The 889,657-nt window shown below is 65.7% G+C and carries 877 protein-coding genes, 9 tRNA genes, 2 other RNA genes and 2 pseudogenes (2 of these 890 cut by a window edge); 491 read left to right on the forward strand and 399 right to left on the reverse strand.

Annotated elements, in window-relative coordinates; all coding sequences use genetic code 11:
* Positions 1–11,870, reverse strand: partial view of a leukotoxin LktA family filamentous adhesin gene (locus tag IEW01_RS00930; protein WP_188525728.1) — the 5' portion only. Its footprint begins 5,899 nt before the window's first position; the window shows 11,870 of its 17,769 coding nt (coding positions 1–11,870); it begins with the start codon at positions 11,868–11,870; its stop codon lies beyond the left edge, outside the window.
* 317 nt (positions 11,871–12,187) lie between these two features.
* Here IEW01_RS00930 and IEW01_RS00935 point away from each other — a divergent pair, with 317 nt between their 5' ends.
* Entirely contained in the window at positions 12,188–13,249 is a 1,062-nt protein-coding gene (locus IEW01_RS00935; protein WP_188525729.1) for a helix-turn-helix transcriptional regulator, read from the forward strand.
* Positions 13,250–13,299: 50 nt separating this feature from the next.
* Here the strand turns inward: IEW01_RS00935 and IEW01_RS00940 are convergent, their stop codons facing one another.
* From IEW01_RS00940 to IEW01_RS00950, 3 genes are all read right to left on the reverse strand, one after another.
* The gene (locus tag IEW01_RS00940) at positions 13,300–14,466 is read right to left on the reverse strand and encodes a nucleotide sugar dehydrogenase (protein WP_188525730.1); all 1,167 of its coding nucleotides are present in this window, start codon (positions 14,464–14,466) and stop codon (positions 13,300–13,302) included.
* A gap of 126 nt (positions 14,467–14,592) precedes the next feature.
* Complete coding sequence (locus tag IEW01_RS00945; RefSeq protein ID WP_188525731.1) at positions 14,593–16,488, reverse strand: alpha-amylase family protein; 1,896 nt, start codon at positions 16,486–16,488, stop codon at positions 14,593–14,595.
* 122 nt (positions 16,489–16,610) lie between these two features.
* The gene (locus IEW01_RS00950; RefSeq protein ID WP_188525732.1) at positions 16,611–17,378 is read right to left on the reverse strand and encodes an SDR family NAD(P)-dependent oxidoreductase; all 768 of its coding nucleotides are present in this window, start codon (positions 17,376–17,378) and stop codon (positions 16,611–16,613) included.
* A 349-nt stretch (positions 17,379–17,727) separates the two neighbouring features.
* Here IEW01_RS00950 and IEW01_RS00955 point away from each other — a divergent pair, with 349 nt between their 5' ends.
* Genes IEW01_RS00955 through IEW01_RS00980 form a run of 6 tightly spaced genes read left to right on the forward strand, consistent with a single transcriptional unit; the run spans position 17,728 to position 28,856 of the window.
* Entirely contained in the window at positions 17,728–20,130 is a 2,403-nt protein-coding gene (locus tag IEW01_RS00955) for a glycogen/starch/alpha-glucan phosphorylase (protein ID WP_229737994.1), read from the forward strand.
* Positions 20,131–20,147: 17 nt separating this feature from the next.
* Positions 20,148–22,346 (forward strand): 1,4-alpha-glucan branching protein GlgB, encoded by a 2,199-nt coding sequence (glgB, locus tag IEW01_RS00960; protein WP_188525733.1) that lies wholly within the window; start codon positions 20,148–20,150, stop codon positions 22,344–22,346.
* 50 nt (positions 22,347–22,396) lie between these two features.
* Complete coding sequence (gene glgC / locus IEW01_RS00965) at positions 22,397–23,668, forward strand: glucose-1-phosphate adenylyltransferase (protein WP_188525734.1); 1,272 nt, start codon at positions 22,397–22,399, stop codon at positions 23,666–23,668.
* A gap of 9 nt (positions 23,669–23,677) precedes the next feature.
* Positions 23,678–25,108: a glycogen synthase GlgA gene (glgA, locus tag IEW01_RS00970; RefSeq protein ID WP_188525735.1), complete on the forward strand. Its 1,431-nt coding sequence runs from the start codon at positions 23,678–23,680 to the stop codon at positions 25,106–25,108.
* The gene (gene glgX, locus IEW01_RS00975; protein WP_438810803.1) at positions 25,054–27,228 is read left to right on the forward strand and encodes a glycogen debranching protein GlgX; all 2,175 of its coding nucleotides are present in this window, start codon (positions 25,054–25,056) and stop codon (positions 27,226–27,228) included. Before glgA ends, glgX begins: the two co-directional genes overlap by 55 nt.
* Positions 27,225–28,856 carry an alpha-D-glucose phosphate-specific phosphoglucomutase gene (locus tag IEW01_RS00980; RefSeq protein WP_188525737.1) on the forward strand — a complete coding sequence of 544 codons (1,632 nt, stop codon included), beginning with the start codon at positions 27,225–27,227 and terminating at the stop codon, positions 28,854–28,856. The genes glgX and IEW01_RS00980 overlap by 4 nt, the downstream gene beginning before the upstream one ends.
* 59 nt (positions 28,857–28,915) lie before the next feature.
* Here the strand turns inward: IEW01_RS00980 and IEW01_RS00985 are convergent, their stop codons facing one another.
* The 3 genes from IEW01_RS00985 to IEW01_RS00995 all read right to left on the reverse strand — a co-directional run bounded on the left by IEW01_RS00985 (position 28,916) and on the right by IEW01_RS00995 (position 33,918).
* The gene (locus IEW01_RS00985) at positions 28,916–31,942 is read right to left on the reverse strand and encodes a calcium-binding protein (RefSeq protein WP_188525738.1); all 3,027 of its coding nucleotides are present in this window, start codon (positions 31,940–31,942) and stop codon (positions 28,916–28,918) included.
* 165 nt (positions 31,943–32,107) lie between these two features.
* Complete coding sequence (locus tag IEW01_RS00990) at positions 32,108–32,764, reverse strand: ABC transporter ATP-binding protein (protein ID WP_188525739.1); 657 nt, start codon at positions 32,762–32,764, stop codon at positions 32,108–32,110.
* Positions 32,765–32,772: 8 nt separating this feature from the next.
* Complete coding sequence (locus IEW01_RS00995) at positions 32,773–33,918, reverse strand: KpsE/RkpR family capsule polysaccharide export protein (protein WP_188525740.1); 1,146 nt, start codon at positions 33,916–33,918, stop codon at positions 32,773–32,775.
* 180 nt (positions 33,919–34,098) lie between these two features.
* Between IEW01_RS00995 and IEW01_RS01000 the strand changes: the two genes are divergently transcribed.
* Both IEW01_RS01000 and IEW01_RS17745 read left to right on the forward strand, forming a co-directional pair.
* A complete protein-coding gene (locus tag IEW01_RS01000; RefSeq protein WP_188525741.1) occupies positions 34,099–34,956 on the forward strand; it encodes an ABC transporter permease in 858 nt (285 codons plus the stop codon).
* Positions 34,957–35,096: 140 nt separating this feature from the next.
* Positions 35,097–35,219: a hypothetical protein gene (locus tag IEW01_RS17745; RefSeq protein ID WP_268236795.1), complete on the forward strand. Its 123-nt coding sequence runs from the start codon at positions 35,097–35,099 to the stop codon at positions 35,217–35,219.
* 58 nt (positions 35,220–35,277) lie between these two features.
* On the opposite strand, the gene IEW01_RS01005 is transcribed toward IEW01_RS17745, so the two are convergent.
* From IEW01_RS01005 to IEW01_RS01040, 8 genes are all read right to left on the reverse strand, one after another.
* On the reverse strand, positions 35,278–36,936 hold the full coding sequence (locus IEW01_RS01005; protein ID WP_188525742.1) for an ABC transporter ATP-binding protein: 1,659 nt from the start codon (positions 36,934–36,936) through the stop codon (positions 35,278–35,280).
* Between the two features lies 1 nt (position 36,937).
* The gene (locus IEW01_RS01010) at positions 36,938–38,002 is read right to left on the reverse strand and encodes an ABC transporter permease (RefSeq protein WP_188525743.1); all 1,065 of its coding nucleotides are present in this window, start codon (positions 38,000–38,002) and stop codon (positions 36,938–36,940) included.
* 10 nt (positions 38,003–38,012) lie between these two features.
* The gene (locus IEW01_RS01015; protein ID WP_188525744.1) at positions 38,013–38,969 is read right to left on the reverse strand and encodes an ABC transporter permease; all 957 of its coding nucleotides are present in this window, start codon (positions 38,967–38,969) and stop codon (positions 38,013–38,015) included.
* 144 nt (positions 38,970–39,113) lie between these two features.
* Positions 39,114–40,721, reverse strand: a complete 1,608-nt coding sequence (locus IEW01_RS01020; protein ID WP_188525745.1) for an ABC transporter substrate-binding protein — start codon at positions 40,719–40,721, stop codon at positions 39,114–39,116.
* Between the two features lie 447 nt (positions 40,722–41,168).
* Positions 41,169–41,244, reverse strand: a tRNA-Thr gene (locus IEW01_RS01025).
* Positions 41,245–41,296: 52 nt separating this feature from the next.
* Complete coding sequence (locus IEW01_RS01030; protein WP_188526635.1) at positions 41,297–42,805, reverse strand: heme biosynthesis protein HemY; 1,509 nt, start codon at positions 42,803–42,805, stop codon at positions 41,297–41,299.
* Between the two features lie 10 nt (positions 42,806–42,815).
* On the reverse strand, positions 42,816–44,072 hold the full coding sequence (locus IEW01_RS01035) for a COG4223 family protein (RefSeq protein WP_188525746.1): 1,257 nt from the start codon (positions 44,070–44,072) through the stop codon (positions 42,816–42,818).
* 89 nt (positions 44,073–44,161) lie between these two features.
* Complete coding sequence (locus IEW01_RS01040; RefSeq protein ID WP_188525747.1) at positions 44,162–44,836, reverse strand: uroporphyrinogen-III synthase; 675 nt, start codon at positions 44,834–44,836, stop codon at positions 44,162–44,164.
* A 73-nt stretch (positions 44,837–44,909) separates the two neighbouring features.
* On the opposite strand from IEW01_RS01040, the gene tsaD reads away from it, so the two are divergent.
* From tsaD to IEW01_RS01065, 5 genes are read left to right on the forward strand one after another with little or no spacing between them, the layout of a single operon-like run.
* Positions 44,910–46,007, forward strand: coding sequence for a tRNA (adenosine(37)-N6)-threonylcarbamoyltransferase complex transferase subunit TsaD (gene tsaD / locus IEW01_RS01045; protein ID WP_188525748.1), 1,098 nt, complete (start codon positions 44,910–44,912; stop codon positions 46,005–46,007).
* Positions 46,004–46,954 (forward strand): NAD(P)H-dependent glycerol-3-phosphate dehydrogenase, encoded by a 951-nt coding sequence (locus IEW01_RS01050; protein WP_188525749.1) that lies wholly within the window; start codon positions 46,004–46,006, stop codon positions 46,952–46,954. The genes tsaD and IEW01_RS01050 overlap by 4 nt, the downstream gene beginning before the upstream one ends.
* A gap of 1 nt (position 46,955) precedes the next feature.
* Positions 46,956–47,225, forward strand: a complete 270-nt coding sequence (locus tag IEW01_RS01055; protein ID WP_188525750.1) for a YciI family protein — start codon at positions 46,956–46,958, stop codon at positions 47,223–47,225.
* Entirely contained in the window at positions 47,225–47,644 is a 420-nt protein-coding gene (locus tag IEW01_RS01060) for an EVE domain-containing protein (protein ID WP_188526636.1), read from the forward strand. Before IEW01_RS01055 ends, IEW01_RS01060 begins: the two co-directional genes overlap by 1 nt.
* A 57-nt stretch (positions 47,645–47,701) precedes the next feature.
* Positions 47,702–48,097 (forward strand): DUF1761 domain-containing protein, encoded by a 396-nt coding sequence (locus IEW01_RS01065; protein WP_188525751.1) that lies wholly within the window; start codon positions 47,702–47,704, stop codon positions 48,095–48,097.
* A 242-nt stretch (positions 48,098–48,339) separates the two neighbouring features.
* Here the strand turns inward: IEW01_RS01065 and IEW01_RS01070 are convergent, their stop codons facing one another.
* Complete coding sequence (locus IEW01_RS01070; protein WP_188525752.1) at positions 48,340–48,681, reverse strand: DUF2853 family protein; 342 nt, start codon at positions 48,679–48,681, stop codon at positions 48,340–48,342.
* A 108-nt stretch (positions 48,682–48,789) separates the two neighbouring features.
* Positions 48,790–50,178: an adenosylhomocysteinase gene (gene ahcY, locus IEW01_RS01075; protein ID WP_188525753.1), complete on the reverse strand. Its 1,389-nt coding sequence runs from the start codon at positions 50,176–50,178 to the stop codon at positions 48,790–48,792.
* A 235-nt stretch (positions 50,179–50,413) separates the two neighbouring features.
* On the opposite strand from ahcY, the gene IEW01_RS01080 reads away from it, so the two are divergent.
* Positions 50,414–51,004, forward strand: coding sequence for an HD domain-containing protein (locus IEW01_RS01080; RefSeq protein WP_188525754.1), 591 nt, complete (start codon positions 50,414–50,416; stop codon positions 51,002–51,004).
* Here IEW01_RS01080 and IEW01_RS01085 read toward each other — a convergent pair.
* The 3 genes from IEW01_RS01085 to IEW01_RS01095 form a co-directional block, all read right to left on the reverse strand.
* Positions 51,001–51,291, reverse strand: coding sequence for a hypothetical protein (locus IEW01_RS01085; protein ID WP_188525755.1), 291 nt, complete (start codon positions 51,289–51,291; stop codon positions 51,001–51,003). The genes IEW01_RS01080 and IEW01_RS01085 overlap by 4 nt on opposite strands.
* Before the next feature lie 89 nt (positions 51,292–51,380).
* A complete protein-coding gene (locus IEW01_RS01090; RefSeq protein ID WP_188525756.1) occupies positions 51,381–51,935 on the reverse strand; it encodes an ActR/PrrA/RegA family redox response regulator transcription factor in 555 nt (184 codons plus the stop codon).
* A gap of 87 nt (positions 51,936–52,022) precedes the next feature.
* On the reverse strand, positions 52,023–52,646 hold the full coding sequence (locus tag IEW01_RS01095; RefSeq protein WP_188525757.1) for an SCO family protein: 624 nt from the start codon (positions 52,644–52,646) through the stop codon (positions 52,023–52,025).
* A gap of 101 nt (positions 52,647–52,747) precedes the next feature.
* Here IEW01_RS01095 and regB point away from each other — a divergent pair, with 101 nt between their 5' ends.
* The 8 genes from regB to trxA all read left to right on the forward strand — a co-directional run bounded on the left by regB (position 52,748) and on the right by trxA (position 64,735).
* Positions 52,748–54,145: a sensor histidine kinase RegB gene (gene regB / locus IEW01_RS01100; RefSeq protein ID WP_188525758.1), complete on the forward strand. Its 1,398-nt coding sequence runs from the start codon at positions 52,748–52,750 to the stop codon at positions 54,143–54,145.
* Positions 54,146–54,232: 87 nt separating this feature from the next.
* The gene (locus IEW01_RS01105) at positions 54,233–55,840 is read left to right on the forward strand and encodes a PAS-domain containing protein (protein WP_188525759.1); all 1,608 of its coding nucleotides are present in this window, start codon (positions 54,233–54,235) and stop codon (positions 55,838–55,840) included.
* A 43-nt stretch (positions 55,841–55,883) separates the two neighbouring features.
* Entirely contained in the window at positions 55,884–56,381 is a 498-nt protein-coding gene (gene tsaE, locus IEW01_RS01110) for a tRNA (adenosine(37)-N6)-threonylcarbamoyltransferase complex ATPase subunit type 1 TsaE (protein WP_188525760.1), read from the forward strand.
* A complete protein-coding gene (locus tag IEW01_RS01115) occupies positions 56,374–57,402 on the forward strand; it encodes an aminoglycoside phosphotransferase family protein (RefSeq protein WP_188525761.1) in 1,029 nt (342 codons plus the stop codon). The genes tsaE and IEW01_RS01115 overlap by 8 nt, the downstream gene beginning before the upstream one ends.
* A complete protein-coding gene (locus IEW01_RS01120; RefSeq protein ID WP_188525762.1) occupies positions 57,378–58,073 on the forward strand; it encodes a nucleotidyltransferase family protein in 696 nt (231 codons plus the stop codon). Before IEW01_RS01115 ends, IEW01_RS01120 begins: the two co-directional genes overlap by 25 nt.
* On the forward strand, positions 58,066–61,005 hold the full coding sequence (gene addB / locus IEW01_RS01125) for a double-strand break repair protein AddB (RefSeq protein ID WP_188525763.1): 2,940 nt from the start codon (positions 58,066–58,068) through the stop codon (positions 61,003–61,005). Before IEW01_RS01120 ends, addB begins: the two co-directional genes overlap by 8 nt.
* Positions 61,002–64,379: a double-strand break repair helicase AddA gene (gene addA, locus IEW01_RS01130; protein ID WP_188525764.1), complete on the forward strand. Its 3,378-nt coding sequence runs from the start codon at positions 61,002–61,004 to the stop codon at positions 64,377–64,379. The genes addB and addA overlap by 4 nt, the downstream gene beginning before the upstream one ends.
* A gap of 35 nt (positions 64,380–64,414) precedes the next feature.
* Entirely contained in the window at positions 64,415–64,735 is a 321-nt protein-coding gene (gene trxA / locus IEW01_RS01135; RefSeq protein WP_188525765.1) for a thioredoxin, read from the forward strand.
* Positions 64,736–64,880: 145 nt separating this feature from the next.
* Here trxA and IEW01_RS01140 read toward each other — a convergent pair whose 3' ends face one another.
* Positions 64,881–65,069: a hypothetical protein gene (locus tag IEW01_RS01140; RefSeq protein ID WP_188525766.1), complete on the reverse strand. Its 189-nt coding sequence runs from the start codon at positions 65,067–65,069 to the stop codon at positions 64,881–64,883.
* A gap of 123 nt (positions 65,070–65,192) precedes the next feature.
* A complete protein-coding gene (locus IEW01_RS01145; RefSeq protein WP_188525767.1) occupies positions 65,193–65,804 on the reverse strand; it encodes a L,D-transpeptidase in 612 nt (203 codons plus the stop codon).
* A 168-nt stretch (positions 65,805–65,972) separates the two neighbouring features.
* Here IEW01_RS01145 and dalA point away from each other — a divergent pair, with 168 nt between their 5' ends.
* Complete coding sequence (gene dalA / locus IEW01_RS01150; RefSeq protein WP_188525768.1) at positions 65,973–66,485, forward strand: divisome-associated lipoprotein DalA; 513 nt, start codon at positions 65,973–65,975, stop codon at positions 66,483–66,485.
* A gap of 9 nt (positions 66,486–66,494) precedes the next feature.
* On the opposite strand, the gene IEW01_RS01155 is transcribed toward dalA, so the two are convergent.
* The 5 genes from IEW01_RS01155 to hslO all read right to left on the reverse strand — a co-directional run bounded on the left by IEW01_RS01155 (position 66,495) and on the right by hslO (position 71,000).
* Positions 66,495–66,989 carry a L,D-transpeptidase family protein gene (locus IEW01_RS01155; protein WP_188525769.1) on the reverse strand — a complete coding sequence of 165 codons (495 nt, stop codon included), beginning with the start codon at positions 66,987–66,989 and terminating at the stop codon, positions 66,495–66,497.
* Positions 66,990–67,056: 67 nt separating this feature from the next.
* Positions 67,057–68,271 carry a class I SAM-dependent RNA methyltransferase gene (locus tag IEW01_RS01160; RefSeq protein WP_188525770.1) on the reverse strand — a complete coding sequence of 405 codons (1,215 nt, stop codon included), beginning with the start codon at positions 68,269–68,271 and terminating at the stop codon, positions 67,057–67,059.
* Positions 68,271–69,431, reverse strand: a complete 1,161-nt coding sequence (locus IEW01_RS01165) for a CCA tRNA nucleotidyltransferase (protein WP_188525771.1) — start codon at positions 69,429–69,431, stop codon at positions 68,271–68,273. Before IEW01_RS01165 ends, IEW01_RS01160 begins: the two co-directional genes overlap by 1 nt.
* Positions 69,428–70,024 carry a CoA pyrophosphatase gene (locus tag IEW01_RS01170; protein WP_188525772.1) on the reverse strand — a complete coding sequence of 199 codons (597 nt, stop codon included), beginning with the start codon at positions 70,022–70,024 and terminating at the stop codon, positions 69,428–69,430. Before IEW01_RS01170 ends, IEW01_RS01165 begins: the two co-directional genes overlap by 4 nt.
* Positions 70,011–71,000: an Hsp33 family molecular chaperone HslO gene (hslO, locus tag IEW01_RS01175; protein ID WP_188525773.1), complete on the reverse strand. Its 990-nt coding sequence runs from the start codon at positions 70,998–71,000 to the stop codon at positions 70,011–70,013. The genes IEW01_RS01170 and hslO overlap by 14 nt, the downstream gene beginning before the upstream one ends.
* Positions 71,001–71,070: 70 nt before the next feature.
* On the opposite strand from hslO, the gene IEW01_RS01180 reads away from it, so the two are divergent.
* Positions 71,071–71,514 carry an NUDIX domain-containing protein gene (locus IEW01_RS01180; RefSeq protein ID WP_188525774.1) on the forward strand — a complete coding sequence of 148 codons (444 nt, stop codon included), beginning with the start codon at positions 71,071–71,073 and terminating at the stop codon, positions 71,512–71,514.
* On the opposite strand, the gene IEW01_RS01185 is transcribed toward IEW01_RS01180, so the two are convergent.
* Positions 71,496–72,815: a PP2C family protein-serine/threonine phosphatase gene (locus IEW01_RS01185; protein WP_229737996.1), complete on the reverse strand. Its 1,320-nt coding sequence runs from the start codon at positions 72,813–72,815 to the stop codon at positions 71,496–71,498. The two genes, IEW01_RS01180 and IEW01_RS01185, sit on opposite strands and share 19 nt — an antisense overlap.
* A 126-nt stretch (positions 72,816–72,941) precedes the next feature.
* On the opposite strand from IEW01_RS01185, the gene IEW01_RS01190 reads away from it, so the two are divergent.
* Positions 72,942–73,253 (forward strand): Hpt domain-containing protein, encoded by a 312-nt coding sequence (locus IEW01_RS01190; protein ID WP_188525775.1) that lies wholly within the window; start codon positions 72,942–72,944, stop codon positions 73,251–73,253.
* Here the strand turns inward: IEW01_RS01190 and ilvA are convergent.
* The gene (gene ilvA / locus IEW01_RS01195; RefSeq protein WP_188525776.1) at positions 73,250–74,497 is read right to left on the reverse strand and encodes a threonine ammonia-lyase IlvA; all 1,248 of its coding nucleotides are present in this window, start codon (positions 74,495–74,497) and stop codon (positions 73,250–73,252) included. The two genes, IEW01_RS01190 and ilvA, sit on opposite strands and share 4 nt — an antisense overlap.
* Positions 74,498–74,603: 106 nt before the next feature.
* On the opposite strand from ilvA, the gene IEW01_RS01200 reads away from it, so the two are divergent.
* Positions 74,604–75,827 (forward strand): argininosuccinate synthase, encoded by a 1,224-nt coding sequence (locus tag IEW01_RS01200; RefSeq protein ID WP_188525777.1) that lies wholly within the window; start codon positions 74,604–74,606, stop codon positions 75,825–75,827.
* An 83-nt stretch (positions 75,828–75,910) separates the two neighbouring features.
* On the opposite strand, the gene IEW01_RS01205 is transcribed toward IEW01_RS01200, so the two are convergent.
* Together IEW01_RS01205 and IEW01_RS01210 are read right to left on the reverse strand one after the other, a co-directional pair.
* Positions 75,911–76,795 (reverse strand): ribokinase, encoded by an 885-nt coding sequence (locus tag IEW01_RS01205; RefSeq protein WP_188525778.1) that lies wholly within the window; start codon positions 76,793–76,795, stop codon positions 75,911–75,913.
* Entirely contained in the window at positions 76,795–79,050 is a 2,256-nt protein-coding gene (locus IEW01_RS01210; RefSeq protein ID WP_188525779.1) for an NADP-dependent malic enzyme, read from the reverse strand. Before IEW01_RS01210 ends, IEW01_RS01205 begins: the two co-directional genes overlap by 1 nt.
* A gap of 187 nt (positions 79,051–79,237) precedes the next feature.
* Here IEW01_RS01210 and galE point away from each other — a divergent pair, with 187 nt between their 5' ends.
* Both galE and mutS read left to right on the forward strand, forming a co-directional pair.
* Positions 79,238–80,248 carry a UDP-glucose 4-epimerase GalE gene (gene galE / locus IEW01_RS01215; RefSeq protein WP_188525780.1) on the forward strand — a complete coding sequence of 337 codons (1,011 nt, stop codon included), beginning with the start codon at positions 79,238–79,240 and terminating at the stop codon, positions 80,246–80,248.
* 88 nt (positions 80,249–80,336) lie between these two features.
* On the forward strand, positions 80,337–82,961 hold the full coding sequence (mutS, locus tag IEW01_RS01220) for a DNA mismatch repair protein MutS (RefSeq protein ID WP_188526638.1): 2,625 nt from the start codon (positions 80,337–80,339) through the stop codon (positions 82,959–82,961).
* On the opposite strand, the gene IEW01_RS01225 is transcribed toward mutS, so the two are convergent.
* On the reverse strand, positions 82,958–83,548 hold the full coding sequence (locus IEW01_RS01225; protein WP_188525781.1) for a nucleotide exchange factor GrpE: 591 nt from the start codon (positions 83,546–83,548) through the stop codon (positions 82,958–82,960). The two genes, mutS and IEW01_RS01225, sit on opposite strands and share 4 nt — an antisense overlap.
* 4 nt (positions 83,549–83,552) lie before the next feature.
* Positions 83,553–84,623 carry a heat-inducible transcriptional repressor HrcA gene (hrcA, locus tag IEW01_RS01230; protein ID WP_188525782.1) on the reverse strand — a complete coding sequence of 357 codons (1,071 nt, stop codon included), beginning with the start codon at positions 84,621–84,623 and terminating at the stop codon, positions 83,553–83,555.
* A gap of 83 nt (positions 84,624–84,706) precedes the next feature.
* Here hrcA and rph point away from each other — a divergent pair, with 83 nt between their 5' ends.
* From rph to hemW, 3 genes are read left to right on the forward strand one after another with little or no spacing between them, the layout of a single operon-like run.
* Positions 84,707–85,420, forward strand: coding sequence for a ribonuclease PH (gene rph, locus IEW01_RS01235; RefSeq protein WP_188526639.1), 714 nt, complete (start codon positions 84,707–84,709; stop codon positions 85,418–85,420).
* Positions 85,417–86,028: an RdgB/HAM1 family non-canonical purine NTP pyrophosphatase gene (gene rdgB, locus IEW01_RS01240; protein WP_188525783.1), complete on the forward strand. Its 612-nt coding sequence runs from the start codon at positions 85,417–85,419 to the stop codon at positions 86,026–86,028. The genes rph and rdgB overlap by 4 nt, the downstream gene beginning before the upstream one ends.
* The gene (hemW, locus tag IEW01_RS01245; RefSeq protein WP_188525784.1) at positions 86,021–87,181 is read left to right on the forward strand and encodes a radical SAM family heme chaperone HemW; all 1,161 of its coding nucleotides are present in this window, start codon (positions 86,021–86,023) and stop codon (positions 87,179–87,181) included. Before rdgB ends, hemW begins: the two co-directional genes overlap by 8 nt.
* On the opposite strand, the gene IEW01_RS01250 is transcribed toward hemW, so the two are convergent.
* The 7 genes from IEW01_RS01250 to IEW01_RS01280 all read right to left on the reverse strand — a co-directional run bounded on the left by IEW01_RS01250 (position 87,182) and on the right by IEW01_RS01280 (position 94,526).
* Positions 87,182–88,075 carry a ParB/RepB/Spo0J family partition protein gene (locus IEW01_RS01250; RefSeq protein WP_438810814.1) on the reverse strand — a complete coding sequence of 298 codons (894 nt, stop codon included), beginning with the start codon at positions 88,073–88,075 and terminating at the stop codon, positions 87,182–87,184.
* 7 nt (positions 88,076–88,082) lie between these two features.
* Positions 88,083–88,877 carry a ParA family protein gene (locus tag IEW01_RS01255; protein ID WP_188525785.1) on the reverse strand — a complete coding sequence of 265 codons (795 nt, stop codon included), beginning with the start codon at positions 88,875–88,877 and terminating at the stop codon, positions 88,083–88,085.
* On the reverse strand, positions 88,870–89,493 hold the full coding sequence (rsmG, locus tag IEW01_RS01260; RefSeq protein WP_188525786.1) for a 16S rRNA (guanine(527)-N(7))-methyltransferase RsmG: 624 nt from the start codon (positions 89,491–89,493) through the stop codon (positions 88,870–88,872). The genes IEW01_RS01255 and rsmG overlap by 8 nt, the downstream gene beginning before the upstream one ends.
* Positions 89,490–91,367: a tRNA uridine-5-carboxymethylaminomethyl(34) synthesis enzyme MnmG gene (gene mnmG, locus IEW01_RS01265; RefSeq protein ID WP_188525787.1), complete on the reverse strand. Its 1,878-nt coding sequence runs from the start codon at positions 91,365–91,367 to the stop codon at positions 89,490–89,492. The genes rsmG and mnmG overlap by 4 nt, the downstream gene beginning before the upstream one ends.
* Before the next feature lie 15 nt (positions 91,368–91,382).
* Complete coding sequence (gene mnmE / locus IEW01_RS01270) at positions 91,383–92,663, reverse strand: tRNA uridine-5-carboxymethylaminomethyl(34) synthesis GTPase MnmE (RefSeq protein WP_188525788.1); 1,281 nt, start codon at positions 92,661–92,663, stop codon at positions 91,383–91,385.
* A 28-nt stretch (positions 92,664–92,691) separates the two neighbouring features.
* Complete coding sequence (gene rho / locus IEW01_RS01275) at positions 92,692–93,960, reverse strand: transcription termination factor Rho (RefSeq protein ID WP_188525789.1); 1,269 nt, start codon at positions 93,958–93,960, stop codon at positions 92,692–92,694.
* 116 nt (positions 93,961–94,076) lie between these two features.
* Positions 94,077–94,526 (reverse strand): CopD family protein, encoded by a 450-nt coding sequence (locus tag IEW01_RS01280; protein WP_188525790.1) that lies wholly within the window; start codon positions 94,524–94,526, stop codon positions 94,077–94,079.
* A 398-nt stretch (positions 94,527–94,924) separates the two neighbouring features.
* Here IEW01_RS01280 and IEW01_RS01285 point away from each other — a divergent pair, with 398 nt between their 5' ends.
* Genes IEW01_RS01285 through dnaQ form a run of 4 tightly spaced genes read left to right on the forward strand, consistent with a single transcriptional unit; the run spans position 94,925 to position 97,659 of the window.
* Positions 94,925–95,524 (forward strand): Maf family protein, encoded by a 600-nt coding sequence (locus tag IEW01_RS01285; protein ID WP_188525791.1) that lies wholly within the window; start codon positions 94,925–94,927, stop codon positions 95,522–95,524.
* Positions 95,521–96,366 carry a shikimate dehydrogenase gene (locus tag IEW01_RS01290; protein ID WP_188525792.1) on the forward strand — a complete coding sequence of 282 codons (846 nt, stop codon included), beginning with the start codon at positions 95,521–95,523 and terminating at the stop codon, positions 96,364–96,366. Before IEW01_RS01285 ends, IEW01_RS01290 begins: the two co-directional genes overlap by 4 nt.
* A complete protein-coding gene (gene coaE, locus IEW01_RS01295) occupies positions 96,363–96,962 on the forward strand; it encodes a dephospho-CoA kinase (RefSeq protein ID WP_188525793.1) in 600 nt (199 codons plus the stop codon). The genes IEW01_RS01290 and coaE overlap by 4 nt, the downstream gene beginning before the upstream one ends.
* Positions 96,955–97,659, forward strand: coding sequence for a DNA polymerase III subunit epsilon (dnaQ, locus tag IEW01_RS01300; protein ID WP_188525794.1), 705 nt, complete (start codon positions 96,955–96,957; stop codon positions 97,657–97,659). The genes coaE and dnaQ overlap by 8 nt, the downstream gene beginning before the upstream one ends.
* Here the strand turns inward: dnaQ and secB are convergent.
* Both secB and IEW01_RS01310 read right to left on the reverse strand, forming a co-directional pair.
* Positions 97,652–98,161 carry a protein-export chaperone SecB gene (gene secB / locus IEW01_RS01305; protein ID WP_438810805.1) on the reverse strand — a complete coding sequence of 170 codons (510 nt, stop codon included), beginning with the start codon at positions 98,159–98,161 and terminating at the stop codon, positions 97,652–97,654. The genes dnaQ and secB overlap by 8 nt on opposite strands.
* 72 nt (positions 98,162–98,233) lie before the next feature.
* Positions 98,234–98,734: an FxsA family protein gene (locus IEW01_RS01310; protein ID WP_188525796.1), complete on the reverse strand. Its 501-nt coding sequence runs from the start codon at positions 98,732–98,734 to the stop codon at positions 98,234–98,236.
* 106 nt (positions 98,735–98,840) lie between these two features.
* On the opposite strand from IEW01_RS01310, the gene IEW01_RS01315 reads away from it, so the two are divergent.
* From IEW01_RS01315 to IEW01_RS01325, 3 genes are read left to right on the forward strand one after another with little or no spacing between them, the layout of a single operon-like run.
* On the forward strand, positions 98,841–99,503 hold the full coding sequence (locus IEW01_RS01315) for a Tim44/TimA family putative adaptor protein (RefSeq protein WP_188525797.1): 663 nt from the start codon (positions 98,841–98,843) through the stop codon (positions 99,501–99,503).
* 1 nt (position 99,504) lies between these two features.
* Positions 99,505–100,545, forward strand: a complete 1,041-nt coding sequence (gene mltA, locus IEW01_RS01320) for a murein transglycosylase A (protein WP_188525798.1) — start codon at positions 99,505–99,507, stop codon at positions 100,543–100,545.
* Between the two features lie 3 nt (positions 100,546–100,548).
* The gene (locus tag IEW01_RS01325; protein ID WP_188525799.1) at positions 100,549–101,139 is read left to right on the forward strand and encodes a Smr/MutS family protein; all 591 of its coding nucleotides are present in this window, start codon (positions 100,549–100,551) and stop codon (positions 101,137–101,139) included.
* Here IEW01_RS01325 and IEW01_RS01330 read toward each other — a convergent pair.
* The 5 genes from IEW01_RS01330 to IEW01_RS01350 form a co-directional block, all read right to left on the reverse strand.
* Entirely contained in the window at positions 101,136–102,239 is a 1,104-nt protein-coding gene (locus tag IEW01_RS01330) for an alpha/beta hydrolase (protein WP_188525800.1), read from the reverse strand. The genes IEW01_RS01325 and IEW01_RS01330 overlap by 4 nt on opposite strands.
* 53 nt (positions 102,240–102,292) lie before the next feature.
* A complete protein-coding gene (gene hslU, locus IEW01_RS01335; protein WP_188525801.1) occupies positions 102,293–103,603 on the reverse strand; it encodes an ATP-dependent protease ATPase subunit HslU in 1,311 nt (436 codons plus the stop codon).
* Positions 103,600–104,157: an ATP-dependent protease subunit HslV gene (gene hslV / locus IEW01_RS01340; protein ID WP_188525802.1), complete on the reverse strand. Its 558-nt coding sequence runs from the start codon at positions 104,155–104,157 to the stop codon at positions 103,600–103,602. The genes hslU and hslV overlap by 4 nt, the downstream gene beginning before the upstream one ends.
* Positions 104,158–104,287: 130 nt before the next feature.
* Positions 104,288–105,328, reverse strand: coding sequence for a ferrochelatase (hemH, locus tag IEW01_RS01345; protein ID WP_188525803.1), 1,041 nt, complete (start codon positions 105,326–105,328; stop codon positions 104,288–104,290).
* A gap of 51 nt (positions 105,329–105,379) precedes the next feature.
* Positions 105,380–106,183: a methyltransferase domain-containing protein gene (locus IEW01_RS01350; RefSeq protein ID WP_188525804.1), complete on the reverse strand. Its 804-nt coding sequence runs from the start codon at positions 106,181–106,183 to the stop codon at positions 105,380–105,382.
* A gap of 29 nt (positions 106,184–106,212) precedes the next feature.
* Between IEW01_RS01350 and IEW01_RS01355 the strand changes: the two genes are divergently transcribed.
* Genes IEW01_RS01355 through IEW01_RS01370 form a run of 4 tightly spaced genes read left to right on the forward strand, consistent with a single transcriptional unit; the run spans position 106,213 to position 108,492 of the window.
* Positions 106,213–106,929 carry a double zinc ribbon domain-containing protein gene (locus tag IEW01_RS01355; protein ID WP_188525805.1) on the forward strand — a complete coding sequence of 239 codons (717 nt, stop codon included), beginning with the start codon at positions 106,213–106,215 and terminating at the stop codon, positions 106,927–106,929.
* Between the two features lie 45 nt (positions 106,930–106,974).
* Positions 106,975–107,229, forward strand: a complete 255-nt coding sequence (grxC, locus tag IEW01_RS01360; RefSeq protein ID WP_188525806.1) for a glutaredoxin 3 — start codon at positions 106,975–106,977, stop codon at positions 107,227–107,229.
* Positions 107,230–108,048: a carbon-nitrogen hydrolase family protein gene (locus IEW01_RS01365; protein WP_188525807.1), complete on the forward strand. Its 819-nt coding sequence runs from the start codon at positions 107,230–107,232 to the stop codon at positions 108,046–108,048.
* On the forward strand, positions 108,049–108,492 hold the full coding sequence (locus IEW01_RS01370) for a MarR family winged helix-turn-helix transcriptional regulator (RefSeq protein WP_188525808.1): 444 nt from the start codon (positions 108,049–108,051) through the stop codon (positions 108,490–108,492).
* Positions 108,493–108,515: 23 nt separating this feature from the next.
* Here the strand turns inward: IEW01_RS01370 and ubiG are convergent, their stop codons facing one another.
* Positions 108,516–109,262, reverse strand: a complete 747-nt coding sequence (gene ubiG / locus IEW01_RS01375; protein ID WP_188525809.1) for a bifunctional 2-polyprenyl-6-hydroxyphenol methylase/3-demethylubiquinol 3-O-methyltransferase UbiG — start codon at positions 109,260–109,262, stop codon at positions 108,516–108,518.
* A gap of 51 nt (positions 109,263–109,313) precedes the next feature.
* Here ubiG and pip point away from each other — a divergent pair, with 51 nt between their 5' ends.
* The 5 genes from pip to infB all read left to right on the forward strand — a co-directional run bounded on the left by pip (position 109,314) and on the right by infB (position 115,792).
* Complete coding sequence (gene pip / locus IEW01_RS01380; protein WP_188525810.1) at positions 109,314–110,300, forward strand: prolyl aminopeptidase; 987 nt, start codon at positions 109,314–109,316, stop codon at positions 110,298–110,300.
* Between the two features lie 130 nt (positions 110,301–110,430).
* On the forward strand, positions 110,431–111,012 hold the full coding sequence (gene rimP, locus IEW01_RS01385) for a ribosome maturation factor RimP (RefSeq protein ID WP_188525811.1): 582 nt from the start codon (positions 110,431–110,433) through the stop codon (positions 111,010–111,012).
* Between the two features lie 3 nt (positions 111,013–111,015).
* Positions 111,016–112,635, forward strand: a complete 1,620-nt coding sequence (gene nusA, locus IEW01_RS01390) for a transcription termination factor NusA (protein ID WP_188525812.1) — start codon at positions 111,016–111,018, stop codon at positions 112,633–112,635.
* Positions 112,636–112,658: 23 nt separating this feature from the next.
* Positions 112,659–113,294 (forward strand): RNA-binding protein, encoded by a 636-nt coding sequence (locus tag IEW01_RS01395; protein WP_188525813.1) that lies wholly within the window; start codon positions 112,659–112,661, stop codon positions 113,292–113,294.
* Complete coding sequence (gene infB / locus IEW01_RS01400) at positions 113,291–115,792, forward strand: translation initiation factor IF-2 (protein WP_188525814.1); 2,502 nt, start codon at positions 113,291–113,293, stop codon at positions 115,790–115,792. The genes IEW01_RS01395 and infB overlap by 4 nt, the downstream gene beginning before the upstream one ends.
* 145 nt (positions 115,793–115,937) lie before the next feature.
* Here the strand turns inward: infB and IEW01_RS01405 are convergent, their stop codons facing one another.
* From IEW01_RS01405 to IEW01_RS01415, 3 genes are read right to left on the reverse strand one after another with little or no spacing between them, the layout of a single operon-like run.
* Positions 115,938–116,336 carry a (deoxy)nucleoside triphosphate pyrophosphohydrolase gene (locus IEW01_RS01405; protein WP_188525815.1) on the reverse strand — a complete coding sequence of 133 codons (399 nt, stop codon included), beginning with the start codon at positions 116,334–116,336 and terminating at the stop codon, positions 115,938–115,940.
* Positions 116,333–117,637: a bifunctional glutamate N-acetyltransferase/amino-acid acetyltransferase ArgJ gene (gene argJ, locus IEW01_RS01410; RefSeq protein ID WP_188525816.1), complete on the reverse strand. Its 1,305-nt coding sequence runs from the start codon at positions 117,635–117,637 to the stop codon at positions 116,333–116,335. Before argJ ends, IEW01_RS01405 begins: the two co-directional genes overlap by 4 nt.
* 21 nt (positions 117,638–117,658) lie before the next feature.
* Positions 117,659–118,519: a peptidylprolyl isomerase gene (locus IEW01_RS01415; protein ID WP_188525817.1), complete on the reverse strand. Its 861-nt coding sequence runs from the start codon at positions 118,517–118,519 to the stop codon at positions 117,659–117,661.
* A 175-nt stretch (positions 118,520–118,694) separates the two neighbouring features.
* Here IEW01_RS01415 and secA point away from each other — a divergent pair, with 175 nt between their 5' ends.
* From secA to IEW01_RS01430, 3 genes are all read left to right on the forward strand, one after another.
* Entirely contained in the window at positions 118,695–121,406 is a 2,712-nt protein-coding gene (secA, locus tag IEW01_RS01420; protein ID WP_188525818.1) for a preprotein translocase subunit SecA, read from the forward strand.
* Between the two features lie 205 nt (positions 121,407–121,611).
* Positions 121,612–122,859, forward strand: a complete 1,248-nt coding sequence (locus tag IEW01_RS01425; RefSeq protein WP_188525819.1) for a hypothetical protein — start codon at positions 121,612–121,614, stop codon at positions 122,857–122,859.
* Between the two features lie 20 nt (positions 122,860–122,879).
* Complete coding sequence (locus IEW01_RS01430) at positions 122,880–124,439, forward strand: phosphate ABC transporter substrate-binding/OmpA family protein (RefSeq protein WP_188525820.1); 1,560 nt, start codon at positions 122,880–122,882, stop codon at positions 124,437–124,439.
* Between the two features lie 29 nt (positions 124,440–124,468).
* Here IEW01_RS01430 and radC read toward each other — a convergent pair whose 3' ends face one another.
* Both radC and IEW01_RS01440 read right to left on the reverse strand, forming a co-directional pair.
* Positions 124,469–125,239: a RadC family protein gene (gene radC, locus IEW01_RS01435; protein ID WP_188525821.1), complete on the reverse strand. Its 771-nt coding sequence runs from the start codon at positions 125,237–125,239 to the stop codon at positions 124,469–124,471.
* Between the two features lie 48 nt (positions 125,240–125,287).
* The gene (locus tag IEW01_RS01440) at positions 125,288–126,289 is read right to left on the reverse strand and encodes an asparaginase (RefSeq protein WP_188525822.1); all 1,002 of its coding nucleotides are present in this window, start codon (positions 126,287–126,289) and stop codon (positions 125,288–125,290) included.
* Between the two features lie 177 nt (positions 126,290–126,466).
* Between IEW01_RS01440 and IEW01_RS01445 the strand changes: the two genes are divergently transcribed.
* The 4 genes from IEW01_RS01445 to IEW01_RS01460 all read left to right on the forward strand — a co-directional run bounded on the left by IEW01_RS01445 (position 126,467) and on the right by IEW01_RS01460 (position 129,077).
* Positions 126,467–126,988 (forward strand): invasion associated locus B family protein, encoded by a 522-nt coding sequence (locus IEW01_RS01445; RefSeq protein ID WP_188525823.1) that lies wholly within the window; start codon positions 126,467–126,469, stop codon positions 126,986–126,988.
* A gap of 102 nt (positions 126,989–127,090) precedes the next feature.
* Entirely contained in the window at positions 127,091–128,287 is a 1,197-nt protein-coding gene (gene rlmN, locus IEW01_RS01450; protein WP_188525824.1) for a dual-specificity RNA methyltransferase RlmN, read from the forward strand.
* 99 nt (positions 128,288–128,386) lie between these two features.
* Positions 128,387–128,584: a hypothetical protein gene (locus IEW01_RS01455; protein ID WP_188525825.1), complete on the forward strand. Its 198-nt coding sequence runs from the start codon at positions 128,387–128,389 to the stop codon at positions 128,582–128,584.
* 49 nt (positions 128,585–128,633) lie between these two features.
* Positions 128,634–129,077, forward strand: coding sequence for a ribbon-helix-helix protein, CopG family (locus tag IEW01_RS01460; RefSeq protein WP_188525826.1), 444 nt, complete (start codon positions 128,634–128,636; stop codon positions 129,075–129,077).
* 8 nt (positions 129,078–129,085) lie between these two features.
* On the opposite strand, the gene IEW01_RS01465 is transcribed toward IEW01_RS01460, so the two are convergent.
* Positions 129,086–129,934 carry an LOG family protein gene (locus IEW01_RS01465; protein WP_188525827.1) on the reverse strand — a complete coding sequence of 283 codons (849 nt, stop codon included), beginning with the start codon at positions 129,932–129,934 and terminating at the stop codon, positions 129,086–129,088.
* A 93-nt stretch (positions 129,935–130,027) separates the two neighbouring features.
* Here IEW01_RS01465 and dapD point away from each other — a divergent pair, with 93 nt between their 5' ends.
* On the forward strand, positions 130,028–130,855 hold the full coding sequence (gene dapD / locus IEW01_RS01470; RefSeq protein WP_188525828.1) for a 2,3,4,5-tetrahydropyridine-2,6-dicarboxylate N-succinyltransferase: 828 nt from the start codon (positions 130,028–130,030) through the stop codon (positions 130,853–130,855).
* Positions 130,856–130,953: 98 nt separating this feature from the next.
* Here the strand turns inward: dapD and IEW01_RS01475 are convergent, their stop codons facing one another.
* Positions 130,954–131,307: a DUF5368 domain-containing protein gene (locus tag IEW01_RS01475; RefSeq protein WP_188525829.1), complete on the reverse strand. Its 354-nt coding sequence runs from the start codon at positions 131,305–131,307 to the stop codon at positions 130,954–130,956.
* 14 nt (positions 131,308–131,321) lie between these two features.
* A complete protein-coding gene (locus tag IEW01_RS01480; protein ID WP_188525830.1) occupies positions 131,322–132,650 on the reverse strand; it encodes an NAD(P)/FAD-dependent oxidoreductase in 1,329 nt (442 codons plus the stop codon).
* Between the two features lie 223 nt (positions 132,651–132,873).
* Here IEW01_RS01480 and IEW01_RS01485 point away from each other — a divergent pair, with 223 nt between their 5' ends.
* Positions 132,874–133,254, forward strand: coding sequence for a DUF8846 family protein (locus IEW01_RS01485; RefSeq protein ID WP_438810806.1), 381 nt, complete (start codon positions 132,874–132,876; stop codon positions 133,252–133,254).
* 33 nt (positions 133,255–133,287) lie between these two features.
* On the opposite strand, the gene IEW01_RS01490 is transcribed toward IEW01_RS01485, so the two are convergent.
* The 3 genes from IEW01_RS01490 to IEW01_RS01500 all read right to left on the reverse strand — a co-directional run bounded on the left by IEW01_RS01490 (position 133,288) and on the right by IEW01_RS01500 (position 136,642).
* Positions 133,288–133,863, reverse strand: a complete 576-nt coding sequence (locus IEW01_RS01490; RefSeq protein WP_188525831.1) for a hypothetical protein — start codon at positions 133,861–133,863, stop codon at positions 133,288–133,290.
* An 86-nt stretch (positions 133,864–133,949) separates the two neighbouring features.
* Entirely contained in the window at positions 133,950–135,053 is a 1,104-nt protein-coding gene (locus IEW01_RS01495) for a Hint domain-containing protein (protein WP_188525832.1), read from the reverse strand.
* A complete protein-coding gene (locus IEW01_RS01500) occupies positions 135,050–136,642 on the reverse strand; it encodes a Hint domain-containing protein (protein WP_188525833.1) in 1,593 nt (530 codons plus the stop codon). Before IEW01_RS01500 ends, IEW01_RS01495 begins: the two co-directional genes overlap by 4 nt.
* 285 nt (positions 136,643–136,927) lie before the next feature.
* On the opposite strand from IEW01_RS01500, the gene dapE reads away from it, so the two are divergent.
* From dapE to IEW01_RS01515, 3 genes are all read left to right on the forward strand, one after another.
* On the forward strand, positions 136,928–138,073 hold the full coding sequence (gene dapE, locus IEW01_RS01505) for a succinyl-diaminopimelate desuccinylase (protein ID WP_188525834.1): 1,146 nt from the start codon (positions 136,928–136,930) through the stop codon (positions 138,071–138,073).
* Between the two features lie 82 nt (positions 138,074–138,155).
* Entirely contained in the window at positions 138,156–140,414 is a 2,259-nt protein-coding gene (rnr, locus tag IEW01_RS01510; RefSeq protein ID WP_188525835.1) for a ribonuclease R, read from the forward strand.
* A gap of 50 nt (positions 140,415–140,464) precedes the next feature.
* Positions 140,465–141,628: a lytic murein transglycosylase gene (locus tag IEW01_RS01515; RefSeq protein WP_188525836.1), complete on the forward strand. Its 1,164-nt coding sequence runs from the start codon at positions 140,465–140,467 to the stop codon at positions 141,626–141,628.
* Here IEW01_RS01515 and IEW01_RS01520 read toward each other — a convergent pair.
* The 10 genes from IEW01_RS01520 to IEW01_RS01565 form a co-directional block, all read right to left on the reverse strand.
* Entirely contained in the window at positions 141,605–142,312 is a 708-nt protein-coding gene (locus IEW01_RS01520) for an HAD family hydrolase (protein ID WP_188525837.1), read from the reverse strand. The two genes, IEW01_RS01515 and IEW01_RS01520, sit on opposite strands and share 24 nt — an antisense overlap.
* Positions 142,309–142,971, reverse strand: coding sequence for a phosphoglycolate phosphatase (gene gph / locus IEW01_RS01525; protein WP_188525838.1), 663 nt, complete (start codon positions 142,969–142,971; stop codon positions 142,309–142,311). The genes IEW01_RS01520 and gph overlap by 4 nt, the downstream gene beginning before the upstream one ends.
* Positions 142,968–143,525: a thioredoxin family protein gene (locus tag IEW01_RS01530; protein WP_188525839.1), complete on the reverse strand. Its 558-nt coding sequence runs from the start codon at positions 143,523–143,525 to the stop codon at positions 142,968–142,970. The genes gph and IEW01_RS01530 overlap by 4 nt, the downstream gene beginning before the upstream one ends.
* A 37-nt stretch (positions 143,526–143,562) precedes the next feature.
* Positions 143,563–144,483, reverse strand: coding sequence for an MBL fold metallo-hydrolase (locus IEW01_RS01535; RefSeq protein ID WP_188525840.1), 921 nt, complete (start codon positions 144,481–144,483; stop codon positions 143,563–143,565).
* A gap of 2 nt (positions 144,484–144,485) precedes the next feature.
* Entirely contained in the window at positions 144,486–145,187 is a 702-nt protein-coding gene (rpe, locus tag IEW01_RS01540; RefSeq protein WP_188525841.1) for a ribulose-phosphate 3-epimerase, read from the reverse strand.
* A gap of 95 nt (positions 145,188–145,282) precedes the next feature.
* Positions 145,283–146,332, reverse strand: coding sequence for a class II fructose-bisphosphate aldolase (fba, locus tag IEW01_RS01545; RefSeq protein ID WP_188525842.1), 1,050 nt, complete (start codon positions 146,330–146,332; stop codon positions 145,283–145,285).
* Between the two features lie 13 nt (positions 146,333–146,345).
* A complete protein-coding gene (gap, locus tag IEW01_RS01550; protein WP_188525843.1) occupies positions 146,346–147,347 on the reverse strand; it encodes a type I glyceraldehyde-3-phosphate dehydrogenase in 1,002 nt (333 codons plus the stop codon).
* Between the two features lie 15 nt (positions 147,348–147,362).
* On the reverse strand, positions 147,363–149,354 hold the full coding sequence (gene tkt / locus IEW01_RS01555; RefSeq protein WP_188525844.1) for a transketolase: 1,992 nt from the start codon (positions 149,352–149,354) through the stop codon (positions 147,363–147,365).
* A gap of 10 nt (positions 149,355–149,364) precedes the next feature.
* Positions 149,365–150,237 carry a phosphoribulokinase gene (locus IEW01_RS01560; RefSeq protein ID WP_188525845.1) on the reverse strand — a complete coding sequence of 291 codons (873 nt, stop codon included), beginning with the start codon at positions 150,235–150,237 and terminating at the stop codon, positions 149,365–149,367.
* 9 nt (positions 150,238–150,246) lie between these two features.
* Positions 150,247–151,257: a class 1 fructose-bisphosphatase gene (locus IEW01_RS01565; RefSeq protein WP_188525846.1), complete on the reverse strand. Its 1,011-nt coding sequence runs from the start codon at positions 151,255–151,257 to the stop codon at positions 150,247–150,249.
* 105 nt (positions 151,258–151,362) lie between these two features.
* On the opposite strand from IEW01_RS01565, the gene cbbR reads away from it, so the two are divergent.
* The gene (gene cbbR, locus IEW01_RS01570; protein WP_188525847.1) at positions 151,363–152,286 is read left to right on the forward strand and encodes a LysR family regulator CbbR; all 924 of its coding nucleotides are present in this window, start codon (positions 151,363–151,365) and stop codon (positions 152,284–152,286) included.
* Here cbbR and IEW01_RS01575 read toward each other — a convergent pair.
* The 11 genes and pseudogenes from IEW01_RS01575 to IEW01_RS01625 all read right to left on the reverse strand — a co-directional run.
* A complete protein-coding gene (locus IEW01_RS01575; protein WP_188525848.1) occupies positions 152,283–152,930 on the reverse strand; it encodes a hypothetical protein in 648 nt (215 codons plus the stop codon). The two genes, cbbR and IEW01_RS01575, sit on opposite strands and share 4 nt — an antisense overlap.
* Before the next feature lie 18 nt (positions 152,931–152,948).
* Positions 152,949–153,896, reverse strand: coding sequence for a sulfurtransferase (locus IEW01_RS01580; RefSeq protein ID WP_188525849.1), 948 nt, complete (start codon positions 153,894–153,896; stop codon positions 152,949–152,951).
* A gap of 39 nt (positions 153,897–153,935) precedes the next feature.
* Positions 153,936–154,124 (reverse strand): hypothetical protein, encoded by a 189-nt coding sequence (locus IEW01_RS01585; protein WP_188525850.1) that lies wholly within the window; start codon positions 154,122–154,124, stop codon positions 153,936–153,938.
* Positions 154,125–154,137: 13 nt separating this feature from the next.
* Positions 154,138–154,416 (reverse strand): hypothetical protein, encoded by a 279-nt coding sequence (locus tag IEW01_RS01590; protein WP_188525851.1) that lies wholly within the window; start codon positions 154,414–154,416, stop codon positions 154,138–154,140.
* Positions 154,417–154,426: 10 nt separating this feature from the next.
* Complete coding sequence (locus IEW01_RS01595; protein WP_188525852.1) at positions 154,427–154,717, reverse strand: hypothetical protein; 291 nt, start codon at positions 154,715–154,717, stop codon at positions 154,427–154,429.
* Positions 154,718–154,737: 20 nt separating this feature from the next.
* The gene (locus tag IEW01_RS01600; protein WP_188525853.1) at positions 154,738–155,181 is read right to left on the reverse strand and encodes a rhodanese-like domain-containing protein; all 444 of its coding nucleotides are present in this window, start codon (positions 155,179–155,181) and stop codon (positions 154,738–154,740) included.
* Positions 155,182–155,329: 148 nt separating this feature from the next.
* Positions 155,330–155,602 (reverse strand): hypothetical protein, encoded by a 273-nt coding sequence (locus tag IEW01_RS01605; RefSeq protein ID WP_188525854.1) that lies wholly within the window; start codon positions 155,600–155,602, stop codon positions 155,330–155,332.
* Between the two features lie 108 nt (positions 155,603–155,710).
* Positions 155,711–155,920, reverse strand: a complete 210-nt coding sequence (locus IEW01_RS01610; protein WP_188525855.1) for a hypothetical protein — start codon at positions 155,918–155,920, stop codon at positions 155,711–155,713.
* A gap of 4 nt (positions 155,921–155,924) precedes the next feature.
* On the reverse strand, positions 155,925–156,230 hold the full coding sequence (locus tag IEW01_RS01615; protein WP_188525856.1) for a sulfurtransferase TusA family protein: 306 nt from the start codon (positions 156,228–156,230) through the stop codon (positions 155,925–155,927).
* A gap of 28 nt (positions 156,231–156,258) precedes the next feature.
* The gene (locus tag IEW01_RS01620) at positions 156,259–156,891 is read right to left on the reverse strand and encodes a YeeE/YedE thiosulfate transporter family protein (protein ID WP_188525857.1); all 633 of its coding nucleotides are present in this window, start codon (positions 156,889–156,891) and stop codon (positions 156,259–156,261) included.
* Between the two features lie 3 nt (positions 156,892–156,894).
* Positions 156,895–157,398 (reverse strand): annotated as a pseudogene (locus IEW01_RS01625) (YeeE/YedE thiosulfate transporter family protein); the annotation flags it as partial.
* 177 nt (positions 157,399–157,575) lie between these two features.
* Here IEW01_RS01625 and IEW01_RS01630 point away from each other — a divergent pair.
* Positions 157,576–157,881: a ribbon-helix-helix domain-containing protein gene (locus IEW01_RS01630; protein ID WP_188525859.1), complete on the forward strand. Its 306-nt coding sequence runs from the start codon at positions 157,576–157,578 to the stop codon at positions 157,879–157,881.
* On the opposite strand, the gene IEW01_RS01635 is transcribed toward IEW01_RS01630, so the two are convergent.
* Together IEW01_RS01635 and IEW01_RS01640 are read right to left on the reverse strand one after the other, a co-directional pair.
* A complete protein-coding gene (locus IEW01_RS01635; protein ID WP_188525860.1) occupies positions 157,869–160,763 on the reverse strand; it encodes an error-prone DNA polymerase in 2,895 nt (964 codons plus the stop codon). The genes IEW01_RS01630 and IEW01_RS01635 overlap by 13 nt on opposite strands.
* Before the next feature lie 60 nt (positions 160,764–160,823).
* Positions 160,824–161,321, reverse strand: a complete 498-nt coding sequence (locus IEW01_RS01640; protein WP_188525861.1) for an RNA pyrophosphohydrolase — start codon at positions 161,319–161,321, stop codon at positions 160,824–160,826.
* A gap of 128 nt (positions 161,322–161,449) precedes the next feature.
* Here IEW01_RS01640 and IEW01_RS01645 point away from each other — a divergent pair, with 128 nt between their 5' ends.
* On the forward strand, positions 161,450–162,286 hold the full coding sequence (locus IEW01_RS01645) for a CPBP family intramembrane glutamic endopeptidase (protein WP_188525862.1): 837 nt from the start codon (positions 161,450–161,452) through the stop codon (positions 162,284–162,286).
* Positions 162,287–162,367: 81 nt separating this feature from the next.
* Here IEW01_RS01645 and IEW01_RS01650 read toward each other — a convergent pair whose 3' ends face one another.
* The 3 genes from IEW01_RS01650 to gpmI are packed head-to-tail and all read right to left on the reverse strand — an operon-like array spanning position 162,368 to position 166,390.
* On the reverse strand, positions 162,368–163,708 hold the full coding sequence (locus IEW01_RS01650; protein WP_188525863.1) for a S41 family peptidase: 1,341 nt from the start codon (positions 163,706–163,708) through the stop codon (positions 162,368–162,370).
* A gap of 16 nt (positions 163,709–163,724) precedes the next feature.
* Positions 163,725–164,870: a murein hydrolase activator EnvC family protein gene (locus IEW01_RS01655; RefSeq protein WP_188525864.1), complete on the reverse strand. Its 1,146-nt coding sequence runs from the start codon at positions 164,868–164,870 to the stop codon at positions 163,725–163,727.
* Positions 164,867–166,390, reverse strand: a complete 1,524-nt coding sequence (gpmI, locus tag IEW01_RS01660) for a 2,3-bisphosphoglycerate-independent phosphoglycerate mutase (protein WP_188525865.1) — start codon at positions 166,388–166,390, stop codon at positions 164,867–164,869. The genes IEW01_RS01655 and gpmI overlap by 4 nt, the downstream gene beginning before the upstream one ends.
* Positions 166,391–166,528: 138 nt before the next feature.
* On the opposite strand from gpmI, the gene IEW01_RS01665 reads away from it, so the two are divergent.
* Positions 166,529–167,794 carry a SulP family inorganic anion transporter gene (locus IEW01_RS01665; RefSeq protein ID WP_188525866.1) on the forward strand — a complete coding sequence of 422 codons (1,266 nt, stop codon included), beginning with the start codon at positions 166,529–166,531 and terminating at the stop codon, positions 167,792–167,794.
* Positions 167,795–167,881: 87 nt separating this feature from the next.
* On the opposite strand, the gene rlmH is transcribed toward IEW01_RS01665, so the two are convergent.
* Genes rlmH through IEW01_RS01680 form a run of 3 tightly spaced genes read right to left on the reverse strand, consistent with a single transcriptional unit; the run spans position 167,882 to position 170,191 of the window.
* The gene (rlmH, locus tag IEW01_RS01670) at positions 167,882–168,352 is read right to left on the reverse strand and encodes a 23S rRNA (pseudouridine(1915)-N(3))-methyltransferase RlmH (protein WP_188525867.1); all 471 of its coding nucleotides are present in this window, start codon (positions 168,350–168,352) and stop codon (positions 167,882–167,884) included.
* Positions 168,352–168,804 carry a ribosome silencing factor gene (gene rsfS, locus IEW01_RS01675; protein WP_188525868.1) on the reverse strand — a complete coding sequence of 151 codons (453 nt, stop codon included), beginning with the start codon at positions 168,802–168,804 and terminating at the stop codon, positions 168,352–168,354. Before rsfS ends, rlmH begins: the two co-directional genes overlap by 1 nt.
* 49 nt (positions 168,805–168,853) lie before the next feature.
* A complete protein-coding gene (locus IEW01_RS01680) occupies positions 168,854–170,191 on the reverse strand; it encodes a mechanosensitive ion channel family protein (protein WP_188525869.1) in 1,338 nt (445 codons plus the stop codon).
* Positions 170,192–170,430: 239 nt separating this feature from the next.
* Between IEW01_RS01680 and leuC the strand changes: the two genes are divergently transcribed.
* The 4 genes from leuC (at position 170,431) to IEW01_RS01700 (ending at position 174,638) form a co-directional block, all read left to right on the forward strand.
* Positions 170,431–171,834, forward strand: a complete 1,404-nt coding sequence (gene leuC / locus IEW01_RS01685; RefSeq protein WP_188525870.1) for a 3-isopropylmalate dehydratase large subunit — start codon at positions 170,431–170,433, stop codon at positions 171,832–171,834.
* The gene (gene leuD, locus IEW01_RS01690) at positions 171,834–172,439 is read left to right on the forward strand and encodes a 3-isopropylmalate dehydratase small subunit (protein WP_188525871.1); all 606 of its coding nucleotides are present in this window, start codon (positions 171,834–171,836) and stop codon (positions 172,437–172,439) included. The genes leuC and leuD overlap by 1 nt, the downstream gene beginning before the upstream one ends.
* A gap of 274 nt (positions 172,440–172,713) precedes the next feature.
* Positions 172,714–173,553: a hypothetical protein gene (locus IEW01_RS01695; protein WP_229738001.1), complete on the forward strand. Its 840-nt coding sequence runs from the start codon at positions 172,714–172,716 to the stop codon at positions 173,551–173,553.
* Positions 173,554–173,573: 20 nt separating this feature from the next.
* On the forward strand, positions 173,574–174,638 hold the full coding sequence (locus IEW01_RS01700; protein ID WP_229738002.1) for an endonuclease/exonuclease/phosphatase family protein: 1,065 nt from the start codon (positions 173,574–173,576) through the stop codon (positions 174,636–174,638).
* On the opposite strand, the gene IEW01_RS01705 is transcribed toward IEW01_RS01700, so the two are convergent.
* Positions 174,631–175,518: an NAD-dependent epimerase/dehydratase family protein gene (locus IEW01_RS01705; RefSeq protein ID WP_188525873.1), complete on the reverse strand. Its 888-nt coding sequence runs from the start codon at positions 175,516–175,518 to the stop codon at positions 174,631–174,633. The two genes, IEW01_RS01700 and IEW01_RS01705, sit on opposite strands and share 8 nt — an antisense overlap.
* An 87-nt stretch (positions 175,519–175,605) precedes the next feature.
* Between IEW01_RS01705 and IEW01_RS01710 the strand changes: the two genes are divergently transcribed.
* The 9 genes from IEW01_RS01710 to aroE all read left to right on the forward strand — a co-directional run bounded on the left by IEW01_RS01710 (position 175,606) and on the right by aroE (position 182,719).
* On the forward strand, positions 175,606–176,499 hold the full coding sequence (locus IEW01_RS01710; protein WP_188525874.1) for a LysR family transcriptional regulator: 894 nt from the start codon (positions 175,606–175,608) through the stop codon (positions 176,497–176,499).
* Positions 176,500–176,558: 59 nt separating this feature from the next.
* Positions 176,559–177,665: a 3-isopropylmalate dehydrogenase gene (gene leuB / locus IEW01_RS01715; RefSeq protein WP_188525875.1), complete on the forward strand. Its 1,107-nt coding sequence runs from the start codon at positions 176,559–176,561 to the stop codon at positions 177,663–177,665.
* A gap of 429 nt (positions 177,666–178,094) precedes the next feature.
* On the forward strand, positions 178,095–179,042 hold the full coding sequence (locus IEW01_RS01720) for a DMT family transporter (protein WP_188525876.1): 948 nt from the start codon (positions 178,095–178,097) through the stop codon (positions 179,040–179,042).
* A gap of 45 nt (positions 179,043–179,087) precedes the next feature.
* Positions 179,088–179,164, forward strand: a tRNA-Pro gene (locus IEW01_RS01725).
* Positions 179,165–179,311: 147 nt separating this feature from the next.
* On the forward strand, positions 179,312–180,715 hold the full coding sequence (locus IEW01_RS17665; protein WP_229738003.1) for a DUF2793 domain-containing protein: 1,404 nt from the start codon (positions 179,312–179,314) through the stop codon (positions 180,713–180,715).
* An 8-nt stretch (positions 180,716–180,723) separates the two neighbouring features.
* Positions 180,724–181,017 (forward strand): hypothetical protein, encoded by a 294-nt coding sequence (locus IEW01_RS01740; protein ID WP_188525877.1) that lies wholly within the window; start codon positions 180,724–180,726, stop codon positions 181,015–181,017.
* A 3-nt stretch (positions 181,018–181,020) separates the two neighbouring features.
* Entirely contained in the window at positions 181,021–181,332 is a 312-nt protein-coding gene (locus IEW01_RS01745) for a hypothetical protein (RefSeq protein WP_188525878.1), read from the forward strand.
* Between the two features lie 134 nt (positions 181,333–181,466).
* Positions 181,467–181,904: a type II 3-dehydroquinate dehydratase gene (gene aroQ, locus IEW01_RS01750; RefSeq protein ID WP_188525879.1), complete on the forward strand. Its 438-nt coding sequence runs from the start codon at positions 181,467–181,469 to the stop codon at positions 181,902–181,904.
* On the forward strand, positions 181,901–182,719 hold the full coding sequence (aroE, locus tag IEW01_RS01755; RefSeq protein WP_188525880.1) for a shikimate dehydrogenase: 819 nt from the start codon (positions 181,901–181,903) through the stop codon (positions 182,717–182,719). Before aroQ ends, aroE begins: the two co-directional genes overlap by 4 nt.
* Positions 182,720–182,728: 9 nt before the next feature.
* On the opposite strand, the gene IEW01_RS01760 is transcribed toward aroE, so the two are convergent.
* From IEW01_RS01760 to IEW01_RS01775, 4 genes are read right to left on the reverse strand one after another with little or no spacing between them, the layout of a single operon-like run.
* Positions 182,729–183,454, reverse strand: a complete 726-nt coding sequence (locus IEW01_RS01760) for an SDR family NAD(P)-dependent oxidoreductase (protein ID WP_188525881.1) — start codon at positions 183,452–183,454, stop codon at positions 182,729–182,731.
* The gene (locus tag IEW01_RS01765; RefSeq protein ID WP_188525882.1) at positions 183,447–184,607 is read right to left on the reverse strand and encodes an SAM-dependent methyltransferase; all 1,161 of its coding nucleotides are present in this window, start codon (positions 184,605–184,607) and stop codon (positions 183,447–183,449) included. The genes IEW01_RS01760 and IEW01_RS01765 overlap by 8 nt, the downstream gene beginning before the upstream one ends.
* Positions 184,607–185,344 (reverse strand): DUF1365 domain-containing protein, encoded by a 738-nt coding sequence (locus tag IEW01_RS01770; protein ID WP_229738004.1) that lies wholly within the window; start codon positions 185,342–185,344, stop codon positions 184,607–184,609. Before IEW01_RS01770 ends, IEW01_RS01765 begins: the two co-directional genes overlap by 1 nt.
* A gap of 17 nt (positions 185,345–185,361) precedes the next feature.
* Positions 185,362–186,654 (reverse strand): NAD(P)/FAD-dependent oxidoreductase, encoded by a 1,293-nt coding sequence (locus IEW01_RS01775; RefSeq protein ID WP_188525884.1) that lies wholly within the window; start codon positions 186,652–186,654, stop codon positions 185,362–185,364.
* Positions 186,655–186,746: 92 nt separating this feature from the next.
* Between IEW01_RS01775 and IEW01_RS01780 the strand changes: the two genes are divergently transcribed.
* From IEW01_RS01780 to IEW01_RS01810, 7 genes are all read left to right on the forward strand, one after another.
* Positions 186,747–187,397 (forward strand): sigma-70 family RNA polymerase sigma factor, encoded by a 651-nt coding sequence (locus IEW01_RS01780; RefSeq protein WP_438810808.1) that lies wholly within the window; start codon positions 186,747–186,749, stop codon positions 187,395–187,397.
* Positions 187,394–188,035, forward strand: coding sequence for a ChrR family anti-sigma-E factor (locus IEW01_RS01785; RefSeq protein WP_188525885.1), 642 nt, complete (start codon positions 187,394–187,396; stop codon positions 188,033–188,035). Before IEW01_RS01780 ends, IEW01_RS01785 begins: the two co-directional genes overlap by 4 nt.
* Before the next feature lie 60 nt (positions 188,036–188,095).
* The gene (locus IEW01_RS01790; RefSeq protein WP_188525886.1) at positions 188,096–189,301 is read left to right on the forward strand and encodes an NAD(P)/FAD-dependent oxidoreductase; all 1,206 of its coding nucleotides are present in this window, start codon (positions 188,096–188,098) and stop codon (positions 189,299–189,301) included.
* A gap of 77 nt (positions 189,302–189,378) precedes the next feature.
* Positions 189,379–190,830: a xylulokinase gene (xylB, locus tag IEW01_RS01795; RefSeq protein WP_188525887.1), complete on the forward strand. Its 1,452-nt coding sequence runs from the start codon at positions 189,379–189,381 to the stop codon at positions 190,828–190,830.
* Positions 190,827–192,137 carry a xylose isomerase gene (gene xylA / locus IEW01_RS01800; RefSeq protein ID WP_188525888.1) on the forward strand — a complete coding sequence of 437 codons (1,311 nt, stop codon included), beginning with the start codon at positions 190,827–190,829 and terminating at the stop codon, positions 192,135–192,137. Before xylB ends, xylA begins: the two co-directional genes overlap by 4 nt.
* Before the next feature lie 3 nt (positions 192,138–192,140).
* On the forward strand, positions 192,141–193,088 hold the full coding sequence (locus IEW01_RS01805; protein ID WP_188525889.1) for an aldose epimerase family protein: 948 nt from the start codon (positions 192,141–192,143) through the stop codon (positions 193,086–193,088).
* Positions 193,088–194,392, forward strand: a complete 1,305-nt coding sequence (locus IEW01_RS01810; protein ID WP_188525890.1) for a cytochrome-c peroxidase — start codon at positions 193,088–193,090, stop codon at positions 194,390–194,392. The genes IEW01_RS01805 and IEW01_RS01810 overlap by 1 nt, the downstream gene beginning before the upstream one ends.
* 3 nt (positions 194,393–194,395) lie before the next feature.
* Here IEW01_RS01810 and IEW01_RS01815 read toward each other — a convergent pair whose 3' ends face one another.
* Positions 194,396–195,937, reverse strand: coding sequence for a CRTAC1 family protein (locus IEW01_RS01815; RefSeq protein WP_188525891.1), 1,542 nt, complete (start codon positions 195,935–195,937; stop codon positions 194,396–194,398).
* A complete protein-coding gene (locus IEW01_RS01820; protein ID WP_188525892.1) occupies positions 195,930–197,156 on the reverse strand; it encodes an ROK family transcriptional regulator in 1,227 nt (408 codons plus the stop codon). The genes IEW01_RS01815 and IEW01_RS01820 overlap by 8 nt, the downstream gene beginning before the upstream one ends.
* Positions 197,157–197,314: 158 nt before the next feature.
* Between IEW01_RS01820 and xylF the strand changes: the two genes are divergently transcribed.
* From xylF to IEW01_RS01840, 4 genes are all read left to right on the forward strand, one after another.
* A complete protein-coding gene (xylF, locus tag IEW01_RS01825; protein WP_188525893.1) occupies positions 197,315–198,337 on the forward strand; it encodes a D-xylose ABC transporter substrate-binding protein in 1,023 nt (340 codons plus the stop codon).
* Between the two features lie 80 nt (positions 198,338–198,417).
* On the forward strand, positions 198,418–199,719 hold the full coding sequence (locus IEW01_RS01830; protein ID WP_188525894.1) for a sugar ABC transporter permease: 1,302 nt from the start codon (positions 198,418–198,420) through the stop codon (positions 199,717–199,719).
* Between the two features lie 2 nt (positions 199,720–199,721).
* Positions 199,722–200,498 (forward strand): ATP-binding cassette domain-containing protein, encoded by a 777-nt coding sequence (locus IEW01_RS01835; protein WP_188525895.1) that lies wholly within the window; start codon positions 199,722–199,724, stop codon positions 200,496–200,498.
* A 201-nt stretch (positions 200,499–200,699) separates the two neighbouring features.
* Positions 200,700–201,791, forward strand: a complete 1,092-nt coding sequence (locus IEW01_RS01840; RefSeq protein WP_188525896.1) for a TRAP transporter substrate-binding protein — start codon at positions 200,700–200,702, stop codon at positions 201,789–201,791.
* Between the two features lie 74 nt (positions 201,792–201,865).
* On the opposite strand, the gene IEW01_RS01845 is transcribed toward IEW01_RS01840, so the two are convergent.
* The 6 genes from IEW01_RS01845 to IEW01_RS01870 all read right to left on the reverse strand — a co-directional run bounded on the left by IEW01_RS01845 (position 201,866) and on the right by IEW01_RS01870 (position 206,895).
* The gene (locus IEW01_RS01845; protein WP_188525897.1) at positions 201,866–203,251 is read right to left on the reverse strand and encodes a TRAP transporter large permease; all 1,386 of its coding nucleotides are present in this window, start codon (positions 203,249–203,251) and stop codon (positions 201,866–201,868) included.
* 6 nt (positions 203,252–203,257) lie between these two features.
* Positions 203,258–203,806 (reverse strand): TRAP transporter small permease subunit, encoded by a 549-nt coding sequence (locus IEW01_RS01850; protein WP_188525898.1) that lies wholly within the window; start codon positions 203,804–203,806, stop codon positions 203,258–203,260.
* A 270-nt stretch (positions 203,807–204,076) separates the two neighbouring features.
* Positions 204,077–205,510 carry a siroheme synthase CysG gene (gene cysG, locus IEW01_RS01855; protein ID WP_188525899.1) on the reverse strand — a complete coding sequence of 478 codons (1,434 nt, stop codon included), beginning with the start codon at positions 205,508–205,510 and terminating at the stop codon, positions 204,077–204,079.
* Positions 205,510–205,716, reverse strand: coding sequence for a DUF6967 family protein (locus tag IEW01_RS01860; protein ID WP_188525900.1), 207 nt, complete (start codon positions 205,714–205,716; stop codon positions 205,510–205,512). The genes cysG and IEW01_RS01860 overlap by 1 nt, the downstream gene beginning before the upstream one ends.
* Entirely contained in the window at positions 205,709–205,921 is a 213-nt protein-coding gene (locus IEW01_RS01865) for a sulfur relay protein DsrC (protein ID WP_188525901.1), read from the reverse strand. The genes IEW01_RS01860 and IEW01_RS01865 overlap by 8 nt, the downstream gene beginning before the upstream one ends.
* The gene (locus IEW01_RS01870; RefSeq protein ID WP_229738098.1) at positions 205,918–206,895 is read right to left on the reverse strand and encodes a TauD/TfdA family dioxygenase; all 978 of its coding nucleotides are present in this window, start codon (positions 206,893–206,895) and stop codon (positions 205,918–205,920) included. The genes IEW01_RS01865 and IEW01_RS01870 overlap by 4 nt, the downstream gene beginning before the upstream one ends.
* Positions 206,896–207,074: 179 nt before the next feature.
* On the opposite strand from IEW01_RS01870, the gene dsrA reads away from it, so the two are divergent.
* The 14 genes from dsrA (at position 207,075) to IEW01_RS01940 (ending at position 220,257) form a co-directional block, all read left to right on the forward strand.
* Positions 207,075–208,352 (forward strand): dissimilatory-type sulfite reductase subunit alpha, encoded by a 1,278-nt coding sequence (gene dsrA / locus IEW01_RS01875; protein WP_188525903.1) that lies wholly within the window; start codon positions 207,075–207,077, stop codon positions 208,350–208,352.
* Positions 208,353–208,421: 69 nt separating this feature from the next.
* On the forward strand, positions 208,422–209,504 hold the full coding sequence (gene dsrB, locus IEW01_RS01880) for a dissimilatory-type sulfite reductase subunit beta (protein ID WP_188525904.1): 1,083 nt from the start codon (positions 208,422–208,424) through the stop codon (positions 209,502–209,504).
* 31 nt (positions 209,505–209,535) lie between these two features.
* Entirely contained in the window at positions 209,536–209,928 is a 393-nt protein-coding gene (gene tusD, locus IEW01_RS01885; RefSeq protein ID WP_188525905.1) for a sulfurtransferase complex subunit TusD, read from the forward strand.
* Between the two features lie 11 nt (positions 209,929–209,939).
* On the forward strand, positions 209,940–210,347 hold the full coding sequence (gene tusC / locus IEW01_RS01890) for a sulfurtransferase complex subunit TusC (protein WP_188525906.1): 408 nt from the start codon (positions 209,940–209,942) through the stop codon (positions 210,345–210,347).
* 13 nt (positions 210,348–210,360) lie between these two features.
* Entirely contained in the window at positions 210,361–210,669 is a 309-nt protein-coding gene (gene tusB / locus IEW01_RS01895; protein ID WP_188525907.1) for a sulfurtransferase complex subunit TusB, read from the forward strand.
* A 27-nt stretch (positions 210,670–210,696) separates the two neighbouring features.
* A complete protein-coding gene (locus tag IEW01_RS01900; RefSeq protein ID WP_188525908.1) occupies positions 210,697–211,029 on the forward strand; it encodes a TusE/DsrC/DsvC family sulfur relay protein in 333 nt (110 codons plus the stop codon).
* A gap of 107 nt (positions 211,030–211,136) precedes the next feature.
* On the forward strand, positions 211,137–211,862 hold the full coding sequence (locus IEW01_RS01905) for a respiratory nitrate reductase subunit gamma (protein WP_229738006.1): 726 nt from the start codon (positions 211,137–211,139) through the stop codon (positions 211,860–211,862).
* Positions 211,863–211,865: 3 nt separating this feature from the next.
* Positions 211,866–213,383 carry a sulfate reduction electron transfer complex DsrMKJOP subunit DsrK gene (gene dsrK, locus IEW01_RS01910; protein ID WP_188525909.1) on the forward strand — a complete coding sequence of 506 codons (1,518 nt, stop codon included), beginning with the start codon at positions 211,866–211,868 and terminating at the stop codon, positions 213,381–213,383.
* A 24-nt stretch (positions 213,384–213,407) separates the two neighbouring features.
* A complete protein-coding gene (locus tag IEW01_RS01915; RefSeq protein ID WP_188525910.1) occupies positions 213,408–215,360 on the forward strand; it encodes an NAD(P)-binding protein in 1,953 nt (650 codons plus the stop codon).
* 2 nt (positions 215,361–215,362) lie between these two features.
* On the forward strand, positions 215,363–215,824 hold the full coding sequence (locus IEW01_RS01920) for a hypothetical protein (RefSeq protein ID WP_188525911.1): 462 nt from the start codon (positions 215,363–215,365) through the stop codon (positions 215,822–215,824).
* Positions 215,821–216,576, forward strand: a complete 756-nt coding sequence (gene dsrO, locus IEW01_RS01925; protein ID WP_188525912.1) for a sulfate reduction electron transfer complex DsrMKJOP subunit DsrO — start codon at positions 215,821–215,823, stop codon at positions 216,574–216,576. Before IEW01_RS01920 ends, dsrO begins: the two co-directional genes overlap by 4 nt.
* Positions 216,577–216,588: 12 nt before the next feature.
* Positions 216,589–217,788 carry an NrfD/PsrC family molybdoenzyme membrane anchor subunit gene (nrfD, locus tag IEW01_RS01930; RefSeq protein ID WP_188525913.1) on the forward strand — a complete coding sequence of 400 codons (1,200 nt, stop codon included), beginning with the start codon at positions 216,589–216,591 and terminating at the stop codon, positions 217,786–217,788.
* Between the two features lie 73 nt (positions 217,789–217,861).
* Positions 217,862–218,896 carry a glycosyl transferase family protein gene (locus tag IEW01_RS01935; protein WP_188525914.1) on the forward strand — a complete coding sequence of 345 codons (1,035 nt, stop codon included), beginning with the start codon at positions 217,862–217,864 and terminating at the stop codon, positions 218,894–218,896.
* Positions 218,896–220,257, forward strand: a complete 1,362-nt coding sequence (locus IEW01_RS01940) for a cobyrinic acid a,c-diamide synthase CobB (RefSeq protein WP_188525915.1) — start codon at positions 218,896–218,898, stop codon at positions 220,255–220,257. The genes IEW01_RS01935 and IEW01_RS01940 overlap by 1 nt, the downstream gene beginning before the upstream one ends.
* Before the next feature lie 60 nt (positions 220,258–220,317).
* Here the strand turns inward: IEW01_RS01940 and IEW01_RS01945 are convergent, their stop codons facing one another.
* Positions 220,318–220,542 carry a sulfurtransferase TusA family protein gene (locus tag IEW01_RS01945; RefSeq protein WP_188525916.1) on the reverse strand — a complete coding sequence of 75 codons (225 nt, stop codon included), beginning with the start codon at positions 220,540–220,542 and terminating at the stop codon, positions 220,318–220,320.
* A 37-nt stretch (positions 220,543–220,579) separates the two neighbouring features.
* On the reverse strand, positions 220,580–221,047 hold the full coding sequence (gene dsrE2 / locus IEW01_RS01950; protein WP_229738008.1) for a sulfur carrier protein DsrE2: 468 nt from the start codon (positions 221,045–221,047) through the stop codon (positions 220,580–220,582).
* Positions 221,048–221,210: 163 nt separating this feature from the next.
* Between dsrE2 and IEW01_RS01955 the strand changes: the two genes are divergently transcribed.
* The 8 genes from IEW01_RS01955 (at position 221,211) to IEW01_RS01990 (ending at position 229,349) form a co-directional block, all read left to right on the forward strand.
* Positions 221,211–221,537, forward strand: coding sequence for an ArsR/SmtB family transcription factor (locus IEW01_RS01955; protein WP_188525918.1), 327 nt, complete (start codon positions 221,211–221,213; stop codon positions 221,535–221,537).
* Between the two features lie 81 nt (positions 221,538–221,618).
* Positions 221,619–224,429 carry a molybdopterin oxidoreductase family protein gene (locus tag IEW01_RS01960; RefSeq protein WP_188525919.1) on the forward strand — a complete coding sequence of 937 codons (2,811 nt, stop codon included), beginning with the start codon at positions 221,619–221,621 and terminating at the stop codon, positions 224,427–224,429.
* Positions 224,429–225,172: a 4Fe-4S dicluster domain-containing protein gene (locus IEW01_RS01965; protein ID WP_188525920.1), complete on the forward strand. Its 744-nt coding sequence runs from the start codon at positions 224,429–224,431 to the stop codon at positions 225,170–225,172. Before IEW01_RS01960 ends, IEW01_RS01965 begins: the two co-directional genes overlap by 1 nt.
* Complete coding sequence (locus tag IEW01_RS01970; RefSeq protein ID WP_188525921.1) at positions 225,172–226,062, forward strand: dimethyl sulfoxide reductase anchor subunit family protein; 891 nt, start codon at positions 225,172–225,174, stop codon at positions 226,060–226,062. Before IEW01_RS01965 ends, IEW01_RS01970 begins: the two co-directional genes overlap by 1 nt.
* A 30-nt stretch (positions 226,063–226,092) precedes the next feature.
* Entirely contained in the window at positions 226,093–227,235 is a 1,143-nt protein-coding gene (locus IEW01_RS01975) for an Mrp/NBP35 family ATP-binding protein (RefSeq protein WP_229738009.1), read from the forward strand.
* A gap of 175 nt (positions 227,236–227,410) precedes the next feature.
* A complete protein-coding gene (locus IEW01_RS01980) occupies positions 227,411–228,022 on the forward strand; it encodes a ribonuclease D (protein ID WP_188525922.1) in 612 nt (203 codons plus the stop codon).
* 245 nt (positions 228,023–228,267) lie between these two features.
* Positions 228,268–228,843, forward strand: coding sequence for a ribosome hibernation-promoting factor, HPF/YfiA family (gene hpf / locus IEW01_RS01985; protein WP_188525923.1), 576 nt, complete (start codon positions 228,268–228,270; stop codon positions 228,841–228,843).
* A 41-nt stretch (positions 228,844–228,884) separates the two neighbouring features.
* The gene (locus IEW01_RS01990) at positions 228,885–229,349 is read left to right on the forward strand and encodes a PTS sugar transporter subunit IIA (RefSeq protein ID WP_188525924.1); all 465 of its coding nucleotides are present in this window, start codon (positions 228,885–228,887) and stop codon (positions 229,347–229,349) included.
* A 4-nt stretch (positions 229,350–229,353) separates the two neighbouring features.
* On the opposite strand, the gene IEW01_RS01995 is transcribed toward IEW01_RS01990, so the two are convergent.
* The 8 genes from IEW01_RS01995 to cysQ form a co-directional block, all read right to left on the reverse strand.
* Entirely contained in the window at positions 229,354–230,805 is a 1,452-nt protein-coding gene (locus IEW01_RS01995) for a nodulation protein NodH (RefSeq protein WP_188525925.1), read from the reverse strand.
* A gap of 10 nt (positions 230,806–230,815) precedes the next feature.
* On the reverse strand, positions 230,816–232,513 hold the full coding sequence (locus IEW01_RS02000; protein WP_188525926.1) for a DUF5927 domain-containing protein: 1,698 nt from the start codon (positions 232,511–232,513) through the stop codon (positions 230,816–230,818).
* On the reverse strand, positions 232,510–233,520 hold the full coding sequence (locus IEW01_RS02005; protein ID WP_188525927.1) for a glycosyltransferase family 2 protein: 1,011 nt from the start codon (positions 233,518–233,520) through the stop codon (positions 232,510–232,512). The genes IEW01_RS02000 and IEW01_RS02005 overlap by 4 nt, the downstream gene beginning before the upstream one ends.
* A gap of 41 nt (positions 233,521–233,561) precedes the next feature.
* Positions 233,562–234,674, reverse strand: a complete 1,113-nt coding sequence (locus IEW01_RS02010) for a glycosyltransferase family 4 protein (protein WP_188525928.1) — start codon at positions 234,672–234,674, stop codon at positions 233,562–233,564.
* Positions 234,675–234,853: 179 nt separating this feature from the next.
* Positions 234,854–235,747 carry a UTP--glucose-1-phosphate uridylyltransferase GalU gene (galU, locus tag IEW01_RS02015; RefSeq protein ID WP_188525929.1) on the reverse strand — a complete coding sequence of 298 codons (894 nt, stop codon included), beginning with the start codon at positions 235,745–235,747 and terminating at the stop codon, positions 234,854–234,856.
* Positions 235,748–235,855: 108 nt separating this feature from the next.
* On the reverse strand, positions 235,856–237,109 hold the full coding sequence (locus IEW01_RS02020) for a glycosyltransferase family 2 protein (protein WP_188525930.1): 1,254 nt from the start codon (positions 237,107–237,109) through the stop codon (positions 235,856–235,858).
* Complete coding sequence (locus IEW01_RS02025) at positions 237,106–237,906, reverse strand: 3-deoxy-manno-octulosonate cytidylyltransferase (protein ID WP_188525931.1); 801 nt, start codon at positions 237,904–237,906, stop codon at positions 237,106–237,108. Before IEW01_RS02025 ends, IEW01_RS02020 begins: the two co-directional genes overlap by 4 nt.
* A 1-nt stretch (position 237,907) precedes the next feature.
* A complete protein-coding gene (cysQ, locus tag IEW01_RS02030; RefSeq protein ID WP_188525932.1) occupies positions 237,908–238,705 on the reverse strand; it encodes a 3'(2'),5'-bisphosphate nucleotidase CysQ in 798 nt (265 codons plus the stop codon).
* Between the two features lie 129 nt (positions 238,706–238,834).
* Between cysQ and IEW01_RS02035 the strand changes: the two genes are divergently transcribed.
* On the forward strand, positions 238,835–239,662 hold the full coding sequence (locus IEW01_RS02035; RefSeq protein ID WP_188525933.1) for an ABC transporter permease: 828 nt from the start codon (positions 238,835–238,837) through the stop codon (positions 239,660–239,662).
* Between the two features lie 63 nt (positions 239,663–239,725).
* Here IEW01_RS02035 and fahA read toward each other — a convergent pair whose 3' ends face one another.
* Together fahA and hmgA are read right to left on the reverse strand one after the other, a co-directional pair.
* A complete protein-coding gene (gene fahA / locus IEW01_RS02040) occupies positions 239,726–240,991 on the reverse strand; it encodes a fumarylacetoacetase (protein WP_188525934.1) in 1,266 nt (421 codons plus the stop codon).
* A gap of 90 nt (positions 240,992–241,081) precedes the next feature.
* The gene (gene hmgA, locus IEW01_RS02045) at positions 241,082–242,428 is read right to left on the reverse strand and encodes a homogentisate 1,2-dioxygenase (RefSeq protein WP_229738010.1); all 1,347 of its coding nucleotides are present in this window, start codon (positions 242,426–242,428) and stop codon (positions 241,082–241,084) included.
* 89 nt (positions 242,429–242,517) lie between these two features.
* On the opposite strand from hmgA, the gene dapB reads away from it, so the two are divergent.
* Positions 242,518–243,288, forward strand: coding sequence for a 4-hydroxy-tetrahydrodipicolinate reductase (gene dapB / locus IEW01_RS02050; RefSeq protein WP_188525935.1), 771 nt, complete (start codon positions 242,518–242,520; stop codon positions 243,286–243,288).
* Between the two features lie 6 nt (positions 243,289–243,294).
* Here dapB and IEW01_RS02055 read toward each other — a convergent pair whose 3' ends face one another.
* The gene (locus IEW01_RS02055) at positions 243,295–243,663 is read right to left on the reverse strand and encodes a hypothetical protein (protein ID WP_188525936.1); all 369 of its coding nucleotides are present in this window, start codon (positions 243,661–243,663) and stop codon (positions 243,295–243,297) included.
* Positions 243,664–243,871: 208 nt separating this feature from the next.
* Here IEW01_RS02055 and IEW01_RS02060 point away from each other — a divergent pair, with 208 nt between their 5' ends.
* The 5 genes from IEW01_RS02060 to IEW01_RS02080 all read left to right on the forward strand — a co-directional run bounded on the left by IEW01_RS02060 (position 243,872) and on the right by IEW01_RS02080 (position 249,717).
* Positions 243,872–244,702 (forward strand): flagellar motor protein MotB, encoded by an 831-nt coding sequence (locus IEW01_RS02060; RefSeq protein WP_188525937.1) that lies wholly within the window; start codon positions 243,872–243,874, stop codon positions 244,700–244,702.
* A 90-nt stretch (positions 244,703–244,792) separates the two neighbouring features.
* Positions 244,793–246,109: a flagellar hook protein FlgE gene (locus IEW01_RS02065; protein WP_188525938.1), complete on the forward strand. Its 1,317-nt coding sequence runs from the start codon at positions 244,793–244,795 to the stop codon at positions 246,107–246,109.
* Positions 246,110–246,134: 25 nt separating this feature from the next.
* Positions 246,135–247,595, forward strand: a complete 1,461-nt coding sequence (flgK, locus tag IEW01_RS02070) for a flagellar hook-associated protein FlgK (RefSeq protein WP_188525939.1) — start codon at positions 246,135–246,137, stop codon at positions 247,593–247,595.
* 65 nt (positions 247,596–247,660) lie between these two features.
* Positions 247,661–248,608, forward strand: coding sequence for a flagellin (locus IEW01_RS02075; RefSeq protein ID WP_188525940.1), 948 nt, complete (start codon positions 247,661–247,663; stop codon positions 248,606–248,608).
* Positions 248,605–249,717, forward strand: a complete 1,113-nt coding sequence (locus IEW01_RS02080) for a flagellar basal body P-ring protein FlgI (protein WP_188525941.1) — start codon at positions 248,605–248,607, stop codon at positions 249,715–249,717. The genes IEW01_RS02075 and IEW01_RS02080 overlap by 4 nt, the downstream gene beginning before the upstream one ends.
* A 309-nt stretch (positions 249,718–250,026) precedes the next feature.
* Here the strand turns inward: IEW01_RS02080 and fliP are convergent, their stop codons facing one another.
* From fliP to fliF, 4 genes are read right to left on the reverse strand one after another with little or no spacing between them, the layout of a single operon-like run.
* On the reverse strand, positions 250,027–250,731 hold the full coding sequence (gene fliP, locus IEW01_RS02085) for a flagellar type III secretion system pore protein FliP (RefSeq protein WP_229738012.1): 705 nt from the start codon (positions 250,729–250,731) through the stop codon (positions 250,027–250,029).
* A gap of 51 nt (positions 250,732–250,782) precedes the next feature.
* The gene (locus IEW01_RS02090; RefSeq protein WP_188525943.1) at positions 250,783–251,076 is read right to left on the reverse strand and encodes a FliM/FliN family flagellar motor switch protein; all 294 of its coding nucleotides are present in this window, start codon (positions 251,074–251,076) and stop codon (positions 250,783–250,785) included.
* Positions 251,069–251,698 carry a FliH/SctL family protein gene (locus tag IEW01_RS02095; RefSeq protein ID WP_188525944.1) on the reverse strand — a complete coding sequence of 210 codons (630 nt, stop codon included), beginning with the start codon at positions 251,696–251,698 and terminating at the stop codon, positions 251,069–251,071. Before IEW01_RS02095 ends, IEW01_RS02090 begins: the two co-directional genes overlap by 8 nt.
* Positions 251,698–253,335, reverse strand: coding sequence for a flagellar basal-body MS-ring/collar protein FliF (gene fliF, locus IEW01_RS02100; protein ID WP_188525945.1), 1,638 nt, complete (start codon positions 253,333–253,335; stop codon positions 251,698–251,700). The genes IEW01_RS02095 and fliF overlap by 1 nt, the downstream gene beginning before the upstream one ends.
* A 122-nt stretch (positions 253,336–253,457) precedes the next feature.
* Between fliF and IEW01_RS02105 the strand changes: the two genes are divergently transcribed.
* From IEW01_RS02105 to IEW01_RS02150, 10 genes are all read left to right on the forward strand, one after another.
* A complete protein-coding gene (locus IEW01_RS02105; RefSeq protein WP_188525946.1) occupies positions 253,458–253,964 on the forward strand; it encodes a flagellar basal body-associated FliL family protein in 507 nt (168 codons plus the stop codon).
* A gap of 20 nt (positions 253,965–253,984) precedes the next feature.
* Entirely contained in the window at positions 253,985–254,446 is a 462-nt protein-coding gene (locus IEW01_RS02110; protein WP_188525947.1) for a hypothetical protein, read from the forward strand.
* Positions 254,447–254,625: 179 nt separating this feature from the next.
* Positions 254,626–255,066, forward strand: coding sequence for a MotE family protein (locus IEW01_RS02115; protein WP_308418938.1), 441 nt, complete (start codon positions 254,626–254,628; stop codon positions 255,064–255,066).
* Between the two features lie 73 nt (positions 255,067–255,139).
* Positions 255,140–256,009, forward strand: a complete 870-nt coding sequence (motA, locus tag IEW01_RS02120; RefSeq protein ID WP_188525949.1) for a flagellar motor stator protein MotA — start codon at positions 255,140–255,142, stop codon at positions 256,007–256,009.
* Positions 256,006–258,438: a hypothetical protein gene (locus IEW01_RS02125; protein ID WP_188525950.1), complete on the forward strand. Its 2,433-nt coding sequence runs from the start codon at positions 256,006–256,008 to the stop codon at positions 258,436–258,438. The genes motA and IEW01_RS02125 overlap by 4 nt, the downstream gene beginning before the upstream one ends.
* Before the next feature lie 35 nt (positions 258,439–258,473).
* A complete protein-coding gene (locus IEW01_RS02130; protein ID WP_229738014.1) occupies positions 258,474–259,352 on the forward strand; it encodes a lysozyme family protein in 879 nt (292 codons plus the stop codon).
* Between the two features lie 10 nt (positions 259,353–259,362).
* Complete coding sequence (gene flhA / locus IEW01_RS02135; protein WP_188525951.1) at positions 259,363–261,447, forward strand: flagellar biosynthesis protein FlhA; 2,085 nt, start codon at positions 259,363–259,365, stop codon at positions 261,445–261,447.
* A complete protein-coding gene (locus IEW01_RS02140) occupies positions 261,444–262,220 on the forward strand; it encodes a flagellar biosynthetic protein FliR (protein WP_188525952.1) in 777 nt (258 codons plus the stop codon). Before flhA ends, IEW01_RS02140 begins: the two co-directional genes overlap by 4 nt.
* Entirely contained in the window at positions 262,220–263,338 is a 1,119-nt protein-coding gene (locus tag IEW01_RS02145; protein WP_188525953.1) for an EscU/YscU/HrcU family type III secretion system export apparatus switch protein, read from the forward strand. The genes IEW01_RS02140 and IEW01_RS02145 overlap by 1 nt, the downstream gene beginning before the upstream one ends.
* Positions 263,335–263,742, forward strand: a complete 408-nt coding sequence (locus IEW01_RS02150) for a hypothetical protein (RefSeq protein ID WP_188525954.1) — start codon at positions 263,335–263,337, stop codon at positions 263,740–263,742. The genes IEW01_RS02145 and IEW01_RS02150 overlap by 4 nt, the downstream gene beginning before the upstream one ends.
* Before the next feature lie 46 nt (positions 263,743–263,788).
* Here the strand turns inward: IEW01_RS02150 and IEW01_RS02155 are convergent, their stop codons facing one another.
* The 9 genes from IEW01_RS02155 to IEW01_RS02195 are packed head-to-tail and all read right to left on the reverse strand — an operon-like array spanning position 263,789 to position 268,372.
* Entirely contained in the window at positions 263,789–264,292 is a 504-nt protein-coding gene (locus IEW01_RS02155) for a flagellar basal body-associated FliL family protein (protein ID WP_188525955.1), read from the reverse strand.
* 9 nt (positions 264,293–264,301) lie between these two features.
* The gene (gene flgH / locus IEW01_RS02160) at positions 264,302–265,033 is read right to left on the reverse strand and encodes a flagellar basal body L-ring protein FlgH (protein WP_188525956.1); all 732 of its coding nucleotides are present in this window, start codon (positions 265,031–265,033) and stop codon (positions 264,302–264,304) included.
* A gap of 32 nt (positions 265,034–265,065) precedes the next feature.
* Positions 265,066–265,488, reverse strand: coding sequence for a flagellar basal body P-ring formation chaperone FlgA (gene flgA / locus IEW01_RS02165; protein WP_188525957.1), 423 nt, complete (start codon positions 265,486–265,488; stop codon positions 265,066–265,068).
* On the reverse strand, positions 265,488–266,273 hold the full coding sequence (gene flgG, locus IEW01_RS02170) for a flagellar basal-body rod protein FlgG (protein WP_188525958.1): 786 nt from the start codon (positions 266,271–266,273) through the stop codon (positions 265,488–265,490). The genes flgA and flgG overlap by 1 nt, the downstream gene beginning before the upstream one ends.
* Before the next feature lie 18 nt (positions 266,274–266,291).
* The gene (locus IEW01_RS02175; RefSeq protein ID WP_188525959.1) at positions 266,292–267,011 is read right to left on the reverse strand and encodes a flagellar hook-basal body complex protein; all 720 of its coding nucleotides are present in this window, start codon (positions 267,009–267,011) and stop codon (positions 266,292–266,294) included.
* Position 267,012: 1 nt separating this feature from the next.
* Positions 267,013–267,279, reverse strand: coding sequence for a flagellar biosynthetic protein FliQ (locus tag IEW01_RS02180; protein WP_438810809.1), 267 nt, complete (start codon positions 267,277–267,279; stop codon positions 267,013–267,015).
* Positions 267,280–267,281: 2 nt separating this feature from the next.
* Complete coding sequence (gene fliE, locus IEW01_RS02185; protein ID WP_188525960.1) at positions 267,282–267,575, reverse strand: flagellar hook-basal body complex protein FliE; 294 nt, start codon at positions 267,573–267,575, stop codon at positions 267,282–267,284.
* A 9-nt stretch (positions 267,576–267,584) separates the two neighbouring features.
* Positions 267,585–267,977 carry a flagellar basal body rod protein FlgC gene (gene flgC / locus IEW01_RS02190; RefSeq protein ID WP_188525961.1) on the reverse strand — a complete coding sequence of 131 codons (393 nt, stop codon included), beginning with the start codon at positions 267,975–267,977 and terminating at the stop codon, positions 267,585–267,587.
* Between the two features lie 2 nt (positions 267,978–267,979).
* Positions 267,980–268,372 (reverse strand): FlgB family protein, encoded by a 393-nt coding sequence (locus IEW01_RS02195; protein WP_188525962.1) that lies wholly within the window; start codon positions 268,370–268,372, stop codon positions 267,980–267,982.
* A gap of 89 nt (positions 268,373–268,461) precedes the next feature.
* Between IEW01_RS02195 and IEW01_RS02200 the strand changes: the two genes are divergently transcribed.
* A complete protein-coding gene (locus IEW01_RS02200) occupies positions 268,462–269,808 on the forward strand; it encodes a FliI/YscN family ATPase (protein ID WP_438810810.1) in 1,347 nt (448 codons plus the stop codon).
* A gap of 556 nt (positions 269,809–270,364) precedes the next feature.
* Here the strand turns inward: IEW01_RS02200 and IEW01_RS02205 are convergent.
* The 6 genes from IEW01_RS02205 to IEW01_RS02230 form a co-directional block, all read right to left on the reverse strand.
* Positions 270,365–271,156 carry a DUF1217 domain-containing protein gene (locus tag IEW01_RS02205; protein WP_188525963.1) on the reverse strand — a complete coding sequence of 264 codons (792 nt, stop codon included), beginning with the start codon at positions 271,154–271,156 and terminating at the stop codon, positions 270,365–270,367.
* Between the two features lie 3 nt (positions 271,157–271,159).
* Positions 271,160–271,567 (reverse strand): flagellar biosynthesis repressor FlbT, encoded by a 408-nt coding sequence (flbT, locus tag IEW01_RS02210; RefSeq protein WP_188525964.1) that lies wholly within the window; start codon positions 271,565–271,567, stop codon positions 271,160–271,162.
* Complete coding sequence (gene flaF, locus IEW01_RS02215; protein ID WP_188525965.1) at positions 271,564–271,941, reverse strand: flagellar biosynthesis regulator FlaF; 378 nt, start codon at positions 271,939–271,941, stop codon at positions 271,564–271,566. Before flaF ends, flbT begins: the two co-directional genes overlap by 4 nt.
* Positions 271,942–272,021: 80 nt before the next feature.
* Positions 272,022–273,533 (reverse strand): flagellin N-terminal helical domain-containing protein, encoded by a 1,512-nt coding sequence (locus tag IEW01_RS02220; RefSeq protein ID WP_188525966.1) that lies wholly within the window; start codon positions 273,531–273,533, stop codon positions 272,022–272,024.
* A 213-nt stretch (positions 273,534–273,746) separates the two neighbouring features.
* Positions 273,747–274,103, reverse strand: coding sequence for a hypothetical protein (locus IEW01_RS02225; protein WP_188525967.1), 357 nt, complete (start codon positions 274,101–274,103; stop codon positions 273,747–273,749).
* Entirely contained in the window at positions 274,090–274,386 is a 297-nt protein-coding gene (locus IEW01_RS02230) for a rod-binding protein (protein ID WP_188525968.1), read from the reverse strand. The genes IEW01_RS02225 and IEW01_RS02230 overlap by 14 nt, the downstream gene beginning before the upstream one ends.
* A gap of 298 nt (positions 274,387–274,684) precedes the next feature.
* Between IEW01_RS02230 and IEW01_RS02235 the strand changes: the two genes are divergently transcribed.
* From IEW01_RS02235 to IEW01_RS02245, 3 genes are all read left to right on the forward strand, one after another.
* On the forward strand, positions 274,685–276,355 hold the full coding sequence (locus tag IEW01_RS02235; RefSeq protein ID WP_188525969.1) for a flagellar hook-length control protein FliK: 1,671 nt from the start codon (positions 274,685–274,687) through the stop codon (positions 276,353–276,355).
* A gap of 11 nt (positions 276,356–276,366) precedes the next feature.
* Complete coding sequence (locus tag IEW01_RS02240; RefSeq protein ID WP_188525970.1) at positions 276,367–277,053, forward strand: flagellar hook capping FlgD N-terminal domain-containing protein; 687 nt, start codon at positions 276,367–276,369, stop codon at positions 277,051–277,053.
* A 62-nt stretch (positions 277,054–277,115) separates the two neighbouring features.
* Positions 277,116–278,021, forward strand: a complete 906-nt coding sequence (locus tag IEW01_RS02245; protein WP_188525971.1) for an aminoglycoside phosphotransferase family protein — start codon at positions 277,116–277,118, stop codon at positions 278,019–278,021.
* Here the strand turns inward: IEW01_RS02245 and ubiB are convergent.
* Both ubiB and ubiE read right to left on the reverse strand, forming a co-directional pair.
* Positions 278,005–279,534, reverse strand: coding sequence for a 2-polyprenylphenol 6-hydroxylase (gene ubiB / locus IEW01_RS02250; protein ID WP_188525972.1), 1,530 nt, complete (start codon positions 279,532–279,534; stop codon positions 278,005–278,007). The two genes, IEW01_RS02245 and ubiB, sit on opposite strands and share 17 nt — an antisense overlap.
* Positions 279,534–280,286 carry a bifunctional demethylmenaquinone methyltransferase/2-methoxy-6-polyprenyl-1,4-benzoquinol methylase UbiE gene (ubiE, locus tag IEW01_RS02255; protein WP_188526649.1) on the reverse strand — a complete coding sequence of 251 codons (753 nt, stop codon included), beginning with the start codon at positions 280,284–280,286 and terminating at the stop codon, positions 279,534–279,536. Before ubiE ends, ubiB begins: the two co-directional genes overlap by 1 nt.
* A gap of 75 nt (positions 280,287–280,361) precedes the next feature.
* Between ubiE and mutM the strand changes: the two genes are divergently transcribed.
* Together mutM and IEW01_RS02265 are read left to right on the forward strand one after the other, a co-directional pair.
* Positions 280,362–281,213: a bifunctional DNA-formamidopyrimidine glycosylase/DNA-(apurinic or apyrimidinic site) lyase gene (gene mutM, locus IEW01_RS02260; RefSeq protein ID WP_188525973.1), complete on the forward strand. Its 852-nt coding sequence runs from the start codon at positions 280,362–280,364 to the stop codon at positions 281,211–281,213.
* Positions 281,214–281,287: 74 nt separating this feature from the next.
* A complete protein-coding gene (locus tag IEW01_RS02265; protein WP_188525974.1) occupies positions 281,288–282,064 on the forward strand; it encodes an enoyl-CoA hydratase in 777 nt (258 codons plus the stop codon).
* 55 nt (positions 282,065–282,119) lie between these two features.
* On the opposite strand, the gene gyrB is transcribed toward IEW01_RS02265, so the two are convergent.
* From gyrB to IEW01_RS02305, 8 genes are all read right to left on the reverse strand, one after another.
* Positions 282,120–284,537, reverse strand: coding sequence for a DNA topoisomerase (ATP-hydrolyzing) subunit B (gene gyrB / locus IEW01_RS02270; RefSeq protein WP_188525975.1), 2,418 nt, complete (start codon positions 284,535–284,537; stop codon positions 282,120–282,122).
* A gap of 82 nt (positions 284,538–284,619) precedes the next feature.
* Positions 284,620–285,240: a LysE family translocator gene (locus IEW01_RS02275; protein ID WP_188525976.1), complete on the reverse strand. Its 621-nt coding sequence runs from the start codon at positions 285,238–285,240 to the stop codon at positions 284,620–284,622.
* Positions 285,237–285,659: a VOC family protein gene (locus IEW01_RS02280; RefSeq protein WP_438810811.1), complete on the reverse strand. Its 423-nt coding sequence runs from the start codon at positions 285,657–285,659 to the stop codon at positions 285,237–285,239. Before IEW01_RS02280 ends, IEW01_RS02275 begins: the two co-directional genes overlap by 4 nt.
* On the reverse strand, positions 285,656–286,774 hold the full coding sequence (gene recF, locus IEW01_RS02285; RefSeq protein ID WP_188525977.1) for a DNA replication/repair protein RecF: 1,119 nt from the start codon (positions 286,772–286,774) through the stop codon (positions 285,656–285,658). The genes IEW01_RS02280 and recF overlap by 4 nt, the downstream gene beginning before the upstream one ends.
* Before the next feature lie 70 nt (positions 286,775–286,844).
* Positions 286,845–287,963, reverse strand: a complete 1,119-nt coding sequence (dnaN, locus tag IEW01_RS02290) for a DNA polymerase III subunit beta (protein WP_188525978.1) — start codon at positions 287,961–287,963, stop codon at positions 286,845–286,847.
* Between the two features lie 110 nt (positions 287,964–288,073).
* On the reverse strand, positions 288,074–289,429 hold the full coding sequence (gene dnaA / locus IEW01_RS02295) for a chromosomal replication initiator protein DnaA (protein ID WP_229738016.1): 1,356 nt from the start codon (positions 289,427–289,429) through the stop codon (positions 288,074–288,076).
* Between the two features lie 527 nt (positions 289,430–289,956).
* Positions 289,957–290,220 carry a 30S ribosomal protein S20 gene (gene rpsT / locus IEW01_RS02300; RefSeq protein WP_188525980.1) on the reverse strand — a complete coding sequence of 88 codons (264 nt, stop codon included), beginning with the start codon at positions 290,218–290,220 and terminating at the stop codon, positions 289,957–289,959.
* Positions 290,221–290,443: 223 nt separating this feature from the next.
* Positions 290,444–291,814 carry an MBL fold metallo-hydrolase gene (locus IEW01_RS02305; RefSeq protein WP_188525981.1) on the reverse strand — a complete coding sequence of 457 codons (1,371 nt, stop codon included), beginning with the start codon at positions 291,812–291,814 and terminating at the stop codon, positions 290,444–290,446.
* 128 nt (positions 291,815–291,942) lie between these two features.
* Between IEW01_RS02305 and IEW01_RS02310 the strand changes: the two genes are divergently transcribed.
* Entirely contained in the window at positions 291,943–293,070 is a 1,128-nt protein-coding gene (locus IEW01_RS02310; protein WP_229738018.1) for a Gfo/Idh/MocA family protein, read from the forward strand.
* Here the strand turns inward: IEW01_RS02310 and IEW01_RS02315 are convergent.
* Entirely contained in the window at positions 293,049–294,146 is a 1,098-nt protein-coding gene (locus tag IEW01_RS02315; RefSeq protein ID WP_188525982.1) for a THUMP domain-containing class I SAM-dependent RNA methyltransferase, read from the reverse strand. The two genes, IEW01_RS02310 and IEW01_RS02315, sit on opposite strands and share 22 nt — an antisense overlap.
* 37 nt (positions 294,147–294,183) lie before the next feature.
* The gene (locus IEW01_RS02320) at positions 294,184–294,624 is read right to left on the reverse strand and encodes a hypothetical protein (protein WP_188525983.1); all 441 of its coding nucleotides are present in this window, start codon (positions 294,622–294,624) and stop codon (positions 294,184–294,186) included.
* Positions 294,625–294,795: 171 nt separating this feature from the next.
* Between IEW01_RS02320 and IEW01_RS02325 the strand changes: the two genes are divergently transcribed.
* Genes IEW01_RS02325 through IEW01_RS02350 form a run of 6 tightly spaced genes read left to right on the forward strand, consistent with a single transcriptional unit; the run spans position 294,796 to position 299,985 of the window.
* Positions 294,796–294,954 (forward strand): hypothetical protein, encoded by a 159-nt coding sequence (locus IEW01_RS02325; RefSeq protein ID WP_188525984.1) that lies wholly within the window; start codon positions 294,796–294,798, stop codon positions 294,952–294,954.
* Entirely contained in the window at positions 294,951–295,100 is a 150-nt protein-coding gene (hemP, locus tag IEW01_RS02330) for a hemin uptake protein HemP (protein WP_188525985.1), read from the forward strand. The genes IEW01_RS02325 and hemP overlap by 4 nt, the downstream gene beginning before the upstream one ends.
* A 32-nt stretch (positions 295,101–295,132) precedes the next feature.
* On the forward strand, positions 295,133–296,395 hold the full coding sequence (locus IEW01_RS02335) for an imelysin family protein (RefSeq protein WP_188525986.1): 1,263 nt from the start codon (positions 295,133–295,135) through the stop codon (positions 296,393–296,395).
* 14 nt (positions 296,396–296,409) lie between these two features.
* On the forward strand, positions 296,410–297,921 hold the full coding sequence (locus IEW01_RS02340) for a di-heme oxidoreductase family protein (RefSeq protein ID WP_188525987.1): 1,512 nt from the start codon (positions 296,410–296,412) through the stop codon (positions 297,919–297,921).
* On the forward strand, positions 297,921–298,913 hold the full coding sequence (locus IEW01_RS02345) for an imelysin family protein (protein WP_188525988.1): 993 nt from the start codon (positions 297,921–297,923) through the stop codon (positions 298,911–298,913). The genes IEW01_RS02340 and IEW01_RS02345 overlap by 1 nt, the downstream gene beginning before the upstream one ends.
* 1 nt (position 298,914) lies before the next feature.
* A complete protein-coding gene (locus IEW01_RS02350) occupies positions 298,915–299,985 on the forward strand; it encodes a DUF1513 domain-containing protein (protein ID WP_188525989.1) in 1,071 nt (356 codons plus the stop codon).
* A 19-nt stretch (positions 299,986–300,004) separates the two neighbouring features.
* Here the strand turns inward: IEW01_RS02350 and IEW01_RS02355 are convergent, their stop codons facing one another.
* From IEW01_RS02355 to IEW01_RS02385, 7 genes are all read right to left on the reverse strand, one after another.
* Positions 300,005–300,223, reverse strand: coding sequence for a formate dehydrogenase subunit delta (locus IEW01_RS02355; RefSeq protein WP_188525990.1), 219 nt, complete (start codon positions 300,221–300,223; stop codon positions 300,005–300,007).
* A complete protein-coding gene (gene fdhD / locus IEW01_RS02360; protein WP_188525991.1) occupies positions 300,213–301,028 on the reverse strand; it encodes a formate dehydrogenase accessory sulfurtransferase FdhD in 816 nt (271 codons plus the stop codon). Before fdhD ends, IEW01_RS02355 begins: the two co-directional genes overlap by 11 nt.
* Positions 301,025–303,901 carry a formate dehydrogenase subunit alpha gene (fdhF, locus tag IEW01_RS02365; RefSeq protein ID WP_188525992.1) on the reverse strand — a complete coding sequence of 959 codons (2,877 nt, stop codon included), beginning with the start codon at positions 303,899–303,901 and terminating at the stop codon, positions 301,025–301,027. The genes fdhD and fdhF overlap by 4 nt, the downstream gene beginning before the upstream one ends.
* Positions 303,898–305,409: an NADH-ubiquinone oxidoreductase-F iron-sulfur binding region domain-containing protein gene (locus tag IEW01_RS02370; RefSeq protein WP_188525993.1), complete on the reverse strand. Its 1,512-nt coding sequence runs from the start codon at positions 305,407–305,409 to the stop codon at positions 303,898–303,900. Before IEW01_RS02370 ends, fdhF begins: the two co-directional genes overlap by 4 nt.
* The gene (locus IEW01_RS02375) at positions 305,406–305,867 is read right to left on the reverse strand and encodes a formate dehydrogenase subunit gamma (RefSeq protein ID WP_188525994.1); all 462 of its coding nucleotides are present in this window, start codon (positions 305,865–305,867) and stop codon (positions 305,406–305,408) included. Before IEW01_RS02375 ends, IEW01_RS02370 begins: the two co-directional genes overlap by 4 nt.
* Positions 305,868–305,952: 85 nt before the next feature.
* Positions 305,953–306,837, reverse strand: coding sequence for a LysR family transcriptional regulator (locus tag IEW01_RS02380; RefSeq protein WP_188525995.1), 885 nt, complete (start codon positions 306,835–306,837; stop codon positions 305,953–305,955).
* 159 nt (positions 306,838–306,996) lie between these two features.
* Positions 306,997–307,647, reverse strand: coding sequence for a carbonic anhydrase (locus tag IEW01_RS02385; protein ID WP_188525996.1), 651 nt, complete (start codon positions 307,645–307,647; stop codon positions 306,997–306,999).
* A gap of 142 nt (positions 307,648–307,789) precedes the next feature.
* Here IEW01_RS02385 and IEW01_RS02390 point away from each other — a divergent pair, with 142 nt between their 5' ends.
* The 3 genes from IEW01_RS02390 (at position 307,790) to IEW01_RS02400 (ending at position 310,557) form a co-directional block, all read left to right on the forward strand.
* Positions 307,790–308,170 carry a hypothetical protein gene (locus IEW01_RS02390; RefSeq protein ID WP_188525997.1) on the forward strand — a complete coding sequence of 127 codons (381 nt, stop codon included), beginning with the start codon at positions 307,790–307,792 and terminating at the stop codon, positions 308,168–308,170.
* Between the two features lie 84 nt (positions 308,171–308,254).
* Positions 308,255–309,640 (forward strand): leucyl aminopeptidase family protein, encoded by a 1,386-nt coding sequence (locus IEW01_RS02395; protein ID WP_188525998.1) that lies wholly within the window; start codon positions 308,255–308,257, stop codon positions 309,638–309,640.
* On the forward strand, positions 309,637–310,557 hold the full coding sequence (locus tag IEW01_RS02400; RefSeq protein WP_188525999.1) for a C40 family peptidase: 921 nt from the start codon (positions 309,637–309,639) through the stop codon (positions 310,555–310,557). The genes IEW01_RS02395 and IEW01_RS02400 overlap by 4 nt, the downstream gene beginning before the upstream one ends.
* On the opposite strand, the gene IEW01_RS02405 is transcribed toward IEW01_RS02400, so the two are convergent.
* Complete coding sequence (locus IEW01_RS02405) at positions 310,538–310,882, reverse strand: DUF2794 domain-containing protein (RefSeq protein ID WP_188526000.1); 345 nt, start codon at positions 310,880–310,882, stop codon at positions 310,538–310,540. The genes IEW01_RS02400 and IEW01_RS02405 overlap by 20 nt on opposite strands.
* 319 nt (positions 310,883–311,201) lie before the next feature.
* Here IEW01_RS02405 and paaI point away from each other — a divergent pair, with 319 nt between their 5' ends.
* Genes paaI through IEW01_RS02420 form a run of 3 tightly spaced genes read left to right on the forward strand, consistent with a single transcriptional unit; the run spans position 311,202 to position 313,541 of the window.
* The gene (gene paaI / locus IEW01_RS02410) at positions 311,202–311,636 is read left to right on the forward strand and encodes a hydroxyphenylacetyl-CoA thioesterase PaaI (protein WP_188526001.1); all 435 of its coding nucleotides are present in this window, start codon (positions 311,202–311,204) and stop codon (positions 311,634–311,636) included.
* A 21-nt stretch (positions 311,637–311,657) separates the two neighbouring features.
* Positions 311,658–312,962 (forward strand): phenylacetate--CoA ligase PaaK, encoded by a 1,305-nt coding sequence (gene paaK, locus IEW01_RS02415; protein WP_188526002.1) that lies wholly within the window; start codon positions 311,658–311,660, stop codon positions 312,960–312,962.
* A 3-nt stretch (positions 312,963–312,965) separates the two neighbouring features.
* Positions 312,966–313,541 carry a TetR/AcrR family transcriptional regulator gene (locus IEW01_RS02420; protein ID WP_188526003.1) on the forward strand — a complete coding sequence of 192 codons (576 nt, stop codon included), beginning with the start codon at positions 312,966–312,968 and terminating at the stop codon, positions 313,539–313,541.
* A 115-nt stretch (positions 313,542–313,656) separates the two neighbouring features.
* Here IEW01_RS02420 and IEW01_RS02425 read toward each other — a convergent pair whose 3' ends face one another.
* Positions 313,657–314,115: an Lrp/AsnC family transcriptional regulator gene (locus IEW01_RS02425; protein ID WP_188526004.1), complete on the reverse strand. Its 459-nt coding sequence runs from the start codon at positions 314,113–314,115 to the stop codon at positions 313,657–313,659.
* Positions 314,116–314,251: 136 nt separating this feature from the next.
* Between IEW01_RS02425 and ald the strand changes: the two genes are divergently transcribed.
* Positions 314,252–315,370 carry an alanine dehydrogenase gene (gene ald, locus IEW01_RS02430; protein WP_188526005.1) on the forward strand — a complete coding sequence of 373 codons (1,119 nt, stop codon included), beginning with the start codon at positions 314,252–314,254 and terminating at the stop codon, positions 315,368–315,370.
* Between the two features lie 122 nt (positions 315,371–315,492).
* Here ald and IEW01_RS02435 read toward each other — a convergent pair.
* The 10 genes from IEW01_RS02435 to rpmI all read right to left on the reverse strand — a co-directional run bounded on the left by IEW01_RS02435 (position 315,493) and on the right by rpmI (position 323,119).
* Positions 315,493–315,569, reverse strand: a tRNA-Met gene (locus IEW01_RS02435).
* Positions 315,570–315,663: 94 nt separating this feature from the next.
* Positions 315,664–316,473: a mechanosensitive ion channel family protein gene (locus IEW01_RS02440; protein ID WP_438810815.1), complete on the reverse strand. Its 810-nt coding sequence runs from the start codon at positions 316,471–316,473 to the stop codon at positions 315,664–315,666.
* 85 nt (positions 316,474–316,558) lie between these two features.
* Complete coding sequence (gene mscL, locus IEW01_RS02445) at positions 316,559–316,990, reverse strand: large conductance mechanosensitive channel protein MscL (protein ID WP_188526007.1); 432 nt, start codon at positions 316,988–316,990, stop codon at positions 316,559–316,561.
* A gap of 112 nt (positions 316,991–317,102) precedes the next feature.
* A complete protein-coding gene (locus IEW01_RS02450) occupies positions 317,103–317,735 on the reverse strand; it encodes a phosphoribosyltransferase (RefSeq protein WP_188526008.1) in 633 nt (210 codons plus the stop codon).
* 63 nt (positions 317,736–317,798) lie between these two features.
* Complete coding sequence (pheT, locus tag IEW01_RS02455; protein ID WP_188526009.1) at positions 317,799–320,210, reverse strand: phenylalanine--tRNA ligase subunit beta; 2,412 nt, start codon at positions 320,208–320,210, stop codon at positions 317,799–317,801.
* A gap of 24 nt (positions 320,211–320,234) precedes the next feature.
* Positions 320,235–320,657: an ASCH domain-containing protein gene (locus IEW01_RS02460; protein WP_188526010.1), complete on the reverse strand. Its 423-nt coding sequence runs from the start codon at positions 320,655–320,657 to the stop codon at positions 320,235–320,237.
* Positions 320,658–320,715: 58 nt separating this feature from the next.
* Positions 320,716–321,357 carry a hypothetical protein gene (locus tag IEW01_RS02465; RefSeq protein WP_188526011.1) on the reverse strand — a complete coding sequence of 214 codons (642 nt, stop codon included), beginning with the start codon at positions 321,355–321,357 and terminating at the stop codon, positions 320,716–320,718.
* Positions 321,354–322,427, reverse strand: coding sequence for a phenylalanine--tRNA ligase subunit alpha (gene pheS / locus IEW01_RS02470; protein ID WP_188526012.1), 1,074 nt, complete (start codon positions 322,425–322,427; stop codon positions 321,354–321,356). The genes IEW01_RS02465 and pheS overlap by 4 nt, the downstream gene beginning before the upstream one ends.
* A 115-nt stretch (positions 322,428–322,542) precedes the next feature.
* Positions 322,543–322,905: a 50S ribosomal protein L20 gene (rplT, locus tag IEW01_RS02475; protein WP_188526013.1), complete on the reverse strand. Its 363-nt coding sequence runs from the start codon at positions 322,903–322,905 to the stop codon at positions 322,543–322,545.
* Between the two features lie 13 nt (positions 322,906–322,918).
* Complete coding sequence (gene rpmI / locus IEW01_RS02480; RefSeq protein WP_085525876.1) at positions 322,919–323,119, reverse strand: 50S ribosomal protein L35; 201 nt, start codon at positions 323,117–323,119, stop codon at positions 322,919–322,921.
* A gap of 222 nt (positions 323,120–323,341) precedes the next feature.
* Here rpmI and IEW01_RS02485 point away from each other — a divergent pair, with 222 nt between their 5' ends.
* Both IEW01_RS02485 and IEW01_RS02490 read left to right on the forward strand, forming a co-directional pair.
* Complete coding sequence (locus IEW01_RS02485) at positions 323,342–323,476, forward strand: aa3-type cytochrome c oxidase subunit IV (RefSeq protein WP_188526014.1); 135 nt, start codon at positions 323,342–323,344, stop codon at positions 323,474–323,476.
* A 69-nt stretch (positions 323,477–323,545) separates the two neighbouring features.
* Complete coding sequence (locus IEW01_RS02490; protein WP_188526015.1) at positions 323,546–324,145, forward strand: hypothetical protein; 600 nt, start codon at positions 323,546–323,548, stop codon at positions 324,143–324,145.
* Positions 324,146–324,324: 179 nt separating this feature from the next.
* Here the strand turns inward: IEW01_RS02490 and IEW01_RS02495 are convergent, their stop codons facing one another.
* The 3 genes from IEW01_RS02495 to IEW01_RS02505 are packed head-to-tail and all read right to left on the reverse strand — an operon-like array spanning position 324,325 to position 326,644.
* Positions 324,325–325,071 carry a lysophospholipid acyltransferase family protein gene (locus tag IEW01_RS02495; protein ID WP_188526016.1) on the reverse strand — a complete coding sequence of 249 codons (747 nt, stop codon included), beginning with the start codon at positions 325,069–325,071 and terminating at the stop codon, positions 324,325–324,327.
* Entirely contained in the window at positions 325,071–325,976 is a 906-nt protein-coding gene (locus IEW01_RS02500; protein ID WP_188526017.1) for a cell division protein FtsX, read from the reverse strand. Before IEW01_RS02500 ends, IEW01_RS02495 begins: the two co-directional genes overlap by 1 nt.
* On the reverse strand, positions 325,973–326,644 hold the full coding sequence (locus IEW01_RS02505; protein WP_188526018.1) for a cell division ATP-binding protein FtsE: 672 nt from the start codon (positions 326,642–326,644) through the stop codon (positions 325,973–325,975). Before IEW01_RS02505 ends, IEW01_RS02500 begins: the two co-directional genes overlap by 4 nt.
* A gap of 168 nt (positions 326,645–326,812) precedes the next feature.
* Here IEW01_RS02505 and IEW01_RS02510 point away from each other — a divergent pair, with 168 nt between their 5' ends.
* Positions 326,813–327,700: a zinc-ribbon domain-containing protein gene (locus IEW01_RS02510; RefSeq protein ID WP_188526652.1), complete on the forward strand. Its 888-nt coding sequence runs from the start codon at positions 326,813–326,815 to the stop codon at positions 327,698–327,700.
* Between the two features lie 46 nt (positions 327,701–327,746).
* Here IEW01_RS02510 and IEW01_RS02515 read toward each other — a convergent pair whose 3' ends face one another.
* The 4 genes from IEW01_RS02515 to argH all read right to left on the reverse strand — a co-directional run bounded on the left by IEW01_RS02515 (position 327,747) and on the right by argH (position 333,795).
* A complete protein-coding gene (locus IEW01_RS02515) occupies positions 327,747–330,272 on the reverse strand; it encodes a TIGR02302 family protein (RefSeq protein WP_188526019.1) in 2,526 nt (841 codons plus the stop codon).
* A gap of 102 nt (positions 330,273–330,374) precedes the next feature.
* The gene (lysA, locus tag IEW01_RS02520) at positions 330,375–331,646 is read right to left on the reverse strand and encodes a diaminopimelate decarboxylase (RefSeq protein ID WP_188526020.1); all 1,272 of its coding nucleotides are present in this window, start codon (positions 331,644–331,646) and stop codon (positions 330,375–330,377) included.
* A gap of 437 nt (positions 331,647–332,083) precedes the next feature.
* Positions 332,084–332,401, reverse strand: a complete 318-nt coding sequence (locus IEW01_RS02525) for a DUF2834 domain-containing protein (protein ID WP_188526021.1) — start codon at positions 332,399–332,401, stop codon at positions 332,084–332,086.
* The gene (gene argH / locus IEW01_RS02530) at positions 332,401–333,795 is read right to left on the reverse strand and encodes an argininosuccinate lyase (RefSeq protein WP_188526022.1); all 1,395 of its coding nucleotides are present in this window, start codon (positions 333,793–333,795) and stop codon (positions 332,401–332,403) included. Before argH ends, IEW01_RS02525 begins: the two co-directional genes overlap by 1 nt.
* A 25-nt stretch (positions 333,796–333,820) precedes the next feature.
* On the opposite strand from argH, the gene IEW01_RS02535 reads away from it, so the two are divergent.
* Positions 333,821–334,378 (forward strand): TlpA disulfide reductase family protein, encoded by a 558-nt coding sequence (locus IEW01_RS02535; protein ID WP_188526023.1) that lies wholly within the window; start codon positions 333,821–333,823, stop codon positions 334,376–334,378.
* Between the two features lie 3 nt (positions 334,379–334,381).
* On the opposite strand, the gene IEW01_RS02540 is transcribed toward IEW01_RS02535, so the two are convergent.
* On the reverse strand, positions 334,382–334,936 hold the full coding sequence (locus tag IEW01_RS02540; protein ID WP_188526024.1) for a DNA-3-methyladenine glycosylase I: 555 nt from the start codon (positions 334,934–334,936) through the stop codon (positions 334,382–334,384).
* 109 nt (positions 334,937–335,045) lie between these two features.
* On the opposite strand from IEW01_RS02540, the gene IEW01_RS02545 reads away from it, so the two are divergent.
* The 4 genes from IEW01_RS02545 (at position 335,046) to yddG (ending at position 339,057) form a co-directional block, all read left to right on the forward strand.
* Positions 335,046–335,885: an EAL domain-containing protein gene (locus tag IEW01_RS02545; protein WP_188526025.1), complete on the forward strand. Its 840-nt coding sequence runs from the start codon at positions 335,046–335,048 to the stop codon at positions 335,883–335,885.
* Between the two features lie 176 nt (positions 335,886–336,061).
* On the forward strand, positions 336,062–337,237 hold the full coding sequence (locus IEW01_RS02550; protein WP_188526026.1) for an acetyl-CoA C-acetyltransferase: 1,176 nt from the start codon (positions 336,062–336,064) through the stop codon (positions 337,235–337,237).
* 146 nt (positions 337,238–337,383) lie between these two features.
* Entirely contained in the window at positions 337,384–338,106 is a 723-nt protein-coding gene (locus IEW01_RS02555; protein ID WP_188526027.1) for a beta-ketoacyl-ACP reductase, read from the forward strand.
* A gap of 63 nt (positions 338,107–338,169) precedes the next feature.
* Entirely contained in the window at positions 338,170–339,057 is an 888-nt protein-coding gene (yddG, locus tag IEW01_RS02560; protein ID WP_188526028.1) for an aromatic amino acid exporter YddG, read from the forward strand.
* A gap of 93 nt (positions 339,058–339,150) precedes the next feature.
* Here the strand turns inward: yddG and IEW01_RS02565 are convergent, their stop codons facing one another.
* The 3 genes from IEW01_RS02565 to IEW01_RS02575 form a co-directional block, all read right to left on the reverse strand.
* Positions 339,151–339,318: a YdcH family protein gene (locus IEW01_RS02565; protein WP_188526029.1), complete on the reverse strand. Its 168-nt coding sequence runs from the start codon at positions 339,316–339,318 to the stop codon at positions 339,151–339,153.
* A gap of 123 nt (positions 339,319–339,441) precedes the next feature.
* Complete coding sequence (locus IEW01_RS02570; protein WP_188526030.1) at positions 339,442–340,203, reverse strand: tRNA1(Val) (adenine(37)-N6)-methyltransferase; 762 nt, start codon at positions 340,201–340,203, stop codon at positions 339,442–339,444.
* Positions 340,204–340,205: 2 nt separating this feature from the next.
* Entirely contained in the window at positions 340,206–340,424 is a 219-nt protein-coding gene (locus IEW01_RS02575; RefSeq protein WP_188526031.1) for a putative signal transducing protein, read from the reverse strand.
* A 75-nt stretch (positions 340,425–340,499) separates the two neighbouring features.
* Here IEW01_RS02575 and IEW01_RS02580 point away from each other — a divergent pair, with 75 nt between their 5' ends.
* From IEW01_RS02580 to IEW01_RS02590, 3 genes are all read left to right on the forward strand, one after another.
* Entirely contained in the window at positions 340,500–341,492 is a 993-nt protein-coding gene (locus IEW01_RS02580) for a polyprenyl synthetase family protein (RefSeq protein ID WP_188526032.1), read from the forward strand.
* A 39-nt stretch (positions 341,493–341,531) separates the two neighbouring features.
* Positions 341,532–341,765, forward strand: coding sequence for a GlsB/YeaQ/YmgE family stress response membrane protein (locus IEW01_RS02585; RefSeq protein ID WP_188526033.1), 234 nt, complete (start codon positions 341,532–341,534; stop codon positions 341,763–341,765).
* Positions 341,766–341,849: 84 nt separating this feature from the next.
* On the forward strand, positions 341,850–342,092 hold the full coding sequence (locus tag IEW01_RS02590; protein WP_188526034.1) for a hypothetical protein: 243 nt from the start codon (positions 341,850–341,852) through the stop codon (positions 342,090–342,092).
* Between the two features lie 9 nt (positions 342,093–342,101).
* Here IEW01_RS02590 and rnhA read toward each other — a convergent pair whose 3' ends face one another.
* From rnhA to IEW01_RS02615, 5 genes are all read right to left on the reverse strand, one after another.
* Complete coding sequence (gene rnhA, locus IEW01_RS02595; RefSeq protein WP_188526035.1) at positions 342,102–342,551, reverse strand: ribonuclease HI; 450 nt, start codon at positions 342,549–342,551, stop codon at positions 342,102–342,104.
* Positions 342,544–343,134, reverse strand: a complete 591-nt coding sequence (locus IEW01_RS02600; RefSeq protein ID WP_188526036.1) for a class I SAM-dependent DNA methyltransferase — start codon at positions 343,132–343,134, stop codon at positions 342,544–342,546. The genes rnhA and IEW01_RS02600 overlap by 8 nt, the downstream gene beginning before the upstream one ends.
* Positions 343,131–343,583: a DUF3429 domain-containing protein gene (locus IEW01_RS02605; RefSeq protein ID WP_188526037.1), complete on the reverse strand. Its 453-nt coding sequence runs from the start codon at positions 343,581–343,583 to the stop codon at positions 343,131–343,133. Before IEW01_RS02605 ends, IEW01_RS02600 begins: the two co-directional genes overlap by 4 nt.
* Positions 343,580–344,530 carry a 4-hydroxy-3-methylbut-2-enyl diphosphate reductase gene (gene ispH / locus IEW01_RS02610; protein WP_188526038.1) on the reverse strand — a complete coding sequence of 317 codons (951 nt, stop codon included), beginning with the start codon at positions 344,528–344,530 and terminating at the stop codon, positions 343,580–343,582. Before ispH ends, IEW01_RS02605 begins: the two co-directional genes overlap by 4 nt.
* 127 nt (positions 344,531–344,657) lie before the next feature.
* Positions 344,658–345,233 (reverse strand): LabA-like NYN domain-containing protein, encoded by a 576-nt coding sequence (locus IEW01_RS02615; protein ID WP_188526039.1) that lies wholly within the window; start codon positions 345,231–345,233, stop codon positions 344,658–344,660.
* Positions 345,234–345,378: 145 nt separating this feature from the next.
* Between IEW01_RS02615 and folK the strand changes: the two genes are divergently transcribed.
* The 4 genes from folK (at position 345,379) to IEW01_RS02635 (ending at position 348,803) form a co-directional block, all read left to right on the forward strand.
* Entirely contained in the window at positions 345,379–345,927 is a 549-nt protein-coding gene (folK, locus tag IEW01_RS02620; protein WP_308418939.1) for a 2-amino-4-hydroxy-6-hydroxymethyldihydropteridine diphosphokinase, read from the forward strand.
* Between the two features lie 50 nt (positions 345,928–345,977).
* A complete protein-coding gene (gene sfsA / locus IEW01_RS02625; protein WP_188526040.1) occupies positions 345,978–346,691 on the forward strand; it encodes a DNA/RNA nuclease SfsA in 714 nt (237 codons plus the stop codon).
* Between the two features lie 75 nt (positions 346,692–346,766).
* Positions 346,767–347,573 carry a type I methionyl aminopeptidase gene (map, locus tag IEW01_RS02630; protein ID WP_188526041.1) on the forward strand — a complete coding sequence of 269 codons (807 nt, stop codon included), beginning with the start codon at positions 346,767–346,769 and terminating at the stop codon, positions 347,571–347,573.
* A gap of 195 nt (positions 347,574–347,768) precedes the next feature.
* Positions 347,769–348,803: a TRAP transporter substrate-binding protein gene (locus tag IEW01_RS02635; protein WP_188526042.1), complete on the forward strand. Its 1,035-nt coding sequence runs from the start codon at positions 347,769–347,771 to the stop codon at positions 348,801–348,803.
* 51 nt (positions 348,804–348,854) lie between these two features.
* On the opposite strand, the gene IEW01_RS02640 is transcribed toward IEW01_RS02635, so the two are convergent.
* The 3 genes from IEW01_RS02640 to IEW01_RS02650 are packed head-to-tail and all read right to left on the reverse strand — an operon-like array spanning position 348,855 to position 351,261.
* The gene (locus tag IEW01_RS02640; protein ID WP_188526043.1) at positions 348,855–349,502 is read right to left on the reverse strand and encodes an HAD family hydrolase; all 648 of its coding nucleotides are present in this window, start codon (positions 349,500–349,502) and stop codon (positions 348,855–348,857) included.
* On the reverse strand, positions 349,499–350,059 hold the full coding sequence (gene rsmD / locus IEW01_RS02645) for a 16S rRNA (guanine(966)-N(2))-methyltransferase RsmD (protein ID WP_188526044.1): 561 nt from the start codon (positions 350,057–350,059) through the stop codon (positions 349,499–349,501). Before rsmD ends, IEW01_RS02640 begins: the two co-directional genes overlap by 4 nt.
* Positions 350,056–351,261, reverse strand: coding sequence for an NAD(P)/FAD-dependent oxidoreductase (locus IEW01_RS02650; RefSeq protein ID WP_188526045.1), 1,206 nt, complete (start codon positions 351,259–351,261; stop codon positions 350,056–350,058). The genes rsmD and IEW01_RS02650 overlap by 4 nt, the downstream gene beginning before the upstream one ends.
* A gap of 84 nt (positions 351,262–351,345) precedes the next feature.
* Between IEW01_RS02650 and IEW01_RS02655 the strand changes: the two genes are divergently transcribed.
* A complete protein-coding gene (locus tag IEW01_RS02655) occupies positions 351,346–351,834 on the forward strand; it encodes a peroxiredoxin (RefSeq protein ID WP_188526046.1) in 489 nt (162 codons plus the stop codon).
* Between the two features lie 83 nt (positions 351,835–351,917).
* Here the strand turns inward: IEW01_RS02655 and IEW01_RS02660 are convergent, their stop codons facing one another.
* From IEW01_RS02660 to IEW01_RS02675, 4 genes are read right to left on the reverse strand one after another with little or no spacing between them, the layout of a single operon-like run.
* Positions 351,918–352,304: a DUF302 domain-containing protein gene (locus IEW01_RS02660; protein WP_188526047.1), complete on the reverse strand. Its 387-nt coding sequence runs from the start codon at positions 352,302–352,304 to the stop codon at positions 351,918–351,920.
* Between the two features lie 49 nt (positions 352,305–352,353).
* On the reverse strand, positions 352,354–353,523 hold the full coding sequence (locus IEW01_RS02665) for a GNAT family N-acetyltransferase (protein ID WP_188526048.1): 1,170 nt from the start codon (positions 353,521–353,523) through the stop codon (positions 352,354–352,356).
* Positions 353,524–353,554: 31 nt separating this feature from the next.
* Positions 353,555–354,325, reverse strand: a complete 771-nt coding sequence (locus tag IEW01_RS02670) for a glycerophosphodiester phosphodiesterase family protein (protein WP_229738101.1) — start codon at positions 354,323–354,325, stop codon at positions 353,555–353,557.
* Positions 354,325–354,786, reverse strand: a complete 462-nt coding sequence (locus tag IEW01_RS02675; protein ID WP_188526050.1) for a RidA family protein — start codon at positions 354,784–354,786, stop codon at positions 354,325–354,327. Before IEW01_RS02675 ends, IEW01_RS02670 begins: the two co-directional genes overlap by 1 nt.
* A gap of 191 nt (positions 354,787–354,977) precedes the next feature.
* On the opposite strand from IEW01_RS02675, the gene rpoZ reads away from it, so the two are divergent.
* The 13 genes from rpoZ to recO all read left to right on the forward strand — a co-directional run bounded on the left by rpoZ (position 354,978) and on the right by recO (position 364,344).
* Positions 354,978–355,334, forward strand: a complete 357-nt coding sequence (gene rpoZ / locus IEW01_RS02680; RefSeq protein ID WP_188526051.1) for a DNA-directed RNA polymerase subunit omega — start codon at positions 354,978–354,980, stop codon at positions 355,332–355,334.
* Between the two features lie 12 nt (positions 355,335–355,346).
* Positions 355,347–357,491: a RelA/SpoT family protein gene (locus IEW01_RS02685; protein ID WP_188526052.1), complete on the forward strand. Its 2,145-nt coding sequence runs from the start codon at positions 355,347–355,349 to the stop codon at positions 357,489–357,491.
* A gap of 23 nt (positions 357,492–357,514) precedes the next feature.
* Positions 357,515–358,162, forward strand: coding sequence for a DUF2062 domain-containing protein (locus IEW01_RS02690; protein ID WP_188526053.1), 648 nt, complete (start codon positions 357,515–357,517; stop codon positions 358,160–358,162).
* A 32-nt stretch (positions 358,163–358,194) separates the two neighbouring features.
* Positions 358,195–358,944, forward strand: coding sequence for a pyridoxine 5'-phosphate synthase (locus tag IEW01_RS02695; RefSeq protein WP_188526054.1), 750 nt, complete (start codon positions 358,195–358,197; stop codon positions 358,942–358,944).
* The gene (locus IEW01_RS02700; RefSeq protein ID WP_188526055.1) at positions 358,941–359,366 is read left to right on the forward strand and encodes an ABZJ_00895 family protein; all 426 of its coding nucleotides are present in this window, start codon (positions 358,941–358,943) and stop codon (positions 359,364–359,366) included. The genes IEW01_RS02695 and IEW01_RS02700 overlap by 4 nt, the downstream gene beginning before the upstream one ends.
* Positions 359,363–359,764: a holo-ACP synthase gene (gene acpS, locus IEW01_RS02705; protein WP_188526056.1), complete on the forward strand. Its 402-nt coding sequence runs from the start codon at positions 359,363–359,365 to the stop codon at positions 359,762–359,764. Before IEW01_RS02700 ends, acpS begins: the two co-directional genes overlap by 4 nt.
* Before the next feature lie 56 nt (positions 359,765–359,820).
* Positions 359,821–360,603, forward strand: a complete 783-nt coding sequence (gene lepB / locus IEW01_RS02710; RefSeq protein WP_188526057.1) for a signal peptidase I — start codon at positions 359,821–359,823, stop codon at positions 360,601–360,603.
* Positions 360,600–361,286 carry a ribonuclease III gene (rnc, locus tag IEW01_RS02715; protein WP_188526058.1) on the forward strand — a complete coding sequence of 229 codons (687 nt, stop codon included), beginning with the start codon at positions 360,600–360,602 and terminating at the stop codon, positions 361,284–361,286. The genes lepB and rnc overlap by 4 nt, the downstream gene beginning before the upstream one ends.
* Positions 361,283–361,732: a hypothetical protein gene (locus IEW01_RS02720; RefSeq protein ID WP_188526059.1), complete on the forward strand. Its 450-nt coding sequence runs from the start codon at positions 361,283–361,285 to the stop codon at positions 361,730–361,732. The genes rnc and IEW01_RS02720 overlap by 4 nt, the downstream gene beginning before the upstream one ends.
* 70 nt (positions 361,733–361,802) lie before the next feature.
* On the forward strand, positions 361,803–362,231 hold the full coding sequence (locus IEW01_RS02725; protein ID WP_188526060.1) for a group III truncated hemoglobin: 429 nt from the start codon (positions 361,803–361,805) through the stop codon (positions 362,229–362,231).
* Positions 362,232–362,278: 47 nt separating this feature from the next.
* Positions 362,279–363,187 carry a GTPase Era gene (era, locus tag IEW01_RS02730; RefSeq protein WP_188526061.1) on the forward strand — a complete coding sequence of 303 codons (909 nt, stop codon included), beginning with the start codon at positions 362,279–362,281 and terminating at the stop codon, positions 363,185–363,187.
* On the forward strand, positions 363,184–363,516 hold the full coding sequence (locus IEW01_RS02735) for a DUF1491 family protein (protein ID WP_188526062.1): 333 nt from the start codon (positions 363,184–363,186) through the stop codon (positions 363,514–363,516). The genes era and IEW01_RS02735 overlap by 4 nt, the downstream gene beginning before the upstream one ends.
* Before the next feature lie 66 nt (positions 363,517–363,582).
* Positions 363,583–364,344, forward strand: coding sequence for a DNA repair protein RecO (recO, locus tag IEW01_RS02740; RefSeq protein WP_188526063.1), 762 nt, complete (start codon positions 363,583–363,585; stop codon positions 364,342–364,344).
* Here the strand turns inward: recO and IEW01_RS02745 are convergent.
* The 3 genes from IEW01_RS02745 to IEW01_RS02755 all read right to left on the reverse strand — a co-directional run bounded on the left by IEW01_RS02745 (position 364,303) and on the right by IEW01_RS02755 (position 366,994).
* On the reverse strand, positions 364,303–364,845 hold the full coding sequence (locus tag IEW01_RS02745; RefSeq protein ID WP_188526064.1) for a TetR/AcrR family transcriptional regulator: 543 nt from the start codon (positions 364,843–364,845) through the stop codon (positions 364,303–364,305). The genes recO and IEW01_RS02745 overlap by 42 nt on opposite strands.
* An 85-nt stretch (positions 364,846–364,930) precedes the next feature.
* An RNA gene (gene ffs, locus IEW01_RS02750) (signal recognition particle sRNA small type) lies at positions 364,931–365,029 on the reverse strand.
* Between the two features lie 36 nt (positions 365,030–365,065).
* Positions 365,066–366,994: a metallophosphoesterase gene (locus IEW01_RS02755; RefSeq protein ID WP_188526065.1), complete on the reverse strand. Its 1,929-nt coding sequence runs from the start codon at positions 366,992–366,994 to the stop codon at positions 365,066–365,068.
* Between the two features lie 207 nt (positions 366,995–367,201).
* Between IEW01_RS02755 and nudC the strand changes: the two genes are divergently transcribed.
* Entirely contained in the window at positions 367,202–368,167 is a 966-nt protein-coding gene (gene nudC, locus IEW01_RS02760) for an NAD(+) diphosphatase (RefSeq protein WP_188526066.1), read from the forward strand.
* 45 nt (positions 368,168–368,212) lie between these two features.
* Positions 368,213–368,683: an SRPBCC family protein gene (locus tag IEW01_RS02765; protein WP_188526067.1), complete on the forward strand. Its 471-nt coding sequence runs from the start codon at positions 368,213–368,215 to the stop codon at positions 368,681–368,683.
* A gap of 3 nt (positions 368,684–368,686) precedes the next feature.
* On the opposite strand, the gene IEW01_RS02770 is transcribed toward IEW01_RS02765, so the two are convergent.
* Positions 368,687–369,532, reverse strand: coding sequence for a prephenate dehydratase (locus IEW01_RS02770; protein ID WP_188526068.1), 846 nt, complete (start codon positions 369,530–369,532; stop codon positions 368,687–368,689).
* A gap of 152 nt (positions 369,533–369,684) precedes the next feature.
* Between IEW01_RS02770 and IEW01_RS02775 the strand changes: the two genes are divergently transcribed.
* The 5 genes from IEW01_RS02775 (at position 369,685) to IEW01_RS02795 (ending at position 376,292) form a co-directional block, all read left to right on the forward strand.
* Entirely contained in the window at positions 369,685–370,227 is a 543-nt protein-coding gene (locus IEW01_RS02775; protein WP_229738019.1) for a c-type cytochrome, read from the forward strand.
* Between the two features lie 185 nt (positions 370,228–370,412).
* Complete coding sequence (locus tag IEW01_RS02780; RefSeq protein WP_188526069.1) at positions 370,413–372,314, forward strand: extracellular solute-binding protein; 1,902 nt, start codon at positions 370,413–370,415, stop codon at positions 372,312–372,314.
* 33 nt (positions 372,315–372,347) lie between these two features.
* Entirely contained in the window at positions 372,348–373,502 is a 1,155-nt protein-coding gene (locus IEW01_RS02785; RefSeq protein WP_188526070.1) for a microcin C ABC transporter permease YejB, read from the forward strand.
* Positions 373,503–373,581: 79 nt separating this feature from the next.
* Positions 373,582–374,688, forward strand: coding sequence for an ABC transporter permease (locus IEW01_RS02790; RefSeq protein WP_188526071.1), 1,107 nt, complete (start codon positions 373,582–373,584; stop codon positions 374,686–374,688).
* Entirely contained in the window at positions 374,685–376,292 is a 1,608-nt protein-coding gene (locus tag IEW01_RS02795; protein ID WP_188526072.1) for an ABC transporter ATP-binding protein, read from the forward strand. The genes IEW01_RS02790 and IEW01_RS02795 overlap by 4 nt, the downstream gene beginning before the upstream one ends.
* 44 nt (positions 376,293–376,336) lie before the next feature.
* Here the strand turns inward: IEW01_RS02795 and rsgA are convergent, their stop codons facing one another.
* Both rsgA and IEW01_RS02805 read right to left on the reverse strand, forming a co-directional pair.
* The gene (rsgA, locus tag IEW01_RS02800; protein ID WP_229738020.1) at positions 376,337–377,371 is read right to left on the reverse strand and encodes a ribosome small subunit-dependent GTPase A; all 1,035 of its coding nucleotides are present in this window, start codon (positions 377,369–377,371) and stop codon (positions 376,337–376,339) included.
* A gap of 153 nt (positions 377,372–377,524) precedes the next feature.
* The gene (locus IEW01_RS02805) at positions 377,525–379,198 is read right to left on the reverse strand and encodes an acyl-CoA dehydrogenase family protein (protein WP_229738021.1); all 1,674 of its coding nucleotides are present in this window, start codon (positions 379,196–379,198) and stop codon (positions 377,525–377,527) included.
* Positions 379,199–379,369: 171 nt separating this feature from the next.
* Here IEW01_RS02805 and IEW01_RS02810 point away from each other — a divergent pair, with 171 nt between their 5' ends.
* Together IEW01_RS02810 and IEW01_RS02815 are read left to right on the forward strand one after the other, a co-directional pair.
* Positions 379,370–380,140 carry a sulfite exporter TauE/SafE family protein gene (locus IEW01_RS02810; RefSeq protein ID WP_188526075.1) on the forward strand — a complete coding sequence of 257 codons (771 nt, stop codon included), beginning with the start codon at positions 379,370–379,372 and terminating at the stop codon, positions 380,138–380,140.
* Positions 380,141–380,172: 32 nt separating this feature from the next.
* On the forward strand, positions 380,173–380,442 hold the full coding sequence (locus IEW01_RS02815; protein ID WP_188526076.1) for a hypothetical protein: 270 nt from the start codon (positions 380,173–380,175) through the stop codon (positions 380,440–380,442).
* Between the two features lie 74 nt (positions 380,443–380,516).
* Here the strand turns inward: IEW01_RS02815 and IEW01_RS02820 are convergent, their stop codons facing one another.
* Positions 380,517–382,115: a phosphoenolpyruvate carboxykinase gene (locus IEW01_RS02820; protein ID WP_188526077.1), complete on the reverse strand. Its 1,599-nt coding sequence runs from the start codon at positions 382,113–382,115 to the stop codon at positions 380,517–380,519.
* 348 nt (positions 382,116–382,463) lie between these two features.
* On the opposite strand from IEW01_RS02820, the gene IEW01_RS02825 reads away from it, so the two are divergent.
* The 7 genes from IEW01_RS02825 to IEW01_RS02855 all read left to right on the forward strand — a co-directional run bounded on the left by IEW01_RS02825 (position 382,464) and on the right by IEW01_RS02855 (position 387,827).
* A complete protein-coding gene (locus tag IEW01_RS02825; RefSeq protein ID WP_188526078.1) occupies positions 382,464–383,165 on the forward strand; it encodes a response regulator transcription factor in 702 nt (233 codons plus the stop codon).
* 26 nt (positions 383,166–383,191) lie between these two features.
* A complete protein-coding gene (locus IEW01_RS02830) occupies positions 383,192–384,907 on the forward strand; it encodes a sensor histidine kinase (RefSeq protein WP_229738022.1) in 1,716 nt (571 codons plus the stop codon).
* Between the two features lie 68 nt (positions 384,908–384,975).
* On the forward strand, positions 384,976–385,350 hold the full coding sequence (locus tag IEW01_RS02835) for an HPr kinase/phosphorylase (protein WP_308418940.1): 375 nt from the start codon (positions 384,976–384,978) through the stop codon (positions 385,348–385,350).
* Positions 385,343–386,287, forward strand: a complete 945-nt coding sequence (gene rapZ / locus IEW01_RS02840) for an RNase adapter RapZ (protein ID WP_188526079.1) — start codon at positions 385,343–385,345, stop codon at positions 386,285–386,287. The genes IEW01_RS02835 and rapZ overlap by 8 nt, the downstream gene beginning before the upstream one ends.
* Entirely contained in the window at positions 386,284–386,667 is a 384-nt protein-coding gene (locus IEW01_RS02845) for a PTS sugar transporter subunit IIA (protein WP_188526080.1), read from the forward strand. Before rapZ ends, IEW01_RS02845 begins: the two co-directional genes overlap by 4 nt.
* Before the next feature lie 18 nt (positions 386,668–386,685).
* Complete coding sequence (locus IEW01_RS02850; protein ID WP_188526081.1) at positions 386,686–386,964, forward strand: HPr family phosphocarrier protein; 279 nt, start codon at positions 386,686–386,688, stop codon at positions 386,962–386,964.
* An 8-nt stretch (positions 386,965–386,972) separates the two neighbouring features.
* Positions 386,973–387,827 carry a lysophospholipid acyltransferase family protein gene (locus IEW01_RS02855; protein WP_188526082.1) on the forward strand — a complete coding sequence of 285 codons (855 nt, stop codon included), beginning with the start codon at positions 386,973–386,975 and terminating at the stop codon, positions 387,825–387,827.
* Positions 387,828–387,948: 121 nt separating this feature from the next.
* Here the strand turns inward: IEW01_RS02855 and IEW01_RS02860 are convergent, their stop codons facing one another.
* A complete protein-coding gene (locus IEW01_RS02860; protein WP_188526083.1) occupies positions 387,949–388,824 on the reverse strand; it encodes a 3-hydroxybutyryl-CoA dehydrogenase in 876 nt (291 codons plus the stop codon).
* A 178-nt stretch (positions 388,825–389,002) separates the two neighbouring features.
* Between IEW01_RS02860 and IEW01_RS02865 the strand changes: the two genes are divergently transcribed.
* Positions 389,003–389,830: a DUF6473 family protein gene (locus IEW01_RS02865; protein ID WP_188526084.1), complete on the forward strand. Its 828-nt coding sequence runs from the start codon at positions 389,003–389,005 to the stop codon at positions 389,828–389,830.
* A 65-nt stretch (positions 389,831–389,895) separates the two neighbouring features.
* Here the strand turns inward: IEW01_RS02865 and IEW01_RS02870 are convergent, their stop codons facing one another.
* The 6 genes from IEW01_RS02870 to IEW01_RS02895 all read right to left on the reverse strand — a co-directional run bounded on the left by IEW01_RS02870 (position 389,896) and on the right by IEW01_RS02895 (position 394,107).
* Positions 389,896–390,816, reverse strand: a complete 921-nt coding sequence (locus IEW01_RS02870; RefSeq protein ID WP_188526085.1) for an FAD-binding protein — start codon at positions 390,814–390,816, stop codon at positions 389,896–389,898.
* The gene (locus IEW01_RS02875) at positions 390,816–391,574 is read right to left on the reverse strand and encodes an electron transfer flavoprotein subunit beta/FixA family protein (protein WP_188526086.1); all 759 of its coding nucleotides are present in this window, start codon (positions 391,572–391,574) and stop codon (positions 390,816–390,818) included. The genes IEW01_RS02870 and IEW01_RS02875 overlap by 1 nt, the downstream gene beginning before the upstream one ends.
* A gap of 235 nt (positions 391,575–391,809) precedes the next feature.
* Complete coding sequence (locus IEW01_RS02880) at positions 391,810–392,382, reverse strand: cob(I)yrinic acid a,c-diamide adenosyltransferase (protein ID WP_188526087.1); 573 nt, start codon at positions 392,380–392,382, stop codon at positions 391,810–391,812.
* A 3-nt stretch (positions 392,383–392,385) separates the two neighbouring features.
* A complete protein-coding gene (locus IEW01_RS02885; protein WP_188526088.1) occupies positions 392,386–392,589 on the reverse strand; it encodes a twin transmembrane helix small protein in 204 nt (67 codons plus the stop codon).
* Between the two features lie 90 nt (positions 392,590–392,679).
* Positions 392,680–393,513 (reverse strand): SDR family NAD(P)-dependent oxidoreductase, encoded by an 834-nt coding sequence (locus IEW01_RS02890; protein ID WP_188526089.1) that lies wholly within the window; start codon positions 393,511–393,513, stop codon positions 392,680–392,682.
* Positions 393,514–393,567: 54 nt separating this feature from the next.
* Positions 393,568–394,107: an SH3 domain-containing protein gene (locus IEW01_RS02895; protein WP_188526090.1), complete on the reverse strand. Its 540-nt coding sequence runs from the start codon at positions 394,105–394,107 to the stop codon at positions 393,568–393,570.
* A gap of 129 nt (positions 394,108–394,236) precedes the next feature.
* Between IEW01_RS02895 and IEW01_RS02900 the strand changes: the two genes are divergently transcribed.
* From IEW01_RS02900 to IEW01_RS02910, 3 genes are read left to right on the forward strand one after another with little or no spacing between them, the layout of a single operon-like run.
* Positions 394,237–396,573, forward strand: a complete 2,337-nt coding sequence (locus IEW01_RS02900) for a DNA topoisomerase IV subunit A (RefSeq protein ID WP_188526091.1) — start codon at positions 394,237–394,239, stop codon at positions 396,571–396,573.
* 9 nt (positions 396,574–396,582) lie between these two features.
* On the forward strand, positions 396,583–397,776 hold the full coding sequence (locus tag IEW01_RS02905; protein ID WP_229738023.1) for a DUF898 family protein: 1,194 nt from the start codon (positions 396,583–396,585) through the stop codon (positions 397,774–397,776).
* Positions 397,773–398,945, forward strand: coding sequence for a M48 family metallopeptidase (locus IEW01_RS02910; RefSeq protein ID WP_229738024.1), 1,173 nt, complete (start codon positions 397,773–397,775; stop codon positions 398,943–398,945). The genes IEW01_RS02905 and IEW01_RS02910 overlap by 4 nt, the downstream gene beginning before the upstream one ends.
* Here the strand turns inward: IEW01_RS02910 and IEW01_RS02915 are convergent.
* On the reverse strand, positions 398,942–400,414 hold the full coding sequence (locus IEW01_RS02915) for a cytochrome P450 (protein WP_229738026.1): 1,473 nt from the start codon (positions 400,412–400,414) through the stop codon (positions 398,942–398,944). The two genes, IEW01_RS02910 and IEW01_RS02915, sit on opposite strands and share 4 nt — an antisense overlap.
* A gap of 135 nt (positions 400,415–400,549) precedes the next feature.
* Between IEW01_RS02915 and IEW01_RS02920 the strand changes: the two genes are divergently transcribed.
* The 4 genes from IEW01_RS02920 to IEW01_RS02935 all read left to right on the forward strand — a co-directional run bounded on the left by IEW01_RS02920 (position 400,550) and on the right by IEW01_RS02935 (position 403,498).
* A complete protein-coding gene (locus IEW01_RS02920) occupies positions 400,550–401,185 on the forward strand; it encodes a hypothetical protein (protein WP_188526092.1) in 636 nt (211 codons plus the stop codon).
* Between the two features lie 108 nt (positions 401,186–401,293).
* Positions 401,294–402,469 (forward strand): elongation factor Tu, encoded by a 1,176-nt coding sequence (tuf, locus tag IEW01_RS02925; protein ID WP_188526093.1) that lies wholly within the window; start codon positions 401,294–401,296, stop codon positions 402,467–402,469.
* Between the two features lie 252 nt (positions 402,470–402,721).
* Positions 402,722–403,384, forward strand: a complete 663-nt coding sequence (locus IEW01_RS02930) for a CatB-related O-acetyltransferase (RefSeq protein ID WP_188526094.1) — start codon at positions 402,722–402,724, stop codon at positions 403,382–403,384.
* 38 nt (positions 403,385–403,422) lie between these two features.
* Positions 403,423–403,498 (forward strand) — tRNA-Trp (locus IEW01_RS02935).
* A 6-nt stretch (positions 403,499–403,504) separates the two neighbouring features.
* Here the strand turns inward: IEW01_RS02935 and IEW01_RS02940 are convergent.
* Positions 403,505–404,359, reverse strand: a complete 855-nt coding sequence (locus IEW01_RS02940; RefSeq protein ID WP_188526095.1) for a sulfite exporter TauE/SafE family protein — start codon at positions 404,357–404,359, stop codon at positions 403,505–403,507.
* 181 nt (positions 404,360–404,540) lie between these two features.
* Here IEW01_RS02940 and IEW01_RS02945 point away from each other — a divergent pair, with 181 nt between their 5' ends.
* The 7 genes from IEW01_RS02945 to rplA all read left to right on the forward strand — a co-directional run bounded on the left by IEW01_RS02945 (position 404,541) and on the right by rplA (position 409,478).
* On the forward strand, positions 404,541–405,947 hold the full coding sequence (locus IEW01_RS02945) for a GSCFA domain-containing protein (RefSeq protein ID WP_229738028.1): 1,407 nt from the start codon (positions 404,541–404,543) through the stop codon (positions 405,945–405,947).
* Between the two features lie 115 nt (positions 405,948–406,062).
* On the forward strand, positions 406,063–406,344 hold the full coding sequence (locus tag IEW01_RS02955) for a hypothetical protein (protein WP_188526097.1): 282 nt from the start codon (positions 406,063–406,065) through the stop codon (positions 406,342–406,344).
* Positions 406,345–406,362: 18 nt separating this feature from the next.
* Positions 406,363–407,238, forward strand: a complete 876-nt coding sequence (locus tag IEW01_RS02960) for an alpha/beta hydrolase (protein ID WP_188526098.1) — start codon at positions 406,363–406,365, stop codon at positions 407,236–407,238.
* 51 nt (positions 407,239–407,289) lie between these two features.
* Positions 407,290–407,487: a preprotein translocase subunit SecE gene (gene secE, locus IEW01_RS02965; RefSeq protein WP_188526660.1), complete on the forward strand. Its 198-nt coding sequence runs from the start codon at positions 407,290–407,292 to the stop codon at positions 407,485–407,487.
* Between the two features lie 178 nt (positions 407,488–407,665).
* Positions 407,666–408,199, forward strand: coding sequence for a transcription termination/antitermination protein NusG (gene nusG / locus IEW01_RS02970; protein ID WP_188526099.1), 534 nt, complete (start codon positions 407,666–407,668; stop codon positions 408,197–408,199).
* Between the two features lie 123 nt (positions 408,200–408,322).
* On the forward strand, positions 408,323–408,775 hold the full coding sequence (gene rplK, locus IEW01_RS02975; RefSeq protein WP_188526100.1) for a 50S ribosomal protein L11: 453 nt from the start codon (positions 408,323–408,325) through the stop codon (positions 408,773–408,775).
* A 4-nt stretch (positions 408,776–408,779) separates the two neighbouring features.
* Positions 408,780–409,478, forward strand: coding sequence for a 50S ribosomal protein L1 (rplA, locus tag IEW01_RS02980; RefSeq protein WP_188526101.1), 699 nt, complete (start codon positions 408,780–408,782; stop codon positions 409,476–409,478).
* A 72-nt stretch (positions 409,479–409,550) separates the two neighbouring features.
* Here rplA and IEW01_RS02985 read toward each other — a convergent pair whose 3' ends face one another.
* The gene (locus tag IEW01_RS02985; protein WP_188526102.1) at positions 409,551–410,324 is read right to left on the reverse strand and encodes a YkgJ family cysteine cluster protein; all 774 of its coding nucleotides are present in this window, start codon (positions 410,322–410,324) and stop codon (positions 409,551–409,553) included.
* A 362-nt stretch (positions 410,325–410,686) separates the two neighbouring features.
* On the opposite strand from IEW01_RS02985, the gene rplJ reads away from it, so the two are divergent.
* The 15 genes from rplJ to IEW01_RS03060 all read left to right on the forward strand — a co-directional run bounded on the left by rplJ (position 410,687) and on the right by IEW01_RS03060 (position 429,757).
* Positions 410,687–411,199: a 50S ribosomal protein L10 gene (gene rplJ, locus IEW01_RS02990; protein WP_188526103.1), complete on the forward strand. Its 513-nt coding sequence runs from the start codon at positions 410,687–410,689 to the stop codon at positions 411,197–411,199.
* A 69-nt stretch (positions 411,200–411,268) separates the two neighbouring features.
* Positions 411,269–411,643, forward strand: coding sequence for a 50S ribosomal protein L7/L12 (gene rplL / locus IEW01_RS02995; RefSeq protein ID WP_188526104.1), 375 nt, complete (start codon positions 411,269–411,271; stop codon positions 411,641–411,643).
* A 241-nt stretch (positions 411,644–411,884) separates the two neighbouring features.
* Complete coding sequence (gene rpoB, locus IEW01_RS03000; protein ID WP_188526105.1) at positions 411,885–416,024, forward strand: DNA-directed RNA polymerase subunit beta; 4,140 nt, start codon at positions 411,885–411,887, stop codon at positions 416,022–416,024.
* Positions 416,025–416,114: 90 nt separating this feature from the next.
* A complete protein-coding gene (gene rpoC, locus IEW01_RS03005; RefSeq protein WP_188526106.1) occupies positions 416,115–420,383 on the forward strand; it encodes a DNA-directed RNA polymerase subunit beta' in 4,269 nt (1,422 codons plus the stop codon).
* A 108-nt stretch (positions 420,384–420,491) separates the two neighbouring features.
* On the forward strand, positions 420,492–421,355 hold the full coding sequence (locus IEW01_RS03010) for a glycosyltransferase (RefSeq protein ID WP_188526107.1): 864 nt from the start codon (positions 420,492–420,494) through the stop codon (positions 421,353–421,355).
* Positions 421,352–422,260 carry a DMT family transporter gene (locus IEW01_RS03015; protein WP_268236798.1) on the forward strand — a complete coding sequence of 303 codons (909 nt, stop codon included), beginning with the start codon at positions 421,352–421,354 and terminating at the stop codon, positions 422,258–422,260. Before IEW01_RS03010 ends, IEW01_RS03015 begins: the two co-directional genes overlap by 4 nt.
* Before the next feature lie 286 nt (positions 422,261–422,546).
* Positions 422,547–422,918 carry a 30S ribosomal protein S12 gene (rpsL, locus tag IEW01_RS03020; protein WP_188526108.1) on the forward strand — a complete coding sequence of 124 codons (372 nt, stop codon included), beginning with the start codon at positions 422,547–422,549 and terminating at the stop codon, positions 422,916–422,918.
* 12 nt (positions 422,919–422,930) lie between these two features.
* Positions 422,931–423,401, forward strand: coding sequence for a 30S ribosomal protein S7 (gene rpsG, locus IEW01_RS03025; RefSeq protein ID WP_188526109.1), 471 nt, complete (start codon positions 422,931–422,933; stop codon positions 423,399–423,401).
* Positions 423,402–423,411: 10 nt separating this feature from the next.
* Complete coding sequence (fusA, locus tag IEW01_RS03030; protein ID WP_188526110.1) at positions 423,412–425,535, forward strand: elongation factor G; 2,124 nt, start codon at positions 423,412–423,414, stop codon at positions 425,533–425,535.
* Positions 425,536–425,618: 83 nt separating this feature from the next.
* Positions 425,619–426,794, forward strand: coding sequence for an elongation factor Tu (gene tuf / locus IEW01_RS03035; RefSeq protein WP_188526111.1), 1,176 nt, complete (start codon positions 425,619–425,621; stop codon positions 426,792–426,794).
* 68 nt (positions 426,795–426,862) lie between these two features.
* The gene (rpsJ, locus tag IEW01_RS03040) at positions 426,863–427,177 is read left to right on the forward strand and encodes a 30S ribosomal protein S10 (RefSeq protein ID WP_188526112.1); all 315 of its coding nucleotides are present in this window, start codon (positions 426,863–426,865) and stop codon (positions 427,175–427,177) included.
* A 14-nt stretch (positions 427,178–427,191) separates the two neighbouring features.
* A complete protein-coding gene (rplC, locus tag IEW01_RS03045) occupies positions 427,192–427,923 on the forward strand; it encodes a 50S ribosomal protein L3 (RefSeq protein ID WP_188526113.1) in 732 nt (243 codons plus the stop codon).
* Positions 427,920–428,537 carry a 50S ribosomal protein L4 gene (rplD, locus tag IEW01_RS03050; RefSeq protein WP_188526114.1) on the forward strand — a complete coding sequence of 206 codons (618 nt, stop codon included), beginning with the start codon at positions 427,920–427,922 and terminating at the stop codon, positions 428,535–428,537. The genes rplC and rplD overlap by 4 nt, the downstream gene beginning before the upstream one ends.
* Positions 428,534–428,830: a 50S ribosomal protein L23 gene (locus IEW01_RS03055; protein WP_188526115.1), complete on the forward strand. Its 297-nt coding sequence runs from the start codon at positions 428,534–428,536 to the stop codon at positions 428,828–428,830. Before rplD ends, IEW01_RS03055 begins: the two co-directional genes overlap by 4 nt.
* A 201-nt stretch (positions 428,831–429,031) precedes the next feature.
* Positions 429,032–429,757 (forward strand): L,D-transpeptidase, encoded by a 726-nt coding sequence (locus tag IEW01_RS03060; protein WP_188526116.1) that lies wholly within the window; start codon positions 429,032–429,034, stop codon positions 429,755–429,757.
* Between the two features lie 37 nt (positions 429,758–429,794).
* Here the strand turns inward: IEW01_RS03060 and IEW01_RS03065 are convergent, their stop codons facing one another.
* Positions 429,795–430,064, reverse strand: a complete 270-nt coding sequence (locus IEW01_RS03065) for a hypothetical protein (RefSeq protein WP_188526117.1) — start codon at positions 430,062–430,064, stop codon at positions 429,795–429,797.
* Between the two features lie 359 nt (positions 430,065–430,423).
* Here IEW01_RS03065 and rplB point away from each other — a divergent pair, with 359 nt between their 5' ends.
* From rplB to IEW01_RS03095, 6 genes are all read left to right on the forward strand, one after another.
* Positions 430,424–431,266, forward strand: coding sequence for a 50S ribosomal protein L2 (gene rplB, locus IEW01_RS03070; protein WP_188526118.1), 843 nt, complete (start codon positions 430,424–430,426; stop codon positions 431,264–431,266).
* 2 nt (positions 431,267–431,268) lie between these two features.
* Entirely contained in the window at positions 431,269–431,547 is a 279-nt protein-coding gene (gene rpsS / locus IEW01_RS03075; RefSeq protein WP_188526119.1) for a 30S ribosomal protein S19, read from the forward strand.
* A gap of 3 nt (positions 431,548–431,550) precedes the next feature.
* Positions 431,551–431,931: a 50S ribosomal protein L22 gene (rplV, locus tag IEW01_RS03080; RefSeq protein WP_188526120.1), complete on the forward strand. Its 381-nt coding sequence runs from the start codon at positions 431,551–431,553 to the stop codon at positions 431,929–431,931.
* On the forward strand, positions 431,931–432,641 hold the full coding sequence (gene rpsC, locus IEW01_RS03085) for a 30S ribosomal protein S3 (RefSeq protein WP_188526121.1): 711 nt from the start codon (positions 431,931–431,933) through the stop codon (positions 432,639–432,641). The genes rplV and rpsC overlap by 1 nt, the downstream gene beginning before the upstream one ends.
* Positions 432,642–432,653: 12 nt before the next feature.
* Complete coding sequence (gene rplP, locus IEW01_RS03090; RefSeq protein ID WP_188526122.1) at positions 432,654–433,067, forward strand: 50S ribosomal protein L16; 414 nt, start codon at positions 432,654–432,656, stop codon at positions 433,065–433,067.
* Positions 433,068–433,294: 227 nt separating this feature from the next.
* Positions 433,295–433,774: a hypothetical protein gene (locus IEW01_RS03095; protein WP_188526123.1), complete on the forward strand. Its 480-nt coding sequence runs from the start codon at positions 433,295–433,297 to the stop codon at positions 433,772–433,774.
* A 3-nt stretch (positions 433,775–433,777) separates the two neighbouring features.
* Here IEW01_RS03095 and IEW01_RS03100 read toward each other — a convergent pair whose 3' ends face one another.
* Positions 433,778–434,401: a TIGR02466 family protein gene (locus IEW01_RS03100; RefSeq protein ID WP_188526662.1), complete on the reverse strand. Its 624-nt coding sequence runs from the start codon at positions 434,399–434,401 to the stop codon at positions 433,778–433,780.
* A gap of 249 nt (positions 434,402–434,650) precedes the next feature.
* Here IEW01_RS03100 and rpmC point away from each other — a divergent pair, with 249 nt between their 5' ends.
* From rpmC to rpmD, 11 genes are all read left to right on the forward strand, one after another.
* Positions 434,651–434,857 carry a 50S ribosomal protein L29 gene (gene rpmC, locus IEW01_RS03105; protein ID WP_188526124.1) on the forward strand — a complete coding sequence of 69 codons (207 nt, stop codon included), beginning with the start codon at positions 434,651–434,653 and terminating at the stop codon, positions 434,855–434,857.
* A 15-nt stretch (positions 434,858–434,872) separates the two neighbouring features.
* Complete coding sequence (gene rpsQ, locus IEW01_RS03110; RefSeq protein ID WP_188526125.1) at positions 434,873–435,103, forward strand: 30S ribosomal protein S17; 231 nt, start codon at positions 434,873–434,875, stop codon at positions 435,101–435,103.
* 67 nt (positions 435,104–435,170) lie between these two features.
* Positions 435,171–435,539 carry a 50S ribosomal protein L14 gene (gene rplN, locus IEW01_RS03115; RefSeq protein WP_011567679.1) on the forward strand — a complete coding sequence of 123 codons (369 nt, stop codon included), beginning with the start codon at positions 435,171–435,173 and terminating at the stop codon, positions 435,537–435,539.
* Positions 435,539–435,844 carry a 50S ribosomal protein L24 gene (rplX, locus tag IEW01_RS03120; RefSeq protein ID WP_188526126.1) on the forward strand — a complete coding sequence of 102 codons (306 nt, stop codon included), beginning with the start codon at positions 435,539–435,541 and terminating at the stop codon, positions 435,842–435,844. Before rplN ends, rplX begins: the two co-directional genes overlap by 1 nt.
* The gene (gene rplE / locus IEW01_RS03125; RefSeq protein ID WP_188526127.1) at positions 435,844–436,407 is read left to right on the forward strand and encodes a 50S ribosomal protein L5; all 564 of its coding nucleotides are present in this window, start codon (positions 435,844–435,846) and stop codon (positions 436,405–436,407) included. Before rplX ends, rplE begins: the two co-directional genes overlap by 1 nt.
* Positions 436,408–436,428: 21 nt before the next feature.
* Positions 436,429–436,734, forward strand: a complete 306-nt coding sequence (gene rpsN, locus IEW01_RS03130; RefSeq protein WP_188526128.1) for a 30S ribosomal protein S14 — start codon at positions 436,429–436,431, stop codon at positions 436,732–436,734.
* A 10-nt stretch (positions 436,735–436,744) separates the two neighbouring features.
* Entirely contained in the window at positions 436,745–437,137 is a 393-nt protein-coding gene (gene rpsH / locus IEW01_RS03135) for a 30S ribosomal protein S8 (protein WP_188526129.1), read from the forward strand.
* Positions 437,138–437,147: 10 nt separating this feature from the next.
* Entirely contained in the window at positions 437,148–437,681 is a 534-nt protein-coding gene (gene rplF / locus IEW01_RS03140) for a 50S ribosomal protein L6 (RefSeq protein ID WP_188526130.1), read from the forward strand.
* A gap of 11 nt (positions 437,682–437,692) precedes the next feature.
* Positions 437,693–438,052, forward strand: a complete 360-nt coding sequence (gene rplR, locus IEW01_RS03145; protein ID WP_188526131.1) for a 50S ribosomal protein L18 — start codon at positions 437,693–437,695, stop codon at positions 438,050–438,052.
* 138 nt (positions 438,053–438,190) lie between these two features.
* On the forward strand, positions 438,191–438,769 hold the full coding sequence (gene rpsE / locus IEW01_RS03150) for a 30S ribosomal protein S5 (RefSeq protein WP_188526132.1): 579 nt from the start codon (positions 438,191–438,193) through the stop codon (positions 438,767–438,769).
* A gap of 5 nt (positions 438,770–438,774) precedes the next feature.
* Complete coding sequence (gene rpmD / locus IEW01_RS03155) at positions 438,775–438,963, forward strand: 50S ribosomal protein L30 (RefSeq protein ID WP_188526133.1); 189 nt, start codon at positions 438,775–438,777, stop codon at positions 438,961–438,963.
* 644 nt (positions 438,964–439,607) lie between these two features.
* On the opposite strand, the gene IEW01_RS03160 is transcribed toward rpmD, so the two are convergent.
* Complete coding sequence (locus IEW01_RS03160; protein WP_188526134.1) at positions 439,608–440,072, reverse strand: MAPEG family protein; 465 nt, start codon at positions 440,070–440,072, stop codon at positions 439,608–439,610.
* A 196-nt stretch (positions 440,073–440,268) separates the two neighbouring features.
* Here IEW01_RS03160 and rplO point away from each other — a divergent pair, with 196 nt between their 5' ends.
* The 17 genes from rplO to IEW01_RS03245 all read left to right on the forward strand — a co-directional run bounded on the left by rplO (position 440,269) and on the right by IEW01_RS03245 (position 455,577).
* Positions 440,269–440,739 (forward strand): 50S ribosomal protein L15, encoded by a 471-nt coding sequence (gene rplO / locus IEW01_RS03165; protein WP_188526135.1) that lies wholly within the window; start codon positions 440,269–440,271, stop codon positions 440,737–440,739.
* Between the two features lie 102 nt (positions 440,740–440,841).
* Positions 440,842–442,209 carry a preprotein translocase subunit SecY gene (gene secY, locus IEW01_RS03170; RefSeq protein WP_188526136.1) on the forward strand — a complete coding sequence of 456 codons (1,368 nt, stop codon included), beginning with the start codon at positions 440,842–440,844 and terminating at the stop codon, positions 442,207–442,209.
* Entirely contained in the window at positions 442,206–442,847 is a 642-nt protein-coding gene (locus IEW01_RS03175) for an adenylate kinase (protein ID WP_188526137.1), read from the forward strand. The genes secY and IEW01_RS03175 overlap by 4 nt, the downstream gene beginning before the upstream one ends.
* Positions 442,848–443,075: 228 nt before the next feature.
* A complete protein-coding gene (gene rpsM / locus IEW01_RS03180) occupies positions 443,076–443,444 on the forward strand; it encodes a 30S ribosomal protein S13 (protein ID WP_188526138.1) in 369 nt (122 codons plus the stop codon).
* 15 nt (positions 443,445–443,459) lie between these two features.
* Positions 443,460–443,849, forward strand: a complete 390-nt coding sequence (gene rpsK / locus IEW01_RS03185) for a 30S ribosomal protein S11 (RefSeq protein WP_188526139.1) — start codon at positions 443,460–443,462, stop codon at positions 443,847–443,849.
* Positions 443,850–443,957: 108 nt separating this feature from the next.
* Positions 443,958–444,974, forward strand: a complete 1,017-nt coding sequence (locus IEW01_RS03190) for a DNA-directed RNA polymerase subunit alpha (protein WP_188526140.1) — start codon at positions 443,958–443,960, stop codon at positions 444,972–444,974.
* A 143-nt stretch (positions 444,975–445,117) separates the two neighbouring features.
* Positions 445,118–445,546 (forward strand): 50S ribosomal protein L17, encoded by a 429-nt coding sequence (rplQ, locus tag IEW01_RS03195; protein WP_188526141.1) that lies wholly within the window; start codon positions 445,118–445,120, stop codon positions 445,544–445,546.
* Positions 445,547–445,770: 224 nt separating this feature from the next.
* Complete coding sequence (locus IEW01_RS03200; protein ID WP_188526142.1) at positions 445,771–446,382, forward strand: autoinducer binding domain-containing protein; 612 nt, start codon at positions 445,771–445,773, stop codon at positions 446,380–446,382.
* Between the two features lie 132 nt (positions 446,383–446,514).
* Positions 446,515–447,825 (forward strand): replication-associated recombination protein A, encoded by a 1,311-nt coding sequence (locus IEW01_RS03205; RefSeq protein WP_188526143.1) that lies wholly within the window; start codon positions 446,515–446,517, stop codon positions 447,823–447,825.
* A 31-nt stretch (positions 447,826–447,856) separates the two neighbouring features.
* Positions 447,857–448,237: a fluoride efflux transporter CrcB gene (crcB, locus tag IEW01_RS03210; RefSeq protein WP_188526144.1), complete on the forward strand. Its 381-nt coding sequence runs from the start codon at positions 447,857–447,859 to the stop codon at positions 448,235–448,237.
* Positions 448,234–449,289 carry an RluA family pseudouridine synthase gene (locus IEW01_RS03215; protein WP_188526145.1) on the forward strand — a complete coding sequence of 352 codons (1,056 nt, stop codon included), beginning with the start codon at positions 448,234–448,236 and terminating at the stop codon, positions 449,287–449,289. The genes crcB and IEW01_RS03215 overlap by 4 nt, the downstream gene beginning before the upstream one ends.
* The gene (locus IEW01_RS03220; protein ID WP_188526146.1) at positions 449,280–449,963 is read left to right on the forward strand and encodes an HAD-IA family hydrolase; all 684 of its coding nucleotides are present in this window, start codon (positions 449,280–449,282) and stop codon (positions 449,961–449,963) included. Before IEW01_RS03215 ends, IEW01_RS03220 begins: the two co-directional genes overlap by 10 nt.
* The gene (locus tag IEW01_RS03225) at positions 449,960–450,679 is read left to right on the forward strand and encodes an ATP12 family chaperone protein (protein ID WP_188526147.1); all 720 of its coding nucleotides are present in this window, start codon (positions 449,960–449,962) and stop codon (positions 450,677–450,679) included. Before IEW01_RS03220 ends, IEW01_RS03225 begins: the two co-directional genes overlap by 4 nt.
* Before the next feature lie 203 nt (positions 450,680–450,882).
* Entirely contained in the window at positions 450,883–451,899 is a 1,017-nt protein-coding gene (locus IEW01_RS03230) for an amino acid ABC transporter substrate-binding protein (protein WP_188526148.1), read from the forward strand.
* Positions 451,900–452,026: 127 nt separating this feature from the next.
* The gene (locus IEW01_RS03235) at positions 452,027–453,295 is read left to right on the forward strand and encodes an amino acid ABC transporter permease (RefSeq protein ID WP_188526149.1); all 1,269 of its coding nucleotides are present in this window, start codon (positions 452,027–452,029) and stop codon (positions 453,293–453,295) included.
* 1 nt (position 453,296) lies between these two features.
* On the forward strand, positions 453,297–454,778 hold the full coding sequence (locus tag IEW01_RS03240) for an amino acid ABC transporter permease (RefSeq protein ID WP_188526150.1): 1,482 nt from the start codon (positions 453,297–453,299) through the stop codon (positions 454,776–454,778).
* 13 nt (positions 454,779–454,791) lie between these two features.
* Positions 454,792–455,577, forward strand: a complete 786-nt coding sequence (locus tag IEW01_RS03245; RefSeq protein ID WP_188526151.1) for an amino acid ABC transporter ATP-binding protein — start codon at positions 454,792–454,794, stop codon at positions 455,575–455,577.
* Positions 455,578–455,629: 52 nt separating this feature from the next.
* Here IEW01_RS03245 and IEW01_RS03250 read toward each other — a convergent pair whose 3' ends face one another.
* From IEW01_RS03250 to argB, 3 genes are read right to left on the reverse strand one after another with little or no spacing between them, the layout of a single operon-like run.
* Positions 455,630–456,133 (reverse strand): SixA phosphatase family protein, encoded by a 504-nt coding sequence (locus IEW01_RS03250; protein WP_188526152.1) that lies wholly within the window; start codon positions 456,131–456,133, stop codon positions 455,630–455,632.
* On the reverse strand, positions 456,130–456,765 hold the full coding sequence (locus tag IEW01_RS03255) for a ferredoxin (protein ID WP_229738029.1): 636 nt from the start codon (positions 456,763–456,765) through the stop codon (positions 456,130–456,132). Before IEW01_RS03255 ends, IEW01_RS03250 begins: the two co-directional genes overlap by 4 nt.
* Positions 456,765–457,628: an acetylglutamate kinase gene (argB, locus tag IEW01_RS03260; RefSeq protein ID WP_188526153.1), complete on the reverse strand. Its 864-nt coding sequence runs from the start codon at positions 457,626–457,628 to the stop codon at positions 456,765–456,767. Before argB ends, IEW01_RS03255 begins: the two co-directional genes overlap by 1 nt.
* 112 nt (positions 457,629–457,740) lie before the next feature.
* On the opposite strand from argB, the gene IEW01_RS03265 reads away from it, so the two are divergent.
* A complete protein-coding gene (locus tag IEW01_RS03265) occupies positions 457,741–458,475 on the forward strand; it encodes an SDR family NAD(P)-dependent oxidoreductase (protein WP_188526154.1) in 735 nt (244 codons plus the stop codon).
* A gap of 97 nt (positions 458,476–458,572) precedes the next feature.
* Positions 458,573–460,384, forward strand: a complete 1,812-nt coding sequence (locus IEW01_RS03270; RefSeq protein WP_188526155.1) for a tetratricopeptide repeat-containing sulfotransferase family protein — start codon at positions 458,573–458,575, stop codon at positions 460,382–460,384.
* A 15-nt stretch (positions 460,385–460,399) separates the two neighbouring features.
* Here the strand turns inward: IEW01_RS03270 and yihA are convergent, their stop codons facing one another.
* The 10 genes from yihA to rpmH form a co-directional block, all read right to left on the reverse strand.
* On the reverse strand, positions 460,400–461,056 hold the full coding sequence (gene yihA, locus IEW01_RS03275) for a ribosome biogenesis GTP-binding protein YihA/YsxC (RefSeq protein WP_188526156.1): 657 nt from the start codon (positions 461,054–461,056) through the stop codon (positions 460,400–460,402).
* Positions 461,053–461,814, reverse strand: coding sequence for an MOSC domain-containing protein (locus IEW01_RS03280; protein ID WP_188526157.1), 762 nt, complete (start codon positions 461,812–461,814; stop codon positions 461,053–461,055). The genes yihA and IEW01_RS03280 overlap by 4 nt, the downstream gene beginning before the upstream one ends.
* Positions 461,811–463,643: a membrane protein insertase YidC gene (gene yidC, locus IEW01_RS03285; RefSeq protein ID WP_188526158.1), complete on the reverse strand. Its 1,833-nt coding sequence runs from the start codon at positions 463,641–463,643 to the stop codon at positions 461,811–461,813. Before yidC ends, IEW01_RS03280 begins: the two co-directional genes overlap by 4 nt.
* Before the next feature lie 167 nt (positions 463,644–463,810).
* The gene (locus IEW01_RS03290; RefSeq protein ID WP_188526159.1) at positions 463,811–465,358 is read right to left on the reverse strand and encodes a putative bifunctional diguanylate cyclase/phosphodiesterase; all 1,548 of its coding nucleotides are present in this window, start codon (positions 465,356–465,358) and stop codon (positions 463,811–463,813) included.
* 86 nt (positions 465,359–465,444) lie between these two features.
* Positions 465,445–466,290 carry a tRNA 2-thiocytidine(32) synthetase TtcA gene (gene ttcA, locus IEW01_RS03295; RefSeq protein ID WP_188526160.1) on the reverse strand — a complete coding sequence of 282 codons (846 nt, stop codon included), beginning with the start codon at positions 466,288–466,290 and terminating at the stop codon, positions 465,445–465,447.
* A 71-nt stretch (positions 466,291–466,361) separates the two neighbouring features.
* A complete protein-coding gene (locus IEW01_RS03300; protein WP_188526161.1) occupies positions 466,362–466,622 on the reverse strand; it encodes a hypothetical protein in 261 nt (86 codons plus the stop codon).
* 346 nt (positions 466,623–466,968) lie between these two features.
* On the reverse strand, positions 466,969–467,220 hold the full coding sequence (gene yidD / locus IEW01_RS03305; protein WP_188526162.1) for a membrane protein insertion efficiency factor YidD: 252 nt from the start codon (positions 467,218–467,220) through the stop codon (positions 466,969–466,971).
* 194 nt (positions 467,221–467,414) lie between these two features.
* Positions 467,415–467,756, reverse strand: a complete 342-nt coding sequence (locus IEW01_RS03310; protein ID WP_188526163.1) for a TusE/DsrC/DsvC family sulfur relay protein — start codon at positions 467,754–467,756, stop codon at positions 467,415–467,417.
* Between the two features lie 85 nt (positions 467,757–467,841).
* The gene (gene rnpA / locus IEW01_RS03315) at positions 467,842–468,240 is read right to left on the reverse strand and encodes a ribonuclease P protein component (protein ID WP_188526164.1); all 399 of its coding nucleotides are present in this window, start codon (positions 468,238–468,240) and stop codon (positions 467,842–467,844) included.
* 26 nt (positions 468,241–468,266) lie between these two features.
* Positions 468,267–468,401 carry a 50S ribosomal protein L34 gene (gene rpmH, locus IEW01_RS03320; RefSeq protein WP_005980833.1) on the reverse strand — a complete coding sequence of 45 codons (135 nt, stop codon included), beginning with the start codon at positions 468,399–468,401 and terminating at the stop codon, positions 468,267–468,269.
* A gap of 228 nt (positions 468,402–468,629) precedes the next feature.
* Between rpmH and IEW01_RS03325 the strand changes: the two genes are divergently transcribed.
* From IEW01_RS03325 to IEW01_RS17670, 6 genes and pseudogenes are all read left to right on the forward strand, one after another.
* A complete protein-coding gene (locus IEW01_RS03325; RefSeq protein ID WP_188526165.1) occupies positions 468,630–469,349 on the forward strand; it encodes a TVP38/TMEM64 family protein in 720 nt (239 codons plus the stop codon).
* Complete coding sequence (locus tag IEW01_RS03330; protein ID WP_188526166.1) at positions 469,346–470,713, forward strand: dihydrolipoyl dehydrogenase family protein; 1,368 nt, start codon at positions 469,346–469,348, stop codon at positions 470,711–470,713. The genes IEW01_RS03325 and IEW01_RS03330 overlap by 4 nt, the downstream gene beginning before the upstream one ends.
* A 22-nt stretch (positions 470,714–470,735) precedes the next feature.
* On the forward strand, positions 470,736–472,130 hold the full coding sequence (locus IEW01_RS03335; protein ID WP_188526167.1) for a sensor histidine kinase: 1,395 nt from the start codon (positions 470,736–470,738) through the stop codon (positions 472,128–472,130).
* A 55-nt stretch (positions 472,131–472,185) separates the two neighbouring features.
* Positions 472,186–472,262: transfer RNA gene (locus tag IEW01_RS03340), tRNA-Arg, on the forward strand.
* A gap of 189 nt (positions 472,263–472,451) precedes the next feature.
* A pseudogene (locus IEW01_RS17810) lies at positions 472,452–472,529 on the forward strand (zinc-ribbon domain-containing protein); the annotation flags it as partial.
* Between the two features lie 207 nt (positions 472,530–472,736).
* Complete coding sequence (locus IEW01_RS17670; RefSeq protein WP_229738030.1) at positions 472,737–473,264, forward strand: hypothetical protein; 528 nt, start codon at positions 472,737–472,739, stop codon at positions 473,262–473,264.
* A gap of 24 nt (positions 473,265–473,288) precedes the next feature.
* Here IEW01_RS17670 and IEW01_RS03350 read toward each other — a convergent pair whose 3' ends face one another.
* The gene (locus tag IEW01_RS03350; protein WP_188526169.1) at positions 473,289–473,915 is read right to left on the reverse strand and encodes a hypothetical protein; all 627 of its coding nucleotides are present in this window, start codon (positions 473,913–473,915) and stop codon (positions 473,289–473,291) included.
* Positions 473,912–474,964 (reverse strand): ligand-binding sensor domain-containing protein, encoded by a 1,053-nt coding sequence (locus tag IEW01_RS03355; protein WP_188526170.1) that lies wholly within the window; start codon positions 474,962–474,964, stop codon positions 473,912–473,914. Before IEW01_RS03355 ends, IEW01_RS03350 begins: the two co-directional genes overlap by 4 nt.
* Positions 474,965–475,131: 167 nt before the next feature.
* Between IEW01_RS03355 and IEW01_RS03360 the strand changes: the two genes are divergently transcribed.
* The 6 genes from IEW01_RS03360 to IEW01_RS03385 are packed head-to-tail and all read left to right on the forward strand — an operon-like array spanning position 475,132 to position 483,512.
* Positions 475,132–476,169: a hypothetical protein gene (locus IEW01_RS03360; protein WP_188526171.1), complete on the forward strand. Its 1,038-nt coding sequence runs from the start codon at positions 475,132–475,134 to the stop codon at positions 476,167–476,169.
* Between the two features lie 56 nt (positions 476,170–476,225).
* Positions 476,226–478,958 carry a hypothetical protein gene (locus IEW01_RS03365; protein WP_188526172.1) on the forward strand — a complete coding sequence of 911 codons (2,733 nt, stop codon included), beginning with the start codon at positions 476,226–476,228 and terminating at the stop codon, positions 478,956–478,958.
* 33 nt (positions 478,959–478,991) lie between these two features.
* Positions 478,992–480,170: a zinc ribbon domain-containing protein gene (locus tag IEW01_RS03370; protein WP_229738031.1), complete on the forward strand. Its 1,179-nt coding sequence runs from the start codon at positions 478,992–478,994 to the stop codon at positions 480,168–480,170.
* A gap of 2 nt (positions 480,171–480,172) precedes the next feature.
* Positions 480,173–481,189: an extracellular solute-binding protein gene (locus IEW01_RS03375; RefSeq protein ID WP_188526173.1), complete on the forward strand. Its 1,017-nt coding sequence runs from the start codon at positions 480,173–480,175 to the stop codon at positions 481,187–481,189.
* Positions 481,190–481,221: 32 nt separating this feature from the next.
* On the forward strand, positions 481,222–482,814 hold the full coding sequence (locus IEW01_RS03380) for an ABC transporter permease (protein ID WP_229738032.1): 1,593 nt from the start codon (positions 481,222–481,224) through the stop codon (positions 482,812–482,814).
* Between the two features lie 11 nt (positions 482,815–482,825).
* Positions 482,826–483,512: an ABC transporter ATP-binding protein gene (locus IEW01_RS03385; protein WP_188526175.1), complete on the forward strand. Its 687-nt coding sequence runs from the start codon at positions 482,826–482,828 to the stop codon at positions 483,510–483,512.
* Between the two features lie 8 nt (positions 483,513–483,520).
* Here IEW01_RS03385 and IEW01_RS03390 read toward each other — a convergent pair whose 3' ends face one another.
* Positions 483,521–484,474, reverse strand: coding sequence for a hypothetical protein (locus tag IEW01_RS03390; protein WP_188526176.1), 954 nt, complete (start codon positions 484,472–484,474; stop codon positions 483,521–483,523).
* Between the two features lies 1 nt (position 484,475).
* Positions 484,476–485,162, reverse strand: coding sequence for a hypothetical protein (locus tag IEW01_RS03395; RefSeq protein WP_229738033.1), 687 nt, complete (start codon positions 485,160–485,162; stop codon positions 484,476–484,478).
* 404 nt (positions 485,163–485,566) lie between these two features.
* Here IEW01_RS03395 and IEW01_RS03400 point away from each other — a divergent pair, with 404 nt between their 5' ends.
* Positions 485,567–485,791, forward strand: a complete 225-nt coding sequence (locus IEW01_RS03400) for a DUF1127 domain-containing protein (RefSeq protein ID WP_188526178.1) — start codon at positions 485,567–485,569, stop codon at positions 485,789–485,791.
* A gap of 85 nt (positions 485,792–485,876) precedes the next feature.
* Here IEW01_RS03400 and IEW01_RS03405 read toward each other — a convergent pair.
* Positions 485,877–485,950: transfer RNA gene (locus IEW01_RS03405), tRNA-Gly, on the reverse strand.
* A gap of 428 nt (positions 485,951–486,378) precedes the next feature.
* Complete coding sequence (locus IEW01_RS03410; protein ID WP_188526179.1) at positions 486,379–486,990, reverse strand: response regulator transcription factor; 612 nt, start codon at positions 486,988–486,990, stop codon at positions 486,379–486,381.
* Positions 486,991–487,294: 304 nt separating this feature from the next.
* Here IEW01_RS03410 and IEW01_RS03415 point away from each other — a divergent pair, with 304 nt between their 5' ends.
* Together IEW01_RS03415 and IEW01_RS03420 are read left to right on the forward strand one after the other, a co-directional pair.
* A complete protein-coding gene (locus tag IEW01_RS03415) occupies positions 487,295–487,747 on the forward strand; it encodes a putative pterin-binding protein (RefSeq protein ID WP_229738034.1) in 453 nt (150 codons plus the stop codon).
* Between the two features lie 42 nt (positions 487,748–487,789).
* Positions 487,790–490,399, forward strand: a complete 2,610-nt coding sequence (locus tag IEW01_RS03420) for a hybrid sensor histidine kinase/response regulator (protein WP_229738035.1) — start codon at positions 487,790–487,792, stop codon at positions 490,397–490,399.
* Positions 490,400–490,409: 10 nt separating this feature from the next.
* Here IEW01_RS03420 and IEW01_RS03425 read toward each other — a convergent pair whose 3' ends face one another.
* Positions 490,410–490,889, reverse strand: a complete 480-nt coding sequence (locus tag IEW01_RS03425) for a hypothetical protein (RefSeq protein WP_188526182.1) — start codon at positions 490,887–490,889, stop codon at positions 490,410–490,412.
* A gap of 652 nt (positions 490,890–491,541) precedes the next feature.
* On the opposite strand from IEW01_RS03425, the gene IEW01_RS03430 reads away from it, so the two are divergent.
* The 7 genes from IEW01_RS03430 (at position 491,542) to IEW01_RS03460 (ending at position 498,222) form a co-directional block, all read left to right on the forward strand.
* A complete protein-coding gene (locus IEW01_RS03430) occupies positions 491,542–491,949 on the forward strand; it encodes a hypothetical protein (RefSeq protein ID WP_188526183.1) in 408 nt (135 codons plus the stop codon).
* Complete coding sequence (locus IEW01_RS03435) at positions 491,949–492,458, forward strand: hypothetical protein (RefSeq protein ID WP_188526184.1); 510 nt, start codon at positions 491,949–491,951, stop codon at positions 492,456–492,458. Before IEW01_RS03430 ends, IEW01_RS03435 begins: the two co-directional genes overlap by 1 nt.
* Positions 492,459–492,471: 13 nt before the next feature.
* Entirely contained in the window at positions 492,472–493,767 is a 1,296-nt protein-coding gene (locus tag IEW01_RS03440; protein ID WP_188526185.1) for a CsgG/HfaB family protein, read from the forward strand.
* A gap of 134 nt (positions 493,768–493,901) precedes the next feature.
* Complete coding sequence (locus IEW01_RS03445; RefSeq protein ID WP_188526186.1) at positions 493,902–494,840, forward strand: hypothetical protein; 939 nt, start codon at positions 493,902–493,904, stop codon at positions 494,838–494,840.
* 222 nt (positions 494,841–495,062) lie between these two features.
* Positions 495,063–496,049, forward strand: a complete 987-nt coding sequence (locus IEW01_RS03450) for a hypothetical protein (protein ID WP_188526187.1) — start codon at positions 495,063–495,065, stop codon at positions 496,047–496,049.
* A gap of 214 nt (positions 496,050–496,263) precedes the next feature.
* Complete coding sequence (locus tag IEW01_RS03455) at positions 496,264–497,139, forward strand: hypothetical protein (RefSeq protein WP_188526188.1); 876 nt, start codon at positions 496,264–496,266, stop codon at positions 497,137–497,139.
* A 42-nt stretch (positions 497,140–497,181) separates the two neighbouring features.
* Positions 497,182–498,222 (forward strand): ATP-grasp domain-containing protein, encoded by a 1,041-nt coding sequence (locus IEW01_RS03460; protein WP_188526189.1) that lies wholly within the window; start codon positions 497,182–497,184, stop codon positions 498,220–498,222.
* A 94-nt stretch (positions 498,223–498,316) separates the two neighbouring features.
* Here the strand turns inward: IEW01_RS03460 and IEW01_RS03465 are convergent, their stop codons facing one another.
* From IEW01_RS03465 to IEW01_RS03510, 10 genes are all read right to left on the reverse strand, one after another.
* Positions 498,317–499,036 (reverse strand): SDR family oxidoreductase, encoded by a 720-nt coding sequence (locus IEW01_RS03465; RefSeq protein ID WP_188526190.1) that lies wholly within the window; start codon positions 499,034–499,036, stop codon positions 498,317–498,319.
* Positions 499,033–500,409, reverse strand: coding sequence for a dihydrolipoyl dehydrogenase (gene lpdA, locus IEW01_RS03470; protein ID WP_188526191.1), 1,377 nt, complete (start codon positions 500,407–500,409; stop codon positions 499,033–499,035). The genes IEW01_RS03465 and lpdA (IEW01_RS03470) overlap by 4 nt, the downstream gene beginning before the upstream one ends.
* A gap of 8 nt (positions 500,410–500,417) precedes the next feature.
* The gene (locus IEW01_RS03475) at positions 500,418–501,302 is read right to left on the reverse strand and encodes a 2-oxo acid dehydrogenase subunit E2 (RefSeq protein WP_188526192.1); all 885 of its coding nucleotides are present in this window, start codon (positions 501,300–501,302) and stop codon (positions 500,418–500,420) included.
* Positions 501,303–501,311: 9 nt separating this feature from the next.
* Positions 501,312–502,742, reverse strand: coding sequence for an NAD-dependent succinate-semialdehyde dehydrogenase (locus tag IEW01_RS03480; protein ID WP_188526193.1), 1,431 nt, complete (start codon positions 502,740–502,742; stop codon positions 501,312–501,314).
* Positions 502,743–502,757: 15 nt separating this feature from the next.
* The gene (locus tag IEW01_RS03485; RefSeq protein ID WP_188526194.1) at positions 502,758–504,044 is read right to left on the reverse strand and encodes a biotin/lipoyl-containing protein; all 1,287 of its coding nucleotides are present in this window, start codon (positions 504,042–504,044) and stop codon (positions 502,758–502,760) included.
* Entirely contained in the window at positions 504,034–505,029 is a 996-nt protein-coding gene (locus IEW01_RS03490; RefSeq protein ID WP_188526195.1) for an alpha-ketoacid dehydrogenase subunit beta, read from the reverse strand. Before IEW01_RS03490 ends, IEW01_RS03485 begins: the two co-directional genes overlap by 11 nt.
* 11 nt (positions 505,030–505,040) lie before the next feature.
* Complete coding sequence (locus IEW01_RS03495; protein WP_188526196.1) at positions 505,041–506,018, reverse strand: thiamine pyrophosphate-dependent dehydrogenase E1 component subunit alpha; 978 nt, start codon at positions 506,016–506,018, stop codon at positions 505,041–505,043.
* Between the two features lie 89 nt (positions 506,019–506,107).
* Positions 506,108–507,406, reverse strand: coding sequence for a M24 family metallopeptidase (locus IEW01_RS03500; RefSeq protein WP_188526197.1), 1,299 nt, complete (start codon positions 507,404–507,406; stop codon positions 506,108–506,110).
* 63 nt (positions 507,407–507,469) lie between these two features.
* Complete coding sequence (locus tag IEW01_RS03505; RefSeq protein ID WP_188526198.1) at positions 507,470–508,279, reverse strand: SDR family NAD(P)-dependent oxidoreductase; 810 nt, start codon at positions 508,277–508,279, stop codon at positions 507,470–507,472.
* 10 nt (positions 508,280–508,289) lie between these two features.
* Entirely contained in the window at positions 508,290–509,978 is a 1,689-nt protein-coding gene (locus IEW01_RS03510; RefSeq protein ID WP_229738037.1) for an extracellular solute-binding protein, read from the reverse strand.
* 353 nt (positions 509,979–510,331) lie between these two features.
* Between IEW01_RS03510 and IEW01_RS03515 the strand changes: the two genes are divergently transcribed.
* From IEW01_RS03515 to IEW01_RS03545, 7 genes are all read left to right on the forward strand, one after another.
* Complete coding sequence (locus tag IEW01_RS03515; protein ID WP_188526199.1) at positions 510,332–511,294, forward strand: sugar ABC transporter substrate-binding protein; 963 nt, start codon at positions 510,332–510,334, stop codon at positions 511,292–511,294.
* Positions 511,295–511,381: 87 nt separating this feature from the next.
* Positions 511,382–512,194 carry an SDR family NAD(P)-dependent oxidoreductase gene (locus tag IEW01_RS03520; protein WP_188526200.1) on the forward strand — a complete coding sequence of 271 codons (813 nt, stop codon included), beginning with the start codon at positions 511,382–511,384 and terminating at the stop codon, positions 512,192–512,194.
* A 33-nt stretch (positions 512,195–512,227) separates the two neighbouring features.
* Entirely contained in the window at positions 512,228–513,202 is a 975-nt protein-coding gene (locus IEW01_RS03525) for an ABC transporter permease (RefSeq protein WP_188526201.1), read from the forward strand.
* A gap of 13 nt (positions 513,203–513,215) precedes the next feature.
* Complete coding sequence (locus tag IEW01_RS03530) at positions 513,216–514,217, forward strand: ABC transporter permease (RefSeq protein WP_188526202.1); 1,002 nt, start codon at positions 513,216–513,218, stop codon at positions 514,215–514,217.
* Positions 514,214–515,725 carry a sugar ABC transporter ATP-binding protein gene (locus IEW01_RS03535; RefSeq protein ID WP_188526203.1) on the forward strand — a complete coding sequence of 504 codons (1,512 nt, stop codon included), beginning with the start codon at positions 514,214–514,216 and terminating at the stop codon, positions 515,723–515,725. The genes IEW01_RS03530 and IEW01_RS03535 overlap by 4 nt, the downstream gene beginning before the upstream one ends.
* Before the next feature lie 7 nt (positions 515,726–515,732).
* The gene (locus IEW01_RS03540; RefSeq protein WP_268236801.1) at positions 515,733–516,596 is read left to right on the forward strand and encodes an NAD(P)-dependent oxidoreductase; all 864 of its coding nucleotides are present in this window, start codon (positions 515,733–515,735) and stop codon (positions 516,594–516,596) included.
* Complete coding sequence (locus IEW01_RS03545) at positions 516,593–517,309, forward strand: ThuA domain-containing protein (protein ID WP_188526205.1); 717 nt, start codon at positions 516,593–516,595, stop codon at positions 517,307–517,309. The genes IEW01_RS03540 and IEW01_RS03545 overlap by 4 nt, the downstream gene beginning before the upstream one ends.
* A 25-nt stretch (positions 517,310–517,334) precedes the next feature.
* Here IEW01_RS03545 and IEW01_RS03550 read toward each other — a convergent pair whose 3' ends face one another.
* The 5 genes from IEW01_RS03550 to IEW01_RS03570 are packed head-to-tail and all read right to left on the reverse strand — an operon-like array spanning position 517,335 to position 522,325.
* Complete coding sequence (locus IEW01_RS03550; RefSeq protein ID WP_188526206.1) at positions 517,335–518,156, reverse strand: sugar phosphate isomerase/epimerase family protein; 822 nt, start codon at positions 518,154–518,156, stop codon at positions 517,335–517,337.
* A gap of 7 nt (positions 518,157–518,163) precedes the next feature.
* The gene (locus IEW01_RS03555) at positions 518,164–518,772 is read right to left on the reverse strand and encodes an NIPSNAP family protein (protein WP_188526207.1); all 609 of its coding nucleotides are present in this window, start codon (positions 518,770–518,772) and stop codon (positions 518,164–518,166) included.
* Complete coding sequence (locus IEW01_RS03560; RefSeq protein ID WP_188526208.1) at positions 518,762–520,465, reverse strand: FAD-dependent oxidoreductase; 1,704 nt, start codon at positions 520,463–520,465, stop codon at positions 518,762–518,764. Before IEW01_RS03560 ends, IEW01_RS03555 begins: the two co-directional genes overlap by 11 nt.
* The gene (locus tag IEW01_RS03565) at positions 520,462–521,280 is read right to left on the reverse strand and encodes an IclR family transcriptional regulator (protein ID WP_188526209.1); all 819 of its coding nucleotides are present in this window, start codon (positions 521,278–521,280) and stop codon (positions 520,462–520,464) included. The genes IEW01_RS03560 and IEW01_RS03565 overlap by 4 nt, the downstream gene beginning before the upstream one ends.
* A 1-nt stretch (position 521,281) precedes the next feature.
* Entirely contained in the window at positions 521,282–522,325 is a 1,044-nt protein-coding gene (locus IEW01_RS03570; RefSeq protein WP_188526210.1) for a Gfo/Idh/MocA family protein, read from the reverse strand.
* Positions 522,326–522,474: 149 nt separating this feature from the next.
* On the opposite strand from IEW01_RS03570, the gene IEW01_RS03575 reads away from it, so the two are divergent.
* From IEW01_RS03575 to IEW01_RS03610, 8 genes are all read left to right on the forward strand, one after another.
* The gene (locus IEW01_RS03575; RefSeq protein ID WP_188526211.1) at positions 522,475–524,142 is read left to right on the forward strand and encodes an FAD-dependent oxidoreductase; all 1,668 of its coding nucleotides are present in this window, start codon (positions 522,475–522,477) and stop codon (positions 524,140–524,142) included.
* Complete coding sequence (locus IEW01_RS03580) at positions 524,139–525,047, forward strand: NAD-dependent epimerase/dehydratase family protein (protein WP_188526212.1); 909 nt, start codon at positions 524,139–524,141, stop codon at positions 525,045–525,047. Before IEW01_RS03575 ends, IEW01_RS03580 begins: the two co-directional genes overlap by 4 nt.
* A gap of 151 nt (positions 525,048–525,198) precedes the next feature.
* Positions 525,199–526,056: a shikimate dehydrogenase family protein gene (locus IEW01_RS03585; RefSeq protein WP_188526213.1), complete on the forward strand. Its 858-nt coding sequence runs from the start codon at positions 525,199–525,201 to the stop codon at positions 526,054–526,056.
* A gap of 18 nt (positions 526,057–526,074) precedes the next feature.
* Entirely contained in the window at positions 526,075–527,202 is a 1,128-nt protein-coding gene (locus IEW01_RS03590) for an ABC transporter substrate-binding protein (RefSeq protein ID WP_188526214.1), read from the forward strand.
* 81 nt (positions 527,203–527,283) lie between these two features.
* Positions 527,284–528,162, forward strand: coding sequence for a branched-chain amino acid ABC transporter permease (locus IEW01_RS03595; RefSeq protein WP_188526215.1), 879 nt, complete (start codon positions 527,284–527,286; stop codon positions 528,160–528,162).
* Positions 528,159–529,133: a branched-chain amino acid ABC transporter permease gene (locus tag IEW01_RS03600; RefSeq protein ID WP_188526216.1), complete on the forward strand. Its 975-nt coding sequence runs from the start codon at positions 528,159–528,161 to the stop codon at positions 529,131–529,133. The genes IEW01_RS03595 and IEW01_RS03600 overlap by 4 nt, the downstream gene beginning before the upstream one ends.
* Positions 529,130–529,876 (forward strand): ABC transporter ATP-binding protein, encoded by a 747-nt coding sequence (locus IEW01_RS03605; protein WP_188526217.1) that lies wholly within the window; start codon positions 529,130–529,132, stop codon positions 529,874–529,876. Before IEW01_RS03600 ends, IEW01_RS03605 begins: the two co-directional genes overlap by 4 nt.
* Before the next feature lie 3 nt (positions 529,877–529,879).
* Positions 529,880–530,608, forward strand: coding sequence for an ABC transporter ATP-binding protein (locus tag IEW01_RS03610; protein ID WP_188526218.1), 729 nt, complete (start codon positions 529,880–529,882; stop codon positions 530,606–530,608).
* A gap of 112 nt (positions 530,609–530,720) precedes the next feature.
* On the opposite strand, the gene IEW01_RS03615 is transcribed toward IEW01_RS03610, so the two are convergent.
* The 3 genes from IEW01_RS03615 to IEW01_RS03625 are packed head-to-tail and all read right to left on the reverse strand — an operon-like array spanning position 530,721 to position 533,954.
* Complete coding sequence (locus IEW01_RS03615; RefSeq protein WP_188526219.1) at positions 530,721–531,470, reverse strand: SDR family oxidoreductase; 750 nt, start codon at positions 531,468–531,470, stop codon at positions 530,721–530,723.
* Entirely contained in the window at positions 531,463–532,245 is a 783-nt protein-coding gene (locus IEW01_RS03620; protein ID WP_188526220.1) for an SDR family NAD(P)-dependent oxidoreductase, read from the reverse strand. The genes IEW01_RS03615 and IEW01_RS03620 overlap by 8 nt, the downstream gene beginning before the upstream one ends.
* Positions 532,242–533,954, reverse strand: a complete 1,713-nt coding sequence (locus IEW01_RS03625) for an FAD-dependent oxidoreductase (RefSeq protein WP_188526221.1) — start codon at positions 533,952–533,954, stop codon at positions 532,242–532,244. Before IEW01_RS03625 ends, IEW01_RS03620 begins: the two co-directional genes overlap by 4 nt.
* Positions 533,955–534,077: 123 nt before the next feature.
* Here IEW01_RS03625 and IEW01_RS03630 point away from each other — a divergent pair, with 123 nt between their 5' ends.
* From IEW01_RS03630 to IEW01_RS03645, 4 genes are all read left to right on the forward strand, one after another.
* Entirely contained in the window at positions 534,078–534,986 is a 909-nt protein-coding gene (locus IEW01_RS03630) for a helix-turn-helix domain-containing protein (protein ID WP_188526222.1), read from the forward strand.
* 91 nt (positions 534,987–535,077) lie between these two features.
* Positions 535,078–535,653 (forward strand): NIPSNAP family protein, encoded by a 576-nt coding sequence (locus IEW01_RS03635; protein WP_229738104.1) that lies wholly within the window; start codon positions 535,078–535,080, stop codon positions 535,651–535,653.
* A 26-nt stretch (positions 535,654–535,679) separates the two neighbouring features.
* The gene (locus IEW01_RS03640) at positions 535,680–536,855 is read left to right on the forward strand and encodes an acyl-CoA dehydrogenase family protein (protein ID WP_188526224.1); all 1,176 of its coding nucleotides are present in this window, start codon (positions 535,680–535,682) and stop codon (positions 536,853–536,855) included.
* Positions 536,855–538,378: an acyl CoA:acetate/3-ketoacid CoA transferase gene (locus tag IEW01_RS03645; RefSeq protein ID WP_188526225.1), complete on the forward strand. Its 1,524-nt coding sequence runs from the start codon at positions 536,855–536,857 to the stop codon at positions 538,376–538,378. Before IEW01_RS03640 ends, IEW01_RS03645 begins: the two co-directional genes overlap by 1 nt.
* Positions 538,379–538,416: 38 nt before the next feature.
* On the opposite strand, the gene putA is transcribed toward IEW01_RS03645, so the two are convergent.
* Positions 538,417–541,857, reverse strand: a complete 3,441-nt coding sequence (putA, locus tag IEW01_RS03650; protein ID WP_188526226.1) for a bifunctional proline dehydrogenase/L-glutamate gamma-semialdehyde dehydrogenase PutA — start codon at positions 541,855–541,857, stop codon at positions 538,417–538,419.
* A 116-nt stretch (positions 541,858–541,973) separates the two neighbouring features.
* On the opposite strand from putA, the gene IEW01_RS03655 reads away from it, so the two are divergent.
* Positions 541,974–542,450 carry an Lrp/AsnC family transcriptional regulator gene (locus IEW01_RS03655; protein WP_188526227.1) on the forward strand — a complete coding sequence of 159 codons (477 nt, stop codon included), beginning with the start codon at positions 541,974–541,976 and terminating at the stop codon, positions 542,448–542,450.
* Positions 542,451–542,470: 20 nt separating this feature from the next.
* On the opposite strand, the gene IEW01_RS03660 is transcribed toward IEW01_RS03655, so the two are convergent.
* Positions 542,471–543,412: a LysR family transcriptional regulator gene (locus IEW01_RS03660; RefSeq protein WP_229738039.1), complete on the reverse strand. Its 942-nt coding sequence runs from the start codon at positions 543,410–543,412 to the stop codon at positions 542,471–542,473.
* Between the two features lie 123 nt (positions 543,413–543,535).
* Here IEW01_RS03660 and IEW01_RS03665 point away from each other — a divergent pair, with 123 nt between their 5' ends.
* The 5 genes from IEW01_RS03665 to IEW01_RS03685 all read left to right on the forward strand — a co-directional run bounded on the left by IEW01_RS03665 (position 543,536) and on the right by IEW01_RS03685 (position 549,000).
* Positions 543,536–544,954 (forward strand): form I ribulose bisphosphate carboxylase large subunit, encoded by a 1,419-nt coding sequence (locus tag IEW01_RS03665; RefSeq protein WP_188526228.1) that lies wholly within the window; start codon positions 543,536–543,538, stop codon positions 544,952–544,954.
* 74 nt (positions 544,955–545,028) lie between these two features.
* Positions 545,029–545,385 carry a ribulose bisphosphate carboxylase small subunit gene (locus IEW01_RS03670; RefSeq protein WP_188526229.1) on the forward strand — a complete coding sequence of 119 codons (357 nt, stop codon included), beginning with the start codon at positions 545,029–545,031 and terminating at the stop codon, positions 545,383–545,385.
* A 56-nt stretch (positions 545,386–545,441) separates the two neighbouring features.
* On the forward strand, positions 545,442–546,251 hold the full coding sequence (locus tag IEW01_RS03675; protein WP_188526230.1) for a CbbQ/NirQ/NorQ/GpvN family protein: 810 nt from the start codon (positions 545,442–545,444) through the stop codon (positions 546,249–546,251).
* An 82-nt stretch (positions 546,252–546,333) separates the two neighbouring features.
* Entirely contained in the window at positions 546,334–548,679 is a 2,346-nt protein-coding gene (locus IEW01_RS03680) for a nitric oxide reductase activation protein NorD (protein WP_188526231.1), read from the forward strand.
* 9 nt (positions 548,680–548,688) lie between these two features.
* A complete protein-coding gene (locus IEW01_RS03685; protein WP_188526232.1) occupies positions 548,689–549,000 on the forward strand; it encodes a hypothetical protein in 312 nt (103 codons plus the stop codon).
* Positions 549,001–549,006: 6 nt separating this feature from the next.
* Here IEW01_RS03685 and IEW01_RS03690 read toward each other — a convergent pair whose 3' ends face one another.
* From IEW01_RS03690 to IEW01_RS03700, 3 genes are all read right to left on the reverse strand, one after another.
* Entirely contained in the window at positions 549,007–549,822 is an 816-nt protein-coding gene (locus IEW01_RS03690; RefSeq protein ID WP_188526233.1) for an arylamine N-acetyltransferase family protein, read from the reverse strand.
* Positions 549,823–549,829: 7 nt separating this feature from the next.
* Positions 549,830–551,296, reverse strand: a complete 1,467-nt coding sequence (locus tag IEW01_RS03695) for a glutamine synthetase family protein (RefSeq protein WP_188526667.1) — start codon at positions 551,294–551,296, stop codon at positions 549,830–549,832.
* 85 nt (positions 551,297–551,381) lie between these two features.
* Positions 551,382–552,704 (reverse strand): aromatic ring-hydroxylating dioxygenase subunit alpha, encoded by a 1,323-nt coding sequence (locus tag IEW01_RS03700; protein WP_188526234.1) that lies wholly within the window; start codon positions 552,702–552,704, stop codon positions 551,382–551,384.
* Between the two features lie 148 nt (positions 552,705–552,852).
* Between IEW01_RS03700 and IEW01_RS03705 the strand changes: the two genes are divergently transcribed.
* Entirely contained in the window at positions 552,853–553,647 is a 795-nt protein-coding gene (locus IEW01_RS03705) for an IclR family transcriptional regulator (RefSeq protein WP_188526235.1), read from the forward strand.
* Between the two features lie 9 nt (positions 553,648–553,656).
* Here the strand turns inward: IEW01_RS03705 and IEW01_RS03710 are convergent, their stop codons facing one another.
* Positions 553,657–554,361: an NAD(P)-dependent oxidoreductase gene (locus tag IEW01_RS03710; RefSeq protein WP_188526236.1), complete on the reverse strand. Its 705-nt coding sequence runs from the start codon at positions 554,359–554,361 to the stop codon at positions 553,657–553,659.
* Between the two features lie 56 nt (positions 554,362–554,417).
* The gene (locus IEW01_RS03715) at positions 554,418–555,140 is read right to left on the reverse strand and encodes a DUF4386 domain-containing protein (protein WP_188526237.1); all 723 of its coding nucleotides are present in this window, start codon (positions 555,138–555,140) and stop codon (positions 554,418–554,420) included.
* 181 nt (positions 555,141–555,321) lie between these two features.
* Between IEW01_RS03715 and IEW01_RS03720 the strand changes: the two genes are divergently transcribed.
* A complete protein-coding gene (locus IEW01_RS03720) occupies positions 555,322–556,221 on the forward strand; it encodes a LysR family transcriptional regulator (RefSeq protein WP_188526238.1) in 900 nt (299 codons plus the stop codon).
* Here IEW01_RS03720 and IEW01_RS03725 read toward each other — a convergent pair.
* From IEW01_RS03725 to IEW01_RS03745, 5 genes are all read right to left on the reverse strand, one after another.
* The gene (locus tag IEW01_RS03725) at positions 556,208–556,975 is read right to left on the reverse strand and encodes a FadR/GntR family transcriptional regulator (RefSeq protein ID WP_188526239.1); all 768 of its coding nucleotides are present in this window, start codon (positions 556,973–556,975) and stop codon (positions 556,208–556,210) included. The genes IEW01_RS03720 and IEW01_RS03725 overlap by 14 nt on opposite strands.
* Positions 556,944–557,900 (reverse strand): ABC transporter ATP-binding protein, encoded by a 957-nt coding sequence (locus tag IEW01_RS03730; RefSeq protein ID WP_188526240.1) that lies wholly within the window; start codon positions 557,898–557,900, stop codon positions 556,944–556,946. Before IEW01_RS03730 ends, IEW01_RS03725 begins: the two co-directional genes overlap by 32 nt.
* Complete coding sequence (locus tag IEW01_RS03735; RefSeq protein WP_188526241.1) at positions 557,897–559,768, reverse strand: dipeptide/oligopeptide/nickel ABC transporter permease/ATP-binding protein; 1,872 nt, start codon at positions 559,766–559,768, stop codon at positions 557,897–557,899. Before IEW01_RS03735 ends, IEW01_RS03730 begins: the two co-directional genes overlap by 4 nt.
* The gene (locus IEW01_RS03740; RefSeq protein ID WP_188526242.1) at positions 559,765–560,712 is read right to left on the reverse strand and encodes an ABC transporter permease; all 948 of its coding nucleotides are present in this window, start codon (positions 560,710–560,712) and stop codon (positions 559,765–559,767) included. Before IEW01_RS03740 ends, IEW01_RS03735 begins: the two co-directional genes overlap by 4 nt.
* Before the next feature lie 122 nt (positions 560,713–560,834).
* Positions 560,835–562,412, reverse strand: a complete 1,578-nt coding sequence (locus tag IEW01_RS03745; RefSeq protein WP_188526243.1) for an ABC transporter substrate-binding protein — start codon at positions 562,410–562,412, stop codon at positions 560,835–560,837.
* 102 nt (positions 562,413–562,514) lie between these two features.
* On the opposite strand from IEW01_RS03745, the gene IEW01_RS03750 reads away from it, so the two are divergent.
* Together IEW01_RS03750 and IEW01_RS03755 are read left to right on the forward strand one after the other, a co-directional pair.
* Complete coding sequence (locus IEW01_RS03750; RefSeq protein ID WP_188526244.1) at positions 562,515–563,180, forward strand: DUF1028 domain-containing protein; 666 nt, start codon at positions 562,515–562,517, stop codon at positions 563,178–563,180.
* A complete protein-coding gene (locus tag IEW01_RS03755) occupies positions 563,170–564,414 on the forward strand; it encodes a M20 family metallo-hydrolase (RefSeq protein ID WP_188526245.1) in 1,245 nt (414 codons plus the stop codon). Before IEW01_RS03750 ends, IEW01_RS03755 begins: the two co-directional genes overlap by 11 nt.
* Before the next feature lie 145 nt (positions 564,415–564,559).
* Here the strand turns inward: IEW01_RS03755 and IEW01_RS03760 are convergent, their stop codons facing one another.
* Complete coding sequence (locus IEW01_RS03760; protein ID WP_188526246.1) at positions 564,560–565,399, reverse strand: universal stress protein; 840 nt, start codon at positions 565,397–565,399, stop codon at positions 564,560–564,562.
* Between the two features lie 296 nt (positions 565,400–565,695).
* Between IEW01_RS03760 and ccoN the strand changes: the two genes are divergently transcribed.
* The 8 genes from ccoN (at position 565,696) to ccoS (ending at position 573,920) form a co-directional block, all read left to right on the forward strand.
* Positions 565,696–567,291 carry a cytochrome-c oxidase, cbb3-type subunit I gene (gene ccoN / locus IEW01_RS03765; protein ID WP_188526247.1) on the forward strand — a complete coding sequence of 532 codons (1,596 nt, stop codon included), beginning with the start codon at positions 565,696–565,698 and terminating at the stop codon, positions 567,289–567,291.
* A gap of 14 nt (positions 567,292–567,305) precedes the next feature.
* Positions 567,306–568,055 (forward strand): cytochrome-c oxidase, cbb3-type subunit II, encoded by a 750-nt coding sequence (gene ccoO, locus IEW01_RS03770; RefSeq protein ID WP_188526248.1) that lies wholly within the window; start codon positions 567,306–567,308, stop codon positions 568,053–568,055.
* Positions 568,056–568,067: 12 nt separating this feature from the next.
* On the forward strand, positions 568,068–568,268 hold the full coding sequence (locus tag IEW01_RS03775) for a cbb3-type cytochrome c oxidase subunit 3 (RefSeq protein WP_188526249.1): 201 nt from the start codon (positions 568,068–568,070) through the stop codon (positions 568,266–568,268).
* Between the two features lie 13 nt (positions 568,269–568,281).
* A complete protein-coding gene (ccoP, locus tag IEW01_RS03780) occupies positions 568,282–569,148 on the forward strand; it encodes a cytochrome-c oxidase, cbb3-type subunit III (protein ID WP_188526250.1) in 867 nt (288 codons plus the stop codon).
* A 493-nt stretch (positions 569,149–569,641) separates the two neighbouring features.
* Positions 569,642–571,066, forward strand: coding sequence for a cytochrome c oxidase accessory protein CcoG (ccoG, locus tag IEW01_RS03785; protein WP_188526251.1), 1,425 nt, complete (start codon positions 569,642–569,644; stop codon positions 571,064–571,066).
* Entirely contained in the window at positions 571,063–571,557 is a 495-nt protein-coding gene (locus IEW01_RS03790) for a FixH family protein (RefSeq protein ID WP_308418942.1), read from the forward strand. The genes ccoG and IEW01_RS03790 overlap by 4 nt, the downstream gene beginning before the upstream one ends.
* A gap of 108 nt (positions 571,558–571,665) precedes the next feature.
* Positions 571,666–573,762 carry a heavy metal translocating P-type ATPase gene (locus IEW01_RS03795; protein WP_188526252.1) on the forward strand — a complete coding sequence of 699 codons (2,097 nt, stop codon included), beginning with the start codon at positions 571,666–571,668 and terminating at the stop codon, positions 573,760–573,762.
* Entirely contained in the window at positions 573,759–573,920 is a 162-nt protein-coding gene (gene ccoS, locus IEW01_RS03800; protein WP_188526253.1) for a cbb3-type cytochrome oxidase assembly protein CcoS, read from the forward strand. The genes IEW01_RS03795 and ccoS overlap by 4 nt, the downstream gene beginning before the upstream one ends.
* A gap of 6 nt (positions 573,921–573,926) precedes the next feature.
* Here ccoS and IEW01_RS03805 read toward each other — a convergent pair whose 3' ends face one another.
* Positions 573,927–574,580 carry a LuxR C-terminal-related transcriptional regulator gene (locus IEW01_RS03805; RefSeq protein ID WP_188526254.1) on the reverse strand — a complete coding sequence of 218 codons (654 nt, stop codon included), beginning with the start codon at positions 574,578–574,580 and terminating at the stop codon, positions 573,927–573,929.
* Between the two features lie 158 nt (positions 574,581–574,738).
* Entirely contained in the window at positions 574,739–575,425 is a 687-nt protein-coding gene (locus IEW01_RS03810) for an arylesterase (RefSeq protein ID WP_188526255.1), read from the reverse strand.
* Between IEW01_RS03810 and IEW01_RS03815 the strand changes: the two genes are divergently transcribed.
* From IEW01_RS03815 to IEW01_RS03825, 3 genes are all read left to right on the forward strand, one after another.
* On the forward strand, positions 575,424–576,095 hold the full coding sequence (locus tag IEW01_RS03815; RefSeq protein ID WP_188526256.1) for an ABC transporter ATP-binding protein: 672 nt from the start codon (positions 575,424–575,426) through the stop codon (positions 576,093–576,095). The two genes, IEW01_RS03810 and IEW01_RS03815, sit on opposite strands and share 2 nt — an antisense overlap.
* The gene (locus IEW01_RS03820) at positions 576,092–578,620 is read left to right on the forward strand and encodes an ABC transporter permease (protein WP_188526257.1); all 2,529 of its coding nucleotides are present in this window, start codon (positions 576,092–576,094) and stop codon (positions 578,618–578,620) included. Before IEW01_RS03815 ends, IEW01_RS03820 begins: the two co-directional genes overlap by 4 nt.
* 74 nt (positions 578,621–578,694) lie before the next feature.
* Positions 578,695–579,513: an SAM-dependent methyltransferase gene (locus IEW01_RS03825; RefSeq protein ID WP_188526258.1), complete on the forward strand. Its 819-nt coding sequence runs from the start codon at positions 578,695–578,697 to the stop codon at positions 579,511–579,513.
* 93 nt (positions 579,514–579,606) lie between these two features.
* Here the strand turns inward: IEW01_RS03825 and IEW01_RS03830 are convergent, their stop codons facing one another.
* From IEW01_RS03830 to IEW01_RS03885, 12 genes are all read right to left on the reverse strand, one after another.
* A complete protein-coding gene (locus IEW01_RS03830) occupies positions 579,607–580,386 on the reverse strand; it encodes a succinate dehydrogenase iron-sulfur subunit (protein ID WP_188526259.1) in 780 nt (259 codons plus the stop codon).
* Positions 580,387–580,446: 60 nt separating this feature from the next.
* Complete coding sequence (locus tag IEW01_RS03835) at positions 580,447–581,289, reverse strand: hypothetical protein (protein WP_188526260.1); 843 nt, start codon at positions 581,287–581,289, stop codon at positions 580,447–580,449.
* Positions 581,290–581,296: 7 nt separating this feature from the next.
* A complete protein-coding gene (gene sdhA, locus IEW01_RS03840) occupies positions 581,297–583,102 on the reverse strand; it encodes a succinate dehydrogenase flavoprotein subunit (RefSeq protein WP_188526261.1) in 1,806 nt (601 codons plus the stop codon).
* Between the two features lie 10 nt (positions 583,103–583,112).
* The gene (sdhD, locus tag IEW01_RS03845) at positions 583,113–583,490 is read right to left on the reverse strand and encodes a succinate dehydrogenase, hydrophobic membrane anchor protein (protein ID WP_188526262.1); all 378 of its coding nucleotides are present in this window, start codon (positions 583,488–583,490) and stop codon (positions 583,113–583,115) included.
* Positions 583,491–583,500: 10 nt separating this feature from the next.
* Complete coding sequence (gene sdhC, locus IEW01_RS03850; protein WP_188526263.1) at positions 583,501–583,893, reverse strand: succinate dehydrogenase, cytochrome b556 subunit; 393 nt, start codon at positions 583,891–583,893, stop codon at positions 583,501–583,503.
* A 263-nt stretch (positions 583,894–584,156) separates the two neighbouring features.
* Positions 584,157–584,564, reverse strand: coding sequence for a hypothetical protein (locus IEW01_RS03855; RefSeq protein WP_188526264.1), 408 nt, complete (start codon positions 584,562–584,564; stop codon positions 584,157–584,159).
* Positions 584,565–584,623: 59 nt separating this feature from the next.
* On the reverse strand, positions 584,624–585,658 hold the full coding sequence (locus tag IEW01_RS03860) for a MaoC family dehydratase (RefSeq protein ID WP_188526265.1): 1,035 nt from the start codon (positions 585,656–585,658) through the stop codon (positions 584,624–584,626).
* Positions 585,658–585,864: a DUF1737 domain-containing protein gene (locus IEW01_RS03865; RefSeq protein WP_188526266.1), complete on the reverse strand. Its 207-nt coding sequence runs from the start codon at positions 585,862–585,864 to the stop codon at positions 585,658–585,660. The genes IEW01_RS03860 and IEW01_RS03865 overlap by 1 nt, the downstream gene beginning before the upstream one ends.
* Positions 585,861–586,418: an NnrU family protein gene (locus tag IEW01_RS03870; RefSeq protein WP_188526267.1), complete on the reverse strand. Its 558-nt coding sequence runs from the start codon at positions 586,416–586,418 to the stop codon at positions 585,861–585,863. The genes IEW01_RS03865 and IEW01_RS03870 overlap by 4 nt, the downstream gene beginning before the upstream one ends.
* A gap of 3 nt (positions 586,419–586,421) precedes the next feature.
* A complete protein-coding gene (locus tag IEW01_RS03875; RefSeq protein WP_188526268.1) occupies positions 586,422–587,276 on the reverse strand; it encodes an HpcH/HpaI aldolase/citrate lyase family protein in 855 nt (284 codons plus the stop codon).
* A 153-nt stretch (positions 587,277–587,429) separates the two neighbouring features.
* Positions 587,430–587,966 carry a hypothetical protein gene (locus IEW01_RS03880; RefSeq protein WP_188526269.1) on the reverse strand — a complete coding sequence of 179 codons (537 nt, stop codon included), beginning with the start codon at positions 587,964–587,966 and terminating at the stop codon, positions 587,430–587,432.
* 70 nt (positions 587,967–588,036) lie between these two features.
* The gene (locus tag IEW01_RS03885; protein ID WP_229738041.1) at positions 588,037–588,789 is read right to left on the reverse strand and encodes a sulfite exporter TauE/SafE family protein; all 753 of its coding nucleotides are present in this window, start codon (positions 588,787–588,789) and stop codon (positions 588,037–588,039) included.
* A 162-nt stretch (positions 588,790–588,951) separates the two neighbouring features.
* Here IEW01_RS03885 and mdh point away from each other — a divergent pair, with 162 nt between their 5' ends.
* The 11 genes from mdh to IEW01_RS03940 all read left to right on the forward strand — a co-directional run bounded on the left by mdh (position 588,952) and on the right by IEW01_RS03940 (position 601,545).
* Entirely contained in the window at positions 588,952–589,914 is a 963-nt protein-coding gene (gene mdh / locus IEW01_RS03890) for a malate dehydrogenase (protein WP_188526271.1), read from the forward strand.
* 133 nt (positions 589,915–590,047) lie between these two features.
* Positions 590,048–590,503 carry a hypothetical protein gene (locus tag IEW01_RS03895; RefSeq protein WP_188526272.1) on the forward strand — a complete coding sequence of 152 codons (456 nt, stop codon included), beginning with the start codon at positions 590,048–590,050 and terminating at the stop codon, positions 590,501–590,503.
* A gap of 87 nt (positions 590,504–590,590) precedes the next feature.
* On the forward strand, positions 590,591–590,938 hold the full coding sequence (locus tag IEW01_RS03900) for a hypothetical protein (RefSeq protein ID WP_188526273.1): 348 nt from the start codon (positions 590,591–590,593) through the stop codon (positions 590,936–590,938).
* Positions 590,939–591,135: 197 nt separating this feature from the next.
* Entirely contained in the window at positions 591,136–592,329 is a 1,194-nt protein-coding gene (gene sucC, locus IEW01_RS03905) for an ADP-forming succinate--CoA ligase subunit beta (protein ID WP_188526274.1), read from the forward strand.
* 5 nt (positions 592,330–592,334) lie between these two features.
* Positions 592,335–592,820, forward strand: a complete 486-nt coding sequence (locus IEW01_RS03910; protein WP_188526275.1) for a hypothetical protein — start codon at positions 592,335–592,337, stop codon at positions 592,818–592,820.
* A 13-nt stretch (positions 592,821–592,833) separates the two neighbouring features.
* Positions 592,834–593,718, forward strand: a complete 885-nt coding sequence (sucD, locus tag IEW01_RS03915) for a succinate--CoA ligase subunit alpha (RefSeq protein ID WP_188526276.1) — start codon at positions 592,834–592,836, stop codon at positions 593,716–593,718.
* 61 nt (positions 593,719–593,779) lie between these two features.
* A complete protein-coding gene (locus IEW01_RS03920) occupies positions 593,780–596,752 on the forward strand; it encodes a 2-oxoglutarate dehydrogenase E1 component (protein ID WP_188526277.1) in 2,973 nt (990 codons plus the stop codon).
* Positions 596,753–596,755: 3 nt separating this feature from the next.
* Positions 596,756–598,288 (forward strand): 2-oxoglutarate dehydrogenase complex dihydrolipoyllysine-residue succinyltransferase, encoded by a 1,533-nt coding sequence (gene odhB / locus IEW01_RS03925; RefSeq protein WP_188526278.1) that lies wholly within the window; start codon positions 596,756–596,758, stop codon positions 598,286–598,288.
* 4 nt (positions 598,289–598,292) lie between these two features.
* Positions 598,293–598,529 carry a hypothetical protein gene (locus tag IEW01_RS03930; RefSeq protein WP_188526279.1) on the forward strand — a complete coding sequence of 79 codons (237 nt, stop codon included), beginning with the start codon at positions 598,293–598,295 and terminating at the stop codon, positions 598,527–598,529.
* A 43-nt stretch (positions 598,530–598,572) separates the two neighbouring features.
* Positions 598,573–599,958, forward strand: a complete 1,386-nt coding sequence (lpdA, locus tag IEW01_RS03935; RefSeq protein WP_188526280.1) for a dihydrolipoyl dehydrogenase — start codon at positions 598,573–598,575, stop codon at positions 599,956–599,958.
* Between the two features lie 141 nt (positions 599,959–600,099).
* On the forward strand, positions 600,100–601,545 hold the full coding sequence (locus IEW01_RS03940) for a peptidoglycan-binding domain-containing protein (protein ID WP_188526281.1): 1,446 nt from the start codon (positions 600,100–600,102) through the stop codon (positions 601,543–601,545).
* A gap of 76 nt (positions 601,546–601,621) precedes the next feature.
* Here IEW01_RS03940 and IEW01_RS03945 read toward each other — a convergent pair whose 3' ends face one another.
* Positions 601,622–602,296, reverse strand: a complete 675-nt coding sequence (locus IEW01_RS03945) for a GntR family transcriptional regulator (RefSeq protein ID WP_438810813.1) — start codon at positions 602,294–602,296, stop codon at positions 601,622–601,624.
* A 32-nt stretch (positions 602,297–602,328) separates the two neighbouring features.
* Entirely contained in the window at positions 602,329–603,027 is a 699-nt protein-coding gene (locus IEW01_RS03950) for a M48 family metallopeptidase (RefSeq protein ID WP_188526282.1), read from the reverse strand.
* A gap of 143 nt (positions 603,028–603,170) precedes the next feature.
* On the opposite strand from IEW01_RS03950, the gene IEW01_RS03955 reads away from it, so the two are divergent.
* Complete coding sequence (locus IEW01_RS03955; protein ID WP_188526283.1) at positions 603,171–603,494, forward strand: TIGR02300 family protein; 324 nt, start codon at positions 603,171–603,173, stop codon at positions 603,492–603,494.
* A gap of 88 nt (positions 603,495–603,582) precedes the next feature.
* Here IEW01_RS03955 and IEW01_RS03960 read toward each other — a convergent pair whose 3' ends face one another.
* Positions 603,583–604,800, reverse strand: coding sequence for an FAD-dependent monooxygenase (locus IEW01_RS03960; RefSeq protein WP_188526284.1), 1,218 nt, complete (start codon positions 604,798–604,800; stop codon positions 603,583–603,585).
* Positions 604,801–605,002: 202 nt separating this feature from the next.
* Here IEW01_RS03960 and IEW01_RS03965 point away from each other — a divergent pair.
* Positions 605,003–605,078: transfer RNA gene (locus IEW01_RS03965), tRNA-Ala, on the forward strand.
* A gap of 103 nt (positions 605,079–605,181) precedes the next feature.
* Here the strand turns inward: IEW01_RS03965 and IEW01_RS03970 are convergent.
* A complete protein-coding gene (locus IEW01_RS03970; protein ID WP_188526285.1) occupies positions 605,182–606,108 on the reverse strand; it encodes an AraC family transcriptional regulator in 927 nt (308 codons plus the stop codon).
* 161 nt (positions 606,109–606,269) lie between these two features.
* Here IEW01_RS03970 and IEW01_RS03975 point away from each other — a divergent pair, with 161 nt between their 5' ends.
* From IEW01_RS03975 to IEW01_RS04010, 8 genes are all read left to right on the forward strand, one after another.
* Complete coding sequence (locus tag IEW01_RS03975) at positions 606,270–607,733, forward strand: aldehyde dehydrogenase family protein (RefSeq protein WP_188526286.1); 1,464 nt, start codon at positions 606,270–606,272, stop codon at positions 607,731–607,733.
* A gap of 25 nt (positions 607,734–607,758) precedes the next feature.
* On the forward strand, positions 607,759–608,958 hold the full coding sequence (locus IEW01_RS03980) for an amino acid ABC transporter substrate-binding protein (protein WP_188526287.1): 1,200 nt from the start codon (positions 607,759–607,761) through the stop codon (positions 608,956–608,958).
* A 67-nt stretch (positions 608,959–609,025) separates the two neighbouring features.
* Positions 609,026–609,892 carry a branched-chain amino acid ABC transporter permease gene (locus IEW01_RS03985; RefSeq protein ID WP_188526288.1) on the forward strand — a complete coding sequence of 289 codons (867 nt, stop codon included), beginning with the start codon at positions 609,026–609,028 and terminating at the stop codon, positions 609,890–609,892.
* Positions 609,889–610,824, forward strand: coding sequence for a branched-chain amino acid ABC transporter permease (locus tag IEW01_RS03990; RefSeq protein ID WP_188526289.1), 936 nt, complete (start codon positions 609,889–609,891; stop codon positions 610,822–610,824). The genes IEW01_RS03985 and IEW01_RS03990 overlap by 4 nt, the downstream gene beginning before the upstream one ends.
* Positions 610,821–611,549, forward strand: coding sequence for an ABC transporter ATP-binding protein (locus IEW01_RS03995; RefSeq protein WP_188526290.1), 729 nt, complete (start codon positions 610,821–610,823; stop codon positions 611,547–611,549). Before IEW01_RS03990 ends, IEW01_RS03995 begins: the two co-directional genes overlap by 4 nt.
* A complete protein-coding gene (locus tag IEW01_RS04000) occupies positions 611,536–612,804 on the forward strand; it encodes an ABC transporter ATP-binding protein (protein WP_229738042.1) in 1,269 nt (422 codons plus the stop codon). Before IEW01_RS03995 ends, IEW01_RS04000 begins: the two co-directional genes overlap by 14 nt.
* A gap of 3 nt (positions 612,805–612,807) precedes the next feature.
* Positions 612,808–614,286 (forward strand): aldehyde dehydrogenase family protein, encoded by a 1,479-nt coding sequence (locus tag IEW01_RS04005; protein WP_188526291.1) that lies wholly within the window; start codon positions 612,808–612,810, stop codon positions 614,284–614,286.
* Between the two features lie 21 nt (positions 614,287–614,307).
* Positions 614,308–615,861: a flotillin family protein gene (locus IEW01_RS04010; RefSeq protein ID WP_188526292.1), complete on the forward strand. Its 1,554-nt coding sequence runs from the start codon at positions 614,308–614,310 to the stop codon at positions 615,859–615,861.
* A 144-nt stretch (positions 615,862–616,005) separates the two neighbouring features.
* On the opposite strand, the gene IEW01_RS04015 is transcribed toward IEW01_RS04010, so the two are convergent.
* The 4 genes from IEW01_RS04015 to IEW01_RS04030 all read right to left on the reverse strand — a co-directional run bounded on the left by IEW01_RS04015 (position 616,006) and on the right by IEW01_RS04030 (position 619,556).
* A complete protein-coding gene (locus tag IEW01_RS04015) occupies positions 616,006–616,950 on the reverse strand; it encodes a Gfo/Idh/MocA family oxidoreductase (protein ID WP_188526293.1) in 945 nt (314 codons plus the stop codon).
* 10 nt (positions 616,951–616,960) lie between these two features.
* Positions 616,961–617,812 (reverse strand): class III extradiol dioxygenase subunit beta, encoded by an 852-nt coding sequence (locus tag IEW01_RS04020; RefSeq protein ID WP_188526294.1) that lies wholly within the window; start codon positions 617,810–617,812, stop codon positions 616,961–616,963.
* Positions 617,812–618,204 carry a protocatechuate 4,5-dioxygenase subunit alpha gene (gene ligA / locus IEW01_RS04025; RefSeq protein ID WP_188526295.1) on the reverse strand — a complete coding sequence of 131 codons (393 nt, stop codon included), beginning with the start codon at positions 618,202–618,204 and terminating at the stop codon, positions 617,812–617,814. The genes IEW01_RS04020 and ligA overlap by 1 nt, the downstream gene beginning before the upstream one ends.
* Before the next feature lie 146 nt (positions 618,205–618,350).
* Positions 618,351–619,556, reverse strand: coding sequence for a LysR family transcriptional regulator (locus IEW01_RS04030; RefSeq protein ID WP_188526296.1), 1,206 nt, complete (start codon positions 619,554–619,556; stop codon positions 618,351–618,353).
* A gap of 160 nt (positions 619,557–619,716) precedes the next feature.
* Here IEW01_RS04030 and IEW01_RS04035 point away from each other — a divergent pair, with 160 nt between their 5' ends.
* The 6 genes from IEW01_RS04035 to IEW01_RS04060 all read left to right on the forward strand — a co-directional run bounded on the left by IEW01_RS04035 (position 619,717) and on the right by IEW01_RS04060 (position 624,488).
* Positions 619,717–620,454, forward strand: coding sequence for a PIG-L deacetylase family protein (locus IEW01_RS04035; RefSeq protein WP_188526297.1), 738 nt, complete (start codon positions 619,717–619,719; stop codon positions 620,452–620,454).
* Complete coding sequence (ligK, locus tag IEW01_RS04040) at positions 620,454–621,146, forward strand: 4-carboxy-4-hydroxy-2-oxoadipate aldolase/oxaloacetate decarboxylase (RefSeq protein ID WP_188526298.1); 693 nt, start codon at positions 620,454–620,456, stop codon at positions 621,144–621,146. The genes IEW01_RS04035 and ligK overlap by 1 nt, the downstream gene beginning before the upstream one ends.
* Before the next feature lie 95 nt (positions 621,147–621,241).
* Positions 621,242–622,300, forward strand: coding sequence for a 4-oxalomesaconate tautomerase (locus IEW01_RS04045; RefSeq protein ID WP_229738045.1), 1,059 nt, complete (start codon positions 621,242–621,244; stop codon positions 622,298–622,300).
* 2 nt (positions 622,301–622,302) lie between these two features.
* On the forward strand, positions 622,303–623,196 hold the full coding sequence (locus tag IEW01_RS04050; protein ID WP_188526299.1) for an amidohydrolase family protein: 894 nt from the start codon (positions 622,303–622,305) through the stop codon (positions 623,194–623,196).
* A 68-nt stretch (positions 623,197–623,264) separates the two neighbouring features.
* Positions 623,265–623,624, forward strand: coding sequence for a protocatechuate 4,5-dioxygenase subunit alpha (locus tag IEW01_RS04055; protein WP_188526300.1), 360 nt, complete (start codon positions 623,265–623,267; stop codon positions 623,622–623,624).
* A gap of 12 nt (positions 623,625–623,636) precedes the next feature.
* On the forward strand, positions 623,637–624,488 hold the full coding sequence (locus IEW01_RS04060) for a class III extradiol dioxygenase family protein (RefSeq protein ID WP_188526301.1): 852 nt from the start codon (positions 623,637–623,639) through the stop codon (positions 624,486–624,488).
* Between the two features lie 69 nt (positions 624,489–624,557).
* On the opposite strand, the gene IEW01_RS04065 is transcribed toward IEW01_RS04060, so the two are convergent.
* Entirely contained in the window at positions 624,558–625,406 is an 849-nt protein-coding gene (locus IEW01_RS04065) for a helix-turn-helix domain-containing protein (RefSeq protein ID WP_229738047.1), read from the reverse strand.
* 91 nt (positions 625,407–625,497) lie between these two features.
* On the opposite strand from IEW01_RS04065, the gene pobA reads away from it, so the two are divergent.
* The 4 genes from pobA (at position 625,498) to IEW01_RS04085 (ending at position 628,031) form a co-directional block, all read left to right on the forward strand.
* Positions 625,498–626,682, forward strand: a complete 1,185-nt coding sequence (gene pobA / locus IEW01_RS04070) for a 4-hydroxybenzoate 3-monooxygenase (protein WP_229738048.1) — start codon at positions 625,498–625,500, stop codon at positions 626,680–626,682.
* A gap of 86 nt (positions 626,683–626,768) precedes the next feature.
* Positions 626,769–627,176 carry a universal stress protein gene (locus IEW01_RS04075; protein WP_188526303.1) on the forward strand — a complete coding sequence of 136 codons (408 nt, stop codon included), beginning with the start codon at positions 626,769–626,771 and terminating at the stop codon, positions 627,174–627,176.
* 73 nt (positions 627,177–627,249) lie between these two features.
* Entirely contained in the window at positions 627,250–627,570 is a 321-nt protein-coding gene (locus IEW01_RS04080; RefSeq protein ID WP_188526304.1) for an antibiotic biosynthesis monooxygenase family protein, read from the forward strand.
* Between the two features lie 62 nt (positions 627,571–627,632).
* On the forward strand, positions 627,633–628,031 hold the full coding sequence (locus IEW01_RS04085) for a hypothetical protein (protein ID WP_229738049.1): 399 nt from the start codon (positions 627,633–627,635) through the stop codon (positions 628,029–628,031).
* A 6-nt stretch (positions 628,032–628,037) separates the two neighbouring features.
* Here the strand turns inward: IEW01_RS04085 and IEW01_RS04090 are convergent, their stop codons facing one another.
* Both IEW01_RS04090 and IEW01_RS04095 read right to left on the reverse strand, forming a co-directional pair.
* Positions 628,038–628,511 (reverse strand): YdcF family protein, encoded by a 474-nt coding sequence (locus IEW01_RS04090; protein ID WP_188526305.1) that lies wholly within the window; start codon positions 628,509–628,511, stop codon positions 628,038–628,040.
* Between the two features lie 63 nt (positions 628,512–628,574).
* The gene (locus IEW01_RS04095) at positions 628,575–628,982 is read right to left on the reverse strand and encodes a hypothetical protein (RefSeq protein WP_188526306.1); all 408 of its coding nucleotides are present in this window, start codon (positions 628,980–628,982) and stop codon (positions 628,575–628,577) included.
* A 257-nt stretch (positions 628,983–629,239) separates the two neighbouring features.
* Here IEW01_RS04095 and IEW01_RS04100 point away from each other — a divergent pair, with 257 nt between their 5' ends.
* The gene (locus IEW01_RS04100; RefSeq protein ID WP_229738050.1) at positions 629,240–629,590 is read left to right on the forward strand and encodes a hypothetical protein; all 351 of its coding nucleotides are present in this window, start codon (positions 629,240–629,242) and stop codon (positions 629,588–629,590) included.
* Positions 629,591–629,697: 107 nt separating this feature from the next.
* Positions 629,698–630,513, forward strand: coding sequence for a sugar phosphate isomerase/epimerase family protein (locus IEW01_RS04105; protein ID WP_188526308.1), 816 nt, complete (start codon positions 629,698–629,700; stop codon positions 630,511–630,513).
* 2 nt (positions 630,514–630,515) lie between these two features.
* On the opposite strand, the gene copM is transcribed toward IEW01_RS04105, so the two are convergent.
* Entirely contained in the window at positions 630,516–630,875 is a 360-nt protein-coding gene (copM, locus tag IEW01_RS04110; RefSeq protein WP_188526309.1) for a CopM family metallochaperone, read from the reverse strand.
* A gap of 223 nt (positions 630,876–631,098) precedes the next feature.
* Between copM and IEW01_RS04115 the strand changes: the two genes are divergently transcribed.
* Complete coding sequence (locus IEW01_RS04115; protein ID WP_188526310.1) at positions 631,099–631,683, forward strand: rhodanese-like domain-containing protein; 585 nt, start codon at positions 631,099–631,101, stop codon at positions 631,681–631,683.
* A gap of 75 nt (positions 631,684–631,758) precedes the next feature.
* Here the strand turns inward: IEW01_RS04115 and IEW01_RS04120 are convergent, their stop codons facing one another.
* Complete coding sequence (locus IEW01_RS04120) at positions 631,759–632,565, reverse strand: trypsin-like peptidase domain-containing protein (RefSeq protein ID WP_188526311.1); 807 nt, start codon at positions 632,563–632,565, stop codon at positions 631,759–631,761.
* 4 nt (positions 632,566–632,569) lie between these two features.
* Positions 632,570–634,732: an excinuclease ABC subunit UvrB gene (gene uvrB, locus IEW01_RS04125; RefSeq protein ID WP_188526312.1), complete on the reverse strand. Its 2,163-nt coding sequence runs from the start codon at positions 634,730–634,732 to the stop codon at positions 632,570–632,572.
* A gap of 514 nt (positions 634,733–635,246) precedes the next feature.
* Here uvrB and IEW01_RS04130 point away from each other — a divergent pair.
* Positions 635,247–635,558, forward strand: coding sequence for an ETC complex I subunit (locus tag IEW01_RS04130; protein WP_188526313.1), 312 nt, complete (start codon positions 635,247–635,249; stop codon positions 635,556–635,558).
* A 38-nt stretch (positions 635,559–635,596) separates the two neighbouring features.
* On the opposite strand, the gene IEW01_RS04135 is transcribed toward IEW01_RS04130, so the two are convergent.
* The 16 genes from IEW01_RS04135 to IEW01_RS04210 form a co-directional block, all read right to left on the reverse strand.
* The gene (locus IEW01_RS04135; protein ID WP_188526314.1) at positions 635,597–636,448 is read right to left on the reverse strand and encodes an amidohydrolase family protein; all 852 of its coding nucleotides are present in this window, start codon (positions 636,446–636,448) and stop codon (positions 635,597–635,599) included.
* Positions 636,445–637,305: a fumarylacetoacetate hydrolase family protein gene (locus tag IEW01_RS04140; protein WP_188526315.1), complete on the reverse strand. Its 861-nt coding sequence runs from the start codon at positions 637,303–637,305 to the stop codon at positions 636,445–636,447. The genes IEW01_RS04135 and IEW01_RS04140 overlap by 4 nt, the downstream gene beginning before the upstream one ends.
* A gap of 14 nt (positions 637,306–637,319) precedes the next feature.
* Positions 637,320–638,051: an SDR family oxidoreductase gene (locus IEW01_RS04145; RefSeq protein ID WP_188526316.1), complete on the reverse strand. Its 732-nt coding sequence runs from the start codon at positions 638,049–638,051 to the stop codon at positions 637,320–637,322.
* Between the two features lie 17 nt (positions 638,052–638,068).
* Positions 638,069–639,253, reverse strand: a complete 1,185-nt coding sequence (locus IEW01_RS04150; RefSeq protein ID WP_188526317.1) for a UxaA family hydrolase — start codon at positions 639,251–639,253, stop codon at positions 638,069–638,071.
* Positions 639,250–639,558, reverse strand: a complete 309-nt coding sequence (locus tag IEW01_RS04155) for a UxaA family hydrolase (RefSeq protein WP_188526318.1) — start codon at positions 639,556–639,558, stop codon at positions 639,250–639,252. Before IEW01_RS04155 ends, IEW01_RS04150 begins: the two co-directional genes overlap by 4 nt.
* A 3-nt stretch (positions 639,559–639,561) precedes the next feature.
* The gene (locus IEW01_RS04160) at positions 639,562–640,674 is read right to left on the reverse strand and encodes an enolase C-terminal domain-like protein (RefSeq protein WP_188526319.1); all 1,113 of its coding nucleotides are present in this window, start codon (positions 640,672–640,674) and stop codon (positions 639,562–639,564) included.
* A 3-nt stretch (positions 640,675–640,677) separates the two neighbouring features.
* On the reverse strand, positions 640,678–641,331 hold the full coding sequence (locus IEW01_RS04165) for an RraA family protein (protein ID WP_188526320.1): 654 nt from the start codon (positions 641,329–641,331) through the stop codon (positions 640,678–640,680).
* Positions 641,324–641,653, reverse strand: coding sequence for an L-rhamnose mutarotase (locus IEW01_RS04170; RefSeq protein WP_188526321.1), 330 nt, complete (start codon positions 641,651–641,653; stop codon positions 641,324–641,326). Before IEW01_RS04170 ends, IEW01_RS04165 begins: the two co-directional genes overlap by 8 nt.
* Entirely contained in the window at positions 641,616–642,773 is a 1,158-nt protein-coding gene (locus IEW01_RS04175) for a mandelate racemase/muconate lactonizing enzyme family protein (protein ID WP_188526322.1), read from the reverse strand. Before IEW01_RS04175 ends, IEW01_RS04170 begins: the two co-directional genes overlap by 38 nt.
* Positions 642,773–643,867 carry an ABC transporter ATP-binding protein gene (locus tag IEW01_RS04180; protein WP_188526323.1) on the reverse strand — a complete coding sequence of 365 codons (1,095 nt, stop codon included), beginning with the start codon at positions 643,865–643,867 and terminating at the stop codon, positions 642,773–642,775. The genes IEW01_RS04175 and IEW01_RS04180 overlap by 1 nt, the downstream gene beginning before the upstream one ends.
* A 2-nt stretch (positions 643,868–643,869) precedes the next feature.
* Positions 643,870–644,727, reverse strand: coding sequence for a carbohydrate ABC transporter permease (locus IEW01_RS04185; RefSeq protein WP_188526324.1), 858 nt, complete (start codon positions 644,725–644,727; stop codon positions 643,870–643,872).
* The gene (locus tag IEW01_RS04190) at positions 644,724–645,635 is read right to left on the reverse strand and encodes a carbohydrate ABC transporter permease (RefSeq protein ID WP_229738051.1); all 912 of its coding nucleotides are present in this window, start codon (positions 645,633–645,635) and stop codon (positions 644,724–644,726) included. The genes IEW01_RS04185 and IEW01_RS04190 overlap by 4 nt, the downstream gene beginning before the upstream one ends.
* 67 nt (positions 645,636–645,702) lie before the next feature.
* Positions 645,703–647,025 (reverse strand): ABC transporter substrate-binding protein, encoded by a 1,323-nt coding sequence (locus IEW01_RS04195; RefSeq protein ID WP_188526325.1) that lies wholly within the window; start codon positions 647,023–647,025, stop codon positions 645,703–645,705.
* 26 nt (positions 647,026–647,051) lie between these two features.
* On the reverse strand, positions 647,052–648,272 hold the full coding sequence (locus IEW01_RS04200; RefSeq protein WP_229738052.1) for a CaiB/BaiF CoA transferase family protein: 1,221 nt from the start codon (positions 648,270–648,272) through the stop codon (positions 647,052–647,054).
* Positions 648,269–649,396: a type 2 periplasmic-binding domain-containing protein gene (locus IEW01_RS04205; RefSeq protein ID WP_188526326.1), complete on the reverse strand. Its 1,128-nt coding sequence runs from the start codon at positions 649,394–649,396 to the stop codon at positions 648,269–648,271. Before IEW01_RS04205 ends, IEW01_RS04200 begins: the two co-directional genes overlap by 4 nt.
* A complete protein-coding gene (locus tag IEW01_RS04210; protein WP_229738053.1) occupies positions 649,389–649,964 on the reverse strand; it encodes a MaoC family dehydratase in 576 nt (191 codons plus the stop codon). Before IEW01_RS04210 ends, IEW01_RS04205 begins: the two co-directional genes overlap by 8 nt.
* 140 nt (positions 649,965–650,104) lie before the next feature.
* Here IEW01_RS04210 and IEW01_RS04215 point away from each other — a divergent pair, with 140 nt between their 5' ends.
* Together IEW01_RS04215 and IEW01_RS04220 are read left to right on the forward strand one after the other, a co-directional pair.
* Positions 650,105–650,557: a MaoC family dehydratase gene (locus IEW01_RS04215; protein WP_188526328.1), complete on the forward strand. Its 453-nt coding sequence runs from the start codon at positions 650,105–650,107 to the stop codon at positions 650,555–650,557.
* Positions 650,554–651,618, forward strand: coding sequence for a Gfo/Idh/MocA family protein (locus IEW01_RS04220; RefSeq protein ID WP_188526329.1), 1,065 nt, complete (start codon positions 650,554–650,556; stop codon positions 651,616–651,618). The genes IEW01_RS04215 and IEW01_RS04220 overlap by 4 nt, the downstream gene beginning before the upstream one ends.
* On the opposite strand, the gene IEW01_RS04225 is transcribed toward IEW01_RS04220, so the two are convergent.
* Together IEW01_RS04225 and IEW01_RS04230 are read right to left on the reverse strand one after the other, a co-directional pair.
* Positions 651,605–652,432 carry an IclR family transcriptional regulator gene (locus tag IEW01_RS04225; RefSeq protein WP_188526330.1) on the reverse strand — a complete coding sequence of 276 codons (828 nt, stop codon included), beginning with the start codon at positions 652,430–652,432 and terminating at the stop codon, positions 651,605–651,607. The two genes, IEW01_RS04220 and IEW01_RS04225, sit on opposite strands and share 14 nt — an antisense overlap.
* A gap of 321 nt (positions 652,433–652,753) precedes the next feature.
* On the reverse strand, positions 652,754–653,518 hold the full coding sequence (locus IEW01_RS04230) for an alpha/beta fold hydrolase (protein WP_188526331.1): 765 nt from the start codon (positions 653,516–653,518) through the stop codon (positions 652,754–652,756).
* Between the two features lie 72 nt (positions 653,519–653,590).
* On the opposite strand from IEW01_RS04230, the gene IEW01_RS04235 reads away from it, so the two are divergent.
* Positions 653,591–653,950: a hypothetical protein gene (locus IEW01_RS04235; protein WP_188526332.1), complete on the forward strand. Its 360-nt coding sequence runs from the start codon at positions 653,591–653,593 to the stop codon at positions 653,948–653,950.
* Here the strand turns inward: IEW01_RS04235 and IEW01_RS04240 are convergent.
* Positions 653,947–654,912: an adenosine kinase gene (locus IEW01_RS04240; protein WP_188526676.1), complete on the reverse strand. Its 966-nt coding sequence runs from the start codon at positions 654,910–654,912 to the stop codon at positions 653,947–653,949. The genes IEW01_RS04235 and IEW01_RS04240 overlap by 4 nt on opposite strands.
* Before the next feature lie 35 nt (positions 654,913–654,947).
* Complete coding sequence (nth, locus tag IEW01_RS04245) at positions 654,948–655,592, reverse strand: endonuclease III (protein ID WP_188526333.1); 645 nt, start codon at positions 655,590–655,592, stop codon at positions 654,948–654,950.
* 241 nt (positions 655,593–655,833) lie between these two features.
* Here nth and IEW01_RS04250 point away from each other — a divergent pair, with 241 nt between their 5' ends.
* The 9 genes from IEW01_RS04250 to IEW01_RS04290 all read left to right on the forward strand — a co-directional run bounded on the left by IEW01_RS04250 (position 655,834) and on the right by IEW01_RS04290 (position 664,624).
* Positions 655,834–656,700 carry a methylated-DNA--[protein]-cysteine S-methyltransferase gene (locus IEW01_RS04250; RefSeq protein ID WP_188526334.1) on the forward strand — a complete coding sequence of 289 codons (867 nt, stop codon included), beginning with the start codon at positions 655,834–655,836 and terminating at the stop codon, positions 656,698–656,700.
* 109 nt (positions 656,701–656,809) lie between these two features.
* Entirely contained in the window at positions 656,810–657,442 is a 633-nt protein-coding gene (locus tag IEW01_RS04255) for a YiaD family glycine zipper/OmpA-like lipoprotein (protein ID WP_188526335.1), read from the forward strand.
* 108 nt (positions 657,443–657,550) lie between these two features.
* Positions 657,551–658,303 carry an FCD domain-containing protein gene (locus IEW01_RS04260; RefSeq protein WP_188526336.1) on the forward strand — a complete coding sequence of 251 codons (753 nt, stop codon included), beginning with the start codon at positions 657,551–657,553 and terminating at the stop codon, positions 658,301–658,303.
* 63 nt (positions 658,304–658,366) lie between these two features.
* Positions 658,367–659,797 carry an FAD-linked oxidase C-terminal domain-containing protein gene (locus IEW01_RS04265; RefSeq protein WP_188526337.1) on the forward strand — a complete coding sequence of 477 codons (1,431 nt, stop codon included), beginning with the start codon at positions 658,367–658,369 and terminating at the stop codon, positions 659,795–659,797.
* A gap of 119 nt (positions 659,798–659,916) precedes the next feature.
* Positions 659,917–661,062, forward strand: coding sequence for an FAD-binding protein (locus IEW01_RS04270; protein WP_188526338.1), 1,146 nt, complete (start codon positions 659,917–659,919; stop codon positions 661,060–661,062).
* Entirely contained in the window at positions 661,062–662,342 is a 1,281-nt protein-coding gene (glcF, locus tag IEW01_RS04275; protein ID WP_188526339.1) for a glycolate oxidase subunit GlcF, read from the forward strand. Before IEW01_RS04270 ends, glcF begins: the two co-directional genes overlap by 1 nt.
* Positions 662,343–662,420: 78 nt before the next feature.
* Positions 662,421–663,227 carry a trypsin-like serine peptidase gene (locus tag IEW01_RS04280; protein WP_188526340.1) on the forward strand — a complete coding sequence of 269 codons (807 nt, stop codon included), beginning with the start codon at positions 662,421–662,423 and terminating at the stop codon, positions 663,225–663,227.
* Between the two features lie 30 nt (positions 663,228–663,257).
* Positions 663,258–664,040 (forward strand): trypsin-like serine peptidase, encoded by a 783-nt coding sequence (locus IEW01_RS04285; protein ID WP_229738054.1) that lies wholly within the window; start codon positions 663,258–663,260, stop codon positions 664,038–664,040.
* A 122-nt stretch (positions 664,041–664,162) separates the two neighbouring features.
* The gene (locus IEW01_RS04290; RefSeq protein ID WP_188526342.1) at positions 664,163–664,624 is read left to right on the forward strand and encodes an Hsp20 family protein; all 462 of its coding nucleotides are present in this window, start codon (positions 664,163–664,165) and stop codon (positions 664,622–664,624) included.
* A gap of 72 nt (positions 664,625–664,696) precedes the next feature.
* Here the strand turns inward: IEW01_RS04290 and IEW01_RS04295 are convergent, their stop codons facing one another.
* From IEW01_RS04295 to IEW01_RS04305, 3 genes are all read right to left on the reverse strand, one after another.
* Entirely contained in the window at positions 664,697–666,862 is a 2,166-nt protein-coding gene (locus IEW01_RS04295) for an esterase-like activity of phytase family protein (RefSeq protein ID WP_188526343.1), read from the reverse strand.
* An 87-nt stretch (positions 666,863–666,949) separates the two neighbouring features.
* Positions 666,950–667,351: a hypothetical protein gene (locus IEW01_RS04300; RefSeq protein ID WP_188526344.1), complete on the reverse strand. Its 402-nt coding sequence runs from the start codon at positions 667,349–667,351 to the stop codon at positions 666,950–666,952.
* A 105-nt stretch (positions 667,352–667,456) separates the two neighbouring features.
* Positions 667,457–668,935 carry an NAD-dependent succinate-semialdehyde dehydrogenase gene (locus tag IEW01_RS04305; RefSeq protein WP_188526345.1) on the reverse strand — a complete coding sequence of 493 codons (1,479 nt, stop codon included), beginning with the start codon at positions 668,933–668,935 and terminating at the stop codon, positions 667,457–667,459.
* A gap of 56 nt (positions 668,936–668,991) precedes the next feature.
* Between IEW01_RS04305 and IEW01_RS04310 the strand changes: the two genes are divergently transcribed.
* Both IEW01_RS04310 and IEW01_RS04315 read left to right on the forward strand, forming a co-directional pair.
* Entirely contained in the window at positions 668,992–669,789 is a 798-nt protein-coding gene (locus IEW01_RS04310; protein WP_188526346.1) for a hormone-sensitive lipase, read from the forward strand.
* A gap of 51 nt (positions 669,790–669,840) precedes the next feature.
* Positions 669,841–670,548, forward strand: coding sequence for a hypothetical protein (locus tag IEW01_RS04315; RefSeq protein ID WP_188526347.1), 708 nt, complete (start codon positions 669,841–669,843; stop codon positions 670,546–670,548).
* Positions 670,549–670,554: 6 nt separating this feature from the next.
* Here IEW01_RS04315 and IEW01_RS04320 read toward each other — a convergent pair whose 3' ends face one another.
* From IEW01_RS04320 to IEW01_RS04335, 4 genes are all read right to left on the reverse strand, one after another.
* Positions 670,555–671,112 (reverse strand): hypothetical protein, encoded by a 558-nt coding sequence (locus IEW01_RS04320; RefSeq protein WP_188526348.1) that lies wholly within the window; start codon positions 671,110–671,112, stop codon positions 670,555–670,557.
* A 65-nt stretch (positions 671,113–671,177) separates the two neighbouring features.
* Positions 671,178–672,170 (reverse strand): P1 family peptidase, encoded by a 993-nt coding sequence (locus IEW01_RS04325; protein WP_188526349.1) that lies wholly within the window; start codon positions 672,168–672,170, stop codon positions 671,178–671,180.
* Between the two features lie 136 nt (positions 672,171–672,306).
* Positions 672,307–673,047 carry a glucose 1-dehydrogenase gene (locus IEW01_RS04330; RefSeq protein ID WP_188526350.1) on the reverse strand — a complete coding sequence of 247 codons (741 nt, stop codon included), beginning with the start codon at positions 673,045–673,047 and terminating at the stop codon, positions 672,307–672,309.
* 76 nt (positions 673,048–673,123) lie between these two features.
* A complete protein-coding gene (locus IEW01_RS04335; protein WP_229738056.1) occupies positions 673,124–673,357 on the reverse strand; it encodes a SlyX family protein in 234 nt (77 codons plus the stop codon).
* Between the two features lie 51 nt (positions 673,358–673,408).
* Between IEW01_RS04335 and IEW01_RS04340 the strand changes: the two genes are divergently transcribed.
* The 4 genes from IEW01_RS04340 (at position 673,409) to hisG (ending at position 677,176) form a co-directional block, all read left to right on the forward strand.
* On the forward strand, positions 673,409–673,717 hold the full coding sequence (locus IEW01_RS04340; RefSeq protein WP_188526351.1) for an SH3 domain-containing protein: 309 nt from the start codon (positions 673,409–673,411) through the stop codon (positions 673,715–673,717).
* 63 nt (positions 673,718–673,780) lie between these two features.
* Positions 673,781–675,400, forward strand: a complete 1,620-nt coding sequence (hisS, locus tag IEW01_RS04345) for a histidine--tRNA ligase (protein WP_188526352.1) — start codon at positions 673,781–673,783, stop codon at positions 675,398–675,400.
* Positions 675,393–676,481 (forward strand): ATP phosphoribosyltransferase regulatory subunit, encoded by a 1,089-nt coding sequence (locus IEW01_RS04350; RefSeq protein ID WP_188526353.1) that lies wholly within the window; start codon positions 675,393–675,395, stop codon positions 676,479–676,481. Before hisS ends, IEW01_RS04350 begins: the two co-directional genes overlap by 8 nt.
* On the forward strand, positions 676,478–677,176 hold the full coding sequence (gene hisG / locus IEW01_RS04355) for an ATP phosphoribosyltransferase (RefSeq protein WP_188526354.1): 699 nt from the start codon (positions 676,478–676,480) through the stop codon (positions 677,174–677,176). Before IEW01_RS04350 ends, hisG begins: the two co-directional genes overlap by 4 nt.
* Before the next feature lie 105 nt (positions 677,177–677,281).
* On the opposite strand, the gene dtd is transcribed toward hisG, so the two are convergent.
* Complete coding sequence (gene dtd, locus IEW01_RS04360) at positions 677,282–677,719, reverse strand: D-aminoacyl-tRNA deacylase (RefSeq protein ID WP_188526355.1); 438 nt, start codon at positions 677,717–677,719, stop codon at positions 677,282–677,284.
* The gene (locus tag IEW01_RS04365; protein WP_188526356.1) at positions 677,716–678,618 is read right to left on the reverse strand and encodes a carbohydrate kinase family protein; all 903 of its coding nucleotides are present in this window, start codon (positions 678,616–678,618) and stop codon (positions 677,716–677,718) included. The genes dtd and IEW01_RS04365 overlap by 4 nt, the downstream gene beginning before the upstream one ends.
* Positions 678,619–678,756: 138 nt before the next feature.
* Between IEW01_RS04365 and IEW01_RS04370 the strand changes: the two genes are divergently transcribed.
* Positions 678,757–679,170 carry an Hsp20/alpha crystallin family protein gene (locus IEW01_RS04370; protein ID WP_188526357.1) on the forward strand — a complete coding sequence of 138 codons (414 nt, stop codon included), beginning with the start codon at positions 678,757–678,759 and terminating at the stop codon, positions 679,168–679,170.
* 68 nt (positions 679,171–679,238) lie between these two features.
* Here the strand turns inward: IEW01_RS04370 and IEW01_RS04375 are convergent, their stop codons facing one another.
* Positions 679,239–680,096 carry a nickel/cobalt transporter gene (locus IEW01_RS04375; RefSeq protein WP_188526358.1) on the reverse strand — a complete coding sequence of 286 codons (858 nt, stop codon included), beginning with the start codon at positions 680,094–680,096 and terminating at the stop codon, positions 679,239–679,241.
* On the reverse strand, positions 680,084–680,743 hold the full coding sequence (locus tag IEW01_RS04380; protein ID WP_188526359.1) for a DUF1007 family protein: 660 nt from the start codon (positions 680,741–680,743) through the stop codon (positions 680,084–680,086). Before IEW01_RS04380 ends, IEW01_RS04375 begins: the two co-directional genes overlap by 13 nt.
* Positions 680,744–680,949: 206 nt before the next feature.
* Between IEW01_RS04380 and IEW01_RS04385 the strand changes: the two genes are divergently transcribed.
* Both IEW01_RS04385 and IEW01_RS04390 read left to right on the forward strand, forming a co-directional pair.
* Entirely contained in the window at positions 680,950–682,302 is a 1,353-nt protein-coding gene (locus IEW01_RS04385) for an L-lactate MFS transporter (protein WP_188526360.1), read from the forward strand.
* A gap of 128 nt (positions 682,303–682,430) precedes the next feature.
* Entirely contained in the window at positions 682,431–683,648 is a 1,218-nt protein-coding gene (locus IEW01_RS04390; protein ID WP_229738058.1) for an MFS transporter, read from the forward strand.
* Here the strand turns inward: IEW01_RS04390 and IEW01_RS04395 are convergent.
* The 7 genes from IEW01_RS04395 to IEW01_RS04425 all read right to left on the reverse strand — a co-directional run bounded on the left by IEW01_RS04395 (position 683,629) and on the right by IEW01_RS04425 (position 690,377).
* Positions 683,629–684,747, reverse strand: a complete 1,119-nt coding sequence (locus IEW01_RS04395) for a TFIIB-type zinc finger domain-containing protein (protein WP_188526361.1) — start codon at positions 684,745–684,747, stop codon at positions 683,629–683,631. The two genes, IEW01_RS04390 and IEW01_RS04395, sit on opposite strands and share 20 nt — an antisense overlap.
* A 1-nt stretch (position 684,748) precedes the next feature.
* The gene (locus IEW01_RS04400) at positions 684,749–685,117 is read right to left on the reverse strand and encodes a hypothetical protein (RefSeq protein WP_188526362.1); all 369 of its coding nucleotides are present in this window, start codon (positions 685,115–685,117) and stop codon (positions 684,749–684,751) included.
* 5 nt (positions 685,118–685,122) lie between these two features.
* A complete protein-coding gene (locus IEW01_RS04405) occupies positions 685,123–686,256 on the reverse strand; it encodes an SPFH domain-containing protein (RefSeq protein WP_188526363.1) in 1,134 nt (377 codons plus the stop codon).
* 9 nt (positions 686,257–686,265) lie between these two features.
* Positions 686,266–687,213, reverse strand: coding sequence for a DUF2927 domain-containing protein (locus tag IEW01_RS04410; protein ID WP_188526364.1), 948 nt, complete (start codon positions 687,211–687,213; stop codon positions 686,266–686,268).
* A 3-nt stretch (positions 687,214–687,216) separates the two neighbouring features.
* Positions 687,217–688,413, reverse strand: a complete 1,197-nt coding sequence (locus tag IEW01_RS04415) for a toxic anion resistance protein (RefSeq protein ID WP_188526365.1) — start codon at positions 688,411–688,413, stop codon at positions 687,217–687,219.
* A 12-nt stretch (positions 688,414–688,425) separates the two neighbouring features.
* Positions 688,426–689,331: a 5-bromo-4-chloroindolyl phosphate hydrolysis family protein gene (locus tag IEW01_RS04420; RefSeq protein ID WP_188526366.1), complete on the reverse strand. Its 906-nt coding sequence runs from the start codon at positions 689,329–689,331 to the stop codon at positions 688,426–688,428.
* Positions 689,332–689,567: 236 nt separating this feature from the next.
* Positions 689,568–690,377, reverse strand: coding sequence for a pseudouridine synthase (locus IEW01_RS04425; RefSeq protein WP_188526367.1), 810 nt, complete (start codon positions 690,375–690,377; stop codon positions 689,568–689,570).
* A gap of 62 nt (positions 690,378–690,439) precedes the next feature.
* Here IEW01_RS04425 and IEW01_RS04430 point away from each other — a divergent pair, with 62 nt between their 5' ends.
* The gene (locus tag IEW01_RS04430; RefSeq protein ID WP_188526368.1) at positions 690,440–690,889 is read left to right on the forward strand and encodes a nucleoside deaminase; all 450 of its coding nucleotides are present in this window, start codon (positions 690,440–690,442) and stop codon (positions 690,887–690,889) included.
* Between the two features lie 121 nt (positions 690,890–691,010).
* On the opposite strand, the gene IEW01_RS04435 is transcribed toward IEW01_RS04430, so the two are convergent.
* On the reverse strand, positions 691,011–691,703 hold the full coding sequence (locus tag IEW01_RS04435; RefSeq protein ID WP_188526369.1) for a metal-dependent hydrolase: 693 nt from the start codon (positions 691,701–691,703) through the stop codon (positions 691,011–691,013).
* 57 nt (positions 691,704–691,760) lie between these two features.
* On the opposite strand from IEW01_RS04435, the gene IEW01_RS04440 reads away from it, so the two are divergent.
* The 7 genes from IEW01_RS04440 to rpmG all read left to right on the forward strand — a co-directional run bounded on the left by IEW01_RS04440 (position 691,761) and on the right by rpmG (position 696,426).
* Positions 691,761–692,423: a ceramidase domain-containing protein gene (locus tag IEW01_RS04440; RefSeq protein WP_188526370.1), complete on the forward strand. Its 663-nt coding sequence runs from the start codon at positions 691,761–691,763 to the stop codon at positions 692,421–692,423.
* Positions 692,424–692,474: 51 nt separating this feature from the next.
* Positions 692,475–692,762, forward strand: coding sequence for an Asp-tRNA(Asn)/Glu-tRNA(Gln) amidotransferase subunit GatC (gene gatC / locus IEW01_RS04445; protein WP_188526371.1), 288 nt, complete (start codon positions 692,475–692,477; stop codon positions 692,760–692,762).
* 1 nt (position 692,763) lies between these two features.
* Complete coding sequence (gene gatA, locus IEW01_RS04450; protein ID WP_188526372.1) at positions 692,764–694,245, forward strand: Asp-tRNA(Asn)/Glu-tRNA(Gln) amidotransferase subunit GatA; 1,482 nt, start codon at positions 692,764–692,766, stop codon at positions 694,243–694,245.
* Positions 694,246–694,367: 122 nt separating this feature from the next.
* Positions 694,368–695,009, forward strand: coding sequence for a hypothetical protein (locus tag IEW01_RS04455; RefSeq protein WP_229738060.1), 642 nt, complete (start codon positions 694,368–694,370; stop codon positions 695,007–695,009).
* Positions 695,006–695,710, forward strand: a complete 705-nt coding sequence (locus IEW01_RS04460; protein WP_229738063.1) for an N-acetylmuramoyl-L-alanine amidase — start codon at positions 695,006–695,008, stop codon at positions 695,708–695,710. The genes IEW01_RS04455 and IEW01_RS04460 overlap by 4 nt, the downstream gene beginning before the upstream one ends.
* Positions 695,711–695,721: 11 nt before the next feature.
* Positions 695,722–696,080, forward strand: an RNA gene (rnpB, locus tag IEW01_RS04465) — RNase P RNA component class A.
* Positions 696,081–696,258: 178 nt separating this feature from the next.
* Positions 696,259–696,426: a 50S ribosomal protein L33 gene (gene rpmG, locus IEW01_RS04470; RefSeq protein ID WP_007799108.1), complete on the forward strand. Its 168-nt coding sequence runs from the start codon at positions 696,259–696,261 to the stop codon at positions 696,424–696,426.
* Between the two features lie 227 nt (positions 696,427–696,653).
* On the opposite strand, the gene IEW01_RS04475 is transcribed toward rpmG, so the two are convergent.
* The 4 genes from IEW01_RS04475 to IEW01_RS04490 form a co-directional block, all read right to left on the reverse strand.
* Entirely contained in the window at positions 696,654–698,030 is a 1,377-nt protein-coding gene (locus tag IEW01_RS04475; RefSeq protein ID WP_188526375.1) for an SLC13 family permease, read from the reverse strand.
* Between the two features lie 9 nt (positions 698,031–698,039).
* Positions 698,040–698,762 carry an SGNH/GDSL hydrolase family protein gene (locus IEW01_RS04480; RefSeq protein ID WP_188526376.1) on the reverse strand — a complete coding sequence of 241 codons (723 nt, stop codon included), beginning with the start codon at positions 698,760–698,762 and terminating at the stop codon, positions 698,040–698,042.
* 66 nt (positions 698,763–698,828) lie between these two features.
* Entirely contained in the window at positions 698,829–699,569 is a 741-nt protein-coding gene (locus IEW01_RS04485; RefSeq protein ID WP_188526377.1) for a Bax inhibitor-1/YccA family protein, read from the reverse strand.
* Between the two features lie 141 nt (positions 699,570–699,710).
* On the reverse strand, positions 699,711–699,920 hold the full coding sequence (locus tag IEW01_RS04490) for a DUF1127 domain-containing protein (protein WP_188526378.1): 210 nt from the start codon (positions 699,918–699,920) through the stop codon (positions 699,711–699,713).
* A 120-nt stretch (positions 699,921–700,040) separates the two neighbouring features.
* On the opposite strand from IEW01_RS04490, the gene IEW01_RS04495 reads away from it, so the two are divergent.
* Complete coding sequence (locus IEW01_RS04495) at positions 700,041–700,895, forward strand: LysR family transcriptional regulator (protein WP_188526379.1); 855 nt, start codon at positions 700,041–700,043, stop codon at positions 700,893–700,895.
* Here the strand turns inward: IEW01_RS04495 and IEW01_RS04500 are convergent.
* Positions 700,880–701,860 (reverse strand): NADPH:quinone oxidoreductase family protein, encoded by a 981-nt coding sequence (locus IEW01_RS04500; protein ID WP_188526380.1) that lies wholly within the window; start codon positions 701,858–701,860, stop codon positions 700,880–700,882. The two genes, IEW01_RS04495 and IEW01_RS04500, sit on opposite strands and share 16 nt — an antisense overlap.
* 437 nt (positions 701,861–702,297) lie before the next feature.
* On the opposite strand from IEW01_RS04500, the gene IEW01_RS04505 reads away from it, so the two are divergent.
* Positions 702,298–702,666 carry a helix-turn-helix domain-containing protein gene (locus tag IEW01_RS04505; protein ID WP_188526381.1) on the forward strand — a complete coding sequence of 123 codons (369 nt, stop codon included), beginning with the start codon at positions 702,298–702,300 and terminating at the stop codon, positions 702,664–702,666.
* Positions 702,667–702,717: 51 nt separating this feature from the next.
* The gene (locus IEW01_RS04510) at positions 702,718–703,530 is read left to right on the forward strand and encodes an inositol monophosphatase family protein (RefSeq protein WP_188526382.1); all 813 of its coding nucleotides are present in this window, start codon (positions 702,718–702,720) and stop codon (positions 703,528–703,530) included.
* Positions 703,531–703,708: 178 nt separating this feature from the next.
* Here IEW01_RS04510 and guaD read toward each other — a convergent pair whose 3' ends face one another.
* Complete coding sequence (guaD, locus tag IEW01_RS04515) at positions 703,709–704,989, reverse strand: guanine deaminase (protein ID WP_188526383.1); 1,281 nt, start codon at positions 704,987–704,989, stop codon at positions 703,709–703,711.
* Between the two features lie 122 nt (positions 704,990–705,111).
* On the opposite strand from guaD, the gene mgtE reads away from it, so the two are divergent.
* From mgtE to IEW01_RS04540, 5 genes are all read left to right on the forward strand, one after another.
* Positions 705,112–706,494, forward strand: a complete 1,383-nt coding sequence (gene mgtE / locus IEW01_RS04520; RefSeq protein WP_188526384.1) for a magnesium transporter — start codon at positions 705,112–705,114, stop codon at positions 706,492–706,494.
* A complete protein-coding gene (locus tag IEW01_RS04525; protein ID WP_188526385.1) occupies positions 706,491–707,048 on the forward strand; it encodes a 5-formyltetrahydrofolate cyclo-ligase in 558 nt (185 codons plus the stop codon). The genes mgtE and IEW01_RS04525 overlap by 4 nt, the downstream gene beginning before the upstream one ends.
* A 90-nt stretch (positions 707,049–707,138) precedes the next feature.
* Positions 707,139–707,951, forward strand: a complete 813-nt coding sequence (locus IEW01_RS04530) for a TIGR00282 family metallophosphoesterase (RefSeq protein ID WP_188526386.1) — start codon at positions 707,139–707,141, stop codon at positions 707,949–707,951.
* 56 nt (positions 707,952–708,007) lie between these two features.
* Positions 708,008–709,786, forward strand: coding sequence for an SLC13 family permease (locus IEW01_RS04535; RefSeq protein ID WP_188526387.1), 1,779 nt, complete (start codon positions 708,008–708,010; stop codon positions 709,784–709,786).
* A gap of 73 nt (positions 709,787–709,859) precedes the next feature.
* Positions 709,860–710,378, forward strand: a complete 519-nt coding sequence (locus tag IEW01_RS04540) for a hypothetical protein (protein WP_188526388.1) — start codon at positions 709,860–709,862, stop codon at positions 710,376–710,378.
* Between the two features lie 82 nt (positions 710,379–710,460).
* Here the strand turns inward: IEW01_RS04540 and IEW01_RS04545 are convergent, their stop codons facing one another.
* Complete coding sequence (locus IEW01_RS04545; RefSeq protein WP_188526389.1) at positions 710,461–712,242, reverse strand: SLC13 family permease; 1,782 nt, start codon at positions 712,240–712,242, stop codon at positions 710,461–710,463.
* Positions 712,243–712,436: 194 nt separating this feature from the next.
* On the opposite strand from IEW01_RS04545, the gene IEW01_RS04550 reads away from it, so the two are divergent.
* Together IEW01_RS04550 and IEW01_RS04555 are read left to right on the forward strand one after the other, a co-directional pair.
* Positions 712,437–713,180: a YebC/PmpR family DNA-binding transcriptional regulator gene (locus IEW01_RS04550; RefSeq protein WP_188526390.1), complete on the forward strand. Its 744-nt coding sequence runs from the start codon at positions 712,437–712,439 to the stop codon at positions 713,178–713,180.
* Positions 713,181–713,234: 54 nt separating this feature from the next.
* Positions 713,235–714,146, forward strand: a complete 912-nt coding sequence (locus IEW01_RS04555) for a DMT family transporter (protein WP_188526391.1) — start codon at positions 713,235–713,237, stop codon at positions 714,144–714,146.
* A gap of 159 nt (positions 714,147–714,305) precedes the next feature.
* On the opposite strand, the gene choV is transcribed toward IEW01_RS04555, so the two are convergent.
* The 4 genes from choV to choX all read right to left on the reverse strand — a co-directional run bounded on the left by choV (position 714,306) and on the right by choX (position 717,901).
* Positions 714,306–715,349: a choline ABC transporter ATP-binding protein gene (gene choV, locus IEW01_RS04560; RefSeq protein ID WP_188526392.1), complete on the reverse strand. Its 1,044-nt coding sequence runs from the start codon at positions 715,347–715,349 to the stop codon at positions 714,306–714,308.
* Positions 715,346–716,179: a choline ABC transporter permease subunit gene (gene choW / locus IEW01_RS04565; RefSeq protein WP_188526393.1), complete on the reverse strand. Its 834-nt coding sequence runs from the start codon at positions 716,177–716,179 to the stop codon at positions 715,346–715,348. Before choW ends, choV begins: the two co-directional genes overlap by 4 nt.
* An 82-nt stretch (positions 716,180–716,261) precedes the next feature.
* Positions 716,262–716,978: a DUF6946 family protein gene (locus IEW01_RS04570; protein WP_188526394.1), complete on the reverse strand. Its 717-nt coding sequence runs from the start codon at positions 716,976–716,978 to the stop codon at positions 716,262–716,264.
* Positions 716,978–717,901 (reverse strand): choline ABC transporter substrate-binding protein, encoded by a 924-nt coding sequence (choX, locus tag IEW01_RS04575; RefSeq protein WP_188526395.1) that lies wholly within the window; start codon positions 717,899–717,901, stop codon positions 716,978–716,980. Before choX ends, IEW01_RS04570 begins: the two co-directional genes overlap by 1 nt.
* A gap of 77 nt (positions 717,902–717,978) precedes the next feature.
* Between choX and betI the strand changes: the two genes are divergently transcribed.
* The 4 genes from betI (at position 717,979) to IEW01_RS04595 (ending at position 722,153) form a co-directional block, all read left to right on the forward strand.
* Positions 717,979–718,557, forward strand: coding sequence for a choline-binding transcriptional repressor BetI (betI, locus tag IEW01_RS04580; RefSeq protein ID WP_188526396.1), 579 nt, complete (start codon positions 717,979–717,981; stop codon positions 718,555–718,557).
* Positions 718,554–720,014, forward strand: a complete 1,461-nt coding sequence (gene betB / locus IEW01_RS04585) for a betaine-aldehyde dehydrogenase (protein ID WP_188526397.1) — start codon at positions 718,554–718,556, stop codon at positions 720,012–720,014. The genes betI and betB overlap by 4 nt, the downstream gene beginning before the upstream one ends.
* Before the next feature lie 137 nt (positions 720,015–720,151).
* Complete coding sequence (gene betA / locus IEW01_RS04590) at positions 720,152–721,801, forward strand: choline dehydrogenase (protein WP_188526398.1); 1,650 nt, start codon at positions 720,152–720,154, stop codon at positions 721,799–721,801.
* Between the two features lie 115 nt (positions 721,802–721,916).
* The gene (locus IEW01_RS04595; RefSeq protein WP_188526399.1) at positions 721,917–722,153 is read left to right on the forward strand and encodes an HP1242/YdcH family protein; all 237 of its coding nucleotides are present in this window, start codon (positions 721,917–721,919) and stop codon (positions 722,151–722,153) included.
* A gap of 59 nt (positions 722,154–722,212) precedes the next feature.
* Here the strand turns inward: IEW01_RS04595 and IEW01_RS04600 are convergent, their stop codons facing one another.
* The 3 genes from IEW01_RS04600 to ychF all read right to left on the reverse strand — a co-directional run bounded on the left by IEW01_RS04600 (position 722,213) and on the right by ychF (position 725,317).
* Positions 722,213–722,689, reverse strand: a complete 477-nt coding sequence (locus IEW01_RS04600; RefSeq protein WP_188526400.1) for an SRPBCC family protein — start codon at positions 722,687–722,689, stop codon at positions 722,213–722,215.
* A gap of 64 nt (positions 722,690–722,753) precedes the next feature.
* Positions 722,754–724,145 (reverse strand): helix-turn-helix domain-containing protein, encoded by a 1,392-nt coding sequence (locus IEW01_RS04605; RefSeq protein ID WP_188526401.1) that lies wholly within the window; start codon positions 724,143–724,145, stop codon positions 722,754–722,756.
* A 74-nt stretch (positions 724,146–724,219) separates the two neighbouring features.
* Positions 724,220–725,317, reverse strand: coding sequence for a redox-regulated ATPase YchF (gene ychF, locus IEW01_RS04610; RefSeq protein WP_188526402.1), 1,098 nt, complete (start codon positions 725,315–725,317; stop codon positions 724,220–724,222).
* Between the two features lie 215 nt (positions 725,318–725,532).
* Here ychF and trpA point away from each other — a divergent pair, with 215 nt between their 5' ends.
* Entirely contained in the window at positions 725,533–726,324 is a 792-nt protein-coding gene (trpA, locus tag IEW01_RS04615) for a tryptophan synthase subunit alpha (RefSeq protein WP_188526403.1), read from the forward strand.
* Between the two features lie 8 nt (positions 726,325–726,332).
* Here the strand turns inward: trpA and IEW01_RS04620 are convergent, their stop codons facing one another.
* Together IEW01_RS04620 and IEW01_RS04625 are read right to left on the reverse strand one after the other, a co-directional pair.
* Positions 726,333–726,779: a MaoC family dehydratase gene (locus IEW01_RS04620; protein WP_188526404.1), complete on the reverse strand. Its 447-nt coding sequence runs from the start codon at positions 726,777–726,779 to the stop codon at positions 726,333–726,335.
* A complete protein-coding gene (locus IEW01_RS04625) occupies positions 726,776–727,552 on the reverse strand; it encodes a ZIP family metal transporter (protein ID WP_188526405.1) in 777 nt (258 codons plus the stop codon). The genes IEW01_RS04620 and IEW01_RS04625 overlap by 4 nt, the downstream gene beginning before the upstream one ends.
* 115 nt (positions 727,553–727,667) lie before the next feature.
* Here IEW01_RS04625 and IEW01_RS04630 point away from each other — a divergent pair, with 115 nt between their 5' ends.
* Positions 727,668–728,831, forward strand: a complete 1,164-nt coding sequence (locus tag IEW01_RS04630) for an alpha-hydroxy acid oxidase (protein WP_188526406.1) — start codon at positions 727,668–727,670, stop codon at positions 728,829–728,831.
* The gene (locus IEW01_RS04635) at positions 728,831–729,451 is read left to right on the forward strand and encodes a sulfotransferase family 2 domain-containing protein (protein ID WP_188526407.1); all 621 of its coding nucleotides are present in this window, start codon (positions 728,831–728,833) and stop codon (positions 729,449–729,451) included. The genes IEW01_RS04630 and IEW01_RS04635 overlap by 1 nt, the downstream gene beginning before the upstream one ends.
* 7 nt (positions 729,452–729,458) lie before the next feature.
* On the opposite strand, the gene IEW01_RS04640 is transcribed toward IEW01_RS04635, so the two are convergent.
* Positions 729,459–730,604 carry an MFS transporter gene (locus tag IEW01_RS04640; protein ID WP_188526408.1) on the reverse strand — a complete coding sequence of 382 codons (1,146 nt, stop codon included), beginning with the start codon at positions 730,602–730,604 and terminating at the stop codon, positions 729,459–729,461.
* A 192-nt stretch (positions 730,605–730,796) separates the two neighbouring features.
* Here IEW01_RS04640 and IEW01_RS04645 point away from each other — a divergent pair, with 192 nt between their 5' ends.
* Positions 730,797–731,435 (forward strand): 50S ribosomal protein L25/general stress protein Ctc, encoded by a 639-nt coding sequence (locus IEW01_RS04645; protein ID WP_188526409.1) that lies wholly within the window; start codon positions 730,797–730,799, stop codon positions 731,433–731,435.
* An 82-nt stretch (positions 731,436–731,517) separates the two neighbouring features.
* On the opposite strand, the gene selD is transcribed toward IEW01_RS04645, so the two are convergent.
* Positions 731,518–733,707: a selenide, water dikinase SelD gene (selD, locus tag IEW01_RS04650; protein WP_188526410.1), complete on the reverse strand. Its 2,190-nt coding sequence runs from the start codon at positions 733,705–733,707 to the stop codon at positions 731,518–731,520.
* 147 nt (positions 733,708–733,854) lie between these two features.
* Here selD and IEW01_RS04655 point away from each other — a divergent pair, with 147 nt between their 5' ends.
* From IEW01_RS04655 to IEW01_RS04665, 3 genes are read left to right on the forward strand one after another with little or no spacing between them, the layout of a single operon-like run.
* Positions 733,855–734,337 carry a GbsR/MarR family transcriptional regulator gene (locus IEW01_RS04655; RefSeq protein ID WP_188526411.1) on the forward strand — a complete coding sequence of 161 codons (483 nt, stop codon included), beginning with the start codon at positions 733,855–733,857 and terminating at the stop codon, positions 734,335–734,337.
* A complete protein-coding gene (locus tag IEW01_RS04660; RefSeq protein WP_188526412.1) occupies positions 734,334–735,587 on the forward strand; it encodes an efflux RND transporter periplasmic adaptor subunit in 1,254 nt (417 codons plus the stop codon). Before IEW01_RS04655 ends, IEW01_RS04660 begins: the two co-directional genes overlap by 4 nt.
* Complete coding sequence (locus IEW01_RS04665) at positions 735,584–738,694, forward strand: efflux RND transporter permease subunit (protein WP_188526413.1); 3,111 nt, start codon at positions 735,584–735,586, stop codon at positions 738,692–738,694. The genes IEW01_RS04660 and IEW01_RS04665 overlap by 4 nt, the downstream gene beginning before the upstream one ends.
* Positions 738,695–738,822: 128 nt before the next feature.
* Here the strand turns inward: IEW01_RS04665 and IEW01_RS04670 are convergent, their stop codons facing one another.
* Complete coding sequence (locus IEW01_RS04670) at positions 738,823–739,395, reverse strand: hypothetical protein (protein ID WP_188526414.1); 573 nt, start codon at positions 739,393–739,395, stop codon at positions 738,823–738,825.
* A 629-nt stretch (positions 739,396–740,024) separates the two neighbouring features.
* On the opposite strand from IEW01_RS04670, the gene IEW01_RS04675 reads away from it, so the two are divergent.
* Positions 740,025–743,405, forward strand: a complete 3,381-nt coding sequence (locus tag IEW01_RS04675; RefSeq protein WP_188526415.1) for a glycosyltransferase — start codon at positions 740,025–740,027, stop codon at positions 743,403–743,405.
* A gap of 83 nt (positions 743,406–743,488) precedes the next feature.
* The gene (locus IEW01_RS04680; protein WP_188526416.1) at positions 743,489–746,008 is read left to right on the forward strand and encodes a DUF3131 domain-containing protein; all 2,520 of its coding nucleotides are present in this window, start codon (positions 743,489–743,491) and stop codon (positions 746,006–746,008) included.
* Positions 746,009–746,018: 10 nt separating this feature from the next.
* Here the strand turns inward: IEW01_RS04680 and IEW01_RS04685 are convergent, their stop codons facing one another.
* Entirely contained in the window at positions 746,019–746,792 is a 774-nt protein-coding gene (locus tag IEW01_RS04685) for a polysaccharide deacetylase family protein (RefSeq protein WP_188526417.1), read from the reverse strand.
* 211 nt (positions 746,793–747,003) lie between these two features.
* On the opposite strand from IEW01_RS04685, the gene IEW01_RS04690 reads away from it, so the two are divergent.
* The 10 genes from IEW01_RS04690 (at position 747,004) to IEW01_RS04735 (ending at position 760,581) form a co-directional block, all read left to right on the forward strand.
* Entirely contained in the window at positions 747,004–750,108 is a 3,105-nt protein-coding gene (locus tag IEW01_RS04690) for a sulfatase-like hydrolase/transferase (protein WP_188526418.1), read from the forward strand.
* A 362-nt stretch (positions 750,109–750,470) separates the two neighbouring features.
* Positions 750,471–751,541 (forward strand): TRAP transporter substrate-binding protein, encoded by a 1,071-nt coding sequence (locus IEW01_RS04695; RefSeq protein ID WP_188526419.1) that lies wholly within the window; start codon positions 750,471–750,473, stop codon positions 751,539–751,541.
* A gap of 113 nt (positions 751,542–751,654) precedes the next feature.
* On the forward strand, positions 751,655–752,233 hold the full coding sequence (locus tag IEW01_RS04700; protein WP_229738065.1) for a TRAP transporter small permease: 579 nt from the start codon (positions 751,655–751,657) through the stop codon (positions 752,231–752,233).
* Positions 752,230–753,726, forward strand: a complete 1,497-nt coding sequence (locus IEW01_RS04705; protein ID WP_188526421.1) for a TRAP transporter large permease — start codon at positions 752,230–752,232, stop codon at positions 753,724–753,726. Before IEW01_RS04700 ends, IEW01_RS04705 begins: the two co-directional genes overlap by 4 nt.
* A 101-nt stretch (positions 753,727–753,827) precedes the next feature.
* Entirely contained in the window at positions 753,828–754,598 is a 771-nt protein-coding gene (locus IEW01_RS04710) for a crotonase/enoyl-CoA hydratase family protein (protein ID WP_188526422.1), read from the forward strand.
* Between the two features lie 11 nt (positions 754,599–754,609).
* On the forward strand, positions 754,610–755,092 hold the full coding sequence (locus IEW01_RS04715; RefSeq protein WP_188526423.1) for a MarR family winged helix-turn-helix transcriptional regulator: 483 nt from the start codon (positions 754,610–754,612) through the stop codon (positions 755,090–755,092).
* Entirely contained in the window at positions 755,092–756,909 is a 1,818-nt protein-coding gene (locus tag IEW01_RS04720; RefSeq protein ID WP_188526424.1) for a feruloyl-CoA synthase, read from the forward strand. The genes IEW01_RS04715 and IEW01_RS04720 overlap by 1 nt, the downstream gene beginning before the upstream one ends.
* A gap of 9 nt (positions 756,910–756,918) precedes the next feature.
* The gene (locus IEW01_RS04725) at positions 756,919–758,112 is read left to right on the forward strand and encodes a thiolase family protein (protein WP_188526425.1); all 1,194 of its coding nucleotides are present in this window, start codon (positions 756,919–756,921) and stop codon (positions 758,110–758,112) included.
* Positions 758,109–758,984, forward strand: coding sequence for an amidohydrolase family protein (locus IEW01_RS04730; RefSeq protein ID WP_188526426.1), 876 nt, complete (start codon positions 758,109–758,111; stop codon positions 758,982–758,984). The genes IEW01_RS04725 and IEW01_RS04730 overlap by 4 nt, the downstream gene beginning before the upstream one ends.
* 1 nt (position 758,985) lies before the next feature.
* On the forward strand, positions 758,986–760,581 hold the full coding sequence (locus IEW01_RS04735) for an acyl-CoA dehydrogenase family protein (protein ID WP_188526427.1): 1,596 nt from the start codon (positions 758,986–758,988) through the stop codon (positions 760,579–760,581).
* A gap of 88 nt (positions 760,582–760,669) precedes the next feature.
* Here IEW01_RS04735 and IEW01_RS04740 read toward each other — a convergent pair whose 3' ends face one another.
* The 3 genes from IEW01_RS04740 to IEW01_RS04750 are packed head-to-tail and all read right to left on the reverse strand — an operon-like array spanning position 760,670 to position 763,147.
* Positions 760,670–761,581, reverse strand: coding sequence for a cation diffusion facilitator family transporter (locus IEW01_RS04740; RefSeq protein WP_188526428.1), 912 nt, complete (start codon positions 761,579–761,581; stop codon positions 760,670–760,672).
* Between the two features lie 58 nt (positions 761,582–761,639).
* Positions 761,640–762,692, reverse strand: a complete 1,053-nt coding sequence (locus IEW01_RS04745; protein WP_188526429.1) for a capsular polysaccharide export protein, LipB/KpsS family — start codon at positions 762,690–762,692, stop codon at positions 761,640–761,642.
* Positions 762,638–763,147, reverse strand: coding sequence for an SH3 domain-containing protein (locus IEW01_RS04750; RefSeq protein ID WP_188526430.1), 510 nt, complete (start codon positions 763,145–763,147; stop codon positions 762,638–762,640). Before IEW01_RS04750 ends, IEW01_RS04745 begins: the two co-directional genes overlap by 55 nt.
* A 119-nt stretch (positions 763,148–763,266) precedes the next feature.
* Between IEW01_RS04750 and IEW01_RS04755 the strand changes: the two genes are divergently transcribed.
* The 4 genes from IEW01_RS04755 to IEW01_RS04770 all read left to right on the forward strand — a co-directional run bounded on the left by IEW01_RS04755 (position 763,267) and on the right by IEW01_RS04770 (position 766,958).
* Positions 763,267–764,253 carry a 2-hydroxyacid dehydrogenase gene (locus tag IEW01_RS04755; protein ID WP_188526431.1) on the forward strand — a complete coding sequence of 329 codons (987 nt, stop codon included), beginning with the start codon at positions 763,267–763,269 and terminating at the stop codon, positions 764,251–764,253.
* 38 nt (positions 764,254–764,291) lie between these two features.
* Positions 764,292–765,566 carry a PhnD/SsuA/transferrin family substrate-binding protein gene (locus IEW01_RS04760; protein ID WP_188526432.1) on the forward strand — a complete coding sequence of 425 codons (1,275 nt, stop codon included), beginning with the start codon at positions 764,292–764,294 and terminating at the stop codon, positions 765,564–765,566.
* A 153-nt stretch (positions 765,567–765,719) separates the two neighbouring features.
* Complete coding sequence (locus IEW01_RS04765) at positions 765,720–766,187, forward strand: DsrE family protein (protein ID WP_188526433.1); 468 nt, start codon at positions 765,720–765,722, stop codon at positions 766,185–766,187.
* Between the two features lie 87 nt (positions 766,188–766,274).
* Positions 766,275–766,958, forward strand: coding sequence for a hypothetical protein (locus IEW01_RS04770; RefSeq protein WP_188526434.1), 684 nt, complete (start codon positions 766,275–766,277; stop codon positions 766,956–766,958).
* A gap of 6 nt (positions 766,959–766,964) precedes the next feature.
* Here IEW01_RS04770 and IEW01_RS04775 read toward each other — a convergent pair whose 3' ends face one another.
* On the reverse strand, positions 766,965–767,987 hold the full coding sequence (locus IEW01_RS04775) for a ribose-phosphate pyrophosphokinase (RefSeq protein WP_188526435.1): 1,023 nt from the start codon (positions 767,985–767,987) through the stop codon (positions 766,965–766,967).
* A 116-nt stretch (positions 767,988–768,103) separates the two neighbouring features.
* Here IEW01_RS04775 and IEW01_RS04780 point away from each other — a divergent pair, with 116 nt between their 5' ends.
* Positions 768,104–768,703 carry a 2-hydroxychromene-2-carboxylate isomerase gene (locus tag IEW01_RS04780; protein ID WP_188526436.1) on the forward strand — a complete coding sequence of 200 codons (600 nt, stop codon included), beginning with the start codon at positions 768,104–768,106 and terminating at the stop codon, positions 768,701–768,703.
* Positions 768,700–769,515 carry an alpha/beta fold hydrolase gene (locus IEW01_RS04785; protein ID WP_229738069.1) on the forward strand — a complete coding sequence of 272 codons (816 nt, stop codon included), beginning with the start codon at positions 768,700–768,702 and terminating at the stop codon, positions 769,513–769,515. Before IEW01_RS04780 ends, IEW01_RS04785 begins: the two co-directional genes overlap by 4 nt.
* Before the next feature lie 10 nt (positions 769,516–769,525).
* Here IEW01_RS04785 and IEW01_RS04790 read toward each other — a convergent pair whose 3' ends face one another.
* The 5 genes from IEW01_RS04790 to IEW01_RS04810 form a co-directional block, all read right to left on the reverse strand.
* A complete protein-coding gene (locus IEW01_RS04790) occupies positions 769,526–770,572 on the reverse strand; it encodes a threonine aldolase family protein (RefSeq protein ID WP_188526437.1) in 1,047 nt (348 codons plus the stop codon).
* A 1-nt stretch (position 770,573) separates the two neighbouring features.
* Positions 770,574–771,023, reverse strand: a complete 450-nt coding sequence (locus IEW01_RS04795; RefSeq protein ID WP_188526438.1) for a YcgN family cysteine cluster protein — start codon at positions 771,021–771,023, stop codon at positions 770,574–770,576.
* A gap of 71 nt (positions 771,024–771,094) precedes the next feature.
* Positions 771,095–772,033, reverse strand: coding sequence for a bifunctional riboflavin kinase/FAD synthetase (locus IEW01_RS04800; RefSeq protein ID WP_188526439.1), 939 nt, complete (start codon positions 772,031–772,033; stop codon positions 771,095–771,097).
* A 68-nt stretch (positions 772,034–772,101) separates the two neighbouring features.
* Entirely contained in the window at positions 772,102–772,545 is a 444-nt protein-coding gene (locus IEW01_RS04805; protein WP_188526440.1) for a MaoC family dehydratase, read from the reverse strand.
* Between the two features lie 92 nt (positions 772,546–772,637).
* Positions 772,638–773,510 carry a TIGR01459 family HAD-type hydrolase gene (locus IEW01_RS04810; RefSeq protein WP_188526441.1) on the reverse strand — a complete coding sequence of 291 codons (873 nt, stop codon included), beginning with the start codon at positions 773,508–773,510 and terminating at the stop codon, positions 772,638–772,640.
* Positions 773,511–773,645: 135 nt separating this feature from the next.
* Between IEW01_RS04810 and IEW01_RS04815 the strand changes: the two genes are divergently transcribed.
* Complete coding sequence (locus IEW01_RS04815) at positions 773,646–774,071, forward strand: rhodanese-like domain-containing protein (RefSeq protein WP_188526442.1); 426 nt, start codon at positions 773,646–773,648, stop codon at positions 774,069–774,071.
* A 131-nt stretch (positions 774,072–774,202) separates the two neighbouring features.
* Complete coding sequence (locus tag IEW01_RS04820; RefSeq protein ID WP_188526443.1) at positions 774,203–774,568, forward strand: rhodanese-like domain-containing protein; 366 nt, start codon at positions 774,203–774,205, stop codon at positions 774,566–774,568.
* Between the two features lie 67 nt (positions 774,569–774,635).
* On the opposite strand, the gene IEW01_RS04825 is transcribed toward IEW01_RS04820, so the two are convergent.
* Both IEW01_RS04825 and glyA read right to left on the reverse strand, forming a co-directional pair.
* Positions 774,636–775,556 (reverse strand): manganese-dependent inorganic pyrophosphatase, encoded by a 921-nt coding sequence (locus tag IEW01_RS04825; RefSeq protein ID WP_188526444.1) that lies wholly within the window; start codon positions 775,554–775,556, stop codon positions 774,636–774,638.
* Positions 775,557–775,749: 193 nt separating this feature from the next.
* Positions 775,750–777,042 carry a serine hydroxymethyltransferase gene (gene glyA, locus IEW01_RS04830; protein WP_188526445.1) on the reverse strand — a complete coding sequence of 431 codons (1,293 nt, stop codon included), beginning with the start codon at positions 777,040–777,042 and terminating at the stop codon, positions 775,750–775,752.
* A gap of 162 nt (positions 777,043–777,204) precedes the next feature.
* Here glyA and IEW01_RS04835 point away from each other — a divergent pair, with 162 nt between their 5' ends.
* On the forward strand, positions 777,205–777,966 hold the full coding sequence (locus tag IEW01_RS04835; RefSeq protein WP_188526446.1) for an NAD kinase: 762 nt from the start codon (positions 777,205–777,207) through the stop codon (positions 777,964–777,966).
* A 10-nt stretch (positions 777,967–777,976) separates the two neighbouring features.
* Here IEW01_RS04835 and IEW01_RS04840 read toward each other — a convergent pair whose 3' ends face one another.
* Positions 777,977–779,350 (reverse strand): sigma-54-dependent transcriptional regulator, encoded by a 1,374-nt coding sequence (locus IEW01_RS04840; RefSeq protein ID WP_188526447.1) that lies wholly within the window; start codon positions 779,348–779,350, stop codon positions 777,977–777,979.
* 135 nt (positions 779,351–779,485) lie between these two features.
* The gene (locus IEW01_RS04845; protein ID WP_188526448.1) at positions 779,486–781,375 is read right to left on the reverse strand and encodes a propionyl-CoA synthetase; all 1,890 of its coding nucleotides are present in this window, start codon (positions 781,373–781,375) and stop codon (positions 779,486–779,488) included.
* Between the two features lie 281 nt (positions 781,376–781,656).
* Between IEW01_RS04845 and IEW01_RS04850 the strand changes: the two genes are divergently transcribed.
* The 6 genes from IEW01_RS04850 (at position 781,657) to IEW01_RS04875 (ending at position 787,507) form a co-directional block, all read left to right on the forward strand.
* Positions 781,657–782,778, forward strand: a complete 1,122-nt coding sequence (locus tag IEW01_RS04850) for a hypothetical protein (protein ID WP_188526449.1) — start codon at positions 781,657–781,659, stop codon at positions 782,776–782,778.
* A 50-nt stretch (positions 782,779–782,828) separates the two neighbouring features.
* Positions 782,829–783,239 carry a cytidine deaminase gene (gene cdd / locus IEW01_RS04855; protein WP_188526450.1) on the forward strand — a complete coding sequence of 137 codons (411 nt, stop codon included), beginning with the start codon at positions 782,829–782,831 and terminating at the stop codon, positions 783,237–783,239.
* A gap of 3 nt (positions 783,240–783,242) precedes the next feature.
* Complete coding sequence (locus tag IEW01_RS04860) at positions 783,243–784,457, forward strand: phosphopentomutase (RefSeq protein ID WP_188526451.1); 1,215 nt, start codon at positions 783,243–783,245, stop codon at positions 784,455–784,457.
* Between the two features lie 43 nt (positions 784,458–784,500).
* The gene (locus IEW01_RS04865) at positions 784,501–785,490 is read left to right on the forward strand and encodes an adenosine deaminase (RefSeq protein ID WP_188526452.1); all 990 of its coding nucleotides are present in this window, start codon (positions 784,501–784,503) and stop codon (positions 785,488–785,490) included.
* Complete coding sequence (gene upp, locus IEW01_RS04870; RefSeq protein ID WP_188526453.1) at positions 785,483–786,115, forward strand: uracil phosphoribosyltransferase; 633 nt, start codon at positions 785,483–785,485, stop codon at positions 786,113–786,115. The genes IEW01_RS04865 and upp overlap by 8 nt, the downstream gene beginning before the upstream one ends.
* 120 nt (positions 786,116–786,235) lie before the next feature.
* Complete coding sequence (locus IEW01_RS04875; protein WP_188526454.1) at positions 786,236–787,507, forward strand: SPOR domain-containing protein; 1,272 nt, start codon at positions 786,236–786,238, stop codon at positions 787,505–787,507.
* A 165-nt stretch (positions 787,508–787,672) separates the two neighbouring features.
* Here IEW01_RS04875 and IEW01_RS04880 read toward each other — a convergent pair whose 3' ends face one another.
* Together IEW01_RS04880 and IEW01_RS04885 are read right to left on the reverse strand one after the other, a co-directional pair.
* Positions 787,673–788,305, reverse strand: coding sequence for a Hint domain-containing protein (locus IEW01_RS04880; protein WP_188526455.1), 633 nt, complete (start codon positions 788,303–788,305; stop codon positions 787,673–787,675).
* A 184-nt stretch (positions 788,306–788,489) separates the two neighbouring features.
* The gene (locus IEW01_RS04885; protein WP_188526456.1) at positions 788,490–789,140 is read right to left on the reverse strand and encodes a sulfotransferase family 2 domain-containing protein; all 651 of its coding nucleotides are present in this window, start codon (positions 789,138–789,140) and stop codon (positions 788,490–788,492) included.
* Between the two features lie 265 nt (positions 789,141–789,405).
* On the opposite strand from IEW01_RS04885, the gene IEW01_RS04890 reads away from it, so the two are divergent.
* Together IEW01_RS04890 and IEW01_RS04895 are read left to right on the forward strand one after the other, a co-directional pair.
* Entirely contained in the window at positions 789,406–791,034 is a 1,629-nt protein-coding gene (locus tag IEW01_RS04890) for an AMP-binding protein (RefSeq protein WP_188526457.1), read from the forward strand.
* Positions 791,035–791,176: 142 nt separating this feature from the next.
* Positions 791,177–792,199: a hypothetical protein gene (locus IEW01_RS04895; RefSeq protein ID WP_188526458.1), complete on the forward strand. Its 1,023-nt coding sequence runs from the start codon at positions 791,177–791,179 to the stop codon at positions 792,197–792,199.
* Between the two features lie 6 nt (positions 792,200–792,205).
* Here IEW01_RS04895 and IEW01_RS04900 read toward each other — a convergent pair whose 3' ends face one another.
* Together IEW01_RS04900 and IEW01_RS04905 are read right to left on the reverse strand one after the other, a co-directional pair.
* Positions 792,206–794,599 carry a ligase-associated DNA damage response DEXH box helicase gene (locus IEW01_RS04900; RefSeq protein ID WP_188526459.1) on the reverse strand — a complete coding sequence of 798 codons (2,394 nt, stop codon included), beginning with the start codon at positions 794,597–794,599 and terminating at the stop codon, positions 792,206–792,208.
* A 93-nt stretch (positions 794,600–794,692) separates the two neighbouring features.
* Positions 794,693–794,776, reverse strand: a tRNA-Leu gene (locus IEW01_RS04905).
* 143 nt (positions 794,777–794,919) lie between these two features.
* Here IEW01_RS04905 and IEW01_RS04910 point away from each other — a divergent pair.
* The 6 genes from IEW01_RS04910 to IEW01_RS04935 all read left to right on the forward strand — a co-directional run bounded on the left by IEW01_RS04910 (position 794,920) and on the right by IEW01_RS04935 (position 800,858).
* Positions 794,920–795,669 (forward strand): methyltransferase domain-containing protein, encoded by a 750-nt coding sequence (locus tag IEW01_RS04910; protein WP_188526460.1) that lies wholly within the window; start codon positions 794,920–794,922, stop codon positions 795,667–795,669.
* A gap of 309 nt (positions 795,670–795,978) precedes the next feature.
* Positions 795,979–796,536, forward strand: a complete 558-nt coding sequence (locus tag IEW01_RS04915; protein ID WP_188526461.1) for a F0F1 ATP synthase subunit delta — start codon at positions 795,979–795,981, stop codon at positions 796,534–796,536.
* 2 nt (positions 796,537–796,538) lie between these two features.
* Positions 796,539–798,077, forward strand: coding sequence for a F0F1 ATP synthase subunit alpha (atpA, locus tag IEW01_RS04920; protein WP_188526462.1), 1,539 nt, complete (start codon positions 796,539–796,541; stop codon positions 798,075–798,077).
* A gap of 30 nt (positions 798,078–798,107) precedes the next feature.
* Positions 798,108–798,989 carry a F0F1 ATP synthase subunit gamma gene (locus IEW01_RS04925; protein ID WP_188526463.1) on the forward strand — a complete coding sequence of 294 codons (882 nt, stop codon included), beginning with the start codon at positions 798,108–798,110 and terminating at the stop codon, positions 798,987–798,989.
* Between the two features lie 21 nt (positions 798,990–799,010).
* On the forward strand, positions 799,011–800,435 hold the full coding sequence (atpD, locus tag IEW01_RS04930; RefSeq protein ID WP_188526464.1) for a F0F1 ATP synthase subunit beta: 1,425 nt from the start codon (positions 799,011–799,013) through the stop codon (positions 800,433–800,435).
* 12 nt (positions 800,436–800,447) lie between these two features.
* Positions 800,448–800,858 carry a F0F1 ATP synthase subunit epsilon gene (locus IEW01_RS04935; protein WP_188526465.1) on the forward strand — a complete coding sequence of 137 codons (411 nt, stop codon included), beginning with the start codon at positions 800,448–800,450 and terminating at the stop codon, positions 800,856–800,858.
* Positions 800,859–801,001: 143 nt separating this feature from the next.
* Here IEW01_RS04935 and IEW01_RS04940 read toward each other — a convergent pair whose 3' ends face one another.
* The gene (locus tag IEW01_RS04940) at positions 801,002–802,384 is read right to left on the reverse strand and encodes an aminotransferase family protein (RefSeq protein WP_188526466.1); all 1,383 of its coding nucleotides are present in this window, start codon (positions 802,382–802,384) and stop codon (positions 801,002–801,004) included.
* Positions 802,385–802,589: 205 nt separating this feature from the next.
* Here IEW01_RS04940 and IEW01_RS04945 point away from each other — a divergent pair, with 205 nt between their 5' ends.
* On the forward strand, positions 802,590–804,647 hold the full coding sequence (locus IEW01_RS04945) for a PhoX family protein (RefSeq protein ID WP_188526467.1): 2,058 nt from the start codon (positions 802,590–802,592) through the stop codon (positions 804,645–804,647).
* A gap of 85 nt (positions 804,648–804,732) precedes the next feature.
* Here IEW01_RS04945 and IEW01_RS04950 read toward each other — a convergent pair whose 3' ends face one another.
* Complete coding sequence (locus IEW01_RS04950; protein ID WP_188526468.1) at positions 804,733–805,224, reverse strand: histidine phosphatase family protein; 492 nt, start codon at positions 805,222–805,224, stop codon at positions 804,733–804,735.
* A 184-nt stretch (positions 805,225–805,408) separates the two neighbouring features.
* Here IEW01_RS04950 and IEW01_RS04955 point away from each other — a divergent pair, with 184 nt between their 5' ends.
* Together IEW01_RS04955 and IEW01_RS04960 are read left to right on the forward strand one after the other, a co-directional pair.
* Positions 805,409–806,374: a phosphatase PAP2 family protein gene (locus tag IEW01_RS04955; RefSeq protein ID WP_188526469.1), complete on the forward strand. Its 966-nt coding sequence runs from the start codon at positions 805,409–805,411 to the stop codon at positions 806,372–806,374.
* A gap of 122 nt (positions 806,375–806,496) precedes the next feature.
* Entirely contained in the window at positions 806,497–807,804 is a 1,308-nt protein-coding gene (locus IEW01_RS04960) for a Glu/Leu/Phe/Val family dehydrogenase (protein WP_229738071.1), read from the forward strand.
* 35 nt (positions 807,805–807,839) lie between these two features.
* On the opposite strand, the gene IEW01_RS04965 is transcribed toward IEW01_RS04960, so the two are convergent.
* Positions 807,840–809,132 (reverse strand): hemolysin family protein, encoded by a 1,293-nt coding sequence (locus tag IEW01_RS04965; RefSeq protein ID WP_188526470.1) that lies wholly within the window; start codon positions 809,130–809,132, stop codon positions 807,840–807,842.
* A gap of 352 nt (positions 809,133–809,484) precedes the next feature.
* Here IEW01_RS04965 and IEW01_RS04975 point away from each other — a divergent pair, with 352 nt between their 5' ends.
* The 5 genes from IEW01_RS04975 (at position 809,485) to IEW01_RS04995 (ending at position 816,728) form a co-directional block, all read left to right on the forward strand.
* Entirely contained in the window at positions 809,485–810,429 is a 945-nt protein-coding gene (locus IEW01_RS04975; protein ID WP_188526472.1) for a hypothetical protein, read from the forward strand.
* Between the two features lie 184 nt (positions 810,430–810,613).
* Positions 810,614–812,455 (forward strand): dihydroxy-acid dehydratase, encoded by a 1,842-nt coding sequence (ilvD, locus tag IEW01_RS04980; RefSeq protein WP_188526473.1) that lies wholly within the window; start codon positions 810,614–810,616, stop codon positions 812,453–812,455.
* Between the two features lie 110 nt (positions 812,456–812,565).
* The gene (locus tag IEW01_RS04985) at positions 812,566–814,359 is read left to right on the forward strand and encodes an ABC transporter transmembrane domain-containing protein (RefSeq protein WP_188526474.1); all 1,794 of its coding nucleotides are present in this window, start codon (positions 812,566–812,568) and stop codon (positions 814,357–814,359) included.
* A gap of 91 nt (positions 814,360–814,450) precedes the next feature.
* Positions 814,451–816,352, forward strand: a complete 1,902-nt coding sequence (locus tag IEW01_RS04990; protein ID WP_188526475.1) for an acyl-CoA synthetase — start codon at positions 814,451–814,453, stop codon at positions 816,350–816,352.
* A gap of 13 nt (positions 816,353–816,365) precedes the next feature.
* Positions 816,366–816,728, forward strand: coding sequence for a TusE/DsrC/DsvC family sulfur relay protein (locus IEW01_RS04995; protein WP_188526476.1), 363 nt, complete (start codon positions 816,366–816,368; stop codon positions 816,726–816,728).
* A 104-nt stretch (positions 816,729–816,832) separates the two neighbouring features.
* Here the strand turns inward: IEW01_RS04995 and hisD are convergent, their stop codons facing one another.
* The 4 genes from hisD to IEW01_RS05015 are packed head-to-tail and all read right to left on the reverse strand — an operon-like array spanning position 816,833 to position 820,045.
* Positions 816,833–818,137 carry a histidinol dehydrogenase gene (gene hisD, locus IEW01_RS05000; RefSeq protein ID WP_188526477.1) on the reverse strand — a complete coding sequence of 435 codons (1,305 nt, stop codon included), beginning with the start codon at positions 818,135–818,137 and terminating at the stop codon, positions 816,833–816,835.
* A gap of 3 nt (positions 818,138–818,140) precedes the next feature.
* Positions 818,141–818,620, reverse strand: coding sequence for a DUF2948 family protein (locus IEW01_RS05005; RefSeq protein WP_188526478.1), 480 nt, complete (start codon positions 818,618–818,620; stop codon positions 818,141–818,143).
* Positions 818,617–819,885, reverse strand: a complete 1,269-nt coding sequence (murA, locus tag IEW01_RS05010) for a UDP-N-acetylglucosamine 1-carboxyvinyltransferase (RefSeq protein WP_188526479.1) — start codon at positions 819,883–819,885, stop codon at positions 818,617–818,619. Before murA ends, IEW01_RS05005 begins: the two co-directional genes overlap by 4 nt.
* Before the next feature lie 10 nt (positions 819,886–819,895).
* Positions 819,896–820,045: a hypothetical protein gene (locus tag IEW01_RS05015; protein WP_188526480.1), complete on the reverse strand. Its 150-nt coding sequence runs from the start codon at positions 820,043–820,045 to the stop codon at positions 819,896–819,898.
* Between the two features lie 87 nt (positions 820,046–820,132).
* On the opposite strand from IEW01_RS05015, the gene IEW01_RS05020 reads away from it, so the two are divergent.
* A tRNA-Thr gene (locus tag IEW01_RS05020) sits at positions 820,133–820,207 on the forward strand.
* 517 nt (positions 820,208–820,724) lie between these two features.
* Here IEW01_RS05020 and IEW01_RS05025 read toward each other — a convergent pair.
* Genes IEW01_RS05025 through IEW01_RS05040 form a run of 4 tightly spaced genes read right to left on the reverse strand, consistent with a single transcriptional unit; the run spans position 820,725 to position 824,167 of the window.
* The gene (locus IEW01_RS05025) at positions 820,725–821,441 is read right to left on the reverse strand and encodes a GntR family transcriptional regulator (protein ID WP_188526481.1); all 717 of its coding nucleotides are present in this window, start codon (positions 821,439–821,441) and stop codon (positions 820,725–820,727) included.
* A 1-nt stretch (position 821,442) separates the two neighbouring features.
* On the reverse strand, positions 821,443–822,282 hold the full coding sequence (locus tag IEW01_RS05030; RefSeq protein ID WP_188526681.1) for an ABC transporter permease: 840 nt from the start codon (positions 822,280–822,282) through the stop codon (positions 821,443–821,445).
* 41 nt (positions 822,283–822,323) lie between these two features.
* Positions 822,324–823,151: an ABC transporter ATP-binding protein gene (locus tag IEW01_RS05035; protein ID WP_188526482.1), complete on the reverse strand. Its 828-nt coding sequence runs from the start codon at positions 823,149–823,151 to the stop codon at positions 822,324–822,326.
* Positions 823,136–824,167 carry an ABC transporter substrate-binding protein gene (locus IEW01_RS05040; protein WP_188526483.1) on the reverse strand — a complete coding sequence of 344 codons (1,032 nt, stop codon included), beginning with the start codon at positions 824,165–824,167 and terminating at the stop codon, positions 823,136–823,138. Before IEW01_RS05040 ends, IEW01_RS05035 begins: the two co-directional genes overlap by 16 nt.
* Before the next feature lie 219 nt (positions 824,168–824,386).
* Here IEW01_RS05040 and IEW01_RS05045 point away from each other — a divergent pair, with 219 nt between their 5' ends.
* From IEW01_RS05045 to IEW01_RS05060, 4 genes are read left to right on the forward strand one after another with little or no spacing between them, the layout of a single operon-like run.
* Positions 824,387–825,082, forward strand: coding sequence for a fumarylacetoacetate hydrolase family protein (locus IEW01_RS05045; protein ID WP_188526484.1), 696 nt, complete (start codon positions 824,387–824,389; stop codon positions 825,080–825,082).
* On the forward strand, positions 825,079–825,708 hold the full coding sequence (locus tag IEW01_RS05050) for a 4-carboxy-4-hydroxy-2-oxoadipate aldolase/oxaloacetate decarboxylase (protein WP_229738074.1): 630 nt from the start codon (positions 825,079–825,081) through the stop codon (positions 825,706–825,708). The genes IEW01_RS05045 and IEW01_RS05050 overlap by 4 nt, the downstream gene beginning before the upstream one ends.
* 1 nt (position 825,709) lies before the next feature.
* Positions 825,710–826,600, forward strand: a complete 891-nt coding sequence (locus tag IEW01_RS05055; RefSeq protein WP_188526485.1) for an NAD(P)-dependent oxidoreductase — start codon at positions 825,710–825,712, stop codon at positions 826,598–826,600.
* A gap of 41 nt (positions 826,601–826,641) precedes the next feature.
* On the forward strand, positions 826,642–827,466 hold the full coding sequence (locus IEW01_RS05060; protein WP_229738075.1) for a sulfite exporter TauE/SafE family protein: 825 nt from the start codon (positions 826,642–826,644) through the stop codon (positions 827,464–827,466).
* 153 nt (positions 827,467–827,619) lie between these two features.
* Here IEW01_RS05060 and IEW01_RS05065 read toward each other — a convergent pair whose 3' ends face one another.
* The 3 genes from IEW01_RS05065 to IEW01_RS05075 are packed head-to-tail and all read right to left on the reverse strand — an operon-like array spanning position 827,620 to position 830,722.
* The gene (locus IEW01_RS05065) at positions 827,620–828,891 is read right to left on the reverse strand and encodes a DUF2254 domain-containing protein (RefSeq protein WP_188526487.1); all 1,272 of its coding nucleotides are present in this window, start codon (positions 828,889–828,891) and stop codon (positions 827,620–827,622) included.
* A gap of 36 nt (positions 828,892–828,927) precedes the next feature.
* Complete coding sequence (locus tag IEW01_RS05070; protein WP_188526488.1) at positions 828,928–830,340, reverse strand: dihydrolipoyl dehydrogenase; 1,413 nt, start codon at positions 830,338–830,340, stop codon at positions 828,928–828,930.
* Positions 830,341–830,344: 4 nt separating this feature from the next.
* Complete coding sequence (locus IEW01_RS05075) at positions 830,345–830,722, reverse strand: cupin domain-containing protein (RefSeq protein ID WP_188526489.1); 378 nt, start codon at positions 830,720–830,722, stop codon at positions 830,345–830,347.
* A gap of 134 nt (positions 830,723–830,856) precedes the next feature.
* Here IEW01_RS05075 and IEW01_RS05080 point away from each other — a divergent pair, with 134 nt between their 5' ends.
* The 3 genes from IEW01_RS05080 (at position 830,857) to IEW01_RS05090 (ending at position 832,444) form a co-directional block, all read left to right on the forward strand.
* Positions 830,857–831,144 (forward strand): sll1863 family stress response protein, encoded by a 288-nt coding sequence (locus IEW01_RS05080; protein WP_188526490.1) that lies wholly within the window; start codon positions 830,857–830,859, stop codon positions 831,142–831,144.
* Positions 831,145–831,155: 11 nt separating this feature from the next.
* Positions 831,156–831,623 (forward strand): sll1863 family stress response protein, encoded by a 468-nt coding sequence (locus IEW01_RS05085; RefSeq protein ID WP_188526491.1) that lies wholly within the window; start codon positions 831,156–831,158, stop codon positions 831,621–831,623.
* Between the two features lie 77 nt (positions 831,624–831,700).
* A complete protein-coding gene (locus IEW01_RS05090) occupies positions 831,701–832,444 on the forward strand; it encodes a ZIP family metal transporter (protein WP_188526492.1) in 744 nt (247 codons plus the stop codon).
* A 64-nt stretch (positions 832,445–832,508) separates the two neighbouring features.
* Here the strand turns inward: IEW01_RS05090 and IEW01_RS05095 are convergent, their stop codons facing one another.
* The gene (locus IEW01_RS05095) at positions 832,509–833,324 is read right to left on the reverse strand and encodes a formate/nitrite transporter family protein (RefSeq protein WP_188526493.1); all 816 of its coding nucleotides are present in this window, start codon (positions 833,322–833,324) and stop codon (positions 832,509–832,511) included.
* 213 nt (positions 833,325–833,537) lie between these two features.
* Between IEW01_RS05095 and atpD (IEW01_RS05100) the strand changes: the two genes are divergently transcribed.
* Genes atpD (IEW01_RS05100) through IEW01_RS05140 form a run of 9 tightly spaced genes read left to right on the forward strand, consistent with a single transcriptional unit; the run spans position 833,538 to position 840,155 of the window.
* Entirely contained in the window at positions 833,538–834,938 is a 1,401-nt protein-coding gene (atpD, locus tag IEW01_RS05100; RefSeq protein WP_188526494.1) for a F0F1 ATP synthase subunit beta, read from the forward strand.
* Positions 834,928–835,320 carry a F0F1 ATP synthase subunit epsilon gene (locus tag IEW01_RS05105; RefSeq protein WP_188526495.1) on the forward strand — a complete coding sequence of 131 codons (393 nt, stop codon included), beginning with the start codon at positions 834,928–834,930 and terminating at the stop codon, positions 835,318–835,320. The genes atpD (IEW01_RS05100) and IEW01_RS05105 overlap by 11 nt, the downstream gene beginning before the upstream one ends.
* The gene (locus IEW01_RS05110; protein WP_188526496.1) at positions 835,317–835,610 is read left to right on the forward strand and encodes an AtpZ/AtpI family protein; all 294 of its coding nucleotides are present in this window, start codon (positions 835,317–835,319) and stop codon (positions 835,608–835,610) included. Before IEW01_RS05105 ends, IEW01_RS05110 begins: the two co-directional genes overlap by 4 nt.
* Before the next feature lie 30 nt (positions 835,611–835,640).
* A complete protein-coding gene (locus tag IEW01_RS05115) occupies positions 835,641–835,946 on the forward strand; it encodes an N-ATPase subunit AtpR (RefSeq protein WP_188526497.1) in 306 nt (101 codons plus the stop codon).
* Positions 835,937–836,653, forward strand: coding sequence for a F0F1 ATP synthase subunit A (locus IEW01_RS05120; RefSeq protein ID WP_188526498.1), 717 nt, complete (start codon positions 835,937–835,939; stop codon positions 836,651–836,653). The genes IEW01_RS05115 and IEW01_RS05120 overlap by 10 nt, the downstream gene beginning before the upstream one ends.
* 2 nt (positions 836,654–836,655) lie before the next feature.
* Positions 836,656–836,946, forward strand: coding sequence for a F0F1 ATP synthase subunit C (locus tag IEW01_RS05125; RefSeq protein WP_188526499.1), 291 nt, complete (start codon positions 836,656–836,658; stop codon positions 836,944–836,946).
* A 4-nt stretch (positions 836,947–836,950) separates the two neighbouring features.
* The gene (locus IEW01_RS05130) at positions 836,951–837,745 is read left to right on the forward strand and encodes a F0F1 ATP synthase subunit delta (protein WP_188526500.1); all 795 of its coding nucleotides are present in this window, start codon (positions 836,951–836,953) and stop codon (positions 837,743–837,745) included.
* Between the two features lie 9 nt (positions 837,746–837,754).
* Complete coding sequence (locus IEW01_RS05135) at positions 837,755–839,290, forward strand: alternate F1F0 ATPase, F1 subunit alpha (RefSeq protein ID WP_188526501.1); 1,536 nt, start codon at positions 837,755–837,757, stop codon at positions 839,288–839,290.
* On the forward strand, positions 839,277–840,155 hold the full coding sequence (locus IEW01_RS05140; protein ID WP_188526502.1) for a F0F1 ATP synthase subunit gamma: 879 nt from the start codon (positions 839,277–839,279) through the stop codon (positions 840,153–840,155). The genes IEW01_RS05135 and IEW01_RS05140 overlap by 14 nt, the downstream gene beginning before the upstream one ends.
* Positions 840,156–840,234: 79 nt before the next feature.
* Here IEW01_RS05140 and ligD (IEW01_RS05145) read toward each other — a convergent pair whose 3' ends face one another.
* From ligD (IEW01_RS05145) to IEW01_RS05170, 6 genes are all read right to left on the reverse strand, one after another.
* Positions 840,235–841,131, reverse strand: a complete 897-nt coding sequence (ligD, locus tag IEW01_RS05145) for a non-homologous end-joining DNA ligase (protein WP_188526503.1) — start codon at positions 841,129–841,131, stop codon at positions 840,235–840,237.
* Positions 841,128–842,123 (reverse strand): non-homologous end-joining DNA ligase, encoded by a 996-nt coding sequence (ligD, locus tag IEW01_RS05150; protein ID WP_229738076.1) that lies wholly within the window; start codon positions 842,121–842,123, stop codon positions 841,128–841,130. Before ligD (IEW01_RS05150) ends, ligD (IEW01_RS05145) begins: the two co-directional genes overlap by 4 nt.
* Positions 842,120–842,725 (reverse strand): DNA polymerase ligase N-terminal domain-containing protein, encoded by a 606-nt coding sequence (locus IEW01_RS05155; protein ID WP_188526504.1) that lies wholly within the window; start codon positions 842,723–842,725, stop codon positions 842,120–842,122. Before IEW01_RS05155 ends, ligD (IEW01_RS05150) begins: the two co-directional genes overlap by 4 nt.
* 76 nt (positions 842,726–842,801) lie before the next feature.
* Positions 842,802–843,380 (reverse strand): HPF/RaiA family ribosome-associated protein, encoded by a 579-nt coding sequence (locus tag IEW01_RS05160; RefSeq protein WP_188526505.1) that lies wholly within the window; start codon positions 843,378–843,380, stop codon positions 842,802–842,804.
* A 196-nt stretch (positions 843,381–843,576) separates the two neighbouring features.
* Positions 843,577–846,321: a cation-translocating P-type ATPase gene (locus tag IEW01_RS05165; RefSeq protein WP_188526506.1), complete on the reverse strand. Its 2,745-nt coding sequence runs from the start codon at positions 846,319–846,321 to the stop codon at positions 843,577–843,579.
* Positions 846,322–846,492: 171 nt separating this feature from the next.
* Entirely contained in the window at positions 846,493–846,972 is a 480-nt protein-coding gene (locus tag IEW01_RS05170; protein WP_188526507.1) for a baeRF12 domain-containing protein, read from the reverse strand.
* 224 nt (positions 846,973–847,196) lie between these two features.
* Between IEW01_RS05170 and IEW01_RS05175 the strand changes: the two genes are divergently transcribed.
* Entirely contained in the window at positions 847,197–847,946 is a 750-nt protein-coding gene (locus tag IEW01_RS05175) for an SH3 domain-containing protein (protein WP_188526508.1), read from the forward strand.
* Between the two features lie 36 nt (positions 847,947–847,982).
* Here the strand turns inward: IEW01_RS05175 and IEW01_RS05180 are convergent, their stop codons facing one another.
* The 5 genes from IEW01_RS05180 to IEW01_RS05200 all read right to left on the reverse strand — a co-directional run bounded on the left by IEW01_RS05180 (position 847,983) and on the right by IEW01_RS05200 (position 852,437).
* Entirely contained in the window at positions 847,983–848,948 is a 966-nt protein-coding gene (locus tag IEW01_RS05180; RefSeq protein ID WP_188526509.1) for a hypothetical protein, read from the reverse strand.
* Between the two features lie 84 nt (positions 848,949–849,032).
* Positions 849,033–850,004 (reverse strand): response regulator, encoded by a 972-nt coding sequence (locus IEW01_RS05185; RefSeq protein WP_188526510.1) that lies wholly within the window; start codon positions 850,002–850,004, stop codon positions 849,033–849,035.
* The gene (locus IEW01_RS05190) at positions 850,001–851,320 is read right to left on the reverse strand and encodes a sensor histidine kinase (protein ID WP_188526511.1); all 1,320 of its coding nucleotides are present in this window, start codon (positions 851,318–851,320) and stop codon (positions 850,001–850,003) included. Before IEW01_RS05190 ends, IEW01_RS05185 begins: the two co-directional genes overlap by 4 nt.
* 35 nt (positions 851,321–851,355) lie before the next feature.
* Positions 851,356–851,805 (reverse strand): putative pterin-binding protein, encoded by a 450-nt coding sequence (locus IEW01_RS05195; RefSeq protein WP_229738078.1) that lies wholly within the window; start codon positions 851,803–851,805, stop codon positions 851,356–851,358.
* A 146-nt stretch (positions 851,806–851,951) separates the two neighbouring features.
* Positions 851,952–852,437 carry an OmpA family protein gene (locus tag IEW01_RS05200; protein WP_188526513.1) on the reverse strand — a complete coding sequence of 162 codons (486 nt, stop codon included), beginning with the start codon at positions 852,435–852,437 and terminating at the stop codon, positions 851,952–851,954.
* A gap of 193 nt (positions 852,438–852,630) precedes the next feature.
* On the opposite strand from IEW01_RS05200, the gene IEW01_RS05205 reads away from it, so the two are divergent.
* The 11 genes from IEW01_RS05205 (at position 852,631) to IEW01_RS05255 (ending at position 860,065) form a co-directional block, all read left to right on the forward strand.
* Complete coding sequence (locus IEW01_RS05205) at positions 852,631–853,713, forward strand: hypothetical protein (RefSeq protein ID WP_188526514.1); 1,083 nt, start codon at positions 852,631–852,633, stop codon at positions 853,711–853,713.
* 181 nt (positions 853,714–853,894) lie between these two features.
* Entirely contained in the window at positions 853,895–854,506 is a 612-nt protein-coding gene (locus tag IEW01_RS05210) for an autoinducer binding domain-containing protein (RefSeq protein WP_188526684.1), read from the forward strand.
* Between the two features lie 95 nt (positions 854,507–854,601).
* Positions 854,602–855,189 (forward strand): acyl-homoserine-lactone synthase, encoded by a 588-nt coding sequence (locus IEW01_RS05215; protein ID WP_188526515.1) that lies wholly within the window; start codon positions 854,602–854,604, stop codon positions 855,187–855,189.
* Positions 855,190–855,315: 126 nt separating this feature from the next.
* Complete coding sequence (locus tag IEW01_RS05220) at positions 855,316–855,792, forward strand: UPF0262 family protein (protein WP_188526516.1); 477 nt, start codon at positions 855,316–855,318, stop codon at positions 855,790–855,792.
* Between the two features lie 4 nt (positions 855,793–855,796).
* Positions 855,797–856,273: an arsenate-mycothiol transferase ArsC gene (locus IEW01_RS05225; protein ID WP_188526517.1), complete on the forward strand. Its 477-nt coding sequence runs from the start codon at positions 855,797–855,799 to the stop codon at positions 856,271–856,273.
* Between the two features lie 4 nt (positions 856,274–856,277).
* On the forward strand, positions 856,278–856,667 hold the full coding sequence (locus IEW01_RS05230; protein ID WP_188526518.1) for a ketosteroid isomerase-related protein: 390 nt from the start codon (positions 856,278–856,280) through the stop codon (positions 856,665–856,667).
* A complete protein-coding gene (locus IEW01_RS05235; protein WP_188526519.1) occupies positions 856,664–857,254 on the forward strand; it encodes a GNAT family N-acetyltransferase in 591 nt (196 codons plus the stop codon). The genes IEW01_RS05230 and IEW01_RS05235 overlap by 4 nt, the downstream gene beginning before the upstream one ends.
* Entirely contained in the window at positions 857,251–858,132 is an 882-nt protein-coding gene (locus IEW01_RS05240; protein WP_188526520.1) for a carbon-nitrogen hydrolase family protein, read from the forward strand. Before IEW01_RS05235 ends, IEW01_RS05240 begins: the two co-directional genes overlap by 4 nt.
* Before the next feature lie 79 nt (positions 858,133–858,211).
* Positions 858,212–858,430 (forward strand): translation initiation factor IF-1, encoded by a 219-nt coding sequence (gene infA, locus IEW01_RS05245; RefSeq protein WP_188526521.1) that lies wholly within the window; start codon positions 858,212–858,214, stop codon positions 858,428–858,430.
* A 1-nt stretch (position 858,431) separates the two neighbouring features.
* Positions 858,432–859,028, forward strand: a complete 597-nt coding sequence (locus tag IEW01_RS05250; RefSeq protein WP_188526522.1) for a Maf family protein — start codon at positions 858,432–858,434, stop codon at positions 859,026–859,028.
* Positions 859,025–860,065, forward strand: coding sequence for a ribonuclease E/G (locus IEW01_RS05255; protein ID WP_188526523.1), 1,041 nt, complete (start codon positions 859,025–859,027; stop codon positions 860,063–860,065). The genes IEW01_RS05250 and IEW01_RS05255 overlap by 4 nt, the downstream gene beginning before the upstream one ends.
* Before the next feature lie 76 nt (positions 860,066–860,141).
* Here IEW01_RS05255 and IEW01_RS05260 read toward each other — a convergent pair whose 3' ends face one another.
* The 6 genes from IEW01_RS05260 to IEW01_RS05285 all read right to left on the reverse strand — a co-directional run bounded on the left by IEW01_RS05260 (position 860,142) and on the right by IEW01_RS05285 (position 864,818).
* On the reverse strand, positions 860,142–860,768 hold the full coding sequence (locus IEW01_RS05260; protein WP_188526524.1) for a methyltransferase domain-containing protein: 627 nt from the start codon (positions 860,766–860,768) through the stop codon (positions 860,142–860,144).
* Positions 860,765–861,460: a class I SAM-dependent methyltransferase gene (locus tag IEW01_RS05265; RefSeq protein WP_229738080.1), complete on the reverse strand. Its 696-nt coding sequence runs from the start codon at positions 861,458–861,460 to the stop codon at positions 860,765–860,767. Before IEW01_RS05265 ends, IEW01_RS05260 begins: the two co-directional genes overlap by 4 nt.
* Positions 861,457–861,819 carry a hypothetical protein gene (locus tag IEW01_RS05270; protein ID WP_188526525.1) on the reverse strand — a complete coding sequence of 121 codons (363 nt, stop codon included), beginning with the start codon at positions 861,817–861,819 and terminating at the stop codon, positions 861,457–861,459. The genes IEW01_RS05265 and IEW01_RS05270 overlap by 4 nt, the downstream gene beginning before the upstream one ends.
* A 134-nt stretch (positions 861,820–861,953) precedes the next feature.
* Positions 861,954–862,928: a UDP-glucuronic acid decarboxylase family protein gene (locus tag IEW01_RS05275; RefSeq protein ID WP_188526526.1), complete on the reverse strand. Its 975-nt coding sequence runs from the start codon at positions 862,926–862,928 to the stop codon at positions 861,954–861,956.
* A 43-nt stretch (positions 862,929–862,971) separates the two neighbouring features.
* Entirely contained in the window at positions 862,972–863,742 is a 771-nt protein-coding gene (locus tag IEW01_RS05280; RefSeq protein ID WP_188526527.1) for a glycosyl transferase family 90, read from the reverse strand.
* A 437-nt stretch (positions 863,743–864,179) separates the two neighbouring features.
* On the reverse strand, positions 864,180–864,818 hold the full coding sequence (locus tag IEW01_RS05285) for a TetR/AcrR family transcriptional regulator (RefSeq protein WP_188526528.1): 639 nt from the start codon (positions 864,816–864,818) through the stop codon (positions 864,180–864,182).
* A gap of 101 nt (positions 864,819–864,919) precedes the next feature.
* Between IEW01_RS05285 and IEW01_RS05290 the strand changes: the two genes are divergently transcribed.
* The 6 genes from IEW01_RS05290 (at position 864,920) to IEW01_RS05315 (ending at position 873,968) form a co-directional block, all read left to right on the forward strand.
* Positions 864,920–867,379 (forward strand): GcvT family protein, encoded by a 2,460-nt coding sequence (locus tag IEW01_RS05290; RefSeq protein ID WP_188526529.1) that lies wholly within the window; start codon positions 864,920–864,922, stop codon positions 867,377–867,379.
* A gap of 186 nt (positions 867,380–867,565) precedes the next feature.
* A complete protein-coding gene (gene ugpB, locus IEW01_RS05295) occupies positions 867,566–868,885 on the forward strand; it encodes a sn-glycerol-3-phosphate ABC transporter substrate-binding protein UgpB (protein ID WP_188526530.1) in 1,320 nt (439 codons plus the stop codon).
* A gap of 61 nt (positions 868,886–868,946) precedes the next feature.
* The gene (gene ugpA / locus IEW01_RS05300; RefSeq protein ID WP_188526531.1) at positions 868,947–869,831 is read left to right on the forward strand and encodes a sn-glycerol-3-phosphate ABC transporter permease UgpA; all 885 of its coding nucleotides are present in this window, start codon (positions 868,947–868,949) and stop codon (positions 869,829–869,831) included.
* 10 nt (positions 869,832–869,841) lie between these two features.
* Positions 869,842–870,690, forward strand: a complete 849-nt coding sequence (gene ugpE / locus IEW01_RS05305) for a sn-glycerol-3-phosphate ABC transporter permease UgpE (protein ID WP_188526532.1) — start codon at positions 869,842–869,844, stop codon at positions 870,688–870,690.
* Positions 870,691–871,737, forward strand: coding sequence for a sn-glycerol-3-phosphate ABC transporter ATP-binding protein UgpC (gene ugpC / locus IEW01_RS05310; protein ID WP_188526533.1), 1,047 nt, complete (start codon positions 870,691–870,693; stop codon positions 871,735–871,737).
* A 161-nt stretch (positions 871,738–871,898) separates the two neighbouring features.
* Entirely contained in the window at positions 871,899–873,968 is a 2,070-nt protein-coding gene (locus tag IEW01_RS05315) for a DEAD/DEAH box helicase (RefSeq protein WP_188526534.1), read from the forward strand.
* 193 nt (positions 873,969–874,161) lie between these two features.
* Here the strand turns inward: IEW01_RS05315 and IEW01_RS05320 are convergent, their stop codons facing one another.
* From IEW01_RS05320 to IEW01_RS05330, 3 genes are read right to left on the reverse strand one after another with little or no spacing between them, the layout of a single operon-like run.
* Positions 874,162–874,827, reverse strand: a complete 666-nt coding sequence (locus IEW01_RS05320) for a TetR/AcrR family transcriptional regulator (protein WP_188526535.1) — start codon at positions 874,825–874,827, stop codon at positions 874,162–874,164.
* Position 874,828: 1 nt separating this feature from the next.
* A complete protein-coding gene (locus IEW01_RS05325; RefSeq protein WP_188526536.1) occupies positions 874,829–876,373 on the reverse strand; it encodes a trimethylamine methyltransferase family protein in 1,545 nt (514 codons plus the stop codon).
* The gene (locus tag IEW01_RS05330) at positions 876,370–878,778 is read right to left on the reverse strand and encodes a GcvT family protein (protein ID WP_188526537.1); all 2,409 of its coding nucleotides are present in this window, start codon (positions 878,776–878,778) and stop codon (positions 876,370–876,372) included. Before IEW01_RS05330 ends, IEW01_RS05325 begins: the two co-directional genes overlap by 4 nt.
* Positions 878,779–878,911: 133 nt before the next feature.
* On the opposite strand from IEW01_RS05330, the gene IEW01_RS05335 reads away from it, so the two are divergent.
* Genes IEW01_RS05335 through IEW01_RS05350 form a run of 4 tightly spaced genes read left to right on the forward strand, consistent with a single transcriptional unit; the run spans position 878,912 to position 883,893 of the window.
* A complete protein-coding gene (locus IEW01_RS05335; protein WP_188526538.1) occupies positions 878,912–880,165 on the forward strand; it encodes a sarcosine oxidase subunit beta family protein in 1,254 nt (417 codons plus the stop codon).
* 8 nt (positions 880,166–880,173) lie between these two features.
* Positions 880,174–880,461 (forward strand): sarcosine oxidase subunit delta, encoded by a 288-nt coding sequence (locus tag IEW01_RS05340; protein ID WP_188526539.1) that lies wholly within the window; start codon positions 880,174–880,176, stop codon positions 880,459–880,461.
* The gene (locus tag IEW01_RS05345; protein WP_188526540.1) at positions 880,458–883,361 is read left to right on the forward strand and encodes a sarcosine oxidase subunit alpha family protein; all 2,904 of its coding nucleotides are present in this window, start codon (positions 880,458–880,460) and stop codon (positions 883,359–883,361) included. The genes IEW01_RS05340 and IEW01_RS05345 overlap by 4 nt, the downstream gene beginning before the upstream one ends.
* Positions 883,354–883,893 carry an aminomethyltransferase family protein gene (locus IEW01_RS05350; protein WP_188526541.1) on the forward strand — a complete coding sequence of 180 codons (540 nt, stop codon included), beginning with the start codon at positions 883,354–883,356 and terminating at the stop codon, positions 883,891–883,893. Before IEW01_RS05345 ends, IEW01_RS05350 begins: the two co-directional genes overlap by 8 nt.
* 25 nt (positions 883,894–883,918) lie before the next feature.
* On the opposite strand, the gene IEW01_RS05355 is transcribed toward IEW01_RS05350, so the two are convergent.
* Positions 883,919–885,094 (reverse strand): MFS transporter, encoded by a 1,176-nt coding sequence (locus tag IEW01_RS05355; RefSeq protein WP_188526686.1) that lies wholly within the window; start codon positions 885,092–885,094, stop codon positions 883,919–883,921.
* Positions 885,095–885,642: 548 nt separating this feature from the next.
* On the opposite strand from IEW01_RS05355, the gene IEW01_RS05360 reads away from it, so the two are divergent.
* The 4 genes from IEW01_RS05360 (at position 885,643) to IEW01_RS05375 (ending at position 889,280) form a co-directional block, all read left to right on the forward strand.
* Positions 885,643–886,617, forward strand: coding sequence for an ABC transporter substrate-binding protein (locus IEW01_RS05360; protein WP_188526542.1), 975 nt, complete (start codon positions 885,643–885,645; stop codon positions 886,615–886,617).
* 126 nt (positions 886,618–886,743) lie between these two features.
* Positions 886,744–887,778 (forward strand): ABC transporter permease, encoded by a 1,035-nt coding sequence (locus IEW01_RS05365; protein WP_188526543.1) that lies wholly within the window; start codon positions 886,744–886,746, stop codon positions 887,776–887,778.
* Positions 887,779–887,789: 11 nt separating this feature from the next.
* Positions 887,790–888,857: a betaine/proline/choline family ABC transporter ATP-binding protein gene (locus IEW01_RS05370; RefSeq protein ID WP_188526544.1), complete on the forward strand. Its 1,068-nt coding sequence runs from the start codon at positions 887,790–887,792 to the stop codon at positions 888,855–888,857.
* Positions 888,858–888,944: 87 nt separating this feature from the next.
* On the forward strand, positions 888,945–889,280 hold the full coding sequence (locus IEW01_RS05375; RefSeq protein WP_229738082.1) for a 5-carboxymethyl-2-hydroxymuconate Delta-isomerase: 336 nt from the start codon (positions 888,945–888,947) through the stop codon (positions 889,278–889,280).
* A gap of 50 nt (positions 889,281–889,330) precedes the next feature.
* On the opposite strand, the gene IEW01_RS05380 is transcribed toward IEW01_RS05375, so the two are convergent.
* A protein-coding gene (locus IEW01_RS05380) for a helix-turn-helix domain-containing protein (RefSeq protein ID WP_188526546.1) crosses the window boundary here: on the reverse strand, positions 889,331–889,657 show its end. It continues 372 nt past the right edge of the window; 327 of the gene's 699 nt are visible here — the last part of the coding sequence; its start codon lies off the right edge, out of view; the stop codon is at positions 889,331–889,333.

The raw sequence follows: 889,657 nt of genomic DNA on the forward strand, positions 1-889,657 counted from the left end.
AGGCTTGCGGTTGGCGGCGGGTTGGCATTGTAGATCGGTTTGGCGGTTGTCTCCGCCGTGTTGAGCGCCTCGATCTGCGCGTTGCTGTCAACGAGACTTCCGCGCAAGAGCAGTTCGCCGCCATTGCGGAACGGAATGACCAGATCGCCTATTTCGAGATAGGCGGCGCTTTCGTTGATCACGTCGATCAGAGCATCGCCATGGGCGGTGATACTTCCGTCACCGCCGAGCACGTCGGCATCGACGAGAACATTGCCACCAGCGGCAAACACATCGTTGACCCGGACGAGGTCAATGGTCTCGCCGCCAAGATCGTCCAGCAATTGCTCCAGCCGGGCAATGGCTGCTTCGCGCTGCGCGACGAAGGCCGGATCGCCCGCGAATTCCTCGGCTTCTTCCTCCAGCACGGCGATATAGGCGCGCAGGGCCTCCGCCGGGTCGTGGCCCGGGATGATCTCGTAATCCACGCCCTCATCGGCAATGAAAACCGATCCGTCCCCATTCACCACGAGGCGCTGAACATGGCGCGCGCCGGCCTCGGCACTGCCGTCGACGGTCACGAGGTTGCGGCTGTTGTCGATGGTGCGGCCCACTTCGGCGGTAAGGCTGACATCCTCTGCCCCCACGATATCGCCGAAGAAATTGACCACCGCTTCCGCGCCCTCCCGGTAATAGTCGCTGGAGGTGCCGTAGGAGTAGAGGTCGACCGTCCCGAGCCTGGCGTTCAGTCGCACATCCTGCGCGCCAAGCACCGCGGCGCCGTGGCCGACATCGATGCTGTTCAGCAGCTCGAGACGCGATTCCGCGACGGGTTGAATCGTGATCGGCAGGGCGGTGCCATTGAACACCCGGATCTCGCTTTCGACGTCGATCAGCCCGCCTTTCGCGGCGAGGATCACATCGCCTTCCATGCTCTCGACCTCGGCCCCGTTGGCGAGAGTCACATATTGGCGCTTGTCGAGCGTGGCTTTCGAGGTACCGGTGGGCACCCCGGCCAGACCGAAGGTATTGACGAAAACATCCGTGCCCAGATCGGCATCGGTCACCACCGAGGCGTTCAGGTCGCCATCCGAGCGGACCGTGGCGGCATCGAACAGGATCAGCCCCGAGCCATCCACCGTGATTCGGCTGTCGGCCGCGGCGCCGGTCACGGCCCCGCCACTGTCGATCTTGAGCGCGTCCTTGCCTTCGTAGCTGCCACGCAGGCTGAAGAGCGCGCCGCGGCTGTCATCGGTGCCCGGCACGCTTTGGGTCAGCGTGCTGTTGCGCACCACGATATCGAGATCGGGATTGAATGTCGTGTTCGAGAACAGCGCCGAACCGGAAAAGACACCGACATTGCCGATCTGCCCGTCGAAGCGGCGCGAAGCCTTGTCGAGGTTGGCCACCGCGTCGACCACGATCTCCTCGGCCTCGAGGTGAAGGCCGTCGAAAGTAATATCGGCGTCGGTCGTCACATTGGTTGTGATCGCCGTGCCGCCAGCACCGGCGACACGGGCATAATAGCTGTCGCCCGTGGCGGTCAGCGCCAGATCGTGCCGGGCTTCGATGTCGAGCGTTCCCACCCGCAGCAGCGATTGATCGGCGGAGGTGAGCGCGACAGTGGTGTTGCTGCCCAGGTCCGTGCGCACCTCGGAGGCCGCAATCCCGACCAGGCCGCCCTGCCCCGAGATCACGTCGTTCTCGCTGTCCTGATCGGTCACCGCCTCGACACGCAGACGGCCACCAACCTCGAGATCGCCGTCGTTATCCTGATCGAGTGCAATCGCCACGGTGGTTTCGGAGGCGTCGGTGAGCACCGAGCGGTTCGCGCCCACCGCTGCGAGACCGGCCGTCACCCCGATGGAACTGCCGACAAAACCGGTGCGTGAAAGCGCCCCGACGCGCGCATCTCCCGAGACGTCGAGCTCGCGCAAGATGAGGTCGACGCTCACGAAGCTGGAGTTGGTCGCGTCCGAAAATCCGCCGCCAAGTGAGCCAATGCCCGACCCCGCGATCGAGATGGTCCGCGCCTCTACGGTGCTGCGTGCGCCTTCAGAAAGCGCGTCGACCGCGAGTATTTCGAGCGCACCGGTTTCCAGCCGCACCGAAGCCGCGGAACCGATGACCGACCGGGCGCTGCGTCTGGCCGTGGCGAAGGAACCCTGCGCCACCAGCGTTCCCACCGAGACACCGGTGGAAACGGCCTTCACGTCGGCCTGATTGAACACTCGCACGTCGATGCTGTCGCCCGCGATGATCCGCGCCCGGCCGAGTTCGACAATGGCATTCGCATCGTCCTCGGCGGTGGTATCCACGCCGCTGATCCCGAGCCCGGCCGCCTGCGCCGCCGTTGCGGTGGCCGTGACCTCGCCGTCGCGCCGGTTTTCGATCACCGCCGCGCGGGCGTCGATCCGGGGCCGAGCGCCGCTGGTGGCGAAGGCGATGGTCGCATCCGTCTCGTGGCGCGCGAAAGAGACGGTGCCGCCCACCGCGATCGCCCCGACCTGCCCGCCCACGGCATTGGCGCGGGTCTTTGTCTTTTCCTCGACCAGCAGGGTCGCGGTATCGGCGGCGACCAGCCGCGCACCCTCGCCGATGAGCACCGCCATGTCGCGCTCGGCGACCACGCGGCTGACCGCGCCGGCCACCGTGATAAGCCCGCCCGAGCCGGTGAAGGCCACTGGCGCGGCGCGGCTGCCGTCGCTGTCCACGTCCACCAGTGCCTCGATCGCCAGGTCGTCGCCGGCATCGAGCAGCGCGCCCGCCCCGACCTCGGCAGTCAGCGTGGAGCCACGCCGCATGCTCAGCACACCGCCGGTGGCCGCGATCGCCCCACCCGCCGCCGCCCCCGAGGTGAGCGACACCTGACCGCCCTCGATGGCGCGCAAGATGATATCGTCGCCCGCCTCGACTTCCGCATCCGCGGCGATCAGGGCCGTGATCGCGTCTTCGCCCGCATCGGCATCGCTGGTCAGGCGCGCAAGGTCCAGCCGCCCGCGCCCGTCGCGCGCGCTGGCGAAATAGGCCGCAACAGCAACATCGCCGTTGGCCATGTCGCCGTTCGAACTGGTGCCTTCGACATAGGGATCATCGTCCTCCATGCTCGCGGCCACCCCGGCCATGTGTTCCCCGCTGTTCTCGGTCTCGCCCGGCTTGCCGTAGCTGACCGAAAGAACCGAACCGGAGAAGGCAAGCGCCCCGCCTGCCGCGCCGAAGGCAACCCCGGCATAGTCACGGATCCCCTTGGCGCGCACGATAACGTCGCCGGAGACCATAACGGACGCCCCGCGGCCGATCTCGGCAAGCACCGAATTGGCCATGGAATTGGCCCCGATCCCGGCCCCAACACCAACGAACCCGCCCGCCGCCGCGCCTATCGTGGCGGACTGGTCGAAGTGCTGGAACGCGTTCACGGCGAGGCTATCGGACCCCTCAATGACCGTGGCGTGGTTGCCCAGCCGGGCGGCCACGGTCTGCTCGAAGCGAGAGACGAAAATCGTCGCGGCGATGCCGACGGTTCCCCCGCCGATGCCGTAGATATCGCTGTCGACGCTGGTCGTGGCCGAGGCTGCGATATCCACCGCCCCGGCAATATCGAGCGTGGTGGCATCCGGCGCCCCCGCGGCGCTGGCGTCGAGCACCTCGGCGCGCACGGTGTCGCGGCCGTTCAGCACGATGACGTTGCCGCCAATGCCAACCGTGCCACCCGCGCCGAGCGCCCCGGCAACCTGGTCGATATCGCTGACCGCATCGGCCGTGAGCGAAAGAGCACCGCCCGCGACGACATCGGAAGCGCCAAGCGTGGCGCGCGTGTCGGTTTCGGCAAGCGCCACCTGCACGATCCCGGCAAGCCCCACCGCCCCGGCCCCGCCGAGGGCAAAGGAGTTGGTCGAAAGCAAGGAGGTGCTGTCAGCGTCGAGCTGCACCGTGCCCGCGCTTTCGATCTGCGCGTCGACAACGCGCGCCTCGGTGACATTGCCAAGTCGAAGATACTCAACGTCAACCCCGGCTCCGGCAGACCCACCAGCCGCCGCGGTCACGATGAAGCTGCGCAATTCGGCATCGCTATCGGCGGTGACGCTCACGTCGCCATCGGCCAGCACATCGGCCTCGCCGGTGGCGTCGCCCTCGATCAGCGCGCGCACGCTGCTCTCCATGAAGAACAATGGCACCTGGATGCCGACCGCGAAGGAACCGCCACCGGCTGCGGTGAGCGTAAGGCCGCGCGCGTTGTTGTTCGCGCTTGCCGCGACCCGCACTTCGCCCGTCGCGTCGACGATGCTGGCCGACCCGATCCGCGCCGTGACGTCGGACGCCGCCTTGGTGATCGACACGCTCGCGCCGATCGCGCCGCTACCCGCACCGGTGAAATTGGAATTCGCTGCAAGGAGCGACGACAAGATCCCCCGGTCGCCGCCGCCGGCCGCCCCGAAAACTCCCGTGGCGCTGGCCTCGACTGTCACATCGCCGGCCGCCGCCACGTCGCTGTCGTCGATCGCGGCGAGCACGGTATCGCTCCTGTCGCTGATCGCCAGAGAGCCGGAAATGCCCAGGTTTCCGCCCCCCGCAGCGCCCACGGCGGCAGCGTTCAGATTGCCCTCGGAGGTCGCGCGAACAGTGAGATCATTGCCAAGATCGAGCCGCGCCTGCCAGGACGTTGGGCCAAGGATCGTGTCGGTGACGGTGGCCGAGGTTACGCCCGCCATCTTGCTGATCGACAGCGCCGCGCCGATGCCGTTGGACATCCCGATATTCGCCTGCGCGAGCAAGCTGGTGAGGGTCAGATCGGTGTCGGCGGTCACGCTCACGGGCGCGCCGGCGAAGCTGCGGTTGATCCGGGCCCCCGAGATCGCCGCCTCGGTGATGCCCTTGTTGCCGGTGTAGCTCACCGAGAGGCCGGCGGCCGTGCTCGATGCCGCCCCGCCCGACAGCGCCGCCGACAGTGCAAGGCTCTGGTTGCGCGCGGCCACGTCGATGCCGTCGCCCCCGTATTCGCCCGCTGTCACATCGGTATCGCGGATCTCGGCCCGGGTGACGGCGTCGAGATCGTTCACCGCAACGGTCGCACCCCCGGCCGCGCCTCCGGTGCCGACGATCGCCTGCGTCGCGATTGCCCAGGAGTCGCCCAGGGTCTCCGCGTTTACCTTGAGCGCGTTTTCATTAAGCGGAGCCACCACGCCGCCGCCGCGCAGAGCGGAATGGACGTACTGGAACTGCCGTGCCACCGCCCCGGCCCCGGCGAAGGCGTTCCCGGCCGAAACCGTGGCCCCCGCCGCAATCGCGACCGTGCGCGCATTGGAACGCGCCGTCAGGGCGATATCGCCGGAGAAATCGTGATAGGGTTGGAACCAGGGATCGTCCGGATCGCTGGCCAGCGGCGCGACATCGAGGATCGCCTCCACCGTGCCGCCAAGGCGCAGGTAGCTGAAGGCCGCGCCAAGCGAGGTGCCGGTGCCGCCGGGCGTTCCGGCCGCCTCGGCGATCTCTGCGGCCTCGCCGAGTTCCTCGGGGCTTTCGGTGTCGGTCGCGGTGTCGATCGTATCGCTGGTTTCCTCCTCGGTGCCGCCATCCCTTCCCGAAAGATGGATCACGATCTCGAACCCGCTCGCGTTGACGCTGGTAATGTCAAAATACTTGTCGGCGAATTCAAGCGCCGGTCCGATCACCCCGGCCTGCATCTGCCCTGAAATGGCATGGCCGCGCCGGTTGTCGAGAGCGGTGACCTGGACCGCGTCGGCAAGGGTGAACTCCGCCTCGGAACCCACGACGAGGGCCGCACTGATCACCACGTCGGAGGTTTCGAACAAGCCCGAATTCGGCCCGCGTTCGTCTTCGATGGTGGCGCCAAGCAGGCTGCGGCCATCCTCCGCCGCGCTGCGTTCCGCTTCCCCCCGCTCGCTCTCATCCAGTGCCGCCGCTGCGGAAGACGGTTTGCCCATCAGCAGGTAAGAGATCGCGCCGGTGCCCCCCAGCCGATCTGCCTGCCCGCCGCCGAGAGCGAGGTTGACGGTTGCCGTGGCATCCTCGGCGAAGATCTCGAGCGGGGCGCCGAAGTAGCCGAAACTCTGCACATCCACGAGCGCGGAGGTGCGCCCGCCTGTGAGGAATGCGCCGATCCCGACCGCGCCGCCGCTCCCGACCACCAGTTCTGTCGCCTGTAACAGCAGGTTGACGTCATCGCGCCGCGCCTCGACGCGCAGCCCGCCCGACGAAAACTCAAGATCGCCGTTGTAGAGCGACACGAGGCCCTGCGCCACCACGTCACGGTCGTCCTTGACCAGAACGCCCGCCACCGACGCACCGATCGTGGCGCCGCCATTGGCCCGGCCGATCGCGATATCGGTGGCCCTGGTGTCGGAATAGGCACCAAGCTCGGCAATCCCCTCCGCGGCCACGATCTCGCTGAATGCGAAGGACGCCGCATCGCCGTTCACCGTTGCGATGGTGTCGCGCTCATAGACGTCGTGCACGATGGCACCCGCGATCCCGGTGGCGTCCGACGTGCCCGCCGCGCTCGCCACCACCTCACGCCATGTCCTGTCGGTCGCGCTGACCGTCGCCGTGCCGCCGTGAACCGAAGACCCATCGACTTGAGACCACGAGTGGTAGCGATACTCGCCGGTCAGAAGCGAAACGGAGGTGCGCCCCAGCGAACGCGTTTCATTGAAGGCGACGGCGCCACTGAGGCCATCGGCCGCGCCGCTGCGAACCGCCTTGGAGCGGATCGTGCTGGCGCTGAGCGCTTCGATCGTCGCAGGCCTGGGCTCGTCCGGATCGAACGGATTGAACGGATCGGGATCGAAGGGATCCGTCATGGAGGTCGCGACCCGGCTCGCCTCGAGGGTCACGTCGACGACAGAATCGTATGTGGTGACGGCCACGCCGATCGTGCCTGCGCCCTTCGACGCTTCGACCATGGCGCGTTGAAGATTGTTGAGCCGTGCCTCCTCCACCGCGCGCAGGTCGATCGAGGCGCCATTGAGCAGGCTCGCGTTATCAAGCGTCGTCGTGGTATCCCAGTCGGTGGTAACGCTTGTGACCGAGACTTCGCCCGCGACCGACCCGCTTTCGCCCGCCCCGGCCCGCTGGCCCACGTCCAACGTGCCGCCATGGCGCGCGAGCACGCTGAACTCGGGCGGGGTTTCATCCGAATAATCGTCTGTTCCGCTATCGGGATCGCCATAGGCGCTGGCGTCGAAAGTATCTAGAAGAGCCTCTGTTTCCCGGGTGTCGCGCGCCACGATGACGGCCCCACCGAAGGACACGCCATCGGTGTCGGCATCGCTGCCGCTCCACAGCCGGTTGGTGCTCGCGTTTTGCGCCCGCACCTCGAACTCGGGATCGGAAGCAAAATCGTCGAGGTAGAGGAACGAGCGTTCATAGGCGAACCTGTTCGCAACCCCCGGAAGATGCGCAAACATCGGAAACAGCCGCCCGGCCACGTTCGCACGAGTCGTTTGGGTCAGATTTCCAACGATGCCCGAGCCGGCAACGGTGAAACCGTTCGAGGTGCCTTTCGAGGTGGCCAAGGTCCAGTTGCGCGAGGTGTTGTCTGCCGTCACGCCGATCCGCCTGGCCACGGAAACCGGCGGCAGGACGAGATCGGCCGTCACCTGCTCGTCGATCTCGCTCACCGCTACCGAGATTCCGACGCCAAGCGCACCACCGCCGGACCCGTCCTCATCGTCCTCACCGCCACCGGTCGGATCGAGCGCCCCGGCGGCGGCGATCGACCCTCGGTCGCGCAGCGCATTCACGTTGATCGTCTCGAGACTGCCGAAGGCATGATCGAGGCGCGCGGTCACGTCGGTTTGGCTGTTGAGCCAGGCAAGGCTGCCATAGACTTGGCCGATACTGGCCGGCGCGTCGCCCGCCCGGCCAAGGCCGAGAACCCGTTGCGCCGAAGTATCCTCTGCACGCACCATGAAGAGCGAAGCCGTTGACGGGTTCGATGGCTGCCAGCCGCCGTTTTCGATCAACGCCGCCACGGTGCGGTCGCTGTCCAGCCGCGCGATGGCCCCGCCAAGCCCGACCAGCCCCGCCCCGGAAGTGGCCGCCCCCGCGCCGCTGAGCGCCACGCTGGTATCTTCGGCGGTCACCCGGCCTTCGGCCATGGTGTTGCCTCGCGTGCTGTCGCTGTGCGCGCGGGCCGTGCTCGTATCCTTGAGCGAAGCGAAATCCGCTGCCGCCTGGATCGACACCGTGCCGCCGTCCGCCACGCCGTTGCCGCCAAGATCGACGGTATCTTCCCCCGCCCAACTGGCGAAATCGGGCAACCCCGAGGTCGACCCGACGCCGTCTTCCTCCGCCGTCTTGGCTCCGGCCGCGGCCGAGGCGATCGAAACGCCGTCCACCTGCGCCTTCAGCGTGAGAACCGACATCCGGCCCAGCGCAAGCGTGTCATCCAGCCCCGGTCTGGCGCCATCGGCGCGGGCGATTTCGGCCAGCGCATTGCGCTCGGCATCGACGACGGCCCATGCCAGCCCAACCCCGGAGTCGCCAGAGACCTGGCCCGCCGCGGCTTCGGCGGCCACGATGGTGTTGTCGAGTGCAGTGATCGTGACGGTGTCGGCCTCGATCAGGTTGCGCGCATCCAATCGCGCATGCGCGGTGCCCGCGTAACCTGAATACACCCCCGCGCCATTGATCGCGAAAATCTGTGCCGCTCCATATGATTGCGCCGCGCCGACGACCGCAAGCGCGTCGGTGGCCGAAAGGGTGACGTTGGCAAACTCGGTCGCATCGTCGGCGATCTCATCCTCGTCGAGCACACCCACCAGCGCCTCGGTCACGGCATCCACACGCAGCTGTTGCGCTGTGCCGCCAACGCCCCGGGTTTCGCCCGCCGTGGCGCGCCACTCGGGCAGGAGCGCCCTGCGCAGGAAAAGCCCGCCTTCGGCCCGCGCCGTGACAGTCAGGCTGTCCTTGCTGCTGCCCGTCAACCGCGCCCCGTCCGCGATCGCCGCGCGCGTGGTCAGGTCGAACAGCCTTTTGCCCGCCGAAATCGCGACCGATGCACCGCTCGGCGTGGCGACCTGGACATCGGTGATGTAAGTCGCCGTGTCTTCGTCAAACAGCGCGTCCTGCTCGGGCAGCATGTAGGCCACGGGCAGGATATCGGGGATCAGTTCGCTGTCGAACGCATCCTGTATCTCGGTCTGGGTCGCCCGCAGCGCGGTTTCGTCAAAGCTCGGAAGTCGGGTGAGCGCGTTCAGAACCGTCTGGGTGCTGTCGCCAACGAACGAACCCGCACCGATCTCGGCGTGTGACCCGACATTCCACACATCCGACGACAAGACCGCGATCACCGCGCTACCGGCATCGGCCTCTTCTCCCAGCCGAACCGCCGTCTGCCCCGCGATCTGTTCGAGCCGGGTGCGCCCCTGCACCAGCAACTGCGCGGTACCAGCAACGGTGGCGTCGAGGCCCGGATCGAACCCGGCCGCACCAAGTGTGGCCGTGGCTTCGGTCACCGGATCGACATAGCTCACCGCACCGTCGTTACCGCCGAACAGGGCGGCGGCCTCCATGTCGTGGCGCAAGACGGAGAAGGCCCCCGTGCCCGTGCTCGCGACATATCCGGTCACATCGGCGATCGCCGATGACATCGCCCCGTTGGCCGCCGCCAGCCACCGGGACAGACCATCATCGGCAATGCTTCCGAGCGCCGGGATCTGCACCGGGTCGGCCGTGGCCCCCACCACCGCGCGGGTGATCGCCCGTGTCACCCGCGTATCGCTGCGCAGGTCCAGATCGCCGCCCGAGGTCTGCACGCGCCCGCCGAGTGCGGCGCGCACATCGGTTTTGTCCCACGACGCCGTCAAAGCCTGTCCGCGCCCGAGCGGATCGGCAGCGACGAGCGCCTCCAGCGAGAGATCCTTGACCGCGTTGGCACTGACCACAACCGCGCCGCCCGCGTCGATCGCCAGCCCCGGTGCGCCGGCTACTGCATCCGCGTCGATCACCACCTCGGTTTTCGTCCAGCGCGCCGAGACCGCCGCCGCCGCGTTGGACCCGTCGCCCACACCGGTGGAGACGTTTCCGGCGAAGGCGTTCAGATCGACCGTCTCGTTGGTTGTCGAGGCGATGGTCACGTCCCGCCCGGCGCGGATCGGGGTATTGTCGATCACGATCCGCGCCTCGGTGATGCTTGCCCCGCCCGCGAGGCTCAACGCCCCGACCTCCGGGGCGACCTGCATCAGTGTGCTGGCATTCGCCGTGATCGAAACATCGCGCCCGGCGCGAATGGTCGATCCGGTGAGCGACACATGCGAGAGGCCACCGACGTAAACCGACGCCGAGGCGAGATCCTGGCGCGAGGTGATCGCGGCAAGCGTGGCATCTGCTTGCGCGAGCCTGGTCGCGAACAGGTCATCGACGAAAGCAAGGAAGGTGCCGTCGGTCAACGATGCGGCGTAATCGCTCACCGCGCTTTGGGTGGCGATCACGTTCTGCTTCGAGACAACCAGATCAAGAGTAACGTCGCGCCCGCGCAGGAAGGCCCCGTTCAGCGTGACCGAAACCGCGCCCTCGAGCGGGTTGGAGAGCTGCACCGGCGTGCCTGGCACGGTATCATCGTAGCGCGCTTGCAGCACGATATCGCCGCCCGTGAAGGTGCCGGTGGCATGGCTGACGAGGTTCGCCCCGGCCCCGACTTCGATATGCGGCGCGGCGATGAAAATGTTGCCGGAGTTGGCGGTGGAAGCGCCGTTCAGCGCCTCCGCGGCGGAAACCACCCCATCGGCACCCGGATTCACCACCCGCGAAGAGAGCGTCACGCCCGGCGCGACGGTGATCCGGTTATCGGCGAGGATGATGATGTTGGAACCATCGTTCGGGGCAAGGTCGTTGGCCTGCGTGTAATTCAGCGGGTCGATAAAGATGGTGCCCGGCGTGCCGCTGGCGGACGCCGCGCGCAACTGGCCTGCAAGGATGACGGTGTCTTTCGCCGACAGTTCCACGAAGCCGCCATCGCCGTCGCCCAGTGCCGAGGCAGACATGACCGCGCCGCGCTCCAGAACCGCCGCATCGCCGCCAAAGACAATGGCCGACCCGGCGTGCCCCGCCCCGATCGCGTCGACCAGCAGGCTAGCGCCGCTCTCGATCAGTATTTCGCCATCGGACCGGATGTCGAGCGTGCCGCCGTTGTCACCGCGCATCCCTTCGATTCGCGCGCCATCGCGGATCGTGATCCCGCGATCGGCGCGGATCTCCACCCTGCCGGTATTGACCGCAGACCCCATCACCGCACCGCGTTCACCGGCGCTGATCCGGCCCGAAACGATCGCCTCGCCGCCCGTTGTCAGCCGCACACGCTCACGACCGGAGACCTCGCCCTGCACGTCGATCCCGCCTTCCGATTGCGGCGCGGCGCCCTGGAGGACCTGGTCGACATGGCTGATTGACGGGCGACCGTCAGGCCCGATGAAGCCATCCGCGAAAGCCTGCGTTGGCGTGGAGACCGAAACCGAACCCGCGCTGATCTGGCCCGTAGGACCCACCACCACGCCGTTGGGATTGGCAAAATAGAGCGCGCCGCCGGACTGCCCCGCTTTCACCGAGCGCATCACGCCGTGGATCTCGCTGCGCGGACCGTTGACGATGTTGATCGTGCCGGCGCTGCCTTGCGGCACGTGGATGTTGACCGTCTGGCCCGCTCCAACGTTGAACCGCGAGAAGGTATTCACACCGTGATTGCGGCTCACCGTTCCGGTGGTGATATCGGTTTGTGCCCCGCTCGCGCTTACCGCCGTCGCCGTGCGCCCGTCGGCGACGATCCCCTGGCCGAAGGCAGCCGCCGGTAGAAAGGTGCAAAGCGCCAGTGCCGACACCGTCAGGCGAAAATCGGGACGGATGCGGCCCGGTGGCGAGACGGGAGGCAATCGCATGACGCGAGCCGCGCCCCCTTTGCCGGACACAGGGCTGACCAATCGCCCACTGGACTTGCACCGCGTCCGCCTGAACACCCGACCGATCCTGTCATTTCGCCGGTCTTCCGGCACAATGGATCAATCGTAAAACAAAGCTTTGCGGGCTGTCATACGCCATTCGTGTGAGGCTTGAGCGGAATCGGGCTTGCCCGGATCGTTGACAAGTCGGCGACCGCGCGCCCATCATCTTGCCCATGGTCATTTCGTAAACACGAGTACCGCGTATGGATCAAATCTCCACCCTGATCGGCCGGATCTACGATTCGGCCCTCGGAATGGACGACTGGTCTTCCACACTCTCGGGGGTCGCGGATTTCTGTGGTGGTGCGAATGCAGCCCTCGTCTTGTCCGATCCGCGGCTCGAATTATCCCGGGTGACGACACCGCGCGCGGATCCAAGCGTTGTCGAGGACTACGGGCAATACTGGTGGCAACATGATCCCACCGCGCAACGCACCGCGCGCATTGCGCCCGGCGTTATCACCGATCTCGACCATACCGGGCGCGAACGGTTCCTCGCCAGCCGTTTTCACAATGAATACTGGGCGCGCTCTGGACTTGGCGCGCACCGGCTTGCCAGTAATGTCTTCACCGATGGCGTCGCCTTTGGCAGTCTCGTGCTGCAGGCCGCGCCAGATCGCGACGAGATCACCACCGAGATGCGCGAGCGGTTCGGCGCGCTGGTGCCACACCTGATCCGCGCAATCGAGGCCCGGAGGCGGATGGAATACCTGTCGCTCGCCCTGCGGACCGGAACCGGCCAGGCGCGCGACGGCATCATACTCGTGGATGGCGCCAAGCGGGTTTTGCTGGCCGACGACGAAGCTCTTTCCACGCTCGGCGAGAGTGATGCCCTCGATATCCACGACAATACCCTGCGCTTTTTCGATCCCCGCGCCAGCCTCGCCCTCGAGGCCGCACTCGCCGACAGCCGCACCAGCGAGGCCCCAGAGGCAGAACGCCGCGACTGCATTATCCCCTGCCGTCACGGCCCGGCTCACCTGAACGTCGAGATCGTCGGTCTCGGCCGCGCCGCCGCGCGGGCGGACCTGTTTGCTCCGCTGTTCGGCCGGCCTGCGGCGATCGTCACCCTGCGCCACTCGGAACGCCAGCGTGAAAGGGCAATGGACCGCCTGAGCGCGCAGTTCGGCCTGACCGCGGCGGAAGCGCGCCTGGCCCTGGAGGTCGCGCGGGGCGATGGCCGCGAAGCCGCCGCGCGACGCTGTTCCATCAGCCTGAACACCGCCCGCACCCATCTGATGCGCGTGTTCGAGAAGACCGGCGCGCGGCGGCAGGCGGAATTGCTTCGCCTGCTCAACGAGATGGGAATTATCTGACCACCTCGCGGCACACCTTTCGCCGCAATGCGCACCAATGGTGCAGCGGCTCAATCCCCGCCGAAAATATCGCGCGTGAACACCCGGTCCACCACATCCGCGATGTCGTCCGTCACCCGGTTGGCGAGGATCACCTCGGCCTCGGCCTTGAACGCCTCGAGATCGCGGATCACGCGGGAGTTGAAGAACAGGTCGTCCTCGAGCACCGGCTCGTAGACGATCACCTCGATCCCCTTGGCCTTGATCCGCTTCATGATCCCCTGGATCGAGCTTTGGCGGAAGTTGTCGGACCCGGCCTTCATCACCAGCCGGTAGACGCCGACGACCTTCGGCTGTTTCGCCACGATCTGCGCAGAGAGGAAATCCTTCCGCGTGCGGTTGGCGTCGACGATGGCGCGGATCAGGTTCTGCGGCACCTCGGCGTAGTTCGCCAGAAGCTGCTTGGTGTCTTTCGGCAGGCAATAGCCGCCGTAGCCGAATGAGGGGTTGTTGTAGTGCCCGCCGATGCGCGGATCGAGCGAGACGCCCTCGATCACCTGGCGTGTGTCCATGCCGTGGGCCATGGCGTAGCTGTCGAGCTCGTTGAAGAAGGCCACCCGCATGGCGAGGTAGGTATTGGCGAACAGCTTGATCGCCTCGGCCTCGTCGGGGTTCGTGAACAGCGTGGGCACGTCGTCGTCGAGCGCCCCTTCGCGCAGCAGGTCGGCGAAGGCCTGCGCGCGCGCGCTGTGCTCCCCGACGATGATCCGGCTCGGATGCAGGTTGTCGTAGAGCGCGCGGCCCTCGCGCAGGAACTCAGGCGCAAAGATGATCCGGTCGCTGCCCAGATCCTCGCGCATCCGGCGCACGTAACCCACCGGGATGGTGGACTTGATCACCACGATCGCCTGCGGATCGGTTTCGAGCACCGCGCGGGTCACCGCGTCGACCGAGGAAGTATCGAAGAAGTTCTCCACCGGATCGTAATCGGTCGGCGTGGCCACGATGACTAACCCGGCCCCGGCCACCGCGGTGGCAAGATCGGTCGTCGCGGTCAGATCGAGCGGCCTGGTTGCGAGGTAGTCCTCAAGCTCCGCATCCTCGATCGGGCTCTTGCGGGCGTTCACCATCGCCACCCGCTCGGGCGAGATATCGACCGCCACCACGCTGTTGGACTGCGCCAGCAAGACCGCGTTGGACAGGCCCACGTAGCCAAGGCCGATAACGGCGATTTTCATGAAACGCACTCCTCACACACGGCCGCGACGATCCAGTGGCGCGGGAACCCGAGACCCTGCCGGCCCGGGTTTTCCCCGAGCCTGATAGCGGTCGATCACGGTGCCATCAAGCTCGCTGCCGCGCATTCATCCAACCCAGACCCGCGCATAGGGTGGGAGCGGCACACCGCCATCCGGGCCCAGAACGCGTGCGTCAGACAGGAAGTCATGCATCAGGGTGGCACCCTGCCGTTTGAACCACGACGCGGGCAAGCCCGACCAATGCTCGGTGAAATTGAACACGCAGACGATCGGCCCCGTCGGTGCCCGCCGGACGAAAGCGTAGAGGCCCTCCTGCGCGGTTTCGACAATTTCGGTGGGCACCGCTCCGTGAAAGCCCGCCACCGCAGCCCGGCGGGCGAGGATGTGTCGAATGCCGTCAAACACCCGGCCCTCGGGCGTCGCCCCACCATCGGGGAGCCGCGCGGCGCGCGCCCAATCCATCCGCGGCCGATGAATCCATCGGCTGTCATGGGCGTGTTCGGGCACCTGCAGGTAGGAATAATCGTTCAGCAGCGCCAGCTCGTCGCCCATGTAAACCAGCGGGATGCCACCGTGGCTGGCGATCAGGGCATGGCCCATGAGGATACGGTCGATCGCCCTGTCGATACCCTCGCCATCGCCGGCCTCGAGCGCGGTTTCAAGGCCCGCGAGCGAGGCGGTGGCGCCGGAGATGCGCTTGTCGCCGGTTTCCTCGTTGACCTGGAACAGCGCCCCGCGCGAGAACGAGCCGGGAAAGCCCCCCTCGTAGAAATCCGAAAGAAACGCCCGGTGGCCGAAGCCCGAAACGCCGACCGCGGCGGCGTCTTCATCCGTCACCGCCCAGCCGATATCGTCGTGGCAGCGGATGTAGGTGGCATAGGTCGCGTTCGTCACCGAGGCAGGGAAATGCGTTTGCATCACATGGGTCATCAGCCGGGTGTCGCGCGCCGCCAGCGCCGACCAGAACTGCACCATCAGCGAGTTGTGGTAGGCAAGGTTGCCCTCCTTGCCGTCGTGCTCGCCGCGCCCGAGATAGGGCAGCATCTCGGCCGGGCTCACGATCGCCTCCTCAAGGTGGATCACCCCCGGTGCCGCGATCCGGCTTGCGGCCCGGAGCGCGTGCAAAAGCACATGCACTTCCGGCTCCGACTGGCAGCGCGTGCCCATCCGCTTCCACAGGAAGGCGGGCGCATCAAAGCGCAGCACGTCCACGCCCTTGTTGGCGAGGAACAGCATGACCTTGACCATGTCGAGAAACACGCGGGGGTTGGACCAGTTCAGATCCCACTGGTGCTCATTGAAGGTGGTCCAAACCCAACGGTCGATTTCCTCGTAATGGGTGAAATTGCCCGGCGCATTGGCCGGGAAAATCTCGATCAGCGTCGACTCGTAGGCCTTGGGCAGCGTGTCATCGACGAACATGAAGTAGTAATCGCGGTAAGTCTCATCGCCTTCCCAAGCCTTGCGCGCCCATTCATGCTCCTTGGCGGTGTGGTTCAGCACGAGGTCGATGCACACCGATATGCCCCTCTCGTGACAGGCCCGCGTGACCGCCTCGAAATCGTCCATCGTGCCCAGCGCGGGATTGATCTCGGTGTAATCCATCACCGAGTAGCCGCCGTCGCTGTCGCCCGGGCGCGGCTTCAGGCAGGGCATGAAATGGATATAGGTGATGCCCAGATCCTGCAGATAGTCGAGCTTCTCGGCCACGCCGAGGAGGTTGCCGGCGAAACGGTCGATGTAGAACACGTAGCCGTTCATCTCGGGGCGCTGGAACCAATCGGGTTCGAGGTCGCGGCTCATGTCGCGCCATTTCAGGTCTTCGGGCCGCGCATCCCAGGCCGACTTCAGGGTTTCGGTCAACTCCTCGGCAAAATCGGGGTAGTCGGGCCGGTGGCCAAAGAGCCGCTCGAGCATGCCGAACAGGTCATCGCGCGACCGCTCCAGCCGCATGGCGAACAGGCGATCATTGAAGGAGCGGGGCTTGGAGGCTCTGGCCATGCTGCAATCCATCTTTACCGCGGCCATGATGCCAAGGCCTCGCGCGGCGTTACAACAGGATTTGCCGATCGGTCGCAAGAGCGCGCATGGCCCCACCGCGCGCCGGGGCCGCGATCATGGCATCACCCGGTAACCACGACCCCGCCATCCACCGGCAGGCATTGGCCGGTGATCGCCCCGGACGCCTCGGAGGCAAGAAACAGCGTGGGCGCCACCATGTCTTCCGGCAAGATCGGGCGCGGCAGGCACTGGCGCGTGAGAAAGGCTTCGTATTTCTCCGGCGTCACCCAGAGGTCGACCTGCTTCTGCGTCATCGTCCAGCCCGGCGCGAGCGCGTTCACCCGGATGCCCGCGGCGCCAAACTCACGCGCCTGTGCCCGGGTCAGCCCGACAATGGCAGCGTTCGAGGCGGCGTAGGACGGGTATTCGCCGATGCCCATCATGTAGGAAACCGACGAGAAATTGACGATCCGCCCACCGCCCGCGCGCTGCATGCCCGGGATCACGGCCTGCGCCGCGAAGAAATAGGGTTTCAGGTTGATCGCCTGGTTCTGGTCCCAGAAGTCTTCCGTCACCGCGAGGGTTTCGTGGCGCACGTCGTTGGCGGCATTGCTGACGAGCACGGTCGGGTCGCCATGGGCCCGGGCCGCCTCGGCCACCGCTTCGCGCAGCGCCTCGACCCGGGTGATATCACAGGCGATGAACAGCGGCCGCACCCCGTGCCGCACCTCCATCTCGTCGCAAAAGGCGGTCGCGTCGGAGCGCTGAACGAAGGCCACCTTGCAGCCCTGCTCCAGGAAGCCCTCGGTCAGCGCCGCGCCGATCCCCGAGCCGCCGCCGGTTATGAAAACGGAAGCCCCTTCGAGATCGGGAAAGATCGCTCGTGGCATGGCATGCTCCTCGCTGTCCGGTTCGGCCCGAGCCTATGCAAGCCGCGTGGCGATGTGAAGCGGCCGGGCATGGCGGACCCGGACATTTCCCCCTTTCTGCGCCCTTGCGAAAGGCGTATCGGTGAACCCGACAGCGCGCAGCCGGTGCAAGGCCCGCAAGGGGCCCGTCCAATGCGCAAAGTGCAAGGAACCGCCCGAAATGCGGGCAGCACCCGGCGACGCACCTTGTGCCGCCAGACCGGGGTGGACGAATGGCAACAGCGCGCGCAGAACTGGGCGGGTCGGTCTGGATCATTCCGGCCGATAGCGCTATCAGGATGCCCAGCCGGGCGAGCGAGGATCAAGAGCCGTGACCAACGAAAAAGAACCCACCCTGACGCGGGAAGGCTTCCGCGACGACATCCTGCATCACCTGAAATACACGGTGGGCAAGGACAGGCATCACGCTTCGGTCTACGATTGGCGCCTTGCCCTGTCCTACGCCCTGCGCGACCGTATCGTCGAACCCTGGTTCGCATCGACCAAGGCCACCTGGGACAACGATTACAAGCGTGTCTATTACCTGTCGATGGAATACCTGATCGGCCGCATCCTCGAAGACGCCGCGATCAACCTCGGGCTCAAGGGCCTCGCCGCCGCCGCGCTGCTGGACCTCGGGCAGGACTTTGACGTGATCGCGCTCGACGAGCCCGACGCCGCGCTCGGCAATGGCGGGTTGGGGCGGCTCGCCGCCTGCTACATGGAGAGCATGGCCACCCTCGGCTGCCCCGGCTATGGCTACGGCGTGCGCTACGAACATGGGCTGTTCCGGCAACGCTTCGAGATGGGCCAGCAGGCCGAAACGCCGGAAGACTGGCTCAGCCAGCGCCACCCGTGGGAGTTCGAGCGGCCGGAATCGAACTATACCGTGCGCTTCAAGGGTCATATGGAGGAGCGTCACGGCAAGACCGTCTGGGTGCCCGGCGAAACCGTGATCGCAACCGCCTATGACACCCCGATCGTCGGCTGGGAGGGGCGCTGGTCGAACACCCTGCGGCTCTGGGGCGCCAAGCCGACCACGCTGTTCGATCTGGAACGGTTCAACCGGGGGGATTATGCCGCCGCCGCCGCGCCCGAGACGCTCGCGCGCACCATCACCCGCGTGCTCTATCCCGATGACACGACCTATGCCGGCAAGGAACTGAGGCTGAAACAGGAGTATTTCCTCACCTCCGCCTCGATCAAGGATATCCTGCGGCGCTACCTCGAATCGCACGACGACATCACCGAGCTCGACAAGCACATCGCGATCCAGATGAACGACACCCACCCGGCTCTGGCCGGGCCGGAACTGATCCGGCTGCTCGTCGACCGCCACGATCTGCCCTTCGAACAGGCGTTGGAGATTTCGCAGAACGTGCTTGGCTACACCAACCACACTCTTCTGCCCGAGGCGCTTGAACGCTGGTCGACATGGCTCATGGGCAGCGTGCTGCCGCGCCATATGCAGATCATCGAGAAGATCGACGCCGCCCACCTCAAGGCCAACCCGGCGCGCCCGGCAAGCATCGGAATCGTGCGCAATCACGAGGTGCACATGGGCGAACTGGCGTTCGTGATGGCCAACCGGGTCAACGGCGTCTCGGCCTTGCACACCGAACTCGTCAAGTCGCAGCTTTTCCCCGCGCTCGACAAGCTGCACCCCGGCCGCGTGATCAACGTCACCAACGGGGTCACCCCGCGGCGCTGGCTCAAGCTCGCCAACCCCGGCCTTGCCGATCTCGTCACCGAGACCATCGGCGAGGGCTGGGAGGCCGATCTCGACCGGCTCGAAGAGCTCGTGCCGCATATCGAGGACAACGGCTTCCGCGAGGCCTTCATGGCGGTGAAGCGCGCCAACAAGGCCGAGGCCGCGCATTGGATGAAGGTCAAATGCGGCATCGAGGTTGACCCGGACGCGATGTTCGACGTGCAGGTGAAGCGCATCCACGAATACAAGCGCCAGCTCATGAACGTCTTCGAAACGATCGCGCAATGGCACGAGATCAAGAAGAACCCGGAGGGCGATTTCGTGCCCCGGGTGAAGATCTTCGGCGGCAAGTCGGCCCCCGGCTATGCGGTGGCGAAGGAGATCATTCACCTGATCAACGACGTGGCGGAGGTGGTCAACAACGATCCCGACATGCGCGGGCGGCTCAAGGTGATCTATCCGCCGAACTACAACGTCACGATGGCCGAGCGCCTGATTCCCGCCGCCGATCTCTCCGAACAGATCTCCACCGCCGGCAAGGAAGCCTCCGGCACCGGCAACATGAAGCTCAGCCTCAACGGCGCGCTCTCCATCGGCACGCTCGACGGCGCCAACGTGGAGATTCGCGAGCGGGTGGGGGCGGAAAACTTCTTCCTGTTCGGCATGACCGCGCAGGAGGTCATCGAACGGCGCAAGAACGTCAACCACGCGCGCGAGGCGATCGAGGCGAGCCAGGCGCTGAAAGATGTGCTCCAGCTCATCGCCGAGGGCCGCTTCTCGCCCAACCAGCGAGACAGGTATCACGGCCTCGTCCACCGCGCCTGGAACAGTGACTATTTCCTCGTCACCTCCGATTTCACCGACTACCAGCGCGCGCAGGCCGAGGTTGACGCGGCCTTCCTCGACCCCGACAGATGGGCGCGCATGGCCGCGCTCAATACCGCGAAGATGGGCTTTTTCTCGTCTGACCGGTCGATCCGTGGTTACATGGAGAATATCTGGGGCGCACGTTCGGCGCTCTGAACAAGGGGAGCCCAGCGATGGCGAAGAAGTCCGACCAGAAACCCGCCTTCAGGGTGACGAAGGACGAGGCCCGAGCCATCGCCGAAGGCCGCCACGGCGATCCCTTCTCGGTGCTCGGCGCCCATGGTGGACGATTGGCCGTCTGGGCCCCGGGTGCGGCCAGCCTCCGGCTGAAACAGGGCCGGGCCAAACCCATGGCTCTCGCGCCGCACCCCGATTGCCCCGGGTTGTTCGAGGGGCCGGTCGACCCGGAAAAGCCCTATACGCTCGACGCCGAAGACGCGAACGGCACCGGCTGGTCCTTTGCCGATCCCTACCGTTTCGGCCCGGTGCTGGGCGAGCTCGACGAATACCTCCTCGGCGAAGGCGGCCACCGCCGGCTCTGGGAGGCGCTCGGCGCGCACCCGATGACGATCGACGGAGTGCCGGGCACGCATTTCGCCGTCTGGGCGCCCAATGCCGCGCGCGTCAGCGTGGTGGGCAATTTCAACGCCTGGAACGGCACCGCTCACCCGATGCGCAAGCGCGGGGCGACCGGGGTGTGGGAAATCTTCATTCCCGGCGTTGGTGAAGGCACGGTCTACAAATACGAGATCCGCGCGCTGGGCGGCGCGATCCTGCCGCTCAAGGCTGATCCGGTCGGCTTTGGCTCCGAGCACCCACCCGCCACCGGCTCGGTGGTGCGCCACCCCGGGCTCGGGCGCAAATGGGGCGATTCCGCGTGGATGAAAGAGCGCGCCGCGCGCAACAGCGTCGATGCGCCGATCTCGATCTACGAGGTGCATCTGGGCTCCTGGCGCCGTGTCGAAGACGGCGCGCGGCCGCTCTCCTACGAGGAACTCGCGACCGAACTGGTCGACTACGTCAAGTGGATGGGCTTCACCCATATCGAGCTGATGCCGATCAGCGAACATCCGTTCGACGGCTCCTGGGGCTACCAGCCCATCGGCATGTTCGCTCCCACCATCCGCCACGGCACGCCGCAGGAGTTTGCCGCTTTCGTCGAGGCCGCCCACAATGCCGGGCTCGGCGTGCTGATCGACTGGGTGCCGGGCCATTTTCCCACCGACGAGCACGGGCTGGGCCGTTTCGACGGCACAGCGCTCTACGAACACGGCGACCCCAAGGAGGGCTTCCACACCGACTGGAGCACGCTGATCTACAATTACGGCCGCACCGAGGTGGCGAATTACCTCGAGGCCAACGCGCTCTACTGGCTGGAGGAATACCACCTCGACGGGCTGCGCGTGGATGCCGTCGCCTCGATGCTCTACCGCGACTACTCGCGCAAGGCGGGCGAATGGGTTCCCAACAAGGACGGCGGCCGCGAGAATTACGAGGCGATCGACCTTCTGCGCAAGACCAACACGCTCGCCTATGGCGAACACCCCGGCATCATGACCGTGGCGGAGGAAAGCACCGCTTTCGGCGGGGTTTCACGGCCCGTCGAGTTCGGCGGGCTCGGCTTTGGCTTCAAGTGGAACATGGGCTGGATGAACGACAGCCTCGAATACATCGCGAAGGAGCCGCTCTATCGCAAGTATCATCACGGTGAACTGACCTTCTCGATGGTCTATGCTTGGAGCGAGAACTTCATCCTGCCGATCAGCCACGACGAGGTGGTGCACGGCAAGGGCTCGATGATCGCGAAGATGCCGGGCACCGCCTGGGAGCAATTCGCCAACCTGCGCGCCTATTACGGCTACATGTGGACCCATCCGGGCAAGAAGCTCCTGTTCATGGGGCAGGAGTTCGCCCAGGGCCGCGAGTGGAACTACGCCCAGAGCCTCGACTGGCACCAGACCGATCTGCCCGAGCATCGTGGCGTGCAGCTCCTGGTGCGCGACCTCAACGCAATGTATCGCGACAACCCGGCGCTGCACCTGCACGATACCCGCCCCGAAGGCTTCGACTGGCTCGAGGCGAACGACGCCGAGCATTCCGTGCTCGTCTTCGCCCGGAAAGCGCGCAAGGACGATCCGATGATCGTGGTTGCCGTGAACATGACGCCCGTTGAACGCCCGGCCTATCGCATCGGCTTTCCGGCGGCAGGGCGCTGGGACGAGATCCTCAACACCGACGCCGGCCTTTATGGTGGCGGCAACCGGGGGAACATGGGGGGAATCGAGACCGAACCGGTGGAATGGCACAACCGACCGCAGTCGGCCTATGTCGTTTTGCCCCCCCTGTCGGTGGTTGTTTTCCGGCAGGCGTGAGGGGAGACTGACCGGAGCGGGGAAGCAGGCGAACAGGAGGAGAAACCCAGATGGAACGGCAAAGACCGAGAAGACTGTCGTCACAGGCCATGGCCTTCGTTCTTGCCGGCGGGCGCGGCTCCCGGCTCAAGGAACTGACCGACCGGCGCGCAAAACCTGCCGTCTATTTCGGCGGCAAGACCCGGATCGTCGACTTCGCTCTCTCCAACGCGCTGAACTCGGGCATTCGCAAGATGGCGATCGCCACGCAATACAAGGCCCACAGCCTGATCCGCCACGCCCAGCGCGGCTGGAACTTCTTCCGGGCCGAGCGCAACGAATACCTCGATATTCTCCCCGCCTCGCAACGCATCGACGAGGAGAACTGGTACAAGGGCACCGCCGACGCCGTGCGCCAGAACATCGACATCATCGACAGTTATGGCGTGGAATACATCGTCGTTCTGGCGGGCGATCACATCTACAAGATGGACTACGAGATCATGCTCGAGCACCACGTCGATTCGGGTGCCGAGGTGACGGTAGGATGCCTGACCGTGCCGGTGGCCGAAGCCACCGCCTTCGGCGTGATGGATATCGACACCGAGGGCCGGATCACGAGCTTTCTCGAAAAGCCGGCCAAGCCGCCGCACATGCCCGGCGACCCCGACCATGCGCTGGCTTCCATGGGCATCTACGTGTTCGACTGGAAGTTCCTCCGCGAACTGCTGCTGGAAGACGCTTACGACGAAAGCTCCAGCCACGATTTCGGACACGACCTGATTCCGCACATCGTCGCCAACGGCCGCGCGGTGGCGCACAAGTTCACCGACAGCTGCGTGCGCTCGGGGCTCGAAAAGGAGGCCTACTGGCGCGATGTCGGCACGATCGACGCCTACTGGCAGGCCAATATCGACCTGACCGACTTCGTGCCCAAGCTCGACATCTACGACCGCACCTGGCCGATCTGGACATATTCCGAGATCGTTCCGCCCGCCAAGTTCATCCACGACCAGGAAGGGCGGCGCGGTGCGGCGATATCGTCGCTGATCGCGGGCGATAGCATCGTTTCGGGTTCGGTGGTGAAAAACTCGCTGGTCTCGACCGGCGGGCGTCTGCATTCCTTCTCGTCGGTCGATTACTCGGTTTTGCTTCCGCATGTGCAGGTCAACCGGAATGCGCGCCTCAGGAATTGCGTGGTGGATTCGGGTGTCGATATTCCCGCGGGCCTCGTGGTCGGTGAAGATCCCGAGGAAGACGCCCGGTGGTTCCGGGTGACAGAGGGTGGCATCACCCTTATCACCCGTGACATGATCGCCGCCCGGCAGGCGTCGCTCGACTAGGACAATCCCATGCGCGTGCTCTCCGTTGCCTCTGAAAGCGTCCCGCTGATCAAGACGGGAGGGCTCGCCGACGTGGTCGGCGCGCTCCCCGCCGCGCTCGCGGGGCAGGGGATCGAGATGCGGGTGATGATCCCGGCCTACCACGGCATTCTCGAGAAACTCGGGGCGGTGGAAGAGGTTTGGGCCGACTGGAACCTCTATGGCGGACACGCCCGGCTGTTGAAGGGCAGCATTGGCGGGGTGACGATCCTCGCGCTCGACGCGCCCTACCTCTACCACCGGCCGGGCGGGCCCTATGCCGACAAGGGCGGCGATTATCGCGACAATCCCGAGCGGTTCGCCGCCCTTTCCTGGGCCGCCGCCACGGTGGCGCGTGACGGCACCGGCGACGGCTGGAAGCCTGAGGTTCTGCACGCCCATGACTGGCAGGCAGCGCTCGCCCCGGCCTACCTGCGCTACCACGGCGACGGTGGGGTGAAATCCGTGCTCACCATTCACAACATCGCCTTCCAGGGCGTCACCGGCGGTGACCGGCTCGAGAGCCTGCGCTTGCCCTGGCACGCATGGCACCCGGATCAGGCCGAGTATCACGGCAATCTCTCCACGCTGAAAGCCGGCTTGGTGACAGCAGACGCGATCACCACCGTCTCGCCCACCTATGCCAGGGAGCTGATGCGGCCGGAGTTCGGTATGGGGCTTGAAGGCGTGATCGGCGCGCGCGCGCATGACCTCAGCGGCATCCTGAACGGGGTGGACGAAAACACCTGGAACCCCGAGACCGAAACCGCGGCCAGGCCCTATTCCGCCACCGACCTGAAGCCGAAAGCCGAGAACCGCGCCGCGCTGATCGACGAGTTCGGCCTTGGCGACGTGCCCGGGCCACTGGCCATCGTCGTCAGCCGCCTGACTTGGCAGAAGGGGATCGACCTGCTTGCCGAGGCGCTGCCCGACTTCATCGATGCCGGCGGCGGCCTGGTGCTGCTCGGCTCTGGTGAACACGGGCTGGAACAGGCGATGCACGCCGCCGCCAAGCGTTTTCCCGATCGCGTGGGCCTGCGCATCGGCTACGACGAGCCGCTTGCGCACCGGATGTTCGCGGGCGGCGATGCCGTGCTCGTGCCCTCCCGCTTCGAGCCTTGCGGGCTGACCCAGATGTATGGGCTCAAATATGGCGCCGTGCCCGTCGTGGCCGCCACCGGCGGGCTCAACGACACGGTGATCGGCGCGAGCCCTGCGAGCCTCGCCGCCAATGCCGCCACCGGCATTGCCTTTCACCCGGTCGACGGCATCGCGCTCAGCGGCGCCCTGCACCAGCTCGTGCAGCTCTACAACGACCGCGCAGGCTGGACACGCCTCGTGAAGCGCGCGATGAAAGCCGAGGTTGGATGGTCGCGCCCGGCCGCTGCCTATGGCGCGCTCTACAGGAGCCTCACGACGTGACCGCCCCCCGCCCAGCCCTCACACCCGCGCGCGTCGCAAGCCTTGAACTCACCCCCGGCCGATCTTGGCCGATGGGGGCGAATGTTGACGGGAACGGGGTGAATTTCGCGGTTTTCTCCGCCAATGCCACGAAAATCGAGGTCTGCCTGTTCAGCGACGACGGGCGCACCGAGTTGACCCGCATCGCGCTGCCCGAGCGCGATGGCGACGTCTGGCACGGGCACATCGCCGGGATCGGACCGGGAACCCGTTACGGCCTGCGCGCCCACGGCCCCTACGAGCCCGAGAAAGGCCACCGCTTCAATCACAACAAGCTCCTGATCGACCCCTACGCACGCAAGATCGACGGCAAGCTGCGCTGGTCCAAGGCGCTGATGGGCTATCACGTCGGCTCGCCGCTTGGGGACCTGAGCTTCTCCACGCGCGACAGTGCCTTTGCCGTGCCGAAATGCGTTGTGGTCGGCGCTGACGGCTTCGACTGGCAGGACGACAGCCCGCCAGCGCACCCCGACGCGGCAACCCTGATCTACGAGGCGCACGTGAAGGGGCTGACCGCGGCTCATCCGCGGATCGAACCCTCGCGGCGCGGCACCTTCCGGGGCGTGGCCTGCGACGCGATCATCGACCATCTCACCAGCCTCGGCGTCACCGCCATCGAACTTCTGCCGGTGCATGGTTTCGTCGACGACCGCTTCCTCGTCGAGCGGGGCCTGCGCAACTACTGGGGCTACCAGTCGATTGCCTTTTTCGCACCCGAACCGCGATACCTCGACCATGGCGATACCGCCGAATTCAAGGAGATGGTGCGCAGGCTGCACAAGGCCGGGATCGAGGTGATCCTCGACGTGGTCTACAATCACACGGCAGAGGGCGATGGCTTCGGCCCCACGCTCTCGTTCCGCGGGCTCGACAATGCCTCCTACTACCGTCTTGCCCATGACCCGCGGCACTACATTAACGATTGCGGCACCGGCAACGCGCTGAACCTTGCGCATCCGGCGGTGCTGCGCATGGTGATGGACTCCTTGCGCTACTGGGTCGAGGAGTTCCACGTCGACGGATTCCGCTTCGATCTCGCCACCGCGCTCACGCGGGGGCCGCACGGCTTCGATTCGGGCTTCCTTCACGCCATTCGGCAAGATCCGGTGCTTGCCCGCACCAAGCTGATCGCCGAGCCGTGGGACGTGGGCCCGGGTGGCTACCGGCTGGGCCATTTCCCACATCCGTTCCACGAATGGAACGATCGTTACCGCGACGACGTGCGCGCCTTCTGGCGCGGCGACGCCCACATGCTTCCGGGGCTCGCCAAGGCGCTTCTCGCCAGCCCCGAGATCTTCGACCGTGACGGTCGCGCCGCCCCGGCCAGCATCAACCTCATCACCTCGCACGACGGCTTCACCCTGGCCGACCTCGTCGCCTACAAGGACAAGCACAACGAGGCCAACGGCGAGGGCAACCGCGATGGCCATTCCGCCAATTTCTCCGATAACCTCGGCCACGAGGGGCCAACCTCCGATCCACTGATCCTCAAGGCCCGCGCCCGGCGCCAGCGGGCGATATTGGCGACGCTGTTCTTCAGCCAGGGCACCCCGATGCTGCTCGGCGGCGACGAGATCGGCAACTCCCAGCGCGGCAACAACAACGCCTATGCGCAGGATAACGAGACCGGCTGGATCGACTGGAAGGGCGCCGACCCCGATCTCCTCGCCTTCACCCAGCGCCTTTCCGAACTGCGGCGGCGCTTCACGGTTTTCAGCCAGCGCAACTTCCTGCATTCCCGCCCACGCCCCGCCGATGGCCTGCCCGACCTGGAATGGTGGCATCCAGACGGGCGCGCACCCTCCGACGAAGACTGGCACGACCATATCCACACCATGGGCATGATCGTGCGCGCCTCTGCCGAGACCCTGGAGGATTCGGGCGATGACGAGGTGTTTGTCGTGTTCAACGCAGGCCACGCGCGCGAGGTGAACCTGCCTCCGGGCGAATGGATCCGCGTGCTCGACAGCGCCAACCCCGACAGCGGCGAGAAGCCGGCAAACGCCACCTACAAGGCCGCCGAACAATCGGTCGTGCTTTTTGCTCATCCCGACGCCGCCACCAAGGAGGGGACCCCATGACGATTCTGACCATCGCCACCCAACCCATCGACGGGCAGAAGCCCGGCACCTCGGGGCTGCGCAAGAAAACCCGCGTTTTCATGCAGTCTCACTTCGTCGAGAACTTCGTGCAGGCGACCCTCGACGCGATTGGTGGCGCCGCGGGGAAGACCTTCGTGCTCGGCGGCGACGGGCGCTATTTCTCGCCGCAGGTGGCGCAGGTGATCCTGCGGATGTGTGCGGCCAACGGCGCGGCGAAGGTCATCGTCGGGCAAGACGCGCTGCTCTCCACCCCGGCGGCGAGCCACCTGATCCGGCTGAACAAGACCGACGGCGGCTTCATCATGTCGGCCAGCCACAACCCCGGCGGGCTCGACGAGGATTTCGGCCTGAAGTTCAACACGGCCAATGGCGGCCCGGCTCCCGAGAGCCTCACGGACGCCATTCATGACGCCACCACGCGGATCACCGAATACCTGATTCTCGAGGCCCATGATGTCGATCTGGCCGCCATCGGCGAGACCCGCCTCGGCGATATGGTTGTCGAGGTCGTCGATCCGGTGATCGACTACGCCAACCTGATGGAAACGCTGTTCGATTTCCCGAAGCTGCGCGACATGTTCGCGGCGGGCTTCCGGATGCGCTTCGATGCCATGTGCGCGATCACCGGGCCCTATGCCACCGAAATTCTCGAGCGCCGCCTCGGCGCACCCGAGGGCACCGTCGTCAACGGCACGCCGCTGCCGGACTTCGGCGGTATGCACCCCGACCCGAACCCGACCTGGGCGAAAGACCTGATGGACGTGATGTTCGGCCCCGACGCCCCCGATTTCGGCGCCGCCTCCGATGGCGACGGCGACCGCAACATGGTGGTGGGCAAGAACACCTATGTCTCGCCCTCCGACAGCCTCGCCGTTCTCGCCGCCAATGCCCACCTCGCGCCCGGATACCGTTCCGGGATTGCCGGCGTGGCCCGCTCCATGCCCACCTCCGCCGCCGCCGACCGGGTGGCCGAGGCGCTGGGTGTCGAAGCGTTTGAAACACCCACGGGCTGGAAGTTTTTCGGCAACCTGCTTGATGCCGGCCGGGTCACGCTCTGTGGCGAGGAAAGCTTCGGCACCGGCTCCGACCACGTGCGCGAAAAGGACGGGCTCTGGGCGGTGCTGCTCTGGCTCAATATCCTCGCCGAGCGCGGCCAGAACGTGGCCGAAATCCTCGCCGATCACTGGGCGAAATACGGCCGCAACTACTACTCCCGCCACGATTACGAGGCCCTGCCGACAGTCCTGGCCAACACCATTGTCGACGGTCTTCGGGCCCGCCTCGCCGAGTTGCCCGGCACCGATGTCGCGGGCATGACCATCGCCGCAGCCGACGATTTCGCCTATACCGACCCGGTCGATTCATCGGTGGCAAAGCACCAGGGCCTGCGCGTTAGCTTTACCGACGGCTCGCGCTTCGTCATCCGCCTGTCGGGCACCGGCACCGAGGGCGCGACTCTGCGGCTCTACCTCGAGCGTTACGTGGCGGGTCCGGACAACCTTCACCTCGACGTGCAGGACGCCCTCGCGCCTGTCATTGGAGCGGCCGAAAGCCTCGCCAGTATCCGGGCTGTCACCAGGCGCGACGCCCCGGACGTGGTGACCTGACCACCGAGCCAAGCGGCGGGTTATGCCCTCTCGCAGTCGCGCCTCACCAGCGCAGGACTTCAGACGAAATCAATCATCGAGAGGTCGAAGTCTCCCTGCTCAAGCCCGAGCAGCTTGGCCGAACCACCGTTCCAGTTAAGGAAAAGGTGATCCGTTCTGGTTTGCAGGCTGACATCTTCCTCGGTCAGGCCCTCGAACCGCAGAACGTCTTCTGCCGGGTTGAAATCGTAGAGCGTATCTCTGCCGTTCTTGCGCTCGAAAACGAAAACGTCCGCGCCAGCACCACCAAAGAGCTCGTCTCTCCCGCGCCCGCCGTTCAACTCGTCATCTCCATCGCCCCCTTCCAGGAGATCGCGCCCATTCCCGCCAAAGAGCCTGTCATTCCCGGCCCCGCCAAAAAGCTGGTCCTTGCCGTTTCCGCCCCACAGCTCGTCATCTCCATCGCCACCGTAGAGGCTATCACGCCCGCCTTCACCCCAGAGCTGATCGTGACCGTCTTCTCCATACAGCTGGTCCCTGCCCCGGCCGCCGTAGAGGCCGTCATTCCCCGCGCCCCCGTGAAGCCAGTCATGTCCATTGCCGCCCCACAAGCGGTCGTCGCCGTCGCCACCTTCGAGCCGGTCGTTTCCATTATCGCCCGCGAGGGCGTCGTCACCCGCTTCACCATACAATTCGTCGTCGCCATTCCCGCCGTGCAGGCTGTCATTCCCTGCGCCGCCGTAGGCACGATCATTCCCATCCCCGACAAATATCCGGTCGACGCCATCACCACCGTAGAGAAGGTCGTTCCCCGCATCGCCCGAGAGCTGGTCATCGCCCGCGTCGCCATAGAGCTGGTCGTCGCCATCGCCGCCATGAAGATTGTCCTGCCCCGAGCCTCCATAAAGCCAATCATCGCCATCGCCGCCATCGAGATGGTCATCCCCATCGCCGCCATGAAGGTGGTCGTTCCCCGCGTGACCCCAGAGTTGGTCATGGCCTTCGTCGCCATACAAATGATCGTGGCCGCCCCCGCCATAGAGGCGATCATCCCCGGTGCCACCGTGGAGCCAATCGTCCTTTCCGCCACCCCAGAGGCGGTCGTCGCCGGCGCCTCCATAGAGGTAGTCGAGCCCCGCCTGGCCCCAGATCCGGTCATCGCCGTCTTCTCCGTAGAGAAAGTCAGGGCCTTTTTGCCCCCGGATCTTGTCGGCTCCCGGCCCGCCGAAGGCGCGATCACTGCCCTTTCCGGCAAAGATGACGTCGTCACCGGCTTCCCCGAAGATGACGTCCTTGCCGTTGGTTCCACTCAGCCGGTCGTCCTGCTCGCTGCCGCGCACCTCGTTCTCGTCGGGTGCAACCTGATAGAGATCGTCCTCCGGATCTTCCGGCTCCTCCGGGTCCGGTTCGGGGGGTGCATCGGGATCACCAACATCAGGCTGGTCCGGGCCCGGATCGCCGTCAGATCCATCCCCCTCGTCGCCCGGGCCTGGGTCTTGCGGCGTGTCGGGCTCGCCCGGATCTTCGGTATCGCCTTGATCGCCCTCCCCGCCCGGCTCGGGCTCGGGGGCCTCTTGAAGCTGGAAGGCGGAGAGATCCATCATCGGGCGGTTCACGCCCTCAATCACGGCCGCCCGCACGGCATCCGGGCTGAGCGGCGTCAGATCCGGGCCGCGCAGGGTGAGAATCTCATCGCGCCAGATCACCTCCGCCCCGGAATTGTTGCTGGTGATGACCAGGCTTTCCGGGTCGTGGAACATCGGCCAGGAACTCAGGTCGAGCCTGTCGAAGGCCGGGTTGAAGTCGAGGATAACGTCCTGCTCGCCATCAGACACGAGAACGAAAGTGTCTCGCCCCGCGCCCCCGGTCAGGCGATCCCGGCCGGGACCGTCCACGATGATGTCATCGCCGTCGCCACCATCGAGCCGGTCGATCCCGTTGCCGCCGATGAGGATATCCGCACCCACGGTCCCCGCGAAGATCTCGCCGGCCGGGTCTGCGGCTCTCTGGATGCCGAGCCCGCCGAGATCGACCGCAAGATCGGTCAACTCGCCGCCACCCTGCGACGCGGCCACGATCCGGAGCGTTTCGCCGATGACGGTGGCCGTGATGGCCGAGATATTCGCGAGACCGGTGGTGGCGGTATCGGCCATGCTGTCGAGATGTTGAAGCCGGCCCCCAGGCAAGAGCGTGAACAGCGAAAGGCCGTCATCGCCGCCACCGGCAACCACGAAGGTCATGCCCGACGCTTGCGCCACGGCGATATCCTGAACCCCTCCAAACCGCGTGTCGCGCGTGTCGATCACGTGGTCGCGCGCCGTCAGCATGCCCGCGGAATCAACCTCGAAAACGCTGAGCGCGCCGTTCGACTCCATCGCCGAGGCAACGAGCAGATAGGTTGTGCCACCAACCGCGATGGTCTGCATCGCCGTGGGCGACATGATACCGACGCCCTGTTCCGGGCCGCTGGCATCGGCGAAAGCAAAGCCCGCATCCGATGCCCGAAACGACGTGACGCCATGTTCGCTGCCCGAAGCGGCGAACAACAGGTTCGTGCCATCGACCGTGGCATCGGCGAATGCCGAGACGGCCGAAAGATGCGCAGTGTCGCTATCGGAAAGAACCTGGGGGTTGGTGAGAGCGGCGCCGGTTATCTCGTGAAGGGAAAAGCCGTCTCCCGCTTCCGGCGCGCGGGCGATGAGGAGGTCGCCCTGCTCGGTCACCGCGATCATGGCCGGACGGATGGTCGAGGCATCGAGGCCGGGAATGGTGGAGACGGCGCCGAGATCGCCAGCCGATGAAACCGATATGGCGCCGAGAGAAACACTGTCGGTCATGCCGATCACGACACTGAGGCCGCCGCCCCCATCAGCGATGATCGCGATCTGATCCGATATGCCGGCTTGCCAGTTCGGATTGAAAAGCGCGTGGTCGACGAACGACGCCGCTCCGGTGCCGGTGAGGCTATAGGTCGACAGCCCCCCGTTTGGCCCGGACGTTGCAAAGACAGTCGCCTGGTTGCCGTTGTTCAGGATCCGCAGATCCGTGATCGCGTAATCCAGCGCATCGACGCCGCTCGAAATTGTTCCTCGCACGGCAAACTTCATCTGCCACACTCCCCGTTTCACCCAAAACCGAGGCTGGTGTTGCGGGGTGGCGGCGAGCGGATCAGAAATGTGACGAAACAGCGGAGCATATCCAAAATCCGCTGCGTTCTGTTAGAGGGGTCGTTTACCAGGCCCCCTTGTTTTCTGGGGGCCCCGACGCAGGGATCAGCCCGCCATGTTGCGCTCGTGCATGTCGATGGCGTCGTTGACGTCCTCGAAATACTTCACGCGCCCCTTGTTCAGAAGAACGGCGGAATCGCAGAATTCCCGCAACTCGCGCATGTTGTGGCTGACCATGAGCGCGGACGAGGATCTGACCCTCTCCCGAAACACCGCCCGGCTCTTGCGCTTGAACGCAGCATCGCCAACGGCCGTCACCTCGTCGATCAGGTAGGTATCGAACCTGATCCCCATCGCCGCGCCAAACACGAGGCGCGACCGCATCCCCGAGGAATAACTCCGCACCGGCATATGGAAATGCGGGCCCAGTTCGGCGAAATTCTTCACGAAGGTAACCAGGCTGTTGGTGTCGACCCCGTAGATCCGCGCGATGAAGCGGACGTTTTGAGCCCCGCTGAGATCCTTGTGAAAACCCCCGGCAAGGCCGATGGGCCAGGAGATCGACCCGTCGGAAACGATCCGGCCGCTATCAGCGTTCATCGTGCCGGCCACGATCTGAAGCAAGGTCGATTTTCCCGCACCGTTGCGTCCAAGGAGGGCGACGGATTTTCCCGTCGGGAGCGAGAAATTGAGGTTCTCGAATACGATCTTGCGCCGACCGTTGACCCAGAAAGATTTGGTCAGGTTTTCGAATTGGATCATGGCAAGCGCTATTTGCGATCCCGGAAGGCATAGAACATCAATGCGGTGATCACCCACGAAAGGAAGAGAAAGAGGGCCGCCAGCCCGAGTATCATGACACGTTGCGGGTATTCGGACTTCTGCGGCAGGGTTGGCCGAATATAGGTGGCGAGATACCGGCTTTGCCGCGCGGCGTTCGCGCGGGCGATATCAAGGTTGGCAAGCGCAGCGGCGTAGCCTTGTTCGGCGAATTCCCGTTCCACCGCCAATCCTTCGTACTCCGCCAGGAGCTCGGGATAACCCTCGACCTCCGAATCGGGTTCTTCGGTCGAAAACGTGCGCCTTTCGGCGGCGATCCGATCCCGGATAACATCAATCCTGCGCTGCGCCTGAACGATCCTCGGATCGCTCGGCGACGTGTCTTGCGAAACGAGATCGTAGTCGATCAAGGCTTGTGCAAGCTGCTGCTGCAGGCTCGCCAGAACGCCCATGCGGCTACGAAGGTCGCTTTCCGGGTCGACGATCTGCGTTCTGGTGCGGAACCGGACCAGGGCCTCGCGCGCGGATTTCAGCCGGGCCAGGGATTCGGCAAGGTCTTCCTCGGCGTAACGCAGGGCATCGCTTCGCGCCGTCGCGTTGAGTTCGTTCACCAACAGCTGGCTCTGCGCGATGATCTCGTTGGCCACCTCTTGCGCCATTTCGGGTGAAAACGCGACGACCCGAAGATTAACAAGCCCGGTGGTCTGATCGAACGAGACTTTCACGATTCGCTGCCAGTATTCGACAAGATCCTCGACCGTGCCATCCGGCTTGAATGCGAAAATCGGGTCACGCTCGTAGGGTTCCGAGTAGTGGCTTCGCAGGTCGAGATTGTCATCCACCACCGAAACGAGGTTCTGGCTTTGGATGAAGGCGTAGAGCATGTCGGCCTCACCTCCGCCCGCGCCACCTCCCATGAACTGGGAAAGCCCGCCCAGCATTTCCGCCGCCCCGCCCATTTCTTCTTTTCGAACGGAGAATCCGGCAACGGAGCCATATTGTTCGGTGGCCCGTTCGAACATGTAGTAGCCGATCAGCAGCAACGGCAGGATAACGACAAGCAGGAACGAGACCGAAACGCCCCAATGCCGCTTGCGCATCTTCGCCTTGACCGCCATCGGACGGATCTCAATCACCTCCGGCCCGGGATCGGATTTGACGGGCTCCGCAGGCGCGGTGGCTTCTTCTTTGGTCTGATCTTTTTCGGACTTTTCCGCCATTTACGATTACTGGTCCTTGCATGGCATCCGCGTTTGAACTCGGATGCGCAGTTCTACATAATAGCAGGCTCCAACACCAGCCGCATGGAGAAGCCATTGGCGTACAGCGAACCGCAGGGGAGGATTGAGACGTTTGATCCTCCGTTGGAACCCGCGGCCAGCGCGATCGGCGGGCACCGGCGAAGTTTCGCCACCTCGCGGGTTATCCTTGCCCTCCTTCTGCGGGAAATGACCTCGAAATACGGCAGATCGCCGGGCGGTTACCTCTGGGCGATCATCGAACCTCTCGGGATGATCCTGATGCTGTCGGTCGGTTTCTCGCTGCTGATGCGGGCCCCGTCGCTCGGGAGCAGCTTCCTTCTGTTCTACGCCAGTGGTTACATGGTTTTTCAACAATACAAGGTGGTGGTCAGCTCCGTTGAAAACGGCATCAACTACTCGCGCGCGCTGCTCAATTACCCGGCCGTGACCTGGCTCGACGCGCTTATCGCTCGATTCGTGCTCAACGCCTTGACCAACATTCTGAACACGATTCTGATTCTGGGGGGCGTGCTGTATTTCGTCAAAAGCACGGGCGTTCTCGACCTATACCCGATGCTGATCGCGATGGCGCTTGCGTCACTTCTCGGTCTGAGCATCGGGAGCCTGAACTGCCTGCTTTCCGGGTTGTTTCCGGTCTGGAAGACGGTGACAAAGATCATCAACCGCCCTTTGATGATCGCCTCCGCGGTGCTCTACATCTTCGAGGATATGCCGATGCAGGTGGGTAATGTCTTGTGGTGGAATCCACTCACTCACCTCACCGGCCTCATGCGGCAGGGGATGTATTCAACCTATCATCCTCAATACATTTCGATCACCTATGTGGTCTTGTTCGCCCTCGTGCCGTTGGCCGTGAGCCTGCTGTTCTTGAGGGCCTACAACAGAACGATCATCAATCAGGACTTCGGCTGATCGGCCAGTTTTGGCTCATGCGCCACCGGGTGCGCGATTCCGCGAAATTGGGATCACTTTTCTATTGATCGGGTGATCTCGATCGGTTACGGGCGGCTCAGAAGTCACTCGTCCCGGCGCAATGCGCCATGGAGGTCATCATGCTGACACGCAACGATCTGATCCGTGAACGTCGGACCCGTGGTGGGAATCTGCCGGGGCTGCTCGTGGTCTATTCCGTTCTGGTCGGCACCATGGCCGGAACCGCTCTGGCGATCCTCTGACCTGAACGACAAACCTGCGCCGACCGGGTGCGCAGGGAGCGCACCCGGGTTTGCGTCGTCAAACGTCCGCGCTTTCTCCGACATTGTCGACCCCGCGCTCCTCGAGGAGCGTGGTGAGCCAGTTCGGGTCCATTTCCGGCACCGATGAGAGCAGGAGATCGGTGTAGGGGTGGTGCGGGGGCGTGAACATCTCGTCCTTCGGCCCCTGCTCCACGACCTTGCCGTTCTGCATCACCACCACCTCGTCGGCGATCGAACGTACGGTGGCGAGATCGTGGGTGATGAACATGTAGGCCAGCCCGAGCTCTTGCTGGAGCCGGTCGAGCAGTCTCAGGATTCCTTCCGCCACGAGTTGGTCGAGCGCGCTCGTCACCTCATCGCAGATGATGAAATCCGGTTCCGCCGCCAGCGCGCGGGCAATACCGACCCGCTGTTTCTGCCCGCCCGAAAGCTCCGGCGGGTAACGGTTGTAGTATTGCGAGGGTTCGAGCTCGATCAGGTCGAGCAACTCGTCCACCCGCTGCTTCAGCGCGGAGCCTTTCAGCCCCGAGTAAAATCGGGCCGGTCGTCCGATGATCTCGTGAATCTGGACTTTCGGGTTCAGTGCCGTGTCCGCCATCTGGTAGATCATCTGGGCCTGGCGAAGCTGGTCTCGCGTGCGCTTGTGATAGTCGGGCGGAAGTGGCTCGCCCCTGAACAGGATCTCGCCCTTGGAGGGCGGAAGCAGCCCGGTGATGCAACGCGCGACGGTCGACTTACCCGAGCCCGATTCCCCCACGACGGCCACGGTCATTCCCGGGTAGATGTCGAACGAGACGTCATCGAGAACCTTCGCGCTACCGGTATAGGAGGCGTCGATGTTCTTCACCGAGATGATCGGCTCGGTACCATCGGTCGGCCGCGATTTCTGTTCTCTCTTGAAACTGCGCACCGCCCAGAGGCTCTTGGTGTATTCCTCCTTCGGGTTCTCCAGCATCTCCTCGGTCGACGCCTGCTCCACCTCTTCGCCCTTCAGCAGAACCTTGATGGTATCGGCCATCTGGGCGACCACCGCGAGATCGTGGGTGATGTAGATCGCGGCGGTGTTGAACTGGTCGACGATGTCGCGAATCGCGGCGAGCACCTCGATCTGCGTGGTCACGTCGAGCGCCGTGGTCGGCTCGTCGAAGATGATGAGGTCGGGCCGGCACGACATCGCCATCGCCGTCATCGCCCGCTGAAGCTGCCCGCCCGAAACCTGGTGCGGATAGCGAAAGCCGATCTCTTCGGGGTTGGGAAGGCGCAACTGCTCATAGAGCTTCATCGCGTCTTCCTGCGCTTCGAGCCGCTTCTGGATCCGGTATTGCACCGGCGCCTCGGTGTGCTGATCGATGATCTTGTGCGCCGGGTTGAACGACGCGGCAGCGGATTGCGCCACATAGGCGATGCGCGATCCGCGTAACGCGCGTTTCTCTGCCTCCGACGCGGTGGTCAGTTCCATCCCGTCGAACTCGATCGTGCCGCCCGAGATCCGTGTGCCATCACGGGCATAGCCCATGGCGGCCGCGCCGATCGTCGATTTGCCGGCACCCGACTCGCCGATCAGGCCGAGCACCTCACCGCGGTGGAGCGTGAGGTCGACACCCTTGATGATATCGACCCATTGCTCGTCGGAGTACCCCTGGATCTGCAGATCCTCGATCTCGAGCAGGATGTCCTTTTTCGAAAACTTGCTCATCTTATTGCTCCTTCAGACCGGAAGACCGGAACAGCATCCAATCGACCACGAAGTTCACCGAGACCGTCAGCAGCGCAATCGCGGCGGCCGGGATCAGCGGTGTGATATCGCCGAACGAAATCAGCGTTGCATTTTCGCGCACCATGGAACCCCAATCCGCCGTCGGCGGCTGGATGCCAAGGCCGAGGAAGCTGAGACCGGCGATCAGCAGGAACACGAAGCAGAACTCCAGCCCGAATTCCGCGATCAATGGTGCGGTCGAGTTGGGCAGGATCTCGCGGCGGATCAGGTACCAGTCACCCTCGCCGCGCAGCTTGGCGGCCTCGATGTAATCCATCACCACGATGTTGCCCGCCACCGCGCGCGTCAGGCGGAAGACCCGGGGCGCATAGATGATGGCCACGACGATCACGATCACCCAGATTTTCGGCCCGAGGATCGAGAGCATCAGCAGGGCGAAGATCAGCGACGGAATCGACATGATGACATCGGCGAACCTGCCCATCACCTGGTCGAACCATCCGCCCTTCACCGCGGCCAGAAGCCCGGCGAGCGCACCCATGATGAAAGCCAGAATGGTGGCGACCAGGGCGATGCCAACGGTGTTGCGCGCACCGTAGATGAGGCGACTGAAGACGTCGCGCCCCAACTGGTCGGCACCGAGCAGCATGTCTCTGTCCGCCGGAGCGAAGGCTGAAGTAATCACTTCCGCTTCGCCATAGGGCGCGATCCAGGGCGCGAAGATCCCGGCGATCGCGTAGGTGAAGACCACGAACATCCCGAACGAAGCCGTAAGCGGCGCGGTGCGCAACTCCTTGGCCAGGTCGGGCTTCGCAATCTGGATCAGGAATTCCCTGAACGCGTAGGACACCCCGGCCGCGAGAGCGAGCATGCCCGCCGCGATCGTAACATTCCTGAGGGCCGGCACGCCGCCGATGATCCCGAGCACGAAGGAGATCAGGGTCAGCGAGAAGACCATCATGAACACCTTGCGATAATTGAAGTAGGCCGCAAGGCAGGAGGCGCAGATCAGGGCCGCGTAGTAGCCAATGACGAAAACACTCATGTCGCCCCCCTTATTTCGGATGCCGCAGACGCGGGTTGGTCAGAATGGCCCCCACATCAGCTGCGAGATTGAGCAGGATGAAAGTGGCCGCGAAGATCAGGCTGCAGGCCTGAACGACCGGGAAATCGCGTTTGGACACAGCATCAACGAGCGCCTGCCCGATCCCGGGATAAACGAACACCACCTCGACCAGCACGACGCCGGTGATCAGGTAGGCGAGGTTCAGCGCCACCACGTTGATGATCGGCGCCCAGGCGTTGGGGAGCGCGTGCCGCACGATCACCTTCCACGGTGGAACACCCTTGAGCCGGGCCATCTCGATATAGGGAGAGGAAAGCAGGGCGATGATCGCCGCCCGTGTCATCCGCATCATGTGTGCGGTCACCACGAGCACGAGGGTAAGCGCGGGCAGGAATGTGCGGTAAAGCAGTTCGCCCAGATCCATGCCGCTCGACAGGTTCGCGATTGCCGGGAACATGTTGGCCTTAACCGCCAGGAAGAGGATCAGGATGTAGCCGAGGAAGAATTCCGGGCTCGAGATCGAGGTCAGCGTGAGAACGTTGGCCACCCGGTCGAAGATCGTGTTGCGCAGCAGCGCCACGATGATCCCGAGGATGATGGCAACGGGCACCGCGATCACGGCAGCATAGGCAGCGAGGAACAGCGTATTCACGAAGCGCGTTCCGATCACGTCCATCACCGGATCACCGGATGTGGCCGATATGCCGAAATCACCCTGCACCGCACCGCCGAGCCACTGGAGATAGCGGACCACCGCAGGCTGGTTGAGGCCGAGCTGTTCGCGCAGCCGTGCCACGGTTTCGGGCGTAGCCCCTTGGCCAAGTATCTGCTCGGCAACGTCGCCGGGCAGCATTTCGACCGCGAAAAAGATCAGGATCGACACCACCAACAGTGTCAGCAGGCCATAACCAAGCCGCTTAAGAACGAGCCGTAACAGATCGCCCATTTATCTCTCCCCCTGTGTGCCCACCCGTTTTGGACGGTGTTTTTTGCCATCGCTCCCGTTTTGCCAGTCATGTCGAGCCGGTCTTCGGGGGCGAAGGAGAATGGCCCGGCGCATCGCTGCGCCGGGCCTTTGGACTTCAGCAGATCAGCCGGTGAACCACCAGCGGCTCGCCGCGCGGCCACCGTCGCTTTCCCAGCTCGCCGCCAACTCGTCGGGCGTGCCGACATTGCCGCGCGCGCCGTAGACGAAGTTGTTGAAGAACGGGATGATGGTGCCGCCGTCGTTACGGGCGAGCAGCGCCATTTCGCGATACATCTCCGCACGCAGGCTGTCGTCGAGTTCCGCCTTGGCCTGAAGCAGGAGTTCGTTGAACCGGTCATTGACCCAGCGGCTCTCGTTCCAGGCTGCGCCTTCCTTGTAGGCCAGCGTATACATCACGTCCGGCGTCGGGCGTGCGCCCCAGGACACCAGCGTGAACGGCTTCTTGAGCCACACGTCGGAATAGTAGCCGTCGTTCGGCTCCCGCACGACGTTGACGTTGATGCCTGCGGCCTTGGCGTGCTCGGAATAGAGAACCGCCATGTCGACCGCGCCGGCGCTGACGCTGTCGGCCGTCGAGAGGTTCACCGTGATGCCCTCGGCACCGGCTTTCTTGATCAGCGCACGAGCCTGATCGGGATCGTATTCGCGCTGCGGGATATCGTCGGGCCAGTAGGGCTGGGCCGGCGAATGGTGGAAGTCGTTGCCCTTGGTGCCGGCGCCGAACAGGATCTTCTCGATGATCTCGTCGCGGTTGATCGCCAGCTTCATCGCGTTGCGCACGTCGACGTTGTCGAACGGCGCGGTGTCGCAGAACATCGGCATGGTGATGGCACCGGCCGAGGGAACGTTGAACACCTGGATGTTCGGGTCACGCTCGAGGAGCGCCATCGTCTTGACGTCAACCTGCGAAACCGCATCGACATCGCCCGTGACGAGCGCGGTCTGGCGCGCGTTCGGGTCGTTGAGCACGATGATGTCGACGTTGTCGAACCATGCGCCTTCGCCGTGCCAGCCATCGTGGCGGGTGAGCGAGAACTGAACGCCAAATTCGCCCGAGTCGATCTTGTAGGGCCCCGAGCCGTCGCCCGAGCGCCAGTCGATCGTGCCGTCGTCGTTCGCCGGGCAGATCGCGAAGTGATAGTCGGTCATCAGCCAGGGCAGGTCGGCGTTGCCGCCGGTGAGCTTGAACGTCACGGTGTGTTCGCCGTCCGCCACGATATCTTCGACATCCGCAAGCAGCGCCTTGGCGGCCGAGGTAGTATCGTCGCCGCGGTGGTGGTTGAACGATGCAACAACGTCATTCGCCGTGACCGGGCGGCCGCTGTGGAAGCTGGCGTTCGGGTTCAGGGTGAAGGTCCATTCGGAAGCGGTTTCGTTGGCTTCCCATGCATCGGCCAGGTCCGGCCCAAGCGAGCCGTCGCCGTTGATCATCGTCATGTATGACCGGTGCGTATGGCCAAGGAAGATCATCGTCCGGGTCACGTAGGTGCCGGGATCGTGCGTGTCGCCGGTGTTGCCGTCATGGATACCCCAACGGAACGTGCCGCCGCGCTGCGGCGCCGCCGCCGCGCTCTTGGTCCACAGGCTGGTGGCGCCAGCCGTGGCGAGGCCCGCGGCTGCAGAGTAGTTCATGAAATCCCGGCGCGAGATACGGCCCTTGCGGGCTCCTTCGGCGATCCGGTTGATGAGGTCTTGGTCTTTCCTAGACATGACATCTCCCTAGTTGGTTATGGTGCAAACTCGTTGGTCCGCGCCTTTTATGATCCCTCCCGGACGGCATGTGCGGAAGGGCCAAAAACGACATGTAGCAATCAAAACACGAAAAGCGCCTTTGCATCCACCCCAAAAACACGCGTTTTTTTGGATAAGCCGGTGACGAAGGATGTCGTTTTTTGACAAATCACAGAGTTTCCAGCCTGTGCCCAGCAAGCCACCGGCAGCCCTTACGTTGCGGAAACCGATAGCGCAAACAGGTCTTCTCCAAAGATTTCCCACCCGGTTACGCCCCAAGGTTGATTTTTCGATGATAGCACAAAACCCGAATCCGCAATCGGAATTTGTGATGCAGGCGCGGCGGCCTCGAGCGGCTGCGGCGCAAGGAAAAGCCCCGGACGCGGTGCGGAGAAACTGGGAGGGTGTTGAGGTGAATTCCCGAAGTGGTGCCGGTGAAGGGACTCGAACCCCCGACCCACGCATTACGAATGCGTTGCTCTACCAGCTGAGCTACACCGGCCCGCTTCAGGTGCGGGTGCTTTAGCACCACGAAACGGGGCTGTGTAGCCCTATTATTTCGGTTTGCCCTCAACTTCGGGCGCAAATTGCGCCGGGCCGGCATCATCCGGATCGGCGTAGTCCGCGTGCGGCGGCTCGACCTCGGCTTCCGCCTCGGTCGGCGGGGTATCCGGCGCTTCGGGTGCCGGCTTGGAAACGAGGAGCGGCAGCATCTCGGCGCCACCGTGGATTCGCGCCCCGCCCTCAGGCGGGACCTTCCAGCTCAACGTATCGAATGCCCCGCAGTTTTCGCACACGGGCACCCAGTCAGCGTGGATCTGGTTGCACTTGTCACAAACCCATTGCGGCCCGCGCGAAGCAGTCACCGCGCGCGTCAAACACGCGCGAACGGTATCGTCGTCCCCTCCCTCGCCACGTTCTATGGCTGCCATGAGCGTGAGCGACCTTTGCGTCGGATCCGTCTCGGCCAGATCGCCCAGCGCATTGCGTGCCGCGGGGTAATCCTCGTTGGCGATGTGCAGCTCGGCCAGCAGCATCCGGGTTTCGGGGTGGTCCTTCTGATGCTTGGTCAGCGCCTTGAACCGCTTCAGCCGTTCTTCCGGTGTCTCGTCCGGCCGGATAGCCGCGAATGCGGCCGCCAGATCGGGATGCGGCTGCGCCTGCCAGGCTTTCGTCAGAACGCGGGTGGCGTATCGCGGATTGTCCCGTTCCATGTAGCTAGTCGCCGCCAGCACCGCCCCGGGGATCAGGTCGGGCGAAAGCTTGTTGGCCTCGATCGCCGCTTCGCGGGCGCGGATCGAGTTGCCCTCGTCGAAAATGTCCTTGGCCTCCTGCAGCGCCAGAACCGCATCGCGCCGCTTGCCCACGTCTTTCGGCAAGGCACCGGTTTTCACCTTGGCGCCCAGCGTCTTGCGTGCGCCCGACCAATCGCTCTGCGTTGCCTGTAGCGCGAGCAGGATATCACCCGTTTCCACATGGCGCGGCTTCAGCGCAAAGGCCTTCTCGGCAAGCTTCATCGCGGTTTCCGTATCGCCCGCTTCCAGCTTCTGTTTCATGATGCCGCGAATACCGACGAAGCGTGTGCGCTCGTCCTGCAGCAACCGCTTGTAGACATCTTCGGCCTTCTTGCGGTCGCCCGCCATCTCGGCGGCTTGCGCGGTGATCAGGTTGGTCAGCTCCGGCCGGTGCAGGAATTTCTCTGCCCGCGCCGCCTTGGCCATCGCCGCGCGTTCCTCGCCCGAGGCGAGCGCCATCAGCCCATCGGCCAGCGCCTCGTAGCCCTTGCGCTCCCGGTTACGGTCGAAGTAGCGCGAGATCGCGGTTTCGTCGCCGTTGAGGAAATGCACCACCGCCGTGAGCAGGCTGATGAGCTTGAGCAGCAACCAGATCGCCAGCACGAAGAGCACGAAGACGATCGCGGCCTGCAGCGCACCAAGGTTGAACTCCTGCGCCCCGACGGCGATTCGCACGCCGCCGCCCGTCTCCATGAGCCAGCCCGCGCCCAAGGCGGCCACCGCGATAAGCGCCACGAACAGGATGATCTTGAACAGGGACCAGAGCATCATATCACCCTCATTTCGCATTCAGTTCACGGGCAAGCGCGCTGCCCGCATCGAGTGCGGCCTGCCGCGCCGCGGCCATTTCCTTCCACGCCGCCAAGGCTGGAGCACTCGCCTCGGGCATCGCTTCGAGTTCAACGAGCGCACCCGCGATATCGCCCCGCTTCAGCGCCGCCTCGGCGCGCGACAGAACCGCATCGGGATCGTCGCCCTCGCGCGGCTCCAGCGACCGGGTGCCAAGCTGGCTGCGCAGGAAAGCGCTCATCCGGCTCATGCTTCCATCGTCGACCGCCGCCTGGATCGCCGCGTCCAGCGCTTCGCGCGCCGCCGGCGGAAAAGCCTCCTGCACGGCCGCGAGCGTGGGCAGGCCCGTCTCCGCCACCTCGGCGAGCGCCGCCGGTGCCGCAATGTCCATCGTCTCGCGCAAGTCGGCGAGCGCATCGGAAAACGGCTGGCCGGTGTCCAGCGCCGTCACAACGCGGGCGAGCGCAGCGCGCGCCTTTGCCGCCCTTGCCGCCTCGGCGGCTGCCTCCTCGAGTTGCCCGACGTCGGCCTGCTGCGCTTCGAGCGCGGCCAGTTCCGCCTCGAACATTTCGCGCAGGGCCGCCAGTTCGCGTTCGTAGGCCGCGGCGGCCGCCTGTGCGGCTTCCGATCCCTCCGGAGCCAGCCGCTCGACCGCATCCAGACGGTCCACGATGCCGTCGAGCCGGGCAGAAAGCGCGTCGAGCCGTTCGGTCACCGCCGCGTCGAGCCGCGATACCTCGGTTTGCGTCGCCTCCACGGCCTGGACAAGCGAGGTGTCGGCTTCGAGCCCGGCCACCCGGTCGGCCAGCGAGCCAAGCCGGTCGTTCTGGCTTTCTACCATCGCCACAAGCGGATCTTCCTCCGGCGCGACCCCCGGGAACGGCCAGCCCTCCGGCACCACGTAACGCGCTGCGGCAAACCCGATCGCCGCCGCCGCGGCGCCCCCGAGCAACAGCGCCAGAAACACCCCCGCGCCGCGCCGCCGTGGTGCGGGTAACGGTTTGTCCGCCGCCTCGTCCGCGGGTTCGGTTTTGGCGTCGATGTCCTGAGGTTCTTCCCGGTCCGCGCCTTCGCCGTCCGCGGTCTCGCTGGCGGGATCGGAAGCGGCTCCAGCCTCGGACCCGGTCGTTTCCTCAGCCCCGGCAGCGGCGGTCTTTTCCTCGATAACCTCGGCGTCTTCCACCTTGTCGGAAGGGGGTGTCGCCTTCGTGCTTTTCCGGGTCGACGATTTCGGGTCTTCCGCCATCATGCACCTTTCGAATCTCTGGGCATCGCCAAAGGCTCTGTCTTCATGTTTGCAAGCCTAACCATCGCCCTGACAGGCTACAAGGTGACTTAGCCCCGCAGCCTCCGGGCCACGCGGTTGCGCATCTCTTCGCTCGTTGGCCGCGCGCAGACCTCCACGGCCTCCGCCCCCGTCGCCTCGTGCCAGGCTTCGGCCACGGCCGGGCTCATGGCGATGACAACCAAACCCGGACCCACCCGGACGACTTGGCTTCCAACCAAAGCCGCCGAACGCGGCGAGAACAGGGGTAGGATCACCTCGTCTTCCCCCTGGATCAAAGCTCGCGCCCGATCCGTCAATTTTCTCTCTTCCTGCCGGTAGATCACCACTTCATGTGTCTCTATTCCGGAGGACGTGAGCCTTTCGGCCACATTCCCACGCGCATGTTCCCCGCGGATGTGCAGGAGCGGGCCGGCGCCGTCGAACCCGGTCAGCAACGACTCCGCGTCATCGGCCACGCGCATGATATCGGCGCCATGCGCCCGCGCCGCCTCCGCGGTGCGCGCCCCCACGCACCAGGCCGGCACGCCCTGCAAACGGGGAACAAAGCGCAACGCGTTGGCAGATGTGAGAATCACCCCGCGATATTCCGTCAACGCGGGCAATGCGCCGGTTCCGACAATGTCCATCACCGGGGCGATCACCAAGTCGGCCACATCTTCAAACGGCTTGGAGAAGGCCCGCGATTGCGCCTCGGGACGGGTGAGCAGGAGCGTCGCGGTCATAAGCGCCTCGCGGGATTGTCTGGGGCCCTCGGCGGTGTTACCTCGGCATGAACCCCATCGCAACTGGCGCGCCATGACCAAAACCCTCACCGTACTCGGGCTGGAGTCGAGCTGCGACGATACCGCAGCGGCGGTCGTGCGTCACCGCGAAGGCGAAGCACCCGAGATTCTTTCCTCCGTCGTCGCCGGGCAAACCGCGCTTCACGCCGATTTTGGCGGTGTGGTTCCGGAAATCGCGGCCCGCGCCCACACCGAGAAACTCGATCTTTGCGTCGAAGAGGCCCTATCCGAGGCCGGCCTTGGGCTCGATGAGCTCGATGCCATCGCCGTGACCGCTGGCCCCGGCCTGATCGGCGGTGTGCTCGCGGGTGTGATGCTCGCCAAGGGCCTCGCCGCCGGCGCCGGGTTGCCGCTGATCGGTGTGAACCACCTCGCCGGCCATGCCCTGACGCCCCGCCTCACGGATGAGGCCACCTTTCCCTACCTCATGCTCCTCGTTTCCGGCGGGCATTGCCAATTCCTCCTGGTCAAGGGCACCGACGATTTCACCCGGCTCGGCGGCACGATCGACGACGCGCCGGGGGAGGCGTTCGACAAGACCGCCAAGCTCCTCGCGCTGCCGCAACCCGGCGGCCCCTCCGTCGAAGCCGAGGCGCGCAACGGCGATCCCCGGCGGTTCGCCCTGCCGCGCCCTCTGCTCGACAGGCCGGGCTGCGACATGAGCTTTTCCGGGCTGAAAACCGCGCTTCTGCGCGAGCGCGACAAGCTGCTGGAGCGCGATGGCGGCCTGCACGTGCAGGACCGCGCCGACCTTTGCGCTTCGTTCCAGGCCGCGGTGAGCGATGTTCTGGCCGAAAAATCGCGCCGCGCACTTGCCGAATACATGACCCTTTCCCCCGTCCGCCCCATCTTCGCCGTCGCCGGGGGAGTTTCCGCGAACATGACGATTCGGTCAGCATTAGATACTGTTTCTGCCGAATTCGGTGCCACCTTTCTTGCCCCTCCACTCAAGCTTTGCACCGACAATGCGGCGATGATCGCCTGGGGCGGCATAGAGGCCTTCCGTGCCGGGAGACGCGACGACATGACGCTTCAGGCCCGGCCGCGATGGCCACTGGACCAAAGCGCGCAACCCATGCTTGGATCGGGCAAGAAAGGGGCCAAGGCATGAGCGCAATCTCGGTTCTGGGCGCGGGGGCGTTCGGCACGGCACTCGCCATATCCTTGGCGCGCGACGGACGCGCGGTGACACTCTGGGCGCGTGATCCCGCCGACATGGCCTTAACGCGACAGAACGCGCGCCGCTTGCCCGGCTTCCGCTTTCCCGAAAGCCTTGCCGTCACCGGGGATCTTTCCGAGGCGGTGAAAGCTCCGATCATTCTTCTCGCCCTGCCGCTGCAGAAGATGGCCCCGTTCCTCGAGGAAAACCGGGCGCATTTCACCAACCAGACTCTGGTAGCCTGTTCGAAAGGGGTCGAGATCAGCTCGGGCCGGGGGCCGGCGGAGATCATCGCGGAAATCTGCCCCGACGCCACGCCCGCTGTTCTCTCCGGGCCGAGCTTCGCCGTCGATATCGCCGCCGGGCTGCCAACGGCTCTCACCATCGCCGCGCGAAACCCCGAACCGCTTCAGCGCGCGCTCACCAGCGCCAATATTAGGCTCTATCGGTCAACCGACATGACCGGCGTCGAACTTGGCGGGGCGCTCAAGAACATCGTCGCCATCGCCTGCGGCATCGCCATGGGTGCGGGGCTTGGCGAAAGCGCGCGCGCGGCGCTGATGACGCGCGGCTATGCCGAGATGAACCGTTTTGCCCGCGCCCGTGGGGCCGATCCGGAAACGCTGGCGGGGCTCTCGGGGTTCGGCGATCTCGCACTCACCTGCACCTCGGAGAAATCCCGCAACTATGCTTTCGGGCTCGCGCTGGGCCGGGGAGACCGGATCAACGACGACGTGACAATCGAGGGCAGGGAAACGGCGAAAGCCGTCTCCAAGGCGGCGAAAACCGCCGGAATCGATATGCCCGTGGCCGAGATTGTCGTGGCCATCGCGGAAGGCAAGGTTACCATTACGCAAGCCGTCGAGATCCTGCTCTCGCGGCCCCTGAAGGAGGAATAGCATGTTTGCCCTGATCTGCACCGACAAGCCCGGCGGCCTCGACATCCGCAAAGCCAACCGCGCCAAGCACCTCGACTATATCGCCGAAACCGGGGTGGTAATGCAGGCCGGGCCCTTTCTTGACGAAGCGGGCCAGATGTCGGGCTCCCTGGTGATCCTCGATCTCGACGATCGCCACGAAGCCGAGGCCTGGGCCAAGGGCGATCCATACGCCGTCGCCGGGCTGTTTGCCGAGGTTCGGATCGAGGAATGGAAAAAGGTGGTGGGCTGATGAATTACTGGCTGTTCAAGACCGAACCGGGCACCTGGGGCTGGGAAGATCAGGTGGCCAAGGGAGAAACCGGCGAGGAATGGGACGGGGTGCGCAACTACCAGGCCCGCAACAACATGCGGGCGATGAAACTGGGCGACCTGGGGTTTTTCTACCATTCGGTGAACGAGAAGCGCATTGTCGGCATCGTCGAGGTCTGCGCCGAGGCGCATCCGGACAGCACCACCGATGACGATCGCTGGGATTGCGTCGACGTGAAGGCGGTGCGCCCCCTGGCCAGCCCGGTGACGCTCGACATGTGCAAGGACGATCCGCGCCTCAAGGACATGGTGCTGGTCAACAATTCGCGCCTCTCGGTGCAGCCGGTCAGTGCCGAGGAATGGGCCATCGTGCTCGAGCTCGCAGGCGAAAAACACTAGGCGGCGCCCCGATCCAGCCCCATACTGCGGCAGAATGTCGCGATTGGAGGGGCAAACATGGAAATTCTCAGCGTTCTCGCCGCAGCCCTCGCTGCCTGGCTTTTCGGTGCGGCTTGGTACATGGCGCTCTCCCGACCATGGCTTGACGCGGCCGGTCTCGAGCGCGACGAGCACGGGCGACCGAAAGACAATGCCGGCCCCTTGCCCTACATCCTCTCGGCGATCGCCATGGTTCTGGTGGCCGGGATGATGCGCCATATCATCGAACAGGCTCAGATCGACACGGTTCTGAAAGGCATCATGGTGGGCGGCGGCATCGGGCTTTTCATGATCTCGCCCTGGATCATGATCAACAATGCCTATGTCGGGCGGCCCTTCAGGCTCACGCTGATCGACGGCGGATATGCCGTCTTCGGCAGCGCCATCATCGGCTCGATCCTGGTGCTTCTGTAAGAAAAAGGAGGGTCCGACCCCTCGGACCCTCCTTCCACCCCACGTGCTCCCTCAGCACCACACGTGTCTCTGAATAAGGGTCCGACCATCCTGGCCTTCTCAGCGACCTTAGAAAAACCCGCGCCGCACCGCAACCGGCGATTACCTGGAATTTCTTTCAATTACAGTATGTTGCGCGCAAGGTTTCGTTAACGAAAAAGGGCGGCCCGATGAGCCGCCCCGTGTTGCCCTGCCCGGCAGGATCAGCCGTAGACGCTTTCCTTCCCGAAATGCTTTGTCAGCATGTAGTAGACCACGGCGCGATACTTGTTGCGCTCCGAGCGGCCATAGGTCTCGATCACGGAATTGATCGCGTCCATCAGTTCGGGTCCATCCGCAAGCCCGAGCTTCTTGACGAGGAAGTTGTTCTTCACTGTCTCCAGTTCGTGATCTTGCCCCGCCGCCACGGTTGCGGCATCGGGGTCGTAGATCGACGGGCCGCACCCGATGGTCACCTTGGTCAGCAGGCCCATATCCGGCTCCATGCCGCACTTGTTGCGCAGATCATCGGCATATCTCGCGATGAGGTCGTCACGTTTTCCCATTGGTTCACTCCCAGTTCAAACACGGGCACACAGCCCCCCGCGACCGAGCGTAAGGTCAAAGTTGGCGCATCCAAAGGGGAAATTTCCCGGCAATTCCCCTGCGGGCTGTCAGTACCGGTAGTGTTCGGGCTTGTAAGGACCATCGACCGTGACGCCGATATACTCCGCCTGTTCGGGCTTCAGCTCGGTGAGCTTCACGCCGATCCGGTCGAGGTGCAGCCGCGCCACCTTCTCGTCGAGGTGCTTGGGCAGGATGTAGACCTCGTTCTTGTACTGGTCGCCCCGCGTCCAGAGCTCGATCTGGGCCAGAACCTGGTTGGTGAAGCTCGCGCTCATCACGAAGCTGGGGTGGCCGGTGGCATTGCCGAGGTTCAGAAGCCGCCCCTCGCTCAGCAGGATGATCCGCGCGCCCGACGGCATCTCGATCATGTCCACCTGGTCCTTGATGTTGGTCCACTTGTGGTTTTTCAGCGCGGCGACCTGGATCTCGTTGTCGAAGTGGCCGATGTTGCCGACGATCGCCATGTCCTTCATCTCGCGCATGTGCTCGATGCGGATCACGTCCTTGTTGCCGGTGGTGGTGACGAAGATATCTGCGCTGCTCACCACGTCTTCCAGCGTCACCACCTCGAACCCGTCCATCGCGGCCTGGAGCGCGCAGATCGGGTCGATCTCGGTCACCTTCACGCGCGCGCCGGCGCCGCGCAGGCTTGCCGCCGAGCCCTTGCCCACGTCGCCGTAGCCGCAGACCACAGCCACCTTGCCGGCCATCATCGTATCGGTCGCGCGGCGGATGCCATCCACCAGCGATTCCTTGCAGCCATACTTGTTGTCGAACTTCGACTTGGTGACGGAATCGTTCACGTTGATCGCCGGGAAAGGAAGCTGGCCATCGCGCACCAGTTGGTAGAGACGGTTGACGCCGGTCGTGGTTTCTTCCGAAACGCCCTTGATCTGGTCGCGGACCCGGGTGAACCAGCCGGGACTTTGCGCCATCCGCTTCTTGATCTGGGCCTTGATCGCCTCTTCCTCCTCCGAGGTGGGCACCGGGATGATATCTTCACCCGCCTCGGCGCGCGCGCCCAGCAGAACGTAGAGCGTGGCATCACCGCCATCATCGAGGATCATGTTGGGCCCGTCTCCGAACAGGAAGGATCTGTCGAGGTAATCCCAATGTTCTTCCAGCGACTGGCCCTTGATCGCAAACACCGGCACGCCCGACTGGGCGATCGCGGCGGCGGCATGATCCTGCGTCGAGAAGATATTGCAGCTCGCCCAGCGCACATCCGCACCAAGCGCCACCAGCGTTTCGATCAGAACCGCGGTCTGGATCGTCATGTGCAGCGAGCCGACGATGCGGGCCCCCTTGAGCGGCTTGGCCGCCCCGAATTCCTCGCGCAGCGCCATCAGGCCGGGCATTTCCGTCTCGGCGATATCAAGCTCCTTGCGGCCGTAATCGGCGAGCGCGATATCCTTCACGATGTAGTCCTGGGTCACCTCGGGTGCCTCCGTACAAATGCTGTTTGGCGCGGAGTTACCACTCGAGCGGTGAACAGACAATGACGCGCGATTGACTTGGGCGGTCATCGCGGCATTGTGCGCGCAAATCAAAGCGCTTGGGCTTAGTCCTGAAACAGGGACAAGCCGAAGCGCAGCGCAACACATGAGCGATGTGCGCGTCCCGCGAAAAGCTGTAAGTCAGGTTTTTCGCGGAACGCTTTAGGAGGCTCGCATGGCGGCACAACGCGCTTGGCAAAGAATGCTTTCGGGCCGCAGGCTCGACCTGCTCGATCCCACGCCGATGGACATCGAGATCGAGGATATCGCGCATGGCCTCGCCTTCGTGGCGCGCTGGAACGGGCAGACCTTTGGCGACTGGCCCTATTCCGTGGCCGAGCACTCCCTGCTCGTAGAGGTGATTTACGCGGGAATAGAGCCTGATTCCCCGCCGAAATGGCGGCTCGCCGCCCTTCTGCACGACGCACCGGAATACGTGATCGGCGACATGATCTCGCCGGTAAAATCCGCCGTCGGCCCGAGCTATGGCGAGCTTGATGCACGGCTTCAGGCGGCGATCAACATCCGGTTCGGCCTGCCCGCCGAAGTGCCGGGCAGGGTCAAGAAGGCGATCAAGAAGGCCGACCGCGTTTCGGCCTGGCTGGAGGCGACACAGATCGCCGGATTCTCCATTGCCGAGGCCGACAAGTTCTTCGGAAAGCCGAATCCCGCGATTATCGAAGGGATGACGCTGCACCTGCGCCCGCCGCGCGACGTGCGCGAGGCTTTCGTCGCCCGGCATGAAGAGTTGATGAAGGCGCTCTAGACCAACGCGCCGCAGATCTGTCCCGCGCTTCTTGCGGCTTGCCGCCAGCCGACGAAGCGATTTTCGCTGAAGGTCAGAACGAGATCACCCCAGGCAACCTGCCGGCTGATCCCTGCGCCGCAGCCGTCGAGCGTGAGCGCCCGGCCCGGACCAAGCTCACGGTCGAGCGCCGCGATCACGCCCTCCGGTGCGCGGCCGAAATCAACCCTGAGCGGGCTGTCGTCGACCGCTAGGCCCCCTTGATCCGGCGAAAATGTCACGCCCGTGCGCGGCGGTTTGTCAGCCAATACGGCCTCACCCCCCGTGCACCCGGCAAGGCCGAGAGCCAGAATGCAGACAGACCGGGTGCAGAGGCAGCGCACCCGCGGTGGCAGCCTCATTTCGGGCTGCGCTTGGCCAAGATGCGCTGCAGCGTCCGCCGGTGCATGTTGAGCCGGCGGGCAGTTTCGCTCACGTTCCGGTCGCACAACTCGTAGACGCGCTGGATGTGCTCCCAGCGCACGCGATCGGCGCTCATCGGGTTGTCGGGCGGCGCGGGCAGGTCATCGCCACGCGCCAACAATGCGTTGACCACGTCATCGGCATCGGCGGGCTTGGAGAGATAATCGGTTGCGCCGACCTTCACGGCGGCAACCGCCGTAGCGATGGCTCCATAGCCGGTCAGCACCACAATCCGGGCCTCGGGCCGCTTTTCGCGGATGGTTTCCACCACGTCGAGCCCGCTGCCATCTTCCAGCCGAAGATCGACAACGGCATATGCCGGCGGATGCGCGTTGGCGCTTGCCTTGCCGGCCGCAACGGAATCGGCCATCTCCGGCTCGAAGCCGCGCTTTTCCATGGCACGTGCAAGACGCCGCAGAAACGGCTCGTCATCATCGACGAGGAGGAGAGACCGGTCTTCGCCGATATCCTGCAAGTGGGTGTCAGACATGGAAATTCCTTACCGAAGTTCGCCCGATGGGCGAACACTATGCGCAAGGTCGCCGCAGGTCAATTTAACGCAGGAAAGAGCGTCGGTCTACCGCGCCGCGTCGATGAAGCAGCCGACCCGGTCGGCCATTTCCTCGTGACCCTCGTCGCGCTTGAAGAACTCGACGAAACCGGCCTCGGGCAAGACCAGGTAGGTGAAGGTGGAATGGTCGATCAGGTAGAACTCCGGATCGGGGTCTTCCTCCTTCTTGAAATAGGTCTTGTAAGCCTGGCTGGCCGCGCGAACCTGTTCCATCGTGCCGGTGTAGCCATAGGCCTCCGGGTGTAGATAATCGGTGAAATCGCGCAGGCGTTCCGGATCGTCGCGCTCCGGGTCGACCGAGATGAATGCCATCTGGGCATCGTAGCCGCGCTCGATGAGAATATCGAGCGCCTCGGCATTGCGGGCGTTGTCCAGCGGGCAGACATCGGGACAGAACGAATAGCCGAAATAGACCAGCGTCGGCTTGGTGAACATCTCGGCATCGGTCACCGGATCACCGTTCTCATCGATCAGAGACAGCGGGCCGCCGATGGAGGCGATCCCGGTTCCGATCGACGTTTCGCGGCAGTCCGCGAAGCGATCGTCATCCGCCGGGCGGCTCATCCACCAGCTCACCCCCACCAGCGCGGCAACGGCAACGGTGGCCGCGAGGGCAATGATCTTTCTCATGGGTCGTCTCCTGCTTGGCGCGCCGGCATTGATCCCCGATATGGCCGCGACATACAAGGGATCACGATGACGCAACCAGATGCGAAGGCGCACCGGCTCACATGACCGACACTTCTCCCGACCTGTTCGAGTCCCACCAGGCTGGCGGCTGGGTTCGCCTGCGCACGCTGATCGTGCTGCGCTGGGTCGCCATCGCCGGCCAGATTGCGGCCATCGGGATCAGCCAGAGGCTGTTCAACCTCGACATCGAGCTGGGCCTCTGCGCCATCGCGGTTGGCATGTCGATCATCCTCAATCTGATCTCTTTGTTCGTCTACCCGGAAAACAAACGGTTGAGCGAGCGCGAAGCCACCATGATGCTCGCCTTCGACACGGTGCAGCTCGGTTTCCTGCTCGGCGTGACCGGAGGCATCAACAACCCCTTTGCACTTCTCATCATGGCGCCCGTCACCGTCGCCGCCACGGCGCTTTCGCTGCGCGCCACGCTGGCCATCGGGCAAGCCGCGGTGGTGCTCGTTTCGGTGATTGCGTGGCTCCACCTGCCCCTGCGCACGCTGGAAGGCGAAACCCTCGCCATGCCGGAACTTTTCGCGCTGGGTTACTGGTTCGCCATCGTCGTTTCCATCGTGTTTATCGGGGTCTACACGCGTCGGGTCAGCACCGAGATCCAATCCATGAGCAAGGGGCTTCTCGCCACCCAGATGGCGCTGGCTCGGGAGCAGAAACTGACCGATCTCGGCGGCGTGGTGGCGGCCGCGGCGCATGAGTTGGGCACACCGCTCGCCACGATCAAACTGGTGAGTTCCGAGATGGTTTCCGAGTTGCCCGAGGGGTCCGACCTGCACGACGACGCCACGCTGATCCGCGACCAGGCCGACCGCTGCCGCGATATCCTCCGGTCGATGGGGCGCGCCGGCAAGGATGATCTTCAGCTGCGCCAGGCCCCGGTTTCGGCGGTGATCGAAGAGGCCGCCGAACCGCATCGGGGGCGCGGCAAGGAGATCATCGTTCAGACCGGCGACGGCACGACCATGACCGAGGAACAGCCGATGATCCTGCGGCGCCCGGAGTTGATTCACGGGCTGCGCAACCTGGTGCAGAACGCTGTCGATTTCGCGAGCTCGACCGTTTGGGTCGAAGCCTGCTGGAGCGATACCGTTTTCAGCATCCGTGTCATCGACGATGGCGTCGGCTACCCGCCCTACCTGCTCGGTCGCATCGGCGACCCGTTCATTCGGCAAACCCGAAAACGCCAACGCGATGCCCGGCGCCCGGAATACGAGGGAATGGGGCTGGGGTTGTTCATCGCCAAGACCTTGCTTGAACGCACCGGCGCAGAACTCAACTTCGCAAACGGCACCGATCCCTACACCGGGGTTGCCCGCCCCGGGCAACAATCGGGCGCTATCGTGGAGGTGACATGGTCAAGAAAGCGCACCGGCATCGAAGCGACGGACCGCACCCCGATACTGGGTGAGAATATCCAGTTCGAGGCGTGAGGCCCGCGTTCCGGGCGCGCTTAAGGCTTCGTTAACCATGCGCGGATTACGCTTCGGGTGACCAAGATTAACGCCCGGTGTATCGGAATGCTCAATACGCTTGTCGCCCTCCTTCTGATCGTCACCGCCTTTCTTGTCGCACTCGCCGCGCTCATCGCCTTCGGGCTTGTCGACAAGCGGCGCTCAAGCCGGTTGCGCCAGTTCTCCGAATCCGAGCGCGACGCGGTGGTGTTCATATTCGAGGACGAAACCTTGCTCGACGCCACGCCGGCGGCACGGCGGTTTTTGGAATCGTCGACGCACCGTGGCACCAGTTGGACCCATCTTGCGGCCCTGGTCAGCCCCCGGTTCCCGAAGTTCAACGAACGCATGCACGACCTTGCCGAATTCGGCGAACTGGTTCTGACCTCGACCGACGCCACCGCCCGGATCAAGGCGGAATGGCATGACGGCGTTGCGCGGATTACGATCGAGAACACCGAGCCGGGCGACCACGGCAGAGAGCTCGACAGCCAGAGCCTTGCGGCGATGACCCAGGAACTCGAGTCTCTGCGCACGAATGCCGATCACACCCCCTATCCCCTTTGGCGCATGGCGCATGGCGGCGTGATTACATGGTGCAACGCGGCCTATCTCGATCTTGCAGACAGTTTGCGGGGGTCGGACGACCTGCCTTCCTGGCCTCCCGCGACCGTATTCGAGCTATCCGATGACGCGCATGACCAAGGCGGGCAAACACCTAGTCCCCAGCGCGTGGCCATTTGCCCGCCTGGACAGAACACGCGGCACTGGTTCGAGGTTACGACTGCGGAACTCGAAAACGGCGATCGCTTCCACGCCGCCGTCCCGGTGGATCGCCTGGTGCGCGCCGAAACCGCGTTGGATGAGTTCGTCACGACCCTGACAAAGACATTCGCCTCCCTACCCATCGGGTTGGCCATATTCGATCGCTCCCGTGAATTGGCCCTGTTCAACCCGGCGCTGATGGACCTGACCGTTCTGCCGGCCGAGTTCCTGATCTCGAAACCCTCGCTCTCGGCGTTTCTCGACAAGCTGCGCGAAGCCCGGATCATGCCGGAACCGAAGGATTACCGCTCATGGCGGCACCAGATGTCGGATCTCGTGGCGGCGGCACAGAACGGCACCTACGAGGAAACCTGGGCGCTCCCGACCGGGCAGACCTACCGCGTCACCGGGCGGCCACATCCCGACGGCGCCGTGGCGCTCCTGTTTGAAGATATCTCGGCCGAGATCTCGGTGACCCGCCGTTTCCGGGCGGAACTCGAAACCGGGCAGGCCGCGCTCGACGCGCTGCCACAGGCGGTGGCTGTGTTCTCGGCGGGCGGCGTGCTTGCGATCTCGAACGCAGCCTACGCAGATCTGTGGGGCAATGATCCTTCCACCAGCCTCGATGACATCACCATTCTCGACACCGTCAAACGCTGGCAGATGAAAACCGCCCCGAACGCCATCTGGGACCAGGTGCGGCGTTTCGTCTCGCAGTCCGGACCACGGGAGAGATGGCACGCCCATGTTCCGATGACAAACGGCCAGATGCTCGAATGCCGGGTGCAGCCTTTGGCGCGGGGGGCGACGATGATCAGCTTTGTCCTGCCGCAAACGCAGTTAACACCTCGCCAAGACGCCGGCGAAGTTCCCGATCGGTGGACCGAGCCGACCACCATCGAAGCCTGAACTACCCGCTTGCGAGGCACGGGGCCTGCGTTACAACGAACGCATGACCGTTTCGCCCCTCCGTTTCGCACTCACCTCGCCAGAGGCCACGGCCCGCTTCGGGGCCGCGCTCGCCCTCCGGCTGAAGCCCGGTGACACCATCCTGCTCGATGGGCCGATCGGAAGCGGCAAGACGCACTTCGCCCGGTCGTTGATCCAGGCGCGCCTCGCAGCCGACGGCGCCCCCCTCGAAGATGTGCCTTCGCCCACCTTCACCCTGGTGCAGACCTATGACACCGGGAAGGTCGAGATCTGGCACGCCGATCTCTACCGCCTCACCCACCCCGACGAGATCGAGGAACTCGGCCTTACCGACGCATTCGACACCGCGATCTGTCTTGTCGAGTGGCCCGATCGCCTGGGCGACCTGGCCCCCGAGAACGCCCTGACCCTGAGCTTCACCCAAGGCGAGGATGAGGACACGCGTTGGCTGGCGCTGGACGAAACCAGCCCTTGGCGCGGCAGATTAGGCTCTATCCTTGACGAATTCCGCAATGACTGAGCAACGCGAGACGCATATTCGCGGCTTCCTCGCCGGTGCCGGGTGGCAAGATGCGCGCCGCGCCAACCTCGCCGGCGATGCCTCGAACCGCCGCTACGAAAGGCTTTCGCAAGGCCCCGATGATGGGCAGGCCGTGCTCATGGATGCTTCCCCCGAAAAAGGCGAAAACATCCGGCCGTTCATCGCGATTGCCCGGTATCTGAAGAGCCTTGGCCTGTCCTCGCCCCGTGTTCTTCACGCGGATGAACGCGAAGGGCTGGCTCTGCTGGAAGACCTTGGCGACGATCTGTTCGCACACGTGCTCGAAGAGGTGCCGGACCTGGAAACAGAACTCTACCTCGCCGCAACCGACGTGTTGCTCCGGCTACATGAGGCGCCCCCGCCGGCGGCGGCGGATTACGGCCCGGCAACAATGATCCCCCTCGCCGGCCTGGCCCACGATTGGTACGGATATGGCGCGACGGGCCGGCGCAACGAAGCTGCGAAGGCCGCCATGCTGGCCACGCTCGGCGAGGCCTTCCAGAACTTGAAGCCATGGAAACCGGTTCTGGTGCTGCGCGACTATCACGCGGAAAACCTGTTCTGGCTGCCCGAACGCAAGGGCGTGGCGCGGGTTGGACTCATCGACTTCCAGGACGCCGGGATCGGCCACCCCGCCTACGATCTCGTCTCGCTTGCCCGCGATGTCCGCCGCGATGTTCAGGTCGAGACGCAAGAACGCATGATCCGGCATTATTGCTCGGCGACGAGACAGGACGTCGACGCCTTTCGCCAGGCCGCAGCGCTCATGTCGGTGCAGCGAAACCTGCGAATTCTTGGCGTTTTCGCCCGGCTTTCGATGCATTTCGGAAAGCCTCAATACGTTGATCTGATCCCGCGCACATGGGCGATCCTGATGGAAGACCTCGCCCATCCGGCCCTCGAACCGCTTCGCAAGCGCATCTGCGATGACCTGCCCCACCCCAACCCACAGATCCTGGCGGAGCTGAAAGCAAAATGCGGCACCATCCCGAGGCTTTGATGATCTTCGCCGCGGGTCTTGGCACGCGGATGAGGCCCCTTTCCACAACCCGGCCGAAGCCGCTCGTCGAAGTCGCCGGCAAGCCGCTCGTGGATCACGCCCTTGAAATCGCGGATTCCGCCGGAATAGAGACGATTGTAGCCAATGTTCACCACCTCGCCGACCAACTGGTGCAGCACCTCGGGCCGCGCCGCGTGACGGTTTCCGACGAGCGTGAACGGGTGCTGGAAACCGGCGGCGGGCTGCGCCACGCCCTGCCGCTTCTCGGTGAAAACCCTGTGTTCACGCTGAACTCGGATTCGGTCTGGACCGGGGAGAACCCCCTCTCCCAGCTTCGGGCCCGGTGGGATCCGGAACGCATGGACGCGCTCCTGCTCCTGGTGCCGAGGCGAAATGCGCGGGGCCATGCGGGTTCGGGTGATTTCATCCTTGGGACCGAGGGAAGGTTGGCGCGTGGTCCCGGGCTCGTCTATTCTGGGGCCCAGATCATCAAGACAGAAGGGTTGGCCGCCATCTCCGAAGACGTGTTTTCGCTCAACCGCCTGTGGGACCGGATGCTTTCCGATGGTCGGTTGTTCGGAACCGAGCACCGCGGCGGGTGGTGCGACGTCGGCGATCCCGAGGGGCTCGCGGCCGCGGAAGCGATGCTGGCCGGAGGTGCCGATGTTTGAGCCAGGCGCGGCGCCTCGCCTTTTTGCCCTGCCGCCGGGCGTCGACTTTCCTCGAGCCGTGGTTGAAGGTTTGCGCCACCGTTTCGTGGATCGCCCGCCCGAAGCCCTCGCCCGGGTGACCCTTTTCGTCAATACGCGGCGGATGCAGCGCAGGCTTGTCGAGCTTTTCGACGAAGGACCGGGCGTTCTTCTGCCCCGCATCCGGCTGGTGACCGATCTTGGCCAGGACAGCGCCTTCGCCGATCTGCCGCCAGCCGTGTCACCGCTGCGCCGACGGCTCGAACTGGCCGATCTCGTGGCCCGCCTGCTCGATTCGCAACCCGATCTCGCTCCACGCGCTGCGATCTACGATCTCGCCGACAGTCTCGCCTCGCTGATGGACGAGATGCAGGGTGAAGGCGTCACGCCCGAGACGATCCGGCAGCTCGATGTCTCGGATCTGTCAGGGCATTGGCAGCGCAGCCTGACGTTCATCAACGTGGTTGAACGCTTTTTCGGAGAAAGCAGCGAAGAGCCGCCCGATCTCGAGGCCCGGCAACGGCGCGTGATCGAACGGCTGGCGCGGATCTGGGAGCAGGCTCCGCCCGCCGATCCGGTGATCGTTGCAGGCTCGACCGGGTCGCGCGGTGCAACCCAGTTGCTGCTGCGTGCGGTCGCACGCCTGCCGCAAGGCGCGGTGATCCTGCCGGGTTTCGATTTCGATATGCCCGATTCCGGCTGGGCCGCGCTTCAGGATGCGCTGGCGTCGGAAGATCACCCGCAATTCCGGTTTTCAAAGCTTATCGACGGGCTTGATCTGCGTCCTCAGGATGTCCGGCGCTGGACCGAGGCCGTCGCCCCCGCCGCTGCGCGCAACCGGCTCGTTTCGCTCGCGCTGCGGCCTGCTCCGGTGACCGACCAATGGCAAGCAGAAGCACCACTTTTTGCCGAAATAGAGACTGCTGTAGAGGCGGTTTCGTTCATCGAGGCGCCATCTCTAAGGCTAGAGGCCAGCGCCATCGCACTCATCCTCCGCGACGCGGCGGAGCGCGGGATCGAGGCCGCGCTGATCACGCCGGACCGAAACCTTTCGCGGCAGGTCACCGCGGCGCTGGATCGGTGGCGGATAGAGCCCGATGACTCGGCCGGTCATCCCCTGCCGTTGACGGCCCCCGGACGATTGCTGCGCCAGGTGGCCGAACTGGCCGGGCAGCGGATCAATGGGCCCGACCTGCTTGCGCTCCTCAAACACCCGCTGACCAACACCGGCAGCGGAGAGCGGGGCGAGCACCTGCGCCATACCCGAGACCTCGAGCTTGAAGCCCTGCGTGAAGACATGCCCTATCCCACGCCGGACGCGATCGCGGCCTGGGCGAAACGGCGCGAGGATCGAAAGACCTGGGCGGAATGGGTCGGCCTCGTGCTCGGCAAGCTGGCACGCTCCGGCTTCCAGCCGCTCACCGATCACGTTGCCGGCGCGATTGACGCTGTGCAGCTTCTCGCCGCTGGTCCCGGCCTCGCTGGAGCTGGGGAGCTGTGGGAGAAGCCGGCCGGCCGCGAAGCGCGCAAGATCATTGACGAACTCGTTCGCGAGGCGCCGTGCGGCGGCAGCATGGGCCCGGGCGACTTTCGCGATCTCTTCACATCGGTTCTGAACCGGGGCGAGGTGCGCGACCCGGTGCAACCGCATCCCCGCATCCGTATCTGGGGCACGCTGGAGGCCCGGGTTCAGGGTGTTGATCTCGCTATCCTTGCTGGGTTGAACGAAGGCACCTGGCCCGAAACCCCGACACCCGACCCATGGATGAACCGGAAGATGCGGTTCGACGCGGGGCTTCTCCTGCCCGAACGGCGCATCGGTCTTTCGGCGCATGACTTCCAGCAAGCCATTGCCGCGAAGAACGTGGTTCTCACGCGGTCGGTTCGCGACGCCGAAAGCCCCACCGTGCCATCTCGCTGGATCAACCGGCTGACAAACCTGATGCAGGGGATGTCGCCGGAAGCGGCGAGGGCGCTGGAGGACATGCGCGCAAAGGGCAACAAATGGCTTCGGCTGGCAGAAACCCTCGATGACACCGATCCTGTTGGGCCAGCACCTCGCCCTGCGCCACGCCCCCCTGTCGAGGCGCGGCCCAAGAGCCTTTCGGTAACCCGCGTGAGCCGCCTCGTGCGCGACCCTTACGCGATCTATGCCGAGAAGATCCTCGATCTCCGCCCGCTCGGGCCGCTCAACCGATCCGCCGATGCGCCGCTTCGCGGCACCATCCTTCACAAGGTGATGCAGCGGTTCATCGAAGAAACGCCGTCGGGGGAGGCGCCCGGCGAGGGGCACGCCCGGCTTATGAACCTCGCCCGCGAGGTGCTCGAAGCCGAGGCGCCATGGCCGGCGGCCCGGGTGCTTTGGCTGGCGAAATTCGGGCGGGTGGCGGATGCGTTCCTTTCCGGCGAGGCAGACCGGCAATCCCGCGCCAGCCCGGTGAAAACGGAAGTGCGGGGCGCGCTGCCGCTGGAAACGCTCGGCTTTACCCTGACCGGAACAGCCGACCGGATCGACCGTGACGATAGCGGAGCGCTCTATATCTACGATTACAAAACAGGCTCTATTCCGTCCAAAAAACAGCTTGAGACCCACGAAAAGCAACTTTCCCTGGAAGCCGTCATGGCCGAAGCCGGTGCCTTCGACGGGCTCGAGAAGGCGCGCGTGGCTCAGGTTGCCTACATCGGTTTGGGCGCAAAGCCGGAGTTTCGGGTTGTCGACATGAGCGCCGAAATGATCGGCAAGGTGCGCGAAGAGCTGGCGGAACTCATCGCGGCCTACCAGCAACGCGCGCAGGGCTACACCGCGCGCCGGCTGGTGGAAACCCGGGGCTTCCCCGGGGATTACGATCACCTCTCGCGCTTTGGCGAGTGGGACCACACCGATGCGCCCGAACCCGAGAAGGTCGGCCCATGACCCCGAACGACGCAACCTTGCGCCAGATCGAAGCCGCCGATCCCCTGGCCAATACATGGCTGAAGGCGAATGCCGGGTCCGGCAAGACGCGGGTGCTCACCGATCGTGTCGCGCGGTTGCTTCTTTCGGGCGTATCCCCGCAAAACATCCTGTGCCTCACCTACACCAAGGCCGCGGCCAGCGAGATGCAGAACCGGCTTTTTGCGCGGCTCGGCGGCTGGTCGATGAAGCCCGATGACGCGTTGCGCGAGGAGTTGCGCGAACTCGGCGTTGAAGATGCGAGTGATCTGGCCAAGGCCCGACGGTTGTTCGCCGGCGCGATCGAAACGCCGGGCGGCCTCAAGATCCAGACGATCCATTCGTTTTGCGCCTCGATCCTGCGCCGGTTTCCACTGGAGGCCGGCGTCTCGCCGCAATTCGCCGAGATGGACGACCGCACCGCTCGGCAGCTGCAGGCCGAAGCGCTCGACGAGATGGCGTCCGGGCCGGAGCAAAACCTGATCGGAGCCCTGGCGGCGCACGTCACCGATGCCGATTTCACCCGCCTGGCCAACGAGATCCTCAACCGCCGCGCGGCTTTTGAGACCGAAACGGACGAAGCGGAGATCTGGCGCTGGTTCAACCTTCCGAAAGGGTTCGATGAGGCAGCGCTCTTCGACTCGGTGTTTGCGCCCGGCGATGGCCAGCTGATCGCGGACATTCTACCATTCTTCCTTGCTGGAACGTCGACGGACAAGAAGAACGCGGAGAAGCTCGCAGCCGTCAACATTGCCTCGCCTTCGGTGCGGGATTTGGAGGTTCTCGAAGGCGTCTTTCTGACCGGGGCCGGGGCAAAAGAGCCATTTTCTGCAAAGATAGGCTCTGTTCCAACCAAGGCCACGCAGAAAGCGGCGGCGCATCTGATGCCGCGGCTGGACGCGCTCATGCACCGCGTCGAGGCCAGCAGGGAACTTCGGGTGGCCCTCGGTTCGGCGCGCAAAACCAAGGCGCTGCACGCCTTCGCTCATCCCTTTCTCACCCGCTACGAGGCAAGCAAGCAGGCGCGTGGCTGGCTTGATTTCGATGACCTCATCACCCGCGCCGGTCGCCTCTTGAACCATCCCGGCCTCGCGGCATGGGTGCTCTACCGGCTCGACGGCGGCATTGACCATATCCTCGTGGACGAAGCGCAGGATACCTCGCCGGCGCAATGGCGCGTGATCGAAAGCCTGGCGCGGGAATTCACGGCCGGCGAGAGCGCAAGATCCGAAAAACCGCGCACGCTGTTCGTGGTCGGTGACCTGAAGCAATCGATCTATTCGTTCCAAGGTGCGGACCCCACGGGCTTCACCCGCATGCAGGAACAGTTCGAGGGCGCCTTCCGGCAGGTCGGCGCCGAGGTGCGCGGCATGGAGCTGGAATACTCGTTCCGGTCGTCCTGGGCGATTCTCAGCATGGTCGACCACACGCTGGAAGCCGCGCCCGGATTGGGGCGCGAGATCAAGCATCGCACGCTGGATCTGGACCGCCCCGGCCGAGTTGATCTCTGGCCGGTGGTGGAAGGGCAGGACAGCGAAGCGGACCCGCCCTGGAATCATCCCGTGGATGTGCCCGCGCCCGACGCGCCTGCGGTCGTACTCGCGAACGCCGTGGCCGACGCTATCTCAGACATGCTTGAATCAGGGTCTATTCCTGCAAAAGACGGCGGTATGCGCGCCATTCGCGCCGGTGATGTGATGGTTCTGGTAAGGCGGCGATCGGAACTGTTTCACCAGATCATCCGCGCCTGCAAGGCCCGGGGCCTCCCCATAGCAGGCGCCGATCGCTTGCGCATCGGGGGTGAGCTTGCGGTGAAGGATCTGACCGCCGTTCTCGCTTTTCTTGCCACGCCCGAAGATGACCTGTCCCTCGCGGCCGCGCTTCGGTCACCGCTCTTTGGGTTGACCGAGGATGACCTGTTTCGGCTAGCCCATGGGCGTGGCGGCCGGTTCTTGTGGAACCAGCTTCGCGGGAGCGGGGAAGCGCACGGTGAAACCATCGAAATCCTCAACGATCTGCGGGGCCAGGCCGACTATCTCAGACCCTATGATTTGATCGATCGCATCCTCACACGCCATGACGGGCGCCAGCGGCTGGTGGCACGGCTTGGCGCCGAAGCCGAAGACGGGATCGACGCCCTTCTGGTGCAGGCACTTGCCTATGAGCGGGTCGAGGTGCCGAGCCTCACCGGTTTCCTGACTTGGCTGGCAAGCGATGACGTCGAGATAAAACGGCAACTCGACAGCGCCGGCGACCAGATCCGGGTCATGACCGTTCACGGCGCCAAGGGGCTCGAAGCCCCGGTTGTGATCCTGCCAGAAACCGCGAAACGCCGGGCGCCGAACCGGGATCGGCTGATCGAAACCGCCAGCGGCGTGTGTTGGCGGCTGGGCGACAACGACGCACCGCAGGTGATCCGCGAAGCGGTGAACGAGGCCAAATCCCGCGACGAAGAGGAAAGCATGCGCCTTCTGTACGTGGCCATGACGCGGGCAGAAAGCTGGCTCGTCATTGCAGGGGCGGGCGACGTGGGTGCGGCTGACAGCGCCGAGAGCTGGTATCGGATCGCCGAGGCGGGCATGAGATGCGCAGGAGCGGTGGCGGAGGATTTTGCCCTTGGGTCCGGGCTGCGATACGAGATCGGGGATTGGGGCGCAGGGGCAACCGAGGAGGAGCCGACCGTCGGCCAGCCTCGACCCTGGTCACCGGATTGGCTCCACACCCACGCAACACTTCCGGCACCGCCTCCCGCCGCGCTGCGCCCATCCGAGCTTGGGGGTGCAAAGGTCATCGGCTCAGAGCAGATCGACGAGGACATGCAGGAAGCCGCGCTGCGCCACGGCCGGCAGGTTCACCGGCTGCTGGAGTTTCTCCCGGCTTACGATCGCGCGTCATGGGGGGACGTGGCGCGTGAGCTTCTTGCCTTCGGCGAGGACGCGGCAACGCCAGAAGAAGCGGCCTTCTTGCTGGAAGAAGTGCGCGCGGTTCTCGACGCGCCCGATCTGAAGCCGCTTTTCGGTGCAAACGCGCTGGCCGAGGTGGAAATCTCGGCACCGGTTTCGCGTGCAGAGGCTGAAAGGGTCCACGGGGTGATCGACCGTCTGATCATTGGCCCCGATCGCGTTCTTGCCGTTGATTTCAAGACCAACCGTATCGTGCCCGAACAGGTCGAAGACATTCCGGAGGGCCTGTTGCGGCAGATGGGGGCCTATGAGGCTGCGCTCGCGGCGATCTATCCCGGCCGCGCGATTGCGTCTGCATTGCTCTGGACCCGCACCGCACAGCTGATGCTGCTTCCCGAAGGGCTGGCGCTGCGCGCTTTTGGCCGACTTGACGGATCGCGGCCCCGTTCATAGGTTCACCTCAACCCGTTTTTTCAAGGAGTCCCCTGATGACCACCTACGCTGTGACCGACGACACGTTCGAACAGGAAGTTCTCAAGAGCGATATTCCCGTCGTTGTCGACTTTTGGGCCGAATGGTGCGGCCCGTGCAAGATGATCGGCCCCGCTCTCGAAGAGCTGGCAACCCAGTACGAAGGCAAGATCAAGGTTGCCAAGGTCAACGTTGACGAAAACCCCTCTTCGCCCGCGATGATGGGCGTGCGCGGTATCCCGACGCTGTTCATGTTCAAGGACGGTCAGGTTGTTTCGCACAAGGTCGGCGCCGCCCCCAAAGCCGCGCTCGACAGCTGGATCAACGAAGTCATCTGAGCCACACTCAAGACGAGGAAAACGCCCGTGCCGCTTGGCGCGGGCGTTTTTCTTTGGCCTGGTTCTTTCGGACCGGCAAAAAATAAGCCCCGCCGGAGGCGGAGCTTACTCCCGGGTCTGGTGACCCGAAAACTTTGCTTCCAGCTCAGAGGAGCCAGATCGCAGCGCCAACGGCCGCCAGGAAGAGCAGCGGCACGATGATGCCGGCCGACGACGACGAAGTCGTGGTCTCGACAACGACGGCGGGCTCGACGATCGGGTCGGCGAGGGTGCCGGCGTGAGCGGCGGTGACGGCGAGAGCGGCAGCAGCCGCGGCAAGCATGACTTTTTTCATCTCAATCTCCAATTGTCCTTCCGACGCGAACGCCGGAACAAGGGTAGTTCTGTACCTCGTGAGCCTAGAAAACCGAACCACGGGATTTTTGCAACTGGATTCGTCCAAAACATGATTGTGGTGTCAGATTAGCAACACCTGCGTCCCGACGCTCGCGAGCGCGAAAAGCTCTTGAATATGCTCATTATATAGGCCGATGCAGCCGTTGGAAGAGCGGCGCCCGATCTTGCGGGTGTCGTGCGTTCCATGGATCCGGTAATAGGTCCAGCTGAGGTAGAGCGCATGGGTTCCAAGCGGGTTGTCGGGCCCCGGCGGGATATAGGTTGGCCATTCCGGGTTGCGCTTCAGCATCGATGGCGTTGGCCGCCAATCCGGCCCTTCGACCTTGCGCACAACGCTTGTCCGCCCCCGGCGCGTCAGCTCCTCCGACATCGGCACCGAGGTCGGGTAGAGCTTGTAGATCGTCTGGTCTTCCGACCAGTAATGCAGAGCGCGCGAGGTGGTATCGACGAGGATGGCCCCCTTGCGCAGGTTCGAGAAGTAGGGCCGCCAATCAAGCGAGCGGAAACTCGAGATGTTGCGGCGCACCACCTCCGAGATATCCCGCTCCATTTCGGTGGAACCGGCATCGGTATTCTGAGCCAGCACGGGCGCTGCCGCGAGGCCGCCGACGGCGGCCGCCGTTGTCTTCAGAAAGTAGCGACGATCGATCGACTTCTTGCCCGAAATGTCCATGTGTCCAATCCTCGATTGCTTGGCACCGCGGCGCGATATATACGTCCGTGGCTCTGCGGTCGCAAATCAAACCGGCGTCAAGTCGCCGGTTTTTGCCAATGACTGGCGGTTGATGTTTTTCGGGCGCTTGGCAGAATACAAGTTCCTTTTGGGATTCTGGTGAACACTATGAAACGCGCTATTCCAGTTATGCTCGGCCTCGTCCTGGTCTTGTCGGCCTGTGAGAGCCCGGCACCCGTGCGAATGGGCCCTGATGGCAAGCCGATGCCGGTGGCCCGGCAGATCCCGTCGTCGGAGACGAACAAGATCACCTACCGCATGGTCGATTCGGTCAATGAACTGCGCGCTGCCGCCGGTTCGGCACCGGTGCAGCTCAATCCGCAGCTCACCGCTGCCGCGGCCACCCATTCGCGAGACATGAGCATCCAGAACCGGCCCTGGCATTTTGGCTCCGACGGATCTTCGCCGATCGACCGGGTGGCGCGCGCCGGCTACCCGGGACAGATGCTCGGCGAGACGATCTCGGAAACCTTCGAGACCGAGCTGGAAACCCTTGCCGCCTGGATGCAGCAAAAGGATACGCGCGACATCATCCTCGACAAGCGCGCGCGCAACATGGGTTTCGCGTGGTATCAGGATGCAAACGGCAAGGTCTGGTGGACCCTCCTCATGGGGTCCTGATCCGCCTCGTTACGGGCGTATCTCGATCGGGGTGCCGATGTTGACCATGGCGTAGATATCTTCGATCTGCCGGTCGGTGACGGCGATGCAGCCGGCCGTCCAGTCTGGTTTGCCTCTCAGACGACGATCCGAGGGGCCGCCGTGGATGAAAATATCGCCGCCAGGGTTCTGCCCCGCTTCCTTCGCCGCGAGCCGTTCATGAACCTCGGGATAAGAGATTCCGAGCGAAAGGTGGAACTCGCTGTTGGGGTTCTTGCGGTCGATGATGTAGCTGCCCTCTGGGGTTTTTCCGTCGCCTTCACGTTCCTTTTGCCCGCTGGGGGCGAAACCGAGGTCGATCGCATAGCTCTCAAGCACCGATTCTCCATTCATCAGATACATCGTGCGCGCGTCCTTGAAGACGAGGATACGCGTGACCTCCGGGCCGTCATAGGTTCTGAACTTCGAGCAGGAGGCCAGACCGAGAAGGCCAATGAGCATCACCGCCTTCAACAACGCACGCATCCGGGACCACCTTTCGCCAATTGGATAGCGCGCTATTACAGGAGATTCCCCTCTCGAGGAAGCGCCTTCATCCGCGCGAGAACCCGGCCACGATCTCGACATGCGTCGACCAGCGGAACTGGTCTACCACCACCAAGCGGTCGAGCCGGAACCCGGCAGCGAGCAGGATCTGCGAATCACGTGCAAAGGTGACGGGGTTGCAGGAGACGGACGCCACCCTGGCAACGCCCGATTTTCCGATCTCGTTCATCTGGGCCTCGGCCCCGGCCCGCGGCGGGTCGATCACGATCGCGTCAAAACGATTCAGTTCGTCGGCCAGAAGTGGGCGTCGAAACAGGTCGCGCGATTCGGTCGTCACCCGTTTGAGCCCCGGAGCCTCGCGCCACCCGGCATCCAGCGCCGCGAGCATCGCCGCTTCGCCCTCGACGGCATGAACCTCCGCCTGCTCGGCGAGCGGCAGCGAAAACGTGCCGCAGCCCGCGAACAGATCGAGCACGCGCTGCCCTGGCAAGACGGCGCGGCACACCTCGCGCAGGAGCGCCGCCTCCCCCTCGACCGTGGCCTGGAGAAAGGCCCCGGGCGGCGGAACCACCCGCGCTTTTCCGAATGCCTGCACCGGGGCAGCCACCAGTGCGACGGGCTCGCCATCCCAGATCAACCGCGCAATCCCGGCCTCGTCCGCGATCCGGGCAAGATCGGAGGCAAGTATCGGATCAAGCGGCTTTCCCCCTGTCACCGAAACATCCGGCCCGGTTTGCGAGAGCGCGATCGCGATGCGTAACGTGCCTTTCCGCGATCCCCCGGCGTCGACCAGCGATTCCAGCGCAGGCATCGCGTTCATCAAGCCGGGGTGGAGCAGCCGGCATTCGGGAATGCGGCTGATCGCGTCAGACTTCGGCGCGTGAAAGCCGATAAGCGGGCCCGCTTTCGTGCGCCGCGCCGACAGCACCGCGCGGCGGCGGGAGAAGGGTGGAGATGTCTCTATTCCAGCGATTTTTGTCTCGATCCCGCGCGCAGACAACGCCGTGCTGACCACATCCGCCTTCCAACCCGCCACGAATTCATCCGATGCGTGTTGGAGCGCACATCCGCCGCAGGCCTTGTAATGCACGCAAGGCGGCCGCACGCGATCGGGGGAAGGCGAAACGATCTTGGGGTTGTCGATTCGCCCGTCCACCTCCGTGCCTTCTATGATCTCACCGGGTAGGGCCCGCGGCACGAACACCGGACCGGGCGCGACGCCGTCTCCCCGATGACCCAGCCTTTCGATCGTCACCTGCATCAGCCGCGTTCCAGAAGTTCTTCACGAGATAGGGAAAAGCCTGAGGCGATCCACCTGTTTTCAAGGTCACGCAACCTCTCGCCGAGCGCCACGCCCTCGAACTCGGGCATGAGATCTTTCGGGGCGACGGGGAAAACGGCACCAGCCCCCCTTTCAAGCCGGGCCTCCAGATCTCCGGGCGGCAGCGTTTCGAACATCGCCGAGGTGAGAAGAACCACGTTGCGGGCTTCTTCTGGGCCAATCCGGTAGGCCAGTTCTTCCGCCCCCGCCAAGGTTCCCCGATGATCCAGAAGCCGATCAAGACGCCGGGAATCGGCTTTCGACAGCCTTAGGCGCTCCATGTGATCTTCGCCACCGAGGCAGGCAAGCCGCCGGATCGGGTTCGGCGCCACGCCCAGGGCCTGTTCGTGATGCACCAGAACGGGCAGCGCGGTGCAGTCGGCACCGGGAAGAACGTGGATCAAAACACCCGCTTGGGCCATCGCGGCCACGGCGGGCGCCGGATCGGGCGCGGACAGGAGCTTTTTCATCTCGCTCCCAACTCTCTCGCGCGAAAGTGTCTCTAATCCGGCTGAATTTACGGAAATCGCGGCCAGAGCCTCGGCATCAAGCCCATGGTTCGGATCACCATACCAGGCGTGGAATCGGAAAAAGCGCAGGATGCGCAGGTAATCTTCGCGAATGCGGGCGTGGGCGTCGTCGATGAACCGAACCCGCCGCGCCTGAAGATCGGGGAGTCCTCCGATCGGGTCTGCGATCACGCCGTCGGGCGCGGCATAAAGCGCGTTCATGGTGAAATCGCGCCGGTGCGCGTCTTCCTCGATGGAACCGGCATAGGCAACAACCGCGCGCCGCCCATCGGTGGCGATATCGCGGCGGAAAGTCGTGACTTCGAAGGGGTGCCCGGCCACCACCACCGTCACCGTGCCGTGATCAAACCCCGTCGGCACCGGGTGAAACCCCGAGTTGCGGGCAAGGCCGGTGATCTGATCGGGCGTTGCATCGGTCGTGATGTCGATATCGGTGATATCGGCACCCAGAAGCGCGTTTCGAACACACCCGCCAACGAACCAAGCCTGATACCCCGCCGTCGTGAGCATGGCGCACACGGCCTGGGGCCCAGCGCCCGAGAGCCAGTCATCGGTGATTCGCTGCGTCATGGCCCAAGCCTTTCCGCCAATGTTCGTAGCATCCAGGCGGTTGCGCCCCAAATGTAATAGGGTCCGTAGGGCACCACGAGAAAACGGCGTTGAACCCCCCGGAAATAGCGTGATTCCACGAAGAAATTGGCACGATTCGCGATGTGATCGAAGGGCACGGTGAAGATCTCGTCCACCTCGCCCACCTCCGCGATCGGTGTGAACGGCTGCCGGACCACGCCCAGAATCGGGGTGACGCTGAATCCGGTGACGGTTTCGTGCGGCGTCATTGTGCCGAGCACGTCCACCGCGCGCCGATCCAGCGCGATCTCTTCCTCGGCCTCACGAAGCGCGGCCGCGACAACGTCGTGATCGGTCGGGTCAACCTTGCCGCCGGGAAACGCGATCTGGCCGGGATGATGCTTCAGCCCCGATGCGCGTTTTGTCAGGATCAGATCCATCCCTCTCGGCGCCGGAGAAAACGCAATCAGAACAGCGGCGGGCCGCAAGGTGCGGTTCCCGGGGCGAAGATCCGGGTTCAGGTCATAGTCCGAGGAAGGCGCGCCCGCACCGACAGCCGCCCGCAAGCGGGCAATCGTCTCAGCGGCGGTCAACCTTGCGCTCCCCGGCCTCGAAACCGAGCTCGTCGGGATCCAGCTCGTAATGTGCCCCGCAAAACTGGCAATCGGCCGTCACGACACCCCGGTCCAACGTCATCGACTCGATGTCTTTTCGCGAATAGATCGAAAGGCTTTCATGCACCCGATCCCGCGAACACGTGCAGCCGAACTGGAGCGGCTGCGGATCGAAAACGCGCGGACCATCTTCGTGGAACAAGCGGACGAGCATCTGCGGCGGCTGAATCGCCGGGCCGATCAACTCGTCTTCGCGAATGGTTTCAAGCAGGATATTGGCGCGCGACCAGTCTTGAAGCTCGTCCTTGTCGGCAAGCAGATCCCGCGCCGCGAGCAGGCCTCCCTCGCCGGTGCCGCCATCTTCGCCCGACCGTGGGGGAATTCCCGGCATCTTCTGAAGCATCACGCCACCCGCGCGCCAGCCGCCGGCCTCTTTTGCGAAGGTCAGGGCAAAGCGGGTCGGCAGCTGTTCCGACTGGGCGAAATAGGTTTGCGCACAATCGGCGAGAGATTGCCCGCCGATCGGCGTGAGGCCGGAGTAGGGCGTCGTGCCCTTGCCCTGGTCGATCAGGATGGCGAAATACCCGCGTCCGATCTGCGGAAACGGGTCTTCCGCCATTTCGAGACGCTCGGCATCATAGCTTGCATAGGCCCGGATGCGGCCCGGGGCGCCCTCGGCTTCGGGCGCGAAATAGTCCGTTGCAACAAGCCGGGCCGGGCCGTCACCCCTGATCTGGAGCGAGAGCTTCCAGCGCAGCTTGATCGCCGGGCCGATCAAGGCGGTCAGAATGGCCGCCTCGGCAACCAACCGCTCGATCGCGGGTGGATAATCATGCTTCGAGAGGATCTCGTCGAGCACACCATCCAGCCGCACCGCGCGGCCGCGGATATCGCTCTTGTCCAGCTGAAAGGGGAGGACGGTATCGTCCCAGGCGATCTTGGATCCAAGGCTCATTTTTCAGATTCCGCGTTGCGTTCAGGCTCGCATACCTCGTCTAATGGGTCTGGGCAACCGAAGCGAAACCATGATCCGGCGACACGGCGATCCAGTTCGACACGACAAGAAATACACGCTGCGGGCGGGGGTATACGCAATTCTCCCGCTCGGCAACGACGTCTTGCTCACCCACCAGGCCCGGCCCGTGCCCGAGTTCCAGCTTCCGGGCGGCGGGATAGACGCTGGCGAAAGCTCGCTGGCCGCGCTGCACCGGGAAGTGTTCGAGGAAACCGGATGGCGTATCGCCGCGCCACGACGGCTCGGGGCATTCCGGCGGTTCACCTTCATGCCCGAATACGACATCTGGGCGGAAAAGCTCTGCCACGTCTACCTCGCCCGCCCGGTTCGCCGGATCATGCCCCCCACCGAACCCGGCCATTCCGCGCTCTGGGCCCCCGCGCCGGTGGCGATCGAGATCATCGGGAATGACGGCGATCGCGCCTTCCTGCGTGACTATTTCAGCCGGTTCTGACCGGTTCCGCGATATTCGATCATGGCGCAGGAGAGATCGTCGGCAAAATCCTTGCCAGTGTGGAATGTATCAAGATCCCAGACCAGGGCTTCGAAAAAGGCATTGGCCGTCAAGTCGGCATTTTTCCTGATCAGGCGGGCAAAACCATCTTCCTCCAGCATTTCCCCGGATGCGCCGGTGCATTCCGTGAAGCCGTCGGAATAGAACAGCAACCGATCGCCCGGCATCAGGTTCAAGCTCCACTGCGCATAGGCCGCGTCTTCGAAAAGACCGATCGGTAATCCGCCGACTCCGTCATATTCAACCGTGCCGTCTGCCCGGAACAGGGCCGGGTTCGGATGGCCGCATTGCACGATATCAACCCGGCCGGACGCGAGATCCAGATAGCCGAAGACGATGGTGAAATAGAGGTCGGACTTCATTTCGTCGAGCATCAGCGCATTGAGAAGCCGCGCCACTTCGGCGGGCGGGCGGGCGTGATATCGCCCGTCTTCACCACGTTCGAGCGCGATATTCTGCTCGGGCGCGCCATCGGAGAGATACCCGGCGAGCCGGGCCGTCATCAGGGCGGAGGCTATGCCATGACCGGACACATCCATCGAGTAGACCGCGACCCTGCCTTCGCCGGCACAGAAGAACCCGACGAGATCGCCGCCGACATGACCGGAAGGCTTGAGCAGCAACGAGATCTCGGCTTCGCGGAAATCCCGGTAACGCTCGCGCACGAGAGATTGCTGCATCTTCCGCGCCTCGACGAGATCGCGATCAACGGCGTCGTAGAGCGCGCTGATCTCATTGAGCGTCGATGTGATCAGGCGGTTCTTGTCCGACAGCTCGCGCTCCATCTTCAGGATGCGGGCGCCGGCCTTGATTCGCGCTCTGAGTTCGACCGAATTGAACGGTTTGTTGAGGAAGTCGTCGGCCCCCTGCTCAAGCCCATGGGCGACAGCACCCTTCTCGTTTTTCGAGGTGAGAAGGATGAAATACACGTAGTTTTCCAGAGGTAGGGCGCGAACGTGGGCGCAAAGTTCCAGCCCGTCCATCCCCGGCATCATCCAGTCGGACAGGATCAGATCAACCGGCTCGGCAGTCAGGCAGTCGAGCGCATCCTGTCCGGACCCGGCCTCGATCACGTCGAAGCCCTGCCTCGAAAGCGAGGCCGACAGCACCCGGCGCTGAGCGCGCGAGTCGTCAACGACCAGCACACGCCGGATGGCACAGTCTCGCCGGTCGTCTTCCACCGAAACAGAATGTAAAAATGATACCGACACACTAACCTGGCTTTGCCCGCGCAGAATCAACCGTCGCCGAGTAAGACCTTGCACTCCTAATTCCAGGTTAATCCGAAAATTCTCTACTCTTTTCTTTTCGGACTAACCCTTCATCAAACAAATCCATCTCACGATGCTCGCAAACCGGAGACTGCGATGATCGACTGGGAACGCGTTCAGGAGCTCAAGGAAGAGATCGGCGAGGAAGACCTTGCCGAGGTGGCCGATCTGTTCATGACCGAGGTCGAGGACGTGATCCACCGCCTGCGTCAGAACCCGACTCCGGCAACATACGAGGCGGATCTTCACTTCCTGAAATCGTCGGCGCTGAACCTCGGGTTCACGCAGCTGGCCAGCCTGTGCCAAAGCGGTGAGCGCATGTCTGCGTCAGGCTTGGCCGATCGCGTCGACTTGACCCCGATTTTCCGGTGCTATGCCGACTCGAAAAAGGCCTTTCGCGCGGTCTAGAGAATGAACTCGCCGATCACGTCGTCGTTGGTCACATCGGTGTAGGTAAAGCCCGTTTCATCGAGCCGCGCAAACAGGCGCGGGAAGTTTTCCGGCGACTTGGTTTCGATGCCGATCAACACGGTCCCGAAGTTGCGCGCCGATTTCTTGAGATACTCGAACCGGGCGATATCATCCTCCGGCCCAAGCATTTCGAGGAAGTCGCGCAAGGCACCCGGCCTCTGCGGCAGGCGCAGCAGGAAGTATTTCTTCAGCCCCGAAAACCGCTGCGCGCGTTCCTTGACCTCGGGAAGCCGTTCGAAATCGAAATTCCCCCCCGATGTGACACAAACCACCGTTTTTCCCCCGATATCATCCGCCAGATCGCCCAACGCATCGACCGACAGCGCGCCGGCAGGTTCCAGCACGATGCCTTCGGTGTTCAGCATCTCGAGGATGGTGACGCAGATCCGGTCTTCGGGCGCGGTGAGCACATCCGTCATCGGCAGATCCACGAGCGCCTCGAAGGTCAGATCGCCAACCCGCGCAACGGCGGCACCGTCGACAAATGTGTCGATCTTCGACAGCGAGATCGGATGACCAACCGCCAGGGCCGCCGTCAGGCTCGCGCCGCCGGCGGGCTCGACATAGCGCAGCGCGGTTTCGGGTGCCGTCTCGGCAAGAAAGCGGCGCATCCCCGCAGCAAGCCCGCCGCCGCCGACCGGCACGATCACAATGTCAGGGGCCTTGCCAAGCTGGTCCATCATCTCGACGGCAACGCTGGCCTGCCCCTCGATCACGTCAACATCGTTGAACGGCGCCAGAAAGTGGCCGCCCGCTTCTGCGCAATAGGCCTGCGCCGCTGAGAGCGTGTCGTCGAAATAGTCGCCGATCAGCCGGATTTCGACACTATCCTTGCCGAAAATGCGAGTCTTGTCGATCTTCTGTTGGGGTGTCGTCACCGGCATGAAGATCACGGCCCGCGCGCCGAAATGCCGGGCTGCAAAGGCCACGCCCTGGGCGTGGTTGCCGGCACTGGCGCAGATAAAAAGCTGCTGCTCCGGATTGGTCGCAAACACTTTGCGCATCGCGTTGAACGCACCGCGGATCTTGTAGCTGCGCACGGGGCTCAGGTCTTCCCGCTTGAGCCAGACGTCGGCGCCAAAGCGGGCCGACAGATGATCGTTGCGCTGCAGCGGCGTGGGCGGGAACAGCTCCCGCATCTTGCGTTCGGCGATGAGCGCCTTGTCTGAAAAACCTGTCATGCCCGCGATACTGCCGATCCGGGCCTTTCGCGCAACCCCGATCGCCCTTGCCGCCCCGCCCGCCAGCCGATAAACCGCCGCGGACAACACATAGACGGAGTTTCTCATGTCCGCGCCGAAGAAAGTCGTCCTCGCCTATTCCGGCGGCCTCGACACCTCGATCATCCTGAAATGGCTGCAAACCGAATACGGCTGCGAGGTGGTGACCTTCACCGCCGATCTCGGCCAGGGCGAGGAACTCGATCCTGCACGAAAAAAGGCGGAACTGCTCGGGATCAAGCCCGAGAACATCTACATCGAAGACTTGCGCGAAGAATTCGTGCGCGATTTCGTCTTCCCGATGTTTCGCGCCAACGCGGTTTACGAGGGGCTCTACCTGCTCGGCACCTCCATCGCCCGCCCGCTGATTTCCAAGCGCCTGATCGAGATCGCGGAGGCCACCGGTGCCGACGCCGTTGCTCACGGCGCGACGGGCAAGGGCAACGATCAGGTGCGCTTCGAGCTTTCGGCCTATGCGCTGAACCCCGATATCAAGGTGATTGCGCCTTGGCGTGAGTGGAACCTGACCAGCCGCACCAGGCTGATCGACTTCGCCGAGCAACACCAGATCCCGATCGCCAAGGACAAACGCGGCGAAGCGCCGTTTTCGGTGGACGCCAACCTTCTGCACACCTCCTCCGAGGGCAAGGTGCTCGAAGATCCCGCCATCGAGGCGCCCGACTACGTTTATCAACGCACGGTTCACCCCGAAGACGCGCCGAACGAACCGGAATACGTCGAGATCGGGTTTGAAAAGGGCGATGCCGTCTCGATCAACGGGCAGGCTATGAGCCCGGCCGAAGTGCTGACAAAGCTCAACGAGCTTGGCGGCAAGCATGGCGTCGGGCGGCTCGATCTCGTCGAAGGCCGCTTCGTGGGCATGAAATCGCGCGGTATCTATGAAACTCCCGGCGGCACGGTTCTGCTCGAAGCACACCGCGGCATCGAATCGATCACGATGGACCGGGGCGCGATGCACCTGAAAGACGAGCTCATGCCGCGTTACGCGGAACTGATCTACAACGGTTTCTGGTTCAGCCCCGAGCGCGAGATGCTTCAGGCCGCGATCGACAAGAGCCAGGAATTCGTCACCGGCACCGTGCGGGTCAAGCTCTACAAGGGCCTCGCGCAAACCGTCGGGCGCTGGTCGGATTACTCGCTCTACTCCGAAGAGCACGTCACCTTCGAAGACGATGCCGGTGCCTACGATCAGAAGGACGCCGCCGGCTTCATCAAGCTCAACGCGCTGCGCCTGCGGCTTCTGGGCATGCGGCGCAGACGGGTGAAGTGATCACCCGCGCCCCCTGATCGCGGGCCTTTTTCCTATGAGGCGGCGTTTCCGCGCGAAGCGCCGCTGCTGACCCAGGGTGGCGGTCAATTGTCTATCCCGTCGAGAAACGCGGTAACCTCAGCCCTGTCGGGAATCGCTTCGGATGTGCCGGGACGCGTAACCTGAAGCGCCGCGGCCGCCGCACCGAGGCGCAGGGCATCCACCGGCGACAGACCCTGGTCGAGCCCCGCGACGACATAGCCGACAAAGCAATCGCCCGCACCGGTCGTATCCAGCGGATCGACCGGAAACGCCGCAACGGTGTGAACCTTGCCGGCTGCATGATCATGCAGGACCGCGCCGGCTGCGCCCCGGGTCACCAGCAGCCGCGCAACCGGCAATTCATCGACGGCAACGCCGACGTCGGCAGAGAGCTGCCCAGCCTCGATCTCGTTGAGCGCCAGAATATCGACAAAAGGCAGCATTGCCCTGGCCGGACCAGCCTCGAAAGGCGCAGCGGAATAGACGACAAACAGACCCTTTTCCTTGGCTTTTTGCGCTGCTTCCCGCGTGAGGTTGGTTTCGTTCTGGAGCAGGAGAAAATCTCCGGGCCGCGCCTTCGCCAAGGCTGTTTCGATCTGCGGCAGCTCGAACGCGCGGTTTGCGCCAGGATAGATGACGATCATGTTTTCACCGGCATTATCGACATGCACGTTGGCATGCCCGGTGGGCACCTCACCCTGGATCACGAACCCCACATCGACGCCCAGCGCCTTCAGACTATCTCGCGCCCATGCACCTTCCGGGCCAATCCGTCCGATGTGCCTCGCCGTCGATCCAGCCTTCGCCACGGCAACCGACTGGTTCGCCCCCTTGCCACCGAGCCCGACGGAAAACCGCGTCGCGGTGAGGGTTTCCCCCGGTCCGGGCAGCCGAGGCACCCGGTAGAACCGGTCCTCGTTGATCGAGCCGAGGTTCCATACGGCCATCAGCCCACCTTGCTGGCCGCGAGAATCGCCATGTTGAGAATGTCGTTCGCGGTGGAACTGGTCGAGCAGATCTGGATCGGCTTTTCAACGCCGGCCAGGATCGGCCCGATCACCGTCGCCCCCGCCAGCTCCTGCATCATCTTCACCGAGATCGACGCCGAATGCCGTGCCGGCATCACGAGGATATTCGCCGGTCCGGTCAGGCGACAGAAGGGGTAGTTTTCCATGACGCTCATGTTCAAGGCGACGTCGACGGTCATCTCCCCCTCGTATTCGAAATCGACTCCGCGCTTGTCGAGGATCTCCGGCGCGATATGCATTTTCTGCGCACGTTCCGAGATCGGGTAGCCGAAGGTCGAAAAACTCACGAAGGCCACGCGCGGTTCCAACCCGAGGCTTCGCGCCACGTCGGCGGCGCGCTCGGCGATGTTGGCGAGATCTTCCTCGTCGGGCCACTCATGCACCAGCGTATCGGCGACGAGTACGATACGGCCCTTGTGAAGGATCGCGGTGATCCCCACCGCGCCATCCTCGGCCTCTGCATCGAACACGTGGTTGATAAGGCTCATCACGTGCGCGGCCTTGCGCGTGGCGCCCGTCACCAATCCGTCGCCATGGCCATGCGCAAGCATCAGAGAGGAAAAGACGTGCCGATCACGTGCGGCGAGACGATGAATGTCGTGCCGGTCAAACCCCTGACGCTGCAAACGCTCGTAGAGGAACGATTTGTAGGTGGAGAGATGCTCGGTATTGGCGGCATTGACGATTTCCAGCTCCGCCGCCGCATCGCCAAGTCCGACCGTTTCGAGTTTCTGTTTCACGTCCGACTCGCGGCCAACCACCAGTGCCTTGCCGAAGCCGTTGCGCTGGTAGGCGACGGCGGCGCGCAGCACGTGCGGATCGTCGCCCTCGGCAAAGATCATCGTTGCCTGAGCTTGGCGAGCGCGGGCGTTCAGAGACCGCAGGATCGACGCCGTCGGATCCATCCGCGCCTTCAGAGTATTGACGTAGCGCTCCATGTCGATGATCGGGCGGCGGGCAACGCCGCTGTCGGACCCGGCCTTCGCCACTGCAGGGGGGATGGTGTAGATCAGCCGCGGGTCGAAGGGCGTGGGGATGATGTAATCGCGCCCGAAAGTGAGCTTCTTGCCGTAGGCCATCGCCACTTCATCGGGAACATCTTCACGGGCGAGCCGGGCCAGCGCCTCGGCGCAGGCGATTTTCATCTCGTCGTTGATCGCGCGGGCGTGGATATCGAGCGCGCCGCGGAAAAGGTAGGGAAACCCGAGCACGTTGTTGACCTGGTTCGGGTAGTCCGACCGGCCGGTGGCCACGATCGCATCGGGCCGGACTTCGTGTGCCTCCTCCGGCGTGATCTCGGGGTCGGGGTTGGCCATGGCGAAGATCACCGGGTTCGGCGCCATTGATTTCACCATGTCCAGCGTCACCGCGCCTTTCACCGAGACGCCGAGAAACACGTCGGCCCCTTCCATCGCTTCCTCGAGCGTGCGCAGATCGGTCTTCACCGCGTGTGCCGACTTCCATTGGTTCATGCCGTCGGTGCGGCCCTGGTAGATCACGCCCTTGGTATCGCAAACAACGCAGTTCTCGTGCCGCCCGCCCATCGCCTTGATCAACTCGATGCAGGCGATCCCAGCCGCGCCTGCGCCGTTGAGCACGATCCTGACGTCTTCGATCTTCTTGCCGGAAAGCTCCAGCGCGTTGATGAGCCCCGCCGCCGTGATCACCGCGGTGCCGTGCTGATCGTCATGGAAGACGGGAATATCCATCATTTCCTTGAGCCGCTGCTCGATCATGAAGCACTCAGGCGCCTTGATATCTTCAAGGTTGATGCCGCCGAACGTCGGCTCCATCAGGCTCACCGCCTTGACGATGTCGTCGACGTCTTCGCTATCAAGCTCGATGTCGATGGCGTTCACGTCGGCGAAGCGCTTGAACAGCACCGCCTTGCCCTCCATCACCGGCTTCGAGGCCAGAGCGCCAAGGTTCCCGAGGCCCAGAACCGCCGTTCCGTTCGACACGACGGCCACGAGGTTGCCCTTGTTGGTGTAATCGTAGGCGGTTTCGGGGTTCTCGTGGATCGCCTCGCAGGGCACGGCCACGCCCGGCGAATAGGCAAGGCTCAGGTCGCGCTGCGTCGTCATCGGCACCGAAGCGGTGATCTCGAACTTTCCTGGCGTCGGCTCGAGATGATAGGACAGCGCCTCTTCGGGAGTGATCTTGGAACGGGACATAACAATTCTTTCCGGCTGGGTATGGCGCCCCTGATAGCCGCCGCGCCGGGGCCTCTCAACTGAATTACGCAGATTCCGCATCGGTCACGCCGCTCTCGGGCGGAAATGTTTGCTCGAAAAGACAGATTTAGCGGGTGATTCCCGCTGTATAGCCCGATAGGTTGCGGCACAAACCGGAGGCTGTTCCTTGACTGACAAGATCCTTCTCACCGGCGGGGCCGGCTACATCGGCTCTCACACCTACGTCGAGCTTGTCGCCGCAGGTTTCGACGTGGTGATCCTCGACAATTTCTCCAATTCAAGCCCCGATGTGATCGACCGCCTGGAAGTTATCACCGGTGCGCCTGTCACCGTCTATACCGGCGATGTTCTCGATTCCGTCGTCTTGGACCGCGTGTTCACCGAGCACAACATCACGGCCGCGATCCATTTCGCCGCGTTGAAGGCCGTGGGCGAAAGCGCCGAGAAGCCCATCGAATACATCCATACGAACGTCTCCGGCCTGCTTACGCTTCTTGCCGCGATGAAGCGCCACGGTGCCTACCGCCTTGTGTTTTCGTCCTCCGCCACCGTCTACGGAGAGCCCGAAACGCTGCCGATCCCCGAAGGCGCGCCGCGCAGCTACACCAACACCTACGGCTTCACCAAGCTGGTCTGCGAGCAGACGCTGGAGCAGGTTGCGGCCTCGGACCCGCGCTGGGCGTTCGGTACGCTGCGCTATTTCAACCCCGCCGGCGCGCATGATACCGGGCTGATCGGCGAAGACCCGAATGACATCCCGAACAACCTGATGCCCTATATCGCCAAGGTGGCGACGGGCGAGTTGGAACGGCTTTCGGTCTTTGGCGACGATTACGACACACCCGATGGCACCGGCGTGCGCGATTACATCCACGTTGTCGACCTTGCCCGCGGCCACGTCCAATCGTTACGCGCGCTGATCGAAACCGGCGAGAGCCACACCGTGAATCTTGGCACCGGCCACGGGTTTTCGGTGCTGGAAATGCTGAAGGCCTACGAAAAGGCGTGCGGGCACGATCTTGCCTACGTCATCGCCCCGCGCCGGGCGGGCGACGTGGCCGCATCCTACGCCGATCCCTCGAAAGCCCGCGAACTTCTCGGGTTCCGGGCCGAACGCGACCTCGACAATATGTGCGCAACCAGTTGGTCTTGGGTATCGCGTCTGAAGAACAGCTGAGGGGCTTTCGCCAAGATCGGCCGATCAATACTCTGTCACAGACCAAACCCTGGGGGCCTTCGTGACTGCCGAACCTGCCGTGACGCCGATGATGGCGCAATATCTGGAGATCAAGGCGCAATACCCCGAGGCGCTCCTGTTCTACCGGATGGGCGATTTCTACGAGATGTTCTTCGACGATGCCAAGGCGGCCGCCGAAGCGCTCGATATCGCGCTGACCAAGCGGGGCAAGCACCTGGGCGAGGATATCCCGATGTGTGGGGTGCCCGTCCATTCCGCCGACGGCTATCTGCTGACCCTCATCCGCAAAGGCTTTCGCGTTGCGGTTTGCGAGCAGATGGAAGATCCGGCAGAGGCCCGGAAACGTGGCTCCAAGTCGGTCGTGAAACGCGATGTCGTGCGGCTCGTCACCCCGGGAACGCTCACCGAAGAGAGCCTGCTCGATGCCCGGCGGCACAACTTTCTCGCCGCCTACAACGAGGTGCGCGGCGAGGCGGCGCTGGCCTGGGTCGATATTTCCACCGGTGCGTTTCGCGTCATTCCATCTTCGGCCACACGTCTTGCGCCTGAGCTTGCCCGCCTCGGGCCCCGCGAACTCGTGGTGAGCGAGGCGAGCGAAGGCGAAGTGGCTCGGCTGGTTTCCGACCTTGGAGTTCCGCTGTCTCCCCTCGGGCGCGCGGCCTTCGATTCCGATGCCGGCGAGAAACGGTTGGAAGAGCTTTTCTCCGTGACCACGCTCGACGCTTTCGGCAGCTTTTCCCGTGCCGAACTTGGGGCGATGGGCGCGATCGTCGAGTATCTCGCGATCACCCAGAAGGGCAGGCTTCCGCTGCTGCGAACCCCGGTCAGGGAAAGCGTTTCGCGCCTGATGCAGATAGACGCGGCAACCCGGCGCAACCTCGAAATCACGCACGCGCTTTCAGGCGGGCGCGAGGGAAGTTTGCTCGCCACGATAGACCGAACCGTGACTTCGGGCGGCGGCCGACTTCTTGAGCGCAGGATTTCCAGCCCCTCCCGCGACCTGGTGGAAATCTCGTCGCGGATCGAGGATATCGGATTTCTCCTTGAAGCGCCGAACTTGCGGGAAGATCTCCGGGCGGCCCTGCGGAAAGCCCCCGATATTGATCGCGCCCTCTCGCGCCTCGCGCTCGAGCGCGGCGGGCCGCGTGACCTTGCGGCAATCCGGGGCGGGCTCGAGGCGGCAAGCGAGATTGCGAAGCTGTGCGCCCCTTTCGAGATTCCGGCTGGCCTTGCCAGCGCCGCCTCGCTTCTTCTCGTCGATCCAAACCTGCTTGACGAGATAGACCACGCGCTCGTGGCAGAGCCCCCTTCGCTGCTGCGCGATGGCGGCTTCATCGCGCCTGGGTTTGATCCCGAACTCGACGAGGCGCGCAAGCTTCGCGACGAGGGGCGGGGCGTTATCGCCAAAATGCAGGCTGACTTTGCGCAGAGAACGGGAATCCAGAGCCTCAAGATCAAGCACAACAATGTTCTGGGCTATTTCATCGAGGTCACCGCGACACATGCGGAAAAGATGTTGTCGCCCCCTCTGAACGAAACCTTCATTCATCGCCAAACCACCGCCAACGCCGTGCGCTTCACCACGGTCGACCTCAGCGAAATGGAAACCAGGATCCTCAACGCGGGCAATCGTGCGCTCGAGATCGAAAAGCGCCTGTTCGAGACATTGCGCGGGCTCATTCTCGAACATGCCACGGCGCTTGGGGATTGTGCCCGGTCGTTGTCGGCCATCGACGTCAGCGCGGCGCTCGCCGAAGTGGCCGGGTCGGAAGGGTGGTCGCGCCCGGTTGTGGAGGAAAGCCGCGCCTTCGAGGTGATCGCGGGGCGGCATCCGGTTGTTGAAAAAGCGCTTCGCACCCAAGGCGGCGGTGCGTTCATCGCCAACGATTGCACCTTGGCGAATGGCTCCGACGGCGCCGACATTTGGCTTCTGACCGGCCCGAACATGGCCGGGAAATCGACGTTTCTTCGGCAGAACGCCCTGATCGCACTTCTGGCTCAGGCGGGCAGCTTCGTTCCGGCCCAATCGGCCCGTATCGGCATTGTCTCTCAGCTCTTTTCCCGCGTCGGGGCGTCAGACGACCTTGCCCGCGGGCGATCGACCTTCATGGTCGAAATGGTCGAGACCGCCGCCATTCTGAACCAGGCCGATGACCGCGCCCTTGTGATCCTCGACGAGATCGGGCGCGGCACCGCCACATGGGATGGCCTTTCCATCGCCTGGGCGACGCTGGAACACCTCCACGAAGTGAACCGGTGCCGCGCCCTGTTCGCCACCCATTACCATGAGCTGACCCAGTTGGCGCAGGAGCTCGACGGGGTCGACAATGCGACCATGGCGGTGAAGGAGTGGGATGGCGACGTGATCTTCCTTCACGAGGTGCGAAAAGGCGCGGCGGATCGGTCCTATGGGGTCCAGGTCGCCAAGCTCGCGGGGCTTCCGCCCTCGGTGGTGGAGCGAGCCCGGGTTGTGCTTGAAGCTCTTGAAAAGGGCGAGCGCGAGGGTGGTGGCCGGCCCAAGGCCCTGATCGACGACTTGCCGCTGTTCTCAGCCGTTGCGGCGAAAGCGCCGACGGAAAACCCCGGCCCGTCCCCGATCACGGAAAAGCTCGCCGGGGTTCACCCCGACGAGCTAACGCCAAAACAGGCGCTTGAGCTGGTGTACGAACTGAAATCGCTCGCCCGCGATTAGCCCGGGTTCGACGAAACCCCGACCTGCGCCGGACGAAGCAGACGATCGTGCAGGAGGAACCCCTCGGCCATCACCTGGATGATCTGGCCGGATTTCGTCTCTGGCACCGGCGCTTCGAACATCGCCTGATGCAGTTGCGGATCGAACGTATCCCCGATTTCCGGCGAGATGCGGGTGATCCCGTGTTTTTCGAAGATGTTGCGGAGCTCGCGCATCGTGAGTTCGACGCCTTCGATCAGGCCGGCCGCCTGCGCGCGCAGATCGTCGTTCACCACGTCGAGCGCGCGTTTCATGTTGTCGTAGACGGGCAGCATGTCGCGCGCCAGTTTCGACCCACCGTATTGCTCGGCCTCGCGCCGGTCACGCTCGCTGCGCTTGCGGGCGTTTTCGGCATCGGCAAGCACGCGGGTGAACCTGTCTCTCAGTTCATCGCGCTCGGCGATCAGGGCTTCCACATCAGGAGTCGCCGTGGCTTCTTCGGAAGCTGATTCCGTCTGGTCGACGGGCTCATCGTCCGAACCGGCCATGATTTCCTCGATCGCCGCCTCAATGTCGGAAAGGTCGTCTTTCTTCTTTGCGTCAGCCATGTTCCTACCTTTTGCCCCGGTCGGAAATCAGCTTTCCAACCAGCTGTGCTGTGTAATCCACGATGGGGACTATGCGCCCATAGTTGAGCCGCGTCGGCCCGATAACGCCCACCGCACCGATGATCTTCCGGTCAGCGTTCATATATGGAGAAACCACCAAAGAGCTAGCCGAAAGTGAAAAAAGCTTGTTCTCCGAACCGATGAAAATCCGGACCCCGTCGCCCTCTTCCGCAAGCTCCAGAAAGCCGGCGATATCTCGTTTTCGTTCCAGATCATCGAACAACGACTTGACCCGATTAACATCGACTTCCGTGGTTCCGGCCCCGATCAGGTTTGCCCGGCCGCGCACGATAAGGCGCTCTTGCCCGCCGCCGTCATCGGTCCAGAGAGCAAGGCCGTTCTGCACGAGCTCCTGTGCGAGCGTATCAAGCTCCTGGCGACGCACCGATATCTCGTTTTCGATCACCTGGCGAAGCTCGCCGATGGTCTTGCCGCCGGCAAAGGAATTCAGGAAGTTCGCCGCCTCCCGCATAGACGCGGGCGTTTGCCCGGGAGGCGGCGAGAAGAGGCGGTTTTCCACGTGCCCGTCGGAAAACACGATCACGGCGAGCGCCTTGTCATCGTTGAGCGAAACAAACTCGATGTGAGATATCGGCGCTTCTTGCTGCTTTGGCGTCAAGACGAGGCTCGCGCCCGCGGTGATGCCGGAAAGCGCGGCGCCGACGCGGTCCATCAAGGTGGCCACGTCGGCACTGTTCGATTGCACGGTCTCGTCGATCTTGGCCCGGTCGTCGTTTGAAAGATCACTGACTTCGAGGAACCCGTCGACGAACATCCTCAGGCCGGTTTGCGTCGGAACACGGCCAGCCGAAACGTGCGGGCTGTCAAGAAGCCCCATTAATTCAAGGTCTTGCATAACATTGCGCACCGTTGCGGCCGAGACTTTCTCGGTCAGGGACCGCGTCAGCGACCGCGAGCCCACCGGCTCGCCGGTTTCGAGATACGCCTCTACAAGGCGGCGAAACACTTCGCGCGAGCGTTCGTTGAGTTCTTCAAGTTGGGGGCTTTGCGCCATCTGCCACTGCTCCGCCTGTATCAGGCTTGCGTTTTTCGGGGCGCCGTGAGACTCCAACCACAAACCGAGAGGAAGGATATCTCATGCGCCCATCTGGTCGGAAGATAGATGAAATGCGTCCGATTTCAATTGATACAGACGTCACGAAACACGCAGAGGGATCTTGCCTGATCAAGGCGGGCGATACCCAGGTGCTTTGCACGGCCTCGATCGAAGAACGCGTGCCGCCTTTCATGCGGAATTCCGGTCAAGGCTGGGTGACGGCCGAGTACGGCATGCTTCCGCGTTCCACCAATACCCGGATGCGCAGGGAAGCTGCGGTTGGAAAACAGGGCGGCCGGACCGTCGAGATCCAGCGCCTGATCGGGCGCTCGCTGCGTGCCGGGGTTGATCGCCAGGCACTGGGTGAACGCCAGATCATCGTTGATTGTGACGTGATCCAGGCGGATGGCGGCACCCGCTGCGCCTCGATCACCGGCGGCTGGGTGGCGCTCCGTCTTGCCGTGAACAAGCTGATCAAGGCGGGCGATATCACGACCGATCCGCTCGGCGATCCCGTCGCCGCCGTTTCCTGTGGGATCTATGCCGGGCAGACCGTGCTTGACCTGGATTATCCGGAAGATAGCGAGGCCGGCGTCGATGGCAATTTCGTGATGACGGGGTCGGGGCGCCTGATCGAGGTTCAGATGTCGGCCGAGGGTGCGACTTTCACCCACGAGCAGATGTCTCGGCTGATGGAACTGGCCGACAAGGGCATCGGCGAGCTCGCCGAAGCACAGAAAGCGGCGGTTGCATGACGCGGAAATTCACCGGGAACAAACTGGTGATTGCCTCCCACAACGCGGGCAAGATCCGTGAAATCGGGCCTCTTTTGGAGCCCTTCGGGGTCGAGGTTGTTTCTGCCGGTGAACTCGGGCTCGAAGAGCCGGAGGAAACCGAAGATACCTTCGCCGGCAACGCCCGGATCAAGGCGCATTTCGCGGCCCGCGCATCGGGATTTCCGGCGCTGTCCGATGATAGCGGCATCATGGTTGATGCGCTTGACGGCGCTCCCAGCGTCTATACCGCCGACTGGGCCGAAACGCCGCAGGGCCGTGATTTTCCGATGGCGATGGCAAAGGTCTGGGCGCTGCTGGAAGAAGGTCAGGCACCGGAACCCAGAAAGGCGCATTTCAATGCCACCCTTTGCCTGGCCTGGCCGGATGGTCACGACGAGGTATTCGAAGGTCAGGTTCATGGCCGGATCGTCTGGCCGATGCGCGGCGAGAACGGCTTTGGATTCGATCCGGTGTTTCTCCCCGATGGGAAAGACCAGACCTTCGGGGAAATGGACCCAGCCGAAAAGCACGCCATGAGCCATCGGGCAGTCGCTTTCGCGAAGCTCATCGAGGGCTGTTTTGCTTGAGGATTGGCGGCTTGGAGGCTTCGGTCTCTACATTCATTGGCCGTTCTGCGAGTCCAAGTGCCCCTACTGCGATTTCAATAGTCATGTGTCCCGCAGCATCAATCAGGAAGCTTGGCGAAACGCTTTCCTGACGGCGCTTGAACACTACGCGCGGGAAACGCCGGATCGGGTGCTCAATAGTGTCTATTTCGGCGGAGGAACGCCTTCCTTGATGGACGCGAATGTGGTGGGATCGGTGCTGGAGGCCCTGCCGGGGCATTGGGCGCTCGCCAATGATCTGGAGATCACGCTCGAGGCCAACCCATCTTCGGTCGAGGCCGCCCGGTTCGATGAATACAGGTCCATCGGGGTCAACCGGATTTCCCTCGGCATACAGGCTTTGAACGATCCCGATCTGAAGCGATTGGGGCGGCTCCATACGGCTTCCGCTGCTCTGAATGCGCTCGAGATCGCCCGATCGAGCTTCGAAAGGGTCAATTTCGATCTGATCTATGCCCGTCAGGATCAATCTCTGGAGGCGTGGCGCGAAGAATTGCAGCGCGCGCTTTCCTTCGCGCCAACCCATCTTTCGCTTTACCAGTTGACCATCGAACAGGGCACGGCCTTCGGTGACCTGTTCGACCGTGGAAAGCTCCCGGGGCTACCGGAAGAAGACCTCGCCGCCGATATGTATGACGCAACACAGGAACTTTGCGAGGCCGCCGGCCTTCCAGCCTACGAAGTCTCTAACCATGCCAGACTCGGCCAGGAATCCCGGCACAATCTGACCTATTGGCGTGGTGGTGACTACGTCGGGATTGGCCCAGGGGCACATGGTCGGGTAACGGTGGGGGGGCATCGATATGCGACCGTGGGCACCCCGTCGCCGAATGACTGGCTGAAGGAGGTGGCGAGCGGCGCATCCGGCGAAATGCAAAGGGATCGCCTCTCGCCCGAGGATCACCTCGGAGAATATCTGATGATGGGCCTTCGCACCAACGAAGGCGTTGATCTGGCCCGCATCGAAAACATATCCCGGAAACCTATTAAACATAATAAAATCAAAGACTTGATAGATATCGGCATGTTGGAAATGTCGTCCGGCACTCTGCGCGTCACACGGCGTGGCCGCGCGGTTTTGAACTCGGTTACGACTGCGCTGCTGCCTGACTGATCACCCGCCGAGTTTCCGGCAAACGTCGTCGAGATCATCGAGGCTTGCGTATTCGATCGTGAGCTTGCCCGCTTCTTGCCCGGGCTTATGATCAATGATCACCTTCATTCCCATCGCCGCGGAGAGATCCTTTTCCAAGGCGACCGTATCGGCATCCTTGGATTGGGGCGCGCGCTTTTTCGGCTCTTTTTCACCCGTTTTCTTCGATTTCAGCAACTTCTCGGTCTCTCGCACCGACAGCCCCTTGGCAACGATCTGGCGCGCGAGGCTTGACGGGTCGTCCGCCGCAACCAGCGCCCTGGCGTGGCCCGCGGTGATCTGTCCCTCTTTCAGAAAGGTCTGCACATCAACGGGCAGGTTCAGAAGCCTGAGAATGTTCGCGATATGTGACCGGCTCTTGCCAAGTGCAGCTGCGAGCTTTTCCTGCGTATGCCCAAAACGCTCCATCAGTTCGCGGTAACCGGCCGCTTCCTCGATCGCGTTGAGATCAGACCTCTGGATGTTCTCGATAATCGCAACTTCGAGCGCCTCGGTGTCGGAGTAATCGCGGATCAGGGCCGGTACCTCGTGCAATCTCGCCATCTGCGCCGCGCGCCAGCGTCGCTCACCGGCTACGATCTCGTAAGTATCTTCCCGCTTCGGGTTTGGCCGAAGGATCAGCGGCTGGATCACGCCCTTTTCCCTGATCGAGGCTGCCAGATCATCGAGATCGGCTGGCGTGAAAGTTCGCCGCGGCTGATCCGGGTTCGGCTCGATCTGATCGATCGGGACCATCTGGTCGGCGCGGCGCACAACCGGCGCTCCCTCTTCGTCGGTTGCCGAATCCGAAGCGACATCCGCCATCAGGGCCGACAGCCCCCGGCCCAAACCACGTGTGGGTTTCTTCGTCACGATGCTCTCCTCAGTTTCGTGCCATCAGTTCACGCGCCAGGTCCAGATAGGCCACGCTGCCCTTCGATGCCGGATCGTAGCTCAAGACCGGCATCGCGAAAGACGGCGCCTCGCTAACCCTGACATTCCGGGGAATAACCGTGGTAAACACCAATTCCCCCAGATTTTCACGCGCATCCGCCTCAACCTGCTTTGAGAGGTTGTTGCGGCTGTCATACATCGTCAGCGCCACGCCTTCGATGCGCAAAGCCTTGTTCGCGGTTTGCCGCACCTCGCGAATGGTCAGCATGAGCTGGGAAAGGCCTTCGAGCGCGAAAAACTCGCTTTGGAGCGGCACCAGAACGGAATGCGCGGCCACCATCGCGTTCACCGTCAACAGGTTCAACGACGGCGGGCAATCGATCAGGATGTAATCGAGGCCGAGATCGGCGACGGCGGGAGCCCGGAGCGAATCATGAAGCAGGAAAATCCGCTTCTCGTTCGAAACCAGCTCGATATCCGCGGAGGAAAGATCCGTGCTGGCCGGGGCGATAAGAAGGTTTTCAACGGCGGTTTTCTGCACGACATCCTGCAGCGGAACCTCTTCCAGAAGAAGATCATAGGTTGAAAGTCCATCCCTGCCCTTCTGCACGCCAAGGCCGGTGGACGCATTGCCCTGGGGGTCGATATCAACGAGCAACACGGTTTTGTTCTGGCTAGCCAGCGCCGCACCGAGGTTGATTGCCGTCGTGGTCTTGCCCACGCCGCCTTTCTGGTTGGTGATCGCGATGATCTTTGGCCCAGTTGGACGAATTGGGTCAGACACGGCGGATATCTCCGATTTTCAGAATGGTGGCGCCCGAATTGGTTTCGCTCGGATATGTATCCAACCGGAAATCCCAGCTTGCAAGGGCCTCGTCCACTTCTTTTTGGTAAGAAGCGCCTTTGAGGAAGATCGCCCTCCCATCGGGGCCGAGGTGGCGTTTCGCGTAATCCAGAAGCACGGTCAGCGAGGCGAGCGCGCGCGCCATGACGACGTTTGCATCCAGCGGCGCAACGTCTTCGATCCGCTTGGCGTGAACCGTCGCGGAAAGCCCGGTTTCGCGGATCACCGTATTGAGAAACGCGGCTTTTCGCTGATCGCTTTCAATGCAATGCATGTGGAACTGAGGCATTTTCTCTTTCGCAAGAATCGCGATGACGAGCCCAGGGAACCCACCCCCTGCACCCATATCCACGCATGTTACCTCCTGCGGACCGAGCAGCCCGAAGATTTGGGCGGAATCCTGGAAATGACGCGTCCACAAATCGGGCAGAGTGGACTTTCCAACCATGTTGATGGCTGGATTCCATTTGGCCAGGAGCTGTGCATAGATTTCAAGCCGTTGGGTTGTTTCACGTGAAACATCGGCAAGGGCGTTACGTCCTTTCGCCGGGCTCATGCCGACTTAGCTCGTTCGCGTTGGCGCAGCCTGGCGAGAATCAATGTCAGCGCCGCAGGCGTGATGCCCTCGATCCGCGCCGCTTGCGCGATGCTCTCCGGGCGCGCCTGCATGAGCTTCGCCTTTAGTTCGTTGGTCAGGCCGTTGAGCGCGTCATAATCGAAATCCGGCGGGATTTCTTGCGCTTCGTCCCTTTTCAGGCCTTCGACTTCACGGTTTTGACGGTCGATATAATTCGCATAGAGCGCGTCCTTTTCGATCTGCCGAGAGATCACTTCCGGGATATCCGCCAGGCTTTCCTCCGCCGCGGCGATCTTGGCCACGTTCACTCCCGGCAAGGAAAGAAGCTGAAACCCGGTGCGGCGCGCCCCATCGCCACTCACCTCGGCGCCCAGCGCCCGCACCTGCTTTGGCGTGAAGGTGAGTTTTTCCAGCATCGCCTTTCCGGAACTCAGAGCTTCCATCTTCTCCATGAACGCAATCTTCCGGGTCTCGGAGATTGCGCCGAGATCCATCGCGATCGGGGTAAGGCGCTGATCGGCATTATCCGCTCGCAGCGAAAGCCGGAACTCCGCGCGCGACGTGAACATGCGGTAAGGCTCCGTAACACCGCGAGTAATCAGGTCGTCGATCATCACCCCCAGGTAAGAATTCGTCCTGCTGAAATGAATCGGCGCCCTGCCCAGGGCGTGCAACGCGGCGTTCAGCCCGGCCACCACGCCTTGCGCGGCGGCTTCTTCGTACCCGGTCGTCCCGTTGATCTGCCCGGCAAGGTAGAGGCCGGGAACGGCCTTCACCTGCAGCGTTTGCAGCAGCGCACGCGGGTCAACGTAATCATACTCGATGGCGTAGCCTGGTTGCAGGATGCGGACATTCTCAAGGCCCTTGATCGACCTGACGTATTCCTCCTGCACATCCTCCGGAAGTGATGTCGAGATCCCGTTTGGGTAGACGGTGCTGTCCTCAAGGCCTTCCGGTTCAAGAAACACCTGGTGCGACGGTTTTTCGGAGAAGCGAACAACCTTGTCTTCGATCGAGGGGCAATACCGGGGGCCAACCCCGTCGATATGGCCGCCATACATCGCCGATTTCTCGAGGTTCTTCTCGATGATTTCGTGCGTCCGCTCATTTGTGTGCGTGATCCCGCACGAAACCTGGCGGGCCACAGGGGTCCGGCTCAGAAATGAGAACATCTCCGGTTGCTCGTCACCGGGCTGCAGGTCGAGCACATCCCAGTTGATAGATTTTCCGTCGAGCCGGGGCGGCGTGCCGGTTTTAAGGCGGCCGAGGGGCAGCCCGAAGGCATCGATCTGTTCCGCCAGGCGAATCGACGGGCGATCTCCCATCCGGCCGCCGGCATGCCGTTTATCGCCGATATGAACGACGCCGCGCAGGAAAGTTCCGGTGGTCAGGATAACCGCGCGAGCCTGCAGGTCGGTGCCGTCCGCCAGCCTTACGCCATCGACCGTGTCGCCGGACATCAGCAGTTCCACCACCTCGCCCTCGATGAGATCCAGCAGATTTGCCGCCGTGATCTCTTCGGTCATCGCGGCACGATAAAGCCGGCGATCCGCCTGCGCCCTCGGTCCTTGCACCGCTGGCCCCTTGCTGCGGTTCAACAGTCGAAACTGGATCCCCGCGCAATCGGCTACGCGGCCCATGACGCCGTCGAGCGCGTCGATCTCGCGGACGAGATGGCCCTTCCCAAGTCCACCAATCGCGGGGTTGCACGACATCACGCCAAGATCGGACGCGCGGAGCGTGACCAGGGCGGTTCGCGCGCCCAACCTTGTGGCAGCCAGCGCGGCATCCGCGCCGGCATGGCCGCCGCCAATTACCACGACATCGAAGTTTGAATGTTTCACGTGAAACACTCCCAATTGAAGCGCCTATTTCCCTAGGCAAAAACTGGCGAAGATTTCGTCGAGCACGTTCTCAACATCTACACGACCAACCAGTGAATCAAGAGCCCTGATCGCCGACCAAAGCTCTTCCGCCGCGAGTTCTGACCTCTCGGCCCCGAAGGATATCTGAGTCCGAGCCGCTACAAGACCATCGCACGCCCGCGAAATCGCCGAAGCGTGGCGCGCCCGGATCGCGGTTCCGGCATTTGACGCCCGATTCTCCAGGGCCTTTTGTATACGCCCCACCAGTTCCCCGACACCGTAACCTGTGAGCCCCGAAACGCCGAAGCCATTTACGCCCAGATCGGCCTTGCCCGAAACAACGATGTCGTCCGTCACCGGATCCAATCCCAGATCGGCGCCATCGCCTGCCGTCAGGAACACTCGAAGGTCAGCCCCCCGAGCACGCTCCAAAGCCCGCCGGATCCCGATCTCCTCGATCTTGTCCTCCGCCTCCCTGAGGCCGGCCGTATCAAGCACGGTCACAGGAAGCCCGCCAAGATCCATGCGGACTTCGATCACATCCCGGGTCGTGCCCGCAACCTCCGACGTGATCGCGGCTTCTCGACCGGCCAGGGCGTTCAACAACGTCGATTTTCCCACGTTCGGGGGCCCGACGATTGCAACCTCGAACCCCTCCCGGATGCGTTCCGCGATGCCCACCCCAGCTTTCTCGCGTTCGAGCGACGCAAGAACCCCGTCGATCAACTCCAGGACCTCCGGGCTCACATCGACGGGCACATCCTCGTCAACGAAGTCGATCGTTGCTTCAAGAAGCGCCACGGCCCGCACCAGCGCCTTGCGCCAGGCTTCAGCCTTGGTTCCAAGCTCGCCCGACAACACCCGGTAAGCCTGCGCGCGTTGAACTTCTGTTTCGGCCTCGATGAGATCAGCCAGCCCCTCGACCTGCGCCAGGTCCAGCCTGTCGTTCTCCAGCGCCCGGCGGGTGAACTCGCCCGGCTCGGCCATGCGTAACCCTTCGAGCTTTGACAGCGCCCCGGTCACTGCATCGATTACCGCAAGCGATCCATGAACCTGGAATTCCACGACCGGCTCGCCGGTGAAGCTTTTTCCCTCGTCGAAATTGAGCACGAGCGCTTCATCCAGTGCGGCACCATCGGCATTGCGGAGGGTGCGAACACCGCGCACCTCGGGCAACTTCCCGCATAACGCGGCCGCCGCGCTTGGTGCCGAGGCCCCCGAGATACGGACGATAGCCACACCCGCTTTTCCCCGAGCGGTCGCAAGGGCGAAAATCGTATCCATCACTGCACCCGTCGCGCCTTGCCCCGGGTCACGCGTTCATCGAATCGAAGAACTCCGTGTTGTTCTTGGTCTGCTTCAGCTTCGAGATCAGGAATTCCACCGCGTCGGTGGTTCCCATCGGGTTCAGGATGCGGCGCAAGACATAGGTTTTCTGCAGATCCTTCGGCGAGACCAGAAGCTCTTCCTTCCGCGTGCCCGATTTAAGGATGTCAATGGCCGGGAAGATCCGCTTGTCGGAGACCTTCCGATCAAGCACCAGCTCGCTGTTGCCGGTGCCCTTGAATTCTTCAAAGATCACCTCATCCATCCGGCTGCCGGTATCGATCAGAGCCGTCGCGATGATGGTGAGCGATCCGCCTTCCTCGATGTTCCTGGCCGCACCGAAAAATCGCTTCGGCCGTTGAAGCGCGTTGGCGTCAACGCCGCCGGTCAAAACCTTGCCAGAAGACGGAACCACCGTGTTGTAGGCGCGCCCGAGCCGGGTGATCGAATCGAGCAGGATCACGACATCACGCTTGTGTTCCACCAGCCGCTTGGCCTTCTCGATCACCATCTCTGCAACGGCCACGTGCCGCGTTGCCGGCTCGTCGAAGGTCGAGGACACGACCTCGCCCTTCACCGACCGCTTCATGTCCGTCACCTCTTCCGGCCGCTCGTCGATCAGAAGCACGATCAGGTAGCACTCGGGGTGATTCAACGCGATAGATTGCGCGATGTTCTGCAACAGCACCGTCTTACCCGTGCGCGGCGGGGCCACGATCAACGACCGCTGGCCCTTCCCGATCGGGGCCACCAGGTCGATGATCCGGGCCGATCTGTCCTTGATCGTCGGGTCCTCGATTTCCAGCGTGAACCGCTCATCCGGGTGCAGCGGCGTGAGGTTATCGAATGCCACCTTGTGACGCGCAACTTCCGGATCGGTGAAGTTGATCTTCTCGACGTTGGTGATCGCGAAGTAATTCTCGTTGTCGCCGGGGGCGGAAATCACGCCTTCGACCGTATCGCCTGTCCGCAAGGAATGCTTCCGGATCATTTCCGGCGACATGTAGATATCGTCCGGTCCGGGAAGGTAATTCGCCTCGGGCGACCGCAGGAAACCGAACCCGTCCTGCAGCACTTCCAGAACGCCCTCGCCACCGATCTCCCAGCCGTCCTCCGCGCGCTCCTTGAGGATCGAGAACATCATCTCGCCCTTGCGCATCGTCGAGGCGTTCTCGATCTCGAGATCCTCGGCCATAGCTAGCAGATCCTTGGGGCTTTGCGCCTTGAGATCGGAAAGATTCAAACGTTCTGACATTGGAGCACCCATTGACGGCGCGCTTGACGCTGTCTGATTTGAAAAGGGAAACAGATGGGCCGGACGGCCCTCTGAATCCGGCTTCTAGAACGCCAGGCCTAGCGAGTCAATCAGCGTCAGAATTTCACGATGACCGCGAAAACGATGATCAGCATCAGGATCGTCGGAAACTCGTTCATCATCCGGTAGCGTCGACCGGGAAGAGCATTGGTGCCGGCCACGAAATCCTTGCGACGCGCCGCCAGCCACATGTGGAACCATGTCATCAGGATGACCGAGATGCCCTTCGCATAGGGCCAGACCGCACTCCAATCTATGATCCCCGGCGTGAAGACCAGCATGAGCCCAAACACCCAGGCCGCGATCAGCGACGGGTTCATGATGGCTTTCAGCAGCCGCCGCTCCATGGTTTGAAACATCTCGTCGGTCGCCGAACCTGGCGTGACCTGTTCGACGTGGTAGACGAACAGCCTCGGCAGATAGAACAATCCCGCCATCCAGGTGATGATCGCGATCACGTGGAGCGATTTCGACCACGGATAGAAGGTAGCCAGCCAATCCATCATGTTCTCAGCCTTTTCCTGACGATCCGAGGTCTCCTTACAATAAATAAGATATAAAGGAATAGAGTGGTTGTTTCTTTAGAGCCTGTGGAGTTTGGGGATTAATTGGATATCCACAGATCCTTCCCCATCTGACAAAAACCACGGGATGAACAATGCGCGGAAGTTCTTCAAAATACCACATATAAATCAATATGTTAAGAAATAGTGGCAGACGAGTCCCGCAATTTTTGACCGAGCCAACAGCCCTGTCCACATCTACCGGGAAACCCCGTCCACAGTGCAGGAAAGACGGTGGAGCCAAGGGCGAAGGCCCGGTCTTTCCACAGTGCCCCAGAACGCGCTAGGTTCACCCCTACCGCCCCCCGGAACACACCACAGATATCCACAGGCATATCGACATGACCAAGCGCCTCATTCTGGCATCCGCGTCGGAGGTCCGCGCCGTGCTCCTGCGCAACGCGGGACTCGATATCGAAGTCAAACCGGCACGGATCGACGAACCGGCCATCCGTGTCGGACTGGAACTCGAAAACGCATCGCCGAGGGACGTTGCGGACACCTTGGCGGAATTCAAGGCGAGGAAGGTTTCGGGCGCCGATCCGGATGCGCTCGTCCTCGGCTGCGACCAGGTGGCGGAGCTGGACGGGACCATCCTTGAAAAGCCCGACTCGAAGGAAACCGCGGTCTTCCAACTGCACAACCTGTCCGGGCAAACCCACCGGCTGCTTTCGGCCGCGGTTGTCTACGAAGGTGGCGAGCCGAAATGGCGGCACGTGGGCGTTGTTCGCCTGACGATGCGCCAGCTCTCGGACGCCTATATCGAGGATTACGTTGCCCGGAACTGGGAAAGCATCCGCCATTCGGTGGGCGCATACAAGCTGGAGGAGGAAGGCGTGCGCATGTTCTCGCGCATCGACGGCGACTACTTCACCGTTTTGGGCCTGCCGCTGATGGAGCTCTTGTCTTTCCTCATCAACACGGGCGAAGTGAGGGTATGACCAAAGGTCCGATCCCCCTCGCAGGTGTTCTTCAGGCGGCTGACAAGCCCAGCGCCGTCACCGCGCTTTACGATCACTGGCTGGCGGTGATGAACCTGCCGGGCCGATACGTGCCCCTCACCGTCGCGCCCGACGACCTTGGCGATGTGATCCGCCTCCTGCCGAAAGCCGGGTTCATCGGTTTGAACATAACCCGGCCCTACCAACGCCGCGTGCTCGACCACGCCGATATCATCACGGACCGGGCGGCGCTGATGTCGGGCGCGAACACGATCATTTTCCGGCGCGACGGCAAGATTCACGCCGATAACACCGATGGCTACGGCTTCATCGAGAATATCCGCCAGGGCGCCCCCGGCTGGAACCCGAAATCCGGACCAACCGCGATTTTCGGAGCCGGACGAACGGCGCGCGAGGTGGTCACCGCCCTGCTCGAGGTCGGCGTCGAGGAAATCCGGATTGCCAACCGCACCCGGGCCCGGGCTGAGGCGCTGCGCTCGGAATTCGGCACCCGGCTGGTGGTGACCGATTGGGTCAAGGCGGGCAATATGCTCGAAGGCGCGGCGACGGTTGTGAACACAACGCCGCTTGGCTCGGCCGGCCATCCGGAACTGCGGGTGCCCCTCGACGGCCTCACGCCCGGCGCGGTGGTGAATGATCTCGTCGTCTCCCAAGCGCCGACCCGACTGCTGCAGGCCGCGATCGAAGGCGGGTGCTACCCGGTCGATGGTGTGGGCATGGTGCTGTACCAGGCCGCCCCCGCTTTCGAGCGGTGGTATGGCACGCGGCCCGAGGTGGACGAGCGCGCGCGTGAAGTCACGACGGCCGCGTTCAGCGAATGAAAGCGCCATTCGTCATCGGGCTCACCGGATCCATCGGCATGGGCAAGACAACGACGGCACAGATGTTTGCCGAGGCCGGCATCCCGGTCTGGGATGCTGACGCGGCGGTGCATCGCCTCTACGCCGCCGGCGGTCCCGCCGTCGAGCCGATCAAGGTGCTTTGCCCCGAGGCCGTCATCGACGGCGCGGTTGATCGAACGGCGCTGAAGACCTGGATCAAGCGGGATTCAACCGCGTTGCCGCGGATCGAGGCCATTGTGCACCCTCTCGTGGGTGCTGATCGCAGCCAGTTTCTTGCCGACACCGAGGCCGAGATCGTGGTTGTCGATGTGCCGTTACTCTTTGAGACCGGGGCACAGGACATGGTGGATGCAACCGTCGTGGTCAGCGCGCCCGCTGACGTTCAGCGCGAACGGGTTCTTGAGCGGGGCACGATGGACCCTGAGACGTTCGAGAATATCCTCGCCAAGCAGGTTCCCGATGCGGAGAAACGCGCGATGGCCGATTACGTGATCGAGACGACCTCGGTTGAACAGGCAAGAACACAAGTGCAGGCTGTGCTTGAAGACATCAGGGAGAAGCTGGCGAATGCGTGAAATCGTGCTCGACACCGAAACCACCGGGTTCGACCCGAGGACGGGTGACCGGATGGTCGAGATCGGGGCCGTCGAACTGTTCAACCACATGCCCACGGGCCGAACCTTCCATCAATACATCAACCCCGAACGCGACGTTCCACAATCGGCCTTCGAGGTGCATGGCCTATCCGCCGAATTCCTGCGCGATTACCCGGTGTTTCGCGAGATCGCGCTGTCGTTCCTGGATTTCATCGGCGACGCTCCCCTCGTGATCCACAACGCGAAGTTCGATGTGCCATTCCTGAATGCGGAACTCGAATGGTGCAAACACCCGATCATCCCGATGGATCGCGCGATCGACACGCTCGAGATCGCCCGCAAGCGGTTTCCCGGCTCCCCGGCCTCGCTGGACGCGCTTTGCCGCCGGTTCGGAATCGATAATTCGCACCGCACGCTGCACGGCGCGCTACTGGACAGCGAAATCCTGGCCGAAGTTTATCTTGAACTGATCGGCGGTCGTCAGCCTGATCTGGTGCTCGGCCATGGCAGTTCGGCGCAAAGCTCAAGCCGCGTTGCACAGGCTGAAGACTGGCGACCGCGTCCGAGACAGAAGAAGCTCGAGCCACGGATCACGCAAGAAGAAGCCGCTGCCCACGCGGCCTTTGTCGAGGCGATGGGCAACGGCGCGATCTGGAAGAAGTTCCCGATCAGTTAGCGGGGGTTTCGGGCTTCTCCGCGGCGGCACGGCGCGCGATTTCCTGGCGGTAGAGAGCCAGGAAATCCACGCTGTCGAGGTTCACCGGCGGGAAGCCTCCGTCGCGCGTCACGTCCGATACGATCCGACGCACGAAGGGAAACAGGAGCCGCGGACATTCGATCAGCAGGAACGGATGAAGCTGCGCTTCGGGAACATTCTCCACGTGGAACACGCCGGCATAATCCAGTTCCAGCAGGAACAAGGGATCATCCGAGCCCTGGTTTGTCGAATTCACCTTGAACTTGGTGATCACCTCGTACTGGTTGTCGGCCGTTCGCTTCTTCGCATCGAGGGCAACCTCAACCTTGATTTCCGGTTTGACCTCACCCTGCGCACCCTTTTGCGCAAGAATGTTCTCGAACGACATATCGCGGATAAACTGAGCAAGAACCTGCATCTTGACGGGGTTCTGCTGGCCTTGGGCTTCTGCATTGCCGGCGGCGGGGGCCTCTTCGGACATGGACATCTCCTGGGTTCACGAATTCCCGACTCCCTTAGCAGGTCATCCGGAAACCGACAATGCAGGGCAGCCCTAGTGCTTGGTCCAACCCGATGGGCCGCGGGTAACATCATGGGTCGGCCGTTTCGTCTCCGAAACATCCTTGAACTCACCGTCGATCACATCACCGCCACCATCGCGTTCGAAAGGATCAGTGGGGTGGTCGGGCCCCATGGTGAAACTCTGCACCCGAACGCGCTCCCGGACTTTCCGGAATACCCAGCGGCGGACAGGCGGAAGAAGAAGAGCAAAACCGAGCCCGTCGGTGAAAAACCCGGGCGTGAGCAGAAGCGCCCCGGAAAACAGGATCATCGCCCCATGCGCCAGCGGTTCGGTGGGATCTCCGAGCGCCTCGAAAGATCGGCGAAGGTCGTTCAGGGCCATCACACCCTGTTGGCGCACCAGCCACGACCCAAGCACGGCGGTGGCCACCACGATGGCAAGGGTCCACCCAAGGCCGATCAAGCCCCCGACCTCGATGAAAAGGGCGATTTCGATCAACGGAACGACGATGAACAGAAACAAAAGCAGCATGACAACCTCTTGAAGGTAGATCGGTGGAGTGGACTTGCCCCCACCGCTTGCCTACATATGTGACAACCGCGCGGATATTCCACCCGCGCATTCAAACGAGGTGTTCATGTCATCCCCCGTGATCCAGCTACTGGTGCTCGCCGCCATCGCGATTTTTCTCATTATTCGGCTGCGCGACGTGCTTGGCACGCGCGAGGGCTTCGAAAAACCGGCCGTAACGAAAACGGCCGATCCCCGCGACGAGAAGCGTGGACAATTCCAGGTGATCGAGGGTGGTCCTGACGCGGATATCACCGATCACGTTCCCGATGGCAGTCCGGCGGCAAAGGCTCTGACGGCGATGAAGGCGGCGGAGCCGAGCTTCAATGTGGGCGAGTTTCTCGGTGGCGCCCGCGGCGCCTACGAGATGATCCTGATGGCGTTCGAAGCCGGCGATCTCGCGAAGATCCGCCCTTTCCTCGCCGATGATGTTTACGAATCCTTCGCTGCCGTCGTGGAAGCGCGCGCCGAAAAAGGCCTGACGATCGAAGCCGATTTCGTCGGTTTGCGGGAGCTCAAGCTGCTGGATGCCGAATTCGACCCGGCCACCAACGAAGGCGAAGTCACCGTCCGCTTCCTCGGCGAGCTGACTTCCGTTGTCCGCGACAAATCGGGCGAGATCGTCGAGGGCAACCCCAAGGAAGTGAAGCGTCAGAAGGATGTCTGGACGTTTGGGCGCATCATGGGCTCGGACAACCCGAACTGGCTTCTCGTCGCCACGGGCGGGTAACATGTTTCGGCGTGTCGGCCTGGCTCTCGGGTTCGGCCTGTTGATGGCCGGGCCGGTCGCGGCCGGGCTGGACGACGCCGATTTGACGATCCTCCAGTTTTCGCAGCTCAACGGTTGGGCCGAAGACGATCACGTCCAGGCGCTTGCCGTTTTCGAAGAAACCTGTGCGCTGCTCAACGATCCACAATGGCGGCCGATCTGCGCCATCGCCGCGGCCCATGACGGGCCGGCGCGCAGCTTCTTCGAGCTGTTCTTCCGCCCGGTCCTTGTCGAGGACGGCACCCCTGGCCTTTTCACCGGCTACTACGAGCCGGAAATCCGCGGCTCGCGCACCAGAACATCGCGCTATCGGCACCCGGTCTACCGCAAGCCAACGGATCTGCCCTCCGATGTTCAATGGTATTCACGTGAAGCTATCGAGCGCGATCACGTTCTTGAGGGCCGCGGGCTCGAGATCGCGTGGGTGGAAGACCCGGTCGAGCTTCAGTTCCTCCAGATCCAGGGATCGGGACGAATTCGCCTGCCTGACGGATCCGCGATCAGGCTTGGCTACAGCGGCCATAATGGTCACCCCTTCCGGTCACTGGCCGACGAGCTTGTGCGTCGTGGCGTCTATGACGTTCACCAGGTTTCGGCCCCGGTGATCCGGTCATGGGTGCGGCGGAACCCCGAAGAGGGCGAAGCGCTGCTTCATCATAACCCCTCCTATGTGTTCTTCAGGGAAGTGGGCCACGTGCCGGCGGATCGGGGACCGCTTGGCGCGATGAACCGCTCGATCACCGCGCACCGCACGCTTGCGGTCGATCCGGATTTCACCCCGCTGGGCGCTCCGGTCTGGATCGAGAAGGGCGGCGAGGGGCCGATGAATCGGCTGATGATCGCGCAAGACACCGGATCGCGCATCAAGGGCGCCCAGCGCGCGGATATTTTCTATGGAACCGGAGAAGACGCTGGCCGCGAGGCCGGCGGCATTCGCGATCCCGGCCGGATGGTCGTCCTCCTGCCGATCCAGCGTGCCTATGCGCTGAAGCCGGAGGGTTGACGCATGCCCCGCCGGAAACCACGCACCATTCGCCCCGAGGAAATCGAACTCTGGAGCAAGGTGGTCGAACATGCGGTCCCGCTCCATCCGAAGCGGCCGTTGGCACCGGAAAGAAAACAGGCCCTGAACAAGCCAAAAGGCGCGTTTTCGCCCGTCCCGCGGTTTCAATTGGGCGAGGCTGCAAAGCCGCGTCCGCTATCCCATGATATCGCGCCCCCGATCCATGAACAGCTGGCCCAAACACCGGTCGCGATGGACCGCAAGCGTTTCACCCGAATGAAGAAAGGCCGGATTTCACCCGAGGCGCGGATTGACCTTCACGGCATGACAACCGCCCAGGCTCATCCCGCGCTGACGGGTTTCATCCTCGATGCCGTGGCTGACGGCCGCCGCCTCGTGCTCGTGATCACCGGAAAGGGCAAATCCAGGCCCGATGACGGCCCGATCCCCGAGCGCCATGGGGTCTTGCGTCACCAGGTTCCGCACTGGCTGCACACCGCCCCGCTGAAGGCCTATGTTCTCCAGATTTCCGACGCGCATGTGAAGCACGGCGGTCAAGGAGCCTACTACGTCTATCTCCGCCGCCGCCGTTAGAACGGCCCTGCGCCCACCTCGATCGTATCGGCATCGCGAACGGCCATGACCGAATCGGGCTGTTCGCTCATCGCTTCTGTGATCCCCTGCCCGAAACTGCCGGTAAAGGCGCGCATGTTGCCCATGATCTTCAGGAAGGCGGGCGAGGTGATCGCGGTGTCGTGGTTCAGAAGGCCCTTCGAGAAATCCGTCACGTCGACGACGTTGACATCGAGGTCGGAAAGCTCGCCATCCAGCTCGAGAGCGCCCACCCGGGTGTTGCCGTAGATCTCCGAAGCGGCGAAGCGCAAGACCCGGTCACGTTTGGAGGAAAAGACGACGAAAGGCTGCGGAACATCGCCGATGCGGCGCACCTGACCCCGGAACACGTCAATATCGATATCGGGCGAAACGAGGATCACGCCGTCGATCCTGCCGCGTGTCGACGCATCCCCCGCAATCGCGATCTCGCGCAGGGTTTCCATGATCAGCATCGAGCCCATCGAATGGCCGATGATCAAGACACCCTCCGCGCCGGCGGCGATCACCGAGCGGATCGTCGCCTTGAAGCCGTCGCGGGCGTAGAGCATCGAGTCACGGTCATAGCCATAGCGCAGCAGTTTTTCCGCGCTGGGCCAGGAGTAGTGCACCGGCACATCGTCAAGCCCGACGTCGGTGTAGAACTGCGAGAAACGAAATAGCCCGTCTTCATACCCGGTGTTGTAGCCGTGAACGAAAATCACGGCCCGCCGCCGGCCCGCTGGCCGGCTCATCAACTGCGCCCGAAGCTGGCTGCGAAATAGCGCCTCGCTCGGGAAGATCTCGTTGTTGAGCGTGGCGAAATGCTTGCGGGGATTCGCCCGGAACGACGGCAGGTTGAGCGTTCCCGCGCGGCGATCGGGCGGCACCGAGATATCGTAGCGCCCGAAGGAAAGCCCGTCGCCCCGCCCCGATCCGAGCGAGCCGTCACTCTTCAGATTCCGGCTGGAAACGACGAGGATCGGTGCGATCGTGCCCCCGGCGGTGTTCACGTCGTCAAGCGAGACCATGCGCGCGCCGCCGGCACAGGCCGAGAGCGCAAGGGTCGACGTGAGGGCAAGGCCGAATGTGCGGCGATTCATGGCGTATTATCCCGTTTCTTTTCGGCAGCGCTACGCCGGATTCCGTTATTCCGCTAGAGCATATACCGGCTTACGTCCGCGCTGCGCATCAATTCGCCGAGATTGGCTTCGACGAAGGCCTTGTCGACGATGATTTCCTCGCCGGACCGGTCCGGAGCGGTGTAGCTGAGCTCTTCAAACACCCGCTCCATGACGGTGTAGAGCCTGCGCGCGCCGATATTCTCGACGCTCTGGTTCACTTCCGCCGCAATGCCCGCGAGCGCGGCGATACCTTCGTCGGTGAAGCTCACCCGCACGGCTTCGGTTTCCATCAAGGCAGTGTATTGCAGCGTGAGGGCGTTGTCGGTTTCGGTCAGGATGCGCACGAAATCGTTTTCGGTCAGCGCGGTCAGTTCCACCCGGATCGGCAACCGCCCCTGCAACTCCGGCAACAGGTCAGACGGCTTGGCGGTGTGAAAGGCGCCCGAGGCGATGAACAGGATGTGGTCGGTCTTTACCGGCCCGTGCTTGGTGCTCACCGTGGTGCCCTCGATCAGCGGCAGGAGATCGCGTTGAACCCCTTCGCGGCTGACGTCGCCGCCGCGCACGTCGGCACGGGCACAGACCTTGTCGATCTCGTCGAGAAACACGATGCCGTTCTGCTCGACCGATTCGAGCGCGGCGCGGTTCACCGCCTCGTCATCGAGGAGTTTGTCGGCTTCCTCTGCGATCAGAATGTCATGGCTTTCGGAAACGGTCATCTTCCGCCGGACGGTGCGGCCGCCGAAGGCCTTGCCGAAAATATCCCCGAGCGAAATCATGCCCGCGCCCATCCCTGGCTGACCGGGCATGTCGAACATCGGCATCCCGCCGCCCGAGCTGTCCTGAACGTCCACCTCGATCTCGCGGTCATCAAGCTCGCCGGAAAGAAGTTTCTTGCGAAACATCTCGCGGGTCTGTTCGCGTGCGTCCGTCCCCGCGATCGCTTCGATCACGCGGTCCTCGGCATTGCGTTCCGCGGCGGCTTTCACATCCTCGCGCATCTGCGCCCTCGTCTGGATGATCGCCGCATCCACCAGATCGCGCACAATCTGCTCCACGTCGCGCCCGACATAGCCCACCTCGGTGAACTTCGTGGCTTCGACCTTGATGAAAGGCGCTTTCGCCAGCCGGGCGAGGCGGCGGGAAATCTCCGTCTTGCCCACGCCGGTCGGCCCGATCATCAGGATGTTTTTCGGATACACTTCTTCACGCAGCTCCGGTCCAAGCTGCTTGCGGCGCCAGCGGTTGCGCAGCGCAACCGCGACGGCGCGCTTGGCATCCTTCTGCCCGATGATGAAGCGATCGAGTTCGGAAACGATTTCCCGCGGGGTCAGATCGGTCATTTCGAGATGGTCTCCACGGTCAGATTTCCATTGGTATAGACACAGATATCGGCCGCGATCGCCATCGAGATGCGGGCGATCTCTTCGGCCGATTTGTCGCTTTCCATCAGCGCGCGGGCCGCCGCGAGCGCATAGTTTCCGCCCGAGCCGATCGCGGTGACATCGTGCTCGGGTTCAAGCACGTCGCCCGCCCCGGTGACGACATAAAGACCCGTGCCATCGGAAACGATCAGCATGGCTTCGAGGCGCCTCAGCAGCTTGTCGGTGCGCCAGTCCTTCGCAAGCTCGACGCAAGCGCGCGCGAGCTGCCCCGGGGATGCTTCGAGCTTTGCCTCCAGAAGTTCGAGAAGCGTGAAGGCATCGGCGGTGGAGCCCGCGAAACCGGCGATGATCTCGTGCCCACCGGGCTTGAGCCGCCGCACCTTGCGGGCGCTGCCCTTGATCACGGTCTGCCCCAGGCTCACCTGCCCGTCGCCGGCGATCACGACCTGGTCGCCCTTCTTCACCCCGATGATCGTGGTGCCATGCCAGCCGGGGAAATCCTTCTGCGCCATGCTGCCTCCTTGAATGCTCATCGCTATATGGCCCGGCTGGGTGGTGGCGACAACCTTTGGCGGCGGGCGAAGCCGACGAAGACCAGCCCGGACAGTGCGACTCCTTGGTGAAATCGTTGTCTATTTCGCCTTAATCGGCCCAACCCGCGAGGTTTTCCTCGACGATCTCCGTCATCATCCGGATATGGGCATCATCGTCGTTGAGGCAGGGAAGATAGGTGAACTCCTCGCCGCCAGCCTCGGTGAAACTCTCCTGGATTTCCTCGTTGATCTCTTCCAGCGTTTCGATGCAATCCGACGAGAAGGCGGGTGCGATCACGGCGATCCTTTTCTTGCCCGCCTCGGCGAGCCGGGCGACCTCTTCCACCGTGTATGGCTGCAGCCATTCCTCCGGCCCGAACTTGGATTGGAACGTGGTGACAACCCGGTCTTTCTCCCAGCCGAGCCGCTCGCGCAGAAGGCGCGTCGTCTTCTGGCACTGGCAGTGGTAGGGGTCGCCCTGGGTCAGATACCGCTTCGGCACGCCATGGTAGGAGCAGACCAGAACGTCCGGCGCCTGCCCCTCGCTCGGATAAACCCGCTCGACGGATTGGGCCAAAGCCTCGATGTAGCTTTCCCGGTCATAATAGGCGGGCACCGTTCGCGCTGCGGGCTGCCAGGTTTCTTCCATCAGGGCGCGAAAGAACTGGTCGTTCGCGGTGGCCGTCGTGGGCCCGGAATAGTGCGGGTAGAGCGGGAAAAACAAGATCCTGGTGCACCCGGCCTTGACCATCTCGGCAACCTTCGACCTGGTCGAGGGATTGCCGTAACGCATCGCGAAATCCACCATCACCTTGTCGCCAAACCGCTTTTCGAGGGAGTCGCGCAGCTTTGCCGTCTGCGCCTTCGTGATCGTCATCAGCGGGCTTTCACCAAGCTCATGGTTCCAGATCGACTTGTAGTTCGCGCCCGAGCGGAACGGGCGAATCGTCAGGATGATGCCCTGAAGGATCGGCTGCCATTTCCACTTCGGGTAGTCGATCACGCGCTGGTCGGACAGGAATTCGCCCAGATACCTGCGCATCGACCAGTAATCGTAATTGTCCGGGGTGCCGAGGTTGGCGATGAGCACGCCGATCTTCTCCTCGGGAATCGCGGGGTGGTCGACGGGCATATGGGTGGTGTCGCGCATGTCCTGGCTCTCTTGCTGGGTCGGTTCGTGATAACCTGCCCTCGGTTACGGTCAATCGGGCAAATCGGTTTGTTTTGCGCCAAGCGCATCGGCGAGCCGCGTGGTGGCCGATCCGGGCTTGAGCGGTTTTTGCTGGCTTTCGTGTGGCGCCCAGCCGGTGAGAAAGATCAACTCGAACGTCGCAAAAACCCGACCACCCTCACCAAAGGCGTTTTCATAGGCTTCGACGACCCGGTCGAAATACCCCGGCGGGGTTTTCGTCGCACGGTCGGCCAGCGCATTGCCCTCTCCCATCGCGCGCAGATCGTGCATCAGCGCCATCGCGTCGGCGTAAGACACCTTTTTCAACAGGCTGTCGGCGACGGGGAGGGCCAGCCCGGCCATTTGCAGGATCTGACCCAGATCGCGGATCTCGCCCATCGGCAGGACGCGCGGCGATAATCCGTTGCTGAGCGCAGCCTCGGTTTCCGCGAGAACCGCGCGAAGTTCATGCAGGGTCTGCCCACCAAGCGTGACGCCGACGAACAGCCCGTCTGGTTCGAGCGCCTGGTGGCATTGGAACACCTGCGTGACCGGATCGTTCGCCCAATGCAGCGAAAGGCCGTGGATCACCACGTCATGCGCGCCGGGCTCCAGCGTCAGCAGTTCGTCGTCGGGCACAATCCGCGCATCCGGAAAGGCCGCGCGCCACGGATCGGGAAAACCGGTCACCACGGCCGGTCGCGTAAACCTTCTGTTAACCAGTTCGAGGCGATCCTTGACCTCGTCGGCGGCGATCTCGTGCAGAAACATGCCCTCGGGCCGCGCCCGGGCGCGGATCAATTTCAGGCGGTCAGGATCGACGAGATTGGCCATGGCGCGGACCATAGAAGGACAAGGCCGAAATGCAATCGCCCCTCGCCATCCTCTACCCGCCGCAATGCGTCAGCTGCGGGGTCACGATTGCCGACGATCACGGTTTATGCGGCAAGTGCTGGGCACAGACCCCGTTCATCACCGGCCATGTCTGCGACCGCTGCGGTGCGCCCCTGCCGGGTGAAAGCGACGGCGAGGTCGATCTCTGCGATGATTGTATGCAGATCGCCCGGCCATGGGCGCGCGGGCGGGCGGCGCTGATCTATACCGGCAACGCCCGGCGCATCGTGCTGCAGATCAAGCTGTCGGACCGGCTTGATCTGGTGCCATCGGCGGCGGGCTGGATGGTGCGGGCCGGGCGCGAGATTCTATCGGGTGATGCGTTGCTGGTGCCGATCCCGGCGCATTGGACGCGGGTTTTCACGCGGCGTTACAATCAGGCATCCGAGTTGGCCCGCGCCATCGCGCGCCAGACCGGCCTCGAGGCGGCCCCCACCGCGCTGGTCCGCCCCCACCGCACGGAAAAGCAGGAAGGCAAGGGGATCGACGGCCGGTTTGCCAACGTCCGGGGCGCCATTCGGCGCCATCCGAAACGCGCAGCGCTGCTGAAGGGGCGCCGGATCGTTCTGATCGACGATGTGATGACATCCGGCGCCACGCTCGCGGCCGCCGCCGAAGCCTGCCTGGAGGCCGGTGCAGCGGATGTTGCAACGCTGACACTGGCGCGCACGGTGAAGGATGCCTAGATTGCCCTGCAACGGCGCGATGCCCGCGCCATCAGGGAAAAAGAGATGCAACCGGTTACGATCTACACCACGCCTTATTGCGGCTTCTGCATAGCCGCCAAGCGACTCCTCAACAAGAAGGGCGTCGATTTCAACGAGATCGACGTCAGCCACGATCCTGAGCTTCGTCAGGAAATGATGCAGAAATCGGGCCGCCACACCGTGCCGCAGATCTGGATCGGCGAAGTGCACGTGGGCGGCTTCGACGAGATGAGCGATCTCGAGAGGCGCGGCAAACTCGATCCGCTGCTGCAAGGCTGAATGCGCGCGGGCCTCGTCCAGCTCACGTCGGGAACTGACCCGGCGGAGAACCTGCCGACGACGGTTGCGCATGTTCGAGAGGCCGCGGCTCGGGGGGCAGAGCTGGTTCTGACCCCGGAGGTGACGAATATCGTTTCGTCCGACCGGGCACACCAGGCGCGTGTTCTCACCAGCGAGGCGGAGGATATCACCCTTGCCGCCTTGCGGGATGAAGCTCGCGCGCTGGGCATCTGGCTGCTGATCGGCTCGCTCGCGCTCAAGACGGACGATCCCGATGGCCGCTTCGCCAACCGCTCGCTGTTGATTTCGCCGGGCGGCGAGATCGCCGCGCGCTACAACAAGATCCACATGTTCGACGTGGAGATCTCGCCCAGCGAGCGCTACCGCGAAAGCGCCGGCTACCGGCCCGGCACGCGGGCCGTCGTTGCCGACACGCCGCTCGCCCGCATCGGCCTCACCATCTGCTACGATCTGCGTTTTCCGCACCTCTACCGCCGACTCGCGCAAGCCGGCGCGCAGATTCTCACCGTCCCCTCGGCGTTTTCGCCGGTCACGGGGGCCGCACATTGGGAAAGCCTGCTGCGCGCCCGGGCGATCGAGACGGGCTGTTTCGTGCTGGCGCCGGCGCAAACCGGCGCGCACGGGCCGAAACGCGCGACGCATGGCCATTCACTCGCGGTTTCGCCCTGGGGCGAGGTTCTCGCGGACGGCGGAACAGACCCGGGCGTCACACTGGTTGATTTAGATCTCGCGCAGGTGGAACATGCGCGCCAACGCATCCCGTCTCTCGATCACGAACGGGAATTCGAAGGGCCTTGAATGTCAGACCACGCGGAAAGCCTGTCGGTTGCGCTGTTCAGCGAGATGTTCATGGCTGATCAGCTCGCGCGCACGGCGCTGTCGAAGGTGTTGCCGAAGGGCATGGAGCTTAGCCATTTCTCGGTGCTGAACCATCTTGCCCATGTCGCCGAGCCGAAAAGCCCGGCGCAGCTCGCCCGCACATTTCACGTCACCCGCGGGGCGATGACCAACACGCTTGGCAAGCTCGAATGGGCGGGGCACGTGCACATTCACCCCGATTGGGACGATGCCCGGCGAAAGCTTGTCACCATCAGCCCGGCAGGGCGAAAGGCGCGCGACACTGCGCTTTCCGCGATTGCCCCGATCATCGCCGACGTGGTCGAGAAGATCGGCCCCGACAAGGTGCGCGCGGCGCTCCCGGTCTTGCGCGAAATCCGCGCGCGATTTGACGAACACACCTGAAACAGGCTCTGTTCTTGCGCGATTCAGGCCGGGCGCAGGCTGGTCGTCACGTAGTTTACGCTCAGATCACGGGCCGAGATCGACCAGCTCCAGGTGACCGGGTTGAACACGAAGCCCTTCTTGTCGACCTGCCGCAGCCCCGCGCGGGTGATCAGCTCTTCAAGCTCCGCCGGGGTAATGAACTTGTGCCAGTCATGGGTGCCCACCGGCAACCAGCGCATCACCCGTTCGGCGCCGACGATGGCGACCATGAAGCTCTTGGGGTTGCGGTTGATGGTGGAGGCGATCATCAGCCCGCCGGGCTTGAGCAAGTTGTGGCATGCGGTGAGATAGTCTATCGGGCTTGCCACGTGCTCGACGACTTCCATGTTGAGCACCGCATCGAATTGTTCGCCCGCCTCCGCCATGGCTTCCGCCGTCGTGTGGCGGTAATCGATCTCGAGCCCCGATTGCTCGGCATGAACCTGGGCCACCGGAATATTGCGCTCGGCCGCGTCCGCGCCCACAACCTCGGCGCCGAGACGGGCCATCGGCTCCGAAAGCAGACCACCGCCGCAGCCGATATCGAGTATGCGCAGGCCCTTGAACGGCAGGCTGTCGGACAGATCGCGGGCAAATTCGGCGGCGATCTGGTTGGTGATGTAGTCGAGCCGCACCGGGTTCATCATGTGCAGCGGCTTGAACTTTCCGGTCGGATCCCACCACTCCGCCGCCATCGCCTCGAATTTGGCAACTTCGCTCGGATCGACGGTTGATTGCACGTCTGGCATCGGTTTCCCTTTCTCGTGGCGGTCGTCTTGGCCGCGTTATATAGGTTCTGCATGAACATCGCCGCAGGAAAAAACAGCGCAGGCACGCTCTACCCCGGTCGCGAGCCTTTCCGTCGCCACATGCTCGAGGTGGGCGAGGGGCATACGCTCTACGTCGAGGAGGTCGGTCGCCCCGACGGAATTCCCGTCGTCGTGTTTCACGGCGGCCCGGGCGGCGGCTGCTCGCCCGCGATGCGACGCTTCTTCGATCCCGACAAGTATCGCGTGATCCTGTTCGACCAGCGCGGCTGCGGGCGCTCGCGCCCTCATGCCACGGTCAAGGCCAACACAACCTGGCATCTCTTGCGCGATATCGAACATATCCGCGTTACGCTCGGCATTGATCGCTGGATCGTTTTCGGCGGCAGCTGGGGCGCGACGCTTTCTCTGGTCTATGCCCAGGCGCATCCTTCCCGCGTCGCCTGGCTGGTGCTGCGCGGGGTGTTTCTCGCCACCCGGGCAGAGCTGGACTGGTTCTATGGCGGCGGCGCAGGGCAGTTCTGGCCGGATCTCTGGGAGCGCTTCCTCTCGCCCATCCCCGAAGACGAGCGCGGCGACGTGATCGGGGCTTATCACAAACGGTTGTTTTCCGGTGACCGGGCGATGGAAGTGACCCATGCCAAGGCTTGGGCCGCCTGGGAAAACGCGCTGGCTTCGATCGACAACGACGGTGCACTGATCGACAGCCCGGCGGACTACGCGCTCGCGTTCGCGCGGATCGAAAACCATTATTTCAAGAACCTGGCCTTCCTCGACGAGAGCCAGCAGATCCTCCCGAACATGCTGAAGATCGCCCATATTCCGGGCACGATCGTGCAAGGCCGGCACGACATGATCTGCCCCCCGTCCTCGGCCTGGACCTTGCACAAATCCTGGCCCACGAGCGATCTGCGCATCGTGCCCAAGGCAGGGCATGCGGTGAGCGAACCCGGGATCGCGGCGGAGCTGGTGCGCACGATGGACAAGCTCGGCCGGCAGCGGGAGACGCTGGGGCTTTAGCATTTCCCTTGCAGACTCGCGCCAACCGCCCTATATGCCCTTCAACAGCGGCGCTTCGGCTTCCAACCCCGAGGCTCCACCGGGAAAGATCGACGGGCCGCGCGCCCGTTTTTTTGTGCTTGGAGAGACCGTGACCGACCTGGTTGCAAAAACTGCCATCGACCAGAAGCTGGCCGAGATCGTCCGTCCCCTGATCGAGGGGATGGGCTTCGAGTTGGTGCGCCTGCGGCTGATGGGGGGCAATACGCCCACGCTCCAGATCATGGCCGAGAAGCCCGAAGGCGGCATCGAGGTGGACGATCTGGCCGCGATCAGCACTGCGCTGGGCGCTCTGCTCGACGTGGAAGACCCGATCGTCGACAATTATACGCTCGAGGTTTCGAGCCCCGGCATTGATCGGCCGCTCACGCGGTTGAAGGATTTCGCTGCCTGGAACGGCTATGTCGCCCGGATCGAAACCAGCGAACTGATCGACGGACGCAAGCGATTCAAGGGTGTGCTGGCCGGAACGGACGGCGACGAGGTTCTGATCGAGATCGAAGACGGCGGCGAGCCGGTGACCATCGGGTTGACCTTCGATCTTCTTGCCGACGCCAAGCTTCTGCTCACCGATGAGCTGATCCGCGAGACCCTGCGCCAGCGCAAACACGCGAGCGAAATCGACGAAACGCTCTATGATGAAATCCTGACCGACAGTTCTGAGGAGGACTGACACATGGCAATTACCTCTGCCAACCAGCTCGAGCTTCTGCAGACCGCCGAGGCGGTGGCGCGCGAGAAGATGATCGACCCCGGTCTCGTGATCGAGGCGATGGAAGAGAGCCTCGCGCGGGCCGCCAAGAGCCGTTACGGCGCCGAGATGGACATTCGCGTGTCGATCGACCGCAAGACCGGCCGCGCCAGCTTCACCCGGGTGCGCACCGTGGTCGAGGATGAAGCGCTGGAAAACTACCAGGCCGAGCTGACCGTGGAGCAGGCCAGGCAATATCTCGACGATCCGAAGGTGGGCGACACCATCGTCGAAGAGGTTCCGCCCGTCGAGATGGGCCGGATCGCCGCCCAGAGCGCCAAGCAGGTGATCCTGCAGAAGGTGCGCGAGGCCGAGCGGGATCGCCAGTACGAGGAATTCAAGGATCGGGCCGGCACGATCATCAACGGCGTGGTCAAGCGCGAGGAATACGGCAACATCATCGTTGACGTGGGCGCGGGCGAAGCCATCCTGCGCCGCAACGAGAAGATCGGCCGCGAGAGCTACCGCCCGAACGACCGGATCCGTTGCTTCGTGAAAGACGTGCGCCGCGAAACCCGCGGGCCGCAGATCTTCCTCAGCCGCACCGCGCCCGAGTTCATGGCCGAGCTGTTCAAGATGGAAGTTCCGGAGATCTACGACGGCATCATCGAGATCAAGGCCGTGGCCCGCGATCCCGGAAGCCGCGCGAAGATCGCCGTTGTGAGCTACGACAGCTCGATCGACCCGGTCGGCGCCTGCGTCGGTATGCGCGGCTCGCGCGTGCAGGCCGTGGTGAACGAGCTTCAGGGCGAAAAGATCGACATCATCCCGTGGAACGAGGATGTGCCCACTTTCCTCGTCAATGCCCTGCAGCCCGCCGAGGTTGCGAAGGTGGTGTTCGACGAGGATGCCGGAAAGATCGAGGTGGTCGTGCCCGACGAGCAGCTTTCGCTCGCCATCGGCCGTCGCGGCCAGAACGTGCGCCTCGCGTCGCAGCTTACCGGGCTCGATATCGACATCCTCACCGAGGAAGAAGAAAGCGCCCGTCGCCAGGCCGAGTTCGCCGAGCGGACGAAGCTGTTCATGGACACGCTTGATCTCGACGAATTCTTTGCCCAGCTTCTCGTGGCCGAAGGCTTCACCTCGCTCGAAGAGGTGGCTTATGTCGATGTTGACGAGCTTCTGGTGATCGACGGTGTCGACGAAGACACTGCCAACGAGCTTCAGGCCCGCGCCCGCGATTACCTCGAGGAGCAGAACCGCAAGGCGCTGGATCATGCCCGCGAGCTTGGGGTCGAGGACAGCCTCGTGAACTTCGAGGGCCTCACGCCGCAGATGATCGAGGCCCTGGCGGAAGATGGCGTGCTTACGCTGGAAGATTTCGCCACCTGCGCCGACTGGGAGCTGGCCGGGGGCTGGACAACGGTTGACGGTGAGCGGGTCAAGGATGACGGCCTTCTCGAAAAGTTCGATGTGAACCTTGAGGAAGCGCAGAATCTCGTGATGACCGCCCGGGTGCTGCTTGGGTGGGTCGATCCCGCCGATCTTGTGGAAGAAGGCGAAGCCGAAGACGCGGACGCAACCGAAGAGGAGGCCGGAGCCTGATCTCAGGCTCCGGGCAAGGCCAGATGACCCGAGGCGGTCGGCCAAAACCACGGGCGGATGGCCCCGAGCGACGCTGCATCGCAACGGGTGAGGTGCAGCCGAAACATGGGCTCATCCGCTTCGTCGTTGCCCCCGATGGGGCTTTGGCGCCTGACTTGCGCGAAAAGCTGCCGGGGCGCGGCATCTGGGTTGCGGCAGATCGCGCGGCGCTTGAAAAGGCCGTTGCGAAAAACCTGTTCGCCCGGGCTGCCCGACAACCTGTCGATGTGCCCGACGACCTCGTGCAGCGGGTCGAAGCCGCGCTCGTGGATCGCGTGGTGGAGCTGTTATCTCTGGCCCGCAAGGCGGGCACCGCGATCGCAGGTTACGAAAAGGTCAAGGACTGGCTTGTAAAGGATCAGGCGGAAGTTCTGATCCAGGCGGCAGACGGTTCGGAACGGGGCAAGTCGAAACTGCGCCCGCCCGGCGAAAACGACCGGTTCATCGGCTGCTTGACAGCCCTTGAATTGGGTTTGGCATTCGGACGGGAAAATGTGATACATGGCGCGCTCGCGACTGGTGGACTCACGCCACGTGTAGTAGAGGAAGCCGCAAAGCTCTCGGGCTTGCGCAAGAAAGACGGTGGGAACGCCCGCCGGAAAGGTACGAAGACGAAATGAACGATAACGACGGCAAAAAGCCTCTTGGACTGCGTGGTGGCGCCCGGTCGGGACAAGTGAAGCAGAGCTTCAGCCATGGCCGCACCAAGAACGTGGTGGTGGAAACGAAACGCAAGCGCGTTGTCGTTCCCAAGCCGGGCGCGTCTTCGGGATCGGGCAGCGGTTCTACCGGGCAAGGTGCAGGGGTTGACCCCAGCAAACGGCCAGCCGGCATTTCCGACGCGGAACTCGAGCGCCGGATGAAGGCGCTCGCCGCAGCCAGGGCAAACGAGGCCGAGGAAAACCGGCGTCGTGCCGAGGAAGAAAAGGCGCGCGAAGAAGAACGCGAACGCCGCCGCCGCGAGGCGGAAGAGAAAGAACGTGAGGAACGCGAGCGCGCGGAAGCCGCCAAGGCGAAAGCCGAGGAAGAAGAGCGCAAGCGTCTCAAGTCCGAGGCGGCGAAGGCCGCCCCGGCGGCCGCTGCTGCAGACGATCCCGCCGCCGCTCAGGTGGCCGAGGCGCGCGGCACGAAGCCGACTGCGGCCCGCAAGGTTGACCGCGATCGCGGCGCCGACGAACGCGCCTCGCGCGGCAAGGCGGCCAAGGACGACAGCAGCCGGCGCACCGGCAAGCTGACGCTAAACCAGGCGCTTTCGGGCGGCGAAGGCGGACGGCAGCGTTCGGTTGCCGCGATGCGTCGCAAGCAGGAGCGGATGCGGCAAAAGGCGATGGGCGGTGGCACGTCGCACGAAAAGGTCGTGCGTGACGTGCAGGTACCGGAAACCATCGTTGTGCAGGAACTTGCCAACCGGATGGCCGAGCGGGTCGCCGACGTGGTGAAGGCCTTGATGAAAATGGGCATGATGGTGACACAGAACCAGTCGATCGACGCCGATACGGCGGAAGTGATCGTGGAAGAGTTCGGCCACCGTATCGTGCGGGTTTCGGATTCCGACGTGGAAGACGTGATCGACACCGTCGATGACAAGCCTGATGATCTCAAGCCGCGCCCTGCGGTCATTACCGTGATGGGCCACGTTGACCACGGCAAGACCTCGCTGCTCGACGCGATCCGGAATACCAAGGTGACCTCGGGCGAGGCGGGTGGCATCACCCAGCACATCGGCGCCTACCAGGTGACCACCGATGGCGGCCAGGTGCTGACCTTCCTCGATACCCCCGGTCACGCCGCCTTCACGTCGATGCGGGCGCGCGGTGCGCAGGTGACCGATATCGTGATTCTCGTGGTCGCCGCCGACGATTCGGTGATGCCGCAGACCGTTGAAGCGATCAACCATGCGAAGGCCGCCGGTGTTCCGATGATCGTGGCGATCAACAAGTGTGACAAGCCCGACGCAAACCCCGACAAGGTGCGCACCGAGCTTCTGCAATACGAGGTGATCGTCGAGGGCCTTTCGGGCGACGTGCAGGATGTCGAGGTTTCGGCGATATCGGGCCAGGGGCTGGATTCGCTGCTGGAATCGGTGGCGCTTCAGGCTGAGATCCTGGAACTCAAAGCCAATCCCGACCGCCCGGCGCAAGGTGCGGTGATCGAAGCCCAACTTGACGTGGGGCGTGGTCCGGTGGCGACCGTGCTCGTGCAGAAGGGCACGCTGCGGCAGGGCGATATCTTCGTCGTCGGCGAGCAGTGGGGCAAGGTTCGCGCGATGGAGAACGATCGCGGCGAACGGGTCAAGGAAGCCGGGCCGTCGGTGCCCGTCGAGGTGCTTGGCCTGAACGGCACGCCCGAAGCGGGCGACGTGCTCAACGTGGTCGAAACCGAGGCCCAGGCGCGCGAGATCGCCGAGTATCGTGAGCAGGCCGCGAAAGACAAACGCGCGGCTGCCGGTGCCGGAACCTCTCTCGAACAGTTGCTGGCGCAGGCCAAGGCCAACGAGAACGTCAAGGAACTGCCGATCCTCATGAAAGCCGACGTTCAAGGTTCGGCCGAAGCGATCGTGCAGGCGATGGAAAAGATCGGCAACGAAGAAGTGCGCGTGCGCGTGCTCCACTCCGGCGTCGGCGCCATCACCGAAACCGACGTTGGCCTTGCCGAAGCCTCCGGCGCGCCGATCATCGGCTTCAACGTTCGTGCCAACGCGCCCGCGCGCAACAGCGCCAACCAGAAGGGCGTCGAGATCCGCTACTACAGCGTTATCTACGATCTCGTTGACGACGTGAAAAAGGCCGCTTCCGGCCTGCTCGAAGCGGAAGTTCGCGAAACCTTCATCGGCTATGCCGAGATCCGCGAAGTCTTCAAGGTGTCCGGTGTGGGCAAGGTTGCCGGCTGCCTCGTGACCGAGGGTATCGCCCGCCGCTCTGCCGGCGTTCGCCTCCTGCGCGACAACGTGGTGGTCCACGAGGGCACGCTGAAAACGCTCAAGCGCTTCAAAGACGAGGTCAAGGAAGTGCAGTCGGGCCAGGAATGCGGCATGGCGTTCGAGAACTACGACGATATTCGCCCGGGCGATGTCATCGAGATCTTCGAGCGCGAAGAGGTCGAGCGCTCGCTCACCTGACCCAAGCCGGAAACCAGACAGGAAGGGCGCCATGATGGCGCCCTTTTCTTTTCCCGATCCGGCGATGGCGCGCGCTTCAGGTCAGCGATCCAGCGCGTTTTGTTCGGGTGAACGATCGGACCGTGAGGTCACGCGCAAGCCCCGTTCAAAGCCAGTCTCTGAGGATCGGAATAAGCGGCTCGTCAGCGGGGGGCATCGGGAATTTGCGCATCTCCGCCGGGCGGACCCAGGAAAGCCGCTGCCCCTCGCGCGGCACCACCGTTCCCTCCCACCGGCGGCAGGCGAACAGCGGCATCAGCAGGTGGAAATCGGGATAGCTGTGGCTGGCAAAAGCAAGCGGTGCGAGGCAGGAGGCACGGGTGTCGATCCCGAGTTCCTCGTGCAACTCCCGGATCAGGGCCGATTCCGGCGTTTCGCCGTCTTCCACCTTGCCACCGGGAAACTCCCACAGCCCCGCCATCGCCTTGCCTTCCGGGCGCTGGGCGAGAAGCACCCGCCCGTCGATGTCGATCAGCGCGACGGCCGAAACCAAAACGATATTCACGACCGATAGTCCGCGTTGATCGCAATGTAGCCGTGGGTGAGATCGCAGGTCCAGACCGTGGCGGCGCCCTCGCCGATCCCAACGTCGACGGAGATGACCAGATCCTGGTTTCTCATGTAGGCCGCCCCCTCGCTCTCACGATAGGCCGGCGAAACCCAGCCTTGCGAGGCGACGAGGATATCGCCGAAATGAATGGCGAGCTTGTCTCGTTCCGCCGCCGCGCCGGATTTGCCGATCGCCATGACAATCCGGCCCCAGTTCGGATCTTCCCCGGCGATGGCGGTTTTCACCAGGGGAGAATTTGCTATCGCCATGCCATGGGTGCGCGCATCGCTGTCGGACGCCGCGCCGGTGATCCGGATCTCGATGAACTTGGTCGCGCCTTCGCCATCGCGCACGACCTGGTGCGCGAGATCGAGCATGACCCGTTTCAGCGCGTCGCGGAAGGCCGTGGTTTCCTCGGTGATCTCCACGCCGGACGCGCCGGTGGCGGCGATCAGCAGGCTGTCGGAAGTCGATGTGTCGCTGTCGACGGTTATGTTGTTGAAGGTCTGGTTGGTCAGGTCTCCCAGCACGGCCTGCAACAGGGCCTGGTCGATCTTGGCATCGGTGAAGATGTAGACGAGCATCGTTGCCATGTCGGGGGCGATCATGCCCGAACCCTTGGCGATCCCCGCGATCCGCACGGTCTTGCCGCCGATCTGCACCTCCACACCCGCGCCCTTGGCGTAGGTATCGGTGGTCATGATCGCGCGCGCGGCCACCTCGATCGCATCGGACGTCAGGGTGCCGTTCAGTTCCTCGATCCGCGAGGTGATCCGCTCATAGGGCAAAGGCTCCCCGATGACGCCTGTGGATGCGGAATAGACCCTGTTTTCAGGAACGCCCGTCGCCCGCGCCACCTCCGCGGTAATCGCGGCCACCGCCTTTTCGCCGCTCGCGCCGGTGAAGGCGTTGGAGTTGCCCGAGTTGACGATAAAGGCCGCTCCGCCCGATGGATCGCTACCGATCTTGACCTGGCAATCAAGCACCGGGGCCGAGCGGGTGGCCGAGCGGGTGAAAACCCCGGCAACCGCGGTTCCGGGATCGAGCACCGCCAGCATCAGGTCAACCCGCTTGGCGTAGCGCACGCCAGCCTGCACCGCGGCGAACCGCGCTCCGCCGATGACCGGCAAGCGGGGAAAGCCATCCTTCGGCGCGAGCGGCGAAACGGCAGACGTGTGCGTTTCAGCCGTCTCCAGCCGGGCCTTCAGCTTCTCGATTTTCTTCTCGAGCTTGCGGATCTTGGCCTTCTTGTCCATTCGCCGGACCCTTTCCCGCAATCAGTCCAGAATCGAAACGTCGCCAAGCACGTTCGGGTCAATGCCTTCGAGGTCCGTGCGTTCGATCGTGGCCGATTCGAGCAGCGTGGCGAGGGCCTGTTCCACCGCATCGTTCTCGAGCTGCGCCTCGATATCGCCGCGCACCTCCTCCAGCGCCGGGGCACCCTTCATCCGCGACTCGTTGAGCTTGATCACGTGCCAGCCGAACTGCGTCTGAACCGGGCCAGCCACGTCGCCATCCTGCATCCCGGTGACGGCCGTCTCGAACGGCTCCACCATCATGCCGGGACCAAACCAGCCAAGCTCACCGCCCGAGGGGCCGGAGGGGCCAGTGGAATGTTCCTGCGCAAGCGCCGGAAATTCCGCACCGTCTGCCAGTTCGTCGATCAGCGCCTGCGCTTCTTCTTCGGTTTCCACCAGAATATGCGAAGCATTCCATTCCTGCGTCGGTTCCGCATCGGCATAGGCCGCTTCGTAGGCCGCCTGCACCTTGGCGTCGTCAACCGCGCCCATGATCACTTCGTCGAGCTTCTCCGTCGCGACGATGGCGCGACGCTCGTTGTCGAGCTGGATCTGCGCGCGCCGGCTCATCTCGTCGATGGCCTGGCCCAGAACCGTCTGCTGGATCAGCTGTTCGACAAGACCGGGCAGAAGCACGTCGTTCGGCAGTGCCTGGTATTCCTCGGGCAGCGCGAAACGCGCGGCGACGACGTGACCGAGCGTGATAGCCTCACCGTTTACTGTGGCGATGACCGTGTCGGACGAAGCGCTTGGCGCGTCCTCTGCCGTCAGCGGCGCGGCGATGAAAAACATCAGTGCGGCGCTGGCGAGCAGGGTGTTGGTTTTGGCCAAGTTTTTCATGGGTATTCCTCTGGTCGTGCCGGTTGCCCGGCGTCGTTGACTATTCCGACCCCGGCCCTTACATCGCAAGGGTCTCGCGGGGGCTATTCTCAAGCCCTTGATATGGGGCCTTGCGGGCGCGGGCAAGCGATCCCCGCAATCATGTGAACGAGAGAGCAGATCGAGCGGAGTGCATATGCTGGGTATCGGAAAAATCGCCAAGAAGGTGTTTGGTTCCCCGAACGACCGCAAGATCAAGGCGACGCGCCCAACCGTCGAGAAGATCAACGCGCTCGAAGACGAGTTCCACGCGTTGTCGGATGACGGGCTGAAGCAGAAGACCGAGGAATTCAAAAAGCGCGTCGCCGATGGCGAGACGCTTGACGCGATCCTGCCCGAGGCTTTCGCCAATTGCCGCGAGGCGGCCCGGCGGGCGCTGGGCCTGCGGGCCTTCGACGTGCAGCTGATGGGAGGGATTTTCCTGCATCAGGGCAACATCGCCGAGATGAAAACGGGCGAGGGCAAGACCCTTGTGGCGACCTTCCCCGCCTATCTCAACGCGTTGACCGGTAAGGGCGTTCACATCGTGACCGTGAACGACTATCTCGCCCGACGCGATGCCGACTGGATGGGCAAGGTCTACGGCGCGCTCGGGATGACCACGGGCGTCGTCTACCCGCAGCAGCCCGACCAGGAAAAGCAGGCCGCCTACCAGGCCGACATCACCTACGCCACCAACAACGAGCTTGGCTTCGATTACCTGCGCGACAACATGAAATCCGAGCTGAACCAGATGTATCAGCGTGGGCACAATTTCGCGATTGTCGACGAGGTCGACTCGATCCTGATCGACGAAGCGCGCACACCGCTGATCATCTCCGGCCCCTCGCAGGACCGATCCGAGCTTTACGTGACCATCGACAAGGTCATCCCCGAGGTGCAGGACGATCACTTCACGCTCGATGAAAAAACCCGCAACGTGACCTTCACCGACGAAGGCAACGAGTTCCTCGAGCAGCGCCTGCACGAACTCGGCCTGCTGCCCGAGGGACAAACCCTCTACGACCCCGAGAGCACGACCATCGTGCACCACGTCAACCAGGGCCTGCGCGCGCACAAGCTGTTCCACCGCGACAAGGAATACATCGTGCGCAATGGCGAGGTTGTGCTCATCGACGAGTTCACCGGCCGGATGATGGCGGGCCGCCGTCTTTCGGAAGGGCTGCACCAGGCCATCGAGGCGAAGGAAGGCTGCAACATCCAGCCCGAAAACGTCACCCTCGCCTCGGTCACCTTCCAGAACTACTTCCGCCTCTATGACAAGCTTGCCGGCATGACCGGCACCGCGCTTACCGAAGCCGATGAATTCGACGACATCTACAAGCTCGGCGTGGTCGAGGTGCCAACCAACCTGCCGATCGCCCGGATCGACGAACATGATGCCGTCTATCGCACGGCGCAGGAGAAATACGCGGCGATCGTCGAAGAGATCAAGGCATCCCACGAGAAGGGCCAGCCCGTGCTCGTCGGCACCACGTCGATCGAGAAATCGGAGTTTCTGTCCGATCTCCTGACGAAGGAAGGCATTACCCATAACGTGCTCAACGCCCGACAGCACGAACAGGAAGCCCAGATCGTCGGCGACGCGGGCAAACTCGGCGCGGTGACCATCGCTACCAACATGGCTGGCCGCGGCACCGACATCAAACTCGGCGGCAACGTCGAGATGAAGGTGCTCGAAGCCCTCGCCGCCGATCCGGATGCCAACCCAGACGAAGTGCGCGCCCGGATCGAAGCCGAGCACGCCGAAGAGGAAGCCAAGGTGAAGGAAGCAGGCGGGCTTTTCGTGCTCGCCACGGAACGCCATGAAAGCCGCCGGATCGACAACCAGCTGCGCGGCCGCTCGGGCCGCCAGGGCGATCCGGGCCGCTCGGCCTTCTTCCTCTCGCTCGATGACGACCTGATGCGCATCTTCGGCTCAGAGCGGCTTGACAAGGTGCTCTCGACGCTCGGCATGAAAGAGGGTGAGGCCATCGTGCACCCCTGGGTCAACAAGAGCCTGGAGCGGGCACAGGGCAAGGTCGAAGGGCGCAACTTCGATATCCGCAAGCAGCTTCTGAAATTCGACGACGTGATGAACGACCAGCGCAAGGTGGTGTTCAGCCAGCGCCGCGAGATCATGGAGGCGGAAGACCTTTCCGACGTGACGGAAGACATGCGCAACCAGGTGATCGACGACCTGGTCGAAACCTTCATGCCACCCAAAACCTATGCAGAACAATGGGATACCGAGGGCCTCCACGCCGCGGTGATCGAGAAACTCAATCTCGATGTGCCGGTGATCGACTGGGCGAAGGAAGAGGGTGTCGACGACGAGGCGATCCGCGAACGGCTCTATGAGGCCACTGCGAAGCAGATGGCGGAAAAGGCCGAGGCGTTTGGCCCCGAAACCATGCGCACGATCGAAAAACAGATCCTGCTTCAGACGATCGACGGAAAGTGGCGCGAACATCTGCTGACGCTCGAGCATCTGCGTTCGGTCGTCGGGTTCCGTGGCTACGCCCAGCGCGATCCGCTCAACGAATACAAATCGGAAGCCTTCCAGCTTTTCGAGGGGATGCTCGACGGGCTGCGGGCCGAGGTGACCCAGAAGCTTGGCCAGGTGCGTCCGATGAATAAGGAAGAGCAGGAGCAGTTGATGCAGCAGATGCTGCAGCAGCAGCAGGCGCTTGCCGAAGCGCAGCGCAAGGCGGCCGAAAAAATCACCGGAAAGTCCGAGCTGCCCAAGGGTGTGTCGGTTGCGGGGTTTGACGAGGCCGATCCCAACACGTGGGGGAACCCGGGCCGAAACGATCCCTGCCCCTGCGGCTCGGGCAAGAAATTCAAGCACTGCCACGGCAAGTTCTGAAACCGGCCGGCTTGCGGGCGCGCCCGGGGCGTGCCCGTGACGCAAACGTGGCAGAACCTGGCGAACCCCTTGAAACCGACCTTATTTCAATAGCTTCTGTTGTTTTCTAAAACAGAAACAAAACTGGAAATAGCCACCTTCTATTCATTTCTTCGGCGTATTGCTGCGCGACATTGCCCGGTGACGGAATGAATGGGAGATCGCGATGTTTGCCGATCTGAAAGAAAAGCTGGCGGAGTTTGACAAGAAGCGCGCCTACACGGCCGTGGCAACCGTCGTGATCGCCGGCGCCGCAGGGCATTTCATGCAGGATTCGGCCCAGGAACCGGGCAAGACCGCGCCGGTGGTGACCGCTTCCATACCGGCATCCGCCTCCGTTGTCGGGCCGTCGATCCGCACCTCTGATTCTCCCGCGATCGTGGAAACGCCTGCGCCCACCGAGGCCGAGGCGCCGGCCGTCGTGGCTATCGCGCAAGAGCCGATCCCGGCGGAGGAGCCCACCACAATAGCGGATGCCGCCGGAACCGACGCGATGGCCCCGGAGCCGGCCCCTGCGGAGGCGACCGAAGCGGACGCGAACCCTGCCGGCGAAGAGGTCACCCGTGGCGATACCAACCCGGTTCTCGATCTGGCCGACGAGCCGGCGACCGCGGTTGCCGATTCCGGGCAAAGCGTGTCCGAGGACGAGGAAGTCGCCCCGACCCGCTTCGCGGCGCTGAACGACGCCAACGAAATCCCGACTCAATCCGCGCCCGCGCCCGTGCTTGAACCCGAGGCGAGCTGCGATCTGAGTTTCTCGGCCGAACCCCAGCCTGCCGCGATGGTGGCGCTCACCTTCGAGGCCCCCTGCCACTCGGGCGAGGACGTCAGCATCGCCCATGGTGAACTGCGGTTTTCCGAACAGCTCGCGCCAGATGGGAGCCTGATGATTCTCGTCCCCGCGATGACCGAGATCGCCGTTTTCACCGCGCGTCTCGACGACGGACAGAACAGCACGACAGAGACCCGGGTGCCCGATTTCGGAACCTTCGATCGGTTTGCGATCGTCTGGAAAGGCGCCACCGGTTTGCAACTGCACGTGCTTGAAAACGGCGCATTCTATGGCGAGCCGGGGCATGTCTGGGCCGAGCAGCCCGGTACGTCGGATCTGGCGATCGAGGGCACGGGCGGTTTCGTCTCGGTTCTCGGAAGCACCGCAGATGGCTATGCCGCCGATATCTACACCTATCCCGCTGGACTGATGGTGGATGACGCCGGGCCAGAGATCTCGATCGAGGCGCAGGTCATGGAAAACACCTGCGGCACACAGGTTTCCGGCCAGATTCTTCGCAGCAATACCACCGGCGCGCCAAACGTCGAGAACCTCTCAATCGCGGTGCCGGGCTGCGATGCTGTGGGGGAATATCTGGTGTTGAAAAACCTGCCCCAAGAGCTGAAACTCGCCCGCAACTGAAGCGGACCCGGGGATCTTGAATGGCAATCCTTCGTGCGGCGATCCTCGCCGCACTTCTTCTTTTTCCGGCGCTTTCCCCGGCAATTGCGGACGATGTCACCCTCACCTCGCGTGACGGCGCGCTGGAAATATCCGGCACGCTGTTGGGTTTCGACGGCGAATTCTACCGGGTCGATACCGAGTTCGGCATTCTCACCGTCGATGGATCGGGGGTGAATTGCGTCGGCCCGGGTTGCCCGATGCTGGGCGCCTACAAAGCCCGTTTCACGATTTCGGGCGCCCGTTCGATGGGCGAGGTTCTGATCCCGGCCATGATCGAGGGCTTTGCGCTCAACACGGGCTACGCCCTCGCGCGCGAAACCCTGCCCGGCACCGGCCTGCTTTACCGTTTGTACGACGAATCCGGTGGCACCGAAGCGGCCGAGATCACCGTGCGACTCACCTCCTCGGCCGAAGGTTTCGCCGACCTTCTGGGCGAGCAGGCCGATATCGTGGTTTCGCTTCGTGAAGTGTCATCGCAGGAGCGCGCGCTGGTGCGCGATGCCGGGCTTGGCGATCTGCGCGGGTTGCGGCAATTCCGGGTGATCGCGCGAGACGCCCTCGTGCCGATCGTTGCTCCGGGCAACCCGGTGCGCAGGCTGACCCTTCAGCAACTGGCCGACATATTTGCCGGCCGGATCACCCGCTGGTCGGAGCTCGGCGGGGAAGAAGCGCCGATCACGCTGCACCTGACAGACCCGGACGGCGATATCGCTCAACTCTTCATCGCCCGGGTGATCGCCTCGAACGAGGTTGGCCTTTCGCCCGATCTTCGCCTGCACGGCACGGTGCGCGGCCTGGTTGACGCCATTTCCGAAGACCCGTTCGGCATCGGCATATCCACCTTCTCGCAGTCTGGCCTGGCCGATGTGGTAACCCTCACCGGTGCCTGTGGCTACGAGGTCGCCGCCACTTCCGAGAGCATAAAGGCGGGCGATTACCCGCTGACGACGCCGATGTATCTCTACCTGCCCGGGCGCCGGCTGCCAAAGCTTGCCCGTGATTTCCTCGGCTATATGCGCACCGGGAGCGCCCAGCTCGTGACCCGGCGCGTCGGCTTTGTCGATCAGACCTTCACCGAGATCCCGATCTCGGAGCAGGGTGCGCGGCTCGGCAACGCGATCCGTTCTGCCGGGCCCGAGGTGAGCCTTGATGAACTCCAGCGCATGATGGCGCTGTTCAATGGTAAGCGCCGGGTGACCCTGACCTTCCGGTTCCTCGGTGGTTCGACGGTGCTCGACGTTCCTTCCCGCGCGAACCTCGCGCTCCTCGCCGCGGCGCTGGAGGCGGGCGCGTATGATGGCCGGCGGCTCACCTTCGTCGGTTTCAGCGATGGTGAGGGCACGGCGGAGATCAACCGCGATCTCTCGCAACGTCGCGCGGAAGCGGTGATGTCAGCGGTGCTCGGCGAAACGGAAGTCTTTGACCGCTCCCGCGTCGCGCTCGCGGCCGACGGGTTTGGCGAGGCTTTGCCGATGGCTTGCGACGATACCGGATGGGGCCGCCGGGTGAACCGGCGGGTAGAAATCTGGGTCGACTGATCGCCGGTTTGCCCACGCGGCCCCGGCCTTCACAAATAGCCCGCCTCGCGAAAGCTCAGTTCCTGCGATCTGCCGATGATGAGGTGATCGTGCAGGGTGATATCCAGTGCTTCGGCGGCGGCCTGGATCCGCGCGGTCATGGTCACATCGCTGTCGGAAGGGGTGGGATCGCCCGAAGGATGGTTATGCACAAGGATCAGGGCCGAAGCGTTCAGCTCCAGCGCCCGTTTTGCCACCTCGCGCGGATAGACCGGAACATGGTTCACCGTGCCGCGCGCCTGTTCCTCGTCGGCGATCAGGGTGTTGCGCCGGTCGAGAAACAACACCCGGAAATGCTCGATATCGCGATGGGCCATCGTGGTATGGCAATAATCCAGTAGCGCCTCCCACGACGAGATCACATCGCGCCGGATCACGCGTGCCCGCGCCAGCCTTTGTGCCGCCGCCTCGACGATCTTGAGCTCGGCCACCACCGCTTCGCCAACACCGCCAACTTCCACGAGCCGGTTCCGTGAAGCCGAAACCACGCCGTTGAAATCGCCGAACCGATCAAGCAGGGCGCGGGCGAGGGGCTTCACGTCCTGCCGGGGGATTGCCCTGAAGAGCACGAGTTCGAGCATCTCGTAATCCGGCAGGGCATCGGCGCCGCCCTCCATGAAGCGCGCACGCAAGCGCTTGCGATGGTCGCCGATGTAGGAGGGCAGCCGCCCCTTCGGCGCCGCGACGGGCACAGCCGGGGCCTCTTCCGTCTCGAACAGCGGCAGCGGCATTTCCGACAGGTGTGATTCGAACAGGGCCATGCCGGCAGATTGGCGGCGCAAGATGAATCAATGGTTAACGTCAGCCCGTCAGCCCGTCAGCCCTTGAACGGGTCTGATATGGCCTGTCACGGTCCCGCGCCAGTTGCGGATCGGCGCGTTCAGCACCTTCTTCGTTTCCTCGTGGTCCGGGTCGAGCACGCCGAGCCGAACCAGGAGCGCCGCGATCGTTGCCTCGGACGCCCGGGTTGCGCCATCGGTGATCTTGAGCGCGATGCCGAGCCTCTTTTCCGGCACCATGGCCACGAACACGGCCTCGGCGCCGGTCTTGATCGCCACGCGCCCTTCCATAGCGCGCATCAATCCGGTGCAGGCCCGGCCTTCGCCGGCCACCAACTCGGGATGCGCGGCCATCGCATCGCGCAGTCGCGCGGCGGCACGTTCGCGCGGGTTGTCCGCATCGGCCCGGGCGCCGGCGAAAAAGGCCATTGCGCGGGCGATGCCATGAAGCGAGCTGGCGAAGTTCGGCGCGGAGCAACCGTCGATCGCCCACCCGCGCACCGGTTCGCCGGTCAGATCTTCCCAAGCGGCGCGGATGGCCACCTGAACCGGGTGGTCGATCTCGAGATACTCCGGGCCCGCCCCGAGATGACGCGTGAGCGTGAGAAAGCCCGCGTGCTTGCCCGAGCAATTGTTGTGGACTTGGCGCGGTTTCGCATCCGAACAGGTGATCTCCTTCGCGGCGACGGGATCGGCTGGCATATGCGCGCCGCAGCGAAGATCATCGTCCGCAAGCCCGAGGTCGGTCAGCCAATGCGCCACGCGATCGGTATGAATATGCGCGCCGTTATGCGAGGCGCAGGCCAAGGCAAGCTGTTCGCTCGTCAACCCCGCCGCATCCGCCGCGCCGCTTTCCACCAGCGGCAAGGCCTGAATCATCTTGGCCGACGACCGTGGGTAGATCACCACTTCCGGGTCGCCCCAGGCCTTGACGATCTCGCCGCCCGGCTCACAGATGACGGCATGCCCAAGATGCAGTGATTCAATCCGGTCGCCACGCCAGATTTCGGTCAGCTTTACGGGTTCCCCCATGGTTCCTCCTTCACCCCTTGGGGAACGCGCGGTTTTCCGCCAACGGGGCTTTCATGATCCGGGTATGTTGCGCTAATGTGCCCCGCAGATGGGAACGGGGCCCGCGCTGCGACAAGACCGCTTAAGACGGGATGACGCAAGGGCCAAGAGGCAGGAACGGCTGGAGGCTGTTAGAACATGTTTTCAAATCTCGCACGGGGCCTCTGCATCGCGGCATTCTCGATTGCCGCCGGCGCAGCGGCGGCACAGGAGAGCACCAACCGGGTTGCCGCGAACACCGATTGGAGCGTTTTCGTCGAGGGAGACCCGAAGGAATGCTGGGGCGTTTCCAAGCCCAAGGAAATGGTGAACACGCGAGGTGGTGAGGTTGTTGCGGTGCGCCGCGGCGATGTCTTGTTGTTCGTCAGTTACCGGCCCGGAAACGACGCGAAGGGCGAGGTGAGCTTCACGGGGGGTTACCCGTTCCAGCCCGACTCGACCGTGGCGCTGACGATTGGTGGCCAGACCTTCCAACTTTTCACTGACGGCGAGTGGGCCTGGGCAAGCCCGGAAGATGATCCCAAGATCATCGACGCGATGAAGCGCGGCGCCGATGCCGTGGCCGTCGGCGTTTCCTCCCGGGGCACCCGGACCGAGGATACATTCTCGCTTCTTGGCTTCACGGCCGCGGTGGACGACGCGTCTGAACGCTGCCAGTAAGCCGATCGGAAATCCCGATTGCCCCGGCCCCGCGCCGGGGCGTTTTCTTTTGAAACCGCCGCGCAATCGCCTATATGGGCGTGAAAGCGCAAGGATTACCCCATGAACACGCCGACCGCCCCGATCACCCAGGATGTGCTCGCCATCGCTCGCAAGGATGGCGAGCCGACCGGCAAGATCAACCTCGTGGGCCTCACCCGCGACGAGATGCGCGCGGCCCTGATTGCCGCGGGAACGCCCGAGAAACAGGCGAAGATGCGCGTCGGCCAGGTCTGGCAATGGATCTACCAGAAAGGCGTGCGCGATTTCGACGCGATGACCAACCTCGCCAAGGACTACCGTGCGATGCTGGCCGGGGCCTTCGAGATCCGGGTGCCCGAAATCGTGACCCGGCAGGTTTCGGAAGATGGCACCCGCAAGTATCTCGTGCGCATCGCCGGGGGGCACGAGGTCGAGGTTGTCTATATCCCCGAGGAAGATCGCGGCACGCTGTGCGTCTCCAGCCAGGTTGGCTGCACGCTCACCTGTTCGTTCTGCCACACTGGCACGCAGAAACTCGTTCGCAACCTCACCGCTGCCGAGATCGTCGGCCAGATCATGCTGGCGCGCGATGACCTTGGCGATTGGGTCAAGCCCGGTGAGGGCATGGGCGAGCGCCCGCGCCTCGTTTCCAACATCGTGCTGATGGGCATGGGCGAGCCGCTCTACAACTTCGAGGCGGTGCGCGACGCGATGAAGATCGCGATGGATGGTGAGGGCATCAGCCTCTCGCGCCGTCGCATCACCCTGTCGACCTCCGGCGTTGTGCCCGAGATCGCCCGCGCCGGTGAAGAAATCGGCTGCATGCTCGCCATCAGCTTTCACGCCACCACCGACGAGGTGCGCGACAAGCTCGTGCCGATCAACAAGAAGTGGAACATCGCCGAGCTGCTCGAGGCTCTCCGGGCTTATCCGAAGCTGTCCAACTCCGAGCGGATCACCTTTGAATACGTGATGCTCGAAGGCGTGAACGATACCGAGGACGATGCCCGCCGCCTGGTGCAGCTGATTGACGGCATTCCCGCCAAGATCAACCTGATTCCGTTCAACGAATGGCCCGGCGCACCCTACAAGCGATCGTCGAACAACCGCATCCACCGGTTCGCCGACATCATCTACAAGGCCGGCTATGCAAGCCCGATCCGCACGCCGCGCGGGGAAGACATCATGGCGGCCTGTGGCCAGCTCAAATCTGCCACGGAGCGCGGCCGCAAGAGCCGCCGCGAGATAGACGCTGAGGCGGGAGCGGCGTCGCGCTGACCGCAACTTCGCGGTTTCACAGGATTTCCCGCAATCGGCTGTATTGTTGCCCAAGTTTTCCGTTGATCTGTTCTCGACCGGAAACAATGGGGCAGAACCATGTCGTACAAGTCGGAAATCGACGAGATCGTCGCCTTCGTTCGCGATCAGCGTGAACGCGTCAAGACCCATCGCCAGTGGAAGCGGCGCCTCGCCGCCTTCGGGTTCGCGATCGTCAAGACAGACGAGGGGCTGGCGATCGCGAAGTTGCCACGCAACCGGGTCGTTTGCCCGGTGCCGCAGGAACTCGTCGCCTGACGCGGGCTGGTTAACCGGGAAGAAACCGATTTTCCGCCAGACTGGCGGCATGGAATCGGTGTCGTTCAAACTGCCTGCGGAAATGATGGCGCGGCTCGAGGGGTTGGCGCGGGGCGATGATGTTTCCGTGGGCCAGGTTATCCGCTGGGCCATCGAGCGCGAGATTCGCCGCCGCGATGCGTTGCGCACGCCGCCCCGTGTCGATCAGCGGATGCTGGCCCCGGTCCGCGCGCGCATCAGCGAAGATTTCGAAGCGGCGCAAGGCTGGTCGGATCTGCGCGACCGGCTCATCGCCAAGGGCTACACCTTGCGGGAATCCGGCGGCGGGTTGGCGCTGCACGAGGTGATTTCCGGCCGCTTCCTCTGCCGCACATCGGAGATCGGCTTTGGCTATCCCACGCTGCTCAAGCGGTTTTCCCAGCCGTTCCCCGGCCATAGCCACACCTGGCTGCTCGACCGTATCCGCGAAGTGCCGGTTTACGTGAAAACCTGAGCCGGCCCTCAGACGTCGCCGTTGGCCGCCCTCATCTCGCACTTGCTCTCCCAGGCGTTGATGATCGCCACGGCCTCTTCGGCGGTTTCAACGAACTCGAACAGATCGAGGTCCTCCCGGCTGATCGTGCCGGCCTCGGCGAGCGCCTCCCAGTTGATGATCTTCTCCCAGAAGGCGCGCCCGAACAGGATCACCGGCACCGCGCGCATCCGCTTGGTCTGGATCAGGGTGAGGCTTTCGAACATCTCGTCGAGCGTGCCGAAGCCGCCGGGAAAACACACGATCGCCTCCGCCCGCATCAGGAAGTGCATCTTGCGAATGGCGAAGTAGTGGAAGTTGAAGCAGAGTTCCGGCGTGACCCATTCGTTGGGGGCCTGTTCATGCGGAAGTACGATGTTGAGGCCGACGCATTTGCCGCCAACATCGTGCGCGCCGCGCGAGGCCGCCTCCATCACCCCCGGGCCGCCGCCCGAAACGATCACCTTGCAGCGATGGTCGTGATCCTTCGACTGCATCGAGATCAGCCGCGCGAACCGCCGGGCCTCGTCGTAGTAGTGGCTGAGATCGGCAAGGGTCTTCGTCGCGGCGTTATCCTTGTTCTCGGGCCGCGGAATCCGCGCGCCACCAAAAAGCACCACGGTCGATTCGATCCCGAGTTCCTGCATGATGAGTTCGGGTTTCAGCAGTTCGAGCTGGAGCCGAACCGGACGAAGCTCGTCACGCAACAGGAAATCGAGGTCGTCGAAGGCGAGCCGATACGATGGTGAGCGGGTCTGTGGCGTGTCGGGGGTTTCGTGCGCGGCCTGCCTGTCCTGTCCGGAATGCCGAAACGGGTGGCTCCGGTTTTCTTCGCTCATCTGCCCATCCTCTCTTGCCGCATTGCGCGCTTGAGTTTCAGCCCTTATAGCCGTGCGAAACACAGGACTGAACCGAATTCGGGGGGAGAGCACATGTCGAACGCCCAACTGGAAGCCGCGATCGAAGCCGCCTGGGAGGCGCGCGATACGATCACGCCCGAGACCACCGGCGAAACGCGCGAAGCCATCGAAGACACGCTGAACGCGCTCGACAGCGGCGCCTTGCGGGTGGCCGAACGGCAAGCGAACGGCGATTGGAACGTGAACCAATGGGCCAAGAAGGCCGTGCTCCTCGGCTTCCGCATCAAGAGCATGGAATTCCAGTCCGGCGGCCCGCAGGGCAGCGGCTGGTGGGACAAGGTCGACAGCAAGTTCGCCGGCTGGGGCGATGATGACTTCGCCGCCGCGGGCTTCCGGGCCGTGCCCAATGCCGTGGTGCGCCGCTCGGCCTACATTGCCCCCGGTGTGGTTCTGATGCCGTCTTTCGTCAATCTCGGTGCCCACGTCGACGAGGGCACGATGGTTGATACCTGGGCCACCGTCGGCTCCTGCGCCCAGATCGGCAAGAACGTGCACCTTTCAGGTGGCGTCGGCATCGGCGGCGTGCTGGAGCCGATGCAGGCCGGCCCCACCATCATCGAAGACAATTGCTTCATCGGCGCGCGTTCGGAGGTGGTCGAGGGCTGCATCGTGCGCGAGGGCTCGGTGCTCGGGATGGGCGTGTTCATCGGCAAATCGACCAAGATCGTCGACCGGGAGTCGGGCGAGGTCTTCTATGGTGAAGTGCCGCCCTATTCGGTGGTCGTGTCCGGTTCAATGCCCTCGAAAAACGGGGTGAACCTCTACTGCGCCGTGATCGTGAAGCGGGTCGACGAGCGCACCCGCTCCAAGACCGCGATCAACGAGCTCCTGCGCGACTGACGCAGGGCGCAGCGCGGCCGCGAACATAGGCCGTTCAAGCGGCATGAAAAACCGCCCCGGTCCAGGCCGGGGCGGTTTTCGTTCTCGCAGCGTTCCGATTATTCGCTGACCTTGCCGCGCACCAGCGATTGCGCGGTGTAGACGAGGATCGAAAGCCCGCCCGCGCCCAGCGCCGCGACGCCGAGCAGCACGATCAGGTCAACCGGCCCGCCGATATCGCGGAAACCCGAATCGGTGATCCCCTGCACGAACAGCACCGCCGCGATGGCCCCGAAGGGCATCGACAGCTGCGCCCAGAGGAATTTCCTCATCGACATTGCGCGGTCGCGCACCAGCACGAACACGTAGGCGGCGGTGATGACGGCCGCGACCGCGACCATCGCCCAGAACAGCCCGCGTCCGAACATCTCCTCGAACACGGCGATCATGGTTTCCAGTGTCAGTTCGTTCATTGTCGTGCCCTTTCTCAGGCCTTGCCGCGCAGCATGGCGTTGTAGGTGGCTTTCAGCGCGATTTCCTTCATCAACCAGCTGATCCAAAGCTCTTCGAGGGGCGCGATCACGCCGGGGAACGACGGCACAAGATTGTTCTTGTAGTCGAACTCGATCAGCATCGCCCGGCCCACCCGGGTGATCAGCGGACAGGAGGTGTAGCCGTCATAGGTGGCGGTGCCTTCCTTGCCCTCGATCGCGGCGACGAGGTGATCCTCGACGACCGGAACCTGGAACTTGACCGAGGCCGCCGTCTTGCCTTTCGGTACGCCCGCCACGTCGCCCAGAGCGAAGATCTCGGGATAACGGCGGTGGCGCATCGTCTGCGGGTCGCATTCGACCCAGCCCTGGTCGACCCACCTGTCGCTCCAGCTGAGGCCCGACTCGCGGATCATGTCGGGTGCGCGCTGCGGCGGGATCACGTGCAGGTAATCGTAGGGAAGCTCGACCGTCGAAACCTTGTCGCCCACCTTCGTCTCGAAGGTGGCGCGCTTGCGGTCGGCGTCGACCGATTTCATCGTGTGGCCCATGTGGCTGCTAATGCCGCGGTCGTCGAAGAGCATACGCACCTTTTCAGCCACGATCGGCACGCCGAACAGCGCGCCCTGCGGGGCCGCGTAGTTGATCTCATACTTGCCCTCGCCAACGGTGCGGCGCGCGATGTCGTCGATGAGAAACGCGTGCTTGAGCGGGGCGCCCGCGCATTTCATCTCGGTCTCGGGACGCATCATCAGCGCGACGCCACCTTCCTCGGTGAACTTCTGCGCGGCGTCCCACGTCTTGGCGGCATATTCCGGCCCGGCGTAGAGCGACCCGATCCCGTTCTGCCCGACCATGTCGAGCGAGAACCCTTCGATCGCGTCATAGTCCAGCACGAGACCCGGTGCGACGATGAGGTAGTCGTAGGCGAGTTTCTGCCCGCCTTCGGTGCTCACGATCTTGGCTTCCGGGTCGATGCCGGCGGCCCGTTCGGCCACCAGCGTTACGCCCGAAGGCAGCCAGTCGGTCGTCTGCGACGTCACGTATCCAGCCGGCTTCAGACCGGCGGCGACGAGCGACAGGCCCGGCTGATAGAGGTGTTGCTTGCGTCCGTCGACAAGGGTGATCTCGGCCCCATCGAGGCGATCGACGAGGCGGTTCGCGATCGCGGTGCCGGCAGCACCTGCGCCGATGATCACGATCCGGGCCCGGGTGGACACCTTTGCCGCCTGGGCGGGCGTTCCGGCCACGGCCGCGGCCAACCCGGCCATGCCAAGGCCCATGAATCCACGGCGTGACGTTGCCATGCGCATCAAATCCGACATGCGGAAACTCCTTCCGATCCTGTTCGCGCAAAGAATCCCGTTGCCACAGCTGGCGCGAGGAAACATTCTCATTTAGGAATGTATACTATAGTGTTCCGAGGCAAGGCGACGATCCCCGGCAAATTGTCGCACAGCGATCGTACCCTGCCGGGCGAGAAAGCATGCCAATGTCCGAGATCCTTCCCGCCCGCGATCAATTGCGGAGCCTTGTCTTTCGCTGTAGGTGGACACGACAGCACGAAAGGCCAGCCACTTGACCAAGCGCGAGACGAACGTGAGCCGCCAACAGGTCTATACCCTGCTCGTCGAGGTGGGGCGCAAGACTGGGGATGGCCTTCCAGAAGGGGCAACCGGCGCCGCGCTGATGTGCTACGCCAGTGGCGTGGACGAGGCGGAAGCGGTGCGCGAGACGGTTGCGATCCTGAAGCAGGCCGATCTCGCGCCGCTCGATGTTTCCGGCTACGGCACTCTCGATGAGCGCCTCGCAGACGGGCATGACATCTCGGACGAGGAGCGCGAACTGATGGCTCGCGCGCTCGCCGAAAATGCCGTGATCGTGGCGCAGATGACGCCCTTCTTCAACGAAACCAAGACCACCTCGTAGCCGGCCTTCACCGGCGGGTGGACAAGGCTGCGTTTACCGGCCGGGGTTCAACAAGACATTGAACGTCTCGGGCAGGCTTGCCCCGCCGTCGAGCGCGAGCGAGAGGGGAATCTCGTAAACCGCGGTGGTGCCGTCTTCGGAGATCGTTCCGTTGGTTTCGACGATCTCGTCGCCGGAGACCCTGAGAGTGATCGCATGTCCCTCGAATGCCTCGCGCATCATCGCGATCATCTCGTCGCCCCCTTCTTCCTCGGGCGGCGCGATGTCGTCGGAAATGTCGCCAAGATCGAAGGCGACGTAGATCAGCCCGCCATCGCGGCGTTCGATGATCATGCCATCGCCGAAGTCCGGGTCGCTCATGATCTCGTCGACCGTTCCCGACTTGGTTTCGGTGCAGACGTGATCGCCGTTTTCGCGCATCGATTCCTCGCCTTCGCAGAAGTCTTCGCCGGTCGAGGTGGTCATGGCGTAGAAGTCGGGGGTGGCAACCATGATCATCGTCGCCTCGGCCCGGTCTTCACCCGGAAAGTCGAGCGAGAGTTCCACGTCGAAACAGGCCGCAAGCGGCAGGGCAAGGATCAGCGGAAAAAACGAAAAGGGCTTGCGCATGTCGGTCTCCCGTCGGCTGAGTTCAGTGTGAGCCTCGCACCGGGACACTCGCTTGTCCAGCGGCGAAACCGGGCGGGAAAACCTCGTCAGGCTTCAAGCAGGGAAGCGGCGATCGTGCGTATGCCCAACGCCGAAAGCGCTGGGCGCCTCTGGGCGCGATGCAGGGGGAGCGCCGTTGCGGGCACCTCGCCGAGCGATGTGCTGGAGATGATCTCCGGGCGTCGCGCCATCGTTCCAACGAACAGGCTTTCCGCCCAAAGCCCGTCGTGAAGAAGGCAATCGTGCACGTCGAGCAGGATCTGGTAATAGGTGACCAGCCTGTGCCGGGTTTCGGGGCGCGCGTGCTTGCCGTTCGCAAGCGTTGCCGCGGGAACCAGAACCTCGTTTTCCCCGAAGGTATATTCGTTTTCCCCGAGATCCAGCCGCACGCGATGCGCCGGGGCCATGATCATGTCGCGCCCAAGGCCAAGGAACGGGGCGCGGAGCCGGATCGGGCGGAAATCGCCGAGCGCGGGCACGGTTCGCTTCACGATCCACCGGACCGGTTGGCTTCCCGACTCCGCCGTCACCACCATGTCGCCAAGCCGAAGCCGATGCGCCGGAACCGGGCCCTCGACAGTTTCGATCGGCGTATCCGCCACGATGCCCGAGCCGAAACCGACGGGCTCGACCGTGTCCGACACCGCGATATAGGAAATTGCCGGGTCGGCCCGTGTCGCGCGCCCGTTGCGCATCAACGCCTTCACGTCGCCCACGGGAAGCGGCACCGGATTGGCTGCCTGTGCCTGGAAGATCCTCCCGTCTTCGACAAACTCGACCGTCAGCCGCGCCGTTCGCCGGGGCGAGTCCCATGAGTAGCTGACACGCAAAAGCCCGTCGCGCGGGATCGGCGGCAGGCCGATCTCGGCGCGCGACCGGGCCACGCCTTGGCGAAAGGCCATCGAAAGCCGCCCATCCGCCGTGATTTCGACGAGGATTTCCCTTCGCCAATCGCGGTTTCGCTCAAAGCTCAGGATTCGTCGCCGCTCACCGCCCGTGTCTTCGAGGCGAAGCTCGAACATCATCGTGCCGGTCGGCATGATCTCGTGCGCGCTGGGCGGTGGCCGGGCACCCGGCGCATCCGACGGAACGCCGATGCCGCGGATGTTGAACATCGGCCGGGACATATCGGTGAGTGCAATCCAGCTCACGCGGCAACCTCCCCGGCGCGGCCAAACAGCAGCCGCGCCTCGTAGGCGCGCAGGGTTCTGCGGGCGGCGGACGAGTAACCTACTCCGGTATCGGGGTCCAACTCGGGAAAGATCGAGATGATCTCCTCCACGATCTCGCGCTTGAACGATCGCGAGGTTTGCGGCCCGGGCAGAAAGCTCTCGGTGGCCAGCCCCTCGGAAATCACCACCTCGTGGGCATCGAACAGGATATGGACGTATTCCACCTCCCCGCCTTCGACGCGACGCACCGAGTGGTCGTTCACAAGGTCTTTCGCCGCGACAAGCACCTCGCCCTCGCCGAACAGAAGCTCGGCCAGCGCATCGCGGATCAGCACGCGGTGAAGCGGCGAGACGAGCAACTCGCGGTGCGCGCCGAAAGTATCGGGCGCAATTCGGATCGGCGCATGGCTGCCCGACGCTTGCACCCGTCGCCGTCCGATCCAGCGCAGAGGCTGCGGCCCGTGGTCGTGGGTCATCACCAGGTCGCCCGGCCGCAGGTTTTCGACCGAAACCTCGCCATGCGGTGTCGCGATCAGCGTGCCGGCCACAAAACAGGGCACCGAGTTGATCGTGACGAAGGCACTGTCCGATAAGCCGCCGCCATTCCCGGCCGCGACGGTATATGAGAAATTGACGCTTTCCTCGTCACCATCCGCATTGATCGTGAAGGTGCCGTCGGTATTCAGCGTCACCACCTGCCCGGTGGTCAGCGTGACGCTGTCACCGGCATTCACGGCGATCCCGTTGATATGCGTTATCGTCAGCGTCGCATTGCCCGGCCCCTGATCGTTTGCGAGAACGTCGAGCGTTGTGGTGCCGCCCAACCCCACGGTCGTTGCGTCGTCGTTGGCGATCAGCGCCGTTTGCGCCGAACCGCCGGCGATCAGCAGCGTCGAGTCATACTGGGTGTCCGTCGCGTCGGCGATCCCGATCCGGATCGAGTTCACCTCCCCCTCGATCACCGGCATCTTGAGCGTCATGGTGACGGTGAAGCCATCCATCTCGGTGTTGAACTGCGAGCTGGTGTTGGAGACATAGAGGTTTTCGTTGGAGGTCTGGTTGACGTTGCCAACAGCGGTCTGGCCATTGCCCACGGCCAGCTCCACCACTTCGCCGTTCACCCAGACGCCAACGATGTCGTTGTAGATCGATCCGGCGTATTCCGGATATTCCTCGGAGGCGAAGACGAACTGCAGCGTCATCTCGTCGCCTGTCGGGATGAAATCCACGTCGAGGAAGGAGGCGTCGTAGGTCCGGGTGCCTGCAAGTTCGTTGAAATCGGCGTTATTGTCGATCCCGTTGCGCATGTCGGACGAGGTGCTGCCGCTCTGGTTGGCCTCACCCCTGTTGTTGGTGAAATCGCGAAGGTTGCCGGTCGAGAGCATTACCCCGGTGTCGCCTGGCGTCACGCCTGGCGAAACCGCATCGCCGTTGCTGTAAATCCCCGATGACCGATTGTCGCCCGAATAGGAGGCGGACACGACGGTCACTCCTTCGCCAAAAATCGTTTGCGCCATGTCCAGCGCACTCGCATTGGTTGAAATTGGCAATTCCGATGCCGCAACCATAACGCCTGCCTCCTGTCCCATTCGCGCAGGAGTCATGGCGCACGCGGATTAATGACCGCGAGATATAGCCAGTCTGCTCACCGAACCGCGCACATTTTGTGCTTGTCTGGTTCGAACCCCTGCCTCGGGTTATTCTTTGAGATCAAGTATGCCGAACCCGCAAGCCTTTGTTAAGAGATTGTTTTTCATCCGCAAAACCAGCTCGAGCCCTGTCGCCCATTCGACACGTTTGCCACGCCTCGCGCCGCGATATATCACGGGCGAAACCCCAGCGAGGAGCGCCACATGCCCCAGACCGACCCCGTTGATCTGACCAGACGCCTTATCCAGTGCCCCTCGGTGACCCCCGAAGAGGGCGGTGCGCTGGTGCTGCTGGAGGGCCTGCTCACCGAGGCCGGATTTGCCTGCACGCGGGTGGACCGGGGCGGCGTTGCCAACCTCTTCGCCCGCCTTGGCCATGCCGGCGCGCCCCGCACGCTGGGTTTCAACGGCCATACCGATGTGGTTCCGGTCGGAAACACCGGCGACTGGACGGTGCAGCCCTTCGGCGCCGAGGCGCGCGATGGTTATCTCTGGGGCCGCGGCGCCACCGACATGAAATCGGGTGTGGCGGCCTGGGTCGCGGCCGCGATCGACCTTGCGGCTGAAATCCCCGAGGACGGCGCGCTCATCATTGCGATTACCGGCGATGAGGAGGGCGACGCCACCGATGGCACCAAAGCCTTGCTGGACTGGATGACCGAGCACCAGGAACGGATGACGGCCTGCATCGTCGGCGAACCCACCTGCCCGAACCACATGGGCGAGATGATGAAGATCGGCCGGCGCGGCTCGATGACCGCCAATTTCACCGCGCGCGGCATCCAGGGCCATTCCGCCTATCCGCATCGCGCCAGGAACCCGGTGCCCGCCCTCGCGCGCCTGATGGCCCGGCTTGATACCCACGTGCTCGACGAGGGCACGGAGCATTTCGATGCCTCGACGCTGGCGGTCACGACGATCGACACCGGCAATCCCGCCAACAACGTGATCCCGGCGACAAGCCGCGCCACGGTGAACATCCGGTTCAACGATGCCCACAGCAGCGAGGGGCTGACCGCATGGCTGCGCGAAGAGATGGAACGCATCGCGGGCGAGACCGGCATCGAGATGTCGATGGAGGTGAAGGTTTCCGGCGAAAGTTTCATCACCCCGCCCGGCGAACTTTCCGCGCTGGTCGCGGCGGCGGTGAAGGCGGAAACCGGAGTCACCCCGGAAATGTCCACCTCCGGGGGCACCTCGGACGCGCGCTTTGTGAAGGATCATTGCCCAGTGGTCGAGTTCGGCCTCGTTGGCAAGACGATGCACCAGGTCGACGAGCGCGTGGAGATCGCGCAGATCCAACAGCTCAAGCGGGTCTACACCCGCGTGATTCGAGATTACTTCGCCTGACCGGGGGCCAGGCCTGTCTGCAGGACGCCGCCGGCCCGCGATTTCCGCTGGCCTTTCCGGTGTAGCGTGCTACGCCGAAACCATGACACGTATACCTTCGAAAGATGAAATCCTCGCCTGGATTTCCGACAACCCCACCCAGACCTCGAAACGCGAAATCTCCAGAGCGTTCGGGATCAAGGGGTCTGACCGGATTGAGTTGAAGCGCGTTCTGCGCGAACTCGAGGACGAGGGCCAGCTCACCAAGCGCAAGAAAACCTACCGTGATCCCGAGAAGCTTCCACCCGTCGCGGTGCTCGAGGTTTCCGAGGTTTCACCCGACGGCGATCTCTACGCGCGCCCGCTCGAATGGCAGGGCGAGGGCGATGCGCCACGGGTATTGCTGGTGACCAAGAGTTCCGATCCGGCCCTGAAGCCGGGCGACCGTATCCTGTGCCGGATGACCGAGGTGAAGGACGAAGATCACGCCTACGAGGGCCGCCTTATCCGCCGCATCGGGCAGGCGGTGCACCGCATCCTCGGCGTTTACCGCAAGGGTGCCGAGGGCGGCCGCGTCGTGCCGATCGACAAGGGGGCCGACAAGGAATGGATGGTGCCCGCCGGGGCGGATGAAGGCGCGAAGGACGGCGAGCTTGTCGAGGCGCAGCAGACCGGGCCGAAGGCGCGCATGGGTTTGCCGAAAGCAAAGATCGTGGCGCGGCTGGGCGACCCGAGCGCGCCCAGGGCCGTCAGCCTCATTGCCATCCATCAGCACGGCATTCCCGACGATTTCCCCGACGAGGTGATCGCCGAAGCCGACCGGCAGAAGCCCGCGGGCCTGAAGGGGCGGGAAGACCTCCGCCACCTGCCGCTCGTCACGATCGACCCGGCCGATGCCCGCGACCATGACGACGCAATATGGGCCCATGCCGACGACAATGCGAAAAACCCCGGCGGGCATGTGATCTGGGTCGCCATCGCCGATGTCGCGCACCACGTCCGCCCCGGGACCGCGCTGGACCGCGAAGCGCGCAAGCGGGGCAATTCCACCTACTTCCCCGACCGGGTCGTGCCGATGCTGCCCGACCGGCTCTCGGGCGATCTTTGTTCGTTGCATGAGGGCGTGCCGCGCGCGGTGATCGCGGTTCGCATCGTTGTCGATGCCCATGGCGAAAAACGCTCGCACAGCTTCATTCGCGGCCTGATGAAATCGCGCGCCTCGCTGAACTACCGCGAGGTGCAGGCGGCGCGTGATGGCGCTCCGAACGAAAAATGCGCGCCGCTGCTCGACGAGGTGATCACCCCGCTGTTCGAAGCTTACGCGGCGCTGAAACAGGCCCGTCAGAAACGCCAGCCGCTCGATCTCGACTTGCCCGAGCGCAAGATCGTGCTGTCGGACGAGGGCAAGGTAGAAAGCGTGCGCTTCGCCGAAAGGTTCGACGCCCACCGGCTGATCGAGGAGTTCATGGTGCTGGCCAACGTGGCGGCGGCGGAAGAGCTTGGCCGCCTTGGCCGGCCGCTGCTTTACCGGGTGCACGAGGAGCCGAGTCCCGAAAAACTGGAGGCGCTGCGCGAGGTGGCGCAGGCTTCGGGATTCACGCTGGCCAAGGGGCAGGTGCTCCAGACCCGCCACCTCAACCAGTTGCTCTCGCAGGCCGAGGGCAGCGAGTTTGACGAGCTGATCAACATCAGCACGCTGCGCTCGATGACGCAGGCCTATTACAGCCCGCAGAACTTCGCCCATTTCGGCCTCGCGCTGAAACACTACGCGCACTTCACCTCGCCGATCCGCCGCTACTCCGACCTGATCGTGCACCGCGCCCTGATCACCGGCCACGGCTGGGGCGACGACGGGCTCAGCCGCGAGGATATCGACCAGCTCGAGGCAACCGCCGAGCACATTTCGGAGACGGAGCGTCGCTCGATGACCGCCGAGCGCGATACCAACGATCGCTATCTCGCCGCGTACCTCTCCGAGCGGGTGGGGAACGAGTTCACCGGCCGGATCTCGGGCATCCAGAGGTTCGGCGCCTTCGTGAAGCTGGATGAAACCGGCGCCGACGGGCTGGTGCCGGTTTCGACCATTGGCAACGAGTATTACCACTATGACGGGCAGGCTCAGACACTGAAGGGCGAGCGCAGCGGGCTTGAGCTTTCAGTGGGCCAGCCGGTGCTGGTGCGGTTGGCGGAGGCGGTGCCCGTGACAGGCGGATTGATGCTTGAATTGATCGAGATCGACGGTGCGCCCGTAACAACCACAACGCGAAGTCGTGGTGGCAAGAAGCCGGTTTCTCGCAAGGGCGCCAAGGCGCGCTACAAGGCCGAGAAGACTCAAAAGAAAGTGCGACGCCGCCGCAAGTGATGTTGAGTGTGCTCCGGCTCCGGGGCATCGTTGGAAACGAGGGGCTGGGGATGATCCCTTTACCGGAAGTGCTGGATCAGGATGCGTTCCTTGTCTGGGTCAGGCAGGTTTTGCGCCCGCGCATTCTGGAGCGGAACATACACCCGCACGTGTTCGACGCGGCGATGTCGGAGGTATCATTCCGGCCCGATATCATCGAGCGACAAAACAACCAGAAGGAATTCTCGCTCCCGGTCTGGGAATACCTCGACATTGTCACGACCGAGGATCGCGTGCGCAAGGGCCGGCAGGAAATGCGCCGGCATCGCGCCTTGCTCAACCGGATCGAACAGGATTTTGGGGTGGAGCCGGCGATCATTGCCGCGATCTGGGGGCTGGAAACCGGCTACGGCGTGAACCGGGGCAACATACCGATCGTTTCGGCGCTCGCCACGTTGGCTTGGCGCGGGCGGCGCGCGGCCTATTTCGAGTATGAGCTGGTTGCCGTGTTCCGGCTGGTGCAAAGCCGGGGTTGCGCGCCCTCGTCGATGATCGGGTCATGGGCAGGCGCCGTGGGCCATGGCCAGTTCATGCCTTCCTCGGTGCTGAATTTCGCGGTCGATTTCGACCGCGACGGCGTGCACAACATCTGCGGCGACGACCCGACCGACGCGCTCGCCTCGGTCGCCAATTACCTGCGCAAGCACGATTGGAAAACAGGCCAACCCTGGGGCTTCCAGGTGCGCCTGCCGGATGGGTTCAACTATGCTCTCAGCGGCACGGATCAAACCCGCAGTTCCGCCGATTGGGCGGCGATGGGGGTGGTCAGCGCCGACGGCGGGCCGGTGCCCGATTACGGCGCGGGTTCGATCTTCCTTCCGGTCGGCGCGCGTGGTCTCGCCTTCCTCGTCCTGCGGAATTTCCACGTGATCACGCGCTACAACAAATCCGAAGCCTACGCGCTCGGGATCGGGTTGTTGAGCGACCGGATCCTGGGAGACCGGCCTTTGCGCGGGGAATGGCCGACGAACGAATGCGCGATCACGCGAGGTGACGTGATCGAAATCCAGTTCCTTCTCAGCCAGGCCGGTTTTGACACGCTTGGTGTTGACGGGTTGCCGGGCCCCAACACCGTGCGCGCCGTGCGTGACTTTCAGAAAGCCCAAGGGCTGGTGCCGGATGGCCACCTGGACCGCGAAATCCTCGCGGCGCTACGCGCGCTCGCTCGCGGATAGACGCTCGAGGTCGCCAAGGGTCAGGCCCTCAAGGCACGCCGTTACGAGCTCAGCTCCCGAGAAGTCCTGGTCGTCGGTAAAGATCGAGGGTGTCACGACCACTGCAAGCCCAGCGCCGCGGGCGGAGATGAGGCCGTTGAGGCTGTCTTCGAAGGCGATGCAAGCCGCGGGCGGCAGGCCGAGCCGCTTCAACGCAAGTTCGAACACGTCCGGCGCGGGCTTTTTCGCCGCCACCTCGTCACCCGCCGCGATCACGTCAAACACCTCGTGGGGTTCCGCGTTCCAGCAACACCGAGTCAGCGCCTCGACGTTCGGCATGTTGGTCGTCGTCGCCACCGCCAGCCGCAACCCCTCTGCCCGCGCCGAGGCGATCAACTTGGCTACGCCCGGGCGCAGCGCCAGCCCGCCCTCGGCCAGAATCCCGGTGTAGATCGCGGTCTTTTCCCGGTGCATCCGGGCGATCTCGTCATCGGAGAGGTGGCGCGCGGCTTCCGGCAGCGTTTGTTGCCACGCACGGATGCGCTCCTTGCCGCCGGTCGTCTTCAGAAGTTCGCGGTAGCGCGGCTGGCTCCAGTGCCAGTCGAGCCCCCAATCGGCAAAAACGTGGTTGAACGCCGCGCGATGGGCCTCTTCCGTCTCGGCCAGCGTGCCGTCGACGTCGAAGATCAGCGCCTCAAGCGTCACGCCGCCGCCGTTTCTTCGGCGATCGCGTCGATGATCGGGCCGAGTTCCTCGAACCGGTCGAAGCGGAATTCGTGCGGCAGCCCCTCGACCGCCTTCTTGCGGTAGCCTTGGGTGTGCAGCGCGAAGCGCACCCCCGCCGCCAGCGCCACCTCGGCGTCGATCTCACTGTCGCCGACGTAGAGCTTTTCGCCTTCTCCCAACCGTTCGAAAGTGAGGTGAAGCGGGGCGGGATGTGGCTTTTTTTCCGGCAGCGCATCGCCGCCCACCACCACGTCGATGAAGTTTTCGAGGTGCAGAAGCTTCAGCATCAGCCGGGCGGGTTCTTCGGGCTTGTTGGTGCAAACCCCGATCCTGTGGCCCTTGGCGCTCAACTCCGCCAGAAGATCCGGCACGCCGGGGAAGGGCCGCGATTCGTCGGCAGGGGCGGCGTTGTAGAAATCGCGCACCTCGTCATAAAGCCGGGGAAACTGGCTTTGCGCGATCCCGCGCGCGCGCAGAACCCGTTCGACCAGCTTGGGAAGCCCATTTCCGATGAAGGAGGTGATCGTGGCGAGGTCGAGCGGCTCCAGCCCTTCGCCGTCGAGCATCCTGTTCGCCGCCACCATGATGTCGGGGGCGCTGTCGACCAGGGTTCCGTCGAGGTCGAAAACGATGTTCATGCGGCGTCCTTCCACTTGATCGAGCAGCCCATGGAGGCAACCTGCTCCTCCGGCCCCTTGCCCGTTTCGGCCACCTGTTTCATCGCCTCGAAGAGGTCGCGCCGAAGGTCTGCCGGCCCCGCTTCCTTGCGGGAGGCATCGAGACGCCCCCGGTATTGCAACTCGCCGGCGGAATTGTACCCGAAGAAATCGGGTGTGCAGACCGCGTCATAGGCCCGCGCCACGCTTTGGCTTCCGTCGTAGAGATAGGGGAAGGTGAAGCCATGCTTCTCGGCCAGCGTGACCATGTGTTCGGGCGCGTCTTGCGGATAGGCCTCAACGTCGTTGGCGCTGATCGCCACCACGCCGATGCCCAGTGCCTGAAGCTCCTTCGCGTCGCGCACGATCCGGTCGATCACCGCCATCACGTAGGGGCAATGGTTGCAGATGAACATCACGAGGGTGCCGTTCGGGCCCTTCACGTCGTCGAGGGTCCAGACCTTGCCATCGGTGCCGGGCAGGCTGAAATCCCTGATCGGGGCGCCGAAGTCGCAAACGGGGGGGATGGCGGCCATGGTGTTTCTCCTCTGCTTTTCCGCCGACGGCGCCGCCTCAGGCGGGCACGAACCGGAACGCCCCGCCCGCACGCTCAACGCGGCCAAGGCCGCCATCGGGCAGGTGGAAGCCGATCATCAGCATCTGGTCGCTGGCCAGCTGATCCATCAGCGCGGCGCGGGTGGCGGCGGCCATGGTGCGATCCGCATCCGCGCCAAGCGGCCAGTCGGGATGGTCGAAGGAAAGATGGTGATTCAGGATCGCATCGCCCACCACCATCACGCTCTCGCCGCCGTCGCGCACCTCGAAGCTCATGTGCCCCGGTGTGTGCCCGTGCGTGGCCCGCGCGGCGATGCCGGGAAGAATCTCCTCACCATCCTCGAACAGGGTGAACCGATCGGCCATCACATCGAGCCGCCGTTTCGCGCCGACCGCCATGCCCTGCCGATCGGCCGAAATCGTGTCGACGGTTGTCGGATCATACCAGAAGTCGAACTCCGTGCGCCCCATCAGGTGCTCGGCGTTCGGAAAGAACGGCTCCTCGAAATCGTCCAGCACGCCCCAGAGATGGTCGGCGTGCCCGTGGGTGAACACAACGTGGGTGATCTCGCCGGGGTCGACCCCGGCCGCGGCCAGCGCATCGGGCAGGTCACCCGCCGTGGCGGTGAAGCCCGAGCCTGAGCCGGCGTCGAACAGGATGGTTCGGCCCTCGTGGCGCAACAGCGTGACATTGCAATCGGGGTTGAGCGCGGCGTCACGCGCCATGCCCCGAACCGCGAGCCATTGCGCCAGCGCGTCCTGGTCCATCGGGTCATACATGAAGTCAGCGGGCTGGGTGATGGAGCCGTCGCGCAGCGTGGTGATCCGCATGGCGCCGAGCGATACCTCGCTCGTGGCCCAGGCGAGGCGGGGTGAAAGCGCGGCGGCGGCAAACCCTGCCGAGGCGCTCGTGATCAGTTTCCGTCTGGTGACTCTCATGGTCAGGCGACGTTCTTGAGCGCGCCCTGCGCCGCGGTGCGGATGGCCCGGATATTCTCGCCATAAGCCGCCGGGTTGTCGACCGAGCCGCCCTTGAACACGGCCGAACCGGCCACGAAGCAATCGGCCCCGGCCGCGACCAGCGGGCCAACGGTGTTGGGATCAACCCCACCGTCGACCTGGATCATGATTTCACGATGGCCGATCATCTCGCGCACCTGGCGCACTTTTTCGATGCTCGAGGGGATGAATTTCTGTCCGCCAAAGCCGGGATTCACGCTCATCACCAGCACCATGTCGACGAGGTCGAGCAGTTCGGAGATGACCGAAGCGGGGGTGCCCGGGTTGAGCGAGATACCCGCCATCTTGCCCGTGGCCTTGATCGCCTGCAGCGTGCGGTGCGGGTGCGGCCCGGCTTCCCAGTGGGCGGTGATCATGTCGGCGCCGGCCTCGGCATAGGCCTCGATGTAGGGATCGACCGGCGCGATCATCAGGTGCACGTCCATGAAGGTTTTCACGTGCGGGCGGAAAGCCTTAACGGCCGGCGGCCCGAAGGTGAGGTTGGGCACGAAATGCCCGTCCATCACGTCCACGTGCACCCAGTCGGCGCCCTGCGCCTCGATGGCCCGGATCTCCTGGCCGAAATTGGCGAAATCGGCCGAAAGGATCGACGGCGCGATCTTGATGGAACGGTCAAACGACATCTCGTGTCTCCCTGTTTTTCGCTGTCGGGCGGGAGCATGCCCCGCCCGACCTTTCTATCATGCGGCCTCGCGCGCGGCCACACTCCGATGACGGCTCAGAGCGTGCCGTCGGCGTAGCGCTTGGCCATCTCGTCGAGGTCGATCGCCTTGATCTTCGAGCCGTTGCCGGCGGTGCCGAAACGCTCGAAACGGTCGATGCAGAGCTTTTCCATCTCCTCCATCGCCGGGATCATGAACTTGCGCGGATCGAACTCCTTTTTCTTCTCCATCGCCACCTTGCGGAACTGGCCGGTGATGGCCATCCGGTTGTCGGTGTCGATGTTGACCTTGCGCACGCCCGACTTGATGCCGCGCTCGATTTCCTCGACCGGCACGCCGTAGGTTTGCGGCATCTCACCGCCGAACTCGTTGATCAGGTCTTGCAGATACTGCGGCACCGACGAGGAGCCGTGCATCACGAGGTGCACATGCGGGATCTTGGCGTGAATCGCCTCGATCTGGCTGATCGCCAGCGTTTCGCCGGTGGGCTTGGAGCTGAACTTGTAGGCGCCATGGCTGGTGCCGCAGGCGATCGCCAGCGCATCCACCTTGGTGAGCTTCACGAACTCCTCGGCCTCGTCCGGATCGGTCAGAAGCTGGCTGTGGTCGAGCTTGCCCTCGGCGCCCGAGCCGTCTTCCTTGGCGGCCATGCCGGTTTCGAGGTTGCCGAGCACGCCCAGCTCACCCTCGACGGAAGCCCCCACCCAATGCGCCATCTCGGCGACGCGCCTGGTGATGTCGACGTTGTAGTCCCAATCCGCGGGCGTTTTCATGTCGGCCTTGAGCGAGCCGTCCATCATGACGCTGGTGAAGCCATGCTTGATGGCCGAGAGGCAGGTTTGTTCGTTGTTGCCGTGGTCCTGGTGCATCACGATCGGAATATCGGGATACATCTCGGCGAGCGCCTGGATCATGTGCTTGAGCATGATGTCGCCGGCATAGGAACGCGCGCCGCGCGAGGCCTGGAGGATAACCGGGCTATCCACCTTCTTGGCCGCGTTCATGATCGCGAGGCCCTGTTCCATGTTGTTGATGTTGAATGCCGGCACGCCGTAGCCCTGTTCGGCGGCGTGGTCGAGCAGTTGACGAAGCGAGATAAGTGCCATCAGTTCGGTCTCCTCAGATCAGCTTGCCCATGGCGACGGCGGTGTCGGCCATGCGGTTGGAGAAGCCCCATTCGTTGTCATACCAGCTCAGGATGCGCACGAAGTTGCCGTCCATCACCTTGGTCTGGTCCATGTGGAAGGTCGACGAATGCGGATCGTGGTTGAAGTCGATCGAGACGTTCGGAAGATCGGTGTAGCCGAGAATGCCCTTCATCGGGCCATCGGCGGCGGCGCGGATCGCGTCGTTGATCTCTTCCACGGTGGTGGCACGGCTGGCCTCGAAGGTGAGATCGACGACCGAGACGTTCGGCGTCGGCACCCGGATCGCCACGCCGTCGAGCTTGCCGTTGAGTTCCGGCAGAACGAGGCCCACGGCCTTGGCCGCGCCGGTGCTCGTCGGGATCATGCTCATCGCCGCCGCGCGGGCGCGGTAGAGATCGGAGTGCATCGTGTCGAGCGTCGGCTGGTCGCCGGTGTAGGAGTGGATCGTGGTCATGAAACCACGGGTGATCCCCACCGTGTCTTGCAGCACCTTCGCCACCGGCGAGAGGCAGTTTGTGGTGCAGGAGGCGTTCGAAACCACCAGGTCATCCCTGGTGAGGGTGTCATGGTTCACGCCGTAGACGATGGTTTTGTCGGCGCCGCTTGCGGGAGCCGAAACCAGAACCCGCTTGGAGCCGTTTTCCAGGTGGAAGGCAGCCTTGTCGCGCGCGGTGAAGATGCCGGTGCATTCCATCGCGATATCGACATCCTCCCACGGCAGTTCCTTGGGATCGCGGATCGCGGTCACCTTGATCGGGCCGCGGCCCACGTCGATGGTGTCGCCATCCACCGTGACCGTGCCGGGGAATCTCCCGTGCACCGAGTCATAGCGGATGAGGTGGGCGTTGGTTTCCACCGGCCCGAGATCGTTGATCGCAACCACCTCGATGTCGGTGCGGCCGGATTCCACGATGGCGCGCAGCACGTTGCGCCCGATACGGCCGAAGCCGTTGATAGCTACTTTGACGGTCATGTTTCCTCCCAAACGTCAGATGAGCGACTTCGCGGCATCCGCCACGGCGTCCGCCGTGATGCCGAAGTGGTCGTAGAGTGCGCCTGCCGGGGCCGACGCGCCGAAGCTCGACATTCCGACGAAGGCGCCGTCATTGCCGATCAGCGTATCCCAACCCTGCCGCACCGCAGCCTCCACGCCGACGCGCGGCGCGGTGCCCAAAACGGCGTCGCGGTAGGCCTGGGGCTGCTTGGCGAAGGCCTCGAAGCACGGGGCCGAAACCACCGCCGCCTTGATCCCGGCGCTCGCCAGCTTGTCGGCGGCGGCCAGGGCGATCTCCACTTCCGAGCCGGTGCCGATCAGCGTCACGTCACGTGGCCCGTCGGTGTCGCGCAGCACGTAGGCGCCCTTCGCGGTCATGTTGGTGTCGGTGTGGCTGGTGCGCACCGTCGGCAGGCCCTGCCGCGAGAGCGAGAGCACGCTGGGCGTGCCGTCCATCTCCAGCGCGGCCTGCCAGGCCTCGGCGGTTTCCACCGCGTCGGCGGGGCGGAACACCATCATGTTCGGCATCGCACGCAGGCTGGCGAGCGTTTCCACCGGCTGGTGCGTTGGTCCGTCTTCGCCGAGCCCGATGCTGTCATGTGTCAGCACGTAGACGACCCGGATGCCCATCAGCGCCGCGAGCCGCATCGCGCCCCGCATGTAATCGGCAAACACCAGGAAGGTGCCGCCATAGGGGATGAACCCGCCGTGCAGCGCGATCCCGTTCATGATCGCCGCCATGCCGTGCTCGCGCACGCCGTAGCGCACGTAATTGCCCGAGAAATCGTCGCGCACCACGTCCTTCATGCCCTTTGTGAACGTCAGGTTCGAGCCGGTGAGGTCGGCCGAGCCGCCCACCGTGTTGGGCAGGGTGCCGTTGACGATCTCCAGCGCCATCTCGCTGGCCTTGCGGGTGGCAACTTTCGGCGCGTCGGCCGAAAGGCGCGCCTTGTAGGCGTTGATCGCGGCGTCGAGTGCGCGCTTGTCGGGGTTGGCCTGGGCGGTTTCGAAGGCATCCTGCTTCGGGTGTCCGCCAAGGCGCTTTTCCCAGTCCAGCCGGGCTTCGCGGCCCCGCGCGGCAATGGCGTGAAAGGCGTCGTAGACCTCCGCGGGCACCTCGAAGGGCGCGTGAGTCCAGCCGAGATGCTTGCGCGCGGCGGCGACCTCGTCTGCACCAAGCGGCGCGCCGTGCACATCGTGGCTGCCCTGCTTGTTGGGCGCGCCGAAGCCGATCACCGTGCGGCAGGCGATCATCGAGGGCTTGCCGGTTTCGGCCCGGGCCGCCTCGATCGCGGCGGCGATCGCCTCCTTGTCGTGCCCGTCGATTGACTGAACATGCCAGCCCGCCGCCTCGAACCGCGCCTGCTGGCGCGTCGAGGTTGAAACATCGGTCGAGCCGTCGATGGTGATCTGGTTGTCGTCCCACATCACGATGAGGCGGCCGAGCCCGTGGTGGCCGGCGAAGTCGATCGCTTCGTGGCTGATCCCCTCCATCAGGCAGCCGTCGCCCGCGATCACGTAAGTATAGTGATCGACGAGGTCGTCGCCGTAGCGGGCATTGCCCATGCGTTCGGCCAGCGCCATGCCCACGGCGGTGGTGATGCCCTGGCCGAGCGGGCCGGTCGTCACCTCGATGCCCTTGGCATGGCCGTATTCCGGGTGCCCGGCGGTGCGATAGCCCATCTGGCGGAAATTGCGGATCTGCTCCATGCCCATGTCGTCATAGCCGAGCAGATGGTTGATCGCGTAGACCAGCATCGAACCGTGGCCTGCGCTCATCACGAAGCGGTCACGGTCGGGCCACTTGTCGGCCGAAGGGTCGATCTTCATGAAACGGTTGAACAGCACCGTGGCCATGTCGGCCACGCCCATCGGCGCACCGGGGTGGCCGGAGTTGGCCGCCTGCACCGCGTCCATCGCCAGCGCCCGGATGGCATTGGCCATCAGGTCTTCCGTCGACGTGTCGATATTCGTCTGAACGTTCATGGCTTTCTCCTCAAGCGCGCTTCGAGACGGAAACCAGCCGCTCGATCATCGGGGTGAAGATGAGCTGCATCGCGAGATCCATCTTGCCACCGGGGATGACGATGGAATTCGCCCGGCTCATCCAGCTGCCCTGGATCATGCGGTTGAGGTAGCCGAAGTCGATCCCGCGCGGATTCTTGAAGCGGATCACCACGAGGCTCTCGTCGGCGGTGGGAATCCAGCGCGCGATGAAGGGGTTCGAGGTATCCACCACCGGCACGCGCTGGAAGTTGATATCGGTTTCGGTGAACTGCGGCGTGATGCAGTGCACGTAATCGTGCATCCGGCGAAGGATCACGTCGGTGACGGCCTCGGTGGAATAGCCACGGTGAGTCTTGTCGCGGTGGATCTTCTGAATCCATTCGAGGTTGATCACCGGCACGACACCGATCTTGAGATCGGCCAGCGCGGCGAGGTTGACCTCGTCGTTCACCACCGCGCCGTGCAGGCCTTCGTAGAACAGCACGTCCGAGTCGTCGTCGAACGGCGACCAGTCGGTGAAGTTGCCCGGCGCGACACCGAATTTATCCGCCTCGGCATCGTCGTGAACGTAGTGCCGGGTGCGGCCCTTGCCGGTTTCGCCATATTCGCGAAACACGCGCTCGAGTTCGTCGAGGGCGTTGGCTTCGTAGGAGAAGTGGCTGAAGGTATGGTCACCTTCCGCCGTCCGCCTTTCCAGTTCCGCCTTCATTTCCATGCGGTTGTATCTGTGAAAGGCGTCGCCTTCGATCGAGACGGCCTTGATGCCCTCGCGGCGGAAGATCTGATCGAACGTGCCTTTGACGGTCGAGGTGCCGGCCCCCGAGGAGCCCGTGACCGAGATGATGGGGTGCTTCTTGCTCATGATGATTCCTCAAGCGCGGAACAGGCCGCGGTTTCCGAAAAGGGCCGAGACTTCGTCGGTCGGCAGGTCCTGGTAGGCGGCGACGCGCGCGACCTTGTCGGCGCTGCCGAACACGAAGGGCGTGCGCGCGTGCAGCTCCTTCGCCTGCTGCGACATGATCCGATCATGCCCGTCGGTGGCGCGCCCGCCCGCCTGTTCGATCAGGAAGGCGATCGGCGCGCATTCGTAGACCATGCGAAGGCGGCCGCGCTCATACCCCGTGCGATCGTCGCCGGGGTAGAGAAAGATCCCGCCCCGGCTCATGATCCGGTGGGTTTCCGCCACCAGAGAGGCGACCCAGCGCATGTTGAAGTTCTGATCGCGCGGTCCGGTCTCGCCGGCCAGCATATCGTCGATGTAAGCGCGGATCGCCGGGCTCCAGTGCCGGTAGTTCGACGCGTTGATGGCGAACTCGCGGGCCTTTTCGGGCACCTTGTGCTCGGTCTCGACAAGCTTCCAGACGGTGGTGTCGGGGTCGAAGATGTAGCTCTGCACACCGTTGCCGAAGGTGACAACGATATAGGTCTGCGGCCCGTAGATGATGTAACCGCCGCAAAGCTGCTCGTCGGCCGGCCGCAGGAAGCTGCCGTCGGGGTCGCCGTCCTTTGCCTCGAAGATCGAGAAGATCGTGCCGATCGACACGTTCACGTCGATGTTCGACGACCCGTCGAGCGGGTCGATCGCGAGGCCGAGATGCCCTTTCGGGTTCAACTCCACGACCTCGTCCTGCTCCTCCGACGCGTAGTAACGCACGGAGGTGGTCTTCAGGGCCTCTGCGAAGGCCTCGTCGGCCATCACGTCGAGGGCCTTCTGCTGGTCGCCGCCGAGGTTTTCGCCAACACCTGCGCCAAGCGAGCCGCCGAGCGGCCCCCGCTTGATCGTGCGGCACAGATCGCGGCCAACAACCCCGAGCGCCTCCATGACCGGCAGAAGGTCAGCCGGAATGTGTGACGTATCGTCAAAAACGTCCGTGGTGCTCATGATTCCTCCCAAGTCCGGCCTCCAAACCGGATTGCCCTTGTCGTGCCACGGTGGAATCGTTTACAGAATTTAATAAGAAGAAATATCTAAAAAGAAAAATCTAAGATGCATCGCCCCGACGCCATTACTCTCAAGCAATTACGGGCACTTAGCGCCGTGGCGGCACATGGTTCGATCACCAAGGCTGCTGAGGCAATTCGCCTCACGCCGCCCGCCGTCCACACCCAGCTCAAGCAGTTGTCCGAGAACATGCACGCCGAAATGCTGCGCCGGGGCTCATCGGGCAAGATGGAACTGACGCCGGAGGGCGAGGTGGTTCTGGAGTCGATTCGCCGCATCGAGGTCGAGCTCGATGCCTGCATGCGCTCGGTGTCGGAACTGCGCGACGGGCGGGCGGGCTTCGTCCAGCTCGGGGTGGTCTCGACCGGCAAGTATTTTGCCCCGGGCCTCGTGGCCATGCTCAAGCGTGTCTTTCCCGAGATCAGGATTGATCTCGTGGTCGGCAACCGCGGGCAGACCATCGCGGCTCTCGAGGCGCGCCAGATCCAGCTTGCGATCATGGGCCGCCCACCGCGCGTTCCGATCAACACCTCGGTGCTGATCGGCCCGCACCCGCACGTCTTGATCGCGCCGCCCGATCACCGCTTCGCAGGGATGCGCCGGATCGACCCCGATGAGCTGTTCGAAGAAACCTTCATCGGCCGCGAGGAGGGGTCCGGCACGCGTATCCTGATGACTCGGTTCCTTGACCGTATCGGCGATGGGCGCACCTACGACGCGATCACGATGAGCTCCAACGAGACGATCAAGCAGGCCGTCATCGCCGGCCTTGGCCTTGCGCTGATCTCGCAGCACACCGTGGTCGACGAGTTACATACCGGTCGGCTGGTGAAGCTCGATCTTCCCGGCCTGCCGATCGAACGCGCCTGGTATCTGCTCAACCGTGACGATATTCCGCTTACGCCCGCCGCCGAGCGGGTGAGGGCCTATATCTCTCAGATGGAGGGCAGCTTCCTGCCCCAGCTCTAGTCGTTGGAATAGTAGCGCCAAAGTGCTTGAAACTGTGTCTCGGTGAGCGGGTTTCGGAAACCGATCGTCTCGTCACCCTTCACGCCGACGTAAAGCCGCGCGGCGAAAACCTCGCCTGGCTCGGCGCGGGCCATCCCGAAAAGATCGCGGATCGGGAGCTCCATTTCGGGATCGCCATCGCCGGTATCGTCATGGCACCCGGCGCAATAGGAATCGTGGATGGCGCGGGCCTCCAGCAGCGCCGTCGCGCGCACATGCGCCGTGCCTTGCTCGGCCAGGTCGAATGCGTGGCGTTCAATGATGGCGTCGAGGGCCACGGTCAGTGCGGCGAGGTCGTCGGGGCTGTGTTCGGTGAGACGTCTCGCGCCTTCCGGATCTCCAGCCTGGATCAACAGCCACGGCAGAAGACCGAGCGCCCCCGCAATGCGCTCTTCCAGGCCGGTGCGGTGGGCTTCGGGAAGATTATTCTCCTCCAACCGGGCCAGATCACCACGGGCAACGCGCAGTTCCGCGGCCAGCGTGCGCGACGGGCTGGCCACCAGCGCCTCCGCTTGTGCGGTTTCGACAGTCACAAAGGAACTGGCCGCAACGCCAAACCACGTTGCGGCCAGTCTCGTGAGAATGTTGCGGCGCAGTTGCGCCATGTATCACCTCACTCGTGTTTACTCGGCGGCGATCTGCGCCTCCATCGGCATCGCCTTGTTGGTCCAGGCGACCATGGAGCCATCATACATCTTGGCGTCCTTGTTGCCGAGGATTTCCGAAGAAACGAACCAGCCGATCGAGGCCCAGTGCCCGGTGTTGCAGAAGCTCACCTGGTCGCCCTCGGTCGGAACGCCGGCGGCCTGGTAGAGCTTGGCGAGGGTGTCGCTGTCGCGGAACATGCCGCCACCGTTGTCCGTCATCCAGCTCTGCGGCAGGTTGACCGCCCCGGGGATGGTGCCCGAGGCTTTCGCCGCGCCGTGACGGTTCACACCGAGATACTGGTCAGCGGTGCGGTTATCGACCATCAGCGCACCGCTGTCGGCGGCCGCCTGAACGTCTTCCTCGTTGAGCAGCATGTCTTCGCGCAGAGCGACGTTGAACGTCTTCGCCGCGATTTCCGGCATACCCTTTTCAAGCGGGTTCACGGGGTTCTTGTCGCCGTCAACTTCCGACAGGTAAGCCGCCATGCCGCCGTTCAGCACCGAAACTTCATCGTGCCCGAGCACCTTGAAGGACCAGTACATGCGCGTTGCCGTGCCCATGTCGGACGAGCTCGAACCGGGGGCGACGAGCACGACGTGCGTATCGTTGTCGATCCCGAGGCTGCCGATATGTGCTGCGAGATCGGAAGGATCATCCGGGAACACGCCCGGAATACCATCTTTCGCAACACGCCAGCCGGACTTGCCGTAGTCGGTGTTGACTGCGCCGGGGATGTGCCCGCGCAGGTAATCGGTCTGGCCCCGCGCATCGACAAACACGACGCCGTCCTTGCCGATATTTTCCTTCACCCACGCCACGTCGACGAGCGGATCGGCTGCCATTGCCGGTCCGGCGATACCGGCCATCACCATGATCGCCATTGAGGCCATCATGGCCTTCATCTTCTTCACCATAGACTTCATTTCTCAGTCCTCCCTTTTGGTCTGGTTCTGCGCATTCCGTCAGAGTGTCACGACCATGTCGGCCGAAAGCACCGCCTCGGCCACATCGGCCCAGGCTTGGGTGTCCTCCGGCGCGAGTCCGGAAACATCATGGCGCTCTACATCATGCGCGGTTTCGATTTCCGTCACGGCTTCGGCGACGCGGTTCGCGTCGGGAAACAGCCCGGTCTTCAATTCGACGATCTTCATGCCCTCGCCTTCCTCAAATGTTCACCACGCGGTCGGCCTCTGAGATGGCCTTGCCCAGCGCGGCGGTGTCGAGAAACGGCAAATCTTCCGCCATTTCCGCAACGGTAGTTTCGGGTTCGATATCCGATAGCTCCAGAAGCTCTGCCTGCTCGGCGTTGGCCTCGGTGTCGGCCACCGGCTCGGTCATGAAAACGAACCGAACCTCGTGGCCGAAGATCGTGAGCCCGGCGGCCACGCGCATCGCTTCGGTGTGATCGCGACGACCGAGCACGAGGATGTTCTTGGTGTCCATATCGTTCTCCTCAGAGCGAAACCACGCGCCCGGCCTCGGCCATGAGCGCGGAATTGATGGTCTGGCTGCCGCGTTCGACAGGGCAATCCAGCCCGGCCATGTGCAGATCCCAGGAATGCTCGCACACCGCCACGCGCGCGGCGTTCTTGCTCGCGGCGGCAAAGGCCGGATCCACGAGCGCCTTCACACCGTCATTGGTCAGAAAGCAGCCCCAGGCTTTGCCCTTGTCCGAGAACGCGCGGCCGAGCGCCGCGGCGATCGGGGCGGCATCTGGCGAGGTGATATGAAAAAGCACATCCATCGTCTTTTATTTCCTTTCGGTCATGTCTCCGGCGCGAAGGCCACGGTTGCAACGCGGCCTCGTGCGAAATCCGAGAGGGCTGCCACGGTTGGCCCGGCACCCTCTGCATCCAACGTCATCGCGGCCAAGTTCATTGGCGCGGTAAAAACCTGCTCGCGGCTGAAAGCGCGTGGCCAGCCGTTGCGGCCTGTTTCGGCCCGACCCTCGAGTACGGAAACTTCGGCCTGCCCGGCGAGATGGACCAGGGCCGCCACCGCCCAGGCCTCGTTCGTGGGTTTTTCGGCTCCATCATAGATCACGAGGGTCTCGCGCCCGCTGAGCCCGACCGTGCCGAGAAGCCATCGCAGCTGCGAAAAGCCGATGGCGCGACCGGCTCCATCATCAAGCATCCAGGCGGCCGGCAGGCATCGCGCATCCGGCAGAGAGCCGGCAAGGCAATCGGCCTCGGCGCGAATGTCGAGCACCGCGACCGCGCCAGTTTCGGGCAGGGCGCCGACCCGTGACACGGGATCGGCGGACAGGGCACCCGGCGCACCGAGAGTCAGCGCGGCCAGCAGGGCAGGCGCGGCGGAGCCGGCGCCTTTCCCCGACGATGGCCGCGCAAGTCCCATCTCAGCAGCCCCCGAACTTGATTTCGGGCGCGGCCACCACCCCGGCCACCGGCGGTGCGGGCGGGTTCTCGATGTAGTAGTCGATCAGTTCCGTCGCGGGCAGTTTGCCGAAGCCCCCGCCCACATCGATCATCGGCATCTCTTCCGCCGGCTGAGGCGTGTTCACCCGGGCGATGGTTTCCTCGTCGAGCGCGGCGAGCGGGAACGTGACCCAGGCCACCCCGAGGCAAACGATCACACTCGCCGTGCAAAAGATGAAGCTGCTGCGGTCCATTTCGTTCCCCCTCAGAGCGTGTCTTTGAGAAAGCTCAGGTACATCACGCCAAAGGCAATCACGGCGATGATGAGCTGTGCACCGGTTTCAAAATCCATGGTCTTCTCCTCAATCGCCACGATAGTGCCGGATCAGTTCGTTCACGCTCACGCCCTCGCCGGTGATCGGGTGCTCGACCTGAGGCGTGAAATGCGGCACGCCATCTCGGTCGGTCCGAAGGCTCTGGGGTGGGCTCACCAGCGTGTAGGCAATGCCGACGACGGTGATGGCGAGCCCGGTCCAGGCGTAGGCGTGCATCAGGATGCGGGATGCGGTCATGCCCTCAATCCTTCTGGATGTAGACTTTCCAGCAGCGCGGCTCCTGGATCGTCTCAAGATGCTTGGCGCCCATCTCGTCGCACATCGGCGGCAGTGCTTCGACCGACGAGGGGTTGTCGAGGATCACTTCCACCACGTTGCCTGATCCAACCTGCCCAACGGCTTTCTTGGTCATCAGCTGCGGGCGGGGGCAGCTGTCACCGAGGCAATCCACGCTCTGCGCGATCGAAATCACCGTGCCGTTGCTCAGCTTGGCTTCGCCCACCGGGCCCGTGCTCTCGGCCGCTTTCTTCTTTCCGAAAAGTCCCATTGTATCCTCCTGTCAAATCGTCCGCGCGTTATTCTGCGGGCTGTGCTGTTGCGGATTTGGCCTGTGCCAAGCGATGGCTCTCGGCCTGGCCGGCCTCCTTGCGGAGGATGGCGCGGTAGATGTAGTAGAGCACGCCTGCCTGGATCAGCCCGAAGAAGATGGCGGGGATGCCGAACTTCTCCTGAAGCGTGGCGGCGTTCGCGTAGCCCAGTTGCAGGGCTTCGAAGTTCGGTTCGCCGGTCATCGAGGCCGGTGCGGGGGGCCAGTAGTTCGCCGACCACACGAGCGAGAACAGGAACATGCCGACGAAGGTGAAGATCAGGGCCCAGAGCGCCCCGACGTTGCCCTCACCGGTTTTGACCCAGGTGGAAACCGTGCAGGCACCGGCCAGCACCATGCCCACGCCGAAGATGAAGAGCCCGGCGAAGGTGTTGAGGCCGACGTCGAAATACATCGGGTTGCCCTCGCCGAAGGTGATGAACAGCGTGAACCCGATGGTCAGGATCATCATCGCGACGAGCAGCGCCTTGGTGTTGCGATAGGTCTTGAACAACATCGCGTCACGCAATGCGGCGGTGTTGCAGAAGCGCGAGCGCTGCACCAGCACGCCGACGATCGAGCCGAAAAGGAAAGCGATAAGACAGGTTCCGATGGCGCTCATTGGTCAGCCCTCCAGGATTTTCTTGTAGATCATCGAGCCGACCCAGGCGCCGGCGATGATGCCGCTGATCGCAAGGTAGCCGCCCATGTTCATCTCCGGGCCCATGCCGAAGAAGGTCGACACGTTGCACACGAAGGCGAGGCGAATGCCGATCCCCATGAGCAGACCGCCGATGGTGATCAGAACCCATTCCGAGACCCGGCGGGGGAAACGGATGTAGAATTCCTTGGCGATGATCGCGCTGACGAAAGCGCCGAACAGCATCCCGAGGCTGATGTAGATCTTCCAATAGGTCGGGTCGGGTTCGAACACGAGGGTCCAGAACGGCAGACGCTCGAGATCGTCACCCATGAAGCTCTGGGCAATGAGGCCCGTCATCATGGTTTCGCCGCCGCCCACCGTCCAGGCTCCGACGATCACGAAAAGGAAAATGTCCAGAACCGCGATGGCCACGAGGGCGATCACCGGATCAAGGGTCTTCTTGAAAAATTCGCTGGCCAAGGCGTCCTCCCATTGCCGCTCACGACATTTGTTTTGGCGTTCACAAAAAGGTTAGGAAGCTCCTGTCCCGCGGTGGTAGTAATATATGCAAACATTTTGGCCTCGCGCGCGCGCGAGGGGAGTCGGGAACATCTAACCACATGAAAAGACGGCGAAAATGCTGCTCGCGGAGGAGGTGAAGTAATGTCGATTTATGTTGAGATTGAACCTGAAGACTTCCTCGGGCACATGTTCAACGCCTGTTCCATCGACCAGGTGAGCGAGTTTCGCCCCGAAAAGCGCGGCTTCCGAATCCACGGCCACAGCACGACGATCCGGCTTGAACGGGTGTTCTGGACGGTGCTGGAAGACATGTCGGACCGTATGGGCGTGACCCTGCCGCAACTGATCTGCCGTATCCACGATCAATGCCTGGTGGCGAACGACAAGAACATCTCGTCCTGCCTGCGTGTGATCTGCATGAAATACATGAACATCTACGCGCTCTGATCGCCGAGCCCCGGCGTCAGCAGCGGCCGCAGAAGCGCGATCGGGTGCGCGCGCAGGCTGAGCCGCATCGAGACGTAATCTTCCACCACCGCTTCCCCGAGGCTCATCTCGGGCAGCGTCACCGGCGGCTCGGTGATGACCTCGCCATCTATATCCCTTGAGAAGAGCGGCAACGGGGCCTCGCCACCGATCGCGCGCGCCTGCCAGAGCGCCTCGCGCCGGTCGAGGCCCAGCGCGGCGAAAGCGTCGGCCTCGGCCAGCCGGGCGAGCAGGCGGGGTGGTGTGCCCGCGCGGCGCCAGACATCGTCCACCGCGAGGTAGCCATTGCCGCGCGCCGCGGTGATCCAGCGCGCCTCTTCCTCCGCCATGCCGCGGATCTGGCGAAACCCGAGCCGGAGCGCGAGCCCGCCCTTGCCGTCGGGTTCCATCACGTTGTCCCAGTATGAGGCGTTGACGCAAATGGGGCGCACCTCCACCCCGTGCTCGCGTGCATCGCGCACGATCTGCGCCGGGGCATAAAAGCCCATCGGCTGGCTGTTGAGCAGCGCGCAGGCGTAGATCCCGGGATGGTGGCGCTTGAGCCAGGCGCTGGCATAGACCAGGAGCGCGAAGCTCGCCGCGTGGCTCTCGGGAAAGCCGTAGGAGCCGAAGCCCTCGATCTGGCTGAAACAGCGCTGGGCGAAATCCTCGTCATAGCCGTTCGCCCGCATCCCCCGCAGGAAGCGTTCGCGAAATTCGCTCACGTGGCCGAGCTTCTTGAAGGTGGCAAGTGCCCGGCGCAGCCGGTCGGCCTCGTCGGGGGAAAAGCCCGCGCCGATGATGGCGATCTGCATCGCCTGTTCCTGGAACAGGGGCACACCCAGCGTCTTGCCCAGCACCGCGCCGAGCGCGTCGGAGGGAAAGCTCACCGCCTCCTCGCCGTTACGCCGCCTGATGAACGGGTGAACCATGTCGCCCTGGATCGGGCCGGGCCGGATGATCGCCACCTGGATCACGAGATCGTAGAACGAGCGCGGTTTCATCCGCGGCAGGAAGTTCATCTGCGCGCGGCTTTCCACCTGGAAGATGCCCACGCTGTCGGCCCGGCAGAGCATGTCGTAGACGGCCGGGTCTTCCGGCGGCAGGCTTGCCAGCGTGAAATCGGTGTGGTGGTGGGTTGAGATGAGGTCGAAGGCCTTGCGGATGCAGGTGAGCATTCCCAGCGCGAGCACGTCTACCTTGAGGATGCCGAGCGCGTCGATATCGTCCTTGTCCCACGAAATCACCGTGCGGTCTTCCATCGTGGCGTTTTCCACCGGCACCAGCTCGTCGAGCCTGCCCTCGGTGATGATGAAGCCGCCCACGTGCTGGCTGAGGTGGCGCGGAAAGCCCTGGATCCCGTCCACGAGGCTCATCACCAGCGCGAGCTGTGGGTCACGCGGATCGAGCCCGATCTCGCGCAGCCGGTCTTCGCGCATCCCGCTGCCGCCCCATCCCCAGACCTGGGACGACATCGCCGCGATCGTGTCTTCCGATAGCCCCATCGCGCGCCCCACCTCGCGGATCGCCCGCTTGCCCCGGTAATGGATCACCGTGGCGCAAAGCCCGGCGCGGTGGCGGCCATACCTTTCGTAGATATGCTGGATCACCTCCTCGCGCCGTTCGTGCTCGAAATCGACGTCGATATCCGGCGGCTCGTCGCGCGCCTCGCTCACGAAGCGTTCGAACACCATGGTGCCGATCTCGGGGGAAACGCTCGTCACCCCCAGCGCGTAGCACACCACCGAGTTCGCCGCGCTACCCCGCCCTTGGCAGAGAATGCCGCGCGAACGGGCGAAATCGACGATGTCGTGCACGGTCAGGAAATAGGGCTCGTATTTCAGCTTGCCGATCAGCGCGAGTTCGTGTGCCAGCATCCCCCGCACCCGCTCCGGGGCGCCGCCCGGGTAACGCGCGCGCAGCCCGGCGCGGGCCAGGCGTTCGAGCCGCGCGGCGGGGGTTTCGCCCTCGGCGATCTCGGACGGATATTCATAGCGCAGCTCGTCGAGGCTGAAACGACAGCGCGCCGCGATCTCGCCGGCCCGGCGCACCGCGCCCTCTTGGCCGCGAAACAGCCGCAGCATCTCCGCCTCGGACCGCAGCCGCCTTTCGGCGTTGGGCTGGGCGAGCAGGCCCAGTTCGTCCACCCGGCACCCGGTGCGAATCGCGCTGAGCACGTCCACCAGCTTGCGGCGGCGGGCGTGGTGCATGATCGGCTCGGCACTGGCCACGGTGGGCAGGCCAAGCGCCTCCGCCAGATCCGACAGCCGGGCAAACCGCGCAGAATCTGCGCCGTCGTAGCGTGGCGCCATCACCAGCGCGACCTGCCCCGCGAAAGCGCGGCTGAGTCGCGCCACCTGCCCGCGCCAGCCCTCCGGCGCCGGTTCGGGCGGGTGCAGCAGCATTTCCATTCCGGCGCCGAATTCCAGCACGTCGCCCACCCGGATCAGCGCTTCCCCCTTCGGTGCGCGGCGGCGTCCCAGCGTGATCAACCGGGTGAGTCGCCCCCAGGCCGCCCGATCACGCGGCAGCGCGGTGAACGCCACGCCCTCCTCCGTCACGATCCGCGCGGCAGGGATCAGCCGGGGCACGGTGTAGATATCTGCCGAGGCCGGGTGTGGGCATCCCTCCGGCGCGGGCGGCCCGAACAGCCCGTGCGTGGCATCGAAGGCCCGCCGCTCCGCCACAAGCCGCGCGATCTCCCGTGCCGCCACGTGAGCGCGCACGATTCCGGCCACCGAATTCTCATCGGCGATGGCAAGCGCGGGCATCCCCGTCAGCGCCGCCCGCTCAACGTAGTCCTCCGGGTGCGACCCCCCGGTGAGAAACGTGAAGTTCGATGTGATCGATAATTCTGCAAACATGGCGTGAACGAGTATATTCACGTTTTGTTCTAACGTGGAGTCCCCGTGTCTTGCGGGTGGCTACAAACGGTCCTCGAATTTCGCGATCACCTCCCGGTAGATGTCGCGCTTGAACGGCACGATCTTTTCGACGAGATCGCGCGGGTCCAGCCATGTCCAGCGGCTGAACTCGGGATGCGCCGTCTCGATCACGATCTGGTTGTCGGCGCCGTGGAAGCGCATCAGATACCAGCGCTGTTTCTGCCCCCTGAAGCGCCCTTTCCAGATCCGCGGCACCACCTCGGCCGGCAGATCGTAGGTCAGCCACCCTGGGTATTCGGCCTCGACGGTGACCAGATCGCGGCTCACCCCGGTTTCCTCCTCAAGCTCGCGCAAGGCCGCTTCGAGTGGGTCTTCGCCCTCGTCGATTCCGCCCTGGGGTGCCTGCCAGGCGGTTTCGCCGGTGCCGAGCTTCGCCGCGTCGAGCCGCTGGCCCGCGAAGATCAGCCCCTTCGGATTGGCCAGCATGATACCCACGTTGGGGCGGTAGGGCAGGGCAGAGATTTCGTCGGGTGACATCGTGCGATCCGGATGGTTGGTTTTGCCGTCGACAACCTAGCCCAGTTGCGAGGCAAGACCAACAAACGATGACCGGCCGGTCGAAACCAAGGTTCAGGAATCTGCAGAATCACGTTAGGGTGATCGCCATGAAGACAAGCGCCGCCGATACGTTCCTGTCCCGTCATCCCTTCCTTTCGTTCGCCGCGATCGCCTATGGCATCTCGTGGAGCGCATGGGTTTTCGGTCTCACGCAGGGAGAGGGCACGTTGGCCACGCTCGCCCACTATTCGGGGGGCTTTGGCCCCTTGCTGGCCGGGTTGATCATGGTTGTCGCGCTGGGCCGTGATCCATGGGCTTGGGCCAAAGGATTGCTCAAATGGCGCGTGGCCCCGCGGTGGTATGTTTTCGTTCTCGGTTGGCCGGTGCTTCTGGTGGCGATCACCTCCGTCCTGTTTGTCGGGCTTGGATACCGGATCGACCTTGGTCTCGTTCCCGAGCGTCTTGCGTCCTATGCCCCGGTGTTCCTGGTGATGGCCCTTATCGGGGGCGGCAACGAGGAGCCGGGGTGGCGCGGCTTCGCCTTGCCGACCCTGCAAGACCGGCTTTCACCCCTCCGTGCAACCCTGCTGCTTGGCATCGTCTGGGCCTTCTGGCACCTGCCTCTCCTCTGGGGCGATCCGACGGTGCGTGCGGGCGAGGTTCCCTTGTCCGATCTCGCGCTTCGGGTCGGGCTGTTGCTGGTTTCGATCACCGCGCACGCGTTCTGGTATACGTGGCTCATGAACCGCACCGGCAGCGTTCTGCTCTGCCTCGTCTTGCACGCCGGTTACAACACCGCAAATGGCCTTCTGGTCCTCGTGCCCGAGGCGGAGATGCACGGGGCGGCCGAAGAAATCCTGCTTCCCCTTATGACCGGGGTCGTCGTGGCCTCGGTGATCATGCTGATCGTCGCCACCCGCGGGCGCCTGGGAAAACCGGCCTGAACCGGAGTTCGGGCGCCGGACCGGAAAGGAAAAGGCCACCCCGCAAGGGATGGCCTTTTGTTCGTCAGGTGGACGATCGCGTCAGCGGTTGGTGTCCATCGCCACGGTGGCGAGCCCCTTGAGCAGGTCCAGCGCGTAGGAAAGCTGGAAATCCTGATCGCGCAGCTTGGCGGCTTCTTCCGCGGCGGCCAGCTCATCCTCGATCAGCTTGATCTCGTCTTCGCTCAGGCTGTCGTTGTTGAGGCGACCGCGCAGATCGGCTTCCGAACGGGAGCGGCGAGTTTCGTCTTCACCATTCTCCTCGACTGGTGTGCGCGGCGGTTGCTGAACCACGATGTCGGGGCTCACGCCCAGAGCCTGGATCGAGCGGCCCGACGGCGTGTAGTAGCGCGCGGTGGTCAGGCGCATCGCCCCGTCGCCACGAAGCGGCATCACCGTCTGCACCGAGCCTTTGCCGAAGCTCTTGGTGCCCACGATGATCGCGCGGTGATGGTCCTTGAGCGCGCCGGCGACAATCTCGGAAGCCGAGGCCGAACCGCCGTTGATCAGCACGATGATCGGCTTGCCTTCGGTGATGTCGCCCGGCTCTGCATTCACCCGCTCGGTGTCTTCCGGGTTCCGTCCCCGGGTCGAGACGATCTCGCCCGATTCGAGGAAGGCGTCGGAAATCGTTATGGCCTGGTTGAGCAGGCCGCCGGGGTTGTTGCGCAGATCGAGCACCACGCCGGCGAGCTGGTCCATGCCGCCCAGTTCCTCGACAGCCGAATCGAGGCCGTCCTTCACGTTCGAATAGGTCTGATCGTTGAAGGTGGTGATGCGGATCACCGCGATGTCACCCTCGGTGCGCACGGTGGCGGCGGTCAGCTTGATCGTGTCGCGAATGATCGAAACATCGAACGGCTCGTCGACGCCTTCACGCACCACCGTGATGATGATTTCCGAGCCCACCGGCCCGCGCATCAGGTCGACGGCCTCGTCGAGCGTGAGGCCAAGCAGGCTCTCGCCGTCAACGTGGGTGACGAAATCGCCGGCCTGAATGCCGGCCGCGTCGGCCGGGGTGCCGTCCATCGGAGAGATGACCTTCACGAAACCGTCTTCCTGGCTGACCTCGATCCCGAGGCCGCCGAAGGAGCCGCGCGTCTGCACCCGCATGTCGGCGGCGTCGTCCGGCGCAAGATAGCTCGAGTGCGGATCGAGCGAGGTCAGCATCCCCTTGATCGCGGCTTCGATCAGTTCCGCGGGCTCAACCTCTTCGACGTACTGCGAACGAATGCGCTCGAACACGTCACCGAAAAGGTCGAGTTGTTGGTAAATGCTTGAATTTCGCGTCGCCTCCTGGGCGATGAGGGGACCGGCCACTTGCGTGGTCAGGATCGCCCCGGCGAGCGTGCCGCCAAGCGCGGCCATCAGGAATTTTTTCATGTCTGCTCCGGATCTTTCAGTTTTCGGGCCCCACAAACCAGGTACTCGGGTCCAGCGGCGTTCCGTTCCGTCTCAACTCTATATAAAGCGACTCGGTGGCCTGCGCGCCACCTCCTTGCGCAGATGACATCAAAAAGGCTTGATCCTCCGACATCAAGGCGCCACCCATCAGCCCCACCGGCGCGCCTCTCGGCAATACCTCGCCGACCTCGCCGAACACCTGGCCCAGTCCCGAAAGCACGAGCAAGTACCCTTCGCCGGGCTCGAGAATCGCCACCTCGCCATAGTCGAGCAGGGGCCCGAGGTAGCGAATCGTCGCGGGCCAGGGCGTTGTTACCAGAGTCAGCGGCCGTGTCGCCACCACCCAGCCGGGACGGCGCACACCCGCCGCGTCAGCTTCCTCGAAGCGCCGGATCACCCGGCCGAGCACGGGCATCTCCAGCGCGCCCTGGGCTTCGGAGAAATCCGGTTGGGCAATCGAAACCGATGTCTCTTCAACCGTCGTGCTCATCAACCCGCTGGCGAAGCTCTCCAGCGTGTCGGAGGAATTGATGAGGTTCTCCATCGCCGCTTGGTCGGCAACGAATCGCCTTGGCAGATCCGTGCGGTTGGCCACCGCCTTCGACAGCTCCGTTCGCGCGGTCTGCACACCCTGCAACCCCTCCTCCAGAGTGCTCACCGCCGTCTCCTGCAGCGCGCGCAGCATCGCCACCTCCTGCAGGGCCCTGCGCAATTGCGCCGCTTCCTGCGAAAGTGCGGGTGTCACATCGGACAGGATCATGCCCGAACGCACCGTGCCCAGCGGCCCCGAGGGATGAAGCAGAAGGTGCGATTCCGGCGCTGCCTCGATCGACTGCAGAACCCCCAGCAATTGCGCCAGCCTCTCGCTTTCGGCCGAAAAGACACCATGGATCGCGCTTTCGCGGATCGTCGCCTGCCGTAGCCCCTCGCGCAGCGCCGCAAGCCCCTTTTCATAGGCCTGAACCGTCTGTGTCAGCGCCGCCACGCGGTCACGTGCGCCCTCCGCGGCTTCCAGCGCCGCACTGGCCCCCTGCAACTCGTCCATCGCGGCCCGCGCGCTCTGGGTCGGGTCGGTCTGCGCCGTGCTCGCCGCCGGGCCGAGTGCGAGCGCAAGGGCGAAGAGAAGCGCCGCTCCCCTCACCGGACGATCAGGCTCTCGCCTGTCATTTCCTCGGGCTGTTCAAGCTCCATCAGTTCAAGCAGCGTCGGCGCGAGATCGCAGAGCTTGCCGCCTTCGCGCAGGGCGATGCCCTCGGGACCGCCGACCAGCACCACCGGCACCGGGTTCGTGGTATGCGCGGTATGCGGCCCGCCGGTTTCGGGGTCGACCATGGTTTCGCAATTGCCGTGATCGGCGGTCACGATCATCGCGCCGCCCGCCGCCTCAAGCGCGGCGAGAACCTCGCCAAGCGCGGCGTCCACCGTCTCCACCGCCTTGATCGCGGCCTGCAGATCGCCGGTGTGCCCGACCATGTCGGGGTTGGCGTAATTGGTCACGATCAGGTCATAGCCCTTGCCGATTGCCTCGACGAAATGCGCCGTGACCTCGCCCGCGCTCATCTCGGGCTGGAGATCATAGGTTGCCACCTTGGGGCTCTGCGCCATGTAGCGGTCTTCGCCCTCCTCGGGTTCTTCCTTGCCACCGTTGAGGAAGAAGGTGACGTGCGGGTATTTCTCGGTCTCCGCCAGCCGGAACTGTTTCAGCCCATGCCTGGCCACCCACGACCCGAGGGTGTTGACGATATCGCGCGACGGGAAAACCGTGGTCATGTAGCTGTTGTGGCCGGTGGAATATTCCACCATCCCCAGCAGCCCTGCGAGCTTCGGCCGCGTGCCCACGTCAAACTCGGCAAACCCCGGCTCGCCGATGGCGCGCAGGATCTCGCGCACCCGGTCGGCGCGGAAGTTGATGCAGAACACGCCATCACCATCCTCGATCCCGGCATGACCCGCGATCACGGTTGGCTTGATGAACTCGTCTGTCTCGCCCCGCTCGTAGGCGCGGGCAATGGCCTCGTCGGCGCTCGCCGCCACCTCGCCCATCGCTTTCACCATCGCGTCGTAGGCCAGCGTCACCCGCTCCCAGCGGTTGTCACGGTCCATCGCGTAGTAGCGACCCGAAACGCTCACCACCCGCGCGCCTTCCGGCAGGTCGGCCTCGAAGGCCGCCACCTGCTCGCGCGCCGATTTCGGCGCCACGTCGCGCCCGTCGGTGATGACATGCAACGCCACCGGCACGCCGGCCGCCCGGATTTCCCTGGCGGCGGCGACAATGTGATCCTGGTGCGCGTGAACGCCGCCCGGGCTCGTCAGGCCGAAGAGATGCGCGGTGCCGCCCGAGGTTTTCACCGCGCGAATGAAGTCCTGAAGCGCGGGCTTCGTGCCGAACTCGCCGTCTTCGATCGCGAGTCCGATCATCCCGAGGTCCATCGCCACCACCCGGCCCGCGCCGATATTGGTGTGCCCCACCTCGGAATTGCCCATTTGCCCGTCGGGCAGGCCCACCGCGCGGCCATCTGTTCTCAGCGTGCCGTGCGGGCAGGTCTCCCAGATCCGGTCGAAATTCGGCGTGTTGGCGAGTTTCACGGCGTTGTTTTCGCGTTCCTCGCGCAGGCCGAAACCGTCGAGAATGCAAAGGACGACGGGCTTGGGAGTGGTCATCGGGGGCCTCGCTTTCTGTTGCTCCCTATCTAGCCTCCGGCCCGGGCGCAGACAATGGCCTCGCCCGGCACCGCGGGAATTGACTTGCGACCGCGCCGATGGCGGTTACCCTGCGCGCACATCACAAACAGCATCACCATGACCCCCAAGCTCCTCACCACGCTCCGGGCCTATTCCTGGCCCCTGTTCCAGGCCGATCTCCTCGCCGGCGTCACCGTCGGCCTCGTTGCCTTGCCCCTGTCGCTGGCCATCGCCATCGCCTCCGGCGCCACGCCCGCGCAAGGGCTGATCACGGCCATCATCGGCGGCCTCCTCGTTTCGCTGCTCGGCGGCAGCCGGGTGCAGATCGGCGGGCCGACCGGGGCGTTCATCGTCGTCGTTTACGGGGTGATCGCCGAGCACGGCATGGAAGGTCTGATCCTGGCCACACTGATGGCGGGGGCGATCCTGCTGATCGCCGGGTTTCTGCGCGCGGGCAGTCTCGTGGCGCTCGTGCCCGAACCGGTAATCAATGGCTTCACCCTCGGTATCGCCGTGATCATCGCCACCAGCCAGCTTGCCGACGCGCTGGGCCTCACGGTCGAGGCGATGCCCGCGGAATTCATCGGCAAGGTCGAGGCGCTTTGGGCGGCGCGCGCCACGCTGCACTGGCCCGCGCTCGCTCTCACCGTTGCCACCGCCGTCCTGATCGTCGCGATGCGCGCCAAGCTGCCGCCGAAAGTGCCCGGCCTGATCATTGCCGTGGCGCTGGGGTCGGCGCTCGCCGCCCTGCCGGGAAGCGGGATCGACACCGTCGGCGGTCGCTTCGGCGCGCTGCCGAGCCAACTCGCGGCGCCGCGCCTGCCGGCGTTGAGCTTCGAGACCTTCCGTGAACTCCTGCCCTCCGCCCTCGTCATCGCCTTTCTCGCCGGCGTCGAATCTCTGCTGTCCGCCGTGGTTGCCGACCGCATGTCGGGCGGACGCCACCGCCCCCGCGCCGAACTGATCGCCCAGGGTGCGGCAAACATCGGATCGGGGCTCTTCGGCGGCTTGCCGGTGACCGGGGCCATCGCCCGCACCGCCACCAACGTGAAGGCGGGTGGGCGCACGCCCGTGGCCGGGCTGGTGCACGCGCTCACCATCCTCGCGGTGATGCTGCTCGCGGCCCCGTTCGCGGGCTACCTCGCGATGCCCGCCATGGCCGCCTTGCTGATCCTGACGGCCTGGAACATGTCGGAGCCCGACAAGTGGAAAGGCTACATCACCGGCCCGAGACAGGACGCCCTACTGATCTTCCTCACCATGGCGCTCACCGTGCTCGTCGATCTCACCGTCGCCATCGGTGTGGGGGTGGCCCTCGGCTTCGCGCTGCGCCGCCGCGCGCGGCCCGGATCGCGCGAAGACTGGACGCCCCGCGACAAATAGGCTTGCGCGATACCTGCGCTCTTCTTGGGTCCGAAAATACCTTCGGGGGGTGAGCCCGCAGGGCGAGGGGGGCGGAAAGCCCCCCTTCTAGGCGCGGTGATAGGGGGCTCCGGCAAGGATCGAGGCGGCGCGGTAGAGCTGTTCCGCCAGCATCACCCGCACCAGCATGTGCGGCCAGACCATGCGGCCGAAACTGAGCGCGAAATCCGCCTTCGAGCGCAGTGATGGATCGAGCCCGTCGGCGCCGCCGATCAACAAGGCCAGATCCTGCCGCCCGCCGTCGCGCCACGCGGCGACCCGGTCTGCGAAGTCGGGCGAGGTCATCTCCTGCCCGCGCTCGTCCATCACGCAGACCAGCGCACCCGCCGGTATCGCCTTTTCGAGCAGCCGCGCCTCGGCGGTCATCCCGCCGCCCTTGCGGTCGTCCACCTCGATAACCTGGGCTGGCCCGAGACCGAGCCCACGTCCGGTGCGTTCGAACCGTGTGAGATAATCGTCGATCAGCTCGCGTTCCGGCCCCGAACGGAGCCGGCCCACGGCCACGATCTGAACCCGCATCAGGCGGTGCTGGGCGAGGCCGCTGCGCCGGGTGTCATCCACATTTTCTCGAGCTGGTAGAACTCACGCACCTCGGGGCGGAAAACGTGCACGACCACATCGCCGGCGTCGATCAGAACCCAATCGCCCTGATCCTTGCCCTCGACCTTGCACAGGACGCCGACACCCTGCTTGAGCCTGTCGGTGAGGTTCTCCGAGATCGCCGCCACCTGGCGTGACGACCGGCCGGAGCAGATCACCATGTGATCGGCCATCGAGGATTTACCCTTGAGAGGGATCGACACGATATCCTCGGCCTTGTCGTCTTCGAGTGAGGCGATGATGAGATCGAGCAGGGAATCGCTCGTAACGGGCATCGGCGCGGTTTTCACGCTTGCCCCCGATGCGGCCGCGAAATGGGCCGCGTCTGCTGGATGAGACAGGACATAGTCCTCCTTCGTTGCGCGCCGCATGCACCCCGACGCCGGGTTAACCCGAAGATAGCAATTCCGGGGACCATTCTCAACATTCCGCCTTGCCGTCGCCCAGCAGCCGCACTTCGCGCTGCGGGAAGGGGATGTCGATGCCGTGTTCCTTGAAGGCATCCCAGAGCGCAAGATAGACATTGCCGCGGATGTTCGTCAGCCCGCCGGTGGGGTCGTCTATCCAGAAACGCAGGATATAATCAACCGACGAATCCCCGAACCCGACGATGTGACAGACCGGCGGGCGAAAACTCAGCACCCGCTCGACGGACTTCGCCGCCTCGATCGCCACCTTCCGCACCTCGTGCGGATCGTTGTGATAGGCGATGCCGAAATGGATATCGAGCCGCACGAAGGCGTTGGTATGCGACCAGTTCACCACCTGCCCGGTGATCAGGTCTTCGTTCGGGATGAGGTATTCCCGCCCGTCGCGGGTAACGACGGACACGTAGCGCGCGCCCATCTGCTCGATCCAGCCGAAGGTTTCGCCGAGCGAAATCACGTCGCCCGGCTTGATCGACTTGTCGAGCAGCAGGATGAAGCCCGACACGAGGTTGGAGACCACCTTCTGCAGACCGAAGCCGAGGCCGACGCCGATCGCGCCCGACAGGAAGGCGAGCCCGGTCAGGTCTACCCCGACGGCCTTCAACCCGATGAAGATGGCGGCGCCGTAGAGCACGACCTGCAGGATCTTGATGGTCAGAACCTGGATCGACGGGCTGATATCGGTCTTCTTTCGTATCCGCCGCGCCGAGTTGGCCGAGAGGAAACGCGCGGCGAAAAACAGCGCGCCGATGATCACCACCGCCTGCACGATCATCCAGACCGAGAGCCGCATTTCGCCGAGCGTGAGCGCGAGCCCGTCCATCAGTGCCACCATGTCGTCGGTGAGGCCGAGGATCGAGACGGTCACCCAGGCCCAGCCGCCCGTGCGCACCAGCGACCGCAAGGTGGCATTGCCGATGAACCGCGTCGCCAGCGCGATGACGAGCCAGGCGAAGGCGATCTGTCCGATGATGGCGAGCAGGTAGGAGCGCGAGGGCCAGGTGAATTCCCGCATCCCCCAGATCACCGGCCAGATGATTGCCACGAACACGATCAGGCTCATCCGCCGGTGGACCAGCACGCCAAATCGCATCCGCCATGTCGGCCAACCCTCACGGGTGCGCAGCCAGGCTTCCCATTTCGGCGCGAGGAAGCGCGCGGCGATGTGGGCCACCACGAGGAGCGCCAGCGCAATTATCATCTGGTAGGCGTTCCACGGCCGGATCAGCCCCTCAACGAAGCGGATCCCCGTCTCCCAAAGGTCGAGAACGATCTCCTCGGGTCCGGGGGAGACGGTTTCCAGGGGTGTGATGCGGCTCTCTTCTTCCATCTGCGCCTGTCCTTTCCGCCAAGGTTCGCACCAACCAATGCGCAGGTCCAGCAGCAAGACTTGCGAGACTCGCCGCCGGGCTGTATCTGGCAAGCATGAAACGGATCTTCGACATGGACGATCGCGCGCGCCTGCCTTGGCGCTTCCATGGCGCGACGCTGAGCGTACTGGCGCGACTTTGATCGCGGCCATGCCGCGACCACGTCTGTTTCACACCATTTCCCACGGGAGAAAACCGAATGTCCGGGAAGACACTTTACGACAAGATCTGGGATGCCCACGTCGCCCATGAGGCCGAGGACGGCACCTGCCTGCTCTACATTGATCGCCACCTCGTGCACGAGGTCACCAGCCCGCAGGCCTTCGAGGGCCTGCGCATGGCGGGCCGCAGCGTCCACGCGCCCGACAAGACCATCGCCGTGCCCGACCATAACGTGCCCACCACGCTCGACCGCGAGAAGGGCATCGAGAACGAGGAAAGCCGCATCCAGGTCGAGGCGCTCGACAGGAACGCGCGCGAGTCGGGCATTCACTACTACCCGGTCAACGACGTCCGGCAGGGCATCGTTCACATCGTCGGCCCCGAGCAGGGCTGGACGCTGCCGGGGATGACCGTGGTTTGCGGCGACAGCCATACCGCCACCCACGGCGCCTTCGGCTCGCTGGCCCACGGCATCGGCACCTCCGAGGTCGAGCACGTGCTCGCCACGCAGACGCTGATCCAGCAGAAGTCGAAGAACATGAAGGTGGAGATCACCGGCAAGCTCAAGCCCGGCGTTACCGCCAAGGACATCACCATGGCCGTGATTGGCCGCACCGGCACGGCCGGCGGCACCGGCTACGTGATCGAATACTGCGGCGAGGCGATCCGCTCGCTCTCGATGGAAGGCCGGATGACCGTCTGCAACATGGCGATCGAGGGCGGCGCTCGCGCTGGCCTGATCGCGCCGGACGAGACGACCTTCGACTACGTGAAGGGCCGCCCGCACGCGCCGAAGGGTGCCCAATGGGAGGCCGCGCTGGCGTGGTGGAAGACTCTCTACTCCGACGACGACGCGCATTGGGACAAGGTCATCACCATTCCTGCCGAGGAGATCGAGCCGGTGGTAACATGGGGCACAAGCCCCGAGGACGTGCTGCCGATCACTGGCAAGGTGCCTGCTCCCGAGGATTTCACCGGCGGCAAGGTCGACGCTGCGCGCCGGGCGCTTGAATACATGGGGCTGGAACCTGGCACGCCGCTCAGCGAGATCAAGGTCGACGCCGTGTTCATCGGCTCCTGCACCAACGGCCGGATCGAAGACCTGCGCGAAGTGGCGAAGATCCTGAAAGGCAAGAAGGTGGCCGACGGCGTGCGGGTGATGATCGTGCCGGGCTCGGGCCTCGTGCGCGAACAGGCCGAGGCCGAGGGGCTGGCCGAGATCTTCACCGAGGCCGGGGCCGACTGGCGCTTGCCCGGCTGCTCGATGTGCCTCGCGATGAACCCCGACCAGCTCGCCCCCGGCGAACGCTGTGCCTCGACCTCCAACCGCAATTTCGAAGGCCGACAGGGCCGCGGCGGGCGCACCCACCTTGTGAGCCCCGGCATGGCCGCCGCCGCTGCCGTAACCGGCCGCCTGACCGACGTTCGGGAGATGATCTGATGAACGAATTCAAAAAACTCACCGGGATCGCGGCGCCGATGCCGCTGGTGAATATCGACACCGACATGATCATCCCCAAGCAGTTCCTCAAGACGATCAAGCGGTCGGGGCTGGGCGTGAACCTGTTCGACGAGATGCGCTATGATGCCGAGGGCAACGAGATCCCCGATTTCGTGCTCAACAAGCCGCAATACCGCGAGGCGGAAATCCTTGTTGCCGGTGACAATTTCGGCTGCGGCTCTTCGCGTGAGCACGCGCCCTGGGCTTTGAAGGATTTCGGCATCAAGGCGGTCATTTCCACGTCGTTCGCCGATATCTTCTTCAACAACTGCTTCAAGAACGGCATCCTGCCCATCGTGCTGCCGCGCGAGCAGGTCGATCTGCTGATGTCCGACGCCGAGAAGGGCGCCAACGCGCGGATGACGGTTGATCTGGAAAACCAGCTGATCACCACGTCCGACGGCGTCGAGATTCCCTTCGAGGTGGATTCGTTCCGCAAACATTGCCTCCTCAACGGGCTGGACGATATCGGGCTCACCTTCGAGAAAAAGGCCGCGATTGACACCTTCGAAGAAAAGGCCGCGCAGGAGCGCCCCTGGGTCTGACGCGACATTTTGAGGGGCGCTCACGCCCTTCCACAACATCAAGGGCCGCCGCACCAGGCGGCCCTATTTTCGTTCCAAAAATGATGCACAATCGCACCAGTTCCTCCCAAATAACGCCCGGAAATTCCTGATAAATGAAGACGTTGCTTGCCGTGGTCCCCGGATGTGGGCAGGATTATGGCAAATATGAGGCAGCCTGCCACAATCGGCAGGATCAGGTTGGAACAAGGGTCGCGGCAACGTATCGCGCCCGTCCAGGTTGAGGACAGAGGCAGTGTTTGATCGTCTTCCCGGAGCCATTGTGCGCGCATTCCTGATGGTGATGCTCGTGGCCACGCCGTCGCTGATGCTGCACGATGTCGGTCCCGACGCGACGCAGGTTGTCGTGCTCGTGGCGTTCTTTGCCGCAGCGCTCACGTTTTTCGAATACTCGGCGACCTATCCGGGGCTGGTGGAATTCCGCGATGCGCCGCCGTTCAACCGCATCCGGTTCGTGAGCCTGTTCGCCACGGTCTTCCTGATGACGGTTGTCGTGCGGGGCGATTCCGGGCAGTCGACGGCCACCCATCTTGTCGAGGCGATCGGCACGTTGATCGGCCAATCCATCGACTTCCCCTACAGCCCGGTCCGGCTGGTCGTTCTGATGCTGCCCGAGTCGTCCTCGGTACAAGACATCATCATGCTGCGCACCGCCGCCGGCATGGCCTACCTGATCTCGCTGCTTTCGCTCGCGGTGTTCCTCATCATCATGCGGGCTTCGAACTGGCCCAACGGCGGCACGAAGTTCAACGTCTGGGTCAACCTGCCGATGTTTGACCCCACCACCGGTGGCGACGTGGTGACGCGGCTTGAGCGCGAGGCGCGGGTCAACCTGGCCCTGGGCTTCCTGCTTCCGTTCCTCACCCCGGTTATCGTCAACGCGGCGTCGGGCGCGTTCGGTTCTTTTTCCATGGCGAACCAGCACACCCTGATCTGGACTCTCAGCGCATGGGCCTTCCTGCCCGCCAGCCTGTTCATGCGCGGCATCGCGATGCAGCGGGTCGCCGGCATGATCGCGGAACAACGTCTGAAACAGGGAGGGGGCAAGGTGGAGCAGGCGTTGCAGCCTGCCTGATGCTTCGCCGCCTCATATCGTTGGCGACCACGCTCGCGCTTGCCGGGGCGAACGCCTCTCTTGCAGAGTCACTACGCGTGGCCACTTTCGAGGTGGAATTGAAGCGCCGCGGCCCCGGCCTTCTGCTCGCCGATATTCTCACCGGAGATGAACAGGTCGAGGCCGTGGTGGCGGTGATCGCGGCGGCGTCGCCGGACGTGTTGCTGCTGACCGGGTTCGATCACGATCATGAAGGCCATGCGCTTGCGGCTTTTGCCGATCTGCTTGATGAAGCCGGGCTCAACCTGGCGCATCGGTTCGCCGCCCGTCCGAATGCCGGCCTGCCCTCGGGCCTCGATCTCGATGGCAACGGCCGCCTTGGCGAAGCGCGCGACGCACAGGGATATGGCGCCTTCACCGGTCAGGGCGGCATGGCCATTCTTTCGCGCTACCCGCTTGGCGCGGTGCGCGATTTCAGCGCCTTCCTCTGGGCCGACCTGCCGGGCGCGTTACCGCCGATGGTGGACGGCCTTCCGTTCCCGTCCGCCGAGGCGCAGGCGGCGCGAAGGCTCTCTTCGGTCGCGCATTGGGATGTGCCGGTGATCACGCCCGACGGCCCGCTGCACCTGCTTGCCTTCAACGCCACCACGCCGGTGTTCGACGGACCGGAAGACCTCAACGGTCGGCGCAACCACGACGAGATCCTGTTCTGGCAACGCCTGCTCGACGGCGCGCTGCCGTTCGATCCGCCCGCGGGGCCGGTGGTGGTGATCGGCAACGCCAATCTTGACCCGACCGATGGCGATGGGCGGCGCGAGGCGATCCGCGCGCTGCTTGACGATTCTCGATTACAGGACCCACAACCGGCGAGCATTGGCGGTGCGCAGGCCGCAAATCCCGAACACCGGGGCGACCCGGCCCTCGACACCGCCGATTGGTCAGACCCGATGCCGGGTAATCTCCGGGTGGCTTACGTTCTGCCCGATGCCCGCCTTGAAGTGTCCGGCGCAGGCGTGTTCTGGCCCGCGCCGGATGATCCGCTTGCCGAGGTGGTGGAAACGGCAAGCCGACATCGGCTGGTCTGGGTGGACCTGGAGTTCAACTGAACGCGTCCCCGGGGCGCGACTGATGCGCGAGGGCCGCGCTCAACGCCGCTTCGATCGGTGTCGGCTCGAAATCCGGCAACAGAGCCGCGAGCCGCCCGCCGTCGAGCTCTTGCGGGAGCGACCACAGATAGCGCATCTCGAACAACCCGCCGAGGACTGGCACGAAAGGCCGCAGGAGCCGCATCAGGCCCCAGTTGAACGACCGCACGGTGATCTTGATCCCGATCGCGCGCGAGATGGCGGCGGCGAGATCATCGCCCGAGAGCGTGTAGCCGGGAAAGGGCACGTCCTCGAACCTGTTGAGCCGGTCACGCTGCTGCGAAAGCGCGACGGCGGCGCGGGCAGCATCGGGCAGGTAGGCCCAGGCATGGGGCACGGTCGGGTCGCCGGGGTAGCGGATTTGGCCATTGTGGGCCTTCCTGGCGATGTGGCTCTCGAACCAGTTGCCACTGTTCTCGCCGTCGATGAAATCGCCGCAGCGGAGGATGATGGTGCGGGTGCCGGCGGCCCGATAGGCGTCTTCCGCGGCGATCCGAAGCCTTCCGAGCGGGTTGCGGGCAAGATGCGGCGTTTCCGCAGTCCATGGCGAGGATGCCTCGGGGCCGTAGACGTAGACGTTGCCGGGCAGGATCACCGTGGCCCCCGCAGCCCGCGCCGCCTTGGCGACCTCTTTGTGCAGCGCAACAAGCTGGCGCGCCCAGAGGTGGTATCCGGGCGGGTTCCACCCCATCACCACCACGTCGGCCCCTTGCATCGCGGTGGCGAGGTTGTCCTTGGCGCGGTTGAACTGGCGAACCTGCCAGCCGGCATTTTCGAAGGCTTGCGTGGCGTGGCGGCCGAAACGGCCTTTGCCGCCGAGAATGAGAACGGTTTGGGTCATGTGAATCTCCTTTCGCTATGCGGAAAGATAGACATGCGTATGCGAATGAGAATTGCCAGAAATTGGATATATGGTATTCATTGTTGAATGAATGATGCCTTTTCGAAACTCGATTGGTCGCTGGTTCAGGCCTATCTTGCGGTCGCCGAGACCGGATCGCTCTCGGGTGCCGCCAAGGTTCTGGGTTCGAGCCAGCCCACGCTCGGGCGGCAGGTGCGTGCGGCGGAGGCGGCGCTGGGCGCCGAGCTGTTCCGACGTCACGCCAAGGGCCTCGAGTTGACCGAAACCGGCCGTGCGATGCTCCCGGCCGCGCAGGCGATGCGCGAGGGGGCGGCGCGCATGGCGCTGATCGCTGCAGGCGGCGATCGGGGGCTGGAAGGCACCGTGCGCATCACCGCCTCGGTGGTCGTCTCGCATTTTCTCCTTCCGCCAGTCCTCGCACGGCTGCGACGCGAGGCACCGGGGATCCGCATCGACCTCGTGGCGTCGGACTCCTCGGAAAACCTTCTGTTCCGGGAAGCGGATATTGCGGTGCGGATGTATCGTCCCGACCAGCTCGACATGGTGACGCGGCATGTCTGCGATCTGCGTCTCGGCGTCTATGCCGCGCGGGACTACCTCGACCGGGCCGGGCGGCCGGAAACGCCCGAGGCTGCCCTGGCGCTCGATTGGGTGGGCTATGACCGCAACGAGTTGATGATACGTGGCATGCAGGCGGCGGGCTTCCCGGTCTCGCGCGACTTCTTCGCGCTGCGCACCGACGACCAGGCCGCACATTGGAACCTGGTGCGCGCGGGTGGTGGCCTCGGGGTGATGCAGCAGGCGATCGGTGATGCCGAGCCCCTGGTCGAGCGGGTTCTGCCCGATCTTGCGCTGCCGCGCCTGCCGGTCTGGTTGACCGCGCACGAGGCGCTGCGGCAGGTGCCCCGGGTGGCGCGGGTCTGGAATGCGCTGACCGCTGCGCTCGCCGCGCTTTCTTGACGCTCGCCGCGCTTCCCGCTACGCCAGCCCGGACGCAAATTCAGCCCGAGGAAACCCCGATGAACGCAGGCTCCATTCTCATTCTCCCCGGCGACGGGATCGGCCCGGAAGTGATGGCCGAGGTGCGCCGGATCATCTCCTGGTACGGCGACAAGCGCGGCCTGGAGTTCGAGGTGAGCGAGGATCTGGTGGGCGGCGCGGCCTATGACGTGCACGGCGTGCCGCTGGCCGACGAGACGATGGAGAAGGCGCAAGGTGTCGACGCCGTTCTGCTCGGCGCCGTGGGCGGTCCCAAATACGACGATCTCGATTTCAGCGTGAAGCCCGAGCGCGGCCTCCTGCGTCTGCGCAAGGAGATGGACCTCTACGCCAACCTTCGCCCGGCCCAGTGCTTCGACGCGCTGGCGGATTTTTCGTCGCTCAAGCGCGAGGTGGTGGCGGGGCTCGATATCATGATCGTGCGCGAGCTGACCAGCGGCGTCTATTTCGGCGAGCCGCGCGGGATCTTCGAGGAAAACGGCGAGCGGGTGGGGATCAACACCCAGCGCTACACCGAAAGCGAAATCGCCCGCGTGGCGCGCTCGGCGTTCGAACTCGCCCGCAAGCGCGGCAACAAGGTCTGCTCGATGGAGAAGGCCAACGTGATGGAATCCGGCATCCTCTGGCGCGAGGTTGTCCAGAAGGTGCACGACGAGGAATACCCCGATGTGGAGCTTTCCCACATGTATGCCGACGCCGGCGGGATGCAGCTCACCCGCTGGCCCAAGCAGTTCGACGTGATCGTCACCGACAACCTGTTTGGCGATCTTCTGTCGGACGTTGCGGCGATGCTCACCGGCTCGCTCGGGATGCTGCCCTCGGCCTCGCTCGGCGCACCGATGGCGAACGGTCGCCCGAAGGCGCTCTACGAGCCCGTCCACGGCTCTGCACCGGATATCACCGGGCAAGGCAAGGCCAACCCGATCGCCTGCATCCTCTCCTTCGCCATGGCGCTGCGCTATTCCTTCGACCAGGGCGAAGAGGCCGATCGGCTGGAGAAGGCTGTGGAAAAGGTGCTGGCCGACGGCGTGCGCACGCCCGACCTGCTGAACGAAGAGGGCAAGACCCCGGCCTCGACCCGCGACATGGGCGATGCCATCCTCGCTGCCCTCGACGCCTCGCTCTGAGCGAGGACAGGGGCCGTTGGTCCGCCCCGGACAAGACAACCTGCGCCGGTTTCCGGTGCGGGTTTTTTTGTGGGGGCTGACTTTGAATCCTTAGCCGGCTTTGATAGTGGCGAAGATCGACCTTTTTGATGCTTTTCGGGGTCACATTCTTGCAGGAAATCAGCTGCGCTGAGTGCAAGTTGACGATCCTTCGGGGATTTAAGCATTCGGACGCGGTGAATGTGGTTGATTGGATGCTTGGCCATGCAGAATGAAACCTTGTGTAGTTTTCTGCTTGGACGCTTCTGATCGACTCAGCATGTTGAAGTGAACAACCGCTTCCCTCCCCAACCTGCCCAGGCGCGGAACCTCGCGAAGGTCCGCAACCTCACCCCCCTTCCCCCTCCCCCGCACCTATGGTCTGATGCCCCCACCAAGGGAGCGCTTTGCATGAACCTGTCGGGTCCGGTCTATGCCCTGATCGCCTTCGCGATCTTTGCGACGCATGACGTGGTCATCAAGACGCTGGGGGCGAGCTATTCGCCGTTTCAGATCATCTTCTTCTCCACGATCTTTTCCTTCCCGCTGATCACATTCATGCTGATGCGCGACCCCACGGAGGGAAACCTGCGGCCGGTGCATCCGTGGTGGACGCTGGTGCGGACCGGGTCGGCGGTGATTGCCGGGTTTTCGGCGTTCTATGCCTTCTCGGTGCTGCCGCTGGCGCAGGTTTACGTGATGATCTTCGCGTCGCCGCTGCTGATCACGCTGATGGCGATCCCGATCCTTGGCGAACGGGTGGGGATACACCGGATCGTTGCCGTGATCGTCGGGCTTGCGGGGGTGATCGTGGTGCTCAGGCCCGGCTCGGCGGAGCTTGGGCTGGCGCATCTGGCGGCGCTGGGCACGGCGGTGTTTGGCGCGCTGGCCTCGGTGATCGTGCGCAAGATCGGGCGCGAGGAGCGCACGGCGGTGTTGATGCTCTACCCGCTCGCAGCGAATTTCATCGTGATGGGGGCGTTGCTCGGGTTCGTCTACAAGCCGATGCCGGTGGCGCACGTCGGCGGGATGGGGCTGATTTCGTTCCTTGCCTTCATCGCCGGGCTTCTGCTGATCGCGGCCTATCGTGACGGCGACGCGGCGATCGTGGCGCCGATGCAGTATTCGCAGATCATCTGGGCGACGATTTTCGGCTACTTCCTGTTCGGTGAATCCGTCGATCTTCCCACGGTGATCGGGGCCGGGATCATCATCGCGAGCGGCGTTTACATCGTGATCCGCGAGAGCCGCCTTGGCGCGAAATCGACCACGCCCGTTCTGCGCACCCGCTCGCGGGGGCCGACGGCGGCGAGCTTCCGGATTTCGCCCTTGCTCAGGCGTATCGGGCAGCGGCGATAGGCCCTTGCCAAGCCCGGCAAGCTGGGCTATCCCGCCCGCCACGGTCGGAGTGTAGCTCAGCCTGGTAGAGCACTGTCTTCGGGAGGCAGGGGTCGGAGGTTCGAATCCTCTCACTCCGACCAATTTGAACGCCGCGGGTGCCGCGGCGTTTGCTTTTTCGGCCTCCGAATTCCTTTCAGAACCTTAACGCGGCGGGCCCCGGCTTCGGCCAGCGTTCAGACCTGCACCGGTATCACCGCCCTCGAGTTTTCACGCCCCGAGGAGGTCCCATGTCGGACAATTCGCCAAGGCTAGATCTGCCGTATATCCAGTCTGCGCAGGCCCAGAAGCACGTCACCCATAACGAGGCCTTGCGGGTCCTCGATGCGCTGGTTCAGCTTGCCGTGGTGCAATTCGATGCCACGACGCCGCCCTCGCTGCCGCTCGAGGGCGAGGTTCACGCCCTTGGTGCGGGCGCGCAGGGCGACTGGAGCGGCAAGGATGGGCAGCTTGCGATGTTTGTCGACGGGGCGTGGCAGTTCCACGCCCCGCAGCCGGGCTGGACGGCGGCACGCGCGGGGAGCACCGAGCTGAGGGTCTGGTCCGGCAGTAGCTGGGAGGCCGTCGTCCCCGAGGCTTTCGACAACCTGTCCGGGGTAGGTGTGAACACCACCTCGGATGGCACGAACCGGCTGGCGGTGTCGTCGCCCGCGACGCTCCTGAGCCATGAGGGCGGCGGTCACCAGCTCAAGATCAACAAGTCGGCCGATACCGACACCGCGAGCCTCTTGTTCCAGACGAACTGGTCGGCCCGGGCCGAGATGGGGCTGGCAGGCAGCGACGACTGGTCGATCAAGGTGAGCCCGGATGGCAGCACCTGGACCGAGGCGCTGCTGCTTGACCGGGCGACGGGACAGGCAAGCGGGGCGGCGGTGCAGGCTTCGCCGGCCGATGCCAGGGCGGAAAAGCTGGTTCGGGTGGACGGGGCGGTTACGGCGAGCCTTGCGAGCTTCGGGGCCGACTATCCCGCCGGTAGCGGGATCGACATCGACGCCGTCGACGCCGGTTTTGCCGGCCTCGTCAGCGATGCCAATCCGGGCACCTGGCCACTTGCAGCATCAGGCGCGCTGGTCTGGCTGACCACCCAGCGGGTTCATGCGAACGACGCGGTGATCCAGTCGGCCCATTATGGCTACGACGCCACGGCCGCGACCACGATGCGGGTGTTCCGCCGCCTTCGTTCGGGTGACGGGAATTGGGGCCCCTGGAGCGAAGCCTACACTCAGCACAGCGTGCTCGGAACAGTCGGCCAGTCGGGCGGGATGCCCACGGGCGCGGTTATCGAGAGGGGTTCGAACGCCAATGGCGATTACGTCCGCTTTGCTGATGGCACGCAATGGTGCTGGAACAACGAGTTCATGCTGGGATACCTCAACAGTCGCGTTCTGAAAGGGCATTTCACCTACCCGGCTGCCTTCGCGGGGAAACCGGTTCTCACCTATACGCCGATCGACGATCGCATCACCCCGGATGGCAATTCTTTCGGCGATGGCACGCCTTACGCAGACCGCGCGAACGTGATCAGGGGGATATACCCCACAACGGCCGAAATTCGCGTGATCGACGGGAACGACGCGCTGACATCCACAAGCAAAGGCTATGTCGGTGTCATGGCCATCGGTCGCTGGTTCTAGGAGGCAACATGAAGATCAAACTATCCCCCGTGCGCCATGACGGCACACTCACGATCAGGAAAACCGCCGACGTGCTCACGATCAACGGCGAGGATTTCGATTTCGGCCCTCTGCCGGCCGGGGCGACCCTGCCGCAGGAGGCCATCGGCAGCCCCCATTTCGCTGCCGACGTGGAGCGCGACGAGAGCGGCACGCTGTGTGTGACGCTGCTGTTCCCGGTCGGCGCCAATGCGAGCGAGGCGGCGCGCTTCCCGGCGCCAATAACCGTGGCGGCTGACGGCCCCATCAACCTGCCGGAGTGAGAGATGACCATCGATTTTTCGCAAGTGATCACTGCCGAAGACAAGGCCGCCCGCGAAGCCGAGGCCCGTGCGGGGGCGATCAAGACGGCGTGCGAGGCCCGGATAACCGCCGTGCTCGACGACAACACGGTCAAGAACCTGCTTTCCGCCAGGCTGCGGGGCCAACTCACTCCGGAAGAGGAGGCGACGTTCGATAGGGCCGATGACTGGAAATGGGCAATGATCGAGGAATGCCGCCGCGCCATAGCGAAGAGCGCGGCGCCCAAATGGCCGCTGCCGTCGGACGATATCATCCGGCTGGTCGAGGCATTCTAGGACGGGGTGCGGGGGGCGTCTGATCGGGATCGTGGCACCAAGGGGTGCTGCGATCCACCCTGGAGCCATGGCACCGTTCTTGTCGGACGCGGGATTTGATGCCAAACAGCAGGCACCAGACCGAGGACATCCCCATGAGCCGCCTGATCTACATCCTGAACGGACCCAACCTGAACCTGCTTGGACACCGCGAGCCGGACATCTACGGTTCCGATACGCTCGACGACGTCGAGGCGATGTGCGCCGCAGTGGCCGCGAAGGCCGGGCTCGAGGTGAGGCTGATGCAGTCGAACCACGAGGGGCAACTCATCGACTGGATTCACGAGGCGCGCGCCGAGGCGGCGGGGATAATCATCAATCCCGGTGCCTATACCCATACGTCGATCGCGATTCTCGATGCGCTCAATGCCTACGAGGGCCCGGTGCTCGAAGTGCATATCTCCAACGTGCACAAGCGCGAGAGCTTTCGCCATGTGTCCTACGTTTCGCTGAGGGCCGAGGGGGTGATCGCGGGCTTCGGGGTGGAAGGTTATGCGCTGGCGGTTCGGCGTATGGGAACGTTGCTGGCATGACCGACCGTTACGCGCTGTTCGGCAACCCCCTGGGGCATACGAAAAGCCCGTTCATCCACGGTGAGTTCGCGCGCCAGCTTGGCGACGATATCAGTTACGAGGCGATCGAGGCGCCGGTCGACGGGTTCGCCGCCGCCGTTCGCGATTTCGTAAAGGCGGGGGGCAAGGGCTTCAACGTGACCGTGCCGTTCAAGGTCGAGGCCGCCGAACTGGCCGACGAGGCACACGAGGCGGTCGTGGTTTGTGGCGCGTCGAACTGCGTGAAGGTGGAAGACGGGCAGCTCGTCGCCGAGAATTTCGATGGCGTCGGACTTGTGCGCGATATCGTCGACAACCTCGGCGTTGCGCTCAAGGGGCGACGGGTGCTTTTCGCCGGCGCAGGTGGCGCAACGCGTGGGGCGGTGGTGCCCTTCCTCGAAGCCGGCGTGGGCGAGATCGTGATCGCCAACCGCACCGTTTCGAAAGCGGAAGCCATCCGCGATCTTCTCGGCCCGCGCGGCTCGGTGCAGGCCTGCGGCTACGAAGATATTTCCGGAGGTTTCGACATCGTGCTCAACAGCACGTCGGCAAGCCTCAGCGGCGCGGCCCTGCCGATTCCACCGGCTGCCTTCGAGGGCGCGCGGTTGGCCTATGAGATGGCCTACGGCAAGGGCAAGACGCCGTTCCTAGAACTGGCCGAGAGGAGCGGCGCCGAGCGGCTCGCGGATGGTGTGGGCATGCTGGTGGAGCAGGCTGCGGAGGCCTTTGCTTGGTGGCGGGGCCGCCGGCCCGATACCGCCCCCGTGATCGAGGCGATGACGATTCCACTGGAATAGGGTCTGTTTTCAGAAGATGCGGTGAAACAGCCCGAGCGGCAGATACCGCCCGAGGGTGAACAGCCATGAGAACGGCGCCGGGAAGCTCGTCGAGAACCGCCGCCCTTTCATTGCCTTGATGACCCGGGCCGCTGCATCTTCGGGCTCCATGATCTGCGGCATGGCGAAATCATTCTTCCCGGACAGCCGGGTGCGGATGAAGCCCGGGTTGACCACCTGCACGTCGATATCCGTTTCGCGCAGGTCGATCCGCAGGTTTTCGGCGAGGTGCATCAGGGCCGCTTTCGAGGCGCCATAACCGATCGCGCCGGGCAGGCCGCGAAAGCCCGAAAGCGACCCGATCAGCACGATATGGCCCGCGTTCTTCTTCACGAAAGCGGGCACGACCTGCCCCAAAACATGCAGCGCGCCGACGAAGTTGACCTCGGCCATGAGCGTGGCGGCGTCCGCGCTCCATTCCGTTGCCTTCATCGGCTCATAGGCCCCGACGCAATAGATCACGCCGTCGATCTCACCGACCGATCGCGCTGCTTTAGACACTGATTTCGGGTCTGTCACGTCGACCGGCACCACCTCGGCGTCACGCATGCCAGACGCGATCTCCAAGATCCGTGTCTGGTTGCGGGCACTCAGCACGAGGGAGGCCCCCGCTGCGTCGAGATCGTCGACCAGCGCCCGGCCCAGTCCCTCGGACGCGCCGATCAGCCAGTAACGCTTGCCGGCGAGATCACGCATGGGTCAGCTCGACCTGGACGACATCGGTCTGATCCGTCGCGAAGGAGGCGGCGCAGATTTCGAGGTAATAGCGCCAGTTGCGCAGGAACGGGCCCTCGTAGCCGAGCATGGAAAGGCGCGGCTTGGCAGCTTCCAGCCGCGCGGCCCATGTTTCGCAGGTGCGGGCATAATCCTTGCCGAAGGCGAAACTGTCTTTCACCTTGAGCCCGGCCCGCCCGGCCTGTTCGCGGATCACCGCATCAGACAGGAGCATCCCGCCGGGGAAAGTGTATTGCCGGATGTAGTCGGAATTCTTGCGGTAGATCGGGAAGTAATCGTCGGGCACCGTTATCGCCTGGATGACCGCACGGCCACCCTCGGCGAGCCGGTCGCGGATCGTGGCGAAATAGGTGGGCCAGTAACGCTCGCCCACGGCTTCGATCATCTCGATCGAAACGATGTTGTCGAACTTGCCCCCGGCCTCGCGGTAATCCTGCAGCCGGATTTCGGCGCGGCCGTCGAGGCGGGCGTCGGCATAGCCTTTCTGGCTCGGCGAAATGGTCAGCCCGGTAACGTGCCTCCCGGCCTCGGTCGCGCGCTCGGCAAACCCGCCCCACCCGCAGCCGATCTCGAGCACCCGCTCGCCGGCATCGCTAAGGCGGCTCAGGATACGGTCGTATTTGCGCAGCTGGGCACGGTTCAGATCGTCGTCGCCCTCGGTGTAGAGCGCGGAGGAATAGGTCATCGAGGGGTCGAGCCAGGCCTGGTAGAACTCGTTGCCCACGTCGTAATGCGCGCGGATGTTGCGCGAGGCGCCGCGTTTGGAGTTGGCGCGCAGGAGCCTGTCGACGAGGCGGAACTTGAGCGTGTTCCAGAAGGTCGCGTTGGCGTAGCCTTCGAATTCCTCGTAGTTCAGCAAGACCAGCTCGGTGAGCGCCTGGATCGAGGGCGAATCCCACAGCCCGGCCACATAGGCCTCGCCAAAGCCGATATCGCCGCGTGCGGCGGTGGCGGTAATCGCGGCCCAATCGTTGATCTGCAACTCCGCCTGAGGCGTGCCGGTGCCGAAATGGTACACGCCGCCCTCCGGGGTGCGCACCGTGAGCGAGCCGCGGGTGATTCGCTCACAGGTGGCGAGAAAATCGCGTTTCACGCGGTCGGAGATGAGCGACATCAGGAAACCTCCTCTTTCGGCGGCGCAGGGCGGGTGCGGTAACGCGCGCCCTTGAGCTTGAGTTTCACCGCCTGCCAGTAGATCAGCGCGATGGTGCGCAGGGCCCCGGCCGGGCGGCGCAGGCTGGCCCGCAGGATGCCGCCGGTGCTCAGTGGCACGAGCGGGCCCGTCAAGGTTGCGACAAGGCCCTTCTCGCCGTCAAGCAACGTGATCGAAATGGCGATGCGTTCGGTGCCGATATCGAAGCGAAAACGGTATTTCCCGGCGATGCGCTGGAACGGCGAGACGTGAAACACCTTGTCGGACGTGATCGTGTCGCCCGCGGTGATCGGTGCCAAATCGGGGTTGGCGCAGAAATAGGAATGGCGATCACCGAAGGGGTTGTTGACCTCGGCGATCACCGCGCGCAGATCGTCGCCCTCCATCGCCAGCCAGAAGCTCACCGGGTTGAACCAGTATCCCAGAAAGCGCGGCTGGGTGAGAAGAAGCACGCGCGCCTCCGCGCCGAGCGCAACGCCCTGCGCGGCAAACACCCGCCGTGCCCAGGCCGCACCTTCGCCCGCCTCCCGGGCGCCGCCATGATCGCGGTCATGCACCGCGAGCAGGTTGAACCGGTTGCGCGAGAAAAGGGCAGGCGTCGGCTCGTCACGCTCCGGGTCGATCAACAGGTAATCTATCCCGTAGCGAAAGGTGTTCTTCGGCCCGCCGCGCCGCGCGTGGACGGTTTGTCCCGGCATATGAAGGGGGGTGTGAATCATGCCGCGAGCAGTGCTTCCTGCGGCTTCATCGCCCGCGCGACGCGCACGGCGGAGGCGAAGCCGTCTTCATGGAACCCGTGCCGCAGGTAGGCACCGGCGAACCAGGTGTTGTTCTGACCCTGGATCGCATTGAGCGCGGTCTGGGCGGCCAGCGCGCCACGGTCGAACACCGGGTGGCGAAAGGTCACCTCGTCATAGGTCAGGTGCTCGGGGATCTCGCCCACGGGGTTCAACGTGATGAACAGCGGATCGTCCTCGGGGATGCCTTGAAGCCGGTTCATCCAGTAGGACACGCCGATCTTCGTTTCCTCGCCCGCGCCATCGGCCTTGTAGACCCAGGATGACCACGCGGATTTCCGGCGGGGCATCTGGGCTGGATCGCGGTGCAGGAGAACCCGGTTGTCCTGGTAGTTGAGATTGCCGAGCGCCGCGCGTTCGGAACTCGTCGGCGCCGCAAGCAGGCGCAGGGCATCGTCGGAATGCGCGGCGAAAATCACTTGGTCAAACACCTCCGGGGCGCTGCTTTCGGCATGAATGGTAACGCTTCCGAACTGCCGTTCCACCGATTTCACCGGTGTGCCGGTGCGAAGCGAGACGCCGCGCGTTTTCAGGTGATCGGCAAGGCGATTGACGTATTCGACCGAGCCGCCATCCACCGTCCACCACTGGTGCTGGCCGGTGGCGGAAAGCAAGGCGTGGTTGCGGAAGAAGGCGACGAGCGATTTCGCGGGAAAACCGCGGATGGCTGCGGGCGGGGTCGACCAGATCGCGCCGCAGATCGGCATCAGATAGTAGCGCTCGAACCAGTCGCCCAGCCCGAGACCATCGACGAGATCGCCGATCGTCACGTCGTCGGAGGTGGCGGCGGATTCGGCCTTCGCGTTGAAGCGCAGAATGTCGCGCACCATCCGCAGAAATTGCGGCCGGGCCACGTTGCCGCGCTGCGAAAAGAGCGCGCCGAGGCTCTTCAGCCCGTATTCCACCCGGCCGCCGTCGATGCTTGCACCGAACGACATGTCGGATTTTTTCACCGGCACGTCGAGCGCCTGGAACATCCGCGTGAGATTTGGGTAGTTGGCGTAGTTGAACACGATGAAACCGGTATCGACCGGCTGATCGCCCCGCTTTCCGGCAACTACCGTGCGCGCGTGCCCACCCAGGCGCGGCTCGGCCTCGTAGAGGGTGACCGCGTGATAAGGCGCGAGTTCGTAGGCGGCGGCAAGGCCTGAGATTCCGGCGCCGATGATGGCAATCCGCTGCGGGTTGGATACGGGGGCGTCGAACGACATGGTCACTCCATCGTGTTTGCTCCTCAGCTACGCCCCCGAACCTTCTGTAGATCATTTTTGATCCTGCTCTGGCATGCGCGCGTAGACACGGTATGCTGATGCTCAATGAAGCCCTTGCCCCCAATCCAGTCGCGGCCTCCAGGCCTGCGGGAAGCGAGCGAATCGTGACATCACAAGCCGAGCGGAACCGGTCCTATTCTGAGCAGACAGTCTGGATGCTGGCGATCCGCGATCAGCGCGACAAGGCGGCATTCGCCAAGCTGTTCGATCACTACGCCGCGCGGCTCAAGGGCTTCGTGATGCGCGCCGGCGCCCCGAAGGCGCAGGCGGAAGACATCGTTCAGGAGGTCATGCTCACGGTGTGGCGCAAGGCGCACCTGTTCGACCCCGAGCGCGCGCAGGTTTCCAGCTGGATTTACCAGATCGCGCGAAATCGGCAGATCGACGTGATCCGAAAGGAAGCGCGGCCCGTACCGGAGGCATTGGCGAATGAAGACGAAAGCGATGATGGGCCCGATGCGGGCCAGGTGATCGCGCTGGAACAGGAAACCGACAAACTGCGGCAGGCGCTTGAAAAGCTGGCTCCCGCACAACGCGAAATGATCGAGCGCGCCTATCTCGGGGATTTGACCCACACCGAGATTCGCGAGGCAACCGGGCTGCCGCTCGGCACGATCAAATCCCGTATCCGGCTTGGTCTCGAACGGCTGCGGCACGAGTTGAAGGACTTGAGACAGGAATGAACGCGAACATTTCTCACCATATTCCGAGCGAGATTCTCGCGGCCTATGCCGCCGGGTCTCTCGGGCAGGCGTTTTCGCTCGTCGTCGCGGCGCATGTGTCGTTGTGCGACGAGTGCCGGGCCGAACTGGCCGCACACGAGGCGGCCGGCGGCGCTGTGCTGGATACCACGGCAGCGGCGGCGGTTTCGCCCGACCTGTTTTCCCGGGTGCTCGATCACCTCGATGATCCGGTTGAACCCGAGCCTGCCCCCCGTGCGCGCGATGGCGTTTTCCCCGGTCCGATCATGGATGCCCTCAAGGGCAAGGCGCCGCGCTGGAAATCGCTCGGCGGCGGTGTGAAGCAATGCCTGATCGGCGGCGATACCGACGGCCTTTCGCGTCTGTTGTTCATCCCGCCGAAAACCGCGGTGCCCGATCACGGCCACCACGGCACCGAGCTGACGCTGGTGCTGCAAGGCGGATTTGCCGACGAGACCGGGCATTTCGATGTTGGCGACGTTGAGGTCGCCGATGCTGATCTGGACCATACGCCGGTGGCCGACGCCGGCGCCCCCTGCATCGTGCTTGCCGCCACCGACGCGCCGCTCAAGTTCAACACCTTCCTGCCGCGTCTTCTGCAGCCGCTGTTCGGGATCTGACGCTCTGGCATTCGGCGGTGCTTTCGGGCAGACACGGGTTGTCTGAACGGAGGGGCCGCGATGGCGAATTTCGAGACTGTTCCTGGCAAAAGCAGCTATGACGTCGTCATCGTCGGCGGCGCGATCATGGGCGCGAGCGTGGCCTGGTTCCTCGCGTCCAACCCCGCCTTCGACGGACGCATCCTGGTGGTGGAACGGGATCCGAGCTATTGCCAGAGTTCCACCGCGCTCAGCAATTCCTGCATCCGCCAGCAGTTTTCCAGCGAGATCAACGTGCGCATCAGCCAGTTCGGCGCGCGCTATTTGAAGGCGTTTCGCGAAGAGATGGGCGACGAGCGCGTGCCCGATATTCACACCCATTTTTTCGGCTACATGTATCTTGCAGGAAACGAGGATTTTGCCGCGCACCTGCAAAAAACAGTCTCTATGCAAGCTGAACTCGGGGCCGGGTCGCGGATCATGACACCTGACGAGATCGCCGCAGCCTATCCGTTCTACCGCACCGACGACATCGTGCTTGGCGCGCATAACCTGCGCGACGAGGGTTATTTCGACGGCGGCACGATGTTTGAATGGTGGCGACGGCTGGCCCGGGAGCGCGGCGTGGAGTTCGTGACCGGCGATGTTGTCGGGATCGACGTGGAGGCCGGGCGCGCGCGGGCGGTGCGTCTCGCAAGCGGCGAGCGAATCGGCTGCGGCTGGGTGGTGAACGCCGCCGGGCCCCGTGCTGCGCGCGTGGCCGCCATGGCCGGGCGGGCGCTGCCGGTGGAGCCGCGCAAGCGTTACACTTGGGTGTTCGCGGCCGCGGAGCCGCTCGACCGCGCGCTCCCGCTCACCATTGATCCCAGCGGCGTGCATGTGCGCAGCGATGGCGGCTATTACATGGTCGGGGCGACGCCGGACGATGATCCGGCGGTGGAGCCCGACGATTTCGCTGCCGATCACAGCCTGTGGGAAGACAAGGTCTGGCCGGTTCTCGCGCATCGCATCCCCGCGTTCGAGGCGATCCGCGTGGTCAACGAATGGGTTGGGCATTACGCCTACAACACCCTCGACCAGAATGCCGTTGTCGGCCCCGACGACGAGGTTGAGAACCTTCTCTACGTCAACGGGTTCTCCGGCCACGGGCTGCAGCAATCGCCCGCGATGGGGCGCGGTATCGCCGAATGGATCACCACGGGCGGCTGGCAAACGCTTGATCTTTCGTCGCTCCAGATCGGCAGGATCCGGCGCGGTATTCGCCAGGATGAAGCGGCCATCATCTGAGCGTCGTTGACTTGCCGCGCGAGTCGGGTCCATAGTTATTTCAACGGTTGAAATAAATCAGCCGGACGGGAGGATGGATGTATCTCGGATTGGATCTCGGCACGTCGGGCCTGCGTGCCGTTCTCGTTGATGGCGAGGGCAGGGTGCTGGCCGCATCCGATCAGGCCTATCCCGTTTCGCACCCGCATTCCGGCTGGAGCGAGCAGGACCCGGCGGAGTGGATCGCCGCCACCGAACGCGCGCTGGATGCCCTGAGTCAGAGCCACCCCAAGGAGCTGGCCGCGCTCCGGGCGATCGGCCTTTCGGGCCAGATGCACGGGGCCACCCTGCTCGACGGCGCGAACGAGGTTCTGCGCCCCGCGATCCTGTGGAACGATACCCGCGCCGCGACCGAGGCCGCCGCGATGGATGGCGATCCGGCCTTCCGCGCGATCAGCGGCAATATCGTGTTTCCCGGCTTCACCGCGCCGAAGCTCGCATGGGTGCAGGTGCATGAGCCGGAGATTTTCGGCCGCGTCGCCATGGTGCTCCTGCCCAAGGATTACCTGCGCCTCTGGCTGACAGGTGACCACGCGTCGGATATGTCCGACAGCGCCGGCACCTCGTGGATGGACACCGGCAAACGGGCCTGGTCGACGGACCTGCTCGGGAAGGCGGGGATGCGGCTCGATCAGATGCCGCGCCTCGTGGAGGGTTCGGAAGTTTCCGGCACGTTGCGCCGCGAGGTGGCAAAACGCTGGGGGCTTTCCGAAAGCGTCAAGGTGGTGGGCGGCGGTGGCGACAATTCCGCCTCGGCCTGCGGCGTGGGCTGCTTCGACGAGGGCGACGGTTTTGTTTCGCTCGGCACATCGGGCGTTTTGCTCGCCGCCAAGGCGGGTTTCGCGCCCAGCCCGGAAACGGCGGTGCACACCTTCTGCCACTCGGTGCCTGATACCTGGTACCAGATGGGCGTGATCCTTGCGGCCACCGATTGCCTGAACTGGCTGGCGGCCCAAACAGGCACTAAACCGGCGGAATTGAGCGCACTTGTGGGCGACAGGATCGACGGGCCGGGCAGCATTCGCTTCCTGCCCTACCTCTCGGGCGAGCGCACGCCGCATAACGATGCGCGCATTCGCGGGGCCTTCGTGGGGCTTTCCATCGGCGACGGCCACAAGGAGTTGACGCAAGCGGTGATGGAAGGCGTCGCCTTCGCGCTCAAGGACAATCACGAGGCGCTGAAAGCCACCGGCACCACGCTCAACCGCCTGCTGGCGATCGGCGGCGGCTCCAAATCCGACTACTGGGTCGAGCTGATCGCCACGCTCCTCGGTGCGCCGATCGACCTGCCCGAGAAGGGCGAGTTCGGCGCGGCGCTGGGCGCGGCGCGGCTCGCCATCGTGGGCGATACGGGCGCGGCACCCTCGGAGGTGATGACGCGCCCCGCCGTGGCGCGCACGATCCAGCCGCGCGCCGATCTTGCCCACGCCTATGACGAATCTTACGCGCAATATCGCGCGCTCTATCCTGCTTTGAAGGAGATCACATGAGCACCGGATTTTTCCCCGTCGAGCGCATTCCCTTCGAGGGGCCCGACAGCACCAACCCGCTCGCCTTCCATCATTACAATCCCGACGAGATGGTGATGGGCAAACGGATGGAGGATCACCTCCGCTTCGCCGCGGCCTATTGGCACAGCTTCGCCTGGGAAGGGCTCGATCCCTTCGGCGGGCGGACGTTTGACCGGCCATGGTATCCGCAGGACGCGATGGAGAATGCCAAGCTCAAGGCCGATGTGGCCTTCGAGATGTTCTCGGCGCTGGGCGTGCCGTTCTACTGCTTCCACGATGCCGACGTTCGGCCTGATCTTGGCAATTTCCGCGAAAACACCCGCGCGCTGGAGGAAATCACCGACATTTTCGCGCAGAAGCAGGAAGAAACCGGCGTGGGCCTGCTTTGGGGCACCGCCAACCTGTTCAGCCACCGCCGCTTCATGTCGGGCGCCTCGACCAACCCGGACCCGGAGGTGTTTGCCTATTCGGCGGCCACGATCAAAACCTGCATGGACGCCACGAAGAAGCTCGGCGGCCAGAATTACGTGCTCTGGGGCGGGCGCGAGGGCTACGAGACGCTGCTCAACACCGATCTCAAGCGCGAAGACGCGCAGATGGGCCGGATGCTGAACATGGTGGTCGAGTACAAGCACAAGATCGGCTTCAAGGGGCAGATCATGGTCGAACCCAAGCCGCAGGAGCCCTCGAAGCACCAGTATGACTATGACGTGGCCACGGTTTACGGCTTCCTCAAGCGCCACGGGCTGGAGAACGAGGTGGTGGTGAACATCGAGCAGGGCCACGCGATCCTTGCCGGCCACAGCTTCGAACACGAGATCGCGCTGGCCAATGCGCTCGGCATTTTTGGCTCGATCGACATGAACCGGAACGATTACCAATCGGGCTGGGATACCGACCAGTTCCCCAACAACGTGCCCGAGGTGGCACTGGCCTATTACCACATCCTCAAGGCTGGTGGCTTTGGCAATGGCGGCACCAATTTCGATGCCAAGCTGCGGCGTCAGTCGCTCGATGCGGAAGACCTGCTGCACGGCCATATCGGCGGGATGGATACTTGCGCGCGCGGCCTCAAGGCCGCCGCCGCGATGTTGGAGGACGGCACGCTCGACGGTTTCGTCGAAGGTCGCTATTCCGGCTGGAATAGTGACACATGGCAGGCCGTTCTCGCGGGCAAGTCGAGCCTCGAGGAGCTGGCCGCGAAGGTCGAAGCCGAGGGCATCGAACCGGAGCCGCGCTCGGGGCGCCAGGAATACCTCGAGAACGTCGTGAACCGGTTTGTCTGAGCGATGATCGTCCGCGGCCATACCCATATCCATGGCCGGGCGGTCGACGCGGCCCGGCTCGCCACGGGCAACATGGAGGTGACGCTCCTGAGCTATGGTGCGATCACACGCGATTGGCGGATCGGCGGGCGCTCGATGATCCTCGGCTATGACGACCCGGCCGATTATGGCGATGATCCGTTTTTCCTCGGAATCATCGCGGGCCGGGTGGCGAACCGGATCGCGGGCGGGCGGTTTTCGCTTGATGGCGCTGATGTGGTGCTGCCGCTCAACGACGGGGCCAATCACCTTCATGGCGGCCCCCGGGGGCTTGGCAAGCGGCACTGGCAGATGGAGGCCGATGCTTCCGCCAACGCGGTGCGACTCACGTGCGTCAGTGGCCACGGCGATGGCGGCTATCCGGGGCGGGCGGCGTTCGAGGTGGTGGTGAGCCTTAGCGAGACTCGCCTCACCTACGAAATGCGCGCCGAGGTGGACCGGCCAACGCCGATCAACCTCGCCCAGCACAATTATTACAACCTGACCGGCGGTGAGATCTGGGATCACGAATTGCAGATCGCGGCGGACGAGTATCTGCCCATTGACGAGGGCAGCATCCCGCTGGGCCATGCCGCGCCCGTTTCGGGCACGATCCGCGATTTCCGCGCATCCCGGCGGATCGGCGCGGCCGATGCCGCCCACGAGGGGATCGACCATTGCATGGTTCTTACCGGCGATCAGCCCGCCGCCGTGCTGACCGCGCCCGGTGCGCCAACCCTGCGGTTCTTCACCGATCAGCCCGGGCTTCAGTTCTACACGGGCAAATACCTCGCTGGCGCACACGAGCCCTTCACCGGGATCTGTCTCGAACCTCAGGGCTTCCCCGATGCGGTGAACCAGCCCGGCTTCCCTTCGCTGATCGTGACGCCCGACGCGCCCTATGTTCAGCGGCTTTCGATCGAGGTGGATTGATGCGGTTCATCCTGCCCTTTGTGATGATCGCGGGGCTGGCCGAAGCGGCGGAGTTGCCTCCGCCGATCACCGACGCCGATTACATGGAAACCACGCCCGAAGCCGTCGCCCTCGGGCAGCTCCTGTTCTTCGACCCGATCCTGTCGGGCTCAAAAACCGTGGCCTGTTCCACCTGCCACCATCCCAAATTCGGCACGTCCGACGGGCTTTCGCTCGGTCTTGGCGACGGCGGCGCGGGGCTCGGGCCGGATCGCCGCGCGCTGGGCGAGAATTATCCCGAAAAGCGCATCCCTCGTAACGCGCCGGCGATGTTCAATCTCGGGGCGAAGGAATTCACCCGGATGTTCCACGCCGGCCGGCTCGAGGCCGACCCGACCAAACCCGGGGGCATCCGCACACCGCTCGGGCAGGAAATGGTCGAGGGGTTCTCGGGCGTGCTTTCGGCGCAGGCGATGTTTCCCGTGCTTTCGGCCGACGAGATGGCGGGGCATTACAGCGAGAACGAGGTCAGCCAGGCGGTTCGGCTGGGAATGCTCACCGGCGAGGGCGGCGCGTGGGATCTGATCTCGAATCGGGTGGAAGCGATCCCCGAATACCGCGCGAAGTTCGATGCCGTGATCGGAGATGCGCCGATAGATTTCACCGATATTTCCGATGTCATCGCCGAGTTCATCGCCTTTGAGTGGCGTGCCGATGAAAGCCCGTTTGATGCACATTTGCGTGGAATAGAGCCACTTTCAGGCCCGGCGCTGGATGGGATGGAGCTGTTTTACGGCAAGGCAGGCTGTGCCGATTGCCACGCGGGCAAGTTTCTGACCGACCACGCGTTTCACGCCATCGCCATGCCCCAGATCGGGCCGGGCGCGGTGGCGCGGTTCGAGACCCATACGCGCGACATCGGGCGGCTGCGGGTTACCGGAAACCCGGATGATATCTACCGTTTCCGCACGCCATCCTTGCGCAACGTCGCCCTCACGGCGCCCTATGGGCACAGCGGGGCCTATGCCACGCTCGAAGCCGTGGTCCGCCACCACCTCGATCCGGTGAAATCGCTGTTCAGCTACGATATCTCGCAGGCGATCCTGCCGAAATTGGAGGGCGCGGAGGAAAAAGACACCGCGATCCTGGCTGACGCGCGAGAGATCGCGGCGATCGCGGAGGCGAACGAACTGGCGCCGACAGACCTGACCGATGATGAGGTGGCGGCGATCCTGGCGTTTCTCGAAAGCCTCACCGACCCGGGAAGCCGCGAGGGACGGCTGGGAATCCCGGATCGTGTGCCGAGCGGCTTGCCGGTCGAGTAGCCGTCAAAGCTGCTCGATGGAGAGGCCGTTGGAGAGCCGCGTTACGCGGACGATGCCATTCGCATCCACACTCACCCAATCCGATACGCTGCCGTCGGGCCAGATAACCCGCAGGTCGGCCTTTTCGACCGCGCCAAGGCCGAAATGCTCGGGCACTGCCCTTCCACCGGCGTGGCCGCCGCCCACGGTGATTTCGCGGCTGTGAACGCGCCCGCCTGCACGAAGCTCGATCCAGGCGCCCACGGCATGAGTGTTGGGCCCGGGCTGGGCGAGGGCGACCTGAAGCCAATGCCCGGCTTCCCCGGCGCCGTTTTCGTAAACCTCGAGCGGAACGCGGCGGTTGACCACGGCGAGATCGAGCTTGCCGTCGAGGTTCAGATCCACCAGCGCCGCACCGCGCGAGCGCGCCATGCTGGCCACCCCGGCCTCCACCGAGATCTCGCGAAACACCCCGTCTTCGCCCTGAATCAGCAGCGAGTTCGGGTCTTCCATCGCGTTCGAGGGCATCTGCTCGACATTGCCCTTGGCGATGAAGGCATCGTCGCGGGCATCGTTGTTCACGTCGCCGAAGGCGATGTGCCAACCGGTCGAGGGCCGGCCATCGTCGCCGAGGTGCGGGCGCTGGGCGGTGGTGCCAAGGTCGAAGGGCGCGGGCACCCAGGTGGGACCATCTCCGTCGCGGATCTGGAACAGCTGGTCGGCCATTGAGGAAAGATAGACCTCCGGCAACCCGTCGCCGGTGATATCGCGCGAGGCGATGCCCATGCCCCAGAGCGAGTAGGAGCGCCAACCCTCGTCGGCGGAATAGAGTCTCGGCGTGGCTTCCATGGCCCAGAGCTGCTCCTCGCCGCCGCGCACGTAATAGTGCCGGTCGTTGCTCAGGCGCAGATCGGCGCGGCCCTGCCGGTTCCAGTCGGAGAACAGCGCCGAGAGCGCGCAATAGCCGGGTTCGAGCCTGATTGGCTCGGAATAGACACTGTTTTTCGGCCGATAGAGATGGTTCACATCGCAGGCCTCGAACGGGCCCTCGGGGTTCGTGCGATCGACGTAATTGCCAAAGGCAAGCGTGGGCAGGCGCTGGCCTTGTTCCCACGTGGCGGTGAAGGAGGTGGTCCAGCGATCGTCGGACCGAAAGCCGAGTTCGGGGCCGAATGGCGCAAAGCTGCACGCGGCGCCGCCTTTCAGCAGCAGGTTCTGGCCCACCCGCAACACCGCGAGATCGAGCCGCCCGTCGCCGTCGATATCGAGGGGATAGGCGCCGATCACGCCGGTGAGCGAAAGCGCCTCGGGGGTGGCGGAGCGAAACCGGGTGGCACCGCCCCGTGTTTCGGTTTCGTTGAGAAACAGGGTCGCGTCGTTGCTGCCCCCGGCGACGAAAAGTTCGGGGAAAAGATCGTCGTTGCAATCGAAGGCGGCGACGCCGCCGCCGACAAAATGCTCCCACCCGCCGGCATAGACGTGATCGGGCACCGACACCGGGCGGAACGCCGGGTCTGCCAGCGCGATGCCGGGTAACAGGATCAGGGCCGCAACATGCTCACGCATCTGTCGTCAACCTCCGCACGGCGAGTTCGGTGACGCCTTCCATCGCATAGGCGGCGGCGCCCTTGGCCCACATCGAATCGCCCCATTTGTGGATACGAACCTCCGGCGGCGGCGCGTCGACCTGCACCACCTCGTCGCGCATCGCGGCGATAACGTCGTCGGAATAGAGAAAATCGCGGCTCATGCGTTCGCCCGAAAGGATGATCAACTTGGGATCGAAGATGTTGACGATGTTGGCCAGGCCCATAGCGAACATGCGGCTTGCCCGGTTGAGGATGGTATGGGCGGTGTGTTCGCCCCGGTGCGCCGCGGCGAACAGGGTTTCGAGCCGCTCGGACCGGCTTTTTCCCGCGATGCCGGGCAGCGAAACATCGGCCTCCCGCAAGAGCGCGTAGTCCGACACGTAGGCTTCGAGGCAGCCCCGCTGACCGCAGCGGCAAAGGGCGCCATCAAGGTGCACCTTGGTGTGGCCGAACTCGGCGCCGCAGCCGCGCGTGCCACGATAGATCCTGCCGTCGATCACGATGCCCATGCCGACGCCCTGTTCGATGGTGATGACGATGAAATCGCTCACCCCGCGGGCCTCGCCGAAGAGCTGTTCGGCCTTGGCGACGAGGTTGGCGTCGTTGTCGATGAACACGGCCATCGGCAGCGCCGCTTCGAGCTGATCGCGCAGCCGCACGTTGCGCTCGGTGAGCGAGGGCGACCAGTGCACAAACCCTTCCGGGGCGTCGATCGTGCCGGCCAACCCCACGCCGAGGCCCGAGATATCGGCCGTCTTGCGCCCGATCTTCGCGGTGATCGCATCGAGCGCGCGCCTGATATCGACGATCAGGGTCTCGGGCGAAAGCTGCTGCTCGGAAAGCTCGGCCTCGTGCTCGGCGACGGTGGTGCCCTCGAAATCGATCAGAACGAGGCTCAGGGTGCGGAACGACACCTTGACGCCGGCCACGAGATGCGCCGCGCCACGCACCCGCAGCGCCACCCTCGGCCGGCCCCGGCCGGTAGATTCCCGGTCTTCCTCCGGGGCGACCTCTTCGATGAGGCCCGCGCCGATGAGTTCTGAGGTGATCGCTGTCACCGTCGCCGGGCTGACCCCGGTTTCCTGGGCAATGTCGATCCGGGCGATCTGGCCCGCGCCGCGAATCACCGCCACCACCTGCTGACGGTTCAACTCGCGCTGGTCCGGGCCAGCGGCGGGCCTGTCTTGCCTTGCCACGGGCGCTCCTCCCTCGTTTTTGATCCGCTTATCACAATTTGCGGGATTCGGTGCGTTATTTATTTAGACCATAAAAATAAATGTGCTACGATTCTCTCATCGTCTGCGAATCCCTGCTCGGGGGATATCTCGTATGACGCCATATTTGGGAGGAAAACATGAAGAAAACTGTGGTTTTCGCCGCGGCGTTCCTTGGCGCTTCGATGGCGACTTCGGCTATTGCCCAGACCGTGGGCGTGAGCTGGTCGAACTTTCAGGAAGAACGCTGGAAGACGGATGAAGCGGCGATCGTTGCGGCTCTTGAAGCCGCCGGCGCGACCTACATTTCCGCCGACGCGCAATCGTCGTCGGCCAAGCAGCTGTCCGACATCGAAAGCCTCATCGCCCAGGGCGCCGACGCGCTGATCCTGCTCGCGCAGGACACCCAGGCGATCATTCCCGCCGTGCAGGCCGCGGCCGACGAGGGTATTCCGGTTGTCGCCTATGACCGCCTGATCGAAGACCCGCGCGCGCTCTACATCACATTCGACAACGTCGAGGTGGGCCGCATGCAGGCCCGTGCCGTGCTTGAGGCAGCGCCGGAAGGCAACTACGTGATGATCAAGGGGTCGCCGACCGATCCGAACGCCGACTTCCTGCGCGGCGGCCAGCAGGAGATCCTGCAAGACGCGATCGACAGCGGCGCCATTACCATCGTGGGCGAAGCATACACCGATGGCTGGCTTCCGGCGAACGCCCAGCGCAACATGGAGCAGATCCTGACCGCGAACGACAACGACGTCGATGCCGTCGTGGCGTCGAACGACGGCACCGCCGGTGGCGTTGTCGCGGCGCTCACCGCGCAGGGCATGGAAGGGATCCCGGTTTCGGGTCAGGACGGTGACCACGCCGCTCTGAACCGCGTTGCCAAGGGCACCCAGACGGTTTCGGTCTGGAAGGACGCACGTGATCTCGGCAAGGCCGCGGCCGAAGCCGCAGTCGCCATGGCGAGCGGAACCGCCAAGGAAGACATCGAAGGTGCGATGGAATGGACCTCGCCGTCGGGCACGACGATGACGTCGATCTTCCTCGCCCCGGTGCCGATCACGCAGGACAACCTCCCGCTCGTGGTGGATGCCGGCTGGATCAGCCAGGAATCCCTGTGCCAGGGCGTCGAGGGCGGCCCGGCCCCCTGCAACTGATCGCCTGATCAACCGACCTTCGAAAAAGTCCGGCCCCCACCCTTAGCGGGGTGGGGGTCCGCCTGCACCGGGATCATGCCATGACCGATTCGACCTCGTACGACCCGTCGGAACCCGCGCGGACAAAGAGAAACCTGTTCCAGAACCTGGAAATAGATACCCGGCTGCTGGGCATGATCGGCGCCTTCCTGGCGATCGCCATCGTGTTCAACATCATGACCGAGGGCCGGTTTCTCACCCCGCGCAACATCTTCAACCTGACGATCCAGACCGTATCCGTCGCCATCATGGCCACCGGCATGGTCTTCGTCATCGTCACCCGCCACATTGATCTGTCCGTCGGTGCGCTGCTCGCGACGGTCTCCGCCACCATGGCGGTGACCCAGACCGACCTGCTGCCGGACCTGCTCGGCCTCGAACTGGGCTCGCCCCTGATCGCGCCGATCACCATCGTTGTCGGGGCCATCGTCGGCACCATCATCGGCGCCTTCCATGGCTACCTGATCGGCTACCTGGCGATCCCGGCCTTCATCGTTACGCTCGGCGGGCTTTTCGTCTGGCGAAACGTCGCCTGGCATATCACCAGCGGCCAGACCGTTGGCCCGCTCGATCCTCAATTCGTATCGCTGGGCGGAATCGACGGAACGCTTGGCGAAACCGGATCGTGGATTTTCGGTGCGCTTGCCGCCCTGTTCACGCTCTATCTCCTTTTCGGCGCAAGACGCAGGAAGGTCGGCCACGGCTTTCCGGTGAAACCGATCTGGGCCGAGATCCTGATCGCCGGGGTTTCCGTGACAGCGATCCTCGGGTTCGTCTGGATCCTCAATTCCTACGACATTCCCGACCGGCGTCTTGAGCGCATGTTCGAAGCGCGCGGCGAGGTCATGCCGGAAGGGTACACCGCCGGCTACGGTGTGCCGCTCTCGGTGCTGATGCTGATCATCATCGCCACGGCGATGACGGTGGTGGCGCAGCGTACGCGGCTCGGCCGATACATCTTCGCGGCCGGGGGCAACCCCGAGGCTGCGGCGCTCTCGGGCATCAACACCCGTCTGCTGACAGTGAAGGTCTTCGCCATCGTCGGCTTCCTCTGCGCCCTCTCGGCCGTGGTCGCCAGCGCGCGGCTCAACTTCCATTCCAACGACGTGGGCACGCTTGACGAGTTGCGCGTGATCGCGGCTGCCGTGATCGGCGGAACCGCGCTTTCGGGTGGGATCGGCACGATCTACGGCGCGATCATCGGTGCGCTCATCATGCAGAGCCTGCAATCGGGCATGGCCATGGTCGGGGTCGAAGCGCCCTACCAGAACATCGTGGTCGGCATCGTCCTGGTTCTGGCCGTCTTCATCGACATCGTCTACCGCAATCGGACGGGAGTTTGACCATGGCAGACACGAGCATTGACAGGAGCGGCACGCCCCTTTGCGAAATGCGCGACATGCAGAAGGCATTCGGCGGTATCCGCGCGGTCGACCATGTGACCGTTGATGTCTATCCCGGCGAGGTGGTTGGCATCCTCGGGCACAACGGTGCCGGCAAATCGGTGTTGATGAAGATGCTCTCGGGCGCCTACCAGCGCGATGGCGGGCAGATCTTCGTCAACGGCGAAGAGGTTCAGATCAACAACCCCCGCGATGCGCGGCGCTACAACATCGAGACGATCTACCAGACCCTCGCGCTGGCCGATAACCTCGACTCCGCGTCGAACCTCTTTCTCGGGCGCGAACTCACCACGCGGCTCGGGTTTGTCGACGATCCCCGGATGGAAGCCGAGACGCGCAAGATCATGTCGCGACTGAACCCGAACTTCCGGCGTTACTCGACCCCCGTGGCCGGTCTTTCCGGTGGCCAACGGCAATCGGTCGCCATTGCCCGCGCGGTGTATTTCGACGCCAAGATCCTGATCATGGACGAGCCGACGGCGGCACTGGGCGTGGAGGAAACCCGCATGGTGGCCGAACTGATCGGCGAGCTGAAGCGGCAGGGGATCGGGATTTTCCTGATCGACCACGACATTCACCAGGTGAAGCAGCTTTGCGACCGGGCCAGCGTGATGAAGAACGGGCGCCTCGTCGGCACGGTCAACGTCGATGAGGTGACCGAGGACGACCTGCTCGGCATGATCATCCTCGGCAAGAACCCCAAGGAAGACGCGGCCTGAAGTGGCGCGGCTTCGCCGGCCGGCGTTCCGGGCAGCAGCGGCAAACAGACGCGCCCGGTTCGGGAGCTTTGCTGACGGTGTTGGCAAATTCCGTTTGAAATCCTCCGGTAGCCCCTTACTGTTGCCCGCAGCTTGGGCCGGTGTGACGCCTGCCCGAGAACAATCGCTATGAACAAGACCAAAGATCGGAGGAGGATCTCAATGGAGCGTCGTAAGTTTCTGACCGGTGCCGCTGTCGGCACCGCCGGGGCGGCTCTTGCCGCACCCGCTGTTGCGCAGGACCGTATCACCTGGCGCATGGTGACGACCTGGCCGAAAAACTTCCCGGGCCTCGGTGTCGGCGCACAGCGCCTTGCCGACCGCATCACCGCCGCGACCGACGGGCAACTGACGGTTCAGGTTTACTCGGCTGGCGAAATGGTGCCGCCGCTGCAAGCCCTTGATGCCGTGATCGACGGTTCGGCCGAAATGAGCCACGGTGCCGCCTATTACTGGCAGAACAAGTCGGTGGGGCTGTCGTTCTTCACCGGCGTGCCCTTCGGCATGACCTCGCGTGAACTGACGGCCTGGGTGCGCTTCATGGGCGGCCAGGAAGCTTGGGACGAAATCTATGACCAGTTCGGCGTTCAGGGCTTCCTCTCGGGCGATACCGGAACGCAGGCTGGCGGCTGGTTCCGCAACGAGATCAAGAGCCTCGACGACGTTCAGGGCCTGCGCTTCCGCACGCCCGGCCTCGGCGGGCAGGTCTGGTCCCGCCTCGGCGCGTCGGTGACGAACATGGCCGCTGGCGAGATCTTCCAGGCGCTGCAGAACAACACGCTCGATGCGGCGGAGTTCGTCGGCCCCTACAATGATCTCGCGCTCGGCTTCTACCAGGTGGCCAAGCACTACTACACCTCGTCCTTCGTCGAGCCCGGCCTCGCCACCGAGCTTGTCGTCGACAAGGCGAAGTACCAGGCGCTTCCGGCCAACCTTCAGGCGATCGTGCGCGACGTCTGCCAGGCGGAATACGATGAGGTGGCATCCGACATGTATGCCAACGATCCGCGCGCTCTCAAGACGCTCGTCAACGAGCACGGCGTGCAGACCTATGCGTCGTTCCCGGACGATCTCCTCGAAGCGGCCGGTACCGCCGCGGAGGAAATCCTGACCGAGATCCGCGAAGGTGGCGATGCGCTGACGAAGAAAACTGCCGAAAGCTACATCGCGGCGCTCAACATTCTGCGGACCCGCACGGAAGGCACCGACATGGGCTTCATCGAAGCGCGTCGGAAGTACTTCTCGCTGTCGTAATCGCAGCTTGCACGATCAGAATGAAAAGGCCCGGAGCATGCTCCGGGCCTTTTTCGTCGGGAAGCGTCAGTGCCTCATCGCAAGATGCCCGGAAGCCATGTGACGATTTCGGGGAAGATGAACAGCATCGCGATGACCGTGATCTGAAGAAAGACGAACGGGATCGCGCCACGATAGATCTGGCCGGTCGAAATGCTGCCCGGCGCAACGCCGCGCAGGTAGAACAGCGCGAAGCCGAATGGCGGCGTCAGGAACGAGGTCTGGAGGTTCACCCCGACCATCACGCCGAGCCAGATCGGATCGAGCCCGAGATCGAGCAGGACCGGTGCGGTGATCGGGATGATGATGAAGATGATCTCGAAGGTGTCGAGGATGAAGCCGAGCACGAACATGATCGCCATCACCACGATCATCGCGCCGGTCACGCCGCCCGGCATGCCCGAGAGGAACTCGTGCACGAGGTTGTCGCCGCCCATCTGGCGGAACACGATCGAGAAGACGGAGGCGCCGAACAGGATGATGAACACCATTGCGGTGATCGAGGCGGTGGAAACCGCGACTTCGCGAACCACCCGGAACGAAAGCCGCCAGCGCAGGGCCGCGAGCACCGTCGCCCCCACGGCACCGACCGACGCGGCCTCGGTGGGGGTGGCGATGCCGCCGAGGATCGAGCCGAGAACGGCGATGATGAGCAGCAGCGGCGGCACCAGCGCCACGAGAATTTCTTTCCAGAGCTTCTGATCGGCATCGACGTTTGGCGTTGCCGGGCAGGATTCGGGATCGGTGACGGCCTTGAAGGCCAGGTAGGCCATGTAGACCCCGACGAGCAGGAGCCCGGGCAGGAAGGCCCCGGCGAAGAGATCGCCGACCGAGACCGGCGAGGGCGCGAAATTGCCCTTGGCCATCTGCACCTGCGCGTTGATGCCGGCGAGCATGTCGCCCATGAAGATCAGCACGGTCGAGGGCGGGATGATCTGGCCCAGCGTGCCGCTGGCGGTGATGACGCCGGACGCAAGCTTGGGATCATAGCCCGCCCGCATCATCGCGGGCAGCGAGATCAGGCCCATGGTCACCACCGTGGCGCCGACAACGCCGGTCGACGCGGCCAGAAGCGCCCCCACGATGATGACGGAAAAGCCGAGCCCGCCGCGCACCTTGCCGAAGAGTTTGCCCATCGTCATGAGCAGTTGTTCGGCGATCCGGGATCGTTCGAGCATGACCCCCATGAAAATGAACAGAGGCACCGCGACGAGCACCTCGTTTGTCATGAAGCCGATATAGCGATTGGCGAGCGCGCCGAAGTTCGATGGATCGAAGACGCCGAAGCCGAGGCCGACCATCGCGAAGATCAGCGAGGTGCCTGCCAGCGTGAAAGCCACCGGAAAGCCCAGCATGAGCATGCCGATGACGCCAAGAAACATGAGGCCGGCGAGAATCTCGCCAATGAGAACAGGGTCCATGCGAGTCTATTCTGCCTTGTTGTAGCGGTAATCGGGGGGCACGAGGTCTTCTCGCTTGCCGAGCACGAGGATCGACCGGCTCAGCATCGCGATCGCCTGCAGGCCAACCAACACCGCGAAGACGAGAACGAAACTCTTGAGCACGTAAAGGCCGGGCATACCGCCGACGTTCGCGGAGTTTTCCATGAAGCGCCACGAGCGCTGAACGAAAGGCAGCGCGTAGATGATCACGACCGAAACGAAGGGGATCAGGAAGAAGATCACGCCGACCATGTCGGCGATCGCCTTCCAGCGGGTCGAGGCCGGGCGGTAGAAGATATCGACGCGCACGTGGTCGTCGCGCAGAAGCGCGAAGCCCGCAACGGCGGTGAACATCGCGCCGTTCAGCCAGATATAGAGATCCTGCATCCAGAGCTTGGTGGTGGTGAAGAGGTAACGCTCGACCACCACCCAGAAGCAGACAACCACGATGCCGACGGCCAGGAAGGAAAAGCTGTGTCCGACCAGCTTGTTCACGGAATTGATGGCCCGGATGAGCCAACTCAGGATCGTCATACCCCCGCCTCCCTCGCATCGCGCCTGCCCGACGTATCGCCAGCGCGGTTTTCGCCCCGGAAACGGGCGAACGCCAATGCTGTATGCCACCCGGCTGCGTGAAGCGTCAACCTGCCCGGAACAGCCTTGTGGCCGCGCGGGCACCGCGGCGGGACAGAGCCGGCACGTGGCCCTCAGCCCGTCGCCGCGAGATGCCCCGCCGGCGCGCCCTGTCACCAGCGAGGGCTCCGGGGACGTGCGGGCGGGACACCGGCGATACAGCGTGCCGCGTCACAGCCCGTCGCGCGCCACCAGTTCCATCGTGTGGGCCTCTTCCCGCGCGGTCACGTCGATCCCGAGCGTATCGCGCATCGTCACCACCGATCCGATCACGATGAGCGCCGGGCCCTTGAGCCGGGCCTTCGCAACCTTCTCGCCGATATCTTCAAGCGTGCCGACGACAACCCGCTGGGTGGTGCGCGTGCCGTTGTCAATCACCGCGATCGGCATACTCGGCTCGACGCCCTGGGCCATCGCGGCCGCCGCGATCTCGCCAACGAAGCGCAGGCCCATGTAGACCACCACCGTCTGGTCGTGGCGCGCGAGGCGCTTCCAATCGTGCGGCAGCAGGCCGTCCTTGCCGTGGGCGGTGACGAAGGTGACGGCCTGCGCATGGGCCCGGTGGGTGAGCGGAATGCCGGCGGAAGCCCCGCAACCGGCAGCGGCGGTGATGCCGGGCACCACGATCACCGGGATGCCGTGGGCGGCAACGTCTTCCAGCTCTTCGCCGCCGCGCCCGAAGATGAACGGGTCGCCGCCCTTCAGCCGCAGCACGCGCTTGCCCTCGCTGGCGAGCTTGATGATGAGCGCAGTGGTTTCCTCCTGCGTCATCACGTGGTTGCCCGCCTGCTTGCCGACGTTGATCCGCTCGGCGTCGCGCCGGACGAGATCGAGCATACCGGGGCCGATCAGGCGATCGTAGAGCACCACGTCGGCGTGCTGCATCATCCGCAGCGCCTTGAAGGTGAGCAGGTCGGGATCGCCCGGACCGGCGCCCACGAGCCAGACCTCGCCGCGGTGCAGTTTCTCGGCGCCACCCTGTGCGAGATCGTTCCTGATCAGTTCGTCGGCCAGCGCCTCGTCGCCGGCAAGGAAGGCATCACCGACCGGCCCCTCGATCATGTTCTCCCAGAACCTGCGCCGCGCGGTGCCGCCCTTGATCTTCTCGGCGATCCGGTCGCGGTAGCCCGAGAGAAAATCGGCCAGCCTTCCGTAGGCCGCCGGCAGCATCGCTTCGACCCGCGCCCGCAGGATGCGGGCGACGACGGGCGCCGCGCCGCCGGTGGAAATCGCGATGGTGAGCGGATCGCGCTCCACCACCGACGGGGTGATGAAATCGCAGTATTCCTTCTCGTCGGCGACGTTGGCGAGCGCGCCATGAGCCTTGGCCCAGCGATAGAGCGCGTCGTCGCGTTGGGCCACTTCCGAGGCGCCGTAGGCCACGTGACAATCCTCGAAATCGGTTTCCTTCGGGAGACGATCGTGATGGGTGAGGCGCTCGTGCCCGAAGAAGGCGCGCACCTCTTCGCCCGGTTCGGGATCGAAGCTGTGAACCTTGGCCCCGGCCGAAAGCGCCCGCTCGATCCGGCGCGCGGCCACGGTGGTTCCGCCGTCGACGACGATCTTCTTGCCGGCCACGTCGAGAAAGATCGGAAGATAATCCATCAGTCCTGCTGCCTCGCCCAGTCGCCCATCGCGTCGGACAGAGCCAGCGCGCTGTCCTGGTCGAGGTCCACCTGCGTGATCCGCCGCCCTTCCCGCAGGATCAGGCGCAGCATTTTCATTCCGCCGTCGAAGCTCACTTCGCGCAGCTCGGCCTTGCGGCTGTAGGGCAGTTCGTAATTCGCGATTTCGCGGAAATCATCACTCATAGCGCAGCCCCCGGGTGAACGCGGCCTCGAGCAGCCATTCCCATTTTTTCGGTGTATCGCGGAAATCCGGTTTCAGGTCGAACTCGAGATGCATGATCCCGCTTTCGCCGGCATGAGCGACGAGCTTTTCGAGCTCGGCGAAGCTTGTCACCTCGGGGTGACCGATGATCAGGTCGCTTAGTCGGGCGTGGTTTGTTTCGGTCATCTTGGGCTTCCTTTCACGCGGTTGTGGAATCGGACACGGTAAACGACGCGCGGGCTGAACGCCCGCGCTTCTGCATCGAACCCGGTCCGGTCGTGCAGCACATTGTTGCAGAGCACACCCTGTCCCTCCCCGAATCTGATGGAGATCGTCATGGGATCGGGCTTTTCAAGGGTGGCCTGCAGGAAAGCGACGGCCTCGCGGGTAAGCGGATCGTCGCGCCATTCGATGCTGCGGGTGCGGGCGGTGTAGCGCATCTGCATCTCGCCGGTCTCGGCGTCGGCAAAGAATACCGGGCCGACCGAGACCGGGCGCACCGAGCCGTCTTCCTCCCGGTTCTCCGGGATCGTCATCGCCTGCGGATGCATCAGCGCGGTGACGTAATCGGGGTTTTCATCCATCAGCCGAATGAAGGCGATGGTGTGGTCGAGCAACTGATTCGATCCGCCGTCTTCGGCGGGTCGTGCGGTGTGCAGAACCATGGCGCTGATTCGGTCCTCCGGGGCGTTGTAGTACCCATCGGTGTGCCAGTTCATCTTGCGCTTGGAATAGGGGATGTAGCCCTTCTGCGACGGCGCCTCGCTCTCGCGCAGGGCAACGATCCCGTCACCCCCGGCGGATCGGTGCTTCTCGGCGATCCGAAGCCCCATGGCCTCCGCGAAGGCGCGCAGCCCGGCACGTTGGTTTTCAGAATCATCGACATGGTAAAGCGCAAGATTCGCCGCCTTGCAGCGCCGTATCAGCTCGGATTTCTCCGCCTCGGTAGGATTCGCGAGGTTGGATATCTCGACGAAGCCGGCGGATTTCGCGTTCTCTGCAGCCGATAACCGCGCATCTCTCCAAATCCGATAAAAATCATCGGCCTTTGGCGTTTGCCAAAGAAATCTGTTGTCTGGATGCGTGTTAATGGCGTGGTCCTCCCTGGATTGGATATCCCGATCTTTTTTGTCGGTAATATCCTTTTGTTTCTTTCGCACTTGCAGCAACTTTTTTCTTTTACATTCGATTATCCGGATGTGTAGATTAATGGCAATGATGTTCGTCAGTCGGCGAAGAAATGCTATGCGACCGGGAGGTATCTGCGCATGTGTTTTGAACCGGGCTGGCGCCGACGCCTCAAGACTATTTTGCGCGAACACTCGTTAGGGAGGATCTGATGAAAGACGAATCGACCGACAAGGGGCAGCATAACACCCCGATGCTGGACGAACTCGAAGGCGGCAAGTGGCCGAGCTTCGTGACCGGCCTCAAGCGCCTGCGCGACAATCAGGACGCGAAATATGCGCCGATGATGAACGACCTCCTTGGCCAGCTCGAGCACTCCTATGAAGAGCGCCTCGGTTTCTGGAAGGGCGGCACCGTTTCGGTTCTCGGCTATGGCGGCGGCATCATCCCCCGTTTCTCTGAAGTGGCCGACAAGTTCCCGGCCTCGAAAGAATTCCACACGCTCCGCGTGATGCCCCCGGCGGGCTACCACTACTCCACCGATCTGCTGCGCCAGATGTGCGATATCTGGGAAGAGCACGGCTCGGGCCTGATCGCGTTCCACGGCCAGTCCGGCGACATCATGTTCCAGGGCACCACCACCGAGGGCACCCAGAAGGCCTTCGACGCGCTCAACGAGATCGGCTTCGACCTCGGCGGCGCCGGCCCGGCCCTGCGCACCGCGATGAGCTGCGTGGGCCACGCCCGCTGCGAGCAGTCGTGCTACGACGAGGTGCGGGCGCACCGCACCCTGATCAACGCCTTCCTCGACGAGATGCACCGCCCGTCGCTGCCCTACAAGTTCAAGTTCAAGTTCTCGGGCTGCGCCAACGACTGTGTGAACGCCATCCACCGCGCCGACTTCGCGGTGATCGGCACCTGGCGCGACGACATCAAGATCGACCAGGAGAAGGTCAAGGAGCACGTCGCCACCGTCGGCCGCAAGTACACGATCGACACCGTCGTTTCGATGTGCCCGACTCGCGCGATCTCGCTCAACGACGACGACACGCTCGAGATCGACAACCAGTCCTGCGTGCGCTGCATGCACTGCATCAACGTCATGACCAAGGCGCTCAGCCCGGGTGACGACAAGGGCGTTTCGATCCTGATCGGCGGCAAGCGTTCGCTGAAGGTCGGCGACCTGATGGGCACCATGATCATTCCGTTCATGAAGCTCGAGTCGGACGAGGATTTCGAGAAGCTCGAAGAGTTCGGCGAAACCGTGATCGAGTTTTTTGCCGACAACGCGCTCGAGCACGAGCGTATCGGCGAGACGATCGACCGGATCGGCCTGCCCGCGTTCATCGAGGCCGTCGGCGTCGACCCGGATCCGAACATGGTCAACCACCCGCGCACCTCGTCCTACGTCCGCACCGACGACTTCGACGAAGAGGCCGAGAAGTGGTTCGCCCGCAAGGCTGCGGAAGCACAGATCAGCGCCGAGTAATCGGCGCCACCCCTTACGTTCAATTCGGCCCGCGTCCGCCTTCGGGCGGCGCGGCTTGGGAGGATAAGTATGAATCAGCAAGCTGAAAAACCCCGCATGCCCGACGAGGTCGGCGTCCCGGATCCGTTCCCCTACATGCACCCGGTGATGAAGGCGAACTACGGCAACTGGGATTGGCATGACCGTCCGCGCCCCGGCGTTCTGCACCACGTGTCGAAGTCCGGCGACGAGATCTGGACGGTTCGCGCCGGCACCCAGCGCCAGATGGACGTGTTCACCATCCGCAAGCTCTGCGACATCGGCGACCAGTTCGCCGAAGGCCACGTGCGTTTCACCACCCGTTCGAACATCGAATACATGGTGTCGAAAGAAGAGATGGTGCAGCCGCTGATCGACGAGTTGCAGGCCAACGGCTTCCCGGTGGGCGGCACCGGCGCTTCGGTGTCGATGATTTCGCACACCCAGGGCTGGCTGCACTGCGACATTCCCGGCACCGACGCCTCGGGCGTGGTGAAATCGCTGATGGACGTGCTCTACGACGAGTTCGTTCAGGAGAAGATGCCGAACCGCGTGCGTATCACCACCTCCTGCTGCCAGATCAACTGCGGCGGCCAGGGCGATATCGCGGTGAACGTGCAATACACCAAGCCGCCGCGCATCAACCACGATCTCGTGGCCAACGTCTGCGAGCGCCCTGCGGTCGTGGCCCGTTGCCCGGTTGCGGCGATCCGCCCGGCGATGGTCAACGGCAAGCCTTCGCTGGAAGTCGACGAGAAGAAATGCGTGGCCTGCGGCGCCTGCTACCCGCCCTGCCCGCCGATGCAGATCAACGGCAAGGAAGAAACCCGGATCGCGATCTGGGTGGGCGGCAAGCACTCGAACGCGCGTTCGAAGCCGACCTTCCACAAGCTCGCCGTCGCCAACCTTCCCAACAACCCGCCGCATTGGCCGGAAGTCGCCGCGATCGTCCGCAAGATCGTGTCGACCTACAAGAAAGACGCCAAGCACTGGGAGCGCATGGGTGAGTGGATCGAGCGCATTGGCTGGAGCCGCTTCTTCGAGAAAACCGGCATGGCTTTCACCAAGCATCACCTCGACACCTGGACCGGTGCGCGCAAGACGATGAACATGTCTGCGCACGTCCACTTCTGATCATGAGAAGAAAGTTCAAGGGACAGCTGAAGTGAAAATCGGAGTTCTCGTAAGTGAAGGGCCGTATACCCACCAGGCGGTGGACTCGGCTTACAAATTCGTGACGGCCGCGCTCGCGGCCGGACACGAAGTGCCGCGCGTGTTTTTCTACCACGACGGCGTCAACGTTGCGTCGCGCCTTTCGGTGCCGCCGCAGGATGAGCGCCACATCCAGCAGAACTGGACGGCGCTCGCGAAGGAGCACGGGGTCGATCTCGTCGTCTGCATCGCCGCGGCCCAGCGCCGTGGCATGCTCGACGCCAACGAAGCCGAACGCCAGGGCAAGGATGCGAACAACCTCGCCGAGGGCTTTCGCATCTCGGGCCTTGGCCAGCTCATTGAAATGGGGATCCAGACCGACCGTCTGGTGACCTTCGGCGACTGAGGGGGAACGAAATGTCTGACGTGAAAAAGTTCCTCTACCTGAACCGCAGGGCGCCGTATGGCACGATCTACGCGCTGGAAAGCCTTGAAGTGGTGCTGATTGGCGCCGCCTTCGAACAGGATGTTTCGCTGGCGTTCGTGGATGATGGCGTGTTCCAGCTGACCAAGGGCCAGAACACCGACGGTATCGGCATGAAGAATTTCTCGCCGACGTTCCGGGCGCTGGGCGATTACGACGTGCAGAAGCTGTTCGTCGAGCGCGAGAGCCTCGAAGAGCGGGGGCTCAGCGAGGATGACCTCATCGAGGTTGTCTACGAAGACGAGGATGACGATTGGGAAGAGAAGCCCGCCATCCGCGTTATCAGCCGGGCCGAAATGGCCGACGTCATGGCCGATGCCGACGTCGTGCTCAGCTTTTGAGGGAGGGGGAGATATGTCTACGCTTCACACGGTGAACAAATCACCCTTCGCAACCCAGGCGCTTGTCAGCTGCCTGAACCACGCCAAGGCCGGCGACGCCGTTCTCATGATCGAGGACGGAGTTTATGGGGGACTTGGTGGCACGGGTTTGACCGAGATCATGGATGAGTTCGGGAAAAACGTGTCGCTCTACGTGTTGTCGCCCGATCTCGCCGCGCGCGGACTCGATCCCAAGCGGTTGATTGCCGGGGTTGAGGGTGTCGACTACGCCGGGTTTGTAGACCTGGTCGCCAAGCACGACCGGACTCAGTCCTGGCTCTAAACAAAGTTCAAAAGAAGGAAAGCGAACATGGCATACGAAGTGAACGGTCAGACCGTAGAGCACGACGAAGAAGGCTACATCACCAATCTCAGTGACTGGACGCCCGAACTCGCCGAGGTCATCGCCAAGGCCGAAGATATCGAGATGGACGACGAGCGCTGGGAAGTGGTGAACTTCCTGCGTGAGTACTATGACGAATACCAGATCGCCCCGGCTGTCCGCGTGCTGATCAAATCCGTCAAGAAGACGATGGGTCCCGAGAAGGGCAACAACAAGTACATGTACGAGCTGTTCCCCTACGGCCCGGCGAAGCAGGCCTGCAAGATCGCCGGTCTGCCCAAGCCCACCGGCTGCGTCTGATCGACCAAATCGAGCCCGGCGGAGAACGCGCCGCCGGGCCGCCCTACCAAGATCCGCTAATGCCCTGAAAAATAAAGATAACAGGGCAAGTAACGGGAGGAGTCCGCGTGCTTTCCACGATTTACGCACTGCTGTTCTACGTCGCGACGATCCTCATCGTCGTGGGTGTTGCGCTGAGAGTGCGCAAATACGCGGTGACGCCCGCTCCGCTCAAGATTCCGACGACCCCGGCGCCGACCACGAAAGGCGGCGTTGTCCTGCGCATGCTGCGCGAGGTGATCTTCTTCGAAAGCCTGTTCAAGTCGAACAAGTGGATCTGGCTGTTCGGCTGGATGTTCCACATGGCGCTCTGGCTCGTGATCATTCGCCACCTGCGCTACACGATCCCGGGCAACACCCCGTTCTGGCTGGATTTCATGCAGCCCTTCGGCAAATACGCCGGATTCGCCATGGTGCTCGGCCTTGCCGGACTCTGGGCGCGCCGATTCCTTGTTGACCGCGTGCGCTACATTTCGAGCCCCTCCGACCACCTGATCCTTGTGCTTCTCATCGCGATCGGCCTTTCGGGCCTGACGATGAAATTCGTCTCGCCCACCGATATCGTTGCGGTGAAGGCCTTCATGAGCGGGCTCTGGACCTTCCAGATCAATACGCTACCGACCAATCCGTTCCTGCTCATCCACCTCGGGCTGGTGATCGTTCTCTTGATCATCTTCCCGATATCCAAGCTCCTGCATGCGCCGGGCCTGTTCTTCAGCCCCAGCCGCAACCAGGCCGACAATCCGCGCGAGCAGCGCCACATCGCCCCCTGGGCGGCCGAATTGGAGAAGTGATCCATGGCTGATGGCGACACCCAGATCCCGAAACTGGACGATCCGCTTCAGGTTCCCTGCATCAAGCCGGGCTCGATGGATGGGCTGCAGCCCTTCCTTGCCGGCCCCGAGCACCAGGAAAAGCTCGGCTTTCCGGGCCAGCTTGTGCCGGACTGGAAAGAGCGCACGCTCGCCAAGATGAAGGAGATGGCCGAGAAGAACCGCGCGTTCCAGGTCTATCTCGACATCTGCGTGAAATGCGGCGCCTGCACCGACAAGTGCCACTATTTCCTCGGCACCGCCGACCCCAAGAACATGCCCGTGGCCCGGCAAGACCTGCTGCGCTCGGTTTACCGGCGCTACTTCACCTTCGCGGGCAAATACTTCCCGTGGCTCGTCGGCGCGCGCGACCTCACCGAGGATGTGCTGAAGGAATGGTATTCCTACTACCACCAGTGCTCGGAATGCCGTCGCTGCTCGGTCTTCTGCCCCTACGGTATCGACACCGCCGAGATCACCATGGCCGCGCGCGACATTCTCGCCGAAGTCGGCATGGGCCAGAAATATGCCAACGAGATCATCGGCAAGGTGCATGACGTCGGCAACAACCTCGGCCTGAACCCGAAGGCGCTGACCGCCACCCTCGAAGACCTCGAGGAAGATATCGAGGACGATACCGGCGTGTCGGTTCGGCTGCCGATCGACGAGAAGGGTGCCGATATCCTGCTCGTGACCCCCTCGGCCGACTTCTTCGCCGAACCGCATATCGACGGACTGATCGGCTATGCCAAGGTGTTCCACCAAGCCGGCGTGAGCTGGACGCTTTCGTCCTACGCCTCGGAGGCCGCCAACTTCGGCCTGTTCATCGGCAACTACGAAAACATGCGCCTCGTCAGCCAGCGGATCCGCAAGGCCGCGAAGGATCTCGGCGTGAAGCGGATCATCTTCGGAGAGTGCGGCCATGCCTGGCGGGTGGCCTACAGCTACCTCAACACCCTGGCCGGCCCGTGGGATTTCCTCGATCCGAATTACCCGGTGCCGCAGCACATCCTGGAATTCACCTGGGGTGAAATCCAGAAGGGCACGCTGAAGCTCGACAAATCGAAAAACGATCACCTGACGCTGACCTATCACGACAGCTGCAACGTCGCCCGCGCCAGCCGCATGGGCGAAACGCCGGGCGGTCAGTTCGAGATCCCGCGCAACGTCATCAAGGCGGTGTGCAACAACTACGTCGACATGGACCCCGACACGATCCACGAGAGCACGCTATGCTGTGGCGGTGGCGGCGGCCTGTTGACCGACGACCTGATGGACCTGCGCGTCAAGGGCGCCAGCCCACGCATGACGGCGCTTCAGCAGGTCACTGAAAGTCATGGGGTAACCCACATGGCCGCAATCTGCGCGATCTGCAAAACGCAGTTCTCGAAGGTCATGCCGAAATACGGCTACGACATGGATTCAGTCGTGTCGGTGCACCAGCTGGTATCGAACGCGATCATCCTGGATGGTCAGGAAACTGAGGAAGACGCCACCGCGTAAGCGGCGGAAGCGGAGGAATAGGCAATGAACGACATGACCCCCGATACGAAACCGACGTTCCGGCGTTACGAGGAAGGCGAGACGGAAGAGGCCTGGGCGCTGGAGGAAAAGATCTTCCAGGCGGACCATTCCTACAAGTGCCCGACCTACGTTCACAAGACTCCGCCCTGCCAGGGGTCGTGCCCCTCGGGCCACAACATCCGCGGCTGGCTCGCCATCGCGCGCGGCATGGACAAGCCCCCGGTCGAGGGCATGGCATGGCAGGAATACGCCTTCCGCAACATGGTGGAAGCCAACCCCTTCCCGGCCACGATGGGCCGGGTCTGCCCCGCACCCTGCGAGGCGGGCTGCAACCGCAATGCGGTTGACGATTACGTCGGCATCAACGGCGTTGAGCAATACGTCGGCGATTGGGCCAATGCCAACAACATCGGGATGGTCGAGCCCGGTGCCGACACCGGCCGCAAGATCGCCGTCATCGGCGGTGGCCCCGCCGGCCTCGCCGCGGCCTACTTCCTGCGCCGTGATGGCCATGACGTGACGCTGTTCGAAGCCAACGAGGAACTGGGCGGCATGATGCGCTACGGCATCCCCGGCTACCGGACCCCGCGCGACATGCTCGACAAGGAGATCGGCCGGATCATCGACATGGGCGTGAAGGTGCATACCAACACCCGCGTCGGCACCGATGTCAGCATGGAAGAACTCGACAAGGCGTTCGACGCCGTGTTCTGGGCGCTCGGCGCGCAGCAGGGCCGGCCGCTGCCGATCCCGGGCTGGGACGGCACCGAGAACTGCATCAACGGCATCGAATTCCTCGATGCGTTCAACAAGGGCTGGGTGCTCGGCACCGCGCGGAAGGTTGTCGTGGTCGGCGGTGGCGACACCTCGATCGACGTCGCCTCGGTGGCCCGCCGCCTTGGCAACATCACCGAGGTGAAGGCTTCCGAACATCCCGACGGCACCGTGATCGACTGGGCCGCGCACGACGCGGCTGGCCTTCTGACCCGCTCGGGCATCGAGGCGACGCTGACCTCGCTGTTCCCGATCGAGCAGATGACCGCCGCCGAGCACGAGCGTGAAGACGCCAAGCGCGAAGGCATCGACATCAAGGGTGGCGTCATGCCGCTCGAAGTGATCCGTGACGAAAACGGCATCGCAACCGGCCTTCGCATGTGCGAGTGCACCATGAAGGGCAACGCGCCTGAGCCGATCGAAGGCACCGAGTTCATCCTCGAAGCCGATATCATCATCGCGGCCATCGGCCAGATGGGTGACCTTTCGGATGGTCTTGAAGACCTCGACAACGGCCGCGGCTTCATCGACGCCACGCCGACCTACCAGGTCAAGGGGCGCGAGAAGCACTTCGTGGGGGGTGACATCATCCGCCCGCACCTGCTGACCACGGCCATCGGCCAGGGCCGGATCGCCGCCGAAACGATCACCGATTTCCTCGATGACGGCGAGATCCACAAGCGCCCGAAGGTCGACGTGCACCACTGGAACCTGATGGAAGAGCTGGACCAGCGCGGCAAGAACCCCGAGGACTACCCGCACCAGCAGACGATGGGCACCGCGTCGGCGAAATGGGCTGTGCACAACTACGAAGACCGGTCGACGAGCCAGATCATCCCGCATGACGAGCTGTTCAAGGGCCACTTCAATTACGTCCCGCGCGAGGAGCGCACCTACGTCAACATCGAAGGCGACGCTGTGCTCGGCAACTTCGAGGAGCGCATCATCGGCTTCTCGGAAGAGCAGGCGCAGAAAGAGGGCGAGCGCTGCATGTCGTGCGGCCTCTGCTTCGAATGCGACAACTGCGTGATCTTCTGCCCGCAGGATGCCGTGTTCCGGGTGCCGAAGGGGGATCGCACCGTCGGCCGCTACGTCGACACCGACTACACCCGTTGCATCGGCTGCCACATCTGCGCCGACGTCTGCCCGACGGGCTACATCAAGATGGGTCTCGGGGAGTAACCATGCGGCTCGTTCTCGCTTTCCTTGCCGTGATTGGTTTCGCCTGGGGTGCGGCGGCCGACGGGTCCAAGCCCGTCGTGCCCGTCGCCACCGGCGACCCCCACCCCGAAGGCAACGACTATTGGCGCGTGCATCACATGAAGATGCTCCTGCACGACCGCGATCTCACGATGCGCGAAGGGGTGCGCAACGTGATGCCGGACGCGAATCCGATTCAGGCTTCGATCGGTGAATGCTTCGACTGCCACGGCGTGCAGGACGACGCGGGCGCCTATGTGAGCTATGACGACGAGCGCCACTTCTGCCGCGTTTGCCACGATTACACCGCCGTGCAGGTGGATTGCTTCATGTGCCACCGCTCCACCCCGTCGGAGACCACGGCTCACCGCACGATGGCGAAACCGGACGATCCGAGCTCGATCGAGGCCTATCTCGCCCGGGTCGCCCAGGAGATGACCGAATGACCAACCGCGCCGAACTGACCCGCCGCGACATCATGAAATCGGGCGCGGCGGCCGCGACCGTGACCCTCGCGTCAGGCGTGACGCTGATGGCCTTTGGCGGCACCGCTGCCGAGGCATCGGGTCGCGCCGATTCCGGCAAGCGCTGGGGCCTGCTGATCGACGCCTCGAAGTGCTCGCCCGACTGCAACGACTGCGTGACCGCCTGCAAGACCGAGAACGGCTGGGGTCAGGACATCGAGTCCGACCATATCAGCTCTGAACAAGCGCCAGAATGGATCCGCAAGGTCACCTTGCGTGACAAGTCCACCGGCCGAACCACCTCGGCCCCGGTGATGTGCCAGCATTGCGAAGAGCCGCCCTGCGTCGACGTTTGCCCCACCGGGGCCTCGATGAAGCGGGCGGACGGGATCGTGCTGGTCGACAAGCATATCTGCATCGGCTGCCGCTACTGCATGATGGCCTGCCCCTACAAGGCACGCAGCTTCGTGCATGAGCCGATCACCGATCAGCCGGAGCAGAACCCGCGCGGCAAGGGCACCGTGGAAAGCTGCAATCTCTGCGCACCGCGCATCGACTCGGGGCGAATTCCGGCCTGCGTCGAGGCCTGCGAGAAGGCGGGCCATTCGGCGATCCTGTTCGGCGATCTGAAAGACCCCGACAGCCCGATCTCGAAAGCCCTGAAGCAGTATCCCAACGCGGCGCTGCGCGAGGATCTCGAGCTCAACCCGGGCGTCCGCTACACGAATCTCTGACGGGGAATCTCCATGGCTATGGAACAGACGATCTACCGCGAACTCAAGGCCACCCCCGGCGTCTGGCAGATGGCGGCGCTTCTGCTCGCCTTCCTTGCCGCCGCGGCCGGCGCGTGGTTCTACATGGAACACCACGGCCACGCGGTGACCGGAATGGACAACCAGATCGTCTGGGGCCTGCCGCACGTCTTCGCGATCTTCCTGATCGTCGCCGCGTCGGGCGCGCTCAACGTCGCCTCCATCGCCAGCGTGTTCGGACAGACGGCCTACAAGCCGATGGCGCGGTTCTCGTCGCTGCTCGCGATCACGCTTCTGGTGGGCGGCCTCGCCATCGTCGTGCTCGACCTTGGCCGCGCCGACCGCCTGATCGTGGCGATGACAACCTACAACTTCAGCTCGATCTTCGCCTGGAACGTGCTGCTCTACAACGGCTTCATCGCCGTGGTGGCGGTTTATCTCGTGATGCAGATGATGCGCCGGCTGGATTACAAATGGGTCCGGCTCGCGGGCCTCGTCGCCTTCCTGTGGCGCCTCGCGCTCACCACCGGCACGGGCTCGATCTTTGGCTGGCTGGTTGCTCGCCCCGGCTACGACGCGGCGATCATGGCGCCGCTGTTCATCGTGATGAGCTTTTCCTTCGGGCTGGCGATGTTCATCCTCGTCACCCTCGCGCTGTTCAAGCTGAACAATCGCCCCTTCGGCGATCAACTGCTGGTGCGGATGGGGCGGCTGCTGGGCATATTCGCCGCCGCCGTGCTCTACTTCACCGTGGTGCAGCACCTGACGAACCTCTACGCCGCCGAGCATGGTGGGGTCGAGCGCTTCATCCTGCTCGAAGGCGGGATCTACACGCTGCTGTTCTGGGGCGTTCAGGTAATCGTCGGCGGGCTCATTCCGATTGCGCTGGTGTTCCTCAACCCGTCGCGCTCATCCACCATCCTTGCCGCGATCCTCGTGGTGATCGGCGGTTTCGCGCAGGTTTACGTGATCGTCATCGGTGGCCAGGCCTATCCGCTGGAAATCTTCCCGGGTTACGAGGTGCTCGAAGGCTGGCATGAAGGTGTGGTGAACCCCTACACGCCGTCGATCTGGGAGCTTATGTTGGGGCTTGGTGGCGTGGCGCTGGCGCTGTTCGCGGCCGGGGTCGGGGCAAAGGTGCTCCGGGTTCTGCCGACGAACCTGTCGGACAGCAACGTCGCCGCAAAAGGCTGACAAGGCGCCCCGGGAACGAGAGCATCGGTTTTCGGACCGCCTTGTGCGGATAATCTGAGCGGGAGAGCTCCCCATGAAAGATCAGGCCCGGATCGTCGATCCCAATAACCCCCATCCTTTCTCGCGCTTCGTCGCGATTCTCGGACGGGGAAAGACCAAGCAGCGTCACCTGACGCTGGAAGAAAGCCGTGAAAGCATGGCGATGATCCTGCGCGGCGAAACCGAGCCCGAGCAGATCGGGGCTTTCCTCATGTTGCTGCGCCTCAAGGAAGAAGCGCCGGAAGAAATCGCCGGCTTCGCCATGGGCGCCCGCGACACCTTCGATCTGCCCGAGAACGTGCCGGCGGTCGATTTCGACTGGTCGTCTTACGCGGGCAAACGGATTCAGCTGCCCTGGTATATCCTCAGCGTGATGGCCCTGGTGGGGGCGGGCTACAAGGTGTTCATGCATGGCACCGAGGGCCACACGCCCGGCCGCGTCTACACCCGCGACGTGCTCGTGCACCTCGGGTTGCCGATCTGTGGCAGCCTGCAGGAGGCGGCCGACCAGATCGAGGGGCAGGGCTTCGCCTTCGTGCCGCTCGAAGTGTTGAGCCCGGCCCTGCGGGAACTCATCAACCTGCGGCCGATCCTCGGCCTGCGCAGCCCGGTCCATTCCTTCACCCGGATGCTCAACCCGTTCAACGCGCCAACCGTGATGCAAGGCATCTTCCATCGCGGGTTCATGGACATTCACTCCGGTGCGGCGCAGCTTCTCGGCCTAGAGAACGCGGCTGTGTTCCGTGGCGATGGTGGCGAGATCGAGCGCCGCCCGAACAAGCCGACCCCGGTGTGGACGACGCATGGCAGCACCGACCTACAGATCGAGGAATGGCCGCAGGTTCTCGATGATGGTCACGCCCCGCCCGACCCCGAGATGGACGTGAACCGCCTGATGAAGGTCTGGCGTGGTGAAGACGATGACGAATACGCGCGCGAGGCGATCGTTGGCACGATGGCTGTTGCTCTCAAGACGGCCGGCAAAGCCGACACGATGGAAGAGGCCGACGCGCTCGCCCGTCAGATCTGGAATGACCGCGACATGACGAAGCTTCCGGTTCAGGGCTGATGCGCGCCCCGCGCTTCCTGATCGCCGCCGCACATAAATCCTCGGGCAAGACGGTTGTCTCCACCGGGATCGCGGCGGCGCTCACCGCCCGGGGCACCAGGCTTGCCGCCTTCAAGAAGGGCCCCGACTATATCGACCCGATGTGGCTCGGCGCCGCCATCGGGCGCCCCTGCTACAACCTCGACTTCAACACCCAGGCGCCCGACGAGATCGCCGCGTTCTTCGCCTCGCGCATCAAGGGCGCCGAGGCCACGCTGGTGGAGGCGAACAAGGGGCTGTTCGACGGCGTTTCAATGGATGGCAGCGATGCAAATGCCGCGCTCGCCAAGCTCCTCGACCTGCCGGTGGTGCTTGTGATCGACACCGTGGGCATGACGCGCGGGATCGCTCCGCTGCTCCAGGGCTATCGCGCCTTCGATCCGGCGGTGAACATCGTCGGCGTGATCCTCAACAAGGTGGGCGGCGCCCGGCATGAAAGGAAGCTGCGGGAGGCGGTCGAAACCTACACCGACCTGAAGGTGGTGGGCGCGGTACACCGCGACCCGGCGCTGGAGATCGGCGAGCGGCACCTCGGCCTCACCACCCCGGCGGAAACCGGGGGGCTCGATGACCTGATCGCGCGGCTGGGCGGGATCATCGGCGCCTCGGTCGATCTCGATCTGCTGCTCGACCTCGCGGCGCAGGCGCCGAACCTGCCGGACCCGCCCGCGCCACGACCGCTGCCAGACCCCGACCTGACCATCGCCTACGCGCGAGACCGGGCCTTCGGGTTCTACTATCCAGACGATCTCGAAGCCTTCGCCGAGGCCGGCGCGCGGCTGGTGCCGTTCGACGCGATGCGCGATCCGGCGCTGCCGGATTGTGACGGGTTGTTCATCGGCGGCGGCTTTCCCGAGATGTTCGTGGACGCGTTGGAGGCGAATGCCGCCTTGCGCACGGACATCCGCGCCAGGATCGAGGCCGGGCTGCCGACCTATGCCGAGTGTGGCGGGTTGATGTATCTCTCCCGCGCCATCGTCGCCGAGGCCGGGGTGGGCGAAATGGTGGGCGTGGTGCCTGGCGAAGCGGTGATGCATCCGACACCGGAGGGCAAGGGCCTGATCCGCTTCACCGAGCGCGCCGATCATCCCTGGCCGGGGCCGGGGGGCGAAATCAGGGCGCACGAGTTTCACTATGCCCGGCTGCGTGCCATCACCGGCACACCCTCCTATGGCCGCACCATCACGCGCGGACATGGGGTGGACGGCAGCCATGACGGCCTCGTGCTGGGCAACACGCTCGCGGGGTTCTGCCACCTGCGCAACACCCGCGCCGATCCGTGGGTGCAGCGCTTCGTGGATTTTGTCCGCAGGCACCGCTGACCCACGAAAAAGCCCCGCCGGATCGCTCCGGCGGGGCCTCTGGTTCGGCAAGGCCGCGCGTCAGCTGACCTTGATCTCAAAGGTGTAGACGTCACCCTCGTTCGACTGGCTCATGAGTTCGTTGCCGGTCTGGTTGCAGAAGGCGGTCATGTCGGCAATCGAGCCGGGATCGGTTGCCATCACCTGCAGCACCTGACCCGAGGCCATGCCCTTGATCGCTTTCTTGGTCTTGAGGATCGGAAGCGGGCAGTTGAGCCCCTTCGCGTCGAGTACTTGGTCGGCCATGTGGTGTGTCTCCTCCCTTTGGCGTCTGTGATTCGGGTTAGATATAGAGGTTGATGTCGGATTTGGCAGCCTCTTCCATCCATGTAGCGGCGCCACCGATCTCCATCTCGTCGATCATGTCCTTGCGGTCGAGCTCGAAAAGATCGAGGGTCATCTGGCACCCGATGATCTTGATGTCGCTCTCGACAGCGGCTTCGCGCAGTTCCTCGATCGAGGCTACGCCCTTCTTTTTGATGAGGTTTTTCATCATCGTAGTGGTCATGCGGTCAACGCCGGGAATCATCGGCATGATGTTCGGCATCGACATGTGCATGCCGCCCATCGGCATCTGCATCGCCGGGTTGCCGAGCGTCGAGACCTTCAGATCCAGGTCTTTTTTCAGCAGCTGCAGCCCGTAAAACGTGAAAAACATCGTCACTTCCACGTCCATCGCGGCGGCCGTCGTGCCGAGGATGAACGGCGGGTAGGCCCAGTCGAGCGTGCCCTTCGTGACGATGATCGTCATTTTCTTGGTGTTTTCGCCAGCATCAAGCACAGCAGGCCCTCCCATTTTGTGAATTATTTGTGTATAGAAATTGTTGAATATAAAGTGGGCCACAGTCAAGTGACGAGTGCTTGAAGGTCGGGGATTCGCGCCTGTCTAGGGGTGTGGAGCGGGAGGAACGCCGATGCATCCGCAAAACAGGATGGAAATTGCAGATCGGGCGAGCGAATTGCTGCGGGTTCTGTCGAATCCCAAGCGGCTCCTGATTCTCTGTTACCTGTCCGATGGTGAACTGTCGGTTCAGCAGCTGCAAGTTGCCACCGGCCTCGGACAGTCCACCGTGTCCCAGCAACTCGCCATCATGCGCGGCGAAAAGCTCGTCGCCGCGCGGCGAGAGGCGCAATCCGTCTACTACTCGCTCGATTCCGAAGAGGTGCTGGCCATGATCACGACGCTGCAAACCCTGTATGCACCCGACCCCGCGCAAACCAGGGAGACCGAGCTTTCCTAGGAAAACCTCCCGAAAAGGAATTGCGTCGCGCAAATTTTGTGCGATGTTCATTCAAATATCCAAATGTAGAGATATGATCCGATGACGAGACCCGAAAACATCCAGATCGAGACGTCACCGCCCGTCTCGGACGAGATCCGCAAGACGACCTGCTACATGTGCGCCTGCCGCTGCGGCATCAACGTGCACATGAAAGGCGGGCAGATTGCCTACATCGAGGGCAACCGCGACCACCCGGTGAACCAAGGCGTGCTCTGCGGCAAGGGCTCCTCCGGCATCATGCAGCACTACGCACCTTCGCGCCTGCGCGCGCCGCTCAAGCGGGTGGGGCCGCGTGGCTCGGGTGAATTCGAGGAGATTTCGTGGGAGGAGGCGCTCGATCTCGCCGTTTCCTGGCTCGAACCGATTCGCCAGACCGACCCGAAGAAGCTCGCCTTCTTCACCGGGCGCGACCAATCGCAAAGCTTCACCAGTTTCTGGGGCCAGAACTTCGGCACCCCGAACTACGCCGCGCACGGCGGTTTCTGCTCGGTCAACATGGCCGCGGGCGGGATCTACACGATGGGCGGCGCGTTCTGGGAGTTCGGCCAGCCCGACTGGGAGCGCACCAAGCTCTTCGTTCTGTTCGGCGTGGCGGAAGACCACGATTCGAACCCGATCAAGATGGGCATCGGCAAGATGAAGGGCCATGGCGGCAAGGTCATGGGCGTCAACCCGATCCGGTCGGGCTACAATGCCGTGGCCGACGAATGGGTGGGAATCACCCCCGGTACCGACGGCCTCCTGATCCTGTCGATCGCCCACGAGCTGTTCCGCTCCGGCAAGGTCGACCTCGATTACCTGCGCCGCTACACCAACGCGGGCTTCCTCGTGAACGCGGAAGAGGGGCCGGAGAAGGGCCTGTTCCTGCGTGACAAGGACGGCAAGCCGCTGGTCATCGACCAGAAGACCGGCAAGCCGGAAGCCTTCGACAAGCCCGGTGTGATCGCCAACCTCGCGGCGAGCCAGGGCGAGAACCGCACCGTCTTCCAGCTCATGGCCGAGAAATACCTCGCGGCGGAATACGCCCCCGAGGCGGTGGCCGAGCGCTGCGGCCTCACCGCGGAGCGCATCCGCAACATCGCCGCCGAATTCGCCCGCGTGGCCTTCGAGGAGGAAATCAGCCTCGACGTGGAATGGACCGACTGGAAGGGCGAGAAGCACGACAAGATGATCGGCCGCCCGATCAGCTTCCACGCCATGCGCGGTATCTCGGCCCATTCCAACGGCTTCCAGACCGCCCGCGCGCTGCACGTGCTGCAGATCCTGCTCGGCTCGGTCGAGGTGCCCGGTGGCTTCCGGTTCAAGCCGCCCTATCCGAAGCCGCCGGAAGCCCACCCCAAGCCCCATGCCGGCGTGACGCCGGGCAAGCCGCTCGACGGGCCGCACCTTGGCTATATCATGGGGCCGGAGCACCTCCTGATGGAGGAAGACGGCACCGCCAAGCGGATCGACAAGGCTTATACGTGGGAAAACCCGTTCTCGGCGCATGGCCTGATGCACATGGTCATCTCCAACGCGCACGCGGGCGACCCCTACAAGATCGACACCCTGTTCCTTTACATGGCCAACATGGCGTGGAACTCGTCGATGAACACCGCCGAGGTGATGCGCATGCTCACCGACAAGGATGAAAACGGCGAATACGTGATCCCGCACATCATCTATTCCGACGCCTACTCGTCGGAAACGGTGGCCTATGCCGACCTGGTCCTGCCGGACACCACCTACCTGGAGCGGCATGACTGCATCTCGCTGCTCGACCGCCCGATCTGCGAGGCGGAAGCGGCGGCCGACAGCATCCGCTGGCCCGTCGTCGAGCCCGACCGCGACGTGCGCGGCTTCCAGACGGTGCTGATCCAGCTGGCCAACAAGATGGGCCTGCCGGGCTTCGTCGACGATGACGGCAACCCCAAGTGGGAAGACTACGCCGACTACATCCAGAACCACGAGCGCCGCCCCGGCGTGGGTCCGCTCGCGGGCTGGCGTGGCAAGGAAGGCGACAAGAGCGGGCGCGGCGAGGCCAACCCGAACCAGATCGAGAAGTACATCGAGAACGGCGGCTTCTGGATCGGCCATATCCCCGAGGAAGGGCAGTTCTACAAGCCGTGGAACAAGGCCTACCAGGATTGGGCCGTGGAGATCGGGATCTACGACTCGCCGCAGTTCTACGCCTTCAACCTCTACGTCGAGCCGCTGCGCAAGATGCAGCTGGCCGCCGAGGGCCATGGCGAGAACCAGCCGCCGGATCACCTGCGCGAGCGCATCAAGCGCACGATGGACCCGCTGCCCACGTGGTACGAGCCGTTCGAAGACACCAACGTCGACGTGAACGAATTCCCGATCCATGCCCTGACCCAGCGGCCGATGCAGATGTATCACTCCTGGGGCACGCAGAACGCGTGGCTGCGGCAGATCACCGGCAAGAACTACATGTACCTGCCGAAGAAGATCTGGGATGAGAACGGCTTCAAGGAGGGCGATTACGCCCGGATCAGCTCGGTCCATGGCTCGATCGTGGTGCCGGTGGCCCTGCACGAAGGGCTCAACGACCACACGATCTGGACGTGGAACGCCATCGGCAAGCGCAAGGGCGCCTGGGCGCTCGACGAAAAGGCGCCCGAAGCCACCGAGGGCTTTCTGCTCAACCACCTGATCCACGAGCTGCAGCCTCCCAAGGGCGATGGCATGCGCTGGACCAACTCCGATCCGGTGACCGGTCAGGCGGCTTGGTTCGATCTTCGGGTGAAGATCGAGAAGGCCGACCCGAAACCAGACGAGGCCCAACCCGTCTTCCCGCCGATCAAGTCGCCGGTTGGCAAGGGCCCCAAGAACGTGGCGAGGAAAATCTGATGACCAAGCTTCCGACCCATACGGAAAAGAAACTCGGCCTTGTAATCGACCTGGACACCTGCGTCGGCTGTCACGCCTGCGTCACGTCCTGCAAGGGCTGGAATACGCAAAACTACGGCGCGCCGCTGTCGGATATCGACGCCTACGGCGCCGATCCCGAGGGCACCTTCCTCAACCGCGTGTTCAACTACGAGGTGGCGCCGGCCGACGGCGGCTCTTCGCAGACGGTGCATTTTCCCAAGTCGTGCCTGCATTGCGAAGACGCGCCTTGCGTCACCGTCTGCCCCACCGGCGCGAGCTACAAGCGCGTGTCGGACGGGATCGTCCTGGTGAACGAAGACCGCTGCATGGGCTGCGGCCTCTGCGCCTGGGCCTGTCCTTATGGCGCGCGTGAGCTGGATTACGACGCGGGCATCATGAAGAAGTGCACGCTCTGCGTTGACCGGATCTACAACGAGAACATCCCCGAGGAAGACCGGGTGCCCGCCTGCGTGCGCACCTGCCCGGCCGGTGCGCGCCACTTCGGCGATCTCGGCGACCCCGAGTCGGATGTCTCGCAACTCGTGGCCGAGCGCGGCGGGATGGACCTGATGCCCGAGCAGGGCACCAAGCCGGTCAACAAGTATCTGCCGCCCCGCCCGAAAGACACCCTCGACAAACAGCCCCCCAAGGCGCTCGAAACCGTTGCCGACGAAGCCAAGGGCTTCCTCGGATGGCTCGACAAGGCACTGGAGAAACTCTGATGCACCCGGCACCTTCCGTTATCATCTTCACTTCGATCTCGGGCCTCGGCTTCGGATTCTTCATCTGGCTCGGCCTCGGCATTCCCGATCTCTATGGCTGGGAGGCCTTCGCGGCCTTCTTCGTGGCCTATGCCCTCTCGGTCGGGGGCTTGCTCGCCTCTGTCTTCCACCTCGCCAACAAGAAGAACGTGATCTACTCGTTCAGCCAGTGGCAAACCTCGTGGCTCTCGCGTGAAGGCGTGCTCTCGGTGATCGCCCTGCTCGCCTTCGCCGTCTTCGCCATCGGCCGGATCTTCTTCGGCACCGATCTGCCGGTGTTCGGCTATATCGGCTCGGCGCTGGCGCTGCTCACGGTGTTCGCCACCTCGATGATCTACACCCAGCTCAAGACGGTGCCGCGCTGGAACATGCCGATCAACCCGGTGCTGTTCCTGCTCTATGCCATCTCGGGTGGCGCCATCCTCGCGACGGCGGGTGGCGCGCTGTCGGGCGCTGTCGCCGGCGTTCTGATCCTCGTTCTGACCGCCCTGCAACTCGCGGGCTGGATGATGGGCGACAAGCGCCTCGCCGAGTCGGGTTCGACCAAGGGCACGGCGACGGGGCTCAACACCATCGGCCAGGTGCGTCTGTTCGAAAGCGCGCACACCAGCCGCAACTACATTCTCGACGAGATGGTTCACATGATCGGCCGCAAACATGCCCAGAAACTGCGCATGATCGCCGTCGCCGCGATTGGCGTGGTCCCGGTGGTGTTGCTGCTGTTACTGCCGCCCAGCATCATCGTCACGCTCGTTGCGTTGGCGAGCCACCTGATCGGCGTTCTCGCCGCGCGCTGGCTCTTCTTCGCGGAGGCCGAGCACGTGGTCGGGCTCTATTACAATAGGGGCTGACACAGCGTCACCAGGGAGGAATTCACCGTAATGATTACGCGTATCATGGCCCATCTCGCCCACGTCGAGGCCGAGGGCATCAAGGGCAACATCATCGAAGCCGGGCTGGTGACCGAGAAGGACGTCTCGGTCAACGGCCACAAGGTTGTCGTTTCGGTGAACGTGCCGGGCGACTTCATGGGCGATATCAAGGCGCTGCAACAGGACATCGAAACGCGTCTGAAGGGCAACATCCCGCAGATCGAGAACCTGCTCGTGGTGCTCACCGGTGAGTCTGGCGTGGCGCTGGCGAAGGCAGAGGCCGAGGCGAAGGCCCCGCCCAAACTGCGCAAGGAGCCGGCGAAGAACCCCGGCGTTCCGGGGCCGGACATGCGCCCGGCGCAGGCCGCCATCCCTGGCATCAAGCACATCGTCGCGGTGGCTTCCGGCAAGGGCGGCGTTGGCAAATCCACCACCGCCGTCAACATCGCCGCCACCCTCGCGAGCCTCGGCTTCAAGGTCGGCCTGCTGGACGCCGATATCTACGGCCCCTCGATCCCGCGCCTGCTCGACATCACCGAGCGCCCCGGCATGGAGGGCGATCGCGTCGTTCCGATCGAGAAATACGGCATGAAGATCATGTCGATGGGCTTTTTGATGGACGAGGAAGCGCCGCTGATCTGGCGTGGCCCGATGGTGGTGACGGCGCTCATGCAGATGACGCGCGACGTGAAATGGGGCGAGCTCGATTTCCTCATTCTCGACATGCCCCCGGGCACCGGTGACGCACAGCTCACGATGGCGCAGCAAACCCCGCTTTCGGGCGCGGTGATCGTCTCGACCCCGCAGGATCTTGCGCTGGTCGATGCGCGCAAGGGGCTGAAGATGTTCAGGGATGTGGACGTGCCGATCCTCGGCATCATCGAGAACATGTCGACCTTCGTCTGCCCGCATTGCGGCGAGGTCAGCGAGATCTTCGGTCATGGCGGCGCCGAGGCCGACGCGCGCCGGCTCGGCGTGATGTTCCTCGGAGCAGTGCCGCTTCACATGGCGATCCGTGAGTATTCCGACGCGGGCAAGCCCCTTGTCGTGGCCGAACCCGACAGCGTGCACGCGGATTTCTACCGCAAGGTCTCGCTCAAGATCGCCACGCTCCTGGGAATGGCCGAGGACGACGAAGAAGACGACGACTGAGCCGCCGGATCGAACCGGGTTGGAAGGGGCCGCCACGCGCGGCCCCTTGCGTTTTTCTGGGCCGCGTGCGCGCGGGCGCCGCCGACGCAGGATTTGTGCCGGGGCGGTGAAACCGGGCGTTGAACGGCGCGCACAATCTCACTAAGAGGGGCGGAAGTTCAGACAAGAGGCCCTCATGGCGAACCACCTCTACAAGCGCGATCTTCCTGACGGGCTCGATCTTGGCCCCGTCGTGGCGATCGACACCGAGACCATGGGGCTCAACCCGCACCGCGACAGGCTGTGCGTTGTCCAGCTTTCGAGCGGAGACGGAAACGCCCATATCGTTCACGTCGAACAGGGCCAGACCGAAGCGCCGAACCTGGTGGCGATGCTGGCCAACCCCGATGTGTTGAAGCTGTTCCATTTCGGCCGTTTCGATATCGCCGCCCTGCTCAAGGCGTTCGGCGTGCTGACCGCGCCGGTCTATTGCACCAAGATCGCCTCCAAGCTGGTGCGCACCTATACCGATCGCCACGGGCTCAAGGTGCTGCTCGACGAAATGCTGCATGTCGATGTCTCCAAGCAGCAGCAGCAGAGCGATTGGGGTGCGCGCGAGCTGACCGAGGCGCAACTCGATTATGCCGCGTCGGATGTGCTCTACCTGCACCGGCTCAAAGAAAAACTCGACGCCCGAATCGCACGAGAAGGCCGCAGCGAAGTTGCCCAGGCCTGTTTTGACTTCCTGCCGAACCGGGCGCGGCTGGATCTCATGGGCTGGCCCGAGATCGACATCTTTGCGCATTGAGCAACCCGCCGCATCGACCCATTTCAGTTGACAACGGCCGCGGAGCGTCGCCACAATGATCGTGAAAACCATGCATGAACACGCACATGACAGTTCGTGCAAAGGCCCAGGCGGCCATCGCACCCACACCGTCCGAACTCTTCGGGCGCGGACGCAAAACTCAAGCCACAATATCCTGTCCCAAGATTGCCGCGTCGGCGTTGTGCCATGCGCGGTTGGGGCAATGCCGAAAGTGAGGAGGTAGGATGAAGTACCAGATCAGTGGTAAGCAAATCGACATTGGTGAAGCCCTTCAGACGCATGTGAAGAACGAACTCGGAGCGATCGTGCAGAAATACGCCGAGCGCCCGACGGATGCGCAGATCGTGTTTTCGAAGGTCGCGCATGAATACGTCTGTGAATCGGTCGTGCACCTGTCGACCGGTCTCACCGCGCAGGCCAAGGGCCATGCCACCGAGATCTATGCCGCTTTCGACGATTGCGCGAACAAGATGGAGAAACAGCTCCGCCGCTACAAGCGCCGGTTGAAAGATCACCACAAGGAGCGCCCGAACCCGGTTGAAGTTTTTGGCGGTGCCTCGTATATCCTCGCCTCTGAAGAGGGAAGCGATGACTCGGAGCCGGAGACCCTGCAGCCGATCATCATCGCCGAGATGGAGACGAAGATCCCCACGATCTCGGTTGGTGAAGCTGTGATGCAGATGGAACTCGCGCATGCGCCGGTCCTCGTGTTCCGCAACGAGAAAACCAACGGGGTAAACGTCGTTTATCGGCGGGAAGACGGCAACGTCGGCTGGATCGATCCCCGCAATTCGGCCTGAACGCGCCATTTGGGCCGCGGGCCGGAAGAAAAGTAGGTGTTATGGAACTCTCGACGATTATCCGGCCCGCTGCCGTGAAAGTGGTGGCGAACGTGTCCAGCAAGAAGCGCCTGTTCCAGGATCTGGGCGACATCGTCGCATCGGCCTACGGCCTTGATGGCGATGCCGCTTTCTCCGCCCTGCAGGATCGCGAGTCTCTCGGGCCCACCGGTGTCGGCCATGGCGTCGCCCTGCCGCACGCGCGGATCGAGGGCCTTGAAGAGGTTGTGGGCGCCTTCGTGCGGATCGAAAAGCCTCTCGACTTCGACGCGGTGGATCGTCAGCCGGTCGATCTGGTGTTTGCGCTCTTTGCGCCCGATGGGTCCGGCGTGGACCATCTCAAGGCGCTGGCGCTGGTTTCGCGCACGATGCGGGATTCAAGCGTGTGCGCCAAGCTGCGGGCCAATGAGGATCCCGACACGCTGCACACGATCCTGACGGAGTCGCATGCGACCCGGGCGGCCTGAGCTCTCACGCCTCCGCCCGGGCGACCTCGTCCGTCCAGTCATCAAACCCGAACAGCATGTAATCGCGCTGGTAGGCGGCGCGAACAGCTTTTTCGATCTCGGCGTCGTAGATGTCTTCGAGGGTGAAAGGCGTGTCGGCGATCGCTTCCGGCGGCGATACGGGCGCGATGCCAACTTCGGCGCAGAGCTGCTCCAGCCCAAGCGCCAATCGTGACTCGCGCAGCAGGTGGTCGGGCAGGTGCACTTGCCCGAACCCCTGGATCACGTGCCCCTGCGTGGCCCATGCGCCGTCGACCCTGATGGTGGTTTGTCCCTGCAGGTTCGATTTCACGAACTTGAGGAACGCGAGAAACGCCTCGCGATGCGCGATGCGGTCATAGTCCGCGCCCGGAACCAGATCGTCGGGCAGCGGCACGTGATAATGCTCGCGCAGGGCGCGCCGGATCTCGAGGTAGGTTTCGGGGCCGTCCGACAGGAAATGCCGGCAGAACGCGGCATGTGCCCGGGCGGCTGGATGGCGCAGAACGGTGAACCCCCGGTGCCCCGGATGGGTGCGTTTCCATTTGCGCATGTCTTTCTGGCTCATGCCGGTGACGAGGGCGTCTTGCCCAACACCGTCAAGCGCGGCGAGCCAGGCGAGCACCTCGTCGACCGGCCCGCCCTGGATCGGCAGAAACATCAGCGGTGCAACCGCCGCGGTGACGTAGCTCGGCACCATCGGCGTGCGCCGGGGCTCGAAAACCGGGGTGCGGCCGATATCGAAAAAGTCGATCTCGTTCACGGTTTTGACGAGATCGGGGTAGTTCACGATCTTTTCCTCGTGCCCCTCGGGATTTTGCTTCTTGAACTTGCCGGAGAACTCCTCGATCCGGCTGCTCTCGCCCAGGAATGCCGCGAGGCCGTTGATCACCTCGATATCCTGAAGATCTTCATAATCGAGGTAGAACGCCGTTTGCCCGCTGCGCTGGAGCCGCCCCAGCACCTTTTGCTGAAACTCGGTGATCCGGAAGTAGAGCTTGGCGAACTCCTGCGGCACGAACCGTGCCTTCTTCTTGATCACGTCGTGCACGTCCGACAGTTGCCACTGGTCGGTTTCCCAGGCGACCTTTCGCGAAACATAGGCATCGACGAAGTTGCGGGTGAGCACCACCTTGGCGCAACGCGGGTCGTCGATCACGGCCTCGAACACGCGGTTGTCGTGATCGTGGAAAAAGCGGAAACCGGGAATTCCTTCGGTTTCCTCCTTCATCCGCGCGATCAGGCGCAGCGGATCGGCGTTGCGCGCCTCGACCGTCACCCCGAACAGCTCCTCGCAATCGGGTTGCACCATGAAATAGGGATTGAAGGCTTCGCCGTAGGTTTGCAGCCCCGGAAACAGATCGAGGTTCGACTCGAGGAAATTGGAACCCGTCCTCATCTCGGCAAAGATCACGAAATAGTCGAACTGTCTGCTCATCGCCGGGCCTTCAATTTACCAGATAGGGTTTGCGCGGTTTCTTGCGGTCGTGCGCAACCAGGTTCGACACCGGGAAATCCCCCATCAGGTGCGGGTGCATGCCCTGGTTCTTCAGGTTTTGAAGGAATTGCCCGAACCCGTCGAGCGAAACCATGCGCGGCGCTTCGGTGAGGCGGTGCGAGGTGCGGTTGCCCAGCTCGTCTATGATCGTCTGCAAGGGTTCCATCGGGTTTTCGACGAAGTCCGCCAACGTCCAGATCCGCACCCGCGCCTTGGCGTAGAAGGATTTGAGCGCGTCGAGATGTTCCGCCTCGATCTTCTGGAGCCGCGCCGCCTGCTTGCGGATATCGGAGAAATTGGCGTTGGAATAGAACAGCGGCACCGCCCAGGCACCGGAGATCACAGAGATCGCGGCGTTCGGGTCCTTGGCGAGGAACCAGCTGATGTCCTGCGTGTCGCGCGGGCCATACTGGAAGCACTGCCGCTCGCCCCGCGTGTTCCAGATCAGGCTGGTGAGGAAAGCATGCGGGTTGTAATCGCGCAGCTCCGCACTGTCGGAAAGCGCGCCTGCAAACACCTTTTGCCCGCCGGCGAACTCGACCCGGTCCGGTCCGAAGAGATGGCCATGAACCCGCGCGCCGACCATGCGGGTCAGCCAATCGTCAAAATCCTCGAACAGTTCCGCGAACCCCTCGAACACCGCGTAGGGTGCGCTGGTGGGCCCGTTTTCCCAGCCCTCGTTGGGAAAGCGGCTTTGCATGTAAAGCCCCGGCCGGCCCTTGGTGCGCCGTTCGACGGCCTTGGAAAAGATCCGGTCGATCTTGCCGGGGTTGGGCTCGGCCCCGGTGACGATCGTGGCGTCCTCCGAAAGGAAGCCATCATAGAGCTTGTCGGCATGCGGCCAGATCTTTCGCGCCACGAAGCAGTCGGAGCGGCGCAGAAGCTGCATGTGGTCGTCGTAGAAGATGTGCGGCTTGCCCTGAAAGTCGAACTTCGAGAGCGTCAGCGAGCGGCTTTCGATGTTGGTGGAGTAGAGCCGCACCAACGTCTGGTAATAGCTTTCGTCGGGGATCCAGACCTTTGAGAAATACCGGTCATAGCTCGCGCGGTCGGGGTCTTCGAGGATTGCGGTGAGGGTTTGCCGGGTCAGGCACCACCATTGGCTGCCGAGGTGCGGCACCAACCCGTCGGGGATCTTGCGGTTGATATTCAACCTGCGCTGTAGGTGCACATAGGCATCGAACAGATGGCGCTGGCGTTTCCACGAGAACGGGAAGCGCAGGGTGAAGCGTTCCTCGTCGAGCCCGCCCACCGTCCAGGGCACGTCAACGGTCGTGACGCTTTCGATGAAGTTGGTCATCGGCCGTTCGGCAAGATAATCCTTGAGTTCCTGCACCGGCCGGAGCGGCAGGCAGGAGCCCGATGCGAGAAACACGTGCCGCACCTCGGCGAACTCCTTGAGCAGGAGTTCCGACGCCGCCTGGCTCGCCTCGACCAGCGACCAGGTGCCCCATTCGCAGGAAAACCGTTGCGAGAAGCGCACGTTGTCGAGATCCGACAGGGCTTCCACGAAAGCGGCGTGATCGCGCCGCTTCACCTTGCGGTCGACATGGATCACCACCGGGCAATCGTGGCGGGCCCAGTGCCGGGCCACCTGCTCGGCGCGGTCGAGTGCGGTGTGCACCAGCATGACGAAACCCACGCTCATGCCCAGTTGCCCTTCGACATCAGGCCGAGGATTTCGAGCTGCCGCCAGTTGATGTATTTCTCCGACCATTTGCACCACAGGTCGGGATTGTCTTTCAGCTTCTCGGCATAGGCCCGGTATTCGTGGCTGGCGGCGTAGTGCTGGCGGCGTTCCAGCTCTTCCTCGGCCTTGTCCGCGAAGGTGCTGAGAAACTTGGCATGAAGCAGAACCCCCGAAGCCTTTTCGCCGCCCCATTCATCGTAAACGAGGTTGAGGCCGCGCGGCAGCAGGTTGTGGGTGGAACTGACGTAGGTGTAGGCGCGATGCCATTTCACCAGCGGGATCTTGTTGAGCGCAGGCGCGCGCGCCGGGTTGTCGGGGAAGAAGGCACGGGCGCGCGGACCGCCCTGGATCCAGAGGTTTCCGAACCGAGGGTTCTTCGAGATCATGTAATTGCCCGAGTCGAACCAGCTGGCAATCTCGAACGGGTCCTGGCCCTCGCGGTAGGGCTGCGCATCCAGCGTGCCCTTGGGGTACATGTCGAGAAGCATCGCCCCGAACGACTTGATCGACGACGCATCGAGCCAATCGGTCAGGGCGCGCAGGTTGCGCGTGTCGGAGAACGGGTAGACGAAAAACTCGTCGGGATCGACGGTGAGCACCCAGTGGCCATGCGCATGTTTTCGGGCGAGCCAGTTGAGCCAGTCCACCCCGAAGCGCGCGCGCTTGTAGCTCGCGTTGGTGGCCCAGACCGACACGTCCGGCTGATCGGTGAGAAACGCGCGCGAGCCGTCGTCGCTGTCATTGTCGACGAAGATGAAATGGTTGACCCCGAGCCGCCGATAATAATCGAGGAAAAAGGGCAGCCGCACCCGCTCGTTGCGCAAGGTCGACATGACGAGGATGTCGTCGGGCTGGATTGTTTCGGTTCGATCAACAGCCGGGGTCAGTTCGCGGCGCTTTCGCAGGGCTCGCACACGCCATCGCTTGCGCTCCCAGCGCAGCTGATATGACCGCAAAAAGCCCAACCCTGATCCTTCCACCTAAGGCAGCGATGCCGCTTCGGCTATCATGTCACCTTTAAAACAAGGTTGAAATGATCTTCCCACGTGGGAAGACGGATAGCTGCCAAGGCTGCTGCCTCTTTTTCTTGTCTGTCTGCCCGAGCAAGATCCAATATGATCTCGGCCCAAGAATACATATCGTCAACCGATGCGTAAATGGGATTGTTTCCAAGTACTTCACGGTAAACCGGCAGATCGTTGACCAGCGCGGGCGTTCCAAGCAACAGCGCCTCGGCGGGCGGCAGGCCGAAGCCTTCAACGAAACTCGGCATCAGGAGCGCCTGCGCGCCTTTCATGAGCGCGGCCACCGCACCATCGTCAAGGCCGGCGAATTCCTGGACGTGCCGCCCCATGATCGGCGAAGTGTCGAGCCGCTCGAAGACCTCGCGGTTGAGCCAGCCGCGCTTGCCGGCGATCACCAGATTGGGGATTTCGTCGGCCGGCAGGGTGTTGGCGAAATGCTCCCAGATATCGAGCAGGAGCGCGTGGTTCTTCCTCGGTTCGATCGTGCCGAGAATGACGAAGTAGGGGCGGCTCGTGTCCAGCGTCCGCGGCAGGGAATCTGGTTCCGGTTCCGGCATCTCGACCCCGAGATGCGCCATCACCATCGGAGGCACCCGTCCCATAATGGCCAGGTGCCGTTCGGCCGTTCGCCTGGTGTAGTCGGAATTGTAGATCATCAGGTCGGCGTGTTTCGAGGTATGCCGCATCATCCCGATGAAGCCGCCGCTCATCTTGTTGTTGATGTAGGCCGGGTAATCGAGCGGGATCACGTCGTGAAGGAGTATGCTCACCCGCCCGCCCGGAATGGACTTGATCGCCTTGAAGACGGGTTCATTTGCAAGATTGGTGAGGCCGGTATTCACCCAGACGGTGCCTTCCGGCAACTGCTGCCTCAGCATTTTCCCCAGATCGCGCATGCCCGAGCGCATCCGTTCCAGCCGGCGCAGGTCGGCATAGGCCGCGCGTTTCTCCGGCAGGGCCTTGCGGCGAAGCGAGGCGCGCAGATCGGCGCGGCCCCACGGGGTTGCCCCGAGCAGACGCTCCGCCAACGCGCGGGTTGCGTCGCGGTCGAGCAGGCTGAAGGCAGGTCTCTTCATCGAGCCGAGGCCGTTCACCGTTCGCACGAGGCTGAACAGCGGTTCGGGCTCTTCAAGGAACCTCTCCAGGTATTTCGCCTCGACCCTGTCGATCCCGGTCTGCCTCGTTCCGACGCGCGCGAACAATCGGGAGAGATCAAGGAGTCTCGCCGGCGGGGGGCCTTCTGGCCTGAGCGAATTCGTCAAGGTCCGAACCCCTATTGCGCCGCTTTGCGCACCGCCAGGAGCTCCTCAATATAACTGGAGAACTCGTCGCGCAGATCGTCGCGGGCCAGAGCGAACGAGACGGTGGCCTGAAGAAAGCCCGCTTTCGAGCCGCAATCGAACCGCTGGCCGCGGAACCGATAGCCGTAGACGTCGCGGCCTTGCTCGATCTCTTCCGCGATCGCGTCGGTCAACTGGATCTCGCCGCCGGCGCCGCTGCGCACCTTGTTGATATTCTGCAGAACCTTGGGGGTGAGGATGTAGCGCCCGATCACCGCGAGGTTCGACGGTGCTTCATCAGCCTTGGGCTTTTCCACCATGCCCTTGACGCGCACAAGCGACCCCATGTCTTCCGCAACGTCGAGCACGCCGTAGGCCGAAGCCTTTTCACGCGGCACTTCCATCGCCGCGACCATGGCGCCCCCGGTTTCCTGGTAAGCTTCCACCATTTGCTGGAGCACCGGCTTTTCGGCGGCGATCACATCGTCAGGCAGGATCACGGCGAAAGGTTCGTTGGCGATCAGCCGACGGGCGCACCACACCGCGTGGCCAAGCCCCAGGGCCCGGTGCTGCCGGATGTAGGCGATGGCGCCGGATTCCATGTTGGTTGATTTGAGAATCTCGAGCAGATCGTCCTTGCCGGAGCGCCGCAGGCTCGCCTCGAGCACCGGGTTGATGTCGAAGTAATCTTCGAGCGCGCCCTTGCCGCGCGAGGTGACAAAGATGAATTCCTTGATCCCGGCGGCGCGCGCTTCGTCGATCGCGTATTGGATGAGGGGCCGATCCACCAGCGTCATGATCTCTTTCGGGATCGATTTCGTCGCGGGGAGAAACCGGGTTCCCAGGCCGGCCACGGGAAAAATCGCCTTGGTTACTTTCCGTCTCATTACGCCTCACATTTGGCTCGCTTTGCCCGAAACGCACTTAAGTGCAAACCTGGTGCGTATCGCGGGCTGTATTTGACCTGAAGGTAACGTCATATAGCCCGACAGTCATTACGATTTTGTGTCGCTCGTGTCGCATCGTCGCAGCCCCTCCACGCGCGCCCACTCCTTCAGCACCCGTGCGCGAAATGCATGCCATGTGAAATATCGCTCATCGCGCCTAGCCTTGCCAAACAGCCCGCCCGATTGCTCCCACCATCCGCCGGGGTGAAACCTGACCCGGTGTGGCAAGGCCGTCGGGCTGAAGCGGAAAAGGGTCACGATCTCGCCTCGCGCGACGGCCCCGCGGGCGCTCCTGCGCAACGCGGCCCTGTTCCACGGGCGGCCGGCGAAATAGCGTGCGGGCCGGGCAGCCGGGTTTTTCGACCATGGGAGGAAAGGGTCAGCTGGGGGCGCGAGGGCGGAGAGGGGCAGGAGGTCTCTTTTCAGACCTGCGCGAAAACCCGTTTCGAGTTCTGCCAGCCGCCGGGCAACGTCGCGTGGCTCGAGTCCGCCGTCGACCATGTAGCGCAAGAGTGCGCGCCGCTGCTCGGCTGAGATCCGGGCGAATTCCTCGTCCATGTCGGCCTCCGGCGCGTGCTTTCGCAGGAACACCGCGCTCGACGCGCCGATTTCGGTGAGGTCGGTGGGCGCGCGGTCGCCGGCGCGGCGCGCGGAGGCGGCAAACCCATGGTGAACGATGGCGCGGGGCACCAGGACCGTGCGCGCGTCGCGCGCCGCCAACCGCATGTTGAGATCGGTTTCGTCGAAGAAGAAACGAAAGGCCGGGTCGAAGCCGCCGAGCGTGGCGATCATCTCGCGGCGGACGGCGAAATTCGTCCCTTCCGTCTTGGTCACGAACCCTTCGGGCGGCACTGGTTCGAAGGGATCGGTGCCGGTGTGTGCGAGTTCGATCTTGCGCCCACGCGCATCCACGCCGCGCGCGCCCCACTGCAACGATATGCCGTTACGGCCGATCACGAAGCCGCCCGTTGCCGCCACCCCGGGCTCTGCGAACGGCGCGCTGAGGTGACCGAGCCAGGTTGGTTCCGGCACCGCGTCGTCGTCGATGAAGGCGACGATCTCGCCACTGCTGGCGACGATCCCGGCATTGCGCGCGGCAGAGATATTGGGTGCGTCGAAGGCCACCAGTTTCACCCGGCTCTGCCAACCTTTCGCCTCGACCGCCGCCACGCCCGCCGGATCGGCCACCACCACGACCTCGAAGGCCGGGTGGCAGAGCTGGCCGACCCCGGTGAGGCAGCGGATGAGGAGCTTCGGCCGGCCCCGGCTCACGATGACGACCGAGACCGGTTTGGCGCTCATGCGATGCCCATCTCGGCCAGCATCGCCTCGATCCTTGGCACGTCTTCAGGGTTGTTCAGTTCCCAGAACTGCCGCCCCCGCGGCTCGACCTCGACGCAGAGCACCGGGCGTTCGCGCTCCAGGAAGCGGAGTTGTTCAAGCCCTTCGAGGCTTTCGAGCGGCCCGGCCTTCCATCTCGGATAGGCTGCGAGCGCGGCCGGACGATAGGCGTAGACGCCGACGTGGTGATACACCGGCGTTTGCGCCTCGGGCGGAAAATCCCGCGTGGTGTAGGGGATGACCTCCTTGGAAAAATAGAGCGCCTGCCCGTCGATCCCGAACACCGCCGTGGTCGCTCCGACGCGGCCGGCGCGACGGTCGTCGTGGAAGCCCGCGAGGGCGCGGCCGGAGCAGCGCAGGACGGGGGTGGCGACTTCTGCTGTCGGGTGCGCGTAGAGGGCCGAAACCAGCGCCTCGACAAACCACGGCGGGGTCAAGGGCGCGTCGCCTTGCAGGTTCACCACGATGTCGAATGTCTGCCCGAGCGCATCATGCGCCTCAGCGCAGCGTTCGGTGCCGTTCTGGCAAGCCTGCGACGTCATCACCACCTCGGCGCCGAAGCTCTTCGCCTCGTCGCGAATGCGCGCGTCGTCCGTCGCCACCACGATGCGGTCGATCCCCTGCACCTGCGTTGCCGCGTCCCATGATCGGCGGATCAGCGTCTTGCGCTGGCCTGTCGCGCCGGTCAGTTCAACCAGCGCTTTGCCGGGGTAGCGGGTGGAGGCGTGGCGCGCAGGGATGACGAGGAGCGTGGCCATGTCAGCCCCGTTTCAACTCCACGCCGGGCGCGTGGGCGATGAAGAAGGGGTTTTCATACCCCGGCTTTCCGTAGCCGAGCGGCGTATGATCGTCGAAGCGGATCACCTGCCCCCCCGCGCCGACCAGCACGGCATGGCCTGCGGCGGTATCCCATTCCATCGTGCGCCCGAGGCGGGGGTAGAGATCGGCCTCGCCGGTGGCCACGAGGCAGAACTTGAGCGAAGAGCCCGCGCTCGTCATGTCTTTCAGCGCATATCGAGAGATGTAATCGTCGGTGGCCTGATCGCGATGCGATTTCGACGCCACCACCATCAGCGCGTCGTTGTCGGGCGAGGAGACGCGGATCGGCCGGGTGCTGCCCGGCGTTTCCTTGTCGAAAGGCCCGTCCTCCTCGACCGAAACGCCATCGGCCCGGGTGTAGAACATCCGCCCCTTGGCCGGCGCATACACGATCCCGCGCACCGGCGTACCGTCTTTCACGAATGCGATGTTCACGGTGAAATCGCCGCGGCGGTGAACGAATTCCTTGGTGCCATCGAGCGGGTCGACGATGAGGAATTCCGGCGCGCCACCGGCGTGGCTTTCTGCCTGTTCCTCGGTCACCAGGTGGATATCGGGAAAAGCGGCGCGCAATCCGGCGGAAATCAGGGCATCGGCGGCCTCGTCGGCAGCGGTAACGGGGCTGTCGTCGGCCTTGGCGCGCACGGCGAAATCTTCCTGCCCGTAGACCTCCATGATCACGTCGCCCGCCTCGAGCGCCAGCTTGCGCATCGCCTTTACCAGTTCCTCGAAATCCACGGCGCACTCCTCGATCTGCCCGGTTCACCGGGCTTGTTGCGAAAAAAACTCGGCCCCCTTATGATGCGCGACTAAGAAATCAGCAAGAATTCCCTGAGAAAACGGGGGCGGCAGGGAAGAGGCGCACCGATGTTTCAGTTCCAGGCTCGAAAGACCGACGGCAGGCTGTCGCAAACCGCCTCGCTTCTCGAGCTGATCTATCATGCGACCGTGCGGAATGTGCGCAAGACGCATTCCAACGCCATCATCGGCATATTGCTCAACATGCTCCAGACGATGACGCTTGTCGCCGTCTTCTACGTGATGTTCGCCATCCTCGGCCTGCGCGGCTCGATGATCCGGGGCGATTTTCTGCTCTACATCATGTCGGGCATCTTCATGTACATGACCCACGTGAAAACGCTGGGCGCCGTGGTCGGGTCGGAGGGGCCTGCCTCACCGATGATGCAGCACGCACCGATGAACACCTTCGTCGCCATCGTGTCGGCGGCGCTTGCGGAACTCTACATCCAGGTTCTTTCCGTGGTGGTGGTGCTCTACATCTACCACATCGCTTTTCAGCGGATCACGATCGAGCAGCCCGGCCCGGCGATGGCGATGCTGCTGATGGGCTGGTTCTCGGGGTTTGCCGTCGGCATGGTGTTTCTGTCGCTGAAACCCTGGTTTCCGCATTTCGTCGGCGTCGGGTCCACGATCTATACCCGCGCCAACATGATCGCGTCGGGCAAGATGTTTCTGGCTAACACGCTGCCTTTCAATCTGCTCGCGATGTTCAGCTGGAACCCGCTGTTTCACATCATCGATCAGGCCCGGGGCTTCACCTTCATCAACTACAATCCGCATTACTCGAACTGGGTTTATCCCCTCGTCGTCTCGATCGTGCTGATGATGATCGGTTTCATGGGCGAAGCCTACACCCGCAAGCACGCGTCGCTGAGCTGGGGCGCGCGGCGCTAGGCCGGGCTCGCTGGTCCGAACGCCCCAAGCCGTCGCCAATCACCCGGTCAATCCGGGCAGCGTCTAGCGCGCGTAGGGATCCTCCAGCGCGGGCAGGATCTGACCCTCACAATTGCCGAAGCCGATCTGGAAGCCGTCGCCCCTGGCGGCGCCATGGAGGGTGAGCGTATCGCCATCCTCAAGGAAGCTCCGGCTCTCGCCGCTGTCGAGCGCGACCGGCTCCTTGCCGCCCCAGCTCAGCTCGAGAAGCGAGCCGCGGCTCTCCTTCGTCGGGCCGGAAATCGTGCCGGACCCGAGAAGGTCGCCCACCCGCATCGGGCAGCCCGAGGTGGTGTGGTGGGCAAGCTGTTGCGCGGCGGAGTAATACATCTCGCGCATGTTGGTGCGGGCGATGGTCGTTGCGGCGTTGCCCTCGGGGGTGAGGCTCACCGAGAGATCGATATCGTAAAGCATCGGCCCGGGCTCTTCGAGGTAGGCGAGCAGCGGGCGCTCGCGCTCCGGCGTCGGCACACGGAAGGGCTCGAGCGCGGCTTTTGTCACGATCCACGGCGAAACCGTGGTCGCAGTGGCCTTGGCCTGGAACGGCCCGAGCGGCTGGTATTCCCAGGCCTGCACATCGCGCGCCGACCAGTCGTTGAGCAGAACGTAGCCGAAGATCATCGCGTCCGCCTCGGCCACCGTCACCGGCCCCTCGGAGGGCTGGCCGACGATCGCGCCCATCTCCAGTTCGAGGTCGAACCGCTTGCAGGGGGCGAAGACGGGCAGGTCGGCGTCGGGCGCCTTCAGTTGCCCCCAGGGGCGGCGCACCGGCGTGCCGGAGACGACCACCGACGAGGCGCGGCCGTTGTAGCCGATCGGGATCGAAAGCCAGTTTGGCGGCAGCGCGTTCTCGGCGCCGCGAAACATCGTGCCGACGTTCGTCGCATGGTTCTTGCCGGCGTAGAAATCGGTGTATTCCGCCACCTGGAAAGGCATGTGCAGCGTGGCCTCGGCCATCGGCACGGAATAGGTGGTGAGGGCATCGCGGGTTTCCTCGCTTGCCTCTTCCGAGAGCATCGCGGTGAGCGCCGCGCGGTAGGCAGCCCAGGCATCGGGGCCAAGCTCCATGAAATCGTTCCAGAACGGCGCGTCGAGCACATCGGCGTTCGGGTCTGCGCGCAGGATGCCGGCGGCTTCCAGCCCGGTGGCGTCGATGATCCGGTTGCCGATCGCCACGCCGCAGCGCAGATCGCCGTCTTCGGTGGAAAAGACGCCATAGGGCAGGTTGTTGAGCGGAAAAGCGGTTTCGGGCGTGTTCGCGCTCTCGACCCAGGATTTCAGCAGGGGCATGTGTGACAAGTCCTTCGATTTCGGGGCACTCAGCCCTTGTGTGACCGATTCCGGGTTCAAGGAAAAGCCGGGGTCTGGCGTGTGGCCAGCCTATTTCTCGCCCGGCGTGCCGTCGAACTTCTTCTCGATGCCGTCCCAGCAGTCGATGTAGTCGTCCTGAAGCGGCGCTTCCCTGGCGGCGAAGGCGGTCAGGTGCTGCGGAAAACGGGTTTCGAACATGAAGCTCATGGTGTTTTCGAGTTTCACCGGCGCAAGCTCGGCGTTCGAGGCGCCTTCGAAGGCCGGTGCGTCGGGGCCGTGCGGGAGCATGCAGTTGTGCAGGCTCACGCCGCCGGGCACGAAACCCTGCGGCTTGGCGTCATACTGGCCGTAGATGTTGCCCATCAGCTCCGACATCACGTTCTTGTGGTACCACGGCGGGCGGAAGGTGTTTTCCGCCACCATCCAGCGTTCGCGGAACAGCACGAAGTCGATATTCGCGGTGCCCTCCTGCCCCGAGGGCGCGGTGAGCACGGTGAAGATCGAGGGGTCGGGATGGTCGAACAGGATCGCGCCGACCGGGGAGTAGGTGTTGAGATCGTATTTCACCGGCGCGTAATTGCCGTGCCAGGCCACCACGTCGAGCGGGCTGTGGCCGATCCGGGTCTGGTGAAACTGCCCGCACCACTTGATCGTGACGGTCGAGGGCACCTCGCGGTCTTCGAAGGCGGCGACGGGGGTGAGAAAATCGCGCGGGTTGGCGAGGCAGTTGGCCCCGATCGGGCCACGGTTCGGCAGGTCGAACTTCTGGCCGTAGTTCTCGCAGACGAATCCGCGCGCGGGGCCTTCCACCACTTCGACGCGGTAGACCATGCCGCGCGGCAGGATGGCGATTTCCTTCGGCGCAAGATCAATCGTTCCAAGCTCGGTGTGGAAGCGCAAGAGCCCCTCCTGCGGCACCACCAGAAGCTCGCCGTCGGCGGAGAAGAAATACTCGTCCTCCATCGAGGCGTTGGCGAGGTAGACATGCGCGGCCATGCCGGTTTGCGTGTTCACGTCGCCTGCCGTGGTCATCGTGCGCATGCCGGTGACGAAGGTCAGCGGCGCGTCGGTGTGCGGCACCGGGTCCCAGCGGTATTGCCCGAGCGAGATCAGCTCCGGGTCGATGTTCGGCGCGCTCTGCCAATAAGGCATGTCGATCTTCTCGAACCGTCCGGTGTGCTTCACCGAGGGGCGAATGCGATAGCACCATGTGCGTTCGTTCTGGCCGCGCGGCGCGGTGAAGGCGGTGCCGGAAAGCTGCTCGGCATAGAGCCCGTAGTTGCACTTCTGCGGCGAGTTCTGTCCGCTTGGCAGAGCACCGGGCAGGGCCTCGGTTTCAAAGTCGTTGCCGAAGCCGGGCATGTAGCCCGGGGTCGTTCCCATCGGGCTTTCGGCGCGTTTGATCTCGCGGGTCATGGCGTTTCCCATCGTTTGGATGCTACATCCTGTCGCAGGCGAAGGGTATCGTTGCGGGTGAAACGAAGTCAAGGGAAAGGGAGATTTCGATGCTGAAGGTCTGCATGGCAGGGGCAACCGGCTGGACGGGAAGCGCGATCGCCGAGGCGGTGGCGCAGGCGGATGACATGACGCTGGTTTCCTGCGTTGCCCGGCGCGCGGCGGGGCAGGAGATTCACGGCGCCCCCTGTTTCGCGAGCCTCGAAGACGCGCTTGGGGGGCCGGATTTCGACGTGTTGATCGACTATACCGCGCCGGATGCGATCATGGGCCACACGCTGGCCGCGGTGGCCGCGGGCAAGCGCGTTGTGGTGGGCACCTCCGGCCTCGATGCCGCCGAGTATGCCGAGATCGACGCGGCGGCGCGCGCCGCCGGTATCGGCGTGGTGGCCTCGGGCAATTTCGCGCTCACCGCCGCGCTGATGACCCGCTTCAGCCTGATGGCGGCCGAATATCTCGACTGGTTCGAGGTGATCGACTACGCCAAGCCCGGCAAGACCGACGCCCCGACCGGCACGGCGCGGGAACTGGCCGAGCGGATGGGCGCGGTGAAGCAGCCCGCCTTCGAGGTCGACCCGGCCAGCGTCAAGGGCGAGCCGGGCCTGCGCGGCGGCAAGGTGAACGGCGTGCAGGTGCACAGCCTCCGGTTGCCGTCCTACTCGGCCACCGTCACCAGCACCTTCGCCAACGGCAATTCCCGCCTCACCATCACCCATGATGCGGGGAAAGACCCGACGATCTACAACGACGGCACGCTTCTGGCCGCGCGCAAGGTGATGGAGATTGTCGGCCTCGTGCGCGGGCTCGACAATCTCCTGTGATCCGCCTCAGGCGGTGCGATACCTCGCGACCGTGAACAGGAAGATCAGTATCGAGGCGAAGGTGAGCAGCGATCCGACCACGGCCAGCGTCTCGCCCCGCTCGGTCACCGCCATGACGATCCCGGGCACCATCAGAACGACGCCCGACAGCGCCACGATGAAATGCACCTTCGCCAGCGTGGTTTCGGCGGCGGCCGGCACCGCGTGATAGTACAGACCGAACAGGGCCATCGAGGCCCAGCCGACGAGGTTCAGGTGAGCATGCGCCCCGGCCAGGGCATGGTCACCCGAGGCAGACATCTGGATGCCCCAGGCCATCCCTGCCGTGACCGCCAGAACCCCGGTGATGAAAAACGCAAACGAAATACCTTTCATGTTCTCCTCCATTTTTTCGCGCATGCGAACCGGAAAAAAATGTGAACGCATACGCATTCCACGAAAGTCCGAAGAGCCTACCACAAAAAACCCGCCAAGGCGCTCTTGTTAACCAGGGGCTGAGAAACCGGCCGGCGGCGGGCATCCTTTAAAGCGCGATTAACCGGCGAGCCCTACACCTGATCGCGGGTGAAACGAGAGGTGTGGGATGAGCGCGCAGGGTAATGCGCCCATCATCTACAAGAAGGTCAAAAAGGTCAGTGGCGAGAGCCACCACGGCGGGGCATGGAAAGTGGCCTATGCCGATTTCGTCACCGCGATGATGGCCTTCTTCATGTTGATGTGGCTTCTGAATGCGACAACGGAAAAACAGCGCAAGGGCATCGCGGATTACTTCAGTCCGACGATCCCGGTGATGCGCGCCTCGGGCGGCGGTGACGGGGCATTCGGTGGGGATAGCGTGTTCACCGATGAAACCCTCGCGCATACCGGGCACGGCGGAGTTCCGAGCCCGGTGACCGACAAAACGGCCGACGGCGGGCCGGCCGAGGGCGTCGATTCCGGCCTGGAGCAGCAGGCGCTCGAGGATCTGGAGGAAGCGCTCTCGGGAAATTCCGGGGAGAGCATGGCAAGCGACCTTGCCCGTCGGCATATCGTGACCGAACTCACCGACGAGGGGCTATTGATCGAGCTCTTCGATCTTGAGGGCGAACCGCTGTTCGCACCCGGCGAGACCGAGCCCGAACCGGTGATGCGGGAACTCGTGGCGATGCTGGCGAGCGTTTTCGGCCTGGTGAAGAACGGCATCGCGATCGAGGGGCATGTGGCGGCGCAACCGGTTGTCGTGGCGCGCAATACCGCTTGGGAACTTTCGGGCGCCCGCGCCGGACGCGTGCGCGAGATGCTGGAGGCCGAAGGCGTTCCGGCGGAAAAGATCCGGCGCGTGACCGGGCATGCCGACCGCGAACCCGCCCAGCGCAACCCGATGGCCGTGCGCAACAACCGGATCGAGTTGATCCTGCTGCGATCCGGGCAATGAGGAAAACCGGAAATTTCTAGGCGTTAGTCCGCTGTTAAGCCGCGCGCGCTATTCATGAATCGCAAAAGGGCTGCAGCAGAAAGGCGCACCATGACGATTTCCTCTTCGCTGAGTGCCGGCGTCGCCGGTCTGAACGCAAACGCCACGCGTTTGGCCACGATTTCCGACAATATCGCGAACTCCGCCACCTTTGGCTACAAGCGCGCCACCGCCGATTTCGAGTCGCTGGTGATTGGCGGATTGAGCGGATCGGGTAGCTATTCGGCCGGCGGCGTGCGCGCGGCGACGCATCGGATGATCGACGAGAACGGGCCGCTGATTTCCACGTCGAACCCGATGGACATCGCGGTCTCGGGCCGCGGCATGCTGCCGGTCACCAACGAGGCCTATCTGCAGTATCCCGGCGACGACAGGCCGATGCTGGTGACGACAACGGGATCGTTCCGCACCGACAAGGACGGTGTACTGAAAACCGAGACCGGCCTTGTTCTGCTCGGGTGGCCCGCCGATGCCGATGGCAACGTGGGCACCTATCCGCGCGATACGGCGACGGCGCTGGAGCCGGTCACGGTGCAGGTCAACCAGCAGTCGGGCGACCCGACGACGCGGATGAACCTCGGCGTCAACCTGCCCGCAACCGACACCGAATTCGGCGCAACGGGCGACGACTTGCCGCTTTCCATCGAGTATTTCGGCAACCTTGGCACCTCGGAATCGTTGGACATGACATTCATACCGGCTCTCCCGGCCGTCGCTGGCGACCCGCCGACGAACACCTGGACGATGGAGGTTCGCGACAGTGCGTCTGGCGGGTCCTTGATCGGGGAATATACGCTGACCTTCGACGACAGCCGGGCAAATGGCGGCACACTCGCGTCGGTCAGCGCGGTGACCGGTGGCGCCTACGATCCGGCCGATGGCACGGTGGATCTCGCGGTCGCTGGCGGCCCGCTGGAACTGACGATCGGCCGGATCGGCGACCCGCGCGGGTTGACCCAGCTCTCCGACAGTTTTGCGCCGGTTTCGATCACCAAGGACGGCTCCCCGGTGGGCAACCTCACCTCCGTCGAGATCGATGTGAATGGTTACGTCACCGCCACCTACGACACCGGTTTCACCCGAACGATCTACCAGGTGCCGCTTGTCGACGTGCCGAATCCCAACGGGATGATCTCGTACTCAAACCAGACTTACCAGGTCTCGCCGCAGTCGGGATCGTTCTTCCTGTGGGACGCGGGCGATGGACCGACGGGCGAGGTGATCGGGTTCACGCGCGAAGGCTCGACGACGGATGTCGCGGGTGAACTCACCAACCTCATCCAGACCCAGCGGGCCTATTCGTCGAACGCCAAGGTGATTCAGACGGTCGACGAAATGCTGCAGGAAACCACCAACATCAAACGCTGATCGAAGGCAGGCCGGGAGTTAGATCATGACCATCGCCGGCTCTCTTGCCAACGCGCTGTCGGGGCTCACCGCCTCGTCCCGCGCCGCGGAACTGGTTTCATCCAACGTCGCGAACGCGATGACCGAAGGCTATGGGCGGCGCGAACTCCAACTGCAGGCCCGAAACATGGGCGACGGCCGGCCTGCGGGGGTGAACGTGACCGGCGTGCGGCGCGAGGTCGATATGGTCATCGTGCAGAGCCGGCGCCTCGCGGATGCCTCGGCCAGCCATGGCGCGACGATTGCCGACTTCCGCTCAAGGATGGAGGCCGCACTCGGAACGCCGGATGATCCGAACTCGCTCTCCGGGCGGATCGCCGGTTTCGAGGCCAGCCTGATCGAGGCAGCCTCGCGGCCCGACAGTATTGCGCGCCTGGAAACCGCCGTGCGCGGCGCCCGGTCCATCGCGGAACATCTCGATCATGTCTCCCGCGATGTGCAGGCCGCGCGCATGGACGCCGATGCCGCGATCGACGCGCAGGTGCGCAGCCTCAACGACGGTCTCACCCAGGTGCAGAACCTCAACTACAAGATCAAGGAAGCGGTCGCCCGGGGCCAGGATCCCTCGGCCCTGATGGACCAGCGGCAGATGGCGATTGATACGCTCTCGCCGATCGTGCCGCTGCGCCAGGTCGAGCGGGAGCACGGCATGGTCGCGCTTTTCACCACCGGTGGCGCGATCCTGCTCGATGGCCGCGCCGCCGAGTTGAGTTTCGATCCGGTCGGGGTGATCGTGCCCGAGATGACCCTCGGTTCCGGGGCGCTCTCGGGGCTGGAAATCAACGGCCACGCGGTGCGCACGGATGGCGAACGCAGCCCGATCAAGGGCGGGTCGCTCGCCGCGCTGTTCCAGGTCCGCGATGAATTGGCTCCGCAAGCCCAGGCGCAACTCGACGCGGTTGCCCGTGACATGGTCGAGCGGTTCCAGGACCCCGGCCTCGACGCGACGCGGGCAGCGGGTGATGCGGGTCTGTTCACCGATGGAGGGCATGCGTTCAGCCCGGCGGATGAAACCGGATTGGCATCCCGCATCGCCGTGAACGACGCGGTTCTGGCCGAAAGTGGCGGTGCCGCCTGGCGGATGCGGGACGGGCTTGGCGCGCCGGCGCCGGGCGAGGTCGGCAATGCGGCACTCTTGCATGACATGAAGGCGGCGCTGGATGCGCCCCGGATCGCGGCCTCCGGCGGCTTTTCCGGCGTGGCCCGCTCGAGCGCCGGGCTCGCGGCGGATTTCGTCTCGTCCGTGAGTGCCGCACGCACCACCGCCGAGGCGCAACAGAGCCACGCGGTCGCCCAGCAGGACAGCCTGAGTTTCATGGAGATGCAGGCCGGTGTCGATACCGATCACGAGCTGCAAAAGCTGATGTTGATCGAGCAATCCTACGCCGCCAACGCGAAGGTCATCGCCACCGTTGATGCCATGCTCGACGCCTTGATGGAGCTCTGACAATGCCGGTTCTTTCCGTTGGGGATCAAGCCAACACCTATCGGTTGAGGCGCCTTTCGGTCGGGTTGAAGACTGACCTGACCCGCTTGGGGCAGGAACTCGCAACCGGCAAGAAATCCGACATCGGGGCCACGGTCTCGGGCGATCTGCGCCCGGTTGCGTCGATCGAACGCCGCCTTGCCACCCTGGCCGCCTACAAGACGTCGACTGCCGAGATCGCGCAGTTTCTCGAAGGCTCGCAACTCGCGCTCGGAAGCATCCAGGATATGGGGCGCAGCCTTTCCCCCGGGTTGTTGACGGCAAGCCAGGCGCTCAATTCCACGATGATCGACGCCGCCGCGGCGGACGGGCGGCAGAAGTTCGAGGCCGTGGTCGCGCGGTTCAATGCCAGCGCCGCGGGCCGGACGATGTTTGGCGGTGCCGCGACGGATCGGTCCGCGCTCGCCAGTGGCAAGGATATGCTGGCCGCGCTCAATACCGCGATCGCGGGGTCGACGACGGCGAGCGACGTGGTTGCCGCGGTCGACGCATGGTTCGATAGCAGCGGTGGCGGTTTCGAGACCGATGGGTATCTCGGGTCGCAAGAAGCCCTTGGCCCGATGATGATTGCCGAGGGCGAAGCCTTGCCATTCGACCTGCGCGCCGACGATCAGACGGTGCGCGATACGCTCAAGGGCTTCGCGCTCGCCGCGGTGGCGGCCGAGGGCGCCTTGTCGGGCCTGGTCGAGGAGCGGGCGCAATTGCTCGCGGTCGCGGCGGAGCGCCTGATTCACGCCGATGGGGAGGTTTCGAACTTGCGGGCACGGATCGGTGCGGCCGAAGGTCGGGTGGAAGAGGCGCGGGTGCAGAACGCTGCCGAAAACGCCGCCAATGAACTGGCCCGCAGCGCGCTCGTCTCGGCCGATCCGTATGAAACCGCCACGGCCCTGCAAGCGGTCCAGGGCCAAATCGAAATGCTCTACACTGTAACCGCCCGCATCGCGGGCCTGCGCTTCTCGGATTACATGCGATGACCAGGATCTTCCAATTGCTGCTCTGCCTCGCGGTTGCGTCGCTTTCCGTCTCCGCGGCGATGGCGAACTCGATCCGCATCAAGGATCTCGTCGAGTTCGACGGTGTGCGCAGCAACGACCTGGTCGGGTATGGCCTCGTTGTCGGCCTCAACGGAACCGGCGACGGGATCCGAAACGCCCCCTTCACCGAGGACATCATGTCGAACATCCTCGAGCGGCTCGGGGTGAACATCACCGGGGAACAGTTTCGCCCGAAAAACGTTGCCGCCGTGTTCGTGACCGCAACCCTGCCACCGTTTGCCCGCACGGGGTCGACGATCGACATCACCGTTTCGGCGATCGGTGATGCCAAGAGCCTGCTCGGGGGCACCCTGGTGATGACCCCGCTCAATGCCGCGGATGGAGAAATCTACGCCGTGGCGCAGGGCACGGTGATCGCGGGGGGGGTTGCGGCGGAGGGCGATGGCGCCCGCGTTGTGCAGGGGGTGCCGACGGCGGGCGTGATCCCGGCTGGCGCCAGGGTGGAACGCGAGGTGGAATTCGATTTCACCAGGCTCAAGACGATCCGTCTCGCGTTGCGCGAGCCGGATTTCACCACCGCAGAACGGATCGAGGCGGCGATCAACCTCACCTTCGGACGAGCTGCGGCGCGGATGCTCGACGCCGGAACCGTTGTTCTCGATGTCGGGGCGACCCGGGCGATCAGCCCGGCCCATGCCTTGGGCGCGGTGGAAAACATTGCCATCGCGCCGGAACGCAAAGCCCGCGTTGTCGTGGATCAGCGGTCAGGCACGATCGTCATGGGCGAGGACGTGCGGATCAGCCGGGTTGCGGTCAGCCAGGGCAATCTCACGCTTCGGATCCAGGAGCAGCCGCTTGTTGTGCAGCCAAACCCCTTCGCCGACGGCGAGGCCATCGTGCTGCCCCGCACCGAGGCGGAAATCCGCAAGGAGCCCGGAACGGGGCTGGCCGAGGTTCCCGGCGGCACCTCGCTGTCGGAGGTCATCGCCGGGCTCAACGCCTTGGGCGTTGCGCCGACCGACATGATCGACATCCTGAAAAGCATCAAGGCCGCCGGAGCTTTGCACGCGGAATTCGTGGTGCGTTGAGCGTGCACGCCGTTGGCGGCGTCGCGCGTTTGGCTGGTCGTGGCCTGATGGGCCAAGCGGATTGCGAAGCTGCGGGAAGGTTGAGCCAGGCTCCTTCCCGACCTTGAGCGGATCCGTCCCGGCAGGCCTCAGCTCAACGACGTTCGGTTCCGATCGAGGCGGCAAGCGTTGAAGAGCGGTTGTCGAAAGGAAGCTCCGGCAACCAGATTTCCCGCGCAGGCCTCGAATGCAAGCGGTGTGAGCGGCGAAGGTTCTTCGATGGACGAGGAGAAATGTCCGCGCGCCGGAGGCACCACACGCCGGGGCGGTTCAGAAGTAGCTTCGCACAAGCGCGCCGGACACGAGGCTCCAACCGTCGGCGACGACAAAGAACGCGAGCTTGAAGGGCAAAGACACGATCGCGGGCGGAACCATCATCATCCCCATCGACATCAGAATGGCCGCGACCACGAGGTCGATGATCAGGAACGGCAGGAAGATCAGGAAGCCGATCTGGAAGGCGCGCGAGATCTCGCTGAGGAGAAAGGACGGCACGAGAAGAGAGAGCGGGGCGTCCGGGCCGGGCTGGGCCCCGATCCCCGGGTCGCGCAGCTCGGCGAGAGAATCGTAGGTCGCCCCGTCGACCCGACCGGCCATGAAAACGCGAAATGGATCGAGCGCGGCCTTGAACGCCTCCTCGAGGCCCATCGTGCCGGCAGCGAAGGGCTCCGCCCCGCGCAACCAGGCCTCGGAGAAAACCGGCTCCATCACGAAATAGGTCAGGAACAGCGCCAGCGAGATGATCAGCATGTTCGGCGGTGACTGCTGGAGACCGATCGCCTGCCTCAGGATCGACAAGACGGTGACGATGAAGGGAAAGGCGGTGATCATGACCGCCAGCCCCGGGACAAGGCTGAGCAGCGTGATCAGAACGATCAACTGGATCGACCGGGTGGCTAGGGTTTCGTTGCCTTCACCGAGGGAGATCGAGATATCCTGCGCAAGGACCGGCGATGGCGTGCTGAGCGCAATCATGGTTAATGCAAGAAGCAGCCCGATGGTGAGAGGTGCAGAACCGGGCATCGCTCAGATCCCGTGCTTGAGTTCGGCGACTTCCGTAAGGCGCACGACGAGCCCGCCTTCCGGATCGCCTTCGCGTTCCTCGAGTTCCCCGCGCGCGATCAGCTTGTCGCCGATGAAAAGCTCGACCGGATCATTCACGTTGCGATCGAGGGGCAGGATGGCATCGGGTTTCAGGCCAAGCAGATCGCGGATAACCGGGCGCGCGGTTCCGACTGACACGACAATCTCGATCGGAACCTGTGTGAAGGGGTTCTCGAGCCCCGGGTTTTTTTCGGGCACGGGAGGAAGCTCAGCCATTCTGGAACGCCTTTTCGTTGAGTTCATACAATCCGCTGATCGCCGCTCCGATCCGGTCCACCGCCGTCGAAAAGTCGATTTGGCGCTCAAGCTTGCCCGACCGCAGGAAGACCTGGCCTTCTGCGAGCGTGGCTTCCTCGATCAATGCAAAAGGCACCGAGGCGGCCTGGGTGAGGAAGGTCTCGATCACCGGACGGCTTGCCGGGCTCACCACGACCTCGATCGGCGTATCGACCGCCGCCGAGGCCAGGTGCAGCAGTTCTTCGACGATGGTTTGCCCGATCGTGTCGGAGACCAGACGCGGCAAGACCCGGTCCACCATGCCGGCAAGCAGCGGTTCCAGCGCGTGCATCACATGGGTGCGCGCCTCCTGAAAGGTGAAGCCCAGGTCTTGCAGGTTGCGGGCGAACTCCGCGCCAATCCGGCTTTGATCGTCGGCCTGGGCACGGGTGGCATCATCCCATCCGGCCTGGTACCCCGCCTCGTATCCTTCGAGCCGCCATTTTTCCATGCTCTCGGCTGACGGGTCGATGGTGGCGGGCGTTGCCTCCCCGGACGGCGAATAGGGATCCTGTCGCGCGTCGGGGCCGGCGTCGAAGTCTTCGAGAAGGGGACGAGGCATCACGCGGTTTCCTCATCTTCCATCCATCCCCGCAGGATTTCGACCGTCTCGGCCTGGCGCTCCTCGATCAGTGCCCGCAGTCGCTCAACCGGGTCGGTCGCCCCCGACAGTGCCGGAAGGCCATCGTCAAGGTCCGAACCGAAATCGAAATCCGAGACCACGGCCATCTCGGGGCCCGAGGGCAGGGTGCCATCGTCGATTTCCCCGGTGAGGGCGGGGAGGGAAGCGGCGGTCTCGTCGGCCGCCTTGCCGACCCCGGCCGGGGCCGCGAGCGCTGCGGGGCCTGGGGTCGCGCGTGAGGCGGTGAGGATCGGCCGAAGCACGAACATCCCGAGAATCACTGCGACGGCCGACAGCATGCCGATGCGAAGGAGGGCCATCGCATCAATATTGAGGCTGCTCATGAAACCCGCCGGCGCTTCCGACCCGACCGGGATGATCGGTTCGAACGCCATCGATTTGATCGTGATCGAATCGCCGCGCGCCTCGTCGAAACCGACAGCGGAGGCGACAAGCTCGCGCAGCGCGTCGAGTTCTTCGTCGCTGCGCGCGGTCCAGACCTCTTCCCCGGCGTCATTGCGCGAACGAATGCCGTCAACCAGCACGGCGACCGAAATGCGCCGAACCGCACCTGGCCCCCTGTTGATTTCACGCGTTGTTTCAGAGACCTCGTAGTTCACCCGCTCGCGGGTTTCGGTGTTGTTCGAGCTGCTTTCGCCGCCGCCCGCGCCATCGCCGTCGGGCAGGTTCGAAGCAACCGTCACGCCACCTTGCCCGGTGCCGGTTTCCGCCGCGGAGCTTTCTTCCGTTTCCGTCGCGATGACAACCCGGCTTTCGGGATCAAGCACGCGTTCGAGGATGGTTTCGCTCTCCGTGGCCGTATCGACGGAAACCTCCACCACCGCGTTGCCGTAGCCCACGCGCGCTTCGAGCAGCCTTTCGACGTTCCCTTTCAGGGTTTCGGCCCGGTCGGCACCGCCGCCGTCCAGCAGGTTGCCCTCATCGCGGGTCATCACCAGACCGCCACGCGCGTCGATGACCGAGATGTCTTCGGGCGCGAGCCCGGGAACCGCCGATGCCACGAGGTATTTGAGTGCCTTGGCATGGGTGCCCGAGAGCGCATCGGTCGTGGTGGTGACGGCCACCGATCCGGATGGATTGCCGCGGTTGCGAAATCCCTGCTGGTTCGGGATCGCGATGTGCACCCGGGCAGACTTGATCAGGGGCGAGGAGACGATGGTGCGGGCAAGCTCGCCTTCCTTCGCGCGCCAATAGGCGGCGTCGAACATCTGCGAGGTGGTGCCGAAACCTGACAGACCGTCGAGCAATTCGTAGCCCTTTGCCGAATCGCTCGGCAGCCCTTCCGACGCGAGCGTCATGCGCAGTTCGTCACGCCGGGCGGCATCGACGTAGATCGCGCCGCCGCGCACCTCCGTGGCCACGCCGCGCGTTTCGAGGGCCTCGATCACCTCGCCCGCGGGTCCTGACTCGAGCCCGGCGTAGAGAAGCGCCATGGAGGGCTGCGCCGCGATGCGCGCAACGGCCAGGATGGCAGCAAACATCGCCAGCGTCGCCACCGCGACGATGATCTGCTTGCGCGTATCAAGTGCGTTCCATACAGCCAGAACCTGCGCCAAGACGTGACTCCTTTTGCGAGCGGGCTTCTGCCCCCGTCGCGAGTCACCTTCGCCGATCCCCCTTAACAATCGGTTAGCCCCTGACGGCGTATAAGCGATTCGTCGCAGCAGACGGATGCAAGATGGCAGAGATCGACGCAGCAACTGGGGCCCCGGAGCAGGAAGCGCCGAAAAAGCGCTCGATCCGTGGCCTCGTCATTGGGCTTGCCATGGCCCTGGCGCTCGGCGGCGGGGGCTTTTTCGCGGTGTATTCGGGGCTGGTCTTTGCGCCGGGCGAAACGGGCGAGGAAAAGAGCGCCGCGGTGAAACTTGAGCCGGCGGCGCTGCCCCCGGTCGCTTTCGTGCCGCTGGAACCATTGGTGATTTCGCTTGGTCGGAATGCGGGGAACAAGCATCTGCGTTTCCGTGCGGAACTCGAGGTGTTCCCGGGCACGGAGGCAGACGTTGGCGCCCTGGCGCCGCGCGTGATGGATGTTCTCAATTCCTACTTGAGAGCCGTCGAACTGCGCGATCTCGAGGATCCCGCGGCGCTGATCGACCTGCGCGCGCAGATGCTCAGGCGGGTCCAGCTTGTCGCGGGTGAGGGCCGGGTCAAAGACCTGTTGATCATGGAATTCGTCTTGAACTGACGGGCAAACGGAGGGCCAGAATGGACCAGATCATTCAGATCGCAGCGGATGTGCTGCTCGGGGCCGGGGCGCTCGGAGCCGCGGTTTATTGCTATGTGCTCGCCCGCCGCCTCAAACGGTTCAACAATCTCGAGAACGGCGTGGGCGGCGCGGTGGCGGTCCTGTCCGCCCAGGTCGATGACATGACGAAGACATTGGACCAGGCCCGAAAAGCCGCCGCGCATTCATCGCAGACCCTGACGGCGTTGACCGAACGGGCGGAATTGTCGGCGCGCAAGCTCGAACTCATGATGGCCTCGCTGCACGACCTGCCCGACGAAAAGGTGACCGCGCCTCGTGAGGTGCGGGCCGGGGATGACGAGGCCGGACAGGACGAGGCGTGGGAGAAAGCGGCGCGGTCGATGCCTGGCGATGTGCCGCGCGAGGATGCCGCGCCGTTGTTCGCGACGAGACGATCCGCCGGTGCGGGAGGCAAGGCATGAAGCCGGGCCGGCAGGGTGATGGCACCGAGCACGCCGGCGAGCCGAAACGCCGCCGCAGGTCGGCGCGGGGCGTATTGTGGTTGATCACGGCGGCATTCGCGCTGTCTGGGCTGCTGCGGCTCGGAAGCGGGACGAGCGAGGCAATCGCCGCAGGCGTCGCGAGCGGGTTTGACGCGGCGATGTCCACGGAAGCCACAGATTGTGCGCAACCGGCCGATATCGCCGAGGTTCTGGAAGCGCTTGAGGCCCGCGAAGCCCGCGTGGCCGTCCGCGAAGCGGCAGTGGCCGACCGGATGCAGGCGCTCGAACTGGCCGAGGTTCAGGTCAGGGAGAACCTCGCCGCGCTGGAGGCCGCCGAGGCTTCCCTGGAAGCAACGATTTCCGCCGCCTCCACCGCCGCCGAAGGTGATCTCGCGCGGCTTACAAGTGTTTACGAGAACATGAAACCCAAGGAAGCTTCCCCGCTTTTCGCGGCGATGGATCCGCAATTCGCCGCCGGTTTCCTCGCCCGTATGCGCCCCGACACCGCAGCGGCGATCCTCGCCGGTCTCGATCCGGCGACCGCCTATTCGATCAGCGTGATCCTCGCCGGGCGGAACGCGGATGTTCCGACGAAATAGGCGATGCCTGCAGACGGTTTCTTAACCGGACTCACCGAAACTGATCTCAGTCAGGCCTACGAGGAGCGACAGGATGATCGGGCTCATCGGTATCGCGATGATCTTCATTATGGTGTTCGGTGGGTATCTCGCCGCCGGCGGGAAGATGGGAATCATTCTCAAATCCCTTCCCTTCGAGTTCACGATGATCGGTGGCGCCGCCGCCGGCGCCTTCGTGATCTCGAACGACGTGGCCGCGATCAAGCAGACGATGCGCACCATCGGCCGGGTCTTCAAGGGCCCGCGCTGGAAGCCCCAGGATTACAAGGATCTGCTTTGCCTCCTGTTCGAGTTGATCCGTCAGGCGCGCCAGAACGCCGTGGCCCTCGAGGAGCATATCGAAACACCCGAGGAGAGCGCGATCTTCACAAGGTATCCGCGGATTCTGGAAGACCGCGAAGCGATAGAACTGATCTGCGACACGTTGCGCTCCGCGTCCATGAACTACGATGACCCGCACCAGGTGGAGGAGGTCCTGGAAAAGCGCATCGAGGCGAGTTTTCATCATTCACAGCACCCCAGCCATGCGCTGCAATCCGTCGCCGATGCGTTGCCTGCGCTGGGCATCGTTGCCGCCGTGCTTGGGGTTATCAAGACGATGGGCTCGATCGACCAACCACCGGAAATCCTCGGCAAACTCATCGGTGGCGCGCTGGTGGGCACCTTCCTCGGTGTCTTCCTGGCCTACGGGCTGGTTGGCCCCTTCGCGTTGAAGCTCAAGACGGTGTCGGAAGAGGATGCCCATTTCTACCAGCTGATCCGGGAAGTCCTGGTGGCCAACCTGCACAACCATTCGACCAATATCTGCATCGAGGTCGGCCGGCAGAATACACCGGGCCATGTGCGGCCCGGGTTCGCCGAGCTCGAAGAAGCGCTCAAGGCGGTCAAGAAAGACGCGGCATGACCCGGATTCTGCTCCTTGCTTTCCTGCTTGGGCTGCCGTCCAACCTGGTGGCGCAACCGGTGACCGTTCGTTCCGGCGACCATGCCGGGTTCTCCCGCTTGCTGATCAATTTCGACGTCGAAGCGGAATGGGAATTCGGCCGGGTAGACAACGGGTTCGAGTTTCGCCCGGCGAACAAGACGTTGCGATACGATCTCTCGCCTGTCTTCGAGCTGATAACCCGGGACCGGATCGTTGAAGTCGAAGACCTGGGAGGGGGCCGCTTGTTCCTTCGCGTGGATTGCGACTGCCACGGCGATGCCTTTGACCTCCGAGGTGGCCAGGTCGTTCTTGATATCAAGGATGGTCCGCCGCCGAACGCGCAATCTCGTTTCGAGCAATCGCTTGCCGATCCGGCAGATACGCCGATGCCCGACAGGGAGCAGGAGCCCTCGCCGCGTGTGGAAACCTTGCCGGCTTTCACGACGACGGGCCGGTTGCCGGTGTCTTCCCGTGATCGGGCCGGGTTGCCGTTGACGATACCGCGGCATCTAGGCGATCCGGTTTCACCGGAAGGTGCCGCGCCCCGGGTCGAGACGTTTTTCGAAATCGCGACACCCGACAAAGGCGCCGGCCAGCCGGCTGCGGACGCCGAAACCGCGGAGGCGGCGGCGCCAACAGGGGCGGTGCCAGGCAGGGACCGCGTGCCGGAGATCGAGACGGCCTTGCTCGAGCAGATCGCGCGCGCCGCCGGGCAGGGACTGTTGGAGGCGGACCTGAAACCGCTTGATGAAAACGTCGCGCCGCCACCGGAGCCGCGTTCGGCAGAACCGCTGACGCCGCCGGTCGAGACCCCTCCGGAAGAGCCGACGACGCAATCGCCGCGGGGCCATATCGAAATCGAGACAGGGGTGGACCGCGCCACCGCGCGGGGCCGACCTGATCTCGCGCAGGCGGAGCCTGGCCGCCAATGTGCACCGCCGGAGCATTTCGACGTTGCGGCTTGGGGCAGTTCGAAGCTGAACCCGGGACGAGATATCGGCACCTTTCGCAGCGCGGCCATCGGCGAATTCGACTCGGTCAGCAGCGAAGGGATCACGGGCCTTGTGCGGCACTATGTTTTCATGACCTTCGGCGCAGAGGCCAAGGCGCTGATCCGCCGTTACCCGAACCGGGTCGCGCAAGCGGATGTTCTGGCGATGATGGCCGACGTGATGGACAGCGGTTTTTCCGCGACTGCGTCGGCCTATGTCGAGCAAATGCAGTGCCCGTCGCACACGGCGTTGTGGGCCGTGCTCGCGCAACCTGCCTTGTCGGGAGCTGATCCCATCAACACGGAGGCCGTCACCCTCGCGTTCGCGGGGCTGCCGCGACATCTGCGGGATCACCTCGGGCCGGGGCTTTCCGAAAAGCTTCTGAATGCCGGAGATCGTGCCACCGCCGACATGGTCAGAAACGCAACGGGGCGCGGCACCAGCAAAGAGGCGTCCGAGATCGAGGCTCTGAACGCCAGCTTCGACATCCTGCGCGGTGAGCCCGATCTCGGGCGCGCACGTCTTGATACGGTGATCGCCCGGGCTGATGACGTCCTTCCCGAGGCATTGCTCAAGAGCGTCGAGGCGACCTTGGTAGAAGGCGGCGCCGTGCCACAGGAACGGATATCGCTTCTCGAAAGCCTGGCTTATGAAAGGCGGGGCAGCGCAGGGGCGGCCCGCTTTCTGGCCGCAGCGGTGCGGGCGCATGCCTCGGTATCCAGCTTCGACGCCGCGTTCGCGCGCCTGTCGGATCGGGCGCAGGGGCTGGACGAGACGGACGCGGAACATGCCGTTCTGAGGCAGGAGCTGTTCCGGCGTTTGGCGGATGACAGCGCCGACGCCACGTTTCTCCGGCTTCTTTTGCCTCGACTCGATGATGCCGTCGGCTTGCCCGCAGAGGACCGGCGCCGACTAGCTGCACGCCTTCTCGATCTCGGCTTGCCGCTGCCCGGGCGCCGCTTGCTTGGCGGTGATGGCGATCTCCCGGAGCCACTGGACCGGCTGCTCTATGCGCGCGCGGCCTTGATGGAGGGTCGGCCAGACGTGGCCATCGGCTATCTCGCCGGGATCGATGGGGAAGATGCGGGCCGCCTTCGGGCCTCTGCACTGGAGCGGGCATCGGACCATGCCGGAGCTTTGCGCGCCCACCTGGCCAACGGAGACGGCGCCTTGGGAGAGAACGCGGCCTGGCGTGGCGGGCTGTGGGAAGACCTTACGAACATGGGCGAGGGGCCAAGGCGCGATGCGGCCATGCTCATGATCGCGCGCGATGGCGCCGCGGATGGCGCCGCGTTGTCGCCTTCCACGCCCCTCGCCAGTTCGACGGCCCTGATCGAGAACAGCCGCGAGGCACGCGCGGTCCTGGATCGTCTGCTGCAATCCACCGAAGTTCCACGACCCGCAGATGCACCCTGATCCGGTTACGGTTTGGCAACCCTTCCGGGGCTAGGGTGGCATTCAACGCAAGAATTGCGGTGGATGGAATGTGGAAGAACCGATCTTGGCAGGGTTTGAACAGGCGCCGTGCGGGGAAACCCGGTGCGCCGGCCCCTGTGTCCACGTGGAAGGCGGCCTGCCGAAATCCCGGCTTTTTCCTGGTATTCGGCTTCGTTCTTGCCTCCGGTTTGGCGTTCGGCCCCGGTGCGGGATCGGCCAGCACCGACCCATCGGTGATCTGCGACCGAGCCGCAATTCTCGCGGCGAAGCGGACTGGCGTTCCGATCTCGGTTCTCAAGGCCATCATGCTGACGGAAACCGAGCGGCCTCATGGGTCCGACATGCGCCCCTGGCCCTGGGCGGTCAACATGGAGGGAGAGGGGCACTGGTTCGCCTCCGAAGCCGGGGCCAAGGGGTATGCCGAGGAGCATTTCAAACGCGGTGCCCGCAGCTTCGATGTTGGATGCTTCCAGATAAACTACAAATGGCATCACCAGAACTTCGCCTCGCTCGACGCCATGTTCGATCCGGTGGAGAACGCGCTCTATGCGGCGCGGTTTCTTGCGACGCTTTACCGGGAAACCTCGGATTGGGGGGCTGCGGCCGGCCGGTATCACTCGAGAACACCTGAACATGCCGTCCCATACCAGGCGCGGTTTGAACGGTTTCGGGCCCGCTATCTGGCCGAAGACCGGACCGCCTTGCCTGATCTTCTCGCGAACCTTGGGGCCGGTGCGGCGGCACCGATGGCCCCGGATGCCCGAGAGCGTCCGCAGCGCACGAATTCCTTCCCGTTGCTTCTGAACGGCGGCGCGCGCGGAATGGGTTCGCTGGTGCCGATCTCCGGAGGACGAAACGCAAGAAGTCTCTTCGCGCCGGACGAGGCGGGGTAGGAACGCGCCGATGAACCCGACGATTGCCCAAGTCTTTCGGCCCACGATCCTGCTCGCGCTCGCGCTCATGGCGGTGATCGTGATGATGATCCTGCCGGTTCCAGCCTGGCTGCTGGATATTGGCCTCGCCGCCTCGTTCGCGCTCGCGATCCTGATGTTCACGGTCACGCTCTTCATCGAACGCCCGCTCGATTTCTCCGTGTTTCCGACGGTCCTGTTGGCTTCGCTCATGCTCCGGCTGTCGCTCAACGTCTCGTCCACGAAGCTGATAATCGGGGAAGGCCATACCGGAACATCCGCCGCTGGAAACGTCATCGAGGGCTTTGCCAACTTCGTGATGGGCGGGAGCGTGTTTCTCGGCCTCGTCGTGTTCGGCGTGCTCCTGATCGTGAATTTCATTGTTATCACGAAGGGCGCGGGGCGCATGGCCGAGGTGGGCGCGCGCTTTGCCCTCGACGGTATGCCGGGCAAACAGCTCGCCATCGACGCCGACGTGTCTTCGGGCGCGATCACCCACGAGGAAGCCAAGGAACGCCGTGAACGTGAACAGGCCGAGACGACCTTCTTCGGCTCGCTCGACGGGGCCTCGAAATTCGTCAAGGGCGACGCGGTTGCCGGGTTGCTGATCACCCTCCTCAACCTCGTCATGGGGCTGGTGATGGGTGTGGCGATCCACGACATGGAGCTGGGCCGGGCGTTTGAAACCTACACGATCCTGACGGTCGGCGACGGGCTCGTGAGCCAGATCCCGGCAGTCATCATCTCGATCGCCTCGGCGCTGCTTCTCGCGCGCGGCGGTGCCACGGGGGCAACCGATCTTGCCCTGTTCTCGCAACTGGGGCGCCACCCCTCGGCGCTGGTGACGGTCGCGGTGCTCATGGGGCTCTTCGCGCTCGTGCCGGGCTTGCCGTTCACGCCCTTCGTCGTCGGGGCCCTGGTGCTCGGATCCGCCGCTTGGTGGGTGAGCCGCCAGTCCGGCCAGAAAGAGAAAGCGGCGAGCGATGCCGAGAAGGCCGACGCCGCCGCGCCTCGGCGCGAAACCATGGGGGATATTCTCGACCTGGAAGACATCCACGTCGAGTTCGCGAGTGATCTCGTGAACATGGTGCTCGATCCGGCGACGGGCCTGGATGCGCGCATCGCCAACATGCGCAATCACGTGGCGAGTTCCTACGGCCTGATCCTGCCGGAAATCCGGCTGACCGACGATCCATCGTTACCGCCGGGAAGCTACGTGGTGCGGATCCAGGGGGTGGAGCAGGCGCGCGACAGCCTGAAGCCGAGCCGGGTTCTGGCGATCCTTTCCGGCGCGGAAACGGATCTGCCCCCGGGCGATGACGTTGAAGAGCCCGTCTATGGCGCACCGGCGCGATGGGTTGCGCCCGAGGAGCAGGATGTCGTTGCGCTGCAGGGTGCGACGGTGGTCACCCCCACCGAGGTTCTCGCGACGCACCTGCTTGAAGTGATGAAACGAAACTTCGGACGGCTGCTCAGCATGAAAGCGCTCCGACGCCTGCTGGACGAATTCACCAATGTGTCGGACCCGGTCCGGGCCGAGGCCAACCAGCGCCTGCTGAACGAACTCGTGCCCGACAAGGTGCCGGTCGATCTCCTGCTTTCGGTCCTGCGCCTGCTGCTCGAAGAGCGGGTGTCGATCCGCAATCTCTCGCTGATCCTCGAAGCAATCGCAGAGGCCCGCCCGGTGTTTGCCGGCCCCGAGGCGATCTGCGAACATGTGCGCCAACGCCTCGGCTTCCAACTGGTTGCCGAGATCAAGCGGCCGGATGGAACGCTTCCGCTGGTTCAGCTGGCGCCGGAATGGGAGGAGGCCTTCGCCACCTACCAGATCGACGGAGAACGCGGCGGCGATATCGCCCTGCCGCCCGAAACGTTCAACCGGCTGGCGAACGGTATTGCCGAGCGCATCGCGCGGGCTGGCGAAAACGGGGCCTACCCGGCGGTTGTGACCTCCTTGCGCCGCCGCCGTTTCCTGCGCACGGTTCTGACCGCCAAGGGCATTTCCAACCCGGTGTTTTCGTTCGAGGAAATCGGTACGGAGGCGCGCCCCGCACTGGTCGGGTTGGTGCCGGCATGACGGAAGACCTGCTCGCGCTGGCCGACTGGGTGCAAGGCTGGCTCCTGCTCGGGTTCATCGTTTTCCTGCGCGTCGGAGCCGCCATGGCACTCCTGCCCGCGTTCGGCGAAAGGTCGGTTCCCGCGCGGGTTCGCCTGATGTTGGCGATCGGGTTCACCGTCGTCGTGCTTCCGGCGGCGGGCACCCTGATCCAGCCGACAATCGCGGCACTGGCGCGGCCGGGGACTATGGTGATCACCGAGGCCATCGCCGGGCTCGCCATCGGCGGCGTGATCCGGTTGTTCTTTCTCGTTCTGCAGATCGCCGGTTCAATGGCGGCGCAGGCAACGTCGCTCGCGCAGATCTTCGGCGGCCAGAATGCCGATCCGCAACCGGCGATGGGCCATGTCCTGTTCATCGGCGGGCTCGCCCTTGCCGTCATGCTTGGCCTGCACGTGCGCTTCGCCGAAATCCTGATCCTGTCCTACGACGTGTGGCCGGCCGGTCAGCTGCCGGGGGGAGAGATTCTTTCGGCGTGGGGGCTGTCGCAGGTTGCACGGGTGTTCGGCCTTGCCCTCACCCTCGCGGCGCCCTTCCTCGTCGCGTCCCTCGTCTACAACGTGGCGCTCGGCGTCATCAACCGCGCCATGCCGCAGCTCATGGTGGCCTTTGTCGGTGCGCCGGCGATCACGGTGGGCGGCCTCGTGCTCCTGTTCCTGACTGCGCCGCTGCTTCTGGGCGTGTGGCAAACGGCCCTGACCGCCGTGCTCAACGATCCGTTCGGGGTGCCGTGATGGCCGAGCCGCAGGACGATGCCGACAAGCAACACGAACCAACCCAGAAGAAGCTCGACGATGCGCGCCGCAAGGGCGAGGTGCCGCGCTCTGCAGACCTCGGGACCGCCGCGGCCTACGGCGGTTTTCTCCTGGTCTCGGTCAGTATCGGCGCGGCCACGCTGCGGGAGACGGGGAGTTTTCTCGCCGGTCTCATCGAGCACTCCGCCTCCCTGTCTGCCGATGTGTTTTCGGGCGGGGGCAGGGTTGCCTCGGGCACGATCCTGTCGGCGCTTGGCGCCGCGTTCCTGCCCTGGTTTCTCGTTCCCGGCATATTCGTTCTGGTCGCCAATATCGCGCTGCGCAGTTTCACCGTGGCGCCCGAGAAACTGAAGCCGAAGCTCAATCGCATCAGCCTGATTGCCAACGCGAAAAACAAGTTCGGCCGTAGCGGGTTGTTCGAATTCGCCAAGAGTTTTGCCAAGCTGACGATCTTTTCGCTGGTGCTTGGCGTGTTCCTGTTCCGTCAGCTGCCGCAGATCCTGGCCACCGTCAATCTCAGCCCGGGAATGGCGACGGTTGTGCTGCTGTCGCTCGGGGTGCGGTTCTTCGCGATCGTCCTCGTGATCGCGCTCGTCATCGGGACCATCGACTACCTTTGGCAACGCCAGGAGCACCTGCGCAAGAACCGGATGTCGCACAAGGAGTTGATGGACGAATCCAAGCAAAGCGAGGGCGATCCGCACATGAAGCAGCAGCGCCGTCAGCGTGGCTACGAAATCGCCATGAACCACATGCTCGGTGACGTGCCCAACGCCGACGTGGTTGTCGTCAATCCCACCCATTACGCCGTTGCGCTCAAGTGGAGCCGCCTGCCGGGCGAGGCACCGGTCTGCGTGGCCAAGGGCGTCGACCAGATCGCCGCGCGGATCCGGGAGGCGGCATCGGAAGCCGGCGTTCCGATCCATCGCGATCCTCCCACCGCCCGCGCGATTCACGCGACCGTCGAGATCGGTGGCGAGATCCGGCCGGAGCATTACCAGGCGATCGCGGCGGCGATCCGGTTCGCCGAAGAGATGCGACGGAAGGTGCGGGAGCGCTCCGGGCGTTCTGACGTTGAAGCGAGGCATTCGACATGAAAAGCGGCCTGGCTGATCTCGAAGTGCTGACGACGATGGTTCTCGACCGGGAGCTGGCGCGGCTGCGCGAGCTTGCCGAGGTCGTCCGGCAACGCCAGCGCGCCGTTGCGGACCTCGCCGAGGCCAGCAAGGATCGATCCGCCGCGCTTTTGCGTGAAGACGGGGCCGGTGATCTCGCCGCGCTCAATGGCCGTGACCCGCTTTGGCAGGCATGGCTGCACCGGGAACGGGATCAACGGCAGGCCGCGGTGGCACGGGCCATGGCTGAAATGGAAGCGCAAAGGTTGCTGGCCGGGCGCGCGTTCGGACGGGCGGACGCCGTGCGGCAGATGCGGCGTGCCGAGATCGCCACCAAGCGCGAGGTTGCAACGCGCCGGTCCATCGCCGAGCCCGGTGGGGATTGAACCGGGACGGTAGGGCGGCGGATCGGTTTGCCGAACGCCCCCCGTGTCAGACGTCTTGCCGCATGATGTCGGTGATGAGAATATCGTGCACGGTCCCGGCCAAGACACTGTTCGCGGCTTCCCGCAAGGCGGTGCGCAGCGTGTCCATGTTGGGTCCGGCCGTGAAGGTGCCGTCGAAGCCGCCGGCGTTGGCATGATCGAACAGGACCCGAAGGAAAGTGTCGCGCAGCTTGGGCTCGCGCTGGTAGACGATTTCGGAACCGCCGGTTGACATCTGAAGAGTGAGCGACAGCACGACAAGCGCCGACACTGCGCCGTCCCGGACGACCGGGATGACGAACTGATTGTTCATCTTCACGAAATTGCCGCCGGTCTCGCCCATCTCGGGAGCGGCGACGGGCAAGGCCACGGCGGAGGCATCGCCCGGGCAGTCGCAAGGGCATGCCGCCTGAGCTAGGTCGGGCACCGGCTCCGGGCGCAGCGCGAACCCCGCACCGATGCCGGCACCGGCGCCGATGAACGCCAGCAGGAAGGGGATGAATTTGCCCACGGTGCGCTCCTAGAACGGTAGGATCATGTCGGTGATCTGCTGGCCGATCCGCGGCTGCTGCATATCGGTGATCTGGCCGCGTCCGCCGTAGGAAATCCGGGCCGAAGCGATCTTGTCATAGGGGATTTCGTTCTGCCGCGAGATATCGGCCGGGCGCACGTAGCCCGAAACGAGCAATTCGCGCAGCTCATAGTTCACGCGCACCTCCTGGCTGCCTTCGATCTGCAGGATGCCGTTCGGCAGTTTGCCGACGACGGTGGCCGCAACCCGCAGCGTCAGTTTTTCGTTTCTCCTGGTCGTTCCGTTGCCGGATGCGCTGCCGGCGGAACTGGTCGAAACGCCGGGGGTCAGGTCGATCTCGGCGAGCGGGCCCAGGGCATCGATGCCCAGGAAACCACCGATGCTCATTTCTTCCGATCCTTGCCGCCCGCGAGACGAGCTGGCCGAAACCTCGGCCTTCTCGTCGATCTCGATCACCACGGTGAGGATATCGCCGGCCTCCTGCGCCCGTCGATCCCCAAGGAGGGATTGCCGGCCCGCGGCCCAGAGCGAGGATTCGTCGGTATCGCGGCGCGAGGCGATGCTGCGCGGCAGCGGCAGCGTGCTCATGGCTTGCGCCTCGCGCGTGCTTTCGATGCCTGTCATTGTCGGTGGGCGGCCCAGATCGTTCAGCCGTTGTTCGCAGCCGGAAACCAGCAGGATGCAGGCCAGGCTGATGGCGGGCAGGGGGGTGAGTTTCATTCGGACCTCTCGATTGGCAGGTATGAGACGGATCAGGGATTGACGATGACGGTGCCATCGGCGCGCACCCGGCCGGTAACGGTGTGACGTGACGCCAGATTCATCACCCGAAGCCTGTCACCGAGGCCGGCGCGCCCGAGCGCACGGCCCTCGGCGATGATCTCGAGCCCGGATTGCTGATACAGGAGGGTGACGATCTGGTTGCGGTCGATGAGTGCGGGCGGGCCCACTTCGCCTGACAGGATCGGTCGCCCCGCGTAGAGCGCGACCCGCGCCTCCAGCCCCACCACCTCGTCGACCGAGCTGTAGGCGCCGGGAGTCTCGGCGTCGGACAGGCGCAGGTCCGCCGGGGTCAGAACCGATTGCGCCCGCAGCGTCCGCGCTGCGATCACGGTTTCGGCCGTTGCGGGCAGCGCCAGCGCAGCGCACAGGGGAAGAAGCAGCGCCAGTTTCATCAGCGCACCTGTGTCGTGGCGGCGAGCATCTGGTCGGCGGCGGTGATGACCTTCGAGTTCAGCTCGTAGCCGCGCTGGGCCTCGATCAACTCGGTGATCTCCTTCACCGCGTCGACCGAGCTCTGCTCGCGGTAGCCCTGGCGCAACGTGCCGAGGCCGTCATCGCCGGGCACGCCGATGAGGGGCGGGCCAGAGGCTTCGGTTTCGAGGAAGTTGTTGGAGCCTATCGCCTCGAGCCCCTGTTCGTTGGTGAACTGGGTGAGGGTGATCTGGCCGATCAACTGCGCCTCGACCTCGTTGTTGAAATAGGCATAGATCTCGCCGTCGGCATTGATCGTGATGGCGCGGGTTTCCACCGGGATGGTGATCTCGGGCACCACAGGGAAGCCGTCTGATGTCACGATCAGGCCCTCGCCGTTGCGCTTGAGGCCACCGTCTCGGGTATAGGCGGCGTTGCCCGCAGGCAGGGCGATTTCGAAGTATCCGCGGCCCTCGATGGCAATGTCGAGATCGCCGCCGGTCTGGGCCAGCGCGCCTTGCTGGATCTGCATCGAAACCGCAGCCGGTCGCACGCCGAGGCCAAGCTGCACCCCGGTCGGCAGCACCGTGCCGTCGTTGGCGTTGATCGTGCCGGGGCGCGTCATCTGCTGGTAATGCAGATCGGAAAATTCCGCGCGGCGGGCGTTGTAGCCCGTCGTCGACATGTTGGCGAGGTTGTTCGAGATCGTCTCGACCCGCATCTGCTGGGCCAGCATCCCGGTCGCGGCGATTTTCAGGGCGCGCATGTCGGCTCCTTTCAGATGTTACTTCGCCAGGGTCTGGATCATGCCCCGGATGCGCTCGTCTTCGCGTTCGAGGAATGCCTGGCCCTGTTCATAGGCGCGCTGGATCTCGATCATGCGGGCCAGTTCGCCGATCGGATCGACGTTGGAAGACTCGAGATAGCCCTGCAGGATCACTGCCCCCCCGATCACCGGCTGGGCCCCGCCCGGCGCCTCGAACCGGACGCCATCGCGATGGCGCATGTCATTCGGGTCGTTGGGTAGCCAGAGGCCGATCTCGGCAAGCGGCTGACCATCGGCGGACATCGTGCCATCGGCGGCGATGGAGATGGCGGCGGCATCGGCGGGCACGAAAACGGGAGCGCCGCCCGCGTCGAGCAGGCGGTGGCCATCGAGGGTGACCAGCTCGCCCTCGGGCGAGGGGGTGAAGGCGCCGGCGCGGGTGAGCATCGGCCCGCCCAGGCCCTCGATCATGAAAAAGCCCTCCCCCTCGATCGCGAGATCGAAAGTGCCGCCGGTCTGGGTAAGCGGGGCCTGGTCAAGCCGGGTGTCGCGCACATTGGCGGTGGCCATCGAGAGCGAGGGGTCGCCGGGGGCCAGCGCCTTGACGAATTCCGAAAAGATCACCCCTTCCCGGCGGAATCCGGTAGTGGAGGCATTGGCGATGTTGTTGGCCACGGCCCGCATTTCGGTCATCAGACCGGATTGGCGGGTGAGGGTGGTGTAGCTGGCGTTGTCCATCTCAGCTTCCGGCGATCAGGGGCACGATGGTGCCTTGAAAAAAACTGATCAGGGTTTCGGTCATGAAGCCCATCGACAGCCAGAACACCGCGAGCATGGCAGCAACCTTCGGCACGAAGGTGAGCGTCATCTCCTGGATCGAGGTCAGCGCCTGGAACAGGCCAACGGTGATGCCGGCCACCAGTGCCACCGTGAGCACGGGGAGCGAAATGATAACCGCGTTCCAAAGCCCGGCCCGCAAGGTGTCGTAGAATAGGATCTCGTTCATGATCACACCGGCATCCTGAGAATTTCCTGGTAAGCCTCGACGACCTTGTTGCGGACCGTCACCGCCGTTTCCACCGCCAGCTCGGTTTGCGTCAGGGCCTGCACCAGCGCATGCGGATCGGCGTTGCCGCTCATCGCCGCTTTCGCCACCGCATCACCCTGTTCAAGGGTTGCGGCGAAGTCCTGCGCCGTTTTGGCGAAGGCTTCGGCTGCGCCGCCACCCGGCTGCGCGTTCGGCGCAGTGGCGGGTTTCGTTACCGCGTAGGCTTGTGCGGCCAGGGTCGATTTCACGTCCATTCATCCCTCCTATTTCCGGAGCAGATCGAGCAGGCTGCGCGACATTTGCCGGGTCTGCTCGAAGATCTTGAGGTTCGCCTCGTAACTGCGTTGCGCTTCGCGCGCGTCGGCGATCTCGACCACGAGATCGACGTTGGAGCCTTCGTAGTAACCGCTGTCATCCGCCATCGGATGCGATGGGTCGTAGATCCTTGGCAGGGCGCTGCGGTCGAGCCACACCGCGCCGGTTTCGACCAGCCCGGTGCGCCGCCCTGCCTCGAGCATCTCCTCGAAGGCCACGATCTTGCGGCGGTAGCCCGGCGTATCGGCATTGGCGATGTTTTCGGATGTATGACGCAGCCGGTTGGCCTGTGCCTGCATGCCGCTCATCGCGGTTTTGACGGAAGAAAGCAGATCGCTCATGGTCAGCCCCGCCCGCTGACGGCCGTGCGCAGGATCTTCAACGCCGAACCGTAAACCGCGAGCGCGCGATCGTGCGCGCTCTTGGCCCGCGTCGCGGCGAAGATTTCCTGCTCGATGGAGACGTTGTTGCCATTGGGCGACGCGGCGTCCGGCCTGTGAACCATGCCGATTTGCGCGGCGTTGATCGAGGTGCCGTCAATGAAATGGCCAGCGCGGGTGGCGCGCAGATCGCCTGTGCGCGCGTTGCGATAGCTCTCCGAGAATTCGGCCAGATCCATCGCGCGGTAGCCCGGCGTGTCGGCATTCGCCACGTTGCGGGCGATGACGGATTGGCGCTGGGCCGCATGCCTCGCTAGGGCCTGCGCCATTGAAAAGATCTCGAGTTTCTCGAACATCGGGGCTTCTCCCTCGACCGCGTTCAACCAAGGCTTAACCCTGATTCCTTTAGAAACGGTTTCAGGCCGCGGACGAGAGGAGAAATGGCATGGTGCAGATCGGATTCGACAAGCTCGCCGCCGAGATCGGGGCGATCAGATCGACCCACGACATGGGCCGCGTCTCGCGCATCGGGCGCGGCACGATCGAGGTTGCCGGCCTCGGGCACGTGGCCGCGCAGGGTGACGTGGTGGAAATCGACACGCCGGCCCATGCCGTGCGGCGGGGCGAGGTGCTCAACCTGGCGCAGGACGAGGTCACGATCCTGCCGGATGGCGACGTCGAGGGGCTTCAGATCGGCGCTGCGGTCACCCTGATCGGGCCAAGCCAGATCGCGCCCGACGACAGCTGGATCGGCCGGGTGATCGACCCGATGGGCAAGGCGATGGATGGCCGGCCGATCTTTCGCGGCCTCGAGGCGCGCCCCTTGCGGGGCGTGCCGATGAACCCGACCGAGCGGCGCGTTCTGGGCGCCCGGCTCGAAACCGGGCTCGCGGTGTTCAACACGCTCTTGCCGGTCGTCCGCGGCCAGAGAATCGGTCTTTTCGCCGGCTCCGGGGTGGGCAAATCAACCCTGCTCGCCAAGCTCGCGCGAGGGGTGCATGCCGATGTTGTCGTGATCGCGTTGATCGGCGAGCGGGGGCGGGAGGTTCGTGAATTCATCGAGCGGGTGCTGGGCTCGGACGGGATGCGCCGGTCGGTGGTGGTGGCGGCCACGTCTGACCAGTCGCCGCTCCTGCGCCGGCGCTGCGGGTGGACCGCGATGGCGGTAGCCGAGCACTTCCGCGATCAGGGCAAACACGTCCTGTTCCTGGCGGATTCGGTCACCCGTTTTGCCGAAGCGCACCGCGAGATCGCCCTGGCAGCGGGCGAAGGCGGCGCGCTGCGTGGATTCCCGCCGTCGACCACGCACCAGATCACCGCGCTTTGCGAACGCGCCGGGCCCGGGGTTGGCACCTCCGGCGATATCACCGCGGTGTTTTCGGTTCTGGTCGCCGGGTCCGACATGGAAGAGCCGGTGGCCGATATCCTGCGCGGTGTGCTCGACGGCCATGTGGTGCTCGACCGGAACATCGCGGAGCGCGGGCGGTTTCCGGCGGTTGACCTGTTGCGATCCGTCAGCAGGGCCCTGCCGGGGGCCGCGAGCGAGGCCGAAAACACGCTGATATCGGCGGCGCGGCAACGGCTGGGCGCCTATGACCGCTCCGAGATGATGATCCGGGCCGGGCTGTATACCCAGGGGTCGGATGCCGAACTCGATGCTGCGATCGCGTGCTGGCCGAAGCTGGATGCCTTTCTGTCGGAGGATGAGTGGGAGAACACCGCGGCAAGCTTCCGCAGGCTGGCCGCTTGCCTCAAAATCGGGGATGGCGGTGGTGAGGCCGCGCCGGGCTGAGCATCCGCGCCTCACCAGGGCGGAATCACGCTGGGTTTGTCGAAGCCGGCAACGCCCGAGCAGAACGACGAACATTAATCCCCGACGCGCGCGAGCCCGTGTGACTCGCGGCCTTCGGGCGCAGGGGGCAAATCCGCTTATCTCAGGATCAGCGCGTCGCAGGAAGTGCCGAAGCGGGCGAACCGGTGATCGGCATGATCGGGGTGGCTGCGGCCGAAGGCACAGGAACGAGAGAGCCGGGAGCCAACGCAGGTGCGCGGAATTGGTTGATGGGGCCGCCCCGCCCATGTTTTTCGCTTAGGGGCTTCAACTTGGGCGCGGCCGAGCAGGGGCTTGCCGGTATTTCCTTCGTCGCCGCCGCCGCGGGCCGGACCGTCGCCAGGCGTGTGAGCCCCATGGCGCTCCGCGCTCGTGCCTGCCGCCATGGAACGGCCTGCCCGCCAGCGGCGATGTTGTCCCCGGGTTTGCGTCAGGTTTCGCGACCATCGGCACGCGAACGGCCGGGCATCAATCCGCGAGTGGAAACCTCGGGTGGTTTTGTCCTGCCAAACCCGGATCAGGATTCCTGCAAGAGCCTGAGGGCGATGGAGCCGGACGAGATGCCGAGGCCGCCCTCTGCGATCTGCGCGCGCATCAGGAAGAGCTGGTTCAGGCGCTCGCGCGCATCCGGATTCGAGAACTGGTCCACCTCTCCGTTGCCAAGAACGGCGCTCGCCCGGTCGCGGAACACGGTGAGTTGCCGGTCGATGTCGAGCGCGCCGACCGAAGCGGGCAGGCCAAGCGCCGTCTCGAAGACCTTGCGCAAGGGCTCGTTGCCCATGACCGAAAACCATCGCCCGTCGGCCGAATTGTCGCGCGATACGATCGCGGTCAACTCGCGGTCCAGTGACAGGGCGAGGCGCATGTTGTTATCGGTTTCGCCTACCGCGACTTCGAATTGTCGGGTGCGGTAATTTTCGAGCAGCCCCGAAGCGATATCCGACAATTTCGTCCTTGGCGTTCCGAGATCGAAGCCGAAGGCGTCCGCCAGCGCAAAATAGCGCTTGTCGACCATGCGATTGGCAAAGCTCTCCGGATCGAGCGTGCCGCCTTCGAGAACCTTCAGGACGAAGGCCTTGTTGGGAAGATCGTTCTCGAGGCCGAAGGCACCGAGCGCGACCTTGAGAAGCCGGTAATCCTCCACGAGCTCGCCGGCGGTGCTGATCTTGCCGATGTTCTCGGCGAAATAGGCGGTGTCGCGCTGGATCTCCGCGCCGGACTCAAAGGCCTTTTGTTGCGCGTTCTGGGTGCGTTGAAGGAAGGCCCAGCCAGCCAATCCGGAAAACGGAACGATCGGCTGAAACCCCATCCTTCATTCCTTCCTCGCCGCCGCGAAAATGCGCTCCTCGCGCGGCAGCAGGGCCCGAAGTGCCTTGAGGGCCTGGTAGAACTGATCTCCGATAAGGGCTTGGGTCGCCTTGTCGAGCAGGATCCGGCTGTCGGGATCGGTCAGAACCTGGCTCAACTGCTCTATGCCGCGCAGCAATTGAATGCGCGCTTCATCCTTGTCGGCATCTCCGGACAGCACGAGTTGCACGATGTAGCAAACTCTGCGCACGGGGGTGTTGACCTCCTCGGGATGGATGGCATCGCGAAGGCGGAGGATGTTGGCATTGGGCGACATGATCGCCAATCGCGAGCGCCGCTCGCCGTTTTCGATGACGGCGCCGTTGATCAGAACCCGTTCTCGCGGGCCCAGTTTCAGGACGAGACCACTCATGCTGCCTCCGTCGTGCCGCGCAGGCCGCGCATGATGGCGGTATTGATTTCGATGAGCACCTCGGCCTCGGCTTCCCCGCGCAAGACCTTGCTGGAATGAAGAACGGTGAACTCGGCAAGGTAGAAGACGCGGGCGCGCAGGCTTTCCGGCAAGCCGTTGCCGTCTTCGGCGACATCCGCGGCGAGCATCGTCCAGAGTTGGCGGTTGGCATGCAGTGCGGCCACGAGTTCGGGAAAGGCGGCTCTTCCTTTTTCGGCGGCGGATTTGATCCGGTGCGTGACGCGGGCAAAGGCTTCGTACTCGGTGCCGCGCGGCGTTCTGATCGGGGCGGAGTTGGTGGTATAGGCCGTTTTGGCCATGTGCAAGGCGTTCACGGGGCTTCCTTCCGTTAACGAACGTGTTCAGGCTGAAGGAGGGATCGGGGCGCCATCTTGCCACCCCGATCCTGTTGCGGTTAGCGGAACAGCGCCAGGATGTTCTGGGGGGCCTGGTTGGCGATCGAAAGCGCCTGCGTGCCAAGCTGTTGCTGAACCTGAAGCGCCTGAAGACGGGCCGAGGCGGCTTCCATGTCCGCATCGACCAGCGAGCCGATCCCGGCCTTGAGCGAGTCCGTCAGTTTCGAGATGAACGTGTTCTGGATTTCCACCCGACCTGCAGCGGAGCCGAAATCGGCGGCCGCATCGATGGCCACGTTGATCATCGTCTCGATGTTGTCGAGGGCGGAGACGGCGCCGGTATCCGTCGTCACGTCGATCGAATCCAGCCCGAAGAGGCCGCCCGAGGCGGTACCGTCGGCGTTGCCGGAGACCGCGAAGTTGGCCGAGGCGCCTGCGTTATCGACTTTCAGCGACCACTGACCGGTGCTGCTGTCCTGGACCACCTTGGTGGTGATGTCCGCGTCGCCCGACGAGTCGATCGCGATCTTGAGGCCGCGGGCCACATCCTCCATCGTCTCGCCCTTGCCGGCGATGTAGTCGAAGGAAGAGCTTCCGATGGTGACCTTGTAGCTGTCGCCTTCATTGACCGCCGCGGCGTTCGAGAACGCGATGTTTTCCGCCCGCTCGTCGATCGTGCCGGAGGTCGCGCCGAGGGCGCCGCCGTTGATCGTGGTGATCTCGACCGACCCGTCGCCAGCGGTGGTTTCGCCCACCGAAACCGCCACGCCCTCGAACGCGCGCGTGGAACTGACGGTCAGAGTGCCGTCGCCGTTGCCGGTGGCGCTGATCCCGTCCAACCCGAGGCCGTTGATCAGCCCGGCCAGGCCGTCGCCCACGTCGGCCACGGCCGCGCCGGCCGCGGTGAAGGTCACCTCGACGCCGGCCACCGTAAGCGTGGCGGTGTCGTTGGCGGCCCAGGTATCGGCGACCGTGACGATGGCGGTGTTGGCCGTGTCGGCCACCGTCGCGGCGGACGCGGTGCCGTTCGCGGCGAGGGACGCCCCGGTGCCGAAGGTGCCTTGGCCGGTGCCCAGATCCTGACGTTGAACGCTGATATTCGACGCCGTCACGGTTCCGTCGGAAGCACGGTCGAGCGACGACAGGATGTTCACGTCGTCGGTTCCGGAGACCATGTTCAAGCCATTGAACTGGGCCGCGCCGACAACCGTGGCAATTTGGTCGCGCAGCGCCTTCACGTCGGTCTGAAGCTTGCCGCGATCGACGTTTTCTTCCTGCGCGGCGACGATCTTGCCTTTCATTTCCGTCAGCAGGTCGGTCACCGTTTCGGCCGCCTGGCGTGCGACCGCGATCGTCGACTCGCCCAGCGAAAGGCTGTCGGAAATCGCTTTGAACCCGTTCACGTCGGCTTCCATCACCTTCGAGATCGCCCAGACGGCGGAATTGTCCTTGGCGCTGGCGACGGACTTGCCGGTGGAGATCTCGCCTTGGGTTTTCGCGAGATTGGAGTTGATGCTCTTGAGCGTCTGCAGCGCCACCATGGCGCTTGAGTTCGTCAGAATGCTGGACATGTTTTCAGTTCCTTCAGTCGTTCGGCGCCGTTCACGCCGGGATAGGGATCTGCCCGGTCAGGGCAGGTTCAGAGCCATTCTGACCTCTGCGGATCGTGGACTTCCAAATCCGCGCCACCCCCTCTGGATGCCTGGGCAATTTGCGACGAAAGAGCCTAAGGAACGGTGAACTCCTGTTGTTCAATATGTCGGATTTTAGTCGAAACCCCGGCTTTACGCGCGACGGTTGACGTCCTGCCGGTTCGGCGGCGCGATGGCGGCCGTGGTCCCGTCGCGGGCATAGGTTCTCATCGGGTCGGGCGTGGCCTGGATTGCTGCCAAACGGTCGCGCGCGGCCTCGATGCCTTTCCCCGCCGCCGCGAGCAAAGCCTGGTTGCGCAGGGCCTTGGTGCGCAGCGCCTCCAGCTGCCGGGGATCGGTCCGCTCAGACCTGAGCCTGTCGAGCAGGCGCGTCTTGGCGCGCAGAGTCGCCTCGAGCCCATTGAACCTGCCCGCCAGCAGATTGTGCCGCTCCTGCGCGAGAAGCTGTTCCAGCGCGGCCTGCGCTTTCGGTCGGTCAAACATCCCCATCGGCGCGCTCCTTCAAGGCGTTGAACAGGCTCTCCGCCAGACCGATTCCGCCGGCCTCAACCATCGACTTCGCCTGCTCGAGCCGCAGGAAGGAAGAGAACTGGTCTTCACCGGCGCCGCCGCCGAATCCTTCCGGCGTTGCGCCGAGGCCCGCGGCTTTGAGCATTTCGGCGAGGAAATTCGCCTCGAGATCGCGCGCGGCCTCCATCAATCGCGCGTCTTGCGTGCTGGCGGAAGGCTGGTTCGGCCCGATGGTCGGGGCAGGTGGTGAAACCGGGGTCATCGCGAATCACTCGAATTGCGTGAAATTTCCGGCATCCTGCCCGGGGGCGGTAAAGAATTCGGTAATCCCTGTCTGACAGGTTCGGGGCATCGGTGTCAGAATACCCGGAATCAGAATGCACTTGCCCCTTGTCACCCCCGCACGGCCGAGCGGCGAAGCCGGCGCCCATCAGCAGGCGCCGGTGCGGTCGGCCATGGCGGCCTTGCCACCGGTGGAAGAGGGGGCCGGGCCTTTCGTCCTCGAACTCCCAATGCCGGATGGTTCGGTCGAGGGGATGCCTGCCTCAAGGGGCTTGCCGATGCCTGTGTTCACGGGGCAGGCGCAAGGTTTTCTGGCCGCGCGCGCGCCGCAGCCGGAAGCGGAAAAGTCCGAGATGCCCGTAGAAAAACTGCGGCGGGCCGAGGGGCCGCAAGGCGCGGGCGGCTTGGCGGTTGAATTCGCCGCGGAACACCCGCTTGCCGCAGCCCCGTTTCCGCCGCGCCCTTATCCCGGTGAGGGGCCCGAACGCGATCATGGTGGGGCACCGAAGGGCGGCCTCGACGCAATGCCGGCGAACGCAGCCGCGCCCGTGACGGTGCCAACCCAGTCACTCGGCTTTGCCGGTCAGCCCGAGGCCGCGGTGAAGGATGCCGGCGCAGAGATGAGCCGGGAGATGCAGGCGCCGCTCCCCAAGGCCGCGGCGGAGCCGGCTTCCGGCGCGCGCGAGGCGGTTGCGTTCGTGCAGGCCACGGATGTTGGAACGCCTGAAGCGCGAGTGGTCAATAACGATGAAAGGGGGGTGGAACCCGTCGCGCAAGCGGTGAACCGGCAGGGCGATCCGAAGGCTGGCATCAACACCGGCTCGGATGTGCAACGAAGCGCAGGCGCGGAACTCCGGTTGGCTCCGCCGCAGCCAACGCCGCCCATGCCGGTGCCAACACCGCCGCAGGCACGCGAACAGGAGGCGCAGCCGGGTGAACTTCGCGCGGGCGGAGATCGAATCGTCGGCGCGCGCGCACCGGTTTCGCACGCGGTCGAAACGCCGCCGACGGGTGGCGATACTGCCGAACCGGCAGCGAAGGCGCCGCTCCCAGCGAAAAACACGGTCATGCCCGACGAAATGCCACGCGGCCGAGCCCCGATCGCTTCGCCGGCTGAACAAGAGGCCAGGGCGCGGGACGCTGCACGGGACGTGGACGGCCTGGTTCCGCCGGGCGCCGCCGCCAAGGATGAGGCGAGGCGGAACGAAGGTCTGCCGGTTGCGACGGCCTCCACCAAGGAGTCGGCACAAGGCAACCCTGAAAACCGCCCGCCCCCGGTTGAGCGCCCTCTTCCGGAACCCGAAGGGCGCACCGCGGGTCCAGCGACCGACGCGGCTCAAGGCCCGACGCCTCAGCCCGGGCATGCAGCGCCTGAACTCGCATCGGGGCGCCGTGCCGAATCCGGCCCGGGCCTTGCGACCGACAAGCCCGGCATGGCTGACGCGCCCATCCGCCCCGCTGACGTCGGCCCCGGAGAGGCTCGCGCTGCCACGGCCCCGTCGAATGGAACCGAGCCGATCCCCGGTGCCCGGGCCGACCAGGCCCGCACGGTTGCACTGCAGATCGCCGAGGTGGTTCGCGTCACCGGCCAGCGCGCCGTCGAGCTTCGGCTGCAGCCGGAAGAGCTTGGGCGCGTCAGCCTGTCGATGAGCCAGGAGGGCGCCCAACTGCAGGTCACCCTCGTCGCGGAGCGGTCCGAAACGCTCGACCTGATGCGCCGCCATATCGATATTCTGGGGGAGGAGTTGCGTCGGCTCGGGCATGGCTCGGTGCAATTCACCTTCGAAGATGGCGCGCGGCAGGATCGGGGCGCTGGAGCTAGGCAATCCGCGCCGGACGAGCAGGCCGCAATGCCAGGCGCAACCGGGCCAGCGGTGGAGCCGACCGCCGATGCCCCCCGACCTTACCGCCAGATCGCGGGCACCGGCGGGATGGATATACGGATGTGAAGGAAAGCATGATGGAGACAAACACGGTCAGCCCGGCGCTAGCCGGCAAAGGCGCCAGCGCCCAACCGGATGCGAAGGAAACCTCGGCCGGCAGGGTCATATCGTCGGATTTCGAGACCTTCCTGAAAATGCTGACGACGCAGATGGAGAACCAGGATCCGCTCAACCCGATGGAGAGTACCGATTTCGCGGTGCAGCTGGCAACGTTCTCCGGGGTCGAGCAGCAAGTGCGCACCAACGATCTTCTGGCGGCGATGAGCGGCCAGCTGGGCGCGATGAACATGTCGGATCTCGCCGGTTGGGTCGGCATGGAGGCCCGGGCGACGACGTCGGCGTGGTTCGACAAAACCCCGATCACCCTCTATCCCGATCCAGCAAGCGGCGCCGAGCGCACCTTCGTTGTGGTCACCGATGGCCAGGGCACGATGATGGACCGGGTGGAGATTCCCGTTTCCGATCAGCCGGTGCAATGGGCCGGGGTGTCTGCCCTCGGCGCGAAGCTGCCCGCGGGGCAATACAATTTCCACCTGCAAAGCCTTTCCAACGGCAAGATCATCGGCGATGCCCAGATCCCGGTCTTCTCGGAGATCACCGAGGCCAGGGTGGAGGGCGGGCAGACGATACTCGTGCTCGCGAGCGGGGCGGAGATTGCCGCCAGCGAGGTCGACGCCTTGCGCAAACCACCCGAGGCGCCCTGATCTCCTGCTTGCCGTTACCCGGGCCCAGGCTTAGCCTTGCGCGGGTTTGAACGGGAGCGATCGTGGCGGGAAGGCTGAACATCGGGCCGCAGCAGGCGCTGGATCGGCCGCCCGAGGCGCTTGTTTCGTTCTGGTCGCAGAGCGTGCATGACCCTGCGGGGGATGCGGTCTGGCGTCCGCTCGCGGGCGGGCGGACCAACAGCACCTGGCGCGTGACCGGCCAGCAAACCGATCTTGTCGTGAAGCTGTTTCGGCCCGAAGCGCATACGCCGCTCTTCGACAACGATCCCGTCGCGGAGGAGCGGGCGCTCGTGGCGCTGGAAGGCAGCGGGCTCGCGCCTGAATTCGTGGGCGCGGGGCTCACCGCCGCGGGGCCGAGCCTTTGTTATATTCACGTCGACGGGCGCGCCTGGCGCCCGGGCGACGGGGCCGAGACGGTCGCGCAGGCCCTCGCGTGGCTTCATGCCCGGCAGGCGCCGGGCTGGTTGGGCGCTGCGCCGATCCGGGTTGCCGATCTTCGCCGGCAGGCGCGCGAGATGCTCGCGCAGATCGGCGCGGCGGGCGAAGCCATCACGGCGCTGGAGCCGGTATTGCGTGACGATATCCCGCTCAAGGGGGCCGCGTTCCTGCACGGCGACGCGACGGCGGGCAACGCCCTTATGTCGGGCGGCGCGATCACCTTCATCGACTGGCAATGTCCCGCGCGCGGCGATCCGGTATTCGATCTCGCCGTGTTTCTCTCCCCCGCGATGCAGGCGGTTTCGGGCAACCGGCCGCTGACGCCGGCGGAGGAGCAATCCTTCCTCGACGCCTATGGCGAAGCCGAAGTCTCGCGGCGCTACCGCGCGCTCGCGCCGCTTTTCCATTGGCGGATGGCGGCCTATTGCCGCTGGCGCGCGGCGCGCGGCGATCGCGGCTATGCCGAAGCGGCGAGGCTGGAGGAGGCCCGTCTCAGAGCAGAGACATGAGCCAGACACCGGCCAGCGCGAGCCCGCCGCCGAGCGACGTGTAGGCCAGCGCCCGCAGCGGGCGGTGACGCGGGGATTTGCTCGGCTCCTGCGACTGGCGGATCAGCGCGGCCTCGACAAGCTGCGGCAGGCGCGGGCCGAAGCGGGCGAGGATGCGCGCGGTTTTCGCCAGGTCGCCGGCCACGGCGCGCGGGCCGATCGAATTGGTGATGTAGTCCTCGACGATCGGGTGCGCCACTTCCCAGATGTTGATCTGCGGGTGAAGCGACCGCGCCACGCCCTCGACCACCACCATCGTGCGCTGCAGGTGGATCAGCTCGGTGCGGGTCTGCATCCCGAACCATTCGGTCACCTCGAACAGGTAGTGCAGGAGCCGCCCCATCGAGATGCGCGTGGCATCCATGCCGAAGATCGGCTCGCCGACGGCGCGCAGCGCACGGGCGAATTCGTCCACGTCCTGGTCGGCGGGCACGTATCCCGCCTCGAAATGCACCTCGGCGACGCGCTTGTAATCGCGGTTTATGAAGCCGTAGAGGATCTCGGCATAGACCCGGCGGGTGTATTCGTCGATCCGCCCCATGATGCCGAAATCCAGCGCGATGATATCGCCATTCGCCGCGATCTTCAGATTGCCCTGGTGCATGTCGCCGTGAAACAGCCCGTCGCGCAGGGCGTGGCTGAGGAATAGGTAGAGCACCCGGTTGCCCAGCGCCTGCATGTCATGCCCGGCGGCGCGAATCCGCTCCACCTCGTTGGCCGGGATGCCTTCGCCCCAGCCAAGAGTCATCACCCGCTTCGAGGTCAGGTTCCATTTCACTTCCGGCACGACGAACCCGGCGTCGCCCTTGGTGTTCTCGCCGAACTCCGAGGCCGAGGCGCTTTCGAGCCGCAGATCGAGCTCGCCCATCACCACGCTTTCGAAATGCGCGATCACGTCGGTGGGGCGCAGGCGGCGAGATGACGGCAGCAGGAACTCCAGCACGGCGGCGGAGAAATGGAAGGCGTCAAGGTCGGTCCGGAAGGCCCGCTCGATCTTAGGGCGCAGCACCTTCACCGCCACGTCCTCGCCGGTGGCGGCGATCGTGGCGCGGTGCACCTGCGCGATCGAGGCGGCGGCGATCGGCTCGGAAAACTCCGAGAACACCTCGTCGACCTTGATCCCGAGTTCATACTCGACGGTCCGGCGCGCCACGTCGCGCGGGAAGGGCGGCAGCTTGTCCTGAAGGTAGGTGAGCTGCAGCGCGAGATCCTCGCCGACCACGTCGGGCCGGGTCGAGAGGATCTGGCCGAACTTGATGTAGGCCGGGCCGAGCGCGGTGATCGCCCGGGTGATCGGGGGCAGCGCCGGATCGCCGCGCCGGCCAAGAAAGGCGAAGCTCCAGCTCACCACCCGCGCAGTGGTGCGCACCAGCGGCGGCGCATCCATCGCATGCAGCACTTCGCCGAGCGCGCCGGTGCGCGCGAAGGTGGCGCCGGTCTGGATCAGCCGCCAGATGTTGTGCGGTCCGCGCATCAGATTTTCCAACCCGAATGCAGCGCCGCGATGCCCATCGACAGGTTGCGGTAGGCGACGTTCTCGAAGCCGGCGTCGCGGATCATGCCGGCGAAACGTTCCTGGTCGGGGAACTTGCGGATCGATTCGACGAGATACTGGTAGCTTTCGGAATCGTTCGCGATGAGCTTGCCCATGCGGGGGATGACGTTGAAGGAATAGAGATCGTAGGCCTTCTGCATCATATCGTTGGGGATCTGGCTGAACTCCAGCACCATCAGCCGCCCGCCGGGCCTGAGCACGCGGAAGGCCTCCGAGAGCGCATCCTCGATCCGGGTGACGTTCCGGATGCCGAAGGAGATGGTATAGACGTCGAAAGTATTCGCCTCGAACGGCAGCGCCATGGCGTCGCCCACCACCCAGTCGAGGCTTTCGGCCATGCGCCCGGCCTCGGCGCGCTTGCGGCCCTCGACGAGCATGCTCTCGGTCATGTCGAGCACGGTGGCGTGGGCGCCGGGGGCGCGACCAAGGAAGCGGAACGAGATGTCGCCGGTGCCGCCGGCCACGTCGAGCAGCTTCTGCCCGGGCCGGGGCGCGAGCCAGTCCATCATCGCGTCTTTCCAGAGCCGGTGGATGCCCATGCTCATCACGTCGTTCATGATGTCGTATTTCGAGGCGACGTTGGTGAACACGCCGTGCACCATGCCCGCCTTCTGGTCTTCCTCCACCGTGCGGAACCCGAAATGCGTGGTTTTCTTGTCGGAGGCGCTCATCGGTGCTTGCCCATTCATGGAAACTGCTCCCTCTTATAGCGCCCGTGGGGGTCACACAATGGAGGGGGCTGCGGATTGCCGGAATTACCCGAAGTCGAGACGGTTCGTCGCGGGCTGGAACCCGTGATGATGGGCGCGGTCATCGCGCGGGCGGAAGTGCGGCGCGCGGGGCTGCGCTGGCCGTTTCCCGAGCGCATGGCCGAGCGGTTGACCGGTGCGCGCGTGGATCGGTTGCGGCGGCGGTCGAAATACATTCTCGTCGACCTTTCCACCGGTGAGACGTTGCTGATTCACCTCGGCATGTCGGGGCGGATGCTGATTTCGGGCACCATGCTGGGCAAGTTCCACCACGAACACCCCGCACCCGAAAAGCACGATCACGTCGTGCTCGACATCGACTCGGGCGCGCGGATCACCTTCAACGATGCGCGGCGGTTCGGCGCGATGGACCTTTTCCCCACCGGCGAAGGCGAGGCCCATCCGCTCCTTGCCAGGCTCGGGCCGGAGCCGCTCGGCAATGCCTTCAACGAAACCCACCTGGTGGCGGCCCTGGCAGGGAAGAACACCCCGATCAAGACGGCCCTGCTCGATCAGCATATTGTGGCGGGGCTCGGCAATATCTACGTCTGCGAAGTGCTGCACCGGGCCGGGATCAGCCCGCGGCGCAAGGCGGGCCGGATCTCGTCCGCCCGCGCGGCCGCGCTGGTGCCGATCATTCGCGACGTGCTTGGCGAGGCGATCGCCTCGGGCGGATCGTCGCTGCGCGACTACCGGCAGGCGAGCGGCGAGTTGGGCTACTTCCAGCATGGCTTCCGGGTCTATGGGCGTGAAGGCGCATCCTGCACCACGCCCGGTTGCGGCGGCACGATTCGGCGTATCGTGCAATCGGGCCGGTCTTCGTTCTACTGCCCGCGTTGCCAAAGATGACTTGATCGCACCTATGAGACTCGCATAGGACTCGGTCCCTGATGGCAACGAAAAGTGATCCCGGGAGGGCGCGCATGGCCTACAAGAACATCGTCGTCGATATCGAAGACTATGTATGCCTGATCCGGCTCAACCGCCCCGACGCGATGAACGCGCTCAACCTCGACCTGCTGCAGGAATTGGGTGTGGCGCTCGGCGAGGCGCAGAAGAACGACAAGGTGCGCGTTTGCGTCATCACCGGGTCCGAAAAGGCCTTCGCGGCGGGGGCCGACGTCAAGATGATGGCCGAGAAAAGCTTCGTCGACGTCTTCGCCAGCGATCTTTTTACCTCGGAAGAAGCCGCGATCACCCGCGTGCGCAAACCGATCATCGCCGCCGTTTCAGGCTATGCGCTGGGCGGTGGGTGCGAGCTTGCGATGATGTGCGATTTCATCATCGCCGCCGACAGCGCGAAATTCGGCCAGCCGGAAGTGAACCTCGGGGTGATGCCCGGCATGGGCGGATCGGCCCGATTGACCAAGCTGGTCGGCCGCGCCAAGGCGATGGACATGGCGCTGACCGGGCGGATGATGGGCGCGGAAGAAGCCGAGCGCAGCGGCCTCGTAAGCCGCGTGGTTCCGGCGAAAAAACTCATCGAGGAAGCGGTCGGCGCGGCGCGCAAGATCGCCGAGAAGGGCGCGCTCAGCGTCATGGCGATCAAGGAATCGGTGAACCGCGCCGACGAGATGCCGCTGAAGGAAGCGCTGCTGTTCGAGCGCCGCCTGTTTCATGCCCTGTTCGCCACCGAGGACCAGAAGGAAGGCATGAACGCCTTCATGGAAAAGCGCGAACCGCAATTCCGCGATCGCTAGGGCCTGAAACACCGGGCCGGCGACGCCCGCGCCCGGTCACTCCCGCGCAAACACCTCAGAAATCAAGGTTTTCCACGCTCAGCGCATTCTGCTGGATGAACTCGCGGCGCGGTTCGACAACATCGCCCATCAGCTTGGTGAAGATGTCGTCGGCCTCGGCGAGATCTTCGACCTTGACCTGCAGGAGCGTACGCGCCTCGGGGTCCAGCGTGGTTTCCCAAAGCTGGTTGGGGTTCATCTCGCCCAGACCCTTGTAGCGCTGCAGCGTGAGGCCCTTTTCACCTTCCGCGAGAACCGCGTCGAGCAGGTCGAGCGGGCCGTGGATGATCTGGTCGCGCTCCTTGCGCGCGAGATGCGCGGGCTTGCGGTAATGTTCTCGGGTGTCCTCGCTCACCTGTGCCAGCCGCCGGCCTTCGCCCGAGCGCAGCACCGCGCCGTCGAGCGTGCGGACTTCCTCCACGCCGCGCAGCACGCGGGCCAGCCGGATGCCGTGATCCTGCGTGATCCGCCCCTTCCAGCCCTTCTCGTATTCCAGCGCCACGAGGTCGAGCCGCGTCGCCACCGCGTCGGCCACGCCTTGCAGGTCGGCATCCGCCGCACCGGGATCGAAGGCGCCGGCGATGGCCGCCTGTTCGAGGATCGGGCGCGGGTAATGAGTCGGGAAGGCGTCGAGCACACGGCGAATCTGGCGCGCGGCCTCGACCACGCGAGCGAGATCCTGCCCGGCGATCTCCTCGCCGCTTGCCAGGCGCAGCACCGCCCCATCGACGCCCTGCTGGATCAGGTAATCCTCCAGCGACGGCACGTCCTTGAGGTAAACCTCCGACTTCCCGCGCGCCACCTTGTAGAGCGGCGGCTGCGCGATGTAGAGATAGCCGCCTTCAATCAGCTCCGGCATCTGCCGGAAGAAGAAGGTCAAGAGCAGCGTGCGGATGTGCGCACCGTCCACGTCGGCGTCGGTCATGATGATGACCTTGTGGTAGCGCAGCTTCGAGATGTCGAACTCGTCGCGCCCGATCCCGGTTCCCAGCGCGGTGATCAGTGTGCCGATCTCCTGGCTGCCCAGCATCCGGTCGAACCGGGCCCGCTCGACGTTGAGGATCTTGCCCCTCAGCGGCAGAACCGCCTGGTTGTGGCGTGAGCGGCCCTGCTTGGCCGAGCCGCCGGCGCTGTCGCCCTCGACGAGGAAGATCTCGCGCTTGCTCGGGTCCTTTTCCTGGCAATCCGCCAGCTTGCCCGGCAGGCTGGCCACGTCGAGCGCCGATTTCTTGCGCGTCATCTCGCGCGCCTTGCGGGCGGCCTCGCGCGCCAAAGCCGCCTCGACGACCTTCCCGATAATCAGCCTCGCCTCGGTCGGATGTTCCTCGAACCAGTCGCTCAACCGCTCGTTCATCAGCCCCTCGACGGCGGGCCGCACCTCCGAAGAGACCAGCTTGTCTTTCGTCTGCGAGGAGAATTTCGGGTCGGGCACCTTGACCGACAGCACGCAAGTGAGCCCCTCGCGCGCATCGTCGCCGGTGAAGTTGACCTTTTCCTTCTTCGCCAGTCCCGAAGAGTTGGCGTAGAGGTTCATCGTCCGGGTCAGCGCGCCGCGGAAGCCCGCGAGATGCGAGCCGCCGTCGCGCTGGGGGATGTTGTTGGTGAAGGGCAGCACGGTTTCGTGGTAGCTGTCGTTCCACCACATCGCCACTTCCACGGTGATCCCGTCGCGTTCACCGACGATGAAGATCGGTTCCTCGATCATCGGCTGCTTGTGCCGGTCGAGGTATTTGACGAATTCCTTGACCCCGCCTTCATAATGCAGCTCGACCTGCAGCGGCTCGGCGGGGCGCTCGTCCTTGAGGATGATCCGCACGCCCGAATTGAGGAATGCCAGTTCCCGCAGCCGGTTTTCGAGGGTCTTGAAGCTGTAATCGAGGTTCGAGAAGGTATCGGTCGAGGCGAGAAAGCGCACCATGGTGCCCTTCTTGCCTTCAGCGTCGCCGGTCACCCTCAGGTGTTCCACCGTGTCGCCGTGCTCGAACCGCGCGCGGTGTTCCTTGCCGTTGCGCCAGACCGTCAGTTCGAGCCAGTCCGACAAGGCGTTCACCACCGAGACGCCCACGCCGTGCAGGCCGCCGGAAACCTTGTAGGAGTTCTGGTCGAATTTCCCGCCCGCGTGGAGCTGGGTCATGATCACCTCGGCGGCGCTCACGCCCTCCTCGCGGTGAATATCCACCGGGATGCCGCGCCCGTTGTCGCTGACCGAAACGGAATTGTCGGCGTGGATCGTCACCGTGACCGCGTCGGCATGGCCCGCGAGGGCCTCGTCGATCCCGTTGTCGACGACTTCGTAAACCATGTGGTGCAGACCCGAGCCATCGTCGGTATCGCCGATGTACATCCCGGGGCGCTTGCGAACAGCCTCCAACCCCTTGAGAACCTTGATGGATTCTGCCCCGTATTCGGCGTTGTTCTGTGCGTCGTCGGCCATGCGGACCTTCCTTGGATCTGGTCCGCGATTTATAGGGGTTCTGGCGTGGTTTTACCAGCGCCGCGCCACAAGATTTGGGGCCTCACACGAGCCCGATCACAACGCCCACGCCGATCAGCAGCAGGCCCGCCGAGATGTTGAGCCGCCGCACGACCGCGGGCGACGTCAGACGCGCCCGCACATGGCCCACCGCGAGGGCAAGGGCGAGGTTGCCCGCCATCGGCACGGCGAACGAAACCCCGGCGATCGCCACCACGTCCGGCGCCGAGAGCCGCGAAAGATCGAAGAAGCCGGGCAGGAAGCCCATGTAGAACAGGATCGCTTTCGGGTTCGACAGGATCACCACCAATCCGGCCACGAACCCGGCCCAGACGCCGGGCCGGGTCAGCCGCCTGTCGCGCTCCACCGGCGCATCGGCGTGGCGCAGCACCGCGAGGCCGAGCAGCACGAAGATCGCCGCGGCTACGTAGCGAAACACCTCCATCGCCCCGGAAAAACTGGCCGCAACCCAGCCGACGCCGAGCACCGCGAGAACCGACCAGAAGACATCGCCCAGCGCCACGCCCAGCGTGAGCGGCCAGGCTTGTGTGAAGCCGCCCGACAGCGCCCGCGCGATGGTGGCCACCCAGACCGGCCCCGGCGTCAGCGTGAGCACCACCATCGCCAGCGCGTAGAGCGCAAGCTCCTCCGCCCCGATCGTCACGCGATGCGGCCTTCGTCGTCGAGCGGGGAGAACGGGTTGAACGCGAATTCCCACAAGTGCCCGTCCGGGTCGGCAACGTAGGAGGAATACCCGCCCCAGTCGGTTTTGAACGGCTCTGCCACTGGGCTCGCCCCGCAGGCGACGGCGTTGGCGAAAGCCGCGTCGACATCCTGCGGCGAGGGCTGGTTCTGCGCCAGCGTCATCGCCCCGGTCTTGAGGTCGTCCACGCTTCGCCCGGTCTCGCGCGCCAGCCCCTCCAGCGTGAACAGCCCCAGCTTCTGGCCCTGCATCGCGTAGAACGCGACCTCTTCCATCGCGCTTTCCACCTCCCACCCCAGCGCCTCGTAATAGGCGCGCGCGCGGGCGAGATCATCGACCGCGAGGGTGATGAAAGTCACCCGGTTCATCGGCAGGCTCATGGCATTCCTTCCTCGCTCACCGCGCTCACCCCGTCGGTTTCGCGCACTTCGAACACCTGCGCCCGATTCCCGAGCGCCTCGAACAATTCCGGCCCGGTGCCGGTCATGAAGGCCTGTGCACCGAGGCCGCAGATCTCGTCATAAAGCGCCGCGCGACGGTTTGCGTCCAGATGCGCGGCCACCTCGTCGAGCAACAGGATCGGTGGCGCGCCGAAATCCGCCGCCAGTGCCCGGGCATTGGCGAGCACGAGCGAGACGAGCAGCGCCTTCTGCTCGCCGGTGGAGGCGTCTTTCGCCGCCACGCCCTTGGCGCTGTAGGTGGCGGCCAGATCGGCCCGGTGCGGCCCCTGCAGCGTGCGCCCGGCAGCAAGATCGCGCCCGCGCCCGGCCTCGAAGGCCTCCGCCAGTTCCGCCTCGCCCTCCGGCCCGGTTTCGGCCCCGTCGGCGTGCAGGATCTGCAGATCGGCGGTTGGAAAGCTGGTTTCCGCCTCGGCCTGCGCGGAGGCCAGCCGGGCGATGGTATAGGCGCGGTTGTTCTGGATCTCCGCCCCCGCCCGCGCCATCTGCGCCTCCAGCGCATGATACCAGTGCCGGTCGCCCTGCCCATCCTTCAGCAGCCGGTTGCGTTCGCGCATCGCCTTCTCGTAGGCCAGCACGGCGTCGGCCTGGCCGGGCTCGAAGCTCATCGCCATCCGGTCGAGAAACCGTCTCCGCCCATCGGCGCCCTCGGTCCAGAGCCGGTCCATCACCGGCACCAGCCAGACCACCCGCGCGATCCGGCCAAGCGTAAGCTGCGCTGCGGGCTTGCCGTCGATCGAAACCTGCCGGGGCGCGCCCGACTCGGCCCATGTTTCAACCTCGTGAAGCTGGTGCAGCGATTGCAGCAGCGCCGTCACCTTCCAGCCCAGCGCCTCGGGCCTGCGCGCGATCTCGTCGGCCGCCGCCCGCCGCAGCCCGCGCCCGGGGCTGAGCAGGCTCACCGCTTCAAGGATATTGGTCTTGCCCGCGCCGTTCGGCCCGTGGATCGCCACCGGCCGCCCGTCGAGCGCCAGGGCGGCGCGTTTGTGCGAGCGGAAATGGCTCAGGGTGAGTTCGCGCAAAAAGAGGCCCGTCATCGGCGGGCCTCCTCGAAACTCTGAAAAACGCCCTTCGGCACGGCGAAAAGGTTATTGAAAGCCGCTCCGGTCACACGCGCATCGGCATGACGACATAGATCGCGCTGGTGTCGTTGCCCTCGCGCATCAGCGCAGGCTCGCCGGCCGAGTTGAACATGAACACCGCGTTTTCGCGATCGACCTGGCTTGCGATCTCGAGCAGGTACTTGGCGTTGAAGCCGATCTCGAGCCGGTCGTCGCCATAGGCCACGGCAAGCTCCTCCTCCGCCGCGCCGGCATCGGGGGCGTTGACCGACAGCACCAGGCGATCTTCGTCGAGCTGCAGCTTCACCGCGCGGCTCCGCTCGCTCGATACCGTCGCCACGCGGTCCACCGCCTTGGCGAAGGCTTGCGCGTCGACTTCCATTTTCTTCGTGTTCCCGGTGGGAATCACGCGGGTATAGTCGGGGAAGGTGCCGTCGATCACCTTGGAGGTCAGCGTGATCTCGGGCGTGGCGAAGCGGATCTTCGTCTCGCTCACGCTCACCGCGATCTGCGCCTCGTCGTCGTCGAGCAGCTTGCGCAACTCGCCCACGGTCTTGCGCGGCACGATCACGCCGGGCATTTCCTCGGCCCCCGGGGGAAGATCGGCGTCGATCCGGGCCAGCCGGTGGCCATCGGTCGCCACGCAGCGCAGCACCCGGCCGCCCTCGGCCTCGCTCACGTGCATGTAGACGCCGTTGAGGTAATAGCGCGTCTCTTCCGTGGAGATCGCGAACTTCGATTTGTCGAACAACCGGCGCAGCACCGGTGCGGCGGCGGAGAAATTCGCCGCGTATTCCGAACTGGCCATCACCGGGAAATCTTCCTTCGGCAGCGTCGCCAGCGAGAAGCTCGAACGCCCGGCCTCGATCGAAAGCCGCCCGGCGGCCTCGTCGGCGGCAAGCGCCACGGTGGCGCCATCGGGCAGCTTGCGCACGATCTCGTGCAGCATCACCGCGTTCACCGTGGTTGCCCCGGCGCGCTCGACCATCGCTGGCACCCGGTCGACCACCTCGATATCGAGGTCGGTGGCGCGGAAGCTCACGTCGCTCCCCTCGGCCTCGATCAACACGTTGGCGAGGATCGGGATCGTGTTGCGCCGCTCGACAACCGATTGCGCCTGGGCCACGGCCTTCAGCAGCACGGCACGTTCGATGGAAATCTTCATGTCCCTCTCCCTCAGAATCCGGGACGGCAACCATAGAACGACCGCGGCCCGGCGCAAGATTTTTCAGGACTTTCCGCCGCTTTGCCGGGGGCGTCAAGGGGCGGTGGGGCTCAGGCTTCGAGCGCCCGGCGCAACATTTCGAGGTCTTCCGCAAGCTGGGTGTCGCTCTGTTTCAGTTCCTCGATGCGGCGCACCCCGTGCATCACGGTGGTATGGTCGCGGCCACCGAAGCGGCGGCCGATATCGGGCAGGCTGCGGGTGGTGAGTGTTTTTGAAAGATACATCGCCATCTGCCGCGGCCGCGCGATCGAGCGCTGGCGCTTAGGGCCGATCATGTCGGACATGCGGATATTGAAGTGTTCCGCCACCTTGCGCTGGATTTCCTCCACCGTCACCTTGCGGTCGGAGGCGCGCAGGATGTCCGACAGCGCGTCCTGCGCCTTCTCGAGCGTGATCTCCTGCCCCACCAGCGAGGCGAAGGCGAAAAGCCGCATCAGTGCGCCTTCCAGAACCCGCACGTTGGTGCTGATCCGGTGGGCGAGAAACTCCAGCACACCCTCGGCGATATGAAGATCGGGATATTGCTCGCGGTAGCGCGCTGCCTTGGTTTGCAGGATACCTAGCCGCAGTTCGTAATCTGTCGGGTGCAGATCGACCACGAGGCCCGACTGCAGCCGGCTCTTGATCCGGTCTTCCACGTCCTTCATCTCGCCGGGGGCGCGATCACCCGAGATGATGATCTGCTTGTTCTGATCGACCAGCGCGTTGAAAGTGTGGAAAAATTCCTCCTGGGTCGAATCCTTGCCGGCGATGAACTGCACGTCATCGACCATCAGCACGTCAACCGAGCGGAACATGTGCTTGAAATCCATCATCTGCTTTTCGCGCAGCGCCTGCACGAAGCGATACATGAACTGTTCGGCGGAGAGGTAGACCACGCGCAGCGACGGGTCTCGCGCCTGGATCTCGTGCGCGATGGCGTGCATCAGGTGGGTCTTGCCGAGGCCGACGCCGCCGTAAAGAAACAGCGGGTTGAAGGTGACCGGGCCACCCTCGGCGACGCGGCGCGCGGCGGCATGGGCGAGCTGGTTAGGCTTGCCGACCACGAAACTGTCGAAGGTGAAGCGCGGATCGAGCGGCGCGCCGGGCAGATCGTCCTTCTCGGCGCGGACATGCGTGGCGTTTGCGGGCGGGCTCCCGGCCTCTGCCGGTTTCGGCCGGGCGACGTTCGGCACGGTGAACACGAGGCGCGAGACGCGCGCGCCGGCGTCGAGCATGTGGCGCAGGATCTTGTCACCGAAATTGCGCTCCACCCAGTTGCCGATGAACCCGGTGGGCACGAGGAACGTGGCCACGCCATCTTCAAGCTCGGCGAATTCCAGCGGTTCGATCCAGTTGCGGTAGTTGTTCTGCCCAACTTCTTCCCGAAGAACATCCCTAACCCGGCCCCAAGTCTCGCTCGTCATTATCGTCTCGATCCGCTTCTGTGCCGCCATTATCGGCGGCCTGTCCCTACTATCCATGTTGCCCCCGGCCAGGCACGACCGCAGACAGATCACCGCATCGCCCCAATGATGCGGGCGCGATTGTTCAAAGACGTGCCGAATGGAAAAGACAAAGCAGGAAGAGCCGCGAACACGGCGCATACCACACCCTAGGTGCCAGACCCCCCGATCCGGCTATCCCGAAGCATTTCTTCCAGTCTCGTAGGAGCGTCCCCTCAGACCGCTCCACTCGGCATCTTGGCGTCGGGTTTGGCCCAACCTGCCCAATCTGTCCGAGGTTTCCCAAGTCGGCGACATGAATCGCACAGGCAAGTTACCCAGAGCCCAGCGACAGCCGCAACAGTTCTCTTCACTTGACAGAAGGATTGCCGAAACGAATCCGGGGGCGGTTATACGAATCCGATTTTTCTTCGGATTCCTTCGCCGCAAACGAAAAACGGCGCGCCGGGAGGGCGCGCCGTGTTCGTGTTGTTTTCGCCGCAGTGGGGTTAGCCGAGCGCCTTCACGCGGGCCGACAGACGCGACATTTTGCGCGCCGCGGTGTTCTTGTGAAACACGCCCTTGGTGACGCCACGCATCAGTTCGGGCTGGGCTGCCTTCAGCGCGGTGGCGGCGGCGTCCTTGTCGCCCGAGGCGAGCGCCTCTTCGACCTTGCGGAGATAGGTGCGGATGCGCGAGCGGCGGGCCTTGTTTACGGCGAAGCGGCGCTCGTTCTGGCGGGCGCGCTTCTTGGCTTGAGGCGAATTGGCCATGGTTGGTTCCCTTTCCCGGGTTTGTTCAAATACTGTCGCGTGCGAAGCACGGGGCCCGGGCCGGGTTCCTACCGGCACAATCCGACCAAAGCGGGTCTCACACGCATGTGGAGCGGCGTATAGGCCCAATTCGCCGCGCTGTGAAGCCCCGAATCGTCGCAACCTTGCGGGGTGCGGTTTCGGCTGGTGGCCGGATGCCTGCGCCTCCCCCTATGAGGCCGGGCTAAAGTTCGAAGCTCTGGTGCGGGCGTGGCCGATCTACGCGGGCTGGGCCTAGGGCATCGGCCAGGGCCTTCATGGGGTCTTCTTCACCATGCACGAGGAAGGTGCGTTCGCGCACGGCGGTGCGCGCGTGCCAGTCGAGCAGGTCGGTGCGCCCGGCGTGGGCGGAAAAGCCGTTGATCGTATGCACTGTGGCGCGCACGGGAACGCTCTTGCCGAACATCGAAAGCTCGGTCGCGCCGTCGACGATCGCGCGCGCCGGGGTGCCCTCGGCGGCGAAACCGATGAAGATCACGGTGCTGTCGGGGTTGGGCAGGTTGTGGCGCAGGTGGTGGCGCACCCGCCCGCCGGTGCACATTCCCGAACCGGCCATGACCACCGCGCCGCCATGCACGTCGTTGAGTTTCATCGAGTCCGCCGCCTCCCGCGTCACCTTCAACCCGGGCAGGCCGAAGGGGTCGCGGCCGGCGTGGATCATCTCGGCGATCTCCGGGCGCAACGCTTCGGGGTGTCGCCCGAAAAGGCGGGTGGCCGAGATGGCCATGGGCGAATCGAGATAGACCGGGAGGGATTTGGGAAGCGCACCCTCATCGACGCCCCTGTGCAGCGCGAACAGGATCTCCTGCGTGCGTTCAAGGGCGAAGGTGGGGATGATCACGTTCCCGCCCCGGCGCAGCGTGCCCCGGATTGCGGCGTTGAGTTCTTCGAGCGAGCTGCCGATCGGGCGGTGGTCACGGTCGCCATAGGTGGATTCCATCACCACCACATCCGCGCCCTTGGGGGGCGCCGGATCGTTGAGCAGGAGCCGGTTGCGCGGGCCGATATCGCCGGAAAACAGGAGTCTGCGGGTGCGGCCGTCCTCGTTCAGTTCGAGCAGGATGGAGGCCGAACCGAGGATATGGCCGGCATCGAAAAAGGTGGCGGTGATGCCGGGGAACAGGTCCATCGGCTGGCCGTAGTCGGCGGTCTGGCCGAAGCGGTCGACCGCATCAAGCGCATCCATCGTATCGTAGAGCGGCTGGTCGGATTTGCCGTGGCGCTGGGCGCGCTTGGCCGCTTCCTCGTGCAGGTAGGCCGAGTCGAGCATCACCAGCCGGGCAAGATCATGGGTGGCCGACGTGGCGATGACCTTGCCGCGAAAGCCGCGTTTCACCAGAAGCGGAAGCCGGCCGCAGTGGTCGAGGTGGGCGTGCGTCAGCAGGAGCACGTCGATCTGCCCGGGCGAGAACCCGAAGGGCGCCGCGTTTTCCTCCTCGATCTCGCGCGGTCCCTGGAACATGCCGCAATCGACAAGGATCTTGCGCCCCGCGCATTCGACGAGGTGGCACGATCCGGTCACCCCGCGCGCGGCTCCGTGGAACGAAAGTTTCATGCGTTCCTCCTTCGCTTTGCCCAAGGATAACCGGCCCGGTGCGGCCGGGCCATGCGCAAGGTCAACCGGGGTTTCCCGCCGCCTCCCGGCGTGGTTAGCTCGGGGGAGCAACGGGGAAAGGGCAACGCATGAGACGGGTCAGGCTGGGCATGGTCGGTGGCGGGCAGGGGGCCTTCATCGGCGCGGTGCACCGCATCGCCGCGCGGATCGACGACCGGTTCGAGCTGGTCGCGGGGGCGCTTTCGTCAAGCCCCGACCGTGCTGCGGCGAGTGCGGCGGAGCTTGGGCTCGCACCGGATCGCAGTTACGACGATTTCGCCGAGATGGCCCGCGCCGAGGCGGCGCGCACAGACGGGATCGAGGCGGTGGCCATCGTCACCCCCAACCATATGCACGCGGCCCCGGCCATCGCCTTTCTGGAAGCGGGCATCCACGTGATCTGCGACAAGCCGCTGGCCGCCACGCTCGCGCAGGCCGAGGCCATCGCCCACGCGGCGGCCGCTTCGCCCGCCCATTTCATCCTCACCCACAATTACACCGGCTACCCGCTGATCCGGCAGGCGCGGGAGATGGCGGCGCGCGGCGATCTGGGTGAGATCCGCCTTGTGCAGGTGGAATACGCGCAAGACTGGCTGGCGAGAGAGGTTCACAACAAGCAGGCCGACTGGCGTACCGATCCGACCCGGTCCGGGGCGGGGGCGATCGGTGATATCGGCACCCATGCCTTCAACCTCGCGCAATTCGTCAGCGGGATGGCGCCGGAGGCGCTTTCAGCCGAGTTGCACAGTTTCGTGCCGGGGCGAAAGGTGGACGACAACGCCCATATCCGCCTGCGCTTCGAGGGCGGTGCGCGCGGGATGCTCTGGGCAAGCCAGGTCGCCGTCGGCAACGAAAACGGGTTGCGGCTGCGCATCTACGGTAGCGAGGGCGGGCTGGAATGGGGGCAGGAAAACCCCAACGCGATGGCCTTCACCCGCTTCGGCGAACCGCGCCAGATTCTCACCCGCGGCGGGCCGGGCCTCGGCGGCGGCGCGGGCCGGTGGACACGGGTGCCCCCCGGCCACCCGGAAGGCTATCTCGAAGGTTTCGCCAATCTCTACGCCGACGCCGCCGACCTCATCCTCGGAAGTGGCGACGGCGCGCTTCTGCCCGGGATCGAGGCGGGGCTGGACGGCATGTGGTTCATCGACGCTTGCCAGCGCAGTTCCGCTGCTGACGGCGCATGGATCGCGCGTCAGAGCGGATCGGTGCGGTAGAGCTTCACGGTGAGCCCGCCATGGGCAACCGGGGGGCCGGGCGGCAGGAAGGGCAGGCCGGTGGCTTTCGCCAACCCGCCATCGTTGGTGATGATCCCCACGCGCCAGCCGGAAAACCGCGCCCGCAGCGCCTCGCCCAAGGCGCCGTAGAGCGCGAACAGCGGCTTGCGGTCGCCGATCCGCCCGCCATAGGGCGGGTTGACCATCACCAGACCGGGCGGCCCTTCGGGGCGGGCAAGGTCGCTCACCGCGGCGCGGGCAAATTTGGTCACGTCGCTCACCCCCGCCCGCGCGGCGTTTTCGCCAGCCCCCTTGATCGCGCCCTGATCGCGGTCGAACCCGTAGAAGCGCAGGTCGGTCGGGCGTGGCGCGCCTGTCTTCAGCGCGGCCACGGCGGCGGGATCGTAGCTGGCAAGGTGCTCGAAGGCGAAGGCGCGGTCGCGCCCGGGCAGCAGGCCCATGGCGATCTCGGCGGCCTCGATCACGAAGGTGCCCGAGCCGCACATCGGATCGACCAATGTCTCGTTCCCGGTGAACCCCATCTGGCGCAAGAACAACGCCGCCATGGTCTCGCGGATCGGGGCCTTGCCGGTGAACAGCTTGTGGCCGCGCTTGTGCAGGCTTTCGCCCGAGGTGTCGACGCTGAGGGTGACGAGGTTGTCGTCGATCCGTGCCTTGATCTGCACTGGCGCATCCTTGGCGATCGGGGCGCCAAGCTCCTCGCGGATCGCCCGCTCGATGCGCTGGGTGGCGGCGCCGGCGTGGTAGATCTTGGAGCCCTTGGTGGTCGCCTCCACCCGCACCGGCACGTCCGTCCGCAGCACCGCGACCCAATCGACCTTGCGCGCGCGCTTGTCGAGCTGGGCGAGGTGGAAAGCGCGGAACTCGGCGAAACGGGCGAGCACGCGGGTGGCGCCCCTGAGCGCGATATTCGCACGCCAGACATCGGGCCAGCCGCCGGTGACCGTCACCCCGCCGGGCAGCGTGGCCACACCTTCGAAGCCCGCCGCGCGGGCCTCGTCGGCGAGCACGGCTTCAAGCCCCGGCGGCGCGGTGAGGAAGATTTCGAATGTCATGGCAGTTGCCTAGCGGCAAACGGGGCTCTGCACCAGCCTAGCCGATGAGCCTTGCCAGAAGGCCCTTCTTCGCCGGGGTCTCAGGCAGGGGCGGCAGCGGGTCGGGGGCGAGGCGCGAAAGGATCCAGCGCGGCAGCACGCGCTCGCCCGAGCCGCCGCAGACCCCGCCCATCTTGTAGGGGTCGAACACCTTCACGAAGCCCGGCGCGTCGAAATCGTCGGCGAAAACCGCGCCGCAATAGGAGCGGCCCCGCACCTGCTCGACGCAGGCGCGCGCGGCGGCGAGCGCGGCGGAAAAATCGGCGGCCGGGGCCTCGGGGGCATCGCCCGTGGGATCGAAGACGAACCAATCGCCCCCGGCGGTGGCGAGGCGGTCGAAGAGCGCGTCGAACTGTTCCCATTTCAACGTGCCCGTGAACGCGCCGCCGTAGGCGCGCCAGAACGCGGTGTCGGGCAGCGGGGCATTGGTATCGCGCATGGTCCGTCCTCCTCGGGCAAGAGTGTGGGGCCGGCGTTGCGCGGTCAAGCGCGGAAAGCCCGATCGAAAAACTCGGACTGACAAACCCGACAGTTTCACTCAGAAAAAGCCTGCAACCAGCCACCCCAATCTGAAAAGGGGAAGCCAGAGCCCATCCTCGGGAGAGCCCTGATGCAGATTGTATCCAATCAAGACCAACCGACCGGCGACCGCAGCACCAATGATGTCCAGCGCGAAATCCTCGCCATTCTCGCCGAAAGCGGCCTCGTGCCGGGTCAGGGGGTCGAGGCCCTGCTGGATCGTTTTTCGGGTGATGGTCAAACGCGATGACAACGCAGGCGCAACAGGCCGACACCGTGCCACGCCACCGGGCGGAAGACCTACTCGGCGGATGTGGCGAGGCGCGGATCGTGCTCGGCGATCAGGTCTATACCCTGCGCGTCACCCGCGCGGGAAAGCTCATCCTGACGAAATGAAGCAAACCAAACACTCAATACGAGGACAGGATATGAAGTATAGCACCCTGGCAACCAGCGCGCTTGCGCTCACGCTCGCGGCCGGCGCGGCCAAGGCCGAAACCAGCGCCGCGGCCGTGCTCGAAACCTATGCCAATATCGCCGAGGCGGGCTATGCCGACAGCCTGATCACCGCGCGCGCGCTGTCGGATGCCGTCGATGCCCTGATCGCCGCGCCTTCGGAGCAAACGCTGGCCGCCGCGCGCGCCGCCTGGATCGCCGCCCGGGTGCCCTACCAGCAGACCGAGGTTTACCGTTTCGGCAACCCGATCGTGGACGACTGGGAGGGCAAGGTGAATGCCTGGCCGCTCGACGAAGGGCTGATCGACTACGTGGCCGGCGACTACGTGGTTTCCGACGAGAACGAGTTCGCCGCGCTCAACATCATCGCCAACACCGCCTTCACCATCGCCGGCGAAGAGGTGGATGCCAGCGAGATCACGCCCGGACTGCTCGAGAGCCTGCACGAGCTTGACGGTATCGAAGCGAACGTGGCGACGGGCTACCACGCGATCGAATTCCTGCTCTGGGGGCAGGATCTCAACGGCACCGGCTCCGGTGCGGGCGACCGGCCCCACACCGATTTCGCCGGGGGCGACGCCTGCACCGGCGGCAACTGCGGCCGGCGCGCGGCCTACCTGCGCGCGGCCACCGATCTGCTGATCGCCGACCTGGAGGAAATGGAGGCGAACTGGGCCGCGGGTGGCGCGGCGCGCGAGGCGGCCATGGCCGACGAGGCGGCGGGGCTCAGCGCCATGCTCACCGGCATGGGCAGCCTGTCCTACGGCGAACTTGCCGGCGAGCGGATGCGGCTTGGCCTGATGCTGGGCGATCCCGAGGAAGAGCACGATTGCTTTTCCGACAACACCCACTGGTCGCATTACTACGACGGGCTCGGCATCCAGAACGTCTACCATGGACGCTACACCCGGATCGACGGCAGCGTGGTCGAGGGCGCGTCGCTGGCCGAGCTGATGGCGCAGTCCGACCCGGCGCTCGATGCCGACATGCAAGCAAGGCTCGACGCCACCATGGTCGCGCTCGGTGAAATCTCGGACGCTGCCGAGGGCGGCCTTGCCTATGACCAGATGCTCGCGATGGGCAATGCCGAGGGCGAGGCGCTGATCATGGGCGGGGTCAACGCGCTGATCGACCAGACCCGCGCGATCGAGCGGATCGTCGCCGCGCTCGACCTTGGCGGGATCGCGCTCGAAGGCTCCAACAGCCTCGACAACCCCGGGGCCGTGTTCGAGTAGGGGGGGCCGGTCCGATGCGCCACGCGGCGATCCTGATCGCGGGGCTGGTGCTTGGCGCTGGCCCCGTTCTGGCCTTCGAAGCGCCAGACGCGGTTGCGGCCCTTCCGCGCACACCCGCCGAGGCGGCGCGGGTTGCAGCGGTGACGGCATCGCCGGAGGAATTCGCCGTCGCCGAAACCTACGAGGCCAGGAGCGGCGGCGCCGGCAGCGTGGCTGACGCAGGAGCCGGGGCGTTTTCCCACGCCAACGCCGCCCTGCCGGAAGCCCTGCGGCTCGATTTCGAACTGGGCCGGGCGATGTTCGAAAAGCTCTGGGTGTCGGCCCCGGCCTCGACGAAAGCCTCCGACGGGCTCGGGCCACTCTACAACGCGCGTTCCTGCGCGGCCTGTCACGTCAACGATGGCCGTGGCCGTCCACCTTCCGGGCCGGACGACAAACCGCTCGCCCTCACGCTGCACCTCGCCGTGCCGGCGGAGCCGATGGCCGCGATGTCAGGCGTCCACGGCTGGCAGCCTACCGCGCCCGACCCGCGTTACGGCGCGCAGCTTCAAACCTTCGCGACCGCCGGGTTGACCGCCGAAGGGCGGCTTCGTGTGACCTGGGACGCGCAGGAGGTGCGCCTGGCCGACGGCAAAACGCACTCCTTGCGCAAGCCGGTCATCGCGGTCGACGACCTCGCGCATGGGCCGTTCACGCCCGAAATCATGACATCGCCCCGGATCGCGCCGCCGATGATCGGGCTGGGGCTGCTGGAAGCGATCCCGGCGGCCGATATTCTCGCGCGCGAAGACCCCGACGACGCCGATGGCGATGGCATCTCGGGGCGGGCCAACATTGTTTGGTCGCCCGCGCATGGCGACCCGATTCTGGGCCGGTTCGGGCTGAAGGCGGGCAGCGCCACCGTGGCGCACCAGTCGGCCAAGGCCTTCGCCAACGACATCGGGGTTTCCTCGCCCGCGTTCCCCGCGCCCTCGGGCGATTGCACCCCGGCGCAAACGCTGTGCCGCACCGCGCCGCATGGCGACACTGACGCGCGCGGCGACGAGATCGACGCCGAGGGGCTGGCGATCACGGTGCTCTATGCCGCCAACCTCGCCGTGCCGGCCCGCAGAGACGTGAACGATCCCGAGGTGCTGCGCGGCAAGGCGTTGTTCCACGGCGCGGGCTGCGCCGGCTGCCACACGCCCAAGCACGTCACCCATCGCGTCGAGGACGCGCCGCACAGGAGTTTCCAGTTGATCTGGCCCTATACCGACCTGCTGCTCCATGACATGGGGCCGGGCCTCGCTGACGGTTTCACCGAAGGGCGGGCCACCGGGCAGGAGTGGCGCACGCCGCCGCTCTGGGGGATCGGGTTGACAGCGGCGGTGTCGGGCGAGACAAGTTTTCTGCACGATGGGCGGGCGCGAAGCCTTCTCGAAGCGATCCTGTGGCATGGCGGCGAAGCGCAAGCCGCACGCGATGCCGTGGCCGCGATGGAGAAGGCCGACCGCGAGGCCCTGATCCGGTTTCTGGAGAGTCTCTGATGCGCCTTGCCATTGCCTTCGCGCTCACCGTCGCCCAGGCCCTGGCCGGGCCTGCGCAGGCCGGGGTGAACGAGGCGCTCGACGATCACATCCTGCCGGGGTTCGAAAGATTTGCCGGCGCCAGCGCTGATCTTGACGCCGCCGCGCGGGCCGATTGCACCGCTCCGGCCCTTGCTGTCCCCTTCCACGCCGCCTTCGACGCCTGGCTCGCGGTCGGCGATCTGCGCCTCGGACCGTCGGAAACCGGCGCGCTCGCGATCGCCTTCTGGCCAGATACCCGTGGCTTCACCGAAAAAACACTGACGGGCCTGATCCAGCAGGAAAACCCCATCGCCAACGACCCGGAAGCCTTCGCAGACCTTTCGATTGCCGGGCGGGGATTGTTCGCGATCGAAATGCTGATGTTCGATCCCGACTTTGCGGACTACGGGCCCGAAAGCTATGGCTGCGCGCTGGTCCGGGCGCTGACCGCCGATCTCGCGCGTCAGGCCGCGGCGCTCGAACGCGGTTGGGCGGAGAGCTTCGCTGCCGTTCTGCGTTCGGCCGGAGCCGCCGACAACGCGCGGTTTCTGAGTGAAGAAGAGGCGGTGCGGGCGATCTACACCCAGATCCTCGCGGGCCTTCAGTTCACCATCGGTTCGCGCATCGGGCGGCCGATGGGCAGTTTCGAGCGGCCCCGCCCGGCCCGCGCCGAGGCGCGGCGCTCGGGCCGGTCGCTCACCAATGTGCTCGGCGCGACCGAGGCTTCCGTGATGCTGGCCGAGGCGCTCGCGGATTGGCCCCTGCCCGAAACCCGGGCGGCGCTCGCAAGGGTGCGGGATACCGCGGCCGCGATCGAAGACCCGGCCTTCGCCGACGTGGATGATCCCGCCGCGCGGTTCCGGCTCGAGGTGCTGCAGCAAGCTGTTGCCGCGATGGCTTCATCCATCGAAACCGAGATCGGCGCGCGCCTCGGGCTTTCGGCCGGGTTCAACGCACAGGACGGGGATTGACGTGACCACCCGCCGCAACTTCCTCGCCAGCCTCGTCGCCGTCACCGCGAGCCCCCGGCTCGGCTGGGCGGCGGTGGGCAGCCCCGCCTACATCGCCGCCGCGCAATTGCCCGACGGCGTGCATGTTCTGGTCGGGCTCGACCTCGCGGGCGCCGAGACGTTCCGGGTGCCTCTGCCTGCGCGGGGGCACGCCGGGGCCGCCCATCCGGCGCAGGCGGAAGCGGTGGTTTTCGCGCGGCGGCCCGGGTATTTCGCCCTCGTGATCGACGCGGGCACCGGGCGTGTGCTGCATGAGCTGATGCCGCCGAAGGGACACCAGTTCAACGGCCACGGTGTCTACATCGACGGCGGTGCCACGCTTGTCACTGTCGAGCAGATGGCGGAAGGATCGGCGGGCCGGATCGGGCTTTGGGATGTCGCCTCGGGCTATACCCGGATCGACGGCTTCGCCACGCACGGGATCGGCCCGCACGATGTGAGACTGATGCCCGACGGGCGCACGCTGGTGGTGGCCAATGGCGGGATCGAGACCGACCCGACCGACCGCACCAAGCTCAACCTAGACACCATGTGCCCGAACCTCGCCTATCTTGGTGCAGGAGGCGATCTGCTGGAAAAGGTCGAGCTGGACCAGGAACTTGCACAGAACTCGATCCGCCATCTCGCGGTCGCGTCCGACGGGCGGGTGGGTTTCGCGATGCAGTGGGAAGGTGAACCCGGGATGGGATGGCCGTTGCTCGGGTTGCACCGCCGGGGTGAGCGGCCGGTGCTGGCCGAAGCGCCGCTGGCGGATGAACTGGCGATGAAGGGCTACGCCGGATCGGTGGCGTTCTCGGCGGACGAAAGCGAGATTGCCATCACCTCGCCGCGCGGTGGGCGGCTCAACCGCTTCGCACCGGATGGGCGATTCGTGGCCGCCGAGGCGCGGGAAGACGTTTGCGGGATTGCGCCGCACCCGGACGGCTTTATCGCCTCGGACGGGTTGGGCGGGCTCATCGCGCTGGGCTGCGAGGGCGCCCGTCCGCTGGCCCGGCACGAATGCGCATGGGACAATCACATCGTCCCGCTCTGAGAGGGGCCGGCTGCCGGCGTCAGTCGGCGGGCGCGTTCATCCGCTTGGCCGCCTCGATCACCAGCGGATCGAGCCCCGCGCCATCCGCGGCGATGAAGTCGAGAAGCTGGCGGCGCATGCGCGGCTCCCAGAAGTCGCTCAGATGTGCCGCGACCCTGTCGGCGGCCTCATCTCCGGGCTGCGACTTGAAGAAGGTGGCGATCTGGTTGGCCATGTGAACCATCTTGTCAGGCGACATGCGCATCTCCGGTGTCGATCCGTTCGGGGTGGGAATAGAGGTCGAAGGCACCCGCCCGGGCGAACGCGGCCAGCGTGATCCCCGCGCCTTCGGCGAGCCGGAGCGCATGGGCCGTGGGCGCGGAAGCGGCGACGATCACAGGGCACCCGGCCATGGCGGTTTTCTGCACCATCTCCACGGAAACCCGGCTGGTGAGCACGAAGGCCCCGGTGGTGGCGTCTTCGCCGGCGAGGGCCAGCGCGCCGATCAGCTTGTCGAGCGCGTTGTGGCGGCCAACATCCTCGCGGGCGAAGACCACGCCAACGCCCGGGCGCAGGAAGCCTGCGGCGTGAACAGCGCGGGTCTGGTCATGGAGCGGCTGGTGGCCCTTGAGCGCATCGGTGGCGGCGGCGATCTCGGACCGGGTCAGCCCGAGCGCGGGTGCGCCCACGTGGGGCAGATCGCGCACGGCTTCGTCAAGCGAGTCGATCCCGCAAAGCCCGCAACCCACCGCGCCGGTCATATGCCGGCGCCGTGCCGCAAGAGCTTCGGCGCGCGTGTCGGTCAGCCAGAACCGCGTCTCGATCCCCTTGGGGTGCGTCACCACCTCGAAGCTCTCGATCTCGTCGAGGCTCGAAATCGCGCCTTCGGTGAGCGCGAAGCCATGGGCGAAATCGCCGATATCAGCCGGCGTGCACATCATCACCGCGAGCGTCGTGCCGTTGAAGCTGACCGCCACGGGCACCTCCTCGGGCAACGTGCGGGTCACCCCGCGCGCTCCGTCGCGCCCCACGGCGAGGCCGGGAAGGCTGCGGGCCGGTTTCATTCCGCGGCCTCGATCCGGCGCGAGCGGGCGGCAAGTTCGTTGTAGTGCTCCTGCCAGTCGGTCGGGCCGTTCGACGGCATCACCTGCACGGCCGTCACCTTGTATTCCGGGCAGTTCGTGGCCCAGTCGGAATAATCGGTGGTGACCACGTTGGCCTGCGTGTCGGGGTGGTGGAAGGTGGTGTAGACCACGCCGGGGCTGACGCGCTCGGTGATCCTCGCCCGCAAGGCGGTTTCGCCGGAACGGCTCGCGAGCTTGACCCAGTCGCCGTCCTTCACGCCGCGTTGCTCGGCGTCGTGCGGGTGGATTTCGAGCATATCCTCGTCGTGCCAGACGTTGTTGTCGGTGCGCCGGGTCTGGGCGCCGACGTTATACTGGCTGAGAATGCGCCCGGTGGTGAGCAGGAGCGGGAAGCGCGGGCCGGTCTTTTCATCCGTCGCCACGTATTCGGTGACGATGAAGCGCCCCTTGCCCCGCATGAACTCATCCACATGCATCAGCGGCGTGCCTTCGGGATGCGCCTCGTTGCAGGGCCACTGCACCGATCCCTTCTCGGTGATCAGGTCATAGGTGACGCCCGCGAAGCTCGGGGTGGTCGCCGCGATCTCGGCCATGATCTCGCGCGGATGGCTGTAGGTCCAGTTCGCCCCCATCGCATTGGCGAGGGCCTGCGTGACCTCCCAGTCGGCGTAGCCGTTGAGCGGTTTCATCACCTCGCGCACCATGTTGATCCGGCGCTCGGCGTTGGTGAAGGTGCCGTCCTTTTCGAGGAAGGTGGAACCGGGCAGGAACACGTGGGCGTAGTTCGCGGTTTCGTTCAAGAACAGGTCATGCACGATCACGCATTCCATCGCGGCGAGGCCGGCCGCCACGTGCCGGGTGTCGGGATCGGATTGCAGGATGTCTTCGCCCTGCACGTAGAGGCCCTTGAAGGTGCCATCCACCGCGGCATCGAGCATGTTGGGGATGCGCAGCCCGGGCTCGGGGTCGATCTCCACGCCCCAGGCGCGTTCGAACACTTCGCGCACATCGGCGTTCTTCACGTGCCTGTAGCCCGGCAGCTCGTGCGGGAAGCTGCCCATGTCGCAGGAGCCCTGCACGTTGTTCTGGCCGCGCAGCGGGTTCACCCCAACGCCGGGGCGGCCGATGTTGCCGGTGAGCATGGCGAGGTTGGCGATGCCCATCACGGTGGTCGAGCCCTGGCTGTGCTCGGTCACGCCGAGGCCGTAGTAGATCGCGCCGTTGCCGCCGGTGGCGAAGGTGCGTGCCGCGGCGCGCAGTGCCTCGGCGGGCACGCCGGTGAGCGCCTCGGTGGCCTCGGGGCTGTGGCGCGGATCAGCAACGAACTCGGCGTATTCCGCGTATTCGTTCCAGTCGCAGCGATCGCGGATGAAGGCCTCGTCGGCCAGCCCCTCGGTGACGATCACGTGCGCCATCGCGGTGATGACCGCGACGTTGGTGCCGGGCTTGAGCGGGAGGTGATGCGCCGCTTCGACGTGGCTCGACTTCACGAGGTCGATCCGGCGCGGGTCGATCACGATGAGTTTCGCGCCTTCGCGCAGCCGCTTCTTCAGCCGCGAGCCGAAGACGGGGTGGGCGTCGGTCGGGTTGGCGCCCATCACGATCACCACGTCGGTATGCTCGACAGAGTCAAAATCCTGCGTGCCGGCAGAGGTGCCGAAGGTCTGGCCAAGCCCGTAGCCGGTGGGCGAGTGGCAGACGCGGGCGCAGGTGTCGGTGTTGTTGTTGAGGAACACCGCGCGGGCGAGCTTCTGGACGAGGAAGGTTTCCTCGTTGGTGCAGCGGCTCGACGTGATCACGCCAAGCGAACGGCGGCCATGTTTCTCCTGGATGCCCTTGAGGCGGGCGGCGGCGAAGCCCAGCGCCTCGTCCCAGCTCACCTCGCGCCAGGGCTGGTCGATGCTGTCGCGGATCATCGGGTTCAGGATCCGGTCCTGGTGGTGGGCATAGCCCCAGGCGAAACGGCCCTTCACGCAGGAATGGCCCCGGTTCGCCTTGCCGTGCTTCCACGGCACCATGCGCACGAGTTCGTCGCCGTTGAGTTCGGCCTTGAACGAGCAGCCCACGCCGCAATAGGCGCAGGTGGTCACCACCGAGCGGCTCGGCGTGCCCAGTTCGATCACCGATTTTTCCTGCAGGGTGCCGGTCGGGCAGGCCTGCACGCAGGCGCCGCAGCTTACGCAATCGGAGGTGAGGAAATCGTCATCTGCCGCGCCGGGCGAAACTCGGCTGTCGAAGCCCCGGCCCTCGATAGTGAGTGCGAAGGTGCCTTGAACCTCCTCGCAGGCGCGCACGCAGCGCGAGCAGACGATGCACTTGGAGGGATCGTAGGCGAAATAGGGGTTGGACGTGTCTTTCGCGATGTAGCGCGGGTTTTCCTCGCCGTTCTGGCGCACCTCGAAATGGTTCTCGCCCGCCGCATAGCGCACGTCCCGCAGGCCCACGGCACCGGCCATGTCCTGCAATTCGCAATCGCCGTTGGCCGCACAGGTGAGGCAATCGAGCGGGTGGTCGGAGATGTAGAGCTCCATCACGCCGCGGCGGATCTTCTGCACCTTCTTCGACTGGGTGCGCACGACCATGCCCTCTGTCACCGGCGTGGTGCATGAGGAGGGCGTGCCGCGCCGCCCCTCGATCTCGACCACACAGAGGCGGCAGGAACCGAAGGCCTCGAGCGAATCCGTGGCGCAGAGCTTGGGCACCTGGATGCCCGCCTCGCTCGCCGCGCGCATCACGCTGGTGCCCTCGGGCACCGTCACCTCGAAACCGTCGATCGTCAGCGTCACTGGCGCGCCGGTTTTCGCGGGCGTGCCCATGTCGGTGTCGTTCCAGGGGATGATGAAATCTTTCATTCCGCTGCCTCCTTGGCCGGGGCAAAGTCATCGGGGAAATGCCGGAGCGCCGACATCACCGGATAGGGCGTGAAGCCGCCGAGCGCGCAGAGCGAACCGTCGCGCATGGTTTCGCACAGGTCTTCCACCAGATCGCGCACGTCTTCGCCTGCGGTGAGCCGGTCGATGGTTTCCACCCCGCGCACGGCGCCGATCCGGCAGGGGGTGCACTTGCCGCAGCTTTCCACCGCGCAGAATTCGAAGGCGAAACGGGCCTGCGCCGCCATGTCGGCGGTATCGTCGAACACCACGACGCCGGCGTGCCCGATCAGCCCGCCCGCACCGTCGAATTCCTCGTATCCGAAGGGGGTATCGAAGGCGCTCGCCGGCATGTAGGCGCCGAGCGGCCCGCCGACCTGCACCGCCTTGACCGGCCGGCCCGAGCGCGTGCCGCCGGCGACATCATTCACCAACTCGCCCAGCGGCATCCCGAAGGCCGTCTCGAACAACCCGCCGCGCGCCACGTTGCCCGCGATCTGGATCGGCATGGTGCCGCGCGAGCGCCCGAGGCCGAAGCTGGCGTAATGCTTGGCTCCCTTCTCGAAGATCACCGGGATCGTCGCCAGAGACAGCACGTTGTTCACCACCGTGGGCTTGCCGAAGAACCCTTCCAGCGCCGGCAGCGGCGGCTTTGCCCGCACAACGCCGCGCTTACCTTCCATCGAGTTGAGCAGCGAGGTTTCCTCGCCGCAGACGTAAGCCCCCGCGCCGACGCGGATCTCGATGTCGAACGCCTTGCCCGAGCCAAGCACGCTTTCGCCGAGCAGCCCGGAGGCGCGGGCGATCTCCACCGCACGCGTCATCGTGGCGATGGCGTCGGGGTATTCCGAGCGCAGGTAGACGTAGCCCATTGTTGCGCCCACGCCGATCCCGGCGATCGCCATGCCCTCGATCAGCGAGAAGGGATCGCCCTCCATCACCATGCGGTCGGCGAAGGTGCCTGAATCGCCCTCGTCGGCGTTGCAGACGATATACTTCTGGTCGGCTTTCGCGCCCGCCACGGTCTGCCACTTGATCCCGGTGGGAAAGCCGGCGCCGCCACGCCCGCGCAAGCCGCTGTCGATCACCGTCTGCACGATAGCGTCGGCGTCGGCCAGCGCGGCGCGCAGGCCCGAAAGCCCGCCCTGCGCCTCGTAGTCTTCCAGCGAGAGCGGCTCGATCACGCCGACGCGGGCGAAGGTCAGGCGGGTTTGCCGGGCGAAGAAGGGGATTTCCTCGGTCGGGCCGTGGCCCTCAAGCGTGCCGTCGAGCAGTGCGGGCACGTCGTCGGGGCGCACCGGGCCGTAAGCGTGGCGCACGCCGTCGCGCTCCACCTCCACCAGCGGCTCCAGCCAAGCCATGCCGCGCGAGCCGACGCGCTTCAGGGTAAGGTCGATCCCCCGGGCGGCGGCCTCCTCGGTCAGCCGGGCCGCAACGGCTTCGGCCCCGAGGGCGCGCGCGGCGGCGTCGAGCGAGAGAAACACCTTCATGCCGAAACCTCCGCCACGAGGTCTTCCGCGCTCAGCCCGGCCACCGGGCGGCCGTCGATCATCGCCGCCGGGCCGTTGGCGCAGAGGCCGAGGCAATAGACCGGCTCGACCGTCACCGCGCCGTTGGCCGAAGTGCCGTGCCACGCCGTGCCCAGCTTTTCGAGCACCGCGTCGGCGAAGCCCACTCCGCCCACGGCCTGGCAGGCCTCGGCGCGGCAGATCTTCACCACGTGGCGCCCGGCGGGGACGCTGCGGAAATCGTGATAGAAGCTCATCACGCCATGCACTTCCGCGCGCCCGATGTTGAGCGCCTCGGCAATCATCGGCACGGCCTCTGCGGGCACGTGCCCGAAGGCCGATTGCAGACTGTGCAGGATCGGAAGGAGCGGGCCTTCGCGGTGCATTTCGGCGGCGATCAGGGCAGCGATCGCCTCTTGGGTCGGGGACGGTGCGGTCATGGAGTTTCCCTGAATGTCTCACCGGTCAGATGGACCAGGTTGGACGGGCTTTCAATATCGTTTTTCCGTTGATTGATTGTTTTTGTCAATCAACGGAAATCTTGTGCGCTTCGTCGAGCAACGCCTGCAGCACCGGGGTGTGAGGCTCCTGGAAAGCCGCGACGAGGCCGACTGCGGGGCTTTCGCCGGACTGGCGGATCGGAATGATGGCGAGATCCTTGCCGCCGGCAAGGAAGGCGGCCATGTCTTCGGGCAGGATCGTGACCCAGCCGCCCGATGCGACATGGCTCACCAGAACCACGGTGGAATTGGATTCCATCTTCGCGACGGGGGCGATCCCCGCCTGCATGAACGCATGGTTGATGATGCGGCGGTTCTGCATGTCGGGGGTGAGCAGGCAGAGACGGGTGCCGTCGAGATCGCCCCAATCGACAGTTTCGCGTGATGCCAACGGGTGATCGGGCGCGCAGACGAGGGTGTAGACCTCGCGATAGAGAAAGGCGGTGGAGACCCGGCCGAGCGGTTCGTTGTCGAGGTAGGAAAGGCCGGCGTCGATCTCGAGGTTTTCGAGCATGGCGAGGATATCCTCGGACGTGCGCGAGAGGATGGTGAAATCGACGTTGGGGTGGCGGGCGGAAAATCCGGCAGCAAGGCGTGAGGCCCAGGTGAGCGCCGTGGGGATCACCGCGAGGCGGAGGTTCCCGGCAAGACCTTCGCGTGAAAACCGCATCTCCTCGCGCAAACGGCGGGCATCGCCCACGATCTGGCGCGCCCAGTGCAGCGCGCGCTGGCCCTCGGGCGTCAGCCCGCCGAAGCGCGAACCACGCCGCACGAGTTGAACGCCGAGATGGTCTTCGAGCTGCTTTATCCCTGTGGAAAGCGAGGGCTGCGTGATCCCGAGGCTCTGCGCCGCGCGGCCGAAATGCTGCTCGCGCGCGAGGGCGATGAGCATTTCAAGCTTGGCGAGCATGATCGAGGATCCATATCGTTGATGAGACAGCCTATCTTGATAGCTTATCAAGCCCGGCCCGACGGCGCCATCTCTGCGCGTCCCGTTCCGACAGCTAGCCAGCGAACCGGCTTCGAACCGCGCATGAGCGATGGGGCAACCTGCCTTGGCCGCAGATTGTCAGACCGGCTTGAAGCTCCGGTCTTCGGCGTCGAACCACATCAGGTCGCCCTCGCCGATATCGTGCCAGAGCCCGTGCAGGGTCAGTTCCTCGGCCTCGACGGCCTCGCGCACGAAGGGAAAGGTCATCAGGTTGTCGAGCGAGACGACGACGGCTTCCTTTTCCAGCGCGTCGATGCACTCGGGGCCGGACCGCGTGGCCTTGATCCGGTCATAACCCGGCTGGAGCAGGTCCATCCAGCGGCCGACGAAGCTGGTTTCCTCGCGCAGCTCGGGCGCGGTTCCCATCGTCATGTCATAGAACCCGCGCACACCGCCGCAGGACGAATGGCCCATGACGATCACATGCGCGACCTTGAGCGCGGTCACCGCGTATTCGATCGTGGCCGAGGTGCCGTGCTTCTGGCCGTCGGGTTCATAGGGCGGCACCAGGTTGGCGATGTTGCGGTGGATGAAGAACTCGCCTTGGTCCGCGCCGAAAATCGAGGTCACGTGCACCCGGCTGTCGCAGCAGGATATGATCATCGCCCGCGGGTGCTGGCCCTCGGTGGCAAGGCGGCGATACCATGACTTGTTTTCGGCATAGCCGGTGGCTTTCCAGCCCTGGTATCGGCTCACGAGATAATGTGGCAGCGGCCGTGCGACGGTCATGCAAAGTCTCTTCCAGCGGTTACCTCAGGGGGTTCTAGGCTGGATTTTGCAGAAATTCGAGGGATTTCTGGCACGCGCGGAAACCTTTTCTTGAGATGGCGGTGACAGCATCTCCGGGGTTAGGGAATGGAGGGGTGTGACCGTGAACGCAGTTTTGCGATTGCAACATGACGAGATCGTGCGGCTCGACCGGAGCCAGCTCGAGGTGCTCTACCAGAGCCTCGGGCCGCGGGGGGCCGACAAGGTGGTCAGCCATGCGTTGGAGGAGCTTGCGGTGACGCTGTCGCGCGCCTCGGGCGAATACCGCGCCGGCGAAATAGAGGCGCTGCGCACTTCCGTCAAAGCGCTCGTCGCGGTGGCGCAGCAGGTGGGAATGACCCTGCTCGCCCGGGTCGGGCGCGACGTGCTGGATCTTTCACGAAGCTACGATGCGGCCGCTTTCGGGGCAACGATGGCGCGCCTCGAGCGGATCGGGGAAAGCTCTCTCGTCGCGGTGTGGGATCTGCAGGATCTTTCGATCTGAGGCTCGCGGTGGTGCGGGCAGTCGCTGGCCCTTGCGGGTTCGCACCGGCGCGATAGTCTGGGCCCGAAACAACCGGAGCCCACCATGACCCTCACCTTTGTCCCGCACCGGGAAGACAGCCTTCCGCTACACCTCGTCGACAAGCCGGGGCTTGCCGCGCTGGTGGACCGGCTCGATCCGGCCCAGCGCGCCTGGGTCGAGGCGAGCGGTTTCGAGGCCGGGCTGGGCAAGGTGCTGATGGTGCCGGGCCACGATGGCGGGCACGCACTCGCCCTGGTGGGCCATGGCGACGAGGCGAAGCGGGCGCGGCAGCGATTCGGCTTTGCCAAGGCCCGCGCGGCGCTTCCGGCTGGCACTTTTCACCTTGTCAGCAATCTCGAAGGGGCCGAGCTCGAGGAGGCGGCGCTGGGATGGTTGCTCGCGGGCTATCGCTTCGCGCGCTACAAGGACGCGCCCGGGCCCAAGGCCGGGCTGATCGCCCCCGCCGGGGTGGATGCCGCGCGGCTGGAAGCGATCGCGGCGGGCGAGGCCTTGACCCGCGACCTGATCAACACCCCGGCCTCTGACATGGGGCCGGATGAACTGGAGGATGCCGCGCGTGCGCTGGCCGCCCGGTTCGGCGCGCATCTTGCCGTGACGGCGGGCGACGATCTGCTCGCCGCCAATTTCCCGATGATCCATGCAGTCGGCCGGGCCTCGCCGCGCGCCCCCAGGCTGATCGACCTGGCCTGGGGCGATACCGGCCCGCGCCTGACGCTCGTGGGCAAGGGCGTGTGCTTCGATTCCGGTGGGCTCAACCTCAAGCCCGGCACCTCGATGGGGTTGATGAAGAAGGACATGGGGGGCGCGGCCACGGTGCTGGGGCTGGCCCGGATGATCATGGCGCTGGACCTGAAACTGCAACTGCGGGTTCTGATCCCGGCGGTGGAGAATGCGATCTCCGGCAACGCCTTCCGGCCCGGCGATGTTCTCACCAGCCGCAAGACCCTGACCGTGGAGATCAACAACACTGACGCAGAGGGGCGGCTGGTTCTGGCCGACGCGCTGGCCTATGCCGACGAAGAGCGGCCCGACCTTCTGATTTCGATGGCGACGCTCACCGGAGCGGCGCGGGTGGCGGTCGGCGCCGATCTTGCGCCGTTCTACTCGACCGAGCCGAAGCTTTCCGACGCGCTTCGCACGGTGGCGGGGCGGGTGGCCGACCCGGTGTGGGAAATGCCGTTCTGGACGCCTTATGAAGAGATGATCGAGCCCGGCATCGCGGACCTCGACAACGCGCCCTCGGGCGGCATGGCTGGGTCGATCACCGCGGCCCTGTTCCTGCGCCGGTTCGTGACGCAGACCCCGGCCTACGGGCATTTCGATATCTACGGCTGGCAACCCGCCGACGCTCCGGCCCGGCCCAAGGGTGGCGTGGGGCAGGGCGCGCGGGCGCTGCTGGCCGCCCTGCCGGAGGTTCTGGGCCTGTGACCGACCGGCGCCTAACCCCCGCGAACGGGCGGGTGGCGCATGTCTCGTTGCGCGGCGAGGTGGCGGCGGAACGCTACACTGAAGGCGAGCGCCGCCGGGTGTGCCGCCCGGTGGCCGCGATCCGGGACGATCGACGCCCTCGTGCGCGGCTGCGCGAGTTGATTCTGCACGAGGTTTTCGTGGTGCTCGAGGAGCGCGATGGCTGGGCCTTCGGCTTTGCCGCGCGCGACGGCTATGTCGGCCATGTGCGCGCCGATGACCTCGGGCCCGAGCTCTGGCAGACGACCCACGTCGTGACCGCCCGGCAAAGCTACCTTGTGGAAGAACCGGTGCTGAAAACCGACGCCGAGATCAGCGCGATCTCCTTCGGCACGCGTCTCTCGGTGATGACCACCCACGAGGACGGGCGCTGGGGCGAGGTTGCGGTTCTGCGCGCGCCTGGCGAGGAGGAGGGCCACAAGCGGACCTCGACGATGTATGTGCCGATGGCGCATCTCGCGCCGGTGAACGCGCGGGATGCCGATCCCGTCACGGTGGCCGAGAGGTTTCTCGGCACGCCCTACCTCTGGGGCGGCAACTCGGGTTTCGGGATCGATTGTTCGGGGCTGGTGCAGGCGGCGCTCATGGCCTGTGGTGTCGACTGCCCCGGCGACAGTGACATGCAGGCGGCGCTCGGTGACGAGGCGGAGGGTGCGCCGGAGCGGGGCGATCTGCTGTTCTGGAAGGGCCATGTGGCGATCGTGGTAGGCGCGGACCGGCTGATCCATGCCAATGCTCATCACATGGCGGTGGCTCACGAGGGGATCGAGGCTGCCAGACGCCGCATCGAGGCGCAGGGCGAGGGCGCGGTGATCGCGCACAGGCGCATCGCCCGTCCGCCCGAACGGGCGACCTCGCTCACTCCACCGCGCGGATGAGCTTGCGCTCGAGCACGCGCAGAACGGCCCTGAGATCAGCCCCGCGCTTGAGGATCCGCCCGTCCATCGCGACAACGGCATATTGCCCCTGCCGGTGGCGCAGCTTGGGACGCTTCTCGATCCGGTAAAGCGGGTGTTCGGCGGTGTGGCGGAAGACGGAAAATATCGCCACGTCCTTGAGAAAGCTCATCCCGTAGTCGCGCCACTCGCCGGCGGCGACCATGCGGCCATAGAGCCCGAGAATGATGCCAAGCTCGGCGCGGTCAAAGGCGATCTTCTCGCTTGCCTCGGGGCCGGGAAAGGGCGTCGGGGTTTGCACGTTCATTCGCAAAGGATGGGCGTAAGCCGCGTGTAAATCAACTCCCCGGCATCATCCGGACCGGCCGTTGCCCCGATTGCGCCACGAAAAGACCCCCCTCAAACCCTGTTATCAGCCAAGACCTGCCCATTTCGGCAGGCACTAACAGACTGTAGCGAGTGAAAAACTCAACCCCGGCGCCGCATACAACAGCCCCCACCCAGTTCGCGGCGCCGGGGGGCTACACCCCCGCCTTGTGCGGGGTTTTTTTCTTGTCTCGTCTCAACACTATTGACCGACCGGTCGGGTTTATGCAGTCTTCCCGCCAGGAGATCAGGGAGGAGCCATGACCCCGGAGGAACGCGCCCGCCGGTCGGCCGATGCGATGTGGGCCGACGACCGCGCCAGCCAGGCGGCGGGGATGACGCTCGTCGAGGTCGGTCCCGGCCGCTCTGTCATGACGATGATGGTGCGCGACACCATGGCAAATGGCCACGGCATCGCCCATGGCGGCTACATTTTTGCGCTGGCGGATTCCGCCTTCGCCTTCGCCTGCAACAGTTACAACACGCTTGTCGTCGCCCAGCACAACTCGATCACCTACCTCGCTCCCGGCAAGGTGGGCGAAGTGCTCACCGCAACCGCCACCGAGGCGCACCGGGCCGGGCGCTCGGGCATCTACGATGTGATCGTCACCGGGGATGGCGGGCGGCAGGTGGCAATTTTTCGCGGTCATTCGCGCCAGATCAACGGCGCCCATTTCGAGGAGCCCGGCACCTGAACGCCGGCCATGGAGAACGACATGAAGGATCTTACCCCCCGCAAGGAAGAGCTGGAACACATCGAGACCGCCTCGCGCGACGAGATCGCCGCGGTGCAGCTCGAACGGATGAAATGGTCGCTTCGTCACGCCTATGAAAACGTGCCCTTCTACAAGCAAAAGTTCGACGCGGCCGGTGTGCACCCCGATGATCTGCATGCGCTCGAAGACCTTGCGAAGTTTCCCTTCACCGTGAAGCAGGACCTGCGCGACAATTACCCCTTCGGCATGTTCGCCGTGCCGCGCGAGCAGGTGGCACGCATCCATGCCTCTTCCGGCACCACCGGCCAGCCCACCGTGGTAGGCTATACCAGGCAGGATCTCGACACCTGGGGCACGGTTGTCGCCCGCAGCTTGCGCGCTGGCGGACTGCGCCCCGGCGACGTTCTCCACAACGCCTACGGCTACGGCCTGTTCACCGGCGGGCTCGGGGTGCATGGCGGCGCCGAGAAGATGGGGCTCACCGTAGTGCCCGTCTCCGGCGGGATGACCCAGCGGCAAGTGCGGCTGATCGAGGATTTCCGCGCCAAGGGCATCACCGTTACCCCCTCCTACATGCTCTCGATCCTCGATGAATACGTCTCCCTCGGGCTCGATCCGCGCAAGTCGCCGCTCGAGGTGGGCATCTTCGGGGCCGAGCCGTGGACGAACGCGATGCGCGGCGAGATCGAGCAGGCCTTCGACATGCACGCCGTCGACATCTACGGGCTTTCCGAGGTGATGGGGCCGGGCGTGGCCAGCGAATGCGTCGAGACGAAAGACGGGCTGCACATCTGGGAGGATCACTTCTACCCCGAGATCATCGACCCGGCCACCGGCGAGGTGCTCCCGGATGGCGAGCAGGGCGAGCTCGTGTTCACCTCGCTCACCAAGGAAGCCTTTCCGATCATCCGCTACCGCACCCGCGATCTCACCCGGCTGCTGGCCGGCACCGCGCGCTCGCTGCGGCGGATGGAGAAGATCACCGGCCGCACCGACGACATGATCATCCTGCGCGGCGTGAACGTCTTCCCGACCCAGATCGAGGAGCAACTCGTCACCGTCGAGGACCTGGCGCCGCATTTCCAGATCGAGCTGGCGCGGCCCGACCGGATGGACGAGATGATCATCCACGTCGAGCTGATCGAGGGCGCAAGGGCCGACCCGATCAAGGTCAGCCACACCCTCAAGGGCCTGGTGAAGAGCCACGTCGGCGTGACCGTGAAGGTCAAGGTGGCCGAGCCCGGTGGCGTTGCCCGCAGCGAGGGCAAGGCGGTCCGCGTCATCGACAACCGGCCGAAGGGCTGAGCCATGCCGAGGGGGATCGCGCGCGACCACGACCAGAAACGGGAAGCGATCCGCAAGGGGGCGGCGGAGTATTTCGCCGCCCACGGCTTCGACCGCGCCTCGATGACCGGCGCGGCGCGGCATTGCGGCGTGTCGAAGGCGCTGATCTACCATTACTACGATTCGAAGGAGGCGCTGCTCGACGACATCCTGAGCACGCACCTGTCGAACCTCGCCGAGACGGCGCGGGCGGTTTCCCCCGAGGACGGTCTGGGCGCGCTGGTTTGCGCCATCCTCGAGGATTACGAAGACGCCGACGCCGAGCACAAGCTGCAACTCGACGCGCTGGCGGTGCTGACGCCCGAGCAGCAGATTCCGCTGATCGCCCTGCAGCGCGAGATTGTCGATATCATGAGCGCGGCGCTAGTGCGCGAGGCCCCGGCGCTGGCCGGCACCGACAAGCTGAAGCCGGTGACGATGTCGGTCTTCGGTATCCTGAACTGGTTCTACATGTGGCATCGCCCGGGCAAGGGCTTGACCCGGCCGGAATATGCGCGCCTTGCCACCGACATGGTGCTGAACGGAATCAAGGGTTTGTAAGCGGCGCGCCTTCGGCGCACAGGTTGCGATCTCGTTCGGGCCACGAAGGCCCTGGGGGCTCCGCCCCCAGACCCCCGAGGTATTTTTTGGACCCAAGAAGCCGGGATCGGCCGGGTCAGACCGGAAGCGCGGTTGTCTTGAACACGGTGCGCAGGGCGAAGCTGGATTGCATCCCCTGAACACCGGGCAGGCGCGCGAGTTTTTGCCGGTGGATGCGGGCGAAATCGTCGGTGTCGCGGGCGACGACCTTGAGGATGTAATCGGCCGATCCCGCCATCAGGTGACATTCGAGCACCTCGGGCACACGCGCCACCTCGCGCTCGAAGGCTTCGAGCAGTTCGTCGGCCTGGCCGGAAAGCGTGATCTCGACGAAGACCATTGTGGGCAGGCCGATCCGGCGCGGATCGACCATTGCCACGTAGTTGCGGATATAGCCCTCTTTCTCCAGCCGTTGCACCCGCCGGTGGCAGGCGGATGGTGAGAGGTTGACCTGTTCGGAAAGCTCGGCATTCGATATCCGCCCGCTCTTCTGGAGAACGGTCAGAATCCGGCGGTCCATGCTGTCGAGATCCATATCCTGCGAATATCCTTGCGTAAAACCGTTTAACCTTCGAAGAGTTCACCGATAAGCATAGCCAGCGGGACCATCGAATTCAAAGCAATTGCGCGCGCAAGCGCTCAAGCTGGATCATTATCAGGAGGAAGACGTCATGCTCATCGGGTGCCCGAGAGAAATCAAACCGCAGGAATACCGTGTCGGCCTGACGCCGCGCGCAGCAGGAGAGGCCATCGCCCACGGGCATTCGGTGATCGTCGAGGCCGGCGCAGGGGCCGGATCGGGCTTTCCGGACGACGATTACAGAGCGGTCGGGGCCGAGGTCGTGGCGACGGCCGGCGAGGTTTTTGCCCGGGCCGACCTGATCGTGAAGGTGAAGGAACCGCAGGCGGTTGAACGCAAGATGCTGCGAGAGGGGCAGATCCTGTTCACCTACCTGCACCTCGCGCCAGATCCGGCACAAACCCAAGATCTGCTGGCAAGCGGGGTGACGGCGATCGCCTACGAGACGGTCACCGACCGCGACGGGCGCCTGCCGCTGCTGGCGCCGATGTCGGAAGTCGCCGGCAAGCTGGCGCCGCAGGTGGGGGCCTGGACGCTGCAGAAGGCCAATGGAGGGCGCGGCGTTCTGATGGGCGGCGTGCCCGGTGTGCGGCCCGCCAACGTGGTGGTGATCGGCGGCGGCGTCGTCGGCACCCAGGCCGCGCGGGTGGCCGCCGGGATGGGCGCGGAGGTGACCGTGCTCGACATGTCGCTCGCCCGGTTACGCCAGCTCGACGACGCGTTTCGCACCGAGTTCCGCACCGGCTTCGCCAGCGCCGGGCTCACCGCCGAACTGGTGGCCGGGGCCGACATGGTGATCGGCGCGGTGCTGGTGCCGGGGGCGGCAGCACCCAAGATCGTGACCCGTGCGATGCTCGCCACGATGAAACCCGGTGCGGCGCTCGTCGATGTGGCGATCGACCAGGGCGGCTGCTTCGAGACGTCGCGCCCCACCACCCATGAAGACCCGATCTACGAGGTCGACGGGATCATGCATTACTGCGTTGCCAACATGCCCGGCGCGGTCGCCCGCACCTCGACGCTGGCGCTGGGCAACGCCACGCTGCCCTTCCTGCTCGCGCTTGCCGACAAGGGCTGGCGGCAGGCCTGCGAGGACGACCCATACCTGCTCGAAGGGCTGAACGTGCACGCGGGGCACCTGACCCAATACGCCGTCGGCGAGGCGCTCGAGATCGACGTGCTTTCGCCGAAGCTGGCGTTGACGAAATAGGCGGGCGCCAGTCCGGGAGTTCGGGGGGCAACCCCCGGACTGCCGGAGCGTTCGGCATCGGCAAGGGATGCCGCGGGTGAGCGCGCTATCGCAGCCATCGGTCCGATCTAGGGGGGCCTGTGTGGTAGCGTGGGGCGGACTTGAACCGCCGACCCCAGCATTATGAGTGCTGTGCTCTAACCAGCTGAGCTACCACGCCATTCACACGTGGGGGCAGATAGCCCCGTGCGGCCCGGCTGTCAACGCGGAAAACGGCATTTTCGCGGTGCTCTGGCGCGCGCCCGGGGCTGCGCTCAGCCCGTGGCCTGCACCATGACCCGGTGCGGGTAGGGTATGGTGATTCCTTCGGCGTCGAAGGCTTCCTTGACCGCCCGGGTCAGCTCGAATTTCACGTCCCAATAGTCGGGCGCGGCCACCCAGATCCGGGCGGTGATCTCGACCGCGCTGTCGCCGAGGTTCGTCACCCGGAGCCAGGGATCGGGGTCGTCGTGCACGCGCGAATCCGCGGCTGCGATCTTGCGGATGATGTCCATCGCCTTACCCGGATCGTCGTCGTAGCCGATCCCGAAGGTGAGATCGACGCGGCGGGTATCGTGGTGGGAGTAGTTGGTGATGATCGCCCCCCATGCCTTGCCATTGGGAACGATGATCTGAACATTGTCGGGCGTGGCCAGTTCGGTGAAAAAGAGATTGATATCCAGCACCGTGCCCGAGGTGCCGGAGATTTCCACATACTGGCCGATCCGGTAGGGGCGGAACAGGACGATCATGAAGCCCGCCGCGAGATCGGCGAGCGTGCCTTGCAGCGCCATGCCGATCGCGAGGGTGGCGGCACCCAGCATCGCGACGAGCGAGGTGGCCTGGATGCCGAAAAGGTTCAGCACCGCGATCAGGGTGATCAGGAGAACCAGCCACCGAATGATAGAGGCGGCGAAACTTCCGATGGTATCGTCGATCCGGGGGGAGGCGGTGAAACGCCGCTTCACCGTTCGGCTCGCGAAGCCGGAAAGGATCCAGCCGAGGACGAGAACAAGAAGCGCCTTCGCGGCGTTGATGATGAGCGGGGCGTAACCGGAGGCGAGGCCGGTCATGTTGTCGAGCATTGTATCCATCAGTTCAGGGTAGCCACGACCGGGCAAAGTGAAAGGGGCACCGTTGGAGGCACCCCTTCACTGTGGCACTTTGGCCTTACTTGTTGGCGAGCGCGTCGCGGATCTCGATCAGAAGATCGAGTTCCGTCGGACCGGCCGGTGCGGCGGGGGCGACTTCCTCTTTCTTGACGGCTACGTCCTTGATCTTGTTGACGTAGCGCACGAGCATGAACACCACGAAGGCGATGATGAGGAAATTGATCACAGCCATGATGAAGGCGCCATAGGCGAAGACGGAAGCCCCCGCTTCGCGCGCCGCTTCGAGGCTGGCACCGGCGGGCACCTCTCCGGCGAGAACGGCGTAATTGTTGTTGAAATCGAGCCCGCCCGCGAACAGCCCGATGATCGGGTTGATCAGGTCGGAGACCAGCGAGTTGACGATGGCGGTGAAGGCCGCCCCGATGATGATCCCAACCGCCATGTCCATGACATTGCCCCTGGCGATGAAATTCCTGAATTCCTTGAACATGGTTCCCCCTTCCACTTTCCCCGCGCAGCACGGCGGATACGCACGATCCTAGCATGGTGACGGGCGGATTTCTTGCAGAACCTCGGGGCAAAGGGAACGCCGGTTCCCCGGCTCAGCGCCCTTCAAGCATCGCGGCAACGGCGCTGTCGGGCACCTGGTCGAAGACCGCGTAATGCGCGCCGACGGCGTAGAAGGGGCTGGGCGTTTCAAGGCAGATCGTGCGGGTGCAAAGCGGCGAGAGCGTGGCGAGCACGTCGGCGGGGGCGACCGGCACGGCGAGGATGATCTCCTGCGCCCCCTTGCCCGCGAGCCCTTTCAGCGCGGCGCGCACCGTTGCCCCGGTGGCGATGCCGTCATCCACGACGATCACGCTGCGCCCGGCGATCGGCACCGGCGCGCGGCCTGCCAGCCACATTTGGCGGCGCGCGGCGATTTCTTTGAGTTTCTCGCTTATGGCGGGCGCGAAATCGGCTTCGCTGAGCCCACGCGCATTCAGAACCTCGGGGTTGAACACCACCTGATGCGCCGGGCCGTCGACGACCGCGCCGGCGGCCAGCTCCGGGTTGCCGGGGCTGCCCAGCTTGCGCACGAGGATAAGGTCGAGCGGGGCCCGGAGGCCCTCGGCTACCTTCACCGCGACGGGCACACCGCCCCGGGGCAGCGCGAGCACCACCGGATCGGTCAGGTCAAGGTCGGCGAGCGCCTCTGCCAGCTTGACGCCGGCGTCATCACGGTTCGAAAACATGCGGCGATCATGCCACTGGCGCGGGAGTTACGCCAGCAGCGGATCGTCGCGGGGGCCGCCGCGTCAGCCGCGCAGTGCCCCGCCGGTGGCCTTGGCGACCTTTTCGACGATCTTCGCACCCACCGCTTCGATCTCGGCGTCGGTCAGGGTCTTGTCGCGCGGTTGCAGCCGCACGGTGATCGCGAGCGACTTCTTGCCCGCGCCCATCTGCGCCTCGGCCTTCGCGCCGTGGAACTCGTCGAACACGGTCACGCTCTCGATCAGCGCCTTGTCGGCCCCCTGCGCGGCGTTCACCAGCGTCAGCGCCTCGACGCCCGCATCCACCACGAAAGCGAAATCGCGCTCGACCGGTTGCAGCGTGGACGCCGCAAGGGCCGGCCTCGTCGCCCCGGTGGACTTGGGGAAGGGCACGCGCTCGGGCCAGAGGGTGAAGGCCACGGCGGGGCCTTTCACGCCCATGCGGTCGAGCACCTTGGGGTGCAATTCACCGAAGGTGGCGAGGATGTTCTTCGGCCCGAGGCTGATCCGGCCCGAGCGGCCCGGATGCCACCATGCCGGCGCATCCCGCAGGATCATCTGTTTGGCCGGGGCGCCGATGGCCGAAAGCACTGCCTCGGCATCGGCCTTGGCATCGTAGACATCCGCCGGCCGGCGCGACCCCCAGGGATCGCGCGGGGCGGTGCCGCCCACCAGAAGGCCCGCCACCTGAAGGTGGCTTTCCTCCGGTTCGCCGCCGTCGAAGGCCGGGCCGACCTCGAACAGCGCAAGGTCCATGAAGCCGCGCGCCTGGTTGCGGGCGGCGGCCTGCAGCAGCCCGGGCAGGAGATCGGGCCGCATGTGGCTCATCTCCGACGAGATCGGGTTTTCCAGCATCGTCACGTCCGCGCCGCCGCCGAACAGCCCGGCGCTTTCCTTGTCGATGAAGGAATAGGTCACCGCCTCGTTGTAGCCGAGCGCGGCCATGGTGCGGCGGGCGATGTTCTCGCGCTTCTGGATCGGGGTCAGCACCGCCTTGGGCACGCCGACATGGGCGCGCGGCATGGGCCGGCCCACCAGCTTGGTCAGCGACGCGATCCGGGCCACCTCCTCGACGAGATCGGCCTCGCCCATCACGTCGGGGCGCCACGAGGGCACATGGGCCAGGTCGCCCTCAAGCCGGAAGCCGAGCGCTTCCAGCGTGCGGCGTTGCTCCCCGGCGGGAATGTCCATGCCGACGAGGCTCACCACGCGGTCGGTATCGAGCTTGTAGGCGCGGCTCACGTCGGGCACCTCGCCCGCCGTCACCACGTCGGACGGCTCGCCGCCGCACAGCTCCATGATCATCTGCGTCGCCAGTTCGATGGCGGGCGCGTTGAATTCCGGATCAATGCCGCGCTCGTTGCGGTAGCGGGCATCGGAGTTGATCTTCGTCGCCCGCCCGGTCTTGGCGATCTGGATCGTGTCCCAGACGGCGGCTTCGAGAAAGACGTTCACCGTCTTCTCGGTGCAGCCGGTGCGCAGGCCACCCATGATCCCGGCGATGCTCTCGATCTCGTGGTCGTCGGAGATCACCACGGCGCCCGCGGGGAAGGTGTATTCCTTCTCGTCGAGGCCGATCAGCGTCTCGCCGCCCCTGGTGCGGTGCACCCGGAGATTGCCGCGCACCTTGTCGGCGTCGAACACGTGCAGCGGGCGGTTCATGTCGTAGGTGAAGAAGTTGGTCACATCCACCAGAGCCGAAATGGGCCTGAGGCCGATGGCGCGCAGGCGCTGTTGCAGCCACGCGGGCGAGGGGCCGTTCTTCACGCCCCTGATGAGCCGGCCCATGAACACCTCGCAGCCACCTTCGCGGGTGTCGTCGTCGATGGTCACCTTGATCGGGCAGGGGAACTTGCCCTCGATCTGGGCGGTTTTCTCGGGCTTCAAGGTGCCAAGCCCCCGCGCGGCCAGATCGCGGGCGATGCCGCGTACGCCGAGCGCGTCGGGGCGGTTGGGGGTGATCGCGATCTCGATCACCGGGTCGACCTTCTCGGGCTGGTTCTTCGCCATCCAGTCGGCGAAGCTCTCGCCCACCTCGCCCGAGGGCAGCTCGATGATGCCGGTGTGCTCGTCGGAAAGCTCCAGCTCGCGCTCCGAGGCCATCATGCCGTGGGATTCCACACCGCGGATCTTGCCGACGGAGAGCGTCACGTCGATCCCGGGCACGTAGTCACCGGGCTTGCAGACGACCACGGTGATCCCCTCGCGGGCATTCGGCGCGCCGCAGATGATCTGCTTGTCGCCCTCGTCGGTCTCGACCACGCAGACGCGCAGCCGGTCGGCGTCGGGGTGCTTCTCGGCCTTCTTCACCTTGCCGAGGGTGAAACTGGAAAGCTTTGCCAGCGGGTTCTCGATGCCCTCGACCTCGAGCCCGAGATCGGTGAGCGCCTCGGCGATCTCGTCCACGCTTGCCGTGGTGTCGAGATGGTCTTTCAGCCAGGAGAGTGTGAATTTCATGTCCGTTTCCTCATTCGGCACCGCTCAGCGGTCTGCCAGATCCTCGACAAGCTCGAATTCCTCGAACAACAGCATCATTTCCGGGTCAAACCCGCCGTTGCGCTCGAAAAACGCCTGGTGTCCGGCGCGCCAGCCTTCGAGCGTTTCATCCTCGCCCTCGGCCAGCGCCAGCTCTTCGGGCACGTCGCAAAAGCGGATTTCGTGCAGGCGCACGGTGCGGATCACCAGCGCCGGCGTGCCATCCCAGTTGGCGGCAATGTCGCAGCGGCCGACCTTGGGCATCGCCTCCGGCTCGGCCTCGAACTCGGCCAGCGGGGCGCAGGTGGCCCGCTTCTTGCCGGAGCGCACGAGGGCGATCAACTCGGCGCTGAGCGCGGCGCTGTCGCCGAACTTGAAGGTGCCCGCGCCGGGGTAGGTGACTTGCAGGTCTTCCATGTCGTCGGTCATTGGGGGTGCTCGGAGGCGGTGTTATCGCGGTGTTCTTTCAGCCAATAGAGTGCGAATATCATTGGGCTCCGTCCTCATCATGCGGTGTTAGATCGATGGTCAGGTGTCGGTAAATCAAACCTACAGCTTGAGATGCATCGTTCTGATCCAAATCCGATATGGAATGACGCGCAGCCTTCAGAGCGCGCTTGTCCTGAATCCGCAGTTTTTCGATAGCCTCTAAACTAGCTGGCGAGAATTCACCGAACGGAATCTGTTTTTCCACATCACTCCGGGTCCGAATTTCAAAAACTTGGATCGCATCAACGAAATCTCGAATGGGACCTAAGACCTCTAAAGAGGCATACAAAGTTAGGCTATTATATTTTACTCTGCTCTCATTGATTAGCTTTCGCGCAGCCTCAAAATCCCTCGTTTGGATGGCAAAGATATGGCTGTGCGCAACGGAGAAGAAATCCTTGTATGCAGCACGTTCCTCGGATTGAAGCTGTAGTTCTCTATCTTTCCGTTTTTGCCAAGGATAGGCTACAAATGCGATCAAAATTGCAGCAATTGAACCGATGCCGGTCCCACGTGCGGACGGTTCCAACAAAAAGATAATCGGTGTACCAAGAGCCACGATAGCCCCAACTGCGACCCAATTGAGGCCAGCTAGATCCTTAAAACCCTCTTTGAGTCTCCCCCGAAAGCTTTCACTCACCGCGACAATCCCCCCCGCATCGTCGGCACGTCCAGCGCGGAAAACCCGTAGTGCCTCAGCCACCGCAGGTCGCTATCGAAGAATGCCCGCAGATCGGGGATGCCGTATTTCAGCATCGCCAGACGGTCGATGCCGATGCCGAAGGCGAAGCCCTGCCATTCATTCGGGTCCACGCCGGAGGCTTCCAGCACCTTGGGGTGGACCATGCCGGAGCCGAGGATTTCCATCCAGTCGTCGCCCTCGCCCACCTTCAGGCGGCCGTCCTGCCATGAGCAGCGCAGGTCGACCTCCGCGCTCGGTTCGGTGAACGGGAAGTGCGAGGCGCGGAAGCGCAGTTCGACCTCGTCGACCTCGAAGAAGGCGCGGCAGAATTCTTCCAGCGTCCACTTGAGGTTGGCCATCGAGATATCGCGGTCGATCGCCAGCCCCTCGATCTGGTGGAACATCGGCGTGTGGGTCTGGTCATAGTCCGACCGATACACCCGGCCCGGCGCGATCACGCGGATCGGCGCGCCCTGCGCCAGCATCGCGCGGATCTGCACCGGCGAGGTGTGGGTGCGCAGCACGTGCGGCGGGCGCTCGTCGCCCTCTTCGCGGTGCATGTAGAAGGTGTCGAACTCCTGCCGCGCGGGGTGGTGCGGCGGGATGTTGAGCGCGTCGAAATTGTGCCAGTCGGTCTCGATCTGCGGGCCTTCGGCGACGGAAAAGCCCATGTCGGCGAAGATCGTGGTGACCTCCTCGGTGACCTGGCTGACCGGGTGGATCGTGCCCGCCGGGCGGGGCCGCGCGGGCAGCGTCACGTCGAGCCACTCGGTTTTCAGCCGTTCATCCAGCGCGGCATCGCCAAGCGCCTCTTTCCTGGCCGCCAGCGCCGCGTTGATCTCGTCCTTGAGCGCGTTGAGCTTCGGCCCCATCACCTGCCGCTCTTCCGGGCTCATCTTGCCAAGCTCGCGCATCTTGAGCGCCACTTCGCCCTTCTTGCCCACGGCGGCAACGCGGATGTCTTCCAGCGCGGCCTCGTCGCCGGCGCCTGCGATGGCTTCGAGATACTTCTGCCTCAGATCGTCCATTTCCGATCCCTCTTTTCCGGTTGGCCCGTCGATACCACGCGGAGCCTGAAAGACAAGAAGCCGCGAGACCCATGCAGGTCCGCGGCTTCTGAAATGCTTGTTCCCGAACGGGAGCTTACGCGAGCGCGGCCTTCGCCTTGTCGACGATGGCGGTAAACGCGTCGGGCTCGTTCACGGCGAGATCGGCGAGCACCTTGCGGTCAACCTCGATCCCGGCGAGCGACAGCCCGTTGATGAAGCGCGAATAGGTCAGCGCCTCGTCATGCGAGCGCACGGCGGCGTTGATGCGCTGGATCCACAAAGCGCGGAAGTTGCGCTTGCGCTGCTTGCGGTCGCGGGTTGCATACTGGTTGGCCTTGTCGACGGCCTGGGTTGCCGTCTTGAAAGCGTTGGAACGGCGACCGTAATAGCCTTTGGCGGCCTTGATCACCTTCTTGTGGCGGGCGTGGGTGGTGGTTCCACCTTTGGTGCGGGGCATGGTTCAGGCCTCCTTAGCGCGAATAGGGCATCATCGGCTTGATGATCTGCTCATCAGCCTTGGAAAGCAGCGTGGTTCCGCGCGCATTGCGCAGGAACTTGTTGGTGCGCTTGATCATGCCGTGGCGCTTGCCCGCCTGGGCCCGCACGATGCGGCCCGTGGCCGTCACCTTGAACCGCTTCTTGCAGCTCGACTTCGTCTTCATCTTGGGCATTTCGGTCTCCTTCGAGCTTACCCGTGACACGCGACTCGGCATGCCTCTTCGGCCGGCCGCGCGGATTGAGGGGGCCGTATAGGCGGGTTCGCCCTGCGTGGCAAGGGCAAAACGCGGGGATCACATCCGCGCCCCCGCGCGCAAGCGAGGCCGTGACAGGCCGCGACAAATCGTCTAATCCTCGGATCGAAACGACAATAACATCAGACGATGAGGATAAACATGGCCGAACACAAGCATGGCACGATGGACACGCGGGTGCAGGAAAAGACCTTCGAAGGTTTCATCAAGCTGTCGATCCGCTCGACGATCACGATTATCGTGCTGCTCGTCCTGCTGGCGATCTTCAACGCCTGATGCTGACGCGGGCGCAATCGGGTGCGTGACCGTCACATGGTTTTTTCAATCACGGGGTAGGGCGATAACATGCGACGGATTACCATTCTCCTGATCACGCTGCTCGGGCTTTCGGCTTGCGCCATGCCCGATCCTGTCTGGGCACCGGACGAGGCCGTGGACCGCGCGCGCGTTTCCTCCTCGGGCGCGCCCACGCTCACGCTGTTCTCGGTTATCAACGTCAAGTCCGGCAACGGCGGGCATTCGGGGCTTCTGGTGTCCGCCCCCTCCGAACGCGTGTTGTTCGATCCGGCGGGCAGTTTTCAGCACCCGCGCTTGCCCGAGCGCCACGATGTGCTGCACGGGATGACCGACGCGGCCGTCGACTTCTACATCGACTACCATTCCCGCGAGAGCTGGCGGGTGGTGCGGCAGGAGATCTCGGTGCCGGCCGCCGTGGCGGAACAGGCGCTGGCGCTGGCCAAGGCCAACGGCCCGGTGCCCAACGCCTTCTGCACCAATTCGATCACCGCGATCCTGAGCGAGCTTCCCGGCTTCGAATCGATTCGCTCGACGATGTTCCCCGAAAACCTGCAGGCCGATTTTGCCAAGCTGCCGGGCGTGTCGACGCGTGAATACCACGACAATGACCCCGACAATAACGGCTACATTCTCGCGCGCGGGATCTGACCGCGCGCCGCCCCTTCAACTGATCGGGTAATGCCGCGCCGTAACCCGTGCCGCCCGGCGCGGGATGAGGCCCGGTTTCGGGTAAACGCCCTGCGAATCATGTGAGCGCAACGCAGCATCCCCGCTCGCCTTTACGAGGGCGGCCGTGACAGGCTTCTCCCCAGAGCGCCTTGATCGTGTCAGGCGTCGCGGTGGGCCTCGATCCGGAAGCCGGCTTCGGCCATCAGACGGTTCGACGCGGTCTCGATACGGTCTTCCAGCCGGGTCATGAATTCTTCCACCGGAAGCCCGTCTTCGAACGGGGGCAGGAATTCCACCACCGCCAGCCCGGGCCAGCGCATCAGCCCGTGGCGTTTCCAGAAGACGCCCACGTTGGTCGCGGCAGGAATCACCGTCTGGCCGGTTTCCTTATAGAGAACCCCGGCGCCGATCTTGTAGGGTTTGTGCGCACCGGCGGCGACGCGGGTGCCTTGCGGGAAGATGATGAGTTGTCCGGGCGCGCTTCGGCTCGCGTTCACGTCCGCCACCATCTGCTTGACCGCCGCACCGCGCTTGCCCCGGTCCACCGGGATGCATCCGATGGCCTTGGCATAATAGCCGACGAAGGGCGTGCGGGTGAGTTCCTGCTTCATGATGAACTTCGGCCGCGGCACGGCGGAAACGATCAGGATGATGTCGAAGAAGCTCTGGTGCTTGGAGGCGATGATCACCTCGCCCTCGGGCGGGGTTCCGCGGATCTCGGAGCGCAGCCCCACGATCACGCGCGCGGCCCAGCGCACGAACCGGGTGTAGGCGTGGATTGCGCTGAAGGCCCAGGTCCGGTCGATCAGCGTGAGCGGAAAGTAGGCGAGCGCGATCACGGCCATCCCCAGATACATCACGGTGATGAAAACGAGAGAGCGGACGAGTTGCAGGGCGGTTTTCATCAGCTGCGTTCCTTGAGCGTGGCGAGTGCGGCCCGGCGGGTGGCGACGAAAGCGACGAGGGCGGCGAGCGGCGGGATCAGGACCGGCAGGAGCCATTCGCCCCTCTGAAAGCCGAGCCCGGTGAGAAAGCCGCCCGTCGGGTCGGCATCGGGCAGGAGCCATATCGCGACCATGCCGAGACCCGAACCCGCCGCCGCGCCGGTGAGCGCGCGCAGGGTGAAGCGGCGCACGAATGCACGGGCGATGTAGGCATCGCGGGCGCCGACGAGCCGCAGCACGCGGATCACCTGCTCGTTGGCGGCGAGGGCCGCGGAGGCGGCGAGGGTGATGATCACTGCAGTCGTCGCGGCGATCAGCCCGATCGAGATCAGCCCCAGCGCGCGCAGGCGGTCGGCGGCGCGCACCAGCGGCTCGCGCCAGCGGGTGTGATCGTCGAGCACCGCGCCGGGAGCCTCGCCCGCGAGCCGGGCGCGCAGTCCCGCCGGGTCATAGCCTTCCTCGGTTTCCAGCACCTCGATCAGCCGCGGCACCGGCAGCGTGTCGAGCGGCAGGTCGGGGCCGAACCACGGCTCCAGCAGGGCACGCTGCTCGTCGTCGGTGAGCACGCGGGCATCCCTGATGCCGGGCGTGGTGGCGAGCACGTCCATCACCGCCAGCACCTGCGCGTCCATCTGCTCGTCGGGCGCGGAAATCCGGATCGTCGAACTCTGCGCCAGCGCCGTGCCCCAGCGGTCGGCCAGCCGCCCGGTGGCGAGCGAGAGCGCGAGCGCGAAAACGGTGAGAAAGGCCATCGCGGCCGCGGCGAAGGTGGTGAGCCGCGCGGTGATCCCGGTCGGCGGCACCACCCGGTCGGCCTGGGCATCGCCGGCGAGAAGCTGGAACAGGGTGGCGAGACGCGAACTCACAGGTTGGCCCCCGCGAGCTGCAGCCGGTGGTTGGCAATGCGCAGAACCCTGGCCTGCACCTGCTGCTTGGCGGCGCGGATCAGGTTGAGATCGTGGGTGGCGATCATGATCGTCTTGCCCATCCGGTTGAGCTCGACCATCAGCTTGAGCAGCCGCAGCGACATCTCCCAATCGACGTTGCCGGTGGGTTCGTCGGCAAGGATCACCTCGGGGCTCATGATGATCGCCCGGGCGAGCGCCGCGCGCTGGCGTTCGCCGCCGGACAGTTCAGGCGGGTATGCGAATTGCTGGTTTTCCAGCCCGACCCAGCCGATCAGCTCGCGGATATCGGCCTCGGTCGCGCTACGGCCCGATACGGTCAGCGGCAGGGCCACGTTCTCGGCGACGGAGAGGTGATCGAGAAACCGCTGGTCCTGGTGCACCACGCCGATCCGGCGGCGCATCAATGCCACGTCGTCGCGGCTGAGCAGGCGCGCGTCCTGCCCGAACAGGGCAACGCGGCCCTGCTGGGCGATGAGATCGCCGTAACACAGCTTCAGAAGCGTGGTCTTGCCCGCGCCGGAGGGGCCGGTGAGAAAGTGGAACGAACCGGGGGCGAGCTTCAACGACACGTCGGCGAGCAGCGGTCCGCCGCCGTAGCCGTAGGTGACTTCCTCGAATTCTATCACGCCCGGATGCCCCTTCGCTGGTTGGCGACCGTTTTGCCCCACCGGGGGAATTGTTGCAATCACGGGATTGCAAAGGTTTGATTTCCCGGGCTTCCCTGCGCATACTGTGAGCGGACTGGGGGCAGAAGCTTGGCACGGTCGCCGGGCAGGAAAGAGGGCGTGGGCAGAATGCGTTTGGTTTGCCCCAATTGCGGCGCACAATACGAAGTCGATGAACGCGTGATCCCGGAATCGGGGCGTGACGTGCAGTGCTCTGCCTGCGGCCACGCCTGGTACCAGATGCCTCAGGGGCACCCCGATGCCGAAGACGAGGCCGCGCCGGTCGATCACGACGAAACCCTTGCCCCCGAGGCGGAAGACGAAGAGCCCGAGGAGTCTCCGGGTGAACCGGGTGATGAACCTGTCGCTGCGGAACATGCTGCGCCGCCGGCCGATGATGAGCCGGAGGACGGGCCCGAACCCGAAGCGCCGCCTCGCCGCGAAGTCGACGACGACGTGCGCTCGATCCTGAGGGAAGAAGCGCAGAACGAATTGTCGCGCCGGGCCGCCGAACGTGTTGAAACCCAGCCCGATCTCGGGCTCGACAGCAGCCCGTCGCCAGAGGAAGAGCGCCGCCGGATCGCCCGCGAGCGGATGGCCCGGATGCGTGGGCTGGATGAAGACGAATTGCCCGGTGCCGAGGCTGAGGACGGCGACGTCGAGTCGGAGGCGGAACCGGAACAGCCGCGCTCGCGCGTGCCGCGGCGCGAACTTTTCCCCGATATCGAGGAAATCAACTCGACCCTGGACGGCCGCGGCATCGACGGTGACACCGATGCCATGTTCGTCGAGGGCGCGCGCAGCGGTGGCTTCGGGCGCGGGTTCTTCCTCGTGATCTTCCTCGCCGCGCTGCTGCTTGCCGTTTACATGCTTGCGCCGAACCTGGCCGAGACCATGCCGATGCTTGAACCGGCGCTGTCGGGCTTCGTCGAGATCGTCAACGTGGCCAGGGCCTGGCTCGATACGACCCTGCAGGAGATCATCGTCAGGATCGAGGCGATGACGGGCAATGGTTGACCGCGGCGGGCGGTGAAGCCCTAGAGTCGCGCGCGACCGGCATGTTTCAGAACAGGTCGAGCAGCCGCCTGAGGTATTCGCGTTCGATCTCGGGGCGCTCCGCCTCGCCGGCGCGGCGGCGCAATTCGTCCATCAATTCCTGCGCGCGGCGGTAAACGTCTTCACGGTCTTCCAGCGGGCTGTCGGTTCCGGACGCCCCGGCGCCGCCGGGCCGCCGCCCGAGCGGGTCGGCGCGGTCGCTGTCCGAGGGGTCGCCCGCGAGGCGGCCCTGCTGGCCGCTCTGCCCCGCCTGGGCCTCGCGCCGCATCGCGTCTTCGAGGTTGCGCATCCCTTCTCGCAACTCCTCCATTGCCTCGGCCTGTCGGTCGAGCGCGCCGGGGGTATCGCCTTGTTCGAGTGCGTCGGCGGCCTGATCCATCGCCCGGCCGGCGCGGTCGAGCGCCTCTCTGGCGGCTTCGCCTTCGGGGGTGCCCGCGCCGGGCAGGTTGCTCTTCTGACGGGAAAGCTCATCTTCCAGGGCGCGCTGGCGGTCGGCGAGGGATTGCCCGGTGCCGTCACCCGACTCGCCCTCTTCCCCCGGCCCCGGGCGGTTCTCGCCGTTGTCGCTCTCGCCTTCACCGGCGCCGCCATCCTGCCTCTCGCCCTCGCCCGGCCCACCTCCCGGGTTCATCTGCTCCTGCAGGTTGCGGAAGGCTTCGTCCGACAGGCCGCGCTGGTCGCGCAGGGTTTCGGCAAGACCCTCCATCGCCTTTTCGCCGGGCGACTGGCCCTGCTGACCGGACGCGCCCTCGGTCATCTCCATGTTTTCCATCATCTGCTGGAGCATATCGAGCAACGCCTGCGCCTCTTCCATGCGGCCCTGCTCCATCAGATCCTCGATCCGGTCCATCAGCTCCTGCAAATCCTGCTGCGTCATCTCCATGCGCTCGCCCTGGTCGGGCTCGTCGGCGCGGTTCTCGGGGTCGCGCTGGGCCAGTTCCCGCATGTAATCGCGCATCGCGTCGCGGTAATCCTGCATCAGTTCGGCCAGTTCCTCAGGGGTCGCCCCCTGCCGCATCGCCTCTGAAAGCCGCTCGCGGGCCCGGCGCAACCGCTCAAGCGCATCGGCGAGGCTGCCGTCTTCGATCTCGACCGCGATCTGCCAGAGCGCGGCGGCGGTTTCATCGCGCGCCTCGGCGGTCAGGTCATCCTCTTCCAGCGCGGAGACCGCGGCGCGCAGCTGTAGATACTGGGTTTCCTTGGCAAACAGCCCGTCGGGCCGGTTCGAGACCGCCCGCAGAATCCGCGCGGCGCGCGGCGCGTTCTCGATCGTCCACAGGATATCGCGTCGCTGCTCAACGATGGCGCGCGCGAGCGGGTGCAGAAAGCGCCGCCCCGGCAGAACGATCTCGATGGGGGCGCTTTCGCCGGTTTGCCCGGCGGCATCGGTGGCGCGGAGAGTGACGGTGACGGCAAGCTCGGCCCAGGGGTGCTCGGCGAGGTTGTCGACCAGCAGTTCCTCGATCTCACTGCGGTCGCCCCGGTAAGGCATCGGCAGATCGACGGTGATCGGGTTGCGCGGCTCGGGCAGGGGGGCGAGGCCATGGCGGCGGTCGACCCGGGGCAGGTCGAGCGCGATGCGGGCCTGCCCGGCGGAAACGCCGTAGTCGTCGCGCGCCGTGAACGGCAGGCGCATTTCACCGTCGAGCGTGCGGGTCAGATCACCGGAGGCCTGGATGCGCGGGGTCGCGTCGGGGATGGCGACGATGTCCCAGCTGTCATTGCCAATGCTGAGCCGGCCGTCGCCGTCGATCTTGAACAGGCGGGTGGCGGTGGGCTCTTGCGGGGCCGCGTCCGAGAAGGTCTCGGCGATGTCGATCTCGGCGATCTTTCCGTAAAGCCTGAGGGTGACGCGCGCGCCGATCGGCACTTCGAGCGGCCCGGGGGATTGGTCGGCGAGGTAGAGCGTGGGCTTGCCGGTGTAGGACGGCGGCTCGATCCAGCCCTCCCAGCTGGCCTGCGAAAGTGCGGCTTCGGCGCTGCCGGGCATCAGCGCCGCGAGATCGCCCCGCTCGGTTCCGGCCCCGAAGATCAGCGCCACGGCGAGTGCTGTGGCGGCGGCAAGGCGCAGGGCGAAGGGATCGCGCCGGGGCAGCCCGGGGTTCGGCCCGGGTGCATGAAGACCGATAATGCGGGCCGCCTCGCGGGCGCGGTGGGCGGCCCAGACGGCGGCGCTCGCCGGGTCCTCGGCGCCGATCGCCTGGGTATCGGTCAGCGCGGCGATCGGGGCGCCCGGCAGCGTGGCGTCGAGCCGGGCGAGCGCCTCGGCGCGGGTGGGCGGGCGGAAGCTGCGGATGCCATGGACGAGCGCGGCAAGGCCGAGAAGGGCGAGCAGAACGAGGCCGCCCTGGCCGATCCAGTCGGGCCAGATCGCGAGCCCGCCCGAGAGCAGGAGCGCGGCAAGCGTCATCGCGACGGTGGCCAGCGACCAGAACGCCCGGGCAATGCGCTCGGCCCAGAGACCCGCGAGGGTGAGACGGAGCGGGCGGGCAAGCCGCCGTGCGATCTCGTCGGGCAGGTTGTTGCGCGTCATCGGGAGTCCTTCGCGCCCCGCTTGATCGGGGCCGCTGCCCCGACCATAGCTTCGCCCGGCGCGGCTTCATAGGCCGGGGCCGGGCGATTGGCGGCAATGTGATCAGTCGGCGAGCCAGTCGGGCACGATATCGCGCGCGAGCATCTCCTCGTAGGTCGGCCGCGCACGGATCAGCGAGAAGCGGTCGCCATCGACGAGCACCTCGGGAATCAGCGGCCGCGAGTTGTATTCCGAGGCCATCACCGCGCCGTAAGCCCCGGCCGAGCGGAAGGCCACGAGATCGTCGGGCGCGAAGACGGGCAGGCTGCGCTGGCGCGCGAAGGTGTCGCCGGTTTCGCAGACCGGCCCGACGATATCGTAGCTCTCGTGCGCGGCGTCGGGCGCGGGCTCGACGACTGGCACGATATCGTGGTGCGCTTCGTACATCGACGGGCGCACGAGATCGTTCATCGCCGAGTCGAGGATGAGGAATTTACGCCCCTCGCCCTGCTTGACGTAGATGACCCGGGAGACCATCAGCCCGGCGTTGCCGGCGATCAGGCGGCCCGGCTCGATCTCGATCTCGCAGCCGAGATCACCCACGGTTTCACGCACGACCTGGCCGTAGTCGATCGGCAGCGGCGGGGCGGCGTTGGAGCGTTCGTAGGGAATGCCGAGTCCGCCGCCGAGATCGAGGCGGGTGATCTCGTGGCCGTCGGCGCGCAGGAGCCTGGTGAGTTCCGCGACCTTTTCATAGGCGGCGCGGTAGGGCGCGAGATCGGTAAGCTGCGAGCCGATGTGAACGTCGATCCCTACCACCTTGAGCCCGGGCTGCGCTGCCGTTTCGGCATAGGCCTCGCGGGCGCGGGCGATCGGGATGCCGAACTTGTTCTCGCTCTTGCCGGTGGAGATCTTCGCATGGGTCTTGGCGTCGACATCGGGGTTGACGCGGAGCGTAACCGGCACGGTGACGCCGATGCTGGTGGCGATCTCGGAAAGCGCCAGCATTTCCGGTTCGCTCTCGAGGTTGAACTGGCGGATCCCGCCTTCGAGGGCGAGGCGCATTTCCTCCCGGGTCTTGCCGACGCCGGAAAACACGATCCGCTCGCCCGGCACGCCGGCCGCTTTCGCGCGCAGGTATTCGCCGCCCGAAACCACGTCCATCCCCGCGCCCATGTCGCCCAGGAGCTTGAGCACGGCGACGTTGGAATTCGCCTTCACCGCGTAGCAGACGAGATGGTCCATCCCCGCCAGGGCGTCGTCAAAAACCTGAAAGTGACGGCGCAGCGTGGCGGCGGAGTAGACGTAGAACGGCGTGCCGATGGCCGCCGCGATTTCGGGGATGGCGACGTTTTCGGCGTGGAGAATGCCGCCTTGGTAATCGAAATGGTCCATGCTGACCTCGCGTATGGGCGCGGCGCGTCATAGCACAGCGGTGCGCGCGCGCAATGCAGGTTTCGCCCCGGCCGCAGCGGGCGCGCGTTCATGCAATGCGAATACAAAGGCGCGAAACGCTGAAAAAACATGCCGAAATCGGGAAGCGGCCCGCAGCAGATTCCAGACGAGATATGTGTCAAGCGAAAAACGCGAAAAATGTCCGTTGATCTTTGGGACCACCTACTTCAACGTGAAGATGCACCGAGGTTAGCCACTACATATAGTGGCCTTCCTCGGCGCTGGCTCCGGCGGTGGTCCGCCGCGTTATCGAAGTGGGAGAATTGCAGCTCGGCCCGCTTCGACACTCTAGAAGGGTGACACGCGGCGGACCGTTCCGTCAAACCGAAAGTCAGTAGTAGAAATTAAAAAGTAGGGAAGAGTCGAATTCCACTTGTTCAGTGGACCCGCCGGCTGCGCAGGAAGAGGTATAGCGGCAGGCCGAAGGAGACGCCGACGAGCAACGTGGCCGGGATGGTGACCAGCGCGACCCAGTTGCGGCGCGCGAGGGTTTCGGCGAGGCACCAGACGATCAGCGCGGTGGCGGCGATCATCAGGTCGAGCGCAAGGCCGGTGACGGCGTGGTTGGCCGTCCAGAGATCGACCATGCCCGCGAGCGTGCCGCCGTCGGAGGTGAGATAGGCGAGGAAATGGCGCATCGGCCAGGCCGCGCCGATGATGGCGAGGGCGAGATAGGTGAGGCGCAGGCCCGACATCAGCCGAGCCTTTCGCGCCAGCGGGCGATCTGCGCGCGCACCTGGGCCGGTGCGGTGCCGCCGTAGGAGACGCGCGACGCGACCGAGGCCTGCACGGTGAGAACGGAAAACACGCCTTCGGTGATCCCGGCATGCACGCCCTGCATATCGGCGAGGGCGAGATCGGCGAGGTCGCACCCCTGTTCTTCGGCCATGGCCACCAGCGCGCCGGTGACGTGATGTGCCTCGCGGAACGGCAGCCCCAGTTCGCGCACCAGCCAGTCGGCGAGATCGGTGGCGGTGGAGAAGCCCGAGGCGGCGGCGGCTTCGAGGTTGTCGCGGTTGCCGGTCATGTCGGTCACCATGCCGGTCATCGCTGCGAGCGCCAGCATGTAGTTGTCGGCGGCATCGAAGACCTGTTCCTTGTCTTCCTGCATGTCCTTGGAATAGGCCAGCGGCAGCCCCTTCATCACCGTGAACAGTGCCACCGTCGCCCCGAGGATGCGGCCGATCTTGGCGCGGATCAACTCGGCGGCGTCGGGGTTCTTCTTCTGCGGCATGATCGAGGAGCCGGTGGAGAAGCGATCCGACAGGGTGACGAAGCGGAACTGCGCCGACGACCAGATCACCAGCTCCTCGGCAAGGCGCGACAGGTGCACCGCCGAGATCGTTGCGGAGGAGAGGAATTCGAGCGCGAAATCCCGGTCCGACACGGCATCGAGAGAATTGGCCATCGGCCGGTCGAAACCGAGCGCCTCGGCTGTCATCTGGCGGTCTATGTCGAAGCCGGTGCCGGCCAGCGCGGCAGCGCCGAGGGGGCTTTCGTTCATCCGGACGCGCGCATCGCGGAAGCGGGAGAGATCGCGCGCGAACATCTCGACATAGGCCATCATGTGGTGGCCCCAGGTCACCGGCTGGGCGGTTTGCAGGTGGGTGAAACCGGGCATCACCCAGTCGGCGCCCGCCTCGGCCTGGTCGAGCAGCGCGCGGATCAGGGCGTCGAGCCCGAGGATCGCGGCGTCGGCCTGGTCGCGCACCCAGAGCCGGAAGTCGGTGGCAACCTGGTCATTGCGCGAGCGCGCGGTGTGCAGCCGCCCGGCGGGTTCGCCGATGATCTCCTTCAGCCGGGCCTCGACGTTCATGTGGATGTCTTCGAGCGCGGTGGAAAAAGCGAACTGGCCGGTCTCGATCTCTGACAGTACCGTGAGCAGCCCTTCCCTGATCGCTTCGGCGTCGCTATCAGTGATGATGCCCTGCGCCGCGAGCATCGCGGCATGGGCGCGCGAGCCCGCGATATCTTGCGGCGCGAGGCGCTTGTCGAACCCGATCGAGGCGTTGATTGCTTCCATGATCGCGTCGGGACCGGAGGCGAAGCGCCCGCCCCACATGGCATTTGCGGATTTGGTGTCACTCATGTCGTCCGGCCCCCGGGAGGTCTCAATGTTCCGTTCCGCCCTGCTATACGCGGCCCTCATCCTCGGTGCAAATGCGGCGAGCGCCGATCCCGCGACGCTCGAGGCGCTCAAGTTGGGCGAGATGAAGCGGCTCGCGGTTCATGCCGAGCCGAAACCTGCCGGCAGCGCGGATTTCACCGACCGTGACGGCGCCGTGCACAACCTGGCCGACTGGCAGGGCAAGGTGGTGCTGCTGAATTTCTGGCAGGTGTCCTGCCCGCCCTGCCGCGAGGAGATGCCGGCCCTCAACACGCTGGAAAAGGAGATGGGCGGCGAGGATTTTGCCGTGGTGCCGGTGGCCTACGGCTACAATCACCCCGGCGGCCTTGCCCGGTTCATCAGCAAGTACGAGATCGACGCGCTGCCGGTTCTGCTCGATCCGGACCGCAAGCTCTCGGCCGAGATGGGCGTGATGGCGCCGCCGGTGACGATGATTCTCGACCGCGAGGGTCGCGAGGTCGCGCGCTTCATCGGCGGGGCGGACTGGGCGAGCGACGAGGCGAAGGCGATTATCACCGCGGTGATGGACGCGCCTTCCTCCTGAGCGCTACACCCTGCGTGCGGGGCAGCTGACGAGATGATCGTTCACCAGCCCGCAGGCCTGCATCCAGGCGTAGACGATGGTGGGGCCGACGAAGCGGAAGCCCGCCTTGCGCAGATCGCGCGAGATCTGTTCCGAAAGCGGGGTTGAAGCGGGCACCTCGGCGAGCGTGGCGAAGTGGTTCACCACCGGCGCACCGCCGACGTAGGCCCACATCTTTTCGGAAAAGGCCTCAGCGCCGCCGATCGCGAGAAAGGCGCGGGCGTTGCCGATGGTGGCCTCGATCTTGCCGCGATGGCGGATGATGCCGGGATCGGCAAGAAGCCGTGCCACCTCGGGTTCGCCCCACGTGGCGATGTCTGCCGGGTCGAACCCGTTGAAGGCGGCGCGAAAGTTCTCGCGTTTGCGCAAGACGGTGATCCATGAAAGCCCGGCCTGGAAGCCGTCAAGCACGAGCTTTTCCCATAGTGCGCGGCCGTCGTATTCGGGCACGCCCCATTCCCGATCGTGGTAGGCGATGTAGAGCGGGTCGTTGCCGCACCAGCCGCATCTCTCTGCCATGCTTTCCTCCTTGCCGTTTCCAGAATGCCGAAAATTAGACGTAAATCTAGAGTTTTACCGCTTGTTAGCGGGAAAGGAGATAGAAGCGGGGCAGAGCCAAGAGGTGCCCATGCGCGACGAACCTGTCTTCGACCCCGCCGATCCAGACGCAGAGCTTGGCAGCCCGCTCTCGGTGGCGATCTCGCGGCGCGACAAGGATACCCTTCAGATGGTGCGCCGCGCGGTGACCAGGGGCGAGGTGATGCTGGCCTTTCAGCCGGTCATGCGCGCGTCGGATCCCGAGGCGCCGGCGTTCTACGAGGGGTTCATCCGCGTGCTCGACCATACCGGGCGAATCATCCCGGCGGCGGACTTCATCGGCGTGGTCGAGACACAGGAGATCGGTCGCCAGCTCGATACCCGCGCGCTCGAACTCGGGTTTCGCGCGCTGGAGCAGGAGCCTTCGCTGAGGCTGTCGATCAACATGTCGGCGCGCTCGATCGGCTATCCGCGCTGGATGCAGGCGCTGCGCCACGGGCTCGAGCGCGATCCGACGGCAGGCGAGCGGCTTATCCTCGAAATCACCGAGCGCACCGCCATCGTGATGCCGGAACTGGTGCAGGTGTTCATGCAGGAAATGCAGGCGCGCGGAATCTCCTTCGCGCTTGACGATTTCGGCGCCGGCTACACCGCCTTTCGATACCTCAAGGATTTCTACTTCGACATTCTCAAGATCGACGGCGCGTTCATCCGCGGCATCGCCGGCGCGCCCGACAACCAGGTGATCGTCGAGGCCATGCTTTCGCTGGCGCGGCACTTCGACATGCTGACCGTGGCCGAGAGCGTCGAATCTCTGGCCGATGCCGAGTTCCTCATCAATGCCGGCTGCGACCTTTTGCAGGGCTACTTCTTCGGCGCGCCCACCGTGCGGCCGTGGTGGCAACAGGGCGCTGACCGCCGCCGCGCTTGAGGGTCGCGCCTGCGCCCGCCCTCCGGGTTGATTTGCTCTGCATCGCAGCATAGTCATGGGCTCCACGTGCTTGCGGGGGAAGACTGCAGCCGTTACCGTTCCGGCCGGTCGGGGAGGCCGACCGCGACAGGAGCGGTGCGGGGCCCCGCGCGCAGGTCAGACATGGAGAGGAAGACATGACCAACGTCGTTATCGTTTCTGCCGCGCGCACGCCCGTGGGCAGTTTCAACGGCTCGTTCGCGAGCACCCCGGCGCATGATCTCGGCCGGGCGGTGCTCGAAGCCGCAGTGGAACGTGCCGGGATCGGGAAAGCGGAGATCGGCGAGACGATCCTCGGCCAGGTCCTGAGCGGCGGACAGGGTCAGAACCCTGCGCGTCAGGCCCACGTCAACGCCGGCCTGCCGATCGAAAGCGCGGCCTGGGGCATCAACCAGGTTTGCGGCTCGGGCCTGCGGGCGGTGGCGCTGGGCGCCCAGCACATCCAGCTTGGCGACGCCCAAATCGTTCTAGCGGGCGGGCAGGAAAACATGAGCCTCAGCCCCCACGTGGCGCATCTGCGCGCGGGTCACAAGATGGGCGACACCAAGTTCATCGACTCGATGATCAAGGACGGGCTCTGGGATGCCTTCAACGGCTACCACATGGGCCAGACCGCCGAGAACGTCGCCGAGAAATACCAGATCACCCGCGACGAGCAGGATGCCTTCGCCGTGGCCAGCCAGCAAAAGGCCGAGGCGGCGCAGAAGTCCGGGCGCTTTGCCGACGAGATCGTGCCGTTCACCATCCACACCCGCAAGGGCGAGTTCGTGGTGGATGAGGATGAATACGTCCGCCACGGCGCAACCATGGAATCAATGCAGAAGCTGCGCCCGGCCTTCGCCAAGGACGGCACGGTGACGGCGGGCAACGCCAGCGGCATCAACGACGGCGCCGCGGCGCTGCTGCTGATGTCGGCCGAGGAGGCCGAGCGCCGCGGGCTGGAGCCGCTGGCGCGGATCGCGAGCTACGCCACCGCCGGGGTCGACCCCTCGATCATGGGCACCGGGCCGATCCCCGCCAGCCGCAAGGCGCTGGAGAAGGCGGGCTGGACGGTCAAGGATCTTGATCTCGTCGAGAGCAACGAGGCCTTCGCCGCCCAGGCCCTCGCCGTCACCAAGGAGCTTGGCTGGGATCCGGAAATCGTCAACGTGAACGGTGGCGCCATCGCCATCGGCCACCCGATCGGCGCCTCGGGCGCGCGCATCCTCACCACGCTCCTGCACGAGATGAAGAAGCGTGACGCGAAAAAGGGCCTCGCAACGCTCTGCATCGGCGGCGGCATGGGCGTGGCCATGTGCCTCGAGCGGCCCTGATGCTGCCGGCAAATCACCATCTGACGGGGCGCTTCGGCGCCCCTTCCTTTTGCAGCCGCAGAAAAAGTATTGCGCAATAAAATTGCGTATGTTCTACGGGTTGCGGCAATAGAGTTACACACCAGAATCGCGACAGGGAGGACTTCATGGCGAGAGTTGCACTGGTTACCGGCGGCACCCGCGGCATCGGCGCGGCGATCTCGAAGGCGCTCAAGGAAGCCGGCCACAACGTGGCCGCGACCTATGGCGGCAACGACGAGGCAGCGGCGAAATTCACCGAGGAAACCGGCATCGCCACCTACAAATGGTCGGTTGCCGATTACGATGCCTGCGCCGAAGGGATTGCCAGGGTCGAGGCCGATCTCGGCCCGATCGACGTGCTGGTCAACAACGCCGGCATCACCCGCGACGCGCCGTTCCACAAGATGACCCGCGAGCAGTGGCAGGAGGTGATGGACACCAACCTTTCCGGCGTGTTCAACATGACCCACCCGCTCTGGCCGGGGATGCGTGAGCGCAAGTTCGGCCGGATCATCAACATCTCGTCGATCAATGGCCAGAAGGGCCAGTTTGGCCAGGTCAACTACTCGGCGGCCAAGGCGGGCGACATCGGCTTCACCAAGGCGCTGGCCCAGGAAGGTGCGCGCTACGGGATCACCGTCAACGCGATCTGCCCCGGCTACATCGCCACCGAGATGGTGATGGCGGTGCCGGAAAAGGTGCGTGACTCGATCATCTCCACGATCCCGGTGGGGCGGCTCGGCGAGCCGGAGGAGATCGCCCGCGCGGTGGTGTTCCTCGCGGCCGACGACGCCGGCTTCGTGACCGGCTCGACGATGACGGTGAACGGCGGGCAATACCTGGCCTGAGGCCCTGCGCCAGCGCATGACAACCGGCCTTTCGGGGCCGGTTTTTTCATGCCAAATAGTGCCATGTCCCGCTCCGCCGCCACCCTCGTCGGCTTCACCGCCGTGCTGCTCTGGGCGCTGCTCGCGCTGTTCACCGTCGCCACAGCGCCGGTGCCGCCCTTTCTGCTCAACGCGATGACCTTCGCGGTGGGCGGCGCGGTCGGCCTGGTCTGGATCGCGTTGCGCGGTGGGATGGGCCAGTTGCGCGGGGTGCCGTGGCGGGTCTATGCCTTCGGCACGGCGGGGCTGTTCGGCTACCACGCCTTCTATTTCACCGCCCTGCGCCTCGCGCCGCCCGCCGAAGCGGGGCTGATCGCCTATCTCTGGCCGCTGCTGATCGTTCTGTTCTCGGGGCTTCTGCCCGGTGAGCGGCTGCGCCCGGGGCATGTGATCGGGGCACTCGTCGCCTTTGCCGGGGCGGCGCTGATCCTTGCGGGCGGGATCACGGGCGGCGTCGGGGGCACGCTCGCGGGCTTCGGTTTCGCCGCGCTCTGCGCGCTCACATGGTCGGGATACTCGGTGCTGTCGCGCCGGCTCGGCTCCACGCCAACCGCCGCGGTCGCGGTGTTCTGCGTGTTGACGGCCGGGCTATCAACGGGGGCGCATCTTGCATTCGAGAACACGGTCTGGCCCGAGCGCGCGCTTGGCTGGGCGGCGGTTCTCGGCCTTGGCCTCGGCCCTGTCGGGCTGGCGTTCTACACTTGGGATATCGGGGTGAAGCGCGGGGATATCCAACTCCTCGGCACGGCCTCCTATGCCGCTCCGCTGCTCTCTACCCTTGCGCTGGTTCTCGCTGGCATGGCCGAGCCGAGCCCGGCGATCCTGGTGGCGGCGGTGCTGATCACCGGGGGCGCGGCGCTCGCTGCCCATTCAGGCCGAACCCTGGCTCGGCCCGACACGGCCTCCACCTGATCCGCGACCGGCCACGGCCGGGACGATCCGTCAATGGCCTTTTGCAGGTGGCGAGCGCTCGCACTTGGCATGCGCCCGCCGGTCAAAGACGCCTCAGCCCTGGGCGAGGCGTTCGATCTCCTCTTTCAGGCGCAGTTTTTCCTTCTTCATCGCGACAATGTCGAGATCGTTGCTCGACGGGCTTTGCTGCATCTGCTCCACCTTCGCGGACAGGGTTTCGTGCTTTTTGCGAAGTTCGTTGAGATGCGCGTCAACGCTCATGGCGTGCTCCTTTTTCTACCTGTTGTTACCGCAAGTTCAGTGCACCACAGAAACCGAGTCGTGTCATCAAAACGTTGCAAAAGGCATACCGATGCTCGTTCCCTTGCCGACCGGGGCGCGGTGTTACCACAGCGGCAGATGCGCGCCTTCGCGCAGGATGGCCGAGACCTCGCGGCGATAGCTTTCGGTGTCTCCCACGTGTTCGGTGCCGTCGTGCAGGATGAGCGGGCTCGCCAGCCGGAAGGCGCCGCGCCCGCCCTTGCGCGCCTGCACCAGCACCAGCACCGCCGCGCGGCCCTCGCGCGGGGCAAGCGGCTTCACCAGCATCGAGCCGAGCCTGTCGTCCATCCCGCGCAGGATTTCCGGCAGGCGCTCGGCCTTCTGGATGATGGTCAGGTAGCCGCGTGGCTTGAGACGTTTCGTCGCAGCGTCGATCCACAGGGCGAGCGGCGTGTCTTCGAACAGCGCGGCTTCGCGGCCCGGGTCGGCCGAGGTGGTGGAGCGCTGGCGCAGGTGATAGGGCGGGTTCATGATCACGTGGTCGAAGCTCTCCTCCTTCACCTCGGACGGAAGCGCGGTGAGGTCGCCGGTGAAAACCTCCATGTCGATATCGTTATCGAAGGCGTTCATCCGGGCAAGATCAGCGTAATCGGGCTGGCGTTCGACGCCTACGAGCCTAAGCCCTTGAACGCGCGCGCCAAGACAGAGCGCGGCCGCACCCACGCCACACCCCAGATCGAGCACGCTTTCGCCGGGGTGCGCGGCGATCGAGGCCGCGAGAAACACAGGGTCGACCCCCGCGCGGTAGCCCTTGCGCGGCTGTATCAACGCCAATTGCCCGCCAAGAAACTTGTCTTCCGTCAGATCCGCGCGGGCAAACCCCATACCTATTCCTCCGTGCACTCGATCCCGTTGTCGCGCAACACCCGCTCGGCACGGATCGCGTCGTCGGGGTGGACCATAAGCCGACGCGGTAAAATTCCTATTGATCCCTCCAGCGTGCTCATATGGACGTCGATGGCAAAGGTCGTTATACCTTCGCCGTCCAGAAGCGCCGTGGCGAAGGCAATGATCGTCGGGTCCGTGGTGCGTAGAAGCTCTTTCATCCTCAGAGCCTTACCGGTAAGGCACCGGGAATGTCGAGAGGCCGGATCGGACGATGGGAACACGGAACGGTGACGATGCGGGATGAGATAGCGCGCCAACCGCTCGAGCGGCTTGCAGACCACCTCCGCGAGGATCTTGCGGGGGTCGATGCCCTGATTCGCGAACGGATGAGCTCCGACCATGCGCCGCGGATACCGCAAGTGACCGCGCATCTGATCGAGGCCGGCGGCAAGCGGCTGCGCCCGATGCTGACCCTCGCCGCCGCGCGGCTGATGGGCTACGAGGGCGCCAATCACCTGCACCTCGCCGCGGCCGTGGAGTTCATCCACACCGCCACGCTCCTGCACGACGACGTGGTCGATGGTTCTCAAAAGCGCCGCGGGCGGCCGACGGCGAACCTGTTGTGGGACAACAAGTCGTCGGTGCTGGTCGGCGATTACCTGTTCGCGCGCTCGTTCCAGCTGATGACCGACACCGGCGAAATGCGGGCGTTGCGCATCCTCGCGGATGCCTCGGCGACGATTTCGGAAGGCGAGGTTCTGCAACTGACCGCGGCCACCGATATCGCCACCGACGAAGAGATCTACATCAAGGTCGTGCGCGGCAAGACAGCGGCGCTGTTCGCCGCCGCCTGCGAGGTGGGCGGCGTGGTGGCCGGGGCCGACGCGGCGGCTCTGCGCGCGCTTGGCAATTACGGCGACGCGATGGGCATCGCCTTCCAGATCGCCGACGATCTGCTCGACTTCTGGGGCGATGGCACCGGCAAGAACAAGGGCGACGATTTCCGCGACCGCAAGCTCACCCTGCCGCTGATCCGCGCCATCGCCAAGGCGGATGCCGATGAGCGCGCCTTCTGGGAGCGCACCATCGGCAAGGGCCGTCAGGAGGCGGGCGATCTCGACGCGGCGCTGGCGCTCATGGAGCGGCACGACACGCTTGAAGAGACCCGCATCACCGCGCTCGACTGGTCGGCTCGGGCCAAGGCCGCGCTGGTGGGGCTGCCCGAAGACCCGATCCGCGACATGCTGTCGGACATCGCCGATTTCGTGGTCGCGCGCATCAACTGACCGCTTTCAAAGCCGGGCCGACGCCCCCATATTGCCTCCATGCAATTCGTGCTTCTCATCATCATCGGCGCGGCTGCGGGTTTCATCGCCACCCGGCTGATGAAGATCGAGGCCGACTTGCCGACCACGCTCGCGGTGGGCATCCTCGGCGCGATCATCGGCGGGCTGGTCCTGCGCTTCCTGCTGGTGCTGACCGGGCTGGCGGCGGGCTTCGTCGGCGCCGTGCTCGGGGCTGTCCTGCTGATCTGGATCTGGCAAACCTATTTCAAGTGATCCCCGGCCGCGCGAAATGCGCTTTGCGATTTTTCGTTATTGGCGCATCATTGCCCCGGCGCAGGCTCAAGATCGGGGGATCACATGGCCATCATCGTCGTCTCGCTCGCCATCGGCTTTGCCCTCGGCTGCTTCGTCAACTACGCCGTCACCTTCCGGACCGGACAGGCGCGCAACATCGCGGTCTGTATGGGTGGCGCGCTCCTCGGTGGCGCGGTGATCCCGTGGCTGCTCTCGATTTCTTCGCTCGCCGCCGCGATCATCGGCGCGGTGATCGGGGTTGGTATCGTGCTCTACGTGATGTTTCGCACAAGCCTCACCGCCTGACGCGCGCGCCTATTTGAACGGCGCCATGCCCTCGCGCGCAAGCGCGTCGGCGCGCTCGTTTTCGTCGTGGCCGGCGTGGCCCTTGATCCACTTCCAGTGCACTTCGTGGCGGGCCTGCGCCTCGTCGAGCCGTTGCCAAAGATCGACGTTCTTGACCGGTTTCTTGTTGGAGGTTTTCCAGCCGTTTCGTTTCCAGCCGTGAATCCAGCTGGTGACGCCGTTCTTGACGTAGGCCGAGTCGGTCACGATCGTGATCGCCGAACCCCGCGCCAGCGCCTCGAGCGCCATGATCGCGGCCATCAGTTCCATGCGGTTGTTGGTGGTGACCGCCTCGCCGCCCTTGAGTTCCCGCGTCTTGACGATCTGTTCGCCCTGCTTCGCTTCGAGCAGAACGCCCCAGCCGCCGGGGCCGGGGTTGCCCGAGCAGGCGCCGTCGGTATGGGCCACGATCTCAACCATTGGCGTGCATCCAGATGCCCTGGTATTCGGTGCCGTCGAGGCCGGTATCGGTGCGGGTTTCGCGGATCGTCGGGCTGAAACCGGCGGCTTGGAGCAGTCCGATCAACTCCGGCTCGCTGTAGTAGACGTAGAGCCGGCCAAGGCTGTCGCGTGCCTCGCCAGTGCCCGTTTTCATGCCGATGTGAAACAGCCCGCCCGGCTTGAGCGCGTGGTGCAGGCGCGCGAGCGTGCCCGGCATGTCGGCGCGGGGCGCGTGCAGGAGCGAATAGCTCGCCCAGATACCATCGTAGAGGTCCTGCCCCTCGATCTCGTCGAAGGTCGCGCAGCGGGCGGGCACGCCCAGCTCGCGCGCGCGGCTGACCATTGCCGGGCTGGCGTCGATCGCATCGACGGTGAAGCCGGCTTTCAGAAATCGGTGGGCGCTGTCGCCGGGGCCGCAGCCGAGATCGAGCACGTGCCCGCCACGGGGCAGCCCGGCGACGAATTCGGCCAGGCCCGGCTCGGCCCGGCGCCCGGTGCGCGCGGCATAGTCGCGGCTGCGCGTTTCGTAGGCCGTGATGGTCTCCGGATCCGCGCCGGTCATGCGAGCACACCAACCGCCAGGCAGGCGACGACCACGGCGCTCAGCAACAGGCGCAGACGCATCCACCAGCCAGGCGCGAGGCCGTGGCGCCAGAACAGCGCGTCGATGGCGAGCAGGCCAACGAAGCCCGCGATCAGGTAGATCAGCGCCGCCGGCGTGGTGCCGACGACGAGGAAGAATGCCCAGAGCGCCGGGATCACCGAGAGGGCGTAACCGAGTTGCGCGCGCCGATCGTCGGCACGGGCGGCGAAGCCCCAGATCACCCCCGACATGAAGGCGAGGATGATCTTGCCATAGCCCGCGAGCACGGGCACGCCGACGAAGGCGATCCCGATGCGGCGGGCCACGGGCGCGCCAAGATCGGGCCAAAGCACAGTAGCCGCCCCCCAGAGGAAGGGCAGGAGCCCGGCGAGACCGAGCAGAAGCGGTGTGCGGGGGATGGCGCTCATGCGGTTTCGCGCAACACGCGGGGCACCTTGAACTCGACGTTTTCGCGCGTGGTCTCGACGGTTTTCATCGTTACCTCGTAGCGGTCGCGGAAGGCGGCGACCACCTCGTCCACCAGAAGCTCCGGTGCCGAGGCCCCGGCGGTAACGCCGACGCTCGCGGCGCCCTCGAGCGCGCGCCAGTCGATCTCGTCGGCGCGACCCACGAGCTGGGCGTAGTGGCAGCCCTCGGAGCGCGCGACCTCGACCAGGCGCCGCGAGTTAGACGAGTTCGGCGCGCCGATGACCAGCAGTGCCTCCACCTTCGGCGCGATCGCCTTCACCGCCTCCTGGCGGTTGGTTGTGGCATAGCAGATGTCTTCCTTGTGCGGCCCGACGATGGCGGGAAACCGCGCCTGCAGCGCCGCGACGATATCCTTGGTGTCATCCACCGACAGCGTGGTCTGGGTGATGAAGGCGAGCCGCTCGGGATCGCGCGGCGCAAGCCTTTCGACGTCGGCAGCCGTTTCGACCAGCAGAACCTCGCCCTCGGGCAACTGGCCCATGGTGCCGATCGTCTCGGGGTGCCCGGCGTGGCCGATCATCACCATCTGAAGCCCGTTCCGGTGATGGCGCTCGGCTTCGATGTGAACCTTCGACACCAGAGGGCAGGTGGCGTCGACGTAGATCATCTTGCGCTGCTCGGCCTCGGCCGGCACCGCCTTGGGCACACCATGGGCGGAGAAGATCACCGGCCGGTCGATCGGGCACTCGTCGAGTTCCTCGACGAACACCGCCCCCTTCTCGCGCAGGCTGTCGACGACGAACTTGTTGTGCACGATCTCGTGGCGCACGTAGATCGGCGCGCCCCATTTCTCGATCGCCATCTCGACGATCTTGATAGCCCGGTCGACCCCGGCGCAGAAGCCACGCGGCGCGGCGAGATAAAGGGTGAGGGGCGTCTTTGCCATGGCGTCTCTCCTGTTCGCCCCATGGGTAGTCGCTCGCGGCCGCGAGGTCTAGGCCCGGCCAATCACGAGCGCGCGCGAAAAAGCCCCGGCCGCAAGCGGGCCGGGGCTTTCGGTGCGCACCTCGCGATCAGGCCTCGATGTCTTCGGCGGGCTCGGTGTCTTCGTTGCGAGGCTCACGTGGCGGACGGCCGATCACGTCGCGCAACTCGTCGAGCTCGATGAAGTTGTCGGCCTGACGGCGCAGATCGTCGGCGATCATCGGCGACTGGCTTCGGATGGTCGAAACCACCGATACCCGCACGCCCTTGCGTTGGAGCGCCTCTACAAGCGACCGGAAATCTCCATCGCCCGAGAACAGCACGATATGGTCGACATGTGCGGCGATCTCCATGGCATCGACAGCCAGTTCGATATCCATGTTGCCCTTGACCTTGCGCCGGCCCATCGAGTCGGTGAATTCCTTGGCGGGCTTCGTTACCATGGTGAACCCATTGTAATGCAGCCAGTCAACGAGCGGCCGGATCGGCGAATACTCGTCGTTTTCCAGCAGGGCGGTATAGTAGAACGCGCGCAGGAGCCTGCCCCGGCGCATGAACTCCTGTCGCAGGAGCTTGTAATCGATATCGAACCCGAGCGCGCGCGCGGCGGCGTAGAGATTCGATCCGTCGATAAACAGTGCGAGACGTTCGTCTCTGTAAAACATGATGGATCCTTCCGAATTTGGATCGCCGGGCGTGTTCGTGAGTGGTAAGGCGAAAATCGCCAATCCGGCAGAAGTGGGCAGAAAATAGGCATCTGTGGCAGTGACGCAACCTGACAAAAGATCAATCTCGGGCGGAAAAGCGCTTGTGGCTCTCGGAAGTAACGCAACGTCGCGTCATGGGCCGCCGCGCGAGACGCTCCGGAAGGCGCTTGAAGCCCTTGACGGTGGAGCTTGCCGGGTGGTTCAGGCGAGCGGTTTCTACCTCACCCCCTTCGTTCCCGCGGGCGGCGGGGATGATGTGGTGAACGCCGTCGTCCTGCTCGAAAGCGCGCTCGGGCCGCAAGCGCTGCTCGCGCGACTGCACGAGATCGAGGCGGCCTTCGATCGTGACCGCGGCATGCGCTGGTCGAGCCGGACGCTCGATCTCGATCTGATCGCGATGGAGGATCTGGTGCTGCCCGATCGCGAAACCCTGGTGCACTGGATCGACCTGCCGCCCGAGTCGCAGAAGCGCGAGGCCCCCGCCGGGCTGATCCTGCCGCACCCGCGGCTTCAGGATCGCGCCTTCGTTCTGGTGCCCGCCGCTGAGATCGCGCCCGACTGGCGCCATCCCCTGACCGGCCTCAGCATCGCCGAGATGCGCGACGCGCTGCCTGCGGAAGATGTGGCCGCCGTGCGGCCTTTGCCGACCTAAACCGCGCGGCGGGAGTGGACAATCTTCCGCCGTGGCCCCATTTAGCCCGGATGCAATTCCCGGTCCCTCTCATCCCCGCCACGCTCCTGCGCCGCTACAAGCGCTTCCTCGCCGATTGCCGCCTCGACGACGGCCGCGAGGTGACCGCGCATTGCGCCAATCCCGGCTCGATGATTGGGCTCGCGAGCCCCGGCACACGGGTCTGGCTGGAACCCAACGACGACCCGAAAAAGAAGCTCGATTACGGCTGGCGGCTTGTCGAGCACATCGACGGGCATTTCACCGGGGTCGATACCGCCGTGCCCAACCGGATGCTCAGGGCCGCGCTGGAAGCACGCGAAGTGCCCGCGCTGGCCGATTACACCGCCGTGCGCGCCGAGGTAAAATACGGCGAGAAAAGCCGGATCGACTTTCTGCTCTCCGCCGAGGGCAAGCCCGACGCCTATGTCGAGGTCAAATCGGTGACGCTATGCCGCCGCCCCGGGGTGGCCGAGTTTCCCGATGCGAAAACCGAGCGTGGCGCCCGGCACATGCTGGAACTGGCTCTGATGGCCAAGCAAGGCCACCGCGCGGCGGTGTTCTTCCTCGTGCAGCGGACCGATGCGAGCGAGGTGCGCCTCGCCGAAGACATCGACCCGCGCTACACCAGCGCCTTCCTCACCGCCTATGGCGCGGGCGTCGAGGTGATCGCGCATTCTTGCAACATTTCGCCGCGCGGGGTGACGCTGGGGCCGCAACTGCCCTTCAATCTTCCTGTGGTGTGATGCCGCGCGCGGCCTGCACTGGCCCTTAACCGCGTTCTGCCTTATCTAGGGTTCGCAACGACGAAGGAGAGCCAAGTGGACACGCGCGGTCGCATCACCAAGGACGGTATCCGTATCTACGAAGACGCGGATTTCGAGGGCATGCGCAAGGCTGGGCGGCTGGCCGCCGAGATCCTCGACCGGATAGCCCCGCATGTGCAGCCGGGCGCCGCCACCGCCGATATCGACAGGCTGGTGGAGGAGATGGTGAACGAAGCCGGCGCCACCTCGGCCACGATCGGCTACAAGGGCTACCAGCACGCCACCTGCATCTCGATCAACCATGTCGTCTGCCACGGCATTCCGTCCGACAAGCGGCTCAAGGACGGCGACATTCTGAATATCGACGTGACCGTGATCGTTGACGGCTGGTTCGGCGATACCTCGCGGATGTATGTCGCCGGCAAACTGCCGCGCAAGGCCGAGCGGCTGATCGAGGTGACCCACGAGGCCCTGATGCGCGGCATCGAGGCGGTGAAGCCGGGCAATACCTTCGGCGACATCGGCCATGCCATTCAGAGCTATGTCGAGGCCAACCGCATGAGCGTGGTGCGCGATTTCTGCGGCCACGGCCTGGGGCTGGTGTTCCACGCGCCGCCCAACGTGCTGCACTACGGCCGCCCCGGCACCGGACCGGTGCTGGAAGAGGGCATGTTCTTCACCATCGAACCGATGGTGAACCTCGGGCGGCCCGAAACCAAGGTGCTCGCCGACGACTGGACGGCCGTGACCCGCGACAGGTCGCTCTCGGCGCAGTTCGAGCACTCGATCGGGGTGACGGCGACGGGCGTGGAGATTTTCACGCTGAGCCCGGCCGGCAAGTTCTACCCCACCTGGGACTGATCCGGCCGACCGCGCCGGCAACGGGCAAATCCTCCCCGTTAGCGCTAAAAACCATATAATAATTCAATATCTTGGCCACTCGTTCTGCGGCATATCCGCATCAGGTGGCCCCCGCGCTTGTATCGCGGCGCGCATCCCCCTAGTTTCACGTCTCCGCACCGCGAGTTGGCGGGCAATAACAAAGGAGGGGACTTGATGAAGACCCTTGTGAAATCGGCGGCTCTGGCCGCGATCTTCGGCCTTGGGGCCAGTGGTGTGTACGCGCAGGAAGTCACTCTGCGCTTTCAGCATTTCGTTTCGCCGGCCTCGGCGAACCCGACGCACTTCATGGAGCCCTGGGCACGCAAGATCGAAGCGGAGTCGAACGGGCGCATCAAGGTCGAGCTCTATCCATTCATGCAACTGGGCGGCGCCGCGTCGGAAATGTATGACCAGATCGCCGAGGGTATCGTTGATGGCGGCTGGGTGATCCCGGGCTATGAGCCGGGGCGTTTCCCCGAAACCGAGGCGCTGGAGCTGCCGTTCATGGTGACCAAGAGCGCCGAGGAAGCCAGCCGCGCCGCGTGGGAATTCTCGCAAGCGCACCTGATGGACGATTTCGCCGATGTGAAGGTGCTCGCGATCCACATGCACGGGCGCGGCCTCGTCTACAAGAAAGGTCCGGCGATCTCGAAGGTTGAGGATTTCGAGGGGCTCAAGCTGCGCGGGCCTTCGCGCCCGGTGACGCTTCTGCTCGAAAAGCTCGGCGCGACCCCGATCGGGATGCCGGTGCCGCAGTTTCCCGAAAGCCTCGCGCTTGGCGTGGTCGATGGCGGCGTGATCACCTACGAACAGGCTCCGTCGCTCAAGCTCGACGAACTGACCGACAGTCACACCGACGTGGCGGGCGACATGTCGCTCTACAACCTCTACTTCATCTGGGCGATGAACAAGGACAGCTACGCGCGCCTGCCGGACGATCTCAAGGCGGTGATCGACGCCAATGCCGGCCTGGAGGCCTCGGCCTGGGCCGGGCGGGCGCATGACACCGGCGATGCCGAGGGCCGGGAAGTGCTGCGCGCGGCCGGGCACGAGGCGGCCGAATTGAGCGAGGAAGCCACCGCCGAGATCCGCGCGCTGGGCGACGAGGTGATCGCCGAGTGGATCGCGCAGATGGATGCCAAGGGGTATGACGGCGCCGGCCTCGTCGCCGATGCCCGTGCCGCCGTCGAGGCGACCCGCGCGCAGTGAGGCCATGCGCAAGCTCAGCAAGGCCGGCCCGTCGTGGCCGGCCTTGTCATGTCAGAGCCCCAGCCGCGCGGGCAATTCGGCCATGCTGCGGAAAACCTCCGCGCCCTCTGCCTCCAGCCTCGCGCCGGTGCCCGCAGAGGCAAACCCCAGCGTGCGCATCCCCGCTGCCACGCCTGCGCGGCAACCGGGGGCGCTGTCTTCGACCACCACGCAATCGCCTGGTGCTACGCCGAGCCCGGCGGCGGCCTGCAAATAGAGCGCCGGGTCGGGTTTCGGGCGGGCCAGGTCCTGTCCGGAGTGCAGATGCCCCTTTAGGCGAGACCAGACGCCGGGGTGTTGCGACAAGGTGATTTCCATTTTGCGCAGGGTGCCGTTCGAGCCCACGGCATAGGAGATGCCGGCGGCGTCCAGCCGGTCGAGCACAGCCTCGATGCCGGGAATGAGCGGGGTTCCCTCGGTCAGCCGCGCATAGAGAAGCTCGTAATGCCGGTCGACCCAGTCGGGCGGTAGCGCCGCGCCAAGCCCGCGCGCCTTGTCGGCCACGCCCCGGATCGTCATCCCGACCCAGCCGGCGTGGATCTCGTCCATCGTGATCTCGAAACCATGGCCCGCGAGATCGCGTTGCAGGATCTCGAGCCCGTTCGGCTCGCTGTCGACGAGCACGCCGTCGCAGTCGAACAGCACCGCTTTGGGTGTCATGTTGCCTCCAGAATTCGGATTGTCGTGTCGCCATAGCGGCGTTCGTCAAGGAGTGCGAGCCCCTCGGGCGGGTTCACGGCGGCGCTCTCCTCCCAGATCACCAGTGCCCCGGGGGCGATCCAGCCGCCCGCGAGCGCCGCCGCGAGCGCCGCCTCGCCCATCGCCTTGCCGTAAGGCGGATCGCAGAACACCAGCGAATAGGCCGCTTCGGGGTTGCTGCCGAGGCGGGTGGCGTCGCGCTGGATCAGGGCGGTATCGCGCTCGACCCCGCATTTCGCCACGTTCTCGCGGATCAGCCGGGTCGCCACGCGGCCCTCGTCGACGAAACAGGCAGCGCCGGCCCCGCGCGAGAGAGCCTCGAGCCCGAGCGCGCCGGTGCCGGCAAAGAGATCGAGCACCCGAGCATCGGTCAGCGGATCGCCGAAGCGCCCGCCCGCGAGCATCGAGAACAGGCTTTCGCGCACCCGGTCGCTGGTGGGGCGCAAATGCCCCGCCTTGTCGCCCTTGCCGACGGAGGCCAGCGCCCGGCCCCGAAATCGCCCCGCGATGATCCTCACGCCTGCAACAGGGCCTTGAGGTCCGTCTCCGGATCGGCCAGCGCCGCCTTTTCGGGGCTGCGCCCGGCCTCGATCAGCCGTTTGCCGACCATGTAGGCGCGCGGATCGTTCATCGCGTCGATGGCGAGCAGGCGGTCGCCGGCGAAATACCAGAAGCTCACGCCATCGCCGTTGCGGCGCGTCAGGATCTCGTCGTAGCCGGTGCCGAGCCCGGCGATCTGGAGCTTCACATCATACTGGTCCGACCAGAACCATGGCTTCGGCAGGTAAGCCGTGCCAGCCCCCATCATGTTGGCCGCCACGAGCTCGCCCATGTCTATCGCGTTGCCCACGCTTTCAAGCCGCAGGCGGCCCGCGCCATGGGGAAAGGACGCACAATCGCCCGCAGCCCAGATCGCGGGATCGGAGGTGCGCCCCTCCGGGTCCACCGCGATCCCGTTGTCGACGGCAAGCCCGGCGAGTTCGGCAAGCGCCGTGTCGGGCCGCACGCCGACGCCGACGATCACGAAGTCGACCTCGAGCTCGGTGCCGTCGGTGAGCGTCGCCCCGGTCACGCGCGGGCCCCCGGTGAGCCGTTCCAGCCCGCAGCCCTCGCGGATATCCACCCCGTGATTCTCGTGCAGGGCCCGGAAATAGTCGGACGTTTCCGGGGCTGCGACGCGCTGGAGAATGCGCGGGGCCATTTCCACCAGCGTCACCGAAAGACCCTTCTTCGCCGCCACCGCCGCGGCCTCCAGCCCGATATAGCCACCACCCACGATCAGCACGCGCGCACCGGGGCGAAACTCGTGCGCCATGGCGTCGGCATCCGCAAGGCTGCGCACGGTATAGACCCCGTCAAGATCGCCGCCGATGGCGTTGGGCAGCCGGTTGGGCACCGCGCCGGTGGTGAGCGCGAGCATGTCGTAGGCCAGCGTCTCGCCATCGAGGTGCAGGCACTTGGCTTCGGTGTCGATGCGGTCGACCCGGCAGCCGAGCCGCAGGGCGATATCCTGCTCGGCATAATAGCTTTCGGGGCGCAGGTAGAGCCGGTCGAGCGCCATCTCGCCGAGGAGATAGGCCTTCGAAAGCGGAGGGCGCTGATAGGGCGGCGCGGCTTCCTCGCCGACCACGGTGACCTGCCCATCGAATCCCAGCCCCCGCAGCTTGGCGACAAGCGAGGCGGCGGCCTGTCCGGCCCCGACGACGACGATATGGCTCATGTCGAAAATCCTTTCGAGCGTCTTTGGTCCGGCAACCTATAGCGACGCGTAAGAGACATGCAAATCTGAACAGGAGACGAAAACATGACGATTGCTGTGGGCAACCGCCTGCCGGAGGTGACGGTAACGCGGATGGGCGAGGCCGGGCCCGAACCGGTGGCGCTGGCTGAGGTGGTGAAAGGGCGCAAGGTCGTCATTTTCGCCGTGCCCGGGGCCTATACGCCCACGTGCCATTCCGCCCATGTGCCGAGCTTCATCCGGGTCAGGGACGGGCTCGCCGCGAAGGGCGTGGACGAGGTGATCTGCGTTTCGGTGAACGACCCCTTCGTGATGGGCGCCTGGGGCGAGGCCACGGGGGCGAACGAAGCCGGCATCACCATGCTGGCGGATGCCGAATGCGCCTTCACCGAGGCGCTGGGCATGCGCTTCGATGCTGCGCCCGCCGGGCTCATCGCCCGGTCCAGGCGCTATGCGCTCGCGGCCGATGATGGCGTGGTCACCCATCTTCACATCGAGGAAGGGCCGGGCACCTGCGAGATCTCGGGCGGCGAGGCGATGCTCGCAGCCCTCTGATCGCGTCAAGGCCGGGGGGCTCTGCCCCCCGGACCCCCCGAGGTATTTTTGCCAGGATGAAGAGGGCAAACCTCTTGTGCACGTCAGATCGAGGCGACGACCTCTTCCATCATCTCGCGCACCCGGCCCGCGACGCTTTTCAGCTCGGCGTTGTCGATGCCGGCCATCGAGGCCAGCGGGTCAACCGCCGAAACCTCCACGCCACCGTCGACGCTGCGCAGGATGACGTTGCAGGGCAGCATCGAGCCGACCCTTGGTTCCAGCCCGATCGCCTCCCAGGCCATCTTGGGGTTGCAGGCGCCAAGGATGCGGTAGTCGTCCATGTCCTTGTCGATCTTCTTCTTCATCGTCGCTTTCACGTCGATCTCGGTCAGCACACCGAAGCCTTTCGCGGCGAGAGCCTCGCGGGTGCGCTTGTCGATCTCGTCGAACGTGGCGTCGTCGAATTTTCGGTTGATGGTATAACTCATGCGGTCCTCCTGTGGGCTACCCTGAATGTGGGTGCGGGGCGGGCGCGCGTCAATCGGGGCCGCGCCGGAACGGGCCCATCGAGGTGAGGATCTCGATATCCTCGTCCACCGCCTCGGCCTCGCGGGCGACGAATTCCTCCACCGCCTCGCGAAAGCCCGGATCCGCGACCCAGTGCAGCGAATGGGTGGACACCGGAAGATAACCGCGCGCGAGCTTGTGGTCGCCCTGCGCCCCGGCCTCGACCTTGGCGAGCCCCCGGGCGATGGCGAAGTCGATGGCCTGATAGTAGCACAATTCGAAATGCAGGAAGGGGTGGTGCTCGGACTGGCCCCAGTAGCGGCCGAACAGCGCCTCGCTGCCGATGAAATTGAGCGCGCCGGCGACCGGGCGGCTCTCGCGCAGGGCAAGGCTGAGCAGCACGTCGTCGCGCATGGTCTCCTGCACGATGTCGAAGAAGGCGCGGGTGAGGTAGGGCGTGCCCCATTTGCGCGCGCCGGTGTCCTGGTAGAAGCGCCAGAAGGCATCCCAGTGCTCGGGGCGCAGATCGTCGCCTGTGAGGTTCACGATCTCACCGCCGAAGCTCTGCGCGTCGCGCCGTTCGCGCCGGATCGCCTTGCGTTTGCGCGACGACAGTGAGGCAAGGAAAGCCTCGAAATCGGCGTAGCCCGCGTTTTCCCAATGGTACTGCGTGCCAAGGCGGCGGATCAGCCCCATCGCCTCGCCTGCGCGCGCCTCCGCCTCGGTGCAGAACGTGGCATGCAGCGACGACACGCCGTTGTCGGCGGCCAGTTTCACCGCGCCCTGCACCAGCGCGGCCATGCCGCGTGCCTCGTGGCCGGGTTTCACCAGGAAGCGCCGCCCGGTCGCCGGGGTGAAGGGCACGGCGATCTGCAGCTTGGGGTAGTAGCGCCCGCCCGCGCGCTCCCAGGCATGGGCCCAGGAATGATCGAAGACGTATTCGCCCTGGCTGTGGCTCTTGGCGTAGAGCGGCGCGCAGGCGATCATCTCGTCGCCTGCGTGCGCGGTGACGTGGCGCGGCGCCCAGCCGGTGCCGGGGCCGACACTGCCCGAGGCTTCGAGCGCGCTCAGGAACCGGTGGGTGGTGAAAGGATCGCGCGGGCGGGCGCTGCCCTCGGGGCAGGCGCAGGCATCCCATTCGGCGGCGGGAATGCCGGCGAGGCTTTCGTGAATCCGGATTTCGATCGTCGCGTCGCTCATGGCGCGATAGGAACGGGCGGGCGCGGGAGCGTCAAGCGGGCCGGGGGGCGCGGTAGCCCTCGAAAGTGATGTTGTCGGCCAGTTCACGCGCTTGTGTTTCCTGTTCCGCCGAGCGGATCGTCCAGCACAGCAGCGGCACGCCGCGCGCCTTCAGTTCCGAGACGGGTGGAGCGGTGAGATCGCGCCAGTGGTGGCTGATGAAACTCGCGCCCACGCGGTCGAAATCGGCGATCGCGGCGAGCTGGGCGCGGCGCTGTTCGGGGATCGCTCGGGCCTCTTCGATCTCCCAGCTCATCGTGGTCAGGCCGCGTGGCACTTTCGGTGCGGCCTCGGCCATCGCGGCCATGGAATGCGGGTTGAAACTCATCACTGCGACGGGGCCGTCATATCCGGCCAGATCGCTCGCGACCGCCGCTTCCAGCGCCCCCACCTTCGGGCCGAACGCGCCGTCCTGATCCTTGATTTCGACGAGAAGCGGGACCCGGCCGGCGACGAGCGCGAGCACCTCGGCGAGCGTTGGAATGCCCTCGTCACCGCCCAGGAGCGCGATTCCGCCAAGGTCGGCGGCGGTGCGGGCGCGAATCGGCCCGGTTTCGGCGGTGAGCCGGTCGAGCGTATCGTCGTGAAACACCATCGCCACCCCGTCGGCGGAGGGCTGTACGTCGATCTCGATGCCGTAGCCGGCGTCGACGGCGGCGCCCACGGCGGCGCGCGAGTTTTCGGGCCGGCCCGCGCCCGCATCATGCAGGGCGCGGTGGGCGATGGGCAGGCGCAGGAAGGCCTCGGGCAGGGCTGTCATGATCAGGCGACCTCGAAGATTCCCTCGATCTCGACCGCGACGCCAAACGGCAGGCTCGCCGCCGACACCGCCGACCGGCTGTGCCGCCCGGCCTCGCCCAGAACCTCGACGAGGAAATCCGAAGCGCCGTTCACCACCTTGGGCTGATCGCCGAAATCGACGGTGGAATTGACGAAGGCGGTGAGCTTGACGACGCGGCGCAGCCGGTCGAGATCGCCATCGCAGGCCGCTTTTACCTGCGCCAGAAGCGAGATCGCGCAGAGTTTCGCCGCCGCCGCACCGTCTTCCACGCTCATATCGGCGCCGAGCTTGCCGGTGATGAAGCCGCCATCGCGCATCGGGATCTGGCCCGAGATGAAAACGAGGTTGCCGGACTTGACCCATGGCACGTAGTTGGCTGCCGGAGCCGGGGCGTCGGGCAGGGTAATCCCCAGTTCTGCAAGGCGTGCTTCGAAACCGCTCATCTTTTGTCCTTTCGCTGGTTGCGCGGCGACGCTACAGCCCTTCGCCGGGCGCGTCCATGGCCCGGATCGGCCTAGGGGCCGGCATCCGCCGCAAGGCTGCTGCCAATTGCCGCGAAACCCCGATTTCCCTTGTCAAACGGGCGCAAGCGCCTTAGGTAGGCCGCTCGAAACCCGCTATACTGGAGTCCCACATGGCCCGCGTCACGGTTGAAGATTGCGTTGACAAGGTTCCGAACCGGTTCGATCTGGTGATGCTCGCCGCCCATCGTGCGCGCGAAATCACTGCTGGTGCGCCGATCACTGTTGACCGCGACAACGACAAGAACCCCGTCGTGGCCCTGCGCGAGATCGCCGAAGAGACCCAGACCGCCGACGAGCTGACTGAGCGGATGATCGAGAGCAACCAGACCCAGATCGAGGTTGACGAGCCCGAGGATGACCAGATGGCCTTGCTCATGGGCGCCGAGGCGGCCGACAAGCCCGCCGAGGACGACATGACCGAGGAAAACCTCCTGCGCGCGTTGATGGAAGCTCAGGGCCAGGGCTAGGGACGGAAGACCTTGCCCGCAGAGGCCGCGACCACTTTCGCAGAACTCGATCCCGAGGAACTGGTCGCCCGGATCCGCGCCTATAACCCGAAGTCGAATTCCGAGAAGCTGCGCGAGGCGTTCTTCTACGGGATGAAAATGCACGATGGGCAGACGCGCCACTCGGGCGAGCCGTATTTCACCCATCCCGTGGCGGTTGCGCACATTCTCGCCGAACAGCGGCTTGATGATTCGACCATCATCACCGCGCTTCTGCACGACACGATCGAAGACACGAAATCGACCTACCCCGAAATCGAAAAACGATTCGGGCGCGATGTGGCCGAGCTTGTCGACGGCGTCACCAAGCTCACCAACCTGCAGCTCAATTCGTCCGAGACGAAGCAGGCGGAGAACTTCCGCAAGCTGTTCATGGCGATGTCGAAGGATCTGCGGGTGATCCTCGTCAAGCTCGCCGACCGCCTGCACAACATGCGCACGATCAAGCATATGCGCCCCGACAAGCAGGTGCAGAAAAGCCGCGAGACGATGGATATCTACGCGCCGCTCGCAGGCCGCATGGGCATGCAATGGATGCGCGAGGAACTCGAAGACCTCGCCTTTCACGTGCTCAACCCCGAGGGGCGGGCGTCGATCATTCGCCGTTTCATCCGGCTTCAGAAGGAATCGGGCGACGTGATCAACAAGATCACCGCCGATATCCGGCTGGAACTCGATCGCGCCAGCATCGAGGCCGACGTATTCGGCCGCGCCAAGAAGCCCTATTCGATCTGGCGCAAGATGCAGCAGAAGGACCAGCCGTTTTCCCGGCTGTCCGACACCTACGGTTTTCGCGTCATCACCCATTCGGAGATGGATTGTTACCGTGTGCTCGGGGTGATCCACCAGCGTTGGCGCGCGGTGCCGGGGCGGTTCAAGGATTACATAAGCCAGCCCAAGTCGAACGGCTACCGCTCGATTCACACCACCGTTTCGGGGCGTGACGGCAAGCGGGTCGAGGTGCAGATCCGCACCCGCGAGATGCACGAGGTCGCGGAGGCCGGCGTGGCGGCGCATTGGTCCTACCGCGACGGTGTGCGCGCCGAGAACCCCTTTGCCGTCGATCCGGCCAAGTGGCTCGCGGCGCTGACCGAGCGTTTCGAAAGCGCCGATGACTACGACGACTTCCTCGAGCACGTGAAGCTCGAGATGTATACCGACCAGGTTTTCTGCTTCACGCCGAAGGGCGAGGTGGTGAAACTGCCGCGCGGCGCCACGCCGCTCGATTTCGCCTATGCCATCCACACCCGGATCGGCGACAGCTGCGTCGGCGCCAAGGTCGACGGTATCCGCGTGCCGCTGTGGACCCGGATCAAGAACGGCCAGTCCGTCGAGATCATCACCGCCGAGGGCCAGAGCCCGCAGGCGACCTGGCTCGACATCGTGGTCACGGGCCGGGCCAAGAGTGCGATCAGGCGCCGGCTGCGCGAGGAGGATCGCGAGCGGTTCATCAAGCTCGGGCGCGAGCTTGCCCGCGTCGCCTTCGAACACGTGGGCCGTCGGGCCACCGACAAGGCGCTCGAAACCGCGGCCAAGCAGATCGGGCTCGGCTCGACCAGCGAGTTGCTCGCCCAGCTCGGCTCCGCCGAGCTTGCCGCGCGCGACGTGGTGGCGGTGCTCTACCCGGAGGCGAGGGAAGGCGGCGAGATTGACGGCAAGCGCGCCGTGGTCGGCCTTGATCCGGGCCAGAGCTTTCAGCTCGCGCAGTGCTGCCAGCCTGTGCCGGGCGAGCGCATCGTGGGCATTTCCTACCGCGGCCGCGGCGTGGTGGTGCACACGATCGACTGCGGCGCGCTGGAAGCGGTGGCGGAAGACTCGGATCGCTGGGTCGATGTGCAATGGCATTCGGGCAAGCACGCCGCCGTGCATACCGTGAGCCTCGAGGTGACGATCGCCAACGATGCCGGCGTGCTGGGGCGGATTTGCTCGTTGATCGGTGAGCAGAAGGCCAATATCTCGGATCTGAGGTTCGTGGACCGCAAGCCCGACTATTTCCGGCTCGTCATCGACGTGGATCTGCGCGATATCGAGCATCTGCATGCCGTCATGCTCGTGCTCGAAGCCGACAGCGACGTTGCCGAGATCCGGCGCCACCGGGATCTGTCCCGCGCACCGTAACCTAACCGCCCGGAGGAGGTCCGGTGTTCAAACGCAACCCGCGCTCCTACGCCAGGTCTGTGCTGGAGTTCTTCTATCCGCGCGGCGGATGGTATCGCGCGGCGCGTTACGTGATTCACCGCATCCGGCGCCTGCCCGACCCCGCGCACAGGATCGCACGGGGCGTGGCGGCCGGGGTGTTCGTGTGCTTCACACCCCTGTTCGGACTGCATTTTCTGACGGCAACACTGATCGCATGGGTGATCCGCGGCAACATTCTCGCCGCGCTCCTCGCCACCTTCGTGGGCAATCCGCTCACCTTCCCGCTGATCGCCGAACTGTCGCTCCGCCTCGGGTCGCGGATCCTGGGCTATCCCGTGCCGATTCACCTGCCGCGGGTGGTCGAGGCCTTCGGGCACGCCACCGGAGATCTCTGGCGGAACCTGCTCGCGGTTTTCACCCCGGCCGAGGCCGACTGGACGCGGATCGCCGGGTTCTGGGACGCGGTGATGCTGCCCTACCTTGTCGGCGGCCTCCTGCCCGGGCTGGCGGCGGCGCTGGTGGCCTACTTCCTGACCACGCCGCTGATCACCGCCTACCAGAAGGCCCGCATCAAGCGGCTGCGCAAACGCTACGACAAACGCCTCGCCGAAAGCGTGGCAAGGGCTGACGCCGACGACGAGCCGCGATAGGCTCGCGCGGAATTCACGAAGGAATCGCCATCATGCAACCGCTTGGCAAACTCAGACTCGGCGTCAACATCGATCACGTGGCCACGGTGCGCAACGCCCGCGGCTCGGCCTATCCCGACCCGGTGCGCGCCGCGAAACTGGCTGAGGACGCCGGCGCCGACGGCATCACCGCGCACCTGCGCGAAGACCGCCGGCATATTTCCGATCGCGATATCGAGGCGCTGATGGCGGCGCTCACGCTGCCGCTCAACCTCGAGATCGCCGCGACCGCCGAGATGCAGGCGATCGCCCTGCGCCACCTGCCGCATGCCGTCTGCATCGTGCCCGAGAACCGTCAGGAGGTGACCACCGAAGGCGGTCTCGACGTGGCGGGGCAGGAAGCCCGCCTTGCCGATTTCATCGGGCCGCTCGCCGAGGCGGGAATCCGGGTTTCGTTGTTCATCGGCCACGAGGCCGAGCAGATCGAGGCCGCGGCGCGGGTTGGTGCGGCTGTGGTGGAACTGCACACCGGCGCCTATTGCGATTTCCATTACGCCGGCGAGGCCGAGCGGCGGGACGCCGAGCTTGCGCAACTCGCCGAGGGTGTGCGCCGGGCCCATGCGCTCGGGCTCGAGGTTCATGCCGGCCACGGGTTGACCTACGACACGGTCAAACCCGTCGCCGCGTTCCCCGATGTGATGGAGCTCAATATCGGGCATTTCCTGATCGGCGAGGCGATCTTCACGGGGCTTGCAGCTTCGATCGCCGAGATGCGCCGGCTGATGGACGAGGCGCGCGCGTGATCGTTCGTCTTGGCAGATATACGGTGATCTATCTTGCGACCCTCGCGGCGCTGCTGGTGATCGGGCTGGTCATGACGATGCGACTGGAGATGGCGCCACCGAGCGGTCTGAGCGTGTTGTTGCCGCCGCTGGTCGGCGCGATCATCGAGGGCCAGCGGCTCGCCCGCAGCGAGATCGAGAAGATCGTTGTTGCCGACGCCTGGCGCGCCGCCGCGGCGATGACCGTGATCGCCCTGGTGGTCGACGCGGCGGTGCTCGTCGTGGCCCAATTCCTCCCCGGGCCGCGCGAGATCCTCATTGCCCTTTCCCCCGCGTTCTTCGTGTTCTCGGGCATAACGCTCGCCCTCCTTGTCTTGCTCGCGAACCGCTACGGCCTGACGTTCGCGTTCAACAACGAGCGCAAGCGGAAGACGGGCCGATGATTCTCGGCATCGGCACCGATCTCGCCAATATCGAGCGCATCGCCGGGGTGCTGGAGCGCCATGGCGACCGCTTCCGCAAACGGGTGTTCACCGAGATCGAGCAAAGCAAAGCCGAGCGCCGGGCCGATGTGGCCGGCACCTACGCCAAGCGATGGGCCGCCAAGGAGGCCTGCTCCAAGGCGCTGGGCACCGGCTTGCGGATGGGGATTGCCTGGAAAGACATGGCGGTCACCAACCTGGGCAGCGGCCAGCCCGAGATGCACCTCACCGGCTGGGCCGCCGAGCGCCTCGCCGAGATGACGCCGCCCGGCCACGCGGCCACCGTTCATGTCAGCCTCACCGACGATCACCCCTGGGCGCAGGCCTTCGTGCTGATCGAAGCCCGCCCGATTGCTTGACACGCGCCGGGCAGCCCCTCATATCGCCTCAAACCCAGCAAAAAAGGCAGCGCATCATGGCCGAGAAGAAAGACGGCATCCTGGAGACGGTCAAAACGATCTTCTGGGCCCTCCTGATCGCGGGTGTGTTCCGCACCCTGTTCTTCCAGCCCTTCTTCATCCCCACCGGCTCGATGAAAGATACGCTGCTGATCGGCGATTTCGTCTTCGTCAACAAGATGGCCTATGGCTATTCGCGCTATTCCTGCCCCTTCGCCATGTGCCCGGTGCCCGGCCGGGTCATGGGCTCGGAGCCCGAGCGCGGCGATATCGTGGTGTTCCGCCACCCCACGCTCAACACCGACTACGTCAAGCGCGTGATCGGCCTGCCGGGCGACCGCATCCAGATGCAGGAGGGGCTGCTCTACATCAACGGCGAGGTTGCGCCGCAGGAGCCTGACGGCACCTTCGAAGAGGTCTTCGAACGCCAGGGCAGCTTTGGCACCGCACCCAAGTGCTCCAACGGTTCGGTCGGCGAAGGCGCGATCTGCAGCAAGGAAAAGGCGGTTGAAACCCTGCCGAACGGGCACACCCACTCGGTGCTCAACGTGCGGGATTACCCGGGCTTCCCCGACAACACCGATGTCTACACCGTGCCCGAAGAGCATTTCTTCTTCATGGGAGACAACCGCGACAACTCGACCGACAGCCGCGTCGACCAGCGCGCGGGCGGGGTTGGAATGGTGCCCTACGAATACTTGCTCGGCCGGGTCGATCGGGTGATGTTCTCCTCCGCCGGCAAGCGCCTGGTTTATTTCTGGACGTGGCGGAGCGACCGTTTCTTCAAGAAGGTGGAATGAAGCTCTCCGCTGAACTGAGGGCCTTCGCGGGCCGGATCGGGCACGAGTTCAACCGGCCCGAGCTTCTGGTTCGCGCGCTCACCCATGGCTCGTTTTCTTCCGAGACGCGGCCCGACAACCAGCGGCTCGAGTTCCTCGGCGATCGCGTGCTCGGCCTGGTGATGGCCGAGGCGATGCTGGCCGCCGACCGCGCTGCGACGGAGGGCCAGCTTGCCCCCCGCTTCAACGCGCTGGTGCGCAAGGAAACCTGCGCCGACGTGGCCCGCGAGGCCGATCTTGGCGCGGTGCTGAAGCTGGGGCGGTCCGAGATGATGTCGGGCGGGCGCCGCAAGCAGGCGCTTCTGGGCGACGCGATGGAAGCGGTGATCGCGGCGGTCTATCTCGATGGCGGCTTCGAGGCGGCGCGCGAGGTGATCCTGCGGCTCTGGGGCAAGCGGATCGAGACAGTTGAGGCCGATGCGCGCGACGCCAAGACCAGCCTGCAGGAATGGGCGCAGGCGCGCGGGCTGCAACCGCCGCGCTACGCCGAGATCGCCCGCGAAGGGCCGGATCACGCGCCCGAGTTCACCATCGAGGCGCGGCTCGACAGCGGCGAGGCCGCCAGCGCGCGCGCCACCTCGAAACGGGCGGCGGAGCAGGCGGCGGCCAAGGCGCTGCTTGACCGGCTGGAGGGCCGCAAATGATCGGCGAACGCGAGATCAGCTCTTTCGAGGCCCTGTTCGAGACGATGCGCCCCTGTCGCAGCCCGTGGTGGGTGATCGGGCCCGCGGCCGCGGCCCTCTACGGAATCGACGTCGGCGAGCTCGAACGGATCGACGTTGTGGTCGCCCCCGGTGATGCGCGCGCGCTCGAGGCCCGCATCGACTGCCACAAGGAACGCCGCCACGGCACCGCGCTCTTGCGCGCCCGCACAACGCTGGCGACTCAGCTCGGCGCAATGCCCGTGATCTTTCATTCCTGGATCGAAGCGCGGTTCGGCGGCGAGTGGCGTCCGCTCAAGATCGAAAGCCGCAAACCGATCGAGGTGGGTGAGGCGCTGATACCGGTGCCGGCCCGTGACGAGCTGGCCGCGATGCTCGCGGCCTATGGGACCGGCCACGAGCGGGCGATGGCCAGGGCGCTGAGTTGAGGCGGGCCTTGCGTCAGCCTGTGCGTAAGCGGCCCGGCGCCTTGGCTATTTCGAAGCACCGGAGGTAGACATGTCGACCGCGACACCGATCCAGAAATTCGACATCACCGCCGAGGAGATCGACGCGCTGGTGGGGTTGTTCTACCAGCGCATCCGCGCCCACCCGATGCTCGGACCGATCTTCGCCCGCGCCATCGCCTCGCAAGACGGGCCGGAATGGCGCGCGCACGAAGCGCGGATCGCCGCGTTCTGGCGCAACGCGATCGGGATCGACCGCAGTTATGACGGCAACCCGATGCAGGTGCACCGCGCCAACCGCGACATTCATCCGGGCATGTTCTCGACGTGGCTCGACCTCTTTCACATGACCGCCGCCGAGGTTCTGAGCCCCGAGAAGGCCGCCAATATGTCGGCTCTTGCAGAACGCATCGGGCAGAGCCTGCGCTACGGCGTGACCACGCGCGACGAGCAGCGCGGCGCGCCGCCGATCCTGCGCTGACACGAGGCCACTGGCGCGATCCTCCGATTTGGTCTAAGCCCGCCGGCATGAGCACAAGAGCCGGATTTGTCGCCCTCATCGGCGAACCCAACGCGGGCAAATCGACGCTGACGAATTATCTCGTCGGCGCGAAGGTCTCGATCGTGACCCACAAGGTCCAAACCACCCGGGCGCGCATTCGCGGCGTGGCGCTGGAGGGCGACGCGCAGCTCGTGCTCGTCGACACCCCCGGGCTGTTCCGCCCGCGCCGCCGGCTCGACCGCGCCATGGTCGCCGCCGCCTGGGCAGGTGTGGCGGACGCGGACGTGGTGGTGCTGCTGATCGAGGCGCACCGGGGGATCACCGCAGGCGTCGAGAGCATTCTCGAAGGCCTTGCCAACATGCCCAAGGGCCGCACCGTGGCACTTGCGATCAACAAGATCGACAGGGTGAAATCCGAGGTTCTGCTTGGCCTCGCGAAAGAGATGAACGAACGGTTCGCCTTCGCGAAAACCGTCATGATCTCCGCCGAGAAGGGCTACGGCGTGGCGGAGCTGAAAAGCTGGCTGGCGGAGCAGATGCCCGAAGGCCACTGGCTCTACCCCGAGGATCAGATCGCCGATCTGCCGCTGCGCATGATCGCCGCCGAGATGACGCGCGAGAAGCTCACGCTCAGGCTGCACCAGGAACTGCCCTACCAGCTCACCGTCGAAACCGAAAACTGGGAAGAACGCCCGGATGGTTCCGCCCGGATCGACCAGATCGTCTACGTTGCCCGCGATGGCCACAAGGGAATCGTGCTGGGCAAGAAGGGCGAGACGATCAAGGCGGTGAGCCAGGCGTCGCGGGCCGAGCTTGAAGAGTTTCTTGGCCGCAAGGTTCACCTGTTCCTGCAGGTCAAGGTGCGGCCGAACTGGCTGGAAGAGGCTGAACGTTACTCCGAGATGGGCCTCAATTTCAGAGACGGCAATTCGTGAGCCGACTGGCCGCGGGCCTCTGGGTTTCGGCCTACATCACCCGACTACAGGCCGAAGGCATCCCGGTTTACGTCGTGGCGCGGGGCGACGACACCGCCGGCGCGGTGCTGGTCAAGCTCGCCACCATGGATGGCGCGGCAGTCGCGTTTCAGCGGGTGGCCGACCTGATGTCGGGCACCCGGAAATGGGACGTGCTGGCCGAGGGCCCGGAATCGGAGGTGGATGCCGCCATTGCCCGCCAGCGACGGTTCGACCCTGATCTCTGGGTGATCGAAGTGGAAGACGCCCGCGGGCGGCATTTGCTCGACGAGCCCGGACTGGCGGAATAGAGCCACGCGCGCCGCTTGCGCCTTCGTGCCGCCGCATGGATACTCGCGGCAAGGGGGCGAGCGCAGATGGACTGGCGTGACCAAGGCACACTTCTCAGCGTCCGCAAGCATGGCGAGACCTCGGCGATCATCGAGGTGTTCACCGCCGAGCACGGCCGGCACGCGGGCGTGGTGCGCGGCGGCACCTCGCGCAAGATCGCCCCGATCCTGCAGCCCGGCGCGCAGCTCGATCTCGCCTGGCGGGCGCGGCTTGAAGACCATATCGGCAGCTTCACCGTCGAGCCGGTAAAAAGCCGGGCGGCGGCGGTGATGGACGATCGCGCGGCGCTCGCGGCGCTCAACGCGATGACCGCGCTCCTCGCCTTCGCGCTGCCCGAGCGCGAGGCGCACCCGAGGCTCTATGCCCGCAGCATCGCGATGTTCGATCTCCTCGGGCAAACCCCGGCCTGGCCCGTCGCCTACCTGCGATGGGAACTGGCGTTGCTCGAGGAACTCGGGTTCGGACTCGATCTGTCCGGTTGCGCGGTTACCGGCGGGCGGGAAGATCTCGTCTTCGTGTCGCCGAAGTCGGGGCGCGCGGTCAGCGCCGAGGGGGCAGGGGAATGGGCCTCCCGGCTCCTGCCCTTGCCGCCGGAACTGCTCGGGGTGGTGACGTGCGATCTCGCCGGGCTTGTCGACGGGCTGCGCACGACAGGGCATTTCCTGCGCCACGGGCTCGCCCATTCGCTCGGCGACAAGCCGTTGCCGGAGGCCCGGGCTCGGCTGGTCGACCGATTGGCGCGGGGCTCAGGCGTCCTGCAGGGCGAGCAGCGCGGCGGTGAGGGTTGAGCGCGCGCTGTCGTTCATGGCGTCGGAGTCTGCACCGGGCAGGGTGAGCATGCCGATATGCGCGGCGTAGACGATGCGGGCGAACTCCGGGTTGGTCAGGCCGAGCGCGTCGAGCACCGCAACGATATGGGCTAGGCGGGCCTCGTCGACCTGTTCCACGGCCGCCGCGGCGTCGTCATCGAAGCGTGCCCAGGCCCGAACGGAGGCTTCCGAGGCCCCATCGCCGATGATCGCGGCGAGGTTGCGCAGCCGTTCGGCGGCGGGAGCGGCGAGGTTGGCCGATTGCCGCAGCATCGTTTCGGCGCCGGCCTGCCAATGCCTGGCAAGCTGTGTTCGGAAGGCGTCGATATCCTTGAAATGCCAGTAGAAGCTCCCCTTCGTGGTGCCCAACGCGCGCGCGAGCCGCTCCGCTTTCAGCGCGTCCGGTCCGGACTCCGTGAGCGCGGCGAGGCCGGCTGTGAGCCAGTCTTCGGGGCCGAGGCGCGAACGATGGGCTGACATGGCGCCTTTCCACAGGATGAGGGCTGCCGAAGCTTACGCAGCGCGGCCGCAAGGTGCAATATGCGGGCATCCGATCAATCGGGGGAGGTGAGAGGCTGGACATCGACCCAAGCGGGGCTCGTTACGGCTGCTTCCTTCCGGACCTGACCGGGTTGGCGAGGCGCTTGCCCGCGCCAACCTCTCGAGGCCGCATATAGGCAAGTGGGCCCGGCGATGCAAGTCAGAGCACGACATGGAAAGCCTGGAAACCGCTATCGGAGATCTCGCCGGGGGTTATCCCGTTCGCGCCGGATTCGTCCAGCACCGCGACGGCCCTTGGCGATGACCGAACCGTGGCCCGCGCGCCCGGCACCGGCCGGAAGCGCCAGCGCGCCATCGGGTCGGCGTCGTAGGTGCCGTTGGCGGCGAGGTAGTCGGCGATCAGGTTACGCACCCGGATCGCCACGTCGAAAACCTGGCCATCGCCCGCCGGCAGCGGGTAGTTGCCGCCGCCGGTGACGCGATAGTCATTGGTGAGCAGAAGAACCTGCGTGTCCGCCCCGACGGGGGCACCGCCTATCCGCGGCTCCCGGATGCGCGAGGCCCGCGGATCGAGCAAGGTTCCGAAGGGGTCATAGCGTGGCGGGGCGGCAAGATCGATCTGGTAATCGCAGCCGGCAACGCTCTCGAAGGCATAGGCCGGTGTTTTCGGGGTAACCAGCGGCTGGTCGCCGCCCCCCGGCAAGATGGTGTTGAACACGCTCGCCGCGCGCTCGAGCCAGTCGAGCAGGCCGGTGCCCGAAAGGCACAAGGCGCAGAGATTGTTTGGATGGCCGTAAAGGTCGGTCAATCCCTCGGCCGAGATCGGACCGGGCGGAATATCGGTGAAATAGCCCGGTCCGGCGAGGCCGCCGGCCTTGAACGGAGAGGTGGAGGCGACGAGGGGCAGGCTGCCGGAGGCGATCCCGTCGAGCTGCGTTGCACCATACCAGAGCATGGCGCGATGGACGAGATCCAGCGCCGGGGCGGGGGCCGCTGTGGCGAAGTAGCTGTGCAGACGGCGGCGGGTGTTGCCAACGGCTCGGCGGGTGCGTCGAGTGATCGCGGCGCGCACCGGCGAGAGGATCTTGAGGATTTCGGGGTCGGGCGAGACCGTTGGCCGCACCGCTCCGGTGAGCGGGTCGCGACGGGCGACGGCACGGGCGACGCTGCGTGCGTCCGACAAGCTCCAGCCGCCGGTTGGCGAGGGGCGGAGCGTGAGGTCGATCACCCCGAGATGCGACCCCCAGAAGCCCGGGGCGACAACCGGGATGCCATGGATCATCCCGGCGCGCGCGTCGACCGACGGCGGCCATGTGCCCGCGTCGGTGGGGAAAACCTGGTGCGCGTGCCCGGCAATGATGGCGTCGATCCCCGGCACGGCGGCGAGCGGCACCACGGCGTTTTCCATCTCGTCCTCGGCCACCTCCCCGGCGATGCCGGAATGCGCCATGACCACGACCAGGTCGGCCCCGAGCGCGCGCAACTGGGGCACCATCGTGCGCGCAGTGGTCACGATATCCCGGGTTTCGGCGCGGAACGGCCCGTTGTGCAGCCCGGTGACGGAACGCGGCGGCAACATGCCGAGCAGGCCGATCTTCAGGCTGTGCGGATCGCCGGACCGATCGGTCACATTGCGCTCCAACAGGGCGAAAGGAAGCGTGAAGGGCATCGGCCGCGGACCGCCGGAACCGGTTGTCGGCAGCAGCGAAATGTTCGACGCGACAACGGTGAACGGGGCATTGCGCAGGACCTGGCCGAGAAATTCCACGCCGTGGTCGAAATCGTGGTTGCCGAGCGTCATCGCGTCGTAGCCGAGCGCGCGCATGGCGGCTACGATCGGGTGCAGCCCGCGCGGCTCGCGCCGTCCATCGAGCACGTTGTGGGTGATCGCCTCGGCCATGGTGCTGCCGTGGAGGAAATCGCCGTTGTCGAGCAGGATCGTGTTGGCCGCTTCTTTCCGGGCGCTGCGGATCAGCGTCGCGGTGTGGGCGAGCCCGGTGGTGGCGGCGAGGGGGTCGGCGTCGTGATTGAAGGCGAGCAGGTGCATGTGCACGTCGCTCGTCGCCATGATCCGAAGATCGAGCTGGCGCGCCCCGGTTGCCGTGATGCTCGCAGCGGGTTGATCCATTCCCCGCACCCTTTCCCATTGTCCCCGGGTATTCCCGGTGGGCCCGCAGTCTTTTGACGGTCGCGCATCTATGCGGGCGCGCCGATCCTAGCGCACAACCTTGAGGCGAGCAAGGCACTGCCGACGCCCCGTTGCCGGGAGATCTGTTTGACAGCCAGGCACCGCTGGAAGACACCAGCCTCGGCAAAGGGTTGCGGGAGAAGCGCGGTGAAGGTGGCGGAACGGGTCATTCTGGCAGGCGGCGGGCTGGACCGTCAGGCGCACCGGCGGGCGCGGGCGAACGAGATCGCCGGCGACCCCGAGGCGCAGGTGGTGCCGTTCTGGCGCGGTCGGCCGTTGCTGACGGGCGGCGGCGAGATCGCCGGGCTTGCGCCGCAGCACGGCCTTCTGGCTGCGCACGGCGGTGTGCGGGTGTTTCTCGGTTCGGCCGCCGGCATCGCCACCTTCGCGCAGGATGTGTCTGGCTGGGCGCCGACGGAGGGCGCCGTCCTGCCCGAGCCCGGCCCCGGTTTCGCCGCCGAGGATATCTTCCCCGGGTCACTTTCGGACTTGCCGGATGATGCCCGGCTGGCCGAGTTGCGCGGTCTCATCGCCCGGATGCCGCCGCTCGACGCCGAGATCGCCGCGAGCGGGCGGGGCATCCTCGAATGGCACCGAACGCACGGCTTCTGCGCCAGTTGCGGCAACCCTTCCGAGGTGATCGACGGCGGCTGGCGGCGTCAGTGCCCGTCCTGCGGGCGCGCGCATTTTCCGCGCACCGACCCGGTTGTGATCATGCTGGTGACTCGCGGCAACGCGCTCCTGGTCGGCCGCTCACCGGGCTGGCCGGAGGGGTTCTACTCGTTGCTCGCGGGGTTCATGGAGCCGGGTGAAACCGTGGCCGGGGCGGTGCGCCGCGAGGTGGCGGAGGAAACCGGCGTGGCGGTGGGCGAGGTGCGCATGCTGGCCAGCCAGCCATGGCCCTTCCCGGCGTCGCTGATGATCGGCTGCGCGGCCGAAGCAATCAGCACCGATATCACGCTTGATCCGGTGGAACTGGAAGACGCGCTGTGGATCTCGCGCGAAGACCTCCTCGCGGTTTTCGCGGGCACTCACCCGCGCATCGGCCCGCCGCGCGAAGGGGCGATCGCGCATTTCCTGATGAAGATGTGGCTTGCGGACCGGATGGATTGAGGTGACACTTCGCCCGTTCCACGAGCAGACAAAAACGGGCCGGCAATGAAGCTTTCCACGCGCGAAGATCTCGACGCACCGATCGAAACGGTTTTCGGGCAATTGTCGGATTTTGACGGTTTCGAACGCGCGGTGCTGCGGCGCGGCGCGGAGGTGGTGCGCACCGATGACTTGGCCGTGCCCGGCGTGGGCATGTCCTGGCATACCGAGTTCAAATACCGCGACAGGCAGCGCAAACTCGATATCGAACTGACCGAATACGAAGCGCCCGAGCGGATGCGGATCAATGCCACGTCGAAAGCGGTCGATATCGTTGTCGAGATCGACCTCGTCGCGATGTCGCGCAGCCGTACGCGGATGAACCTTTCGCTCGATGCCCGTCCGCGCACGATCCCCGCGCGGCTTGTGATCCAGTCGCTCAAGCTTGCCCGTCAGAACGTGCTGAAGCGGTTCCGCAAGCGGGTGGGCGAGTTCGCAGCGGAAATCGAGGCGCGCGCGAAGGCCGAGGTTTCCTGAACGTCAGACGCCCTTTTGGTGACGGCGCGGATCGGCGGGGTAGACCCCGAGAATATCGAGATTGTTGGTGAAATAATCCAACTCCTCGAGCGCGAGTTGCACCGGACGGTCGTCGGGGTGGCCCTCGATATCGGCGTAGAAGCGGGTGGCGGTGAACGAACCGTCGATCATGTAGCTCTCAAGCTTGGTCATGTTCACGCCGTTGGTGGCGAAGCCGCCCATCGCCTTGTAGAGCGCGGCCGGGATGTTGCGCACCTCGAATACGAATGTCGTCATCATCCCGTCGTTGCCGCGCCGGGTGAGGTCGAGTTCGGGGCCCATGATCACGAAGCGGGTGGTGTTGTGGCCATGGTCTTCGATATCGCGCGCCAGCACGTCGAGGCCGTAGATTTCCGCCGCCAGGGTCGAGGCGAGCACCCCTTCACCGGGCGGACGGTTGCGGGCGAGGTCGGCGGCGGCGCCGGCACTGTCGGCGGCGGCGTGGCCGGTGATCCCGTGCAATTTCAGAAAGCGCGCCGACTGCGGCAGCAGCACGAGGTGCGCGCGCACCGTCTTGACCTGTTCAAGCCGGGTGCCGGGCAGGCCGAGCAGGCTGATGCGGACACGCAGGAACGCCTCGTCGAGAATGTGCAGCCCGCTCTCGGGCAACAGGCGGTGAATATCGGCCACGCGCCCATAGGTCGAGTTTTCCACGGGCAGCATCGCGAGGTCGGCGGTTCCGTCGCGCACCGCCGCTATCGCGTCCTCGAAGGTATCGCAGGGCAGCGCCTCCATGCCGGGGCGTGCCTCGTGGCAAGCCTGGTGGGAGTAGGCGCCCGGCTCTCCCTGAAAGGCGATTTTTCCGCTCATATTCTCGTGTTCTCCCCGGATTTGCGCGCGTCTGGCTAGCGATTGCATGCACAAACGACAGCCAAGGCATTTCGTCGCGCCTCATATCGCTTGAAACGTGGCAATGGAAGCGGATAGAAGGCGTGGGACTCAGGGAACGTACGGACCGCGACATGTTGAACACAAATAACTTGATCAAGCTGGGCGCCAGTGCCGCCGGCGCGCTTCTCATCATGCTTTTCGCCAACTGGGGCGCAAGCGCGCTCTACAAGGTGGCCCAGGACGAGGCCCACGGCGACGAGGAGCATGCGGTCGTGCGCGGCTTCAACATCGCGCCCGACATGGGCGATGAAGTCGAAGCCGAGGAAGAAGAAGTGGTCCTCGCCTTTGCCGACGTCTACGCCGAGGCCGATCCAGGCAAGGGCGAGCGGGTGTTCGGCAAGTGCCGGGCCTGCCACAAGCTCGAAGAAGGCGCCCACGCCACGGGGCCGGCGCTCTACGGCATCGTCGGGCACGAGGTCGCGGCGATGGACGGCTTCTCCTATTCCGATGCCCTCCTCGCCATGCAGGGCAACGTCTGGACGCCGGAAGAACTCAACGCCTGGCTTGAAGATCCGCGCGCCTATGCGCCGGGCAACAAGATGACCTTCGCCGGTCTCAACAAGGTCGAGGACCGGGCCAACCTGATCGCCTATCTCGCCACCATCGGCGGGTGATCGGGCCAAAAATAGGTTCAAGGTTTGGCGGCCGTCCCAGAAGGGGCGGCCGTTTTCTTTTTGCCCGCCCGCAGGCGCTCACGAAAGTGTTCACGAATTCTCGCCTTGAGCCGGACCATGGCGCGCTTTAGCGTGAAGGCTGACCAAGCCGGCGATGCCGCGCCTTTTTTGACGGAGGATACCCGATGAAGCGACAGATCGCCCCCGCCCGTGCAGAGGCTCGCCACGCGGCCCCGCTCGGCGCCCTCACCAGCCTTTTCGCAGCGGCGGTGCTTGCACTCGCGGCCTCGACGATGGCGGCGCGGAGCGCGGAAACGGTCACCTCCCACGCCTTTTCCTACTTCGGAACGCCGAAATACGGCGCCGACTTTGCCCATCTGGATTATGTGAACCCCGATGCCCCGAAGGGGGGCGAGATCGCGCTTTGGGCGATGGGCACCTTCGACAGCTTCAATCCCTACAGCCGCAAGGGCGTGTCGGGCTGGGGCGCCTCGATCAACATCGAGCGGCTGATGACCTCCACCGCCGACGAGATCGGCACCAGCTACTGCCTGATCTGCGAAACGCTGGAATACCCCGAGGATCACGGCTGGGTCACCTTCACTCTGCGTCCCGAGGCGGCCTTTGCCGATGGCTCGCCGGTCACCGCTGAAGACGTGGTGTTCACCCACGAATTGTTCATGGAGCAGGGCCTGCCGAGCTACCGCGAAGGCGTTTCCCGGATCATCGAGAAAATCGAAGCGCTCGACGCGCGCACCGTCAAGTTCACCTTCGTCGAAGACAGCACCAAGCGCGACCGGATCGGCCAGGCCGGCGCGACCCCGGTGATGTCGAAGGCATGGTTCGAGGAAAACGGCGCCCGGCTGGACGAAAGCCGCCTCGAAATGGCGCTGGGCACCGGCGCGTACATGCTCGACAGCTACGAGGTGAATCAGCGGATCGTCTATCGCCGCAACCCGGATTACTGGGCGACCGACCTGCCGATCATGAAGGGGCGCAACAATTTCGGCAGCATCCGCGTGGAATATTTCGCCGACAGCGATGCCGCCTTCGAGGCGTTCAAGGCCGGTGCCTATACCTTCCGCATCGAGAACAGCTCGAAGCAATGGGCCACGGGCTACGATTTCGACGCGGCGAAGAACGGCGAAGTGGTGACAGCGGAGCTTCCCGATGGCCAGCAGGCTTCCGGCCAGGCCTTCGTCTTCAACCTGCGGCGTGAGAAATTCCAGGATATCCGCGTGCGCGAGGCGATTTCGCGGATGTTCAACTTCGAGTGGTCGAACGACACGCTGTTCTACGGCCTCTATGCCCGGGTCAACGGGTTCGCCACCAACAGTTACAACGAGGCCACCGGCCTGCCCTCGCCCGAGGAGCTGGCCATTCTTGAGCCGCTGGCCGATATCCTGCCCGAGGGCGTGCTGACCGAGGAGGTGGTGATGCCGCCGGTATCCGGCGCGCGCCAGCTTGACCGCGCGCAACTGCGCGCCGCCTCGGCGCTGCTGGCCGAGGCCGGCTGGGAAGTGGGCGAAGACGGGCTGCGCCGCAACGCTGCGGGCGAGGTGCTGTCGGTCGAGTTCCTAGAGTATTCGCCATCGTTCGACCGGGTGATCCAGCCCTTCGTGGCGAACCTGAAATCGCTGGGCGTGGACGCAAAGCTGAACCGGGTCGACACCGCGCAATACATCGAGCGTTCGCGCAGCTTCGACTTCGACATCATGACCGACCATCTTTCGATCGGCTACGAGGCCGGATCGGGGCTGGAACAGGCCTTCGGCTCGCGCGAGGCCGAGTACAGCCTGTTCAACCCGGCCGGCATCGCGCATCCCGCGGTGGACGCGATCATCAAGGTCGCCGCCAATGCCGAGTCCCGCGACGAGATGGTTGCCGGAATGAAGGCGCTCGACCGCACCCTGCGTGCGCTGAAGTTCGTCGTGCCGCAATGGTTCAAGGACAAGCACACCGTGGCCTATTACGACATGTTCGAGCATCCCGGCACGATCCCGCCCTATGATCTCGGCTATCTCGATTTCTGGTGGTTCAACGAAGAAAAACACGCGGCGCTGAAGGCGTCCGGCGCGCTGCGCTGATCCGAGGCAGGCCGCAGGCAGGACAGGAGCGAGATGGGCGCCTATATCCTTCGGCGAGTGTTGCTGATCATCCCGACGCTGATCGGGATCATGATCATCAACTTCTCGCTGACCCAGTTCGTCCCCGGTGGGCCGATCGAGCAGATCATCGCCCAGATGGAGGGCGAGGGCGACGTGTTCGAGGCGATCTCCGGCGGCGGCTCGGAGGCGTCCGACAACGCCGGAGGTGGCGACGATCGCTATCTCGGCGCGCGTGGACTGCCTCAGGATTTTCTCGACAGCCTCGAAATCGAGATGGGCTTCGCCCGCGTCGTCTGCGGGCCCGAGCATGAAGGCCCGCCCGACCTCGCCGATGAAGCCTGTTTCAAGGAAGACATCCCCGCGCTCGAACGCTTCCTCAACATGATGTGGCGCTACATGCGGCTCGATTTCGGGCAGAGCTATTTTCGCTCCATCGGCGTTTTCGAACTGATCGCCGAGAAGCTCCCGGTGTCGATCACCCTGGGGCTCTGGTCGACGCTCATCGCCTATATCGTCTCGATCCCGCTCGGCATCAGGAAGGCAGTGCGTGACGGCACACGGTTCGACACCTTCACCTCCGGCCTGATCATCGTGGCCTATGCCATTCCGGGCTTTCTTTTCGCCATCCTTCTGCTCGTGCTCTTCGCCGGCGGGAGTTACTGGCAGATCTTCCCGCTGAGGGGGCTGACCTCCGATAACTGGGAAGAGCTGAGCCTGGTCGGCAAGGTGCTCGACTACTTCTGGCACATCGCCCTGCCGGTCACGGCCTCGACGATCGCCAGCTTCGCCACCCTCACGCTGCTGACGAAGAATTCCTTCCTCGACGAGATCAAGAAGCAATACGTGATTACCGCGCGGGCCAAGGGGCTCTCGGAAGCGCGGGTGCTCTATGGCCACGTCTTCCGCAACGCGATGCTGATCGTGATTTCCGGGTTCCCGGCGCTGTTCATCGGCGTGTTCTTCGGTGGCTCGCTGATCATCGAGACGATCTTTTCGCTCGACGGTCTGGGTCGGCTGGGGTTCGAGGCGGCGGTGGCGCGCGATTACCCGATCATCTTCGGCACGCTTTTCGTCTTCGGCCTCGTCGGGCTGTTCGTCGGCATCCTGTCGGACCTGATGTATGTGTTCATCGATCCGCGCATCGACTTCGAGCGGCGGGAGGGATGATGAGCAGACCGCACGCCAATCCCTCGCGAATGCTGCGGGCCCGCGCGTCCGCCCGCGTTTTCGCCGCTGAGGCCCGGCCATGACGCTCTCGCCGCTGAACCAGCGCCGCTGGCGCAACTTCCGCCGCAACCGGCGCGCCTTCTGGTCGCTGGTGATCTTCGCGGTGATGTTCGGCATCACGCTGTTCGCCGAGTTCATCGCCAACGACAAGCCGATCCTCGTGCGCTACGCCGGCGACTATTACACGCCGGTCTTCAGTTTCTATCCCGAGACGGAGTTCGGCGGCGATTTCCGCACCGAGGCGGTTTACGGCGATATCGAGGTGCAATGCCTGATCGTCAGCCAGGGCAACCAGAGCTGCTTCGATGATCCCGAGGGCGTGATCGAAGACGCGCAGGATGGCATCGTCGGAGGCGTCGAGATCGACAAGGGCTGGCTGCTCTGGCCGATCATTCCCTACAGCTACGACACGATCAACGACATCGGCGGCCCCGCGCCCTCACCGCCCGACAGCCGGCATTGGCTGGGCACCGACGACACCGCCCGCGACGTGCTGGCGCGGGTGATCCACGGCTTTCGCCTCTCGGTGCTGTTCACCCTGATCGTGACGGTGCTGACCTCGCTGATCGGCATCGCCGCGGGCGCGATCCAGGGCTATTTCGGTGGCTGGATCGACCTCATCTTCCAGCGATTGCTCGAAATCTGGGGCTCCACGCCCTCGCTCTACGTCATCATCATCCTGTTCGCCATCCTGGGGCGAAGTTTCTGGCTATTGGTCTTCGTCACCGTCCTGTTCGGCTGGCCTGCGCTTGTGGGCGTGGTGCGGGCCGAGTTCCTGCGGGCGCGCAACTTCGAATACGTGCGCGCGGCCAAGGCGCTGGGGGTGTCCAACCGGGTCATCATGTTCCGCCACATGCTGCCCAACGCGATGGTGGCCACGCTCACCATGCTGCCCTTCATCATCACCGGCACCATCGGCACGCTCGCGGCGCTCGACTTTCTGGGCTACGGCCTGCCGTCCTCGTCGCCCAGCCTTGGCGAATTGACCCGGCAGGCCAAGCAGAACCTCCAGGCCCCGTGGCTCGCCTTCACCGCCTTCTTCACCTTCACCGTGCTGCTCTCGCTCCTCGTCTTCATCTTCGAGGGTGTGCGCGATGCCTTCGATCCGCGAAAGACGTTCCAATGAAGGTGCTCGAAGTCACGGATCTGAACGTGTCGTTCCGCCAGGACGGGCGGGAACAGCCCGCGGTGAAGGGGGTGAGCTTTCACATCGAGAAGGGCGAGACCGTGGCCCTGGTGGGCGAATCCGGCTCGGGCAAGTCGGTGACGGCGCTTTCCACCGTGTCGCTGCTGCCCGACAGCGCCACCGTGACCGGCTCGATCCGCTACGAAGGGCGCGAGCTCGTCGGCGCGCCGGAGGCCCAGCTGCGCGCGGCCCGCGGCAACGACGTGAGCTTCATCTTCCAGGAGCCGATGACCTCGCTCAACCCGTTGCACACGATCGAGAAACAGCTCAGCGAAACCATCCTGCTGCACCAGGGGCTGAAGGGGACGGCGGTGCGCACCCGCATTCTCGAACTGCTCGAAAAGGTGGGCATTCCGAACCCCGAGGAGCGGCTGAACGCCTATCCGCACCAGCTTTCCGGTGGCCAGCGCCAGCGCGTGATGATCGCCATGGCGCTTTCGAACAGCCCCGACCTGCTGATCGCGGACGAACCCACCACGGCGCTCGACGTGACCATCCAGGCGCAGATCCTCGATCTTCTCGCCGACCTCAAGGCCGCCGAGGGGATGAGCCTTTTGTTCATCACCCACGACCTCGCGATCGTGCGCAAGTTTGCCGATCGGGTGTGCGTGATGAAGGATGGTGAGATCGTCGAGACAGGCCCGACGGCGGAGATCTTCAACAACCCGCGCCACCCCTATACCCGGATGCTGATTTCCGCCGAGGCGACCGGCCGGCCAGACCCGGTGCCCGATGGCGCGGACGAGATCGCGCGGGCGGAAAACCTGCGGATCTGGTTTCCGATCACCAAGGGGCTCCTCAGGCGCACCGTGGGGCACATCAAGGCGGTGAACGCCGCGAGCTTTTCGGTGCGTGCGGGCGAAACGGTGGGGATCGTCGGCGAATCGGGGTCGGGCAAGACCACGCTCGCTCTGGCGGTGATGCGGCTGATCGGGTCGCAGGGCCCGGTGGTGTTCCTGGGGCAGAATATCCAGGGTCTGAGCCCGCGGGAGTTGCGCAGCATCAGGCGCGACATGCAGATCGTGTTCCAGGACCCTTACGGTTCACTCTCGCCCCGGATGACCGCGGAGGAGATCATCGCCGAGGGGCTCGGTGTGCACGGGGTCCAGCCCGGCCGCAACCGGCGCGAGATGGTCGCCGAGATCATGGCGGAGGTGGGGCTCGACCCGGAAGCGATGCACCGCTATCCGCACGAGTTTTCCGGCGGCCAGCGCCAGCGCATCGCGATCGCGCGGGCCATGATCCTGCGCCCGCGCCTGCTGGTGCTCGACGAGCCGACATCGGCGCTGGACATGACGGTTCAGGTGCAGATCGTCGAGCTTCTGCGCACGCTGCAACGCCGCCACGGGCTGGCCTACCTGTTCATCAGCCACGATCTCAAGGTGGTGCGGGCGCTGGCGCACAAGGTGTTGGTGATGAAGTCCGGCGACATCGTAGAGACGGGCACCGCCGACGAGATCTTCGACGCCCCGCAAACCGAATACACCCGGGCGCTCATGGCGGCGGCCTTCGATCTGGAGGCCGTGGAGGGCGCCGCGATGTGACGGGATTGGGCAGCGGTGCCCGGGTGGGGCAACCGGGGCCGCCGTCAGCGTCGCTTGATCTTCTTCACCTGCTTCACCACCCGCCCGAAAACACGATTGCGGGCATGCGCTTCGGCGGCGCTCTCGGAATTGCGCGCGTCCTCGCGTTTGAGCTTGTGCCAACGCTCGAGCCGGTCGCGGGAGAGCTCGCCGCGCGCGATCGCGTCCTTGACGGCGCAGCCCGGCTCGCTCTCGTGCGCGCAGTCGGAAAACCGGCAGGCAGCGGCCAGTTCGGCGATGTCTTCGAAAACCGTGTCGATGCCGCGGCTGGTGCCGGCCAGCTGCAACTCGCGCATGCCCGGCGTGTCGATCAGCCAGCCACCGGTCGCGAGCGCGTGGAATTCCCGCGCCGTGGTGGTGTGGCGGCCCTTCGCGTCGTCTTCCCGAATGTCCTGGGTGGCGATCTGCGCGCCGGTCAAGGTGCTCGCGAGGGTGGATTTTCCCACCCCGGACGAGCCGAGCAGGGCCACGGTTTGGCCCGGGCCGCACCAGTCGGCAAGCTCTGCCGCCACCCCCGGATCGCGGGCATCGAGCACGACGACGGCAACGGTGGGCGCGATGGCGCGCAGGGTGTCGAGGTAGGGCGCGGGATCGTCGCAGAGATCGGCCTTGGTCAGCACGAGAACCGGCGTCACGTCGCCTTCGTAGGCCATGGCGAGGTAGCGTTCGAGCCGGGCCGGGTTGAAATCGGCGTTGAGCGACGTGGTGATGAACAGGGTATCGACGTTCGCTGCGATCAGCTGGTCGCGCGCCTCGATCCCGGCGGCGCGGCGGTGCAGCAGGCTCTTGCGGTCGAGTATCCGGGCAACGTGGCTTCGCGCCGGGTCGATCAACACCCAGTCGCCCACCGCCACCTCGCCGGTGGAGAGGCCGGGCGGAAGCCGGAGGCTCACGGTTCCGGTTTCGGCGATGGCATCAAGGCGGTCGCGGTGCACGGCGGTGACGCGCGCAGGCTCCAGCACGCCGATTTCGTCGACCTCGATCTGGCGCAGGAAGTCGGCCGACCAGCCGAGAGATTTCAGATCATGGGATTTGGTCAAGGAAACATCCTCGTGGGAACCACGGTAAGCACCCCTGTTCGGGTGCCGGGCAAGGACGCTCATTGCGCCCCACGGGTTCAAAGGACAATCATCAAGTCTCCATTGCTGGAGAAAAGTCTAGCATGGATGATGGTCGCGGGGAAGCCGGCGTCCTCAGCCCAGCAGACGCCGCGCGATGACCTGGGCCTGGATCTCCGCCGCCCCCTCGAAGATGTTGAGGATGCGTGCGTCGCAGAGGATGCGGCTGATCTGGTATTCCAGGGCAAAGCCGTTGCCGCCGTGGATCTGCAGCGCGTTGTCGGCCGCCGCCCAGGCCACGCGGGCGCCGAGCAGCTTGGCCATGCCTGCCTCGAGATCGCAGCGCCTGTCGTGGTCCTTTTCCCATGCCGAAAAATAGGTGAGCTGGCGCGCCACCATGATTTCCACCGCCATCATCGCCAGCTTGCCCGCGACCCGGGGGAAGGCGATCAGGGGCTTGCCGAACTGCTTGCGGTCCTGCGCGTATTGCAGCCCCACTTCGAGCGCGTTCTGGGCCACGCCGACGGCGCGGGCGGCGGTCTGGATGCGGGCCGCCTCGAAGGTTTTCATCAGCTGCTTGAAGCCCTGACCCTCGACGCCGCCGAGCAGGTTTTCGGCCGGCACCTTGAAGCCGTCGAAACCAAGCTCGTATTCCTTCATGCCGCGGTAGCCGAGCACCTCGATCTCGCCGCCGGTCATGCCGGGGGTGGGGAAGGGATCGTCGTCGGTCCCCGGAGTTTTCTCGGCGAGGAACATGCTCAGGCCCCGGTGATCGGTCGAGGCCGGATCGGTGCGGGCGAGCAGGGTCATCACGCTGGCGCGGGCGGCGTGGGTGATCCACGTTTTGTTGCCGGTGACGGTGTAGTCGTCGCCCTCTCGCGTCGCGCGGGTGCGCAAGCTGCCAAGGTCAGACCCGGTGTTGGGTTCGGTGAACACGGCGGTGGGCAGCACCTCCGCCGCGGCGATCTTCGGCAGCCAGTGCTCTTTCTGGTCGTCGGTGCCGCCTGCGAGGATCAACTCGGCGGCGATCTCGGAGCGGGTGCCAAGGCTGCCGACGCCGATGTAGCCGCGCGAAAGTTCTTCGGAAACCACTACCATCGAGGCTTTCGACATGCTTAGCCCGCCGAATTCCTCGGGGATCGTGAGGCCGAACACGCCCATCTCGGCCAGTTCCTCGATGATCTCCATCGGGATCAGCTCGTCCTTGAGGTGCCACTCGTGGGCGTGGGGCGCCACCTTGTCTTCGGCGTAGCGGCGGAACTGCTCGCGGATCATCTCCAGCTCGTCGTCGAGGCCGGTGGCGCCGAAGGTGGCGTGGCCCGCGTTGTCCTGCATCAGGGCCACGAGCCGGGCGCGGGCGGCGGGCGTGTTGCCGGACCCGGTCAGCGTCATCACCGCGTCCGACATCAGCACGCGCTGGTCGTCCTGGGTAAGAAACATGTCTTGCAGGCGGGCGATCTCGCCCTGGCTCATCGGGATCCCGCCGTAGATCTGCCAGAGGTATTCGCCGAAGGCGATCTGGTGGATCAGTGCCTCCATCTCGCCGAACCTGCCCTCTGCCGAAAGCCGTTCCGCCCAGCCCTGCATCTGACGCAGCGCCTCGACATAGGTGGCGAGCCAGGCCAGCGCGTGGGCGGCGGTCTGGTGTGCCTCCAGCTGCGCGGCCGAGACCTTGCCATTCTCGCTCACGGCATCGCGCACACGCTCTGTTGCGGTCGCCAGCACTTCCTCGGCCGGGGCGATGGCGGCGCCGGTGAGGCCGAGCAGATCGTCGAGAAGAGGGCTTTGCATGTGCGCGTCCTTGGGCATGGGGATCTCCCTTGAATCGGTCCCGGAAGAAATAGGTATTTTGCAGGTGCAGCGCAACATTAATTCGCAACTGCAGAAAAAATGGACTGAAAGTGTCGCGGGTGTTTTGACGTGCGTGCGGAGGCTCAAGCCGATACAAGCTGTCGAAAAAACGGGAAGCGAGGCGGGGATATGAGCGGTCTACTGGTGGAATTGCCGCTCGAGATCCTGCTCGTCGCGGCAGCGATCTCGGCGTTCGCAGGCTTCGTGAAGGGTGCGGTGGGCTTTGCCCTGCCGATGATCATGATCTCGGGGCTGGGCTCGATCCTGCCAGCGGAGATTGCGCTTGCGGCGCTGATCCTGCCCACGCTGGTGTCCAACCTGTTCCAGAGCCTGCGCGGTGGCTGGCGGCTGGCCTGGGCGGTGGTGCGGCGGTTCTGGCTGTTTCTCGTCATGATGCTGGTATTCCTTGCCTCGGCGGCGCAACTGGTGGCGCTGGTGCCGCAGAACCTGCTGTTTCTCGTAATCGGCGTGCCGATCGTGCTCTTCGCGCTGACCCAGCTCATGGGCTGGCGGCTGCACCTGCGGCCCGAGACCCGGGTGCGCGATGAGCTTCTGTTCGGCGGCGTCGCCGGGTTCATCGGCGGCATGTCGGGCGTCTGGGGGCCGCCGCTCGTGGCTTACCTCGTCGCCATCGACGAGGAAAAACGCGAGACGATCCGCATCCAGGGCGTGGTGTTCGGGCTTGGCGCGGTGATGCTGGCGGCCGCGCACCTGCGCTCCGGCGTGCTCGATGCTGCCACCCTGCCGCTTTCCGCCGCGGCCGTTGTGCCGGTTCTCGCCGGGCTCTGGATCGGCACCCGCCTGCACGACCGGATGCCGCAGCAGACCTTCCGCCGCGCCATGCTCGTGGTGCTCATCCTCGCCGGGTTGAACCTTGTCCGGCGCGGGCTGATGGGGTGAAACGCGCTCAGAGGCTCGCGAGATAGCTGGCGATGGCCCTTGATCTGGTCGGCGTCGAGATCGAACGCCGGCATCATCTCGAAGCTCTGCGTGGCGTTGGACACCGTCGAGGCCGGCAGGCCGCGAATGTCACCCGCCTCGCCCTCGGTTGCGGTGGGGCCGTGGCAGTCGAAGCAAAACTCATCGTAGAGCGCCGCGCCGGTGGCCAGAATGTCGTCTTCGGCCGTGGCGGTCAGGGGCAGCACAAACAGGCAGGCGGCAAGGGCATGTTTCATGCCGGCAAGGCTGACAGGATTCCGTGAAACGACCGTGACACCGCAAACGAAAGCGCCCCGGCGGTTGGGCCGGGGCGCGGGGTCTTCGGGTTCTGATGCGATCAGCCCAGCTTAATCGCCTTCACGTCGTCGTCGACGAAGTCGATGTATTGCTCGAAGTTCTCGGCGAACATCTTCACCAGCTTCGTCGCCTGTTCGTCATAGGCGGCATGATCGTTCCAGGTGCGGCGCGGATCGAGCAGCACATCGGGCACATCCTGCACATGCATCGGCACCTCGAATCCGAAGTTCGGATCTTTCCGGTATTCGACATCGGAGAGCGACCCGTCGAGCGCGGCCGCGAGCAGGGTGCGGGTTTCCTTGATCGGCATCCGCTCGCCTTCGCCGTAGGGGCCGCCGGTCCAGCCGGTGTTGACGAGCCAGCAGGTCGCGCCATGCTTGGCGATCTTGTCGCGCAGCAGGTTGCCGTAGACTTCCGGGCGGCGCGGCATGAAGGGGGCGCCGAAACACGTGGAAAACGTCGGCTCGGGATGCACGACGCCACGCTCGGTGCCGGCCACCTTCGAGGTGAAGCCCGACAGGAAGTGATACATCGCCTGCGCCGGCGTCAGCCGCGCGATCGGAGGCAGCACGCCGAACGCGTCGGAGGTGAGCATGATGATATTCTTCGGATGCCCCCCCAGCGCCGTTTCGGACGCGTTGGAGATGTAGTGCAGCGGGTAGGCGCAACGCATGTTGGGGGTGAGGCTGTCGTCGGCGAAATCGAGATCGAGCGTGTCTTCGTCCCAGACCATGTTTTCCACCACGGTGCTGAACATCGAGGTGGTCGCGAAGATCTCGGGTTCGGCCACGGGCGAGAGGTTGATCGTCTTGGCGTAGCAGCCGCCCTCGAAGTTGAAGGTGCCCTTTTCCGACCAGCCGTGCTCGTCGTCACCGATCAGAACCCGGCTCGGATCAGCCGAGAGCGTCGTCTTGCCGGTGCCCGAAAGGCCGAAGAACACCGCGGTGTCGACCGGGTTGTTCGGCGCGTGGTTGGCCGAGCAATGCATCGCCATCACGTCTTTGCCGGGCAGGATGTAGTTGAGCAGGGTGAATACGGATTTCTTGTTCTCGCCAGCGTATTCGGTGCCGCCGATCAGGATCAGCTTGCGCGTGAAGTTCAGCGCGATCACGGTTTCCGAGCGGCAGCCGTGGCGGGCCGGGTCGGCCTTGAAACTGGGGCAGTTGATGATGGTGAACTCGGGGGCGAAACTGTCGAGTTCCTCGCGCTCGGGGCGGCGCAGCATGTGGCGGATGAACAGGGCGTGCCAGGCCAGTTCGGTGATCATGCGCACGTCGAGCCGGTGGGCGGGATCGGCGCCGCCGAAGAGGTCTTCGACGAAGTAGTCCTTGCCCTTCATGTGTTCGAGCATGTCGGCGTAGAGAACGTCGAATGCGGCCGGGTCCATCGGCTTGTTGTTCTCCCACCAGATCGTGTCTTCCACGTCCGGGGTGCGGACGACGAACTTGTCCTTGGGCGAACGGCCGGTGTGGGTTCCTGTCGAAACCATGATCGCGCCGCCCTTGCCGATGTGGCCCTCGCCGCGCTGGACGGCCTGCTCCACCAGCTGCGGTTCGATCAGGTTGTAAAAGACGTGTCCAAGCCCTTCGATGCCTTGGTCTTCCAGTCGGTGTGCCGGGTTCACCCGTCCTGTGCTCATCTGATGCTCCTGTTGCCGGCAACCGCCGGGGATCGAGATTGTCGAAGACGTGCGAGGGGCCAAACCCGCACTATGCCGCTGCCCGGAAGGCCGAAGCCGCTGCACGGCTCGCTATAACATGCGGGTTTTGCAAAGGAACAGGCGTGTTCGGCGGCGTTAGCGCTAGCCAGACGGTGTTTGCGCAATCATGCTTCGCGCGGGAAAATGCCTTAGCCATTTTTTCGCCTTTTGTGGTGCGTAATTGACTCACCCGCGGCTTTGATTCGCCGTGTATATTGATTTTGCGGGAGAAAGCGGATTCTATTGGCGGAAAACAGGCAAAAAAATGAGCAGTAGAGGATACCTCACATGTCGAGGATTGCATTGGTCGATGACGACAGGAATATCCTGACGTCCGTCTCCATGACTCTCGAAGCCGAGGGCTTCGAGGTTGAAACCTACAACGATGGTCAGGCCGCGCTTGATGCGTTCAACAAGCGCCTGCCCGATATGGCGGTGTTCGATATCAAGATGCCGCGGATGGACGGGATGGACCTGCTCCAGCGCGTCCGCCAGAAAACCAACATGCCGGTGATCTTTCTCACCTCCAAGGATGACGAGATCGACGAGGTGCTCGGCCTGCGCATGGGCGCCGACGATTACGTCAAGAAGCCGTTCAGCCAGCGCCTGCTCGTCGAACGCATCCGCGCGCTGCTGCGCCGGCAGGATGCGATCGAGGGTGTCGCCATTCCGGACACCGAGGAAAACAAGGTCATGGTGCGCGGCAACCTGACCATGGACCCGCTCCGCCACGCGGTAAGCTGGAAGGGCAAGGACGTGTCGCTCACGGTGACCGAATTCCTGCTCCTGCAGGCACTGGCGCAGCGTCCGGGCTTCGTGAAGAGCCGCGACCAGTTGATGGATGTGGCCTATGACGATCAGGTCTATGTCGACGACCGCACCATCGACAGCCACATCAAGCGCCTGCGCAAGAAGATGCGGATGGCCGATGACGAGTTCTCCGCGATCGAAACGCTCTATGGTATCGGCTATCGGTACAACGAGGAATAGGCGCGGAGGCGAGGGTTCGCCCAGAGGTGAAAGTGGTGCGTGACACGAAGGCATCTGCCGGCAACACCGAAGTGGTGTTGGGAGAAGACTGGGTCTCGCCCCAGTCTTCCGTCGATGCCGAGTTGCGCGAAAGGCGCAAGCGGCGTGGCTGGATCACCGCGAATCGGTCACCGCTGGCCCGCAAGATCATCATCTTCAATATCCTCGGGCTGGTCGTGCTCGTGGGCGGATTGCTCTATCTCAACCCGTTCCGCGAAAGCCTGATGTTCCAGCGCGAGCGGAGCCTGGTGACTTCGGCCGAACTGGTGGCCGATGTGTTCGAGGCGCGCCAGCTTGGCGCGGAGCCCGGCGACGGGCTGACGCGGGAGCGGGTGGCGGAGATCCTGCCGCTCGTCAACCTGCGCGACGGCGGCAACCTTCTTGTCTTCGACCTCGAAGGCGCCCTGCTCGGCGATACCCTGGGGGCCGGCGTGGCGGACCCGCTCCCCGTGGTCGGGCTTGAGGGGGAACTGGGCACCACCATCATCAGCGATGGCCTGAGCCGTGCCTGGGAAGCGCTGTCGAACCTCATCTCGGCCAACAACGAAAGCGCGGCAGCGCAGCTCGACGCCGAGCGGGTGGCGCGGGCGCTGCTCGGTGATGCCCTCGCGGGGCGCACGCGCATCGCCAGCAGCCGCGATGGTTCGGGCCAGAGCACCTTCTTTGTCACCACGCCTATCCTCGTGGGTGGCGAGGTTTCTGGCGTTGTGGCGATGGTCAGCGAGGGCAGCGTCATCGATGCGCTGGTGCGTTCCGAGCGCGAGCAGATCCTGCAGGTCTTCGTGCTCGCCATCCTCGTTTCGATCGGATTGAGCCTGTTGCTCGCCTCCACCATCGCCAACCCGCTGTCAGATCTCGCCTCCGCCGCCGAGATCGGCCGCGACCGCAACTCGCGCAAGGCCAATCCCGGCCGCGTGCGAATCCCCGATCTTTCCGCCCGGCCCGACGAGATCGGCCGGCTCTCCAAGGCGCTGCGCGGCATGGTCGCGGCGCTTTACGACCGGATCGACGCCAATGAGCAGTTCGCCGCAGACGTGGCGCACGAGATCAAGAATCCGCTGGCCAGCCTGCGCTCGGCCATCGGCTCGCTCCGGTTCGTCAAGAAGGATGAGCAGCGCGACAAGCTGCTGGACGTGATCGAGCACGACGTGCGCCGCCTCGACCGGCTGGTGAGCGACATCTCCAACGCCTCGCGGCTCGACAGCGAGCTGGTGAAGGAGGAAGAAGAGCAATTCGACCTGCTCAAGATGCTGCGCAACCTCGCTGACTACCTCGGCAACGAGGCGCACCAGAAGGGCGTGGATTTCATCACCGACCTGCCCGGCGAGCCGATCATCATCAACGGGCTCGAGGCGCGGCTGGCGCAGGTTTTCGTCAACCTCATCACCAACGCCACCTCGTTCTGCGATGAAGGCGACGCGATCCGCGTCTGGGCGCGGCAGCGCGAGAACCGGGTGCTGGTGGTGGTCGAAGACACCGGCCCGGGGATTCCCGAAGAGGCGCTGACCAAGATCTTCAACCGCTTCTACAGCCAGCGACCGGAAAACCAGTTCGGCAACAATTCCGGCCTCGGCCTCGCGATTTCCAAGCAGATCGTCGAGGCCCATGGCGGCGTGATCTGGGCCGAGAACATCCGCCCGACCGACGCCGACATCACCTCCGAACCCCTCGGCGCGCGCTTCGTCGTGGGCCTGCCGGTTTGACCGCGCCGCAAAGCAGTCACGCCCCGGAAACCCGCCACGCGACGACGGTTGCGATCGAGGGGGCGGGGGTGTTGATCATTGGCCCCTCCGGCAGCGGCAAATCGGGCCTCGCGCTGGGTTTGATGGCGCACGGGGCCGAACTGGTCGCCGATGACCGGACCCGGCTCGAACTGCGCGAGGGATGGCCCTGGGCGCTGGCACCCGAGCGCCTCGCCGGGGTGATCGAGGCGCGTGGCGTCGGGCTGGTGCGGGCGCCATTCCTCCGGTCTGCGCCGCTCGGGCTCGTGGTCGACATGGGCGCGGCGGAGACCGCCAGGCTTCCCGAGCCGCTGGAGGAAACCGTGCTCGGCGTTGCCGTGACGAAAATCCGAAGGGTTGACGGCCCCCATTTCACCGGTGCCATAGTCGCGCTTCTGAAAGGCGGGCTCTGGCGTGATGCGTGAAGATTCGAAGACGGCGACAGGCGAAACGGCCGAACGGCGCGCGACGCAGCACGTGGTGCTCGTCACCGGCGCTTCGGGCGCGGGGCGATCCACGGCGATCGATGCGCTCGAGGATTTCGGCTACGAGGTGATCGACAACTTGCCGCTCAACCTGATCCCACGGCTGATCTCGGGCGAGCCGCTCGACATGCCGCTGGCGCTGGGGCTGGACGTGCGCACGCGTGATTTCTCCGCCGATGCGCTCGCCGACGCCGTCGATGCGCTTGTCGCCAATCCGATGCTCGAGGTCGACGTCCTGTTTCTCGACTGCCGCGTCGAGGTTCTGGCGCAGCGCTATTCCGAAACCCGCCGCCGCCACCCGTTGGCCGGGGGCGACAGCACGATCCAGGGTATCGAGCGCGAGATCGACCTGCTGGCGCCGATCCGGGCCCGCGCCGACGTGCTGATCGACACGTCCGATCTCTCGGTGCATGACCTCAAGGCCGAGATTCAGCGTTGGCTCGGCATGGAGGAAGGCGAGGCGCTCACCGTGTCGGTGCAGAGCTTTTCCTACAAGCGCGGGGTGCCGCGCGGGCTCGATCTCGTGTTCGACGTGCGGTTCCTGCAGAACCCGCATTGGCAACCCGAGCTCCGGCCGCACACCGGCCTCGATGCGCGCGTGGCGGACCACGTCGCGCAAGATCCGCGCTACCAGGGGTTTCTGTCTCGGATCGTCGATCTGCTGACCTTCCTGCTGCCGGCCTATGCCGCCGAGGGCAAGGCGCATCTCGCGGTCGGCTTCGGCTGCACCGGCGGGCGGCACCGCTCGGTTGCGCTGGCGGAAACCGTCGCCAAGGCCCTTGCGGATAGCGGCTGGCGGGTGTCAATTAGGCACCGGGAACTCGGGGGCTCTGCCGGAGGGGCAGAGACCGGCCAGATCGGGGGAAACAGCACGTGATCGGCATCGTGATCGTCGCCCACGGCGGGCTCGCGGCGGAATATCTCGCCGCGGTCGAGCATGTTGTGGGGCCGCTTGAACAGGTGCGCGCGATCGCCATCGCCGCCGACTACGACCGGACCAAGAAAGCCGCCGAGATCGTTCAGGCCGCCGAAAGCGTCGATACCGGCGACGGGGTGATCGTGGTGGTCGACATGTTCGGTTCCTCTCCATCCAACCTGTCGCTGCCCGCCTGCGCCAAGGCCGACCGCAAGATCCTCTATGGCGCAAATCTGCCGATGCTGGTGAAACTCGCGAAGATGCGTCATGCCGAGGTCGGAGCGGCGACCCGGGCCGCGCTGGCGGCCGGCCGCAAGTATATCGACAGCATCGACGGATAACCGAGTTAGGAGAAACCCATGGCCGAAACGGTGACCCGCCGGTTGAACATCATCAACGACAAGGGGCTTCATGCCCGCGCATCGGCGAAATTCGTCGAGGTCGTCGAGGCGCATGACGCGCATGCGCAGGTGTCGAAGGACGGGATGGAAACCGAGGGCGACTCGATCATGGGCCTGCTGATGCTGGCCGCCGCCTATGGCAGCGTGATCGAGGTTGAGACATCGGGGCCGGAGGCCGCCCGCCTGATGGATGCGCTCGAGGCGCTCGTGGCGGACAAGTTCGGCGAAGAGTCCTGAGGTCCGAGATGGGTATCCGGACCGCAACGGGGGCAACGCCGCACAAATACGACAAGCGCAACCTGACCTATGCCCACAGCTTCGAAAACGGCCTGCAGGCGAGCACGATCCGCGCGATCGAGTGGCTGACCGGAAAGATTTCGATCATCCGCATGGTGCGTGAGTTCGAGCGCCGCGGCGGCGCCGAGGGCCTGGCGTTCTGGCGCGCCGCCCTTGACGTCATGGGGATCGAGATCACCACGCCGGCGGCGCAGTTCGAGCATATTCCCAAGACCGGGCCGGTGGTGGTGGTGGCGAACCATCCGCATGGGCTGGTCGACGGCATGATCATGGCCGAGCTCATCGCCCGGGTGCGTGATGATTTCCAGATCCTCACCCGGGAGGTGCTGACCGGGCTCGACGCGGTGGCCTCCTCCTTCCTGATCCCGGTGCCGTTCCCGCACGACAAGGACGCGCAGAAGAAGAGCGTCGAGATGCGGGCCAGGGCGATGGAACGGCTCAACGCCGGCGGCCTCATCTGCATTTTTCCGTCGGGCGTGGTCGCCAGTTCGAAAACCGCGTTCGGGCCGGTGGAAGAGGCGGAATGGAACGTCTTTACCGCGCAGTTGATACGGCGGTCGGGCGCGGCGGTCGTCCCGATCCATTTCCGGGGGCGCAACTCGCGCTGGTACCAGATCGCCAACCGGCTCTCATCGACCCTGCGACAGGCGCTCCTGCTGCACGAGGTGGTGCACGTCTGCAACCAGCCGCATGGCCCGGTGATCGGTGCGCCGCTGACGCCGGCGCAGTTGGATCGCCTAGCCACCGACCCGCGCGGCTTCATCGCCTGGCTGCGGGCCCACACCCTTTCGCTGCAGGATTGACCCGCGCGAACGGTGCGCCTTCGGCGCGCTCTTTGCGATTTCGTTCAGGCCACGAAAGCCCTGGGGGCGCTGCCCCCAGACCCCCGAGGTATTTCGCGACCCAAGAAGACGGGGCCGGTCGCTAGCGTGTCGGCACCGGTTCATCGCCGCGGTAGTCATAGAAGCCGCGCCCGGTCTTGCGGCCGAGCCAGCCGGCCTCGACGTATTTGGTGAGCAGCGGGCAGGGGCGATATTTGGTGTCGGCCAGCCCGTCGTGGAGCACGTTCATGATCGCGAGGCAGGTGTCGAGTCCGATGAAATCGGCCAGTTCCAGTGGCCCCATCGGGTGATTGGCGCCGAGCTTCATGGATTCGTCGATGGATTTGACCGAGCCGACTCCCTCGTAAAGCGTGTAGACCGCCTCGTTGATCATCGGCATCAGGATGCGGTTGACGATGAAGGCGGGAAAATCCTCCGCCGGGGCGGCGGTCTTGCCGAGGCGGTTCACCACCTCGAGACAGGCGGCGTAGGTGGCCTGGTCGGTGGCGATGCCGCGGATCAGTTCGACCAGCTGCATCACCGGCACCGGGTTCATGAAGTGGAATCCCATGAACTTCTCGGGCCGGTCGGTGCGCGAGGCGAGGCGGGTGATTGATATCGACGAGGTGTTGGAGGTGAGGATCGTTTCGGGCTTGAGATGCGGCAGCAGGTCTTCGAAGATAGCCTGTTTCACGCTTTCGCGCTCGGTCGCGGCCTCGATCACGAGGTCCGCCTGGCCAAGATCGGCGAGCCGGAGCGTGGGCTTGATGCGGGCGAGCGCCTCGTCGCGCTCGGTTGCGGTGATCTTCTCGCGGGAGACCTGGCGGTCGAGGTTCTTCCCGATCGTTGCGAGCGCGCGGTCGATCGCCGCCTGGTCGACGTCGTTGAGGAAAACCTCGTAGCCTGCCAGTGCCATCACGTGGGCGATCCCGTTGCCCATCTGTCCCGCACCGACGACGCCGACCGTTTCTATTGCCATGTTTCGCTCCCTGAGGTTTCGCGGCGACCTTAGGCGCGCGGCGCGCCCGCGTGCAAGCGAAAGGCGCCGGTCCGAGATTGACGAAAGGCCAACCGAACGTCGCGTATTTTCGCCTTAGCCATTTCGCAAGAGTTTGCTGCGACCCTCGTTGCCGGGTGAGAAGAATGGAGTGGGTGGAATGGCCTATGAAGAGCTGGGCAGCAATGCCCTCGAGTATTTCCCGTGTCGCTATGGCAAGTCGAAGCTCCTGTTCAGGGGGCCGAAGCGCAAGCTTGAGGGCGATTATGTCGCCGTGCTCGGGGGAAGTGAAACCTATGGCAGGTTCGTCGAGCGGCCCTATCCGGCGCTGGCCGAGGAATTGCTGGGCCGCAAGGTGGTGAACTTCGGGATCGGCAATGCCGGCCTCGATGTTTTCGCCCAGGATCCGACGATCCGCGACGCCTGTTCGCGGGCAAAGGTGACGGTGATCCAGATCGGCGGGGCGCAGAACATGTCGAACCGGTTCTACGCGGTGCACCCGCGCCGCAACGATCGTTTCCTGCGCGCCTCGACCCTGCTGAAGACGGTTTACCGTGATGTCGATTTCACCGAGTTCAACTTCACGCGTCACCTCCTGACCGCCCTCAAGCGGGAAAGCGCGGAGCGTTTCGCGATGGTGGAGCAGGAACTCAAGGAGGCCTGGACGGCGCGGATGAAAACGCTGGTCTCGGGCATCGAATCCGACGTGGTGCTGTTGTGGTTGTCGGACCATCCGCCGGAGGCATGCGTGACCCGCACAGCCGATGGCGGTGACCCGTTGTTCGTCGACCGGGCCATGCTGCGCGAGGTGTCGGTCTACGCGGCGGGCGTTGTCGAGGTGGTCGTGAGCCGCGACGAGATTACGGCGGGCCGTGAACGGCTGGTGTTCGGGGCCCTCGAGGAGCCGGCCGCGCGCGAGATGCTCGGCACGGTCGCGCATGAAAAGGCGGCGGCGGCGCTGCACTCGGTGCTCGCGCCGCTGCTTTGATGGCCGCGCCGCGACGAAAAAGGCCCGCCGGTCTGGCGGGCCTTTTGCCGTGTTGTCGTGACGCGTCAGAGCTTTTCGACGAGTTCCGGCACCGCCTCGAAGAGGTCGGCGACGAGGCCGTAATCGGCGACTTGGAAGATCGGGGCTTCTTCGTCCTTGTTGATCGCGACGATGACCTTCGAATCCTTCATCCCCGCGAGATGCTGGATCGCGCCGGAGATCCCGACCGCCACGTAGAGCGCGGGGGCGACGACCTTGCCGGTCTGACCCACCTGCCAGTCGTTCGGGGCGAAGCCCGAATCGACCGCGGCGCGCGAGGCGCCGACGGCGGCGCCGAGCTTGTCGGCGAGCTTCTCGATCAGGGCGAAATCGGCTTCCGAGCCGACGCCGCGGCCGCCGGACACGACGATCCCGGCGGAGGTGAGTTCCGGCCGGTCGCTCTCGGCGACCTTGTCCTCGACCCAGGCGCTCACGCCCTTGTCACCGGCGCCGGCGATGGCCTCGACCGGGGCATTGCCGCCTTCGCCGGCGGCCTCGAAGGTCGAGGTGCGCACCGAGATCACCTTGGTGGCATCGTGCGATTTCACCGTCTGGATCGCGTTGCCGGCATAAATCGGGCGCTCGAAGGTGTCGGCGTCGACGACGACGGAAATGTCGGAGATCACCATCACGTCGAGCAGGGCGGCGACGCGCGGCAGGATGTTCTTGGCGTCCGCCGTGGCGGCGGCCACGATGTGGCTGTAATCGCCCGCGAGCGAGACGATCAGGTCGGCGACCGGCTCGGCCAGCATGTTGGCATAGGCCGCATCATCGGCCACCAGCACCTTCGCCACGCCATCGAGCTTGGCGGCGGCTTCAGCGGCGGCGGCGGGGCCGGTGACGAGCACGGTGACCTCGCCCATCGCCTTCGCGGCGGTCACGGCCTTGGCGGTGGCGTCGATGTGCAGCGCCCCCCCGGCGACTTCGGCAAGAAGAAGAACGGCCATCAGATCACCCCCGCATCTTTGAGTTTGGTCACGAGCTCATCCACCGAGCCCACGATCTCGCCGGCCTTGCGCACCGGCGGCTCGGTGGTTTTCACCACTTCGAGGCGCGGGCTCACGTCGACGCCGTAATCGGCGGGCGTTTTCTCGTCGATCGGCTTTTTCTTCGCCTTCATGATGTTGGGCAGCGAGGCATAGCGCGGCTCGTTGAGGCGCAGATCGGCGGTGACGACCGCGGGCAGGTTGACCCTGATCGTCTGCAGGCCGCCATCGACCTCGCGGGTCACCGTGGCGCTGTCGCCATCCACGTCGAGCTTGGAGGCGAAGGTGGCCTGCGCCCAGCCCATCAGGGCGGCGAGCATCTGGCCGGTGGCGTTCATGTCGTTGTCGATCGCCTGCTTGCCCATGATCACCAGGCCGGGCTGCTCTTCCTCGACAACCTTGGCAAGGATCTTGGCGACGGCGAGCGGTTCGATGTCCTGCTGCACATCCTCGGCCGCGACCACGAGAATACCGCGATCGGCACCCATCGCCAGCCCGGTGCGGATCGTCTCCTGCGCCTGCTTCACACCGATCGAGACAAGCACGATTTCCTCGACCTTTCCGGCCTCCTTGAGGCGGATGGCCTCTTCGACGGCGATCTCGTCGAAGGGGTTCATCGACATTTTCACGTTGGCGAGATCGACCCCGGAACCATCCGCTTTCACGCGGACCTTCACATTGTAGTCGATCACGCGCTTAACCGGCACAAGCACCTTCATCGGCGTGTCTCTCCCTTGGGTTTGCCCGCGCGGCACGCCGCGGGGTGGTGAGTCTGCACCGTTGTTTACCGGCTCATTCCGTCCGGGAACAATGCCAAAGCGACAGAAAATTGCGCCGCAACGCCGCGTTCTTCGGGCCAGGAGGCGGCGTTAGCGGTAGCAAGGCGCGCCGGAAGCGGCGTGCGATTGCATGATCGGATGCCTGGACGTTGCGAGACGCATTGCCGCGACTATCCTACCGGGTTGCCCCCGGCACCCAGAGCACATCCTCGGCGCCGGTTTCATTGGCCACCCGCGCCGCGACGAAGCACCAGTCCGACAGCCGGTTGAGATAGCGGATCGCGGCCGGGTTCACGGTTTCCTCGCCGGCGAGTTCCACCGCCAGCCGTTCTGCCCGGCGCGATACCGTGCGCGTAAGATGCAGGTAGGCCGAAAGCGCGGAGCCGCCGGGCAGGATGAAGCTGCGCAGCGCTTCGAGCCCGGCGTTCATCGCGTCGATCTCGGCCTCGAGCCGGTCGACCTGCGATTGCACGATGCGCAGCGGCGTGTATTCCGCCTCGTCGTCGCGCTCCGGGTTCGGGCGCGAGAGATCGGCACCGAGATCGAACAAATCGTTCTGGATCATAGCAAGCTTTGCATCTATCTCGCCCTCGGCATGCAGCCGGGCTAGGCCGATGGTGGCGTTGGTCTCGTCCACCGTGCCGTAGGCGGTGACCCGCAGGGAATGTTTCGGCACTCGCGTGCCATCGGACAGCGCCGTATCGCCGGCATCGCCGGTTCGGGTGTAGATCTTGTTGAGCACCACCATGGGTCAGCCTCCGCGACGAATCCAGACAAACAGAAGTATGAGCGCGATCGCCAACGCCTGTGCATAGATCCGCCAGCGCATGATGCGGTTGGCGTGCTTCTTGTTGAAGTCGCCGCCGCGCGCGAAGCCGCCGATGCCGGTGAGCAGGATGATCGCCACCGCGGCCACGGCCACGACGACAACAAGGAAAAGCGGGTCTCTGAACATGGCGGCTCCCTGATCGCGTTGGGCCTTGGATAACGGGTTTGGCGCGGCTTGGCGAGGGGGCGCGAGGCCGTCTGCCGGGCGGACGCGCGGTCAACTTCGCGCGAGGATGCGGTCGGCCAGGCGGGTGGGGAGCAGGCGCTTGAGGATGGCCGCCGCGTAGGTCGGCGTTGTCACCAGGTAGCGCGCGCGCGGCCGCGGGCTCTCGAACGCGTGGGCCAGCTTGCGCGTCACCGCTGCGGGCGGAAGTTCGAAGGCGTCGGGCTTGGTGGTGTTGTCGTAGAGCCGTTTGAGCAGGCTGGCCTCGTATTGTGCCCGCCTGGGCGAGGCGCGCCAGTCCACCCAGGCCTCGAAATGCGGGCGCGACTTGGCGCGGATCATCGAGGTGATCGGCCCCGGTTCGATCAGGACGGTGTCGATATTGGCGTCGGCCATCTCCAGCCGCAGAGTGTCGCCATACCCTTCGAGGGCAAACTTGGTCGACGCATAAGCGCCGCGCCAGCGAATCGTGGTGAAGCCGAGCACTGACGAGTTGAGCACGATCCGCCCGTGCCCCTGCGTCCGCATCACGGGAATGGTCTGGCGCACCAGTTCGTGCACGCCGAAGAAATTCGTCTCGAAGATCGCGCGCAGGGCGTCGGTCGGCAGGTCTTCCAGCGCGCCGGGCAGGCCGAAGGCGCCGTTGGCGAAGATCGCGTCGAGCGTGCCGCCGGTGCGGGAGGTGGCCTCGGCGAGCGCGGCGCGGATGGTGTCGGGGTCGGTGTGGTCGAGCGGGAAGCTCTCCAGCCCATCGGCTTCGAGACGGGCGCAATCGGCCGGGTCGCGGCAGGTGGCGAAGACGCGCCAGCCGCGACCCGCCATGCCTTTGGCGGCATCGTAGCCAATGCCGGAGGAACACCCGGTGATGAGAAGGGATTTCTGTGCCATGCCTGCCTCGTTGCTCCCGGCGACGCTAGGCGCAAGCCTGTGCCGCGGCAATCCTCAGGGCGCGACCGGCGAGAGAAAATCGCCCGACATATAGCCGGTCTCGCCGCTTTGTAGCCGGATCATTCGCCAACCCTCGCCCGCATTGCCCTGATCCACAACCGCCGTGCCGCGCGGCAATGCCGTGATCGCGTCGTAGACGGTCGAGGGGCCGGACCGGACGTTGACGGTTGCGCCGGTGACGTAAAGCACGCTGTCCGGGGCGGGGGTGGGTGCCGGCTCGGGCTCGGGTTCGGCCTCGGGCTCGGCCTCTTCCATCGCCTCGCTGATGGCCTCCTCGAACCGGTCGACCGGTTCGGGCGGCGAAGGCTCGGCCGGGGCGGCGGCCACCGGTGGCTCGGGTTCAGGCTCAGGCTCCGGTTCGGGTGCGGGCTCCGGTTCGAGTTCAACCGGCTCGGGCGCAGTCTCAATGACCTGCGTCGGCGCCGGTGCCTCACGCCCGATCACCCGATCGGGCAACCCCTCGTCGCGCCCGAAATACATCATCGCGAGCCAGATCAGCACCGTTGTCAGCAATGTCAGCCGGATAATACCCATGCTTCCTCCATTACCCTGCCCATGCGTCCCACGCCACACCCATGCGGCACAAGGGCGGGCTTTGCGCGGATTTCCCGTCCCCCCGCCGTGATGCTTGCGGGGGGCGAATCGCGGCGCTATGCAGGCCGCATGAGCGATCTGATCGACGACCCCGACAAGCCGCCGCTCGAGGTGGCAGAGCCGCTGCGCCGCGCCATCGGCGACCGCTACCTGACCTATGCACTCTCCACCATCATGCACCGCGCGCTGCCCGATGCGCGCGACGGGCTGAAGCCGGTGCACCGCCGCATTCTTTACGCCATGCGCGAACTCAAACTGTCGTCCACCGGCGGTTTCCGCAAGTCGGCCAAGATTTCGGGCGACGTGATGGGCAACTATCACCCGCACGGCGACGCGGCGATCTACGATGCGATGGCGCGTCTGGCGCAGGATTTCGCCGTGCGCTACCCGCTCGTCGACGGGCAGGGCAATTTCGGCAATATCGACGGCGACAACCCGGCGGCCAGCCGCTACACCGAGGCCCGGCTGACCGCGATTGCCGAGGCGATGCTGGACGGGCTCGGTGAAAACGCCGTGGATTTCCGCGCCAACTACGACGGCACCCTCAGCGAGCCGGTGGTGCTGCCGGCGACGTTTCCGAACCTGCTCGCCAACGGCTCTTCCGGGATCGCCGTGGGCATGGCCACCAACATTCCGCCGCACAACATCGCCGAACTGGTCGACGCCTGCCTGCACCTGATCAAGACGCCCGACGCGCGCGACGAGACCCTGCTCAACTACGTGCCCGGCCCCGATTTTCCCACCGGCGGGGTGATCGTCGAGCCGCGCGAGACCATTGCCGAAGCCTATCGCACCGGGCGCGGCGGCTTCCGGCTGCGCGCGCGCTGGGAGGTGGAAGATCTTGGCCGCGGCCAATGGCAGATCGTCGTCACCGAAATCCCCTACCAGGTGCAGAAATCCAAGCTGATCGAGCGCATCGCCGAGCTGATCCAGACCCGAAAGGTGCCAATCCTCGCCGATGTGCGCGACGAGAGCGCCGACGATATCCGCCTGATCCTCGAGCCGCGTACCCGTAACGTCGACCCGGAAATGCTGATGGGCCTGATGTTCCGCAATTCCGATCTGGAATTGCGTTTCAGCCTCAACATGAACGTGCTGATCGACGGGGTCACGCCCAAAGTCTGCTCGATGAAGGAAGTGCTGCGCGCCTTCCTCGATTTCCGCCGCGAGGTGCTGATCCGCCGCTCGACGCACCGGATGGAGAAGATCGACCACCGGCTGGAGGTGCTGGAAGGCTTCATCGTCGCCTTCCTCAACCTCGACCGGGTGATCGACATCATCCGCTACGACGACGAGCCGAAGGCCGCGCTGATGCGCGAGGACTGGTCGAAGGACCATGTGCGCGCCACGAATGAGGCCGATTACGTCAGCCCGGCGCCGGGCGAGGGCGAGCTCAGCGAGGTTCAGGTCGACGCCATCCTCAACATGCGGCTGCGGAGTTTGCGCCGCCTTGAGGAGATCGAGCTGGTCCGCGAGCGCGATGCGCTGATGGAAGAGCGCGCCGGACTCGAAGACCTGCTCGACAGCGAGGCGCTGCAATGGGCGCGGATCGCCGACCAGCTCAAGCAGGCCAAGAAGCTTTTCGGCAAGGATTACGAGGGCGGCGCGCGCCGCACAACCTTTGCCGAGGCGGGCGCGATCGAAGACGTGCCGCTCGAAGCGATGATCGAGCGCGAGCCGGTCACGGTTGTCTGCTCGCGCATGGGCTGGATCCGGGCGATGTCGGGTCACGTCGATCTCAGCCGCGAGTTCAAGTTCAAGGACGGTGACGGGCCGCGCTTCGCCTTCCACGCCGAAACCACCGACAAGATCGTCGTTTTCGCAGGCAACGGCCGGTTCTACACCCTGTCGGCTGCCAACCTGCCCGGCGGGCGGGGCATGGGCGAGCCGCTGCGGCTGATGGTCGATCTGCCCAACGAGGCCGAGATCGTCGACATGTTCGTGCACCGTCCCGGGCAGCGCCTCATCGTCGCCTCCGCTGAGGGCAACGGCTTCGTGGTCAACGCCGACGATATCGTGGCGCAGAAACGGGCGGGCAAACAGGTGTTGAACGTGGGCGAGAGCGTGGCGAAGATCTGCAAGCCGGTGGCGGGCGATCACGTCGCGGTGGTGAGCGAAAACCGCAAGCTCCTCGTCTTCCCGCTCGAGGAACTGCCCGAGATGGGCCGGGGCAAAGGCGTTCGCCTGCAGAAATACAACGCCGCGCGCGGCAAGCAGGGCGTGCTGGAGCTTGACGGCGGACTCTCCGATCTCACCACCTTCGATATCGAGAAGGGTCTGTCGTGGACGGCGGGCGGCGACCGCACCCGCACCGAGGTCGACATGAGCCCATGGGTGGGCAAGCGCGCGAGCGTGGGCAGACTGCCGCCGCACGGCTTCCCGCGCGACAACCGGTTCACCAGCTAGGCCGGACCGGTGGCGCTGCGCGACCTCACCACGGATTACGCAGGTCGCGGTGCCCCGATGTTCCGCCTCGCGCTGAAAACCGGTGTGCTCACCGTTCTCACGCTCGGTTTCTACCGGTTCTGGATGAAAACCCGGATGCGCCGCTATTACTGGTCGGCGATCCGCCCCGGCGGCCAGCCGCTCGAGTTCACCGGCCGGCCAACCGAGATGCTGATGGGGTTTCTCACCGCCGTGGTGGTGCTCGCCTTCTACATCGGCCTCGTCAACCTCGTGCTGATGTTCCTGTCGTTCTCGCTGTTCAAGGGCGAGGCGCCGGCCTACCTGCTGAGCTTCCTCGGCCTCGTGCCGATCATCTTCTTCGCCCAATATCGCGCCCGGCGCTACATTCTCGCGCGCACCCGCTGGCGCGGTATCCGCTTCGGGCTGGAACCCGGCGTGAAGGGCTATGTCTGGCGCGCCACGCTATGGTGGATCGCGACGATCCTTTCGGCGGGCATCCTCTGGCCGGTGAAAACCTTCGAACTGGAGAAATACCGCACCGACCGGACCTTCTACGGCGATGCCCGCTTCGAGCAGACCGGCGGGCGCTGGAGCCTGATCGGGGCGATGAAACACGTCTATATCGCCGCCGCGCTGATCGGTGGCGGGATCTTCGCGTCCACCATGTCGGACGAGCCGGTATGGCTCGTTGCCACGGCGATGGGTGCGGCCTGGGCAGTGCTCGGGCTTGGCCACTGGAAAGCGGAAAGCTTCAAGCGGCTCACCGAGGGCAAGCGGCTGGGCGAGGTGCGCTTTCGCTGTCACCCGCGCGGCGGCCGGATCGTGGGCATCTACCTTCTCGGCGGTCTCGCCATCGCGGCGCTGCTGTTTGCCCTGCTGTTCGCGCTGGGTATGGCGATCGGCGTTCTGCTGTCTTTTCTCGATCCCGAGCTGATCGCGGAAGGGTTTGATGATTTCGCGAGTCTCGCGGCGCTGCCGGCCTGGCTGGCAACGCTCCTGGGCCTCGTGGCCTATTTCTCGGTGTTCCTGTTCTGGGGCGTGCTGCGCGAGGTGTTCATCACCATGCCGATCGCCCGCCACCTGGCCGAGACCACCGAGATCGTGAATCCCGACGCCCTCAACGCCGTCCGCCAGCGTCCGCGCGACGAGTTCGCCGAGGCTGAAGGCTTCGCCGATGCCCTGCCGCTGGGAGACGGGATTTGACCGGGGCGGCAGCAGTTCACGAGGCTTTCGCCGACCTGGTCGATGGCGAAACCGCGGTGGTGCACCGCGTCGCGCTGCGGCTCGCGCCCGACCGGCTCATCATCACCCTGCCCAATGGCGCGGCGCAGGACTGGATGGCGGACGAGTTGCGCGAGGTGCCCGACCAGGCCGACCTGTCCGGGCTCATGCTCGCCCGCGCCGGAGATCCGCTGACCCGGCTCCTCATCCGCGATGAGACAATCACCCGGCTCCTACGCCAGAACGCGCCCGCTTTGCACCGTCGCCCGCCGATCGAAAACAAGGGGCGGATCGCCGGCTGGGCGGCGGGTGCGGTCGCGTCGGTGTCGCTCATCATCTTCGTGCTGGTGCCGGTGATGGCCAACCAGCTTGCCCTTTTCCTGCCCCCCGCCGGCGAGAAGGCGCTGGGCGATGCCACCTTCGAGCAGGTCCGGACCGCGCTCAGCGATGCCGATTTTCTGCCGGTGGAGGTTTGCGAAGCGCCGGCCGGGGTGGCCGCGCTGGCGAAGATGGAGGCCCGGCTCGACGCCGGGCATGATCTCCCCTACCCGGTGACGGTGGCGGTGCTCGATCATGACATGGTCAACGCCTTCGCGCTGCCCGGCGGGCGGGTCATCCTGTTTCGCGGCCTGATCGAGGAAGCGGAGCGCGCCGAGGAAGTCGCGGCGGTGCTCGCCCACGAACTTGGCCACGTCGTCAACCGCGACCCGACCCGCGACGCGCTGCGGCTTGCCGGCTCCATCGGTGTGCTCGGGCTGATCTTCGGCGATTTCGCCGGCGGGACGGTGATGCTCCTGCTCGCCAACCAGCTCATTAACGCGAAATACAGCCAGGCCGCCGAGATCGGCGCCGATGACTACGCCCATGGGTTACTGAGCGACGCCGGCTTGCCGCCCGCCGCGCTGGGCAGCTTCTTCGAGCGCCTGATGGCGGAATACGGCGACGAGGCGGGCTGGGCCGAGCATTTCTCCACCCACCCAAAGATGATCGAGCGGGTCGACGCGGCGCAGGCGGCGCAGGATCGGGCCGAGCGGGCGGGTGAGATCGGCGACCCGGTGCTCACCGCCGCCGAATGGCGCGCCCTGCGCACAATCTGCGGCCCGCAGGACGACAAAGGCCAAAGCTCCTCGCGCCGCCCGGAGCGGGACTAGGCCCCTTCACCCGCCGCCGCTTCGGCGGCAAGCGGCTCGACCTTGAGCCGGATGTCTTCGTCGGGGCGCAGGGTCAGGATCAGCTTGGGTTTCGGCGCCCTGCCCTCGACGCCGCTGAACCGGAACCGCGCAAGCAGCGTGGCGAGGATGATGATCGATTCCTGCATCGCGAATTCGGCGCCGATGCAGATTCGCGGCCCGACGGAAAACGGCATGTAAGTGTAGCGGTCGATCCTTGCCATGTTGTCGAACCTCTCCGGCACGAAACAGTTTGGACTCTTCCAATGCTTCTTGTGCCGGTGCAGCGAGTAGAACGGCACGATCACCGTGTCGCCCGGTTTGACGGCGTGTTCGCACAGGCTGTCTTCGCGTTGCGCGGTGCGCAGGTGGACCGGGATCGGCGGAAACAGCCGCATCGCCTCGTAGAGCACCTTTCGAACGTATTCGAGCTGGCCCACATCCTCGACCGTGGCGGTGCGCGAGCCGAGAACGCGAACCGCTTCCTCGGTGGCCTTGCTGTGCTTGGCCGGGGCATGGGCGAGCAGGTAGAGCGCCCACGACAGGGTGAGCGCGGTGGTTTCGTGCCCGGCGATCAGGAAGGTGATCAGGTTGTCGCGCAGTTCCTCGTCGTTCATCTTGCGCCCGGTTTCCGGGTCTTCGACGTCCATCAGAAGGTCGATCAGGGCGGCATCGCGGGTGTTGGGGGTCTTGCGCCGGTCGGCGATGGCCTTGTCCGCGCCGGCCTTGAGCGCCTTGAGCGTCGGATGGGTGCGCAGCCGTCCGGGCCGCGGAACCCAGCCGGGCAGGCCGAGATAATCGAGCAGCGAGACCCGGCCCGTCTTGTCGAGATAATGCTCGATGGCGCGGCTCACGACGTCAACCGGAACCGCCGATTGACCGTCGCCACCGGCGAAGGTCACCCGCACGATCACGTCGAAGGCGGTGCGCATCATCTCGTCGGAGATATTCACGCTGCCATCCGCGTCGGCGAGACGCTCGGAGCTTTCCTCGGCAACGCGTGACATGAGCGGGCCGAGCTTGCGGATATTGCGGGGCGCGAAGGCCGGATTCAGCGCCCGCCGCTGCCATCGCCAGTCGTCGCCATCAAGCACGAAGAGCCCATGGCGCAGCGCCTTGCGCAGAATGCCCTTGGTCTCCGGCGATTTCGGGTAATTGTCGATGTTCGATTTGAACACCTTCCGGTTCGCCTCGGGGTCGGCGACGAGGTGGACGCGCCTCAGAACCCGGCCCGATAGGATGCGGCGGCTGAGCGTCGCGGCGGGGATCACGTTGAGCACGTTGTCGCGCGAAAGCCGGACCAGTTCGAGCAACCCCTTGCGCTCCTTGAGCATGTCGGCGCTGGGTGCGCGCGGACCGACAAGCCGCTTGTCGCCTCCGCGCTGGCGCGGAGGCGTGTGCGGCGCGCCTGTGGCGGGGCCGGTGCCCCCGGGATCCGATGGTTCGTCCATGGCCAGAACGCTATGCGCAAGCGTGTAAGGGGGCAACCGCGAAACCGTCGCGGCTGGTGCGTGTGTGATTTGCAAGAAAGGGCTGCACGAGTTATCCAGACCCATCTACTGGATTCGCGGCAAGGAGCCATGAACATGACCCGCCTTAAGTCCATTGCCGCCCGAGCCACTGCCCTTGTGCTCTCCGCGGGACTGCTCTCGGCCTGCGCCGTCACCGACCTTGGCGACACCCCAGAGCCCCTGGGGCGTTTCCTGCTTGGCCATAACGTGGCCGTGGTGTCGAAGGATGTCGAGATCCTCCAGATATCGCGCAAGATCGAGAACGACGTCTGGGTCGACCTCGTGCGCGACGAGATGAACACCCGGTTCTCGCGTTACGATGGCGATGAATATTACCACATCTCCACCGCGATCCTCGGCTACATCCTCGCGCCCCCGGGCATTCCCGTCGTGGCCGCGCCGAAGTCAATCCTGATGGCCGATGTCTACCTGTTCCGCGACAGCGACGGCGGCAAGCCGCTGACCGACGAGCCCAAGCGTTTCACCGTGTTCGAGGAGGGGGGCGACGCACTCATCGGTTCCGGCCTGACCCGGACCGCCGAGGAACAGGCTCGCAGCCTTGCGCGCAGCCTCGCCAAGCAGGTTCAGAACTGGATGCTCGAAAACAAGGAATGGTTCGGCGACGCCTCGCTGATGGACCCGGCCACGACCTCGCCCGGACGCCCGGTGCAGCCGCTCGAGCCGCAGTCCAGGCCGGCCACGGAAGGCTGAACGCGGGGCGGGCAACATCCGCTTGATTTTCCCTGTCCGACAAAGTAACGAGCGCGCGGACACGAACCGGGTTCGCGCGGAACCCCCCAATGACGAGGCGCATGGCCAATGGCTAAGGAAAAGTTTGAACGCTCCAAACCGCACGTGAACGTCGGGACGGTTGGTCACGTTGACCACGGCAAGACGACACTGACGGCGGCGATCACGAAGTATTTCGGCGATTTTCGCGATTACGACCAGATTGACGGCGCGCCTGAGGAGAAGGCGCGGGGGATCACGATTTCGACGGCGCACGTCGAGTACGAGACCGACGCCCGTCACTACGCGCACGTCGACTGCCCCGGCCACGCCGACTACGTGAAGAACATGATCACGGGCGCGGCGCAGATGGACGGCGGGATCATCGTGGTTTCGGCCGCTGACGGCCCGATGCCGCAGACGCGCGAGCACATCCTTCTGGCGCGCCAGGTGGGTGTTCCGGCGCTGGTGGTGTACATGAACAAGGTGGACCAGGTTGACGACGAGGAGCTTCTCGAACTCGTCGAGATGGAGATCCGCGAGCTTCTGACCGAGTACGAGTTCCCCGGCGACGACATTCCGATCATCAAGGGCTCGGCGCTGGCCGCCCTCGAGGGCCGCGATCCGGAGATCGGCGAGAACTCGATCCGCGAGCTGATGGCGGCGGTCGACGAGTTCATCCCGACGCCGGAGCGCGCGGTTGACCTGCCGTTCCTGCTGCCGATCGAAGACGTGTTCTCGATCTCTGGGCGTGGCACGGTTGTGACCGGCCGGGTCGAGCGTGGCGTCGTCAACGTGGGCGACGAGCTCGAGATCGTGGGCATCCGCGACACCAAGAAGACGACCTGCACGGGCGTGGAGATGTTCCGCAAGCTGCTTGACCGCGGCGAGGCCGGCGACAACGTGGGCGTTCTGCTGCGCGGCATCGACCGTGACGCGGTCGAGCGTGGCCAGGTTCTGTGCAAGCCCGGTTCGGTGACGCCGCACACGAAGTTCGAGTGCGAGGTCTACATCCTGACCAAGGAGGAAGGCGGCCGCCACACGCCGTTCTTCGCGAACTACCGTCCGCAGTTCTACTTCCGCACGACGGACGTGACCGGCACGGTGACGCTGCCCTCGGGCACGGAGATGGTGATGCCGGGCGACAACCTGAAGTTCGAGGTCGAGCTGATCGCCCCGATCGCGATGGAAGACGGCCTGCGCTTCGCCATCCGCGAAGGCGGCCGCACCGTCGGATCCGGCGTCGTGTCGAAGATCCTCGAATAACTCCGAGGCTTGAACAAGATCGAAAGGGCCGCCCTCCAGGGGCGGCCCTTTTCGTTTGGCGGGTCAAGCGGTTACGAAACCGCTCGTGACGCGCATTCGAATGCGCGTCGGACTGCCCTTCGAAAGGCGGTTTTCCCGGGCTGGATCGACCGGGCAAAACCCTGTATGCTTGGCCTATCCGACGGGAGGGTGACATGGACAAAGCGCTGAACTGACCGAACCGAAACTGCCACGTTTTGCCGGAGTTCAGCCATGCCTGCGCCCTTTCTCGACGCCTCGCTGCGTCATCCGCTCATCAACATCCACGGCGAGCCGCACAACCAGACCGTCCAGCTCGCCCGTGTCATCGACCACCCGAACATCGCGGTAGGCGATTTCACCTATTACAACGATTTCGATCCCGTTGAGGACTACGCCGCCCGGATCGCGCCTTATCTCTACCCGGGCGCACCCGAGCGGCTGGTGATCGGCCGGTTCTGCCAGATCGCCCACGGCGTGCGCTTTCTCGCCGCCGGCAATCATCCGATGGATGGCTTTTCAACCTATCCGTTCCCGATGTTCGACCACGGGCTGATGGAGCAGTACCCGGCGCTCTTCGCGCCCCGGCCCGACACGTTGATCGGCCACGATGTCTGGCTCGGGCAGGGGGCGATGGTGATGCCGGGGGTGACGATCGGCAACGGCGCGGTGATCGGCGCGGGCGCTGTGGTGGCGCGCGACGTGCCGCCATGGAGCGTGGTGGTGGGCAACCCCGCCGGGGTGCTGCGGCAGCGCTTCGACGCGCCGGTGCGGGCGCTGCTCGACCGGCTGGCCTGGTGGGATCTGCCGCTGGACGAGATCCGCGCGTTGGTGCCGGTTCTGGCCTCGGGCGACCGTGCCGGGCTGGAAGCGGCAATGCGGCGATTGAGGTCTTGAAACCCGCGCCACCTTCGGTTACGTCCAGCCTCGGCCACAGGGGTATAGCTCAGCTGGTAGAGCGACGGTCTCCAAAACCGTAGGTCGCGGGTTCGAGCCCTGCTGCCCCTGCCACATCCTTCAGAAGAACACGTATTTGGCGCCGATGCCGGTGACGATCACCGCCATCGCGGCCTGTAGCCAGTGGTTGGCGAGGCGGCGGTTGATATGCGGCCCAAGCACCGCCCCGAGCACCGCGCCGGCCACCAGCGGAGCGAGGATCGGCCAGTCGAGCGGCGCGCCGAGGTTCAGGTAGTTGCCGACGGATACCAGAAGCGACATGAAGATCGGGATCGCCGAGGTGGCGGGGATGATGTGCATCGGCATGCCGAGGATCGTGGCCATGTAGGGCACCATCAGGAAACCGCCGCCGACGCCGAAGATCGCGGCGGTGAAGGCGATCACCGCCCCGGCGATCAGCGGCGAGATCACCGGCACCCGGTAGCGCGCATCGCCATAGCGAAAGCACATGCAGCCAAGTTGCAGCACCTTGTCGGTGACCGCGCCGATGAAGGGCTGCATCGCCCCGCCCTCGCCCCGGCGCGCCCCTTGCCAGTGACGATAGAGCTTCCAGCCGATCTGCGCCGCGATCGCCAGCGTGAGCAGGCCGAACAGCGGGCGGAAGGTGGCCATGTCGGAGAGGTAGAGCGCCGAGACGGTGCTGCCCGCCCATGCCCCCACGATACCGCCCAGCCCGAGCAGCACCCCGAGCGAGGGCACAACCGCGCCGCGCCGCACGTAGCCGGGCACGAAGGTGAGCGCCGTGGCCAGCACCACGATCTGCGTCATCGGCTTCACGCTGTTGGGTTCCATCACGCCGAACAGGGTGATCAGGCCGAAGGAGGAAAGTATCCCTCCCGCCGCGCCGATGGCGGAAAAGACGATGCCGACAAGCACGCCCCAGCCGACGATTGCCGCGATCAGGCCAAGCTCCATGTTCCTGCTCCTTCGGTTGCTGCGGTGCCGGTGCGCGAAGGCTAGCGGCGCGGGTGCGGGCCTTCCATGGCCGCAAATGCCGCACCCCTCCGCGTCAACCGGCTGGCAACCTGTCGTATGCAAACCTCTGGAGCGGCGCGCGCGGCCATGGTATCGAGCGAAAAAGGCAGGAGCACAGGCCATGAAAAACCCTTACCAGCGGGTCGGCCCGGAGGCGTTCTGGAAACACGCCGTGGCCAGCCACTCGCCGTTCGAGATCGGCGGGCTGTGGACGCCGAAATACCCCGTCACGCCAGCGATGCCGATCGTTACCGCCGGATCGTGTTTCGCCCAGCACATCGGCAAGGCGCTGGCCGCGCGCGGCTACGCCTGGCACAACGCCGAGACCGCCCCGCCGATGCTCGACGAGGAAACGGCGCGGCGTTTCAACCACGGCATCTTCTCTTTCCGCACCGGCAACATCTACACCACCCGGATGCTGCGCCAATGGCTCGAACAGGCCCATGGCGAGGCGGAGCCAATGTGGGAAGCCTGGGAGGATGGCAAGGGGCGGGTGTTCGACCCGCTGCGGCCAACGATCGAACCCGGCGGCTTCGCCTCGGAGGACGAGATGCGCGCCGCGCGCGAGGTGACCTATGGGGCGATCCGCCGCGCGGTGCAGACGGCCGGGGTTTTCATCTTCACCCTCGGTCTCACCGAAAGCTGGGCCAACGCGGCCACGGGGCAGGAATACGCCAGCTGCCCCGGGACCTCGGCGGGCAGTTATGACCCCGAGGCGCATGTTTTCGTCAATCACCGCGTCGATGCGATCCAGGCCGATCTCGAGGCCGCGCTCGCGATCCTGAACCGGGCCAACCCCGATCTGAAGGTTTTGCTCACCGTCTCGCCGGTGCCGCTCACCGCCACCGCCTCGGGCCAGCATGTGCTCACCGCCACGAGCTACTCCAAGTCGGTGTTGCGCGCGGTGGCGGGCATGGCGGCGCAGGACCACGACTGGGTGGATTATTTCCCGTCCTACGAGATCATCACCGCGCCGCCCTACCGGGGCATGTTCTTCGAGCCGAACCAGCGATCGGTCACCGCCCATGGCGTTGACTTCGTGATGCGGAATTTCTTCGCCGACCAGGCCGCGGCCTTCGGCAAGGAGATCGCCCGCGAAAGCCGCGCGCGCGAGGCGGCGAGGCAGGGTTGCCGAAGCGCGGGAGGCGGTCAAGAGCGCAGGCGTGGTCTGCGAGGAGGAGATGCTCAATGCCTTCGGCTGACCGGATCTGCGTTTACGGCGACAGCCATATCGGCTCGGTCAAGCGCGCGCTCGATGCGGGGCTGCTGCCGGAGCTGGAAGGTCGATTGGCGTTCTGGGGCGCGGCGGGCCCGGCGTTTCGGGGGCTTCGGCTCAAGGGCGGTCGCATCGTGCCCGACGCGGCGGCGGTCGAGGCCGTTGCCAAGGTGCGCGGCGATGGGCCGGAAACCCTGGGGCCCGGCGATTTCGACGCCTTCGTGTTCTACGCCGCGCGGATGCGCATCGGCGACCTGGTGCTGGCGATGCAGCGCCACGAGGCCGCCCATGGCCTGGTTTCGCAGGCGGTGATGGAGGCCGCGGTGGGCCAGTGGCTGGGCCGCATCCGGGCCTATCGCTTCGCCCAGGCTTTCGCCGGGGCGGGGGGCGGATCGCCTTCGTGCCGGCGTCCTTTCCAACCACCGGCGTGATCGACGCGGCACGGGAAGCCGAGCTTTACCACGCACCGCGCGAGGCCGGGGCGGTGGCGCGCACGCTCGACGCGGTGGCACGGGTGGGGGCAGCCGACGGTGTGACGCTGGTACACCAGCCCGACGACACGCTGACGCCCGAGTTGATGACCAAGGCCGAGTTCGCCGCCGAATCCGCGCGGGAAAACGGTGACGTGGTGCATAAGAGCCCGCCCTTCGCCGCGATCATGATGCGCGCGGCGCTGGGCGCGCTCGAGGCGCGCGCCGAGGCGGCCTGACCGGAAGCGAAGAACGGCATGGCGCTTTTTGATGACATCACGGTGCGCCTCGCCCGAGCACGCGCGACGCGCAAGGCGCAGCCCACTGCTGCGGTCGCCGCGCTGGCGGGCGACCTTCCCCGGCCCGAGCCGCTGGCGGCCGATACCGAGGCGGGCAAGGTCGCGCTGCGCCTGTTCAGGCCGGAAGGGGCGGGAACGGATGCGCCGGTCTACATCAATTTCCACGGTGGTGGCTTCGTGCTGCGCGCACCGGAGATGGACGATCATATCTGCCGCGGCCTCGCCGCCCGGCTGGGCTGCGTGGTGCTCAGCCCCGATTACGCCACCGCGCCGGGCGCGCGCTTCCCCGCCGCGCCGACGCAGGCCCTGGCGCTCGGCTGGTGGGCCAGTTTCGCCGGCCGCAAGCTGGGGTGGGACGGCAAGCGCATCGCGCTGGGCGGGCAGGGCGCGGGGGCCAACCTCGCGATCGGCGCCTGCCTGGATCTGCCGGCGCGGATGGGGTTCAAGCCTCGCGGAGTGGTCGCCACGTCGCCGCTGCTCGATCTCGCCCAGCCGCCGCAGGGCCTTTCGCGCCTCGCTCGCGCGGGGCTTGCCGCCTACCTGCCCGATCCGGTCGCCCGCGCCGCGCCTCTGGCCTCGCCGCTGCGGGCCGAAACGCTGGCGGGCTTTCCGCCCACGCTCCTGGCCTTCGGGGCGACCGATCCCTGGCGCGGGCAAGGCGAGGCCTTCGCCGACCGGCTGCGGCAGGCGGGCGCCAACCCGCAGGTGCGGATCGCGCCGGGGGCCGGGCATCGCGTTTTGCACGCTGGCCCGACGGACGCGGCCGCGGAGGTGCTTGCGGCGATGTCGGATTTCCTCGCGCCGCTTTTCGCGGGCGCCCGGGGAGGCTCTTGAAATGCCCGCGCGCTTCCCGTATGTGCGCTGCAACCCGTGAAAGGCATGATGATGGCGAAGACCAATCCGTTCCAGTTCATCCAGCAGGTTCGCTCGGAGGTCGCCAAGGTGGTGTGGCCGACGCGGCGCGAGGTTCTGCTCACCACCGGCATGGTTGTCGCCATGGCGGCGCTGACGGCGGTGTTCTTCTCGCTGGTCGACCTGGCGATTCGCTCGGGGCTGAACGGAATCCTCTCCGCCTTCGGCTGATCTCCGCCCAAACCTCTTGAATCCACGCGGGTTCGGGGCTATTCCCGGCTCCAATCCCCGAAGAGGCGTGCAATGATTCGAGTTGCACGCCGGTTTTTTTTCGGGCGCGCGGGTGACCGCGCAGGAATCAAAGACCCTTCGGCGAGGCATTCCCGCCAGGAAACGAGGCTGAAACGAGATGGCGAAACGGTGGTATTCGGTGAGCGTTCTCTCGAATTACGAGAAGAAGATTGCCGAGCAGATCAAAACGGCCGTGGCCGACGCCGGGCTCGAGGACGAGATCGACGAAGTGCTCGTGCCGACCGAAGAGGTCATCGAGGTGCGTCGCGGCAAGAAGGTGACCACCGAGCGCCGCTTCATGCCGGGCTACGTGCTCGTGCACATGGAAATGTCGGATCAGGGCTATCACCTGATCAGCTCGATCAACCGCGTCACCGGTTTCCTCGGCCCGCAGGGCCGCCCGATGCCGATGCGCGACGCCGAGGTGCAGGGCATCCTCGGCCGGGTTGAGGAAGGCGCCGAGGCGCCGCGCACGCTCATCAGCTTCGAGATCGGCGAGACGGTTTCGGTGACCGATGGCCCGTTCGAGGGCTTCGACGGTCAGGTCGAGGGCGTGGACGACGACAACCAGCGCCTCAAGGTGTCGGTCTCGATCTTCGGCCGGGCCACCCCGGTCGAACTGGAATTCACCCAGGTCACCAAACAGACCTGAGGCGAGTCCGGGCCACGGCCCGGTCAACATGTGGGAGGCGAGGGCGACGCGTTGTCCGGACCAGACCACGTCAACCAAAGGCGCCCGAACGCGTTCGGGGGCTGTTGAAGAAGGAGCAACCAGATGGCCAAGAAGGTCGCTGGCAAGATGAAGCTGCAGATCCCTGCAGGTCAGGCCAACCCGTCGCCGCCCGTGGGCCCCGCCCTCGGCCAGCGCGGGATCAACATCATGGAATTCTGCAAGGCGTTCAACGCCAAGACGCAGGAGATGGAGCAGGGCGCGCCCTGCCCGACCGAGATCACCTACTACGCCGACAAGTCGTTCACGATGAACATCAAGACCCCGCCGGCGTCGTATTTCCTCAAGAAGGCCGCCGGCCTGAAGCCCGTGGGCAAGCGCAACCGTCCGCGCGGCTCCGACAAGCCGGGCCGCGAGGTGATCGCCACCGTGACCGTCAAGCAGGTGCGCGAGATCGCGGAAGCCAAGATGAAGGATCTCAACGCCGTCGATATCGAGGGCGCGATGCAGATCATCCTCGGCTCGGCGAAGTCGATGGGTATCGAGGTGAAAGGTTGATCTGATGGCAAAAGTTGGAAAACGCACCCGCTCCGCCCGCGAAGCTTTCGCCGGTAAGGAAGATATCACCGTCGAGGAAGCCGTGACGCTGATCAAGGCGAACGCCAAGACGAAATTCGACGAAACCGTCGAGATCGCCGTGAACCTCGGGGTCGACCCGCGCCACGCCGACCAGATGGTGCGCGGCAAGGTCTCGCTGCCGAACGGCACCGGCAAGACCATGCGCGTCGCCGTCTTCGCCCGTGGCGAAAAGGCCGACGAAGCCAAGGCCGCCGGTGCCGACATCGTCGGTGCCGAGGACCTGATGGAAATCGTGCAGGGTGGCAAGATCGAGTTCGATCGCTGCATCGCCACGCCCGACATGATGCCGATCGTCGGTCGGCTCGGCAAGATCCTGGGCCCGCGCAACCTGATGCCGAACCCCAAGGTCGGCACGGTGACGATGGACGTGAAAGAGGCCGTCGAAGCCGCCAAGGGCGGCGAGGTCCAGTTCAAGGTCGAGAAGGCCGGCGTGGTTCATGCCGGCGTCGGCAAGGTGTCGTTCGACGAGGCCAAGCTGGTCGAGAACGTGCGCGCCTTCGTGGATGCCGTGCAGAAAGCCAAGCCCGCCGGGGCGAAGGGTGCCTACCTGAAGAAGGTGTCGCTCTCCTCGACCATGGGGCCGGGCGTCTCGGTCGATATCGACAACGCCACCGGCAACTGAGCCAGCGCGACAAGACATGGCAGGGGCGGGCAGATTTGCCCGCCCTTTTTCGTTGGGTGCCCGGTTCTTCCGTCAGGAATTGGTGATCTGGCCCGCCCGTGCCGCGTTGCGGCAGGTGTCGTCGAGTGTGCCCGTCGCGTGGCGGGCGGCGTCGAGGCTGGCGTCCGCGGTCTCGCCCGCAACGGCCCCGGCGGCGATTCGCGCGAGGCTGTAGGTCGGCACCCGGGCGGTGCCTCTCAGCGCGTCGCGCGCAAGGGCATGGGCAGCAAGGTAGTCGAGATGCGAGCCGATCAGCCCGGCGCCCGCCGCCGCGCCGCCGGTCGCGTTGGTTTCGCAGGCCGCGGCATCGGTCGACAGGAACGACCGGCAGATCATCGGCCGCGCGTCGTAAACCCGGCAGGCGCGGGTGACCGGATCGAGCGCGGGGCATGCGTCGGGGTGCCAGTCGCGCCCGTCGGGTTGGCCCGCGAGCGGCGCGAGGGCGTCATGCAGCCGCGTCGCCTCCGTCTCGGTGATCGTGCCGCCGTCGCCGCCCCTGAGGATGCAGCAGAACGCGCAGCCCTCGGCGCAGGCCGCCCTGCGCACCACCACGGGCGGATCGGACATCAACGCGTCGCGGGTTGCTGTCCCGATCGCGAGGGCGACCTCGCCGCGCGCCATGCCGGCCGCCACTTCGCGGGCGGCGCGGCCATGCCGCTCCGCGGTGGCGAGATAGGCGTCGAGCAGCCGGCGGGCGCGCTCGGTCGCGGCCTTGCCCGCGCCTTTCGCCCGGGCCCGCCGCACGCGCGCCCGCAAGCCGGCGAGCGCCCGTCCCGTTCCGCCCGGCTCGAATGATCCCGCTGTCATCGCCGCAACGCTCCTTCGCCTTCGACCTTGCCCCTCGGCGCATCTTCGCGCACTATAGGGGCCTGTCCGGCTGGATCGAAGCCCAAACCCGAAATCGGGGCTTTCAATTTCCAGCGCGACCTACTAAACCGCTCGCGACCGGTCGCCCGATTCTATCGTGGCGGCCTGTCAATTCGTCCGAGACGGTGGGTGGAGGTCATGGGCTTCCATAAATCCTGCCCGAGACGGGTAAACCAGATTTCTTCGGGCAGCCTGGCTCCCGGGGCGAGTTGGACGGACCCGTACGGACCCGATTGCCGGGGTTCGCGCCCCGGTGAAACATGAGCCGGGGGGTTCCAACCTCCCATACTTGGAGTGAAACTGTGGATAGAGCCCAGAAAGAGAAAGTGGTCGAGGAACTCGGCCAGATCTTCGAAAGCTCTGGCGTCGTAGTGGTTGCCCATTACGAAGGTCTCACGGTTGCTGAGATGCAGGACCTGCGCGGACGCATGCGCGAAGCGGGCGGGTCGGTGCGTGTTGCCAAGAACAAGCTCGCCAAGATCGCCCTCGATGGTAAGCCGGCCGCTTCGATCGCCGAATACCTGGAGGGGATGACCGTTCTCGCCTATTCCGAAGACCCTGTGGCCGCGGCCAAGGTCATGGATAAATACGCCAAGGATAACGAAAAGCTCGTGATCCTCGGCGGTGCCATGGGTGAGACGGCGCTGGATCTGGCTGGTGTCAAGGCGGTTGCCGCTATGCCGTCGCGTGAAGAGCTCATCGCTCAGATCGTGTCGCAGATCGGTGCACCTGCCGCAAACATCGCCGGGGCCATTGGCGCACCTGCTTCCAACATCGCATCCATCCTTTCCACCATCGAGGAAAAGGCTGCGTAAGCAATCGAAGGACCGACGTGAGCGCAAGCGCATAGACGTTGGAACACATCTGAAAGAACGGAAATCAAAATGGCTGATCTGAAGAAACTTGCCGAAGAGATCGTGGGTCTGACCCTTCTCGAAGCCCAGGAACTGAAAACCATCCTCAAGGACGAGTACGGCATCGAGCCCGCCGCCGGCGGCGCTGTGATGATGGCCGGCCCGGCTGGCGACGCCGGCCCCGCCGAAGAGGAGAAGACCGAGTTCGACGTCGTGCTGAAGAGCGCCGGCGCCAACAAGATCGCGGTCATCAAGGAAGTGCGCGGCCTCACCGGCCTTGGCCTCAAGGAAGCCAAGGACCTCGTGGAAGCCGGCGGCAAGATCAAGGAAGGCGTCTCCAAGGCCGAGGCCGAAGAGGTGCAGAAGAAGCTCGCCGACGCTGGCGCCGAAGTCGAGCTGGCCTAAGGGCCGTTGGGGCCGAGCCCCCGCAAAAATTCAGGCTGGGCCCGGAGAAATCCGGGTCCGGCCGAACCTGTCTTGGAAAGGGCTTGGGCGCTCTGAGCCCTTCCCAAGGCGCGGTTCGAGGATCGGGAGGTGGCCTGTGGGAGGGCTGCCAGGTATGGATCCGAACCCCCTGTTTCGAACGGTGCGCGAGCCGAAGCCCGGCGGCTACGCGCGTCAGTGAGAAAAGAAAGGTGCACACCTGATGGCGCAGTCCTACCTTGGCCAGAAACGTCTTCGCAAATACTACGGCAAGATCCGCGAAGTGCTGGAAATGCCGAACCTCATCGAGGTTCAAAAATCGTCCTACGACCTTTTCCTGAAGTCGGGTGATGCCGAGGAGCCCACCGATGGCGACGGTATCCAGGGCGTTTTCCAGTCGGTTTTCCCGATCAAGGATTTTAACGAAACCGCCGTGCTCGAATTCGTGAAATACGAGCTGGAAACGCCGAAATACGACGTCGAGGAGTGCATGGAGCGCGACATGACCTACGCGGCGCCGCTGAAGGTCACGCTCCGGCTCATCGTGTTCGATGTCGATGAAGATACCGGCGCCAAGAGCGTCAAGGACATCAAGGAGCAGGACGTGTTCATGGGCGACATGCCGCTCATGACGCCGAACGGCACCTTCGTCGTCAACGGCACCGAGCGCGTGATCGTGAGCCAGATGCACCGCTCGCCCGGCGTGTTCTTCGACCACGACAAGGGCAAGACGCACAGCTCGGGCAAGCTGCTGTTCGCCTGCCGCATCATTCCTTACCGCGGCTCCTGGCTCGATTTCGAGTTCGACGCGAAAGACATCGTCTTCGCGCGCATCGACCGCCGGCGCAAACTGCCGGTCACGACGCTGCTCTACGCCCTCGGCATGGACCAGGAAGGCATCATGGATGCCTATTACGAGACGGTCGATTTCAAGCTGAAGAAGAACAAGGGCTGGGTTACGCGGTTCTTCCCCGAGCGGGTGCGCGGCACCCGTCCGACGATCGACATCGTCGACGCCAAGACCGGCGAAGTGCTGTTCGAGGCGGGCAAGAAGATCACCCCGCGCGCGGTGAAGCAGCTGATCGACGAAGGCAACGTTTCCGAGCTTCTCGTCCCGTTCGACAACATCGTCGGCCGCTACGTCGCCAAGGACATCATCAACGAGGAAACCGGGGCGATCTACGTCGAGGCCGGCGATGAGCTGACCTGGGAAACCGACAAGGACGGCAACGTGACCGGCGGCAGCCTGAAAGAGCTGATCGACGCGGGTGTCACCAACATTCCGGTGCTCGACATCGACGGTGTCAACGTTGGCCCCTACATCCGCAACACCATGGCGGTGGACAAGAACATGAACCGCGACAGCGCGCTCATGGACATCTACCGCGTGATGCGCCCGGGCGAGCCGCCCACCGTCGACGCCGCCAGCACGCTGTTCGACAGCCTGTTCTTCGACAGCGAGCGCTACGATCTCTCGGCCGTCGGCCGGGTGAAAATGAACATGCGCCTCGATCTCGACGCCGACGATACCCAGCGCACCCTGCGCAACGCGGATATCGTGGCTTGCGTGAAGGCGCTTGTCGAATTGCGTGACGGCAAGGGCGAGGTGGACGATATCGACCACCTCGGCAACCGCCGCGTCCGCTCGGTCGGCGAGCTGATGGAAAACCAGTATCGCGTCGGCCTGCTGCGCATGGAGCGCGCGATCAAGGAGCGGATGTCGTCGGTCGAGATCGACACGGTGATGCCGCAGGACCTGATCAACGCCAAGCCCGCCGCGGCGGCGGTGCGCGAGTTCTTCGGCTCGTCGCAGCTTTCGCAGTTCATGGACCAGACCAACCCGCTCTCGGAAGTCACCCACAAGCGCCGTCTCTCGGCGCTTGGCCCGGGCGGCCTCACCCGAGAGCGCGCCGGCTTCGAGGTGCGCGACGTGCACCCGACGCACTACGGCCGCATGTGCCCGATCGAAACGCCGGAAGGCCCGAACATCGGCCTGATCAACTCGCTGGCCACCTTCGCGCGGGTGAACAAGTATGGTTTCATCGAAACCCCCTATCGCAAGGTGGTCGACGGCGCGGTGACCGACGAAGTCGTCTACATGTCGGCAACCGAGGAAATGCGCCACACCGTGGCGCAGGCCAACGCGCATCTCGATGAAAACGGCCGGTTCGAAAACGACATGGTCAACACCCGCCAGTCGGGCGAATACACCATGGCGCTGCGCGAAAGCGTCGATCTGATCGACGTGTCGCCGAAACAGCTGGTTTCGATTGCTGCATCGCTGATTCCGTTCCTCGAGAACGACGACGCCAACCGCGCGCTGATGGGCTCGAACATGCAACGCCAGGCAGTGCCGCTGTTGCAGGCCGAGGCGCCGCTCGTCGGCACCGGCATCGAGGGCAAGGTGGCGATCGACTCGGGGGCCGCGATCCAGGCCAAGCGCGGCGGCGTGATCGACCAGGTCGATGCCACCCGCATCGTGGTCCGGGCCACCGAGGAACTTCAGCCGGGCGATCCGGGCGTCGATATCTACCGCCTGCGCAAGTTCCAGCGGTCGAACCAGAACAGCTGCATCAACCAGCGCCCGCTGGTGAAGGTGGGGCAGGACGTGGCCAAGGGCGAAGTCATCGCCGATGGCCCCTCGACCGATCTTGGTGAACTGGCGCTGGGCAAGAACGTGGTCGTCGCCTTCATGCCGTGGAACGGCTACAACTACGAAGACTCGATCCTGATCTCCGAGCGCATCGCGCGTGACGACGTGTTCACCTCGATCCACATCGAGGAATTCGAGGTCGCGGCGCGCGATACCAAGCTCGGGCCGGAAGAGATCACCCGCGACATCCCCAACGTCGGCGAGGAGGCCCTGCGCAACCTCGACGAGGCGGGCATCGTTTACATCGGCGCCGAGGTGCAGCCGGGCGACATTCTCGTGGGCAAGATCACACCGAAGGGCGAAAGCCCGATGACGCCGGAAGAAAAGCTTCTGCGCGCCATCTTCGGCGAAAAGGCCTCCGACGTGCGCGATACCTCGCTGCGGGTGAAGCCGGGCGATTTCGGCACGGTCGTGGAAGTGCGGGTGTTCAACCGTCACGGCGTCGAAAAGGACGAGCGCGCGCTGCAGATCGAGCGCGAAGAGGTCGAAAGCCTCGCGCGTGACCGCGACGACGAACTCGCCATCCTCGAGCGCAACATCTACGCCCGCCTGCGGGTGATGATCGAGGGCAAGACCGCGGTGAAGGGGCCGAAAGGCGTGAAGGCGGGCTCGACGATCGACGCCGCCCTGCTCGACGACCAACTCTCGCGCGGCCAGTGGTGGCAGCTCGCTCTCGAAGACGAGGCCGACGCCGCCCAGGTCGAGGCCCTGCACGCGCAATACGAGGCGCAGAAGCGCGCGCTCGAGCACCGGTTCGAAGACAAGGTCGAGAAGGTTCGCCGGGGCGACGACCTGCCGCCGGGCGTGATGAAGATGGTCAAGGTCTTCATCGCCGTGAAGCGCAAGCTTCAGCCGGGCGACAAGATGGCCGGCCGCCACGGCAACAAGGGGGTGATCTCCAAGGTCGTGCCGATGGAAGACATGCCCTTCCTTGCCGACGGCACCCCGGTCGACTTCTGCCTCAACCCGCTCGGCGTGCCGAGCCGGATGAACGTGGGCCAGATCCTCGAAACCCACATGGGCTGGGCAGCCCGTGCGCTGGGCATCCAGATCGACGACGCGCTCTCCGAATACCGCCGCTCGGGTGATCTCACCCCGGTGCGCGAGGCGATGCGTCACGGCTACGGCGACGATGTCTATGACGAGGGGATCGCCGAGATGGACGAAGCCCGTCTGGTCGAGGCGGCGGAAAACGTCGCGCGCGGTGTTCCGATCGCCACCCCGGTGTTCGACGGCGCCAAGGAAGCCGACGTGAACGACGCACTGATGCGCGCGGGCTTCGACACCTCGGGCCAGTCGGTGCTGTTCGATGGTCGCAGCGGCGAGCAGTTCGCCCGCCCGGTGACGGTTGGGGTGAAATACCTCCTCAAGCTGCACCACCTGGTGGACGACAAGATCCACGCCCGTTCGACCGGCCCCTACAGTCTCGTCACCCAGCAGCCTCTGGGCGGCAAGGCGCAGTTCGGCGGCCAGCGCTTCGGCGAGATGGAAGTCTGGGCATTGGAGGCCTACGGCGCGGCCTACACGCTGCAGGAGATGCTCACCGTCAAGTCCGACGACGTGGCGGGGCGCACCAAGGTCTACGAGTCGATCGTCAAGGGCGAGGACAACTTCGAGGCCGGCGTGCCGGAGAGCTTCAACGTGCTCGTGAAGGAAGTTCGCGGCCTCGGCCTCAACATGGAACTCCTGGATGCGGAGGACGAGGAATAAAGGCGAAAGGGCCGAAAACGGCCCCTGCCAAGGCGTATTGAGACGCCTTGGCGCCGCCCCATCCCACTGCACCGATTTGAGGAATTCAAGATGAACCAGGAACTGACCAGCAACCCGTTCAACCCGCTCGCTTCGCCGAAGATCTTTGACGAGATCAAGGTGTCGTTGGCCTCGCCCGAACGGATCCTCTCGTGGTCCTACGGCGAGATCAAGAAGCCGGAAACGATCAACTACCGGACTTTCAAGCCCGAGCGCGACGGCCTGTTCTGCGCCCGCATCTTCGGGCCGATCAAGGACTACGAGTGCCTCTGCGGCAAATACAAGCGCATGAAGTATCGCGGCGTCGTCTGCGAGAAGTGCGGCGTCGAGGTGACGCTGCAGAAGGTGCGCCGCGAGCGGATGGGCCATATCGAGCTTGCCGCCCCCGTCGCCCACATCTGGTTCCTCAAGTCGCTGCCCAGCCGCATCGGCCTGATGCTCGACATGACCCTGCGCGATCTCGAGCGGATTCTCTACTTCGAGAACTACGTGGTGATCGAACCGGGCCTGACCGATCTGCACTACGGCCAGTTGATGACCGAAGAAGAGTTCATGGATGCCCAGGACCTCTACGGCATGGACGCCTTCACCGCCAACATCGGCGCCGAGGCGATCCGCGAGATGCTCGCCCAGATCGACCTCGAGGCCGAGGCGGAACAGCTTCGTGCCGATCTCGCGGTGGCAACGGGTGAGCTGAAGCCCAAGAAGATCATCAAGCGGCTGAAGATCGTGGAAAGCTTCCTCGAGTCGGGCAACCGCCCGGAGTGGATGATCCTCACCGTGATCCCGGTGATTCCGCCGGAACTGCGCCCGCTGGTGCCGCTCGACGGTGGCCGCTTCGCGACCTCCGACCTGAACGACCTCTACCGCCGGGTGATCAACCGCAACAACCGCCTCAAGCGGCTGATCGAACTGCGCGCGCCCGACATCATCGTGCGCAACGAAAAGCGGATGCTGCAGGAATCGGTCGATGCGCTGTTCGATAACGGCCGCCGCGGCCGCGTGATCACCGGCGCCAACAAGCGCCCGCTCAAGTCGCTCTCCGACATGCTCAAGGGCAAGCAGGGCCGGTTCCGCCAGAACCTGCTCGGCAAGCGGGTCGACTTCTCGGGCCGTTCGGTCATCGTGACCGGGCCGGAACTCAAGCTGCACCAGTGCGGCTTGCCGAAGAAGATGGCGCTCGAATTGTTCAAGCCGTTCATCTACTCGCGGCTCGAGGCCAAGGGCCTCAGCTCGACGGTGAAACAGGCCAAGAAACTGGTGGAAAAAGAGCGCCCCGAGGTCTGGGATATTCTCGACGAGGTGATCCGCGAACACCCGGTGCTGCTCAACCGCGCGCCGACGCTGCACCGCCTCGGCATCCAGGCCTTCGAACCGATCCTGATCGAAGGCAAGGCGATCCAGCTGCACCCGCTGGTCTGCTCGGCCTTCAACGCCGACTTCGACGGCGACCAGATGGCCGTCCACGTGCCGCTCTCGCTGGAAGCCCAGCTTGAAGCCCGCGTGCTGATGATGTCGACCAACAACGTGCTGTCGCCCGCCAACGGCGCGCCGATCATCGTTCCGTCGCAGGACATGATCCTTGGCCTCTACTACATCACGATGGAGCGCAAGGGCATGAAGGGCGAGGGCATGGTGTTCTCGTCGATCGAAGAGATCGAACATGCGCTCGAGGCCGGCGAAGTGCACCTGCACGCGCGTGTCCAGGCCCGGATCAATCAGATCGACGAAACCGGCCAGGAAGTCTGCAAGCGTTATGAGACGACGCCGGGCCGCGTGCGTCTCGGCGCGCTGCTGCCGCTCAACGCCAAGGCGCCGTTCGAACTCGTCAACCGTCTGCTGCGCAAGAAGGAAGTTCAGCAGGTCATCGACACCGTCTACCGCTACTGCGGCCAGAAGGAGAGCGTGATCTTCTGCGACCAGATCATGACGCTCGGCTTCAAGGAAGCCTTCAAGGCCGGCATCTCCTTTGGCAAGGACGACATGGTCATTCCCGACACCAAGTGGACGATCGTGGATGCCGTGCGCGACCAGGTGAAGGAATTCGAACAGCAATACATGGACGGCCTCATTACCCTTGGCGAGAAATACAACAAGGTGGTCGACGCCTGGTCGAAGTGCTCCGACAGCGTCGCCGACGCGATGATGGGCGAGATTTCGGCGGTGCGTTACGACGACGCCGGCGCCGAGAAGGAGCCGAACTCGGTCTACATGATGAGCCACTCGGGCGCGCGGGGCTCTCCGGCGCAGATGAAGCAGCTCGGCGGCATGCGCGGCCTGATGGCCAAGCCCTCGGGCGAGATCATCGAAACCCCGATCATCTCGAACTTCAAGGAAGGCCTGACCGTGCTCGAGTACTTCAACTCGACCCACGGCGCCCGCAAGGGTCTGGCCGACACCGCCCTGAAAACGGCGAACTCGGGTTACCTGACCCGCCGCCTCGTCGACGTGGCGCAGGATTCGATTGTTCGGGTCCACGATTGCGGCACCGAACTGGCGATCACCGCCAAGCCTGCGATCAACGACGGTGAAGTGGTGGCGAGCATTGGCGAGCGCATCCTTGGCCGGGTTGCCGCGGATGACGTCGTGCACCCCGCCACGGGCGAGGTGCTGGTGGCCAAGAACGAGCTGATCGACGAGCGCAAGGCCGACGCGGTCGAGGATGCCGGTGTCATCTCGATGCGGATCCGCAGCCCGCTGACCTGCGAGGCCGAGGAAGGCGTTTGCGCCATGTGCTACGGGCGTGACCTTGCCCGCGGCACCATGGTCAACATCGGTGAGGCGGTGGGAATCATCGCCGCCCAGTCGATCGGCGAACCCGGCACCCAGCTCACGATGCGGACCTTCCACATCGGCGGCATCGCCCAGGGTGGCCAGCAATCGTTCCAGGAAGCCAACCAGGACGGCAAGATCGAGTTCCGCAACACCAACCTGCTGGAAAACGCCGCCGGCGAGCAGATCATCATGGGCCGCAACATGCAGGTTGCGATCATGGACGAGAACGGCGTCGAACGCGCCCTGTTCAAGCCGGGCTACGGCTCCAAGCTCTTCGTGCGCGAAGGTGAGCAGGTGGCAAGGGGCGACAAGCTCTACGAATGGGACCCCTACACCCTGCCGATCATCGCCGAGTCGGCCGGCAGCGTTCGCTTCGTCGACCTGATCTCGGGCCTGTCCGTGCGTGAAGATACCGACGATGCCACGGGCATGACCCAGAAGATCGTGTCGGACTGGCGGTCGGCGCCGAAGGGTTCCGATCTCAAGCCCGAGATCATCCTCGTGGGTGAAGACGGCGAGCCGGTTCGCAACGACGCCGGCAACCCGATCACCTACCCGATGTCGGTGGACGCGATCCTCTCGGTCGAAGATGGCGCCGATATCCAGGCCGGCGACGTTGTGGCGCGTATCCCGCGCGAGGGCGCGAAGACGAAGGACATCACCGGCGGTCTGCCGCGGGTGGCCGAACTCTTCGAAGCGCGCCGTCCGAAAGACAACGCGATCATCGCCGAGATCGACGGTTACGTGCGCTTCGGAAAGGACTACAAGAACAAGCGCCGCATCACCATCGAGCCCGCCGACGACAGCCTCGAGCCGGTGGAATACATGGTGCCCAAGGGCAAGCACATCCCGGTTGTGGAAGGCGATTTCGTCCAGAAGGGCGACTACATCATGGACGGCAACCCCGCGCCGCACGACATCCTCGCCATCATGGGCGTCGAGGCGCTGGCCGACTACATGATCGACGAGGTGCAGGACGTTTACCGGCTGCAGGGCGTGAAGATCAACGACAAGCACATCGAGGTGATCGTTCGCCAGATGCTGCAGAAGTGGGAGATCACGGACTCGGGCGAATCGACCCTGCTCAAGGGCGAGCATGTCGACAAGGCCGAGTTCGACGCCGCCAACGAGAAGGCGATTTCCAAGGGCGGTCGCCCGGCGCAAGGCCAGCCGATCCTCCTCGGGATCACCAAGGCGTCGCTGCAGACGCGGTCGTTCATCTCCGCCGCCTCCTTCCAGGAGACGACGCGGGTGCTCACCGAGGCCTCGGTTCAGGGCAAGCGTGACAAGCTCGTGGGGCTGAAGGAAAACGTCATCGTCGGCCGGCTGATCCCGGCTGGCACCGGCGGCGCAACCCAGAAGGTGCGCCACATCGCCCAGGAGCGCGATCGCAAGGTCATCGAGGCCGCGCGCGCCGAGGCCGAGGCTGCAGCGGCTCTCGCCGCTCCTGTCGAAGGCAGCGATGTTTCGGCCGACGATTTCTTCCGCAGCAAGGATACGGATATCGTCGACACGCCCGAAACCGATGGCGACGAACAGCCCTGATCGGTTCTGTCGACCATGAAAACCAAGGCCCCGCCGCACCGTCGGCGGGGCTTTTTCTTACCGACCAACGGTCTTTTCGGCCTCTGCGGGTTCTGACATAGTCAGCCCATGGTTGAAGTGGTGAACAGCACGGTGCACGGGGTACAGGTTCTGGGCCTGTGCCGGTTTTCGGTGCCCTCGAAAGGCGCCTTCCAGGTGCATCACCACTACGTCGCCAACCGCCGGGCCTTTCTCTACGATCCCAAGCGCCTCGCCTTGCGGTTCGCGTGGTTCGAGCATGTTGTGCTGCCCGGTATCGCCGGGCAGAAAGACCCGAACTTCAAGCTCGTGGTGGTGCTGGGCGAAGACCTGCCCGAGCCGTGGCGGAGCCGGATGCTCGGCCACGTCGAGGCGATCCCCCAGCTCGTCGCCGAATTCGTCCCACCCGGGGATCACCGCCAGGTCTGCGCCGATGCCATCGCCCGCCATATCGACCCGGAGGCGGAGGCGGTTCTGCAGTTCCGGCAGGATGATGACGACGCGGTGTCGGTCGATTTCGTGCGCCGCCTGCGCCGCGATTTCCGCAAGGTGCGGCGGCTGTTCAATTCCGGCGGGCCGATGGTGATCGACTACGTCCGCGGGCTCAACCTGTTCGGTGTCGGCGGAGAATTGGAGGCCTTTCCCCGGTTCGAGGCTTTCCTCGGCGTCGCCTTCGCGATCTGCACCCGGCCGGGCGACGGCAACCACGTGCTCGATTTCATGCACCACACGATCTGGCAGACCATGCCGGTGGTCACCCAGAGCGACAGCTACATGTGGGTGCGCGGCGTTCACGGCACCAACGACAGCGGCAGCCCGCGCCCCAAGGCGCATTTCGAGGCAGAGCCGGCCGCCCTGCGTCGCGCCCTGCGCCAGCGCTTCCGCATCGACCTGCCGGCGTTCAAACAGGCATTGCGCGCCTACCAAGACGAATACGGCGAGGCCGCCGAGTGAACGCCCGCCCGCCGGTGTCCGACAACCTGCGCGGCGCGGGGCTGATGATGCTCTCGATGGCCGCCTTCACCTTCAACGACACCGCGATCAAGGCGTTGGGCGACAGCGTGCCGCTGGCACAGGCGATCTTCCTGCGCGGGATGATGAGCACGGCCCTGATCTATCTCGCCGCCCGGCGCATGGGGGCGATCCGTCTGCGCCTGCCGCGGAGGGACTGGGCCCTCATCGCCGTGCGCAGCCTTGCCGATATCGGCGCCACCTTCCTGTTTCTCGCGGCCCTCATGCGGATGCCGCTGGCCAACCTGACGGCGATTCTCCAAGCCTTGCCGCTGACCGTGTCGCTGGCGGCGGCGCTGATATTCGGCGAGCCCCTGGGCTGGCGGCGGCTGGCGGCGATCGCCATCGGCTTTCTTGGCGTGATGCTGATCGTGCGGCCGGGGCCGGAGGGGTTCGACCTTCATGCCCTCTTCGCGCTGGGTGCGGTCGGTTTCGTCACCATACGCGATCTCGCCGCGCGCCGTCTTTCGCCGGCCACCCCCTCGGTGACGGTGGCGCTGGTGGGGGCGGCGGCGATCATGCTGGCTTCGGGCGTAATCACGGCATTCGACGGCTGGCACCCCGTTGCCCGGCCCGATCTCGGGCTGCTTGCGCTTGCCGCGGTGTTCGTTTTTGCCGGCTATCTCTCCTCGGTGATGACGATGCGGGTGGGCGAGATCGGCCTCGTCGCGCCGTTTCGCTATACCGGTCTGATCTGGGCGCTGTTCATGGGCTGGCTGGTGTTCGGCGACTGGCCCACGCCGCTTACGCTGCTCGGCGCGGGCATTGTCGTCGCCACCGGCCTGTTCACGCTCTACCGTGAACGCGCCCTGACGCGGGCGCGGCGCAGGAACGCCGCGCAGGGTTGATCGGGCCGGCGCGGCACCGGTTGCGACGAAGGCATGTTGACAACCCCCCCGACTCCCCATATACGCCGGCTCATTCGGGTGTCGGGGGAACTCCCTCCGCGCCTGCATCAGAGTTGAAGTGGACACGATCCGGGCACCAGCCCCGATCCTCTGACATCCCACCGCGTCGCCCCAAGGAATGGGGCGGGTGCGGCGGATTGCGTTTTGCGGACGCGTGAGGCGCAGAACAGATTAACCGGGGCGCGCGCCCCATGAACAGAGTGTTGCAACACGGGGACGAGACCCAATGCCAACGATCCAGCAGCTGATCCGCAAGCCGCGGCAGCCCAAAGTGAAGCGTTCCAAGTCGGTGCACCTGGAATCCTGCCCGCAGAAGCGCGGCGTCTGCACCCGCGTCTACACCACGACGCCGAAGAAGCCGAACTCGGCCATGCGGAAGGTTGCCAAGGTGCGCCTTTCCAATGGCTTCGAGGTGATCAGCTATATCCCCGGCGAGAGCCACAACCTGCAAGAGCACTCGGTTGTGCTCATCCGCGGCGGCCGTGTGAAAGACCTTCCGGGTGTGCGCTACCACATCCTTCGTGGCGTGCTCGATACCCAGGGCGTCAAAGACCGTCGCCAGCGTCGTTCGAAATACGGCGCGAAGCGTCCGAAGTAAGGAGAGACAAGGATGTCCCGTCGTCACGCCGCCGAGAAGCGCGAAGTCCTGCCCGATGCCAAGTATGGTGATCGGGTTTTGACGAAGTTCATGAACAACCTGATGATCGACGGCAAGAAGTCGGTCGCGGAAACGATCGTCTACAACGCCCTGAGCCGCGTTGAAGACAAGGTGAAGCGCGCGCCGGTGGAAGTGTTCCACGAGGCGCTCGACAACATCAAGCCCTCCGTCGAAGTGCGTTCGCGCCGGGTTGGTGGCGCCACCTACCAGGTGCCCGTCGAGGTGCGTCCTGAGCGCCGTGAAGCGCTGGCGATCCGCTGGCTCATCATTGCCTCCCGCAACCGCAACGAAAACACGATGGAAGAGCGCCTCGCCGGCGAACTGCTTGACGCGGCGAACAGCCGCGGCACCGCCGTGAAGAAGCGTGAAGACACCCACAAGATGGCCGACGCGAACAAAGCGTTCAGCCACTACCGCTGGTAAGGGGGCCACAATGGCACGCGAATACCAACTCAACCGATACCGCAACTTCGGCATCATGGCGCACATCGACGCTGGCAAGACCACGACGACCGAGCGCATCCTGTTCTACACCGGCAAGTCCCACAAGATCGGCGAAGTCCACGACGGCGCCGCGACGATGGACTGGATGGAGCAGGAGCAGGAACGCGGCATCACCATCACCTCGGCCGCGACCACCACGTTCTGGCAGCGCCAGGAAGACCCGACCGCCGAGGGCACCTCGGACACCAAGGTGCGCTTCAACATCATCGACACTCCCGGCCACGTCGACTTCACGATTGAAGTCGAGCGTTCGCTTGCCGTGCTCGACGGCGCCGTGGCGCTGCTCGACGCCAACGCCGGCGTGGAGCCGCAGACCGAGACGGTGTGGCGCCAGGCCGACCGTTACAAGGTCCCGCGCATGGTGTTCGTAAACAAGATGGACAAGATCGGCGCCGACTATTTCAACTGCGTGAAGATGATCAAGGATCGCACCGGTGCGATCGCGGTTCCGATCAACTTCCCGATCGGGGCCGAAGACCAGCTCGAGGGCATCGTCGACCTGCTCAAGATGGAAGAATGGGTCTGGATCGGCGAAGATCTCGGCGCATCGTGGGTTCGCCAGCCGATCCGTCCCGAGCTGCAGGACACCGCCGAAGAGTGGCGGTCGCACCTGATCGAGCATGCCGTCGAAATGGACGACGACGCGATGGAGGCCTACCTCGAGGGCAACGAACCCGACGAGGACACCCTGCGCAAGCTGATCCGCAAGGGCACCCTGTCGCTCAGCTTCGTCCCGGTTCTGGGTGGCTCGGCGTTCAAAAACAAGGGCGTCCAGCCGCTGCTGAACGCGGTGATCGACTTCCTGCCGTCGCCGCTCGACGTGCCACCCTACATGGGCTTCGCCCCGGGCGACGAGACGGAAACTCGTAACATCGCCCGCTCGGCCGATGACAGCCAGCCCTTCGCCGGGCTCGCCTTCAAGGTCATGAACGACCCCTTCGTGGGCTCGCTCACCTTCACGCGCATCTATTCGGGTGTGCTGAAGAAGGGCGACGGCATCATGAACTCGACCAAGGGCAAGCGTGAGCGCATCGGACGGATGATGATGATGCACTCGATCAACCGCGAGGAAATCGAAGAGGCCTACGCGGGCGACATCATCGCGCTGGCCGGCCTGAAGGAAACCACCACCGGCGACACGCTGTGCGATTCGCAGAACCAGGTGGTGCTCGAAACCATGACCTTCCCGGATCCGGTGATCGAGATCGCGGTCGAGCCGAAAACCAAGGCCGACCAGGAGAAGATGGCGCAGGCGCTTCAGCGTCTCGCCGCCGAAGATCCGTCGTTCCGCGTCGAGACCGATCTCGAATCGGGCCAGACGATCATGAAGGGCATGGGCGAACTTCACCTCGACATCCTCGTCGACCGGATGAAGCGTGAATTCAAGGTCGAGGCCAACATCGGCGCGCCGCAGGTGGCTTACCGCGAAACCATTTCGCACAAGGTCGAGCACACCTACACCCACAAGAAGCAGTCGGGTGGTTCGGGCCAGTACGCCGAGGTCAAGCTGGAGATTTCGCCGACCGAGCCGGGCGAGGGCTACTCGTTCGAAAGCCGTATCGTCGGCGGCGCGGTGCCGAAGGAATACATCCCCGGTGTCGAAAAGGGCATCCAGTCGGTGATGGACTCCGGCCCGATCGCCGGCTTCCCGGTGATCGACTTCAAGGTGGCGCTGGTCGACGGCAAGTTCCACGACGTGGACTCCTCGGTGCTCGCCTTCGAGATCGCCAGCCGCATGGGTATGCGCGAAGGTCTCAAGAAGGCCGGCGCGAAGCTGCTCGAGCCGATGATGAAGGTCGAGGTGGTGACGCCGGAGGAATACACCGGCAACATCATCGGTGATCTGACCTCGCGGCGCGGCCAGGTGTCGGGCCAGGAGCCGCGCGGCAATGCCGTCGCGATCCAGGCGTTCGTGCCGCTGGCCAACATGTTCGGCTACATCAACAACCTGCGCTCGATGTCGAGCGGCAGGGCCCAGTTCACGATGCAGTTCGACCACTACGAACCGGTTCCGCAGAACATCTCGGACGAGATCCAGTCGAAATACGCATAACCGGGATGGCGGGGTGAACCCCGCCCTACCCACCACCCGTAGGGCGGGGCCTCCCCGCCACCCGAAACGAAAAGGAAGACAAGATGGCTAAGGAAAAGTTTGAACGCTCCAAACCGCACGTGAACGTCGGGACGGTTGGTCACGTTGACCACGGCAAGACGACACTGACGGCGGCGATCACGAAGTATTTCGGCGATTTTCGCGATTACGACCAGATTGACGGCGCGCCTGAGGAGAAGGCGCGGGGGATCACGATTTCGACGGCGCACGTCGAGTACGAGACCGACGCCCGTCACTACGCGCACGTCGACTGCCCCGGCCACGCCGACTACGTGAAGAACATGATCACGGGCGCGGCGCAGATGGACGGCGGGATCATCGTGGTTTCGGCCGCTGACGGCCCGATGCCGCAGACGCGCGAGCACATCCTTCTGGCGCGCCAGGTGGGTGTTCCGGCGCTGGTGGTGTACATGAACAAGGTGGACCAGGTTGACGACGAGGAGCTTCTCGAACTCGTCGAGATGGAGATCCGCGAGCTTCTGACCGAGTACGAGTTCCCCGGCGACGACATTCCGATCATCAAGGGCTCGGCGCTGGCCGCCCTCGAGGGCCGCGATCCGGAGATCGGCGAGAACTCGATCCGCGAGCTGATGGCGGCGGTCGACGAGTTCATCCCGACGCCGGAGCGCGCGGTTGACCTGCCGTTCCTGCTGCCGATCGAAGACGTGTTCTCGATCTCTGGGCGTGGCACGGTTGTGACCGGCCGGGTCGAGCGTGGCGTCGTCAACGTGGGCGACGAGCTCGAGATCGTGGGCATCCGCGACACCAAGAAGACGACCTGCACGGGCGTGGAGATGTTCCGCAAGCTGCTTGACCGCGGCGAGGCCGGCGACAACGTGGGCGTTCTGCTGCGCGGCATCGACCGTGACGCGGTCGAGCGTGGCCAGGTTCTGTGCAAGCCCGGTTCGGTGACGCCGCACACGAAGTTCGAGTGCGAGGTCTACATCCTGACCAAGGAGGAAGGCGGCCGCCACACGCCGTTCTTCGCGAACTACCGTCCGCAGTTCTACTTCCGCACGACGGACGTGACCGGCACGGTGACGCTGCCCTCGGGCACGGAGATGGTGATGCCGGGTGATAACCTGAAGTTCGAGGTCGAGCTGATCGCCCCGATCGCGATGGAAGACGGCCTGCGCTTCGCCATCCGCGAAGGCGGCCGCACCGTCGGATCCGGCGTCGTGTCGAAGATCGTAGAGTAATCAAACCTGTTCGATGTAGGGCGCGGGCCCGACCCGCTCCCTACCTCTCAACGCGAAAGGCAAGACCCATGGCGCTTCAAGGCCAAAACATTCGCATCCGCCTCAAGGCGTTCGATTACCGTGTGCTGGATGCCAGCACCGCGGAAATCGTGAGCACCGCCAAGCGGACGGGTGCCCAGGTGCGCGGACCCATTCCGCTGCCCAACAAGATCGAGAAGTTCACGGTTCTCCGTGGGCCGCACATCGACAAGAAATCCCGCGACCAGTTCGAGATCCGCACCCACAAGCGGCTTCTCGACATCGTCGACCCGACGCCGCAGACCGTGGACGCGCTGATGAAGCTCGACCTCGCCGCCGGCGTTGACGTTCAGATCTCGGTCTAAGGAGGGCATCGGTAATGCGCTCTGGCATTCTCGCAAAGAAGGTGGGCATGACCCGCCTGTTCATGGAGGACGGGAAGCAGATCCCCGTGACCGTTCTTCAACTCGACAACCTGCAGGTGGTGGCTCAGCGCACCGCCGAGCGCGACGGCTACACCGCCGTTCAGCTCGGTGCCGGCGCGGCCAAGGCCAAGCGGACGTCTCAAGCCATGCGCGGCCATTTCGCGGCCGCCAAGGTGGAGCCCAAGCGTAAACTCGTCGAGTTTCGCGTAAGCCCCGACAACCTGATCGACGTGGGCGCCGAGCTTTCGGCCGAGCACTTCGTCGAAGGCCAGAAGGTGGACGTTTCCGGCACCTCGATCGGCAAGGGTTTCGCCGGTGCCATGAAGCGGCACAACTTCGGCGGCCTGCGCGCCTCGCACGGCGTGTCGATCAGTCACCGTTCGCACGGCTCCACCGGTCAGTGCCAAGACCCGGGCCGCGTGTTCAAGGGCAAGAAGATGGCCGGCCACATGGGCGCCGCCCGCGTCACCACCCAGAACCTGGAAGTGGTGCGGACCGACGCTGAGCGTGGGCTCGTCTTCATCAAGGGCGCCGTGCCCGGTTCGAAGGGCGGCTGGGTCACCGTGAAAGACGCGGTGAAGAAAAAGCTGCCTGACGGCGTGCCGCACCCGGCGGCCCTGAAATCGGACGCTCAACCGGTCGTGGAAGCGCCGGCAGAAGCCCCCGAAGGAGGCGCTGAAGCATGAAACTCGACGTGATCAAACTGGACGGCGGCAAGGCCGGCTCGGTCGATCTGGATGACGCGCTGTTCGGCCTCGAGCCGCGCGCCGACATCCTGCACCGCGTGGTCCGCTGGCAGCGCAACAAGGCGCAGGCCGGCACCCACAAGGTCAAGACCCGGTCGGAGACCAGCTACTCGACGAAGAAGATCTATCGCCAGAAGGGCACCGGTGGCGCACGCCACGGCGACCGCAACGCGCCGATCTTCCGAAAGGGTGGTATCTACAAGGGTCCGACCCCGCGCAGCCATGCCCATGAACTGCCCAAGAAGTTCCGCAAGCTGGGTCTGCGCCACGCGCTCAGCGCCAAGGCGAAGGCGGGCGAGCTGGTGATCATCGAGGCCGCCGAATCCAACGGCAAGACCTCGGCGCTCGCCAAGCAGCTCAAGAACCTGGGCTGGAAGCGCGCGCTGATCATCGACGGTGCGGAGGTGAACGAAACCTTCGCCCAGGCCGCGCGCAACATCGACGGGCTCGACGTGCTGCCCTCGATGGGCGCCAACGTCTATGACATCCTCAAGCGTGACACGCTGGTGCTCACGAAGGCGGGTGTCGAAGCTCTGGAGGCTCGGCTGAAATGACCGACAAGGCGAAACTCTACGACGTGATCCGCAAGCCGATCATCACCGAGAAGGCCACCATGGCGTCGGAATCCGGCGCGGTGGTGTTCGAAGTGTCGATCGACGCGAACAAGCCGCTGATCAAGGAGGCCGTCGAAAGCCTCTTCGGCGTCAAGGTGAAGGCGGTCAACACCACCATCACCAAGGGCAAGGTCAAGCGTTTCCGCGGCCAGACCGGCAAGCGGAGAGACGTGAAGAAAGCCTACGTGACGCTGGAAGAAGGCAACACGATCGACGTGACCACCGGGCTCTGAGCCTGGTGCCGGGCTGACCCCCGGCCCATGATCGAGAATTGGGAGGGCCCCTCGCGCGAGCGGGGGGCCTTTTCTCTTTGCTTGGGCGGCCTGGACACGCCAGAACCTGCCAAACACGGCCATGTGACCGGTTCCTTGCTTGATCTGCCCGGCCTTCGCAGCCCACACTAAGGTATCATTTCTTTACGAGAATCGTATCCCATGTTGACCCGACGCCATTTCGTCATCACCTCCGCGGCCCTTTTCTCGGCCCCGATCGCGCAGGCGCAGACGGCTGACGAGGCCGGGTCTGACGCCGTGGCCACTTCGGTCGAAACCGCGCCCGAACCGGCGCCGCGCGCGCCCCGGACATATCCGGCGAAATGGGATCGGTGGGACGCGCAGGTCACCCCCGCCAACTACGATCCGGCCACCTCCAACCCCTGGGGATTTCATCCGCGCTTCCTGCCGCAGCGGGTTGAGGCCAACCCGGGCCTGACGCCGGGGAGCCTCCATGTCGACGCGGTGGCGCGCTACCTCTACCACATCGGTGATGACGGGACGGCGATGCGCTACGGCGTCGCCATCGCCAAGGGCAACCTCTACGAGCCGGGCACCTATACCATCGGGCGCAAGGCCAAGTGGCCGACCTGGACGCCGACGAAGGCGATGATCAGGCGCGACCCGCAATACGCCAAGTATGAGCACGGCATGGATGCCGGCCCCCGCAACCCGCTCGGCTCGCGCGCCTTCTATCTATTCGTCGGCAACCGCGACACGCTGCTGCGCATCCACGGCTCGCCGCACCCCGGATCCATCGGCGGGCGCGCAAGCTCTGGCTGCGTCCGCATGGTGATGGCGCATATCAACGATCTCTACCCGCACGTCGCCAAGGGGGCGATGGCGGTGCTCTATCCGCCGGAAGACGTGATCGCGTCGCGCAGCTGAAGCGCCTCGGGCAAGGCCAAGCGCCGCGAACCTGCCGTCAGCCCGAAGCGCGGGAACAGATCGGCCGCCCGTCCTTCGACCGCAGCGGCAGGAAGGTCGTCTCCACCGGTCCGATGTGGCGGTAGACGTAGCAGCCATCGGCCTCGTCGATTTTCACGGCGTTGAGGTCCTGGTAGGGGGCGGCGATCGCCAGCACGCCCTCGGGAAGCTGCACGAAAGAGCCGGAGGGGCCAGAGGGCACGCCCGTGCCTTCGCAGGCCGCCAGAAACAGGGCCGCGCTGGCCAAGAGAAGAATCGGCTTTTTCATCAATAAAGACTCCTGTTCGGTGGTTGCAGAATGCGCGAAGCGGCAGCGGATAACCAGAGGGGAGGGGAAAACCAAAGGCTACGGGGCGACTGCCGGCCCGCCTGAAGCCAGGTGCCAACCGGCCCGGACTATCGCCCGTGGCGCCACGCCTCTTGACACCATCCTGCGCCAAACAACCGGCGCACTTGCCACGCCCCCCCAACCCCGCTATACCGCGCCAGTCACGTGGCCCCGGATTCGTTCCGGGGCCTCTGGCTTATTGAATTCGGGGACCTCCGGGGCCCTACACCCCGCTCCCTTCGGGGGGCACTAACAGACAGGCGGGGCAACCCGCCGCAAAGCAACGGAAGACAGAAAGCATGGCACTCAAGTCGTATAAGCCGACGACGCCGGGCCAGCGCGGGCTGGTGCTGATCGACCGTTCGGAGCTTTGGAAAGGACGTCCCGTCAAAGCCCTCACCGAGGGTCTGACGAAGAAGGGCGGCCGGAACAACACCGGACGGATCACGATGCGTCGCCGTGGTGGTGGCGCGAAGCGTCTCTATCGCATCGTCGATTTCAAGCGCAACAAGTTCGACGTTCCCGCCCGCGTGGCACGGATCGAATACGATCCCAACCGCACCGCCTTTATCGCCCTCATCGCCTATGACGATGGCGAGCAGGCCTACATCCTGGCCCCGCAGCGCCTCGCCGTCGGCGACCAGATCGTCGCGAGCCAGAAGGCCGACATCAAGCCCGGCAACGCGATGCCCTTCTCGGGCCTCCCGATCGGCACCATCGTGCACAACGTCGAGATGAAGCCCGGCAAGGGCGGCCAGATCGCGCGCGCCGCGGGCACCTATGCCCAGTTCGTCGGACGTGACGGCGGCTATGCCCAGATCCGGCTGTCGTCGGGCGAACTTCGCCTCGTGCGCCAGGAATGCATGGCCACGGTCGGCGCGGTGTCGAACCCCGACAACTCGAACCAGAACCTCGGCAAGGCCGGGCGCAACCGCCATTACGGCAAGCGCCCCTCTGTCCGCGGTGTCGTGATGAACCCGATCGACCACCCGCACGGCGGCGGTGAAGGCCGCACCAGCGGTGGCCGTCATCCGGTCACGCCCTGGGGCAAGCCGACCAAGGGTGCCCGCACCCGCAACAAGAACAAGGCGTCGTCGAAGCTGATCGTCCGCTCGCGTCACGCCAGGAAGAAGGGTCGGTAATCATGTCGCGCTCTGTATGGAAAGGCCCTTTTGTCGACTCCTACGTCCTCAAGAAGGCCGAAAAATCCCGCGAGTCGGGTCGCAACGAGGTCATCAAGATCTGGTCGCGCCGTTCCACCATTCTGCCGCAGTTCGTCGGCCTCACCTTTGGTGTCTACAATGGCAAGAAGCATATCCCGGTGAACGTCTCCGAGGACATGATCGGCCAGAAGTTCGGTGAATACGCGCCGACGCGCACCTATTACGGCCACGCCGCCGACAAGAAAGCGAAGAGGAAATAAGCCATGGGCAAGGATAAGAATCCCCGCCGCGTGGCGGACAACGAGGCGATGGCGAAACTGCGCATGCTGCGCACCAGCCCGCAGAAGCTCAACCTCGTGGCCGCGATGATCCGTGGCAAGAAGGTCGACAAGGCGCTTTCCGACCTCACCTTCTCGAAGAAGCGCATCGCCCAGGACGTGAAGAAATGCCTTCAGTCCGCGGTGGCCAACGCCGAGAACAACCACAACCTCGACGTCGACGAGCTCGTCGTGGCCGAGGCCTTCGTGGGCAAGAACCTGGTGATGAAGCGCGGCCGTCCGCGGGCGCGTGGCCGCTATGGCCGGATCATGAAGCCGTTCTCGGAACTCACCATCAAGGTGCGTCAAGTTGAGGAGCAAGCCTAATGGGTCATAAAGTCAATCCGATCGGCATGCGCCTTCAGGTCAACCGCACCTGGGACAGCCGCTGGTATGCCGACACCAAGGACTACGGCGATCTCCTGCTCGAAGATCTCAAGATGCGCGATTTCATTCGCGAAGAGGTCAAGCAGGCGGGCGTCAGCCGGGTGATCATCGAGCGTCCGCACAAGAAGTGCCGCGTCACGATCCACACCGCGCGTCCGGGCGTCATCATCGGCAAGAAGGGCGCCGACATCGAGGTGCTTCGCAAGAAGCTCGCCAAGATGACCGACAGCGACCTGCATCTCAACATCGTCGAGGTGCGCAAGCCCGAGCTCGACGCCCAACTGGTGGCCGAGAGCATCGCCCAGCAGCTCGAGCGCCGGGTTTCGTTCCGCCGCGCGATGAAGCGGGCGGCGCAGAACGCCATGCGCATGGGTGCGCTCGGTGTTCGGGTGAACGTCGCCGGCCGTCTCGGCGGTGCCGAGATCGCCCGTACGGAGTGGACGCGCGAGGGCCGGGTGCCTCTGCACACGCTGCGCGCTGACATCGACTATGCGCTTGCCGAGGCCAAGACTGCCTATGGCATCATCGGGATCAAGGTCTGGATCTACAAAGGCGAGATCCTCGAGCATGATCCCTCTGCGCATGATCGCAAGCTCCAGGAACTCCAGGAAGGCCCGGCGCCACGTGGCGCCATGGGCGGCCGCCGGTAAGGAGAGCATAAAATGCTGCAACCGAAGCGCACCAAATTCCGCAAGATGCACAAGGGCCGGATCAAGGGCCAGGCCAAGGGTGGCTCTGATCTGAACTTCGGCACTTTCGGCCTCAAGGCGGTGGAACCCGAGCGCGTGACCGCGCGCCAGATCGAAGCCGCCCGCCGGGCCATGACGCGCCACATGAAGCGTCAGGGCCGGGTCTGGATCCGTATCTTCCCCGACGTCCCGGTGTCGTCGAAGCCGACGGAAGTCCGGATGGGCAAGGGCAAGGGTTCGGTCGATTTCTGGGCCGCCAAGGTCAAGCCCGGCCGGATCATGTTCGAGATCGACGGCGTCAACGAGGAGATCGCCCGCGAGGCGCTCCGCCTCGCTGCGATGAAGCTGCCGATCAAGACCCGGACCGTGATGCGGGAAGACTGGTAAGGACGAAAACGCGCAAGCGTTTTCTGTCCGGCGTGGTGTAGGCAAATCCGCAGGATTTGTCCGGGCCGCGCCCCGTTAGAGACAAGAAAACCCCCGCCGGTCACCCGGCGGGGGTTTTCGTTTGCCCCGACGCGGCACGGGGCTGGTCGCCCCGCACCCGGCTCCAGCGCGCGGTTCCAGTCAAGAACATCGTTGGACCTGCTCCGGCCTTGGGATATTCTCATCACGTGAAACGCATTCTTCTGTTCCTCCGCCTGAATCTGGCATTTCTCCTGGTCCTCAGTGTTGCGGGAAATCTGGCACTTGGGGTGCTCAACTTCGTTTTTCAGCCGATCTGGCGCGCCGCCGCAGTGACGGCCGCGGTTGCAACAAACGAGGTGAAATCGGAGGCCGAAGAACGGCGCGCCGTTGCCAAAGCTCGCACGAAGGAAAAGGCCAAGGCGCGATTGCGTCGTGTGGTGACGGTTCTGCCGTTCGTCGGGCTCGCGGCCGCCGTCGGGTTCGAATACGCGGATTACCAGGCATGGCTCGAGGAAAACCCAGGCGGCGATGCGGAAACGTATGGACGGGAAGTCATGGAGGTTTCGCAAGAGGTCGCCGACGAGGTGCTGGCGGACCTGCCCGAACGCGTCGGACCGGACCGCGAACGGCTCATCGCCGGGTTGGAAAAGTTGATGTCAGGATTCGCGGCCACCGCAGGGGAATAGACGTCACTCCCAGCGATAATTGAAACTCACCGAAATCCGCTCTTCGTCGTCCGCCATGTTCAGCGGCACTTCGTGCCTCAACCAGCTTTCCCACAAGAGCACGTCGCCCACGACCGGTTTGACGTAGACGAAGGTTTGCAGCTCTTCGCGGGCGTCCTTGCGACGCGGCGGGGCGGCCATCATCCGGGCCGAGCGCGGGTCTTCCAGTTTCAGCGCCGAGGCGCCCTCGGGCATCGCCACGTAGGTGGTGCCGGAAATCACCGAATGGGGGTGAATGTGGCTGCCATGGGTGCCGCCTTCCGGCAGGATGTTGATCCAGAGGTCTTCCAGCACCAGCGCGCGGCCGTCGAGATCGAACTCGAGGTCTTCCGCGAAGGCCACCACATGCGCATCGAGCGCCGCTTTCACATCGGCGAACACCGGCGAGCGCCAGGGCAGGTCGGCGAGCGAGGCATAGGAGGTATAGCCCGGGTATCCGTTCTCGGCCGACCAGAGCTGCCCCGCCTCATCATCTTCGGCGATGGCAAGGCACTCGGCTTCGAGCGCGTCGGAGTCGACGGCGGGCCCGTGCTCGGAGAGCGCGGCGCGGTAAAGGCGGGTCACGAAGAGGGATTTGATATCGGCCATGGCGAGGTGATAGCGCAATGCTGGTAACGGCGCGAGTGTCATTTGTTCTCATCTGTCGCCGGGTTCTGGACGCCGCCGCGCGCCCGCGTCCACGCCCTCCGCGAAAACCCGCCCAAGGGGCTTGCTTTCCCGCGTGAACCCGCGTATTGCGCAGCCTTCACACGGACTCCACCGGATTCGGCGTGACCTGTACGTGCGCATTCGCGAGCGGGAAGGGCGCCCCGGTGATGTTGAGAAAGGAAAAGGCGAATGAACGCCAAGGAACTGCGTGACAAGACGCCGGACCAGCTCAAAGAGCAGCTGGCCGAGCTGAAAAAGGAAAGCTTCAACCTGCGTTTCCAGCAAGCCACCGGCGCGCTGGAAAACTCCGCCCGCGTGCGCAAGGTGCGCCGTGACGCGGCACGCGTGAAGACGATCCTGACCGAAAAGGCCGCTGCCGCGGCCGGCGAAGCGTAAGAGGAGGCCTGACAGATGCCCAAACGTATCCTGCAAGGCACCGTGACCTCGGACGCCAACGCCCAGACCGTGACCGTGCGTGTCGAACGCCGCTTCAAGCACCCGCTGCTGAAGAAAACGGTTCGCTCGACCAAGAAATACCGCGCCCACGACGAGAACAACACGTTCAAGGCCGGTGACACGGTGCGCATTCAGGAATGCGCGCCGAAGTCGAAAACCAAGCGCTGGGAGGTGATCACCGCCTGAGGCGGGGGTCACATCCCGGTTTGATCGAAACCATGGGGTCGTTACCCCAAAGGTCAGGAGAAACCACATGATCCAGATGCAGACCAATCTGGATGTCGCTGACAACTCCGGCGCTCGCCGGGTTCAGTGCATCAAGGTCCTGGGTGGTTCCAAGCGTAAATACGCCTCCGTCGGCGACATCATCGTCGTCTCGGTGAAGGAAGCCATCCCGCGTGGCCGGGTGAAGAAGGGCGACGTCCGCAAGGCCGTCGTCGTGCGCACCGCCAAGGAAGTGCGCCGCGAAGACGGCACCGCGATCCGCTTCGATCGCAACGCCGCCGTGATCCTCAACAACAACAACGAGCCGATCGGCACCCGTATCTTCGGGCCGGTGGTTCGTGAGCTGCGTGCGAAGAACTTCATGAAGATCATCTCGCTCGCGCCGGAGGTGCTGTGATGGCCGCGAAACTGAAAAAAGGCGACAAGGTTGTCGTGCTCGCCGGCAAGGACAAGGGCAAGCAGGGTGAAATCTCCCGCGTGATGCCCAAGGACGGCAAGGCGATCGTGGATGGCGTGAACGTCGCCATCCGTCACACCAAGCAAAGCCAGACCAGCCAAGGCGGTCGGGTGCCGAAGGCGATGCCGATCGACATCTCGAACCTGGCGATCCTGGACAAGAACGGCAAACCCAGCCGCGTCGGCTTCCGCATGGATGGCGACAAGAAGGTGCGTTTCGCCAAGACCACGGGAGATGTGATCTGATGCTTGACGCTGCGACCTATACCCCCCGCCTGAAGACGGTCTTCAAGGACGAGATCCGCGCCGCCCTCAAAGAAGAGTTCGGCTACAAGAACGACATGCAGATCCCGCGTCTCGAAAAGATCGTGCTGAACATCGGCTGCGGCACCGAGGCGGTGAAAGACACCAAGAAGGCCAAGTCGGCCCAGGAAGATCTCACCAAGATCGCCGGCCAGCTGGCCGTTGTGACCAAGGCGAAAAAGTCGATCGCCGGCTTCCGCGTTCGCGAAGGCATGCCGCTCGGCGCCAAGGTCACGCTCCGGGGCGACCGGATGTATGAATTCCTCGATCGCCTGATCACCATCGCGATGCCCCGTATCCGCGACTTCCGCGGTATTTCGGGCACCTCCTTCGACGGCCGCGGCAACTATGCCATGGGCATCAAGGAACACATCGTCTTCCCCGAGATCGAATTCGACAAGGTCGATGAAGTCTGGGGCATGGACGTCGTGATCACGACCACCGCGAAGACCGACGCGGAAGCCAAGGCGCTGTTGAAGCACTTCAACATGCCTTTCAACAGCTGATCCGCCGGAGGAACTTGACAGATGGCTAAGAAATCCATGATTGCCCGCGAGGCCAAGCGTCAGAAGCTGGTGGAGCAATACGCCGCCAGGCGCGCCGCGCTCAAAGAGATCATCAACGACCAGGATCGCCCGATGGAGGAGCGCTTCCGCGCCTCTCTGAAGCTGGCGAAACTGCCGCGCAACTCGTCGGCCACGCGGCTGCACAACCGGTGCCAGCTCACCGGCCGTCCGCACGCCTATTATCGCAAACTCAAGATCAGCCGGATCGCGCTGCGCGATCTCGGCTCGCACGGCCAGATCCCGGGCCTGGTGAAATCGAGCTGGTAAGGAGAGAGAGATGAACGATCCTATCGGCGATATGCTCACCCGCATCCGCAACGCGCAACTGCGCGGCAAATCCACCGTCTCGACGCCGGCCTCCAAGCTTCGTGCCTGGGTGCTCGACGTTCTGGCCGACGAGGGCTACATCCGCGGCTACGAAAGTGGCACGGATGTCAACGGTCACCCGACGCTTGAAATCGCGCTCAAGTATTTCGACGGCACCCCGGTGATCCGCGAAGTCAAGCGCGTGTCGAAGCCCGGCCGCCGCGTCTACATGGGCGCCAAGGAGATCCCGCAGGTCCGTCAGGGCCTCGGTGTCTCGATCGTCTCGACGCCGAAGGGCGTGATGTCGGATGCCAACGCTCGCGCTGCCAATGTCGGCGGCGAAGTGCTCTGCACCGTATTCTAAGGAGGGCCAGATGTCTCGTATTGGGAAAAAGCCGGTCCAGCTGCCCTCGGGTGTGACGGCGTCCGTCTCGGGCCAGACCATCGAGGTCAAGGGCCCGAAGGGCACCCGCAGCTTCACCGCCACCGACGATGTCACCATCAAGGTGGAAGAAAACGCCGTGCAGGTTGATCCGCGCGGCTCGTCGAAGCGCGCGCGCCAGCAGTGGGGCATGAGCCGCACCATGGTGCAGAACCTCGTCACCGGTGTGACCGAGGGCTTCAGGAAAGAGCTCGAGATCACCGGTGTGGGTTATCGTGCCCAGATCCAGGGCAACGTGCTCAAGCTGAACCTCGGCTACAGCCACGAAGTCAACTTTGAAACCCCCGAAGGCGTGACGATCACCTCGCCGAAGAACACCGAGATCGTCGTCGAGGGGATCGACCAGCAGCTCGTCGGGCAGGTCGCGGCCAATATCCGCGAATGGCGCGCGCCGGAACCCTACAAGGGCAAGGGCATCCGCTACAAGGACGAGTATATCTTCCGCAAGGAAGGCAAGAAGAAGTAAGGACGCGAAAAATGGCAAACAGCAAACGAGACCTGTTCGTGAAGCGCCGCCTGCGCGTTCGCAACCGGCTGCGGAAGACGAACTCGGGCAAACTGCGCCTCACCGTGCACCGTTCGAACAAGAACATCTCCGCCCAGCTCATCGACGATGTGAACGGCGTGACCGTCGCCGCCGCCTCGTCGCTCGAGAAAGATCTCGGGACGACCGGCAAGAACAACGTGGAGGCTGCCGCCAAGGTGGGCGCCGCGCTGGCCGAGCGCGCCAAGAAGGCGAACGTGGACGAGTGCTATTTCGACCGTGGCGGCTTCCTGTTCCACGGCAAGGTGAAGGCGCTCGCCGAGGCTGCCCGTGAAGGTGGTCTGAAGTTCTGAGAAATGGCGATGCCTTCGGGCGTCGCCGAGACGAAACGAGGGGGGCGCAGGCCGCCCTCCCGATGACCCGGGGGCCCGCGGCTCACTTGGGTTGGCAACAACCGGTGCGATGCGCACCACGACGAAAAGGAATGCCTGATGGCAGAACGTGACAACCGCCGCGGCCCGCGCCGCGACCGTGACGAAACCCCCGAGTTCGCCGATCGCCTGGTCGCGATCAACCGGGTCTCGAAAACCGTGAAGGGCGGCAAGCGTTTCGGCTTTGCTGCGCTCGTCGTGGTGGGCGACCAGAAGGGCCGTGTCGGCTTCGGCAAGGGCAAGGCGAAAGAGGTGCCCGAGGCGATCCGCAAGGCCACCGAGAGCGCCAAGCGTGCGATGATCCGCATTCCGCTCAAGGAAGGCCGCACCCTGCACCACGATATCGAAGGCCGCCACGGCGCTGGCCGCGTGGTGCTGCGCACCGCCCCGGAAGGCACCGGCATCATCGCCGGTGGCCCGATGCGCGCGGTGTTCGAGATGCTCGGCATCAAGGACGTCGTGTCGAAGTCGATCGGGTCGCAGAACCCCTACAACATGATCCGGGCCACGCTCGATGGCCTCAAGAAGGAAGCCAGCCCCCGCTCCGTGGCCCAGCGCCGCGGCAAGAAGGTGGCCGACATCCTGCCCGCCCGCGACGAGGCCCCGGCCGCGTCGAGCCAGGTTGCTGAGGAGGCTTGAGAGACATGGCGAAAACCATCGTTGTCAAACAGATCGGCTCGCCGATCCGCCGCCCCGCCGTCCAGCGTGACACGCTGATCGGCCTCGGGCTCAACAAGATGCACAAGACCCGCGAGCTCGAAGATACCCCCGCCGTCCGCGGCATGGTTGCCAAGATCCCGCACCTCGTCGAGATCATCGAAGAGCGCGGGTAAACGCCGACGCGCGTCGGCGTGAAGCGCGGGCGCGCGCCCGCGATTTGCGAGTGAATTGGAACGCCCCGGTCAGGAATGGCCGGGGCGGCTGTGTGTCTAGGGGTATTGAAAACTGTGCCAACCCTTCCCAGATGGAGAATGTGGAAAACTGAGTTATCACTGAAACGACAGTGAGGGCCAGTCTGACAGGGATAGGAATTGGTATTTGAGATTTTGCCTTGGTTCGGCACAAAAAAATCAATAACGGTAACGCTCTACCGGAACCACACAACTGAGCATGACGTCAACCTGATGAGGTTTCGCCATGCGAACTATAGTCGACCGCTTGATGCGAGCCCATCCTCTGTTGGGAGCGTATCATGCCCATTCTTCAATTTCTCTCGGAACTCTCAAATCTAGTTGCAGCGCTGGCTACTTTGCTGGTCGCTGTAATAATGTATAGGCAAACCCTAGATGACGATGACTGACCTTGCCTTAATCTAGATTCACCTAATTCGGGCGCCAATACCGAACCGGATCGTTTGCGATGCGGTTTGGAACAAGGGGAGGGTGCGCATGAACGCGCACCTTCGACCCTGCGTGATATCGCCCGCGCCGACCCATCGCCTGACAACCGCCAGTCAAGGTGCGCCTTCATCCGCACACTAAACCACCACCGCCCACAACACCCAAGCCGCCATCACGATCACGATCACCGAGCCCACGGTGTAGAACGTCGCCCGCACCTCGTGGCTCTGCTTCGTCGCGTAGGCCAGGGCGTGCGCCGCGCGGGCCAGGACGAAGCCGAACATCAGCACCTGTGCCAGCCAGAGCGGCGGGGCGGTCAGCACGAACAGGAGCCCCGCGATCCAGAACGCGGGGATGTTTTCGAGGTCGTTCCGGTGCATCCGCCGGGAACGGTCGACGTAATCGTTGATCTCCAGTTGTTCGGGGGAGGGCGCGCGGTTCAGAGGGCCCGGCTGGAGGTCTTCGGGGCTGGCGAAGCCGGTCCTGACCTTCATCATGCGGTAAACCGTCATCCAGCCTTGGGCCATCACCTTGAGCACCCCGAGCGCGGCCGCGATCGCGTAGGTGACAAAGACCGGGTTTTCCAGGTTGAGCAGGTCCATCGGTGCACCCCCATGCAGATGGAGCCAAATCGTGGGCCCGATCCGGCCAGCTGTCAACCTCGCGGGCCACTTGATCCCCCCCGCGCAAGCGTCTATACGCCCCCGGTGGCCCTTAACCGGCCCGACTCACACAACCAAGAAACGCCGCGTGTGCCCCGCTTCGCTTCGGGGGCATTTCCGGCCAAGGAGAAGCGATATGAAACTCAACGAACTGCGCGACAATCCCGGCGCAACCAAGAAAGCCAAGCGCGTTGGCCGTGGCCCCGGCTCCGGCACCGGCAAGACCGCCGGACGCGGCATCAAGGGCCAGAAATCCCGTTCGGGCGTGGCCATCGCGGGCTACGAGGGCGGCCAGATGCCGCTCTACATGCGCCTGCCCAAGCGTGGCTTCAACAAGCCCAACCGCAAGAAATTCGCCGTGGTGAACCTCGGGCTGATCCAGAAATTCATCGACGCCAAGAAGCTCGATGCCAAGGCCGAGATCACCGAAGACACGCTGCTGGAAGCCGGCATCATCCGCCGCAAGCTCGACGGCGTGCGCATTCTCGCCAAGGGCGACATCAGCGCCAAGCTCAAGCTCAGCGTCACCGGCGCCTCCAAGTCGGCCATCGAGGCCGTGGAAAAGGCGGGCGGCTCGCTCACCGTGGCGACCCCGGCGGCCGAGTAAGCGCTTGTGGGGGGTCGTCTGGCCCCTTACATGAGCAGATGATTTCCAGCGCCGCCGGGTCGGGGATCGACCTCGGCGGCGCTTGCACGAACAGGGGGCCTCATGGCATCTGCAGCGGAACAAATGGCGTCGAACCTCTCCTGGGGGACGCTTGGCAAAGCCACCGAGTTGCGCCAGCGCATCTTCTTCACCATCGGCCTGCTCATCATCTACAGGGTCGGCACCTATATTCCGGTGCCGGGGATCGACGCGGCGGCGCTGCGCGAATTCATGTCGGATGCGCAGGCCGGGATCGGTGGTATCCTGTCGATGTTCACCGGTGGTGCGTTGGGGCGCATGGGCGTCTTCGCGCTCGGCATCATGCCCTATATCTCGGCCTCGATCATCGTCCAGCTCGTCGCCACGATGTACGAACCGTGGAAACAGCTGCGCAAGGAAGGCGAGCAGGGCCGGCGCAAGATCAACCAGTATACCCGCTATGGCACCGTGGTGCTCGCCACCGGCCAGGCCTTCGCGCTGGCCAATTCGCTGCAGGCGGGCGACCTGGCGACCAGCCCGGGGATGTTCTTCATCGCCTCCGCCGTCATTACGCTGGTGGGCGGAACCATGTTCCTGATGTGGCTCGGTGAGCAGATCACCGCGCGCGGTATCGGCAACGGCATCTCGCTGATCATTTTCGTCGGCATCGTCGCCGAGATCCCGGCCGCCGCGGCGCAGTTCCTCAGCCAGGGGCGTTCGGGCGCCATCAGCCCGGTGGTCATCATCGCCGTCCTGCTGATGGTGGTGGCGGTGATCGGTTTCGTCGTGTTCATGGAACGCGCGCTGCGCAAGATCCACATCCAGTATCCGCGTCGCCAGGTGGGGATGAAGGTCTATGACGGCGGTTCCTCGCACCTGCCGATCAAGGTCAACCCCGCGGGCGTGATCCCGGCGATCTTCGCCTCCGCGCTGCTGCTTCTGCCGACCACGGTCTCGACCTTCAACACCGGCCAGCAGGGCCCGGTGATGTCGACGCTGATGGCCTATTTTGGCCCAGGTCAGCCGCTCTACCTGTTGTTCTACGCCGGCATGATCATCTTCTTCACCTTCTTCTACGCCCGCGAAGTGAGCTTCAAGGTCGACGAAGTGGCAGACAACCTCAAGAACCAGAACGGCTTCGTGCCCGGCATCCGCCCCGGCGCCAAGACGGCCGAATACCTCGATTACGTGCTCGTGCGCATCCTGACGCTGGGCTCGATCTACCTCGCCGCCGTCTGCCTTCTGCCCGAAGTTCTGCGGTCGCAATGGTCCATCCCGTTCTACTTCGGCGGCACCTCGGTGCTTATCGTCGTCTCGGTGACGATGGACACGATCAACCAGGTTCAGTCGCACCTGCTCGCCTACCAGTATGAGGGCCTGATCGAGAAATCGCAGCTTCGCGGCAAGCGCAGCAAAAACAAGACGGCAAGGAAGGGACCGGCGCGTCGATGAATATCATTCTTCTGGGACCGCCCGGCGCGGGGAAGGGCACGCAAGCCCGCAAGCTCGTGGAAGAGCGCAACATGATCCAGCTTTCCACCGGTGACATGCTGCGCGAAGCACGCTCCTCGGGCACCGAAATGGGCAACAAAGTTGCCGCGATCATGGACGCGGGCCAGCTCGTGACCGACGAGATCGTGATCGGCCTGATCGAGGAAAAGCTCGAGGGCGACCACGGCGGCGGCTTCATCTTCGATGGCTTCCCGCGCACATTGGCCCAGGCCGACGCGCTCGGGGACTTGTTGCAGCGCCACGGCACCAAGCTCGACGCGGTGATCGAGATGCAGGTCGACGACGAGGCGCTGGTTCAACGGATCACGGCGCGCTCGACCTGCGCCGATTGCGGCGAAGTGTATAACGACAACACCAAGCCGATCCCGGCCGACGGCAAGTGCGCCAATTGCGGCGGGACCGAGTTCAAGCGCCGCGCGGACGACAACGAGGAGAGCCTGCGCACCCGGCTGATGGAGTATTACAAGAAGACCTCGCCGCTGATCGGCTACTATTATGCCAAGGGCGATCTGAAGCCGGTCAACGGCCTGGGCGAGATCGACGAGGTGGCGGCCGAGATCGCAGGCGTGCTGGGCTGAACCGGTGCCTTGGCGCCGACGTCGGCGCCAGCGCCCCTCGCCCCTTGACGCCACCGGCAATCCCTCGTAAAGCACCGCATCCCGCAAGGGAATCGGCGCTGTCCGGGGTCGCGCCCCGAGCCGCACCAGATCATAGTTTCAGCTGCGGCCCGCAGGGATGACCCCGGCGGGCTTACGTTGTGAAAAAAGGACCTGGGGTTACGGGTCCGCAACGAAAGGAAGACAGACTTGGCACGTATCGCCGGCGTGAACATCCCGACGCACAAGCGCGTCCCGATCGCCCTTACCTACATCACCGGAATTGGTCAGAGCTCCGCGAAACAGATCTGCGAAGCCGTGAATATCGACACCTCCCGCCGCGTCAACGAACTCAGCGACGCCGAGGTGCTTGCCATCCGTGAACATATCGACGCGAACTTCCTCGTGGAAGGCGACCTGCGTCGCGAAGTGCAGATGAACATCAAGCGTCTGATGGACCTTGGCTGCTACCGTGGCCTGCGCCATCGCCGCAACCTCCCCGTGCGCGGGCAGCGCACCCACACCAATGCGCGCACGCGCAAAGGTCCGGCGAAAGCGATCGCCGGCAAGAAGAAATAAGGGGAGGCAAGAAACATGGCACGTGATAAACGCGCACCCAAGCGCAAGGAACGCAAGAACATCGCCGCTGGTGTGGCGCATGTGAACTCCTCGTTCAACAACACCAAGATCCTGATCTCCGACGTGCAGGGCAACGCGATTGCCTGGTCGTCGGCGGGCACGATGGGCTTCAAGGGCTCGCGCAAGTCGACTCCTTACGCCGCCCAGATGGCTGCCGAAGATGCCGGCCGCAAGGCTCAGGAGCATGGGGTGAAGACCATCGAGGTCGAGGTTCAGGGCCCCGGTTCGGGCCGGGAATCGGCGCTGCGCGCGCTCGCCGCGGTGGGGTTCAACATCACCTCGATCCGCGACGTGACCCCGATCGCTCACAACGGCTGCCGCCCGCCGAAGCGCCGCCGGGTGTAAACAATTCTATCGCTCGGGCCCCGGGATTCCCGCGGCCCGAGTCCGTCATTTTGAACCTCGGGCGTCCTGCCTTTTGGACATGGAGGCAGGACTGGTATGGAGGGACGCATGATCCACAAAAACTGGGCTGAATTGATCAAGCCGACACAGCTTGACGTTAAACCGGGCAATGACCCGGCGCGTCAGGCCACCGTGACGGCCGAACCGCTGGAGCGTGGCTTCGGCCTGACGCTGGGCAACGCGCTGCGGCGTGTTCTGATGTCGAGCCTGCAGGGCGCGGCGTTCACCTCCGTGCAGATCGACAACGTGCTGCACGAGTTTTCCTCCGTTGCCGGTGTGCGCGAGGACGTGACCGATATCGTGCTGAACCTCAAGGGCGTGGCGATCCGCATGGAAGTCGAGGGGCCGAAGCGCCTTTCGATCTCGGCAAAGGGGCCGATGGTGGTGACCGCGGGCGATGTGTCGGAGAGCGCGGGGATCGAGATCCTCAACAAGGATCACGTGATCTGTCACCTCGACGACGGCGCCGACCTGTTCATGGAACTGACCGTGAATACCGGGAAGGGCTACGTCTCGGCCGACAAGAACCGCCCCGAGGATGCGCCCATCGGGCTGATCCCGATCGACGCGATCTATTCGCCGGTCAAGCGCGTGTCGTATGAAGTGCAGCCCACCCGCGAGGGCCAGGTGCTCGACTACGACAAGCTGACGATGAAGGTCGATACCGACGGTTCGATCACTCCCGACGATGCCGTCGCCTACGCCGCGCGCATCCTGCAGGACCAGCTTTCGATCTTCGTGAACTTCGAGGAGCCGGAATCGGCAGGCCGCGAAGCCGAGGATGACGGGCTCGAGTTCAACCCGCTGCTGCTCAAGAAGGTCGACGAGCTGGAGCTCTCGGTGCGGTCGGCGAACTGCCTCAAGAACGACAACATCGTCTACATCGGCGACCTGATCCAGAAGACCGAAGCCGAGATGCTGCGCACCCCGAACTTCGGCCGCAAGTCGCTCAACGAGATCAAGGAAGTGCTCTCGGGCATGGGTCTGCACCTCGGCATGGATGTCGAGGAATGGCCGCCGGAGAACATCGAAGACCTGGCCAAGAAGTTCGAAGACCAGTTCTGAAAGACTGCCGGGCTCGGGCCCGGCCTACGGTAGGGCGGGCTGGAACCCGCCTTCCGCAATACCCGGGCAATCCCGCCCCAAGGAGAGTGGCCCACACGCATCGGCCGCCAGACAAAGCAAAACGAAGACCAAGGAGATAAAACATGCGTCACGCGAAAGGCTACCGTCGCCTCAACCGCACCCATGAGCACCGCAAGGCCCTGTTCGCCAACATGGCCGGCTCGCTGATCGAACACGAGCAGATCAAGACGACCTTGCCGAAAGCCAAGGAACTCAAGCGCGTGCTCGACAAGCTGATCACGCTCGGCAAGCGCGGCGATCTGCACGCCCGGCGTCAGGCCGCGGCCCAGCTCAAGCAGGATGCCCACGTCGCCAAGCTCTTCGAAGTGCTCGGCCCGCGCTACGCCGAGCGCAACGGCGGCTACACCCGCGTGCTCAAGGCCGGGTTCCGCTACGGCGACATGGCGCCGATGGCGATCATCGAGCTGGTGGACCGCGACGAGAGCGCCAAGGGCGCGGGCGACAAGGCGCGCGTTGCCGCCGAGGAAGAGGCCGCCTTCAGCCAGGACTGAGCCTCGGCCAGACCGGTTAAACAAAGGCCCTGCGCTCGTCGGCGCAGGGTTTTTTGTTGCCCGCATCGGCGTCTGTCCGCCGCGTGCAAGCTTTCTTTTGCCTTGACCGGCCCAGTCGTGGCAAGATGGGTTGAAAAAGCCGCGAAATACAATCTAAAGTTGTATATGGTCCTGTTTGCCGCGCTGGAGCCGTCCGGCACCCGGGCAGGAAGTGAAGGACGCGCATGATCGACACGCTCGGATTGGATCGGAGCCTGGCCAAGCTTTCCGACCTCGCACCCAAGGGCTATGCGCTCGGGCTGCATATCCGGTTCGCCTCGGCGCACCTGATGATCCAGACCTATGATCCGCGCTGGACGGAGATCTACACCGAGCGCGGTTACATGCTCGCCGATCCGACGGTGTTCTGGGGCTTCGGCAACGATGGCGCGATCCGCTGGTCGCAGGTCAATCTGCCTGATCCGCACGACATTCTCGGGCAGGCCCGCAGCCATGGCCTGAAATACGGCCTGGTCGTGGCCTATGGCCCGACCTCGTCGCGCACGATCGGGGGGTTCGCCCGCGACGACCGGGAATACAGCGACGATGAAATCGACCGGATCGTGGAGATCGTCGAAAAGCTGCACGTCGCTTCCGAGCCGCCCGAGCAACTCACCTCGGCGCAGCGCATGGCTCTGCGCCTGATCGCTCGCGGCAATCGTCATGCCGAGGCCGCGGCCCTGCTGGGGATTTCCGAATCCGCCCTGAAGGCGCGGCTGCGCTCCGCGCGCGACCGTTTGTTCGTGCGCACCACGGCGGAAGCGATCCAGCGCGCCCAGGAATACAAGTTGCTGTGAGCCCGGATCGCCGGTGCGATCCGGCCCGGGCGGGGGGCTCTGCCCCCCGCACCCCCCGAGGTATTTGGGCCAGGATGAAGGGGCGGGGATTCGGGCTGGCGACCGGGCTCCGGCAGGCATAGTCTCGCACCGATGGCCGATCTCTTCGACACCGTTCCGGGCCCCGTGCCCGATGGCGCCCCGCGCCCGCTGGCCGACCGGCTGCGCCCGCGCGCGCTGTCGGAGGTGATCGGGCAGGACGAAGTGCTGGGCCCCGAGGGGCCGCTGGGGGTGATGCTGGCCTCGGGCTCGCTCGGCTCGCTGGTGTTCTGGGGGCCGCCCGGCGTCGGCAAGACCACCATCGCCCGGCTGCTCGCGCGCGAGACCGACATGCATTTCGTCCAGATCAGCGCGATCTTCACCGGGGTGCCCGAGTTGCGCAAGGTGTTCGAGGCGGCGAAACACCGGCGCGCGAACGGGCAGGGCACGCTTCTGTTCGTCGACGAAATCCACCGTTTCAACAAGGCCCAGCAGGACGGCTTCCTGCCGCACATGGAGGATGGCACGATCCTGCTCGTCGGGGCGACGACCGAGAACCCCTCGTTCGAACTCAATGCCGCGCTTCTGAGCCGGGCGCAGGTGCTGGTGCTCAAGCGCCTGATCCCGGCCGATCTCGAACGCCTGGCGCAGCGCGCCGAAAAAGACCTCGGCCGCGCCCTGCCGCTCGACGGCCCGGCGCGCGAGGCGCTGATCGAGATGGCGGATGGCGACGGGCGGGCATTGCTCAACCTGATCGAGCAAGTGATGGCTTGGAAGGTCGACGGTAAGCTCGACCGCGACGCGCTTTCCACCCGGCTGATGCGCCGGGCCGCACGCTACGACAAGTCGGGCGACGAGCATTACAACCTGATCTCGGCGCTGCACAAATCGGTGCGCGGCTCCGACCCGGACGCGGCGCTCTACTGGTTCAACCGGATGCTGCTGGGCGGCGAGGACCCGCGCTTCCTGGCCCGCAGGCTTACCCGGATGGCGGTGGAGGATATCGGCCTCGCCGATCCGCAGGCCAATGCCGTTTGCCTTCATGCATGGGAAACCTACGAGCGCCTTGGCAGCCCAGAGGGAGAACTGGCGCTGGCGCAGGCGGTGATCTATCTCGCGCTCGCGCCGAAATCGAACGCGGCCTACGTGGCGCAGAAACAGGCGGCGGCGGCCGCGAAGAAGACCGGCTCGGAACCGCCGCCCAAGCACATCCTGAACGCCCCGACAAAGCTGATGGAAGAACAGGGCTACGGCGCGGGCTATGCCTATGATCACGACGCGCCGGAGGCCTTCTCGGGGCAGAACTATTTCCCCGACACGATGAAGCGCGGGGTCTATTACCTGCCGCCCGAGCGCGGCTTCGAACGTGATCTGAAGAAGCGGGTGGAGTGGTTCGCCAAGCTGCGCGCCAAGCGGCAAACTTGACAAGTCGCGCCGGAGCGACAAGGAAGCCCTCATGAACCTGACCCTTTTCTCCGTGGCTCTCGGCGGCGCACTCGGCGCCTCGGCCCGCTACCTTGCCAACGTCATCGTGGCCCGCGCGGTTGGCCACGGCTTTCCCTATGCCACCATCGTGGTGAACGTGGCGGGTTCGTTCCTGATGGGCGTGCTCGTGGTGGTCCTGGCGCGCAAGGGCGGGCAGGCCTATGCCCCCTTCCTGATGACGGGCGTGCTTGGCGGCTTCACCACTTTCTCGGCCTTCTCGCTCGATACGCTCACCCTGTTCGAGCGCGGCGAGACCGGGCTGGCCGGGCTCTACGTCGGCCTCTCGGTGGCGTTGTCGCTCGGGGCGATCGCGCTTGGCATCCTCGCCACCCGCATGGTGCTGGTGCCATGAGCGGGGTGCAGATGCTCACCGTCGCCGCGGGCGAGGGCGACCAGCGGCTCGACCGGTGGTTTCGCCGGCGTTTCCCGCATGTGTCGCAGGGGCGGATCGAGAAGATGTGCCGCAAGGGCGAGATCCGGGTCGATGGCGGGCGGGTGAAGCCGGCGACGCGGATCGAGGAAGGGCAGGAGGTGCGTATTCCACCGCTGCCCGATGAGGCGGCCCCCGCGCCGAAGCCGGAGACGCCGCGCGTTTCGGATGCCGACGCGAAGATGATCCAGGGCGCGGTGCTCTACCGCGATGATTACATCATCGCGCTCAACAAGCCGCCGGGCCTGCCGAGCCAGGGCGGCTCGAAGCAGACCCGTCATGTCGACGGGTTGGCCGAGGCGCTGCGCTTCGGGCTGGAGGAAAAGCCGCGCCTCGTGCACCGGCTCGACAAGGATACATCGGGCGTTCTCATCATGGCCCGCACCCGGGCCGTCGCCAAGGCGCTCACCGATGCCTTCCGCGCCCGCGATGCGCGCAAGATCTACTGGGCGGTGGTGGCCGGTGTGCCCAGCCCGCGCCGGGGCACGGTGAAGTGGGGTTTGGTGAAGGCGCCCGGGCATGGCGGCCATGGCGAGGGCGAGAAGATGCTCTGCGTCCATCCGGCCGACGTTGACGCCACGCCCGGCGCCAAGCGCGCGGTGACCGATTACACGGTGGTGCAGAACCTCGCCACCCGCGCTGCCTGGGTTGCGCTGGTGCCGGTCACCGGCCGCACCCACCAGCTGCGCGCGCACATGGCCGAGATGGGCCACCCGATCGTGGGCGACGGCAAGTATGGCGGTTCGGGGCAGGAAAACCTCGGCGACGGTTGGGGCGCGATGCTGGGCGGTGACATTTCGCGCAAGCTGCACCTGCACGCGCGCTCGCTCAGCCTGACCCACCCGGTCACGGGCAAGCCGCTGACGTTCACCGCGCCGCTCCCCGAGCACATGGCGCGGACCTGGGCGACGCTCGGGTTCGATGAGATGGACGCGCCGGAAGATCCGTTCGCGGAGGACGGCGGATGGACCTGAGCCTCGTGGTCTTCGATGTCGACGGCACGCTGATCGACAGCCAGGATATCATCGTCACGGCCATGCACCGGGCCTTCGCCGATGCGGGCCGGCCATTGCCGGCGCGCGCGGCGGTGCTCTCGGTGGTGGGGCTTTCGTTGCACGACGCGGTGGCCCGGCTCGCGCCCGAGCTTGACGCGGGCGCCGTGGACGAGACCGTCGCGCGTTACCGCGCGGCCTTCATCGCGCTTCGGGAGGAAACCGGGGGCGAGGCCGCCTCGCCGCTCTATCCCGGTGCACGCGCCGTGGTGGAGGCGCTGCACGCCCGCCCCGAGGTGCTGCTGGGGGTGGCCACCGGCAAGGCCCGGCGCGGTCTCGATCATGCCTTTGCCGGCCATGATCTCGATCGTTTCTTCGTCACCCGCCAGACCGCCGACCTTCATCCTTCCAAGCCGCATCCGGCGATGCTGGAGGCGGCACTGGCGGAAACCGGCGTGGCCCCCGGGCGCGCGGTGATGGTGGGCGATACCACGTTCGATATCGAGATGGCGCGCGGCGCGGGGGTGCTGCCGATCGGCGTGGCCTGGGGCTATCATCCGCCCGAGGCGCTGCATTCGGCCGGGGCGGCGTTCGTGATCGAGAGTTTCGCGCAACTGCCGGCCGTGCTTGAGCAATTCTGGAGGGTTTCAGCATGAGCGGCGCCTGGCAGCCAAAACGGTTCTGGTCGGAGGCGGCGGTGAAAACCGCGGAAGGCGGTTTCACCGTCGTGCTCGACGACCGCCCGGTGCGCACACCGGGCAAGGCCGACCTGGTGATGCCGACGCGGGCGCTGGCCGAGGCGGTGGCGGCGGAATGGGACGCGCAGGAAGGCCTTGTGAAGCCGCAGAACATGCCGCTGACCCGCACGGTCAATTCGGCCATCGACAAGGTTTCGGCGCAGCATGCAGAGATCGGGGCGATGATCGCGGCCTATGGCGAGACCGATCTGCTGTGCTACCGCGCCGAAGCGCCAGAGGGGCTCGTGGACCGGCAGGCAAAGGCCTGGGACCCGTTTCTCGACTGGGCGGCAATCCAACTTGGCGCGCGCTTGCGGGCGACCACGGGCATCGTTCCGGTACCGCAAGACGCCGAGGCGATGACCCGCCTCGCCGCGCAAACGCGGGACTTCGACGCGTTTTCGCTTGCGGGGTTTCACGATCTTGTCGCGCTCAGCGGGTCGCTGATCCTCGGGTTCGCGACGGTGCATCGCTTGAAGGATCCGGAAGAGATCTGGGAGATCTCCCGCATCGACGAGGCGTGGCAGCAGGCGCAATGGGGCGAAGACGAGGAAGCGGCGGAACACACCGCGCTGAAAAAACAGGCATTTCTCGATGCCGCGCGGTTTTTTTCACTCCTTGAGCGTGACGATTGATCGCCAGCCGCCCGTCCGACGCGAAATTCCATGAAAATGCTTGGTCTTAGCCCGAGGCTGATCTCGACGGCAGACTTGACCGATTGGACGGAATCCGCCCAAACTTGTTTCATGGAGGGGGGAATCCCGCTTCGAAATTGCTCCCGGCGCGATGCCGGTAAACGAGACGCCCCTGACAGGGCGATAATCAGGAAGAGGTAAACATGAAAAGAACCGTTATTCTTGGCGCCCTGATGGCTGCCGGCTTTTCGGCTGGCGCGGCGTCGGCAGCGACGTTGGATGACGTCAAGGCACGCGGCAAGCTGAACTGCGGCGTGGCCACCGGCGTGCCCGGCTTCGCATCGCCGGATGCCAGCGGCGAGTGGCAGGGGTTCGACGTTTCCGTCTGCCGTGCCGTTGCCGCCGCCACGCTGGGCGATCCGATGGCCGTGGAATTCGTTCCCACCACCGGCAAGACCCGCTTCACCGCGCTCGCCTCGGGCGAGATCGACATGCTCGCGCGCAACACCACCTGGACCTTCTCGCGCGACGTTGACCTCAAGTTCGATTTCATCGGCGTGAACTACTACGACGGTCAGGGCTACATGGTGCCCAAGGAGCTTGGCGTGAGCTCGGCAAAGGAGCTTGATGGCGCCACGATCTGCATCCAGACCGGCACCACCACCGAACTCAACCTCGCCGACTACTTCCGCGTGAACGGCATGAGCTACGAGCCGGTGCCGATCGAGACCAACGCGGAGGCCCAGCAGCAGTATCTGGCCGGCGCCTGCGACGTGTACACCACCGATGCCTCCGGCCTCGCCGCGACCCGCGCCACCTTCGAAGATCCGACCGCGCACGTGATCCTGCCCGAGATCATCTCGAAAGAGCCGCTCGGTCCGCTGGTGCGCCACGGTGACAACGATTGGGCCGACATCGTGCGCTGGAGCCTCAACGCGCTGATCGCCGCCGAGGAATACGGCGTGACGTCGGCCAACATCGACGAATTGCTCAAGGGCACCGACAACCCCGAGATCAACCGTCTGCTCGGCACCGAGGGCAACCTCGGCGAGATGCTCGGCCTCGACGCCGAGTGGGCCGTGCGTGCCATCAAGGCAAACGGCAACTACGGCGAAATCTTCGCGCGCCACATCGGCGAAGATACCCCGATCGGCCTCGCGCGCGGGCTGAACGCCCAATACCGTGACGGCGGCATCCTCTACGCCCCGCCGTTCCGCTAAGAACAGTGGCGAAGGGCGCGGCACTGGCCGCGCCCTTTTCCGATCCAGGCGACAAAACGCATAAGCAAACACCCGGGCGTTGGCGCGGTGCCGCGCGTGACCCGCACCGGGACGACGGGGATATTACATGACGACACTGACCGACCCGCCCAAGGAGTCGTTTCGTCTGTCGATGTTGCTCAACGACAGCCGCTATCGGTCGATTACCATCCAGATCGTTGCGCTCATTGGATTTCTCACGCTGATTGGCTGGTTGCTCAACAACACCGCGCAGAACCTGGCCGATCTCGGCAAGGAACCGAGCTTTCGCTTCCTCACCCAGCCCGCGGGCTATGACATCAACCAGATGCTCATCGAATATACCAACCAGGACAGCAACCTGCGCGCGGCATTCGTTGGGCTGCTCAATACCCTGATCGTGGCGATCATGGGCTGTATCGCGGCCACGGTTGTCGGGGTTATCGTCGGTGTCCTGCGGCTTTCGAACAACTGGATCCTCGCCCGGCTGATGACGGTCTACGTCGAGATCTTCCGCAACGTGCCGGTGCTGCTCTGGATCGTCTTCACCATGGCGATCCTGATCGAAACGCTGCCCGCGCCGCGTGATTTCAGGGGCGACACGCCCGAAGCGAGCATGTTGCTGGGCGACACCGTGGCGCTGACCAACCGGGGTTTCTATATTCCCGAGCCGCTGTTTTCGCGCAGCCTCGGCGACGTCAGTCTTTTCGGCCAATCCCCGCTGCGCTTCGACGTGAGCCTCGACCTCATCGCGATCATGGCGACGCTCCTGGCCGGTGTGCTCCTCGCCGGGCTGTTCGCCAAGCGCGCCGACCGGATCCAGGCGGCGACCGGGGTTCGGCCGCGCACCTGGCATTGGCGCTTCGGGGTGATCGTGCTGCCCACGGCGGCGCTGCTCGCCGGTCTCGGGCTGCACTTCGGATACCCGGAGCTCAGAGGCTTCAACTTCCAGGGCGGCACCTACATGCGCAACTCGCTGATCGCGCTCTGGCTTGCGCTTTCGCTCTACACCGCCGCCTTCGTCGCCGAGATCGTGCGCGCGGGCATTCTCGCGATCTCGAAGGGGCAGACCGAGGCCGCCGCCGCGCTGGGCCTGCGCCCGCGCCGGATCATGAGCCTCGTGGTGTTGCCACAGGCGCTGAGGGTGATCGTGCCGCCGCTGATCTCGCAATACCTCAATCTCACCAAGAACTCTTCGCTCGCCATCGCGGTGGGCTACATGGATATCACCGGCACCCTGATGGGGATCACCCTCAACCAGACCGGCCGCGAGCTCGAGACGGTGCTGATGACCATGCTGATCTACCTCGTGATCTCGCTGGTGATCTCGGGGGCGATGAACGTCTACAACAATTCCGTGAAGCTCCAGGAGCGCTGATATGACCGATCTGTCCTATGTCCGCACCGAGATGCTTTCCGAGCGAGATCCGCCGCTCTCCACCACGGGGGTGATCGGGTGGATCCGCGAAAACCTGTTCAACGGCCTCTCCAACTCGGTTCTCACGCTGGCCTCGCTGGCCTTCATCTACTGGGTGCTCAGCCATTTCATACCGTGGTTCTGGTCGCCGACGTGGAATGGCACGTCGCTCGGCCAGTGCCGCGAAATGATCGGGGCTGCCGGCAAGGAAAGCGGCGCCTGCTGGGGGGTGATCAACGAACGCTGGCCGCAGATGCTCTTCGGCTTCTACCCGGTCGAAGAGCGTTGGCGGCCGATCCTTGCCTTCGTGCTGATGTTCGTGGCGCTGATCCCGGTGCTGTTCAACATGATCTCGCGGCGGTGGAACTGGTTCCTGCTCGCGCTGGTGCTGTTTGTCACCACCCTGTTCGTCGCCTCCGGCTGGCTGGCCGTGGTTGCGCAGGTTCTGCTCGTGGTCGCGATGATCTGGATCGGCAGATTGATCCTGGTAACAAAGGTTTCGGACCGCGCCGACGAGATCAAGGCCGGGGCAAGGCGGTTGCCCAACCCGCTCATGTTCTCGGCGGCATTCGTGTTCATCATGCCGTGGCTGCTCTGGGGCGGCACGGTCTGGGCACCGATCGCCACCGCCTTCGGCTTCGTCGTCGGCTGGGGCGCCTTTCGCGTGCTCGCGCCGGTGGCCGGAAGCCTGGTGGCGATGATCCTTGGCGTGGTGGCCGCCGTCGTCTGGTGGCTGTTCCTCGTGGGCCCGGTGGCTGCGGGATTGCACGGGCTTCTCCCGGTCGGGCTCGAGCCGGTGCAAAGCCGCAATTTCGGGGGCCTCCTGCTTTCGGTCACCATCGGCGTGGTGGCGATCTCGGTCTCGCTGCCGCTGGGCATCGTGCTCGCGCTTGGCCGCCAGTCCGACCTCATGCTCGTCAAGTGGATGTCGGTGGGGTTCATCGAGTTCATCCGGGGCGTGCCGCTGATCACGCTCCTGTTCGTGGCCTCGTTCCTGCTCAACGTCTTCATGCCGCCGGGCACCAACTTCGATATCATCCTGCGCGTCATCATCATGGCCACGCTGTTCTCGGCCGCCTACATTGCCGAGGTGGTGCGCGGCGGGCTCGCGGCGCTGCCCAAGGGGCAGTATGAAGCCGCCGACGCGCTGGGCCTCGATTACTGGAAGGCGCAGCGGCTGATTATCATGCCGCAGGCGCTGAAAATCTCGATCCCCGGGATCGTCTCGGTCTTCATCGGGCTGTTCAAGGATACCACGCTGGTCTCGATCATCGGCCTGCTCGATCCGATCGGGCTTTCGAATTCGATCAGGGCTGACGTGGCCTGGAACGGGATCGTCTGGGAGCTTTACGGCTTCATCGCCTTCCTGTTCTTCATCATCACCTTCCTGATGTCTCGCTATTCCATGTATCTCGAGCGCCGCCTGCGCACGGATCACCGTTAAGGGAGAACCCCACATGTCCACCTTCGAACTGGAACGCGATGTCGATCGCTCGCACATGCAGGTCTCCGACCGGGTGGCGATCGAAATCCGCAACATGAACAAGTGGTACGGCCAGTTCCACGTGCTGCGCGACATCGACCTCACGGTTTACGAGGGCGAGCGGATCGTGATCTGCGGCCCCTCGGGCTCGGGGAAATCGACGCTGATCCGCTGCATCAACCGGCTGGAGGAGCACCAGGCGGGGGGCATCGTCGTCGATGGCATCGAGCTTTCGTCCGACCTCAAGAACGTCGACAAGGTGCGCTCGGAAGTCGGCATGGTGTTTCAGCACTTCAACCTGTTTCCGCACCTCACGGTGCTCGACAACCTCACGCTCGCCCCGATCTGGGTGCGCAAGACGCCCCGCAAGGAGGCCGAGGAAATCGCGATGCACTACCTCGAAAAGGTCAAGATCCCCGAGCAGGCGCTGAAGTATCCGGGCCAGCTCTCCGGCGGTCAGCAGCAGCGGGTGGCGATCGCGCGGTCGCTCTGCATGAAGCCGCGGATCATGCTGTTCGACGAGCCGACCTCGGCGCTCGACCCGGAGATGATCAAGGAGGTGCTCGACACGATGATCTCGCTCGCCGAGGAGGGCATGACCATGCTCGTGGTGACGCACGAGATGGGTTTTGCCGAGCAGGTCGCCAACCGGGTCATCTTCATGGATGCAGGCCAGATCGTGGAGCAGAACGCGCCCAGCGAGTTCTTCAACAACCCGCAGTCTGACCGCACCAAGCTGTTCCTCAGCCAGATTCTCTGAGCCGGGCAAACTGGTTCGGGAAGGGCGCGCCTTCGGGTGCGCCCTTTCGCGTTCAGATCAGATCGCGGGCAAAGACCAGGTCGACGATGCGGCCCGATCGCCAAACCACGCCGCCCCAGTCGCTGAACTCGAAGTCGATGACGGTGGTGGCAGCGGTGGGGTAGCGGCCGAAGCGCGCATCGGGGGGCGGCACCTCGACGATGCCCTGCGCGAAATAGGCCGCACCGGGATTATGCGCCACTATCATCACCACCCGGCCGGTGGCTTCGCGCAGCGCCGCCAGCATGCCCTCGGGCTCGGCGTTATAGAGATCAGGCCGGATCACCGCAGCGGGGGCCGCATCGAAGGCCCCTGCGATCAGCTCCCAGGTTTCGCGGGTGCGCGTGGCAGAGGAAACCAGCGCCTCGTCGGGCACGTAGCCGCGGGCCGCGAGCCAGGCGCCGACCGCCTGCGCCGAGGCCCGGCCCCGGTTGTTGAGCGGGCGCTCGTGGTCGTCCATCATCGGATCGCTCCACGATGACTTGGCATGGCGGGTAAGGATCAGACGCAAGGTCATCGCGGGTGAAACGCCTTCATGTGGAAACGGGATTGCCCCTCGTTCCTACCGTATGCTTGCCCGACGGGGCAAGCGCGCCGAGCGGCGCAGCCGCGCTCGTGGCAGTCGGTGCCGGCGGCGGTGTCGAGAAAGCCGCGGCAAGCCGCCACGTCGTAGGTCTCGGGCGCGAGCGCGCCGACCGGGCAGGCGGTGCGGCAGGGCTGGTCGGCGCAGGTTTCGCAGGGGTTCTCGCCGCCCGGCAGGGCAACAGCACCGGGCAGGCGCACCGCGCCACGAAACGACAGCCACAGCCCCAGCCGATCATGCACCAGAAGCCCGACAGGCGAGGGCCAGACCCGGCCCGTGGCCAGCGCCCAGGCGATGAACGGCGGCCACGGCGGCCCGTCGGAGGGAAACACCGCCTCACCGTCCCAGGCGTCGGCCAGCGCGCCGATCACGCGTTTCGACCAGCGGTCGAGCGGATCGGGCGCGCCGTCGGAATACTCGGGCGCGGCGGTGAAAGCGGGCCAGAAGCCGGGCTCGCGCGGGGCAAGAAGCAGCACGGTCGCGCCGCCATCGGGCGCGGCGCCGATCAATTCGAGGTGCTGCCGGGCCGCGTCGTCGGCATGGCTTGGTTCGTTCGGGGGCGTCATCAGCCCTGGCGGATCAGCGAGCCCGCGCCGTGCTCGGTGAACAGTTCGAGCAGGCAGGCGTTGGGCGTGCGTCCGTCGAGGATGACCACGGCGCGCACGCCGCCGTTGAGCGCCATTAGCGCGGTTTCGGTCTTCGGGATCATGCCGCCCGCGATCACGCCCGCGGTGGTAAGATCAATGATGTCGTGGGCCTTGAGCTCGGTGATGACCTTGCCGTCCTGATCCTTCACCCCTTCCACGTCGGTCAGCAGCAGGAGCCGGTCGGCCTTCAGCGCGGCGGCCACCGCGCCAGCGGCGGTATCGCCGTTGACGTTGAAGGTCTCGCCGTTGCGGCCCATGCCTATCGGCGCGATGACGGGGATGATCTCCGCCTCGAACAGCTTGGTGAGCACCGTCGGGTCCATCTCGGACGGTGTGCCGACAAAACCGAGGTCGGGGTCGGTCTGGTCGCAGACCATCAATTTTGCGTCCTTGCCGGTGAGGCCCACCGCGCGCCCGCCGGCGTCGCTGATCGCCTGCACGATGCGCTTGTTGACCCGGCCGGCGAGCACCATCTCGACCACTTCCATCGTTGCCGCGTCGGTGACGCGCTTGCCGTGCACGAATTCGCTCGAGACATTGAGCCGCTTGAGCAGATCGTTGATCATCGGTCCGCCGCCATGCACCACGACCGGGTTCACCCCCACCTGCCGCATCAGCACGATATCGCGCGCAAAGGAATTCATCGCCTCGTCGTCGCCCATGGCGTTGCCGCCGAACTTGATGACGACGGTCGCGCCCTCGTAGCGCTGCAGGTAGGGCAGGGCTTCGTTCAGGGTGCGGGCGGTGGCGATCCAGTCTCGCTGCATGGTCTGCTTTCTCATCAGTCTTCCTCGGGCGGGCTGTGCCCTTCGTCTACCCGCGCCACGCCCGGCTGCCAAGGGGCATTGCCTCCGCCCGGGCTTGCGCTAGGCTGAGCGAAAAAGGGGCCAGGCTATGAGCGACAGACAGAAAACGCTGCTGCTGACCGGCGCGAGCCGGGGCATCGGCCATGCCACCGTGCGCAAGTTCAACCGCGAAGGGTGGCGGGTGATCACCTGTTCGCGCCACCCTTTTCCCGAGCAATGCCCTTGGGGCGGCGGCGCGGAAAACCACGTTCAGATCGACCTTGCCGATCCCGCCGACACGATCAACGCCGTCGGCCTGATCCAGGAAAAGCTGGGCGGCCATCTCGACGCGCTGGTGAACAACGCCGGGATTTCGCCGAAGGGCCCCGATGGCGAGCGGCTGTCGACCCTCAACACCGATCTGCGCGATTGGGGCCATGTCTTCCACGTCAATTTCTTCGCCTCGGTGGTGCTCGCGCGCGGGCTGAAAGACGAGCTGGCGTCGGCGCAGGGCTCGGTGGTCAACGTCACCTCGATCGCGGGCAGCCGGGTCCACCCTTTCGCGGGCGCGGCCTATGCCACCTCGAAGGCGGCGCTCGCCGCACTGACGCGGGAAATGGCGCATGATTTCGGCCCCCTCGGCGTGCGGGTCAACGCCATCGCGCCGGGCGAGGTGAAGACCGCGATTCTGAGCCGGGGAACCGAGAAGATCGTTGAGCAATTGCCACTGCGCCGCCTCGGTCAGCCGGAAGAAGTGGCCGACGTGATCTATTTCCTGTGCTCGGATTCCTCATCCTATATCTCGGGCACGGAGATCGAGGTGAACGGGGGGCAGCATGTCTGAGCCAGGGGAGAGCGGAAGCGAAGCAGGGCGGAGCCGCGAAACCGGAAACCGCCCGTCGCCGACCCCGGAGGCGCTGGCCAGCCTGCAAGGCTTGTTGATGCGCGGGGCATTCGCGCAGGCGCTCGAAGTGGCGGAGCGGCTGGCGCAGCAATACCCGGGACACGCGCGGGTCGAAAACATGCTCGGACTCGCGCAGATGCAATCAGGCCAGGTCGAACCCGCACTTGCGGCCTTCGCGCGCGCCAATGCCGCCGATCCTCGCTTTGCCGGGGCTTATATCAATCGCGCCAATCTGCTGATCGCGCTTGGACGATTTGCCGCGGCCGTGCCGGTCTGTGAAGCCGCGCTCGCCGCAGTGGCGGGGGCTGAGGAGGCGGCGAAGGCCCATCACCTGCTCGCCGTGGCTCATGCCAGTACGGGTGCGCGCGTGGCGGCAGAGGGCGCGTTTCGGGCTGCCATCGCCGCGAACCCCGACATGGTCGCTGCCCATGCCGGGCTGGGTGGGCTATTGGCAACTCTCGGGCGCTTCAACGAGGCGGTGGCGGTGCTCGAGGCTGCGGCACAACGCTGGCCGGACGATACTTCCATCGCCCGAAACTTCGGTACCGCTTTGATCGAGCTTGGCCGCTTCGAGGCGGCCGTGGATGTGCTTGAGCCGGCCGGGTCGCGCAATCCCTTAGATGCGCCGCTCCAGATCGCCCGCGTGCGGGCACTACGCGGCGCTGGCCGGATCGAGGCTGCCACCGAGGCAGCGGAGGCGGCGATCCGGGCCGAGCCGCGTTCGGCGGAAGCGCATGGCCTGCTCGGATCCTGCCGTCGCGCGCTTGGCGACGAAACCGGGGCGATCGCCGCCTATGACGCCGCGCTGGAGATCGCGCCCGATGATCCCACGGCGCTGGTTGCGCGTTGGCGGATGTCGCCCCTGCCGCCCGGCCACCCGGGGCGTGATCGCATCGCGGCGCGGCTTGCCGATCCGGCGACCGCGCCGGATTTGCGCACCGCGCTGGAACTCGTCCTGTTCGCGGCCGATGACAAGGCCGGCCACACCGAGGCGGCCTTCGATCACCTGATTCGCGCGGGCCGTGCGAAACGGGCGGCGCGACCCTACGACATCGAGGCACAGGCCCGGATGTTCGAGGCGATCCGGGGCATGTTCACCGCATCGATCGCGCCGCTTGAGGGCATCGAGCCGGTGCCGGTGCGACCCGTTTTCATCGTCGGCATGCCGCGCTCGGGCACATCGCTCGTTGAACAGATCCTGGCGAGCCATCCTTCGGTTTTCGGTGGCGGCGAATTGCCGGTGCTGGGCCGGGCCATGGCGGAAGCGGGCTGGGGTGCGGGCCGGATCGGCGCGGCGCCGAGTGCCGAGATGCTCGGACGCCTGCGCCGGACATATCTTGATGCTCTTGCCGCTCTGGGCAGCAATCGGCCGGTGATCACCGACAAGACGCCGATGAATTTCCGCTGGCTGGGCTTCGCCCTGGCGGCTCTCCCGGAGGCGCGGGTGCTGGTCATGCGGCGTGACGCGCGGGCGACCTGCTTTTCCAACCTGACCCACGACCTCTCAGGCCGAGCCAACGATTTTGGCGCCGACATGGTCGACACCGCCGAGATGTATCTCCTTCATCTCAATCTCGTCGGGCATTGGCAGCAACACTATCCCGACCGGATTTCCATCGTGCCCTATGAACGGCTCACCGAGAACCAGGAATCCGAAAGCCGCGCAATCGTCGCGGCGGCGGGCTTGGCGTGGGATCCGGCTTGTCTCGCTTTCCACGAGACCCGGCGGGCGGTGCGAACCGCTTCGGCCGAGCAGGTGCGGCGGCCGATCTATACCGGGAGCTCAGAGGCGTGGCGGCGATATGCGCAGCATCTTCGCCCGATGTTGGAACGGCTGAAGGGGCTCTGACGCCGGCATCAAAACCTATTCCAGCGTGGAGATGATCGCACGCAGGGTTTCGATCCCGTCGCCCTTTTCGGAAGAGGTGACCACCAGTTCGGGGAAGGCGGCCGGATGTTTCGCGAGCGCGCCGCGCACCTGGGTGAGAACGCGCTCACGGTCTTCCAGCTTGATCTTGTCGGCCTTGGTCAGCACCACCTGGAAGGTGACTGCCGCGCGGTCGAGCAGCGCCATGATTTCTTCGTCAACGGCCTTCACCCCGTGGCGCGCGTCGATCAGGACGAAGGCCCGGCGAAGGCTGGCGCGGCCGGCGAGATAGGCCTTGAGCAGGCGTTGCCATTTCTCCACCACCTTCACCGGCGCGTTGGCGAAGCCGTAACCGGGCAGGTCAACGAGATAGGGGCCGCCGGTCGTGGTGAAGAAGTTGATTTCCTGGGTCCGGCCCGGCGTGTTGGACGCCCGGGCAAGCCCCTTGCGCCCAGTGAGCGCATTGATCAGCGACGATTTGCCCACGTTCGAACGCCCGGCGAAGCAGACTTCGAGCCGGTCGTCGGGCGGCAGCCCGTCCATCGCCACGACACCCTTGAGAAACTCGGTGGGCGCAGCGAAGAGCAGGCGCCCGGCCTCGCGCGCTTCGTCGTCGGGGGCTTCGGCCAGCGGGAAGGGCAGGGGTGCGCTCACGACAGAACCTCGACGGCATCGCCCGCGCGCAGATCGCCGGTTTTGACCACCACCGCGTAAACGCCCATCTCCGCGGCGCCGAGGATCTCGTTCAGCGCGCCCAGCGTATCGGCATCGCGTTCGCCGGTGCGCGTGCTGGCCTGTGTCGCGGCGCAGCGGGTGATGCTCTCGCGGATTTCCAGCTCGGCGAGGCCCACCCGGATGCGCTTCCCGATCCACGCGCGCTCGGCGAAGGCGTCGACGTTCTCCAGGATCAGGTTGCCGCGCCAGCGGTTGGGCGAAAGCTGTTGGCCGAGCTGTGCCGCGACCTCGCGGTGCGAGTTCATGTTGATCAGCGAGATCGAGGGATAGCTCGTATCGGTCATCGCCTTGCCCGGTGCGCGCACCAGGCGGGCGGGCAGAAGGCGGCCACCGTGGCTGATCGGCATGACCCACTGGATGAAATCGAGCGCGTCGTTCTCGTTGTCGGGGTCGATGGTGAGATCTGGCAGCTTCGGATGGCTCAGCGTGAGGCGCTGGAAGGGCATGTCGCTGTGCAGGGTGATCGCCTGCAGGCTGGGCGAATGCGCCACCCGCTTGAACTCGGAGCAGGGCTGCCAGGACGGGCGCTCGTGATCGAAACAGGAGCGTTCATGCGCCACCGCCCAGCGACGATCCCACGGAATCGCCTTGCCCTCGGTCAGAAGCACATGCGTCAGGCTCTCGCGGCCGTGAGACTTGATCGGATGCCGCCAGATCTGAGCGACATGCGCGATCATTTTTTATCGTCCTTGGGTTTGCGCTTGAAGCTCGACTTGATGTTGCCGAACAGGTCGGGCTTGTGACCGTGGCTCAGCATGATGGTGTATTGCTGGGTGAAGGTCAGCACGTTGTTGGCGATCCAGTAGAGCACCAGGCCGGAGGCGAAGGTGCCCAGCATGAACATGAACACCCAGGGCAGCCAGCCCATGATCATCGCCTGCGTCGGGTCCGTGGGGGCCGGGTTGAGCTTCTGCTGGAGCCACATCGACACGCCGAGCAGGATCGGCAGGATGCCGAGCGAGAAGAAGGCGATCATGCTGTCGGGGCCGGGTGCCGCATAGGGCAGAAGGCCGAAGAGGTTGAAGATCGAGCTTGGATCGGGCGCGGAGAGATCGCGGATCCAGCCGATCCAGGGCGCGTGGCGCAATTCGAGGGTGACGAAGATCACCTTGTAGAGCGAGAACCAGATCGGGATCTGCAGCAGGATGGGCAGGCAGCCGGAGGCCGGGTTGACCTTCTCGCGCTTGTAGAGCTCCATCATCTCCTTCTGCTGCGCCTGTTTGTCGTCGCCGACGCGCTCCTTGATCTTTTCCATCTCCGGCTGCAGTTCGCGCATCCGCGCCATCGACACGTAGGATTTGTAGGAGAGCGGGAAGAGCACCAGCTTGATCACCACGGTCAGGCCGATGATCGCCCAGCCCATGTTGCCGATCAGCATGTTGAGCCAGTGAAGCACGGCGAACATCGGCTTGGTGATGAAGAAGAACATCCCCCAGTCGATCGAATCGAGGAAGCGGTAGATGCCCTCCGAATTCTCGTATTCGCGGATCGTTTCCCATTCCTTGGCGCCGGCGAACAGGCGGGTGGTGCTGCTCGTGCTTGCGCCCGGCGCGACCTCGACGGTGGGCAGGCGCACCTCGGTCTGGAAGATGTCGGCCGCGGTGGCGTATTTCGCCACCGAGGTGAAGGCCTGCCCCGGTTCCGGGGCGAGCACGGTCATCCAGTAATGGTCGGTGAAGCCGATCCAGCCGTTCTCGGTCACCTGCATGGTCTCGGCCGCGGCGCCCTCGCGCGGGTCGAGCTCGAACTTGGTGACATCCTTGTAGCTGACCTCGGAAAGTTCCTGGTCGGTCTGCCGCACCACGCCCTCGTGCAGGATGAAGAACCCCTTGAGATCATCGGGCATTCCGTGGCGCGCGATCACGCCGTAGGGGGCGAGGCGCTGCGCTGCGCCGGAGCCGTTCTCGACCGATTGCGTGACCGTGAACATGTAGTTCTCGTCCACCGCGATGGTGCGGCGAAAGGTCATGTTCCGGGCGTTGGTCCAAGACAGGGTGACCGGTGTGGAGGGCGTCAGCCGCTCGCCGTTCTCGATCTCCCATGCGGTTGTGGCGCCGGGAACGTCGCCAAGCTCGAGGGCGCCGCCGGGGGCCCAGCCGTAGAGCGCGTAATAGGCGTCATCCTGGCCCGCGGGCGTGAGCAGGGTGACGATGTCGGCGTCATCGTCGATCGTTTCGCGGTAGCCCTTGAGCCGCAGATCGTCGATCCGGCCGCCGAGGAGCGAGATCGAGCCCTCGAGGTCGGGTGTGTCGATCTCGATGCGCGGGCTTTCGGCGAGGGCGGAACTGCGGTCCTCCTCGGGCGAGGTCGCCACGCCGGCGGTGGTCGCCGCGTCGACACCGGCCGCCGGGGGCGTCGCAACGTCACCGTCGGCGGCGGTTTCGCCGGCGAGCGGCGCGGTCGTGTCGAGGGCTGGCTCAACCGGCGGAAACAGGAGCGTCCAGGCCGTGATCACCAGAAAGCTGAGCACAAGCGCCAGTATCGTGTTCTGGGTCTGGGTTTTCATCGCTCCACCACGTCGGTTTTCGGTCACGGTGGTTCAACAGGGGAGGGGCCGAAAGGTCAAGCAGTTTTCCCGGAAGGCCGGGGCTCGGCGCATTCGCGGCCGCGCGTTCCGGTCAGGCGGGCGAAGGTGCGAAGAGGTGGCACGGCCCGGGGGGCCGCGGTGTGGCGTCAACCCGCCTGGCGCGGCAGCCGGGGATGATCGCAGATCCTTCTCTGGTTTTCGATGATCCAGGCCCCGGTTTCTTCAAACGGCATCGGCTTGGCGATGGAATAGCCCTGCACATGGCTGCAGCCGAGTTGCGACAGCATGGCGTGTTCGCCATGGCTTTCCACGCCCTCGCCCAGGGTTGCCAACCCGAGGCGCTCGGCCATGGTGAGGATCGCCGCCACCATGTTCTGCTGGTCACGATCGGTGTCGACCCGGGTGACGAAGGAACGGTCGATCTTGATCCGGTTCACGTTGAAGCGCCGGATGTTCGCAATCGAGGCGTGGCCGGTTCCGAAATCGTCAAGGTCGATCGGGCAGCCCAGTTTCGACAGCGCCGCGATATTGCGCGTCACCACGTCGTCGTCGGACTTGGCCACCACGTCTTCGAGAACCTCGATGGTGAGGCGTTCCGGGGCAAGATCGAAACGGTCGAGCTCCCAGCGCAGCTTGTCGAACAGCTCCGGGTTGCGCAGCTCGTCGGGCGAGAAATTGACCGCGACGGTGGGCACTTCGAGCCCCGCACGGTCCCATTCGCGGATCGCCGTGAGGGCGTTGAAAAGGATCACTTCACCCAATCGCTCGAACAGCCCGGCGCGGGCGATCGCCGGGAGGAAGGCGCCCGGCGCGATCCGCCCCTTTTCCGGGTGTTCCCAGCGCGCGAGCGCCTCGAACCCGGTGAGGGCGCCGGTATCGGTCGAGATCTGGGGTTGAAACCAGGGGCGGATCTGGCCGTCTTCAAGCGCCCGCACCACCTCCTTGGTCAGCGCATCCGGAACGGAGACGCGGGGGCGCATCGCCCGGGTGAAGGCCCGGATCGAGGCAGGGCCGGATCTCTGGGCTTCGGCCAATGCGCTCTCGGCCGCGGCGAGATAGGCATCGCCGGTCTGGTCCGGCACCCGGCCCGGGAGCGCGAAACCGACGCAAGCGGTCACCAGGATCCGCGCGCCGTCGATCGAGAACGGCGCGGCGATCGCTTCCTGCAGACGGGTGGAGAGCCGGATCATGGTTTCCAGATCGACCCGCGGGGTCTTTTCCATCGCGATGCCGAATCGTCCGTTGCCGAGGCTCGCGATCAAATCGTCGCGCCGCATGACGCCCGCGATCCGCTCGCTCGTCTGGCGCAAGATCGCCTCGGCACCACTTTCACCATACATGCCCTGCAGACCGCGAAAGTTGTCGATCTCGATCACCAGGCCGACACGTGCTTGCGAGTCGTTCCCGCCGGTAGCCCGCGCGGTGATATCGAGATGCCGAACCAGGTGATCGCGCCCGGGCAGACCGGTGACGGAATCGCGGGGCGACCGGAGGTCAAGGCCGCGGCTTGCCAGCCCGGCGAAGGCGATCAGCGCAGGCAGGATCACGGCGGCGACAAGCAGGACGCCTTCGCCGCCGAACCAGTACGCGCCGAGCATCACGGCGGGAAGAAAGGCCGCCAGCTGCGGGCCGAGAAACACGGAGCGAATGAACCTGCCCGCGGTCCGTATCTGATTGCCGGTGCCAAACGCCATGCAACGTGCCTCCTCGCCCGGGCTCATCGCCCTTCGGGTGCACTCTAGGTGCCGGGAGTCAACCTCAGGTTAACACGCGCGGGGATTCATTCATCCCCGCTCGCGGGCGCGCCCCGCGCAAGCCCCGCGAAATCGAACAGGGCCGGGTCGAGCAGGTGCGAGGGCCGGGTGTTGGAGAGCGCCTTGAACATCTTCTGCCGCCGCCCCGGGCTGCGGCGCTCCCATTCGTCGAGCATCGCCTTGATCTGCTGGCGTTGCAGCCCGTCCTGCGAGCCGCAGAGATCGCAGGGGATGATCGGGTAGTTCATCGCCGCGGCGAACCGGGCGCAATCCTCCTCGGCCACGTGCGCGAGCGGGCGGTAGACGAAGAGATCGCCCTCCTCGTTCACCAGCTTGGGCGGCATGGTTGCCAGCCGCGAGCCATGGAAGAGGTTGAGAAAGAAGGTTTCGAGAATATCGTCGCGGTGATGGCCGAGGACCAGGGCGGAACATCCTTCCTCGCGCGCGATGCGGTAGAGATGCCCGCGCCTCAGGCGCGAGCACAGCGCGCAATAGGTGCGGCCCTGGGGCACCTTGTCGGTGACGATGGAATAGGTGTCCTGGTATTCGATCCGGTGCGGCACACCCATCTTTTCGAGAAAGGCGGGCAGCACGGTGGCGGGAAATCCGGGCTGGCCCTGGTCGAGGTTGACCGCGAGCAGATCCACCGGCAGCAGCCCGCGCCATTTCAACTCGGTCAGCACGGCCAGCAGGGTGTAGCTGTCTTTTCCGCCCGACAGCGCCACCAGCCATTTCGCGCCGCGCTCCACCATGCCGTATTGCTCGATCGCCTCGCGCACGCCGCGCACGATCCGCTTGCGCAGCTTCTTGAACTCGGTCGTCGAGGGCGCGCCGGCGAGCAGCGGGTGGATATCGTCGGTGTTGTCGAACATGGCCGCGTCATACGCCTGGCGCGCGCATCGGGCAAGCGGGCTCGTTTCCAGAGCCACGCCCGCCCGATGCGTCACATCCACGGGCCGCGAAGCCGGGGCGGAGGTTCGCCGCGTTCGGGCAGGCCGATATCGCGGCGCAGTTGGTCGGGCAACGCGGCGGCGTTGCGCCGGGTGCGCAGGCGTCGACCCAGAACCGTCGCGAGCGCGCGCAGAACCGTGGCGGCGCCGTGCCGGTCGATCAGGTTGGCAAGGGTCGTATCAGGGGGAAAATTCCCCGTATCGAGCGTGGTGTCTTGCATCGAAATCAGCCGGTGCTGACGCACCGGTCCCATACAGATAAGCGAAAGAAGGGGCTTGAGCCGCGATGGGGCGGACAGCCGGGTGTCAGGAGATGATCAGGAGCCCCGGGGTCGGGGACGGGTGGCCTAGCAGGCGCGGGTGCGCGGCTGGGCGACCTTGAGCCCGACGGGACGGCGGCTCGCGGATACGGTGATCGTCATGAAGCGCCCTCCTTGCTTGATGTGTCGGACGACGGCCTCATAGCATGGGCGCGGCGCGGAACCAGCTTTTTGTTGCCAGCCGTTGCAGGACAGTGTCGCATGTGGCGAGCGCGCCACGCTGCATCGTGACCCACCACGTGCCGCCGCCATCGGGCAGAGGCGCGCAGCGTCATCGGGACTAGTGGTCGTGCGGGTCGTCCTTGCCGCGTGGCTCGGGCACCGGATCGTAGCCCGACCCGCCCAGCGGGTGACACGACAGGATGCGCTTCGCGGCCAGGTAGCCGCCCCTCAGCCCGCCGTGCTTTTCAAGCGCCTCCAGCGCATAGGCCGAGCAGGTGGGCTGGTAACGGCAGGAATGGCCGACCCAGGGGCTTAGCACCGCGCGATAGGCGCGCACTGGCAGGGAAAGGACAAAGGCAAACGGACTCATGCGCGCGATATAGGGCCGCGCGGGCGCTCGGGCCAGAGGCACCGGGTGCGGCAATTCAGCGGAGCGGCTGCGCCGCGCTTTGTTTTTTGGCAGGGGGGCGCCGCCCCCCTGCATCCCCCCGAGGTATTTTTCGACCCAACAAGGACATCGGGGGAAGGCGGAAGGCCCGGGCCGGACCTTCCCCCGGGTCCGGCTCAGTAGCCGCCCTTGCGCCGGCTCTCCGGCAGGCCGGCGATGCGTCCGCCCTGCTTGGAGGGATCGAGCGGGAACAGCGCATAGAGCGCGTCCTGTTTGATCTTCTCGCCCCACTTGTCGCTCATCGCCTTGATGATCGCGCGGGTATTGGGCTGGTTCTCGCGGTTGTCGAAGTATTCTTCGCGCAGGTAGTTGATCACGTCCCAGTGCCGCTCGGTCAATTCGCCAACTTCTTCCGCCTCGGCCATGGCGCGGGCGAGGTCTTCGCTCCAGTCTTCCAGGTTCACGAGGTAGCCGGTTGCGGTGGTTTCGACCGACTGGCCGTTGAATTCGAAAGCCATGATATCCTCCATATCCTCCCAGATGCTCGCAGGGGCGAACATTCAAACATTATGATAAGCGATTTTCACCAAGCGGGCGCGCGGGTCAAGAGGCAGGGCGCGGGCTGTGCAACTTCGCGAGCGCGCGCATCAGATCGGCACGCATCTCGTCGAACGGGTGCCGGGTGGTCGCGTCGGCGCGGGCGACGAGCACGTAATCCCAGCCAGGCTTGCCGGCGACGGGCAGGATTTCACGGGCGAGGGCGCGCAGCCGCCGCTTGGCGCGGTTGCGGGTCACGGCGTTGCCGACCTTTTTCGAAGCGGTGAACCCGACCCGGATGGTGGCAGAATCATCCCGCTTGCGGGCTTGCAGCAGAAACGCCGGCATAGGCGCCTTGCGCGCCCGGGCGCAGGCCAGAAAATCGGCGCGTTTCTTGAGGGTTTCCAGGCAAACGGAAACCGCCGGGGGCGTATCCGTCGTCACGGGAGCCTCCGGCGGTTTCATCGTCTCTTGGTCTGGGGCGCCGCGGCTCAGGCGCTGAGCGACTTGCGGCCCCGGGCGCGGCGCGCGTTCAGGATCTTGCGGCCGGCCTTCGTCGCCATGCGCGCACGGAAGCCGTGGCGGCGCTTGCGAACGAGGTTCGAGGGTTGGTAGGTGCGTTTCATCGCCCGTCTCCGTTTCACACAGACCCATGACCCCGATGGATTCGGGGGCCGTTACATTCGAAGCCCGTTCTATATGCGGGGTTTGGCGGCAAGTCAAACGCCGGGGCGCGGTTTTCGGCTTTTCCTGTAACATTCGCACGCGGGGGATCAATCGGGCGTGAGAGAGCGTAACGAAGGGTGGGCATCGTGAGTCCGAAGGCGCATCTTCACGCGGACTCCGGAGGCCCGATGAAAACCGCGAAAACCCGACTGTTCAGGCAATTGCCCTTTCTTGCCATTCTCGCGGCGGCGCTGGTCGGCGCCGTGTTTCTCAGGCCCTACCTCGGGTTCGACGCGCTGGCCGAGCACCGCGACGCGCTGGTGGGGCTGGTGGCGGCGCATTACGGGTTCGCCGCGCTGGGCTTCGTTGCGGCCTATATCGTCATCGTGGCGCTGTCGTTGCCCGGTGCGACGGTGGCCACGCTCACCGGCGGCTTTCTCTTCGGCCTGTTCCCGGGGGTGTTCTTCAATCTCGCCGGCGCGACCATCGGCGCGATCCTGATCTTTCTCGCCGCCCGGATGGGCCTTGGCGAGCGTCTCGCGGCGCGGATCGACGCTTCGCCCGGCGCGGTGCAGCGGCTGAAACGGGGAATCGACGAGAACCAATGGTCGGTGCTTTTCCTGATGCGCCTCGTGCCGGTGGTGCCGTTCTTCGTGGCCAACGTGGTGCCAGCTTTGCTGAACGTGCCGCTCAGGCGGTTCGTGATCACCACCGCGCTTGGCATCGTGCCCGGAGGGTTGGTCTATACTTCGGTCGGCGCGGGCCTCGGGGAAATCCTGGAAGCGGGCGAGCAGCCCGATCTGGGCGTGATCTTCGAGCCGCATATCCTCGGCCCGATCCTCGGCCTCGCGGCGCTGGCGGCGTTGCCGATGGTGCTGCGGCTGTTTCGCAAGGAGGTGCGGGCATGAACCGGATCGATACGGATATCTGCATCATCGGTGCAGGCTCGGGCGGGCTGTCGGTGGCGGCCGGCGCGGCGCAGATGGGCGCGCGCGTGGTGCTGATCGAGGCGGGCGCGATGGGCGGCGATTGCCTGAACGCGGGCTGCGTGCCGTCGAAGGCGCTCTTGCATGCGGCCGCGTCGGACATGGGCTGGGACGCCGCGCATGAGCATGTGCGCGCCACCATCGCAGCGATCGCCCCGCATGATTCGGTGGAGCGTTTCGAGGGGCTCGGGGTCAGGGTGATCAGGGGGTTCGCGCGTTTCTCCGGCCCGCGCGAGGTGACGGTGGACGGCACCACGGTGCGCGCGCGGCGGATCGTGATCGCCACCGGCTCACGCCCGCGCCTGCCCGATGTGCCGGGGCTGACCGAGGTGCCCCTCCTCACCAACGAGACGATCTTCGATCTCGCCGAACGGCCCGAGCCCCTGCTGATTCTCGGCGGTGGCCCGATCGGCATGGAAATGGCCCAGGCTCACCGCCGCCTTGGCTGCGATGTCACCGTGATCGAGCCGGCCTGCGTGCTTGGCCGCGACGATCCCGAGGCCGTCGCGCTTGTCACCGCTTCGCTCGAGGCGGAAGGCGTGGCCTTCGAGGAAGGCGCGGTTCCGGTGCGGGTGAGCGGCACGGATGGCGGAGTTGAGGTCGTGCTGGACGATGGCCGCACGCTCACCGGCTCGCATCTTCTCGTCGCCACCGGCCGGGTCGCTTCCGTCGAGGAGCTGGACCTCGACAAGGCCGGCGTGGAGACGACGCCCGCCGGCGTGAAGGTCGACGCCCGGCTGCGCAGCAGCAACCGGCGCGTTTATGCGATCGGAGACGTGGCGGGGGGCATGCAGTTCACCCATGTTGCCGGCTACCAGGCCGGGGTGATCGTGCGGTCGATGCTGTTCGGCTTGCCCGCGAAGGCGCGCACGGCGCACATCCCGCGCGTGACCTATACCGCGCCCGAGCTTGCGCAAGTGGGTCTGACAGAGGCCGAGGCGCGCGCGGCACATGGTGCGGCGCTTGAGGTGGTGCGCGCCGATTTCGCCGGGAATGACCGCGCGGTGGCCACGGAGAACACCGAGGGCTTCCTCAAGGTCATGATCCACAAGGGCCGCCCGGTGGGGGCCACGATGGTCGGGCCGGGGGCGGGTGAACAGATCACGCTCTGGGCGCTGGCGCTCTCCGCCCGGCTTAAGATGAGCGCCATTGCCGGGATGGTCGCGCCCTATCCGACGATGGCAGAAATTTCCAAACGAGCCGCTGGCACCTATTTCTCGCCGCGCCTATTTGATAACCCGAATGTGAAACGTCTTGTTCGGGCCGTGCAAAGGTTCGTGCCCTGAGACGAGGCGCGCGGGGAGGCTGATGATCAATTCGCTTTCGGGCCGGTTCCTGATCCTGACCATCGCCTTCGTGATGGTCGCGGAGGTGCTGATCTTCGTGCCGTCCGTCGCGCGGTTCCGCGAGGATTACCTGCGCACCCGGCTCGAACGCGCCCAGATCGCCTCGCTGGTGCTGCTTGCGGATGACATGATCGACCAGGGGCTCGAGCAGGAACTGTTGCAGAACGCCGAGGTGTTCAACGTGGTGTTGCTGCGCGACGAGGCGCGCGAACTTATGCTGTCGTCGCCCGTACCCGGCCCGGCGGTGGCGACCTTCGATCTGCGCGATCCCGGTGCGATCGTTCTGATTCGGGATGCCATGAGCCGCCTCGTCAGCCCCGACGACGAGGTGATCCGGGTGATCGGTGACCCGGTGCGCGCGGGCGGGCTGGTGATCGAGGTGACGATGGCCTCCGGTCCGCTGCGCGCGGCGATGCTCGATTACGGCTGGCGCATCTTCCAATTGTCGCTGGTGATCTCGGTGATCACGGCGGGGCTTCTTTTTCTCGCCGTGCGGGTGCTCTTCGTGCGCCCGGTCCGGAAGGTGGTCGGTGCGATGGCCTCCTATGCCCAGGCGCCGGAAGACGCCCGGCGGGTGCTCACCCCCTCGTCGCGCCTGCGCGAGCTGCGCGAGGCGGAGGAGGCGCTGCACGATCTCGAAACCCAGCTATCTTTGGCGTTGAAACAGAAGGATCGCCTCGCCCAGCTTGGCGGCGCTGTGGCCCGGATCAGCCACGATCTGCGCAATATCCTCACCACCACCCAGCTTTTCGCCGACCGGGTGGAGATGAGCAATGACCCGATGGTGCAGCGCGCGCTGCCCAAGCTGATCGGTTCGATCAACCGCGCCGTCAATCTCACCGAGTCGACGCTGGCGTTCGGCCGCGCCGAGGAACCGGCGCCGCGGCTGACGCTGATCGCGGTGGCCGACGTGGTGAACGACGTGGTCGAAAGCGAGCGCATGGCGACCGGGGATCACGATATCTCCTATGCCGAGGACGTGCCGAAGGGCCTGACCCTGCGCGCCGACCCCGAGCAGCTCTACCGCATCCTGCGCAACCTCGTGCGCAACGCCCGCCAGGCGATCGAGGCAACCGGCGAGGCCGGCGAGATCATGGTTGCGGCCAAGGAAGAGGCGCAGGAATGGATCATCACCGTGACCGATACCGGCCCGGGCCTGCCGAAGAAGGCGCGCGAACTCCTGTTTCAGCCCTTCGCCGCGGGTGGGCGCAAGGGCGGAACCGGGCTCGGCCTCGCTATCGCCGCCGAGCTTGCGCGTGGCCACGGTGGGCGGCTGGAACTCCTGCGCACCGGTGAGGACGGCACGGTCTTCGCCATTTGCCTGCCGCGCGGTTTCGGCCTGGGCGAGGCGGAATAGCTGCGGATTGCCCCTTGCAATGCCTGGGCTGGGCCGTTAAATCCCGCCTGTCCGCGCGCTGGTAGCTCAGTTGGATAGAGTACTTGACTACGAATCAAGGGGTCGGGGGTTCGAATCCTCCCCAGCGCGCCACTTCCCCGCAAAATCCCCTCCTCCGCCTCGATCTCGGCAATCGCTTGGCCCCGCGCTGCGGTGATGCCGCGGGTTGAACGGGGTCATTTCCACCGCCGGCCTGCACCTTTCGTAAAAAGAACGGCTTGGATCTCGATCAAGGTGACTGGGGATGGCTGCGTGTTAATATAGGTGCAAAGGGATAGGGCGATGGAAGCCGAAGCCGTCTTTTGCGCCGCCTGTGGGTCGAAACTCGAGCCCGGTGCCAATTTCTGCACCGTGTGCGGTGCACCGCAAGGGCAGAACGCGGCGGTCGTCATGCCCGAGCCTGCGAAGGCGACTCGGCCATCGCCGCCCAGGGCCGCGCCCCCGAAATCACCTGTCCGGCCCCCTTCGCCGCTCAAGGCGCCCGCGCCGCCGCGCGCTGCCGCGAGGGCGACGCCCGCGCCGCACCGGGCCGACCCCGTTACGGCCCCGGCGGTTGCCGACGTACCTTTGCCGGAGAGAGCCCCCACCGCCGCAGCCGCGGCGGGCGGCGGCGTTGGCACGCTGGTGGCGAACATCTTCATCATGGCGCTCGCCTGGGCAGTGGCTTGGGCGCTCGCCGATTTTGTCAGCCAGATCGGGATCTTCGGGCTCGAAAACCTCTCCTACGATCTGGAGATCATGCGCCAGAATGCGGCGGGTGGTGTGATCGGCGGCGCTTTGGCGGGCTTTTCCCTTTCCCTCCTGTTTTTCGGAGCAACGGTCTGGGGCTGGTTGCGGATCGGGGTCACGATCGTGTTCTGGGTCCTGTCCGAGTTGTTCCTGGTGCGAAACTGGGACAGCCTGGGCATCGAGACGATCGAGGGTTTTCTCGTCATCATCGGCCTTTTCGGGCTGCTATACGGTTTGATCTTCGCGCTCCTGCTCGTCGGGCAAAAACCGGGCTGGGGGAATGTCGTCCGCGTGCCCGTGGCGGCGATCGCCCTCATGCTGGCGGCGGTGCTCGGCCGGTATCTGCAATACGGTGCATTGGGCTAGGCGCGGGCGCGCTCGGGGAATGCGTCAGCCTGCCGTGCGCGTGGTGCGGGCGAGTTGGTGGAGGGTTGCGCCGAGGACCGCCCCCCAGAACAACATGCCGATGACACCATTGGCAAAAAATTCCTGGTCGCTGAGTCCGGCGCGAAAAACACTGGGATACATCGCCCACCGGCCCAGTTGCACGAGCGCGGCGAAGAGCAGCCCGGCGACCAGCCCGCCAGAGGGACGCAGCGCGGCGAACACCATTCCGAGCATGGCGCCGATCCAGAGGTGATAGCCCCAGCCCGCGGCCAGCGCGATGGCGTGGGTGGAGGGCATCCCCGTCATGATCTGGCCGAAGACCGGCTGCACCCGGAACGGATCGAACGGCAGATCGAACAAGCTGCGCACCGCCACGCGGTAGAGGTTGTAGGCCAGGGTTGCCGCGAGCCCGGCCGCCAGCCCGGCAAGCAACCGGCCCGACCAGCGCGCGAGCAGGTCGGTCTGCCGCCTCAGCGTCAGAACGAGCGCTGCGGCAAGCCCGCCAAGAGGCAGGGCGAGGATCGAAACGGCATAGTCCAGCGGCATGCGCCCGAGGCCGATGCCCGCCAGCCCGAGGCCCAGCAGAAGCGCAAAAAGCGCGGCGAGGGCAAGAGTTGGTGCACGGGTCACTCGCGCCCTCCCTTCGGCTTCGTCGGATCGGCGGGAAACAGCGCGGTCGCTGTTGCGTCGATCCGGGTCAGGCCCTTGTCACTGCCGAGCCAGAGATTACCGAGACTGTCTTCCAGCATCGCTTTGAGTTCGAAACCCGAAAGCCCGTCGGCTCGGGCAAGGCGAAGGCTGCGTTCGGCAAGAACAACGGCAGCTCCGTCGAATTCGGTGCCGAACCAGAACTGGCCATGGCGATCCTCGAAGACCAGCCGAACCATGTCGGAGGCGAGGCCGTCGCGGGCGCCGATACAGCGCCACGAGTCCCGGTTGCCGGACCTGTCCGACGCGCAAGCTCCACCCTGCTGGCCGAAGCCGGTAGCCAGCCAGATCCGGCCTTCGCGGTCCTGGGTGATGTGGTTCACGCGCAGGTGCGCAAGGCCGTCGTCGCGGCCGAGCGCCCGCCAGGTGCCGCCCGCCTCGACCAGCAGACCCCCGAGGCTGGCCGAGCTCAGGCCCACCCAGAGGCGCGCGCCCGCATCCTCGAACAGGGCGAGAACTGCGCGTCCGGCTTGCCCATCGGGCATGTCGACAGGTGCGAGACCGGCGTTGGAAAGTGCCGCGAGCCCAGCTTCGCCGCCAACCAGAATCCGGCCGTCTTGCGTTTCGACCAGCGCGGTTACAGGCCCGGGCGGCGCGGTGGGCGAAACCGCGATCCGCCACCAGTTCACACCGTCGAATCTTGCAAGCCCGGTGCGGTGGCCAACCCACAGCCGCCCGGCCCGGTCAATCAGCAGGGCCTTGACGTAGCCCATGTCCGGGGTGCCATCCGGCAGGGGCAGCACCGCGCCACTTTTCGGGTCGAGCAAGGCGAGGCCGTCGCGCCCCCCGGCCCAGATCTTCCCTGCATGTTCGGCAAGGGCGTTGACGTCATGCGGGGGGCGCAGGATCGTCCAGCCTTGCCGGGGAGCGATCTCGCCTGAGGTGTGTGCGGGGCCAAGGCCCCACCATGCGATCGCCCCGAGCAGGACCAGCGCCAAGACCGATGCGCCGAGAAAAACAGGCCTGCCCATCGTTATGCCAATGCCATTCTTGCGCCCGCTGAGGCCATCCTGAACATGATGAAACAGCCAATCGCATCGGTAATTGATCCATATCATGCAAAAGCCACTCGATTTCTTGTCGAATGAGCGTCGTCGCCGGGAGCGGATCGTTGTGCCTCCGGCCCAGGGGAAGTCAGATGCGCCCCGAGGATCTGGTTGGGCAATACGAAGATTTGAGGGCCTCCTACGAAGGGGGCGGGATGTCTCACGACGCATTCCTCGCCGAATGCGAGGGGCTGATGGCGTTGGACGAGGCCGGAACTTGGTGGGCCGTGGATGCCAGCGGTCAGCTTCTCCGCCACGACAGCGTATCCGACACATGGCAGCCCGGCCGTCTGAATGCCGGCGCCAGCGGGCCGTGGGCGGTGCGCGGAGGAGGCAAAGCGCCCGCGCCGGAAACCGGTTCCACCACCAGCCGTGAGCCTGCGCCGACTCGGCTGACAACATCGGCCAACGCACCGGCTTTCTCCTCGCTTTTCGACAAGGAATCGCTCACCAATATTGCGATCGTGTTCGGTGTGAGCCTGGTGATCTCCTGGCTTGGCTGGGGCTTGCTGATGATCCTGCCCGTCAGCATCAACGCGCTCATTCCGACGGGGGGCTGTTCCGGCTATGCCCCGAAAACCTTTGGCATGTATGTCTGCTCGGCCTTCGTCGGCCTCAGCGTCGTCTTCGGTTCGATCGTCCTGGCTATGGTGATGATCCTGCTGCGCAAGCCGATCACGGCCGTTATCAACAAGCTCAATGCCACCGTTCCCCAGCAACATCGCTCGGTGATGCCGGCGATCGTGGCAGCCGTCTTTTTCGCGATCGTCTGGTCGGGATCGCATTACGACACGGGCTATTCCGTCGGGATTGTTTCGCACCGGGCTTTCCCGGCGATCGTGGGTGTTCTCGTGCACCTGACGATCTTCTATGGCCCCACGGTGATGCAGCGTTTTCCGGCGGTGTTCGATGCCCGCGACCGGTTGTCGAAGCCGCTCCGATGGGTGTCGCTTTTTCTCATCCCAACCGGATTATCGCTGCTGCTGACGTTTCAGGAACGGGTTTCGAACGAGGCGTTCAAGCAGCAGTTCGTCGTGATCGTCGGGATGCTGGCGGCCTATGTGCTGCTCACTCCACGTCCCGGCGCGGCAGGCGACGCACCGGCCACACCAGGGGGAGGGAGGCGATGAGGCCGCGGCGCACCCTGGCAAGGCCTTCTCGGCGCCTCGTCGCGCTCTTTCCGTTCGTGGCGGTTGCCGCTGTCGTGGCCCTCCTGCCCGAGGCAGGCTTGGCGCATGATTGCTCGGGGCCCGCCGATTGCGAGCAGACCGCCGGATACAACGCGGTGCTCTCCGTCGTGGGCGCGATTTCGGCCATCCTCGCCGGGGTTCTTGGTTCCAGCGTTGCGGGAGGCGCCCTGCCCGGCACGATTGCGGGCACCACGCCCCCACCCAAGACCCCCGGCGCCAGAGATGATGACCGCGCACCCACCTCGGACGGTTTCAACGAGCTGCCACCGGGCAGCGAGGGCTGGGTCGTCACCGATACCGATGACACGCAGCACATCTTCGAAACCGAGGAAGAGGCCAACCGCTATTACCAGCATCTCTTGCGCAAGGCCGAGGCCGAAGCCGAACAGGAGCGGATCAGGCAGATCGAGGGTGATTATCGCAGCGCGGCCGAACAGGTCGAGTTTCTGCGCTCGATCATTCAGGGGCTCAAGAATGCCGGGCGCGACCCGAGCGACCAGGTCCGTGAAATGGAGCGCTATATCCGCGAGCGCGACAGGCTGCGGGGCGATGTCGGAAAGGCGGGCGGGAACACCGACTATACCCCGCGCGAGCGCGGGGCCTGGAAATTCGGCGAGCACGACGAATTCATCCGGCAGCAGCAAGACAGCCAGGACCGGCTCAAGACCATTCACAAGATGTCGGATGCCGTGGACCGGATGTGGGACAAGGGCATGGTCGGCGAGAACTCCAATCTGACCCGGAAGGTTCTCGACCGCCTCGACAGGATGAGCGACGAGATGGTGCGCAAGGGGGGGCGCGAGCCGACTTGGGATGAGATCAACGAACTCAAGCGGATCATCGAGCGTGATATGGATGCCACGCGCACGCGCCGCGAGTCGGACGAGACCAACTGGGTGACGGAGGGCGCGCAGGGCACCGCGCGCGAGGTGTTCACAGGTGTCGATGCCGATGGCAACACGTCCTACAAGGCGATGACGCTGCGCGGGATTCTTGCCGCAGGCACCGCCGGCAAATCCGAGATTGCCATGGAAGTCACCGAGAAGATGTATGGCGTCCATGATGATGTCATGGCCGGCAAGAGCGGCACCGAGGCGTTCGGCAACGCGGTCAAGCGGGTGCTGGTCGATGAAACCATCGGCCGCGTCGTCGAGGGCGGGATCAAGATCGGCGGAAAGGCGGGGGGCGAGCTCTACGAGCGCACCATCAAGGGCTCGAACCTCGACGACGCCCTGCGCAGCAAGGTCAAGAGCGCCGACGATTTTCTCAAGCGCGACGTGAAGGATATCCTGCGCGGCTCTGGTGACGATGTTGCGGACGGGTTGGGCTCGCGCGTGCCACGTGTCGACGCGAGCGAGGCCGACGTGAGCCACGGCGGGCGCAGCTTCGAGCAGCGCAAGGCCGATTTCGAGGCCGGGCGCGCGCGGGGGGCCGAAAAGGTCAGTGATCTCGACGATGCGCTGGATTACCGCCGCAACAACCCCGACGCGCCGGATGCCGACGCAAGGGTTCGGGATGCGGTCGACAAGGTGCAGAAAGACAAGCACGCGATGCACGAGCTCAACAAGCGCGGCGGCCCCGATGCGCCGAGCGAAACCATCGCCGAGTTCAACAAGGAGCTGAAAACCTCCTACGAAACCGCGCATGATTCCGCCCGTCGCCGGATCGCGGACGAATATGGCGTGCCGATCGAGGACGTGAAGGTGGTGAAGGCCACTAATGCGCCCGGCGAGGTGGCCCCGGCCGATCCTCGCGGCTTTGCCCGCAAACCCGACCCCAGCGTGCGGACAGATGCCGCCGATTACCAACAGCGCCCGCCCGAAGCCGGTGTCGAGGTGCGCGGCGACAAGGCGAGCTTCGATCAGGACGTGACCTACCGGGTGCGCCAGGACGAGGTGATCGACCCGCGGACCGGCAAGGTTCAGGAGGGGTTCGCCGACGTTCCGAAGACCGACAGCCAGCGGATCTACAACGAGGAATTCTACAAGGCTCGCCATGGCGGCGATCTGCCGACGAAGGTGAACCCCGAGACCGGCAAGCTCGAGGTGGATACCGACGCGGTGAACAAATACGCCAAGGACATGGACCAGGCCTGCACCGACCGGCTCGACGCCGAGGCCTACGGCACCGGCGACCGTGATCTGAAAACCGCTGTCGACCCGCAACACCGAGGCCGCGACTTCGATGATGTCGAGGCCGTGGGCAAGACGATGGAGCACAAGAACTACGAGTGGCAGAACGACGCGGCCAAGAACCGCGCCGACGCCAACGCGCTCGATGCGAAGGCGAATGCCCTCGAGGCAGAGGGGAGGGTGCAGGACGCTGCCGAAGTGCGGGCCGAAGCAGGTGACCTGCACGCCAAGGCCGAGGCGCAGATCGAAGAGGGTTACCGGCAGACCACCAAGCAGTTCAAGAACCAGCTCGAGGACCGCGTCGCCAAGCTGAACGAACAATATGGCCGCAAGGTCGCCGAGGTGCCGCCGCGGCTCGAAAAGGCCGTCGACATCATGCAGAATCCGAAGCTGACGCCTGCTGAAGTCGAGCTTGAACTCGCGAAGATGGGCTACACGCCGGACAAGGTGGTGCAGCAGATGTCGTCGAACCTGGAGTCGCTGCAGAAATTCAAGCCGCCTTCCGTGGTGGATCAGCCTGCCGGGCTCGATTTCGGCGAGCGGGCGGTGGAAGGGCTGCGCGGCGCTTCGAAATCCGGGCAGACACCGGGGGTGTGAGGCAATGCGCAACAAGGGAAAGCGAGGCCGACCATGAAACTCGTGAAGGGCGAACTCATCGCGACCGGGGCGGAACTGGTGGCCGCGCCCGCCGTGCTCGATCTGGCCGTCGGAACCCTCTCGCGCCTGCCGGCGGTGCGGGCGGGCGCCGGGGCGGGGCAGGCGGTGACCGACTTTCTCGCAGGTTTGCGCGCGCCGGTGGAAACCGAGATCCGCGCCCTGATCACGACGCTGGCCAACCCGCTGCGGATCGGCACGTTGCACTACGCCCTGGGTGAAGAAAGCCTCACCCGCGCAATCCTCGCCTGGGGTCCGGAAACCGGCGCCGATGCGGTTCTGATGGTGAGCCGGGCCGAGGACTGGGCGATCCGGACGGTCGGCGCCGACGAGCTTTCCGACACGGTCGCCTCGGTGCTGCTTCAGGATATCCCGCTTTCGCCCATGTCACTGCAAAAGGCACTCTCGCCCGACGCGGCGCTGGTGTTTCTCGCCGCGCTGCACGCCTTGCGCGCTGGGCGTCTGCAGGCATTGCTCACCCACGATCTCGCGCCGGTGGCCTTCACCCCGGGGGCGATCGCCGAGACGCTGGAAAATGTGGCCGAAGAAGACTTTCGGTGGCCGTTCCTGTTTCTCGACAAGGTGCTGCCGTTTTCGCTCAACGGCCTGGATTGGGAGGCACGGATTCCACCCGCGCTCGTGTCGCTGGCCGACCGTGGTCTCGTGGAGCGGGTGAAAAGAAGCAAGACCACCTGGATGCTGACGCCGCTTGGCTACCAGCTCGCCGTGGCCGATGCGCAGCACCTCACCAAGGTCGGCCTGCGGGTGACCGCAACGACCGACGAGGATCTCAAGGGGCACGAGGCGTTTTTCTTCCTCCGGTCGGTGCAGGACGTCGTGATGTATGATCTCGGCGGGCGTGAGGCGGTGATCGCGTCCCTCGCGTTCGAGGATCTGCGCACCCTGCTCACCGCCGTGCTCACTCCGCCGGCCAAGGCTTTGGCCGGGGGTGACCCGAAGCCAGCGAGCGCGGCAACCTGTGGCACCTGCGGCCATGCATTGGCCCCGGGGGCAAAATTCTGCCCGGCCTGCGGTGGCAAGGTCGCACCCGTCGTCGTCGGCGGCGGTGATACCTGCGCGAGCTGTGGCGCGGCGCTGGTTGCGGGCGCAAAATTCTGTGCCGCCTGCGGCGCGAAAGTCGGAGGAGGCTCCTGACGATGAGATATGTGCTTTGGATCTTGGCCATGCTTCTCGTCGGCGCGGGTGTTTTCGCAACGTTCCGGCAGGGCGACACGCCCCGGGAAGTCACGATCTACACCTCCGTCGACCAGGTTTATTCCGAGCCGATCCTGCGCGCCTTCGAGGCGGAAACCGGCATCAGGGTCAATGCCCTCTACGATGCCGAGGCGGCCAAGACGGTGGGGCTGGTGAACAGGCTGATTGCCGAGAAAGGCGCGCCGCTGGCCGACGTGTTCTGGAACGGTGAGTTCTGGCAAACCCTGGCTCTGCAGGAAGAAGGTGTGCTTGCGCCCTATGCCTCGCCCGCCGCGGAGGGGCTTCCCGCCTTGTTCGTCGACCCCGACGCTTTCTGGGCGGCCTTCGGCGGGCGCGCACGGGTGCTTTTCGTCAACACCGACAGGATGGCGGAGGAAGACTGGCCCCGGTCGATCTTCGATCTTCCCGGGCGGGCGGACGAGATCAGCTTCGCCAACCCGCTGTTCGGCTCGACGGCGACCCACGCCGCGGCCCTCGCCGCGGCGCTGGGACCGGACGAGGCACTGGGCTTCTTCGAGGCGCTCAAGTCGGGTGGCGCCCGCGTTGTCGATGGCAACGCCGTCGTGCGTGACATGGTGGCGGCAGGCCGGGTGCCGATGGGGCTGACGGATACCGACGACGCCTGCGTTTCGATCAAGAAGGGCGCGCCGGTGGCGGTGGTCTTTCTCGATCAGGAGGAGGGGGGTCTCGGCACACTGGTGGTGCCCAACACGGTGGCGCTGATCGCCGGCGGACCGCATCCGGAGGAGGCCCGGTTGCTGGCCGACTACCTGCTCTCGCCGGACACCGAGGCGAAGTTGATCGAAAGCGGCTGGGTGCAGATCCCGTCGCGGCCAGGCATCGCCGAAGGAAAATGCTTTGGCAAGCTGACGGTGCGCGGGATGCAGCCAGGCGTGGCCGCGATCCGTGACGCGGGTGCCGGCATAAGCGATGCGATGCGTGAGATGTTCCAGGACTGATGTGGACGATGGGCGGGCCAAGGCTCTTGAGCATGCGTCCCGGGTTGCGCCCTGCGCTGATCCTGCTTGCCTGGGGGCTGTTCCTGGCACTGACGCTCGGCCCCGCGGTGGGACTTTTCGCCGAGGCGGCGGGGCGGCTCCTGGCAGGTGCGCCGGAGGCCTGGACCGCGCTGGTTCCGAGCGCAAGGCGGGCAGCCCTGCTCGGCCGCAGCCTTGCGCTGTCTGCGGGTGTGGCGCTCTTTGCCGGCCTGGTGGGGGGGCTTGCCGCCCTGGCGTTGTTGCGCCGTGCCGCGCGGGGCAGGCTTTCGGGGGCCATGCGCAGCGTGATCCTTGCTGTGCTCGTCCTGTGGGTGATCACGCCCCCCTATCTCCATGCGCTTGCGGGAATGGAAGCGGGCAACTGGTTGCGCGGGTTGGGGTCTGCTGCAAGCCCGATGCCCGATCTGCCGGGCTGGCTCGCCGCGCTGTTCGCCCAAGGGTTCGCGCTGATGCCCATTGCGATGATTGCGGCAGCCATCGGTTTTATCTCGGTCGAACGTGATCTTGTCGACTCCGCCACGCTGCTCAGGCCTGGGCGCGGCGTGTTCTTCCGCGTCGTCCTGCCGCTTGCCGCCCCTGCCATCCTCGCCGGCACTGGTGCCGTTTTCGTCTTCAGCCTGCTGGATTACAGCACCCCCTCTTTGTTCGGCGTGTCGTCCTATGCCATGGAGATCGTCGCCGAATACAGCTCCAGCCGCGCCCCTTGGCGCGCGGCGTTGATCGCTCTGCCGCTGATCGCGATCGCTGCGCTCGTGATCGGCGCCGGGCTCGCCGCGCTCGCCAACGGCACACCGGCCCATGCCCGCGCGCTGGGCCGCGCTTTCCGGTTCTACCGACCGCTCGACACCCTGCGCCCGCCTGCGATGGCGGCCCTCTGGCTCGCGGCGGCCTATGCCGGGATGATCCTCGCGCTCCTGCTCGCCTCGGCGCTGCTCTGGCGGATCTTGCCGCAGCTTGTATGGGAGGTGCGCCAGGATCTTGCCAGAACGCTCCTGACCGCGGGGCTCGCCGGGGCGCTGGCGCTCGCGCCCGCGGCTTTGGTTGCGGGCAGCCTCGCGGCGCCTCCCCGCAAGCCGATCCTTCGGGCGGCGATGTGGCTGGGGGTGCTGATACCGCTGGCGATCCCGCCCTCGCTCACAGGAGTCGGCTACGCCACCTTTCTTGCCTGCTGTGCGCCGGACGGCGTGCGAACGGCGGGCTGGGTGCCGGCCCTGGCGCAGGCGGCGCGCTTCCTGCCGCTTGCGGTGCTGCTGATCTACGTCCAGATGCGACGGGTGGACCCGCTGCTGATCGACGCCGCGCGGGTGCTCCGCCCGCCTGGTCCCGCGCGCTGGTGGCGCATCGACCTGCCCCTGTCGGCGCCGGGCCTGATCGCGGCTTTCGGCCTCGTCTTTTGCGCCAGCATCGGCGAGCTGGAGGTGACGATGATGACAGCCGCCCCCGGGCAGGGTTTGCTGTCTATGCGGGTGTTCAACTATCTCCACTACGGTGTGAGCGAAACCGTGGCCGCACTTGGGCTCGTGCTTGCCGTGATCGTTTGGTCAGTGGCGGCCTTTGGGCTTTGGTTCGCAAGGCAGCGGGGATAGGTTTCGGGCAGATGAAACCGGATGTCACACCTTCGCAGCCTCCCGCGTCCGTCGAAGCGGACGGGTTGACCAAACGGTTCGGGGACCGCGTGGTGCTCGACGAGGTGCGGTTTTCGCTCATGCCGGGGTGCGTGACGGCGCTGACCGGTCGTTCGGGCGAGGGAAAGACAACGCTGCTGCGGCTGATTGCCGGGCTGGAAGAGCCCGACTCGGGAAGCATCGTGATCGCGGGGCGAGTTGCGAGCCGTGGGTCGCGCGCGCTGCTCGCTCCACATGAGCGTGGCATCGGCATGGTTTTCCAGCAGGCCGCGCTCTGGCCGCACATGACCGTGGCCCAGCATGTTCGCTTCGGGCTTGGTGCCATGTCCACGCACGCGGCAGACGCGCGCGTGAGCGAGGTGTTGGCGCTGGTGGGAATCGGCCACCTTGCCGCCGAACGGCCAGCGCGGTTGTCGGGTGGCGAAGCCGCGCGCGTGGCCATTGCCCGGGCGCTCGCGCCTGCGCCCGCCTGTCTGCTGCTGGACGAGCCGCTGGCCCACCTGCACCACGACCTGCGCCACGACATCACCCGCACCATACGCGCTGCGGTGGACGCGAGCGGGGCGGCGGCGCTTTTCGTCACCCACACCCCGGCTGACCTCGACGGCGTCGCGGATGGGGCGCTTCATCTCGAAGCGGGGCACCTGGAACGGTCCTGACCGCGGCTTCACTCACTTTGGGGGAGAAACAGTTCCCGTGGCAGATCGTGATCCAGCAGCCAGCCGACCCAGTAGACATCGGTTGGTCCGATCACCCAGTCCAGCACGCGCCAGCCCGATCCATCATCATGGAATAAGACCAGCACCGAGTCGCTCATCATGTCGTCGCGCCACCCCTGTGCAAAGGGCGTCTGCAACCAATCGAGCGGTCGCCCGTCGGGCTGCACTGGCACCGCGGACAGATAGGCCCATGGCCCGTAGCTGCGCAGAACCCGAACGCTGAACGCGATCGGCTGCCCGATCTCCGGGGTGATCACGGCGCGGGCCGCGTCGAGCAGGATCGCACGCGCGGGCGTTCCCTCGGTCACGTCTTGAACGGGGAGATCTGAAGGCGATTTGGTGCCGGCAGCATCCGCTCCGCGCAGGCTGACCATAATCTGCTGCAGGACAGGGGCGAGGTTCGGGTCTGCCTCCGGGGCGAGTTCGGCCTCGAACCCGTGGATCACCTCGCCGTCAAAGATATCGGCGTGAAACACCGTGCCGCCCGCGCGCGTGCCGACAACGCGAAACCCCTGCGCCCCGAGCATCACGGCCTCGTCGACCAGATCGAACCCGGCGCTGTCGAGATAATCACTGGCACGGCTCGTGGGCGTTTCGTCCAGCGCGTTGAACCCACCCCAGATCGCGAAGTTCGCACGCCCGTCGGCGGTCTGAAAGGCCTGCCCATCGCCGTTCTCGGGCGCGGGCAGGAGCAGGAAGAGGGATTGCGGATAGTCCACCGAGGTGCCGAATCGCGGGGTTGTGTAAACCGCCCAGTCGCCCGCGCGCGGGATGGTGGCGCCGTGGTCGGGGCGCAGATCGCGGTATTTTTCTTCGATCGCCTCGAAGGTGCCCGACCCGGCCTGTGCCGACATGGCGAGGGCGGCGGTCAGGACAAGGGCGATCGCGTTTTGCGGCTTCATGTCATGCCCCCTTTCGCGGTGGGTCCACGCTCAGGCCATTCGCTTTCAGCGCCGCCATGATCTGCTCCATCGGCTTTTCAAAGCTGTCCGACGCGATGGCAATGTGCTGTCCTCCCCGGTGTTCAATCACGATGCCCTTGCGCGGGCGGGCCAGCATCAGGGCGCCCGCGGTGCCGAAGTTGCCGCTTCCCGCGAGCATCGGTGCAAGCGCGGTGAGCCAGCGTGGAATGGCTCGCCGGTACGGATACACCCGGAGAACATCGGCAAAGGGCACCACCCGCTCGGTGAATGCCGAACGCACGCGGAGACCGTCGCGCTCGATCACGATCCAGTAGGGCGCATAGACCGCACCGATCATCCAGAACGCAACCGAGAGCAGCGCGAGCGGCCAGGTGAGCAATGCGGCGGGGTGTATCGCGCCAAAGGCCGGTTCGGCGCGCGCAGCCCAGATCGGGATCGCGAAAAACAGGCCCGAAAGCACGAAGCCGAGCCAATCGGGGCCGGTCTGAGAGGGCCCGGCGTCGTAACGCAGGGCGTTCGGCGGCGGCGTTTCGCGCGGGAAATAGCGGTAGATCGTGATGGCGAGCACACCGAGCCCGGCCACGACCGCCCATGACCACGCCCCTGCCATTGCGAAGGCCAGCCCCACGATCATCGCCACGACCAAGCGCCGCAGAAATTCAGACATGCCGGGCCAACTACGCATCTTCGCCCTCCAACTCACCATGCTATGCGCAGCGAAGGGATCCTGCGTTGACTGGCATCAAACGGCTCGCGTTTTGGCTGGCCACGCCTTCTTTCTCGGCCTGGTGCAGGACGTCCGGCGCCATGTTCCCCGATTCCAAGACCGAGTGCAGGGCCGATGAGGGCCGCCGAAAGGCTCTGCCGGCTATCACCTTGGCGAGGCGGGGCAATGCAGTGCCAGGTGCTGGCTCGCGGGGGATTCCGGGGTTTCAGTCGTGGTGCCTTGATGCGCGCGGCAGAGGCCCGCGCATAGCGGGGTTGCGGAACCGGCAGTTCTCAAAAAGGTCAGGGACCCTTACCTCTACTGTCAGGGAGGAAACAAACAGACGCACATCTGGAGTTTCCAAAATGGCTTTCATTTCTGTTTCTCGCAACGATGCCGCCTTGCGGCCGTCTTGGATCGCGCGCAGCCTCGCCGCGATTGGTACGTTTTTCGTCGAATACGCCGAGTTCCGGTCGCGGCGCGGAGAGATCGAGGCGCTGCAGCGGCTCAGCGACGACCAACTGGCCGCACGCGGTCTGACCCGTGACGACATCGTGCCGCACGTTTTTGCCGGTCACTTCTATCTCTGAAAAGCCCGCCCGGCCGTTTTTGGCCAATGCGCTCCGCGTCTTCAGCCATGTCATGGCAAGGTGCGCGGCGCGTGCGGATTGAGGTTGGAGCGGGCGGCGGGAATCGAACCCGCGTCATCAGCTTGGAAGGCTGAGGTCTTACCACTACACAACGCCCGCGCCGAGACCTGATGCCTATTTGATCGCGGTTTTCCCGTCAAGATGCCTTTCAAAGCCGATGGGGCCGCGCCGCGTCACCGCCGATATCGAAGGCATCCACGCAAGCGCTTCCCCTGCATGGCCTTGTCATCGCCAACCTGACCCTGGAGCCAAGCCGGGTGTTTGGCTTCTAGGGCAGCGCGGCTTCTGAACAGCACCGTCACGCGCATGAAGCGCATACCCTGCGGGGCGAGGGGCCTGGACGGGCCAATATAACTTCCGGTGGCTTCACCTGTCGCAAATCAAGCCGGTGTCGTGTCCGACGAGGACGTATCACTGGCGCGTTCGGAGAAACCCGGGGTGGCCATCGACCCGAAAGGCGCAGGATGCCATGAAATGAAAACCGCGGCGCAATCGTTACGTCTTGGCTTTATTGTCCGAACGAATACTCACTCAAAAATCTCGCTCTCAAGCGCGAACAATGCGAGCTGGGTGCGATTGTTCGCGTCGAATTTGCGCGAAAGCGTCCGGACATGCATCTTCACGCTGGATTCACTCATCTCGAGATCGCGCGCGATTTCCTTGTTGGCCTTGCCCTTGCAGATCGCCTGCAGCACTTTCTTTTCATTGGGGGAAAGGTGGTACGGGTCCGGCTTTTCTTTCTTGAGCAGAAAGTCGAAGGGAGCGTAAACCTCACCGGCGATCATGAAATCAATCGCGGCAAGCATGGATTTCAGATGAAGTGTCTTGGGGAGGAACCCGGCTGCCCCCAGCTTGAGCGCATCCTCGACGATCGATCTCGATGCGACCCCCGACAAGATCGCAACGGGTGTTCCGCGGACGCGCTCGATGACGTCTTCGATGGCTCTCAGCCCGTCCACGCCGGGCATCACGTAGTCGACGAGTATAAGGTCGAAAGACTCGTTCTCTTCGATCGCCCTATGCGCCTCGGGCATATCCGAAGCCGTTACCGTTTCGTATCCGAGGACAGACGTGATGGAATTCGCGATAAGCTCGCGCACAAGCGAGTGATCATCGGCGATGAGGACTTTTGCACACACATTTCACTCCTTGGGTCAAACCCATCGTAGGATCAATTATTGTCCGGGCACAACTTGTCTGCCCCATACGTTGATAAGCCGGGTCGAGATCACGTGGTAACCAACAAATGTCCTTTGGAAAGGTAAAAAAGGATGTGGATGGTATCTAAAGATAGGTGGAGCGGCAAAAGGATAACCATCGTGCATGAATGAGAGGTGTTTCTGACGATATTTCGCCCCTATCTTCACTTTTGACTTCACACGAACATTGGAAAATTCGATGAGAGCCTTACTGACCGCAATCGCGTTGGTGTTATGCTTGCCCGTGTTTGCCGAGTCCAGCGAAGACGCGAAGCGGCCGATCATACTTTCGGTGTATGGAAAACCCCAGGCCGGGGCGCCTGGCGACGTCTGGCACTTCGATCTGGATGCGCTGAAGGCGATCGGCACGACAACGGTTCAAACGACGACGATCTGGACGAATGGCACGCATGAGTTCGAGGGTGTTTCCCTTGCAGCCCTGCTCGAAAACGTCAGCGCCGATGGGTCGCGCCTGATCGCCCGCGCGCTCAACGACTATTCCGTGGAACTTCCGGTGTCTGATGCCGTTGAGGGCGGTGCCCTCGTCGCGTTCTCGCTTGACGGGGAGTTGATGAGCGTTCGCGACAAGGGGCCACTCTGGATCATCTATCCCTACGACGATAACCCCGCCTATGCCCACGAGGTTTACTATTCCCGCTCGATCTGGCAATTGCGCGAGATCCAGATCCTTGAATGATTTCGGTTGGGCGGCCGACCGGTCTTTCACATGGAGTCCCCTGTGAGACAGCCCAACCGCACATCGATTTTCACGTTCGTGCTCGCCCTCCTGATTGCCGCGACCGCATGGTCGGGGTTGTCGAACGGATTGGCAGCCTTGCGGCAGGCCGCGGAACTCGAACGCGCAACGTCCGACAACGTTCCCTGGAACCTGGCGCAGCTCGAAATCGAGTACTTGCGTTTCGCGGATGCACTGGATGCCTATTTGCTTCCCGACCCGACGGACGTTTCCGAGCAGGGCGAGGGTGAGGCGGCGCTTGCGCGTCTCCGGGAGGTGCGGCTCAGGTTCGATATCCTCTTCAGTCGGATATCCACGATCCAGCAAAGTCCGCTCTTCACCGAGATCCGCGAGAACGAGAACCTCAAGCCCAAGCTCTTCGCGCTTGCCGAGTTCGCCACGGAAACGGCCACGGAACTGGACAGCTTGCCACCGACCTCGCTGGCAGACCTTTCGGCGCTCGATGCACGAACCGAGGCCCAACGGCGCAATATTCGACGGATCGCGCTCGCGGGCGTGACGGTTATCGCCGAACTGGCTGCGCAACGGCGGCTCGATCTGAGCGAGAGCCTCTGGCAGATGGCGCTCGCGTCTCTGGCCAGCAGCCTCCTGCTGCTGTTCTCGATCTTTCGGATCTGGCAAGCCCAACGCGACACCAGGTTTGCCGCGACGACGATGGAAGGTGTCGCCAGACGGCTTCAGGCCATCATCTCGACGTCGCCGATCCCGATCGTGATCGCGGATCAAGACATGCGAATCGTCGAGTTCAACAAGGCATCGGAACGCGTGTTCGGCTACACGAGGCGGGAGGCACTTTCAGGCGACGTGGGCACGCTCCTGGTGCCTGAAGAGTTACGTGCCCGGCACAGGGAGGGCCTGAGGAGATACAAGCGCACGGGCGAAAAACACATCATCGGCCAGTCCGGCGTCAAGATCAGCGCGCTGCGCAAGGACGCCACGGTGTTTCCGGCCGAGATCGAGCTTTCGGAAGGCTCGGATCAGAGCGGCCGGTTTTTCGTTGCCTATATCCGTGACGTGACCAGCCAGGAAGCTCACGAAAAGGAGCTGCGCGAAGCCAGAGATGCCGCGCTTGCTGGCGCAAAAGCGAAAGAGCGGGTTCTGACCACCGTCAGCCATGAGATGCGCACACCCTTGCAGGGCATCATGGGTGCATTGGAACTCTTGCGCTCACGCACCCTGACCGACGCCCAGGAGCAATACCTCGACATCCTCGAGCGGTCGTCCCTGCACCTCCTGCGGCATATCGAGGATCTGCTGGCCGTCGCCCGCTCCGGCCGCAAAGGTATCGACATCGAGTACCGCTCGGTCGACGTTCGTGAACTGGTCGGCGATGTCCGGCGCGACCACCTCGCCCTGGCCGCCGAGAGCGGCAACGAAATCGTGGTTGCGAACTGGGCGCGCGATCAGCCGAACTTCGTATGCGATCCCATGCGATTGCGGCAGGTGCTCGACAATCTGGTGTCGAATGCGCTCAAGTTCACCTGCAACGGTCGGGTCGAGCTGGGATGTTGCCGCGACGAGCGCGACGAGATGATCGAGTTCTGGGTCGCGGACAACGGTATCGGGATCGCCAACGACGAATTGCCGCACATCTTCGATGATTTCTACACAACGAAAAGCCCGAATACCCGGGCCTTCGACGGCACCGGCCTTGGCCTCGGGATTGCCGCGCGGGTGGTCGGGGCGCTGGGGGGGCGGATCTGGGTCGAGAGCCGGGTCGGACGCGGCAGCACGTTTCGCTTCCAGGTGCCGCTGGCGCCCAAGGCCGATATCGACAGCGCGACCGGTGACGACCCGATCTTGAAGCCGACGCCGGAAACCGGCCCCGCGCTTCTCGGCGACGAGCTGCGCATTCTCCTGGCCGAAGACAACGAGATCAGCCGCAAGATCGTGTCGGAAACCTTGAGGAACGCCGGGTTCGACGTCACCGCGGTGGCGGACGGCGAGGACGGGTTGAAAAAGCTCGGCCAGAGCAACTTCGACCTGATATTCCTCGATATCAGCATGCCACGCATGGATGGGCTTGAAGCCCTGCGCCACATTCGCTCGAGAGCGGGGCCAAACGCCAAGGTGCCGGTCATCGCCCTGACCGCCCACGTGCTCGAGGAAGACCAGAAGCGCTTTGCCGAGGCCGGTTTCGACGCGGTGCTCGGCAAACCCACGTCTCGCGCTCAATTGCTCGCCGTGATCCGGCGCCTCGTGAAGCAGGCCGGATCCACCCGGCACAACGAGTTCGACGGTTCGTTCTTCGACGAAATGGTGGAAACCCTCGGATTGCCAATGGCGAGGGAAATGGTCGACAAGTTCGAAACCGATGTGAACGCATCCCTCGACAGCCTTGAACAAACGCTCAAGGAAGATGGCACCAACGATGCATTCGCCCGTCTCGCGCATCAATTGTGCGGCCTGAGCGCGATGTTTGGAGCCTATGATCTGGAGCAGGTTTTTCGCAAGCTGGAGGCCGAGAACGGCGAAAGCGGATCGGGCAGGGATGACGAGCGCGTCGCGACCCTGATCCGCAAGGCGCGCGATCAAGCGAGCAGGGTGCTTTCAATGCTCAAGGACGAGGTCGCAAACAAGCGCAGCGGTTAGCCCGGTCGGTTCAAGCGGGGTTGCGCGCGCGCCATTCGCGGTTGTTCCTTGGCGCATCTTCCGCCGCGAGTTCGAGGGCCCGGAAGCTCAATGGCAGCCGCAGCGAGGCATCCGCCACGTAGAGGCGATCCGATCCGAAGTCATTCACCGCGAATCCCGAAGACAAGAGGATCACGGGCAACCCGGGAACGGCGAGGCGCAGTTGCATCATTTCGTCGATGATCCCGTCGACGCCGCCGAAATCGTCGATGTCGACAATCAGGTAGGACCAAGCCCGGGGGGATTCGAGCGCCACGGCCAGCGCATCGGCGAAATGGTCGAGGTGGTAGCACTTCACGCCCTGGGCGCGGAACCAGTCCAAAGCCGGGGCGACGCTGTCGACCTTGCGGGAAACCATGAGCGCGGGCGCGTCAACCGCTACCGGTCCGTTGAACATCCGCGGGAAGGCGGAAAACTCGGCGGCGGCGGCAATCGCCGGCTGTTTTTGCACCGCCGGATTGAATATGCGCGACAACGGGTTTGAAAAAGGCTTTCGCGCAGGTGCCTCGGTGTGGGCGACGGAAATGACTTTCAACTTACGTCCTCACGTTCTCATCCGGCATTCGCTACTTAAAATTGTGCCCTCCCGGACCGGGTCAGGGAAACATCGCAGCCGGTCAAGCTCGCGCGAAAAGGATAGGAATACTATCCGAAGGATCACCGCCTGTTTCGGTTTCGCGTCGGGAGCCTTTTCCCAGCCGGCCCACGACCGGCCCCGAATGCGATTTTGCAGCGCGCAGCCCGCCCTATTGCCTGCCATGGAGTGCTCACCGAAATGGGCCGAGCCTGGGTCGGAAATGACCGAACCGAAAAGAATCAAAAATTATCGCAAGATATGGTGAGGCATCTCAGGTTTCGCACCAGATTTGGACGGGGAAGGCGGGTCATCTCGATGTGCCCGGAGCCGCAAGCCATCGCGCCGGATCCCTGGAATGAGTAAATGCGGTCGCTGAGATCCCTATTATCGGTACATTTATTATATCCTTTGATCTCGAAATCAGCCGATCGTTTTTCAAGCTCTGAGAATATATACGCCTAAGTCGCAAGACATAATGACACACCTGTCCGATCTGGCCACTCCTTGAGGGGAACTGGAGGTCGGAATGAAACAGATTCTTTTGCCCCTCGTGGGGATCGTTCTCGCGGGATGCCAAACCCAACCGTATTATCAGGAAGCGCAACGCTGCGTGGTCATTCCGGAAGGCTACGTGCTTTCCGATGTGCAATACGATGGCAAGACCGCCTACTGGCTTGAGGTTTGCCCCGACGCGAAAACCCTGGATGCCGTTGCCACTCCTACGGGGGGCTCGTCGGGGTCCACGCCGCACTCCGGAACGAAGTCAGAGCCGAAGATGGTCATCGAACGCTCGGTGACCCGCCCCGGCTTCGCCGACGCCTCCCAGGTCGAGATTCCGGTTGTCGGTAATCGAAAAGCGTCGGTGGTTGCCGGCGGGATCACGATTTTCGAAGACGGGTCCGTCCAGATGCCGCGGATGGGTGTGGTCGAGTAATGATCCGCCTGACCCTTTTCGCCGTCGCGTTGCCGATCTCGGCAATGGCGCAGTCGTATTCCAGTTCGGGTCAGAACTGGGCCGGTTCGTACGGCTTCCCCTCGGTCAGCGAGCGCAGCTTGGCGATCCAGCAGGCACAGGCGATGTGGAGCGCGCAGAACCCGGCGAAAACCGAAGTCATCTATAATACCTACAACGACTCGCGTTCGAATTACGTCGAGACGAACACGACCGGCGAAGTCAACACCGACTACCAGATCGGTGATGAGATCGGTCAGCAAACCTACTCGGTGGGCTCCCTGAACACAGGCTCGACCGACATCGAAGTCGTCGGTGAAGGCAACTCGATCATCGCCGAGAACAGCGCGGATTCCTCCGCCTGCGTGGATGGCTCGATCGCGACGGTCACCTCTTCGGTATCGGCAAGCGAACTCTTCGACGATGCAAGCGTCGGCGCCTCCATGCTGGATCTCGCGGACGCGATCGAACGATCCGCTGCCTGCGATTGATGGAGGGGGTCGGGTGCATCGTCTGTCTGTTCTCGCACTGTTCTTCGTGCTCGGAGGTTGCGGCTTCGCGAATTCGATCGCGTCGTCGAGCAAGGACGTCGAGATGTTCGAGGGCCCCGAGATCAGGCGCATCGTCACGAAATACGACAATGCGTTGTCGTGCATTGGCGATTTCGTTCCCGGGTCGCTCTTCTTCGCGGTCGGCAACATCAATGACGCGACCGGGAAGGAATCCTATGCCGAGTCCGGTTCCGGCAAGATGGTCACCCAGGGCGCCGGCGAGATGATACAGACCGCGCTGTTCACATCCGGTGTGCGGGTGCTCAACCGTCGTGATCCGAGCATCGCGGCAACCGAGCACAACTGGGGCATACGGCCGATCGAGAGCCAGGTGCCTGTCGATCTCTACATCACCGGTTCGATCAACAGCCTCGATTTCATCCCCGGCGCGGGCGCCCAGATCGAGATCATGGGGGTCGGGCCGAGGGCGCGACAAAACCGGCTTCTGGTCGGGATGGACCTTTCGATGACCGACACCGCCACCGGTGAAGTCATCGCCAATGTCGCGGTCCAGAAACAGCTCGTCGGCGAAGAGATCGGGTTCGCGGTCGGCCGGTTCTTCGACACAGGCGTTTTCAACAATGCGCTCGTGAACATCAACGCGGGCGCCATGGTGCGCGAGACGATGAATTTCGTGCTGCGGCAGATGCTCTATTACGGCACTTACCAGCTGATCGTTCAGGCGATCGACGGCGCCGGCGCCAAGGCCTGCAACGAGAACCTGGCCCAGACCATCGCCGAAGACCTGATCTGGAAGGACGAGGCCGGTCGCGCGACCTTCCAGGAGATCGTGGCGCAGGTTGAATCGCGCCGCCCGCCTTCGGAAGCCGAAATCGGCGAGATGCGCAAGGAAATGTCGACCACCGCGCAAGAGGTCGAGCTGCCGCCGGAAGTGCGCAAGTTGGCCAACAGCATCACCTCGCAGGCGGCACGCGCGATTTCGACGGCCGACAGCATCGCCACCGCCAGCGACGTCGATACGGCCCAGGCGGCTCTCGAAAAGGCCAGGCTCTACCTCGCCTTCGCGGTGCGGGATCTGCGCAAGGCCGCCGAACAGGGGCTGTCCGGTGCGCAGGGCGATGCCGTGGCCACCGTGGTGGAACAGGCGATCCGCGCGGTCAACGCGGGCGAGGTTTTCGTCAAGAGCCTGCGCGCCAAAACGGAAATCTCCGAGGCGGCCACGCCGCAAGCGGATGACGGCAAGCCGAATGTACCAGGGGGAGACCCGAATGACCCACCCCGACCATGACACCGCGCACTAGCGCACACCGAGTTTCCTGGACCCTCTCCCACGGGTCGAGGAAAAATGGGCCCCTCTTTCACTGCCCGCAAATCCACGTCTGCTTATGAGGGACGAGCAGAATAAAACAGGAAGAACGAGCAATGAAAAAACTTCTTGCTACGACCGCGCTCGCGGTTATCGCAACGACCGGTGCAGCTTCGGCCCAATCGGTTCTGGAGCGTGTGCTGTCGGAGATCGACAACTCCACCAACCTCGCGCAGGTGAACGGCACCTTCGCCAACATCGCCGAAAACATCGGCGGAACCACGGTCGAAACCTTCTATACCGTTTCGGCTGAATATGGCGCGCTGCTTGGCGGCGCCGTCGACGGCGACAGCGTTGTGCTGACGGAAGCCGAATACAACGATCTCGCCTCGATCCTCGCCAACGACCTGGTTGCCGGCATCACCGAGAACGAAGACGGCAGCTTCACCGTTTCCGGCTCGGCCGGTGGCACTTCGGTTCCGGCCAACGCGTTCGAAACTCGTGAAGCGGCGGAAGCCTATGCCGCGACCGTTGTGGGCAACTTCCTTGCTGCCAACAGCACCTCGGAGCAGGTTGTGACCGGTGTGTCCGACGGCATCGACGGCTCGATCACCAACATCCTCGATGGCATCACCGAGGCGACCCAGGTGACCGACGCTGACGGCGTCACCGCGATCGAATGGGACATGCCGACGATTGAATTCGGCGACATGGCCACCACGGCGCTTGGCGCGGTCAACACCGGCGACATCACCCTCGGCGTGAATTCGACCGTGGACGAAGCCAAGACCTCCTCGACCCAGGCTGTCTCGTCGGTGATGGAACAGCTCGGCGGCGCTGACGGCAACGGTGCTCTGGTGCTCAACATCGCATCGAACATGACCGGCGTGAACGGCTCGATCTCGAACACGATGACCGAAGTCAACGCCAAGACCGCCAACCTGTCGACGACCGCGCTCGGCGCCGTCAACACCGGCACGATCACCTCGGGTGTGAATGCCGCTGTGCAGGGCATCGTCGGCACCTCGGGCTCGACCGGTTCGGCCGCGGAATAAGATTTCCGCATCCAGACCCGGCGGAGGCGTTCGCGCCTCCGCCACCTCATCCGGCGGGCCGAAGCCGGCCGGAACGAACAGACGATTGCCGGGACGGGCTTCTTGCCGCCCTGCCTGCAAAGAAAGAAAGGTCGAGACGTGAACAAGCACCCCTTGATGAGAACAGTCGCGATCACGGCTCTCGCAACCGGAATGTTGGCGGGCGCCGCGTCGGCGCAATCCGTGCTTGAACGTGTGCTTGGCGAGATCGACAACGCAACCAACCTGGCACCGGCAAACGGCACCTTCGCGAATATCGCGGAAAACCTTGGCGGAACTCGCATCACCGAGGTCGAGCGTCCGGTGACGTTCGGCGATCTGCGGGCCAATGGCTTCGCAGGATACGACCCGAGCCTGATCCTGATCGGTGATCCCGATGTGATGGACTCCGGTGGGGATTACGTGGGTCAGCCCCACACGTTGCAGGATCTGATCGACGATCCCGAACTGGACGTGATGTTCGAGTATACCGCCATCGTCGATGGAACGATCTCCGACGATGCGATCTTGTCCAGCATCACCATCGAGGTCGAGGGTGAGATGCAGACGGTCTATTTCCTCACGGACCCGGACAACGGCATCAATTTCGATTCACCAGCCGCCGGATACGTGTCGCGCTTCCTGACGGATGGCGACAATTCGGACTTGTTCTCGGAGGCGGACATCGAGAGCCTGCAGGCTGAACAGGTGATCGAACTCTTGAAGACCGCAGGTTACTTCGGCATCGACGGCTCGATCACCAACATCCTCGATGGCATCACGGTCCCCCCCTCTGCGACGGACGCCGACGGCGTGACCGCGATCGAATGGGACATGCCGACGATTGAATTCGGCGACATGGCCACCACGGCGCTTGGCGCGGTCAACACCGGCGACATCACGCTCGGTGTGAACTCGACCGTGGATGAAGCCAAGACCTCCTCGACCCAGGCTGTCTCGTCGGTGATGGAACAGCTCGGCGGCGCTGACGGCAACGGTGCTCTGGTGCTCAACATCGCATCGAACATGACCGGTGTGAACGGCTCGATCTCGAACACGATGACCGAAGTCAACGCCAAGACCGCCAACCTGTCGACGACCGCGCTCGGCGCCGTCAACACCGGCACGATCACCTCGGGTGTGAATGCCGCTGTGCAGGGCATCGTCGGCACCTCGGGCTCGACGGAGTAAAAATGAATTATCCTTTGCGCAAAGCGTTTTACGTGAAGGATAGAGATCGGAGGCGCGGGACATAATACCCCAGTTCAAAACTGCGCTTTCGTGTACGGTCTGGCGGTTCCCTACCCCGCTGACCCTACCGCACCCCGGCCGTCTGCTCGCGGCCGGGGTGCAACCGCTTCGGGGATCTCTGGCGCGTCGGTCGCCGGCGTGGCGCGCGCGCGGTGTGGCTTTCGTCGTCCTGGTCGGATTGCTGTCGCCGGGACAGGCGCAGTCGGTTGGAATTCTTGAACGCCTTTTGCGCGCCATCGATACCGAGCATGTTTCCGCGAGTTGGAACATCATGGCGAACATCGCCGAAAACGCCTCTGGCTCCCTGGCCGTTGCACCGCGCCGGTTGATGCCCGGCGATCGCGTCGTGATCGGCTACGATGCCGGGGGCTATGCCGTGACATCGGTCGCAGGGGACAATGGCCTCGCTGTGACATCGGCGCAGGCCGCCGGCCTGCAGTCGGGCCTCTCCGAAGGGCTGTATCCGGTGGGATCGCAGCTCTACAGCGTGCCGCCCGCGGCGCGCCTCTCGCTCTACGAGGCCGCCGTGGACAGGCAATCCCTCGCCTCGGCGCGGGAATTGCTGACCACCCGTATCGACGGCCGCGTGACCAATCTCATTTACAGCACCGTGCCCGAGGATCTCGCCGAGATCGCCGCGATCACGCGCGGCGCGCGTTTCGCGACCATGGGCGAGATCGGCACCACAGCGCTCGGGGCGGTCAACGCCGGTGGCATTCTGACCGGGTTGAAGACGGAACGGCTTGTCGGGCCGATCGGGGTGGAGATCGACCTTCTCAAGGCGCGGATCGCCGAGGGGCCGGACGCGCATTACCAGGCCGCCGTGACCGACACCGTGATCGCGGTTCGGACGAGCAATCGGGAATTGGGCGGTGTGCCGGACCTTCCGGCCGCCCGGCTGAACATCGCCGCCAACATGATGCCGGTCACCGCGGCCGTCGTGAACCGAACCATGGGCGTTTCGGTCAAGGTCAACTCGATCACCGCAACGGCCATCGGCGCCGTCAACGGCGGGTTTGTCGGGCGCTGACAGCCCGGGATCAATTCAATTCGGAATCGAAGGAGAAACGGCGTGCGTTTGAAGAAAGGGCAGGGGATTCACTACCGTGCCATTCCCGACAATGGCTCTGTTCGGGTCAGCGTAACGGAGCGAAACCGGCCGCGTTTCGTCTTTCCCAACACCGTGGTCTGGAGCGAAGGCTTGCAGCGGGAACTGGCAAAACACGCGTTTGAATTCTGGTATCCGCCTGCAAGACCTCTTGATGTCCGCAATGTTCAGTGGATCGCAAACCAGTGCGCGGATGCCGACGAGTACCAGAACGCGCTGATCGGGTTGGACGATGCCTTTGGCGGGAAGGTGCCGATATTCAATCACCCCCGGCGCGTTGCGATGACCCGAAGGGATCTTTCAAGCCAGGTGCTCGAAGGCATCCCGGGCCTGATCGTCCCCAGATGCGTCCGGTTTGTCGCGACCGGCCCCGGTGCGCTCGAGCAGACCTTCGACCGCGAGGCGTTTTCCTATCCCGTGCTGATCCGGCCCGCGGCTTCGCAGACGGCACGCCGGCTGGTCCGGGTCGACACGCCCTTCGATTGGCCCAAGGCCTATGCCGAGACCGTTCCGGGCGAAGCCTGCTTCATGACCCAGTTCGTGGATTTCGCCAACGCGCGGGGAACCTATGTGCGCCTGCGGATCGCATTCGTCGGTGAGCGGGCGTTCCTGCGAGGTTACACCGAGCAGTCGTCCTGGCTCATCCGTCGCGCCTTCGGCGATGCACCCGACAACCGTGATCTGGAATCCTTCATGGACCATGTCGCCGCGTTCGGTTCGGATCATCCATTGTGGACGGTCTGCGACACGATCCGCCGCCGTGTCGGCCTCGAGTATTTCGGGGTGGATCTCGGGATGATCGGGCAGGACGAATTCGTTCTGTTCGAAGCCAATGCCGCCATGTCGATCCTTGACGTGCACCATGGGCAGGCCGATTACGCGATCATCAAGCCCCAGATCGAGCGGATAGAATACGCGTTGAAGCGTCTGCTTTTCGCGCCGAAAAATTGGCTGGGGCCCGAGGCCATTCCGAACCGAACCACCCGCGCGATCCTGACGGCCTGATCTCCCTCTTGCCCGCCGGGCCACACAACGCGCAATCGCGATATCAGCTGCACGGCTTTCCGGAGGCGGTCTCCCACCGTGGCCATGGGCGGCCTTACCTTCCGGTCCATCCGCCGTCGACCGCCAGGATCGCGCCGTGGATCGCGGAGGCGGATTCGCCGGCGAGAAAGACAACGGGGGCCGCGATTTCCTCGGGGGTGAGCCAGCGGCCGACCGGCACGCGGCCGAGGATCTGCGCTTCGCGCGCGGGGTCGGATTGCAGCGCGGCGGTGTTGTCGGTGGCGACGTAGCCGGGCGCGATCGCGTTCACGTTCACGCCGTGGGCCGCCCATTCGTTTGCGAAAGCGCGGGTCAGGTTGGCCAGCGCTGCCTTGCTGGCGGCGTAGCCGGGCACCATGATGCCGCCTTCGAAGCTGAGAACCGAGGCGAGATTGATCACCCGCCCATGCCCGCGCTCCACCATGCGGGCCCCGAAGGCGCGGGTCAGCAGGAAGGGAGCGTCGAGGTTGACCGCCATCACCGCGTCCCAATCCTCGGTGGCATGTTCGGCCGCCGGGGCCCGGCGGATGATCCCGGCATTGTTGACGAGGATGTCGATCCGCGTGCCGTCCAAATCCGCCACCAGCGCCGCGATGGCGGCCCGGTCCGACAGATCGCAATTGCGCGCCGTGATCCCCGGCGGCGGGTTGTCTTCGATCCGGGTGCCGAGCCCGATCACCTCTGCCCCCGCCTGCTTCAGCGCGATGGCGATCGCCGCGCCGATCCCGCGGCTCGCCCCGGTCACGAGGGCCGTCTGTCCGCCGAGATCCGTCACAGGTCTGTCAGGGTGCCTAGCGCGCGTTCGGCGGCAAAGGCGGTGGTTTCGGACAGGGTCGGGTGGGCATGGATGGTCAGGCCGATATCCTCGAGCGTGGCGCCCATCTCGATGGCCAGCGTGATCTCGGCGAGTAGCTCGCCGGCGTTGCGGCCCACGATGGTGCCACCCAGGAGGCGGTTCGTGTCAGGGTCATAGATCAGCTTGGTCAGCCCGTCTTGCCCGCCCGAGGCAAGGTTGCGCCCGCTCGCGGACCACGGGAAAGAGGTGGCCTTGACCTTGCGACCCTCCGCCTTCGCTTGCGCCTCGGTCAGGCCAACCCAGGCCAGTTCCGGGTTGGTATAGGCCACCGAGGGGATCAGCACGGTGTTCAGTGCCGCGCGGTGACCCGAGGCCACCTCGGCCGCGATGTGGCCTTGATGCGTGGCCCGGTGCGCCAGCATCGGGTTGCCGGTCACGTCACCGATGGCGAAGATACCGGGCACCGTGGTGCGCCCGGCGCTGTCGGCCTCGATCACGCCACGGTCGGAGACGGCGAGGCCGGCAGCCTCCGCACCCACCCGGTCGCCATTGGCGCGCCGGCCGACCGACTGGATCACCGCCTGCGCCTTGATCCTGCCTTCGAAGGCGCCGGTGCAGACCAGGGTAACGGTGGATTTCGTTGTCTCTACCGTTGTCACCTGCGTGCCGGTATGCAGGGTGATCCCGTCAGCTTCCAAGGCGGCGCGCAGGATCGCGACGGCTTGTGCATCGGCACCCGGCGCGATCTGGTCCGACAGTTCGACCACGGTCACCTCGGCACCGAGCGCGGAGTAGACGGTGGCCATTTCCAGCCCGATGATGCCGCCGCCGACGATGGCCAGTTTTCTCGGCACTTCGCGCATCTCCAGCGCCACCTTGCTGTCCCATATGCGCGGGTCGTCGGGCCAGCCGGGCAAGTGCACCGGGCTGGAGCCAACGGCGATCACCGCCTGTTCGAACCGCATTTCGCGCCCGTCGATCTCGACCGTGCCGGGCCCGGTGAACCTGGCCTGGCCCTGCAGCGTCGTCACCTTGCGCCGCCTGGCGATCCCGCCCAGACCGCCGGTCAGCGTGTCGACGATGTGGTCCTTCTTCGCGCGGAGCCTGTCGAGGTCGATCCGGGGCTTGCCGAAGTTGATGCCCCAATCGGCCATGTGGCGGGCTTCGCGGATCACTTCGGCGGCATGCAGCAGCGCCTTGGATGGAATGCAGCCTTCGTTCAGGCAGACCCCGCCGAGACGGTCGCGCGCGTCGACTAGCGTTACGTCGCGGCCGAGGTCGGCGGCACGAAAGGCACAGGCATAGCCGCCGGGGCCTGCGCCGATCACGAGGAGGTCGATCTTGTCGCTCATGGCGGGCCTCAGACGATCATGTTGCGGGGATCGGCGATCAACCCGGTGTAATGGGCCATGAACCGCGCCGCATCGGCCCCGTTGATGACGCGGTGGTCATAGCTGAGATCAAGCGGCACCATCGGCACCGGGCGCGGTGTGCCGTCATCCCATGCCGTTACGGTCTCGGTCCGGGTGATGCCGAGGATCGCAACCTCGGGCGGGTTCACGATGGGCGTGAAGGCGGTGCCGCCGATACCGCCGAGGTTGGTGATGGTCATCGAGCCGCCACCCATCTCGTCGGGCCCGATCCTGCGGGCCTGCGCGCGGCTCGCGAGGTCTGCAATCTCGGCGCCGATCTGCCACAGACCCTTGCGGTCGGCATCGCGGATGACCGGCACCATCAGCCCATGCGGCGTGTCGACGGCGATGCCGATATGCACGTAGTCCTTGCGCAGCAGCGTTTCTCCATCTGGCGTCAGCGAGGCGTTGAAACGGGGAAAGGCACGCAGGGTTCGCGCCAGGGCCGCCACGTGAAAGGCCAGCGCGGTCAGCTTGATGCCGCGCGATCGGGCCTCGGGTTTCCACACCCGGCGCAGATCCTCGATGGCGGTGACGTCGGCGCGGTCATGATGGGTGACCGCCGGGATCAGCGCCTGCGCGGCCGCAAGGTTCCGGGCGGCGACCTGCGCGAAACGGCTCATCGGTTCCTCGATCACCTGGCCATACTGGCTGTGGTCCACATCCCAGTAAGACGTGTCGCCACCGGGTGCCGGGGCCGGGGCGCTGCCGGCGCCGGTGATGTCCTCGGGCGCGATGGTGGTCCGGCCAAGGCGTGTTGCGAGGGCCTGGATATCCACGTCGTGTTCGCGGGCGAGGCGGCGGGTGGAGGGGCTGGCGATGATCTCTGACATGCTCACCCCCTACCAGCTGGCCGAGATATACTGGGTTTCCATGAACTCCAGCATGCCTTCGTGACCGCCCTCGCGGCCAAGGCCCGATTGCTTGGTGCCGCCGAAAGGCGCGGCCGGGTCGCTGACCAGCCCACGGTTGAGGCCGACCATGCCATAGTCCAGCCGCTCACAGACCTGCATGGCGCGCTTGAAGTCTTCCGAGAAAACATAGGCCACAAGGCCATACTCGGTGTCGTTGGCGCGGCGGATCACCTCCTCCTGGTCGGTGAAGGTCTGGATCGCGGCGACGGGGCCGAAGATCTCGTCTTTCACGCATTCGGCGGTTTCGGGCACGTTCGACAGCACGGTCGGCGGGTAGAAATACCCGGTGCCGTTGGGAGTGGCTCCGCCGCATTCGACCTTCGCCCCCCGCGCCACCGCATCGGCGACGAACTCGGCTACCTTGTCACGCGTATCGGCGTTGACCAGCGGGCCGACATCGACCGAGGGGTCGGTGCCGTCGCCCACCTTGAGTGCCGACATCCGTTCGGTCAGGCGGCGGGTGAATTCCTCGGCCACGTCCTCGTGCACGTAGATGCGATTGGCGGCGGTGCAGGCTTCGCCCAGGTTGCGCATCTTGGCCAGCATCGTGCCCTCGATCGCCACGTCCATGTCGGCATCCTCGAAGATGATGCAAGGCGCGTTGCCGCCCAGTTCCATCGCCGGTTTCAGAACCTGGTCGGCGGCGCCCTTGAGCAGCTTGCGCCCCACCCCGGTGGAGCCGGTGAAGCTGACCACGCGCACGCGCGGGTCGTGCAGCATGTGATCGACCAGCGCGCCGGTTCGGCGCGAGGGCAGCACGTTGACAAGGCCCTTGGGCACCCCCGCCTCTTCCAGCAGCGGCATCAGCGCCAGCATGGTCAGCGGGGTTTCCGACGCGGGTTTGATGATGACGCCGCAGCCCGCCGCCAATGCCGGGGCGATCTTGCGGGTGCCCATGGCCGCCGGGTAGTTCCACGGCGTCACCAGAACCGCGAGGCCGGCGGGCTTGTGTTGCACCACGATGCGCGCGCCGGAGGACGGGGCATGGGTGATGAGACCATCGGCGCGCACGGCTTCCTCGGCGAACCAGCGGAAGAATTCGGCGGCATAGGTGGCCTCGCCCCGCGCATCCGTTCCGGCCTTGCCGTTTTCCAATGTGATCAGACGGGCGAAATGATCGAGCCGCGCCGTCATCAGCTCCCATGCCTTGCGCAGCACCTCGGAGCGTTCGCGCGGGGTGCGCGCGGCCCAGAGCGCCATGGCGGCTTCGGCAGCGTCGAGGGCGGCGTCGGCATCGGCAATCTCGGCCGAGGCGACCGAGGCCAGAACCTCTTCCGTGGCCGGGTTCACAACGTCGAACCGTTCCTTGGCCGCGCCCTCGCGCCAGCCGCCGTTGATGTAGAGATCGGTATGGTCCATGTCGGTCTCCGATATTCAGAGCAGAACGCGAAGCGGTTGCTCCACTTGGCCTGCGAAGTTTGCAAGAAGTTGGATCGCCGCCTGCGCATCGAGCTGCGCGGGGGTGCATTCCAGCGTGATCGTCAGGCCTGCGCCCGCGGTTGCCAGGGTCAGAACGGGAACAGATTCGGCCCCCATCTCGACCGAGCGCAGCGCCGTGCCGCGCAGATCCCGCAGGATCAGGGCCGGCTCATCCTCGGTTTTGCCAACCTCCGAAAGCCTGCGCGTGGCCGGCAGGGCGTAGGTCTTGGCGCTGCCATGCCGTTCCACCGCGACCGGCCCGGGGGTTGGAAGCGCGGCCCCGGCCAGCCCGGCCAGGATGGCGTCGGCGTCGCTGAGGCCATGCACTTCGGCCGCCCATGTGGCGAAGCCCGGCACGCCGTCCTCGGCGGTTTCGGCCACGAGGCGGCGGCTGGCCGCAGCACCGCCGACCGCCGGGGCGGCGTCAGGCATGGCGCGCAGGGTTTCCAGATCGCGGACATGATAGGGCTGCGGGTGCCCGGCTTCCGCCAGCCTGTTCAAGTCCAGCCCCTGTTCCAGCGCCAAGCGCCGCGCCTTTGGCGAGGCGAGGATGCGCCCGTCCGTCGATTGCGGCGTGGCGGGTTGCGGGGCCGGTCGCGGCTCCGGCTTTGCCTCTTGCTTCGCCGCTGCGGCTTCGGGTGCAGGCGTCGCGGCTGCCGGGGCCGCGACCGCGGAACGCGCCACCGGGTTCGCGGGAGCCTCATCGCTGATGATTGCCACCGGGTCGCCCACCGGCACCTCTTCGCCGGCCTCGGCCAGGGTCGCGGCAAGGTAGCCGTCGCGGCCCGCCTCGACCTCCATCGTGCTCTTGTCGGTCTCGACCTCGAACAGAACATCCGTGGCCGCGACCGCATCGCCGGGAGTTTTCTGCCAGCTGACGAGCAACCCGGTGTCCTGCGCCATGCCCAGCTGTGGCATGGTCACGGAATGGCCCGGGGGCAGGGCGTCCTCGGCGCCCGAGGGGGCCTCGCCGGCCTTGGCGGGTGCGGTGCTTTCCTCCTCGGCGCTATCCGAGATCCGGGCAATCACCGCGCCCACGGGCACATCGTCGCCTTCGGTCGCCGCGACCGCGGTCAGAAAGCCGTCGGCCTGCGCCTCGACCTCCATCGTGGCCTTGTCGGTTTCCACCTCGAACAAAGCGTCGCCCTTGGCCACGGCATCGCCCGGCGCCTTGAGCCAGGACACGATCTTGCCCGCATCCTGTGCCATGCCCAGCTGAGGCATCGTCACGTCATGCGGCATTTATCATCTCCCCCGCGCAAAGCTTGCGGGCGTTTGCGACAACCCCCTCGGGCGTCGGCACAGTGATGTCTTCCAGCGCCGGGCTGAAGGGCACGGGCACGTCCATCGCGCCCATGCGCAGCACTGGCGCATCGAGGTGATAAAAGGCCTTTTCGTTCAGGCGCGAGGCGATCTCCGCGGTCACGCCGTAGCTTTGGTGGCCTTCGTCGATGACGATCGCGCGGCTGGTCTTCCTTACGCTCGCCAGCAGCGTCGCCTCGTCCAGCGGCACGATGGTGCGCGGGTCGATCACCTCGGCGCTGATCCCTTCGGCCGCCAGCGTCTCGGCGGCTTTTTCGGCCACCTGCACCATCGAGGAGGTGGCGATCAGGGTGATGTCGCGGCCCTCGCGCTTCACGTTGGCCTCGCCGAAGGGGATCAGGTATTCCTCTTCCGGCACTGGGGCCTTGTCCTGGTACATCAGCTTGTCTTCGAATATGACGACCGGGTTGTTGTCGCGGATCGCGGTCTTCATCAGGCCCTTCGCCTCGTAGGCCGACGAGGGCATGGCGACCTTCAGACCGGGGATATGCGCCACCAGCGCCTGCAGCGATTGGCTGTGCTGGGCGGCGGACCGGCGCGTTGCGCCGAGGTTGGTGCGCAGCACCATCGGCACGCTCAGCTTGCCGCCCGACATGTAGTGCTGCTTGGCCGCCTGGTTGCAGAGCTGGTCCATCACCAGGTAGATGAAATCGCCGAACATCAGGTCGACAATCGGCCTTGCGCCGGTCATGGCGGCGCCCACGGCCAACCCCACGAAGCCGGGCTCGGCAATCGGCGTGTCGATGATCCGCTCGGTGCCGAATTCCTCGACCAGGCCGGACAGAACCTTGAAGGGCGTGCCGGCCTCGGCCACGTCTTCACCGAGCAGGAATACCGTCGGATCGCGGCGCATTTCTTCCGCGATGGCCTCGTTCACGGCCTGGGACAGGGTGATCTCTCTCATCTTATCTCTCCTCAGTCCGCGTAAACATGCATGTCGACCTCGGCTGCGTCCGGGTACTTGGCCGCCTCGGCATAGGCGACGGCCTCGGTCGCATCCTTCTCGATCTCGGCATTCATCGCCTCGATCTCTTCCTCGCTGGCGATGCCCTGATCGACCAGCCAGGACCGGAACCGCACGATCGGATCGCGGTTCTGCTTCCAGTCCTTCTCTTCTTCCTTGGATCGGTAGTATTCGCGGTTGATGTCGCCCACGTGGTGGCCGTGGTAGCGATAGGTTTCGAGTTCGATGAAGAACGGGCCTTCGCCGTTGCGGCAGCGGGCGACGAGTTTCTGCGTCAGCTCATTCACCGCCAGAACATCCTGTCCGTCTATCCTGAACGCTTCGATCCCGAAGGCCTCGGCGCGCGCGGTGATCGAACCGGCGGCGATTTCCTCGGTCTTGGTGTATTCGGAATAGCCGTTGTTCTCGCAGGCGTAGATCACCGGCAGGTTCCACAACGCGGCCATGTTCATGACCTCGTAGAGCAACCCCTGGGCCGTGGCCCCGTCACCAAAGAAACAGACGGTGACATCGTCGGCGCCCTGCAGCTTGGCGCGCAAGGCGGAGCCGGTCGCGATCCCCATCGAACCGCCGACGATGGCATTGGCGCCCAGGTTCCCGTGGCTCTGGTCGGCGATGTGCATGGAGCCGCCCTTGCCGCGGCAATAGCCCTCTTCCTTGCCCAGAAGCTCGCAGAACATTTCCTTGAACTCGGCGCCCTTCGCCACGCAATGGCCGTGGCCGCGATGCGTCGAGGTGATGCGGTCGTTGTCGGTCAGCGCCTCGCAGATACCAACGGCAACGGCTTCCTCGCCGGAATACATATGGGTCAGACCCGGCATCTTGGCCGACAGGTAGAGCTGGTTGGCGTTGTCCTCGAAGGTGCGGATGCGGACCATCTGGCGATACATACGGAGATAATCCTCGGTATTCGTCTTGCCTTTTGCCATGTGAATCTCCCACGAAGGGCAAGGGCGCCATTGCCCTTGCATCCTGTGATTGGCGACGGGTGCGCCGGGGCTCGTGCCCCGGCGGCCGTTCAGTAACGGTTCGCGATCGGCAGTTCCTCGGCCGGGAAGAGGCTGATCACCTCGCAGCCGGTCTCGGTCACCACCACCTCTTCCTCGATCCGCGCGGCGGAGTAGCCGTCGGTGGCCGGGCAGTAGGTTTCCAGCGCGAAAACCATGCCGGTCTGGATCTCCATCGGGTGATCGAGGCTGACCGCGCGGGAAATGATCGGGCGTTCATGCAGCGCCAAACCGAGCCCGTGGCCGAATTGCAGGCCGAAGGCCGCGTCTTCGTTGGGAAAGCCGAATTCCTCCGCCTTGGGCCAGACCGCGGCGACCTTGTCGGTGGTCACACCGGGCTTGATCATCGCGATCGAGGCGTCGATCCATTCGCGCGCCTTCACGTAGGCGTCGGTTTGCGCCGGGGTCGACCGTCCGATGTTGAAGGTGCGGTAGTAGCAGGTCCGGTAGCCCTGGTAGCTTTGCAGGATGTCGAAGAACGCCTGGTCGCCGGGGCGGAACAGCCGGTCGGTGAAGTTGTGCGGATGCGGGTTGCAGCGCTCGCCCGAGATCGCGTTGATCGCCTCGACGTCGTCGGAGCCCATCTCATAGAGCATCTTGTTCGACATCGCGACGATGTCGTTCTCCCGCACGCCGGGTTTCAGCTCCTCGTAGATCATGTGGTAGACCCCGTCGACCATCGCGGCCGCCTGGGTGAGAAGCTGGATCTCGTCCCAGTTCTTGATCTCGCGCGCGGCCAGCATGATCTGCTGGCCGTCGACCACGTGCAAACCTTCTTCCTGCAGCGCGTGAAACATCGCCGTTTCGGCATAATCGACGCCGACCGGCATGTCGGCCATGCCGGCATCGCGGATCAGGCCGGCGATCTGCTTGGCGTATTTCTTCATCAGGCCGAACTCGGGCGGGATCGTGCCACGCATCCCGACAACACCGGCCAGACAGTGATCGGGCTCCAGCCAGTCGGAATAGCGCTTGTGGTGCATCGCTGCGGAGCCGAAATCCCACACGTAGGGGCTGTCATCGCCGGTCAGCAGGCAGAACCGGCACATCTTGTCGCGTTCCCATTCGCCGATCTTGGTGGCGGATACGTAGCGGATGTTGTTGACGTCGAAGAGCAGCAGCGTGCCCGCGTTCGAGTTCTGGAGTGCCTGCCGTGTCCGGGCGAGGCGGTAGCGCCGCAGCCGGTCGTGGTCGATCCGGCGTTCGAAATCGACCGAAGTATGGCCCCAGGCGGGCAGGCGGTCGCGCCATTCCCAGTTTGGTTCAAGATCCTGAGGGGTCAGCAAGTTCGGCATCAAGGCACGTGACATGGGGGTCTCCTCCGGGCCGAGATTGCGACCCGTTGACAATGTTTCGTTTGGAAAGTCAGAGCGTTACTGGATGCACCAGCCGCCATCGATGTGGATCATCTGGCCGGTCATATAGTCGCTGTCGTCACTGGCGAGGAACGACGCGGTGCCGACGATGTCGTTGGGATAGGACACGCGCTTGATCTGCAGCGCATCGCGGACGATGTCTTCGTAGGCTTGGCCTTCGCGCTCCTTGAAGCCGATATCGACAAGGTCCTTGTCGAGCTGTTCCCAAAGCGGGGTGACGACGACGCCGGGCGCATAGCCGTTGACGGTAATGTTGTGCTCGGCCAGCCCCAGCGCGCCGCAATGGGTCAGCGCCAGGCAGCCGTATTTCGAGGTGCAATAGACGGTCACGTCGATCAGCGGCTTGCGCGAGGCGATGGAGCCGACGTTGATCAGCTTGTAGGGGTGATCTTCCATCGGGCCCTGCGCGATCATCTGGCGGGCGGTCTCCTGCATCCCCAGCCACATCGCCTTGGTGTTGACGTTCATGATCATGTCCCAGTTGTCTTCATCGATATCCATGAAGAACCGGGGCTTGTTCAGGCCCGCGTTGAACAGGCCGACATTGATGGACCCGAAGGCGTCGACCGTGGCGGCGACGGCGGCGGCGTTGTCTTCGCGTTTGGTGACATCCATCTTCACCGCGATCGCCTTGCCTCCTCCGGCCGCGTTGATGCGGTCGGCGACTTCGCGGGCTTCATCCAGATCGAGATCGCCGATGCAGACATTGGCGCCCTGTTCGGCGAAGGACTCGGCGTTGGCGGCCCCCATTCCCCGGGCGGCCCCGGTGATCAGGATGTTCTTTCCCTTCAGGCGATTTGGGTCCATGTTTTCCTCCCTAAGTGACTGGTTGTCTCAAGATCGCTTCGGCGCGCGCCTGTGCGTCCGCCAGCGCTTCCGCTGGGGTCACGAGGCCGCGCAGCATGTCGTGCAGCACCGTTCCACAGGCTGAAATGATCCCGGAAATCTGTGGCAGCGGCGGGCGCGGCCAGAACTGCAGCTCATCACGCCATGACATCTGGTCGACAAGCTCGAAGATCGTGGACAGGCTGCGCACCTCCGGATCGGTGCCGACGGAATAGCGCGGCGAGGTCCGGCTGCCTTCCTGGGCATAGAGTTTCTGCGCGGCGGGTGAGGTGAAGGCGATCAGCGCCTCGACCGTGTCCTCGAGCCGCTCGTCCGACAGGTTGGCCGGGATGCACAGCACATAGCCCCCGACCGGCGCGATCGGCACGCCCTCAGGGCCATGTGGATGGGGCAGGTAGCCGGTATTGCCATGGGCCGCGCAGGTCTTGTCCAGTTCGAAATACGGCGCCAGCAGGGTGTAGCCGTAGGCCATTGCCACGCTGCCGCTGGCGAAGGGACGGACCCTCTCGTACCACGACATCGAAAGGATGTCGGGGGGAGAGTATTCCATCAGTTGCATCAGGTACTCGGCCGCCGCCCGGGCGCGATCGGTGTCCAGCATGGGCCGGAAATCGTCGCGCTCCAGGTGGTCGGCGTCATAACCCCCTGCGATCTTCGGCAGATTCACGATCGGCTGGCCGAAATCGGCGCAGGTCATCATGAAGGTATGGCCCAACGCGGTGCCACGGGCGGCGTTCCAGGCCACGCCGTAGCGGCCATTGCGCGGGTCATGAAACGCCTTTGCGGCGGCGATCACGTCATCGGTGACCGTCGGCGGCTCGAGTCCGGCTTCGGCGAACCAGTCCTTGCGGTAGAACAGCAGTTCCGGCGTGGTCTGGCTCGGCACACCATAGGGCACGCCATCCCAATGCGCCGCGCGCCAGCCCGCGGTATGGAAATCGCTCGGCTCCAGCCGAGACACGTCCATCACCTCGGGCAGGGGGCGGATCACCCCTTTTTTCACGAATTCGCCCAGCCACGGCAGGTCGACCGCGATCAGGTCATAGCGGCTCTTGTTGCGGGTTGCGTTGCGCAGCCCCTCTTCGCGCAGACGGTCGATCGAAAACGCCCGCTGGCTGATGTCGGTGCCGACGATCTGTTCGAACTGCCGCTTGAGGTTTTCCATGACCATGAAGGTCGGATCGCCATGCACGAGGATCCGCAGCCCGCCGGCGAGGTTCAGCGATTGCGGCAGGGCGCGTGGCGGCGGGATCGTCGCCTGGCCGGCCTGATAGGAGCCGCCATAGTAATAATCCGCCGTTTCGGCGGACTGCTGCGCGCCGCCGTAGGCTGCCTGGGCGATCCGGTCGATACGGTCGGCGAACTGCTTGAAGGTGTGAAGGAGCTTCGGGCTCGGATGCAGGGAAAAGCTCTTGCCCGACTTGGTCCGGGGCCGCTGTTCGACAAGGCCCGAGTCCACGATCTCGGCCAGCTTCCGCGTGCCGGTCGCATAGGGAACGCCGGAAGCGGCGACCATGGCCGAGGGCGACACCACGCGCCCTTCGCAATGGCAGCGCAGAAGGTGCAGAACCATGTTGAGATGCGGATTGGGCGTGTTCGGTTCCAATCCGTTTTCGATCTCGGAGCAAACCTCCTGCAAGAAGCTCACGAGCCGCGGCATCTCCGGGCTGGCCGCAATACCGGACAAAGCGCTTGCCGTGGCGGCAGCACTTTCTCTGATATGGATATTTCTTGCGGCTTTCTGTTGCATCTCATCATGGTTGTTGGGGGCGCGATTGCGTCGGCGCGAGTCGGTCATGCCGTGTCCTTTCCGAAAATGTTCAGATTGATACCTTCGCAGTATGCTGATCTTCTCCGAATTGGATATGAATTTGTCCGTAATGGATAAAACGAAGGGCCTATCTTTTGTGAGAATCACGCTGGATAGGGGTCGGATTGTTCAGGGGCGCCAGTTCCCGGGCTGGGAGGACAGCCGCAATCGCAACCGAATAAAATCTACTGGGAGGACCCAAGATGAAATCAACGACCAAAATCGCGCTCGCTTGCACGACGGCCCTGATCGGCACGTCGGCGTTTGCCGACAACCACGCCACCTACACGATCGGCATCACGCAGAACAACGTGGGCGTCGACAGCTATCAGACGACCTATGAAAAGGCGTTCATCGCCGCCGCCGAAGCCAACCCGAACGTCGATGTTGTCGTGCTTGATGCCGGTGGCGACGTGGCGCGGCAGATCGCCCAGATGGAAGACCTGATCCAGCAGGAAGTGGACGCCATCATCATCTGGCCCACCAACGGCGAAGCCGTGATCCCTGCCGTGCGCAAGGCCAGCCAGGCCGATATCCCGGTGATCGTCACCAATTCCAACATCGCCGAGGCTGGCTTCGATTTCGTCGCTTCGTTCTCCGGCCCGGACAACATCACGCAAGGGTCGCGTTCCGCCGAGATCATGTGCGACCGGTTCAAGGAACTGGGTATCGAGGATGAGGCCCGCGTCGTGCAGATCTCCGGTCAGCCGGGCTACACCACCGCGATCGAGCGGGCGCAGGGCTTCGAGGAGCGCCTGCCCGAGGTCTGCCCGAACGTGGACCTGGTCGAAACCCAGCCGGGCGACTGGAACCGCGAGAAGTCGCAGCAGGTCATGGAAGCCTTCCTCGTCAAGTATGACGATATCGACGGTGTCTATGCCGGTGACGACAACATGGGCGTCGGCGCGCTGAACGCCGCGCTCGCCGCTGGCCGGGCCGAAGGCATCACCTTCGTCGGCGCCACCAACTTCGCCGTCGGCTACGAGGCGATGGGTCGCGGCGAATACTGGGGTTCGATCTACCAGTCGCCGGTCGATGACGCCGAAGCGGCGCTCAAGACCGCGATCGACACGCTCAATGGCGAAGAGCTGCCGTTCCTCAACTACTTCGATACGCCGAAGATCACCCAGGACAACATGGACGAGTTCACCAAGCCCGTCTTCTGATCTTCTCCCTGAAGGCGCGGGGCGGTTACGGCCGCCCTGCGCCGACATCTTCACCGAACTGTATTTCCGGACAGGGGAGGGCAGGGTATGGCTCGTGTCGAGGGACGGTCCTGTATTGTCACCGGTGCGGCGCAAGGCATCGGGCGCGCAATCGGCGAGGCGCTGCTGGACGAAGGCGCGAATGTCTGTTTCGCCGACATCAACGACACCAAGGTTGCCGAGGTTGCCGAGCAAAACGCTGAACGTGCGGCCCGCGCCGGCGGGAAAGTGACCCACGCCGCCGTCGACGTGACCGACCGCGAGCAGGTTCGGGCCATGATCGCGCACACCGTCGGGCAATTCGGGCGCCTGGACGTGAAGTTCAACAACGCCGGTGTGAACAAGCCGATGAACTTCCTCGACGTGACCGAGGACAACTGGAATTTCATCATGGGGATCAACGGGCTGGGCTGCATGATCGGCATGCAGGAAGCGGCCCGCCAGATGATCGCGCAGGGCCGCGACGGCGACGGCATGGCCGGCAAGATCATCAACACCGCCTCGATCGCCAGCCGGCAGGGCTTCGACAACGTCGCACCCTATTGTGCCAGCAAATGGGCCGTGGTCTCCTTGACCCAGTCCGGCGCGCGCGACCTCGCCAAGCACGGCATCACCGTCACCGGCTTCGCGCCCGGGGTCGTGGCCACCGAGATGTGGGAGCAGGTCGACCAGGACCTGATGGAGATCGGTGCCGCCGAGCGCCCGGGACAGGCGATGGAGGAGTTTTCTGCCGAGATTTTGAAGGGCCGCGTGGCCAAACCCGGCGATGTGACCGGAACCACGACGTTTCTGGCCGCAAGAGACAGCGATTACATGACGGGGCAAATCGTCATGATCGACGGGGGCATGACGCTCGTCTGACGGGCGTTCATGTCAACCATCAGGGAGGAGAACATGGCGGAACTAACGACGAAGGGGCTGGGCAAGCTCCTTGCGAGGCAGGGGATCCTCGTGGCCTTCGTGGTTTTCATGATCGCGTTCGCGCTGGCCAACCCGCGCTTCATCGCGATCGACAATATCTCTGGCGTGATCCGGTCATCCGCCATTCTGGGCGTGATGGCGCTCGGTGTCACCTTCGTCGTGATCGGCGGCAATCTCGACCTTTCGGTCGGGTCCATGATGTCGTTCTCGACCATCGTGGTGCTCGACCTGCATGACAAGATCGGCCCCTCGCTGGCGATTCCGGCGATGTTCGCGATGACATTGGCGCTGGGCGGTTTCATAGGCTTTCTCGTCGGTTACCTGAAGCTCAATTCCCTGATCGTGACGCTGGGGATGCTATCTGCGATCCATGGCCTGACGCTGACCTGGTCGGGCGGCAAGAACATGGATATCGCCGACAAGGAAGGCACCTGGTTCAGCGTTTTCGGACAAGGCAGCATCGTGGGAATACCGGTGCCGATCCTGATGTTCGCGCTGCTGGCCGTGGTGCTCAGCATCATTCTGGGCAAGACGCCCTTCGGACGGAAGGTCTATGCGGTCGGCGGCAACGGAACCGCCGCGACCTTCTCGGGCATTCCGCGCGCGCGGGTCGTGTTCATGACTTACCTGTTCTCGGCCTTCTGTGTCGCGACCGCCGGCCTGATCCAGGCAAGCCGCAGCCTCGGAAGCCAGAACACCGTGGGTCAGGGGCTCGAACTGGAAGTCCTGGCCGCCGTCATTCTTGGCGGGGCTTCCCTGCTGGGCGGCTCCGGCACGGTTTTCAAGACGGTGATCGGGGTGCTGATCCTCGGTTTCATCCAGAATGGACTGCTGCTCATGGGGCTCGCCTTCTACGTTCAGTATGTCGTGACCTGGATCATCATCATCCTCGCCGTCTGGCTGGATATCGCCGCCAAGCGTGGCCGCCTCTGGTCGCCGATCGCGTAGGGAGGGCATGAGAATGAACAGCCAATTTCGGGTGAACCTGATCAAGCAAGGCGGCATCTGGGCCTTCATCGTGGTGGAGTTGATCTTCTTCTCGGTCGCCGGCGAGCTGCTCGCGGTCACCGACAAGGCCTTCATGGATTTCGACAACATGCTGCTGCTGCTCAAGCAGTCGGCCCCGATCGGGATCATCGCTCTCGGCATGACGATCATCATGATCAACGGCAACATCGACCTGAGCGTGGGCGCGATCTTCGCGCTTTCGGCGATCGTGCTGCTGGACAGCATGACCTGGCCATTCATGGCGGCCCTTGGCGATTGGGCCATCCCGCTGGCCTGGGGCTTCGCGCTGCTGACCGGCGTTGTCCTCGGGGCGGTGAACGGGTTCATCGTGTGGAAGACCGGGGTTGATGCCTTCATCGTCACGCTCGGCTCGATGCTGGGCTTTCGCGGCCTGGTCTTCATGTACAACGGCGAACAACCCACCAGCCACCTGAACTGGACGCTGGTCGATTTCGCTGAAGCGCAATTCCTCGGGCTGCACACGGCCACCTGGTTTCTGCTGGTGGCGGGCCTGCTTCTGTGGCTCCTGATGACGAGAACGGTCCATGGCCGCAACGCCTACGCGATCGGCAACAACCGCGAGGCAGCGGTCAACGCCGGCATTCGGGTTGGTCCGCATTTCCTGTGGAATTTCATGCTGATCGGGTTTCTCGCCGCGCTTTCGGCGGTGGTGTTCTATTCCGAAAGCGGTTCGGTCAACCCCAATGACGGGATGCTCTACGAGCTTTGGGCAATCACCGCCGTGGTGCTGGGCGGCACCAAGCTCACCGGCGGCTATGGCTCGATCGTGTCGACCCTAGGCGGGGTCATCGCGATCCAGCTCCTGCGCAAGGGGCTGGGCCATATCGGCGCCGATACCCAGACCGTGAACCTCGTTATCGGCCTTATCCTGATCACGGTGCTGTTTCTTGACCGGCAGCTGAACCGCAAAGGCAAGGAGGAGTTGAAGACATGACAGATCAGATCCCCGCATTGCGGCTGGAAGGCATCGTCAAGACCTTTCCCGGTGTCCGCGCCCTCGACAATGTTTCCTTCGAGGTCATGCCCGGCGAGGTGCACGCGCTGATGGGCGAGAACGGCGCCGGAAAATCGACCCTGATGAAGGTGCTGGGCGGAATCCACGACCCGGACGAAGGGCAGATCTACATCGCCGAAAAGCCCGTCGTCATGACATCGCCGATGCAGGCCAAGGCCAATGGTGTGGTCTTCATCCACCAGGAACTCAGCCTCGCCGATGAACTCAGCGTGGCGGAGAACATCTTTCTGGGCGAACTGCCGCGCAGGAGCTTCGGTCGCGTCGATTGGCAGACGCTCTACGATGCGACCGACGCGATCCTCAAGACGCTGAACGTGGGGTTCAACGCCCGCACCCGGCTTGGGGACCTGTCGATCGCCAACCAGCAGATGGTCGAGATCGCCCGCGCCCTGACCGTCGATCCGCGCGCGGTGATCTTCGATGAACCGACCGCTTCCCTGACCGATGCGGAGAAGGTCGTTCTGTTCAAGGTGATTGCCGACCTGCAATCGCGCGGTGTTGGGGTGATCTACATTTCCCACCGGATGGAGGAGATCTTCAAGATCACCGATAGGATCAGCGTCCTGCGCGACGGCCAGTATCGCGGCACGCTGAACACCGCCGAAACCAACGAGGAGGAAGTCACGCACCTGATGATCGGGCGCAAGCTGGATCTCAGCCGCAACGAGAGCCATCACGAGATGGGCGATGTGGCGCTCGAGGTGCGCAACCTCAGTTGCGGTGAGCTGTTCGAGGATGTCAGTTTTTCCGTCCGCCGCGGCGAGGTTCTGGGCTTCTACGGCCTCGTCGGGGCCGGCCGCACCGAGATCGCCGAAACGATCTTCGGCCTGCGCGATCCCTCTTCGGGACAGATCTTTCTGAACGGGGAGGAGGTGCGCATCCACTCGCCGCAAGACGCCATCCGGCGCGGCATTTCCTTGGTGCCCGAAGACCGCAAGGCGCAGGGGCTGGTGCTGGGCATGAATTGCCGCGACAACATGACCCTGCCGCAGGTCGATGACATGACGGCCGGGCCCTTCGTCAGCGACGGGGCCGAGGTGGCGATCTTCGACCAGTATCGCGACAAGCTGGATATCCGCACGCCCGGCTGGCGGCAGCTGGTCGGCAACCTCTCGGGGGGCAACCAGCAGAAGATCGTGATCGGCAAGTGGCTGTCGATGCACCCGGAGGTTCTGATCGTGGACGAACCCACCCGCGGCATCGACGTCGGGTCCAAATCCGAGATCCACAACCTGATCCGCGAACTCGCCGCCCAAGGCTATGCGGTGATCGTCATCAGTTCGGAAATGCCCGAGGTGCTGCACGTCTCGGACCGGATCGTGGCGATGTTCTCCGGCAAGGTGATGCGTGAATTCACCTCGGAGGAAGTGACCGAAGACAGCCTGATCCAGGCGATTTCGGGGATCTCGGGAGACAAGGTGGCCTAGCGTGCGCGTGGGATTTGCCGGACTTGGCAGAATGGGAGCCCCCATGGCGGCCAATCTTGCCGCCGCCGGGCATCGGCTCGTGGTCTGGAACCGTTCGGCCGAAAAGGCGCAGGCGCTGGCCGATCAAATCGGCTGCGGCGTCGTCGATACCCCGAGGGCGCTGACCGAGGCCGCGGAGGTCGTTGTCACCATGCTGGCCGACGACCGCTCGTCGGACGCGGTGCACCTGGGGCCGAACGGCCTTTTCGCCGGTCGGGGCGCTCGGGTGTTCGTCGAGATGGGCACGATGTCGCCGGATCACATCATCGCGCTGGCCAAGGCGGCGCCCGATGGATGCAGCGTGATCGACGCGCCGGTTTCCGGGGCGACGCAGGCCGCCGCCGATGCGCAGCTTCTGATCATGGCCGGCTGCACCGAGTGCGAGGCCATCCCGCTCCGGCCGCTGTTTGACGCCATCGGTCGGGCCACGATCTGCCTTGGATCGACCGGCGCCGGGGCGGTCATGAAACTTGCCGTGAATTCGATGATTCACGGGCTCAACCAGACGCTGGCCGAAGCCATGACCCTTGCCGAAGCGGCGGGCATCGCCCCGGAGGTTGCCTTCGAGGTGATCGAGAACAGCGCCGCCGCCGCGCCGATGCTGAAATACCGCCGCCCGCTCTACCTCGACGAGGCGGCGCATGACGTGACCTTCACGGTCGCGCTGGCCCGAAAGGACATGGCCGTGACCGCCACGCTGGCGAAGCGGCTCGGAACCGCCATGCCGCAGGGGCTGGTCACGCTGGAAACGCTGATCGAGGCCGAGGCGCGGGGCTACGGCGCCCGCGACATGGCTTCGATCCTCGACTTCATGAGAAAGGACACAGAATGAAGGCCGCCCTTTTCGTCGGTGGTTGGCAAGGCCACGCCCCCACCCGATTCGCGGACTGGTACAGGCAATTGCTCGAAGAGAACGGTTTCGAGGTTGCCATCCATGAAACGCTGGAGCCGCTTGAGCGCCCCGAAGACCTCGCCGACCTGGACCTGATCACGCCGATCTGGTCTTCGGCCCGGTCGGGCCACAGGGAAGAATTCGGCAACATGACGAAGCTGCAGGAAGATGGGCTGTTGAAGCTGATCGGTGCTGGTTGCGGGCTGGCGGGATGGCACGGGCATATGGGCGATGCCTTCCGCGATCGGCCAACCTATCACTTCCTGATCGGCGGGCAGTTCGTGGCTCATCCGCCCGGCTGGCCCGACAACCTCCAACCCAAGGAAGACTACATCAACTACGACGTGACAATCTGCCAGCCGGACCACCCTCTGGTGGAGGGCATCCGCAGTTTCCGCATCACCTCCGAGCAGTATTACATGCTGACCGATCCGTCCAACAACGTGCTGGCCACGACCACCTTCTCCGGCGATCACCTGTGGTGGATTGAGGGCACCGTGATCCCCGTCACCTGGACCCGTCGCTGGGACAAAGGGCGTGTGTTCTACTGCTCGATCGGGCACGAGCTGGACGATCTCAAGGTGCCTCAGGTCACCGAAATGATCCGCCGCGGGGCAATATGGGCCGCCGGAGGCCGGGCGGCGCTTTCGTAGCCCGCGCTCCCAAAGCCCCCGAGCGTCAGGCGCTGTCTGTCGCTTCGCCGAGCAAGGCTCGGGTGGCCACGAGGCAGCGCCGCACCAGTTCCTCGGCGCCGATCTCGTCACGCAACGCGTGGTTCGGCACCTCGACCGAGATCGGAATATCCGCGGGCAGGCGGGCGGCAATGGCCGTAAGGTCGATGCCGCCTTCGCCGGGCACCAGCCGCGCCGTTCGGCCGAGTTGCATCATCGCCGTGCCGTCGGGGTCATAGGGCACCGGTCCGTCGCAGATCTGCACGTAGTTCATCATTTCGCGTGGGATCGCTTCCAGCTCTTCGAGCGTGCTGTCGGAGCGGTCGAAGTGCAGGCAATCGAACAGGATCGCCGCGGCCGGGTGGCGCGCCGCCTCGACCAGTTCGCGCGCGTCGGCGATATTCCGGATCGCGGTCCATGGCATGAATTCGAGATCAGCAGTCAGGCCGAACTCCCCGACCATCTCGCAAAGCTGGCCGTAGCTGTCGATGATCCGCGCCCGGTCGGTGTCGTCGCCCGCTACCAGGACATGCCGCGCGCCCATGCCCTTCACGCGTTCGAGGAAGGGGCGAAAGCTTTCAAGGTCGGTCTCCGCGCCAAGCCGGATCATCTCGGCGTCCGACACCGTGAGGCCATGCGCGTCGAGCGCGGCCATGACCTCGGCCAGCAGCCTGTCGTCGGTCATCAGCGGTGGCGGGCTGTCGTCGGGGCCGGCAGGCAGAAGTCGAAAGCTGATCTCGTAAAATCCGAGGCGGGCGGCAAGCTCGATGGCCGCGACCGGGGGCAGCCCGTTCGCGGTCAGGTAACCCATGGAATAGCTGTGCGTCATGTCTGCCTCATTTCAGCGGGGAGAATGCCATCGGCATGGCGACGGTGGAGCGCATGTCGGGGGTGAGCCAGTCGGGCCCGCCCTTGGGCGGCCAGTTGCCGTCGGCAACCGATTGGCCGCGCGCCGCGCTGCGCGCTTCGAGCGACGGATAGGGCCAGATCTGGGTCAGCCGGGGGGCGCCGTCGACGCCATACATGGCGATGGTGCAGGGCGAGTATTCGTTCCGTTTCGGCAGCGCGGCCTGCCATTTCTCCATGGTGGGCAGAAGGCCGTTCAGCTTCATCGCATAGGTGCGGATCTCGTAGACCGGGCCGAATTCGCCGGGGATGATCGCGCCCATGAAGTCGAGTGGGCGGTAGCTTTCGACCTCATATCCGACGAGGTGCTCGGCACAGCCGAAGGGGTCTTCGGCCCGTGCAAGCCGTTCGCGCTCGACCAGCATTTCGCCCGCCTCTTCGTAACCGCGCAAAAGGTAAACCTCGTTGAGCTGCCCGATATCGGAAAACCAAGCGCCGTGCAGCGTGCCCGCGCCTTGCGCAATCCAGGCTTCGAGGCCGGCGGCGGCCTTGCCGGCGCCGAAGATCGCGGTGCGCAGGGTGGTCAGTTCATAAAACATTCTCTGTCTCCTTCTGGGTTTGGAGGCCCTTGACGGGTTGCCCGGCAAGCACGCGGCCGGCGATATAGCCGTAGGTCATGGCGGGGCCGAGCGTGATCCCGCCGGCAGGGTAATTGCCGCCCATGATCGAGGCGGCGTCGTTGCCGGTGGCGAAGAGTCCGGGGATCGGCGCGCCGGATGCGTCAAGCACCCGTGCCGCCGGGTCGGTGGTGAGGCCGGCGAAGGTGCCAAGGCTGCCGGGAACGATCCTCACGGCATAGAACGGGCCGTGGTCGAGCGCCCCAAGGGCCGGGTTCGGTTGGTGCCCGGGATCGCCCTGGATAAGGTTGTAGGGAGTCGTGCCCCGGCCAAAATCAGGATCTTCACCAAGCCGCGCCCCTGCGTTGAACCCGGTGATGGTTTCATCGAGAACCTCTGGGTCGAGGCCGGTGGCCCGCGCCAGATCCTCAAGCGTTCGGCCCCGCTTGAGGTAGCCGGTGGCAAGGTGCGGGGCATCGCGGAAGGGAAACGGCTTGACCGCACCGATCCCGAAGCGGCGCCGCGCGGGCGCGTCGGCGATGAGCCAGGCGTGATCGGCTCCGGCACGAAACAGGGCCGACATGAAATCGTGGTAACTGTCGGCCTCGTTGACGAAGCGCCTGCCGTTCGGGGCGACGGCGATGAACCCGGGCTTGGCGCGCTCGACGAGGTGCGGAAACCGGCTGGTTTCGCCGTAACCCTTCGGGACCAGCGAGACGGGGGCCCATGCCCCCGGATTGACGTAGTCCTTCGTCACCACGCCACCGGCGCTTTCGCCCAGCGTCAGGCCGTCGCCGGTGTTGGTTGGCGGCGCGGCCGAGTGGTGCCAGGTGCCATCCTTCGCGTGCTCGAACATCGTCGCGATGCGGGCGTTGTCATGCGGAAACCCTCCCGTGGCGAGAACCACGCCGCGATCGGCGCGGACCGGCCGCCCGCCAATGATGGCGCCGGTTACGCGGCCGTTTTCGCGGATCAGGTCGGAGGCCGGGGCTTCGGTCAGAACGGTCACGCCCAGATCGAGGGCCGAGCGCAGGAGGCGCGCGGCCAGCGCGTTGCCGTTGACGAGCTGGGTGCTGCGGCCACGGGTTGCGAGATCGGCGACATGGCGGGCGAGGCGGCGCCCGACGTGAAGGGCGTTGGCCGGGGACGCGCGCCAGTTGAAGAACCGGGCCATATCGGTGCCCGATGCGATCGCCATGCCCCAGATCGTGGTTTCTTCCAGCGCCGGGCGCAGACGGTGTGCCCAATCGCCGAGCCGCCGCCCGTCGAAAGGTGCGGCGCAAACCGATCGTCCGCCCGCGCTAGCGCCGCGCGTCGTGTGAAAATCCGGGATGCGGTTTCCGTCGATCCAGTCGACGGCGGTGTGATCGCGGAAGAATCCCACCATCTCGGGGCCATTTTCCAGGAAGGTGCGGATGCGCGGGTCTTCGGCCCGGTTGCCGATCTCGGATCGCAGGTAGGTGAGCGGCGCCTCGATGTCTTCTTCAATGCCCGCCGCGATGGCCAGCGGATTGCGGGGGATCCAGAGCCAGCCACCCGACCAGGCGGTTGTTCCGCCGATGAAGGGCGTTTTCTCCGCGACGATGACGCGAAGCCCGTGATGGGCGGCGGTGACTGCGGCGGAAAGCCCGCCCGCGCCAGAACCGATCACAAGGACATCGCAATCCCGGGTCATGGTGTCGGCGGCTGCCTGAGCAAACCGGCAAAGAAATGCGAGGCCGGCGCGGCGGCGCCAAGCTCGGCGGCGGCATCGAGGAGCGAGGGGGCAAGCTCCTCCATCCGCGCCTTCGGAAAGCGCACGGCGGGCCCCGCGATCGACAGGCAGCCAAGCACCTGCCCGTCGGCCACGCCGCCCGCGCGCACCGGCGCGGCCATCGCGCCCATGCCTTCGATGTAGGTGTTGACGGCGACCGAGTAGCCCCGCGTGCGGGTTTCCGCGATCACCTTCAGAAGATCGGCGATCGTGGCCGGCGTGGCCGATGCCTTCGCCATGCCCTCGGGGCGCAGCCCGGTTTCGCCCACAAGCGCCAGAACCTCGTCATCTGTCATCGTCGAAAGCAGCGCCTGGCCACCGGCGCTCGAGGCCGGATGCACACGCACGCCCTGTTCGCGGCCGGGATCGTAGCGCAACCCCACCGTCGCGCCCTGCGCCACGGCAACCCAGACCAGCCCCCGACCGTCGAGAACCGAGAGGCGGACGAGCTCACCGGAGGCCTGGGCGAGGCGGTCGAGGATCGGCTGGGCGATATCCGTCACGCCGGAACGGCCGAGAAAGCCAAGCCCCATCGCCGCGAGCCGGATGGTGAGCGCGTAGTCGCCCTGATCGCGCTCCTGCCGCACGTAGCCGAGCCGGGCCAGTTCGCGCAGCGTGCGGTGCACCCCCGAAACCGGCATGTCGAGTTTGCGCGCAAGCGTCGAAACCTGCATCCCCTCCGGGTGTTCGACCATCAGTTCGAGGATGGCGAGGGATTTCTCGAGAACACTGGACATGTCAAAGCCTCATCGGTTGCGCCGGCGCCCCGTTGGCGGCCGATGTCTTGATTGCTTCGATCACGCGCATGTTGGCAACCCCGTCGGCGAGGCTGACGAGGGGCGACGCATTGCCGCGCGCAACGGCCGCGAAATGCTCGATCTGCCCGATGTAGGGATCGGCCGGCGTGCAAGGCAGCGTCCCGCGCGTCATCCGGACCGTCCAGTCCGGCTCGTCCGCCGGGCGCCAGAACGCGAGGTCCGGCAGCGAGAGCGCCGCCAGCGTGCCCGCATAGGCATGGGCGATGGTATCGTGCGCGGGGAAGCGGGCAGGGTTCTCGCCCGCCGTCACGTCCCAGGCCCAGGGGCCGGTGGCGGCGTCCGAGATCGTGAGCGTGGCGATGCCGCCGGAGGCGAAAACGAGGATCGCGGCGGCGGTATCTTCCACGTCGAAACCGCGGTGATGGTTCGAGGCAAAGGCGCGCACCTCGGCGACCTCGCCCCAGAAGTGGCGCAGCAGGTCGATCTCGTGAATGAGGTTGATCGACAGCGGCCCGCCCGAGGCAGAGCCGCGCCGCCAGGCCACGTCGAAATAGGACGACGGCTTCGCGAGCGTCGAATTCACCGTGGCGGTGACCAGATCGCCCAGCCGGCCCGCCGTGATGGCGGCCTTCGCAGCCTTGATGATCGGGTTGTGCCGGCGATGATGGCCGACGAGCACGGGCACGCCGGTTTCCTCGGCCACCGCGATCAGCGCTTCACCGTCGGCCACGCTGTTGGCTACCGGTTTTTCCAGCAGGACCGGCAGGCCCGCGCGCAACAGCGCGCTGGTGATCGGCACGTGGGTGTCGTTCGGTGACGCGACGATGGCCGCGTCCGCCACGCCGGCATCGAGCAGCGCCCCGACATCGGTGAAAAGAGGCACGCCATGGCGCTCCGCGACGTCGGCGCCGGCGATCGGGTCGACCACCGCCGAAAGCGCCACGCCCCTCACATCCGCGAGCGTTGCCGCGTGGGTGTGGCCGATGATCCCGGCTCCGACAATGGCGATACGCAGGTCCGACATGCTTCTCCCCGGAGGTTTCGCAGTCAGGGATAGAGCGGGGCGGAAAAAAATGGAAGAAAATTTTAAACTTGAAACAGTTTCTAAAAAATTTAACGCTTGGCGTCGGACCCTGGCCGAGATTCGGATACCGGGGCGAGAGGGGGGGCGCGATGGCTGAAGAATTCGATGTGGCCGTTATCGGCGCGGGCGCCGGCGGTCTCGCCGCAGCGGTTTTTGCCGCGCTGGAGGGCGCGCGCGTCGTCCTGATCGAGAGTACCGACTATGTCGGTGGCACATCGGCCTATTCCGCCGGCACCACCTGGGCGCCGAACACGCGGCTGGCCGCCACCGTCGGGGCGGATGACAGCCCCGAGAAGGTGCATACCTATCTCGACGCGGCGGTGGGCAACCGCAGCCCGCGCGCGATGCGAGAGACCTTTGTCGACAACGCGCCGCGCGCGATCGACAGGCTGATGGACGAAACCGTGGCGCAATTCCGCGCCCGCCCTTTTCACCCCGATTACCTCCACGAGCTGGATGGCTCGACGACCTGTGGCCGCGCGCTGGAGCCCGAGCCGTTTCGCGCCAGCGAGCTTGGCCGCGACCTCAGGATGATCCGACCGGCGATCCCCGAGTTCACCATCCTCGGCGGGCTGCAGGTTGACCGCGACGACATCGGCCACCTGATGGCCATGGGCAAATCTCTGAAATCGCTTTTCTATTCCCTCCGGCTTGTGGGCACCTACGCGCTCGACAAGCTCCGATATGGCCGCTCGGCGCGGCTCGTCATGGGCAATGCGCTGGTCGGTCGGCTCCTGCTCGCGGCAAAGCGGGCCGGTGTGGATGTGCGGTTGAAAACGCGGGTTGTGGCGATCACGCCCGGCGGTGGCGCCAACCTCCTGAGCCTTGCCGATGGCGGCGAGATCCGGGTGAGCGGTGGGGTGATTCTGGCCACCGGCGGTTTCGGACGGCACCCGACACGGCGTGCCGAAATGCTGCCGGTGCCGCTGGCCGAGCACAGCCCGGCCGCGCCGGGGCACACCGGCGAGTTGCACGATATCGTCCTGGGTCTCGGTGCGCGCTACGGCGAGGGCGCGGCGACGAACGCGTTCTGGGCGCCTGTCTCCACCCGAAAGCGCCCCGACGGGAGCTGGACGGTCTTTCCGCATTTCCTCATGGACCGCTCCAAGCCGGGCGTGATCGCCGTAGGTGCGGATGGGCGGCGCTTCACCAACGAGACTCGCAGCTATCATGAGTTTGCCCTCGCGCAATACGCGACCGGGACGATCCCGGCCTTCCTGCTCACCGACGCCGCGGGCCTGAAGAAATACGGCCTTGGCATGGTGCGCCCCGGGGCCATGGGGGCGAAGGCGCTGATCCAGGACGGCTACCTCGTCGAGGCCACGACGCTCGACGAACTGGCGAAAAAACTTGCTATCGACGCCGCCGGGCTTTCCGAGACCGTGGCGCGGCTAGGCAGGTTCGCGGCGGCTGGTGTCGACGAGGATTTCCATCGCGGCGAAACCGTCTACGAGCGCGCCAATGGTGATGCCAGTCATGGGCCGAACCCAACGCTGGGCGAGATCGCCACGCCGCCCTTCTATGCGGTGAAGCTCTGGCCCGGCGATATCGGCGCGGCAACGGGGCTTGCCACCGACGCCGAGGCGCGCCTGCTTGGGCCCGACAATCAACCCCTTCCTGGGCTCTACGCCGTGGGCAACGACATGCAGTCGATCATGGGCGGCGTCTATCCCGGCCCCGGCATCACCATCGGCCCGGCCCTCACGTTTGGCTATGTCGCGGCCATGAGCGCCACCGCGCGGGCGCGGTCGGAATGAGCCGGGTTCTCGTCACCGGTGGCACCGGTTTCATCGGCCGCTGGGTCGTGGCCGAGCTGCGCGCGCATGGGCACGACGTAACCGTTTTCGACGCCCGCCCCAACCCGTCCGCACTGGACGAACTGCGGCCCGGGCTTGCGGCTGAGGTGCGCCTTGTTTCCGGCGATATCGCCGACGGTTCGGTGCGCGATGCAGCTCAAGGGGCCGACGGGATCGTGCACCTTGCCGGGGTGATGACGGTCGACGCCGCCGCCGATCCGGTGCGGGCGGCGGAGATCAACCTCATCGGCAGCCTTCACGTTTTCGAGGCGGCGCGGGCGCATGGCATCGACCGTATCGCCTATGTATCGACGGCGGGGGTGTTCGGGCCGGACGATCCGATCTACCCGCAGCCGATGACGCATTACGGCGCGCAGAAACTAGCCATAGAAGGCGCGGCGCGCGCCTACCTGCTCGACCATGGCCTGCCCTCGATCGGGTTTCGCCCCTACATCGTCTATGGCCCGGGGCAAAGCTCCGGCATTGCCGCCGGCCCTTCGATCGCGATCGGCGCGGCGGCGCGGGGCGAGGCGGCGACGATCCGTTTCTCGGGGCGGGTCGGATTCGTGCATGTGCGCGACGTGGCGGCACTGATGGTCGCCGCGGTGCGCGCCCCGGTCTCCGGAGCAACGGCCTATACCCTGTGCGGTGAAACCACCGGGATGGATGATTTCGTCCGCGAACTCCGGTCGCAGGCCCCCGGGGCGGAGGTGACGATCGAAGGGCCGCCGCTGCGCATTCCGACCGACCTTGCCACGTCGCCCCTGCCAACGGCTCTTGCCCGGGTTCCGGTTACCGGCGTGTCGGACGGCATCGCGGCCACGCTCGACTTCTACCGCGCTCGGCGCGGCATCGGGGCCGCATGAGCCGCTCGGCAGGACAAACGAATTGTCCAAGGATTGCCCCGGTTCATCCATTTTCTTGCGGTCGGGTTTTGGGGAGTGTCTTTGCCATGGGGCCAAGTGCGCAGAACGCCAATACCCCAACGGACGGGATGCTCGGGAGGCCAATGCAACCATGACAGGCACAACGGCGAAAGTCCAATCCGAGGCGCTTGCACCCGGGGCGGTCACCGGCATCGTGCCGAACGGTGAAACACTGGTCGTGCCGATCGTGGGCGACCCGATCGCGCAGGTGAAGTCGCCCGGCCTGCTCACCGCGCGCTTCGCGGCGATGGGCGAAAATGTGGTGGTGGTGCCCGCGCATGTCGTCCCGGCGGCGTTCGATACCTTCATGGCGGGCCTGGTGGCCACGAGGAACGTGCCCGGCCTCGTCATAACCGTGCCTCACAAGCAGGCCGCGCTCGGCCATTGCGCGGCGCTCACGGAACGGGCGCGGATGGCGGCTTCGGTCAACGTGATGCGCCGTGGCGAAAAGGGCTGGATCGGCGACAACACCGACGGCATGGGCTATGTCGAGGGCATTCTCGCCGCCGGCGGCGCCGTCGGAGACAAACGGGTGCTGCTCATCGGCGCGGGCGGTGCGGGCTCGGCCATCGCCTTCGAGTTTCTCGTGCGTGGCGCGGCGAGCCTCGCCATCCACGAAATCGACATCGCACGCCGTGACGCGCTCATCGCGCGGCTCGAAACAATGTTTCCCGGCCGCGTTTCGGTCGGGTCCGCCGATCCCACGGGATTCGACATCATCGCCAATGCAACGCCGCTCGGCATGCGGGCGGGCGACCCCTTGCCGGTGGAGGTCGACAAGTTGAGCGAGGGCCAGTTCGCGGCCTGCCCGATCACGAGACCTGCCCGCTCGCCCTTCATCGAAGCGGCGGCGGCAAAAGGATGCCTGACCATGCCGGGGCTCGGCATGTTCAAGGCCCAGGAGGGGCTTCTGGTTGATGCTCTTCTGACTTTGGAAGCGGATGAATAACACTTCAGGGAGGAAAACATGATCCGTAAACTTGCAATCACCACCGTGGCTGCCTTCGCGCTCGGCGCGGGTGCCGCCGTGGCCCAGGTCAAGATCGCCGATGTGGCCGAGCTTTCGGGCGCCGGCGCGGCCGCGGGCGCCGTCTGGCATGATGGCGTGAAGCTGGCCGTCGAAGAGGTCAACGCCGCCGGCGGTATCCTCGGCGAGCAGATCGAGCTGGCCGAATACGACAGCCAGACCGATCCGCAGATCAGCCGGGCCATGGTCCAGAAGGCGATCGACGAGGGCACCTACGTGCTGCTGGGCACGGTCTATTCCTCGTCCACCGTGGTCAACATGCTGGTCGCCCAGCAGAACGGTATGCCGCAGATCACCGGGTCGGAAAGCCCCACGATCACCGCCAAGGGCAACCCCTACATCTTCCGCACCGCCTTCGGGGCCCAAAAGGGCCTGCCCAAACTCGCCAGCTACCTCAAGGACGGGCTTGGCGCCGAGAAGATCGCCGTGGTCTGGGCCAACACCGAGTTCGGCCGGGGCGGTTACGACGCCTTCATGGGGCTGGTCGACGATTTCGGCTTCGAGATCGTTGCCGATGTGCCGACAGAGCAGGCGCAGGTTGATTTCGCCTCCGATGTCGCCAAGGTCAAATCCTCCGGTGCCGATGCGGTCTTCGTCTACCTCACCGAGGAAGAAAGCGCGCGCTTCCTGATCGAGGCCAACAAGCAGAGCCTCGACCTGCCGATGGGCGGCGATACCGTGCTGATCTCGCAAAAGGTGATCGACCTCGCCGGCGACGCCGCCAACGGGGCCTTCGGACACGTCGGCCTGACCGCCGAAGCACCGGTGCCCGCGATCAAGGAGATGGCCGCGAAGTTCCAGGAAGAGTTCGGCTACGGCGCCGACCACAACGCGATCAAGGGCTATATCGGCGTCTACATGATCAAGTACGTCACCGAGCAGATCGGCGAGTTCGACCGCGAGAAATTCGCCGAAACGCTGCGTGGTCTCTGCCTCGACGCCGAAACCCACCCGGGCATCCTGATGGATACCTGCTGGGACGAAACCGGCGAGATGAGCCGCGAGAGCTTCCTCGTGGAGGTGGTTGACGGCGCACAGCAGATCACCCAGACCCTCCCCGCGAACTGATCGTTCGCAAGCACGGGCGGCGCCTGACACGGCGTCGCCCGTTTTGCACCTGAACACCGCTTGAATCGGAGGCGCGGGCGCATGTCCGAATTTTTCCAGCTCATCGTATCGGGGCTTTCGACCGGGTCGATCTATGCCCTCGCCGCTGTCGGTTTCACCCTGCTGTGGCAGGCATCGCAGACCATCAACTTCGCCCAGGGCGAGTTCGTCATGCTGCCGGCCTTTTTGGTCCTGGCGCTTTCGGTCAAGCTCGGGTTCCCGCTCTGGCTGGCCATGCCGCTCGCCATAATCCTCGCGGTGCTGATCCTCGGCGTGCTGTTCAAGCGCCTCGTCGTCGAGCCGATGATCAAGCACGGCACCCTGCCGCTGGTGATCGCCACCATCGCGCTGGGCGTTCTGCTCAAGGAAATGGTCAAGGAGTTCTACTCGCCCCTCGGCCAGCCGTTCCCCAGCCTGTTTCCGCAGGACGTGGTCACGATATTCGGCGCGGTGATCTCGATCCCCGACATCGCCAATTTCGTCATCGCGATGGGCGCGATTGTCGCGCTGCAGCTTTTTCTCGGCGGCACCCGCACCGGACGCTCGATGCAGGCCACGGCGCAGAACCCCGACGTTGCCCAGATTCTCGGCGTCGATATCAAGCGGATGGTGCTCTACACATTCATGATCAACGGCGCACTGGCCGCCATCGCCTCGATCCTGATCACGCCGATCTACCTCGCCAAGTTCTCCAATGGTGAGACCCTCGGGCTGATCGCCTTCATCGCGGCCATCGTCGGCGGCTTCAACCAGATCCGCGGCGCGCTCGTCGGCGGCCTCCTGATCGGCATCATCGACAACCTCTCGGCCACCTATGTTTCGGCCGAATACCGCCAGGCGCTGCCGCTGATCCTGCTCATTGTTATCATCCTGATCCGGCCGCAGGGCCTGCTTGGAACCTCGGAGGGACGCACGGTATGACGCGCAAATCCATCCTATTCACGCTCGTTGCGCTGATTGCCCTGATTCTGGTGCCGCTCGGTCAGGGCAATTACATCATCTACGTTCTCACGTCCTGGCTGGTGTTCTCCATCGCCGCGATGGGGCTCAACCTCACGCTCGGCTATGCCGGCCAGATCAGCCTCGCGCAGGCGGCCTTCATGGGTATCGGCGCCTATATTGCCGCGCTGATCACGCTGGCGGGTTATCACTGGGTGCTGGGCTGGCTCGCCGCGATGGGGGGGACCTTCGTCATCGGCCTTCTGCTCGGCTACCCGGCCCTGCGCGTTCAGCATCATTTTCTCGCCTTCGTGACGCTCGCCTTCAACACGCTCGTCTTTCTCGTGCTGCGCAACGAGGATTGGCTGACCGGCGGCTCCCACGGCCTTGTCGGCATGCCGCGGCCCAACTTCTTCGGCCTTTCGACCGGCACGAACCTCGAGTTCTATTACTTCACGCTCGTTCTCTTCGTGATCTCCGGGGCGATCTTCTACTGGATCGTGAATTCGCCCTGGGGCCGGGCCTTCAAGGCGCTGCGCGAAAACCCGGTGCGGGCCGAGAGCCTCGGCGTCGATACCCGCCGCATCACGCTGCTGGCCTTCGCCATCGGCTCGGCCTTCGGCGGCGGCGCGGGTGCGATCATGTCGCCGCTGGTGCAGTTCATCGAGCCCGGGTCGTTCGCCTTCATCCATTCGCTGAAGATCCTGCTCATGGTGGTGGTCGGCGGCGCGGGCTTCTTCTTCGGCCCGATCCTGGGCGCGGCGGTGGTGATCCTGCTGCCCGAGTTCCTGCGCTTCACCGAAGGCTACTACCTGATGATCTACGCCAGCCTCGTGATCGTGCTGATGATCTATTCGCCGAGTGGGCTGATCGGCGCCGGCCAGAAGCTCTACGCCCGCCTCCGGCCCGGCCGGGAAACCCGCAAAGACATGGAGAAGGGGGCCCAGTTGTGAGTGACTCCGTCCTTTCCGTCCGCAACATATCGAAGTCTTTTGGTGGCATCCACGCGGTGCGCGATGTGTCCTTCGATGTCGAGAAGGGTGAGGTGCTTGGCCTTATCGGTCCGAACGGCTCGGGCAAGTCGACGCTGTTCAACTGCGTGCTCGGCCAGCTCCGGCCCGACCGGGGCGAGGTGCAGATCAATGGCCACCGCGTGGGCAACATGCGGGCCTCGCGGCTCAACAAGCTGGGCGTGGGGCGCACCTTCCAGCAGCTCTCGGTCTTCCCCCAGATGTCGGTGCTCGATAACATCATCCTTGCCGGGCAGGAGCATCACGGCAATATGGCCACCCGCCTGTTCGGCCCCTCCGACGCGGGGCTGACGAAAGAGGCCGATCAGCTGATCGCCTTCTTCCGGCTCGAACATCTGCGCGACGAGATGGCGGGCAGCCTGTCCTATGGCCAGCAGAAGCTCGTCGACGCCGCCATGGCCTTCATGGCCGGGCCTTCGCTCGTGCTGCTCGACGAACCGGCCGGGGGGGTGAACCTGACCATGCTCGGCAACCTGCGCGAGCGGCTGGAGACCTATAACCGCGAACATGGCACCACCTTCGTGGTGATCGAACATAACATGGAATTCGTCATGTCGCTCTGCACCCGGATCATCGTGCTCGCCGAGGGCGCGATCATCGCCGAGGGAACGCCGGACGAGATCCGGTCGAACCAGCAGGTCATCGACGCATATCTTGGAGGCTGACGGATGCTAGAACTCAAGGACATCTACGGCGGCTATGGCAAGATCACGATCCTGAACGGCACCTCGTTCAAGATCCCGCGCGCCTCGATCACCACCGTGATCGGCCCTAACGGCGCGGGTAAATCGACCGTGTTCAAGGCGATCTTCGGCCTGCTCAACATCCATTCGGGACAGATCCTGCTCGAAGGCACCGACGTGACCGGCCGCACCCCCAAGCAGATGATCGACGCCGGGGTCACCTACGTGCCGCAAGGGCGCAACGTGGTGCCGCAACTCTCCGTCTATCACAACCTCGAGCTTGGCGGCATCACCGCGCGCGACCAGCGCAAGCTGCGCGACCGGATCGAACAGGTGATGGACCAGTTCCCGATGCTGCGCGAGTTTCGCAACCGCAAGGCCGTCGAGCTTTCCGGCGGCCAGCAGAAGCAGCTCGAGGTCGCGCGTGCGCTCCTGCTTGATCCCAAGCTCATGCTGGTCGATGAGCCGTCCATCGGCCTCTCGCCCAATCTGGTGAAGGATGTCTTTCGCACCTTGCAAGACCTGCGCGACCAGGGCGTGACCATCCTCATGGTGGAGCAGAACGCCAAGTCGGCGCTGGCGGTCTCGGATTACGGGCTGGTGCTGGAACTCGGACAGGCCAGGATGCACGACGAAGCCGCCAAACTGCTTGCAGATCCGCGGGTCGGCCACCTCTTCCTCGGTGGCCATATCGACGAGGAAGAGACGGCCTGACCGCGCCGCGCGCGCCTCACCACAGGCCCGGCTGACCGGGGCTTCTTGGGTCCGAAAATACCTTGGGGGTGAATGGCGAAGCCAGAGGGGGGCAAGGCCCCCTCGCACGACCTCAGCTGGGATGGGCGTCGCCGAAATCGCCGAACGCGGCCCATCCGCCGTCGACGGAAAGCGTCACTCCGGTGATCGCGCTGGCGGCGGGGGAGGCAAGAAACCAGATCGCCTCCGCAATCTCGGCCGGTTCGACCAAACGGCCCATCGGCACCCTGCGCTCGATCGCGGCAAGGTCGATCCGGCCTGCGTCCACCAATTTGCGCACCAGCTTGGTTCCGGCGTAGCCCGGCGCCACCGCGTTCACCCGAACGCCCGCCTCCGCCCATTCGCAGGCCAGCGAGCGCGTCATCATCGCGATGCCGGCCTTGGCCGCGCCATAGGCATTGCGCCGGGGCAGGCCCACGACTCCCGCGATCGAAGAGAGGTTTACGATCGCGCCGCCGCCTTGGCCGATCATCCGGCGCGCCGTCTCGCGCGCGACCAGGAAAGCCCCGGCGAGGTGCACGTCGAGAACCCGGCGGAAGTGCGCGATCTCCTGCTCCAGCGTCGGCAGGTGACTGTCGCCGATCCCGGCGTTGTTCACCAGCACGTCCACCCGGTCGAGCCCGGCGAGAAGGGTGCGCACGGCGTCTTCATCGGTCACGTCGAGGCTGTGGCCTTCGTGTTCTGGCCCAAGCGCGTCGGCGGCATCGGCCGCCCCGGAGAGATCGGCGATAACCACGCGGTAGCCGCGCGCCGCGAACAGCTCGGCGGTGGTCCGGCCGATCCCCTCGGCGCCGCCGGTGATCAGGGCGACAGGATCAGTCATCGGCGTAGCCGGGGCGCGGCACGTGGCTCATGAGCGTCTGCCCGTAGCCGCCGTCCACCAGCACCTCCTGTCCGGAGATGTAGCTGGCGCGCGCCGAGGCGAAGAACAGCACCGCCTCGGCGATGTCTTCCACCCGGCCGATCCGGCGCAGGGGCACCACCGCCTCGCGCGCCGCCTTGGTGCGGCTGTCGGCGTAGAAGGTTTCCGAGAGCGGCGTGCGGACGAGCCCGGGCGAGACGACGTTAGAGCGCACCCCGCGCGGCCCCCATTCGAAGGCAAGCTGGCGCGACAGCATCGAAACCCCGGCTTTCGAGGCGGAATAGGCGTTGGAAAACGCCTGCTGGTGGTTGCCCGAGATCGAGCCTACATGCACCAGAGCCCCCGCACCTCGCTCCAGCATCCCGCGCCCGAAGGCCTGGGCGCAGCGCAGATAGCCGGTGAGATTGACCGACAGCATCCTTTCCCAGTCCACGATGTCGATCTCGTCGAGATTGCCGGGCGAGAGGAGGGCGGCGTTGTTGACAAGGATATCGGCGGGGCCGAGCCTGGCCTCGACGGCGTCAACCGCCGCGGCCACGCTCGCGGCGTCGCTCACGTCGCAGGTGACGGCGAGCCCGCCGGTTTCGCGTGCCGCCGCTTGCGCGGCCTCCCCGTTGAGGTCGAGCAGCGCCACCTTCGCACCGGCGCCGGCAAAGGCGGCCGCAATCGCCGTGCCGATCCCGCCGCCCGCACCCGTGACGACGGCAACCTTGCCTTCCAGCCCGAGCCAACTCATGCCGTCGCCCCTTGCGCGCCGATCCCCGCCAGCGCGCGGCCGGTGATGTAGCCGAACACCATCGCCGGGCCGAGGGTGATCCCCGCGCCGGGGTAGTTGCCGCCCATGATCGAAGCCCGGTCATTCCCCACGGCGAAGAGCCCGTCGATGCGGCTTCCGTCGGGTCGCAGGACCTGGCCCGATACAGCCGTGCGCAGCCCGTCGAAAGTGCCCAGGTCGCCCATGATGATCTTGAGCGCGTAGAACGGGCCCTGACGGATCGGGCCGACGCAGGGGTTGGGCTGGTGCGCGGGATCGGCCAGGTAGCGGTTGAAGCTGGTGCTGCCCCGGTTGAATTCAGGGTCTTCGCCCTTCTCGGCGGTCGCATTGTAGGCCGTCACGGTGGCCTCCAGCGCGGCCGCGTCGATCCCGGTTGCGCGGGCAAGGTCGGCCAGCGTCGCGCCCTTCTGCAGGTAGCCATTTGCGATGTAGCGCCCGAGCGGGACCGGGGCGGGCTTGGCGTATCCAAGGCCGTATTTCCTGATCGTCGGATGATCGCAGATCAGCCACGCGGCGGTTTCCGCCTCGCCCTCGCAGGCGCGCATCAGCGCCGCGCCCACGTCATGGTAGCTCTCGCTTTCATTGGTGAAGCGCCGCCCCGTCTTGAGCACCGCGATGACACCCGGCTTGTAGCGGTCGAGCAGGTGCGGGAAGGCCCCGAACTTGCCCTTGCCCATCGGCACCTTCGAAACCGGCATCCAGGCGGAAGTATCGTTGAACTCGATCGGTGCATGCCCGCCGATCGCCTCGGCAAGCCGGATACCGTCGCCAGTGTTGCCCTCGGGCACGGGTGAAAAATGCTCGCCGCCCCGCGCGAGGTGCGGATAGGCCTTCTTCAGCTTTTCCCGGTCATGCGCGAAACCGCCGGTGGCGATCACAACGCCCTTGCGTGCGGTCAGTGTCGCGCCCGGCACGCGCACGCCGCGCACCCGCCCGTCCTCGATGATGAGCTTTTCGGCGGGCGTGTCGGTGTAGAGCGGAATATCGAGATCGAAGACCGATTTTGCCAGGCGGGCGGCGAGGGCGTTGCCGCTCGTCACCTGCACGCCACGGCCATGCCGCGCGACCTCGCCGAAATGCTTGACCATCCGCCTGCTGACATAGGCAAAGCTCGACAGGCTCTTGGTGGCATTGAAGAAATGCTTGATGTCGGCATTGGAGGAATTGAACATCATCCCCATGAAGGTGATCGTCGCCAAAGGCGGGCGCAGGCGCTTGAGGTTTTCGCCCAGCGCCGAGGTGTCGAACGGCGCGGCGAGGATCGAGCGCCCGACGTCGACGCCACCCGGCACATCGGGGTGATAATCGGGGTAGAGCGTGGGCACGAACTTGACCGCCGTTTCCCGCTCGAAGAAGTCGACCATCTCGGGCCCGGTGTCGATGAAGGCCTCGACCGCGTCGGCATTGTAGAAATTGCCGGTTTCCTCCTTCATGTAGGTGATCGCGGCCTCGCGGTCGTCGTCGATGCCCGCCGCCTTGGCGTGGGGGTTCATCGGAATCCACAAGACACCGCCCGAGAAGGCCGTGGTGCCCCCGAACACAGGCTCCTTTTCGATGATCGCCACCGAAAGCCCGTGCTTTTTTGCGGTAATCGCCGTCGACATCCCGCCGGCGCCAGAACCGATGATGACGACGTCGTAGGTTTCTTGTGCCTTCGGCCGCAGGCTCATGCTTTCCTCCCTGGATTTGCCCGGCGATTACGCCTCCGGGGGAGGAAATCGCCAATGGACAGGGAGAGGTTTTTGTTGGACTATTCCTGTTCCTCGCCACGCGCGATCCAGACGGAGGAACCCGTGAACAAACAAGGCCTGACACCGGTTCCAAGCTATTATCTCTATGGCGACGCCCAGCAAGACGTTGATCTCGATACGATTCACGTCGAGCCTGTTCGCGAGCGCTCGTTGCGGCATGATTGGATTATTCATCCACATGTGCACCCCGACCACGCCCAGATCCTGTGGCTGACCGATGGTGGCGCGACCTTTTTGATCGAGGGGGAGGAGTTCGTCGCCGAGCCCGGCACGCTGGTGGTTCAGCCCGCCGGCGCGGTGCATGAAATCCGCTTCCGGCCCGGCACCGAGGGGCGGGTCGTCACCGCGGCGGTCACCTTCGTAGAGGCCGTGGCGCGCGACGACCCGAGGCTCGTCGACATCACCCGCCATGCCGGTGCCTATCCGATCCGGCCCGATGGCCCCTGTGCCGAGGCGGTGCCCCATGCGTTCGAGCAGCTTCTCGCCGAGTCGCGCTGGGACGCGACCGGGCGGCGGATGGCGATCCGGGCGCAGTTTCTGTCCGTTCTCGTCTCGCTCTTGCGGGTGAGCGAGAACCGTGCAGGCGCGGGAGGCGCCCACCGCGACCGCAACTTCGAACTGGTCACACGCTATCGAAACCTGCTCGAGAACCACTTCCGCACACAGAAATCGCTCGCGTTCTATGCCCGTGAACTCGGTATCTCGGCGCAGCGCCTGAATGCCGCCTGCAAGGCCCGCGCCGGACGGACGGCCTCCGAAGTGCTGCATGATCGTATCCTCGTCGAGGCCAAGCGGTGCCTGCTCTACTCCGAGATGACCGTGGCCGAGATCGGCCATTCCATCGGTTACGACGATCCGGCCTATTTCAACCGTTTCTTCTCCCAGCGCGTGGGAGCACCGCCGGGCAGCTACCGCCTCGACGCCGCGACCACCCGCCGCGTCGAAGGCTGACGGATCGTCCAACACTAATTCCCGATCGTCCATTTTCTTCCGCGCGCCCGCTTTGCAGGTTGCCATCGTCGGCGGTCGAGAGGAATTCGGCGTGTTGTTCGAGCTTCGCACTTATGATCTGAAACCGGGTAAGGCTCCGGCCTACCTTGATTTTTTCCGAACCGTGGGAGTCGGCCTGGTGACGCGTCACCTGCCGATGGCCGGCTACTGGATGGTTGAGAGCGGCCGGCTCAACCGGATCGAACACCTCTGGGTCTATGCCGATTTCGCCGAGCGCGAGGCGGCCCGCGCGGCCCTCGTGAAAGACCGGGACTGGATGGAGGGATTCGTGCCCGAAGCCTTTGCCGACGTGGTGCAGCAGTCCAACAGGTTTCTCGCACTGGAGGCGTCGTCGCCGGGGTTCGACGCGGTGGTGGCCGAAAGGCGCACGCTGCACCCGAACCAGCCTGCCGCAAGCGCCATGTTTGCCCAAGGGGTGCATGCCCTGACGATCTCGGCAAACCCCGTTCCGGGCGACCGCGTCGCCGCCTTCCGCGTGCTTTCGGGGGAGGTGCCGGGCGCGCGAGTGACCCTGTCCGAGGGCGCCTTCGAGGCGCTGGCTTCCAGCAATGATGGCGTGCTGACCCATGAGCTTCTGCGCCCCCTCAGCCTCTCGCCGTTGCGCTGAGAGACGGCACATCGAAGGAAAGTGAGATGGATTTCGAGATAACCCACGAACAGCGGATGTTGGTCGAAACCGTGCGCGGTTTCATCAAGGACGAGCTTGCGCCGCTGGAACAGGAGATTGAGGAAACCGGCCAGCTGCCGGATGAAATCGCCCGCTCGATCTTCGAGAAATCCCGCGCGCTCGGGCTCTACGGGATGAACATTCCCGAAGAGTTCGGCGGCGGAGGGCTCTCGGCGTTGGAAACCATGATGGTCGAGGAACAATTCGGCCACACCACCGATATCCTGATCCGCCGCGCCTTCGGCAATGTCTACGAAGTGCTGCTGTCCTGCGAAGGGCCGCAAGTCGAGCGCTGGCTGCTGCCTTCGGTGCGCGGCGACCGGGTCTGTTCGATCGCCTTCACCGAGCCCGGTGCCGGCTCGGACGCGGCGGGGATCAGAACCCGCGCCGAACGCAAGGGCGACAAGTGGGTGCTGAACGGCATGAAGCACTACATCTCCGACGGGGCTTTTGCCGATTTCTTCGTCGTCACCGCCGTCACCGACCCGGCGAAGGGCCATCGCGGCATCTCGATGTTCCTGCTCGACAAGGGCACACCCGGGTTCAACATCGGGCGCGACCAGCCGATGATGGGCCTGCGCGGCACCTCGCACCTCGATCTGCACTTCGATGATGTCGAATTGACCGATGAGAATCTGCTCGGCACCGAGGGCGAGGGGCTGAAACTGGCGCTGTCTGTTCTTGGCCGGGTGCGGCTGGCGCAGGTGGCCGCCCGCTCGATCGGCAAGGCGACGAAGGTTCTCCAGATGACGCTCGACTATGCCCGCGAGCGGGTGCAGTTCGGCCAGCCGATCGGCGAGTTCCAGATGGTGCAGCAGATGCTGGCCGATTCCGCCATGGAAATCAGCGCCGCGCGCAGCGCGCTGTGGCAGTGTGCATGGGAAATCGACGCAGGGCTCGACCCGCGCGCGCGCATCTCGGTGCTCAAGGTGCAGGGCTCCGAAACCCTCGGTCGCGTGGTCGACCGCGCGGTGCAGATCTTCGGCGGCATGGGCTATTCAAAAGACCTGCCCATCGAGCGCTATTACCGCGACGCCCGGATCTACCGCATCTTCGACGGCGCCAGCGAGATCCACCGTGGCGTGATCGCCAAGTCCCTTCTCAAGGGCGGCGCTCAGCTTTTCGACCCGTGGGGAGCCTGATGCGCGACAAGTTCATGTCGGCCGCCGAGGCCGTTGCCCTCGTGGAAGATGGCGCGACCGTATCGATCACCGGCGGCGGCGGCGGCCTGTGTGAGGCGATGCTGCTGCAGGAGGAGATCGAGAAGCGCTTTCTCGAAACCGGGCATCCGCGCCGCCTGACTCTCGTTCACGCCCTCGGTATCGGCAACCGGCAGGGCACCGGGGTGGGGCGGTTCGCACATCCGGGGATGGTGCGCAAGGTGATCGGCGGGCACTGGGTCTGGTCGCCGAAGATGCAGGAAATGGCGGCGAAAAACGAGATCGAGGCCCATGTTCTGCCCGGCGGCGTGGCGATGCAGCTGATGCGCGAGATTGCGGCCGGCAGGCCCGGGCTGATCACCCACGTCGGCCTCGGCACGTTCATCGACCCGCGCATCGACGGCGGGCGCATGAACGAGGCGGCGCGTGATCCGCTCTGCGAGGTGATCGAGATCGACGGGCGCGAATACCTGCGCTATCTCCCTTTCCCGATCCACGCCTGCCTGCTCAAGGGCTCCATCGCCGACGACGAGGGGAATATCTCGCTCGACGAGGAGCCCGCCAACGTCGACACCTACGCCATCGCCGCCGCCGTGCACAATTCCGGTGGCAAGGTGATCTTCCAGGTTCGTCAGCGGGTAGAGGCCGGGGAACTGGGCGCCCGGCAGGTGCGCATCCCCGGCGCCATCGTCGATGCCATCGTTGTCGACCCCGACCAGGCGCAAGGCTACGAGATCGGCTACGATCCCTCGATCTCGGGGCAGGCCCGCGTGCCGCTCGAGCCGCCGCATGATCCGGGGTTCAACCCGCGCCGGATCATCGCCAACCGCGCCCGGCTGGAGCTGCGCGAGGGCGCGATCGTCAATTTCGGGTATGGCATTCCCGACGAGATCGCCACGATCCTCGCGGCCCGGGGCGAGAGCCATCTCTATTACCAGACCATCGAACACGGCACCTATGGCGGGCAGTTGCTCACCGGAACGCTGTTCGGCTACGCCCGAAACGCCAGTTGCATGATCGACGGGCCGTCGCAGTTCGATTTCTACGCCGGTGGCGGGCTCGACATCGCCTTTCTCGGCTTCGGCCAGATCGACGCATTGGGCAACGTGAACGCCTCCAGGCTCGGCGGGCTGCCGGTGGGGCCGGGCGGCTTCATCGACATCGCCCAGAATGCGCGCAAGGTCGTCTTCGTCGGCACCTTCGATGCCAAGGGCGCCGACATCGCCTCGGGCGACGGGCGGCTCATGATCCGGCAACACGGGGCGGTGAAAAAATTCGTGGCGCGCGTCGACCAGATCACCTTCTCGGGCCAACAGGCTTTGCGGCAGGGGCAGGAGGTGCTCTACGTCACCGAGCGCGCCGTGTTCCGGCTGACCGAGCGCGGGCTGGCGCTGATCGAGACGGCTCCGGGAACGCATCTCGAGCAGGACATCCTTTCTCAGATGGCCTTCGCCCCGCAAATCGAGACGCCAACAGCCATGCCGGAAGGGTGTTTCATGGCCTGATGAAACGCGCGCGGGGTGCCGATACCCCGCGCACGCGATCACGCTCCGCCTTGCCCGGCAAGCAGGCTGGCATTGCCACCCGCCGCGGTCGTGTCGACGCACAGATGCCGTTCGTGAAGCACGTGGCCATTATCCGGAAGGCCGGTGACGAGCGGAATGATCGGCCCCGCCCGGTCGGCGAGCGCCTGCGCATAGGCGCGGGCGGTATAGTCGTCGCCCCACCACAATACGGCACCGTATGGCGCCAGCCCGCCGAGCGCATCGGGCGCCAGTGTTCCGGTCACGGCAATGGCCTTCCCGCCAAGCGCCTCGACGGCCGCCACCTGCGCCGTGCAGGCGGCCTCGCCGGGCCCGAGGCAAAGCACGGGCGGGCGGGGCAGCGTGTTCAACCGGTTGAGCTCGCCCGTAGGCCCCGGCATGAGGCGCGAGTTCACCAGCTGCGGCGGTTCCGCCGTTGCAAGCGCGGCCGTGATCCCGGCGGGATCGGCTGGCGCGCCCGCAGCCACGTTGTGGCGCGGGGCCTCGGCCCGGGTGAAGCGCGCGAGGTAATGCGGCCCGCCCGCCTTGGGGCCGGTGCCCGAAAGCCCCTCGCCGCCGAAGGGCTGCGAGCCGACGATGGCGCCGATCTGGTTGCGGTTGGCGTAGATATTGCCCGCATGGACCGCGTCGGCGATGGTCTGCACCCGGTCGTCGATCCGGGTGTGCAGCCCGAAGGTAAGCCCGTAGCCGGTGGCGTTCACGTCCGCGATCACCTTCCCGAGGTCGCGCGATTTGAAGGTGGCCAGATGCAGCACCGGGCCGAAAACCTCGCGTTCGAGATCGGCGATCCCGTCCACGGCGATCAGCGCCGGGGCCACGAAATTGCCGGCCCCGGGCGTGGTGAGACGGTGGATCAGCCGCCCCTCCGCCTCGGCGTTTTCGACATACCCCGCGATATCATCGCGCGCTTCGGCGGTGATGACCGGGCCGACATCGGTGGAAAGCGCCCAGGGGTCGCCGAGGGCAAGCTCATCCATGGCGCCGATCAGCATCGTGCGGATCGTCGGGGCGATGTCTTCCTGCACGTAAAGGCAGCGCAGGGCCGAGCAGCGTTGCCCGGCCGACTGGAAAGCGGAGGCGACGATATCGCGCACCGCCTGTTCGGGCAGGGCGGTGCTGTCGACGATCATGGCGTTTAGCCCGCCGGTTTCGGCGATCAGCGGCGTGCCGGGCTCAAGGTTTTCCGCCATGGCGCGCTGGATGCGGCGGGCGGTGGCGGTGGAGCCGGTAAAGGCCACCCCGTTCACCCGCGGGTCGGAGGTGAGGGCCGCGCCAACCACGCTGCCGTCGCCCGGCAGAAGCTGCAGCGCATCGGACGGCACGCCCGCCGCATGCATCTGGTGCACACCCCAGGCGGCGATCGCGGGGGTGGTTTCGGCCGGCTTGGCCAGAACCGCGTTGCCGGTGGCGAGCGCGGCGGCGATCTGCCCGCTGAAGATCGCGAGCGGAAAGTTCCAGGGGCTGATGCAGGTGAAGATGCCCCGCGCGGGTGCCGTCTGCCGTTCGGCCTCGCCCGCGTAGTAGCGCAGGAAATCCACCGCCTCGCGCAGTTCGCCCACTGCGTCGGCCAGGGTTTTTCCGGCCTCGGTGGCAAGCAGCGCGAACAATTCGCCGAAATTCTCCTCGTAGAGATCTGCGGCCCGGCGCAGCACCGCCGCGCGTTCCGACACCGGCGCATTCCAGGCCCGCGCCGCCGACAGGGCGGTTTCCACGTCCGCCTCGCTCGCTTTCACCACCTTGCCGATCTCCGCGCCCGTGGCCGGGTTGCGCGCGGTCTCGGGCTCCATGCCCTCGACCGAGCCGGCGATGATTGGCCCCACTTCCCACTTGCCCGGCGCCCGGCGCTCGGCCGCGATTTCGGCAAGCGTTGTGACATCGTTCAGGTCGAACCCCAGCGAGTTTCTCCGGTCGGGCGCATAAAGCTCCGGACCCTTGCGGATTTCCGGCTCGAACCGCCCCGGCGCGGCCTCGAGCGCGGCGAAGGGGCAGGCGGCCACGTCGCGCGCGGGCACCGCTTTGTCGACGATCTGGTTGACGAAGGAGGAGTTCGCCCCGTTCTCCAGCAGCCGCCGCACGAGGTAGGCGAGCAGATCACGGTGCGCGCCGACCGGGGCGTAGATCCGGCAGCGCGCATCGGTTTCGGCGCGGACGATGTCGTACAGCCCCTCGCCCATGCCGTGCAGGCGCTGAAACTCGAAACGCGATCGGTCCAGCCCGTCGGCCATGTCGAGCACGGCGGCCACGGTATGCGCGTTGTGGGTGGCGAGCTGCGGATAGATCCGGTCGGTCATCCCCAGGAGCTTGCGCGCGCCCGCGAGATAGCTCACATCCGTTGCCGCCTTGCGCGTGAAAACCGGGAAATCCGTGAGCCCCTCGACCTGCGCGTGCTTGATCTCGGTATCCCAGTAGGCCCCCTTCACGAGGCGCACCATGATCCGCCGGTCCAGCCGCGTGGCGATCTCGTGCAGCCCGTCGATCACGTCGCCCGCGCGCCGCCCGTAGGCCTGCACCACGACGCCGAACCCGTCCCATCCGGCCAACTCCGGGTCGGCCAGAACCGCCTCGATGACCTTGAGCGAGATCCCCAGCCGGTCGGCCTCCTCGGCGTCGATGTTGAGGCCAATGCCGGCGCGCGCCGCCTGCCGGGCAAGGTCGCGCAGCACCGGCACGAGCTCGGCCATCACCCGCTCCGTCTTGGCAACCTCGTAGCGCGGATGAAGCGCCGAGAGCTTGACCGAGATACCGGGATTGGCGGCGATCTCGCCCGGCGAGCAGGCCGCCGCGATGGCCTTGATCGCCTGCGCATAGGCGCGGGCATAGCGCGCCGCGTCGGCGGCCGTCATCGCCGCCTCGCCGAGCATGTCGTAGGAATAGGTGAAGCCTTCGACCTCCTTGCCCCGGGCGCGCTTCATCGCCGCCCCGATGGTCTCGCCCAGCACGAACTGGCGGCCCATCTCGCGCATCGCGCGGCCCACGGCGGTGCGGATCACCGGCTCGCCGAGGCGGCGGATCATGCCGCGCAAGGTGCCCGCGATGCCCGGATCGGCCTCGTCGAGCACCTTGCCGGTGAGCAGGAGGCCCCATGTCGAGGCATTGACCAGGGGCGAGGCGGATTGGCCGATATGCTTCGACCAGTCCGACGGCGCGATCTTGTCTTCGATCAGCGCGTCGATGGTGTCGGCGTCAGGCACCCGGAGCAGCGCCTCGGCAAGGCACATCAGCGCCACGCCCTCTTCGGTGGACAGCCCGTATTCACCGAGGAAAACATCCATCAGCCCTGGCCGTGCATCGTTCCGGATGCGCTCCACCAGCGCGGCGGCGCGGGTGACGATCCGTTCGCGCGCGGGCGCATCGAGCGCGGCGGTGCCGATCAATTCGGCCAGAAGCTCCGCCTCGTCGCGGCGCTTGTTTTCGTCCCAACGGGAATCGATGTCGATCATCGTCCTGCCTCCATGCATTTGTGACATGATATTTCAGCGTTGACGTGACATCCGTCCATTTTTCGGGAATGAATAGGCGATCCGACCAAAATTCGCGGCAATAGCGAGATAATGGCATGACCAATCCCCCCACCCCGAAGCTCGACCGGATCGACCGGGCGATCCTCAACGAGCTGGCCCGCAATGCCCGTATCCCGATGACGGAACTCGGCCAGAAGGTGGGGCTTTCCAAAACCCCGGTGGCGGCGCGGGTGAAACGGCTGGAGGCGGAAGGGGTGATCACCGGCTACCGCGCCGAGCTTTCGGCTCGAAAACTCGGAATGGAACACGTCGCCTTTCTCGAGGTGCGGCTGTCGGACACCCGGGAGGATTCGCTCGCCGCCTTCAACAAGGCGGTGCGCGAGATCGCGGAGGTCGAGGAATGCCACCTGATCGCCGGCGGGTTCGACTACCTGGTGAAGGTGCGCACCCGCGATATCACCGAGTATCGCCGGGTGTTGAGCGAAAGCATCTCGCGACTGCCCAAGGTGGCCTCGACCTCCACCTTCGTCTCTATGGAAAGCGTGCGCGACCGGGGCGTGGCGCAGATCTGACAACCCGCCCGGCGTGGCCATCACCCCGGGGTGTGCAACGCCTTCGAGACTTCCTGTTCGCCCTCGGTGAGCAGGAAATCGAGAAACCGTTCCGCGGCATTGGACAGCCGCTTGCCCTTGCGGTGCACCGCGTACCAGCGCCGCCGCATCGGAAAGCCCTGCACGTCGAGCACGGCAAGCTCGCCGGTGGCGAGTTCGTGACGCAGGGTGTGCAGCGAGAGCGAGGCGATGCCGAGGCCGGAGACCACGCCCTGCTTGATCGCCTCGCTGTCGTCGAACTCCATGTGCGTGCGCAGGGTCACCCCCGCCGCGGCGCACAGCCGTTCCACCGCCAGCCGCGTGCCCGAGCCGGGCTCGCGCCGCAGCAGATCCTGCTGCGCGATCCGGGCGAGCGGGATCGCCTTCTGGCCGACCAGCGGGTGATCGGGCCGGGCCACGAAGGCGATGACGTTTTCAAGGAAAGGCTCGGCGATCACGGTTTGCGCTTCCTCTTCGGGCAGGCGACCGATGATGTAGAGATCGTCGGCATTCGCGCCCATCCGCGCGAGCAGCGTTTCGCGGTTGGTGATCTGCAGCCTGGGCTCGACCTTCGGGAAGCGGCGTTTGAAGCTGCCCAGGAGCTGCGGCATGAAATACTTGGCGGTCGAGACGACTGCGACAGACAGTCGCCCTCCAACCTCCCGGTCGAGATCTTCGAGCCCGGCTTCCATCTCGGTGAGCCGGGCGAGGATTTCGCGCGCGGCCGCGGCGACGACCTCGCCGGCCCGCGTGAGATGCAGCGTCCTGCCCACCTGCTCGGTCAGCGGCATCCCGATTTTCTCTTCCAGGGTGCGCACTTGCATGGAAACCGAAGGCTGGGTCAGGTGCACTTCCTCGGCCGCTCGCGTGATCGAATGGTGCCGTGCCACGGCTTCGAGAAGCCGGAGCTGCTGGATCGTGGGGGTGATGATGGGCTTGCTCATATGTTATAAACTCTATGCGTGGCATAAAAAAAATTTAGTGTTCTCTATCCGAGTGGTCAACTACGAGTCGCTCAGGCCCCATCGGTTGGGCCATTTGATGCGATAGGGAGGCATACGACCGCGATGGCGAAGACATACAACGCCGGGGTGAAGGATTATCGGGAAACCTACTGGATGCCCGATTACACCCCGCTCGACACCGATTTTCTGGCCTGTTTCAAGGTGATCCCGCAGGAGGGTGTGCCGCGCGAGGAAGCTGCCGCCGCCGTTGCCGCGGAGAGTTCCACCGGCACCTGGACGACGGTCTGGACCGACCTTCTGACCGATCTCGACTATTACAAGGGCCGGGCCTACGCCATCGAGGACGTGCCGGGCAATGACGAAGCCTTCTATGCCTTCATCGCCTACCCGATCGACCTGTTCGAAGAAGGCTCCGTGGTCAACATCCTCACCTCGCTGGTCGGCAACGTGTTCGGCTTCAAGGCCGTGCGCGCGCTGCGCCTCGAAGACGTGCGGGTGCCGATCGCCTACGTCAAGACCTGTGGCGGCCCGCCGAACGGCATCCAGGTCGAGCGCGACAAGATGAACAAGTACGGCCGCCCGATGCTTGGCTGCACCATCAAGCCGAAGCTCGGCCTCTCGGCCAAGAACTACGGCCGTGCCGTCTACGAGGTGCTGCGCGGCGGTCTCGACTTCGCCAAGGACGACGAGAACGTCAACTCGCAGCCGTTCATGCGCTGGCGCGACCGTTACGACTACGTGATGGAAGCGATCCAGAAGGCCGAAGCCGAAACCGGTGAGAAGAAGGGTTCGTACCTGAACGTCACCGCGCCGACGCCGGAAGAGATGTACAAGCGGGCCGAATACGCCAAGGAACTCGGCGCGCCGATCATCATGCACGACTACCTGACCGCCGGTTTCACCGCCAACACGGGTCTGGCCAACTGGTGCCGCGACAACGGCATGCTGCTGCACATCCACCGCGCCATGCACGCCGTCATCGACCGCAACCCGAACCACGGCATCCACTTCCGGGTGCTCACCAAGATGCTGCGCCTTTCGGGTGGCGATCACCTGCACTCGGGCACCGTCGTCGGCAAGCTCGAAGGCGACCGCGAGGCGACGCTGGGCTGGATCGACATCATGCGCGACAGCTTCATCAAGGAAGACCGCTCGCGCGGCATCATGTTCGACCAGGACTGGGGCTCGATGCCGGGTGTCTTCCCGGTGGCCTCGGGCGGCATCCACGTCTGGCACATGCCGGCGCTGGTCTCGATCTTCGGCGACGACTCGGTGCTTCAGTTCGGCGGCGGCACGCTCGGCCACCCCTGGGGCAACGCCGCCGGCGCGGCCGCCAACCGTGTGGCGCTGGAAGCCTGTGTCCAGGCCCGCAACGAGGGCCGCGAGCTGGAGAAGGAAGGCAAGGACATTCTCACCAATGCCGCCAAGTCTTCGCCCGAACTCGCGACCGCGATGGAAACCTGGAAAGAGATCAAGTTCGAGTTCGACACCGTCGACAAGCTGGACACCCAGCACCGCTGATCTCCGCGCCACCGATTGGCCCCGGGCGGCACGCCCCGGGGTCGCACATCCAGACATATCAAGGGAGCCAAACCATGGCCGACATGCAGGACTACAAGTCGTCGCTTTCCGACGTCACCAGCCGCAAGTTCGAAACCTTCTCCTATCTGCCGGAGATGACCACCGAACAGACCCGCAAGCAGGTGGAATATATCGTCTCGAAGGGCTGGAACCCGGCCGTCGAGCACACCGAACCGGAAAACGCGACTAGCAGCTACTGGTACATGTGGAAACTGCCGATGTTCGGCGAAACCGATGTCGATGTCATCCTCGGCGAGGCCGAGGCCTGCCACAAGGCGCACCCGAACAACCACGTGCGCCTCGTCGGTTACGACAACTACGCCCAGTCGAAGGGCGCCGAGATGGTCGTCTACCGCGGCAAACCGGTCTGATCCGGATCTCCCCGGCCCGCCGCTACGACGGGCCGGGGATCACAGGGGAGGAAGTCATGAACCAGCACGACACCGATCAGTTCAAGGTCAAGGCGGAGCCATTCTACAGGGTCGTCGCCGGCGAGGATGAACTCTACGAGGCGGCCTATGCCCGGCGCATGCCGGTGATGCTGAAGGGCCCCACGGGCTGCGGCAAGTCGCGCTTCGTCGAATACATGGCATGGAAGCTGGGCCGCCCGCTGATCACCGTGGCCTGCAACGAAGACATGACCGCCTCCGACCTCGTCGGCCGCTTCCTGCTCGACAAGGACGGTACCAAGTGGCAGGACGGCCCGCTCACGATGGCGGCCCGGATCGGCGCGATCTGCTATCTCGACGAGATCGTCGAGGCCCGGCAGGACACCACCGTGGTGATCCACCCGATCACCGACCACCGCCGCCAGCTGCCGCTCGACAAGAAGGGCGAGCTGGTCGATGCCCATCCCGATTTCCAGCTCGTGATCTCGTATAACCCGGGCTACCAGAGCCTGATGAAGGATCTCAAGCAATCGACCAAGCAGCGTTTCGCGGCGCTCGACTTCGACTACCCGGAGGCGGCGATCGAGGCCGATATCGTCGCCCGCGAAGCCGGGGTCGACGGCGAGACGGCGAAGAAGCTCGTCCAGATTGCGCACCGCACCCGCAACCTCAAGGGCCACGGGCTGGACGAGGGGATCTCGACGCGCCTGCTCGTCTACGCAGGCCAGATGATTGCCGAGGGTGTCGATCCGGTGGCGGCCTGCCAGATGACGCTGGTCACCCCGCTCACCGACGATCCCGACATGCGCCAGACGCTGCAGGCGGCGGTGGAGACCTTCTTCGTGTGAAGGGGTAGGTGCGTCCGCGTGGGCGCGCCCGATGGCACCGCGCGGCGCCGTCCCCACGTCTGCAACCCGCGAGGAACACCCGATGACGATCGACCTCGAAGACTACCGCGTCTGCTTCGCCAAGGCCCCGCCCGAGATGTTCGACACGCTCGAGGCGACCTTCCACGAGGCGGCCCGGGTGATGTCACCCGCGGGGCTTGCCGACTACATGGAAGGAGCCAAGGGCCTTTGCAGCCTCGGGCGCGGCTATGATCTCGTGCTGGCATGGCTCGAAAACATGCCCGCCGTGGTCAAGGAATGCGGCGAGGACGTGATCCGCGATTGCCTCGGCGCGGCGATGAAGCTCAGCTCGATGACCAGCGGCGAGGTGATCGCGCTCCTGTTCTCCAGCCTGCCCACCGCCGCACGGCGGCTGGGCGATCCGGAGCTTCTGCGCGGCTACCTGAACCTCATCCACCAGCTTTCGGCCAAGGCCAGCCGGGGCCTGCGCCCCATGCTCTCGCACATTGACGAGTTGCTGTCGAAGCTCACCCTCTCGGGCCTGCGCCGCTGGGCCAATTTCGGCGCCGATGCCTACAAGCGCGACCTTGCGGGGCTCACGCGCTACTTCTCGCTGGAAAGCGCCGACGCGCGCAAGATGCTCCAGCAGGAGCGCCGCGGCACGCTGTTCATCGACACCCAGCGCAAGCTCAACTTCTACTTGCGCGCGCTCTGGGGGCGCGATTTCTTCTTGCGCCCGACGGTCGCCGATTACGAGGGCTTCCGCCCCTATATCGAGCACCACGTCATGCACCTGCCCGACGCGCTCGACGATATCGCCGGCATCCCGGGTCTTGAGCTGTACCGCGCGATGACGGCGCACCAGGCCGCGCACATGCAATACACCACCGCGCCGATCTCGGCCGAGCAACTCAGCCCGGCGCAGATGTTCTGCATCGGGCTGGTGGAAGATGCCCGCGTCGAATGGCGCGCGGCGCGCGATTTTCCCGGCCTCGCCAAGCTCTGGGGGCGGCTCCACTCGATTGAACATCAAAGCCCCGTTGAGCATCCCACGGTCGAGGCGCTGGAGCAGTTCGCCCACCTGCTACTCGACCCGGAGGCGCTGACCGGCAACCCCGAGCTCGACACGCTGGGCGCGAAGTTCCACGCCGAGATCGAGGCGCGGGCGGGCGACAACAGCTTGTCGTGGCACATCGGGATGGAGCTTTTCCACGTCTTCGCCGCCCAGCGCGACGTGCCCTCCCTGCGTATCCTCAACAGCATCCGCATCCCCTACCGCGACGATAACCGCTTCGTCTGGGAGTTCGAGGAGTTCGACTGGGACAGCCACGGTGCCGAATACATTCCCGCGAGCCAGCGGCAGGTGCGCAAATACGTGAGCGTGATGGAGATGGCCCACGAAGTCGACGCCGAGCTTGCCGGTGACGACGCGCAGGAAGTCTGGATCTGTGAAGACAATTTCATGCCCTACGAGGACGCCGGCGAGGCCACGGTGAGCTTCAACGACATGTGGGGCAAGGAGCCGATCTCGGCGCCATTCCACTACCACGAATGGGATTACCAGGTGCAGTTGTTCCGGCCTGACTGGGCCACGGTCTACGAGCGCCGGGTGAACCGGGGCGACCCGGAGCAGATCGACGAGATCCTTGCCGAGCACAAGCCGATCGCCCACCGCATCCGCCAGATCATCGACATGCTGAGCCCGGCCGGCGTGCAAAGGGTGCGCAACATGGAAGACGGCGACGAGATCGACCTCAACGCGGCGGTGGACGCGATGATCTCGATCCGCATGGGCGAGCAGCCCAACCCCCGCATCACCATGCGCAACGTGATCAAGACGCGCGATCTCGCGGTCACCGTGCTGCTCGACCTGTCGGAAAGCACCAACGATCAGGCGGGCGACGACGAGGGCAAGACGGTGCTCGATCTCACCCGCGAGGCCGCCACGCTTGTGGCCACTGCGATCAATGGTATTGGCGACCCCTTCGCGGTGCACGGCTTCGCCTCCGACGGGCGGCACGACGTGCATTATTACAAGTTCAAGGACTTCGCCCAACGCTTCGACGAAGAGGCCCGCGCGCGGCTCGCCGGCATGAAGGGCGGGCTTTCGACCCGCATGGGCGCGGCGCTGCGCCATGCCGGGGCGGGGCTTCTCAAGCAGCCCGAGCGGCGCAAGCTGATCCTGCTGGTGACCGACGGCGCCCCCGCCGATATCGACGAGCGCGATCCCCAGCACCTGCGACATGACACCCGCAAAGCCGTCGAGGAACTTTACGCCAAGGGGGTTTTCACCTATTGCCTGACCTTGGATCCGAACGCGGATGCTTACGTCAAACGCATTTTCGGAGAGAACAACTACACCATCGTCGATCACGTGAGCCGCCTGCCCGAAAAGCTGCCCACGCTGTTCGCGAGCCTCACCAGCTAGGGGAAGGCCATGCAGAAATCGAAGCGCTACGTCGGGATCGACAACGACATGAACGGTGGCATGACCGATACCGGGAAGATCATCCGCGACGCCTGGGTGTTCGAACTCATTCCCGAGACGGAAACCTGCGAAGGCTGGCTGGCGCACGGGATCGAGGGCCTTTGGGAAAAGGTCAACGCCGAGTGGGAGAAATACGGCTTCCGCGTCGGCGGCATGCCGCCCGAGATGCAGGAGCGCTACATGCGCATCCAGGCGGATGCGATGGAGCGGGCCAAGGCGGCGGGCTGGAGCGGCGCGAAAGAGCTTCTGGGCGACGAGTGAACGCCCTCAGCGGCGCGTCGGCGCGGTTTCGATCCTGGCCCAGATCTCGGCAATATCGGCATCGCTGACGTCGAGGTGAAATTCGTCTCGCAGCACGTCCGCGAACTCCACAGGGGTTTCGATCACCCGGGTTTCCGTGTCCGGCGGCATTCCCAGCGTGAGGGCGCGGTTGAACATCGCGCGCCGCCCGTCTGCCCCGTGCAGCGCCAGCATCAGGTTGGCGGTAAAGGGCGCGCGTTCCCAACGGGCGCAGAGGAAGTTGGCGGCCTCGAGGTCGATCTCCCGCGCCGAGAGGCCATCAAAGCCGTAGAGCGAAATCCAACCATCGCCCGCGTCGCGCTCCAGCACCGTTTCCGCCGCCGCTTCGTCGCGCACCACGCGGTAGGTGCCGTTCGGCAGGGTTTGCGGGGCGGGATCGTCGAGCGCGACCGGGTGCAGCGCGCCGTGGCCGCCAAAGCCGGTGTCGGCGAGCCAGCGCGCGCCTTCGATCACCACCTCGAAAGCCTGATGGGTGCGCGCGCCGCCTTCCGCCGCGCCGTTGCGCACCCGCGCGAGCAGCGGGCGCGGGGCGTAACCGAGCCGCTCCAGCGCGCGCCCGAACAGGGCGTTGTGCTCGAAGCAATAGCCGCCGCGCGCGCGGGCCAAGAGCTTTTCGCTGAGCGAGGCCGGGTCGAGGCTCGGCACGCGGCCAAGGAGGGGATCGAGGTTTTCGAACGGGATCGTGCGCATGTGCGCTTCCTGCACGGCGCGCAGCCCGGCCAGCCCTTCCGGCACATCGGTGAGGCCGAGACGATCGAGATATGCGGTCAGCGCAAAGCTCATGGCGTGCTCAGAACAACGAGAAGTATTCCGCCTGCTCCCACTCCGAGAGCGTGGCGACGTAGCGGTCCCACTCGGCGCGTTTGAGCCGGGCGAGGTAATCGACGAACTCGTCGCCGAAAGTGGCGCGGAACATCTGTGAGCCCTCGAAGGCAGTGATCGCATCGAGCAGCGAGGTGGGCAGGCGCTCGGCGTCGGCGTCATAAGGGGTTTCGACCTTCGCGGGCGGGGTGAGCCCCTGCGAGATCCCCGACAACCCGCCCGCGATCTGCGTGGCGAAGAGGTAATAGGGGTTGGCGGCAGGCTCCGGCACGCGGTTCTCGATCCGGCTGGCCGCATCGCCCGGCTTCATCAGCGCCCGGACCATCGCGCCGCGATTGTCTTCGCCCCACTGGATGCGATCGGGGGCGAGCTGGAACGGCTGGTAACGCTTGTAGCCGTTCACCGTGGGCGTGGTGATCAGGCAGCTTTCGCGCGCGTGGGCCAGAAGCCCCGCGATCCATTGCCCGGCCACCGGCGTGAGCGCCCCCTCTGCCTCGGGCATGAACAGGTTGCGCCCCTCGGCGTTTACCAGCGACTGGTGGATGTGCCAGCCGCTGGCGGCGGCGTTCTCGACCTTGGGGCGGCACATGAAGGTGGCGTGCAGCCCCTCGCGGGCGCAGACTTCCTTCACCAGGGTGCGGAACATCACCATGTTGTCGGCATGCGCCATCGGGCTGGCCGGATCGAAGGTGAACTCGAACTGGCTCGGCCCCATCTCCACTTCCATCGAGCGCAGCGGCAGGCCCAGCTCGGCGGAGGCGCGGCGCAAGCGGTCCATCACCGGCTCGAGCCGGTCATAGAGCGTTTCGGTGAGAAACTGGTAGCCATGCGCCAGCGCGCGGGTTTCCGGCGCGCGGGCCGGCATGGTGGTGTCGCCATGAGCGAGGCGCGGGTCGTCGAGGTGGAAGACGTGGAACTCCACCTCCAGCCCCACCACGAGTTCCATCCCCCGGTCGGCAAGCTGACCCGTCGCGCGGCGCAGAACCTCGCGCGGGGCGAAGCCGATCGGCGCACCGGTGCGGAAATGCGCATCGCACATCAGCCAGGCCGAATGCGGTGACCAGGGCAGCGGGCGGAAGCTCGCCGGGTCCGGCACGAGCAGGATATCGCCCGCGCCGTCCATCGGCCCCGAACCGATACCGCTCTCCGCCGACCACACCGGGAAGGCGGTGCGGTGCGAGGTGTCCTTGAGCAGGAGCGTCGAGGGCGCGGCGAGCCCGTTGGCGAAGACCGAAACGAGCGCCTCGGCCACCACCGCCTTGCCGCGCAGCACCCCGTGCTGATCGGCGAAGACTACGCGCACGGTTTCGATCCCCTCCGCCCGCACCCGGGCGACGGCCTCGACGGCGGCGCGGGTCCAGTCGGCGTCGATCAGCCCCATGCGGGCCAGTTGTCCGGAGGCGATCCGGTCGTGGTCGGCTTGTGTCACGTGCATCATCCCAAGGCTGTCGCGCGGCGCGGGGCGGCTCACAGGGTGGGCGAGCCGCTGCGCCAAGGCAAGGTCATTTTGCTGAGAAGCCTCAGTCGATCGTCGCGTCCCAGCCGGTGCAGGCGGCGCGCCGGGCGGCGTCGCCCTCGGTGTAGGCCCGCTGCCAGTCGCCGTCGCTGCACAGGGTGTCGTTCGCCGCCGGGCCGTGGATCGTGGCCGGATCGACGCCGCCGCGCATCGGCAATTCCTCTTCCTTGCCCTCGCCGAGCGCCGCGATCGCCGCGCGCAGCTTGCGCCGGTAGCGGATGATGGCGGTGTCGGTCTTGCCGAGGTGTTCCTCGGTGCGGTCCTGGATCCGCCCCATGCTCTCGACCGCCCACTGGTCGTGCACGTTGATGTCGAGCCCCATGCCCGTATAGGTCTCGCGCGCCTGTTCGTCGGGGTTGTAGCCCCAGTTGTTGCGCGCGTTCTTGAGCGGGGCGTAATCGGGAAGGCGGTGCTCCTTGAGCCGCTGCTCGCGCATCAGCGCCTTGTTCACCGGCTCGCCGTAGCTCGTGAACATCGAATACCAGTAGCAGTTTTCATCGTCGATCGGCACGTGCCACTGGGTGATGATCATCTCGCGGCTCATCGGGATGGTGATCGCCTCGGGGAAGATCTGGTTGGTCACGCGCACATGGGTGCGCCCGTCGTCGAGGTGGCGCAGGGCGATGATCCGCATGCCGAACTCGGTGTCTTCCACGCTGATCTCGGGGCGCGGATATTCGCGCAGGAGCTGCGTCATCGGGATCTCGGTGTTCGCGGCCTTGTCGCGGAACTGCTTGCCGTAGCTGTCGGCCGGGTCTTCATCCTGCAGGAAGCGGTGGAGGAAGGAGGCGTGGGCGGGGTCGATCCCCACTTCGAGCGCCTGCAGCCAGTTGCATTCCCACAGCCCCTTGAAGGCGAAGACGTGGGTATCGGGCGCGCGGAAACAATCGAAATCGGGGAAGGCGGGCGGCTCACCCGGCCCCATGTAGGCGAAGATGATGCCGTTCTTCTCCACCACCGGGTAGGCGGCGGTGCGGATGTTTTCGTGCATCCGGCTGCCCTCCGGCTCGCCCGGCTGCTCGACGCATTGGCCCTCGCGGTTGAAGTGCCAGCCGTGGAACGGGCAGCGCAAGCCGTTGTCTTCGAGCCGGCCATAGCACAGATCGACGCCGCGGTGCGGGCAGCGCCGCCCGATCAGGCCGAGCTTGCCCTCTTCGTCGCGGAACAGCACCAGATCCTCGCCCAGGAGCCGCACCGGAACCACCGGGCGCTTGCCTTCGAGTTCGTCGGCAAGCGCCGCGGGCTGCCAATAGCGGCGCATGACCTCGCCGGCAGGCGTGCCGGGGCCGGTCTTGGTGATGGTGTCGTTGAGGTCCTGGCTGATCATGGCTGTCTCTCCGCGCGTTCGAATCCAATTCCGTCGATAATCGCACAAATTGTCGCATAGGCAAGAACCTCCTGCGGTTTTCGGTCGCACTCGCGCGCGTCTTGGCGCAAAAAGGGGCAAGAGCACCGCAGGAAGGCCCGTCGAGCGCATGGAACAGGATCGCGATATCTCGCTGACCTTCATGAAGGGGCTCGCCGTGCTGCGGGTGTTCGACGAAGACCGCGCGGCGTTGACGCTGGCCGAGATCGCCCGCCAGACCGGGCTCGACCCGGCCACCGCTCGCCGTCTCGTGCTCACGCTGGTCCGGCTTGGCTACGTCCATAAACAAGGGCGAACCTTCTCCCTCACCCCCCGCGTGTTGGTGCTGGCGGCGGGGTTTCTGCGCGGGCAGGGCTTCGGCACAAGGGTTCAGCCGGTGCTCAACCGTGCCGCCGCCGGGCTTGGCCTCGGTGTATCCTTGGCGCTTCTCGATGAAGACCGGGCGCTGCTCGTGGCGCAATCGACGCTGGCCGACAGCGCGGTGACCTTCGGTTTCACCATCGGCAGCCGCCTGCCGCTCCTGCACACCGCGATGGGCCGGATGCTGCTGGCCCATGCCCCGCAAGCGCAACGGCAGCGTCTCATCGCCGAGGCCCCGCTCACCCCCCTGACCCCCGAAACCGAAACTGATCGCGCGCGGATCGCGGCGGAAATCGCCAGCACCGCTGCGCAGGGCTACGCGGTTGCGCGTGGTGGCTTCGAGGCGGGCGTGACAGGCATCGCCGTGCCGGTCGGCCCGCCCGATGATGTGCGCGCGGTGTTGGGCGTGTCCGACTTCCACGCGAGGTTCGAAGCCGAGGGCGCGGTTCTGGCCACCGTTTCCACGCTGCGCCGCGCGGCGGCGGAACTGGCGCATACGCCGCCGTTCGCGGGCGCAAGCCCCGGAAACGGCGACGTGACCTAGGCGCGCCTGTCAGGCCGGAACCGACTGTGCCGCCTGCGGGTGGGCGCGGGCCGAGGCGGTGTTGCGCCCGACGATGGCCGGGGCCTCGCGGATCAGCCGGTCATCGGTCAGGGCATGGACCATGAACAGCGCGAAGTCGGTGCGCCGGGTCAGGTTCGAAGCCAGCACCGGGTCGCCCACGTGGCGAGACCAGACCGGCAAACCCTCGCTTTCGCCTTCTTCCAGGTCGGAGCCGCGCACCACCGTCCAGAGCCTTTCGGAGCCGAAAATGCGGTTGGTGGCCTCGACCTGGTCGTTCAGATCGACGAGGCGAAGGGCCCGGGCGATCTTGCCGAAGACGGCGACGAAGGCCTTGAGCTTCCACGAGTAGCGGTCTTTGCCGTCTCGGCTGATGTGCCAGCCGCAGGAGAAGATGAGCCGCGCGCCGGGGTCGGCGAAGTCGAGCACCGCCTGGGCCGTGCCGGAGGCGTAGTTTTCGGTGCCCCAGGGCGCGAGGACGGTGAGCACGCCGTCGCAGCCTTGCACCGCTCGGGCGATCACCTCGCGGTCGTTGGTGCGGCCGGGGATGATGGTGATCCGGCCCTTGAAGCGTTCGAGCTTGTCCACGCTCTCGGGGCGGCAGACGCCCACCACCTCGTAGCCGCGGGCGAGGGCATGTTCGGTCATGTATTGGCCGAGCTTGCCGGAGATGCCGATGATGCAGATGCGTTTCATTGCTTGTTCCTTTCGAATGGAGGCGCGGGCGGTGGGGCCGCCCGCGCGGTGTGGCGTCAGGCGAAGGCCGGGGCCGGGGTGGCCGGGCGCGGGCCGCGGATGAGAAGCCACAGCGCGAAACCGACTTCCGCCAAGGTGACGATGGCGAGGAAGACGCCGGTGATTGTGGCGAGCGCCGCCGAGCCGGTCAGCACGGTGGCCGAGAGCGTGTCGAGCAGGTAGCCGACGGAGCCGAGCGTCATCGCATGGCCGAGCAGGCGCGGATAGCGGCCGGAGCGGGCGACCAGTTGGCCGAGAATGGCGAGGTGGATCGTGAAGAAGATCTGCCAGACCCAGACGCCGGCGTCGTGGACGGCGAGCATCAGGCCCGCGAGGTCGAACCGCTGCGCCTCGGACAAGCTGGCGAGCGTGCTGCCCGGATCGGCCAGCGCATAGGCGGCGGCGTGGAAGAACAGCATCGCGGCCATCACGCCCACCATCGAGAGCCGGGCCAGGGCCGCGGCGAAGGAGAGAGTGGCGTTCACCGGCTTGAACATGAAGTAGAGCATCGCGGTGGCCATGATTTCGGCGACCAGGATCACCACCTCGCCGCCGATCCCGGCTGCGTAGAGCCCGCGATTGGCGAGGATGTTGGCGAAGGTGGCTGCGGCATCGCCCGCCACCTGCAACTGCGAGGGCACCCAGAGGATGGAGAAGCCGCCGGCGATGGCGATGGTGACGTAGAAGGCGCCCGTGAGCCGGGCATATCGGCGGGACTGGGGGTCGTTGAATACATTCATTATCGTTTCCTTTCAATGGACAAGCCGGTCCCGGTCGCTCCCGCGGCCATGCGCGGGGCGTTGGAGGTGAGCCCGGTCTGGTTGAAGTCTGTCGCGGCACCCGTGGGGCACATGAGGGGTGTAGCGTGCGGGAAACCTAAATAAAATTGACCAATTTCGCCTTCGTGGTATGCAGTAATGCATGGATTGGCGATCGGTGAATTTCGACTGGAACCGCGCGCGGGCCTTTCTCGTCACCGCCGAGGAAGGCTCGCTCTCCGCGGCGGCGCGCGCCCTCGGGCTTGCCCAGCCCACGCTCGGGCGGCAGGTCGACGCACTGGAGCAGGAACTCGGCGTTGTCCTCTTCGAGCGCGTCGGGCGCGGTTTGCACCTGACGCCCGCAGGCTACGAACTGCTCGACCACGTGCGCGCGATGGGCGAGGCGGCGAGCCGGATGTCGATGACGGCCTTTGGCCAGAACGATGCGATGGAAGGCGAGGTTTCGATTTCGGCCAGCGATGCCTATGCGGCGATGGTGCTGCCACCGATCCTCGCCCGGCTGCACGCCGCCGAGCCGCATATCCGCATCGAGGTGATCGCCGCCAACGATGCCGCCGATCTTCTGCGCAGGGAGGCCGACATCGCGCTTCGGAATTTCCGCCCGCGCGAGCCCGAACTCGTGGCCCGCAAGATCCGCGATGCGACGGCGCGGTTCTACGGCACGCCCGCCTACCTCGAACGCCGGGGCCCGTTCACAAGGCCGCAAGACCTTGCCCGCGCTCAGATCATCGACCTCGATTCCAACGGCATGATGCTGGAGTGGCTCAACCGGCAGGGCCTCGGCCTCACGACGGCCAATTTCCCCTTCCGTTGCGCAAGCTACCCGGCGATGTGGGCGATGGTGAAGGAGGGCCTTGGCCTCGGTGTCATCGACGACCGTATCGGCGACGCCGACCCGGCCGTGCGACGTGCCGTGCCCGGGATCGCGCCCTTCGAGTTTCCGTTATGGCTGGTGGCGCATCGCGAGATACACCGAAACCGCCGGCTGCGCTTCGTGTTCGATTTTCTCGCCGACGCGTTGAAGGCGCCTATTCCGAAATGAAGCGACGCTGCATCTCGGCTTCCTGCCCTTCCATGAGCTTCTGCGCCGTCTCCATGTGATCGCGCATCACCAGCCGCGCGGTGTCGGCGTCGCCGATCCTGAGCGCGTCGATCAGTTCGAGCTGGAAGGCCTTGCCCTTCTCCCAAAGTTCGAGGTTCGGCGGCGAATAGAGCCGTCGGTAGACGGTGAGATCGGCCAGCATGTTCACCATGAAGTCGATCAGGAAGCCGAGCAGCGCGTTGCCGGATTGCTCGGCGAGCAGAGCGTGGAACCGCAACGAGGCCACGTGCTGCTCGCGCTCCTCGTCGAGCGTGCGCGCGGGCTCGGAATATTCGCCGATGATCGCTTCGAGCCGGCCCAGAACATCCTTCGATAGCTGCCCCGCCAGCGACGCGGCCAGTTCCGGCTCGAGCACCCGGCGGAGTTGGTAGATGTCCTTGATCGTGAGGTCCTGGAAATAGAAGTAATTGCCCAGAAGCGCCCGGGCGCGTTCCTTCGAGACCTCGTGCACGAAGGTGCCGCCGCCCGGCCCGGTGCGGCTCTTTACCAGTCCCTGCGCTTCGAGAATGCGCATCGCCTCGCGGATCGTGCCCTTGGCCATCCCGAAGCGCTCGATGAGTTCGGGCTCCGACGGCAGCCGGTCGCCCGCGCCGAAATGTTCCTGCACGATCCAGTCCTTGATCGCTTCGGCCACTTGCGCCGGACGGCTCAGCCGGGGCGTTTCAGCCTTCGAGGGGATGGTGGCAGGCGGCAAGCTGGTGCTCTCCCAACGGTCTCAGTTTCGGCTCCGCCGTGCGGCAGCGGTCGGTCGCGCGCGGGCAGCGGGTGACGAAGGCGCAGCCGGGCGGCGGGTTCAGCGGATCGGGCAGTTCACTGTCCTTCTGCTCGGGGGCCTTGAGCGGCCGCCCGACAACCGGGGCGCTGTCTGCCAGGAGCTTCGTATAGGGGTGACGGGGGGTTTTGAAAACCTCCCTGGCCGGTCCGATCTCGACCACGGTGCCGAAGTAGAGCACGAGGATCCGGTCCGATACCGCCTCGACCACGGCGAGATCGTGGGAGATGAACAGGTAGGTGAGGTTGAACTCGCTCTTGAGATCCGCCAGCAGGTTCAGCACCTGCGCCTGCACCGAAACGTCGAGCGCCGAGACCGGCTCGTCGAGGATGATGATCCGGGGCGCCGCGGCCAGCGCCCGGGCGACGCCGATGCGCTGCGCCTGCCCGCCGGAAAACTCGTGCGGATAGCGGTCGAGGAAATCCTCGCGCAGGTTCACGCTGGCGAAGATCTCGCGGATGCGCGCGGCGCGTTCCTCGCGGTCCATGCCGTAGAGCCGTTTCAATGGCGCTTCCATGATCTGGCGGATCGTCTTGCGCGGGTTGAGCGAGGAGACCGGATCCTGAAAGACATACTGGATCAACTTGCCGAAGGCGGCCGGATCGGCGTTGTCGAGCGGCTTGCCCTCGATCTCGATCCGCCCGGTGGTCGGTTCGAGCAGGCCCACCAGCATCCGCGCCAGCGTGGACTTGCCGCAGCCCGATTCGCCGACGATCCCCAGAGTCTCTCCCTCGGCCACCTCGAACGACATCGGCCGCACCGCGCGCACCGCGGTTTTCGGCGCGCGGAACAGCCCGCCGCCAACCGGGAAGGTCTTTGAAAGATCGGTCACCTTCAGGGCGGTCATGCCAATTCCTCCTCGGGGTCGATACAGCGCACGGTGTGGGTTTCGGTGCCCGCGAGCGGTATCTCGCCCGCGCGGCAGGCCTCGGTCGCCTTTTCGCAGCGCGGAGCGAAGGCGCAGCCGGGCGGCAACTCGTGCACCACCGGCGGCAGACCGGGGATCGCCTCGAGCCGGCGCTTGCCGCCGCCGAGTTCGGGCACGCAGGCCATGAGCTTCTTGGTATAGGGGTGTGCGGGGTGTTCGAGAATGGTCTCGGTCGGACCTTCCTCGACGATCCGGCCGCCATACATCACCGCCACCCGGTCGCACAATTGCGCCACCACGCCGAAATCATGGGTGATGAAGATGATCGCCAGCCCCCGTTCACGGCGCAGATCGTCGAGCAGGCTCAGGATCTGCGCCTGCACCGTGACGTCGAGCGCCGTGGTGGGTTCGTCGGCGATGATCACGTCGGGATCGTTGGCGAGCGCCATGGCGATGCCGACCCGCTGCCGCATGCCGCCCGACATCTCGTGCGGATAGTTGTGAATGCGGCTCTCGGGGTTCGGGATGCGCACGGATTTCAGAAGCTCGATCGCCTCGGCGCGCGCTTGCGTCTCGGGCACCCGGTTGTGGGCCTGGATCGCCTCGATCAGCTGATCGCCCACGCGGTAGAGCGGGTGGAGCGTGCTGAGCGGGTCCTGGAAGATATAGGCGACGTTCTGGCCACGCTTGGCGCGCAGGCTGTCGTAGCTCGCCGCCAGCAGGTCTTCACCAGCGTAGCGCACCGCGCCGCCGGTGATCACGCCGGGCGGCGAGGCGACCAGCCCCATCACGCTGAGCGCCGTCACCGACTTGCCCGATCCCGATTCGCCGATCAGCCCGATCGCCTCGCCCGGGTTCACGTGCAGCGAAACCCGGTTGACCGCGCGGTAGATGCGCGGGCCGACATGGAATTGCGTCTCCAGCTCCTGGATGTTGAGCAATCCCTTCTGGTCGGCGCGCGGCACGTTGCCGCGACGGTCGACGAGGGTGACGGCGCGCGGCCGGGTGAGGGCGCCCGAGCGCAGCCGCGGATCGAGCGCGTCGCGCACGCCGTCGCCCAGCAGGTTGATGCTCATCACGATCAGGAAGATCATCACCCCGGGCACGATCGAGGTGTGCGGCGCGGTGATCAACGCCGAGCGCGCCTCGCCCAGCATCGAGCCGAGGTCGGCCTGCGGCGGCTGGCTGCCGAGGCCGAGAAAGGAAAGGCCGGCGGTTTCGAGGATCATCCAGCCAACGGTGGTCGACATCGCGATCACGATGGTCGAGGCGACGTTGGGCAGAAGTTCCGTGAGGATGATGCGGCCGTGGCCCATGCCCGCAAGCCGGGCGGCGTCGACGAACTCGCGCCCGGCCAGTCCCACGGTCACGCCGCGGATGTTTCGGGCGAAGAACGGGATGTTGACGGCGGCCACCGCGATCAGCGCGTTGACCAGTCCGGGCCCGAGGGCCGCGACGATGGCGAGCGCGAGCAGGATGTAGGGAAAGGCCATCAGCATGTCGACGGCGCGCATGATCACGTTGTCGGTGCGCCCGCCGAAGTAACCCGCGATGATGCCGATGGCGGAGCCGATCGAGGCGGCGATCAGGGCGGCGAAGATGCCCACGGCGAGCGAAAGCCGCGTGCCCCAGAGCAGCCGCGACAGCAGGTCTCGGCCGAGGTGATCTGTGCCGAGCAGGTGGCCCTCGCTGAACGGCCGCTTGAAGCGGTCGGCAGTGGAGATCGCGTCGGGATCGGCGAGGGGCAGGATCGGCGTGATCACCGCGAGGATCAGGATCGCGGAGAGCACCACCGCGCCCATCGCCGCCAGCCGGTTGCGGAACAACAGCTTGAGGAAGGAGATCATGTCTTGATCCTCGGATCGAGCAGCGATTGCGCCACGTCCACCACGATGTTGAAGAATACGTAGCAGGCGGCAACGAAGACGACGCCGCCCTGCACCAGCAGGAGGTCGCGCTTGAGGATCGCGTCCACCAGCATCCGGCCCACGCCGGGCCACTGGAACACGATCTCGATGTAGACGGACCCCGACAGAACGAAACCCGCCTGGATGCCGAGAACCGGAATGATCGACACCATCGCCGCGCGCAGGGCATGGCCCATGATCACCCGGCGCTCGTCAACGCCCTTGGCGCGTGCGGTGCGGATGTAGTCCTGCCGGAGCACTTCGAGCATCGCCGAACGGCTGAGGCGGGCGATCACCCCGGTGGCCACCACCGCCAGCGCCGAGGCGGGCATGATCAAGTGGCGCAGAAGATCGGGCAGGTCGCCGCCGCCATAGATCGCGTACATGCCCGAAACCGGCAGCCAGCGCAGGTTCACCGCGAACAAGAGAATCATCATCATGCCGAGGAAGAACGAGGGCACCGAGATGCCGATGATCACGGTGAAGGTGATGAGCTTGTCGGCGAGCCCGTATTGCCGCGCCGCGGAGACGACCCCGGCCAGGATGCCGAGCACCGAGGCGAGCACGAAACTGACCCCGGCGAGCACCAGCGTGGCGTTGAACCGGTCGAGGATCTCGTCGAGCACGGGCCGGTTGAGGCTGAACGAGCGGCCGAAATCGCCGGTCAGCATGTTGCCGAGCCAGATGAAGTAGCGATTGACCAGCGGTTGATCGAGGCCGAGGTCTCGGTTGATCTTGGCCACGTTCTCGGGCGTGGCGTAGCTGCCGAGGATCGCGGTGGCCGGGTCGCCGGGGATCATCGCCATGATCAGGAACACGATCACGGTAATGCCGAGCAGCACCGGGATCGCGGACAGAAGTCGTTTCAGGATATAGGCGCCCATGGCACTCCCCCCCCGGTGTCGAAAAGGCGTCCCCCCCTTCTTGGGTCTGAAAATACCTCGGGGGGCGCGGGGGGCAGCGCCCCCCGCATGGGTCGGGCCGCCGAAAGGCGGCCCGAAACCGTTCAGTTCTTCACCACGTCACGCAGCAGCAGCAGGAACGAGGGCTCGAGGCCGAAGTTCTCCACCTTGTCGCTGGTCACGGCGTTCTGCTTCCAGTTCGCCACGAAGACCCAGGGCGCGTCCTCCTGCACGATCGCCTGCATCTCCTTGTAGAGCTCGGCACGGCGGCCCTGATCGGTGGCGACGCGCGCCTCTTCGAGCAGGGCGTCGACTTCCGGGTTGGAGTAGTAGCCAGAGTTGAAGCCGCCGGCCTCCGGCCAGGCCTCGGTGCGCAGCGCGAGGAAGGGCAGGGTGTCGGGGTCGTTGGTCATCCAGGCCATTTCGGCCATGTCCGCCTTGCCCTCGAGTCCGGGGTTCACCTCTCCGAGGAAGGTGTTCCACTCGTAGGTTTCGATCTTCACATCGAGCCCCACGGCCTTCAGATCGGCCTGGATCGCGGTGCCCATCGGGATCGGATCGAGCATGCCCGAGCCGCCTTCGGTGACGTAGAAGGTCAGCTCCGCACCCTCGGCCCCGGCCTCGGCGAGCAGCTCGCGCGCGCGCGCTGGGTCGTAGGGGTAGGGATCGAGATCCTCGTTGTAGGCCCAGGCGAACGCGGGCGGGATCGGCCCGGCAGCCACGTCGGCGGTGCCTTCCAGCACGTCGTTCACGATCGCTTCCTTGTTGATCGCGTAGTTCGCGGCCTGGCGCACGCGCTTGTCGGCGAACGGGCCTTCCTTGGCGTTCAGGATCAGGAACCAGACGTGCGGCCCGGCCTGTTCGACGATGGTGAAATCCGTGCCCTCGAACTCGCTGAGCGCGGTCGGCGGCACTTCCACCATCATGTCGATGCCACCGGCGAGCATCTCGGCGACGCGGGTGTTGGCGTCGGTGATCGGGCGGAACACCACGGCGTCGGTGCCGGCGGGTTCACCCCAGTAATCGTCGTTCTTCTCGATCACCACCGCCTCGTTCGAGCGCCACTCGGCGAACTTGAACGGCCCGGTGCCGGCCGGGTTGCGGCCGAAGTCGGCGCCGTGGGCTTCGACGGCGGCGGGCGACACCATCAGCCCGGTCGGGTAGGCGAGGTTCGACAGGAACGGCGCGTAGGGTTCGTTGAGCGTGAACTGCACGGTCAGGTCATCCACCACGGTGGTTTCCTGCACCGCCGAGAAGAAGAAGGCGAGCGGGAAGGGCCCGGTGTCGTGGTAGGGGTGATCCTCGTTCAGCATCCGGTCGAAGTTGAACTTCACCGCCTCGGCATTGAACGGCGTGCCGTCGTGGAACGTCACGCCCTCGCGCAGGTTGAAGGTGTAGACGGTGCCGTCTTCGGAAACGTCCCAGCTCTCGGCAAGGGCCGGCGCCACTTCCAGCGTGCCGGGCGCATATTGCAAGAGGCCCTCGTAGAGGTTCACGAGGATGCGGAAATCATTCACCGCGGTCACCGCCGCCGGGTCAAGCGATTTCGGCTCGGCGATCTGGCCCACGATGAGCACGCCGGGCGGGGTCTGTGCCAGCGCCGGCGCGCCGAGGCTCGCCGCCATCGCCATCCCGGCAGCGGCCGCGAACAGGCTGCGCCGCGTCCATTCAATCGGTTTCATGTCAGGCTCTCCCAGTTGGTTTGGATGGCCGATAATTATCATGATTAATTGTTTCGGTCAATTTTTCATGATAGATGGAAAGAAGTGAATTTTGGAGGAGACATGACCTTTTCACTTCTTGCCCGCGATCCCGAGACCGGCGCCATCGGTGGCGCCGCGGCGACGGGCAGCCTGTGCGTCGGCGGCTGGGTTCTGCGTGGCAGCCTCGCCGGCGGGATGAGCGCGAGCCAGGGCATGGCACCCTCCACCTTCTGGGGCGAGGATGTGCTCGACCTGATGGCTTCCGGACACAATGCGAAAAAGGCGATCGAAGCCGTGACAGGCCCGGATTCCGGCCGGGCCCAGCGCCAGTTGGCGGCGCTGCCGCTGGAAGGTCCGGGCGCGGTGTTCACCGGCGCCGAAAACACGCCCACGCGGGCAGAGCGCGTGTTCGATGGCGGTGTGGCGGCGGGCAACATGCTGGCGGGTCCGGAGGTGATCGAGGCGCTGGTCGATGGCTTCCTCGCGGCGACGGGCAGTTTTTCCGAACGCCTGCTCGCGGGGCTGCGCGCGGCTGATTCGGCAGGGAGCGATTCGCGCGGGTTGATGTCGGCGGCGCTTCTGGTGCTGTCGCCCTCGCATGCGCCGCTCACCCTACGGGTGGATTACGCGGAAGATCCGTTGGACGCGCTTGGCGAGCTGCACACCCGCGCCACCACCGGCGATTACGGCAAATGGGCGCGGCAGGTGCCCGCGCTGGAAAACCCGGAGCGCACCTATGAAGGCTGACCGCGACTGGGGCGCGCACGCCGCCGCGCGCCTGGCCGAGCTGGCCGAGGTATCTGAACCCGGCCCGGGCGTCACCCGGTTGCCGTTCACGCCCGAGCATGGCCGGGCGCTGGACATCCTCAAGGGCTGGATGGCCGAGGTCGGGCTCGAGGTCCACCTCGATGCGGCCGGAACCCTGATCGGCCGCCGCGAAGGCCCGCCCGGCGCGCCCACCTTCCTGATCGGGTCGCACCAGGACAGCGTGCGGGAAGGCGGTGCGTTCGATGGGATCATGGGCGTGGTGCTGCCGATCCTCGCGCTCGAAAAGCTTCGCGACGAGGGCGTGGATCTGCCCTTCGCCGTCGAGGTTCTGGCTTTCGCCGATGAGGAGGGCGTGCGCTTTCCCACCGCGCTGATCGGGCCGCGGGCGCTCGCGGGCACCTTCGACCCTGCGGTGCTCGAGATGAAAGACGCCGCCGGTATCCGCCTGCGCGACGCGATGCGCAGCTTCGGGCTCGACCCGAGCGCAATCCCGGCGCTCAAGCGCGATCCGGCCGGGATCATCGGCTATCTCGAAGCGCATATCGAGCAAGGCCCGGTGCTGGAGGCGGAAGGCGAGGCGCTGGGCGTGGTCACCGCGATCTGCGGCATCGAGCGCCATCCGGTGGTGCTCACCGGCGAAACCGGGCACGCGGGCACGTTGCCCATGCACATGCGCCGCGACGCGCTGGTGGGGGCGGCGGCGCTGGTCGGCGAAGTCGACCGGATGGCGCGCGCCGAGCCGGGGCTGCTGGGAACTGTGGGCACGCTGTCGGTGCTCCCGGGGGCGGTGAACGCGGTGCCGCGCGAGGCGCGCCTCACGGTGGAACTGCGCGCGCCCGAAGACGCGGTGCGCGAGCGGGCCGGGCAGGATCTGAAAGATTTCGCGCAACGGATGGCGGCCGAACGCGGCCTCGGGATAGACATGCACCGCAGTTATCACCAGCCTGCCGCGCCCTGCGACCAGGCGTTATCGTGCATCCTTGCGGAGGCGGTGCGCGCCACCGGCGGCCGGGGCCTGGCGCTGCCATCGGGGGCCACACACGATGCCTCCGCGATGGCCGACCTTTGCCCGATCGCCATGCTGTTCCTGCGCTGCGCCAACGGCGTGAGCCACCGCCCGGAAGAACATGCCACGGCGGCGGACATGGGCCGGGCCATCGACGCGATCGCCGCATTCCTGGGAAGCCTCGAGCCTGCGCCCGTCACGGTCTGAAGGCCCGACTCGGCGGTTTCGCGAAGGCACAAGACCAGCGACCGCGCTGGCGCTTCCGATCCCGGAAGCGGGGCGCTGTCATCTCCCGTTCAAAAAAGGGCCGGAGCACGCGGCCCCGGCCAGTCCTTCAGGGAGAACGAAACTGTCAGTGCGCCATCAGCACCGGAACCTGCGAAAGCTCCAGCATGTTGCGCGTTGCGCCTCCGAGGATCGATTCCCGGAACCGCGAATGGCCGTAGGCCCCCATCACGATGAGGTCCGCGTCGATATCCCCGGCATGGCGCGTCAACACGTCACAGACGCGGGGCATCGTCTTCGAAAGCACCGAAACCTCGGGGCGCACCCCGTGGCGGCTGAGCATCTGGCTCAGTGAGCCGCCCGGGTCGGACCGCTCCGGCCCGTGCTGGGGCGGATCGACGATGGCGATGTTGACGTTCTCGGCGCGCTGCAGCAGCGGCAGCGCGGCGCGAACCGCGCGCAACGCCTCGTTGCTTTCATTCCACGCGACGAGAACGGTGTTGATCTGTTCGGGCAGATCGGTGTCGTCGGGCTGGATCAGAACCGGCACATCGCCGTCGAACATCGCCGCCTCGGTGATCGCCTCGCAATCGTGGCCGCGGCCCTGGCCGTAGGGGCGCGAGAGCACGACGAGATCGGAAAACCGGGTGCGGTGCGCGACGAGCCCGTTCAGGGCCACCATCTGCGCCGATATTCCGGTTGCCGACCAATTGAAGTCGGCGCCTTGCAGCATTTCACGGGCGAAAGCCTCGAGCCTTGTCGAATCCTCCCGTGCCTGGGTGAGATTGTCCTGAACGACCATTGCGTTTGCACCGGCATAGTAGAACCCCGGTTGCGTACGGTCGAGGCCGAGGCAAAGCACGTCGAGATGCGCGTCCTCGCGGCGGGCGAGATCCATCGCCGCCTTCAGAGCCGACGCGTTCAGGTCGGGGTCGGTCAGGATCGTGGTGATTGTCCGGAAGGCCATAGCGAGCCCCTTCTTCGTTTAGTTCATTCGCCACGGTGTTTCGTGACGGCTGGCGGAAATCGTGCACCCGGCAGCCCCCGGTTTCCTTGACATGGGTCAATCTCCGCGCGGACTGCGCCGGAAGTCGCGCCCCGCGGTTCAAGGAGGTGCGGCGACAGGGCGCGGGGAGGAACACGAAATTGACATGGATCAAAGCGGTGCTGGAGGTTACCGTCCAAACCCGCGAAAGTCGACAAGTGTCCCCACGCTCGAAGTGTATGCGCAGTGGGGAGCTGGATAAGACAAAGGGACGTGAAATGTGGGATTACTTCAAACTTGTGGTATTCGGTCTGCTCGCTGTGCTGACCCTCTACCTCGCGAGTGAAGCCCGAGACCTGGCCTATCTGGTCGCGGCTCTCATCGGGTTTCTGAGCGCCGTCGTGGCGTTCATCGTTACGCTACGGCAGATGGGTGGCGAACTGGCACCCAAGACCGGATACATGGACGGGCCAGTAAGGATCGGCGTGATCCTGACGGCGTTCTGGGGCGTGGTCGGCTTTCTGGTCGGCACATGGATCGCTTTCCAGCTGGCCTTCCCGCAACTCAATTTCGGCTGGGCGGAAGGTTACCTCAACTTCGGGCGCCTGCGCCCGCTGCACACCTCGGCGGTGATCTTTGCTTTCGGCGGCACCGGCCTTCTCGCCACCTCGTTCTACGTGGTCCAGCGCACCACCGGCGCACGGCTCTGGAATGATTCCCTCGCGTGGTTCGTGTTCTGGGGCTACCAGATCACCATCCTTCTCGCGGCGACGGGCTACGTGCTCGGTGCCACCCAAGGCAAGGAATACGCCGAGTTCGAATGGTACGTCGACTGGTGGCTCACCATCGTCTGGGTCGGCTATCTCCTGCTCTACATGGGCACGCTGATGAAGCGCAAGGAACCCCACATCTACGTGGCCAACTGGTTCTACCTGTCGTTCATCATCACCATCGCCATGCTGCACGTGGTCAACAACCTGTCGATCCCGGTGTCGCTGTTCGGCTCCAAGTCGGTTCAGGTCTTCGCCGGTGTGCAGGACGCCATGACGCAGTGGTGGTATGGCCACAACGCCGTCGGCTTCTTCCTGACCGCGGGCTTCCTCGGCATGATGTATTACTTCGTGCCGAAGCAGGCCGAGCGCCCGGTGTTCTCCTACAAGCTGTCGATCATCCACTTCTGGGCGCTGATCTTCATCTACATCTGGGCCGGTCCGCACCACCTGCACTACACCGCGCTGCCGGACTGGGCCTCGACCCTCGGCATGGTGTTCTCGGTGATCCTGTGGATGCCCTCCTGGGGCGGCATGATCAACGGCCTGATGACGCTCTCGGGCGCCTGGGACAAGCTTCGCACCGATCCGGTCATCCGGATGATGGTTGTTTCGGTCGGTTTCTACGGCATGTCGACCTTCGAAGGCCCGATGATGTCGATCAAGGCGGTGAACTCGCTCTCGCACTACACCGACTGGACGATCGGCCACGTGCACTCGGGTGCGCTCGGCTGGAACGGCATGATCACCTTCGGCGCGCTCTACTTCCTGTTCCCGCGCCTGTGGAACAAGACGGGCCTCTACTCGCTCCGTCTCGTTTCCTGGCACTTCTGGCTCGCCACCATCGGCATCGTGCTCTACGCCGCGTCGATGTGGGTGACCGGGATCATGGAAGGCCTGATGTGGCGCGAAGTCGATGCGCAGGGCTTCCTCGTGAACTCCTTCGCCGACACCGTGGCGGCCAAGTTCCCGATGTATGTGGTGCGTGGCACCGGTGGTATTCTCTACCTCACCGGCGCGATCATCATGGCCTACAACCTTTGGATGACCGTTGTTCGGGCACCGGCTGCACGGCCGGCGACCGCCGCGGCACCGGCTGAATAAGGAGGGCCGGACAGATGGCACTTATAGACAAACACGTCATCCTCGAGAAGAACGTCACGCTTCTGCTGATCTTCTCGCTCCTGGTTGTGAGCGTGGGCGGCATCGTCCAGATCGCGCCGCTGTTCTACCTCGAGAACACGATCGAGGACGTAGAGGGCGTGCGCCCCTACTCCCCGCTCGAGCTCACGGGCCGGAATATCTATATCCGCGAGGGCTGCTATGTCTGCCACTCGCAGATGATCCGGCCCATGCGCGACGAGGTGGAGCGCTACGGCCATTACTCGCTGGCGGCGGAGTCGATGTACGACCACCCGTTCCAGTGGGGCTCGAAGCGGACGGGGCCCGACCTCGCCCGCGTCGGGGGCCGCTACTCGGACGAATGGCACGTGGACCACATGATGGATCCGCAATCCGTCGTGCCGGAATCGGTGATGCCGAAGTATGCCTTCCTGATGAACCGGGTGATCTCGCCCGACAGCACCTTCGTCGAGGATACCATGGCGACCAACCGTTTCGTGGGCGTGCCCTACACTGACGAGCAGATGGAAATGGCCGTGGCGGACTTCTGGAGCCAGGTCGATCCGAACGGGAACATCTTCGCGGATGCCGACCCGGACGCCCTGCTTGAACGGTACCCGGGCGCGCAGACGCGCAACTTCGACGGACAGCCCGAAGTCACCGAGATGGACGCGATCATCGCCTATCTGCAGGTGCTGGGCACGATGGTCGATTTCTCGACCTTCGAACCTGTTGCAAGCCGTTAAGGGAGAGGTGTGATGGAAGGACAGGACACATATTCCATCTTCCGCGCTTTCGCGGACAGCTGGATGCTTCTTGCAATGTTCGTGTTCTTCATCGGGGTTGTTGTCTGGGCCTTCCGCCCGGGCAGCAACGCCGTCCACAAGGACACCGCCAACATCCCTTTCCGCCACGAAGACAAACCTGCCGGTGACGGGGACACCCCCGGCGCTCAGTGAAGGAGGACCGGCTTTGAGCAAAGACGATAAAAACAAGGTCAATACCACGGGACACGAGTGGGATGGCATCGAAGAATACAACAATCCGCTGCCGCGCTGGTGGGTCTGGATTTTCTACGCAACCATCATCTGGGGAATCGGCTACACCATCGCCTACCCGGCCTGGCCGCTGGTGAAGGGGGCCACGCCCGGCCTGCTCGGATTTTCGACCCGCGCCAACGTGCAGGCCGAGATCGAGCGGTTCGAGGATATGAACTCCGAGGTGAAGGCCCAGCTTGCAAGCGCGGATCTTACCACGCTCGCGGACAACGAGGAGATCTATTCCTACGCGATCCAGTCGGGCCGCGCGACCTTCGCCACGTTCTGTTCGCAGTGCCACGGTTCCGGCGCGGCGGGAGCGAAGGGTTACCCGAACCTGCTCGACAACGACTGGATCTGGGGCGGTGACATCGAGGAGATTGCCTACACCATCCGGCACGGCATCCGTAACGAGGACGATTTCGACGCCCGCTATTCGGAAATGCCCGCGTTCGGCGATGATTACCTCTCCGACGAGGAAATCACCAACGTCGTCGCCTACGTTCGGTCGCTCTCGGGCCTCGAGAACGAGCAGGGCGATGTGACCGCCGGGGAAGTGGTCTTCCTCGACAACTGCGCGGCCTGCCACCTGGAAGACGGAACCGGCGACCGGTTGCAGGGTGCGCCGAACCTCACCGATGCGATCTGGCTCTATGGCAGCTCGTTCCAAGAGGTCGAGCATTCGGTCCGCGTTGGCCCGTTCGGCGTGATGCCGGCGTGGGGCGCCGAGGGCGTTGGTCTGGACGAGTCCCAGATCAATGGCGTCGCCGCTTATGTTCACCAGCTGGGCGGCGGCGAGTAACGCCGGCCAGCACACGAAGTTCCGGGGCCTCACTTCCCCGGAAAGGCACCGGCCCCTGATCCTGTTCGCGCGTTTCTCCGGGGTCGGTGCCACCAATTCGAAGGGTCGGGGGAAACCCCGGCCCTTCCGCGTTCCAGGGAACGCGATGTGCATTTCTCGGGAAGATGGCCGGCCCCGCCACGCGGGCGGGGCGCGACCGACTCGTTACACGGCGGACCCGATCCGGGTCGGCGCGTTTCTCCGGGATCGGCGCGGCCAGCTTCGGGGCAGAATGTCGCAGGCGCAAGCCGCGACAACGGGTGGTGCCGGGCCCCATTTAAGTTATATTTCGGATAGAAGTTTTGTGCGGCCCAAGGCAGGGTGTCGTGGGGGTGCAAACGAGGCGCGCGCGGGTGCGTCAGGGTGGCCCGAAAACGGTTGATCCATATCAAAGTGATGCAACCGGGCGCCCAATACAAGCAAGTTCAACACGCTCAGCAGGATCTCTTCCGCCATGGCCAGTGACACTCCCGAAACACCGGAACAACTCTACTCTGCCCGCGAACCGGTGTTTCCGCGCCGGGTGAACGGTTTTTTCCGGTCGCTCAAGTGGTGGATCATGGGGATCACGCTGGGCATCTACTACTTGACCCCGTGGATTCGCTGGGATCGTGGGCCCAATCTGCCCGACCAGGCCGTGCTGGTCGACATGGCGGGGCGCCGCTTCTTCTTTTTCTGGATCGAGATCTGGCCGCACGAGTTCTATTTCGTCGCCGGTCTTCTGATCATGGCGGGGCTTGGCCTGTTCCTGTTCACCTCGGCGTTGGGCCGGGTCTGGTGCGGCTATGCCTGCCCGCAGACGGTCTGGACCGATCTCTTCGTGCTGGTGGAGCGCTGGATCGAGGGCGACCGTAACGCCCGCGTGCGGCTCTGGAAGCAGAAGTGGAACGCCGAGAAAATCCGCAAATACTCTTTCAAATGGCTGGTCTGGCTCTTGATCGCGCTGCTCACCGGCGGGGCCTGGGTGTTCTACTTCGCCGATGCGCCAACGCTGATGCGCGGCCTCGTGACCTTCGAGGCGCCGATGGTGGCCTATGGCACGATCGCGGTGCTGACCGCGACAACCTTCGCCTTCGGCGGCTTCGCGCGGGAACAGATCTGCATCTACGCCTGCCCCTGGCCGCGCATCCAGGCCGCGATGATGGACGAAGACACCATCACCATCGGTTACCGCGAATGGCGGGGCGAGCCGCGCGGCAAGGGCAAGGACCGCGAGGCGCTGGGCGACTGCATCGACTGCAACGCCTGCGTCAACGTCTGCCCGATGGGGATCGACATCCGCGATGGCCAGCAACTGGCCTGCATCACCTGCGGCCTTTGCATCGACGCCTGCGATGACGTGATGGACAAGGTCGGCAAACCGCGTGGGTTGATCGACTACCTGGCGCTCAAGGATGAAGACCGTGAGCGCGCGGGCGAGCCGATCATCCCCGTGCGCAAGCACGTCTTCCGCCCCCGCACCATTCTCTACTTCGCGCTCTGGGCCGCCGTCGGCCTGGCGCTGACCGTGGCGCTCTTCGTGCGGGAAGACCTGCAGATCACCCTGCGCCCGGAGCGTAACCCGGTTTACGTCACGATGTCGGACGGCGCGATCCGCAACACCTACGAACTCGGTATCCGCAACATGCACGGCGAATTGCGGCCGTTCTACGTCTCGCTCGGCGAGAACAGCCCGCTCGACATAGAGGTTCAGGGAACCGAGGGAGCTGTGGTAGAAGCGCCTGCAGACGAGGAAACCAAGGTGCGCGTCTACGTGACCGCGCCGGCCGGTTCCACGGAAGCCCAGGCCGATCGCACCCCGATCCGGATCTGGGTGACGGACGGCCAGAGCGGCGATCGCGTGTCGCGTGACACGGTATTCAACGGAACGGGGCAATGAACGCCATGAGCGAGAACGAGAACGGAACCGGCAAGGAACTCACGGGGCGCAAGGTTTTCCTCATCTTCGCGGGAGCCTTTGCAGTCATCATCGGTGTGAACGTGTTCATGGCCTATTCGGCGGTTGGCACGTTCCCCGGACTGGCGGTGAAGAACTCCTACGTCGCAAGCCAGACCTTCGATCAGGAGCGCAAGGCGCAGGAGGCGCTTGGCTGGGAGGCGTCGGTGGCGCTGCAGGACTCCGATCTCGTGCTCGACATCATCGGCCCCGACGGGCGGGCGGCGCGGGTGGAGGAGATCAGCGCCACGCTCGGCCGTGCAACGCAGCGGCAGGACGATCGGGATCTTTCCTTTTCGCAACTTGCCGAAGGCCCGCACGTTGCCCCGGTGGGGGAGCTTCCCCCGGGCAAATGGGAATTGCGTTTCGTCGCGACCGCCGTCAACGGCGTGCCGTTCCGCCAGCGCATATCGCTCTACGTGCCCGAGGGCTGAGCCTTGGCCGCGCCCGTATCAGCCTGCCCGGCTTGTGACGCTGCCCACATCGCTGAAGACACGGCGGGAAAGGGCTATCGCGGCAATGGCCAGGAAGCGAAGCGGATCATGCTTTCGCTGCCCACCGCCTATTGTGCGGCCTGCATCGTGGGCGTGGAGGGTAGTTTGCAGCAACTGGAGGGGGTGCGCTCGGCACGCGTGAACCTGACGCTGAAGCGCGCCACCATCGAAGCTGACCATGAGGTGGAGGCCCAGACCCTCGCCGATTTCCTGACCTCGATCGGATACGAGGCCTACGAGCTCGATTCCGGCGTGCTCTCGACCACGGCGACAGAAAAGAACTCGCGCGACCTGTTGATGCGCATGGGCGTGGCCGGGTTCGGCATGATGAACGTCATGCTCCTTTCCATCGCCGTGTGGTCGGGCGCGACGGACGCGACGCGCGACCTGTTTCACTGGGTATCGGCGGCGATCTCGCTGCCCATCGTCGCCTTCTCGGGCCAGCCTTTCTTCAAGAGCGCCTGGGCGTCGCTCCGCGTCGGCCGGCTGAACATGGATGTTCCGATCTCGCTCGCGCTCATCCTTGCTTCCTCGCTGTCGATCTACGAAACGGCCAACAGCGGCAAGCACGCCTATTTCGATGCCGCGATCATGCTCACCTTCTTCCTGCTCGCCGGCCGCTACCTCGATCACCGCACGCGCGCGGTGGCGCGTTCGGCGGCGGAGGAGCTTGCCGCCCTCGAAGTGCCGCGCGCGCACCGGGTTCTGGCCGACGGCAAGGAAGAGGTCGTCTCGGTCAACGAGATCGCGGTGGGCGATCTCGTGCGGGTGGTGCCCGGCGCACGGGTGCCCGTCGACGGCATGATCGAGGACGGCGAAAGCGAGGTCGACCGCTCTCTGCTGACCGGCGAGAGCCTGCCGGTGTTTGCCGGGCCCGGCGAGATGCTCAGCGCGGGCGAAGTGAACCTGACCGGACCGCTGGTCGTGCGGGTCGCGGCGGCGGGCAAGGATACCTCGCTGCACCGCATGGCCGATCTCGTGGCGCTGGCCGAAACCTCGCGCAACAAGTATACCTCGCTCGCCGACAAGGCGGCGAAGCTCTATTCGCCGCTGGTGCATCTGCTCGCGCTCACGGCCTTCCTGGCCTGGATGTGGATTTCCGCCGGCGATGTGCGGCTTTCGCTCAACATCGCCGTGGCCACGTTGATCATCACCTGCCCCTGCGCGCTCGGCCTCGCGGTGCCGGCGGTGACGACGGCGGCCTCGGGCAAGCTGTTCAAACAGGGCATGTTGCTGAAATCGTCGACGGCGACGGAGCGGCTCGCCCAGGTCGACCACGTGGTGTTCGACAAGACCGGCACCCTCACCGAGGGCAAGCCCCGGCTCGACAATCTCGGCGACCATACCCCTGAAGACCTCGCCGTTGCGCTGGCACTGGCGCAGGGCTCGTCGCATCCGCTGGCGCAGGCGATCGTGAACGCGGCGCAGGAGGAAGGCATCCGGGCCGCGCGAATCGCCGAGGCCAGGGAAGTTCCGGGCCACGGCATCGAGGCGATCTGGTCGGGGCAGCCTGTGCGGCTGGGCCGCGCCGAATGGCTCGGCGCGAAGGGCATCGACCGCACCGCCACCTACCTCAAGGTCGGCAAGCGGCCCGCGGTGGCCTTCACCTTCACCGACAACCTGCGCGAAGGCGCGGCGGAGGCGGTTGCGGCGCTGAAGAAGCAAGGCATGAAGGTGACGCTCATTTCGGGCGACGCTCCGGCCGCGGTGCAGGATGTGGCGTTCCGGCTCGGCATCGAAGACTACCGCGCCGCCATGCTGCCAGAAGACAAGGTTGCCGCGGTCGAAGCACTGGCGGCGGAGGGCCGCCACGTGCTCATGGTGGGCGACGGGCTCAACGATACCGCCGCACTTGCCGCCGCGCATGTGTCGATCTCGCCGGCGACGGCGCTCGAGGCCACCCGCGTCGTTTCCGACATCGTCCTTCTCGGGCGGTCTCTTGAGCCGATCGGCGGTTCGGTTGCACTGTCGCGCTCGGCGACGAGGCGCATCCAGGAGAACTTCGCGATTTCGGCGGGCTATAACGTGATTGCCGTTCCGATCGCGCTCTTCGGTTTTGCCACGCCATTGGCGGCGGCCTTGGCGATGTCGCTCTCTTCGATTACGGTATCGCTGAATGCCCTCCGACTGAAAGGCAAGCCGTGAACGTCCTCGTCTACCTGATCCCGATCTCGATCCTGCTCGGCGGTGTCGGACTGGCCGCCTTTTTCTGGACCCTGAAGACGCACCAGTACGACGATCCGCAAGGCGATGCGCAACGCATCCTCTCGGGCGAATGGGACGACGCCCCGCCCGAGGACTGACCGGCCTCAGACGATCCCGACATCGCGGGCAATCATCGCCGCGTGGGTGCGGTTGCGCGCACCGAGTTTGCGGATGATCGCGCGCACGTGCATCTTCACCGTCACTTCCTTGATATCGAAGGCATGGGCGATTTCCTTGTTCTGCAATCCCTTGCAGATCCCGGAGAGGATCTGGACCTCGCGCTCGGAGAGCGAGGCCATGTTGTGAAGCCGTCGGATCAGGTTGTCCCGGTCGATGACCGCGAAGGAAACCCCGGCCCGCAGCAGGGCAATGGCGGCGCGGAAGCCATCCGGTGGCATGTCGAGCGGGAGCACGGCCTTGGCGCCGGCGGCCATGGCGCGGCTCGCGAGGTCGGGCTTCACGGTAGAGACGAGCACGCCGAGCGGGCAGTCGGCGATTAGATCGAGCGCCGTGCGTATGCCGGCGAGCCCGGACATGCCGGGGAAATCGAAATCCAGCAAGAAGACATCGGGCGCATCCGCGACCCCGAAACGGGCGATCACGCGGTCGTTTTCGGTTTCGATGGCAATACTGGTTTTTTCCGGTTCGTCTGTTGCTGGCCCCCGGATCGCCTCACCTACTGATTTACCGTTATTCGACCCGGGCCCCAACGCGACCAAAACTTGCACGAACTGTCCCCTCCCTTGCAGCCCCGTCATGCGGGCTGCACCTGCTTTGGAGTCTCGCATGGAGGGCGCCCGGAATACACCTATCAATAGGGATAATGCCCGCCCACTCAATCATAGCGTGAGATCGGCGCGCGCCGAACCAGCGCAGCGCCGGCCGGAAACGCGGGCCTGGCCTCTCTCATGGCGTCTCAGTCTGTCGCCGCCCGGGCGACGAGGTCGAGCACGGCGGGGCCCATCCGCTCCACGATCAGCGCCACGCCCTCCGCGTTGGGGTGGGTCGCGTCGGGCTGAAGGTAATCGCGCAGCGCCGCTTGCCGATCTTCGATGTCGACGAGCCCCTGCAGGAACTGCCCGAACAGGGGCACGCCGTGGGCTTCGGCAAGTTCGGGGTAGATCGCGTCGAACTCGGCCTTGAAGCTTTCGCCGTAATTGCCCGTGGCCTCCATGCCCACCAGCAGCGTGGGCAGGTCTCGCGCGCCGATCTCGGTGAGGATGGCGTCGAGGTTGGCGCGGGTTTCGGCCGGGTCGATCCCGCGCAACAGATCGTTGCCGCCGAGCGCGACGAGCACGGCGTCGACCTCGGGGGTGAGCGACCAGGCAATGCGCGCGGCGCCTCCGGCGGTGGTGTCGCCCGAGACGCCGCCGTTGATCACGATCACGTCAGCCCCTTCCGCTTGCAGCCAGGCTTCGAGGGTGGGAACAAATCCATCCTGCTCGCTCAGGCCGTAACCCTGGGTGAGACTGTCGCCGAAAGCGAGCAGCGTGACCGGCTCGGCCATCGCCGGCAAAGCAAGAAAAGGGACGGGCAACAGGGCCTTGGATAGCCCGCCGGCAAGCCCATATGCCTTTGAGACAAAACGGAAGGATTCCTTCATGGCCGATACGATCCTGTCGCTCACCGATGCGCGGCTGAAGCTCATGGGCAATGCCGGGCCGGTCGAGATCCTCAGGGGGATCACGCTTGGCGTGACGCGGGGGGAAACGCTGGGGCTAACGGGGCCTTCGGGCTCGGGCAAATCGTCACTCCTCATGCTCATGGGCGGGCTCGAACGCGCCACCGGCGGCAAGGTCACGGCGCTGGGGCAAGACCTTGGCGCGATGGGCGAAGACGCGCTCGCGCGCTTCCGCAGGGACCATATGGGGGTGGTGTTCCAGTCTTTCCACCTGATCCCGACGATGACCGCGCTCGAAAACGTGGCCACCCCGCTTGAGCTCGCCGGCGTGGCCGATGCCTTCACGCGGGCGGCGGAGGAATTGGAAGCGGTCGGCCTCGGCGGGCGGGTCGATCACTACCCGGCCCAGATGTCGGGCGGCGAGCAGCAGCGTGTCGCGCTCGCCCGCGCGGCCGTGGTTCGGCCCGAGATCCTGCTGGCCGACGAACCCACGGGAAACCTCGACGGCAACACCGGCGCGGCGATCATGGATCTTCTGTTCGGCCTGCGCGACCGCCACGGCGCAACGCTGGTGTTGGTCACCCACGCGCCGGAACTTGCCGAGCGCTGCGACCGCATGGTGCAGCTGATCGACGGGCGGCTCGACCAATGAGCTTCGCGGTCGCCAGCAAGATCGCCCGACGCGAACTGAGCGGGGGCCTCAAGGGCTTCCGGATCTTCCTTGCCTGCCTTGCGCTCGGCGTGGCGGCGATTGCCGCGGTGGGCAGCGTGCGCGCTTCGATCGAGGCCGGCCTCGGGCGCGAGGGCGCCGTGCTTCTCGGTGGCGACGCGATGGTGGAACTCACTTACCGACGCGCGAACGACGCGGAGCGCGCGGTGCTCGAGGAGATATCCACGGCGGTATCCGAGGTGGTCGATTTCCGCTCGATGGCGCAATGGCCCGACGGATCCGACCGCGCGCTGACGCAGGTGAAGGCGGTGGACGGCGCATGGCCGCTCTACGGCGCGGCAGGGTTGGCGCCGGACATGCCACTGGAGGAGGTTTTCGCCGGTCGCGACGGGCGTCCGGGCGTGGCGATGGACCCGCTGCTCATCGCCCGGCTGGAGCTGGAGATCGGCGATCCGGTGCAGCTTGGTGACGGGCGGTTCGTGCTCATGGCCGCGCTCACCAAGGTGCCGGACAACGCCACGGCGGGGTTCGGGTTCGGCCCGCCCACGCTGGCGCTGATCGACGACATGGTGGCGGCGGGGCTGATCCGCGAGGGCACGCTGTTCGATGCGCAGTATCGTCTGCGCCTGCCGCCGGGAGCCGACCTCGACGCGACTCGCGCGCAGGTCGAGACCGAATTGGCGGGATCCGCGCCACGCTGGCGCGACTCGCGCAACGGTACGCCGCAGGTGCGCCAGGCGGTGGAGCGGCTGGGCAGTTTTCTCGTGCTGGTCGGGCTCGCCGGGCTGGCCGTGGGGGGCGTGGGCATTTCCGCCGCCGTGCGCGCCTATCTCGACGAGAAGACCGAAACCATCGCAACCCTCAAGGTGCTCGGGGCGGAGCGGGCCACGATCTTCACGATCTACGCGCTTCAGATCGGCGCGCTGACGCTGCTCGGGGTGGCCATCGGCCTGGTTCTGGGGGCGGGCCTGCCGCTCGCCTTCGCGCCGCTCATTACCGGGGCGCTTCCGGTGCCGGTGGAGATGGGCCTTTCTCCCAAGCCTCTGGCCGAGGCCGCCCTTTACGGCTTCATCGCGGCGGCTCTGTTCACCCTCTGGCCGCTCGCACGCACCCAGGATGTGCGCGCCGCGGCCCTCTACCGCGATGCGGCTGCTGGGGCCGGGCAATGGCCGCGGCCGGTTTTCCTTGTTCTCACCGGGGTTCTCCTCGCGGCGCTCGTGGGGGCGGCGGCGTGGTTCTCCGGCATCGCCACGCTGACGCTCTGGGCCGCAGCAGGGGTGTTCGGCGCCTTCCTGTTGCTGGTGCTTGCCGGGCGCGCTGTTCGCCGGGTGGCGCGCTGGCTGGCCGGGCGCCGGGCCCTGCGCGGGCGGCCGACCCTTCGGATGGCATTCGCCTCGGTCGGTGGTCCGGGCAACGAGGCGGCGTCGGTCGTGCTCTCGCTCGGGCTCGGCCTGTCGGTGCTCGCCGCCGTGGGGCAGATCGACAACAACCTGCGCGGCGCGATCTCGCGCGAGTTGCCCGGCGTGGCGCCGAGCTTCTTCGTGGTCGATATCCAGCCCGACCAGATCGAGGCGCTCACAGAACGGGTGATGGGCGATCCGGGCGTGCGCGAGATGGAGCGCGCACCGATGCTGCGCGGACGGATCACGCAGATCAACGGCCGACCGGCCGAGGAGGTCGCTGGCGATCATTGGGTCGTGCGCGGTGACCGGGGCGTGAGTTATGCCGACGAACTGCCCGAAGGCACCCGGCTCGTGGCCGGGGAATGGTGGCCCGCGGGCTACGCGGGCGATCCGCTGATCAGCTTCTCGGCCAACGAGGCGGAGGAGATCGGCCTCGGCATCGGGGACAGCATGAGCCTCAACATCCTCGGGCGCGAGATCACCGGGACGGTGGCCAGTTTCCGCGATGTCGATTTTTCCACCGGCGGCATGGGCTTCACGGTGACGATGAACCCCGCCGCGCTTGCCGGTGCGCCGCACAGCTGGATCACCACGATCTATGCCGACCAGGAGGCGGAAGCCGGGCTGATGCGCGATCTGTCGCGGACATGGCCCAACATCACGGTGTTTTCGGTGCGCGACGCAATCGCACAGGTGACCGGGCTGATGGGGCAGGTCGCCGCCGCGATCACCTACGGCGCGCTGGTAACGCTGACCACGGGCGCGGTGGTGCTGATCGGTGCGGCGGCGGCGGGCGAGCGGGCGCGCACCTACGAGGCGGCGGTGCTCAAAACGCTGGGCGCGCCGCGCGGCATGGTGCTGGCCAACTTCGCGCTGCGCTCGGCGATCCTTGGCGCGGCGGCGGGCGTGGTGGCGGTGTTCGCCGGCGGGCTTGCGGGCTGGGCGGTGTCGCGCTTCGTGATGGAGACGGAGTTCGTGTTCGATCCGGTCTCGGCGCTCGTGATCATCAGCGGCGGCATCGCGGTGACGCTGCTTGCCGGTCTCGCCTTCGCCTGGAGGCCGCTCTCGGCAAGCCCCGCCGGAGTTTTGCGGGCCCGGGAGTAGCGGGCGGCGCGGCCTTTCCTCGACGCGAGCGCGGCTTTCTGCAAGGCTGCGGCGCAAAACCGGAGGACAGGAACATGACCGCAGAGGTATTCGACGAGGCCGGGGCCGCGGCCTATTACGACAACGACGACGTCGCCACCTTCTACCGGAACTGCTGGGGCGGCGCGGATATTCACATCGGGCATTACGAGACAGGTGCCGAAACGGTGGCCGATGCCTCCTCCGCGATGACCCGTCTTTTGATCGACCGTGCCGGGATCGGCCCCGGCGATCGCGTGCTCGACATTGCCTGCGGCTTCGGCGGCACTCTGCGCCTGCTCGCGCGGATGGGCTGCGAGGTTCGCGGCATGGATATCTCGAAACAGGGCGTGGCCACGGCGCGGGAGAGCAACCGGGCGGCCGGCCTCGACGACCGGATCTCGGTAGAGGTCGGCGATTTCCACGATATCGCCTCGGCGGACGGGGCATGGGACGCCGTCGTGTGCCAGGAATCGGTGATCCATTCGCCGGATCGTCCCAAGGTGTTCTCGGAGGCGTTCCGCGTCCTGCGTCCCGGTGGCGTTTTCGCCTTCTCCGACATCCTGACCGGGGAGAACGCCGACCTGGAGAAGGTGGAAGCGGCCTTCGCCCGACTGGGCGCTGCGGCCGGTGCCACGGTGCGCGACTACGCCGGGATGGCCGAGGCGGCCGGGTTCGAGGTTACCCGCGCCGAGGAACGGCCCGAGGATATCCGGACCCACTACGACAAGCTCGCGGAAGCGCTGGAAGAGCCGGTCGAGGGCCTCACGCCCGACGCCCAGAGCGCCATTGCCCAGAGTATCGCACGCTGGCAGGACGCCCTCGCCGGCGGCCACATCACCTGGGCCGCCTTCGTCGCGCGCAAGCCAGCGTAGGTTGGCGGCGCGGGAGAACGGTTTTCGTCAGCCGTTCCTGCCTGCGCGCCCGGAAGGCGCCGCCGAAACGGCGCCTTCCCCGAAGTCGAAGCCTCAGACCTGCCGCTCGACCTGCAGCTTCTTGATCTCGGCGATGGCGCGCGCCGGGTTCAGGCCCTTGGGGCAGGTCTGGGCGCAGTTCATGATCGTGTGGCAGCGGTAGAGCTTGAACGGGTCTTCGAGCTCGTCGAGCCGTTCGCCGGTGGCCTCGTCGCGGCTGTCGATGATCCAGCGGTAGGCGTGCAGCAGGGTGGCGGGGCCGAGGTAGCGGTCGGCGTTCCACCAGTACGACGGGCAGGAGGTCGAGCAGCAGGCGCACATCACGCATTCATAAAGCCCGTCGAGCTTCTTGCGGTCTTCGATCGACTGTTTCCATTCCTTCGCGGGCGGGGCCGACTTGGTTTCGAGCCACGGCTTGATCGACGCGTGTTGGGCGTAGAAATGGGTCAGATCCGGGATCAGATCCTTCACCACCGGCATATGCGGCAGCGGGTAGATCTTCACGTCGCCCTTCACCTCGTCGATGCCGTAGATGCAGGCAAGGTGGTTCTGCCCGTCGATGTTCATGGCGCAGGAGCCGCAAATGCCCTCGCGGCAGGAGCGGCGGAAGGTGAGCGTGGGGTCGATCTCAGTCTTGATCTTGATCAGCGCGTCGAGAACCATCGGCCCGCAGGTATCGAGATCGACGAAATAGGTATCAACCCGGGGGTTTTCGCCGTCGTCGGGGTTGTAGCGGTAGATCTGGAACTTCTTGAGCCGCTTGCCGCCATCGGGCTTGGGCCATGTCTTGCCCGTGCGGATCTTCGAGTTTTTCGGGAGGGTCAGTTGCACCATGTCGCTACCTTTCGATCCAAGGCGAGGGCGGTCGTCCGCCCGGGCCGGTTCCCATCTGTGTCATGCCCGGGGGTCTTGCCCGGGCGCGTCTGGCGCGAAGAGCGCCTGGTTTTCCATCACGATCTGCATCACCTTCTGCCGCGGCTGCGCCTCGAGGCCGGCGCCGTTGACCCGGCGCATGAACTCGAGCGCGCCGGGGTTCAGGCTCTGGTTCGAGCGCCAGCCGAGCGGCGATAGCGCGGCGATCTGGGCCTCCGTCAGCCCGGCGAAGCGCAAGAGCTGCTGGCCGGGGCGCATCTGGTCGGGCTCGTCCTCCAGCGCGAACACGGCGATCCGGTCTGCGCCCACCGCGGCGCGCATCCGGTCGGCGAGACCGTCCCAGGTGCCGCAGTCGGCCGTTTCGTCGGTGAAGTCATCCCAGGTTCCGGCGTAGCCGTCGGTCTTGACTGCCTGGTTGTGCACGCTTCGTTTCCACGCGCCGATCTCGCGGGTGTAGAACGCGTAGCGCGGCGCGAAGGGCGCGAGGTGGCGGTCGTAAAGCTCGAGCAGGCGTTCCAGCATCGGATAGAGGGTGGTGACGCCGGGGTTGCCGAGCATCGCGCCGGGCAGGTTTTCGTGGCTGACCAGCACCGGCAGATCGCCGGGCGCGATCTCGTCGCGCAGCGCTTCGATCTGGGCCACGAGGTGCGCCTCGCGTTCGGGCGTGGGGTCGAGGCTGAAATCCACCGCGGCGCGGCCCATGCGCTGGGCGGGCGTGCCTTGCACCGGCATCCGCACCACGAGCTGCGCCGCAAGCGCATCGGCGTTGCGGCGCAGGAGGTGGTGCAGCGCGGTCGAGGCGGTTTTCTGCACGCCGATGTGCAGAGTGACCGCCCGCGCGCTTATGCCCCGGTCTTCGGCCATGGCGGGCTCAGAAGGTCCGCGCCTTGGGCGCGATCTTCTCGAGGCTGATGCCGCCATCCGACTCGGTCGTGAGTGGATCGAGCACCACCGGGCGATGGCTGAGCTCGACCTTGTTGCCGTCGATCCGGCTGATCGTATGCACACGCCAGTTCTCGTCGTCGCGCGTCGGGAAATCCTCGTGCGCGTGCGCGCCGCGGCTTTCGTGCCGGGCCTCGGCACCGGTGATGGTGGCGAGCGCGTTGGGCATGAGGTTGGTCAGTTCCAGCGTCTCCATCAGGTCGGTGTTCCAGATCAGCGAGCGGTCGGTGACGTGGAGATCATCGAGCTTGGCGGCGATCGCCGTCATCTTCTCGACGCCCTGCGCCAGCGTATCGGAGGTGCGGAACACGGCGGCGTCTTCCTGCATCGTGCGCTGCATCTCCAGCCGCAGTTCGGCGGTGGGCACGTTGCCGGTGGCATGGCGCAGCCCGTCGAACCGGTCGAACGCCTTGTCGAGCGACGCCTTGTTGACGGGTGCGTTGGGTTTGCCGGCCTCGATCACCTGGCCCGCGCGGATCGCGGCGGCGCGGCCGAAGACCACGAGGTCGATCAGCGAGTTGGAGCCGAGACGGTTGGCGCCGTGCACGCTGGCGCAGCCCGCTTCGCCCACCGCCATCAGGCCGGGGACCACGGCGTTGGGATCGTCCGCCGTCGGATTCAGGGCCTCGCCCCAGTAGTTGGTGGGGATGCCGCCCATGTTGTAATGCACCGTCGGCAGAACCGGGATCGGCTCCTTGGTCACGTCGACACCGGCGAAGATCGCCGCGCTCTCCGAGATGCCGGGCAGGCGTTCGGCCAGCGCCTCGGGCGGCAGGTGCGAGAGGTTGAGGTGAATGTGATCACCATTCGCGCCCACGCCGCGGCCCTCGCGGATTTCCATCGTCATGCAGCGCGAGACGTAGTCGCGCGGGGCAAGATCCTTGTAGTGCGGCGCGTAGCGTTCCATGAACCGCTCGCCCTCGGCGTTGGTGAGGTAGCCGCCCTCGCCGCGCGCGCCCTCGGTGATCAGGCAGCCCGCGCCGTAGATGCCGGTGGGGTGGAACTGCACGAACTCCATGTCCTGCAGCGGCAGCCCCGCGCGCGCCACCATGCCGCCTCCGTCGCCGGTGCAGGTGTGGGCGCTCGTTGCGCTGAAATAGGCCCGGCCATAGCCGCCTGTGGCCAGCACGACCGTCTTGGCCGAGAACAGATGGAAGGTGCCGTCGTCGAGCTTCCAGCACAGCACGCCCTGCACCGCGCCGTCTTCGCCCATGATCAGGTCGATGGCGAAATACTCGATGTAGAACTCGGCGTTGTGCTTGAGGCTCTGGCCGTAGAGCGTGTGCAGGATCGCGTGGCCGGTGCGGTCGGCGGCGGCACAGGTGCGCTGCACCGGCGGGCCGTCACCGAACTCAGTGGTGTGGCCGCCGAAGGGGCGCTGGTAGATCTTGCCTTCCTCGGTGCGGCTGAACGGCACGCCGTAGTGCTCGAGTTCATAGACGGCCTTGGGCGCCTCGCGAGCGAGGTATTCCATCGCGTCGGTGTCGCCCAGCCAGTCCGAGCCCTTCACGGTGTCATACATGTGCCATTGCCAGCTGTCGGGGCCCATGTTGCCGAGGCTCGCGGCGATCCCGCCCTGGGCGGCGACGGTGTGGCTCCGGGTGGGGAACACCTTGGTCACGTTCGCCGTGCGCAGGCCCTGTTCGGCCATGCCGAGGGTGGCACGCAGGCCCGCGCCACCGGCGCCGACGACGACCACGTCGTATTCGTGGGTTTCGTATTCGTAAGCAGCCATGTGTGGTTCCTCAGGCGCCGAAGAAGATTTTCAGGATGGCGATGGTGCCGATCAGTGCGAAAGAGGCGCTCAGAAGGCGCGTCCCGATGATGAGCACCAGCTCCCAGCGGCCATGCACGTAATCCTCGATCACCACCTGGATGCCCTGGAAGAAGTGCAGGAAGGCGGTGAGCATGAAGGCCACCGTGACGGTGGCGTTGATCGGATGGCTGTAGGCCGCGTGCACCGCCTCGTAGCCGTCGCCCATGTTGTAGGCGAGCGGGAAGAGAAAGAGCGGCATCAGGATCAGCAGCGCGATGGAACTCACCCGCTGCTCCCAGAAATGCCCGGTGCCCGAGCGGGCCGAGCCGAGGCCGGTGGCGCGTTTGCGGTCGGTCAGGTAGCGCATGGGGTTCTCCTTACACCGCGAGGGCGACCCAGATGGTCGCGATGGTGAGCAGGGCGGTGACCGCGAGGCCGATGACGGCGGTGCGGTTGACCCGCTTCTGGCCGAAGTGCGAGCCGGTGTCCCACACCAGGTGCCGGATGCCGTTGACGAAGTGGAACCAGGCCGAAACCGCGCCGCCGAGCAGCACGAGCCAGCCGAGCCAGGAGGTCATCAATCCGTTCACCGCGGCGAAGGCATCGGGTGACCAGGCCAGCGCGAAAAACCAGATCGCGATCAGCGCGGTAACGATGCCGAGAGCGACGCCGGTGATCCGATGCAGGATCGACATCGCCATGTTGAGCGGCCATTTGTAGACTTGCAGGTGCGGCGAGAGGGGGCGGTTTCCCCGATCCACGTCAGCCATGACATGCCCTTTCGAAGCTGTTGGCGGTTCTGCACATGCATAATGAATTTCGCCCGGCTGTCACGCCCGGAGGGCGCGGAAATGCCGCATGTGAGCGAAAACGGGAAAGGTTTTCGGCATTCGTGATCACAAGGTTAAATTTTGTGATCACCATTTAGACGGCTTCGTGTGAGGTGGGCAGGAGAATCGCGTTTTCTGCAAGGCCTGAAATACCGGAAACCAGATATTTGAATATGTTGCGCTGCCGCGCGCTGCGCGGACTCTCAGAGGAGAAAGGCAATCAGCGCGGCCACAAGCACTACCTCGAGCCCCGCGGCGATGCGCCAGGGCGTGCGGACTGCGGTCCTGCGCTCCAATTTCAACGCTGCGAACGCGGTGGCCATCGCGGCAAAGGACCCGGCGAGGAAGGCACCCGTGGCGGCCGGCAGGTTGCCGGCGGCGATGGGCCAGAGTGCGAGGCAGATGATCGCCAGGGCGAGGCCCGACAGCGCGCCGCCGAATGCGCGGTAGAGGCCGGTGAGGACGTTTCGCAAACCGTCGGATGGCGGATCCGCTGCGGCGCCGAGCATCTCGGCATGGTAGCGCATCGGCACGGGTGAGACGCTGTATTTCAACCCCATCGCGAGGGCTCCGAGGCCGGCGATGCAAAACAGAACGACAGAAAGCGACATGTGAAAGACCTCCCGGAATGGGCAGTCTAGCATGTTTCGGGCAGATTCGCAGGCGAGCGTCAGATCGGCATCAGCGCCCAATAGTCGAGATCGAGAAGCACCTCGGGGAGGTATTTGCCATCTTCGCCTTTCAGCGCGAAGGCCGGGGCGCCATGTTTCATCGCGACGAGCCGCAGCCGCACCGCGCCGACGCCGGGGTGGGTTGTCTCGGCCATGTCGAGCACCTCCGACCATGCGCGCAGCGTATCGCCGGCGAAGCAGGGGTTGGCGTGGGCACCGGCGTTGAGCCCAACGATCATCTGGGCGTTGGCGAGGCCGTTGAAACTGAGCGCGCGCGCAAGGCTGATGACGTGGCCGCCATAGATCAGCCGCTTGCCGTCTTCGCGGTTGGTGGCGTCGAAATGCACCTTGGCGGTGTTCTGCCACAGCCGCGTGGCCATCATGTGCTCGGCTTCCTCGATCGTCACGCCATCGACGTGGTCGATCTTTTCTCCGATCGCGTAATCCGCCATTCGATGAAGCCCGCCCGCGAGGGTGAAATCGTAGCGGGCAAAATCGAGGCCCTCGGGAATTACCAAGTCATCTGCCGCCAGCGCGGGCTTCAACTCGGGAACCAGGGTGTCGGGCGCGTCGGCGTTCGGGTCGCCTTTGCGCACCATGACCCAGCGGATGTAGTCGAGCACCGGCTCGTCGTCCTGGTTGATGCCCCGGGTGCGCACCCAGACGACGCCCGACTTGCCGTTGGAATTCTGCTTCAGCCCGATCACCTGGCTTGTCGCGCGCAGCGTGTCGCCGGGATAGACCGGCTTCAGCCAGCGGCCTTCGGCATAGCCGAGGTTGGCCACCGCGTTCAGCGAGATATCGGGCACCGTCTTTCCGAAGACGATGTGAAAGGCGGCGAGATCGTCGAGCGGCGACTGGTCGAGGCCGCAGGCCCGGGCGAATTCGTCGGAGGAATAGAGCGCGTGGCGGGCGGGGTAGAGCGCGTGGTAGAGCGCGCGCTCGCCGCCCGAGACGGTACGCGGCACCGCGTGGGCGATGACCTCGCCAATGCGGTAGTCCTCGAAGAAACGGCCCGGGTTGGTCTTGGCCATCACTGCGCTCCCAGTTCCATGTCGGGCTGGTATTCCTTGCCGGACACGTCCTTCACCACGGCCTGGGCGCAGCGCATCACGCCGTTCGCGGCATCGAAGGCGTAAGCCGGGTCGCCATGCAGCGCCCACCCCTTGTTCAGCTCGGCAGTGACCTTGTGGCAGAACGCGGCGTTATCGTCGCCGGTGAGCAGACGGTAGAGCTTCATGCATAGGTTCCCAGGAAGGGGCTGTAGCCGAGCCAGTAATGCACTGCAGAAATCACCGCGTAGAGCACGAGTGATCCAACGGCCAGCATCGCATCCTTGCGGATCGGGCCGGGGGCCGGGCGCTGCCACGGCTCGGCCCGGCTGATCAGCACCATCGACAGGAGCGCGTAGGCCCCCATGCCGCCGAACAGTACCACCGAGGCCAGATCGCCGTTCACCAGCAGGTGGGCGATCGCCCAGAGCAGCAGGCCGGTGAGCATGTTGTGGCGGACCTTCGAGGCGACCCAGCCTTTCATGCTGCCCGCGCCGAAGAAGAAGATTGAGAACAGCATGATGAGGTTGTTGGCATGGCCCATGCCTGGCAGCGGGGTGTAGACGGGAATATTGGTCGTGCTGCGGTAACCGATCACCATGAGCACGATGCCGGCCAGCGCCATCAGCGCCATGAGGCCCTTGCCGCGCTGTTCGCCCAGGCTTGCCCGCAGGCCGGGGGCGATGCGTTTGAGGGTGTGAGAAAGTACCCACAGGATGAGGCCGATAATCAGGAGGGTCATGGTTTATCCTTCGAGGTCTGCAATGGCGTCGGCCTTGGCGATCAAAGCCTTCGCCGTCACGATATGCAGATTCTCGACGATTTTGCCATCAACAACCGCCACACCCTGCCCGGCGGCCTCGGCTTCCTCGAAGGCGGCGATCTGGCGGCGGGCCAGATCGAGGTCGGCCTGCGATGGGGCGAAAACCTCGTTGGCAATGGCGATCTGGGCGGGGTGGATCAGGGTTTTTCCGTCGAAGCCGAGATCGCGCCCCTGCTCGCATTCGCGCCGCAGACCCTCATCGTCCTTGAAGGCGTTGTAGACCCCATCGACGATCGGCACGCCATCGGCGCGGGCGGCGATCAGGCTGATCTGGAGCGCCATCATGATCTCGGCGCGGTCCGGGCCGGGGCGCGCGCCGAGTTCCTTCACCAGGTCGTTCGTGCCCATCACGATCCCGGCAAGGCGCGGGTGCGCGGCGATTTCCTTGGCGTTGAGAACGCCGGAGGCGGTTTCCATCATCGCCCAGATCGCCACGTCCGACATCATCTCGGCCAGCGTCTCGACATCGTAGGCCGAGTTGACCTTGGGCAGCAGGATGCCGTCGATCTCGGCGTTTCGGAAGGCCTGGATATCGGCATTGCCCCAGCGGCTCTCGAAGCCGTTGATCCGCACCAGCTTGGCCCGGTTGCCGTAGCCGCCCTTGTCGAGTTCCTCGCGCAGGGTCGCGCGGGCCTGGTCCTTGGCGTCGGGCGCGACGGCGTCTTCGAGATCGAAGATGATCGCATCGGCGGCGAGGCTGCGCGCCTTGTCGAGCGCGCGCGCGTTCGAGCCCGGGATGTAGAGCACCGAGCGGTAGGGGCGCGTCGACTGGGTCATGATTCTCTCCATGCGGCAATTTTGTTGCGCAACCGACCATATCCACGCAGGAATCCGCAAGCCCCAAAATGCCGCAATGCAGAAAAAACCAATCGTGAATTCGAAAGCCCAAAACAGTCGACCGGGCCAGTACTGATAGCTGAGCCCGCGGATCTACTCCTCTTGGCAGTCTTCCCTTGGCTTCATTTCGGCTTCCAGAATGACCTTTGCGGTCACGCCGAAGTCGATTCCGATTTCGGTGGAAAATCGCACAGTTTGAAGTTTTCTTTCTGCTGCACAGATGCTGTCGAACGTTGAATTGAATGCATCCACAAGAATAGTTTGAACTTCTTCCGCGGACACCTGTTTTCGGCCAAAGAAATTCACGGCTTGGATGCCATACCCTGCCGGCAGTTTGTCTAGAGATAACTCTCCGGACCCTAGATACTCGGGTGTGAAAATGCTTTCGATTTTTCCGCTGGGATCAATCTTCGCGTATCCTAAGCCTTGGGCCAGTTGGAACGCAGGGGCCTTAGAATCTGGCAATAACAATTCACGATCAATTTCTTGGTCAACTGGAATAAGTCCGTCGCCGGTGTAACGATAGCGGATTGTTTCAGTTGCCTCCTCGCTGACCGTCTCTTGACTAGCAGCAGGCGTAAACGAAGTCAGCAATACCATTGCGGAAGCTACAAATTTGGCGAGACTCATTTAGTGTGCCCTCCATGAATATTTCGACGCTGGCTTAGTTGGCGTGAAATTGTCAAGGATTGCTGGCGCCCTACGACAGCGAGTCCCAGATCAGCTTGATGCCGGTGAGGGTGAGAAACAGGTAAGTCAGCGCGAAAAACCACCGGTCGGTCAGCCTCCGGTGCGCGATGACGCCGATCCAGACCCCGAGCACGGCGAAGGGAATGAGGATGAGATCGGCCCGCGCAGTTTCCCACGTGAAGATGCCGAGAAAAAGATAGGGCAAAAACTTCAGCAGGTTCACCGCCCAGAACACGAGCACGGTGGTGCCCTGGTAGGTGGTCTTGTCGAAGCCGCGGGTGAGCAGGAACACCGCCGAGGGTGGTCCGCCCGCGTGGCTGATGAAGCTGGTGAACCCGGTCACCGCCCCGGCCACGCGCCCGCCCCAGAGCGACATCGGCCGCGTGCCCGGACGGTAGAGCCCGAGCCGCTTGGCCGATTGCCAGATGACGAAGGCCAGCGCCACCGCGCCGATCAGGAAGCGGAACAGGTCGGGATTGCTGATCGAGTAGAGCGCGGCCCCGAGCGCGATGCCGGGCACCGCGCCGACGATCAAAGCCAGTGCGGAGGGCGTGTCCCAGGTCTTCCAATAGGGTTTGAGCGCGGTCACATCCATCAGCATGAGAAGCGGCAGCATCAACCCGATCGCCTGCCCGGGCTCCAGAATCAGCGCCAGAAGCGGCGTCGCGGCGAAGGCCGCACCGGAGCCGAAGCCCCCCTTCGAGACGCCCGCGAAGATCACGGCGGGGATCGCCACGAGGAAGAATGTCAGGCCAAGTTCCACGCGCACCCCTTCCGGAAACCCCTCATTCTGAACAGGTTTAGCGGTATCAGCCCGGGGTGCAAGGGGCACGGGCCCGCAGGTGCTGCGGCGCGGCGGGCTTGCGTGGCAGCGCCACCGGGGGTAGGCAACCGGCACCAAACAAACCTGATCGGAGATCATTTCATGGCTCGACCCAAGATTGCCCTCATCGGCGCAGGCCAGATCGGCGGCACGCTCGCCCATCTCGTCGCGCTCAAGGAACTCGGTGACGTGGTTCTCTTCGACATTGCCGACGGCACGCCCCAGGGCAAGGCACTCGACATCGCGGAATCGGGCCCGGTCGAAGGCTTCGACGCGGCGCTGAAGGGCACGACCGACTACGCCGACATCGCCGGCGCCGATGTGTGCATCGTCACCGCCGGTGTGCCGCGCAAGCCCGGCATGAGCCGCGACGACCTGCTCGGCATCAACCTCAAGGTGATGAAGGCCGTGGGCGAAGGCATCAAGGCCAACGCCCCCGACGCTTTCGTGATCTGCATCACCAACCCGCTCGACGCGATGGTCTGGGCGCTGCAGCAGTATTCCGGCCTGCCGCCGGAGAAGGTGGTGGGCATGGCGGGCGTGCTCGACGCCGCCCGTTTCCGTCACTTCCTTTCGGTCGAATTCGACGTGTCGATGAAGGATGTGACCGCCTTCGTGCTCGGCGGCCATGGCGACACCATGGTGCCGCTTACCCGTTACTCGACGGTCGCCGGCATCCCGCTCCCCGACCTCGTTGAGATGGGCTGGACCACGCAGGAAAAGCTCGACGCCATCGTGCAGCGCACCCGCGACGGCGGCGCCGAGATCGTCGGCCTGCTGAAAACCGGCTCTGCCTTCTACGCCCCGGCGGCCTCGGCCGTGGAGATGGCGGAAGCCTATCTCAAGGACCAGAAGCGCCTTCTGCCCTGCGCGGCATGGGTCGACGGCGCCCTCGGCCTCGAAGGCATGTATGTTGGCGTGCCGACGATCATCGGCGCGAACGGTATCGAACGCGTGGTCGACATCAAGCTCGCCAAGGATGAGCAGGAGATGTTCGACAAGTCGGTCGACGCGGTGAAGGGCCTCGTGGAAGCCTGCAAGGGGATCGACGAAGCTCTCGCCTGAGGGCGACCGCGATCAGACAGAAAGATGGGCGGCCTCCGAAAGGGTGGGCCGCCCTTTTTTGTGTTTATGCCGCTTGGGCAGTGCTAGGGGATTGACCAGGGAGACGGGTGTTCAGCGAGTGAGGGGATTCACGATGACGGACGAACTGACCGCCGAGCCTGAAAAGGGCTTCGTTTTCGCGACGACCGGTGAATCCTATACAATCCTCGCACGGCGTGCGGCCCGCTCGCTTCGGGCCGTGATGCCACGCGCGGCGATCGATCTGTTCACTGATCAGGCCGTGGATGATGTGGTTTTCGATCAGATTCACGGTCTGGCTCACAACGGTCACCGACCGAAGATGGAAGCACTGCGCCGCTCGCGGTTTGCGCGCACCATCTACCTGGATGCCGACGTGATGGTGCTCACCGATATTTCCGAGGTCTTCGATCTTCTCGACGGGTATGATCTGGCAGCGGCGCTTGGCGGTAACCGTTCACAGCAGATGGTTCCTCCGGATGACGGCCTGCCCCGCGCTTTCCCGGTGGTGAATTCCGGCGTGATCGCGGCGCGCTCGAGCCCTCGGCTCGCCGCCTTTCTGACCGAATGAGAAGATGAAGTAGCCCGGACCAAATCGCGTCTGGACCAACCGGCGCTGCGCCGCCGTCTTTATGAGACCGACCTTCGTTTCATCCCTTTGCCGATCGAATACAATCTGAAGAACATCAAGACGATCGATGTCTGGCTTTTGATCAACGGCGCGCCGCGCATACTGCACCAGGCGGCGCTGCACAAAGGCCCACCGGGCGATCCGATGACGCCCTATAGTCTGGACGAACTTCTATCGGTGCCGCGGGCCAAGCATGTGCGCGATCTGTTGGAGACGGATTGGAGCCTTGGCGGAACCCCGCAAGCGATTTCCACGCCGACCGATCGGTTGCGTCTTCAACTCAAGAGACAGCAGGGCGGCGCCGGCAAGGCCACGCGCAGACTCCGTCGGCTCATGGAAAGGCTGCGCGCGGGGCTGCTCCGGCGATCCCGGTAGTCCGTTGCCGGGCGACTCGTGGGGCGCGAAGCCTGCGACAGGCTGCCGCGATCCTGCTTTGTGATCACACGTTGGAAATATGTGATCACATAGTGCAGAAATCCGGGCCGATTGCCGCTCATAAGGCAGAAAACCGTTTCTTCGCACCCTCGTGCCGTGCAATGTGCCCGGCAATCGCAAGCAGACGGGACAGTTTCATGAATATCCATGAATACCAGGCGAAGGCGCTTCTTCGCAGCTACGGCGCACCGGTTTCCGACGGCCGGGTCGTTCTCAAGGCCGATGAGGCGAAGACCAAGGCGAGTGAGCTCGACGGGCCGCTCTGGGTGGTGAAGGCGCAAATTCACGCCGGCGGCCGCGGCAAGGGCCACTTCAAGGAGGCCGGCGCAGGCGAAAAGGGCGGTGTCCGGCTCGCGAAGTCGGTCGAGGAGGCCGCCGAGGAAGCCAAGAAGATGCTCGGCCGCACGCTGGTGACGCACCAGACCGGCCCGGCGGGCAAGCAGGTCAACCGCATCTACATCGAAGACGGCTCCGGCATCGAGCGCGAGCTTTACCTCGCCCTGCTGGTCGACCGGAAGACCAGCCGCATCTCTTTCGTCTGCTCTACCGAAGGCGGCATGGATATCGAGGAAGTGGCGGCGAAGACGCCCGAGAAGATCCTCTCGTTCAGCGTCGACCCGGCCACGGGCTACCAGGGCTTCCACGGCCGCCGCATCGCCTTCGCGCTGGGCCTTGAAGGCGCGCAGGTGAAACAGTGCGTCGCGCTCATGGGCACGCTCTACAAGGTCTTCACCGAGAAAGACATGGAGATGCTCGAGATCAACCCGCTGATCGTGACCGATACCGGCGATCTCAAGGTGCTCGACGCCAAGTTCGGCTTCGACGGCAACGCGATCTACCGCCACCCCGACATCGCCGAACTGCGCGACACCTCGGAGGAAGATCCCAAGGAGCTGGAAGCCTCGAAATACGATCTCAACTACATCGCGCTCGATGGCGAGATCGGCTGTATGGTGAACGGCGCGGGCCTCGCCATGGCGACGATGGACATCATCAAGCTCTATGGCGCCGAGCCCGCCAACTTCCTCGACGTGGGCGGCGGCGCCACCAAGGAGAAGGTGACCGAAGCCTTCAAGATCATCACCTCCGATCCGCAGGTGAAGGGCATCCTCGTCAACATCTTCGGCGGCATCATGCGCTGCGACGTGATCGCGGAAGGCGTGATCGCGGCGGTGAAGGAAGTCGGCCTGCAAGTGCCGTTGGTGGTGCGCCTCGAGGGCACCAACGTGGAAGAGGGCAAGGCGCTGATCAACAATTCCGGTCTCGACGTGATCGCCGCCGACAACCTGTCGGACGGCGCCGAGAAGATCGTCAAGGCGGTGAAGGGGTAAGGCTGGTGTCCGCGATTGCCGCAAACGATTGGCTGGAGCGCCACAACGGGCGCACAGCGCAGGATTGCGGGGTGCGACTCGCTGCGGCCAGTCATGCCGTATGGCCGTCCGATAAAAACCTCCAAGTCCTGATCGAAGACCAAATCAAGAGTGACCTTTTGGACTTCGCATTCCACGCAAGAAAACTGATGGAAAGGCGAAGCTTAAAAAGTGCCACCGTCGGCAGCGATCCACTCTGGCCTCCGTCCCAATTGGAGCCGCCAGAAAAGAACCTCTGGGCCTTGCTTGGGCTCATTGTTCATGCGGACTCAATCGACGTTTCGTGGGAACAAGCCGACCTGCAACCAAACCCCTACAAGGGTCGCAGTCCTATGTTCGCGGGATCGGTCAAGGTTCAGTCCGATAACGGTTCAGCGACGCTTCCGATCGGTTCACTCACATCGACATTTTTCGGACAGGTGCTAGCATCGTCCGATTTTCAAGAAGAATAGGGAGCCAGGCGAAATGGCAATTCTCGTTAACGAAAACACCAAGGTGATCTGCCAGGGCTTTACCGGCTCGCAGGGCACCTTCCATTCCGAACAGGCCATCGCTTACGGCACCAAGATGGTCGGCGGCGTGACCCCGGGCAAGGGCGGGCAGACGCACCTGAACCTGCCTGTGTTCAACTCCGTGCACGAGGCCAAATCCGTGACCGAGGCGAATGCGAGCGTGATCTACGTGCCGCCGCCGTTTGCCGCCGACTCGATCCTCGAAGCGATCGACGCCGAGATGGAACTGATCGTCTGCATCACCGAGGGCATCCCGGTGCTCGACATGATGAAGGTCAAGCGCGCGCTCGAAGGCTCCGCCTCGCGGCTGATCGGCCCGAACTGCCCCGGCGTGATCACCCCCGACGCCTGCAAGATCGGCATCATGCCCGGCCATATTCACAAGCGCGGGAGCGTGGGTGTCGTCAGCCGCTCGGGCACCCTTACTTATGAAGCCGTGAAACAGACCTCCGACATCGGCCTCGGCCAGTCCACCGCCGTGGGTATCGGCGGCGACCCGATCAAGGGCACCGAGCATATCGACGTGCTCGACATGTTCCTCGACGACGACGAGACCGAGAGCATCATCATGATCGGCGAGATCGGCGGCACCGCCGAGGAAGAAGCGGCCGAGTTCCTCAAGGAACAGAAGAAAAAGGGCCGCTGGAAGCCGGTTGCCGGCTTCATCGCCGGCCGCACCGCGCCTCCGGGCCGCCGCATGGGCCATGCCGGCGCGATCGTGTCGGGCGGCCAGGGCGGCGCCGAAGACAAGATCGAGGCTATGCGCTCGGCCGGCATCGTCGTGGCCGACAGCCCGGCGACGCTGGGCGAAGCCGTGCTCGAGGCGATCGGAAAATAAACTGCTTGCGCGCGCCCGATCGACCCGGGCGCGCGCAGTCCATTTCGTCAGGTGACACCCCATGACCGACCATTCCCCAAACGACCAGTTCAAGGCGTCGAGCTTCATGCAGGGCCACAACGCGGCCTATCTCGAACAGCTTTACGCGCAATACGCGAAAGACCCGGATGCGGTCGACGAGGCGTGGCGGGCGTTTTTCGCCGAATTGGGCGATGCCGAGGGTGACGTGACCGCCGAGGCGCAGGGGCCCTCATGGCAACGGCGCGATTGGCCGCCGACCCCGGGGGGTGACCTGGTTCACGCGCTCGACGGCCAGTGGCCCGAGGAGGCCAAGCCCGAGAAGATCGCCGCCAAGATCAAGGACAAGGCCGCCGAGGCCGGCGTGGTGATCACCGAGGACCAGGTGAAGCGCGCCGTGCTCGATTCGGTGCGCGCGCTGATGATCATCCGCGCCTACCGTATTCGCGGCCACCTTGCCGCCGATCTCGATCCTCTTGGCCTGCACGAAAAAAGCGACCACCCGGAGCTTGATCCGGCCTCCTACGGCTTCACCGAGGCCGACATGGACCGGCCGATCTACCTCGACAACGTGCTGGGCCTGCAAACCGGCTCGATGCGCCAGATCCTCGATATCGTGCGGCGCACCTATTGCGGCACTTTCGCGCTGCAGTACATGCACATTTCCGACCCCGAGCAATCGAGCTGGCTCAAGGAGCGGATCGAGGGGCTGGGCAAGGAAATCCAGTTCACCCGCCGTGGCCGTCAGGCGATCCTGAACAAGCTGGTCGAGGCGGAAGGCTTCGAGAAGTTCTGCCACGTCAAGTTCATGGGCACCAAGCGTTTCGGCCTCGACGGCGCCGAGGCGCTGGTGCCGGCGATGGAGCAGATCATCAAGCGCGGCGGCTCGCTCGGCCTGAAGGAGGTCGTCATCGGGATGCCGCACCGCGGCCGCCTTTCGGTGCTCGCCAACGTGATGTCGAAGCCCTACCGCGCGATCTTCAACGAGTTCCAGGGCGGCAGCTTCAAGCCCGAGGACGTCGATGGCTCGGGCGACGTGAAATACCACCTCGGCGCCTCGTCGGACCGTGAGTTCGACGGTAACAAGGTCCACCTCAGCCTGACCGCCAACCCCAGCCACCTCGAGGCGGTCAACCCGGTGGTGCTGGGCAAGGTGCGCGCCAAGCAGGCGCAGCTCAACGATACCGAGCGCACCCAGGTTCTGCCGGTGCTTCTGCATGGTGACGCTGCGTTCGCCGGGCAGGGCGTTGTGGCGGAGGGCTTCGGCCTCTCGGGCCTCGTCGGCCACCGCACCGGCGGCACGATCCACATCATTGTCAACAACCAGATCGGCTTCACCACGGCGCCGAGCTTCTCGCGCTCCTCGCCCTATCCGACCGATATCGCGCTGATGGTTGAGGCGCCGATCTTCCACGTCAACGGCGACGACCCGGAAGCCGTGGTCCATGCCGCCAAGGTGGCCACCGAGTTCCGCCAGAAGTTCCACAAGGACGTGGTCATCGACATGTTCTGCTACCGGCGCTTCGGCCACAACGAGGGGGATGAACCGATGTTCACCAACCCCCTCATGTACAAGGCGATCAAGACCCACAAGACCACGCTCCAGCTCTACACCGAGCGCCTGATCAAGGACGGGCTGATCCCCGAGGGCGAGATCGAGGACATGAAGACCGCCTTCCAGGCCGGGCTCAACGAGGAGTTCGAGGCCTCGAAGGACTACAAGCCCAACAAGGCCGACTGGCTCGACGGGCGCTGGTCGCATCTCAACCGGCAGGGCGAGGAATACCAGCGCGGCCAGACCGCGATCCCGGAGGCAATGTTCCACGAGATCGGCACGGCGCTCACCCGGGCGCCCGATGGGTTCGAGCTGCACAAGACGGTGGGGCGGATGCTCGAGGCCAAGCGCCAGATGTTCGAGACCGGCAAGGGGTTCGACTGGGCCACCGGCGAGGCTTTGGCCATCGGTTCGCTCACGCTCGAAGGCTACCCGGTGCGCCTCTCGGGGCAGGATGCCACACGTGGCACCTTCTCACATCGCCACTCAGCGCTGATCAACCAGGCCACCGAGGAACGCTACTACCCGCTCAACCATATCCGCGAGGGGCAGGCGCGTTACGAGGTCATCGACTCGATGCTCTCGGAATACGCCGTGCTGGGCTTCGAATACGGCTACAGCCTCGCCGAACCCAACGCGCTGACGATGTGGGAGGCGCAGTTTGGCGATTTCGCCAATGGGGCGCAGATCATGTTCGACCAGTTCATCTCGTCGGGCGAAGCCAAGTGGCTGCGGATGTCGGGGCTGACCGTGCTCCTGCCGCATGGTTACGAGGGGCAGGGGCCGGAACACTCCTCCGCCCGGCTCGAACGCTTCCTGCAGATGTGTGGCGGCGACAACTGGATCGTGGCCAACTGCACCACCCCGGCGAACTACTTCCACATCCTGCGCCGCCAGTTGCACCGCACCTATCGCAAGCCGCTCATCCTGATGACGCCGAAATCGCTCCTGCGCCACAAGCTCGCGGTTTCGGATGCCGCCGATTTCATCGAGGGGTCGTCGTTCCACCGCGTGCTCTGGGATGACGCCGATCCGCAACGTCCCACCGGGCGCTCCAATGGCAGGCTTGTTGCCGACGACAAGATCAAGCGCGTGGTGATGTGTTCCGGCAAGGTCTACTACGACCTGCTAGAAGCGCGCGACTCGCGCGAGATCGAGGATGTCTACATCATGCGTGTGGAGCAGTTCTATCCCTTCCCGGCGCTGAGCCTGGTGAAGGAGCTGGAACGCTTCTCCAACGCCGAGGTGATCTGGTGCCAGGAAGAGCCCAAGAACCAGGGCGGCTGGACGTTCATGGAACCCAATATCGAATGGGTTCTGAGCCGTATCCGCAAGGCCAACACCCGCCCGCGCTACGTCGGGCGCCCGGCGGCGGCTTCGCCCGCGACCGGGTTGATGAGCCAGCACAAAGCACAACAAGAGGCGCTCGTGAACGACGCGCTGACGATCGAAGGGAACTGACCCATGAGCATTGAAGTTCGGGTGCCCACCCTGGGCGAAAGCGTGACCGAAGCCACCGTGGCGACCTGGTTCAAGAAACCGGGCGACGCGGTCGAGGCCGACGAGATGCTCTGCGAACTGGAGACCGACAAGGTCACCGTGGAGGTGCCCGCCCCCTCGGCGGGCGTGCTCGGCGAGATCATCGCCGGCGAGGGCGAGACCGTCGGCGTGGATGCGCTGCTGGCCACGTTGACCGAGGGCAAGGGTGCCGAGGCTCCGGCAAAGGACGAGAAGCCCGCCAAGGTGGAAGTGCAGTCCGAGGTCAGGGCCGAGGTCGAAGAAGGCCCGGCGGTTGACGTGATGGTGCCCGCGCTCGGCGAAAGCGTCAGCGAAGCCTCGGTCTCGACCTGGTTCGTCAAGGTGGGCGACACGGTCGATGCCGACGAGATGCTCTGCGAACTGGAGACCGACAAGGTTTCGGTCGAGGTGCCGGCCCCGGTTGCGGGTGTGCTGAGCGAGATCCTGGCCGAGGAAGGCGCGACGGTGGAAGCCGGTGGCAAGCTCGCGGTGATCACCGAGGGCGCGTCGGGCGGGGCTGCGAAACCGGCGCCGAAGGCCGAAGCGGCGCAAGAGACCCCGGCGGCCCCCGCCGCCTCGGGCAAGGATATCGAGCACGCGCCATCGGCCAAGAAGGCGATGGCCGAGGCCGGGCTTTCGCCCGACAAGGTCGAGGGCACGGGCCGTGACGGGCGGATCATGAAGGACGACGTGAAGCGCGCGCTCGCCGCCACCTCTTCCCCGAGCGCGAAGCCTGCGCCCTCCGCCGCACCGCGTGCCGCCGTTCCCGCCGAGGATGCCGCCCGCGAGGAGCGGGTGAAGATGACGCGCCTGCGCCAGACCATCGCCCGCCGCCTCAAGGACGCGCAGAACACGGCCGCGATCCTCACCACCTACAACGAGGTGGATATGTCGGCGGTGATGGAATTGCGCAACGAATACAAGGACCTGTTCCTGAAGAAACACGGGGTGAAGCTCGGCTTCATGTCGTTCTTCGTGAAGGCCTGCGTGCATGCGCTGAAAGAGGTGCCCGACGTCAACGCCGAGATCGACGGCGACGGCGTGGTTTACAAGAACTACGTCCACATGGGCGTGGCCGTGGGCACGCCGCAGGGCCTCGTGGTGCCGGTGGTGCGCGATGCCGACCAGATGAGCTTCCACGCCATCGAGCAGAAGATCAACGAACTGGGCACGCGTGCGCGCGACGGCAAGCTCACCATGGCCGAGATGCAGGGCGGCTCCTTCACCATTTCCAACGGCGGGGTCTACGGCTCGCTGATGTCGAGCCCGATCCTGAACCCACCGCAATCGGGCATTCTCGGAATGCACAAGATCCAGGACCGGCCGATGGTGGTGAACGGCGAGATCGTGATCCGCCCGATGATGTACCTGGCGCTGAGCTACGATCACCGTATCGTCGATGGCAAGGGCGCGGTCACCTTCCTCGTCCGCGTGAAAGAGGCGCTGGAAGACCCGCGCCGTTTGTTGATGGATCTGTAAGCCGATGACCGAACCCGACCAGAAACCCGATACAGGCCTCGCCTCGTGGATGCCGAGCCGCAAGCTGAAGCTCCGGATCTGGGCGATCCGCTCCGTTCTGGTGATCCTCGCGATCTATGCCGTGGTGTGGATGAACGGGCCGGCATGGCTGATCTGGGTGGGCTGGGCCTACGTCGGCATTACCTTCGTGCTCGCCTTCGTGCTCACGCGCCCCGGCGCGGGCGGCGGCAAGGGCACTTGAGGACGGCAACGACAAATACGCCCAGCGGGGCAAGGAGTGAGACATGGCAGAGTATGATGTGATCGTGATCGGCGGCGGGCCGGGGGGCTATGTTTGCGCCATCCGTTGCGCGCAACTGGGCCTCAAGACCGCCTGCGTCGAGGGCCGCGAAACCCTTGGGGGCACCTGCCTCAACGTGGGCTGCATCCCCTCCAAGGCGCTTCTGCACGCCTCGCACATGCTGCACGAGGCCGAGCACAACTTCGCCAAGATGGGCCTCAAGGGCAAATCGCCCTCGGTCGACTGGAAGGAGATGCAGGCCTACAAGGACGACGTGGTCGCCCAGAACACCAAGGGCATCGAGTTCCTGTTCAAGAAAAACAAGGTCGACTGGATCAAGGGCTGGGCCTCGATCCCGGGCAAGGGCCAGGTGATCGTGGGCGACGAGACCCACAGCGCAAAACACATCGTCATCGCCACCGGGTCCGAGGCATCGAGCCTGCCCGGCGTGGAAATCGACGAGAAGGTGGTGGTCACCTCCACCGGCGCGCTCGCGCTGCCGAAGATCCCCAAGAAAATGGTGGTGATCGGTGCCGGCGTGATCGGGCTGGAGATGGGCTCGGTCTATGCCCGCCTCGGCACCGAGGTGACGGTGGTGGAATACCTCGACCACGTCACGCCGGGGATGGATGGCGAGATTCAGAAAACCTTCCAGCGCACGCTCAAGAAACAGGGAATGGAATTCGTGCTCGGCGCCGCGGTGCAGAAGGTCGACGCGAAGAAGACCAAGGCCACCGTGCATTACCAGTTGCGCAAGGACGAGAGCGATCACACGCTGGAGGCCGACGTGGTTCTGGTGGCCACCGGCCGGCGGCCCTACGCCGAGGGGCTTGGCCTCGATGCGGCGGGCGTCAAGAAGACCGAGCGCGGCCAGATCGCCGCCGACCAGGGCAAGACCTCCGTCGAAGGCATCTGGGCGATCGGCGACGTGACCGAAGGCCCGATGCTCGCGCACAAGGCCGAAGACGAGGGCATGGCCGTGGCCGAGCGTATCGCCGGGCAGGCGGGGCACGTGAACTACGACGTGATCCCGGGCGTGATCTACACCACTCCCGAGGTCGCCAGCGTCGGCAAGACCGAGGAAGAGCTGAAGGAAGAGGGTCGCGCCTACAAGGTCGGCAAGTTCTCCTTCATGGGCAACGGCCGCGCCAAGGCGATGCACCAGGGCGAAGGCTTCGTGAAGATCCTCGCCGACAAGGAGACCGACCGTATCCTCGGCGTGCACATCCTCGGCCCCTCGGCAGGGGAGTTGATCCACGAGGTCTGCGTGGCGATGGAATTCGGGGCCGCGGCGGAAGATCTGGCGCGCACCTGCCACGCCCACCCGACGCTTTCCGAAGCGGTGCGCGAAGCGGCGCTGGCCTGCGGCGACGGGCCGATCCACAGCTGATCGGGCGGCAGCGCGGCGGCGCCAAGCCTAGCGCGGGCCGCGGTGTTATGTCCGGCGCGCGGGATTTGACAGGCGCGCGCCGTGCTGCCACGATCTTTTTCGAACTGGCCGAGTCCACTTGGTTTTTCGAGGAGGCACACCATGCGTTATGACATTTTTCCAGACCTGATCTTTAAACCCCTCTTCGCGACCGTGCTCGCGCTCGCCGTTGCCCTTGGGCTGTCGACGCCGCGCCCGGCCGTGGCACAAGACGGGATCGCGGGAGCCGTTGCCCTCGGGATCGTCGGCACCGCGGTGTATTGCGCCGCCAACCCGCACAGGTGCGGCGGCAGCACCGCATCCACCGGCGGCGCGCGAGTTGGCGCTGTCGATGCCATCGCGCTCAACCGCACCCAGGCGATGTGGGTGCAGGGCGGCTTGCGCAACCTCGGGTTCTACAGCGGTGCGATCGACGGCGCGTTCGGTGCCGGTACCCGCACCGCGATCCGGCAATACCAGGCCGCCATCGGCGCGAATGCGACCGGGCGTCTCACCGGCCAGCAGATCAACGATCTCGTGGTGCTCTCGCCGGAGTTCATGTCCTATGCCGACGACGCGACTTACCTGTTCAACGCGGATCTCGCCAATGATCTGACGCGCGATCAGGTGCGCCAGCTTCAGGCCGAGTTGAACCGGCGCGGTTTCAACGCCGGGCCGGTCGATGGCGCCTTCGGCGGGATGACTCGCAACGCCATTGCCGCCTACAAGGCGAGCCAGGGCCTGCCGGGTGGGCCAGTCGCCTCGCGTCGCCTGCTTGCACATATGCAGGGCACGCCAGCTCCGGTTCCGGCGGGGGCGCATCTCGTCGCCTGGCGGTCCTCGGGGTCTTCGGGCAGCATGACGACGACAGGCAGCGCGAACGGGGCGCAGAACGCCGCCCAGCCGCAGGAAGAAGCGCCGACGCAGGTCACCCCGGTCGGCGAGAACCTCGCGTTCGATATTCTCGGGGTTTCTCTCGGCATGAAGCCCGATACGGTGATGGAGCGGCTCGCCGGGGAACTCGGTGCCAACATGGTGACCGACCAGGCGAATACCGCTACTTTCGGCGGCACCGAGACGGTGGATACCGCCTATCTGGCGCAGCAGTCCGACTGGCCTGCCGACGCGGCGGAACAGTTCGTTGCGTTGTTCGACAGCGCCCGGCCCGATCTTGGCGCCTTGGCGGCGATCCGGACGATCCGCATGCCCGCGAGCGTTGACCAGGCGATGTTCGAAGCCCAGGTGCTGCCGGAAATCCTCGCCAAGTATGGCACGGAAGCCCAGTTCGGAAACGGCGAGGTTTGGATCGGCGGCGCCGACGCGCGCGAGGCCGCGCGTGCGGATGCGAGCGTTCTGGCACAATGCGGCCAGTTGCGGCTTGCCGCGCTCGGCACCGGGACCTGGACCGAGGGCAACGGCCCGCTGCTCGACACCGCCAGCCTCGGCAGCGTGACGCGCGACTGCGGGCAGGTGTTGCGCGTGACTTTCGTCAACTCGGTCATCCGCATCGGGCTGTGGGACAGTGCCGTTCTTTCCGGCTCCGCGACGGCGCCGAAAATCAAGTTCTGAGCGGGACGATCCTGAAAGAAACAGGGCCGGGGCATCGCCCCGGTCCTTTCCGTTTCGGCGACGACGTTTGAAGACGTCAGCCCACAAGCATTTTCAGCCCCTGCGTCACGTCAGTGCGCACCGCGAGGCGCAGGCCGGGTTCATCCCCGGCGGCAAGGGCGGCGAGGATCAGCCGGTGGTGACGCTGAAGATCGGTGCGGGTGCGCGACATGTAAAGCATCCGCATCGTCGGGCCGAGCTGGAGCCAGACGGTTTCGGCCAGCGCCAGCATCGCCGGCGCCTGCGCGCGCAGATAGATCGTGCGGTGAAATTCGAGATTGGTGCGGATATACGCCGCGATATCGTTCTTAGCCACGTGTTCGGCGATCCGGCCGTTGATCGTATGCAACCGCTCGATCAGCGCCATGTGCGCGCGCGGCATCGCCCGTGCAGCCAGTTCCGGCTCGAGCATGGCGCGCAATGCGGCGAGCTCTTCGATCCGCTCCTGGCTCAGGTTCGGCGTGGTCACCCGGCCCGACGACGAGAGCGAGAGCGCCCCTTCGGCGGCGAGCCTGCGCACCGCCTCGCGCGCCGGCGTCATCGAAACCCCGAACTCGGCGCCGATGCCCCGAATGGTGAGCGGCACGCCCGCGTCCATCTCGCCATACATGATGCGGCCGCGCAGGGCGCGATACACGCGTTCATGCGCGGCGAGGCTGGCTTCGGCGCCGGTCGTGATGTTTGCGGGCGGGGTTGGGTCGGAGGTCATCATGGGCAGAAATGTGATCACAACCCGGCCCGGCGTCAATCCTTGAAACGATAGCGGTGCAGGTTCTGGGCGTTGGTCCTGAGCCAGCGCCGTGGGGCGTCGTAATCCGGGTAGAGCCGCGCAACCTGCACCCAGAACGCGGGCGAATGGTTCATCTCGGCGAGGTGGGCGACCTCGTGCGCCGCGACATAGTCCAGCACGCCGGGCGGGGCCATGATCAGCCGCCAGGAATACATCAGATCGCCCTGCGCGCTGCACGATCCCCAGCGCGACCGGGTATCGCGCAAAGTGATGCGGCCATGCGCCAATCCGAGCCGCGCGGCGTGGCGGCGGGAGGCCTCGACGAGGTCCAGCCGCGCGTGGTGCTTGAGAAAGGCGGCAAGGCGGGCCGGGGTGCGCTCGGGGTCGCGCGCGGGCACCTCGATGCGGTCATCCACCAGGCGCACCGCGCGTCCCGGGGCGGCCACGATCGGCAAGCTGGCGCCCCGGAAGGATATCGCCTGGCCCGGCAGCGGGCGCATCTCGCCCGGATGCTCGGCGATATGACGGCGGATCCACTCGGCCTTTTCTTCGGCAAAAGCAAGGGCCTGGCGGCGGGAGGCCCCGCGCGGCAGGGTGAGAGTCACGCGCCCGTCGAGCCGCGACACGCGCAGCGAGAACCGCCGCGCCCGCGCCGAGGCTTTCAGCACCAGCTCGATCGGCGGATCGCCGGACAGCAATACCTGTTCGCCCATGTTCACACCTCGCGCCTCATCGTCCGGCAGCCACAATCGGCCCGCCGCACGCGACCTGCGTGAAAGCCTTTGACAGCCCCGCGCGACTGTGGCAAGTGCCCCCAAATCTCTCAGAACCATTTGACGACGGAAAGGGGTATTCCATGCCCAAGGAAGAATGGGGCACCAAGCGTGTTTGCCCGGAGACCGGCAAGCGGTTTTATGACCTGAATGCGAGTCCCATCATCAGCCCGTATACCGGCAAGGTGGTCGAGATCGAGACCGGCAAAGCGTCGCGCACCATGGTGGCCGACAAGGCCGACAAGGCTTCGGAAACCAAGAAGCCTGCAGATGATGATCTCGTCGACAACGAGGCCATCGTCGAAGACGACGATGTCGATCTCGAGGACGATGTGCTCGAAGACGAAGAAGACGATGATGTTTCGCTGGACGATATCGCCGACGTGGCCGCGCCCGACGACGACTGAGCGTCCCGCCGCGGGGTGACGAGAACGGGCCGGGGCGGATGCCGACCGGCCCGTTTGTTTTACCGCTGAGCTGTCCGGCGCGGAGTGGTCAGGCCATGCCGAGCCGCGCCCGCAGCCGCCGACCGCGCGACCGCGCCCAACCCCGCGCGCCGGCCCAGACGATCTTGGCGATCTTGCGATAGCCGAACTCGCCGCGCATCATCGCCACGACTGCCCCCGGCTCGAGCTGACCCATCCGCCGCACCGATGCGTTCCACTGCTGCGGCGTGAACTTCGCGGCCCGCGTGTTGACGAGGAAGCCCCACTTGTAGTCGCGTTTCAGCCGCCGGCGGCACCGTCGTTCGTAGGCGTTGAGCGGCCCGCGCCGCCCCGTCTTGATGGTCTTGCCGAGGGCTTCGCCCAGAACCCGGCCAAGCTCGATGCAAATGCGGATGCCCTCGCCCGCGGTCGGGGTCGCGAAATTCGCCGAGTCGCCCACGCGGATCACGTTGCCGAACACCAGTTTTTCGTCATAGGCCACCGAGGGCAGGATGCCGCTGTGAACCTGCGGCTCGCCTTCGAGGGTGAGGCCGAGCCGTTCGAGGTAACGCTTGTCCGAGACCACCGCGTCGAGCAGCTTGCGCGGGGATTGTTCGGTATCGGGCTGGATCACGCCGACGCCGATTCGCAGCGTGCCGTGCACGGTGCCGAAGGCCCAGCCGTACCCCGCGGGCACCTTCTGGCCCATGAAGATGATCCCACGGTCCAGCTTGTTGTCGCCAAGCGGGTATTCATATTCCGTTCCCACCGCGAGGCGTTCGGGCTTGCGGGCGAGCCCCCGCGCGTTCAGCACCGCGAAATGCCAACCGGAGCCATCGACGACATAGGTTGAAACGATCGTGTCATAGGCCCCGTCCCGGGCCCGGATCTCGCTTTCGAAAAGCCCGTCGTCGCGCTGGCGCGTGGTGATGAACTTGGTGGCCAGAAGCAGGGTTCTGTCCTTGTGGTCGGACTGGCTGGCCAGCCACTTGTAGACGGCGGGGGTGTCGAGGATCGCGGGCACCGCCTCGCCCATGGGAATGGTGGCGTGGGCCTTGTCGGCGAAAGCCTCGTTGGTGTTGAGGCGGTTGTACATTCCCTCGGGAATGCCGAGTTGCTCGATATCCTCCATCCAGCAGCCGCCGGAGGTGCGCACCGGAAGGCCGATCTCCTGATCCTGGTGCACGATCACCGTTTTCACGTCATCCGGCAGCGTCGACGCGACCGATAGCCCGGCCGGGCCGCCGCCGACGATCAGAACGTCGCAGGTGAGGGTTTTGTCACTCATGTCTCAGGATCCCCAATTCGGAGCGCCGCCGCAACAGCGCCGCTCCGGCGTTTTCGGGGCAAGCTACGCGGGTGACGCCTGCATGTCCATATTCGTGGCCGGCCGGGCGCTGAAAACGCCCCGAGCGGCCGGATTTTTCCCTTGCGCTGCCGACTGGCCTCGCCTACATACGCGCCGACAGACGGCTGGGCCGTCAAGTCTTGGGGCCTTAGCTCAGCTGGGAGAGCGCTTGCATGGCATGCAAGAGGTCAGGGGTTCGATCCCCCTAGGCTCCACCAATTTCCTCTGGAATATCATAACGCTTCCGTGCCGCCTCCGGTTTGTCTCCGCACGTCTTTGAGCCGCACGTCCAGGCGAGGATGATCGGGCAGGGGGCCACCTCTACGGCCAGGAATAAAGCGATCCGTCTGCTTCGGTCTCGGGCCGGGCCGCCTCGCGCTGGCGCGACCGGTAGCGCCCCGGCGCCAGCCCTTCCATCTGGCTGAAGAAGCGGCTGAGTTGCGGGGCGCCGGAGAACCCGAGCACACCCGCGATCTGTTCGATCGCAAGCGAGGATTGTTCCAGGTAGGCCTTCGCCTCGAGCAACAACCGCTCGCGGATCATCCTGCCCGGCGGACGGCCATGGGTGCGAAGGCAAACGTCATTCAGCCGGTCGCGGGAGACGCCAAGCTCGGCGGCATAGCGCGCCACCGACCAGCGTTCGCGGACATGGGCTTCCACCAACGCGGTGAAACGACTGGCCAGCGCCTTGCCGCCACCCGCCGCCGGCCCTGCCACGCTGCCCTGGCCCTGACCGCGCCGCAACTGGATGAGCAGCACGCGCAGGAAAGATTCGACCACCGACGCGCTCAGTGGCCCCGGTTGCAGCGTTTCGGCAAGGATACCGGCGAAGCAGGATGAAACCGTTGCCGCTGCCGTCGCCCCTTCGCCCGAGAGGCGCAGGAGAAGCCGGCGATCGGCCATGAAGCGGAGTTCGGCGGTTTCCGGCGAGCGCGCGAGGATGCGGTTCAGCGTGGCGCGGCCCAAAGCCAGGTGACACCCCTGCGCCCCGGCCGCCAGTTCCAGCCGCATCCCCTCGCGCCAGGGAAACCAGCCCATGACCGGCCCGACCAGGGGCAGGGGCGAGGCATCCGCGAGCCGCAACGTCGCCTCGCCCCTGTCGAGATGGATGGCGCGAAAATTCTCCACCTCTTCGAGGCCGGCAAGGCCGATGGAACGGGCCTGCAGATCGGCGCGGAACCGTTCCGCCCGGATCGGGGTTTCCGCGCTGCGACCGGCTGTCGCAGCCGTACTCCGGCGAAATGGCATCCGATTCCCCTCAAAAAGATAATTCTTTCCCACATTTCGATATTTACCGCCCTTGCTTGTCAACCGACACTTGGCAGGTCCGGTGCGAAAGCAAGCACTGCGGGCGCCTGCGCGAGCACAACAAGTCAGCGTGTGGACGATAAGCCGTTTGGGAGGACGACTTGTTCGAAGCCAATGCCATCATCGGCGGCGCATCCGTGCCCGGCCTTCACGGCCGCACCTTCGAGCGGCGTGACCAGATCACGGGCGCAGTGGTCAGCCGGGCCGCGGCGCTTGATCCCGCCGGCGCGGAAGCCGCTGCAGATGCCGCGGCGCGCGCCTTTCCCGGCTGGTCCGCAACCGCGCCGGGCGACCGCGCCGCGCTCCTGCTTCGGGCTGCCGATTGCTTGCGCGATGCCACCGACGAGCTATGCCGGATCGGTGCGGCGGAGGTCGGGGCTTCGGCCGAATGGGTGCGCTTCAACATCGAAATCGCAAGCGACACCCTCGCCCAGGCCGCGCGACTGGCCGAAGCCATCGGCATGACCGACGTGCAGGGCGGGCCGGAAGGCACCCGCTACCATCTTATCCGCCGGCCATCGGGGGTGGTGCTGGGCATCGCGCCGTGGAACGCGGCGGTGACGCTGGCGGTGCGCGCCGTGGCCGCCCCGCTGGCGCTTGGCAACACGGTTGTTCTCAAGGGCTCGGAGCTTTGCCCCAAGCTGCACGAGCGGGTCGCCGCGGCGCTGATCGAGGCGGGCCTGCCCGACGGCGTGCTCAACCTCGTCAGCAACGCGCCCGAAGATGCCCACAGCGTCGTCGAGGCGCTGATCGGGCATCCGGCGGTGCGGCGGGTGAACTTCACCGGCTCCACGCGGGTGGGGCGCGAGATTGCGGTGATGGCGGCGCGGCACCTGAAAAAGTGCCTGCTGGAACTTTCGGGCAAGGCCACCGCCATAGTCCTCGCCGACGCCGATATCAGGGCGACGGCGCGTGCGGTGGCGCATGGCGCCTTTTTCAACCAGGGCCAGGTCTGCATGGCGACGGACCGGATCGTGGTGGAGGCCCCCGCAGCCGAGGCGTTCATCACGGCACTGGCGGAGGAGGCGCGGGGGCTCAGGTTCGATCCGGCCACCGGGCGGGGGCCGCTGGGGCAACTGATCGGCACCGAAGCGGTGGCCCGGGTTCGCGGGCTGATCGACGACGCGCTGTCCAAGGGCGCCGTGCTCGTGACCGGCGGCGAGGGTCATGGCGCGGCAGTGCAGCCGACGATCCTTGACCATGTCGCATACGGCATGCGGATCTATGGCGAGGAGGTGTTCGGGCCTGTCGTCGGGATCATCCGCGTGGCCGATGCCGACGAGGCCGTGACGGTGGCGAATGATACCGAATACGGCCTCGCCGCCGCCGTCTTCGGGCGCGATGTCGAACAGGCCAGCGCGATCGCGCGGCGCATCGAGTGCGGCGCGGTGCATGTGAACGGCTCCACCGTCTGCGATGATCCCGCGATGCCCTACGGCGGCGTGAAGGCCAGCGGATACGGCCGGTTTGGCGGCCAGGCCGTGATCGACGAATTCACCGAGATTCAATGGATGACCGTGCGGGATGAACCCGCCGTCGGCCCGGACGAACCGGGAAACAACTGAGAACCATGTCAGGGAGGACATAAACATGAAACGCAGGACATTTGCCCAGATCGCCGCGCTGGCGCTCGCAACCGGCTTCGCCGCGGTGCCGGCATCGGCGCAGGATACGCTCAAGGTCGGTGCCGTGGCGCCGAAAACCGGCCCGCTCGCCGGCGGCGCGGCCGTATCCTATTGGCCGAACGTCAAGCTCTGGGTCGAGACGGTGAACGCCCGTGGCGGCCTCAATGTCGACGGCAAGCAGATGATGCTGGAGGTGATCGAGTACGACGATCAGACCAACCCCGGCGAAACCATCAAGGCTGTGCAGCGGCTCGTCGAACAGGATCAGGCCGACATCATCCTGCCGCCCTATTCCACCGGCCTCAACCTTGCCTCGGCGCCGATCTACCACCGCTACGGCATTCCGATGATCACCTCGACCGCCACCACCGACAAGGCGGACGAGCTTTCGGCGCAGTTCCCGAACGTGTTCATCTCGCTGGGCGGGGCGCAGCCGATCGCGCTGGGCGCGGTCGAGGTGCTGACCGAGTTGCGCGACAGGGGCGATATCGGCAACAAGGTCGCCATCGTCAACGTCGCTGACGCCTTCGGCATCGAGCTTGCCAACGTCGCCAAGCCGGCCTTTGCCGATGCGGGCTTCGAGCTGGTCTATGAAAGCTCCTATCCGCTGGGCAGCCAGGATCTCTCGCCGGTGATGAAGGCGGTGAAATCGGCCGATCCGGATGCCTTCGTGGCGTTCTCCTATCCGCCCGACACCTTCGCCCTTACCGAGCAGGCGCAGATCGAGGATCTGCAGGTCGGCGCGTTCTACACCGCCGTCGCCACCGCCTTCCCGAGCTATGCCGGCCGTTTCGGCGAGTCGATCGAGGGAGTTCTGGGGATTGGCGGTGTGAATGCCGACGACGAGGCGTTCCAGACCTACGCCGCGCGCCACGAGGAAGTGACCGGCGCCAAGCCCGATTACTGGGCCAGCGCCATGGTCTATTCCACCTTCGAGGTGCTGGAACAGTCGATCGAGGCGGTCGGGCTCGATAACGCCGCGATCATCGAGCACATCAAGGCCAACGCTTTCGACACCGTGATCGGCACGCTGGACTTCGACGAGAACAACAACAACCCCTCGTTCTGGACCGTGGGCCAGTGGCAGGACGGCGTGTTCAAGGGCGTCGCCTCGACCGGCCGCGAGGGCGCGGTGGACGTGGTCGTGAAGGGCCCGTGGAAGTGATCTGAACCCGCCCGGGGCCGGGATCGGACCGGCCCCGGGCAATCTTAAAGACAGGCCGGGGAGAGGCATGGATATCATCGTCACAGGGCTTCTGCTGGGCGGCACCTACGCGCTGATCGCGATGGGGCTGAACCTGCAATACGGCATGGCCCGCATCATGAACCTCGCCAATGGCGAGATGCTGGTGGCCGGGGGCTTCGCCGCCTTCTGGTTCTGGACCGCGGCGCAGGTGAGCCCCTTGCTCACCGTGTTCATCGTCGCGCCGGTCGCCTTCGCGGCGAACTGGCTGATCTACATCGTCTTCCTGCGGCCGCTGGTGAAGCGCGCGCGCTCGCGCGGGCAACTCGAGGTTGACTCGATCCTGACCACTTTCGGGCTCTCCTTCGTCTCCGTCGGGCTGATGCTGGCGGTCTTCGGCGGCGATTATTTCAGCTATTCCTACCTCTCCTTCCCGGTCCACATCCTCGGCGACAGCTACGGCGCCAACCGGGTGGCCGCCTTCGTCTCGGCGGTGATCATCTGCGGCGCGCTCTGGCTCTGGCTTGATCGCAGCCGGGCGGGGCTGACGATCCGAGCCATCGCCGTGGCCCCCGACAGCGCCCGGCTGGTGGGGATCGACGTGGGCAAGATGGCGGCGCTGGCCTTCGCGCTCGGCGGCGCGGTGACCGCTACCGGCGGCGCGCTGATCTCGACCTTCCTCACCCTCGACGCCTCGACCGGCGTTATGTTCACGCTCAAGGCGCTGATCATCGTGATCATGGGCGGGGTAGGCGACATACGCGGCACGATCATCGCGGCCCTGGCGCTCGGGCTGCTGGAAACCTTCGTGGCCACCCTGATCGATCCGGGGCTGACGCTGGCGGCGGCCTACCTTCTGTTCGTCGTGATCCTGCTGGTGCGCCCGCAGGGCCTGTTCGGGAGGCGCACGACATGAGGCTCTCCCCAACCGACTGGCGCAACCTCACGCTTTCGGCCCTGGCCCTGGCCTTCGTGGCCTGCCTGCCGTGGCTGGTGGGCAACTACGGCCTCTCGATCGGTGTGACCATCGTGATGTATACCGTGCTGGCCACCAGCTGGGCGTTGTTCTCGGGGCCGACGCATTACATCAGCCTCGCCACCGCGGCGTTCTTCGGGGTGGGCACCTACGTCACCGGGATCGGCATCGAGTATCTGCCTTACTGGACGCTCCTGCCCCTCGCGGGCGTGATCGGCGCGGTGCTGGCGGCGCTGGTCGGGCTGGCCACGCTGCGGCTCTCGGGCGTCTACTTCGTGATCTTCACCCTCGGCCTTGCCGAGTTCATCCGCCAGGTGATCACCTGGGGCCAGAACGTCTCGGGCGCCAAGGGAATCTACGTTCTCACCTCGATCACCGAGGCGCATATCTACTGGCAGCTCCTTGGCCTCGCGGCGCTGGTCTACCTGCTCGGCTGGGCGATCGGGCGGTCGCGGCTCGGGTTCGCGCTGCGCATCATCGGCGACGACGAGCAGGTGGCGCGCCATTCCGGCATTCACACGGCGCGCGCCAAGATCCTGCTGTTTCTCGTGCCGGGGTCGGTCGCCGCGATCACCGGCGCGATCCTCGCGCCGCGCTACGTCTATATCGAGCCGTCGCTGGCGTTCACCCCGATGCTCTCGTTCCAGGTGGTGATCATGGCGCTGCTTGGCGGCACCGGCCGGCTCTGGGGTCCGCTGGTGGGGGTGATCCCCTTCACCTTCCTGTGGGAAGGGATCTCGATCACGGTGCCGAACCAGACGACGCTGCTGCTCGGCGTGTCTTTCCTCGTCATCGTCTACCTGCTGCCCAAGGGCTTTGTCGGGTTGTTCGGCGCGATCCGGCGGCGGATGGGATCGGAGGGGCTGGTATGAGTGCGGTTCTTTCCCTGCGCGGTGTGACCAAGCGCTTCGGCGGACTGGTCGCTGTGAACGCGATGGATTTCGACGTGGCGGAGCACGAGGTGCTGGGCCTGATCGGCCCGAACGGCTCGGGCAAGTCGACCACGCTGAACCTGATCTCGGGGGCCTTGCCGGTCACGTCCGGCGCCATCGCGCTGCGCGGCAGCCCGATCACCCAGTTGCCCGCGCAAGACATCGCCCGGCGCGGCATCGCCCGCACCTTTCAACTCGTCCGGCTGCTGCCGTCGATGAGCGTCCTGGAAAACGTCATGGCGGGCGCGGTGTTCGGCCACCGGCGGCGTTGGGGTTACGAGGCCGAGGCGGTGGCCCAAACCATGCTCGAACAGGTCGGGCTCGCCGGCCGCGGCCACATGGCGGTGGGCCAGCTCACCTATATCGACACCAAGCGGGTGGAACTGGCCCGCGTGCTCGCGGGCGAGCCGCGCGTGGTGCTGCTCGACGAGTGGCTCGCGGGGCTGAACCCGACGGAACTGGAGGAGGGCGTGGCGCTGATCCGCGCGCTGCGCGACGAGGGCCGCACGATCATTCTCGTCGAGCACGTGATGGACGCGATCCGCTCGCTCTGCGACCGCTGCGTGGTGATGGCCTCGGGCACCAAGATCGCCGAGGGCACGCCCGCCGAGGTGCTCGCCGACCCGGAGGTGATCCGGGCCTACCTGGGGGATGACGATGCTTGAGGTAAAGGATCTCAAGGCCGCCTATGGCCAACACCCGGCGCTGACCGGGGTTTCGCTGCGGGTCGATCCGGGCGAGATCGTGGTGATCCTCGGCGCCAACGGCGCGGGAAAATCGACGCTGCTGAAGGCGGTGTCGGGGATCTGCGAGGGAAAGGTCGAGGGCACGGTCCGGCTCGCGGGCACCGATCTGCTCGGCATGCCGCCGAACCGGATCGTGGAGGAAGGGCTGGCGCTGGTGCCCGAGGGGCGCGGCGTGTTCCCTGATCTCACCGTGGCCGAGAACCTTTCGCTCGGCGCCTATACGCCGCGCGCCCGCGAGGAGGAGGCGGGCAGCCTCGACCGCGTGCTCAGGCTCTTCCCCAAGCTCGGTGAGCGGCGCGGGCAGGTGGTGCGCACAATGTCGGGCGGCGAACAGCAGATGGTGGCGATCGGCCGGGCGATGATGTCGAACCCGGTTTACCTGACGCTGGACGAACCCTCGCTCGGCCTGTCGCCGCTGCTGTGCAAGGAGTTGTTCCAATCGCTGGTGACAGTGAAGGACGCCGGGATCGGGGTCTTGCTGGTGGAGCAGAACGCGCGCCAGAGCCTCGCCATTGCCGACCGTGCCTACCTGCTGGAGAACGGTCAGATCGTGCACGAGGGCAAGGCGGCAGAACTGCGCAACGACCCGGCGGTGCAGGCGGCGTATCTTGGCGGCGCCCAGTCGGCCGGGCTGCCGCCCACCGCTGCAAGCCCCGCGCGGCAGCCGGCGCCCGCGGCGGCGCAGGCCCCGTCGCCCGCCGAAAGGCCCGCGCCGCCGCGCCCCAGCGGCCCGTCGCCCGACGAGATCGCGGTCAGCGCCCTGGCCTCGCTCGCGTCGCCGCCACCGCGCGCCCCGGCCCCGCCGACTGCCCCGGCAGCGAGCGCGCCTGCGCCGAGGCCGCAAAAAGCCGAGCCGCCGCGCAAGAGCGCCCCCCCGCCATCCAACCCGCCGCGCAGTTTGCCGGATGGTTTGCCCGGCGGGCTGTCGCTTTCGGATCTGGTGGCGGAGGCCAGCGCGGCGAGCCGCGCGCGCTACGGCGGTGCCAGCCCGCCGCCGCCGCCGAGCCCGGCCACCACCCGGCCCGTCGCCAGCTACACGGTGCCGGCGCTCGACACCGCCGCGCTCACCGGCGCGAGCCACGACCGCCTCAATGCCATTCTGACCGAGATCGAAACCGCCGCCGCCCAGGCCCGGGCGTGGCGCCCGGATCCGGCTCGTAAAACAGGGAGATGACCCATGCTTGACGCGAACCCCAACGACGCCCCCACCATCAAGGGCATGTATATCGGCGGCCAGTGGGTGCCGGCCGCGCGCACTTTCGAGGATCTCAACCCCTCGGACAACACGCTCTACGCCCGCATCCCCGATGCCTCGACCGCCGACATGCGCCGCGCGATCGACACCGCGCATGCGGCCTTTCCCGATTGGTCCTCGCGGCCGTTCCACGAGCGCGCCCACGCGCTGCTCAAGATCGCCGATGTCTGGGAGAAGCGTGGCGCCGATTTCTGCGCCGCGGCCATGGCCGAGGGCGGCGGCTGGAAGGGCAAGGGGCTGTTCGAGGCCGGCTACGTGGCCGAAGTGTTCCGCTCCGCCTCGGCGCTGTGCTACCAGAACATCGGCGAGGTTCTGCCCTCCGAACACCAGAAATTCATGATGGCCACCCGCTTCCCGCTCGGCGTGGTCGGGGTGATCTCGCCGTGGAACATGCCCGGCATCCTCACGTCGCGCGGCTTTGCCGCCGCTCTCGCGGTGGGCAACACCGTGGTTCTGAAGCCGTCGGAAGACACGCCCTATTCCGGCGGGCTCTACTTCGCCGAGATCCTGGAAGAAGCGGGGATTCCTGCGGGTGTGTTCAACGTCGTCACCTGCTCGCGCGAAAGCGTGGCCGCGGTCGGCGATGAACTTATCGGCAACCCGCGCGTCAAGGCCGTCAGCTTCACCGGCTCCACCGCCGTGGGCCGCCAGATCGCGGCGAAGTGCGGCGCGCATCTCAAGAAGACCTGCGTCGAACTGGGCGGCAAGGACAGCATGATCGTGCTGGAAGACGCCGATCTGGACGGCGCCGCCCGCGCCGCCAACTTCGGCTCCTTCATGCACCAGGGACAGGTTTGCATGTCGACCGAAAAGCTGTTGGTGCACGAGAAGGTCTGGCAGCCGTTCATGGAACGCTTCCTTGCCCGCGCGCGCAAGCTCAAGACCGGCCACACCAACGACCCGGCCAACACCATCGGCCCGCTCGTCAACACCCGGCAGGCCGAGCGCGTCAAGGCGCTGATCGACGATGCCGTGGCCAAGGGCGCGAAGGTGGAGGTCGGCGGACGGGCTTGGGACAATTTCGTCGAGCCGACGGTGCTGACCAACGTCAATACCTCGATGAACATCTGGCACGATGAAACCTTCGGCCCGGTGGTCATCGTCTGCCCGTTCCGCGACGAGGAGGAGGCGATCGCGCTCAACAACGATACCGAATACGGGCTGACCGCCGCGGTCTGGTCGCGCGACGAGGCGCGGGCGCTGCGCATCGCCGAACGGCTGGAAACCGGCATCGCCCACGTCAACTGCCAGAACATCAACGACGAACCCCACGTGCCCTTCGGCGGGGTCAAGGCCTCCGGCGTGGGCCGCTACGGCGGGCGCTGGTCGCTCGACGCCTTCACCGAACTGCGCTGGATCACCCTCGACCGAGGCGGGCGACACTTCCCGCCGCAATTCTGAGCCGGGAGAAAGGACAACACCATGAGTATACTCGGCTGGATCATCCTGCTTCTTGTCATCGCCGCCGTGCTGATCGCACTGGCCGCGTGGTTTTATGAACGCGCCACCCACGAGGTGAGCCTGGTGCGCACCGGTATCGGTGGCCGCAAGGTGGTGATCGACGGCGGCACCCTGGCGGTGCCGTGGTTCCACGAGATCAGCCGCGTCAACATGCAGACAATCCGCATGGACGTGAGCCGCACCGGTGAGAGCGCGCTGATCACCAAGGACAGGATGCGCATCGACGTGGGCGCGGAATTCTACGCCAGCGTCATTCCCGAGGAGGCCGCGATCGTGCGCGCGGCGCAAACGCTGGGCCGGCGCACCTTCCAGCCCGATCAGTTGAAAACGCTGATCGACGGCATGATGGTGGACGCCCTGCGCGCGGTGGCGGCGCAGAAAACGATGGACGAGTTGCACGAAAACCGGGGCGGGTTCGCCCGCGAGGTGCTGAAATCCCTAGCCGAAACCCTGGCCAAGTATGGTCTCCAGCTCGACAGCGTGTCGCTCACCACCTTCGACCAGACGCCGTTTTCCTCGCTCGACGAGAACAACGCCTTCAACGCGGTGGGGATGCGCAAGCTCGCCGAGGTGATCGCGCAGTCGAAGAAGGAGCGCGCCGAGATCGAGGGCGAGAGCCAGGTCAGCGTGCGCCGGGCCGAGGTCGAGGCCAACCGCCGCAAGCTGGAGATCGAGCTGGAACAGCGCCGCGCCGAGATCCAGCAGACGCAGGAGATCGAGCTACTTCTCGCCCAGCAACTCACCGAGGTGGCGCGCCGCAAGGCGGAGGCCGAGCGGGCGGCGGCGGAGGCCCGCATCGAGATGGAGGGCGCGATCCAGTCCGCCTCGCTCACCCGCGAACAGACGATCCGCGAGGCCGAAATCGCCCAGGCGCGCGCGCTCGAGATCGCCGAGCAGGAACGCGCGATCCTGATCTCGGCCAAGAGCCAGGAAGAGAGCAAGGCCAAGGCCGAGGCAACCGAGGCGCGCGCGGCGCTGGTCAGGGCTGAGGAAGGAATCACGACCCTGCGCGAAGTGGCCGAGGCCGAGCGGCGCAAGACGCTCGCTTTGATGGCGGCCGAACAGGATGCCGAGGCGCAGGCGCGCCGGGTCGAGATCACCAGCAAGTCCGACCAGGTGATGGCCAAGGCGCGCGATGCCATCAAGCGCGAGGAGGCCGAGACCCTGCGGATCCTGAAACAGGCCGAGGCCGATGGCGAGGCCGCCCGCATCACCGCCGAGAACCAGCGTTCACCCGAATTGCTTTCGTTCGAGGCCGAGAAGGTTCGGCTGCATGCCCTGCCGCAGATCGTGGCCGAGATGGTCAAGCCCGCCGAGAAGATCAAGGGCATCTCGATCAACCACATCACCGGGCTGGGCCGTGGCGAACGGGGCGAGGCGCCCTCTTCGCCGGTCGACCAGACGGTCGATGCGATCCTCGACATGGCCGTGTCGCTCCCGACGATGAAAAAGCTCGGAGAGGCCGTCGGGGTGAACCTCGAGGGCGTGCTGCCGGGCGACAAGGCCAAGGACTGAAGCCCGCCGCGCAAAAAAGGGGCGCGGGGTTTATCGCCCGCGCCCCTTGCCTTTTCCATCCAGGTTGGAGCCGCTGAATTGAAAAGGGGCCGCGTCGCGAGACGCGGCCCCTCGATTTTCCGCCCTACGGGCGAAACGAAAGGCTCATTTGAACCCGCGCTCGATCCGGTCGAGCGTTTCCATCGCCGGCAACACCTGCGCCACCGAGGCGTTCGGCTCGCGCCCTTCGCGGATGGCCGAGATGAACTCGCGGTCGATCAACTCGATGCCGTTGTTCGACACCGCCACGCCCGACAGGTCGATCGGGTTCTCGTTGCCGTCGAACAGATCGTCATAACGTGCGATGTAGGTGCCGTTGTCGCAGATGTAGCGGAAGAAGGTGCCGAACGGGCCATCGTTGTTGAACGACAGGCTGAGCGTGCACAGCGCCCCCGAGGGCACCTTCATGCCGATGGTCATGTCCATCGCAATGCCGAGTTCCGGGTGATGCGGGCCTTCGAGGCCGAACACCTCGCTCGCCGTCTCGCCGGTCTGGTACTGGAACAGATCAACGGTGTGGCAGGCGTGGTGCCAGAGCAAATGGTCGGTCCATGACCGCGGCTCGCCCTTGGCGTTCTTGTTGGAGCGACGGAAGAAATAGGTCTGCACGTCCATCTGCTGGACCTTCAGCTCCCCCGCCACGATCTTGTCGTGGATCCACTGGTGCGAGGGGTTGAAGCGGCGCACCTGGCCGGCCATCGCGACAAGCCCGGTTTCCTTCTGTTTCTCCACCACGCGGATCGAGTCCTCGAGCGTGTCGGCCATGGGGATTTCCACCAGTACATGCTTGCCGGCTTCCATGCAGGCCACCGCCTGGTCGGCGTGCATCTGGGTGGGCGTTGAGAGGATCACCGCGTCGACATCGTCGCGGCTGATGCATTCCTCCAGCGTGGTGCCGGCGTGGCCGATGCCGCGCTCGGCGGCCAGCGCCTCGATCTTTTCCTTCGTCGGGCCCATCACCGAGGTGACCTCGACGCCGTCGATATTGGCGAGCGCGTCGAGGTGTTTGAGGCCGAAGGCGCCGTAGGCGCCGGCAACGCAGATCCGCATGGGTTCCTCCTTATCCGTGGTTTTCCAGGATCAGGTGCCCCACCGCCGTGTTGGAGGCGGGCACGTGGTAGTGGCGGTGAACTTCCGTCACCTTTTCGTCGAGCGCGCCGCGCATGACCAGCCACATCACCATCTCGATACCTTCCGAGCCGGTTTCGCGCAGGAATTCGATGTGGTCGATCTGGCGCGCCTTGTCGGGCTCGTTCACAAGCATGTCCATGAAGTTCTGATCCCACTCGGCGTTGATGAGGCCCGCCCGCTCGGACTGGAGCTGGTGGCTCATGCCGCCGGTGCCGTAGATGTGGACGTTGAGGTCTTCGGGATAGCTGTCGATGGCGCGACGGATCGCCTTGCCGAGATTGTAGCAACGGTTCGCCGTGGGCGCGGGGTATTGCACCACGTTGACGGCGAGCGGGATCACCAGCGTGCCCCAGTCGTCGCCGGGCTTGCGGTCGCCATACATCACCGAGAGCGGCACGGTGAGGCCGTGGTCCACTTCCATCTCGTTCATGATGGTGAGGTCGAACTCGTCGAGGATCACGCTCTGCGCGATGTGGCTGGCGAGCTTCTGGTGCCCCTTCACCACCGGCACCGGGCGCGGGCCGAAGCCCTCGTCGGCGGGGGTGAACTCGGCGGCGCAGCCGATCGCGAAGGTGGGAATGATCGAGCTGTCGAAGGCGGTGCAGTGGTCGTTGTAGACGAGGAAGACGACGTCGGGCTTGTTCTCCTCGTTCCACTTGCGTGAAAACTCGAAGCCCTTGAACACGGGCTGCCAATAGGGTTCGTCGGTGATCCCCTTGTCCATCGCCACGCCGATGGCGGGCACGTGGCTGCAGGCGATCCCTGCGGTAATGCGGGCCATTATTTCTTCTCCCATTCGGATTTGTAGCGGTTGCCCTCGATCGGGCGGCCACCGTCGACCATCATCTTGCGATAATCGTCGCGGCTCATGTGGCTCATCATCGCGGCGAGATCCTGGAAGACGATGCCGTCGAAGGCGGCGAGCTTGGAGGTGTAGTAGATGTTGCCGCCAAGCTCGAGCAGCCGGTTCCAGTCGCGGTCGCGCACCGCTTGTTTCTGTTCCTCGCTCATCGCGAAGCGAGACATGTGGGCTTCGGGGTCATCCCGGAACGCCTGTCGGTTCTTTTCCAGCCGCAGCGAGATGCAGAACTGGTTCAGCCAGTAGCCCTCGCGCGAGCGGTCGGCGTCGAACACGAAGGTGCCGGGAATATCTTCGTATGGCTTTTCCGTCATGGGATACTCCTGTTCGCTATTCCCGCGGTGCTTATGAGGTGGGGGCGGCAAAGGGAAATCGAAACCCCCGAAACGCTATTCAATCTTACTATAATGTGAGCCGCGGGCGTTGCCGGGCAAGTTTGGAATCAGGCGCCCGTTCCGGTTCAGACGGCCGCGCGCACCAGGTCGAGAAAGCGCGCCTGGGTTGGCGTCGGCACCCAGTCGGCCCGGGTGGTGAGCCCGATCGGGCGGGCGGACCCGGGCAGCGGCAGGTCGAGCGGCCTCATCAGGCCCTGTGCGATTTCCAACGCCGCCTGCCGGGGGGACAGGATGGTGAGGTAGTCGCCGCGTGCGAGCATGCCGCGCACCAGAACCATCGACGAGGTCACCACGCGCACCGGCGTTTTCTCGAGCGTGCCGATCCCCAGCGTGCGGAAGAGGTAGGCCCCGGCGGGGGTTTCCTTCGGCGGGGCTATCCAGGGATAGGCCAGCGTGTCGGCGAGGCTGAGCCCCGAGCGGCCCTGGAGCGGGTGGCCCGGACGGGCCATCACCGCGAGGGTGTCGTCGAACAGCGGTTCCTGTACCACGTCCTCGGTCGGGGGCGGATCGCGCAGCGCCCCGATCAGCACGTCGAGATCACCATGCCGAAGCTCGCGCAGCAGCTCTGCATAGGGCGCGTCGACGAGCAGGATCTGCACCCCGGCCGCCTCGCGCAGGAGCGCGTCGCAGGCGCTGGGCAGGACCTCGGTGCGCGACAGCGGCATCGAGCCGACCCTGATGCGGGTGGTGTCCTGTCCGCGCAGGCGGGTAAGCTCGTCGAGCCCCTGGCTGAGTTCCGCCGCCGCCAGTTTGACGGCGCGCGCGAAGGCCTCGGCCTGTGGCGTCAACTCGATCCCCTTGCGCCCGGGCAGGAACAGCCTGAGCCCCGAGAGCCGTTCGAGATCGCGCCCGGCGCGGTGGATCGAGGGTTGCGATATCTCCAGCTTTCGCGCCGCGAGGCTGAAACTGCCCGCCTCGCCGATGGCGACGAGCGCGCGCAGCTGCGCCGCCGTCGCGCGGGTTTGAAAATCGGCGACCGGCTTGCCATCGCGCCGCCCGGCGAGGCGCACCGCCTGCGCCGCGCCCTGGGCGAGGATGCTGAACATCCGCCGCACCCGAAGCAGCAACACGTCGCCCTCGGGGGTTGGAAACATCCCCTCTGGGCGGCGGTCAAGGAGCCGGGAACCGAAGCGTTGCTCGAGCCCGGCGATGGCCTGTGTCACCGCGGGTTGCGACAGGTGCACGCGGTGGGCCGCGGCGCTGATCCCGCCCGCATCGGACACTTCCATGAAGGCCCTGAGGTGCCTCAGATTCGGAAAATCAACGGCCATATCAGTGTTTTGTCCTCTTTGAGCGGGGGCGAATGCCCCATGGCTATAGCAAATATTTATGACTGTGGCGCGGGATTCAAATGGTCATGTCGCGCGGGCGGGACTAATCCGGTGGGCGATCGGGCGTGCGCGCCCGCCGTGACAAATCAGGGAGATCCGCATGTCCGAGAGGAAAACCGCCCTCGTGATCTCGGCCCACTCGGCCGACTTCGTCTGGCGCGCCGGTGGCGCCATCGCGCTGCACCAGGCGCAGGGCTACGACGTGACCGTTGTTTGCCTCAGCTACGGCGAGCGGGGCGAAAGCGCCAAGCTGTGGAAGCAGGAAGGCATGACGCTGGAGAAGGTGAAGACCGAACGGCGCAAGGAGGCGGAGAACGCCGCCGCCGCCCTCGGCGTTTCGGATATCCGCTTTCTCGATCGCGGCGACTACCCGCTCGACCTTGGCCGCGATACGCTCGACATGATGGTCGACATCATCCGCGAAGTGCAGCCGAAATGGATGATGTCGCACTCGAAGTGGGACCCGTACAACACCGACCACATGCGCACCACCGACTTCGCGCTGGAAGCCCGCATGGTGGCGCAGGCCTGGGGCCACAACCCGGGCCAGAAAGTGCTGGGCGCACCGCAACTCTACCTGTTCGAGCCGCACCAGACCGAGCAGATGAACTGGAAACCAAACGTCTTCCTCGACATCACGCCGGTGTGGGACAAGAAATGGGCCGCGATCCAGTGCATGCAGGGCCAGGAGCACCTGTGGCATTTCTACGAGAACGTGGCCGAGAACCGCGCCAACCATTTCCGCCGCAACTCGGGCGGCATGGCCGGCGGGCGTGCGGCGAAATACGCCGAAGGCTTCGAGGCGATCTTCCCGCGCACCGTGGACGAGCTGGACTGATGGCGTATCAACCGGGAACCACGGGCGTTGTCGTCCAGAACATCGAGCGCGCGGCACCGGAGGTGATCGACGGGCTCGCGCAATGCGGCGTCGCCACCGTGCACGAGGCGCAGGGGCGCAAAGGGCTGCTCGCAAGCTACATGCGGCCGATCTACAGCGGTGCGCGCGTGGCGGGCTCGGCGGTGACGATCCTCGCCCCGCCGATGGACAACTGGATGATACACGTCGCCATCGAGCAGCTTCAGGCCGGCGACATCATGGTGCTCGGCACCACCTCGCCCTCGGACGCGGGCTATTTCGGTGACCTTCTGGCGACCTCCGCGATGGCGCGCGGCTGCCGCGGGCTGGTGATCGACGGCGGCGTGCGCGACGTGGCGGATCTCGAGGCGATGGGCTTCCCGGTCTGGTCGAAGGCGATCGGCGCGCAGGGCACGATCAAGGAAACGCTGGGCTCGGTGAACGTGCCCGTGGTCTGTGCCGATGCTCATGTGAACCCGGGCGACGTGATCGTGGCCGACGACGACGGCGTCGTCGTGGTGCGCCGCGAAGAGGCGGCGGAGGTTCTGGACAAGGCCCGCGCCCGCGAGGCGAACGAGGCCGAGAAGCGCGCCCGTTTCGAGGCCGGCGAGCTTGGGCTCGATATCTACGGCATGCGCGAGCGGCTGGCCGAAAAGGGGCTGAAATATGTCTGACGGAGGGATCGAATTGCCTTTCGGCAATCCGACCCGCGCGGGGGCGCTGCCCCCGCACCCCCGAGGTATTTCGGCCAGGATGAAGGAGCAGGACCGTGGTTGACGGTGTGCGTTGCATGTGGATGCGCGGGGGGACCTCGAAGGGGGCGTTTTTCCTCGCCGGGGATCTGCCCGCCGATACGGCGGCGCGCGACGCCTTCCTGCTGCGCGCGATGGGCTCGCCCGACATCCGCCAGATTGACGGGATGGGCGGTGCCGATCCGTTGACCTCGAAAGTGGCGGTGGTGCGCAGATCGGAGCGCCCGGGGGTGGACGTGGATTACCTGTTCCTGCAGGTCTTCGTCGACCAGCCGATCGTGACCGACGCGCAGAATTGCGGCAACATGCTCGCCGGCGTCGGTCCCTTCGCCATCGAGCGCGGGCTGGTGACGGCGCGTGATGGCGAGACGCCGGTGGCGATCTACATGGAGAACACCGGGCAGGTGGCCGTGGCCAATGTGCAGACGCCCGGAGCCTGTGTGTCCTACGCTGGGGACGCGCGGATCGACGGGGTGCCGGGCACGGCGGCGCCGGTGCCGCTGGAGTTTCGCGACACCGCCGGGTCGTCCTGCGGCGCGCTGCTGCCGACTGGCAACGTGGTGGACGTGATCGAGGGCGTGGAGGCAACGCTGATCGACAACGGGATGCCCTGCGTGGTGATGCGCGCGGCGGACCTGGGCATCAGCGGGGACGAAACACCCGAGGCGCTGGAGGCGAACGAAGGCTTGCGGGCGAAGCTCGAGGCGATCCGCCTGAAAGCGGGGCCGATGATGAACCTCGGCGACGTGGCGGCGAAGAGCGTGCCGAAGATGACGATGGTGAGCGCGCCCAGCCAGGGCGGCGCGATTTCGACGCGCACCTTCATTCCGCATCGCTGCCACAAGACGATCGGCGTGCTGGGTGCGGTCTCGGTCGCCACCGCCTGCCTGCTGGACGGCGCCCCCGCCGCCGCGCTCGCCCAGACCGGCGTGGGCGAGACCCGCAGCCTTTCGATCGAACACCCCACCGGGGAGATGACCGTCATCGCCCGGCTGGATGAAAACGGAACCCCTGCCTCCGCCGCCATCCTGCGCACCGCGCGCAAGCTGATGGACGGCGAGGTTTTCGGAGACTGACCATGGCAGAAGACCAGATCACCGACGCCGATTGGCTCGACTTCCATCCCGACCCGAAGACGCCCGATTTCGTGCTGCCGGAGGGGGCGGTGGATGCCCATTGCCACGTCTTCGGCCCACGCGCCGAGTTTCCCTTCGCGCCCGAGCGCAAGTACACGCCCTGCGATGCCGGCAAGGACAAGCTCTTTGCGTTGCGCGATCACCTCGGGTTCAGCCGCAACGTGATCGTGCAGGCGACCTGTCACGGCAAGGACAACAGCGCCACGATGGACGCCTGCCGCGCAGCGGGCGACCGCGCGCGCGGCATCGCCTCGGTGCGCCATGACATCAGCCGCGAAGACCTGGCCGAGATGGACGCGTCCGGTATTCGCGGCGTGCGGTTCAACTTCGTCAAACGCCTTGTGGATGCAACCCCGCGGGCGCATTTCACCGCGGTGGCCGAGCGCATCCAGGAATTCGGCTGGTCGACGGTGGTTTACTTCGAGGCCGCGGATCTCGAGGAACTGGCCCCCTTCCTTGAAAGCCTGCCGGGCATCATCGTGGTCGATCACATGGGCCGGCCCGATGTGGCCAAGGGCGCGGATCACCCCGATTTCCAGCGCTTCGTCGACCTGATGGCGCGCAACGAGAACATCTGGTCGAAAGTGACCTGCCCCGAGCGCCTCAGCCTCGAAGGCCCGCCCGCTTACGCCGACGTCATCCCCTTCGCCCGCCGGCTCGTGGAGCAGTTTCCCGACCGCGTGCTCTGGGGCACCGACTGGCCGCACCCGAACATGAAGTCGCACATGCCCGACGACGGCAACCTCGTCGACTTCATCCCAAAAATCGCGCGAACACCCGAGGAGCAGCGGCAACTGCTCGTGGACAACCCGATGCGACTGTATTGGGCGAAATAGGAGCGCAATCCGAAACGCGGAACCCGGTTTTCGGAGCCAATTGCGCGTCAAACACAGGAGGAGAGACGATGGCGGATATGCCAGCGTTCGATTACCACATCGACATTCCCGGCACGACGATCTTCGACGGCAAGCAGGCGATGAAGGGCTATGCGCTGAACAAGATGTGCTATTCGTTCAACAGGGCCGAGAACCGCGAGGCGTTCAAGGCCGATGAAGAAGCCTTCATGGAGAAATACGGCCTTAACGACCAGCAGAAAGAAGCGATCCGCAAGCGCGACGTGCTCGGGCTGATCGAGGCCGGGGGCAACATCTACTACCTCGCCAAGTTCGCCGGCATCTTCGGCCTCTCGGTGCAGGACGTGGGCGGTCTGCAGACCGGCATGAGCACCGACGAATTCAAAGATTACCTGAAATCGCAGGCCTGAGGAGGAACGATCATGGCGAAAATTCTTGGCGGTATTACCACCTCGCACATCCCCGCGGTCGGCAACGCGATCCAGAAGGAGCTTTACGACGATCCCTACTGGAAGCCCTTCTTCGATGGTTACCCGAAGATCCACCAGTGGATCCAGGACCACAAGCCGGACTACGTGATCAACATCTACAACGATCACGGCCTTGGCTTCTTCCTCGACAAGATGCCCACCTTCGCGATCGGCGCGGCGCATGAATACAGGAACGAAGACGAGGGCTGGGGGCTGCCGAGCCTCGATCCCTTCCCCGGAGCGCCCGAGCTGAGCTGGCACATCATCGAGAGCATGGTGGCCGACGAGTTCGATATCACCTCCTGCCAGGAACTTCCGGTCGACCACGGCTTCGTGGTGCCGATGCAGCTGTTCTGGCCGGGGGCGCCGCATCACCCCGACATGCCGAGGACGGTGCCGATCAGCGCCAACACGGTGCAGCACCCGATCCCGACGCTGAAGCGCGCGCTTGCCTTTGGCCGGGCGCTGCGCAAGGCGCTGCTGAGCTTTCCCGAGGAGGATGCCAAGATCGTTGTGCTCGGCACCGGCGGGCTTTCGCACCAGCTCGACGGGCAGCGGGCGGGCTTCATCAACAAGGAGTTCGACCAGTATTGCCTCGAGAACATCGTGCATAATCCCGACGAGCTGACGAAGATCACCCGGATGGAGCTGGTCGAGAAGGCGGGCGCGCAGGGCACCGAGTTCCTGATGTGGATGATGATGCGGGGCGCGCTTGGCGACGACGTGACCGAGATCACCCGCAACTACCATATCCCGATCTCGAACACGGCATCGGGCACGCTCTTGCTGGAGTGCGCGGCCTGACGGCAAGGCCGGGGGACGCTGCCCCCCGGACCCCCCGAGGTATTTGAGCCAGGATGAAGGGGCCGCGGTTCATCCCGCGGCCTCTGTCCGTTTGCGGAACTGGCGCGGGGAAAGGCCGGTGGCGCGCCGGAAGACGCGGGAGAAATGCGCCGGGTCGTCATAGCCAAGGGCATAGGCGACCTGCGCGATCGAGAGGTTCGAATAGGCCAAGTTGCGCCGGGCCTCGCGGATGATCCGCTCCTGGATCGTGGCCGAGGCCGGCCGGCCGGTGGCGGCGCGCATCACGCGGGAAAGGTGGGTGGGCGTGACGCCGAGGCGCGTGGCGTAGGCGGCGACGGGCCAATGCGCCGCGTAGTGCGACTCGACGAGGGCTTCGAAGCGGTTCTGCAGCGTGGTTTCCGCCGGGATGCTGGCTGGGGCGGCGCCGGCGATCGCGCGCGCCACGAGCCCGGCGAGAAGGGCAACGCGGGCGCGCAATTCATGCGCGCGGGCGAACCGGCGGGCCTCGAAGGCGGCGAAGATCGCCTTGATCGTGGTCTCGATCTCTTCGGTGCCGTCGATCACGCAGGGCCGCGCGAGCAGGGGGCGCAGGCCTTCGCCCTCGGCGAGTCCTTCGTCGAGCACCTCCGCCGGGATCGTCACGACCCAGCCCTCGGTGCCCGGCGTGAAGCTGTAGGCATGGACGCAGCCGATGGGCACGTTGGCCAGGTGCCCGCCGGCGAGCGCCAGCGTTTCGCCATCGAAGGTGCCGCGCCCGCCGCCTTTCGCGATCAGCAACACCTGGTGCAGGCGGGCGTGACGGTGCGGGGTGAACTCCCAGTCGTGGCGCACCGACCGCGCCGCGATGGTTTCGCAATGGACGACGTCGGGCAGGTCGGCGCTTTCGCCGAACAGGTTGAAACTCTCGATGGCTTTCATGTTCGATCCATACAAGTTTGGGACGGGTTGATCCATTCAAATCGGCGTGGATTCTGCGATGATCGGGGCTCTGAATTTGGGAGGAAACGCGATGACGAACACGATCAGGACGAAAGTCGCCATTATCGGCGGTGGCCCCTCCGGGCTGATGCTGAGCCAGTTGCTCGACCTCAAGGGCATCGACAACGTCGTGCTCGAAAAGCACACCCGCGATTACGTGTTGAGCCGCATCCGCGCCGGCGTGCTGGAGCACGGCTTCGCCGAGTTGATGCGCGAGGCGCAATGCGGCGAGCGGATGGATGCCGAAGGCGAGATCCACGATGGCTTCTTCATCAACGACAACGGTCAGATGCACCGGATCGACCTTGCCGGGCATACCGGCGGCAACTCGGTGGTGGTCTATGGCCAGACCGAGTTGACGCGCGACCTCTACGATGCGCGCGAAAAGATGGATGGCAAGGTGATCCACGAGGCGCTCGACGTGGCGATCCATGACGCAAAGACCGATGCGCCCTGGCTGACCTACCGGCAGGGTGACGAGACCTTCCGGGTGGATTGCGACTTCATTATCGGCGCCGACGGCTTCCACGGTGTGAGCCGCAAGTCGATCCCGCGCGACGTGCTCAAGGAATACGAAAAGGTCTACCCGTTCGGCTGGCTCGGCGTGCTCAGCCGCACCAAGCCGGTCAGCCCGGAACTGATCTACTCGCGCACGGAGCGCGGCTTCTCGCTCTGCTCGCTGCGCAGCCAGGTGCTTTCGCGCTACTACATCCAGGTGCCGCTCACCGACAGCGTGGAAGACTGGTCGGACGAGGCGTTCTGGGACGAACTCAAGCGCCGCCTGCCGGATGACGTGGCCGCGAAGCTCGAAACCGGCCCCTCGATCGAGAAGAGCATCGCACCGCTGCGCTCCTTCGTGGCCGAGCCGATGCGCTGGGGCAACCTGTTCCTGGCCGGCGACGCCGCGCATATCGTGCCGCCCACCGGCGCGCGCGGGCTGAACTCGGCGGCGTCGGATATCTACTATCTCTATCACGGGATGGTCGATCACTACCTGAACGGCGACAGCACCGGGCTGGAAGAGTATTCCGCCAAGGCGCTGGCCCGGGTCTGGAAGGCGCAGCGGTTCTCGTGGTGGATGACCACGATGCTGCACAACTTCCCCGACCGCCCGGACTACGACCGGAAGTTGCAGGAGGTGGAACTTGCCTATCTGCTCAGCTCCGAGGCGGCACAGGAGTCGCTGTCCGAAAACTACGTCGGGCTGCCGTTCTGATCGAAAGGCGCGCGGCGGTTGACCTAGGTCAAGGCCGCCGCGCGCTTTGGCCCCCACACTTGGCGCGAACATTCAGGGAGCGCGCCATGTACAAGAACATTCTAGTCCCCGTGGCCTTCGAAACAGGCCGCGACACCATGAAGTCCATCGAGATCGCCGAGTCCCTCGGCGGCAGCGAGGGCAAGGTGACGGCGTTGCACGTGGTTGAGGAAGTGCCCTCCTACGTCGCGCAATACCTGCCCGAGGGGCAGATGGAAGCGAATATCAAGGAAGTCGAGGATATCCTCGCCGAGCGTCTCGGTGGGCATGACCGCGTGATCGTGAAGGTGATCGAGGGCCATGCCGGGCATTCGATCGTCGACTATGCCACCGAGCACAAGATCGATTGCATCGTGATCGCCTCGCACCGCCCCGGGCTGCAGGATCTGTTCCTCGGCTCGACAGCGGCGCGCGTCGTGCGTCATGCGCCGTGTTCGGTTCACGTGGTGCGCTGACCGCGGGGGCGCTGCGCGATTTGGTGCTTTCGGAGTGCGGTGCTAGGCTGTGCTAGCAGCATGGGAGGAAGAAATGCCCACGATCACCACCGATCCGAACGTCCAGACCGTCATCACCACCTTCGAAGTGACGCCCGGCACCTGCGATGACCTGCTGGAAGAATTGCGGGTTGCCTGCAACGAGTTCGTCTCGAAACAGCCCGGCTTCATCGGCGCCGCGGTGCATGTGAACGACGCGCGCACGCGGATCGCGAACTATACGCAATGGGAAAGCCGCGAGGACTTCCAGACCACGCTTCGATCCGAATCGATGCAGGAATATCATCGGAAATTCAATGAATTGTGCAGGACTTTCGAGCCGGTGATGTATGAGGTTGTCACCACCTCGGGCTGACGCCGCGATGCCGCGCCGTGACGGCCTGACGATCGGGTGACATCACCAAAGGAGGAAATGTCATGACAGGTTTTTCCAGGTTCGCCCGCGCCGCGGTGATCGCCGCGGCCGTCGGCTTCGCCGGCGCTGCGTCGGCTCAGACCGAGATCGGAGGTTACAGCGCCTATATCGGCTGGGAGGATCTGCACAATTCCAAGGGCGCACGGCTGACCGCGCCGTGGCAGGTGGTGCGGCAGGATCGCGCCAATTACCACCGTTTCGGCATCAGTCAGCCAGGCGATGACTGGGATCCGTTCTTCGCCAGTATGGAAAACCGCGCCGCGATGGAACGGATGATCATGAACGGCACGATCGAGCCTTCCGCGGCGCAAATCCTGATGCAGGGCGGGGCGACCGTTTTCGTTCGGATCTATGGCCAGGGCGGTGTCGGCAACTCGATCCGGGTGACCGTGTCGCGCTGACGGCGCTCAGCGGCGAAGATGCAGCAGGTAGGCGAGCAGGGCGGCAACCTCGCGCAGGGCGGCGCGCACCGTGACGAGCGCGCGGGTGCCGCGCAGAGGCGGGCAGGCGCCGCTCGCTTCGAGCCCGAGGCGGCGCGCCACCAGGCGGGCGCGCGGCAGGTGCCAGGCATCGCTGACGAGCACGACCTTCGCGCCTTCGGGCAGAAGGTCTCGCGAGAAGGCAATGTTTTCCAGCGTGTTGCGTGACCGGGTCTCGAGCGCGATCACGTTTTCGGGCACACCGAGGCCGGTCAGAATATCGCGGACTGCCTCGGCTTCGGTGGGGCGGTGGGCGCCTTCGCCACCGGTGGCAACGATGCCGCCAACCTTCCCCGCATGGTAGAGCGCCGCAGCCGTTTCCGCGCGGCGCCGCAGCGTCGGCGAGGCCACGCCACCGGCCCAGACGGCGGCCCCCAGAACGATGGCGACAGGCTTGGTCATGGCGCAACGCTAGCGCGCTGGCGAACCGACGGCCAGCGCCCGGTTGCAGCTTGCGCTGCCCCGTCACTCCGGTGGCGGGCGCGCCTCGGCCCGGTCGCCATAGCCGCAGCCGGCGGCAGCGGCCATCGCTGCCGGGCGCAACGCCGCCATCCGCGCTTCGAGCGTCGCGAGCCGGGCGCGGTGCAGCCCTTCGTCAATTGCCACGGGCCGCAGCTCCCATTCCCGCCGTTCCACGAGGCAGGTGTTCCGCTGCCCACCTTCGTGACAGTCGACCGGCGCAAGCCGGATCACCTCGACCCTGTGCAGCGCGTGCCCCCGCACGAGATCGGCCTCAATCCTGCGCGCCTCGCGCCAAGGGCCGCGATATTCCGCCGTCGCCTCAGCGAAACACCGCGCCTCGGGCGAGAGCCCTCCGCAGCCCGCGAGCGGGGCAAGGCCGATGGCGCAAAGCAGGCGGAGCCGAGGAGTCATTGCCGCAAGCCTGCCACGGGGATGGTTGCCGGATGGTTAAGCCTGATCCGGGGTTGCGGCGTTTTGGCCCAGTGGCGCGCCGGGTTTTAACCCGTATAAAAGATACAACTTTTGAATCACCGGAGCGGCGCGAGATGCAAGGGCAGGGCAAACACGGCGGGCAGACCCATCCAGGCGCCGACAAATCCGAGCGCCATCGCCGCGATCAGGACGTCTTTCATGAGCTGCTGCGCCGCCACAAGGAAATCCGGCGCGAGGTGAGTGAACTGCCCGACGGCATCCGCGCGGTCACCGAAAGCGATGATCCGGCCCTTGCCGGCCTGATCCGGGCCCATGCCCACGAGATGCACCGCCGCCTTGGCGAAGGTTTCGGCCTGCGGCACTGGGACCCGGCCTTCGTGGAGATCTTCGCCCGGCGCGACAAGCTGCGGCTCGAGGTGACCGATACCCCGAACGGCGTGGTGATCGAAGAAACCAGTGACGATCCCAACGTCGTGCTGCTGATCCGGGCGCATGGCGCGGTGGTGTCGGCCTTTGTCAGATCCGGGGGGCGGGCGGCATCGCAGCCAAGCCCGCTGCCGGAAGACTACGTGCGGGCGGCGTCCTAGGTCCTCCCTGACCTCTTCGCCCGCGCGTCGCTTGTCCCGCCCCACACCGGACGGGGTGGGACAAGCACCCTGTTTCATGGCAGTCTCGCGACCGGAGGACCTGATTCATGAAAGACCTGCCCATCATCGGTGCACAGCTTACCGTGCTCGACCTTCCCAAGCACCGCGACTGGCTGTTCGAGAAGAACCGTGATCTCGAATTGCCCGAGTTCTGCATGGCCGACATTCTCGCCGCGCCCGATCCCTTTATCGACATGGCGAAGAAGGCGCTCAAGGGCTGGAGCGGGCGGCTGGGCATCCATGGCCCCTTTGCGGGCTTCGAGTTGGACGTGAAAGACAAGGAGATTCGCGCAGTGGTGCAGAAGCGGCTCGACCAGGCGCTCGATGTCTGCGACGCGCTGGGGGCGACCCAGATGGTGCTGCATTCGCCCTACAACCACTGGGATCTGACCAACCTCGACAACAACGCCCGCGCCCGCGGCAAGCGGATATCGGCCGCGCTCGACACTCTGGCGCCCGCGCTGAAGCGGGCCGAGGCCATCGGGGTGGAAATGGTGCTGGAGAATATCCAGGATGTTGATCCGAAAGACCGCGTGGCGGTGGTCGAGGCGGCCAACAGCCCCGCGCTCAAGGTCTCGGTGGACGTGGGCCACGCCTACTGGGCGCATGTCATGGCCGGCGGCCCGCCAGTGGACCGCTACGTCTCTTTCGCAGGCGATCTGCTCACCCACGTGCACCTGCAGGATGCCGATGGCTACGCCGACCGCCACTGGGTTCTGGGCGAGGGCACGATCCCCTTCGCCCCGATCTTCGCCGCACTTGGCGCGCTGAAATCAAACCCCCGGCTGATCGTCGAGATTAACGAATTCGGCCGGGTGCCCGAGTCGGTCGCCCATCTCGAAAGGCTGGGGCTCGGGCAGTAGCCCTAGTGGCCCCGGGCCGCGAGCCAGGCGCGCATCCAGGCGATCTCTTCCTCCTGCGCGGCGATGATCGCTTCGGCCAGCGCGCGCACCTCGGCGTCGGCGCCGTGCTCCAGCACGATCCGGGCCATGTCGACCGCGCCGGCGTGGTGCGGGATCATGCCCTTGATGAAATCGACATCGGCATCGCCGGTGAAGGCGATCGCCATGCCTTGGTGCATCGCGTCATTGGCGGCGATGTAGGCGAGGGTGGAGGGGGTGGCGTCGGCAGACATGTCGTGGCCGGCGTGGCCGGTATGATCCTGGGCGATGGCGGGGGTGGCGAGGAGAAGAGCGACGAAGACGGGGCGGATGTAACGACGCATGGCAAGCTCCGGTTCTTTTGTTTTTGACCGGAATAGCTGCCAACATTCCAGCGGGGGAAGGCAAGTAACGGATGCGTGCATTGCGGCGGCGTTCGCGCAGCCGGCGGGCGCTTCCTTCTCGCGCTGACCGGGCCTCGCCGTCGGGCTCATAAAGGATGCAAGGTCGCGCGAAGCTTGCTAGGCTCGGCGGAATTGCACGAGATTTTGACAGGAGGTTTTCCCCATGCGTTTTCTACCCCTCGTTCTGGCCGTCGTCGCGGCCCCGGCACTGGCCGCCGACCCGGTGAACATCCGCCCCGATCTGCCCTCGGTCACGGTGGACACGCCGAACGGCCCCGCCGTGATCTCCCGCGAGCAAGACCCGGCGGCGAAGCTCGACGGTGACTGGGCGCTCGTCGCCCGCGCCTGCCCGCCGTTCTGCGTGCAGCCGATGCAGCCCGCCGAGGGGGTGCGCACGATCGGCGAGCTGGAACTGCTCGACATGCTGGCCGACCCCGACGCTGTGGTGTTCGACAGCCGCACGCCCGACTGGTTCGCCGGCGGCTCGATCCCCGGCGCGGTGAACATGCCCTACACGTCGATGGCCGACCGGCTCGACGAGGTTGGCTGCGAACTGGATTTCGACGGTTTCATCTGCGAGGACGTGCCCGAGATCGCGCTGTTCTGCAACGGCCCGTGGTGCGGCCAATCCCCCACCGCGATCCGCCGGATCATCGAGGCCGGCTTCCCGGCGGAGAAGATTTCGTATTATCGCGGTGGCATGCAGGTCTGGCGGATGCTGGGGCTGAGCGTGACGGACCCGGAGTAGGGAAAAACTGGCCGGCGTAGGGTGGGTGATTTCACCCACCATCCCGCGCGGTCATGATGGGTGCGAGCACCCATCCTACGCTTGCTCTTGCCTCGAAAAGGGAGCTGTCGGCCTCTTGGGGTTTTCTATCATTTGCGAAACCACCTCGCTCCTCCAAACTCGTCCGAGTTGAAAGCCGGTTTGATCGTTACCATTCCTTCCCGCGTAAACTCCGATAAATTTTGTCCAGAAGCCGAAAAATCCGCTATGCGGTCCTTCACCCTCGCGCCCGAAGTTGCCAAGTGCTTTCACGAAAACTGGCGCACCTGACATGCCTTCTCTTGTGGCTGAATCGCACAGAAAAACCGGCGTTTCGTTGAAGTCTAGTGTCGGCTCTGTAGCAATGGAAGCTCGTTTCCAAATCGGTGTTTGAGCCGGGCCGCGGAGCGCTTGCGGGAAGCCAACTATGAAACAATCCGATCCCGCTTCTGCCCAGATTCGGTCGTCTTGTTCTTTGTCATTTACAGCGAAGACATCCAAATTTTCCCCTAGGTCTATCGCAACCACATCAAAGTTCCTGTGGTCTTGATGTTCTATCCAATCGGGTTCACCATTCTTCCACAGATTGACCCTGATTGATTTAAACTCTACGGAGGTATATCCGTCAGTTGATCTTCCGTTTTTGCTGTAGAAATGAACGTCCAAAAAAAGTGGGTCGAAGGCATTTTCCAGCATCACACCGGTTTCGTTTCGTCCGGTAACAACATGACGATTTGAAATCAAAAAAATACGCTCATCGACACGCCAGAAAAAGCCTGTAGCTGACGCTCGTTCCTTCAAGTTTGCGCAACGAGCTTCCACAAAGGCAACACATTTGGTTTCAAATGAAACACTGGCTCGCATTCCCTCACCTCCCCCGCCTAGCCTTCCCACCCCTTTGCCCCGGCCGCCCCGCCGTTGACCGCCCCTTGACCGCACCCTTCACCGCCGTGTCGCTGGCCGCTTCCACCGCCGACTGACGCGCGAGCGGGTCGTCGGCCACGGCGAGTTCCACTGCTTCCAGCCGATGGATCTCGTCGCGCAGCCTTGCCGCTTCCTCGAACTCCAGGTTTTCCGCCGCCTTGCGCATGTCGATGCGCAGGGCATCGAGGTGCGCGGCCAGGTTGGCCCCGACCATGGCCTTGTCGACCTGGACGGTGACGCGGCTCATGTCGGTGTCGCCCTCGTAGAGGCCCGCCAGCACGTCGTCGACGTTCTTGCGGATCGTCTCCGGCGTGATCCCGTGTTCCTCGTTATAGGCGATCTGGCGCGAACGCCGCCGGTCGGTTTCGGCCAGCGCGCGTTCCATCGAGCCGGTGATCCGGTCGGCATACATGATGACGCGGCCCTCGGCGTTGCGCGCGGCGCGGCCGATGGTCTGGATCAGCGAGGTCTCGGAGCGCAGGAAGCCCTCCTTGTCGGCGTCGAGGATCGCCACCAGCCCGCATTCGGGAATGTCGAGCCCCTCGCGCAAGAGGTTGATGCCGATCAGCACGTCGAAGGCCCCCAGCCGCAGGTCGCGCAGGATCTCGATGCGCTCGATCGTGTCGATGTCGGAGTGCATGTAGCGCACCCGGATGCCCTGTTCGTGCATGTATTCGGTGAGGTCTTCGGCCATGCGCTTGGTGAGCGTGGTCACCAGCGTGCGCAGGCCCTTGGCCGAGACGCGGCGCACCTCGTCGAGCAGGTCGTCGACCTGCATCTCGACGGGGCGGATTTCCACCTCCGGATCAAGCAGCCCGGTGGGGCGGATGACCTGCTCGGTGAACACGCCCCCGGTGCGGTCCAGTTCCCAGGCCGAGGGCGTGGCGGAGACGAACACGCTTTGCGGGCGCATCGCGTCCCATTCCTCGAACTTCAGCGGGCGGTTGTCCATGCACGACGGCAGCCGGAAGCCGTGTTCGGCCAGCGTCATCTTGCGCCGGAAGTCGCCCTTGTACATGCCGCCGATCTGCGGAACGGTGACGTGGGATTCATCGGCAAACACCAGCGCGGTGTCGGGGATGTATTCGAACAGCGTGGGCGGCGGCTCGCCGGGGGCGCGGCCGGTGAGGTAGCGCGAATAGTTCTCGATGCCGTTGCAATGCCCGGTGGCCTCCAGCATTTCGAGATCGAACCGGGTGCGCTGCTCCAGCCGCTGGGCCTCCAGAAGCTTGCCCTCGCGCTCGAACTCGGCGAGCCGCAGGGTCAGCTCTTCCTTGATCCCCTTCATCGCCTGCTTGAGCGTGGGCGTGGGGGTGACGTAGTGCGAATTGGCATAGATGCGCACCTTGTCGAGGCTGTCGGTTTTCGCGCCGGTGAGCGTGTCGAACTCGGTGATCGCCTCCAGTTCCTCGCCGAAGAACGAAAACCGCCAGCCGCGATCCTCGAGGTGGGAGGGCCAGACTTCGAGGCTGTCACCGCGCACCCGGAAGGTGCCGCGCGCGAAGGCGTTGTCGTTGCGCTTGTATTGCTGGGCGATGAGATCCTTGATCACCTCGCGCTGGTTGTAGTCCTTGCCGACCTCCAGGTCCTGGCTCATCGCGGTATAGGTCTCGGGGCTGCCGATGCCGTAGATGCAGCTCACGGAGGCGACGATGATCACGTCGTCGCGCTCCAGCAGCGCCCGGGTGGCGGAGTGGCGCATCCGGTCGATCTGCTCGTTGATCTGGCTTTCCTTCTCGATGAAGGTATCGGTGCGCGGCACGTATGCCTCGGGCTGGTAGTAATCGTAGTAGCTGACGAAGTACTCCACCGCGTTCTCGGGAAAGAAGTGTTTGAACTCGCCGTAAAGCTGGGCCGCCAGCGTCTTGTTCGGGGCGAGGATGATTGCCGGGCGCTGGGTTTCCTCGATCACCTTGGCCATGGTGTAGGTCTTGCCGGTGCCGGTGGCGCCGAGCAGAACCTGGTCGTGCTCGCCCGAGGTCACGCCTTGCGAAAGCTCGGCGATGGCGGTGGGCTGGTCGCCCGCCGGCTGAAACGTGCTGTGCATCACGAAGCGCTTTCCGCCTTCGAGCTTGGGGCGGGCGGGGGATGGCTGGGCGAGGGACATGGCTCTTCTCCTGTTCGCGCTATGTTCGTGCCGTTTCCCGGTAGACGCAAGAGGGCGCTCGGGCCACGGTGCGGCAACGCTCCCCCCGGCAAATGTTGCCGGATCGGCCGCAATCAAGGGCCTTGGCTCAAACAAAAAAAGAGGCATCGGCGGCCAGGCCCACCCGCGGCGCGCATCCGCAAGAACGCCTTCGCACCGGTCGCAGCGGCAAACCGGGCCGGTCAAGCGCGGTGTGTCGCTGGAATTCCTAACAGGGCGTTACTACTTAAAGGAGAACTTTTTTCATTAAGGCATACCCAAAGGTGCAATTCACGGTTGCGTCGGAGCACCCCGCGCGTTTAAGCTCCAAGGGCAAGCAGCAAGTAAGGCTGCCGGTCCCGGCGAACACCCACCCCACCCCTCGCTCCCTCGCCGCGGATCGGCAGCCAACTCGCAAGACTTCCTCCCCGCCCCGTTTTTGCCTTGCGAAAGCGGGGCGCTTTTCGGATAACCCGGGCAGCAACAGGAGAAGCACATGCGCGCCCGCATCTACCAGCCCGCCCGCAACGCGATGACATCCGGACAGGCCCGGACGAAAACCTGGGTTCTGGAATTCGCCCCCGAGGGCGGCAAGGAGATCGACCCGCTGATGGGGTGGACCAGTTCGGCCGACACGCAGGCGCAGGTTCGGATGCGGTTCTCCACGAAAGAGGCGGCGCTCGAATATGCCCGCGAGCACGGCATCGATGCCACCGTGCTCACGCCCCACAAGCGCAAGCTCAACATCCGCAAGGGCGGCTACGGCGAGAACTTCGCCCCCAACCGGCGGACGACCTGGACGCACTGAGGCCGGCTTTGGTGCCGGCCCGCGCCAGAAAGCCGGGCTCAGGCGTCTAGCCGGAACACCTCGATAGCCGTGCCTTGCGCGATCGCGCGGGCTTCGTCCTCGCCAAGCCCGTCAAGGATCTGCCGCGTCACCGCGAGCCAGTCGCCAAGGCCGCCGCCCATGTTCACCACCGGCCAGTCGCTGCCCCAAACCATGCGTTTGGGCCCGAAAACCTCGAGCACATGGTCGACGTAGGGTTTGACCGCCTCGTGGCTCGCCTCGCCCGGCGCGCAATAGGCCATGAGTCCGGAGAGCTTGCAGACGACGTTCGGGCGCGCGGCGAGTTCGCTCATGTGCGCGCGCCACGGGTCTAGCCCGCCGCCGGCGATGTCGGGCACGCCGCAATGATCGAGCACGAGCCGGGTCTTGTCGCAGGCATCGGCCAGTTCGACGGCGAGCGGCAGCTGCCGGGCGAGGAAGCACATGTCGAAGGTCATGTCCGCCGCGCCGATCCGGCGGATATTGGCGCGGAAGGTATCGGTCGTCGACATCTCGTCGTCGACCACGTGCAGGATGCGGCGAAAGCCCACCGCCCCCATGCCGCGCGCGGTCTCGATCCAGGCCGCGAACCCCTCGTCGGTTTCGGGCCGCGCCGTGGCGATCAATCCCTTGATGCCGTTCGCCGGGTCTTTCGCCAGCCGGGCCACGTGCTCGGTTTCGGCGCCGATATCGCCCTCGTCCACCGCCGTCTCCATGAACAGCGTGCCGGCGATGCCGGCGCCCTCGGTGAGCGCCTTGTAATCGTCGAGCCGGAAGGCCTGGCCTTCCAGCGCGGGGATGCCTTGCGTCCAGCCGTAGCCCGCCACCTCGGGGTAGATCAGGTGCTGGTGCGTGTCGATCAGTCCGATCATGTTGGTCCTCCTTCCGGGTCGTCGATCACCTCCTGGCGCTGGGTGCCAAGACCGTCGATGCCAAGCTCCACCACGTCGCCGCGCCGCAGGTAGCGCGGCGGTTTCATTCCCATGCCCACGCCCGGCGGTGTGCCGGTGGAAATCACGTCGCCGGGGTGCAGCGTCATGAACTGGCTGAGGTAGCTGACCAGGTGGGCGACGCCGAAAACCATCGTGCGCGTCGAGCCCTTCTGCATTGTCTCGCCGTTCACGGTGAGCCACATCGGCAGATCCTGCGGGTCGGCCACCTCGTCGCGGGTGACAAGCCAGGGCCCGATCTGGCCGAAATTATCGCAGCTCTTGCCCTTGGTCCACTGGCCGGAGCGCTCGATCTGGTAGGCGCGTTCGGAGACATCGTTGGTCACCGCGTAGCCCGCCACGCAGTCGAGCGCGTCCGCTTCCGAGACGTATTTCGCCCGGCGGCCGATGATCACCGCCAGCTCCACCTCCCAGTCGGTCTTTTCGGAGCCGCGCGGGATGATGATGGGATCGTTCGGGCCGCAGATCGCGCTAGTGGCCTTGTGAAAGATGATCGGCTCCTCGGGCACCTGCATCCCGGCTTCGGCGGCGTGGTCGGAATAGTTGAGCCCGATGCAGATGAACTTGCCGGTGCCGCCGACGCAAGCGCCGAGCCGCGCATCCGCGGGCACCTCCGGCAGGCTTGCGGGATCGACCGCGCGCAGCGCCGCGAGGCCCTCGTCGGAAAGCGTGGCGCCGGCAATATCGGGCACAACGGCCGAAAGATCGCGGGCGGTGCCGCCCGCGTCGATCAGGCCGGGTTTTTCCTCGCCGGGGTTGCCAAAGCGGATGAGTTTCATGGGTTTTTCCTCGTTCAGATGTTCGACCAGCCGCCGTCGATGACGTGCGCGACCCCGGTTGTATAGGAGGAGTCGTCGCTCGCAAGATAGACCACCAGCGAAGCGATTTCCTCGGCGGTGGCGATCCGCCCCATCGGTTGGCGCGACGTGAAGGCGGCGCGGGCGGCCTCGTAGTCGCCGGTGGCCCTGAGCCGCTCCTCGAGCGAGGGCGATTCCACCGTGCCGGGGCAGACCGCGTTGCAGCGGATGCCCTGCGAGATGAAATCGGCCGCCACCGCTTTGGTCAACCCGATCACCGCCGCCTTGGTGGCCCCGTAAACGAAGCGGTTTGGCGCCGCGATCACCGAGGAGGCGACCGACGACATGTTGATGATCGACCCGCCACCCTGCGCGACCATGCCGGGCAGGAAGGCGCGGATCATGCGATACATCGCCTTCACGTTGAGATCGAAGGAAAAATCCCATTCCTTCTCGTCACAATCGAGGATCGTGCCGTTGGCGACGAAGCCGGCGCAGTTGAACAGCACGTCGGGCGTGCCGATCTCGGCGGCCAGCGTGGCGATCGCGTCGCCGTCGAGCACGTCGAGGCGGCGGGTTTCCACCCCCGACAATTCGCCCAGCGCCGCCTCGTTGATATCGGTCGCGATCACCCGTGCGCCCTCGGCGGCCATCGCCAGCGCCGAGGCCCGGCCGATCCCCTGTCCCGCCGCGGTGACGAGGCAGGTTTTCCCCTTCAGTCGTTCCATGTCATGTCCTTTCTCGTTCACACCGGCAGGCAGGCCGGCCCGATTGGCTCGAAGCTCTTGTAGGTGAGGATGAACTCGGTGTGGCCAAGCTCCTCCGATTTCGTCCGTTCGCCCGCCGCCACGCGGGCGACAATATCGAGGATCTCGCTGCCGACCTCTTCGACGCTTGCCCCCTCGCTGAGGATGCGCCCGGCGTTGATGTCCATATCATCGCGCAGGCGTTCGTACATGTGCGGGTTGGCGGCGATCTTGATTACCGGCGCAAGCGCCGAGCCGACCACCGAGCCGCGCCCGGTGACGAACAGCGTCATATGCGCGCCCGAGGCCATCATCTCGACGATCTCGGCATTGTCGGAGATGTTCGGAAACCCGTAGCGCACCTCGCCGTCCGGCACCACATCCATCAGGTAAAGCCCGCCCCTCGGAGGGATGTCGCCCGGCTTGATCAGGCCCGAGATTTCCGACTGGCCGGACTTTGCATAGGCCCCCAGAGATTTTTCCTCGATCGTGGTCAGCCCGCCCTCGGCATTGCCGGCGGCGAAACTGCCGAAGCCGAGCGTGGCGTAATAGGCCGCCGCCTTGTCGACGGAGGCGCGGATTTCCTCGGCCAGTTCCGGCGTGGCGGCGCGCGCGGCCATGATCCCCTCGCAGCCGATCAACTCGCCGGTTTCCTCGAAGATGCAGGTCGCCCCGGCCTCCACCAGCCGGTCGAAGCAGCGCCCCACCGCCGGGTTGCCCGAGATGCCGCTGGTGCCGTCGGAGCCGCCGCAGACCGTGCCCACCACGAGTTCGGAAAGATCCATCGGCACCATCGGCGCGTCGGCGATCTCTCCCGCGATCCGCGTCACCGCAGCGCGGCCCGCCTCGATCGTCGCCCGCGTTCCGCCCTCGCGCTGGATCACCAGCACCTCCACCGGCCGGCCCGTGGCGCGGATCGTCTCGGCCAGCGCGTTCCGGTCGAAACTTTCGCAGCCGAGCGAAACCAGCACCACGCCGCCGACGTTGGGATGGGTGCAGAGCCGTTCCATCATGTGCTGGGCGTAGTCGTTGGGAAAACAGCCCGGAAAGCCGATGAGGTGCGCCGTGTCGCGGTGCGGGGCGACGATCTCGCGGGCGACGTGATGGGCGCATTCGACGAGATAGGCCACCGCCACGACGTTGCGGATGCCCTTGCGGCCGTCGGACCTGAGATATCCCTTCACCGTGGCACCTCCTCGGATGTTGCGGCCAGCGCATAGGTTGGCGTGTGGTCGCTCTTGACGTTGTGCACGTGCACATGCGCACCCGGCGCGATCTTGGCGGTGGCGGTGCCGATGGGTGCGCCGTATTTGACGATCTTCTCGCCCGGCGCAATCGCGCGGCGGGCGATCTTGTGGCCCATGCCGAGCCGCGCGGGCAGCGTGGCCGTGCCGGTTTCGAGCGTCACCGTCTCGCCCGCCTCGATGGCAGCGCGAAGAACGAAGACGTTGTCGTCGGGAGAAAGCAGAAGCAGGCGCGGGTCGGTCATGGCTCAGACCCTCTCAATCGTTGCGTTGTCGATCATGTCCCAGTCAAGCGCGGCACCGAGGCCGGGGGTGTGGGGCAGGTGGGCGGTGCCGTCGCGGATCGGCAAGGGGCGGTCGAGCCCGAAGGCGAAGGTGTCGATCGGCCAGAGCACCTCGAAATAGCTGCAATTGCGGATCGCGCCGGCGAGATGGAGGTTCACCATTTCGAGCGGGTGAAAGATCGTGGTGTGCAACTCGCAGTTCACGTGGAAGGCCTCGGCCAGCCGCGCCGTCTTGAGCGTGCCGGTGACACCGCCGGTCCAGCTCGGGTCGGCGCGGACGGCATCGACCACGCGGGTCGCGATGCATTCGGCCACCGAGTAGGGATGCTTGGCGAGCACCTCGGTGCCAACCACCGGAATGTCGAGCGCGCGGGTCAGTTCGCGCAGCGCCCCGAAGGCTTCGTCGGGCAGCGGTTCCTCGAGCCAGAGGAAGCCGAGGCGCTCCAGCTCGCGGCCGAGGCGCAGCGCCTCGTCGTAAGTGTAGGGCTGGACCGGGTCCGACATGAGGGCGAAGTCGTCGCCCACCGCCGCGCGCACGGCACGGTGGATCTCGATATCCTCCGCCAGCGATTGGCCCGGCGGGTGGATCTTGTAGGCTTTCATTCCGGCATCGCGCACCGCGATGGCCTCGGCCGCGTAGGCTTCGGCGTCGGCCAGCACCAGCGAGGAGGCATAGGCCGGCACCTCGGCGCGCGCGCCGCCGATGAAACGCCACAGCGGTTCGCCCGCCGCCTCGGCCGCCAGCAGCCACAGGCAGCAATCGACCGGGCCGAAGGTATAGATCGGCAGATGATGCCACCAGCGGTCGGCGGTGCGCCAATCGTGCCAGATCGCCTCGCGGTCGCGCGCGTCGCGGCCGAGGAGGAACGGCCGCAGCGAGGCCGCCGCCTGATGCGCCGCGCCGAGCGCCGAGCGCCCGGCGAAGCCGAACATCGAGGCGCTGCGGCCGTCTTCGGTGCGCAGGGTGTAGACGAGAAATTCCAGCCCCTCGCGTGCCTGGCCATCGCGCATGGCCGCGCCGGGGATCGTGGCGGCGTCATGGCGGCAGGCGCGGATGTCGAGGGCGGCGATCTTCATGGCTCAGAACTTGCCCCACTGGAGATAGGCCTCTTGCGGGTCCATCCCTTCGAGGATCGCCTTGCGCACCTTGCTCTCGGTGTTCATCGCGGTGACGGCGGCGGGGATCACCTCGTCTAGCACGGCGGCGGGAATGCGCACCATGCCGTCGCGGTCACCGTGCAGCCAGTCGCCGGGGGCGATGGCGACCTCGCCGATCATGATCTCCACATCCGTCGCGGTGGGCAGCCACAGCCCCACCACGTCGCGCGGGGTGTGAAAGCTGCCCCAGCAGGGAAAGCCGAGCCGGAGAAGGAAGTTGGTGTCGCGCAGGCCGCCGTCGAGAACGCACCCCAGCACGCCCTTGCGGTGCAGCGTTTCGGCCGACAACTCGCCCATCTGGGCGACCACGGAGTTATGCGGCTGGGCCGTCCAGATATGCCCGGCGGGTGCCTTCGACAAAAGCCCCGTCCAGGCCAGCAGGGTCTCGTGCGGGTCGGCGGTTTCGTCGATCCGCCCCTCCACCGTCCAGGCCGGTCCGGTGAGCGTCATCTCCGGTTGCAGCGGGCGTATGGCAGGGGGCAGGGTGAAGTTGCGCAGGCCCATCGCGCGCAGCACGTCATGCACGACCGAGGTGTAGCACTCTTTCAACTGGGTGATCCGGTCTGCATCAGTCATGGTGAAACACCTCCTCCATCATCGACCACCATTCACCCTCCTTGCGGGTGTCGAGCGGCACCTGGCAGGGCATGCAGACATCCCACCATTCCTGTGTTTTCGGGTCGGCGGCCATCTTCGCGGCATCGGCCTCGAAATCCTCGCCGGTGTATTCCCAGTAGCCGAACAGCAGGTTTTCCGGCTCCTTGAGAAAGATCGAGTAATTGGTGATGTTGCACTTCGAGATCATGTCGAGGATCTCGGGCCAGGCGTTCGCGTGCAGACGCTTGTATTCCTCGACCTTCTCAGGCTTCAGCCCGATGACCATGGCCATGCGTTGCATGTGTTCCTCCTTCGCCAAAGTTGTGGTGCGTGCCGGGCACGATCCGGGCGCGGATCTCGCTCCAGTCCCATGCGATGCCGAGCCCGGGTGCCTCCGGCGGATGCGCGCGGCCATCGCGAATATCGAGGCGCGAGGTGGTGATCGCGTCGAGCTGGGGGATGTATTCGAGGAGCGGCGCGTTCGGCACCGCGCAGACGAGGCTGACGTGCAGTTCCATCAGGAAGTGCGGACAGATCGACACGTTGAACCCCTCGGCCATGTGCGCGACCTTGAGCCAGGGAGTGATGCCGCCGATCCGGGCGACATCGGCCTGCACGATGCTGGCCGCGCCCTGTTCGAGATAATCCTTGAACTGCGCCTGCGAATACATGCTCTCGCCCACCGCGATGGGCACGCGCGAATGCCGGGCGAGCCGGGCATGGGCACCGACGTTGTCGGCGGGCATCGGTTCCTCGAACCAGTCCACCCGCGCCTCGGCCAGCATATCGGCACGGCGCATCGCCTCGGCGAGATCGAAGGCTTGGTTGGCATCGACCATGAGCCGGAAATCCTCGCCCACCGCCGCGCGCACCCCTGCCAGCCGAGCGCGGTCTTCGGCGATCGAGGGTTTGCCGATCTTGAGCTTCGCCCCGGAAAAGCCGCGCGCCTTCATCTCGGCGGCATCCTCGGCCAGCGCCTCGGCGGGCAGGTGCAGCCAGCCGCCCTCGGTTGTGTAGAGCGGCACCGAGGGCTGCGCGCCGCCGGCCATGCGCCAAAGCGGCAGCCCGGCGCGGCGGCAGCGCAGATCCCACAGCGCCGTGTCGATCGCGGCGAGTGCAAGCGAGGTGATCGCGCCCACGGCGGTGGCATGGGTGGCGAACAAAAGATCGCGCCAGATCGCCTCGATCTCTTCGGCTTCGCGGCCGATCAGCCGTGGTGCCAGTGTGCGTTCGAGCAGGCTCATGATCGCCGGGCCGCCGGTGCCGATGGTATAGGCATAGCCCACCCCCTCGGCCCCCTCGCTGTCGGTGATCCGCACCAGCGGCGTTTCCTGGCTCACGAAGGCCTGGATCGCGTCGACCCGTTCCACCGCGGGCGGCAGGTCGACCATCAGGATCTCGACATGCTCGATCCGCGCCATCAGTGCGCCCTCACCGACTGCAGGCTTGCCGCGTCGAAGATATGCGCCTTGTCGAGCGAGAGCCGGAAGGTCAGCCGCTCGCCCGGGGTCAGGTCGCGCGGGTCGAACATCTTGCACTGCACCTCCTGGCCCGCGAGCCGGGAGTAGATCAGCGTTTCGCTGCCGAGAAGCTCGGCGAGATCGACCTCGAGCTCGATCTCGGTGGTTTCGCGCGCCTCGTGAATGCCGTGGCCGATCGGGGTGATGTCATCGGCGCGGATGCCGAACACCACCTCCTGGCCCTCGCGCACCAGATCCTTGAGCCGGTTGGGCACGGGCAGGGCGGTGCCATCGGTGAACCGCACCGTGCCGTCGGATATCGTGGCCGGGATCAGGTTCATCGGCGGCGAGCCGATGAAGCTCGCCACGAAGGTGCTGACCGGGTGGTTGAACACGTCCATCGGGGTGCCGATCTGCTCGATGTAGCCGTCCTTCATCACCACGATCCGGTCGGCCAGCGTCATCGCCTCGACCTGGTCGTGGGTGACGTAGACCACCGTGGTGGCAACCTTCGCGTGCAGCTTCTTGATCTCGGCGCGCATCTGCACCCGCAGCTTGGCGTCGAGGTTCGAGAGCGGCTCGTCGAACAGGAAGGCATCGGGATGGCGCACGATGGCGCGGCCCATGGCGACGCGCTGGCGCTGGCCGCCCGACAGTTCAGCCGGGATCCGGTCGAGCAGTTCCGAAAGCCCGAGGATGTCGGCAGCCTCCGCCACCCGTTCCTCAATCACCGCCGCCGTATGGCCCGCGATCTTGAGGCCGAAGCCGAGATTGTCGCGCACGTTCATGTGCGGGTAGAGCGCGTAGTTCTGGAACACCATCGAGATGTTGCGCTTGCGCGGCGGCAACTCGTTGACCACGCGATCCCCGATCCGCACTACGCCGCCGGTGATTTCCTCGAGCCCGGCGATCATGCGCAACGTGGTCGACTTGCCGCAGCCCGAAGGCCCCACCAGCACCACGAATTCGTTATGCGCGATCTCGAGGTCGATGCCATGAACGACCTCGAGCTTGCCATAGGCCTTGGTGACGTTTTCGAGTTTGATACCTGCCATGGTCAGCCCTTAACTCCGCCGAAGGTGAGCCCGGCGATCAGATGTTTCTGCACGATGAAGGTGAGGATGAGCGCCGGCACGATGATGATGAATGCCATCGCGCTCATTCCGGCCCAGTCGATGGTGAACTGCGCGGTGAAATCCATGAGCCCCACCGGAAGCGTCTTGGAATCGGTCGAGCGGGTCAGCTGGCTGGCGAGCGCGAACTCGTTCCAGCTGGTCAGGAAGGCGAACACCCCCGCCGCGGCGATGCCGGAGCGCGCCAGCGGAAACTCGATCCGCCAGAACGCCTGCCAGCGGGTGCACCCATCGACCTGCGCGGCCTCCGAGAGCGAGCCGGGGATCTGGCGGAAGAACCCGTCGATCAGCCAGATCGTGAACGGCACGTTGAGCGAGACGTAGACGATGATCAGGCCCAGCTTGGTGTCGATGATCCCGAGCCGCGACCAGAGCATGAACACCGGCAGCGACAGCGCGATACCCGGCACGGTGCGAAACAGCATCAGCCCGAGGAACCAGGTGTTCTTGAAGCGGAAGCGGAAGCGCGCGAAGGCATAGCCGCCGGCCATGCCGATGATCAGCGCGATCAGCGTCGAGGTGGTGGCGATCACCAGCGAATTGCGGAAATACTCCAGCACCGGGATCGCCACCTGATCCTGGCCGAAGCCGAAGATCTTGGCGAAATTGTTGAGCGTGAGCTTTTCGGGGATCCAGACCGGCGGCTTGGCGAGGATCTCGCGGTTCGGCCGGAAGCCCGACAGCACGACCCAGAGCCCCGGCACCGAGATCACGATCATGAGCAGGAAAGTGGCAAACCAAAGCGCCGTTGCGCGCAGCCTGTTTTTCAACGCACGGCTCATTCCGCGCCTCCCATGTAGCGGCGCGCGGCCACGAGCTTGGTGAAGAAGAAATAGGTGAAGGCGATCGACAGGATCGTCGAGACGTAGGCCATGGCGTTCGCCTGTCCCATGCGGGTGTTCTCGTACCCGGTCCGCGCGATCAGGGTCCACAAGAGCTCGGTCCGCCCCGCAGGGCCGCCGCCGGTCATGACCGAGACGATATCGTAGGCGCGCGCCACGTCGAGCGAGCGGATCGTCATCGCGATGAAGGCGAAGGGCATGATGAAGGGCAGCGTGATGTGACGAAACACCTGCCACGAGTTGCAGCCATCCACCTTCGCGGCCTCCAGCGGATCGCGCGGCATGGCGAAAAGCCCGGCGAGCAGCAGGATCGCGAAGACGGAGGTGCTCATCCAGATCTCGGCAAAGAGGATCGAGAACATCGCGAGCTTGGCATCCACCAGCCACGGAATCGCCTGGTCGGTGATGCCGAGGCTTTGCAGCGCGTTGTTGAGAATGCCGATGTTGTCGTTGAAGATGAACTTGAACTGGAAGCCCACGAGGATGGGCGAAAACATCATCGGGAACATCATGATGGTGCGCAGCGTGCGCTGGCCCCAGGTGATGCGGTTGATCAAGAGGGCGATCCCGAGGCCGAGCAGGAACTCGACGTTCAGCGCGATCGCGAGAAACAGGATGGTCCGGCCGAAAGCGCTCCAGAAATCCGGATCGGAAAACAGGCGCATGTAGTTGCGCAGGCCGATGAAGGTTTCAATCGTTTCCGGGCGGGTGAGCCGGTAGGGCGTGAGCGAGGTGTAGAGCGAGAACAGGAGCGGAAGCGCCACCACGAAGAGCATGGTGAGCAGCGCCGGAGAAAGCAGCAGGATCGGTGTGAGTTTCGCCTGCCGGGTGCGGAGGTATCGAAGCAAGGGCCCTGTCCTTATTCCGGGGGGTGAGGCGCGGCGGCCCGGGTGAGCCGCCGCGCCTCGGTCACGATCAACGGTAACCGGCGTCTTCCATGATGACGAGCGCGTCGCGCGCCGCTTCGTCGAGGGCCTCCTGCGAGGTCATGTCGCCGAGCATCGCCGCCTGGAGGCGCGGCCAGAGCTCGTTCGACACCTCGATCCACTCGGGGATCAGCGGCGGCGTGAACGCGTCTTCCGACATCGAGGCCGAGAAGGTGTCGAACACCTCGACCATGAAGTCGCGCCCATCGGCGGCGAATTCGCCCTTGGCATCGTCCCACACGGCGGTGCGGGTGGGCAGAAGCCCGGCGCGTGCCTCGATCATCTGGCGATCATGATCGGTGAGGAAGGTCACGAAGGAGGCGGCCGCTTCCTTGTTTTCACATGCCTCGGTGATCGAGAAGCTGTGCGTGCCCGACCAGCCGGTGCGCTTGCCCGAAGAGCCTTTCGGTGCCCGCACGAGGCCGACATCGCCCGCCACCTTCGAGTTCTCGGGATCGTTGAAGAAGGCCGACCAGCCGGCCCAGTCGAGGTTCAACGCCACGGTGCCGCTGGCAAAGCCCAGGCCGGTGTCGTCCCACAGGTAGTTGGGCACTCCGCGCGGCACGGCATTGGCGTTGTAGAGATCCACGAACCAGTCGATCGCGCGCACCCCGGCCTCGGAGTTGAACGCCGGTTCCCAGTCGTCGGTGAAGAGCTGGCCACCCTCGGCCACCAGCATCTCGTAGAACCGGCCGGTGATCGCCTCGTCCTTGCCGACATACTGCGTGCCATAGAAATCCGGCGGATTGGCGAAGAACTTGGCCTGGTCCGACACCTGCGACCAGGTTTCCGGCGGCGCGAGATCATAGCCATACTCGGCCTTGAACGCGGCCTTGTTCTCCTCGTCCTCGAAGAGCGACTTGATGTAGAACATGTTCGACACGTCGGAATGGCGCGGCAGTTGCACGAGGCGGCCATCGACGGTCGAGTGTTCGAGCACCAGCGGCACGAAGGCGGCGAGGGTCTCGGCGTCGATCAGGTCGTTGAGATCGGCGTAGATGTTGCCGTATTGCGGCGCGAAGCTGGTGTGGTTCGAGCCCACGCACCAGTCGAGCGTGCGCGCGGCGATATCCTGCTTGATCTCGCGATCGAGCTCGAAGTGGTTCTTGCGGCTCAGGATCTCGACGGTCGCGCCGGTCATTTCCTCCCATTTCGAGATCTCGGCATAGAGCGGCTCGTATTGTGCGCCGCCGATGAGCTTCACCCGCAGGGTTTCGCCCTCGAAGTTGCCGTAGTCCTGGGCCGCGGCCGGGGCCGCGATGAGCGGCACAAGCGCGGTGGCGATAAGTGCTTTCGCTGTCAGTCTGGACATTTGGTCCTCCCTTTGAACATGCCGGTTCACGCCCCTTGGCGGGGCTTCTTGTCAGTTCCGCTTTCCGCCGGCACGAGATCGGAAAGCAGATCGTTGATGATGGCCGCGCGATCGGCGCCCAGCACCGGGGCGGCCCGGGGGCTTTTCAGCACCTGGCCGTCGAGCCGGATCGGACCGCGCAGCGCATGAAGCTCGGTGGTGCCGTTGCGCCGGATCACCTGTTCGAGATCGAGGTTGCGCCAGGCATCCGAGGCCAGCACCGCCGGCCAGTCGAGCACCTCCGAGCACCAGATATCGGCCGGCTGCAGCCGCGCCAGCCACTCGGCCGTGCTGCGCTGCGCCGCCGCCTCGGCGATCACCGCCTTGATCGTGTCGCGGTCGCGCATCATTGCCGCGTCGTCGCCGTAGAACCGCTCAAGCCCCTCGATTTCCATCAGTTCGGCGAGCCGCTCGAGCGAGGGCGTCATCGCCAGCGCGAGATAGCCATCGGCGGTGCGGTAGATCCCGTAAGGCGCGCCGAGATAGGCATGCGCCCCGTTCACCGCGCCGCGCTCGGGTGGGCGGCGGCCATCGTTGAGATGGGTCGTGAGCACCTCGAACTGGAAGTCGATCATAGCCTCGAACAGGCTGGTCTGCACATGCGCGCCGCGGCCGTGGATGCCGCGCCCGACGAGGGCGGCGAGAATGCCCTGCGCCAGCGCCGCCCCGGCGAACATGTCGGCCACCGCCAGCCCCATCGGCATCGGCGGATCGTCGCGCGAGCCGGTGAGCCACAACAGCCCCGAGCGGGCCTGGGCGAGCAGATCCTGCCCCGGCAGATCGCGCCAGGGGCCATCTTCGCCGAACCCCGAGATCGAGCCATAGACGATGCGCGGATTGATCTCGCGCACCGCGTCGTAGCCAAACCCCTGCCGCTCGATCACGCCGGGGCGGAAGTTCTGGATCATGACGTCGGCGCGGGCGATGAGCCGGCGCAGGAGGGCGCGGTCGTCTTCGTTGCGCAGATCGGCTGTGAGGCTTTCCTTGTTGCGGTTGATCGCGTGAAACAGCGAATTGTCGCCGTCGATATCGGTATCGGAAAGGTAGAGGTAGCGGCTCAGGTCGCCAACGCCGGGCCGCTCCACCTTGATCACCCTCGCGCCGAGATCGGCGAGCCGGAGCGAGGCATAGGGGCCCGACAGGAACTGGCTGAAATCCAGCACCACGAGCCCGTCAAGCGGCCGGTCCTGGCTCGGCATCACCTTCATGCCCGGCTCTCCTCGTAGGCGGCCTGCAGCGCGGCGAGCGTGGCCGGGGCGTCGGCATCGCCGCGCAGGAAGGCGTGCACGATGTCGCCGCCGCGGTCCTGAAACCCCATGTAGCCATCGTAGCGCGGGCGCAGCCAGGCGGTGTCGAGCGTGCGGCGCGTGGCGCGGAAGAAATCGCGGGTGGCGGCGTTGCAGCCCTCGTCTTCCCAGGCTACGGCGTTGCCGGGCTGGCCGCCCGCCTCGAAGAAGAGCCCTTTCTGGCAGTCGGCCCCGGCAATCCACAAGGCGTAGTCGGCGGCGATCTCGCGATGCTCGGAGGCGGCGCTCACGGCGATGCCGGTGCCGCCCAGCACGGTGCCCGAGGGGTCATCCCCGTGCACGCCGGGCGCATCGGTGAAGTTCAGCGGAAAGCGGCAATAGCCGGTGCGGCTGTAGTTCGTGTAGCCGTAGCCGAAGGGCGAATAGGCCGGGGCCTCGGCGGTGCGGCCCATCCACTCGTAGATCCCGATCGGATCGAGCGTGAGGCAGCGCGGGTCCATCAGCGCCACGACATCGCCCATCAGCCCCAGCACCTCGGCGCCCGCCGCGGGGTCGATGAAATCCGGCCCCTCGGCAACGGCGGCGCCGATATTGCGCGCAAGCCCCATGAAGGTCATCAGCGCGTTGATCGGGATCAGCGCGAAGGCGACCTTGCCGGAACGGGCCAACTCCATCACGCCGGACCAGTCACGCGGGGCCTCGGCGATGATGTCGGGCCGGAACGCCGCCACCGGCGTTGCCGCGTCGATGGCGAGCGACCATTGCCGGCCGCCGAATTCGTAACTCGGGTGAGAAAGCCCCACCGATTGCGCCGCGAGCGTGGCAAGGTCGGCGTCGCGCCCGATCCCGTCGAAGGCCATCAGCAGGCCGGAACCGGCCACCTCGCCGACGTGCGGGTGGTCGATCACCATGAGATCGTAGCGGTCGGCCATCTCCTCGATCGGCCGGTCGGCGAAGGCTTGCAACGAGCGCTTCTCCCAGCGGATCGTCACACCCGGATGCGCTTTGGCCCAGGCCTCGGAGGTGGCGATCATCGGGTCGAACCCGCGTGAATGATCCCATGTCATGCCGAGAAGTTCAGGCATTCTTCTTCGCCTCCCGCTTCGCCGCGAGCACGGCATCCGCCTCGGCCCGGAACGGCTCGGGATCACGGTAGAGCGCCGTCATCAGGTGTTCGCAGTAGAGCACCTGTTCGCCCTCTCCCTTGAACACCGAGTAGCTCACCCGGACCTTGCCGAAGCGGTGGTCCTTCACCTCTTTGGCGAGGTTCTCTCGGATGGTGTAGATCGTGTCGCCGATGAAGACCGGCGCGATGAAGCGCAAGCGGTCGTAGCCGTAGGAGAAGGAGTTGAGACAGTTGGTGGCCGCGAGTCCCAGCCCGTAGGAGAACACCATCGCCCCTGCCACGAGCCGACGGCCGAACACGCCCTCCTCGGAGGCGAAGCGTTCGTCGCTGACGTAGGGGTGATGGTCCATCACCAACGAGTTGAAGAGCATCGATTCGCCTTCGGAGATCGTGCGGCGGATCGACCGGATCCTGTCGCCGGGCTCGAAATCCTCGAAATACCAGTTTTCGGCATTCCACACCGGAATCGCGGCGTGGGCGTCCGGCAAGCCCGGCAACGTGCGCGCGTGAACGCCGATCTCGGCCATCATCTCCTCCCGGTTGGTTCCTTCTCCCGCTCCTCGGCGGGTTGGCGATATCCTCACCAATTACTTTTCATATGTCAAATCTTTTTGTATATGTGAAATGTGGCACTGAGAACGCGGCCACGAAACCCCAGGGAGGAGCCATGGAACGCGAACAATTCTTCGAGGATTATGAGTTGGGGGCCGCGCGCCAGACGCTCGCGCGCACGATCACCGAAGCCGACATCGTCTTTCACGCCGGTCATTCGGGAGATTTCTTTCCCCATCACATGGATGCCGAATGGTGCAAGACCCAGCCCTTCGGCGCCCGCGTCGCCCATGGAACGATGACCTTCGCGATCGGAATCGGCCTCACCGCCACCCAGATCAACCCGCGCGCCTTCACCTATGGCTATGAACGGCTGCGCTTTCCAAACCCCGTCTACGCCGGCGACACGATCCGCACCACCGTTACCATCGGCGCGCTCGACGACGACCCCAAGCGCCCCGCCCATGGCCGTGTTACCGAGGTGTGCGAGACGACGAATCAAGACGGAAAAACCGTGATGTATTGCGAGCATATCCTGCTCGCCGAACGCAAGGAGGCCGCGCAATGACCCCTGATCTCACCCAAAGCTGGCCCGCACCGGCCGACCCGAAGCCCATCGTCATCGTCGGCGCGGGCGGTATCATCCGCGACGCCCACATGCCCGCCTATGCCAAGGCCGGGCTCACGGTGACTGGTGTCACCGATGTCGATGCCGCGCGCGCCAAGGCGCTGGCGGCGGATTTCGATCTGCCCAACCTCTACCCGGACCTCGCCGCCGCCGTCGCCGACCAGGGCACCGGCGTGGTCTACGATATCGCGACGCCGCCGCACGTGCTTCCCGAGATCCTGCCGCGCCTGCCCGACGGCGCGGCGGTGCTGATGCAAAAGCCGATGGGCGCCGACCAGGACCAGGCCCGCGCGATCCGCACGATCTGCCGCGACAAGGGGCTGAAGGCGGCGGTGAACTTCCAGCTGCGATTCTCGCCTATGATGATGGCGGTGCAGGACGCGGTGCGCCGCGGGCTGCTGGGCGATCTGCTCGAGATCGAGGTGCATGTGAACATCTTCACGCCCTGGACCCTGTTCCCCTTCCTCATCCCGATGGAGCGTGTCGAGATCGCGGTGCACTCGATCCATTACCTCGATGCGATCCGCGCGGTGGCGGGCAACCCCGAGGGCGTGTTTGCCCGCAGCCTGCACGACCCGCGGGCCGATGATTTCAAGCAGACCCGCACCTCGGTGATCCTTGACTACGGCGACAAGCTGCGCGGGCTGATGTCGATCAACCACAACCATCAATGCGGCCGGAAGTTCCAGTCGGCCTGGTTCCGCTTCGAGGGCACCGAGGGCGCGATGATGGTCAAGCTCGGGGTGAACTTCGACTACCCCAACGGCGAGCCCGACGAACTCTGGCTCTGCCGTGCGGGCGGCGACTGGGAACAGGTCCCGCTCGAAGGCAGCTGGTTTATCGACGCCTTCATGGGGCCGATGCGCAACGTCCAGCGATTCGACGCCGGCGAGGACGAGGTTCTGCATTCCGGCGTCGGGGATGCCTACCAGACCATGGCGCTGGTGGAGGCCTGTTTTGCCGCGATGACCCGCCCGCCCGAGCCGCTCAGGATCGACTAGCCATGGAGCCGGCCTCGTAGGGCGGCACGGTCGGGCCGCCCAGCGAGTGGCTGAGCGCGTTCGCCGTGTCGATCACGTGGTGTGCGCAGGTCTGGAAGCTCACCGGGTCGTCGAACCGTTCGAGGTGCGGCACCGTGAGCGCCGCGATGCTGTGGCCGGTGTGATCGAAGATCGGTGCGGCGATGTTGACGATGCCGCGGGCGGTGAAGCTGTCGGTGATCTCGTGGCCACGGGCGCGGATCTCGGCAAGCTCCTCGCGCAACTGCGCCTCGCTCTTGCCCGCCGGCAGCGGCACCCGGGCAAACAACTCGTCCAGCCGCTCGTCCTCGGCGAAGGCGAGAATCACCCGCCCCGACGAGGCGCGCCACGGGTCGATCCGGGCGCCGAGGCGAATGCTCATGATATGCTGCCCCGGCGGGTCGACCTGCCCGACGATCAGCACCGCCTCGTCGCTGATGATGCCGAGATGGGCGGACTGGTTGATCTCGTGAGTGAGCTTTCGCATGAGCGGCCCGGCGAGCGCCGTCAGGCGTTTGATGAGCGGGGTCTGGTGGGCCACCTCGAAGAGCTTGGTGGTCAGGGTGTAACGATCGGTATCGGGGTCCTGCGCCAGATAGCCGCGCTCGATGAGCACCACCAGCATACGGAAGATCTCGCCCACCGTGCGCCCCATCGCCCGGGCGATTTCCGATTGGTTGAGCCCGCGTTCCTCGTGGGCGAGCAGCTCGATGATGTCGAGCCCTTTCTCGAGCGCGGGGGCCGAGTAGCGCGCGGGCTTGCCAGCCGTCTTGTCGGGAGCGTTGACCTTGGTCACGTCAAACAGCCCATCCCGCCGCTTCCGGAATAACCGGGCATATTCTCAACACGACCCGAATAGCGTTCACCCCTTCGTCAGATCCCCGCCGCGACATGCAGGAGATTTCGACTTTATACTGGAATTGCGTGGCTTTGAACACTCCGCTCGCCATGGGCGCGGATGGCGGGCAATCGCGCCTGCGGCGGTGAACGAAGACGCCACGCAAGGCCGGGAGGTGGCGCTGGGCCTTCATTCCGTCGGCAAGGGCGCGGGTGGTTTGAAACCCCGCGTTGTCGCGGGCCCGGCCCTCGCGACAAAGACCCGTTGCCCTCAGTGTGGTCAGCCGTCGAGGAAGGCGCGCGCGGCGGCTTCGAACGCGCGTGGCCGCTCGGCATGGAGCCAGTGCCCCGCCTCGGGAATCTTCGCTTGCCGGGCCTTGGGAAACAGCGTCTTGATCGTCGGGCGGTGCTCGGGGAGGACGTAGTCCGAGTCCGCGCCGGAGAGAAACAGCACCGGCCCCTCGAAGGCGCCATCGACCTCGGGAAATCCCATCACCCGGTCAAGCTCGCGCGCCAGCACCGGCAGGTTGAGCTTCCAGCGCCGTTCTTTCACGTCGAGAGATTGCAGCAGGAAGGCGCGCACGGCGGGGTTTGGAATATCGGCTTCCAGCGCGCTGTCGGCCTCGGCCCGGGTTGTGATGCCGGACAGATCTAGCCCCTGCATCGCGGCGATAAGGGCATGGTGGCCCTCGCCGTGGCTGTAGGCGACCGGGGCGATATCGGCGATCAGCAGGCGCCGCAGATGGTCGGGCGAGGCGAGCGCGAGCGTCATCGCCGCCTTGCCCCCCATCGAATGGCCGATCACGTCGGCGGTGCCGCCGATCCGGTCGATCGTCGCGGCGAGATCCTCGGCCATCTCGTCGTAGGCCTGGCTTTCGGCGTGGAAACTGTCGCCGTGGTTGCGCAGGTCGACCGTGACCACCCGGCGCGTCTCCGCCAGCCGCTTGGCGATCACGCCCCAGTTGCGCCCCGAGCCGAACAGGCCGTGGACGATGAGAATGGGCGGGCGGGCGTCGTCGGACCCATGTGATTGCATCGCGAGCATGTGGCCTAGATAACCGCCCGGCGTTGAGCCGCAAGGCCCGTTCGCCTAATCTCGCCGCGAAAGGGAGTGACGATGGACCTGGACAGGCGCGCGGACAAGCTGGCGAGATTGATCGAGGCCCGGCTCGATGCGGGTGGCACCGGGCTGGAAGCCAAGGTCGCGCACGCCGGTCGGCGCTTGCCGAAGTACCTGCGGCGCGAGCTTGGCTATATCGTCGAGGCGATGCGGATGCAGGCGAGTCCCAGGCTTTCCCGCCAGATCGACTGGGCGCGGGTCGAGCGCGCCTTCGCCGCCGCCGAGCGCTACCTGCGCCGTGTCGACCCGTGGGACAGGCGACGGGGCATTGCGCTCGACTGGCTCGCGGGCAACGCCTTCAACCTCCTGATCGTGGCGGCGCTGGTGGCGGCGGTGATCGCCTGGCGCGGGCTCTAGCCGGCCCGGACTTCGAGCCCGTAAGCCCGGAATTTCGCCTTCAGGTCGGCTTCCACCCGCGCGCCGAGGTGGCTGATCACCTCGCTGCCCGCGATGTTGGCCATGGTGCCGCAGGTTTCGAGATCATGGCCCTCGACCAGCCCCCAGAGGAAGGCGCCGGCGAACAGATCGCCCGCGCCGGTGGCGTCGACCACTTTCGTGGGCACGGCGGGGCAGTGAATGCGCGCCCCGCCCGCGAGGATATGCGCCCCGTGCGCGCTCTCGGTGCAGACCACGCATTCCACGTCGACGGCGGCCTTCTGCAGCGCGCTGTCGAAATCGGTGTCATACATCGCCTCGATCTCGGCGCGGTTGGCGAACAGAAGGTCGACATCCTCGCGCAGCATCCGGGCGAAGGCCGCGTGGTGACGGTCGATGCAGAACGGGTCGGAGAGCGTCAGCGCAACCTTGCCACCCGCGCCCTTGGCTGCCTTGATCGCCTTGGCGAAGGCCTCGTGGCTTCCCGGTCCGTCGAAACGGTAACCTTCGAGGAAGATCCACTCGGCATCGGCCATCATCGCCTCGTCGATGTCGGCGGGTGAGAGGTGCTCGGTGACGCCGAGATAGGTGTTCATGCTGCGCTCGCCATCGGGGGTGACGAGCACGATGCAGCGGCCGGTTTCGTGCGCATGGTCCTTGTCGGCCAGAGGCACCTCGTAGGTCACGCCCTGCGCGCGCAAGTCATGCGCGAAGATGCGGCCGAGCTGGTCGTCTTTCACCTTGCCGACGTAGGCCGCAGCCCCGCCAAGGTGGGCGAAGCCGGCGATGGTGTTGGCCGCCGAGCCACCCGACATCTCGGTGGCCGGGCCGATGCGGTCGTAAAGCTCCACCCCGCGGTTCTGGTCGATCAGTTGCATGATCCCCTTCTCTACGCCGTTGTCGGCGAGAAAGGCATCGTCGCAATGCGAAAGCACGTCGACCATCGCGTTGCCGATGCCGACGAGCTGGAAGCGTTTGGTCACAGGGTTTTCTCCTCGTATTGGCACAAGTCGCGGATGATGCAGGCGCCGCACTTGGGCTTGCGGGCGACGCAGATGTAGCGGCCGTGCAGGATCAGCCAGTGGTGCGCATGCAGGGCGAAATCGGCGGGCACGTTGTCTTCGATCGCGCGCTCGACGGCCACCACGTCCTTGCCGGGGGCGATGCCGGTGCGGTTGCCGACGCGGAAGATATGCGTGTCGACCGCCTGCGCCGGGTAGCGCCACCACATGTTGAGCACCACGTTGGCCGTCTTGCGCCCCACGCCGGACAGGCTTTGCAGCGCGGCGCGGGAATTGGGCACCTCGCCGTCATACTCCTCGACGAGGATGCGGCTGAGCTTGATGACGTTCTTGGCCTTCTGGCGGAACAGCCCGATCGTCTTGATATGCTCGATCAGCCCCTCTTCGCCCAGGGCCAGCATCTTCTCGGGCGTGTCGGCGATCTGGAACAGCGTCCGGGTGGCCTTGTTCACGCCCGCGTCGGTGGCTTGCGCCGAAAGCGCGACGGCCACGACAAGCGTGTAGGCGTTGACGTGTTCCAGCTCGCCCTTCGGTTCGGGCTCGGCTTCGCGGAAGCGGCGGAAGATCTCGCGGATCGTTTTATAGGGCAGTTGCTTGGCCATGCGCCTTGGTATCGGGGGTTTGGCGGGGCAAGGCAAGCGCCCGGAAACGATAAAACCCAGACCGTTTCACCGGGGCCTTTTGCGCGGGGGCTTTTGCGTGATGGCGATGCGCCCCTTGGGGATCGGCCGGACCGGCGCCGCGCCCGATCTCGCCACCTCGCCCCGGGGCGGCGAAATGCGCAGGATTCGGGTCGCGCGCCCCGAGCGCCCGGCCTAATCTTGCCGCGAAGGAGGCAAGGCGATGCCGAACAAAGCCGATACGCCCGAGGCGGCGCGCCCCGAGGGCCACTACCATTACCAGGTGATTCGCCGCGCGATCGAGGCGATCGATGCGGGCGGGCCGCAGATGCGGCTCGATGCGCTGGCGGCAGAGGTTGGCATGAGCCCCGCGCATTTCCAGCGCCTGTTTTCGAATTGGGTGGGGGTGAGCCCGAAACGCTACCAGCAATACCTCACGCTCGACCACGCCCGCAGCCTGCTGGCCGACCATTTCAGCACCCTCGACGTGGCCGGGGCCGTGGGCCTTTCGGGCTCGGGGCGGTTGCATGATCTGTTCATCCGCTGGGAAGCGATGAGCCCCGGCGACTATGCCCGGCGCGGCGCGGGGCTGACGATCCGCTGGGGATGGTTCGATGGCCCCTTTGGGCGGATGCTTGCCATGGCCACGGCGCGGGGCCTCTGCGGCCTCGCCTTCGCCGAGGAGACCGGAGATGCGGCGGCGATGGCCGACATGCGCGCGCGCTGGCCGGAAGCGGCGTTCGTGGAAGATCCGGCCGGGCTCGAGCCCTGGGTCGCGGCGGCGCTGGGCCAGACCGGCGAAGCACGGCTGCACCTCATCGGGGCGCCGTTTCAGATCAAGGTCTGGGAGGCGCTGCTTGCGATCCCCTCGGGCCAGGTGACCACATATGGCGAGATCGCGCGCGCCATCGGCAATCCCGGCGCCGTGCGCGCGGTGGGCACGGCGGTGGGGCGCAACCCGGTGTCGTGGCTGATTCCCTGCCACCGGGCGCTGCGCAAGTCGGGCGCGCTCGGCGGCTATCACTGGGGCCTGCCGGTCAAGCGCGCGCTGCTTGCATGGGAGGCGGCGCGGGCCGATGCCGGGGCCTGACCCCCACCGGCGGTTTGTCGCTGAATACAGCGACTTGCGTGTATTGCCCCCTATATGTTCCCGCAAAACACGTTAGAATTGATCCGACTCGAAATTCTGGGAGGGGCCTATGTCCATCATGAAACCTGTTCTCGTTGCACCGCTGGCGGCGCTGCTGCTGCTGTCCGCTTGTGAAAACGCCGGCGAGCGCCAGAGAATTGGGGCCGGAACCGGGGCCGTGGCCGGGGGCATTCTCGGCGGCGTGCTTGGAGGCAGCCCGGGCACTGCGGCGGTTGGTGCCGTTGGCGGCGCAATCGTGGGCGGCGCAATCGGGTCTGAGCTCGACAAGCAGGCGGGCGAATTGCGCGGCGCCTTCGACGATGACCGCATCGGCGTGGTCAACACGGGCTCGTCGCTGGTGGTGACGATGCCGCAGGATATCCTGTTCGCGACCGACAGCGCCCAACTGACGATGAGCCTGCGCTCGGATCTCGGCGTGCTCGCCCGACATCTCAACAAGTACTCCAGGTCGAATATCCAGGTCGTTGGCCACACCGACAATACCGGCTCGGCGAACTACAACCTGAACCTTTCGCGCCAGCGCGCGGCGGCCGTTGCCAACACACTGATCGGAAACGGCGTTTCGTCGGCACGGATCACCGCGATCGGTCGCGGCGAGGATCAGCCCATCGCCTCGAACCTCACGGCCGAGGGCCGGGCGCTGAACCGTCGCGTCGAGATCGTGATCATTCCGATCCGGTAAGAACCGCGGAAAAACACCTCTTTGGGCCGGGCCATGCGCCCGGCCTTTTGCCGTGGACACATCATCGGATCGGCCCCTATCGTCGGGGTGGCGCGACGGGAGAAGGCCATGCCGTTCGAAAAGGTGCATTCGGAAAAGCTCGCCTCGGCGGTGGTGCGCCAGATCGAATTGCTGATCCTGCGGGGGATTCTGCGGCCGGGAAAACGCCTTCCGGCAGAGCGGGAACTTGCAGAGCGGATGGGGGTTTCGCGCCCGAGCCTGCGCGAGGCGCTGGGCGATCTGCAGGCGGCGGGGTTGCTGGTTTCGCGCCCCGGGGCGGGGGTTTTCGTCGCCGACGTGCTCGGTTCCGCCTTTTCGCCGGCATTGGTGCGGCTGTTCTCGACCCACGATGAGGCGCTGTTTGATTCGATCACCTTTCGCCGCGACATGGAATCGCTCGCGGCCGACCGCGCCGCCCGGTTCGGCTCCGATACCGATCTCGCGGTGATCCAGGCCGCGCTCGACAAGCTCGAGGCGGCCGGCCCAAAGACCGCCGCCGAACGCGACGCCGATTTCCACATCGCGATCCTTGAGGCCAGCCACAACGTGATGCTGCTGCACATGATGCGTTCGATGTTCGACCTGCTGGCGGCGGGGGTGTTCTATAACCGCGAGGCCGTGTTCGCGCGCGACAGCACCCGTGACGCCCTGATGCACCAGCACCGCGCGATCAACGCGGCGATCCAGGCGCGCGACCCGGCCGCCGCGCGGGCGGCGGTGGCGGCTCATCTTGATTACGCGTTGGAAGCGATCCGCGACATTCGACAGGCGGAGGCGAACGAGGCCGTCGCCCGCCAGCGCCTGCGGCACGACCGCGAATGACCGGGGCTGCTTGCCAGGCAGGCGGAATTGGTTATTAATTCTGACCAATAGGGAGGATTGCCCATGCAGATGCCGGAGCCGAGGGCAGACATTCTCACCGGCAGGGCGCGGATCGTCGAGCGGCTGCGGGCGGCGCTGCCCCCGGGCGCGGTGATCGACGACGCGATCGAACTCAAGGTCTACGAATGCGACGGGCTTGCCGCCTACCGCTGCCCGCCGATGTGCGCCGTGCTGCCGGGATCGACTGCGGAGGTTTCGGCGGTGATGCGGATCTGCAACGAGGAAGGCGTGCCGGTGGTGCCGCGCGGCTCGGGCACCTCGCTCTCGGGCGGCGCGCTGCCCACCGCCGACAGCGTGCTGCTCGGTGTGGCGCGGCTGAACGGCGTGCTGGAAGTGGATTACGACAACCGCTTCATCCGGGTCGAGGCCGGGCGCACCAACCTCAGCGTGACCGGGGCGGTGGAGCAGGACGGGTTTTTCTACGCGCCCGACCCGTCGAGCCAGCTCGCCTGCGCCATCGCCGGCAATATCGCGATGAACTCGGGCGGCGCGCATTGCCTGAAATACGGTGTGACCACCAACAACCTTCTGGGCGTGACCATGGTGATGGCCGACGGTGAGGTGGTGGAGATCGGCGGCGCGCATCTCGACGCGGGCGGGCTTGACCTGCTCGGGCTGGTCTGCGGCTCGGAAGGGCAACTCGGCGTGGTGACGGAGGCGACCTTGCGCATCCTCGCCAAGCCCGAGGGCGCGCGCCCCGTGCTCGTCGGCTTCGACAGTTCCGAGGTGGCGGGCCAATGCGTGAGCGACATCATCAAGGCGGGCATCGTGCCGGTGGCGATCGAGTTCATGGACCGGCTCACGATCCGCGCGGCGGAGGCGCATGTGGCGGCGGGCTATCCCGATTGCGAGGCGCTCCTGATCATCGAGGTGGAAGGCAGCGCGGGCGAGATCGACGACCAGCTCGGCCGGATCATCGCGATCGCCAAGGCGCATGACCCGGTGGAGATCCGCGAGAGCGGCTCGGCCGCCGAGAGCGAGCGGATCTGGAAGGGCCGCAAGACCGCCTTCGGCGCGATGGGCCAGATCAACGATTACATGTGCCTCGACGGCACCATCCCGGTGAGCGAGTTGCCGTTCGTGCTGCGCCGCATCGGCGAGCTGGGGGCGGAGTATGGGCTGGACGTGGGCAATGTTTTCCATGCCGGTGACGGCAACATGCACCCGCTGATCCTTTACGACGCCAACAAGCCCGGCGATCTCGAGAAGGCCGAGGCGCTGGGCGCCGATATCCTCAGGCTCTGCGTCGAAGTGGGCGGCTGCCTCACCGGCGAGCACGGCGTGGGGGTGGAGAAGCGCGAGATCATGACGGCGCAATACGGGGCCGACGATCTGGAAATCCAGATGCAGGTGAAAGACGTGTTCGACCCGCAATGGATTCTCAACCCCGCCAAGGTGTTTCCGCTCGAGGTGAGCGCGGGGCGCAGATCGTAACGCGGGCGGGGGGCGCTGCCCCGCGGAACCCTGACCGAACGGGCCTGAGCCCGTTCGCAAACCTGGCAGGCGATTTCGCTTGTCGAAATCGCCGAGAAGGCCGGAGTATTTCTGCCAAGATGAAGATCACGAGCGAACAGGAACTGGCCGAAGCGATCCGCGGCGCAAACGGGCCCTTCCGGGTGCGCGGCGGCGGCACCCGCGACATCGGCAAGCCGGTGGTGGGTGAGGCACTGGAGCTGGGCATGTCCGGCATCGAGCTTTACGAGCCGGCGGCGCTTACCCTGGTGGTGCGCGCCGGCACGCCGCTGGCCGAGATCGAGGCGGTGCTGGCGGGCGAGGGGCAGCGGCTGGCCTTCGAGCCGATGGATCACCGGGTCATGCTGGGCACGAAAGGCGAGCCGACGATCGGCGGCGTGGTGGCGGCCAACGTCTCGGGGCCGCGCCGCATCCAGGCCGGGGCGGCCCGCGATTTCGCGATTGGCGCGCGCTTCGTCGATGGCTCGGGCCGGATCATCAAGAACGGCGGCCGGGTGATGAAGAACGTCACCGGCTATGACCTCGTGAAGCTCATGGCCGGAAGCTGGGGCACGCTCGGCGTTCTCACCGAAGTGAGCCTGAAGGTTCTGGCGATGCCGGAAACCGAGGCGACGCTGGTCGCGCGCGGCAAGGATGCCCGGCACGGGATCGCCGCGCTGGCGGCGGCGCTCGGCTCGCCCTGGGACATCACCGGGGCGGCCCATCTCGATCCGGGCGTTGCCGGGCCCGAGAGCGAAACCCGCGTGCGGATCGAGGGGCTGGCCGCCAGCGTCGACTACCGGATCGGGGCGCTCCAGCGCGAAATCTGCGCCGGCTGGGAGGTGCTTCGGGGTGACGAAAGCGCCGCGCTTTGGCGGCAGGTCCGCGACGTGGCCCCCTTCGCCGATGCGCCGGTCGTCTGGCGGCTGTCGGTGAAGCCCTCGGCCACGCCGGCGATCTCGCAGGCGCTCGGGCAGGCCGGGCTGGGCCACGCGGCCTTGTATGACTGGGGCGGCGGGCTGATGTGGATCGCGCCGGACCCGGAGCACGACGACGGCGGCGCGGAGGCGATCCGCGCGCAGATCGCGGCCCACGGCGGCCATGCGACGCTGGTGAAGGCGCCGGCAGACCTGCGCGCGCGAATTGATGTTTTCCAACCTCAGACCGGCGCAGTCGCGGCGCTCTCCCGGGGGCTCAAGCAGAAATTCGACCCAAGGGGCATACTCAATCCGGGGCTGATGGGCTGATGCAGACCTTTTTCACCGAAGACCAGCTGGAAGACCCGGGCATTGCGCGCGCCAACGAGATCCTGCGCGCCTGCGTGCATTGCGGCATGTGCACCGCGACCTGCCCGAGCTACCAGGTTCTGGGCGACGAACTGGACAGCCCGCGCGGGCGGATCTACCTGATCAAGGAGATGGTGGAGCAGGACCGCCCGGCGGATGAACGCACAGTGACGCACATCGACCGCTGCCTCTCCTGCCTTGCCTGCATGACGACCTGCCCGTCCGGCGTGCATTACATGCATCTCGTCGACCACGCCCGGGCGCATATCGAAAAGACCTATCGCCGCCCCTTCATGGACCGCTGGTTGCGCCGCGTCCTGGCCTGGGTGATCCCGCATCCCGGCCGGTTCAGGCTGGCACTGCGGGCGGCGACGCTGGGGCGGCCGTTCCGGGCGCTGATGCCCGACCGCCGCTTGCGCGCGATGCTCGACATGGCGCCCGACCGGTTGCCGCAGCCCAGCCCGGGCGACCGGCCGCAGGTCTTTGCCGTGGCCGGGCGCAAGAAGCGGGTGGCGCTGCTGACGGGCTGCGCCCAGCAGGTGCTCGACACCGATATCAACGCCGCCACCGTGCGGCTGCTCACCCGGCTCGGGGTGGAGGTGGTGGTGCCCGAGGGCATGGGATGCTGCGGCGCGCTCACCCATCACATGGGGCGCGAGGCCGATGCCCATGCGTCGGCGGCGGCCAACATCCGCGCCTTCATGGCCGAGGCGCGGGGGCAGGGGCTGGACGCGATCGTGATCAACACATCGGGGTGTGGCACCACGGTGAAGGACTACGGCCACATGTTCCGCACCGATGCGCTGGCGGAAGACGCGGCGACGGTGTCGGCGCTGACGAAAGACATCACCGAGTTTCTCACTGAGCTGGGCATTCCCGAGGCCGACATGGGGATGCGTGTGGCCTACCATTCCGCCTGCTCGCTCCAGCATGGCCAGAAGGTGAAGGACGCACCGAAGGACTTGCTGCGGCGCGCCGGTTTCGAGGTGGTGGAGCCGGTCGACAGCCATTTGTGCTGCGGCTCGGCGGGCACCTATAACCTGATGCAGCCCGAGATCTCGGCCGAGTTGAAGGCGCGCAAGGTGGCGACGCTGGAGGCGCGCGCACCGGAGGTGATCGCGGCGGGCAACATCGGCTGCATGGTGCAGATCGGCTCAGCCACCGCGGTGCCGGTGGTGCACACGGTGGAACTGCTCGACTGGGCGCTGGGCGGGCCGAAACCGGCCAAGCTCGGCGGTTGAGGCGATTCCCGCGGTTGCCACATTCTCGCCCGATGCGCTTGTTATTCGGCGGTGAACAGCAAGAACCGGGCTTCGGGCATGAAGACATTGATCGCACTCCTCGCTTTTCTCGCGGCCCCCCTGGCGCTTCAGGCGGGCGAGGGCGGCGCGCTGCGCAGCCTGACGACGGGCGACGACAGCCGCGGCTGGGAGGGCGTGGGCCGGCTCGACATCGCGGGCGCAAGCTTCTGCACCGGGGCGCTGATCGCCGAAAATCTCGTGCTGACGGCCGCCCACTGCCTCTATGACAAGGCGACGGGCCGCCGCTTCGCGCCCGAGGAGATCGAGTTTCTCGCCGGCTGGCGGGCAGGGCGCGCGGCGGCGTACCGCGGCGCGCGGCGCGCGGTGGCGCACCCGGATTACCTGCCCGACGGCGAAGACCGCGCCAGCGATCTCGCCCTGATCGAGCTGGACCAGCCGATCCGCAACAGCCGGGTTGTGCCCTTCGCCACCGGCGATCTGCCCTTCCTGGCCCGCGAGGTGGGCGTGGTGTCCTACGCCCATGATCGCGCCGAGATGCCTTCGATGCAGAACATCTGCAACGTGTTGGGGCGTTCGGGGGCGACGCTCGTGCTCGATTGCGAAGTCGATTTTGGATCGTCGGGCGCACCGGTGTTCGAGTTTTCCACAGGCGCGCCCCGGATCGTTTCGGTGGTTTCCGCCAAGGCCTTCGCCGGCGATGCCGAGGTTTCGCTCGGCACCGATCTGTCCGCGCCGCTGGCGGAGTTGCGCGCGATGCTGGCGGCGGAAGGCGACGGGGTGTTCACCCGCGCGCGTCCGACCGTGACCAGGCTCGACAATGGCGCGGCGGCCAACCGCACCGGCGCCAAGTTCGTGCGGCCCTGAGCGATGCGCGGCTGGGCGCAAGGGCTTGCCATGGCGGTTGGCCTCGCGCTGGCCGCCCCGGCAATGGCCGACAACACCGGGCTCGACCGGCTCACCCTTCGCAGCGATCTGGTCGGGTGGGAGGCGGTCGGGCGGCTCGATCTCGGCGACGGGTTCTGCACCGGGGTGCTCGTGGCCCCTGATCTCGTGCTCACCGCCGCGCATTGCCTGACCGAGGCGCAAACCGCGGGCCGGGTGGACCGGCTGATGTTTCGCGCCGGGCTGCGTGACGGCGAGGCGGTGGCGCAGGCCGCCGTCGCGCGCGCGGTTATGCACCCGGACTATCGGCCGGCAGCGGGGGCGAGCGCGGAGAACATCCGCCATGACCTGGGCCTCGTGCAACTCTCCACGCCGATCCCGGCCGCCGTCGCCGCGCCCTTCCTGGTGCAGAGCCTGCCACGGGCAGGCACCGCGGTGAGCGTGGTTTCCTATGCCAGCGGAAGGGCTGAGGCCCCGGCGCGGCAGGCGGTCTGCACCGTGCGGGGCCGCCAGTCGGGGCTGCTGGCGTTCGACTGCGACGTCACCTTCGGCGCGTCGGGTGCGCCGGTGTTCGACCTTGCGGACCGGCGCGCACGGATCGTTTCGCTGATCTCGTCGGGCGGGGCGAGGGAGAGCGGCATGGTCGCCTTCGGCATGGAGCTGCCCGCCGCGGTCGCGGACCTGAAACATGCGCTGCGCACCGGGGCGGGGGTTTTCCCCGAATCGGACTTCAGCGCGCGCCGGCTGACCGTTGGCGAGCGCGGCGCGAGCGGGGCGCGTTTCGTGCGCCCCTGACGGGTCTTGAACGCCGAAAAAATGCGCCTACCTCGATGATGCGGGCGCCGCCGAGCGGGTCCGTTTTCTGCCCGTCCCTTCGGGAGGGCCTCACCAAGTTGTCGCTCAATGGAGGATGACCCATGCGCAATTTTGACCTTTCGCCGCTCTACCGTGCCACCGTCGGTTTCGACCAGCTTGCCGACATGATGGACCGGGTGTTCACCAACGACGTGAGCCGCGAGACCTACCCCCCCTACAATATCGAGAAAACCGGCGATGATGCCTGGCGCATCACCGTAGCCGTGGCAGGTTTCACCGACGCGGAACTGAACGTCGAGGTGAAGGAGAACGCGCTGCTGATCTCCGCCCGCAAGGCCGAGGACGAGACGCCGCGCACCTACCTGCATCGCGGTATCGCGACCCGCGCCTTCGAGCGCCGCTTCCACCTTGCCGATCACGTGCGGGTGACGGGCGCGGTGCACGAGAACGGGCTGTTGCACATCGACCTGGTGCGCGAGGTGCCCGAGGCGCTGAAACCGCGCCGGATCGAGATCGCCGCGGCGAAGGACATCGAAGGCAAGGCCAAGGCCATCGAAGGCTGAGCCTCGGGTCCAACGACCCTGACAGAAAAAGGGAGGGGCGATGCCCCTCCCTTCGTGTTTTTTGCGGCAGGATCAGTCGAGCGTACCGATGGTGAAGAACATCGTCTCGCCCGAATGGTCATCGACACCATCGTTGTCGGTCGAGATCCAGGCGGTGCCGTCGGCGGCGATCGCGAGGCCCTCGACCTTGTCGAGCACATAGCCGCCGGTCGAGGTGAGGTCCGCGATCAGGTCGCGCACCACCTCGCGGCTCACCACCGGCAGTTCGCCGCCGAGCGCCGCGGGGACCATCTCGGAAGCGGGCACGCGGGTGACGAGCTTGGTCACCGCGGCGGTGCCGAGCTGGTTGTCGCGCTCCACGAGGTAGACCCAGTCGCCGTGGGCGGTGATTTCCGAGAGGCCAACCCAGCCGTAGTCTGGCGCCGTCTTCTCGTAATGCACCGCGCCCCATTCACCGCTTTCGGTGTTGTAGGCGAGGAGTTTCACGTGGTTCTCGGGGTCGTCCGCCCATTCGCGCTGCACGGCCATCCAGAGCGTGTCGCCAACCTTGGTGATCCCCTCGAAGCCGAAGCGCTTTTCGACGGCCATGAGCGCCGCCGGCAGCCCGATCTCCTGCTTGATCTCGCCCTCGGCGTTCACGTGGTAAAGCGCGTGCGGGATGACGCGGTCGGTGCGGCCTTCGGAGGCCAGCCAGAAACCGCCCTCGCCATCGAGGGTGATGCCCTCGATATCGAGTTTCTGGGCCGGTCGGCCCGCGCGGTTGATGCCGATCGCGTCGACGATCCGGGCCGGCGTTGCCGAGGTGTCGATCTTGAAGATCGTCGGCTGGTAGCCATAGAAGCTGTCATTCACGGCCCAGACGATGCCGCCCTCGTCGGCGACCATGCCCGAGATCGCGCCCCAGCCGGTCAACTCGTCCATCCCTGCGGAGGTGAGATGCGGGTAAGCCGGCGCCGCGTCCTGGTATTCGTAGAGCATCACGTGAGCACGGGCAGCGCCATCCTCGATCCCGTCAAACTCGTTGGCGGTTGCCAGAAGGTTGCGCTCGGGGATCGCCACGGCGCCCTCGGGCGAGATGCCCGACGGAAGAAGCTGCTTCAAAACCGGGTTCGCCGGGTCGGTCATGTCGTAGACACCGACGACCGATGCACGCTCGGCCAGCAGGAACAGGTAGGGCGTGCCGCCGAAAACGGCGAATTCCATGCCCTCGGGTTCCACGCCCTTGGCGTCGGAACGGCGATCCGGATAGTGGCCGATCTGCACAACGGCGTGCTCGAAGGCCGGACCCGATTCATGAACGACCGTGCCGTCCTTGCGGAACACGGTGAACCCGCGCGACCCGCCGTCCATGTCGCCCTCGTTGGCGGTAACGAAATGATCGTTGTCGATCCACTGAATGCCGTCGGGCTCACGCACGACGCCCGCTTGCGACTCGTCGAAGATCAGGGCGGCGCGTTCGTCGGTGGCGTCGATGCCCTCGAGGTCGACCGCGCCGGCCGAGAAGTGGCTCACGACCTCGCCGGTGGAAGACAGAACGACGATGTGGTTGTTCTCCTGAAGCGTCACGACGATCTCGCCCGCGGCGTTCACGTCGACGAACTCGGGCTCCGGATCCTCGGGCGCGATCTCGGCAAGGCCGGTCACGTCGGCGCGGATCTGCTGGTCGCAAAGCATCATGCCCGCCCCGTCGAGCGGAACGATGGCGACCCAGCCGGCCGGCATTTGCGGCACCCGGCCGTCGCCGGCATCTTCGTCACGCTCGTTCTCGATGGCGACGGTCACGAACGCCCCGTCCGGCGCGACGGCCGTCGAATCGGGCTGGCCGCCGAGGTCGCAGCGTCCGGCTTCGGTGCCGGTGGCGAGGTCGATGTGCAGCAGGTAGCCCGAGGGCTCGATGTAGCTTTCCGACGTGTTGACGCCCGCGAACACGGTATTGCCATGCGTCGAGACGGCGGTGGGTTCGCCGTCGAGAGTGATATTGCCAAGCGGCAGGGGATTGGCCGGGTCGGTAATGTCGACAAGGCCGATCACACCGAGCGGGCTGTCGGAATAGGCGAGCGTCATGCCATCGGCGCTGGCCGCGATGATCTCGGCCGAGCTTTCGCGGGCGACATCTTCGCCCTCGGCCATGTTCGAGGCCACCGGGAACGAGGCGATGCGGTTGAAATTCATCTCGGCGTTTGCTGCGCCTGCCATCAGGGCAAGAGCCGAGGTGAGGGTGAGAAGGGTGGCTTTCATGGGATCCTCCGGGAAATACCGATCTGCCGGAGGTGACCCCGCGACATTACAGGAGCGTGACGCCTGCATGACGGGTCGGTGAAATCCTCAGCGATCCGTGAGCCCGCGGAACAGGACCTTGCCGGCGCCGATCTCGCCCACCCATTTGCCGCCGCCGCCTTCGCCGCAATAATCCCAGTTGCCGGTGAAGCTGGTATAGCCCGGGTTGAACTGCAGCGTGACCGCGCCCCAGTGGTTGGAGCCGTCGACGGCGCTGTCGCAGGTGACGCCTGAACCCGACTCGATCCAGGTGCCGGTAATCACCGGGCCCGACGCGCCGAGGCGCATCTGGCCGATGATCCGGCCGTTGTCGTAGTCATAGGGCGCGAAGATGCGCAGCTCACCCGGCGTGTCAGGGAGCGTCATCGTGTTGTAGCTTGTCGAGCAGTCGCCCGCCTGCGCGCCTGTTGCGAAAACAATCGCGGTGAACATCATCATAATGCGGTTCATGGCATGCCCTCCTTTGCGCGCAAGATCGGGCAAACGCGGCGGCCCCCGCCATGATCGGGCGCAAATCGGGCGCGGTCGGCAGCGATCGGCCGACCGCGCCCTGGCTCAGATCGCCATGCAGATGTATTTCATCTCGAGGAAATCCTCGATCCCGTGGCGCGAGCCCTCGCGGCCGAGGCCCGATTGCTTGACCCCGCCGAAGGGGGCGACCTCGGTGGAAATGATCCCGGTGTTGACCCCGACGATGCCGTATTCCAGCGCCTCGGCCACCTTGTAGACGCGGCTGAGGTCGCGGGCATAGAAGTAGGAGGCGAGCCCGAAAATCGTGTCGTTGGCCTTCGCGATCACGTCGTCCTCGTCGGTGAAGGAAAACAGCGGTGCGAGGGGGCCAAAGGTTTCGTCTTGCGCGAATTCCATCTCCGAGGTCGCGCCGGTGACGATCGTCGGCTGGAAGAACAGCCCGCCCTTCTCGTGATGGTCGCCGCCGAGGATCACCTCGGCACCCTTGGCGCGCGCGTCGGCGATGTGTTCCTCCACCTTCTTCACCGCGTCCTCGCTGACCAGCGGCCCAAGCTCGGTGCCCTCGTCGAGCCCGTCGCCCACATGCATCTTGCCTACCGCCTCAGCGAGCTTTTTGGCGAATTCATCGTAAACGCCTTCCTGCACGTAGATCCGGTTGGCGCAGACGCAGGTTTGCCCGTTGTTGCGGAACTTCGACGCGATCGCGCCCTGCACGGCGGCATCGAGATCGGCGTCGTCGAAGACGATGAAGGGGGCGTTGCCGCCCAGCTCCATCGAACACTTTTTCACCTGGTCGGCGGCCTGCCGCAGCAGGATGCGGCCCACGAAGGTGGAGCCGGTGAAGGTGATCTTGCGCACCGCGTGGTTCTCGGAAAACTCCTTGCCGATGTCGGAGCTTTTCGACGAGGTCACCACGTTGAACAGACCCTTGGGCAGGCCCGCGCGTTCGGCCAGAACCGCCAGCGCCAGGGCCGACAGCGGGGTTTCGCCCGCCGGCTTGGCCACCACGCCGCAGCCCGCGGCGAGCGCGGGGCCGACCTTGCGGGTAATCATCGCGTTGGGAAAGTTCCACGGCGTGATCGAGGCCACCACGCCAACGGGCTGCTTGATCACCTGAAGGCGCATGTTGGGCAGGTGCGGCGGGATCGTCTCGCCATAGATCCGCTTGCCCTCCTCGGCGAACCACTCGATGAAGCTGGCGCCGTAGGCGATCTCGCCCATCGCTTCCTTGACCGGCTTGCCCATCTCGGCGGTGAGGATGAGAGCGAGATCCTGCTGGTTCTCCATCATCAGGTTGAACCACGCGCGCAGTATATTGGCGCGTTCCTTCGCGGTGAGCGCCTGCCACCCCTTCATCGCCGCTTCGGCCGCGGCAATGGCGCGGGCGGTTTCATCGCGGCCGAGATCGGCCACTTCGCAGATCACGTCGCCACGGGCGGGGTTTGTGACGGGGAAGGTGGCGCCGTCGTCGGCGTCGATCCATTCGCCGGCCACGAAGGCCTTGGTGGCGATCAGTGACGGGTCTTTCAGGAGCGAGGCGAGATCGGTTGCGTCGCGCGGCATTTTGGTCTCCCTTGTTGGTCCGGGGCGCGCATGCTGGCTCCGAAGGAGGGCGCCCGATGGATTACGATCTCGCATATGCTAACGCCGATTTCATCCCGAATGCCATGGCCTATCCGCCGCGCTGGGCACGCGAGGCGGAGGAATGGCGCGCCGCGCGCAAGGATCGTGCGCGGCTGGGGCTGAGCTATGGGGATGGCGCGCGCAACGCGCTCGATCTGTTCCTGCCGGACGGCGAGGCGCGCGGGCTCGTCGTCTTCGTGCATGGCGGCTACTGGCTGAAATTCGCGCGCGGAGACTGGTCGGGCTTTGCCGCCGGGCCGGTGAAGCGCGGCTGGGCAGTGGCGATGCCCTCCTACACGCTCGCCCCCGGCGCGCACATTCGCGAGATCACTGGCGAGATCGCGGTGGCGGTGACGCGCGCGGCGGCGGAGGTGGCGGGGCCGATCGCGCTTACCGGCCATTCGGCGGGGGGCCATCTCGTGGCGCGGATGAACTGCGCCGACGTGGCCCTGCCCGACGATCTGGCCGCGCGGATCGCCCGGATCGTGCCGATCTCGCCGGTCGGCGACCTGCGCCCGCTGATGCGCACGCGGATGAACGCCGATCTGCGCCTCGATGCCGCTGAGGCCGAAGCCGAAAGCCCCACGCTCTGCACCGAGCGGCGCGGGATCGACACCCGCGTCTGGGTGGGTGCCGAGGAACGGCCGGCCTTTCTCGATCAGGCCGACTGGCTGACCGAGGCCTGGCCCGAGGCGCGGCTTCGCATTGCCCCCGGGCGGCACCATTTCGACGTGATCGACGCGCTGAAAGACGCCGACAGCGCTGTCGTCGCCGATCTGGTCGGGCGCGATTGACAGGCCCGGTGCGCGGACCAGAATACGCGCGCCTTCCGGAGACCGAATCCCATGCGTTTGCCTCTGTTCCTTGCCCTTGCCGCCCTCCTGCCGGGTGCCGTGTTCGCCGAACAAGCGATGTGCGAATACCGCCACCCCGACCGGCCTTCATGGGATTTCTTCGCGGCCTGCACCGTCGACGAGGCCACGCAGAATGGGGTGGTGACGCTCCGGGCCAGTGTGATGAACGGTTCGCGCTTCACGATCGAAGCCGCGGCTGACGGTTTGGCGGACGCAAAGGTAAACGGGCTTGCCGCCATCCGGCTGGATCGCGAGGACGCGCGCTGTTACCGGACCGAGGCGGAGGCGGAGCTTGTCTGTCTGCATCCGCGTGACGCCGCCCCCGCCGCGGGGCCTGCCCCGGCCCCGGAAGCGGCAAATGCCGACATCGGCTTCGGAGGCGGGCAGGCCGGGTTCTGCCTGCTCACCGCGCGTGAAGGCGGGGTTGAGGTGCTCACCGAATACGGCGCTTGCGTGAAGCGGGAGAATTGCGTCGCCAGCGACGCGGGCGGCACCACTTGCCTTACGGATTACGATTGGAAAAGCGGCCGGCTGAGCGAAATGGCCCGCGCCGAGGGCTGGCAGACGCTTGATGGCGCGACGGTGGAAGCGGGTGAACAGGGCTGCTTCACCGATGCGCGGGGTGGTGTTCGGTTCTGCTTCTCGCCCCGGGCGATGACGGCGGCGGCGCACCCCGTGCTCGCCACCGTCAGCCCATGAACGCGGTCAGCGGCCGAATTCCTTCAGGCCGTTGAAGTCGATCTCTTCGAGGATGGCAATCATCACTTCCGGATCCGCCCCCGAAGCCTGAACGATGATCCGCCCGTCGATCAGCCCGGTGAGATCGCCGTCGTCAAACAGGAACTTCTCGCGCCCGACCCGGTGGGTCTTCAGCCCCATGATCGCGGCGTTCGAGATCATGCCGCCGAACATCGCCACCATCGGGTTGTCGGCCATGATCGAGATCGTGAAGGTCTCGGTGCCGTCGCTATAGGTCGCCTCGGCCGCCGCGCCGCCGCCGAGGAAGGAAAGGCCGACGTTCATGTCGCTCTCGCCGATCTCGCGGGTCCATCCGTCGGGCGGCTCGGGCAGGAAACTGGTGAGCTCCTGCGCCGACATCGCCTGCAGGAGCTGTTTGGCGTAGTCGAGCTCCTCGATGGCATACTTGATGTCGCCGTCCTCGTAGGCTTGCAGCGCCGAGGAAAGCGTGTCGGTCACTTCGTCGGCCAGCGCCGGGTTGGCGACGGACAACATCAAGAGAGCGAATGAAGTAGCGCGAAACATTGGGGCCTCCCATTGGCATTTCAGGTCACGATAGCCGCGAAGCTCGCACCGATCCTTGATCGGCGTCAAACTCCACCGAAACGGTTCGCCCAGGCGGGCAGGGGGTCGCCCGGCGCCGGCCTTGCGGCATGCACGCCGCGGGCGATCGCGCGCGCCAGGCAGATCGCGGCGGCATGGCCGAGGCGCAGCGGATCGGCCTCGGGGTTGGCGAGCGGTTTCGCGCCGGTGGCGGCGGCGAAAACCAGATCACCGTCGAAGGGCGTGTGGCTGGGGAGCAGCGCGCGCGCCATGCCGTCATGTGCAGCCACGGCGAGCCGCGTGGCCTGCGCTTGCGTGAGCGCGGCGTCGGTCGCGACGATGGCGATGGTGGTGGCGGCGCGCGGCGTGAGCTTGGTGACAGGCTCCACGCCCGGGTCGAACCCGGTGACCGGCCCCAGCCCGCCGAACTCCGCCCCGAACTCCCAGGGCGCGGCCCAGAACCGGCCATCCGGCCCGGTGGCGCTGCCCACCGCGTTGACCACGACAAGCGCGCCCACGGTGAGGCCTCCCTCGAGCACCAGCGAGGCCGAGCCCAGCCCGCCCTTGAGATCGGCCAGTGTCGCCCCCGTGCCCGCGCCGATCGTGCCGAGCGCGAAATCCTCTGCCAGGGCGGCAAGCGCCTCCCGCCCGAGCCGTTTGTAGGGGTTTTCGGCCCAGTTCTTGTCGCCACCGTTCAGCAGATCGAAGGCAATCGCGCCGGGCACGATCGGCACCTTCTGCCCGCCCACGTCGAAGCCACGGCCCTGCGCGCGCAGCCTATCGGCCACGCCCGAGGCCGCGTCGAGCCCGAAGGCCGACCCGCCCGAAAGCACCAGCGCGTCAACCTCCTGCACCAGCTTGTCGGGCGCCAGCAGATCGGTTTCCCGCGTGCCCGGCGCGCCGCCCATCACGTGCACGGCGGCCACGAAAGGCGCCTCGCCCGCCAGCACGGTCACGCCGGTTTTCACCGTATCGTCGGCGGCATTGCCCACCTTCAGCCCTGCCACGTCGGTGATCAGGTTGCGCGCACCCGGTTTCATCGCATCTGTCCTTCTTGGGTCAATAAATACCTCGGGCCTTCTCGGCGACTTCGGCAAGCGAAGTCGCCTGCCAGGTTTACGAACGGGCATGTGCCCGTTCGTTCAGGGTGCGGGGGGCGCAGCCCGGGGCGAAACCTCAGATACAGCGCCCGCCGTCCACCTCCAGCGCCACCCCGGTGATCATGCCGGCTTCGTCGGAGCAAAGAAAGGCGGCGGCGTTGCCCATGTCTTCAGGCGTCGAGAACCGCCCGAGCGGGATGCTGGAGAGAAATCTCGCGCGGGCCTCGGGGGTATCCTCGCCCATGAAGCTCTGCAGAAGCGGCGTCTCCCCCGCCACGGGCGCGATCGCGTTCACCCGCACACCGAAGGCAGCCAGTTCCACCGCCATGGTCTTGGTCGCCGTGATCATCCAGCCTTTCGAGGCATTGTACCAGTTGAGGTTGGGCCGCGGCGAGAGCCCGGCGGTGGAGGCGACGTTGAGGATCACGCCCGCGCGCGCCGCCTTCATCCCCGGCACCAGGGCGCGCGCGGTGAGGTAGACCGACTTGGCATTCACGGCGAAGACCCGGTCGAACTCTTCCTCGCTCACCTCCTCCATCGGCTTGGGCAGGTGGGTGATCCCGGCATTGTTGACGAGGATATCCACCCGCCCGAAGGCGGCGCGGGCGGCCTCGGCCATGGCGGTGACCGAGGCGGCGTCGGAAACGTCGACCACCTGCGCCACCCCGTCGATCTCGCGGGCGACGGTGTCGGCGGCGTTCGCGTCGATGTCGGCGACCATCACCCGCGCGCCCTCGGCGGCGAACTTGCGCGCGATCCCGGCGCCGAAGCCCGACCCGGCACCGGTGACGATGGCGGTCTTGTCCTGTAGTCTCATGTCTGCCTCCAGTCTCGCGGCGAGATTGCGGTGAAGTCGGTGTCGGGGCAAGCCTCGAAGCCGTCGCGGCGGTGGCTTACCAATGCGGCGGGCGCTGGTCGGCGAGCGGAATCTCGGTGCCCTGTTCGGCCTGCCGCTCGGCCTCGCGTTCGACGACGAGGGAAAGGCGGCGGCGCAGCGCGGCGATTTCGCCGTCCTGCCGGGCGATCACGTCCGACAATTCCTCGACGGTGCGGCTGAGGTGCGCCACGCTTTCTTCCAGCAATGTCACCCGGTCGGTCATGGCGGTATCTCCCTTGACCCAGATCATAGCCGCTGCGCGCGCCGGGTGCGAGCCTTGCCGCAAAGAAAGGAGGGCGCGATGAAACGCTTTTCTCTGGCCCTTGCCGCCATGGGATTCGCCACGGCCGCGCTGGCTTATGACGGCGAGCAATACGTCACCTGCAATCTCGATCCGAACGGCGACAACTGGGTCGCGCTCAAGGCGGCGCCCGATCTGGGCTCGCAACGGCTGATGAAACTGGGCCCCGGCACCTTCCTGATCACCATGGAGCCCTATGCCAAGGGCAAGTGGCGGCAGGTGATCGTGCAGAAGGATATGCAGGATTGGTCCTATGCCGGCCCGAGCGGCTGGGTCTACACCGATTACATCTGCGAAATCCGCTATTGAGCGCCGCTTGCCCCGCGCAGGCGCCCGGGATAAACCGCGCCCGAGGTAACGATGGGACGAGCCATGGCCAAAGAGAAGAAGCAGCTCCGGCCCAAGGCCGAAACGCCCAAGGGGTTCCGCGACTACTTCGGCGCGGAGGTGGACGAGCGCAAGGCGATGCTCGACCGCATCGCCGAGGTCTATCACGCCTACGGCTTCGACGCGCTGGAAAGCTCGGCGGTGGAAACCGTGGAGAGCCTTGGCAAGTTCCTGCCCGATGTCGACCGGCCGAATGACGGCGTTTTCGCCTGGCAGGACGAGGACGAGAAGTGGCTGGCGCTGCGCTACGATCTCACCGCGCCGCTCGCCCGCGTCTATGCCCAGCACCGCAACGATCTGCCCACGCCCTACCGGCGCTACGCCATGGGCCCGGTCTGGCGTAACGAAAAGCCGGGGCCGGGGCGTTTCCGGCAGTTCTACCAGTGCGACGCCGACACCGTGGGCAGCGCCAGCATGGCCGCCGACGCCGAGATCTGCGCGATGCTGGCCGACACGCTGGAACATGTCGGCATCCCGCGCGGGGATTACGTGGTGCGGGTGAACAACCGCAAGGTTCTGAACGGGGTGCTGGAAGTGATGGGCGTGGCCGAGGGCGAGACCCGCGAGGCCGTGCTGCGCACCATCGACAAGTTCGACAAGGTGGGCGAAGCGGGCGTGCGCGAGCTTCTGGGCAAGGGGCGGCTGGATGCCTCGGGGGCCTATATCGACGGGGTGGGGCTGGACGAGGCGCAGGCCGAGCCGGTGATGGGTTTCCTTGCGGCGAAAAAAAAGGTGGTGGAGAGACTCGCCGCGGAGCTGGAAGGTCGGTCTGACTCGAATTCAGCGGATTACAGATTGCTCGCGAATGCTTGGTCCCTGGAGAATGGACCTGAACGCGCAAAAGGTAATTCGCACACACCTGAAACCGGAAAGGTCATTTCGGATAGGCTTTTGGGATACTTGTTGGAATTGGTTGGTTCGTCCGACCAAGGTCGCGAAGGTGTGCACGAGTTGCGCGAGATTGCCGACCTTCTCAACGCCCAAGGCTACGGCCCCGACCGCATCGTGATTGACCCCTCTGTCGTGCGCGGCCTCGGCTACTACACCGGCCCGGTCTTCGAGGCCGAGCTGACCTTCGAGATCACCGACGAGAAGGGCCGCCCGCGCCAGTTCGGCAGCGTGGCGGGGGGCGGGCGCTATGACGATCTCGTGGCCCGCTTCACCGGCCAGAGCGTACCGGCCACCGGCGTGTCAATCGGCGTCGATCGGCTGCTCGCCGCACTCCGCGCCAAGGGCCGCGTCGGCGGCAGCGCGCGCGGCCCGGTGGTGGTGACGGTGATGGACCGCGACCGCATGGCCGATTACCAGGCGATGGTGGGCGAATTGCGCCGGGCGGGCATTCGGGCCGAGGTCTACCTCGGCAACCCCAAGAACTTCGGCAACCAGATGAAATATGCCGACCGGCGCGGCTCGCCGATCGCCATCATCGAGGGTGGCGACGAGAAGGCGCGCGGCGTGGTGCAGGTCAAGGACCTGGTGCTCGGGGCCGAGATCGCCAAGAGCGCAACGCTGGAAGAGTGGAAGGATCGCCCCTCTCAACACGAGGTTTCCCGGGCGGAAATGTGCGATTTCGTCAAGGCGCTCTGGGACCAGTACAATGCCTGAAGCCGCCGCGATCCGCGACGAGGCGGCGCGTCTCCTTGCCTTTTTCGAGGGGCGGGGCGCGGTGCGGGTGGAAACCCCGGTGCTGCAACCGGCCGAAACCCTGCTCGACCTCTACGGCGAAGATATTCGCGGCCGCGCTTACGTGACCTCCGACCCGGTCGTGGGCGAGGCGATGCTGCGGCCCGACTTCACCGTGCCGGTGGTGCAGATGCACATGGAGCGCGGCGCCGAGCCCGCGCGCTACACCTATGCAGGCGAAGTTTTCCGCAAGCAGGAAGAAGCCACCCACCGCGCCCCGGAATACCTGCAGGTCGGCTACGAGGTGTTCGACCGCGCCGATCCGGCGGCGGCGGATGCGGAGGTGTTCTCGCTCATCGCCGAGGCGCTCGGCCCCCTTGGCCTGCGGGCCGCCACCGGCGATGTCGGGTTGCTGATCGCCGCCATCTCGGCGCTGACCACCACCGAGCGGCGCAAGGCCGCGCTCCTGCGCCACCTGTGGCGCCCGCGCCGCTTTCGCACCCTGCTCGATCGGTTCTCGGGCCGGGCCCCGGCGCCTCCGGGCCGGGCGGAACTGCTCGCGCGCCCCGATCCCATGGCCTGCGACGCGCCGCTGGTGGGGCTGCGTTCCGAGGCCGAGATTGCCGAGCGGATCGAGGCGCTGCGCGAGGACGCCGCCGCGCCGCCGATCCCCGACAACGAAGTGCGCCTGCTCGCCGATCTGATCGGCCTGCGCGAGACGGTGGACAACATCGCCGAGCACTTGCAGGATCTTGCCGTCGACATGCCCGCCATCGCCCCGGCCGTGTCGCGCTTCATCGCCCGGGCCGAAGCCCTGGCGGCACGTGGCGTGGACATTTCGCGACTCGACTTCGAAGGCTCCTACGGCCGCACCTCGCTGGAATATTACGATGGCTTCGTCTTCGGCTTCTACGCCGAATCCCGGCCCGATCTGCCCCCCGTCGCCACCGGAGGTCGCTACGACGCGCTCACCCGCGTGCTCGGGCAGGGCAGCGAGATCCCGGCGGTGGGCGCCGTGATCCGGCCCGAACTGGCGTTGCAGGTCGTGGAGGGGCGGGCATGAGCGTGAAGCTGGGGGTGCCCTCGAAGGGCCGGCTGATGGAGAAAACCTTCGACTGGTTCGGCGCGCGCGGCGTGCGGCTGGCGCTGAGCGGCTCCGAGCGGGAGTATGCCGGCGCGGTCGAGGGGGTGGACGGGCTCGAACTGGTGCTGCTCTCGGCCGGTGAGATCCCGCGCGAACTGGCGGCGGGACGCATTCACCTCGGCGTCACCGGCTCCGACCTCGTGCGCGAGAAACTCGGCGCCTGGGACGAGCAGGTGGCCGAACTGGAGCCGATGGGCTTCGGTCATGCCGACCTCGTGATCGCGGTGCCGAAAGCCTGGGTCGATGTCAGCACGCTCGACGATCTCGACGCGGTGGCCGCCGCCTTCCGTGCCCGGCATGGGTTCCGCCTGCGCATCGCCACCAAGTATCACCGCCTGGTGCGTGAGTACCTGCGCGAGCATGGCGTGGCCGATTACCAGCTGGTCGACAGCCAGGGCGCGACCGAGGGCACGGTGAAGAACGAAACCGCCGAAGCGATCGCCGATATCACCTCGACGGGTGAAACCCTGCGCGCCAACCACCTCAAGGTGCTCGCGGGCGGCCCGGTGCACCGCAGCCAGGCGACGCTGTTCAAGTCGCGCAAGGCGCGCTGGAGCGAAGCCGACCGCGCCGTGCTCTCCGAACTCAAGGCCCGGCTCGGGATCCGCGATTGACGGCGCCACGCGGTGCGCCTTCGGCGCGCTCATTTTTTTAGGGAGGGGGGCGCTGCCCCCCTTGTGACCCCCCGAGGTATTTTTTTTTGACCCAAGAAGAGCGGGTCAGGCTTCCATCCAGATCGTGACCGGGCCGTCGTTGACGAGGCTCACATTCATTTCGGCGGCGAACCGGCCCTGGGCGACGGTGATGCCCTCGGCGCGCAGCCGGCCCGCGAAATACTCGTAGAGCCGCTCGCCCTCGGCCGGGGTGGCGGCGGCGGAAAAGCCTGGTCGGTTGCCGCGCGAGGTATCGGCGGCGAGGGTGAACTGGCTCACCACCAGTGCCGCGCCGCCGGTATCGAGCAGGGAGCGGTTCATCTTGCCGGCTTCGTCCTTGAAGATCCGCAGTCGGGCGATCTTGCTGGCGAGCTTGTCGGCGTTGGCTTCGGCGTCTCCGTCCATGGCGCAGACCAGGATCAGCAGGCCGGGGCCGATCTCGCCAAGGGTTTCGCCGTCGACCCGCACGGCGGCTTCGCTCACGCGCTGGATCAGCGCCCTCACAGCTCGTGCTCCCACGGCGGGTTGGCGCCGGCGCGGCTGACGGTGATGGCGGCGGCGGCCACGCCCAGTTCCAGCGCCGGGGCGAGGGCCTCGGCGCTGAGCCCGGCGAGCCCCGCCTTGCTCAGGAGCCCGGCGCGCGCGAGCCCGGCAAGGAGCCCTGCGTTGAAGGTATCGCCCGCGCCGACGGTATCGACCACCTCGACGCGCTGCGCCGCCACGAAGCTTTCGCCCCCCGGCCAGAAGGCGCGCACGCCCTTGGCGCCCTCGGTGAGGCAGACGAGACGCGCCCCTCCGGCGAGAAGATCCTCGATGGTGGCGCCGATCCAGGCGAGGTCTTCATCCGACACCTTCACGATATCCGCCGCCCCGAGCATCGCCGCGATGCGGGCGCGGTAGCGTGGCTCGGCGGTGATGAAGCCGGGGCGGATGTTGGGGTCGAGCATCGTCACCCGCGCCCCCGCCTCGCGCAGCATCAGGGCTTCATAGGCCGCGCCGCAGGGGTCGCCGACGAGAGAGATGCCGCCGAAGAACAGCGCCTCGACGCTTTCCGGCAGATCGGGCAGGTCATCGGGCGAGAGCATCCGTCCGGCGGTGTTCTCGTCGTAGAAGGCGTATTGCGCGTGGCCGTCGGTGAGGGTGACGAAGGCGAGCGTGGTGGGCCTGGGCGAACGCCGTGCGAGGCCGGCGTCGACCCCCGAGGCGGTGAGGGCTTTGTCGAGCATCTGGCCGAAGAGATCGGTGGAGAGGCCGGAGAAGAACCCGGCTTGCTCGCCGAGCCGCCCCAGCGCGATGGCGGTGTTGAACACCGCGCCGCCGGGGTAGGGTGCGAAGGCGGGTTTGCCCGCCGCAGTCTCGCGCGGCAGCATGTCGATCAGGGCTTCGCCGCAGCACAGGATCATGGCTCGAACCTTTCGATGTTTGCGCAAACGGCTTAGCGCGCCTGCTGCGCCCAGGCAATCCGCGCGCGGCACGTTTTCGCGGACACCTCGAAAAACGATGAGGCGATCCCCATATGTGCGGTGAAAGGAGGGCTGATTATGGTTGAGAAATCGCACACTGGCCTGTGGCCATCTCTCTACGATCCCTTCCGCACTTTCGGTCAGAAGCTCGCCGAATTTCATTCCCCGGCATCTGACGCCAAGCTCGCGGATGACACCTACACGATCACCATGGAGCTTCCCGGCCTTGCCGAGAGCGACATTGAACTGACCGTGAATGACGGCGTCATGACCGTGCGCGGCGAGAAGAAGACCGAGCGCGAGGAAGAGGGTGACACGTGGTATTTCACCGAACGGCAGTACGGCGCGTTCACCCGCTCGTTCCGGCTTCCGCCCGACGCGGATGAGGCCGGGGTCGAGGCCGACCTCAAGGATGGCGTTCTGACCATCTCGGTTCCCAAGTCGGAACCGAAGGCCGAGGCCGCCAAGAAGGTCCAGATCAGGAAAAGCTGACCGGGACGGTGCACCCCGGAAAGCGCGAGGAGGCGGCTCCGAAAGGGGCCGCCTTCCCTTTTCGTGGATCAGACCACCAGAATGACGACGAGCGCGCCGAGGAAGAGTTCGGCGCCGTGACCGAAGGCGCGCAGTTGCGCCGCCCGGCCCGCGCCGACGCCGGCGATGCCATCGCGCAGGTTGGCGGAGGTGAGAGCGACCGCGAGGGTGACGAGCGCGGTGCCGAGACCGATGGCGTAGGTCGCGGCGATGCCCGCCAGAGGCGCGCCGATCATCACCGTGAGCAGCATCACGAACAGCGCTCCGGTGCAGGGCCGCAGCGCCACCCCGCCGATCAGCATCAGCGCCTCGCCCCAGCCGGCGCGCGCGGCGGCTTCGGGGTTCGGGGCATGGTCGTGGGCGCAGGCCTCGTCGCGGTGGTGGCGGGCGCCTTCGCGCATCCGCCAGAAGCCGCGCGCGCCGCGCCAGACCAGCCAGGCCCCGAGCGCGGCGATCAGGAGATCGCCGATCCGCGTCACCGGCCCCTCCGCCATGCCCACCAGCGCCTCGCGGCCGAGATCGAACAGCATCGCCCCGCCGAGCACCAGAACCACCGCCGTTGTCGCCTGCGCGAGGTTGGCCGCGAGGGTGATCGCTGCCACCCGCCACAGCGTGGCGCGCGAGGAAAATGCCCAGGCCCCCAGGACCGTCTTGCCGTGGCCGGGACCCGCGGCGTGCAACACACCGTAGACGAAGCCGAGCGAGATCAGCCCGAGCGCGGCGCCCGGCGCGCCTGCCTTGAGCGCGCGCACGCCCTGCGCCAGCGTATCCTGAAATTCGCGCTGGGCGGCGAGAATGGCGGCCCGCGCGGCGCCGATGCCGCCGAAAGCCCAGAGCGCGGCAAGCGCCAGCGCGATCACGCACAGCGCGAGGATCAGTTGCCGCATGAGATCCGCAACTCCTCAGCGTAGAGCCGCCCGATTTCGCCGAGGCCCGCCGCTTCGGGGTCGGCGTCGGGCGGCAAGTTGGCGATGGTTTCGGCCAGTTCCGAGCTGATCGTCGATGTGTCGGGCGAGACCAGCCTGGCCCTGCAATCGGTGCGCCCCGAGAAGTCGGGCAGCGCGGCGATGGAGTAGGCAACGTAGAAGACCGGGTCGAAGGCGCGCAGCGTGAGGCGGCTTGCCTCGATCGCAACGGGTTCGGCCAGCGCGCGGGTGTGGACCGAGACCGCCTCGCCGTCGCGCCAGTCTGCCGCCCATTCGGTGGGCGGGCCGAGGGTGAGCGGCGCGCCGTCGAGCTCGAGTTCCACGTCGCCGCCGTAGTCTTCCGGCCAGTTGGCATCCCACAGGCGCATGGCCTCCAGTTCGGCGGCGGAAATGTCGCCGTCGCTGTCGGTGTCGTAGCCGCCATCCTCGACCATCAGCAGGGTGAACAGCGGGTCGTAGACCCATGTGTTGCGCAGCGCGACGAGGCGGCCCTCTGCGTCGAAGATCAACTCGTGCGAGGCGTCGACGAATATGTGCGGATGTGCGGCGAGGGGCGCCGGAAGGGCTGCGAGGGCGAGCGCCAGCGCGGGGATCAGAGCGTGCGTCATGGCAAAACTAAACCCGTCCCGGCGGACCAAGGCAAGGGGCTGGCGGTGGCCCTCGGCGGTGAGGCGCCGGACCGCCGGCTGTGCCCTGCCCTGTCCGCGACCCCGCGGCACATGGTCGGTGCCGGCCGGGTCTGCTATGATCCGGTTGCGTGAAAACCTGCCCTGTGACCAGAGCGATGCTTCCAGGGCGATGTCGGGAGGTGCCGATGACAGCCTTGGCACGTGGCTCCAGCCGTTGGCTGGTGGTTCTTGGTGCCGTGCTGATGCAACTCAGCCTCGGCGGAATCTATGCCTGGTCGGTGTTCACCCCTGCGTTGCTCGACGCCGGCTGGAGCCGAATGGAATCCCAGATCGTGTTTGCCGTCGGGCTCGCCACCTTCGCGCTGGTGATGGTTTTCGCCGGGCGGCTTCTCACCCGCCATGGCCCGCAGCGGCTGGCCGTTGTCGGCGGGCTGGTGCTGGGTGCGGGCTACCTGCTCACCGGTTTGCTCGGGGCCACGAGCTTTCCGGTTGTGGTGCTCGGCATCGGCGTGGTTGGCGGCGCGGGGATCGGGCTTGGCTACGTGGTGCCGATCGCTGTTGGCATGCGCTGGTTTCCCGACCGCAAGGGCATGATCACCGGGCTCGCGGTGGCCGGTTTCGGCTTCGGCGCGATGGGCTGGGTCAAGCTCGCCGGCGCGTGGGGACAACTGATCGAGACGTTCGGGCTCGGGCCGACCTTCATGATCTACGGCGTCGCCTTCGCCGCGCTCATCCTCATCGGTGCGATCTGGATGCAGATGCCGCCCAAGGGCTGGGCACCGTCCGGGTTCACACAGGATGCGGCCCATGCCAAGGGCGGCGAGGATTACAGCCTTGCCGAGATGCTGCGCACGCCGCAGTTCTACCTGATGTTCCTGATCTTCGCGGTTTCCGCCGGTGCCGGGCTGATGAGCGCCGGGCTGATGAAGCTCTACCCGATCGAGGCGCTGATGGCCTCGGGCTATTCCGCCGTCGAGGCCAGCGCGATCGCGGGCACGGCGATGGCGGTGTTCTTCTCGCTGGCCAATGGCATCGGCCGGATCCTGTGGGGGATGATCTCCGACCGGATCGGGCGGCGGCGCTCGATCCTGATCATGACCGGGCTGCAGGCGGTAACGCTCTTCGCCTTCACCGCGATGGCCGGAACGCCGTGGCTGCTCTACCTCGGCGCGGCGATGATCGGCTTCAACTTCGGCGGCAACTTCGCGCTGTTCCCGGCGCTGACGGCCGATCTCTTCGGCAACGCCCGGGTCGGCCAGAACTACCCTTACGTCTTTCTCAGCTACGGCGCGGGCGGGATCGTGTTCCCGATCCTCGGCGGCATGCTGGGCGACCTGGGGAACTTCCCGCTCGCCTTTTCGATCACCGCCGCGGCCTGCCTCGTCGGGATGCTGGCTGCCATGCTGATCCGCAAGCCCGACCACGAGGAAGCCACGCACCACTTCTCGGTGCACGGCTTCCTGCACCAGATGCACTGGGACCAGTTGGAAGAGGCGATCGACCACGCGCTGCACCCAGACCATCGCGCCGGCAAGTGAGCGGCGGGCAAGCGGACCGTCTTGGAAATTCCGCCCGGATCGGTTAGAGCGGAAAAGACCCCTGAAACGACGGACAGGTGAAGCGGCTGGGACGCGCGCTAACGGACAATTGGGCCCTTTTTCTCGGCATGCTGATGCTGATGGTGGCCAATGGCCTGCTCGGCACCCTGCTCACGATCCGGGGCAATGACCTCGGGTTTTCGATCCTGACGATCTCGCTGATGCAGGCAAGCTATCCGCTCGGGGCGCTGGCGGGCACCGTCGCGGCGCCCCGGCTGATCGAGAAGGTGGGCCATATCCGCGCCTTTTCGGCGCTGGCCTCGCTGGTTTCGATCGCGGCGATCGTGCACCTGCTCACCTCCGACCCGTATTCGTGGAGCGCGATGCGCCTGCTCTCGGGCGTCTGCGTGCCGGGGCTTTACGTGATCACCGAAAGCTGGCTGCACGCCAAGGCCGAAAACCGGATGCGGGCGCAGATCCTTTCGGTCTACTTCATGATCCAGCTGGGCGGCCCGGCGCTCGGCACCGCCATGGTGGGCCTGCCCGACCCGACCGGGGCGATGCTGTTCGGCGCGGTCTCGATCCTGATTTCGCTCTCGATCGTGCCCCTGCTCCTGTCCGACAACAAGGCGCCCGCCTATGTCGCGCCGGAGCGGATGCGGCTGCGCCAGCTTTATCGCGTTTCGCCGATGTCGGTGCTGGGGATCTTCGTGGTCAGCATCGGGCTGGGCGCGTGGTTCATCAGCCTGCCGCTCTACGCGCTCGCGCGCGGCTTCAACGAGGCGCAGGCCTCCGGCGCGCTGGTGGTGGCGATGATCGCCTCGGCGCTGGTGCAATACCCGCTGGGCTGGCTCGCCGATCACGTCGACCGGCGGCAGGTGGTGATCGGGCTCGGCCTACTGGCCACCGCGGCCGCGGTATGGCTGGCGGTCGATCGGTCTGCGTCCCTCGTGGTGATCGGCTTCTCGGTGATCGCGGCGGCCACCCTGCCGATCTACTCGATCCTTGCCGCCCATGCCAACGATCACCTCACCCGCGCCCAGATCGTGCCCGCGAGCGGCACGATGGCCTTCCTGCTCCAGCTCGGACAGTTTTTCGGCGCTCTCATCGGCCCCAACACCATCCCGCTCGCCGGTGGCCGGGGCCTGCTGATCATGCTGGCGGTGATCTGCCTGGCCGTCACCCTGATCGCGATCGCCCGACGCGTGCGAACGCAGGCGCCGCAAGAGACCGGCGAAACCCCGGTGACCGGGGTTCTCGGAATCGCGCAGCCGGGGGTGTTCCAGGCCGAGGTGATGGCCGAAGAGGCGGAAGAGCGGCGCGACCCTACTGGTTCTGGGCGATGAAATACCCGATCGTCCCGCCGACCACCGCCAGCACCAGCACCGCGAAGGCGATTTTCCAGGCCGACCATGGGCGTTCGCCCTGCACCTTGCCGGTGCGGGCATTGACCACGAAGCGGTAGCTTTTGCCGCGATACTTGTAGGCCGCCATCCAGATCGGCAGCAGGATGTGCTTGAAGGTCACGTCGGAAACCGAGGTGTTGACGTTGTGCACCCGCTGGCGGTCGCCACCGATATCGCGGCGCACGTCGCGCAGGATCACCTGGTCCATGTAGGCGCGGGCCTCATCGTAGCCCTCGGGAAGCTCGATCGTGTAGCCCTCGGCGCGGTATCCGGCGAGAAACTCCGGCCGGTAGGGCTCCAGCGCCTTCAGATCCCAGGGCTCCAGCCCGTCTGTGTAGCGCTTGGGCAGGGCGCGCGAGGCGAGCACCAGAACGTCGTCGAAGAACCGCGCGACCCGGCCCGACTTCGGGCTCCAGCGCACCCGCTGCTCGCGCACCTGCACGCGCTTGCCGTCGCGCATCACCGTTTTCGTGACGTAATAGACCGTGCCGCGCTCGCCCCGGTAGGACGAGGCGGTATCGGCGTCGAAGGTCCAGTAGGGCACGTAGATGCCCGACATCCGGCGGCCCTTGCGGGCGTAGTCCTTCAACCCGTTCGGCGCGAACCACAGCCGCCCGAGCCAATCCGTCATCGCCTTGCGCGCCTGGCCCTCGTCAAGCGAGAACGGCAGGAGCCCGCCGGGCTTGATGTGGCGATGGGTGCCGGTATCGGTCACCACCGGGGTGGCGCAATAGGGGCATTCGGCGGCGTGCAGATCGGCATCGAACTCCACCTGCGCGCCGCAATTGGGGCAGGACGAAACCCGGGTGACCTCCATCTCGGCCTCGGGCAATTGCGCCCGCATCGCTGCCTCGAAATCCAGCTCGTGCATCGCCCCGGCCCGGCCGTCTTCGCTGTCGATCTCGTGGCTGTGGCCGCAATGATCGCAGATCAACAGGCCCGCCGGCGCATCGAAGCGCAGATCGGCGCCGCATTGCGGGCAGGGGAAGCGGTGTTCCTCCACCGGGGCCGGCGGCGGCGGGGGCATGTCTTGGGCCATGTCACTTGCCTCCGGGGTGTTCGAAGCTGACCAGTTGCGCCACCTGGTGCGCGGCGACCGAGGTGAAGCGGATGACGTGGCAATAGAGCCGGGTTTGCCCCGCACGGGTGACCCGGCCCGAGACCGACCCGGCCTTGCCGTGGGTGACCACCTGCTCGACGCGGATTTTCTCGGCCGGGGCCACAGCCTCCAGGGCGGCGACGATCGCCGAGCGGCCGGCGAGGGCACCCGAGGCGCCATCCCAGGTGGCCGCTTCGGCCAGCGTGGATGGATCGAGACGGCCCACGCCCATCAGCGCGAGCGCGATCTGCTCGGCCCGCGCCTCCTCGGCGCTGTCGCCGGACCCGGCGATTCGGATCACTTCCGTCATCGGCTTCAGCCCGCGGGTGGTGGCGGTGGCGGCATCACGGTGAACAGCTGAGCCAGCTCGTCGAGGTCGCCCGCGGGTTTCCACCCGTCCTGCCCCGCGGTCCAGACAAGGCTTTCGCGCGTCAGCTCACCCGCCTGCGCCTTCTGGCCCATGGTGGCGCGGCTGAAGGGCCCATGCGTTTCGCCGTTGAGCGCGATGTGCCAGACCTTTTCCACCGGCGGGGGCGGCGGCGGGGCGGCGGGCTGTTGCGCGGCGGCCGGGGCGGCCTGCGCAGGGGCTGCCCCCCAAGGCCCGGCCTGCGCCATCTGCCCGGCCATACCCATGCCCAGCCCGGCGCCCATGCCGGCGCCCATCGAGGCGGCCATGGCGGAGTTTTCCGCGCCCATCGCCTCGGCGGCGTTGAACTTCATGTACTGGTCGAGGTTGCCGACGATCCCCATCGAGGTGCGCTTGTCGAGCGCCTGCTCGACGGCGGCGGGCAGCGAGATGTTCTCGATGTAGAACTCGGGGATCTCGAGGCCATACTCGGCAACCACCTTGGAGATCTCGCCGGCCACCAGCTTGCCAAGCTCCCGCGTGTTCGCCGCCATGTCGAGCACCGGGATGCCCGAGCCCGCGACGATGCGCGAAAACGCCTGCACGATGATGTTGCGCACCTGGTAGCTGATCTCGTCCATGGTGAACTCGCCGTCGGTGCCGACGATCTCACTGAGGAAGCGCCCGGCATCGTTCACACGCACGGTGTAGGTGCCGAAAGCGCGGATGCGCACCGGGCCGAATTCGGGATCACGGCACATGATCGGGTTTTTCGTGCCCCACTTCAGGTCAGTGAAGCGGGTGGTGTTGACGAAATAGATCTCGCTCTTGAAGGGCGATTTGAAGGCATGATCCCAGTGCTGCAGACTGGTCATGATCGGCATGTTGTTGGTTTCGAGCATGTAGAGCCCGGGGGTGAACACGTCGGCCAGCTGCCCCTCGTGCACGAACACCGCCGCCTGCCCCTCGCGCACGGTGAGCTTGGCGCCATACTTGATCTCGTGGCCCTCGCGCTGGAAGCGCCAGACCATGGTGTCGCGGGTGTCGTCGGTCCAGTGGATGACGTCGATGAACTGGCCGGAAAGAAAATCGAGAATGCCCATGTTGGTCTCCTATACTTCGCCGCCCATCAATTCGCGGGCAATGCGCTCCACGATCGGGCGCGCTTCGGTCTCGGTCATGCCCGGGCGCAGGCGCTCGTCGTAAAGCATCTTGAGCAAGAGTTCGTCGTGCCGGGTGAGGAAGGCGAATTCCTCGTCGTCGTTGAAGATCGAGGGGCGCGCGAGCTGATAATCGTTGGAAAGCCCCATGCCTTGGGTGATTTCCTCATGCAGGCAGGAGGCGCGCAGCAGGTCGGGATGTTCGGCGCGGATCACGGCGACGGCCTGATGATAGGTGCCGTCGCTCTCCGGGTCGGTGGCGAAAGCGAGGCAATAGGTGGTGCGTGGCAGGTTGACCACGGTGTTGAGCGCGGTGGGCGAGATATTGGGCATGATCCGGCGCAGCGTCGGCCCGAGCGCCCGGCGCTCATCCTCGTTCACCACGAAAACCCGGAAATTGCCTTGCCCCGCGGGAACCTGGCTGATCCGGTGGCCGGTGGCGTTTGCGATCCGCGACACGAGCCGCGCGGTTTCGTTGCTGTCCCGGGTGCGGGCGCTTGGCGGCACCGAGGCGCCGAACTCGATCGACAAGGTCACCGGCTTGGTCCAGCGGTGCAGCCGGCTCGCGCTCTCGCGCGCGACCAGCCGACCGCCGATTTCGGAATATTCCTCGTAGAGCGCGATCTTGATGAAGTTGCGCACCAGTTCACGCGTGCCGAACGGCGCGTCCGGGCCGCCGCCCCCGGTGCGCATCAGCCCTTGCGAGAGCAACCCGTTCTGAACCCGCCGGTAGTAATCGGCAAGCTCGGCGCTGGTCGAAGAGGGCGGCGCGGAGATCTCGGCCGGCGCCGGTCGGGGCATGGGCGCGACGGATTGCGCCGCACGCGGATCACCCGCCTCGCAGCCCGACAGAACCGCCCCCGCCATGAGCGCGAGGCCCAGTGCCGCACCAATCCGCATCGCCTACTTTCCCTCGACCGCACTGCCAAGTTCATGGCCAGAAGCGGTGCCGCGCGCCTTGGCGGAGGAGAGCGCGTTCTTCAATTCGGATTCCATCTTCTGCAGCTCCTCTTCCGCCGCCGCGCGCTTGGCCTTGCCCTCGTCGGCGATCTGCAGGCTTTCCTCGATGGTGGCGATGAGATCGGCGTTGGCCGACTTGATCGCCTCGATATCGAAGACGCCGCGCTCCATTTCCTCGCGCACCGCCTTGTTGGCCTCGCGCAGGTTGGCGGCGTTGGCTTGCAGCAGCTCGTTGGTCAGGTCTGACGCCGCCTTGACGGCCCTGGCCGCTTCCGCCGAGCGCTGGATCGTCACCGCCTGGGCAAGCTGGGTTTCCCACAGCGGCACGGTGTTGACCAGCGTGGAGTTGATCTTGGTCACGAGGCTCTTGTCGTTCTCCTGCACCAGCCGGATCGAGGGCAGGCTCTGCATCGTCACCTGGCGGGTGAGCTTGAGATCATGCACCCGGCGTTCCAGGTCATCGCGCGCGGCGCGCAGGTCGCGCAGCTCCTGCGCCATGATCACGCCCTGATCTTCCGGCGCGGCCTCGACCTCTTTTTCCTTCGCCGGGATCGTCTCGCCATCAAGCTCCTTCAGCTTGGCCTCGCCCGCGGCGATGTAGAGCGCCAGTTCGTCGTAGAAATCGAGTGTCTTCTCGTAGAGCTTGTCGAGCGACTTGATGTCCTTCAGCAGCGCGTGCTCGTGGTGCAGAAGGTTGTCGGTGATCTTGTCTATCTGGCCCTGCACGTCTTCGTAGCGGGCCATGAACTTCGCCGCCGGGGCGGTGCGGCCGAGCAGCTTTTCCCACCACGACCGCTGGCGCCGCATGTCGAGCTCGGTCACCGAGAAGCCGCGGATCGTGGTGACGATATCGCGCAAGCCGTCGCCCGCGGGGCCAACGTCCTTGTTGCGCACGCCCTGGAGCATTTCCTGGCTGATGACCTGAAGTTCGGCCTGGGCCGCCGAGCCGAAACCGATGATCGACTGGCTGTTGGCCATGTCGATCTCCGCCATGCGCGTCTCGATCGCGGCCTTCTGGTCGGCGTCGGCTTCCTCGAACGGCACGAGGGCAGTGGAGGGTTCGGCCAGGATCACGGCGGTGACTTCCTCCACAGCCTTGAGATCTTCCTGCGCCTTCTGGCGGTTTTCAACTACAGACATTTCATTCCCTCGCTAATTCTGATCGTTCGTCATGCGCACACCCTCGCGGGCGAGCCTTTCGCGCAGCACCTCGATCTCGACGTTGAGATCGCTGCGGTCGTCAATAAGCAGTTTCTGTGTCTTGCCCGTGAAATTCGCTTCAAGGTCGTCGAGCAGTTGCAGGTAATCCGCCCGCGCTTCGGCGCTGCGCGAGCGGGCATAGATATCGGCGAACTTGGCCGTCGCGTCGCGCGCGCCGACGAGGTAGACGGAGAGATACTTGCGCGAGGCCGTGAGGTCGCGCGGGTCGTCCTCGATGGTGCGGAACATGGCGCGCGCGGTCGTGAGGAAGCGGTCGACGCGGGCCTCCAACTGGCGGTCGCGGGCGCGCTGGATCGCATCCTTCATCGCGGCAAGATGCTTTTCGGCCTCGCCCACCGCGCGCGCCACGCGGTCGGTCTGGAAGGTGTCGATGCCCTCCATCCCCTTGTCTTTCAGCGGGTCGAGCCCGAAGGCGAATCCATGCAGCACCGCCCCCAGCACCGCGAAGATCGCCGCACTCACCACCCCGCCATCGGCGAAGGCGGCAAGGCCGAGCCCCGCGCCGGTGAGGATGCTGGCGAAGATCTTGCGCGGAATCGCCGGGCGGCGCGCGATCTTGCGCGCGTCATAGGCTTCCTGTGCAAGGATGCCCTCGCGGGTGAGCCATGCGGCGAGGATGAGCAGTCCGAAAGCGGCCAACGTCATCGCCAGCCCGACCGGGGCGAGGAAAAACGCCCGCACCGCCAGCGGCAGCGGCGCGAGAAAGAGAAAGTTCACCCGGCCGCCGGCCTTGGTGCGCACCTGCCCCGCATAGGGGCTGGCCTGCGACGGGGGATGTGCGGGCGTCGGACCTGGTTTCGGCTCGGGGCTGTGCCGCCCGCCATAGCGCTGCGCCATCACGCCCCCCCCGTGATCGACACGTAGAGGATCAACGCCACGAGGAGGAAAAACGACAGTTTCTGCAACCCGGTATCGGACACGACACTCCCCTTCTGCCGGACAGCCCGGCAGGCTCAGATATAGGGCCTGCGCGGCGGCCTTGCCAGAATATTCCGGGGGAATATCGCGCCTGTGCTCCCCTTTGCCGATCGCGCCACGAGCGCGGCGGTGCCGCCGGACCTGCCCGCGCGCGATCAGCCGCGCCGGGCTGGGCGCTTGGGCTTGCGCGCATCGCGCGGGGATTTGAGCGCGGTGCCGGTCTTGTCGCCGCCGTCGTCGAGGCCGAGCTGGTCGCGCAGCACGCGCGCCTTCACTTCCTCCACCGCGCCGGGTTTCAGCTCGCCGAGCCGGAACGGCCCGTAGCTTACCCGGATCAGCCGGTTCACCGTCAGACCCACCGCCTCCATCGCGCGGCGGATCTCGCGGTTGCGGCCCTCGCGGATGCCGATGGTGAGCCAGGCGTTGGCGCCCTGCTGGCGGTCGATCGTCACGCTCATCGGCTGGAACCGTTCGCCCTCGATCACGATCCCCTTGCGCAGCGGCACGAGATCCTCGTCTTTCGGCGCCCCCTTTACCCGCACGCGGTACTTGCGCAGCCAGCCGGTCGAGGGCAGTTCCAGCCGGCGCTTGATCGCGCCATCGTTGGTCAGAAGCAGGAGGCCCTCGGAGTTGATGTCGAGCCGTCCCACGCTCATCACCCGGGGCATGTCTTCGGGCAGGGCGGCGAACACGGTGTTGCGCCCCTTTTCGTCCTTCGCCGTGGTCACCAGGCCCTGCGGCTTGTGATAGAGCCAGAGCCGGGCGGGTTCGGGCGCGCCGACCGCCTTGCCGTCGACGTCGATCTTGTCGGTCGCGGTCACGTTCAGGGCGGGGCTGGCGATGGTCTTGCCATTCACCGCAACGCGCCCCGCCTCGATCATGCGTTCGACCTCGCGGCGGCTGGCGATGCCGGCGCGGGAGAGAAACTTGGCGATGCGCTCGCCCTTCGGGGTCTCGGTGCTCATCCTTCCCGCTTAGGCGCGCTGGCCGGGCTTGTCCAGCACGCGCGGGCAGGGCAAGAGGGGGCATGAGCTTCACCTCGCACATGGACACGGCCCTTGCCGAGGCCCGCGCCGCTGCCCTGCGCGGCGAAGTGCCGGTGGGCGCGGTCGTGGTGAGCCCCGGCGGCGAGGTGATCGCGCGCGCCGGCAACCGCACCCGCGAACTCAACGATCCCACCGCCCATGCCGAGATCCTGGCGATCCGCGCTGCCTGCGCCGCGCTGGGCTCGGAACGGCTCACCGGGCATGATCTCTACGTCAGCCTCGAACCCTGCCCGATGTGCGCCGCCGCGATCTCCTTCGCCCGTATCCGCCGGCTCTACTACGGCGCGGCCGACCCCAAGTCGGGCGGCACCGCCCACGGCGCGCGGGTGTTCGCGCATCCGCAATGCCACCACGTGCCGGAGGTCTACGACGGGATCGGCGCGGCCGAGGCTGAGCGGCTGCTCAAGGCTTTCTTCGACCAGAAGCGGTAGCGTCGCCAAGCGGTGCGCCTGCGGCGCGCAGAATTGTTTATTGGGGGCGCTGCCCCCAAACCCCCGAGGTATTTTCGGACCCAAGAAGACCGGTTGGTGGCCGAGGCGGCCGGGGCGCGCCTCAGATCTCGATCGGCTGCAACACCTCGGGTTCGATCACGTCGACGCCGGTGAGCACCTCCTTCATCAGCGCCGCCGATTGTTCGAGCAGCGGGAAGGTGCGGTAGTGGCAGGGGATCACCGTGCGGAAGTTGAAGTATTTTCGCGCGGCGTAGGAGGCCCGCGCCATGTCCATGGTGAAATGCCCGCCGGCGCAGAGCAGCCCGATATCGGGGTTGTGGACCTCGCCCATCCATTCCATGTCGGCCATGATGTCGGTGTCGCCGGTGGCGTAGATCACGTGATCCTCGCCTGCGATCATGTAGCCCGATTCGGCGCCGGTATAGACCGGGCCGTTCGCGGTCTGGGTGGCCGAGGAATGGGTGGCGTTCACCATCGTCACCGCCACCTTGCCGAGTCGCACCGTGCCGCCCTTGTTGAAACCGATGGTTTCGAAATCGTAACGCGACGCCCACCACTGGGTGAGATCGTAGATCGCGACCGCGGGTATTCCCAGTTCCTCGCAGATCGCCGGCGCGTCGGTCGCGTGGTCGCTGTGGCCGTGGGTGACGAGCACGTGGGTCGCCCCCGCGATCGCCTCGGCGCGGCGTTCGGGCGGGAACATCGGGTTTCCCTCGAACCAGGGGTCAAGCAGGATCACCGCGTCCTCGATCTCGATGCGGAAGCTCGCGTGTCCCAGCCAGGTGATTTTCATCTCGTCTCTCCCTATCATCCGTAGACCACATGGTATCACGCACGAAAGGCAGCGAAAGTGGATTGGACCCGCGCGGTTGACGGCTATTGCGAAAGGCTCGATCCAGGCTTCTGGGCCGAGCCGATCAACGCGGTGACGAACGCCGCCTTCCTGGTCGCCGCGCTGGTCATGGCGCTGCGGCTGCGCGGGGCGGGTTTGCCGCTTGCGAACCTTCTGGTGGGGATTCTCGCTGCCATCGGGCTTGGCTCTTTCCTGTTTCACACTTTCGCGCAGGCCTGGGCCGGGCTGGCCGACGTGCTGCCGATCCTGGTGTTCATCCTCGTCTACATCTTCGCTGCCAGCCGCGATTTCCTCGGGCTGAGCGGCCGCATGGCCGGGCTGGTGACGCTGGGCTTCCTGCCCTATGCCGCCGCCACCGCGCCGCTGTTCGGGCTGATCCCCGGGCTCGGTTCGTCGGCGGGCTATGCCCCGGTGCCGCTGCTGATCGCCGCCTATGCCTGGATCCTGCGCCGCCGCGCCCCGGCCACCGCGCGCGGCCTCGCCGTTGGCGCCGGGCTGCTGGTGCTCTCGCTCACCTTCCGCACGCTTGATGAGCCGCTTTGCGGCGCGCTGCCGTTGGGCACGCATTTCCTGTGGCACATCCTCAACGCCGTGATGCTGGGCTGGATGATCGAGGTCTACCGTGCCCACATGCTTGCGGGGGGCGGGCGCGGGCGCTAAACGGGCAGGCGACACGCACAGCAAGCCCCAAGAGAGCCCACGGAGGCCCCCATGTCGATCGACATCGAAACCGCCCGCAAGGTGGCGCACCTGGCCCGGATCCGGGTGGAGGAAGACCGCCTGCCCGCGCTCGCCGCGGAGTTCAACGATATCCTCGGCTTCATCGAGCAATTGAACGAGGTGAACGTGGATGACATCGAACCGATGACCTCGGTGACGCCGATGCGGCTGAAGCGCCGCGAGGACGTGGTGACCGATGGCGGCTATCCCGAGAAGGTGCTTTCCAACGCCCCCGACGCCCGTGTAGGCTTCTTTGCCGTGCCGAAAGTGGTGGAGTGACATGAGCGATCTGACGAAGCTGACCATCGCCGCGGCGCGCGAGGCGCTGTCGAAGGGCGAAACCACCGCCGTCGAACTGACCGAGGCCTGCCTTGCCGAGATCGAGGCCGCCGATGCTCTTGGCGCCTTCGTGCACAAGACGCCTGAGATCGCGCTGGACCAGGCGAAGGCCGCCGACGCGCGGATCAAGGCGGGCGAGGCCACCGCGATGACCGGCATTCCCCTCGGCATCAAGGATCTGTTCTGCACCATGGGCGTGGCGAGCCAGGCGGCGAGCGGCATTCTCGATGGCTTCAAGCCGGAATACGAATCCACCGTCACCCAGAACCTGTTCGGCGCCGGGGCGGTGATGCTCGGCAAGCTCAACATGGACGAGTTCGCGATGGGCTCGTCCAACGAGACCTCCGTCTACGGCAACGCGGTCAACCCGTGGAAGGTGGATGAGCGTGCGCTTACCCCGGGCGGCTCCTCCGGGGGCTCGGCCTCCGCCGTCGCCGCCGATCTCTGCCTTGCCGCCACCGGCACCGATACCGGCGGCTCGATCCGCCAGCCCGCGGCTTTCACCGGGATCACCGGCCTCAAGCCCACCTATGGCCGGGTGTCGCGCTGGGGCATCATCGCCTTCGCCTCATCGCTCGACCAGGCCGGGCCGATGACCAAATCGGTGCGCGACTCGGCGATCATGCTGGGTGCGATGGCCGGGCACGACCCGAAAGACAGCACCTCCGCCAACATCCCCGAGCTCGATTTCGAAGCCGCGCTGACCGGCGATATCAGGGGCAAGGTCATCGGCATCCCGCGCGAATACCGGCTCGACGGCATGCCCGCCGAGATCGAGAAGCTATGGGACGAGGGCAAGGCGATGCTGGCCGATGCCGGCGCCAAACTGATCGACATCACCCTGCCGCACACCAAGTATGCGCTGCCTGCCTATTACGTGATTGCGCCGGCCGAGGCCTCGTCGAACCTCGCGCGCTACGATGGCGTGCGCTATGGCCACCGCGCCAGGCTGGGATCGGGCGAGGGCATCACCGAGATGTATGAAAAGACCCGCGCCGAGGGGTTCGGGGCGGAAGTCCAGCGCCGCGTGATGGTGGGCACCTACGTGCTTTCGGCCGGCTTCTACGACGCCTATTACAACCGCGCGCGCAAGGTTCGCGCCCTGATCAAGCGCGATTTCGACGAGGCCTTCGACCAGGGCGTCGACGCGATCCTCACCCCGGCCACCCCCTCCGCCGCCTTCGGCCTGGGCGAGATGGCCGAGGCCGACCCGGTGCAGATGTATCTCAACGACGTGTTCACCGTCACCGTAAACCTCGCGGGGCTGCCCGGCATGTCGGTGCCCGCCGGGCTCGATGCCAAGGGCCTGCCGCTCGGCCTCCAGCTTATCGGCAAACCCTGGGAAGAGGCCGATCTGCTGAATACCGCCTATGCGCTCGAACGCGCGGCGGGGTTTGTTTCCAAGCCCGCGAAATGGTGGTAATCCCCGCGTCCGACGCCAATCCGGCGTCGGGCAACCGGGGGCGCAGGATGCGTATCGCGACCGTTTCTTTCTTTTCGGCCATGGCTCTGGCGGCCTGCAGCCCGCCGATTCCCGATAGTGGAGTGAAGCCAGGGGCGGCGCCCGCGGCCAGCACCTCAAGCGCCTCGGCATTGCCGCCCGCCGCGCCGGTTTCGGCCAGCTCGCTCGATGCGAACGCCGCCATCGCGGCGGAAACAACCGCCATGCTCGGGCTGGACAACGCCCCCGCCACCGGCGCGCCGCTGTCTGCCATGGCGCCCGACGCGGCGACGGCGGCGCCTGTTTCGCTGTCCGACGAGCAGAGCTTCGCCGCGGTGAGCGAACGCGAATCGATCGAGAGCGATGCCGCCCGGATCGACGCCAACCGCGCGCAATACGTGGTGATCCAGCCCACCGAGCTGCCGCCGCGCCCCGACGGCACCGGCGCCTCGATCGTCGCCTTCGCGCTGGCCACCACCAACGACCCGGGACAGCCGCTCTACAGCCGCGTTGGCATCGCCGCCAACAGCCGTTTCGAGCGTGCCTGCGCCAAGCACGGCAGTCCGGACCGCGCGCAGGAAGCCTTCCTCGACGCCGGCGGCCCCGAGCGTGACTTTCACGGGATGGACCCCGACGGCGACGGTTTCGCCTGCCAATGGGATCCGCGCCCCTTCCGCGCCGCGCGCGATGCCGCGCCCGAGGTGGTGGACACTTACGAAGACGTCGAAACCTCCGGCGAATCGTGAGCGGCCCCGGCGCGGTGATTTCCCGTCCCTCGCCGAACTTCGGTGACCGTCGCGATGGATTGCGGCCCGAACTCGTGGTGCTGCATTACACCGCCATGCCCGATGCCGAGGCGGCGCTGGAACGGCTCTGCGCGCCCGAACACGAGGTGTCTGCCCATTACCTGATCGCGCGTGATGACCGCCTTTTCCGGCTGGTCGACGAAGACAAGCGCGCCTGGCACGCCGGGGCTGGCGAATGGGGCGGACGGGGCGATGTGAACTCGCGCTCCATCGGTATCGAGTTGGACAATTGCGGCCATTCTCCCTTTTCCGAGCCACAAATGGCCCGGCTCGAATGGCTTCTTTCCGACATTCTGGCGCGGTGGCGCATCTCGCCCGAGGGCGTGATCGCGCATTCGGATTTCGCCCCCACCCGCAAGACCGACCCGGGCCCGCGCTTCGACTGGCGGCGGCTGGCGGTTCAGGGTCTCGCCGTCTGGCCCGAACCCGCCGCGCCCGGCCCCGATCCGGACGACGCCGCCTTTCTCGCCGCCGCACGGGCCTTCGGCTACCCGACCGGTGACGGCTTCGCGCCGGTGCTCACGGCCTTCCGTGCCCGCTTCCGTCCCGGCGCTTGCGGCCCGCTCGACGGTTCCGACATGGCGATGATCGAAGACCTCGCCCGGCGCTTCCCGGTTGACCGGCCCGCCGCGCGTGCCTAAGTCGAATGCGCGCGGATGGCCGGATGGCCGCGGGGGGCGACCCTCGAGGAAAGTCCGGACTCCACAAGGCAACGGTGCCGGGTAACGCCCGGCGGGGGCAACCCCAGGGAAAGCGCCACAGAGAACAGTCTGCCCTCCCCGTGGGGGTAAAGGTGAAACGGTGGGGTAAGAGCCCACCGCGCGCCTGGCAACAGGAGCGGCACGGCAAGCCCCACCGGGAGCAATGCCAAATAGGGATCTCGCATGGGCCGCCTTGGCTCGAGGTCCGGGTCGGCAGCTAGAGCGCGCGGGCAACCGCGGGCCCAGAGGAATGGTCATCCATGGGGGGCAACCCCCGGGACAAAATCCGGCTTACAGGCCATCCGCGCGCCTCTTCATCCTGGAAAAAATACCTCGCGGGGGTGCGGGGGTGCGAAACCCCCGCCCGACGGCACCCACCCGCGCGCAGCATTTGGGCATATTGCGGTTGACTCGGGCGGCCGGGGCGCTAAAAGGCGGGTTTCAAGGATTTGACCGGGCGCACCCGTGCCCGACGAGGAGCTGACACCATGGCGAAACCGACAACCATCAAGATCCGCCTGAACTCGACCGCGGGCACCGGGCATTTCTACGTGACGAAGAAAAACGCCCGCACCATGACCGAGAAGATGACCGTGCGGAAATACGATCCGGTTGTGCGCAAGCACGTGGAATACAAGGAAGGCAAGATCAAGTAATCCTGCCGCCTGTGGAATGAAAAAGGCCGCGCTCGCGGGCGCGGCCTTTTCCTGTCTTGTGCGTCCGCGATTGCCGTGGATCGGGCCTCTGCGCGCCCAGGCCCGGCGTGATCGAGGGCAGCGCGCCAATCACCCGTGGCTTACCTCCTCCGGATGATGACACCCCCCGGCATATGCGGCGATCAACCGGCCCCGGAGAAGAAACGGCGGCGCTTGCCGCCGGTGCATCACAAAAGGATCGGCCCGAGCGTTGCAGCGATTCCGACGGCGACGAGAAGGCCCAGCAGGTTGAGCACCGCGCCCGCGCGCAGCATCCGTGCCCGGGTCACCTCGGGGTGGGAAAAAACGATGGCATTGGGCGGGGTCGCCACCGGAAGCATGAACCCGATCGAAGCGGCGAGCGCCACCGGCAGCATGAAGACCACCGGGTCGATCCCGAGCGTGACGGCGGCCGCCCCGGCGATGGGCATGAACAATGCCGCCGTCGCGGTGTTGGAGGCCAGTTCCCCGAGGTAGACGATCAGCGCCGCGAAGGTGAGCAGCAGGATCGGCAGCGGCAGCCCGGCAAGCCCGGCGCTCGCCTGCCCGATCTGCGCCGCGAGGCCGCTGGTGTCGATCAGCCGGGCGAGCGCCAGCCCGCCGCCGAACAGGATCAGTACGTCCCAGCGGATTCGCGCGGCCTCGTCCCAGTCGAGCAGCCGCCCGCCCTGGCCCTTGCCGTCGGGAAGGAGAAACAACGCGAGGGCGCCGGTGAGCGCGATGCCTGCGTCGCTGATCGGCAAGCCGGGCAGAAGCGGCGCAAGCCAGGGCCGGGTGATCCAGCCCAGCGCGGTGAGTCCGGCGACGATCGCCACCCGCGCCTCGGCGTCGCGCAACGGGTGCGGGTTGTAGGGCGGCAGCGGCAAGTGGGTGGCGCCGCCGAGCCCCGGTGTGAGGTAGGCGAGCACGACCCAGGCGGCAAACATCAGCACCAGCGACACCGGCATACCGACCATGGCCCATTCGGCGAAACCGATCGTCAGCCCCTGCGTGTCGGCCACGTAGGCTGCGAAGATCGCGTTCGGCGGCGTGCCGATCAGCGAGCCCATGCCGCCGATAGTGGCGGCGTAGGCCACGCCCAGCATCAGCGTGGCGGCCAGCCGTGGGTTGGCGGGGGCGGCCACGGCGGCGGCGATCGGTGCCACCACCATGGTCGAGGCGGTGTTCGATATCCACAGCGACAGAAAGCCCGTCGCCACCATCAACGCCGCGAGCACCCGTGGCGGGCTGGTGCCGGCGCGGGCGAGCAGGCTGTGGGCGATGCGGGCATGCAGGCCCACCCGCTCGATGGCGCGGGCAACGAGGAAGCCGCCGAGAAAGAGCATGATCAGCGGGTTGGCGTAGGACGGGGCCACCTCGTCGATCGACGCAAGCCCGAGGACCGGGGCGAGCACGAGCGGCAAGAGCGCGGTGGCAGCGAGGGGCAGCACGCCGACGACCCACCACAGCGCCATCAGCAGCGCAAGCCCGGCCGCCACCCAGGCCTCGCGTGACATGTCGCCGGGCGGAGGCAGGAAGAACGTGGCGGCAAGCAGAGCGGGGCCGAAGAAGAGGGCGAGGCGCATGTGAGCGGTTTATCCCGAACCGGCGGCGGAGGAAAGCGCGGTGCGGATCGCCGGGGCCAGCATCCGCGCCCAGAGCGCGTAGCCCGCCGGGCCTGGGTGAAACCCGTCCTCGGCCATCAGGTCGGGGGTGAGTGAAAGCTCGAACGCCACGTGGTGCCAGCCCGGATCATCCGCGGTGGCGCGTGCCAGGCCTGCGTCGAAGCGCCGGGCGCTCGCGCCCATCACCCAGCGCAGCGGCTGGGGCAGGGCGGGGAAATCGCCCATCGGCGGCAGGCCGGAGGCGATCACCTGGGCAACGCCGAAACGATCGGCCAGCAGCGCGCGCAGGTCGGCCTGCCGGGCGAGGAAGCTGGCGCGCGGCACCGAGCGGGTGACGTCGTTCACACCCAGCGCGGTGACGGCGATATCGAAGCGCGCGGGCGGGAGTGCGGCAAGCCGCGCGAGGCTGTCGGCGGTGGTCGCGCCGGTGCGGGCAACCAGTTGCCAGGTCACGTGATGCGTGCTTGCAAGTTCGGCCGCGAGCCGCCCTGCAAGCGCAACACCCTGCTCGGACGCGCCCACACCGGCGGCGGAACTGTCGCCGACGATCAGCAGCCGCAACTCCGGCCCGTCACCGGCCTCGCCGGTGCGCGGCCCCTGCGCTTCCGGCAGCCGGAGCGCGCGGCGGCGGAGCTTGAGTCCCTGCGCGATCAGCACCGGGGCGAGGGCGAGCTTGGCGGTGGTGTGGAGCATTGGGCGCCTCGGACGAAAAAGGGCCGGCACAATGGCCGGCCCTTTGAACTGCGTGTCTTGTGCGGGTTACTCGCGATTGCCGAGGAACTGCAGCAGGAACATGAACAGGTTGATGAAGTCGAGGTAGAGGTGCAGCGCCCCCATGATCGCCGACTTGGCGAGCCATTCCCCGTCCATCGCGTGGGCGTGCTGGATGTATTCCGTCTTCAGCCGCTGGGTATCATAGGCGGTGAGGCCGGCGAAGATCAGCACACCGATCACCGAGATCGCGAAGTGCAGCGCGGGCGACCCGAGGAAGATGTTCGCGATCGAGGCCACGATCAGGCCGATCAGGCCCATGATCAGGAACGCGCCCCAGCCCGAGATATCGCGCTTCGTGGTGTAGCCGTAGAGGCTGAGACCGGCGAAGGAGATCGAGGTGACAAGGAAGGTCTGCGCGATCGAGATCCCGGTGAAGGCGGCGAAGATCCACGAGATCGACAGACCCATCACCGCCGCGAAGACGTAGAAGTAGAGTTGTGCGCCGGCCGCGGACAAGCGGTTGATCGCCGCGCCGAAGGCAAACACCATCACCAGCGGCAGGAACATCACGATCCAGCCGAGAATGTTGGGCGACAGCGTGACCGGATCGCGCAGTATCGAGAGCATGGCGGGGGAGGAGCCGAAGGCCCAAGCCACGCCGGCCGTGACCAGAAGGCCAACGGACATGGTGCCGTAGACCTTGTTCATGTGGGCGCGCAGGCCCTCGTCGATCTGGGCGGTGCGGGCGCCGGTTGCGGCCGTCCGCATCGTCTTCAAATCAGCCATCTGTATCAGCCTCCTGAAAGCCAAATTACGTCGCGTCGCCGCCTTGGCGTCGCGTTCAGCCAAATATCGGGGAGCTTGGCCCGAATTTCAAGGCTTTCCGGAAGCGATCGCGGCCCCTGTTAACGGCGCCGTGAACTCCGCTCAGTGCGGCAGATCCCAGAACGGGCGCTCGGCTTCGTGCTTTGCGATCATTCGGTCGACGCCGATATCGCGCAACAGCCGGTCATCAAGGGTTTCAAGCCGGGTGCGCTGCTCGCGCACGGCAAGCGCGCGCTGGAGCCACACCACGGGGTTGAATCCTGCACGGCGGTGGGTTTGGCGGGTGCCATGGTTGGCGGTCATCGTAAGCATCTTGATCTCCTGGCCTCAACGGAGGTGGTTTGTGTCTCGCCCCTCCCATTGCGCTAGATAGGGCCTGGCTTTACATAACGGAAATGAATGTTTTTTAGCTAACGCATCACGGATCATAATATGGCGCACAACCTCGACATGACCGCGCTCCGGGCCTTCGCCACGGTTGCCGAGGTGGGCAGCGTGACCCGCGCCGCAGGGCTTCTGCACCTCACGCAATCGGCGGTCTCGATGCAGGTGAAGCGGCTCGAAGATGCCCTCGGGCGGGCGCTGTTCGAGCGGTCGGGGCGCGGCGTGGCGCTGACCGCCGATGGCGAGCAGTTGCTCGGCCATGCCCGAAGGATGTTGGCGATCAACGACGAGGTCTGGACCCGCTTCACCGATGCCGCATTCGAAGGCGAGATCGCGCTGGGTGTGCCGAATGACGTGGTCTATCCCGCCTTGCCGCCGGTGCTGCAGCGCTTCCACGCCGAGTTTCCGCGCATGAGGGTCACGCTGCATTCGTCCTATACCCAGCGGCTGAAAGACATGTTCCGCCATGGCGACTGCGACCTTATTCTCACCACCGAAAACGGGCTCGACGCGGGCGGCGAAACGCTGAGCACGCTGCCGCTGATCTGGGTGGGCGCACCCGGCGGGCGGGCCTGGCGCCAGCGCCCGCTGCGGCTGGCCTTCGAGACGCGCAACATCTACCGCATCGAGGTCGAGGCGGCGCTCGACGCGGCCGGCATCGGGTGGGAAATGGCCGTTACCTCCGACATGACCCGCACGATCGAGGTGACATGTGCCGCCGATCTCGCGGTGCACACGCTGCTTGAGGGCACCGTGCCCGCCACGCTGGAGCCCATCGACCACGGCGGCATTCTGCCGGCGTTGAGCTCGATGCGGGTGAATCTCTACGTTGCCGACACGCTGAAAGGCGAGGCCGGGCAGGCGCTGGTGGCGCTCTTGCGGCAGGCTTACGGCGAGGGCTGATCCGCGCCCATGGTGACGACGATCTTGCCGGTGGATTTGCGCGTACGCAGGAGCTCGTAGGCCTCGGCGGCACGGTCGAGCGGCAGGCGGTGGCTGATGTGCGGTGCAAGGCGGCCCTGCTCGTACCAGCCGATCAACGCCGCCATGCTCTCGCGCAGCGCGGCGGGATTGAACAGCGCATAGCCGCCCCACCAGAAGCCGATCACGTCGATGTTCTTGACCAGCAGGTGGTTGGCCGGGATCTGCGGCACGTCGCCGGAGGCGAAACCCACCGCGAGGATGCGGCCCTCGGGATTGGTCGCGCTGAGCGCGGCGCGGAACTGGTCGCCGCCCACCGGATCGTAAACCACGTCGGCGCCGCCGAGCGCCTTCACCGCCGCGCGGATATCCTCGCGGCTGCTGTCGATCAGGTGATCGGCGCCGGCGGCGGCGCAGACCGCGAGCTTTTCCGCGCCTCGGGCGCAGGCGATCACGGTGGCGCCCAACAGCTTGCCGATCTCGATCGCGGTCAGGCCCACGCCGCCGGCCGCCCCGAGCACCAGCAGCGTCTCGCCCGGGGCCAGCCGGGCGCGCCGCGCCAGCGCGAGGTGGCTCGTGCCGTAGGCGACCTGGAAGGCGGCGGCATCGTCGAAGGGCATGGCGTCGGGGATCGGCAGGCAGGCCTCCGCGGCAAAAGCCCCCATCTCGGCCAGCCCGCCCGACCCGGCCATCACCGCCACCCGCGTGCCGAGCGCGGGCGCGTCGACACCGGGCCCCCGGGCGATCACCGTGCCCGCAAGCTCCATGCCCAGCGTGAAGGGCGGGGGCGGCGTTTGCTGGTATTTGCCCTCGATCATCAGCAGATCGGCGAAGTTGAGCCCGCAAGCAGCGATCTCGACGACAACTTCGCCGGGCCCGGCCTCGGGCGCGGGCAGATCGGCGATCTCCGGCGCGGTGCCGGTGGAGGTCAGGCGGTAGGCTTTCATGCGGGCTCTCCCTTGCTGTTCCCGCCTATTAGCCGAGCGCGTGCGGCAAGGCGAGAGGTGGGCCATGGCCATGCGGCCGCTCCGGATGCCTTCATGTCCGTCCTGCGGCAGCAGGGTCCGATTCGAAATCAAATGGCGGGCGTGGGCACCCCTGCCGGCCCCGCTTAAGCAAGAATACACGCTAAACGGGTATCTTCGCAAAACAGGGGAATCGGATTCGCAAAATGCAAATATCTTCGTTAAACACGCATGGCGGGTGTGGTCTGCGCTCCGGCGGCGATGAGGCAATGTGGAAAAATGCTGGCATTGACCGCTTAATTTATTGATATTTATCAAAAATATCCTAAGCGATGGAACTGACCAAAAAGACAGGTTGTGGTTGTGGCGGCCCATGTGGTTTTTGATAACATGGTCGGGGCACACGAAGGAGAGGCATAATGAAACATCCTGTGGATGTCCACGTGGGCAAGCGCATCCGTCATCGCCGCTGGATGGTGGGGATGACCCAGCAGCAGCTGGCCGAGCGCGTAGGCATCAAGTTTCAGCAGATCCAGAAATACGAAACCGGGATGAACCGCGTCAGCGCGTCGCGGCTTTGGGACATCGCCGAAACCCTCGCTGTTCCGGTCAGCTTCTTCTTCGAAGGTCTCGAAGGCGGCGCGAACAAGCCCGTCGAATCCGCCCTGCCGGGCGATATCCTGGCCGACAAGGAAGCGCTCGAACTGGTCCGCTCCTATTATGCGATCCCGGAAAACCAGCGCCGTCGCCTCTTCGAACTCGCCCGCGTTCTGTCCGACGCCGCTTGACGTGCCCCCGCCCATTGGCTACCGCCGGGATAACCTGATCCCGGTGGCGCCATGAGCGAGATCACATCCCAGACCCGCGACGAATTGTTGACGACCGCACTCGCACTCGCAGACGCGGCGCGTCCTGCGACCCTCGCGCATTTCCGCGATGGCGCCTTGGTGGCCGACAACAAGCATCAAGACGGGTTCGACCCGGTGACCGCCGCCGACCGCGACGCGGAGACGGCGATGCGCGCCGTGCTCGCCCGCCTGCGCCCGGAGGATGCGATCCTCGGCGAGGAATTCGGCTTCCAGCCGGGCTCGAGCGGGCTGACCTGGGTGCTCGATCCGGTCGACGGCACCCGCGCCTTCCTGTCGGGCACCCCGACCTGGGGCGTGCTGATCGCGGTGGGCGATGATGCCGGCCCGCGCCTCGGCCTGATCGACCAGCCCTTTATCGGCGAGCGCTTCCTTGGCGGTTTCGGCGAGGCTTGGGCAGAAGGCCCGCAGGGCCGGCGCCCTCTGGCGACGCGCGCGCCCCGTCCGCTTTCCGAGGCGATCCTGTTCACCACCTTTCCCGAGGTCGGCAGCACCGCCGAAGCGGCGGCGTTCGGTGATCTGGCGGGGCGGGTGAAGCTCACCCGCTACGGGCTCGATTGCTACGCCTACGCGCTGGTGGCGCTGGGCCAGATCGACCTCGTGGTCGAGGCCGGGTTGCAGGCCTATGACATCCAGGCGCCGATGGCGGTGATCGAGGCGGCGGGCGGCGTGGTGACCGACTGGCGCGGCGGATCGGCCCGCGATGGCGGCCGGGTGCTGGCGGCGGCGAACGCCGAGATCCACGCCGCCGCGCTCGAGGTGCTGTCGCGCGCGCCACTCGATTGAGGGTCACCGACGCTCTGATCCGTGCGCGCGGTGGAGCGTGAAAGCCGGATGGTCACTGCCAACCAGCCAAGGGTGATGAACATCTCAACTGCCGTGCCCGCCCCCGCCCCCCTTCTTGGGTCGAAAAATACCTCGGGGGTGAATTGGCCGCAGGCCAAGAGGGGGCAGCGCCCCCTGCCTAGACCCGCCGTCCGCCCGCGTAAGCCGCCAGGATGGCGCGGTCGTCGCCCATCATGATGGTCGGGAAAACCGCCTCCCAGAGCGCCTCCGCCCGCGCTGCCCGCTGCGCGATTGCCGGTGTGGAGGCAAGGTCGATCACCGCGAGGTCGGCCTCATAGCCCGGGGCGAGGGTGCCGATCCTGTCGCCCAGCCGCAACGCCTCGGCCGATCCGGCGGTGGCGAGCCACCACAGCTGCGCCGGGTGCAGCACCGCGCCGCGCAGGTGCGCCACCTCGTAGGCCGCCGCCATGGTGCGCAGCATCGAGAACGACGAGCCGCCGCCGGTGTCTGTGGCGAGCCCAACGCGCTGGCCCTCGCGCATCAGCCCGTCCATGTCGAACAGCCCCGAGCCGATGAAGGTGTTGGAGGTCGGGCAATGGATCAGGCTCGCACCCGCCTCGCGCAGACGGTCGCGTTCACGCCGGGAGAGGTGGATCGCGTGGCCCATCAGGGCGCCCTCGCGCAGAAGCCCGGAGCGATCGTAGACGTCGGTGTAGTCGCGCGCCTCGGGGAACAGTTCGGCGACCCAGGCGATCTCCTCGTGCTGCTCGCTCAGGTGGGTCTGCATCAGCACCTCCGGGTGCTCACCCCAGAGCGCGCCCAGGCCTTCGAGCTGTTCGCGCGACGAGGTCGGGGCGAATCGCGGGGTGATGACATACCCAAGCCGGTCGACCCCGTGCCAGCGCCCCAGCAGGCGCTTTGAATCGTCGTAGGCGGATTGCGCCGTGTCACGCAGATCGTCGGGCGCGTTGGTGTCCATGCAGGTCTTGCCGCCGAGCGCGCGCAGGCCCCGCCGTTGCGCCTCGGCGAAATAGGCTTCTACGCTCTCGGGATGGATCGTGCAGTAGCTCACCGTGGTGGTGGTGCCGTTGGCAAGCGTGAGGTCGAAATAGCGCGCGGCGATCTCGGCCGCGTGGGCCGGATCGGCGAAACGGGCTTCCTCGGGAAAGGTGTAGTGGTTGAGCCAGTCGATCAGCCGCTTGCCCCAGCTCGCGATGATCGCGGTCTGCGGATAATGCGCGTGGGCGTCGATGAAGCCGGGCGAGATCAGTGCCGCGCCGTGGTCGGTCACTTCCGCGCCGGGATGAGCGGCGCGCAACGCCTCGGCCGGGCCGACGGAGACGATCCGTCCCGCCTCGACCACCACCGCGCCGTGGCGCTCGTGGCGCACCGCCTCGGCGGGCGGCACCCGGAAGGGATTGTCGGTGAAGGTCAGGGTCTGGCCCAGGAGAATCTGCATCGTGTGCCTCGTTTTCCAGCGCGTGAGATTAGGCGGCCGGGCCGCCGCCGTCCACGCCTTTCCCCCCTGTTCCTGACGCCCGCCTTCGCCTATTGTCCGTGACGCCAGCAGGGAGGGCAGCGATGGCTGAGGATCAGACCCCCGACCCCACGTCGGACGATGGCGGCTTCGCGCTCGACCGGGAGCGTCTTGGCCATGTTCGCCGGGCACTGGACGCGGGCGACGGCGCGGCATTGGCGCAGTTGCTCGATCCGCTTCACCCGGCGGATATCGCCGACATTCTCGAACATCTCGACCGCAAGCCCCGTGCCGCCCTGGTGCGACTCTACGGCGCCGGATTCGATGGCGAGATCCTGTCGGAGCTCGACGAGAGCCTGCGCGAGGACGTCGTCGGGGCGATGGCGCCGGAGGTGCTGGCCGAAGCGGTGCGCGACCTCGAATCCGACGATGTCGTCGACCTTATCGAAGACCTCGAGACGCCGCAGCAGGAAGCGATTCTCGACGCCCTCACGGCTGGCGACAGGGTGGCGGTCGAGCAATCGCTGACCTACCCCGAGGAAACCGCCGGGCGACTGATGCAGCGCGAGATGGTGGTGGCGCCCGAACACTGGAACGTGGGCCAGGCTATCGACCACATGCGCGCGCATGCCGACCTGCCCGACCAATTCTATCACGTCATCATCGTCGACCCGCGGATGCGCCCGACCGGTTATGTCACCCTCGGGCGGATCATGTCGCATTCCCGTTCGACGAGGCTCGCCGATCTCGTGGATGACAGTTTTCGCACAATCCGGGCATCACAGGACGAGGAGGAGGTGGCCTACGCCTTCAACCATTACCACCTGATCTCCGCCCCGGTGGTGGATGCCGACGACCGCCTCGTCGGCGTGATCACCATCGACGATGCGATGGCGATCCTCGACGAGGAGCACGAGGAAGACATCTTGCGGCTGGCCGGCGTCGGCGAAAGCCGGCTGCTGGACGGCGTCTTCGTGACGATGAAGCGGCGTCTGCCATGGCTCGTTGTCAACCTCGGCACGGCGGCGCTGGCGGCGCTGGTGATCGCCCAGTTCGAAGACACCATCGCCGCGCTCGTCGTGCTCGCGGTGCTGATGCCGATCGTGGCCACTCTCGGCGGCAACGCCGGCACCCAGAGCCTGACCGTGACGGTGCGCGGCCTCGCCACCCGCGATCTGACCGCGGCCAACGCGTGGCGCGTGATCCGGCGCGAGGCGATGGTGGGGGTGGTCAACGGGCTGGTGCTGGCGGTGCCGCTCGGCCTCGTCACCGCGCTGATCTTCGGCACGTTCGGCATCGGCGCGGTGATCGCGGCGGCGCTGGTAATCAACCTGATCGTGGCCGCGCTCGCGGGGGTGATGATCCCGATCGTGCTGGAAAAACTCGGGGTGGACCCGGCGCTCGCCTCGGGCACCTTCGTGACCACGGTGACCGACGTGGTGGGCTTTTTCGCCTTCCTCGGCCTCGCGGCGACGGTGCTGATATGATGCTGGACGCGGAAAAGAAAGCCGCGCGCAAGGCGGCGTTCGAGCGCCGGGCGGCCGCCCATGCCCGCGGTCTGGACGGTGCGGCGCAGGCCCGGCTTGCGGCGTTGCTCGCGCCCTACCAGGGCCGGGCCGTCTCCGGCTACATGCCGATCCGCACCGAGATCAACCCGCTGCCGGTTATGGCGGAAATGGCTGCGCATGGCCCCGTCGGCGTGCCGGTGATCGAGGCGAAGGGCCAGCCGCTCAGCTTCCGCCGCTGGCGTCCTGGCACGACGATGGTGGCGGGCACTTTTGGCGCGCTGGTGCCCGAAACCGGCGGCACAGTGGTGCCCGAGGTGCTGATCGTGCCGTTGGTGGCCTTCGACCGCGCCGGCGGGCGGCTCGGCTATGGTGGCGGGTTCTACGACCGCACGCTGGAGGGTTTGCGCGCCGAACGCCCGACGCTTGCGATCGGTTACGCCTATGCCGCGCAGGAGGCCGAAAGCCTGCCGCTGGAACCCACCGACCAGCCGCTTGACGCCATCGTCACCGACGCCTTCACGCTCACCTTCTGAGCGGGCAGGGATTTTCGAAAATCCTTGCCAGGATCCTTTCAAGGATCTTGCCCCGTTGCGCCCATCATGCTTTCCGCCTAGGGAAGCGCCATGAAGATCCTGTTTCTCGGAGATGTCGTCGGCCGTGCCGGACGGCGCGCGATCACGGAGCGCCTGCCCGGCCTTCGCGAGCGCTGGAAGCTCGATTTCGTCGTGGTCAACGGCGAGAACGCGACCGGCGGCATGGGGCTCAGCGGAGCCCATGCGAAGGAGTTTCTCGCCGCCGGGGCCGACGTGGTCACGCTGGGCGATCACGCCTTCGACCAGAAAGACATGCTGAGCTTCTGCACCCAGGAGCAGCGCATCATCCGCCCGCTGAACTATGCCAAGGGCGCGCCGGGGCAGGGCGCCAGGCTGTTTTCGGACGCGCGCGGGCGCAAGGTGCTGGTGGCGCAGGTGCTCGGTCAGGTGTTCATGAAGCGCGCCTTCGACGATCCCTTCGCCACCATCGAGGCGGCGCTGAAGCCCTGGCCGCGCGGCGGGCAGGCCCAGGCGATTCTCGTCGACGTGCATTGCGAGGCCACATCCGAGAAGATGGCGATGGGCCATTTCCTCGACGGCCGCGCCAGCGTGGTGGTGGGCACCCACACCCATGTGCCCACTGCCGACGCGATGATCCTGCCCGGCGGCACCGCCTACCAGACGGACGCGGGCATGTGCGGCGATTACAACTCGGTGATCGGCATGGACAAGGCCGAGCCGCTGCGCCGCTTCGTCACCGGCATGGCGAAAAACCGCTTCGAGCCGGCGATGGGCGAGGCCACGCTCTCGGGGCTCTATATCGAGACCGACGACGCCACCGGCAAGGCGACCCGGGTCGAGATGATCCGCGAGGGCGGGCGGCTGGCGGGCGCGGGCCCGTGACCCCTTGCCGCGCGCCGTCGCGCGGGCGAGACTGAACACAGTCACCGGGGCTTGCCATGGAACTCTTCGATTTCTCGCGCGACATGGAGGCGTTCATCGCGCTGGGCGTGGTGCTGGCGATGTTCGCGATGTTCATGCGCGAGGTCTTTCCCACCGAGGTGGTGGCGATCGCCGGGGTCGCGGCGCTGCTGGTGACCGGGGTTCTGCCCTACGAGGCCGGGCTTTCGGTGCTGGCGAACCCTGCGCCATGGACCATCGCGGCGATGTTCATCATCATGGGCGCGCTGGTGCGCACCGGGGCGCTGGAATGGTTCACCCAGATGGCGCAGGGGCAGGCCAGCGACCGGCCATATCTTGCCTTCGCGCTGCTCATGGGCTTCGTCGTCTTCGCCTCCGCCGTGGTCTCGAACACGCCGGTGGTCGTGGTGATGATCCCGGTGTTCATCCAGCTGGCCAAGCGCATGGGGCTTGCGCCGTCGCGCGTGCTGATCCCGCTGTCCTACGGCGCGATCATGGGCGGCACGCTCACGCTGATCGGCACCTCCACCAACCTGCTCGTCGACGGCGTGGCGCGGGCGCAGGGGCTCGCGGCCTTCACCATCTTCGAGATCACGCCGCTCACCATCGTGCTCGTGCTCTGGGGCATGGCCTATCTCTACCTGGTCGCGCCCCGCCTCCTGCCCGAACGCAGCTCGCTCGCCGCGCTGCTGACCGACCACGCCCGCAAGAAGTTTTTCACCGAGGCGGTGATTCCGCCCGAGAGCAACCTGATCGGGCGCGAGGTGCTGGAGGTGCAGATGTTCCGCCGCGAAGGGGTGCGGCTGATCGACGTGATCCGGGGCGACCTGTCGTTGAGGCGCAACCTCGCGGGCGTGCGGCTGCAGATGGGTGACCGGGTGGTGCTGCGCACCCCGATGGCGGAACTCCTGTCGCTTCAGAACGACCCGAGCCTGCAGCGGGTCGACCAGGTTTCGTCGGTCGAAACCGTCACCGTCGAGGCGCTGATCACGCCGGGGTGCAAGATGGTGGGGCGCACGCTGGGCCAGTTGCGCCTGCGTCGCCGCTTCGGCGTCTACCCGCTCGCGGTTCACCGGCGTAACCAGAACCTCGGCGGCCTGCTCGACGAGGTGAAGGTGCGCGTGGGCGACACCCTGCTGCTCGAAGGCGCGCCGGAAGAGATCCAGCGACTTGCCAACGAGATGAACCTCGTTGACGTGGCCCGGCCCTCGGCCCGGGCCTTCCGCCGCGGCCACGTGCCGGTTGCGGTCGGGGCGCTGGTCGGCATCGTGACGCTCGCCGCGCTTGGCGTGGCGCCGATCCTCGCGCTTGCGGTGGTGGCGGTGGCGGTGGTGTTCGTCACCCGGGCGGTGGACGCCGACGAGGCGTTTTCGTTCATCGACGGCCGCCTGCTCGCGCTGATCTTCGCCATGCTCGCCATCGGTGCGGCACTGGAGGCCTCGGGGGCGGTCGCGCTGATCGCGGGCGCGCTCGCGCCGCAGCTTGCCGGGCTGCCGCCCTTCCTGATTGTCTGGGCGATCTACCTGATGACCTCGGTGCTGACCGAACTGGTGTCGAACAACGCCGTCGCGGTGGTGGTCACCCCGATCGCCATCGGGCTGGCGCAGGCGCTCGGGCTCGATCCGCGCGGGCTGGTGGTAGCGGTGATGGTGGCCGCCTCCGCCGCCTTCGCCACGCCGATCGGCTACCAGACCAACACGCTGGTCTACGGCCCCGGCGGCTACCGCTTCACCGATTTCATGAAGGTGGGCATCCCGCTCAACCTCTCCATGGGGTTGCTGGCCTCTGCGCTGATCCCGTTGATCTGGCCCTTGTGACCCCGTGCCAAACCGCCGCATTGATGCAGCACCCCGCCGCCGCCACATCCCGCCCGTCAACGAGGGGGAAGCCATGACCAAGGACCTGCGCCGCCAGACCGCCGACATTCTCGCGCTTCGGCACCTGACCATCGAGATGGCCGAGCCGGCGATGGAGTGGGGCTGGGCCATGGTCGACGGCGAGCGCTACTCAGACGGGATCTGGGCGCTCACCGCGCTCCAGCCGCCCTATTACTGGTCGGAGATCTCCGATCTCGTCGGCCAGATCGCGCGCGAACAGGGGTTGGTGACGCCGTCGAGCCAAGACGAGGCGACGCAATGGCTCGCCTACGGCCACCTCGAAGACGTCCTCGCCTCGGGCGGCGAGGATTTCCAGTCGCTCAAGCTCGTCTCGCGGCTGTGGTTCGACCACGAGACGCCCGACCTGCACATCTTCTACAAGCTCAAGCACGCTATCCGCGAGGCGGAGGCGAACGGCACGCAGGGGCATGTCGAGGGGCTGACGGCGGAGAACTGGAAAGCGATGCTCTGTGACATCGTCCGCGACTGGCTCGACGCCCACCCGCGCCCCGACCCCTTCGGCGAGGGATGAAAGCGCCGGCTTGCGGCCCAGGAACGATCCCGCCGTGCGAAGCCTCGCGTCACGAGGCAGCCAATCGCGCCGCCGGGATCGTTCAGAGTGGCCAGAACACCAGGATCAGGGGCACCGAGGTTGCCACCACGATCACCTCGAGCGGCAGGCCCATGCGCCAGTAGTCGCCAAAACGGTAGCCGCCTGGGCCGAGGATCAGGGTGTTGTTCTTGTGCCCGATCGGGGTGAGGAAGGCGCAGGAAGCGGCCACCGCCACCGCCATCAGGAACGGATCGGGGTTGACCCCGAGTTTGCCGGCCATCTCGATCCCGATCGGCGCCGCGACGATCGCGGTGGCGGTGTTGTTGAGCACGTCCGAGAGGGTCATGGTGACCACCATGATCGCGGTCAGCACCGCCCAGGCCGGCCAGTCGCCGGCAAGGGAGATAAGCCCGTCGGCGATCAACTCGGTGCCGCCCAGCGTTTCCAGCGCCGAGCCGAGCGGGATCATCGAACCGAGCAGAACCACCACCGGCCATTCGACGTGATCGTAAAGCTCGCGCAGCGGCAGCACGCCGATGAAAACGAACCCCAGCACCACGATCCCTAGGGCCACCGGCAGATAGACCAGCCCGAGGCTCGCCGCCGCCACCGCCGCGCCGAACAGCCCGATGGCGAGCCAGACCTTGTTGTGCTGCGTCATCGAAAGCCCGCGCTGAGCCAGCGGCAGGCAGCCGAGCCACTCGGTCACCTCCGCTTCGCTGCCTTCGGGCACGAGCAGCAGCAGGATGTCGCCGGGGTGGGCGACGGTCTTGCGAACCTGGCTGCGAAACGGCTTGCCGCCGCGCGAGATGCCCAGCAGCACCGCGCGGCGGCGCCAGTTCAGCCCGATCGCCTGCGCCGTCTTGCCGTTGATCCTCGCGCTTTCGGTGACCACCACCTCGATCTGCGACAGCCCCGCGCCAGCGGCCTTCAGCCTCTCCTTGCGCTTGGAATCGGTGAAATCGAGGTCGAGGGCGGCACGGAATTCGTCGAGCGCCTCGGGCGCGGCCTCGATCACGAGCGTATCGCCGGCGGCGAGTTTCGTCGTCCGGCTGGTGCCGTAGCGCCGCTTGCCGTCGCGCACCAGCCCGAGGATCGCCACGTCGTTGCGCTCGGCGTCCTCGTAGAGATCCTGCACGCGTTTGCCGATCAGGTCGGATTCGTCCGGAACCACCAGTTCGGCGATGTATTCCGAATAGGCCCGCATCGGGTCAGAGATGACCTCCTCGTCCTCTGCCTCAGGGATCAGCCGCCAGCCGACGAGCGCCACGAAAACCAGCCCGACAAGCGCCGTGATCGCGCCGACCGGGGCGAAATCGAACATCCGGAAGGGTTCGCCCAGCGAGGTTTCGCGAATCGAGGAGATGATGATGTTGGGCGGCGTGCCGATCAGCGTGGCCATGCCGCCGAGGATGGTGGCGAAGCTGAGCGGCATCAGGCTGAGCCTTGCCGCGCGCCCGGCCTTGCGCGCGGTCTGCATATCGACGGGCATCAGCAGCGCCAGCGCGGCGACGTTGTTCATGAAGGCCGAGAGCGCGCCGCCGACCACGCCCATCACCGTGATATGGGCGCCCAGCGAGCGGCTCGAGTCGATCATCGTGCGGGTGATCAGGAACACCGCGCCCGAGCGCACCAACCCTGCCGAGACAATCAGCACGAGCGCAACGATCAAGGTGGCGGGGTGGCCGAACCCCTCGAAGGCGCTGCCCGTCGGCACCACGCCCAGCACCACCGCCAGCATGAGCGCGGAAAAGGCCACGATATCGTAACGCAGCCGGCCCCAGATCAGCAGGACGAAGACGGCGAAGAAGATGGCGAACAGGATGATCTGGTCTGTGCTCATGGCCAAGCCATAGCGCGGGCGGCGGGGCGGCGCAAAGGGAACGGTGGGGCGGCGCGCGCGACATTTTCCGCAGGGTTCACCCCGATATCCTCCCGGCTAGTCTTTCGTCCGGGGAGAAGAGGCAGGGGGGCCTTGCCCCGCCCGGTGGGCTTGCCCTATAGAAGCGCGGCATCGGATCATTGTTGGAGCACTTCATGGCTGGCCATTCAAAATGGGCGAACATCCAGCACCGCAAGGGGCGGCAGGACGCCGCGCGGTCGAAACTCTTCTCGAAGCTGGCCAAGGAAATCACCGTGGCCGCGAAGATGGGCGACCCCGACCCCGACAAGAACCCGCGCCTGCGCCTCGCGGTGAAGGAGGCGAAGTCGCAATCCGTGCCCAAGGACGTGATCGACCGCGCGATCAAGAAGAGCCAGGGCGGCGACGCGGAGAACTACGACGAGATCCGCTACGAGGGCTACGGCCCGAACGGCGTTGCGGTGATCGTCGAGGCGATGACCGACAACCGCAACCGCACCGCCTCCAACGTGCGCTCCACTTTCGGCAAGCACGGCGGCAACCTCGGCGAAACCGGCTCGGTGAGCTTCATGTTCGAGCGCAAAGGCGAGATCGTCTATCCCGCCAGCGCCGGCGATGACGAGGCGATCTTCGAGGCCGCGATCGAGGCCGGGGCGGAAGACGTGGAAAGCTCGGAAGACGGCCACGTCATCTATTGCGCCGATACCGATCTCAACGAGGTCTCGACCGCGCTGGAGGCGACGCTGGGCGAATCGGACTCGACCAAGCTGATCTGGAAGCCCGCCACCACCACCGAGCTTGGCCTCGAGGACATGGAAAAGCTCATGAAGCTGATCGACGCGCTCGAAGACGACGACGACGTTCAGCACGTGACCACCAATTTCGAGGCGACCGACGAGGTTCTGGCCCAGCTCGGCTGAGGCCGGCCCGTGCGCGCTCTTGCACCCGGGCGGCGCTTGGGGTCAGATCGCGCCATGTCCGAGGCGCGTGCAGTCCAGACCGGCAACCCCCTCGCGGGTGTCCTGTGGATGCTCGCGACCGGGCTCAATTTCGTCATGGTCACCGCGCTGGTAAAGATCGTCGGCAGCCGCATCCCGGCGGCGGAGAGCGCCTTCCTGCGCTACCTTCTCGGGCTTGTCTTCCTCGTGCCGATGCTGCGCCCGCTGCTCGCCGCGCCGCTGCCATGGCCCACGCTGGTGCTGTTCTCGGCGCGCGGGCTGGCCCACACCATCGGCGTGATCCTGTGGTTCTATGCCATAGCCAGCATCCCGATGGCCGAGGTCACCGCGATCAACTACCTCAACCCGGTGTTCGTCACGCTCGGGGCGGCGCTTTTCTTCGGTGAAAAACTCGCCGCGCGCCGGATCGCCGCGATTGCAGCGGCGCTTGTCGGCGCCCTCATCATCCTGCGCCCGGGTGTGCGCGAGATCGACCCGGGCCACATGGCCATGCTCGCCGCCGCGGTGCTGTTCGCGGCCTCCTACCTGATGGCCAACCGGCTCGCCGGGCTGGTGCGCCCGGTGGTGGTGGTAGCGATGCTCTCGATCACCGTGACCATCGGGCTCGCCCCCTTCGCGCTGGCGAACTGGATTCCCCCGACGCCGGCCGAGGTGGGCGGGCTCTTCGGCGTCGCGGCATTCGCCACGGCAGGGCATTACAGCATGACCCGCGCCTTCGCGGCCGCGCCGATGACGGTGACCCAGCCGGTCACCTTCCTGCAGCTTGTCTGGTCGGTGCTGATCGGCGCGATGTTCTTCGCCGAACCGGCGGATCTCTGGGTGATCGTCGGCGGCGGGCTGATCATCAGCGCGGTCAGCTTCATCACCTGGCGCGAAGCGGTGCTGAAGCGCCGGGTCACGCCGGTGGTGAACGAGCCCAAGATCTAGCCCCTTCATCTTGTCGAAAATACTCCCGCCGGAGGCAAGAAAGTTGAAATTCAAACGCTCGAAAATGGCGCCGACATGGCCGGAAAAGCGTGATCTCTGCAATCCACGCCGCCGCGCGTACGCGCGGCGCGGGTCGCCCGCGTCAGCGGGCGAAACCCCTCACGTCCCGCGCGGATCGAGCAGCCGGGCCAGCACCTGTTCGCGGTCGATCCGGCCGACCTCGGCGCCGTTTTCCACCACCGCCACCGCCGCGACCTCGCCGGTGAGCGCCGACATCACCGCCTTCACCGGTGTGCCGGGCGGCACCTGCGCATTGGTGGCGCCGCCCACCGGCCCCATCACGTCGCGGGCGGTGAGCACGCCGAGCGGGTTCATCTGGGCGACGAAATCTGAGACGTAATCATCCGCCGGCGCGGTGAAGATCTCGCGCGGGCTACCCACCTGCACGATCCGCCCGCCCTCCATGATCGCGATCCTGTCGCCGAGTTTGAACGCCTCGTCGAGGTCGTGGCTGACGAAGATGATGGTGCGCCGCAGCGTCTCCTGCAACTCGATCAGCTCGTCCTGAAGCCGGGTGCGGATCAGCGGGTCGAGCGCCGAGAACGGCTCGTCCATGAGCAGGATCGGCGCATCGGTGGCGAAGGCGCGGGCCAGCCCGACGCGCTGCTGCATCCCGCCCGAAAGCTCGCTCACCATGCGGTCGGCCCAGTCGGCGAGGCCGACCATCTCGAGTTGCTCGTCGACCTTGGCGTGACGCGCCGCCTTGCTCATGCCGCCCAGTTCCAGCCCGAGGCCGATGTTGTCGCGCACGGTGCGCCAGGGCAGCAGGCCGAACTGCTGAAACACCATGGCCACCTTGCGCAGCCGGATGCGGCGCAGGGTGGCGGCGTCGGCATGGGTGACGTCGATGAGGTTTTCGCCGTCCGACACCCGCACCTGTCCGCGCACCACCGGGTTCAGCCCGTTCACCGCGCGCAGGAGTGTCGACTTGCCCGAGCCCGACAGGCCCATCAGCACGAGGATCTCGCCTTCCATCACGTCGAGGGTGCAGTCGTGAACGCCCAGCACCTGGCCGGTGGCCTCCTGCACGCTGGCGCGGTCCTGGCCCTCGTCCATCAGCGGCAGCGCGCTTTCGGGGCGGTTGCCGAAGACGATCGAGACGCGGTCGAAGGAGACGGCCGTCTTGCGCTCTTCTGCGCTCATTTGCGTTCCACCCTCAGCATCCGGTCGAGCAGGATCGCCACCACGACGATCACGAAACCGCTCTCGAAGCCGAGCGCGGTATTGACCTGGTTGAGCGCGCGCACCACCGGCACGCCGAGCCCGTCGGCGCCCACCAGTGCGGCGATCACCACCATCGACAGCGAGAGCATGATCGTCTGGTTCAGCCCGGTCATGATCTGCGGCATGGCATAGGGCAGTTCCACCTTCCACAAAAGCTGGCTCCTGGTGGCGCCGAAGGCCTGCGCCGCCTCTTTGAGCGCCACCGGCGTGCGGCTGATGCCCAGGTGGGTGAGGCGGATCGGCGCGGGCAGCACGAAGATCACCGTCGCCAGCAGGCCCGGCACCATGCCGATACCGAAGAAGACGATGGCCGGGATCAGGTAGACGAAGGTGGGCAGGGTCTGCATCAGGTCGAGCACCGGGCGCATCCAGGTGTAGAGCCTGGGCCGGTGCGCCGCGGCGATGCCGATCGGCACGCCGAGGCTCATGCAGACCACGCCGGCCGAGAGCACCAGCGTCAGGCTTTCCGTGGTGGCCTCCCAATAGCCCTGGTTGAGGATGAACAGGAATCCGAGGGTGACGAGCAGCGCCGTCTTCCAGTTGCGCTGCAACGCAAAGGTGAGCAGCGCGAAAGCGGCGACAACGGCGATGGGCGGCGGCGACTGCAACACCCACAGGATGCCGTCGATCATGTTTTCCATCAGCCATGAGACCCAGTCGAAGAACGGGGCGCCCACGTCCTGCAACCAGTCAAACACCGTGCGCGCGGTCTTGCCCACGGGGATCTTCCATTCCGTCAACCAGTTCATTCCCGTCCCTCCGGGGTCAAACCTGCCAGCGGGGGGCAGGGGGAGCAAGCGCCTTGTGGGGAGGCGGTGTGGTGCGCGCCGGTCATGCGGCGAGAAAGGCAGGATCGCCCGGCGCCCAGCCGAGGATCAGCGCGGTGCCGCAGGCCAGGGTCTTGCGCGCGGCGCGACCCGGCCCGGCGTCGAGCCCGAGGTGGGTGGCGAAGGTGGCGAAATCGTCGAGCCAGCGCGCGTCGGGCGAGAAGGAATGCACGATCATCGCCGCCACCGGGCGGTGAAAGCGCCGTGCCTCGATCACCGCCGCGGCGGTGCGGTGCAGAAGCTGGTAGCGCAAGCCTCCCGGCGGCGGATCGGCAATGCCGAGATCGGCGCAAAGCGCCGCCAGCCGGGTGCGTTTGCCGGGCGAGGGCTTGGCGAACCATTCCGCAACGGTCTTGTCGAAGCTTTCGTTCACCTTCGCCTCGATGGTCACCGCCATGTCTTCGCCGCCTGCGTGGGCGAGGCAGAACAGGTCTTGCTGGCTTTCGCGGGTGCCGCCAGGCAGGGCGACCTTGTGCTCGACGATGGCAAGCTGCAACTCGGCGTCCGGCCCGAGCAGTGCGGCCACCTCGGGCGGAAAGCCGGGGCTCGCCGCTTCCCAGGCATGGGCGGCGGTGCGGGCCGAATAGCCGCGCTTCCACTGCTTGACCGGGTCGGCAAGGCGCGCCTGCCAGTCCTGCGGGCCGGTGGTGGCGATATGTAACCGGCTTTGCGGCATGGCAGGTGCGGCCCCGCCCGCGATGGCGGGCGGGGCCGGTCTCATTACAGGCCGAGGGCCGCGTTCATCGCGGCGACGGCATCGCCGCCGTCCTTCGTGGTCACACCGTCGAGCCAGCCCGCCCAGGCGTCGGGGTTGGCGGCGAGCCAGGCGCGGGCGGCATCGGCCGGGTTTTCGTTCTCGTCGAGGATCGCGGCCATGATCTGGTTTTCCATCGCCAGCGTGAACTCCATGTTCATCAGGAGCGCACCGACGTTGGGGCATTCCTCGACATAGCCGGCGCGGGTGTTGGTGTAGACGGTCGCGCCGCCGAGGTCGGGGCCGAACCAGTCGTCGCCGCCGGTCAGGTAGGTCAGATCATAGTTGGCGTTCATCGGGTGCGGTTCCCAGCCGAGGAAGACGATCGGCTCGTCGCGGTCAGAGGCGCGCGACACCTGCGCCAGCATCCCCTGTTCGGAGCTTTCGCGCACCTGGAAGCCGGACAGGCCGAACTCGCCGGCCTCGATCATGTCGAGGATCAGCCGGTTGCCGTCGTTGCCCGGCTCGATGCCGTAGATCGTGCTGTCGAGCGCCTCGGCCTGGTCGGCGATGTTGCCGAAATCGGTGATCCCGAGCGCGGCGCCCGCGGCGTTGGTGGCGAGGGTGTATTTCGCGCCTTCGAGGTTGGCGCGCACGGTGTCGATGGTGCCCGCCTCGGTATAGGGGGCGATATCGGCCTCCATCGAGGGCATCCAGTTGCCGAGGAACACGTCGAGATCGCCCGCGGCGAGCGACGAGAAGGTGACCGGCAGCGCCAGCAGCTTGGTTTCGGTCTCGTAACCGAGCGCCTCGAGCACGACCGAGGCGGTGGCGGTGGTGGCGGTGATGTCGGTCCAGCCCACGTCGGAGAAGCGCACGGTTTCGCAATCCGCGATGGCAGGAGCGGCGGCGAGGATCGCCAGCGCCGAAAGGGTTGTCTTGAGCGTCATGATGTCTCTCCCTGTTTTTGTTGATTGACGAGTCAATCAAAGTGCAACACGATTCCGGCGTCAACGAAGGACTCGCGATGCCGAAACTTGGAATGGAGCCTATACGCCGCGCGGCGCTGGTAAAAGCCACGATTGCCGAGATCGGTGAAGTGGGCTCGCTCGACGTGACGGTGAGCCGGATCGCGCGGCGCGCGGGCGTGTCGTCGGCGCTGGCGCATCACTATTTCGGCGCGAAGGAAGATCTGCTCGTCGCCGCCATGCGCCATATCCTCGCCACCTACGGCAGGGGGGTGCGTGCCGCCCTCGCCGGGGCCACCACGCCGCGCGCGCGGATCGCCGCGATCCTGCACGCTTCCTTCGCGGCCGACAATTTCGAGCCCGCGGTGATCGCCGCCTGGCTCAATTTCTACGTTCACGCCCAGGGCAACGCGGCTGCGCGGCGGCTGCTCAACGTCTATCACCGCCGCCTGCGCTCGAACCTCGTGCACGCCCTTCGCCCCCTCGTCGGCGAGGCCGCCGCCGACCACGCCGAAACCCTCGCCGCCCTGATCGACGGGCTCTACATCCGCCAGGCCCTCGACGCGGGGCCGGACGGCCAGCGCGCGGAGGCGCGCGTGGCGGCGGTGCTCGACCGTATGCTGGAGATTGCAAGATGACCCACGATGCCCAACCCCAGGCCAGCCATTTCATCGACGGCGCCTATGCTGAGGATCCCGCCGGGGCCGAGATGGCGGTGATCTACCCCGCCACCGGAGACCGGATCGCCACCCTGCACGAAGCCACCCCGGCGCTCGTCGAGCGCGCGCTGGCAAGCGCGAAGGCGGCGCAGCCGGCATGGGCGGCGATGAGCGGGATGGAGCGCGGCCGCATCCTGCGCCGCGCCGCCGACATCATCCGCGAGCGCAATCGCGCGCTTTCGGAGCTCGAAACCCTCGACACCGGCAAGCCCCTGCAGGAAACCCTCGTCGCCGATGCCACCTCCGGGGCCGACGCGCTGGAGTATTTCGGCGGCCTCGCCGCCGGCCTCACCGGCGAGCATATCCCGCTCGCGAACGGCGATTGGGCCTACACGCGGCGCGAGCCGCTTGGTGTCTGCGTCGGGATCGGGGCGTGGAACTATCCCACCCAGATCGCCTGCTGGAAGGCCGCGCCCGCGCTCGCGGTGGGCAACGCCATGGTGTTCAAACCCTCCGAGACCACGCCGCTTTCCACCCTGAAGCTGGCCGAGATCCTGACCGAGGCCGGGCTGCCGCCGGGGGTGTTCAACGTGGTGCAGGGCGCGGGCGAAGTGGGCGCCGCGCTGGTGACCGACCCGCGCGTCGCCAAGGTCTCGCTCACCGGCTCGGTGCCCACCGGGCAGAAGGTCTATGCTGCCGCGGCGGCGGAGATGAAGCACGTCACCATGGAGCTTGGCGGCAAGTCCCCGATGCTGGTGTTCGACGACGCCGACCTCGACAACGCCGTGTCCGGCGCGATCCTGGGCAATTTCTACTCGTCGGGGCAGATCTGCACCAACGGCACGCGCGTTTTCGTGCAACGCGGGATCAAGGAGGCCTTCCTTGCCCGTCTGGCCGAACGGCTGAGCGGCGCGGTGATGGGCGATCCGCTCGACGAGGCCACCAACTTCGGCCCGATGGTGAGCGAAGGCCAGATGAATATCGTGCTGAACTATGTCGCCAAGGGGGTCGAGGAGGGTGCGCGGCTCGTCACCGGCGGCCAGCGCGCCGACCGGCCGGGCTTCTTCGTCGAGCCCACGGTTTTTGCCGACGTCGCCGACGACATGGTGATCGCGCGCGAGGAGATCTTCGGCCCGGTGATGTGTGTGCTCGATTTCGACACCGAGGAAGAGGCCATGGCCCGCGCCAACGCCACCGAATACGGCCTCGCGGCGGGGGTGTTCACCCGCGATATCCAGCGCGCGCACCGCGTGGCGGCGGGCTTCGAGGCGGGCACCTGCTGGATCAACTCCTACAACGACGCGCCGGTCGAGGTTCCCTTCGGCGGCACCAAGATGTCGGGCGTGGGGCGCGAGAACGGCCATGCCGCGATCGAGCATTATTCCGCGCTGAAATCGGTCTATGTGAGGATGGGCGATGTCGACGCGCCGTTCTGAAGCGGTGGCCAAAGCCCATGCCCGGCCGGGTGCGGGGGGTGCCCCGGCGCGCGCCGGGGCGGCCGCGCCGCGCGCGCGGCGCGTTGGTCCCGCGTCCTGGAGCGGCGTTGAAACAGGCGGATCGCGGGGCGGGGTAGATGCCGAGTGACTACGTTGTCGTCGGCTCGGGCAGCGCAGGTGCGGCGCTCGCCTTCCGGCTGGCCGAGGCCGGGCGCACCGTCACGGTGATCGAGGCGGGCGGCACCGACTGGGGCCCCTTCATTCAGATGCCCGCCGCCCTCTCCTACCCGATGAACATGAAGCGTTACGACTGGGGCTTCGAGAGCGAGCCGGAGCCGCAGTTGAACAACCGCCGCCTCGTGGTGCCGCGCGGCAAGGTGATCGGCGGCTCGTCCTCCGTCAACGGCATGGTCTGGGTGCGCGGCCACGCCCGCGACTATGATCACTGGGCCGAGCAGGGCGCGCGCGGCTGGGCTTATGCCGACGTTCTGCCCTATTTCCGCCGGATCGAGCATTGGCATGGGCCGCAGGCCTCCGATTGGCGCGGCGATAGCGGGCCGATGCACATCCGCCGGGCGCGGCAGTGGAACCCGCTGTTCCATGCCTTCGTCGAGGCCGGGCGGCAGGCGGGCTACCCGGTTACCGAGGATTACAACGGCCAGCAGCAGGAGGGTTTCGGCGCCTTCGACATGAGCGTGTGGAAGGGCCGGCGCTGGTCGACCGCCAACGCCTACCTGCGGCCCGCGCTGAAAACCGGGCGGGTGCGCCTCGTGCACGGCCATGCGCGGCGCGTGGTGTTCGAGGACGGGCGCGCCGTGGGGGTGGAGATCGCCCGCCGTGGCAAGGTCGAGACGATCCGCGCAGGCCGCGAGGTGGTGCTTTCGGCCTCGTCGATCAACACGCCCAAGCTTCTGATGCTCTCGGGCATCGGCCCCGCCGCGCATCTTGCCGAACACGGGATCGAGGTTCGGGCCGACCGCCCCGGCGTAGGGCAGAACCTGCAGGATCACCTCGAGGTCTACATCCAGTTCGCCGCCAGGAAGCCGATCACGCTCTTTCGCTACTGGAACCTCGTCGGCAAGGCGCTGATCGGGGCGCAATGGCTGTTCACCAGAACCGGCCACGGCGCGTCGAACCAGTTTGAGAGCTGCGGCTTCGTCCGTTCCGCGGCGGGGGTGGACTACCCCGACATCCAGTTTCACTTCCTGCCCATCGCGGTGCGTTACGATGGCAGAGCCGCCGCCGAGGGTCACGGTTTCCAGGTGCACACCGGGCCGATGCGTTCGCCCTCGCGCGGCGCCGTCACCCTGCGCTCGGCCGATCCCGGCGCCCCGCCGGTGATCCGTTTCAACTACATGAGCCGCGAAGAGGACTGGCGCGATTTTCGCCGCGTGTTGCGGCTCACCCGCGAGATATTCGCCCAACCCGCGATGGCCGAACATGTGCGCCACGAGATCCAGCCCGGCGCCGCCGCGCAGGACGACGCGGCCCTCGACGCCTTCATCCGCGAACACGCCGAAAGCGCCTACCACCCCTGCGGCACGGCGCGGATGGGGGCGGCGGACGATCCGATGGCGGTTGTCGACCCCGAATGCCAGGTGATCGGGGTCGAGGGGCTGCGCGTGGCCGACAGCTCGGTCTTTCCGCGCGTCACCAACGGCAACACCAACGCCCCCTCGATCCTCGTGGGCGAGAAGGCGGCCGACCTTATCCTCGGCCGCGCACCGCTGCCGCGCGACGAGCGCGCGCCCTGGATCCACAAGGCATGGCAAACCGCGCAGAGGTAGAGCGCCGGGCCGGGGGAAAGCGGCCAAACCCGGGCGCGGTTTGATCGGGGTCAAGGGCGGGGTGAGTCCGGCGCCCTAGGCTGGGGGCAACCTGAAGAAATGGAGGATCCAGCCGATGACCGATATGCCGCACGAACTGCCTGAAGAGTTCCCCGAATACGCCGAGAAAATGGAGGCCTTGCGGGCCAACGACGGCGCTTTCGCGAAGCTCTATGACGACTACCACGAGGTCAACCGCAAGGTGCTCGAAGCCGAGACGCTCGAACGCCCAACCGACCATTTCCACGAGGAAGAAATGAAAAAGGAGCGCGCGCACCTCAAGGACGAGATCTACAAGGCGCTCACCGCCTGACGGAATGCCCGCAGCAGATCACCGGCCCCGCACCTTCCCGGCGCGGGGCCGGTTCGCGTTCAGCCGGGCTGGCTGGCGGTTTCATCCTCGTCACCGGTGCCTTCCACCTCGGCCTGGAATTGCTCGAAGAAGGCATCGACCATCTTGCGCGCGAAACCGTGGATGATCCGGTTGCCGAGCTGGGCCAGCTTGCCGCCCACCTTGGCGTCGACATCATAGAACAATTCGACCCCGCCGTCGGTGTCTTCGAGCCAGACCTTGGCCACGCCCTTGGCGAAACCGGCCACGCCGCCCTTGCCTTCGCCCGAGATGGTGTAGCTCTCCAGCTCGACGATATCCGCAAGCGTCACCGCGCCCTTGAAGGTGGCTTTCACCGGGCCGACCTTCTGCTTCACCACCGCCTCGAACCCGTCCTCGGGGCTGCCGGTGAGCTCCTCGCAGCCGGGAATGCAGGCGCGCAGCGTGTCGGCGGAATTGAGATGCGCCCAGATCGTGGCGCGGTCGGCCGCGATGACGCGGCTGCCGGACAGTTCCATCTTGTCTCTCCCTGAGGTGTTTTTTCCAAGACTAGGAGTGAACGGCGCAGGCGTAAAGCGCGTGTTAGCGGTCTACCTCGTAGGGCAGAACGCCCCGCGCGTCGGGGTCGATCCGCAGCTTGCGTTCGAGCGGCGGCACCGAACGCTGATGGCAATCGGCGCGCTCGCAGATCCGGCAGGAAATGCCGATCGGCTCGAAGGCGGCGGCGTTGGTGATGTCGAGATCGTCGGCATAGACGAGGTGCTCGGCGTGCTTCACCTCGCAGCCCAGCGCGATGGCGAAACGCCGGGTCGGCGCGGCGAAGCTGCCACCGGTTTTCGACACGTCGCGCGCGAGCGAGATATAGCGCACGCCGTCCGGCGTCTGCGCGAGCTGGCGCAGAAAGCGCGTCGGCGTTTCGAAGGCGCGGTGGACGTTCCACAGCGGGCAGGCCCCGCCGAAGCGGGCGAATTGCAGCCGCGTGGCGGAATGGCGCTTGGTGATCGTGCCGGCCTGGTCGACGCGGACGAAGAAGAACGGGATGCCCTTCGCGCCCGGGCGCTGCATCGTGCTCAGCCGGTGCGCCACCTGCTCGATCGAAGCGCCGAACAGATCGGCGAGGCGTTCGAGATCGTGGCGGGTGTCGCGCGCGGCGTCGAGGAAGCGGGCGTAGGGCAGGAGCGCCGCGCCGGCAAAGTAATTGGCCAGCCCGATCTTCGCGATGCTGCGCGCCTCGTCCGACTGGAACCGGGCGAGATCGAGCGTCGCCTCGAGCAGGTCGTCCTGGGTCAGCAACGCGACCTGGTGCAGCAATTGAAAGCGCCTGGTCGAGGGCGGCGAATAGGTTGACAGCGCCAGCCGCCCGGCCTCGCGGTCGAGCCCGCGCACGCGGTGCGATTGTGTCACCTCGACGCTTATGCCGAGGCCGCCGAGTGCCGCGACGGCGGCCGCCTGCGGGTCGCCCGCGCGCACGAAGTGTTCGGCGGCGCGGTCGACCGCGTCGATGTAGTTGTCGCAGTAATGGAAGAAGTCGCGCACCTCCTCCCATGGGCTCGCCTGCACCCGCGCGCCGTCACGCCCCAGTGCCTCGTCGAGCGAGGCGAGTTGCTCGCGGCCCTGGGCATAGGCGCGGTGCAGTTCGAGAAAGGCGCGCGCCAGCGCGGGCGCGTTCGAGGCAACAAGCCTCAGGTCGGCCACCGGCGGCGTGGCGTCGGCGAAGACCGGGTCGGCCAGCGCCTCGCGCATGTCGGTGACGATCCGCTCGGCATCGCCGGTCGAAAGCTCGGCCACGTCGAAGCCGAATTCCTGCGCCAGCGCCAGCACCACGCCGGTCGAGACCGGGCGGTTGTTGTTCTCCATCTGGTTGAGATAGGGCAGGCTGACGCCGAGCTTTTCGGCGAAGGCCTTTTGCGTCAGCCCGAGCCGCGCCCGCGTTTCGCGCAGCTTCACCCCGGCATAGAGCTTTTGCGTGGCCATCGGCGCCTCCCTTTGCAAACACAGCTTCTAGCCTTTGCAAAAAGGTCCGTCCAGTGGCCGGTCCGGTGCCGGGTTCAGTTGGAATGCAGGAAATGCATCACGTCGCCGTCCTGCACGACGTAGCTCTTGCCCTCGGCGCGCATCTTGCCCGCCTCTTTCGCGCCCTGTTCGCCGCCGCAGGCAACGAAATCGTCGTAGGCGATGGTTTCGGCGCGGATGAAGCCCCGCTCGAAATCGCCGTGGATCACGCCGGCGGCCTGCGGCGCGCGGGTGCCCTCGCGGATCGTCCAGGCCCGGGCTTCCTTGGGGCCGACGGTGAAGAAGGTCTCGAGGTGCAAGAGCTTGTAGCCGGCCTTGATCAGCCGGTCGAGCCCGGCCTCGGCGAGCCCCAGTTCCTCGAGGAACACCGCCTGCTCCTCGGGGTCGAGCTGGCTGATTTCCTCCTCGATCCGGGCCGAGATCACCACCACGCCGGCGCCCTGTTCCGCGGCCAGCCGCTCGACCTTGGCGGAATGCTGGTTCCCGGTGGCGGCCTCGTCTTCGCCGACGTTGCAGACGTAGAGCACCTTCTTGGTGGTGATGAGCTGGAGCGCGCGCCACGCCTTGCGGTCATCCTCGGCCACCTCGACGCTGCGCGCCGGGCGCCCCGCCTCCAGCGCCTCGAGCGCGGATTTCAGAAGCCGCTCCTGCTGGATCGCCTCCTTGTCGCCGCCGCGCACCTTGCGCACGAGGTTCTGCAGCCGCTTCTCGATGCTCTCCATGTCGGCGATCATCAGCTCGGTCTCGATCACCTCGGCATCGGCCACCGGATCGACCCGGCCCTCGACATGGGTCACGTCACCGTCCTCGAAGCAGCGCAGCACGTGGGCGATGGCGTCCGTCTCGCGGATGTTGGCGAGAAACTGGTTGCCGAGCCCCTCGCCCTTGGAAGCGCCCTTCACCAGACCGGCGATGTCGACGAAGGTCATCCGCGTCGGCACGATCTCCTTCGAGCCGGCGATCTCGGCCAGCCGGTCCAGCCGCGGATCCGGCATCGCCACCTCGCCCACGTTGGGTTCGATGGTGCAGAACGGGAAGTTCGCGGCCTGCGCGGCGGCGGTCCGCGTCAGCGCGTTGAACAGGGTCGATTTCCCCACGTTGGGCAGCCCCACGATCCCGACCTTGAAGCCCATCTCGCTCTCCTCGCATTGGTTCGGCGCCTTCTATGCGGATTGGCAGGGCTTAGCAACAAGCCCCCTGCGCTTCTTGGGTCCACAAATACCTCGGGGGTGAGCCCGGAACGGGCGAGGGGGCAGAGCCCCCTTCCGACACCCGCCAGCGCGCGCGCCGCTTGATTTTCCCGCGCCCCTGTCGCAAACCGCTGGAGACCGACGGAAGGGATACCGCAATGACTCGCATCGACGCCAAGTTCGCCCAGCTCAGGGCCGAGGAAAAAAAGGCCTTTGTCGCCTACATCATGGCGGGCGATCCCGATTTCGACAGCTCGATGGAGGTGCTGCGCGGCCTGCCCGCGGCCGGTGTCGACGTGATCGAGCTTGGCATCCCCTTCACCGACCCGATGGCCGACGGGCCGACGATCCAGCTTGCCGGCCAGCGCGCGCTCGAGGCGGGGCAGACCCTGCAGAAGACGCTCGACATGGCCGCCGCCTTCCGCGAGGCCGACGATACCACCCCGATCGTGCTGATGGGCTACTACAACCCGATCTATAATCGCGGCGTCGACAAGTTCCTCGAAGATGCCAGCGCCGCCGGCATCGACGGGCTGATCATCGTCGATCTGCCGCCGGAGGAAGACGACGAGCTGTGCATCCCGGCGCAGAAGGCCGGGCTCAACTTCATCCGCCTCGCCACGCCCACCACCGACGACAAGCGCCTGCCCAAGGTGCTCACCAACACCTCCGGCTTTCTCTACTACGTCTCGATCACCGGCATCACCGGCGCCGCCGAGGCGCAGGCGGGCGACGTGCGCCCCGAGGTGGCGCGGATCAAGGCGCATACCGATCTGCCGGTGATCGTCGGCTTCGGGATCAAGACGCCGGGCGCCGCCGAGGAAATCGCGAGTGTTGCCGATGGCGTCGTGGTGGGATCGGCCATTGTCGACCTGATCGGCAAGGGAAAATCCCCCGCCGAGGTGCTCGATTTCGTGCGTGGTCTCGCCGAGGGCGCACACCGGGCCTGAGCCGCGCGTTACGCCCGCGCCTTGATCAGGTGGTTGCCGATATAGCTCGCCACCTTCTCGCCGTGCTGGTTGACCACGTCATGGCGGATGCGCACGCGCCCCCGGTCGGGCCGCGAGCGCGAACGCTCGGCGGTTACCACTTCCGCCTCCACGTGGATCGCGTCGCCGGGGAATACCGGCTTGAACCAGCGCACCTCGTCCATCCCCGAGGCGCCCATCGAGGCCTCGTCCCAGATGCCCGCCGCCATCGACAGGTTGAAGGCCACCAGCAGCGTCTGCCAGCCGCTCGCGATCAGCGCCCCGAAATGGCTGGCCCGGGCGGCATCCTCGTCGAGGTGGAACTCCTGCGGGTCCCAGTCGCGGGCGAAATCCACCACTTCCTCGCGCGTCAGCGCGCGGGACCCGGTGCTGAAGCAAAAGCCGACGGGAAGGTCTTCGAAATATCTCTGCGTCATCCTGCCAGCACCACGTCGAGAAACATCATCAGGATCAGCCCGGCGAGCAGGCCCACGGTGGCGCTGTCCTGGTGGCCGTTGCGGTGCGTCTCGGGCACGATCTCGTGTGAAATGATATAGAGCATCGCGCCGGCCGAGAAGGTCAGCCCCCAAGGCAGGAGTTGCGACGACACGCTGACCGCCGCCGCGCCGACGAAACCGCCCGCCGCCTCCACCAGTCCGCTCAACGCGGTGACAAGGAAGGCCTTAAGGCGCGAGTATCCGAGCCCGATCAGGGCAACGGCCACGGCCAGCCCTTCTGGAACGTCCTGCAGCGAGATCCCGGTCATCACCGAAAGCCCCTGCGGGGCATTGCCGGTGCCGAAGGCGACGCCGATCGAAAGGCCCTCGGGAATGTTGTGAATGGTGATGGCGATCACGAACAGCCAGATCCGCGCGATCCGGCCCGCGTCGGCGCCCTCGCGCCCGGTCTTGAAATGCTCGTGCGGCAGCGCCTTGTCGAGCCCCCAGACGAAGGTGGCGCCGAGCGCGATGCCGAACCCGGCCACCGCCGCCGCGATCGGCAGCGAGCCATAGATCTCCTCCGCCACGTCGATCCCCGGCAGGATCAGCGAGAAGAAGGAGGCCGAGAGCATCACCCCGGCCGCGAAGCCGAGGGTGGTGTCGGTCCACTGCTGGTTCATCCGCTTGCCGAAGACCGCCGGCAGCGCGCCCAGCGCGGTGGCGAGCGCGGCGACGACCCCGCCGAGCGTTCCCATCAGGATCGGTGTCATCGGTTTCCCTTTTTCGAACGGCGCGAGACTGTGGCAATCGCGTGCCGCCCGCAAGCCCGTTTCGCTTGCGCCGCCGCACGCCGCTTGGCAAAACCGGCGTGTCAAGGAGAAGCACATGCCCGTCATCACCAATATCGACGATCTGCACCGCATCTATCGCCGCCGCGTGCCGAAGATGTTCTATGATTATTGCGAGACGGGGAGCTGGACCGAGCAGACCTTCCGCGAAAACACCTCCGACTTCTCGCAGATCCGGCTGCGTCAGCGGGTGGCGGTCGACATGACGAACCGCTCGACGCGCAGCACGATGATCGGGCAGGAGGTGGCGATGCCGGTGGCGCTGGCGCCGGTGGGGCTGACAGGTATGCAGCACGCCGATGGCGAGATCAAGGCCGCCCGCGCGGCCGAGAAGTTCGGCGTGCCCTTCACCCTCACCACGATGTCGATCTGTTCGATCGAGGACGTGGCCGAGCACACCGAGAAGCCGTTCTGGTTCCAGCTCTACGTGATGCGCGACGAGGATTTCCTGCGCCGGATCATCCAGCGCGCCAAGGACGCGGGCGTTTCGGCGCTGGTGGTGACGCTCGATCTGCAGATGCTCGGCCAGCGCCACAAGGATATCAAGAACGGCCTCTCCGCCCCGCCGAAGCCGACGCTGGCCAACATGATCAACCTCTCGACCAAGTGGCGCTGGGGGCTGGGCATGCTGGGCACGAAGCGCCGCGCGTTCGGCAATATCGTCGGCCATGTCGAGGGGGTCAGTGATCCGTCGAACCTGATGGCCTGGACGGCGGAGCAGTTCGATCCCCGGCTCGACTGGTCGAAGATCGAGGCGATCCGCGACATGTGGGGCGGCAAGCTGATCCTCAAGGGCATCATGGAGCCCGAGGACGCGGTGATGGCGGCGAAGATCGGTGCCGACGCGATCGTGGTGTCGAACCACGGCGGGCGGCAACTCGATGGCGCGGTTTCCTCGATCCGCGCGCTGGAACCGGTGCTCGACGCCGTCGGCGACAAGATCGAAGTCTGGCTCGACAGCGGTATCCGCTCGGGGCAGGACGTGCTCAAGGCGGTGGCGATGGGCGCCAGGGGCACGATGATCGGGCGGGCCTATATCTACGCGCTCGGGGCGATGGGCGAGGCCGGGGTGACGAAGGCGCTCGAGGTGATCCATACCGAGCTCGACAAGTCGATGGCCTTCTGTGGTCATCGCGATATCACGCAAGTGACCCGCGATATCCTGCGCGTGCCGCGCGGCTTCTCGGGCGACTGGGACTGATGCTCTATTTCCACGCCCAGAAGCTCGTCTTCCTCGAGGTGCCGAAAACCGGTTCCTCGGCGGTGGTCTCGGCGCTGGGCGATCTCGCGGCGATGCAGATCAGCCGCCCGCCGGGCAAGCGCCACATGAACGCCGGTGTGTTCAACGGCCGCCCGCGCGCCTTCATCCGGCAGTTCTGGGGCGGGGAGGTCGAAACCTTCGCGGTGATGCGCGAGCCGGTCGACCGGCTGGTGAGCTGGTATCGCTACCTGCAACGCCCGGCCCAGCCCGAGGGGCCGGACAGCACCCATGATATTTCCTTCGACGATTTCGTCGCGGCGGCGTTGAGCGGCGACCCGCGCTTTCCCGGCATCGGGCGACAGGACCGGTTCCTGATGGGCGAGGGCACCCGGCCGCTGGTGACGCATATCTTCCAGTATGACCGGCAGGATCTGCTCGCCGCCTTCCTCGACGCCCGGTTCAACCGGGCGGTGTCGTTCGAGCGGGTGAACGTCTCGACCGGCGGTGCCGTGGAGGTGACGGATGCGGTGCGCGAGGCGGTGCGCGCGGCGCGCCCCGACGAGGCGCGGTTGTGGGACAGGGTTGCGCGCGAGGGCTACCTGCACAGCCCCGGGGCGTAAGGGCCGGTCAGCCGCGCCGCGTCAGCGCCAGCACCGTCGGCACGATCAGCGCGACGATGACGGCCACCGCCGCGAAGGAGACCCGCAGGCTCCAGATCTCGGCCAGTCCGCCCATCATCGAGGGGCCGACGAAGAAGCCCAGGAGCCCCGCCATCCAGGCCCGCGAGATCGCCAGCGGGCGGGCCTTGTCGGAGACCATCCGCCCGATGATCGAGTTCGTCGCCGGCACGATCACCGCCATGCCGAGGCCGAGCACGCCGACGCCGAGGATGACCACCAGCTTGGTCGGGGCGGCGGCGACGATCACCGCGCCGATCATGCCCAGCACCGCCGAGGTGAGGATGAGCCGGAGCTCGCCGATCCGTGCCGCCACGACCTGCCCGCCAAGCCGGCCCGCGAACATCACCAGCCCGAGCACGGCGGGGCCGAAGCTGCCCTCGCCGGGCGCGCCGCCCAGCGTGCGCTCGATATGCAGCGCCGACCACGCCTCGGTGGCGTTCTCGCCGATGAAGCCTGCAAACAGGATCAGCCCGCCGAGCAGCACCACGGCGAGCGGCGGCACTGCGCCCCGGGCGGCGTCTTCGGGGTCGTCCATCGGCGGCAGGTCGACCCGTTCCCAGGCGACGAGCACCGCCCCGAGCGCCAGAACCGAGAGCACCGGCAGCACCTCCGCCGGGCCGAATCCAGCCTTGCGGGCGAAGGCCACGCCGAGCGCGGTGAGGCCGAAGGCGAGGGAAAAGGCGGCGTGGTTGACGCTTTGCAGATGCATCCGGCGGCGCGCTTCGAGCTGGGCGATGCGCACGTTGGCGGTCATGTCGGCCAGTGCCACGGCGGCGCCGGTGAAGAACAGCGCGAAGGCGAGCGTGACCGGGGAGGAGGCGGTGAGCGGGGTGAGCACGGCGAGCGCGATGCCGAGGCCCGCCAGTGGCAGCGCGAGGTTGCCGAGCGCGCGGCCGAAGCGCGGTGCGAAGGCGAGCGCGATCATCGAACCCACGGCGGGCGCGATCAGCGCCGCGCCCAGTTCCGCGTCGGAGGCGCCGACGGCGGCCTTGATATCGGGAATCAACCCGGCGAGCCCGCCCCAGTTGACCCCCACCGCCGCCAGCGTGAGCATCGGCGCTCGGGTTGTCCGCGCTGCCTCGACCACCGACATTGCCGCCTCCTTCGCCCCGGACCGATCCGGCGCCACCGCTAACCCCGCCCGCCCGCCGCTGCAAGCGCCTCCGGGCCGACCGCGCGCAATTAGCGCTTTCCAAGTCTCTGGTTGTGGTCTATAGCGCGCCTCTCGTGCGGCTGTTGCACCCTTGGAGGAACGGCCGCGAACCTGAAGAATTGGAGAATACCCATGGCTCGCGAAATCCCAGATTTCCACGCCACGGTACGGACGGGGACAGGCAAGGGGGCCGCTCGTCAATCTCGCCGCGAAGGCAACGTACCGGGCATCGTTTACGGCGGCGGCATTGATCCGCTGCCGATCGAAGTTCCCTTCAACGTGCTGTTGAAACGGCTCAAGGAAGGCCGCTTCCTCTCGACGCTGTTCAACCTCAAGGTCGACGGCCACGACGACGTGCGCGTGATCTGCCGCAGCGTTCAGCGCGACGTGGTGAAAGACCTGCCGACGCATGTCGATTTCATCCGCCTGCACCGCACCACGCGGATCAACCTCTTCATCCACGTCGAGTTCGAGAACGAAGAGACCGCGCCCGGGATCAAGAAGGGCGGCGTGCTCGTGGTGGTGCGTCCGGAAGTCGAGCTGAACGTCGTCGCGGGCGACATTCCCGAGAAGATCGTGGTCGACCTTGCCGGGCGCGATGTGGGTGACGTCATCCATATCTCGGATGTTGAACTGCCGGCCGGCGCGAAGCCGACGATCGAGCGTGATTTCGTGATCGCCAACATCTCGGCGCCCTCGGGCCTGCGCGGCTCGGACGAAGAGACCGACGAAGAGATCGAAACCGAAGTGATTGGCGAAGAAGAAGACTGATCTTCCCGATCATCTCGATTGCATCGACGCGGGCCCCTCGGGCCCGCGTTTTTCGTTCCGGCGGACCGGCTGCGGCGCGAGCCTAGCGGCAGATGATCCCCGGCGCGTCGGCGCCGAGGCGACCGATCACCGCGGCGTCGTGCCCGGCCGCGACCAGGGCCGCCACCAATCCTTCGGCTTCGCCCGCGTCGACGGCGGCGAGCAGCCCGCCCGCCGTTTGCGGATCGTGCAGCAGGCTGGCGCGCGCGCCCTCGGCGCTTTCGACCGGCGCGGCGGCGCGGTTGGCTTCCCAGATCGACGAGCGGTGCCCGGCCTCGGCCAGGTCCAGCGCGCCGGGATAGAGCGGCAGGGCGGCAAGGTCGATCTCCGCCGACACGCCCGAGGCGTGACAGATCGCCATGAGGTGGCCCGCGAGGCCAAAGCCGGTCACGTCGGTCATCGCGCGCGCCCCGGCGAGCAGCCGGGCCGCGTCGCCCTGCGGGCGCGCCATCGTCGCCAGCATCCCGGCGACGTCCCGCCCGTTGGCCGCGCCCAGCATCTCGGCGGCAAGGATCGTGCCGCTGCCGAGGGGGCGGGTGAGGATCAGGGCGTCGCCCGGCTGTCCACCCCCGTTGGTGATCGGGGCGCCGTCGACGAGGCCGGTAATGGTGAAGCCCAGCGTCATTTCCGCGCCCATGGTGGAATGGCCGCCGACGATCTCGGCCCCTTCGGCGTGGAACACCTCGCGCGCCGCGCGCATGATCTCGGTCATGCTGCGCGCCTGCAGCGGCTCGGCCATGCGCGGCAGGATCACGCTGGCCAGCGCCGCCTGCGGCCTGGCTCCCATCGCCCAGATGTCGCCGAGCGCGTGAACGGCCGTGATCCGGGCGAGCAGAGCCGGGTCGGCGGTGAAGGCGCGCAGATGGTCGGTGGTGACGACCTGCCGCACACCGCCGATCTCGAGCACCGCGGCATCGTCGCCGGGGCCGGTGAGCACATCGGCCCGCCCGAGCGCGGTCAGGCCGGCGAGGGCTTCGCCGAGCGTGCCCGGCCCCACCTTGGAGCCGCAGCCCGCGCAGAGCGGCTTGTGCGCGCCCTTCAGTTCCTCAGCCACGCCCTCGGTCACCGGCCGGGGCAGCGGCGCCGGGGGCATCTTCGGCAGATCCTGGAACATCCGCATGAACTTGCGGTCGATGCGGTCTTTCCAGCGCCACAGAAGCGGTCCGGAAAGCGTCCGCCCCCATTTCTCGGCGAGCGCCACCTTGCCGCCCAGCGAGACCAGCTTGAGATAGTCGCCTTGCGGGTGGTAGGCGCGGGTCTTGCCGCCCGAGAGTACGGCGCGCAGGTTGTCGAGCAGCACCGGGCCGGAGCGGACGGCATACACCCCGGCCTTGGGGCGCGGCGCGTGGGTCATGTGGGCGCAATCGCCCACGGCGAAGAGATCCCAGTGGCCTTCCACGCGCAGGTGGCTGTCGACCCGGATGAAGCCGTCCTCCGTCACCGGCAGCGGGCTTTGCGCGACCCACGGATGCGCCATCGCCCCGGCCACGCCGACGGTGAAGCGCGCGCGCACGTGGGCGCCGTCGGCCAGCACCACGCCCTCGGCCCCGACGTGCGCGACCTTTGCCCCGGTCAGCACCGCGACGCCGAGATCGTCGAGCGCGGCTTGCAGGCGCCGCGTCGTGCCGGGGTTGCGCCCGGTGATCTGGGGGCCGGCTTCGATCACGCTCACACGGGCCGCGCCGCCAACCTCGCGGCGCAAGGCGTGGGCCATGGCCAGCGCCAGTTCCACCCCGGCCACGCCGCCGCCGATCACCGCCACCTCGGGCGCGAACTCGCCAGCGGCGGCGCGGGCGAGGAAGGCGCGCCAGCGCGCGGCGTAGGTGTCGAGCGGCTTGGCGCCGGTGCCATGGGCGGCGAAGCCGGGCAGGTCGGGCATCTCGGTGTGGATGCCCACGTCGATCGAGGCGACATCGTAGCCGATCTCGCCATGGCCCTCGACGGTGACGACCTTCGCCACCGGATCGACCCGCGTGGCCGAACCGATCACCAGCCGCGCCCCGGCGAAGCGGGCAAGCTGCACAAGGTCGATATCGAGCGCCTCGCGGCTGTAATGCCCGGCGATATGGCCGGGCAGCATGCCCGAGTAGGGCGCTGTCGGGCCAGGGTTGATCAGCGTCACGCGGGTGCCGGCGAGCGGCTTCATCCCCCACATCCGCAGCACCAGCGCATGGGCATGGCCGCCGCCGATGAGCACGAGGTCGCGGGTGAGGGGCAGGGGCATTGCTTGCATGGGCGCGCACCTTTTTGTCGGTTCGGGACGGATAACGCGCCCCGCGCCCCGCGCCAAGGCGACTTTCGGACGCTGACGCGGGGGAAGTTCGTTCAAACTGTTCAATCCTTATTGAACACGCCGAACAAGGCGCTTATGTCGCCGCGCATGACATCGCCGACAGAAAACTTCATCGAACAGATGGGCCTGATGACGCAGGCCGAGGGTGGGCCGCGCATCGCCGGCCAGATCCTTGGCTATCTCATCGTCGAGGGCGAGCCGCGCACGCTGGCGCAGATGACCGAGGCGCTGAAGATCTCCAAAGCCTCCGCCAGCACCAATGCCCGCCTGCTCGAACTCAAGGGCTCGGTCCGCCGCGTTTCGCCCATGGGCCAGCGGCAGGACGCCTACGAGGCGCTCGACTTTCCCAACCTCGCGGTGATCCGCGCGCTGGGCGAGCGCTTCCGTGCCCATGCCGACACCATGACCGAGATCGGCGCGGGCTTTCCCGAGAGCCACGCCGGCGCGCGCGAGCGGGTGACCCGCTTCGCCGAATTCTATCGCAAGACCGCCGATTTCATCGACGACTGGACCGCAAAGCTGGCCGAAGACCCCGACCTCGCCGCAACCGACAGGGATGATCCCCGATGAACAACGAAGCCCCCAAACCCGATTGGGCCATGAGCCGGCGCGAACGCGACGTCGCCGAACGGATCGCAGCCGGGCGCGCCCCGAAAAAGCGCCGTCGCTGGCCGTGGATCGTGCTGGTGCTCGCGCTGATCGGCGGCGCAGGCGGCTGGCTGGTCCAGAGCGGCACGCTCGAAGAGATGCAGGCGGCCCGCGAGGCGGCCGAGGCACAGGCGCAGGCGGAAGCCGAGGCGCGGGCCGCGCGGGCCGCGATCGTGCAACTCGCGGCCTTCGAGGTGACCGAGGTTGCCCCGGTCACGCTGACCGAAACCCTGCGCATCACCGGGTCGCTTTCGCCGGTGCGCCGCGCGCATCTGTCGTCGGAAGTTTCGGCCCGGGTCGATACCGTTGCGGTGCGCGCGGGTGACGCCGTGGCGCAGGGCGATCTGCTGGTGAAGTTCGACGCCGAGGCGCTGGACAGCCAGCTTGACCAGACCCGCGCCAACGCCGAGGCCACCCGGGTGCAGCTCGAACAGGCGCGGACCGACTTCGAGCGCACGCAGAACCTCGTGGAGCGCGGGCTCCAGCCGCAGAACACGCTCGACCGGGCCCGCTCCACGCTCGACCAGCTCACCGCCACGCTCGCGGCGCAGGAAACGCTTGTCGCCAACGCCGAGCGCGCCCGCGACCGCGCCACCGTCATCGCGCCCTTCGACGGGGTGATCTCGGACCGCGCCGTCGATCCCGGCCAGTTCGCCGCCACCGGCACGCCGCTGGTCACGCTCGTCGACCTGGCCGCGCTCGAGGTGGAGGCGACGGCGCCAGTAGCCTATGCGCCGGTGCTCACGCCCGGGCTCGCGGTCGATATCCGGGTCGAGGGCTTCGGCGACCGGCTGTTTCGCGGCCGTGTCGAGAGGCTGAGCCCGGTGGCGATCGAAGGCAGCCGGATGCTGCCGGTTTTCGTGTCGCTCGAAAACGTCACCGGCGAGTTGCGCGGCGGCATGTTCGCATCGGGGCAGATCGTGCTCGAGGAGCACGAGGGGGCGATCGGCCTGCCGGTGGGCGCGCTGCGGCGCGACGCCGAGGGCGCGCATGTGCTGGTGATCGAGGCGGATACGGCAATGCGTCGCGCCGTCGAGCCGGGGCGGACCTGGGATTCGGGCGCGCTGGTCGAGATCATTTCCGGCCTTGAGCCCGGCGACGTGGTGGTGACCGAGCCAATGCCCGCGCTGCGGCCCGGTGACAAGGTCGAGCTGCTGGAGGGCGGGCAATGATCCTCACCCGGATTTCCGTCGCCCAGCCCGTCTTTGCCACCATGGTGATGATCGCCATGGTGGTGATCGGCGCGTTCTCCTATATGCGCCTGCCGATCGAGCAATTGCCCGATGTCGATTTTCCGGTGGTCGCGGTTGTCACCTCCTACCCCGGCGCCACGCCAGAGGCGGTGGAGAACGATATCATCAAGCCGGTCGAAGAGGCCGTCGCCACGCTGGCGGGGATCGACTCGATCGAATCCGTGGCCCGCACCGGTTCGTCGCTGGTGCTGATAATCTTCGATCTGGAGGTCAAATCCGCCGATGCGGCGCAGGAGGTGCGCGACAAGATCGCCCAGGTCCAGGCGCTGCTGCCCGACAACGCGGGCGACCCGCAGATCCTGCGCTTCGACCCTGGCGAGCTGCCTGTGATGTCGGTGGGGATCAGCTCCGACCGGCTCGACGTGGGCCAACTCACCACGGTGACCGAAGACGTGATCGCCAAGCGCATCGCCAACATCAAGGGCGTGGGCCGGGCCTCCGTCGTCGGCGGCCGCGCGGCCGAGGTGCAGATCGACATCGACCCCGACCGGCTCACCGCTCTGTCGGTGGGGGTGTCCGAGGCGCTCGGCGCGGTCGCTGCCGAGAACCAGGATCTGCCTGCCGGCGCGATCACCGGCGACGGCGCCACCACGTCGGTGCAGGTCGAGGGCCGGCTCGCCACGCTTCGCGATTTCGAGGATATCATCGTCACCCGCCGCGCCGGCCAGCCGATCCGGCTTGGCGACATCGCCGGGATCGAGGTCCGGCTCGCGGAAGCCGCATCGCTGGCCATGCTCGACGGCGAACACGCGCTGGCGATCGACGTGGTGAAGACGCAAGGAGCGAATACCGTCGCGGTGGCCGAGTCGGTGCTCGAAGAGGTCGCGGCGATGCAGGCCGACGATGCCTTCGCCGACATCAAGATCGAGATCCTGCGCGACAACGCCAAGCCGGTGATCGACAGCTTCCACTCGGTGCAGAGCATGATCGTGGAGGGCGCGATCCTCGCCACCTTCATCGTCTTTCTGTTCCTCAACTCGTGGCGCTCGACGGTGATTACCGGGCTGACCCTGCCGATCTCGATCATCGGCACAATGACGGCGATCTATTTCCTCGGCTTCACCCTCAACATGATGAGCCTGATGGCGCTCTCGCTCGCCGTCGGTATCCTGATCGACGACGCCATCGTGGTGCGCGAAAACATCATGCGCCATCTGCACATGGGCAAGAGTCACAAGCAGGCGGCGCTGGACGGCACCAACGAGATCGGCCTGGCGGTGCTGGCCACCACGCTCTCCATCGTCGCGGTGTTCCTGCCCGTGGCCTTCATGGAGGGCATCCTCGGGCGCTTCTTCCTGCAATTCGGCGTCACCGTCTCGGTGGCCGTTTTGATCTCGCTCTTCGTTTCCTTCACGCTCGACCCGATGCTGTCGTCGGTCTGGTATGACCCGTCGGTCGACCCGAAGGTGAAGCGCGGGCCGCTCGGGCGGGCCGTCGCGCGGTTCGATGATTTCTTCGTCTGGCTCGGCAAATGTTACGGCGGGCTCCTGCGGCGGGCGCTGAAGTTTCGCAAGACGACGATCCTCGTCGCCTTCCTCGCCTTTGCCGGCGGGATCGGGGTGTTCACCAAGGTGGGGGCCGAATTCGTGCCGCCCGCCGACACCGGCGAGTTCCAGGTCGACATGTCGCTGCCGGTGGGCACCTCGCTTGATCGCACGGCCGCGAAGATCACGCAGGTCGATGCGCTTTTGCGCCGCGAAATCCCCGAGATCGCAGGCACCTACGCCACGGTCAATTCCGGCACCACCAGCGGCGACAACAACGCCACGATCATCGCGCTGCTGGTGCCGGCGGATGAGCGCAGCCGGACGCCGAATGAACTGACCGGCGTGGCGCGCGAAGTGCTGCAATCCGTCGGTGGAGCCGATTTCATCGTCGGCGCCTCCAGCGGCATGGGCCCCGCGAGCCAGCCGGTGGAACTTCGGATCTACGGCCCCGACCTCGATGTGCTCGAACGTCTCGCGGCGGATCTCAAGGCGAGCCTCGTCGCGATCCCCGGGCTTGCCGATGTGTCCACCACGCTGGATGATCCGCAGCCTACCCTCGGTATCCGGATCGACCGCGAGGCCGCCTCCGATCTCGGCGTCTCGCTCCAGCTTGTGGGCGACACGCTCAAGCCGATGCTCGGTGGCCAGACCGTTTCGGAATGGACCTCGCCACAAGGCGAAACGCTCAACGTGGTGCTGCGTCTACCCGCGGCGGAGCGCTCCGACGCTGCCGTGCTTGGCGCGATGCCGCTGGCGCAATCGCGCGGCGGGGTGATCCGCCTCGACCAAGTCGCCGAGATCGTCCCGTCCGAGGGGCCGGGCGAGATCAACCGCGAAGACCGCGACCGTTCGGTGCGGGTCAGCGCCAGCCTCGACGGAGTGAAGCTCGGCGACGTGAACGCCGCGCTGGAAGAGGCCAAGGCGAGCCTTGATCTGCCGTTGGGTTACCGTATCGGCACCGGCGGCGAGACCGAGCAACTCGCCGATTCGATGATGGCGGCCGCGGCGGCGCTGGCGCTGGCGGTGATCTTCATCTACCTCGTGCTCGCTTCGCAGTTCGGCTCTTTCCTGCAGCCCTTCGCGATCATGTCGTCGCTGCCGCTGGCGTTGATCGGCGTGGCGCTGGGCCTCCTGGCCTTCGGCTCGACGCTCAACATCTTCTCGATCATCGGCTTCATCATGCTGATGGGGCTGGTGACGAAAAACGCCATCCTGCTCGTCGACAACGCCAACCAGCACGTGCGCGAAGGTGAAAACCTCTACGAGGCCCTCGTGCTCGCCGGCCGGACCCGCTTCCGCCCGATCGTGATGACGACGCTGGCGATGATCTTCGGCATGCTGCCGCTGGCGCTGAACCTGCATGGCGGCACCGGGCAGAACACCTCGATGGCGCACGCGGTGATCGGCGGGCTGATCTCGTCTTCGCTGCTGACGCTGGTGGTCGTGCCCGTCTTGCTGACCTACACCGACAGCCTCGGACGCCGGGCCTCGCGGCTCTTTCCCGCCCCGCCCGACCATGAAGCCTCACCGGCCGAGTAGCCGGGCCATGGCCCGCGGGCTGCGGCCAAACGGGGTCCGGGCAAGAAAAAAAAGGGCGGCATCGGCGTGCCGCCCGTTTCCTACGCGTCTATCTCCACGGCCGTGAGATCAGGCCGGGATTTCGCCGGTCAGCCGCAGACCTGGAACTCCACCACGCCCGATCCGCTGCCGAACCGCGACATCGTGTATTTCTCGATGTCGATGAGGTAGCCGTCGCCGCCGAGGTTGTTCGTGCAACAGCCGTTGCAATCGGCATCGGAGCAAAGGTCGAGCACCTGGACGACGATTTCACGGGCACCTTGGCGCAACCGAAGCATCTTTCCCCGAAACTGGTTCCAGTGCTTCTGGTGGACAGCCGCGATGTTGCGCTGCGCGACCCAGCTCTCCGATTTCTTGCCGTTGACCCCGGCGAACAACCCCTCCCATTTGCAGCCGTTGTACTTGGTGCATTCCTCGCTCCCCGGTTCCGGGTAGCTCTCGTAGCTGGTGAGGCGCGCGCGCTGCCAGTCGCCCTCGCAGGTCACCGTCGCCTGGGCCGCCGTTGCGGTCGGGAGAAGCTGAAGGGCGACGGCCATGAACAGGGCGAAGACCTTCGGTTGCACCATGCTCTGCTCGCCCTCGGCGGTCGTGGTCTTGGGGGAGATAAGGGTAGAGCGCGGCTTTGCCCCGCCAAGCGGGCGGGCAATGGATCTCAGAATCATGCGTGTTTTCCTGTAGTGGTTCTTGTTCTTGCTGATCTTGGTCTTGGACCCCGCAAGTTTTTTCACGAGGTCTTAGTGAGGGATAACTTTGTCGGGAATGGGGCCAAAAAGCAGCAAAAGCAGCCCATGACTCGATATTCTGGGCAAATCGGCAGGTTTTTGCCAGAATATCGCATGGGTCGGCGGAATTCTTCGTGCGCCAGATCATCTGGGCGTCCGCCACCCGAGCGGGGTTTTCGCAAGGCTAGGCCGCTGATCGGCCGTGCCCGCCGGGTAGCATGACCTCCGCTCTTGGGAGAATCACCCTGGGGTTGTGGCTCCGCCGCCGGCGCGCGACCGTTTGGAAGGCTCAGGCCGGGTGCGCGGCGGCAGAGGGTCGGATACCGCGACAAGACGACAGGGAAGCCGTGGGATTCCATCGGATTGACAGGCTTGATCGTATTCAATTCATAGCCATTGTTAGAGGTGGCCTAAATTCAGGAATTGAAAGACATCTTTGATGAAACCGGCTGGTCAACGACCCGACAGAGCGCTTCGCATGAGCCACGAAAAACGGCATCCTTCGCGCGCCGCCCGTCGGCCTTTGCGACCGACCAGACGGGCCTCGCGGTGACGAGCGTGTCTTGCCCATGACCCAGCCGGAGCAGGAACGGCTGCCGATGCCGCGGGTGCTGCCTGACCGGCAGGGCAAGGTATTCGAGGATTCGTCCGGCCATCGGCGGCTGTTCGTCATTTTGATCTCCAGCCTCCTTTCGCTGGTTCTCGCGTTCTTGGCGCTGGATTACCTCTGGCGCGTGGTTCATCTCCAGCCCGTGGCCGAACTCACCCGCGCGCGCGCCACCGCGGCGCAGGATGACGCCGCCGCGCCACCGGATGATGCGCCACGGGTCGCGCAGAGCCTGCACCTGGCCGAAGACCGCTGCGGCAAGCCGCGCGATGAAAGCACGGGAGCGGAGGTATTCGCATTTCTGAAAGCGGACGATCGCAAGGGCCGGGCCGCGTTCCGGGCGCGCTGCAACGAGATCGACGTGCTTCTGGTCGAGGCGATGACCCTGCGCGAGAACGGTTCGATCGACCTTTTGCCCCGCCTGCAATCCGCCGGGACGCTGGAAAACCTGCTTCGGGTGAACCACCTGCCGCCGAACTTCGTGGTCGTTACCCCGGATCCGGTGAACACGGCATCCGTCCTGGGCGCTCGCCTCTCGGTTGCGACCATTGCAGATGCACTGGCCGAGCGCCTCGTCGAGGCCGCGGCCGGGATAGACGCCAATGGCGCCTGTCTCGATCTGTCCGACCATGCTGACCTGGCCGATCCGAGCGTTCGGCGATTGGTCACGGCGTGGTCTGCGCGGGCCGCGCTGCCGGGGCAGGAGGTTTGCCTGATTGCCGGGCCGGAGGCGGGGTTCTGGCGCGACCGGGCCGTGATCGCGGCGCTGAATCACGCGGTCGTGCCAACCTTCGAGGTCGCCAGCCAGCCCAGCGCGCCTGCGCCGCTCGCCCGGCTCGATGCCGGTCCGGGGTCCGCGCTCGCGGCAATACCTCGGGAGAAGCTGGTCCTTGCGCCGGGGGCGTTCGGCTTGCTGTGGCGCAGCGGGGTGCGCGCGCCGACGATGGTGTCATACGCCGACACCATGCTGCTCGCCGATGACCATGGCGCTCCGGTTCTGTTTTCCGAAGCGGTCGGAAACACGCAGGTGAGTTTCGTCGATACAGAGCGGCGCCATCACCAGATCTGGCTTGCCGATGGGGTCGCGACCTATCACGCGATGCGGGCCTTGCCCGGTCAGAACCGGTTCGCGATCTGGCCGCTGGGCTATGAAGACCCGGCGGTCTGGGCGCTGCTCGCTCAGGGCCGGGGCGCGCCCGCGGGGCCTGCGCCGCTCGCCGGCCTTGTCAGCCTCGCCGATCAGGTCGCGCCGTCGGGTGACGGCCCTTTCGTCACCGCCGCGGCACCTGCGCGGGCGGGGCACCGAGCACTGACCCTGAGCGAAAACCGCGACCGGATCACGCAGGTCGTCTATAGCCGGGTGCCGGTGCCCGCGCGGCTCGACCGCCCCAGCGCGGGCCCGCTCGGTGAACTCTCGGTCACGTTCAACGGCTTCCCTTCGGAAGACGATCTGCCCTGGCTGCTGGAAGCGCTGGATGCGCACAACGTCACCGCGACCTTCTTCGTGTCGACGGGCCAGTTGCTCGATCGGCCCGGCGCCGCGCGCCGAATTGCCGAGCACGGGCACGGCTTCGGCACCACGATCGTGCCGCTTTTCGATTACGACCTGCTTGTCGACGGGTTGCGGCGTTTCGGGCTCAACCAGATGCAGATACAGCTCGCCCATGAAACCGGTCAGCGCAGCGCCTTCATCCGCGAGCGTTCCGGCCGCCTCGCAGATCCGACGACCGTGCGCGATCTCGCGCTGCTCCGGGAGGTGCTCGCCGAGGGCTACGTGGCGGTGGATGCCGGGCTGATCGTCGCGCGCGACGACGATCCGGGCGCTCTGGCCGACTCGGTGCGCCGGGTCGCCATTGAAACCCGGATGAACCTTCTGAGCATCAACCTCGACAGCGACCATAACGCCGGCGCCGGATTCTGGGTGTCGGCCCTGCTCGCCGCCCTGCAGGAAGACGGTTTCCGCTTCGTCGGTCTGTCGGAGCTCGCCGGCGGCGATGCCCGTCTCGACGCCCTTCCGGCAGAGCATGAGGCGGCCCTGCGCGATACCGTCACCTTCGCGGTGATCGGGTCGCTGCAGGGCAAGGTCACGCTGATGCTGATCGTCCTGCTCGCGTTCAACCTGATCCGGTCGACGTTCTATATCTCGCTGGCCTGCCTGCGCCGCCGCAAGGGGACCTTCGACGCCGGTTTCACCCCGCCTGTCAGTGTTCTGGTTCCGGCCTACAACGAGGAAAGCGTGATCGAACGCTGCGTGGAGTCCCTGCTCGAGGCCGATTATCCGGATCTGCGCATCGTGATCATCGACGACGGTTCGACTGATCACACCGTCGAGACGGTCCAGAGGCGCTGGGCCAGCGATCCGCGCGTGACGCTGCTGACGGAGGAAAACCAGGGCAAGTGGCACGCCGAGAACTACGCGCTCGACACGATCGAGACGCCGATCTTCGTTGGCGTCGACGCCGATACGGTGATTGCGCCCGATGCGATCTCGTGGCTTGTGCAGCAGTTCAAGGATCCGCGGGTCGGCGCGGTGGCGGGATATGTCGAGGTGGGCAATCCTTCAAGCCTTCTGACCCGGTTCCAGGCGCTCGAATACATCGTCGGCCAGGGCCTCGCGCGCCGCGCCTTCGAGGTTTTCAACGGCATCCTGGTCGTTCCAGGCGCGATCGGGGCCTGGCGCACCGAAGCGGTGCGCAAGGCCGGCCTCTACTCGCCGAGCACGATCACCGAAGACGCCGATCTGACCGTCGCGGTGCATCGGGCGGGCTACCTCGTGCGTTTCGAGGAAAAGGCGCTCGCCTATACCGAGGCGCCCGAACGGGTCGGCGCGTTGATGCGGCAGAGAATCCGCTGGTCGCTCGGCATGCTGCAAACCTCATGGAAGCACCGCGGTGCGCTTGCGGAGGGGCGCAGCGTCGGCCTGATCTCGATCGTTGACGCGATCTGGGTGGGGTTCATCACCTTCCTGCTGTCGCCGCTGGTCTACGTGCTCGGCGCCCTGTATCTGGTGCGTGCGGGCTTTTTCCTAGTCACCAACGGCTTTTCCGGCATCGACACAATGCAGCTCGTCCTGCTCGGGAGCGTCCTTGGTCTCGTGCTGGTCGACGTGATCACCGCCCTCGCCGCGTTCCTGCTCGACCGCCGCCGAGATCTTCGCCTCGTGGCCCTCGTGCCGCTTACCCGCCTCGGCTATCGCCAGCTGTTGATGGTCGCCGCGCTGCGGGCGCTGGCGCGCGCCGTGACCGGAAAGCTCTATGGCTGGAACAAGCTGAGGCGGACGGGCGCGGTTCACGTGCATCAAGAGAGGGTGAAGGTCGCCATCAAGGACGTTCCGGCGGCATAAGGCCGCTTGGTTGGTTGATTCCGGGTTGCTAGACATTGAAACAGGGGCGGGGCTTTTCCCGCAAAGCAAGGACGTGCCGCATCATGCCTACACGCCGAAGCCTTCTGCGATCCGGTCTGGCTGCCTTGCCGTTAGGGGCCGCGAATCTCCGCTTCGCCTTCGCCCAGGGCGCGCCCGACAATCTCGTTCTGTGCCTGACCGGCATCGGGCCGGAGACCGCGCCGGAGAGCCTCGCAGCGGTGGCCGAGGTCTTCATTTCCAACGCGATCCCGTTGTGCCTCGTGCTGGAGGGTGACGCACCGCTGTCGCCCGCGATGGAGATCGCCGCCGATCTCGCACGGCGCGAGCCGGGCCTCGTCGAACTCGTGGCGGGATATGCGCCCGGCGAGGCGAGCGAGCGCTATTTTCAGATGCTGGCGGCGGGCGCCTTGCGCCGGCATCTCAGCGATCTGGCCGAGGTCGGCGCGCCGGAGGGTGAACCCCTGGTGGCGCGCTCCGTCTTCACCCGTGGCAAAGGCGACGGGGTGGATTTCCCGGCCTTCCGCTCGGCCGGCTTCCATGCGCTGCTGGCGCTCGGGGGCGATGGCGGGGCCGCCCGGCTGTCGAGCATCGGGCGGCAGCAGATCGTCTATTCCGGCGGGGTCGAACTGGATCTGAAAACGGGTGTCGACGCGGCCATCGCCCGTGCCGAAGCCCTGGTGCAGGCCGCCGGGAACGGGCTTCTTGCCTTGCGCGTGCCATCCGGGGCAGCGCCGGAGGCCGCGCTTCTGGCGGGGTTTGAAAGCGTCGCCGCGCGGTTGCGGGAAGCGATGGATCGCGGATCCAGGCGCTGCACGCGGCCGATTGATCTGGTGCTGAGACTCAGCGCCCAGCCCCCGGCTGGCCTTGCGATCGTGCTCAAGCCGGAGAGCGAGAATGCCCTGCAACCCGGCGGGGTGATCGCCGGCCTGATCGGCGAACTCGATCGCAACGGGTTGCCCTACACGCTTGTGCGCGACGAGGTGCAGGGCACGGGGGCATCGGCCTATTGCGTGGCCGCCGACACGCAGCTCGGGGCCACCGAAGCCATCCCGCCTTGTGTCCTGGACATGACCGGGGCCGGGGTCTCCGAAACGGATCCGTTCCACGTCGTGCTGTTCGAGGGGGGCGCCGCCACGGGGCCTTATCTCGGGCAGGATGCCCGGCTCTGGATTCCGCTCCTGCGCGGACGCGATCTTGCCCGCCTCAGCCCCGATGCGCTGGCCACGGCCTCCGATCACGCCATCCTGGTGACGGCCGGGGATGTGCCCACCGAACTTGATCGCACCGCCTTGGCGCTTTCGCTTGCGCGCCTGCGCGACAGGGGGGCGGCGCAGTTCTTCCCGGTGGCCGATCTTGCCGACAATCTCGTCGCACCAGCCCCGATCCTCGGGCGCTTCCAGTCCGCGCGTATGCGCAGGCACAGCGATCCGCCGCAATCCGGGCGGTTGGCGGCGCTGGAGCGTGACCGGCTGCGGGACGACGCCGCTCTGGCCTGGCGCTTTTTCGCGCGGCACTCCAACGAAAAGACAGGCATGGGCGCGGGCACGGTCCAGAAATCCGGTTCCAGCCTGATCAGCTTCCAGCAGGCAACGCTTTGGGACCTGGGCAGCCAGGTGCAGGGCATCGTCGCGGCCCGGGAGATCGGTCTCATAGACACCGAGGAGGCCGGCGCGGGGATCACCGCGATCTTCGACCATGTCCCGGTGCAGACAATCGACGGGTTGCGTCTGCCGCCATTGTTCCTCGCGACCGACAGCGGCGTGGCGTTGCGCCGAGGCTTCGATCTCTGCGACAGCGCGCGGATGCTCATCGCGCTGGCCTCGGCCCGTGACGCGGGGCTTGTTTCGGAGGCCTATGCCAGCGAGTTCTTCGAGAGTTGGGATATCGCCGCGACGCTCCGCGACGGCCGCCCGTTCGACCACAAGGGCGGCGGCTGGGTCGAAGCCTTTCAGAACCACTGCACCCCCTACGTTCGCCGCGGCCTTGCCGGCTGGGGGATCGAGGTCGCCTCGCCCTATCCGCAACCCGACGGGGGCGACAACGCGGATTTTTGCATGCGGCTCCTGCACAGCGTGGCGTTCATCGGCCATTACGCGACCGAACCGCTGCTGCTCGAAGCCACCGAGTTGGGGCATTCCGCCGCCTCGCGCTGCCTGGGCGAGGTGCTGTTCGATGCCCAGATCTCCTCGTTCGAGACAACCGGCCGGCTCAAGTGCGTGTCCGAGATCTCGCTGCACGAGGCGCCCTGGTTCACCTACCAGGGGCTGCGCGTCGATCTGCCGGGCGAACAGGGCTGGGTGATCAAGGCGCCCAACCCCGACCCGGCCTATGCCACCGACGCCTTCCGCGCGAGTGTCGAGGCGATCAGCGCCAAGGCGGCCTATCTCTGGGCCGCGCATTACCCGCATCCCTACAGCCAGCGGCTGGTGAGCCTCGTCCGCGAGAAGGCCCGTGTCGAGGGTTCGGGGTTCTCGGTGGGCGTTTTCACCGGAAGCGGTGAACCGGTGCCGGGCTATACCGACATCAACACCAACGGGGTGATCCTGAGCGCCATCGCCTACCAGTTGCGCAACCGGGGATGAACGCGCCCGCCTAGCGCTGGGCGATCAGCGCCATGGCGTCGCGCACCGTTGCGATCCTGATCGCGCCGGCATCGCGCGCCTCGGCGGCGCAGGCCAGGACCGCTTTGTAATCGGCGATGGCCAGCTTGTAGGGTTCGGGATCGGAGTGAACGAACTCGTGAAACATGAGCACCAGCCATGTTCCGTTCTCGGCGGCAGCGCGTATTTCGGTGCAGTAGGTTTCCGGTGGCGTGTTCCAATCCACGTTCATGCGCGAGATCATCGTCCGATCGGTGGATTCGGGCCGGTTGCGGCCCTGGCTGCCGCCCCAGGCAAGCAGGTGATTGCTGAAACGCTCGGTGACGAGCCCAACCGTTCTCGCGTCGTGGTCGCCGTAGGGCGACGAGAAGGAAACCGGCCGCACGCCGACGCCTGCCTCGATCGCCGCGCGGGAAATGTCCAGTTCGCGGATGACATCGGCGGTCGACAATTGCGTCAGGTAGGGGTGGGTGTGGCTGTGCGAGCCGATCTCCCAGCCCGCATCGCGAAAGGCGCGGACCTGGCTCCAGTTCATGCCCCAGGGCTTCGGGCTGTTCTGCGCTGCATTGGCCTCGCTGGTGATCAGGAACAGCGTGCCGACGATGCCGTAATCCTTCGCGATCCGCAGCCCGTGCATATACTGCGAGCGGCTGCCGTCGTCGAAAGTGATCGACAGAAGCCCGCGCGGCCCTTCCTGCGCCCACGCCGCCAAGGGCAGGGCGACGGCGAGAAGAAGAGAGCCGACAAACCTTCCAAGGCCATTCATCCGCAGACGTTCCTTCGGTGGCTGAACCTTGGAATGAGTCTTACGCCTGTCAAGGCGCGGAGCAATGGAAAAAACCGGTGCTGCGACGATCGGGCATTGCGCGCGCCCGTGTCCGTTCGCATCTTTGACAGACGGAGGAAAAGGTCATGAGAGTTTCACCGGCAGGCGGGTGGGGCGAGGCACCCGCGGTGCAGACGGGGAGGGCGCTGCGGTGAACTGGCTTGCGCTGGTCGTCTCCTGCCTGCTCGTGCTCGCTTCCATCGGGTTGCTGCGTGGAACCGTTGAGCGGCGCGGCGCTGCCGCGCTGGTCTCGGTGCTGGTGTTCCTGTCGCTCGCGCTTGCCGGGACATACGTGGTCATCGACCGGATCACCGGTGCCGGGATCGACCAGTCGGTTCTCTTTCACCTCGCGGCGGGCTTCGAGGGCGCGACCGTTTCGGGCTTCGGGCATCTGTTTGTCCTCGGCACGGCGCTCCTTGTCGGGGCACTCGTCGCGAGCGTTCTCGCCTGGCGGTTGAGCCGCGCCCCGGGTGCGCGGCACCCGCTGCGTCGGGGCCTCGGCCTGGCGGCCCTGCTCGCGTCTTTCGCCGTCAGCCCGGCGCTGTGGGACGTGGCACACCTTCTCCGCTCGGCTGTGGAATCGCCGGGCGGGGCGCAAGCGCCCGCGCCGGCCGAGTTCGTCGTGCCCGCCCGGCCGGCCTTCGAAAGCTCGCCAAAAAATCTCGTGGTGCTCTACCTGGAATCGCTGGAGCGAACCTATCTCGACCAGGAGCTTTTCCCCGGCCTCACACCAAACCTCGCTCGCCTCGAGGGCGAGGCGCTCAGCTTCACAGAAATCGAGGAGGTCGCGCTCGCCTCCTGGACCGTGTCGGGCATGGTGGCGAGCCAGTGCGGCGTGCCGCTTTTCGGCGCGGCGGGCAACGCGATGAACAAGTTGGACGATTTCATGCCGGGCGCGACCTGCCTCGGCGATCTGCTCGACAAGGCGGGCTATCGGCTCGACTACCTGGGCGGGGCCGATCTGAATTTCGCCGGCAAGGGGCGCTTTCTCGCGAGCCACGGCTTCGACCGGATCGAGGGCCGGGCGGCGCTGACCGAAACCCTTGGGCCGGGCGAGGCGCTGTCCGGCTGGGGGATCTACGACGATCAGCTATACCGGGTCGCGAAGCGGCGCTTCGACGAGATCGCGGCGGCGGATGCGCCCTTCGGCCTGTTCCTGCTGACGCTCGACACCCACCACCCCGAGGGGTTCCCCTCCGCCAGTTGCGCAGATGTCACCTATGGCGACGGCACCAATCCGATGCTGAACGCCGTTCACTGTGCCGACTTTCTGGCCGGGGATTTCATCGACCATCTGCGCGGCAGTGATGCCTACGAGGATACCCTCGTCGTCATCGCGTCGGATCACCTGGCGATGCGCAACACGGCCTGGAACAAGCTGGAAGAGGGCCGCCGCCGCAACCTGTTCATGGTCCTCGGCGACGGGGTCGCGGCCGAACGGATCGACAGGCCCGGCTCGTCGCTCGATTTCGGGGCGACGATCGCGACCCTGATCGGTGCAGACACGGAGGCGCTCGGCTTTGGGCGGTCCCTTGTCGGCAGCGCGCCCACGCTGGCTGAAACCCACGCGCCGCTCGACGAGTTCCTCGCCGCCCAGCACCGCTTTCTCACCTCCCTGTGGGCCTTTCCCGACATCGACCACGGGATCGTGCTGGACCTCGAAAGAGGCACGGCGATGCTCGAAGGCAAGGCGGTCGGCTTGCCGGCACTTCTTGTCATCGGCACCGATCTCTCGGTTGCGGAAATCCTCTTCGAAGACGCCGAGGCGCCGCTGCCGGGGATGGTCGAGACGCTGAACGAGGATCTGCCTTTCATCTGGCTCGATGACTGCACCCGCACCGCGGCGGTTGCCCGCGTCGAGGCCCCGCAGGCCGGCGAGACCTGCATCGCCTATGGCCTTCCCGGCGCGTCCGGCATCGTGACCAGGCGGCTTTCCGACGGAGACCACGTTTCCGCCGATGAACTTCGAGACGGGCTTGGCGCGATCCTCAATGGTCAAACTGCCGCGCAGCGCGCGCGTATCGCGGCGGATCAGGAGGTAGTTCTGGCCGCGCCGGAAGGGCTCGGTGGCCACTACCTCCTGCGCTCGGCGAGTTTCGGCAATGGCGTCTCGCGTGTGACCGACCTTGAGACCGGCGCCGGCATCGACCTGGTGCGCGGGCTCACCGTGGTGGGTCTCGGGCGTGAGGCGGGGCCGGTGAAACTGGCGCATTTCGATACCTGTGCCTGGGAAGGGGCGGTGCGCGACATAGACAACCTGCACCGGACCGTTTCTGAAACCCTCGACGCTTTTCGCCCGTTCTACGGTGCGCTTGCGGTTGTTGCCGATGACAGCGCGGTTTGCGGCGGTCCGCCCGATCTGCGCGCGCATTTCGACGGAACCGCCCTGCGCCGCTGGCCGGGGATCGACTTTCGCACGCCTTATATCGGCATTCTCACCGGCGACGGGCGCGTCATCGAGCATCTGGGCGCGGAGGAAACGGCCCTCGCCGTGGAGGCGCAAGGCATCCTGCGCTCCGGCTTCGCCCAGCCGCAGCGCCACCTTGCGGCCTTGCCCCGCATTGCCCATGCCGGCGGTGCCATCGACGGTGAAACCTACACCAATTCGCTTGACGCGCTGGAGATCAACAAGGCCGATTATGACCTGTTCGAGGTCGACCTGATCGAGACATCCGACGGGCAGCTCGTTTGCCTCCAGGATTGGGAGCGGCTTGGCGCGGCGGTTTCCTGGGACGAGACCGGCACACTCGCCAGCCCGATGAGCCTGGAGGCCTTCGAGACCTACGCCACCGAAACCGCGCGCTTTCAAAACTGCACGCTCGAAAGCCTCGCCGACTGGCTCAGGCGAACGCCGGGCAAGCGGGTCATTCCCGATGTGAAGGGCGATGCGCCGACGGCTCTGAAGGTGATCGCGGCCCGGTATCCCGACCTTGTCGACCGCTTCGTGGCGCAGATCTATCAGCCGGAAGACTACCCGTTGGCCCGCGCGCTCGGTTTCGACGACGTGGTCTGGGGGCTTTACCGCTACGGTGGCGACGACGCCGATGTTCTGCTCTGGCTGCGCCACATGGACCTTTACGGGCTCTCGCTGCCCGAGCCGGACGCGCGACGCGGGCTCGCGCTTCGGGCGCTGGAGCAGACCGGCGTTCTGAGCTGGGCCCACACGATCAACGATCCGCAGGATTTTCGCGCCCTCAAGTCTCTCGGCATCAGCGAGGTCATGACCGATGGTCTGCCGCCGGACGATCCGGGCTGACCCGCTCGGGCCGGCGCATCCTGTGGCCGGTGGATCGCGCCGCGTTTTGTCGTCAGCCAGATAGGACGGGCGGTGGGTGATTCCACAAAACCGACCGCGGGGTCGAAAAAACGGTTGATCGGTGAGCCGATCCATGGCGAAATGCTCGGGCGACCGCCATGAACCGGTTCAAGCGCCTGTCTCCCGTAGGCATCAGGTATTGCAAAAAACAATTATACCGAATAACGATACCAGCCAGGCGCTTCCTTTGGTCGAACGCAGTTTTTTGCTGGAAATGGGAGATTCCAGTGGAAGAAAGCGGCAATATATGGCAAGAGGCGCACTATAATGCCAATTCGCTTGGTTATCAGGGAGGAAAATCAATGACCAAACGCAAAACGATTCTCGGGCTTGCCTCGGGCGTGGCCCTTTCGGCGCTGACCGCGGGTTCCGCCATGGCGCAGGAGGTGACGCTCAAGTTGCACCAGTTCCTGCCCGCGCAGGCCAACGTGCCGAAGCTGGTGCTCGATGTCTGGGCCGACAACGTCGAGAAGGACTCCGAGGGCCGCATCAAGGTCGACCGTTACGCCGCGATGGCTCTGGGCGGCACCCCGCCGGAACTGATGGACCAGGCGATCGACGGGATCGCCGACGTGGTCTGGACCGTGGTGGGCTACACCCCCGGCCGCTTCCGCACCACCGAGGTGTTCGAGCTGCCCTTCATGGTGGCCGATGCCCGCGCCGCCTCCTGCGCCTACAACAAGATGTACGACGAGCACATGAAGGACGGCGAGTTCTCCGACGTGCACATCGTCGGCACCTGGGTGCACGGCCCCGGCATCTTCCACACCAACGAGCCGGTCGAGAAGCCCGATGACCTCCAGGGGATGAAAATCCGCGGCGGTTCTGTGCTGGTGAACAAGCTGCTCGAGCGCGTGGGCGCCACCCCGGTGGGCATGCCGGTTCCGGCCGTGTCGGAAGGCCTGTCGAAGGGCGTGATCGACGGCACCACCATTCCGTGGGAAGTGACCGAGTCGCTCAAGGTGCCGGAACTGGTGTCCAACCACACCGAGTTCGAAGGCCCCGCGCTCTACAACCTCACCTTCGTTCTGGCGATGAACAAGGACGCCTACGAGAACCTCTCGGATGAAAACAAGGCCGTGATCGACGCCAACGCCGGCCTCGAGTTCTCGGTCTTCGCCGGCGGCACCCAGGCCGATGCAGACGCACCGGCACGCGAGGTCGCGGTGAATCTCGGTAACAACATCATCACCATCTCCGAGGAAGAGGCCGAGTCGGACTGGTATCCGATCGTCGAGCCGATCTACGCCGAGTGGATTGCTGAGATGGACGGCATGGGCCGGGATGGCCAGGCTCTGATCGACCAGGCCCGCACGCTCATGGACGAATGTGCTGCCGACATGGCCAGCATCGACACTTACGGCGCCAAGTAAGCGCCAGGCGCGCGGCGGGGGCATCCTCGCCGCGCGTTCGCTTTCGTCAGGGGTGGCGGACTCACCGCCGGGGGCAGACCATGCATCGCTTCTTTCTCGGATTGTCGAGGCTGATGGCCATTATCGGGGGCTTCGTGCTCACGGCGCTTGTGGCCATCGTTGTGCTTTCGATCCTCGGGCGCGAGCTCAATGCGATCCTGCACAACGACCTATTCCAGAACCACGCAAAAGGCTTCGCCGATTGGGCGCTCGGAATTCAGTTGCCGGGCATCTGGGGGCCGATCAAGCTCGGGCCGTTCAACGGCGATTACGAGCTGGTCGAGGCCGGCATCGCCTTCTCCATCTTCTCTTTCCTGCCGCTGGCGCAGATCACCGGGGCGCATGCCTCCGTCGACATCTTCACGTCGTGGCTGCCCGAACGCGCTGACCGCGTGCTGACCACCGTGATCGAGATCGTCTTCGCCATCGTGCTCGTGATCATCGCGCTGCAGCTGTGGGAGGGCACGCAGGACAAGTTCAACCGTGGCCAGACCACCTTCCTGCTGCAAGTGCCGATCTGGTGGGGTTACGCCGCCAGTCTCCTCGGCGCTGTCATGGCCGCCGTGGTCGCCATCTATCTCGCGCTCGCGCGCATTGCCGAACTGCTGCTGGGGCGCCGCATCGCGCCCGTCGGCGAGGGAGCGGAACATTGAGTAATATCGAAATCGGTCTGTGGTCCTTTCCGCTCCTGATGCTCGCGATCTTTCTGCGGGTTCCGATCGGGCTCGCGATGTTCCTGGCGGGCTTCCTCGGTCTTGGCGTGGTGAACGACGGCTTCAGCATCGCGCTCGCGAAGATGAAGACCGAAACCTACACCACCTTCGCCTCATACTCGCTTTCGATCGTGCCGCTCTTCCTGCTGATGGGCCACTTCGCCACCATCGGCGGCATGAGCCAGGCGCTGTTCCGCGCCGCCGAGGGCTGGCTTGGCCACCGCAAGGGCGGCGTTGCCATGGCCGCGATCGGCGCCTGTGCGGGCTTCGGGGCGATCTGCGGCTCCTCGCTGGCGACGGCGGCCACCATGGGCCGCACCGCGCTGCCGGAACTGCGCAAATACGGCTACTCGGGCGGGTTCTCCACCGCCACGCTCGCCGCCGGCGGGACGCTGGGCATCCTCATTCCGCCTTCGGTGGTGCTGGTGATCTATGCCATCCTCGCCGAGCAGAACATCGCCAAGCTCTTCCTCGTGGCGATCATCCCGGGCCTGCTCGCGGCGCTCGGTTACGTCATCACCATTTCGATCTACGTGCGCCTCAACCCCGAGAGCGCGGGGGTGAAGCCGCCGGTGCCCTACAGCGAGCGCATGGTCGCGCTGCTCAACGTGTGGCCGGTGCTGCTCGTTTTCGCGCTTGTCGTTGGCGGCATCTACGGCGGGCTCTTCACCCCGACCGAAGGCGCGGCGGTAGGGGCCCTCGGCACCGGGCTGATCGCCTTCGCCAACAAGGGGCTGAACTTCAAGGAACTGCTCGGTTCCTTCACCGCCACCGCGCGCTCCACCGCGATGATCTTCTTCATCGTGCTGGGCGCGGGCTTCTACAACGGCTTCCTCGCCGTCACCCAGGTGCCGCAGACAGCGGCGGGCTGGGTGGTGGAACAGGGCTTCAGCCCCTGGACGGTGTTGATCATCATCCTCGTGTTCTACCTCCTCCTCGGCTGCCTGATGGACAGCCTGTCGATGATCCTGCTCACGATTCCGATCTTCTACCCGATCATCTCGGTGCTCGATTTCGGGATGGTGGATTTCGTCTCGATGCAGCACGACATGATCCGCGAAGCGATCAAGGCCGGGGCAGGGGCGGGCGTCGCGCCGGACACCATTGCCGAGATAAAGGCGCTCCTGGCCGCGGGAGTCGAGGTGCCTCGCCAGCTCGCGTCCGAGCTCGGCGTTCGGATCACCGAAGCGCGCGCCAACGCGATCGGCGCGGAGTATACCGCGCTGTGGTTCGGCATCCTCGTGCTGATCGTGGTCGAGGTCGGCCTGATCACGCCGCCGGTGGGCATGATCCTGTTCATCATCAACGCGATGGACCGTTCGACCCCGATCATCGAAACCTACAAGGGGGTGCTCTATTTCATCACCTCCGACATCGTGCGTGTCGCCCTGCTGATCCTGTTTCCCGCGATCACCCTGTTCCTCCTGCCCTGACCGGGCGGGAGGCGGCCGGATCGGCGCTGGCGTGTCAAATAGATATGAGATATAATTATTGTTAGTAAAAATGATCTGAAGAGCCGGAGGACGGGCCTGCCATGACAGACGAGATTCTCAAGGTCGCGCTTTCCGATGACGGCATCGCCACGCTGACGATGAACCGCCCCGACAAGCGCAATGCCATGTCCGACGAGTTGCTGGCCGCGCTCGACCGGTTCTTCGTCGCCCCGCCCAAGGGTGTGAAGGCGGTCGTGCTCACCGGCACGGCGGGCCACTATTGTTCGGGGCTCGACCTGTCGGAGCATGTTTCGCGCGACGCCGAGGGCACGATGCGCCATTCGCGCGGCTGGCACGCGATCATGGATCGGATCCAGTTCGGCGGGTTGCCGGTGGTATCGGCGATGTTCGGCGCGGTGATCGGCGGCGGGCTGGAACTGGCCACCGCTACCCATGTGCGCATCGCCGAACCCTCGACGATCTTCCAGCTTCCCGAAGGCCGGCGCGGCATCTTCGTCGGTGGCGGCGCAAGCGTGCGGGTGGGGCGCATCCTCGGCGCCGACCGGATGATCGAGATGATGCTCACGGGCCGGAAATACGACGCCGCCGAGGGGCGCGCGCTGGGGCTCGCGCATTACACCGTGGGCGAGGGCGAGGCGCTGGCCATGGCCGAGGATCTTGCCCGCAAGATCGCCGCCAACGCGCCGCTTTCCAACTACATCATGATCCAGGCCATCGCCCGGGTCGAAGACATGTCGAAAGCCGACGGGCTCTTCACCGAGAGCCTTTGCGCCGCGCTTACGCAAACCAGCCCGGACGCGCTGGAAGGCCTGCAGGCCTTCTTGCAGAAGCGTGATCCCAACTTTCGCTGAAAGGTGACGCCATGGCCCGCGACGCTGCCGTGAAGACCGCCCCGCCGGCATCCGCGATTTCCGACGCGACCCTGCGCGAGTTCACCGGCTACAACATGAAGCGCGCCTTCATGGTGATCCAGGCCGACGTGACCCGCACGCTGGAACCCTTCGGGCTGCGCATGGTCACCTATTCGGCGCTTGCCATCGTCGGCGACAACCCGGGCCTGAGCCAGACCCAGCTTGCCGCTGCGCTGGCGATCGAGCGCCCCAACCTCGTGGTGATCGTTGACGAGCTTGAAGGGCGCGACCTCGTCAACCGCGACCGCGTGCCGACCGACCGGCGCACCTACGCGCTGCGCCTCACCACCGAGGGCGCGCGCCTGCTCGCCCGCGCAACGGAAGCGGTGCGCGGGCATGAAGCGCGCATGATCAAGGGGATCGGCAAGGCCGACGAGGCCACGCTGATCGCCTGCCTCAACCAGATCGAAGCATCCGACACCGGGAGAAGCTGATGGACTCGAAATACCGCCCGCATTCCACGAGGCTGGAAGAGCGCCCCGATGGCAGCCTGATCTACACCTCCGGCTACGAGTTGAGCCCTGTCGCCAATACCACCGGCGACTGGCTGCACAAATGGGCCGCCGAGGCGCCGCTGCGCACCTTCCTCGCCGAGCGCTACGGCGCCGGCTGGCACGAGGTCAGCTATGGCCAGGCGCTGGAACAGGTGCGCGCCATCGGCCAGGCGCTGGTGGCGCGCGGGCTCAACGCGCACACGCCGATCCTCGTGATGTCGGGCAACGGGGTCGACCACGGACTGCTCGCGCTCGCCGGGCAATACGTGGGCGTGCCGGTGGTGCCGGTGGCCGAGCAATATTCGCTGATCCACGGCGCCCACGGCCGGTTGCGCCACGCCATCGAGCTGGTTCAGCCGAAGATGGCGTTCGTTGTCGATGCCGATCACTACGGCGAGGCGCTGGCGCTCGACGCGCTGGAGGGGATCGAGATCGTCGCTTCGCGCCCCGGGTCTCACGCCGGGGTTACCCCGTTCGCCACGCTCCTGAAGGGCGATCCCACCGTGGATGTCGACGCCGCCCACGCGGCGGTCGGCCCCGACAGCGTGGTGAAGATCCTGCTCACCTCCGGCTCCACCTCCGCGCCCAAGGGCGTGCCGACGACGCACCGGATGATGTGCGCCAACCAGGCGCAACTTCGCGACGCGCTGCCCTTCCTCGGTGCCCGCCCGCCGGTGATCGTCGACTGGCTGCCGTGGAACCACGTGTTTGGCGGCTCGCACAACTTCAACATGATCCTCGCCAACGGCGGCACGCTCTACATCGACGATGGCAAGCCGGTGCCGGCGCTGATCGGGCGTACGATCGAGAACCTCTCGATGGTGCCGTCCACGATCAGCTTCAACGTGCCCGTGGGCTTCGCCGGGGTGCTGAAGGCGCTCGAACAGGATGCCGACCTGCGCCGCACGTTCTTCTCCGAACTCGACATGATCTTCTACGCCGGGGCGTCGCTGCCGCAGGACGTCTGGGCCGGATACGAGCGGCTCGCGCGCGCCGAGCGCGGCGAGATTCCCCTCATCACCTCGTCCTGGGGCCTCACCGAAACCGCCCCCGCGGCGATCATCCAGCATGAGCCGCCCGACCGCTCCGGCATCGTCGGCGTGCCGATGACCGGGGTGGAGGTGAAACTCCTGCCCGACGAAACCGAACCCGAGCGCTTCGAGGTGCGGGTGAAGGGGGCCAACATCTTCACCGGCTATCTCGACAACCGGGAGAAAACCGCCGAGGCCTTCGACGACGAGGGCTTCTTCCGCACCGGCGACGCGATGCGCTGGGTGGTGCCGGGCAAGCCGAACATGGGCCTGAAGTTCGATGGCCGGATCTCGGAAGATTTCAAGCTGCTCACCGGCACCTGGGTGCGCGCGGCGCAGCTCCGGCTCGACATGCTCGCCTGCATCGGTGCGCTGGCGCAGGATATCGTGGTGACGGGGGCCGACCGCAACGAGATCGGAATCCTGATATTCCCGAACGCGGGCGAGCTTGAGCGGGAGGGCTTCAAGCCGGAATCCGACAAGGGCGCCTTGATCGACAAGTTGCTCGCGAGCGAGATCCATCGCCGTCTCGCCGAACGCGCCCGCGAGGTTTCGGGGTCGTCCACCCGCGTGGCCCGCGCCCTCGTGCTCGCCGATCCGCCCGACATGGGCGCGGGCGAGATGACCGCCAAGGGCAACCTGAACTATCGCCGCGTGCTCGACCACCGCAAGGATCTGCTCGACCGTCTCTACGACGATGCCGATCCGGCCACGATCACGCTCTGAGGAGATCCCATGCCCGGTTTCATTCCCTACGGGGCCTATTGGTCCACGCCCTTCGTGCGCTGGCAGGGCGCCTTCGCGCATCTCAATTCGATCGAGTTCGCCGCCCATGTGACCAGGGCGGCGATGGCCGAGCGCGGCATCTCGCCCGACCAGCTCGATCACTGCGCCTATGGCCTCACCGTGATCCAGCCCGGCGCCTTCTACGCCACGCCGTGGTTCACCGCGATGATCGGCGCCGAGGCCCTGCCGGGGCCGACCATGAACCAGGCCTGCGCCACCGGCCCGCGCCTGCTCTCGTCGGTGCTGGGTGAGATCGCGCAAGGCAACGCCGGCACCGCGTTGATCGCCTCGGGCGATCGCACCTCGAACGGCGCGCATGTCTACTATCCCGCCCCGGCGGGGCCGGGCGGCACCGGGCAGGCGGAAGACTGGGTGCTGGGCAGTTTCAACCACGATCCCTGGGCGAAGGGCGCGATGGTCGACACCGCCGAGAACGTGGCGCGCCGCGAGGGGATCGGCACAGAGGAACAGCACGAGGTCGTGCTGCACCGCCACGCGCAATACCGGGACGCGCTGGCCGATGATCGCGCCTTCCAGCGCCGCTACATGGCCGCCAGTTTCGACGTGCCCGACGCGCGTTTTCGCAAGAATGTGGCCAGCATCGAGGGCGACCAGGGCGTGCATCCGGTCGACCCGGAAAAGATGGCCCGCCTCGCCCCGGTGCGCGAGGGTGGCAGCGTCACCTTCGCGGGCCAGACCCACCCCGCCGACGGCAACGCCGGCATGATCGTCACCGACAGCGCCGCGCGCGCCGCCGAGATCGCGGGCGGCGGCCCCACCATCGAGGTGCTCGCCGTGGCGCAGGCGCGCGAAGACAAGGGCTTCATGCCCGCCGCGCCGATCCTCGCCACGCGCCGCGTTCTGGAGCGCGCCGGGCTTTCCATATCCGATGTCACCACGATCAAGTCGCACAACCCCTTCGCGGTGAACGACATCGCCTTTGCCCGCGCCTTCGGCCTCGATTGGCGCGCCATGAACAACTTTGGCTCCTCCCTCGTCTGGGGGCATCCGCAAGGCCCCACCGGCCTGCGCGGCATGATCGAGATGATCGAGGAGCTGGAAATCCGTGGCGGCGGCATCGGCCTGTTCCAGGGCTGCGCTGCCGGCGATTCCGCCATGGCCGTATTGATGAGGGTATCATGATCGACCTCGACAAGATCCGCGCGATCGACATTCACACCCATGCCGAGGAGCCTTGCGGCTGCCATACGGACGATGGCTATGACGAGCTGCAAAGCACCATGGCCAAGTATTTCGGGGCGCCCTGGGAACACCCGCCCACCGTGCAGGAAACCGCCGCGCATTACCGCGCGCAGAACATCGCGGCGGTGATCTTCCCGGTCGATGCCGAGCGCGAAACCGGCTACCGGCGCTATTCCAACGACGAGGTCGCCGAGCTCGTCGCCGAGAATTCCGACGTGCTCATCCAGTTCGCCTCGATCGACCCGTGGAAGGGCAAGATGGCCGTGCGAGAGGCTCGCCGCCTGATCCGCGACTACAAGGTGAAGGGCTTCAAGTTCCACCCCACCTACCAGGGCTTCTATCCCAACGACCGCATGGCCTACCCTTTCTACGAGGTGCTTGAGGAGGAGGGCTGCATCGCGCTGTTCCACACCGGGCAGACCGGCGTCGGTTCGGGCATGCCCGGCGGCAACTCGATGCGGCTCAAGTATTCCAACCCGATGTATCTCGATGACGTGGCGGTGGACTTTCCGGACCTCAAGATCATCGCCGCCCACCCCTCCTTCCCCTGGCAGGAGGAGGCGCTGAGCGTGGCCCAGCACAAGCCCAACGTCTACATCGACCTCTCGGGCTGGAGCCCGAAATACTTCCCGCCGATCCTCGTGAAATATGCCAACTCGATCCTGAAAAAGAAGGTGCTCTTCGGCTCCGACTGGCCAATGATCAGCCCCGAAAAATGGCTTGCCGCCTTCGAGGGGATCGACATCAAGGACGAGTTGCGCCCCGACATTCTCAAGAACAACGCCGCCCGCCTGCTCGGGCTGATGGACTGACATGAAACCCTTCTCCGCCCCCATCGACGATATCCTGTTTACGCTCAACCACGTGGCCGGCGCGCCCCGGCTTGCCGGTTACGATGCCGAACTCGCGGGCGAGATCGCCGCCCATTTCGCCGCTTTCGCCGAAGGGGTGATCGCGCCCATCGACGAGGCGGGCGATCGCGAAGGCGCCAAGCTGGTGGAGGGTCGCGTGCGCCTGCCCGAAGGCTACAAGGCGGCCTACGACGCCTTCGTCGAACAGGGCTGGACGAGCCTCACCGCGCCGGAAGACCATGGCGGGCAGGGGCTCGGCGGCGTGATCGGGGCGATCGTCTCCGAGATCGAAACCGGGGCCTCCCAGGCCTTCAACATGCTGGTCAACCTCGTGCCCGGCTCGATCCGCACGATCATGGCCTTCGGCAGCGACGATCAGAAAGCGCGCTTCATCCCGCCGATGTCCGAGGGGCGCTGGCTCGGCACCATGTGCCTGACCGAACCGGGCGCGGGCTCCGATCTCGGCCGGGTGCGCACCCGGGCGGAACAGGCGGGCGATCACTGGAGCATCACCGGTGAGAAGATCTTCATCTCCGGCGGCGACCAGGACATCTCGGAAGGCATTTTCCACCTCGTGCTCGCCCGCACCGGCGCGGCGGAAGAGGGCGTGAAAGGGTTGTCGCTCTTCGCCTGCCTCTCCGAGCGGGCCGACGGCAGCCGCAACGCCGTGCGCGTCACCCGGATCGAGGAAAAGATGGGGCTGCACGCCCAGCCCACCTGCCAGCTTGCCTTCGACGGGGCCGAGGCGGAACTGGTGGGCCGCGAGGGCGAGGGGCTGAAGGCGATGTTCACGCTGATGAACCATGCCCGGATCGACGTGGGCCTCCAGGGCGTCGCCCATGCCGCGCGGGCCTACGACATCGCCGCGTCTTACGCCGCCGAGCGGGTGCAGGGCCGGGGGCCGGACGGTGCGCCCGCGCCGATCGACCGCCATGGCGACGTGGCCCGCATGCTCGCCGAGATCGACGCCGCCGCCCTCGGGGGCCGCGCGATGGCGCACCTCGCCCTCGTCACCATGGAGGCCGGCGACGATCCCTGGCTCGTCGAGTTCCTCACCCCGGTGGTGAAGGCGCATTGCTCCGAGGCCGGCATCCGCGCGGCCGAAACCGCGATACAGGTGCTCGGCGGTTATGGCTACCTCGAGGAATACCGACTGAGCCAAGTTTACCGCGATGCCCGGATCACCACGATCTACGAGGGCGCCAACGGCATCCATGCCATGGCGCTCGCCGGGCGCTTGTTGCGGCTCGAGAACGGCGCGGCCTTCGACGCCTTCTCTCGCCTGATCGAGGCCGCCGAGCCAACCCCGGGCCTCTCGCGCGCCTATGCCGCGTGGCAGGCAGCCCGCGCCCATCTCGAAACCGGGGCCGATCCGGGGCCGGTGGCGATGCCTTTCCTCAGGCTCACCGCCCGGGTGCTCGAACAGGCGATGTGGGCGCGCATCGCCGCCGCGGCGGATCACCATCCCGATCCCGCCCGCCTGCACCGCGCCGCCGCTCTCGTGGCCCGCCAGGCCGCCCGCGCCGAAGCCGACCTTGCCGAGATCACCGAAGCCTGAGCCTTCTTGGGTCCGCAAATACCTCGGGGGAGCGCGAGGGGGCAGCGCCCCCTCGCATCGGTCGCCCCGGGCGAAGCCGGGGGCGAAATCAACGCCGCGAGGGGTCTTCGGGGTGCGGTGTCACGCCGACGGGGTCCTGGTGGATCATCACGTCACTGTCGGGATAGGCATACAGGATCGCCCGGCGCAACGCGGCGGCGATGGCGTGGGTTTCGTTCAGGGTCTTCTTCCCGTCGAGTTCGACATGAACGGTGACGAAAAGCTTCGAGCCCGCCGTGCGGGTCTTGAGATCATGGAACCCCTGCACACCCGGAAAGCCGTCGATCACCGCCTGGACCCCGGTCACCACCTCTTCTGGCGCGGAACGGTCCATCAACGCGTCCCACGCGCCCTTGAAGATACGCAGCGCGCCCACCGCCAGCATCGCCCCGGCGCCGAGCGCCACCACGCTGTCGATCTGGTTCAGGCCGAGCGCCGCCGAGGCCCAGAGCGACAGGAGCGCGCCGATGTTGGGCAGGAGATCTCCGAGGTAATGCAGGCTGTCGGCCTTCACCACGCGCGAGCCGGTGCGCCTTGCCACGTGGCGCTGCCAGAGCACGAGGCCGAGCGTGAGCGCGACGGAGATCGCCATCACCACCATCCCCCGGCTCTGGTTGAGGAGGGGTTCAGGGGCTTCGGCCAGCAGCCGCGCCACCGCCGCCCAGGCGATCACACCGGCGGAGACGAGGATGAACACCGATTGGGCGAGCGCCGCGAGGTCTTCGGCGGAGGTGTGGCCATAGGTGTGGTCTTCGTCGGCGGGGCGGGCGGCGTAGGCGATGGCGGCGAGCGCGCCGAGTGACACCATCAGGTCCATCGCGCTGTCGGCGAGCGAAGCCGCGACCGAGAGCGCATGGGTCTCGCCCAGGGCCCAGAGCTTCAGCCCCACGAGCACGGCGGCAACGGTGACCGAGGCGACCCCGGCGGAGAGATTCATCGTGGTGTTCTCGCGCATCCGCATCGCTCCGGCTTCGAGGCCGCATCTAGCCCCGTCCGATGTTCAAGGGCAAGTGCCGGACTCAGAGGAAGGTTTTTTCGCGGATCCGCGCCACCGCCCGCGCGGCGAAATTGCTCTTGGCTTCTTCCAGCATGTTGCGATGCAGGAACCAGTAGAAGAACTTCTCGTAAGGAAAGCCCTCCATCGCGTCCGGCCCGTAATCGAGCGCGTCGCGCAGGTCGCCCGCCGTCTTCGCCGTGAGCGTGGCGTGACGGTAATCGGACTTACCGCAGGTCACCACCGTTTTCTTCTGCATCAACGCCTCGAACCCGGCGCCGGAATTCTGCGTCACCACCACCCGTGCGGCCTCGATCAGGTCATGCACCGAGGCTTCCGAAACGCGCACGTTCTGGTAATCCTGCGCCACCGCCATCAGGTCGCGCCGGGCCGCCTTCGATTGCCCGGGGTGCAGCTTGACGTAGACCAGCTTCGAACGATCGAACTCGGCCGTGGTGCGGATCATCTGCTCGTTGCCGAGATAATGCGCGCGGTTGCGCAAACCCTCGATCTCCTGGGTGAACACCACCGCGTGCGCAGGTTCGAGAAAGCCCGGCATCCGCGCCGGCTGCGGCGCTTTCGAGACGTTCTCACGCAGCATCCAGCCGGCGACACCGTTGAAGAAGTATTCCGCGTGCCCGCGATGCACCCGTTCGGGGCAGAATTGCGAGAGCCGAAGCGAGGAATTCCAGAACACCCCGATCTCGTCGAGATACCAGAACCCGACGATGTAACCCTGTTCGACATGCAGCGTATCCGGGCCATAGCCGGGCATGTCGCCCATCATCACGTGGATATGTTCCGTCCCCGGTTCGCGCAGGATTTCCGCCGGTTTCGATCGCGCCTTTACCAGCCGGGCCTCGACACCCTGATGCGCAAGTTCGCCCACCAGCTTGGGCCAGAACCCGTCCGCCCCGTCGCGGACCGGGTCGATCCAGCCCGCGTCGGCGTGGATGACCACCAGCCGCCGCCCGGCCCGGTTCAGGCTCTTCGCCGCGGCCGGGGTGGAAACCTCTTCGATCCCTAGTCGAAAACCTCGTCCGGCCGCACGCCCCACAAACCTTGCTTCACCATCCATCCTTTCAACCCCTCGACACGAACCCTGCACCATTCAAGCGCACATTCATCGAACGCGACGATCACTCCGGCCTCGAGCCGTGCGAGGACCGACGACCCGGTATCGGTGCGCGAATAGAGCGGCGCCAGATCGGCCTCCACCAGCCCCGTCCGGGCACCCGACAAAAGCGCGTAATGCACCCAGCCGCCCATTCCGTCGCGGTCCCGCACCCGGCGCCAGTGGCCGAACTCCCCGATGATCTCGATCGGCATCCCGCGCCGGGTGAACACCCAGTCGATCCGGTGCGTGAGCGACGGCCCGCGGCGCACGTTGGCTTCGGTCGCCTTGAGCGAAACGAACCGGGGAAGGGGAAGGTTGGTGACGGGGCCGCGGTCGAGCGCAATCGCCGATCCGGCCAGCGCGAGCGTCATCGCCAATGCGATCGACGCAAGCCGCACCTGTCCCGTGCTGTTCATGTCCTGCCCACCTGACGCGTTGTTTTCGTTGTCTTTCGCCTTGCGGCGCTTGTGCCTCATCGCGTTCGCTGCCACCATGCCAGCGGGAGAGGCACGAGGCAAGATAACGGAGGAGCCGGATGGCCATACAGCGGCTGAGTGTTGTCGTAACGCGACGGTTGCCGGAGCCGGTGGAGGCGCGTCTCGGCGAGTTGTTCGACGTGACGTTGAACGAGACCGACAGGCCGATGAGCCGCGAGGCTCTGGCCGATGCGATGCGAAGCGCGGATGTTCTGGTGCCTACCCTCACCGACCGGATCGACCAGGGTCTGATCGCGCAGGCGGGCGAAAAGCTCAAGCTCATCGCCAATTACGGCGCCGGGGTCGATCACATCGACGTCGCCACCGCGCGCCAGCGCGGGGTGCTGGTGACCAACACCCCCGGCGTGGTGTCGGATGACACCGCCGACATGACCATGGCACTCGTTCTCGCGATCACCCGCCGCATCCCCGAAGGGCTCGCGCTGATGCAGGCGGGCGACTGGCAGGGTTGGTCGCCGATGGCGATGCTCGGCGGGCGGATCGCCGGCCGCAAGCTCGGCATCCTCGGAATGGGCCGGGTTGGGCAGGCCGTGGCGCGCCGGGCGCGCTGCTTCGGCATGGAGGTGCATTACCACAACCGCCGCCGCCTGCACCCCGACATCGAGGCCGAGCACGAGGCGACCTTCTGGGACAGCCTCGACCAGATGGTGAGCCGGGTCGATATCCTGTCGATCAATTGTCCGCACACGCCGTCGACCTTCCACCTGATGAACGCCCGCCGCCTGAAGCTGATGAAGCCCGACGCGGTGATCGTGAACACCTCGCGCGGCGAGGTGATCGACGAGAACGCGCTCACCCGGATGCTGCGCGCGGGCGAGATCGCGGGGGCGGGGCTCGACGTGTTCGAGCATGGCACGGACGTGAACCCGCGCCTGCGCGCCCTGCCCAACGTGGTGCTCCTGCCGCACATGGGCTCGGCCACCCGCGAGGGCCGGATCGAGATGGGTGAGAAGGTGCTCGTCAACGTCAAGACTTTCGCCGACGGTCACCGCCCGCCCGATCTGGTCGTGCCGGCGATGCTCTGAGACCTCTGCATTTGCTTTCGTGCGCCCCCCCGGGCAAGATGTCGCAGGGAGGACAGAAGGGCATGGGCGCGCTGCACCGATGGTTGCTGGTGGCTGTCACCGCCATTGTTGCCGGGATGCCGGGGCACGGCGCGGCGCAGGACGCGCCCGGCTGGGGCGTGGTCAATGTCGGCGTGCTCGCCCATCGCGGCACCAGCGATTTCGAGGCGACCTGGGCGCCCTTGCGCGGCTATCTCGACGAGGCGGTGCCCGGCTGGCGCTTCCAGTTCACCCCGGTCACGCTGGTCTCTGCCCGTGGCCAGCTCGAAACCCGCAACCTCGACTTCCTGATAACCAACCCCGGCCACTACATCACGCTGGAGCGTGATTTTCCGATGAGCGTGCTGGCCACGCGGGTGCGTCGCACGCCTTCGGGCGAAGAGACCCGCGCCTTCGGCAGCGTGATCTTCACCGCCGCGGGGTCCGGTGTGCAGGCGCTGCGCGATATCGAGGGCCGCTCGGTCATCGCGGTCGATGCCGCCGCTTTCGGGGGCTTCCAGGTGGCCTGGGACGAGTTCGCCAAACAGGGGATCGACCTGTTCCGCGACCCCGCGAACCTGACCTTCGCGGGTTTCCCGCAGGACCGGATCGTCACCCAAGTGCTCGCGGGGCGCGCGGATGTGGGGATCGTGCGCAGCGGGCTGATCGAGGCGATGGCGCGCGAGGGACGGATCTCGCTGGCCGACGTGGTGGTGCTGAACGCCAATGCCGACTACGCGCATCCCGACCAGCTGAGCACCCGGCTCTATCCCGAATGGCCCTTCCTCGCGCTTGCCGGCATTGATCCGAGCCTGCGCAATGCCGTGGCGAGGGCCCTGCTTGCGACCAGCGCGGCAGACGCGGCGCTCGCCGATGTCTGGGATGCGCCGGTCAGTTACCACGCGGTGCGAGACCTTCTGGCCGGCTACGATGCCGCCCGTGCCGGCACCCGCCCCGCCGAGCCCGGCCCGATCCGGTGGGCGGTCCTGGCCGCGCTGCTTCTCCCGGCCCTCGGGGCGGGGCTGTTCTGGGTGCGGCGGTTGCGGTCAGGCCGGCGCGCGCCCGAAGTGTCCGAGGTGGATCTGCAGCCGGAGCCGCCCGACTTTCCCGCCCTCACCCGTCGCGAGGCCGAGATCCTCGCACAGATCTGCAATGGCCACTCCACCAAGCAGATCGCGCAGGCGCTCGGGATCAGTCCCAAGACGGTCGAGTTCCACCGTTCGAACCTTCTGCGGAAGTTCGGGGTGCATTCGTCGCTTCAGCTTGTGAAACTGGCGGCGGAGGCGGCAACCTAGGGATTCCCCCAGTATGTTTTGCGGCTATACAAGTGAAGCTGCCAGTAGCCCGATGACCGACCCCGTGTCAGGCTCGAACGGCTGCGGGATCGGATCTCTTCCCGCAAGCACTCGAAAACGATCCAAAAAAAACGAAAGATCACGGGAGGAAACATGAAACATCTCACCAAGCTATTCTGGACCCTGGCGCTCGCCCTGTTCGGGCTGACCGCCACGCTGGACAGCGCCGATGCGGCTTCGGATCGCTACGCCACGCAGAAGGCCGTCTATCACATCAACACCAACGGCGGCGAAGGCGATGCCTATTACATCGGCGCGCTGCGCAACATCCAGAACCACCTCAACGCGGTGGGCGCCGAAAACATGGAGCTTCGCGTGGTGCTGCACGGCAATGGGGTGAACCTGCTCGCCAACGCGCTCAGCAACGAGACGCTGCAGACGCGGGTGGTTGAACTCAAGGGGCAGAGCGTGGCGTTCGTCGTTTGCAACAACACCCTCGTGGGCCGCAACATCGACCCGGACAATGATCTGTTCGACGTCTGGGAAGAGGATATCGTGCCCTCCGGCGTGGCCGAGCTTTCCCACCTCCAGCAGCAGGGATACACCTACGTCAAACCTTGACGCGACCGCATGCCCCGCGCACCATCGCGGGGAACGCGGACGGATGACGGGCGGCCTTCCGGTCGCCCGTTTTCGCGCCGCCCCGCCATGAGGAACGCCCCGATGCCGTCGCTCGCCCGCCTCGCCGTGCTCGCCACCCTCGCGCTTCTCGCTGCCTGCGCACGCCCGCTCACGCCGAACGAAACGGTCGCGGCCAAGGCGCTGTTCGGCGACACGCTCGACGCCGAGGCGGTGAAAGTGCGCGCCGGAGTGGGGCTCCTGCCGCTCCCGCGCGAACCGCAACCGGACCCCGACGCCGAGGCGCCCGCCGCCGTCACCCCGCCCCCGGGCCTGTGCGAGCGCAAGCAGAGCACCCGCCGCGTCTGGCGCTGGCCCGCCGCCTTCGTGCTGCAGAACGACGTCTTCTTTTCCTACGATTACTACCCGCACGACGCCTTCCGGGGATTCCCCCGGAGCGTGCCCTACCCGGCGTCGGTGATCATGGCGCATGAACTGGTGCACGTGTGGCAATGGCAGAACCGCGCCCACACCGGTTACAGCCCGACCCGCGCGGCGGGCGAGACGGTGGCGAACGTCGATCCCTACTGGTTCACCGCCAACCCCGAGGCCGAGTTTTTCAGGCTGGGCTACGAGCAACAGGGGGCGATGGTGCAGGATTTCGTCTGTTACGCGATGTTCGACAGCCAGAGCCCGCGTCTTGGCGAACTGGCTGAAGTCCTGCGTCCGGTGCTGCCGGTCGACGACTTCCTTGCGCTTCTGCCCCGGCGCTGACCGGGCTCAGAACGCGCCGGCGTAATGCGTCTCGTAGAGCGGCTCCAGCGTGGGATCGTCGAACAGCGAGGAAACGCTGGTGCCGCCCCAGATGTTTAGGATCGCCTGCGCAAAGAGCGGCGCGGTGGCCACGACGCGGATATTCTCCGCCTCCAGAACCTGCGGCGTGGGCTGGATCGAGTCGGTGATGACGAGGCTTTTCATCGACGAATTCGCGACCCGCTCCACCGCCGAACCCGACATCACGCCATGGGTGATATAGGCGTGCACCTCCTTGGCGCCGCTCTCGCGCAGAAGCTCCGCCGCTTTCACCAGCGTGCCCGCGGTGTCGCAGATGTCGTCGACGATGATGCAACGCTTGCCCGAAACGTCGCCGATCACGGTCATGTCCGCCACTTCGCCGGGCTTCTCGCGCCGCTTGTCGACAATGGCGAGCGGGGCGTTGATCCGCTTGGCCAGTTCGCGCGCCCGTGCCACGCCGCCGACATCGGGGCTGACCACCATCACCTCGTCGAGACAGTCGCGGAAATGGTGCTTTATATCGAGCGAGAAGATCGGCGAGGCATAGAGGTTGTCGACCGGGATATCGAAGAAGCCCTGGATCTGGGCAGCGTGCAGATCCATCGTCAGAACCCGCTCGATGCCCGACTGCGCAATCATGTTGGCCACGAGCTTGGCGCTGATCGGGGTGCGCGCCCGCGAGCGGCGATCCTGCCGCGCGTAGCCGAAATAGGGGATCACCGCGGTGATCCGCGCCGCCGAGGAGCGGCGCAGCGTGTCGGCGATGATCAGGAGTTCCATCAGGTTGTCGTTCGCCGGGTTCGAGGTCGGCTGGATGATGAACATGTCCTCGCCGCGCACGTTCTCGTGGATCTCGACGAAGATCTCCTGGTCGTTGAACCGTTCGACCCTTGCGCTGACGAGTTCGACCTTCGCGCCCCGGTGGATCGACATGCGCCGGGCGACGGCCTCGGCGAGCTTGCGGTTGGCGTTGCCGGAGATGAGCTTGGGTTCGTTGATCGCAGCCATGTGGTTCGGTTCCCGATGTGGTCTTGAGCTGTAACAGAATCGCGAAACCGCGACGTTGACTCCGCTTAGCACCGGGTTAGGCTCAAGGCCACCGCAAGGGCCCCGGGAGGCGCAAAATGCAACGCGTGGATTACTACTTCAGCACGATTTCCCCCTATACATACCTCGCCGGACCCCGTTTCGCCGCGCTTGCCGCCCGCCACGGGCTGGACGTTCGTTGGAAACCGCTCGACATCGTGGGGCTCTACGGGCGCACCGGTGGCACCCTGCCCGCCGAGCGCCATCCCTCCCGCCAGGCCTACCGGCTGGCCGATCTTTCCCGTCAGGCCGCGCGCGCGGGCCTCGCGATCAACGTGGAGCCCGCCTTTTTCCCGACCAACCCGGCGCCCGCGTCCTATGCCATCATCGCCGCGCAGGAGGCCGGCGGCGGCGACATGTTCGCGCTGGTGCAGGGCATTCTCGCCGCCTGCTGGGCGGGCGAGCAGAACATCGCCGAGGACGGCGTGATCAAGGCGGCGCTGGAGGCGTCGGGATTCGATCCCGCACTCGCCGACAGCGGGCTGTTCACCGGCGCCGAAACCTACGGGCGCAACCTCGAAGAGGCAGTGCGCGCGGGCGTGTTCGGCGCGCCCTCATGGGTCACGACCGACGGCGCGCTGTTCTGGGGGCAAGACCGTCTGGATGACCTCGATGTGCACCTCTCGGGCCTGACGTGAGCACCACCGAAACCCGCAAGATCGCCGGGTTTCCAACCCACGTGCTGCGCCTCGGGCGGGGCGTCCGGCGCGCGCTCTTCATCCATTGCACGCTTGGCCATGTCGCCACGTGGTCACCCGTGCAGGCCGCGCTCCTCGACAAGCTGGCGATGACTTCCTTCGACAGGCCCAGCCATGGCAAGAGCGGCGATTGGTCCGGCGAGGGCGGGGCCTGGGGCCTGCACGATCTGACCACCCGGATCGCCGCGGCGCTGATCGACAAGCGCGCCGACATCGTCGGCCACAGCTACGGCGCCACCGTGGCCCTGCGCCTCGCGATGGAGCGGCCGGGGATGGTGCGCAGCCTCACCCTGATCGAGCCGCCGCTGTTCGCGCTGGCCCGGGGCACACCGGCCCACGAGGCGCACATGGCGGCGATGGCCGGCTTCGGCACGGCGCTGGAAGCGGGCGACCGGGAGGCGGCCGCGCGCATCTTCCAGAGCGCGATGAACCCCGAAGCGCCGTGGGAGGGCCTGCCCGAGCGCGCCCGGGCCCGGCTCGCGGGCCGGATCGAGCGGATCGCCGAGGAGCGCGGTGTGACCCTCGACGACGCGCCGGGCCTGACCCTGCCCGGGCGGATCGAGGCGCTCGGTCTGCCGGTGCTCCTGATCGAGGGCAGCGCCGCGCCGCCGATCGTGCGCGCGGTGCACGAGGCGCTTGCCGCCCGGTTGCCGCAGGCGCAACGGGTGATGATCGCCGGCGCGGGGCACATGTCGCCGCTCACCCATCCCGAGGGCGTGGCGGGCGAGATCGCGGCATTCCTGAAGGTCTGAGGCGCCTGCCTCAGCCCCTCACCAGTTCCACGAACCGGTCGATATCCTCGTCGCGTGCGGCCCAGTCGGTGACCATACGGGCGGTGAGCATCTCGTCGGGGTCATCCCCTTCCAGCTCGCTTTCCCAAAGGTAATACTGCGCGCCCGCATCGTGCAGCCGCCGATGCCCCGCGCGCGACCAGGCGGCAAACGACGTGTTGGCTTCGGGCGGATAGAGATAGGCCACCCCCGGCACGGCCCGCAGACCGGCCGAAAGCCGGGCCTGCGCGGCGTTGGCGGCGCGCGCCGTTTCGAGCCAGAGCCCGTCTTCGAGATAGGCCAGCATCTGCGCCGAAAGGAAGCGGTGCTTGGAGAACAGGTGCGCGCCGCGCTTGCGCCGCAGTTCGAATTCCCAGGCTTTCGCCGGGTCGAAGAAGATCACCGCTTCAACTCCGATGAGGCCGTTCTTGGTGCCGCCGAAGCTGACAGCGTCAACGCCCGCCTTCCAGGTCATCTCCGCCGGGCTCGCCCCCGTCGCCACCAGGGCGTTGGCAAAGCGTGCGCCGTCGAGATGCACCGGGAGGCCGTAGCCCTTCGCCACCGCCGCCAGCGCCGCCACCTCGGCCGCGCTGTAGACGGTGCCGCGCTCGGTGACGTTGGTGATCGAGACCGGCCCGCGCTGTGGCCCGTGCACGCCCCGGCTCTCCTCGATCGCGATCGCCGCGTCGAGCACCTCGGGGGTCATCTTCTCGCTGTCGCCCACGAGGGTCAGCTTGGCGCCGCCGGTGTAGAACTCGGGCGCGTTGCACTCGTCTTCATGGATATGCGCCACCGGCGAGCAGAACACCGTCTGGAACGGCTGGCACAGCGTCGCCAGTGCCAGCGAGTTTGCCGCCGTGCCGGTGGCCACGAGGTAGACCGCGGCCTCCGGCGCCTCGAAGATCTCGCGGATCCGCGTCCGCACCTCCGCCATCAGCGCATCCGCGCCGTAGGGCAGGGCGTAGCCCTCGTTCGCCGCGACCATCGCCTGCATCACCTTCGGATGCACGGGGCCGGAATTGTCGGAAGCGAAATGCATGTCAGAGCTCCTCGTCGATCACGTAATCTTCCCAATCCTCTTCCGGCACCTCGAACTCGGGCACCGTGCGCCCGCGCATCGAATGACCCTCGTGCACGCTGGCGGGGTCGCCTGTCAGCAGCGGGTGCCAGTCGGGCAGGGGTTTGCCTTCGTGACGCAGCCGGTAGGCGCAGGTTGCGGGCATGAAATAGCCCACCTTGTCCATCGTCTCGGGGCTGAGAACGATGCATTCGGGCACGAATTGCAGCCGGATATCGTATTGACCGCAGCGGCAGGTTTCATCGTCGAACAGCCGGCAGGCCACGCGGGTGAACACCACCTGGCCACTGTCCTCGTCCTCGAGCTTGTTCAGGCAGCACTTGCCGCAGCCATCGCAGAGCGCCTCCCATTCGGACGGCGTGAGGCTGTCGAGCGGCAGTTCCCAGAATTTCTTGCGCGGCTGAGTCGTCATCGCGGCACACTCGCGCAAGGCCAATGGAAAGAAAACCCCGCCGCTTCATCCTGGCCCAAATACCCCGGGCCTCACATTGCCGCGAGAACGCGGCGTGCCTTGGCGCAATCGGCATCCATCTGCGCGATCAGGGCCTCGAGCGAGTCGAATTTCTCCTCGGGCCGCAGGTAGTCGATCAGCGCGACCGAAAGGTGCGCGTCGTAGAGATCGCCCTTGAAGTCGAACAGGTAGCTTTCGAGGTTGGGCAGGTTCTCGCCAAACATCGGCCGCACCCCGAGGCTCGCCGCGCCGCCATAGCTGCCCGCGTGCGGCCCGGTGAGCACGTCCACCTTCACCACGTAAACCCCGAAGCGCGGCGGGTGCAGGCCGGTGATCGACATGTTGGCGGTGGGATAGCCCAGATCGCGCCCGCGCTGGTCGCCGCGGATCACCTTGCCGTCGATCCGGTGCCAGTGGCCGAGCATCCGCGCGGCATCGCCGGGGCGGCCCTCGGTGAGCGCCTGGCGGATCGCGGTGGAGCTGATTTCCTCGCCGGTGTCGTGCATCAGGGGCGCGACGGTGACGCCGAAGCCGAGCGTGCGGCCGAACTCGACGAGATCGCCGGCATCCCCGGCCCGGCCCTTGCCGAAGTGGAAATCCTCGCCCACCACGACATGGTTCAGGCCAAGCCCGTCGACGATCACCCGGGCGGCGAAATCCCGCGGCGTCAGCGCCGACAACGTGTCGTTGAACGACAGCTCGTAGAGCTTTTCGACGCCGAGCCACTCGAGGCGGTGCGCGCGCGCCTCGGAATTCATCAGCCGGAACGGCGGCGCCTTGGGGGCGAAATACTCGCGCGGATGCGGTTCGAAGGTCATCACCCCGAGCGGCGCGCTGGTCTGCGCGGCGTTCGCGCGCGCGATCTCGATGACGTATTGGTGGCCCCGGTGCACGCCGTCGAAATTGCCGATGGCCGCCGAGGCGCCACGGTCTTCCGCTTCAACGAATTGCCAGTCTCTCACGATCCGCATGGGGCCAGTTAGCCCGCGGACGCGGGCGGCGCAAGATACCTTTGCCGCGCCGCGCGGGCCTGTGCGGCTCAGTCGAACTTCGCCGAGGGCGCAAGCACCGTGGCCTCGCCCTTGAGCACCAGCTTGTGGCCGACGTGGCACTCGGTCTTGAGCTGCACCCGGCGCTTGGAGTAGTCGATCTCCATCACCGTCACCTCCGCGCGCACCGTGTCGCCGGGGCGCACCGGGGCGATGAACTTGAGGTTCTGGCCGAGGTAGACGGTGCCATGCCCCGGAAGCTGCTCGCCGATCACCGCCGAGATCAGCCCGGCGGTGAGCATGCCATGGGCGATGCGGCCTTCGAAGATCGTGTCCTGCGCGTAATCATCGTCGAGGTGGACCGGGTTCCGGTCGGTCGAGACCTCGGCGAAAAGCTCGATGTCGCGGTCGGTGACCTCTTTGGTGAGATGGCGCATCATGCCGATCTCGAGATCCTCGATGCAGATCGTGCCGCGGGGCAGGTTGTCCAACATCCGGTCCTCCGGGTAATAATCTCACGCCTGACGGGCGATGTCGGCAACAAGATTACTTTGCAGCCGCAGAAAATCAAGCCCCGGTTTTTGCGCTAACGCAGAAAGCCCATGGCGAAGGTCGGCGTGACCATTTCTTCTGCAACGAAGGAGTCGAGCGCCGCCGCATCGGGCTGGCGGTCGGTGCCGGTCGCTTGCGCGGCGAGCCCGCCGGTGATGAAGAGGGAATCGAGATCCTCCCCCTGCGCGCCCTGAATGTCGGTGCGGATTCCATCGCCCACCGCGAGCATCCGGGTGTTGTCGGATGCCTTGCCGAGCGCGGCGAGACGGGCGCGCACGAGATCGTAGATCGCGGGGTGGGGCTTGCCGAAATAGAGGCTCTCGCCGCCCATCTCGGTGTAGAGCGCGGCCACCGCGCCGGCGCACCATTCACGCACATCGCCCCGGTCGACGACGATATCGGGGTTGGCGCAGAGCAGCTTGAGGCCCTTCTGCTTGGCGTAGAGCAGTTGCGGGCGCAGATCGGCGGGATCGGCCAGCGGGTCGAACGGGCCGGTGCAGACAATGCCCTCGGCCTCTTCGAGCGGTACGCGGGTGATCTCGACCGGGTTTTCGACCAGCGTCGCAGGTTCGAAGAACACCGCGTCACGCGTTTCGCCCATGAACCAGACCTTCTCGCCCACCGTGCCGCGATACATCGCCACGCGCGCCGCGTCGCCGGAGGAGGCGATATCGTCCCAGGAATCGCGCGGCAGGCCCATTTCGTCGAGCTGCGCGCGCACGGCGCTGCGCTGGCGCGGCGCGTTGGTGACGAGAATCACCGTGCCGCCAGACGCGCGGAAGCGTTGCAGGGCCGCCACGGCTTCGGGCAAGGGGCGGATGCCGTCATGCACGCAGCCCCAGAGATCGCAGAGCAGAACGTCATAGGGGGCGGAGATTTCGTCGAGTCGCTCGATGATGCGGGTCATGGTGGCTCCTTTCGACGCCGTTGTGCCCGCGCGCCGGGCAAAAGGGAAGGGGCGACGCTCACGCGGTCGTGGCTTGGCAATTGCGACCGGAGCACACATATAGGGTTAAATGAATATGAAACTCGGGAAGCGATCATGAGCACCATCACCAAGCGAACATTCCTCGGCATCGGTCTTGGCGCCGTCGCCGGCGCCGCCGGCATCGGCTATGCGATGACCAATGTGAGCGCCGCGGGCTTTGAACACCGTTTCATGACGGTCGAGGAGATGCAGGCCACCGGCGGGCTGATCGTCGATATTCGCACCCCGCCCGAATGGGTCGAGACCGGGGTGATCGACGGCGCCCGGCTCGTCACCTTCAACGATCCGGCCAGCTTTCTCGCCCGCGTCGGCCCCGAGATCGCCGATGGCCGCGACCTCGTGCTGATCTGCCGTTCGGGCAACCGCACGTCTGCCGCCGCGCGCGCGCTGGAGGGCAGGATTCCCAACCGCATCGTTTCGGTCGACGGCGGTATGGGCAAGGTGATCAGCGACGGTTACAAAACCGTGCCGCCGAGTTGACCGGCCGCGACTTCGGGGGTTGACCTGCGGCCCTGTGACGCGCTGGAATGGTTTTGAACCCGGGCCGGAGCCACATATCTGTTCACCTGAATATGAATGTGGTCCCCGCGACCCCCAGAAGGAGTGAAGCGATGTTCGGTTTCGGCGCCGCCCCAAAGGTCGAGGGCTTCGAACACAAGGTCATGTCGGTGGACGAGATGAAGGCGTCCGGTGCCCTCATCGTTGATATTCGCACCCCGCCGGAATGGTATCAGACCGGCGTGATCGAGGGCGCGAAGCTCGTCACCTTCCAGGATCCGCAGAGCTTTCTGGGCGCGATCGAGGACGAAATCGCCGACGGGCGCGATATCGTGCTGGTCTGCCGCTCGGGCACCCGCACGCAGGCGGCGGGCATGTATCTCGCCCAGATGGTCGACAACAGCGTGATCTCCGCCGCCGGCGGCATGATCGAGATCGTTTCACGCCAAGGCTATCAGCCGGTCGCCCCAAAGCCCTGAGCCGGGCGTAGACGCGGAATCGAAAGGGGCGCCCCACGGCGCCCCTTCTAGTTTCTTCCGCTCGGTCTCAGAGCGAGAGGTTCGGTATGATCTGCTTCTTGCGGCTGACTACCCCCGGCAGCACCACCGTGTCGCCATCAACGGTGGCGGCGAAGCTCTTCTCGGCGAGGGTTTTCACCAGGTCGTTCGGCACCAGCAGCGTCGATTCCTCGTTGAGGATGTCGACCACGAAGAGCAGCACCTGGTCGACGCCGTCCTCGGTCGCCACCTTCTCCATCGCCTCCATCAGGCTCGCCTTGCGGTCGAGCGGGATCTCGGGCGCGGTGGTTTCCAGCACGCTGATGCGAAACTTCTTGCCGCCCACGGTGTATTCCTTCGAGTCCATCCGCAGAAGCTCGGCATCGGAGAAGGCCGACACATCCGATTTCGCCGCGAACATCTCCTCGGCGTAGTCGGGGATCGAAATGCCCAGCTCGTGGGCGAGATCCTCGGCAACCTCGCGGTCGCGCGGCGTGGTGGTGGGCGAGCGGAATTCGAGCGTGTCCGACAGGATGCACGAGAGCGCCAGCGAGCGCACCCAGTCGGGCATCTTGGCGGTATCGTCGCCCATCAGGTCATACATGATCGTCGCGGTGCAGGCGAGCGGGCGGATGGTGATGTCGATCGGCCCTTTCGTTTCCAGCCCGCCGGCGAGCTTGTGGTGGTCGATGATCTGGCGCACGTCGGCGGCGTTGATGCTGGCGGGCAATTCGGCGGGGTTGTTGGTGTCGACCACGACGCAAGGCTGATCAGCGGCGACATCGGCGATGATGCGCGGCTTGGGCACGTCCCAGCGCTTGAGCACGAAGGCGGCTTCGGTGTTGGGCTCGCCGAGCAGCACGGCCTCGGCCTCGGTGCCGCGCACCTCGTTGAGATACCACGCCCAGATGATGGGCGAGCCGGTCGAATCCGTGTCGGGCGATTTATGGCCGAAAACGAGGGTGGTCATGGCGTGTATCCATTCGTCGTGAGGGTTTCGCGGGCCTTATATGTCAGGGGGGATAGCTTGTCACGGACCTGTTCGCAGGTGCGGCATGGGGGCCGGGGGCGCGGCGCGCCCGCGCAACGCGAGACGGCGCGCCCGCGCAACGCGAGACGGCGCGCCCGCAGGCGCGCCGTCATCGTCTCTCATGCCCCTGCGATCAAAGGGATTCGTAGATCGGGAAACGGTCGCAGAGCTTGGCGACCTTGGCCCTGACCGCCTCCTCGACGGCGCCATTGCCCTCTTCGCCGTTGGCCGCGAGCCCGTCGACCACCTCGACGATCATGTCGGCGATCTCGCGGAATTCCGCCTCGCCGAAGCCGCGGGTGGTGCCCGCCGGGGTTCCGAGACGGATACCGCTCGTCACCGTCGGCTTTTCCGGGTCGAACGGAATGCCGTTCTTGTTGCAGGTGATGTGGGCACGGCCGAGCGCCTTCTCGGTGGCGTTGCCTTTCACCCCCTTGGGCCGCAGGTCGACGAGCATCACGTGGGTATCGGTGCCGCCCGTGACGATATCGAGCCCGCCGCGCATCAACTGGTCGGCCAGCGCCACGGCGTTGGCGCGCACCTGGCCTTGGTAGACCTTGAACTCAGGCCGCAGCGCCTCGCCGAAGGCCACCGCCTTGGCGGCGATCACGTGCATCAGCGGCCCGCCCTGGATGCCGGGGAAGATCGCCGAGTTGACCTTCTTGGCGATGGTCTCGTCATTGGTCAGGATCATCCCGCCACGCGGGCCGCGCAGCGTCTTGTGCGTGGTGGTGGTGGCAACATGGGCATGCGGGAAGGGCGAGGGATGTTCGCCGCCGGCCACGAGGCCCGCGAAATGGGCCATGTCGACCAGCAGCCAGGCACCCACCGAATCCGCGATCTCGCGGAAACGGGCGAAATCGAGCTGGCGCGGGATCGCCGAGCCGCCGGCGATGATGAGCTTGGGCTCATGTTCCTTCGCCAGCCGGGCGATCTCGTCGTAATCCACCAGACTGTCTTGCTGGCGCACGCCGTATTGCACCGCGTTGAACCACTTGCCCGATTGGTTGGGCGGCGCGCCGTGGGTGAGGTGGCCCCCGGAAGCGAGGTTCATGCCGAGGATGGTGTCGCCGGGCTGGAGCAGCGCGGTGAACACGCCCTGGTTGGCCTGGCTGCCCGAGTTGGGCTGGACGTTGGCGAAGCCCACGCCGAACAATTCCTTGGCCCGTTCGATGGCGAGGTTCTCCGCCACGTCGACCCATTCGCAGCCGCCGTAGTAGCGCCGGCCGGGATAGCCTTCTGCATACTTGTTGGTCATCACCGAGCCCTGGGCTTCCATCACGGCCGCCGAGACGATGTTTTCCGAAGCGATCAGCTCGATCTCGTCCTTTTGGCGCTTGAGCTCGCCCCGGATTGCGCCGAACAGCTCGGGGTCGCGCGTCTCGAGCGGTTCCGAGAAGAATCCTGCGTCGCGGATATCGGTCATGAAGCTCTCCTGTGGGTGCCTGGGTTGCCCGATTTCCTAGGCGAATTCGATCGGCGCGGGAAGCCCTGTTTGCGACCCCTCGCGCCAAGGCCGCGACGGCACTGGCGCAGCGGGGAAACTTGTGTTCTTTTCGGAACCCGATCCCCCGGAGAGGAAACGCCGATGGCACTCCAGCTTCATTTCGCCGCGTCCGGCGGCGAGCTTGCCCAGAGAAGCCGCGCCGAACTGGTGGGGATCTACGGCAATGTGCCGATCGAGGAGGCCGACGTGATCGTGGCGCTGGGCGGCGACGGCTTCATGCTGCAGACCCTGCACGCGAGCCAGCACCTCACCGTGCCGGTCTACGGCATGAACCGGGGCACGGTGGGCTTCCTGATGAACGAATACGCCGAACAGGGGCTGATCGAGCGGGTCGAGGCGGCCGAGCTGGCGGTGATCAATCCGCTCCGGATGAGGGCGCGCTGCGTCGATGGCAGCGCGCGCGAGGCGCTGGCGATCAACGAGGTGGCGCTGCTCCGGGCCGGCAGCCAGGCGGCAAAGCTCTCGATCACGGTCGACGGCCGGTTGCGCATGGCCGAACTGGCCTGCGATGGCGTTCTGGTCGCAACGCCCGCAGGCTCGACCGCCTACAACTATTCCGCCCACGGGCCGATCCTGCCGATCGGCTCCGACGTGCTGGCGCTGACCCCGATCGCCGCCTATCGCCCGCGGCGCTGGCGCGGCGCGCTGCTGCCGAAACGGGCCAAGGTTCATATCGAGGTGCTGGAACCCGACAAGCGCCCGGTGATGGCCGATGCCGATGGCCGGCCGGCGGGCAACGTGCTCTCGGTCGAGATCGACACGGCGGGCGACATCGAGCACCGCGTGCTTTTCGACCCGGGTCACGGGCTCGAAGAGCGCCTGATCCGCGAGCAGTTCATCTGACCTTTCGGGATCAGTCGGACGCTCTTTTCGCCCAGTTTTCGAGTTTTCGGTAGAGCGTGGAGGGTGATACGTCGAGCACGCGCGCCGCGCGCGGCACCGAGCCATTCTCGGCGTGGATCGTCGCCTCGATCACGCGTCGCTCGATTTCGGCCAGAGGAAGCCCGAGGAAGCCCACGTCGTCAGCGGCCGGAGCGGCGCCGGGCCCGTCGGCCGCCGGCTTGCCGATATGGTCGGGCAGGGCGGCGGGCGTTATCAGCGGCCCCTGTTCGGTGAGTGCGAGCGACCAGATGAGATTGACCAGTTCGCGCACGTTGCCCGGCCAGTCATGGCGGGTGAGAAGCTCCAGCGCACCCTCGGAAAACCCGGTGATCGCGTTGCCCTGGGCGCGGGCATGCTCGCGCAGCCGGGTGCGCGCGATCAGGGCGATGTCTTCGCCGCGCCCGCGCAGCGGCGGCAGGGCGACGGTGGCGACATTCAGCCGGTAATAGAGGGCGGCGCGCAAGCGCCCCTCGCGGATCGCGATCTGCGGGTCATGCCGGGTGGTGGCGATGATCCGGGGGCGGCGGTTTTTGTTCGTCTGCTCGTCGATCAGGGCGAGCAGGCGGCACTGAATCCGGGCATCCAGCTCGCAGATCTCCTCGAACACGAGGGTGCCCTCGCCGGCATGCCGCCCAACTTCCAGCTCGAACATTTCCGGCGTCAGCGTGGGCGCGTTCAGCAAGGCAAGCGGGGCACGGGCGCGCGGCGAACTGGCGTGGATCTCTTGCGCGAACAGGCTTTTGCCGGTGCCCCCCTCGCCAGTGATGATCACCGGCGCATCGGAGGCGGCGAGCATCCTGGCCCGGTCAAGGAGGCCGCGGATCTCCTGCGACGCCGCCAGGATCGGCCCGGCGTCTTCCGCTTCGTCATCGAGCAGGGGCGCCGGGTTGTGCGAGACGGAAGCCCCGCCGACCGGCGCAACGGGCTCGGGCAGCGTTTTCAGCGCCGCGATGATGGTTTTTTCCAGCCGCCCCGGCGAGAACGGCCGGAACAGGCAATCGAAGGCGCCGGCACGCATCGCGGCGGCGGCGGCATTGATCTCATTGTGGGAGGCGATCACCACGACGACGGGCGCTGGCTGGCTTGCGAGGCATTTGCTCAGGATGTCCGCGGCGGGCCTGCCGTCCACGTTGAGCGGCAGGAATACCAACCGGGGCCGGAGGGTGCTGCAGATCCTCTTAGCGTCGGCGAGGCTGTCGGCCCGGGCAACGTCCAGTCCGACCCGACGGAATGGCGCCTCCGGCAGTGAGCGGGACTCATCGCCATCCGTCACCAGCATGGCCGATACACCGGGCCAACGGCCACCCGCACCCGGCTCGAGCCGGCTGTCCATGTCGTGACTCATACCCATACCCATATTTACACCTTTACGAGCATGGTTGCTCGTAAAAGTTGAGGCCCCGCCAAGTCAAATTTTTTGCGAACCTCCTTCCCCCCGGCCTGGGACAGGGGGAAAGGGTTGTTTCTCAACTGGAAACGATCAGCTCCTGGCGTAGCCGAGTTCCTCCAGTGCCTCGCGGATTTCGTCGAGGATGGCCGGATCGTCGATCGTGGCGGGCATCTTGAATTCCTTGCCGTCGGCGATCGACACCATGGTGCCGCGCAGGATCTTGCCCGAGCGGGTTTTCGGCAGCCGGTCGACCACCACGGCGGCCTTGAAGGCGGCCACCGGGCCGATCTGGTCGCGCACCAGCTTGACGCATTCGGCCACAACCTCCTTGTGGTCGCGTTCGGAGCCGGCGTTGAGGCAGAGGAAGCCGAGCGGCAGCTGGCCCTTGAGATCGTCGCTCACGCCGATCACCGCGCATTCGGCCACGTCGGGGTGGCTCGCCAGAACCTCTTCCATGCTGCCCGTGCTCAGCCGGTGCCCGGCGACGTTGATCACGTCATCGGTGCGGGCCATGATGTAGAGGTAACCGTCCTCGTCCTTGTAACCCGCGTCGCCGGTTTCGTAGTAGCCCGGGAAGGTGTTGAGGTAGGATTTCCGAAAGCGCGCCTCGGCGTTCCACAGGTTGGGCAGCGTACCCGGCGGCAGCGGCAGCTTGATGGCGATGGCGCCAAGCTGGCCGGCGGCGACCTCGTGGCCGCCTTCGTCGAGGATATGCACGTCATATCCCGGCATCGGCACCGAGGGGCTGCCGAGTTTGACCGGCAGAAGCTCGATCCCCACCGGGTTGGCGGCGATGGCGTAGCCGGTTTCGGTCTGCCACCAATGGTCGATTACCGGCACCTTGAGGTGATCCTGCGCCCAGACGATGGTGTCGGGGTCGGCACGCTCGCCGGCGAGGTAAACCTGTTTCAGGCAGGAGAGATCGTGTTTCTTGACGAACTCGCCCTTCGGGTCTTCGCGCTTGACGGCGCGGAAGGCGGTGGGCGCGGTGAAGAAGCTCTTCACCCCGTGTTCCGAGATCACCCGCCAGAAGGTGCCCGCATCGGGCGTGCCCACGGGCTTGCCCTCGAACACGATGGTGGTGTTGCCGTGGATCAGCGGCGCGTAGCAGATGTAGGAATGGCCCACGACCCAGCCCACATCCGATGCCGCCCAGAACACGTCGCCCGGATCGACGTTGTAGATGTTCTTCATCGTCCAGTTCAGCGCCACGAGGTGGCCGCCGGTGTGACGGATCACGCCCTTGGGCTGGCCGGTGGTGCCGGACGTGTACAGGATATAGACGGGGTGGTTGCCCTCGACCGGCAGGCAATCGACCGGCTCGGAGGCCTCGATCTCGGCCCAGTCCACATCGCGGCCCGCGGTCATCTCGGCGGGCTTTTCCTCGCGCTGGAGGATCACGCAGAGCTCGGGCTTGACCTTCGCCTGTTCGATCGCGCTGTCGAGCAGCGGTTTGTAGGGCACCACGCGGTTGGGCTCGATTCCGGCGCTGGCGGCGATGATCGCCTTGGGGCCCGCGTCGTCGATGCGCACGGCGAGCTCGTGCGCGGCGAAGCCGCCGAACACCACCGAGTGGATCGCGCCGATCCGGGTGACGGCCAGCATCGCGATCAGCGCTTCCGGCACCATCGGCATGTAGATGATCACCCGGTCGCCCTTGACGATGCCGCGCGCGGCGAGACCGCCGGCCACGCGGGAGACCCGGTCTTTCAACTCGGCGTAGGTGATCACCTGTTTGCGGCCGGTGATCGGGCTGTCGTGGATGATCGCGGCCTGGTCGCCGCGGCCGTTCTCGACGTGGCGGTCAACCGCGTTCCAGCAGGTGTTGACCATCCCGTCGGAGAACCATTCGTAGAGCGGGGCGTTCTCGTCGAACAACGCCTTGGAGGGCATCTTGTCCCACTCGATGGCCTTGGCGGCCTCCATCCAGAACCCGTCCGGATCGGCCTGCCAGCCCTGGTAAACCTCTTTGTAGCCCATTTGGTCCTCCTCCTCGGTCGTTGGGTTTTGTTACGGAGCCGGGCGCCGTGGGGCAAGTTCCTTGCCATGGGGAGTGGCATTTTCCCGCAGGGATTTGCAGGAAAACCGCCATCAGCACCTGCAAACTTTTGCAAACCATCCGTTGGTATTCACGCCGGCGGCGAATTTGGCGGGTTTTGCAAAATTCCTCGCTCCGGGTTGCAAACGGTCCGGGAATCGCTGGCGGGGACTTGCGGTTGCCTGCGCGGGCGGGCAACCTGCCGCCGATAAAGAGGTCATCCATGTTCAAACGCGCGCCCCTGCAAACGATCCTCGCCCTCGGGCTCCTGCCCCTTGCCGCGCCGCTCGCGGCGCAGGGCTGGGACAATACCGACCAGGAAGGCGCAGGCGGGGCGGGGGCCTATGTCTGCCCGCTGGACGACGCCGAAACCGGCAACCTGTTCTGCTTCCGCCTCGGGTGCACCGATGCCGAGCCGCTGCGCTTCGAAATCGACATCGTCGGCGGCGACGCACCGGAAGTGCTCGGCGTTTCGCTCAGCGTCGACGGCCGCGCGGCCGGGCGGCTTGGCTTCACCCGTGACGACGCGCAGGATGGCATCGCGCTCACCGCGCCGTTCGATCCGAGCCTGCACCGCGGTCTCGTCTCGCGGCTGCGCGAAGGGATCAGCGCCGAGGTGTCGCTGGAATATCCCGACGGCGAGCAGGTAATAGAGATGTCGCTGCGCGGCTCCAGCCGGGCGCTGGAGGCGGTGCTGGAAACCTGCCCGATGCCGGAGGTGCCGCTGAACGATCCGGCGGCGGTGGTGCTCGACCAGATCACGACCGAATGCGCCACCCTCGGCGGCGCCGTGGCGGTGGAGCCCGGTTTCGAACGGCGCGAAGACCTCGACGGCGACGGCATCGAGGACGTGGTGATCGACTACGCCGCCGCCGTCTGCTCGGAAATGGCCTCGCTCTACTGCGGCTCGGGCGGCTGCACCGTGGGCTTCTTCCTGGCGCGCGGCGACGCCTACAAGCGGCTGTTCGACGGCGTGGTCCGCAATTACACCGCGATGCCCGGCGGCCGGCTGGCGCTTGACCTGCACGGCACCGCCTGCGGCCTCTACGGGTTCGAGGCCTGCCGCAAGGTGTTCGACATCACCGGCGACAATTTCACCCTTCTCGAGGAGCTTGGCGGGGAGGCGGCGGAAGCGGCGATGGCTGCGGAAGAGGGTGCGGCCGATGAACCGGCCGATGAATCGGCAAGCGACGCCTCAGGCGGGGATGCCACATCGGAACCGGAACCCGCTCCCACCACGGGGAGCGAATGGATGGGCGATGGCGACGCGGGCGGTGAGCCTGCCGACCTCGCCACCGATCCGATCGGCGCGGCACCCGGCGAAAACCCCGACAGCGGGCGCTGAACCGCGCTTTTGTCTTGCGCCCGGTCGCGGCCGGGCTAGGCTCGAACCAAATGGTCAAAACGGAGACGGCGATGTCCCTTCTCGACGATGCCAAGGCTGTGCGCAGCAACGCCCACGCGCCCTATTCGGGCTTCAAGGTCGGGGCGGCGATCCGCACTCCCTCGGGCGCGGTCTTCACCGGGGTGAACGTCGAGAACGCGGCCTACCCCGAGGGCACCTGCGCCGAGGCCGGGGCGATCGCCGCGATGGTAGCGGCTGGCGAAAACCGGATCGCGGAAGTGGCGGTAGTGGGCGATGCGCCCGACCCGGTCACGCCCTGCGGCGGCTGCCGCCAGAAGATCGCCGAGTTCGCGCCCAGGGGCACGCAGGTGACGATGGCCAACCTGAGTGGCGACGAACTGGTGATGACGATCGAGGCACTCCTGCCGCACGCCTTCGCCAAGGCGCAGATGGAGGGCTGAGCCATGACCCGCGCCTTCCTCGTCGTCCTCGATTCCGTGGGGATCGGCGGTGCCCCCGATGCCGATACCTTTTTCAACGATGGCGTGCCCGATACCGGCGCCAACACGCTCGGCCACATCGCCGAGGCCTGCGCATCGGGCCGGGCGGACGCCGCCGGGCGCTCGGGGCCGCTGAAACTGCCCAACCTCGACGCGCTGGGTCTCGGCGCCGCATTGGAGCTTGCCAGCGGCGCGCCCGTAACCGGGCTTGGTGCCATCCCCACCGGCCTCTGGGGCGCGGCCACCGAGGTGAGCCGGGGCAAGGATACGCCCTCGGGCCACTGGGAGATCGCGGGCCTGCCCGTGCCCTGGGACTGGACCTATTTCCCGAAGACCGAGCCGGCCTTTCCCGACCGCGTCACCGAGGCGCTGATCGCGGCCGCGGGCACCGGGGGCATCCTCGGCAACAAGCACGCCTCGGGCACGGTGATCCTCGATGAGCTGGGTGCGGAGCACATCGCCACCGGCTGGCCGATCGTCTACACCTCGGCGGATTCCGTGCTGCAGATCGCCGCGCACGAGGAAAGCTTCGGGCTCGAGCGGCTCTACGAACTGTGCGAGGCCGTCGCGCCGATGCTGCACGAGATGCGCGTGGGCCGGGTCATCGCCCGGCCATTCCTGGGCAGCCCTGGCGAAGGCTTCACCCGCACAACCAACCGCAAGGATTTCGCTCTCGCGCCGCCGGGGCCGACACTGCTGGACTGGGCGCAAGACGCGGGCCGGAGCGTCAACGCGGTGGGCAAGATCGACGACATATTCGCGCATCGCGGGATGGACAACGGCATCCACGGCGCCGACGCCGACCTCATGGAGGCGCTGATTGGCTGGGGCGAGGGCGCGGAGGAGGGCAGCCTGACCTTCGCCAACCTCGTGGAGTTCGACGCGAAATACGGCCACCGGCGCGACGTGGCGGGCTACGCCGCCCACCTCGAATGGTTCGACGCGCAGTTGCCGCGGTTCCTCGCCTCGCTTCGTGAGGGCGACCTCGCGATCTTCACCGCCGACCACGGCAACGATCCCACATGGACCGGCACCGACCATACCCGCGAGCGGGTGCCGGTGCTGGGCTGGGGTGTGGGCGCGCGCGGCATCGGCCAGGTGGCCTTCGCCGATCTCGGCGCGAGCGTGGCGGCCCATCTCGGGTTGCCGGAGCGCGGCGCGGGCAAGAGTTTCCTTTGAAACCGCGCGCCTTGCCCATGACCGACCACGGAAAGGACCGCTTTTGAGCTTCAAGACCCTGCCCAAGATCGAGTTGCATCACCACCTCGAAGGCGCCGCGCCGCCGGCCTTCGTGCGCGACATGGCGCGCGCGAAGGGCTTCGACGTTTCCGGCATTTTCGATGCGAACGGGGCCTATCAATACGATGATTTCTTGCAGTTTCTCGATGTTTATGAAGCTGCGACCAAACCGTTCCAGACCCCGGACGATTACGCGCTCCTCACCGCCATCGTGCTCGGCGAGGCGGCGGAGGCGGGGGTGGTCTACCTCGAAAGCTTCCTCTCGCCCGATTTCTGCGGCGGGCGCGATCCGGGCGCGTGGCGCGAGTATTTCCACGCCATGTGGGAGGCTGCGCTGTCGGCCGAAGAACTTGGCATCACCATGCGCGGCATCGTCACCGCGATCCGCCATTTCGGCCCCGAGGCGGCGCGCGAGGTGGCGGCCTGCGCGCGGGAGACGGCGGGCGGCTTCGTCACCGGCTTTGGCCTGGCGGGGAACGAGAACGCAGGCAAGACCGCCGATTTCGCCTATGCCTTCGACATGGCGCGCGAGGCGGGGCTGCGGCTCACCGCCCATGCCGGCGAATGGGCCGGGCCGACCTCGGTGCGCGATGCGCTGGAACATCTCGGCGTCGAGCGGATCGGCCACGGCGTGCGCGCGATCGAGGATCCGGCCCTGGTGGCCGACCTGGCGGCGCGCGGCACCGTGCTCGAGGTCTGCCCCGGTTCCAACGTGGCGCTGGGGATCTACCCGTCCTACGCCGATCACCCGATCGCCCGGCTGCGCGACGCGGGCGTGAAGGTGACCGTCTCGACCGATGATCCGCCCTTCTTCCACACCGACATGACCCGCGAATACGAGGAACTGGCCCGCGCCTTCGGCTGGGACGAGGCCGATTTCGCCGCGCTCAACCGGGTGGCGCTGGAGGCCGCGTTCTGCGATGATGACACCCGTGTGCGGATTGCCGAACGGCTGGAGGCTGCCAATGCTTGACCATCTCAAGATCGTCCAACACCCGCTGGTGCAGCACAAGCTCACGCTGATGCGCCGCAAGGACACCTCCACCGCCGAGTTCCGCCAGCTTCTGCGCGAGATCTCTCTCCTGCTCGCCTACGAAGTCACCCGCGAACTGCCGATGACGAAGACGACGGTGGAAACCCCGCTGAAAGAGATGGAAGCGCCGCTGCTCGCGGGCAAGAAGATGGCGCTTGTGTCGATCCTGCGGGCGGGCAACGGTCTGCTTGACGGGGTGCTGGAACTGATCCCCTCGGCGCGGGTCGGGTTCATCGGGCTTTACCGCAACGAGGAAACGCTGGAGCCGGTGCAATACTACTTCAAGGTGCCCGAGGAGATCTCCGAGCGGCTGGTGATCGTGGTCGACCCGATGCTGGCGACGGGTAATTCCTCGGTCGCGGCGATCGACCTGCTGAAGAAGGCCGGCGCGAAGAACATCCGCTTCCTCTGCCTGCTCGCCGCGCCCGAGGGGGTGCAGCGGATGGCGGAGGCGCACCCGGACGTGCCGATCGTGACGGCGGCGGTCGACGAGCGGCTCAACGAGCATGGCTACATCGTGCCCGGCCTCGGCGATGCGGGCGACCGGATGTATGGCACCAAATAGCCTGAATTGTCGTGAAACGGGCGAGGGTTTTCGCCTCGCCCCCTAGACACACCTGCCTCGATCCGCCATTGTGATCCCAACATCTTGTGTGGGGGCACAGATATGAATTTGCTGCGTAAAGTGAGTGCCTTGGCCCTGGTGGCGGTTGTTTCCGGCACGGCTGCCAATGCCTACACCCTGAAACAGGCGGCCAAGCCGGCGGAGGTTCCGCCGGCGAGCTACCGGGGCGATGTTTACGTCGACAGCCGGGGCTGCGCCTACGTCCGGGCCAATATCGGCTCGACGGTGAACTGGGTGCCGCGTCTCTCCAGTGATCGCAAGACGGTGATCTGCGGGCTGACGCCCACCGCGAGCGTAACCGGAATGGCCTCGGCGCGCCCGCCCGCACCGCCGGCCCCGCCCGCGCCAACCGCCGCTCCGGCCCAGCCGGCCCCCGCCACCACGGCCGCCGCGCCCAAGCCGGCCCCGGCAACGTCGATCGCGCGCACCATGAAGGTAACCTGCCCGGCCGACGGGTCGACCGCGCGGGTTCGCATCGGGTCCGATACCGTCGCGGTCAACTGCGCCGCGGGGCAGACCACGGCCAAGAGTTACATCGTGCAACATGCCGGCGGCGAACGCACCCGCCTGATCGTCAACCCCGCCGCCTCCAGGCCGGTGGCGCCGAAGGCCGTCGCTGAAGCGTCGGGCCCGCGTGCCGCGCAGCCTGCCGGATCGACCGCGCGTGTGCGGATCGGCGGCGTGGCGCCGGGCTCGGGCAGCGAGGCGGCCGGCGGGGGCTACCCGTTCGGCAGCGGCTTCGGGCTCGGATCGGGTCCCGGCGTTGCCGACCCGGTGCCAACGCCCGGCCAACAGACCCTGCGCGGTGGAACCGCGACCACGACCGCAGGCGGCGCAGCTCCGGCGCCCGAGCCCAGGCAAGTGGTGATCCCGTCCGGCTACCGCTCGGCCTGGACCGACGACCGGCTGAATCCCGAGCGCGGGCCGCGCAGTGCCTATGGCGATCAGCAGATGGCCGCCACCTGGGACACCTCGAAAGTGCCGATGCGCGAGGCCAATCCTGCCCCGGCGCGCGGGCTGATCGGAGGATCGGACACCGGCGGAGTACAGGTATTCACCAAGAGCCCCTCCGCCGTGCCCGCCACGGTGGCCAGAACCCCGGCCGCGGCACCGGCGAAGCGCTACGTGCAGGTGGGCGCGTTCAACGTCGCGGCGAACGCCGAGCGGGCCGTGGCGCGGCTGCAGGCGCTGGGCCTTCCGGGCCGCGTTGCCAAGACGCGGTCAGGGCGCACCGTCGTGGTGGCCGGTCCCTATGCGGAGGCCTCTGCGCTGAACAGCGCGCTTGCGATCGCGCGGCGCGGCGGCTTTGCCGACGCTTTCCTGCGCAACTGACGTGCGCACCGTGAAAAAAAAGCAAAGCCCCGTCCGGCAAGGGGAAGCGGACGGGGCTTTTTCGCGCTGTGATCGGGGGGCAGTTACGAGCGCGAAGAGGGTGCGACGGGGGGAGCCTAGCGGACGCGGGGATTGCATGAAGCGCCGCTCTGCCCCACCCCGCGCTCAGGCCGCCGCGAAGGCGGTGGCCTTGGGACGTCGCGAGTCGTCTTTCGCCAGGGCGGCCACGAGGGCCTCGGCTTCGCGACCACGCAAGGTGACGTAAGGGGCAGGGCGCCCGCCTGAATCGAGCTGGTCGATCGGGGCGATCCCCGGCGCCGTCGAGGGCGCCAGCATCAGTGCCCCGCCATCGACGAAGACCAGTTCGTCATTCTCGCAATGCAGCGTGATCACCTCGACCGGCCGCAAGGCGCGGAACCGCTCGATGCCCCGAAAGCCGACCAGCGCCTTGGCGGGAAGCAGCGCGAACGGGTCGCCCCGCATCGCCTCTGCGGCGTCGCTTTCCACCAGAACGGGCTGTTCGGGCATGAGCACCATCGGCTCGTCGTTGCCGATCGCCCCGGCCGGAACGTCCACGGGCGCGGCGAAAGCCGGCAGGCTGTCGGAGGCGGCAAGATGCTTGCCCCGCGTCATCGCGGCAATCGTCTGCGCGCCGTGGTCGAAGGTCAGCACCCGGTCGCCTGCCGCGAGGGCTTCGACCGGACGCCAACCCTGGTCGGTGGCGATACGGGTTCCGACGGTGAAGCCGGACAGGTGGTAATCTCCGTGGGGCGCCTTGGGCAGACCGAACATATCCATTCCCCGATTGCGAGGCCGGGGTGGCAGCCCCGCGTGGCCTCTTGCTCAATTTCGTCCCGCCATGGTTGCGGTCGGCTCGAGGAGAAACTTCGGCGCGATTGGGGCGTTATTGCGGCATTAACGAGATTTTTCGCAACATTTCATCAAGCGCGACCCGATTGTCGTGCAGGCGGCGACAAAGCCCTCATTCGAAACTGTAAGAAAAACGGCGGATATCGGGCGCGCAGGCTTCGGCGACCAGCGCGGCATCCGACTCGCTATAGTAGCCACGCCAGTCGCGCGTGCGTTCGGAGCGGTTTTCGTGCGGGATACCGTCGAGGCGAAAGCCGAGGTGCGCTTCGAGCGGCGCGAGATCGTCGCGCAGGTGTTCCAGCCGGATGAACAGATCGGCGCGCTCGGTGCCCCCGGCGTCGGTCACATGGCGGCCATAGGGATAGGCGCGCATGCCGGCCACGGTTTCGGGCGCGTTGAGGAATGCGGCGAAATCCAGCGCGCGCGCGCGCGCGATGGCGGGGTGATCGAAGTCCTGGCCGCGGAGCCAGTGATAATAGCTCACCATCCTGTCCCACGGGTTGCGCACGAGGGTGAAGACGAAGAATTCCTCGATCTCGGCCTGTGTCACGAGGCCGTAGAGATCGGAGAGCATCGAGTGTTTCCACAGCCGCCCCGAGGCTTGCACGTCCTTCACCCGGTGGCGGCGTCTGCGCGCCTTCGGTGTGTCGCCCAGCATGATGTCGTCGGCCATGGCGCGGGCCTCGAGGGCGAGCGCCAGCGAGGTGCCGCCCGTCTTCGGGGCGTGGATGAAGATAAAGCGGCGACCGCGCGAGAGGATCATGGCGCAAGACTACAGCCGCGCCGCGCGCCGGGCCACTCCCCATGCTTCTTGGGTCCGAAAATACCTCGGGGGGTGAGCCCGAAGGGCGAGGGGGGCAGAGCCCCCCTTTTCGGTGCCTTGAGAAAAAAAGCGCGTGCAGTGTTCCCCGTCTCTGCGGATCCGTCCAGGCAGCGCCCCCCTTTCGGCGCCCCGGAGGCGGCATCGGCATTGACGCCCCTCGTGCCGCGGTGCCAAATCGCCTGAACCACGGCAGAGGGAGGCGCAGATGGGTTGGCTGAAGGACGAAACCGGGTTGGAGAAGACCGCGGCGAACCACGTGGCACTCACGCCGCTATCGCACCTGCGGCGCGCGGCGGCGCTGTTTCCCGAGAAACTCGCCATCGTCGACCGCGACCGGCGCTTCAGCTACGGCGAGTATCACGCCCGCGCCTCGCGGCTGGCCTCGGCGTTGCGCACGGCCGGGGTGGCGCCGGGCGACGTTGTCGCGACGATCCTGCCCAACACGCTGGCCCAGGCCGAGGCGCATTGGGGCGTGCCCGCCGCCGGGGCGGTGCTCAACACCATCAACACCCGCCTCGACGTCGACACCGTGGCCCATATCTTCGGCCACGGCGAGGCGAAGGTGGCGCTGGTCGACAGCGCCTTTCTAGGGCTGGCCGAGGCGGCGCTGAAGCGGATGGAGGGCGAGGGTCCGCGGATCATCGAGGTTGCCGACCCGGCGGCGGGAGCGCCGGCCTCTGGGCGGCACACCGAATACGAAGAGTTCCTTTCCGGCGGCGATCCGGATTTCGACTGGCACATGCCCGAGGACGAATGGGAGAGCCTCGCGCTCAACTACACTTCCGGCACCACCGGCCGGCCCAAGGGCGTGGTCTACTCGCACCGCGGCGCCTACCTGCACACGCTCGGCCTCGGGCTCGACTGGGGGCTGAACCGCGATACCGTCTATCTTACCATCGTGCCGCTGTTTCACTGCAACAACTGGGTCCACACCTGGTCGATCCCGGCGGTGGGCGGCACCACCGTCTGCTGCCGCGACATCACCGCCAAGGCGATCTACGACGCCATCGCCGACGAGGGCGTGAGCCATTTCGGTGGCGCGCCGATCGTGCTGAACATGATCGTGAACGCCAAGGATGCTGATCGGCGCACCTTCGACCACGTGGTCAACGTCTACACAGCCGGCGCGCCGCCGCCCGCCGCCACGCTCGCCGCGATCGAGCCGCTCGGCTTCGCGGTCACCCAGATGTATGGCCTGACCGAAACCTATGGCCACGTCGTCGAATGCCGCTGGAAGGACGAATGGAACGACCTGCCAGACGCCGAGCGCTACGCGATCAAGGCGCGCACCGGGGTGGCACAGGTGATGGAGGAGCACGTCACTGTGATGGACGCCGACACCATGCGCGAGGTGCCCGCCGACGGCGAGACGATCGGCGAGATCATGGTGCGCGGCAACGTGGTGATGAAGGGCTACCTGAAAAACCCGGAAGCCACCGAAGAGGCGTTCCGGGGGGGCTATTTCCACACCGGTGACATCGCCTTCAAGCACCCCGACGGTTACATCAAGATCACCGACCGGGCGAAGGATATCATCATCTCGGGCGGCGAGAACGTCTCGTCGGTGGAGGTCGAGGGGGCGCTCATGCATCACCCGGCGGTGAGCCTCTGCGCGGTGGTGGCGAAACCGGACGAAACATGGGGCGAGGTGCCCTGTGCCTTCGTCGAGCTGAAGGAGGGCGCAGAGGCGACAGAGAACGAGTTGATCGCCTTCGCCCGCGACCGGCTCGCCGGGTTCAAGACGCCCAAGCGCGTGATCTTCACCGAGCTGCCCAAGACCTCGACCGGCAAGATCCAGAAGTTCGAACTGCGCAAGCTGGTGGCGGAGCTCTGAGCGGAGCCGTTTTCCGTACGGAAAACGCTGCGAATTCCGTACGGAATTCGGCCCCGCCCCGCCCCGCGCGGCTTCGGCTGGACGCGGGGGCACGGCCCGCGCTACCTTTGCGGCAACCATACAAAGAGCAGCCTTGCCCGACATGACGGCGCTGACCCAATATCAACGGCTCGAGGCCCCCGGCCTCTGGCGGCCGCGCGCCGAGGCGCAGCGGCTCAACGTGATCGTTTCCATCGGCGATGCGACGCTGACAATCACCGATCTCTCCGACCGGGCGCTTGCGCATTGGTCGCTCGCGGCGCTGCATCGGCTGAACCCGGGGCAGAGCCCCGCGCTTTTCGCGCCATCGGATGCGGCGGAGGACACCGAGGAACTCGAGATCGACGACGCGGACATGATCACCGCGCTCGAGAAGGTGCGCCGGGCGATCGACCGGAGCCGGCCCCGTGCCGGGCGGTTGCGGATCGGGTTCACGCTCGCGGCCCTGGCGCTCGGCGCCACCCTGGCGGTGACATGGCTTCCCGGCGCGCTGAGGCAGCACACCCTTTCGGTTCTCCCCGATGTGACGCGGACGGCCGTCGGCGAGCGGCTGCTCGACCGAGTCCGCCGGGCGACGGGCGCGCCCTGCACCGGCACTTACGGCGTGGCGGCGCTCTCGCGCCTTGGCGCGCGCGTGCTCGAGGGTGACCAAGCCCGGCTTTTCGTCATGCCCGCCGGCGTGGCTGGGGCGGGCCATTTGCCGGGCGGGATCATCCTGATCAACCGCGCGCTCGTGGAAGACTACCCGGAGCCGGACGTGGCGGCCGGCTTTCTTCTTGCCGAGGCCGAGCGGGCGCGGCAGCAGGATCCGATGGCGGCCTTCCTTCGGCACGCGGGGATCGTCGCCACCGCGAAGCTGCTCACCACCGGCACGATCGACGACCACGTGCTCGATGCCTATGCCGAAACGCTGCTGACGACGCCGCCTGAGCCGGTGCCGGTTGAAGCCCTCTTGGCGCGTTTCGAGGCGGCGGGCGTGCGCTCGACACCCTATGCCTATGCGCTGGATAAGACGGGTGAAACCACGCTGGGGCTGATCGAGGCCGACCCGGTGCCGCTTGCCCTGTCAGCACCGCTTCTGGCCGATGCCGACTGGATCAGCCTGCAGGGGATCTGCGCGGAGTAACCGGCCTCAGGCCAGCCCCGCTTCCGCCATCAGGCGTTCGGCCTCGGCGGCGAGCAGCGCCTGCGCGCCTGCCCCCTCCACCGGCACCTTGCCGACTTCGAGAAACAGCGGTGCGGCGAAGGGCGGCACCCTGTCGAGCACCACGTGGTCAACCTGCGCGCGGGTGCGCGCCAACATCTCCTCGATCCGGCCGAAGCCGATAAGCCCGCGCATGGCTTCCTCGCGGGTGATGTCGAGCAGCAGGTGGTGCGGGTCGTACTTGCGCAGGGTGTCGTAGAGGATATCGGAGGAAAAGGTGGCCTGGCGGGCATTGGCGCGCTTGCCGGGGAAGTTGCGCGGGGTGAGGCCCGCGATGGTCGCGGCGGTCTTGAAGGCGCGCTTCATCAGCGCGTTCTCGGCCAGCCAGCCCTCGAGCCCGTCGCGCAGGCCCTCGGGGTCGAGCAGGGCGGCGGGGTCGGGCATCGGCTCGAGCGACCAGATCAGCGTGGCGTAGTCGCTGGCGACGAACCCCAGCGGTCCGAGCCCGGCAAGCTCCATCCGGCGGGTGAGCAGAAGCCCCAGCGTCTGCTGCGCGCCGCGCCCGGCGAAGCCGTGGACGCAGCTGTGCGCGCGGCCCTCGAAGGGAAAGCTCTCCACCAGCACCCGGCCGGCGCGTGGCAGGTGCGACACCTGCGCTTGGAGCGCGATCCAGTCGCGCGTGTGGCCGGGCAGGGAGGTCAGGTCGTCGCGGTGCAAGAGATCGAGCACCCGGGCGGACAGCTGGGTCGAGGTGGAAAACTTCGTGCCCATGAACACCGCTACCCTCGGCTTGCGCCCCCGGTCGCGGCTGACCTCGACGTGCATCTCCTTCAGGCTCTCGAAGCGCACGATCTGGCCACCGATCAGGAAGGTGTCGCCGGGCGTGAGCGAGGCGGCGAAGGCCTCCTCGACCTCGCCGAGCGCGCCGCGATGGCCGCGCATCCGCACCTTGAGCGTGTCGCTGTCCTGGATCGTGCCGATGTTCATTCGGATGAGCTGTGCCGAGCGCGGATCACGCAACTGCCAAAGCCCGTCGGGGCGCTGCTTGAGACGCTGCCAGCGGTCGTAGGCGCGCAGCGCGTAGCCGCCGGTGGCGACGAAATCGAGGCAGGCGTCGAACTGTGCCCGGGTGAGCGCGGCGTAGGGTCCGGCGCGGCTTGCTTCGGCAAACAGCTCCGCCGCGTCGAAAGGCCCCGAGCAGGCGCGGATCAGGATATGCTGGCACAGCACGTCGCGCGGCCCCGGCCCGCGCGGCTCTCCGTCGAGATCATGGGCATGAACCGCCTCGATCGCGGCCTGGCACTCGATCACTTCCCAGCGGTTGGCGGGCAGCAGCAGCGCCTTGGAGGGCGCGTTGTAGCGGTGGTTCGCGCGACCGATGCGCTGCACGAGGCGCTTGACGTTCTTCGGCGCGCCGATCTGGATCACCAGGTCCACATCGCCCCAGTCGAGCCCGAGATCGAGCGTGCCGGTGCAGACGATGGCCTTGAGATCACCGCGCAGCATCGCCGCCTCGACCCTTTCACGGGCCTCGCGGGCCAATGAGCCGTGGTGGATGGCGATGGGCAGGGTCTCGTCGTTGGCGAGCCAGAGGTGGTGGAAGAAGATCTCGGCCTGCGCGCGGGTGTTGTGGAAGATCAGCGTGGTCTTGTGGCGCTTCACCTCCGCCAGCACCTCGGCGATGGCGTAGCGCCCGCCGCCGCCGGACCAGGGCGGCGGGGTTTCGGTCTCGAGCATGCGGATATCGGGCGCGGGGCCGGGATCGGCATGAAGCAGCACCGCGCCGGGGGCATGGAAATACCGCGCCAGCGCCGGCGGGTCTTCGACCGTGGCCGAGAGCCCGACGCGCCGCAGCCCCGGTGCGAGCGCCTCCAGCCGGGAGAGCAGCAGCATGAGCTGATCGCCCCTCTTCGATTCGGCCAGCGCGTGCACCTCGTCCACCACCACCCGGCGCAGGCTCGCGAACAGGCGCGGGGCGTCTTCGTAGGAGAGCAGGAGCGCCAGGCTTTCGGGGGTGGTGAGCAGAATGTGCGGCGGGTCGGCGCGCTGGGCCTTGCGCCGGGTCTGGCTGGTATCGCCCGAACGGTCATCGACGCGGATGGCGAGGCCCATCTCGGCAATCGGCCCGGTGAGGTTGCGGCGCATGTCGGCGGCAAGCGCCTTGAGCGGCGAGATGTAGAGCGTGTGCAAACCCGGGGCCGGATCGAGAGCCAGATCGACGAGGGTAGGCAGAAAACCTGCAAGGGTCTTGCCGCCGCCGGTGGGCGCGATCAGCAGGGTGGCCGGGTCTTCGGCGCGCGCCAGCATCTCGCGCTGATGCGGGTGCGGGCGCCAGCCCTTTGTGCGGAACCAGTCGGAAAATTCGGGGGGCAGGGCGCTCATGGTTTGCACGATAGGGCCGTGCTCCGGGGAAGAAAAGCAGCAGCCGCCGCCGCGCGCCGTAGTGCCGGGCGAAGCCCGCGATTCCAGCCGGTCTGGTACCCGCGGCGGGACTCGAACCCGCACGCCCGAAGGCTGGGGATTTTAAGTCCCCTGTGTCTACCATTCCACCACGCGGGCCGACGCGGGGGACGGTAGCGGATCAAGGCGGCGGGGGAAAGATCGCGGAGCGGATGTGGGGCCAATCTGCCCCGCTGTCGAAAACAGGTTGCGAGGCTGCGGGTTGCGCTGGCGAATCCATGTCGATCGGCTAGTCTCGCCGCATGCATCTGGATGTGCAGGATCTCAAGGGCTTCTATTACCGCTCGGCGCTGGGCCGGGCGGCGCAGCGCGCCGTGCGCGGTCAGGTGCGTGCGCTGTGGCCCGAGGCGAAGGGGCAGACGGTGCTGGGCTTCGGCTTCTCGGTGCCGCTGCTTCGCCCCTACCTTGACGAAGCGCGCCGCGTGATCGCGCTGATGCCGGGGCCGCAGGGCGTAATGCACTGGCCGGCGGGCTTGCCCAATGTTTCGGTGCTCTGCGAGGAAACGCTCTGGCCGGTCGATACCGGCGTGGTCGACAAGCTCGTGCTGATGCATGGTCTGGAAACCTCGACCTACCCCGAAACCCTGCTCGACGAAGCCTATCGCGCGCTTGGCCCCGGTGGACGGGCGCTTTTCATAGTGCCCAACCGCGCCGGGCTGTGGTCGCGCTCCGACGCCACGCCCTTCGGGTTCGGCCGGCCCTACTCTCTGCGCCAGCTCGAACAACAGTTGCGCGATCATGGTTTCTCGATCGAGCGTCACGCGGCGGCGCTGTTCCAGCCGCCGTCGCCAAGGCGGTTCTGGCTCAAGACCGGCGCGATATGGGAGCGTGCGGGGCATTGGCTGCCGATGGCTCTCGCGGGCGGCGTGCTGATCGTCGAGGCCTCGAAGCAGGTTCCCGCCCCGCGGCGCCCGGGGTTGGGCGAACGGGTGAAGCAACCGCTCGGCGTGCTCGAGGGGCTCGGCCTGCCGGAGCCCAGCCGCAAACTCTGATCCGCCCGCCCCCTAGCGAGGGGGTGCCGCATTCACGTTACTTTCGGCGGAGGGATTCGGCCCGCATCGGGCCCGCGTTTCCGGCCCCCGTGGCACCCCGGTCTGGTGCAATACGCCGCAGCCGGGTTAAAGCTTTATGAATAGATCTTTAATGTTGGCGATAAACCTGCGCAACAGTGTTGCGGGACCGGTGAGCCTCTGCTAGACCCACGCCGATTTCAGATGGCTCGCATACCGCGCGGCATCACGTGGCCGCCCCTGTCTGCAAAGGCAGACGACGATGGGGCTAAAGACATCGGAAGGGTGGACGTGTCCGAAGCTTCTATCTCAACTGGCATCGCCCAGCGATACGCAACGGCCGTTTTCGAACTGGCCAAGGAAGACAAGAACCTCGCCGCCGTGGAAAAGGATCTCGATGCGCTGTCCGATGCGCTGGCCGAGAGCACGGACCTGGTCGCGATGATCGCCTCGCCGGTCTATTCCCGCGCGGACCAGGCCAAGGCGGTAACGTCGCTGGCGGCGAAGATGGGGTTGTCGACGGCGATCGCCGGGGCGCTCGGCGTCATGGCCGAGAAACGCCGCCTCTTCATCCTGCCGCAGTTCATTTCCGGCCTGCGCGCCGCCATCGCCGAGGACAAGGGCGAGGTGACGGCCGATGTGACCGCAGCCAAGGCGATGACCAAGGCCCAGCAGGACAAACTCGCCAAGGCGCTCAAGACCAGCGTTGGCAAGGACGTGAAAATCAATCTGGCCGTCGATGAAAGCCTCATCGGCGGTCTTGTCGTCAAGGTGGGCTCGAAGATGATCGACAGTTCGATCCGTTCGCGGCTCAATGCACTCCAGAATTCCATGAAAGAGGTCGGATAAGAATGGGTATCCAAGCAGCCGAGATTTCTGCGATCCTGAAGGAGCAGATCAAGAACTTTGGCCAGGAGGCCGAAGTGGCCGAAGTGGGCCGCGTGCTCTCCGTCGGTGACGGTATCGCCCGTGTCCATGGCCTCGACAATGTCCAGGCCGGTGAAATGGTCGAGTTCCCCGGTGGCATCCGGGGGATGGCGCTGAACCTCGAGGCCGACAACGTCGGCGTCGTGATCTTCGGCTCGGACCGTGACATCAAGGAAGGCGACACCGTCAAGCGCACGAAATCCATCGTGGACGTGCCGGTGGGCGACGCGCTTCTCGGCCGGGTGGTCGACGCGCTCGGCAACCCGATCGACGGCAAGGGCCCGATCAAGTCGAAGCAGCGTTCGGTTGCCGACGTGAAGGCGCCGGGCATCATCCCGCGTAAATCGGTGCACGAGCCGATGGCGACCGGCCTCAAGTCGGTCGACGCCATGATCCCGATCGGCCGTGGCCAGCGCGAGCTGATCATCGGCGACCGCCAGACCGGCAAGACCGCCGTGGCGCTCGACACGATCCTGAACCAGAAGAGCTACAACGAAGCCGCCGGCGACGACGAATCGAAGAAGCTCTACTGCGTCTACGTCGCCATCGGCCAGAAGCGCTCGACCGTGGCGCAGCTGGTCAAGAAGCTCGAGGAAAACGGCGCGATGGAGTATTCCATCATCGTGGCCGCCACCGCTTCCGACCCGGCGCCGATGCAGTATCTCGCCCCCTACACCGCCACCGCGATGGGCGAGTTCTTCCGCGACAACGGCCGCCACGCGCTAATGGTTTACGATGACCTCTCCAAGCAGGCCGTCGCCTATCGCCAGATGTCGCTCCTGCTGCGCCGCCCGCCGGGGCGTGAAGCCTACCCGGGCGACGTGTTCTACCTGCACTCCCGCCTGCTCGAGCGTTCGGCCAAGCTGAACGAAGACCACGGCTCGGGTTCGCTGACGGCGCTGCCGATCATCGAAACCCAGGGCGGCGACGTGTCGGCCTTCATCCCGACCAACGTGATCTCGATCACCGACGGCCAGATCTTCCTCGAGACCGAACTGTTCTACCAGGGCATCCGCCCGGCGGTGAACACCGGCCTTTCGGTTTCGCGCGTCGGCTCCTCGGCCCAGACCAAGGCGATGTCGTCGGTCGCCGGTCCGGTGAAACTGTCGCTCGCGCAGTACCGCGAGATGGCGGCCTTCGCCCAGTTCGGCTCCGACCTCGACGCCGCGACCCAGCAGTTGCTGAACCGTGGCGCGCGCCTGACCGAGCTGATGAAGCAGCCGCAGTATTCGCCGCTGACCAACGCCGAGATCGTCTGCGTGATCTATGCAGGCACCAACGGCTACCTCGACAAGATCGCGGTCAAGGACGTCGGACGCTTCGAAAAGGGGCTGCTCACGCACCTGCGCACCGACCACAAGGATCTTCTCGACGACATCACCAACAACGATCGCAAGGTGAAGGGCGAGCTGGCCGACAAGATCAAGGCCGCGCTCGATGCCTACGCCAAGGGCTTTTCGTAAGGCTTAGGTGATCTCAAGAGGAGGCTGGCAATGCCAAGTCTTAAGGACCTGAAAAACCGGATCGACAGCGTCAAGTCGACGCGAAAGATCACCAAGGCCATGCAGATGGTGGCCGCCGCGAAACTGCGGCGGGCACAGGATGCGGCCGAGGCGTCGCGGCCCTACACCGAGCGGTTCAACGCCGTGATGGCCGGGTTGGCGAAGGCCGCGGCAGGCTCGGAAGCCGCGCCGAAGCTCCTGCGCGGCACCGGCTCCGACAAGGTGCAGCTGCTCATCGTCATGACGTCCGAGCGCGGCCTTTGCGGCGGCTTCAACTCGTCGATCGTGAAAAAGGCCAAGTCCCACGCCGACAAGCTCGTCGCCGAGGGCAAGACGGTGAAGATCATCACCGTTGGCAAGAAGGGCCGGGAACAGCTCAAGCGGGACTACTCGGAGTATTTCCTCGATCACGTCGATCTGAGCGACGTGCGCCACATCGGCTACGACAATGCCCAATCGCTCGCCCGCGACGTGATCGCGCGTTTCGACGCCGATGAATTCGACGTTGCCACGATCTTCTTCAACCGCTTCCAGAGCGTGGTCAGCCAGATCCCGACGGCGCAGCAGATCATCCCGGCGAAGTTCGACGAGGTCGAGTCCGAGGCCGAGCAGACCGGCATGGTCTACGATTACGAGCCCTCGGAAGAGGTGCTTCTCGCAACGCTGCTGCCCTCGGGCGTGGCCACCGCGATCTTCTCGGCGCTGCTTGAAAACGCGGCCTCCGAGCAGGGCGCGCGGATGTCGGCAATGGACAACGCCACGCGCAACGCTGGCGACATGATCGAAGGGTTGACGATCCAGTACAACCGTTCGCGCCAGGCCGTCATCACCAACGAGCTCATCGAAATCATTTCGGGCGCCGAGGCGCTCTAACCGGAACCGGAGACGAAACACATGGCAAATGCAAAAGGCAAAGTGACCCAGGTCATCGGCGCCGTTGTCGACGTGCAGTTCGAGGATGAGCTGCCGGCGATCCTGAACGCGCTCGAAACCGACAACAACGGCAAGCGGCTGGTGCTCGAAGTGGCCCAGCACCTTGGCGAGAACACCGTGCGCACCATCGCGATGGACGCCACCGAGGGCCTCGTGCGCGGTCAGGAAGTGACCGACGTGGGCGAGCCGATCACGGTGCCGGTGGGCAACGCCACGCTCGGCCGCATCCTCAACGTCATCGGTGAGCCGGTGGACGAAAAAGGCCCGGTCGAAACCAAGGAGCGCCGCTCGATCCACCAGGAAGCGCCGGAGTTCCAGGAACAATCGACCGAAACCGCGATCCTCGTCACCGGCATCAAGGTCATCGACCTGCTGGCCCCCTACTCGAAGGGCGGCAAGATCGGCCTGTTCGGCGGCGCCGGCGTGGGCAAGACCGTGCTGATCATGGAACTGATCAACAACATCGCCAAGGTGCACTCGGGCTACTCGGTGTTCGCCGGGGTGGGTGAGCGCACCCGCGAGGGCAACGACCTCTACCACGAGATGATCGAATCCAACGTCATCAAGCCCGATAACCTGGAAGAGAGCCAGGTGGCCCTCGTTTACGGCCAGATGAACGAGCCTCCGGGGGCGCGTGCCCGCGTGGCGCTGACCGGCCTGACGCTGGCGGAACAGTTCCGCGACCAGTCGGGCACCGACGTTCTGTTCTTCGTCGACAACATCTTCCGCTTCACCCAGGCGGGTTCCGAGGTGTCGGCGCTTCTCGGCCGCATCCCCTCGGCAGTGGGCTACCAGCCGACGCTGGCCACCGACATGGGCCAGATGCAGGAGCGCATCACCTCGACGAAAGCCGGCTCGATCACCTCGATCCAGGCCGTCTACGTGCCCGCGGACGACCTCACCGACCCGGCGCCCGCCACCACCTTCGCCCACCTCGACGCGACCACGGTTCTCAACCGCGCGATCTCGGAGCTGGGCATCTACCCGGCGGTGGACCCGCTCGACTCCAACAGCCGGATCCTCGATCCCGCGATCGTCGGCGAGGAGCACTACCAGGTGGCGCGTGACGTGCAGACCATCCTGCAGCGCTACAAGTCGCTCCAGGACATCATCGCCATTCTCGGCATGGACGAACTGAGCGAGGAAGACAAACTCACCGTCACCCGCGCCCGGAAGATCCAGCGTTTCCTCAGCCAGCCGTTCGACGTGGCGAAGGTGTTCACCGGTTCGGATGGTATCCAGGTGCCTCTCGAAGACACGATCAAGTCGTTCAAGGCCGTCGTGGCCGGCGAATACGATCACCTGCCCGAGGGCGCCTTCCTGATGGTCGGCGGCATCGAGGATGTGATCGCCAAGGCCGAAAAGATGGCGGCCGACGCGGCCTAAGGAGGGCCTCCAATGGCTGACATGATGCAATTCGACCTGGTTTCGCCCGAGCGCCGTCTGGCCTCGGTCGAGGCCAGCGCGGTGCAGATCCCTGGCGCCGACGGCGATTTCACGGCCATGGCCAACCATGCGCCGGTGATCGCCACCCTGCGGCCCGGCATCGTGACCGTACAGGGCGCGAACGGCGAGGAGAAGTTCGTCGTCACCGGCGGCTTCGCCGAGATCTCGCCCGAGGGCACCTCGGTTCTGGCCGAACGGGCGATGCCGGCGGGAGAGATGACCCAGGAGGTGCTCGACGATTTCGTGACCGCCGCCGTCGCCGCGCGCGACAACGCGACGCCGGAAATGCACGACCAGCTGGCCAAGCAGGTGGGTGATATCGCGCTCGTCGCCTCTGAACTGGGGCTTCAGGCCAAGGTCTGAACCGCCGCTGCCAGCGGCACCACACAAAAACAGGCGGGCTCCGGGGAAACCCTCGGAGCCCGTTTTTTTATTCGTGGGTCTGGGGCGTGCTGCGGCGGCCGCCAGCGGTGTGATCGGGCGGCCGCGGGGTCAGGCCGGGTCGCTCAGCCGAAGACCTTGCCGAGCGCCCTGTCCACCGTGTCGGTGATCGCGTCGATATCGTCGGCGGTTGCGATCAGCGCGGGTGAAAAGGTGAGGGTGTTGTTGAACCCCGGCACCGAGCGGTTGGTCGCGCCGATGATCACGCCTTGCGCCGCGCATTCCGCCACCACGGCCCCGACGAGCCGCTCTTCCACCGGCTCGCGGCTGGCGCGGTCGGCCACCAGTTCGGCGCCGAGGAACAGCCCCTTGCCGCGCACGTCGCCCACCACGCGGTGCTTCTCCATCAGCCCTTCGAGGTTGGCGAGCATCCGCGCGCCCATGGCGGTGGTGTTGTCGAGCAGGGCCTCGTCCTCGATGATCCGCATGTTCTCTATCGCCGCCGCCGGGCCTGCCGTGCAGCCGCCGAAGGTGGAGATATCGCGGAAGTGGTCGAGCGGGTCGCCGGCGTCGTCCTTGAACATCTCGAACACCGCTTCCGTCGTCACCGTCACCCCGATCGCGGCGTAACCGCTGGCCACACCCTTGGCGAGCGTGACGAAATCGGGGCGCAGCCCGTAGTGTTCGTAGCCGAACCAGGTGCCGGTCCGGCCCATGCCGCAGACCACCTCGTCGATATGCAGGAGGATATCGTATTTCTCGCAGATCTCCTGCACGCGCGGCCAATAGCCTTCCGGCGGCACGATCACGCCGCCGCCCGCGGTGATCGGCTCGAGGCAGAGCGCGCCCACCGTGTCGGGGCCTTCGCGCAGGATGACCTCCTCGATCGCCTCCGCCGCCCGCGCGCCGTAGGCCTCGCCGGACAGATCCCATTGCGCGCGATATTCGAGGCAGTGCGGGACCGAGACGAAATCGGGGGCGAAGGGGCCATAATGCGCGTTGCGCTCGGTTTGCCCGCCCGCGCTCATCGTGCCGATGGTGCTGCCGTGGTAATCGCGCTCGCGGTAGAGGATCTTGCGTTTCCGGCCGCCGTGGCGCTTGTGGGCGATCTGGCGCACCATCTTGAACACCTTCTCGTTCGCCTCGCTTCCCGAATTGGCGTAGTAGACCCGGGCCATCCCCGGCATTTTCGCGATGAGCTTCTCGGCGAAGAGCGCGCCGGGGATCGAACCCGCCGCCCCGGCGAAATAGTTGAGCTTCACGATCTGGTCGCGGATCGCGTCGGCGATGCTGGCCCGTCCGTAGCCGACGTTCACCGTCCAGACCCCGCCGGAAACCGCGTCGATGTATTCCTTGCCGGTCGCGTCCCAGACCCGCATCCCCTTGCCCTCGACGATGATCCGCGGATCGGTGGTCTCGAACGGCTTGTGCTGGGTGAGGTGGTGCCAGACATGGGCCTTGTCGGCCTCCACGACGTGCCTGATATCGTTCTCGTTGAACCCGTCCATGAAACCCTCCATCGGCTCGGCGCGGTGCTGAATAATTTGATCAAATCAATAGGGCGATGCGGTGGCGAAAGCAATCCTGATCGCGTGTCTCAGAGTTTTTCGGGTGCGTCACCGAAGCTTTGTATTGCGCCGATACCGGAATGTCAGGATGAGCCGCTTCCGCTCACCGCGATTCTGTCGATCAGAACCAGCCCAGGAGCCAGACATGAAAGACTTCGAGAAGGACTACCCCGATCACACCGAAGCCATGGGGTATGAGCACGGCGACGAGCCGCAGTGCAACACCTCCGCCAACCCCAACTTCTATGACGTGATGGAAGCCCGGGCCGCGCGTCGTGGCTTCATGATGGGCGGGCTTGCCACCATCGCCACCGGCCTGTTCGGCGCCTCGCTCTCGGGCAAGGCGGCGCTGGCGCAGACCACTTCCAGCCTCATCGGCTTCAAGCCGGTTCCGGTCAGCTTCGACGATACCGTGGTCGTCCCCGAAGGTTACAGCTTCCAGATTCTCGGCGGCACCGGCGAGCCGATCTCGGGCGACATGCCGGCCTATCGTCCCGGTGCCAACACCGGTGCCGAGCAGGAACACCAGATCGGCCAGTGCCATGACGGGATCCACTTCTTCCCGATCGAGGGGTCGTCCGAGGATGGTCTGCTGGTTGAGAACCACGAATACATCGAGCCGCGCTTCCTGCATGCCGAGAAGGAAGGCTACAAGGGGGCTGCCTTCGACAAGCGCAGCGTTCTGTACGATGCCGATGGCATGCGCGACGACGACGAGGTGCGCATGGAGATCGCCGCCCACGGCATCTCGATCTTCCGCACCACGAAGCAGGCCGACGGCAGCTGGGCGATCGTGGCCGATCCGCACAACCGCCGGATCACCGCCAACACGCCGATGGAAATCGCCGGCCCGGTGCGCGGCTCGGCCCATGTGCGCACCAAGTACAGCCCCGATGGCACCATGACCCGCGGCACGGTGAACAACTGCGCCCATGGCGTGACCCCGTGGAACACCTACCTGGCTGCCGAAGAGAACTGGGCGGGCTACTTCGCGAACACCACCGAGATCGACCAGAAGCCCGACCTGCCGCGCGAGCATGCCCGCTACGGCGTGTCGACCAACCCGCAGGGCGGCCGCTATGGCTGGCACCTCGCCAAGTCGGGCGCCGACGAGTTCGTGCGCTGGGATGCCACCGCCAAGGGCGCCTCGGCCACTGACGACTACCGCAACGAGCCGAACACCTATGGCTGGATGGTCGAGGTCGACCCGTTCGATCCCGAGAGCACCCCGGTCAAGCGCACCCACCTGGGCCGCTTCGCCCACGAGGGCGTCGTTTTCGCCCCGGTCGTCGAGGGTGCGCCGGTGGTGTGTTACTCGGGCGACGATGCGCGCTTTGAATACATCTACAAGTTCGTGTCGGACGACGTGTTCGTGCCGGGCGAAACCGATGGTTCGATCCTCGACCGCGGCACGCTCTACGTGGCCAGGTTCAACGATGATGGCAGCGGTGAGTGGCTGGCGCTGGCGCCGGGCCGCAACGGGCTGACCCCGGCCAACGGCTTCGCCGACCTGGCCGACATCCTCGTCAACACCCGCCTTGCCGCCGACACCGCGGGCGCGACGAAGATGGACCGCCCGGAATGGGGCACCATCGACCCGAACACCGGCGAGGTCTACTTCGCGCTCACCAACAACTCGCGCCGCACCCAGGCGCAGGTTGACGCGGTGAACCCGCGCGCGGAGAACAACTTCGGCCAGATCGTGCGCTGGAACTACGACAATGGCGACCACACCAAGGCGTCGTTCGACTGGGATCTGTTCGTGATCGCCGGCAACGCGCGGAACTCGGCGCTGGCCACCGGCGGCTCGCTGGGCGACGACAACACCTTCGCCTGCCCGGACGGTCTGTGGTGCGATGACAGCTCGCGGCTCTGGATCCAGACCGACATGGGCGACATCGGCCCCGACTACGAAGGGCCGCTGAAAGAGTTCGGCATGAACATGCTGCTGGCCGCCGATCCGGCCACCGGCGAGATCAAGCGCTTCATGACCGGCCCCTGGGGCCAGGAGTGCACCGGCGTCGTCACCACGCCGGATGGCAAGACCATGTTCGTGAATTTCCAGCACCCCGGTGCGCACGGGTCGGCCGATGATTTCGCGGCCGGCAAGTATGGCTCGAGCTTTCCCGACTACAACGGCACGGTGCCGCGCTCGGCCACCGTGGTCATCACCAAGGACGATGGCGGCGTGATCGGCGCCTGACGCTTCCGGGCCGGAAATGACAAAGGCGCGCCTTCGGGCGCGCCTTTCTTTGAGGGGGGGGCGAAAACCCGAACCGGGCTCTCGCTCAATCCCCGTAGCGGCGCTTTTCCAGCATCTTCACGCTCCCGCCGGGCCCCAGGGTGATGACGTGGACATCGCCGAACTGGACCGGCGGTTTGTGCAGGAGCCCGAGCGCGGCGTAGAACAGCCCGAGGTTTTCCTGGTTGCCGACCCAGACGACGGTTTCGCCCGGATGGTCATCGAGGATCCTGCCCGACGCGCCCCAGGCGAGGTGGTTGCCGATCTCCAGCCCGCGCGCCTCGGCGAGGGGCGTGGCGGTGTCGATATTGCGCTGGCGCGGGGTGGTGTAGATCGCGTCGATCTCGAGGTCGCTCAAGGCCGCGGGCAACTGCGCCGCGCGGGCGCGCCCCGCCTCGTTCAGCATGGAGGTGGTTCGGTCGGCGTGCCGCAGGACGACGAGACGCGTCTCCTCGTTCTTGCTGCTGATGACCGGCGCCGAACCGCAGCCGGCTAGCGCCGCGGAGAATGCGATCAGGAAAAAACTGCGCCGAAGCATATCATGCCCTCACTCTTGGTTGGCGTCAGGCGAGGGGCGGGAGGTTGCGTGCTCACCACTCCTTGATGTGGCGGGGATGTCACTTTGACGCGGCCGAAGCAACCTCAAAAACTGGTGGGACTCGCCCCCGACCGCCCGCACGGGTAGTCTTCCAAAGGTTTTCTGATGGAGGCGATGGATGGGAATGGGTCGTGCGAGAGCAATGCGGGGCGTGGCGATGTCGATCCTCGGGATGGCTCTTTCCATCGCCGTCACAACCCGCGCCGAGGCAAAGGATGGGGGCTTCGACTGGCCGGAAAACCCCTTTGCCTACACGCTCTCGGATGATCTCTTCGTTTCCGCCGACGAGGCGCGCTTCGAGAAGGCCAGCCGCGTTTTCGTTGAAACCATGGGCGGGATCCCGCAGGAGCTTGCCAGCATCCTGACCTACCCGATCTCCGATCCGATGACCTTCGGCACCTACGCGCTCGGCATCGGTGCGCTGACCCTTGCCGACACGGAAACGACCACGCTTTACCAGAAAACCATTCTCCCCCTCGGCAAGAAGGTGAACCTGCCCAAGCCGATCAAGGGCTGGTTCTTCACGGCGGATGGGCAATACATCGCCGGGGCGCTCGCGGGCACCTATGCCTACGGGATCGCGGCCAATGACGAGCGCGCCCAGGTTGCCGCCCTGCTCGCGACCAAGGCGGCGCTCTACTCCTATTTCACCTCGCATGTCGTGCTGAAGGCGGCCTTCGGCAGGCTGCGCCCGGTCAGCGATCTGACCGGCCCGGTGGATCCCAAGGGTGTGTTTTCGAAAGACCCGTTCGATTTTTTCAAGGGCAATGGAGTCCGGTTTGCCTCGCATCCCTACGGCACGGCGATGCCGTCGTTCCATTTCACGCTCTATTTCTCCACCGCGCGGGTCTACTCGGGGGTCTACGACAATTACCTGATCCCCTACGGCGTGGCGGCCCTGCTCGCGGTCAACTCGGCCGAGGGCCATAACCACTGGGTGTCCGACATGGTGGCCGGTGCCCTGATCGGAACCGGGATCGGCAACATGGTGCTGAAAAACTACGAGAACCGCAAACGCGGCGTCAGCAGCATGGTGGTGCCCATCGTCAGTTCGCGCGGTGCCGGAGTGGGATGGCAGGTTTCGTTCTGACGGCGCACGCCGGGCCAGCCTCGCGCATCGTTCGCCCTGCGGCGTTTGCGGTACGCGCCATGCCTTGACGACGGTGCCCGGGGTCGTGAGACTCGGGACCGAGCGAGGCAGAGGGGGCGACCATGACCGAAACCAGCAAGGCCAACCTTCCGGCGGCCACGGTCAACGGCGACATGCTGCAGCGCGCCCGCGAAAACCTTCGCCTCGCCTGCGACAAGCTCAACATCCACCCCGACGTGTTCGAAGAACTGAAGTGGCCGCGCGAGACGCTGGCGGCAACCTTGCTGATCCGCATGGATGACGGCTCGCGGCGCGCCTTCCAGGCCTGGCGCTGCCGCTACAACGACCGGCGCGGGCCGACCAAGGGCGGTGTGCGGTTCCACCCCCGCGTCACCCTCGACGAGATCGAGACGCTGGCGTTCTGGATGACGTTCAAATGCGCCGTCGCCAACCTGCCCTTCGGCGGCGGCAAGGGCGGTGTTTGCGTCGATACCAAGACCCTTTCGCCGACCGAGCTCGAACGCGTCAGCCGCGCCTATATCGAAGCCTTCGCCTCCTTCATCGGCCCGGACCGCGATATTCTCGCGCCCGACATGTATACCAACGGCATCGTCATCGCCTGGATGTCGGACGAATACAGCGCGATTACCGGCCATCCATCGCCCACCGCGATCACCGGCAAACCGATTGCCTTCGGCGGCACCGAGGGGCGCACCGACGCCACCGCGCGCGGCGGCTATTACACGCTGCGCTACCTGGAATCCTCGCTCGGCCTTGATCCCGACAAGTCCAGCGTTGCGATCCAGGGTTTCGGAAACGTTGGTTACCACTGCGCCAAGCTGCTGCACGCGGATGGCTACCGGATCGTCGCGGTGAGCGATTCGCGCGGTGGTGTCTACGATCCCGACGGGCTCGATCCGCTCTCGGTGATGGAGCACAAGCACAAGACGGGCAGCGTAGTCGGCGCAAAGGGGCACGGCAAGACGCGCAAGATCAGCAATGCCGAACTGCTCGAACTTGAGTGCGACGTGCTGGTGCCCGCCGCGCTCGAAGGCCAGATCACCACCGAGAACTGCGACCGCGTGCAAGCGCGGGTGGTGCTGGAACTGGCCAATGGCCCGGTCAGCGCCGAGGCCGACGCCCGGCTGACCGCCAATGGCCAGATCATCGTGCCCGATATTCTCGCCAATTCCGGGGGCGTGACCGTTTCGCACCTCGAATGGGTGCAGAACCGCTCGGGCTATTACTGGGAGAGATCGCGGGTGCGCGACGCCCTGCGTTCGACCATGGAAACCGAAACCCAAGCGATATGGACCTTGCACAACGAACTTGGCGTCTCGATGCGCGAGGCGGCCTATGTGCACGGGTTGCGCCGGATCGCGGAAGCGGTCGAGGCACGCGGCACGCAGGCCTATTTCGACGGCCAATAACGTCCTGCGCGCCGTGCAGCACGGGCAGATGACTGCTAATCTGCCAACGGTTCGCGCGATACCAGCAGCGTGTCGATCCGCCTGCCGTCGAGGTCGACGATCTCGATCCGCCAGCCGCCAAAGCTGAAATGGTCGCCAACCTCGGGCAGGGTGCCCATTTCCTCCAACACGAGTCCCGCGACGGTTTCGAAATCACGATCCTGCGGCAGCGTCAGTCCGAGCCTGTCGGCGAATTCGTCCACCGGCATCCAGCCGGCCACGAGCAGGCTGCCATCGCTGCGCTCGAAGATTTTCGGCTCGCTCGGGGCCTCGTCCACGAATTCGCCGGTGATCGCCTCGAGAACGTCCATCGGGGTGATGATGCCCTCGAAATGGCCGTATTCGTCGAAGACGAACAGCATGTGCCCGCGGGTGCGTCGCAGTTCCTCGATCACCGCGATGGCGGACAGGTTTTCGTTCACGGCGGGCGCGGCCGTAACCAGGGTGGCGAGCCTGGCGCGATCCGGCAGGCCATCGGGCCCGAGGTCAAGGAAGTCGTGCGCGGCGAAGACGCCGATCACGTTGTCGGGGGAATCGACGAGCACCGGCAGGCGCGACCGCCGTGTTTGTCGGAACCGCGCGACGATGTCGGCCGGGTCTTCGTCGAGGCTCGCCGTCTCGACCTCGTGGCGCGGGGTCATCAGCCCGCTCGCGCGCCGGTCGGCCACTCGCATCACCCCGGCGATCATCTCGGTCTCGCGTTCATGCATCACGCCCTCGGCGCGGGCCTCCGAGAGCATCAGCTTGACCTCTTCGTCCGAGGCCCCGCGTTCGGCCTTGCCCGACTGGCCGATCAGGCGGAGCACGATCCGGCCTGAGACGTCGAGCAGCCAGACCAGCGGTGCGGCCAGCCGGGCGATCGCGGTGAGCACGGGCGCCGCGCGCGCCGCCGTTGCCTCGGGCGCGCGCAGGGCGATCTGCTTGGGCACCAGTTCGCCGACGATCAGCGCAAGGTAGGTGATCGCCACCACCACCGCACCCACGCCGAGGGTTTCGGCGAGGCCTGGCGCCACGCCAGCGAGCTTCAATGCCTCGCTGAGCCGCATCCCGAGCGTGGCGCCCGAGAACGCGCCCGACAGCACCCCGACGAGGGTGATCCCGATCTGGACCGCCGAGAGGAAGCGCCCCGGGGCCGCCGCAAGGTCAAGCGCGGCGTGGGCACCCGCGCTGCCATTGTCGGCCATGATCTTCAGCCGCGCCGGTCGCGACGACACGATCGCGAGTTCTGACATGGCGAGAAAGCCATTGGTGAGAATGAGCACCAGAACGATGATGATCTCGGTAAGCATGATACCCTTGTCGCGAGTTTGCGGCGGTGGAGCAAGCATAAGGGCCCCGACTCCGGACCACCAGTTCTCCCGCGGGTCTCCGGGCGATCACGAAGCCGTCATGCGCCTGCGCAAGCCGTTTTGGGCGGAGGAGCGCGGCACACCAGCCGATGCGGCCCTCCCTTCGGTGCTGCACGCGTCGGGTTCCGCACTGGACCCGGCCCGAACTGCGCTTGGTTTCGCCCAGCCGGGGGGCGACAATGAGTCCAAGAGAATCGGCTACCAAGCGAGGTTCGAACCTGTGATCCTCGGCGATACGGTCCACGATTGGTCCCGATGATGGTACGGTCACATGGTGAGAGAGGTGAAACGCATGAAAAACGCCGCATTCCAGCCCCGCCCCACCAGCCCCTCGGCGACCGCCCTGTCGCGGGCCTTGGTGCTGTCGCTTGCCCTGCTTGTGCCGGGCGGATCGGCGCTGGCGTCGGACAACGTGCCCGCGGGCTACGCGCTGGACCGCGCGGAGGGCGGGCTGCGCCTTGCCTTCGACGGCGAGATCGTTTTTGTGACCGCGCCGCCCGAACGGCTGATCTCCGTCAACATCACCGGGCCGCATGACATGACCGGCGACGGGATCGCGAACCTCGTGATCTACGAGCGGATCGACCGCAGCGCCGCCAGCGTGACGATATTCTCGCTCGCGCCCGAGGGGCCGGAGGTGCTGATGCAAAGCACCGGCATTGCCATGGAGATGCGGGCCTTCGAGCGCATCACCGAAGACACCGATCTCTCGGCCCTCTTGGCGCTGCCCATGCCGCCGCAACGCGAAACCCTGCCGGAACCGCAAACGCCGGAGCGGGAAACCGGCGCAAGCGCCGACATGCCCGGCTTCTGGCTGACACAGACGGGCACCTGGGAAGAAGGCTTTGCCGCCAAGATGGGCTGGGTGGTGCCGGAGTATTCCGAAACCGAATATGCCACGATGCTGTTTCGCTGCCCGGACAACGGCGATCCCTACTGGGTCGAGCCGCTGATCTTCCACGATACGCGCGAGGAAATCCCGCGCCGGGTTCTGCTCGAACTGGACGGAACGCCCATGGCCTTGCCGGTCGCGCCGCAGATGGACGACCCCCGGTCGGACCAGTGGTATGCGATCGGGATATTGCCGCGCGACACGCCGCTGTTTTCGCTGATGGCGGAGGCGGAAAGCATCGTCATGCACTACGCCGACCTCGCGCCCTACACCATGACCGGCGGCGCGGCCGCGCCCGAGCAGCGCGAGCAGATCCAGCGGTTCATCGTGATGTGCGGGATGTGAGCCTGCCCCGTTGGGGCCGCTGGCGGCAGGCGGTCTGACGGAGGGAAAAATCGGGCGCGGTGCATGGCTGCACCGCCTCACCCGGGGGCCGCTCGCCCCCGCGCTGTCCGGCTCACGAAGCCGTCATTGCCCTTCAGCCCGCTCCTGCGCTAGACACGCAGGGATAGCCAAGGAGAGGCCCAACATGCCCCATTACCGCTCGCGCAAATCCACCCATGGCCGCAACATGGCCGGAGCCCGCGGCCTCTGGCGTGCCACCGGCATGACCGACGAGGATTTTGGCAAGCCGATCATCGCCGTGGTCAACAGCTTCACCCAGTTCGTGCCCGGCCACGTGCACCTCAAGGACATGGGCCAGCTCGTGGCGCGCGAGATCGAGAAGGCCGGCGGCGTGGCGAAGGAGTTCAACACCATCGCCATCGATGACGGCATCGCGATGGGGCACGACGGCATGCTCTACTCGTTGCCTTCGCGCGAAGTGATCGCCGACAGCGTGGAATACATGCTCAACGGCCACTCCGCCGATGCCATGGTCTGCATCTCGAACTGCGACAAGATCACGCCCGGCATGATGATGGCGGCGATGCGGCTCAACATTCCCGTTGTCTTCGTGTCCGGCGGGCCGATGGAGGCGGGCAAGATCAGCCCCGACGTGATCGACCACGATCTCGACCTCGTCGACGCGATGGTGGCGGCGGCCGATGACAAATACACCGACGAACAGGTGCTCGCCATCGAGCAGAACGCTTGCCCGACCTGCGGGTCCTGCTCGGGCATGTTCACGGCGAACTCGATGAACTCGCTCGCCGAGGCGCTGGGCATCGCGCTGCCCGGCAACGGCTCGATGCTGGCCACCCACGCCGACCGGGAGGCGCTTTTCAAGGAGGCGGGGCGGCTGATCGTGGAGATCACCAATGCGCATTACGAGGAAGAGAAGCCGGGGCTGTTGCCGCGCGACATCGCCTGCTTCGAAGCCTTCGAAAACGCCATGAGCCTCGACATCGCGATGGGCGGTTCGACGAACACGGTGCTGCACCTGCTCGCCATCGCCCATGAGGGAAAAGTGAATTTCACCATGGACGACATTGACCGGCTGAGCCGCAAGGTGCCGGTTTTGTGCAAGGTGGCGCCCGCCAAGCAGGACGTGCACATGGAAGACGTGCACCGTGCCGGCGGCATCTTCGCCATTCTCGGCGAGATGCACCGGGCGGGCCTTCTGCATGGCGATGTGCGCACTGTGCACAGCGAGACGATGGCAGAGGCGATCGCCAAGTGGGACGTGATGAAAACGCAAGACCCCGCCGTCGAGACTTTCTACCGCGCCGCCCCCGGCGGGGTGCGCACCACTCAGGCCTTCTCGACGCAGAACCGTTACAAGGATCTCGACCTCGACCGCAAGTCGGGCGCGATCCGCTCGGCCGAGCACGCCTTCAGCCAGGATGGCGGGCTCGCGGTGCTGTTCGGCAATATCGCCGAGCACGGCAGCATCGTGAAAACGGCGGGGGTGGATGACAGCATCCTCAAGTTCACCGGCACCGCCCGGGTGTTCGAGAGCCAGGACAGTGCGGTGAGCGGCATCCTTGGCGGCAAGGTTTCGGCCGGCGAGGTCGTGGTGATCCGCTACGAGGGTCCGCAGGGCGGGCCGGGGATGCAGGAAATGCTCTATCCGACCTCCTACCTCAAGTCGAAGGGCCTCGGCAAAGCCTGCGCGCTGCTCACCGACGGGCGCTTCTCGGGCGGCACCTCGGGGCTTTCGATCGGCCACGCCAGCCCGGAGGCCGCCGAGGGCGGCGTGATCGGGCTCGTGGAAGATGGCGACACGATCGAGATCGACATCCCGGGCCGCACCATCCACCTCGCGGTGGACGAGGCCGAACTGGAGCGCCGCCGCGCCGCCAAGGGGCCGCTGCCGTGGGGCCCGGCCGAGGTGCGCACGCGCGCGGTTTCGACCGCGCTCAAGGCCTACGCGATGTTCGCGTCCTCGGCCTCCAGGGGTGCCGTGCGGATCCTGCCGGGCGAGGAGTGAGGCCAGGGCGGTGCTGCAACCGCTCCGTCTTGTCGCCGCCGAAAGGTGCTTGAGCTTGCCGTTTGGCGCCCCGCGCTTTATCTGAGCCCGGAACGAAGAGGAGCGCGGGCATGGCGCCACGGGGCGAAGCGACCAAGGAAGAACGCGAAAAGTCGAAACGGATCGGTGCGCTTGCCGAGCTCTGGCCCTTCGTGCGGCCCTATCGAGGCCTGCTCGGGGCGGCGCTGGTGGCGCTGGTGTTTACCGCCGCGATCTCGCTCATCATGCCGATCGCGGTGCGCCGGGTGGTCGACGGCTTTGCCGGGTCCGAGCTGGTCTTGCTCGACCAGTATTTCCTGTTCGCCCTGGGCGTCGCGGTGCTGCTCGCCTTCGGCACCGGACTGCGTTACTACCTCGTCACCCGGCTCGGCGAGCGGGTGGTGGCCGATATCCGCGAGGCGGTGTTCAGCCGGGTGATCGGGCTCAGCCCGGCGTTCTACGAACGGATCATGACCGGCGAAGTTCTCAGCCGGATCACCACCGATACCACGCTGATCCTGAGCGTGATCGGCTCGTCGGTTTCCGTCGCCCTGCGCAACGTGCTGATCCTGATCGGCGGCATGGGGATGATGATGCTCACCTCGGCCAAGCTCACCGGCCTCGTGCTGCTTCTGGTGCCGGCCGTGGTGGTGCCGATCGTGGTGCTCGGCCGGCGGCTCAGGGTCTTGGGGCGCGAAAACCAGGACTGGATCGCGCGCTCGTCCGGCAATGCCTCCGAGGCGCTGCTGAGCGTGCAGACGGTGCAGGCCTTCACCCACGAGGAACCTTCGCGCGCGGCGTTCCGCGAGGTCACGGAAGAAAGCTTCCGCTCGGCCGAAAAACGCATCGGCACCCGCGCGCTGATGACGGTGATCGTCATCACCCTGATCTTTTCCGGCGTCGTCGGCGTGCTCTGGGTGGGCATGCGCGACGTGACCGGCGGCACCATGACCATCGGGTCCCTGGTGCAATTCGTGATCTACGCGATCATGACGGCGGGTTCGGTGGGGGCGCTGAGCGAGATCTGGTCGGAGCTTCAGCGCGCCGCCGGTGCCACCGAGCGGCTGGTGGAGCTGCTGACCGCCGAGGACGCGGTGCGCGATCCGGCCGCGCCGCGCCCCGTGCCCGAAAACGTCGCGGGCGATATCCGCTTCGAGGCGGTCACCTTCCGCTATCCCGCCCGGCCCGATCACCTCGCGCTCGACCAGGTAGACCTGCACGTGAAACCGGGCGAGACGGTGGCGCTCGTCGGCCCCTCGGGCGCGGGCAAGACCACGATCATCCAGCTTCTGCAACGCTTCTACGACCCGAGCGAGGGGGCGGTTAAGATCGACGGGATCGACCTGCGCGAGATGACGCGGCCCGATTTCCGCCGCAAGATCGCGCTGGTGCCGCAGGATGCCGTGGTGTTCGCCACCACCGCGCGGGAGAACATCCGCTTCGGCCGGCTCGATGCCACCGATGCCGAGGTCGAGGCCGCCGCCCGTGCCGCCGCCGCGCACGAGTTTCTCGAAAAGCTGCCCGATGGTTACGAGACCTACGTCGGCGAGCGCGGCGTGATGCTTTCGGGCGGGCAGAAACAGCGCATCGCCATCGCCCGGGCCATCCTGCGTGACGCGCCGATCCTGCTGCTCGACGAGGCCACCAGCGCGCTCGACGCCGAGAGCGAGCGCGCGGTGCAGCACGCGGTCGACGAGATGGCGAAGGACCGCACGACCCTGATCATCGCTCACCGGCTGGCCACGGTGAAGAAGGCCGACCGGATCGTGGTGTTCGAGGATGGCCGGATCGTGGCGCAGGGCAGCCATGACGACCTGGTGGCCGAAGGCGGTCTTTATGCCCGCCTCGCGCGGCTCCAGTTCACCGACGGGCTCGCTGCAGAGTAGCGCGGGCTTCCCGTAACGTTGGGCTTGCGAGGGCGCGCCAGTTCGACCATCTTCCTTCGAAACGGCCGAAAGTGCCGGAGGGGAGGAAGACATGCCGCGCTATACCTACGATCAACCGTCCGACCGTGACGCCGTCGAGAATGAGAAGACCTGGGAGGCGCGCAACAACCCGGTGACCGTCTACCAGCTGCTGAAGAAGACGGCTGATGCGCATGGGCCGGAGTCGGCGGTTTCGTTCCAGATCCTGTCGGGGCCGAAGGACAAGGCCGAAACCCTGTCCTGGCGGCAGTTGCACGACAAGTCGGTGCAGGCGGCCAACCTTTTCCGCTCGCTCGGCGTGGGCGAGAAGGACGCAGTGGCCTTCATCCTGCCGAACGCGAACGAAACGCTGATCGCCCTGATCGGCGGCATGGTCGCGGGCGTGGTGAACCCGATCAACCCGCTGCTCGACGCCGAGCAGATCGCCGCGCTCCTGCGCGAGACGGGCGCAAAGGTGGTGGTGACGCTCAAGGGCTTCCCGAAGACCGACGTGGGCCAGAAGGCGCACGAGGCGGTGGCGATGGCGCCGAACGTCGCCCACGTGCTGGAGGTGGACCTGAACCGCTACCTCACCTTCCCGAAAAACCTCATCGTGCCGCTGATCCGGCCCAAGGTGAAACCCGCGCACAAAGCGGATGTGCAGGATTTCAACGCCGCGCTCGCGCGCCACAACACCACGCTCGATTTCGCCGATGGCGGGGTCGACCGGGTGGCGGCCTATTTCCACACCGGCGGCACCACTGGCATGCCGAAGGTGGCGCAGCACAAGTATTCCGGCATCGTCTACAACGGCTGGCTCGGGGCCAACCTGCTGTTCGATCCCGACGACACGATCATCTGCCCGCTGCCGCTGTTCCACGTCTTCGCCGTGCACGTGGTGTTCATGGCGGTGCTCACGGCCGGGGCGCATGTGGTCTTCCCCACCCCGGCAGGTTACCGGGGCGAGGGTGTGTTCGACAATTTCTGGAAACTGGTGGAGCGCTGGAAGGTCAATTTCATCATCACCGTGCCCACCGCCATCTCCGCGATGATGCAGCGCCCGGTGGATGCCGATGTGTCGTCGCTCAAGGTGGCGTTCTCCGGGTCTGCGCCCTTGCCGGTGGAACTGTTCAACCGGTTCGAGAAGGCCACCGGGGTGACGCTCGTCGAGGGCTACGGGCTGACCGAGGCGACCTGTCTGGTCTCCTGCAACCCGCTCGGCGAGGGCCAGAAGAAGATCGGCTCGGTCGGCGTGCCGTTCCCCTACACCGACGTGAAGATCCTGCAATGCGACGGCGACGGCGTGGTGCTCAAGGAGTGCGGCGTGGACGAGGTCGGCGAGATCTGCGTCGCCAACCCCGGGGTGTTCGCCGGCAGCACCTATACCGACGAGGCCAAGAACAACGGCCTGTTCGCGATGGGCACGCATCTGCGCACCGGCGATCTCGGCCGGATCGACGAGGATGGCTACCTCTGGATCACCGGCCGCGCCAAGGATCTTATCATCCGTGGCGGCCACAACATCGACCCGGCCGAGATCGAGGAGGTGTTGGCGGGGCACCCGGCGGTGGCCTTCGCCGGCGCGATCGGGCAGCCGGATGCCTTCTCCGGCGAGATCCCCTGCGCCTATGTCGAGTTGGTGACGGGCGCGACGGTGACGTCGGACGAACTGCTCGCCTATGCCAGGGAACACATCCACGAGCGCGCGGCGGTGCCGAAATACATCGGCATTCTCGACGAGTTGCCGAAGACCGCGGTGGGCAAGGTGTTCAAACCCGAACTGCGGCGCGATGCAATCACCCGGATCTACAACGCGGCGCTGGAAGCGGCGGGGATCAATGCCCATGTCGAAGAGGTGGTGGAATCGAAAAAGCTGGGCCTCGTGGCACGGCTGAAGGCGACGGGCGAGGTCGATTACGAGCAGGTCAATCACGTGCTCGGCGAGTTCACCCGGCCCTTCGAGTGGATGGACTAGGAAGGCAGGCCGGATGCGCGCGGTTCCCGAAGATCCGGTCACACTGACCCTGCTCAGCGGCGCGCGCTTCCGTATCGACGGCCATGGCTATCTTGCCGACCCGAACGACTGGACGGAGGACTTCGCCGTATATACCGCGCGCGAGGAGGGGATCGACCTGACCCCTCGGCACTGGGAACTGATCCGCTGGATCCGCGCCGAGGAGGCCGATCACGGGGTGATGCCCGACGCCCGCTTCGCGATGAAGTTTCTCGGCGGTGAGCAGGGCAAGCAGGCCGGGCGCGAGGAGCTGTTCACGCTGTTTCCCTATGGCTACGTCAAGCAGGCGATCAAGATCGCGGGGATGCGCCAGCCGAGGGCCTGGTCGACGGGCTAGGGGCAAGGGGTTCGCCCCGGGCTTGCGCCCGCGGCGACCGGGGCGAGGGGGCGCTGCCCCCTCGCGCTCCCCCGAGGTATTTTTGCCAGGATGAAGGAGAGAGGTCAGCCCTCGTTCAGCTTGTCGAGCCGGACGCGCACAGAGAGGCCGTGGGCTTCGAGGCTCTCCGATTTCGCCAGCGTTTCCGCCGCCGGGCCGATTGCCTTGAGGGCTGCCGGCGTCATCTTGGCGATGGTGGTGCGCTTGAGAAAATCGAGCGCCGAGAGGCCGGAGGAGAACCGGGCCGAGCGCGCCGTGGGCAGCACGTGGTTGGGGCCGCCGACGTAATCGCCCACCGCTTCCGGTGTCCATGCCCCAAGGAACAGCGCGCCGGCGTGGGTGATCTTCGCCGCCAGCGCGTCGGGGTCGGCGACGCAAAGCTCGAGGTGTTCAGGCGCGATCCGGTCGGAGAGCGCGGCCGCCTCGTCGAGGTCGCGCACCGTGATCACCGCGCCGAAATCGCGCCAGCTCGCGCCCGCGATGGCGCGCCGCTCCAGCGTTTGCAGCCGCTTCTCGACCGCCTCGGCCACCTTGTGGCCGAAGGCTTCATCGTCGGTGACCAGGATGGATTGCGCGCTTTCGTCGTGCTCGGCCTGGCTCATCAGGTCGAGTGCCAGGAAATCGGGATCGTTGTCGGCATCGGCGATCACCAGGATCTCGGAGGGACCGGCGATCATGTCGATCCCGACCTTGCCGAACACCCGCCGCTTGGCCGCCGCCACGAAGGCGTTGCCCGGCCCGGTGATCTTGTCGACCGGCGCGATCGTTTCGGTGCCGTAGGCCAGCGCGGCGATCGCCTGCGCGCCGCCGATGCGATAGATCTCGTCGACCCCCGCGATCTCGGCGGCCAGCAGCACCAGCGGGTTCACCGCGCCGTCGGGGGTGGGGACGGTGACGGCGAGGCGCTCCACGCCCGCGACCTTGGCCGGCACCGCGTTCATCAGCACCGAGGACGGGTAGGAGGCGAGCCCGCCCGGCACGTAGAGCCCGGCCGCCGATACCGGCGTCCAGCGCCAGCCGAGGGTGGCGCCGTCGGGGTCGGTCCAGAGCTGGTCGTCGGGCATCTGGCGCACGTGGTAGGCGCGGATGCGGTCGGCGGCGAGTTCCAGCGCATCGCGTTCTTCCGGCGCGACCTTCGCGACCTGCGCCGCGATCTCGCCCGCGCTGAAGCGCATTGTCTCCGGCGTCAGGGCGAGGCGATCGAACCGTTCGGTGAGTTCGATCACCGCATCATCGCCGCGCGCGCGGACATCGGCGATGATGCCGGCCACGATCTCGTCGACGTCCGGGCTGTCTTCGCGCTTGGCGCCGAGCAGGGCGGTGAACCGCGCCTCGAAATCGGCGTCGCGCGTATTGAGAAACTGCGCCATGGGCTACTCCGGATGATGCGGGGTCTTGCGCGTGGGGGCAAGGTAGGGCCGGGTCACGTCCTGCAGCGTGACGTCGAGCGCCTCGACGTCGACCGCGATGGCGCCGTCGCCGGCGAGGGTGAGCACAACGCGCCCGGTGCCGTCTTCGCCCGGCTCGAACGAGATGGACAGAAGCGATAAGACGAGATCCTTTTCCTGCCGGTCCACGCCCTGGGATTGCACTTTCACCACATCCGACACCGCGAGCACCGATTGCACACGCTCCACCGCGCGGCCGCGTTTCGCGGCCTTTTCGGCGTCTTCCCAGCGGAAGCGGTTGAGCAACAATGCGAAGCGGCGGCGGGTGGGCTGCCACGTCATCTCGGTGATCGGAAACACCGCGTCCTGCGCCAGTGCCGAGATCACGGCGAGGTCGTCGGCGTCGAGCGCCATCAGCCGAACCGGCGCCTCGCCGCCGTCTTCAAATCTTGCGTCCTCGGTCATGTGCCCTTTACCCGTTCGATCTGTGCCCCCACGCGCGAGAGCTTGCGCACCACCTGCTCGTAGCCGCGGTCGAGGTGGTAGACCCGGCTTACCACGGTTTCACCCTCGGCGGCGAGGCCCGCGAGAATGAGGCTAACGCTGGCGCGCAGATCGGTGGCCATCACCGGCGCGCCCTTGAGCCGCTCCACCCCGGTGACCCGCGCGGTGCCGCCCTGCACCTCGATCTCGGCGCCCATCCGCACCAGCTCAGGCGCGTGCATGAAGCGGTTCTCGAAGATCGTCTCGTGCAGCGTGCTCACTCCCTGAGCGGTGGTGAGCAACGCCATCATCTGGGCCTGGAGATCGGTGGGAAAGCCGGGGAAGACCTCGGTGGTGATGTCCACTGCCCGCACCCGGCCGCCGTCGTGGCGCACCCGCAGGCCGCGGCCGGTTTCCTCTACCGAAACCCCCGCCTCGGCGAGTTTTTCGACGAAGCTCTGCACCAGGTCGAGCGTACCGCCCAGGCATTCCACGTCGCCGCCGGCGATCACCGGGGCGAGCATGTAGGTGCCCAGCTCGATCCGGTCGGTGACCACCCGGTGCGTCGCGCCGCCGAGCCGGTCGACGCCCTGGATCTCGATCCGGTCGGTGCCCTCGCCCTCGATCTGCGCGCCCATGGCGATGAGGCAGCGCGCGAGATCGACGATCTCGGGCTCGCGCGCGGCGTTGGTGATCACGGTGGTGCCCTTGGCCAGCGTGGCCGCCATCATCAGGTTCTCTGTGGCGCCGACGGAAGGAAAAGCGAGGTCGATCTGCGCGCCCTTGAGCCCGCCGGGCGCCTTGGCATGCAGGTAGCCGTCTCTCAGCTCGATCTCGGCGCCGAGCTTTTCCAGCCCGTCGATGTGAATGTCCATCGGCCGCGCCCCGATCGCGCAGCCGCCGGGCAGCGATACCTCGGCATGGCCCGCGCGCGCCAGCAGGGGGCCGAGCACGAGGTTGGAGGCGCGCATCTTGCGCACGATGTCGTAGTCGGCCCGTGTCGAGGTCAGATCATGGCTCGACATCGCCAGCACCTTGTCGTGCTGCAGGCTGGCGGCGTCGGCGCCGAGCGATTGCAGGAGCACCGTCATCGTCGAGATATCCGACAGCCGCGGCGCGTTGGTGAGGATCAGCGGTTCCTCGGAGAGCAGCGTTGCCGGCATCAGCGCGAGGCAGGCGTTTTTCGCACCCGCGATGGGGATTTCCCCGTTCAGCGGGCCGCCGCCCGTTACCACGATAGAATCCATGCCTGCCCCTCTATTTCTCTTCGTTGGTCTTGGCCATGCCGTCACGCGCCCTGGCCTGCGCCTTGCGCCGCGCCATGTTGGCTTTCAACGCCGATTTGAGCCGGTCGTCGCGCGATGCGGGCGGCTTCTTGGGCGTTTCCGAGGCAGGTTTGCGGCTCATGCCGCTCTGTCTAACCCGTCGGGGAATGAGCGTCCAGATTGCGCTTGCGCCCTCGGCGAAATGCGTCTAATCAGCCGCCCACGGTTGGCCGCAGTAGCTCAGTGGTAGAGCGCACCCTTGGTAAGGGTGAGGTCGGGAGTTCAATCCTCCCCTGCGGCACCATTTCACCCGGCACAGACCTGAATTCACAACGGCTTGTATCGCGTCCGGCGGCGTCTTGCGGGCGTGTGATTCACGTTGGGCGGGCGACCTGGCGGCGGGGGGGCGCCTGTTGGGCTTGATGGTTGGGCAAATCACGTCCCCGGATTGGCATCCGCGGTTTGTTCCGCCCCGTCGCTCTCGTGCTCCAGCCGAAGGTAATCGCGGACCAGCCTGGTGATGATGTCTGTGCCCCCGGACGCGCGCCCACCTTCTGCGGTGGCTGGCACAGTGCCCGCGCGAAGATCACGCGGTGCAGCAGGGAAGGATCGCTTCCGGAATCCGAGCGCGTTTCCCGACCCTCTGCGGGCCGACGAGGGCTGTGCCGAACGCGCCGTCACCCCGAGGTTGCACGGTATATCCGGCCCCGGTCGCGCTTGTGGCGGTTCCGAACCGCCTTGTGCACCGAACGGGCCCGTGGCGGCGGCGCTGCAATTCGTGGCTGTCCGCATGTCGGCGTGCAATGCCCCGCGCCTTGGCGTCAGCTGGGCGTTCTGTTCACCTTTTCGTCGGCCGCGAGAAACGCCTTCAATCCTTCGAGCGTTTCGGAATAATGCCGCTCCAGCAGCGTCGTCGCCTGCACCGGATCGCGGTCGAGAACGGCGTTCAGGATTTGTTCGTGTTCGGTGATGGCATCGCCGCGCCGTGCCAGGTTGAAGTTGACCGACAGGTTCCGGTAGCGAACCGACTGGTCCATCATCGTCGAGCAGAATTCCAGCAGCCAGGGCGAGCCGCATTCGCTCAAAAGGCCCATGTGGAACGCGTTGTGGCGGTCTTCCCATTCGTGGTTCAGAACATCCTCGCCATCGGCCTCGACAATCCGGCTGGTCCGCGCGAGCCGGTGATAGACCAGCACGAGGGATTCTTCCCAGGCCTCGCTCGCGTTGGCCATCGATTCCGTCAACGCCAGCGTCTCCAGCCAGATCCGCGTTTTCACGAGGCTTTCGAGATCGCGCAGCGACATGTCCTTGACGAAGAAACCGCGCTGGCTGTGCCGGTCCACCCAGCCTTCGGAGACGAGCTGGTTCAGCGCCTCGCGCACCGGGTTTACACCAATCCCGTAACGCTCCGAGATGGCCTCGAGCTGCATTTTCTCGCCCGGCAGGAGCTTGGCGTCGATGATGTCTCGCCGGATCAAGTCCCGGGCCCGCTCCGAAAGAATGGGAGCGGGCGCCACAGCTTGTTTTCGGCCTGTCATGTCACGCAATGCCACCGACTTTGTCCGTCTTGTTCCAGAATATGAGTTTCGACTGCAGCCAAACGACCGTCAAGTAAAGGGCCAGCCCGAGGAAACTGAGATAGATGATCAGCGAGAACACCCGCGGGGTGTTCAGTTGCGAGGCGGACACCCGGATCAACGCGCCGAAGCCCTGGCCACCACCGAGGAACTCGCCGGTGATCGCGCCCGCCATCACGCCGACACTGGCGATCTTCAGGCCGGTGAAGAAATAGGGCAGCCCGATCGGCAATTTCAGCCGGATCAGCGTTTGCATCCGGGTGGCGCCCATGGACTTGAACAGGAAGCGCTCGTTTTCCGACACGGCGTAAAGCCCGGCGGCGGTGGAGACCACCACGGGGAACGTGGCGATGAAGGCCGCCAGCGCCACCTTCGACGAAATGCCGAACCCCAGCCAGGCGATGAACAGCGGCGCGAAGGCCACCTTGGGCATGGTGTCGATCGCCACCAGGTAGGGCATGACCGCGCGCTCGCCGAACTTGGTTTCGCCGACGAGAACACCCAGGGAGAAGCCGAGGAAAACGGCGATCGCGAAGCCGTAGAGAACCGTCAGGGTCGTCGTGATCAAGGCTTCCAGCATGTGCCCGCCCGTCAACAGGTTGTTGCCGACGAACAGGATGTCGGCCCATGTCTCGGCGGGGGACGGGAGGACGATCGGCGAGACGATGCCCAGCGCCGTGACGCCGTACCAAAGGCCGACGATGCCGACGAACAGCCCCAGCATCGCCACCCATCGCGGGATCCGGTCGATCAGCGGATCCTGTTCGATCCAGACCGTGTCCTGATCGTCGCTCTCCATCATTTTCGATGCGGCGACCCGGGTTGTCATCTTGGATTGTGTGCTCAAATCTGCCCCTCCTGTTCCAGCAGGCCGCGGATATGCGCGACGATGGAACCGAACTTGTTCGTGTTGATCATGTCCAGCTTTCGCGGTCGGGGCAGGTCGATATCGACCACCTCCGCCACGTGTCCGGGGTTGGATTGCATCACGTAGATCTTGTCTGACAGGATGACGGCTTCGGGGATGGAATGGGTCACGAGGAACGCGGTGGCGTGGCGCTCCATGCAGATGCGCTGCAGTTCCATGTTCATGAAATCGCGCGTCAACTCGTCCAGCGCCGAAAACGGCTCGTCCAGCAACAGGACCGACGGGTCGCTGATCAGCATACGACAGATCGAGACCCGTTGCGCCATGCCGCCCGACAGTTCGGACGGATAGACATCCGCCGCCCGCGACAGCCCGACCAGGTCGAGCAGCGCCTGGGCCTGTGTGCGGTACTTGCGTGCCGCTGCCTTGCCCTCGCGGATCTCGATCGGAAGAATGATGTTCTCAAGCGCGGTTTTCCAGGGCAGCAGCGTCGCCTGCTGGAACATCATGCCGATATCTTCGCGCGGGCCCATCACCGGGCGCCCGTCGAGAACCACCCGGCCCGACGTTGGCGGCATCAGGCCGGCCATGATCTTCAGCAGCGTGGACTTGCCGCAACCGGACGACCCGATCACCGACGCGAATTCGCCCTTCTCAAGGGTGAGATTGACGTTCGACAGGGCGGTGAACGCGTTGCGGTGATAGGTTTTCGTCAGCCGGGATATTTCGAAAACCGGCCGCTCCGCGGCCGGTTTTGCGTTTGCTGCATCATGCAACGATTGCTCTGTCACTGCGCGTTCCATGTGGCAATGAACTCGTTGGTGTAGGCAGCCTGAAGGTCGGCGATCGGCTCTTCCAATGCGCCGCCGTCGACGAGGCTCTGGTGGATGGCCGCCCAGTGCTCTTCCGGCTGGAAGCCGAAGCCCTCGTCGATGAAGGCATCCGTCGGGGTCATCCTTTCGAGTGCCGCGTCGAACAGGGCCGATGCAAAGTCGCGGTCTTCGCCTTCGGTCGGGTTGCCGGCTGCCATGTGGTCGAGCGCGGTTTCCTTGTTGGCCGGGTCGGTCATGAATTCCATGCCACGCACCAGCGCGCGCCCGAACCCTTCGATCACCTCGGGGTTTTCAGCCATGTAGCTTTCCAACGCCGCGTAGCCGTTGCCGAAGAAGCCGAGGTATTCGTCCGGCGTGATTTCGCGCAGCTCGATCCCGCGCGAGGCGAGGATCGCGGCGTCGCTGACCGCACCGGCGTAAGCCGCCACTTCTTCGCGCAGGAACGCAACTGCGGCCGTGCCGCCATCACCCACCGGCAAGAAGGTGAAATCGTCCGGACGCGTCATCCCCGATCCGTTCAGGATCGCCTCGGCGAACGACACTTCGGCGCCATCGGCGGTGCCGACACCGATCACCTGCCCGGCGAGGTCCGCCGGTTCCTGGAAATCGGATTCGGCGGGCACCAGCAGGCCGAAAACGCTCTTCGGGTAGAGGTTGTAGATGAACTGAACGTCGAGGCCGCGAGCGCGGGCGCCGAGCACCGGGCCGGGGCCGGGCGCACCGATCTCGGCCTGTCCGGCAGACATCGCCTGCAGCACGGAGGAAGATCCGTCCACTGCCTGCACGTCGAGAATGAGACCTTCCTCCTCGAAGTATCCCTCCCCGATCGCGGCCCACATCGGCGCCCAGGTGATCGCCGAGGGGTTCGGCACCGCGACCGTGATGTTGGTCTGCGCAAGTGCGCCTCCCGCAAGGCCGGTCAAGAGCGCCCCCGTGGCCGCGCTCAGCACCGCTACGCGGTGAAATCTTGTTGTGATTGACTTCATTTTTTGTCCTCCCTGTTGCCCGGTCCACTGAACCGGACACTTTTTCGCAACAGCGTCATCGTATATGATTCGGAGGTAAAATCACTAATTATATATGTTTTGAGCCGCTATTTTTCGGAAAAACTGTTTTAGCAATTGCTTTTATTGAATAATTTTCTGTCTCGCCAAATTTGCCCTGCAACGATATGTATATATTTGTAACGAAGCAGGGAGAACCCAATGACGACAGTCGTCGAAGCGCCGACACCGGCCGAACTGGCCGTGACAGGCGCCGATGCCACCTTTCCGGTCCGCCGGATCTATTGCATCGGCAAGAACTACGTCGCCCACATCCACGAGATGAACGCGGACGAACGCGATCCCCCGGTGATTTTCATGAAGCCGAGGGATGCCATCGTTTCCGGCGGTGGGGAGATCCCTTATCCCGTCTACACGAGCAACCTGCATTACGAGGGTGAGCTTGTCGTGGCGCTGAAATCCGGCGGCTACAACATTTCCGAGGATGACGCCGAAAGCCACATCTTCGGCTATGGCGTCGGGCTCGATATGACGCGGCGGGATCACCAGCCCGGCGTTCTCGAGAAGGGCCTGCCCTGGGAAGTGACCAAGGGTTTCGACCAGTCCTGCCCCGTTGGCGAGATCACCCCTGTCGAAACGTGCGGCCATGTCACCGACGCGGTCCTGCAGCTTCGCGTGAACGACACGGTGAAACAGGATGCCAACGTCGACCTGATGATCTGGAAGACCCGCGAAATCATCGCGAAGATTTCGGAGCAGCACGAGCTGAAGGCGGGCGACATCATCATGACCGGCACGCCGGCCGGGGTTGGCGAGGTCAAGACGGGCGACGTGATCGACCTGAGCGTGGACGGCCTGTCTCCGCTGCAGGTCACGATCGGAAAGCCGGCCGCTTGATCGACACGGGCGCAACCGCGGCGCTGGAGGAACTGGCGTCACACGGCACCGCCACCATCGGCGAGGTTGCGCCCGACGCGCGCATCCTCGACCGCGGCCTCTATCCCGTGCGGGCCGGAACCGTGATGGCGGGCCACGCCGTCACCGTGCAATGCCAGCCGGGTGACAATCTCGCGCTGCACCTCGCCATCGCCGGCCTTTCTGCCGGGGATGTGCTGGTTGTCGATTACGCGGACGACCTGGGCACCGGGCCGTTCGGCGAGGTGATGGCGCTGGCCTGCCAGGTGCGCGGGGCCGCGGGGATGGTGACCAACGGCGCCGTGCGCGACACGGCGCAGATCAGGGCGCTCGGCTTCCCGGTCTTCGCCCGCGGCGTTGCGATCAGGGGAACCACCAAGACCGATCCGGGCCGGATCAATGTTCCGATCACGCTGGCGGGCACCGAAATCGCCCCAGGCGACATCGTGATCGGCGACGACGACGCGATCGTCACCTTGCCGAAGCACCGGGTCGGGCAGGTGCTGGAGGAGGCGCGCGCGCGTCACGCAAAGGAAGACCAGATGATGACGCGTCTGCGCGCCGGGGAAACGACACTCGACATCATGAGGCTTGAACGGAGGGACTGACATGGCACAGGGCACACGCATCGGGATCATCGGAACCGGACGCATGGGGACCGCGTTCGCGCGGCGCCTGATCGACCAGAACCATCAGGTCACGGTCTGGAACCGGTCGGCGAAAAACACGGCGCAGGCGGCCGGAGCCGGCGCGGAGGTGGCGCAAGACATTGCCGCTCTGTGCAGCCGGTCGGACGTTGTGATCTCGTCGCTCACAGATTTTTCTGCGCTCTGGGATGTCTTCTCCGGTGACGGCGGGCTCGCCGCGCAGGATCTTTCCGGCAAACTCGTGATCGAGATGAGCACCATCCTGCCCGACGAGCAGACCCGGCTTGCCAAGCTGGTCGAAGGGCAGGGCGGGGCCTACCTGGAATGCCCCGTCGGCGGCACCGTCGGACCGGCGCTCAAGGGCCAGCTTCTTGGGTTCGCGGGCGGCGACGCCGCGGCCTGGGAACAGGGTGCCCCGGTGCTGGCCGAGTTGTGCAAGCGGGTGGAGCAGGTCGGGCCGGTCGGCGCCGGCGCCGCGATGAAACTGGCGGTGAACCTCCCGCTCGCGATGTATTGGAACACGCTGGGCGAGGCGCTGCAGATGCTCGAGGGCTACGATCTGCCGGCCGAGACGATTGTGAGCCTCATGGCCGACAGTTCGGCAGGGCCGAACGTGCTGAAGAACCGTCTGCAAGTGGTCGTCGACACGCTGGACGGCACCGACCAGCCCGGCACCTTCGATATCGACGGGCTGCGCAAGGATCTTGCGCTCGCGGTCAAATGGGCATCACGCAATGGCAAGGAACTGCCCTTGGCGCTTCGGGCGCTGGAAACCTACAACGCGGCGCGGGAGGCCGGGCTTGGCGGGTTCGACGGCGCCAGCCTTGCGCGGTTCGTTCGCGACGGTTCCTGACCCGGCAGCGGGGCACATGCCGTCTTTGGAAAGGGGCCGATGTGCCTGAAACGCTTGACATGCAAACCCTCGTCGTCATGGCCGCCGCGCTGGTTCTGGCGGGCGCCCTGATCGGTGTTCTCGCCGGCCTTTTCGGCGTTGGCGGCGGGGCCATCAGCGTGCCGGTTTTCTACGAGGTGTTCCGCCTGACCAGCGTGCCCGAAGGCGTGGCCATGCCGCTGGCGGTCGGCACGTCGCTGGCGATCATAATCCCCACCTCCATCGTGTCGGCAAGGGCGCATGCACGTCGGGGCACGGTGGATTTCGCCTTGCTCAGGTCGTGGATCTTCCCGGTTCTGGTGGGGGTTGTCGCCGGGAGCGTGATCGCCCGCTTCGCGCCTTCAGAGCTATTCCAGATCGTCTTCGTCGCCGTTGCCAGCATCAACGCGGTCAAGATGCTGGTGGGCGGGAACTGGCGGCTGCGCGACAGCCTGCCGGGCCGTGCCGCCACTGCCCTGTCCGGGGCCGTGATCGGCCTTCTGTCGGCGTTGATGGGCATCGGCGGCGGCGCGATCTCCAACCTGTTTCTGACGCTGCACGGCCGCTCGATGCGCGAGGCGGTGTCGACATCGGCGGGCGTGGGTGTGCTTATCGCCATCCCCGGCGCGATCGGCTACATGGCGGCGGGGTGGGGCAAGCCCGGCCTGCCGTTCGATGCCATCGGCTACGTGTCGGTGCTTACGCTGCTGGTCACGCTGCCGACGACCCTGCTCACCACCCGTTTTGGCGCGGGGCTGGCGCATGCCATCCCGAAGGAACTGCTGACGCGGCTGTTCGGCCTGTTCCTGCTTCTCGTCAGCATAAGGTTCGTCTTCGCGCTGATCTGATCGGCGCGCGGGCGCGGCTTCACCCGGCCTTCGGCAAACCCGCAATACTGAAAGTCCTCCCGCCGGGGGCGTCGTGTTCGAAGCCGCGCGTCGGGCATGGCCATCGATGTGAACCGCTCGGTGAACGTCCGGCGTTTCGCTACCCGGTATCGGTCAAATCTCGGGCGGTGCCTTGTCGCCCGGTCGGGAATACCTGCTCATTTCAGACCGGATCGCCGCGAGTTCCGAAGGCATGAGCCCCGCGGCCTCGGCTCTCTCCAGCGCCTCGCGCGCCATGCCTTCGCAGGCTTGCGCGAAAGCCTCCGGCGCGGTTTGGACCAGCAATCCCAAGGCCTTGTGCAGCCGGATCTGAACCTCGACAAACGACACGCCATCCCGGGCAATCGGCCGAAAAGCATCCTCGATCGCCTCCTGCAACGTGATCGGAGGCACGAAGACGCTTTCGAACTTCACCTCGCAATCGTTCGGCTCATGCCACTTCGAGAGGATCCGCACGTGCCGCCCCAGGATGTCGATCGCTGTGCCGGGATCGTTAACCGCCGGCGAAAGCGCCCGGGAGGCGATCTCGGTCAGCACGATCAGGCCGAAGCGGGGATCTGCCTCGAAGGTGCGTCGCGTGCCGATCATGAAGGCGCGGCCCAGGGCCTCGGCCTGCGCGTCACTGATCGACGCTGCCGCGACCGACATCAGGGGCACACCGGGCGCGACGAGCGCGCCGGGCAATTGATGCACGAACAGGCGGGCATCGAGATCCTCGGCATGGTCTTGCAGCGCCTTCATGTCGATATTCTCGATGTATCCGGTCTCCGTGGACAGAACGGGCGCGCACCTATCGGTCGGAACGTCCAGCAATGGTCTGCCGCCGAGGTAGAGGTTTTCCAGACGCCGCCGCAGGGCCTCGGTCGCCGCACGCTCGACTCTGTCGAGCGTGTCGCCCATGCGCCCGAACTGCATCAGGTGACCGATCCAGCTGATCAGCGCCACGACGACGAGCCCGATCACCACGACCGTGAAAAAGAACACCACCACCTTGCCCGATGCGCCGTAGAATTGGGCATGAAGCGCGATCAAACCCACGAGGCCGAACATGAAGGCGCCGAGAAAGGTGGCCAGAACGTTCTGCGTTGTCCGGTCTTCCTGCAACAGGACGGTGGCGCGCGGCGTCGCCGAAGCCGCGGCGAAGGCGAAGGCAGAGACGGCGATGGAGAGCGAAAAGGTCGTCACCGCCAGCATCGACGAAGTGAGAACGCCGAGCAGCGTATCGACGGCTTGCGATCCGGTCTTGAGGGCGAGGTCTTCGGGCAGGTATGGCTGGAGGAGCCGCGCCAGCCCGGCCGCCAGCAGGGCAAGCACCGCGAAGCTCACCACCCGGACCCAGATCTTCTTGAGGGCCTCGCGCAGATACCAGGCGTAGCTAGAGATCATTTCGCGTCGTGTCTCCCCGGTCGGACCGCGTCACGCTCAATCGAGCGCCTCGTGGCCGATCGCCTTGCAATCGGACAGGTCCGACCCCCCGGTGCTGGCGACGTTGCTCGACAGATCGCGCAGGGCGCTGCGCAGGCCTTCCTCCAGAACCGGATGATAGAACGGCAGGGCCAGCATGTCGGCAACCGTCATCTTCCGTTCCACCGCGAGCGCCAGGAGGTGCGCCAGGTGTTCGGCGGCCGGCACGCACATCTCGGCGGCCAGAAGGCGGCCGCTTTCGCGCTCGGCATGGATGCGGAGCAGCCCGGCGGCGGTTTGCGCCATGCGCGCCCGGGCCTGTTTCGAGAAATCGAAGCTGCCCGAGGCGATGTCGGACGCGTTCAACTCCGACAGGGGCGGCCCCACCCGCGCCACCTGCGGCGACGAGAACACGATGGTCAGTGGCGTGCGCCGGCACAGCCCATCGCTCTCGCGGTCCGGCGCGGCCATGCGCCCGGCGATGTGGCCCTCGTCGGCGGCCTCGTGCAGGAGCGCGCGGTCGCCGTTGGCGTCACCGACCAGGAATACCGGCAGATCGCCGATCCGCAGCGACGCCGGATCGACCTCGGGCATCCCCTTGTCGTCGAGCGCGATGCCGAGGGTGTCGACTCCGAGGTCGTCGACATTCGGCCGCCGTCCCACCGCCACCAGCACGGCGTCGGCGTCGAAGCTGTCGCCCGCGCCGGTCACCCGGATGGCGTCGCCCGCTTCCTCCAGCTCGGCCGGTGCGCCCAGATGAAGTGCGATCTCGTCCTCGATCAGCGGCCGGAACGCCGCCAGAACCTCGCTGTCGTCGATCCCGGCTAGCCCGTCGACCGTGTCGAACCCGGCCACCTCGAGCCCGAGCCGCGCGAGGGCCTGCGCGATCTCGACCCCGATCGCGCCCATGCCGATCACGGCGATGCGGCGGGGCAGGTCTTGCTGTTCGAACAGGCTGTCGGTGGTCAGGATACGATCGCCGAAATCGCGCCACGGTCCGGGCACCACGGGGCTGCTGCCGGGGGCGAGGATGATGGCGCGTGCCTCGATCTCGTCGCCGTTCACCTCCAGTCGTCCGGGGCCCAACAGGCGCGCCCGGCCCGAAATGGCCCGCTTGCCCAGCTTGCCCCGCACCGATTCCGGCCCCTTGACGAAGCCGTCGCGCATCTTGCGCACCCGCGCCAGGACGGCGGGAATATCGGCCCGCAGGCCGTCGGCGCCACGGATGCCGAACTCTTCGAAGCTGTTGCGCCGGTGAAAGGCGTTCGCCGCCTCGATCAGCGCCTTGGAGGGCATGCAGCCCACGGCGGCGCAGGTGGTGCCCCAGTGGCCCGCGTTGACCAGCAGGAAATCGTCGGTGTAGCGGCGCACTTCGCGCAGCGCCGACAAGCCCGCGCTGCCGGCCCCGACGATGACGGTGTCTACCTTCATGCGCTTATCCTTCCGCGTCGGCCTCCGCCTTGGTGGCGTGCTCGGTGCCCGGCTCGTGCTCGGGCGGGCTGTAGGTGGTGAAAAGCTTCAGCATCCCCGACCCGGTGTTGCGGAAATTGTGGAAAGTGCCCGACGGCACGATGCTTACGTCACCGTCCGCCACATCGCATTCCGTCTCGCCGATCTTCGCCACGCCGGTGCCGGCGACGAAGTAGAGCAACTGGTCGTGCCCTTCGTGCACCTCGCCCCCGATTTCGCCGCCCTCGGGGATCGCCATGAGAACGAGCTGGGTTTCTTCGCCGGTCCAGACGACCTTGCGGAACTCGTCGTTTTCGCGGGCGAGATCGACGACCGGCAGCGTGAGTTTCGTGGATGTCGACATGCTTGCCTCCTTGCCGCTGGTTCATGCTATGAGGGGCACTGTGCATGCGTTCCGGGCCCCGAGCAATTGAAAACCGAGAAGTCGTGCATATCTAAAAATGTAGGCTCAACGAATTGATGAGAGGAGCTAAGGATATGTCAGACAGAGAACACTACGTCGAGAAAGCCAAGGCGAAGATCGATCAGTGGAACGCCGATATCGACAAGATGAAGGCGAAGGTCGACGAGGCCGAGGCCGACACAAAGATCGAGTATCAAAAGCAGCTCGAGGAAATGCGCGCGAAGCGCGACGAGGCCGAGGCCAAGCTCAAGGAAGTCGCCGAAGCCGGCGATGATGCCTGGAGCGAAATGAAGGCCGGTTTCGACAAGGCCTGGGACAACATTTCCGGGGCCTTCGAAAAGGCCGTGTCGCGTTTCAAGTGAGGAGAGCGAAGATGAGTTTCACGATGACCCTTCGCGGCATCGCGGCGGCAGGTTTGCTTGCCGTCGCGTCGGCTCCCGCGCTCGCGCAGGACGATAATGCCGCGATGACCACGACAGACGACGTGCGCGCCGAGGTTTCGGAGGCCATGGAGGCCATCGCCGACTACTCCGAGCAGGAGCGCGACGAGGCGCTGACCAAGGCGCGCGAGGCGTTGACCCGCCTCGACGCCGAGATCGAGCGTCGCGAGCAGGCGTTGCGCGAGAACTGGTCGGAAATGTCCGACTCGGCGCAGGAAACCGCCCGCGCCCGGCTGCAAGACCTTCGCGAGGCGCGCAACACGTTGAGCGAGCGCTACGGTGCGCTTCAATCCGGCACAAGCAGCGCCTGGGAAGAGCTCAAGAGCGGCTTTTCCGACGCTTGGTCGGCGTTCTCGGACGCCTGGAGCGCCGCGGACGAAGAAGACGACACGGCCGAGTAACGGCCCCTGGCGCTGGCCTGCAGGCAACCGCAGGCCAGCGTTGCATTGCAGGCAATCGCCGCCTCGCGGAGTGACACATGGAGACATCTGTCTGGATCGTCGTCGCGGCGGCGCTCGTCACCGCGATCATGACCGGGGCAGGCGCGCTGCCCTTCCTTTTCTTCGAAAACCTTGGAAAACGCACGATCGGTCTGGCCAATGCGGCCGCGGCCGGGTTGATGCTGGCCGCCAGTCATAGCCTGATCGCCGAGGGGGCTTCGCTCAACATCACTCTGACGATTGTGGGCGTTCTCACCGGACTCGGCGCAATCGTGCTGGCCGACCGGCTTCTTGCCGGGGCGGGCGAGGTGGAGGTGGCAGACCTGCAAGGGGCGAACGCTGGAAAGGCGCTTCTGATTCTCGGCATCATGACGGCTCACTCCTTCGCCGAGGGCGTGGGGGTCGGCGTTTCCTTCGCCGGGTCCGAGGGGCTGGGCGCCTTCATCACCACCGCCATCGCGTTTCACAACGTGCCGGAAGGGCTGGCCATCGCGCTGGTTCTGGTGCCGCTTGGCACGCCTGTTTGGAAAGCCGGGCTGTGGGCAATCTTCACCAGCCTGCCGCAGCCGATCATGGCGGTGCCCTCTTATCTGTTCGTCGAGACATTCCGCCCGTTCCTTCCGGTCGGGCTTGGCCTCGCCGCGGGCGCGATGATCTGGATGGTTTTTTCGGAACTGTTTCCCGACGCCCTGAAAAGGGTCGAGAGCGGATCGGCGGCGACCGCCGTCACGCTGGCCTTCGCCGCGATGATGGCGTTCCAGATGCTGGTTCTTGCCCATTGAGGACCATGGGCCGAAGCCATGACTCACCGAAGATGGCAGCGGGATCGCCCCTTCGCGGCGTCGTTCAGATCTCCTCGCGCACCTGCGCGTAGGCCAGGGCGGCGAAAATTCCTGTCCCGCCCAGTACGTTGCCGAAGAAGGCCGGCAGGACGCCGCCAAGCACCGCCGCGCCTGCGCCAAGCTCGCCCCGTGCAACGAGGATGAACAGCTCGGTCGAGCCGGCCACCACGTGCGACATGCCGCCAAGGCCGATCACGTAGGTGATGATCACGATCATCAGCACCTCGCCGGCGCTTTCCATGCGCGGCAGGATCCAGACCAGCGCGGCGATCAGGAACCCGGCCGGAATACCCCAGCCGAAATGCTCCAGCGCCGTCGCCTCGGCGTAGTGCCGCGAAACGGCAAGGATGCCCTCGAACCGCGCCTCCGGCAGGATATTGCCATACACCAGCACCAGCGCGGCCGCCGCACAGCCGACGAGGTTGGCGGCGAAGACGATGCTCCAGAGCCGCGCAATCTGAAAGAGCTTTGCCCGGCTCGGTCCGAGGAACAGCTGCAGGACCGGGGTGATCGTGTTCTCGGTGAACAATTGCATCCGCCCGAGGATCACGATGAGAAAGCCCACGGTGTAACCCAGGTTCGAGATCGCCGCCGCCCAGTCCGCCTCGGGCAGGATCGAGCTCAGGAACCCCTTGCACAGCACCGAAGTGCTTATCGCGAGGCCGGCGGCGACACCGGACCACCACAGCGCGCTTAACGGGCGCAACAACTCGTGCTCTCCCTCTCGGCGAATCGCCTCGAAGATGACCGAGGAGGCGACCTTTTCAAACTTATCCGCCTGCTGTTTTTCTTCGCGATCGAGATCGGGTTCTTTCGACATGGATGATGTTCCCTGATACCGGCGATCTGCACGCGCCGGGCGGCATGGTGCGCGTTTGCATCCTGTGTTTCGCCGATCACGATATGCCGGGGCGTCGGTTCGGTCTACATCGGTTTGATCCCGGTTGCGCGTGACGGGTTGTTTGAAATCAAGGCTTGCCGTGCCAGACTTGCAGTAGGCTGGTTGGCAACACGGCAGGGAAAGCGGGGAAAGATGGAGCGCGAGACGCGCATTGGCCACATTGTCCGCCTCGGGGGCGGGATCGCCGATATCCGGTTCGACGGGCCGTTGCCGGCGATCTCGAACCGGTTGGTCACGCTGAGTGATCCGGAAATCGTCATCGAGGTGGCCGGCCTGCCGGGCGAAGACATCGCGCGCGGACTGGTGATGAACCCTTCCCCCGAACTGCGTATCGGTCTGGCCGTGCGCGACACCGGCGGCCCGATCGACGTGCCGGTGGGCGAGGCGGTGCTCGGCCGGATGTTCAACCTCTTCGGCGAGACGATCGACGACGGCCCGCCGCTGGGCGACATGCCCCGCCGGCCGATCCTGCGCGCACCCGTGCCACTTTCGGAACGCCGCGTCGAGGGCGCGATCTTCGAGACCGGGATCAAGGCGATCGACCTGCTCAGCCCGCTGGAGCGCGGCGGCAAGGCGGGGCTGTTCGGCGGCGCGGGCGTGGGCAAGACGGTGCTGATCACCGAGATGATCCACAACATGGTTGCCGAGTACGATGGCGTCAGCCTGTTCTGCGGCATCGGCGAACGCTCGCGCGAGGCCGAGGAGCTTTATCGCGAGATGGGCGAGGCGGGCGTGCTCGACAACACGGTGATGATATTCGGCCAGATGAACGAAAGCCCAGGCGTGCGCTTCCGCGTCGGCCACGCGGCGCTGACCATGGCCGAGTATTTCCGCGATGACCTGCGCCGCAACGTGCTGGTGCTGATCGACAACATCTTCCGCTTCGTGCAGGCGGGTTCGGAAGTTTCGGGCCTTCTGGGCCGCATCCCCAGCCGGGTGGGCTACCAGCCGACGCTTGGCACCGAACTGGCCGATCTTGAAGAGCGCATCTGCTCGACCGACCGGGGCACGATGACCTCGATCCAGGCTGTCTACGTGCCGGCCGACGACTTCACCGACCCGGCCGCCACGCACACCTTCGCCCACCTCTCGGCCTCGATCGTGCTGTCGCGCAAGAAGGCGTCGGAGGGGCTTTATCCGGCGATCGACCCTCTGCGGTCCTATTCGCGGATGCTCACCCCCGCCACGGTCAGCCAACGCCATTTTCGCATCGCGCGGGCGGTGCGCACCACGCTGGCCGAATACGAGGATCTGAAGGACATCATCGCGATGCTCGGCTTCGAGGAACTTTCGGAGCGCGACCGGGCCACCGTCCGGCAGGCTCGCCAGCTGGAACGCTTCCTGACCCAGCCGTTCTTCTCCACCGAGGCGATGACCGGCAATCCGGGCCGCTTCGTCACGCTCGACGAAACGCTCGACAGCTGCGAGCGGATCCTCGCGGGGGAGTTCACGGACCGCGACGAGGGCGATTTCTACATGATCGGGGCGATCACCGACCTTGCCGGGCGGGCGGAGGCCACCGATGCGGCTTGAGGTAATCACCCCCATGGCCGTTTGCGTCGATCGCCCGGTGCGGCGCATCGTGGCCGAGGGCCCCGAGGGGCATTTCGGGATGCTGCCGGGGCACGTCGATTTCGTCAGCCAACTGGCGCCGGGGATCCTGCTTTACGAAACCGAGGAGGGCGGCGAACGCTTCGTGGCGGTCAATTCCGGCACGCTGGTGAAATGTGGCGACGAGGTGCGCGTGGCGGTGCGCGGCGCGGTGGATGGCGACGACCTGCCCAGGCTGCGCGCAAAGGTCGAGGCCGAGTTCCGCCAGCACGACGAGGAGGAGCGCGAGGCCCGCGCGGCGCTGGCCCGCCTCGAAGCCAGCATGGTCCGCCGCTTCCGCGATCTGGGGATGCAATCGTCATGACCGATGACCGCGACGGCGAAACCGAGACTGAAACCATCGCGCGCAAGGCGCAGCGGATGGAAGAGGCCCGCAAGCGCCGCCGCGAAAGCGCGTGGTATGGCTTCGGCATGTTCGGGCTGGTGGGCTGGTCGGTCGCCGTGCCGATCGTCGCGGGCATCGCCCTGGGAATATGGATCGACAAGCGTTGGCCGAGCGATATGTCGTGGACGCTGATGCTGCTGATCGCCGGCGCAATGCTCGGCGCGCTCAACGCGTGGTACTGGATCCAGCGGGAGGGGCGCGATGACTGACCATGATTGCCACATCAAGGGGGGAGCGCGATGAACCTGCCGGTTTCCACCCTCGTCGTCGTCGCCGCTCTGGCTGGCGGCCTTGTCGGCGCGGTCTACCTCGGCCTGCTCTGGGTGGCCGTGCGGCACCTGCCGCAAGACCGGGGTGGCGTTCTGGTCTTCATCGGGCTTACGCTGGCGCGGATGGCGCTGTTGCTCGGCACATTGGCGGCGGCCGCCGCGCTCGGGGTGCCAGCGACGGGCCTTGTCGCCGGGCTCGCTGGCTTCATCGTCGTGCGGCTGGCCGCGACCCGCTGGCTGGGACGCGCAACGCGAGGGGGGGGCACATGGACATAAGCCCCGACGCATGGGTTCTCTATGAATGGCGGGGTCTTCAGCTCAACGCCACCATCGTGTTCACATGGGCGGTGATGGCGGTTCTCGTCCTCGGATCCCGGGCCGTCACGGCGCGCCTGAGCGAAGGCGAAACCGTCTCGCGCTGGCAGGTGATGCTGGAGGTGATCGTCTCGGCCATCCGCGACCAGATCGCCGAGGTCGGGGCCGACAGGCCGGGCCGCTACCTGCCGTTCATCGGCACGCTTTTCCTTTTCATCGCCACGGCGAACGTGCTGGCGGTGGTGCCGGGCTACCAGCCGCCCACCGGCTCGCTCTCGACCACCGCGGCGCTGGCGATCTGCGTTCTGGTGGCGGTGCCGCTGTTCTCGATCGGCGAGCGCGGGATCGGCGGCTACCTGCGCACCTATGTGCAGCCAACGCCGCTGATGCTGCCCTTCAATCTCGTGGGCGAAGCCTCGCGCACCATCGCGCTGGCGGTGCGGCTCTACGGCAACGTGATGAGCGGCACGGTGATCGTGGGCATCCTGATCAGCGTCGCACCGTTCTTCTTTCCGGTCGTGATGCAGGTTCTGGGCCTGCTGACCGGGCTGATCCAGGCCTATATCTTCGCGATCCTCGCGATGGTTTACATCGGGTCGGCAAGCCGCAGCCGCCGCAGGACCGAGCGCCCGACCGATTCACCGGAAACCACAGCAACAGGAGACTGAGCATGGATGCAGCAACATGGGTCGCTGTGATCTCGATCTTTACCGCGGGGTTCACCATCGCCATCGGCTCGATCGGCCCGGCGCTGGCCGAGGGGCGCGCCGCATCGCAGGCGCTTCAGGCCATCGCGCAGCAGCCAGACGCCTCGAACACGATCACGCGGACGCTGTTCGTCAGCCTCGCGATGATCGAGTCGACCGCGATCTACTGCTTCGTGGTGGCGATGATCCTGATCTTCGCCAACCCGTTCACCAATCTCGTCACTGAGGCCGCCGCGCAGGCCGTCGGAGGCTGATCCCATGCAGATCGACTGGCTGACCGTCGCGGCCCAGATCGTCAACTTCCTCGTTCTCGTCTGGTTGTTGCAGCGATTCCTCTACCGCCCGATCACCGACGCCATGGCGCGGCGCGAGGAGCGTATCGAAAGCCGGCTGTCGGAGGCGAAGGCCGCGCGCGAAGAGGTCGAGGCCGAGGCAAGCCGTCTGCGCGAACAGCAGCGGGCGCTGGAGGACAGCCGCGAAGAGGTGCTGGGCGAAGCGCGGCAGGAGGCCGCCGCCCTGCGCGACCGGCTTGAAGACGATATCCGCGAGGAAATGGAGGCGCGTCGTGCGACGTGGCAGGACCATCTGCAGGACGAGCGCGAGGCCTTCGCCGCGCAGCTGCAGGAGCGCGCTGGCCGCCAGGTGATCGAGATCGTCGGGCGCGTGCTCGAAGATTATGTCGGCAGCGATCTTGCCAGCCAACTCGCCGGCACTTTCGCCGACCGTCTCGCCGGCCTCGAGGCCGAGGACCGCGACAAGCTCAAACAGGCCGCGGCCCATGCGGAGGGCCCCGCTCGGGTGCAAAGCAGCGTTGCGCTCAAGACGGCTTCGCGCAGCCAGATCACCCGCGCGATCCACGAAACCGTCGCGCCCGAGATCGAGGTCGAATATGCCGAAGACGCCGATCTTCTGGTCGGGGTGCGCCTCACCATCGGCGAGCAGACGGTCGATTGGTCCGCCACGCGCTTCCTGAACCGGCTGGAGACAACGCTCGACGAGGTGATCGAGGGCAGTGGCCGGCACCGCCCCCGCCCCGCGCCGGCCACGGATTGAGGGCCGGCGATGACCTTCACCGATCTCCACGACGATCTCTTCGCACCGCTGGAAGACGCGCTGGCGCGGGTGCATCCAGCGATCGAGATGGCCGAGATCGCCCACGTCCTCTCGGTCGGCAACGGCGTCGCCGAGGTTGCGGGGTTCACCGATCTGCGGGCCGACGAGCTTCTGACCTTCTCCGGCGGGGTGATGGGGATCGCCTCGAACCTCGACGAGCGCCGGACCGGTGTCATCGTTCTGGGCGAGACCGAGCGTCTGCGCCCAGGCGATCCGGTGCGCCGGACGGGCCGCGTCGTCGACGTGCCGGTGGGCGCGGCGCTGATCGGGCGCGTGGTCGATGCCCTCGGCCGCCCCCTCGACAACGGCGGGCCGATCGACACGCACGACTTCCTGCCGGTGGAACAAGCGGCGCCGCCGATCATGCACCGCGCGCCGGTTCAGGTGCCCCTGCAGACCGGGATCAAGGCCGTCGATGCCGCCATCCCCATCGGGCGCGGCCAACGCGAGCTGATCCTCGGCGACCGGCAGACCGGCAAGACCGCCATCGCCGTCGACGCGATCCTCAATCAGCGCGACAGCGGCGTGCTTTCGATCTATTGCGCCATCGGTCAGCGCGCGTCGGCGGTGGCGCGCGTCATCCAGAGCCTGCGCGAAGGTGGCGCGATGGAGCGCACCATCGTTGTTGTGGCCAGTGGCGAGGATGCGCCGGGGCTGCAGTTCGTGGCGCCCTACGCCGCCACCTCGATGGCGGAGCACTTCATGGCCGAGGGGCGCGACGTGCTGATCGTCTACGATGATCTCACGCGCCACGCCCGCGCCTATCGCGAACTGTCGCTGCTGCTGCGCCGCCCGCCGGGGCGCGAAGCCTATCCCGGCGACATCTTCTATATCCATTCCCGCCTGCTGGAACGCGCCACCCAGTTGCGCGAGGAACATGGCGGCGGTTCGCTCACCGCGCTGCCGGTTGTCGAGACCCAGGCGCAGAACATCTCGGCCTATATCCCCACCAACCTCATCTCGATCACCGACGGGCAGGTCTACCTCTCGCCATCGCTGTTCGAGAAGGGCCATCTCCCGGCGATCGACATCGGCACTTCGGTCAGCCGCGTGGGGGGCAAGGTGCAGCTGCCCGCGTTCCGCGCCGTCGCGGGCAACCTGCGGCTGATGTATGCGCAGTTCGAGGAGTTGGAGACCTTCGCCCGCTTCGGCACGCAGCTCGATCCCGAAACCCGCCGCAAGCTGACCCGTGGTTTGCGGGTGCGCGAGGTGCTCAAGCAAAACGAGCACGATCACATGGACGTGCCCGAGCAGATCGCGGCGCTTCTGGCGGCCACGGAAGGCCTGTTCGATGACCTCGAGCCCGACGCGGTGGCCGAGGCCGAACAGGCCATCCGGGAGGCCGTGCGCGCCGGGGCCCCAGATATCTGCGACCGCATCACCGCGGGTGAAAAGCTGGACGAGGACGACCGCGCGGCATTGATCGAGACGATGCGCAATGCGCTGCCGGCATCGCAGACGGGGGGCGACGATGCAGACACTTGAAAGCCTGTCCGATGCGCTCGAGACCACCGGCGACATCCAGTCCATCGTGCGCACGATGAAGGCTTTGTCTTCGGTCAGCATCCGGCAATACGAACACGCCGAGGCGGCGATGGCGGATTATGCCCGCACCGTCGAGCTTGGCCTGATGGCACTTCTGCGCGAGCCCGGGTCTGCGGGCCTGCTTCTGCCCGGCGGCGACAGCGGGGCAGGGCGCGAGGCGCTGATCGTGATCGGCTCGGATCGCGGGCTGTGCGGCGGCTACAACGACAAGATCACCCGCTTTGCCCGATCGCGGATGAAAGGCGGCCCCGAGGTGCTGGGCGTTGTCGGCGCGCGCGTCGCGGCCCGGTTCGAGACGGATGGGCGGCGGCCGGATGCGGTTCACACCCTGCCCGGTTCGGTCGAGGGATTGGCGAGCCTCGTCCAGGCGATGATCGTCGAGATCGAAGGATGGGCGCGCACCGGCGGGGTCGGCCGCGTCTGGCTGGTGCACAACCGACGCGAGGGCCGCATCAGCGCCAAGCCGCAGGCGCACCGGCTGTTGCCGCTGCCCGACAGCTACCTGCAGAAGCTGGCGCAGGCGGAGTGGCCGGGGCGCTCGCTGCCACTGTTCCGGATGGACCCGGACCGGCTGATGTCATGGCTCGTCCAGCAGCGGCTCTTCGTGGTGATCTACAGGGCGCTGGCCGAGGCGCTGGCGAGCGAACACGCCTCGCGGCTCGCCGCGATGCAGGCCGCCGAACGCAACATCGAGGAGCGGCGCGACGACCTGCTGCAACTCTACCGGCAACGACGCCAGGAGACGATCACCCGCGAACTCCTCGACGTGGTTTCGGGCTACGAAGCCGTCAGGGCGTCGGATTGAGCGGGGGCGCTGACGCGCGATCTCTCGTGACGTGGGCGCCGCTGCGGCGCGGTATGCCTTGCAGGGGCAGGCAGGCCGTTCAAGAATCCTCAACGAGGCGTGACGCGTCGAGCGGGTTGTTGTCGATCCCGGCCCAGGGGTCTTCGATCTGGCCGAGGCGGCGGAAGATCGAGGCGATGGTGTAGCGGTCGGGCGCCATGTCGGCGGCGAGGGCTTCCTCCCAGCGCAGCGGTGTCGCCACCGGCGCGCCGGCGCGGGCGCGCACGGCGTAGGGAGCTACGGCAGTCTGTGCATAGGCGGTGCGGAAGGTGTCGATCAGCACCCGGTCGCCGCGCTTTGCCTTGCGCTGTTCGGTGGTGGCCAGCGCGGAATGGGCCGCGGCAACCTCTTCGGCCAGCCCACGGGCGAAGGGCCTCAGCCGGTCGACATCGACCGAGGCGTCGAGCGCCAGCACGATGTGCAGCCCGCGCGATCCGGTGGCGGCCACGAAACTGGGCAATTCGCGCGCGTCGAGCGCGTCTTTGACCGCGCGCGCCACCTCCTGCACCTTGCCGAAATCGTTGTCCGAAGGGTCGAGGTCGAATACCATCCGGTCGGGCTTGCGCGGCGCTGGGGCGCGGGCGAGCGCAAGGTGCGGCGTGATGCAGCCCTGGTCGGCGAGGTAGACCAGCGCGGCGGCCTCGCCGATCACGGCATGGGTGACCGTGCCGCCTTCCTTGGGCAATGCCACGCGCTCGATCCAGCCGGGAAAATATTCCGGCACGTTCTTCTGAAAGAACCCGTCCGCCCCGATCCCGTCGGGGAAACGCTGCATCGTCACCGGCCGTCCCCGGTAATGGGGCAGCGCGATCGGTGCGATCTGCGCGTAGTAGCGGGCGAGGTCGAGCTTGGTGATCCCGTCATCGGGGAACATGACCTTGTCGGCGCTCGAGATCTCGACCTCGCGTTCGCCGACCGTGAGGGTTTTCGTGGTCATTTCTTGGGCTCCTCGCGTATGACATCCTCCGCGGCCTTGTCGCGCCTGAGCCCGAGAAACCGCGGATGGCGCAATCGCCCGGCCTTCGTCCACTCGGTGAAACCGATCTCTGCCACGAGATCGGGCCGGACCCAGATCGCGTCTTCGTCCACCGCGTCGTCGAAGGGCGCGGTTTCGCGCCGGCGCGCCTCCAGCGTCTTGCGGAAATTCTCTAGGAAAGCGTCGTCGAAGCCGGTTCCGACCTTGCCGGCATAGCGCAACTTGCCGTCCTCGAAATAGCCCAGCAGCAGCGCGCCGAAGCCTTTCCGGCTTCCCTCCGGTTCGGTGAAGCCGCCGATCACCAGTTCCTGCCCCGCCGAGCACTTGAACTTGAGCCAATCGCGCGAGCGACCGTGGGTGTAGGCGGCGTCGGCATCTTTCGCGATCAGGCCCTCCCACCCCTTGGCGCAGGCCTCCTCGAAATAGGCCTCGCCCGCCTCGTTGCGATGCGGCGCGTAGCGCAGAGGGGCGTCGAAGCGGATCGCCTGTTTGAGCAGCGATTTGCGCCGGCGCAGCGGCAGGCCGGTCAGGTCGTGCCCGGCAAGGTGCAGCAGGTCGAACAGGTAGAGATACACGGCGATGCCGCTGGCGCGCGCCTTGTCCGGGTCGGCGATCTGCATACGCCCCTGCAGGCGTGAAAAACTGGTGACCTTGCCATCGAATGCCACCACCTCGCCATCGGCGACAAACTCCCGCGCGGGCTGTGCCGCCAGTGCCTCGACCAGTTCCGGGTAGGTGTCGTTCACCGCGTTGTGGTTGCGGGTCATCAGGCGGATCCGCGCGCCGTCGCGGAACACCAGCACGCGTTCGCCGTCGAGCTTGCGCTCAAAGATCCAGTCCGGGTCGGAAAACCGTTCATCGGTCAGCACGGCCAGCATCGGAGGCAGCCACTCGGGGTGGGCGTCCGGTGGCAGGCCCTCGGTGAGCGCCGCGATATCGCCGCCCTTGCTCACCCGCCTTCGTCTTTCTCGATCTCGTCCAGATCGCGGCCCGAGGCCACCGACTCGGGCTCGGTCGAAACCGGGTTGCGGCGGGCGTCGGCCTCGTCGTCGTCCATCTTGATGAGCAGCCACTGGTCCTTGTCGTCGTCGATCCGCTGGAGCGCGTAGCCGCCGCGGATCTTCGAGCCGGACAGCCGAACCAGCACGTGCCCAGACGCGAGCGCCTCCGGCATCGGGCGCAGACCGTCATCCTTCTCGGTGATGTTCTCGTAGCTGCCACGATCCCAGATCAGCACCGTGCCGCCGCCGTATTCGTCCTTGGGTATCACCCCCTCGAACGACGCATAGTCGAGCGGGTGATCCTCGGTCGCGATCGCCAGCCGCTTCTCGCGTGGGTCGGTGGACGGGCCCTTGGGCACCGCCCAGCTTTTCAACACCCCGTCCACCTCCAGCCTGAAGTCGTAATGCAGGCTGCTGGCGTCGTGCTTCTGAACCACGAAGACGGGGTCGCCCGCCGTCTTCGTGCTGCTGCCGTCCGGCTCGGAACTTCGCGAAAAATCACGCTTTTCGCGGTATTTCTCCAGCCGGTCGCGGTTTTCGGAGTGCTTGGCCATCATCTCCGCCTATCAGGTTCAGGGCGCGAATGCACATCGCGAGGGCACGGCCGCGTGTTCCGCGGATGCGGGGTGGTCAGCCGTTCGGATCATACTTCATCGACCCGATCGGGCGCACGCTGCTGGCCTGCGGACCGATGGCGCTGTCATCGGTGTTCACGGCAAGCTCCACCGTGTCGCCCTGCTTGAGATCCTTGAAGCCGCCATCGGCCACGCTGTTCTCGTGGAAATAGATCAGCCGGTGGTCGGTCGCCATGATCTGGCCGAAGCCCTCGTCGTAACGGATTTCCACCACCTTGCCCTGCAACGGCCCGTCGATCTGCTTGACGTCGCCCTGCAGCTTGCGCGAGGCGCTCTTGAGATCGCGCTGCATCGCGTCGAAGGCGTCGCGGATCGCGACCTTGAGGTGCTCGCGCTCCGGCTGGTCATGCCGGTGGCGGTTCACCACCAGTTCCTTGCCGGGGATGCGCACCTCGATGGTGACCTCGTAGAGATCGCCCGTGCGCTGGCTCTGGTGCGGCGCCCGGATGTAGACATGGCAGCTCGTGATCCCGTCGTAGATCCCGTCCAGCTGATCCACCTTTTCGCGGACGAGGTCCTTGATTTCCTCGGTCGGCTCGACGTGTTGGAAGGAGAGTTCGAGCGGCGTTTCCATTTTTGGTTCCTTTCGCATCGGTTACCTGTCGGTGCCCGGCAGCGGGCGGCGCGAGCAGCCTGATTATCCGCAGGCGCCGGTCCGGCCCGTTGATGACAGACTATCACACTCCGGGCCGCAACCGTAATGACCGTGATCAACACGGGCCAGCCCCGCGACTACCCTGATCCACGGCCCGGGTCGTTTCAACCTCGGTTCACCGGCGGGCGCTGTCGGCCGGCACCGGGCGGGCGCTGTCATCTTCCGCCAGACCATGCGGCATCAGCCAGTCGGGGCCCATCGCCTGCAGCAGGATCTGCCCGCCAACCAGCGGCAGAAGGCTCATGCCCGCGGCGAGGATCAGCCCGGGCAGGCCCGGATCGGGGAGGCCCAGAAGATCCGAGAGGCCCGGCAGCCACAGTGCCGCCGCGATCAGGCCGAGGCAAAGCGCCAGCGCGCCCCAGACATAGGGGTTGCCCGTCACGTCGTTGCGAAACAGCCCGCTGGCGGGACTGCGCACGTTGAACACGTTCCACAACTGCGCCAGCGCCAGCGTCAGGAACGCCACGGTGACTGCCGGCGCCGCCGCCAGCTTCAGCCCGAACAGCGCGATGGCGAAGGCCGCGAGCGTGGCCAGCGTGATCGCCGCGCCAAGGAACCCGATCAGCAACCACCGCGGCCGGTTCAGGATCGACTCAGCCGGATCGCGCGGTGGCTGCGTCATCACCTCCTCGTCGCCCTTGCCGAGACCGAGCGCGAAAGCCGGGAACACGTCGGTCACCAGGTTGAGGAACAGGATCTGCAGCGGCAGCAGCGGCGACGGCAAACCGGCCCCGACGGCAAGCCCCACCACCAGCAATTCACTGACATTGCACGACATCAGGTAGATGACGAACTTGCGGATATTGTCGAAGATCACCCGCCCCTGCCGCATCGCCGCGATGATGGTCGCGAAGGCATCGTCCTTCAGCACCATGTGCGCCGCCTCGCGTGCGACCTGCGTGCCCCGCTCTCCCATCGCGATGCCGATATCGGCTTTCTTCAGCGCCGGCGCGTCGTTCACTCCGTCGCCGGTCATCGCGACGACGTGCCCGGCCTGCTGGTAGAGCGCCACGAGGTTCAGCTTGGTCGCGGGCGCGACGCGGGCGAAGACATCGGCGGCAAGCAAGCGGTCGCGCGTGGCCTGATCGGCGGTTTCGGCGTCGACCTCCAAAAGCTCGTGGCCTTCGATCACCGTCAGCGCCCCGTATCCAAGCCCCGCTTCCCGGGCGATAGTCGCGGCGGTGTCGGCGTGGTCACCGGTCAGCATCACCACCCGCACGCCGGCCCGGCGGCTGGCGCGGATCGCCTCCGTCACATCTTCGCGCAGCGGATCCTGCAGGCAGACCAGCCCCACGAGCGTCAGCCCGCGATAGGGTTCTGCATCGGAGGTTTCGGCCCGCTTCATCGCGAGCGCCAGCAGGCGAAGCCCCTCGCCGGCGGCTGTTGCATTGCGTTCCACCCAGACGGCGCGACCCTCGTTGTCGAGCGCGCGCGGCCCGTCGGGGCCCAACTCCGCCTCGCAGGCCGCGATCACCGCCTCGGGCGCGCCCTTGACGGCGAAGACATAGCCGTCCTCGTCGGCATGGACCGTTGCCATCATCTTCAGATCCGGGTCGAACGGGTGCTCGCCAACCTGTTCGCACGGATCGACAAGCGCCTCGCGCCCGCGCCCCGCGTCGCGCGCGGCGGCGAGCAGCGCGATCTCCATCGGGTCGCCCGCCCGCCCGTCTTTCCCCTCGCCCAGCGAGGCGTTGTTGCACAGCGCCCCGATCCGCAGTGCCCACCCAAGGCGCGCATCGTCCTCGGGCGAAAGCCGCGCGCCGTCGGCCTCGAAGCGCAGGCCCTCGTCCTCGGGCTCGGCCTCGACATCCTGACCGGCGATCAGGTAGCGCACCGCCGTCATCCGGTTCTCGGTGAGCGTGCCGGTCTTGTCGGTCAGGATGATCGTGGTCGCCCCCAGCGTCTCGACCGAGGAGAGCCGCGTGATCAGCGCGTTGCGCCGCGCCATCCGCCACATCCCGCGCGCGAGGCTGAGCGTGGCCACCACCGGCAGGCCCTCGGGCACGGCGGCGACGGCGAGTGCGATCCCGGTCTGGATCATCTCCGCCAGTTCATGGCCGCGCAGAATTCCGAGACCGACCGTCAGCGCGGCGAGCACGAGCGTCAACCAGACCAACCGGTGGCCCAGCCGGTCGAGCCGCCGCTCCAGGGGCGGGGCCTCGCCCCTGGCGCCCTGGGCAAGGTCGCTGATGTGGCCGATCTCGGTTTCCATGCCGGTGGCCACGACGATACCTTCGCCCGTGCCCTGCGTGATGGCGGCGCCCTTGAACGCCATGCCCGACCGGTCGCCGATCACCGCCTCGGGCGCGGTGGCATCGGTGGCCTTGGCGACGGGCACGGATTCGCCGGTCAGCACGGATTCGTCGCTGTGCAGGTTGGCGGCCTCGGCAAGGCGCAGATCGGCGGTGACCACGTCGCCCGCTTCCAGGATCACCACGTCACCGGGAACAAGCTCCCGCGCGTCGACGTGTGTCTCGGCGCCGTCACGACGCACCCGCGTGCGGATCTCGGCGATGCTCTGCAGCGCCTCCATCGACCGCGCGGCGCGCAGCTCGGTGAAAAACCCGATCGCGCCGTTGATCGCCAGCACAACGGCGATCGCGATACCTTCGGCCAGGTCGCCCAAGGCGAAAGACATCGCCGCCGCGGCGGCGAGCAGCCAGACGATGAAACCATCGAACTGGTGCAGCAGGATTCGCAGGGCGCTCTTTTTCTCGTGCTTGCGCAGGCGGTTCGGGCCGTATCGCTGTTGGCGCAGGCGCACCGCCTTCGTGCCGAGCCCCGTTTTCGGGTCGGTATCGAGGGCCTTCGCGACCTCCTCGACGGATCGCGTATGCGCTTTCTCTACGGGTCTTGCCACTCCGCTCTCCCCAACGCGCACCGCCCGGATGCTCGACCGTGTCGCCAAGCCCCGCGCCAAGGCACTTGGGCGCACTGGTGCGGGATATGCCTCATGCCGCCGAGGCCACAGCCGGGCGCGATACGCTCACGCGCCGCGCGCCCGCGCCCGATCCGTTTCGGGCGGGTTCAGTCAAGTATCCTTCAGGACGTCCGCCATTTTCGGCAGCGTCAGGTTGGTCAGATCCTTGTCGACCTCGGCCATGAGAACGTCCTTCAGCCCGTCGCCATAGGCGTTGCGGAGAACCCCGAGCGTTCGCGGGTCGGCAACGACGACGAGGCGTTCGAAACGCCCCTCACCGGCCCAGGCGACAAGGCGTTCGGCCAGATCCTCGGCGAATCGGCCCTCGGCCACGCGATGCCAGTCGGTTTCCTCCATCGCGCTTTGCGGCCCTCTGGCCTCGGTGACCGTGCCGCCGGTCTTGCCCGGGATGCCGCCCTGATCCGGCATCCGCCCCGGTCGATCCGACGCAAGGTCGCGCGCCGGCGGGTTCTCGGTTTCGCGCTTCGAGATCTTGCGCAGAACGGGGTAATCCGCATCGCCCTCGTTGCGTAGCAGAAGGAATTTCTCGCCATCCGCCACGACGACCCAAGTGTCATGATTGATCTTCATGTCATCCTCCTTTTCGAGGCCAATGGAACGCCTTTTTCACTGTTTTCACAAGGGCTATTCGGGTAAATCCGACGCCGCCTTCGGCGCGCCTCGGTCGCGTTGTCCGCGCGCAGCCCCGCGCGCACCCCGGAGAAGGGCCGGGAGCGATTTGACCCGCAACCGGCCTGTGTCTAGGCTGTTTCCCGATCCCGTAATCACCACGCCCGAGATGCAAGAGAGGTATCATGCGTCGCACAGTCCACCTTTTTCTTGCCGGCCTTGCCCTGATGTTTCCCACGACGGGAACGGCGCAGATGGACGGGCACGGGCCGGATGCCTGGCAGGTGATCGGGGTGGCCCCCGATGACGTGCTGAACGCGCGGTCGGGGCCGGGCACCGATCACATCGTGATCGGCACCTTCCCGCCCGATGCCACTGGCCTGCAGATGGTGACCTGTGTGCCCTATTTCACCATGGCGCAGTTCCAGGCGTTGACCGAGGATCAGCGCGCCCGGCTGCCGGCGCGCTGGTGCCTTGTGCACAGCCGCGATGGTGACACCTCCGGCTGGGTCGCTGGCCGCTATCTTGCCGAGGACACCTCGCAGGCCATGGACTCACCCGATCCGCTGATCGACGAAGCCATCGCGCTCGTGCGGCGCCTCTATGCCTCGGCGCAGATCACCCAGGGCGTTGCCCTGTCGCCGTTGCACCCCTCTGCGGCGCGCGAATTCTTTTTTGCCGATGTGGTCCGGGAACTGGCCGAGGGCTATGGTGCCGACCCGCTTTTCGGGGCGCAGGATGCGCAGATCACCGGGCTCGACATACGCCCCGCGCCGGGCGAGGCGATGTTTCGCGGGATGATCACGGTGCATGTGGATTTCCGCAATTTCGGGCAGCCGCAAAGGGCGGTTGTCCGGCTGCGGGTCGATCCCTCGCTCGATCCCCCGGCGCCGCGCATCATGCGGATCGAGCATGAGGCGTGGGCCTTCCCCTGAGCGGACGGCGCGTGGCCGCCCGCCCGGGACGCCGTTCTATTGCGCGCCGGACGCACCGGGCGTGGCGGCCGTGGCCCGGTCCTTGATCTTGCGGAACTTGCCCGACATCGTTTCCAGCCGGTCTTCCCACTCCGGGTTTGGCGTCTGCCCCTCGATCGCGCGGAAATAGGCTTGCAACAGGCAGGCCACGGCCAGCGGTTCGAGCAGGGCCTGCTTGATCGACCACGCGAGGATGATCGCGATCACCACGCCCATCGCCGACATGCCGCCGGGGTAGAGGTTGCTGATCAGGGCCGCGGGCGCCAGCATCACCAGAAACAGGATCGCCATGAGGCCGTAGACGAACAGCGTGATCCAGGCCGCGTTCTTCAGCATCGGCTTGTAGTTCTGGGCGTAGAGCACCAGCCCGGTGCGGGCGGATCCCCACGGGTCGGTGGCGCGGGTCCGCATGCCATAGGCGAGGATGACCTCGTCGATGAAGCCGACCGCGACGCTCAGGAAGGCGCGCAGGATGGTGATGAGCTGGCGCATACCCGGCACCGGCAACAGCGTGAAGACGCCGCGGATCAGCCCGGTGACGGCCCGCAGCACGCCCTTGATCAACTGGTCGAGCGCGAACAGCACGCTGGCCTCGCCGAAGCGCTCGCGGACCATCGCCTGTGCATGGCCGATCTGGCTGCGGCCGTCGGGCATCGGGCGGTTGTCGATCAGTTCGACCATCACCGCGATATGGCCGGCCTTGACCATGTAGAGGATGTATTCGCGCAGCCAGTACATCACGATGGCGACGATTGCGAACCCGGTGAGGCCCCCGAAGAACGTGGCCGAGGCGCGGAACCCCTCGTCACCGAGCGCGCCGATGCCCCAGCCGATCCCGGCGCCGGTGCCGGTGACCAGCACCCAGGCAAGCGCCGCGCCGAAATAGACAGCCATGCGCAACAGCACGAAAGGCATTGTTTGCATCATCAGCGCGATACCGCGCCGGAAAGAGAAATCCCACATCTGTTCGTCCTTGAAAAAACGCCTCGCCGCGAAGATACCAGCCTAGCCCGCCCGGCGCACCGTTCGTTTGAGGGGGGCGGCAAATCACCCCGTCTCGCGCAGCGGCAACGACAACAGCAGCGCGACCAGTTCGGCCTGCCGGTTGGTGCCGGTCTTGCCGAACACATTGCGCAGGTGAAAGGCGATCGTGGTGCCGGCCACGCCCATCTTTCGGGCCACATCCTCGGGCCGCAGGCCGGCGGCCAGATGGCGCGCCACCCGGGCCTCGGTCGGGGTGAGGCCGAAGAGATCGCGCAAGGCTTGCGGCGACAAGGGCTCGCGCCGCGCCAGATCGGTGACGAAGACGAGAACCGCAGCATCCGCCCCGAGCGCGGGATCGGCGGGGCAGGCGTGCACCTGCGCCACGCAATGGCCGGTGTCGTCCACCGCCAGCGACAGGCTGTCTTCCTGCCCGGCGCGCGCCTTTTCGGCCAGTTGGCGCACCGCGCCCTGCAGGGCCGGGCTGGCGTATGCGCCGTTTTCGGCATCGTCCAGCCCCAGCATCCGGCGCGCGGCGGGATTGGCCTGCGTCAGCCGTCCTGTCGCGTCATGGGCCAGCACCCCGACCGACAAGGCTTCAAACAGGTGCTGCCCGATCTGCGCCGCGGGTGCGGCGGCTTTGCGGGCCTGCGCCGTTTGGCGCAAGCGCGCCTCGATCGTGGAGAGCAGCAGATCGTAGTTGATCGGCTTGGTCAGGTAATCGTCGGCGCCCGCGCGCTTGCCGGCGACGATCGCGTCGGTCATCGACAGCGCGGTGAGAAAGATCAGCGGCACATGCGCCAGGTGCGGATAATCGCGCCGGAACGCGGCCAGAACGCCGAAGCCGTCGACCCCCGGCATCATGATGTCGCACAACAAGAGATCGGGCGTGCAGCTTTCCAGCTGGGTCAGAAGCTCGGTCCCGCCCGCCGCCGCCGCCACGCGATAGCCCGCCTCGCGCAGCTCGTCGCAGATGTCGCGCAGAAGCTGGGGTTCGTCTTCGCAACACAGGATCAGGGGGGGCGCGGGCGGGCTCATGGCCGGCCCTCCGACGCGGCGGGCAGCCATAGCGTGAAGACCGATCCGCGCCCCGGCCAGGTGTCCATGCCGATGCGCCCGCCTTGCAACTCGGCCAGTTCCCGCGCCAGCGCAAGGCCGAGCCCGGTGCCTTGCTCGGCCCGGTGCGCCTCGCCGCGGAAGTAGCGTTTGAACACGTGCGGCTGATCGGCGGGGGCGATGCCCGGTCCCTGGTCGGTCACCGCGCAGGCCACCTGCCCGCCCTGGCTGAACACCCGCAGCTCCACCCGGGTTTCAACCGGGCTGTAGCGCAGCGCATTGGCGAGGAGGTTTTCGAGGATATGCGCGACCAGGAGCGGATCGCACAGCGCCATGATCCGGCTGCCCGTCGAAGACAGCCGGATGTCGCGGCCCGGATGAAGGCCGCGCGCCTCGGTCAGCGCGGATTGCGCCAGTGCGTCCAGCGCGGCAGGGGCCAGGTTGCCGCGCACCTGCCTGTTGTCGAGCTTGCCGACCAGCAGCACCGTTTCCACCAGCCGCGTCATCCGGCGCACCGCGTCCTGCACGACGCCCTGACGTTCGGCCACGTCCGAGGCGGTGACCGCATCGCCCCTGCGCGCGAGCCGGTGCATGGCGCTGTCGATCAGGCTCAGCGGCGTGCGCATCTGGTGTGAAACCATGGCGGCGAAATCGCGATACATCTCGGAGGTGTCGCGCGCCTCCTGTAACAGCGCCGAGTCGCGCCGGCGCTGGATCTCGGCTTCGTTCAGGCGGCGCTTGTTGCGCAGGAACAGCCAGCTGATCCCCATCGCGCCCAGGAAGGCGAATGCCACCGCGAAGATCACCGTGGTTTGCGTGCTGCGGTAGGTGTCGAGCCGCTCGGCGGCGATTTCCCATTCCTGCATCATCACGTCATTGGCCAGCCGGTTGAACTGCGACTGAAGCGCCAGCCCCTGCTCGTAGATCGCGGCGTGCTGTGCCGGGCCATGCCCCTGCACCTCGGGATCGAGCGCCAGAATGCGCGTGGTGATCTGCTGCAAGGTGTCGGCATGGCCAAGTTCGGCCAAGTATCTTTGTTGCGGGCCTTGGCCCAGCAGGGTGAGGCGCGAGACAGCCAGATCGAAACTCTGCGCGATCTCCTCCGCCTGCCGATCGGGCGCGGCGGCCGCGAGGGTCAGGGCCATCACTTCCTTCTGGGTCTGGGTGACGACCCAGAGCATGTTTTCCGTCACCGCGATGCGCATGTCGCGTTCGAGCGCCGAGGTCTTGGCCAGCGCGAACGCCAGCGGCCCGAAGCAGATCAGCAGCAGCGGCAGGTAGGGCAGAAAAAGCGCCAACCCGTGCCGGGGCCGCGATGATCCGTCCGCCCGGCTCATTTCACATGAAGCGACACAAGCTGCCAGACCCACCGCATGTCGTAGCGGATATCCTGCAACTCGCGGTGGTCGTCGCGCGGATAAACGATCCAGACCGGCCCCTTGTCGCGCGGGCTGAGCTGTGCGCCATCCATCGTCAAGGCGCCAAGAACGTCGTAGTCTTCAAAATCCGAAACCGGGATCTCGGCGCGGTAATCGTTGAGTGCCAGGGCGACCACGCTGTCGCCCTCGGCGCCGAGGTGTTCGAGAAGGTCGCGCATCAGGAACCCCTCGAATTCCGGCCTGCCGTCGGTGACGGTGGTCGCGGTGATCAGGCTGCGCTGCGGCAGTGCTTCGAGATCGGCGCGGGTCAGTTCCACCGGCGCTTCGGCAACCCGTCCGGTCACCGTCAGAAGCACCTCCCCCGCCTCGCCGGCAGCGGCGCTCGCGGCCGAAATGGCTGCCATCGCTGCAAAGATGTTCACACGCATGTCGATCCTGGCTGTCTGTTCTTGTGACTGGTTCACGGGCCCACAGGAAAACAGGTTCCGGCATGGATGTATAGAACCGGCCGCGACCAAGCGCCGCGGGCGGGGAGACGGTCAGGCAGCCCCTACTCGATCACTTCGACCAGCTCGACGAAGCGGTTGAGGGCGAGGCCGGCTCGCCTACCGTTGGTCGTGTCTGGCGACAATGCGCCAGCCCAGGCCGGGCGCAGGCGCCGCGGGTCGATGCCATGCCGGCCGGTCAGGCACGCCACCACCGACCAAGCGCGGTCGGCAGAGAGGCGCCGGTTGTCGTCGAGGCTGCCCGCGCCATCGCTGTTACCGACCACAATGAGCGAAAGCTCCGGCCGGCTGTTCATCAGCCTGGCGATCGTGGCCAGCGCCGGCCCGGATTGGGGCAGGATCTCATCCCGGTCGGCTTCGAACCGGATCGCATCCACCACGACGCGGCCGTCGTCGATCAACCCGTTCGCGAGGTCTTCCACATCCTGGGTGACGAGGTCGACCGGGGCTGTGTCCGCGTCAGGCGCTGGCTGAGGGCTGAACATGTGACGTGCCTCCGTTTCATCGAGTTCGACGGCCTTGCCCATCATCCGCCTGGCATTGAAGCCATCACGGCGCGGCGCTTGAACCAGCTCCGCAGGTGTGGCGACGGCCGCAACAGGTTAGGCGCGGGTGGCGGTTGGCGCCCCGTTCGAACGGAGGGGGCGGGAGCGGGAAAGCGCGGGTAAAAGCAGCTTTCACCCCTGTCGCGCCACCGAGTTCAACAAGCCGAAAAGGACAGCCATGCCCTCCGTTCTCCATTACCTCCTCGCCATCCTGGTATTTTTCGGTCTGCCCAGCACCGGCGCCGCGCAAACCGGGCAGATCACCGGCAACCTCGAAGGCGCGGCGCTGAATTTCGAGGTGTCGAACGGGATTGGCGGTATGCCGGGGGTGTATTTCGATCCCTATGACGATCCCGACTATTCCGGCGTGAGCGTGATCTTCAGCGCCCTCGAGGACAGCGGCGAGGCGATCAGCGGCGTGATGGCCTTCGTGGATTTCGAGACCGAAGGCGCGCTCGACCTCGGCGAGATGACCTCCGAGAACGTGGCGGACGCCGTGGTGATGATCGTTGACGAATGGCAAAGCGGCGCTGTGAACCCGAAAACGATCTGGATGGCCGAGGCTGACCGGTTCGAGAGCCTCGAGATCACGCGGCTGGAGCTTTCCGGCGATACCGGTGCGATCGCCGGGCGGATCGCCAGCCAGCGTTTCTGCCTGCATGACATGTCGGGCGGTGATCCGGTCGCCATCCGTCGCGATGGCGCGATGATCTGCAAGCCCGGCGCGGTGGACTTCGCCGTTGCGTCCGATGGCGCCACCGCCGCGCCACCCCGCCAACCGATCGCCTACGAGGTTCTGGGCCGGATCACCGGCACGGTGGGTCTCGAAAGCCACGAGTGGATCACCATCCTGCCCGAAGGCGGCGAGGCCACCGCCACGCTGCAGCCATCCGGAACCGGGCTCGACATCCTGCGCCTGCAGGGTCACTCCCCCAGCAGCGCCGATTTTCTGCGCGAGGACGTTCTGTCGATCACCGTCGTGGGGGATGTCGCCACCGGCAGCGTTCCCTCCGAAGGCACGGTTCCGGTGGAACTGGCGTTTTTCCCCGGCGAGCCGGGCGTGCTCTACACCTCGCAAGAGGGCGAGGGGGGCGTAACCGCCAGCATGCGCCAGCTATACCTAGACGGCGATCGCGGTGAAGCGGCGATGTATCTCGATGGCCGGATCTGCCGCGTCGAGGATTTCGAGCCGGTGCCGGGTGACTGCAGGAGCTTCGAGGCCGAAGTGCGAACCGAGGTGATACGCGCCCGAACCGATTAGGGTGTTGCGGCGCGGGGGGGGGAATCGGGGATGCGCCCATCCTGCCCCGAAGGAGCGCGAATTAACCTTTGGACGATCTGTTGCCATTGGAGCAACAGATCGTCGCGCCTCGGGAGATTAATTCCGGAGAATGGGCAATTTGGGGTTGTGCACCTCAATCGAGCGTCCTTACCTGAGGTTCATGGGGCGGAATCAAAACATAGACGACTTGCTCGTTGAACTGGGCGACCAGGCACCCTCAGGGTACTATCTTGCCTTGCATGTCAGGTTCGCCGCGCCGCTCATGATGTTTCAAACCTACGATCCGCGTTGGATCGACCATTACACCCAGAATGCCTATGCCCTGCGCGACCCGATCGTCGCCTGGGGTATCTCGCGGACCGGGGCCACCCGTTGGAGCGACATCGATCTGCCCGACCCTTTCGGCATCATGCAAGAGGCGCGCCAATACGGGCTGGTCTATGGTGTCTGCGTCTCCTGCGGGCCGATGACCTCACGCACGATCGCGTCTGCGGCGCGCAGCGACCGGGAATTCAGCGAGGAAGAGATCGCGACGATTTCTGGTATCATCCTGCACCTGCATCACGAAACCGAACCCCCCGACAACCTCACGCCCGCCGAGATCGAGGCGTTGCAGGTCGTTGCCTCGGGGGAGCGCTATGCCGCCGGTGCGGCGCGGCTCGGAATTTCCGAGTCCGCGCTCAAGGCCCGGCTGGCATCGGCGCGCAAGAAGCTATTCGCCCGCACCTCTGCCGAAGCCATTCAACGCGCGAAGGACTACCGGTTGCTCTGAGCCTGTATGATACCGGTCAGGCCGTTCGATGCCACGCGGGGCCCAGGTCGGGGGCGGCGGATAGCTGCTGTTCAACCCTGACTTGGAGAAAGACCATGCAAACGACGACACTTTCCTTCGCCAATCTGCACAACCATGGCGAGCTTTTTGTTAACCTGCTTCGCGCTAGACGGCAGAGCTTCATCGTCCAGAACAACTGGGATCTGCCCGAGGCGATGGGGATGGAGTTCGATCAATACGACACCCCCGCGAGCCGCTGGGTGGCGGTGCACGATTTCGGGCGGGTCTATGCCGGTATCCGGCTGACCCCCACGACCGCGCGGGTGGGGATCTACACCTACATGATCCGCGACGCCCAGCGCGGCTTGCTGGATTCGATCCCCTCCGATCTGCTCTACGAAGAAGCGCCGGTGGCCGAGAACGTGTGGGAAAGCTCGCGCGTGTTCGTGGCGCACGACACGCCGCAGAAGCTGCGCCGGGTGGTGCACCTGCACCTCATCGAGGAGATGACCAAGACGGCCCGCGATCTCGGGGCCACCCGCGTGCTCGGCCTGATCCCGGCGAACTGGCCGCGCTGGGCGCGCCGCCGGGGGCTCGACGCCGAAGCCGCCGGGCCGGTGATGCATATCGACGGAATCGACAACCAGGTGGTGTCGATCAGCCTCGCCGACAAGATGCACTGAGGCAGAGACCTGCCCCGGCGACGCGCCGGGGCAGGTTTGCATTCTCGCGGCCCGCCATGGCCGCGATTGTGCACGCGGGGCGCATGCGTTACCCCTTTCGGCAAGACCAGAGCCGGAACGAACCCCATGAACAGCATCGCCAAGATCGAGATCGACGATACCGGCCTCGCCGCGCCCACGCCCGAGATCGAGCAGGAGCGCAAGGTGGCGGTGTTCGATCTTCTGGAACAGAACAGCTTTGCCCCGGTGCCGCGCGGCGATGTTGCGCCGCCCGATGGCCCCTATGCCCTGCATCTCTCGATCCGCGACAAGCGCCTCGTTTTCGATGTCGAAACCGAGAGCGGTGAGAAGGCCGGCGAGTTCCACCTTTCGCTCGGGCCGTTCCGGCAAGTGGTGAAAGACTATTTCCAGATCTGCGAGAGCTATTTCGACGCGGTGAAAAAGCTGCCCCCGGCCCAGATCGAAACCATCGACATGGCCCGGCGCGGCATCCACAACGAGGGCGCGCGGGTGTTGCAGGAGCGGCTCGAGGGCAAGGCCGAGGTCGATACCGATACAGCGCGCCGCCTGTTCACCCTCATCTGCGTGTTGCACTGGGGTTGACGCGGTGGGTGCCACGCTCCCCCAGTCGGTGCTGTTTTGCTGCGATCACAACGCGGTGCGCTCGCCGATGGCCGAGGGCATGATGAAAAAGTTCTACGGCGAGCGGGTTTACGTGCAGTCGGCCGGGGTGAAGAGCGAGATGGAAGTGGATGGTTTTTCGGTTTCGGTCTGCGGCGAGATCGGCGTGCCGCTGCACCAGCACAAGGTGCGCTCGTTCGACGAGATGCAGCAATGGGGCGACGATCTTTCCGCCTATGACCTGATCGTGGCGCTCAGCCCGGCCAGCCAGCGCCGGGTTCTGGAACTGACCCGCTACCACCACCTCGAGGTGGAATACTGGCCGGTGCTCGACCCGACCGGCCTCGGCACCAAGCGCGAAGACAAGCTCTCGGCCTACCGCCAGGCGCGCGACCAGATCCGCGACCGGATGATCGCCCGTTTCGGCCCGCCCCTGCCTGATGCCGACTACGAAGGAGACTGACGCGATGAACCGAGACGTGATCGCCCGCTATTTCGATGCCTTCAACCGGGGCGACATCGAGGCCATGCTGGCCGAGCTGTCCGACGATGTGGCCCACCACGTCAACGAGGGCGAGGTGCGCCGGGGCAAGGCGCTGTTCCGCGAGTTCTGCGATCACATGGCGCGCTGCTACCGAGAGGAACTGAAGGATCTCGTGATCTTCACCGAAGGCGATCGGGCGGCGGCGGAATACATGGTGCATGGCAGCTACCTTGCCTCCGACGCGGGCCTGCCCGAGGCGCGCGGGCAGGATTACGTTCTCCCGGCGGGCTCGTTCTTCACCCTCGACGGCGGCAAGATCGCGCGGGTGACCACCTATTACAATCTCGCCCACTGGCTGAGGCAGGTCTCGTGATCAAGGTCCGCCCGCTCACCGGCGACGATCTCGCCCGCGTTCTGCCCGATGTGGCGCGGCTGCGCATCGAGGTGTTCCGGGCCTGGCCCTATCTCTACGAGGGCGATCTGGCCTACGAGGAACGCTACCTGCAAAGCTACCGCGAGTCCGAACAGGCGATCGTGGTCGGCGCCTTCGACGGTGCGCGCCTCGTGGGGGCCGCCACCGGCACGCCGATGGAAGACCATGTCGAGGATTTCGCCCGCGCATTCGAGGATACCGGCTACCCGGTCGACGAAATCTTCTACTGCGCCGAATCGGTCCTGCTGCCCGCCTACCGGGGGCAGGGGGTTGGCCATGCCTTCTTCGACCAGCGCGAGGCCCATGCCCGCGCCCTCGGGCGGCGCTTCGCGGCCTTCTGTGGCGTGGTGCGGCCGAACGATCATCCCGACCGCCCCGAGGGCTACGTGCCACTCGATGGGTTCTGGCGACGGCGCGGCTACCGGCCGCTCGCCGGCGCGCTCGCCGAGTTCTCGTGGAAAGACATCGGCGAGGCGGAACAAACCGCCAAACCCATGCAATTCTGGATAAGAAAGCTGGAGCCATGAAACTCGCCGCCGCCTGCTACCCGATCGACTGGATGGAGGGTTTCGACTGCTACGCCGACAAGCTCGCCGCGTGGGTGGGCGAGGCGGCGGGGCAGGGGGCCGATCTGCTCGTCTTCCCCGAATACGGCGCGATGGAACTGGCCGCCTTCGCCGGGCGCGAGGTGGCGGGCGATACGCAAGCTTCCATGCGCGCGGTGAGCGATGCCCTGCCGCGCGCCTGGGATCTGCACGCCGAGCTTGCCGCGCGCCACGGCGTGCACATTCTCGCCGCCTCCGGTCCTTTCTTCGCGGGTGAACACGCGGTGAACCGGGCGATGTTCTTCACCCCCGACGGCAGGCGCCAGCCGCATGACAAGCAGATCATGACCCGCTGGGAACGCGATCCGATGGACGTGCGTCCCGGCGATCCGCTGGTGGTGATGGACACCGCGCTGGGCCGGATCGGCGTGCTGATCTGCTACGACGCCGAGTTTCCGCTGCTTGGCCGGGCGCTGGTGGAGGCGGGGGCCGAAATCATCCTCGTGCCCTCCGCCACAGAGGCGCTGGAGGGCTTCAGCCGGGTGCGCGTGGGCGCGATGGCGCGCGCGCTCGAGGGGCAATGCGTGGTGGCTCATGCGCCCACGCAAGGTGCCGCGCCGTGGAACCCGGTGGTGGATGAAAATGCCGGTGCCGCAAGCATCTACGGCCCACCCGACCGGGGCTTCCCCGCCACCGGCATTCTCGCCGAGGGGGCGATGAATGCGCCGGGCTGGACCATCGCCGAGGTCGACCTCGCGCTGGTCCGCGCCGCCCGCGCCGATGGCAATGTGCTCACCATGGCGCATTGGCGCGAACAGGCTGCCCGCGCCGAATCCGTCCAAACCGTGGTGCTTGCGTGATTAGAGCTTGAAAAACGGGGTCAATGGGGCCATTTAATGCGCGCCCACAGCTTGGTGGGCGATCAATAACGGAGTGACCATGGCCAAGGAAGAACTGCTCGAATTTCCCGGTGTCGTGAAGGAACTCCTGCCGAACGCGACGTTCCGGGTCGAGCTGGAAAACGGCCATGAGATCATCGCGCACACGGCAGGCAAGATGCGCAAGAACCGCATCCGTGTTCTGGCTGGCGACAAGGTTCAGGTGGAAATGACGCCTTACGACCTGACGAAGGGTCGTATCAATTTCCGCTTCAAGTGACGTGGGTGAAGCCCGCTCACCAAAACTGATTCTCGGTTCCGGCTCGCCTCGGCGGGCCGAACTGCTTTCAACGCTGGGGATAACGCCCCACGCGGTGCGCCCCCCCGAGATCGACGAAACCCCGGTAAAGGGCGAAACCCCGCTGCACTACTGCCGCCGCATCGCGTCTGAAAAGGCCGCGGCGATGCAGGTGGGCGCGGACGAGGTGGTGCTCTGTGCCGATACCACCGTGGCGCTTGGCCGGGGCATTCTTGGCAAACCCGCCGATGAGCGCGAAGCCGCTGCCTTCCTGCGCGGGCTTTCGGGGCGGCGCCACCGGGTTATCACCTCTGTGGTGGTGCGCAACGCGGGCGGGAGTTTCGCCCGCGACGTGGTCACCAACGTGAAGATGAAGCGGCTCAGCGATGCCGAGCTTGCCGCCTATCTCGCCTCGGGCGACTGGCGTGGCAAGGCGGGGGCTTACGCGATCCAGGGCCCGGCCGGGGCGTTCATCCCGTGGATCCAGGGCAGCTATACCGCGGTGATGGGCCTGCCCGTCGCCGAAACCGCCGCGCTGCTCGTGGCGGCGGGCTACCCCGTGCACGAGGGCTGGGCATGAAAGGCAGCGTGATCGCGCTCGACGAGATCGCCGGCCGCAAGGCCGCGGCGCGGCTTGTCGATGGCCAGCTCGACGATTTCCTGGTCGATCCCGCCCCGGAAGATCCCAGCGCCCGCCCCGGCGCGATCTACCGCGCGATCTGCGACCGGCCGATGAAAGGGCAGGGGGGGATGTTCGTCCGCCTGCCGGAGGGCTCCGGCTTCCTGCGCCAGGCGAAAGGGTTGAAACCCGGCCAGCCGCTGCTCGCGCAGGTGACCGGCTGGGCGGAACCGGGCAAGGCGGTGCCGCTGACGGCCAAGGTCCTGTTCAAGTCGCGCTATGCGATCGTCACCCCCGGTGCGCCCGGCATCAACCTGTCGCGCCGGATTCATGACGAGGAGGCGCGGGTGCGGCTGCTCGAGATCGCGCACGAGGCGATGGGCGAAGCGGGCGATACCGGGCTCATCCTGCGCTCCGAGGCCGCCGGGGGCGATGACGCGGCGGTGGCGGAGGATGTTGCCGCGATGCGCGATCTCGCCCGCGCCGTGCTCGAGGATGCCGAGGGGCGCGAGCCCGAACTGCTCGTCGACGGGCCCGATGCCCACCTTCTCGCCTGGCGCGACTGGGCCGTGCCCGACCACCTTGACGATGCGCCGGGCAGCTTCGCCCGGCACGGCATTGATGAGATGATTGCGATATTGCGCAACACCTATGCCCCCCTTTCAGGGGGCGCATTTGCCCATATCGAACAAACGCGCGCGCTCATTGCCGTCGACGTGAACACCGGGGGCGACACTTCCCCCGCCGCCGGGCTGAAGGCCAATATCGCGCTTGCCCGCGCCTTGCCGCGGCTGTTGCGCTGCAAGGGGCTTGGCGGCCAGATCACGCTCGATCTCGCGCCGATGCCGAAGAAGGACCGGCCCGCTTTCGAGCAGACGATCCGGGCCGCCTTCCGTGCCGACCCGATCGAAACCGTGCTCGCGGGCTGGACGCCGCTGGGGCATTACGAGTTGCAACGCCAGCGTGCGCGCCGCCCCCTGGCTGAAATGCTGCCCTGAGCGGCACGCGGGCGGGGGTCGGTGCTGCGTTCAGCGGACCGGACCCCGGCGTCATCCTGCTGACCGGGTGCCTTCTCTATTCGGCCCTCGGGGTGCCTGCATGCGCATCACGCCTTTCGAACACGGCCATCTGGCTGGCGCCCCCGAGCTCGGGGTGGCGGCCGGCGATGTCTTCGAAGCCCACATCGTAACCCGCTGCCTCGGCCACGCGCCGGCACCAGCGTTGGAACCTTGCCCGGTCCCACTCGAAGCGGTGGCCGGGGTGGCGCATCCGGTTCGGCGGCACGCCGAGCAGCGGGTTGAACTCGGCATTCGGAGTTGTGATCACAACCGTGCCCGGCCGCATCGACCGAAACAGCGCCCGCTCCAGCTGCGACAGCCGGTCGGGGTCTATATGCTCGATCGTTTCGACGAGGATGGCGCAATCGAACCCGGCCAGATCGGGTGCCGGCTCGGTCATCGAGGCTTCGCGCAATTCGATACGCGGCCCGCGCTCGTCGAGCGCCTTCAACCTCGTTTTGAGCCGCTCAAGCGAGACGGGGCAGATATCGACGCCCACCAGCGCGTCGAGACCGGGCTCGACCGCGAGCCGCACGAACAGATCGCCATCGCCGCAGCCGAGATCGACCAGCCGCGTCGCCCCGCAGGCCCGCACAACGCGCTGCACCGCTTGCAGCCGTTCCTCGTGCAGCCAGCTGGTCACGGAGTCGCCCCGGCATCCGGCCGCTGCATCAGCACCACGTCTTTCACCGGCACCACGCAAGACCAGCCCCAGGCCGCGGCGAGATGACGGAACGTGGCTTCGCGGTAGAACACGACGTGGGTCGGGTCCTTGCGGTAATGCCAGCCGGCGAACCGGGCGTCTTCCGTCTGGAAGCAGGTCATCAACGCCAGCCAGCCGCCGGGCCGCACCAGGCCGCGCAGGAGATCGAACTCGCCTGCCGGATCGTGGAAATGCTCCACCACTTCGGTGCAGGTGACGAAATCGTAAAGCCCGCCGAGCGCGGTGGGATCGGGCGCGAAGAACTGGTCATACAGCGCCATTTCGTGCCCCGCCTCGCGCAGCATCGCTGCCAGCGCCGGGCCGGGGCCGCAGCCGTAATCGAGCCCCGTCGAGCGGGGCTGGAGCCGGTCGAGCAGGGGATTGGCCAGCTTCGACAGGAAGCGGCGGTAGCGGTGATCGCCCGCGTCGTTCTCGTGGTGCAGGTAATGCGCGTATTCCGCCTCTCGCGCCGGGTGCTGTGCGGGGTCGAGGAACCTTGCCTCGCACGCCGGGCAGCGGAAGTAGTCGCTTTCCTCGATTGACAGGAAGTGCTCCGCCCGCGCGGCGCAGACCGGGCAGGCGCGGAATGCGGCGCTGGCCATGGGCGGCATGTCCGGGCTTGCGGCGGTCATCCCGCCTCCGCCCGCGCGCAGGCTATGCCCACCCGGTCGAGGAAGCGCTGGACCGTGATCTTGTCTGACCACAGGCCGAAGACGCCGCCGGGCTTCAGTTGGCGCTTCAGCACCCGGAAACCACCGACGCAGTTGAACCTAGCGCTGCGGTCGTCGAGCGGGTGGTCGGGGGGATGGTTGTTATCGAGCGTTTCGCCCTCGCAGGCATCGGCGCCAAGCAAACCGGGGACCACGTTGAACATGGTGAAAGGGCTGGTCATGCGAAATTCCCGAACCGCGCCAAGGCGAGGATCGCGGCGCCGGCTCAGCGCGCCGATCGGTTTGGGGCAGCAATCGAGTTCCGCGAGAAATTCGCTCATGTCATTGGCCGTCTTCGACGGCGCGGCCGCCTTTCTGCCAAGGGTTTCCAGAGGGCCCTTATCGCCCCGATCGCGCGCAAACTCAATCAGGCTCAGCCGCGCCCGCCGATCCCCGCCCCGGATGGCCCGACCGATCAGGCGGTGCGCCTGCGCGAAACCAGGATCTCGCGGTAATGGGCGATGGTGCGCGCCAGCCCCTCTTCCAGCCCGACCGCCGGCGTCCAGCCGAGTGTTGCGATTGCCCGGCCGATGTCGGGGCGGCGCTGTCTCGGGTCGTCTTGCGGCAGATCGCGGTATTCCAGCACCGACCGCGACCCCGTCAACGCGATCACGCGCTCGGCCAGTTCGCGGATCGAAAACGCGGTGGGATTGCCGAGGTTGATCGGCCCGGCCTCCTCGGGCCCGGTTTCCATCAGCCGCAGCAGGCCGTCCACCATGTCGTCGATGTAGCAGAAGGCGCGCGTCTGGTTGCCGTCGCCGTAGATCGTGATCGGATCGCCCAAGAGCGCCTGCACGATGAAGTTGGAAACCACGCGCCCATCGTCGGGAGCCATGCGCGGGCCGTAGGTGTTGAAGATCCGCGCCACCTTGATCTCCAGCCCATGCTGCCGGCGATAGTCGAAAAACAGCGATTCCGCGCAGCGTTTGCCCTCGTCGTAACAGGCGCGCGGCCCCACCGGGTTCACGTTGCCCCAATAGGTCTCGGGTCGCGGGTCGACCGTGGGATCGCCGTAAACCTCGCTGGTCGAGGCCTGCAGCACCTTGCAGCCGTGGCGCTTGGCAAGGCCCAGAACATTGAGCGAGCCGAGCACCGAGGTCTTGGTCGTCTCAATCGGGTCGCGCTGGTAGTGTGGCGGAGACGCCGGGCTGGCGAGATTGAAGATCTCGTCCACCTCGATGAAGAGCGGATCGCAGATATCGTGGCGCAGGAAGGTGAAGCGCGGGTGGCCGGCCAGATGCGCGAAGTTGCTCTCGGACCCGGTGAGAAGGTTGTCGACGCAGGTCACCTCGTGGCCCAGCTCGATCAGCCGGTCGACGAGGTGCGAGCCGATGAAGCCGGCGCCCCCGGTCACGAGAACCCGTTTTTTTCTGTCTTTACGTCGGTCCATGGCCGGTCCCACTCCCTCGTGGCCTGTGGTCGTGATCGCGGGTTCAGGCCCAGTTGTCTTCGATGATCCGCGCGGCGGCGCGGGTTTCGGTCTCGAATGTCATCGCCCGGGCGAAAGCCTGCCCGGCGGCGGCGATCTCGCGGGCCTCGCGGTCGTGGCTGCGGACCCAATCGACCTTCTCGGCGAGGTCCGACATGTCGGCCTTCACCGGCACGTAGGTTTCGAAGGGCACGAGCTTGTCGTAATACCATTGGCGATAGCCATGCTGGCTTTCCACCTTGAGCACGCAGCAGCCCAGCTTGAGCCTCTGCATCAGGTTCGACCAGGCATTGGTGAACCCGTCGATGTCGATCGCATACTTGTCGCCCGCCCAGTCCTGCCAGGGACGGCTCGGGGCGATCAGCCCCGCCGCCTCGCATTGTGCCTGCTGACGTTGTATCGGCCCGGCAACGAAACGGGCATCGACCCCGTCGATATCGCGCGCCTTCATCGCGAGGCGCACTCGTTGCATCACCCAGGGTTTGTCGATGTGCTCCGGATCCAGCGAGAACAGCCCGATATTGTTGCTCTGCCCTCGCCAGTAGATCGTATCGCCACGCTCGTCCCAGGCCGGGGCCTCAGCCGCGATCTGTTCGGCTTCCGCGTAACCGCGATCGCGGAAAAAATGCTGGTCGGGCACGAGCACCTTGCCGGCAAAGCAGGTCGAGTAGGTGAAGCGGGCAAAGCCCGGCCATTCCCCGTCCGACAGGTCACAACTTATCCGCTCCACCGACGGGTCGGTCTGCGAGAACCAGTAGAGATAGGGGGGCGACATATTGATATGCAGAGATCTTTTCGCGCGGAAAAACTTGTCGTTGTAAAGATATGTGATCCCACCCTTTTCTCTCAAAAGGTGGATTTCCCACTCGGTCTTGACCTCGTCGGACATGGCATATCGCGTCTGCGGCGCTGCGACGCCGGCCTCCTCGAAGCGAGTCGCATGGCGGGCGCGCATCATCGCGTCGCGCTTTTTGCCCCGCCCCCCACGTCTCTCGGCGTCTTTCGCCACCTGCCACCAAACCACGCGCGCAACGATCCCATCCGGCATTTCCCAAGTTAACCGTGATCCGCGTGCGCCGGCAGCCGCACGCCGTCGATCACCACCATTCCCGCGGCCGATCCTAGCCTGCCCGGGCTTTGGCTGCACGGTCTTTTCGCCCGGTCTCGCGCGCTCCGACGTGTGCCCCATCGTCCGTGGCAATCGGTGACGATTCAGCCGTGAGCGGCGAAATGATCGGGGAACATGGCGGCGAGGTAGGTGAAAACGCGGCGGGCCGCATCCTCGCGGCGAAACTTCACCGGATACATCAGCATGTTGAGCCAGAAACCGTCGAACAGGCTTTCCAGCGTATGCGATACGCCTTCGGGATCGACCCCCTCATATCCGCCCTCGGCGATGATTTCGCGGCAAAGATCGGCGCTGATCTCCTGGCGCTCGATGTCGATATGGGACGACCCCAGGCGATAGGACTTGCGGTAGGCCGCTTCGCCGAAGAAGGCGAACCATACCGCCAGCTTCTTGCGGCTGCAGACGCGCGGGTGGAACTGGGCATCGACCATGGCGCGCAGTTTGTCGGCGGCGGTCAGGTCCGGGCGGTCCAGCGCCTTCATCCAGAGCGCGCGGTGCTCCTCGGCGAGGGCGTTCAGGGTTTCCGCCAGCAGGGCATCCTTGCTCTTGAAGTGAAAGTTGGCCAGCCCGAGCGAAAGGCCGGCCTCGCGCGTCACCGCGATGAGCGTGGTGCCCGATATCCCGTATTTGCTGACGCAGGTGATCGTGGCGTCAATCAGCTGTTTGCGCCGCACCTCGGGCGGGGCGGTGCGTGGTCTCGCCTTGCTTTTCGTGCGTTCCATGCGATCCATCCATTGAACGACTGTTCAATCAATCGCTTGATTTCGCGCCCCGGTCAATCCTAGGCTTCCGGCGAGTTTCCGAATCCAGAGCGAGCCGTGACATGAGCAAAACCCTCCCCACCCAGGCCCAGGCCGTGATCATCGGCGGCGGCTCGATCGGCTGCAACCTCGCCTATCACCTCACCAAGCTCGGCATGAGCGACGTGATCGTGCTCGAGCGCGACAAGCTGACCTCGGGCACCACCTGGCATGCCGCCGGCGAGATCGTGCCCGCCATCCTCGGCAGCGAATGGGAATGCGAGCTCTACACCTATGGCCGCAACCTGATCGCCGGGCTGGAGGCCGAAACCGGGCAGGCCACGGGGTTCCGCCAGCCCGGCTACATCCAGCCCGCCGATACCCCCGAACGCCTCGAAGAGATGCGCCGGGGCGCGGCCTTCATGAACCGCTTCGGCATCGAGGTGCACGAGATCTCCCCGGCAGAGGCCGCCGAGCGGTTTCCTATCGGCGATTTCTCGAACACGCTCGCGGCCTTCTGGTATCCGCTTGAAGGCCGCACCAACCCGGTCGACACCACCATGGCGCTGGCAAAGGGCGCCCGCTCGCGCGGTGCCCGGATCTTCGAGGAGACCAGCGCCGAGGAGATTCTCACCCGCAATGGCCGCGCCGTCGGCGTGCGCACCAGCCGGGGCGACATCGCCGCCGAACACGTTGTGATCGCCGCCGGCATGTGGTCGCGCGAGATCGGCGCGCGCGCCGGGGTGAACCTGCCGTTGCAGGCGGCTGAGCATTACTACCTGATCACCGAGCCGCTCGAGGGCATCACCCGCGATCTTCCGCTGCTCGAAGATCCGCATTCCTGGGCCTATTTCCGCGAGGAAACCGGCGGCCTGCTGATCGGCTTGTTCGAGCCCAACGCCGCGCCCTGGCATATCGACACGATCCCCCCAGATTTCTCCTTCGGCGAGATCGACCCGGACTGGGACAGGGTCACCCCGCATCTCGAAACCGCCTTCAAGCGGGTGCCCGCCGCCGCCAACGCCGGCCTGCGCAAGCTGTTCTGCGGCCCCGAGAGCTTCACCCCAGACCTCGCACCGCTGGTGGGCGAGGCGCCCGCCTTGCAAAACTGCTGGGTGGCGGCGGGGCTCAACTCGCTGGGTATCCTGAACGGCCCCGGCATCGGCATGGCGCTGGCGCACTGGATCGTCGACGGGCGCTGCCCGGTCGATCACACCGGCTTCAACGCCGACCGCTTCGCCGATGGCAGCCACAACACCCCCGCCTTTCGCCGGGCCAGAACGCCGGAACTGCTGGCCAAGAGCTTCGGGGCGCATTTCCCGAACGAAAGCTTCAAGACCGCGCGCGGCCTCAAGCAATCGGTGCTGCATGACCGGCTGAAGGCGGCGGGCGCCTGTTTCAGTGAAAGCCACGGCTGGGAACAGCCTGACTGGTTCGCGCCCACGCCGCAGCAGGCGAGGATCGAGGCCTATAGCTGGGGCCGCCAGAACTGGTGGGACTGGCACGCCGAAGAGCACCGCGCCGCGCGCGAAGACGCGATCGTGATGGATATGTCTTCGATGGCGAAATTCCTCGTCGAGGGCCGCGACGCCTGCGCGCTGCTGAACCGGCTGAGCTGCAACGAGATCGACGTGGCACCCGGCCGGGTGGTCTATACCGCCTGGGTCAACGAGGCGGGCGGGTTCGAGGCGGACCTGACCGTCACCCGGCTGGAAGACCGCAAGTTCCTCGTGGTGGTGGGTGAAAACAGCCACGGTCACACCGAAACATGGATGCGCCGCCATACCGGCCCCGACGCGTGCGTCACGATCACCGACGTGACCCCCGGCATCACCCAGATCAACCTGCATGGCCCCAGGGCGCGGGAGGTGCTGGGCAAGGTGAGCGAGGCGGATCTGTCGAACGAGGCGTTCCCGTTCATGTCGGCCCGTCACATCGACGTGGGATTCTTCGAGGTTCTGGCCCTGCGCGTGACCTACGTGGGCGAGCTTGGCTGGGAACTGCACGTGCCCGCGATTCACGCGGTGCAGGTCTACGACCTGCTGATAGAGGCCGGGCGCGACCACGGCATCCGCAACGCGGGAATGCAGACGCTCGCCTCGCTGCGACTGGAAAAGGCCTACCGCGACTTCGGCGTCGACGTCGACAACACCGACAACCCGATCGAGGCGGGGCTCGGCTTCGCGGTGAAACTCGACAAACCCGGCGGCTTCATCGGCCGCGACGCGCTGGCCGCGATCAAGGCCGCAGGGGTGCCGAACAAGCGCATGCTGCAATTCCTGCTCGACGATCCGGTGCCGCTGCTCCACGGCAATGAACTGATCTACCTGAATGGCCGCGAGGTCGGCCATATCCAGGTTGGTGCTTATGGCCACACGCTGGGCGGGGCTGTCGGGATCGGTTTCGCCGATGCCGGCGCGCCCCTGACCGCCGCCATCGTCGAGGCCGGGCACTGGGAGATCGGCGTGGCGGGCGTGCGCGTCAAGGCGACGGCCGCGCTCAAGCCGTTGCTCGACCCGGCGATGGCGCGAATCCGGGGTTGAGCACGGGGGGCGCGGGCGGCCCGTCGCGGCGCCCTTTCGCGGCCTTGGTGGTGGCGCCTGACGCGCAATCGGGATCGCTGCGCGCCGCTCTGCGAGTTTCAACGAAATGAAATAAAAGCACAGCGAGATTGTTACAAAGGTGGCGCAACAACGCGGGGTCAATCGGACCATTCAGGGAAAGCGAACATGCTCCGCAATATCACCGTTTCCGCCCTTGCGCTGGCTGCCACCACCGCCACCGCGCAGGCCCAGACCGAAATCAACTGGTGGCACGCCATGGGCGGCGAACTCGGCGCCAAGCTCGAAGAGATCGTTGCCGGCTTCAACGCCAGCCAGAGCGATTACGTGGTTAACCCGACCTACAAGGGCAACTACACCGAAACCATGACCGCCGCGATCTCCGCCTTCCGCGCGGGCGAACAGCCTGAGATCGTTCAGGTTTTCGAAGTCGGCACCGGCACGATGATGGCCGCCAAGGGCGCCGTCTACCCGGTCTACCAGCTGATGGCCGACATGGGCGAGCCCTTCGACCCGAACGCCTTCCTGCCCGCCGTGGTCGGTTATTACACCGACACCGACGGCAACATGCTGTCGATGCCGTTCAACTCCTCGACCCCGATCCTCTACTACAACAAGGACGTCTTCGCCGCCGCCGGGCTCGACCCGGAAGTGGCGCCGAAAACCTGGGGTGAACTCGAAGCCTTCTCGAAGCAGATCATCGACACCGGCGCCGCGACCTGCGGCTTCACCACCGGCTGGATCTCCTGGGTGCAGCTCGAGAACTTCTCGGCCTGGCACAACCAGCCGATCGGCACGCTGGAGAACGGCTTCGGCGGCCTGGAAACCGAGTTCGTGGTGAACGGCCCGGTTCAGGTGAAGCACTGGGAAAACCTCGCCAATTGGCAGAAGGACGGTGTCTTCCAGTATGGCGGACCGGGCGGCGGGGCCGACTCGGCGCCGAAGTTCTACGCCCAGGAATGCGCGATCTACATGAACTCGTCGGCCTCGCGCGCCGGCGTGGTCGCCAATGCCACCGATTTCGAGGTGGGCTACGGCATGCTGCCCTATTACGACGATGTCGAGGGTGCGCCGCAGAACTCGATCATCGGCGGTGCGACGCTGTGGGTTCTGCAGGGCAAGGACGAGGCAAACTACAAGGCCGTGGCCGATTTCCTGAGCTACCTGTCGTCGCCGGAAGTGCAGGCCGACTGGCACCAGTTCACCGGCTACCTGCCGATCACCTCGGCGGCCTATGAGCTTGGCCAGGAACAGGGCTACTACGAGGCCAACCCCGGCACCGAGGTCGCGATCCAGCAGATCACGCTGAACGCGCCGACGGCGAACTCGAAGGGCCTGCGCTTCGGCAGCTATGTCCAGATCCGCGACATCATCGACGAGGAATTCCAGCGCCTTCTCTCGGGTGAGGTCGACGCCCAGGGCGCCCTGGACAGCCTTGTCGAGCGCGGCAACGTGATGCTGCGCGACTTCGAAGACGCCAACAAGTAATGCGTCAAACATCAATCCGATCCGCGCCTTCCGGGGCGCGGATCTTTGCCATGCAAAGATCATGCAGACCAAACGCACCATCTTCCGCAATCTCTGGTTGCCCTATCTCCTGGTTGCTCCGCAGCTTGCGATCACCCTGATCTTCTTCCTGTGGCCCGCCGGACAGGCGGTCTGGCAATCGTTCCTGCGCGAAGACGCGTTCGGCCTGAAGACGACCTTCATCGGGCTGGGCAACTACGAGCGCCTGTTAGACAACCCCGAATACCTCAATTCGCTGAAGGTGACGGCGGTGTTCTCGATCTCGACCGCCACGCTCGCCATCGTGCTGGCGCTGGTGCTGGCATTGGCGGTGGACCGGATGCTCCGGTCGGCGCGGGTCTATACCACGCTGCTGGTCTGGCCCTATGCCGTCGCCCCGGCGATCGCAGGGGTGCTGTGGTGGTTCATCTTCAACCCCACCATCGGCATCCTGCCCTACCTGCTCGACCGCGTCGGCTACGACTGGAACCATTCGCTGATCAAGCGCGACGCGATGATCCTCGTCATCATCGCCGCCGCCTGGAAGCAGGTGAGCTACAATTTCCTGTTCTTCGTCGCCGGCCTGCAGGCGATCCCGGCCTCGATGCGCGAGGCCGCGGCGATCGACGGCGCCGGCCCGTTCAAACGGTTCTGGTCGATCACCCTGCCGCTCCTGTCGCCCACCACCTTTTTCCTGCTCGTGGTGAACGTCGTCTACACCATGTTCGACACCTTCCCGGTGATCGACGCGGTCACCTCCGGCGGCCCGGCGCAGGCGACGAACATCCTCGTTTACAAGGTCTACCGCGACGGTTTCGTCGGGCTGAACCTAGGCTCCTCCGCGGCGCAATCGGTGATCCTGATGGCGATCGTGATTTCGCTTACCGTCATCCAGTTCCGCTACATCGAGCGGCGCGTGACCTACTGAGGGGGCAAAGATGGTCGAAAATCAACGCTGGCTGAACATTCTCGCCCACCTCGTGCTCATCGCCGGGGTGCTGGTGGTGGCCTTCCCGGTCTACATCGCCTTCATCGCCTCGACGCATGAGCCTTCGGCTTTCGTCTCGGGCGTGGTGCCTCTGCTGCCCGGCTCCAACGCCGCCAACAGCTACGCCGACGTGCTGACCGGCGGGGTCTCGTCGCAGATGTCGGTGCCGATCAGCCTGATGCTGAAGAACTCGATGATCATGGCGCTCTCCATCGCCATCGGGAAGATCGTGATCTCGATCCTCTCGGCCTTCGCGATCGTCTACTTCCGCTTCCCGTTCCGGCAGGCCGCGTTCTGGATGATCTTCATCACCCTGATGCTGCCGGTCGAGGTGCGGATCGTGCCGACCTTCCAGGTCATCTCGAACCTCGGGATGCTCAATTCCTACGCTGGCCTCTCGATCCCGCTGATCGCCTCGGCGACCGCGACCTTCCTGTTCCGCCAGGTCTTCCTGACCATCCCCGACGAGCTGATGGAAGCCGCGCGGATCGACGGCGCCGGGCCGCTCAAGTTCTTTAAGGACATCCTGCTGCCGCTGTCGCGCACCAACATCGCGGCGCTGTTCGTGATCTTGTTCATCTACGGCTGGAACCAGTACATCTGGCCGATCCTCGTCACCACCGACGACAAGTATCAGACCATCGTCGCCGGGATCAAACGCATGGCGGACGTGGTCGATAGCGAACCGCTGTGGAACTACATCATGGCAACCAGCGTGCTGGCGATGCTGCCGCCGGTGGTCGTCGTCATCATGATGCAACGGCTCTTCGTGAAGGGCCTTGTCGAAACGGAGAAGTAAATGGCCGGGATCACTCTCGAGAACGTCGGCAAGACCTATGCCGGCGACGTGGCCGCGGTGGCGGACGTCAACCTTGAAATCAACGATGGCGAGTTCGTCGTGCTGGTGGGGCCGTCGGGTTGCGGCAAGTCCACCTTGCTGCGGATGGTGGCCGGGCTGGAAACCATCACCGAGGGCCGCGTCACCATCGGCGCGCGCGTCGTGAACAATCTCGAACCGGCCGACCGTGACATCGCCATGGTGTTCCAGAACTACGCGCTCTACCCGCACATGACGGTGCGCCAGAACCTCTCCTACGGGCTCAAGAACCGCCGTATGCCGCGCGATGAAATCACCCGCCGGGTGGATGAAGCGGCTGGCATCCTCGAAATCGGGGAGTATCTCGACCGCAAGCCCAGGGCGCTCTCCGGCGGCCAGCGCCAGCGCGTGGCGATGGGCCGCGCCATCGTGCGCGAGCCGGCGGCCTTCCTGTTCGACGAGCCGCTCTCGAACCTCGACGCCAAGCTGCGGGTCTCGATGCGCGGTGAAATCCGCAGCCTGCAGAAACGTCTCGGCACCACCTCGGTCTACGTCACCCACGACCAGCTCGAGGCGATGACGCTGGCCGACCGGCTGGTGGTTTTGAGGGGCGGGCGGATCGAGCAGATCGGTGCGCCGATAGAGGTTTACCGTCGCCCGGTTTCGACCTTCGTGGCGGGCTTCATCGGCTCGCCGGCAATGAACCTCCTGCCCGGAACGCTGCAAGGCGGCCAGCTTCACGTCGGCGGGCAGAGCTTCGCGGTCGAGGTGGCCGGAAACGAAAAGGTCGAGGTCGGTATCCGCCCCGAGGATCTGCGCCCGGCGAAGAGCGGCGAGCCGGGCCTCGCCGTGTCGCTCGCCTATGTCGAGGCGCTCGGCGCGCAGCAGCTCGGGCATTTCCGCGTCGACGGCCACCCGCTCGTCGCGGCCTTCCCCCCCGACCAGCTCGTCCATGACCGGATGTCGCTCGCCTTCGACCGGACCATCCTGCACCTGTTCAGCGCCGAGACGGGCAAACGGTTGAATTAGGGCGGGGCCCGGTTTTCAGCGTCCGTGCGCGCAAAAAATGCTCAAAACCGGTCTTGTTCGACGCTTCGGCAAGGCTGTCCCTAGACATGCGGCGCCCATTGGCCTAGCGATGCGATCTTTGGCGCGCCATGTCGGCGCATGGCCTCACGGATGCTTCTCTCATGATCTCGACCCTTTCCGATGCCCTGGCCGAACGCGGCTTCGACACGCTCACCGACGTGCAGCAGGCGGTGACCGCCCCCGAACTCGCCGATGCCGACCTGTTGGTGTCGGCGCAGACCGGATCGGGCAAGACGGTGGGGTTCGGACTCGCGATCGCGAAAACGCTTATGGGAGAAGGCGACCGGTTCGGCCCTCCGGCCGCCCCACTGGCGCTGGTTGTCGCCCCGACGCGGGAACTGGCTCTCCAGGTGCAGCGCGAACTGGTCTGGCTCTATGCCAAGGCCGGTGCCCGCGTGGTGTCCTGTATCGGCGGGATGGATGCGCGCGAGGAGCGGCGCGCGCTGGAGCGCGGCGCGCATGTCGTCGTCGGCACGCCCGGACGGTTGCGCGATCATATCACCCGCGGCGCGCTCGACCTGGGCGATATCCGCGCCATCGTGCTCGACGAAGCCGACGAGATGCTCGATCTCGGCTTTCGCGAAGATCTCGAATTCATGCTGGGCGCCGCCCCGGCGGATCGGCGGACATTGCTTTTCTCGGCCACCGTCCCACAGGCGATCGCCGAACTGGCCAAGCAATTCCAGCGCGATGCCGTCCGTGTGACGACGCTGGGGCGCGGCACGCAGCATACCGATATCGCCTACCAGGTGGTGCAGGTCTCCGCCGCCGATGCCGAACACGCCATCATCAACCTTTTGCGCTTCCACGATGCCCCCACGGCCATCGTCTTCGCCAACACAAGGGCCGCCGTCAGCCGCCTGTCGGCGCGCTTCGCCAACCGCGGCCTCGCGGTTGTCAGTCTGTCGGGCGAGTTGAGCCAGGATGAGCGCAGCCACGCGCTGCAGGCGATGCGCGACGGCCGGGCGCGGGTCTGCGTCGCCACCGACGTGGCCGCGCGCGGGATCGACCTGCCGAACCTCGATCTGGTGATCCACGCCGATCTGCCGAGCAATACCGAGGGCCTGTTGCACCGCTCTGGCCGCACCGGCCGGGCCGGGCGCAAGGGGATTTCGGCGCTGATCGTGCCCGACAAGATGGCGAACAAGGCCGCGCGGCTGTTGAAATGGGCCAAGATCGAAGCCGAATGGACCCATGCGCCCACCCCGGAAGAGATCTTCACGCTCGACGAGACCCGCCTTTTCGCCGATCCGGTCTGGACCCCGGAACTGTCTGACGCGGAAACCGCCTTCGCCGCGAAACTCTTGGCCGACAAGAGCCCCGAACAGATCGCCGCTGCCTGCCTGCGGCTGTACCGGGCCGGCCTGTCGGCCCCCGAGGAACTGAACGCCCCGACCGGCAAGGCTCCGCGCGGCGAGCGCGCGCCTTTCGGCCCCTCGGTCTGGTTCGAGCTGTCGGTTGGGCAGGACCGCCGCGCCGAAGCCCGCTGGCTGCTGCCGCTCCTGTGCCGCGCTGGCAACCTCGACAAGGCGCATATCGGCAAGATCCGTGTCCAGCCCGAGACGACGCTCGTGGAAATCGCCGAAGTCGCCGTGCCGGGCCTGCTCGACAGGCTCGGCCCCGACGCCGTTCTGGAAGACGGGATACGGGCGAAGAAACTCGACGGTCCCGTCGAGAAGCCGCAACGCCCCGAGCCGTCGTCGGAACGTCCGCGCCCGGCCAGAAAGGACGAGGCAAGCCCGCGCCCGTTCCGCAAAGCCCCGCCGCAGGGCGATGCCCCGCGCGCCAAGCCGCGCTGGGACAAGGGGGCCAAGCCGCAGCCCGCGAAAGGCCCCGCGCCCGCGAAGCGGGCGGAGCCAGAAGCCGCGGCGCCCGCGCCCGCACCGGCGAAACCGCCGGCGAAGGATACCCCCCGCAAGCCGCGCCAGACCGGCGCGCGCAAACCGGATGGGGGCAAGCCGTGGAAAAAGCCGCAAGGCGGCGCGCGGACCGAACCGGCGGGCGAATCCGGCCGGGGCAAGAAGGCGGGCGAGGCAGGTCGGGGCAAGGCGCGCTCCGGCGCCTCCGACACGTCGAAGCGCATGGAGCGGCCCGACAGCAAGAAGCGGCGCACCGGAAATGCGAAACCCTACAACAAGGGCGGAGACGCCCCGCCGCGCCGCAAGCGGTAGCGCATGTTGCGGCCGGGGGCGCCCACCGCCCTCGCGGCCAGGGCTTCCTCGACGCCTTCGGCCCGCATCAAGCGGCGGATCGCGAGACAGCGGGCAACATGGGCCTTGCGCCGAAAATGCGTGGATAGCCTGAGCGGACACCATTCCGGAAAAGCGAACCTGACCATGATGGATCCGCCCTCAGGGCCATGGTTCAGCGCCTGGCCTTTTCCCGGGCGAAGGCGAACAGGGCCTCAAGCTCGCTCTGGCGCGGCGGCTGGCCGGTGAAGCCGAGCAGGTAGCCCTCGGTGCGCGCGAGCCGGTCGCGCAGCGGTTCGGCCTGGTCGAGCGCATGGTAGCCAAGCTGCATGAAGTAGAGGATGCGGGCGCGCACGTCAGCCTCGTATTGCGTGAAGCCGTGGCGCTCGAACATCGCGGTGATCGCCGAGATCCGCGCGGAATCGGCAAGGTCGATCCGCTTGCGCACCTTGCCATCGCGCCGCGACCATTCGCGCACCGCGAAGTCCAGCCCCTGGTCGAACAGCTCGGGATCGAAGAAACAGCGGAAGAAATTGCATACCGCCTCGGTGATCGTTTCCGCGTCGAGCGCGCAATGGGCCTCGATCACGGCGGTGTTGCGGCCCTCCCAGTCGTCGAGCAGCGCGTTCAGCAGGTCCTTGCGGCTCTTGAAATACCAGTAGAAACTCGATCGCGAGACCCCGAGGCGCTCGCCGATCGCCAGCACCTTGACCTCCGCAACCCCATCGGAGACGAGGATGTCGCGGGCGACGTTCAGCCAGTCTTCGCGGGTGACCTTCACGTGGCCGACCAGCGGCGCCTTCTGCGGATCGTCGCGGTGCAGGATCGGGCGCTCGGCCATCTCAGCTCTCCGGCGCGGCGCCGCCCTCGGCGGTGCGCCGGGCGATGAATTCATGCAGGGCCTCGACCCGCGCGGGGTCGGTGGCGGGGCGCTTGTCGGCGGCGACGATCCCTTGCCAGACCCCGGTAGCCCGCTCCGAGGCGGTGACTCCACCCTGATCCTGCCAGCGGCCGTAGTTCGACCAATCCGCCACCAGCGGGGTGTAGAACTGCGTCTGATAGCGCGCCATGGTGTGATCGCAGCCGAAAAAATGCCCGCCCGCGCCGATCTCTGCGATGGCGTCGCGCGCGAGGTCCGCGTCGTTTGCCGAGGTCGCCGTGCACAGCTCGGCCACCATCTGAAGCACCTCCATGTCGGTGATCAGCTTTTCGTAAGACAGCGAGAGCCCGCCTTCAAGCCAGCCTGCGGCGTGAATGATCACCGTCGTGCCCGACAGCAGGTTGCCCCAGAGCGCGAACTGGTTTTCGTTCGCCGCCTGGGCATCGGCGATATTGGCCGCCGACCCGCTGGCATTGCGGAACGGCAGGCCGATATGGCGCGCAAGCTGACCGGCGGCGAGCGAGGCAGTGAACTGTTCGGGCGTGCCGAAGGCCGGGCTGCCGGACTTCATGTCGACGTTCGAGGTGAAGGTGCCATAGAGCACCGGCGCGCCGGGCCGGGAGAGTTGGGTGAGCGTGATCGCCGCGAGCGCCTCGGCGTGGCTCAGCACCATCGCGCCCGCCACCGTGATCGGCGCCATCGCGCCCATCAGGGTGAACGGCGTCACGATGCAAAGCTGGCCGTGGCGGGCGAAGTCGATCAGCCCCTGCGCCATCGGAATATCGAGCGCGCGGGGCGAATTGGTGTTGATGATCGTGTAGCTCCACGGCTCGGCGCGGAAGGCGTCGTCGCTGAGGCCGCGAAAATCGCGCAGCATCTCGAAACTGTCGAGCGCCTGCGGCGTGCCGCGGGCATAGACGAAGGGCGCCTTGTCCGACAGCGTCAGCTTGGCTTCGATGGTGAAGTAATGCCGCAGATGCGGTTCGATATCCTGCGGTTCGACCAGCGAGGAGATCATCTGGAACGCATCGAAATGCTGCGAGATTTGCACCAGTTCGCGGAAATCCCGGCCAAGGCCCGGGCGGCGGCCGCGGGCGAGATCGGTGGCGTGGGGCGCGCCGCCGCCGGGCTGGAACACAAGTCGGCCAAGCTCCAGCAGCACGTCGCGCTCGGGCACCGCGCCGCGCAGGTTGATCGAGGCGGGCGCGGTGGCGAGCGCTGCCGCGACGATCTCGCGCCCGATCCGCACGATCTGTGTGCCCTCGTCCACCTGCGCACCGGCGGCGCGATAGATCGCGCGGGCCTCGGGCAGCAGAACCATGATGCCGTCGTCCTCGAGCACCGAGAGCGCGGCCTCGTGGATCGCCTCGATCCGGTCGTCGGAAAACGCCTTCATCACCGGAAAGGGGTTGCGCAACGCGCGGTAATTCACTTCTCGCGCGGGGGCCTCGGCGCCGCGCGCACGGGCGCCGCGCCGCCGTGCGCGGGGTTGGCCGGTGCCGCTCATGTCGTCCTCATTGCCACGCCTTCGGGGTCATGCGGCGAGGGGGCGATCACCCGCGCCGCCCGCTCGGCTCCGACCACGTGCACCGAGAGCGCGGTGCCCTCGGCGGCGCAGTCGCGGTCGATCATCGCCAGCGCGAGCGATTTTCCGGTCCAGTGACCGAAGCCGCCGGAGGTGACGAAGCCCACCCGGCGGCCGTCGTGCCATACCGGCTCGTAACCGCTGGCGTCGGCGTCGGTCGCGTCGATCTCCAGCGTGGCGATCACCTGTGCCGGGCCGTTGCCGTCGCGTTCGGCCAGGGCCGCCTCGCGGCCGATGAACGCGTCCTTGTCCCAGGCGATCCAGCGATCCATCCCGGTCTGGCCGGGAGTGTAGATCTGCGTGAACTCACGCGACCAGATGCCGAAACTTTTCTCCAGCCGCAGGCTGCCGAGGGCTTCGAAGCCGATTTCGCGCATGCCCAGATCGGCCCCGGCGTCGAGCAGGGCCCGGCGCAGCGCAATATGTTCGGCGGCGCTGCAGTTGATCTCGTAGCCAAGCTCGCCGGTGACCGAAAGCCGCCCGATCCGGGCGCGGATCAGCCCGATATCAAAGCGGCCGCAGCCCATGAAAGGGAGGTCGGCGATCGGGCCGTCGGTGAGCTTTTCCAGCACCTTGAGGCTGTTCGGGCCGGAGAGGCTGAAGCCCACCATGGCGTCGGAGATGTCGGTGAGATGCACGCCGGGTTCCATATGGTCATTAATCCAGCGCATGTGCCATTCGCGCAGGTAGTAGGAGCCCATGATCCACCAACTGCCGTCGCCCCAGTTGAACAGGGTGAGATCGCCCTTGAGCCGCCCGCTTTCGCTCAGCATCGGCGCGAGCTTCGCGCGGCCGGGCCGGGGTAGGGCGCAGGCCATCATCCGGTCGAGCAAGGCCTCGGCGTTCGGGCCGCTGACCTTGAAGCGCGAAAAGCCCGCGATATCGAGCAACCCCACCGCCGAGCGCGTGGCCTTCACCTCCTCGGCCACGAGATCGAAGGCATTCGAGCGTTTCAGCGTCGGGGTTTCCTCGAAGCCTTCCGGGGCGAAGTAGATCGGCACTTCCAGCCCCCAGCTTTCGCCCCAGCGCGCCCCGGCGGCGCTCATCGCGTCATGTGCCGGCGCCATTTTGAGCGGGCGGCCCGCGGGCAATTGCTCGTTGGGGTAGGTCATCACGAAGCGGCGGGAATAGAACTGGCCGGTGGTCTGGCGGATGTATTCCTTGTTCTGGGCGTAGTCGCCGTAACGGGCCACGTCCATGCCGAACACGTCCGCTTCGGTCTCGCCGTGGATCATCCACTCGGCGAGGCTCTTGCCGACGCCGCCGCCCTGCAGGAAGCCCGCCATCACCGCGCAGGCGCACCAGTAGCCGGGCACCCCGCGCACCGGGCCGACCAGCGGGTTGCCATCTGGCGAGAAGGTGAACGCCCCGTGCACCCAGGTTTTCACCCCCGCCGTCTGCAACACCGGGAAGCGGTGGAAGGCCGCCATCAGCTCGTTCTCGATCCGGTCGGGATCTTCCTGCAGAAGCTCGATGCCGTAACTCCACGGCGCGCCGTCCATCATCCAGTGCATATGGTCGATCTCGTAGATCCCGACGAGCATGCCTTTCTGGTCTTGCCGCGAGTAGGTGAAGCCCTCCAGGTCGACCACCATCGGCAATTCGCTCTCGAGCGCGGCGATTTCGGGGATGGTCTCGGTGACGAGGTAGTGGTGCGCGAGCGGCGACAGCGGCAGCTCGATCCCGGCCATCCGGCCGACCTGCTTGGCCCAAAGCCCGGCGGCGTTGACGACGTGTTCGCAGCTGATCGTGCCCTTCTCGGTCACCACCTGCCAGCCCTCGGGCACCTGGTGCAACTCCAGCACCCGGTTGTGCTCGATCACCGTGGCGCCGCGCTTCTTCGCGGCGATGGCATAGGCATGCACCGTGCCGGTGGTGTCGACGTAACCTTCGCGGTCGGCCCACATGCCGCCGAGGATGCCCTCGGTGTTGAGCACCGGGCTGAGCCTGCCCGCCTCCTCGGGGGTGATCAGGTGCACATCCTCGATCCCGATCGACTGGAACCGGCGGTAGGAGCTTTGCAGCCATTCCCAGCGGTCCGGCGTGCCGGCGAGATGCATGCCGCCGGTCATGTGCAGCCCGATCGACTGGCCGCTTTCGGCCTCGATCTCCGACAGAAGGTCGATCGTGTAGCCCTGCAGGGCGGCGATGTTGGGATCGGCGTTGAGCGCGTGTATGCCGCCCGCCGCATGCCAGCTCGACCCGGCGGTAAGCACGTCGCGCTCGATCAGGCAGACATCGCTCCAGCCCAGTTTCGCGAGGTGATAGAGCACCGAGGCACCGACGACACCGCCGCCGATCACCACAACGCGGTAATGCGATTTCATCGCGCCCTCCCTGACAGGCCCAGATGTTTCGGGCGACGGTAGATCGGGTGTGCGATTCCGTCTAGACATTTTTGTCCAATACTATTTCCATGGGGTGGACCGCGGCATCCGGCGGCGCGGTGGAGAGAGGCCAATGGGACGGTTTTCGGCATTGCGGCTGTTGCGCGAGGGGCTGACCGGCAATCGCGGCTGGACGCCGCATTGGCGCGATGCCGCCCCGCAGCCGGCCTATGACATCGTCGTCATCGGCGGCGGTGGCCACGGGCTCGCCACCGCCTACCAGCTCGCCGCGACCTATGGGCAGAAGCGCGTGGCTCTGCTCGAAAAGGGCTGGATCGGCGGCGGCAATGTCGGGCGCAACACCACCATCGTGCGCGCCAACTACCTGTTGCCCTCGAACCAGGGGTTCTATGCGCTGTCGCTGCGGCTGTGGGAGCGGATGGAGCAGGATCTCAATTACAACGTGATGATGTCGCAGCGCGGCGTGCTCAACCTGTGTCATTCCGACGCCCAGCGCGACGCCGCCATCCGGCGCGGCAACACGATCCGTCTGTCCGGTGAGGGTGCGGTCTATCTCGATGCCAAGGCGCTGAAGAAGGACTGGCCGTTTCTCGATTACGACAACGCTCGTTTCCCGATCAGGGGCGGGCTGTTGCAGCCCCGCGCCGGCACCGCGCGCCACGACGCGGTGGCCTGGGGCTATGCCCGCGCGGCCTCCGATCTGGGGGTGGACATCATCCAGAACTGCGAGGTCACCGGGTTCGACATCCGCGGCGGCAAGATCTTCGGCGTCGAGACCACGCGTGGGGCCATCGCGGCGGGCAAGGTCGGCGTCGCGGTGGCGGGCAATACCTCGCGGCTGATGCAGATGGCGGGCCTGCGGATGCCGATCGAGTCCCACGTCCTGCAGGCCTTCGTCACCGAGGGGCTGAAGCCCGTCATCCCCGGCGTCGTCACCTTCGGCGTCGGGCACTTCTACATCAGCCAGTCCGACAAGGGCGGGCTGGTCTTCGGCGGCGATCTCGACGGCTACAATTCCTACGCCCAGCGCGGCAACCTGCCGATGGTCGAGCATGTCGCCGCCGCCGGGGTGTCGATGATGCCGATGATCGCGCGTGCCCGGCTGCTCAGAAGCTGGGGCGGGATCATGGACATGACGATGGACGGATCGCCGATCATCGACCGCACCCCCGTCGAGGGGCTCTATCTCAATGGCGGCTGGTGCTACGGCGGGTTCAAGGCAACCCCCGGCTCGGGGCTGGTCTTCGCCCACCTGCTCGCCACCGACACGCCGCACGAGGCGGCCACGGGCTTCCGGCTCGACCGTTTCGCGCGCGGGCATGTCATCGACGAAACCGGCCACGGCCCGACGCCGAACCTGCAATAGGAGGGCCCATGATCATCGACCACCCCCTGCTCGGCCCGCGCGACAGCGACGAGTTCACCTATCTCGGCGACGCCAGCCTGCTCGACCGCCCCGACGGGCTTGGCGAAGACGCCGCCGCGCGCTTCGCGGAGTATGTCTACATGCGCGACAACCCGGCGGGGCTGCACCGCGAGCTCTGGTTCCACGCGGCGGGCGATCTCTCCTGGCTGGTGGTCACCCGCAACACGGCAACGCACGAGATCACCGCCGTTGAACTGGCCAGCGACGTGACGCGGGCGCGGAGGGCGGGCAAATGAGCGGGGCGTTTCGCCTGCCCGGTGGGCTGGTCGACCGCGACCGCCCGCTCGGCTTCACCTTCAATGGTCGCCGCTACCGGGGTTTCGCCGGTGATACCTTGGCCTCCGCGCTGCTCGCCAACGGCGTGCGCCTCGTGGGGCGCTCGTTCAAGTATCACCGCCCGCGCGGCATCTTCACCGCCGGCAGCGAGGAGCCCAACGCGTTGGTGACGCTGGGCATGGGGCGCAACGCCTTGCCCAACAGCCGCGCGACGATGGTCGAGCTTGCCGACGGGATCGCGGCGTTCAGCCAGAACCACCTCGGCCCGCTCGGCTTCGACCCGCTGGCGGTGACCGACCTGCTCGCGTCCTTCCTCGGTGCCGGGTTCTACTACAAGACCTTCATGTGGCCGAAAGCTTTCTGGGAACGGCTTTACGAGCCGTTGATCCGCAAGGCCGCCGGGCTTGGCCGCCTGCCGGCCGGGGCGGACCCGACGCTCTACGACAAGGGCCACCTGCATTGCGATGTGCTGGTGATCGGCGCCGGGCCGGCCGGGCTCGCCGCCGCCCGCGCTGCCGGTCAGGCCGGTGCGCGGGTGATCCTCGCCGACGAGGGCTTTCGCCCCGGCGGGCGCCTGCTCGCCGAGCGCCACGAGATCGACGGCGCGCGCGGGGCGGACTGGGCAGCGGCGCAGTGGCAGGCACTTGCCGCGATGCCGAACGTCCGGCTCATGCCGCGATCCACGGCGTTCGGGCTTTACGATCACGGCATTACCGGCGTCTTGGAGCAGGTCGCCCCCGACGCCCGCGCCGCCGACAAGCCGGCCGAGATCCTCTGGCGCGTTCATACCCGCCGCATCGTGCTGGCCGCAGGGGCCACCGAGCGCCCGCTGGTGTTTCCCGGCAATGACCGGCCCGGGATCATGCTCGCGGGCGCGGTGCAGGCCTACGTCAATCGCTGGGCGGTGGCGCCGGGCCGAAGGGTCGCGATCCTCGCCAATCACGACGGCGGCGCGGCGCTGGCGGCGGAACTGGAAGCGTCCGGGCTCGACATCGCGGCGGTGATCGACGCGCGGCGCGATCCCGCCGTGGTCGCCACAAGGGGGCGGCGCGGGCTGCGGGCGCTAACCCTCGCGGACGGACGCCGGATTGCTTGCGACGCGCTCGCCGTCTCCGGCGGCTGGTCGCCCAACCTGCACCTCGCCGTGCACCGCGACGGCAAGCCGCTCTGGCGCGACGATATCCAGGCCTTCGTGCCGGGGGAGGTGCTGCCCGAGGGGCTCGCGGTCGCCGGGGCGGCGGGCGGCAGTTTCGGGTTGCGCGACTGCCTTGCCGAGGGGGGCGGCGCCGGGCGCGCGGCGGCCGAGGCTTGCGGCTTCACGGTGCCCGACGCGCCCGGCTTCGCGGCCGACAACGCGCAACACCCGCCCGCCCCGATCTGGGAGCTTTCGCCGGGGCGGGGCCGGGCCTGGGTCGATCTGCAGAACGACGTGACGACCAAGGACATCCGGCTGGCCCACCGCGAGGGGTTCCGCTCGGTCGAACATCTCAAGCGCTACACCACGCTCGGCATGGCCACCGACCAGGGCAAGACCGGGAACATGCTGGCGCTGGCCCTGATGGCCGGGCACACCGGGCGCAGCATCCCCGAGACCGGCACCACCCGCTACCGCCCGCCCTACGTGCCGATCAGCCTCGGCGCACTCGCCGGGCGCGAGGGCGGGCACGGGTTCAAGCCGGTGCGTCGCAGCCCGACGCATGATTGGGCGGCGGCGCGTGGAGCCTCTTTCGTCGAAAGCGGGTTGTGGCTGCGCGCCGAGTGGTTCGCGCGGGCGGGCGAGAGCGGCTGGCGCGCATCGGTCGACCGCGAGGTGATCGCAGTGCGCGCGGGCGTCGGCATCTGCGATGTCTCGACGCTCGGCAAGATCGACATCCAGGGCCGCGACGCCACGGAGTTCGTCGACTTCGTCTATTGCAACGGCTTTGCCAAGCTCCCCGTGGGCCGGGTGCGCTACGTGTTGATGCTGCGCGAAGACGGGATCGTGATGGATGACGGCACCACCGCGCGCTTGGGCGAGAACCACTACCTGATGACCACCACCACCGCCAATGCCGGGCCGGTCTTCCAGCACCTCGAATTCGTCCGCCAGTGCCTGCGGCCGGAACTCGACGTTCACCTCGTTGCCGATACCGACGGCTGGGCGCAGATCGCGGTGGCTGGACCGAAAGCGCGCACGCTGCTCGCCCGGCTGGTGGATGCGCCCTTCGACATCTCCGATGCGGCCTTTCCCTTCATGGCCTGCGCCACGCTGACGGTTTGCGGCGGCACCCCGGCGCGGCTGTTCCGGATCTCGTTTTCGGGCGAGCTTGGCTACGAACTGGCGGTGCCCGCCCCCTTCGGCGCGGCGCTGGCGGAAGTTTTGATGGCGGCGGGCGCCGATTTGGGGGTCACGCCCTACGGCGTCGAGGCGCTGAACGTGCTTCGGATCGAGAAAGGCCACGTGTCGGGGCCGGAACTCAACGGCCAGACCGCGCCCAAGCATCTCGGGCTCGGCCGCATGGCTTCGCAAGGCAAGGACTACATCGGCCGCGCCCTCGCCGGGCAGACCCGCATCGACGGGGCCGAAACCGCTCGGCTGGTGGGCCTGCGACCGACCGACAGAACGCAGCCGCTCAGCGCCGGCGCGCATCTCCTCGAGCCGGCCGCCCCGCGAACCCAAACGCATGACCTGGGCTGGATCAGTTCTGTGGCGTTCTCACCAACCCTCGGCCATCACATCGGGCTTGCGCTGTTGAACGACGGCGAGGCGCGGATCGGGGCGCGGCTCTGCGCTGTCGATGCCATCGGCGATACCGAGGTGGAGGTCGAGATCGTGCCGCCGCAGTTCATCGACCCGGAAGGAGCACGGCAACGTGGCTGAATACCGTCTCACCCCAACCCCGGCGATCGCCGCCGCGCCGGTTGAGATCGGCGGCACCCGTCTCGCGCCGCGTGCGCCCGAAGCGGTGCAGACGCTGGTGTTGCGCACGCAGGATCCCGCGGCCCTCGCCGCCGCGATCGAGGCGGCCCTCGGGCCGCTGCCGGCGATCGGGCAAAGTGCGCTCACAAGGGCGGGGGCCGTGCTCCTGCGCCCGTCGCGCGAGCGCGGTCTGCTGATCGGCCGTTGCCCCGCGCTCACCTTGACGCCGAATTTCCACGCCGTCGACCAGACTGGCTTCTGGGCCATGATCGCGCTGGAGGGCGAGAGCGCGCGATCCGTGCTCGAGCGGCACTGGCGGCCCGACCTCGGCGATACTCGCTTCCCGCCCGGGGCGGTGGCGCAAAGCAGCCTGTCGGGCGTGGCGGTGACCCTGTTTCGCGAATCCGCGCAGGGCTTCGGGATCCTCGCGCCGCGCTCCTATGCCGCGTGGCTGTTTGACGAACTCGCCACCACCCTGCTCTGGGTTTGCTGAGCGCGCGGGCGATTTCCGGACGGGGTCACACCATCACGGCGCGCTCCCGGACGTGGCGGTTGCGCAGCGCCAGCGCCAGCGCCGTCGGCAGGACGGCTGCACCGAGAAACATCGTCTGCACCCCGAAGGCTTCCGCCGCGACGCCGGCGAAGGCTGGTCCCAGAACGCTGCCCGCCGCCGTGGCAAGAAGCGCCGCCGTGAAGCTGAGCGACGGCAGCCTGGGGAACAGGCGCTCCGACCAGAACGCGAGGACGGCGCTCGTCATCATCACGTGCACCCCCTGCAGCCCGGCCGAAGCGGTCAGCCCCACCCAGCTTCCGGGCAGAACCGCCGGCAGCGCGACCGACAGCGCCCCGGCCAGCATCACCAGCCGAAGGAGCCACGGCAGGCCGATGGCCCGCTTCACCCGCCCGGTGGTGAGGCCCGCCAGGCCGAACAGGCCGTAGACCATGAACACCATCGCGGGCGTGGCCCCGGTGGGCAGGCCGCGAACCCCGCCGCGGTTCAGCATGTGGTCGGCGGCAAAGGAAATGTAGATCGCCGAGGTCGTTCCGTAGGCGAAGGCAATGGCGAAAAGGGGCAGCGCCGCGATCCGCAGAAGATCGCGCCATGCCCCTCGGGGCATGGACGTGGTGTCCTTGTCGATCTTGCGCAAAACGGCCCAGTTGACGATCAGCACGACGGCGCTCGCGATCGCGAAGAACGCCCAGCAAACCCGCCATGACAGGCCCGTCAGCACCATGATCAGCGCCGCAGCACCAGCGGCCACGACCCCGACACTTGTTCCGGTGCTGATCTCCGACAGCGCCGTGGGCCGGTCCACGTCGAAGACCTTGCGGTGAACCGCGTCGTTGAACGGTGTCCAGGCGAAGCCGGCGCTCGACGCGGCCAGGAAGACGCCGAGGGCCAACACGAACAGGTTCGGTGCGAAGGTGATGATGCCCATGCCGGCCGTCGCCGCGATCAGGCCCGACAGCACCGGCGCTTCAGGCCCCCGCCGTATCAGCAGCGCCTGCGCGATCAGTAGGCCGAGGAAGAAGCCGGTGAAACCGAGGCTGGAGACGAACCCGACCGCCGAGGTCGACATCGCGAATTCCGATCTGAACTCCGGCACGAAGAGGCCGAACCCCATCCGCCCCGGTCCGAAGCTGATGGCCGTCGCGGCAAAACCCGCTGCTGACAGGCTCTGGAACCAGGTGATGGCATCCTCCTGCTGTTATCCGGCTATCCGCGCGTGCTGGCACCGACGTGGTGGCACCGGCCGCGCGAGGCAAGGCGCCGCCTGCCGGAATGCCCGGCCGGCTTCCGGACGGCCGCACGCGGTGAGGTCACCCTGAAAGGGTGCTGCACCGGGTGCAACCCCCGCGCCGCGCCGGGGTTTTGGCGCAGGCCCGGCGGCCAACGCTGCGCACGATCCGGGCGGATGCGTGGTGGTTTGACTGTCTGACTGTGTGTTCGCGGAAGATACTTAGAAAACACCTAATATATTACCCCATCAGAATATCGAGATATTTGGATCTTTAGCTCATTGGAACAATGACTTGAGAGATAGGCCGAGGTTCCTTTTTTGAACATGTGGCAAAATCTCACCTTGAATCCTTAGGTAAACTCAATATTGTCCGCCTCAATGGATCGACCGGGTTGGCGGCGCCGCGTTGCGGACGCTGCTGGCTTTGGTCGATTCGGAAGTGCGGTGAGCGCGCTTCCCGTGCAGGTCGCGAAGACCCACACAAAACGAAAGGATCAACCATGAACCGTTTTACCAGACTCCTCGGCGCAACCGCGCTGGCGTTTCCCTTTGCATCGGCTGCTCAGGCGCAGGACTGCGGAGAGGTCTCGATCGCGCAGATGAACTGGGCGGCAGCCAAGGTTACCACCGAGGTGGCCCAGTTCATTCTTGAAGAAGGCTATGGCTGCGACGTCACCCTGGTGCCCTCCGATACGGTTCCGGCCATCGCGTCGGTTGCCGAGAACGGCGAGCCCGATGTCATCACCAACTTCTGGCTCAACTCCGCCGGCGAGGCCTATGACAAGCTCGAAGAGCAGGGCAAGGTCCAGCGGCTGACCTCCGTGCTGGAGCCGGGCGGCGTCGAAGGCTGGTGGATTCCCACCTACCTGGCCGAAGCGCACCCCGAGCTGACCACCATCGAAGGGGTCATGAACAACCCCGAGCTGGTTGGTAACCAGTTCAACAATTGCCCCGATGGCTGGGGCTGCCGCGTGGTCAGCGACAACCTGGTGCGCGCCCTCGACCTCGAGGCCACGGGCATCAAGGTCTTCAACCACGGCTCGGGCGAAACGCTGGCCACCTCGATGGGTGCCGCGGTGAACGACCAGGAACCCTGGTTCGGCTACTACTGGGGTCCGACCGTGCCGATGGGCAAATACGACATGACCCGGGTCAGCCTCGGTGACTACAACGAAGAGGCATTCGCCAACCTGCAGAACCCGGACACGCCGGATCCGCAGGTATCGGAGTTCCCGGCGGCGCCGATCCTGACCGCGGCGACGACGGACTTCATCGAAAGCAACCCCGAGGTGACCGAGTTCTTCACCAAGATGAGCTTTCAGACCAGCACGATGAGTGCGCTGCTGGCATGGGCGGACGCGAACAACGCCTCCTACGAGGAGACGGCCGCCTACTTCCTTGGCACCTACAAGGACCAGTGGTCGCAGTGGCTGAACGACTCGGCGCGCGAAAACCTCGCGGCCCTGCTTCAGTAAGCACGGCACGAAATCAGGCGGGGGCGGCCAGAGTGTCGCCCCCGCTGCTATCTCTTCCGCCCAAACGGACGCATCCCTCCTGCGACGTGCGGGCTCCCCGGCACGCATCACAGGAGCGCATGATACATGGCCACCTATGACTTCCTGTTCTCGGCTCTCGGCTTGCAGGACTGGTGCGAGAGCAGCGGCACCACCGGGCCGATATCGCTCTCCGCCCTGCGCGACAGCGCCAGGGGCGAGACGGCTGCAGATGTCTCGATCTGGGATCTGCCCTTTCCCTCGATGGACGCGCTCAACGCGGCGTGCCAGTCGTTTCCGCGATCGCGCGAGCTGACCCTCGGGCTGGAGCGCGGATTCCTGTCGATCAAGGACAGCCTCAGCATTGTGCTCGATCCCCTCACACAGCCGCTCAGCTGGGCCCTCGAGGCCGCGCTTTACGGTGTTCTCAACACGCCCTGGTGGATCATCATCCCGCTGCTGCTGCTGGTCACCTGGCTGGTGTCGCGGTCCTTCACGCTGCTGGCTTTCGTCAGCGTGTCGTTCCTCGGCCTCGCCTTCATAGATCACTACGATTACGCCATGCAGACACTGGCGATCATCCTGGTGTGCGCCTTCATATGCGTGCTGTTCGGGGTGCCCATCGGCATCGCGATGTCGCGATCCAATACCATGCAGCGGATGACCATTCCGGTGCTCGACATGCTGCAGACCCTGCCGCCCTTCGTCTACCTGATCCCGCTGATCTTCCTGTTCAGCGTGACCGAGCCCAAGCTCTACGGTATCGCCATCATCCTTTACGCCATCGTGCCGGTGATCCGCCTGACCGACCTGGGCATCCGCATGGTCGACCAGAGCGTGATCGAGGCTGCCGACGCCTTCGGCATGACCGACCGGCAGAAGCTGTTCGGCGTTCAGGTGCCGCTGGCGTTGCCCAACATCATGGCCGGCGTCAACCAGACGATCATGATGAGCCTCGCCATGGTGGTGATCGCCTCGCTCGTCTCGGCCCCCGGCCTGGGTGTTCTGGTGCTGCGCGGCATCCGCAATCTCGAACTGGGTGTCGGCCTGGTCGCGGGCCTCGGCATCGTGATCCTGGCAGTGGTTCTCGACCGCGTCACCAAGGCCGCGCTTGCGCGCATCAACTCGACCCATAAAGCGTGAGGACCAGCCCGATGGCCAAGAAACGAACGCTTCTGGAGATCAAGCATCTCTACAAGATCTTCGGCCCCGAGCCGGAAGCCGCGCTTGAGCGGGTGCGCGCGGAGGGGCTCGGCAAGAGTGAGCTCATGGAGCAGACAAACCATGTGCTGGCTCTCAACGACATCAACACCGAGGTGCGCGAAGGCGAGATCACGGTGATGATGGGCCTTTCGGGGTCGGGCAAGTCGACCCTCATCCGCCATCTCAACCGGCTGATCGAGCCCACGGCTGGCGAGATCCTGCTCGATGGCGAGGACGTTCTCGCCCTGTCGCAGGAACAATTGCGCCGCATGCGCCGCGAGCGCATGTCGATGGTGTTCCAGAACTTTGCGCTGCTGCCGCACCGCACGGTTCTCGATAACGCCGGGATGGCTGCCGCCACGCGCGGCGACAAGCGCGCCGATTACGAAAAGGACGCGCGCAAATGGCTCGACCGTGTCGGGCTGGGCGGCAATGCCGACCAGTACCCGCACGAGCTTTCGGGCGGTATGCAGCAGCGTGTCGGGCTGGCGCGCGCGCTTGCGTCCAACTCGCCGATCATGCTCATGGACGAGGCTTTCTCGGCGCTCGATCCGCTGATCCGAACCGACATGCAGGACCTGTTGCTCGAATTGCAGTCGGAATTGCAAAAGACCGTCGTGTTCATCAGCCACGATCTCGACGAGGCGCTGAAACTGGCCGATCACCTGGTGATCCTCAAGGACGGTTTCGTCGTTCAGCAGGGCGAGCCGCAACACATCCTTCTGGAACCCGAGGACGACTACATCGTCGACTTCGTGTCCGACATCAACCGCGCCCGGGTGCTGCGCGTCCGCTCGGTGATGAACGAAAGCGGCGATCCGGTTGCCGAGGGCGCGGTCGAGGTCGACCACGACGACACCCTGGAATCCGTCCTGTCGAAATCCGATGGCGCGATGGAGGCCCGCTTCGTGGTCACCCGCGATGGCGTCCGGGTCGGCACGCTGGACATGGCCGAGGTGCTGAAAGCGCTGGTGCCGGCCGCGGCTTCGGAGAGCGGGATGCGCACGCAGGCGACCTGACGCCGCCGCGGGGTCTCGCCCAGGCGGACCAAGGATTCCGGGTGCACGACGCCGGCAGGCGGGTTATTCACCCTCATGCCCCATGTCGTGATCGAATATTCCGAATCCCACCTTGGCGAGCCCGAGATCCGCACCCTGATGCAGGCGGCCTTCGAGGTTTGCGCCGGATCGGGCGTCATGCAGGCCGACGATGTGAAGGTTCGCGCCCTGCCTTTGAAATACGTCCTGTTGCAGGGGGGCGCCACGAGCTTCGTGCACATCACCTTGTCGCTGCTGGCCGGCCGCACCCCGCAACAGAAGGAAGCCCTCGCCATCGCGCTGCGGGAAAGGCTTGGCGGCGATTTTCCCGATATCGACGCGCTCAGCATCGACGTGCGCGACATGGACCCGGTCGCCTACAAGAAACGGTTGCGCGGGGCTTGAGCTTGAACCCCTGCGCCCCGGGTCGGCCGGGGCGCAGGCGGCTCGACGGGCTAGAGCAGGAAGTCGTCGATCAGCGGCGTGGGCTTGGCCAATCCCTCGAGGTCGGCCCGGTCGGTGATGCTGATGCGATTGCCATCGACCAGCACGCCGTAGGGCTTCAGGGCCTTGAGCGCCCGGCTGAGGTTTTCCGGCGTCATGCCGAGCAGCGAGGCGAGGCGGCGCTTCTCGTAGGGCAGGGTGAAATCCTCGGCCCCGTGCGCGCGATCCTGCTGGCGCAGGAGGTAATTGGCCAGCCGTTCCAGCGAGCTGCGCAGCTTGAGATCTTTCTGTGCCTTCACAACCGAACGGTAAGCCAGGGCGAGTTCGGCCACGATGGC

The sequence above is a fragment of the Sinisalibacter lacisalsi genome (assembly GCF_014640115.1).
GTDB classification, from domain to species: domain Bacteria; phylum Pseudomonadota; class Alphaproteobacteria; order Rhodobacterales; family Rhodobacteraceae; genus Sinisalibacter; species Sinisalibacter lacisalsi.

What these genes read in the sequence shown, in the direction of transcription:
- trpA (WP_188526403.1), top strand. Translation starts at nt 725,533, where the DNA reads ATGACTCGCATCGACGCCAAGTTCGCCCAGCTCAGGGCCGAGGAAAAA.
- IEW01_RS01210 (WP_188525779.1), bottom strand. Translation starts at nt 79,050, where the DNA reads ATGTCCCGTTCCAAGATCACTCCCGAAGAGGCGCTGTCCTATCATCTC.
- IEW01_RS03330 (WP_188526166.1), top strand. Translation starts at nt 469,346, where the DNA reads ATGAACCGGATCGATACGGATATCTGCATCATCGGTGCAGGCTCGGGC.
- IEW01_RS04765 (WP_188526433.1), top strand. Translation starts at nt 765,720, where the DNA reads ATGAAACATCTCACCAAGCTATTCTGGACCCTGGCGCTCGCCCTGTTC.
- IEW01_RS04775 (WP_188526435.1), bottom strand. Translation starts at nt 767,987, where the DNA reads ATGGCTGCGATCAACGAACCCAAGCTCATCTCCGGCAACGCCAACCGC.
- IEW01_RS01095 (WP_188525757.1), bottom strand. Translation starts at nt 52,646, where the DNA reads ATGAGAAAGATCATTGCCCTCGCGGCCACCGTTGCCGTTGCCGCGCTG.
- IEW01_RS04130 (WP_188526313.1), top strand. Translation starts at nt 635,247, where the DNA reads ATGCGCGCCCGCATCTACCAGCCCGCCCGCAACGCGATGACATCCGGA.
- IEW01_RS02090 (WP_188525943.1), bottom strand. Translation starts at nt 251,076, where the DNA reads ATGGCTGAGCTTCCTCCCGTGCCCGAAAAAAACCCGGGGCTCGAGAAC.
- IEW01_RS04675 (WP_188526415.1), top strand. Translation starts at nt 740,025, where the DNA reads ATGACCCAGCCGGAGCAGGAACGGCTGCCGATGCCGCGGGTGCTGCCT.
- rplT (WP_188526013.1), bottom strand. Translation starts at nt 322,905, where the DNA reads ATGCCCCGCACCAAAGGTGGAACCACCACCCACGCCCGCCACAAGAAG.
- IEW01_RS01060 (WP_188526636.1), top strand. Translation starts at nt 47,225, where the DNA reads ATGAATTACTGGCTGTTCAAGACCGAACCGGGCACCTGGGGCTGGGAA.
- xylB (WP_188525887.1), top strand. Translation starts at nt 189,379, where the DNA reads ATGTATCTCGGATTGGATCTCGGCACGTCGGGCCTGCGTGCCGTTCTC.
- IEW01_RS04155 (WP_188526318.1), bottom strand. Translation starts at nt 639,558, where the DNA reads ATGACCGACCCGCGCCTGCTTCTGCTTTCTCCCGACGACAACGTCTTC.
- acpS (WP_188526056.1), top strand. Translation starts at nt 359,363, where the DNA reads ATGATTCTCGGCATCGGCACCGATCTCGCCAATATCGAGCGCATCGCC.
- rsmG (WP_188525786.1), bottom strand. Translation starts at nt 89,493, where the DNA reads ATGAGCCCGGCGAAAGGACGTAACGCCCTTGCCGATGTTTCACGTGAA.
- rpmI (WP_085525876.1), bottom strand. Translation starts at nt 323,119, where the DNA reads ATGCCCAAGATGAAGACGAAGTCGAGCTGCAAGAAGCGGTTCAAGGTG.
- IEW01_RS01605 (WP_188525854.1), bottom strand. Translation starts at nt 155,602, where the DNA reads ATGGACCGCAGCAGCTTCATCTTTTGCACGGCGAGTGTGATCGTTTGC.
- IEW01_RS04195 (WP_188526325.1), bottom strand. Translation starts at nt 647,025, where the DNA reads ATGTCCAGACTGACAGCGAAAGCACTTATCGCCACCGCGCTTGTGCCG.
- IEW01_RS04170 (WP_188526321.1), bottom strand. Translation starts at nt 641,653, where the DNA reads ATGCAACGCATGGCCATGGTCATCGGGCTGAAGCCTGAGAAGGTCGAG.
- IEW01_RS03325 (WP_188526165.1), top strand. Translation starts at nt 468,630, where the DNA reads ATGAAAACCGCGAAAACCCGACTGTTCAGGCAATTGCCCTTTCTTGCC.
- rsfS (WP_188525868.1), bottom strand. Translation starts at nt 168,804, where the DNA reads ATGCGGCGCGCAACGAAGGAGGACTATGTCCTGTCTCATCCAGCAGAC.
- IEW01_RS04120 (WP_188526311.1), bottom strand. Translation starts at nt 632,565, where the DNA reads ATGCGAGCCAGTGTTTCATTTGAAACCAAATGTGTTGCCTTTGTGGAA.
- IEW01_RS03955 (WP_188526283.1), top strand. Translation starts at nt 603,171, where the DNA reads ATGCCCAAGGAAGAATGGGGCACCAAGCGTGTTTGCCCGGAGACCGGC.
- gpmI (WP_188525865.1), bottom strand. Translation starts at nt 166,390, where the DNA reads ATGACCACTCCCAAGCCCGTCGTCCTTTGCATTCTCGACGGTTTCGGC.
- IEW01_RS04395 (WP_188526361.1), bottom strand. Translation starts at nt 684,747, where the DNA reads ATGGCCCAAGACATGCCCCCGCCGCCGCCGGCCCCGGTGGAGGAACAC.
- IEW01_RS01030 (WP_188526635.1), bottom strand. Translation starts at nt 42,805, where the DNA reads ATGCTCTGGTCCCTGTTCAAGATCATCCTGTTCGTGGCGCTTATCGCG.
- IEW01_RS04425 (WP_188526367.1), bottom strand. Translation starts at nt 690,377, where the DNA reads ATGAGCACCGAGACCCCGAAGGGCGAGCGCATCGCCAAGTTTCTCTCC.
- IEW01_RS01740 (WP_188525877.1), top strand. Translation starts at nt 180,724, where the DNA reads ATGAAGATCAAACTATCCCCCGTGCGCCATGACGGCACACTCACGATC.
- IEW01_RS04965 (WP_188526470.1), bottom strand. Translation starts at nt 809,132, where the DNA reads ATGCTTACCGAGATCATCATCGTTCTGGTGCTCATTCTCACCAATGGC.
- IEW01_RS01865 (WP_188525901.1), bottom strand. Translation starts at nt 205,921, where the DNA reads ATGACCGAAACAAACCACGCCCGACTAAGCGACCTGATCATCGGTCAC.
- IEW01_RS04910 (WP_188526460.1), top strand. Translation starts at nt 794,920, where the DNA reads ATGCATCTGGATGTGCAGGATCTCAAGGGCTTCTATTACCGCTCGGCG.
- IEW01_RS01395 (WP_188525813.1), top strand. Translation starts at nt 112,659, where the DNA reads ATGACCCGAGGCGGTCGGCCAAAACCACGGGCGGATGGCCCCGAGCGA.
- IEW01_RS02875 (WP_188526086.1), bottom strand. Translation starts at nt 391,574, where the DNA reads ATGAAGGTGCTTGTGCCGGTTAAGCGCGTGATCGACTACAATGTGAAG.
- IEW01_RS04030 (WP_188526296.1), bottom strand. Translation starts at nt 619,556, where the DNA reads ATGGCCGTTGATTTTCCGAATCTGAGGCACCTCAGGGCCTTCATGGAA.
- secB (WP_438810805.1), bottom strand. Translation starts at nt 98,161, where the DNA reads ATGTCCGAAGAGGCCCCCGCCGCCGGCAATGCAGAAGCCCAAGGCCAG.
- rho (WP_188525789.1), bottom strand. Translation starts at nt 93,960, where the DNA reads ATGTCAGAACGTTTGAATCTTTCCGATCTCAAGGCGCAAAGCCCCAAG.
- IEW01_RS03675 (WP_188526230.1), top strand. Translation starts at nt 545,442, where the DNA reads ATGAACCAGCACGACACCGATCAGTTCAAGGTCAAGGCGGAGCCATTC.
- IEW01_RS04105 (WP_188526308.1), top strand. Translation starts at nt 629,698, where the DNA reads ATGAAAGACCTGCCCATCATCGGTGCACAGCTTACCGTGCTCGACCTT.
- dnaA (WP_229738016.1), bottom strand. Translation starts at nt 289,429, where the DNA reads ATGACGAGCGAGACTTGGGGCCGGGTTAGGGATGTTCTTCGGGAAGAA.
- IEW01_RS03290 (WP_188526159.1), bottom strand. Translation starts at nt 465,358, where the DNA reads ATGGCGTTTGGCACCGGCAATCAGATACGGACCGCGGGCAGGTTCATT.
- leuD (WP_188525871.1), top strand. Translation starts at nt 171,834, where the DNA reads ATGAACGAATTCAAAAAACTCACCGGGATCGCGGCGCCGATGCCGCTG.
- IEW01_RS04795 (WP_188526438.1), bottom strand. Translation starts at nt 771,023, where the DNA reads ATGACGACTCAGCCGCGCAAGAAATTCTGGGAACTGCCGCTCGACAGC.
- IEW01_RS01965 (WP_188525920.1), top strand. Translation starts at nt 224,429, where the DNA reads ATGACCAAGCTTCCGACCCATACGGAAAAGAAACTCGGCCTTGTAATC.
- IEW01_RS01330 (WP_188525800.1), bottom strand. Translation starts at nt 102,239, where the DNA reads ATGAATCGCCGCACATTCGGCCTTGCCCTCACGTCGACCCTTGCGCTC.
- IEW01_RS03480 (WP_188526193.1), bottom strand. Translation starts at nt 502,742, where the DNA reads ATGGACCATACCGATCTCTACATCAACGGCGGCTGGCGCGAGGGCGCG.
- IEW01_RS04640 (WP_188526408.1), bottom strand. Translation starts at nt 730,604, where the DNA reads ATGTCGGTGGTCGAGGCAGCGCGGACAACCCGAGCGCCGATGCTCACG.
- IEW01_RS03745 (WP_188526243.1), bottom strand. Translation starts at nt 562,412, where the DNA reads ATGAAACCGATTGAATGGACGCGGCGCAGCCTGTTCGCGGCCGCTGCC.
- IEW01_RS02900 (WP_188526091.1), top strand. Translation starts at nt 394,237, where the DNA reads ATGAGCGATCTGATCGACGACCCCGACAAGCCGCCGCTCGAGGTGGCA.
- choX (WP_188526395.1), bottom strand. Translation starts at nt 717,901, where the DNA reads ATGACGCTCAAGACAACCCTTTCGGCGCTGGCGATCCTCGCCGCCGCT.
- IEW01_RS03565 (WP_188526209.1), bottom strand. Translation starts at nt 521,280, where the DNA reads ATGTCCAGTGTTCTCGAGAAATCCCTCGCCATCCTCGAACTGATGGTC.
- IEW01_RS03640 (WP_188526224.1), top strand. Translation starts at nt 535,680, where the DNA reads ATGGATTTCGAGATAACCCACGAACAGCGGATGTTGGTCGAAACCGTG.
- IEW01_RS03235 (WP_188526149.1), top strand. Translation starts at nt 452,027, where the DNA reads ATGACGACACTGACCGACCCGCCCAAGGAGTCGTTTCGTCTGTCGATG.
- IEW01_RS04500 (WP_188526380.1), bottom strand. Translation starts at nt 701,860, where the DNA reads ATGAAAGCCTACCGCCTGACCTCCACCGGCACCGCGCCGGAGATCGCC.
- motA (WP_188525949.1), top strand. Translation starts at nt 255,140, where the DNA reads ATGATCGGGCTCATCGGTATCGCGATGATCTTCATTATGGTGTTCGGT.
- IEW01_RS02940 (WP_188526095.1), bottom strand. Translation starts at nt 404,359, where the DNA reads ATGGAGCTTGGCCTGATCGCGGCAATCGTCGGCTGGGGCGTGCTTGTC.
- rlmN (WP_188525824.1), top strand. Translation starts at nt 127,091, where the DNA reads ATGAACACGCCGACCGCCCCGATCACCCAGGATGTGCTCGCCATCGCT.
- IEW01_RS02665 (WP_188526048.1), bottom strand. Translation starts at nt 353,523, where the DNA reads ATGAGCGACGCGACGATCGAAATCCGGATTCACGAAAGCCTCGCCGGC.
- sfsA (WP_188526040.1), top strand. Translation starts at nt 345,978, where the DNA reads ATGCAATTCCCGGTCCCTCTCATCCCCGCCACGCTCCTGCGCCGCTAC.
- IEW01_RS01315 (WP_188525797.1), top strand. Translation starts at nt 98,841, where the DNA reads ATGTCATCCCCCGTGATCCAGCTACTGGTGCTCGCCGCCATCGCGATT.
- IEW01_RS04295 (WP_188526343.1), bottom strand. Translation starts at nt 666,862, where the DNA reads ATGAAAGCCACCCTTCTCACCCTCACCTCGGCTCTTGCCCTGATGGCA.
- IEW01_RS01180 (WP_188525774.1), top strand. Translation starts at nt 71,071, where the DNA reads ATGATCCGGCGACACGGCGATCCAGTTCGACACGACAAGAAATACACG.
- IEW01_RS02605 (WP_188526037.1), bottom strand. Translation starts at nt 343,583, where the DNA reads ATGAGCGCCATCCCCCGCACACCGCTTCTGCTCGGTCTCGCCGGGCTC.
- dsrA (WP_188525903.1), top strand. Translation starts at nt 207,075, where the DNA reads ATGAAAGACGAATCGACCGACAAGGGGCAGCATAACACCCCGATGCTG.
- xylA (WP_188525888.1), top strand. Translation starts at nt 190,827, where the DNA reads ATGAGCACCGGATTTTTCCCCGTCGAGCGCATTCCCTTCGAGGGGCCC.
- rpsL (WP_188526108.1), top strand. Translation starts at nt 422,547, where the DNA reads ATGCCAACGATCCAGCAGCTGATCCGCAAGCCGCGGCAGCCCAAAGTG.
- IEW01_RS01940 (WP_188525915.1), top strand. Translation starts at nt 218,896, where the DNA reads ATGCGCGCCCCGCGCTTCCTGATCGCCGCCGCACATAAATCCTCGGGC.
- IEW01_RS03525 (WP_188526201.1), top strand. Translation starts at nt 512,228, where the DNA reads ATGGCGGAACTAACGACGAAGGGGCTGGGCAAGCTCCTTGCGAGGCAG.
- IEW01_RS03790 (WP_308418942.1), top strand. Translation starts at nt 571,063, where the DNA reads ATGAACGCCATGAGCGAGAACGAGAACGGAACCGGCAAGGAACTCACG.
- IEW01_RS03380 (WP_229738032.1), top strand. Translation starts at nt 481,222, where the DNA reads ATGCGTCCCGGGTTGCGCCCTGCGCTGATCCTGCTTGCCTGGGGGCTG.
- IEW01_RS02695 (WP_188526054.1), top strand. Translation starts at nt 358,195, where the DNA reads ATGCAACCGCTTGGCAAACTCAGACTCGGCGTCAACATCGATCACGTG.
- IEW01_RS03670 (WP_188526229.1), top strand. Translation starts at nt 545,029, where the DNA reads ATGGCCGACATGCAGGACTACAAGTCGTCGCTTTCCGACGTCACCAGC.
- IEW01_RS02340 (WP_188525987.1), top strand. Translation starts at nt 296,410, where the DNA reads ATGCGCCACGCGGCGATCCTGATCGCGGGGCTGGTGCTTGGCGCTGGC.
- IEW01_RS04005 (WP_188526291.1), top strand. Translation starts at nt 612,808, where the DNA reads ATGCTTGACGCGAACCCCAACGACGCCCCCACCATCAAGGGCATGTAT.
- IEW01_RS02060 (WP_188525937.1), top strand. Translation starts at nt 243,872, where the DNA reads ATGAGCGCGCAGGGTAATGCGCCCATCATCTACAAGAAGGTCAAAAAG.
- IEW01_RS01010 (WP_188525743.1), bottom strand. Translation starts at nt 38,002, where the DNA reads ATGAGTGTTTTCGTCATTGGCTACTACGCGGCCCTGATCTGCGCCTCC.
- IEW01_RS02655 (WP_188526046.1), top strand. Translation starts at nt 351,346, where the DNA reads ATGACGATTGCTGTGGGCAACCGCCTGCCGGAGGTGACGGTAACGCGG.
- rplD (WP_188526114.1), top strand. Translation starts at nt 427,920, where the DNA reads ATGAAACTCGACGTGATCAAACTGGACGGCGGCAAGGCCGGCTCGGTC.
- hslU (WP_188525801.1), bottom strand. Translation starts at nt 103,603, where the DNA reads ATGACCGATCTGACCCCGCGGGAAATCGTTTCCGAACTCGATCGCTTC.
- leuB (WP_188525875.1), top strand. Translation starts at nt 176,559, where the DNA reads ATGAACGCAGGCTCCATTCTCATTCTCCCCGGCGACGGGATCGGCCCG.
- IEW01_RS05270 (WP_188526525.1), bottom strand. Translation starts at nt 861,819, where the DNA reads ATGAGCGAATTTCTCGCGGAACTCGATTGCTGCCCCAAACCGATCGGC.
- IEW01_RS02765 (WP_188526067.1), top strand. Translation starts at nt 368,213, where the DNA reads ATGAAGCTTTCCACGCGCGAAGATCTCGACGCACCGATCGAAACGGTT.
- IEW01_RS03590 (WP_188526214.1), top strand. Translation starts at nt 526,075, where the DNA reads ATGATCCGTAAACTTGCAATCACCACCGTGGCTGCCTTCGCGCTCGGC.
- IEW01_RS01160 (WP_188525770.1), bottom strand. Translation starts at nt 68,271, where the DNA reads ATGCAGGTGACGATCGAAAGGCTGGGTCATCGGGGAGACGGCGTCGCG.
- IEW01_RS01665 (WP_188525866.1), top strand. Translation starts at nt 166,529, where the DNA reads ATGACCCCCAAGCTCCTCACCACGCTCCGGGCCTATTCCTGGCCCCTG.
- rplP (WP_188526122.1), top strand. Translation starts at nt 432,654, where the DNA reads ATGCTGCAACCGAAGCGCACCAAATTCCGCAAGATGCACAAGGGCCGG.
- IEW01_RS04205 (WP_188526326.1), bottom strand. Translation starts at nt 649,396, where the DNA reads ATGCCTGAACTTCTCGGCATGACATGGGATCATTCACGCGGGTTCGAC.
- IEW01_RS03805 (WP_188526254.1), bottom strand. Translation starts at nt 574,580, where the DNA reads ATGACGGGGCTGCAAGGGAGGGGACAGTTCGTGCAAGTTTTGGTCGCG.
- nth (WP_188526333.1), bottom strand. Translation starts at nt 655,592, where the DNA reads ATGGCCAAGCAACTGCCCTATAAAACGATCCGCGAGATCTTCCGCCGC.
- dsrK (WP_188525909.1), top strand. Translation starts at nt 211,866, where the DNA reads ATGGCTGATGGCGACACCCAGATCCCGAAACTGGACGATCCGCTTCAG.
- IEW01_RS04260 (WP_188526336.1), top strand. Translation starts at nt 657,551, where the DNA reads ATGCCGTTCGAAAAGGTGCATTCGGAAAAGCTCGCCTCGGCGGTGGTG.
- gyrB (WP_188525975.1), bottom strand. Translation starts at nt 284,537, where the DNA reads ATGGCCGACGACGCACAGAACAACGCCGAATACGGGGCAGAATCCATC.
- hisG (WP_188526354.1), top strand. Translation starts at nt 676,478, where the DNA reads ATGAGCGTGAAGCTGGGGGTGCCCTCGAAGGGCCGGCTGATGGAGAAA.
- IEW01_RS04365 (WP_188526356.1), bottom strand. Translation starts at nt 678,618, where the DNA reads ATGATCCTGTGCTGCGGCGAAGCCCTGATCGACATGCTGCCGCGCGAG.
- IEW01_RS03825 (WP_188526258.1), top strand. Translation starts at nt 578,695, where the DNA reads ATGACCGCAGAGGTATTCGACGAGGCCGGGGCCGCGGCCTATTACGAC.
- IEW01_RS03930 (WP_188526279.1), top strand. Translation starts at nt 598,293, where the DNA reads ATGACCGAACCCGACCAGAAACCCGATACAGGCCTCGCCTCGTGGATG.
- IEW01_RS02550 (WP_188526026.1), top strand. Translation starts at nt 336,062, where the DNA reads ATGACCAACGTCGTTATCGTTTCTGCCGCGCGCACGCCCGTGGGCAGT.
- IEW01_RS04385 (WP_188526360.1), top strand. Translation starts at nt 680,950, where the DNA reads ATGACAGCCTTGGCACGTGGCTCCAGCCGTTGGCTGGTGGTTCTTGGT.
- IEW01_RS04375 (WP_188526358.1), bottom strand. Translation starts at nt 680,096, where the DNA reads ATGCGGCAACTGATCCTCGCGCTGTGCGTGATCGCGCTGGCGCTTGCC.
- hemH (WP_188525803.1), bottom strand. Translation starts at nt 105,328, where the DNA reads ATGCGCGACACCACCCATATGCCCGTCGACCACCCCGCGATTCCCGAG.
- ccoO (WP_188526248.1), top strand. Translation starts at nt 567,306, where the DNA reads ATGGCACTTATAGACAAACACGTCATCCTCGAGAAGAACGTCACGCTT.
- sucC (WP_188526274.1), top strand. Translation starts at nt 591,136, where the DNA reads ATGAATATCCATGAATACCAGGCGAAGGCGCTTCTTCGCAGCTACGGC.
- IEW01_RS03960 (WP_188526284.1), bottom strand. Translation starts at nt 604,800, where the DNA reads ATGAGTGACAAAACCCTCACCTGCGACGTTCTGATCGTCGGCGGCGGC.
- IEW01_RS03530 (WP_188526202.1), top strand. Translation starts at nt 513,216, where the DNA reads ATGAACAGCCAATTTCGGGTGAACCTGATCAAGCAAGGCGGCATCTGG.
- IEW01_RS02540 (WP_188526024.1), bottom strand. Translation starts at nt 334,936, where the DNA reads ATGGCAGAGAGATGCGGCTGGTGCGGCAACGACCCGCTCTACATCGCC.
- IEW01_RS05125 (WP_188526499.1), top strand. Translation starts at nt 836,656, where the DNA reads ATGGATGCAGCAACATGGGTCGCTGTGATCTCGATCTTTACCGCGGGG.
- IEW01_RS03945 (WP_438810813.1), bottom strand. Translation starts at nt 602,296, where the DNA reads ATGATGACCTCCGACCCAACCCCGCCCGCAAACATCACGACCGGCGCC.
- IEW01_RS02000 (WP_188525926.1), bottom strand. Translation starts at nt 232,513, where the DNA reads ATGAGCGTGGGTTTCGTCATGCTGGTGCACACCGCACTCGACCGCGCC.
- IEW01_RS05285 (WP_188526528.1), bottom strand. Translation starts at nt 864,818, where the DNA reads ATGGAACGCACGAAAAGCAAGGCGAGACCACGCACCGCCCCGCCCGAG.
- IEW01_RS05030 (WP_188526681.1), bottom strand. Translation starts at nt 822,282, where the DNA reads ATGATGGAGAGCGACGATCAGGACACGGTCTGGATCGAACAGGATCCG.
- IEW01_RS01840 (WP_188525896.1), top strand. Translation starts at nt 200,700, where the DNA reads ATGGAGCGTCGTAAGTTTCTGACCGGTGCCGCTGTCGGCACCGCCGGG.
- IEW01_RS04625 (WP_188526405.1), bottom strand. Translation starts at nt 727,552, where the DNA reads ATGACACCGATCCTGATGGGAACGCTCGGCGGGGTCGTCGCCGCGCTC.
- IEW01_RS05230 (WP_188526518.1), top strand. Translation starts at nt 856,278, where the DNA reads ATGAACCGAGACGTGATCGCCCGCTATTTCGATGCCTTCAACCGGGGC.
- IEW01_RS03435 (WP_188526184.1), top strand. Translation starts at nt 491,949, where the DNA reads ATGATCCGCCTGACCCTTTTCGCCGTCGCGTTGCCGATCTCGGCAATG.
- IEW01_RS01475 (WP_188525829.1), bottom strand. Translation starts at nt 131,307, where the DNA reads ATGAACGAACTGACACTGGAAACCATGATCGCCGTGTTCGAGGAGATG.
- hisD (WP_188526477.1), bottom strand. Translation starts at nt 818,137, where the DNA reads ATGGCGCAGTTTCTCAATACGCGCGACGCCGATTTCGAGGCGCGGTTC.
- argB (WP_188526153.1), bottom strand. Translation starts at nt 457,628, where the DNA reads ATGAGAAAGCAGACCATGCAGCGAGACTGGATCGCCACCGCCCGCACC.
- IEW01_RS02585 (WP_188526033.1), top strand. Translation starts at nt 341,532, where the DNA reads ATGCAATTCGTGCTTCTCATCATCATCGGCGCGGCTGCGGGTTTCATC.
- ugpC (WP_188526533.1), top strand. Translation starts at nt 870,691, where the DNA reads ATGGCCGGGATCACTCTCGAGAACGTCGGCAAGACCTATGCCGGCGAC.
- paaI (WP_188526001.1), top strand. Translation starts at nt 311,202, where the DNA reads ATGACCCCGGAGGAACGCGCCCGCCGGTCGGCCGATGCGATGTGGGCC.
- IEW01_RS05215 (WP_188526515.1), top strand. Translation starts at nt 854,602, where the DNA reads ATGCAAACGACGACACTTTCCTTCGCCAATCTGCACAACCATGGCGAG.
- IEW01_RS02615 (WP_188526039.1), bottom strand. Translation starts at nt 345,233, where the DNA reads ATGTTTTACAGAGACGAACGTCTCGCACTGTTTATCGACGGATCGAAT.
- atpD (WP_188526464.1), top strand. Translation starts at nt 799,011, where the DNA reads ATGGCAAATGCAAAAGGCAAAGTGACCCAGGTCATCGGCGCCGTTGTC.
- IEW01_RS02825 (WP_188526078.1), top strand. Translation starts at nt 382,464, where the DNA reads ATGTCGAGGATTGCATTGGTCGATGACGACAGGAATATCCTGACGTCC.
- IEW01_RS02425 (WP_188526004.1), bottom strand. Translation starts at nt 314,115, where the DNA reads ATGGATCTCGACAGCATGGACCGCCGGATTCTGACCGTTCTCCAGAAG.
- IEW01_RS04310 (WP_188526346.1), top strand. Translation starts at nt 668,992, where the DNA reads ATGGATTACGATCTCGCATATGCTAACGCCGATTTCATCCCGAATGCC.
- IEW01_RS03240 (WP_188526150.1), top strand. Translation starts at nt 453,297, where the DNA reads ATGACCGATCTGTCCTATGTCCGCACCGAGATGCTTTCCGAGCGAGAT.
- IEW01_RS04695 (WP_188526419.1), top strand. Translation starts at nt 750,471, where the DNA reads ATGACCAAACGCAAAACGATTCTCGGGCTTGCCTCGGGCGTGGCCCTT.
- IEW01_RS03475 (WP_188526192.1), bottom strand. Translation starts at nt 501,302, where the DNA reads ATGTCAGAGATCATCGCCAGCCCCTCCACCCGCCGCCTCGCCCGCGAA.
- rpsE (WP_188526132.1), top strand. Translation starts at nt 438,191, where the DNA reads ATGGCAGAACGTGACAACCGCCGCGGCCCGCGCCGCGACCGTGACGAA.
- infA (WP_188526521.1), top strand. Translation starts at nt 858,212, where the DNA reads ATGGCCAAGGAAGAACTGCTCGAATTTCCCGGTGTCGTGAAGGAACTC.
- IEW01_RS04165 (WP_188526320.1), bottom strand. Translation starts at nt 641,331, where the DNA reads ATGACTGATGCAGACCGGATCACCCAGTTGAAAGAGTGCTACACCTCG.
- IEW01_RS02220 (WP_188525966.1), bottom strand. Translation starts at nt 273,533, where the DNA reads ATGTCCAGCATTCTGACGAACTCAAGCGCCATGGTGGCGCTGCAGACG.
- IEW01_RS01770 (WP_229738004.1), bottom strand. Translation starts at nt 185,344, where the DNA reads ATGCCGGGACAAACCGTCCACGCGCGGCGCGGCGGGCCGAAGAACACC.
- regB (WP_188525758.1), top strand. Translation starts at nt 52,748, where the DNA reads ATGACCGACACTTCTCCCGACCTGTTCGAGTCCCACCAGGCTGGCGGC.
- IEW01_RS03625 (WP_188526221.1), bottom strand. Translation starts at nt 533,954, where the DNA reads ATGAGCCTGCGGCCGAAGGCACAAGAAACCTACGACGTCGTCATCATC.
- IEW01_RS04595 (WP_188526399.1), top strand. Translation starts at nt 721,917, where the DNA reads ATGACCGATATGCCGCACGAACTGCCTGAAGAGTTCCCCGAATACGCC.
- IEW01_RS04415 (WP_188526365.1), bottom strand. Translation starts at nt 688,413, where the DNA reads ATGTCTGTAGTTGAAAACCGCCAGAAGGCGCAGGAAGATCTCAAGGCT.
- IEW01_RS05175 (WP_188526508.1), top strand. Translation starts at nt 847,197, where the DNA reads ATGCGTCGCACAGTCCACCTTTTTCTTGCCGGCCTTGCCCTGATGTTT.
- IEW01_RS01830 (WP_188525894.1), top strand. Translation starts at nt 198,418, where the DNA reads ATGACCGATTCGACCTCGTACGACCCGTCGGAACCCGCGCGGACAAAG.
- IEW01_RS02055 (WP_188525936.1), bottom strand. Translation starts at nt 243,663, where the DNA reads ATGAAAGGTATTTCGTTTGCGTTTTTCATCACCGGGGTTCTGGCGGTC.
- IEW01_RS01035 (WP_188525746.1), bottom strand. Translation starts at nt 44,072, where the DNA reads ATGGCGGAAGACCCGAAATCGTCGACCCGGAAAAGCACGAAGGCGACA.
- IEW01_RS02375 (WP_188525994.1), bottom strand. Translation starts at nt 305,867, where the DNA reads ATGACCGCACCGTCCCCGACCCAAGAGGCGATCGCTGCCCTGATCGCC.
- IEW01_RS01975 (WP_229738009.1), top strand. Translation starts at nt 226,093, where the DNA reads ATGATTACGCGTATCATGGCCCATCTCGCCCACGTCGAGGCCGAGGGC.
- ttcA (WP_188526160.1), bottom strand. Translation starts at nt 466,290, where the DNA reads ATGTTCGACAACACCGACGATATCCACCCGCTGCTCGCCGGCGCGCCC.
- dsrB (WP_188525904.1), top strand. Translation starts at nt 208,422, where the DNA reads ATGAATCAGCAAGCTGAAAAACCCCGCATGCCCGACGAGGTCGGCGTC.
- IEW01_RS04740 (WP_188526428.1), bottom strand. Translation starts at nt 761,581, where the DNA reads ATGCGGATGCGCGAGAACACCACGATGAATCTCTCCGCCGGGGTCGCC.
- rpsT (WP_188525980.1), bottom strand. Translation starts at nt 290,220, where the DNA reads ATGGCCAATTCGCCTCAAGCCAAGAAGCGCGCCCGCCAGAACGAGCGC.
- IEW01_RS02775 (WP_229738019.1), top strand. Translation starts at nt 369,685, where the DNA reads ATGTTGAACACAAATAACTTGATCAAGCTGGGCGCCAGTGCCGCCGGC.
- IEW01_RS04280 (WP_188526340.1), top strand. Translation starts at nt 662,421, where the DNA reads ATGAAGACATTGATCGCACTCCTCGCTTTTCTCGCGGCCCCCCTGGCG.
- IEW01_RS05365 (WP_188526543.1), top strand. Translation starts at nt 886,744, where the DNA reads ATGGCCACCTATGACTTCCTGTTCTCGGCTCTCGGCTTGCAGGACTGG.
- addA (WP_188525764.1), top strand. Translation starts at nt 61,002, where the DNA reads ATGACCCCGAACGACGCAACCTTGCGCCAGATCGAAGCCGCCGATCCC.
- IEW01_RS01575 (WP_188525848.1), bottom strand. Translation starts at nt 152,930, where the DNA reads ATGGCGCAACTGCGCCGCAACATTCTCACGAGACTGGCCGCAACGTGG.
- IEW01_RS02660 (WP_188526047.1), bottom strand. Translation starts at nt 352,304, where the DNA reads ATGAGTTATACCATCAACCGAAAATTCGACGACGCCACGTTCGACGAG.
- IEW01_RS04055 (WP_188526300.1), top strand. Translation starts at nt 623,265, where the DNA reads ATGGCGGATATGCCAGCGTTCGATTACCACATCGACATTCCCGGCACG.
- IEW01_RS05210 (WP_188526684.1), top strand. Translation starts at nt 853,895, where the DNA reads ATGGGGCGGAATCAAAACATAGACGACTTGCTCGTTGAACTGGGCGAC.
- IEW01_RS01915 (WP_188525910.1), top strand. Translation starts at nt 213,408, where the DNA reads ATGAACGACATGACCCCCGATACGAAACCGACGTTCCGGCGTTACGAG.
- IEW01_RS02720 (WP_188526059.1), top strand. Translation starts at nt 361,283, where the DNA reads ATGATCGGCGAACGCGAGATCAGCTCTTTCGAGGCCCTGTTCGAGACG.
- IEW01_RS02880 (WP_188526087.1), bottom strand. Translation starts at nt 392,382, where the DNA reads ATGGTGGTGCTCAACAAGATCTACACCCGAACCGGCGATGCCGGCGAT.
- IEW01_RS02545 (WP_188526025.1), top strand. Translation starts at nt 335,046, where the DNA reads ATGCGCGACGAACCTGTCTTCGACCCCGCCGATCCAGACGCAGAGCTT.
- IEW01_RS03355 (WP_188526170.1), bottom strand. Translation starts at nt 474,964, where the DNA reads ATGGGCAGGCCTGTTTTTCTCGGCGCATCGGTCTTGGCGCTGGTCCTG.
- xylF (WP_188525893.1), top strand. Translation starts at nt 197,315, where the DNA reads ATGAAGAAAACTGTGGTTTTCGCCGCGGCGTTCCTTGGCGCTTCGATG.
- IEW01_RS01350 (WP_188525804.1), bottom strand. Translation starts at nt 106,183, where the DNA reads ATGGCCAATCTCGTCGATCCTGACCGCCTGAAATTGATCCGCGCCCGG.
- IEW01_RS04300 (WP_188526344.1), bottom strand. Translation starts at nt 667,351, where the DNA reads ATGAACCGCATTATGATGATGTTCACCGCGATTGTTTTCGCAACAGGC.
- IEW01_RS03175 (WP_188526137.1), top strand. Translation starts at nt 442,206, where the DNA reads ATGAATATCATTCTTCTGGGACCGCCCGGCGCGGGGAAGGGCACGCAA.
- IEW01_RS04060 (WP_188526301.1), top strand. Translation starts at nt 623,637, where the DNA reads ATGGCGAAAATTCTTGGCGGTATTACCACCTCGCACATCCCCGCGGTC.
- rnhA (WP_188526035.1), bottom strand. Translation starts at nt 342,551, where the DNA reads ATGGTTGAGATCGTGGCCCATACCGACGGCGCCTGCTCGGGCAACCCC.
- IEW01_RS03545 (WP_188526205.1), top strand. Translation starts at nt 516,593, where the DNA reads ATGAAGGCCGCCCTTTTCGTCGGTGGTTGGCAAGGCCACGCCCCCACC.
- IEW01_RS01165 (WP_188525771.1), bottom strand. Translation starts at nt 69,431, where the DNA reads ATGACGCAGCGAATCACCGATGACTGGCTCTCGGGCGCTGGGCCCCAG.
- flgH (WP_188525956.1), bottom strand. Translation starts at nt 265,033, where the DNA reads ATGAAACTCACCCCCCTGCCCGCCATCAGCCTGGCCTGCATCCTGCTG.
- IEW01_RS03575 (WP_188526211.1), top strand. Translation starts at nt 522,475, where the DNA reads ATGGCTGAAGAATTCGATGTGGCCGTTATCGGCGCGGGCGCCGGCGGT.
- IEW01_RS05090 (WP_188526492.1), top strand. Translation starts at nt 831,701, where the DNA reads ATGGAGACATCTGTCTGGATCGTCGTCGCGGCGGCGCTCGTCACCGCG.
- dapD (WP_188525828.1), top strand. Translation starts at nt 130,028, where the DNA reads ATGTCGAACGCCCAACTGGAAGCCGCGATCGAAGCCGCCTGGGAGGCG.
- IEW01_RS02485 (WP_188526014.1), top strand. Translation starts at nt 323,342, where the DNA reads ATGGCCGAACACAAGCATGGCACGATGGACACGCGGGTGCAGGAAAAG.
- IEW01_RS01515 (WP_188525836.1), top strand. Translation starts at nt 140,465, where the DNA reads ATGATCCCTTTACCGGAAGTGCTGGATCAGGATGCGTTCCTTGTCTGG.
- IEW01_RS03985 (WP_188526288.1), top strand. Translation starts at nt 609,026, where the DNA reads ATGGATATCATCGTCACAGGGCTTCTGCTGGGCGGCACCTACGCGCTG.
- IEW01_RS04985 (WP_188526474.1), top strand. Translation starts at nt 812,566, where the DNA reads ATGGCGCCACGGGGCGAAGCGACCAAGGAAGAACGCGAAAAGTCGAAA.
- IEW01_RS04995 (WP_188526476.1), top strand. Translation starts at nt 816,366, where the DNA reads ATGCGCGCGGTTCCCGAAGATCCGGTCACACTGACCCTGCTCAGCGGC.
- IEW01_RS03250 (WP_188526152.1), bottom strand. Translation starts at nt 456,133, where the DNA reads ATGACCTTGCGTCTGATCCTTACCCGCCATGCCAAGTCATCGTGGAGC.
- IEW01_RS03705 (WP_188526235.1), top strand. Translation starts at nt 552,853, where the DNA reads ATGGAACAGGATCGCGATATCTCGCTGACCTTCATGAAGGGGCTCGCC.
- IEW01_RS03065 (WP_188526117.1), bottom strand. Translation starts at nt 430,064, where the DNA reads ATGAAAAAGCCGATTCTTCTCTTGGCCAGCGCGGCCCTGTTTCTGGCG.
- tkt (WP_188525844.1), bottom strand. Translation starts at nt 149,354, where the DNA reads ATGAACGTTCAGACGAATATCGACACGTCGACGGAAGACCTGATGGCC.
- IEW01_RS02985 (WP_188526102.1), bottom strand. Translation starts at nt 410,324, where the DNA reads ATGACAGCGGGATCATTCGAGCCGGGCGGAACGGGACGGGCGCTCGCC.
- gatC (WP_188526371.1), top strand. Translation starts at nt 692,475, where the DNA reads ATGTCGATCGACATCGAAACCGCCCGCAAGGTGGCGCACCTGGCCCGG.
- rpsC (WP_188526121.1), top strand. Translation starts at nt 431,931, where the DNA reads ATGGGTCATAAAGTCAATCCGATCGGCATGCGCCTTCAGGTCAACCGC.
- tusB (WP_188525907.1), top strand. Translation starts at nt 210,361, where the DNA reads ATGTCTACGCTTCACACGGTGAACAAATCACCCTTCGCAACCCAGGCG.
- IEW01_RS04250 (WP_188526334.1), top strand. Translation starts at nt 655,834, where the DNA reads ATGCCGAACAAAGCCGATACGCCCGAGGCGGCGCGCCCCGAGGGCCAC.
- pheS (WP_188526012.1), bottom strand. Translation starts at nt 322,427, where the DNA reads ATGGACGATCTGAGGCAGAAGTATCTCGAAGCCATCGCAGGCGCCGGC.
- IEW01_RS02885 (WP_188526088.1), bottom strand. Translation starts at nt 392,589, where the DNA reads ATGTTCAGAGACCCGCTTTTCCTTGTTGTCGTCGTGGCCGTGGCCGCG.
- IEW01_RS05345 (WP_188526540.1), top strand. Translation starts at nt 880,458, where the DNA reads ATGAGCGGGGCGTTTCGCCTGCCCGGTGGGCTGGTCGACCGCGACCGC.
- IEW01_RS04080 (WP_188526304.1), top strand. Translation starts at nt 627,250, where the DNA reads ATGCCCACGATCACCACCGATCCGAACGTCCAGACCGTCATCACCACC.
- lpdA (WP_188526280.1), top strand. Translation starts at nt 598,573, where the DNA reads ATGGCAGAGTATGATGTGATCGTGATCGGCGGCGGGCCGGGGGGCTAT.
- IEW01_RS03695 (WP_188526667.1), bottom strand. Translation starts at nt 551,296, where the DNA reads ATGCACGTGACACAAGCCGACCACGACCGGATCGCCTCCGGACAACTG.
- IEW01_RS00935 (WP_188525729.1), top strand. Translation starts at nt 12,188, where the DNA reads ATGGACGACTGGTCTTCCACACTCTCGGGGGTCGCGGATTTCTGTGGT.
- IEW01_RS04790 (WP_188526437.1), bottom strand. Translation starts at nt 770,572, where the DNA reads ATGCATTTCGCTTCCGACAATTCCGGCCCCGTGCATCCGAAGGTGATG.
- gatA (WP_188526372.1), top strand. Translation starts at nt 692,764, where the DNA reads ATGAGCGATCTGACGAAGCTGACCATCGCCGCGGCGCGCGAGGCGCTG.
- IEW01_RS02810 (WP_188526075.1), top strand. Translation starts at nt 379,370, where the DNA reads ATGAGCGGTCTACTGGTGGAATTGCCGCTCGAGATCCTGCTCGTCGCG.
- IEW01_RS17665 (WP_229738003.1), top strand. Translation starts at nt 179,312, where the DNA reads ATGTCGGACAATTCGCCAAGGCTAGATCTGCCGTATATCCAGTCTGCG.
- IEW01_RS02805 (WP_229738021.1), bottom strand. Translation starts at nt 379,198, where the DNA reads ATGCCCAAGGACGCGCACATGCAAAGCCCTCTTCTCGACGATCTGCTC.
- ccoN (WP_188526247.1), top strand. Translation starts at nt 565,696, where the DNA reads ATGTGGGATTACTTCAAACTTGTGGTATTCGGTCTGCTCGCTGTGCTG.
- cysG (WP_188525899.1), bottom strand. Translation starts at nt 205,510, where the DNA reads ATGGATTATCTTCCGATCTTTCTCGACGTGGCCGGCAAGAAGATCGTC.
- rpsG (WP_188526109.1), top strand. Translation starts at nt 422,931, where the DNA reads ATGTCCCGTCGTCACGCCGCCGAGAAGCGCGAAGTCCTGCCCGATGCC.
- ligK (WP_188526298.1), top strand. Translation starts at nt 620,454, where the DNA reads ATGGCGTATCAACCGGGAACCACGGGCGTTGTCGTCCAGAACATCGAG.
- IEW01_RS04420 (WP_188526366.1), bottom strand. Translation starts at nt 689,331, where the DNA reads ATGGCGCAGCGCTATGGCGGGCGGCACAGCCCCGAGCCGAAACCAGGT.
- IEW01_RS01430 (WP_188525820.1), top strand. Translation starts at nt 122,880, where the DNA reads ATGGCAATCCTTCGTGCGGCGATCCTCGCCGCACTTCTTCTTTTTCCG.
- rapZ (WP_188526079.1), top strand. Translation starts at nt 385,343, where the DNA reads ATGCGTGAAGATTCGAAGACGGCGACAGGCGAAACGGCCGAACGGCGC.
- flgK (WP_188525939.1), top strand. Translation starts at nt 246,135, where the DNA reads ATGACCATCGCCGGCTCTCTTGCCAACGCGCTGTCGGGGCTCACCGCC.
- ald (WP_188526005.1), top strand. Translation starts at nt 314,252, where the DNA reads ATGCTCATCGGGTGCCCGAGAGAAATCAAACCGCAGGAATACCGTGTC.
- IEW01_RS01535 (WP_188525840.1), bottom strand. Translation starts at nt 144,483, where the DNA reads ATGAGAGTCACCAGACGGAAACTGATCACGAGCGCCTCGGCAGGGTTT.
- IEW01_RS04925 (WP_188526463.1), top strand. Translation starts at nt 798,108, where the DNA reads ATGCCAAGTCTTAAGGACCTGAAAAACCGGATCGACAGCGTCAAGTCG.
- addB (WP_188525763.1), top strand. Translation starts at nt 58,066, where the DNA reads ATGTTTGAGCCAGGCGCGGCGCCTCGCCTTTTTGCCCTGCCGCCGGGC.
- IEW01_RS01285 (WP_188525791.1), top strand. Translation starts at nt 94,925, where the DNA reads ATGACCAAGCGCCTCATTCTGGCATCCGCGTCGGAGGTCCGCGCCGTG.
- IEW01_RS01860 (WP_188525900.1), bottom strand. Translation starts at nt 205,716, where the DNA reads ATGAGTGATGATTTCCGCGAAATCGCGAATTACGAACTGCCCTACAGC.
- IEW01_RS02355 (WP_188525990.1), bottom strand. Translation starts at nt 300,223, where the DNA reads ATGTCGCCTGACAAGATGGTTCACATGGCCAACCAGATCGCCACCTTC.
- IEW01_RS03680 (WP_188526231.1), top strand. Translation starts at nt 546,334, where the DNA reads ATGACGATCGACCTCGAAGACTACCGCGTCTGCTTCGCCAAGGCCCCG.
- IEW01_RS02725 (WP_188526060.1), top strand. Translation starts at nt 361,803, where the DNA reads ATGTCGACCGCGACACCGATCCAGAAATTCGACATCACCGCCGAGGAG.
- IEW01_RS03220 (WP_188526146.1), top strand. Translation starts at nt 449,280, where the DNA reads ATGGACCTGAGCCTCGTGGTCTTCGATGTCGACGGCACGCTGATCGAC.
- trxA (WP_188525765.1), top strand. Translation starts at nt 64,415, where the DNA reads ATGACCACCTACGCTGTGACCGACGACACGTTCGAACAGGAAGTTCTC.
- IEW01_RS01080 (WP_188525754.1), top strand. Translation starts at nt 50,414, where the DNA reads ATGGCGGCACAACGCGCTTGGCAAAGAATGCTTTCGGGCCGCAGGCTC.
- IEW01_RS01120 (WP_188525762.1), top strand. Translation starts at nt 57,378, where the DNA reads ATGCGGCACCATCCCGAGGCTTTGATGATCTTCGCCGCGGGTCTTGGC.
- rdgB (WP_188525783.1), top strand. Translation starts at nt 85,417, where the DNA reads ATGACGCGGAAATTCACCGGGAACAAACTGGTGATTGCCTCCCACAAC.
- IEW01_RS01845 (WP_188525897.1), bottom strand. Translation starts at nt 203,251, where the DNA reads ATGGACCCTGTTCTCATTGGCGAGATTCTCGCCGGCCTCATGTTTCTT.
- IEW01_RS03585 (WP_188526213.1), top strand. Translation starts at nt 525,199, where the DNA reads ATGACAGGCACAACGGCGAAAGTCCAATCCGAGGCGCTTGCACCCGGG.
- IEW01_RS01530 (WP_188525839.1), bottom strand. Translation starts at nt 143,525, where the DNA reads ATGGCCGCCATCCCCCCCGTTTGCGACTTCGGCGCCCCGATCAGGGAT.
- IEW01_RS03940 (WP_188526281.1), top strand. Translation starts at nt 600,100, where the DNA reads ATGCGTTATGACATTTTTCCAGACCTGATCTTTAAACCCCTCTTCGCG.
- gap (WP_188525843.1), bottom strand. Translation starts at nt 147,347, where the DNA reads ATGACCGTCAAAGTAGCTATCAACGGCTTCGGCCGTATCGGGCGCAAC.
- IEW01_RS05255 (WP_188526523.1), top strand. Translation starts at nt 859,025, where the DNA reads ATGAAAGGCAGCGTGATCGCGCTCGACGAGATCGCCGGCCGCAAGGCC.
- IEW01_RS03550 (WP_188526206.1), bottom strand. Translation starts at nt 518,156, where the DNA reads ATGACGCACAGCTATTCCATGGGTTACCTGACCGCGAACGGGCTGCCC.
- IEW01_RS01760 (WP_188525881.1), bottom strand. Translation starts at nt 183,454, where the DNA reads ATGCGTGATCTCGCCGGCAAGCGTTACTGGCTGATCGGCGCGTCCGAG.
- IEW01_RS04600 (WP_188526400.1), bottom strand. Translation starts at nt 722,689, where the DNA reads ATGGAACTGTCCGGCAGCCGCGTCATCGCGGCCGACCGCGCCACGATC.
- IEW01_RS01805 (WP_188525889.1), top strand. Translation starts at nt 192,141, where the DNA reads ATGATCGTCCGCGGCCATACCCATATCCATGGCCGGGCGGTCGACGCG.
- IEW01_RS03555 (WP_188526207.1), bottom strand. Translation starts at nt 518,772, where the DNA reads ATGTTTTATGAACTGACCACCCTGCGCACCGCGATCTTCGGCGCCGGC.
- flgA (WP_188525957.1), bottom strand. Translation starts at nt 265,488, where the DNA reads ATGAAACTGGCGCTGCTTCTTCCCCTGTGCGCTGCGCTGGCGCTGCCC.
- IEW01_RS00940 (WP_188525730.1), bottom strand. Translation starts at nt 14,466, where the DNA reads ATGAAAATCGCCGTTATCGGCCTTGGCTACGTGGGCCTGTCCAACGCG.
- IEW01_RS04720 (WP_188526424.1), top strand. Translation starts at nt 755,092, where the DNA reads ATGGACTCGAAATACCGCCCGCATTCCACGAGGCTGGAAGAGCGCCCC.
- IEW01_RS04320 (WP_188526348.1), bottom strand. Translation starts at nt 671,112, where the DNA reads ATGTTTCGCGCTACTTCATTCGCTCTCTTGATGTTGTCCGTCGCCAAC.
- IEW01_RS04210 (WP_229738053.1), bottom strand. Translation starts at nt 649,964, where the DNA reads ATGGCCGAGATCGGCGTTCACGCGCGCACGTTGCCGGGCTTGCCGGAC.
- IEW01_RS05070 (WP_188526488.1), bottom strand. Translation starts at nt 830,340, where the DNA reads ATGAAGGTAGACACCGTCATCGTCGGGGCCGGCAGCGCGGGCTTGTCG.
- IEW01_RS03510 (WP_229738037.1), bottom strand. Translation starts at nt 509,978, where the DNA reads ATGCCGCGGCTCGTGAGCTTCTTGCAGGAGGTTTGCTCCGAGATCGAA.
- rpmH (WP_005980833.1), bottom strand. Translation starts at nt 468,401, where the DNA reads ATGAAACGCACCTACCAACCCTCGAACCTCGTTCGCAAGCGCCGCCAC.
- IEW01_RS04235 (WP_188526332.1), top strand. Translation starts at nt 653,591, where the DNA reads ATGGACCTGGACAGGCGCGCGGACAAGCTGGCGAGATTGATCGAGGCC.
- IEW01_RS04685 (WP_188526417.1), bottom strand. Translation starts at nt 746,792, where the DNA reads ATGAATGGCCTTGGAAGGTTTGTCGGCTCTCTTCTTCTCGCCGTCGCC.
- IEW01_RS03665 (WP_188526228.1), top strand. Translation starts at nt 543,536, where the DNA reads ATGGCGAAGACATACAACGCCGGGGTGAAGGATTATCGGGAAACCTAC.
- IEW01_RS01835 (WP_188525895.1), top strand. Translation starts at nt 199,722, where the DNA reads ATGGCAGACACGAGCATTGACAGGAGCGGCACGCCCCTTTGCGAAATG.
- IEW01_RS03685 (WP_188526232.1), top strand. Translation starts at nt 548,689, where the DNA reads ATGCAGAAATCGAAGCGCTACGTCGGGATCGACAACGACATGAACGGT.
- IEW01_RS01585 (WP_188525850.1), bottom strand. Translation starts at nt 154,124, where the DNA reads ATGAAGATCGTCGAATTGAAGACCGGGCTGTTTCCCGACGCGAACCGC.
- IEW01_RS04715 (WP_188526423.1), top strand. Translation starts at nt 754,610, where the DNA reads ATGGCCCGCGACGCTGCCGTGAAGACCGCCCCGCCGGCATCCGCGATT.
- pobA (WP_229738048.1), top strand. Translation starts at nt 625,498, where the DNA reads ATGACGAACACGATCAGGACGAAAGTCGCCATTATCGGCGGTGGCCCC.
- IEW01_RS03055 (WP_188526115.1), top strand. Translation starts at nt 428,534, where the DNA reads ATGACCGACAAGGCGAAACTCTACGACGTGATCCGCAAGCCGATCATC.
- IEW01_RS03360 (WP_188526171.1), top strand. Translation starts at nt 475,132, where the DNA reads ATGCGCCCCGAGGATCTGGTTGGGCAATACGAAGATTTGAGGGCCTCC.
- IEW01_RS05220 (WP_188526516.1), top strand. Translation starts at nt 855,316, where the DNA reads ATGAACAGCATCGCCAAGATCGAGATCGACGATACCGGCCTCGCCGCG.
- IEW01_RS04525 (WP_188526385.1), top strand. Translation starts at nt 706,491, where the DNA reads ATGATGCTGGACGCGGAAAAGAAAGCCGCGCGCAAGGCGGCGTTCGAG.
- IEW01_RS05195 (WP_229738078.1), bottom strand. Translation starts at nt 851,805, where the DNA reads ATGGCAGCCATTTCGGCCGCGAGCGCCGCTGCCGGCGAGGCGGGGGAG.
- IEW01_RS02515 (WP_188526019.1), bottom strand. Translation starts at nt 330,272, where the DNA reads ATGACGCGCAACAACCTGCCCGACGAGATCGCACGGCGGCTTGCCCGC.
- IEW01_RS03200 (WP_188526142.1), top strand. Translation starts at nt 445,771, where the DNA reads ATGATCGACACGCTCGGATTGGATCGGAGCCTGGCCAAGCTTTCCGAC.
- IEW01_RS03495 (WP_188526196.1), bottom strand. Translation starts at nt 506,018, where the DNA reads ATGGCAAAAGGCAAGACGAATACCGAGGATTATCTCCGTATGTATCGC.
- rplF (WP_188526130.1), top strand. Translation starts at nt 437,148, where the DNA reads ATGTCTCGTATTGGGAAAAAGCCGGTCCAGCTGCCCTCGGGTGTGACG.
- IEW01_RS05160 (WP_188526505.1), bottom strand. Translation starts at nt 843,380, where the DNA reads ATGGAAACGCCGCTCGAACTCTCCTTCCAACACGTCGAGCCGACCGAG.
- IEW01_RS04145 (WP_188526316.1), bottom strand. Translation starts at nt 638,051, where the DNA reads ATGGAACGACTGAAGGGGAAAACCTGCCTCGTCACCGCGGCGGGACAG.
- IEW01_RS02315 (WP_188525982.1), bottom strand. Translation starts at nt 294,146, where the DNA reads ATGACATTCGAAATCTTCCTCACCGCGCCGCCGGGGCTTGAAGCCGTG.
- IEW01_RS04935 (WP_188526465.1), top strand. Translation starts at nt 800,448, where the DNA reads ATGGCTGACATGATGCAATTCGACCTGGTTTCGCCCGAGCGCCGTCTG.
- yidD (WP_188526162.1), bottom strand. Translation starts at nt 467,220, where the DNA reads ATGAGTCCGTTTGCCTTTGTCCTTTCCCTGCCAGTGCGCGCCTATCGC.
- IEW01_RS03490 (WP_188526195.1), bottom strand. Translation starts at nt 505,029, where the DNA reads ATGAGAGAGATCACCCTGTCCCAGGCCGTGAACGAGGCCATCGCGGAA.
- ilvA (WP_188525776.1), bottom strand. Translation starts at nt 74,497, where the DNA reads ATGACAGGTTTTTCAGACAAGGCGCTCATCGCCGAACGCAAGATGCGG.
- IEW01_RS04545 (WP_188526389.1), bottom strand. Translation starts at nt 712,242, where the DNA reads ATGAGCACAGACCAGATCATCCTGTTCGCCATCTTCTTCGCCGTCTTC.
- IEW01_RS01005 (WP_188525742.1), bottom strand. Translation starts at nt 36,936, where the DNA reads ATGAGCAAGTTTTCGAAAAAGGACATCCTGCTCGAGATCGAGGATCTG.
- IEW01_RS05005 (WP_188526478.1), bottom strand. Translation starts at nt 818,620, where the DNA reads ATGACCGAGGACGCAAGATTTGAAGACGGCGGCGAGGCGCCGGTTCGG.
- IEW01_RS04530 (WP_188526386.1), top strand. Translation starts at nt 707,139, where the DNA reads ATGAAGATCCTGTTTCTCGGAGATGTCGTCGGCCGTGCCGGACGGCGC.
- IEW01_RS04285 (WP_229738054.1), top strand. Translation starts at nt 663,258, where the DNA reads ATGGCGGTTGGCCTCGCGCTGGCCGCCCCGGCAATGGCCGACAACACC.
- IEW01_RS04645 (WP_188526409.1), top strand. Translation starts at nt 730,797, where the DNA reads ATGGCTCGCGAAATCCCAGATTTCCACGCCACGGTACGGACGGGGACA.
- IEW01_RS02345 (WP_188525988.1), top strand. Translation starts at nt 297,921, where the DNA reads ATGCGCCTTGCCATTGCCTTCGCGCTCACCGTCGCCCAGGCCCTGGCC.
- IEW01_RS04725 (WP_188526425.1), top strand. Translation starts at nt 756,919, where the DNA reads ATGCCCGGTTTCATTCCCTACGGGGCCTATTGGTCCACGCCCTTCGTG.
- IEW01_RS01705 (WP_188525873.1), bottom strand. Translation starts at nt 175,518, where the DNA reads ATGACCCAAACCGTTCTCATTCTCGGCGGCAAAGGCCGTTTCGGCCGC.
- IEW01_RS05265 (WP_229738080.1), bottom strand. Translation starts at nt 861,460, where the DNA reads ATGACCGCCGCAAGCCCGGACATGCCGCCCATGGCCAGCGCCGCATTC.
- IEW01_RS03810 (WP_188526255.1), bottom strand. Translation starts at nt 575,425, where the DNA reads ATGAAGGAATCCTTCCGTTTTGTCTCAAAGGCATATGGGCTTGCCGGC.
- IEW01_RS04140 (WP_188526315.1), bottom strand. Translation starts at nt 637,305, where the DNA reads ATGAAACTCATCCGCTTTGGCAACCCCGGCGAGGAAAAACCCGGCCTG.
- IEW01_RS02815 (WP_188526076.1), top strand. Translation starts at nt 380,173, where the DNA reads ATGGCCCTTGATCTGGTCGGCGTCGAGATCGAACGCCGGCATCATCTC.
- mltA (WP_188525798.1), top strand. Translation starts at nt 99,505, where the DNA reads ATGTTTCGGCGTGTCGGCCTGGCTCTCGGGTTCGGCCTGTTGATGGCC.
- mdh (WP_188526271.1), top strand. Translation starts at nt 588,952, where the DNA reads ATGGCTCGACCCAAGATTGCCCTCATCGGCGCAGGCCAGATCGGCGGC.
- IEW01_RS03500 (WP_188526197.1), bottom strand. Translation starts at nt 507,406, where the DNA reads ATGTCACGTGCCTTGATGCCGAACTTGCTGACCCCTCAGGATCTTGAA.
- fdhF (WP_188525992.1), bottom strand. Translation starts at nt 303,901, where the DNA reads ATGAAAGATTTCATCATCCCCTGGAACGACACCGACATGGGCACGCCC.
- rplL (WP_188526104.1), top strand. Translation starts at nt 411,269, where the DNA reads ATGGCTGATCTGAAGAAACTTGCCGAAGAGATCGTGGGTCTGACCCTT.
- fba (WP_188525842.1), bottom strand. Translation starts at nt 146,332, where the DNA reads ATGGCACTTATCTCGCTTCGTCAACTGCTCGACCACGCCGCCGAACAG.
- IEW01_RS01090 (WP_188525756.1), bottom strand. Translation starts at nt 51,935, where the DNA reads ATGTCTGACACCCACTTGCAGGATATCGGCGAAGACCGGTCTCTCCTC.
- cdd (WP_188526450.1), top strand. Translation starts at nt 782,829, where the DNA reads ATGGTCAAAACGGAGACGGCGATGTCCCTTCTCGACGATGCCAAGGCT.
- IEW01_RS04635 (WP_188526407.1), top strand. Translation starts at nt 728,831, where the DNA reads ATGCTCTATTTCCACGCCCAGAAGCTCGTCTTCCTCGAGGTGCCGAAA.
- IEW01_RS03895 (WP_188526272.1), top strand. Translation starts at nt 590,048, where the DNA reads ATGACGGACGAACTGACCGCCGAGCCTGAAAAGGGCTTCGTTTTCGCG.
- IEW01_RS02325 (WP_188525984.1), top strand. Translation starts at nt 294,796, where the DNA reads ATGCAGATTGTATCCAATCAAGACCAACCGACCGGCGACCGCAGCACC.
- IEW01_RS01580 (WP_188525849.1), bottom strand. Translation starts at nt 153,896, where the DNA reads ATGAAGTCTATGGTGAAGAAGATGAAGGCCATGATGGCCTCAATGGCG.
- IEW01_RS00950 (WP_188525732.1), bottom strand. Translation starts at nt 17,378, where the DNA reads ATGCCACGAGCGATCTTTCCCGATCTCGAAGGGGCTTCCGTTTTCATA.
- IEW01_RS04665 (WP_188526413.1), top strand. Translation starts at nt 735,584, where the DNA reads ATGATCCTCACCCGGATTTCCGTCGCCCAGCCCGTCTTTGCCACCATG.
- IEW01_RS02920 (WP_188526092.1), top strand. Translation starts at nt 400,550, where the DNA reads ATGACCCGCCTTAAGTCCATTGCCGCCCGAGCCACTGCCCTTGTGCTC.
- IEW01_RS02785 (WP_188526070.1), top strand. Translation starts at nt 372,348, where the DNA reads ATGGGCGCCTATATCCTTCGGCGAGTGTTGCTGATCATCCCGACGCTG.
- nusA (WP_188525812.1), top strand. Translation starts at nt 111,016, where the DNA reads ATGGCAATTACCTCTGCCAACCAGCTCGAGCTTCTGCAGACCGCCGAG.
- hslO (WP_188525773.1), bottom strand. Translation starts at nt 71,000, where the DNA reads ATGAGCCTTGGATCCAAGATCGCCTGGGACGATACCGTCCTCCCCTTT.
- IEW01_RS05205 (WP_188526514.1), top strand. Translation starts at nt 852,631, where the DNA reads ATGCCCTCCGTTCTCCATTACCTCCTCGCCATCCTGGTATTTTTCGGT.
- IEW01_RS01070 (WP_188525752.1), bottom strand. Translation starts at nt 48,681, where the DNA reads ATGGGAAAACGTGACGACCTCATCGCGAGATATGCCGATGATCTGCGC.
- pip (WP_188525810.1), top strand. Translation starts at nt 109,314, where the DNA reads ATGAACATCGCCGCAGGAAAAAACAGCGCAGGCACGCTCTACCCCGGT.
- rplB (WP_188526118.1), top strand. Translation starts at nt 430,424, where the DNA reads ATGGCACTCAAGTCGTATAAGCCGACGACGCCGGGCCAGCGCGGGCTG.
- IEW01_RS05180 (WP_188526509.1), bottom strand. Translation starts at nt 848,948, where the DNA reads ATGTGGGATTTCTCTTTCCGGCGCGGTATCGCGCTGATGATGCAAACA.
- IEW01_RS03655 (WP_188526227.1), top strand. Translation starts at nt 541,974, where the DNA reads ATGACCAATCCCCCCACCCCGAAGCTCGACCGGATCGACCGGGCGATC.
- IEW01_RS03615 (WP_188526219.1), bottom strand. Translation starts at nt 531,470, where the DNA reads ATGACTGATCCTGTCGCCCTGATCACCGGCGGCGCCGAGGGGATCGGC.
- infB (WP_188525814.1), top strand. Translation starts at nt 113,291, where the DNA reads ATGAACGATAACGACGGCAAAAAGCCTCTTGGACTGCGTGGTGGCGCC.
- IEW01_RS03875 (WP_188526268.1), bottom strand. Translation starts at nt 587,276, where the DNA reads ATGACCCAGTCGACGCGCCCCTACCGCTCGGTGCTCTACATCCCGGGC.
- IEW01_RS02590 (WP_188526034.1), top strand. Translation starts at nt 341,850, where the DNA reads ATGGCCATCATCGTCGTCTCGCTCGCCATCGGCTTTGCCCTCGGCTGC.
- IEW01_RS04605 (WP_188526401.1), bottom strand. Translation starts at nt 724,145, where the DNA reads ATGGCCACGCAAAAGCTCTATGCCGGGGTGAAGCTGCGCGAAACGCGG.
- IEW01_RS03270 (WP_188526155.1), top strand. Translation starts at nt 458,573, where the DNA reads ATGCGCGGGGCATTCGCGCAGGCGCTCGAAGTGGCGGAGCGGCTGGCG.
- IEW01_RS04305 (WP_188526345.1), bottom strand. Translation starts at nt 668,935, where the DNA reads ATGCCGCGCGACGCAACCGATCTCGCCTCGCTCCTGAAAGACCCGTCA.
- IEW01_RS05360 (WP_188526542.1), top strand. Translation starts at nt 885,643, where the DNA reads ATGAACCGTTTTACCAGACTCCTCGGCGCAACCGCGCTGGCGTTTCCC.
- IEW01_RS02115 (WP_308418938.1), top strand. Translation starts at nt 254,626, where the DNA reads ATGTCCACGGAAGCCACAGATTGTGCGCAACCGGCCGATATCGCCGAG.
- IEW01_RS04090 (WP_188526305.1), bottom strand. Translation starts at nt 628,511, where the DNA reads ATGACCAAGCCTGTCGCCATCGTTCTGGGGGCCGCCGTCTGGGCCGGT.
- IEW01_RS02535 (WP_188526023.1), top strand. Translation starts at nt 333,821, where the DNA reads ATGTTCCGTTCCGCCCTGCTATACGCGGCCCTCATCCTCGGTGCAAAT.
- ugpB (WP_188526530.1), top strand. Translation starts at nt 867,566, where the DNA reads ATGCTCCGCAATATCACCGTTTCCGCCCTTGCGCTGGCTGCCACCACC.
- IEW01_RS05120 (WP_188526498.1), top strand. Translation starts at nt 835,937, where the DNA reads ATGGACATAAGCCCCGACGCATGGGTTCTCTATGAATGGCGGGGTCTT.
- rplE (WP_188526127.1), top strand. Translation starts at nt 435,844, where the DNA reads ATGCTTGACGCTGCGACCTATACCCCCCGCCTGAAGACGGTCTTCAAG.
- IEW01_RS02125 (WP_188525950.1), top strand. Translation starts at nt 256,006, where the DNA reads ATGACCCGGATTCTGCTCCTTGCTTTCCTGCTTGGGCTGCCGTCCAAC.
- IEW01_RS04315 (WP_188526347.1), top strand. Translation starts at nt 669,841, where the DNA reads ATGCGTTTGCCTCTGTTCCTTGCCCTTGCCGCCCTCCTGCCGGGTGCC.
- rpe (WP_188525841.1), bottom strand. Translation starts at nt 145,187, where the DNA reads ATGTCGTTTGACCGTTCCATCAAGATCGCGCCGTCGATCCTTTCGGCC.
- IEW01_RS01850 (WP_188525898.1), bottom strand. Translation starts at nt 203,806, where the DNA reads ATGACGATCCTGAGTTGGCTCATCCGGGCCATCAATTCCGTGAACAAG.
- IEW01_RS01280 (WP_188525790.1), bottom strand. Translation starts at nt 94,526, where the DNA reads ATGATGGATTGGCTGGCTACCTTCTATCCGTGGTCGAAATCGCTCCAC.
- hslV (WP_188525802.1), bottom strand. Translation starts at nt 104,157, where the DNA reads ATGGCGCAGAAGGATTTCCCCGGCTGGCATGGCACCACGATCATCGGG.
- IEW01_RS04390 (WP_229738058.1), top strand. Translation starts at nt 682,431, where the DNA reads ATGCTGATGCTGATGGTGGCCAATGGCCTGCTCGGCACCCTGCTCACG.
- IEW01_RS05340 (WP_188526539.1), top strand. Translation starts at nt 880,174, where the DNA reads ATGATCATCGACCACCCCCTGCTCGGCCCGCGCGACAGCGACGAGTTC.
- IEW01_RS04065 (WP_229738047.1), bottom strand. Translation starts at nt 625,406, where the DNA reads ATGAAAGCCATCGAGAGTTTCAACCTGTTCGGCGAAAGCGCCGACCTG.
- IEW01_RS05105 (WP_188526495.1), top strand. Translation starts at nt 834,928, where the DNA reads ATGCGGCTTGAGGTAATCACCCCCATGGCCGTTTGCGTCGATCGCCCG.
- putA (WP_188526226.1), bottom strand. Translation starts at nt 541,857, where the DNA reads ATGATCGACATCGATTCCCGTTGGGACGAAAACAAGCGCCGCGACGAG.
- IEW01_RS03160 (WP_188526134.1), bottom strand. Translation starts at nt 440,072, where the DNA reads ATGGACCTGCTCAACCTGGAAAACCCGGTCTTTGTCACCTACGCGATC.
- fliE (WP_188525960.1), bottom strand. Translation starts at nt 267,575, where the DNA reads ATGGACGTGAAATCGACCCTGGCCGCACAAGCCTACGCGGTAACGAAA.
- IEW01_RS04555 (WP_188526391.1), top strand. Translation starts at nt 713,235, where the DNA reads ATGTCCGAGGCGCGTGCAGTCCAGACCGGCAACCCCCTCGCGGGTGTC.
- leuC (WP_188525870.1), top strand. Translation starts at nt 170,431, where the DNA reads ATGTCCGGGAAGACACTTTACGACAAGATCTGGGATGCCCACGTCGCC.
- IEW01_RS01970 (WP_188525921.1), top strand. Translation starts at nt 225,172, where the DNA reads ATGCACCCGGCACCTTCCGTTATCATCTTCACTTCGATCTCGGGCCTC.
- IEW01_RS04680 (WP_188526416.1), top strand. Translation starts at nt 743,489, where the DNA reads ATGCCTACACGCCGAAGCCTTCTGCGATCCGGTCTGGCTGCCTTGCCG.
- IEW01_RS04010 (WP_188526292.1), top strand. Translation starts at nt 614,308, where the DNA reads ATGAGTATACTCGGCTGGATCATCCTGCTTCTTGTCATCGCCGCCGTG.
- IEW01_RS03775 (WP_188526249.1), top strand. Translation starts at nt 568,068, where the DNA reads ATGGAAGGACAGGACACATATTCCATCTTCCGCGCTTTCGCGGACAGC.
- IEW01_RS03430 (WP_188526183.1), top strand. Translation starts at nt 491,542, where the DNA reads ATGAAACAGATTCTTTTGCCCCTCGTGGGGATCGTTCTCGCGGGATGC.
- IEW01_RS04845 (WP_188526448.1), bottom strand. Translation starts at nt 781,375, where the DNA reads ATGGGCTACAAAGAGGTTTACCAGGGCTGGCAGGCCGATCCGGACGGG.
- IEW01_RS01440 (WP_188525822.1), bottom strand. Translation starts at nt 126,289, where the DNA reads ATGGGGGAACCCGTAAAGCTGACCGAAATCTGGCGTGGCGACCGGATT.
- ispH (WP_188526038.1), bottom strand. Translation starts at nt 344,530, where the DNA reads ATGGCAAAGACGCCCCTCACCCTTTATCTCGCCGCGCCGCGTGGCTTC.
- IEW01_RS00985 (WP_188525738.1), bottom strand. Translation starts at nt 31,942, where the DNA reads ATGAAGTTTGCCGTGCGAGGAACAATTTCGAGCGGCGTCGATGCGCTG.
- IEW01_RS04115 (WP_188526310.1), top strand. Translation starts at nt 631,099, where the DNA reads ATGCGTTTTCTACCCCTCGTTCTGGCCGTCGTCGCGGCCCCGGCACTG.
- IEW01_RS01765 (WP_188525882.1), bottom strand. Translation starts at nt 184,607, where the DNA reads ATGTCGCTCATCTCCGACCGCGTGAAACGCGATTTTCTCGCCACCTGT.
- IEW01_RS04490 (WP_188526378.1), bottom strand. Translation starts at nt 699,920, where the DNA reads ATGCTTACGATGACCGCCAACCATGGCACCCGCCAAACCCACCGCCGT.
- IEW01_RS04770 (WP_188526434.1), top strand. Translation starts at nt 766,275, where the DNA reads ATGAGGAACGCCCCGATGCCGTCGCTCGCCCGCCTCGCCGTGCTCGCC.
- IEW01_RS05025 (WP_188526481.1), bottom strand. Translation starts at nt 821,441, where the DNA reads ATGACAGGCCGAAAACAAGCTGTGGCGCCCGCTCCCATTCTTTCGGAG.
- IEW01_RS03560 (WP_188526208.1), bottom strand. Translation starts at nt 520,465, where the DNA reads ATGACCCGGGATTGCGATGTCCTTGTGATCGGTTCTGGCGCGGGCGGG.
- IEW01_RS01645 (WP_188525862.1), top strand. Translation starts at nt 161,450, where the DNA reads ATGAAGACAAGCGCCGCCGATACGTTCCTGTCCCGTCATCCCTTCCTT.
- IEW01_RS01140 (WP_188525766.1), bottom strand. Translation starts at nt 65,069, where the DNA reads ATGAAAAAAGTCATGCTTGCCGCGGCTGCTGCCGCTCTCGCCGTCACC.
- IEW01_RS03880 (WP_188526269.1), bottom strand. Translation starts at nt 587,966, where the DNA reads ATGAGTCTCGCCAAATTTGTAGCTTCCGCAATGGTATTGCTGACTTCG.
- IEW01_RS04505 (WP_188526381.1), top strand. Translation starts at nt 702,298, where the DNA reads ATGAAACATCCTGTGGATGTCCACGTGGGCAAGCGCATCCGTCATCGC.
- IEW01_RS00945 (WP_188525731.1), bottom strand. Translation starts at nt 16,488, where the DNA reads ATGGCCAGAGCCTCCAAGCCCCGCTCCTTCAATGATCGCCTGTTCGCC.
- IEW01_RS02755 (WP_188526065.1), bottom strand. Translation starts at nt 366,994, where the DNA reads ATGGATCAACCCGCTGCGAGCATCACGGCAACCGGGGCGCGCCAGCTC.
- IEW01_RS03860 (WP_188526265.1), bottom strand. Translation starts at nt 585,658, where the DNA reads ATGGCCAAGACCAACCCGGGCCGTTTCTTCGAGGACTACCGCATTGGC.
- glgB (WP_188525733.1), top strand. Translation starts at nt 20,148, where the DNA reads ATGGCGAAGAAGTCCGACCAGAAACCCGCCTTCAGGGTGACGAAGGAC.
- IEW01_RS03400 (WP_188526178.1), top strand. Translation starts at nt 485,567, where the DNA reads ATGGCTTTCATTTCTGTTTCTCGCAACGATGCCGCCTTGCGGCCGTCT.
- IEW01_RS02405 (WP_188526000.1), bottom strand. Translation starts at nt 310,882, where the DNA reads ATGAACGTGCAAACCCCGACGCCCTTTCCCGGCCCCGAGGCAAGCGAG.
- IEW01_RS01155 (WP_188525769.1), bottom strand. Translation starts at nt 66,989, where the DNA reads ATGCGTGCGTTGTTGAAGGCGGTGATGCTCATTGGCCTTCTCGGTCTG.
- rpoZ (WP_188526051.1), top strand. Translation starts at nt 354,978, where the DNA reads ATGGCCCGCGTCACGGTTGAAGATTGCGTTGACAAGGTTCCGAACCGG.
- IEW01_RS04020 (WP_188526294.1), bottom strand. Translation starts at nt 617,812, where the DNA reads ATGGCCCGCATTACCGCAGGGATCGCCTGCAGCCACGTGCCCGCCATC.
- IEW01_RS01720 (WP_188525876.1), top strand. Translation starts at nt 178,095, where the DNA reads ATGAACCTGTCGGGTCCGGTCTATGCCCTGATCGCCTTCGCGATCTTT.
- atpA (WP_188526462.1), top strand. Translation starts at nt 796,539, where the DNA reads ATGGGTATCCAAGCAGCCGAGATTTCTGCGATCCTGAAGGAGCAGATC.
- selD (WP_188526410.1), bottom strand. Translation starts at nt 733,707, where the DNA reads ATGCAAGCAATGCCCCTGCCCCTCACCCGCGACCTCGTGCTCATCGGC.
- IEW01_RS05185 (WP_188526510.1), bottom strand. Translation starts at nt 850,004, where the DNA reads ATGAGCCCGCCCGCGCCCCCCCTGATCCTGTGTTGCGAAGACGAACCC.
- IEW01_RS04405 (WP_188526363.1), bottom strand. Translation starts at nt 686,256, where the DNA reads ATGGGCATTCTCGATTTTCTTTCCGGCCAGTTCATCGACGTCATCCAC.
- IEW01_RS02235 (WP_188525969.1), top strand. Translation starts at nt 274,685, where the DNA reads ATGCCTGTGTTCACGGGGCAGGCGCAAGGTTTTCTGGCCGCGCGCGCG.
- rpsK (WP_188526139.1), top strand. Translation starts at nt 443,460, where the DNA reads ATGGCACGTGATAAACGCGCACCCAAGCGCAAGGAACGCAAGAACATC.
- IEW01_RS02790 (WP_188526071.1), top strand. Translation starts at nt 373,582, where the DNA reads ATGACGCTCTCGCCGCTGAACCAGCGCCGCTGGCGCAACTTCCGCCGC.
- IEW01_RS05325 (WP_188526536.1), bottom strand. Translation starts at nt 876,373, where the DNA reads ATGAGCGGCACCGGCCAACCCCGCGCACGGCGGCGCGGCGCCCGTGCG.
- IEW01_RS02895 (WP_188526090.1), bottom strand. Translation starts at nt 394,107, where the DNA reads ATGGGTATTATCCGGCTGACATTGCTGACAACGGTGCTGATCTGGCTC.
- IEW01_RS01290 (WP_188525792.1), top strand. Translation starts at nt 95,521, where the DNA reads ATGACCAAAGGTCCGATCCCCCTCGCAGGTGTTCTTCAGGCGGCTGAC.
- IEW01_RS01065 (WP_188525751.1), top strand. Translation starts at nt 47,702, where the DNA reads ATGGAAATTCTCAGCGTTCTCGCCGCAGCCCTCGCTGCCTGGCTTTTC.
- IEW01_RS02395 (WP_188525998.1), top strand. Translation starts at nt 308,255, where the DNA reads ATGACCCTCACCTTTGTCCCGCACCGGGAAGACAGCCTTCCGCTACAC.
- IEW01_RS02105 (WP_188525946.1), top strand. Translation starts at nt 253,458, where the DNA reads ATGGCAGAGATCGACGCAGCAACTGGGGCCCCGGAGCAGGAAGCGCCG.
- IEW01_RS04860 (WP_188526451.1), top strand. Translation starts at nt 783,243, where the DNA reads ATGACCCGCGCCTTCCTCGTCGTCCTCGATTCCGTGGGGATCGGCGGT.
- IEW01_RS02930 (WP_188526094.1), top strand. Translation starts at nt 402,722, where the DNA reads ATGCCTGCGCCCTTTCTCGACGCCTCGCTGCGTCATCCGCTCATCAAC.
- mgtE (WP_188526384.1), top strand. Translation starts at nt 705,112, where the DNA reads ATGGCTGAGGATCAGACCCCCGACCCCACGTCGGACGATGGCGGCTTC.
- IEW01_RS04085 (WP_229738049.1), top strand. Translation starts at nt 627,633, where the DNA reads ATGACAGGTTTTTCCAGGTTCGCCCGCGCCGCGGTGATCGCCGCGGCC.
- IEW01_RS03570 (WP_188526210.1), bottom strand. Translation starts at nt 522,325, where the DNA reads ATGTCGGACCTGCGTATCGCCATTGTCGGAGCCGGGATCATCGGCCAC.
- IEW01_RS01790 (WP_188525886.1), top strand. Translation starts at nt 188,096, where the DNA reads ATGGCGAATTTCGAGACTGTTCCTGGCAAAAGCAGCTATGACGTCGTC.
- IEW01_RS01460 (WP_188525826.1), top strand. Translation starts at nt 128,634, where the DNA reads ATGGAATCGGTGTCGTTCAAACTGCCTGCGGAAATGATGGCGCGGCTC.
- IEW01_RS02195 (WP_188525962.1), bottom strand. Translation starts at nt 268,372, where the DNA reads ATGTTCGAGAAACTCGAGATCTTTTCAATGGCGCAGGCCCTAGCGAGG.
- IEW01_RS04655 (WP_188526411.1), top strand. Translation starts at nt 733,855, where the DNA reads ATGACATCGCCGACAGAAAACTTCATCGAACAGATGGGCCTGATGACG.
- IEW01_RS03815 (WP_188526256.1), top strand. Translation starts at nt 575,424, where the DNA reads ATGGCCGATACGATCCTGTCGCTCACCGATGCGCGGCTGAAGCTCATG.
- IEW01_RS04485 (WP_188526377.1), bottom strand. Translation starts at nt 699,569, where the DNA reads ATGGCTGATTTGAAGACGATGCGGACGGCCGCAACCGGCGCCCGCACC.
- IEW01_RS04735 (WP_188526427.1), top strand. Translation starts at nt 758,986, where the DNA reads ATGAAACCCTTCTCCGCCCCCATCGACGATATCCTGTTTACGCTCAAC.
- flhA (WP_188525951.1), top strand. Translation starts at nt 259,363, where the DNA reads ATGAACCCGACGATTGCCCAAGTCTTTCGGCCCACGATCCTGCTCGCG.
- IEW01_RS04240 (WP_188526676.1), bottom strand. Translation starts at nt 654,912, where the DNA reads ATGGTCGACGTGCTTTCGCATTGCGACGATGCCTTTCTCGCCGACAAC.
- IEW01_RS03970 (WP_188526285.1), bottom strand. Translation starts at nt 606,108, where the DNA reads ATGCCATTTCGCCGGAGTACGGCTGCGACAGCCGGTCGCAGCGCGGAA.
- IEW01_RS03645 (WP_188526225.1), top strand. Translation starts at nt 536,855, where the DNA reads ATGCGCGACAAGTTCATGTCGGCCGCCGAGGCCGTTGCCCTCGTGGAA.
- IEW01_RS02555 (WP_188526027.1), top strand. Translation starts at nt 337,384, where the DNA reads ATGGCGAGAGTTGCACTGGTTACCGGCGGCACCCGCGGCATCGGCGCG.
- IEW01_RS04990 (WP_188526475.1), top strand. Translation starts at nt 814,451, where the DNA reads ATGCCGCGCTATACCTACGATCAACCGTCCGACCGTGACGCCGTCGAG.
- IEW01_RS04900 (WP_188526459.1), bottom strand. Translation starts at nt 794,599, where the DNA reads ATGAGCGCCCTGCCCCCCGAATTTTCCGACTGGTTCCGCACAAAGGGC.
- IEW01_RS04540 (WP_188526388.1), top strand. Translation starts at nt 709,860, where the DNA reads ATGACCAAGGACCTGCGCCGCCAGACCGCCGACATTCTCGCGCTTCGG.
- IEW01_RS04410 (WP_188526364.1), bottom strand. Translation starts at nt 687,213, where the DNA reads ATGCGGATTGGTGCGGCACTGGGCCTCGCGCTCATGGCGGGGGCGGTT.
- aroQ (WP_188525879.1), top strand. Translation starts at nt 181,467, where the DNA reads ATGAGCCGCCTGATCTACATCCTGAACGGACCCAACCTGAACCTGCTT.
- IEW01_RS01935 (WP_188525914.1), top strand. Translation starts at nt 217,862, where the DNA reads ATGAAAGATCAGGCCCGGATCGTCGATCCCAATAACCCCCATCCTTTC.
- tuf (WP_188526111.1), top strand. Translation starts at nt 425,619, where the DNA reads ATGGCTAAGGAAAAGTTTGAACGCTCCAAACCGCACGTGAACGTCGGG.
- IEW01_RS02080 (WP_188525941.1), top strand. Translation starts at nt 248,605, where the DNA reads ATGACCAGGATCTTCCAATTGCTGCTCTGCCTCGCGGTTGCGTCGCTT.
- IEW01_RS03920 (WP_188526277.1), top strand. Translation starts at nt 593,780, where the DNA reads ATGACCGACCATTCCCCAAACGACCAGTTCAAGGCGTCGAGCTTCATG.
- dnaN (WP_188525978.1), bottom strand. Translation starts at nt 287,963, where the DNA reads ATGAAGATTTCCATCGAACGTGCCGTGCTGCTGAAGGCCGTGGCCCAG.
- IEW01_RS04730 (WP_188526426.1), top strand. Translation starts at nt 758,109, where the DNA reads ATGATCGACCTCGACAAGATCCGCGCGATCGACATTCACACCCATGCC.
- IEW01_RS03795 (WP_188526252.1), top strand. Translation starts at nt 571,666, where the DNA reads ATGCTTTCGCTGCCCACCGCCTATTGTGCGGCCTGCATCGTGGGCGTG.
- IEW01_RS04230 (WP_188526331.1), bottom strand. Translation starts at nt 653,518, where the DNA reads ATGCTCGCGATGCAATCACATGGGTCCGACGACGCCCGCCCGCCCATT.
- IEW01_RS05040 (WP_188526483.1), bottom strand. Translation starts at nt 824,167, where the DNA reads ATGAAGTCAATCACAACAAGATTTCACCGCGTAGCGGTGCTGAGCGCG.
- upp (WP_188526453.1), top strand. Translation starts at nt 785,483, where the DNA reads ATGCTTGACCATCTCAAGATCGTCCAACACCCGCTGGTGCAGCACAAG.
- IEW01_RS03520 (WP_188526200.1), top strand. Translation starts at nt 511,382, where the DNA reads ATGGCTCGTGTCGAGGGACGGTCCTGTATTGTCACCGGTGCGGCGCAA.
- IEW01_RS03205 (WP_188526143.1), top strand. Translation starts at nt 446,515, where the DNA reads ATGGCCGATCTCTTCGACACCGTTCCGGGCCCCGTGCCCGATGGCGCC.
- IEW01_RS04670 (WP_188526414.1), bottom strand. Translation starts at nt 739,395, where the DNA reads ATGATTCTGAGATCCATTGCCCGCCCGCTTGGCGGGGCAAAGCCGCGC.
- IEW01_RS02025 (WP_188525931.1), bottom strand. Translation starts at nt 237,906, where the DNA reads ATGGCCACGCTCCTCGTCATCCCTGCGCGCCACGCCTCCACCCGCTAC.
- IEW01_RS01355 (WP_188525805.1), top strand. Translation starts at nt 106,213, where the DNA reads ATGCAATCGCCCCTCGCCATCCTCTACCCGCCGCAATGCGTCAGCTGC.
- IEW01_RS03485 (WP_188526194.1), bottom strand. Translation starts at nt 504,044, where the DNA reads ATGCCGCATGACGTGACGATGCCTCAGCTGGGCATGGCACAGGATGCG.
- IEW01_RS01615 (WP_188525856.1), bottom strand. Translation starts at nt 156,230, where the DNA reads ATGGGACTTTTCGGAAAGAAGAAAGCGGCCGAGAGCACGGGCCCGGTG.
- IEW01_RS01225 (WP_188525781.1), bottom strand. Translation starts at nt 83,548, where the DNA reads ATGGCTGACGCAAAGAAGAAAGACGACCTTTCCGACATTGAGGCGGCG.
- rpmC (WP_188526124.1), top strand. Translation starts at nt 434,651, where the DNA reads ATGAACGCCAAGGAACTGCGTGACAAGACGCCGGACCAGCTCAAAGAG.
- hisS (WP_188526352.1), top strand. Translation starts at nt 673,781, where the DNA reads ATGGCCAAAGAGAAGAAGCAGCTCCGGCCCAAGGCCGAAACGCCCAAG.
- argH (WP_188526022.1), bottom strand. Translation starts at nt 333,795, where the DNA reads ATGAGTGACACCAAATCCGCAAATGCCATGTGGGGCGGGCGCTTCGCC.
- IEW01_RS01205 (WP_188525778.1), bottom strand. Translation starts at nt 76,795, where the DNA reads ATGGCCGTATGGAACCTCGGCTCGATCAACGAGGACCGGTTCTACCGG.
- IEW01_RS01370 (WP_188525808.1), top strand. Translation starts at nt 108,049, where the DNA reads ATGTCAGACCACGCGGAAAGCCTGTCGGTTGCGCTGTTCAGCGAGATG.
- rnr (WP_188525835.1), top strand. Translation starts at nt 138,156, where the DNA reads ATGACACGTATACCTTCGAAAGATGAAATCCTCGCCTGGATTTCCGAC.
- IEW01_RS02580 (WP_188526032.1), top strand. Translation starts at nt 340,500, where the DNA reads ATGCGGGATGAGATAGCGCGCCAACCGCTCGAGCGGCTTGCAGACCAC.
- IEW01_RS03870 (WP_188526267.1), bottom strand. Translation starts at nt 586,418, where the DNA reads ATGACCCTCCTGATTATCGGCCTCATCCTGTGGGTACTTTCTCACACC.
- IEW01_RS04035 (WP_188526297.1), top strand. Translation starts at nt 619,717, where the DNA reads ATGTCCGAGAGGAAAACCGCCCTCGTGATCTCGGCCCACTCGGCCGAC.
- IEW01_RS01595 (WP_188525852.1), bottom strand. Translation starts at nt 154,717, where the DNA reads ATGGATGTGCTTTTTCATATCACCTCGCCAGATGCCGCCCCGATCGCC.
- choV (WP_188526392.1), bottom strand. Translation starts at nt 715,349, where the DNA reads ATGAGCGCAGAAGAGCGCAAGACGGCCGTCTCCTTCGACCGCGTCTCG.
- paaK (WP_188526002.1), top strand. Translation starts at nt 311,658, where the DNA reads ATGAAGGATCTTACCCCCCGCAAGGAAGAGCTGGAACACATCGAGACC.
- IEW01_RS05370 (WP_188526544.1), top strand. Translation starts at nt 887,790, where the DNA reads ATGGCCAAGAAACGAACGCTTCTGGAGATCAAGCATCTCTACAAGATC.
- IEW01_RS02635 (WP_188526042.1), top strand. Translation starts at nt 347,769, where the DNA reads ATGAAGACCCTTGTGAAATCGGCGGCTCTGGCCGCGATCTTCGGCCTT.
- IEW01_RS04960 (WP_229738071.1), top strand. Translation starts at nt 806,497, where the DNA reads ATGACCGAAACCAGCAAGGCCAACCTTCCGGCGGCCACGGTCAACGGC.
- glgX (WP_438810803.1), top strand. Translation starts at nt 25,054, where the DNA reads ATGGTCGCGCCCGGCCGCTGCCTATGGCGCGCTCTACAGGAGCCTCAC.
- IEW01_RS02780 (WP_188526069.1), top strand. Translation starts at nt 370,413, where the DNA reads ATGAAGCGACAGATCGCCCCCGCCCGTGCAGAGGCTCGCCACGCGGCC.
- IEW01_RS03375 (WP_188526173.1), top strand. Translation starts at nt 480,173, where the DNA reads ATGAGATATGTGCTTTGGATCTTGGCCATGCTTCTCGTCGGCGCGGGT.
- IEW01_RS02240 (WP_188525970.1), top strand. Translation starts at nt 276,367, where the DNA reads ATGGAGACAAACACGGTCAGCCCGGCGCTAGCCGGCAAAGGCGCCAGC.
- rplV (WP_188526120.1), top strand. Translation starts at nt 431,551, where the DNA reads ATGGGCAAGGATAAGAATCCCCGCCGCGTGGCGGACAACGAGGCGATG.
- IEW01_RS01565 (WP_188525846.1), bottom strand. Translation starts at nt 151,257, where the DNA reads ATGAGCACCACGGACGTTTTTGACGATACGTCACACATTCCGGCTGAC.
- IEW01_RS04945 (WP_188526467.1), top strand. Translation starts at nt 802,590, where the DNA reads ATGAAAGACTTCGAGAAGGACTACCCCGATCACACCGAAGCCATGGGG.
- IEW01_RS04890 (WP_188526457.1), top strand. Translation starts at nt 789,406, where the DNA reads ATGGGTTGGCTGAAGGACGAAACCGGGTTGGAGAAGACCGCGGCGAAC.
- dnaQ (WP_188525794.1), top strand. Translation starts at nt 96,955, where the DNA reads ATGCGTGAAATCGTGCTCGACACCGAAACCACCGGGTTCGACCCGAGG.
- IEW01_RS02565 (WP_188526029.1), bottom strand. Translation starts at nt 339,318, where the DNA reads ATGAGCGTTGACGCGCATCTCAACGAACTTCGCAAAAAGCACGAAACC.
- IEW01_RS01650 (WP_188525863.1), bottom strand. Translation starts at nt 163,708, where the DNA reads ATGAAAAAATTCCTGATGGCCGCGCTTGGCGGCACGCTCGCCGGGGCG.
- IEW01_RS03620 (WP_188526220.1), bottom strand. Translation starts at nt 532,245, where the DNA reads ATGAGTTGGCTCGGGCTGGAAGGCAAGGTTGCCGTCGTCACGGGTGCG.
- IEW01_RS04325 (WP_188526349.1), bottom strand. Translation starts at nt 672,170, where the DNA reads ATGAAACCGGGTGCGCGCAACCTGATCACCGACGTGGCAGGGCTGAAG.
- IEW01_RS04475 (WP_188526375.1), bottom strand. Translation starts at nt 698,030, where the DNA reads ATGCGCCTCGCCCTCTTCTTCGGCCCCGCTCTGCTTGCCGCCACGTTC.
- IEW01_RS04745 (WP_188526429.1), bottom strand. Translation starts at nt 762,692, where the DNA reads ATGGATGGTGAAGCAAGGTTTGTGGGGCGTGCGGCCGGACGAGGTTTT.
- IEW01_RS04630 (WP_188526406.1), top strand. Translation starts at nt 727,668, where the DNA reads ATGCCCGTCATCACCAATATCGACGATCTGCACCGCATCTATCGCCGC.
- IEW01_RS03190 (WP_188526140.1), top strand. Translation starts at nt 443,958, where the DNA reads ATGATCCACAAAAACTGGGCTGAATTGATCAAGCCGACACAGCTTGAC.
- IEW01_RS02495 (WP_188526016.1), bottom strand. Translation starts at nt 325,071, where the DNA reads ATGAAAACCGCCCTGCAACTCGTCCGCTCTCTCGTTTTCATCACCGTG.
- IEW01_RS01680 (WP_188525869.1), bottom strand. Translation starts at nt 170,191, where the DNA reads ATGGAAGAAGAGAGCCGCATCACACCCCTGGAAACCGTCTCCCCCGGA.
- IEW01_RS04175 (WP_188526322.1), bottom strand. Translation starts at nt 642,773, where the DNA reads ATGGCGCGGATCGAGCATGTCGAGATCCTGATGGTCGACCTGCCGCCC.
- IEW01_RS02640 (WP_188526043.1), bottom strand. Translation starts at nt 349,502, where the DNA reads ATGACACCCAAAGCGGTGCTGTTCGACTGCGACGGCGTGCTCGTCGAC.
- IEW01_RS05085 (WP_188526491.1), top strand. Translation starts at nt 831,156, where the DNA reads ATGAGTTTCACGATGACCCTTCGCGGCATCGCGGCGGCAGGTTTGCTT.
- IEW01_RS02385 (WP_188525996.1), bottom strand. Translation starts at nt 307,647, where the DNA reads ATGACCGTCGCACGGCCGCTGCCACATTATCTCGTGAGCCGATACCAG.
- rpsJ (WP_188526112.1), top strand. Translation starts at nt 426,863, where the DNA reads ATGGCGCTTCAAGGCCAAAACATTCGCATCCGCCTCAAGGCGTTCGAT.
- dsrO (WP_188525912.1), top strand. Translation starts at nt 215,821, where the DNA reads ATGACCAACCGCGCCGAACTGACCCGCCGCGACATCATGAAATCGGGC.
- IEW01_RS04340 (WP_188526351.1), top strand. Translation starts at nt 673,409, where the DNA reads ATGAAACGCTTTTCTCTGGCCCTTGCCGCCATGGGATTCGCCACGGCC.
- IEW01_RS03010 (WP_188526107.1), top strand. Translation starts at nt 420,492, where the DNA reads ATGGTTGAAGTGGTGAACAGCACGGTGCACGGGGTACAGGTTCTGGGC.
- IEW01_RS02370 (WP_188525993.1), bottom strand. Translation starts at nt 305,409, where the DNA reads ATGAAGGTGTTTCTCTCGCTCGACGCCGCCGCGCGCGCCCTCGGGGCC.
- IEW01_RS03335 (WP_188526167.1), top strand. Translation starts at nt 470,736, where the DNA reads ATGATCAATTCGCTTTCGGGCCGGTTCCTGATCCTGACCATCGCCTTC.
- mnmE (WP_188525788.1), bottom strand. Translation starts at nt 92,663, where the DNA reads ATGGATACGATTTTCGCCCTTGCGACCGCTCGGGGAAAAGCGGGTGTG.
- IEW01_RS04660 (WP_188526412.1), top strand. Translation starts at nt 734,334, where the DNA reads ATGAACAACGAAGCCCCCAAACCCGATTGGGCCATGAGCCGGCGCGAA.
- IEW01_RS01105 (WP_188525759.1), top strand. Translation starts at nt 54,233, where the DNA reads ATGCTCAATACGCTTGTCGCCCTCCTTCTGATCGTCACCGCCTTTCTT.
- IEW01_RS04955 (WP_188526469.1), top strand. Translation starts at nt 805,409, where the DNA reads ATGGGTCGTGCGAGAGCAATGCGGGGCGTGGCGATGTCGATCCTCGGG.
- IEW01_RS03060 (WP_188526116.1), top strand. Translation starts at nt 429,032, where the DNA reads ATGTTGACCCGACGCCATTTCGTCATCACCTCCGCGGCCCTTTTCTCG.
- tusC (WP_188525906.1), top strand. Translation starts at nt 209,940, where the DNA reads ATGTCTGACGTGAAAAAGTTCCTCTACCTGAACCGCAGGGCGCCGTAT.
- IEW01_RS02150 (WP_188525954.1), top strand. Translation starts at nt 263,335, where the DNA reads ATGAAAAGCGGCCTGGCTGATCTCGAAGTGCTGACGACGATGGTTCTC.
- IEW01_RS01590 (WP_188525851.1), bottom strand. Translation starts at nt 154,416, where the DNA reads ATGGACACCAAGAACATCCTCGTGCTCGGTCGTCGCGATCACACCGAA.
- betI (WP_188526396.1), top strand. Translation starts at nt 717,979, where the DNA reads ATGCCGAAACTTGGAATGGAGCCTATACGCCGCGCGGCGCTGGTAAAA.
- pheT (WP_188526009.1), bottom strand. Translation starts at nt 320,210, where the DNA reads ATGAAATTCACACTCTCCTGGCTGAAAGACCATCTCGACACCACGGCA.
- IEW01_RS02795 (WP_188526072.1), top strand. Translation starts at nt 374,685, where the DNA reads ATGAAGGTGCTCGAAGTCACGGATCTGAACGTGTCGTTCCGCCAGGAC.
- IEW01_RS03980 (WP_188526287.1), top strand. Translation starts at nt 607,759, where the DNA reads ATGAAACGCAGGACATTTGCCCAGATCGCCGCGCTGGCGCTCGCAACC.
- secA (WP_188525818.1), top strand. Translation starts at nt 118,695, where the DNA reads ATGCTGGGTATCGGAAAAATCGCCAAGAAGGTGTTTGGTTCCCCGAAC.
- murA (WP_188526479.1), bottom strand. Translation starts at nt 819,885, where the DNA reads ATGGATTCTATCGTGGTAACGGGCGGCGGCCCGCTGAACGGGGAAATC.
- fahA (WP_188525934.1), bottom strand. Translation starts at nt 240,991, where the DNA reads ATGCCCCTGCTGAAATCCTGGGTCGAGAGCGCGAACACGCCCGAAACC.
- IEW01_RS04335 (WP_229738056.1), bottom strand. Translation starts at nt 673,357, where the DNA reads ATGATCTGGGTCAAGGGAGATACCGCCATGACCGACCGGGTGACATTG.
- rpmG (WP_007799108.1), top strand. Translation starts at nt 696,259, where the DNA reads ATGGCGAAACCGACAACCATCAAGATCCGCCTGAACTCGACCGCGGGC.
- nusG (WP_188526099.1), top strand. Translation starts at nt 407,666, where the DNA reads ATGGCGAAACGGTGGTATTCGGTGAGCGTTCTCTCGAATTACGAGAAG.
- IEW01_RS01310 (WP_188525796.1), bottom strand. Translation starts at nt 98,734, where the DNA reads ATGCTGCTTTTGTTTCTGTTCATCGTCGTTCCGTTGATCGAAATCGCC.
- guaD (WP_188526383.1), bottom strand. Translation starts at nt 704,989, where the DNA reads ATGCAGATTCTCCTGGGCCAGACCCTGACCTTCACCGACAATCCCTTC.
- IEW01_RS01920 (WP_188525911.1), top strand. Translation starts at nt 215,363, where the DNA reads ATGCGGCTCGTTCTCGCTTTCCTTGCCGTGATTGGTTTCGCCTGGGGT.
- tsaD (WP_188525748.1), top strand. Translation starts at nt 44,910, where the DNA reads ATGACCAAAACCCTCACCGTACTCGGGCTGGAGTCGAGCTGCGACGAT.
- IEW01_RS05155 (WP_188526504.1), bottom strand. Translation starts at nt 842,725, where the DNA reads ATGGCCAAGCACTCCGAAAACCGCGACCGGCTGGAGAAATACCGCGAA.
- hrcA (WP_188525782.1), bottom strand. Translation starts at nt 84,623, where the DNA reads ATGGCGCAAAGCCCCCAACTTGAAGAACTCAACGAACGCTCGCGCGAA.
- rplC (WP_188526113.1), top strand. Translation starts at nt 427,192, where the DNA reads ATGCGCTCTGGCATTCTCGCAAAGAAGGTGGGCATGACCCGCCTGTTC.
- IEW01_RS02675 (WP_188526050.1), bottom strand. Translation starts at nt 354,786, where the DNA reads ATGAGCGGTTTCGAAGCACGCCTTGCAGAACTGGGGATTACCCTGCCC.
- IEW01_RS05170 (WP_188526507.1), bottom strand. Translation starts at nt 846,972, where the DNA reads ATGAAGATCAATCATGACACTTGGGTCGTCGTGGCGGATGGCGAGAAA.
- galU (WP_188525929.1), bottom strand. Translation starts at nt 235,747, where the DNA reads ATGAGACGGAAAGTAACCAAGGCGATTTTTCCCGTGGCCGGCCTGGGA.
- IEW01_RS04755 (WP_188526431.1), top strand. Translation starts at nt 763,267, where the DNA reads ATGGCCATACAGCGGCTGAGTGTTGTCGTAACGCGACGGTTGCCGGAG.
- IEW01_RS03595 (WP_188526215.1), top strand. Translation starts at nt 527,284, where the DNA reads ATGTCCGAATTTTTCCAGCTCATCGTATCGGGGCTTTCGACCGGGTCG.
- IEW01_RS03370 (WP_229738031.1), top strand. Translation starts at nt 478,992, where the DNA reads ATGAAACTCGTGAAGGGCGAACTCATCGCGACCGGGGCGGAACTGGTG.
- IEW01_RS04075 (WP_188526303.1), top strand. Translation starts at nt 626,769, where the DNA reads ATGTACAAGAACATTCTAGTCCCCGTGGCCTTCGAAACAGGCCGCGAC.
- sucD (WP_188526276.1), top strand. Translation starts at nt 592,834, where the DNA reads ATGGCAATTCTCGTTAACGAAAACACCAAGGTGATCTGCCAGGGCTTT.
- IEW01_RS04350 (WP_188526353.1), top strand. Translation starts at nt 675,393, where the DNA reads ATGCCTGAAGCCGCCGCGATCCGCGACGAGGCGGCGCGTCTCCTTGCC.
- atpD (WP_188526494.1), top strand. Translation starts at nt 833,538, where the DNA reads ATGGAGCGCGAGACGCGCATTGGCCACATTGTCCGCCTCGGGGGCGGG.
- IEW01_RS03265 (WP_188526154.1), top strand. Translation starts at nt 457,741, where the DNA reads ATGAGCGACAGACAGAAAACGCTGCTGCTGACCGGCGCGAGCCGGGGC.
- rpoC (WP_188526106.1), top strand. Translation starts at nt 416,115, where the DNA reads ATGAACCAGGAACTGACCAGCAACCCGTTCAACCCGCTCGCTTCGCCG.
- rnc (WP_188526058.1), top strand. Translation starts at nt 360,600, where the DNA reads ATGAAGCTCTCCGCTGAACTGAGGGCCTTCGCGGGCCGGATCGGGCAC.
- IEW01_RS05080 (WP_188526490.1), top strand. Translation starts at nt 830,857, where the DNA reads ATGTCAGACAGAGAACACTACGTCGAGAAAGCCAAGGCGAAGATCGAT.
- rplK (WP_188526100.1), top strand. Translation starts at nt 408,323, where the DNA reads ATGGCCAAGAAGGTCGCTGGCAAGATGAAGCTGCAGATCCCTGCAGGT.
- crcB (WP_188526144.1), top strand. Translation starts at nt 447,857, where the DNA reads ATGAACCTGACCCTTTTCTCCGTGGCTCTCGGCGGCGCACTCGGCGCC.
- IEW01_RS03710 (WP_188526236.1), bottom strand. Translation starts at nt 554,361, where the DNA reads ATGAAACGCATCTGCATCATCGGCATCTCCGGCAAGCTCGGCCAATAC.
- copM (WP_188526309.1), bottom strand. Translation starts at nt 630,875, where the DNA reads ATGCGTCGTTACATCCGCCCCGTCTTCGTCGCTCTTCTCCTCGCCACC.
- IEW01_RS03720 (WP_188526238.1), top strand. Translation starts at nt 555,322, where the DNA reads ATGGATTGGCGATCGGTGAATTTCGACTGGAACCGCGCGCGGGCCTTT.
- IEW01_RS02860 (WP_188526083.1), bottom strand. Translation starts at nt 388,824, where the DNA reads ATGGCAATAGAAACGGTCGGCGTCGTCGGTGCGGGACAGATGGGCAAC.
- IEW01_RS04370 (WP_188526357.1), top strand. Translation starts at nt 678,757, where the DNA reads ATGGTTGAGAAATCGCACACTGGCCTGTGGCCATCTCTCTACGATCCC.
- IEW01_RS02820 (WP_188526077.1), bottom strand. Translation starts at nt 382,115, where the DNA reads ATGAGCACAGGACGGGTGAACCCGGCACACCGACTGGAAGACCAAGGC.
- IEW01_RS04400 (WP_188526362.1), bottom strand. Translation starts at nt 685,117, where the DNA reads ATGACGGAAGTGATCCGAATCGCCGGGTCCGGCGACAGCGCCGAGGAG.
- cbbR (WP_188525847.1), top strand. Translation starts at nt 151,363, where the DNA reads ATGCATCGCCCCGACGCCATTACTCTCAAGCAATTACGGGCACTTAGC.
- ligA (WP_188526295.1), bottom strand. Translation starts at nt 618,204, where the DNA reads ATGACGGAAAAGCCATACGAAGATATTCCCGGCACCTTCGTGTTCGAC.
- IEW01_RS05135 (WP_188526501.1), top strand. Translation starts at nt 837,755, where the DNA reads ATGACCTTCACCGATCTCCACGACGATCTCTTCGCACCGCTGGAAGAC.
- IEW01_RS02865 (WP_188526084.1), top strand. Translation starts at nt 389,003, where the DNA reads ATGGCCTATGAAGAGCTGGGCAGCAATGCCCTCGAGTATTTCCCGTGT.
- IEW01_RS04895 (WP_188526458.1), top strand. Translation starts at nt 791,177, where the DNA reads ATGACGGCGCTGACCCAATATCAACGGCTCGAGGCCCCCGGCCTCTGG.
- flgC (WP_188525961.1), bottom strand. Translation starts at nt 267,977, where the DNA reads ATGAGCGATCTGCTTTCTTCCGTCAAAACCGCGATGAGCGGCATGCAG.
- IEW01_RS05045 (WP_188526484.1), top strand. Translation starts at nt 824,387, where the DNA reads ATGACGACAGTCGTCGAAGCGCCGACACCGGCCGAACTGGCCGTGACA.
- IEW01_RS04510 (WP_188526382.1), top strand. Translation starts at nt 702,718, where the DNA reads ATGAGCGAGATCACATCCCAGACCCGCGACGAATTGTTGACGACCGCA.
- IEW01_RS04570 (WP_188526394.1), bottom strand. Translation starts at nt 716,978, where the DNA reads ATGAGACCGGCCCCGCCCGCCATCGCGGGCGGGGCCGCACCTGCCATG.
- coaE (WP_188525793.1), top strand. Translation starts at nt 96,363, where the DNA reads ATGAAAGCGCCATTCGTCATCGGGCTCACCGGATCCATCGGCATGGGC.
- rpoB (WP_188526105.1), top strand. Translation starts at nt 411,885, where the DNA reads ATGGCGCAGTCCTACCTTGGCCAGAAACGTCTTCGCAAATACTACGGC.
- IEW01_RS01480 (WP_188525830.1), bottom strand. Translation starts at nt 132,650, where the DNA reads ATGTCGGATTTGATGCGCATGGCAACGTCACGCCGTGGATTCATGGGC.
- IEW01_RS02770 (WP_188526068.1), bottom strand. Translation starts at nt 369,532, where the DNA reads ATGAGCGGAAAAATCGCCTTTCAGGGAGAGCCGGGCGCCTACTCCCAC.
- IEW01_RS04620 (WP_188526404.1), bottom strand. Translation starts at nt 726,779, where the DNA reads ATGACGCAGAGATATTTCGAAGACCTTCCCGTCGGCTTTTGCTTCAGC.
- IEW01_RS04220 (WP_188526329.1), top strand. Translation starts at nt 650,554, where the DNA reads ATGACCCCTGATCTCACCCAAAGCTGGCCCGCACCGGCCGACCCGAAG.
- mscL (WP_188526007.1), bottom strand. Translation starts at nt 316,990, where the DNA reads ATGTTCAAGGAATTCAGGAATTTCATCGCCAGGGGCAATGTCATGGAC.
- IEW01_RS04835 (WP_188526446.1), top strand. Translation starts at nt 777,205, where the DNA reads ATGGCACTCCAGCTTCATTTCGCCGCGTCCGGCGGCGAGCTTGCCCAG.
- IEW01_RS02575 (WP_188526031.1), bottom strand. Translation starts at nt 340,424, where the DNA reads ATGAAAGAGCTTCTACGCACCACGGACCCGACGATCATTGCCTTCGCC.
- IEW01_RS02205 (WP_188525963.1), bottom strand. Translation starts at nt 271,156, where the DNA reads ATGGGGTTTCAGCCGATCGTTCCGTTTTCCGGATTGGCTGGCTGGGCC.
- ccoG (WP_188526251.1), top strand. Translation starts at nt 569,642, where the DNA reads ATGGCCAGTGACACTCCCGAAACACCGGAACAACTCTACTCTGCCCGC.
- glyA (WP_188526445.1), bottom strand. Translation starts at nt 777,042, where the DNA reads ATGACCGATATCCGCGACGCAGGATTCTTCTCGGAACCGCTCGAGACG.
- dapE (WP_188525834.1), top strand. Translation starts at nt 136,928, where the DNA reads ATGCCCCAGACCGACCCCGTTGATCTGACCAGACGCCTTATCCAGTGC.
- IEW01_RS04095 (WP_188526306.1), bottom strand. Translation starts at nt 628,982, where the DNA reads ATGACTCCTCGGCTCCGCCTGCTTTGCGCCATCGGCCTTGCCCCGCTC.
- IEW01_RS04180 (WP_188526323.1), bottom strand. Translation starts at nt 643,867, where the DNA reads ATGGCAGGTATCAAACTCGAAAACGTCACCAAGGCCTATGGCAAGCTC.
- IEW01_RS01040 (WP_188525747.1), bottom strand. Translation starts at nt 44,836, where the DNA reads ATGACCGCGACGCTCCTGCTCACCCGTCCCGAGGCGCAATCGCGGGCC.
- IEW01_RS03535 (WP_188526203.1), top strand. Translation starts at nt 514,214, where the DNA reads ATGACAGATCAGATCCCCGCATTGCGGCTGGAAGGCATCGTCAAGACC.
- odhB (WP_188526278.1), top strand. Translation starts at nt 596,756, where the DNA reads ATGAGCATTGAAGTTCGGGTGCCCACCCTGGGCGAAAGCGTGACCGAA.
- IEW01_RS04160 (WP_188526319.1), bottom strand. Translation starts at nt 640,674, where the DNA reads ATGAAGATCGCCGCCCTCGACATCCGCGCCTGCCGCCATGACGCCGCC.
- IEW01_RS01955 (WP_188525918.1), top strand. Translation starts at nt 221,211, where the DNA reads ATGCATCCGCAAAACAGGATGGAAATTGCAGATCGGGCGAGCGAATTG.
- IEW01_RS03445 (WP_188526186.1), top strand. Translation starts at nt 493,902, where the DNA reads ATGAAAAAACTTCTTGCTACGACCGCGCTCGCGGTTATCGCAACGACC.
- IEW01_RS01465 (WP_188525827.1), bottom strand. Translation starts at nt 129,934, where the DNA reads ATGAGCGAAGAAAACCGGAGCCACCCGTTTCGGCATTCCGGACAGGAC.
- IEW01_RS02855 (WP_188526082.1), top strand. Translation starts at nt 386,973, where the DNA reads ATGGGTATCCGGACCGCAACGGGGGCAACGCCGCACAAATACGACAAG.
- IEW01_RS02870 (WP_188526085.1), bottom strand. Translation starts at nt 390,816, where the DNA reads ATGGCCGTTCTTCTTCTTGCCGAAGTCGCCGGGGGGGCGCTGCACATC.
- IEW01_RS03735 (WP_188526241.1), bottom strand. Translation starts at nt 559,768, where the DNA reads ATGATCTCCTTCCTCAAGCTGTTGTTCCGCAACCGGCTGGCGGCGATG.
- IEW01_RS04380 (WP_188526359.1), bottom strand. Translation starts at nt 680,743, where the DNA reads ATGACGCACGCTCTGATCCCCGCGCTGGCGCTCGCCCTCGCAGCCCTT.
- IEW01_RS03760 (WP_188526246.1), bottom strand. Translation starts at nt 565,399, where the DNA reads ATGGCCTTCCGGACAATCACCACGATCCTGACCGACCCCGACCTGAAC.
- mutS (WP_188526638.1), top strand. Translation starts at nt 80,337, where the DNA reads ATGATGGCGCAATATCTGGAGATCAAGGCGCAATACCCCGAGGCGCTC.
- IEW01_RS01015 (WP_188525744.1), bottom strand. Translation starts at nt 38,969, where the DNA reads ATGGGCGATCTGTTACGGCTCGTTCTTAAGCGGCTTGGTTATGGCCTG.
- IEW01_RS04750 (WP_188526430.1), bottom strand. Translation starts at nt 763,147, where the DNA reads ATGAACAGCACGGGACAGGTGCGGCTTGCGTCGATCGCATTGGCGATG.
- flbT (WP_188525964.1), bottom strand. Translation starts at nt 271,567, where the DNA reads ATGAGTGGTCTCGTCCTGAAACTGGGCCCGCGAGAACGGGTTCTGATC.
- IEW01_RS05280 (WP_188526527.1), bottom strand. Translation starts at nt 863,742, where the DNA reads ATGTCGCCCCCCTATCTCTACTGGTTCTCGCAGACCGACCCGTCGGTG.
- IEW01_RS02450 (WP_188526008.1), bottom strand. Translation starts at nt 317,735, where the DNA reads ATGTTTTCGAACCGTGATGACGCCGGCGTCAAGCTGGCAGAGGCGCTC.
- IEW01_RS00980 (WP_188525737.1), top strand. Translation starts at nt 27,225, where the DNA reads ATGACGATTCTGACCATCGCCACCCAACCCATCGACGGGCAGAAGCCC.
- IEW01_RS02440 (WP_438810815.1), bottom strand. Translation starts at nt 316,473, where the DNA reads ATGCTCGACAACATGACCGGCCTCGCCTCCGGTTACGCCCCGCTCATC.
- IEW01_RS02490 (WP_188526015.1), top strand. Translation starts at nt 323,546, where the DNA reads ATGCGACGGATTACCATTCTCCTGATCACGCTGCTCGGGCTTTCGGCT.
- hemP (WP_188525985.1), top strand. Translation starts at nt 294,951, where the DNA reads ATGACAACGCAGGCGCAACAGGCCGACACCGTGCCACGCCACCGGGCG.
- IEW01_RS05055 (WP_188526485.1), top strand. Translation starts at nt 825,710, where the DNA reads ATGGCACAGGGCACACGCATCGGGATCATCGGAACCGGACGCATGGGG.
- IEW01_RS03750 (WP_188526244.1), top strand. Translation starts at nt 562,515, where the DNA reads ATGACCTTTTCACTTCTTGCCCGCGATCCCGAGACCGGCGCCATCGGT.
- IEW01_RS03395 (WP_229738033.1), bottom strand. Translation starts at nt 485,162, where the DNA reads ATGTCTGAATTTCTGCGGCGCTTGGTCGTGGCGATGATCGTGGGGCTG.
- IEW01_RS05110 (WP_188526496.1), top strand. Translation starts at nt 835,317, where the DNA reads ATGACCGATGACCGCGACGGCGAAACCGAGACTGAAACCATCGCGCGC.
- IEW01_RS04480 (WP_188526376.1), bottom strand. Translation starts at nt 698,762, where the DNA reads ATGCTCCACACCACCGCCAAGCTCGCCCTCGCCCCGGTGCTGATCGCG.
- IEW01_RS03505 (WP_188526198.1), bottom strand. Translation starts at nt 508,279, where the DNA reads ATGGACCCAAATCGCCTGAAGGGAAAGAACATCCTGATCACCGGGGCC.
- IEW01_RS01325 (WP_188525799.1), top strand. Translation starts at nt 100,549, where the DNA reads ATGCCCCGCCGGAAACCACGCACCATTCGCCCCGAGGAAATCGAACTC.
- IEW01_RS04330 (WP_188526350.1), bottom strand. Translation starts at nt 673,047, where the DNA reads ATGAGACTACAGGACAAGACCGCCATCGTCACCGGTGCCGGGTCGGGC.
- IEW01_RS01050 (WP_188525749.1), top strand. Translation starts at nt 46,004, where the DNA reads ATGAGCGCAATCTCGGTTCTGGGCGCGGGGGCGTTCGGCACGGCACTC.
- IEW01_RS05035 (WP_188526482.1), bottom strand. Translation starts at nt 823,151, where the DNA reads ATGGAACGCGCAGTGACAGAGCAATCGTTGCATGATGCAGCAAACGCA.
- IEW01_RS01425 (WP_188525819.1), top strand. Translation starts at nt 121,612, where the DNA reads ATGTTTGCCGATCTGAAAGAAAAGCTGGCGGAGTTTGACAAGAAGCGC.
- rpsQ (WP_188526125.1), top strand. Translation starts at nt 434,873, where the DNA reads ATGCCCAAACGTATCCTGCAAGGCACCGTGACCTCGGACGCCAACGCC.
- IEW01_RS04435 (WP_188526369.1), bottom strand. Translation starts at nt 691,703, where the DNA reads ATGAAAATCACCTGGCTGGGACACGCGAGCTTCCGCATCGAGATCGAG.
- IEW01_RS03700 (WP_188526234.1), bottom strand. Translation starts at nt 552,704, where the DNA reads ATGATCAGCCAGGACCTCAACGACACCATCACCAAGACCGGCCCCGGC.
- IEW01_RS04885 (WP_188526456.1), bottom strand. Translation starts at nt 789,140, where the DNA reads ATGATCCTCTCGCGCGGTCGCCGCTTTATCTTCATCCACGCCCCGAAG.
- IEW01_RS04840 (WP_188526447.1), bottom strand. Translation starts at nt 779,350, where the DNA reads ATGAGTCACGACATGGACAGCCGGCTCGAGCCGGGTGCGGGTGGCCGT.
- rplN (WP_011567679.1), top strand. Translation starts at nt 435,171, where the DNA reads ATGATCCAGATGCAGACCAATCTGGATGTCGCTGACAACTCCGGCGCT.
- IEW01_RS03385 (WP_188526175.1), top strand. Translation starts at nt 482,826, where the DNA reads ATGAAACCGGATGTCACACCTTCGCAGCCTCCCGCGTCCGTCGAAGCG.
- rplA (WP_188526101.1), top strand. Translation starts at nt 408,780, where the DNA reads ATGGCAAAAGTTGGAAAACGCACCCGCTCCGCCCGCGAAGCTTTCGCC.
- IEW01_RS01810 (WP_188525890.1), top strand. Translation starts at nt 193,088, where the DNA reads ATGCGGTTCATCCTGCCCTTTGTGATGATCGCGGGGCTGGCCGAAGCG.
- IEW01_RS02600 (WP_188526036.1), bottom strand. Translation starts at nt 343,134, where the DNA reads ATGACCGGCGCGGATCCGGAGACCATCACGGCCTACGAAACGCGCAGC.
- rplQ (WP_188526141.1), top strand. Translation starts at nt 445,118, where the DNA reads ATGCGTCACGCGAAAGGCTACCGTCGCCTCAACCGCACCCATGAGCAC.
- IEW01_RS01020 (WP_188525745.1), bottom strand. Translation starts at nt 40,721, where the DNA reads ATGTCTAGGAAAGACCAAGACCTCATCAACCGGATCGCCGAAGGAGCC.
- IEW01_RS02570 (WP_188526030.1), bottom strand. Translation starts at nt 340,203, where the DNA reads ATGGGGTTTGCCCGCGCGGATCTGACGGAAGACAAGTTTCTTGGCGGG.
- gph (WP_188525838.1), bottom strand. Translation starts at nt 142,971, where the DNA reads ATGAACATCGTTTTCGACCTCGACGGAACCCTGGTCGACAGCGCCCCC.
- ligD (WP_188526503.1), bottom strand. Translation starts at nt 841,131, where the DNA reads ATGACCACGAAAACCCTCACGGTCGGCGAACGCGAGGTCGAGATCTCG.
- secY (WP_188526136.1), top strand. Translation starts at nt 440,842, where the DNA reads ATGGCATCTGCAGCGGAACAAATGGCGTCGAACCTCTCCTGGGGGACG.
- IEW01_RS03855 (WP_188526264.1), bottom strand. Translation starts at nt 584,564, where the DNA reads ATGTCGCTTTCTGTCGTTCTGTTTTGCATCGCCGGCCTCGGAGCCCTC.
- IEW01_RS01630 (WP_188525859.1), top strand. Translation starts at nt 157,576, where the DNA reads ATGTCGATTTATGTTGAGATTGAACCTGAAGACTTCCTCGGGCACATG.
- IEW01_RS01415 (WP_188525817.1), bottom strand. Translation starts at nt 118,519, where the DNA reads ATGAAAAACTTGGCCAAAACCAACACCCTGCTCGCCAGCGCCGCACTG.
- IEW01_RS04975 (WP_188526472.1), top strand. Translation starts at nt 809,485, where the DNA reads ATGAAAAACGCCGCATTCCAGCCCCGCCCCACCAGCCCCTCGGCGACC.
- IEW01_RS03100 (WP_188526662.1), bottom strand. Translation starts at nt 434,401, where the DNA reads ATGGCCGATATCAAATCCCTCTTCGTGACCCGCCTTTACCGCGCCGCG.
- radC (WP_188525821.1), bottom strand. Translation starts at nt 125,239, where the DNA reads ATGGCCCTGTTCGAATCACACCTGTCGGAAATGCCGCTGCCGCTGTTC.
- IEW01_RS02320 (WP_188525983.1), bottom strand. Translation starts at nt 294,624, where the DNA reads ATGCGCGATACCAATGCCCCGCTGCCCGACACCGCGTTCTGGCGCGCC.
- IEW01_RS04780 (WP_188526436.1), top strand. Translation starts at nt 768,104, where the DNA reads ATGCAACGCGTGGATTACTACTTCAGCACGATTTCCCCCTATACATAC.
- IEW01_RS04270 (WP_188526338.1), top strand. Translation starts at nt 659,917, where the DNA reads ATGAAGATCACGAGCGAACAGGAACTGGCCGAAGCGATCCGCGGCGCA.
- IEW01_RS03390 (WP_188526176.1), bottom strand. Translation starts at nt 484,474, where the DNA reads ATGAAGCCGCAAAACGCGATCGCCCTTGTCCTGACCGCCGCCCTCGCC.
- rph (WP_188526639.1), top strand. Translation starts at nt 84,707, where the DNA reads ATGCGCCCATCTGGTCGGAAGATAGATGAAATGCGTCCGATTTCAATT.
- dapB (WP_188525935.1), top strand. Translation starts at nt 242,518, where the DNA reads ATGCTGAAGGTCTGCATGGCAGGGGCAACCGGCTGGACGGGAAGCGCG.
- IEW01_RS05275 (WP_188526526.1), bottom strand. Translation starts at nt 862,928, where the DNA reads ATGGACCGACGTAAAGACAGAAAAAAACGGGTTCTCGTGACCGGGGGC.
- IEW01_RS03600 (WP_188526216.1), top strand. Translation starts at nt 528,159, where the DNA reads ATGACGCGCAAATCCATCCTATTCACGCTCGTTGCGCTGATTGCCCTG.
- IEW01_RS02200 (WP_438810810.1), top strand. Translation starts at nt 268,462, where the DNA reads ATGGTGCAGATCGGATTCGACAAGCTCGCCGCCGAGATCGGGGCGATC.
- IEW01_RS04255 (WP_188526335.1), top strand. Translation starts at nt 656,810, where the DNA reads ATGTCCATCATGAAACCTGTTCTCGTTGCACCGCTGGCGGCGCTGCTG.
- IEW01_RS02230 (WP_188525968.1), bottom strand. Translation starts at nt 274,386, where the DNA reads ATGACCCCGGTTTCACCACCTGCCCCGACCATCGGGCCGAACCAGCCT.
- IEW01_RS01775 (WP_188525884.1), bottom strand. Translation starts at nt 186,654, where the DNA reads ATGTCGTTCGACGCCCCCGTATCCAACCCGCAGCGGATTGCCATCATC.
- dalA (WP_188525768.1), top strand. Translation starts at nt 65,973, where the DNA reads ATGAAACGCGCTATTCCAGTTATGCTCGGCCTCGTCCTGGTCTTGTCG.
- IEW01_RS04825 (WP_188526444.1), bottom strand. Translation starts at nt 775,556, where the DNA reads ATGACCACCCTCGTTTTCGGCCATAAATCGCCCGACACGGATTCGACC.
- IEW01_RS02510 (WP_188526652.1), top strand. Translation starts at nt 326,813, where the DNA reads ATGCGTTTGGTTTGCCCCAATTGCGGCGCACAATACGAAGTCGATGAA.
- IEW01_RS04185 (WP_188526324.1), bottom strand. Translation starts at nt 644,727, where the DNA reads ATGAGCCGTGCGTTGAAAAACAGGCTGCGCGCAACGGCGCTTTGGTTT.
- IEW01_RS04800 (WP_188526439.1), bottom strand. Translation starts at nt 772,033, where the DNA reads ATGCGGATCGTGAGAGACTGGCAATTCGTTGAAGCGGAAGACCGTGGC.
- sdhA (WP_188526261.1), bottom strand. Translation starts at nt 583,102, where the DNA reads ATGGCTGCTTACGAATACGAAACCCACGAATACGACGTGGTCGTCGTC.
- IEW01_RS01945 (WP_188525916.1), bottom strand. Translation starts at nt 220,542, where the DNA reads ATGGCCGACCAAGTACTCGACGCGAAGGGGCTCAACTGCCCGCTTCCG.
- IEW01_RS04810 (WP_188526441.1), bottom strand. Translation starts at nt 773,510, where the DNA reads ATGACCCGCATCATCGAGCGACTCGACGAAATCTCCGCCCCCTATGAC.
- era (WP_188526061.1), top strand. Translation starts at nt 362,279, where the DNA reads ATGAGCACAAGAGCCGGATTTGTCGCCCTCATCGGCGAACCCAACGCG.
- IEW01_RS03835 (WP_188526260.1), bottom strand. Translation starts at nt 581,289, where the DNA reads ATGGCCGAAGACCGGGGCATAAGCGCGCGGGCGGTCACTCTGCACATC.
- IEW01_RS03690 (WP_188526233.1), bottom strand. Translation starts at nt 549,822, where the DNA reads ATGAGCTTTGCGCTGACCGCATATCTCGATCGTCTCGGCCTCACCGAT.
- fliP (WP_229738012.1), bottom strand. Translation starts at nt 250,731, where the DNA reads ATGATTGCGCTCAGCACGCCATCGCCGGTCCTTGCGCAGGATATCTCG.
- yddG (WP_188526028.1), top strand. Translation starts at nt 338,170, where the DNA reads ATGTCCCGCTCCGCCGCCACCCTCGTCGGCTTCACCGCCGTGCTGCTC.
- IEW01_RS01500 (WP_188525833.1), bottom strand. Translation starts at nt 136,642, where the DNA reads ATGGTTGCGGCATCGGAATTGCCAATTTCAACCAATGCGAGTGCGCTG.
- ugpA (WP_188526531.1), top strand. Translation starts at nt 868,947, where the DNA reads ATGCAGACCAAACGCACCATCTTCCGCAATCTCTGGTTGCCCTATCTC.
- IEW01_RS03515 (WP_188526199.1), top strand. Translation starts at nt 510,332, where the DNA reads ATGAAATCAACGACCAAAATCGCGCTCGCTTGCACGACGGCCCTGATC.
- IEW01_RS03990 (WP_188526289.1), top strand. Translation starts at nt 609,889, where the DNA reads ATGAGGCTCTCCCCAACCGACTGGCGCAACCTCACGCTTTCGGCCCTG.
- IEW01_RS02065 (WP_188525938.1), top strand. Translation starts at nt 244,793, where the DNA reads ATGACGATTTCCTCTTCGCTGAGTGCCGGCGTCGCCGGTCTGAACGCA.
- IEW01_RS04000 (WP_229738042.1), top strand. Translation starts at nt 611,536, where the DNA reads ATGACGATGCTTGAGGTAAAGGATCTCAAGGCCGCCTATGGCCAACAC.
- IEW01_RS01055 (WP_188525750.1), top strand. Translation starts at nt 46,956, where the DNA reads ATGTTTGCCCTGATCTGCACCGACAAGCCCGGCGGCCTCGACATCCGC.
- IEW01_RS01995 (WP_188525925.1), bottom strand. Translation starts at nt 230,805, where the DNA reads ATGAGCAGACAGTTCGACTATTTCGTGATCTTTGCCGAGATGAGGACG.
- glgC (WP_188525734.1), top strand. Translation starts at nt 22,397, where the DNA reads ATGGAACGGCAAAGACCGAGAAGACTGTCGTCACAGGCCATGGCCTTC.
- IEW01_RS02460 (WP_188526010.1), bottom strand. Translation starts at nt 320,657, where the DNA reads ATGACCGACGACATGGAAGACCTGCAAGTCACCTACCCCGGCGCGGGC.
- IEW01_RS02095 (WP_188525944.1), bottom strand. Translation starts at nt 251,698, where the DNA reads ATGCCTCGTCCCCTTCTCGAAGACTTCGACGCCGGCCCCGACGCGCGA.
- betB (WP_188526397.1), top strand. Translation starts at nt 718,554, where the DNA reads ATGACCCACGATGCCCAACCCCAGGCCAGCCATTTCATCGACGGCGCC.
- IEW01_RS01640 (WP_188525861.1), bottom strand. Translation starts at nt 161,321, where the DNA reads ATGTCACCCGACGAAATCTCTGCCCTGCCCTACCGCCCCAACGTGGGT.
- IEW01_RS03660 (WP_229738039.1), bottom strand. Translation starts at nt 543,412, where the DNA reads ATGAGCAAGCCCATCATCACCCCCACGATCCAGCAGCTCCGGCTTCTC.
- IEW01_RS01990 (WP_188525924.1), top strand. Translation starts at nt 228,885, where the DNA reads ATGGAACTCTCGACGATTATCCGGCCCGCTGCCGTGAAAGTGGTGGCG.
- IEW01_RS05130 (WP_188526500.1), top strand. Translation starts at nt 836,951, where the DNA reads ATGCAGATCGACTGGCTGACCGTCGCGGCCCAGATCGTCAACTTCCTC.
- sdhC (WP_188526263.1), bottom strand. Translation starts at nt 583,893, where the DNA reads ATGGCTGACGTGGATCGGGGAAACCGCCCCCTCTCGCCGCACCTGCAA.
- IEW01_RS03610 (WP_188526218.1), top strand. Translation starts at nt 529,880, where the DNA reads ATGCTAGAACTCAAGGACATCTACGGCGGCTATGGCAAGATCACGATC.
- IEW01_RS04950 (WP_188526468.1), bottom strand. Translation starts at nt 805,224, where the DNA reads ATGCTTCGGCGCAGTTTTTTCCTGATCGCATTCTCCGCGGCGCTAGCC.
- IEW01_RS05140 (WP_188526502.1), top strand. Translation starts at nt 839,277, where the DNA reads ATGCAGACACTTGAAAGCCTGTCCGATGCGCTCGAGACCACCGGCGAC.
- uvrB (WP_188526312.1), bottom strand. Translation starts at nt 634,732, where the DNA reads ATGTCCCTCGCCCAGCCATCCCCCGCCCGCCCCAAGCTCGAAGGCGGA.
- IEW01_RS01710 (WP_188525874.1), top strand. Translation starts at nt 175,606, where the DNA reads ATGAATGATGCCTTTTCGAAACTCGATTGGTCGCTGGTTCAGGCCTAT.
- choW (WP_188526393.1), bottom strand. Translation starts at nt 716,179, where the DNA reads ATGAACTGGTTGACGGAATGGAAGATCCCCGTGGGCAAGACCGCGCGC.
- IEW01_RS05115 (WP_188526497.1), top strand. Translation starts at nt 835,641, where the DNA reads ATGAACCTGCCGGTTTCCACCCTCGTCGTCGTCGCCGCTCTGGCTGGC.
- IEW01_RS04805 (WP_188526440.1), bottom strand. Translation starts at nt 772,545, where the DNA reads ATGTTGGACAACCTGCCCCGCGGCACGATCTGCATCGAGGATCTCGAG.
- IEW01_RS05095 (WP_188526493.1), bottom strand. Translation starts at nt 833,324, where the DNA reads ATGTCGAAAGAACCCGATCTCGATCGCGAAGAAAAACAGCAGGCGGAT.
- IEW01_RS02915 (WP_229738026.1), bottom strand. Translation starts at nt 400,414, where the DNA reads ATGGACGAACCATCGGATCCCGGGGGCACCGGCCCCGCCACAGGCGCG.
- IEW01_RS01635 (WP_188525860.1), bottom strand. Translation starts at nt 160,763, where the DNA reads ATGTTTGCAGAATTATCGATCACATCGAACTTCACGTTTCTCACCGGG.
- sdhD (WP_188526262.1), bottom strand. Translation starts at nt 583,490, where the DNA reads ATGCGCTACCTGACCGACCGCAAACGCGCCACCGGCCTCGGCTCGGCC.
- hpf (WP_188525923.1), top strand. Translation starts at nt 228,268, where the DNA reads ATGAAGTACCAGATCAGTGGTAAGCAAATCGACATTGGTGAAGCCCTT.
- ychF (WP_188526402.1), bottom strand. Translation starts at nt 725,317, where the DNA reads ATGGGCTTCAAGGTCGGGATCGTGGGGCTGCCCAACGTGGGGAAATCG.
- IEW01_RS04710 (WP_188526422.1), top strand. Translation starts at nt 753,828, where the DNA reads ATGACAGACGAGATTCTCAAGGTCGCGCTTTCCGATGACGGCATCGCC.
- glcF (WP_188526339.1), top strand. Translation starts at nt 661,062, where the DNA reads ATGCAGACCTTTTTCACCGAAGACCAGCTGGAAGACCCGGGCATTGCG.
- recO (WP_188526063.1), top strand. Translation starts at nt 363,583, where the DNA reads ATGGACTGGCGTGACCAAGGCACACTTCTCAGCGTCCGCAAGCATGGC.
- IEW01_RS05075 (WP_188526489.1), bottom strand. Translation starts at nt 830,722, where the DNA reads ATGTCGACATCCACGAAACTCACGCTGCCGGTCGTCGATCTCGCCCGC.
- IEW01_RS02420 (WP_188526003.1), top strand. Translation starts at nt 312,966, where the DNA reads ATGCCGAGGGGGATCGCGCGCGACCACGACCAGAAACGGGAAGCGATC.
- fusA (WP_188526110.1), top strand. Translation starts at nt 423,412, where the DNA reads ATGGCACGCGAATACCAACTCAACCGATACCGCAACTTCGGCATCATG.
- IEW01_RS02945 (WP_229738028.1), top strand. Translation starts at nt 404,541, where the DNA reads ATGAAAAACCCTTACCAGCGGGTCGGCCCGGAGGCGTTCTGGAAACAC.
- IEW01_RS01455 (WP_188525825.1), top strand. Translation starts at nt 128,387, where the DNA reads ATGTCGTACAAGTCGGAAATCGACGAGATCGTCGCCTTCGTTCGCGAT.
- lpdA (WP_188526191.1), bottom strand. Translation starts at nt 500,409, where the DNA reads ATGAGCGACAAGATCGACCTCCTCGTGATCGGCGCAGGCCCCGGCGGC.
- IEW01_RS04495 (WP_188526379.1), top strand. Translation starts at nt 700,041, where the DNA reads ATGGCGCACAACCTCGACATGACCGCGCTCCGGGCCTTCGCCACGGTT.
- IEW01_RS01815 (WP_188525891.1), bottom strand. Translation starts at nt 195,937, where the DNA reads ATGCGTGAGCATGTTGCGGCCCTGATCCTGTTACCCGGCATCGCGCTG.
- rpsN (WP_188526128.1), top strand. Translation starts at nt 436,429, where the DNA reads ATGGCTAAGAAATCCATGATTGCCCGCGAGGCCAAGCGTCAGAAGCTG.
- IEW01_RS05320 (WP_188526535.1), bottom strand. Translation starts at nt 874,827, where the DNA reads ATGGCCGAGCGCCCGATCCTGCACCGCGACGATCCGCAGAAGGCGCCG.
- IEW01_RS05065 (WP_188526487.1), bottom strand. Translation starts at nt 828,891, where the DNA reads ATGATCTCTAGCTACGCCTGGTATCTGCGCGAGGCCCTCAAGAAGATC.
- IEW01_RS02650 (WP_188526045.1), bottom strand. Translation starts at nt 351,261, where the DNA reads ATGAGCCATATCGTCGTCGTCGGGGCCGGACAGGCCGCCGCCTCGCTT.
- rplR (WP_188526131.1), top strand. Translation starts at nt 437,693, where the DNA reads ATGGCAAACAGCAAACGAGACCTGTTCGTGAAGCGCCGCCTGCGCGTT.
- rlmH (WP_188525867.1), bottom strand. Translation starts at nt 168,352, where the DNA reads ATGCGGGTTCAGATCGTGGCCGTGGGCCGGCTCCGTTCGGGGCCGGAA.
- IEW01_RS02180 (WP_438810809.1), bottom strand. Translation starts at nt 267,279, where the DNA reads ATGAACGAGATCCTATTCTACGACACCTTGCGGGCCGGGCTTTGGAAC.
- IEW01_RS02745 (WP_188526064.1), bottom strand. Translation starts at nt 364,845, where the DNA reads ATGTCAGCCCATCGTTCGCGCCTCGGCCCCGAAGACTGGCTCACAGCC.
- IEW01_RS02960 (WP_188526098.1), top strand. Translation starts at nt 406,363, where the DNA reads ATGGCGCTTTTTGATGACATCACGGTGCGCCTCGCCCGAGCACGCGCG.
- IEW01_RS04050 (WP_188526299.1), top strand. Translation starts at nt 622,303, where the DNA reads ATGGCAGAAGACCAGATCACCGACGCCGATTGGCTCGACTTCCATCCC.
- IEW01_RS04290 (WP_188526342.1), top strand. Translation starts at nt 664,163, where the DNA reads ATGCGCAATTTTGACCTTTCGCCGCTCTACCGTGCCACCGTCGGTTTC.
- IEW01_RS01610 (WP_188525855.1), bottom strand. Translation starts at nt 155,920, where the DNA reads ATGACCGCATCCCGCATCCTGATGCACGCCTACGCCTGGACCGGGCTC.
- IEW01_RS05015 (WP_188526480.1), bottom strand. Translation starts at nt 820,045, where the DNA reads ATGAGCCGCAAACCTGCCTCGGAAACGCCCAAGAAGCCGCCCGCATCG.
- IEW01_RS02110 (WP_188525947.1), top strand. Translation starts at nt 253,985, where the DNA reads ATGGACCAGATCATTCAGATCGCAGCGGATGTGCTGCTCGGGGCCGGG.
- IEW01_RS01960 (WP_188525919.1), top strand. Translation starts at nt 221,619, where the DNA reads ATGACGAGACCCGAAAACATCCAGATCGAGACGTCACCGCCCGTCTCG.
- IEW01_RS02525 (WP_188526021.1), bottom strand. Translation starts at nt 332,401, where the DNA reads ATGTCGGGCCTGCGCCTCACCTATCTCGCCCTCGCCATCATCGGCGCG.
- flgG (WP_188525958.1), bottom strand. Translation starts at nt 266,273, where the DNA reads ATGCGCGCCCTGAAAATCGCCGCGACCGGGATGCTGGCCCAGCAGATG.
- IEW01_RS03950 (WP_188526282.1), bottom strand. Translation starts at nt 603,027, where the DNA reads ATGGGCGAACAGGTATTGCTGTCCGGCGATCCGCCGATCGAGCTGGTG.
- IEW01_RS03280 (WP_188526157.1), bottom strand. Translation starts at nt 461,814, where the DNA reads ATGATCGCGCATGTCGCTCAGATCTGGCGGCATCCGATCAAGTCTCAC.
- IEW01_RS01200 (WP_188525777.1), top strand. Translation starts at nt 74,604, where the DNA reads ATGTCCGCGCCGAAGAAAGTCGTCCTCGCCTATTCCGGCGGCCTCGAC.
- lepB (WP_188526057.1), top strand. Translation starts at nt 359,821, where the DNA reads ATGGCCGAGAAGAAAGACGGCATCCTGGAGACGGTCAAAACGATCTTC.
- IEW01_RS03245 (WP_188526151.1), top strand. Translation starts at nt 454,792, where the DNA reads ATGTCCACCTTCGAACTGGAACGCGATGTCGATCGCTCGCACATGCAG.
- nrfD (WP_188525913.1), top strand. Translation starts at nt 216,589, where the DNA reads ATGGCTATGGAACAGACGATCTACCGCGAACTCAAGGCCACCCCCGGC.
- ubiG (WP_188525809.1), bottom strand. Translation starts at nt 109,262, where the DNA reads ATGCCAGACGTGCAATCAACCGTCGATCCGAGCGAAGTTGCCAAATTC.
- IEW01_RS05335 (WP_188526538.1), top strand. Translation starts at nt 878,912, where the DNA reads ATGGGACGGTTTTCGGCATTGCGGCTGTTGCGCGAGGGGCTGACCGGC.
- aroE (WP_188525880.1), top strand. Translation starts at nt 181,901, where the DNA reads ATGACCGACCGTTACGCGCTGTTCGGCAACCCCCTGGGGCATACGAAA.
- IEW01_RS01780 (WP_438810808.1), top strand. Translation starts at nt 186,747, where the DNA reads ATGCTGATGCTCAATGAAGCCCTTGCCCCCAATCCAGTCGCGGCCTCC.
- IEW01_RS03255 (WP_229738029.1), bottom strand. Translation starts at nt 456,765, where the DNA reads ATGACGCCCCCGAACGAACCAAGCCATGCCGACGACGCGGCCCGGCAG.
- IEW01_RS03740 (WP_188526242.1), bottom strand. Translation starts at nt 560,712, where the DNA reads ATGGGCGCCTATATCCTGAAACGACTTCTGTCCGCGATCCCGGTGCTG.
- IEW01_RS04015 (WP_188526293.1), bottom strand. Translation starts at nt 616,950, where the DNA reads ATGCGGATCTGCGTTGCCGGCGCCTACGGCGCCTTCGGCCTCAAACAC.
- IEW01_RS05330 (WP_188526537.1), bottom strand. Translation starts at nt 878,778, where the DNA reads ATGAAATCGCATTACCGCGTTGTGGTGATCGGCGGCGGTGTCGTCGGT.
- rplO (WP_188526135.1), top strand. Translation starts at nt 440,269, where the DNA reads ATGAAACTCAACGAACTGCGCGACAATCCCGGCGCAACCAAGAAAGCC.
- IEW01_RS17745 (WP_268236795.1), top strand. Translation starts at nt 35,097, where the DNA reads ATGCTGACACGCAACGATCTGATCCGTGAACGTCGGACCCGTGGTGGG.
- fdhD (WP_188525991.1), bottom strand. Translation starts at nt 301,028, where the DNA reads ATGAAACCGGCCCGCAGCCTTCCCGGCCTCGCCGTGGGGCGCGACGGA.
- IEW01_RS02265 (WP_188525974.1), top strand. Translation starts at nt 281,288, where the DNA reads ATGGCCTACAAGAACATCGTCGTCGATATCGAAGACTATGTATGCCTG.
- argJ (WP_188525816.1), bottom strand. Translation starts at nt 117,637, where the DNA reads ATGGACAAGAAGGCCAAGATCCGCAAGCTCGAGAAGAAAATCGAGAAG.
- IEW01_RS01115 (WP_188525761.1), top strand. Translation starts at nt 56,374, where the DNA reads ATGACTGAGCAACGCGAGACGCATATTCGCGGCTTCCTCGCCGGTGCC.
- IEW01_RS03310 (WP_188526163.1), bottom strand. Translation starts at nt 467,756, where the DNA reads ATGGCTTTCGAATTCAACGGCCAGTCGGTCGAAACCACCGCAACCGGC.
- IEW01_RS03865 (WP_188526266.1), bottom strand. Translation starts at nt 585,864, where the DNA reads ATGAAGCTCTACCGTCTGCTCACCGGCGACGATAACGCCGCGTTCTGC.
- IEW01_RS04815 (WP_188526442.1), top strand. Translation starts at nt 773,646, where the DNA reads ATGAGCACCATCACCAAGCGAACATTCCTCGGCATCGGTCTTGGCGCC.
- recF (WP_188525977.1), bottom strand. Translation starts at nt 286,774, where the DNA reads ATGACGGGCCTCTTTTTGCGCGAACTCACCCTGAGCCATTTCCGCTCG.
- rpmD (WP_188526133.1), top strand. Translation starts at nt 438,775, where the DNA reads ATGGCGAAAACCATCGTTGTCAAACAGATCGGCTCGCCGATCCGCCGC.
- IEW01_RS01365 (WP_188525807.1), top strand. Translation starts at nt 107,230, where the DNA reads ATGCGCGCGGGCCTCGTCCAGCTCACGTCGGGAACTGACCCGGCGGAG.
- IEW01_RS03580 (WP_188526212.1), top strand. Translation starts at nt 524,139, where the DNA reads ATGAGCCGGGTTCTCGTCACCGGTGGCACCGGTTTCATCGGCCGCTGG.
- IEW01_RS01785 (WP_188525885.1), top strand. Translation starts at nt 187,394, where the DNA reads ATGAACGCGAACATTTCTCACCATATTCCGAGCGAGATTCTCGCGGCC.
- IEW01_RS04940 (WP_188526466.1), bottom strand. Translation starts at nt 802,384, where the DNA reads ATGGACGGGTTCAACGAGAACGATATCAGGCACGTCGTGGAGGCCGAC.
- IEW01_RS02380 (WP_188525995.1), bottom strand. Translation starts at nt 306,837, where the DNA reads ATGCTCGCCAAGCTTGAAATGCTCATCGCCCTCGCGCGCGAGCAGCAT.
- IEW01_RS04700 (WP_229738065.1), top strand. Translation starts at nt 751,655, where the DNA reads ATGGCCATTATCGGGGGCTTCGTGCTCACGGCGCTTGTGGCCATCGTT.
- IEW01_RS05290 (WP_188526529.1), top strand. Translation starts at nt 864,920, where the DNA reads ATGAGCAAAACCCTCCCCACCCAGGCCCAGGCCGTGATCATCGGCGGC.
- IEW01_RS00990 (WP_188525739.1), bottom strand. Translation starts at nt 32,764, where the DNA reads ATGATCCAATTCGAAAACCTGACCAAATCTTTCTGGGTCAACGGTCGG.
- IEW01_RS02225 (WP_188525967.1), bottom strand. Translation starts at nt 274,103, where the DNA reads ATGGGGATGTTTGACCGACCGAAAGCGCAGGCCGCGCTGGAACAGCTT.
- IEW01_RS04215 (WP_188526328.1), top strand. Translation starts at nt 650,105, where the DNA reads ATGGAACGCGAACAATTCTTCGAGGATTATGAGTTGGGGGCCGCGCGC.
- ugpE (WP_188526532.1), top strand. Translation starts at nt 869,842, where the DNA reads ATGGTCGAAAATCAACGCTGGCTGAACATTCTCGCCCACCTCGTGCTC.
- rnpA (WP_188526164.1), bottom strand. Translation starts at nt 468,240, where the DNA reads ATGAAACCGCCGGAGGCTCCCGTGACGACGGATACGCCCCCGGCGGTT.
- IEW01_RS02280 (WP_438810811.1), bottom strand. Translation starts at nt 285,659, where the DNA reads ATGAGCCTGCCGATGAACCGGGTGACTTTCATCACCCTCGCGGTCGAT.
- IEW01_RS03215 (WP_188526145.1), top strand. Translation starts at nt 448,234, where the DNA reads ATGAGCGGGGTGCAGATGCTCACCGTCGCCGCGGGCGAGGGCGACCAG.
- IEW01_RS03995 (WP_188526290.1), top strand. Translation starts at nt 610,821, where the DNA reads ATGAGTGCGGTTCTTTCCCTGCGCGGTGTGACCAAGCGCTTCGGCGGA.
- IEW01_RS02305 (WP_188525981.1), bottom strand. Translation starts at nt 291,814, where the DNA reads ATGAAACTTTCGTTCCACGGAGCCGCGCGCGGGGTGACCGGATCGTGC.
- IEW01_RS03755 (WP_188526245.1), top strand. Translation starts at nt 563,170, where the DNA reads ATGAAGGCTGACCGCGACTGGGGCGCGCACGCCGCCGCGCGCCTGGCC.
- grxC (WP_188525806.1), top strand. Translation starts at nt 106,975, where the DNA reads ATGCAACCGGTTACGATCTACACCACGCCTTATTGCGGCTTCTGCATA.
- tsaE (WP_188525760.1), top strand. Translation starts at nt 55,884, where the DNA reads ATGACCGTTTCGCCCCTCCGTTTCGCACTCACCTCGCCAGAGGCCACG.
- IEW01_RS01190 (WP_188525775.1), top strand. Translation starts at nt 72,942, where the DNA reads ATGATCGACTGGGAACGCGTTCAGGAGCTCAAGGAAGAGATCGGCGAG.
- IEW01_RS01560 (WP_188525845.1), bottom strand. Translation starts at nt 150,237, where the DNA reads ATGAGCAAGAAGCACCCCATCATCTCGGTCACGGGCTCCTCGGGGGCC.
- IEW01_RS04850 (WP_188526449.1), top strand. Translation starts at nt 781,657, where the DNA reads ATGTTCAAACGCGCGCCCCTGCAAACGATCCTCGCCCTCGGGCTCCTG.
- tuf (WP_188526093.1), top strand. Translation starts at nt 401,294, where the DNA reads ATGGCTAAGGAAAAGTTTGAACGCTCCAAACCGCACGTGAACGTCGGG.
- IEW01_RS04760 (WP_188526432.1), top strand. Translation starts at nt 764,292, where the DNA reads ATGTCGCAGGGAGGACAGAAGGGCATGGGCGCGCTGCACCGATGGTTG.
- glgA (WP_188525735.1), top strand. Translation starts at nt 23,678, where the DNA reads ATGCGCGTGCTCTCCGTTGCCTCTGAAAGCGTCCCGCTGATCAAGACG.
- rpsS (WP_188526119.1), top strand. Translation starts at nt 431,269, where the DNA reads ATGTCGCGCTCTGTATGGAAAGGCCCTTTTGTCGACTCCTACGTCCTC.
- IEW01_RS01620 (WP_188525857.1), bottom strand. Translation starts at nt 156,891, where the DNA reads ATGAGCGCCATCGGAACCTGTCTTATCGCTTTCCTTTTCGGCTCGATC.
- IEW01_RS01900 (WP_188525908.1), top strand. Translation starts at nt 210,697, where the DNA reads ATGGCATACGAAGTGAACGGTCAGACCGTAGAGCACGACGAAGAAGGC.
- rplX (WP_188526126.1), top strand. Translation starts at nt 435,539, where the DNA reads ATGGCCGCGAAACTGAAAAAAGGCGACAAGGTTGTCGTGCTCGCCGGC.
- betA (WP_188526398.1), top strand. Translation starts at nt 720,152, where the DNA reads ATGCCGAGTGACTACGTTGTCGTCGGCTCGGGCAGCGCAGGTGCGGCG.
- IEW01_RS05315 (WP_188526534.1), top strand. Translation starts at nt 871,899, where the DNA reads ATGATCTCGACCCTTTCCGATGCCCTGGCCGAACGCGGCTTCGACACG.
- IEW01_RS04430 (WP_188526368.1), top strand. Translation starts at nt 690,440, where the DNA reads ATGAGCTTCACCTCGCACATGGACACGGCCCTTGCCGAGGCCCGCGCC.
- IEW01_RS04820 (WP_188526443.1), top strand. Translation starts at nt 774,203, where the DNA reads ATGTTCGGTTTCGGCGCCGCCCCAAAGGTCGAGGGCTTCGAACACAAG.
- yidC (WP_188526158.1), bottom strand. Translation starts at nt 463,643, where the DNA reads ATGAAAACCCAGACCCAGAACACGATACTGGCGCTTGTGCTCAGCTTT.
- IEW01_RS01490 (WP_188525831.1), bottom strand. Translation starts at nt 133,863, where the DNA reads ATGCGCAAGCCCTTTTCGTTTTTTCCGCTGATCCTTGCCCTGCCGCTT.
- IEW01_RS04535 (WP_188526387.1), top strand. Translation starts at nt 708,008, where the DNA reads ATGGAACTCTTCGATTTCTCGCGCGACATGGAGGCGTTCATCGCGCTG.
- IEW01_RS02035 (WP_188525933.1), top strand. Translation starts at nt 238,835, where the DNA reads ATGTTTCAGTTCCAGGCTCGAAAGACCGACGGCAGGCTGTCGCAAACC.
- IEW01_RS03830 (WP_188526259.1), bottom strand. Translation starts at nt 580,386, where the DNA reads ATGGTGCAACTGACCCTCCCGAAAAACTCGAAGATCCGCACGGGCAAG.
- IEW01_RS03300 (WP_188526161.1), bottom strand. Translation starts at nt 466,622, where the DNA reads ATGGGACCGGTGCGTCAGCACCGGCTGATTTCGATGCAAGACACCACG.
- IEW01_RS03730 (WP_188526240.1), bottom strand. Translation starts at nt 557,900, where the DNA reads ATGACCGCCCTGAAGGTGACCGATCTTTCAAAGACCTTCCCGGTTGGC.
- IEW01_RS05240 (WP_188526520.1), top strand. Translation starts at nt 857,251, where the DNA reads ATGAAACTCGCCGCCGCCTGCTACCCGATCGACTGGATGGAGGGTTTC.
- ubiB (WP_188525972.1), bottom strand. Translation starts at nt 279,534, where the DNA reads ATGCGCGGACCGCACAACATCTGGCGGCTGATCCAGACCGGCGCCACC.
- IEW01_RS04200 (WP_229738052.1), bottom strand. Translation starts at nt 648,272, where the DNA reads ATGAAGGTGATGCCGAGCCAGGACCGGCCGCTTGACGGGCTCGTGGTG.
- IEW01_RS04265 (WP_188526337.1), top strand. Translation starts at nt 658,367, where the DNA reads ATGCAGATGCCGGAGCCGAGGGCAGACATTCTCACCGGCAGGGCGCGG.
- IEW01_RS02890 (WP_188526089.1), bottom strand. Translation starts at nt 393,513, where the DNA reads ATGGCACAGAAATCCCTTCTCATCACCGGGTGTTCCTCCGGCATTGGC.
- ilvD (WP_188526473.1), top strand. Translation starts at nt 810,614, where the DNA reads ATGCCCCATTACCGCTCGCGCAAATCCACCCATGGCCGCAACATGGCC.
- IEW01_RS01145 (WP_188525767.1), bottom strand. Translation starts at nt 65,804, where the DNA reads ATGGACATTTCGGGCAAGAAGTCGATCGATCGTCGCTACTTTCTGAAG.
- lysA (WP_188526020.1), bottom strand. Translation starts at nt 331,646, where the DNA reads ATGGACCATTTCGATTACCAAGGCGGCATTCTCCACGCCGAAAACGTC.
- IEW01_RS04880 (WP_188526455.1), bottom strand. Translation starts at nt 788,305, where the DNA reads ATGGATATGTTCGGTCTGCCCAAGGCGCCCCACGGAGATTACCACCTG.
- IEW01_RS02175 (WP_188525959.1), bottom strand. Translation starts at nt 267,011, where the DNA reads ATGGACAACGCCAGCTACACCACCCTCACCCGCCAATCCGGTCTGATG.
- IEW01_RS02140 (WP_188525952.1), top strand. Translation starts at nt 261,444, where the DNA reads ATGACGGAAGACCTGCTCGCGCTGGCCGACTGGGTGCAAGGCTGGCTC.
- IEW01_RS02020 (WP_188525930.1), bottom strand. Translation starts at nt 237,109, where the DNA reads ATGAGCGCCAAACCGGTCTCGGTCGTCATCGTGAGCCGGGGCCGGCCG.
- IEW01_RS02335 (WP_188525986.1), top strand. Translation starts at nt 295,133, where the DNA reads ATGAAGTATAGCACCCTGGCAACCAGCGCGCTTGCGCTCACGCTCGCG.
- IEW01_RS03225 (WP_188526147.1), top strand. Translation starts at nt 449,960, where the DNA reads ATGAGCGGCGCCTGGCAGCCAAAACGGTTCTGGTCGGAGGCGGCGGTG.
- IEW01_RS04550 (WP_188526390.1), top strand. Translation starts at nt 712,437, where the DNA reads ATGGCTGGCCATTCAAAATGGGCGAACATCCAGCACCGCAAGGGGCGG.
- dsrE2 (WP_229738008.1), bottom strand. Translation starts at nt 221,047, where the DNA reads ATGACGATCATCGTCACGAAGGGCACGCTCGACTGGGCCTACCCGCCG.
- IEW01_RS01445 (WP_188525823.1), top strand. Translation starts at nt 126,467, where the DNA reads ATGTTTTCAAATCTCGCACGGGGCCTCTGCATCGCGGCATTCTCGATT.
- IEW01_RS02310 (WP_229738018.1), top strand. Translation starts at nt 291,943, where the DNA reads ATGAGACGGGTCAGGCTGGGCATGGTCGGTGGCGGGCAGGGGGCCTTC.
- IEW01_RS02850 (WP_188526081.1), top strand. Translation starts at nt 386,686, where the DNA reads ATGGCCGAAACGGTGACCCGCCGGTTGAACATCATCAACGACAAGGGG.
- IEW01_RS04135 (WP_188526314.1), bottom strand. Translation starts at nt 636,448, where the DNA reads ATGATCGGACTGATCGACACGCACCAGCACCTGATCTACCCCGAGGTG.
- IEW01_RS01745 (WP_188525878.1), top strand. Translation starts at nt 181,021, where the DNA reads ATGACCATCGATTTTTCGCAAGTGATCACTGCCGAAGACAAGGCCGCC.
- IEW01_RS05200 (WP_188526513.1), bottom strand. Translation starts at nt 852,437, where the DNA reads ATGATGGGCAAGGCCGTCGAACTCGATGAAACGGAGGCACGTCACATG.
- IEW01_RS03715 (WP_188526237.1), bottom strand. Translation starts at nt 555,140, where the DNA reads ATGAATGTATTCAACGACCCCCAGTCCCGCCGATATGCCCGGCTCACG.
- ubiE (WP_188526649.1), bottom strand. Translation starts at nt 280,286, where the DNA reads ATGAGCGCCTCCGACAAGAAAACCACGCATTTCGGGTTCCGCACGGTG.
- secE (WP_188526660.1), top strand. Translation starts at nt 407,290, where the DNA reads ATGGCGAAGACCAATCCGTTCCAGTTCATCCAGCAGGTTCGCTCGGAG.
- IEW01_RS03820 (WP_188526257.1), top strand. Translation starts at nt 576,092, where the DNA reads ATGAGCTTCGCGGTCGCCAGCAAGATCGCCCGACGCGAACTGAGCGGG.
- IEW01_RS02145 (WP_188525953.1), top strand. Translation starts at nt 262,220, where the DNA reads ATGGCCGAGCCGCAGGACGATGCCGACAAGCAACACGAACCAACCCAG.
- rpsH (WP_188526129.1), top strand. Translation starts at nt 436,745, where the DNA reads ATGAACGATCCTATCGGCGATATGCTCACCCGCATCCGCAACGCGCAA.
- IEW01_RS01980 (WP_188525922.1), top strand. Translation starts at nt 227,411, where the DNA reads ATGGCGAACCACCTCTACAAGCGCGATCTTCCTGACGGGCTCGATCTT.
- hmgA (WP_229738010.1), bottom strand. Translation starts at nt 242,428, where the DNA reads ATGACCCGCGAGATCAAACGCGCCGAAAGCCCGATGGGAACGACCCCG.
- IEW01_RS03230 (WP_188526148.1), top strand. Translation starts at nt 450,883, where the DNA reads ATGAAAAGAACCGTTATTCTTGGCGCCCTGATGGCTGCCGGCTTTTCG.